At 59.9% G+C, this 922,746-nt stretch carries 810 protein-coding genes, 1 tRNA gene and 19 pseudogenes (2 of these 830 only partly in view); 418 read left to right on the top strand and 412 right to left on the bottom strand.

Features of this window, described 5'->3' with window-relative positions:
• The 3 genes from AC07ZE_RS15670 to AC07ZE_RS15660 all read right to left on the bottom strand — a co-directional run.
• Positions 1–533, bottom strand: partial view of a TSUP family transporter gene (locus tag AC07ZE_RS15670; RefSeq protein WP_207265616.1) — the 5' portion only. 247 nt of this gene lie to the left of the window's left edge; 533 of the gene's 780 nt are visible here — the first part of the coding sequence; its start codon is at positions 531–533; the stop codon falls past the left edge of the window.
• 237 nt (positions 534–770) lie between these two features.
• Positions 771–1,247 (bottom strand): nuclear transport factor 2 family protein, encoded by a 477-nt coding sequence (locus tag AC07ZE_RS15665; RefSeq protein WP_207265615.1) that lies wholly within the window; start codon positions 1,245–1,247, stop codon positions 771–773.
• Between the two features lie 56 nt (positions 1,248–1,303).
• Positions 1,304–1,867 carry a TetR/AcrR family transcriptional regulator gene (locus AC07ZE_RS15660; RefSeq protein ID WP_207265614.1) on the bottom strand — a complete coding sequence of 188 codons (564 nt, stop codon included), beginning with the start codon at positions 1,865–1,867 and terminating at the stop codon, positions 1,304–1,306.
• Between the two features lie 215 nt (positions 1,868–2,082).
• Between AC07ZE_RS15660 and pssA the strand changes: the two genes are divergently transcribed.
• A complete protein-coding gene (gene pssA / locus AC07ZE_RS15655; RefSeq protein ID WP_207265613.1) occupies positions 2,083–3,426 on the top strand; it encodes a CDP-diacylglycerol--serine O-phosphatidyltransferase in 1,344 nt (447 codons plus the stop codon).
• 106 nt (positions 3,427–3,532) lie between these two features.
• Here pssA and efeO (AC07ZE_RS15650) read toward each other — a convergent pair whose 3' ends face one another.
• From efeO (AC07ZE_RS15650) to efeU, 4 genes are all read right to left on the bottom strand, one after another.
• Positions 3,533–4,357 carry an iron uptake system protein EfeO gene (efeO, locus tag AC07ZE_RS15650; protein ID WP_207265612.1) on the bottom strand — a complete coding sequence of 275 codons (825 nt, stop codon included), beginning with the start codon at positions 4,355–4,357 and terminating at the stop codon, positions 3,533–3,535.
• 18 nt (positions 4,358–4,375) lie between these two features.
• On the bottom strand, positions 4,376–5,674 hold the full coding sequence (gene efeB / locus AC07ZE_RS15645; protein ID WP_207265611.1) for an iron uptake transporter deferrochelatase/peroxidase subunit: 1,299 nt from the start codon (positions 5,672–5,674) through the stop codon (positions 4,376–4,378).
• An 18-nt stretch (positions 5,675–5,692) separates the two neighbouring features.
• Entirely contained in the window at positions 5,693–6,892 is a 1,200-nt protein-coding gene (efeO, locus tag AC07ZE_RS15640) for an iron uptake system protein EfeO (protein WP_207265610.1), read from the bottom strand.
• A gap of 96 nt (positions 6,893–6,988) precedes the next feature.
• Positions 6,989–7,846, bottom strand: a complete 858-nt coding sequence (efeU, locus tag AC07ZE_RS15635; RefSeq protein WP_207265609.1) for an iron uptake transporter permease EfeU — start codon at positions 7,844–7,846, stop codon at positions 6,989–6,991.
• Positions 7,847–8,154: 308 nt separating this feature from the next.
• Between efeU and AC07ZE_RS15630 the strand changes: the two genes are divergently transcribed.
• The 6 genes from AC07ZE_RS15630 to AC07ZE_RS15605 all read left to right on the top strand — a co-directional run bounded on the left by AC07ZE_RS15630 (position 8,155) and on the right by AC07ZE_RS15605 (position 15,120).
• Entirely contained in the window at positions 8,155–9,171 is a 1,017-nt protein-coding gene (locus AC07ZE_RS15630) for an AraC family transcriptional regulator (RefSeq protein ID WP_207265608.1), read from the top strand.
• Between the two features lie 250 nt (positions 9,172–9,421).
• Positions 9,422–11,086 carry an AMP-binding protein gene (locus AC07ZE_RS15625; protein WP_207265607.1) on the top strand — a complete coding sequence of 555 codons (1,665 nt, stop codon included), beginning with the start codon at positions 9,422–9,424 and terminating at the stop codon, positions 11,084–11,086.
• A gap of 16 nt (positions 11,087–11,102) precedes the next feature.
• Positions 11,103–11,864, top strand: a complete 762-nt coding sequence (locus AC07ZE_RS15620) for an SDR family NAD(P)-dependent oxidoreductase (protein ID WP_207265606.1) — start codon at positions 11,103–11,105, stop codon at positions 11,862–11,864.
• 12 nt (positions 11,865–11,876) lie between these two features.
• On the top strand, positions 11,877–13,070 hold the full coding sequence (locus AC07ZE_RS15615; protein ID WP_207265605.1) for an acetyl-CoA C-acyltransferase: 1,194 nt from the start codon (positions 11,877–11,879) through the stop codon (positions 13,068–13,070).
• A gap of 133 nt (positions 13,071–13,203) precedes the next feature.
• Positions 13,204–14,331, top strand: a complete 1,128-nt coding sequence (locus AC07ZE_RS15610) for an acyl-CoA dehydrogenase family protein (protein WP_207265604.1) — start codon at positions 13,204–13,206, stop codon at positions 14,329–14,331.
• 15 nt (positions 14,332–14,346) lie between these two features.
• On the top strand, positions 14,347–15,120 hold the full coding sequence (locus tag AC07ZE_RS15605) for an enoyl-CoA hydratase (RefSeq protein ID WP_207265603.1): 774 nt from the start codon (positions 14,347–14,349) through the stop codon (positions 15,118–15,120).
• A gap of 108 nt (positions 15,121–15,228) precedes the next feature.
• Here AC07ZE_RS15605 and AC07ZE_RS15600 read toward each other — a convergent pair whose 3' ends face one another.
• The 11 genes from AC07ZE_RS15600 to argH all read right to left on the bottom strand — a co-directional run bounded on the left by AC07ZE_RS15600 (position 15,229) and on the right by argH (position 27,214).
• Entirely contained in the window at positions 15,229–16,380 is a 1,152-nt protein-coding gene (locus AC07ZE_RS15600; RefSeq protein WP_207265602.1) for an acyl-CoA dehydrogenase family protein, read from the bottom strand.
• Between the two features lie 3 nt (positions 16,381–16,383).
• A complete protein-coding gene (locus AC07ZE_RS15595) occupies positions 16,384–17,490 on the bottom strand; it encodes an enoyl-CoA hydratase/isomerase family protein (RefSeq protein WP_207265601.1) in 1,107 nt (368 codons plus the stop codon).
• 159 nt (positions 17,491–17,649) lie between these two features.
• Positions 17,650–18,357, bottom strand: a complete 708-nt coding sequence (locus AC07ZE_RS15590; RefSeq protein WP_095194802.1) for an HPP family protein — start codon at positions 18,355–18,357, stop codon at positions 17,650–17,652.
• Between the two features lie 161 nt (positions 18,358–18,518).
• On the bottom strand, positions 18,519–19,697 hold the full coding sequence (locus AC07ZE_RS15585; RefSeq protein WP_207265600.1) for an MFS transporter: 1,179 nt from the start codon (positions 19,695–19,697) through the stop codon (positions 18,519–18,521).
• A gap of 151 nt (positions 19,698–19,848) precedes the next feature.
• Positions 19,849–21,198 carry an MmgE/PrpD family protein gene (locus AC07ZE_RS15580; RefSeq protein ID WP_207265599.1) on the bottom strand — a complete coding sequence of 450 codons (1,350 nt, stop codon included), beginning with the start codon at positions 21,196–21,198 and terminating at the stop codon, positions 19,849–19,851.
• On the bottom strand, positions 21,195–22,082 hold the full coding sequence (locus AC07ZE_RS15575) for a polysaccharide deacetylase family protein (RefSeq protein WP_207265598.1): 888 nt from the start codon (positions 22,080–22,082) through the stop codon (positions 21,195–21,197). The genes AC07ZE_RS15580 and AC07ZE_RS15575 overlap by 4 nt, the downstream gene beginning before the upstream one ends.
• Positions 22,075–22,923 carry a polysaccharide deacetylase family protein gene (locus AC07ZE_RS15570; RefSeq protein WP_207265597.1) on the bottom strand — a complete coding sequence of 283 codons (849 nt, stop codon included), beginning with the start codon at positions 22,921–22,923 and terminating at the stop codon, positions 22,075–22,077. The genes AC07ZE_RS15575 and AC07ZE_RS15570 overlap by 8 nt, the downstream gene beginning before the upstream one ends.
• Positions 22,924–23,118: 195 nt before the next feature.
• Entirely contained in the window at positions 23,119–23,943 is an 825-nt protein-coding gene (locus tag AC07ZE_RS15565) for an ABC transporter substrate-binding protein (RefSeq protein WP_207265596.1), read from the bottom strand.
• Between the two features lie 38 nt (positions 23,944–23,981).
• Positions 23,982–24,746, bottom strand: coding sequence for an amino acid ABC transporter ATP-binding protein (locus AC07ZE_RS15560; RefSeq protein WP_095194808.1), 765 nt, complete (start codon positions 24,744–24,746; stop codon positions 23,982–23,984).
• A 10-nt stretch (positions 24,747–24,756) separates the two neighbouring features.
• Positions 24,757–25,635: an amino acid ABC transporter permease gene (locus tag AC07ZE_RS15555; RefSeq protein ID WP_095194809.1), complete on the bottom strand. Its 879-nt coding sequence runs from the start codon at positions 25,633–25,635 to the stop codon at positions 24,757–24,759.
• 151 nt (positions 25,636–25,786) lie between these two features.
• Positions 25,787–27,214 carry an argininosuccinate lyase gene (gene argH / locus AC07ZE_RS15550; RefSeq protein ID WP_207265595.1) on the bottom strand — a complete coding sequence of 476 codons (1,428 nt, stop codon included), beginning with the start codon at positions 27,212–27,214 and terminating at the stop codon, positions 25,787–25,789.
• Between the two features lie 296 nt (positions 27,215–27,510).
• Between argH and AC07ZE_RS15545 the strand changes: the two genes are divergently transcribed.
• Positions 27,511–28,476 carry a LysR family transcriptional regulator gene (locus AC07ZE_RS15545; protein ID WP_207265594.1) on the top strand — a complete coding sequence of 322 codons (966 nt, stop codon included), beginning with the start codon at positions 27,511–27,513 and terminating at the stop codon, positions 28,474–28,476.
• A gap of 92 nt (positions 28,477–28,568) precedes the next feature.
• Here the strand turns inward: AC07ZE_RS15545 and AC07ZE_RS15540 are convergent, their stop codons facing one another.
• Positions 28,569–29,945, bottom strand: a complete 1,377-nt coding sequence (locus AC07ZE_RS15540; RefSeq protein WP_207265593.1) for a UDP-glucose dehydrogenase family protein — start codon at positions 29,943–29,945, stop codon at positions 28,569–28,571.
• A 271-nt stretch (positions 29,946–30,216) separates the two neighbouring features.
• Between AC07ZE_RS15540 and AC07ZE_RS15535 the strand changes: the two genes are divergently transcribed.
• On the top strand, positions 30,217–31,062 hold the full coding sequence (locus AC07ZE_RS15535; RefSeq protein ID WP_259332028.1) for a site-specific integrase: 846 nt from the start codon (positions 30,217–30,219) through the stop codon (positions 31,060–31,062).
• Between the two features lie 114 nt (positions 31,063–31,176).
• Here AC07ZE_RS15535 and AC07ZE_RS15530 read toward each other — a convergent pair whose 3' ends face one another.
• The 10 genes from AC07ZE_RS15530 to AC07ZE_RS15485 form a co-directional block, all read right to left on the bottom strand.
• Complete coding sequence (locus AC07ZE_RS15530) at positions 31,177–32,247, bottom strand: ABC transporter ATP-binding protein (protein ID WP_207265592.1); 1,071 nt, start codon at positions 32,245–32,247, stop codon at positions 31,177–31,179.
• On the bottom strand, positions 32,244–33,842 hold the full coding sequence (locus tag AC07ZE_RS15525) for an ABC transporter permease (RefSeq protein ID WP_404940892.1): 1,599 nt from the start codon (positions 33,840–33,842) through the stop codon (positions 32,244–32,246). The genes AC07ZE_RS15530 and AC07ZE_RS15525 overlap by 4 nt, the downstream gene beginning before the upstream one ends.
• A 3-nt stretch (positions 33,843–33,845) precedes the next feature.
• Complete coding sequence (locus tag AC07ZE_RS15520; protein WP_207265590.1) at positions 33,846–34,859, bottom strand: iron ABC transporter substrate-binding protein; 1,014 nt, start codon at positions 34,857–34,859, stop codon at positions 33,846–33,848.
• Positions 34,860–35,084: 225 nt separating this feature from the next.
• On the bottom strand, positions 35,085–35,639 hold the full coding sequence (locus tag AC07ZE_RS15515) for a PqiC family protein (RefSeq protein WP_207265589.1): 555 nt from the start codon (positions 35,637–35,639) through the stop codon (positions 35,085–35,087).
• 17 nt (positions 35,640–35,656) lie between these two features.
• Entirely contained in the window at positions 35,657–37,333 is a 1,677-nt protein-coding gene (locus AC07ZE_RS15510; RefSeq protein ID WP_207265588.1) for a PqiB family protein, read from the bottom strand.
• Positions 37,314–37,970: a paraquat-inducible protein A gene (locus AC07ZE_RS15505; protein ID WP_207265587.1), complete on the bottom strand. Its 657-nt coding sequence runs from the start codon at positions 37,968–37,970 to the stop codon at positions 37,314–37,316. The genes AC07ZE_RS15510 and AC07ZE_RS15505 overlap by 20 nt, the downstream gene beginning before the upstream one ends.
• Positions 37,967–38,563 (bottom strand): paraquat-inducible protein A, encoded by a 597-nt coding sequence (locus AC07ZE_RS15500; protein ID WP_207265586.1) that lies wholly within the window; start codon positions 38,561–38,563, stop codon positions 37,967–37,969. Before AC07ZE_RS15500 ends, AC07ZE_RS15505 begins: the two co-directional genes overlap by 4 nt.
• 226 nt (positions 38,564–38,789) lie before the next feature.
• Positions 38,790–40,091 carry an NAD(P)/FAD-dependent oxidoreductase gene (locus tag AC07ZE_RS15495; RefSeq protein WP_207265585.1) on the bottom strand — a complete coding sequence of 434 codons (1,302 nt, stop codon included), beginning with the start codon at positions 40,089–40,091 and terminating at the stop codon, positions 38,790–38,792.
• Positions 40,088–41,176 carry a polyamine ABC transporter substrate-binding protein gene (locus tag AC07ZE_RS15490; protein ID WP_207265584.1) on the bottom strand — a complete coding sequence of 363 codons (1,089 nt, stop codon included), beginning with the start codon at positions 41,174–41,176 and terminating at the stop codon, positions 40,088–40,090. Before AC07ZE_RS15490 ends, AC07ZE_RS15495 begins: the two co-directional genes overlap by 4 nt.
• 159 nt (positions 41,177–41,335) lie before the next feature.
• Complete coding sequence (locus tag AC07ZE_RS15485) at positions 41,336–42,694, bottom strand: glutamine synthetase family protein (RefSeq protein WP_207265583.1); 1,359 nt, start codon at positions 42,692–42,694, stop codon at positions 41,336–41,338.
• A 163-nt stretch (positions 42,695–42,857) separates the two neighbouring features.
• Between AC07ZE_RS15485 and AC07ZE_RS15480 the strand changes: the two genes are divergently transcribed.
• Positions 42,858–43,802 (top strand): helix-turn-helix domain-containing protein, encoded by a 945-nt coding sequence (locus AC07ZE_RS15480; protein ID WP_207265582.1) that lies wholly within the window; start codon positions 42,858–42,860, stop codon positions 43,800–43,802.
• Here the strand turns inward: AC07ZE_RS15480 and AC07ZE_RS15475 are convergent.
• A complete protein-coding gene (locus tag AC07ZE_RS15475) occupies positions 43,799–44,428 on the bottom strand; it encodes a cupin domain-containing protein (RefSeq protein WP_404940868.1) in 630 nt (209 codons plus the stop codon). The two genes, AC07ZE_RS15480 and AC07ZE_RS15475, sit on opposite strands and share 4 nt — an antisense overlap.
• A 77-nt stretch (positions 44,429–44,505) precedes the next feature.
• On the bottom strand, positions 44,506–46,467 hold the full coding sequence (locus AC07ZE_RS15470; protein ID WP_207265581.1) for an oxidoreductase: 1,962 nt from the start codon (positions 46,465–46,467) through the stop codon (positions 44,506–44,508).
• A 217-nt stretch (positions 46,468–46,684) separates the two neighbouring features.
• On the opposite strand from AC07ZE_RS15470, the gene AC07ZE_RS15465 reads away from it, so the two are divergent.
• The 33 genes from AC07ZE_RS15465 (at position 46,685) to AC07ZE_RS15305 (ending at position 83,548) form a co-directional block, all read left to right on the top strand.
• On the top strand, positions 46,685–47,734 hold the full coding sequence (locus AC07ZE_RS15465) for an ABC transporter substrate-binding protein (protein WP_207265580.1): 1,050 nt from the start codon (positions 46,685–46,687) through the stop codon (positions 47,732–47,734).
• A gap of 73 nt (positions 47,735–47,807) precedes the next feature.
• A complete protein-coding gene (locus AC07ZE_RS15460; protein WP_207265579.1) occupies positions 47,808–48,590 on the top strand; it encodes a class II aldolase/adducin family protein in 783 nt (260 codons plus the stop codon).
• A 130-nt stretch (positions 48,591–48,720) separates the two neighbouring features.
• Positions 48,721–49,356 carry a TetR family transcriptional regulator C-terminal domain-containing protein gene (locus tag AC07ZE_RS15455; protein WP_207265578.1) on the top strand — a complete coding sequence of 212 codons (636 nt, stop codon included), beginning with the start codon at positions 48,721–48,723 and terminating at the stop codon, positions 49,354–49,356.
• A gap of 120 nt (positions 49,357–49,476) precedes the next feature.
• Positions 49,477–50,193 carry a response regulator gene (locus tag AC07ZE_RS15450; RefSeq protein ID WP_207265577.1) on the top strand — a complete coding sequence of 239 codons (717 nt, stop codon included), beginning with the start codon at positions 49,477–49,479 and terminating at the stop codon, positions 50,191–50,193.
• On the top strand, positions 50,193–50,969 hold the full coding sequence (locus AC07ZE_RS15445; RefSeq protein WP_207265576.1) for a substrate-binding periplasmic protein: 777 nt from the start codon (positions 50,193–50,195) through the stop codon (positions 50,967–50,969). The genes AC07ZE_RS15450 and AC07ZE_RS15445 overlap by 1 nt, the downstream gene beginning before the upstream one ends.
• Positions 50,966–53,227 carry an ATP-binding protein gene (locus AC07ZE_RS15440; RefSeq protein ID WP_207265575.1) on the top strand — a complete coding sequence of 754 codons (2,262 nt, stop codon included), beginning with the start codon at positions 50,966–50,968 and terminating at the stop codon, positions 53,225–53,227. The genes AC07ZE_RS15445 and AC07ZE_RS15440 overlap by 4 nt, the downstream gene beginning before the upstream one ends.
• Before the next feature lie 209 nt (positions 53,228–53,436).
• On the top strand, positions 53,437–54,849 hold the full coding sequence (locus tag AC07ZE_RS15435; protein ID WP_207265574.1) for an amino acid permease: 1,413 nt from the start codon (positions 53,437–53,439) through the stop codon (positions 54,847–54,849).
• A gap of 331 nt (positions 54,850–55,180) precedes the next feature.
• The gene (locus tag AC07ZE_RS15430; protein ID WP_207265573.1) at positions 55,181–55,972 is read left to right on the top strand and encodes an enoyl-CoA hydratase/isomerase family protein; all 792 of its coding nucleotides are present in this window, start codon (positions 55,181–55,183) and stop codon (positions 55,970–55,972) included.
• Between the two features lie 56 nt (positions 55,973–56,028).
• Positions 56,029–57,189 (top strand): acyl-CoA dehydrogenase family protein, encoded by a 1,161-nt coding sequence (locus AC07ZE_RS15425; protein WP_207265572.1) that lies wholly within the window; start codon positions 56,029–56,031, stop codon positions 57,187–57,189.
• Between the two features lie 18 nt (positions 57,190–57,207).
• Positions 57,208–59,307: an acetate--CoA ligase family protein gene (locus AC07ZE_RS15420; protein ID WP_207265571.1), complete on the top strand. Its 2,100-nt coding sequence runs from the start codon at positions 57,208–57,210 to the stop codon at positions 59,305–59,307.
• Positions 59,308–59,317: 10 nt separating this feature from the next.
• On the top strand, positions 59,318–60,925 hold the full coding sequence (locus tag AC07ZE_RS15415; RefSeq protein WP_207265570.1) for a 5-guanidino-2-oxopentanoate decarboxylase: 1,608 nt from the start codon (positions 59,318–59,320) through the stop codon (positions 60,923–60,925).
• 30 nt (positions 60,926–60,955) lie between these two features.
• On the top strand, positions 60,956–62,146 hold the full coding sequence (locus tag AC07ZE_RS15410) for a pyridoxal phosphate-dependent aminotransferase (RefSeq protein ID WP_207265569.1): 1,191 nt from the start codon (positions 60,956–60,958) through the stop codon (positions 62,144–62,146).
• A complete protein-coding gene (locus AC07ZE_RS15405) occupies positions 62,139–63,554 on the top strand; it encodes an aldehyde dehydrogenase family protein (RefSeq protein ID WP_207265568.1) in 1,416 nt (471 codons plus the stop codon). The genes AC07ZE_RS15410 and AC07ZE_RS15405 overlap by 8 nt, the downstream gene beginning before the upstream one ends.
• Before the next feature lie 97 nt (positions 63,555–63,651).
• Entirely contained in the window at positions 63,652–65,259 is a 1,608-nt protein-coding gene (locus AC07ZE_RS15400) for an ABC transporter substrate-binding protein (RefSeq protein WP_207265567.1), read from the top strand.
• Positions 65,260–65,429: 170 nt separating this feature from the next.
• A complete protein-coding gene (locus AC07ZE_RS15395) occupies positions 65,430–66,389 on the top strand; it encodes an ABC transporter permease (RefSeq protein WP_207265566.1) in 960 nt (319 codons plus the stop codon).
• 3 nt (positions 66,390–66,392) lie between these two features.
• Positions 66,393–67,220, top strand: a complete 828-nt coding sequence (locus AC07ZE_RS15390) for an ABC transporter permease (protein ID WP_207265565.1) — start codon at positions 66,393–66,395, stop codon at positions 67,218–67,220.
• A gap of 2 nt (positions 67,221–67,222) precedes the next feature.
• Positions 67,223–68,869 carry an ABC transporter ATP-binding protein gene (locus AC07ZE_RS15385; protein ID WP_207265564.1) on the top strand — a complete coding sequence of 549 codons (1,647 nt, stop codon included), beginning with the start codon at positions 67,223–67,225 and terminating at the stop codon, positions 68,867–68,869.
• Positions 68,870–68,878: 9 nt separating this feature from the next.
• Positions 68,879–69,601 (top strand): NAD(P)H-dependent oxidoreductase, encoded by a 723-nt coding sequence (locus AC07ZE_RS15380; protein WP_207265563.1) that lies wholly within the window; start codon positions 68,879–68,881, stop codon positions 69,599–69,601.
• A gap of 319 nt (positions 69,602–69,920) precedes the next feature.
• Positions 69,921–71,267 carry an outer membrane beta-barrel protein gene (locus AC07ZE_RS15375; RefSeq protein ID WP_207265562.1) on the top strand — a complete coding sequence of 449 codons (1,347 nt, stop codon included), beginning with the start codon at positions 69,921–69,923 and terminating at the stop codon, positions 71,265–71,267.
• 97 nt (positions 71,268–71,364) lie between these two features.
• Complete coding sequence (locus tag AC07ZE_RS15370; RefSeq protein ID WP_207265561.1) at positions 71,365–72,675, top strand: ABC transporter substrate-binding protein; 1,311 nt, start codon at positions 71,365–71,367, stop codon at positions 72,673–72,675.
• Between the two features lie 25 nt (positions 72,676–72,700).
• Positions 72,701–73,426, top strand: coding sequence for an ABC transporter ATP-binding protein (locus AC07ZE_RS15365; RefSeq protein WP_207265560.1), 726 nt, complete (start codon positions 72,701–72,703; stop codon positions 73,424–73,426).
• A gap of 21 nt (positions 73,427–73,447) precedes the next feature.
• A complete protein-coding gene (locus AC07ZE_RS15360) occupies positions 73,448–74,140 on the top strand; it encodes an ABC transporter ATP-binding protein (protein ID WP_207267823.1) in 693 nt (230 codons plus the stop codon).
• Positions 74,141–74,142: 2 nt separating this feature from the next.
• Complete coding sequence (locus tag AC07ZE_RS15355; RefSeq protein WP_207265559.1) at positions 74,143–75,006, top strand: branched-chain amino acid ABC transporter permease; 864 nt, start codon at positions 74,143–74,145, stop codon at positions 75,004–75,006.
• Positions 75,006–76,040, top strand: coding sequence for a branched-chain amino acid ABC transporter permease (locus tag AC07ZE_RS15350; RefSeq protein ID WP_207265558.1), 1,035 nt, complete (start codon positions 75,006–75,008; stop codon positions 76,038–76,040). Before AC07ZE_RS15355 ends, AC07ZE_RS15350 begins: the two co-directional genes overlap by 1 nt.
• An 87-nt stretch (positions 76,041–76,127) precedes the next feature.
• Entirely contained in the window at positions 76,128–77,057 is a 930-nt protein-coding gene (locus tag AC07ZE_RS15345) for a LysR family transcriptional regulator (RefSeq protein WP_095194848.1), read from the top strand.
• Positions 77,058–77,302: 245 nt separating this feature from the next.
• A complete protein-coding gene (locus AC07ZE_RS15340) occupies positions 77,303–77,797 on the top strand; it encodes a cupin domain-containing protein (RefSeq protein WP_207265557.1) in 495 nt (164 codons plus the stop codon).
• A gap of 44 nt (positions 77,798–77,841) precedes the next feature.
• Complete coding sequence (locus AC07ZE_RS15335) at positions 77,842–78,861, top strand: hydroxyquinol 1,2-dioxygenase (RefSeq protein WP_207265556.1); 1,020 nt, start codon at positions 77,842–77,844, stop codon at positions 78,859–78,861.
• Between the two features lie 91 nt (positions 78,862–78,952).
• Entirely contained in the window at positions 78,953–80,416 is a 1,464-nt protein-coding gene (locus AC07ZE_RS15330; protein WP_207265555.1) for an aldehyde dehydrogenase family protein, read from the top strand.
• 8 nt (positions 80,417–80,424) lie between these two features.
• Entirely contained in the window at positions 80,425–81,492 is a 1,068-nt protein-coding gene (locus tag AC07ZE_RS15325) for a maleylacetate reductase (protein WP_207265554.1), read from the top strand.
• A 24-nt stretch (positions 81,493–81,516) separates the two neighbouring features.
• Positions 81,517–82,389 (top strand): dioxygenase family protein, encoded by an 873-nt coding sequence (locus AC07ZE_RS15320; RefSeq protein WP_207265553.1) that lies wholly within the window; start codon positions 81,517–81,519, stop codon positions 82,387–82,389.
• A gap of 3 nt (positions 82,390–82,392) precedes the next feature.
• Entirely contained in the window at positions 82,393–82,701 is a 309-nt protein-coding gene (locus AC07ZE_RS15315) for a YciI family protein (protein WP_207265552.1), read from the top strand.
• Positions 82,702–82,703: 2 nt separating this feature from the next.
• Positions 82,704–83,051 carry a Rieske (2Fe-2S) protein gene (locus AC07ZE_RS15310; RefSeq protein WP_095194854.1) on the top strand — a complete coding sequence of 116 codons (348 nt, stop codon included), beginning with the start codon at positions 82,704–82,706 and terminating at the stop codon, positions 83,049–83,051.
• A gap of 44 nt (positions 83,052–83,095) precedes the next feature.
• Positions 83,096–83,548 (top strand): YMGG-like glycine zipper-containing protein, encoded by a 453-nt coding sequence (locus tag AC07ZE_RS15305; protein WP_207265551.1) that lies wholly within the window; start codon positions 83,096–83,098, stop codon positions 83,546–83,548.
• A gap of 126 nt (positions 83,549–83,674) precedes the next feature.
• Here the strand turns inward: AC07ZE_RS15305 and AC07ZE_RS15300 are convergent, their stop codons facing one another.
• The 3 genes from AC07ZE_RS15300 to AC07ZE_RS15290 are packed head-to-tail and all read right to left on the bottom strand — an operon-like array spanning position 83,675 to position 87,342.
• Positions 83,675–84,703, bottom strand: coding sequence for a DUF2955 domain-containing protein (locus AC07ZE_RS15300; protein ID WP_207265550.1), 1,029 nt, complete (start codon positions 84,701–84,703; stop codon positions 83,675–83,677).
• Positions 84,693–85,820 carry an HlyD family secretion protein gene (locus AC07ZE_RS15295; RefSeq protein WP_207265549.1) on the bottom strand — a complete coding sequence of 376 codons (1,128 nt, stop codon included), beginning with the start codon at positions 85,818–85,820 and terminating at the stop codon, positions 84,693–84,695. Before AC07ZE_RS15295 ends, AC07ZE_RS15300 begins: the two co-directional genes overlap by 11 nt.
• Positions 85,813–87,342 carry a TolC family protein gene (locus AC07ZE_RS15290; RefSeq protein ID WP_207265548.1) on the bottom strand — a complete coding sequence of 510 codons (1,530 nt, stop codon included), beginning with the start codon at positions 87,340–87,342 and terminating at the stop codon, positions 85,813–85,815. The genes AC07ZE_RS15295 and AC07ZE_RS15290 overlap by 8 nt, the downstream gene beginning before the upstream one ends.
• A 357-nt stretch (positions 87,343–87,699) precedes the next feature.
• On the opposite strand from AC07ZE_RS15290, the gene AC07ZE_RS15285 reads away from it, so the two are divergent.
• The 7 genes from AC07ZE_RS15285 (at position 87,700) to AC07ZE_RS15255 (ending at position 96,276) form a co-directional block, all read left to right on the top strand.
• Positions 87,700–89,703: an aminotransferase class I/II-fold pyridoxal phosphate-dependent enzyme gene (locus AC07ZE_RS15285; RefSeq protein ID WP_207265547.1), complete on the top strand. Its 2,004-nt coding sequence runs from the start codon at positions 87,700–87,702 to the stop codon at positions 89,701–89,703.
• Positions 89,704–89,727: 24 nt separating this feature from the next.
• A complete protein-coding gene (locus AC07ZE_RS15280; protein ID WP_207265546.1) occupies positions 89,728–90,516 on the top strand; it encodes a transporter substrate-binding domain-containing protein in 789 nt (262 codons plus the stop codon).
• An 82-nt stretch (positions 90,517–90,598) separates the two neighbouring features.
• The gene (locus tag AC07ZE_RS15275) at positions 90,599–91,312 is read left to right on the top strand and encodes an ABC transporter permease (protein WP_207265545.1); all 714 of its coding nucleotides are present in this window, start codon (positions 90,599–90,601) and stop codon (positions 91,310–91,312) included.
• 18 nt (positions 91,313–91,330) lie between these two features.
• On the top strand, positions 91,331–92,029 hold the full coding sequence (locus tag AC07ZE_RS15270; RefSeq protein WP_207265544.1) for an ABC transporter permease subunit: 699 nt from the start codon (positions 91,331–91,333) through the stop codon (positions 92,027–92,029).
• Positions 92,029–93,060, top strand: a complete 1,032-nt coding sequence (locus AC07ZE_RS15265) for a DMT family transporter (RefSeq protein WP_259331958.1) — start codon at positions 92,029–92,031, stop codon at positions 93,058–93,060. The genes AC07ZE_RS15270 and AC07ZE_RS15265 overlap by 1 nt, the downstream gene beginning before the upstream one ends.
• A gap of 14 nt (positions 93,061–93,074) precedes the next feature.
• Positions 93,075–94,091, top strand: coding sequence for a M14 family metallopeptidase (locus tag AC07ZE_RS15260; RefSeq protein WP_207265543.1), 1,017 nt, complete (start codon positions 93,075–93,077; stop codon positions 94,089–94,091).
• Between the two features lie 283 nt (positions 94,092–94,374).
• Complete coding sequence (locus tag AC07ZE_RS15255) at positions 94,375–96,276, top strand: potassium transporter Kup (RefSeq protein WP_207265542.1); 1,902 nt, start codon at positions 94,375–94,377, stop codon at positions 96,274–96,276.
• Between the two features lie 13 nt (positions 96,277–96,289).
• Here AC07ZE_RS15255 and AC07ZE_RS15250 read toward each other — a convergent pair whose 3' ends face one another.
• Positions 96,290–96,961, bottom strand: a complete 672-nt coding sequence (locus tag AC07ZE_RS15250) for a class I SAM-dependent methyltransferase (RefSeq protein WP_207265541.1) — start codon at positions 96,959–96,961, stop codon at positions 96,290–96,292.
• 269 nt (positions 96,962–97,230) lie between these two features.
• Positions 97,231–98,202 carry an oxidoreductase gene (locus AC07ZE_RS15245; RefSeq protein WP_207265540.1) on the bottom strand — a complete coding sequence of 324 codons (972 nt, stop codon included), beginning with the start codon at positions 98,200–98,202 and terminating at the stop codon, positions 97,231–97,233.
• Positions 98,203–98,288: 86 nt separating this feature from the next.
• On the opposite strand from AC07ZE_RS15245, the gene AC07ZE_RS15240 reads away from it, so the two are divergent.
• From AC07ZE_RS15240 to AC07ZE_RS15195, 10 genes are all read left to right on the top strand, one after another.
• Entirely contained in the window at positions 98,289–99,206 is a 918-nt protein-coding gene (locus AC07ZE_RS15240; RefSeq protein ID WP_259331957.1) for an AraC family transcriptional regulator, read from the top strand.
• Positions 99,207–99,368: 162 nt separating this feature from the next.
• The gene (locus AC07ZE_RS15235; protein ID WP_207265539.1) at positions 99,369–99,590 is read left to right on the top strand and encodes a DUF417 family protein; all 222 of its coding nucleotides are present in this window, start codon (positions 99,369–99,371) and stop codon (positions 99,588–99,590) included.
• Positions 99,591–99,756: 166 nt separating this feature from the next.
• Positions 99,757–99,990: a hypothetical protein gene (locus AC07ZE_RS15230; protein ID WP_207265538.1), complete on the top strand. Its 234-nt coding sequence runs from the start codon at positions 99,757–99,759 to the stop codon at positions 99,988–99,990.
• A gap of 45 nt (positions 99,991–100,035) precedes the next feature.
• On the top strand, positions 100,036–101,397 hold the full coding sequence (gene gorA / locus AC07ZE_RS15225; protein WP_207265537.1) for a glutathione-disulfide reductase: 1,362 nt from the start codon (positions 100,036–100,038) through the stop codon (positions 101,395–101,397).
• Positions 101,398–101,614: 217 nt separating this feature from the next.
• On the top strand, positions 101,615–102,499 hold the full coding sequence (cynR, locus tag AC07ZE_RS15220) for a transcriptional regulator CynR (protein WP_207265536.1): 885 nt from the start codon (positions 101,615–101,617) through the stop codon (positions 102,497–102,499).
• Positions 102,500–102,650: 151 nt separating this feature from the next.
• Positions 102,651–103,280 carry a glutathione S-transferase family protein gene (locus AC07ZE_RS15215; RefSeq protein WP_207265535.1) on the top strand — a complete coding sequence of 210 codons (630 nt, stop codon included), beginning with the start codon at positions 102,651–102,653 and terminating at the stop codon, positions 103,278–103,280.
• A gap of 212 nt (positions 103,281–103,492) precedes the next feature.
• Positions 103,493–104,413, top strand: a complete 921-nt coding sequence (locus AC07ZE_RS15210) for a LysR family transcriptional regulator (protein WP_207265534.1) — start codon at positions 103,493–103,495, stop codon at positions 104,411–104,413.
• The gene (locus AC07ZE_RS15205; protein ID WP_207265533.1) at positions 104,413–105,324 is read left to right on the top strand and encodes a LysR family transcriptional regulator; all 912 of its coding nucleotides are present in this window, start codon (positions 104,413–104,415) and stop codon (positions 105,322–105,324) included. The genes AC07ZE_RS15210 and AC07ZE_RS15205 overlap by 1 nt, the downstream gene beginning before the upstream one ends.
• A gap of 316 nt (positions 105,325–105,640) precedes the next feature.
• Positions 105,641–106,264 (top strand): DJ-1/PfpI family protein, encoded by a 624-nt coding sequence (locus AC07ZE_RS15200; protein WP_207265532.1) that lies wholly within the window; start codon positions 105,641–105,643, stop codon positions 106,262–106,264.
• Positions 106,265–106,597: 333 nt separating this feature from the next.
• A complete protein-coding gene (locus AC07ZE_RS15195) occupies positions 106,598–108,670 on the top strand; it encodes a 2Fe-2S iron-sulfur cluster-binding protein (protein ID WP_207265531.1) in 2,073 nt (690 codons plus the stop codon).
• Positions 108,671–108,688: 18 nt separating this feature from the next.
• Here the strand turns inward: AC07ZE_RS15195 and grxC are convergent, their stop codons facing one another.
• The 4 genes from grxC to cynS all read right to left on the bottom strand — a co-directional run bounded on the left by grxC (position 108,689) and on the right by cynS (position 110,506).
• Positions 108,689–108,952 carry a glutaredoxin 3 gene (gene grxC / locus AC07ZE_RS15190; protein WP_207265530.1) on the bottom strand — a complete coding sequence of 88 codons (264 nt, stop codon included), beginning with the start codon at positions 108,950–108,952 and terminating at the stop codon, positions 108,689–108,691.
• Positions 108,953–108,981: 29 nt separating this feature from the next.
• Positions 108,982–109,644, bottom strand: coding sequence for a carbonic anhydrase (locus AC07ZE_RS15185; protein ID WP_207265529.1), 663 nt, complete (start codon positions 109,642–109,644; stop codon positions 108,982–108,984).
• A gap of 41 nt (positions 109,645–109,685) precedes the next feature.
• Positions 109,686–109,934 carry a DUF2790 domain-containing protein gene (locus tag AC07ZE_RS15180; RefSeq protein ID WP_207265528.1) on the bottom strand — a complete coding sequence of 83 codons (249 nt, stop codon included), beginning with the start codon at positions 109,932–109,934 and terminating at the stop codon, positions 109,686–109,688.
• A gap of 104 nt (positions 109,935–110,038) precedes the next feature.
• Complete coding sequence (gene cynS, locus AC07ZE_RS15175) at positions 110,039–110,506, bottom strand: cyanase (protein ID WP_207265527.1); 468 nt, start codon at positions 110,504–110,506, stop codon at positions 110,039–110,041.
• 1,581 nt (positions 110,507–112,087) lie between these two features.
• On the opposite strand from cynS, the gene AC07ZE_RS15170 reads away from it, so the two are divergent.
• Positions 112,088–112,471 (top strand): hypothetical protein, encoded by a 384-nt coding sequence (locus tag AC07ZE_RS15170; RefSeq protein ID WP_259331956.1) that lies wholly within the window; start codon positions 112,088–112,090, stop codon positions 112,469–112,471.
• Between the two features lie 42 nt (positions 112,472–112,513).
• On the opposite strand, the pseudogene AC07ZE_RS15165 reads toward AC07ZE_RS15170, so the two are convergent.
• Positions 112,514–112,738: pseudogene (locus AC07ZE_RS15165) on the bottom strand (helix-turn-helix transcriptional regulator); the annotation flags it as partial.
• Between the two features lie 132 nt (positions 112,739–112,870).
• Here AC07ZE_RS15165 and AC07ZE_RS15160 point away from each other — a divergent pair.
• The 5 genes from AC07ZE_RS15160 to AC07ZE_RS15140 all read left to right on the top strand — a co-directional run bounded on the left by AC07ZE_RS15160 (position 112,871) and on the right by AC07ZE_RS15140 (position 118,267).
• Positions 112,871–113,056 (top strand): hypothetical protein, encoded by a 186-nt coding sequence (locus tag AC07ZE_RS15160; RefSeq protein WP_207265526.1) that lies wholly within the window; start codon positions 112,871–112,873, stop codon positions 113,054–113,056.
• A gap of 159 nt (positions 113,057–113,215) precedes the next feature.
• Positions 113,216–114,151: a LysR family transcriptional regulator gene (locus AC07ZE_RS15155; protein WP_207267821.1), complete on the top strand. Its 936-nt coding sequence runs from the start codon at positions 113,216–113,218 to the stop codon at positions 114,149–114,151.
• Between the two features lie 174 nt (positions 114,152–114,325).
• A complete protein-coding gene (gene tcuA, locus AC07ZE_RS15150) occupies positions 114,326–115,777 on the top strand; it encodes an FAD-dependent tricarballylate dehydrogenase TcuA (protein WP_207265525.1) in 1,452 nt (483 codons plus the stop codon).
• Positions 115,764–116,921, top strand: a complete 1,158-nt coding sequence (gene tcuB, locus AC07ZE_RS15145) for a tricarballylate utilization 4Fe-4S protein TcuB (RefSeq protein ID WP_207265524.1) — start codon at positions 115,764–115,766, stop codon at positions 116,919–116,921. Before tcuA ends, tcuB begins: the two co-directional genes overlap by 14 nt.
• A gap of 47 nt (positions 116,922–116,968) precedes the next feature.
• Positions 116,969–118,267 (top strand): MFS transporter, encoded by a 1,299-nt coding sequence (locus tag AC07ZE_RS15140; protein WP_020797486.1) that lies wholly within the window; start codon positions 116,969–116,971, stop codon positions 118,265–118,267.
• Positions 118,268–118,427: 160 nt separating this feature from the next.
• Here the strand turns inward: AC07ZE_RS15140 and AC07ZE_RS15135 are convergent, their stop codons facing one another.
• From AC07ZE_RS15135 to AC07ZE_RS15115, 5 genes are all read right to left on the bottom strand, one after another.
• Complete coding sequence (locus AC07ZE_RS15135) at positions 118,428–120,101, bottom strand: methyl-accepting chemotaxis protein (RefSeq protein WP_207265523.1); 1,674 nt, start codon at positions 120,099–120,101, stop codon at positions 118,428–118,430.
• A gap of 80 nt (positions 120,102–120,181) precedes the next feature.
• Positions 120,182–121,435, bottom strand: coding sequence for an OprD family porin (locus tag AC07ZE_RS15130; RefSeq protein ID WP_207265522.1), 1,254 nt, complete (start codon positions 121,433–121,435; stop codon positions 120,182–120,184).
• Positions 121,436–121,534: 99 nt separating this feature from the next.
• Positions 121,535–122,839, bottom strand: a complete 1,305-nt coding sequence (locus tag AC07ZE_RS15125) for a CitMHS family transporter (RefSeq protein WP_207265521.1) — start codon at positions 122,837–122,839, stop codon at positions 121,535–121,537.
• Between the two features lie 141 nt (positions 122,840–122,980).
• Positions 122,981–124,312: a dicarboxylate/amino acid:cation symporter gene (locus AC07ZE_RS15120; protein WP_207265520.1), complete on the bottom strand. Its 1,332-nt coding sequence runs from the start codon at positions 124,310–124,312 to the stop codon at positions 122,981–122,983.
• 44 nt (positions 124,313–124,356) lie between these two features.
• Positions 124,357–125,439: a 4-oxalomesaconate tautomerase gene (locus AC07ZE_RS15115; RefSeq protein WP_207265519.1), complete on the bottom strand. Its 1,083-nt coding sequence runs from the start codon at positions 125,437–125,439 to the stop codon at positions 124,357–124,359.
• Between the two features lie 166 nt (positions 125,440–125,605).
• On the opposite strand from AC07ZE_RS15115, the gene AC07ZE_RS15110 reads away from it, so the two are divergent.
• Positions 125,606–126,496, top strand: a complete 891-nt coding sequence (locus AC07ZE_RS15110) for a LysR family transcriptional regulator (RefSeq protein WP_207265518.1) — start codon at positions 125,606–125,608, stop codon at positions 126,494–126,496.
• A 246-nt stretch (positions 126,497–126,742) separates the two neighbouring features.
• Complete coding sequence (locus AC07ZE_RS15105) at positions 126,743–132,358, top strand: putative Ig domain-containing protein (protein ID WP_207265517.1); 5,616 nt, start codon at positions 126,743–126,745, stop codon at positions 132,356–132,358.
• 140 nt (positions 132,359–132,498) lie between these two features.
• Here the strand turns inward: AC07ZE_RS15105 and AC07ZE_RS15100 are convergent, their stop codons facing one another.
• The 9 genes from AC07ZE_RS15100 to AC07ZE_RS15060 form a co-directional block, all read right to left on the bottom strand.
• Complete coding sequence (locus tag AC07ZE_RS15100; RefSeq protein WP_207265516.1) at positions 132,499–133,869, bottom strand: HlyD family type I secretion periplasmic adaptor subunit; 1,371 nt, start codon at positions 133,867–133,869, stop codon at positions 132,499–132,501.
• Complete coding sequence (locus AC07ZE_RS15095; RefSeq protein ID WP_207265515.1) at positions 133,862–135,583, bottom strand: type I secretion system permease/ATPase; 1,722 nt, start codon at positions 135,581–135,583, stop codon at positions 133,862–133,864. Before AC07ZE_RS15095 ends, AC07ZE_RS15100 begins: the two co-directional genes overlap by 8 nt.
• 517 nt (positions 135,584–136,100) lie before the next feature.
• Positions 136,101–137,402, bottom strand: coding sequence for an MSMEG_0569 family flavin-dependent oxidoreductase (locus AC07ZE_RS15090; protein WP_207265514.1), 1,302 nt, complete (start codon positions 137,400–137,402; stop codon positions 136,101–136,103).
• Positions 137,403–137,453: 51 nt separating this feature from the next.
• Positions 137,454–137,789, bottom strand: a complete 336-nt coding sequence (locus tag AC07ZE_RS15085) for an MSMEG_0570 family nitrogen starvation response protein (RefSeq protein WP_207265513.1) — start codon at positions 137,787–137,789, stop codon at positions 137,454–137,456.
• Position 137,790: 1 nt separating this feature from the next.
• Complete coding sequence (locus tag AC07ZE_RS15080; protein ID WP_207265512.1) at positions 137,791–138,822, bottom strand: sll0787 family AIR synthase-like protein; 1,032 nt, start codon at positions 138,820–138,822, stop codon at positions 137,791–137,793.
• Positions 138,815–139,375: an MSMEG_0567/Sll0786 family nitrogen starvation N-acetyltransferase gene (locus AC07ZE_RS15075; RefSeq protein WP_207265511.1), complete on the bottom strand. Its 561-nt coding sequence runs from the start codon at positions 139,373–139,375 to the stop codon at positions 138,815–138,817. Before AC07ZE_RS15075 ends, AC07ZE_RS15080 begins: the two co-directional genes overlap by 8 nt.
• A 14-nt stretch (positions 139,376–139,389) precedes the next feature.
• Positions 139,390–140,472 carry an MSMEG_0568 family radical SAM protein gene (locus tag AC07ZE_RS15070; RefSeq protein ID WP_207265510.1) on the bottom strand — a complete coding sequence of 361 codons (1,083 nt, stop codon included), beginning with the start codon at positions 140,470–140,472 and terminating at the stop codon, positions 139,390–139,392.
• On the bottom strand, positions 140,459–141,436 hold the full coding sequence (locus tag AC07ZE_RS15065; protein ID WP_207265509.1) for a Nit6803 family nitrilase: 978 nt from the start codon (positions 141,434–141,436) through the stop codon (positions 140,459–140,461). Before AC07ZE_RS15065 ends, AC07ZE_RS15070 begins: the two co-directional genes overlap by 14 nt.
• 137 nt (positions 141,437–141,573) lie before the next feature.
• Positions 141,574–142,056 (bottom strand): MSMEG_0572/Sll0783 family nitrogen starvation response protein, encoded by a 483-nt coding sequence (locus AC07ZE_RS15060; RefSeq protein ID WP_007969977.1) that lies wholly within the window; start codon positions 142,054–142,056, stop codon positions 141,574–141,576.
• Positions 142,057–142,298: 242 nt separating this feature from the next.
• On the opposite strand from AC07ZE_RS15060, the gene AC07ZE_RS15055 reads away from it, so the two are divergent.
• From AC07ZE_RS15055 to scpA, 3 genes are all read left to right on the top strand, one after another.
• Entirely contained in the window at positions 142,299–144,206 is a 1,908-nt protein-coding gene (locus AC07ZE_RS15055) for a sigma 54-interacting transcriptional regulator (protein ID WP_207265508.1), read from the top strand.
• A 249-nt stretch (positions 144,207–144,455) separates the two neighbouring features.
• Positions 144,456–145,316 carry a Pnap_2097 family protein gene (locus AC07ZE_RS15050; RefSeq protein ID WP_207265507.1) on the top strand — a complete coding sequence of 287 codons (861 nt, stop codon included), beginning with the start codon at positions 144,456–144,458 and terminating at the stop codon, positions 145,314–145,316.
• Complete coding sequence (gene scpA / locus AC07ZE_RS15045; RefSeq protein ID WP_207265506.1) at positions 145,313–147,430, top strand: methylmalonyl-CoA mutase; 2,118 nt, start codon at positions 145,313–145,315, stop codon at positions 147,428–147,430. The genes AC07ZE_RS15050 and scpA overlap by 4 nt, the downstream gene beginning before the upstream one ends.
• A gap of 22 nt (positions 147,431–147,452) precedes the next feature.
• Here the strand turns inward: scpA and AC07ZE_RS15040 are convergent, their stop codons facing one another.
• Entirely contained in the window at positions 147,453–150,017 is a 2,565-nt protein-coding gene (locus AC07ZE_RS15040) for an EAL domain-containing protein (RefSeq protein WP_207265505.1), read from the bottom strand.
• A gap of 320 nt (positions 150,018–150,337) precedes the next feature.
• On the opposite strand from AC07ZE_RS15040, the gene AC07ZE_RS15035 reads away from it, so the two are divergent.
• Positions 150,338–150,526: a ribbon-helix-helix protein, CopG family gene (locus AC07ZE_RS15035; protein WP_207265504.1), complete on the top strand. Its 189-nt coding sequence runs from the start codon at positions 150,338–150,340 to the stop codon at positions 150,524–150,526.
• A 21-nt stretch (positions 150,527–150,547) separates the two neighbouring features.
• On the opposite strand, the gene AC07ZE_RS15030 is transcribed toward AC07ZE_RS15035, so the two are convergent.
• Positions 150,548–152,209 carry a SulP family inorganic anion transporter gene (locus AC07ZE_RS15030; RefSeq protein WP_207265503.1) on the bottom strand — a complete coding sequence of 554 codons (1,662 nt, stop codon included), beginning with the start codon at positions 152,207–152,209 and terminating at the stop codon, positions 150,548–150,550.
• A 178-nt stretch (positions 152,210–152,387) separates the two neighbouring features.
• On the opposite strand from AC07ZE_RS15030, the gene AC07ZE_RS15025 reads away from it, so the two are divergent.
• Positions 152,388–152,618 (top strand): hypothetical protein, encoded by a 231-nt coding sequence (locus tag AC07ZE_RS15025; protein WP_207267820.1) that lies wholly within the window; start codon positions 152,388–152,390, stop codon positions 152,616–152,618.
• A gap of 435 nt (positions 152,619–153,053) precedes the next feature.
• Positions 153,054–153,491, top strand: coding sequence for a nuclear transport factor 2 family protein (locus tag AC07ZE_RS15020; RefSeq protein ID WP_207265502.1), 438 nt, complete (start codon positions 153,054–153,056; stop codon positions 153,489–153,491).
• A 173-nt stretch (positions 153,492–153,664) separates the two neighbouring features.
• On the opposite strand, the gene AC07ZE_RS15015 is transcribed toward AC07ZE_RS15020, so the two are convergent.
• From AC07ZE_RS15015 to AC07ZE_RS15000, 4 genes are all read right to left on the bottom strand, one after another.
• On the bottom strand, positions 153,665–155,296 hold the full coding sequence (locus tag AC07ZE_RS15015) for an acyl-CoA synthetase (RefSeq protein ID WP_207265501.1): 1,632 nt from the start codon (positions 155,294–155,296) through the stop codon (positions 153,665–153,667).
• Positions 155,297–155,429: 133 nt separating this feature from the next.
• A complete protein-coding gene (gene gcvPB, locus AC07ZE_RS15010) occupies positions 155,430–156,986 on the bottom strand; it encodes an aminomethyl-transferring glycine dehydrogenase subunit GcvPB (protein ID WP_207265500.1) in 1,557 nt (518 codons plus the stop codon).
• Complete coding sequence (gene gcvPA, locus AC07ZE_RS15005) at positions 156,983–158,386, bottom strand: aminomethyl-transferring glycine dehydrogenase subunit GcvPA (protein ID WP_207265499.1); 1,404 nt, start codon at positions 158,384–158,386, stop codon at positions 156,983–156,985. The genes gcvPB and gcvPA overlap by 4 nt, the downstream gene beginning before the upstream one ends.
• Positions 158,387–158,421: 35 nt before the next feature.
• Positions 158,422–159,588: an ATP-NAD kinase family protein gene (locus AC07ZE_RS15000; RefSeq protein WP_207265498.1), complete on the bottom strand. Its 1,167-nt coding sequence runs from the start codon at positions 159,586–159,588 to the stop codon at positions 158,422–158,424.
• A gap of 160 nt (positions 159,589–159,748) precedes the next feature.
• Between AC07ZE_RS15000 and AC07ZE_RS14995 the strand changes: the two genes are divergently transcribed.
• Positions 159,749–160,354, top strand: a complete 606-nt coding sequence (locus AC07ZE_RS14995; RefSeq protein ID WP_207265497.1) for a TetR/AcrR family transcriptional regulator — start codon at positions 159,749–159,751, stop codon at positions 160,352–160,354.
• 26 nt (positions 160,355–160,380) lie between these two features.
• Here AC07ZE_RS14995 and AC07ZE_RS14990 read toward each other — a convergent pair whose 3' ends face one another.
• The 6 genes from AC07ZE_RS14990 to AC07ZE_RS14965 all read right to left on the bottom strand — a co-directional run bounded on the left by AC07ZE_RS14990 (position 160,381) and on the right by AC07ZE_RS14965 (position 168,555).
• Positions 160,381–161,145 carry a cytochrome c oxidase assembly protein gene (locus AC07ZE_RS14990; RefSeq protein ID WP_207265496.1) on the bottom strand — a complete coding sequence of 255 codons (765 nt, stop codon included), beginning with the start codon at positions 161,143–161,145 and terminating at the stop codon, positions 160,381–160,383.
• A gap of 57 nt (positions 161,146–161,202) precedes the next feature.
• Positions 161,203–163,179 carry a primary-amine oxidase gene (locus AC07ZE_RS14985; protein WP_207265495.1) on the bottom strand — a complete coding sequence of 659 codons (1,977 nt, stop codon included), beginning with the start codon at positions 163,177–163,179 and terminating at the stop codon, positions 161,203–161,205.
• 89 nt (positions 163,180–163,268) lie between these two features.
• A complete protein-coding gene (locus AC07ZE_RS14980) occupies positions 163,269–164,681 on the bottom strand; it encodes an APC family permease (protein ID WP_259331955.1) in 1,413 nt (470 codons plus the stop codon).
• 79 nt (positions 164,682–164,760) lie between these two features.
• The gene (gene ucpA / locus AC07ZE_RS14975) at positions 164,761–165,555 is read right to left on the bottom strand and encodes an SDR family oxidoreductase UcpA (protein WP_207265494.1); all 795 of its coding nucleotides are present in this window, start codon (positions 165,553–165,555) and stop codon (positions 164,761–164,763) included.
• A gap of 77 nt (positions 165,556–165,632) precedes the next feature.
• Complete coding sequence (locus AC07ZE_RS14970; RefSeq protein ID WP_207265493.1) at positions 165,633–166,631, bottom strand: helix-turn-helix domain-containing protein; 999 nt, start codon at positions 166,629–166,631, stop codon at positions 165,633–165,635.
• 280 nt (positions 166,632–166,911) lie between these two features.
• On the bottom strand, positions 166,912–168,555 hold the full coding sequence (locus AC07ZE_RS14965; RefSeq protein ID WP_207265492.1) for an acetolactate synthase large subunit: 1,644 nt from the start codon (positions 168,553–168,555) through the stop codon (positions 166,912–166,914).
• Positions 168,556–168,817: 262 nt separating this feature from the next.
• Here AC07ZE_RS14965 and AC07ZE_RS14960 point away from each other — a divergent pair, with 262 nt between their 5' ends.
• The gene (locus tag AC07ZE_RS14960) at positions 168,818–169,684 is read left to right on the top strand and encodes a patatin-like phospholipase family protein (RefSeq protein ID WP_207265491.1); all 867 of its coding nucleotides are present in this window, start codon (positions 168,818–168,820) and stop codon (positions 169,682–169,684) included.
• A gap of 54 nt (positions 169,685–169,738) precedes the next feature.
• Here AC07ZE_RS14960 and AC07ZE_RS14955 read toward each other — a convergent pair whose 3' ends face one another.
• Genes AC07ZE_RS14955 through AC07ZE_RS14930 form a run of 6 tightly spaced genes read right to left on the bottom strand, consistent with a single transcriptional unit; the run spans position 169,739 to position 175,660 of the window.
• On the bottom strand, positions 169,739–171,070 hold the full coding sequence (locus tag AC07ZE_RS14955) for an LLM class flavin-dependent oxidoreductase (RefSeq protein WP_207265490.1): 1,332 nt from the start codon (positions 171,068–171,070) through the stop codon (positions 169,739–169,741).
• Between the two features lie 50 nt (positions 171,071–171,120).
• The gene (locus AC07ZE_RS14950) at positions 171,121–171,885 is read right to left on the bottom strand and encodes an ABC transporter ATP-binding protein (RefSeq protein ID WP_207265489.1); all 765 of its coding nucleotides are present in this window, start codon (positions 171,883–171,885) and stop codon (positions 171,121–171,123) included.
• 25 nt (positions 171,886–171,910) lie between these two features.
• Positions 171,911–172,696, bottom strand: a complete 786-nt coding sequence (locus AC07ZE_RS14945; protein WP_207265488.1) for an ABC transporter permease — start codon at positions 172,694–172,696, stop codon at positions 171,911–171,913.
• Positions 172,693–173,598: an ABC transporter permease gene (locus AC07ZE_RS14940; protein ID WP_207265487.1), complete on the bottom strand. Its 906-nt coding sequence runs from the start codon at positions 173,596–173,598 to the stop codon at positions 172,693–172,695. Before AC07ZE_RS14940 ends, AC07ZE_RS14945 begins: the two co-directional genes overlap by 4 nt.
• Before the next feature lie 4 nt (positions 173,599–173,602).
• Positions 173,603–174,712 (bottom strand): ABC transporter substrate-binding protein, encoded by a 1,110-nt coding sequence (locus AC07ZE_RS14935; protein WP_207265486.1) that lies wholly within the window; start codon positions 174,710–174,712, stop codon positions 173,603–173,605.
• Between the two features lie 36 nt (positions 174,713–174,748).
• The gene (locus AC07ZE_RS14930; protein WP_207265485.1) at positions 174,749–175,660 is read right to left on the bottom strand and encodes a TauD/TfdA dioxygenase family protein; all 912 of its coding nucleotides are present in this window, start codon (positions 175,658–175,660) and stop codon (positions 174,749–174,751) included.
• A 413-nt stretch (positions 175,661–176,073) separates the two neighbouring features.
• Between AC07ZE_RS14930 and gfa the strand changes: the two genes are divergently transcribed.
• The 8 genes from gfa to AC07ZE_RS14890 all read left to right on the top strand — a co-directional run bounded on the left by gfa (position 176,074) and on the right by AC07ZE_RS14890 (position 188,964).
• Positions 176,074–176,652 (top strand): S-(hydroxymethyl)glutathione synthase, encoded by a 579-nt coding sequence (gene gfa, locus AC07ZE_RS14925; RefSeq protein WP_207265484.1) that lies wholly within the window; start codon positions 176,074–176,076, stop codon positions 176,650–176,652.
• A gap of 290 nt (positions 176,653–176,942) precedes the next feature.
• Positions 176,943–178,241 carry a sialidase family protein gene (locus tag AC07ZE_RS14920; protein ID WP_207265483.1) on the top strand — a complete coding sequence of 433 codons (1,299 nt, stop codon included), beginning with the start codon at positions 176,943–176,945 and terminating at the stop codon, positions 178,239–178,241.
• Positions 178,238–178,852: a hypothetical protein gene (locus AC07ZE_RS14915; RefSeq protein ID WP_207265482.1), complete on the top strand. Its 615-nt coding sequence runs from the start codon at positions 178,238–178,240 to the stop codon at positions 178,850–178,852. Before AC07ZE_RS14920 ends, AC07ZE_RS14915 begins: the two co-directional genes overlap by 4 nt.
• Positions 178,853–178,885: 33 nt before the next feature.
• The gene (locus AC07ZE_RS14910; protein ID WP_207265481.1) at positions 178,886–180,922 is read left to right on the top strand and encodes an LTA synthase family protein; all 2,037 of its coding nucleotides are present in this window, start codon (positions 178,886–178,888) and stop codon (positions 180,920–180,922) included.
• A gap of 160 nt (positions 180,923–181,082) precedes the next feature.
• Positions 181,083–182,795, top strand: coding sequence for a cation:proton antiporter (locus tag AC07ZE_RS14905; RefSeq protein WP_207265480.1), 1,713 nt, complete (start codon positions 181,083–181,085; stop codon positions 182,793–182,795).
• A 331-nt stretch (positions 182,796–183,126) separates the two neighbouring features.
• Positions 183,127–184,347: an efflux RND transporter periplasmic adaptor subunit gene (locus AC07ZE_RS14900; RefSeq protein WP_259331954.1), complete on the top strand. Its 1,221-nt coding sequence runs from the start codon at positions 183,127–183,129 to the stop codon at positions 184,345–184,347.
• Positions 184,344–187,541 carry an efflux RND transporter permease subunit gene (locus AC07ZE_RS14895; RefSeq protein WP_207265479.1) on the top strand — a complete coding sequence of 1,066 codons (3,198 nt, stop codon included), beginning with the start codon at positions 184,344–184,346 and terminating at the stop codon, positions 187,539–187,541. Before AC07ZE_RS14900 ends, AC07ZE_RS14895 begins: the two co-directional genes overlap by 4 nt.
• Position 187,542: 1 nt before the next feature.
• Positions 187,543–188,964 carry an efflux transporter outer membrane subunit gene (locus AC07ZE_RS14890; protein ID WP_207265478.1) on the top strand — a complete coding sequence of 474 codons (1,422 nt, stop codon included), beginning with the start codon at positions 187,543–187,545 and terminating at the stop codon, positions 188,962–188,964.
• Between the two features lie 43 nt (positions 188,965–189,007).
• Here AC07ZE_RS14890 and AC07ZE_RS14885 read toward each other — a convergent pair whose 3' ends face one another.
• The 4 genes from AC07ZE_RS14885 to arcD (AC07ZE_RS14870) form a co-directional block, all read right to left on the bottom strand.
• Positions 189,008–190,789, bottom strand: coding sequence for a SulP family inorganic anion transporter (locus AC07ZE_RS14885; RefSeq protein ID WP_207265477.1), 1,782 nt, complete (start codon positions 190,787–190,789; stop codon positions 189,008–189,010).
• Positions 190,790–190,830: 41 nt separating this feature from the next.
• A complete protein-coding gene (ppk2, locus tag AC07ZE_RS14880; RefSeq protein ID WP_207265476.1) occupies positions 190,831–191,652 on the bottom strand; it encodes a polyphosphate kinase 2 in 822 nt (273 codons plus the stop codon).
• An 80-nt stretch (positions 191,653–191,732) separates the two neighbouring features.
• Positions 191,733–192,392 (bottom strand): hypothetical protein, encoded by a 660-nt coding sequence (locus AC07ZE_RS14875; protein ID WP_207265475.1) that lies wholly within the window; start codon positions 192,390–192,392, stop codon positions 191,733–191,735.
• A 95-nt stretch (positions 192,393–192,487) separates the two neighbouring features.
• Positions 192,488–193,915 carry an arginine-ornithine antiporter gene (gene arcD / locus AC07ZE_RS14870; protein WP_207265474.1) on the bottom strand — a complete coding sequence of 476 codons (1,428 nt, stop codon included), beginning with the start codon at positions 193,913–193,915 and terminating at the stop codon, positions 192,488–192,490.
• A gap of 420 nt (positions 193,916–194,335) precedes the next feature.
• Here arcD (AC07ZE_RS14870) and arcD (AC07ZE_RS14865) point away from each other — a divergent pair, with 420 nt between their 5' ends.
• The 5 genes from arcD (AC07ZE_RS14865) to AC07ZE_RS14845 all read left to right on the top strand — a co-directional run bounded on the left by arcD (AC07ZE_RS14865) (position 194,336) and on the right by AC07ZE_RS14845 (position 199,580).
• Complete coding sequence (arcD, locus tag AC07ZE_RS14865) at positions 194,336–195,763, top strand: arginine-ornithine antiporter (RefSeq protein ID WP_207265473.1); 1,428 nt, start codon at positions 194,336–194,338, stop codon at positions 195,761–195,763.
• A gap of 31 nt (positions 195,764–195,794) precedes the next feature.
• The gene (gene arcA, locus AC07ZE_RS14860; protein ID WP_207265472.1) at positions 195,795–197,051 is read left to right on the top strand and encodes an arginine deiminase; all 1,257 of its coding nucleotides are present in this window, start codon (positions 195,795–195,797) and stop codon (positions 197,049–197,051) included.
• A 67-nt stretch (positions 197,052–197,118) separates the two neighbouring features.
• Entirely contained in the window at positions 197,119–198,129 is a 1,011-nt protein-coding gene (locus AC07ZE_RS14855; protein WP_095194281.1) for an ornithine carbamoyltransferase, read from the top strand.
• Between the two features lie 94 nt (positions 198,130–198,223).
• The gene (gene arcC, locus AC07ZE_RS14850) at positions 198,224–199,153 is read left to right on the top strand and encodes a carbamate kinase (RefSeq protein WP_207265471.1); all 930 of its coding nucleotides are present in this window, start codon (positions 198,224–198,226) and stop codon (positions 199,151–199,153) included.
• 64 nt (positions 199,154–199,217) lie between these two features.
• Positions 199,218–199,580: a DUF5064 family protein gene (locus AC07ZE_RS14845; RefSeq protein WP_207265470.1), complete on the top strand. Its 363-nt coding sequence runs from the start codon at positions 199,218–199,220 to the stop codon at positions 199,578–199,580.
• A 121-nt stretch (positions 199,581–199,701) separates the two neighbouring features.
• On the opposite strand, the gene AC07ZE_RS14840 is transcribed toward AC07ZE_RS14845, so the two are convergent.
• The 7 genes from AC07ZE_RS14840 to AC07ZE_RS14810 all read right to left on the bottom strand — a co-directional run bounded on the left by AC07ZE_RS14840 (position 199,702) and on the right by AC07ZE_RS14810 (position 211,126).
• On the bottom strand, positions 199,702–201,348 hold the full coding sequence (locus tag AC07ZE_RS14840; protein ID WP_207265469.1) for a fatty acid--CoA ligase: 1,647 nt from the start codon (positions 201,346–201,348) through the stop codon (positions 199,702–199,704).
• 28 nt (positions 201,349–201,376) lie between these two features.
• Positions 201,377–203,155, bottom strand: a complete 1,779-nt coding sequence (locus AC07ZE_RS14835) for an acyl-CoA dehydrogenase C-terminal domain-containing protein (protein WP_207265468.1) — start codon at positions 203,153–203,155, stop codon at positions 201,377–201,379.
• Between the two features lie 76 nt (positions 203,156–203,231).
• A complete protein-coding gene (locus AC07ZE_RS14830; protein ID WP_207265467.1) occupies positions 203,232–205,721 on the bottom strand; it encodes an efflux RND transporter permease subunit in 2,490 nt (829 codons plus the stop codon).
• 30 nt (positions 205,722–205,751) lie between these two features.
• Positions 205,752–206,825, bottom strand: a complete 1,074-nt coding sequence (locus AC07ZE_RS14825; RefSeq protein ID WP_207265466.1) for a WD40/YVTN/BNR-like repeat-containing protein — start codon at positions 206,823–206,825, stop codon at positions 205,752–205,754.
• 209 nt (positions 206,826–207,034) lie between these two features.
• The gene (locus AC07ZE_RS14820) at positions 207,035–208,393 is read right to left on the bottom strand and encodes a DUF1329 domain-containing protein (RefSeq protein ID WP_207265465.1); all 1,359 of its coding nucleotides are present in this window, start codon (positions 208,391–208,393) and stop codon (positions 207,035–207,037) included.
• A gap of 40 nt (positions 208,394–208,433) precedes the next feature.
• Positions 208,434–210,449: a DUF1302 domain-containing protein gene (locus AC07ZE_RS14815; protein WP_207265464.1), complete on the bottom strand. Its 2,016-nt coding sequence runs from the start codon at positions 210,447–210,449 to the stop codon at positions 208,434–208,436.
• A 110-nt stretch (positions 210,450–210,559) separates the two neighbouring features.
• A complete protein-coding gene (locus AC07ZE_RS14810; RefSeq protein ID WP_207265463.1) occupies positions 210,560–211,126 on the bottom strand; it encodes an RBBP9/YdeN family alpha/beta hydrolase in 567 nt (188 codons plus the stop codon).
• A gap of 258 nt (positions 211,127–211,384) precedes the next feature.
• On the opposite strand from AC07ZE_RS14810, the gene AC07ZE_RS14805 reads away from it, so the two are divergent.
• Positions 211,385–212,434, top strand: coding sequence for an AraC family transcriptional regulator (locus AC07ZE_RS14805; protein ID WP_207265462.1), 1,050 nt, complete (start codon positions 211,385–211,387; stop codon positions 212,432–212,434).
• Between the two features lie 507 nt (positions 212,435–212,941).
• Here the strand turns inward: AC07ZE_RS14805 and AC07ZE_RS14800 are convergent.
• The 7 genes from AC07ZE_RS14800 to AC07ZE_RS14770 form a co-directional block, all read right to left on the bottom strand.
• On the bottom strand, positions 212,942–213,952 hold the full coding sequence (locus AC07ZE_RS14800; RefSeq protein WP_207265461.1) for a YeiH family protein: 1,011 nt from the start codon (positions 213,950–213,952) through the stop codon (positions 212,942–212,944).
• Positions 213,949–214,275 carry a Rieske (2Fe-2S) protein gene (locus AC07ZE_RS14795; protein ID WP_207265460.1) on the bottom strand — a complete coding sequence of 109 codons (327 nt, stop codon included), beginning with the start codon at positions 214,273–214,275 and terminating at the stop codon, positions 213,949–213,951. The genes AC07ZE_RS14800 and AC07ZE_RS14795 overlap by 4 nt, the downstream gene beginning before the upstream one ends.
• Positions 214,272–214,934: a DsbA family oxidoreductase gene (locus AC07ZE_RS14790; protein ID WP_207265459.1), complete on the bottom strand. Its 663-nt coding sequence runs from the start codon at positions 214,932–214,934 to the stop codon at positions 214,272–214,274. The genes AC07ZE_RS14795 and AC07ZE_RS14790 overlap by 4 nt, the downstream gene beginning before the upstream one ends.
• Positions 214,931–216,259, bottom strand: coding sequence for an MFS transporter (locus tag AC07ZE_RS14785; RefSeq protein WP_207265458.1), 1,329 nt, complete (start codon positions 216,257–216,259; stop codon positions 214,931–214,933). The genes AC07ZE_RS14790 and AC07ZE_RS14785 overlap by 4 nt, the downstream gene beginning before the upstream one ends.
• Positions 216,260–216,348: 89 nt before the next feature.
• Complete coding sequence (locus AC07ZE_RS14780) at positions 216,349–217,401, bottom strand: beta-keto acid cleavage family enzyme (protein WP_207265457.1); 1,053 nt, start codon at positions 217,399–217,401, stop codon at positions 216,349–216,351.
• A gap of 86 nt (positions 217,402–217,487) precedes the next feature.
• A complete protein-coding gene (locus tag AC07ZE_RS14775; RefSeq protein WP_207265456.1) occupies positions 217,488–218,336 on the bottom strand; it encodes a TauD/TfdA dioxygenase family protein in 849 nt (282 codons plus the stop codon).
• Between the two features lie 14 nt (positions 218,337–218,350).
• Positions 218,351–219,331 carry a quinone oxidoreductase family protein gene (locus tag AC07ZE_RS14770; protein ID WP_207265455.1) on the bottom strand — a complete coding sequence of 327 codons (981 nt, stop codon included), beginning with the start codon at positions 219,329–219,331 and terminating at the stop codon, positions 218,351–218,353.
• A gap of 482 nt (positions 219,332–219,813) precedes the next feature.
• Between AC07ZE_RS14770 and AC07ZE_RS14765 the strand changes: the two genes are divergently transcribed.
• Together AC07ZE_RS14765 and AC07ZE_RS14760 are read left to right on the top strand one after the other, a co-directional pair.
• Positions 219,814–220,131, top strand: coding sequence for a hypothetical protein (locus AC07ZE_RS14765; protein ID WP_207265454.1), 318 nt, complete (start codon positions 219,814–219,816; stop codon positions 220,129–220,131).
• 50 nt (positions 220,132–220,181) lie between these two features.
• A complete protein-coding gene (locus AC07ZE_RS14760) occupies positions 220,182–222,125 on the top strand; it encodes a hypothetical protein (RefSeq protein ID WP_207265453.1) in 1,944 nt (647 codons plus the stop codon).
• 30 nt (positions 222,126–222,155) lie between these two features.
• On the opposite strand, the gene AC07ZE_RS14755 is transcribed toward AC07ZE_RS14760, so the two are convergent.
• The gene (locus tag AC07ZE_RS14755; RefSeq protein WP_494990430.1) at positions 222,156–222,956 is read right to left on the bottom strand and encodes a dienelactone hydrolase family protein; all 801 of its coding nucleotides are present in this window, start codon (positions 222,954–222,956) and stop codon (positions 222,156–222,158) included.
• Between the two features lie 134 nt (positions 222,957–223,090).
• Positions 223,091–224,035, bottom strand: coding sequence for a DMT family transporter (locus tag AC07ZE_RS14750; RefSeq protein WP_207265451.1), 945 nt, complete (start codon positions 224,033–224,035; stop codon positions 223,091–223,093).
• 132 nt (positions 224,036–224,167) lie between these two features.
• On the opposite strand from AC07ZE_RS14750, the gene AC07ZE_RS14745 reads away from it, so the two are divergent.
• Positions 224,168–225,022: a LysR family transcriptional regulator gene (locus AC07ZE_RS14745; RefSeq protein ID WP_207265450.1), complete on the top strand. Its 855-nt coding sequence runs from the start codon at positions 224,168–224,170 to the stop codon at positions 225,020–225,022.
• Positions 225,023–225,026: 4 nt separating this feature from the next.
• Here the strand turns inward: AC07ZE_RS14745 and AC07ZE_RS14740 are convergent, their stop codons facing one another.
• Together AC07ZE_RS14740 and AC07ZE_RS14735 are read right to left on the bottom strand one after the other, a co-directional pair.
• A complete protein-coding gene (locus tag AC07ZE_RS14740; protein WP_207265449.1) occupies positions 225,027–225,491 on the bottom strand; it encodes a MaoC family dehydratase in 465 nt (154 codons plus the stop codon).
• A 72-nt stretch (positions 225,492–225,563) separates the two neighbouring features.
• Positions 225,564–226,640, bottom strand: coding sequence for an AI-2E family transporter (locus AC07ZE_RS14735; RefSeq protein ID WP_207265448.1), 1,077 nt, complete (start codon positions 226,638–226,640; stop codon positions 225,564–225,566).
• A 178-nt stretch (positions 226,641–226,818) separates the two neighbouring features.
• Here AC07ZE_RS14735 and AC07ZE_RS14730 point away from each other — a divergent pair, with 178 nt between their 5' ends.
• Complete coding sequence (locus AC07ZE_RS14730; RefSeq protein ID WP_207265447.1) at positions 226,819–228,153, top strand: OprD family porin; 1,335 nt, start codon at positions 226,819–226,821, stop codon at positions 228,151–228,153.
• A 575-nt stretch (positions 228,154–228,728) separates the two neighbouring features.
• Here the strand turns inward: AC07ZE_RS14730 and AC07ZE_RS14725 are convergent.
• From AC07ZE_RS14725 to fdnG, 7 genes are all read right to left on the bottom strand, one after another.
• Positions 228,729–228,824, bottom strand: a tRNA-Sec gene (locus AC07ZE_RS14725).
• A 6-nt stretch (positions 228,825–228,830) separates the two neighbouring features.
• Complete coding sequence (selB, locus tag AC07ZE_RS14720) at positions 228,831–230,738, bottom strand: selenocysteine-specific translation elongation factor (RefSeq protein ID WP_207265446.1); 1,908 nt, start codon at positions 230,736–230,738, stop codon at positions 228,831–228,833.
• Positions 230,735–232,165 (bottom strand): L-seryl-tRNA(Sec) selenium transferase, encoded by a 1,431-nt coding sequence (selA, locus tag AC07ZE_RS14715; RefSeq protein WP_207265445.1) that lies wholly within the window; start codon positions 232,163–232,165, stop codon positions 230,735–230,737. Before selA ends, selB begins: the two co-directional genes overlap by 4 nt.
• A 118-nt stretch (positions 232,166–232,283) precedes the next feature.
• The gene (gene fdhE, locus AC07ZE_RS14710) at positions 232,284–233,225 is read right to left on the bottom strand and encodes a formate dehydrogenase accessory protein FdhE (RefSeq protein ID WP_207265444.1); all 942 of its coding nucleotides are present in this window, start codon (positions 233,223–233,225) and stop codon (positions 232,284–232,286) included.
• Positions 233,226–233,229: 4 nt separating this feature from the next.
• A complete protein-coding gene (locus AC07ZE_RS14705; RefSeq protein WP_207265443.1) occupies positions 233,230–233,898 on the bottom strand; it encodes a formate dehydrogenase subunit gamma in 669 nt (222 codons plus the stop codon).
• On the bottom strand, positions 233,895–234,842 hold the full coding sequence (fdxH, locus tag AC07ZE_RS14700; RefSeq protein ID WP_207265442.1) for a formate dehydrogenase subunit beta: 948 nt from the start codon (positions 234,840–234,842) through the stop codon (positions 233,895–233,897). Before fdxH ends, AC07ZE_RS14705 begins: the two co-directional genes overlap by 4 nt.
• Positions 234,843–237,908: a formate dehydrogenase-N subunit alpha gene (fdnG, locus tag AC07ZE_RS14695; RefSeq protein WP_207265441.1), complete on the bottom strand. Its 3,066-nt coding sequence runs from the start codon at positions 237,906–237,908 to the stop codon at positions 234,843–234,845.
• 240 nt (positions 237,909–238,148) lie between these two features.
• Here fdnG and AC07ZE_RS14690 point away from each other — a divergent pair, with 240 nt between their 5' ends.
• The 3 genes from AC07ZE_RS14690 to AC07ZE_RS14680 all read left to right on the top strand — a co-directional run bounded on the left by AC07ZE_RS14690 (position 238,149) and on the right by AC07ZE_RS14680 (position 241,836).
• Positions 238,149–239,303: a MalY/PatB family protein gene (locus AC07ZE_RS14690; RefSeq protein ID WP_207265440.1), complete on the top strand. Its 1,155-nt coding sequence runs from the start codon at positions 238,149–238,151 to the stop codon at positions 239,301–239,303.
• A 156-nt stretch (positions 239,304–239,459) separates the two neighbouring features.
• The gene (locus tag AC07ZE_RS14685) at positions 239,460–240,317 is read left to right on the top strand and encodes an SDR family oxidoreductase (RefSeq protein WP_207265439.1); all 858 of its coding nucleotides are present in this window, start codon (positions 239,460–239,462) and stop codon (positions 240,315–240,317) included.
• A gap of 154 nt (positions 240,318–240,471) precedes the next feature.
• Positions 240,472–241,836 carry a cation:proton antiporter gene (locus AC07ZE_RS14680; protein ID WP_207267817.1) on the top strand — a complete coding sequence of 455 codons (1,365 nt, stop codon included), beginning with the start codon at positions 240,472–240,474 and terminating at the stop codon, positions 241,834–241,836.
• On the opposite strand, the gene AC07ZE_RS14675 is transcribed toward AC07ZE_RS14680, so the two are convergent.
• From AC07ZE_RS14675 to AC07ZE_RS14665, 3 genes are all read right to left on the bottom strand, one after another.
• The gene (locus tag AC07ZE_RS14675) at positions 241,814–243,736 is read right to left on the bottom strand and encodes a hybrid sensor histidine kinase/response regulator (RefSeq protein ID WP_207265438.1); all 1,923 of its coding nucleotides are present in this window, start codon (positions 243,734–243,736) and stop codon (positions 241,814–241,816) included. The genes AC07ZE_RS14680 and AC07ZE_RS14675 overlap by 23 nt on opposite strands.
• A gap of 95 nt (positions 243,737–243,831) precedes the next feature.
• Positions 243,832–246,099 (bottom strand): ATP-dependent DNA helicase, encoded by a 2,268-nt coding sequence (locus AC07ZE_RS14670; protein ID WP_207265437.1) that lies wholly within the window; start codon positions 246,097–246,099, stop codon positions 243,832–243,834.
• Positions 246,096–247,763 carry a VRR-NUC domain-containing protein gene (locus AC07ZE_RS14665; RefSeq protein ID WP_207265436.1) on the bottom strand — a complete coding sequence of 556 codons (1,668 nt, stop codon included), beginning with the start codon at positions 247,761–247,763 and terminating at the stop codon, positions 246,096–246,098. Before AC07ZE_RS14665 ends, AC07ZE_RS14670 begins: the two co-directional genes overlap by 4 nt.
• Before the next feature lie 195 nt (positions 247,764–247,958).
• Between AC07ZE_RS14665 and AC07ZE_RS14660 the strand changes: the two genes are divergently transcribed.
• Entirely contained in the window at positions 247,959–248,183 is a 225-nt protein-coding gene (locus AC07ZE_RS14660) for a YgdI/YgdR family lipoprotein (protein ID WP_207265435.1), read from the top strand.
• A gap of 88 nt (positions 248,184–248,271) precedes the next feature.
• Here AC07ZE_RS14660 and AC07ZE_RS14655 read toward each other — a convergent pair whose 3' ends face one another.
• The 8 genes from AC07ZE_RS14655 to AC07ZE_RS14620 all read right to left on the bottom strand — a co-directional run bounded on the left by AC07ZE_RS14655 (position 248,272) and on the right by AC07ZE_RS14620 (position 258,674).
• Positions 248,272–250,125: a polyurethane esterase gene (locus AC07ZE_RS14655; protein ID WP_207265434.1), complete on the bottom strand. Its 1,854-nt coding sequence runs from the start codon at positions 250,123–250,125 to the stop codon at positions 248,272–248,274.
• A gap of 104 nt (positions 250,126–250,229) precedes the next feature.
• Positions 250,230–251,930, bottom strand: coding sequence for a polyurethane esterase (locus tag AC07ZE_RS14650; protein WP_207265433.1), 1,701 nt, complete (start codon positions 251,928–251,930; stop codon positions 250,230–250,232).
• A gap of 23 nt (positions 251,931–251,953) precedes the next feature.
• A complete protein-coding gene (locus tag AC07ZE_RS14645; protein ID WP_207265432.1) occupies positions 251,954–252,097 on the bottom strand; it encodes a hypothetical protein in 144 nt (47 codons plus the stop codon).
• The gene (locus tag AC07ZE_RS14640) at positions 252,087–253,469 is read right to left on the bottom strand and encodes a TolC family outer membrane protein (protein ID WP_207265431.1); all 1,383 of its coding nucleotides are present in this window, start codon (positions 253,467–253,469) and stop codon (positions 252,087–252,089) included. Before AC07ZE_RS14640 ends, AC07ZE_RS14645 begins: the two co-directional genes overlap by 11 nt.
• A 2-nt stretch (positions 253,470–253,471) precedes the next feature.
• Positions 253,472–254,821 (bottom strand): HlyD family type I secretion periplasmic adaptor subunit, encoded by a 1,350-nt coding sequence (locus AC07ZE_RS14635; protein ID WP_207265430.1) that lies wholly within the window; start codon positions 254,819–254,821, stop codon positions 253,472–253,474.
• Positions 254,818–256,593 (bottom strand): type I secretion system permease/ATPase, encoded by a 1,776-nt coding sequence (locus AC07ZE_RS14630; RefSeq protein WP_207265429.1) that lies wholly within the window; start codon positions 256,591–256,593, stop codon positions 254,818–254,820. The genes AC07ZE_RS14635 and AC07ZE_RS14630 overlap by 4 nt, the downstream gene beginning before the upstream one ends.
• A 149-nt stretch (positions 256,594–256,742) precedes the next feature.
• Positions 256,743–257,135, bottom strand: coding sequence for an AprI/Inh family metalloprotease inhibitor (locus AC07ZE_RS14625; RefSeq protein ID WP_207265428.1), 393 nt, complete (start codon positions 257,133–257,135; stop codon positions 256,743–256,745).
• An 81-nt stretch (positions 257,136–257,216) separates the two neighbouring features.
• On the bottom strand, positions 257,217–258,674 hold the full coding sequence (locus AC07ZE_RS14620) for a serralysin family metalloprotease (RefSeq protein WP_207265427.1): 1,458 nt from the start codon (positions 258,672–258,674) through the stop codon (positions 257,217–257,219).
• Positions 258,675–259,192: 518 nt separating this feature from the next.
• Here AC07ZE_RS14620 and AC07ZE_RS14615 point away from each other — a divergent pair.
• The gene (locus AC07ZE_RS14615; RefSeq protein ID WP_207265426.1) at positions 259,193–259,849 is read left to right on the top strand and encodes an MliC family protein; all 657 of its coding nucleotides are present in this window, start codon (positions 259,193–259,195) and stop codon (positions 259,847–259,849) included.
• Between the two features lie 43 nt (positions 259,850–259,892).
• Here AC07ZE_RS14615 and AC07ZE_RS14610 read toward each other — a convergent pair whose 3' ends face one another.
• Genes AC07ZE_RS14610 through AC07ZE_RS14595 form a run of 4 tightly spaced genes read right to left on the bottom strand, consistent with a single transcriptional unit; the run spans position 259,893 to position 263,693 of the window.
• Entirely contained in the window at positions 259,893–260,978 is a 1,086-nt protein-coding gene (locus tag AC07ZE_RS14610) for a polyamine ABC transporter substrate-binding protein (RefSeq protein ID WP_207265425.1), read from the bottom strand.
• A 57-nt stretch (positions 260,979–261,035) separates the two neighbouring features.
• Positions 261,036–261,377, bottom strand: a complete 342-nt coding sequence (locus tag AC07ZE_RS14605) for a cupin domain-containing protein (protein WP_207265424.1) — start codon at positions 261,375–261,377, stop codon at positions 261,036–261,038.
• Positions 261,378–261,420: 43 nt separating this feature from the next.
• Positions 261,421–262,827 carry an NAD(P)/FAD-dependent oxidoreductase gene (locus AC07ZE_RS14600; RefSeq protein ID WP_207265423.1) on the bottom strand — a complete coding sequence of 469 codons (1,407 nt, stop codon included), beginning with the start codon at positions 262,825–262,827 and terminating at the stop codon, positions 261,421–261,423.
• 50 nt (positions 262,828–262,877) lie between these two features.
• Entirely contained in the window at positions 262,878–263,693 is an 816-nt protein-coding gene (locus tag AC07ZE_RS14595) for a helix-turn-helix transcriptional regulator (RefSeq protein WP_207265422.1), read from the bottom strand.
• A 251-nt stretch (positions 263,694–263,944) separates the two neighbouring features.
• On the opposite strand from AC07ZE_RS14595, the gene AC07ZE_RS14590 reads away from it, so the two are divergent.
• Positions 263,945–264,217, top strand: a complete 273-nt coding sequence (locus AC07ZE_RS14590) for a DUF1652 domain-containing protein (RefSeq protein WP_033054957.1) — start codon at positions 263,945–263,947, stop codon at positions 264,215–264,217.
• A gap of 163 nt (positions 264,218–264,380) precedes the next feature.
• Here the strand turns inward: AC07ZE_RS14590 and AC07ZE_RS14585 are convergent, their stop codons facing one another.
• The gene (locus AC07ZE_RS14585) at positions 264,381–266,855 is read right to left on the bottom strand and encodes a UvrD-helicase domain-containing protein (RefSeq protein WP_207265421.1); all 2,475 of its coding nucleotides are present in this window, start codon (positions 266,853–266,855) and stop codon (positions 264,381–264,383) included.
• Positions 266,856–267,134: 279 nt separating this feature from the next.
• Between AC07ZE_RS14585 and AC07ZE_RS14580 the strand changes: the two genes are divergently transcribed.
• Entirely contained in the window at positions 267,135–267,830 is a 696-nt protein-coding gene (locus AC07ZE_RS14580) for a pirin family protein (RefSeq protein WP_207265420.1), read from the top strand.
• Positions 267,831–267,989: 159 nt separating this feature from the next.
• Here the strand turns inward: AC07ZE_RS14580 and pgm are convergent, their stop codons facing one another.
• The 4 genes from pgm to AC07ZE_RS14560 all read right to left on the bottom strand — a co-directional run bounded on the left by pgm (position 267,990) and on the right by AC07ZE_RS14560 (position 274,309).
• Entirely contained in the window at positions 267,990–269,636 is a 1,647-nt protein-coding gene (gene pgm / locus AC07ZE_RS14575) for a phosphoglucomutase (alpha-D-glucose-1,6-bisphosphate-dependent) (protein WP_207265419.1), read from the bottom strand.
• 125 nt (positions 269,637–269,761) lie between these two features.
• On the bottom strand, positions 269,762–271,162 hold the full coding sequence (locus tag AC07ZE_RS14570; RefSeq protein WP_207265418.1) for an aminotransferase-like domain-containing protein: 1,401 nt from the start codon (positions 271,160–271,162) through the stop codon (positions 269,762–269,764).
• Positions 271,163–271,220: 58 nt separating this feature from the next.
• Positions 271,221–272,711: a hypothetical protein gene (locus AC07ZE_RS14565; protein WP_207265417.1), complete on the bottom strand. Its 1,491-nt coding sequence runs from the start codon at positions 272,709–272,711 to the stop codon at positions 271,221–271,223.
• A 575-nt stretch (positions 272,712–273,286) separates the two neighbouring features.
• Entirely contained in the window at positions 273,287–274,309 is a 1,023-nt protein-coding gene (locus tag AC07ZE_RS14560; protein WP_207265416.1) for a zinc-dependent alcohol dehydrogenase family protein, read from the bottom strand.
• A gap of 269 nt (positions 274,310–274,578) precedes the next feature.
• On the opposite strand from AC07ZE_RS14560, the gene AC07ZE_RS14555 reads away from it, so the two are divergent.
• From AC07ZE_RS14555 to AC07ZE_RS14540, 4 genes are all read left to right on the top strand, one after another.
• Positions 274,579–275,496 carry a LysR family transcriptional regulator gene (locus AC07ZE_RS14555; protein WP_034146545.1) on the top strand — a complete coding sequence of 306 codons (918 nt, stop codon included), beginning with the start codon at positions 274,579–274,581 and terminating at the stop codon, positions 275,494–275,496.
• A 311-nt stretch (positions 275,497–275,807) separates the two neighbouring features.
• Positions 275,808–277,061: a multidrug efflux RND transporter periplasmic adaptor subunit MexE gene (gene mexE / locus AC07ZE_RS14550; protein WP_207265415.1), complete on the top strand. Its 1,254-nt coding sequence runs from the start codon at positions 275,808–275,810 to the stop codon at positions 277,059–277,061.
• A 15-nt stretch (positions 277,062–277,076) separates the two neighbouring features.
• A complete protein-coding gene (locus AC07ZE_RS14545; protein ID WP_095194220.1) occupies positions 277,077–280,265 on the top strand; it encodes an efflux RND transporter permease subunit in 3,189 nt (1,062 codons plus the stop codon).
• A complete protein-coding gene (locus tag AC07ZE_RS14540; RefSeq protein ID WP_207265414.1) occupies positions 280,265–281,686 on the top strand; it encodes an efflux transporter outer membrane subunit in 1,422 nt (473 codons plus the stop codon). The genes AC07ZE_RS14545 and AC07ZE_RS14540 overlap by 1 nt, the downstream gene beginning before the upstream one ends.
• A 195-nt stretch (positions 281,687–281,881) precedes the next feature.
• Here AC07ZE_RS14540 and AC07ZE_RS14535 read toward each other — a convergent pair whose 3' ends face one another.
• From AC07ZE_RS14535 to AC07ZE_RS14525, 3 genes are read right to left on the bottom strand one after another with little or no spacing between them, the layout of a single operon-like run.
• Positions 281,882–282,847, bottom strand: coding sequence for an HlyD family secretion protein (locus tag AC07ZE_RS14535; protein WP_207265413.1), 966 nt, complete (start codon positions 282,845–282,847; stop codon positions 281,882–281,884).
• Between the two features lie 4 nt (positions 282,848–282,851).
• Entirely contained in the window at positions 282,852–283,052 is a 201-nt protein-coding gene (locus AC07ZE_RS14530; RefSeq protein ID WP_137806150.1) for a DUF1656 domain-containing protein, read from the bottom strand.
• Positions 283,042–285,177 carry an FUSC family protein gene (locus tag AC07ZE_RS14525; RefSeq protein ID WP_207265412.1) on the bottom strand — a complete coding sequence of 712 codons (2,136 nt, stop codon included), beginning with the start codon at positions 285,175–285,177 and terminating at the stop codon, positions 283,042–283,044. The genes AC07ZE_RS14530 and AC07ZE_RS14525 overlap by 11 nt, the downstream gene beginning before the upstream one ends.
• A 215-nt stretch (positions 285,178–285,392) precedes the next feature.
• Between AC07ZE_RS14525 and AC07ZE_RS14520 the strand changes: the two genes are divergently transcribed.
• The 3 genes from AC07ZE_RS14520 to AC07ZE_RS14510 all read left to right on the top strand — a co-directional run bounded on the left by AC07ZE_RS14520 (position 285,393) and on the right by AC07ZE_RS14510 (position 289,805).
• Positions 285,393–286,448, top strand: a complete 1,056-nt coding sequence (locus AC07ZE_RS14520) for a tetratricopeptide repeat protein (protein ID WP_207265411.1) — start codon at positions 285,393–285,395, stop codon at positions 286,446–286,448.
• A gap of 187 nt (positions 286,449–286,635) precedes the next feature.
• Positions 286,636–288,138: an ATPase domain-containing protein gene (locus AC07ZE_RS14515; RefSeq protein ID WP_207265410.1), complete on the top strand. Its 1,503-nt coding sequence runs from the start codon at positions 286,636–286,638 to the stop codon at positions 288,136–288,138.
• Positions 288,138–289,805 (top strand): response regulator, encoded by a 1,668-nt coding sequence (locus AC07ZE_RS14510; RefSeq protein WP_219739563.1) that lies wholly within the window; start codon positions 288,138–288,140, stop codon positions 289,803–289,805. Before AC07ZE_RS14515 ends, AC07ZE_RS14510 begins: the two co-directional genes overlap by 1 nt.
• A gap of 78 nt (positions 289,806–289,883) precedes the next feature.
• On the opposite strand, the gene AC07ZE_RS14505 is transcribed toward AC07ZE_RS14510, so the two are convergent.
• From AC07ZE_RS14505 to AC07ZE_RS14485, 5 genes are all read right to left on the bottom strand, one after another.
• Entirely contained in the window at positions 289,884–290,261 is a 378-nt protein-coding gene (locus tag AC07ZE_RS14505; protein WP_095194212.1) for a response regulator, read from the bottom strand.
• 77 nt (positions 290,262–290,338) lie between these two features.
• On the bottom strand, positions 290,339–291,520 hold the full coding sequence (locus tag AC07ZE_RS14500) for a hybrid sensor histidine kinase/response regulator (protein WP_207265408.1): 1,182 nt from the start codon (positions 291,518–291,520) through the stop codon (positions 290,339–290,341).
• Entirely contained in the window at positions 291,514–292,107 is a 594-nt protein-coding gene (locus AC07ZE_RS14495) for a chemotaxis protein CheB (RefSeq protein ID WP_207265407.1), read from the bottom strand. Before AC07ZE_RS14495 ends, AC07ZE_RS14500 begins: the two co-directional genes overlap by 7 nt.
• Positions 292,104–292,937: a CheR family methyltransferase gene (locus AC07ZE_RS14490; RefSeq protein WP_207265406.1), complete on the bottom strand. Its 834-nt coding sequence runs from the start codon at positions 292,935–292,937 to the stop codon at positions 292,104–292,106. The genes AC07ZE_RS14495 and AC07ZE_RS14490 overlap by 4 nt, the downstream gene beginning before the upstream one ends.
• Complete coding sequence (locus tag AC07ZE_RS14485; protein WP_207265405.1) at positions 292,937–296,428, bottom strand: response regulator; 3,492 nt, start codon at positions 296,426–296,428, stop codon at positions 292,937–292,939. Before AC07ZE_RS14485 ends, AC07ZE_RS14490 begins: the two co-directional genes overlap by 1 nt.
• A gap of 249 nt (positions 296,429–296,677) precedes the next feature.
• Here AC07ZE_RS14485 and AC07ZE_RS14480 point away from each other — a divergent pair, with 249 nt between their 5' ends.
• From AC07ZE_RS14480 to AC07ZE_RS14435, 10 genes are all read left to right on the top strand, one after another.
• Complete coding sequence (locus AC07ZE_RS14480) at positions 296,678–297,043, top strand: response regulator (protein WP_207265404.1); 366 nt, start codon at positions 296,678–296,680, stop codon at positions 297,041–297,043.
• A gap of 67 nt (positions 297,044–297,110) precedes the next feature.
• Positions 297,111–298,412: a glycosyltransferase gene (locus AC07ZE_RS14475; RefSeq protein WP_207265403.1), complete on the top strand. Its 1,302-nt coding sequence runs from the start codon at positions 297,111–297,113 to the stop codon at positions 298,410–298,412.
• Between the two features lie 79 nt (positions 298,413–298,491).
• Positions 298,492–299,397, top strand: coding sequence for an AraC family transcriptional regulator (locus AC07ZE_RS14470; protein ID WP_207265402.1), 906 nt, complete (start codon positions 298,492–298,494; stop codon positions 299,395–299,397).
• Between the two features lie 278 nt (positions 299,398–299,675).
• Positions 299,676–300,986 (top strand): ABC transporter substrate-binding protein, encoded by a 1,311-nt coding sequence (locus AC07ZE_RS14465; RefSeq protein ID WP_207265401.1) that lies wholly within the window; start codon positions 299,676–299,678, stop codon positions 300,984–300,986.
• A 250-nt stretch (positions 300,987–301,236) separates the two neighbouring features.
• Entirely contained in the window at positions 301,237–302,136 is a 900-nt protein-coding gene (locus tag AC07ZE_RS14460; protein ID WP_259332025.1) for a carbohydrate ABC transporter permease, read from the top strand.
• Between the two features lie 10 nt (positions 302,137–302,146).
• Positions 302,147–302,977, top strand: coding sequence for a carbohydrate ABC transporter permease (locus AC07ZE_RS14455; protein WP_207265399.1), 831 nt, complete (start codon positions 302,147–302,149; stop codon positions 302,975–302,977).
• A gap of 160 nt (positions 302,978–303,137) precedes the next feature.
• Positions 303,138–304,241, top strand: a complete 1,104-nt coding sequence (locus tag AC07ZE_RS14450; protein ID WP_207265398.1) for an ABC transporter ATP-binding protein — start codon at positions 303,138–303,140, stop codon at positions 304,239–304,241.
• A gap of 17 nt (positions 304,242–304,258) precedes the next feature.
• Positions 304,259–305,731 carry a mannitol dehydrogenase family protein gene (locus AC07ZE_RS14445; RefSeq protein ID WP_207265397.1) on the top strand — a complete coding sequence of 491 codons (1,473 nt, stop codon included), beginning with the start codon at positions 304,259–304,261 and terminating at the stop codon, positions 305,729–305,731.
• Between the two features lie 130 nt (positions 305,732–305,861).
• Positions 305,862–307,358, top strand: a complete 1,497-nt coding sequence (gene xylB, locus AC07ZE_RS14440) for a xylulokinase (RefSeq protein ID WP_207265396.1) — start codon at positions 305,862–305,864, stop codon at positions 307,356–307,358.
• Between the two features lie 13 nt (positions 307,359–307,371).
• Positions 307,372–308,316 (top strand): carbohydrate kinase family protein, encoded by a 945-nt coding sequence (locus tag AC07ZE_RS14435; protein ID WP_207265395.1) that lies wholly within the window; start codon positions 307,372–307,374, stop codon positions 308,314–308,316.
• A 102-nt stretch (positions 308,317–308,418) separates the two neighbouring features.
• On the opposite strand, the gene AC07ZE_RS14430 is transcribed toward AC07ZE_RS14435, so the two are convergent.
• Positions 308,419–309,720: an OprD family porin gene (locus tag AC07ZE_RS14430; RefSeq protein WP_207265394.1), complete on the bottom strand. Its 1,302-nt coding sequence runs from the start codon at positions 309,718–309,720 to the stop codon at positions 308,419–308,421.
• 444 nt (positions 309,721–310,164) lie between these two features.
• Here AC07ZE_RS14430 and AC07ZE_RS14425 point away from each other — a divergent pair, with 444 nt between their 5' ends.
• Positions 310,165–310,437: a DUF2790 domain-containing protein gene (locus tag AC07ZE_RS14425; RefSeq protein WP_207265393.1), complete on the top strand. Its 273-nt coding sequence runs from the start codon at positions 310,165–310,167 to the stop codon at positions 310,435–310,437.
• Positions 310,438–310,524: 87 nt separating this feature from the next.
• Complete coding sequence (locus AC07ZE_RS14420) at positions 310,525–310,920, top strand: hypothetical protein (protein WP_207265392.1); 396 nt, start codon at positions 310,525–310,527, stop codon at positions 310,918–310,920.
• Here the strand turns inward: AC07ZE_RS14420 and AC07ZE_RS14415 are convergent.
• Both AC07ZE_RS14415 and ilvA read right to left on the bottom strand, forming a co-directional pair.
• On the bottom strand, positions 310,917–311,189 hold the full coding sequence (locus AC07ZE_RS14415; RefSeq protein ID WP_207265391.1) for a DUF1652 domain-containing protein: 273 nt from the start codon (positions 311,187–311,189) through the stop codon (positions 310,917–310,919). The genes AC07ZE_RS14420 and AC07ZE_RS14415 overlap by 4 nt on opposite strands.
• A 347-nt stretch (positions 311,190–311,536) precedes the next feature.
• Entirely contained in the window at positions 311,537–312,547 is a 1,011-nt protein-coding gene (gene ilvA / locus AC07ZE_RS14410; protein WP_207265390.1) for a threonine ammonia-lyase, biosynthetic, read from the bottom strand.
• 248 nt (positions 312,548–312,795) lie between these two features.
• Here ilvA and AC07ZE_RS14405 point away from each other — a divergent pair, with 248 nt between their 5' ends.
• Positions 312,796–313,131: a DUF2834 domain-containing protein gene (locus tag AC07ZE_RS14405; protein WP_207265389.1), complete on the top strand. Its 336-nt coding sequence runs from the start codon at positions 312,796–312,798 to the stop codon at positions 313,129–313,131.
• Positions 313,132–313,253: 122 nt separating this feature from the next.
• On the opposite strand, the gene AC07ZE_RS14400 is transcribed toward AC07ZE_RS14405, so the two are convergent.
• Both AC07ZE_RS14400 and AC07ZE_RS14395 read right to left on the bottom strand, forming a co-directional pair.
• Entirely contained in the window at positions 313,254–314,177 is a 924-nt protein-coding gene (locus AC07ZE_RS14400; RefSeq protein WP_207265388.1) for a magnesium transporter CorA family protein, read from the bottom strand.
• A gap of 7 nt (positions 314,178–314,184) precedes the next feature.
• On the bottom strand, positions 314,185–315,759 hold the full coding sequence (locus AC07ZE_RS14395) for a RimK family ATP-grasp domain-containing protein (RefSeq protein ID WP_259331953.1): 1,575 nt from the start codon (positions 315,757–315,759) through the stop codon (positions 314,185–314,187).
• Positions 315,760–315,851: 92 nt separating this feature from the next.
• Between AC07ZE_RS14395 and rimI the strand changes: the two are divergent.
• A pseudogene (rimI, locus tag AC07ZE_RS14390) lies at positions 315,852–316,316 on the top strand (ribosomal protein S18-alanine N-acetyltransferase); the annotation flags it as partial.
• Positions 316,317–316,481: 165 nt separating this feature from the next.
• On the opposite strand, the gene AC07ZE_RS14385 reads toward rimI, so the two are convergent.
• Both AC07ZE_RS14385 and AC07ZE_RS14380 read right to left on the bottom strand, forming a co-directional pair.
• Positions 316,482–317,645, bottom strand: coding sequence for a PQQ-dependent sugar dehydrogenase (locus AC07ZE_RS14385; protein WP_207265386.1), 1,164 nt, complete (start codon positions 317,643–317,645; stop codon positions 316,482–316,484).
• A gap of 40 nt (positions 317,646–317,685) precedes the next feature.
• Positions 317,686–318,027: a hypothetical protein gene (locus tag AC07ZE_RS14380; RefSeq protein ID WP_207265385.1), complete on the bottom strand. Its 342-nt coding sequence runs from the start codon at positions 318,025–318,027 to the stop codon at positions 317,686–317,688.
• A 192-nt stretch (positions 318,028–318,219) separates the two neighbouring features.
• On the opposite strand from AC07ZE_RS14380, the gene ku reads away from it, so the two are divergent.
• A complete protein-coding gene (gene ku, locus AC07ZE_RS14375) occupies positions 318,220–319,080 on the top strand; it encodes a non-homologous end joining protein Ku (RefSeq protein WP_207265384.1) in 861 nt (286 codons plus the stop codon).
• Between the two features lie 92 nt (positions 319,081–319,172).
• On the opposite strand, the gene lpxO is transcribed toward ku, so the two are convergent.
• Positions 319,173–320,072 carry a lipid A hydroxylase LpxO gene (lpxO, locus tag AC07ZE_RS14370; RefSeq protein ID WP_207265383.1) on the bottom strand — a complete coding sequence of 300 codons (900 nt, stop codon included), beginning with the start codon at positions 320,070–320,072 and terminating at the stop codon, positions 319,173–319,175.
• A gap of 383 nt (positions 320,073–320,455) precedes the next feature.
• Between lpxO and AC07ZE_RS14365 the strand changes: the two genes are divergently transcribed.
• Together AC07ZE_RS14365 and AC07ZE_RS14360 are read left to right on the top strand one after the other, a co-directional pair.
• A complete protein-coding gene (locus AC07ZE_RS14365; protein ID WP_207265382.1) occupies positions 320,456–322,042 on the top strand; it encodes an ABC-F family ATPase in 1,587 nt (528 codons plus the stop codon).
• Between the two features lie 224 nt (positions 322,043–322,266).
• Entirely contained in the window at positions 322,267–323,454 is a 1,188-nt protein-coding gene (locus AC07ZE_RS14360; protein ID WP_207265381.1) for an MFS transporter, read from the top strand.
• A gap of 25 nt (positions 323,455–323,479) precedes the next feature.
• Here AC07ZE_RS14360 and AC07ZE_RS14355 read toward each other — a convergent pair whose 3' ends face one another.
• Complete coding sequence (locus tag AC07ZE_RS14355) at positions 323,480–324,517, bottom strand: alpha/beta hydrolase family protein (RefSeq protein WP_207265380.1); 1,038 nt, start codon at positions 324,515–324,517, stop codon at positions 323,480–323,482.
• Between the two features lie 177 nt (positions 324,518–324,694).
• Positions 324,695–325,306, bottom strand: coding sequence for an FMN-dependent NADH-azoreductase (locus AC07ZE_RS14350; protein ID WP_095194183.1), 612 nt, complete (start codon positions 325,304–325,306; stop codon positions 324,695–324,697).
• Between the two features lie 540 nt (positions 325,307–325,846).
• On the opposite strand from AC07ZE_RS14350, the gene AC07ZE_RS14345 reads away from it, so the two are divergent.
• Genes AC07ZE_RS14345 through AC07ZE_RS14320 form a run of 6 tightly spaced genes read left to right on the top strand, consistent with a single transcriptional unit; the run spans position 325,847 to position 330,811 of the window.
• Complete coding sequence (locus AC07ZE_RS14345) at positions 325,847–326,269, top strand: nuclear transport factor 2 family protein (RefSeq protein ID WP_207265379.1); 423 nt, start codon at positions 325,847–325,849, stop codon at positions 326,267–326,269.
• A complete protein-coding gene (locus AC07ZE_RS14340; protein ID WP_207265378.1) occupies positions 326,266–327,027 on the top strand; it encodes an SDR family NAD(P)-dependent oxidoreductase in 762 nt (253 codons plus the stop codon). The genes AC07ZE_RS14345 and AC07ZE_RS14340 overlap by 4 nt, the downstream gene beginning before the upstream one ends.
• Positions 327,024–328,271, top strand: coding sequence for an NAD(P)/FAD-dependent oxidoreductase (locus AC07ZE_RS14335; protein WP_207265377.1), 1,248 nt, complete (start codon positions 327,024–327,026; stop codon positions 328,269–328,271). The genes AC07ZE_RS14340 and AC07ZE_RS14335 overlap by 4 nt, the downstream gene beginning before the upstream one ends.
• A complete protein-coding gene (locus AC07ZE_RS14330; protein WP_207265376.1) occupies positions 328,268–329,059 on the top strand; it encodes a DUF1365 domain-containing protein in 792 nt (263 codons plus the stop codon). Before AC07ZE_RS14335 ends, AC07ZE_RS14330 begins: the two co-directional genes overlap by 4 nt.
• Positions 329,046–330,311 (top strand): SAM-dependent methyltransferase, encoded by a 1,266-nt coding sequence (locus tag AC07ZE_RS14325; RefSeq protein WP_207265375.1) that lies wholly within the window; start codon positions 329,046–329,048, stop codon positions 330,309–330,311. The genes AC07ZE_RS14330 and AC07ZE_RS14325 overlap by 14 nt, the downstream gene beginning before the upstream one ends.
• Before the next feature lie 2 nt (positions 330,312–330,313).
• A complete protein-coding gene (locus tag AC07ZE_RS14320) occupies positions 330,314–330,811 on the top strand; it encodes a DUF2878 domain-containing protein (protein ID WP_207267815.1) in 498 nt (165 codons plus the stop codon).
• A gap of 1 nt (position 330,812) precedes the next feature.
• Here AC07ZE_RS14320 and AC07ZE_RS14315 read toward each other — a convergent pair whose 3' ends face one another.
• The 3 genes from AC07ZE_RS14315 to AC07ZE_RS14305 all read right to left on the bottom strand — a co-directional run bounded on the left by AC07ZE_RS14315 (position 330,813) and on the right by AC07ZE_RS14305 (position 333,003).
• Positions 330,813–331,337, bottom strand: coding sequence for a DUF3833 domain-containing protein (locus AC07ZE_RS14315; protein WP_207265374.1), 525 nt, complete (start codon positions 331,335–331,337; stop codon positions 330,813–330,815).
• Between the two features lie 19 nt (positions 331,338–331,356).
• Complete coding sequence (locus AC07ZE_RS14310) at positions 331,357–331,908, bottom strand: chalcone isomerase family protein (protein ID WP_207265373.1); 552 nt, start codon at positions 331,906–331,908, stop codon at positions 331,357–331,359.
• Between the two features lie 144 nt (positions 331,909–332,052).
• Entirely contained in the window at positions 332,053–333,003 is a 951-nt protein-coding gene (locus tag AC07ZE_RS14305; protein WP_207265372.1) for a LysR substrate-binding domain-containing protein, read from the bottom strand.
• 233 nt (positions 333,004–333,236) lie between these two features.
• Between AC07ZE_RS14305 and AC07ZE_RS14300 the strand changes: the two genes are divergently transcribed.
• Positions 333,237–333,596, top strand: a complete 360-nt coding sequence (locus AC07ZE_RS14300) for an MmcQ/YjbR family DNA-binding protein (protein WP_207265371.1) — start codon at positions 333,237–333,239, stop codon at positions 333,594–333,596.
• A 36-nt stretch (positions 333,597–333,632) separates the two neighbouring features.
• Here AC07ZE_RS14300 and AC07ZE_RS14295 read toward each other — a convergent pair whose 3' ends face one another.
• Positions 333,633–334,061, bottom strand: coding sequence for a DUF1294 domain-containing protein (locus AC07ZE_RS14295; protein WP_207265370.1), 429 nt, complete (start codon positions 334,059–334,061; stop codon positions 333,633–333,635).
• Positions 334,058–334,888 carry an undecaprenyl-diphosphate phosphatase gene (locus AC07ZE_RS14290; RefSeq protein ID WP_207265369.1) on the bottom strand — a complete coding sequence of 277 codons (831 nt, stop codon included), beginning with the start codon at positions 334,886–334,888 and terminating at the stop codon, positions 334,058–334,060. Before AC07ZE_RS14290 ends, AC07ZE_RS14295 begins: the two co-directional genes overlap by 4 nt.
• 265 nt (positions 334,889–335,153) lie before the next feature.
• On the opposite strand from AC07ZE_RS14290, the gene AC07ZE_RS14285 reads away from it, so the two are divergent.
• The 9 genes from AC07ZE_RS14285 (at position 335,154) to fapF (ending at position 343,769) form a co-directional block, all read left to right on the top strand.
• Positions 335,154–336,788, top strand: coding sequence for a methyl-accepting chemotaxis protein (locus AC07ZE_RS14285; RefSeq protein ID WP_207265368.1), 1,635 nt, complete (start codon positions 335,154–335,156; stop codon positions 336,786–336,788).
• A 168-nt stretch (positions 336,789–336,956) separates the two neighbouring features.
• Positions 336,957–337,520: a nicotinamide riboside transporter PnuC gene (gene pnuC, locus AC07ZE_RS14280; RefSeq protein WP_207265367.1), complete on the top strand. Its 564-nt coding sequence runs from the start codon at positions 336,957–336,959 to the stop codon at positions 337,518–337,520.
• Complete coding sequence (locus AC07ZE_RS14275; RefSeq protein WP_207265366.1) at positions 337,517–338,041, top strand: AAA family ATPase; 525 nt, start codon at positions 337,517–337,519, stop codon at positions 338,039–338,041. The genes pnuC and AC07ZE_RS14275 overlap by 4 nt, the downstream gene beginning before the upstream one ends.
• A gap of 326 nt (positions 338,042–338,367) precedes the next feature.
• Positions 338,368–338,808, top strand: coding sequence for a functional amyloid chaperone FapA (gene fapA, locus AC07ZE_RS14270; RefSeq protein ID WP_207265365.1), 441 nt, complete (start codon positions 338,368–338,370; stop codon positions 338,806–338,808).
• Position 338,809: 1 nt separating this feature from the next.
• Positions 338,810–339,382 carry a fibril amyloid subunit FapB gene (fapB, locus tag AC07ZE_RS14265; protein WP_207265364.1) on the top strand — a complete coding sequence of 191 codons (573 nt, stop codon included), beginning with the start codon at positions 338,810–338,812 and terminating at the stop codon, positions 339,380–339,382.
• 52 nt (positions 339,383–339,434) lie between these two features.
• Positions 339,435–340,919 carry an amyloid-like fimbrin subunit FapC gene (fapC, locus tag AC07ZE_RS14260; protein WP_207265363.1) on the top strand — a complete coding sequence of 495 codons (1,485 nt, stop codon included), beginning with the start codon at positions 339,435–339,437 and terminating at the stop codon, positions 340,917–340,919.
• A gap of 62 nt (positions 340,920–340,981) precedes the next feature.
• Positions 340,982–341,662 (top strand): fibril amyloid maturation endopeptidase FapD, encoded by a 681-nt coding sequence (fapD, locus tag AC07ZE_RS14255; RefSeq protein ID WP_207265362.1) that lies wholly within the window; start codon positions 340,982–340,984, stop codon positions 341,660–341,662.
• 33 nt (positions 341,663–341,695) lie between these two features.
• On the top strand, positions 341,696–342,442 hold the full coding sequence (gene fapE, locus AC07ZE_RS14250) for a fibril amyloid subunit FapE (protein ID WP_207265361.1): 747 nt from the start codon (positions 341,696–341,698) through the stop codon (positions 342,440–342,442).
• 46 nt (positions 342,443–342,488) lie between these two features.
• Positions 342,489–343,769 carry a fibril amyloid transporter FapF gene (gene fapF / locus AC07ZE_RS14245; RefSeq protein ID WP_207265360.1) on the top strand — a complete coding sequence of 427 codons (1,281 nt, stop codon included), beginning with the start codon at positions 342,489–342,491 and terminating at the stop codon, positions 343,767–343,769.
• Between the two features lie 82 nt (positions 343,770–343,851).
• Here the strand turns inward: fapF and AC07ZE_RS14240 are convergent, their stop codons facing one another.
• Positions 343,852–345,177: a sigma-54 dependent transcriptional regulator gene (locus AC07ZE_RS14240; protein ID WP_095194163.1), complete on the bottom strand. Its 1,326-nt coding sequence runs from the start codon at positions 345,175–345,177 to the stop codon at positions 343,852–343,854.
• A 343-nt stretch (positions 345,178–345,520) separates the two neighbouring features.
• On the opposite strand from AC07ZE_RS14240, the gene AC07ZE_RS14235 reads away from it, so the two are divergent.
• The 3 genes from AC07ZE_RS14235 (at position 345,521) to nhaB (ending at position 348,939) form a co-directional block, all read left to right on the top strand.
• Positions 345,521–345,787: a hypothetical protein gene (locus AC07ZE_RS14235; RefSeq protein WP_207265359.1), complete on the top strand. Its 267-nt coding sequence runs from the start codon at positions 345,521–345,523 to the stop codon at positions 345,785–345,787.
• Between the two features lie 281 nt (positions 345,788–346,068).
• Positions 346,069–347,358 (top strand): NHL repeat-containing protein, encoded by a 1,290-nt coding sequence (locus AC07ZE_RS14230; protein WP_207265358.1) that lies wholly within the window; start codon positions 346,069–346,071, stop codon positions 347,356–347,358.
• A 78-nt stretch (positions 347,359–347,436) separates the two neighbouring features.
• Positions 347,437–348,939: a sodium/proton antiporter NhaB gene (gene nhaB, locus AC07ZE_RS14225; protein WP_207265357.1), complete on the top strand. Its 1,503-nt coding sequence runs from the start codon at positions 347,437–347,439 to the stop codon at positions 348,937–348,939.
• A 30-nt stretch (positions 348,940–348,969) separates the two neighbouring features.
• Here nhaB and AC07ZE_RS14220 read toward each other — a convergent pair whose 3' ends face one another.
• From AC07ZE_RS14220 to gnd, 3 genes are read right to left on the bottom strand one after another with little or no spacing between them, the layout of a single operon-like run.
• Positions 348,970–349,791 carry an HAD family hydrolase gene (locus AC07ZE_RS14220; protein ID WP_207265356.1) on the bottom strand — a complete coding sequence of 274 codons (822 nt, stop codon included), beginning with the start codon at positions 349,789–349,791 and terminating at the stop codon, positions 348,970–348,972.
• Positions 349,788–351,311 carry a glucose-6-phosphate dehydrogenase gene (gene zwf, locus AC07ZE_RS14215; protein WP_207265355.1) on the bottom strand — a complete coding sequence of 508 codons (1,524 nt, stop codon included), beginning with the start codon at positions 351,309–351,311 and terminating at the stop codon, positions 349,788–349,790. Before zwf ends, AC07ZE_RS14220 begins: the two co-directional genes overlap by 4 nt.
• Positions 351,308–352,288, bottom strand: coding sequence for a phosphogluconate dehydrogenase (NAD(+)-dependent, decarboxylating) (gnd, locus tag AC07ZE_RS14210; protein WP_207265354.1), 981 nt, complete (start codon positions 352,286–352,288; stop codon positions 351,308–351,310). The genes zwf and gnd overlap by 4 nt, the downstream gene beginning before the upstream one ends.
• Positions 352,289–352,560: 272 nt before the next feature.
• Between gnd and AC07ZE_RS14205 the strand changes: the two genes are divergently transcribed.
• From AC07ZE_RS14205 to AC07ZE_RS14190, 4 genes are all read left to right on the top strand, one after another.
• Complete coding sequence (locus tag AC07ZE_RS14205) at positions 352,561–352,737, top strand: DUF6026 family protein (RefSeq protein ID WP_207265353.1); 177 nt, start codon at positions 352,561–352,563, stop codon at positions 352,735–352,737.
• A 200-nt stretch (positions 352,738–352,937) separates the two neighbouring features.
• The gene (locus AC07ZE_RS14200; RefSeq protein WP_207265352.1) at positions 352,938–354,683 is read left to right on the top strand and encodes a phosphoethanolamine transferase CptA; all 1,746 of its coding nucleotides are present in this window, start codon (positions 352,938–352,940) and stop codon (positions 354,681–354,683) included.
• 175 nt (positions 354,684–354,858) lie between these two features.
• Positions 354,859–357,099 carry a TonB-dependent siderophore receptor gene (locus AC07ZE_RS14195; protein WP_207265351.1) on the top strand — a complete coding sequence of 747 codons (2,241 nt, stop codon included), beginning with the start codon at positions 354,859–354,861 and terminating at the stop codon, positions 357,097–357,099.
• 107 nt (positions 357,100–357,206) lie between these two features.
• Positions 357,207–357,422 (top strand): hypothetical protein, encoded by a 216-nt coding sequence (locus tag AC07ZE_RS14190; RefSeq protein WP_095194154.1) that lies wholly within the window; start codon positions 357,207–357,209, stop codon positions 357,420–357,422.
• 81 nt (positions 357,423–357,503) lie between these two features.
• Here AC07ZE_RS14190 and AC07ZE_RS14185 read toward each other — a convergent pair whose 3' ends face one another.
• The 5 genes from AC07ZE_RS14185 to AC07ZE_RS14165 form a co-directional block, all read right to left on the bottom strand.
• Positions 357,504–357,995: a GNAT family N-acetyltransferase gene (locus tag AC07ZE_RS14185; RefSeq protein ID WP_207265350.1), complete on the bottom strand. Its 492-nt coding sequence runs from the start codon at positions 357,993–357,995 to the stop codon at positions 357,504–357,506.
• 98 nt (positions 357,996–358,093) lie between these two features.
• A complete protein-coding gene (locus AC07ZE_RS14180; RefSeq protein ID WP_207265349.1) occupies positions 358,094–358,675 on the bottom strand; it encodes a DinB family protein in 582 nt (193 codons plus the stop codon).
• A gap of 34 nt (positions 358,676–358,709) precedes the next feature.
• On the bottom strand, positions 358,710–359,828 hold the full coding sequence (gene zapE, locus AC07ZE_RS14175) for a cell division protein ZapE (protein ID WP_207265348.1): 1,119 nt from the start codon (positions 359,826–359,828) through the stop codon (positions 358,710–358,712).
• Between the two features lie 30 nt (positions 359,829–359,858).
• Positions 359,859–360,200, bottom strand: a complete 342-nt coding sequence (locus AC07ZE_RS14170) for a nuclear transport factor 2 family protein (protein ID WP_207265347.1) — start codon at positions 360,198–360,200, stop codon at positions 359,859–359,861.
• A gap of 51 nt (positions 360,201–360,251) precedes the next feature.
• Entirely contained in the window at positions 360,252–360,968 is a 717-nt protein-coding gene (locus AC07ZE_RS14165) for a helix-turn-helix transcriptional regulator (protein ID WP_207265346.1), read from the bottom strand.
• 295 nt (positions 360,969–361,263) lie between these two features.
• On the opposite strand from AC07ZE_RS14165, the gene AC07ZE_RS14160 reads away from it, so the two are divergent.
• Entirely contained in the window at positions 361,264–362,316 is a 1,053-nt protein-coding gene (locus tag AC07ZE_RS14160; protein WP_207265345.1) for an aldo/keto reductase, read from the top strand.
• A gap of 115 nt (positions 362,317–362,431) precedes the next feature.
• Here the strand turns inward: AC07ZE_RS14160 and speB are convergent, their stop codons facing one another.
• Complete coding sequence (gene speB / locus AC07ZE_RS14155) at positions 362,432–363,391, bottom strand: agmatinase (RefSeq protein WP_207265344.1); 960 nt, start codon at positions 363,389–363,391, stop codon at positions 362,432–362,434.
• Between the two features lie 16 nt (positions 363,392–363,407).
• Positions 363,408–364,496: a polyamine ABC transporter substrate-binding protein gene (locus AC07ZE_RS14150; RefSeq protein WP_207265343.1), complete on the bottom strand. Its 1,089-nt coding sequence runs from the start codon at positions 364,494–364,496 to the stop codon at positions 363,408–363,410.
• Positions 364,497–364,597: 101 nt separating this feature from the next.
• Between AC07ZE_RS14150 and AC07ZE_RS14145 the strand changes: the two genes are divergently transcribed.
• Positions 364,598–365,491 carry a LysR family transcriptional regulator gene (locus AC07ZE_RS14145; protein WP_207265342.1) on the top strand — a complete coding sequence of 298 codons (894 nt, stop codon included), beginning with the start codon at positions 364,598–364,600 and terminating at the stop codon, positions 365,489–365,491.
• A gap of 152 nt (positions 365,492–365,643) precedes the next feature.
• Entirely contained in the window at positions 365,644–367,116 is a 1,473-nt protein-coding gene (locus AC07ZE_RS14140; RefSeq protein WP_207265341.1) for a nucleobase:cation symporter-2 family protein, read from the top strand.
• 141 nt (positions 367,117–367,257) lie between these two features.
• On the opposite strand, the gene AC07ZE_RS14135 is transcribed toward AC07ZE_RS14140, so the two are convergent.
• Positions 367,258–368,181, bottom strand: coding sequence for a carbon-nitrogen hydrolase family protein (locus tag AC07ZE_RS14135; RefSeq protein ID WP_207265340.1), 924 nt, complete (start codon positions 368,179–368,181; stop codon positions 367,258–367,260).
• A 93-nt stretch (positions 368,182–368,274) separates the two neighbouring features.
• Between AC07ZE_RS14135 and AC07ZE_RS14130 the strand changes: the two genes are divergently transcribed.
• Together AC07ZE_RS14130 and AC07ZE_RS14125 are read left to right on the top strand one after the other, a co-directional pair.
• Positions 368,275–368,580, top strand: a complete 306-nt coding sequence (locus AC07ZE_RS14130) for a hypothetical protein (RefSeq protein ID WP_259331952.1) — start codon at positions 368,275–368,277, stop codon at positions 368,578–368,580.
• 43 nt (positions 368,581–368,623) lie between these two features.
• Positions 368,624–369,532: a LysR family transcriptional regulator gene (locus tag AC07ZE_RS14125; protein WP_207265339.1), complete on the top strand. Its 909-nt coding sequence runs from the start codon at positions 368,624–368,626 to the stop codon at positions 369,530–369,532.
• Positions 369,533–369,535: 3 nt separating this feature from the next.
• Here the strand turns inward: AC07ZE_RS14125 and AC07ZE_RS14120 are convergent, their stop codons facing one another.
• Positions 369,536–369,790 (bottom strand): hypothetical protein, encoded by a 255-nt coding sequence (locus AC07ZE_RS14120; protein ID WP_077044866.1) that lies wholly within the window; start codon positions 369,788–369,790, stop codon positions 369,536–369,538.
• Positions 369,791–369,953: 163 nt separating this feature from the next.
• Between AC07ZE_RS14120 and AC07ZE_RS14115 the strand changes: the two genes are divergently transcribed.
• On the top strand, positions 369,954–370,271 hold the full coding sequence (locus tag AC07ZE_RS14115) for an ElaB/YgaM/YqjD family protein (RefSeq protein ID WP_095194140.1): 318 nt from the start codon (positions 369,954–369,956) through the stop codon (positions 370,269–370,271).
• A gap of 141 nt (positions 370,272–370,412) precedes the next feature.
• Here the strand turns inward: AC07ZE_RS14115 and AC07ZE_RS14110 are convergent, their stop codons facing one another.
• Positions 370,413–371,456, bottom strand: a complete 1,044-nt coding sequence (locus tag AC07ZE_RS14110; protein WP_207265338.1) for an Ldh family oxidoreductase — start codon at positions 371,454–371,456, stop codon at positions 370,413–370,415.
• Between the two features lie 219 nt (positions 371,457–371,675).
• On the opposite strand from AC07ZE_RS14110, the gene AC07ZE_RS14105 reads away from it, so the two are divergent.
• On the top strand, positions 371,676–376,478 hold the full coding sequence (locus tag AC07ZE_RS14105; protein WP_207265337.1) for a dermonecrotic toxin domain-containing protein: 4,803 nt from the start codon (positions 371,676–371,678) through the stop codon (positions 376,476–376,478).
• Positions 376,479–376,687: 209 nt separating this feature from the next.
• Positions 376,688–377,692, top strand: a complete 1,005-nt coding sequence (locus tag AC07ZE_RS14100) for a FecR family protein (RefSeq protein WP_207265336.1) — start codon at positions 376,688–376,690, stop codon at positions 377,690–377,692.
• A 55-nt stretch (positions 377,693–377,747) separates the two neighbouring features.
• Here AC07ZE_RS14100 and pvdQ read toward each other — a convergent pair whose 3' ends face one another.
• Positions 377,748–380,084: a bifunctional acylase PvdQ gene (gene pvdQ / locus AC07ZE_RS14095; RefSeq protein WP_207265335.1), complete on the bottom strand. Its 2,337-nt coding sequence runs from the start codon at positions 380,082–380,084 to the stop codon at positions 377,748–377,750.
• A gap of 248 nt (positions 380,085–380,332) precedes the next feature.
• Between pvdQ and AC07ZE_RS14090 the strand changes: the two genes are divergently transcribed.
• Entirely contained in the window at positions 380,333–380,704 is a 372-nt protein-coding gene (locus tag AC07ZE_RS14090) for a fe2+ zn2+ uptake regulation protein (RefSeq protein ID WP_207265334.1), read from the top strand.
• 25 nt (positions 380,705–380,729) lie between these two features.
• On the opposite strand, the gene AC07ZE_RS14085 is transcribed toward AC07ZE_RS14090, so the two are convergent.
• The gene (locus AC07ZE_RS14085; protein WP_095194134.1) at positions 380,730–380,918 is read right to left on the bottom strand and encodes a hypothetical protein; all 189 of its coding nucleotides are present in this window, start codon (positions 380,916–380,918) and stop codon (positions 380,730–380,732) included.
• A 519-nt stretch (positions 380,919–381,437) separates the two neighbouring features.
• On the opposite strand from AC07ZE_RS14085, the gene AC07ZE_RS14080 reads away from it, so the two are divergent.
• The 15 genes from AC07ZE_RS14080 (at position 381,438) to AC07ZE_RS14010 (ending at position 405,089) form a co-directional block, all read left to right on the top strand.
• Positions 381,438–381,884: a DUF411 domain-containing protein gene (locus AC07ZE_RS14080; RefSeq protein ID WP_207267814.1), complete on the top strand. Its 447-nt coding sequence runs from the start codon at positions 381,438–381,440 to the stop codon at positions 381,882–381,884.
• Complete coding sequence (locus AC07ZE_RS14075; RefSeq protein WP_207267813.1) at positions 381,884–382,318, top strand: YqaA family protein; 435 nt, start codon at positions 381,884–381,886, stop codon at positions 382,316–382,318. Before AC07ZE_RS14080 ends, AC07ZE_RS14075 begins: the two co-directional genes overlap by 1 nt.
• Before the next feature lie 83 nt (positions 382,319–382,401).
• Positions 382,402–383,427, top strand: coding sequence for an alpha/beta fold hydrolase (locus AC07ZE_RS14070; protein WP_207265333.1), 1,026 nt, complete (start codon positions 382,402–382,404; stop codon positions 383,425–383,427).
• Between the two features lie 13 nt (positions 383,428–383,440).
• Positions 383,441–384,394, top strand: coding sequence for a D-2-hydroxyacid dehydrogenase family protein (locus tag AC07ZE_RS14065; protein WP_207265332.1), 954 nt, complete (start codon positions 383,441–383,443; stop codon positions 384,392–384,394).
• A 598-nt stretch (positions 384,395–384,992) separates the two neighbouring features.
• Positions 384,993–386,579, top strand: coding sequence for a glycogen synthase GlgA (gene glgA, locus AC07ZE_RS14060; RefSeq protein ID WP_207265331.1), 1,587 nt, complete (start codon positions 384,993–384,995; stop codon positions 386,577–386,579).
• 12 nt (positions 386,580–386,591) lie between these two features.
• A complete protein-coding gene (gene treZ / locus AC07ZE_RS14055; protein ID WP_207265330.1) occupies positions 386,592–388,388 on the top strand; it encodes a malto-oligosyltrehalose trehalohydrolase in 1,797 nt (598 codons plus the stop codon).
• Positions 388,385–390,463, top strand: a complete 2,079-nt coding sequence (gene malQ / locus AC07ZE_RS14050; RefSeq protein WP_207265329.1) for a 4-alpha-glucanotransferase — start codon at positions 388,385–388,387, stop codon at positions 390,461–390,463. Before treZ ends, malQ begins: the two co-directional genes overlap by 4 nt.
• Positions 390,460–393,234, top strand: coding sequence for a malto-oligosyltrehalose synthase (locus tag AC07ZE_RS14045; protein WP_207265328.1), 2,775 nt, complete (start codon positions 390,460–390,462; stop codon positions 393,232–393,234). Before malQ ends, AC07ZE_RS14045 begins: the two co-directional genes overlap by 4 nt.
• A gap of 20 nt (positions 393,235–393,254) precedes the next feature.
• On the top strand, positions 393,255–393,575 hold the full coding sequence (locus AC07ZE_RS14040) for a DUF2934 domain-containing protein (protein WP_207265327.1): 321 nt from the start codon (positions 393,255–393,257) through the stop codon (positions 393,573–393,575).
• A 205-nt stretch (positions 393,576–393,780) separates the two neighbouring features.
• Complete coding sequence (gene glgX / locus AC07ZE_RS14035; RefSeq protein WP_207265326.1) at positions 393,781–395,937, top strand: glycogen debranching protein GlgX; 2,157 nt, start codon at positions 393,781–393,783, stop codon at positions 395,935–395,937.
• Between the two features lie 136 nt (positions 395,938–396,073).
• Entirely contained in the window at positions 396,074–396,832 is a 759-nt protein-coding gene (locus AC07ZE_RS14030) for a PIG-L deacetylase family protein (RefSeq protein ID WP_207265325.1), read from the top strand.
• A gap of 183 nt (positions 396,833–397,015) precedes the next feature.
• Positions 397,016–397,816 (top strand): endonuclease/exonuclease/phosphatase family protein, encoded by an 801-nt coding sequence (locus AC07ZE_RS14025; protein ID WP_207265324.1) that lies wholly within the window; start codon positions 397,016–397,018, stop codon positions 397,814–397,816.
• Between the two features lie 285 nt (positions 397,817–398,101).
• Complete coding sequence (locus tag AC07ZE_RS14020; RefSeq protein ID WP_207265323.1) at positions 398,102–400,648, top strand: autotransporter family protein; 2,547 nt, start codon at positions 398,102–398,104, stop codon at positions 400,646–400,648.
• A 314-nt stretch (positions 400,649–400,962) separates the two neighbouring features.
• A complete protein-coding gene (locus AC07ZE_RS14015; protein ID WP_207265322.1) occupies positions 400,963–402,030 on the top strand; it encodes an autotransporter outer membrane beta-barrel domain-containing protein in 1,068 nt (355 codons plus the stop codon).
• 404 nt (positions 402,031–402,434) lie between these two features.
• Positions 402,435–405,089, top strand: coding sequence for an autotransporter outer membrane beta-barrel domain-containing protein (locus AC07ZE_RS14010; protein ID WP_207265321.1), 2,655 nt, complete (start codon positions 402,435–402,437; stop codon positions 405,087–405,089).
• Between the two features lie 102 nt (positions 405,090–405,191).
• Here the strand turns inward: AC07ZE_RS14010 and glgB are convergent, their stop codons facing one another.
• The 3 genes from glgB to AC07ZE_RS13995 form a co-directional block, all read right to left on the bottom strand.
• On the bottom strand, positions 405,192–407,426 hold the full coding sequence (glgB, locus tag AC07ZE_RS14005) for a 1,4-alpha-glucan branching protein GlgB (RefSeq protein WP_207265320.1): 2,235 nt from the start codon (positions 407,424–407,426) through the stop codon (positions 405,192–405,194).
• A gap of 2 nt (positions 407,427–407,428) precedes the next feature.
• On the bottom strand, positions 407,429–410,770 hold the full coding sequence (gene treS, locus AC07ZE_RS14000) for a maltose alpha-D-glucosyltransferase (RefSeq protein ID WP_207265319.1): 3,342 nt from the start codon (positions 410,768–410,770) through the stop codon (positions 407,429–407,431).
• Positions 410,771–410,975: 205 nt separating this feature from the next.
• Positions 410,976–412,973 carry an alpha-1,4-glucan--maltose-1-phosphate maltosyltransferase gene (locus AC07ZE_RS13995; RefSeq protein ID WP_207265318.1) on the bottom strand — a complete coding sequence of 666 codons (1,998 nt, stop codon included), beginning with the start codon at positions 412,971–412,973 and terminating at the stop codon, positions 410,976–410,978.
• Positions 412,974–413,179: 206 nt separating this feature from the next.
• Between AC07ZE_RS13995 and AC07ZE_RS13990 the strand changes: the two genes are divergently transcribed.
• The gene (locus tag AC07ZE_RS13990) at positions 413,180–413,341 is read left to right on the top strand and encodes a hypothetical protein (protein ID WP_207265317.1); all 162 of its coding nucleotides are present in this window, start codon (positions 413,180–413,182) and stop codon (positions 413,339–413,341) included.
• A gap of 32 nt (positions 413,342–413,373) precedes the next feature.
• Here AC07ZE_RS13990 and AC07ZE_RS13985 read toward each other — a convergent pair whose 3' ends face one another.
• Entirely contained in the window at positions 413,374–413,877 is a 504-nt protein-coding gene (locus AC07ZE_RS13985; RefSeq protein WP_207265316.1) for an MgtC/SapB family protein, read from the bottom strand.
• A gap of 119 nt (positions 413,878–413,996) precedes the next feature.
• On the opposite strand from AC07ZE_RS13985, the gene AC07ZE_RS13980 reads away from it, so the two are divergent.
• From AC07ZE_RS13980 to mapR, 3 genes are all read left to right on the top strand, one after another.
• The gene (locus AC07ZE_RS13980) at positions 413,997–414,230 is read left to right on the top strand and encodes a DUF3203 family protein (RefSeq protein ID WP_207265315.1); all 234 of its coding nucleotides are present in this window, start codon (positions 413,997–413,999) and stop codon (positions 414,228–414,230) included.
• A 196-nt stretch (positions 414,231–414,426) separates the two neighbouring features.
• The gene (gene ccoG, locus AC07ZE_RS13975; RefSeq protein ID WP_207265314.1) at positions 414,427–415,857 is read left to right on the top strand and encodes a cytochrome c oxidase accessory protein CcoG; all 1,431 of its coding nucleotides are present in this window, start codon (positions 414,427–414,429) and stop codon (positions 415,855–415,857) included.
• A gap of 119 nt (positions 415,858–415,976) precedes the next feature.
• Entirely contained in the window at positions 415,977–417,386 is a 1,410-nt protein-coding gene (gene mapR / locus AC07ZE_RS13970) for a GntR family transcriptional regulator MpaR (RefSeq protein WP_207265313.1), read from the top strand.
• A gap of 105 nt (positions 417,387–417,491) precedes the next feature.
• On the opposite strand, the pseudogene AC07ZE_RS13965 reads toward mapR, so the two are convergent.
• Positions 417,492–417,611, bottom strand: a pseudogene (locus AC07ZE_RS13965) (hypothetical protein); the annotation flags it as partial.
• A 181-nt stretch (positions 417,612–417,792) separates the two neighbouring features.
• Between AC07ZE_RS13965 and AC07ZE_RS13960 the strand changes: the two are divergent.
• Complete coding sequence (locus AC07ZE_RS13960; protein ID WP_207265312.1) at positions 417,793–418,500, top strand: hypothetical protein; 708 nt, start codon at positions 417,793–417,795, stop codon at positions 418,498–418,500.
• A gap of 140 nt (positions 418,501–418,640) precedes the next feature.
• On the opposite strand, the gene AC07ZE_RS13955 is transcribed toward AC07ZE_RS13960, so the two are convergent.
• The 7 genes from AC07ZE_RS13955 to tpx all read right to left on the bottom strand — a co-directional run bounded on the left by AC07ZE_RS13955 (position 418,641) and on the right by tpx (position 431,650).
• Positions 418,641–419,387: an SDR family oxidoreductase gene (locus AC07ZE_RS13955; protein WP_207265311.1), complete on the bottom strand. Its 747-nt coding sequence runs from the start codon at positions 419,385–419,387 to the stop codon at positions 418,641–418,643.
• A 137-nt stretch (positions 419,388–419,524) separates the two neighbouring features.
• Positions 419,525–421,606: a putative bifunctional diguanylate cyclase/phosphodiesterase gene (locus AC07ZE_RS13950; protein WP_207265310.1), complete on the bottom strand. Its 2,082-nt coding sequence runs from the start codon at positions 421,604–421,606 to the stop codon at positions 419,525–419,527.
• Positions 421,607–421,829: 223 nt separating this feature from the next.
• Complete coding sequence (locus AC07ZE_RS13945) at positions 421,830–423,323, bottom strand: efflux transporter outer membrane subunit (RefSeq protein ID WP_207265309.1); 1,494 nt, start codon at positions 423,321–423,323, stop codon at positions 421,830–421,832.
• Positions 423,320–426,427: an efflux RND transporter permease subunit gene (locus AC07ZE_RS13940; protein WP_095194110.1), complete on the bottom strand. Its 3,108-nt coding sequence runs from the start codon at positions 426,425–426,427 to the stop codon at positions 423,320–423,322. Before AC07ZE_RS13940 ends, AC07ZE_RS13945 begins: the two co-directional genes overlap by 4 nt.
• A 136-nt stretch (positions 426,428–426,563) precedes the next feature.
• Positions 426,564–429,659 (bottom strand): MdtB/MuxB family multidrug efflux RND transporter permease subunit, encoded by a 3,096-nt coding sequence (locus AC07ZE_RS13935; protein ID WP_207265308.1) that lies wholly within the window; start codon positions 429,657–429,659, stop codon positions 426,564–426,566.
• Complete coding sequence (locus AC07ZE_RS13930) at positions 429,656–430,972, bottom strand: MdtA/MuxA family multidrug efflux RND transporter periplasmic adaptor subunit (RefSeq protein WP_207265307.1); 1,317 nt, start codon at positions 430,970–430,972, stop codon at positions 429,656–429,658. Before AC07ZE_RS13930 ends, AC07ZE_RS13935 begins: the two co-directional genes overlap by 4 nt.
• A 177-nt stretch (positions 430,973–431,149) precedes the next feature.
• Entirely contained in the window at positions 431,150–431,650 is a 501-nt protein-coding gene (gene tpx, locus AC07ZE_RS13925) for a thiol peroxidase (RefSeq protein WP_207265306.1), read from the bottom strand.
• Positions 431,651–431,861: 211 nt separating this feature from the next.
• Here tpx and AC07ZE_RS13920 point away from each other — a divergent pair, with 211 nt between their 5' ends.
• From AC07ZE_RS13920 to AC07ZE_RS13890, 7 genes and pseudogenes are all read left to right on the top strand, one after another.
• The gene (locus tag AC07ZE_RS13920; RefSeq protein ID WP_207265305.1) at positions 431,862–432,287 is read left to right on the top strand and encodes a YciI family protein; all 426 of its coding nucleotides are present in this window, start codon (positions 431,862–431,864) and stop codon (positions 432,285–432,287) included.
• A 167-nt stretch (positions 432,288–432,454) separates the two neighbouring features.
• Positions 432,455–433,567, top strand: a complete 1,113-nt coding sequence (locus AC07ZE_RS13915) for an RHS repeat-associated core domain-containing protein (protein ID WP_207265304.1) — start codon at positions 432,455–432,457, stop codon at positions 433,565–433,567.
• A gap of 240 nt (positions 433,568–433,807) precedes the next feature.
• Positions 433,808–434,599 (top strand): hypothetical protein, encoded by a 792-nt coding sequence (locus tag AC07ZE_RS13910; RefSeq protein ID WP_207265303.1) that lies wholly within the window; start codon positions 433,808–433,810, stop codon positions 434,597–434,599.
• Between the two features lie 9 nt (positions 434,600–434,608).
• On the top strand, positions 434,609–436,021 hold the full coding sequence (locus AC07ZE_RS13905; RefSeq protein ID WP_207265302.1) for a DUF1254 domain-containing protein: 1,413 nt from the start codon (positions 434,609–434,611) through the stop codon (positions 436,019–436,021).
• A 25-nt stretch (positions 436,022–436,046) separates the two neighbouring features.
• Positions 436,047–436,702: pseudogene (locus AC07ZE_RS13900) on the top strand (AAA family ATPase); the annotation flags it as partial.
• On the top strand, positions 436,699–437,727 hold the full coding sequence (locus AC07ZE_RS13895) for an HAD family hydrolase (protein ID WP_207265301.1): 1,029 nt from the start codon (positions 436,699–436,701) through the stop codon (positions 437,725–437,727). The pseudogene AC07ZE_RS13900 and the gene AC07ZE_RS13895, both read left to right, overlap by 4 nt.
• A 164-nt stretch (positions 437,728–437,891) precedes the next feature.
• Positions 437,892–438,308 (top strand): annotated as a pseudogene (locus AC07ZE_RS13890) (sulfatase-like hydrolase/transferase); the annotation flags it as partial.
• Between the two features lie 44 nt (positions 438,309–438,352).
• Here AC07ZE_RS13890 and AC07ZE_RS13885 read toward each other — a convergent pair.
• Positions 438,353–439,024 (bottom strand): DUF3313 domain-containing protein, encoded by a 672-nt coding sequence (locus tag AC07ZE_RS13885; RefSeq protein ID WP_207265300.1) that lies wholly within the window; start codon positions 439,022–439,024, stop codon positions 438,353–438,355.
• A 215-nt stretch (positions 439,025–439,239) separates the two neighbouring features.
• Between AC07ZE_RS13885 and AC07ZE_RS13880 the strand changes: the two genes are divergently transcribed.
• Positions 439,240–441,600 (top strand): tetratricopeptide repeat protein, encoded by a 2,361-nt coding sequence (locus AC07ZE_RS13880; RefSeq protein ID WP_207265299.1) that lies wholly within the window; start codon positions 439,240–439,242, stop codon positions 441,598–441,600.
• A gap of 170 nt (positions 441,601–441,770) precedes the next feature.
• Positions 441,771–442,271: a peptidase associated/transthyretin-like domain-containing protein gene (locus tag AC07ZE_RS13875; protein WP_207265298.1), complete on the top strand. Its 501-nt coding sequence runs from the start codon at positions 441,771–441,773 to the stop codon at positions 442,269–442,271.
• Between the two features lie 76 nt (positions 442,272–442,347).
• On the opposite strand, the gene AC07ZE_RS13870 is transcribed toward AC07ZE_RS13875, so the two are convergent.
• Both AC07ZE_RS13870 and AC07ZE_RS13865 read right to left on the bottom strand, forming a co-directional pair.
• Positions 442,348–442,827, bottom strand: a complete 480-nt coding sequence (locus tag AC07ZE_RS13870) for a DUF934 domain-containing protein (protein WP_137805535.1) — start codon at positions 442,825–442,827, stop codon at positions 442,348–442,350.
• The gene (locus AC07ZE_RS13865) at positions 442,824–444,497 is read right to left on the bottom strand and encodes a nitrite/sulfite reductase (RefSeq protein ID WP_207265297.1); all 1,674 of its coding nucleotides are present in this window, start codon (positions 444,495–444,497) and stop codon (positions 442,824–442,826) included. The genes AC07ZE_RS13870 and AC07ZE_RS13865 overlap by 4 nt, the downstream gene beginning before the upstream one ends.
• Positions 444,498–444,891: 394 nt before the next feature.
• On the opposite strand from AC07ZE_RS13865, the gene ccoN reads away from it, so the two are divergent.
• Together ccoN and AC07ZE_RS13855 are read left to right on the top strand one after the other, a co-directional pair.
• A complete protein-coding gene (gene ccoN, locus AC07ZE_RS13860) occupies positions 444,892–446,319 on the top strand; it encodes a cytochrome-c oxidase, cbb3-type subunit I (RefSeq protein ID WP_207265296.1) in 1,428 nt (475 codons plus the stop codon).
• Entirely contained in the window at positions 446,319–446,540 is a 222-nt protein-coding gene (locus tag AC07ZE_RS13855) for a cbb3-type cytochrome c oxidase subunit 3 (protein WP_207265295.1), read from the top strand. The genes ccoN and AC07ZE_RS13855 overlap by 1 nt, the downstream gene beginning before the upstream one ends.
• 132 nt (positions 446,541–446,672) lie before the next feature.
• Here AC07ZE_RS13855 and AC07ZE_RS13850 read toward each other — a convergent pair whose 3' ends face one another.
• The 4 genes from AC07ZE_RS13850 to AC07ZE_RS13835 form a co-directional block, all read right to left on the bottom strand.
• Positions 446,673–447,167 carry a hypothetical protein gene (locus AC07ZE_RS13850; RefSeq protein ID WP_207265294.1) on the bottom strand — a complete coding sequence of 165 codons (495 nt, stop codon included), beginning with the start codon at positions 447,165–447,167 and terminating at the stop codon, positions 446,673–446,675.
• A gap of 88 nt (positions 447,168–447,255) precedes the next feature.
• Positions 447,256–447,771 (bottom strand): GNAT family N-acetyltransferase, encoded by a 516-nt coding sequence (locus AC07ZE_RS13845; RefSeq protein WP_207265293.1) that lies wholly within the window; start codon positions 447,769–447,771, stop codon positions 447,256–447,258.
• A 173-nt stretch (positions 447,772–447,944) separates the two neighbouring features.
• On the bottom strand, positions 447,945–448,925 hold the full coding sequence (locus AC07ZE_RS13840; RefSeq protein WP_207265292.1) for a LysR family transcriptional regulator: 981 nt from the start codon (positions 448,923–448,925) through the stop codon (positions 447,945–447,947).
• 74 nt (positions 448,926–448,999) lie between these two features.
• Complete coding sequence (locus AC07ZE_RS13835) at positions 449,000–449,440, bottom strand: carboxymuconolactone decarboxylase family protein (protein ID WP_137805542.1); 441 nt, start codon at positions 449,438–449,440, stop codon at positions 449,000–449,002.
• A 300-nt stretch (positions 449,441–449,740) separates the two neighbouring features.
• Between AC07ZE_RS13835 and AC07ZE_RS13830 the strand changes: the two genes are divergently transcribed.
• The 6 genes from AC07ZE_RS13830 to AC07ZE_RS13805 all read left to right on the top strand — a co-directional run bounded on the left by AC07ZE_RS13830 (position 449,741) and on the right by AC07ZE_RS13805 (position 454,505).
• Positions 449,741–449,938: a DUF2790 domain-containing protein gene (locus AC07ZE_RS13830; RefSeq protein ID WP_207265291.1), complete on the top strand. Its 198-nt coding sequence runs from the start codon at positions 449,741–449,743 to the stop codon at positions 449,936–449,938.
• A gap of 391 nt (positions 449,939–450,329) precedes the next feature.
• Complete coding sequence (pdxR, locus tag AC07ZE_RS13825; protein ID WP_207265290.1) at positions 450,330–451,763, top strand: MocR-like pyridoxine biosynthesis transcription factor PdxR; 1,434 nt, start codon at positions 450,330–450,332, stop codon at positions 451,761–451,763.
• Positions 451,764–451,887: 124 nt separating this feature from the next.
• On the top strand, positions 451,888–452,181 hold the full coding sequence (locus tag AC07ZE_RS13820) for an antibiotic biosynthesis monooxygenase family protein (RefSeq protein WP_056855518.1): 294 nt from the start codon (positions 451,888–451,890) through the stop codon (positions 452,179–452,181).
• A 200-nt stretch (positions 452,182–452,381) separates the two neighbouring features.
• A complete protein-coding gene (locus tag AC07ZE_RS13815; RefSeq protein WP_207265289.1) occupies positions 452,382–452,801 on the top strand; it encodes a cupin domain-containing protein in 420 nt (139 codons plus the stop codon).
• Between the two features lie 228 nt (positions 452,802–453,029).
• Positions 453,030–453,740, top strand: a complete 711-nt coding sequence (locus tag AC07ZE_RS13810; protein WP_207265288.1) for an ATPase — start codon at positions 453,030–453,032, stop codon at positions 453,738–453,740.
• Between the two features lie 159 nt (positions 453,741–453,899).
• Positions 453,900–454,505, top strand: a complete 606-nt coding sequence (locus AC07ZE_RS13805) for a hypothetical protein (RefSeq protein ID WP_207265287.1) — start codon at positions 453,900–453,902, stop codon at positions 454,503–454,505.
• A gap of 89 nt (positions 454,506–454,594) precedes the next feature.
• On the opposite strand, the gene AC07ZE_RS13800 is transcribed toward AC07ZE_RS13805, so the two are convergent.
• The gene (locus AC07ZE_RS13800; RefSeq protein ID WP_207265286.1) at positions 454,595–459,502 is read right to left on the bottom strand and encodes an NAD-glutamate dehydrogenase; all 4,908 of its coding nucleotides are present in this window, start codon (positions 459,500–459,502) and stop codon (positions 454,595–454,597) included.
• Between the two features lie 1,004 nt (positions 459,503–460,506).
• Between AC07ZE_RS13800 and AC07ZE_RS13795 the strand changes: the two genes are divergently transcribed.
• The 10 genes from AC07ZE_RS13795 (at position 460,507) to AC07ZE_RS13750 (ending at position 473,678) form a co-directional block, all read left to right on the top strand.
• A complete protein-coding gene (locus AC07ZE_RS13795) occupies positions 460,507–460,860 on the top strand; it encodes a hypothetical protein (RefSeq protein WP_207265285.1) in 354 nt (117 codons plus the stop codon).
• A gap of 287 nt (positions 460,861–461,147) precedes the next feature.
• Positions 461,148–462,107, top strand: coding sequence for an AAA family ATPase (locus tag AC07ZE_RS13790; RefSeq protein ID WP_003218556.1), 960 nt, complete (start codon positions 461,148–461,150; stop codon positions 462,105–462,107).
• 5 nt (positions 462,108–462,112) lie between these two features.
• Positions 462,113–463,057, top strand: coding sequence for a DUF58 domain-containing protein (locus AC07ZE_RS13785; RefSeq protein ID WP_207265284.1), 945 nt, complete (start codon positions 462,113–462,115; stop codon positions 463,055–463,057).
• Positions 463,054–463,548, top strand: a complete 495-nt coding sequence (locus tag AC07ZE_RS13780; RefSeq protein WP_207265283.1) for a DUF4381 domain-containing protein — start codon at positions 463,054–463,056, stop codon at positions 463,546–463,548. Before AC07ZE_RS13785 ends, AC07ZE_RS13780 begins: the two co-directional genes overlap by 4 nt.
• On the top strand, positions 463,541–464,620 hold the full coding sequence (locus AC07ZE_RS13775) for a vWA domain-containing protein (protein WP_207265282.1): 1,080 nt from the start codon (positions 463,541–463,543) through the stop codon (positions 464,618–464,620). The genes AC07ZE_RS13780 and AC07ZE_RS13775 overlap by 8 nt, the downstream gene beginning before the upstream one ends.
• The gene (locus tag AC07ZE_RS13770) at positions 464,617–466,353 is read left to right on the top strand and encodes a tetratricopeptide repeat protein (RefSeq protein ID WP_207265281.1); all 1,737 of its coding nucleotides are present in this window, start codon (positions 464,617–464,619) and stop codon (positions 466,351–466,353) included. Before AC07ZE_RS13775 ends, AC07ZE_RS13770 begins: the two co-directional genes overlap by 4 nt.
• Positions 466,350–467,990, top strand: coding sequence for a BatD family protein (locus AC07ZE_RS13765; RefSeq protein ID WP_207265280.1), 1,641 nt, complete (start codon positions 466,350–466,352; stop codon positions 467,988–467,990). Before AC07ZE_RS13770 ends, AC07ZE_RS13765 begins: the two co-directional genes overlap by 4 nt.
• Positions 467,991–468,202: 212 nt before the next feature.
• Positions 468,203–469,447, top strand: a complete 1,245-nt coding sequence (locus AC07ZE_RS13760) for an exonuclease SbcCD subunit D C-terminal domain-containing protein (protein WP_207265279.1) — start codon at positions 468,203–468,205, stop codon at positions 469,445–469,447.
• Entirely contained in the window at positions 469,444–473,085 is a 3,642-nt protein-coding gene (locus tag AC07ZE_RS13755) for an AAA family ATPase (protein WP_207265278.1), read from the top strand. The genes AC07ZE_RS13760 and AC07ZE_RS13755 overlap by 4 nt, the downstream gene beginning before the upstream one ends.
• Entirely contained in the window at positions 473,082–473,678 is a 597-nt protein-coding gene (locus AC07ZE_RS13750; protein ID WP_207265277.1) for a glutathione S-transferase, read from the top strand. The genes AC07ZE_RS13755 and AC07ZE_RS13750 overlap by 4 nt, the downstream gene beginning before the upstream one ends.
• Positions 473,679–473,746: 68 nt before the next feature.
• Here AC07ZE_RS13750 and AC07ZE_RS13745 read toward each other — a convergent pair whose 3' ends face one another.
• The 9 genes from AC07ZE_RS13745 to AC07ZE_RS13705 form a co-directional block, all read right to left on the bottom strand.
• Entirely contained in the window at positions 473,747–474,004 is a 258-nt protein-coding gene (locus AC07ZE_RS13745) for a hypothetical protein (protein ID WP_207265276.1), read from the bottom strand.
• Positions 474,001–474,213: a hypothetical protein gene (locus AC07ZE_RS13740; RefSeq protein ID WP_207265275.1), complete on the bottom strand. Its 213-nt coding sequence runs from the start codon at positions 474,211–474,213 to the stop codon at positions 474,001–474,003. Before AC07ZE_RS13740 ends, AC07ZE_RS13745 begins: the two co-directional genes overlap by 4 nt.
• 115 nt (positions 474,214–474,328) lie before the next feature.
• Positions 474,329–474,454, bottom strand: a complete 126-nt coding sequence (locus AC07ZE_RS13735; RefSeq protein WP_256590244.1) for a hypothetical protein — start codon at positions 474,452–474,454, stop codon at positions 474,329–474,331.
• Between the two features lie 208 nt (positions 474,455–474,662).
• On the bottom strand, positions 474,663–474,842 hold the full coding sequence (locus AC07ZE_RS13730; RefSeq protein WP_207265274.1) for a hypothetical protein: 180 nt from the start codon (positions 474,840–474,842) through the stop codon (positions 474,663–474,665).
• A gap of 155 nt (positions 474,843–474,997) precedes the next feature.
• Positions 474,998–476,167: a lactonase family protein gene (locus AC07ZE_RS13725; protein ID WP_207265273.1), complete on the bottom strand. Its 1,170-nt coding sequence runs from the start codon at positions 476,165–476,167 to the stop codon at positions 474,998–475,000.
• Positions 476,160–476,456: a DUF5629 family protein gene (locus AC07ZE_RS13720; protein WP_207265272.1), complete on the bottom strand. Its 297-nt coding sequence runs from the start codon at positions 476,454–476,456 to the stop codon at positions 476,160–476,162. Before AC07ZE_RS13720 ends, AC07ZE_RS13725 begins: the two co-directional genes overlap by 8 nt.
• 205 nt (positions 476,457–476,661) lie before the next feature.
• The gene (locus AC07ZE_RS13715) at positions 476,662–478,242 is read right to left on the bottom strand and encodes an aldehyde dehydrogenase (NADP(+)) (protein WP_207265271.1); all 1,581 of its coding nucleotides are present in this window, start codon (positions 478,240–478,242) and stop codon (positions 476,662–476,664) included.
• Positions 478,243–478,252: 10 nt separating this feature from the next.
• Positions 478,253–479,245 (bottom strand): AraD1 family protein, encoded by a 993-nt coding sequence (gene araD1, locus AC07ZE_RS13710; protein ID WP_207265270.1) that lies wholly within the window; start codon positions 479,243–479,245, stop codon positions 478,253–478,255.
• A gap of 135 nt (positions 479,246–479,380) precedes the next feature.
• Positions 479,381–480,703, bottom strand: a complete 1,323-nt coding sequence (locus tag AC07ZE_RS13705) for an MFS transporter (RefSeq protein WP_207265269.1) — start codon at positions 480,701–480,703, stop codon at positions 479,381–479,383.
• Positions 480,704–480,896: 193 nt separating this feature from the next.
• Here AC07ZE_RS13705 and AC07ZE_RS13700 point away from each other — a divergent pair, with 193 nt between their 5' ends.
• Both AC07ZE_RS13700 and AC07ZE_RS13695 read left to right on the top strand, forming a co-directional pair.
• Entirely contained in the window at positions 480,897–482,633 is a 1,737-nt protein-coding gene (locus AC07ZE_RS13700) for an IlvD/Edd family dehydratase (protein ID WP_011334608.1), read from the top strand.
• Between the two features lie 125 nt (positions 482,634–482,758).
• The gene (locus AC07ZE_RS13695) at positions 482,759–483,478 is read left to right on the top strand and encodes a FadR/GntR family transcriptional regulator (protein WP_170948679.1); all 720 of its coding nucleotides are present in this window, start codon (positions 482,759–482,761) and stop codon (positions 483,476–483,478) included.
• Positions 483,479–483,594: 116 nt separating this feature from the next.
• On the opposite strand, the gene AC07ZE_RS13690 is transcribed toward AC07ZE_RS13695, so the two are convergent.
• From AC07ZE_RS13690 to AC07ZE_RS13655, 8 genes are all read right to left on the bottom strand, one after another.
• The gene (locus AC07ZE_RS13690; RefSeq protein WP_137805565.1) at positions 483,595–485,979 is read right to left on the bottom strand and encodes an efflux RND transporter permease subunit; all 2,385 of its coding nucleotides are present in this window, start codon (positions 485,977–485,979) and stop codon (positions 483,595–483,597) included.
• Positions 485,980–486,007: 28 nt separating this feature from the next.
• On the bottom strand, positions 486,008–487,060 hold the full coding sequence (locus tag AC07ZE_RS13685) for a WD40/YVTN/BNR-like repeat-containing protein (RefSeq protein ID WP_207265268.1): 1,053 nt from the start codon (positions 487,058–487,060) through the stop codon (positions 486,008–486,010).
• Between the two features lie 955 nt (positions 487,061–488,015).
• Positions 488,016–490,673: an aminopeptidase N gene (gene pepN / locus AC07ZE_RS13680; protein ID WP_207265267.1), complete on the bottom strand. Its 2,658-nt coding sequence runs from the start codon at positions 490,671–490,673 to the stop codon at positions 488,016–488,018.
• A gap of 10 nt (positions 490,674–490,683) precedes the next feature.
• Positions 490,684–491,514 carry a DUF2797 domain-containing protein gene (locus AC07ZE_RS13675; protein WP_207265266.1) on the bottom strand — a complete coding sequence of 277 codons (831 nt, stop codon included), beginning with the start codon at positions 491,512–491,514 and terminating at the stop codon, positions 490,684–490,686.
• Positions 491,511–491,771, bottom strand: coding sequence for a YeaC family protein (locus tag AC07ZE_RS13670; protein ID WP_095194932.1), 261 nt, complete (start codon positions 491,769–491,771; stop codon positions 491,511–491,513). Before AC07ZE_RS13670 ends, AC07ZE_RS13675 begins: the two co-directional genes overlap by 4 nt.
• Positions 491,772–491,804: 33 nt before the next feature.
• Complete coding sequence (locus tag AC07ZE_RS13665; protein ID WP_207265265.1) at positions 491,805–492,674, bottom strand: rhomboid family intramembrane serine protease; 870 nt, start codon at positions 492,672–492,674, stop codon at positions 491,805–491,807.
• A 13-nt stretch (positions 492,675–492,687) separates the two neighbouring features.
• Positions 492,688–493,662 (bottom strand): metallophosphoesterase, encoded by a 975-nt coding sequence (locus AC07ZE_RS13660; RefSeq protein WP_404940891.1) that lies wholly within the window; start codon positions 493,660–493,662, stop codon positions 492,688–492,690.
• The gene (locus AC07ZE_RS13655) at positions 493,659–494,549 is read right to left on the bottom strand and encodes an NAD(+) kinase (RefSeq protein WP_034146463.1); all 891 of its coding nucleotides are present in this window, start codon (positions 494,547–494,549) and stop codon (positions 493,659–493,661) included. Before AC07ZE_RS13655 ends, AC07ZE_RS13660 begins: the two co-directional genes overlap by 4 nt.
• A 112-nt stretch (positions 494,550–494,661) precedes the next feature.
• Between AC07ZE_RS13655 and AC07ZE_RS13650 the strand changes: the two genes are divergently transcribed.
• A complete protein-coding gene (locus AC07ZE_RS13650; protein ID WP_207265263.1) occupies positions 494,662–495,612 on the top strand; it encodes a DUF1853 family protein in 951 nt (316 codons plus the stop codon).
• A gap of 44 nt (positions 495,613–495,656) precedes the next feature.
• On the opposite strand, the gene AC07ZE_RS13645 is transcribed toward AC07ZE_RS13650, so the two are convergent.
• The gene (locus AC07ZE_RS13645; protein ID WP_207265262.1) at positions 495,657–496,940 is read right to left on the bottom strand and encodes an arsenic transporter; all 1,284 of its coding nucleotides are present in this window, start codon (positions 496,938–496,940) and stop codon (positions 495,657–495,659) included.
• 190 nt (positions 496,941–497,130) lie between these two features.
• Entirely contained in the window at positions 497,131–497,691 is a 561-nt protein-coding gene (locus AC07ZE_RS13640; RefSeq protein WP_207265261.1) for an NADPH-dependent FMN reductase, read from the bottom strand.
• A gap of 182 nt (positions 497,692–497,873) precedes the next feature.
• On the opposite strand from AC07ZE_RS13640, the gene AC07ZE_RS13635 reads away from it, so the two are divergent.
• Both AC07ZE_RS13635 and AC07ZE_RS13630 read left to right on the top strand, forming a co-directional pair.
• The gene (locus AC07ZE_RS13635) at positions 497,874–498,098 is read left to right on the top strand and encodes a hypothetical protein (protein WP_095194939.1); all 225 of its coding nucleotides are present in this window, start codon (positions 497,874–497,876) and stop codon (positions 498,096–498,098) included.
• Between the two features lie 88 nt (positions 498,099–498,186).
• The gene (locus AC07ZE_RS13630; protein ID WP_207265260.1) at positions 498,187–499,080 is read left to right on the top strand and encodes a LysR substrate-binding domain-containing protein; all 894 of its coding nucleotides are present in this window, start codon (positions 498,187–498,189) and stop codon (positions 499,078–499,080) included.
• Here the strand turns inward: AC07ZE_RS13630 and AC07ZE_RS13625 are convergent.
• From AC07ZE_RS13625 to AC07ZE_RS13605, 5 genes are all read right to left on the bottom strand, one after another.
• Entirely contained in the window at positions 499,046–499,660 is a 615-nt protein-coding gene (locus AC07ZE_RS13625; protein WP_207265259.1) for a GNAT family N-acetyltransferase, read from the bottom strand. The two genes, AC07ZE_RS13630 and AC07ZE_RS13625, sit on opposite strands and share 35 nt — an antisense overlap.
• Before the next feature lie 14 nt (positions 499,661–499,674).
• Positions 499,675–501,930: an Orn/Lys/Arg family decarboxylase gene (locus AC07ZE_RS13620; protein ID WP_207265258.1), complete on the bottom strand. Its 2,256-nt coding sequence runs from the start codon at positions 501,928–501,930 to the stop codon at positions 499,675–499,677.
• Between the two features lie 127 nt (positions 501,931–502,057).
• Entirely contained in the window at positions 502,058–502,834 is a 777-nt protein-coding gene (gene dnaQ / locus AC07ZE_RS13615; protein WP_207265257.1) for a DNA polymerase III subunit epsilon, read from the bottom strand.
• A gap of 197 nt (positions 502,835–503,031) precedes the next feature.
• Positions 503,032–503,484: a ribonuclease HI gene (gene rnhA / locus AC07ZE_RS13610; RefSeq protein WP_095194944.1), complete on the bottom strand. Its 453-nt coding sequence runs from the start codon at positions 503,482–503,484 to the stop codon at positions 503,032–503,034.
• A 93-nt stretch (positions 503,485–503,577) separates the two neighbouring features.
• Positions 503,578–504,336, bottom strand: a complete 759-nt coding sequence (locus AC07ZE_RS13605; RefSeq protein WP_137805575.1) for a class I SAM-dependent methyltransferase — start codon at positions 504,334–504,336, stop codon at positions 503,578–503,580.
• Between the two features lie 65 nt (positions 504,337–504,401).
• Between AC07ZE_RS13605 and gloB the strand changes: the two genes are divergently transcribed.
• The 8 genes from gloB to fabI all read left to right on the top strand — a co-directional run bounded on the left by gloB (position 504,402) and on the right by fabI (position 515,102).
• The gene (gene gloB, locus AC07ZE_RS13600) at positions 504,402–505,169 is read left to right on the top strand and encodes a hydroxyacylglutathione hydrolase (protein WP_207267812.1); all 768 of its coding nucleotides are present in this window, start codon (positions 504,402–504,404) and stop codon (positions 505,167–505,169) included.
• 99 nt (positions 505,170–505,268) lie between these two features.
• On the top strand, positions 505,269–506,717 hold the full coding sequence (locus AC07ZE_RS13595; protein WP_207265256.1) for a transglycosylase SLT domain-containing protein: 1,449 nt from the start codon (positions 505,269–505,271) through the stop codon (positions 506,715–506,717).
• A gap of 211 nt (positions 506,718–506,928) precedes the next feature.
• Complete coding sequence (locus AC07ZE_RS13590; RefSeq protein WP_404940890.1) at positions 506,929–508,737, top strand: extracellular solute-binding protein; 1,809 nt, start codon at positions 506,929–506,931, stop codon at positions 508,735–508,737.
• Positions 508,734–510,575 carry an extracellular solute-binding protein gene (locus AC07ZE_RS13585; protein ID WP_207265254.1) on the top strand — a complete coding sequence of 614 codons (1,842 nt, stop codon included), beginning with the start codon at positions 508,734–508,736 and terminating at the stop codon, positions 510,573–510,575. Before AC07ZE_RS13590 ends, AC07ZE_RS13585 begins: the two co-directional genes overlap by 4 nt.
• A gap of 4 nt (positions 510,576–510,579) precedes the next feature.
• Positions 510,580–511,653 carry a microcin C ABC transporter permease YejB gene (locus AC07ZE_RS13580; protein WP_207265253.1) on the top strand — a complete coding sequence of 358 codons (1,074 nt, stop codon included), beginning with the start codon at positions 510,580–510,582 and terminating at the stop codon, positions 511,651–511,653.
• 1 nt (position 511,654) lies between these two features.
• On the top strand, positions 511,655–512,674 hold the full coding sequence (locus AC07ZE_RS13575; protein WP_095194951.1) for an ABC transporter permease: 1,020 nt from the start codon (positions 511,655–511,657) through the stop codon (positions 512,672–512,674).
• A gap of 1 nt (position 512,675) precedes the next feature.
• Positions 512,676–514,286, top strand: coding sequence for an ABC transporter ATP-binding protein (locus AC07ZE_RS13570; RefSeq protein WP_207265252.1), 1,611 nt, complete (start codon positions 512,676–512,678; stop codon positions 514,284–514,286).
• A 21-nt stretch (positions 514,287–514,307) separates the two neighbouring features.
• Positions 514,308–515,102, top strand: coding sequence for an enoyl-ACP reductase FabI (gene fabI / locus AC07ZE_RS13565; RefSeq protein ID WP_007956947.1), 795 nt, complete (start codon positions 514,308–514,310; stop codon positions 515,100–515,102).
• Between the two features lie 172 nt (positions 515,103–515,274).
• Here fabI and AC07ZE_RS13560 read toward each other — a convergent pair whose 3' ends face one another.
• Complete coding sequence (locus AC07ZE_RS13560; protein WP_207265251.1) at positions 515,275–516,135, bottom strand: LysR family transcriptional regulator; 861 nt, start codon at positions 516,133–516,135, stop codon at positions 515,275–515,277.
• 115 nt (positions 516,136–516,250) lie between these two features.
• On the opposite strand from AC07ZE_RS13560, the gene AC07ZE_RS13555 reads away from it, so the two are divergent.
• Entirely contained in the window at positions 516,251–516,676 is a 426-nt protein-coding gene (locus tag AC07ZE_RS13555; RefSeq protein ID WP_095194954.1) for a VOC family protein, read from the top strand.
• Positions 516,677–516,800: 124 nt separating this feature from the next.
• Here AC07ZE_RS13555 and AC07ZE_RS13550 read toward each other — a convergent pair whose 3' ends face one another.
• From AC07ZE_RS13550 to AC07ZE_RS13525, 6 genes are all read right to left on the bottom strand, one after another.
• A complete protein-coding gene (locus AC07ZE_RS13550; RefSeq protein ID WP_207265250.1) occupies positions 516,801–517,373 on the bottom strand; it encodes a GGDEF domain-containing protein in 573 nt (190 codons plus the stop codon).
• 74 nt (positions 517,374–517,447) lie between these two features.
• Positions 517,448–518,029: a hypothetical protein gene (locus tag AC07ZE_RS13545; RefSeq protein WP_207265249.1), complete on the bottom strand. Its 582-nt coding sequence runs from the start codon at positions 518,027–518,029 to the stop codon at positions 517,448–517,450.
• Between the two features lies 1 nt (position 518,030).
• Positions 518,031–520,199, bottom strand: a complete 2,169-nt coding sequence (locus tag AC07ZE_RS13540; protein WP_207265248.1) for a xanthine dehydrogenase family protein molybdopterin-binding subunit — start codon at positions 520,197–520,199, stop codon at positions 518,031–518,033.
• 7 nt (positions 520,200–520,206) lie between these two features.
• A complete protein-coding gene (locus AC07ZE_RS13535) occupies positions 520,207–520,662 on the bottom strand; it encodes a (2Fe-2S)-binding protein (RefSeq protein WP_207265247.1) in 456 nt (151 codons plus the stop codon).
• Positions 520,663–520,844: 182 nt separating this feature from the next.
• Complete coding sequence (locus AC07ZE_RS13530) at positions 520,845–521,999, bottom strand: NnrS family protein (RefSeq protein ID WP_207265246.1); 1,155 nt, start codon at positions 521,997–521,999, stop codon at positions 520,845–520,847.
• Positions 521,999–522,247 carry a transmembrane sensor/regulator PpyR gene (locus tag AC07ZE_RS13525; protein WP_207265245.1) on the bottom strand — a complete coding sequence of 83 codons (249 nt, stop codon included), beginning with the start codon at positions 522,245–522,247 and terminating at the stop codon, positions 521,999–522,001. The genes AC07ZE_RS13530 and AC07ZE_RS13525 overlap by 1 nt, the downstream gene beginning before the upstream one ends.
• A 265-nt stretch (positions 522,248–522,512) precedes the next feature.
• Between AC07ZE_RS13525 and AC07ZE_RS13520 the strand changes: the two genes are divergently transcribed.
• Together AC07ZE_RS13520 and AC07ZE_RS13515 are read left to right on the top strand one after the other, a co-directional pair.
• A complete protein-coding gene (locus AC07ZE_RS13520; RefSeq protein WP_207265244.1) occupies positions 522,513–523,016 on the top strand; it encodes a VOC family protein in 504 nt (167 codons plus the stop codon).
• A gap of 33 nt (positions 523,017–523,049) precedes the next feature.
• Positions 523,050–523,889: an AraC family transcriptional regulator gene (locus AC07ZE_RS13515; RefSeq protein ID WP_207265243.1), complete on the top strand. Its 840-nt coding sequence runs from the start codon at positions 523,050–523,052 to the stop codon at positions 523,887–523,889.
• A 35-nt stretch (positions 523,890–523,924) separates the two neighbouring features.
• Here AC07ZE_RS13515 and AC07ZE_RS13510 read toward each other — a convergent pair whose 3' ends face one another.
• Positions 523,925–524,518 (bottom strand): LysE family translocator, encoded by a 594-nt coding sequence (locus AC07ZE_RS13510; protein ID WP_137805590.1) that lies wholly within the window; start codon positions 524,516–524,518, stop codon positions 523,925–523,927.
• Positions 524,519–524,606: 88 nt separating this feature from the next.
• Positions 524,607–525,938, bottom strand: a complete 1,332-nt coding sequence (locus AC07ZE_RS13505; RefSeq protein WP_207265242.1) for an aminotransferase-like domain-containing protein — start codon at positions 525,936–525,938, stop codon at positions 524,607–524,609.
• 89 nt (positions 525,939–526,027) lie between these two features.
• Here AC07ZE_RS13505 and AC07ZE_RS13500 point away from each other — a divergent pair, with 89 nt between their 5' ends.
• Positions 526,028–526,924, top strand: a complete 897-nt coding sequence (locus AC07ZE_RS13500; RefSeq protein WP_207265241.1) for a DMT family transporter — start codon at positions 526,028–526,030, stop codon at positions 526,922–526,924.
• Between the two features lie 91 nt (positions 526,925–527,015).
• Positions 527,016–527,384 (top strand): annotated as a pseudogene (locus AC07ZE_RS13495) (LysE family translocator); the annotation flags it as partial.
• A 109-nt stretch (positions 527,385–527,493) separates the two neighbouring features.
• Here AC07ZE_RS13495 and AC07ZE_RS13490 read toward each other — a convergent pair.
• Positions 527,494–528,291, bottom strand: a pseudogene (locus AC07ZE_RS13490) (transposase).
• A gap of 157 nt (positions 528,292–528,448) precedes the next feature.
• Between AC07ZE_RS13490 and AC07ZE_RS13485 the strand changes: the two are divergent.
• Positions 528,449–528,656: pseudogene (locus AC07ZE_RS13485) on the top strand (hypothetical protein).
• A gap of 113 nt (positions 528,657–528,769) precedes the next feature.
• On the opposite strand, the gene AC07ZE_RS13480 reads toward AC07ZE_RS13485, so the two are convergent.
• The 10 genes and pseudogenes from AC07ZE_RS13480 to istA form a co-directional block, all read right to left on the bottom strand.
• Entirely contained in the window at positions 528,770–529,534 is a 765-nt protein-coding gene (locus AC07ZE_RS13480) for a LuxR family transcriptional regulator (protein ID WP_207265240.1), read from the bottom strand.
• A gap of 88 nt (positions 529,535–529,622) precedes the next feature.
• A complete protein-coding gene (locus AC07ZE_RS13475) occupies positions 529,623–530,216 on the bottom strand; it encodes an anthranilate synthase component II (protein ID WP_207265239.1) in 594 nt (197 codons plus the stop codon).
• The gene (locus AC07ZE_RS13470; RefSeq protein ID WP_207265238.1) at positions 530,213–531,688 is read right to left on the bottom strand and encodes an anthranilate synthase component I family protein; all 1,476 of its coding nucleotides are present in this window, start codon (positions 531,686–531,688) and stop codon (positions 530,213–530,215) included. Before AC07ZE_RS13470 ends, AC07ZE_RS13475 begins: the two co-directional genes overlap by 4 nt.
• A 538-nt stretch (positions 531,689–532,226) precedes the next feature.
• Positions 532,227–533,099 carry an alpha/beta fold hydrolase gene (locus tag AC07ZE_RS13465; RefSeq protein WP_207265237.1) on the bottom strand — a complete coding sequence of 291 codons (873 nt, stop codon included), beginning with the start codon at positions 533,097–533,099 and terminating at the stop codon, positions 532,227–532,229.
• Positions 533,100–533,128: 29 nt separating this feature from the next.
• The gene (locus AC07ZE_RS13460; protein WP_207265236.1) at positions 533,129–534,013 is read right to left on the bottom strand and encodes a DMT family transporter; all 885 of its coding nucleotides are present in this window, start codon (positions 534,011–534,013) and stop codon (positions 533,129–533,131) included.
• A gap of 7 nt (positions 534,014–534,020) precedes the next feature.
• Positions 534,021–534,632: a flavodoxin family protein gene (locus tag AC07ZE_RS13455; protein ID WP_207265235.1), complete on the bottom strand. Its 612-nt coding sequence runs from the start codon at positions 534,630–534,632 to the stop codon at positions 534,021–534,023.
• A gap of 4 nt (positions 534,633–534,636) precedes the next feature.
• On the bottom strand, positions 534,637–535,323 hold the full coding sequence (locus AC07ZE_RS13450) for an iron-containing redox enzyme family protein (RefSeq protein WP_207265234.1): 687 nt from the start codon (positions 535,321–535,323) through the stop codon (positions 534,637–534,639).
• Positions 535,307–535,870 carry a GNAT family N-acetyltransferase gene (locus AC07ZE_RS13445; protein WP_207265233.1) on the bottom strand — a complete coding sequence of 188 codons (564 nt, stop codon included), beginning with the start codon at positions 535,868–535,870 and terminating at the stop codon, positions 535,307–535,309. Before AC07ZE_RS13445 ends, AC07ZE_RS13450 begins: the two co-directional genes overlap by 17 nt.
• A 13-nt stretch (positions 535,871–535,883) precedes the next feature.
• A complete protein-coding gene (locus tag AC07ZE_RS13440) occupies positions 535,884–537,239 on the bottom strand; it encodes a phenylacetate--CoA ligase family protein (protein WP_207265232.1) in 1,356 nt (451 codons plus the stop codon).
• Positions 537,240–537,624: 385 nt separating this feature from the next.
• Positions 537,625–538,692: pseudogene (istA, locus tag AC07ZE_RS13435) on the bottom strand (IS21 family transposase); the annotation flags it as partial.
• A gap of 155 nt (positions 538,693–538,847) precedes the next feature.
• Between istA and AC07ZE_RS13430 the strand changes: the two are divergent.
• A pseudogene (locus AC07ZE_RS13430) lies at positions 538,848–539,542 on the top strand (IS630 family transposase); the annotation flags it as partial.
• A 68-nt stretch (positions 539,543–539,610) separates the two neighbouring features.
• A protein-coding gene (locus tag AC07ZE_RS13425) for an IS3 family transposase (RefSeq protein WP_207265231.1) occupies positions 539,611–540,761 on the top strand; the annotation gives its coding sequence in 2 pieces (ribosomal slippage) (positions 539,611–539,845 and positions 539,845–540,761; 1,152 coding nt in all).
• On the opposite strand, the pseudogene AC07ZE_RS13420 reads toward AC07ZE_RS13425, so the two are convergent.
• The 3 genes and pseudogenes from AC07ZE_RS13420 to AC07ZE_RS13410 all read right to left on the bottom strand — a co-directional run.
• Positions 540,727–541,392 (bottom strand): annotated as a pseudogene (locus AC07ZE_RS13420) (DNA adenine methylase); the annotation flags it as partial. The gene AC07ZE_RS13425 and the pseudogene AC07ZE_RS13420 sit on opposite strands and share 35 nt — an antisense overlap.
• A 150-nt stretch (positions 541,393–541,542) precedes the next feature.
• Positions 541,543–542,151, bottom strand: a complete 609-nt coding sequence (locus AC07ZE_RS13415) for a lysis system spanin subunit (RefSeq protein WP_310650369.1) — start codon at positions 542,149–542,151, stop codon at positions 541,543–541,545.
• Positions 542,151–542,876: pseudogene (locus tag AC07ZE_RS13410) on the bottom strand (recombinase family protein); the annotation flags it as partial. The pseudogene AC07ZE_RS13410 and the gene AC07ZE_RS13415, both read right to left, overlap by 1 nt.
• Positions 542,877–542,940: 64 nt before the next feature.
• Here AC07ZE_RS13410 and AC07ZE_RS13405 point away from each other — a divergent pair.
• From AC07ZE_RS13405 to AC07ZE_RS13375, 7 genes and pseudogenes are all read left to right on the top strand, one after another.
• Positions 542,941–543,267 (top strand): annotated as a pseudogene (locus AC07ZE_RS13405) (LysE family translocator); the annotation flags it as partial.
• A 188-nt stretch (positions 543,268–543,455) separates the two neighbouring features.
• Positions 543,456–544,538, top strand: a complete 1,083-nt coding sequence (locus AC07ZE_RS13400) for a bifunctional transcriptional activator/DNA repair enzyme AdaA (protein ID WP_207265229.1) — start codon at positions 543,456–543,458, stop codon at positions 544,536–544,538.
• Between the two features lie 33 nt (positions 544,539–544,571).
• A complete protein-coding gene (locus tag AC07ZE_RS13395; protein WP_207265228.1) occupies positions 544,572–545,384 on the top strand; it encodes an isocitrate lyase/PEP mutase family protein in 813 nt (270 codons plus the stop codon).
• 4 nt (positions 545,385–545,388) lie between these two features.
• Entirely contained in the window at positions 545,389–546,006 is a 618-nt protein-coding gene (locus tag AC07ZE_RS13390; protein WP_207265227.1) for a DNA-3-methyladenine glycosylase family protein, read from the top strand.
• A 141-nt stretch (positions 546,007–546,147) separates the two neighbouring features.
• Complete coding sequence (locus AC07ZE_RS13385) at positions 546,148–547,650, top strand: trypsin-like serine peptidase (protein WP_207265226.1); 1,503 nt, start codon at positions 546,148–546,150, stop codon at positions 547,648–547,650.
• Between the two features lie 139 nt (positions 547,651–547,789).
• Complete coding sequence (locus AC07ZE_RS13380; protein ID WP_207265225.1) at positions 547,790–548,278, top strand: GFA family protein; 489 nt, start codon at positions 547,790–547,792, stop codon at positions 548,276–548,278.
• A gap of 98 nt (positions 548,279–548,376) precedes the next feature.
• On the top strand, positions 548,377–549,045 hold the full coding sequence (locus tag AC07ZE_RS13375; protein WP_207265224.1) for a MipA/OmpV family protein: 669 nt from the start codon (positions 548,377–548,379) through the stop codon (positions 549,043–549,045).
• A 56-nt stretch (positions 549,046–549,101) separates the two neighbouring features.
• Here AC07ZE_RS13375 and AC07ZE_RS13370 read toward each other — a convergent pair whose 3' ends face one another.
• Entirely contained in the window at positions 549,102–549,710 is a 609-nt protein-coding gene (locus tag AC07ZE_RS13370) for a MiaE family protein (RefSeq protein WP_137805598.1), read from the bottom strand.
• 162 nt (positions 549,711–549,872) lie between these two features.
• On the opposite strand from AC07ZE_RS13370, the gene AC07ZE_RS13365 reads away from it, so the two are divergent.
• Entirely contained in the window at positions 549,873–550,736 is an 864-nt protein-coding gene (locus AC07ZE_RS13365; protein WP_207265223.1) for a universal stress protein, read from the top strand.
• Positions 550,737–550,836: 100 nt separating this feature from the next.
• Here AC07ZE_RS13365 and AC07ZE_RS13360 read toward each other — a convergent pair whose 3' ends face one another.
• A complete protein-coding gene (locus AC07ZE_RS13360) occupies positions 550,837–551,307 on the bottom strand; it encodes a DUF1289 domain-containing protein (RefSeq protein WP_096510965.1) in 471 nt (156 codons plus the stop codon).
• A 459-nt stretch (positions 551,308–551,766) separates the two neighbouring features.
• Between AC07ZE_RS13360 and acnB the strand changes: the two genes are divergently transcribed.
• Complete coding sequence (acnB, locus tag AC07ZE_RS13355) at positions 551,767–554,367, top strand: bifunctional aconitate hydratase 2/2-methylisocitrate dehydratase (protein ID WP_207267810.1); 2,601 nt, start codon at positions 551,767–551,769, stop codon at positions 554,365–554,367.
• A gap of 200 nt (positions 554,368–554,567) precedes the next feature.
• Here the strand turns inward: acnB and AC07ZE_RS13350 are convergent, their stop codons facing one another.
• On the bottom strand, positions 554,568–555,848 hold the full coding sequence (locus AC07ZE_RS13350; protein WP_095194979.1) for a serine/threonine transporter: 1,281 nt from the start codon (positions 555,846–555,848) through the stop codon (positions 554,568–554,570).
• Positions 555,849–556,226: 378 nt separating this feature from the next.
• On the opposite strand from AC07ZE_RS13350, the gene AC07ZE_RS13345 reads away from it, so the two are divergent.
• From AC07ZE_RS13345 to AC07ZE_RS13335, 3 genes are all read left to right on the top strand, one after another.
• Positions 556,227–556,610 carry a tautomerase family protein gene (locus AC07ZE_RS13345; RefSeq protein ID WP_207265222.1) on the top strand — a complete coding sequence of 128 codons (384 nt, stop codon included), beginning with the start codon at positions 556,227–556,229 and terminating at the stop codon, positions 556,608–556,610.
• 30 nt (positions 556,611–556,640) lie between these two features.
• Positions 556,641–557,231 (top strand): TetR/AcrR family transcriptional regulator, encoded by a 591-nt coding sequence (locus tag AC07ZE_RS13340; protein ID WP_207265221.1) that lies wholly within the window; start codon positions 556,641–556,643, stop codon positions 557,229–557,231.
• A gap of 163 nt (positions 557,232–557,394) precedes the next feature.
• Positions 557,395–558,363 carry a 2-hydroxyacid dehydrogenase gene (locus AC07ZE_RS13335; protein WP_207265220.1) on the top strand — a complete coding sequence of 323 codons (969 nt, stop codon included), beginning with the start codon at positions 557,395–557,397 and terminating at the stop codon, positions 558,361–558,363.
• Here the strand turns inward: AC07ZE_RS13335 and tssA are convergent.
• The 5 genes from tssA to AC07ZE_RS13310 are packed head-to-tail and all read right to left on the bottom strand — an operon-like array spanning position 558,360 to position 565,866.
• A complete protein-coding gene (tssA, locus tag AC07ZE_RS13330; RefSeq protein WP_207265219.1) occupies positions 558,360–559,448 on the bottom strand; it encodes a type VI secretion system protein TssA in 1,089 nt (362 codons plus the stop codon). The two genes, AC07ZE_RS13335 and tssA, sit on opposite strands and share 4 nt — an antisense overlap.
• Positions 559,445–563,257, bottom strand: a complete 3,813-nt coding sequence (locus AC07ZE_RS13325; protein ID WP_207265218.1) for a type VI secretion system protein — start codon at positions 563,255–563,257, stop codon at positions 559,445–559,447. The genes tssA and AC07ZE_RS13325 overlap by 4 nt, the downstream gene beginning before the upstream one ends.
• Positions 563,254–564,012: a DotU family type IV/VI secretion system protein gene (locus AC07ZE_RS13320; RefSeq protein ID WP_207265217.1), complete on the bottom strand. Its 759-nt coding sequence runs from the start codon at positions 564,010–564,012 to the stop codon at positions 563,254–563,256. The genes AC07ZE_RS13325 and AC07ZE_RS13320 overlap by 4 nt, the downstream gene beginning before the upstream one ends.
• A gap of 18 nt (positions 564,013–564,030) precedes the next feature.
• On the bottom strand, positions 564,031–565,362 hold the full coding sequence (gene tssK, locus AC07ZE_RS13315) for a type VI secretion system baseplate subunit TssK (protein WP_207265216.1): 1,332 nt from the start codon (positions 565,360–565,362) through the stop codon (positions 564,031–564,033).
• A 51-nt stretch (positions 565,363–565,413) separates the two neighbouring features.
• On the bottom strand, positions 565,414–565,866 hold the full coding sequence (locus tag AC07ZE_RS13310) for a type VI secretion protein (RefSeq protein WP_207265215.1): 453 nt from the start codon (positions 565,864–565,866) through the stop codon (positions 565,414–565,416).
• A 227-nt stretch (positions 565,867–566,093) separates the two neighbouring features.
• Between AC07ZE_RS13310 and tssB (AC07ZE_RS13305) the strand changes: the two genes are divergently transcribed.
• The 11 genes from tssB (AC07ZE_RS13305) to AC07ZE_RS13255 all read left to right on the top strand — a co-directional run bounded on the left by tssB (AC07ZE_RS13305) (position 566,094) and on the right by AC07ZE_RS13255 (position 578,357).
• The gene (gene tssB, locus AC07ZE_RS13305) at positions 566,094–566,642 is read left to right on the top strand and encodes a type VI secretion system contractile sheath small subunit (protein WP_207265214.1); all 549 of its coding nucleotides are present in this window, start codon (positions 566,094–566,096) and stop codon (positions 566,640–566,642) included.
• 28 nt (positions 566,643–566,670) lie between these two features.
• The gene (gene tssC, locus AC07ZE_RS13300; protein WP_095194989.1) at positions 566,671–568,152 is read left to right on the top strand and encodes a type VI secretion system contractile sheath large subunit; all 1,482 of its coding nucleotides are present in this window, start codon (positions 566,671–566,673) and stop codon (positions 568,150–568,152) included.
• Positions 568,153–568,227: 75 nt separating this feature from the next.
• On the top strand, positions 568,228–568,725 hold the full coding sequence (locus tag AC07ZE_RS13295; protein WP_207265213.1) for an Hcp family type VI secretion system effector: 498 nt from the start codon (positions 568,228–568,230) through the stop codon (positions 568,723–568,725).
• A 15-nt stretch (positions 568,726–568,740) separates the two neighbouring features.
• Positions 568,741–569,184 carry a type VI secretion system baseplate subunit TssE gene (gene tssE / locus AC07ZE_RS13290; RefSeq protein WP_207265212.1) on the top strand — a complete coding sequence of 148 codons (444 nt, stop codon included), beginning with the start codon at positions 568,741–568,743 and terminating at the stop codon, positions 569,182–569,184.
• Complete coding sequence (tssF, locus tag AC07ZE_RS13285) at positions 569,168–570,961, top strand: type VI secretion system baseplate subunit TssF (protein WP_207265211.1); 1,794 nt, start codon at positions 569,168–569,170, stop codon at positions 570,959–570,961. The genes tssE (AC07ZE_RS13290) and tssF overlap by 17 nt, the downstream gene beginning before the upstream one ends.
• Positions 570,925–571,950, top strand: coding sequence for a type VI secretion system baseplate subunit TssG (gene tssG, locus AC07ZE_RS13280; protein WP_207265210.1), 1,026 nt, complete (start codon positions 570,925–570,927; stop codon positions 571,948–571,950). The genes tssF and tssG (AC07ZE_RS13280) overlap by 37 nt, the downstream gene beginning before the upstream one ends.
• Before the next feature lie 2 nt (positions 571,951–571,952).
• Entirely contained in the window at positions 571,953–574,496 is a 2,544-nt protein-coding gene (tssH, locus tag AC07ZE_RS13275; protein WP_207265209.1) for a type VI secretion system ATPase TssH, read from the top strand.
• 48 nt (positions 574,497–574,544) lie between these two features.
• Positions 574,545–575,138 (top strand): hypothetical protein, encoded by a 594-nt coding sequence (locus AC07ZE_RS13270; RefSeq protein ID WP_207265208.1) that lies wholly within the window; start codon positions 574,545–574,547, stop codon positions 575,136–575,138.
• Positions 575,139–575,212: 74 nt separating this feature from the next.
• Positions 575,213–575,752 (top strand): hypothetical protein, encoded by a 540-nt coding sequence (locus AC07ZE_RS13265; RefSeq protein WP_207265207.1) that lies wholly within the window; start codon positions 575,213–575,215, stop codon positions 575,750–575,752.
• A 40-nt stretch (positions 575,753–575,792) separates the two neighbouring features.
• Positions 575,793–577,802, top strand: coding sequence for a type VI secretion system Vgr family protein (locus tag AC07ZE_RS13260; protein ID WP_207265206.1), 2,010 nt, complete (start codon positions 575,793–575,795; stop codon positions 577,800–577,802).
• 12 nt (positions 577,803–577,814) lie between these two features.
• Entirely contained in the window at positions 577,815–578,357 is a 543-nt protein-coding gene (locus AC07ZE_RS13255; protein ID WP_207265205.1) for a toxin-antitoxin system YwqK family antitoxin, read from the top strand.
• Positions 578,358–578,420: 63 nt separating this feature from the next.
• Here AC07ZE_RS13255 and AC07ZE_RS13250 read toward each other — a convergent pair whose 3' ends face one another.
• Positions 578,421–578,816 carry a DUF4280 domain-containing protein gene (locus tag AC07ZE_RS13250; protein WP_207265204.1) on the bottom strand — a complete coding sequence of 132 codons (396 nt, stop codon included), beginning with the start codon at positions 578,814–578,816 and terminating at the stop codon, positions 578,421–578,423.
• 191 nt (positions 578,817–579,007) lie between these two features.
• Here AC07ZE_RS13250 and AC07ZE_RS13245 point away from each other — a divergent pair, with 191 nt between their 5' ends.
• Both AC07ZE_RS13245 and AC07ZE_RS13240 read left to right on the top strand, forming a co-directional pair.
• Positions 579,008–580,075, top strand: a complete 1,068-nt coding sequence (locus tag AC07ZE_RS13245) for a phosphotransferase family protein (protein ID WP_207265203.1) — start codon at positions 579,008–579,010, stop codon at positions 580,073–580,075.
• A gap of 44 nt (positions 580,076–580,119) precedes the next feature.
• The gene (locus AC07ZE_RS13240; protein ID WP_207265202.1) at positions 580,120–580,887 is read left to right on the top strand and encodes an SDR family oxidoreductase; all 768 of its coding nucleotides are present in this window, start codon (positions 580,120–580,122) and stop codon (positions 580,885–580,887) included.
• 448 nt (positions 580,888–581,335) lie between these two features.
• Here AC07ZE_RS13240 and AC07ZE_RS13235 read toward each other — a convergent pair whose 3' ends face one another.
• The 5 genes from AC07ZE_RS13235 to AC07ZE_RS13215 all read right to left on the bottom strand — a co-directional run bounded on the left by AC07ZE_RS13235 (position 581,336) and on the right by AC07ZE_RS13215 (position 587,599).
• Positions 581,336–581,587: a DUF1652 domain-containing protein gene (locus tag AC07ZE_RS13235; RefSeq protein WP_207265201.1), complete on the bottom strand. Its 252-nt coding sequence runs from the start codon at positions 581,585–581,587 to the stop codon at positions 581,336–581,338.
• A 186-nt stretch (positions 581,588–581,773) separates the two neighbouring features.
• Positions 581,774–583,270 carry a helix-turn-helix transcriptional regulator gene (locus AC07ZE_RS13230; protein WP_207265200.1) on the bottom strand — a complete coding sequence of 499 codons (1,497 nt, stop codon included), beginning with the start codon at positions 583,268–583,270 and terminating at the stop codon, positions 581,774–581,776.
• A gap of 117 nt (positions 583,271–583,387) precedes the next feature.
• A complete protein-coding gene (locus AC07ZE_RS13225) occupies positions 583,388–584,470 on the bottom strand; it encodes an RHS repeat-associated core domain-containing protein (RefSeq protein WP_207265199.1) in 1,083 nt (360 codons plus the stop codon).
• A 218-nt stretch (positions 584,471–584,688) separates the two neighbouring features.
• A complete protein-coding gene (locus tag AC07ZE_RS13220; protein WP_207265198.1) occupies positions 584,689–585,972 on the bottom strand; it encodes a Zn-dependent hydrolase in 1,284 nt (427 codons plus the stop codon).
• 142 nt (positions 585,973–586,114) lie between these two features.
• Entirely contained in the window at positions 586,115–587,599 is a 1,485-nt protein-coding gene (locus tag AC07ZE_RS13215; protein WP_207265197.1) for an NCS1 family nucleobase:cation symporter-1, read from the bottom strand.
• 552 nt (positions 587,600–588,151) lie between these two features.
• Here AC07ZE_RS13215 and hydA point away from each other — a divergent pair.
• The 3 genes from hydA to preA all read left to right on the top strand — a co-directional run bounded on the left by hydA (position 588,152) and on the right by preA (position 592,333).
• Positions 588,152–589,591 carry a dihydropyrimidinase gene (gene hydA, locus AC07ZE_RS13210; RefSeq protein WP_207265196.1) on the top strand — a complete coding sequence of 480 codons (1,440 nt, stop codon included), beginning with the start codon at positions 588,152–588,154 and terminating at the stop codon, positions 589,589–589,591.
• 99 nt (positions 589,592–589,690) lie between these two features.
• Positions 589,691–591,058 carry an NAD(P)-dependent oxidoreductase gene (locus AC07ZE_RS13205; RefSeq protein ID WP_207265195.1) on the top strand — a complete coding sequence of 456 codons (1,368 nt, stop codon included), beginning with the start codon at positions 589,691–589,693 and terminating at the stop codon, positions 591,056–591,058.
• Positions 591,059–592,333, top strand: coding sequence for an NAD-dependent dihydropyrimidine dehydrogenase subunit PreA (preA, locus tag AC07ZE_RS13200; protein ID WP_207265194.1), 1,275 nt, complete (start codon positions 591,059–591,061; stop codon positions 592,331–592,333).
• Between the two features lie 115 nt (positions 592,334–592,448).
• On the opposite strand, the gene AC07ZE_RS13195 is transcribed toward preA, so the two are convergent.
• A complete protein-coding gene (locus tag AC07ZE_RS13195; RefSeq protein WP_095195009.1) occupies positions 592,449–593,069 on the bottom strand; it encodes a TetR/AcrR family transcriptional regulator in 621 nt (206 codons plus the stop codon).
• Positions 593,070–593,290: 221 nt separating this feature from the next.
• Between AC07ZE_RS13195 and AC07ZE_RS13190 the strand changes: the two genes are divergently transcribed.
• From AC07ZE_RS13190 to AC07ZE_RS13160, 7 genes are all read left to right on the top strand, one after another.
• The gene (locus AC07ZE_RS13190; RefSeq protein WP_207265193.1) at positions 593,291–594,586 is read left to right on the top strand and encodes an OprD family porin; all 1,296 of its coding nucleotides are present in this window, start codon (positions 593,291–593,293) and stop codon (positions 594,584–594,586) included.
• A 264-nt stretch (positions 594,587–594,850) separates the two neighbouring features.
• Positions 594,851–595,675: an NAD-dependent epimerase/dehydratase family protein gene (locus tag AC07ZE_RS13185; RefSeq protein WP_207265192.1), complete on the top strand. Its 825-nt coding sequence runs from the start codon at positions 594,851–594,853 to the stop codon at positions 595,673–595,675.
• 56 nt (positions 595,676–595,731) lie between these two features.
• Positions 595,732–596,640, top strand: a complete 909-nt coding sequence (locus AC07ZE_RS13180; protein WP_207265191.1) for an SMP-30/gluconolactonase/LRE family protein — start codon at positions 595,732–595,734, stop codon at positions 596,638–596,640.
• 66 nt (positions 596,641–596,706) lie between these two features.
• Entirely contained in the window at positions 596,707–597,678 is a 972-nt protein-coding gene (locus AC07ZE_RS13175) for a TRAP transporter substrate-binding protein (RefSeq protein WP_207265190.1), read from the top strand.
• 82 nt (positions 597,679–597,760) lie between these two features.
• Positions 597,761–598,288: a TRAP transporter small permease gene (locus AC07ZE_RS13170; RefSeq protein WP_207265189.1), complete on the top strand. Its 528-nt coding sequence runs from the start codon at positions 597,761–597,763 to the stop codon at positions 598,286–598,288.
• Positions 598,289–599,569 carry a TRAP transporter large permease gene (locus tag AC07ZE_RS13165; RefSeq protein WP_137805634.1) on the top strand — a complete coding sequence of 427 codons (1,281 nt, stop codon included), beginning with the start codon at positions 598,289–598,291 and terminating at the stop codon, positions 599,567–599,569.
• 71 nt (positions 599,570–599,640) lie between these two features.
• The gene (locus tag AC07ZE_RS13160; RefSeq protein ID WP_207267809.1) at positions 599,641–600,510 is read left to right on the top strand and encodes an aldose 1-epimerase; all 870 of its coding nucleotides are present in this window, start codon (positions 599,641–599,643) and stop codon (positions 600,508–600,510) included.
• On the opposite strand, the gene AC07ZE_RS13155 is transcribed toward AC07ZE_RS13160, so the two are convergent.
• The 13 genes from AC07ZE_RS13155 to pedF form a co-directional block, all read right to left on the bottom strand.
• Positions 600,507–602,243 carry a PAS domain-containing hybrid sensor histidine kinase/response regulator gene (locus AC07ZE_RS13155; protein ID WP_207265188.1) on the bottom strand — a complete coding sequence of 579 codons (1,737 nt, stop codon included), beginning with the start codon at positions 602,241–602,243 and terminating at the stop codon, positions 600,507–600,509. The two genes, AC07ZE_RS13160 and AC07ZE_RS13155, sit on opposite strands and share 4 nt — an antisense overlap.
• Positions 602,227–603,390 (bottom strand): alcohol dehydrogenase-like regulatory protein ErcA, encoded by a 1,164-nt coding sequence (ercA, locus tag AC07ZE_RS13150; protein ID WP_207265187.1) that lies wholly within the window; start codon positions 603,388–603,390, stop codon positions 602,227–602,229. Before ercA ends, AC07ZE_RS13155 begins: the two co-directional genes overlap by 17 nt.
• Positions 603,391–603,611: 221 nt before the next feature.
• Positions 603,612–604,754: a pyrroloquinoline quinone biosynthesis protein PqqE gene (pqqE, locus tag AC07ZE_RS13145; RefSeq protein ID WP_207265186.1), complete on the bottom strand. Its 1,143-nt coding sequence runs from the start codon at positions 604,752–604,754 to the stop codon at positions 603,612–603,614.
• Complete coding sequence (gene pqqD / locus AC07ZE_RS13140; RefSeq protein ID WP_207265185.1) at positions 604,732–605,004, bottom strand: pyrroloquinoline quinone biosynthesis peptide chaperone PqqD; 273 nt, start codon at positions 605,002–605,004, stop codon at positions 604,732–604,734. Before pqqD ends, pqqE begins: the two co-directional genes overlap by 23 nt.
• Positions 605,001–605,753: a pyrroloquinoline-quinone synthase PqqC gene (gene pqqC, locus AC07ZE_RS13135; protein ID WP_207265184.1), complete on the bottom strand. Its 753-nt coding sequence runs from the start codon at positions 605,751–605,753 to the stop codon at positions 605,001–605,003. Before pqqC ends, pqqD begins: the two co-directional genes overlap by 4 nt.
• A 116-nt stretch (positions 605,754–605,869) precedes the next feature.
• Entirely contained in the window at positions 605,870–606,784 is a 915-nt protein-coding gene (gene pqqB, locus AC07ZE_RS13130) for a pyrroloquinoline quinone biosynthesis protein PqqB (RefSeq protein WP_207265183.1), read from the bottom strand.
• Positions 606,785–606,839: 55 nt separating this feature from the next.
• Positions 606,840–606,911: a pyrroloquinoline quinone precursor peptide PqqA gene (gene pqqA / locus AC07ZE_RS13125; protein WP_003253598.1), complete on the bottom strand. Its 72-nt coding sequence runs from the start codon at positions 606,909–606,911 to the stop codon at positions 606,840–606,842.
• A 243-nt stretch (positions 606,912–607,154) separates the two neighbouring features.
• On the bottom strand, positions 607,155–608,675 hold the full coding sequence (gene exaC, locus AC07ZE_RS13120) for an acetaldehyde dehydrogenase ExaC (protein WP_207265182.1): 1,521 nt from the start codon (positions 608,673–608,675) through the stop codon (positions 607,155–607,157).
• A gap of 247 nt (positions 608,676–608,922) precedes the next feature.
• Positions 608,923–610,698, bottom strand: a complete 1,776-nt coding sequence (locus tag AC07ZE_RS13115; RefSeq protein ID WP_137807022.1) for a PQQ-dependent methanol/ethanol family dehydrogenase — start codon at positions 610,696–610,698, stop codon at positions 608,923–608,925.
• Between the two features lie 195 nt (positions 610,699–610,893).
• Positions 610,894–611,832, bottom strand: coding sequence for a quinoprotein relay system zinc metallohydrolase 1 (locus tag AC07ZE_RS13110; protein WP_207265181.1), 939 nt, complete (start codon positions 611,830–611,832; stop codon positions 610,894–610,896).
• Positions 611,833–611,848: 16 nt separating this feature from the next.
• On the bottom strand, positions 611,849–612,610 hold the full coding sequence (locus tag AC07ZE_RS13105) for a quinoprotein dehydrogenase-associated SoxYZ-like carrier (RefSeq protein ID WP_207265180.1): 762 nt from the start codon (positions 612,608–612,610) through the stop codon (positions 611,849–611,851).
• A 9-nt stretch (positions 612,611–612,619) separates the two neighbouring features.
• Complete coding sequence (locus tag AC07ZE_RS13100; RefSeq protein ID WP_207265179.1) at positions 612,620–613,495, bottom strand: substrate-binding periplasmic protein; 876 nt, start codon at positions 613,493–613,495, stop codon at positions 612,620–612,622.
• A 3-nt stretch (positions 613,496–613,498) separates the two neighbouring features.
• Entirely contained in the window at positions 613,499–613,960 is a 462-nt protein-coding gene (gene pedF, locus AC07ZE_RS13095) for a cytochrome c-550 PedF (RefSeq protein ID WP_207265178.1), read from the bottom strand.
• Positions 613,961–614,213: 253 nt separating this feature from the next.
• Between pedF and exaA the strand changes: the two genes are divergently transcribed.
• Together exaA and AC07ZE_RS13085 are read left to right on the top strand one after the other, a co-directional pair.
• A complete protein-coding gene (gene exaA, locus AC07ZE_RS13090) occupies positions 614,214–616,103 on the top strand; it encodes a PQQ-dependent methanol/ethanol family dehydrogenase (RefSeq protein WP_207265177.1) in 1,890 nt (629 codons plus the stop codon).
• Between the two features lie 137 nt (positions 616,104–616,240).
• Entirely contained in the window at positions 616,241–616,885 is a 645-nt protein-coding gene (locus tag AC07ZE_RS13085; protein ID WP_207265176.1) for a pentapeptide repeat-containing protein, read from the top strand.
• 41 nt (positions 616,886–616,926) lie between these two features.
• Here AC07ZE_RS13085 and AC07ZE_RS13080 read toward each other — a convergent pair whose 3' ends face one another.
• The 3 genes from AC07ZE_RS13080 to AC07ZE_RS13070 are packed head-to-tail and all read right to left on the bottom strand — an operon-like array spanning position 616,927 to position 618,949.
• Positions 616,927–617,565 (bottom strand): response regulator, encoded by a 639-nt coding sequence (locus AC07ZE_RS13080; RefSeq protein WP_207265175.1) that lies wholly within the window; start codon positions 617,563–617,565, stop codon positions 616,927–616,929.
• Positions 617,562–618,824 carry a HAMP domain-containing sensor histidine kinase gene (locus tag AC07ZE_RS13075; protein ID WP_207265174.1) on the bottom strand — a complete coding sequence of 421 codons (1,263 nt, stop codon included), beginning with the start codon at positions 618,822–618,824 and terminating at the stop codon, positions 617,562–617,564. Before AC07ZE_RS13075 ends, AC07ZE_RS13080 begins: the two co-directional genes overlap by 4 nt.
• Before the next feature lie 2 nt (positions 618,825–618,826).
• Positions 618,827–618,949: a hypothetical protein gene (locus AC07ZE_RS13070; RefSeq protein WP_259331951.1), complete on the bottom strand. Its 123-nt coding sequence runs from the start codon at positions 618,947–618,949 to the stop codon at positions 618,827–618,829.
• 157 nt (positions 618,950–619,106) lie between these two features.
• On the opposite strand from AC07ZE_RS13070, the gene AC07ZE_RS13065 reads away from it, so the two are divergent.
• The 6 genes from AC07ZE_RS13065 to AC07ZE_RS13040 all read left to right on the top strand — a co-directional run bounded on the left by AC07ZE_RS13065 (position 619,107) and on the right by AC07ZE_RS13040 (position 624,214).
• Positions 619,107–620,291, top strand: a complete 1,185-nt coding sequence (locus tag AC07ZE_RS13065) for an ABC transporter substrate-binding protein (protein WP_207265173.1) — start codon at positions 619,107–619,109, stop codon at positions 620,289–620,291.
• Positions 620,292–620,319: 28 nt separating this feature from the next.
• Positions 620,320–621,294: a YVTN family beta-propeller repeat protein gene (locus tag AC07ZE_RS13060; protein ID WP_207265172.1), complete on the top strand. Its 975-nt coding sequence runs from the start codon at positions 620,320–620,322 to the stop codon at positions 621,292–621,294.
• Positions 621,291–622,022, top strand: a complete 732-nt coding sequence (locus AC07ZE_RS13055) for an ABC transporter ATP-binding protein (protein ID WP_207265171.1) — start codon at positions 621,291–621,293, stop codon at positions 622,020–622,022. Before AC07ZE_RS13060 ends, AC07ZE_RS13055 begins: the two co-directional genes overlap by 4 nt.
• A complete protein-coding gene (locus AC07ZE_RS13050) occupies positions 622,019–622,810 on the top strand; it encodes an ABC transporter permease (RefSeq protein ID WP_207265170.1) in 792 nt (263 codons plus the stop codon). The genes AC07ZE_RS13055 and AC07ZE_RS13050 overlap by 4 nt, the downstream gene beginning before the upstream one ends.
• A gap of 124 nt (positions 622,811–622,934) precedes the next feature.
• Positions 622,935–623,492 carry a PQQ-dependent catabolism-associated CXXCW motif protein gene (locus AC07ZE_RS13045; RefSeq protein ID WP_207265169.1) on the top strand — a complete coding sequence of 186 codons (558 nt, stop codon included), beginning with the start codon at positions 622,935–622,937 and terminating at the stop codon, positions 623,490–623,492.
• Between the two features lie 56 nt (positions 623,493–623,548).
• Positions 623,549–624,214: a response regulator transcription factor gene (locus AC07ZE_RS13040; protein WP_007976602.1), complete on the top strand. Its 666-nt coding sequence runs from the start codon at positions 623,549–623,551 to the stop codon at positions 624,212–624,214.
• A gap of 128 nt (positions 624,215–624,342) precedes the next feature.
• Here the strand turns inward: AC07ZE_RS13040 and nahK are convergent, their stop codons facing one another.
• The 4 genes from nahK to AC07ZE_RS13020 all read right to left on the bottom strand — a co-directional run bounded on the left by nahK (position 624,343) and on the right by AC07ZE_RS13020 (position 630,415).
• The gene (nahK, locus tag AC07ZE_RS13035; protein ID WP_207265168.1) at positions 624,343–626,976 is read right to left on the bottom strand and encodes a hybrid sensor histidine kinase/response regulator NahK/ErcS'; all 2,634 of its coding nucleotides are present in this window, start codon (positions 626,974–626,976) and stop codon (positions 624,343–624,345) included.
• Positions 626,906–628,069 (bottom strand): nitric oxide-sensing protein NosP, encoded by a 1,164-nt coding sequence (gene nosP, locus AC07ZE_RS13030; RefSeq protein ID WP_207265167.1) that lies wholly within the window; start codon positions 628,067–628,069, stop codon positions 626,906–626,908. Before nosP ends, nahK begins: the two co-directional genes overlap by 71 nt.
• A 143-nt stretch (positions 628,070–628,212) precedes the next feature.
• A complete protein-coding gene (locus tag AC07ZE_RS13025; protein WP_207265166.1) occupies positions 628,213–629,397 on the bottom strand; it encodes a porin in 1,185 nt (394 codons plus the stop codon).
• Between the two features lie 211 nt (positions 629,398–629,608).
• Positions 629,609–630,415 (bottom strand): sulfite exporter TauE/SafE family protein, encoded by an 807-nt coding sequence (locus tag AC07ZE_RS13020; RefSeq protein WP_207265165.1) that lies wholly within the window; start codon positions 630,413–630,415, stop codon positions 629,609–629,611.
• Between the two features lie 162 nt (positions 630,416–630,577).
• On the opposite strand from AC07ZE_RS13020, the gene AC07ZE_RS13015 reads away from it, so the two are divergent.
• Complete coding sequence (locus AC07ZE_RS13015) at positions 630,578–631,441, top strand: MBL fold metallo-hydrolase (RefSeq protein WP_207265164.1); 864 nt, start codon at positions 630,578–630,580, stop codon at positions 631,439–631,441.
• 35 nt (positions 631,442–631,476) lie between these two features.
• Here the strand turns inward: AC07ZE_RS13015 and bkdR are convergent, their stop codons facing one another.
• Entirely contained in the window at positions 631,477–631,965 is a 489-nt protein-coding gene (gene bkdR, locus AC07ZE_RS13010; RefSeq protein WP_008059350.1) for a Bkd operon transcriptional regulator BkdR, read from the bottom strand.
• A gap of 185 nt (positions 631,966–632,150) precedes the next feature.
• Here bkdR and AC07ZE_RS13005 point away from each other — a divergent pair, with 185 nt between their 5' ends.
• From AC07ZE_RS13005 to AC07ZE_RS12985, 5 genes are all read left to right on the top strand, one after another.
• Positions 632,151–633,386, top strand: a complete 1,236-nt coding sequence (locus tag AC07ZE_RS13005) for a 3-methyl-2-oxobutanoate dehydrogenase (2-methylpropanoyl-transferring) subunit alpha (protein ID WP_207265163.1) — start codon at positions 632,151–632,153, stop codon at positions 633,384–633,386.
• A gap of 1 nt (position 633,387) precedes the next feature.
• Complete coding sequence (locus AC07ZE_RS13000; protein ID WP_207265162.1) at positions 633,388–634,446, top strand: alpha-ketoacid dehydrogenase subunit beta; 1,059 nt, start codon at positions 633,388–633,390, stop codon at positions 634,444–634,446.
• Positions 634,447–635,721 (top strand): dihydrolipoamide acetyltransferase family protein, encoded by a 1,275-nt coding sequence (locus AC07ZE_RS12995; protein WP_207265161.1) that lies wholly within the window; start codon positions 634,447–634,449, stop codon positions 635,719–635,721. It abuts the gene before it with no gap.
• 3 nt (positions 635,722–635,724) lie between these two features.
• A complete protein-coding gene (gene lpdA / locus AC07ZE_RS12990; RefSeq protein WP_207265160.1) occupies positions 635,725–637,107 on the top strand; it encodes a dihydrolipoyl dehydrogenase in 1,383 nt (460 codons plus the stop codon).
• Positions 637,108–637,288: 181 nt separating this feature from the next.
• A complete protein-coding gene (locus AC07ZE_RS12985; protein ID WP_137807003.1) occupies positions 637,289–638,308 on the top strand; it encodes a branched-chain amino acid aminotransferase in 1,020 nt (339 codons plus the stop codon).
• Positions 638,309–638,386: 78 nt separating this feature from the next.
• Here the strand turns inward: AC07ZE_RS12985 and AC07ZE_RS12980 are convergent, their stop codons facing one another.
• Positions 638,387–638,863: an MEKHLA domain-containing protein gene (locus AC07ZE_RS12980; RefSeq protein ID WP_207265159.1), complete on the bottom strand. Its 477-nt coding sequence runs from the start codon at positions 638,861–638,863 to the stop codon at positions 638,387–638,389.
• Positions 638,864–639,195: 332 nt separating this feature from the next.
• Here AC07ZE_RS12980 and AC07ZE_RS12975 point away from each other — a divergent pair, with 332 nt between their 5' ends.
• Positions 639,196–639,939, top strand: coding sequence for an SDR family NAD(P)-dependent oxidoreductase (locus AC07ZE_RS12975; protein WP_207265158.1), 744 nt, complete (start codon positions 639,196–639,198; stop codon positions 639,937–639,939).
• An 81-nt stretch (positions 639,940–640,020) separates the two neighbouring features.
• Here AC07ZE_RS12975 and AC07ZE_RS12970 read toward each other — a convergent pair.
• Positions 640,021–640,179, bottom strand: a pseudogene (locus tag AC07ZE_RS12970) (FKBP-type peptidyl-prolyl cis-trans isomerase); the annotation flags it as partial.
• 62 nt (positions 640,180–640,241) lie between these two features.
• Between AC07ZE_RS12970 and AC07ZE_RS12965 the strand changes: the two are divergent.
• Positions 640,242–641,804, top strand: a complete 1,563-nt coding sequence (locus AC07ZE_RS12965) for a recombinase family protein (RefSeq protein ID WP_207265157.1) — start codon at positions 640,242–640,244, stop codon at positions 641,802–641,804.
• Positions 641,805–641,841: 37 nt separating this feature from the next.
• On the opposite strand, the gene AC07ZE_RS12960 is transcribed toward AC07ZE_RS12965, so the two are convergent.
• Positions 641,842–642,372, bottom strand: a complete 531-nt coding sequence (locus tag AC07ZE_RS12960) for a DUF3844 domain-containing protein (protein WP_207265156.1) — start codon at positions 642,370–642,372, stop codon at positions 641,842–641,844.
• 144 nt (positions 642,373–642,516) lie between these two features.
• Here AC07ZE_RS12960 and AC07ZE_RS12955 point away from each other — a divergent pair, with 144 nt between their 5' ends.
• The 3 genes from AC07ZE_RS12955 (at position 642,517) to AC07ZE_RS12945 (ending at position 643,762) form a co-directional block, all read left to right on the top strand.
• On the top strand, positions 642,517–642,828 hold the full coding sequence (locus tag AC07ZE_RS12955; RefSeq protein WP_207265155.1) for a hypothetical protein: 312 nt from the start codon (positions 642,517–642,519) through the stop codon (positions 642,826–642,828).
• A gap of 58 nt (positions 642,829–642,886) precedes the next feature.
• Entirely contained in the window at positions 642,887–643,318 is a 432-nt protein-coding gene (locus AC07ZE_RS12950; RefSeq protein ID WP_207265154.1) for a hypothetical protein, read from the top strand.
• A 126-nt stretch (positions 643,319–643,444) separates the two neighbouring features.
• Positions 643,445–643,762: a Rap1a/Tai family immunity protein gene (locus tag AC07ZE_RS12945; RefSeq protein ID WP_207265153.1), complete on the top strand. Its 318-nt coding sequence runs from the start codon at positions 643,445–643,447 to the stop codon at positions 643,760–643,762.
• A gap of 303 nt (positions 643,763–644,065) precedes the next feature.
• On the opposite strand, the gene AC07ZE_RS12940 is transcribed toward AC07ZE_RS12945, so the two are convergent.
• The 12 genes and pseudogenes from AC07ZE_RS12940 to AC07ZE_RS12885 form a co-directional block, all read right to left on the bottom strand.
• Positions 644,066–644,686 (bottom strand): recombinase family protein, encoded by a 621-nt coding sequence (locus tag AC07ZE_RS12940; protein WP_207265152.1) that lies wholly within the window; start codon positions 644,684–644,686, stop codon positions 644,066–644,068.
• 135 nt (positions 644,687–644,821) lie between these two features.
• Positions 644,822–645,031, bottom strand: a complete 210-nt coding sequence (locus AC07ZE_RS12935) for a hypothetical protein (RefSeq protein WP_207265151.1) — start codon at positions 645,029–645,031, stop codon at positions 644,822–644,824.
• Positions 645,032–645,323: 292 nt separating this feature from the next.
• Positions 645,324–646,136, bottom strand: a complete 813-nt coding sequence (locus AC07ZE_RS12930; RefSeq protein WP_207265150.1) for a hypothetical protein — start codon at positions 646,134–646,136, stop codon at positions 645,324–645,326.
• A gap of 237 nt (positions 646,137–646,373) precedes the next feature.
• Complete coding sequence (locus AC07ZE_RS12925) at positions 646,374–647,615, bottom strand: hypothetical protein (RefSeq protein WP_207265149.1); 1,242 nt, start codon at positions 647,613–647,615, stop codon at positions 646,374–646,376.
• A 135-nt stretch (positions 647,616–647,750) separates the two neighbouring features.
• A complete protein-coding gene (locus tag AC07ZE_RS12920; RefSeq protein WP_494990429.1) occupies positions 647,751–647,924 on the bottom strand; it encodes a hypothetical protein in 174 nt (57 codons plus the stop codon).
• Between the two features lie 113 nt (positions 647,925–648,037).
• Positions 648,038–648,265 carry a hypothetical protein gene (locus tag AC07ZE_RS12915; protein ID WP_207265148.1) on the bottom strand — a complete coding sequence of 76 codons (228 nt, stop codon included), beginning with the start codon at positions 648,263–648,265 and terminating at the stop codon, positions 648,038–648,040.
• Positions 648,266–648,307: 42 nt separating this feature from the next.
• Positions 648,308–650,530, bottom strand: a complete 2,223-nt coding sequence (locus AC07ZE_RS12910) for a tape measure protein (RefSeq protein ID WP_207265147.1) — start codon at positions 650,528–650,530, stop codon at positions 648,308–648,310.
• On the bottom strand, positions 650,527–650,895 hold the full coding sequence (locus AC07ZE_RS12905; RefSeq protein WP_207265146.1) for a hypothetical protein: 369 nt from the start codon (positions 650,893–650,895) through the stop codon (positions 650,527–650,529). The genes AC07ZE_RS12910 and AC07ZE_RS12905 overlap by 4 nt, the downstream gene beginning before the upstream one ends.
• Entirely contained in the window at positions 650,886–651,167 is a 282-nt protein-coding gene (locus tag AC07ZE_RS12900; RefSeq protein WP_207265145.1) for a hypothetical protein, read from the bottom strand. The genes AC07ZE_RS12905 and AC07ZE_RS12900 overlap by 10 nt, the downstream gene beginning before the upstream one ends.
• Positions 651,167–651,727 (bottom strand): hypothetical protein, encoded by a 561-nt coding sequence (locus AC07ZE_RS12895; protein WP_207265144.1) that lies wholly within the window; start codon positions 651,725–651,727, stop codon positions 651,167–651,169. Before AC07ZE_RS12895 ends, AC07ZE_RS12900 begins: the two co-directional genes overlap by 1 nt.
• 227 nt (positions 651,728–651,954) lie before the next feature.
• Complete coding sequence (locus AC07ZE_RS12890; protein ID WP_207265143.1) at positions 651,955–652,143, bottom strand: hypothetical protein; 189 nt, start codon at positions 652,141–652,143, stop codon at positions 651,955–651,957.
• 519 nt (positions 652,144–652,662) lie between these two features.
• Positions 652,663–652,851: pseudogene (locus tag AC07ZE_RS12885) on the bottom strand (FKBP-type peptidyl-prolyl cis-trans isomerase); the annotation flags it as partial.
• A gap of 145 nt (positions 652,852–652,996) precedes the next feature.
• Here AC07ZE_RS12885 and AC07ZE_RS12880 point away from each other — a divergent pair.
• The 12 genes from AC07ZE_RS12880 to AC07ZE_RS12825 all read left to right on the top strand — a co-directional run bounded on the left by AC07ZE_RS12880 (position 652,997) and on the right by AC07ZE_RS12825 (position 665,243).
• Positions 652,997–654,061 carry a M4 family metallopeptidase gene (locus AC07ZE_RS12880; protein ID WP_207265142.1) on the top strand — a complete coding sequence of 355 codons (1,065 nt, stop codon included), beginning with the start codon at positions 652,997–652,999 and terminating at the stop codon, positions 654,059–654,061.
• The gene (locus AC07ZE_RS12875; RefSeq protein WP_207265141.1) at positions 654,058–654,381 is read left to right on the top strand and encodes a protealysin inhibitor emfourin; all 324 of its coding nucleotides are present in this window, start codon (positions 654,058–654,060) and stop codon (positions 654,379–654,381) included. Before AC07ZE_RS12880 ends, AC07ZE_RS12875 begins: the two co-directional genes overlap by 4 nt.
• A gap of 127 nt (positions 654,382–654,508) precedes the next feature.
• Complete coding sequence (locus tag AC07ZE_RS12870; protein ID WP_207265140.1) at positions 654,509–655,582, top strand: sensor domain-containing diguanylate cyclase; 1,074 nt, start codon at positions 654,509–654,511, stop codon at positions 655,580–655,582.
• A gap of 171 nt (positions 655,583–655,753) precedes the next feature.
• A complete protein-coding gene (locus AC07ZE_RS12865) occupies positions 655,754–657,562 on the top strand; it encodes a monovalent cation:proton antiporter-2 (CPA2) family protein (RefSeq protein WP_095195053.1) in 1,809 nt (602 codons plus the stop codon).
• A 75-nt stretch (positions 657,563–657,637) separates the two neighbouring features.
• A complete protein-coding gene (locus AC07ZE_RS12860; RefSeq protein ID WP_207265139.1) occupies positions 657,638–658,738 on the top strand; it encodes a DNA alkylation repair protein in 1,101 nt (366 codons plus the stop codon).
• 162 nt (positions 658,739–658,900) lie between these two features.
• The gene (locus tag AC07ZE_RS12855) at positions 658,901–659,578 is read left to right on the top strand and encodes a thermostable hemolysin (protein WP_207265138.1); all 678 of its coding nucleotides are present in this window, start codon (positions 658,901–658,903) and stop codon (positions 659,576–659,578) included.
• Positions 659,568–661,049 carry an AMP-binding protein gene (locus AC07ZE_RS12850; protein WP_207265137.1) on the top strand — a complete coding sequence of 494 codons (1,482 nt, stop codon included), beginning with the start codon at positions 659,568–659,570 and terminating at the stop codon, positions 661,047–661,049. The genes AC07ZE_RS12855 and AC07ZE_RS12850 overlap by 11 nt, the downstream gene beginning before the upstream one ends.
• On the top strand, positions 661,046–661,720 hold the full coding sequence (locus tag AC07ZE_RS12845; RefSeq protein ID WP_207265136.1) for an iron-containing redox enzyme family protein: 675 nt from the start codon (positions 661,046–661,048) through the stop codon (positions 661,718–661,720). The genes AC07ZE_RS12850 and AC07ZE_RS12845 overlap by 4 nt, the downstream gene beginning before the upstream one ends.
• Positions 661,707–662,516, top strand: coding sequence for an SDR family oxidoreductase (locus tag AC07ZE_RS12840; protein ID WP_207265135.1), 810 nt, complete (start codon positions 661,707–661,709; stop codon positions 662,514–662,516). The genes AC07ZE_RS12845 and AC07ZE_RS12840 overlap by 14 nt, the downstream gene beginning before the upstream one ends.
• On the top strand, positions 662,513–663,157 hold the full coding sequence (locus tag AC07ZE_RS12835) for a tetratricopeptide repeat protein (protein WP_207265133.1): 645 nt from the start codon (positions 662,513–662,515) through the stop codon (positions 663,155–663,157). Before AC07ZE_RS12840 ends, AC07ZE_RS12835 begins: the two co-directional genes overlap by 4 nt.
• An 11-nt stretch (positions 663,158–663,168) precedes the next feature.
• Positions 663,169–663,831, top strand: coding sequence for a response regulator (locus AC07ZE_RS12830; protein WP_207265131.1), 663 nt, complete (start codon positions 663,169–663,171; stop codon positions 663,829–663,831).
• A complete protein-coding gene (locus AC07ZE_RS12825; protein ID WP_207265129.1) occupies positions 663,828–665,243 on the top strand; it encodes an ATP-binding protein in 1,416 nt (471 codons plus the stop codon). Before AC07ZE_RS12830 ends, AC07ZE_RS12825 begins: the two co-directional genes overlap by 4 nt.
• 10 nt (positions 665,244–665,253) lie before the next feature.
• Here AC07ZE_RS12825 and AC07ZE_RS12820 read toward each other — a convergent pair whose 3' ends face one another.
• Positions 665,254–666,150, bottom strand: a complete 897-nt coding sequence (locus AC07ZE_RS12820; RefSeq protein WP_207265127.1) for a LysR family transcriptional regulator — start codon at positions 666,148–666,150, stop codon at positions 665,254–665,256.
• A gap of 133 nt (positions 666,151–666,283) precedes the next feature.
• On the opposite strand from AC07ZE_RS12820, the gene AC07ZE_RS12815 reads away from it, so the two are divergent.
• Both AC07ZE_RS12815 and AC07ZE_RS12810 read left to right on the top strand, forming a co-directional pair.
• A complete protein-coding gene (locus AC07ZE_RS12815) occupies positions 666,284–667,945 on the top strand; it encodes a GMC family oxidoreductase (protein WP_207265125.1) in 1,662 nt (553 codons plus the stop codon).
• 117 nt (positions 667,946–668,062) lie between these two features.
• Complete coding sequence (locus tag AC07ZE_RS12810; RefSeq protein ID WP_207265123.1) at positions 668,063–669,685, top strand: MFS transporter; 1,623 nt, start codon at positions 668,063–668,065, stop codon at positions 669,683–669,685.
• 111 nt (positions 669,686–669,796) lie between these two features.
• Here AC07ZE_RS12810 and AC07ZE_RS12805 read toward each other — a convergent pair whose 3' ends face one another.
• Positions 669,797–670,165, bottom strand: coding sequence for a DUF427 domain-containing protein (locus AC07ZE_RS12805; RefSeq protein WP_095195058.1), 369 nt, complete (start codon positions 670,163–670,165; stop codon positions 669,797–669,799).
• Positions 670,166–670,437: 272 nt separating this feature from the next.
• Here AC07ZE_RS12805 and AC07ZE_RS12800 point away from each other — a divergent pair, with 272 nt between their 5' ends.
• The 3 genes from AC07ZE_RS12800 to AC07ZE_RS12790 all read left to right on the top strand — a co-directional run bounded on the left by AC07ZE_RS12800 (position 670,438) and on the right by AC07ZE_RS12790 (position 673,815).
• Positions 670,438–672,393 carry a DNA topoisomerase III gene (locus AC07ZE_RS12800; RefSeq protein ID WP_207265121.1) on the top strand — a complete coding sequence of 652 codons (1,956 nt, stop codon included), beginning with the start codon at positions 670,438–670,440 and terminating at the stop codon, positions 672,391–672,393.
• A 66-nt stretch (positions 672,394–672,459) separates the two neighbouring features.
• Entirely contained in the window at positions 672,460–672,963 is a 504-nt protein-coding gene (locus AC07ZE_RS12795) for a GNAT family N-acetyltransferase (RefSeq protein WP_207265119.1), read from the top strand.
• A 522-nt stretch (positions 672,964–673,485) separates the two neighbouring features.
• Positions 673,486–673,815 carry a hypothetical protein gene (locus AC07ZE_RS12790; RefSeq protein WP_207265117.1) on the top strand — a complete coding sequence of 110 codons (330 nt, stop codon included), beginning with the start codon at positions 673,486–673,488 and terminating at the stop codon, positions 673,813–673,815.
• A 328-nt stretch (positions 673,816–674,143) separates the two neighbouring features.
• On the opposite strand, the gene AC07ZE_RS12785 is transcribed toward AC07ZE_RS12790, so the two are convergent.
• Positions 674,144–674,494 carry a BON domain-containing protein gene (locus tag AC07ZE_RS12785; RefSeq protein WP_207265115.1) on the bottom strand — a complete coding sequence of 117 codons (351 nt, stop codon included), beginning with the start codon at positions 674,492–674,494 and terminating at the stop codon, positions 674,144–674,146.
• A gap of 171 nt (positions 674,495–674,665) precedes the next feature.
• Positions 674,666–676,168 carry an aldehyde dehydrogenase family protein gene (locus tag AC07ZE_RS12780; RefSeq protein ID WP_207265113.1) on the bottom strand — a complete coding sequence of 501 codons (1,503 nt, stop codon included), beginning with the start codon at positions 676,166–676,168 and terminating at the stop codon, positions 674,666–674,668.
• Between the two features lie 347 nt (positions 676,169–676,515).
• On the opposite strand from AC07ZE_RS12780, the gene AC07ZE_RS12775 reads away from it, so the two are divergent.
• Positions 676,516–677,031, top strand: coding sequence for an HvfX family Cu-binding RiPP maturation protein (locus tag AC07ZE_RS12775; RefSeq protein ID WP_137806972.1), 516 nt, complete (start codon positions 676,516–676,518; stop codon positions 677,029–677,031).
• Between the two features lie 69 nt (positions 677,032–677,100).
• Here AC07ZE_RS12775 and AC07ZE_RS12770 read toward each other — a convergent pair whose 3' ends face one another.
• The 3 genes from AC07ZE_RS12770 to AC07ZE_RS12760 all read right to left on the bottom strand — a co-directional run bounded on the left by AC07ZE_RS12770 (position 677,101) and on the right by AC07ZE_RS12760 (position 679,887).
• Positions 677,101–678,075 (bottom strand): nitrilase-related carbon-nitrogen hydrolase, encoded by a 975-nt coding sequence (locus AC07ZE_RS12770; protein WP_207265112.1) that lies wholly within the window; start codon positions 678,073–678,075, stop codon positions 677,101–677,103.
• Positions 678,076–678,179: 104 nt separating this feature from the next.
• The gene (locus AC07ZE_RS12765; protein ID WP_207265110.1) at positions 678,180–679,112 is read right to left on the bottom strand and encodes a GlxA family transcriptional regulator; all 933 of its coding nucleotides are present in this window, start codon (positions 679,110–679,112) and stop codon (positions 678,180–678,182) included.
• Between the two features lie 148 nt (positions 679,113–679,260).
• The gene (locus AC07ZE_RS12760) at positions 679,261–679,887 is read right to left on the bottom strand and encodes a cell wall hydrolase (protein WP_207265108.1); all 627 of its coding nucleotides are present in this window, start codon (positions 679,885–679,887) and stop codon (positions 679,261–679,263) included.
• Between the two features lie 141 nt (positions 679,888–680,028).
• Between AC07ZE_RS12760 and AC07ZE_RS12755 the strand changes: the two genes are divergently transcribed.
• The 5 genes and pseudogenes from AC07ZE_RS12755 to AC07ZE_RS12735 all read left to right on the top strand — a co-directional run bounded on the left by AC07ZE_RS12755 (position 680,029) and on the right by AC07ZE_RS12735 (position 685,650).
• Positions 680,029–680,880 (top strand): CAP domain-containing protein, encoded by an 852-nt coding sequence (locus tag AC07ZE_RS12755; RefSeq protein ID WP_207265106.1) that lies wholly within the window; start codon positions 680,029–680,031, stop codon positions 680,878–680,880.
• Positions 680,881–681,261: 381 nt separating this feature from the next.
• Entirely contained in the window at positions 681,262–682,260 is a 999-nt protein-coding gene (moaA, locus tag AC07ZE_RS12750; RefSeq protein WP_207265104.1) for a GTP 3',8-cyclase MoaA, read from the top strand.
• Positions 682,261–682,264: 4 nt separating this feature from the next.
• Positions 682,265–682,363 (top strand): annotated as a pseudogene (locus AC07ZE_RS12745) (bestrophin family protein); the annotation flags it as partial.
• 477 nt (positions 682,364–682,840) lie between these two features.
• Positions 682,841–684,205: a glutamine synthetase family protein gene (locus tag AC07ZE_RS12740; protein ID WP_207265102.1), complete on the top strand. Its 1,365-nt coding sequence runs from the start codon at positions 682,841–682,843 to the stop codon at positions 684,203–684,205.
• Between the two features lie 161 nt (positions 684,206–684,366).
• The gene (locus AC07ZE_RS12735; RefSeq protein ID WP_207265100.1) at positions 684,367–685,650 is read left to right on the top strand and encodes an NAD(P)/FAD-dependent oxidoreductase; all 1,284 of its coding nucleotides are present in this window, start codon (positions 684,367–684,369) and stop codon (positions 685,648–685,650) included.
• A gap of 137 nt (positions 685,651–685,787) precedes the next feature.
• Here AC07ZE_RS12735 and AC07ZE_RS12730 read toward each other — a convergent pair whose 3' ends face one another.
• The gene (locus AC07ZE_RS12730) at positions 685,788–686,570 is read right to left on the bottom strand and encodes a DeoR/GlpR family DNA-binding transcription regulator (RefSeq protein ID WP_207265098.1); all 783 of its coding nucleotides are present in this window, start codon (positions 686,568–686,570) and stop codon (positions 685,788–685,790) included.
• Positions 686,571–686,584: 14 nt separating this feature from the next.
• Here AC07ZE_RS12730 and AC07ZE_RS12725 point away from each other — a divergent pair, with 14 nt between their 5' ends.
• The 6 genes from AC07ZE_RS12725 (at position 686,585) to AC07ZE_RS12700 (ending at position 691,288) form a co-directional block, all read left to right on the top strand.
• Positions 686,585–686,833: a hypothetical protein gene (locus tag AC07ZE_RS12725; RefSeq protein ID WP_207267908.1), complete on the top strand. Its 249-nt coding sequence runs from the start codon at positions 686,585–686,587 to the stop codon at positions 686,831–686,833.
• 399 nt (positions 686,834–687,232) lie between these two features.
• On the top strand, positions 687,233–687,400 hold the full coding sequence (gene napE, locus AC07ZE_RS12720) for a periplasmic nitrate reductase, NapE protein (RefSeq protein ID WP_207265096.1): 168 nt from the start codon (positions 687,233–687,235) through the stop codon (positions 687,398–687,400).
• A gap of 23 nt (positions 687,401–687,423) precedes the next feature.
• The gene (locus AC07ZE_RS12715) at positions 687,424–687,684 is read left to right on the top strand and encodes a chaperone NapD (protein ID WP_207265094.1); all 261 of its coding nucleotides are present in this window, start codon (positions 687,424–687,426) and stop codon (positions 687,682–687,684) included.
• On the top strand, positions 687,681–690,185 hold the full coding sequence (napA, locus tag AC07ZE_RS12710; RefSeq protein ID WP_207265092.1) for a nitrate reductase catalytic subunit NapA: 2,505 nt from the start codon (positions 687,681–687,683) through the stop codon (positions 690,183–690,185). The genes AC07ZE_RS12715 and napA overlap by 4 nt, the downstream gene beginning before the upstream one ends.
• A gap of 11 nt (positions 690,186–690,196) precedes the next feature.
• Positions 690,197–690,682 (top strand): nitrate reductase cytochrome c-type subunit, encoded by a 486-nt coding sequence (locus tag AC07ZE_RS12705; RefSeq protein ID WP_207265090.1) that lies wholly within the window; start codon positions 690,197–690,199, stop codon positions 690,680–690,682.
• 9 nt (positions 690,683–690,691) lie between these two features.
• Positions 690,692–691,288, top strand: coding sequence for a cytochrome c3 family protein (locus AC07ZE_RS12700; RefSeq protein WP_137806956.1), 597 nt, complete (start codon positions 690,692–690,694; stop codon positions 691,286–691,288).
• A gap of 1 nt (position 691,289) precedes the next feature.
• Here the strand turns inward: AC07ZE_RS12700 and AC07ZE_RS12695 are convergent, their stop codons facing one another.
• The 8 genes from AC07ZE_RS12695 to tssB (AC07ZE_RS12660) form a co-directional block, all read right to left on the bottom strand.
• Complete coding sequence (locus AC07ZE_RS12695; RefSeq protein ID WP_207265087.1) at positions 691,290–691,961, bottom strand: ATPase; 672 nt, start codon at positions 691,959–691,961, stop codon at positions 691,290–691,292.
• Between the two features lie 128 nt (positions 691,962–692,089).
• Positions 692,090–693,220 (bottom strand): OmpA family protein, encoded by a 1,131-nt coding sequence (locus AC07ZE_RS12690; RefSeq protein ID WP_207265085.1) that lies wholly within the window; start codon positions 693,218–693,220, stop codon positions 692,090–692,092.
• A gap of 15 nt (positions 693,221–693,235) precedes the next feature.
• Positions 693,236–693,682, bottom strand: a complete 447-nt coding sequence (tssE, locus tag AC07ZE_RS12685) for a type VI secretion system baseplate subunit TssE (RefSeq protein ID WP_207265083.1) — start codon at positions 693,680–693,682, stop codon at positions 693,236–693,238.
• Between the two features lie 3 nt (positions 693,683–693,685).
• Complete coding sequence (tssJ, locus tag AC07ZE_RS12680) at positions 693,686–694,156, bottom strand: type VI secretion system lipoprotein TssJ (RefSeq protein WP_259332021.1); 471 nt, start codon at positions 694,154–694,156, stop codon at positions 693,686–693,688.
• A complete protein-coding gene (tssG, locus tag AC07ZE_RS12675; protein ID WP_219739399.1) occupies positions 694,050–695,327 on the bottom strand; it encodes a type VI secretion system baseplate subunit TssG in 1,278 nt (425 codons plus the stop codon). The genes tssJ and tssG (AC07ZE_RS12675) overlap by 107 nt, the downstream gene beginning before the upstream one ends.
• Positions 695,299–696,654 (bottom strand): type VI secretion system baseplate subunit TssK, encoded by a 1,356-nt coding sequence (gene tssK, locus AC07ZE_RS12670; RefSeq protein WP_207265071.1) that lies wholly within the window; start codon positions 696,652–696,654, stop codon positions 695,299–695,301. Before tssK (AC07ZE_RS12670) ends, tssG (AC07ZE_RS12675) begins: the two co-directional genes overlap by 29 nt.
• Positions 696,655–696,709: 55 nt before the next feature.
• Positions 696,710–698,248, bottom strand: a complete 1,539-nt coding sequence (gene tssC / locus AC07ZE_RS12665) for a type VI secretion system contractile sheath large subunit (RefSeq protein WP_207265060.1) — start codon at positions 698,246–698,248, stop codon at positions 696,710–696,712.
• Positions 698,249–698,295: 47 nt separating this feature from the next.
• A complete protein-coding gene (gene tssB / locus AC07ZE_RS12660; RefSeq protein WP_207265051.1) occupies positions 698,296–698,787 on the bottom strand; it encodes a type VI secretion system contractile sheath small subunit in 492 nt (163 codons plus the stop codon).
• 269 nt (positions 698,788–699,056) lie between these two features.
• Here tssB (AC07ZE_RS12660) and AC07ZE_RS12655 point away from each other — a divergent pair, with 269 nt between their 5' ends.
• The 3 genes from AC07ZE_RS12655 to AC07ZE_RS12645 all read left to right on the top strand — a co-directional run bounded on the left by AC07ZE_RS12655 (position 699,057) and on the right by AC07ZE_RS12645 (position 700,768).
• Entirely contained in the window at positions 699,057–699,335 is a 279-nt protein-coding gene (locus AC07ZE_RS12655) for a hypothetical protein (RefSeq protein ID WP_207265042.1), read from the top strand.
• 242 nt (positions 699,336–699,577) lie between these two features.
• Positions 699,578–699,826: a hypothetical protein gene (locus tag AC07ZE_RS12650; RefSeq protein WP_207265041.1), complete on the top strand. Its 249-nt coding sequence runs from the start codon at positions 699,578–699,580 to the stop codon at positions 699,824–699,826.
• 204 nt (positions 699,827–700,030) lie between these two features.
• Positions 700,031–700,768 carry a hypothetical protein gene (locus tag AC07ZE_RS12645; RefSeq protein WP_207265039.1) on the top strand — a complete coding sequence of 246 codons (738 nt, stop codon included), beginning with the start codon at positions 700,031–700,033 and terminating at the stop codon, positions 700,766–700,768.
• 37 nt (positions 700,769–700,805) lie between these two features.
• On the opposite strand, the gene AC07ZE_RS12640 is transcribed toward AC07ZE_RS12645, so the two are convergent.
• Positions 700,806–701,612, bottom strand: coding sequence for a hypothetical protein (locus tag AC07ZE_RS12640; protein ID WP_207265036.1), 807 nt, complete (start codon positions 701,610–701,612; stop codon positions 700,806–700,808).
• 651 nt (positions 701,613–702,263) lie between these two features.
• Here AC07ZE_RS12640 and AC07ZE_RS12635 point away from each other — a divergent pair.
• Positions 702,264–702,554 carry a fructose-bisphosphate aldolase gene (locus tag AC07ZE_RS12635; RefSeq protein WP_207265034.1) on the top strand — a complete coding sequence of 97 codons (291 nt, stop codon included), beginning with the start codon at positions 702,264–702,266 and terminating at the stop codon, positions 702,552–702,554.
• A 114-nt stretch (positions 702,555–702,668) separates the two neighbouring features.
• On the opposite strand, the gene AC07ZE_RS12630 is transcribed toward AC07ZE_RS12635, so the two are convergent.
• The 4 genes from AC07ZE_RS12630 to AC07ZE_RS12615 form a co-directional block, all read right to left on the bottom strand.
• On the bottom strand, positions 702,669–703,229 hold the full coding sequence (locus AC07ZE_RS12630) for a nucleotidyltransferase family protein (RefSeq protein WP_207265032.1): 561 nt from the start codon (positions 703,227–703,229) through the stop codon (positions 702,669–702,671).
• 112 nt (positions 703,230–703,341) lie between these two features.
• On the bottom strand, positions 703,342–703,881 hold the full coding sequence (locus AC07ZE_RS12625; RefSeq protein ID WP_207265030.1) for a hypothetical protein: 540 nt from the start codon (positions 703,879–703,881) through the stop codon (positions 703,342–703,344).
• A 141-nt stretch (positions 703,882–704,022) separates the two neighbouring features.
• On the bottom strand, positions 704,023–704,475 hold the full coding sequence (locus AC07ZE_RS12620) for an anti-virulence regulator CigR family protein (RefSeq protein ID WP_207265028.1): 453 nt from the start codon (positions 704,473–704,475) through the stop codon (positions 704,023–704,025).
• A 122-nt stretch (positions 704,476–704,597) separates the two neighbouring features.
• Positions 704,598–706,022 carry an MmgE/PrpD family protein gene (locus tag AC07ZE_RS12615; RefSeq protein WP_310650368.1) on the bottom strand — a complete coding sequence of 475 codons (1,425 nt, stop codon included), beginning with the start codon at positions 706,020–706,022 and terminating at the stop codon, positions 704,598–704,600.
• A gap of 300 nt (positions 706,023–706,322) precedes the next feature.
• On the opposite strand from AC07ZE_RS12615, the gene AC07ZE_RS12610 reads away from it, so the two are divergent.
• Positions 706,323–707,624 carry a cation:dicarboxylate symporter family transporter gene (locus AC07ZE_RS12610; protein ID WP_207265020.1) on the top strand — a complete coding sequence of 434 codons (1,302 nt, stop codon included), beginning with the start codon at positions 706,323–706,325 and terminating at the stop codon, positions 707,622–707,624.
• Positions 707,625–707,744: 120 nt separating this feature from the next.
• Here the strand turns inward: AC07ZE_RS12610 and AC07ZE_RS12605 are convergent, their stop codons facing one another.
• The 4 genes from AC07ZE_RS12605 to AC07ZE_RS12590 form a co-directional block, all read right to left on the bottom strand.
• The gene (locus AC07ZE_RS12605; RefSeq protein ID WP_008068184.1) at positions 707,745–708,293 is read right to left on the bottom strand and encodes a cupin domain-containing protein; all 549 of its coding nucleotides are present in this window, start codon (positions 708,291–708,293) and stop codon (positions 707,745–707,747) included.
• A 283-nt stretch (positions 708,294–708,576) separates the two neighbouring features.
• Entirely contained in the window at positions 708,577–709,854 is a 1,278-nt protein-coding gene (locus AC07ZE_RS12600; RefSeq protein WP_207265018.1) for an NAD(P)/FAD-dependent oxidoreductase, read from the bottom strand.
• Between the two features lie 53 nt (positions 709,855–709,907).
• On the bottom strand, positions 709,908–711,398 hold the full coding sequence (locus AC07ZE_RS12595) for an aldehyde dehydrogenase (protein ID WP_207265016.1): 1,491 nt from the start codon (positions 711,396–711,398) through the stop codon (positions 709,908–709,910).
• 177 nt (positions 711,399–711,575) lie between these two features.
• On the bottom strand, positions 711,576–712,952 hold the full coding sequence (locus AC07ZE_RS12590; RefSeq protein ID WP_207265014.1) for a glutamine synthetase family protein: 1,377 nt from the start codon (positions 712,950–712,952) through the stop codon (positions 711,576–711,578).
• Positions 712,953–713,232: 280 nt separating this feature from the next.
• On the opposite strand from AC07ZE_RS12590, the gene AC07ZE_RS12585 reads away from it, so the two are divergent.
• The 5 genes from AC07ZE_RS12585 to AC07ZE_RS12565 all read left to right on the top strand — a co-directional run bounded on the left by AC07ZE_RS12585 (position 713,233) and on the right by AC07ZE_RS12565 (position 718,359).
• Positions 713,233–713,994 (top strand): gamma-glutamyl-gamma-aminobutyrate hydrolase family protein, encoded by a 762-nt coding sequence (locus AC07ZE_RS12585; protein WP_207265012.1) that lies wholly within the window; start codon positions 713,233–713,235, stop codon positions 713,992–713,994.
• Between the two features lie 275 nt (positions 713,995–714,269).
• Positions 714,270–715,412, top strand: coding sequence for a polyamine ABC transporter ATP-binding protein (gene potA / locus AC07ZE_RS12580; protein ID WP_207265010.1), 1,143 nt, complete (start codon positions 714,270–714,272; stop codon positions 715,410–715,412).
• A gap of 29 nt (positions 715,413–715,441) precedes the next feature.
• A complete protein-coding gene (locus AC07ZE_RS12575; protein ID WP_207267806.1) occupies positions 715,442–716,323 on the top strand; it encodes an ABC transporter permease subunit in 882 nt (293 codons plus the stop codon).
• Positions 716,320–717,204, top strand: a complete 885-nt coding sequence (locus tag AC07ZE_RS12570; protein ID WP_137806463.1) for an ABC transporter permease subunit — start codon at positions 716,320–716,322, stop codon at positions 717,202–717,204. The genes AC07ZE_RS12575 and AC07ZE_RS12570 overlap by 4 nt, the downstream gene beginning before the upstream one ends.
• A gap of 57 nt (positions 717,205–717,261) precedes the next feature.
• The gene (locus AC07ZE_RS12565; RefSeq protein WP_207265008.1) at positions 717,262–718,359 is read left to right on the top strand and encodes a polyamine ABC transporter substrate-binding protein; all 1,098 of its coding nucleotides are present in this window, start codon (positions 717,262–717,264) and stop codon (positions 718,357–718,359) included.
• A gap of 249 nt (positions 718,360–718,608) precedes the next feature.
• On the opposite strand, the gene thpR is transcribed toward AC07ZE_RS12565, so the two are convergent.
• Positions 718,609–719,148: an RNA 2',3'-cyclic phosphodiesterase gene (gene thpR / locus AC07ZE_RS12560; RefSeq protein WP_207265006.1), complete on the bottom strand. Its 540-nt coding sequence runs from the start codon at positions 719,146–719,148 to the stop codon at positions 718,609–718,611.
• A 62-nt stretch (positions 719,149–719,210) separates the two neighbouring features.
• Here thpR and AC07ZE_RS12555 point away from each other — a divergent pair, with 62 nt between their 5' ends.
• Positions 719,211–719,405 carry a hypothetical protein gene (locus AC07ZE_RS12555; protein WP_137806460.1) on the top strand — a complete coding sequence of 65 codons (195 nt, stop codon included), beginning with the start codon at positions 719,211–719,213 and terminating at the stop codon, positions 719,403–719,405.
• Between the two features lie 15 nt (positions 719,406–719,420).
• Here the strand turns inward: AC07ZE_RS12555 and AC07ZE_RS12550 are convergent, their stop codons facing one another.
• Together AC07ZE_RS12550 and AC07ZE_RS12545 are read right to left on the bottom strand one after the other, a co-directional pair.
• Positions 719,421–719,774, bottom strand: a complete 354-nt coding sequence (locus AC07ZE_RS12550; RefSeq protein ID WP_207265004.1) for a DUF1428 domain-containing protein — start codon at positions 719,772–719,774, stop codon at positions 719,421–719,423.
• Between the two features lie 16 nt (positions 719,775–719,790).
• Positions 719,791–720,855, bottom strand: a complete 1,065-nt coding sequence (locus AC07ZE_RS12545; RefSeq protein ID WP_207265002.1) for a hypothetical protein — start codon at positions 720,853–720,855, stop codon at positions 719,791–719,793.
• Positions 720,856–721,262: 407 nt separating this feature from the next.
• Here AC07ZE_RS12545 and AC07ZE_RS12540 point away from each other — a divergent pair, with 407 nt between their 5' ends.
• Positions 721,263–721,523 carry a hypothetical protein gene (locus AC07ZE_RS12540; RefSeq protein WP_207265000.1) on the top strand — a complete coding sequence of 87 codons (261 nt, stop codon included), beginning with the start codon at positions 721,263–721,265 and terminating at the stop codon, positions 721,521–721,523.
• Between the two features lie 9 nt (positions 721,524–721,532).
• Here AC07ZE_RS12540 and AC07ZE_RS12535 read toward each other — a convergent pair whose 3' ends face one another.
• From AC07ZE_RS12535 to AC07ZE_RS12515, 5 genes are all read right to left on the bottom strand, one after another.
• Complete coding sequence (locus AC07ZE_RS12535) at positions 721,533–722,648, bottom strand: HlyD family secretion protein (protein WP_207264998.1); 1,116 nt, start codon at positions 722,646–722,648, stop codon at positions 721,533–721,535.
• A 6-nt stretch (positions 722,649–722,654) separates the two neighbouring features.
• Positions 722,655–723,476, bottom strand: a complete 822-nt coding sequence (locus AC07ZE_RS12530; protein ID WP_207264996.1) for a hypothetical protein — start codon at positions 723,474–723,476, stop codon at positions 722,655–722,657.
• Position 723,477: 1 nt separating this feature from the next.
• Positions 723,478–724,806 (bottom strand): glycosyltransferase family 2 protein, encoded by a 1,329-nt coding sequence (locus tag AC07ZE_RS12525; protein WP_207264994.1) that lies wholly within the window; start codon positions 724,804–724,806, stop codon positions 723,478–723,480.
• 4 nt (positions 724,807–724,810) lie between these two features.
• Complete coding sequence (locus tag AC07ZE_RS12520) at positions 724,811–726,199, bottom strand: TackOD1 domain-containing metal-binding protein (RefSeq protein WP_207264992.1); 1,389 nt, start codon at positions 726,197–726,199, stop codon at positions 724,811–724,813.
• Positions 726,200–726,720: 521 nt separating this feature from the next.
• Positions 726,721–727,611, bottom strand: coding sequence for a LysR family transcriptional regulator (locus AC07ZE_RS12515; RefSeq protein WP_207264983.1), 891 nt, complete (start codon positions 727,609–727,611; stop codon positions 726,721–726,723).
• A gap of 133 nt (positions 727,612–727,744) precedes the next feature.
• On the opposite strand from AC07ZE_RS12515, the gene AC07ZE_RS12510 reads away from it, so the two are divergent.
• On the top strand, positions 727,745–729,157 hold the full coding sequence (locus AC07ZE_RS12510; RefSeq protein WP_207264981.1) for an MFS transporter: 1,413 nt from the start codon (positions 727,745–727,747) through the stop codon (positions 729,155–729,157).
• Between the two features lie 198 nt (positions 729,158–729,355).
• On the opposite strand, the gene AC07ZE_RS12505 is transcribed toward AC07ZE_RS12510, so the two are convergent.
• Entirely contained in the window at positions 729,356–729,820 is a 465-nt protein-coding gene (locus AC07ZE_RS12505) for a cupin domain-containing protein (protein WP_095195116.1), read from the bottom strand.
• 277 nt (positions 729,821–730,097) lie between these two features.
• On the opposite strand from AC07ZE_RS12505, the gene AC07ZE_RS12500 reads away from it, so the two are divergent.
• Positions 730,098–732,557 (top strand): TonB-dependent receptor, encoded by a 2,460-nt coding sequence (locus tag AC07ZE_RS12500; RefSeq protein ID WP_207264979.1) that lies wholly within the window; start codon positions 730,098–730,100, stop codon positions 732,555–732,557.
• Positions 732,558–732,610: 53 nt separating this feature from the next.
• Here the strand turns inward: AC07ZE_RS12500 and AC07ZE_RS12495 are convergent, their stop codons facing one another.
• Positions 732,611–733,189, bottom strand: a complete 579-nt coding sequence (locus tag AC07ZE_RS12495) for a CGNR zinc finger domain-containing protein (RefSeq protein ID WP_207264977.1) — start codon at positions 733,187–733,189, stop codon at positions 732,611–732,613.
• Positions 733,190–733,317: 128 nt separating this feature from the next.
• Here AC07ZE_RS12495 and AC07ZE_RS12490 point away from each other — a divergent pair, with 128 nt between their 5' ends.
• The gene (locus AC07ZE_RS12490; protein WP_207264968.1) at positions 733,318–734,199 is read left to right on the top strand and encodes an alpha/beta fold hydrolase; all 882 of its coding nucleotides are present in this window, start codon (positions 733,318–733,320) and stop codon (positions 734,197–734,199) included.
• Between the two features lie 23 nt (positions 734,200–734,222).
• Here AC07ZE_RS12490 and AC07ZE_RS12485 read toward each other — a convergent pair whose 3' ends face one another.
• The 3 genes from AC07ZE_RS12485 to AC07ZE_RS12475 all read right to left on the bottom strand — a co-directional run bounded on the left by AC07ZE_RS12485 (position 734,223) and on the right by AC07ZE_RS12475 (position 737,322).
• Positions 734,223–735,272 (bottom strand): NAD(P)H-dependent flavin oxidoreductase, encoded by a 1,050-nt coding sequence (locus tag AC07ZE_RS12485; RefSeq protein WP_207264966.1) that lies wholly within the window; start codon positions 735,270–735,272, stop codon positions 734,223–734,225.
• 30 nt (positions 735,273–735,302) lie between these two features.
• A complete protein-coding gene (locus AC07ZE_RS12480; protein ID WP_207264964.1) occupies positions 735,303–735,692 on the bottom strand; it encodes a tautomerase family protein in 390 nt (129 codons plus the stop codon).
• Positions 735,693–735,804: 112 nt separating this feature from the next.
• Complete coding sequence (locus tag AC07ZE_RS12475; protein WP_207264962.1) at positions 735,805–737,322, bottom strand: CoA-acylating methylmalonate-semialdehyde dehydrogenase; 1,518 nt, start codon at positions 737,320–737,322, stop codon at positions 735,805–735,807.
• 297 nt (positions 737,323–737,619) lie between these two features.
• Here AC07ZE_RS12475 and AC07ZE_RS12470 point away from each other — a divergent pair, with 297 nt between their 5' ends.
• On the top strand, positions 737,620–738,276 hold the full coding sequence (locus AC07ZE_RS12470) for a tetratricopeptide repeat protein (RefSeq protein WP_137806444.1): 657 nt from the start codon (positions 737,620–737,622) through the stop codon (positions 738,274–738,276).
• A 7-nt stretch (positions 738,277–738,283) separates the two neighbouring features.
• Here AC07ZE_RS12470 and AC07ZE_RS12465 read toward each other — a convergent pair whose 3' ends face one another.
• Positions 738,284–738,961 carry an MOSC domain-containing protein gene (locus tag AC07ZE_RS12465; RefSeq protein ID WP_207264960.1) on the bottom strand — a complete coding sequence of 226 codons (678 nt, stop codon included), beginning with the start codon at positions 738,959–738,961 and terminating at the stop codon, positions 738,284–738,286.
• 114 nt (positions 738,962–739,075) lie between these two features.
• Here AC07ZE_RS12465 and AC07ZE_RS12460 point away from each other — a divergent pair, with 114 nt between their 5' ends.
• A complete protein-coding gene (locus tag AC07ZE_RS12460; protein WP_207264959.1) occupies positions 739,076–739,963 on the top strand; it encodes a LysR family transcriptional regulator in 888 nt (295 codons plus the stop codon).
• 49 nt (positions 739,964–740,012) lie between these two features.
• Here the strand turns inward: AC07ZE_RS12460 and AC07ZE_RS12455 are convergent, their stop codons facing one another.
• From AC07ZE_RS12455 to AC07ZE_RS12440, 4 genes are read right to left on the bottom strand one after another with little or no spacing between them, the layout of a single operon-like run.
• Entirely contained in the window at positions 740,013–741,026 is a 1,014-nt protein-coding gene (locus tag AC07ZE_RS12455; protein WP_207264957.1) for an NAD(P)H-dependent flavin oxidoreductase, read from the bottom strand.
• A 3-nt stretch (positions 741,027–741,029) separates the two neighbouring features.
• Positions 741,030–741,584 (bottom strand): cytochrome b, encoded by a 555-nt coding sequence (locus AC07ZE_RS12450; RefSeq protein ID WP_207264955.1) that lies wholly within the window; start codon positions 741,582–741,584, stop codon positions 741,030–741,032.
• 55 nt (positions 741,585–741,639) lie between these two features.
• Positions 741,640–743,313: a cation acetate symporter gene (locus AC07ZE_RS12445; protein ID WP_207264953.1), complete on the bottom strand. Its 1,674-nt coding sequence runs from the start codon at positions 743,311–743,313 to the stop codon at positions 741,640–741,642.
• Complete coding sequence (locus tag AC07ZE_RS12440) at positions 743,310–743,624, bottom strand: DUF485 domain-containing protein (RefSeq protein WP_207264951.1); 315 nt, start codon at positions 743,622–743,624, stop codon at positions 743,310–743,312. Before AC07ZE_RS12440 ends, AC07ZE_RS12445 begins: the two co-directional genes overlap by 4 nt.
• Before the next feature lie 250 nt (positions 743,625–743,874).
• Here AC07ZE_RS12440 and AC07ZE_RS12435 point away from each other — a divergent pair, with 250 nt between their 5' ends.
• Complete coding sequence (locus tag AC07ZE_RS12435) at positions 743,875–744,774, top strand: LysR family transcriptional regulator (RefSeq protein ID WP_207264949.1); 900 nt, start codon at positions 743,875–743,877, stop codon at positions 744,772–744,774.
• Here AC07ZE_RS12435 and AC07ZE_RS12430 read toward each other — a convergent pair.
• Positions 744,758–745,993, bottom strand: a complete 1,236-nt coding sequence (locus AC07ZE_RS12430; protein WP_207264947.1) for an MFS transporter — start codon at positions 745,991–745,993, stop codon at positions 744,758–744,760. The two genes, AC07ZE_RS12435 and AC07ZE_RS12430, sit on opposite strands and share 17 nt — an antisense overlap.
• The gene (locus AC07ZE_RS12425; RefSeq protein WP_207267805.1) at positions 745,990–747,213 is read right to left on the bottom strand and encodes a YbfB/YjiJ family MFS transporter; all 1,224 of its coding nucleotides are present in this window, start codon (positions 747,211–747,213) and stop codon (positions 745,990–745,992) included. The genes AC07ZE_RS12430 and AC07ZE_RS12425 overlap by 4 nt, the downstream gene beginning before the upstream one ends.
• Before the next feature lie 350 nt (positions 747,214–747,563).
• On the opposite strand from AC07ZE_RS12425, the gene AC07ZE_RS12420 reads away from it, so the two are divergent.
• The gene (locus tag AC07ZE_RS12420; RefSeq protein WP_207264945.1) at positions 747,564–748,592 is read left to right on the top strand and encodes a D-cysteine desulfhydrase family protein; all 1,029 of its coding nucleotides are present in this window, start codon (positions 747,564–747,566) and stop codon (positions 748,590–748,592) included.
• A 69-nt stretch (positions 748,593–748,661) separates the two neighbouring features.
• Here AC07ZE_RS12420 and AC07ZE_RS12415 read toward each other — a convergent pair whose 3' ends face one another.
• Positions 748,662–749,183, bottom strand: a complete 522-nt coding sequence (locus AC07ZE_RS12415; protein WP_207264943.1) for an HvfA family oxazolone/thioamide-modified RiPP metallophore — start codon at positions 749,181–749,183, stop codon at positions 748,662–748,664.
• A gap of 280 nt (positions 749,184–749,463) precedes the next feature.
• On the bottom strand, positions 749,464–750,555 hold the full coding sequence (locus AC07ZE_RS12410) for a DUF3616 domain-containing protein (protein WP_207264941.1): 1,092 nt from the start codon (positions 750,553–750,555) through the stop codon (positions 749,464–749,466).
• Positions 750,556–750,823: 268 nt separating this feature from the next.
• Between AC07ZE_RS12410 and AC07ZE_RS12405 the strand changes: the two genes are divergently transcribed.
• Entirely contained in the window at positions 750,824–751,309 is a 486-nt protein-coding gene (locus AC07ZE_RS12405; RefSeq protein WP_207264939.1) for an adenosine-specific kinase, read from the top strand.
• A gap of 19 nt (positions 751,310–751,328) precedes the next feature.
• On the opposite strand, the gene AC07ZE_RS12400 is transcribed toward AC07ZE_RS12405, so the two are convergent.
• A complete protein-coding gene (locus AC07ZE_RS12400) occupies positions 751,329–752,024 on the bottom strand; it encodes a tRNA (adenine(22)-N(1))-methyltransferase (RefSeq protein ID WP_310650366.1) in 696 nt (231 codons plus the stop codon).
• Between the two features lie 263 nt (positions 752,025–752,287).
• Here AC07ZE_RS12400 and AC07ZE_RS12395 point away from each other — a divergent pair, with 263 nt between their 5' ends.
• Positions 752,288–752,809 (top strand): cupin, encoded by a 522-nt coding sequence (locus AC07ZE_RS12395; RefSeq protein WP_207264937.1) that lies wholly within the window; start codon positions 752,288–752,290, stop codon positions 752,807–752,809.
• A gap of 85 nt (positions 752,810–752,894) precedes the next feature.
• Here AC07ZE_RS12395 and AC07ZE_RS12390 read toward each other — a convergent pair whose 3' ends face one another.
• A complete protein-coding gene (locus AC07ZE_RS12390; RefSeq protein ID WP_207264934.1) occupies positions 752,895–753,824 on the bottom strand; it encodes an MBL fold metallo-hydrolase in 930 nt (309 codons plus the stop codon).
• Between the two features lie 292 nt (positions 753,825–754,116).
• On the opposite strand from AC07ZE_RS12390, the gene AC07ZE_RS12385 reads away from it, so the two are divergent.
• Positions 754,117–754,275, top strand: a complete 159-nt coding sequence (locus AC07ZE_RS12385; RefSeq protein ID WP_207267803.1) for a DUF2986 domain-containing protein — start codon at positions 754,117–754,119, stop codon at positions 754,273–754,275.
• Between the two features lie 5 nt (positions 754,276–754,280).
• Here the strand turns inward: AC07ZE_RS12385 and AC07ZE_RS12380 are convergent, their stop codons facing one another.
• Positions 754,281–754,877 carry an eCIS core domain-containing protein gene (locus tag AC07ZE_RS12380; protein ID WP_207264932.1) on the bottom strand — a complete coding sequence of 199 codons (597 nt, stop codon included), beginning with the start codon at positions 754,875–754,877 and terminating at the stop codon, positions 754,281–754,283.
• Positions 754,878–755,081: 204 nt separating this feature from the next.
• Between AC07ZE_RS12380 and AC07ZE_RS12375 the strand changes: the two genes are divergently transcribed.
• Together AC07ZE_RS12375 and AC07ZE_RS12370 are read left to right on the top strand one after the other, a co-directional pair.
• The gene (locus AC07ZE_RS12375; RefSeq protein ID WP_207264930.1) at positions 755,082–755,690 is read left to right on the top strand and encodes a trimeric intracellular cation channel family protein; all 609 of its coding nucleotides are present in this window, start codon (positions 755,082–755,084) and stop codon (positions 755,688–755,690) included.
• An 83-nt stretch (positions 755,691–755,773) separates the two neighbouring features.
• Complete coding sequence (locus AC07ZE_RS12370) at positions 755,774–756,394, top strand: LysE family translocator (protein ID WP_207264928.1); 621 nt, start codon at positions 755,774–755,776, stop codon at positions 756,392–756,394.
• Positions 756,395–756,565: 171 nt separating this feature from the next.
• Here AC07ZE_RS12370 and AC07ZE_RS12365 read toward each other — a convergent pair whose 3' ends face one another.
• From AC07ZE_RS12365 to AC07ZE_RS12345, 5 genes are all read right to left on the bottom strand, one after another.
• Positions 756,566–756,925, bottom strand: coding sequence for a DUF6124 family protein (locus tag AC07ZE_RS12365; protein ID WP_207264927.1), 360 nt, complete (start codon positions 756,923–756,925; stop codon positions 756,566–756,568).
• Between the two features lie 502 nt (positions 756,926–757,427).
• Positions 757,428–758,846 carry an efflux transporter outer membrane subunit gene (locus tag AC07ZE_RS12360; protein WP_207264925.1) on the bottom strand — a complete coding sequence of 473 codons (1,419 nt, stop codon included), beginning with the start codon at positions 758,844–758,846 and terminating at the stop codon, positions 757,428–757,430.
• Positions 758,843–762,022: an efflux RND transporter permease subunit gene (locus AC07ZE_RS12355; protein WP_207264923.1), complete on the bottom strand. Its 3,180-nt coding sequence runs from the start codon at positions 762,020–762,022 to the stop codon at positions 758,843–758,845. The genes AC07ZE_RS12360 and AC07ZE_RS12355 overlap by 4 nt, the downstream gene beginning before the upstream one ends.
• A 12-nt stretch (positions 762,023–762,034) precedes the next feature.
• Positions 762,035–763,294: a multidrug efflux RND transporter periplasmic adaptor subunit MexE gene (gene mexE / locus AC07ZE_RS12350; protein WP_207264921.1), complete on the bottom strand. Its 1,260-nt coding sequence runs from the start codon at positions 763,292–763,294 to the stop codon at positions 762,035–762,037.
• Between the two features lie 141 nt (positions 763,295–763,435).
• A complete protein-coding gene (locus AC07ZE_RS12345; protein ID WP_207264919.1) occupies positions 763,436–763,714 on the bottom strand; it encodes a LysR family transcriptional regulator in 279 nt (92 codons plus the stop codon).
• A 110-nt stretch (positions 763,715–763,824) separates the two neighbouring features.
• Here AC07ZE_RS12345 and AC07ZE_RS12340 point away from each other — a divergent pair, with 110 nt between their 5' ends.
• A complete protein-coding gene (locus AC07ZE_RS12340; RefSeq protein WP_095193660.1) occupies positions 763,825–764,376 on the top strand; it encodes a TetR/AcrR family transcriptional regulator in 552 nt (183 codons plus the stop codon).
• 199 nt (positions 764,377–764,575) lie between these two features.
• Here the strand turns inward: AC07ZE_RS12340 and AC07ZE_RS12335 are convergent, their stop codons facing one another.
• The 3 genes from AC07ZE_RS12335 to AC07ZE_RS12325 are packed head-to-tail and all read right to left on the bottom strand — an operon-like array spanning position 764,576 to position 768,116.
• The gene (locus tag AC07ZE_RS12335) at positions 764,576–765,811 is read right to left on the bottom strand and encodes a nucleoside permease (protein WP_207264917.1); all 1,236 of its coding nucleotides are present in this window, start codon (positions 765,809–765,811) and stop codon (positions 764,576–764,578) included.
• 47 nt (positions 765,812–765,858) lie between these two features.
• Positions 765,859–766,953 (bottom strand): sugar phosphate isomerase/epimerase family protein, encoded by a 1,095-nt coding sequence (locus AC07ZE_RS12330; RefSeq protein ID WP_207264915.1) that lies wholly within the window; start codon positions 766,951–766,953, stop codon positions 765,859–765,861.
• On the bottom strand, positions 766,950–768,116 hold the full coding sequence (locus tag AC07ZE_RS12325) for a Gfo/Idh/MocA family protein (RefSeq protein ID WP_207264913.1): 1,167 nt from the start codon (positions 768,114–768,116) through the stop codon (positions 766,950–766,952). Before AC07ZE_RS12325 ends, AC07ZE_RS12330 begins: the two co-directional genes overlap by 4 nt.
• Positions 768,117–768,291: 175 nt before the next feature.
• Between AC07ZE_RS12325 and AC07ZE_RS12320 the strand changes: the two genes are divergently transcribed.
• Positions 768,292–769,299: a LacI family DNA-binding transcriptional regulator gene (locus AC07ZE_RS12320; protein WP_207264911.1), complete on the top strand. Its 1,008-nt coding sequence runs from the start codon at positions 768,292–768,294 to the stop codon at positions 769,297–769,299.
• A gap of 65 nt (positions 769,300–769,364) precedes the next feature.
• Here the strand turns inward: AC07ZE_RS12320 and AC07ZE_RS12315 are convergent, their stop codons facing one another.
• The 3 genes from AC07ZE_RS12315 to AC07ZE_RS12305 all read right to left on the bottom strand — a co-directional run bounded on the left by AC07ZE_RS12315 (position 769,365) and on the right by AC07ZE_RS12305 (position 772,562).
• Positions 769,365–771,347: a methyl-accepting chemotaxis protein gene (locus tag AC07ZE_RS12315; RefSeq protein ID WP_207264908.1), complete on the bottom strand. Its 1,983-nt coding sequence runs from the start codon at positions 771,345–771,347 to the stop codon at positions 769,365–769,367.
• Between the two features lie 252 nt (positions 771,348–771,599).
• Positions 771,600–771,938, bottom strand: coding sequence for a hypothetical protein (locus tag AC07ZE_RS12310; protein WP_207264906.1), 339 nt, complete (start codon positions 771,936–771,938; stop codon positions 771,600–771,602).
• Between the two features lie 126 nt (positions 771,939–772,064).
• Entirely contained in the window at positions 772,065–772,562 is a 498-nt protein-coding gene (locus AC07ZE_RS12305) for a winged helix-turn-helix transcriptional regulator (RefSeq protein WP_207264904.1), read from the bottom strand.
• A gap of 99 nt (positions 772,563–772,661) precedes the next feature.
• On the opposite strand from AC07ZE_RS12305, the gene AC07ZE_RS12300 reads away from it, so the two are divergent.
• Both AC07ZE_RS12300 and AC07ZE_RS12295 read left to right on the top strand, forming a co-directional pair.
• Complete coding sequence (locus AC07ZE_RS12300; RefSeq protein ID WP_207264902.1) at positions 772,662–773,285, top strand: cysteine hydrolase family protein; 624 nt, start codon at positions 772,662–772,664, stop codon at positions 773,283–773,285.
• 8 nt (positions 773,286–773,293) lie between these two features.
• Complete coding sequence (locus tag AC07ZE_RS12295) at positions 773,294–774,859, top strand: aldehyde dehydrogenase (NADP(+)) (RefSeq protein ID WP_207264899.1); 1,566 nt, start codon at positions 773,294–773,296, stop codon at positions 774,857–774,859.
• A 138-nt stretch (positions 774,860–774,997) separates the two neighbouring features.
• On the opposite strand, the gene AC07ZE_RS12290 is transcribed toward AC07ZE_RS12295, so the two are convergent.
• The 3 genes from AC07ZE_RS12290 to AC07ZE_RS12280 all read right to left on the bottom strand — a co-directional run bounded on the left by AC07ZE_RS12290 (position 774,998) and on the right by AC07ZE_RS12280 (position 778,171).
• Positions 774,998–776,041, bottom strand: a complete 1,044-nt coding sequence (locus AC07ZE_RS12290) for a GGDEF domain-containing protein (RefSeq protein WP_207264897.1) — start codon at positions 776,039–776,041, stop codon at positions 774,998–775,000.
• 224 nt (positions 776,042–776,265) lie between these two features.
• Positions 776,266–777,162, bottom strand: a complete 897-nt coding sequence (locus AC07ZE_RS12285) for a hypothetical protein (RefSeq protein ID WP_207264888.1) — start codon at positions 777,160–777,162, stop codon at positions 776,266–776,268.
• Between the two features lie 85 nt (positions 777,163–777,247).
• The gene (locus AC07ZE_RS12280) at positions 777,248–778,171 is read right to left on the bottom strand and encodes a LysR family transcriptional regulator (RefSeq protein WP_095193647.1); all 924 of its coding nucleotides are present in this window, start codon (positions 778,169–778,171) and stop codon (positions 777,248–777,250) included.
• Between the two features lie 174 nt (positions 778,172–778,345).
• Here AC07ZE_RS12280 and gbd point away from each other — a divergent pair, with 174 nt between their 5' ends.
• The 16 genes from gbd to AC07ZE_RS12200 all read left to right on the top strand — a co-directional run bounded on the left by gbd (position 778,346) and on the right by AC07ZE_RS12200 (position 795,986).
• A complete protein-coding gene (gene gbd, locus AC07ZE_RS12275; protein ID WP_207264886.1) occupies positions 778,346–779,485 on the top strand; it encodes a 4-hydroxybutyrate dehydrogenase in 1,140 nt (379 codons plus the stop codon).
• A gap of 107 nt (positions 779,486–779,592) precedes the next feature.
• The gene (locus AC07ZE_RS12270; protein WP_207264884.1) at positions 779,593–780,372 is read left to right on the top strand and encodes an enoyl-CoA hydratase-related protein; all 780 of its coding nucleotides are present in this window, start codon (positions 779,593–779,595) and stop codon (positions 780,370–780,372) included.
• Position 780,373: 1 nt separating this feature from the next.
• Positions 780,374–781,582, top strand: a complete 1,209-nt coding sequence (locus AC07ZE_RS12265) for a CaiB/BaiF CoA transferase family protein (protein ID WP_207264882.1) — start codon at positions 780,374–780,376, stop codon at positions 781,580–781,582.
• A gap of 55 nt (positions 781,583–781,637) precedes the next feature.
• Entirely contained in the window at positions 781,638–782,684 is a 1,047-nt protein-coding gene (locus AC07ZE_RS12260; RefSeq protein WP_207264880.1) for a TRAP transporter substrate-binding protein, read from the top strand.
• Positions 782,685–782,717: 33 nt separating this feature from the next.
• Complete coding sequence (locus AC07ZE_RS12255) at positions 782,718–784,595, top strand: TRAP transporter large permease (RefSeq protein WP_259331950.1); 1,878 nt, start codon at positions 782,718–782,720, stop codon at positions 784,593–784,595.
• A 67-nt stretch (positions 784,596–784,662) separates the two neighbouring features.
• Positions 784,663–785,121, top strand: coding sequence for a thioesterase family protein (locus AC07ZE_RS12250; RefSeq protein ID WP_137805222.1), 459 nt, complete (start codon positions 784,663–784,665; stop codon positions 785,119–785,121).
• 10 nt (positions 785,122–785,131) lie between these two features.
• Complete coding sequence (locus tag AC07ZE_RS12245; protein WP_207264876.1) at positions 785,132–786,091, top strand: amidohydrolase family protein; 960 nt, start codon at positions 785,132–785,134, stop codon at positions 786,089–786,091.
• Positions 786,084–787,043, top strand: a complete 960-nt coding sequence (locus tag AC07ZE_RS12240) for an amidohydrolase family protein (protein WP_207264874.1) — start codon at positions 786,084–786,086, stop codon at positions 787,041–787,043. The genes AC07ZE_RS12245 and AC07ZE_RS12240 overlap by 8 nt, the downstream gene beginning before the upstream one ends.
• Positions 787,044–787,063: 20 nt before the next feature.
• Positions 787,064–788,641, top strand: a complete 1,578-nt coding sequence (locus AC07ZE_RS12235) for an aldehyde dehydrogenase (NADP(+)) (RefSeq protein ID WP_207264872.1) — start codon at positions 787,064–787,066, stop codon at positions 788,639–788,641.
• A 131-nt stretch (positions 788,642–788,772) separates the two neighbouring features.
• Positions 788,773–789,345, top strand: coding sequence for a PPC domain-containing DNA-binding protein (locus AC07ZE_RS12230; protein ID WP_207264871.1), 573 nt, complete (start codon positions 788,773–788,775; stop codon positions 789,343–789,345).
• A gap of 72 nt (positions 789,346–789,417) precedes the next feature.
• On the top strand, positions 789,418–790,725 hold the full coding sequence (locus tag AC07ZE_RS12225; RefSeq protein WP_207264869.1) for an OprD family porin: 1,308 nt from the start codon (positions 789,418–789,420) through the stop codon (positions 790,723–790,725).
• A 186-nt stretch (positions 790,726–790,911) separates the two neighbouring features.
• Positions 790,912–791,067 carry a hypothetical protein gene (locus tag AC07ZE_RS12220; RefSeq protein ID WP_207264867.1) on the top strand — a complete coding sequence of 52 codons (156 nt, stop codon included), beginning with the start codon at positions 790,912–790,914 and terminating at the stop codon, positions 791,065–791,067.
• A 179-nt stretch (positions 791,068–791,246) separates the two neighbouring features.
• Complete coding sequence (locus tag AC07ZE_RS12215) at positions 791,247–792,560, top strand: C4-dicarboxylate transporter DctA (RefSeq protein ID WP_095193634.1); 1,314 nt, start codon at positions 791,247–791,249, stop codon at positions 792,558–792,560.
• Positions 792,561–792,614: 54 nt separating this feature from the next.
• Positions 792,615–793,319, top strand: coding sequence for a FadR/GntR family transcriptional regulator (locus AC07ZE_RS12210; protein WP_137805228.1), 705 nt, complete (start codon positions 792,615–792,617; stop codon positions 793,317–793,319).
• Between the two features lie 35 nt (positions 793,320–793,354).
• Entirely contained in the window at positions 793,355–794,044 is a 690-nt protein-coding gene (locus AC07ZE_RS12205) for a GntR family transcriptional regulator (RefSeq protein ID WP_207264865.1), read from the top strand.
• A gap of 316 nt (positions 794,045–794,360) precedes the next feature.
• Positions 794,361–795,986: a HAMP domain-containing methyl-accepting chemotaxis protein gene (locus AC07ZE_RS12200; RefSeq protein WP_207264863.1), complete on the top strand. Its 1,626-nt coding sequence runs from the start codon at positions 794,361–794,363 to the stop codon at positions 795,984–795,986.
• A gap of 65 nt (positions 795,987–796,051) precedes the next feature.
• Here AC07ZE_RS12200 and AC07ZE_RS12195 read toward each other — a convergent pair whose 3' ends face one another.
• Entirely contained in the window at positions 796,052–796,249 is a 198-nt protein-coding gene (locus AC07ZE_RS12195; RefSeq protein WP_008051268.1) for a YbdD/YjiX family protein, read from the bottom strand.
• Positions 796,250–796,264: 15 nt separating this feature from the next.
• Positions 796,265–798,322: a carbon starvation CstA family protein gene (locus AC07ZE_RS12190; protein ID WP_207264861.1), complete on the bottom strand. Its 2,058-nt coding sequence runs from the start codon at positions 798,320–798,322 to the stop codon at positions 796,265–796,267.
• Positions 798,323–798,684: 362 nt separating this feature from the next.
• Between AC07ZE_RS12190 and AC07ZE_RS12185 the strand changes: the two genes are divergently transcribed.
• From AC07ZE_RS12185 to AC07ZE_RS12175, 3 genes are all read left to right on the top strand, one after another.
• A complete protein-coding gene (locus AC07ZE_RS12185) occupies positions 798,685–800,046 on the top strand; it encodes a cache domain-containing protein (protein WP_207264859.1) in 1,362 nt (453 codons plus the stop codon).
• Between the two features lie 33 nt (positions 800,047–800,079).
• Complete coding sequence (locus AC07ZE_RS12180) at positions 800,080–800,712, top strand: response regulator (RefSeq protein ID WP_207264850.1); 633 nt, start codon at positions 800,080–800,082, stop codon at positions 800,710–800,712.
• Positions 800,713–800,868: 156 nt separating this feature from the next.
• On the top strand, positions 800,869–801,390 hold the full coding sequence (locus AC07ZE_RS12175) for a hypothetical protein (protein WP_207264848.1): 522 nt from the start codon (positions 800,869–800,871) through the stop codon (positions 801,388–801,390).
• Between the two features lie 328 nt (positions 801,391–801,718).
• On the opposite strand, the gene AC07ZE_RS12170 is transcribed toward AC07ZE_RS12175, so the two are convergent.
• From AC07ZE_RS12170 to AC07ZE_RS12155, 4 genes are all read right to left on the bottom strand, one after another.
• A complete protein-coding gene (locus tag AC07ZE_RS12170) occupies positions 801,719–803,065 on the bottom strand; it encodes a glutamine synthetase family protein (protein ID WP_207264845.1) in 1,347 nt (448 codons plus the stop codon).
• 23 nt (positions 803,066–803,088) lie between these two features.
• Complete coding sequence (locus AC07ZE_RS12165) at positions 803,089–803,643, bottom strand: helix-turn-helix domain-containing protein (protein ID WP_095193623.1); 555 nt, start codon at positions 803,641–803,643, stop codon at positions 803,089–803,091.
• Between the two features lie 25 nt (positions 803,644–803,668).
• Complete coding sequence (locus AC07ZE_RS12160) at positions 803,669–804,958, bottom strand: NAD(P)/FAD-dependent oxidoreductase (protein ID WP_207264843.1); 1,290 nt, start codon at positions 804,956–804,958, stop codon at positions 803,669–803,671.
• Positions 804,959–805,243: 285 nt separating this feature from the next.
• Entirely contained in the window at positions 805,244–806,446 is a 1,203-nt protein-coding gene (locus AC07ZE_RS12155; RefSeq protein WP_207264841.1) for an NAD(P)/FAD-dependent oxidoreductase, read from the bottom strand.
• Positions 806,447–806,476: 30 nt separating this feature from the next.
• On the opposite strand from AC07ZE_RS12155, the gene AC07ZE_RS12150 reads away from it, so the two are divergent.
• Positions 806,477–806,743: a hypothetical protein gene (locus AC07ZE_RS12150; RefSeq protein ID WP_207264838.1), complete on the top strand. Its 267-nt coding sequence runs from the start codon at positions 806,477–806,479 to the stop codon at positions 806,741–806,743.
• A 1-nt stretch (position 806,744) separates the two neighbouring features.
• Entirely contained in the window at positions 806,745–807,314 is a 570-nt protein-coding gene (locus AC07ZE_RS12145; protein ID WP_207264836.1) for an RrF2 family transcriptional regulator, read from the top strand.
• A 3-nt stretch (positions 807,315–807,317) separates the two neighbouring features.
• Here the strand turns inward: AC07ZE_RS12145 and AC07ZE_RS12140 are convergent, their stop codons facing one another.
• Positions 807,318–807,659, bottom strand: a complete 342-nt coding sequence (locus AC07ZE_RS12140) for a hypothetical protein (RefSeq protein WP_207264834.1) — start codon at positions 807,657–807,659, stop codon at positions 807,318–807,320.
• Positions 807,660–807,729: 70 nt separating this feature from the next.
• The gene (locus tag AC07ZE_RS12135; protein ID WP_207264832.1) at positions 807,730–807,948 is read right to left on the bottom strand and encodes a hypothetical protein; all 219 of its coding nucleotides are present in this window, start codon (positions 807,946–807,948) and stop codon (positions 807,730–807,732) included.
• Positions 807,949–808,118: 170 nt separating this feature from the next.
• On the opposite strand from AC07ZE_RS12135, the gene AC07ZE_RS12130 reads away from it, so the two are divergent.
• Together AC07ZE_RS12130 and osmE are read left to right on the top strand one after the other, a co-directional pair.
• Entirely contained in the window at positions 808,119–808,358 is a 240-nt protein-coding gene (locus tag AC07ZE_RS12130) for a hypothetical protein (protein WP_207264831.1), read from the top strand.
• Positions 808,359–808,371: 13 nt separating this feature from the next.
• Positions 808,372–808,725 carry an osmotically-inducible lipoprotein OsmE gene (gene osmE, locus AC07ZE_RS12125; RefSeq protein ID WP_207264829.1) on the top strand — a complete coding sequence of 118 codons (354 nt, stop codon included), beginning with the start codon at positions 808,372–808,374 and terminating at the stop codon, positions 808,723–808,725.
• A gap of 62 nt (positions 808,726–808,787) precedes the next feature.
• Here osmE and AC07ZE_RS12120 read toward each other — a convergent pair whose 3' ends face one another.
• A complete protein-coding gene (locus AC07ZE_RS12120) occupies positions 808,788–808,979 on the bottom strand; it encodes an SPOR domain-containing protein (RefSeq protein WP_207264826.1) in 192 nt (63 codons plus the stop codon).
• 219 nt (positions 808,980–809,198) lie between these two features.
• On the opposite strand from AC07ZE_RS12120, the gene AC07ZE_RS12115 reads away from it, so the two are divergent.
• Complete coding sequence (locus tag AC07ZE_RS12115; protein WP_207264824.1) at positions 809,199–809,561, top strand: NUDIX hydrolase; 363 nt, start codon at positions 809,199–809,201, stop codon at positions 809,559–809,561.
• Positions 809,562–809,609: 48 nt separating this feature from the next.
• Here the strand turns inward: AC07ZE_RS12115 and AC07ZE_RS12110 are convergent, their stop codons facing one another.
• From AC07ZE_RS12110 to AC07ZE_RS12075, 8 genes are all read right to left on the bottom strand, one after another.
• The gene (locus AC07ZE_RS12110; RefSeq protein ID WP_207264822.1) at positions 809,610–810,383 is read right to left on the bottom strand and encodes a 1,6-dihydroxycyclohexa-2,4-diene-1-carboxylate dehydrogenase; all 774 of its coding nucleotides are present in this window, start codon (positions 810,381–810,383) and stop codon (positions 809,610–809,612) included.
• A gap of 93 nt (positions 810,384–810,476) precedes the next feature.
• Positions 810,477–811,490, bottom strand: a complete 1,014-nt coding sequence (gene benC / locus AC07ZE_RS12105) for a benzoate 1,2-dioxygenase electron transfer component BenC (protein WP_207264820.1) — start codon at positions 811,488–811,490, stop codon at positions 810,477–810,479.
• Positions 811,491–811,500: 10 nt separating this feature from the next.
• Positions 811,501–811,989, bottom strand: a complete 489-nt coding sequence (gene benB / locus AC07ZE_RS12100; protein ID WP_207264819.1) for a benzoate 1,2-dioxygenase small subunit — start codon at positions 811,987–811,989, stop codon at positions 811,501–811,503.
• Positions 811,986–813,350 carry a benzoate 1,2-dioxygenase large subunit gene (gene benA, locus AC07ZE_RS12095; RefSeq protein ID WP_207264817.1) on the bottom strand — a complete coding sequence of 455 codons (1,365 nt, stop codon included), beginning with the start codon at positions 813,348–813,350 and terminating at the stop codon, positions 811,986–811,988. The genes benB and benA overlap by 4 nt, the downstream gene beginning before the upstream one ends.
• A 247-nt stretch (positions 813,351–813,597) precedes the next feature.
• On the bottom strand, positions 813,598–814,557 hold the full coding sequence (locus tag AC07ZE_RS12090) for an AraC family transcriptional regulator (RefSeq protein ID WP_310650365.1): 960 nt from the start codon (positions 814,555–814,557) through the stop codon (positions 813,598–813,600).
• Positions 814,558–814,800: 243 nt separating this feature from the next.
• On the bottom strand, positions 814,801–815,730 hold the full coding sequence (gene catA, locus AC07ZE_RS12085) for a catechol 1,2-dioxygenase (RefSeq protein ID WP_207264815.1): 930 nt from the start codon (positions 815,728–815,730) through the stop codon (positions 814,801–814,803).
• Positions 815,731–815,784: 54 nt separating this feature from the next.
• Positions 815,785–816,075, bottom strand: a complete 291-nt coding sequence (catC, locus tag AC07ZE_RS12080) for a muconolactone Delta-isomerase (protein WP_207264813.1) — start codon at positions 816,073–816,075, stop codon at positions 815,785–815,787.
• 10 nt (positions 816,076–816,085) lie between these two features.
• The gene (locus AC07ZE_RS12075) at positions 816,086–817,234 is read right to left on the bottom strand and encodes a muconate cycloisomerase family protein (protein ID WP_207264811.1); all 1,149 of its coding nucleotides are present in this window, start codon (positions 817,232–817,234) and stop codon (positions 816,086–816,088) included.
• Between the two features lie 127 nt (positions 817,235–817,361).
• Here AC07ZE_RS12075 and AC07ZE_RS12070 point away from each other — a divergent pair, with 127 nt between their 5' ends.
• Positions 817,362–818,240, top strand: coding sequence for a LysR family transcriptional regulator (locus AC07ZE_RS12070; RefSeq protein ID WP_207264809.1), 879 nt, complete (start codon positions 817,362–817,364; stop codon positions 818,238–818,240).
• Positions 818,241–818,318: 78 nt separating this feature from the next.
• Here AC07ZE_RS12070 and AC07ZE_RS12065 read toward each other — a convergent pair whose 3' ends face one another.
• Together AC07ZE_RS12065 and AC07ZE_RS12060 are read right to left on the bottom strand one after the other, a co-directional pair.
• On the bottom strand, positions 818,319–818,558 hold the full coding sequence (locus AC07ZE_RS12065) for a DUF1652 domain-containing protein (protein ID WP_207264807.1): 240 nt from the start codon (positions 818,556–818,558) through the stop codon (positions 818,319–818,321).
• A 101-nt stretch (positions 818,559–818,659) separates the two neighbouring features.
• Positions 818,660–819,559 (bottom strand): polysaccharide deacetylase family protein, encoded by a 900-nt coding sequence (locus tag AC07ZE_RS12060; RefSeq protein WP_207264805.1) that lies wholly within the window; start codon positions 819,557–819,559, stop codon positions 818,660–818,662.
• A 282-nt stretch (positions 819,560–819,841) separates the two neighbouring features.
• Here AC07ZE_RS12060 and AC07ZE_RS12055 point away from each other — a divergent pair, with 282 nt between their 5' ends.
• Both AC07ZE_RS12055 and AC07ZE_RS12050 read left to right on the top strand, forming a co-directional pair.
• Positions 819,842–820,522, top strand: a complete 681-nt coding sequence (locus AC07ZE_RS12055; protein ID WP_207264802.1) for an SOS response-associated peptidase — start codon at positions 819,842–819,844, stop codon at positions 820,520–820,522.
• Positions 820,523–820,782: 260 nt separating this feature from the next.
• Positions 820,783–821,055, top strand: a complete 273-nt coding sequence (locus AC07ZE_RS12050) for a hypothetical protein (RefSeq protein ID WP_095193705.1) — start codon at positions 820,783–820,785, stop codon at positions 821,053–821,055.
• Between the two features lie 112 nt (positions 821,056–821,167).
• On the opposite strand, the gene AC07ZE_RS12045 is transcribed toward AC07ZE_RS12050, so the two are convergent.
• The 3 genes from AC07ZE_RS12045 to AC07ZE_RS12035 all read right to left on the bottom strand — a co-directional run bounded on the left by AC07ZE_RS12045 (position 821,168) and on the right by AC07ZE_RS12035 (position 822,400).
• A complete protein-coding gene (locus AC07ZE_RS12045) occupies positions 821,168–821,323 on the bottom strand; it encodes a hypothetical protein (protein WP_207264792.1) in 156 nt (51 codons plus the stop codon).
• Between the two features lie 67 nt (positions 821,324–821,390).
• Positions 821,391–821,702 (bottom strand): AzlD domain-containing protein, encoded by a 312-nt coding sequence (locus tag AC07ZE_RS12040; RefSeq protein ID WP_162130447.1) that lies wholly within the window; start codon positions 821,700–821,702, stop codon positions 821,391–821,393.
• On the bottom strand, positions 821,702–822,400 hold the full coding sequence (locus tag AC07ZE_RS12035) for an AzlC family ABC transporter permease (protein ID WP_207264790.1): 699 nt from the start codon (positions 822,398–822,400) through the stop codon (positions 821,702–821,704). Before AC07ZE_RS12035 ends, AC07ZE_RS12040 begins: the two co-directional genes overlap by 1 nt.
• A gap of 147 nt (positions 822,401–822,547) precedes the next feature.
• On the opposite strand from AC07ZE_RS12035, the gene AC07ZE_RS12030 reads away from it, so the two are divergent.
• On the top strand, positions 822,548–822,904 hold the full coding sequence (locus AC07ZE_RS12030; protein ID WP_207264787.1) for a DUF2784 domain-containing protein: 357 nt from the start codon (positions 822,548–822,550) through the stop codon (positions 822,902–822,904).
• A gap of 39 nt (positions 822,905–822,943) precedes the next feature.
• Here AC07ZE_RS12030 and AC07ZE_RS12025 read toward each other — a convergent pair whose 3' ends face one another.
• Entirely contained in the window at positions 822,944–824,497 is a 1,554-nt protein-coding gene (locus AC07ZE_RS12025) for a sensor domain-containing diguanylate cyclase (protein WP_207264785.1), read from the bottom strand.
• Positions 824,498–824,537: 40 nt separating this feature from the next.
• A complete protein-coding gene (locus AC07ZE_RS12020; protein WP_207264783.1) occupies positions 824,538–825,065 on the bottom strand; it encodes a DUF3087 family protein in 528 nt (175 codons plus the stop codon).
• A gap of 215 nt (positions 825,066–825,280) precedes the next feature.
• Here AC07ZE_RS12020 and ppnN point away from each other — a divergent pair, with 215 nt between their 5' ends.
• The 10 genes from ppnN (at position 825,281) to AC07ZE_RS11970 (ending at position 835,599) form a co-directional block, all read left to right on the top strand.
• On the top strand, positions 825,281–826,654 hold the full coding sequence (gene ppnN, locus AC07ZE_RS12015; protein WP_207264781.1) for a nucleotide 5'-monophosphate nucleosidase PpnN: 1,374 nt from the start codon (positions 825,281–825,283) through the stop codon (positions 826,652–826,654).
• A gap of 144 nt (positions 826,655–826,798) precedes the next feature.
• The gene (locus tag AC07ZE_RS12010; RefSeq protein WP_207264779.1) at positions 826,799–827,533 is read left to right on the top strand and encodes a response regulator; all 735 of its coding nucleotides are present in this window, start codon (positions 826,799–826,801) and stop codon (positions 827,531–827,533) included.
• 194 nt (positions 827,534–827,727) lie between these two features.
• Positions 827,728–828,150 carry a hypothetical protein gene (locus tag AC07ZE_RS12005; protein WP_207264777.1) on the top strand — a complete coding sequence of 141 codons (423 nt, stop codon included), beginning with the start codon at positions 827,728–827,730 and terminating at the stop codon, positions 828,148–828,150.
• A gap of 255 nt (positions 828,151–828,405) precedes the next feature.
• Positions 828,406–829,140, top strand: a complete 735-nt coding sequence (locus tag AC07ZE_RS12000) for a substrate-binding periplasmic protein (protein ID WP_207264775.1) — start codon at positions 828,406–828,408, stop codon at positions 829,138–829,140.
• A 109-nt stretch (positions 829,141–829,249) separates the two neighbouring features.
• Positions 829,250–829,474, top strand: coding sequence for a hypothetical protein (locus AC07ZE_RS11995; RefSeq protein WP_207264772.1), 225 nt, complete (start codon positions 829,250–829,252; stop codon positions 829,472–829,474).
• Between the two features lie 253 nt (positions 829,475–829,727).
• A complete protein-coding gene (locus tag AC07ZE_RS11990) occupies positions 829,728–830,501 on the top strand; it encodes an alpha/beta hydrolase (RefSeq protein WP_207264770.1) in 774 nt (257 codons plus the stop codon).
• 125 nt (positions 830,502–830,626) lie between these two features.
• Positions 830,627–830,878: a DUF2790 domain-containing protein gene (locus AC07ZE_RS11985; RefSeq protein ID WP_207264766.1), complete on the top strand. Its 252-nt coding sequence runs from the start codon at positions 830,627–830,629 to the stop codon at positions 830,876–830,878.
• Between the two features lie 114 nt (positions 830,879–830,992).
• Positions 830,993–831,664 (top strand): heavy metal response regulator transcription factor, encoded by a 672-nt coding sequence (locus AC07ZE_RS11980; protein WP_207264764.1) that lies wholly within the window; start codon positions 830,993–830,995, stop codon positions 831,662–831,664.
• On the top strand, positions 831,661–833,073 hold the full coding sequence (locus AC07ZE_RS11975) for a heavy metal sensor histidine kinase (protein ID WP_207264762.1): 1,413 nt from the start codon (positions 831,661–831,663) through the stop codon (positions 833,071–833,073). Before AC07ZE_RS11980 ends, AC07ZE_RS11975 begins: the two co-directional genes overlap by 4 nt.
• Before the next feature lie 144 nt (positions 833,074–833,217).
• The gene (locus tag AC07ZE_RS11970) at positions 833,218–835,599 is read left to right on the top strand and encodes a DUF3772 domain-containing protein (RefSeq protein ID WP_207264760.1); all 2,382 of its coding nucleotides are present in this window, start codon (positions 833,218–833,220) and stop codon (positions 835,597–835,599) included.
• Between the two features lie 812 nt (positions 835,600–836,411).
• Here the strand turns inward: AC07ZE_RS11970 and AC07ZE_RS11965 are convergent.
• From AC07ZE_RS11965 to AC07ZE_RS11955, 3 genes are all read right to left on the bottom strand, one after another.
• The gene (locus AC07ZE_RS11965; protein WP_207264758.1) at positions 836,412–837,902 is read right to left on the bottom strand and encodes an aldehyde dehydrogenase family protein; all 1,491 of its coding nucleotides are present in this window, start codon (positions 837,900–837,902) and stop codon (positions 836,412–836,414) included.
• 118 nt (positions 837,903–838,020) lie between these two features.
• Complete coding sequence (locus AC07ZE_RS11960) at positions 838,021–838,410, bottom strand: c-type cytochrome (RefSeq protein WP_207264756.1); 390 nt, start codon at positions 838,408–838,410, stop codon at positions 838,021–838,023.
• 264 nt (positions 838,411–838,674) lie between these two features.
• Complete coding sequence (locus tag AC07ZE_RS11955) at positions 838,675–839,025, bottom strand: hypothetical protein (RefSeq protein ID WP_207264754.1); 351 nt, start codon at positions 839,023–839,025, stop codon at positions 838,675–838,677.
• A gap of 475 nt (positions 839,026–839,500) precedes the next feature.
• On the opposite strand from AC07ZE_RS11955, the gene AC07ZE_RS11950 reads away from it, so the two are divergent.
• The 3 genes and pseudogenes from AC07ZE_RS11950 to AC07ZE_RS11940 all read left to right on the top strand — a co-directional run bounded on the left by AC07ZE_RS11950 (position 839,501) and on the right by AC07ZE_RS11940 (position 843,004).
• Positions 839,501–840,823, top strand: coding sequence for an alginate export family protein (locus AC07ZE_RS11950; protein WP_207264752.1), 1,323 nt, complete (start codon positions 839,501–839,503; stop codon positions 840,821–840,823).
• A 54-nt stretch (positions 840,824–840,877) separates the two neighbouring features.
• Positions 840,878–842,149 (top strand): annotated as a pseudogene (locus AC07ZE_RS11945) (methyl-accepting chemotaxis protein); the annotation flags it as partial.
• A gap of 66 nt (positions 842,150–842,215) precedes the next feature.
• Positions 842,216–843,004 (top strand): methyl-accepting chemotaxis protein, encoded by a 789-nt coding sequence (locus AC07ZE_RS11940; protein WP_404940889.1) that lies wholly within the window; start codon positions 842,216–842,218, stop codon positions 843,002–843,004.
• A gap of 219 nt (positions 843,005–843,223) precedes the next feature.
• On the opposite strand, the gene hpaC is transcribed toward AC07ZE_RS11940, so the two are convergent.
• Entirely contained in the window at positions 843,224–843,736 is a 513-nt protein-coding gene (gene hpaC, locus AC07ZE_RS11935) for a 4-hydroxyphenylacetate 3-monooxygenase, reductase component (RefSeq protein WP_137807610.1), read from the bottom strand.
• 262 nt (positions 843,737–843,998) lie between these two features.
• Between hpaC and AC07ZE_RS11930 the strand changes: the two genes are divergently transcribed.
• On the top strand, positions 843,999–844,628 hold the full coding sequence (locus AC07ZE_RS11930) for a response regulator transcription factor (protein WP_207264748.1): 630 nt from the start codon (positions 843,999–844,001) through the stop codon (positions 844,626–844,628).
• 146 nt (positions 844,629–844,774) lie between these two features.
• Here AC07ZE_RS11930 and feaR read toward each other — a convergent pair whose 3' ends face one another.
• The 9 genes from feaR to AC07ZE_RS11885 form a co-directional block, all read right to left on the bottom strand.
• Entirely contained in the window at positions 844,775–845,695 is a 921-nt protein-coding gene (gene feaR / locus AC07ZE_RS11925; RefSeq protein WP_207264746.1) for a transcriptional regulator FeaR, read from the bottom strand.
• Between the two features lie 153 nt (positions 845,696–845,848).
• On the bottom strand, positions 845,849–846,799 hold the full coding sequence (locus tag AC07ZE_RS11920; protein ID WP_207264745.1) for a PDR/VanB family oxidoreductase: 951 nt from the start codon (positions 846,797–846,799) through the stop codon (positions 845,849–845,851).
• Between the two features lie 93 nt (positions 846,800–846,892).
• Complete coding sequence (locus tag AC07ZE_RS11915; RefSeq protein ID WP_207264743.1) at positions 846,893–847,633, bottom strand: SDR family NAD(P)-dependent oxidoreductase; 741 nt, start codon at positions 847,631–847,633, stop codon at positions 846,893–846,895.
• Between the two features lie 10 nt (positions 847,634–847,643).
• The gene (locus AC07ZE_RS11910) at positions 847,644–848,144 is read right to left on the bottom strand and encodes an aromatic-ring-hydroxylating dioxygenase subunit beta (RefSeq protein WP_207264741.1); all 501 of its coding nucleotides are present in this window, start codon (positions 848,142–848,144) and stop codon (positions 847,644–847,646) included.
• A complete protein-coding gene (locus tag AC07ZE_RS11905; RefSeq protein ID WP_207264739.1) occupies positions 848,141–849,424 on the bottom strand; it encodes an aromatic ring-hydroxylating oxygenase subunit alpha in 1,284 nt (427 codons plus the stop codon). Before AC07ZE_RS11905 ends, AC07ZE_RS11910 begins: the two co-directional genes overlap by 4 nt.
• A gap of 52 nt (positions 849,425–849,476) precedes the next feature.
• Complete coding sequence (locus tag AC07ZE_RS11900) at positions 849,477–850,598, bottom strand: amidase (protein WP_207264737.1); 1,122 nt, start codon at positions 850,596–850,598, stop codon at positions 849,477–849,479.
• Positions 850,595–851,080 (bottom strand): nuclear transport factor 2 family protein, encoded by a 486-nt coding sequence (locus tag AC07ZE_RS11895; RefSeq protein ID WP_207264735.1) that lies wholly within the window; start codon positions 851,078–851,080, stop codon positions 850,595–850,597. The genes AC07ZE_RS11900 and AC07ZE_RS11895 overlap by 4 nt, the downstream gene beginning before the upstream one ends.
• A 3-nt stretch (positions 851,081–851,083) precedes the next feature.
• A complete protein-coding gene (locus AC07ZE_RS11890) occupies positions 851,084–851,455 on the bottom strand; it encodes a hypothetical protein (RefSeq protein WP_095193558.1) in 372 nt (123 codons plus the stop codon).
• Between the two features lie 29 nt (positions 851,456–851,484).
• A complete protein-coding gene (locus AC07ZE_RS11885) occupies positions 851,485–852,648 on the bottom strand; it encodes an acyl-CoA dehydrogenase family protein (RefSeq protein WP_207264733.1) in 1,164 nt (387 codons plus the stop codon).
• Between the two features lie 271 nt (positions 852,649–852,919).
• Between AC07ZE_RS11885 and AC07ZE_RS11880 the strand changes: the two genes are divergently transcribed.
• From AC07ZE_RS11880 to AC07ZE_RS11855, 6 genes are all read left to right on the top strand, one after another.
• Positions 852,920–854,410: a sensor histidine kinase gene (locus AC07ZE_RS11880; RefSeq protein WP_207264731.1), complete on the top strand. Its 1,491-nt coding sequence runs from the start codon at positions 852,920–852,922 to the stop codon at positions 854,408–854,410.
• A gap of 257 nt (positions 854,411–854,667) precedes the next feature.
• A complete protein-coding gene (locus AC07ZE_RS11875; protein WP_207264729.1) occupies positions 854,668–855,819 on the top strand; it encodes an amine dehydrogenase large subunit in 1,152 nt (383 codons plus the stop codon).
• 13 nt (positions 855,820–855,832) lie between these two features.
• A complete protein-coding gene (locus AC07ZE_RS11870; RefSeq protein WP_207264727.1) occupies positions 855,833–856,372 on the top strand; it encodes a MauE/DoxX family redox-associated membrane protein in 540 nt (179 codons plus the stop codon).
• A 5-nt stretch (positions 856,373–856,377) separates the two neighbouring features.
• Positions 856,378–856,998 (top strand): methylamine dehydrogenase accessory protein MauD, encoded by a 621-nt coding sequence (gene mauD, locus AC07ZE_RS11865; RefSeq protein ID WP_207264725.1) that lies wholly within the window; start codon positions 856,378–856,380, stop codon positions 856,996–856,998.
• Between the two features lie 18 nt (positions 856,999–857,016).
• The gene (locus AC07ZE_RS11860; protein ID WP_008062110.1) at positions 857,017–857,538 is read left to right on the top strand and encodes a methylamine dehydrogenase light chain; all 522 of its coding nucleotides are present in this window, start codon (positions 857,017–857,019) and stop codon (positions 857,536–857,538) included.
• Positions 857,539–857,610: 72 nt separating this feature from the next.
• Entirely contained in the window at positions 857,611–858,132 is a 522-nt protein-coding gene (locus AC07ZE_RS11855) for a cytochrome C (RefSeq protein WP_207264722.1), read from the top strand.
• Here the strand turns inward: AC07ZE_RS11855 and mug are convergent.
• Together mug and AC07ZE_RS11845 are read right to left on the bottom strand one after the other, a co-directional pair.
• Positions 858,126–858,635 (bottom strand): G/U mismatch-specific DNA glycosylase, encoded by a 510-nt coding sequence (mug, locus tag AC07ZE_RS11850; RefSeq protein ID WP_207264720.1) that lies wholly within the window; start codon positions 858,633–858,635, stop codon positions 858,126–858,128. The genes AC07ZE_RS11855 and mug overlap by 7 nt on opposite strands.
• A 7-nt stretch (positions 858,636–858,642) precedes the next feature.
• Positions 858,643–859,269, bottom strand: a complete 627-nt coding sequence (locus AC07ZE_RS11845; RefSeq protein WP_207264718.1) for a TetR/AcrR family transcriptional regulator — start codon at positions 859,267–859,269, stop codon at positions 858,643–858,645.
• 209 nt (positions 859,270–859,478) lie between these two features.
• Here AC07ZE_RS11845 and AC07ZE_RS11840 point away from each other — a divergent pair, with 209 nt between their 5' ends.
• The 5 genes from AC07ZE_RS11840 (at position 859,479) to AC07ZE_RS11820 (ending at position 865,716) form a co-directional block, all read left to right on the top strand.
• Positions 859,479–860,597 (top strand): HlyD family secretion protein, encoded by a 1,119-nt coding sequence (locus AC07ZE_RS11840; protein ID WP_207264717.1) that lies wholly within the window; start codon positions 859,479–859,481, stop codon positions 860,595–860,597.
• The gene (locus tag AC07ZE_RS11835) at positions 860,597–862,081 is read left to right on the top strand and encodes a DHA2 family efflux MFS transporter permease subunit (RefSeq protein WP_207264714.1); all 1,485 of its coding nucleotides are present in this window, start codon (positions 860,597–860,599) and stop codon (positions 862,079–862,081) included. Before AC07ZE_RS11840 ends, AC07ZE_RS11835 begins: the two co-directional genes overlap by 1 nt.
• Before the next feature lie 18 nt (positions 862,082–862,099).
• Positions 862,100–863,572 carry an efflux transporter outer membrane subunit gene (locus AC07ZE_RS11830; protein ID WP_207264704.1) on the top strand — a complete coding sequence of 491 codons (1,473 nt, stop codon included), beginning with the start codon at positions 862,100–862,102 and terminating at the stop codon, positions 863,570–863,572.
• 137 nt (positions 863,573–863,709) lie between these two features.
• The gene (locus AC07ZE_RS11825; protein WP_207264702.1) at positions 863,710–864,660 is read left to right on the top strand and encodes an aldo/keto reductase; all 951 of its coding nucleotides are present in this window, start codon (positions 863,710–863,712) and stop codon (positions 864,658–864,660) included.
• A 108-nt stretch (positions 864,661–864,768) separates the two neighbouring features.
• Complete coding sequence (locus tag AC07ZE_RS11820; protein WP_207264692.1) at positions 864,769–865,716, top strand: LysR family transcriptional regulator; 948 nt, start codon at positions 864,769–864,771, stop codon at positions 865,714–865,716.
• 40 nt (positions 865,717–865,756) lie between these two features.
• Here the strand turns inward: AC07ZE_RS11820 and AC07ZE_RS11815 are convergent, their stop codons facing one another.
• The 11 genes and pseudogenes from AC07ZE_RS11815 to AC07ZE_RS11765 all read right to left on the bottom strand — a co-directional run.
• Positions 865,757–866,029, bottom strand: coding sequence for a DUF2790 domain-containing protein (locus AC07ZE_RS11815; protein WP_207264690.1), 273 nt, complete (start codon positions 866,027–866,029; stop codon positions 865,757–865,759).
• Positions 866,030–866,257: 228 nt separating this feature from the next.
• Entirely contained in the window at positions 866,258–867,940 is a 1,683-nt protein-coding gene (locus AC07ZE_RS11810) for a BCCT family transporter (protein ID WP_259331949.1), read from the bottom strand.
• Between the two features lie 229 nt (positions 867,941–868,169).
• Positions 868,170–869,417 (bottom strand): MFS transporter, encoded by a 1,248-nt coding sequence (locus AC07ZE_RS11805; protein ID WP_207264688.1) that lies wholly within the window; start codon positions 869,415–869,417, stop codon positions 868,170–868,172.
• A 69-nt stretch (positions 869,418–869,486) separates the two neighbouring features.
• Positions 869,487–869,858 carry an ethanolamine utilization protein EutQ gene (locus AC07ZE_RS11800; RefSeq protein WP_207264687.1) on the bottom strand — a complete coding sequence of 124 codons (372 nt, stop codon included), beginning with the start codon at positions 869,856–869,858 and terminating at the stop codon, positions 869,487–869,489.
• The gene (locus AC07ZE_RS11795; protein WP_207264685.1) at positions 869,855–871,183 is read right to left on the bottom strand and encodes an NAD(P)/FAD-dependent oxidoreductase; all 1,329 of its coding nucleotides are present in this window, start codon (positions 871,181–871,183) and stop codon (positions 869,855–869,857) included. The genes AC07ZE_RS11800 and AC07ZE_RS11795 overlap by 4 nt, the downstream gene beginning before the upstream one ends.
• Before the next feature lie 10 nt (positions 871,184–871,193).
• Positions 871,194–872,462, bottom strand: coding sequence for an FAD-dependent oxidoreductase (locus AC07ZE_RS11790; protein ID WP_259332020.1), 1,269 nt, complete (start codon positions 872,460–872,462; stop codon positions 871,194–871,196).
• A pseudogene (locus tag AC07ZE_RS11785) lies at positions 872,451–872,615 on the bottom strand (rubredoxin); the annotation flags it as partial. The gene AC07ZE_RS11790 and the pseudogene AC07ZE_RS11785, both read right to left, overlap by 12 nt.
• A 5-nt stretch (positions 872,616–872,620) precedes the next feature.
• Positions 872,621–874,066 (bottom strand): aldehyde dehydrogenase family protein, encoded by a 1,446-nt coding sequence (locus AC07ZE_RS11780; RefSeq protein WP_207264680.1) that lies wholly within the window; start codon positions 874,064–874,066, stop codon positions 872,621–872,623.
• 12 nt (positions 874,067–874,078) lie between these two features.
• Positions 874,079–875,266, bottom strand: a complete 1,188-nt coding sequence (locus AC07ZE_RS11775; protein WP_207264678.1) for an aromatic ring-hydroxylating oxygenase subunit alpha — start codon at positions 875,264–875,266, stop codon at positions 874,079–874,081.
• 285 nt (positions 875,267–875,551) lie between these two features.
• Positions 875,552–876,472 carry a LysR substrate-binding domain-containing protein gene (locus tag AC07ZE_RS11770; RefSeq protein WP_207264676.1) on the bottom strand — a complete coding sequence of 307 codons (921 nt, stop codon included), beginning with the start codon at positions 876,470–876,472 and terminating at the stop codon, positions 875,552–875,554.
• A 613-nt stretch (positions 876,473–877,085) separates the two neighbouring features.
• Positions 877,086–877,940, bottom strand: a pseudogene (locus AC07ZE_RS11765) (cation:dicarboxylate symporter family transporter); the annotation flags it as partial.
• 17 nt (positions 877,941–877,957) lie between these two features.
• Here AC07ZE_RS11765 and AC07ZE_RS11760 point away from each other — a divergent pair.
• Positions 877,958–878,305 (top strand): NAD(P)H-dependent oxidoreductase, encoded by a 348-nt coding sequence (locus AC07ZE_RS11760; protein WP_207264672.1) that lies wholly within the window; start codon positions 877,958–877,960, stop codon positions 878,303–878,305.
• A 24-nt stretch (positions 878,306–878,329) separates the two neighbouring features.
• Positions 878,330–878,935: an LOG family protein gene (locus AC07ZE_RS11755; protein ID WP_207264664.1), complete on the top strand. Its 606-nt coding sequence runs from the start codon at positions 878,330–878,332 to the stop codon at positions 878,933–878,935.
• 91 nt (positions 878,936–879,026) lie between these two features.
• Here AC07ZE_RS11755 and AC07ZE_RS11750 read toward each other — a convergent pair whose 3' ends face one another.
• From AC07ZE_RS11750 to AC07ZE_RS11740, 3 genes are all read right to left on the bottom strand, one after another.
• Positions 879,027–879,683: a hypothetical protein gene (locus AC07ZE_RS11750; RefSeq protein WP_207267801.1), complete on the bottom strand. Its 657-nt coding sequence runs from the start codon at positions 879,681–879,683 to the stop codon at positions 879,027–879,029.
• Positions 879,684–880,412: 729 nt separating this feature from the next.
• Positions 880,413–880,829: an organic hydroperoxide resistance protein gene (locus tag AC07ZE_RS11745; RefSeq protein WP_207264662.1), complete on the bottom strand. Its 417-nt coding sequence runs from the start codon at positions 880,827–880,829 to the stop codon at positions 880,413–880,415.
• Between the two features lie 269 nt (positions 880,830–881,098).
• Positions 881,099–881,428 (bottom strand): hypothetical protein, encoded by a 330-nt coding sequence (locus tag AC07ZE_RS11740; protein WP_207264660.1) that lies wholly within the window; start codon positions 881,426–881,428, stop codon positions 881,099–881,101.
• A gap of 185 nt (positions 881,429–881,613) precedes the next feature.
• Here AC07ZE_RS11740 and potE point away from each other — a divergent pair, with 185 nt between their 5' ends.
• The 7 genes from potE (at position 881,614) to AC07ZE_RS11705 (ending at position 889,095) form a co-directional block, all read left to right on the top strand.
• Complete coding sequence (potE, locus tag AC07ZE_RS11735) at positions 881,614–883,023, top strand: putrescine-ornithine antiporter (RefSeq protein WP_207264658.1); 1,410 nt, start codon at positions 881,614–881,616, stop codon at positions 883,021–883,023.
• Positions 883,020–885,305 carry an Orn/Lys/Arg family decarboxylase gene (locus AC07ZE_RS11730; protein ID WP_207264648.1) on the top strand — a complete coding sequence of 762 codons (2,286 nt, stop codon included), beginning with the start codon at positions 883,020–883,022 and terminating at the stop codon, positions 885,303–885,305. The genes potE and AC07ZE_RS11730 overlap by 4 nt, the downstream gene beginning before the upstream one ends.
• A 128-nt stretch (positions 885,306–885,433) precedes the next feature.
• The gene (locus tag AC07ZE_RS11725) at positions 885,434–885,835 is read left to right on the top strand and encodes a hypothetical protein (protein ID WP_207264646.1); all 402 of its coding nucleotides are present in this window, start codon (positions 885,434–885,436) and stop codon (positions 885,833–885,835) included.
• Positions 885,835–886,374: a phosphohydrolase gene (locus AC07ZE_RS11720; protein ID WP_207264644.1), complete on the top strand. Its 540-nt coding sequence runs from the start codon at positions 885,835–885,837 to the stop codon at positions 886,372–886,374. Before AC07ZE_RS11725 ends, AC07ZE_RS11720 begins: the two co-directional genes overlap by 1 nt.
• 204 nt (positions 886,375–886,578) lie before the next feature.
• On the top strand, positions 886,579–886,857 hold the full coding sequence (locus AC07ZE_RS11715) for a DUF3303 domain-containing protein (RefSeq protein ID WP_207264642.1): 279 nt from the start codon (positions 886,579–886,581) through the stop codon (positions 886,855–886,857).
• 250 nt (positions 886,858–887,107) lie between these two features.
• Positions 887,108–888,376 (top strand): OmpP1/FadL family transporter, encoded by a 1,269-nt coding sequence (locus AC07ZE_RS11710; protein WP_207264640.1) that lies wholly within the window; start codon positions 887,108–887,110, stop codon positions 888,374–888,376.
• Between the two features lie 44 nt (positions 888,377–888,420).
• On the top strand, positions 888,421–889,095 hold the full coding sequence (locus AC07ZE_RS11705; RefSeq protein WP_207264633.1) for a DUF3313 domain-containing protein: 675 nt from the start codon (positions 888,421–888,423) through the stop codon (positions 889,093–889,095).
• Between the two features lie 146 nt (positions 889,096–889,241).
• Here the strand turns inward: AC07ZE_RS11705 and ligD are convergent, their stop codons facing one another.
• Complete coding sequence (gene ligD / locus AC07ZE_RS11700) at positions 889,242–891,878, bottom strand: DNA ligase D (protein ID WP_207264631.1); 2,637 nt, start codon at positions 891,876–891,878, stop codon at positions 889,242–889,244.
• A 186-nt stretch (positions 891,879–892,064) separates the two neighbouring features.
• Between ligD and AC07ZE_RS11695 the strand changes: the two genes are divergently transcribed.
• The gene (locus AC07ZE_RS11695) at positions 892,065–892,505 is read left to right on the top strand and encodes a cupin domain-containing protein (RefSeq protein ID WP_207264626.1); all 441 of its coding nucleotides are present in this window, start codon (positions 892,065–892,067) and stop codon (positions 892,503–892,505) included.
• A 71-nt stretch (positions 892,506–892,576) separates the two neighbouring features.
• Here the strand turns inward: AC07ZE_RS11695 and AC07ZE_RS11690 are convergent, their stop codons facing one another.
• Positions 892,577–893,326 carry a tellurite resistance TerB family protein gene (locus AC07ZE_RS11690; RefSeq protein ID WP_207264618.1) on the bottom strand — a complete coding sequence of 250 codons (750 nt, stop codon included), beginning with the start codon at positions 893,324–893,326 and terminating at the stop codon, positions 892,577–892,579.
• A 265-nt stretch (positions 893,327–893,591) separates the two neighbouring features.
• Here AC07ZE_RS11690 and pcsA point away from each other — a divergent pair, with 265 nt between their 5' ends.
• The 3 genes from pcsA (at position 893,592) to AC07ZE_RS11675 (ending at position 895,764) form a co-directional block, all read left to right on the top strand.
• On the top strand, positions 893,592–894,314 hold the full coding sequence (pcsA, locus tag AC07ZE_RS11685) for a phosphatidylcholine synthase (RefSeq protein ID WP_207264616.1): 723 nt from the start codon (positions 893,592–893,594) through the stop codon (positions 894,312–894,314).
• Between the two features lie 4 nt (positions 894,315–894,318).
• Positions 894,319–894,705 carry a DUF488 domain-containing protein gene (locus AC07ZE_RS11680; protein ID WP_207264614.1) on the top strand — a complete coding sequence of 129 codons (387 nt, stop codon included), beginning with the start codon at positions 894,319–894,321 and terminating at the stop codon, positions 894,703–894,705.
• A gap of 132 nt (positions 894,706–894,837) precedes the next feature.
• Complete coding sequence (locus AC07ZE_RS11675) at positions 894,838–895,764, top strand: universal stress protein (protein ID WP_207264612.1); 927 nt, start codon at positions 894,838–894,840, stop codon at positions 895,762–895,764.
• Between the two features lie 130 nt (positions 895,765–895,894).
• Here AC07ZE_RS11675 and AC07ZE_RS11670 read toward each other — a convergent pair whose 3' ends face one another.
• Complete coding sequence (locus AC07ZE_RS11670; RefSeq protein WP_207264610.1) at positions 895,895–896,707, bottom strand: class I SAM-dependent methyltransferase; 813 nt, start codon at positions 896,705–896,707, stop codon at positions 895,895–895,897.
• Between the two features lie 37 nt (positions 896,708–896,744).
• On the bottom strand, positions 896,745–897,014 hold the full coding sequence (locus tag AC07ZE_RS11665) for a DUF4242 domain-containing protein (RefSeq protein ID WP_095193511.1): 270 nt from the start codon (positions 897,012–897,014) through the stop codon (positions 896,745–896,747).
• Positions 897,015–897,210: 196 nt separating this feature from the next.
• Here AC07ZE_RS11665 and AC07ZE_RS11660 point away from each other — a divergent pair, with 196 nt between their 5' ends.
• Positions 897,211–898,200, top strand: a complete 990-nt coding sequence (locus AC07ZE_RS11660; protein ID WP_207264608.1) for an AraC family transcriptional regulator — start codon at positions 897,211–897,213, stop codon at positions 898,198–898,200.
• A 10-nt stretch (positions 898,201–898,210) separates the two neighbouring features.
• Here AC07ZE_RS11660 and AC07ZE_RS11655 read toward each other — a convergent pair whose 3' ends face one another.
• From AC07ZE_RS11655 to AC07ZE_RS11645, 3 genes are all read right to left on the bottom strand, one after another.
• Positions 898,211–899,437: a cytochrome c biogenesis protein DipZ gene (locus AC07ZE_RS11655; protein WP_207264606.1), complete on the bottom strand. Its 1,227-nt coding sequence runs from the start codon at positions 899,435–899,437 to the stop codon at positions 898,211–898,213.
• 62 nt (positions 899,438–899,499) lie between these two features.
• The gene (locus AC07ZE_RS11650) at positions 899,500–899,712 is read right to left on the bottom strand and encodes a hypothetical protein (protein ID WP_207264605.1); all 213 of its coding nucleotides are present in this window, start codon (positions 899,710–899,712) and stop codon (positions 899,500–899,502) included.
• Between the two features lie 48 nt (positions 899,713–899,760).
• Positions 899,761–900,024, bottom strand: coding sequence for a DUF2790 domain-containing protein (locus tag AC07ZE_RS11645; RefSeq protein WP_207264603.1), 264 nt, complete (start codon positions 900,022–900,024; stop codon positions 899,761–899,763).
• Between the two features lie 307 nt (positions 900,025–900,331).
• Between AC07ZE_RS11645 and AC07ZE_RS11640 the strand changes: the two genes are divergently transcribed.
• From AC07ZE_RS11640 to AC07ZE_RS11620, 5 genes are all read left to right on the top strand, one after another.
• Positions 900,332–901,072 carry a response regulator gene (locus AC07ZE_RS11640; protein WP_095193506.1) on the top strand — a complete coding sequence of 247 codons (741 nt, stop codon included), beginning with the start codon at positions 900,332–900,334 and terminating at the stop codon, positions 901,070–901,072.
• Complete coding sequence (locus tag AC07ZE_RS11635) at positions 901,069–902,379, top strand: ATP-binding protein (protein WP_207264601.1); 1,311 nt, start codon at positions 901,069–901,071, stop codon at positions 902,377–902,379. Before AC07ZE_RS11640 ends, AC07ZE_RS11635 begins: the two co-directional genes overlap by 4 nt.
• A gap of 136 nt (positions 902,380–902,515) precedes the next feature.
• Positions 902,516–903,148 carry a CDP-alcohol phosphatidyltransferase family protein gene (locus AC07ZE_RS11630; protein WP_207264599.1) on the top strand — a complete coding sequence of 211 codons (633 nt, stop codon included), beginning with the start codon at positions 902,516–902,518 and terminating at the stop codon, positions 903,146–903,148.
• Entirely contained in the window at positions 903,135–903,734 is a 600-nt protein-coding gene (locus tag AC07ZE_RS11625) for a lysophospholipid acyltransferase family protein (protein WP_207264597.1), read from the top strand. The genes AC07ZE_RS11630 and AC07ZE_RS11625 overlap by 14 nt, the downstream gene beginning before the upstream one ends.
• A complete protein-coding gene (locus AC07ZE_RS11620; RefSeq protein WP_207264595.1) occupies positions 903,731–904,675 on the top strand; it encodes a phosphatidate cytidylyltransferase in 945 nt (314 codons plus the stop codon). Before AC07ZE_RS11625 ends, AC07ZE_RS11620 begins: the two co-directional genes overlap by 4 nt.
• 45 nt (positions 904,676–904,720) lie before the next feature.
• Here the strand turns inward: AC07ZE_RS11620 and AC07ZE_RS11615 are convergent, their stop codons facing one another.
• The 3 genes from AC07ZE_RS11615 to AC07ZE_RS11605 all read right to left on the bottom strand — a co-directional run bounded on the left by AC07ZE_RS11615 (position 904,721) and on the right by AC07ZE_RS11605 (position 907,802).
• Positions 904,721–905,479: an HvfC family RiPP maturation protein gene (locus AC07ZE_RS11615; RefSeq protein WP_207264593.1), complete on the bottom strand. Its 759-nt coding sequence runs from the start codon at positions 905,477–905,479 to the stop codon at positions 904,721–904,723.
• The gene (locus tag AC07ZE_RS11610) at positions 905,472–906,311 is read right to left on the bottom strand and encodes an HvfB family MNIO-type RiPP peptide maturase (protein ID WP_207264583.1); all 840 of its coding nucleotides are present in this window, start codon (positions 906,309–906,311) and stop codon (positions 905,472–905,474) included. The genes AC07ZE_RS11615 and AC07ZE_RS11610 overlap by 8 nt, the downstream gene beginning before the upstream one ends.
• Positions 906,312–906,467: 156 nt before the next feature.
• Positions 906,468–907,802, bottom strand: coding sequence for an acetamidase/formamidase family protein (locus AC07ZE_RS11605; protein WP_207264581.1), 1,335 nt, complete (start codon positions 907,800–907,802; stop codon positions 906,468–906,470).
• A 493-nt stretch (positions 907,803–908,295) separates the two neighbouring features.
• Between AC07ZE_RS11605 and AC07ZE_RS11600 the strand changes: the two genes are divergently transcribed.
• Together AC07ZE_RS11600 and AC07ZE_RS11595 are read left to right on the top strand one after the other, a co-directional pair.
• Positions 908,296–909,342 (top strand): class I SAM-dependent methyltransferase, encoded by a 1,047-nt coding sequence (locus AC07ZE_RS11600; protein ID WP_207264579.1) that lies wholly within the window; start codon positions 908,296–908,298, stop codon positions 909,340–909,342.
• Positions 909,343–909,467: 125 nt separating this feature from the next.
• Positions 909,468–910,310, top strand: coding sequence for an NAD-dependent protein deacetylase (locus AC07ZE_RS11595; RefSeq protein ID WP_207264577.1), 843 nt, complete (start codon positions 909,468–909,470; stop codon positions 910,308–910,310).
• 27 nt (positions 910,311–910,337) lie between these two features.
• On the opposite strand, the gene AC07ZE_RS11590 is transcribed toward AC07ZE_RS11595, so the two are convergent.
• Positions 910,338–911,240, bottom strand: a complete 903-nt coding sequence (locus AC07ZE_RS11590; protein WP_207264574.1) for a LysR family transcriptional regulator — start codon at positions 911,238–911,240, stop codon at positions 910,338–910,340.
• 174 nt (positions 911,241–911,414) lie between these two features.
• Here AC07ZE_RS11590 and AC07ZE_RS11585 point away from each other — a divergent pair, with 174 nt between their 5' ends.
• From AC07ZE_RS11585 to AC07ZE_RS11575, 3 genes are read left to right on the top strand one after another with little or no spacing between them, the layout of a single operon-like run.
• Positions 911,415–912,113 (top strand): CoA transferase subunit A, encoded by a 699-nt coding sequence (locus AC07ZE_RS11585; RefSeq protein ID WP_207264571.1) that lies wholly within the window; start codon positions 911,415–911,417, stop codon positions 912,111–912,113.
• 36 nt (positions 912,114–912,149) lie between these two features.
• On the top strand, positions 912,150–912,815 hold the full coding sequence (locus AC07ZE_RS11580) for a CoA transferase subunit B (RefSeq protein ID WP_008021761.1): 666 nt from the start codon (positions 912,150–912,152) through the stop codon (positions 912,813–912,815).
• Positions 912,816–912,826: 11 nt separating this feature from the next.
• Positions 912,827–914,008, top strand: a complete 1,182-nt coding sequence (locus AC07ZE_RS11575; protein WP_207264569.1) for an acetyl-CoA C-acetyltransferase — start codon at positions 912,827–912,829, stop codon at positions 914,006–914,008.
• Between the two features lie 94 nt (positions 914,009–914,102).
• On the opposite strand, the gene AC07ZE_RS11570 is transcribed toward AC07ZE_RS11575, so the two are convergent.
• Positions 914,103–915,422: an Nramp family divalent metal transporter gene (locus tag AC07ZE_RS11570; RefSeq protein WP_207264567.1), complete on the bottom strand. Its 1,320-nt coding sequence runs from the start codon at positions 915,420–915,422 to the stop codon at positions 914,103–914,105.
• Positions 915,423–915,599: 177 nt separating this feature from the next.
• On the opposite strand from AC07ZE_RS11570, the gene AC07ZE_RS11565 reads away from it, so the two are divergent.
• The 3 genes from AC07ZE_RS11565 to AC07ZE_RS11555 all read left to right on the top strand — a co-directional run bounded on the left by AC07ZE_RS11565 (position 915,600) and on the right by AC07ZE_RS11555 (position 918,105).
• Positions 915,600–916,397 carry a hypothetical protein gene (locus AC07ZE_RS11565; RefSeq protein ID WP_207264558.1) on the top strand — a complete coding sequence of 266 codons (798 nt, stop codon included), beginning with the start codon at positions 915,600–915,602 and terminating at the stop codon, positions 916,395–916,397.
• 56 nt (positions 916,398–916,453) lie between these two features.
• Positions 916,454–917,371, top strand: coding sequence for an aromatic amino acid exporter YddG (gene yddG / locus AC07ZE_RS11560; RefSeq protein WP_207264556.1), 918 nt, complete (start codon positions 916,454–916,456; stop codon positions 917,369–917,371).
• Positions 917,372–917,532: 161 nt separating this feature from the next.
• A complete protein-coding gene (locus AC07ZE_RS11555) occupies positions 917,533–918,105 on the top strand; it encodes a DcrB/PsbP domain-containing protein (RefSeq protein WP_207264554.1) in 573 nt (190 codons plus the stop codon).
• Positions 918,106–918,108: 3 nt separating this feature from the next.
• Here AC07ZE_RS11555 and AC07ZE_RS11550 read toward each other — a convergent pair whose 3' ends face one another.
• The 3 genes from AC07ZE_RS11550 to AC07ZE_RS11540 form a co-directional block, all read right to left on the bottom strand.
• Complete coding sequence (locus tag AC07ZE_RS11550) at positions 918,109–918,825, bottom strand: alpha/beta hydrolase (RefSeq protein WP_207264553.1); 717 nt, start codon at positions 918,823–918,825, stop codon at positions 918,109–918,111.
• 158 nt (positions 918,826–918,983) lie between these two features.
• A complete protein-coding gene (locus tag AC07ZE_RS11545; protein ID WP_207264550.1) occupies positions 918,984–920,096 on the bottom strand; it encodes a succinylglutamate desuccinylase/aspartoacylase family protein in 1,113 nt (370 codons plus the stop codon).
• Between the two features lie 138 nt (positions 920,097–920,234).
• Positions 920,235–921,014, bottom strand: a complete 780-nt coding sequence (locus tag AC07ZE_RS11540) for an ABC transporter substrate-binding protein (RefSeq protein WP_207264548.1) — start codon at positions 921,012–921,014, stop codon at positions 920,235–920,237.
• A gap of 214 nt (positions 921,015–921,228) precedes the next feature.
• On the opposite strand from AC07ZE_RS11540, the gene AC07ZE_RS11535 reads away from it, so the two are divergent.
• Positions 921,229–921,870 (top strand): type 1 glutamine amidotransferase, encoded by a 642-nt coding sequence (locus AC07ZE_RS11535; protein WP_207264546.1) that lies wholly within the window; start codon positions 921,229–921,231, stop codon positions 921,868–921,870.
• 40 nt (positions 921,871–921,910) lie between these two features.
• On the opposite strand, the gene AC07ZE_RS11530 is transcribed toward AC07ZE_RS11535, so the two are convergent.
• Positions 921,911–922,345 (bottom strand): rhodanese-like domain-containing protein, encoded by a 435-nt coding sequence (locus AC07ZE_RS11530; protein ID WP_207264544.1) that lies wholly within the window; start codon positions 922,343–922,345, stop codon positions 921,911–921,913.
• 101 nt (positions 922,346–922,446) lie between these two features.
• Between AC07ZE_RS11530 and ftrA the strand changes: the two genes are divergently transcribed.
• Positions 922,447–922,746, top strand: the beginning of a protein-coding gene (gene ftrA / locus AC07ZE_RS11525; RefSeq protein WP_207264542.1) for a transcriptional regulator FtrA. 675 nt of this gene lie beyond the right edge of the window; 300 of the gene's 975 nt are visible here — the first part of the coding sequence; the start codon lies at positions 922,447–922,449; its stop codon lies beyond the right edge, outside the window.

The following is a 922,746-nucleotide window of genomic DNA, read 5'->3' as shown; positions in this document are numbered from 1 at the left end:
TTGACCAGATCGATCGGGTACATCAGCAGGCTGCTGACGGTCCAGAACGCACCGGTGCCGGGACCGGCCACGCCATCGTAGAAACCGAGGCTGAAGCCCTGGGTCGATTGCCACTTTTTCTTGATCGGTGCGTCGCTGTCCAGCGGTGCTTTTGGCGTGCCGCCAAACAGCAGGTAGAGGCCGCAGGCGAAGACGATCACCGGGAGCATTTTGTTCAGCCACTCCGCCGGCAGGTAATGCGCGACCACGGCACCGGTCAGGGCGCCGACCAGGGTGCCGACGATGGCGTGCATCCACTGCCGGGGATGAAACAGCTTGCGACGGTAAAAGGTGAAACTGGCGGTGGCCGAGCCGAAGGTCGAACTCAGCTTGTTGGTGCCCAGCACCAGGTGCGGTGGCAGGCCGGCGGTGAGCAAGGCCGGGGTGGTCAACAGGCCGCCGCCGCCGGCAATGGCGTCGATGAATCCGGCAATGAAAGCGACGAGGGCCAGAATGGCCAGGGTGGTGAGGTCAACGCTGAGTTCGAAAGGCATGGAATCGGCTTAATCGGCAGGGGTGCAGCAAAGGGGCTGCGGGGGAGGGCCGATATCTTACCCATATCCCGCCTTTGCGGCGACCTGTCTGGCCTCTTCGCGCGCAGGCTCGCAGTTGAAAGGCGTTCCCCCTTGTGAGAGCGAGCCTGCTCGCGAAAGCGGTGCATCAGTCAACATGGATGTTGAATCTGACGGCGCCTTCGCGAGCAGGCTCGCACACATTTGGACAGTGTGAAATTAGAGGCCGAGATCCGACAGCCCCGGATGATCGTCAGGACGCCGCCCCAGTGGCCAGTGGAACTTGCGCTCGCTTTCCTTGATCGGCATGTCGTTGATGCAGGCAAAGCGGTTGGCCATCAAGCCATGCTCGTTGAACTCCCAGTTTTCGTTGCCATAGGAACGGAACCAGTTGCCCGAATCGTCGTGCCACTCATAGGCATAACGCACGGCGATGCGATTGTCGGTGAACGCCCAGAGTTCCTTGATCAAGCGATAGTCGTGTTCCTTGGCCCATTTGCGGGTCAGGAAACCCTTGGCTTCTTCTCGGTTGTAGGCGAACTCGGCGCGATTACGCCATTTGGTGTCCAGGGTATAGGCCAACGACACGCGCTCCGGGTCGCGAGAGTTCCAGCCATCTTCGGCCAGGCGAACTTTTTCGATGGCCGATTCACGGGTGAAGGGCGGCAATGGCGGACGAACTTCGGCATTAGACATTTCAGGACTCCGTAGAAAAGTAAAGTTAAAGCACGTTGTCGGGCTTGTTTAAGTTATTACAGGTCCAATAACTTTCGCGCCATGCATTGCGCATTATCGGCGGCACTGTGATCACCCATTACAAGCGCCACGGTTATGGCACCGTCAATCAGGATCAGCAGCTGTTTGGCCAGCAGCTGCGGATCTTCGGCGCCATGTTCGGTACACAGCTCGTGCAAGTAGCCGAGCAGATTCTGTTTGTGGTCCTTCGCGACCAGGCGAACCGGGTCTTGCGGATCGCCGGTTTCGCCGCTGGTGTTGATAAACGCGCAACCGCGGAAGCCTTCGGAGACGAACCAGGACTTGAGCACGGTAAACAGGTTGAGCAGACGGTCGGCCGGCGTTTCAGCCTGGTCGACTGCACTTCTGTACCAGTGCATCCAGCGTTGGTCCCGACGTTGCAAGGCCGCGACGGTGAGCTCCTCCTTGTTGGCGAAGTAGCGGTAGATGCTTTTTCTGGAGACGCCGGCGGTTTTCACCAGAAGATCCATGCCCGTGGCGGCAATGCCACTTTTGTAGATCAACTTTTCGGTGACATCCAGAATGATGTCGCGTGTGTCGCTGTTAGTAATATCGTTCATGTGGCTAACAGTAGAACGATCGTTCTCCTTGGTCAAATTATTTTTTGTTGTCAGATGGATTGACATCGCCAGCAGGCTGGCTCCCACAGGTGGACGCGTTCAAACTGTGGGAGCCAGCCTGCTGGCGATGGGGTCATTACAGACAGTAACAAGACCCAAGCCGATCCATGGTGTAAGCTCTCGAACTCTCTGGATTCGACCCGATTGCGAGCCCTATGCCGTTGCTTTTCAAACGCTCCCTGCTGCCAAAACTGCGCAGTTTTCCGCTGACCGCCGATGCCGTCACCATCCTCTCTGGCGCTGCCGAGTTCCGTCGTTGCCTGCTGGAAAAAATCGCCAGCGCCACACAGCGCATCTATATCGTTGCGCTGTACCTGCAACAGGATGAGGCCGGCCAGGACATTCTCGATGCCTTGCACGCCGCCAAACTCAAGCGTCCGCAACTGGACGTGGTGGTGGTCGTCGACTGGCTGCGCGCCCAGCGCGGTTTGATTGGTGCCGGCAAGCAACCGGGCAATTCGGCCTGGTATCAGGAAATGACCCGGACCCACGCAAGCGAAGTTCCGATCTATGGCGTGCCGGTGCAGACCCGCGAACTGTTCGGCGTATTGCACCTGAAGGGCTTCGTCATCGATGACTGCGTGATCTACAGCGGCGCGAGCCTGAACAACGTCTACCTGCACAAGTTCGACAAATACCGTTACGACCGTTACCACCTGCTGCACAACCGCGCCCTGGCCGACTCGATGCAGCATCTGGTTCAGCATGGCCTGGTGGCTTCCAAAGCCGTGCATCGTCTCGATCTGCCGAACCTGCCGACCACCCGCAGCCTGCGCAACGACATCGGCGACCTGCGCAGCCGGCTCAAGCACGCCGCGTACGACACCACCGAGGGCACCACGGATAAGGGCAGCCTGACGGTGAGCCCGTTATTGGGCGTGGGCAAGAACAACCCGCTGAGCCGGGTGATTTGCGAACTGATCGCCAGCACCCAGCATCAACTGACCATCTGCACGCCGTACTTCAACCTGCCGCTGGCCGTGACCCGGGAAATCAACCGGGCACTGGCCCGTGGCGTGAAGATCGACATCGTGGTCGGCGACAAGACCGCCAACGACTTCTACATTCCGCCGAGCGAGCCGTTCAAGGTGATCGCGGCGCTGCCGTACCTCTACGAAATCAGCCTGCGCCGTTTCGCCAAGCGCCATCAGCGCAACATCGACAGCGGTCAGTTGAACCTGCACCTGTGGAAGGATGGCGATAACACGTACCACCTTAAAGGCATGTGGGTGGACAAGCGTTACACCTTGCTGACCGGCAACAACCTCAACCCGCGGGCGTTCCGCCTCGATCTGGAAAACGCCTTGTTGCTCGATGACCCGAAAGGCGAGTTGCTTGAGTCCCGCCGCAAGGAGTTGAAAGAGATCTTCCAGCACACGACGCGCATCGAGCGTTATCAGGACCTGGAAACATTGCCGGAGTACCCGGCGGGGGTGGCCAAGTTTCTCAAGCGTGTGAGTCGGGTGCGGATCGAGCGGTTGCTCTACCGCATTCTGTAAAAAGCATTCGCGAGCAGGCTCGCTCCCACAGGCGTTATTTGTCGAACACAAATCCACTCTGGGAGCGAGCCTGCTCGCGAAGAGGCCCGCTCAGGCACTACAAGAATCAGTTCAAACCCAGCTTGCCGCGCAACATCGACAAATCCTCAGCCAGTGTATTCACGGGCCCGACCAGCGCCTTGCGGTCGTTCTCCCTCACCTTGTCATAGGTTTCAAAACCGCCACCCTGGGTCTTGTACTTGGCCAGAATGGTATTCACCGTGGCGAAGTTCTTGTCGACTTTGGCGACGAATGCCGCGTCCTGTTTCTCGATCTGCGGACGGAACAGGTCGACGATTTTCTTGGCCCCGTCGATGTTGCCCTGGAAATCGTACAGGTCGGTGTGGCTGTAGCGATCTTCCTCGCCGGAGATCTTGGTGGCGACCACTTCTTCCAGCAGCGCAGCGGCGCCGCCGACGACTTTTTCCGGCGGGAAGGTCAGGCCGGCGACGCGGGTTTGCAGGTCTTTGACGTCGTTGTTCAGGCCATCCGCCAGTTCACCCAGGCCCCGGGTGCTGTTTTGCGAGAACAGCGAGTATTCGATGCGGTGGAATCCGGTGAAGTCTACAGCGTTTATGCCTTTTTCGTGGTCATCGACCCGGGAGTCGATGGACGCATCCAGGTCACTGAACAACTCGGCAATCGGCTCGATGGACTCGTAGTAAACCCGGGTCGGTGCATAGAGTTTTTTCGCGGTCGCCAGGTCGCCTTTTTTCACCGCGTCGGTGAACTGTCGGGTGTGGCTGGCCAGCTCATCCAGTTGTTCGGTGACGTAGATCTTGTAGTCGGAAATCGGCTGCACCAGCTCCAGCGGCGCCGTCGCAGCGACAGCCGAAAGCGGGGTGTTGAGCAAGCCCAGGGTCAGCAGTATCGCAAGTGGCGACTTTTTCATGGGACTATCCGTTGGCGTTTATGCAGTGGTTTTTGTGGATGTGGCGTTGAGCAGCGAGCGACCGATGAAGTCCTGATCGCCGGTGACTCCGGGCAAAGTGAAGAAGTACCCACCGCCGACCGGCTTGAGGTATTCCTCCAGCGGTTCGCCGTTGAGCCCCGTTTGCACGGTGATGAAGCCCTTCTCCAGATCGGCCTGGTAGCAGATGAACAGCAGGCCCATGTCCAACTGACCGTTCTTGTTCACGCCGTTGGAGTAATTGAACGGTCGGCGCAGGATCAGGTTGGCCTGGGTGGCGGCGGTGCGCGGGTTGGCCAGGCGGATGTGGGCATCGAGTCTGGTCAGCTTGCCTTCGGGGTCTTTGGTGTAGTCCGGTACTTCGGTTTCATGGCTGCCGCCGATGGGCGCGCCGCTGCTTTTGACCCGGCCGAGAATGCTTTCCTGTTCCTGCAAGGGCGTGCGGTCCCAGCGCTCGACGAAGTTGCGGATGATCCGCACCGCCTGATAGCTGCCGTGGGCCGCCCAGGCCGGTTCGTCACTGCCGGGCAGGACCCAGACGATGCTGTCCATGGCCTTGCCATCGTTGGAGTCGGGGTTGGCCGAACCGTCGCGAAAACCGAGGAAATTGCGTGCACTCTGTGCGGGCACGCCGGGTTTGGCCGGGGCCTGGGGCGGTACGCTGCCTTCCTGTTTCCAGCGCACCAGCAGCAGGTCCGGGAGGTTTTTCACGATGTCGCGCAGGGCGTGGATGTTGGTGTCGGCGGTGTTGGCGCAGAACTGCAGGCTCAGGTCACCGTGGCAGCAATCGGCTTGCAGCGCATCGTTGGGGAAACCGACCATGCGGACAAGGCGCTTGGGCTTGGCATCGCCCAGACCGAAACGCTCGTCGAACAAGGATTCGCCCACTGACACGGTGATGGTCAGGTTGTCCGGCGTGACCACCGGCCCGAGAATCCCGGAATCCACCGGCGGCAGCTTCGGGTCGATCTGAGCGACCGGGCCGCCCTTCATCAACAACGCGATGCGTTCGTTGAGGGTGCGGAACAGGCGCTCCAGATCTTCACGGTCGCTGGCCAGCACATCGAATGCCACCAGCATGCCCGACTCCGGTCGCGGGGTGACGATGCCGCTCTGGTGTTTGCCGTGGAAATCATGGCGGTCTTCGGTGCGCTCACTGCTGGGGGCTTCGGTCACTTGCGCGGGGCTGGCGGCCATGGCCGGGCAGCTCAGGGCTGAACCCGCGAGGGCGACACCGGCGGCGCCCATGCCCATCAATATCCGGCGACGCTGGAGGTTGAACTGCTCTGAATCGTTCATCTGAAAGTCGTCTTCTGCTTACAGGCCGCTAAGGCCGAGGGCGGGATCAATAGCGTCGAGTGCAGCGGCCAATGCTTTGGCCTTGTCGGCAATCTGCTGGCGCTGGTCGGCGCTGACGCTGTCGTAGCTGGCGTAACCGTCGTTGACCTTGAAACCATTGAGTTCGGACTCGAATGCGACAAGGGCACCGTCGATGTTGGGCAGCAGGTCGGCGGCGGATTTAGTCAGCAACGGGCGCAGCAGCTCGACGACTTTGCGCGCAGCGTCGAAGTTGCCGACAAAGCCGTTCAGGTCGCTGTGGCTGTAGCGTTCTTCTTCACCGCTGCCGGCACGGACGTCGGCGAGGCTGTTGAGGTTGCGCACCACGGTGCTCACCAGTTGTTCCGGCGGCAACGACTGGGCCAGCAGCTGTTGCTTGAGGGTCGTGACATCGGTGAGCAGGCGCCGGGCGACCGGTGTCAGCCCGTCGAGGTTGCGTTGCTGGAACAGCGCGTATTCGAGGCGATGGAAACCGGTGAACGCCGGATCCTGTTCGCGTTTTTCAAAGTAATCGGCACGAGCGTTGATCCCGTTGTCCAGCTCCGCCAGGCGCTGGGCGGCCGGGGCAAGCCGCTGGTAAGCAGCGCGGGCAGGAGTGTACAAGGCTTGAGCCTGACTCAAATCGCCGGCTTCGATGGCTTGATTCAGTGCGGTAACGGCCTTGATCAGCGCCGTGCCCTGGTTGCTGAGATACACGCGAAATTCCGACAACGGCCCGACAAACGCCACCATCGACGGTTTGGCCTTGGCCGCCGCGTCGGAAGCGGCTGTCGGCGTAACGTGCAAGGTGCCGCGCGGGTTGCTCAGCAGGCCACAGGTGATCGCGTAATCGCCGGGCAACAGATTGGCGTTGATCACCTGGCTCAGGCCAGGCGCGATGTTTTCCCGTTCTTCGACCACCAGCACGCCATCGAGGATCTCCCATTCAACAGCCCGATCCGAGCGGTTGACGATGCGGAAACTGGCGCGACCGGCCGCAACGGTCAAGGCAGCGGGCTCGCAACGGTGCGGGTCAATGGTCACCAACACTTCATCATGGTTGGCCTGGCGCTTGGCCGCGGCCATTTTCGAGGCGTAGTAGAACAGGCCGGCGGCGGCGATCATCACGATCACCGAACCGGCCACCGCCCAGCGCAGGGCGCGGGGAGGGGGAGCCTGGTTTGGGGCTGGAGTTGGCATGGTTGCTCTTACTGATTGGAAACTCAAAAGTGACTGACCCTGTGGGAGCGAGCCTGCTCGCGAAAAAACCACCGCTGGTAATCTGGCGTTTACGCGTTATCGATGACGACCTTCGCGAGCGGGCTCGCCCCCACAAGCGTTGTTGTTTGGCACAGGGGCGGGGAGAAAGAACATCAGCAGCGCCATCACCAGGTAAATCAGATAAGCGCCGAGGGTGCTGACGGTCGGGGCATCCTGGTAGCCGAACATCCCGGCCAGTACCGCGCCCAGCGGGCCGTCCATCGGTAGCGTCGCGCTGAGGTCGAAGAGCACGGTTTGCAGGTGATTCCACACGCCGGCTTCATGCAGCGCTTGTACGGAATTGGCAAGGATCCCGGCGGCCACCACGAGAATGAACAGCCCGGTCCAGCGCAAGAACGCGCCGAGGTTCAGGCGCAGGCTGCCGCTGTAGATCAGGAAGCCGACGAGGATTGCCAGGATCAGGCCGAGCAGGGCGCCGATCGGGGCTGCCGGACCTTCGCTTTGCTGGAACACCGCGAGCAGGAAAAATACGGTTTCCAGGCCTTCCCGGGCCACGGCGAAAAACACCATGGCGATCAGTGCGGTCACCTGATGCCTGGAACCGGTCAGCGCCTGATCAAGAGAAGCGTGCAATGAATGCTTGATCGAACGCGCCACTTTGCGCATCCAGAACACCATCGAACTCAAGATACCGACGGCCACCAGCCCAACCACGCCTTCAAACAGTTCCTGTTGTTTCTGCGGAAACTCGGCGCTGACCAGTTCCAGGCCACCACCGACCAGCAGGGCCAGGGCGGCGGCGAGAAATACCCCGATCCACACGGCGGGCATCCACTGGCCGCGACCTGTCTGTTTCAGGTAGCTGGCGATGATGCCGACGATCAAGGCGGCCTCAATGCCTTCGCGCAACATGATCAAAAAGGGAACGAACATTCAGCACCGTTTCAGCATTAGATAGGGTGCTGATTTGTAACATAATGACACTCATTACCAAATGGCAGTGATTGACATTTACCTGAACCTAAGCTGAACAACCTTCAAGGTCAGCTGTATCCCTGTGGGAGCGAGCCTGCTCGCGAAGGCGCAGTGTCAGTCCCCCCCCCTTTTATCGAATCCAAAATCCTCTTCGCGAGCAGGCTCGGTCCCACAGGGATTTGCTTGGCCACAGGGATCTGCGGTGAGCTGGCGGTTTCAGCTAATATGCCCAACCACTCAAACAAGAACAGGGCACATCTCGCTCAATGTCGGAAAAAGACACCATTTCCATTCAACTGGTGCGTGAAGCGCTGTTGCAGAGTTGCGCCCCGGGCGCCGCCACCGAAGAGGCGTTGAACAAGGTCGGCATCGATCCTGTCCTGCTGCAAAACGGCACTGCCAGGGTGCCGGCGACCGCCTATGCGCGACTGTGGCGTTTGCTGGCGCGACGGGGCGACGATGAGTTTTTCGGCATGGACCCGCGCAAGCTCAAGTCCGGCAGCCTTGAGTTTCTCTGTCGTTGCGCCATGGTGCAGCCGAGCCTGGCGGCGGGGCTCACCAGTGGCCTGGGTTTTCTGTCGCTGATGCTCGAACGCATGCCTGCCGAACTGGTGCGTCAGCAAAGCCTGGCGGAAATCGTGTTGCTCGAAGACGACCACGAACCGCGTCGGGCCTTTACCTACTTCACCTACTGGATGATCGTGCACGGCGTGGCCTGCTGGCTGGCGGGACGTCGGATCCCGATTCTGGCCATCGAGTTGCGTTGCCCACAGCCGGATTTCTGCGACGACTATCAAGTGATGTTTTCCGAGAACCTGCGTTTCGATCGGCCACGTACACGGATGATTTTCTCTGCCGATTGCCTGGATCTGCCGATCAAGCGCAGCGCTGAAGAACTCCGGCGTTTCCTGGCCCATGCGCCGGCCAACATCCTGGTGAAGTATCGCGATCCACAGAGCCTGGCCAGCCGGATCAAACACGATTTGCGACAGCTGCCCGCCGAACAATGGCCGGAAACCGAAGCGCTGGCGCAACGCCTGTGCATGTCGGCCTCGACCCTGCGCCGGCGCCTGGCCGAGGAAGGCCAGACTTATCAAGGGCTCAAGGACAGTGTGCGCAAGGAGCTGGCCATCGTCTGGCTGGCGGAGCCGAGCATCAGCTTCAGCGAAATCGCCACCCGGCTGGGGTTTGCCGATGCGAGTTCGTTCTACAAGGCGTTTCGCAAGTGGTCGGGCTCCAACCCGGGGCATTACCGCAGTTTGATCCTCAACGAAGCCTCTTGATCCGGATTATGTATTGATGCCGCCGGCCCCTTCGCGAGCAGGCTCGCTCCCACAGGGGAATACATTTCATTTGTGGGAGCGAGCCTGCTCGCGAAGAGGTCCTGTCAGGCGCCGCATCCCTTGAACCTTGGCCAAACCAGTCAAGCAACTTGATAACTTTGACCATTGCCCCAACCCCCGCACAGAGCGAGTATTTCCCTGTTGATTACGGTTCCCCCAACCTAATAAAAAACACAGAGGGATTCTGGCAATGCGCGATTACTTGTCTGCTGTTTCACAGTTCAATTATCAGCACACCGTCGACGCCGCACTCGCAGGCGATCTGACCGCCCTCAACGCCTGTGTCGAGTGTTGTGACCGACATGCCTTGCCGGGACGCATCGCGCTGTTCTGGGAAGGCCGCGATGGCGCCAGCGCGACGTACACCTTCAGCGACCTGCAGGACAAGGCCGCGCGTTTCGCCAATTTCCTCTTGAGTCAGGGTGTGAGGCAGGGCGATAAGGTCGCGGGCCTGCTGCCACGTAACATCGAGTTGCTCATCACCGTGTTCGCCACCTGGCGCATCGGCGCGGTCTATCAGCCACTGTTCACCGCCTTCGGCCCGAAAGCCATCGAACATCGCCTCGGCAGCTCCGGCGCCAAAGTGGTGGTGACCGACGCGGTCAACCGCTCGAAACTCGCCGAAGTCGCCGATTGCCCGACCATCGTTACCGTCGCCGGCCCCAAGGGGCAGGGCATTGTGCAGGGCGATTACAGCTTCTGGGCCGAACTGGCCAACTATTCCAACGTTTGTGAACCGGTAATGCTCACCGGTGAAGACCCGTTCCTGTTGATGTTCACTTCGGGCACCACCGGCCCGTCGAAAGCGCTGTCGGTGCCGCTCAAGGCCATCGTCGCGTTCGAGAGCTATACCCGCGACGCCGTGGATCTGCGCCCGCAAGACGCGTTCTGGAACGTCGCCGATCCGGGCTGGGCCTATGGCATCTATTTCGGTGTCACCGGACCGTTGGCCATGGGGCACCCGATCACCTTCTACGATGGCCCGTTCACCCTCGAAAGCACGTGCCGGGTGATCAACAAATACGGAATAACCAACCTCACCGGTTCGCCCACCGCATACCGCCTGTTGATTGCCGGCGGCGACGAGTTCGCCAGGTCGATCAAAGGCAAGCTGCGCATCGTCAGCAGCGCCGGTGAACCGCTGAACCCGGAAGTGATCCGCTGGTTCGCCGACAACCTCGGCGTGGTGATTCATGACCACTACGGCCAGACAGAGCTGGGTATGGTCCTGTGCAACCACCATGGCCTGCAACACCCGATTCATCTGGGCGCCGCCGGTTTTGCCTCGCCCGGCCACCGCATCGTGGTGCTGGACGATGAATACAAGGAACTGGGTGTCGGCCAGCCGGGCATCCTGGCCATCGACCGTACCCAGTCGCCGATGTGCTGGTTCGCCGGTTACCAAGGCGCACCGACCAAGGCCTTTGTCGGCAACTATTACCTGAGCGGCGATACCGTCGAATGGAACCCGGACGGCAGCATCAGCTTCGTCGGTCGCAGCGATGACGTGATCACCACCTCCGGCTACCGCGTCGGCCCGTTCGATGTGGAAAGTGCCTTGATCGAACACCCGGCAGTGGTGGAAGCGGCAGTGGTCGGCAAGCCTGATCCGGAGCGCACCGAACTGGTCAAAGCCTTCGTCGTGCTCAGCGCGCAATACCGCGCTGCGCCGGAACTGGCCGAAGAACTGCGCCAGCACGTGCGCAAGCGCCTGGCCGCGCACTCGTACCCCCGTGAAATCGAATTTGTCAGCGAGTTGCCGAAAACCCCAAGCGGCAAATTGCAGCGCTTTATCTTGCGCAACCAGGAAATCGCCAAGGCTCAAGAGGCCGCGGCGAAGAACGTTTCAGCTTGAACCCAAGGAAACAATGATGCAGATCGAAAACAAGGTTTTTCTCGTCACCGGCGGTGCTTCCGGCCTGGGCGCGGCCACCGCTGAAATGCTGGTCGGCGCCGGCGCCAAAGTGATGCTGGTGGACATGAACGCCGAAGCGGTCGCGGCGCAGGCCCAGCGTTTGGGCGCGCAAAGCGTGGTGGCGGACATCAGCGACGAAGCGGCGGCCGAAGCGGCGGTGCAGGCGACGGTCAAGGCCTTTGGTGGTCTCAATGGCCTGGTCAACTGCGCGGGCATCGTGCGCGGCGAGAAGATCCTCGGCAAGAACGGTCCGCACGCCCTGGCCAGCTTCAGCCAGGTGATCAACGTCAACCTGATCGGCAGTTTCAACATGCTGCGCCTGGCGTCGGCGGCGATTGCCGAGACCGAAGCGGACGCCGATGGCGAGCGCGGTGTCATCATCAACACCGCGTCGGCGGCGGCGTACGACGGCCAGATCGGCCAGGCGGCTTACGCGGCTTCCAAAGGCGCCATTGTCAGCCTGACCTTACCCGCCGCCCGAGAGCTGGCGCGTTTCGGCATCCGCGTGATGACCATCGCCCCGGGCATTTTCGAAACACCGATGATGGCCGGCATGACCCCGGAAGTCCGCGACTCCCTGGCGGCCGGCGTGCCATTCCCGCCGCGCCTGGGCAAACCGGCCGAGTATGCGCAGCTGGTCAGGCATATCATTGAAAACAGCATGCTCAATGGCGAGGTGATCCGTCTCGACGGTGCCTTGCGCATGGCGGCCAAATAAGGAGGATTTGTCATGACTATCGCAAATGATCCAATCGTTATCGTCAGCGCCGTGCGCACCCCGATGGGGGGTTTTCAGGGCGAACTCAAAAGCCTGACTGCACCGCAACTCGGTGCCGCCGCGATCAAGGCCGCTGTCGAGCGCGCCGGTGTGGCACCGGATGCGGTCGATGAAGTGCTGTTCGGTTGCGTGTTGCCCGCCGGTCTGGGCCAGGCTCCCGCACGCCAGGCGGCGCTGGGTGCAGGCCTGGACAAGTCGACACGCTGCACCACCGTGAACAAGATGTGCGGCTCTGGCATGGAAACTGCCATCCTGGCCCACGACATGCTGTTGGCTGGCAGCGCCGATGTGGTGATTGCCGGCGGCATGGAAAGCATGTCCAACGCGCCCTACCTGCTGGATCGCGCCCGCAGCGGTTACCGCATGGGCCACGGCCGGGTGCTCGATTCAATGTTCCTCGATGGCCTGGAAGACGCCTACGATAAAGGCCGCCTGATGGGCACCTTTGCCGAAGACTGCGCGCAAACCAACGACTTCAGCCGCGAAGCCCAGGACGCGTTTGCCATTGCTTCGACCACCCGTGCGCAGCAGGCGATCAAGGATGGCAGCTTCAAGGACGAGATCGTGCCGTTGACCGTCACCGTCGGTAAGGAGCAAGTGGTGATCAGCAACGACGAGCAGCCACCGAAAGCCAAACTGGACAAGATCGCCTCATTGAAACCGGCGTTCCGCGAAGGCGGCACCGTGACGGCGGCGAACTCCAGTTCGATTTCCGACGGCGCGGCGGCACTGGTGCTGATGCGCCGTTCCGAAGCTGACAAGCGGGGTCTCAAGCCACTGGCGGTGATTCATGGCCACGCGGCGTTCGCCGATACCCCGGGCCTGTTCCCGGTGGCACCGATTGGCGCGATCAAGAAGCTGATGAAGAAAACCGGCTGGTCGCTGGATCAGGTGGACCTGGTTGAAGTCAACGAAGCCTTCGCCGTGGTCGGCATGGCCGCGATGAGCCACCTGGAGATCCCTCACGAGAAGCTCAACGTGCACGGCGGCGCTTGTGCCCTGGGCCACCCGATCGGTGCGTCCGGCGCGCGGATTCTGGTGACCTTGCTCTCGGCCCTGCGCCAGAAAGGCTTGAAGCGTGGCGTGGCGGCGATCTGTATTGGCGGTGGTGAAGCGACGGCGATGGCGGTCGAGTGCCTGTACTGAAACTGATGCAGGCCCATGTGGGAGCGAGCCTGCTCGCGAAGAGACCATGTCAGTCAACATTGATGTTGAATGACACACCGCTTTCGCGAGCAGGCTCGCTCCCACAGGTTAAATTGTATTAAGGCTCAAATTTATGATCCCCAATGACGAACAACTTCAGATCAGCGACGCGGCCCGGCAGTTTGCCCAGGAGCGGCTGAAACCCTTCGCCGCCGAATGGGACCGCGAACATCGCTTCCCCAAGGAAGCCATCGGCGAGATGGCCGAGCTGGGCTTCTTCGGCATGTTGGTACCGGAGCAGTGGGGCGGTTGCGACACCGGTTACCTGGCCTACGCCATGGCCCTGGAAGAAATCGCCGCCGGCGACGGTGCCTGCTCGACCATCATGAGCGTGCACAACTCGGTCGGTTGCGTGCCGATTCTCAACTACGGCAACGACGACCAGAAAGAGCGCTTCCTCAAGCCACTGGCCAGCGGCGAGATGCTCGGCGCATTCGCCTTGACCGAGCCCCAGGCCGGCTCCGACGCCAGCGGCCTGAAAACCCGTGCGCGCCTGGAAGGCGATCACTACGTACTCAACGGCTGCAAACAGTTCATCACCTCAGGGCAGAACGCCGGGGTGGTGATAGTGTTCGCCGTCACTGACCCGAGTGCCGGCAAACGCGGGATCACGGCACTGATCGTGCCGACCGATTCGCCGGGCTACAAAGTCGCCCGGGTCGAAGACAAACTCGGCCAGCATGCGTCCGACACTTGCCAGATTCTGTTTGAAGACGTGAAAGTCCCGGTGGCCAACCGACTGGGCGAAGAAGGCGAGGGCTACAAGATCGCCCTGGCCAACCTCGAAGGCGGGCGTGTCGGCATCGCTTCGCAATCGGTGGGCATGGCCCGCGCCGCCTTCGAAGCGGCCCGCGACTACGCCCGTGAACGCGAGAGCTTCGGCAAGCCGATCATCGAGCATCAGGCCGTGGCGTTCCGCCTGGCGAACATGGCCACCCAAATTGCGGTGGCCCGGCAAATGGTCCACTACGCAGCAGCGTTGAGGGACAGCGGCAAACCGGCTTTGGTCGAAGCGTCGATGGCCAAGCTGTTCGCCTCGGAAATGGCCGAAAAGGTCTGTTCCTCTGCGTTGCAAACCCTCGGTGGCTACGGTTACCTGAACGACTTCCCGCTGGAGCGGATCTACCGCGATGTGCGGGTCTGCCAGATCTACGAAGGCACCAGCGATATTCAGCGCATGGTCATTTCGCGCAATCTTTGAGAAGGAAAACACTACGTGAACTACGAAACGATTTTGCTGGAAACCCACGGCCGCGTCGGCCTGATCACGCTGAACCGCCCACAGGTGCTGAACGCGTTGAATGCGCAGATCGTCAGCGAACTGAACCACGCCCTCGACGGCCTGGAAGCCGACTCCAACATCGGTTGCATCGTGCTGACCGGCTCGAAAAAAGCCTTTGCCGCCGGTGCCGACATCAAGGAAATGGCCGAGCTGACCTACCCGCAGATCTACCTCGACGACCTGTTCAGCGACAGCGATCGCGTGGCCAACCGCCGCAAGCCGATCATCGCCGCCGTCAACGGTTTCGCCCTGGGCGGCGGCTGTGAACTGGCGCTGATGTGCGATTTCATCCTGGCCGGTGACAACGCGAAGTTCGGTCAGCCGGAAATCAACCTCGGCGTGCTGCCGGGCATGGGTGGCACTCAGCGTCTGACCCGGGCCGTGGGCAAGGCCAAGGCCATGGAAATGTGCCTCAGCGGCCGTCTGATCGATGCCGTGGAAGCGGAGCGTTGCGGGATCGTCGCACGCATCGTGCCGAGCGATGAGCTGCTGGACGAAGCGTTGAAAGTCGCGACGTTGATTGCCAAAAAATCGTTGCCGATCGCGATGATGGTCAAGGAAAGCGTCAACCGCGCCTTTGAAGTGAGCCTGTCCGAAGGCGTGCGCTTCGAGCGCCGGGTGTTCCATGCCGCGTTTGCGACGCAGGATCAAAAGGAAGGGATGGCAGCGTTTATTGCCAAGCGCGAGGCTGAGTTCGTCGGCAAGTGATGTAGCGTTTGTGCGGGCGCCTTCGCGAGCAGGCTCGCTCCCACAGTTGATCTCTGGTGTACATGAGATCCCCTGTGGGAGCGAGCCTGCTCGCGAAGCTTTATGGGTTTAAACCAGGTAGTTTTTCAGCTCCCGGGCAATCACCATCCGCTGAATCTCGCTCGACCCTTCATAAATTTGCGTGATCCGCGCATCCCGGTAGTAACGCTCCACCGGGTAATCCTCCAGATAGCCATACCCGCCATGAATCTGTATCGCTGACGAACAGACTTTCTCGGCCATCTCCGACGCAAACAGCTTGGCCTGGGAGGCCTCCGACAGGCACGGTTTGCCGGCGCTGCGCAAACGCGCGGCATGCAGGATCATCAGCCGTGCGGCATTGAGTTGCATGTGCATGTCCGCCAGCAGGTTGGCGATGCTCTGGTGCTCGATGATCGGCTTATCGAATTGCACGCGATCCCGGGCGTAGGCCAGTGCCGCTTCGAAGGCCGCGCGGGCAATGCCCAGTGCCTGGGCGGCGATGCCGATGCGGCCGCCTTCAAGGTTGGACAACGCAATGGCCAGGCCTTTGCCGCGCTCACCCAGCAGGTTGGCCTCGGCAATGGTGCAGTTGTTCAGCGTCACCGCGCAGGTATCGGAAGCGCGGATGCCCATTTTGTGTTCGCTGCGGTCCACGGTGAAGCCTGGGGTACTGGTCGGTACCAGGAACGCCGAGATGCCGCGCTTGCCCAGGTCTGGATCGGTCACCGCAAACACGATCGCCAGTTTTGCCCGTTTGCCGTTGCTGACAAATTGCTTGGCGCCGTTGATCACCCATTGGCCGTCGCGCAGTTCGGCGCGGGTGCGCAGGTTGTGCGCTTCGGAACCGGCCTGGGGTTCGGTCAGGCAGAAGCAACCGATGGCCTGGCCGCTGGCCAGGTCCGCCAGCCAGGTCTGTTTCTGTTCTTCGGTGCCGTAGTTGAGCACCGGCCCGCAACCGACGGAGTTGTGAATGCTCATCAGCGCGCCAGTAGCGCCGTCACCGGCCGAGATTTCTTCCACCGCCAGGGCGTAGGCAACGTAGTCGACATAAGTGCCGCCCCATTCCTCGGGCACCACCATGCCCAGCAGGCCGAGTTCGCCCATCTTCGCCACCAGAGCGTCGTCGATCCAGCCGGCCTTTTCCCAGGCCTGGGCGTGGGGGGCGATTTCGCCGCGGGCAAAGTCCCGGGCCATGTCGCGGATCATGATTTGTTCTTCGCTCAATTCGATATCGTGCATGGCTCAGCTCCCGCTTTGGTCAAACCCGTTGAAGAAACTCGCCACGTGTGCGGCGTCCAGCGCCTGCAGGGTGGGCGGGTTCCAGCGCGGGTTCTTGTCTTTGTCGATCAGCAAGGCGCGCACGCCTTCGATCAGGTCGCCGCGCTCGAACCACTGGCGGTCCAGGTGCAGCTCAAGGGCGAAGCATTGTTCAAGGCTCAGCTGCCGACCGCGCCGCAGCATCTCCAGCGTCACGCCCATGGCCAGCGGCGAACGGGTTTGCAGCAGGTCGGCGGTGGTGGTGGCCCACTCGTGGCTGTCGGCAACCGTCACTTCCCGCAATTGTTCAACAATACTCGGCACGTCAGGCAGGGCGAAGAAGTGGTCGATGGCCGGGCGCAGTGCTTCTAACGGTGCGCCGGGCAATTGCTGTACCGCAAGTTTTGCCAGCAGGCCCTGAAGGTCCTTGAGCGGGGTGTCGTGCCACTCCAGGTGATCAAGTTTTTTGTCCAGTTCGGCGAGTTTAGTGCTATCCAGATACCAGTCGGCCAGCCCGCAATACAGGGCGTCGGCCGCGCGGATCTGCACGCCGCTGACACCCAGGTAAATCCCCAGTTCACCTGGGATACGCGGCAGGAAATAACTGCCGCCGACATCCGGGAAATAACCGATGCCCACTTCCGGCATCGCCAGACGGCTCTTTTCGGTGACTACCCGCAAGTCGGCGCCCTGTACCAGACCCATGCCGCCGCCCAGGACAAAACCGTCCATCAAGGCGAGTACGGGTTTGCGGTAGTGGTGGATTGCGAGGTCGAGGGCGTACTCCTCGACGAAGAAGTCTTCGTGCAACGCGTCGCCGCTTTTGTAGCTGTCGTAGAGCGAGCGAATGTCGCCGCCGGCACAGAACGCTTTTTCCCCGGCGCCGCGCAGGACAACGGCATGTACGTTAGCGTCGCCCGCCCAGGCATCCAGTTGCCGCTGTAATTGGCGAACCATGTCGAGGGTGATGGCGTTGAGACCGGCGGGGCGGTTGAGGGTCAGGTGACCGATGTGATTGCGAACCTCGGCCAGCACTTCAATTTGTGTGGCATCCATGGGCGTGGCCGCCTTCGATGAAACCTGAGCAGTCATCAGTAACTCCCTGCTTTTATTGTTCTTTATAGAGAAGCTCGCGCGCGAGCGATGCAGGATCGTAACAGTGCAAATTTGTGATGTACAACGGGGAAATGTGCAGGGGCTTTCTGCATATTTGCAATGACGATCGGGTGCGTCCCCTGTGGGAGCGCAGTATCAGGTTCTACGGCTCAGGACTTCACCAATACTGCGACGTTTCGCATGTAACTCACTGGCGTGAATCAGTTGTTCCAGGTCTTCAGGCGTGACGTCGAAGAAAGCTTCCATGTCGGCCAGCGCCAGTTTCAAATCCTGGGCGGTGATGGCCTGGCTGTCGGTGGGCGGATGGTCGGCTGGCACCACAGCCACTGGTTCAGCGGGGCGCTTGGGGTATCGGATGCGCGTCAGGTTGTTGTAGGCCAGGGCGCTGAGCAACATGATCGTAGCGCCGAGCATCACCGGGCCGAGGGCTTTCCAGTCCATGGCAATGGTCGCCGGGTCTGCCAGTACCAGGGTCAACGCCAGCGCGCCGGCCGGTGGGTGCAGGCAACGCAGCCAGCACATCAGGATCAGCGCCATGCCTGCCGCCAGGCAAGCGCTGCCCAGCGTGCGCCCCAGCACATGGGCCACCAGCAGCGAAACCACGCCGGCGCTCAAGTAGCCGCCGACAATCGACCATGGCTGCGCCAGTGCGCCGGAAGACACCGCGAACAACAACACGGCCGAAGCCCCCAGCGGGCCGATCAAGTGCTGCGCCACCTCGATGCCGAACACCTGACCGCACAGCCACACGCTGAGCATCGTTCCGAGGGCCATGCCGATGGCGGCGCGGCTCCATTCGGTGGGGCGGGTGTTGATGGCGGCGGGCAACCAGCGAGCGAGCATGAGGAAACCATTCCGTTGACAAAAAAAACGAGGAAAAAAAAAGGCTTGTCTGGGATACCCAGAAAGCCCTTGAAGTTGTTCCAACAATTGGGGGAGGAACGACGACAGTGTGCCGATCCTTGCTGATGCTGACAAATTCATATTAATGAAGCTTCAGTTCATTAATTCTGATGTAACGCCACGCGCCTTCCACTCATGAAACACAGGAATCCGCCCATGGCGGTGAGTGCGCTCAGGGCGTAAAACATGGTCGGGGCTGGCGTGTGCATCAACAGGAAGCCGCAAATGACCGGGCTCAATGCGCCGCCGAGGGCCGCCAGGTTCTGTGCGCCGTAGTAACTGCCGCGCAATTCTTCCGGGGCCAGGGTGTCGACAAAGAGAAATTCGGCCGGGTAAATGATCATTTCCCCGAGGGTGAAGATGAACATGGCCACGCACCAACTGACGATGCCGTTGGCCAGGCTGAAGCCGATCAGGCCGAGGATGAACAGGCTGGTGCCACCGGCGATCCAGTAGCGCAGTTTTTCGCGATTGAGGAAGCGGCCGATCTGGTACTGCAACAGGATCACACTGATGGCGTTGCAGGCGAGCAGGGCGGCCATGATGTCCAGGGCATTTTTGGAATCGTGGGTCACCAGCAGGTACTGTGACAGGTACAGGGTGAAACGCCCGTGGACCACGGTGCTGAGCAGGCAGCCGCAGGTGAACATGATCAGGGTGCGGTCGTTCTTCAGGGTCACCAGGGTCTTGAGGAAACTCTGCGGTTGGCCAATGACCGGCGTCTGCGCCGAATCCTTCGGGATGCCGATCATCAGGAAGATACTGAAAAAAGCGATGGCGCCGGCAATCAGGAACGGCGCGATCGGATAGTAGCCGGCGATCACCACGCCCAGCATGGGCCCGGTGGCGTAGCCGATGTTGGTCAGGGTGTAGCGCAGGGAAAACGCCTTGGCGCGCTGGCCCATGGGCAGGTTTTCGCTGAGGATCGCTTTGGAACCGATGAGAAACAGCGCCGAGGCCGTCTCGGTGATCACCAGGGTGACGGTGGTCAGGTAGAGGTTTTCGGCGAAGGTCAGCAGCACGAAGCCGATGGCACTGGAAAGCATCGCCAGAATCAGCAACCGGCGCTTTTCCAGGCGGTCGATGATGTAGCCGCCATACAGGGCGAGCAGGGTGGCGATGAACACCGCGATACCGAGCAGCAAGCCAACGTCCTGTTGGTTGAGGCCCAGTTTGTTGCTCAAGAACAGCGTGAGCAACGGGCTGGTGATGGCGCGGCTGACGACGATGGTCAGCGAAACGATCATCAACCGGCGAATAACGAGCGAGTAAGTGGCCACGGCGAGTGCAAATGTCCTTATTCAGTTTCTTTAGTGTTCGGCATGAAAACCGCGTCGCCCCATTCGCGAGCAAGCCCGCTCCCACAGTTGGAATGCGTTCACCTGTGGGAGCGAGCCTGCTCGCAAAGAGGCCCGACCGGGCGCACATTGATCAAGCCAGCCACTGTTCGAGCATGCGAACCGAATCCAGGCTCTCGATCCGCGACAACTGTTCCAGTAATTCTTCAGCCTGCCCCCGCGGCATCACCCGCTCGGCCAAACTGAAAAACTTTTCCTCCAGCGCCCCATCACTCAGCGGATTACCCGGCGCACCCAACGGCACTTCAACACACAGGCTCGCCAGCCGACCGTCCACGGTCCGCAGCGTCACCACGGGCTCGCCATCCTCTGACAGTTGCGGGTCCACTTCAAGGTGAATGCGCGACATCCACTGGGTGATTCGCGGATCGTTTCGCGATGCATCGTCGTAGGCCTGCAACCGGCAATGACCGTGCACCAGCCGCGCAGCCAGCGCATAGGGCAGGCTCATCTGCGCCGCCGCCAGGGTGTCGACGTCGTGGCCGCCGCACATGTCCCGCAAAAATCCGCACAATGACACCTGCACGTCTTCGACCTGATCGACCTGCACCTGCAGCTGCTCCAACAGCAAGCCCAAGGCATCGATGGCCGAATGGGTGCCACGACAGGAGGCGTAGGGTTTGATCGAGCAGCGGGCGAGTTTCCACACGACGCCGAGGTCTGCATCCAGCGCCTGGGGGTGTGCGGCGTCACCGGCCAGGGTCTTGAGGAAACCGCCCCAGACATCCTCGAACAACTGCGTTGGTCCGCCGATCCCCTGTTGGGCAAAACGCGCCGCCAGCAAGCCACCTTCGGCGGCGCGGCCGCTGTGCAGTTTTTTGCTTTGCGAGCCGTCGTGAATAAACGCCCACAAACCGCCACTGAAGCTGCCGGCGATGCCCAGTGCCGACAGGGTTTGCCGTGCATTCAAGCCGAGAATGCGCGCACTGGCGGCCGCCGCGCCGAACACGCCACAGGTTGCCGTGGAGTGCCAACCGGCGCCGTTATGAGCCGAGTAGCCACCGCAGGCTTCGAGCACCCGACGCCCGATGTCGTAACCGATCACCACTGCCGTGATGAACTCGCGGCCGGTCACCGCTTGCCCGGACATCGACACCGCCGCCATCACGGCGGGCAAGACCACGGCGCCGGAATGATCGCAGCCTCCAGTGTCGTCCAGCTCCAGGGCATGGGCGGCGATGCCGTTGAGCATGGCGGCCTGCGCCGCGCCGACCCGCAGGCCCGTGCCCCAGACCAACGTATTGCCAGGCTCACCGTCGAACACCTGACGCGCTTGCTTTGCGATGTCGCTGTCAGCCCCGGCCAGGGACGCGCCGAAGGTGTCGAGGATGTGCCGCCTGGCCTGTTCCACCCGTGCCGGTGGCAAATCTGCAAACGTCGTATCGACGCAGAATTGCGCCAGTCGCTGCATCCGTTCAGTCATACGATGTAGTCCCGGTAATGACGTTCATACACCGACGCCGGATGATCCTGGGTCACCGGTGCCGCCGACTCAGCCCACCATCGGGCGACTTCGGCCCCGGTGGCGATCCACACGTCATCGTGCTGCACAATCCCCTCAAGCAACTCCCGCAACACCCCGATCCGCCCCGGTGTTGCAATGATTTCCGGGTGCAGGCGCAGCACGTAGCACAGGCCGAAGCGATGAAATCCGGCGAAGTCCATTTGCAGATTGCCCAGGGTGTGGCTGTAGGACGCGATCCGCGATTGCGCCGGTGGCACGGCAGGACTGAGGTTGAAGGCGAAATAGGGTTCGTCTTCCAACTCATAGTGCAGCGGCAACTCGATCACCTCAGGTGAAGTCGGGTGCGCGAACGGCAGGTCATCGCCGCGCCATGACGATGACCAGCGAATACCCTGATCCCTCAACGCTTCGATAAAGCCCGGCGCACCGTTGCCGGCGGGGATACGGAACCCCGTGGGACGCTGGCCGGTCAGTGCCGCCAAGGTTTCGCAGCCCTTGGCGATATCGGCGCTCTGCGCGGTCAGGTCGAGGTTGTCGTAGTTCTGATGGCGATACCCGGCACAGGCGATCTCATGGCCGCCGGCCTGGATCGCCCGAAGGTGTTCGGGGTTTTCCTCGGCGACGACGCCGGGAACAAACCAGCTGCTGGTGACATCAAGCTCCTTGAGTAGCGCAAGCAAACGTTCGACACCCCGTTGCGTGCCGTAACGCCACACCGACAAGGTCTTGTCGCGCCCGGCGACTTCCGGGGCCTGGGTGAGGATGCCGTGGATGTCGTTGTAATCGACGGTCAGCACCACCGCGCAGCGATAGCCCTTGGGCCAGACAGTGGACTCAGCCATGGTGATGCTCCTTGAGCCACCACTGGGCGACGTCGCGGCAGGTGGCGAACCACACGTCGTCGCGTTGACGCATGTGTTCGAAGAGTTTTTCCAGCAACAGGATGCGCCCCGGTTTGCCGGTGATCTTGGGGTGGAACAGGGTCGTCAGGCACAGCCCTTCATCCATGGCGCCGTCGTATTCGCGGCACCAGTTGTCGAGGGTCAGCGCGTAGCTGGCGGTGCGGTCCAGCCCGGAAGGGAAGTCCGGCGCCCGGGTGTAGGCGAGGGAGGCGTAGTCGTCCATTTCCCAGCGCCCGGGAATTTCCACCAGCGGGGTGGCGTGGCCCGGTACATTCACCAGGTACGGACGGTCATCGCCGCGCATGCTGCTGGAGTAGGTCACGCCGGCCTCGACCAGCATCGCCGGCGTTTCCGCGCGCCAGTCGCCGGACGGTGTGCGAAAGCCTTCGGCGCGGATGTTCAGGTGCTTCCAGAACACCTCGCGGGACCGTTTCATCACGTCCTTCTGCTGTTCCAGCGTCAGGGCGTAAAAGGATTCGTGTTTGTAGCCGTGATACGCCACCTCATGCCCGCGCTCGACAATCGCCTGGCACTGTTTCGGCCAGTTCTCCACGACCCAGGCCGGGACGAAGAATGTCGTCGGAAGGCGGAACTCGTCGAGCAGGTCGAGAATCCGCGGCAGCGCCCGGTACGGGCCGTAGCCGCCGAAACCGAAGTACTCGGGTTTGCGCCAGATCGAGCCGTTGAGCATGGCATCGCCGGTCGGGCCGTCGAGGTCGAAGGCCAGGGCCAGGCAGGCTTTGTGCCGGTCGGGCCAGGTGGGTTGGGGTGAGGAGGACATCTTTGGTACTCCAACTCTCTATAAATAAACACCGGACCCTGTGGCAGCGCAATTGCTCGCGAAAGCGGTGTGTCAGTCACATCAATGCTGGCTGACACGGCCCCTTCGCGAGCAAGCCCGCTCCCACAGTTGATCCCGGTTGATCACACATGTGTGGTCTGTCAGGAACCCTGTGGGAGGTGATCACCTGCCTGTTTATTTGCCGGCGTTGATGGTCACGGTCTTGATCGCCCCCAGTTCCAGGTCCCATTTCTTCAGGATTGCCTGGTAACTGCCGTCGTCTACCATGCTCTGCAATGCCACTTTCACCGCTTCGCTCAATTCAGGCTTTTTCTTGCTCACGCCAAGGCCGGTGAACTGCGAAGAGATCGGCAGGCCCACGGTCTTGTACATGTCCTTTTCCTGGGTTTTCAGGTAGGGCAGGGTTTCGCTGCCTTGCATGGCGGCGTCGATGCGGCTCTGGCGCAGTTGCGCCCGGGCATCGGCCGAGCCTTCGGTGCCGATCACGTTGATTGCAGGCTTGCCGGCCGCCTCACAGTTGGCCTTGCTCCACTCGGCGATTTCTGCCGGGAAGGTGGTACGGCGGCTGGTGCCGACTTTCTTGCCGCACAGATCGGTGATTTCGTTGGTGTCCTTGTTCTTCTGCAGGGTGTAGAACTGCGGGCCGCTGGTGAAGTAGTCGACGAAGGTCACGCTGGCCTGACGCTCTTTGGTGTCGGTCATGCCCGACAGCACCATGTCCACGCGGTCCGTGGTCAGGGCGTTGATCATTTGTTCGAAGCCGGTTTCCTGCCATTTGATCTTCACCCCAAGGCGTTCGGCCAGGGCGTTGCCCAGGTCCACGTCCAGGCCAGTGAGGGTGTTGGTGGCCGGATCCTTGAAATCCATCGGCGGGTAGTTCGGCATGATCGCAACGACGATCTCGCCCTTGTCCTTGATGCTGGCTGGCAAGTCGGCGGCGAAGGTGACGCTGGAAGCCATCAGGCCTGCGAGTACTGCTGGGATAACGAAGTTCTTCATGGTCGTTCTCTTATGTGTGTTGTTACGCCAGTCGGCGTTTAGGTTCGAACGGCAGAAATGAAGCTTTGGGTGCGTGGGTTTTGCGGACTTATTAGTATTTCTTCGGGGCTTCCTGCCTCCACGATCTGCCCGCCGTCCATGAACACCATGCGGTTGGAGACTTCGCGAGCGAAGCCCAGTTCATGGGTGACGACGATCATGGTCATGCCGGTCTGCGCCAGGTCGCGCATCACCGACAGCACCTCACCGACCAGTTCCGGGTCGAGTGCCGAAGTGGGTTCATCGAACAGCATCAGCTTGGGCCGCATGGCCAGGGCGCGGGCAATCGCCACCCGTTGTTGCTGGCCACCCGAGAGTTCGATCGGGTAGCTGTTGCGCTTGTCGGCCAGGCCGACCCGGGCGAGCAGTTCCACGGCTTCTTCGTGCGCCTCCTTGGGCGAACGCTTGAGCACCTGGCACGGCCCTTCGATGATGTTTTGCAGCACGGTCATGTGCGGGAACAGGTTGAAGCGCTGGAACACCATGCCGGTGGACAGGCGCTGGCGGGCGATCTGCGTCTCGTTGAGTTCGTGCAGTTTGTTGCCGACGATGCGGTAACCCACCAGCTCGCCGTCAACCCACAGGCCGCCCTTGTCGATTTTTTCCAGCTGATTCACGCAGCGCAGCAAGGTGCTCTTGCCCGAGCCGGACGGGCCGATGATGCACAGCACTTCGCCTTGCTCGACTTCGATGTTGATGTCCTTGAGCGCGTGGAAATGGTCGTAGTATTTGTTCAGGCTCACGGCCTTGACGATGCTTCTCATGTCGGTCTCCTCAGGAACGCTTGCCGGCGCCGCGAGCGAAACGACGCTCCAGGCGGCTTTGACCGAAGGACAGCACGGTGACGGTGGCCAGGTACCAGATACCGGCGACGATCAGCAGCTCCATCACGCGGGCGTTGGCGTAGTAGATGTTCTGGGCGTTGTAGAGCAGTTCCGAGTATTGGATGACGCTCGCCAGCGAGGTCATTTTCACCATGCCGATGAACTCGTTGCCCACCGGCGGAATGATGATCCGCATGGCCTGGGGCAGGATGATCCGGCGCAGCGCTTGCAGGCGCGGCATGCCGATCGACTTGGCGGCTTCGTATTGCCCGGTGTCCACCGAAAGCAGGCCGGCGCGCACCACTTCGGCGGTGTAGGCGCCCTGGTTGATACTCAAGCCGAGCAGGGCCGCCACGAACGGCGTCATCAGGCTCACGGTGTCGAATTCGAAGAGTCCGGGGATGCCGATGGTGGGGAAGATCAACGCCAGGTTGAACCACAACAGCAACTGCAGGATCAGCGGCGTACCGCGGAACAGCCAGGTGTAGGTCAGCGCCACGTAGCGCAGGATCGGGTTGGCCGACATGCGCATGATCGCCGTGATCACCCCGAACACGATGCCCAGGGCCATCGCCAGCACTGCCATGACGATGGTGTTGAGCAAACCCCACATGATCGCCTGGGAGGTGAGGAACTGGCCGATGTACGACCATTCGATCTTGCCTTCGGCGAAAGCGCGCACCAGGCCCAGAATGGCAATGACGATCACCGTGGCGAAAAAGATCCGCCCGTAATAGCGCCGTGGTACGTGTTGGTACTGGGTAATGTCAAACTGGTTTTCCGCCAGTTTGCGCTCCGCCTGGAGTCGTTCTGCCTGTGTCTGGCTCATGGTTGTTTCTCCGTACACTGTTCTTTCAAATCCATCACATTCCCTGTGGGAGCGAGCCTGCTCGCGAAGGCGGTGGGTCATTCAGCATTGATGTTGAATGTGATGACCTCTTCGCGAGCAGGCTCGCTCCCACAGGTGGTATGTGTGCGTGTCAGAGGCGGAAGCCCTGATAGTCCTCGGTCCAGGCTTGCTGGGCAGCGAGGGCGGTTTTCAGCCGGCCGATCTGCTCGCGTACCTGCTGCGGCGCAGTGCCGCCCCAGCCGCTGCGGGCGGCGATGGCGGCTTCCAGGGTCAGGCTGTCACGCACTTCGGGCGTCAGGCGCGGATCGATCTCGGCCAGCAACGCCGGCGAGGCTTCCCACAACTCGATGTCGTGTTTCTCGCAGGCCTTGACCAGCGCACCGGTGATTTCGTGGGCTTCCTTGAACGGCACGCCGCGCACCGCCAGCCAGTCGGCCACTTCAGTGGCGAGGGTGAAACCCAGCGGGGCCTGGCGACGCAACTCTTCGACGTTGACCGTCATGGTCGCCACCATCCCGGCCATGGCCGGCAGCACCAACAGCAGCGTGTCGACGCTGTCGAGCACGCCGTTCTTGTCTTCGCTCAAGTCGCGGTTGTAGGACAGCGGCAGGGATTTGAGCGTGGAGAGCAAGCCGGTCAGGTTGCCGATCAAACGGCCAGCCTTGCCTCGCGCCAGTTCGGCAATGTCCGGGTTTTTCTTCTGCGGCATGATCGAGCTGCCAGTGGCGTAGGCATCGTCCAGCGCGACCCAGCGAAACTGCCGCGACGACCACAGGCAGAACTCTTCAGCCAGGCGTGAGATGTTGATCCCGAGCATGCTGGCGATAAACAGGAATTCGGCGACGTGATCACGGCTGGCCACGGCGTCGATGGAGTTTTCGCACACGCCGCTGTAGCCCATTTCCCTGGCCGACTGCTGTGGCCGGCGGGCGATGGCTGATCCGGCCATGGCTGCCGCGCCCAGTGGCGACAGCGAGGTGCGTGCGTCCCAGTCCACCAGGCGTTGCACGTCACGCAGCATCGATTGCGCGTGGGCCAGCAAGTGATGGGCGAACACGATCGGCTGCGCTTGCTGCAAGTGGGTGAAGCCGGGGCAGATGCTCTCGACGTGTTGTTCGGCCTGATTGACCAGCGCCTGCTGCAGGGCCAGCACTTCGACGGCCAGGGTACGCACATGATCGCGCAGGAACAGACGCAGGTCGTTGGCGGTCTGGTCATTGCGCGAACGGCCGGCGCGCAGCTTGCCGCCCAGGGCGCCGAGACGTTCGGTCAACAGGCGCTCGATGAAGGTGTGGACGTCTTCGTCGTCCAGGGTTGGTGCGATGCTGCCGGCACGGAAGTCAGCGCCGATCTGCTCCAGCGCACCGAGCATGGTCCGGGTTTCCTGTTCGTTCAGAAGCCCGGCGCGCTGCAATTCCCGGGCATGGGCCTGGGAGCCGGCGAGGTCGTACGGGGTGAGGCGGAAATAGCGCTCGGGACAACGGGACAGCGCGGCCAGGGCTTCGGACGGACCGCTTTTGAAGCGAGCACCCCAGAGACGGTCGGTGGCTTGAGACATGGTTGTTTTCCTCGTCGGTAATGCGAACGAAATCGTTATGCCAGGCCTGAAATACCCATCAGGGCGTGGTCAGGTCAGATAAAAATCAGGGGCAGGGGACCGGCGCAGTTGCAAAAGGGCGAGAGCTGATCGAAGTGTCAGCTTTTAATGCTTCGAAATCAGTGTTTTGGCACTGAAGTTCGGAATTTCTGTGTGGTTGCCAAGTCTGGTTTTCTGTGTTCATTATTATTAGGCCAGCTATGTTTTTGTTGTTGGGCACAGGTTGTTGAATCGGGCGCCAGAGGTAAATAAGCATTATGGAAACCCCACTTTCCAATTCCGGAAACCCGCCGCCGAAAACGCTGCAACGGGCACCGCTGGCCCTGAGCGGGCTGGATTTCAAATTGCTCAAGGTGTTCAAGGCGGTGGTCGAAGCGGGCGGTTTCAGTGCGGCACAGAACGAGTTGAACGTGGGGCTGGCAGCCATCAGCAAACAGATCTCCGACCTGGAAATCCGCATTGGCATGCGTCTGTGCACCCGAGGTCGGGAAGGCTTTCACCTGACCGAAGAAGGGCGTCTGGTGTACCAGGCGTCGATTGACTTATTTGCCTCGGTTGACAACTTTCGTGACCGGCTTAGTTCAGCGCAGAATGAACTAATCGGCGATCTTGGCGTAGGGGTTATTGATAATACGATTTCCGATCCGCGATCACCGTTAGTTGCTGCCCTTAGAACAATTAACGAACAATCGCCTAAAGTAAGATTTCAACTTCAGGCATCACAATTGGATGAGGTTGAACGCGGCGTTGTCGAGGGGCGACTGGTGGCCGGTATCGTGCCGGTTTATCAACGGCGGGAAGAGTTCGATTACTACCCGTTGTACGAGGAACGCTCCGAGGTTTATTGCGCCGTTGGCCATCCGTTGTTCTCGATGCCGGCGGATCAGATGAGCAGCAACATGCTCAAGGATTACGAGTGCATCAACCACCGCTACGCGATCCACCGCGACAAACTCAACTTTGCCCACTACGACAGTTTTTCCGCTTCCGCGACCCAGGTGGAAGCCGTGGCGCTGCTGATCAGGACCGGCCGTTTCGTGGGTTTTCTGCCACAGCATTACGCGGCTAATTGGGTGGCGCAGGGGCAGTTTCGAGCGCTGTGTCCAGAGCTGATCCATATCGACACGCCGTTCAATCTGATCCTGCGGCACAACACGGTGCGCAGTCCTTTGGTCAAGGCGTTTGCCCAGGCGTTGGGTGTCGACCTGAAAGCCACAATCTAATGGCTTGATGCAATCAAACTGTGGGAGCGAGCAGGCTCGCTCCCACAGTTTTTGTGCTCGACTTACTGTCGTTAGTTGCAAAACAATATTTTTCAAGCCACCGAAACAGCAGGCGAACTCTGCAACGGAATCGGCAACTTGCGCGACTCGCCACGCCCCATCGGGAAGTACGTGAAACCGGCGCGAGCCAGGCGTTCGGTGTCGTAGAGATTGCGACCGTCGAAGATCACCGGGGCATTGAGTCGTTGGCGGATCAGCTCGAAATCCGGGGCCTTGAATGGCTGCCATTCAGTGCAGATGATCAGCGCGTCGGCGCCATTCAACACCGACTCCGGCGTGCCCATGAGCATCAGCTTGGCTTCATCGGGGTACAGTCGCTGGGTCTCCTGCATGGCTTGCGGGTCGAATGCTCGCACATTGGCGCCAGCGCCCCACAGCGCTTCGAGCAGCACCCGGCTCGGCGCATCGCGCATGTCGTCGGTGTTGGGTTTGAACGCCAGCCCCCACAAGGCAAAGGTCTTGCCGCGCAAGTCGCCCTGGTAGAAGGCCTTGATGCGCTCGAACAGTTTGTGTTTTTGCCGCTGGTTGATGGCTTCCACTGCTTGCAGCAGGTCGCTGGAGCAATGGGCTTGTTCGGCGCTGTGGATCAGGGCGCGCATGTCCTTGGGGAAGCACGAACCGCCGTAGCCGCAGCCGGGGTAGATGAAGTGGTAGCCGATGCGCGAATCGGCGCCGATGCCCAGGCGCACCGATTCGATGTCGGCCCCCAGGTGTTCGGCCAGTTCGGCCATCTGGTTGATGAAGCTGATCTTGGTTGCCAGCATGCAGTTGGCGGCGTACTTGGTCAGCTCGGCGCTGCGCAGGTCCATGAACAGGATGCGGTCATGGTTGCGGTTGAACGGCGCGTACAGGTCGCGCATCACCTCGCGTACCTCATCGCGCTCGCAGCCGATGACGATACGGTCCGGGCGCCGGCAATCGGCCACGGCCGAGCCTTCCTTGAGAAACTCGGGGTTGGAGACGATATCGAACTGCAACAGGCGTCCGACCTTGATCAGGCATTTGTCGATGTGCGCGCGCAAGGTATCGCCAGTGCCCACCGGCACCGTGGACTTCTCCACGAGGATCACCGGTTGTTCACGGTGCCGCGCCACGGCTTCACCCACCGACAACACGTAACGCAAATCCGCCGAGCCATCGTCCCGGGATGGCGTGCCGACCGCGATGAACAGCACTTGGCCATGCTGCACGGCGAGTTTTTCGTCCGTGGTGAACTGCAATCGCCTGGCCTCCAGGCCCTCACGCACCAGGCTGGCCAGCCCCGCTTCGAAAATACTCACGTGGCCCTGTTGTAACAGCTCGACTTTTTTCGGGTCAATGTCCATGCACACCACGTCATGGCCGACTTCAGCCAGAACCGCTGCTTGCACCAGACCCACATAACCGCTGCCGAATACGCTGATTTTCATGGGGCATTCCTGTCCTGATCCATTCAGGAAGAGGATTAACAGCGCCATGTTTCAGTTCATCTATCGGCAAGCCGGCGCCCAGGGCGGTTTGACAATTGACTTTCCCGGCCTGGACCGGCAGCGTAACGGCCTGCCGATAGGTCCACTTCTGTACTTTTTTCATTCAAGGCTGTTTCGTTTGACTGACTTACCCGCTGTTGCTGCAAACCTCCAAAAACCCAACCCGCTGAGCCTGTACCTGGCGCGCCTGGCGCCGTCCAGCCAGCTGACCATGCGCTACGTATTGCAGGACGCTGCCGACCGCCTGGGCTTCGAGGACGTGAACATTGAAGAGATTCCCTGGCACGGACTGCAGCCCGAGGACGTGATTGCGCTGGTGGCCACCTTGCGCACTGATGGTTACGCCCCCAATACCTCGTCGCTGTACGTCAATGCAGTGCGCGGAGTGATGAACGAGGCGTGGCGCATGAGCCTGATCAGCCAGGAGCACTTGCTGAAAATGCGCTCGGTCAAGGGCATTGCCGGCACCCGGCTGTCCCAGGGGCGCAATCTGCGACGCACGTTGATCCAGGACCTGATGGAAGTCTGCGCCGCCGATCCACGCCCCCAGGGCCTGCGGGACGCGGCGATCATCGGGATTCTGTACGGCTCGGGCATGCGCAAGTCCGAATCGGTGAACCTCGATCTCAACCAGGTGGATTTCACCGAGCGTAGCTTGCAGGTCACGGCTAAGGGCAACAAGCAACTGATCAAGTACGCCCCGGCCTGGGCCTTCGCCAAACTCGATGCCTGGCTGGAGTTGCGCCGCTCACAGCTCAAGGAAGGTGAAGCGGACGATAGCTTCCTGTTCAATCGCATTCGCCGCGGCAGCCACATCACGCGCGAGCGCATCACCAAACACGCGATCTACTACATCGCCCGCCAGCGCGGGGCGCAGGTGGGGGTGAAAATCATGCCCCATGATTTCCGTCGTTCGTTCATCACTCGGGTGATCGAAGAACACGATCTGTCGATCGCACAGAAACTTGCTCACCACAGCAACATCCAGACCACCGCCAACTACGACGTGCGCGATGACAACGAACGACGCCGGGCGGTGGATCGCTTCGATCTTTGATCGTGTATACCTGTGGGAGCGAGCCTGCTCGCGAAGACGGTCTTTCAGGCACAGGAAATCTGGCGGATGTAACGGCCACTTCGCGAGCAGGCTCGCTCCCGCAAAGGAATGGGGTCACGACTCGCTCAGCACGTGGGCATGGCCGATGGTGGAGACATGCACGGCGCTGCCGGCCGGTGGCGCGTACATGCCGGAGCTGCGCACCAGCAGTGATCGTCCCGATTGCTCGCCGGAGGCCGAAGACTGCAATTCCACGGTCAAGGTGCAGGTGTTGCCGCTGAAATCCCGATCGGTCACCACGGCGCGGCAACCCATGACTTGCGCGGTATGGGGCATGACGCTGGCCAGTTGCAGTTGCTCGGGGCGCAACATGATCTGCGCCGCGCTGTTGTTGCGGTGGTTGTTGACCGGTATCCGCCCCAGATCGCAGTGCGCCCAGCCTGCTTCGATGCGGGCGGGCATGACCACCGCGTCGCCGAGAAACAGCGCGGTCTGAGCATCTTCGGGATAGCGGTAAAGGTCCAGAGGATGCCCGGACTGCACCTGCCGGCCATGACGCATCACCGCCAGTTGATCGGCGAAAGACAGCGCCTCGCTCTGGTCATGGGTGACCAGAATGGTGGTGACGCCAGTCTCCGCCAACAAGCGTGCCACCAATTTGCGCATGCTGGCGCGCAGGCCGGTATCGAGCGCCGAAAACGGCTCGTCCAGCAGCATCAGCCGCGGTCGCTGGGCCAGGGCCCGCGCCAGCGCTACCCGTTGTTGCTGGCCGCCGGACAATTCATGGGGCCAGCGCTCGGCCATGCTCGAATCAAGGGCCACACTGTCCATCAACTGCGCGACTCGTTCCTGCCTTTCGCTGCCCTTGGTCGTCAGGCCAAATCCGATGTTGGCCGCCACTGTCATGTGCGGGAACAACGCGCCGTCCTGAGGTACATAACCGATCAGGCGCTGATGCGCCGGCACCTCGTGGGTGCTGTCGACCAGGGTCTGGCCATTGAGCGACAGCCGCCCGGAATCGGGAAACTCGAAGCCGGCGATTATCCGCAGCAAGGTGGTCTTGCCCGACCCGGATGGCCCGACGATCACCGTACGGCTGCCGGCGGGCACCGACAGGCTGACGTTTTCCAGGGCTTTGTGTGCACCGTAGGATTTACTGAGCGAATGCAATTCTAGAGCGTTCATCGGCCAGCCGTTTTTTTGGATTGGTGATAAAGGATTCCGGTCAAAGGGAGCGACAGCACGATCATCAGCAGGGCATAGGGCGCTGCGGCGGCGTAATCGATTTCGCTGGTCAGGGCCCAGAAACCCGTGGCCAGGGTGCGCGTGCCGTTGGGCGCGAGCAACAGGGTGGCGGTCAGTTCGTTGGTGATTGCCAGGAATACCAGCGCAGCGCCCGCCGCAGCCCCCGGCGCGGCCAGGCGCAGGGTGATCAGCCACAACGCCCGGCCCGGTGAGCGACCCAGGCTGCGCGCCATGTTTTCCAGTTCAACGGGCGCTTGGGCGATGCCGGCGCGCAGACTCACCAGCGCGCGGGGCAGGAACATCAGCAGGTACGCCAGCAGGACGGTGATCGTGGTCTGGTAGATCGGTCGGGCAAAATGGATGGACACGGTGACCAGGGCCAAGGCCACGACGATTCCCGGTAAGGAACTGGTGATGTAGTTGCAGCTTTCCAGCACCCGTTGCAGCCGGCCCGGCGAGCGAATCGACAGCCAGGCAATCGGGATGGCGGCGCAGGTGGTCAGGACCGCGCCCGCCACGCCGAACAGCAGGGTCTGTTTCAGGGCTGGCAGCAGTTCGCTCAAATCCCAGACCTGCAAGCCCCCGGCAATCAACCACTTGCCCAAGGTCATCAACGGTACGCCCAACGCCAGGGCGCAGGTGACCAACTGCAAGGTCAGCGCGAGTACCGTAGCCGGGGGCTTGAGGCCGATTATCCGTTGCTCCCGGGCACTGCCGGAGCCGACGCGGGCGTAGCGTGCACGGCCACGGGCAGCCGATTCGACGGTCAGCATCGCCAGGCAACACAGCGCCAGCACACCGGCCAGCAGGTTGGCGGCAGCGCCGTTGAAGGTGGACTTGAACTGATCGAAAATCGCCGTGGTAAAGGTGTCGAAACGGATCATCGCGTACAGGCCGTATTCGGCCAGCAGGTGCAGGCCGACCAGCAAGGCACCACCGCAAATGGCCAGGCGCAATTGGGGCAACACCACGCGGAAAAACACCGCCCAAGGCCTGAGCCCCAGGGATTCGGCGACGTCTTCGATGGCCGGATCGAGGCGGCGCAACGTGGCGGCAACCGGCAGGTAAAGAAACGGAAAATAGGCGATCACCGACACCAGTACACCGGCAAACAACCCGTGAATGGGCGGGACCAGACTGACCCAGGCATAGCTGTGCACGAACGCCGGTACCGCCAGCGGCGCAGTGGCCAGCAACGACCACCAGCGGCGGCCTGGCAAATTGGTGCGTTCAGTCAACCACGCCAGCGTCACGCCCAGTGCGATGCACAGCGGCACCGTGATGACCACCAGCAACACGGTATTGGCCAGCAATTCGCCGACCCGGGGACGGAACACCAGTGGCACCAGGGCGGACCAACCGGTTTGCAGGTACACGCCGATGACGAACGCAATGGGCAGCAGCGCCAGCAACGAAATCAGCACCGACAAACCCACCACCCACGCGCCACCACGGCTCGCGAACAGACCGCGTGACCGTCGACGTAGATGGGCGGGTGAGGTTTGGGCGACACCCGCCGGCAGGGTTTCAGGTATCAATTAAAGCAGTCCGGCCTGAGTCATCAGCTCCACGGCTTTTTTGCTGTCGAGTTTCGACGCATCGACGGTTGGCGCGTCGAGCTGCTGCAAAGGCACCAGTTTAGGGTTGGATTGAGCGTTCTTGCCCACGGCATATTCAAACGATTTGCCATCCTTGAGGATGGCCTGGCCGTCCGTGCCGGTGATCCACTTCAGGAATGCCTGGGCTTGTTCCTTGTGTTTGCTGGACGCCAGGACACCGCCGCCGGAGATGCTGACAAACGCTCCCGGGTCCTTGTGCTTGAAATAGTGCAGGGCGGTGTTCTTGCTGTTTTCGCCGGTCTTGGACTGATCGACAAAGCTGTAATAGTGGTAGATCACGCCGCTGTCGATCTGCCCGGCATTCACCGCCTTGAGCACAGAGCTGTTGCCGCGGTAAGCGGTGAAGTTGGTTTTCATCGCCGTGAGCCAGTCCAGAGTCGCGGCTTCGCCTTTCTGTTCGAGAATCGCGGCGACGATGGCCTGGAAGTCGGCCCCCGCAGGCGATGCACCCAAGCGACCTTTCCAGCTCGGGTTGGCAAGGTCCATGATCGATTTTGGCAGTTGCGCTTCGGGCAGTTTGCTCGGGTTATAGACAAACACCGTGGAACGTGCGGCGATCCCCAGCCATTTGCCGTGGGCCGGGCGATAAGCGGAATCGACCTGTTCCAGGATGGCTTTATCGAGCGGTGCAAACAAACCCGCGTTGTCGACCAGGACCATCGCCGGGGAATTTTCGGTCAGGAACACATCGGCGGGCGAGGCAGTGCCTTCCTGCACGATCTGGTTGCCCATTTCCGTGTCATCGCCGTTGCGTAACGTGACCGCAATACCGGTTTCCTGAGTGAAGCCTTCGACCCAGGCTTTGGTCAGGCCTTCGTGCTGCGCGTTGTAGACCACGATGCCGACGTCATCGGCGGCATAAACATGGCCTGCACTCAGCAGGGCGGTGGCCAGCAGGGCTTTCTTCAGGAAAGAAGGGATTCGGGACATCATGCGGAGGCAACTCCTGTTTTCGGCTTTCGTATCAGTAATCAAACGAGGAAGCACGTCGATTATTGTAGATCAATAGGAATCATTTGCATGTTTGTGGAGTGGCAAATGTAATCGGAGGAGTACCTGTGGGAGCGGGCTTGCCCGCGATGGCGGCGTGTCAGGCTATAAAGATGGTCAATGTGCCGGCCCCATCGCGGGCAAGCCCGCTCCCACAAGGGTTATGTGTTACTGGCTGGCATTCGAAGGACAGCCTTTTTGTGTATTGCTCGCTGCCTGGCTGATCAGCGCCGCCAGGCGTCTGACGTTGTTCTGTTGCGCCGCCACCAGCTCATCAATGGACGGTCCGGAGGGTGTTTGTATCGTGCTGCGGCAAGGCAGCAGGGTGTCGTCGCCGTTGCGCAGGCGCCACTTCACATCGATCAACCCGTATTGACCGGGAATCGAATCGAACCGCTGAACATCGACTCGTACCGAGATTTTGCGCTGGGGATTGCTATTGACCATCTGATCGAGCAGGGCGGCACGCAACTCATCCACCAGACTGGCTCCCCACCAGTCAGTTTCGAGAATGGCTATGCCGGTGTTGCCCTGACGCACGACAATTTGCGGGCGATCGACCTGAGGAGGGACAACGAGGTTTTCGATCTGGATCTCCGCGGTGGATCTTGAATGGCTGCTCAATTGGGCCGGGGTCAACGTATGAAATTGAATCGGGTCGCTGCGACAAGCGGCGAGCAATGACAGTGCAGCAATCAATGCAGTTTTCAGCGCAAAATCCATGAATGATGCTCCTGTGGTCATTTACTCGGCGGCCCTTGCAGATCAATGGGCGCGGCATTGTCGGGACGGCCGCGAATCAGCGATTCCGGATGCCGCCCCAGGTAGTCCGCGAGGTCGCGCAAGGAACGCGATGTGCGTCCCAGTTCATCCAGGGTTTGCCCCAGTTTTTCCCGTTGCGGCGAATCGTCGGCCAGGGTCGAGTTAGCGGATTTTAGTGTGGTATCGGCCGATTGCAGGGTCTTGCTGACACCTATCAGGGTGGTTTGCACGCTCGGCAGGGTTTTGGCGTTGAATTGGCCCAGACTTTTGCGCAGTTCCACCAGATTGCCGTCCAGGTTGTCGGCGATGCGCTCGATGGGCAGTTGATTGATTTTGGTGACCATGGCTTCGATTTTTTCCTGCAGCTGTTCGAGGCTGCCCGGAACGGTCGGAATGGAGACCGGGCGTACGGTTGGATCGAACGCGACTTTTTCCGCTTTCGGATAAAAGTCCAGCGCAATGTACAGCTGACCGGTCAGCAGATTGCCTGTGCGAGCCTGGGCACGCAGGCCGTTTTCGATGAACGCGCCGATAATTCGCACGCCGCCGGCTTCATCGTTAGGATCATGATTTAACGCCTTGAGCATCTTGATATGAGCCTGCCCCAAACGCTGCGGATAAATCACGATGCCAACATTGACCGGAAAGCTGCGTTTTTTGGCGTCGAAGTCCAGATTGACCGACACCACTTTGCCGATTTCCACGCCGAGGAACTCCACCGGTGCATCGACCTTGAGCCCACGCAGTGCCTGGTCGAAACGCAAGGCCAGGTATTGCGGCTTGCCATTGGGTGGGGCGAGGGCGGTCTGCTGATCGTCGAACAGTTCATAGGCATATTCTTCGGGCGCAGGTTTGTCATCGGGGCTGTATTCCGGCGCGCGGAAGGCAATGCCACCGACCAATATGGATGACAGCGATTCGGTCTTGACCGAAAAACCGTTGGCCCCGACGTTCACGTCGACACCGCTGGCATTCCAGAAACGGGTGTTCTCGGTCACGTAGGCGTCATTGGGCGAATGAATGAATAACTCAATGTTCACCCCTTTGCCGTCGGGATCCAGAGCGTAAGCCACCACTTGGCCCACGGGAATCTTGCGGTAGTAGACCGGTGATCCGATGTCGAGCGAGCCGAGGTCCTGGGTGTGCAGGGTGAAACGCTTGCCCGGTTCGCCGTAGGTAATCGGCGGCGGATTTTCCAGGCCCTTGAAGTTCTTGGCGCGGGCATTGGCCTGGCCAATATCGGCGCCGATGTAGTCCCCGGACAGCAGGGTATCGATGCCCGACACGCCGCCGGCGCCGATACGCGGGCGCACCACCCAGTATTGCGAGTCCTCGCGGGTAAAACTTTCCGCCTGCTTGGCCAGTTTAATGGTCGCGTTGACGCTCTTCTGGTCATCGCTCAGTTCCACATCCGTGACCTGGCCGATCACCACGCTGCGGTATTTGACTTCGGTCTTGTTGGCCGTCAGGCCGCTGCCGGTCTTGAAGTTGACGGTGATGGTCGGCCCTTCCTGCATGATGCTGTGAATCACCAGGGAAATCCCCACCAGCACCGCGATGATCGGCACGATCCACACCAGGGACACGCTGAACCGGCGGGTCTTGATGGGCGCCTGGCCAGGAGCTTGCGGCCCTTCAGTGGCTTGTTGCTTCATCCTTGACCTCCTCGAAATGTGGATTTTCGCCCTTGGCGTCCCAGATCAGCCGCGGGTCGAAACTCATCGCCGACAGCATGGTGAACACCACCACCAGGCCAAAGAACAGAATGCCCGGACGCGGCTCGATGTCGGCCAGGGCTTCAAACTTCACCAGCGAGGCCACCAGGGCCACCACAATCACGTCGAGCATCGACCAGTAGCCGATGACCTCGACGAAGCGGTACATCTTTGACCGTTCCTTGCAGGCCCATTGGCTATTGCGTTGCACCGTGACCAGCAGCAGCGTCAGGGCGACGAACTTGACGCCTGGCACCGCGATGCTGGCGATGAAAATGATCAGGGCAATGTCCCAGGCTCCGTGCTGCCAGAACTCCAGCACGCCGCTCATGATCGTGCTGTCGGCACCACTGCCGACCATTTTGGTGTTCATCACTGGTAACAGATTGGCCGGGATGTAAAACACCAGGGCAGCGAGCATGTAGGCCCAGGTTCGGGACAACGAGTTGGTCTTGCGCCGGTGCAGGGGGGCGCCGCAGCGCTCGCATTCGTGGGGCTCATGGGTCATGTCACAGGCCAGTCCGCAGGTGTGACACAGGCACAGGTTGAGATCGCTGGCGACCGGAGGCATTGTCATGGGATATCCCACAGATCGCGGATGTCGCGGCCGGCGACGCGGATCATCATCAGGCTGAGGATGGCCAGGGCAAACAGGCCGATGCCGGGCAACACATCCAGTAAGCCGGCGAGTTTGATTACGGCGACCATCGCCCCCAGCAGGCAGACTTCCAGCATGCTCCAGGGCCTGAGGGTTTCCAGCCAGCGCATGCAGAATTTGAAACCCGGCGAACGCCGGTTGGCGAGGGCGAAGCTCAGGACCCAGATCAGCAGCACCAACTGGAAAATCGGTGCGATGATCATGGCGATCGCCGCCACCATCGCGATGAACGTGATCGGCCCAAGACTGAGGGCCAACACCGAATCCCATAGCGTCGCACTGTTCTTCAGGCCTTTGAGGCTGATGCTCATGACCGGGTAGAAATTGGCGAAGATCCACAGCATCAGGGCGGTGAAGGTCAATGCCAGCCGCTGCTCCACCGTCAGACCGTTATAGCGCTGAAGCACGCCGCCGCAGCGTATGCACAAAGTCTTTTGATGTTTGGCGAGCGTGACTCTTTCATACACGCAGTCGCAGTGCTCGCAGATGATCAGTGGGTCACTCGTCGCCATGGGCCGGGCTCGACAGAAGGCAGGAATTGATGAGCACCCCCTCAATATAGAAGTGACTCGCAATTGAGCAAATCGAAAGGCACAGGGAGGATGCACCGCGCTATCGTTTTTCGCGAGCAAGCCCGCTCCCACAGTGGGTCTGCAGTGAACACAAAATTTGTGCACAACAACATCCAGTGTGGGAGCGGGCTTGCTCGCGAAGGCGGCCTGTCAGACAACCAGAGATTCAGCCAAGCACCTCGCGCATGCGATACCACAACATACCCAAGGCCAGGAGTGGCGAGCGCAGGGCGCGGCCGCCGGGGAAGGTCATGTGCGGCACGGCGCTGAACACGTCGAAACCCTGGCTGTGTCCGGCATGGATCGCTTCGCCCAGCAACGTTGCGCACCAGTGGGTCACGTTCAGGCCATGGCCGGAATAGCCCTGGGCGTAGTACACGTTGGGATACTGACTCAGGCGCCCGACCTGCGGGAAACGATTGGCGGTGATGCCGATCTTGCCGCCCCATTGATAGTCGATGCGCACAGCGGCCAGTTGCGGAAAAACCTTGAGCAACTGCGGGCGCATATACGCGGCGATGTCCCGTGGATCGCGCCCGGAATAATGGCAGGCACCACCGAACAGCAGGCGCCGGTCTGCCGAAAGTCGGTAGTAATCCAGGCCGACTTTCTGGTCGCACAGCGCCAGGTTCTGTGGGATCAACTGCGCCGCCAGTTCCGGCGACAAAGGTTCGGTGGCGATGATGTAGCTGCCCGCCGGCAGCACCTTGCCGCTGAGTTTCGGTTCGAGTTCCTCCAGGTGCGCATTACAGCCCAGGACCAGGCTGCCAGCGCGTACCGTGCCAGCGGCGCAGCGCACCTGCACCGTGCTGCCATGGATCAGTTCCAGCGCCGGACTTTGCTCGAAAATCCGCACGCCCAGGGACTGTGCGAGCTGTGCTTCGCCAAGCACCAGGTTCAGCGGGTGCAAGTGTCCCGAGCCCATGTCAATCAATCCGCCGGCGTACAGCTCCGAATTCACGACTTGCTGACAGATCTGGCCGGGTTCGACCAAACGGGTTTCATGGGCATAACCTGACTCGATCAGATGCGCGTGTTCGGCCTTCAGACCGGCGTATTGCGCCGGGGTGTTGGCCAGTTCGCAAAAGCCCCAGCGCAAGTCGCAATCGATGCCGTGCTCACGGATGCGCCGGCCGACCAGTTCCACCGATTCGACGCCCGCGCGTTCCATATAGCGCACGCCTTCGGCGCCGACATAACGGGCAAATCCGCTGACGTCATGGCCGATGCCCCGAATCAATTGGCCGCCGTTACGCCCACTGGCTCCCCAGCCGATCCGCCGAGCCTCCAGCAGGATCACCGAGAGCCCGCGTTGCGCCAGTTCGATCGCGGTATTGACGCCGGTAAAACCGCCGCCAATCACGCAGACATCAGCCACCAGGTCTTCGGCCAGGATGGGAAAGGGAGGCATGCCATGGGCCGATGCGGCGTAGTAAGAGTGTGTATGTTCCTGGGTGTACTGGTTCATTGGTTGGACTTCACTTTGCTCCAGGAACGGGTCATCAGACGCATGATCGACTGCGGCGGCGTGGTCGAGATGTAGAGCTTGTCGAGGACTTCCTGGGACGGGTAAACCTCGGGGTTGTTGACCAGCTCAGCATCCATGTACTGCTTGGCGGCAGGATTCGGGTTGGCGTAACCCACCGAGGCGCTGACCTTGGCGATCACTGGCGGGTCGAGCAGATAATTGATGAACGCGTGGGCCTCTTTCGGGTTGTCGGCATCGGCGGGAATGGCCAGCAGGTCGAACCACAGGTTGCTGCCTTCCTTGGGAATCGCGTAGGCGATGTTCACGTTGTTCCTGGCTTCCTTGGCCCGATTGGCGGCCTGGAATACATCCCCCGAATAACCGAACGCGACGCAGATGTCGCCGTTGGCCAGGTCCGAGACGTACTTGGAGGAGTGGAAGTAGGTGATGTACGGACGGATACTCAGCAGCTTGGCTTCGGCCTTTTTGAAGTCCTCGGGGTTTTCGCTGCGCGGGTCCATGCCCATGTAGTTGAGTACCGCCGGGAACACTTCATCGGCCGAGTCCATGATCGACACGCCGCACTGGCTGAGCTTCTTGATGTTTTCCGGTTCGAACAGCACCGCCCAGGAATCGATGTGGTCGATGCCCAGCACCTGTTTGACCTTGTCGACGTTGTAGCCGATGCCGTTGGTGCCCCACAGGTAGGGCACCGAGTGCACGTTGCCCGGATCGTTTTTCTCCAGCAACGCCAATAGTTTCGGATCGAGGTTCTTGAAATTCGGTAGCTGTGCGCGGTCCAGTTTCAGGAACGCACCGGCTTTCACCTGGCGGGCCAGGAAGTGGTTGGACGGCACCACTACGTCATACCCGGTACGCCCGGCGAGCAATTTGCCTTCCAGGGTTTCGTTGGAATCGAAGACGTCGTAGATCACCTTGATCCCGGTATTGGCCTGAAAGTCGGCGAGGGTGGTTTCGCCGATGTAATCGGTCCAGTTGTAGACGCTGACCTGTGGCTGAGCCTGGGCAACGGCACTGCACAACACGGTCAGCGCGAGCGGAACCATGGATTTCAATAGACGCATTCGACACCTCTAGGATTTATTGGTTTTTTCAGGTGATTCTTGGGTGTGCAGGCGGCTTCTTCGCGAGCAGGCTCGCTCCCACAGGGGATTTGCGATGCACACAGGTCCAATGTGGGAGCGAGCCTGCTCGCAAAGAGGCCTTCAAGGACGGCGTTATTCTCAGACGCTCAGCAGCAGAAACTCCCGCTCCCACGAGCTGATCACCCGCTTGAAGTTTTCGTGCTCGGCGCGTTTGACCGCGACATAGCCACGCACGAACTTGCTGCCCAGATAGCGGCCGATGGCGTCGCACTCTTCCATCTGGGTCAGGGCGTCCTCGATGGTGATCGGCAGGCGCAGGTTGCGGCGTTCATAGGCGCGACCCTGCACGGCAGCGCTTGGCTCAATGCCTTCGACCATGCCGATATAGCCGCACAGCAGGCTGGCGGCGATGGCCAGGTACGGGTTGGCGTCGGCCCCCGGCAGGCGGTTTTCCACGCGCATCGCCTCCGCGCTGGAGGTCGGCACGCGCAGGCCGACGGTGCGGTTTTCTTCGCCCCATTCAACGTTGACCGGTGCCGAGGTGTCCGGCAGGAAGCGGCGGAACGAGTTCACGTTGGGTGCGAACATCGGCAGCACTTTGGGGATGTATTTCTGCAAGCCGCCGATGTGGTGCAGGAACAGTTCGCTCATGTTGCCGTTGTCGTCAGCAAAAATCGGCTTGCCGGTGGCGACGTCCACCACGCTCTGGTGAATGTGCATGGCGCTGCCAGGCTCGTCGCCGATCGGCTTGGCCATGAAGGTCGCGGTGACGTTGTGCTTGAGCGCGGCTTCGCGCAGGGTGCGCTTGAACACGGTGATCTGGTCGGCCAGATCCAGCGCGTCGCCATGACGGAAGTTGATTTCCATCTGCGCCGGGCCGTCTTCGTGGATCAGCGTATCGAGGTCCAGGCCTTGCAGTTCGCACCAGTCGTAGACGTCTTCGAACAGCGGGTCGAATTCGTTGGTCGCGTCGATGGAGAACGACTGCCGACCACTTTCCGCGCGACCGGAACGGCCCAGCGGCGCCTTGAGCGGCAAGTCCGGGTCTTCGCAGCGTTGGGTCAGATAGAACTCCATTTCTGGCGCCACAATGGGCTTCCAGCCTTTATCGGTGTACAGCTGCAGGACTTTTTTCAGCACGTTGCGCGGCGACAGTTCGATGGGGTTGCCGAACTTGTCGAAGGTGTCGTGAATCACGATGGCGGTCGGCTCGATAGCCCATGGCACCACGTACACCGCATCGGCGTCGGGCTTGCAGACCATGTCGATATCGGCAGGGTCGAGCAGGTCGTAGTAAATATCGTCGTCGACAAAGTCCCCGGTTACCGTTTGCAACAGCACACTTTCCGGCAGGCGCATGCCTCGCTCATGCAGGAACTTGTTGGTGGGTGCGATTTTGCCGCGTGCAATGCCGGTCAGATCGCTGACGACGCACTCGACTTCGGTAATCTTGTGATCTTTCAGCCATGTGAACAGCTGATCGAAAGGGACATTCATAAAGACCTCGTTATTGGTTTTATTAACGCCAGGAGACGCCGGTTTCATCTGCCGGGCACTTCCCCTGTAGCGCGTTGACGACTATCTTGGGCGAGCCTTGCGGTTCCATCTATCCACTTTAAGCAGCACAAAGCGCACCAAAAGAGTGCGCGAGAACACCCCCATGACAGTCTCTAAGACAGTGCGCGATTCACTCCAGGTTCAAGCCTTCAATACCGAAGATGTCGCCGAGCAAATCCGCGCCACACCGGGTTGGGTCCAGCATTACCAACAGATGTCGCCGGGGCATTTCGCCGGGTTGGTGCGCTATCTGGACTTACAGGGCGTGGAGATTTACGAAGAGTCGATGAACACTCGGGTCGAGCAGAATTTCAGTGCGCCGCAGGGGTCACTGGCGTTCTGTTTTGATCGCAGCGACAACGCGCTGTACGTGTTGAATGGTGAAAGCCGTAACATCTGGATCACCCCGGAGAACTACCAGGAAATCGCCGTGGTGTTCGGTCCGGAGTTTGTCCAGCGTCACAAACTGGATATCGCCCGACTTGAAGGGCTGTTCATGGCGCCGCTCAATTCGCAGCAGAATGCGCTGTTCAGCCGCTGGCTCAGCGGCACGTTGACGCGGTTGTCGCAGACCTTCGATCCACCGAGCCGTGAAGCCCTGACCCAGCAGTTGCTGGACGACTGCCTGTTCATTCTTGACAACGCTTGTGTCTGTCTCGATCAAGGCGCGCTGCAACGCCGGGCCGGAGAGCGCGCGATCATGAAGCGGGTAGGGGACTGGGCGGCGGACACACCGGAAGAACAGCTGAATTTACTGGAGCTGTCCCAGGTCGCCGGGGTTTCACTGCGCCAATTGCAACATGCGTTCAAGACCTACACCGGCATGGCGCCAACCCAATGGCTGCGCCTGCGCCGCCTCAACAGCGCGCGCCGTGAACTGCTCAGCCGCACGTCGACGCAAACCACCGTTGCCGAAGTGGCGATGCACTGGTCGTTCTGGCATTTGGGACGGTTTTCCAGCAGCTATCGCGCACTGTTCAAGGAGTTACCGAGTGACACCTTGAAACGCGCGAGCACCGCTCAGCCGATGAATCGCGGGCGGCGCTAGAAGGTTGGCGGGGTAATCACCCAGATCACCACCGCATCCACCTCGCCGGGGTTGCCGTAACGGTGCGGTTCCTGGCTGGAGAAGCTGAAGCTGTCGCCTTCGTTGAGCTGGAAATAACGCTCGCCCACCCACAGTTCGAAACTGCCCGACAACAGGTAACCGGCTTCTTCGCCTTCATGGCTGTAGCTTTGCTGGCTGTAGGTGCCTGGCGGGAAGCGGGAGTGGAGCATTTCCAGCTGACGGTTGGGGGTTGGGGTCAGCAACTGATCGACGATGCCATCTTCGTAATGCACGCTCAGGCGACTGTTCTTGCGCACCACCACGCCGTCGTCTTCGGGATTGGTGTTGGCTTCGCTGGCGAAGAACCACTGGATGGTCACGCCCAGGCTGCGGGCGATGTTGAACAGCGCCGGGATCGACGGATAGGCGAGGTTGCGTTCCAGTTGGCTGATATAACCGGCGGTGAGTTCGCTTTGCTGTGCCAGTTCGGCCAGGGTCATGCCCCGGCGTTTGCGCAAGCCACGAATGCGTGTGCCGAGAAAGTGCGGTTCGGCGCTGCCGGTTGCGGGCTGTGTGGTGCTGTTGGTGCTCATTGTGAATTCCGAACCGGGGGAGGGCTTATCCATAATCCCTGTGGGAGCGAGCCTGCTCCCTCCCACAGGGGGCGGGGGTTAGCCGTTTAGGTCCCGGAGTATAAACAGGCTTAAAGCTCCCACGCGACTTTCAACCCTTCATAAATCGCTTCTTCGGCGGTGCGCGGGGCCAGGCAATCACCGATGCGCCGAAATTCCACCAGGCCTTGCAGTTCATCGCCGAGGGTGTCCACCGGCTGATGGCCCTGGCACAGCACCAGCGTGTCGATGTTTTCCAGCAACATCGGCTCGCCGCTGGCCGTGTGTTGCAGGTAGACGGTGTTGTCGTCGCAACCGTACAGCCGCGCATAAGGGGTGATGGGAATCCCCAGCTTGTGCAGCTCGCCAGCCAGTTGATCGCGCACGTACAGCGGCAGACTCTCCCCGCAATGGGTGCCGTTGACTGCCAGTTGCACCTGATGACCGGCGCGGGTCAGGCGCTCGGCGATGCCGGGGCCGATCCAGTCGCAGCGCCAATCGACCACCACCACCGAACGCCCGATCGGTACCTCATCACGCAGCACTTGCCAGGCGTCCACCACCTGCAGTTCGCCGCCGCGTTCGAAGGGCGGCCAGTACGGTTCGGCGCCGGTAGCGACGATCACCATGTCGGGTTTTTCCTGTTCCACCAACGCGCGGTCGACCCGGGTGTTGCGCACCACGCGCACCCCGGCCAGTTCCATTTCCCGCTGCAGATTGGTGCTGGCGCCGCCGAACTCGCTGCGCCGCGGCAGCAATTGCGCCAGCAGCACCTGACCGCCAAGTTGCGAGCTGGCTTCGTACAGCGTCACCTCATGCCCGCGCTGGGCGGCAACGGCGGCGGCCTTCATGCCGGCCGGGCCACCGCCGGCGATCATGATCCGTTTGCGTACTTTGACTGTTTGGCGCTGGCCAAAAATCAGTTCGCGTCCCGTTTCCGGGTGCTGGATACAGGAAATCGGCAACCCTTTATGGAAGTGCCCGATGCACGCCTGGTTACAGGCGATGCAGGCGCGCACGTCTTCGGCGCGGCCGGTGTCGGTTTTGTTGGGCATTTGCGGGTCGCAGATCAGCGCCCGGGTCATGCCACAGACGTCGGCCTGGCCACGGGCGATGATCAACTCGGCTTCCTGGGGCTGGTTGATGCGCCCGGTGACGAACAGCGGAATGTTCAAGCCGGCCTTGAAGGTCCCGGCTTCTTTCGCCAGGTACGCCGCTTCAATCGCCATCGGCGGCACGATGTGCACCGCGCCGCCCAGCGAGGCCGAAGTGCCGGCGACGATGTGCACATAATCGAGTTGCCCTTGAAGCGATTGCACGGCGGACAGTGACTCGTCTTCGGTCAGGCCTTCAGGGTCGCGCTCGTCGGCGGAAATGCGCAGGCCGATGATGAACGCCTCGTCGGTACAGGCCCGAATCGCAGCGATGACTTCGCGCAGGAAACGCAGGCGCTGTTCCAGTTCACCGTTGTAGCCATCGGTGCGGCGGTTGACCCGTGGATTGATGAATTGCGCCGGCAGATATCCGTGACTGGCCACCACCTCGACGCCATCGATCCCGGCCTGATGCAGACGTCGGGCCGCGGCGGCATAACCGGCGACGATCTCGTCGATCATCGTCTGATCCAGCGCCCGTGGCATGACCCGGAAACGCTCGTTGGGCACCGTCGATGCGGAGTAGGCCACGGCCAGCAGGCCATCGGCGGACTCCATGATTTCCCGGCCCGGATGGAACACTTGCGACAGCACCACGGTGCCGTGGGCGTGACAGGTCTCGGCGATCTTGCGGTAGCCGTCAATGCAGGCATCGTCGGTGGCCATCAGCACATGGGAGGTGTACCGCGCGCTGTCATGCACGCCGGCCACTTGCAGCACGATCAGCCCGACCCCGCCTTCGGCGCGCGCCCGGTGATAGGCGATCAGTTGCTCGTTGACCAGGTTGTCGGTGGGCATCGAAGTGTCATGACCGCTGGACATGATGCGGTTCTTCAGGCGCTTGCCACGGATCTGCAACGGTTCGAACAGGTGCGCAAAAGCAGGGGTCGGGCTCGGCATGGTGCGGGTACTCCAGGCAGGCTGAAGCCGAAAGGCCGGGTTTCGGCGTTGTTATTATTGTTGTATAGAAATTTACCGTCAGTAAAAAATCAACTTGTTTTTTTACTTCACCTTGCAGTAGTTTCGTTTCGAGCCCGCTCCTGGGGCGCACCTCACCAACAATAAAAAAGGGCCGAACGGGCACACATCCCGACGGCACCTGCACGAGGAACCATTGATGAAATCGCACACGCTCAAGCACGGTTTTTATCCCTTGGTGCTGTCCCTGGCCATGGGCATGGGCAGCGCCCAGGCAGCATCGGACATGGTGGTGGTCGGTTACGGCGGTGCTGGACAGAAAGCCCTCGACGCGGCGTTCTTTCAGCCTTTCGCCACGCTGGATCAAAGCAAGGTCATGCAGGCCGAATACAACGGTGAGATGGCCAGGATCAAAGTGATGGTTGATACCGGCAACGTCGACTGGGACGTGGTGCAGATCGAAGGCCCGGACCTGATGCGCGGTTGCGAAGAGGGCATGTACGAGCGTCTTGACTGGACGCGACTGGGGCATGCCGACCAGTTGATCCCCGAAGCGGCACAGGAATGTGGATCGGCTGCAATGGTCTGGAGCGTGGCGATTGCCTACGACACCGACAAACTGGCGCAAGCCCCGACCTCGTGGGCCGATTTCTGGGACGTGAAGAAAACCCCCGGCAAACGCGGGCTGCGTAAGCGTGCGGTGTACAACCTGGAATTCGCCTTGCTGGCCGACGGGGTGAAAACCGAAGACGTCTACAAGGTACTCGCCACCCCGCAAGGCGTGGACCGCGCGTTCGCTAAACTGACCGAACTCAAGCCCTGGATCCAGTGGTGGGAGGCGGGCGCGCAACCCCCTCAATGGCTGATGTCGGGCGACGTGGTGATGACTTCGACCTACAGCGGACGCATTGCCGACGCCGCGCAAAAAGGCAGCCATCTTGGCCTGGTCTGGCCCGGCAGTCTGTATGGCATGGACTACTGGGCGATCATCAAGGGCTCCAGGCATGTTGATCAGGCCAAGCGCTTCATCGCTTTTACCAATCAGCCGGATGCCCAGGTCAACTATGTGAAACTCATTCCGTACGGGCCGACCAACACCCTGGCTGCCGCGCAACTGGACGACAAACTGGCCAAGTGGGTGCCGACCGCACCGCAGAACCTCAAGGGGGCGCTTTCGATGAACGTCGGCTTCTGGGTTGATCATGGCGAGGAGTTGGAGGAACGCTTTAACGCGTGGGCCAGCAAGTAAACGACGACGGCTGGACGTCGGTGCACGTCCAGCCGTAATGTCTGCCAGCCGATTTGCCTGGAGAACTACAACAATGAATGACCTGACTGCCGAGCCTGTGCGCAGCACCACTGAACAGCGTCTGCGCGAAGAACTGGCCGCCTGTTATCGCCTGATTGCGCATTTTCGCATGACCGATCTGATCTTCACCCACATCTCGGTGCGCCTGCCGGGGCCTGAGCATCACTTCCTGATCAACCCGTATGGATTGATGTTCGATGAGATCACCGCTTCCAATCTGGTGAAGATCGATCTGAATGGCCGGGCGGTCGAGCCGTCGCCATATCCGGTCAATCCTGCTGGTTTCGTGATTCACAGTGCGATTCACGGCGCCCGTGAAGACGCCCAATGCGTGCTGCACACCCACACCAAATCCGGCTGCGCAGTCGCCGCATTGAAGTGCGGGTTGTTGCCGGTGAATCAGATTTCCATGGAGTTCTACGGCAAGGTGGCTTACCACGACTATGAAGGCGTGGCGCTGGACATGAGCGAACAACAGCGGCTGGTGGCGGACATGGGCGACAAGCCGGTGTTGATGCTGCGAAACCATGGCTTGCTGACCGTGGGCGAGACCGTCAGCCAGGCGTTCTTGCGCATGTATTACCTGGAAAAGGCCTGTGAAATTCAGCTGGCCGCGCAAGCTGCCGGGGAACTGGTGCTGCCACCGGCGCAGGTGTGCGAACACACGGAGCGACAGTTCAATGATCCGGGGCGGCCGCTGGATGAAGGGGAGTTGAGTGATCCGGACGCCATGCAATTGGCCTGGGCGGCGATGTTGAGGTTGCTGGATCGGGTGGCGCCGGGGTATCGGGACTGATCCAGATCCTGTATTGAATGGGTTGACGTCTTCGCGAGCAGTCTTTCAGGCGCGCATGGTCTTGCTGTACAGTCGTTCAGCTCGCCAGCAAAACGCGGGCCCCTTCGATTGAATCCAGGAGCATGTCGCCATGAATCAGGAAGCCCGTTTTTCCCGCATGGAACCGGAGTTGCGCAAGGCCAATCTGATCGAGGCGACGCTGGTGTGTCTCAAGCGCCACGGTTTCCAGGGCGCTTCGATCCGCAAGATTTCCGCTGAGGCGGGTGTGTCGGTGGGCCTGATCAGTCATCACTATTCCGGCAAGGACGCACTGGTGGCCGAGGCCTACATGGCGATCACCGGACGGGTCATGACCCTGCTGCGCGACGCCATGCAACAGGCGGCACCCAATGCCCGTGAGCGTTTGTCGGCGTTTTTCCGTGGTTCGTTTTCCGCCGAATTGCTCGACCCACAGTTGATCGATGCCTGGCTGGCGTTCTGGGGCGCGGTGAAAACCGCCGAGGCGATCAACCAGGCTCACGATCATTCCTATGGCGAGTACCGCGCCATCCTGAGCAAGGTACTGATGGAGCTGGCACAGGAAGAAGGTTGGGAACAGTTCGACGCCGATCTCGCTGCAATCAGTCTCAGCGCCTTGCTCGATGGCCTGTGGCTGGAGTTGGGTCTGAACCCCGGCACCTTTACCCCGGAGCAGGGCATCCAGATTTGCGAGGCCTGGGTCGACGGTTTGCAGGCAGGTGGGCGCCAGCGATTTTCAATCAAGTAGCGCCAGGTGCAGACGAGCAGCTGTTGATCGCCCGTTCAGCAGTGGCTACTCTCAGGCGCTGATGCAACAAAACACTCTAATAAGAAATAGGCCTTCGGGCCCTGTGCAGGACACCACGTAATGACGCCTCGGGTACTGATCGTCGATGACGATCCGCTGATTCGCGAACTGTTGCAGGCCTATCTTTCCCAGGAAGGTTATGACGTTCATTGCGCCGCCACGGCGGAACTGGCCGAGACCTTCCTGGCCAGCCAGACCGTCGACCTGGTCATGCTCGATATCCGCTTGCCCGGCAAGGACGGCCTGACCCTGACCCGCGAACTGCGGGTGCGTTCGGAAGTCGGGATTATCCTGATCACGGGGCGCAACGATGAAATCGACCGCATCGTCGGCCTCGAATGTGGCGCCGATGACTACGTGATCAAACCCCTTAATCCACGGGAACTGGTGTCCCGTGCGAAAAACCTGATTCGCCGGGTTCGGCACGCGCAGATTCCGCAACCGGTGGCGACCGTATCCAAACCGGTCAAACAGTTCGCCGATTGGGCGCTGGACACCGACCGCCGTCGCCTGATCGACCCGTCCGGCTGTGAAACCCTGCTGACCCACGGCGAATACCAGTTGCTCAGCGTGTTCCTGCGCAACAGCGGCCACACCCTGAGCCGCGATCAGTTGATGGACCAGATCCGTAACCGCGAATGGGTGCCCAACGACCGCTCCATCGATGTGCTGGTGGGCCGTTTGCGCCGCAAGTTGCACGACGATCCCGCCGAACCGCAGCTGATCATCACCATCCACGGTGCCGGCTACCTGTTCACGGCCAGCCTGGCCGCGTGATGGTTGTAGCGCGACTGCTCTGGCTACTGGTGCTGCTGTCGGGCACCACGCAGGCGGCGGACAAGGTGCGGTACTGCGATTATCCGGTGTACCCGCCGATCTCCTGGAGCGACGGCAAACAGGTGCGTGGCCTAGCGCCGAGCGTGGTGAAAAAGCTGTTCGGCGAACTGGGCTACGAGGTCGAGATCGTGGTGCTGGGTAACTGGAAGCGTTGCCTGCTCGACGCCGCCGAAGGCCGGGTCGACGTGGTGCTGGCCTACAGCTCCGCACAACGGGAACAAAACATGCTGTTTTCCACGGTGCCTGTGCTGCGCGAAGAAGTGGCGTTGTTCATCAATCGCCGGCACCCGGTGAAGTTCGAACGGTTGCAGGACCTGGCCAACTACCGTGGCGGCTTGCTGTTCGGTGAAAGCTACGGCGTGGCGTTCGATCGCATGGTCGCGCAAAACAACAACATCGAATGGGTCGCAGGCAGCCACCAGAACTTCGGCAAGCTGATTCGCGGGCGCATCGACTTCATCACTCAGGAACGCCGTACCGGTCAGTTGTACGTGGAGAACCTCCCTGGCGGACAAGACATCATCGCTTTGCCCAATGCTCTGAGCGTGGATTACTTGCGGGTGGCGGTTTCGCGCCGTTCGCCGCTGGCCAATCGCATGCCCGACATCAACGCCCAGCTGCAACGCATGGTGGAGGCCGGCGATATCGAACGCCTGCTCAATGAGAGCGAAGTGACCTACCGTGACATGATCAACCTGCCGGCGGGCGCACCATGATACGCGCTCGTCCCGGTGGGCTTCTGCGGCGTCTGTTGCTGTTCATACTGTTGTTCAGCCTGTGCTTCACCGTGCTGGCCAGCAGCGTGCAGCTGTACATCGAATACCGCCGTGAAATGCGAGAGATCGATTCGCGCATGGCGCTGATCCGCGCCGGCTATCTGGCAAGCCTGGAGCGCAGCTTGTGGGATCTGAACCAGGAACAGTTGAACGTGCAGTTGCGCGGTCTGGTGGACTTTTCCGACGTCGCGCGGGTGCACCTGACCAGTCCCGATTATGACTTGCTGCATGAGAGCCCGGACCCGATCGGACCGTTGCGCATCGAGCGGTTTGCCCTGGACTATCAACCGCCGTCCGGCCCGTTGCGCCAACTCGGCGAGCTGGAAGTCAGCACCGACCTGGGCGCGGTGTATCAGCGCCTGTATGCCACCGGGCTGACCAGCCTGTTGTGGATGGGCGCGTTTCTTTGCGGTTTGGCGGTGGCGCTGTCCGGGTTGTTCTATCGCCTGGTCACCCGGCACCTGCAAGTCATGGCCGGGTTTGCCCGGCGTATTGCGGCGGGCGAATGGCAGGAGCCGCTGCGCCTGGACAAGCGACGCCGCGCGCAAGAAGACGAAATCGACAGCGTGGCTCATGCGCTGGATGACATGCGTCGGGCGATCCTCAGTGACATCGAGCGCCGGGAAACCGATCGCCTGGCCTTGCAGGACAATCGCGATGAACTGCAGCGCAGGGTCGAGCGGCGCACCGCCAGCCTGATGCGCGCCAAGGACGAAGCCGAAGCGGCCAACCAGGCCAAATCGAGGTTTCTGGCGACCATGAGCCACGAACTGCGCACGCCGCTCAATGGCATTCTCGGTATGGCTGAATTGCTGCGCGGCGCCGGGCTGGAACCGCAGGACAGCAAGCGTCTGGATGCCTTGCACAAGGCCGGAGAGGGGTTGCTGGCGATCCTCAATGAGGTGTTGTTTTTCGCCAGGTTGGAGGAGGGCGCGAGCCTGCCCGAGCCGGTGGACTTCTCGATTCGCCAGTTGCTCGACCAAGTGCTGACCCTGCTGGAGCCCAAGGCGTTGGACAACGACTCGATCCTGCATTGCCGGGTCGATCAGCGGGTGGCCGATCACCACCACGGCGCCGAGCAGTTCCTGCGACAGGTGCTGAGCAATTTGCTGGCCAATGCGATCAAGTTCACCGAAGGCGGCGAGGTCAGTGTCGAGGTAGCGTTGATCGCGCAGCCTGACGAGCAGAGCGGCCAGCGCCTGCGGGTCAGTGTCACCGACAACGGCATTGGCATTGCCCCGGCGATGCAGGCGAAGATTTTCGAGCGTTTCACCCAGGCCAGCGAGGAAGTGGCGCAGCGCTTTGGCGGCACCGGATTGGGGTTGGCTATCTGCAAACATCTGGTGGAACACATGGGCGGCTGCATCGGCGTCAGCAGTGAAGTCGGGCGCGGCAGCTGTTTCTGGTTCGAACTGACCTTGCAACCGGCCAGCGAAGTCATCGGCCTGACGCCGCTACTGGGGGCGGGTCCGGCGCTGGACATTCTGGTGGTCGAAGATGTGGCGCTCAATCGCGAAGTGGCCGAAGGTCTGTTGCTGCGGGACGGCCATCGGGTGTGGCTTGCCGTCGATGCCGAGCAGGCACTGGTGCAATGCGCCGGGAGGACGTTCGATCTGATTCTGCTGGATGTGCATCTGCCGGGGATGAGCGGCGTCGAACTGTGTGCCCGGCTGCGCAGCATTGATGGACCAAATCGCCAGACCCGTATTTTCGCCCTGACCGCCAGCGTGCAACCGGCGTTGGTGCGCGGATACCTCGATGCCGGCATGGATGGCATTCTGTCCAAACCGCTGAAACTGGAGAATTTGCGCCAGGTGCTGGCGGGGCAGGCAACGGTTGCCGAATCCGCGTCTGATGACGAAACGATGGATTGGCCGCTGCTGCAAACCCATCGCACCTTGCTCGGCGAGCAAAAGGTCCAGGGCCTGCTGCTGGTGCTGCGCAATTCGATCCTTCAGCACCGTGGCGCGCTGGACGAAGCCATTGAAGCCGACGATTGCACGGAAGTTGCGCAACTGTCGCACCGCCTGGCCGGCAGCAGCGATTCGCTGGGGTTTCGTGGTCTGGCCTCGGTCTTGCGAAGGCTGGAAACAGCGGCGCTGGGCAATGATGAAGCGCAACTGCGCAGGTTGTTACCTTCGGTTCAAGCGCATATCCAACGGTCGCTGCAAACCCTGGAACACCTGTTGCAGAGCTGATGTACAAGGTTGTTACTACTTTTTACATCTTTGATCTTTACGTACAACAGGGCCTTACATGGCTTTCCAATAATCGACGCAACCGCCGCAGCGCGGTCTTCGAAGCTTATTGGAGATAATAATAATGAATTGCCGTAAAGCTGATCCTTCCCCGAGCCATGACCGCCTGTCATGCGCCGCGCCCCTCACTGACTGCTGAGGGGCCGGACATGAGCGAAAACATCGAACGCAAAGGCATCCAACTGACCCGCGCCCTGAAAAGCCGGCACATTTTCATGCTGTCCCTGGGGGGCGTGATCGGCACCGGACTGTTTATGGGCTCCGGCGTGATCATCAACCAGGGCGGCCCGGTAGGGGCAATTCTGGCCTACCTCGTTGCCGGTTTCCTGATGTACCTGGTGATGGTCTGCCTGGGCGAACTGTCGGTGCAGATGCCGGTATCCGGTTCGTTCCAGGCCCACGCGACTAAATTCATCGGCCCGGCCACCGGCTTCATGATCGGCTGGGTGTACTGGATGAGCTGGGCGACCACGGTTGGCCTGGAATTCACCGCCGCCGGAATGCTGATGACCCGCTGGTTCCCGGAGGTGCCGATCTGGTACTGGTCAGCGCTGTTCGTGGTGGTGCTGTTCGGCCTCAATGCCCTGGCGACCCGCGCTTTCGGTGAGGCGGAATACTGGTTTTCGGGGATCAAGGTCGCGGCGATTCTCGGTTTCATCATCGTCGGTGTGCTGGTGATCTTTGGCGCGATTGCGCTGACCAGCGGCGCTCCGGCACCGATGATGAGCAATCTGATCGGCGACTCACTGTTCCCCAACGGCATGTCCGCGGTGTTTGCGGTGATGATGACCGTGGTCTACGCCTTCCAGGGCTGCGAGATCATGGGCGTGGCCGCCGGCGAAACCGATCAGCCGGAAAAAAGCATTCCCCGCGCGGTGCGCAACGTGGTGTTCCGCGTGCTGATTTTCTACGTGCTGGCGATTGTCGTGCTGTCGGCCATTGTGCCGTGGCAGCAGGCGGGCCTGATGGAAAGTCCGTTCGTGCAGGTGTTCGACATGGTCGGCATTCCGTACGCCGCCGACCTGATGAACTTCGTGATCCTCACGGCGATTCTGTCGGTAGGCAACTCCGGGCTATACGCCTCGACGCGCATCCTGTGGGCGATGTCGAAAACCGGCATGGCGCCCAAAAGCCTTTCGCCGCTGAGCAAACGTGGGGTGCCGTTGCGCGCCTTGAGCATCACCCTGTGCTTTGCCCTGGTGTCGCTGATGACCAGTTTCGTCGCCGCCGACACGCTGTTCATGGTGCTGATGGCAGTAAGCGGCATGTCCGGCACGGTGACCTGGATTGTCATCGCCCTGGCGCAATACAAATTCCGCAAGGCCTACCTGCGCGATGGCGGCAAACTCAGCGACCTGAAGTACCGCGCCCCGTGGTTCCCGGTGTTGCCGCTGATGTGCATCGCGTTGTGCTGCTCGTTGTTCGTGTTTCTGGCACTGGATGAAACCCAGCGTCCGTCGCTTTATTGGGGTTTTGGATTTATTGCGCTGTGCTATGGCGCGTACTTCCTGATTCATCGCAAGCGTGAACAGGTGTTGGCACCGAGCCTGCCGAGCGCGTAGTTCCCTGATTCAACTCATCCCCTGTGGGAGCGGGCTTGCTCGCGAAGAGGACCTGTCAGTCAACCCTGTTGGCAACTGACACTCCGCTTTCGCGAGCAAGCCCGCTCCCACAGTTGTTTTGCGGTGCCGTGTCGGCAGTTGTTCGAAGTTGTAACAGAGTCATCGGCCTAAACATCCATATCGATAAAAAAACTCTATAAAACAATTAGATAGATGATGTTCGGGTCTGTTACAGCCTACTTCAACACCAATTGCCGCCTTACTGAACACTCGTTTAGTATGGCCTCAAGTCGCCACACCTCAGACCAATCACAATAATTCGAGGACTCGCATGACTACCCACGATTCGCTGCTCAGTCAGGTCGAAGCAGGCGTTGCCTGGATCACCCTCAATCGCACCGCCCAGCGTAACGCGCTGGACATCCCGACCCTGAAAAACCTGCATGCCTTGCTCGACACCTACAACGCCGATCCGGCGGTTCGTGCGGTGGTGCTGACCGGCAGTGGGCGCAGTTTCTGTGCCGGGGCCGATCTTGAAGAATGGGCCGAAGCCCAAGCCCGGGGCGCACTGGAAACCTATGGCTGGACCGAAACCGCCCATGCCTTGATGACCCGTCTGTACAGCCTTGAGAAACCGACCATCGCGGCCATCAATGGCACCGCCGTCGGCGCGGGCATGGACCTGACCCTGTGCTGCGACCTGCGTATCGCCGCGCAGTCGGCGCGCTTCAAGGCCGGCTACACCAGCATGGCTTACTCGCCGGACGCCGGCGCCAGCTGGCATCTGCCTCGGCTGATCGGTGCCGAGCAGGCCAAGCGCCTGCTGTTCCTTGACGAATTGTGGGGGGCTGACCGCGCGCTCGACGCCGGCCTGGTCAGCGATGTCTGCGCTGATGATCAGTTGCTGACCGTCGCCAGTGAGCTCGCGGCACGCCTGGCCGCCGGCCCCACCTTTGCCTTTGCCCAGACCAAAAAACTCATGCGCGAAGGCGCCGATCGCAGCCTGCCCGAGCAACTGCAGGCAGAACTGGCTGCCGGCCTGTTGTGCGGGCGCAGTGAAGACGGCGACGAAGCCCTGCGCGCGGCCATGGAAAAACGTCCACCACGCTTTATCGGTCGTTAAGTTCTGTCACGTAGCCCCGGCACACCTCTATCAGCACACGAACAACAGGTAGCACCATGAATTTCCAACTGACCCAAGAACAAGAAATGTTGGTGGACGCGGTCCGCAGTTTCGTTACCAAGGAACTGCTGCCCTATGAAGACGAAGTCGACCGTGCCGACGAAGTCTCCCCGGAGCTGGCGGCGCAGATTCGCGGCAAGGCGATTGCCGCCGGTTTCTACGCCTTCAACATGCCGGAAGAAGTGGGTGGGGGCGGCCTGGATTACCTGTCCCAGGCGCTGATCGAGCGCGAGCTGTCCAAGGTATCCTGGGCGCTGCACGTCTTCGTGGCGCGGCCATCGAAGATCCTCATGGCCTGCCAGGGCGAGCAGATCAACGACTACCTGTTGCCGTGCATCCAGGGCGAGAAAATCGACTGTTTCGCTCTCACCGAACCGGGCGCCGGCTCCGATGCCAATGCGATCAAGACCCGCGCCGTGCGTGACGGTGACGACTTCATTCTCAACGGCAGCAAGCACTTCATCAGCCACGCCGGCCACGCCGATTTCGCCATCGTCTTCGCCGTCACCGACACTTACGAGCAAAACGGCAAGAAGCGCAACGCCGTGACCTCGTTCCTGGTCGACCGCAACACCCCCGGCATGACCATTCGCCGTGGCCCCAAGTGCGTGAGCAACCGTGGCTATCACACCTTCGAAATGTTCTTTGACGATTGCCGTGTGCCGGCCACCAAGGTGCTGGGCGAAGTCGGCAAGGGCTGGGACGTTGCCAATGCCTGGCTGACCGCCGGGCGGGTGATGGTCGCGGCCAACTGCGTCGGTCAGGCCCAACGGGCGCTGGACGTGTCGCTGCAATGGGCGGCGGATCGCAAGCAATTCGGCCAGCCGATCGGCACCTACCAAGGTGTGTCGTTCAAATTGGCGGACATGGCCACGCAAATCCGTGCAGCGGAACTGCTGACCTTGCACACCGCGTGGAAGATGGACCAGGGCACCATGACCGATGGCGAGGCCGGCATGGCCAAGCTGTTCGCCAGCGAAGTGCTGGGGCGTGCGGCCGATGAGGCAGTGCAGATTTTCGGCGGCATGGGCCTGATGGACGAAGGTCCGGTGGAGCGCATCTGGCGTAACGCGCGGATCGAGCGAATCTGGGAAGGCACTTCGGAAATCCAGCGCCACATCATTTCCCGCGAGCTGCTGCGGCCGCTGTTGCGCTGATCGGTCCGGAGAATTCCCATGTCGCAAACCATTCGTGACAACCTCAAACGCATGCTCGCGCCGCGCCATGTGGCCTTCGTCGGTGGCCGAAGCATGGCCCGCGCCCTCAAGCGTTGCGCCGACGGCGGCTACCCGGGGCAGATGTGGCTGGTCAACCCGCAGCACGACAGCCTTGAAGGCGTGCCGTGCGTGCGCAGCATTGCCGACTTGCCGTGCGGGCCGGACGCGGTGTTCATCGCCACCAACCGCGACCTGACCCTGACCTGCGTCGCCGAACTGGCCGCCATCGGCACCGGCGGTGCGATCTGTTACGCCTCGGGGTTTGCCGAGACCGGCGCCGAAGGCCAGGCCCTGCAACAACAACTGCTTGAAGCCGCTGGCGACATGGCGTTGCTCGGCCCCAACTGCTACGGCCTGCTCGACTACCTGCACAGCTGCGCGTTGTGGCCGGTGGCCCATGGCGGCAAAGCGGTGGAGAAGGGCGTGGCGGTGCTGACCCAGAGCGGTAACTTCGCCTACAACCTGTCCATGAGCGATCGTTCGCTGCCGGTGGCCTACATGGCATCGGTGGGCAATCAGGCGCAACTGGGCGTGGCGGAATTGATGGACGTATTGCTCGATGAACCACGGGTGACCGCCATCGGCCTGCACCTGGAAGGCCTGAAAAACGTACCGGGCTTCGCCCGTGCCGCGCATAAGGCGCTGGAGAAGGGCATTCCGATCATCGCCCTGAAAACCGGCGTATCGCAGATCGGCGCCGAACTGGCCTTGAGTCACACCAGTTCGCTGTCCGGCTCCGATGCGCTGTACGACGCGCTGTTCGCGCGGCTTGGGGTGATTCGTGTCAGTGGCCCGGTGAGTTTCGTCGAGACGCTGAAAGCCGCTGCGTGCGGCAACCTGCCGGCGGGCGATAGCCTGATCGCGCTGGCCTGTTCCGGTGGCGATGCCGGTCTGATTGCCGACTACGTCGAACGCAATCAACTGAGTCTGCCCAAGCTCGATGAAGGGCAAGTCGGTGAATTGGCGCAGGTGTTGCCGAGCTACGCCAACCTGGTCAACCCGCTGGATTTCACCACGGCGATCTGGGGCGACGGCGAGGCACTGAACGCCATGCTCGACAGTGCCCTGCGCACTGAAGCGGACGCGGCGATGCTGGTGCTCGACTACCCGGCGCAGTTCACCGGCGAGCGCAAGGAGTGCGACCTGCTGCTGGACCTGTACTGCAAGGCGCTGGTCCGTCATGGCAAGACCGGTTTCGTCACGTCGGCCTTCCCTGAGTTGTTGCCGCCTCACGCCCGTGAGCGTTTGCATGCACAAGGCGTGGCGGCGTTGCAGGGCGTCGAAGACGGCTTGGGCGCGTGGGGGCGCATCGCCGGTTACCAGCGCAAGCGTCAGGCATTGCTGGCGCTCGGTGAATCGGCACTGGTTCCGCTGTGCCCGCAAGCGCTGGTAGGCGAAGGTCAATTGCTCAACGAATGGGATTCGAAGCAGGCCTTGCGTGCCTTTGGCCTGCCGACGCCCAACGGTGTGTTGAGTACGCCGGACAACGCGCTGAAGGACGCCGAAGCACTGGGCTATCCGCTGGTACTCAAGGCCGTCAGCGCACACCTGCCGCACAAGACCGAAGCCGGTGCCGTGGCACTGAACCTCAAGGATCCCGCGGCCCTGAGCGCCGCGCTGGACACGATGCGCGCCAGCATCAAGGCGTACGCGCCGGATGTGGCTTTCGATCGGCTGCTGCTGGAGCCGATGGCCAAGCCACCGCTGGCGGAGCTGATTGTCGGGATCAAGCGCGAAAACGATTTCGGCCTGGCCCTGGTGATTGGCGCCGGCGGGATTCTGGTGGAGTTGCTCAAGGACAGTCGCAGCCTGTTGCTGCCGACCACCGATGGGGCGATTCGCCAGGCCTTGCTAAGCCTGCGTAGCGCTCCGTTGTTGCAAGGCTTTCGCGGTCGCCAGGCGGCGGATCTGGAGGCGTTGGTATCAGCGATCCGCGCCGTGGCTGATTACGCCTGCGAGAACGCCACGCAGTTGCTGGAACTCGATGTGAATCCATTGTTGGTCGGTGCCGATGGCACGACCGCGGTCGATGCGTTGATTCGCATCGCTCATGCGTGAGGACCTGAACATGCAAAGCAAAACCTTGAGCGGTGGCCAGGCGCTGGTGCGTCTGCTGGCCAACTACGGCGTCGACACCGTGTTCGGCATTCCCGGCGTGCACACGCTGGAGTTGTATCGCGGCTTGCCCGGCAGCGGCATTCGCCATGTATTAACGCGGCATGAGCAGGGCGCCAGTTTCATGGCCGACGGCTATGCGCGGGTCAGCGGCAAACCCGGCGTCTGCTTCGTCATCACCGGCCCCGGCGTGACCAACGCCGCCACCGGCATCGGTCAGGCCTACGCCGATTCGATTCCGATGCTGGTGATTTCCAGCGTCAACCACACGGCCAGCCTCGGCAAGGGCTGGGGCATCTTGCACGAGTGCCAGGACCAGCGTGCGATGACCGCGCCAATCACCGCGTTCTCGGCGGTGGCCTTGACCGCCGAGGACCTGCCCGAACTGATCGCCCGCGCTTACGCGGTGTTCGACAGCGAACGTCCGCGCCCGGTGCACATTTCGGTGCCGTTGGACGTGCTGTCGGCACCGGTCGCCTGCGACTGGAGCAACGAAGTGGTGCGTCGCCCCGGTCGCGGTACGCCGGCCGCCACGGTGCTGGACGAAGCGGTCGCGAAACTGCAAGGCGCCAAACGGCCGATGATCATCGCCGGTGGCGGTGCCTTGAATGCCGCGCCGCAATTGCAGGAACTGAGCACTCGATTGGCCGCGCCGCTGTTCACCAGTGTTGCCGGCAAAGGCCTGCTGCCACCGGACGCACCACTGAATGCCGGTTCGTCGCTGTGTGTGGAACCAGGCTGGAACCTGATCGCCGAGGCCGATGTGGTGCTGGCGGTCGGCACGGAAATGGCCGACACCGACTTCTGGCGCGAACGCCTGCCGCTCAATGCCGAACTGCTGCGGGTGGACATCGATCCGCGCAAGTTCAACGACTTTTACCCGTGTGCCGTGGCGTTGCAGGGCGATGCGCAACAGACGCTGGCGGCTCTGCTGGAACGCCTGTCACCGGACATCCGTGATGCCGACGCAGCCATTGCCAAGGTCGCGGCACTGCGTGAGGCGATTCAGGCGGGCCATGGTCCGTTGCAATCGATCCATCAGGCGATTCTGCAGCGCATTGCCGCCGAACTGCCGGCCGACGCCTTCATCAGCACCGACATGACCCAACTGGCCTACACCGGCAACTACGCCTTTGCCAGCCAGGCAACCCGCAGCTGGTTGCACCCCACCGGCTACGGCACCTTGGGCTACGGCTTGCCCGCCGGCATCGGCGCCAAGTTCGGCGCGCCGCAACGTCCGGGCCTGGTACTGGTGGGCGACGGCGGCTTCCTCTACACCGCACAGGAACTGGCGACGGCGGTGGAGGAACTGGACAGCCCGCTGGTGGTGTTGCTGTGGAATAACGACGCGCTGGGGCAGATCCGTGACGACATGCTCGGCCTGGACATCGAGCCCATCGGCGTACTGCCGCGCAATCCCGACTTCGCCGCCCTGGGTCGCGCCTTCGGTTGCACCGTGAGCCAGCCGCAAAGCCTGGCCGAATTGCAAACCGACCTGCGCCACGGCTTCAAGCGCAACGGTGTGACCCTGATCGAACTCAAGCATGCCTGTGCACACTGATTTTCACCTTTGTAATGGGGGGACGGCTTTATGCGCTTTTCCGATCTGACTCAACGTATCGCCGGCGACGGCGCTGCCGCCTGGGATATTCATTACCGCGCACTGGCCATGCTGGAGCAGGGCAAGGACATTCTGCTGTTGTCGGTGGGTGACCCGGATTTCGACACGCCGCAACCCATCGTGCAGGGCGCCATCGACAGCCTGTTGTCCGGCAATACCCACTACGCCGAGGTGCGCGGCAAGCGCGCCTTGCGTGAAGCCATCGCCAAGCGCCACCGGCAACGCAGCGGTCAGTGGGTGACAGCGGACGAAGTCACGGTGTTGGCCGGTGCGCAATGCGCGCTGTTCAGCGTCGCCCAGTGCGTGCTCAATCCCGGCGATGAGGTGATCGTCGCCGAACCGATGTACGTCACCTACGAAGCGGTGTTCGGTGCCTGCGGCGCGGTCGTTGTGCCGGTGCCCGTGCGTTCGGAAAACGGTTTCCGCGTGCTGCCCGAGGACGTTGCCGCGCGCATCACCCCGCGTACCCGTGCCCTGGCGCTCAACAGCCCGCACAACCCGTCAGGGGCGAGCCTGCCGCGCAGCACCTGGCAAGCCCTGGCCGAACTGTGCATCGCCCATGACCTGTGGCTGATTTCCGATGAGGTCTACAGCGAGCTGCTGTTCGACGGCGAACACGTCAGCCCGGCGAGTCTGCCGGGCATGGCTGAACGCACCGCGACCCTCAACAGCCTGTCGAAATCCCACGCCATGACCGGGTGGCGCGTGGGCTGGGTGGTGTCGCCGCCATCGTTGGCCGCGCACCTGGAAAACCTCGCACTGTGCATGCTCTACGGTTCGCCGGATTTCATTCAGGACGCGGCCGTGGTGGCACTGGAAAGCCAGCTGCCGGAACTGGACGCCATGCGCGAAGCCTATCGCCAGCGTCGTGATCTGGTCTGCGAAAGCCTGGCCGATTGCCCCGGCGTACGCGCCTTGAAACCCGATGGCGGCATGTTCGTGATGGTCGACATCCGCGAAACCGGGCTCAGCGCCCAGGCGTTCGCTGATTGCTTGTTGGATCGCCATGGCGTGTCGGTGCTGGCCGGCGAAGCCTTTGGTCCCAGCGCGGCGGGTCATATTCGCCTCGGGCTGGTGGTGGGGACCGCGCCCTTGCGCGATGCCTGCCAGCGCATTGCGCGCTGTGCTCAAGAACTGATGGAGTCGCAGGTACATGCTTAACCACAAGGCACTGTTTATTGATGGGCGCTGGCAAACGCCTTCGGGCCAGGGCGTCGCCGAGGTGATCAACCCGGCCACCGAAGAAGTGGCCGGTAGCGTGCCTTTGGGTGATGAGCGCGATGTCGACAACGCCGTGGCAGCAGCGCGCAAGGCCTTTGCCTCATGGTCGCGCACGCCGTCCAGCGTCCGCGCCGGGTACATCCGCGCCTTGGCCGAACAACTGAAAACCCGTGCCGATGAGATGGCGGGGGTGATCACCACCGAACTGGGCATGCCGGTGCAATGGTGTCGTTCTGTGCAGGTGGACGGGCCGATCATTGGCCTTGAGCAATACGTCGAACTCGCCGGTTTGATGGATGAGGTGCGTGAAGTCGGCAACTCGCTGGTGATCCGCGAAGCAGTGGGCGTCTGTGCCTTCATCAACCCGTGGAATTACCCGCTGCACCAGTTGATCGGCAAACTCGCGCCGGCCCTCGCTGCCGGTTGCACCGTGGTGGTCAAGCCGAGCCAGGAAACCCCATTGCACGCGTTTTTGCTGGCGCAGATGATCGAAGGCATCGGCCTGCCGGCCGGGGTGTTCAACCTGGTCAGCGGACCGGGTTCGAAAGTCGGCGAAGCGCTGGCCAAGCACCCGGACGTGGACATGGTGTCGTTCACTGGTTCCACCGGCGCCGGGGTGCGGGTTGCGCAAGCGGCGGCGCCTTCGGTGAAACGGGTGTGCCTGGAACTGGGCGGCAAGTCGCCGTTGCTGATTGCCGAAGATGCCGATCTGGCCGCCGCGGTGCGTTATGGCGTGCAGGATGTGATGATCAACTCCGGACAGACCTGCACCGCGTTGACCCGCATGCTGCTGCCGGCCAGCCGTTATGCCGAGGTACTGGAGATTGCGCGGGAGGAAACCCTGAGCCTGAAGATGGGCGATCCGCTCGATCCACAGAGTTTCCTGGGGCCGATGTGTTCCGCCGGGCAACGCCGCACAGTGCTCGATTACATCAAGGTCGGCCAACAGGAAGGCGCACGCCTGCTGTGCGGTGGTGACTCGGTACCGGGCTTTGAGCGCGGTTACTACGTCAGCCCGACGTTGTTTGCCGACGTCGACAACCAAATGCGCATCGCCCGTGAAGAAATCTTCGGCCCGGTGCTGTGCCTGATTCCCTATGCCGATGAGGCGCAAGCCATCCAGATCGCCAACGACTCGCCGTTCGGCCTGTCCAGCGGTATCTGGGCCGGCAGCGCCGAGCGCGCGCTGCAACTGGGTCGGCAATTGCGCGCGGGCCAGTGTTTTCTCAACGGCGCGGCGTTCAACTACCAGGCGCCGTTCGGGGGCTACAAACAATCGGGCAATGGACGTGAATGGGGGGAAGAGGGGCTCGGTGAATTCGTCGAAGTGAAGGCGATCCAGGTGTGACCGATGGCAATTTGAACGTCTTACGCACCGGGCCTGTGCCCGGTGCCTTGCGTGGTTTTGAACAGGTATTTCATTAGCGTTTATCAGGGGCAATGCAATGAGCGATAACAAAAACAAGATTACTCAAGCGAACCATGAATTCAGCTTTGCGCGCCGGGACTTTCTCAAGTACAGCGCCGCGGCGGCGGCGGCGGCGATGGCCGGGGCGTTCTCCATGGGCCTGCCGTTGGGTGCGATGGCTCAGCAAGCCACACCAAAACCCGGTGGTGTACTGCGCCTGGGCCTGGCCGGCGGCAGCACCACCGACTCCAAAGACCCCGGCTCCTGGAGCGACACCTTCACCTTCGTCGGCTTCTCGGCGGTCTATAACACCCTCACCGAAATCGCGGTCGATGGCACGGCGATTCCGGAACTGGCCGAAAGCTGGACCTCGACCCCGGATGCGCGTGTCTGGACCTTCAAACTGCGCCAGGGCGTGACCTTCCACAATGGCAAGACCTTGACCGCTGACGATGTGGTCGCCTCGATCCAGCATCACCTCGGGGAAAAATCCACGTCGGCGGCCAAGACCGTGTTGGGCGATGTGGCCAAGGTCAGCGCCAATGGCAGCGACAGCGTGGTGTTCGAGCTGCATTCGGGCAATGCCGATTTCTCTTACGTGGTCGCCGATTACCATCTGGTGATCATGCCGGGCAAGGACGGAACGCCGGATTGGCAAGCGGGCGTCGGCACCGGCGGCTATCGCCTCAAGGACTTCGAACCGGGCGTGCGCATGACCCTGGAACGCAGCCCGGATTACTGGAAAGCCGGACGCGCGCACTTTGCCAGCGCTGAGCTGATTGCCATCTCTGATGGCGCGGCGCGGGTCAACGCACTGGTCACCGGGCAGGTGGACGTGATCAACAAGGTCGACCTGAAAACCGTGGCGTTGCTCAAGCGCAACCCGAACCTGATCATCGAAGAAACCAAGGGCGCCCAGCACTACACCTTCCCGATGCTCACCGACAGCCAGGTGTTCCAGAACAACGACGTGCGCCTGGCGATGAAGCACGCGATCAACCGCGAAACCCTGCTGGCGTCGGTGCTGTACGGTTATGGCCTGGTGGGTAACGATCATCCGATCCAGCCCGGCAGCCGCTTCATCAACACCGCGCTGGAACAGCGTACCTACGATCCGGACAAGTCGCGCTTCCACTTGAAAAAGGCCGGCCTGGATTCGCTCAAGGTCCGTCTGCAAGCCTCCGATGCGGCCTACACCGGCGCCGTCGACGCCTCGGTGCTGTTCAAGGAACAAGCGCGTGCGGCCGGGATCGACATCGATGTGGTGCGCGAGCCCGCCGACGGCTTCTTCTCCAATGTCTGGATGAAACAGCCATTCACCACCTCGTTCTGGTACAGCAGCCTGACCGCCGACCGCATGTTCAGCATCGGTTATGCCAAAGGCGCGGCGTGGAACGAAACCCATTGGGACAACCCGCGTTTCAACCAACTGCTCAACGCTGCCCGCGGCGAAATGAACGAGCCGCTGCGTCGCGAGATGTACAACGAAATGCAGGCGCTGTGCCGCGATGACGGCGGGGCGATCGTGCCGCTGTTCGCCAGCTCCGTGGCGGCGCGTTCCAACCGCGTTGTGCACGGTGGGCAGACGGCGCCCTATGGCGAGCTGGATGGACTGCGGGTGATCGAGCGGTGGTGGCAGGCGTAATGCCCCGATCCATCAAACAATGAAGATCAACTGTGGGAGCTAGCCTGCTAGCGATGGTGGCGGCACAGTCGCCATCCATGTTGGCCGACAACCCGCTATCGCCAGCAGGCTAGCTCCCACAGGTAATTCGCAGTCTTCAAAGGCGTGCCCCAATTCAAAGGAACTGCACGATGAGAAGTATTTTCAAGCTGTTGGGACAGCGCCTTGCGCTGGGGCTGTTATCGCTGTTTGCGGTGTCAGTGATCATTTTTCTCGCGGTCGGCATGCTCCCGGGCGATATCGCCCAGGCCATGCTCGGCCAGTCCGCCACGCCGCAAACCGTGGCGGCGTATCGGGCGCAACTGGGTCTGGATATGCCGGCGCTGACCCGTTTCGGGCACTGGATCTGGAATCTGTTGCAAGGCGATCTCGGCGTGTCGCTGGCCAACCAGCGACCCATCGCCGATCTGGTCGGTGCGCGCCTGGGCAATACCTTCAGCCTGGCGCTGCTGGCGGCGCTGGTGTCGGTACCGCTGGCCTTGTTGCTGGGCATGCTTGCGGCGTTGTACCGCAACAGCTGGTTCGACCGTTTGCTCAATACTTCGGCGTTGAGCGCGGTGTCGTTCCCCGAGTTTTTCGTGGCCTACATCCTGATCCTGGTGTTTGCGGTCAAACTCAACTGGTTCCCGAGCATTTCCAACCTGTCGCCGAACGCCTCTCTGGGTGAGGTATTGGAGCGCTCGGTGCTGCCGGTCGCGACCCTGAGCCTGGTGGTAATCGTGCAGATGATGCGCATGACCCGCGCTTCCCTGATCAACCTGCTCGCCAGCCCGTACATCGAAATGGCCCGGCTCAAGGGCATCAGCCAGTCGCGGATCATCTTCCGTCATGCCTTACCCAACGCGCTGGCGCCGATCGTCAACGTGGTGGCGCTGAACCTGGCCTATCTGGTGGTGGGTGTGGTGGTGGTCGAAGTGGTGTTTGTCTATCCAGGCCTCGGCCAGTTGCTGGTGGACTCGGTGGCCAAGCGCGATATCCCGGTGGTGCAGGCCTGCAGCCTGATCTTCGCCGCGACCTACATCCTGCTCAATACCAGCGCCGATGTGCTGTCGATTGCCAGCAATCCACGCCTGATGCATCCGAAGGGGTAAGCCATGAGCCTTTTAAAACAATTCCTGCGGGCGCCGCTGAGCGCCAAATTCGGGCTGCTGGTCATTGTGCTGTACATCCTGGTGGCTGTGTTCGCGCCGGTATTGGCCCCGTTCGGCGAAACCCAGGTGGTGGGCGAGGGCTTCGCGCCCTGGGGCGGACAATTTCTGCTGGGCACCGATAACCTGGGGCGCGACATGTTCAGCCGCCTGGTCTACGGCGCGCGCAACACCCTGGGCATTGCCTTCCTGACCACGGTGTTGGCATTCCTGCTTGGCGGCCTGAGCGGTTTGATCGCGGCGATCAAGGGCGGTTGGGTCGATCAGGGGCTGTCGCGGGTCGTCGATATCCTGATGGCGATACCGCAACTGATCTTCGCCTTGTTGATTCTCAGTGTGGTTGGCACCACGGCGACGTCGCTGGTGCTGGTGATCGCGCTGCTGGACGCGACCCGGGTGTTTCGCCTTTCAAGGGCGGTGGCCATGAACGTGGTGGTGCAGGACTTTGTCGAAGCGGCGCGTCTGCGCGGTGAAGGCCTGTGGTGGCTGGTGACCCGTGAGGTGCTGCCCAATGCGGCGGCACCGCTGATTGCCGAATTCGGCCTGCGTTTCTGCTTCGTGTTCCTGTTCATCAGCGCGTTGTCGTTCCTCGGCCTGGGCATTCAACCGCCCACCGCCGACTGGGGCAGCATGGTGCGCGACAACGCCGTACTGATCACCTTTGGCGACATCAGCCCGTTGCTGCCCGCGTTGGCCGTCGCGCTGATCACCGTCAGCGTCAATTTCGTCGTCGACTGGATGCTGCACAAATCCAGCGGCCTCAAGGAATGCTGAACATGACGACCTCCAAACCTTTGCTGGAAATCCGCGATCTGCACATCGAAGGTCATTACGAAGACGCCTGGCACCCGCTGATCAAGGGCATTGACCTGACCCTGCAGCGGGGCGAGGTGCTTGGGCTGATCGGCGAATCGGGGGCGGGCAAGTCGACCCTCGGCCTGTCGGCCATGGGCTATACCCGAGACGGCTGCCGGATTACCGGCGGCTCGGTGCACTTCGACGGCATCGACCTGCTCAAGGCCAAACCCGAAGCCTTGCGTCGGTTGCGCGGCTTGCGCATTGCCTACGTCGCACAAAGCGCGGCGGCTTCATTCAACCCGGCCCATCGGCTGATTGACCAACACGTGGAAACCGCGGTGAAGAACGGTGGCCTGAGTCGCGATCAGGCCATGCGCGAAGCGGTGGAGCTGTACCGGGTGCTGCGCCTGCCCAACCCCGAGCAGATCGGCCAGCGTTATCCGCATCAGGTTTCCGGCGGCCAGTTGCAGCGAGTCATGACGGCGATGGCCATGGCCTGTCACCCGGACCTGATCATCTTCGACGAACCGACCACCGCGCTGGACGTCACCACCCAGATCGAAGTGCTGGCGGCGATTCGTGATGCGGTGAAGACCTTCGGCAGTGCGGCGATCTACATCAGCCACGACCTGGCGGTGGTGGCACAGATGGCCGACCGCATCATGGTGCTGCGCCACGGCAAACTGGTCGAAGAAGCCGAAACCCGCCAGATGCTCGGCGACCCGCAGGAGGAATACACCAAGTCGCTGTGGGCAGTGCGCAGTTTCCGCACTGAGCCCAAGGCCTGCCCCCAGGAGGAAATACCGCTGCTGGAATTGCGTAAAAGCTGCGCCAGTTACGGTCACCAGCCGGTGCTGCACGACGTGTCATTGAAGCTTTACAAGGGCCAGACCCTGGCGGTGATTGGCGAGTCCGGCAGTGGCAAGAGTTCCACGGCGCGGCTGATCACCGGCCTGCTGCCTCCGACCTGTGGCGAAGTGCTGTATGACGGCCAGCCGCTGCCCGCCGACTTCCGTCAGCGCAGCAAGGAGCAATTGCGGCGGATCCAGATGATCTACCAGATCCCCGATACGGCGTTGAACCCGCGCCAGCGCATCGTCGATATCATCGGCCGGCCGCTGACCTTCTATCTGGGGCTCAAGGGCAAGGCCCTGCGTGCGCGGGTGGCCGAACTGTTGGAAATGATCGAGCTGGACCCGGCGACCTTCATGGAACGTCAGCCCCGTGAGCTGTCCGGCGGACAGAAACAACGGATCTGTATCGCCCGGGCACTGGCGGCCGACCCGCAACTGATCATTTGCGACGAAGTCACCTCGGCCCTCGATCAATTGGTGGCCGAAGGCGTACTCAAGTTGCTCAACCGCATTCAGCAACAGCTTGGTGTGGCCTATCTGTTCATCACCCACGACGTCGCCACCGTGCGGGCGATTGCCGATGAGGTGCTGGTGATGCAACGGGGCAGGGTGGTGGACCACGGCTCGCGCAGCCAGATATTCACCCCGCCGCACCAGGATTACACCGGGCTGCTGTTTTCTTCCGAACCGCAGATGGACCCGGACTGGCTCGACCGCTTGCTGGCCAGTCGCGCGGCACCGAATTCAAACCCTACGCTGGAAAACGTCTAAGGAACCACCATGAAAGTATTGATCGTGCACGCTCATCCCGAGCCGAAATCCTTCACCGCGGCGTTGCGTGACCAGGCGGTGACCACCCTCGAAGCCCAAGGCCATGAAGTGCAGGTCAGCGACCTGTACCAGATGAACTGGAACCCGGTGGCCAGTGCCGATGACTTTTCAAAGCGGGAAAATCCCGAGTACCTGGTGTATGCGCTGGAACAACGCCTGGGGGTGAAAAGCCAGTCGCTGGCGGCGGATATCCAGGGTGAGTTGGACAAGCTGCTGTGGGCTGACCTGCTGATCCTCAACTTCCCGATCTTCTGGTTCTCCACCCCGGCCATGCTCAAGGGCTGGATCGACCGGGTGCTGGTGTCGGGCATCTGCTACGGCGGCAAGCGTTTCTATGATCAGGGTGGCTTGAGCGGCAAGAAGGCGCTGGTGAGCGTAACCCTGGGTGGCCGCGAGCATATGTTTGGTGAGGATGCGATCCATGGCCCGTTGCAGGACATGCTGCGACCGATCCTGCGCGGTACGCTGGCGTATGTCGGTTTCGACGTACTCGAACCGTTTGTGGCCTGGCATGTGCCGTACATCAGCGACGAGGCGCGGCAGCAATTCCTGGTGGATTACACCCAGCGCCTGCAACACCTGAGCGACGAACAACCACTGGCATTCCCCAAGCTGGCGCAGTTCGATGAACACCTCTACCCACTGCGCCAACCTGCCACCGCGAATGCCTGATCAACCCTAACCCCCTGTGGGAGCGAGCCTGCTCGCGAAAAGGCTATCAGCTTCAACATCTATGTTGACTGACCCACCGCTTTCGCGAGCAGGCTCGCTTCCACAGGACCCCGGATTGTTCTAAATACGCAAACACTGAAGTCGCCGAGAATGGAATTGTTGGGGTAGTGGCGGGCTTGTAGCCTCCATTACGCCGAACACCGGGATTGGCCAACGATCCGGTGGAGCTCCAGCCAGGGCTCATCAAGACGTCATACCTTGCTTTCGGCCTTACGCCCCTTTTGGGGTTTGGCGCCTAATAAAAATAAGGAAGGCAGGTATGAGTATTCGTGCATGGGTTTGCGCAGCAACCCTGTTCGCCCCCATTCTGGGTGCCGACGTATTGTTTCCCCAGGTAGCTCGCGCAGCGGACGACCCGATGGGTTCGCTGGTGCGCAGTGTGTTTGGCGACAGCCTTGAGCGTGAACACGGCATCAAGATCTACGGCTGGGGCCAGGCAGGTGTGATCTACAACAACAACGGCACGGATGACGTCAGCAAACAAAGCTTCTTCAACACCGACGAAGGCGTGAACCTCAACCAGTTCGCCCTGGCCGTGGAAAAGAAACCCAACAGCAATGTGGTCGGTCGTGTCGGACCGTTTCCCGGGCCCATGCCGCAAGAAGCGGACTGGGGGTTCAACGTCACTGCGCTCTACGGCAAGGATGCGCGTTACTTCAAGACCTACGGTTGGGACGAGGACCTGGGCGTCAACCGCGACAACAAGGCTGAAGACCCCGCATTCACCATTGCCCAGGCCTTCGTCGATTTCTATTTCCCGGTGCTCGGTGGCTCGAACCTGATGATCGGGATTTTCCACACGCCGCTGGAAAATGAAATCGGCTTCGCCTTGCCGTCGCCGGCGCCGACGGACTTCTACTCGCACACCTATTCCTTCATGCACGGCCCGGCCAAGCATGCCGGCGCGCTGTACTCGTTCAAACTGCCATCGGCACCCGGCGAAAGCATGCTGGGCTTCGAACTGGGCGTGGTGCAGGGCTGGAACAACCTGCAAGACCCCAACCATGACCCGGATGTCATCGCCAACGTACGCTGGCGTTCGGCGGATTTCAGCACCTGGATCGACTGGGAAAACATCTATGGCAACGGCGCCGGCGACAGCTTCGCCGAATGCAGTTGCGGCTCGCCGATACCGGCCGGCACCAAGGATGACGACTACAAGCGACTGGCTTCTTACCTGACCCTGTCCCAGGTACTCGACCCGAACAACCGCGTGGCACTGGAGCTGAACTATGGCACGCAGGAGCAGGGCGCTTTCGCCGGTTTCGCCAATAAAGGCGATGCCACCTGGTACGGCACCGATGTGAACTGGTATCACAAACTCAGCGAAAACCTGATGTGGAACAGCCGCGCCGAGTGGTTCTACACCGATGCTCCGGTGCACGTGATGATGGCCAACATCGACCCGAACACCGGGATTCCCGACCCGACCTGGGGCAGTTTCTACGGCGTCACCACCAACCTGGCCTGGACCCCGACGCCCAATGTGCGCCTGCGTCCGGAACTGCGTTACGACATCCATTCCGGCCCCGGACGCGATGCCTACGCCGACGGGCAAAAGGACTCGCAAGTGGTTGCGTCCTTCGACGTCAGTTTCTTCTTCTAACCCGACACTTCGCTGACCCGGTGTGATGGCTCAACCCACAGGTTGCGCCCTTGTTCGCCCGGACGTTGCCGGCCCGTAGCCGTACTGGAGTACTTAAATGACAGACAACAACGATAAAAACCTGTTTGGCCGCGACGTCTCACGTCGTGATTTCCTGCGTGGCACCGGTGTCGCCGCTGGCGGGATTGCCCTGGCCAGCCTGCCGTTCAACTTCGCCGTGGGCAGCGAGCGGGTGATCAAGCTCGGCTACGTCAGCCCACAGACCGGGCCGCTGGCCCCGTTTGCGGCCGCCGACAACTACATCATCGACTCCCTCAAGCAAACCCTGAAGAACTCGATCACTGTGGCTGGCAAGGCGTACCGCCTGGAAGTCATTGTCAAGGACAGCCAGTCCAACCCCAACCGTGCGGCGGAGGTAGCGAGCGAGCTGATCCTGTCGGATCAGGTCGATCTGATGCTGGTGTCGTCCACACCGGAAACCACCAACCCGGTGTCCGACCAATGCGAAATCAACGAAGTGCCCTGCATTTCCACCGTGGCGCCCTGGCAGCCATGGTTCTTCACCCGTGGCGGCAAACCCGATCAGGGCTTTGAGTGGACCTACCACTTTTTCTGGGGCCTGGAAGATGTGATCGGCACCTACACCTCCATGTGGGGCGCCATGCAGACCGACAAAGTGATCGGCGGACTGTTCCCCAACGATGGCGACGGCAATGCCTGGGGCGATTCGAAGCTCGGGTTTCCACCGGTGCTGGCGCAAAAGGGTTTCCAACTGGTCGACCCCGGTCGTTTCCAGAGCCTGACCGATGATTTCTCCGCGCAGATCGCCGCGTTCAAAAAGGCCGAGGTCGAGATCGTCACCGGCGTGGTCATTCCGCCGGACCTCACGACGTTCTGGACCCAGGCCCGTCAGCAGGGTTTCAAGCCCAAAGCGGTGTCGGTGGGCAAGGCGTTGCTGTTTCCCACGGCGGTCGAAGCGCTGGGCAAGGCCGGCAACAACCTGTCGACCGAAATCTGGTGGAGCCCCACACACCCGTTCAGTTCGTCGCTGACCGGCGCCAGCGCCGGGCAACTCGCCCAGGGCTTCACCCAGGCCACCGGCAAACAGTGGACGCAACCCTTGGGGTTCGTGCACGCCCTGTTCGAACTGGCGGTGGACATCCTCCAGCGCACCGACGAAATCGGCAACGCGCAGGCCGTGCGCGATGCTTTGCTCAAGACCCATCTCAACACCGTCGTCGGGCCGATCAACTGGAACGAGGGACCTGTGAAGAACGTCGCCAAGACGCCGCTGGTCAGTGGTCAATGGCGCCTGGGCAATGACAACAGATACGACCTGATCGTGACCAGCAATGCCACCGCGCCGGCGATCCCGTTGGGCGGCGAAATGCAGGCCATTACGTATTGATCGCGTTCAAGCAAGCAGGTGCTCCATGCAACAGCCACTTCTACTACTGAACGATGTGCATAAAAGCTACGGCTCGGTGAAAGTCACCGATGCCATGAGCCTGAGCCTGCAACCCGGCGAGGCCCTGGGCATCATCGGCCCCAACGGCGCGGGCAAAAGCACGCTGTTCAACCTGATCGCCGGTGGCGTGGCGGCGGACAGCGGCAGCATCCATTTCGAGGGGCGCAACGTCACCCGCGAGCCGGTGTTCAAGCGCTGCCAGCAAGGCATCGGCCGTTCCCATCAGATCCCGCATCCGTTCGTGAAAATGACCGTGTTCGAGAATCTGCTGGTGGGCGCCACTTTCGGCGCGCGGTTGCGCGACAAGGAGGCCAGCCAATGGTGCGCGCAGACCCTGGAACTGACGGGGCTGATGCGCAAGGCCAACGTGTTGGCCGGCTCGCTGACGCTGCTCGACCGCAAGCGACTGGAAATGGCCCGTGCCTTGTCGACCCGGCCACGCTTGCTGTTGCTCGATGAAATCGCCGGTGGCCTGACCGAGCCGGAATGCCTGGCCCTGGTGGAAACCATCCAGGGCATCCACAAGGCCGGCGTCGCCATCATCTGGATCGAGCACATCGTGCACGCCTTGCTGGCGGTGGTCAGCCGCCTGACGGTCATCAACTTCGGCGCCAAACTGGCCGAAGGCGAGCCGCGCAGCGTCATGGCCGACCCACGGGTCCAGGACATTTACATGGGCATCGGGAACTGAGACATGACGACCCAGACAAACCTGCTGTCCATCGACAGACTCTGCGCCGGCTATGGCGACTTTCAAGCACTGTTCGACATCAGCCTCACGCTGGATGAGGGCGAAACCGTGGCGATCATCGGCTCCAACGGTGCCGGCAAATCGACGTTCCTGCGCTCGCTGGCGGGGCAGATCAAAAACCAGCCGAATGCCATCCACTTCAGAGGCCAGCCCATCGGCGACCTGGCGGCCAACCAGGTGATAGCGCGCGGCATCGCTCTGGTGCCGGAAGGTCGAAAGCTTTTTCCATCGCTGAGCGTCGAGGAAAACCTGCAGATCGGCGCCTACAGCAAACGCCCGGGCCCCTGGACGCTGGCCCGTATCTATCAATTGTTTCCGGTTCTGGAAAAGCTGCGTAAACGCCCCGGCACCGCGCTATCCGGCGGCCAGCAGCAGATGGTTGCGATTGGCCGGGGCCTGATGGCCAACCCGCACTTGCTGCTGTGCGACGAGATCAGCCTGGGGCTGGCACCGACCACGATCAAGGACATCTACGCCGCGCTGCCCTCGATCAAGGCCGACGGCACCACGGTGATTCTCGTCGAACAGGACATTAATCAGGCGCTGAGTGTCTGCGACCGTTTCTATTGCTTGCAGGAAGGGCGCGTGTCCCTGACCGGCCGGCCCGGGGACGTCGACAAGGCGCAAATCAAAGCCGCGTACTTTGGGGTTTAGTGATGGAATGGCTCAATACGCTTCTGCAGGGCATGTTGCTCGGTGGTCTCTACGCCATGTTCGCGGTAGGGCTGTCGCTGATGTTCGGCATCATGCGCCTGGTCAATATCGCCCATGGCGATTTCATCGTACTGGCGTCGTACCTGGCGCTGATGGTGGTCAACCAGCTGGGTTTCAGTCCGCTGGCCAGCCTGGTGATCGTCGTGCCGGTGATGTTCTGTTTCGGCTACCTGCTGCAGCGCGGCCTGCTCAACCGGACACTCGGCCAGGACATTCTGCCGCCGCTGCTGGTGACCTTCGGTCTGTCGATCATCGTGCAAAACGTGTTGCTGGAGTTTTTCAGCGCCGACAGCCAGAAGCTGTCCCAGGGCGATCTGGAAGTCGCGAGCGTCGGCTTGGGCAGCCTCAGCGTGGGGATCATGCCGCTGATGGTGTTCGGCAGTGCATTGCTGATCATCGGCGGCCTGCAATTGCTGTTCTATAAAACCGAGTTGGGCCGTGCGTTCCGCGCCACTTCCGATGACCAGCAGACTGCACGGCTGATGGGTGTCAACAACGCACATATTTTCGGCCTGGCCATGGCGCTGGCGATGGCGGTGGTGTCGATCGCCGGGGTGTTCCTGGCGATTCGCACCAGTTTCGATCCCACCGTAGGGCCGGCGCGTCTGTTGTACGGCTTTGAAGCCGTGATCATCGGCGGCCTGGGCAGCCTGTGGGGCACCCTGGCGGGCGGGGTGATTCTGGGCATCGCCCAGGCGCTGGGCGCAAAAATCGATCCCGGCTGGCAGATCCTCGCCGGTCACCTTGTGTTTCTGCTGATCCTGGTCGTGCGCCCGCGTGGCCTGTTTCCCCGGAGTGTCGACTGATGAATGCCTTGAATAGTCCTGCGCTGACTTACCGCGTACAACGCACAACCACCAGCAGCCGGGTCGGCCTGTCATTGCTCGGGCTGTGCGTGCTGGTGCTGATCAGTGCACCGTTCTGGGCTGATCGCGCCAGTCTGCGGCTGGTGGTGGAGTTCGCCTATTACCTGGCCCTGGCGCAAATGTGGAACCTGTTGGCGGGTTACGCCGGCATGGTTTCAGTCGGGCAGCAGGCGTTTGTCGGCCTGGGTGGCTATCTGTTGTTCATGCTGTCGACGCAACTGGGGGTGCCACCCTTGTTCGCGGTGCTGCTTTCGGGTGTGGTGGTCGCACTGTTGGCGATTCCCACCGCGTTGATCGTGTTCCGGCTGCGCGGCGCTTACTTTGCGATCGGCACCTGGGTGGTGGCCGAAGTCTTCCGCCTGGGGCTGGCACAGATGAGCAGTCTGGGCGGCGGCTCCGGGCAAAGTCTGCCGGCGGCGATCGTACGGCAGATCGGCAATGACCGTGACGGGCGCGAGATGCTGATCTACTTCACCGCACTGGCCATCGCCATCGGCGCGGTGGCGGTGGTGTTCTTCCTGCTGCGTTCGCGCCAGGGCCTGGCCCTGGCGTCGATCCGCGATTCCGAGCCGGCCTCCGGCAGCCTGGGGGTCAATACCTTCCGCACCAAGCTGATGGTGTACGTGTTGGCGGCCGGTTGCACCGGGGTGGTCGGGGCGCTGATCTTCCTGCAAAAGCTGAGGATATCCCCGGATGCGGCGTTCAACCTGCAGGACTGGACGGCGGTGGTGATTTTCATCGTCATCATCGGCGGTATCGGCACCCTGGAGGGGCCTTTGATCGGCACGTTGATCTATTTTGCGTTGCGTGGATGCCTGGCCCAATACGGCGCCGTGTACATGATCATTCTGGGTGTGGTCGCGGTAGTGATGATGCTCAAGGCGCCGCAAGGGGTGTGGGGGCTGATCAGTGAACGGCTGGGCTGGCAGGTTTTTCCCATGCAGCGGCGGTTGTCGGTGCAACCCCGGGCATGACTTGCCGTCCGGTATCTGGAGTGCGAGGTGCCGACAGGCTAACCTCGCTGTTCCTATAAGAACAAAAACATCCAGAGAACCTGCCCCATGGATCGTTTACTCAGTGTCGAAGCCTTTGTGCGAGTGGCCGAAACCGGCAACTTCGCCAGGGCCGCCCAGCAACTGGGCGTGACCCGCTCGGTGATCACCCACCGCATCCAGCAACTGGAACAGTTCATCAATGCGCCGTTGTTCCATCGCAGCACACGCCACGTGCGGCTCTCGGAAGTAGGGGAAACATACTACCGGGAGTGCGCCGACATGGTCGCGAGTTTCAACTCGTTGACCGAACACATGCGCGAGTTGCGCGCCAAACCCACCGGAAAACTGCGGGTGCAGATGCTGCCGGGGTTTGCCATCGGTCACTTCGGCAGGATGCTGGCCGAGTTCACGCGGCTGTATCCGGACATCGAGGTGGACGTCATCGTCAACGACCGGGTGGTCGACCCGATCGAAGAAGGCTTCGATGTGGCGTTCCAGATGTTCCCGCCCATGGCGGAAACCCTCATCGAACGCAAACTGTTCAGTGTTCGCCGATTGTTCTGCATGTCCCCCGACTATGCCGAAGAATTCGGCATGCCCACGCACCCCCAGCAATTGCTGCAACACAAGATTGCCCTGTATGAGGGCTACCCGTCGCGCAACCGCTGGATCTTCAGCGGGGAGGATGAGCAAGTGGAACTGAGCCTGCCAGGTCAGGTGCGTTCGAACTCCGTGCATCTGCTGCGTGATTACGCATCAACCGGGGTGTGTATCGTCTGTTTGCCGACCCTGGTGGCCAGCGACGATCTGCAAAGCGGACGCCTGATTCCAGTGCTGCCGGAGTACGCCTTGTCCTCCTTCAATTTCTCCGCGGTGTACCCCGCGACCCAGCGCCGAGCCCTGAAAGTACGGACGTTGATCGACTTCCTGGTGGAAAACTTCGGCGACGAACCCTGCTGGGACAAGCCTTTGCTGGAGCGTGGCTGGGTGCGCTGAGTCATACACCAGACCTGTGGGAGCGAGCCTGCTCGCGAATGCGGTTTTACATCCGGCAGGGATGTTGGCTGACTCTCCGTCTTCGTCGGAACGCCGCCCGGAGCCGGCTCGCTCCCACCAGGATTGCAGTGCCCCCACTGTTTGCGTTTCGCGAACACTGTTGTCGCCGACTGCCTGATTGTTCCAGCAAGGGGGGCGACGTACTGTTGGCTCACTGTTACTACAACAACAAAACGGTGAAAACCATGAGTAGCGCGGCAATCGAAACAGTCTTCGGCTCGCTGTCCAATTACAGCAAAGGGTCGCTTGAAATCATCAGTGGCCAGGCCAGTCATTACGCCTTTTCGAATATCTTCGAAGTGGCAGACAAATCGCTTCCTTACGAAAAGGTCGTGGTCGGCCTGAATCTGGGCTACGTCGTCGAAACCCTGCGCGCCGAAGGCCAATCGCCCTGGTACACGGCAGCACACGACGAATTCGCCATCGTCATGGACGGTGAAGTACGGGTGGATTTCCTCAAGCTCGATGCGCCCTTGAAAGACGGCGAGGGCACGCGACTGGCCGGTGAGGTTCCCGCCGGCAAACCCATGGGTTACGTGCTGCTCAAGCGCGGCCATCAGTGCCTGTTGCCAGTGGGAACCGCCTATCGCTTCGAAGCCAGCCGTCCGGGCGTGATCCTGCAGCAAACCATCAAAGGACCGTTGTCGGTCGAGAAGTGGGCAGACATCTGCTTCAAGTGATCAGCCCAGCCACCCCCGCCAACAAAAACAAGAGGAATCCCGACATGGCCATGCTTGAAACCGCTGCCGACACCGCACTGTTTGCCGACGATGACGTCCAGATCAGCCCGCCCCATCCCGTGACCGGCTATTGCACCTTCCAGTTGGGCGCCTTCGAACTGTCGCGCGACGAATATTTTGCCCGTATCACCTGGCCCGCCAAAGGACAGACCCGTTCGCACCTGATTCCGGTGGATGCCTTCCTCCGCGCCCTGATGCGGGATGTGGCCTGGGGCTTTTTCTACGGTTGGGTCAACTTCGATCATGTTATCGGCACGCGCAATTACTACGGAAAAGTCGACCTGTATGCCGGCACCTTCAACGGCACGCTCAAGGCCGCCGGGGTCAACTACACCGAGAACTTCGAAACACCGCTGATCATGGCGACCTTCAAGGCGATCCTGCGCGACTGGACCAATGCCACCTTCGACCCCTTCGCCGCACCGGAAGAAACCGGCAGCGCCTTCGGTCGCAAGAATGGCAACAACATCGAGGCCATCGAACGCTTCCGCATCGCCACCAAACGCATGCCGGGCCTGAAAGACGACTCGCCACTGCGCAACGACCTGCCGGTCAATCGCCAGTTCATCGATGTTTCCCAGGAGGAACCCGAAGTGCACGCCGCTGAAGGTTTCGAAGGCGAGCTGCATGCCTTCAGCCTGTTCAAGTACCTGTCGCGCTCCGACGTGACCTGGAACCCGTCTGTAACCTCCGTGTGCAAAGCCAGCCTGTTCTGCCCGACCACCGAAGAGTTCATCCTGCCGGTGTTCCATGGCAATGACCGGGTCGAGTGGTTCTTGCAGCTGTCCGACGAGATCATCTGGGATGTCGGCGACAAGGAAGACGGTAACCCGCGTGCCCGCATCACCATGCGTGCCGGCGACATTTGCGCCATGCCCGCCGACATTCGCCACCAGGGCTATTCCACCAAGCGCTCGATGCTGATGGTCTGGGAAAACGCCACGCCGAACCTGCCACAGCGCTACGAAAGCGGCGAACTGAAGCCGTATCCGATCGAGTTCTGAGAACGGTGTCCGGCCCGGCAGCTGTCGGGCTTGGCGATCAAGAATCAAGTCATCAGACACTGCGCCCAAGGCGCGGTGCGAGGAAATCATTATGCAAAATCAGCTCTATATCGATGGCCGATTCGTGGATGCGGTCGCCGGTGGCACCATCGACGTCGTCTCGCCCCATGACGGCTCGCTGATCACCCGCATTGCCGCCGCCGAAGCCGCTGACATCGATCTCGCCGTGGCCGCCGCCAAGCATGCGTTCCCGGCCTGGTCGGCCCTGGGCGCCGCCGAACGCGGGCGGCTGTTGCTCAAACTGGCGGACAGGATCGAAGAATGCGGTGAAGAGCTGGCGCAGCTCGAATCCCTCAACACCGGGCATCCGATTCGTGATTCCCGTGGCCTCGACGTGCCGCGCACCGCCGCCTGTTTCCGCTATTTCGGCGGGATGGCCGACAAGATTGAAGGTTCGGTGATTCCGGTCGAAGCCGGCTTCCTCAATTATGTGCAGCGCAAGCCGATTGGTGTGGTGGGGCAGATCGTGCCCTGGAACTTTCCGTTGATGTTCACCAGTTGGAAAATGGGCCCGGCGCTCGCAGCAGGCAACACCATCGTCATCAAGCCGTCGGAAATCACCCCGCTGACGACTTTGCGCATCGTCGAACTGATGACGGAAGTCGGTTTCCCCAAAGGCGTGGTCAACGTGGTGCCGGGTTACGGTCATACCGCGGGCCAGGCACTGGCCGAACACCTGGATGTGGGCAAGATTGCCTTTACCGGGTCCACGGCGACGGGGCGGCGGATTGTTGAAGCGTCGAAAAGCAATCTCAAGCGCATTCAACTGGAGCTGGGCGGCAAGGGCGCCAATATTGTGTTTGAAGACGCCAATCTGGAAGCGGCGGTCAACGGCGCGGCCTGGGCGATCTTCCACAATCAGGGGCAGGCCTGCATCGCCGGTTCGCGTTTGATTCTGCACAAAGACATCGCCGACCCGTTCCTTGAGCGTTTCATCGCCCTGGCCAAATCTATTCGCCTCGGCAATCCGATGGACCCAGAAACCGAAATGGGGCCGCTGACCTCGGCGCTGCATCGTGACCGCGTGATGTCTTACGTCGATATCGCCATTGAACAAGGCGGCAAGATTCTGGCGGGCGGCAAGGCACCGGACGACAAGGCGCTGGCCAACGGTTTTTATATCGAGCCCACCGTTGTCGAGGCCAAGCCCGGTGATCGAGTCTGTCAGGAAGAAGTCTTCGGCCCCTTCGTCACCGTGGTGCGTTTCAGCACCGACGAAGAAGCCTTGGCCATCGCCAACGGCACCGAGTACGGATTGGGCAGTGGCCTGTGGACGCAGAACCTGGCCCGGGCGCACAAAATGGCCGACGCGATTCACGCCGGCATGTGCTGGATCAACTGCTACAAACGCGTCAGTCCAGGCAGCCCGTTCGGCGGTGTCGGGCAATCGGGCTATGGCCGTGAAATGGGCTTCGAAGCGATCCACGACTACACCGAGGCCCGCTCGGTCTGGGTCAACGTCGACGCCAAAATCGCTCCACACTTCAAGCGCTGAGGCCTGCCATGAATGCTTTCATCTACCAAAGCCTGCCGACCCGCGTGGTGTTCGGCTGGGGCAAGCTCTCGGCGTTGGCTGAAGAGATCGAACGGCTGGGTGCCCGGCGTGCGCTGATCCTCACCACGCCCGAGCAGCACGGGCTCGGTGAACAGGTCACGGCTTTGCTCGGCGATCGTGCGGCAGGTGTTTATTCGAAGGCGGTGATGCACGTTCCGCTGGAAGTGGCGCAAGCGGCGCGGGTCGAAGCGGCACGTCTGGATGCCGATTGCTGCGTGGCCATCGGCGGTGGATCGACCATCGGCCTGGGCAAGGCGATTGCCATGGATTCAGGACTGCCGATCGTAGCCGTGCCGACGACTTACGCCGGCTCGGAGATGACGCCGATCTACGGGTTGACCGAAAACCGCCTCAAGAAAACCGGACGTGACCCCAGGGTTTTGCCGAAAACCGTGATCTATGACCCGCAATTGACGCTGACATTGCCAGCGCAGATTTCGGCCTGCTCGGGCATCAACGCCATGGCCCACGCCGTTGAAGCGCTGTACGCCCAGGACGCCAACCCGATCATCGGCTTCATGGCTGAAGAATCGATACGCTCGCTGGCGCAGGCGTTGCCGGGCGTGGTCAATGATCCGAATGATCCGCAGGCGCGCAGCCAGGCGTTGTACGGCGCCTGGCTGGCAGGCATCTGCCTTGGTTCAGTCGGCATGGCGTTGCACCACAAGCTGTGCCACACCCTGGGCGGAACCTTCAATCTGCCCCACGCACAAGCGCACGCCATCGTCTTGCCCCATGCCGCCCATTACAACCGTGAAGCGGCGGCAGGACCGTTGCAGCGTGCGGCGCGTGCCCTGGGTGGCAGCGAGGCGAGCGAGGTGGGTGGCTTGCTGTACGCGCTGAACCGCAAGCTGGGTATTCCATTGGCGCTGGCGGACATCGGCCTGCCTGAAAACGGACCGGCCGAAGCCGCGCAAATCGCCTGCGCCAGCCCTTACTACAATCCCCGGCCGTTTGAACAACGCCCGATTGAAGCGTTGCTGAGCCGCGCCTTGAAAGGCCTGGCGCCGGCCTGATCTCATCCCGTCGGAATAATAACAATGACCGATCAAGACAAAATCATCGAATCACTGATCTCTGAAAAAGCGCTGAACAGCTTCAAAAATGCGCCCAACCCGCGTTACAGACAGATCATGCAAAGCCTGGTGCGCCACCTGCACGGGTTTGTCAGTGAGGTCGAACTGACCGAGCAGGAATGGTTTGAAGGCATCCGCTTTCTCACCGAAACCGGCCACAAATGCGATGGCCGTGTGCGTCAGGAATTCATTCTGCTGTCCGATACCCTCGGTGTTTCGATGCTGGTCGACGCGATCAACCACCGGCACAGTGCCAATGCCACCGACACTACGGTGTTCGGGCCGTTCTACATCGAAGGCATGCCTGAGCGTGAATTCGGCGAGAACATGGCGTTCACCCCCGGTGAAACGGCGCTGGTGCGCGGTCGCGTGGTCGATACCCGAGGCAATCCCCTGGCCGGCGCGGTGCTGGATGTCTGGCAGACCGCCGAAAATGGTATGTATTCGGGCCAGGACACCGAACAGCCGTTCGGTAACCTGCGCGGTCGCTATCGCACCAATGCCGACGGCTATTTCGCCATTCGTACGATTGTCCCTGTGTGCTACCCGATTCCTACCGATGGCCCGGTCGGTCGCATGCTTGATGCGGCCAATCGCCATCCGTGGCGGCCCGCGCACCTGCACTTCATGATCGATGTACCGGGGTATCGCAAATTGGTGACCCACTTGTTCAATCACGATGATCCGTACCTGGAGTCCGATGCCGTGTTCGGCGTGAAACAGTCGTTACAGGTGATTTATGAGGACCGGGTCACCCATGATGACGTGTCCGAACAACTGGATATTCCATTGCCGTTCAAACGGGCGTGTTACGAATTCGTCATGGAAACAGAGTGAAGCATGGGCCAGTTTTTTGCGGTATATGCCACCGATCATCCGGATTCCCAGGCGTTGCGTCAGCGCTTGCGACCCAGTCATCAAGCCCATTTGCGCGCCGGGAAGCATCGTGTCGTGGTGCGTCTGGGCGGTCCGACCCTGGATGAAGCCGGGACCGCGATGAATGGCACATTGCTGGTGGTCGAGGCGGGCAGCCTGCCGGAGGTGGAAGCGTTCATCCAGGACGACCCCTATGTACAGGCCGGACTGTTTGCCAATATCCAGATTCGTCCCTGGCATTGGAGCCTGGGCAATCCTGAAATGCGTGCCTGATCATGACCACTATCACGTTGTGCCAGCGCGAAGACATCGCTGACGGTGGCGCCCTGGGCCTGCCCGAACACCGGCAACTGCATCCGGCGGGACTGATCGCCGTGAGGCAAGGCGAGCACGTGTGGGTCTACATCAACCGATGCCCGCACTTTTCGGTGCCGCTGGACTATCGCCCGCAGGCGTTCTGCACCTATCGCGGCAAGGTCCTGATGTGCGCGCATCACAGTGCGATGTTCCGTTTCCAGGACGGACACTGCATCGACGGGCCGTGTAAAGGCGCGCAGTTGGAGGCGGTACCTGTGCGTTGGGTCGGAAATAGTCTGGTCATGGAGGTGGATGAAGCGGGGTGATCTACAATCTCTTGAGGGTGAACCACGCCCATCCGGAGGTCACCATGAAACTGTCACCCCTCAGCCTGTGCGTCGCATTGGCGGTTTTCAGTGCCCAGGGATGGGCCGAAACCGTGGTGCCGCTCAAAGGCCAGAACTCGCAACAGACTCAACTGGACATCAACGAATGCCACAGCATCGCCGCCAGTCAGGCTTCGTCGACGTCAACCACGGCGTCCGGCGGTCGGCTCAAGGGTGCCGCCGTGGGTGCGGCGGCCGGGGCGGCGGGGGCGCAAGTGCGTGGCCGTCAGCATGATGAGTTCTATGATCGCGTCGATGACGATACCAAGCAGGATTATCGGCAGAATCGCGCCAAAGAGACTGCCGCCGCCGGTGCCGTGGTCGGCGGTTCACGCCAGCGCCAGGAACGCCGCGCCCAGGAAAAACCCGCGGCCGCGACCACCTCGACGGCCTATACCAGTTGTTTGCAGGGCAAGGGTTATCAGGTCAATCCCTGAGCCTGTACCTGCCAGGGCTAATCCTGTGGGAGCGAGCCTGCTCGCGAAAGCGCTGGGTCAGTCAACATTGATGCTGAAGCTGATGACCTCTTCGCGAGCAGGCTCGATCCCACAAGGAGTGCGGCATCAGGCCCTGATCATGGTTTTTTGCCGTTGATCGAGCAGATGCACCATCAAACAGGCATACAGCGTCACGGCGATGAACAGCCCCATGCGCACCGCGAACGCGGTGTAGACGTCCTTGCCCGCTGCGCTGTCCTGCACCGATTGGCCCAACAGGATGAGCAGGGTGATCAGGCTGTTGAGCCAGAATCCGGGGCTGAATCGGCCCGGACTCAGTCCGTAGAGCTTGCGGGCCAGTAGCAGCGTGAACAGCAACATCCACCAAAAGAACATCCACAGGTGCACGAACAGGCTGAGCGCACACCAGAACAGAATGGCCAGCAAGCCGCCAAGCAGGGTTGAACCGACCAGTTCGCGTCCGGCGTTGCGCGCGGAGGTCGTCGAGCTCTGTTGCCCCAGATTGACCGCCTTGAGGACGATGGGCAGATAACTGGCCGGGTCGATCAGCGCCAGCAGGAAAGCCGGTATCACAATCAACGTCGCGCGCAGGGCCACACGGTGGACTTCGCTGGCCGGCAATGCGCCCGCGGCGGGTGGGGCCGGTACATTATCCGGTTCGGGGAACAGCCAGTGGCTCAGCATTCCGACCAGCACCGCCAACAGTAAACCTGCGACCAATGCCGAGATCACCGTGAGTGCCAAGTCGAAGTCGGCAATCCCCGCCGAGGAAATCATGGTCAGGCCAATCACCAGGAACGTGACAATCAGGTTGTTGCCGCCTCGCAAGCCAAAGCGAAACACCCCAAACAGGCAAAGTCCGATCAACAGCACACCACTGAAGGCGAAATAACGCAGCACCGGTATCAGCAGCAAGCCGATACCGGTGGTCAGTACTGCCACCAATCCAAGCACTACGGCCGCCTTCAAAGACAACGGACGGTTGATCGACACCAGCAAGAGTGCGCACAAGACCGGTGCCAAAAAGGGAATCGGCAGTGCCAGGCCGTAACTCGCCGCCAGGCACAAGGCCGTGCCGCCGGCCAGGCGCAAGGCGCGCTGCGTCCTTGGCGAGCGTTGATGCTTAATAGACATACGACAGCCAACTCATCAGCCACAGAAACCCGTGACCCAGCGGGTTTAGCAGATTGCCTTCGTCGGGGAACGCCATGACCTCGGCCTGGCCACCGGCACGGATGGCGCGGTTGTCTTTGAGCATGCTCAGTGACTCGGGGGAAAACTCGATAATCACCGGAAATCGCTGCGCCGGGCGCAGCCAGTCACGGCTGTTCTGCACCGTCGGCAGACTGCCGGGGGCGGGCGGCTGGCCTACGCTGACCCCATAACCGACGCTGCGCACGCGGCCCTCGAACACTTCGCCGGGCAGCGCATCGAGCACGATCGACACCGGTGAGTCGGGCTGGACCAAGGCAAGGTTGTTTTCGGTCATGTCGGCACTGATCCATACATCGTGGATCGCGATCAGGGTCATCACCGGGTTGCCCGCCGCGGCGAACTGGCCGACGTCGGTGCGCAAGTCGGTGATCAGCCCGGCCGAGCGAGCACGAACCTGAGTGTTGGCAAGATCCAGTTCGGCTTTCGACAGGGCGGTGGCGGCGCTGCGCAGCAGGGCGTTGTCTTCCTCGCTGCCGCCCTCCTGCTCACGGGCGCGCTGCACTTCGGCGCGTGCCGCGGCGACCTTGCTGACGGCGGCTTCGTGGTTGGCGCGGGAGACTTCCAGCAGACGTACGGAGATGGTGCCGGGGTCTTCGCGGTACAGGCCTTCCAGGCGTTGATTGTCCTGGCGTGCCTTGAGTTCATTGGCTTGTGCCGCCCGCAGGTTGGCCTGCGCCGAGGCGATGCCGGCGGTGCTGGCGCCGATCTGCCGGCGGGTGGATTCAAGGTCTGCCCGCGCCCGGTCGACCGAGATCTGATACGGCTGCGGGTCGATTTCGAAGATCACGTCCCCGGCCTTGACGTCCTGGTTGTTGCGCACATGCACGCGGATTACCCGGCCCGCGACTTCCGCCGCCACCGGAATCACGAACGCACCGACCCGTGCCTGTTGCGTGTAGGGCGTGAAACGGTCAGCCAACAGATACCAGGCCAGGCTTACGACGATCAGCAGCAGTACCCATTTGATGCCTTTTTTCGTCGGATCGGCGGCCGCTGGCTGCGGAGCATCGGAGGAGGGAGGCGCGGCGTCAGTCATGGTGGGTTACCGGGTTGGGAAAGGAGGCAGCGGGCTGAGGCTCGGACAGCAAGTCGCCCCAATCGGTGCGTTGTTCCATTTGCCGGCGCGTGGCCGGATCGACTTTGGCCTGGGCGCTGTACCAGCCACCGCCCAAGGCCTTGTACAGAGCAATCACATTACTCACCGCATCACCCCGACTGACCAGATAGCTGTCCTGGGTATCGAGCAGGGCGCGCTGGGCGTCCAGTACCCGCTGAAAGTCCGAATAGCCCTCGCGATAAAGCGCGTTGGCCAGCTCCAGCGAACGTTTCGCCGCGCCTTCGGCCTCACGCAGGATGCGTTCGCGCTTCAACGCCTGGGTCAGGCCATTGGCGGCATCGTCCGCCTCGCGCGCGGCCTGGCGCACTTTGTCGCGATAAGCCTCGATCAACTGTTGCAAGCGCGCGTCCTGCACCCGCACGTTATTGCTGATGCGGCCGTAATCGAACACATTCCAGCGCAAGCTCGGGCCGCCGATCAGATCCAGGCTGCGGGAACTGCCGCTCAAGGTATCGGTGGACCAGACAATGCTGCCGAGCAGGCTCAGCGATGGGTAGAAATCGGTTTCGGCGACGCCTACCAGCGACGACTGCGCGGCGACATTCAATTCGGCAGCGCGCACGTCGGGACGGCGCAGCAGCAGCTGGGCCGGCACATCCTGCAGCACAGCGCGGTCCACCAGCGGGATCAGTCCGTTGTTCTCGACCACCAGCGGCAGTGCTCCCGGCGGCTGACCGATCAGCACCGCCAGGGCATTGCGCAAGCGCACCAGTTGATCCTGCAGCACGGGGATGCTGCTCAGGGTACCGAGGTATTGGGTCTTGGCTTGTTGCAGGTCGAGTTCGGCGGTCTGGCCGCTCTTGAACAGCTTTTCGGTGATCTCGTAATTGCGTTGCTGCTGGCGGGCGTTTTCCTCGGCCACCCGCAGACGGGCCTGGGTGGTGCGCAGGGAAAAGTAGCTGTCGGCCACCTGCGCACGAAGCAAGACCAAGGCGTCGTCATAGTTGGCTTCGGCGGCGAAATAGCTGGCATCGGACGCCTCGATGGCGCGGCTGAAACGACCCCAGAAATCCAGCTCCCAGCCCACATCGAAACCGGCGCTGTGCTGCCAGAAACGACTGTCTACCGGATTGCGCCCGCCGGATTGATCACGGTGGACATATACACTGTCGGCACTGATCTGCTGCAGTTGCGGGTAGCGGCCGCTTTCGGCGATGCCCAATTGCGCGCGGGCCTCCATCACCCGCAGGCCGACAATCCTTAGGCTGGAATTGTTCGCGTCGGCTTCAGCGATCAACTGGTTCAGGGTTGGATCGGCAAAAATCTCCCACCACTGGCGAATGTCCGGTTGCAACGCCCGCTGGCTGGCGTGGTCGAGGTTCGGCGTATTCCAGTGATCGACCCAGGGCTCGCCGGGCGACTGGAAGTCCGGCCCCAAGCGTACGCATCCGCCAAGGGCAAGCACGGCAAACAGCAGCAATGGGCTGGCGGATGGAGGCATTGCGCGGTTCCGACCGAGGAATATCACAGCAGCATAGACGCCAGAAGGGTGGGTGGTAGGCAATCCCTCGCTCCCGCAGGGGATTTATGTTGCTGATGAAATGGGTGTCCCACCACCGCCTCTTGTGGGAGCGAGCTCGCGAAAGCGGTGGGTCAGTCAGCATGAATGTTGGATGTTATGGCCTCTTCGCGCGCAGGCTCGCTCCCGCAGACTGTCGTAAAAACGACCTGTTTACGCTGAACACGAACCCCGATCAGTTTTCTGTTGAACGACTGTTCAGCTTGGACTATGTTCGTTCCACCTTCTCTCCCGGCTGGTTGCGGGCTTGCGTTTCTTCATTTTGAACGAGGCACTGGCATGCGGTTTTCACCCTTTGTTGAGCGGATCTCGGGGCAAGGCGTTGCCGCCTGGGACATCCACAATGCCGCGTTTGAAGCACGGCGCGGTGGGGAAGATGTGATCATTCTCAGTGTCGGCGATCCGGACTTCCCTACGCCCGACTTCATCACCGAAGCCGCCATCCAGGCCCTGCGCGAAGGCGACACTCACTACACGGAAATCGCCGGTCGCCCAACCTTGCGCGAAGCCCTCGCCACGCGCTACCGCAAACTGTTCGGCCGCGAGTTGCAAGCGGCCAACGTGATCGCGGTGGCGGGGGCACAGAACGCGTTGTTCGTCACCTCGATGTGCCTGCTCAGCGCCGGCGACGAAGTGATTGCCCTGGATCCGATGTATGTGACGTACGAGGCCACGCTCAAGGCCTCCGGCGCGACGCTGGTGCGGGTGCCGTGCTCGGCGGACGATGATTTCCGCCTCGATGCGGCGGTGCTGGCCAAAGCCATCACGCCGCGGACCCGGGCGATTTTCCTGTCCAACCCGAACAACCCGACCGGGGTCATGCTCAACCGCGAAGAACTGCAAGCCATCGCTGATCTGGCCATCGCCCATGACCTGTGGGTGGTGGTCGACGAAGTTTATGAAAGCCTGGCGTTCGGGCGCGACCACCTGAGCATGGCGGCCTTGCCGGGCATGGCCGAGCGTTGCGTGGTGATTGCCAGCCTGTCGAAATCCCACGCCATGACCGGTTGGCGAATCGGCTGGATCGTCGCCCATCCGGCGCTGATCGCCCATGCCGAAACCCTGGTGTTGAGCATGCTCTACGGCTTGCCGGGGTTCGCCATGGAAGCGGCACTCAAGGCCGTGCAGGCCCACGACGAAGTCACCCACGGCATGCGTGACATCTATCGGCGGCGTCGCGATCTGCTGGTAGCCGGGTTGTCGGAGTGTCCGGGTATCAGCGTGCTCAAGCCCGACGCCGGCATGTTCGTGCTGGTGGACGTGCGTGCCACCGGCCTGAGTTCGCTGGAGTTCGCCTGGCGGCTGTTGCGCGAGGCGCGGGTGTCGGTGCTGGATGCCGCGGCCTTCGGTGAACCGGCGCAGGGTTTCGTGCGGCTGTCGTTCACTCTCGGTGAAGAACGGCTGGCCGAGGCCTGCCAGCGAATCCGCGATTTCGTCCTGGTGCTCAAGGGCGAAGCACCACGGCCCGTGATCAGTCGCGTGACGTCCTCGGCAGAGGCCGAACCGGTCGCCGCCCGGACCATGATCGAAGTCGAGCGCCTGCACAAACGCTTCGGCAATATTGAAGTGCTCAAGGGCGTGTCCCTGACGGCCCGCGAAGGCGAGGTGATCTCGCTGATCGGTGCCAGCGGTTCGGGCAAGAGCACCTTGCTGCGCTGCATCAACATGCTCGAAGTGCCGGACCAGGGACGCATTCTGGTGGACGGCGAAAGCATTCACCTGAACCACTCGCGCCCCGGTGCTCCGCTGGTTTCTGACGCAAAACAGTTGGTACGTATACGTTCCAGCCTGGGCATGGTGTTCCAGAACTTCAACCTCTGGCCCCATCGAACAGTGCTGGAAAACCTGATCGAAGCACCAACCCAGGTCCTGCGCGAAAGCAAGGCGGAGGCCACTGAACGGGCCGAAGCCTTGCTCGAGCGCGTGGGGCTGGCGGCCAAGCGCAACGAGTACCCGGCGTTTCTCTCCGGGGGACAGCAACAACGGGTGGCCATCGCCCGGGCTCTGGCCATGCGGCCCAAGGTCATGCTGTTCGATGAACCCACCTCGGCACTCGACCCGGAGCTGGTCGGGGAAGTGCTGCGGGTGATCCGCTCTCTCGCCGAAGAAGGCCGGACCATGATCCTGGTGACCCATGAGATGGCCTTCGCACGCGATGTCTCTTCCAAAGTCGCCTTTTTGCATCAGGGGCTGATCGAGGAAACCGGTTCGCCGGACGAAGTGTTCGTACACCCACGCAGCGAGCGTTGCCGGCAATTCGTCAACGCTCATCAGACTCGCTAAAAACAACAAAAGACGGGGAACACCATGGGAAATCGACGTTTGGCAAACTGGTTGACTGGCGCCGCCTGCGTAATGCTGGCCGGCATGAGCGCTGCTCACGCACAACCGATCAGGTTCGCGGTGGCGGCCGAACCCTATCCGCCGTACACCGAGAAACAGGCCAACGGTGAATGGAAGGGCTTTGAGGTCGACCTGATCCACAAGCTGTGCAGCGAAATGAAAGCCGAATGCGAGATCAAGGAAGTGGCGTGGGACGGGATCATTCCGTCGTTGTTGGCCAAGAAGATCGACGTGATTTTCTCATCGATGTCGGTGACCGAAGAGCGGGAAAAACAGATCGCGTTCAGCAAGGCTTACTACGACTCGGTGGTGGCGATTGTCGGGCCCAGGGACGCGGTCGTGAAAAAATTCCCGGACGACCTCAAGGGCAAGACCATCGGCGTGCAGAACTCGACGGTGAGCGCCAGCTACCTGAAGACCTACTACGAAAAAATTGCCGATGTTAAGTATTACGACACCCAGGACTCGGTGAACGCCGACCTGATTGCCGGCCGCATCGACCTGATGATGGCAGACGGCACGGCCATGGCGGCCTTCGTCAAGACCCCGGACGCCAGCAAAAGCAACCTGGACTACCTCGGCACCGTGCCGTACGACCCGATCTTCGGCAAGGGCGTGGGCGCCGGCCTGCGCAAGGACGACACCGAACTCAAGGCCAAGCTCGACAAGGCCATCCAGGAACTGCTGGCGAGCAAGGACTACGACGACCTGTCCCAGAGCTACTTCGGTACCAGCGTGAAACCGACGTTCTGATGACCTGGGCGCCGAGTCCCCCTTGTGGAAGCAAGCCTGCTCGCTCCCACAAGGTTCGGTGGTGCTCTGACTGGAGACTGAAATGCCAGCTATGTTCGATTTGATCGGTTTCAGCGAACAAGGGTGGGGAGGGGCGCTGCTCAAGGGGCTCTGGATGACCCTGCAGATATCGGCCGGGGCCTTTGTGCTCGGGTTGGCCATCGGGCTGGTGGTGGCCTGTCTGAAGCTGGGCGCGCCGAAACCGATTGCTGCGCTGGCCCGCGGCTACACCACCTTGTTTCGCGCGGTGCCGGAGTTGCTGCTGATCCTGCTGTTGTATTACGTCGGTTCCATGTTGCTCAACGCGCTGATGACCTCGCTTGGTCATGGCGTGGTGAATGTCAGCGGTCCGCTGGCGGCCATCGTGGTACTGGGGCTGGTGCAGGGCGCCTACGCCTCGGAAATTTTCCGCGCGGCGATCCAGGCGATTCCTTTTGGTCAGATCGAAGCGGCGAAGGCATTCGGTCTGCACGGCTTTGGTCTGTTCCGTCGCGTCACGCTGCCGATCATGGCGCCCTATGCGATGGCAGGAATGGCCAATCTGTGGATCAACCTGATCAAGGACAGTGCGCTGATCAGCGTGGTCGGCACCAACGAGCTGCTGTACACCGCCAAGCAAGGCGCAGGTTCGACGCGTCACTACCTGTTGTTCTACCTCACGGCCGCCGCCCTGTATTACGCGGTGACGCTGGTGTCCAACTATCTGTCGGGACGGTTGGAGCGACGCATTCGTCGCTGGATGCCTCTTGTTGACTAAACCGGCTGAGAGATTGAAATGATTCCTGCGTGGACCATTGAATACGGGGCACTGTTGCTCCGAGGGCTGCAAACGACCATCACCATTCTGTTGGTTTCCAGCGTGTTCGGTTACGCACTGGCCGTGCTGGTGGCACTGGCGCGAATCTCGAAAAACAGGCTGATCGCCAAGCTCAGCCTGTTCTACACCAGCGTGACGCGCGGTACGCCGTTGCTGATCCAGATCTACATCTTCTACTACGGGATCGGCAGCCTGTTCGCGCAGTTTCCGCTGATCCGCAGCAGTTTTCTCTGGCCCTATCTGCGTGATGGTTATTGGTACATCGTCTTTGCCCTGGTGGTGTCGATGGGGGCCTATGTCGGCGAAGTGATTCGCGGCGGCCTGCTGGCGGTGCCCAAAGGCGAAATGGAAGCGGCTTCAGCCTTTGGCATGACCCCGCGCCAGGCCCTGTGGCGGGTGCGTTTACCCAGGGCGCTGCGCTTGCTGTTGCCGACCCTGGCCGGGGAAACGGTGATGTTGCTTAAATCCACGGCACTGGCCTCGACCATCGCGGTGATCGACTTGCTGGGCGCGGCCAACGTTGTCCGCGCCCAAACGCTGCAAGTCTATGAACCGTTGCTGCTGGTGGCCGGTGTCTACGTTTGCCTGACGTTCTTGATTGAGGGCCTGTTTGCCTTTGCCGAACGGCGCGGAACGCCGGTACGCAGGTCTGCATGATGAACACGCCCGTGGTCGACCGTTCGTTGCAAGGCATTGGCCTGTGTACGCTGGGCTATGCTTTTCTGTCCTTGCAGGACGCCGGCATCAAGTGGCTGGTGGCCGATTATTCGGTGGTCACCATTCTGTTCTGGCGCGCCCTCGTGGTGGCCGTTGCCTGCCTGCTGGTGGGGCGCCTGCAACTGGTGCAGCGCGCCTGGCGCTCGCCCAGTCGGCGTTTGCTGGTGGGGCGCGGTCTGCTGTCGATTGCGGCCTGGCTGTTGTATTACACGGCAGCGCGGGACCTGACCCTGGCGGAGATGACCACCCTGTATTTCTCCGCGCCGATCATGGTCACGGTATTGGCAACGGCGATTCTCAAGGAACGCGTCACGGGTTGGCAGTGGTTTGCCCTGATCATCGGTTTCATCGGGGTGGTGATAGCTTGTCGCCCCAACAACATGACCGATCCGTTGCCGATCGTCCTGACGCTGCTGGCAGCGATGTGTTGGGCGTTCACGTATATCCAGTTGCGCCAGGTCGATGACCAGACGTCGGTGCTGGAACAAATGCTGATCACCAATGTGGTGTTCGTCATCTGCATGGCCGTGGCGTTGCCCTGGACCCATACCCCGACACCGACGCCCGCCTGGTTGGGCATGCTCGGCGCGGGGCTGATGGGCGGGATCGGCCAGTTTCTGCTATTCGCCAGTTTCCAGCGCGCCACCGCGACCGTGCTGGCGCCGTTCGAGTACACCGGGCTGATCTGGGCGTTCCTGTTGTCGAGCCTGATCTGGGGGACGTTGATGGATGTGTCGCTGATGATCGGTGCCGGGCTGATCGCGGTCAGCGGCACCCTGGCGATGATCTTCGGCCGGCACCCGTCACAGGACGTCGTCGGTGCCGAATGCTCGGTGTCGCAGTCCCTGTATCCGGCGGAGGCCGATGGAGTGGCGAGGGGATTTAGCGAAACGTCCGCATTTACGACTGCTTCGCAGCCGAACGGGGTGGTGCGGCATTCCGATGAATCCCCTCGCCACAGACAGTCATGAGGGGAGGGCAGCGCATGGTGCGGGATGTTTCGTTCAACGTTCTCAACAATAACGGTGACGCGGTGCAGGTCGGTGCGTGGCGTTTCGAGGGCGATGGTCAGGGGCCGAACGTGCATTTGCAGGCCGGGGTGCATGCCGATGAAATCGCCGGGATGCTGGTGCTGCACCTGTTGATGCAACGCCTTCAGGTCGCCGAGTCCGAGGGCAGGCTCAAGGGCAGTGTGACCGTGGTGCCCCAGGCCAACCCGCTGGGCATCGGACAGTTTCGCCAGGGACGGATTCTCGGCCGATACCATGATGCGACCGGGCATAACTTCAATCGTGGATTCGACCAGTCGGCGGCAATGGAACGACCGTCAACCGTCGTCCAGCACTGGCAACAGAAACTGGTGCAACTGGCGGCGCCGGCGGATGTGATGCTCGACTTGCACACCGATGATGAGGCGTTGGCGTACCTTTACGTGCACCGAAGTTTCTGGCCCCGTGGTCGTGAACTGGCGGCGGCGCTGAAAATGGATGTGGCGATCATCTGGGATGACGGCGGTGATGGCTCCTTCGAAGAAACCATCATTGCGCCCTGGCTGCGTGACGGCAGCACCGGGCAACGCATGGCCGCGACCCTGGAGTTACGCGGGCAGGGTGATGTCAACGACCACTTCGCCCGGCAGGATGCCGAGGGTCTCTATGCGTGGTTGTGCGGGTATGGGGTGATCGACGACGCGGTATCGCCCAATGAATGGCCCGTCGAGGCCGTGGAAATGGGGCATATGGAAACCATCCTCGCGCCGCAGCCTGGCGTGTTGATCTTTGAGAAGGCGCTGGGCGATGTCGTCGAAGAGGGCCAGCGCTTCGCGCGAATCCTGCGCCGCCCGGGCGATCCGTCCTCCGAAGTGGTGCTGTATGCCGAACAGACCGGTCGACTGGTGACGCGCTACCGTGATCGATTGATCTCCCAGGGTATGGGGGTGGCGAAGTTCACCGGCAGCCGGATGTCGCGCAACTGGAGCGGTGGACTGCTGGACCCGAACTAGTAGGCAGGTCCTCTCGTAGGCACGAACCGTCTTGAACCCCGCCGATCGATCCGGTTGATCGCGTCTCGCGTAAAATTTTTACGCTTTTTTTACGGTAGTCACTTTCGTCCGAAACGATACTGGCCGCGTTTTCCAACGTCCATGCGTATTGCCCTTTACATCCTGGCGTTCTGAACACGCAGAATGTCCAGGTAAAGTTCAACGGAATGTGCCAATCGGCGTCGAGACCCTTCTCGCTCAAGGATCGCATGCACCATTGCCCTTCAATTCAGAGAAGCTACCTGTGAGCGAAAGCACGACCGCTGTCCATGACCCCTCTCAAGTCAAAACGTCCGCCGCAGGTTTGCTTGTTGCTGCTGTCGGAGTGGTCTACGGCGATATTGGCACCAGTCCCTTGTACACGCTCAAAGAAGTCTTCGGAGGGCATTACGGCGTTCAGGCCAACCATGACGGCGTGCTGGGTATTCTGTCGTTGATTTTCTGGTCGCTGATCTGGGTCGTCTCGATCAAGTACGTACTGTTTGTCCTTCGCGCCGATAATCAGGGCGAAGGCGGGATCATGGCGCTGACGGCATTGGCCCGCCGGGCGGCCAGCCCTTATCCGTTCATGAGCAAGGTGCTGGTCCTGCTTGGCCTCTTCGGCGCGGCGCTTTTCTACGGCGACAGCATGATCACTCCGGCCATCTCGGTGTTATCCGCTGTCGAAGGTTTGCAACTTGCCTTTGACGGGATCGAGCATTGGGTCGTACCGCTGTCAGTGATCGTGCTGGTGGCACTGTTTCTGATTCAGAAACATGGCACGGCCCGTATTGGCATTTTGTTCGGCCCGGTGATGGTGCTGTGGTTTGTCGTGTTGGGTGTACTCGGGATCTACGGGATTTTGCAACATCCACAGGTGCTGCAGGCGCTGAACCCTGCATGGGCAGTGCAGTTCTTCGTGGTTCATCCGGGCATTGGCGTGGCCATCCTGGGTGCCGTCGTATTGTCATTGACCGGTGCTGAAGCGCTTTATGCCGACATGGGCCATTTTGGTCGCAAGCCTATCGCTCGTGCGTGGTTCATCCTGGTGTTGCCCGGCCTGGTGCTCAACTACTTTGGACAGGGCGCCTTGATCCTGGGAAACCCGGAGACTGTGCGCAATCCGTTCTATTTGCTGGCTCCTGAGTGGGCGCTGTTGCCGATGGTCGCGCTCTCCACGCTGGCCACCATCATCGCTTCTCAAGCCGTGATCTCTGGTGCTTTTTCCCTGACCCGCCAGGCCATTCAGCTGGGTTACGTCCCTCGCATGTTCATCCAGCACACCTCCAGCCAGGAACAGGGACAAATCTACATCGGCACGGTTAACTGGGCATTGATGGTCGGAGTGGTCCTGCTGGTGATCGGTTTCGAGTCCTCCAGTGCCTTGGCCGCCGCTTATGGGGTCGCCGTGACGGGGACCATGTTGATCACCACCGTCCTGTCTTCGGCCGTTGTCCTGCTCCTTTGGAAAACGCCGCGCTGGTTGGCCGTTCCGATGCTGCTCGGTTTTTTGCTGGTCGACAGCCTGTATTTCGCGGCCAATGCGCCGAAGATTTTTCAAGGCGGTGCGTTCCCGGTGATTGCCGGCATTGGCCTGTTCATTTTGATGACGACCTGGAAGCGGGGCAGGAAGACGATTGTTGAGCGGCTGGATGAAACCACGCTTCCTTTACCACTGTTCATCGCCAGCATCCGCACGCAGCCTCCCCATCGCGTACAAGGCACGGCGGTATTTCTTACGGCCAGGGCCGATGCCGTTCCTCACGCACTGCTGCACAACCTGCTGCATAACCAGGTTCTGCACGAGCAAGTGGTGTTGTTGACCGTGGTATCCGAAGACAGCCCGCGTGTGGCTGCCCACCAGCGGTTCGAAGTTGAATCCTACGGTGAAGGTTTTTTCCGGGTCAGCCTGCACTTTGGTTTTATCGAGGAGCCGGATGTCCCGCTGGCCTTGAGTCTGTGTCATTTGGCCGAGCTGGATTTCAGCCCGATGCGCACGACGTATTTCCTCAGCCGCGAGACCGTCATCCCGACCAAACGCATCGGTATGGCGCGTTGGCGAGAGGGGCTGTTCGCCTTTTTACTCAAGAACGCCAACAGCAACCTGAAGTACTTCAATTTGCCACTCAACAGGGTGATAGAGCTGGGCACGCAGGTCGAGATGTAGCGACAAGGCCGCTTTAGCGACGCTGCTCGGCCACCAGCAGCAAGGACTGCGGCACAGGACTTTGCGGGTGCTGCGGTTCTTGCAGACCGACCAGTTGAAAGCCGGCCATGTCCAGCGCATTCAGCCAGCTGGACAGGGTACGGAAATACCACGGCATGGGCTGCCACTGGCCCTTGAATCCACAAAACATCTCTTCCCGCCATCCATCCTGATAGTCGCCGGCCGCCACCACCCAGGGGTGCAGCGTCTGGATCACCAGCGCACCGCCAGGGGCGAGCAGGGCGTTCATGGCCGCTAGCAGGGGAATGATGTCCTGGTGCAGCAGGGCGAAGTTGGCACAGATCAGGTCGTAGTCGCTACCGACGTCGACCTTGGCCTCTGCCAACTCGTCGTAGCTCGCCAAATTCACCGGTGCAGACCCGGCCCTGCGCGCCGCCTCGACCAGTGTCGCGCTGCCATCCACCCCGATCGCCTCGATGCCCCGCTCAGTCAGTGCGCGCAGCAACCAGCCTTCGCCGCAACCCAGATCCAGCACACGCCCGGGCTGACGGCCCAGCACCGCCAGCAGGATTGCCTGGTCGGTGACTTTCAGGCGGCTGTCGATGGCGCCGCTGCGGATCGCTTCGATCCAGGCTTCGGCGTTCTGGTGCCAGCTTTGGAGGAGGGTGGACTCGGGGGAGGGCATGGCAGTCGCGCACCTTGAAAGCACCGGTGTAGGGATTTTAGGGGGAATTGGATGTTTTGAGCAGCCATCCAAGAATCTATCTACAAGGACGCCAACACTGGCCAATGACAACTGCTCGTTGAATGGGGGGCACCGTGCGGGCCATCGGCGAGCAAGCAATTCATTCGCCGCCATGTTGTAGACAATGCGCGTCATTATTTTCTTCCAAGAAAAAGTGAAGCGTTGTGTAGCTGTGCTGTGATTCGGCTCAGGTGATGATGGTTCCCGGTTTAATCAATCAACGTCATTCCGGTCCACTGTTCCGATAAGGACCAAAGCCGTTCGGCAAAATCAGAATTGTTTGCCCATTTGGCCACGCCTTTGCGTCCTGACTCCGAATTGTTAATAGGGGCAATATTACAATCCTCACAATAGACGCCACCCATTGCGTCAAGCGCAGTGCTGGTCGCGCACCACAGACCGGTCGCAGCGCCTTGCTCAAGTGATTTCAATCCCGTCTCGGGTGACACGCGTGGTCGCCCGTGCTCATCCCACACCTCAAACGCGGCAATTTCATCGGCAGTCAAGTGGCGTGCAAGATCAGTCAATATTTGACCCGGATGCAGCGAAAAAGCCCGAACGCCTTGTTCACGACCGCGTCGGTCCAGTGCCATTGCAAACAACGCGTTGGCTGTCTTTGACTGGCCATAAGCAACCCACTTGTCATAAGGACGACGTATGAAATCAATGTCTTCGAAGTCCACCCCTGCGATTTGATGCCCTCGTGATGAGACTGAAACCACTCGTGCCGCACCCGCTGCAGTCAGCGCAGGCCATAGGCCGCAGGTCAGGCGGTAGTGACCGAGATGATTGGTAGCGAATTGACCCTCGTGTCCTTCGGCGTCGCGTTTGAGCGCGGTCGCCATCACCCCAGCGCAATTGATCAGGAGTGAAACAGGGGCACCGCGGCTGACGATGCTCCGGCTAAACGCTTGAATCGAATCGGGTTGCATCAGATCCATTTCCTGGACGGCAACACCCTCAATGTCAGCCAGGGCGCAGAGGGCGCGTACCGGATCCCTGGCCGGCACGATGACTTGCGCACCGGCCTTGGCCAGGCTTTTTGCAGTGATCAGGCCGATGCCGGAGTAACCACCGGTGACGATGGCAAGTCGTCCAGTCAGGTCTACGCCGGCCATGACATCGACTGCAGTACTGGCAGCGTTGAATGGCGTATGGATGGGATTTTGGGTACTGGCCATGAAGACTATCCTGCGCGGGTATCGGAGGACATCATTGTTCTCTAAGCTCAGTGGACGAAACAGGTCAATTAATCCGGATTTCTATCTTGATCATCCAAAACCCAACCTCCGATCCGTTATCCGATGTATTAGTCATGGCGGGCTTGCGCGCGGCTTGTTCCGTGCGTTTACAGGCTGGCGGAGAATGGGCGTTACGTTTTCGTCCTATCGAGTTGAAATTCAATGTCGTGCGCCATGGTGAGTGTTGGCTGCTCATGCATGACATGCCGCCCTGTCTTTTGCGTACAGGTGACTGCTTCGTGGTTTCGCGAACCCCATTCATATTGGCCAGCGCGCCGCACGTCGAACCCATAGACGCTGTTGACGTCTTTTCGCACGCGGGGGCTTCAGCGACCTTCGGAGTGGGTGACGAGGTAGAACTACTGGGCGGCAGCGTCTCCCTTTGCAATCCGGGTGCAGTCGACCTTATCGAGCTATTGCCGCCAGTGGTCATCATCCAGGCCAAGTCTGGAGCTGCATCCTCTTTTGCCTGGTTGCTCGATGAACTCGATCGCGAATGGCAGTCCAGTCAGGTGGGCGCGTACGCTATGTGCAATGACCTGTTGCGGCTGATCTTTGTGCATGCGCTACGACATCACATCACGAGCGCCGATGCGGCTGCTCTGAATTGGTTAAATGGCCTGCGAGAACCCGCTACTGCCGCCGTGCTTCGAGCCATTCACAACAAGCCTGAAAAAATATGGCGACTCGCTGAAATGGCGGACATCGCCTGCATGTCCCGCTCCAGCTTTGCTGCATTGTTCAAGACGCGTATGGGTCAATCTCCAGTGGAATATGCCACGCGTTGGCGGATGCGGGTGGCGGCGTCGCGCTTGCGCAACAGCATCGACAGCGTCTCGACGATAGCCGCCTCGCTTGGGTATCTGTCCGATGCCGCCTTCGGTGTCGCGTTCCGGCGCGTTCATGGCACATCGCCGGGAAGGTACCGGCGTAATGAAGATTAGCCACTGGGCCAGGGGTTGAATCAGCGTATGCAGCAGCGGGAAAAACCAGCCCACAAAGAACACTGACGGTGGCGAGCAGTCGTCATTTGGCGGTGGCAGCCGTTTTGTCGAACTGCTGATCGGCTTGCTGGTGCTGTCCAACCCGATCTCACGACGCACCGGGTGCTCGGCGGTGCATTGGCCTTCGGCACGCCACTGGTGACGTTGAGCTTCCTGATCACTACACCCGAAGCCTGGGTGGGTGCTCTCGGGGACGCTCAACACGGTTTTCCTTACCTGTCCGGTGGCGGTCGTCTGGTGCTCAAGGACGTGCTGATGCTTGCCGGCTCTTTGCCCGTGATGGCCGACTCCGCTCGCCAGCTCCTGGGGGAAAGTCGCACATGAGGACTCCCGATACGTTTCCAGCGCAATGCATTATCGGATTGTTTCACTCAGCACAATTAAGTCATGACATCCGTGCTTGTTCTCTAATCGCCCTTAGATGGAGAGACTTACCCCAGAAGCAACAATTCATTTCGGGTTAATTCGATGTCCATCCTGGGAGTCCCACATGATTGAAGTGACTCATGCCTGCGACGGTAACCCTTGGTTGGACACTCCAGCCATGTCCATTACCGAGTTCGAAGGCGGCTTCTTGCTGCCCCAACTGATGGGAGCACTGGCGAGTGAATCCAGAGCGGTACCTGTCACGCACAGATTCAGTACGCATCAGAACAAGGCGTCGGTCTTGACACTGTGCGCGCCATTTTTTCGTGCATTGAAACTTCGTTTTTCTCCCCGTTAACGACATTCGACAGCCCGTGTGTAGTGCTGCCTGCAGAGAGTTGAGATGACCTACGACTTTGATTTATTTGTGATTGGTGCAGGTTCCGGCGGTGTGCGTGCAGCGCGTTTTGCCGCAGGATTCGGTGCGAAAGTAGCCGTAGCTGAAAGTCGCTACCTCGGTGGCACCTGTGTCAACGTCGGTTGTGTCCCGAAAAAGCTGCTGGTCTACGGGGCCCATTTCGCAGACGACTTTGAACAGGCCGAGGGCTTTGGCTGGACTGCGGGTAAGGCCCAATTCGACTGGGAAAAATTGATCTCCAACAAGAACCGTGAGATCGAACGGCTCAATGGCATTTACCGCAAACTGCTGGTCAACAGCGGCGTAACGCTGCTTGAAGGTCATGCACGATTGGCCGATGCGCATCATGTGGACATCAATGGGCAGCGTTTGAGCGCCGAACGCATTTTGATTGCAACGGGCGGCTGGCCACAGATTCCGCAGATTCCAGGCCGCGAGCATGCCATCACCTCGAATGAGGCGTTCTTTCTCGAGCAGCTGCCGAAACGCGTTCTGGTTGTCGGTGGCGGTTATATCGCCGTCGAGTTCGCCGGAATCTTCAACGGCCTGGGCGCCGACACAAGCCTGTTGTATCGCGGCGATCTGTTTCTGCGTGGATTTGATAAAACGGTGCGCACGCATTTGGTTGAAGAACTGACCAAGCGTGGACTGCAACTGCAATTCAACACCGATATCGTGCGGATCGACAAACAGGCAGACGGCAGCCTGCTGGCGACGCTCAGCGACGGCCGTCAACTTGAAACCGACAGTATTTTCTACGCCACGGGGCGGCGGCCGATGCTCGACAATCTGGGGCTGGAAAATACCCGCGTCGAACTCAATGAGAGGGGATACATCGACGTTAACGACAATTTCGAAACTCGCGAACCCTCGATTCTGGCGTTGGGTGACGTGATTGGCCGTGTGCAACTGACTCCGGTCGCGACGGCGGAAGGCATGGCGGTTGCCCGCCGCTTGTTCAAGCCAGAGCAATACCGTCCAGTGGACTACCGCCACATTCCTACTGCGGTCTTCAGCCAACCCAACATCGGCACCGTTGGGCTGACGGAGGAACAAGCGCTCGAAAGAGGACACGAGGTCGTGGTGTTCGAGAGCCGATTCAAACCCATGAAACTGACCCTCACGGAGTCGTCCGAGCAGACGCTGATGAAACTGGTGGTGGATGCGGTGACTGATCGGGTCCTGGGCGCGCACATGGTGGGTCCCGATGCCGGAGACATCATCCAGGGCTTGGCCATCGCGCTGAAAGCGGGCGCCACCAAGCGCCTGTTCGATGAAACCATCGGCGTGCACCCGACCTCGGCAGAAGAGTTTGTAACCTTGCGTACACCTGCCTCTGGCACATGACGGCAGGCCGTTAATCGAACGTATGTTCTCAAGTGTATTGTTATGAAAGTCCAATGACCTCGTTAGTAAGGTTGGTCGCTGTTCAGCCTGTTGTGTGTCTTGATATCGGTGATGAGTGCTAAGCCACGGTTTGGTGTTGAGCACTTCGATTAACCAATAGCGTCCAAGACCGCTATACAATGCAGCGCATAAGCAATGCTTATGGAAGGAAGCTCTCATGCTGCTAAGACATCTGCGCTATTTGTTGGCCGTGGCGGATAACGGGGGATTCACCCGCGCCGCGGAGGCCCTGCATGTTTCCCAGCCGACTTTGTCGCAACAAATTCGGCAATTGGAGGAAACCCTCGGCGTCATTTTGTTCGACCGAACTTCGCGCACGGTGAAACCGACCGACGCGGGCGAGGCCTACATCGCGTGTGCGCGCCGCGTGTTGGTAGAGTTAGCGGCTGGCAAGCGAGCACTGCATGATGTGAAGGATTTGTCCCGCGGCAGCCTGCGCCTGGCGATGACACCGACGTTTATGGCTTACCTGGTCGGACCGTTGATACGCGATTACACCGCGCACTATCCGAATATCCATCTTGAGATTTTTGAGCTGTCGATGGATGAGATCGAGATGGGGCTGGCAGACGATTCGCTGGATATCGCGATTGCCTTTGATCAGGTCAGAAATGCCGACATCGAATCGATCCCTGCTTTTATCGAAACCTTGGGACTGATGGTTGGCCGCGACCATCCGTTGTACGAGTGCCAGACGCCATTGTCCGCGGAGCAGGTTGCTCAACTGGAGTTTGCGTTGCTGACACCTGACTTCGTCACTCGCGTCTGTATTGATGAGTACTTTGCCAAGACAAAGATCACTCCCAGGGTGGTGATCGAGGTCAACTCAGTGAATACGTTGCTGGAGGTGATTCGACACACGACTGTCGCCACCATTCTTCCAGAAGCTATCGCAACTCAGGACCGTGCCCTTCGCAAGATCGCGTTGGCGGACAAGGGGCCTCATCGCGGTGCTGCGTTGCTACGACGCAAAAACAACTATCACAGCGCCGCGTCAGTGGCCTTTATGGACTTGATGTTGGGAATGTCGGCGAGTCACTAGAGCGAATCCTTCAGCAAACAGGTGTTGATCATTCCGTCCAGTGAAATGCTGGATTGTATTTGCTGGTCATTCCGCTGTTTATGCGAGGAGAGGAAGATAACTCCATCGACGCGATCACCGGGTCGAAACCAAACAACAATCGGAGCACGCCATGTCCCAGCAAGCGATCAAACTTTATCGTCACCCTTTGTCTGGCCACGCGCATCGCGTCGAATTGATGCTGTCGCTGTTGGGGCTGCCAACCGAGCTGGTTTTCGTGGATCTGATGAAAGGTGCACACAAAACACCAGAGTTTCTGGCCCGCAACAGCTTCGGCCAAGTGCCGGTGATCGATGACAATGGCACTGTCCTGGCAGACTCCAACGCAATTCTGGTTTATCTCGCAGCCAAATATGGCAAAGGCCAATGGCTGCCGAGCGACCCGCTAGATCAAGCCAAGGTTCAACGCTGGCTGTCAGTGGCCGCAGGCCAGATCAATTCCGGGCCTGCCACCGCACGCTTGATTACCGTGTTTGGTGCGGGCTATGACGCCGAAGACGCCATCAAACGTTCCCACGCCTTGCTCCAAGTGATGGAAGACGAGCTGGGGAACAGTCAATTCCTGGCCGGAGATAAACCGACCATCGCAGACGTCGCCGCTTACACATATGTGTCCCACGCACCGGAAGGTAATGTTGCGCTGACTGACTACCCGAACGTGCGTACCTGGCTGAGCAGTATTGAGGCGCTGCCTCACTTTGTTGGCATGCAACGTACCGCCAAGGGTTTGCAACAGGCTTGACTCAATCCCCTGGAGCTTGCCGAGAGAGCACTCTTGGCAAGCTCCATTCCATTTTAGCTGCGCCGTTTTTCTTTGGATCGCTTCCCGTCGATGCCGTCAGCCAGCCCGACGGTGCGTGCGAAAGTCGCTGTAGCCGACGATACTGGCAAAACGGTCTGCACGCGACAGCGCGTCAGATACTTCACTGTCCTCTCATCCAGACCAGGTCGCTAATGGATCGCTTTCAAGAAATGCAGATTTTCATGGCTGTCGCTGAAGAGGAGGGATTTGCCGCCGCCGCTCGCCGACTGAATATCTCGCCCCCCAGTGTCACCCGCGCCATCGCCGCGATGGAGGAACGCATCGGCACACAACTGCTGTCCCGAACGACGCGAAGCCTGCATCTCACTGAAGCAGGGCAACGTTATCTGGAGGATTGTCGGCGGATTCTAAGTGCGGTCGAAGAGGCGGAGGAGGCCGCTGCCGGCAGTTATTCAATACCGTGCGGGTATTTGACGGTGACCGCGTCAGTTCTGTTTGGAGAGCTGTTCATCGCACCGCTTTTGGCCGAGTACGTGGACCAGTTTCCTTCAGTGCACCTCAACGCGTTGCTGGTTGATCGTGTCGTCAGCATGACCGATGAAAATGTTGATGTTGCAATACGCATCGGCCATTTGCACGAGGGTAATCAGCACGCCATAAAAGTCGGCGAAGTACGGCAGGTCATATGCGGCACCCCCGATTACTTTGAGCGCAACGGCAGGCCGCGTCATCCCGGTGAATTGAGCAGTGCCAATATTGTCATGTCTTCGGCCAGCCATTTGTTGAGCGACTGGCAATTTGTAAATGATGGCAACAATCTGAGTTTTCGCTTTGAGCCGCGGCTGGTGGTTACCGCCAATCAAGCTGCTATCAACATCGCCAGCCTGGGCTGGGGCATCACGCGGGTGTTGTCCTATCAGGTGGCCAACCAGGTCGCTTCTGGCGAGTTGGAGTTGGTGCTGGAAGATTTCGAACCGCCCGCTTTACCCATCCAGGTGGTGTACCTCAAGAACGCCAGAGTACCTGCAAAAGTACGCACCTTTGTGGATTTCCTCATTGATCGGCTGGGTAACGATGAGGCGCTCAAGGCTGTGGTCAAGGGCACGGCCTGATGGATCGCTATCATGAAATGCTCATGTTCGAAGCGTTGTCGCAGAGACCGAGTCTCGCCTCGGCGGCGCGTCGTCTTGATGTGTCCGGTCCTACGGTGGTGCGTGCCATTGCGCGACTGGAGGAGCGTCTGGGGGTGCCACTTTTGGAGCGAAGCACGCGCGGGGTCGTGCTGACCGAGGCCGGTGTTGCGTTCATGGCCGATTGCTCACGCATCCTCAAACAGGTCGATGAGGCGGAGGCGTCGGCCAAAGGCTCGCACGTACAGGCGCAAGGCAATCTCACCGTTGTGTTGCCGCTGCTATTCAGTCGATATGTCATGACGCCCTTGCTGTCCAGCTACATGAATCTGTATCCCGAAGTTAAAGTCTTCGCTCAGTACCACGATCGTTTTCCGAACATGAACGAGGAGGGAATCGACGTGGCAGTGCTGGTCGGTCATCTGCCAAGCTCGTCATTGATCGCACGACAAGTTGGCCATGTACGTGCAATGGTATGCAGTAGTCCCGCTTATCTGGCCTGTCACGGTGAGCCCAATGTACCGCAAGACTTGAGCAATCATCGATTGGTTGCCACGCATGCTTATCGAGACAAGGTTCAGTGGGACTTTCACCAAGACGGTGAGTTCAGTCATATCAAAGCGCGGACAAGGATCAGTTGCGCGACAATCCAGGCGGCTATCGATGCTGCCGCTCATGGAGCAGGGATTACCCGCTGTCCGAGCTATCCATTGCACGAGTATTTGAGCACTGGGAGATTAGTTCGTGTATTGCAGCGCTACGAACTGCCAGCGCTGCCGGTAAACGTTGTGTACCGCGAAGGGCGCAAGGCCTCGATGCGAGTGCGCAGTTTCGTCGACCATATTGTCGACGGCCTGCGCGAGCATCCGGCCATGCAGCTGGACGCTTCCTGAGCAAAAGAATGTTGACTTGTAGCGAAAGCGTAGCTCGCGGTCGCTACGAGTTGTTATTTAGCCGTCGCGGCGAATTGATCGAGAAATTTGTCCTGCTGGATGTACAGATTCTTCCACCATCGGCCAATTCAATGGGGGGAGCCAGGGTGTTTCCTGGGAAACGGCCGGCTAGAGCTACCAACGGATACAAACGCCGCTTGGGCATTTCAGTGAGCGAAATAGTGGATTGTATTTTGTGGTCGTTCTCTCCTTTGCGGTTAAGGGGGAGCATGGGCTCACACATTCTTCCACGCTGTACAGCGGAGGCTCATACCCGATGAAACGCGTGCTTATGTTACTGGCCAACGGCGTAGAGCCACTGGAAATGGCCGCTTTCACCGACGTACTTGGTTGGGCCGATTTGCTCGGTGACCACCCTGTTGAATTGGTTAATGCGGGGCTTCGCAGACAGATCGTAACCACCTTTGGACTCACGCTTAATCCCAGTTTTTTATTAAACGATCTGGACGTGAGCAGTTTCGATGCCTTGGCCTTGCCCGGTGGATTTGAACCGGCGGGTTTTTATGAAGAGGCTCTGAGCGAACCCTTCCTGGACACCATCCGTCATTTCGTCAAAACCGGTAAACCTGTGGCCAGTGTCTGTGTGTCCTCAGTGTGCCTTGGTGTGGCCGGTGTACTGCGCGACAGAAATGCAACGACCTATCACCAGGTGGGCGGAAAACGGAAAAACCAATTATTGGAAACCGGTGCTCGCTTCATAGATAGGCCTGTCGTAGTCGATGACCACATCATCACGTCAAGCGGGCCGGGCACCGCCACCGAAGTTGCCTTTCTGCTGCTTGAGAAATTAACCAGCGCCGAGAATGCCGCTTACATCCGTCAAAAAATGCGCTTTGCCACACCCGACCGTGATTGGTACGAAACGCCGCAAGTGCCCTAAACCGGTCCATTAATGTTTAGTCGATTCACTACCAAGGAAACCGTATGACTCATACAGCACTCATCGCAATGCTGTCGATTACGACGACTGACCGACACCCAATGGGCAGCGCTTAGGTCAAGCGCTTCCAACTTTGGCGATCCTAATGTTGTTCGGACGCGTGCAGGGTCTGTCTCGAACGCCATGAAACGCCCGCAGTGCCAGCGGCGCTGCACAACGCAGAGTTGATGATCACCGGCAATCACGCGATTAGACCCCGCTGCCGGGGATTCAACCATTTGCTCGCCGGTCGGTGGGTGAGGGGCACCTGATTACGAATGGGTAGAGGTGATCATGAATCAGTCAGACACGCCAGACGCATCTCCTTGGCATGCGGGTGAGCGGCAATTGCAGGAAAGCGTCGGCGTCGCCGATCAAATGGAGATATTCGGGCGTAAGGTCGTACGTGATTACATGCCTGATCAGCATCGATTGTTTTACAACCAGCTGCCTTACCTGGTGTTGGGCGCAGTTGATGAAGAGGGCATGCCTTGGGCCACGTTGGTAGAAGGCCCCCCAGGCTTCATTCATTCACCTGATCCGCGTGTGCTACAACTCGATCGTTTGCCAGCTGAGGGTGATCCGGTCAAAGCGGCCCTCAAACAGGGTGCTGCAGTGGGGTTGCTGGGCATCGACCTGAAAACCCGAAGGCGAAATCGAATGAACGGCAATATCAGCACCGCCTCACCAGGCGGTTTTGCCGTTTCTGTGGTGCACGCTTTCGGTAACTGTCCGCAGTACATCCAGTTGCGAGGCGTTGAACCGGTCAGCCTGGGTCATTCATCTTCGAATGTTGTTGCCGAACATCTCAACGAACTGGATGAGGCGGCGAGGGCGACGATCAGCAAGGCCGATACCTTTTTCCTCTCCAGCTACGTTGACCTGGACGGTGACTCATCCAGGCGCTCGGTGGACGTTTCGCACCGGGGTGGCAATCCAGGTTTCGTCAGGATCGAAGGCAACGTGCTGACGATTCCCGATTTCGCCGGCAACCTTCACTTCAATACCTTGGGTAATTTCTTGCTCAACCCTCGCGCGGGGTTGGTGTTTATCGATTTTGAATCAGGCGATGTGCTGCAAGTTTCTGGACATACCGAGATCATGCTTGAGGGGCCAGAGATTGCAGCCTTTCAGGGGGCTGAGCGACTTTGGAAACTGACAGTAGAACGGGTTGTTCGACGCCATGCCGTGTTGGCCTTACGTTGGCAGTTTGAAGGTTTTTCTCCCAACAGTTTAATGACCGGCAGTTGGGAGCAAGCTGAAGGCCGATTGCTGGCTGATGCCTTACGCGATCAATGGCGAAAGCTGCGGGTAACGCGGATCGTTGATGAAAGCAGCACGATTCGCTCTTTCCACTTTGAACCTGCCGATGGTGCAGGCATACCGCGCTTCGAGGCGGGCCAGCATCTGCCAGTTCGTTTTTGCCTTGGCGAAGGGCAGACGCCTCTGGTTAGAACCTACAGCCTGTCGAGCGCGCCCTCTGACAGTTTTTTCCGAATCAGCGTCAAACGTGACGGACTCATCTCCTCGCATTTACACGACCACGTTCAGGTCGGGGATCTGGTTGAAGCGCGTGCGCCTCAAGGACGATTTACGGTGCAAGCCGACGCGCATCGGCCGTTGGTTTTGTTGGCCGCAGGCGTGGGCGTGACGCCGTTGCTCTCAATGCTTCGCGAAGTGATATATGAAGGGGAACGTATCCGTCACACTCGTCGAACCTGGTTTATTCAAAGTGCACGCAGTCTGGCGGAGCTAGGGTTTCGCGATGAGCTTTACGAATTGGCGACCCGTGCCAGGGACAAAGTTCGGGCGCTGCGTCTTCTCAGCCAGCCCGAAGACCACGCTCGGGAAGGTCAGGATTTTGAAGTGGCGGGTAGAGTTGATATTGACCTGCTCAAAGCGCTGCTTCCCCTCGATGACTACGACTTTTACCTGTGTGGCCCTGGTGCATTTACCCAAGCGCTGTATGACGGTTTACGTGAATTGCGCATTGGTGACGACCGGATTCACGCAGAGACGTTCGGACCTTCGACGCTGGTTCGCCAGCGGGATCAATTGACCCCAGCAGTCGAGCAGATACCAGCGGCAAGTAGTCCAGTCAAAGTGCTGTTTCTAACGTCGTCCAAGGAGGCACGTTGGGAACCAGGTGGTGGGAGCCTATTGGAGCTGGCAGAAAGCCGCGGTTTAAATCCTGACTTCAGTTGCCGGGGAGGATCCTGTGGGACATGCCGTACCAGACTGATCAGTGGGGACGTGCACTATCTGAACTTGCCGGCGCAAATGCCGGCCGATGGTGAGGTGCTGATTTGCTGTGCGGTACCTGCACAAAGCAAGGAGGGCGATGCCCCCCTTGTGCTGGATGTGTGAGTCGTCTTTCACCGGCATTCACCCCGCCATGCGCGGGATGAGTGCCTGGTCGATGCTGCCTTCACTGTCGAGCTGAGTCAGATCGTCGAAGCCGCCGACGTGCCAATTGCCGAAGAATATCTGTGGGACGGTTCGGCGACCGCTTCGGCTGACCATCTCATTCTTCACGTCGACTGTGCGCACATCGATTTCCTTATACGCAATGCCTTTGCTGTCGAGCAGGCGCTTGGCACCACGGTAGTAGGGGCAGGTGCTGGTGGTGTACATAGTGACTTCGAACATGTTGGATACGCCTCAAATGCGCAACTGATTCAGGCAACGACTTTTGCGGGACGGGCATGAACGGCAACGGTGTTCGGATGCTTGACCAACGACTTGAAGGTCTTGTTATCGGCGTCCAGGGCGTCGATCGAACCGGTGCCAATGTCGTAGACCCAACCATGAAGATTCACCAGGCCTTTTTCTTGAGCCAGACGCACGCTTGGATGGGTCTGGATGTTGGCGAGTTGAGCGATCACATTTTCACGCGCCATCGAGCTGACTTTTGCAGTCTCATTGGCGTGCGGACGCGATTGGTTGATGACCTTCGCCGATTCGGCGTGTTGCAACCAACCGGCAACAGCTGGCAGGTGATCCATGCATTTGCACTTGGCGACAGCGGTCATTGCACCGCAGTCCGAGTGGCCGCAAATCACGATGTCGGTGACGCCCAGCACAGCGACAGCGTATTCGACCGTGGCCGAGACACCACCGGAGTTGGGGCTGTAAGACGGCACGATGTTGCCGGCGTTGCGGATCACAAACAGTTCGCCAGGTTCTTGTTGGGTCAGCAACTCGGGAACAACGCGGCTGTCAGAACAGGTGATGAACAACGTGCCTGGGTGTTGCGTGGTCGCCAGGTGTTTGAACAGGTCAGTGCGCTGTGGAAACGCTTCCTTTTGAAACTTCAAAAAACCTTCGATGAGCGCTTTCATGATGTTTACCTTTAATAAATGGTGAAGGGATTGAACGGCGATCAGTTGGTGCAGCCGCTTCCGATCAAGCTGTATTCCAGGATATGGGTCTCACCGTGCGAATCGCGGTAAGTCATTTGCACCGGCGTCGGACCACAGACATCGGCTTTAGGGGTGATATGAATCACTTTGGCGATATCCAGATGCATGCCGTATGCGTAAGGAACGGCCTCTGGTGCAACCACCGCTTCCTGTGCGTAGGCGGACACCGAGGCAGCCAGGGACAGGGCGAGAAACGGAATTTTTTTCATGACGAATCCTCCATTCAACTGTGGTGATTGATAGAAATGGGTTAAGAATTTTTTGAAGCAGGCCCGCAGAGGCGGCGGGCCGAATTACAGAGTCATCTGCACACTTAGAAAGGGCGCAGTGGCAGGAACTTGCCATCGAGGGTGATCACTGCACGGTGACCGCCTTCCGGATCTTCGACTTTCTTCATGTCCAGTTTGAAATTGATCGCGCTGATGATGCCGTCGCCGAACTGCTCATGAACCAGGGCTTTGAGGGTGGTGCCGTAAATCTGGATCATTTCGTAGAAGCGGTAGATGGTCGGGTCGGTGGGGACACCGGAGAGGCTGCCGCGCAGCGGGATGATTTGCAGGCGGGCTACCGAATCGGCATCCAGCTCGAGTTTTTCGCCGATCACCTTGGCCGCGGCTTCAGGCAATGGGTGCTGACCGAGCAAGGCAGCTGTGACGTAAGCCAGGCCAAGGCCGGTGCCTTGAGTCACTTGCTCGAAGGACAGATTTTTGCGCGCCTTGGCGTCAAGAATTTTAGCGGTCAGTTCGAGACTGGTGTCGTTGTAAGCGTGGGACTGGGTCATGGTGTTTCTCCTATCGATTTACGTGGTGGGTGTTGCTTGGGTGTGAAGCAATCTTCTGCCGTTTGTTCGATAGCGTCCAAGATCGATATGCAATCCTGGGCATAAGTGGTGCCTATAGATGCACGTCGGAATGTTCATGAATGTTGGAACCCCAGAGGCGCTGCTGTTGATTGAGATTGACGTAGCTCAGGCAAGCATTGGAGGAGGGGGCACCGCGATGCGCTTTGTATTGCCCGTACATGCCACAACCAAAGCTCAAGATATGTGGCGTGCGAACTGTCGTCGAAGCTCCATCGGGAGCAATGAACTATTTGTTATATGGGGCAGATCTCATGTTGCAGAATGTCTCTGCTACATAGTCGAAAAAAATGTGTGAAGTTCCTACTTTGCATCAAACGAAATAACTCACAAATTTTCAGCATAATTATTAACGAAATTATTATGCGGCTTCTTTATTTGCGCCTATCGCGCCCAGAATTACACTGTTCTCACTCAGATAGTGGCGGAAACGGGAACGCAGCCAACGTTCTCCAGGATCATTGTCCAGCGTGGAGCTCCATGACAACGAAGGTCGCTGACGTGCGTCGCAATCAATGCAGCGACGCAGAGCGCAAGTTCATGGGATGAGGGCAGGGGACTCAGTCCCGGCAGCCTGTATACCACTGGACCGATCCAGGACGCCATCGGCCGCAGGCAGAACTCCATGAACGTCTCGGCGACGCGGCGGCGCAAGGCCCGCAGTACTGATGACGTGTTCGATGAACGATGATTTAACTACACTAAATAGCCGTTTAGTTGAATTATCAATGAGTTAGTGGAATGTCTCGATTTGGCCGCAGCAGTCGCGCAAGTGGCGCCAGAAAACGGGACGAGGCATGCGCTTCGCTGGTTTTCACCGAAACACGATGATTAAGGTCACTGTTGAAAATAAATCGCACGTGAAATTAGGAGGAGTACTTCGTCTGGCAAAACCCGGAGTTAGAACAGCAACGGGATTTTGATATACCAAGCGCGCTAGGTTCCTCAAGGACAAAGCACACAGACTCAGTATTACTGTGCAAACTCGTTTTTTTGACGCATCACACGCCCATCATGCGGTTTGTATACACAGCGCACGGCAGCCTTTTAAACCTGCGTAACAGCGTGATGCTGAAAGCTGCAGATTTCGCATAGCATCTGGTTTGGAGATCGTATGAACTCGAAATCCTGGTAGCAGATCGTGGATGAGGAACAATCGGAAGTAAAAAAGTAAAAGGAAGCAGGTGGCGACAAATCCGCCAAAATCGGAAGCAAAAAAAACGGAAGCTTCATGGCGTTATCTGAACAATTACTTCCTGATCTATATGCAGATTTACTTCCGCGTACTATCTGCTTAAGTGAGCTTCAAATCTGATCAGGCAAAGCTCACACACTCGCTAACGACGGTGCGCATAATGTATATTATGTTAAACGAGGTGCTATGTTAGATATGTTCATGAGCAGCCTAAAGCCCTGATTCGACAATCCCGCTTCTGACGTCCACTCTCTCAACGGGCCATGTACGTTGTGTTCATGGTGAACCATTGTATGAGGTGGCTGCCGATGAAGCTGATTCAGTGCCGTTACGCTTCTGGTCAACGTGTACCGCTGCTCGTGCAGACCGGAGATGCGGCGTCGTTGCCCATCTTGTCCCGTTCATCTACGTTCATCTACGTTCAACTCAAGCTGAGGTACCGCGCTTACAACACTGCTGCGGCACATCTGCGTGCGATCCAGTCTTTCTATAGCTATGGCAAAAGCCGTGACCTCAATATTGATGAGGCCATCGTGGCCTGCCACTTTGAGGCGATTCTGGCTTTGCTGGATGGTTACGCCATCTGGCTCCAAAGCGGCCGTCACGCCGATAATCTGGTCGCCCGAATCGGCACAGCTGCAACGGCACCTTTTCCGCAGATCGATCCGCGTAGCCGTGATGGCGTTTTTTAGATGGGTACGTACCGTTGTGAAGCCAATGGACATGAGGCGCGCGATCTCCTTGTCACTGCGCCCGGCCGCTACGTGCTCGACAACAGCACGCTCTCGCGGACTCAGGGCACCATTTAGCGGCAGCTCAACCGATAGCGCTTGCTGGAAGTAAGGCGTGAGGGCGTTCAGCAGAGTGAGCTCTCTGGGGCCAAACGCAGGTTGGTCAGCACTGCGCCATATGCGTAGATCCCCGACATCCCGTCCCTGGTTGAAGAAGAAAACGTTCACTCTAGAAAAAGGGCCAGCAGTCAAACAAATAGATACCAAGCCTACTCAAGATAAATACCTTCTATTTTGGTGACATTCACATCAACTGAGCTGACTGCTGACGAGCACGATGAGGAAGATAAAGATATGCGCATGAGTTGGTCACCCGAATACGCTGTTCCTGTCGACTCATCACCCACGCATTTCAAGGAGCAGAACCTGACGCCTCAGGCTGGCTGGAAACCTGTCCAGCCGTCCGACCACTTCCCCCGTGGGGAGTGGTGGCAAGACTTTGGCGACCCGGTTCTCGACGACACCTTGGCGCTTGACGTTTTTTAACGACATCGGGATAAGTGCAAAGCCGTTCCCCTCTGCAACCAGCCCTAAGAGAATGTGATGATCCGGCGGTTCGGGGGTGATATTGGGCTTGAAATTATTTTGCTCAAAAAACGCCTGGCAAAGGCATTCCAACATCGATTTGACGTGGAGCAGCAACGCTTGGAATTAAGACAACTGCGTTATTTCGTAAAAATCCTCGAACACGGCAGCCTGGGACGCGCAGCGCTTGAACTGGACGTGGGCGTATCAGCCCTTAGCCAACAGATCGCGAAACTTGAAAGTGAACTGTCAACCCGCCTCCTTAATCGCACCACCACTGGCGTCACACCAACCAGCTCCGGTATGGCATTCCTGCACCATGCCCAGCTGTGTTTACGGCAGGCCGACAATGCGATCATGGCGGCTCACCGTGGGCGAATGAGTGGGTATGTCACCGTCGGAATGGCGCCCACGACTGCCACTGTTCTCGCCCTGCCATTGATCAACGCGATGCGAGAGCGCTACCCGGATATTCAATTGCACCTGGTCGAGATGCTGTCCGGGCATTTGGCCACGCAACTCAATGCTCGCCAGATCGACCTGGCCATTCTGTTTCAACTCGAAGGGGGTAAGCGCTGGAGCGTGACGCCGCTGCTCGACGAGAAACTATTTGTCATCAGCTCACCTCACCTGCTCCACGCACCACAAGGAACCAGCGTGCAACTGGCGGATCTGGGTCAACTTCCACTGGTGATGCCGAGTGTGCAACACGGTTTGCGTTCTACGCTGATGGTTGCGTTTGAACGTTCGGGATTGGCGCCCAACATCATCATGGAAGTGGATGGTCTTGCCGTATTGATGAACGCAGTACGCGCAGGTCATGCTGCCACCATCCAGCCTGGTGCGGCAGCGGCGCTCAGAGGTGAGTCGGGACTTTCAGTGGTGGTAATTTCCGATGCTCACGTGGGTCGACGAAACCTGCTGGCGACACTGCCTGATGACGAGCTGTCTCCCGCTGCACTGGCGGCGCGGGTGGTTATCACCGATGTCGCTCGACAGTTGGTCGTTGATCAACAATGGCCTGGGGCATCGTGGATAGAGGGCGTCGCGCCATGATCCAGGCGCCCCCTCTTCTCGGCTGCCAATACTAATGTAATCCACAGCAAAGCCTTTATTAAAACTAAATACCCCGACTCATTTCGCGCCTTTCGACAACACGCTGACCGCCCTACCTTCTCCCCACTCGCGAGGAGCACTTCGTTCATGCCTCCTCGCGATTGAGGAGTGATGATGATCGACGTATTAGTAATTGGCGGCGGCAATGCCGCCTTGTGTGCAGCATTGATGGCGCGAGAGGCTGGCGCTAGCGTGATGCTGCTGGAGGGCGCACCGAAAATCTGGCGCGGTGGCAACTCGCAACACACTCGAAACCTGCGCTGCATGCACGACGCGCCGCAAGATGTACTGGTCGATGCCTATCCTGAAGAAGAGTATTGGCAGGATCTGCTGAAGGTCACCGGTGGGATTACCGACGAAAAGCTTGCACGTCTTGTCATCCGCGCCTCATCGAACTGCCGTGACTGGATGCGCTCCCATGGCGTGCATTTTCAGCCGTCGCTGTCCGGTGCCCTCCATGTTGCGCGCACCAATGCATTTTTCATGGGGGGCGGCAAAGCGCTGGTTAACGCGTACTTCCGTAGCGCAGAGAAGTTGGGCGTCGAAATTCGCTATGACGCTCAAGTGACTGATATCGAATTGAAGGACGGAAAATTCATTGCCGCTCAAATAAGTGAGCGCGAGGTCGAAGGACGACATCTTCCCGCCGAGCGTATCCAGGCCAAGGCCTGCGTTCTGGCTGCCGGCGGATTCGAATCCAACCGCGAATGGCTCCGCGAAGCCTGGGGTCAAAACGAGCGCGGAGAATGGCCTTCAGACAACTTTCTGATTCGCGGGACGCGTTTCAATACCGGCGTACTGCTTCGGCGCATGCAGGCCCTGGGCGCCGATTTCATTGGTGACCCGACGCAAGCGCACATGGTGGCCATCGACGCCCGCGCTCCCCTGTATGACGGAGGTATCTGTACCCGTATCGATTGCGTATCGCTGGGCGTGGTGGTTAATCGCGACGGTGAACGCTTCTATGACGAGGGCGAAGACTTCTGGCCCAAGCGGTATGCGATCTGGGGGCGCCTGGTCGCGGGTCAACCCGGTCAAAAGGCTTACTCGATCATCGACCAACAAGCCCTCGGCCGGTTCATGCCGCCTGTGTTTCCGGGCACTAAAGCCAACTCGTTGGAAGATCTGGCCCGCCAGTTGAAGCTTCCCGTTACGCAATTCGTCAAAACCATCGAGCAATACAACGCGGCCTGCCGTGTCGGCACGTTCGACCACACCGCACTGGACGATTGCCACACCGAGGGTTTGACGCCCGCCAAAACCCATTGGGCCCGCCCGCTGGTAAAGCCACCGTTCTGCGCCTACCCACTCAAGCCCGGCGTGACATTCACCTATTTAGGTCTCGCTACCGACGAAACCGCCGCCGTTCACTTCAACGACAAGCCTAGCCCCAACCTGTTTGTCGCAGGAGAAATGATGGCAGGCAACGTATTGGGCAAGGGCTATACCGCCGGCATCGGCATGGCCATCGGTACCGCATTCGGTCGCATCGCCGGTGTGCAAGCCGCGGCTGCGGCCGGCTTCCTTACCCCTTCATTCACGGAGCCCCAACATGCAGCTGTTTGATCCCCAGGCACCGGGGCATTTGATACCGGTACTCAACCTTGAAGAAAGCGAAGTCCAGCGACAAATGACTGTTTGCAATGCCTGTCGTTATTGCGAGGGCTTCTGCGCTGTATTCCCGGCCATGACAAGGCGTCTGGAGTTTTCTCAGGCGGATATCCATTACCTGGCTAACCTTTGCCATAACTGCGGTGCGTGCCTGCATGCCTGTCAGTACGCTGCCCCTCACGAGTTCGAAATCAATGTGCCCAAGGCCATGGCCAAGGTCCGCCTCGACACTTACGCCGAGTACGCCTGGCCACAGGTGATGGGCAAGTTGTACCGGCGCAACGGACTGACTTTGGCGCTGGCATCCGGTGCAGGGCTCGCTCTGTTTCTCTGCCTCACGTTGTTGGCGATGGGCAATCTATTTACCGCAATGCCCGGGGGGAATTTCTACGGGATCTTCCCGCATAACACCCTGGCACTGATGTTCGGTGCGGTCTTCGGTTTCGCGGTAATTGCTTTGACGATTGGCGTGCGACGCTTCTGGCGCAACGTTTCACCGGCGGATGCGCCCCGCCAGGAAAAGACCGCCGCTGCGCTGGAGGCCACGGCCAACGTCGCCCAACTAAAATACCTGGACGGGGGTCATGGCGAGGGCTGCAATAACGCCGATGATCAATTCACCCAGTGGCGGCGACGCTTCCACCACTTCACCTTCTACGGCTTCATGCTGTGCTTCGCCGCCACGGGTGTCGCCACGCTCTACCATTTCCTGTTGGACTGGTCGGCGCCCTACCCCGTCCTGAGCTTGCCGGTAATGCTGGGTATCACCGGTGGACTCGGCCTGCTGATCGGCCCCGCAGGCCTGTTGTGGCTGAACCTGCGTCGCCACCCCGAGCACGGCGACGAGAATCAGAAACCCATGGATCGCGGCTTTATCGCACTGCTGTTTCTAGTTAGCGCCAGCGGCCTCGCACTTCTCGCGTTTCGCGACACCACTGCCCTGGGCCTGTTGCTGGCGATCCATCTCGGCCTGGTCATGGCGTTTTTCCTGACCATGCCCTACAGCAAATTCGCCCATGGCATCTTCCGCAGCGCCGCGCTGCTCAAATACTCCATCGAAAAACGCCAACCGAACCCGATCAACGCTGGAAGCGACTGATCGCTGAGCCATCCATTCCAAAAACAATATTGATCACCACGGTAGCCATGATGAAAACAACAACTCAAGACACCCGATCCAAGGGGTCGAAACTGGGCGCCATCCTGCGGGTCACCAGCGGCAATTTTCTCGAACAGTTCGACTTTTTTCTGTTCGGGTTCTACGCGACCTACATCTCGCAGACTTTCTTCCCTGCCACCAGCGAGTTCGCTTCGCTGATGATGACCTTCGCCGTATTCGGCTCGGGGTTCCTGATGCGTCCGTTGGGCGCTATCGTGCTGGGGGCGTACATCGACAAGGTGGGACGGCGCAAGGGACTGATCGTGACGCTGTCGATCATGGCTGCCGGAACGGTATTAATCGCCTTGGTGCCCGGCTACGCCAGCATAGGCATCGCAGCGCCGATATTGGTGTTGCTCGGGCGACTGTTGCAGGGATTCTCCGCGGGTGCGGAAATGGGTGGTGTTTCCGTGTACCTGGCTGAAATCGCCACGCCCGGACGCCGGGGTTTCTTTACCAGTTGGCAGTCGGCCAGCCAACAAGTGGCAATCATTCTTGCGGCTTCGTTGGGTTATGCGATTAACGCGTCCATGGACGCTGCGGACGTTGCAGCCTGGGGATGGCGTATCCCATTCTTCATTGGTTGCCTGATTATCCCGTTCATCTTCATCATTCGCCGCTCGCTACAGGAAACCGATGCTTTCAAAGCGCGCAGCCATCACCCAAGTGCCAGCGAAGTCTTTCGCTCGATGCGGGACAACTGGCGCACGGTACTGGCTGGTGGTCTGTTAGCGTCGATGACCACCACCACGTTCTATCTCATTACCGTCTACACCCCGACTTTCGGCCGGTCTGTACTGAACCTGAGCACCAGCGACAGTCTGGTGGTCACGCTCTTCGTCGGCTTGAGCAACTTCATCTGGCTACCCATCGGCGGTACGATCTCTGATCGCATCGGTCGCCGCCCCTTGTTGCTGGCGGTCAGCTTGCTGTGCATCTTCACCGCCTATCCCGCCATGCATTGGCTGGCCGCCGCGGCAAGCTTCGAACGACTGCTCGCCGTGCTGCTGTACTTCTCTTTTTTCTTTGGCATTTACAACGGCGCGATGGTTGCGGCATTGACCGAGGTAATGCCGCAGAACGTACGAGTCGTAGGATTTTCACTGGCATTCAGTTTGGCAACGGCTGTGTTTGGCGGTTTTACGCCCGCCATCTCAACAATCCTGGTGCAGGCAACAGGGGACAAGGCGTCGCCCGCCTACTGGCTGATGTTTGCTGCGGTGTGTGGGTTCACAGCGACGACGATCCTGTATCGCAGGCAAAAAGCAGTGCCAGTCAACGCTTGATCAAAGAGAGGTTTCGGCGGAATTCAGGGCTTTGCGCTGAATAAATATCGCGCCCTGGCCTGCATTGAGTCATCTTCATCTCAATGCAGGCCAACAACCTACCTATCCTTTCCAGAGCCCTGCTCCACAATCGACCTGATAAGTGCTGTGCAGGACGGCATCAAATTTTGAATTGCCCCAGCAAGCTTTGCAGGTGGTTGCCGATCATATACATCTCATCGACTGTCTTGACCCCGAGCTGAGTCTGGCCGGCTACGCTGTCAATTGCGCGCGCGATCTGATGCACTCCGCGGTTAATCTCTTCAGCCACTGAGGTCTGCTCCTGGGCAGCGCTCGCGATCTGTGCGTTCATTGCATTGATAGTCGCGATCAGTTCGACCGTATTGCCCAGGAACTCAGCCGCCTGATCGGCCTGGGCGTTAGCACCTTGAGCGGCTTGCGTGGATTGGCGCATGGCACTGACTACGCCACCCGTAGTGCTCTTGAGATGCTCAACCATTGCCTGGATTTCCTGGGTACTGCGCTGAGTACGACTGGCCAGGGCTCGCACTTCATCAGCCACGACCGCAAACCCGCGCCCGGCAGCACCGGCACGGGCTGCTTCAATGGCCGCATTGAGTGCCAGAAGATTGGTCTGTTCAGCAATCGAGCGAATGACATCCAGCACGGTGACGATAGAAGCTACATCATTTTGAAGACTGTTCATGGAGATGCCGCTCTCATCAAGCTCCACGGTCAGAGCCTGAATTCGAGTCATGCTGCCATTGACGACTTGCCTCGCTTGTCGAGACTGTCTGTCGGTCTCGACGGCTGCGTCTGCAGCATTGTGCGCACTGACCGAGACTTCTTGCGCTGCCGATGACATCTCGTTTATCGCCGCGGCCACCTGGTCGGTTTCCTGGCGCTGCTTATCCATAGCGCGGTCGATTTGTCTGCTCTGCTCGGCCACATGGCTCACAGATCCATTCAACCGCTCGCTCATGGCAACGATCTGGCTGACGAGGCTGTGAATCTTTTCGATAAACGCATTGAACGAACCGGCAAGTTGTCCCAGCTCATCTCGACTTACAAGCGGCAGCCGCCGCGTCAGATCACCCTCACCCGCAGCGATTTCGTCAAGGTGGGTTCGGATAAGGCTCAAGGGACGCAAACTGCGCCTGACCAGCAGTAGAGTCAGTGCCCAGAAAATGCCAATCAGTGCGGTAGCGGTGATGGCAATGCTGTACATCAAGTTGCGTACCCGCAAATCAACATCGGCCCGCACCTTAGCGATCTGAACTTCAATACTGTCCAGATTGATCGCGGTGACCACCACCATGTCCCACTTGGGCAAATAGAAGCTGTATGCGAGTTTTGGCACCACTTTATCGGTGTTGACCACGCCACCTGAATAGTTGACGAAGTGAGTGTCATTTTTTGCCGCCGCGACCATTTCACGGTTCAAATAAATCCCGTTGGCGTCCTTGCGATCACTCATGTTGATGCCGACTCCTTCGCTGCTGTCACCGCGAAACAGGCGCACGACCTGGCTGTCATACCCGATGAAATAACCGTCATCACCATACTTCACTTTCGACAAGCGGCTGATCGCCAAGGCTCGGCTGGAGGGATCCCCGGGAGCCGCTCGATCATAAAGCTCGGCTATAGAAGTGCGAGCAATACTTGCGTAATCCTTTAACCGAATGCGACTCTCCTCAAGCAGTCGCTCGCGGGTGTAAGCGACTTCTTGCTCGGCCTGGGCCTTCAAAGTGCCGCGGGTGCTCAAACCTGAAACCAGAGCAAACAACATCACGGGTAATAAGGTCAGCAATAGTATTTTGGTTTTGAATGACATCGTTGAAATCCTTCACCCAATCCTATGAAGCCGCCACTAAAAAGGCGACCTGCGGGAAACGCGAGGCCGCGATCAGGGGATCACCAAAGAACGATGTCGTAGGTAAAGTAGATCCGGTTGCTGTCTCGGCCACGGGAATAATCCGAGCGGTAAACGTAGTTACGCAACCGCACACCCAGGCCTTTGAAGGTGCCTTGCTGCACGACGTAAGCCAGTTCGGCATCACGCTCCCACTCTTTTACCGTGGTGTTGGATTTACCGTCGTCGCCGCTCAGATAACGGGTGGAGAACGTCAGGCCCGGCACGCCGACGGCAGCAAAGTTATAGCCGTAGTTAAGCATCCAGGTTTTTTCATCTTCCTCGACGAACTTGCCTATTCCGGCGTTGCTGAACGAGTAAACCGTAGCGCCACTGATAAAGGGCAAACCAGCATCACCACTCAGGGTCTGGTATCCGCCACCGAAGGTATGGCCGGAGATAGCGTAGGACAGCTGCCCGCTCAGCATGTTGTTGTCGATCTTGCCACCGTAGGCAGAGCCGGTGTCGACACTGTTGAAGTAGCGCAAATCACTGGTCAGCACGCCGCCGCCCAAGGGAAGATCGTGCTGGATACCCGCAAAATTCTGACGGTAAAAATTTTCCAGTTCGCCGTAGAAGTAACTCAAGCGAATGGTTTTCCCCAGTTTGTATTCGGCCCCTGCGTAGCTGAAGTCGCCTGATTTATCACCGCCATAACCGTCGGGCACAATCGGCATGCTGTCGGTGGAATCACGCTGTTTGAATCGATCCAGGTAGCCCCCGGAGAGGGTGAGATTGTCGATGTCGCCGCTACTGATCTGTGTGCCCTGGAACGTTTGCGGCAATAGTCGCGCATCGTTGTAGATCAGCACCGGAGTCTTGGGTAACAAGGTGCCGTATTTGACCGTGGTCTTGGCCAGTTGGGCCTTGGCCGTCATACCCAGGCTTGCGAATTCGTCAGCCGCGCGACCGTCATCATGGACGGGCAACAAGCCCGTGCCGCTGCGGCCACGGCCGGAGTCGAGCTTGACCCCGAACAGCCCCAGGGCATCCACACCCACCCCGATGGTGCCGGGAGTAAACCCTGACTGGTAATCCAGCAGAAAGCCCTGGGCCCACTCGGTGCGTTCGCTCTTCGCTGTCCTTGCTGACCTGGCACTCAAGCCATGCTCGTCGCGGAAGTTCTCGTTGAAGTAGACGTTGCGCAATTGAAGCTTGAGCTTGCTGTCGTCGATAAAACCTTCAGCGCTAACACTCGCCAATGGCACAAGTGCAAGAAGAGGAAATGAAACTCCACGGGTGAACAAAGTTGTCATAGCGAACTACTCATTGTTGTTATTTGGCGTGCAGAACAGCGCGCGCCTCGCTGGCGAGGCGCGTCAGGAGAAAACCAGTGAACCGGTGGTTTGGGTGAATCAGGTGAAGAGGCTGATCGCCCCGGTCAGCAGGGCGAGCGCGGTAATCACCAGAGAGGTGAGTACCGCCCATTTGACGGTGGCTTTCTGAAAGTCGCCGATGTCGCGATCGACCATTCCGACCAGCAACAGGGTCGAAGCCACCAGCGGGCTCATCAAGTGCACCGGCTGACCCAGTACCGATGCCCTGGCAATTTCCAGGGGATCAATACCGTAGGCTGCGGCAGCGTTGGCGAGGATCGGCACCACGCCGAAGTAATAGGCATCATTGGACAGCACGAACGTCAGCGGCATGCTGGTAATCGCCACCACCAGCGGGAACAGATGCCCCCAGGACGGTGGAATCCACTCCACCAATGTCTGCGCCAGCGCATCGACCATTTTCGTGCCGGAGAAAATCCCGGCGAAGATGCCTGCGGCAAACACCAACAGTACGACGGTCATGGCGTTGCCCGAATGAGCAAGGATGCGTTCCTTCTGAATATCCAGTTGCGGATAGTTGATCATCAGCGCCAGTACGAATCCGATCAGGAACAGGATCGCGGAATGCATGATCCCCATCACCAGCGCTACCATCACCGCGATCACCAACAGCAGGTTGACGTAAGCCAGTTTCGGTCGCTTGTGTGGCGTGTCTTCAAGTATCGCCTTGATGTAGCAATTTCCCCCGCCGCTTTCCAACTGGATATTGCCGATACGCTTGCGCTCGGCACGGCCCAGCAGGAAGGCAGTGAACACCACCCACATCGCGCCGCCAATCATGGTCGGCAGCAAGGGAACGAAGTATTCACCGGCATCCAGGCCCAGCGCCGCGATCGCTCGGGTCGCGGGCCCTCCCCAAGGGGTCATGCCACTCATGATGCTCAGAGAAAGCATGGCAATGGTCGCCAGGATCATTGGATTCATCCCGATACGTTTGTACAGGGGAAGCATGGCCGCACAGGTAATCATGTAGGTGGTGGTGCCATCACCGTCCAGGGCCACCAACAGCGACAGCAACGCTGTGCCGACCGCGATTTTCATCGGGTCGCCGTTGACGCGCTTGAGGATCTTGCGGATCAGCGGGTCAAACAGGCCGGCGTCGATCATCAAGCCGAAAAACAAGATCGCGAACAGCAGGAGCGCGGCCGAAGGTGCGACCATTTTCAAGCCGTCGAGCATCATCTTGCCGGTAGTGCCCCCAAAACCGCCAATGACGGCAAACACAATCGGCACCACTGTCAGGGCGACAATCGGCGACAACCGTTTGGTCATTATCAGGACGGTGAAGACCACCACCATGGCCAAGCCAAGCAATGCGAGCATAGGTAAGTTCTCTTGTTCTTATGAGTAGCGTGGCCGACGCACAGACGCACGACCCCGTGCCCGCCAGATGGCACGATCAACGGTACCTGGCGGGGGGTGTTAATTGAAGTATTGAAGGGGGCTCGATTCAGCCGTGACCGTTTAGACGTGCTCCGTGACCTTCAGGCCGTCCCAGTCCGGCGTCTGGACTTGGGTAGGGGGCACCGCGGGCAAAGGTGTGCCGTCCAGGGTGCGCAGCAGGGTCTCGCGATCGCAGGCGTTCTCCGAGATGGACATCACCACGGTAGCCACCGCGTTGCTTGCCAGACTGGTCAATGCCCGGGCCTCCGACATGAAGCGGTCGATGCCGATCAGCAGGGCGAGTCCGGCCAGGGGAATGTCATGGATCACGGTGAGTGTCGAAGCCAGCGCGACAAAACCGGCGCCGGTGACACCCGCAGCCCCCTTGGAGGACAAGAGCATGATCGCCAGCATGGTCACAGTCTGGGTCAGGCTCAGTTCGATGTTGCAGGCTTGGGCAATGAACACTGCTGCCAGCGAGAGGTAGATCGCCGTACCGTCGAGGTTGAACGAGTAGCCCGTTGGCAACACCAACCCCACCACGCCTTTTTTGCAACCCAGGGCTTGCAGCTTTTCCAGCATCCGCGGCATCACAGGCTCAGTGGAAGAAGTCCCCAACACCACCAGGAACTCTTCCCGGAAATAGCGCAGCAACTTCCACAGACTGAAGCCATTGGCCCGGCAAATGCTCCCCAACACCACAAAGACGAAGAACGCGCAGGCGATGTACAGCGTCATGATCAACTTGGCCAACGAGCCCAGCGATGTAATACCGTACTGGCCTACGGTGAACGCCAAAGCGCCAAAGGCACCGATCGGAGCGAAGCGCATCAGGTAGGAGAAGATCTTGAACACCATGTGCGAGGCAGATTCCAGCACATCCAGTACCGGCTTGCCACGCTCGCCTATGGCCGAGAGTGCAAAACCGCAAAGCACTGCGATGAACAACACCGGCAGCACTTCACCTTTATTGAAAGCACCGATGAACGTGTCCGGGATGATGTGCATGAAAAAATCGACTACTCCCAGCTTCGCGGCGGAATCGGTGTACTGCGACAGGCCCTGGGTGCTCAACTGGGTAGGGTCAATGTTCATGCCCACACCGGGCTTGAACAGGTAGACCGACACCAGGCCGATGATCAAACTGATCACGGTCAGCGCCAGGAACAGCAGCATGGTCTTGCTTAACAGGCGGCCGAGGGAGCGTTTGTCGCTCATGCCGGCGATACCGGTGACGATGGTGCAGAACACCACCGGAGCGATCATCATCTTGATCAGCTTGATGAACGCATCACCCAGCGGTTTCAAGGCAATGGCCTGTTGCGACCAAAAATGTCCGACCAACACACCCAACAGCACGGCGAAGAGAATCTGGAAGTAGAGCGATTTTACAACTTTCATGGCATCACCCATTTTTAGAATTGTGCTGATGCAAAAACGGCAAGACTGGGGGGAAGTTATCCGGCAAGTCGTTGGGAAGCCGCGGCGTAGACAAAACCGGAGAACAGCCGGCGCGATGTACGCACCACCGAAGCGCGAATGGTCTCACCCTTATCGCCGGTGTAGGACAATACGACATCTATTCCACCACTTGGATGTTCAATGCGTACTTGCTTCAAACGCGGCTCGCTAACCCCACCAAGTAATTGCGCGACCACACTGCCTTCCGTGACGCACGCGGTGGCCAGGCCGATGGAACCGGTGATCGCCAAGGCTCGGTGGCAGTTGTGGGGCATGAAGTAGCGCACCTGGATTGTGCCGCCAGCCTTGGCCGGTGACACCAGTACTGGCTTGGGAATCACTTTGTCGCTAACGTCACCCAGCCCCATTGCCAGGCCGGCTTGCAGTCGCAAGGACTCCAGGCGACGCAGGAACGCTTTGTCGGCATCCAGTTCAGCAGGGCTTTCATCACCGCGCTTACCCAACTGGCCGGCTTCGATGATCATCATCGGCATTGCCATGTCGATGCAGGTCACGGCGATACCGTCGATCAAATCCTGCGTTTGGCCCGTTGGGAACAGTTTGCCGGTCTTGCTGCCCGCTGCATCCAGGAAGGTCAATTGCACAGGAGCGGCAGTACCCGGCACACCATCGATGGCGGTGTCGCCTTCATAGCTGACCGTGCCACCGGGAGTCTGCACCTCAGCGTTCACGAAAGTCCCCGTGTTGAGGTTTCGAATACGCACGCGGGTCAGGTCTTTGGAGGCTTTAACCAGCCCCTGCTCGATGGCGAACGGGCCAACAGCGCAAAGCATGTTGCCGCAATTGGGCGCCGTGTCGACTCGACGCTGGGAGACCATGACTTGAACGAACAGATAGTCGACATCCGCGTCAGGATGTAGCGACGGGCTAACAATCGCTACCTTGCTGGTTTGCGGGCTTCCACCACCGATGCCGTCAATTTCCAGCTCATGGCCGGAACCCATCAGGTTGAGCAGCAGCTCATCCCGTTCTTCGATCGCAACAGGTAGATCCCAGGCGAGAAATACCGGGCCCTTGGAAGTACCACCGCGCATGAGCACACAGGGAATTCGTTGCATGAATACTGACTCTTGTTGATCAATCGGGGTAATTGATGTGTTGAGAGCAAGAGTCGCAGGCTTTAAAAATTGTTTCCAATGCAAATATCAGCCTGATTATTGCGTTTTACGAATGATGATTCTAGGATTCCCAGGCGAAACCACCCTCCTCTGCTGAGATAAAAAAGTGAATTACGAGCTCAATGACATCCGATCTTTCGTAAAGATCGCAGAACTTGGCAGTTTTCACGAAGCTGCCGATGCATTGCATCTGTCTCAACCGGCGTTGAGCCGAAGAATGAAAAAACTGGAAGAAGGGTTGGGCACAGCGCTGCTTGATCGCACCACCAGAAGAGTCAGCCTCACCAGCGTTGGGCGAGATTTTCTGCCCAAGGCACGACGCTTACTGGATGATTTCGATGACTCGATACTCAACATCCGAGAGCTGGCGGAGCGCCAGAGCGGCCGGGTAACCCTCGCCTGCATCCCCACCGCTGCCTTCTACTTCCTTCCTTCGGTCATCCGCCTCTACAACGAGCGCTATCCACAAATTCGTATTCGCTTGCTTGACCTGAGTGCGAACGAAGGGCTGGAGGCTGTCCTGCGTGGCGAAGCTGACTTTGGCATCAACATGATGAGCGGCCAGCACCCGGACATAGAGTTCGTACCCTTGGTCAACGAGCCTTTTGTCCTGGCGTGTCGACGCGATCATGAGTTGGCCAAACGAAGCTCCGTTACCTGGTCTGAACTCAGCAATTACCGCCTGATCGGTGTCGGTCGTCTGAGCGGCAACCGCATGTTGCTTGACCACGCTTTGTCGGGTTTGAGTTGGCGTCCGCAGTGGTTCTATGAAGTGCAGCACCTGTCGACATCGCTAGGCCTGGTAGAAGCCGGATTAGGCGTCTCGGCAATGCCGAGCCTGGCAATGCCAGCAGTGGATCACCCGACATTGGTGAGCGTCCCTTTGATTGAGCCCGTTGTGAACCGGTCGTTGGGACTGGTTTATCGAAGAGGCGCCTCCCTCTCCCCGGCAGCGGAAAAATTCGTCTCGATACTGCTGGAACAATGGGAGACATAACCTCGCGCTTGCCGCTGGCCTGTCTCCTGTCCAGGGACGAAAACGCCGGGATGCACTGTATACGGCAAGAGTCAAAATAAAGTTGTTTCCATAAAAGACCGTTCAAACCACTGATCAGTAATATCTGTTTTTTGACGAACTTCCGATATTCGGTCACAACTTTCGCGCGCCTCCGAGTCCAAACAAGCTGTTCGTCGATGGAATATTGGCGTCCGCTGCGGTTTAGACTGATACGGAGATAAGTTAATGATTTTCAACGTACAAAGTTTTGGCGCTAAAGGCGATGGGATTACTGACGACACGGCCGCAATACAGAGTGCGATAGATGCCGCGGCTGCCGCTGGCGGTGGCCAGGTGTACATGCCAACCGGGACCTATATCGTTTCCGGAGGCGAGGAACCCTCTGACGGATGCCTGATGCTCAAGAGCAACGTCTACCTGTATGGCGACGGCATGGGCGTCACCAACGTCAAAGTGGCTGACGGTTCAGATACCAAGATCACAGGGGTTATTCGCTCCGCTTATGGCGAGGAAACCCACGACTTTGGCGTCAGCAACCTCACCATTGATGGCAATCGGGACAACACAACGGGCAAGATTGACGGTTGGTTCAACGGCTTCATTCCCGGCGAAGAAGGCTACGACTCCAACGTCACTCTCGACAGTGTCGAAATCAAGGATTGTTCCGGGTACGGTTTCGACCCCCACGAACAGACCGTCAACATGGTCATCAAGAACAGCGTGTCCCACGGCAATGGCCTGGACGGCTTCGTCGCTGATTTCCTGAGCGACAGTACCTTTGAAAACAACATCGCCTACGACAACGACCGGCACGGTTTCAACGTCGTTACCAGCACCCACGACTTCACCCTGACCAATAACATTGCCTACAACAACGGCGGCAATGGCATCGTGGTGCAGCGCGGCAGCGAGGACATCCCCTCCCCCAGCAACATCACCATTACCGGTGGCCAGGTGTACGGCAACGGCGCCGAAGGGGTGCTGATCAAGATGTCCAGCGAGGTGACTGTCAGCGGCGTCGATATTCACGACAATGCCAGCGCCGGGGTTCGCATCTACGGCAGCAACCACGTTGAGATCATCGACAACACGCTCAACAACAATTCCCTGGGCAGCCCCGTACCGGAAATCATCATCCAGTCCTACGACGACACCCTGGGCGTGTCGGGCAAGTACTTCAACGGCAGCGACAACACCATCCAGGGCAACATCATCAGCGGCAGCAACCTCTCGACCTACGGTGTTGCAGAGCGCAATGAAGACGGCACGGATCGCAATGCCGTCATCGGCAATACCATCAGTCACACCAGCAAGGGTGCCACGTTGATCTATGGCGACGGCAGCTACGTCAGCGACACGGTGCCGATGACCACTGTGCAAGGTACGGCTGGCAACGACACCCTGTTGGGCAGCGCCGAAAGCGAGCTTTTCTACGGCGGGGCCGGCAACGATACGATCAATGGCGGGGCTGGTGGCGACATTCTGGTGGGCGGCGCGGGCATCGACAAACTCACCGGTGGTACCGGCGCCGATACGTTCCGTTTCGCCGCTCAGTCCGACAGCTACCGCAATGCAACCGCAAGCTTCGATGACACCGTGACCGACTTCGACGTCACCCAGGACAAGATCGACCTGGCCGGCCTGGGCTTCACCGGCCTGGGCAATGGCCGTGGTGGCACCCTGCAGGTCAGCTACAGCGCCAGCAACGACCGCACCTACATCAAGGACTACGATGCCGACGCCAGCGGCAATCGCTTCGAGTTGATTCTCTCGGGCAACCTCGCCAGCACCCTGACCGCCAGCAACTTCATTTTCAATCGGGTGGTCACCGGCACCAGCGCCAGCGACGCGTTGCTGGGCAGCGATTCGGCCGACACCCTGCTCGGCCTCGCAGGAAACGACAATCTCAATGGCGGCGCGGGCGACGACAAGCTCGACGGCGGCGCCGGAATGGACAGCCTCACCGGTGGCACCGGGGCGGACACTTTTGTGTTCTCCAATCGCCTGGACAGTTACCGCAACTACAACACCGGCGGTGCCAACCTGAGCGACCTGATCACCGACTTTGATGTCAGCACCGACAAGATCGACCTGTCGGCCATCGGATTTACCGGCCTGGGGGATGGCAAGAACAACACCGTGTACCTAGTGCTCAACAGCGCCGGCACCAAGACTTACATCAAGTCCCTGACGCCCGACGCCAATGGCAATCGCTTTGAGGTGACGCTGGCCGGCAACTACCTCGACAAACTGACCAGCGCCAACTTCGTCTTCGCCACGTCGTCACCCACCAACCAGGCGCCGGTGCTGGCCACGCCGCTGCTGGACCAGAACGCGACCGAAAGCACACCGTTCAGTTACGTGGTCCCGGCCACCAGCTTCACCGATCCGGATAACGACAGCCTCAGCTACACCGCCAAACTGGCCGACGGCAGTGCCCTGCCCGGCTGGCTGACATTCGATGCCGCCACGCGTACGTTCAGTGGTACCCCCAGCGACACCGCATCGGGCACGTACTCCATCCAGGTCACCGCAAGCGATGGCAGCAACGCCACCGTCAGCGACAGCTTTACCCTCGCCGTGCAGGACGTACCCGCGGGCCCCACGGTGATCAATGGCACCCCGAACAACGACACCCTGACTGGCACCGCAGCCAACGAGCAACTGCTCGGTGGCGCAGGTAACGACACGCTTAATGGTGGCGCGGGCAACGATATCCTGATCGGTGGCACCGGGGTGGACAAACTCACCGGCGGCGCGGGTGCCGATGTGTTCCGCTATACCTCCAAACTCGACAGTTACCGCACCAGCTCCACGAGCGTCAGCGACCAGATCCTCGATTTCGATGTGACTGCCGACAAGATCGATGTCTCGGCACTCGGCTACACGGCGCTGGGCAATGGTCTGAACGGTACGCTGCAACTGACCTACAGTGCTTCGACCAACCGTACGTACCTCAAGGATCTCACCGTCGACGCCAACGGCAATCGCTTTGAGTTGTCGATGGCGGGCAATCTGGTGAGCAGCCTGACGGCGAGTCATTTTGTCTTCGCCGACCAGAACCCCCCAAGCAATGCGGCGCCAGTGGTGGCCATTCCCCTGCTCGACCAGAACGCCACCGAAAGCACACCGTTCAATTACACCGTGACCCATGACAGTTTCACCGACGCCGACCAGGATGCGTTGGTCTATACCGCGACCCTCGCCGACGGAAGCGCCCTGCCCACCTGGCTGAGCTTCAATGCCACCAGCCTGACGTTCAGCGGCACGCCGATCAGCACGGCGGCCGGAAACTACAGCGTACTGGTCAAGGCCACCGATCCTTCAGGTGCCTCGGTCAGCGACAGCTTCGCCCTGACGGTGGCTGATGCGCCAGCCAGTACCCTCATCGGCACCGATAATGCCGATACGCTCAACGGCACGGCGGGTGCCGACCTGATCCTGGGTAACGGTGGCAATGACACGATCAAGGCCGGTACCGGGGCTGACATCATCGACGGCGGTGCCGGACGCGACTCGCTGTACGGCGGCGATGGGGCTGACACCTTCCGCTACACCAACGCGCTCGACAGTTACCGCGATTACGACGCCGGCGGCATCACGGCCACCGACACAATTTATGACTTCACCGCTGGCGTCGACAAGATCGATGTGTCAGGCCTGGGCTTTCTCGGTCTCGGCGATGGCAGTAATCATACGCTGTACATGACCCTCAACGCGGCCGGCGACAAGACCTACATCAAATCCGCCGACGCGGATGCCAATGGCAACCGCTTTGAAATCGCCCTCAACGGCAACTACCTCAACAGCCTCACCGCCAGCGACTTCGAGTTTGGCGAACGCGCCCAACAGGACATTCTCTACCTGCCCACGCTTGGTCAATCCAATGCGCGCCTGCTGCGCATGACAGAGGACGACGATCAGTCCGGCACCTCGATGCTGGTCAAAGATCTGGACCGCTATACCCCCTATGACGTACGCAGCCAGTTCACCGATGCCGATGGCAACGGCATCGATATCGCGGTGGGAGGTAGCACGGTCAACGGCCTGTCGACCCTGGGCGCCGAGGAGCTCAAGTTGTGCTGGTGGTTGACTGACACCAACCAACCAGGGCCTGCACTGTTACGTGGCGTCGCGTTGCTGGGGGACCAGCTCGCCGAACTGCAATCGATCGATAACGTCACCATGGGCATCATCTGGGGCCAGGGCGAGGAAGCAGCCCAGGAGATCGCGCGTGCAACGGACAAAACAGCGGCGGCCGCTGCCTACAAAGACGCCACCCTGAAGGTGTTCGATTACCTGCATACCCAGTTCGGCAACTTCAACGTGTACATCATGGAAACCGGCCACTATCAGGAGGATGCGGCACTTGCCCGGGGCTATTCCGAAGAAAAGATAGCGTCCATCGTCGAGGGCGTAGGCTATGTTCGTGCCGTCCAGGAAGCCATCGCCACCGAACGCGCCGACGTCAAGCTGGCGGTGGACTACACCGACCTGCCTTTGCGCTATGAAGTCGATCCGCTGGTGTATCCCGATGACGTCTGGCACCTGCACGAGGAATCGGCGGAAATCGTCGGCCAGCGCCTGGCCGACTACATCGCCGCAGACCTTGGCTTTCAAGGCAACCCGGACGACAACAATAGAGTTCAGGACATTTTCGACAACGCTCAGAACCAGGGCGGGATGATCTCCGGCACTGACCAGGCCGACACCCTGGTGGGCAGTTCCGGCAATGACACACTGGATGGCGACTTGGGTGCCGATTCCATGACCGGTGGCGATGGCAACGACATCTATCTGGTCGACAACGCGTCCGACAGCGTGGTGGAAACCAACCCCTCGGCCTCGCAGATCGATACGGTGCAGGCATCCGTCAGCTGGACCCTGGGCGCCAATCTCGAGAACCTCGTGCTCACCGGTGTCTCGGATATCGACGGCAGCGGTAACGCGCTGCGCAACTTCATCACCGGCAATGCCGCCGCCAACGTGCTCAATGGTGCCGCAGGGGCCGACAGCATGAGTGGTGGCGATGGCAACGACACTTACTATGTCGACAACGCCGACGACAGCGTGATCGAGACCCAAGGCAACCTGTTGCCCGGAGGGATCGACAGTGTGCGCAGCAGCCTGGGGGCCTATACGCTTGGCTCCCATGTCGAGAATCTGTACATCGATAGCCCGGGCGCCGCCAATGGCACGGGCAACGCGTTGGACAACACGCTGTTCGCCGCTGCCGGCAACAACGTGCTGGACGGGCGCGAGGGTAATGACACCGTGTCTTTCGAACGCGCTCTGTCCGGTGTCACCGCCAACCTCTCGACCTCAGTGCAACAAAACACCGGGGGGTCGGGGCTCGACACCTTGAAATTCTTCGAAAACCTGACGGGAAGTGCCTACGCAGACAGCCTGTCGGGCAACAGCGCCGCGAACGTCCTGAACGGTGGTGCGGGCAATGACACACTCGTGGGCGGTTCCGGCGATGATCGGTTGATCGGCGGTGCAGGCACCGACAATCTCACCGGTGGTACTGGCGCGGATACCTACGCATTCGGTGCGCTGTCGGACATGGGCATCGGTGCTTCGCGTGATGTGATCAACGGTTTCAAGAGCCTCGAAGGCGATCATCTGGACTTCTCCGGCCTGGACGCCAACCCGTTGACCGGCACTGTCGATACCTTCACCTTCATCGGCAGCAACGCTTTTGACTCTGCCAACGCCACCGGCCAAGTGCGCTTTGCCGATGGCATTCTCTACGGCAGTGTCGACGCCGACGCCACCCCCGAGTTCGAGTTCGAACTGCTGGGCGTCAAGGAGTTGCACGCCAGCGATTTCACCGCCTGAGTCCAGGCCATCATCGGTGAAAGCAAGCCTGCCCGCGAGGCGGTGGCACAGCCAGCATGGATGCAAGCTGAGCCACCGTTTTGGCGGGCAAGCCCGCTCCTACCGGAATGTGTGGCGTTCGAAAAGACGAGGATAGCCGCTCATTCCTCTTTGAAGGCGGCGAGCAAGCGTTCGCGCAACGGTTTCATCAGGTAGTTCATCAAGGTACGCTCGCCCGTCACCACCGTGACATCGGCAAGCATGCCCGGCCGCACCGGCAGGCCGGCGGCCTGTAGCGACGCAACGGTATCTGCGGGAATTTCGACCTTGGCGGAAAAGTACGGCTGGTGAGTCTGTTCATCGATTAGCTGGTCCGCCGACACCGTAGTCACCGTACCGGTGACAGTCGGGGTATCCACCCGTTGCAGCGCCGTGAAATGCACGTGCACCGGCAGCCCCGGACGCAACTTGTTGGCCATCAACGGCTCGAAACGCGCGGTGATCGCCATCGGCGCATCCAGCGGCACCACCTGCATCAGGGTTTGCCCCGCCTGGGCAACGCCGCCAATCGTATGAATGCTCACGTCCATGACCTGTCCGGACACCGGCGCGCGGATCGCACCGTTGTCGACTTCAAACTCAAAGGCACGGATCTGATCGGCATACGCTGACGCCTCGGCGGAGACTTCACTGAGCTGGATTTCGGCATCGCGGCGAAATTCCTGCTGCGCCTGCAAGGCCTTGAGCCGACTTTCATTGATCGACTGGCGAGTCTTGCCGATATCACCTATCACGGAGGCAATCTGCCCGGCCAATTGGGCGGCGTTGCGCTCGGCCTCGAACAGTTTGTTGCGCGGGACGTAGCCCTCATGTGCCAAAACACGCAGGCCTTCCAGCTCCTGCTGCTGGAAGCGCATCTGCGTTTCGTAGTTGCGCTTGACGCCTTCATAGCCGCTCAGTTGCTGCTGCAATGCGGCGGTTTCGTGTTCGATGATTTGCAAGCGACTGGCCAATTCTGCACGGCGGGTCGCAAACAGCTGGCCCTGCAAGGCCATGGCTGCCCTGAGCCGCGGCTCTTGCGCGTGTTCCAGCAAGTCAGGGGGCCATTGGATCTCGGCGGTGCCCAGGCGCTCGGCAATCAAGCGAGCCTCGACGCTGCGATCATTAAGCAATTTGCCCCGGGTCACGTCCAGTTGTGACTGCGCTTGCACCGTGTTGAGTTGCACCAGCAGTTGCCCTTGGGTAACGCGGTCGCCATCACTGACCAGCAGTTTTTCCACCACGCCGCCGACCAACGACTGCACCGCTTTGCGTTCGCCCGCCACGACCACGGTGCCACTGCCCACGACACCCTGGTCGAGCGGCGCCAGGCAAGCCCAGAGCAGGAAGCCACCCAGTGTCAAGACCAGGAAGACCACGCCATACCGTGCCGCGCTGCCCGCGTCGGTATTGGCACTTGGCAGTGTGGATTTATCACGTACGATCGGTCGTTGTTCGCTGTACATCTGTGTGCCTGGGGTCAGATCATGCATCTTCGCCAGCCTCCTTGATTGCTGCCGGTCTCGGCCCCGCAAGCAATGCCTTGAGCACCCGATCCCGTGGACCGAATGCTTGTTGAGTGCCGTCCTTGAGCACGAGGATGTGGTCAACCACCGCCAGTACACTAGGCCGATGTGTAATCAGCACCACGGTGCTGCCAGCAGTCTTGAGTGCACCGATCGCCTGGACCAGCGCCAGCTCTCCGGCTTCATCGAGATTGGAGTTCGGCTCATCGAGCACGATCAGCGAAGGGAGCCCATAAAGTGCACGGGCCAGGCCGAGGCGCTGTTTCTGTCCCCCGGACAATCCAAGCCCGCCAGGGCCCAACGGCGTGTCGTAACCTTTGGGGAACCTCAGGATCATCTCGTGTATGCCAGCATGACGCCCCGCTGCGATGATCTTGTCGGCGTCCTGCTCACCGAAGCGGGCAATATTGTCGGCCACCGTGCCGTCAAACAGTTCTATGTCCTGCGGCAAGTAGCCGAGGTGCGGACCCAAGGCGTCGTGAGACCATTGGCTGATCTCGGCGTCATCGAGGCGCACCGACCCGCCCATGGCCGGCCAGACCCCGACCAGCGCCCTGGCCAGCGTTGACTTTCCACTGGCGCTGGGGCCGACAACGCCGAGCACGTCACCTTTGACCAGGTTGAAATTGATCCCCCGCAGGATCGGTTGCGAGGCACCGGGCGGGCCAACATACAACTGCTCCACACGCACCGCGCCGGTGGGCGGCGGCAACGGCATGCGCAGGCGCTCGCTTGGATGCCGGACAAGGAGTTGACTGAGGCGCTGGTAACTCTGGCGGCAGGAGTTGAATTGCTTCCACGAGCCGATGGCGATTTCCACGGGGGCCAGCGCGCGCCCCAATAGCAGCGACATGGCGATCATCATGCCCGCCGACAATTGGCCCTCAAGCACCAACAACGCGCCGAGCCCCAGGGCCAACGACTGCCCGCAAATGCGTACGAAACGAGTCATCGACGTGATACGCGCGCTACGGTCACTGGCATGGGCCTGGGCCGCGACGATGCGCTGCTGCAGCAGGCTCCAGCGCTGACGCAATGGCCCGAGCATGCCCAGGGCGTGGATGACTTCAGCATTGTGGAACGTGCTGTTGACATAAATCGACGACTGCACACCCAGACGATTCGCTTCGTCCAGGCGCGTTCGAGTCGCCCATTCGCCCCACAGAGCCAGGCCGATCAGTATCAGGGCCAGAACCAGCGTCAGCACGCCGAACCATGGGTGAAAGATGAACGCTATCAGCAAAAAGATCGGCAACCATGGCGCATCGAGCAAGGCAATCAGGCCCTGGCCAGTGATCAACTGCCGCAGTGTCGCCAGATCGATGAGCACCTGGGCCGGGTTCGCATCGTGCTCGCGAAGGCTGCGGGCGAAAGCGGCGTCGAAAATCCGCTCGCTCAAGGCTTCGTCGAGCCCAGCGCTCATGCGAATCATCACCGCGCCACGTACCCACTCGATCAAGGCGCTGAACATGAACAGCCCCAGCGCGATCAAAGTAAGCATGAACAACGTGGTTTCGTTACGACTGGTAAGGACCCGGTCGTACACCTGCATCATGTACAGCGACGGCACCAGTACCAACAGGTTAATCACGCCACTGAACAGTGCCAACGACCAAAACAACCGGCGGTAGCTTAATAACGCGGCGTCAATGTCATGACGCGGATCGAGAAAAAAACCCATAGAAAGTTGCTCGTTTAAGAAAGAGTCGGTTCAGGACGCAATCCATCGCGAGCGTTTGCCCAAGGGGCGAAACACCAAGTGCAGTCTGACGTGCCGCTATCAGAGACGGTCCTCGTCGCTACAGGCGCCAATAACTGACAACGCGGCCTCGGGTTAGTGCCGGTTATGCCGATCGAGCTTTCAAGTGGGTGACGGGCGGGTATGTTGCACAACGGCAAGTTCGCATTGCGCGCCGCCATGGAAAGGGAAACCGGGCTGCCAGGCAATGCCTTCCCGCGCAGGGCAATACTGCGACAGGTATCGCCATTGTTGCAGCGATCCGCGAGCTCGCCTGTCGACGCTCTTTCAAGCAAGAGCGCTCCTTGCGAGCAATACGAACAGCGGCGTCGGTTGTTCAAACCGATGTCCAGCATTGGGTGTCGGGTTTCATTAGAACACCGCATTTTAAGGCAGTGTGGTGTCTACGAAACCCGAGGCCGTTCACACGGTTCGAACACCCGGGTTGTTGAATGCAACGCTAGCCGGCCACCGAATGCCGTTGCCGCCTGGTACTCCCAAGCGCTCCTTCGACAATGTGCTGCACCAGATACTCCGCGTCCCGCGCCACGCCTGAAAAACGTCCCGAACCCCACGTGTATAACCAGGGCAATCCCAGGAAGTACAGACCAGGCTGCGCTGTCACTCCACGCTGGTGGCCTGGATGACCGCGGCCGTTGAAGACCGGGGCCTCGACCCAGGTAAAGTCGGGGCTGAAGCCGATGCACCAAATGATGCTGGTGATAGCCTCAACCTGGAGATCCAATTCACTGCGCTCTTGCCCGGGTACCCACTCAGGCTCATAACGCGCCCCCGCCGGAGCATCAATCGAGTGCTGTTCGATGTACTTGTCGATGGACGCGTTGATCCGGTTGTAGACCGCATCGGCGTTGTCGAGACTCTCGCCCAGATTGTTGGCGAACTGCAGGCGAGTGCCCTGTAACCCCTCGAGACGACCGAACAACTCCATGCCTTCGAGGGCGAACGTGCGCAGGTCGATATCACGACCGCCATCGCGACCGGTAACATAGTGGTTAGTGTTGTCACGCACACCTTCACGAAGTGGATGCGTGTCGACGCCAATCTCGTAGTAGCCCATTTCTGCCAGCCAATCGACCACGTCCTTGCCACGGTAAAAGCGTGCGCAACGCGGTGCATCACCGACGGCCAGATACACCTTGCGACCGGCCAGGTGCAAGTCCTCGGCAATTTGGGCCCCCGACTGCCCGGAGCCGACCACCAACACATTGCCGGCCGGCAACGCTTGGGGATTGCGGTATTGTTCGGAGTGAATCTGATGAATGCCGGCCGGCAAACGCTCAGCCAGACGCGGAATGATCGGCGTGTGATAGCCGCCCGACGCAACAATCACCTGATCAGCGGTGAATTCACCCTGCGAGGTGTGCACCTCGAAACCACCGACACTGCGTGGAACCACGCGTTGTACCGTAACGCCTTCACGGGCCGGGGCGTTGACCGATTTGACGAAACCTGCCAGGTATTCATTGATCTCGTCTTTCTTCATGAAGCCGTGAGGGTCGCTGCCACCGAATCCTTCGGTATAGGTGTACCCCGGCAGTGCGCACTGCCAGTTGGGTGTCACCAGGCTGAAGGCATCCCAACGCTGGTTGCGCCAGGTGTGGGTCAGGCTGTGTTTCTCCAATACCAGATGCTCGATGCCCTGTTGTTGCAGGTAGTAGCTGGCAGATAAGCCGGCCTGGCCACCACCGACGACGATTACGCGGTGGTGTGGAGGTTTGATTGAAGTGAGGTGACTGGTCATGGGGCACTCCGGTAGTAGGTAACGAAAAACGATGAGGAATTGATCGGTGAATCAGAAGGAGCTCCAGCCAGCACTCAGCACCTGGCCGGCGCCCTCGGTTCGCATACTGAGAACGTCAACCTGACCGTCAGTGTGGGTGGGCTCGCTCAGATAACTGGCCTGGCCCTTGAGCGAACTCAAGGTGTCCATTGCTGAACTGCAATAGAAGCCCTTGACCTGCTTGACCCGCTCCGAGGCACTGTTCAGTGCGTTCTCGATGCGTTGCAGAAAGTCCTCCAGCGAGTAACTGGCACCCTCCTCCAGGTACTGATAGATCACGGTCGAGGGTGAATAACCGCTCGCTTCCCTGCCATCGGGCCAGCGGATTTTGAAGTTCACGGCGGGCATGTCAGTGCTCCTGTTGATTAAGGTTCAAGGGGGTCAGGTCGAGATGGGTGTAGCTGAAACCGGTAAAGGGTTGCTGGCGCAGGTTCCAGAAATCGCCGTGCTGCTCTCCGAGCCGGACGTTCAGCACACCGCTGGCATTGACCTGTCCAATGCGCTCACAACGCACACCTTCAACGGTAAAAGCAGCCTGCACATTGGCCCAGTCAGGTTCATCGAGCGTCAGCAAAAAACCGTAGCTGGGGAATACCTGCAACCAGCGAGCAAGCTCGGTATCCACTGGACTCGGCATTGCGGCCAAATCGATCGTCGCGCCGCAGCCGGTGGTTTCCAACAGCATCAATAGACTGCCGAGTACCCCGGCGTTGCTGATGTCCTTGGCTGCTTGCAGCAGGCCGGCTTCGGCCAGGCGTGGCAGCACTTCGAGCTTGCTGCGCAGACGTTCGGCGGGTACGCCTTCGAAAGCTTTCCAATAGGTACTGTCGGCATGCCAATGGCCATCAAGGTCAACGGCCATTGCGATGACCTGGCCGGGAGCGACATGCAGCGTCGACAGCAGTTTTTGCGCAACGCCTGTGATCGCCACCGCCAGTGCGGTCGGGTTGCCCGTCGTCAGGCTGGTATGCCCACCTGCGAGGAGCAAGCCATAGGCCTCGCATGCAGCGCGGATGCCTGCCAACAGTTGTTGCGAGGCAACGTTGTCGTGATGCCAATAGGCATTGACCACTGCTGTCGCACGCCCCCCCATGGCAGTGATATCGCTGACATTGGCCATCACCGCCGACCACCCGGCAAACCAGGGCGCCGCCCTAACGAACGCCGGCAACATGCCTTCGATGGCCAGTAGCTGGAAATGATCGCCACAGGCAATCGCTGCCGTGTCATCACCGGGCAAGGCGTAAAGCTGCTCGCGGGTCAAAGAGGGTTGTGTGTTGCCAATAACGGCGGCCGGTTGCTGGATCGCCTGTTTTGAACGCATCGCGGGCGTGCGGCGCAAACTGCCGAGCACCCTGTCCAAATCCGTCGCTTCAAGCATGGCGAGCCACCTTCAACGCGCGCAATGAAACTTGACGGGGCATCAACGGATAGCTCGGCAGGTCCGCCTGCATCAGGCAATGAGGCTGACCGAGCAACTCCAGATGCTCGAGGGTTTGCCAATGCAGACCGTGAAAATAGCCTTCGTTTTGCGCCTGCACGGTCGCGCGAAACACCTCGCAGCCAAGATCCTTGGCCCGAGAAACCGCCTCGTTGACCAGTGCTTTGCCGATCATGCTGTGCCGTCGGTACGCCGGGGCCACACACAAACGCCCGCCATACCACAGCCCAGGCTGGGGCTGATAGATGCGCACCGCGCCCACTACCTGATCGGAAAATCCGCAATTGCCCGCCAGCGCGACGATAGCGATGGCCTGGAAATCGTGGCTGTCCTTGTCTTGCAAAAGCAGTTGTTGCTCATCGGAAAACACTGAGCGGCGCAAGGCGAAATAGGCCTGTTTCTCCCAGGTTTCACGGGCGGGCTTGACCAGCAGGTCACCTGCGCGGAACGGCTCGAAGGTGCTGTCGACCAAAGCAAAGGCGAGATTCGGCATGGGCGTTCTCCGGCTTATTCGTAGCTTTTGAGGGCCGAGCACGCGCCGCATTTGGCACAGCCGGCGTTGATCTGATCAGAGTGCAAACCGTGACGACGAAGGCTGGCGCCGATCTGTGGATAGAGCCGAGCCATCATCGCGCTGTCGGGCTTTGGGTGATGGGCCAGCGGCGTGCCGTCGATGGGCACAAAGGGCACTACGAACGGATACACGCCCAGCGCGCACAAACGCTCGCTCATCTCGCTGATCGCTGCTTCGCTGTCACCCAGGCCGGCGAGAATGTAGGTGCTGACCTGGCCCCGACCGAATACCTCAACCGCCGCACTGAACGCTTCGAAATAGCGACTCAGCGGAACCTCGGCCTTGCCCGGCATGATCCGTTGGCGCACGTCATCAGTGACCGCTTCCAGGTGCATGCCCAGAGACACCACGCCGCTATCGGCCAGGCGCTGGAACCAGCGATCGTCGTCCGGTGGTTCGCACTGAGCCTGGATCGGCAGATCGACGGCTGCGGTTACGGCGGCAGCGGACTCACACAAAATCGCTGCGCCACGGTCCGGGGTTTGCGGGGTGCCAGTGGTCATCACCATGTGCTTGACGCCGTCGAGTTCCACCGCGGCTTTTGCGACTTCAGCCAGTTGCAGCGGCCGCTTGCGGGCGATGGTCTTGCCTGCGGCCAGCGACTGGCCGATGGCGCAGAACTGGCAAGAACTGCCGCGATCATTGAAGCGAATGCAGTGCTGCAACACCGTTGTCGCAAGCACATCGCTGCTGTGCAGCGTGGCGATCTTCCAATAAGGAATACCGTCGACGGTACTCAAACCGTAGAACTTCGGCACGCCAGGCATTTGTACCTGGCCCACCTGCAGCCCCTCGCGAAAAATCAGTGCCTGACGGCCATCGGCACTGGGTTGTGCCTGATAGGGTGAATCCTGCGAGGCCTGATTGAGGATCGGCACCATCATCGTCCGGTTGCCGACACTCAGCGCCTTGTGATCCGACGGTCCGGCGCCACCTTGGCGAGACAGGCCGTTTTGCGCCGCAGGCCAACGCACGCCTTGGCATTGCAGTTCGGCCAGCAACTCATTGGTTTGCATGATCGAACTCCTCGCCGGCAACCGCCACAAGGTGCGCGGCGCGTTCATGCACGTGCGCCGCAGGCGTACGGTCAATCAACAGGCTGAGCAGTTCCGGGCGGCTGTAATGCCCGACCGAATCCATCATCCGTTTGCGTTTGTCGATCAAGGCCAGATCGAGATCGGCAATCACTACGCCTTCGCCGGAGCGCAGCGGCTCCCCGAGCAGCTTGCCTTCAGGTGAAACGATCGCAGTGAAACAGCCACCAGAAATCGGGCCGATCCCACATCCGGTGTCCTGCATGATCTGGCCTTGCTGGTCGGCATCCAGCCAGGCTGTGGCGTTGACCACAAAGCAGCCAGACTCCAGGGCGTGATGACGGATGGTGACTTCGATTTGCTCGGCGAAAATGTCGCCCACCAACGAGCCTGGAAACATCGCGGCGTGGATCTGCTCGCCGTCCGCCATCAAGGCATAACGGGCCAGCGGGTTGTAATGCTCCCAGCATGCCAGCGAACCAATACGACCGATTGCACTGTCGATGGCACGCAGGCCGGAACCGTCGCCCTGCCCCCAGACCATGCGCTCGTGGTAAGTCGGCGTGATCTTGCGTCGATGCTGAATCAGACTGCCGTCGGCATCGAACAGTAATTGCGCGTTGTAGATCGTGCCGCCATCGCGCTCATTCACCCCGATGGAAACGACCATGCCGGCTTGTTTGCAGGCTTCGCCAATTGCCAACGTGGCGGCGGATGGCACCGTGACAGATTGGTCGAGCAGCTTGAGGTGTTGTGCGCCCATGGCAAAGGCTGGCTGCACAAACGAAAAATAGGGGTAGTAAGGCACCACCGTTTCCGGGAACACGGCGAACTGTACGCCTTGTCGACCGAGGGCGATGATCTGTTGGCAGACCTTGTCCACGGTGCCTTCGCGGCTGTAAAGCACCGGGCTGATCTGTACGGCGGCTGCGCGAATGATGGCCATTATGGATCCTGAGTTCGTGGTGATTTGCATGGTTCACATCGGCCCTGTGGGAGCTGGCTTGCCTGCGATGCGGATTCGATGGTGTGTCAGGCACACCGCCATCGCGAGCAGGCCTGCTCCCCCAGAGGTTTGTGCCGTCAGGCAGTCCAGGTATCGATGATCATGGCGCCTTCACGGCGCATCAGTAGCCGCAGGTCCATCACGTCCAGCGGGTTGATCGGGCGGATGCCTTCGATCAGGGCTTTTTCGGTCTGGCCGTACAACGCTTGCAGGGCGAACCGGCAGGCGTAGACCTCACCGCCTTCTTCCATGAATTGAATGAGTTGCTTGTTCACCGCCAGGTGACCGGGAAATGCTTCAGCCCCCAGGGTCGGGAAACCACGCTGCACACCCAGCTGCACGCCTGGCCCGTACAGCAGGATTTTGGTTTCAAAACCTTTGCGCAGCAGGCGCTTGGCCTGAAGCATATTGACCAGGCCAATGGAGCCTTCGAAAGCGATGGTGTGGAAGGTGATCAGGACTTTTTCGCCGGGCTCGGCCTTGATGTCCTCAAAGACTTTCTCTTCGTAATTGACCAGGAAGTCGCCGTCTTTGTAATGGGGAATATCCACGGTTGGCATAGTGTCGCTCTCCAGTTTCTTCGTGCTTGAACGTCAGCCAGTGTTGGCTGCCGGGTTGCAGGAGAGAGAGCGAACGCCGTGCCAGGACATAAAAATATTTTTTGTTAAGCGCTAAGTGTCTGATTTATTTGGCAATACCAATCTGATCCGGTTTTCAAGGACGCATCTGACACTTTCAGCGAATCACGCATTCCCGTAGAAATACGAGTATTCGTAGCGGCAAATCACGAGATCTCGTATCCATGAACGAAACAGACTCTCTCAACGGCTGGGCCGACCTGGCGTATTCATCGCGCCATATGGTGTTCGAACATTGCGCTGAAGCCATCGCGTTGCTCAATCCGTTTTCCGATCGGCTGGGCGACCTGAACATCGCCGCTTGCAAGTTGCTCGGCTACCCCCGTCAAGAGTTGTTGGAGCTGCCGGTCAGCAAGCTGTTCGGCCATCAATTAGCGGACTTGATCGTGTTCACCCAAGCCGTGATGGACAAAGGTCGCGGCTGGACCCAGGAGTTGAGCTGCAACTGCAAAAGCGGGGAGCGAATCGAACTGGAAATCTCCGCCACGACGCTGCACATCAAAGGCGAACAGCAACTGATTCTGGTGCTGCGTGAGTTGAGCCATGAGAAATATCAACGCGACCAGGCCCACACCGAGCGCACCATGCGCGGCGGGTTGATTGAGTGGCGCAACATTCTCAACCTGTTCCAGGAAAGCGAGCGCGATAATCAACTGCTGCTCAGTTCCGTCGGCGATGGCATCTACAGCATCAACAGTGAAGGCCTGGCTACCTTCGTCAACCCGGCCGGCGCACGCATGCTGGGCTGGGAGCCACAGGACATGATCGGCAAAAACATCCATCGCATTCACCACCACACTCACGCGGACGGCAGCCACTACCCGGTCGAAGAATGCCCGATCTACAAAGCGGTGCGTGATGGCGTGGTACACGAAGGACGCCAGGAGGTGTTCTGGCGCCGCGACGGCAGTTCGTTCCCCGTGGAATTCACCAGCACCCCGGTGATTTCCGATGGCCGCATCGTCGGCGCCGTGGTGGTGTTTCGCGATATCACCGAACGGCGCAGCACCGAAAATCAGCTACAAAGCGCACTTGAAGAGCTCAAGGTGCTCAAGGACCGGCTTGAAGAACAAAACGCGTACTTGCAGGAAGAGATTCACATCGAGCACAACTTCCGCGAGATTGTTGGCCAGAGCGAGCCGATCAGCAAAATCATCAAGCAGATTGACGTGGTCGCTCCCACAGATGCCAGCGTGCTGATCAATGGCGAGTCGGGTACGGGAAAAGAGCTGATCGCCCGTGCAATCCATCAGGCCAGCCGCCGCAATGCCAGTCCGTTGATCCGGGTCAATTGCGCGGCTATCCCGGCCGAACTGTTCGAGAGCGAATTTTTCGGCCACATCCGGGGCGCCTTTACCGGTGCAGTGCGTGATCGCGTCGGGCGTTTTGAGCTGGCGGACGGCGGCACGCTGTTTCTCGATGAAATCGGTGAGATCCCCTTGGAGTTGCAGAGCAAACTGCTGCGGGTTTTGCAGGAAGGCCAGTTCGAACGGGTCGGCGAAGAACGCACCCGCAAGGTTGATGTGCGGATCATCGCCGCGACAAACCGCGATCTGCGCCAGGAAGTCGCTGCGAAGCATTTCCGTGAAGACTTGTATTTTCGGCTCAACGTTTTCCCGATTCAGTCGCCGGCACTGCGTGAGCGTCCGGTTGATATAGCCCCCCTGGCCGCCCATTTCCTCAAGCAGACCAGCAAGCGTCTGAACATGCCGGGGCGGCGCCTGCGCAACAGCGACATCGAACGACTGCAACGATATTCATGGCCAGGCAATATTCGCGAGTTGCAAAACGTCATTGAGCGCGCACTTATCACCTCCGTCGGCGCAGATCTGAACCTGGATCTGCCCGACGAACCCAACCCCGGTCTTGACGCCCCGCAGGGGCCCTCCTCTTCGACTGCAATCATGACTGACGCGCAGATTCGCGAACTCGAACGCAACAACATGGAAGCTGCGCTCAAGGCTGCGAATGGCAAGTTGTTTGGCAAAGGCGGTGCCGCTGAACTACTGGGGCTCAAACCCACGACACTGGCTTCGCGGTTTAAACGACTTGAGATAAAACTCGAGGAGTGATTCTGTTTCGGTGGGGTACGGAATCTCGTGCCATCCACTACGAAGATTCGTATTTCTACGAATTCACGTAGCGCCTCGATACCGCCATCGCCCACCCACCAACCAGAAATTATTATTGATAATCAGCTAGTTAGAACCAACCGAGAAAACTGCTGTAAATCGGCACGTCATTCGCAATCAGGAAAGCAGCCCCGCCACAACCCCGTGACGGCTTCGCCGCCCCGTGGGGCGAAATGACGGACTACTGCCATGCCGACATCCTCAGCGTTCACCGCCTCTCGTTCAGAAAGTTACCTGGCTTCGATGCCCAACCTGGCCTACACCGGGTTGTCGGAAAACTGGTTGTTGAAAGAATGCGGCCATCAACACTGGCTCGCGCTGGCCCAATTGCATGATCGGTCTTTACCGGATTTTGTCGATGAGCAAGGTCGCATCGCCTATGCCGCGTTCACTGGCGTAAAGCTGTGGAATCTGAAGCTGGAAGCCATCGTCGAAAATCGCGGGTTCCAGATTCATACCCGGATAGGCCGTGGCGGGCAGGCCCGGCATTACAGCGAACATGATGTCAGGCTGGGCGAACGCATCGTGGGGCAACTGGCATTGCTGTCCACCTTCGTCAGCCGTCACGTTCCCGGCGATAATCGCAGCGTCAGCAAAGCATGCCTCAGGGGCACGCACGCCCCTGTGACGCAACCACCGCAGGTGTTGCAGGAACTGCACGCCGACAATCGACGTCTACGTGGCGGCGACTGGTGCGATCATTACGGCATTGACCGCCGCTCAACCGCCACGCGCATGCTGGATTTTACGCCCTGCCCCGACATCGACTTCAACGGTGCCGAACTCTTTTACTTCGCCAACTTCCAGGCCCTGGTCGAGCGCGCGGAGTGGGCATTGTTGGGGTTACGCTACCCGGGTTACATTCGTCAGCGCGAGCTGCATTTCTACGCCAACCTGAATATCAACGACAACTTGCAGATCCGTCTGCACACGGGGCAGCCAGACAGCCGCGAGACGCACTGGTGTGAAGTGTATCGATGCAGAGACCTCTTCAAGATCGCTGACATTTTTACCCGAAAAGCCCATCTTTCAGGCTGCGGCCGACCATGAGCCATCCTCCACTCTGGCGGCCTGAAGGCCTGCGACTCAAACCGCTTTATCACCATAGCGACCTGGAAGGTCTTGAGCACTTGCACAGCCTGCCCGGCAAGGCACCGTTTGTGCGTGGCCCCTATTCGAGCATGTACCCGGAAAAACCCTGGACGGTGCGTCAGTACACCGGTTTTGCCGGCGCCGAGGCCAGCAACCACCGCCTGCGACAGCGGCTGGCCGAAGGCGCGAAAGGGTTGTCCCTGGCCTTCGACTTGCCGACACACCGTGGCTATGACTCCGACGATCCCCAGTGGCAAGCTGATGTCGGCAAGGCAGGTGTCGCCATCGACAGCGTCGAAGACATGGTGGAGTTGCTGGATGGGATTGCCCTGGACCAGGTGTCGGTGTCACTCACCATGAACGGCGCGGTATTGCCCGTGCTGGCGGCCTTCATCGTTGCCGCACAAGAATCCGGTGTCGCTGCAGAGCAGCTCAGCGGCACGATTCAGAACGACATTCTCAAAGAGTTCACGGTACGCAACACCTACATTTTTGCGCCACAGCCCTCGATGCGCATCACCCTGGATGTGATCGGATACTTGAACGAACACATGCCGCGATTCAACCCGATTTCAGTGTCCGGCTACCACTTTCAGGAGGCCGGTGCCGACGCTGTGCTGGAGCTGGCGCTGACCTTGGTCAATGCCAGAACCTATGCCGAACAGGTACAAAAGAGCGGCCTGAACTTGCAACGATTCTGTGAGCGCATCAGCTTTTTTTTCGGCATCGGCAGCGATTTTTTCAGCGAAGTCGCCAAGTGTCGCGCGGCCCGCCTGCTCTGGAGCGAAATGACCCGTGACCTGGGCGTCATAAGCGAAAAAGGCCAGGCGTTGCGCATGCACTGCCAGACTTCAGGCTGGTCGCTCAGTGCAAAGGAGCCACTCAACAATGTCGTGCGCACCACTGTCCAGGCCATGGCTGCGGTATTCGGCGGCACGCAGTCCCTTCACACCAATGCGTGGGACGAAGCCCTGACTTTACCCAGCGAAGACTCATCACGATTGGCCAGCAATACGCAACACATCCTTCAACAGGAAACCGGACTTTGTGATGTGGTGGACCCTTGGGCGGGGTCCTACATGATGGAGTCCCTGACTGCACAAATGGCTGCTCTGGTACGCCAAAAGATTAGTGAAATTGATGCGCGGGGAGGCGTATTCCAGTCAATAGCTTGCGGCTGGATCAGTCAGGCCATTCACCTGCAGGCCATGTCCACCCAGGCCCGTCTTGATTGCGGGATCCAGCGGCGTGTTGCTTCGATTGAGCCCGCGCAAACGTCGCAACAGCCTGCGTTACCCGTGGACAGCCAGGCACTGCGCGCCCGCCAGTGCCGACGCCTCAGCCGCTTGCGCCTGAGGCGCGACACTGCCCGTGTCGAGACCCTGCTGCAAGCGATCACCGAATGTGCACGCTCAGGTCAAGGTAATCTGCTGGAGAAGACCGTTGCCGCAGTCAGGGCACGGGCGACGCTCGGCGAATGTACCCAGGCACTGGAAAAGGTGTGGCCACGCTACAGGCAAGACTTGAGCTTTTGCGCTGGCCACTATGGGCCGTTGGTTCGTGAGCACCCCGATTGGACGTTACTAAGTGCGCGCCTCTCTGGTTTTGTCGCTGACCATGGTCGGCCACCCACGATACTGCTGACCAAGTTGGGCCAGGACGGGCATGACCGCGGTATTCGATTAATAGCCGCGGCGCTCGTCGACGCCGGCTTCAATGTGCGTCTGCGGCCCATGTTTCAAACACCGATTCAGTTACTGCAATCACTGGACGAAGAAGGCCTGGTGGATCTGATCGGCATTTCAAGCCTGGCCGGGGCGCATAACGAAATACTCACTGAACTGTTGAGTCTGTTGAAGGGACGTGAACTCAATATTTCGGTGGTCGTAGGAGGAATCATTCCGCTAGCCGATGTACAACAGCTACTGCGCCAGGGGGTCAAGGCATGTTTCGGTCCGGGCCAGGAAGTGATTGAAATTATCAAGCACCTGCTCGATCTGCTCCAGCCCCCTGATGCGCAGATCCATGCAGCCAAGACACTGGCCAGGGCAAACGCGATTTCCGAGGGCTAACCGTTAAATCCGAGCGTCGCGTTCAATCATGTCCGTACGCTGTGAACCACTGTTCAAAATCCCGGCAAGACAGTGGCGCTGAAAAAAAGTTACCTTGCCCGATCTTGTAGCCTTGGGCTTTGAGAATCTCACACTGAATGGCGTGCTCAATACCTTCAGCCACTACGTGCAATGAAAGCCCTCTGCCTATTGCAATGACGGATTCGCTTAAAGCGCGGCAGGACCTATCGTGTTCCAGATCGTCGACAAAGCTCTTGTCCAGTTTCAGCTCGCTGATTGGCAGGTGCCGTAAATACCCGAGGCTGGAATAACCTGTACCAAAGTCATCAATGGCCAATCGTACGCCCAAAGCATGCAAATCCCGTATGGCTTGCTCGGCCCCAAGACTGTCGCTCAGCAACACCCCCTCTGTCACTTCCACGCATAAGTTCACCGGTTGTAAGCCGCAACGTTGCAGTTGTTGAGCAATCAGCGTCGCCAGATTCAGGTTGTGAAAATTGATGGGCGAGAGATTGATCGACACGGAGGGCACTTGCAAACCTTGCTGCTGCCACTCGGCAAGCTGTTCACAGGCCTCGCGCAACACCCATTGACTCAGGTCATTGATCAGCCCGCATTCCTCAGCCAGAGGAATAAACTGCATGGGCGAGATATTGCCGAGTGCTGGGTGTGCCCAACGCGCCAGTGCCTCAACACCGACCAGACGCCCGCTGCTCAGGTCGATTTGTGGCTGATAATGCAGTTCCAGGCCACTGTCAGTGAGCGCTTTGCGCAGTTCCGTTTCCAGCAGCAATCGCCCTTGAGCGAGTCTGTTCATCTCTTCAAGAAAGAAACTGAAGGTGCCCCGCTCGGCCCGTTTGGCCTGGTACATGGCAATGTCAGCGCAATGCAACAGACTCTCCATGTCTTGACCATCCTCTGGGAACAGGCTGATGCCGATGCTGGCGGAAACAACGATAGAAGTGCCCGCGATCGTCGTCGGAGCCTTCAGGATCATCATCAGTCGTTCAAGAAAGATCGTGACCTGTGTCGTGTTCATCCGCGGCAGAACCAACACGAACTCATCACCGGATAAACGCCCAACGAAATCAGACTCTCGAAGCACGCTGCGTAACCGTTGGGCCATGACTCGCAGCAACTCGTCTCCCGACGCGTGCCCCAAGGCGTCGTTGACCTGTTTGAATCGGTCCAGATCGATAAACAGAACGGCAAGTTCTGCAGCCTCTCGCGTCATTTCGAGAATGCATTTGTGTGCTTGGGAAAGCAGGAAGTTTCGATTGGGCAAGCCGGTCAATGCATCATAGAAGGCCATTCTTCGAATGGATTGACGCGCCTCCTCCCGTTCAAGTGCCAACATGCACAAGTGCGTCCCCGCCGACACCAAATGAGCGTGCAAGGGGTCGGGGCCGCGGCTTTCCCTGAAGTAGAGCGCAAAGGTCGCCGCAATCCGTCCCGCGCCGTTGCGCACAGGGATAGACCAACACGCCCGCAGGCCTGACTGTTTCGCCAGCCATTTGTACTCAGCCCACAGCGGGTCATTATTGATGTCCGTTACCAGAACCGGCTCGCCCCGATAGGCGGCCGTGCCGCAGGAACCCGCCACAGGACCGATCGATAATCCCTCAATGGCCCTGGAGTAATCAGTGGGCAAGCCTGGACTGGCTAACGGGTGCAAGATCCCCTCCTCGTCCACGCTCAGGATCGAGACAATGACTTCGGGGGCGATGCGCTCAATTTCGTGGCACATCATGGTTAGCACGCTCTCCAGGGGTTCCTCTTTGAGCAGTGCACCAATGACCCTTTCCTGTAGGACCTCATGCAGTTTTGACTGGGTAATGTCGGTCAATACGATCACGACATTTTCGAGCACCCCTTGCGCGTCAAACACGGGCGTTGATGAGACGTGCACCCAAAGTCGCTGACCGTTGCGCTTGCTGATCAAGGCGCTTACATCATGAGGTTGACCACAGAGAATGCCTTCCAGCCCTGGTTCCGCAGGCGCTTGCGCAGGCACATCGCAGACAAAGAACATCAGGGGTGACTGCCCGATCATTTCCTCACGGGAATAGCCCAGCAGCCGAATCAGCCCATCGTTGACATAGATAAGGGATGAGTTCGCGTCAACAATACAGGTGGCCGAACTGGTGACATTGACTGACATCGACAGCAAGCCGCGTTCAATGTCGTTCAAGCGTAATTGCGTTATATCCTTGAGGAACGCCGCGTACAGGATTCGGTCATGAAGAGCGATTTTCGAGATAGACATAGAGCCCCAGCGCTCCTCGCCATCCTCACGCACGATCCGGACATCCCGACTGACGCCCACTATCTTGTTGATTCCAGTCTCGCGGTTAGCACTGATATAGCCATCATGATGGGCGCGTAACGTGTGAGGAACCAAGGAGCTGACATTTCGCCCCAGCACTTCAATCCGAGGACAGCCCCAAAACGTCTCGGCAGCGCTATTGAAAAACACCACCCGGTTGTGATCATCAATGATCACGACCGCATCGATTGCCTGCTCCAGTGTTTGTATGAAAAAGTCTTCCGCCTCTGCGTCACTCGTCAGTCCGACTTTTGCATTCATTGCTGCTACTTTCCATACGGCCACCGGGCTTTATCCTTAAAGGCCTTGTGGAGCACCAAAAGAGCCCTCTTCACTAGAGGGTGAGCGCAACATCCACTACTGGATCCTGATGTCAAAAAACAAGCTGTTCTGCCTGCCCCTGTATACAAAGTCGCTACAGTGCTCGGCTTAAAGACTCAGGATAGCTCTGAAGTCTTTCCCGGTCGCACATGACTGATCACAATCGACCTGCCGAACGACCCACGGTCGCAACAGTGACAGCACCGGACAAGGCAATTACAATTTGATTAACATCTAGCGATTGAGTGATTGAATACCCCATGGAAAGCAAGACTGCACGCCTCACTGTGCTCATTGATCCCATCAAGAAAAAAGCGTTCGAGGAGCTCTGTGCAGCACAGGATTTGACGTCTTCGCAGGTGGTTCGCCAGCTGATTCGTGACTACCTGGACGCCCACGGCGCCAGCTATTCGACCAAAAGCAAGCACGCTACCAGCACCAAGCCATAACCTGGCACGGACCGTTAGCCTCTAAAGTGTCGATGTCTTCTCTGCGAGACTGACAGCTTCAGCCAACGCGGTGTTGAAGTCGGTGTGGTAATGCTCCGCGCCGATTTCTTGCAAGATACCCACCCTTTCGAGCTTGTTACGCACTTTCGTATTCGCCTCGCATAGTTTCACCACGATATGCCGCTTGTGCAGCTGCTGGATGACCTCTTCCAGCACCTGTAAGCCCGTGATATCCATGAATGGGACGCGCTTCAAACGGATAATCAGCAGGTGTGGGTCGGTATGGGTCTGAGCCAGGACTCGCTCGAACGTCTCGGCCGCGCCAAAGAACAACGGCCCTTCAATCGTATAAATCAACGTCCCGGGCGGCAGGCGAGCATGCCCGTTGGCCCTTAGCTCTTCTTCCAGCTCGTGCTCGACGACCTGTTGCACCTCCACGGATGAGGCCATGCGGCGCATGAAGTGCAGCATCGCCAGAATGACGCCAATATTCACGGCGATCACCAAGTCGCTGAACACAGTGAGGCTGAAGGTGATGAGCAGGATCGATACGTCCGCGCGCGGGGCTCGCTGGACCATGCGTTTGAAATGCTTCAACTCGCTCATGTTGAACGCGACCACGAAAAGAATCGCGGCCAGGGCGCACAGTGGGATGTTTGAGGCCAGAGGTGCCAGAAACAGAATAATAAGCACCAGGGTGACGGCGTGCGTAATACCGGCCAGCGGGCTTGTGCCGCCGTTACGGATATTGGTTGCCGTGCGGGCAATGGCCCCGGTAGCGGCAAAGCCGCCAAACAAGGGCGTGACCAGGTTGGCCACACCCTGACCGATCAGCTCCTGATTGGAATCATGCTTGGTGCCAGCCATGCCATCGGCCACCATTGCGGACAGCAGTGATTCGATGGCCCCAAGCATGGCGATCGTGAACGCCGGACCAATCAAATCGATGACACGCGACAGCGTGATTTCAGGCAGGCTCAGTGCTGGCAGACCTTGAGGTATCCCCCCAAATGCACTGCCAATTGTGGCAACCCCCTCGAAGTGAAAGATTGACTGAATCGCGGTAGCGACGGCCATGGCGATTAGCGGGCCAGGTATCCGTTTGAGTCCGGGAATTCTGGACGCGCTTATGACCAGGAAAAGGCTGACCACCGCCAACAGGGTTGTGGCGATATGAAGATCCGGCAGGGCCTGGAGCAGATGCCAGAGCTTTTCATGGAAGTGCTCTCCACTGACCTTCGGTAAACCGAAAAAGTCTCTCCACTGCCCGACCCAAATGATCACGCCGATGCCCGCTGTGAATCCGACGATCACCGGATCGGGAATAAACTTGATGATTGCACCGAGTCGGGCCATCCCCAGCAATAACAGCATGGCTCCCGCCATCATCGTGGCGATCTGCAGGCCATCAACACCATGCTCGGCGGTGACGCCCGCCAGAATCACGATGAACGCACCTGTCGGCCCGGCAATTTGCAAGCGGCTTCCCCCAAAGAGCGAAACCAGCAGACCACCGATGATTGCGGTGTAGATGCCTTGTTCAGGCTTGACGCCAGATGCGATGGCAAACGCCATTGCCAGCGGGAGCGCTACGACCCCGACGATCACGCCAGACACTATATTGCCAAGCCAGTGCCCTCGCCCCAACAACCCCGTCTTCCACGCCTCACCTATCGCAATCATGGCTAGCCCCTCAGTGGATGCATGTGCATAATATTAACATACAGTGATAATTGAAATGCCCTGGCTCCACTGCGTCATGCGGCTGGAGGTGTTTATGGTGAACGCTCAGATGATGGAGCTGGGCGGGCATGCACTGCCAATAGAGAATTTTGAGAACGCGCGTAGCGTGGTGACAGACATGAATCGTAAAACTGTGAAAACCAAACATGCCGAAGGCGTGTCCTTCGACACCCATGTGATCGCAAACCCGACCAACCCCAAGGAGTGGATTGTGTTTTTCAAGAAGGACGCCGGGAGAAGTTATTTCCTGGTTGATGACAACGAAGAGGTCGAGTCTTTCGGGCATCTGGATGATTTGATCGCCGAGCTTCGTGACTTGGGCCTCAAGACTGCTGAAATCCACTTTTAACGTCTGGATCGCCCTTGATCATCGGGCAAACGTACTAAGGGCTCTGAATCAGGCACTCCGGCATGATGCTGGCGCTCATGCGCGTGACTTCGGTCACGCACAAAGCGGCCGATGGGTAGGCCGCGACCTTACCTGCGTCGTGTATGCCTGCAGCAAATACAGCATACGCAACGTATGCAAAGCTGCGAATTGACCACTCCTCCACAACAACCCTGCCATTGCTCAATCACGATTCAGCGCATTCTCCAGAAGCCCGACGCGCCTTCCACTGCAGGGCTTACGCAACGACATACGGCATGCACGCTAATTGACATACGAGACGAATGTTAAACAGCATGCTTAACATACGTATCGTATGTTGAGTTTTCCGTACGGACCGACATACCCGTCAACCGCGGAAAAGTCCGCACACCGCGCAAGCCAACAGGAGTATTTATGATCGACAGCCTCGCTGGGTACCAGTCACCTTCAATGATTTCCGACACGGCGACTCGGGAATCCCTCAATGCCTTTATCGCGAAAGTCCTGCAGGGGTTTTCCACTCCTGGCTCGGACGTCGCCAAGTACTTCGCCGACCCGGACGTCGCGATCGCAGGCTCCGGTCTGGACGAGTTCTTCATGGGAACCGAGGCAGTACAAAATGGTGTGACGTGGGTGACCACCTTGAACATTCGCTGGGAGCCTCGGCTGGTCGTGTCCTGGATGCGTGGTGACATTGCCTGGGCGCAGATCCGCATCGACGGCCACACGATTGAAAACAGTGAGCCAACGGTCGTCCAGTACGTCGCCACCGGGGTGTTCCAGCGCAAGGGCGACGGTTGGACCTGGTTGTACTGGGGCGGCGGAGAACCGCAAAAAGTAGCTCGACTGTAATCAGACATTGCCGTCAGCGGCCAAGGTTCCCCAATAAGGGTCACCGAGGCAGGATGCCGCGCAGTCGTGTCAGACATGCGCGGCCATGGGGCACGTTATGCCCCTGCCGAATCAGCCTCTCTACATCCCTCCATCCTCGCAATACGAGACACGTAAAATGGCACCGGTCAACGTCAGTTTTTTCCGAGTGCCTTGGCCCAATCCCGCAGCAAATACTTCTGGATTTTGCCTGTCGAGGTTTTCGGCAACTCGCTGAACACTACCGTTTTTGGCAGTTTGAAACCCGCCAGATGGTCACGACAGAACAGGATGATGTCGGCTTCCTGGATGTCCTGAAAGTCGGCTTTGAGCTTGATGTAGGCACAAGGTGTTTCACCCCATTTTTCGTCCGGGCGGGCAACCACTGCGGCCTCCAGTACCGCCGGATGACGATAGAGAACGTCCTCGACTTCAATGGTGGAGATATTCTCCCCGCCAGAAATGATGATGTCCTTGAGGCGATCCTTGATTTCGACATAGCCGTCAAGGTGACGAACCGCCAGGTCGCCGGTATGGAACCAGCCACCCTCGAACGCTTCGCGTGTGGCTTCGGGGTTCTTCAAATACCCCTTCATCACTGTGTTCCCGCGCATGAAGACTTCGCCAACGCTGACCCCATCGAAGGGGACCGGTTCAAGGGTTTGCGGATCGGCAACCATCAATCCCTCCAGAGTCGGATAGCGCACGCCCTGGCGCGCCTTGATCCTTGCTCGCTCATTCAGTGGTTGCTCGTCCCATTGCGCATGCCAGGCACAGACGGTCACTGGGCCGTACACTTCGGTCAGACCATAGACGTGCGTGACCTTGATCCCCATCTCCTCGACCGCGCCGATGACTTTGGCCGGAGGGGCGGCGCCCGCGAGCATGGCGTCGACCGGATGATCGATGGTGACTTTGGCTGCGTCGGGCAGGTTGACCAGCCCATTGAGAACAATAGGCGCCCCGCACAGGTGACTGACCTGATGTTCATGAATCAGCCTGAGAATTTTTTGCGGGTCGATGCGACGCAGGAACACGTGAGTCCCGGCCAGCGCGGTCACCGTCCATGGATAGCACCAGCCATTGCAATGGAACATCGGTAATGTCCACAGATACACCGGATGGTTTCCCATCGCCCACGTCATCTGATTGCCCAGAGCGTTGAGGTAGGCGCCACGGTGGTGGTACACCACGCCCTTAGGATTACCCGTGGTGCCGGATGTGTAGTTGAGCGAGATGGCCTGCCATTCATCTTCAGGCCATTGCCAGGCAAACTGCGGGTCGCCTTCAGCGAGGAACGCTTCGTAGTCCAGATCGCTGACCGGGCTGCCTTCGCCGTATTCCGGATCGTCGACATCGACCACCAGTGGCGGATGGGAAAGCACGCTCAACGCTTCAGTGATGACGGCGTGAAACTCACGATCGGTGATCAACACCTTGGCCTCGCCGTGCTCAAGCATGAAGGCAATGGCCTGAGCATCCAGGCGTACGTTCAAGGTATTGAGGACCGCGCCGATCATCGGCACGCCGAAGTGAGCCTCGAGCATCGCCGGAATGTTGGGCAGCATGACCGCCACCGTATCCCCCTTGCCGATGCCGCGTCCGCTGAGCGCACCGGCCAGCTGCCGGCAGCGTTCATAGGTTTGTTGCCAGTTGCGCCTGATGGAGCCGTGGATGACCGCCGGATATTGACCGTAGACGGAGGCCGTACGCTCAATGAAGCTCAGTGGAGAGAGGGCGATATGATTGACTGCCGAGGGCGCCATGCCCGTTTCGAAAATCGACATGAGGTGTTCCTGTGGGGAGATCGCCAGCGAGAGTAGCTGTGCCGGAAACCTCCGATGGCTGATTGTTAGCTCTGATCAGGTTTCAATAACGCCCCGCCTGATCGGCGGGACGCTGCAACGGTAGAACATGGGGTCAAGCCGTTTGCTTCTTGTTCTTGCGCAAGAACGACCGCCAGGTCATGGCCCAATGTTGTGGGTCTTCCAGAGGTGCGCTCTTGAGCCTGTGGATTGCCTGGTTATGGGGCGAAGTCTTGACGATCTCCGGGTTGGAGTAGGCCTCGTCGGAGATCCGCGCGAGCACCGCGATCCAGGTGTCCAGTGCCTCCTTGCCATACATTTCGCCCGGTTCCGGGGTGAACGGCTCCGGCACCAGCCACGGGTGATGGCTGCTCCACATTGGATCGATGCCAAAGTCGCTCATGCGGTTCTGCACATCGTGGACGTCAACCCCGGTGTCTTCCTTGAGTTGTTCAAGACTGTAGCGTGTCATCTCCATCCGCGGGCTCGTGGCCTGCGGATGTGAACGGGTCACGCCGCGTATCGCCAGCAGACCTTTTTCCATGTAGTTGTTGGCCAGAACCGAGATATCGGACGCCTCCGCCATCCCGGCGGCGCCCATGGCCCGCGACCAGGCATAGGCCTTGAGAATCACCGGAACGTTGCCCCAGAATTCGCGGATCTTGCCGGCGCTCTGCGCACGATCATAGTCGAGGCTGTAACGCTCACCATCGAAAGCGACCACAGGCGCCGGCAGGAATGGCGCAAGTTCCGCCGAACAACCATAGGCACCCACCGCCGGCCCCCCTACTCCGCTTTTCGGTGCGCCGAATGTCTTGTGCAGCATGAACATGCACGCATCGAAACCGAGCTCTCGCGCACGGATCTTGGTCATCGCGCCGTTGAAGTTGGCATGATCGTAGAAGCACAAACCACCTGCTTCGTGCACCACCCGCACCCACTCGCGGATTTGCGGGTTGTACACACCCATGTCATCGGGGTTGTTCACCATCAATGCAGCGGTACGATTGGACACGGCGGCCTTGAGGGATTCGAGCGACGGGTAACCGTTCTCCTCGATCATCAGCGTGATGACCTTGAATCCGGCGGCAGCGGCCGTTGCGGCACTGCTGGGGTGAGTCTGGATCGTGGTTATGATCTCGTCTCGTTGTGCCAGTTCGCCCCGGGAAGCATGGTAGGCACGGGTCACGGCACAACTGGTGTACGCCGCGTCGGCGCCGCCACCTGCCTGGAAAATGAACTGATCCATCCCGGACAATTCGCACAGAATCCTGTCCATACCGTGCACCACTTCCAGCGCACCTTGCAGGGTATCCTCGTCCTGGTAGGGATGGACGTGGGTGATTTCCGGGCGCCAGGCCATCGCCTCATTGATCTGGGCGTTGTACTTCATGGTGCAGGTGCCGAACAGGCTGATGTTCATCATGCCCAGGGTCTGCTGCGACAGGCGCAGGTAGTGATACAGCACCTCGGGCTCGGACATTTCCGGCAAAGCCGGTTTGCGCGAACGTCGCATGATCGCGGGTATCAGTCCGTCGGCGCTGCCGACCGACGCTTGCACGTCGGGCTCGACGTCGGAAAAAATCACACCGCGACGGCCGGGATAGCCCATCTCCAGAATCACGGGTTCGCTCCAGACGGGAGCGTGGTATTCCTTGAGTGTTGTGCTCATTGTGCGATTACCTTTTTAAGTACAGCGGTCAGACGCTGAAGATCGGCCTGTGTGTGAATCTCGGTGACGCAGTAAAGGGCGCTGGCCCCAAGCGCTGGAAAATCCTGTGTCAGGTCTTTACCGCCGAAAATTCCGAGCGCGAGCAGGCGCTTGTTGATGTCTTTCACGCTGAGACCGGTTGCGTCGAAATTCACCACGAACTCCTTGAAGAAGCCGGACGGGAACGTCACACGCACGCCCGGAATTTCACCCAGCAGCTTCGCGGCGTAGTGAGCCCGTTGCAGGATGATTTTGCCCACGTCCTCAAAGCCTTTAGGCCCCATCATGGCCATGTAGACAGCATTGGCGATGGCCCACATGTACACCGAATGCCCTGTCCAATCGTTACCCTTGTCACGCAAACCGTAGGACGATTGTTCGAACAGACTCAGGCCGAAACCGTATTCGCCAGGCTTGGTGGTTTCGGCGATGCTGATAAATAGCGTCGGGTACTGGTGGGCATAGAGTTCTTCGTCGCGGGTCGCAATGAAACCGCTGACACCGCCCCCGCAGTTCATATGCACGCCGAGCGGTTGCGTGGTACCGACCACGATGTCCGCGCCGAAATCGATCGGTGCGGCCAGTACACCCAGCGAGATGGGATCGACACCGACGATGACTTCGGCACCGGCGGCATGGGCAATGGCGGCAATCTCGGCACCTTGCTGTTCGATCACACCGAAGTAAGACGGGGTTTCGAAGTAGACGGCAGCGGTTTGCGCACCGATCGACGCACGAAGGTGATCGAGATCAAGCAACCCCGTAGCCGGGTCATAGTCGACAAGACGCACGACGATGTGGCTGGGCATGTCAATCGGCTCACAATAATTGCGAATGATCGACAAGCGCTCCGGGTCAATGGCGCGTACTACCGCCACTTCGTTGCGCCCGGTAATGCGCGTAGCCATGCGAATGGCATGGCCTGCGGCGCAGCCCCAACTGCGCACGGGCAGACCGACCAGATCCATGTTCAGCAGCTCGCCGAGCTGGCTGCAGAATTCAAACCAGGCCTGATTGCGACCATGGTCCGAACTCGGTTCGCCGAACACCGAGGTCAGCCATTCATTGCGGCGTACCACCTCGTCGCACGCTGCAGGAACGTGATGCTGCCAGCAACCGGCGCCCAGAAAGTTGAGGTTCTGCTCGCAAGTCTTGTTCTTCGAAAGCGTACTGACCAGGTGCCGACGAAGTTCGCTTTCATTAAGTGCTGGCGGCAGGTCAATCGGACGTTGCAGTCGATGCGCTTCGGGGATCTGCTGGAACAATTGCTCGATGCTGTCGACACCGATTGAGTCGAGCATTTCCTGTTTGAGGGCAGGAACGGAGTTCGCCATGTAGGGGTGGGCGACATGATTACTCATGGGGTTATCCTCGTTTTTTCGGATGAAACAAATGATCAGGATCGAACCCTGAAAAAGACGGACCGGTCAGGTCCTGTGTGCACACGTATGTGGCCGTTGAGCATGGCGTCGACATCGGCGTCACCGGTATCGACGCGCAGGCAGCCGGCATCGAGGGAGATGAGCTTGTCCATCGAGGTGATCACGATGATGTGTTCGCGCCCTACCCGGCGGATGACCTCGGCGCTGATCTGCTGATTGCCACGGCCGAACAAGCTGCCGTGACCGCCCAGAACGCCGACGATGATGCGGGTCTCGTGCCCCTCCATCAGGCGGATCAACTGGTGTTCATTGAGATCGGAGCCAACCAGCGCGCCGTCCATGACCACATCTACGCCCAGCAGCGTCGAAGGAAGGCCGAGTTCTGTCATGACGCGCCGTGTCGTGGTACCCGGGCCCACCAGGTACAGGCAGCCAGGTTTCATCTGCCTGACAACCTGCCGGGACACGGCGTCGAGCGCCATGTTTTCATTGGCAACGGAACCCGCCTTGGCGTTTTGCGTCAGGTGGCGCTCATGCGGGCTGCGGGCGTAGCCATAAAGTCGCGCCGACACCTGATCGCTGCGCGTTGCAGCCTCATCGATGTCCATGACCTCGGCTTCGCGAAAGCGCACCGAGGGTTCTGCGGCAACGAACCGTGCCGCAAGACTTCCTGCATTCTGCGCATTGGTACCGAACACGGCGGAGTACATTTTCACGCCCGCCGGAATACCCAGGATAGGCACGCGATCGCCGACCACTTCCAGCACATCCCGCGCGGTGCCATCGCCCCCTGCGAAAAGGAGCAGGTCGACCGAGGCGTACGCCATGACGAGCGCGGCATTTCGCGTGTCATCGGGCCGGCTCGATCCGGGAGTTGACGTGTAGACGACCATCGGGTCGAGACCTGCAGCGCGCGCCACATCCTCCCCTAAGTCCCCAGAGCCGGTCATCAGTCGAAACGGCGTCGTCGAAGCAGCCAGACGCTTGAGCGCGAGCAGAGCCCGATCGCTTGAGACGGGTTGTGCACCACGACGCTTTGCTTCCTGCAGAACCTCGGCACCATCAGTGCCTTTCAAACCCACACGCCCGCCCATCCCGGCGATAGGGTTGACGATAAATCCAAGGGTTTTCACCTGACCTGCGTGGTGGAGTGAAATATCGGAATCGCGCTGTTCACGCATTGCTCGGTATCCTGTGCTCAATGGCGAGGCTCCAGAGCCTGAGAGCACACTGCTCAGGCTCATTGCATACGCCCCGTATGTCAGACACAATACGACATACGCAAGGTATGTCAACTGACATACGTTGCGAATGTTAAATTCTTGATAAGGAACACGATCGATGGCGCAGAAGCGTGCGGACATGATTGCGGAGACTCGCGGCAAACTGATCAAGGCTGCACGAGACGCGTTTGCCGCGAAGGGTTATGCAGAAAGCTCGATGGATGATTTCACCGCTCAAGCGGGCCTGACCCGTGGTGCGCTGTACCACCACTTTGGCGACAAAAAAGGATTGCTACAGGCCGTCATCGCCCAGATCGACGGAGAAATGATGGAGCGCCTATCGGTCATCATTGAAGAGGCGAGTACGACCTGGGACGGCTTTATCGATGAATCCATCGCCTACATCAAGATGTCCCTGGAGCCGGAAATTCAACGCATCGTGTTCCTCGACGGGCCGGCGGTGCTGGGCGACCCTTCGCAGTGGCCAAGCCAGAATGCTTGCATCCGCAGCACCCAACGCAGCCTTCAAAAGCTGATGGATGAAGGGACCATCCGGGTGGTCGACGCCGAGGCAACAGCGCGTCTGATCATGGGTGCCCTGCTCGGCGCTTCCTTGTGGATTGCGCATGCGCAGGATCCACAAACCGCCTCTGAGAAAGCTGGCGAGAGTTTCATCGCATTGGCTTGCGGATTGCTGCAGCCCGGCAAGTCGGTGAATCAGTAACAAGCAGGCAATTGGGGCGGGACCGGCTAAATGCACGATGGTGCCGCCTCATGCCCAGGCAAACTCGGCCCACCGGCCTGGATCATCGGTCGAGGTTTTCGATGCAAAACGCGATCGACCCACAGCAGTAGCAACGCCGACAGGCAAATCAGCGCGCCACCCAAAAGCTGGTCCAGTTGCGCGCTGATAGCCCCGGCACCGTGCATGCGCGTCATCGAGTGACCGTGCATGGGATACAGCACAGGGCCGAACAGCAGCACCCCACCCACCAGCACCTGCGGTAACGCTACCGCCAGACTGAAGCACCACTGCTGGCGCAATGGCACGTCTGCGCACTGGCAATAACGACCCATCACCCGGCATAACCAAAGGCCGCTCAACGCCATGGCCCATTTCATCAGCGCATACAACGCAGCATCGTCCATCAGTCTTTGATGCAGTTGCGGCAGCATCCATACGCCGCTCATTGCACCGAAGGCTACCACCACCCAAACGCGAACAGCCCTCCCTTCTGCCCTGGAGCCTGTACCGGCAGGCGACTTCCGGGCTGCGGCAAACAGCAAGAGGATGGGTGCCAGGTGGTGAATCAAAGCGCTTTGCAGGCAGTGCAGCCAGACACTGTGGCGCGCAGCTGCATCCAGCGCAGGCTGCAGGCCAAGCAAAAACACCAGCGCCGCACCGCCCAGCAACAGTGGTTGACGCTTCCAACCTTTGGGTCCCCCGCTCGACCAGCAAACAAACACGGCAATCACGAGCAACTCCAGCCAAACCCAGCTCGATAATCCAGACATGACGACCCCCCTGACCCAAACGCCTGAGCGCTTGGGTGTCAGTTGATTACGGTTTGATCAGGCGTTGTGTTTGCAGCAATTGGCCGGCTGGCCGTCCTGGACACTGGCGTGGTCCCTGCTCGCCGGCAAATCCATGGCCGGGTTGCCGTTGAAGAAGTTATTGGGCTTGAGCTTGAAACCCACGTATTCCACTGGCATCACCGGAAAATCCTCCGGCTTGCAGATGTGGGTGTGGCCGAAGGTATGCCAGACCACCAGATCCCGGTTCTGGATCTCTCGATTGTTTCGCGTGTAGACCGGCAGGCCGTCCCCCCGATGCTGGTTGGGGTAATCGCCAGACCCGTAGCGCTCGCCGGGTACGTAAGGGGTCACCCACAGATGCTGGGTGGCAAACCCGGCGCGTCGGCCAAATGAACTGTCCGCCTGGGCGAGCATGACCGGATTGTGTTCGGCCATCAGCTTGTAGCCGGGATGATTGCCGACGGCGTTCTTGACGTTCGGATTGATGATCTTCCAGTAGCGCCCCGTCTGGCCATTGGCTTGCCGTGCCGCATCCAGTTCATGGGTAAACGTGGTCGTCACACTGTCGAAAACGTTCCCCCAGGTATTACCCTCGCCTTGCGGGCGCGACTGGAAATTGGTCTCGGTCACGGAGTTGTGCTCGCCGTCCACCATCATGTGCAAGCGCGCACTGAAAAAATGCTGGTGGGTCGGACCATAGAACTCGGGGGTGACCATGCCTCCGCCACTGGTTGGGCGAAGCCCGGGGGCCAAAGCGGCGGTCTGGATGATCCCGGTCAGTTTGGCCTCGAGTTGAATCGTGCCGTCCTGATAGAGGTACCAGAAAAAGCCATAATCGTAGTTGGCCACGGTGCAGAAGAAGCTGATCACCAGGCGCCGGGAACGACGCATTTCAAACACGCCCGTGCGGAATTCATAGTGTTTCCACAGCGTGCCGTAATCTTCCTCGTGCATGCAGATGGCGTTCTTCATGACAAAGGGTTCGCCCTGATCATTGACCGAGGGCACATCGAAATAGCGAATGGCGCCCAGGCAATCACAGCCCAGTTCCAGTTGATTGGCCAGGCGACCGAGCCCGTATTCGCCACCGTCGAAAGCACATTTCCAGTAATGGTTCAGCTCGTTGTCCGAGTAGGGAACGCCCATGTCGGTGACACTGGCGCGATACATGATTGGCCGGACGACACCGCCGTCCTTGTAGCCCAGTTGATGCAGGACCAAGCCTTCACGAGGCGTGAAGCCGACGCGAAATTCCCAGTTCTGCCAACTCACCTTCCAGTCATCCACCGTAAAGCTCACGCCTTCAGGCTGCGTGATGTGCAGCGGCTTGAGCCCCTCGCGTGGCTGGCCCAGGGACGCTGAATCGTAGTTGATCGTTGCCTTGGGAATCGGTGTCAGACGGCCGTCATCCAACAGCTCAATCACCTCCCCTTTATTGAGATCGATGATTGCGACCAGCCCTTCGATCGGGTGGGCGTAGCCATTGTCAGTCAACTTGTCGCGGTAAAAAGCGACGCCGCGCATCAGCCGCTTGCCCCGATAACGCTCGTCATCGCCGAAGTTCCCAAATGACCAGGGATCAATCTGTACGTTTTCGATATCGGCATCAGTGAGGCCGCGACGCTTTACAGCTGCGCGCCAGGCAGGGTCGTTTTGCACGGCTTCTACACACAAATCGAATTCTTCAATCATGATCGGTGCATGCCCCTGGGTTTCGATGTCCAGTGGCCGCCAATGAATAAGCGTCTGGCTGTTTAAATCGACCAGCGCTTCGAAGGTGTTACCGGTCAGCTTATCCAGCACTAACGCAAATGCCCGCCGAGAAAATGCGCGACCGGGAACATGGGCCAGCACTTCGTGCTTATCCGGCTCGGCGAGATGCAAATAAGGGAAGCGGCATTTATCGTGAAGGTTTTTTTCTCGCTTGAGGATGCGACTTGCCAAGGCAAGTTCCTGTAGCGAAAGTGGGTCAAGCGGGTGGGACGCGGTCGTTACTTTGAGAGTTACGTTCATGCTTCGTAAACTTCCAGTTGAATGGACTTTTGGGGTGTAAGGCAGTCAGAGCAAGAAGAAACGCAGTGCCACAGCGTCTAGTTGGCTGTTCAATCAATTTTTTTTGTTCGACCTTTAATGACACCGTACAAAAACAGCACGACAAAAAGTAATGGCGTTCCATTCACCCAGGCCGATTCACTTCCAGTCAACAGCCCGTAGTTCTCATAGATCAGATAAACAGCCAGACTAAGCCCTGCCAACGCCAAAAGTGGGCTGATCAGGACCTTGAGATACCGGCGATCATTGATCTTTTTAAAATGGGCAATGACCGCCAGCGAAATAAACGCCTGTAACCCAATCAGCCCAAGCGTCGATAACGCCAGGGTGACCGGGAAGAGGAAAACAAAAGCGTCATAACCCAGCGAAGTAGGTAAGGCGATGCATATTGCAACCAACACCGTCACCAAAAGACTCGCATTGGCTGGGGAGTTCCGTCGCGGATGAATATTCGATAGAACACTCGGCAAGTGTTTATCCTTGGCAAGGACATGAACGTAACGAGTTGCAGCATTGTGAAGTGACAACAGGCACGCAAAATTACTGGTGCACAACATGACTGAAACAATGGTCGCGGTTGTTCCGCCCAGGCGTGTCGCGAATAAATTGATGATCAGCTCACCTTGAGACGTTGCCGCTTCGCCCTTGATCGCTTCAACCCCGATGCCGCCGACGATCAACCAGATAATGACAAAGTAAGCGACGGCCACCAGTGCCACGGCCAGGCGAGTGGCACCGGGGATGGATTTTTCCGGTCGCTTGGCTTCCATCGCATAGAGGGCCGCGGACTCGACGCCGAGGAACGCTGCCAACGCGACCATCAGTCCAACACCCAACCCCGGCGACGTTATCGCTTCTATCGATACAGCCTGAACAGGAAAAGCGGCGATGCCTTTATCCATGAAGATGGATATGCCCAGTAAAAACAGCATGAAGAACTCTGCCAGTACCAATGGCACCAGAATCCTGGCGGCAAAATCAATATTCGCCCGGCCCAGATAAGAGGTCAGCGCCATGAACAATACAGTCCACGATGTCCAGCCAATATCCACGCCAAATGTTTGCAGGGTCAAATGGGTGTAGTAGCCCGACACAATCGCCAAGGCGATAGTGATTGCCACGTAAGAGGCCAGTGCTACCCATGCTGCGCCAGTACCGACTCTTGCGCCGAAAACCACCGTAAGATATTTGTAAAACGCTCCTGCACCGGGGATCGCCCGAATCAACTCGCCATAACCTGCCGAAAAACAAACCATCAGAAATCCGGCAATCAGGAACGTCCCGGCAAGCCCGGGGCCGTTGCCAAGCTGGAAACCAATGGGGGCAGCTGTGAGAACGGCACCTAAAGGCGCTGCGGCGGCAATGACCAATAGTGCAATCTGATAAGTACCCAGGTTGCCTTTCAACTTTTCGCCCGTTCGAGGCGCGTCTTCACGCAGGGACTCGGTTAGCTCTGTCATCATGAATGCTCCACTCTTTTGTTTTTATGGATCACGGAAACGGGTCGATGCAGCAGCGTCCTTGCCGAGAAATGGATGCCTGTTACATCCCAATGCTGACTGTTTCGGGAATAGTGCTGGCGCCATCGATCACGATTTGCGCACCATTGATATAACTGGACTCTTCACAAGCGAGGAAAGCCGACAACTCACCGACTTCATCGGGCCTGCCCAGGCGTTTCATTGGAATGGCCGTGGCCAGTTCATCCAGAACCGACTTCGGATCATTCGGGTTGACTTGCCTGGCGACCTGTTCAGCCATCGGCGTCCATATAAAGCCCGGGCAGATGGCATTGACCCGAATGTTATGGGGTGCCATTTCAACCGCCAGGGCCTTGGTGAAGCCGATCAAGGCGGACTTGGACAGCGCATAGGCCACTTCGCCCGGATCAGCGGTCATGTCACCGGTGACGGACGACATGACCACAACCGCCCCTCCACCGGATTCGATCATGTGCGGCAGCACTGCTCGCGCGGTATGCCACGCACCTTTGACATTGACGTTGATATGCAGATCCAGATCCGCGTCGCTGGAGTCGAGAAACCTGGCGAGACGACAAACGCCGGCATTGCATACCAGTGCATTCAACTTGCCGAACCGCTTCATGCCTTTTTCGGCAATCAACCGCATGGCGTGCGGATCGGTGACATCACCTATTTGCGCAAGCACTTCCACGCCATATTTTTCTTGAATATCTGCTGCAACTTCATTGATTGATTCATCGAGATCAACCAGGATCAAGTTGGCGCCGTACTTCGCATAAATAGTGGCGTGAGATTTACCCATACCTTTCGAAGCGCCCGTAATCAAGGCCACTTTTCCGTTTAACTTGCTCATGAGCTCCTCCACTTATCAGACAAAACAATCCCGTCATGCCTGGAGAATGACCAGGCATGTTGTTTACACGTTACTTATTAGGTGTTCGTTGTATTACGGTAGGTTTTCAGTGTTTCTGAAGGCCGCTCACCAAACAGCTCTTTGTAATAGGTGCTGAACATGCCCATGTGCCAGAAGCCCCACTTGGCTGCCACCTCACTGATCAGCGTCGACTGATCGCTTGAGATGAGCGCTGCCCTGACACCGTTCAACCGTATGTAGCGCAGATAAGTCACGGGGCTGATACCCAAAACTTTATTAAATGCATAATGCAACGAGCGGTGACTGGTTCGCAGCCCTTCGCATAAATCGGTCACCGTTAAAGCTTCACTTTTTCTCGACAGAATATAGTCGCGCGCACTGTCTACAACATGGCGATGGATGAATTGGTCTGCATGGGACTTCTTCGACACTGGCAGGTCGGCTGTCATGCCGAGAAGGAGCTGCATGATGTCGAAAGTCAGCTGTTTTTTGGCTGAGTCTGATTCGAGAATTAGAGGATTGGCCTCGACCGCCCGAAAAAAACTATCGAATCCATTTCTGAAAGCGGCGCACTTCTGTGGCGCAAGCGAACTGACCTCTTTGGTAAAAGCGATGACATTTTTTTCGTCAAATTCGTCATCCGGCGAATATTTTCTGAACGCTTCAATATCGACGCAGGCGCCGTAAATATCGGAGTAGCCCGGCGTCTTGAATTTGAGTTCGGAATCCGGGCGCAAAAAGAACACTGAATCAATGCAATCAAGCTCTTTGCCACACCAATAACCATGGCCACGCAGCGAAACGGGAATGCCCAAGGCAAATTTGCCAGGAAGCGTCTGCCCATGCTGATCCACCGCCTGGTTCATCACCTCGCGGAAAATCTGCACCCCGCCAACGGAAATTTCAGTGACCGAACCCGCGAATGGCCCTGGGCTTATCTGCAGATACTCTTGCTGCCACTGCGATAACGAGTTCGCCAACACGTTGGCGTCGGTGACTGCAACGCTCTGTAGACCTGCTGGGTGAGATTTTTGCTGGATCGGTTGTGATCTCATGGCATATCTCCTGGACGCATCAGTGTTCTTTTTATTATTCGAATGGCGGTTTTACCGTCTATCGAGCCTGTGCCTCGCGTCCTATGCTCAATGGCTACAGTTCAAATTTACACGATGCTTATGGCGCCGGGGACAAGAGGCCTGAGATTGCGCATTTTTTTGATAGCCGCGTCATCCTGCAAACACATCGCTGAACAACAAGCCAATCAGTTGCTGACATCACTTGGTCGAGCGGTACGACGCAGCCGTACCGCTACTTTGCCTAACCAGCCTTGATGGATCAGACCAACGCGCTTCTTCGCTTGAGCTCAGTGTTGAGAATGAAATCATTCTCCGAATAGTCCACGGGGCAATCGATCACGTGCACGCCCGGTTCGCTGATGCAGCGTTGCAACAGAGGCAGGAATTCTTCGGCACTTTCCACCCGGTGTCCGTTGGCGCCATAGCTTTGCGCATACATGACGAAATCCGGATTGCCATAGTCCAGACCGAAATCGGTGAAGCCCATGTTCGACTGTTTCCAGCGGATCATGCCGTAGCCGTCGTCGCGCAGGATGATGACCGTCAGGTTCATCTTCAGGCGAACTGCGGTTTCCAGTTCCTGGCTGTTCATCATGAAACCACCGTCGCCGCACACGGCCACCACAGGGCGATCCGGGTAAACCAAATGCGAGGCCATGGCCGATGGCAGGCCTGCGCCCATGGTCGCCAGCGCGTTGTCCAGCAGCACGGTGTTGGGCTTGTGGGCCTTGTAGTTGCGCGCGAACCAGATCTTGTAGATACCGTTGTCCAGCGCGACGATGCCTTCGGATGGCAAGGCGCGACGCACATCAGCCACGAAGCGCTGAGGGTAGATCGGGAAGCGGTTGTCGTCCGCGCCCTCGATGATCTGGGCTTCGTTGGCTTCGCGGATCGCCAGCAGGCGGCTGAAGTCCCAATGTTTCTGGGTTTTCAGCGCCTCGCCGATCTGCCACACGGCGTTGGCGATGTCGCCCACCACTTCGATCTGCGGGAAGTAAACAGGATCGACTTCTGCAGAACGGAAGTTGACGTGGATCACTTCGGTTCCGCCACGGACCATGAAAAACGGCGGCTTCTCAATCACGTCGTGACCGATGTTGACGATCAGGTCGGCGGCCTCGACCGCGCGGTGGACGAAGTCGCCGGCAGAGAGCGCGGCGTTGCCGAGAAAGCGTGGGTGGCGTTCGTCCACCACGCCCTTGCCCATTTGCGTGGTGACAAACGGGATGCCGGTTTGGTCGATCAGTTGTTTGAGGACCTTGGCGGTCATTTTTCGATTGGCGCCGGCGCCGATCACCAGGATCGGGCTGCGGGCGGCCTTGAGTTTTTCGACGGCACCTTCGATGGACTTGTGCTCGGCCAGGGGGCGACGGACCAGACTCGGCGGGATCGGCATGCTTTCGGTCTGTTCGGCGGCAATGTCTTCAGGCAATTCCAGGTGCACGGCCCCGGGCTTTTCTTCTTCAGCCAGGCGAAAGGCTTCGCGTACGCGCGAAGGAATGTTGTCGGCAGACGCCAACTGATGGGTGTACTTGGTCAGCGGCTGCATCATGCCGACGACGTCCAGGATCTGGAAACGGCCCTGCTTGGACTTCTTGATCGGTTTCTGCCCCGTGATCATCAGCATCGGCATGCCACCGAGGTAGGCGTAGGCACCGGCCGTGACCAGGTTGGTCGCGCCGGGGCCGAGCGTCGACAGGCTGACGCCGGTCTTGCCCGTGAGCCGGCCGTAGGTGGCGGCCATGAAACCGGCGGACTGCTCGTGGCGGGTCAGTACCAGCTTGATGGTTGATTTGCGCAGGGACTCCAGCAAGTCCAGGTTTTCCTCGCCAGGAATGCCGAATACGAACTCCACGCCCTCGTTTTCCAGGCATTGCACAACGACATCTGCGGCCTTGGCCATTTCTCTTCCTCGATATCTGTGGGCGCTCACGCGCGTTGACGATGTTCGATCAAGTGGCAAGCCTGACTGCGCCGGCCGCTACCTGCCCCTGAGGCTGACGCACGCCTGCCGTCGCATCCAATTCCTTTTCGAAATAAGGATCCCCTGCCCCTGCGGTCGATTCAGCACCTCAAAGCTGCTTATGCTTTGGGCGCCCCCCCGAAAACAGCGCTGATCGGTCAACTACACTGACTCGACACACGGCGGCACAGAGATTTCGGGCATGGCTTCCAAAACTGCAATCGTATTCGCTGGCGGTGGCAGCCTGGGAGCGGTCCAGGTTGGCATGTTGCGGGCGCTGGTCGAGGCCAATGTTCGATTCGACTTGGTAGTGGGTGCTTCGGTGGGCGCCATTAACGGTGCCTACTTTGCTGCAAGACCTGATGCCGAAGGCGTCGAGGCGCTCGCCGGTTTCTGGCGCGGCTTGCGTAAAACGGACATCTTTCCCCTGTCCTGGCTCGATACCTGTAGAGGACTGATCAATCGGCGGGGTTTTCTGTTGCAGCCGCAAGCCTTGAACCGACTGCTGGGGCAAGCACTGCCGATCCACCGCATCGAGGACGCGATACTGCCCCTGCACATCGTCACCACGGACCTGCTCAGCGGTGCCGAAACCGTTCTGTCCACGGGTGAACTCAGGCAGGCGTTACTGGCCAGCGCAGCCATCCCGTTGGTGTTCCCCTGCGTACAAATTGCCGATCAGTTCCTGATTGACGGTGGCGTGGCCAGCAATACGCCAATTTCAACGGCCGTCGCCCTGGGCGCTACCAACGTCGTGGTCGTCCCCACAGGAATGAGTTGCGCACTGTCTCAACCGCCCCGAGGCTTGATCGCCCTGGCCCTGCATACCGTCAACCTGATGAGCATGCGTCAGTTGGTGAGCGACATCGAACACTTCCGCACCCTCACCAGCCTGCACATCGTCCCGCCCTTGTGCCCCGTGGATGTCTCGGTGTTCAACTTTGCCCAGACCGAGTCTCTGTTGCAGCGCGCTTATGAGCAGACCCTCAGGTGGCTGGACCGTGGAGGGTTGGAACGCACCAAGGTTCCGCATTCCCTGGTGACCCATTCACATGCCCATGAGCATTGAGGGCCCGCAGCCAGGCACGCCTCAATCGGCAGGCCTGGCCTCCTGGAAGGTCGCTCAGGCGGACTTCAGGGTAAAACGCGAAGCCGGGCGACTCAGGCCGTAGTGCTCGCGCAGCGTACTCCCCGCGTATTCATGACGGAACAGGCCGCGCTTGCGCAGGATCGGCAACACTTCATCGAGGAACACTTCAAAGCCCTCGGGGAACGCCGGCGGCATCACGTTGAAACCATCGGCGGCGCCACTGCGGAACCACTGCTCGATCAGGTCGGCGATTTGCACCGGCGTACCCACCGGCACCCAGTGCCCGCGCGCACCGGCCAGGCGATTGATCAGCTGGCGCAGCGTCGGTTTCTCGCGATCGACGATGTCGATGATCAGCTTGAAGCGGCTGGACTGGCTTTCGCTGCTGTCGAAGTTGATCAGGTGGCGCGGGAATGGCGCATCCAGATCCTGACCGGACAAGTCCACACCCAGCAGGCGGCGCAGCTGGCCCAGGGAGATGTGCGGCAGCACCAGTTCGTTGAGTTCGTCGAATTTACGCTGGGCCTCGGCTTCGGTGCTGCCAATGTACGGGCTGATGCCCGGGAGGATTTTCAGCTGGCGAGGGTCGCGCCCCACCGCCTTCGCCCGAGCGCGGATATCGTTGGCGAATTCGGTCGCGCTTTGCAGGGTCTGGTGCGCGGTGAAAATCGCTTCAGCATGCCTGGAGGCGAAATCACGGCCATCCTCGGAAGAGCCGGCCTGCACCTGCACCGGTCGCCCCTGAGGCGAGCGCGGCGAGTTGAACGGGCCTTTGACTCTGTAATGAGCGCCCACATGGTTGATCGTATGCACTTTGTCATTGTCGGCAAACACCCCGGAGGTTTTGTCCAGCACCAGCGCATCGTCCTCCCAGCTGTCCCACAGGTCGCCGACCACCTGCACGAATTCTTCGGCCTGGGCATAGCGATCATGGGCCGACGGGTGTTGGTCCAGGCCGAAATTGGCGGCTGCGGCGGCCATGGAAGTGGTGACGATGTTCCAGCCGGCGCGGCCCTTGCTGAGGTGGTCCAGCGCACTGAACGAACGGGCCAGATTGTAGGGCTCGCTGTAGGTCGTGCTGGCCGTGGCGATCAGGCCGATGCGTTGGGTCACCGCGGCAATCGCCGCCAACCAGGTGATGGGTTCGAAACGAATGCGCAAGCCTTCACGCCCGCTTTCGGCCAGAGACGGCGAATCAGCGAAGAAAATCGCATCCAGTTTTTCGTGTTCAGCGCGTAACGCCAGTTGCTGGTAATAACCGATATCCATGGAAGATTCCGGCGCCGATTGCGGGTGGCGCCAGGCGGCCTCGTGATGGCCGTTGGGGTAGATGAAGAGGTTCAGGTTGAGCTGGCGTTCGGACATTTTCCGCTCCTTGAAAATAAGTAAGTCTGAAAAATATGAGCCATTGAGGCTCAGTGCAGTTCGGCGAAATCGCTCAGCACATCGTCGCGCAGAGCGATGAAACGGCTGTCACTGCGGTTGCGCAAGCGCGGCAGATCGATGTCGACAATGCGCCGGATCCGGCCGGGATTGGGCTGCATCACCACCACGCGATCGCCCAGGAATACCGCCTCATCAACATCGTGGGTCACCAGGATCATGGTGATTTTTTCCTTGGCCCAGATGTTTTGCAGTTCGCCCTGCAGGCGTGCACGGGTCAAGGCGTCGAGGGCACCCAGCGGTTCATCCAGTAACAGGATGCTCGGGCGATTGACCAGGCCGCGGGCTATGGCCACGCGTTGCGCCATGCCGCCGGATAGCTGATGCGGGTAGGCGTCGGTAAAGTCTTGCAGACCGACCAGTTCGATGTGCTCGCGCACGGTCTTGCGTTTCTGTCCCGGGCTCAGGGGTGAATTCTTCAGGCCGACAGCAACGTTCTGCTCGACGTTGAGCCAGGGAAACAAACGGTGATCCTGAAACACGATGCCGCGCTCCAGGCCAGTGCCTTCGATGGGTTTTCCGTCCAGCAGGATGCGCCCGTCGTATTCTTCGTCCAGGCCGAGAATCAGTCGCAGCAGCGTGGATTTGCCGCAACCACTGGCGCCGACGATGCTGATGAACTCGCCAGGTGCAATGTCGAGATGGATGTTGTCGAGTACTTGCAATTGAGTCGAACTGCCCGGTCGGGAAGCGAATCGCTTGCTGATGTTTTGCAGGGTCAGGCTGTTGTTGAGCATGTTGCAATCCCTATGAAAGTGTCGATCAACGAGCAGCGATGCCATACAGGCGCTGCATCCGCCGCTCGAGTGTCCGGGCCAGGGCATTGAGCCCCCAACCCACCAGGCCGATAACCACCATCCCGAACAACACCAGGTCCATCATGAAATGTTCGCTGCCATCAATAAGCGTATTGCCGATCCCCTCCCCCGATACCAGCAGGTATTCGGCGCCGATGGTCGCCAGCCACGAATAGACCAGGGCCAGGTAAAGCCCTGTGAAAATCGACGGCAAGGCGGCGGGCAACATGACCCCGATGATGGTTTGCCAGCGGGTGAAGCCGTACACCCGCGCCACTTCCAACAGATTGGGCGGGACGTTGCGCAAACCGTCGCAGGTATTGACCACCACTGGCACCAGAGCCGCCAGTGACAAGAACACCACCTTGGCCACGTCGCCCAGGCCGAACCACACCGAGATCAAGGGGATCCAGGCGAACAAAGAGATTTGCTTGAAGGTATTGAAACTCGGACCGACAAGACGTTCGAAATGCCGCGACAGGCCCAACAGGCACCCCAGCATCAGGCCCAGTGTGGTGCCGATAAAAAAGCCGCTGAGGTTGCGCGCCAGGCTGGCGGAAATGGCCCGCCAGAATTTGCCCGAAGCAATTTGATCCCAGGCCGTCGCGGCGACTTTTTCCGGCGAAACGAGCAGGCCCGACTGGCTCCAGCCCTGGTTCGAAGCCAGCCACCACAGGGCGATGGCGGCAATTGGCAAGACCCAGCCGCGATATCTTCGACTGCCACGACCTACTGCAATGATCGCACTCATGACAAGCGCCCCCCGGCCGCTGGACGACCACGATTCAGGCGCCGCTCCACGTAATCGAAACCACGGTCTATCGCCAGACCGAGCGCCCCCACCACCACAACGGCCGCCATTACCAGGTCCAGTTGAAACAGCTGGCGCCCATAGACAATCAGGTAACCCAGCCCCTCACTCGAAGCCACCAATTCGACCACGACCAGCGATAACCAGGCTTTGGTGAAGCCCAGGCGCAATCCGGTGAACAGCGTCGGGATGGCGGCCGGCAAGATGATGGAGCTGACGCTTTGTCGACGGCTGAATCCGTAGGCCCGGCCGACTTCCAACAGTCCCTTGGGTGCCTGGTGGAAAGCCTGCAAGGTGCACAGGGTGATCGGCACCATGGCGGCCTTGGCAATCAACACATACTTGAGCGTCTCGCCGATGCCGAACAGCAGCAAGGCAAACGGCAACCAGCCAAGTACCGGGATCTGCACCAGTGCGTTGAAGGTCGGTAACAGATAATCCTCTACCGTCCTGAAAAGTCCCATGGCCAGCCCCAGCGCCATGCCGATGAACGCACCCAGGGTAAATCCGACGACAACCCGTTGCAGGCTGGCGGACGCGTTCAACCAGAGATCACCGCTGGTGACCAGGTCCGACAAGGTCTGATAAATGTAGGCCGGCGGTGGGAGCACCTGCTGAGAAAGCCATCCGCGTTCCACCCCCAGGTACCATAAGCCGAGCAACACCAGCGGCAACAGCCAGGGCAAAGCCTTGTCACCCAGACTCAACGTCCACCTGGACGTGCGAGGCACCTCAACCTTGCGAACCGGGCGGGTCGGTGACGGTGGCAAACGCTTGACGTTGTCGCTCGCGATGCCCGGTGCCGTGTACTGCTCGATCCTGACAGTCTGTGCCCTGGCCATTTGCCTAGCTCCCTTGCTTGCCGGTCGCGGCCGCCACTGCATTGCCGGCCGGCTGTTTGCCATCCGGGCCATAGGGCGTCCAGTAGTTTTCGAGGCCCTTGGTTTTAAGGGATTTTTGCAAATAGCGGGTCTCGAACCAGCCATCGATACTGACGGGGCGGCGGATGAGTTTTTCTTCCTTGGCTTGATCCGCCACGGCCTGATAGCGGCCAAGCAGGAAGTTGTCGACCAGAGGAGAGGCCCAGTCCCTGATGCTGACCCCGGTAAAGTCAGCGCGCAGTGACTCTGCGGGTTCATTACTCTTGGCCCATTCAGCGAAGACCGCATCACGATGGCTGTCCTCCGACGTCCATTTCGCTGCGTCCACTAGCGTATCGACGACCTTTTGCACGTTGTCCGGGTGTTCTTTTTCGTAGGTGCCGCGAACCACCAGGGCGGTCTGCCGTGTGTAGCGCACATCCTGAGTGGGGTTGTCGTAAATAATGTCGATCAAGCCTTTATCGCGCAGCTTGAACAGTTCGCGACCGCCGAATGCCGCATCTACTCCATTGGATACCAAGGCTGCCTGAGTGCTTCCGGTATCAAGGTTGATCACCTTGATATCGCGCTCGGTAAGACCATGCTCCGCCAACAGGTTGATCGTCACCAGATGGCCATTGGTTCCACGAAAGATCGCCACCTTTTTGCCCTTGAGATCCTCGATTCTTTTGAGATCGGACCCTTTGGGAACAGCCAGGTAAAGATTGGCACGTACGCCCAGTGCGGCCAGCAGCTTGGTGTCCAGTCCGTTGGAGCGCCCGACGACGGCGGGTAGATCGCCCTGGTAGGCGAAGTCGAGTTGCTGGTTTGAAAAGGCTTCGTTGACCGCGGGGCCGGCGCCCTTGAAGAAAAACCACTGCACCTCGGTCCCGGTTCCAGCGAAGGCTTTTTCCAGCAATTGTTGATTGCGCACGATGCCCAGGGGCGAACCACTGAACGTTACCGGGTCACCGCCGCCAGCCGTCGCCACACCGATGCGCAATACATCGGCCTGGGCCAACGGGATTGCAAAAACCGTGGCCAGTGCCGCAGCAATACTGCCCTTGAGAAACAGAGGGATACGTTTGAGTTCCATGTACAAGACTTCCTTGTGACAATGAGGGTCAACCTGTCAGGCGGCGAGGTGTTTTTTGTCGGCTTCGGTTTTCGGTGAGCGGGTATCCGGGCTTGGCTTGAGCGCCTGGCTCAGGCGACCATCCACCCCTACCGGTACATCACCGTCGATGGTGGTTCGGCGCACGATGCGCTGGGCATCGCCGTAGTCGTTGATCGCTATATGTTGCGTGGCACGGTTGTCCCAGATCACCACGTCGCCTTCTTGCCAGCGCCAGCGCACGGTGTTGTCGACATGGGTAATGCGGTCGTGGAACAGACGAATCAGTTGTTTCGAATCGTTATTGCTGACGCCTTGTATGTGTTTGACGAAGTGCCCCAACAACAAACTTCTTTCACCCGACTCCGGGTGCACCCGCACCAAAGGATGTTCGGTCTCGTAGACTTCGGCGGTAAATTGTTCGCGGTAGCGTTTTAAACCCGACTCATCGGTATTACGCGGCGCCGCATAGTCATATAAGTTGGTGTGTAAGGCGCGGAGACCATCTGCAAGTTGTTTCAATGGCTCGGGCAAGTCGGCGTAGGCCGCTGCGGTATTAGCCCACACCGTGTCGCCGCCATAAGGTGGAATAACCACACCGCGCAAGATGGATATTTTTGGATAATTGGCAACAAAGGTCACATCGGTATGCCAGGAATTGGCGCGGGTTTCCTTGGCGTCCAGATGCAGGATAGCGGCACTTTGCTCGGCGGAACGCACGGTCGGATGCGGTACCTGATCACCGAAGCGCCGGGAAAAAGCTTCGTGCTCAGCGTCGTCCAAGTGTTGGTCGCGAAAGAACAGGACTTTATATTTCAGAAGTGCCTGATTAATGAATTCGAATGTTTCATCACTGATGCTCCCACCCAGTTTTACGCCCTCCAGCTGCGCACCAATACGACCAGCGACGGGTTTGATTTGAATAGTCATCGAGTTACCTCCTGTCTCACGAGTTGTTGTGGACAGATCATAAAGACATAAAACACCCCATGACTAATCATCATTTCGTCTAAAGATATAAGTGCGCTCCGTATAACTAATTCATCGCGAACAACAGCAATGCGTTATAAGTCTGCGGTTATTAGCTCATAACTAATTTACCAACATACAAACGAAATAACGGAACAGGCGTACCCACTAACAACGGCCTGAAGGTAACCACTGTCATGGGATCTCCTTCACGCACCGCCCGCTGACCGATTGTCGAGATTCAGGCGTTCTGGAGTGACGTGGAATATTCTGGTGAGGCCCGTGAACATGAGCCGGTATCGGTTCGGATCAGCGACTGCCCTGGGTACACCGCCGGCTCTTTTTGTCTGACGCACTGAAAAGGAGAAGCCAGCATGAGCTCCCTGAAACTTCACCCTGCACTGGACAATGGCATCCAATCCGCTTCTGCCGATTTCACAGGTGGCACCCTGCAATGCCTGTGTGCAACCGATAAGGTCGAAGTCAGGATCGACGCGCAAACCATGTACAACCACGCGTGCGGCTGCAGCAAATGCTGGAAACCGCAAAATGCGTTATTCGCGGTCATTGCCGTGGTACCTCGCAATAAGGTCAGCGTCATTGCCCACGGCGAAAAACTGGCGATTGTCGACGAAGCCGCCACCGTTCAACGCCACGCGTGCAAGCAGTGCCACGCCCATCTCTTCGGACGTATCGAAAACAAGGATCATGCGTTTTATGGCCTGGACTTCATTCACACCGAACTCTCTCCCCAGAAGGGATGGTCTGCACCAGGTTTCGCGGCGTTCGTGTCCTCCTTGATCGAAACCGGTACGCCACCGGCCCAAATGAAAGCCATCCGTGAGCGCCTGCGCTCGATCGGCCTGGAGCCCTATGATTGCCTGTCCCCGGATCTGATGGACGCACTGGCGACACATGTCGCCAGACAGAAAGGTCTGCTCCCCGCCGCCTGATTGATCGGTCGCCGCGGTTTCCTGGCCCGGACCGCGGCACCGATTCACCGCCCATGACCAAAGGAACAGCAGGGTCACAGGTCGTCGAGACGAGGTTTTCGATCAACGGACGGGGCGCTCAATTATGCCGCATGTTATTGATATTAAAGAATTTATAACGCCAAACAGGGAGCTGATAACGATAAAAACACATTTGCTTACAAAGCACCAACTCGCTTAACACCGAGTTAGTAGCTACAAGTGATAGGTTACGCTGCCTTACCTGACCATGAGATGCACAGCCTTACATTATGCGCATCCACCTACCCAGCTTTCCTGTATTCGGGGCTTACCTTGCCCTTACTTGCCTGTTCGCGACCGCTTGGCTCACTCACCCCGCACCTGTGCACTCATCCTTTGCCCTGATGAGTCCGACCCGGGCCGTGGCTGATCAAGTCGCCAAACCCATTTACACCAGTCGATTTGCCTCATCCGGGCTGGTGGATTTCGTACATTCCTCGGCAGTCACCGCCTTGCCTGACGGCAGCCTCATGGCGGTCTGGTTCGCCGGCACACGCGAAGGCGCGGCCGACGTGCAGGTGCGCTCGGCCCGCTTCGACGCGAAATCCGGCGAATGGGGAGCGGAACAGGTTCTGGCGACTCGGGATTCAACCCAACAGGGCACTCGCAAATACATCCGCAAATTGGGCAACCCGGTCGTTGCGCTCGCACCGGACAACCGCCTCTGGTTGTTCTACGTGTCAGTGTCCATGGGCGGCTGGGCCGGCAGTGCGGTCAATGTGATGGTCTCCGACGACTATGGTCGCCAGTGGTCCGAACCACGCCAGTTGGTCACCTCCCCGTTTCTGAATATCAGCACCCTGGTACGTTCGGCCCCGGTGTTCCATGCCGACGGCTCCATCGGTTTGCCGGTCTACCACGAATTCCTGGGCAAGTTTTCCGAGTACCTGTACCTGAGCGCAGACGGTGAAGTGATCGATAAATACCGCATCAGCCGCGGCAATAACTCATTGCAACCCACGGTCGTCCCGCTGGATGGCCAGCGTGGGATCGCCTTGCTGCGCTATGCCGGCAACACCCACCACCGTGTCCTGGCGACCCGCACCGAAGACGCCGGGCAAACCTGGAGCGAACCTTATCCGCTCGACCCCTCCAATCCGAACTCCTCGTTGGCCGCCATCGCGACCCCCGAACATGGGTTGTTGGTGGCGCTCAATGATTTGCAGGAGGGGCGCTTCAAGCTGAGTCTTTATGGTACCGATGCAAAAATGGACGATTGGCGCTCGCTGCGCGACCTCGACAAGTCTCCTGATCCTGAAGGCGATACGTTTTCACCCGAGGCCTACAAGGAAATCATCGGTAGAGAATTTCGCGGATCCAGCGGTGCACTTCGCCAGCCGCTGGAGACCCAGTTCCTGAACAACCTCGACAACCGGGTCTGCAAGGCGCAAGGCTGCGTTTTCGAATATGAATACCCCTATTTCATTCGAAGTCCCGACGGTTTGTATCACTTGGTGTATTCCTGGAATAACACCTTCATCAAGCACGTCACCTTCAACGATGCGTGGCTGTCGGAGCGTGCCAAATGATCAACCTGTGGCAAGCCCATATCAGCTTCGCAATGATCGTCTTCCTGTTGCTGCCGTCCTTTGGCTTGAAGAGGACCGCCCGCATCGGGCTATTGTTCGCATTGCTGGCAATCAGCTTCATACCGCTGGATGGCCTGTCGTTGGCCGCGTACTTGCGCAGCCACATTGATGACCTTGCCGTCACGACCCTGGTTTTCATGGCGTGGGGCTGTTTGCGTCGACTGGATTTCCTGCCGGCTGCACAGCCAGGCACACCCACCGTACTGATTATCTTCGCCACCATGGCGCTGGTGCTCTATCCCGCAACGCTGGGGTTGACTTACCTGGACCCCTATCGGTTCGGTTTCAGTCCACGCCCGATGCTGATCTTCGTCGCTCTGCTCACGGCAGGCCTGTTTTATCTGCGCAGTTATTTGACCGTCGTGATGCTGGCCACTGCGACCCTGGCCTTCATCGGCGGAATAAAACCGTCGCATAACTACTGGGACTACCTGATTGATCCGCTGCTGGGCCTGTATTGCTGCACGGCATTGCTGATGCTTGCGGTGCGCTGGATGCACGGACGGCTGAACACGCAGCGTGACTCAGTGAAAGACTCCAGATCCGTTTGAGATTCAACGACACTTTTTAACAGGGGTACATGGATGCGTTGGCTGCAATCGAGACGTTTGCATTACTGGCTAGGCGCAACAGCGATTGCGTTCATGCTGTTTGCATTACTGCGGGTAGTGTTCTTTTTCGGCTTTTCCGGTTTCGACGCCAGCGCGTTGAGCGCAGAAGATGCCGTTCTGGAAACCCTGGGCATCGGCTTTCGCTTCGATCTGCGCCTGGCCATCCTGGTCATGCTGCCACTGGCGTTGCTGGCCTGGATTCCGCGCTGGAATCTGGTGAGTAGCCGCCTGCTTCGCCGATTGGGACGCGTGTATGTGTCGGCCGCCATCGGCGCCCTGCTCCTGATCTATATCGTCGATTTTGGCCATTACGCCTATCTGGGTGTGAGGATCAACGCCACCGTCTTGCGCTTCATCGAGGACGCGCAAATATCCCGTGACATGGTCTGGCAGACCTACCCGGTCATCTGGATTTCTCTGGGCTGGCTGGCGACGGTCGCATTGGTGACGCTGGTCCTGGTGCGCCTGGAACGCCTGACGCTGGACCGCGCCCGCAAAGCCATCCACCCGCTCTCTGTCACCTGGGGCAGCACGCTGATGGTCGTGTTGGTGCTGCTGGGTATCCTGGGGCGTGTCGAGAACATGAACCTTGAAAACCCTGTCCCGTTGCGCTGGAGTGATGCGTTCTTCTCCGGCAATAACCAGGTCGCGGCACTGGGCCTGAACCCGGTGATTTTCTTCTACGACACGGTCAAGGTCGGCCAGTCGCGCTATGACGAAGCGCAGGTACGTGAACACTATGCCGTGATCTCCAAATACCTGGGCGTCGACCAGCCCGACCCGCAAACCCTGAATTTCGTCCGTCACCAGGCACCACAGCCCTACAAGGTATCAAGTTCGCAGCCGCCGAACGTGATGTTTGTCATGCTTGAATCGTTGGGCACCAGTGCCGTCGGGGCCTACGGCAACCCACTCAATCCGACGCCCAATATCGACCGCCTGGCCACGCAGAGCTGGTTCTTCGAGCACTTCTATGTGCCGGTCACCGGGACCGCGAAAACCGTTTGGGCCAGCATCAGCGGGGTTCCGGACGTCACCCGCCAGGAAACCGCGACGCGTAATCCGTTGATCACCAAGCAGCACACACTGATCAATGCCTTTACCGATTACGAGAAGATCTACACCATCGGCGGCAACTCCGGTTGGGCCAACATGAACGCCTTGATCCGCCAAAGCATCGACGGGGTCCGCTTGTACGAAGAGCGGGACTGGCAATCCCCGGTGGTGGATGTCTGGGGAATTTCGGATCTGGATCTGTTCAAGGAAACCGACAGGATCCTGCAAGCCCTGCCCAAGGACAAACCGTTCTTTGCCTATGTGCAGACGGCCGGCAACCATCGTCCCTTCACGATTCCCAAGACCAATGACGGATTCGAGGTCAAGCACCCTACCCTGGCTGAAGTCCAGGCGGCGGGATCGCGCAGTGTCGAGCAGTACAACGCTGTGCGCCTGCTGGACTTCAACATCGGACGCCTGATGGAAATTGCCAAAGAAGGTGGCTGGTACGACAACACCATTTTCGTGCTGTTTGGCGACCATAACACCCGTATCGCCCAGATCCCTTTCCTGGCACCGGCCTATGAACAGCTGGGACTGGAAAGCAACGCGGTGCCAATGATTATCCACGCACCGGGCCTGCTCGGTACGCGCACCGTCAAGGAGGCCGTCGGCCTGGTGGACTTGCTGCCAACCGTGGCCGGCATGGCCGGCGTCGAGTTTCGCAACAGCGGCCTGGGACGTGATATCCAGCAACCTGCGCCCGAGGGTGAACGCGTAGTGCCACTGGTGCTGCGTGAAGGCACCTTCCCGTTGATTGCCGGTGTCACCCAGCACTACATGGTGCAGATGGAGCACGACGGCAGCTCGCCGACGCTGCACGACCTGGCCTCGCCGACACCGCTGGACAACGTGGCCCAGCAAAACCCGGAAGAGTTCAAGCGCCTGGTTGAACTGACTCGCGGCATGCACGAAACGTCGAGATTGATGCTGTACCAGAACGTACGCAAGTAACCCTGTCGGGGCCGGACGACCGTACCGGCCCCGATTGCTCGCCCCCTTCCGTTTTTGCAATTCATATCTCTACCCCTCCCGAACCGAAACCCATCGGTCGCGCCTCCCGCGTGCAAGCTACAATTGCTCACCTGCACACTAGAGCCGTCACGGAGCGACCATGTTCACCAGCCTGTTGGTCATCTTCACCTCATCCCTGGTCGTCATTGCCCTGTTCCATCGCTTGCGCTTGCCGCCGGTGCTGGGCTATCTGTGCGTGGGGCTGATGGTCGGACCGATGGCCTTCGACTGGGTAAAAGACAGCGATGCATTGCCCCTGATTGCCGAAATGGGCGTGGTGTTTTTGCTGTTTTCCCTGGGGTTGGAATTTTCACTGTCGAAGATGATTGCGCTGCGCCGGGTGGTGTTCGGCTTGGGCACCTTGCAAGTGCTGATATCCGGGGCAGCGTTGGGCGCCTTGTTGATGCTGGCAGGTGTGCCGACGGCTGCGGCGTTTTTACTCGGTGGTGGCCTGGCCCTTTCCTCTACCGCCATTGTCAGCAAGGAACTGGGGAGTCTCGGCGAAATTTTCAGCAGCCATGGCCAGAACGCTATCGGTGTGCTGTTGTTCCAGGACGTCGTGGCCGTGTTACTGCTGACGCTGGTCCCGGTCTTCGCCGGCACCAGCGATCAAGCCTGGTACTGGGCGCTTCCCCTGACGCTGGGCAAAACGCTGCTACTGTTCGCAGGGCTGTCTCTACTCAGTCGCTGGGTGGTGCCTCATTTTTTTCATGAGGTGGCGGCCTCGCGCTCCGCCGAATTGTTCGTATTGCTGGCGCTGGTGATCGTACTGCTGACTGCGGGGCTGACGCACCTGATCGGTCTCTCCCCAGCCCTTGGCGCCTTTCTCGCCGGCATGCTGTTGGGGGAAAGCCATTACCGACATCAGATCGAGGCCGATATTCGCCCGTTTCGCGACATCCTGCTGGGGGTGTTTTTTGTCAGCATCGGCATGTTGATCGACTTGCGCCTGTTTGCCAGCCACGGCGTGCTGATCCTCGGGCTGACCCTGGGGCTTTTGCTGATCAAGGCTGGCGTGGTCGCGCTGTTGGTCAAGTGGCGTGGCAGTGACAATGAAACCGCCTGGCGCAGCGGCCTGGCCCTGGCGCAGGGCGGCGAGTTCTGTTTTGCATTGATGACGCAGATGCAGCAGAACAATTTGATGCCTGCGGATCTTGGCGGATTGTTGCTCGCCGCGACCTTCTGCTCGATGCTGGTCACACCCTCGCTGCTGCGCATGGCCCCTCGCATCGCCGCACGCTTGCACCGCAAGCCCAACGAAGAAGCCAGACTTGAGGAAATCAGTGCGCTCAACGCGCAGGCGAAAAAGCATGTGGTGATTTGTGGTTATGGGCGCGTCGGACAATCCATCGGGCGATTCCTTCGTAACGCCCAGCAGACTTACGTCGCGCTGGACAGCGACCCGGTGAGGGTCCAGGAAGCTGCAGTCGCGGAAAGTACCGTGCATTACGGTGATTCACAGCGTGCAGACCTGCTGTCCGCCGTCGGACTGGAGCGTGCCAGCCTGCTGGTCATCGCCGTCGACAATACCGGCACCGCCCTGCAAATCCTGCTGGCGGCACGCCGAATCCACCCGAGCGTGCCTATCCTGGTGCGCACACGGGACGATGATCAGGGGCCGGAGTTGAAAGCAGCCGGCGCCAACGAGGTGGTGCCCGAACTCATGGAATCCAGCTTGATGCTTGCCTCGCATGCGCTGATTTTGCTCGGATTTCCTCAGCAGGAGGTGCAGGAGCGGGTCGACAGGATCCGCAGTGACCGCTATCAACTTCTGCACGGTTTTTATCCCGGCGCCGAGGATGAGGAGTCCTGATTCCGTTCGCTGTGCCCTGGAAAGCCTGATTCGGTCCAGCGGTTACCAAACCCGCACCTATTGCAGCGTTCTGGGCCTTCGGTGAGTACCGAGAACCCGGGGGCGGGTAGCCTGCCTGCCATAATCCTGTGACGCCGACAGGTTGCTCAATTGCATCGAAACCGCACCCCTTCAGCGGCACTGAGAACAAGCAGAACGCCTCTCTGCGCTTAACGCCGAATCAAATCAAAATCACGTCCTTCGCACTTTTGAATCAACAACCACCCAAGACCACTGGTTTCTGAAGCAATGCTAGCTACGCTTCCTTGATCGACCTTGATGGAGCATGGGCATGGGCGGCGTCACATTTTCCGGTGGTAACAGCTTGCCGATCGCCTGGTTGCTGGGGATTTTCGTCCTGCTGGCCGGCTGCGGCAAAGAACCGGTGTCCCCGGCGCGCAAGCCTCCCGATGTCACTGTGATGACGGTCACAGCCCGCGACACACCGGTGACTTTCGAATTCGTCGCCCAGACCCAGAGTTCCCGCGAAGTGGAAATCCGTGCACGCGTCGCCGGTTTCCTGGATCGGCGGCTGTACACCGAAGGCGATTTGGTCAAAGCCGGGCAAACATTGTTCCAGATGGACCGCAAACCCTTCGAGGCCGCGCTGCTGTCGGCCCAGGGACAACTGGCCCAGCAACAGGCACGCTGGGAAGTGGCCAAGGCGGCGCTGGCCCGTGTCCGTCCACTGGCGGCACAGAACGCGGTCAGCAAAATGGATCTGGACAACGCCGTGGGTGAAGAGCGGGAAACCCGCGCCGCCGTACTGGCCGCAGAGGGCGTGGTGCGCACCGCACAGCTGAATCTGAGCTACACCACCATCACCTCCCCGCTCACCGGCCTTTCCAGCTATGCGAAAAAACAGGATGGCAGTTACGTAACGCCGGGGGAATCGGGCCTGCTGACCTCGGTGTCACAGATGGACCCGATGTACGTCAACTTCAGCCTCTCGGAAAACGAAACACTGAAATACCGCGACGAGATCAGCGCCGGGCGACTCAAGTTCCCGCCCAGCAGCGATTTTGAAGTCGAAGTGGTGTTGGCCGATGGCACCGTGGTACCTGATCGCGGCAAGGTGAATTTTCTCGCGCCATCGTTCAGCCAGGAAACCGGCACCTTTCTGGTTCGGGCGGTGCTGGCCAATCCGAAAGGTCTGCTGCGTCCCGGTCAGTTCGTCAGGGCCCTGGCCAAGGGCGCTACCCGGCCCAATGCCATTCTGGTGCCGCAGAAAGCGGTGCTCGAGGGGGCCAGGAGCCATTTCGTCTGGGTACTCGATGCCGAAGGCAAGCCTGAGCAACGGGTGGTCGAAGTGGGTGAATGGCAAGGCGACAACTGGTTCATCGGCAAGGGCTTGCGCGCCGGTGAGCGCATCGTGGTCGATGGCGCGATCAGGGTCACACCCGGAGGGCCGTTGAACATCGTCGATGCGGGCGGCACCACTGCGCCACCCGCCGCCGAAGGCGAAACGGTGAAAGCCGGTACGAAAGGTGCAACAGGCGGAAAAACGCCATGAGCATCTCCCACTATTGCATCGACCGTCCGATCTTCGCCTCGGTAATCTCCATCATCATCACCCTGGCCGGCGCTGTGGCCATGCTCCAGCTGCCTGTCGCCCAATACCCGGACATCACGCCACCGCAAATCACCGTCGCGGCCACCTACCCCGGCGCCGATGCGCAGGTGGTGGCCAATAACGTGGCCGCGCCGATCGAACAGCAGGTCAACGGTGCCGACAACATGATTTACATGAACTCGTCGAGCTCCGCGACGGGCAACATGACCCTCAACGTGTTCTTCGAGATCGGCACCGATCCTTCCCTGGCCCAGGTGGATGTGCAGAACCGGGTCAACCTGGCCCTGCCGCAACTGCCCTCCGCAGTGCAGAGCCAGGGCATTCAGGTGCAGAAGAAATCGTCAGCCTTCATGATGGTCCTGGCGGTGTACTCCGCCGGCGATCGTTATGACAGCACCTACGTGGCGAACTACGCCAACCTCTACATCCTGGATGCGATCAAGCGCATCCCCGGTGCCAACCAGGCCAGTATTTTCGGCACGCCGGACTACGCCATGCGCATCTGGCTCAAGCCTGATCGCATGGCCCAACTGGGCATCACCGCCGCGGACGTGCAGAAAGCCGTGGCCAACCAGAACCAGCAGTTCGCGGTCGGCCGGGTCGGGCAATCCCCCACGGGGCAAGCCGTCGAACAGTCATTCGCCGTGACCACCAAGGGGCGCCTGACCGAGCCGGCGGAGTTCGAGAACATTATCTTGCGCGCGAGCAACGACGGGGCCGCCATCGTTCGCCTCCGGGATATCGGGCGTGCCGAGCTCGGGCAGAAAGACTACTCGCTGCGCAGCACCTACCAGGGCGGCCCGGCGACCTTGATTGCGGTGTATCAGCAACCCGGTGCCAACGCCCTCGACGTCTCCGCCGCGGTGACCAAGACCCTGGCGGACATGAAGGCGACCTTTCCCGAAGGCATCGAATACAAGATCGTGATGGATACCACGGCCTTCACCCGTGCGTCGATTTCCGAGGTGATCCACACCTTCTTCGAAGCCTTGGTGCTGGTGGTCATCGTGGTCTACCTGTTCCTGCAGAGCCTGCGTGCCACCCTCATCCCGGTGCTGGCAGTGCCGGTGTCCATCGTCGGTACGTTCATCGGCATGTCGGCGCTGGGGTTTTCGGTGAACATGCTGACATTGTTCGGCATGGTGCTGGCCATCGGTATCGTGGTGGACGACGCGATCGTGGTGATCGAAAACGTCGAACGCAACATGCACGTGCACAAGATGAACCCCAAGGATGCGGCCAAGCGCGCGATGGACGAAGTGGCCGGGCCGGTGGTGGCCATCGTGCTGGTGCTGTGCGCGGTGTTCATCCCGGTGGCGTTCATGGGCGGTATCACCGGTCAGCTGTATAAGCAGTTCGCAATCACCATCGCCATCTCCGTGGTGATCTCCGGCCTGGTGGCCCTGACCCTGTCGCCGGCCCTGGCCGCCCTCTTGCTCAAGCCTCAACACGGCGACAAAAACGCTTTTTTCCGCTGGTTCGAACGCAGCTTCGAGCGCATGACCGAGGGCTATTCCAATGCGGTGGCCTTCATGATCAAGCGCTTTGTGCTGGCGCTGTTGCTGTTTGCCGGCATGATTGTCCTGATCGTATTGATGGGCCAGCGTATCCCCAGTGCCTTCCTGCCACCGGAAGACCAGGGTTATTTGCTGGGGGCCATCATCATGCCCGATGCGGCGAGCCTGGATCGCACCGGCGAAGTCGGCAAGGTGGCCAGTGACTTCTTCATGAACGATCCATCCGTCGAAGGCGTGGCCATCGTCAACGGCTACAGCCTGCTGGACGGCCAGAACAAGAACAACGCCGCAGCCTTCTTCGTCGGCTTCAAGGATTTCGAAGGGCGTTACAAGGACTCGGACACCATCAAGGAACAGAGCGCCCCGGCGGTCATCCAGAAAGCCGCCCATGCGTTTTCCACGGTTCAGGGCGGGATCATTCTGCCGGTCAACCCGCCGTCCATTCCCGGCCTGGGCACCACCGGCGGCATGGAGGTCTGGGTACAGAGCAAGGGCGACGCCAGCATCGACCAACTGGCGGAAATGGTCGGCAACCTCGTGGCCGAGGCTAAAAAGCGCCCGGAACTCGGCGCCATCACATCTACCTTCAACGTGCACTCCCGACAGCTGATGGTCGACGTGGACCGGGAAAAGGCCGAATCCCTGGGCGTGCCGGTGGAAGACGTTTACAGCGCCATGCAGACCATGTTCGGCTCGTTGTACGTTTCTCAATTCAACAAATTCAGCCGGCTGTGGCAGGTCATTCTGCAGGCCGAGCCCTCCTATCGCCTCAAGGCTGAAGATCTGCAACAGATCTATGTGCGCAGCAAGAACCTCGACATGGTGCCGCTCAAGGCTGTGCTGACCACCCGCTACGTTACGGGTCCCGACCTGCTGACCCGGTTCAACAACTTCCCGGCCGTCAAACTCACGGCCAACGCGGCGCCCGGCTACAGTTCCGGCCAGGCGCTGGCAGCCCTGGAGGAGATCAGCGCCGAGATCATGACCAATGACTATTCACTGGCCTTGAGTGGCGAGGCATTCGAGGAGAAAAAGAGCGGTGGGGCCTCGTCCCAGGTGTTCATTTTCGGTCTGGTGATGGTGTTCCTGATTCTCGCGGCACAGTACGAAAAATGGTCCCTGCCCGTCGGCGTACTGCTGGCGGTGCCGTTCGCATTGTTCGGTGCGCTGCTGGCGGTGCTGATCCGGGGCTTAAGCAATGACGTGTATTTCCAGATAGGCCTGACCATGCTGGTGGCGCTGGCGGCGAAGAACGCGATCCTGATTTTCGAGTTCGCCGTATTGAACCGGGAAAACGGCATGTCGGCCTATGACGCGGCAATGACGGCGGCGAAGGAGCGCCTGCGGCCTATTGTGATGACGTCACTGGCGTTCATCCTCGGCTGTGTACCGCTGGCCATTGCGGTCGGTGCCTCCGAGAATAGCCGCCACTCCATCGGTACCGGGGTGATCGGCGGGATGTTGGCGGCGACCGTGATCGCGATCTTTTTCATTCCCTTGTTCTACTACCTGGTGGAGCGGATGTTCGCGAAAAAGGACGAAACCCAAACATCCGCTCAAACGCCATCGGCGCAACTCCCCGACGGCGCGGCGCAGAACCGGCATGAGGGGGACTGAAATGCGCAAGCCCCCTCTTCCATTGCTGTTGTGCCTGGGCCTGGCCGGCTGCATGGTCGGGCCCGATTACCAACAACCGAAAATCGATACCCCGGCGGCCTATCGCTACGCGGACAAGGAAGCCAGGGAGCTGTCCAATACACTGTGGTGGGAGCAATTCCGGGATCCGGTCCTCAACGATCTGATCCGCACCGCATTGCTCGAAAACAAGGACATCAAGATCGCCGCCGCACGGGTGGAGCAATTCCAGGGGCGTTACGGCGAAACCCGTTCGCTGTTGTTCCCGCAAGTCGGGCTCGGCGCTCAGGGCCAGCGGACCCGGTCGCCACGGGACAACGGTCCGGTGCCGCTGGATTCCTCCGTAGATCCGGTGTTCAACAATTATCAGGCCATCCTCAGTGTGAACTGGGAACTGGATATCTGGGGCCGTTTGCGCCGCCTCAGCGAATCCGCCCGGGCCGATCTGCTGGCCTCCGAAGAAGGTCGCCGCAGCGTCCTGTTGAGCCTGGTCTCATCGGTAGCGTCGAGTTACGTGACCCTGCGCGATCTTGACCGGGAACTGGAAATTGCCCGCACCACCGCCAAGGTGCGTGGAGATTCCTACGAGATTTTCAAATTGCGCTACGGCGCCGGCACCATTTCGGAAATGGAACTGGCCCAGAACCAGTCCGAATACGAGCGAACCCTGGCTGCGGTGGCGCAATTCGAACCGCTGGTCGCGCAACAGGAAAACGCCCTGGCCGTTCTGCTCGGTCGCAATCCGGGGCCGATCATTCGCGGACGAGACCTGGGGCAACTGGTCCTTCCATCGGTCCCGGCCGGCCTGCCTTCGGACCTGCTGGAACGGCGACCCGACCTGCGCCAGGCCGAGCTGAACCTGATCTCGGCCAACGCCCTGATCGGCGCAGCCAAGGCCCAGTATTTCCCGACGATTTCCCTGACCGGGCTGCTGGGTTCAGTCAGCAATCAGCTCTCGGACCTGTTCACCGGGCCCGCCGCCACCTGGTCCTATGGCGTGGCCGCGAGCATGCCGATCTTCACCGCCGGCGGCATCGCCGGGCAGGTGAAACAGGCAGAAGCGTTCCAGCAACAAGCCTTGCTGACGTACCAGCAGGCGATTCAATCGGCCTTCAGGGATGTGGAAAACGCCTTGATCGCGTCCAGCAAATCCCGCGAGCAGATGGCGTCCCAGGGGCGGCAGGTCGAGGCGCTGCGAACCTACGCGCGGTTCGCGCGGCTGCGCTATGACAACGGTTACACCGACTACATCGAGGTGCTGGATGCCGAGCGCAGCCTGTTCGATGCCGAGTTGAACTACACACGGACCCGGGCCTTGGTGTTCACGTCCATGATTGATTTGTACAAGGCAACGGGTGGTGGGTGGGTGAGCAAGGCTGATGAGCTGACGGTGTCCGGGAAATAATCCCTGAATGACCGAATGCCGTCAGAAACCTGAAAGCTGTCGGCTATTCGCGATCTTCCTGCTCCCACTCCACCGGATGAAGTTCAAGATAGCGACTGACTGCAGCGCCCAACGTCGCGAAAAAAGCTTCTTCGCCAAACCGCGCGAACAGTCCGAAGCGCTTGAGCTTGTCCTTTACCGGGTCCTTCATTTCGGCCACGCATAACTTGATGCCCGCCGCGTGCAGGGTTTCATCAAGCTCGGCCAGCATATCGGCGGAGGTTACGTCGACACTGGTGACCGGTTCCGCCGCAACGACCAGCCAGCGTACAGGCGTAGGCGAGTCAGCCACGGCGTCCAGCACGCGGTCATGGAACAGTTCGGCATTGGCGAAAAACAAGGGTGCGTCCCAACGAAACAGTACCAGGCCGGGGATCAGGCGCGCATCGGGATAGCGCTTGAGGTCGTGATAACCCTGAACGCCGTCAGCACGCCCCAGGACGGCGGAATAGGGTCGCCAGCCATCCCACAGGAATTCGATGACCGCGATCACGATGGCCAGGCCGATACCTTCGATCGCCCCCAGCACCGCGACGCCCACCGTACAGGCGATCGACAGCCAGAACTCCCAGCGCTGCATCCGATAGATGCGCAGCAGATCGCTGACTTCGATCAGGCCGATCGCCGATGCGATCACCACCGCCGCCAACGCTGTGGTGGGCAGGTTCTGCAGCAGGTTCGGCGCCACCATCAGCAACAAGGCGACGGCCAATGCGCCAATAACGCCGGTCAATTGGGTCCGTGCCCCCGCCGCCTCGGCCACAGGCGTGCGCGATGAGCTGCTGCTGATCGGGAAGCCTTGAAACAGCCCTCCGGCCAGGTTGGCGATACCCAGCCCGACCATTTCCTGGTTCGGGTCGACATAGGTCCGGGTGCGCGCCGCGTAGACACGAGACAACACGCTGGTGTCGGCGAACGAGACCAGGGCGACGGCGCAACCGCCGATCAACACCGGGGCGATATCGGCACGGGTGATCCAGGGAATGTCAAACGCCGGCAAGCCTTGTGGCAGTGAGCCGAGCACCGCCACACCTTGTGCCGCCAGATCCAGTATCCCGACGGCGACAGTGGCCAGCACCACGGCAATCAGAATGCCTGGCACGCGTTTTTTGTCCTTGAGCAGCAGGATCACCACCAGGGTCGCCGCGCCGAGCGCGAACGTGACCCAATGAGTCTTGCCTGCCATCACCGCCGAAACGATGGCCCACAGGTTTCTCAGGGGACCGTCGGTTTCGATCGAGAAGCCGAATAGCTTGGGCAATTGGCTGATCAGGACCGTCAGCGCGATGCCGTTCATGTAGCCATAGCGGATGGGTTTGGACAGCAACTCGGTAATGAACCCCAGCCGCGCCACGCCTGCCAGGATGCACACCGTCCCGGACACGATCGCCATCATGCCCGCCAGGGCCACCGCGCGCTGCGGGTCGCCGCCGGACAAGGGCAGGATCACGGCGAGAATCACCGCCGCCAATGATGAGTCCGGACCCAGTACCAGAATCCGGCTGGGGCCGAACAGTGCATAGGCGAGCAACGGAACGATGGTCGCGTAAAGCCCATAGATGCCGGGTACGCCCGAGGCCACGGCGTAGGCGATACCGACCGGCACCAGCATGGTGGTCAGCACCAGGCCGGCGACGATGTCGTGCTGCAACCACGCCATCTTGTAATGGCGCAGCGTGCGCAGCCCCGGCAGCCAGCGGCGCCAGCCGCCTTGATCGGCCCCCGTCTCCTTGCGCGCGATCCGCCCCGGTTCCGGCAGTGGTGGCGAAGCATCTGACTGGTTCATAGCCCCTCGTCAAAAAACGCAGATCCGCTTCAACGGCCCACTCAGAATTTTTCCGGGATGCGTCGGAACGGGTAATCAGGTTCGCGGTAGCCGCCCGGTTTCTGTCTCTTGGGCAACGTTATCTGTTCGCGCTTCACCTCTTTGTAGGGGATGCGGCTAAGCAAGTCGGTGATGATGTTGAGCCGGGCCCGGCGCTTGTCGTTCGAATCGGCCACCAGCCATGGCCCATAGTCGGTATCGGTCGCCTGGAACATGTCGTCGCGGGCACGGGAGTACTCATACCAGCGGCTGTAAGACTTCAGGTCCATCGGTGACAGTTTCCAGATCTTGCGCCCATCCTTGATGCGCGCCTCGAGCCGGCGGGTCTGTTCTTCCTGGCTGACCTCCAGCCAGTACTTGAGCAGGATCACGCCGGATTCGACAATGGCACGTTCAACCAGCGGCGTCGATTTCAGGAACTTGTCCAACTGCTCGTCGGTACAAAACCCCATTACCCGTTCGACGCCCGCACGGTTGTACCAACTGCGGTCGAAGATCACCACTTCACCGGCCGCGGGCAGGTGCGGCAGGTAGCGCTGCATGTACATCTGGCTCTTCTCGCGCTCGGTCGGTGCCGGCAACGCCACCACACGAAAAACCCGCGGGCTGACCCGCTCGGTCAGGGCCTTGATCGTCCCGCCCTTGCCGGCCCCGTCACGTCCTTCGAAGACGACGCAGACTTTCACGCCCTCCTTGACCACCCACTCCTGCAACTTGACCAGCTCGACGTGCAAGCGGCGCAACTGCTCCAGATAGTCCTTGTTCTTGAGCTTCGGGCGCTCTACGGACGGCTTTTTCTGCACGCCTTTCTTATCTTTTGCCATGATCAAAACCTCACGAATGCAGGTGGCTACAACCGGGACGACTCTGTGCGCTGCTACAGGCCTTTGAAGAAGATGGCTGATCAACCGCCGAGCGCGATGATTGCGACGATCAGCAGTGAGCCGGCGACGGCCAGTGTCAAGGCGCCCAGCCTGGGTTTTAAGCCGGCGTAACGCGCAAGAATCCAGCCCGCAATGAATAGCATCCCGACGCCGATCAGGTTGGATACACGCACCGCCAGCATCGTCTGTTCCAGCAACATGAACGGCAACACGAGCGGGAACGTCGAGAGCACGACCAGCAGGAAAACGCCTAAGGCACCCTTGAAGTCATCCAGGCCAAGGCGCTGTATCGAGGCGGCTGGCGCGTCAAGCAAACGCTGGCGCAGCATCTCAAGCCCGTCAGTGCCCGCCGCGCTGGCGATTCGTGGTGGTAGCGCATCGGCAATCAACGTCTGCCCGGTCGCCGCATCCGCACCGCTGCGCAGGCTGGCAAGCAACGTACGATTGCGACTGCGCTCGATCAATACCCGCAGCAGGTACATGGCCGCATCGGCGAGCCCCCAGGCGAGGTTACAGCCGAGCGCGGCGATCATCATGACCCGTTCGGCTTCCTGATCCGTGGTCACGACGCTGATCGTTCCGGTGAAGGTCATCGCCATGAGCAGACCGAAGATCACCTCTGAGACACGGTCGATGGGATCGAGCACCGGTGTCCGCTTTTTTTCTGCAGTGCTTTGCATGCGCCCAACCTCGTCGAACTCGAGCCTGGTGAGGTCCCTCTGGGGGGAATCCTTTTCAAGCCCCATTTCAGTGTAGTTTCAAACGCCTGTGACGCTTACAGCGACAGGACCCCGCTGTACAAGCCATAGGCGGCCAGACCCGCGCCGATGATCACGCAGGTGAAAATCCCTTTTTCGATGGGCGTGAACAACGGCTGACCCTGTTCGCGCTTGGCCTTGGCGAACAAGATCACTCCCGGGGCATACAGCAACGCCGAGAGCAGCAGGTATTTCATCCCTCCGGCATACAACAGCCAGGTCGCATAAGCGAGCGCTACACCGCCGATCAACAGATCCTTGGTCCGTTCCGAAGAGGCATGTTCATAGGTCTCGCCGCGCCCGCTCAACAACACCGCATAAGCCGCCGACCACAAGTACGGTACCAGGATCATCGAGGACGCGAGGTAGATCAGGCTGGTGTAGGTCCCCTCGGAAAACAGTGTGATGAGGAGGAAAATCTGGATCATCCCATTGGTCAGCCACAAGGCATTGACCGGTACGTGATTGGCGTTTTCCCTGGTCAGGAAGGCGGGCATGGTTCGGTCTTTCGCTGTGGCGAACAATATCTCGGCGCATAAAAGCGCCCATGACAACAAGGCGCCGAGCAGGGAAATCGCCAGCCCGATGCTGATCAGCAACGCCCCCCAGGGGCCGACAATGTGCTCAAGTACCGCTGCCAGCGACGGGTTCTGCAGGTTGGCCAGTTCTGGCTGGCTCATGATCCCGAGCGACAACACGTTCACCATCACCAGCAGTGCCAGCACGCCGACAAAACCAATGACCGTTGCCCGGCCGACATCCTCACGTTTCTCTGCTCTGGCCGAATAGACACTGGCGCCTTCGATGCCAATGAAGACGAACACCGTCACCAGCATCATGTTGCGCACCTGGTCCATCACACTGCCGAAATCCGGATTGCTGCGCCCCCAGATGTCGCGGGTAAAGATGTCAGCCTTGAAGGCCACGCCGGCAATGACAATAAACATGATCAGCGGCACGATCTTGGCCACGGTGGTCAATTGGTTGATGAACGCCGCTTCCTTGATCCCGCGCATGACCAGAAAGTGCACCGCCCACAACAAGACCGAAGCGCAGCCAATGGCAACCGGTGTGTTGCCCTGGCCAAATACCGGAAAGAAGTAACCGAGGGTGCTGAACAAGAGTACGAAGTAGCCCACATTTCCCAGCCAGGCACTGATCCAGTAACCCCAGGCCGAGGAAAACCCCATGTAATCGCCGAACCCGGCCTTGGCGTAGGCATACACACCGGAATTCAGCTCCGGCTTGCGATTGGCCAGGGTTTGAAAGACGAAGGCCAGGGTCAGCATGCCCACGGCGGTAATTGCCCATCCGATCAACACGGCACCGGCATCGGCTCGCTCCGCCATGTTCTGTGGCAAGGAGAAAATCCCGCCACCGATCATGGAGCCCACCACCAGGGCGATCAGTGCACTCAAGCGAAGCTTTTGCGTCGGATCCGACATCGCTGTACTCCCTGCCTGTCACGCAACCGTCCAAAACTGGTTTTAAGCTAAGCAGCTAAAGCGTAATAACGTTCGTCAATTAATGTTCATTTATCGCGGTTTTTTTATACCTAATCACGCTAAGCCGGTCGCATTTAATAGCATTTTTATTGGAGGTAGATAAAAGTCACTATTGGTTTGAATCGAACTTTACAAAACACGAAAACAAACTAGCGTCTAAACTTCAATGAACTCCACAAATAGAAACCACATTTTGCCAAGGCCTCTGGAAAGGGCTTCCTCGGCATAACTACTTATCGACTGTGTTTTATTCAATCAGTCTTTGACGCGCCTTGGTGATCTGGCATTGACCCAAGTCAGGTGTTTGATTAGTGAAGAAAACTATTCTGTTTTCTCTCTTTTCCCGCAATGGAGGCAACCATGTCAGAATCCCCCGGAAAATTGCGTCTCGGTGCACTTATAGCCTTGGTTGTCGGCTCCATGATCGGTGGCGGGATATTCTCCTTGCCGCAGAACATGGCCGCCAGCGCTGACGTCGGCGCCGTACTGATCGGCTGGGCGATCACCGCCGTGGGCATGTTGACCCTGGCCTTCGTTTTCCAGACCCTCGCCAACCGCAAACCTGACCTTGATGGCGGTGTCTACGCCTATGCCAAGGCCGGGTTCGGTGACTACATGGGTTTTTCATCGGCCTGGGGCTACTGGATCAGCGCCTGGTTGGGAAACGTCGGCTACTTCGTACTCCTGTTCAGCACCCTGGGCTACTTCTTTCCGGTATTTGGAGAAGGCAATACGCCTGCCGCCGTGATCGGCGCATCCGTGTTGCTGTGGGCCGTGCATTGGCTCGTGTTGCGCGGGATCAAGGAAGCAGCGTTCATCAACCTGGTGACCACGGTCGCCAAGATCGTACCGTTGCTGCTGTTTGTGCTGATTGCGCTCTTCGCTTTCAAGCTGGATATCTTCACCGCCGACATCTGGGGCCTGAAAAACCCTGACCTGGGCAGTGTGATGAACCAGGTGCGCAACATGATGCTGGTGACTGTCTGGGTGTTCATCGGTATCGAAGGCGCGAGCATTTTCTCGGCGCGTGCGGAAAAACGCAGTGATGTCGGTAAAGCCACCGTCATCGGCTTCATTTCCGTGTTGCTGATCCTGGTTCTGGTGAACGTGTTGTCACTGGGCATCATGACTCAGCCGGAGCTGGCGAAACTGCAGAACCCGTCGATGGCGGCCGTGCTCAAGCACGTAGTGGGTGACTGGGGTGCCGTATTGATCAGCGTCGGCCTGATCATTTCGCTACTGGGGGCACTGTTGTCGTGGGTGCTGTTATGTGCCGAGATCATGTTCGCCGCGGCCAAGGACCACACCATGCCGGCGTTCTTGCGCAAGGAAAACGCCAACCATGTACCGGTCAACGCGCTGTGGCTGACCAACGCCATGGTGCAGTTGTTCCTGATCATCACCCTGTTTTCGGCCAGTACCTACCTGTCGCTGATCTACCTCGCCACTTCGATGATTCTGGTGCCGTACCTGTGGTCGGCGGCCTACGCCTTTCTTCTGGCAATGCGTGGCGAGAGTTATGAAAACGCCGGGGCAGAACGCCAGAAAGACCTGTTCATCGGCGCTGTCGCACTGATTTACGCGATCTGGCTGATCTATGCCGGCGGCGTCAAATACCTGCTGCTGTCCGCCCTGCTCTATGCCCCCGGCGCGATCCTGTTCGCCAAGGCCAAGCTCGAAGTGAACAAACCGGTTTTCACCCACGTCGAGAAGCTGATTTTCGCGGCCGTCGTCATAGGCGCCCTGGTGGCCGCCTATGGGCTGTATGACGGTTTCCTGACCCTGTAGTAAATGATTTGTCATCCGGAGGATTACTGTGATGTCCAAGGAAAAAGTTAAGTACGGCGTTCACTCCGAAGCCGGCAAATTGCGCAAAGTCATGGTTTGCTCCCCTGGACTGGCCCATCAGCGGCTGACCCCGAGCAACTGCGATGAGTTGCTTTTTGATGATGTGATCTGGGTCAACCAGGCCAAGCGCGATCACTTCGATTTCGTCACCAAGATGCGTGAGCGTGGTATCGATGTACTGGAAATGCATAACCTGCTGACCGACACCGTCCAGAACCCTGAAGCCCTGAAATGGATTCTGGATCGCAAGATCACCTCCGACACTGTCGGCGTCGGCCTGACCAACGAGGTGCGCAGCTGGCTCGAAGGCCTGGAGCCACGCAAGCTGGCCGAGTTCCTGATCGGCGGCGTGGCCGGTGAGGATCTACCGGAAAGCGAAGGCTCCGCCGTGATCAAGATGTACCGCGATTACCTGGGCCACTCCAGCTTTCTGTTGCCGCCATTACCCAACACACAGTTCACCCGCGACACCACTTGCTGGATCTACGGCGGCGTAACACTCAACCCGATGTACTGGCCGGCTCGGCGGCAGGAAACCCTGCTGACCACCGCCATCTACAAATTCCACCCCGAGTTCACCAGCGCCTCCTTCGAAGTCTGGTACGGCGATCCGGACAAGGATCATGGCCAGTCCACGCTCGAGGGTGGTGACGTCATGCCGATCGGTAACGGCGTCGTGTTGATCGGCATGGGCGAACGGACATCCCGTCAGGCCATCGCCCAGCTGGCGCAGTCGCTGTTCAACAAAGGCGCCGTGGAAAAAGTCGTGGTCGCCGGCTTGCCAAAATCCCGCGCAGCGATGCACCTGGACACCGTATTCAGCTTCTGCGACCGCGATCTGGTCACGGTATTCCCGGAAGTCGTGAAGGAAATCGTGCCATTTGTACTGCGTCCCGACGACAGCAAACCATATGGCATGGATGTTCGGCGGGAAAACAAATCGTTCATCGAAGTGGTTGCCGAGTCCTTGAATCTGAAGCAATTGCGTGTCGTCGAAACCGGCGGCAACAGCTTCGCCGCCGAACGCGAGCAATGGGATGACGGTAACAACGTGGTGGCCGTGGAGCCCGGCGTGGTCATCGGCTATGACCGCAACACCTACACCAACACCCTGCTGCGCAAGGCCGGTGTGGAAGTGATCACCATCAGCGCCGGCGAACTCGGACGCGGACGCGGCGGCGGCCACTGCATGACCTGCCCGATCATCCGCGACCCGATCGACTACTGACCGAACACCCCCGCGCCGCGCCGTCCCTCGGGATGCGCGGCCTGACCCGAATTTCAGGAGAACCAACATGGCGTTCAATATTCATAACCGCAATCTGCTGAGCCTGGAACACCACACTGCCCGCGAATTGCGCTATCTGCTTGACCTGTCCCGCGACCTCAAGCGCGCCAAGTACACCGGTACCGAACAACAGCACCTCAAGGGCAACAACATTGCGCTGATCTTCGAAAAAACCTCGACCCGCACCCGTTGCGCCTTCGAAGTGGCGGCTTATGACCAAGGTGCCAACGTCACCTACATCGACCCGAACTCTTCGCAGATCGGCCACAAGGAAAGCATGAAGGACACCGCCCGCGTGCTGGGGCGCATGTACGACGCGATCGAATACCGTGGTTTCAAACAGGAAATCGTCGAGGAACTGGCCAAGTTTGCCGGCGTGCCGGTGTTCAATGGCCTGACCGATGAATACCACCCAACGCAAATGATTGCCGACGTGTTGACCATGCGTGAACACGCCGACAAGCCGATCCACGAAATCAGCTACGCCTACCTCGGCGATGCCCGTAACAACATGGGCAACTCACTGCTGCTGATCGGCGCCAAGCTGGGCATGGACGTGCGCATCTGCGCGCCAAAAGCCCTGTGGCCGGCAGACGACCTGGTGGCGCGTTGCAAACAATACGGCGAAGAAAGCGGCGCCCGGATTACCCTGACCGAAGACCCTAAAGCTGCGGTCAAGGGCGTGGACTTTATTCACACCGACGTTTGGGTGTCGATGGGCGAACCCGTCGAAGCCTGGGCCGAGCGCATCCAGCAACTGTTGCCCTACCAGGTCAACGCCGAACTGATGAAAGCCAGCGGCAATCCGCGCACCAAGTTCATGCACTGCTTGCCGGCGTTCCATAACAGCGAAACCAAGGTCGGCAAGCAAATTGCCGAGCAATACCCGAACTTGAAGAACGGCATCGAAGTGACCGATGACGTGTTCGAGTCGCCTGCCTGCATCGCCTTCGAGCAAGCGGAAAACCGCATGCACACCATCAAGGCGATACTGGTGTCGACTTTGGCTGACCTTTAACGGCTCACCCGGGTTTGCTCTTTGTGGGAGCGAGCAGGCTCGCTCCCACAGGAGACCGAGTCACCGCCTACTTCTCTTTTAGAAGGACTGCATTATGCGTATCGTCGTTGCTTTGGGCGGTAACGCCCTGCTCCGCCGGGGTGAACCCATGACGGCGGATAATCAGCGCGCCAACATCCGGATCGCCACCGAACAGATTGCCAAGATCCACCCCGGCAACCAACTGGTGATCGCCCACGGTAACGGTCCGCAGGTCGGCCTGCTGTCGCTGCAAGCGGCCGCCTACACCTCCGTTTCCCCCTATCCGCTGGACGTGCTCGGTGCTGAAACCGAAGGCATGATCGGCTATATCATCGAACAGGAATTGGGTAACCTGCTGGACTTCGAAGTACCGTTCGCCACGCTGCTGACCCAGGTTGAAGTGGACGCCAATGACCCGGCGTTCCAAAACCCGACCAAACCCATCGGCCCGGTCTATACCAAAGCCGAAGCGGAGAAACTTGCCGCCGAAAAAGGCTGGGCGATTGCCCCGGATGGCGACAAATACCGGAGGGTGGTGGCCAGCCCGAAACCCAAACGCATTTTCGAGATTCGTCCGATCAAGTGGCTGCTGGAAAAAAGCAGCATCGTGATCTGCGCTGGTGGTGGTGGTATCCCGACGATGTATACGTCGCCGGGCAAGCTCGAAGGCGTGGAAGCGGTGATCGACAAGGACTTGTGCTCGGCGCTGCTGGCCGAACAACTTGAAGCCGATTTGTTGGTGATCGCCACTGATGTCAATGCGGCGTTCATCGATTACGGCAAACCGACTCAAAAAGCTATCGCCCAGGCCCATCCCGACGAAATCGAAAAACTCGGCTTCGCCGCCGGCTCCATGGGGCCCAAGGTCCAGGCCGCTTGCGAGTTTGCCCGCAACACGGGGAAAGTTGCGGTGATTGGTTCACTCTCGGACATCGAGGCGATTGTGCAGGGCAAGGCCGGCACCCGCATCAGTACGGAAAAACCAGGCATCAGCTACGTTTAAAAAAGAAACTCCCAGGGCAGATCCAGGGTCTGCCCTACTCCAAGGCCTTCAAAGGAGAGACGACATGGCTACGTTCGAGCCCGGTCATTTGCACATCGAGCGCCACGCGCTGAACAAGGACGATGTCAGCTACAACATCCATATCGACTACGAGGTGGCGCAGGACCCCAAGGAAGGCAAAGGCATGCTGTTCAAGATGCATGGAATGATCCAGGGCAAGGAGGTCAACGAACCCTTCTTCCTGCCCAAGGATCAGGCCTACAACTTCGCCAGCAATGTAACGAAAATCGCGGAAAAGTACGGGATTCCCAAGGCGCTGAGCAGCATTGGGTCGATTCACAAGTACTACGACGCGATGTTCGAAGATGTGCGGGTGCAGTTGAACATGAAATCCGGCGACCCGGTCAAACCCGAACATCTGGAATAACCAATCGCCCCAACCCTGTGGGAGCGAGCCTGCTCGCGAAGACGGCTGATCATTCAACATCCATGCTGACTGACCTACCGCTTTCGCGAGCAGGCTCGCTCCCACGGAGGATCATCGTCGCTTACAGACTCATTTCCTGTTCCCTGATCAACTTCTTGTTGATCTTCCCGACACTGGTTTTCGGTATGTCCGCCACCATCCTGATCTGTCTCGGGATCGCCCACTTGTTGATGCGGCCGCACTCGACGTATTGAAGCAAATGGGCCGCCAGCATTGACTCGGTAAGGCTCTGTCCCGGCGCGCAAACAACCAGCGCCACCGGCCGCTCCCCCCACTGCGCATCAGGAATCCCGACAACCGCCACCGACGTGACGGCCGGATGCTCGCTGATCAGGCTTTCCAGCTCCAATGAGCTGATCCACTCCCCGCCCGTCTTGATCACGTCCTTGATCCGGTCCTTGATTTCCACGACACCCAAGGCATCGATCGAAGCGATGTCGCCGGTGTGCATCCAGCCGTTTTCCCACAGTTGCGCGCCTTGCTCGGGCGCTTTGAGGTAACCCTGGGTCAACCACGGAGCACGGACCACGATTTCGCCCAGCGCCTCGCCATCCTGAGCGACCTCGTTGCCGCCGGCATCGATGATCCGCAGGTCGACCATCGGCACCGCCACCCCGGTCTTGATCCGCGCGGCCACCTGATCTTGCGCCGGTTGCGCAAGCTCGGCGTCGCTCAGGTGAGACAGGCACAGCAACGGACAGGTCTCGGACATCCCGTATCCGCTGTGCACGCGCATACCCCGTTCCGTGGCCTGGGCGGCCAGCCCGTGGGTCAAGGCACTGCCGCCCAGGAGCATTTTCCAGCCACTGAAATCGGTCCGGGCCGCTTCGTCACAACCCAGGATCATTTGCAGGATCGTCGGTACACAGTGGGAAAAGCTGACCTTCTCTTCGCGGTACAACCGGACCAGGCTATTGGGCTCGTAACGACCGGGGTAAACCTGCTTGATCCCCATCAAGGTCGCGACATACGGTACGCCCCAGGCATGGACGTGGAACATCGGGGTGATGGGCATGTACACGTCATCGGAACGCAGCAACGGCAGGCTCTGGTACACGCCGAGGGTGCCGACGGCGTTGAGCGTGTGCAGCACCAACTGGCGGTGGGTGAAGTAAACGCCTTTGGGGTCGCCGGTGGTGCCGGTGGTATAGAACAGGGTCGCTACCGAGTGCTCATCGAAGTCCGGGAAGTCGAAATGAGGTTTCGCACCCGCCAGCAGGCGTTCGTATTCACCCACCACCGGCAGCGTGGTCGAGGGTACTTCGCCGTCACTGAGCTGGACGTAGCCTTTGACGGTCGTCAGCTGATCGTGAATCTGCTCGATCAATGGCAGGAAATCGTCGTGAACCAGTACCAGATCATCCTCGGCGTGGTTCATGGTGTAGAGCACCTGCTCGGCGGACAGGCGAATATTCACCGTGTGCAGCACGGCGCCAATCATCGGCACGGCAAAAAAACATTCCAGATAGCGGTGGCTGTCCCAATCCAGCAAAGCCACGGTATCCCCGGCCTTGACCCCGGCTTTCGTCAGCGCGTCGGCCAGGCGTTTAATCCGCTCATTGAGCGTCCGGTAGTTGTAGCGCAGCTTGTCCGCGTAGACGATTTCCTGATCGGGGCAATAGCGTCCGCCCGAGAGCAAAAGGCTCTTGATCAACAAGGGATAGGTGTAGGCGTCTTGCGCGGGCGCGATTATTTTTGTGGTCACCACAGTGAACTCTTCCTGATGCTGTTGGTTGTCAGAACTGCGATGCGTCGAGCAGAAACAGCGACTCGCTGCCGGCTTTCACCGAGGCGCTCAACGAGTGAATCCGTGGCAACAGACGAGCGAAATAGAACCGCGCCGTGCCCAGTTTGCTGGCGTAGAACTCGTCCTGCGCCTCCTTGCCCAAAGCTGCCTTGGCCATCAAGGCCCACATGTAGGCGTAGGCGGTGTAGCCGAACACTTGCAGGTACTCCACCGAAGCGGCGCCGATCTCTTGCGGATTGTTTTGGCAGCGATCCAGCACCCAGGCGGTGAGTTCGTCGAGGTTGTCCAGAGCCGCGTCGAGCGGTTTGACGAATTCAGCCAGCTCGGCGTCCGCCGTGGCGGTGAAGTGGCGGACTTCATCGGCAAACAGCTTGTAGGCCGCGCCGCCGTTACCCACGATCTTGCGCCCCACCAGATCCAGCGCCTGAATGCCGTTGGTGCCTTCGTAGATCTGGGTGATACGCACGTCGCGCACCAGTTGCTCCTGGCCCCACTCGCGGATGTAGCCGTGGCCGCCGAACACTTGCTGGCCGTGCACGGTGGTTTCCAGGCCAAGATCGGTGAGGAACGCCTTGGCCACCGGGGTCAGCAGCGCCACCAGATCTTCCGCACGTTTGCGCGTGGTGGCGTCTTCGCTGAACTTGGCGGTGTCCAGTTGCATCGCCACGTAAGTGGAAAATGCCCGGCCGCCTTCGTTCGAGGCTTTCATGGTCAGCAGCATGCGACGCACGTCCGGGTGGACGATGATCGGGTCGGCCACCTTGTCCTTGTTCTGCGCGCCGGTCGGCGAACGGCTTTGCAGGCGGTCACGGGCGTAAGCCAGCGCATTTTGATAAGAACGCTCGGCCGTGGCCAAGCCTTGAATACCAACCCCCAGGCGTTCGTAGTTCATCATGGTGAACATCGCCGCCAGGCCTTTGTTCGGCTCACCGACCAGGTAACCCACGGCTTCGTCGAAGTTCATCACGCAGGTGGCCGACGCCTTGATACCCATTTTGTGCTCGATCGAGCCACAGGACAGTGTATTTCGCTCACCAAGACTGCCGTCGGCATTGACCATGAACTTGGGCACCAGGAACAGCGAAATGCCCTTCGGTCCCGCCGGCGCGTCCGGCAGCTTGGCCAGCACCAGGTGAATGATGTTTTCAGCCAGGTCGTGTTCGCCAGCGGTGATGAAGATCTTGGTGCCGCTGACCTTGTACGAGCCGTCAGCCTGGGGTTCGGCCTTGGTGCGGATGATCCCCAGGTCGGTGCCGGCGTGCGGCTCGGTCAGGCACATGGAACCGGTCCAGAGGCCCGCGTACATGTTCGGCAGATACGCCGCTTTCAGCGCTTCGCTGGCGTGGGCGTTAATCGACAGGCAAGCCCCGGCGGTCAGCATCGGGTACAGGCCGAAGGAAAGATTGGCCGCGTTGACCATTTCCTCGACCTGGGCCGAAATCGCCTTGGGCATGCCCATGCCGCCGTAGGCCGGATCACCGCCCACGCCGACCCAGCCACCCTCGGCAAAGGCACGGTAGGCGTCGGCAAAACCGTCAGGCGTAGTCACCTCGCCGTTACTCCAGGAACAGCCCTGCTCGTCGCCACTGCGATTGAGCGGTGCGATGAGGCCCGCAGCTACTTTGCCGGCCTCTTCAAGAATCGCGCTCGCGGTGTCTTGATCCACCACCTCGGCCAGCGCCGGCATGGCGGCCCAGAGCGTGGAAACGTTGAAAACTTCGTTGAGTACGAATCGGATGTCGCGCAGCGGCGCTTTGTAATCAGACATATTTGAAAGACTCAGGCAATGTCAGGGCATCGAAGATGCCCTGGTCAATGGAAGTGGCACTCTTATGAGGGGACGCTCAGGAGTGGACGCCAACAAGCTCCGCCGAACGTTCAGTGGACGTAGACGTAGACGGAACGGGAGTGATGTTTCGCAGCAGAAAGAACGACAGTGCCGGAATCAGGATCAAGGCACCGAGCATGTTCCAGAGGAACATGAAGGTCAGCAGGATGCCCATGTCAGCCTGGAACTTGATCGGCGACCAGGCCCAGCACACGACGCCCGCCGCCAGGGTAATGCCCACCAGCCCCACCACCCGACCGGTGAACGACACCGCGTTGCGATAGGCCTGTGCCAAAGGCATGCCCTGGCGCTGGTATTGCAACTGCACGCTGAGCAAGTACAGCGCGTAATCCACACCAATCCCGACCCCCAAGGCGATGACCGGCAGGGTCGCGACCTTCACGCCAATGCCCATGACCACCATCAAGGCTTCACAGAGAATTGAGGTCAGCACCAGTGGCAGCAGCGCCACCAGGGTTGCACGCCAGCTGCGGAAGGTGATCAGGCAAAACAGCGTCACCGCCGCATAGACGTACAACAGCATGGTGCGGTTGGCTTCGCGCACCACAATGTTGGTGGCGGCCTCGATCCCGGCGGTACCGGCAGCCAGCAGGAACTGGCGATCCGCGGTGCTGTTCTCCCTGGCGAACTGGTCGGCGACCGCCACCACCGCGTCCAGGGTCTCGGCCTTGTGGTCCTTGAGGAAAGCAATCACCGGCATCAGCGAACAGTCGGTGTTGAACAGCTCCGGAGCATTGACCGAGGCCTGTTGCGCCGCGTAGTTCAAGACGTTCTGGTTGCGCTGGATGCTGTTGAGCTTGGGGTTGCCTTCAAAGGAGCCGGCGGTGATCTGGCGCACCGCGTTGACCAGCGAAGACGTGGCCTGCACACCCGGTTGCTGTTGCAACGTCCAGGCCAACCGATCGGCGAGGACCAACGTCTGGTAATTCAGGCAACCCTCGGGCGCGGTCTTGATCATCACCGCGAACAGGTCGCTGGACAGCGCATAATGGCTGGTGATGTAAGCGTTGTCGCGGTTGTAGCGCGAATCGGCACGCAGTTCCGGCGCGCCACTGTCGAGGTCGCCGATTTTCAATTGCAGGCTGACCATGAAACCGCCAATGCCCATCAACAGCGCGACCAGCACGGCACCCGTGGCCCACTTGGCGGTGGTGAAGCGATCGAGCAGGTCCCAGAGTTTGCCGAAGCCTTTGTGCTTTTCTGCACGGGTGTCGATTTTCAGCGCACGCTCGGCGGCCTTTGCTCCAACGCCGACATAGGACAACGCCACCGGCATCAACAACAGCGAGGTGAAGATCAGCACCGCCACGCCAATGCTGGCGGTGATGGCCAGGTCCTGGATCACCGGAATGTCGATCAGCATCAGCACCGCAAAGCCCACGGCGTCGGCCAGCAAGGCGGTGACGCCGGCAATGAACAGGCGGCGGAAGGTGTAGCGCGCGGCAATCAGCTTGTGGGTGCCTCGGGCGATGTCCTGCATGATGCCGTTCATCTTCTGCGCCGCATGGGACACGCCGATGGCGAAGATCAGGAATGGCACCAGCACCGAGTACGGATCAATGGCGTAGCCGAGCCAGGCGACGATGCCCAGTTGCCAGACCACCGCGATCAACGAACAGCCGACCACCAACAGGGTGCTACGCACGCAACGGGTGTAGGCATAGATAATAAGTAGCGAAGTGACCACGGCCAGGCCGAAGAACATCATCACCTGAATCAAACCATCGATCAGGTCACCCATCAGTTTGGCGAAGCCGATCACCCGGATCTTGTAATGCCCTTTGCCCTCTTCTGCGGCCTTGTGCTCGGCGCCAGCAAATTCGATCTTGTCGCGCAGGCGTTCTTCGAGCATCCGCGAAAACGTGTGGTAGTCGATGCCGTGGCCAGTGGCCGAGGCCTTGTCCAGCAGCGGCACGATCAGCATGGTTGACTTGAAGTCGCTGGCCACCAGACTGCCAACAATGCCGGCGCGATTGATGTTCTGCCGCAGTTGCTCGATGTCTTTAGGGGTGCCCTGGTAGGCGTCAGGCATCACCGGCCCACCCTGGAACCCTTCTTCGGTGGCTTCGGTCCAGCGCACCGCCGGACTCCACAGCGACTTCATCCAGGCACGATCGACGCCCTCGGCGAGGAACAGCTCATCGTTGACCTGCTTGAGCACGTTCAGGTACTCGGGGTCGAAAATGTCACCCTGGGTGTTTTCCACCACCACCCGTACCGAGCTTCCCAGGCCGCGCAACGATTTACGGTTTTCCAGGAAATTCTGAATGTACGGCTGACTCTGCGGGATCATCTTCTCGAAGCTGGGACGCAATTCCAGGCGGGTTACCATCATGTAGCCCAGTACCAGGGTGATCGCGGCCATCAACAGCATAAACAGCGGCCGGTGGTTGAACACCCATCGTTCCAGCCGGTTGCCGGAACAGCGATCGAAGTCACGCAAGTCGCTGATCACCGGCATGGTGTCTTGCTCAATACTGCCCATAGGAGGGTACCCGCTCTGATTTAACTGTTTTTATTCTTTGGAAAGCACACGTGCGCCACGACTGCCCACCACAATCAACGAGCCGTCGGCGGCCTGGACGGCACCGGCCACGGGTGACTGGTTTTGCTGGGCGAACAACTGCAACTGCGTCCCGTGGTCCGGGCTGAGCAACAGGTGCCCGGCCTGGGTGAACAGCCACAAGTGACCGTCTTCGGCCAGTGTGGCGGCCGTGATGCTGACCTGCAGGCCGCTGTTGAGCAGCGTCCAGCTGACACCGCCATCGGTGCTGCGCAGCACATGCCCGCGCAAGCCGTAGACCAGTACTTCGCCGGGCTTGCCGATCACCCCGAAAAAGCTGCCCTGATAGGGTGTCTGCAACGCCATGAAGTGTTGTCGGGCGTCATTCCATTTCAGTAGCAGCCCTTGCTCGCCGGCGATGTACAGTCCGTCGCCAGTGGCGGAGATGGCATTGAGGTGAAAGCTCTGCGGGTTGTCGGTACGGTCCTGGAACGGCGTCCAGTGTTTACCACCGTCTTCGGTGCGCAGGATCAGGTTGAACACACCCACCGCGTAACCCAGGTTGTCATTGGCGAACCAGACATCCAGCAGCGGCTTGTCGGCGCCCTCCTCGGTCAGCCGCTGACCTTCGGCGACCAGCAACGGCCATTGCTCATTGGCCGGCTCGGCCTGTGCCAATGCGCCGTAATGCTTGACCAGCAAGGCGCCGATCTGGCGGCCATCCAGTTGCTTTTGCCAGGTCGCGCCGGCATCGCTGCTGTGCAATACCACGCCGTCGCCGCCGACCGCCCAGCCCTTCATGGGCGAAGGGAAGTACACGGCATTGAGGTCGGCGCTGACCGGCACGGCGGCCTGCTGCCATTGCTGGCCGGCGTCATCGGAATAAAGAATGTGACCACGCTGCCCCACGGCAACCAGTCGCTCGCCGGCACGGGTCGTGTCCAGCAACGGGCTGCGCACGGCCAGGGCACTGGGGGTGGCGGGCAGATCGAGCACGTCAACGTAGGCGGCAGCCTGAGCCAATCCATGCAACAGAGCCAGCGCGGCGCCCAACAGCAGCGGCACGCACTTCTTGAACGAACACATACGGCGTCCCCTTGAAATCACTTAAACGCAGGCATCTTCATTTGTGGCGAGGGGATTTATCCCCGTTCGACTGCGAAGCAGTCGCCAATCCCGGCAAATCAGTCTGTCTGACCGGACATTGGGGCCGCTTCGCGACCCAACGGGGATAAATCCCCTCGCCACAGATTTCTTCCGCCTGAAGACTTCCTTACGTGAACAGCACCCGATGCTTAGCGAATACCGGCGCCCGCCAGGGACTCCGGCGACCACTGAGCCTTGGACAGCGAGTCGATGTAGCGGATGCCGCCGTAAGGACCCACCACACCGTTGATGTTGTAGGAGCCGCCAACCAGGTCATAGATCATGAAAGGCGTGGAATCCGGCACCTGCTTGTCATAGCTCTGGCTGAGGAAGGCAAAGGAACCACGGTAGAGCTGACCACGGGCGTCGTACTGATCGGAAGCCAGTGCCGCCCAGCTGTCTTCATCCAGGTAAAAGCGACGCTTCTGGTAGACGTGACGTGCGCCGGCCTTGAGGTTGCCCTCCACCACCCAGACGCGGTGTTTCTCCCAGCGCACGAAGTCCGGCGCGATGTGGTTGGCGGTGGTCAGGCTTTTCGGGTCCTGGGCGTAGGTCAGCTTGTAGGTGTTGTAAGGCACGATCATTTCCTGCTTGCCGACCAGCTTCCAGTCGTAGCGATCCAGCGCACCGTTGAACACGAACACATCGTCATAGGTGCCCGCGCCGGCAGTGCCCGGGTTAGGCGTGTCGTAGGCCAGGTTCGGCGCCAGTTTCACCCGACGTTGCCCCGGCAGGTACTGCCACGCGCGGCGAGGCTGTTCCAACGGGTTGGCGGCGTCCTTGAGCATGATCGACTCACCGGCGCGGCGTGCGGGGCCGGTGTAGTACAGCTTCATCTGGTAGTACACGTCGGCGCTGCTGATCGTCTGCGCCATGTTTTCGTAGATCGGGTAAGTGATGAACGCCTGCCCGGTGGTCGCAAGGCTTGGCACGCCGGCCGAGTCGACGTTCCAGGAGTCGTATTTGGAGTTGATGTTGACCCCCTGGTAACGCAGCAGGAAGTTCCACATCGCCTCGCTGCCCGATTGTGGAATCGGGAACGGCACGCCTGGCAACACGTTATCGATGGCCAGGCCACCTTCCAGCGACTTGGCGCCGGTGGCGTTTTTCACGCTGTTGTCCAGCACCGTCTGCGGCAATGCCACTGTGCGGTGGGTCGGGTAGACATCGACACGGAAGGTCGGGAAACGCTTGGCCAGTTCAACGGTGGTGGCCGAGAGCATGGCTTTGTACTGGTCAACGTTTTTGCCATTGATCACCAGCAGCGGTTTTTCGCTGGCAAACGGGTCCGGACGCATGCTGTCGCCGGCCTTGAAACTGGCCGGGGCGGTGGTCAGGCCACCGGCATAGGCCGGAATGGAGCCATCGGCGCTGGCGCCTTTTTCGGCACCCACCAAGGTCAGGCTGCTGCCGAGCTTGCCAGCTTCCTGAGTCGATACGGCGGCTTGCGCCTGAGCGGCCATGGCCATGGCCAGCGAGGCGGCCAACAGGGTTTGCACGAATTTCATGGTTTCTAACTCCTGCTTATTGACTAAGCATTGGGGTGAATCAAAAGGTGGTTTTCAGCGTCAGGTACAGCGCGCCACGGTCTTCGGTGGTCGCGCCGCCGCCCGAGAAGGCTGAATAGCCACCGGCGTAGCACGCATAGTTTTCGTTACCGCTGAAGGCGTTCGGCGTGGAGCCGTCGCCACTGCCGGCGTTCGCCGCACCGGTGCTGTTACCGCTGACGTTGCACTTGTCAGCCTTGCCGAAGGCATCCACGTACTTGAGGTCGACGAAGTACTTGTTGTAAACGGCGGCACCGACGCCGATCGCGTAGTTGCCAGTGTCCTTAGCACCGCCGCCCGACACCGGCGAGACGCCGTCGAGGCCAACGTTGACCGACATCGGCAGGCTCATGTCCACGCCGGGAAACACCTGGTACCAGGTCGGGGTGAAGTTGACCGCCAGGCCCCAGTTGTCACGGGTCGGTGCATCAATGCCGCGATAGCTGCTTTTGCCCTTGTAGAGCGCTTCGTTCTTGCTATCGAGCTTGAGCAGGTTGCTGTAGTACAACTCGGTGAGCAGCACGGCCGAGTCGAACACTGGCGTCTTGGGCAGCGTCATCAGGCCGTTGAGTGTCCAGTGCAAGGTGTCACCAGTGGCGCTCATGCTGTCGCCATCTTGCGGGGTGTCGTAGATCACGCCAGTGGCTGCCGTGCGTGGCGGCAACAGGCCAAGCCCCTGACCGAGCCCCAGCGGGCTGGTGGTGCTGACGATGGCCGGAATGCTCGCCAACGGCATGTTGTGACGGATGTTCAGGTCGCTGCCGACGCTGACGCCGCCGACATCCTTGGACAGGCTGATGCCGAAGATGTCGATCTTGTCGGAATAGGCCAGTTGATAGGTGGCGGTGCTCAACGAGTTCAGCGTATTGACCACGGCCGGCACCTGCCCCGCCGGCGGCGTGCCGTTGGGGTTGGCCGAACTCAATCCTCTGGCGTCGAGCCAGGCCTGGGGCAGGATGTCGGAAGTCTGGCGGTAGTAGAGACCGAGCGTGCCGTCCAGCCAGGCGGGTGACCACTTGGCCATGACACCCCAATCGCCGTGATGATCCGGTTCCAGGTCGTTGCCACGTCGCACGTTGGTCAACGCGTTGCAAGGGGCCAGGCCACACCCGAGCGGGCTGCCGGGGGTGATGGAGTTGGTGTTGCCCAGCAGGAACGACTGCGCGCCGGTGCCCACCAGATCGGAACCGCCATAGTAAGTGCCCGCCTCAGGCAGGCGTGCTTCGTCCCAATCCAGGAAATACTGGGCGCCCACGGTCAACTCGGGGTTGAGGGTGAACGTCATCGACACCTGGTTGCGCGGAACGAACAGTTCCTTGGCTTCAGTCCCCGGCGATGCCGCCAGCTTGGCCAGGTCCAGCCCGGACTGGCCGTAGCTGATCGAATGCACCGGGTTGAGGATGGTTTCACCCCAGAACACGTTGTGCTGCCCGGCCTTGACACTGAACATCGACTCCTCGCCCACTTCGGTGCTGTAGAACACGAAGGCATCGAGGATTTCGCCGGACGGTCCGGTGTAGTAACGCTGGGCGTAGTTGCTCAGGTGCGGGCTGCCAAAGCCGACGTTATCGCGGGTCACCGGCGCCAGGCGTGGGTCATTGGCGACCAGGCCCGAGGTGCTGCCATTGCCGTTGACGAACGGGTTGGAGTTGGACCCGGTGTTTTCATACGCCTTGTCGTACCAGCTTGCGGCACTGACGCGAAACCCCATGCTTTGCTGGTAAACCACATCCATCTCGGTCAACAGGTCGACGCGATTGGTGATGTTGGTCCCGGCCTTGCGGAAGTTGTAATCGCCGTCGTTGTTGTTCGGTGTGCCAAGCATGCGCTTGTCGGCGCTTTCAGTGCGAACGCCGTAGTTGTACTTCACGGTGTTGTCGAAGCGCACGGACCAGTCCGGATTTCCCGTGTCCAGCTCCATCGCATGGGCGGCCGGCATGGACGCCGCCAGGATGGCCAGGGCCAGCAGGCTGCGATGCGAAGGGCGTGTGTGGCCGTGACTCTTATTGTTCTGCATTGCGTTGTCTCCGCCTTTTTGTATTTGTTTTAAGCGCAGCGGTCCCCGCCGACTCTTGGTGGGAGAGCCAGTGCCTTTGAGGCGTGAGGACAATTGACGGGTGATTGAAACTAGCGATCCAGGTCCAGAATGAGTGCTTCTGCCTGGGGCCACGGGCCGTAGCCCGACGCCGGATTGAGGTGGCCGACGGCACCGAGGTTGACCAGCTCCGCCTCCCAGTCCTGGGCCAGGCGCGAAGCCGCGTCGAAACTGGCGAGGTGATCGTCGGTGCTGGCGGCAACGATGCTGCGAAAGGGTAACGCCCCTTGGGGCAAAGGGTCCCAACCGTTGGCGCGAAGGGTTTGCGGGCTCGGGTAATTTTGCGGCCACTGGGCAGCCAGATCCGGCGGCGCGGCCAGCAGCGCGCCCTTGATCGGGCGACGGTGCAAAGCAGCCCAGTGCGCCACCATGAGTACGCCGGCACTGTGGGCCACGAGAATCACCGGGCCGTCGATCTGCTCCAGCTCATGCTGGATCGCCCGGACCCGGGCAACGCAGTCGAGCTTGTCGGTTTCAAGCGGAGGAACGCTGCGCACCTTGCTCAAACGGGCTTCAAGCAGTGTTTGCCAATGTTCGGCAACATGCTCACGCAGTCCCGGGACGATCAGAACGGTGGCGGCAGTTTGCAGTTTGTCCACTTGGATACCCTCGGCTTCTCAGTGACTCGCCTGGCTGTTTCGCCAGAATCTTTTTGTAGGACTGACATTAAAGAGCCGGGATGGCCTACGCTTTTCATTTGACGACAGCGACTTTTCTTTTGATGACACTCTGATTGCCCCTGCCAAGTGGTCATGCGGAAGCTGTTAACGTGGCCTGGAAAACTGTTCAATTGCTGACGCGCTGGCTATATTCGGCCGCGCTCGTTTCCATCCGAACCCCTGCAGGAACGCCTCTGCATGCCTAAGCTCGTTCGCGCCGCTGTCTTGACCAACTACCTGGATGTTGCTCATTACCTGGGGTTTAATCCGCACGATGTGCTGGCAGGCGTCGGCCTGAGCAAGGCCCGTCTGCAAGCACCCGAGCATCGGATTCCGATCGATGCGGCGGTTCGCCTGCTGGAAGAGTCGGCTGTCGCCAGCGGTTGCCAGAGCTTCGGCCTGAGCATGGCCGAATCGCGTCAGCTCTCGGATTTCGGTGTCGTCAGCCTGCTGCTGACTCACCAGCGAACGCTGCGTGATGCGTTGCAGGTGCTGGTGCACTACCGGCACCTGATGAACGAATCGCTGGCGATCTTCATCGAAGAAGCCGGCAAGATGGTGATTATCCGCGAGGAAGTGGTGACTGACTCGCCCATGTCCTGCCGGCAAGCCAATGAACTGGCCATCGGCGTGATGTTCCGGCTGTGCGCCGCGCTGCTCGGTGCGCACTGGCAGCCCTACAGCGTGAATTTCACGCACCAGCCTCCCGACAATCTGCAACTGCATCGGCGCCTGTTCGGCTGCAATCTGGAGTTCGGCAGCGAGTTCAATGGCATTGTCTGCCCCGATGCCAGCCTCGACATAGCCAACCCCCATGCCGACCCGGCGATGGCGCGTTACGCCCAGCGCTATCTGGACTCGTTGCAGAGCCAAGAGGGACCGTCGACCCTGTTCGAAGTGCGCAAGGCGATTTACGTGTTACTGCCCATGGGGCGCGCCACCATCGAGCAGATCGCCCAGACCCAGGGCATGAATGTGCGGACCCTGCAACGTCGCCTGAAAGACGATGGCTGCGCCTTCAACGACCTGATCAACGATGTGCGGCGCGACTTGGTGCTGCGGTATCTGGAAAACCCGAACTACTCGCTGGGCCGCATCGCCGACATGCTCGGCTACTCCATGGCCAGCTCTTTCACACGCTGGTTCATCAGCCAGTTCGGCATGCCGCCCGCCGCCTGGCGCAGTGCGCAAAAACAGGCCAAGCCACCGACCCGACCGAGCCCCCTGCTCGACCCGGAAAAACCCTGAACGGTGGAAGCGAGCCTGACAGCCGACCTGGATGTTGGTGACCGAGTACATATCCATTCCTGCGGCAACGGCCACTAATGGTTCCGCTTTTACAGCGGGTCACTTGGTAAAGCGCCAAGTAACCAAGCGCTCTTGCCCCACCACTCGGTGCCTCGCTTAGGCTCGGCATGCCCTCACTCCGGCATTGCTCCGTGGGTCGCCGCGATGGGCCATCCCTGGCCCAGCGCGGCTAAACCGGCGTCCTGCCGGTTTACCCACTGCGCAATGCCTGCGTTCGGCCATCGTGGTTTAACGGGGCGCCCAAATCTAAAGCCAAATCGAGGCGGCCTGACAGCCGACCTGACTTTCGCGAGGTGTGCTTATGCCCCTGTGGGAGGTATCGGGAAGCAAAAAAAACGGCGACCGCTGGTACGGTCGCCGAAAAAAACCGGTGTTTTTAACGCCGGTGGAGTGCCGCACTGCGCCGGAGTGAGCGCAATGCAGCGCCGCTAGTAAAACGGTACTGAGTTACATCCCCCAGTGCAGCAACAGCAGCACAAGAACCACGAGGAACACGGTTTCCCCGACCATCAGCAGGATCGGCTTGATGCCCACTGCCGCCAGTTCCTTGAGTTGGGTTTTCATGCCCAGGGCGCTGATGGAAACGACCAGGCACCAACGTGACAGTTCATTGACCGAGCCCTGCACCACAGGGACCACCCAGCCGGTGCTGTTGAGGCAGGCCAGCAGCAGAAAGCCGACCGCAAACCACGGCAACAGCGGCGGCCGTTTGCCGGTGGGATCGGCGCCCTGCATACGCGTGACCATCGCTGCACAAACGATCACCGGCAGCAGCATGGCGACCCGCATCAGCTTGACCACTGTGGCCGTGTCGCCGGTCTCGGTAGACAGGCTGTAACCGGCGCCGACTACCTGGGCGACATCATGGATGGTCGCCCCCAGGAATACCCCGGCCACCTGGGGCGACAACGACAGCCAGTTGGCAATCATCGGGTACAGGATCATCGCCAGCGTCGACAGCGCCGAGACCCCGATCACCGTGAATAAGGTGGCGCGTTCCTTTTGCGGGTGGTTAGGCAAGGCCGCGGCCAGCGCCAATGCCGCCGAGGCACCGCAGATCGCGGTGGCGCCACCGGTGAGCATGCCGAACAATCGCTGGAAGCCCAGCGCCTTGGCCGCCACCACCGAAACGCCGATGGTCACCACCACCAGAATCACCACCAGCGCAAAGGGTTTCCAGCCCAGTGCGGCGATCTGTTCGAGGGTGATGCGCATGCCCAGCAGCGCTACGCCAATGCGCAATACAGTGCGTGCAGTGAACTCGATGCCGGCCTTGCAGGTGCCCTCGCCGGCGAGGAAGTTCAGCGCCATGCCGAGCAACAACGCAAACAACATGACCGGCGCACCGTAGTGCTCCGACAGAAAGGTCGCCGCCGCCGCGACGATCAGGCTGACGATGAACCCCGGCGCCAGTTCGCGCGTACGGCTGTGGATGCGGGTCAGAGCGATGGCGCTCATGGCGCGGCCTCCTCGGTGGCGATGACAATGAATGCCTGGCCGTCGACTACCTCGACCGGGTAGTTGGCGACCTTGAGCTTGTTGGAATTGAGCAAGTAGCCACTGGCAAGATCGAAGCGCAGGCCATGGGCACAGCATTGAATCACTCGACCGTCGAGGCGACCGCCACACAACGAGGCACCCTGGTGCGGGCAGCCGTCATCGATGGCGAACAACTCACCGTCGATGTTGAACAGCGCGACGCTCTTGTCATCGAATTCGAAGAGCGCACGGCCCCCGACCTGCGGGAGTTTTCCGGCAGGCACTTGTATTCGCAGGTTCATGAGGGTTGTCGCTCGCCGGCCCGTTCGAGCAAGGCTTCGTACATGACGCCAAACAGCGCTTCGGGGGGCTGTGCGCCTACCACCGTCACGCGCCGGTCAAACTGAAAACAGGGCACGCCGCCGACAGCCCCGGGGTTGCCGACAAATGGCTCACCGTTGCCAAGCAAGCAATCAGCGACGAAGCCAGCCTCGAAACCGCACGACTGGGCGATGGCGATCAACGTCTCGCGGTTACCCAGGTCCTCGCCATAGTGAAAGTACGCGGCGAACAGCCGATCGAGCAACGCGTCGCACTGGCGGGTATTGCCCAACACGCTGACCCGTTCCAGCAGGCGATGGGCGTCGGCAGTATTGGGCATCGTGGCAATACGGCTGAAGTCGATGGTCTCCCCCACCGCCAGCGCGGCCTGCTGCACCTGGGCCTGGCGCAATTTCACCGCCTCGGCATTGCCCAGGCGCTTGCGGTAGAACTCGGCGAAGGGCTCGCCCTCGACCGGCAATTGAGGCAACAGCTGCACGCCATGCCACACCGTGGTGAACACCACCTCCGGTTGCCGGGCGCGCAACAGCTCTTGCGCGCGCTCCAGCTGACGCTTGCCGATCAGGCACCAGGGGCAGATGAAATCGACAAACACATCAATACGTAAACGACCACTCACAACTTCACCTCTAACACGGATTCGCCCACTGATTCGGTCACCCGCTCGCCCCTGAGCCGGGCAATATCCTTGTGGTAATGACATTTGGCATAAAAGAACACCGCTGCCGCCGCCAGGCTGACCAGGGGCACCAGCTGAAACGCTGCATGCAAGCCGATCAGGTCAGACACCCTGCCGGTGATGAAAGGCCCCGGCGCCAACCCGAGCATGTTGTTGGCCAGGGTCAGCGTGGCGAAGGCAGTACCATGGACCGAATAATGGGTCAGGTTGGCAACCATCGCGCCGGCGGGACCTGTGGTACCAGCGGCGATCAGCATGCCCAGGCAGATCAGCGCCAGTTGTGCGGGGCCTGCCGGCAAAGCGAATGCCGCCGAGAGCAACAGGCAGCTACCCAGGCAAAAAGCAATGGCCAGGGCGACCTTGCGCTGGGGCGAGTGACGACACAGACGGTCGCTGAGCATGCCGCACAGAATCATCCCGGCACCGCTGCACAGCACGATGATCGCCGCCATGCCGCCGGCTTTGTCCGTGCCCATCTGGTAGTAGCGGTTCAGATAACTGGGCATCCACACAATCACGGTGCCGGCGACGAACAACTGCAAGCCGCTGCCAACGTAGGTGGCGATCACCGAGCGGCTGGAAAACAGCGTGCGCAGCGGTTGACTGACTTTGGCCGCGGCCTTGTTCAGTGCCTGTGCAGCGCGTTGCGGAGCAATGCGTGCTTCCTTGACGATGAGCGGATACAGCACCGCCAGCAGCAGGCCGAACAGCGCCATGCCAGCGAACGACCAGCGCCAGCCCAGCTTCGCGGCGATAGCCCCGCCCAGGGCCATGCCCAGCACCGAGCCGAACATGCCGCCGGCCATGAAGGCACTGGCCAGGGTGGCGCGCATGTGCTTGGGAAAGACTGAAATCACCACCGCGATGCCGACGCTGCCGTATGCCGCTTCGCCGACGCCCACCATGAACCGGGCGATGAACATCTGCTGGTAGTCTTGCGCCAGTGCGCAGCCCAGCGTTGCGAGACTCCACAACAGCGCCATCAGCGCCAGGCTCTTGACCCGGCCGAAGCGGTCGGCCAACAGCGACAGCGGAAACGTCAGCAGCCCGACCATCAAAGCCACGATGCCACTGAGCAGGCCGAGCTGGCCGTCGCTCAGTGCCCATTCGCCCTTGAGCATCGGGAACACCGCGTTCAGCACCTGGCGCGACATGTAATCGGAAATCAACAGGCCGAACGTCAGGGCGAAGACGATCCAGGCATATTGGCGCGAAACGCTGACGGTACCGTCGTCATCGTCGGCGGCGATTGGGTGAAAGGCCATGCAGCCTCCTCGAAACTTTGTTTTTGTTGTTATCGAGCGTGATGCAGTACAGCGAGCGAGAGGCCATCAACCTCCCGCCCGGCTGTCGGTCAGTCGCGCTGCGGCACACCTTTTTGCCCGGCCTTGCGGTTGGGCGACATACCGTTGGCCAGCAGGGTTTCTTCGATGCTCTGATACTGCACACCGATCCGGTAGATCTCCCGGGCCTCTTTGCCGGAGGCAATTTCGCGACCCAGTTCGTGGGCGACCCGTACGGTTTGTTCGATCTGCTGCACCGAGCTGAAGCGCTTGCCCTTGTGATCAATGATAGTGTCTTCAATGCCCACGCGTGGGTGCATGCCCATGGCCAGCGCCATGGTGTTGAACGGCAGCACGTTCTTGAGCAGCGACTCCGCGGTCAGGGTGCAACCGTCCGGCGCGCGGTGGATGAAGTTGAAGAAGTTGAACGGGTTCGGGCCATCGAAACCACCGCCGATGCCGATCCAGGTCAGGTTCAACGGCCCCATGTACAGGCCTTTGCGCACCATGCGCTCCAGGGTTTCCATGGCGTGCATGCCGGTCAGCTGAAAATGCGGCTGAATGCCATTGTCCGTCAGGCGCTTGAGGTGCTCGGTGACCCACGCCGGCCCCGCCGGTACGGTCATCTCGCTGTAGGCCGCCTGATAGGCCGGGTTGGCCAGGGAGGTGCCTTCCAGGTACTCCGGATAGAGCAACTCCATGATGTTCATCTGGGTGGTGTTGATCGCCACCGTGACCTGATCCGGTTTTGGCGTCAGCTCGGCCAACATGTGACGGGTATCGTCGGACAACCATTTGGCCGCTTCACCATCGCTTTCCGGGGCAAACGAAATTGAACCGCCGACCTGGATGATCATGTCCGGCACGGCTTCACGCACACCGGCGATCAGCTCGTTGAACTTGGACAGGCGCTTGGAACCCTTGCCATCCAGTTCACGTACGTGCAGGTGCAAGACGGTTGCACCGGCTTCGTAGCAATCGACCGCCTTCTGCACCTGCTCATCCATGGTCAGCGGAATGTCTTCAGGGAAGTCTTCCGGCATCCATTCAGGGCCGTACGGGGCCACGGTGATGACCACCTTTTCCATGTTTTCCGGGTGTAGGGAATCGTCGAAGAATTGCATGAGTTACTCCTGTTCTTATGGTTTTCCGCCCAGCCGGGAGCCTGCCCGGCGGGCGCAGTTACGAGTGCGAATGCAGAGGTGGTCGATCAGTACGTCTTGTCGCCGATAATCCCGGCGCGCTCCATCTTGCGATGACACGGCGGGTAATCCATGACGGCGTAGTGCTGGGTGCTGCGGTTGTCCCAGATGGCGATGCTGTTGGGCTTCCAGCGCCAGCGCACCTGGTACTCGGGAACGTAGGCCTGGCTGATCAGGTAGCGCAGCAACTCACTGGCGCCCGGGTTCGCGTCCTGGCCGAAACGCACACGCTCGGGGGTGTGGTAGTTGCTGAAGTGGGTGGTGAAGGCGTTGACGAACAGCACTTTCTCACCGGTTTCCGGGTGCGTGCGCACCACCGGGTGTTCGGCATCCGGGTACATGGCCTTGAGCGCCAGGCGCTTTTCAATGGGCATGGCCGCGCCGAAACTCGCTTCGATGCTGTGCCGGGCACGCAGGTCGGCGATCTTCAGCTTCACGTCTTCCGGTAGATTTTCGTAGGCTTCGACCATGTTTGCCCACATGGTGTCGCCGCCGACCGGTGGGCATTCCACGCAGCGCAGCACACACCCCATTGGCGGCGCCTCACGCCAGGTGGCGTCGGTGTGCCAGGCGTTTTCGTAGCGGTCCATCGGCTGGTCCGGTTTTTTGTAGATTTGCACCAGGCCGGGATGATCCGGGTCGCTGCCGGCCACCGGGTGATCCTCCAGTTCGCCGAAGCGCCGGGCGAACGCCACGTGCTCGGCGCGACTGATGTCCTGGTCGCGCAGGAACACCACCCGATGGGTGAGCAAGTGCGCGCGTATCTCGGCAAACAGACCGTCGTCATGGATGGCGTCGGCCAGGTTGACACCGATCAGTTCCGCGCCGATATGGCAGGTCAATTGTTCGACTTTCACGGCAAGCCACTCCCTTAAATGACGAAAATCGACGAGCCAGTGGTCTTGCGCGATTCCAGGTCACGATGGGCCTGCACGGCATCCTGCAAAGCATAGTGCTGGTTGATCTCGATCTTGATCCGACCGCTGCCGACATGGTCGAACAACTCACCGGCCAATGCGGCTTTTTCCGCAGGATCGGCGATGTAGTCGGCCAGTGCCGGGCGGGTCAGGAACAGCGAGCCTTTCATCGCCAGCATCACCGGGTCAAAGGCCGGGATCGGGCCAGAGGCGGTACCTACGCAGACCATCAGGCCACGCCGCTTGAGCGAATCCAGGGAACCGGCAAAGGTGTTCTTGCCGACGCTGTCGAACACCACGTTGACACCGACGCCATCCGTCAACTCGCGTACGCGCTGGGCGACGTCTTCATGGCTGTAGTTGATGACATGGTCGCAACCGTGCGCCCGGGCGATTTCACCCTTGACCTCGGTGGACACGGTGCCGATGACCGTCAGGCCCAGCAACTTGGCCCACTGCGACACAATCAGGCCGACGCCACCGGCGGCGGCATGCAGCAAAATGCTGTCGCCTGCCTTGAAATCGTAGAGGCGGCGCATCAGGTACGAGGACGTCAGGCCACGCATGGTCATGGCCGCGGCGGTCTCGAAACCGATGGTCTCCGGCAGCTTGATCAGCGGCGCGGCCGGGATCAGGCGCTCGGTGCTGTAGGCCCCCAGGGTGTTGAGAAAACCGGTGTAGGTGACACGATCGCCCACTTGCACATTGGTCACACCTTCCCCGACGGCCTGAACCACGCCAGCGGCTTCGACGCCCATGCCGTTGGCCAGCGGAATCGCGTAGGTGCCATTGCGAAAGTAGGTGTCGGCATAGTTCAGGCCGACCGCCACGTGACGCAGCCGAACCTGACCGGGCCCGGGTTCGCCCACCTCGACGTCTTCATAACGTAGGACTTCGGGACCACCGGTTTCGTAGAAGCGGACGGCTTTGGCCATGTTTTTTATTCTCCAGTCTCAATTATTGGCGTGCAGCATCGAATTGCGTTGACCGGACTGTAGGTCCATGGCTGGTGAATCGCTTGTCATCTGACGACAGCGACTTTTCATTTCATGACATTGATGCGAGTGGCCTGCACAAAACCGGCGCGTACAAATACCCATCCGTTGATAAAAGTACTCCTGCGAAAACAAACGGATCAATGAGCAACATGGACCAACAACTTTATATAAAACCAAACCACTACTTGTTGGGCACTGCAGTATTCGAATCTCAAGTCAGTGCTTGCGGCATCCCCTGTCCAGTTCAATTGTTATAAGTATTTCACATTACTTTAAGTCGCAAATAATCAATTGGATCCACCCGCTGTTTCTGGCGCTGTTCATTGGCTTGTCTATATTCAATTCGAGTGTCGGCGCCTGCCAGGGCGCGCTGTCGAGAAGTAGCTCATCGGTCATCTAGCGTTGCAGGAGATGCAGCTATGTTCGCGCGATCGGCCTTGGCAAGTAAAAGGAATGAACGTTACCTGCAGGCTGGTCGAAAGTTACTGGTTACAAGCTGTCTGCTGGGCATCGTCCTCACCTCTTCGGCTCTGAATCAACAAGTAGCGACACCCGATCAATCACCCATTGGCAACACCGACCGCGCCCGCTTTGAAATAGGTGAGCAATCGCTCGATGCCGCTCGCAAGGCATACCCGGCTGCAGCGCTTGTTCCAGCGTCAGTTTGTGGGGCGAAGGGAACGAAGCGTTCTGGGGTTGGTTGCAACAAAATGGATACGGTATCGCCGACTTCCTGATCCTGCTGGATTCGAGAAAGCGGGACACCCGGTTCAAGGACGCCGGTTTGATGAATCAGCCCGGCATGATCAAACGTGAAGTGCCCATCCCTGAACTTGGCCTGTACCTCGATCAGGCTGACGGGGACAAGGTCAAGATGACCGCTCCAAAAGATGATGTTGACACCGAGCCCGAAGAACCTGTGGCCGATTATCAGGAGCGTGTATTACGGGAACCCTTCGAAGTCGGTGACAAAGCCCTCTACACACAAGTCATCAACCAACTCGCCAATGACGGTGTCGATCCACGTATATATGGCTACCCCTCTGGCTTGGTCGGATTGCGGCTGTTCCCTAATCCGGAGTTCTTTGGTGATTCGAAAGCTGCCGGTAAGGCCCGCGATTACTGGCAGACGCAGGTCGTAAATAACATCGACACTGATAGTAAAGACAATGCTTCACGGTACTACTCTGGCAATACTGTGAGTGCCGACCCCAAGCTGGTGCGTCCATTCAGGGTCGCCATGGCCTGCTCTTTCTGTCATGTCGGACCGCATCCGCTGGCCCCACCGACACCGGAGGGAGTTGAAAAACCGGCCTGGGGCAACATGTCGAGCACCATCGGCAATCAGTACTGGAGGCCTGAAATAGCCTTCTCCAATCTCAGATCAGAAGGTAGTTTTCTCTGGCAGTTCGTCGCCAGTCAGCAGCCGGGCACGATCGATACCTCCCTGATCAGCACCGACCATATCAATAACCCTAACACCATCAATGCGATCTTCGAGGTCAACGGGCGACTGGCTCGCGCCGCGCTGAATCCGCCCGAGGCGCAGAGCCCGGCCAATCTGCAGCAGCGTGAACACGTGCTGCAGAATCTGGATTCGGAGATGAGACAAAAACCTTACGCTGAAGCCATGAAGGGCAAGTCGGTGCGAGTTATCGGCCTCTACGTTGGCTGGCGTGGGCGTTCACTGCCCTGGCTGATCGATTACCTCACGTTCTGGGGGCGCAAGTCGGCAGCCCGACGCGTCGGCGAAGGCGACCTTCAGGAATTCATGGCTCGGTTGCAGCGTATCTACAACGATCATGCGGCCGCACGAAAGACTACCGACGATCCGTTCTTTGGCTTGGTCTCGATCGGCCACAGTTTCGGAGGTGCCGTACTGCTGGCGGCCACCGCTGATTACTTTGAGAGTCAATTGCAGTTGGCCAACCCGAAAAGCGGGTTCCTGCGCACGGGGTTTGTGGACCACACGGGTTCTGCTGCACCTGCCACGTTGCCGATTACAGCGAAGGACACCAAGCCGCTGGGTGGTTTCGGTGACATGGTCGTTCTCGTCAATCCCGCCGTGGAGTCGGCCGCCTACGAACGTATCAATGTACTTTCCCGTGGCGTCGATTACCCTCCTGAGCAGACGCCCTTACTGGTCACCTTTTCCGCCGAAAACGATCGCCCCCGACAGGGTCTGTTCAAGGCCGGCCGGATCGCCGGGGAGTTTTTTACCAATGCCGCGACCGTCGAAGACGACAGGGAGCGCGCCAGCCTTCGTGAAGCCCTGGGTGTCTATGATGCGAATCACAGCGGCATCACCCACGAATTGACGCCAGTGGTAAAGGTGCCGTTGTTGATGACTCAGCGCCCTGAAAAACCAGATTTGCAATGCACAAACAAACGACCAGGCACCTATGAATGGCGGGAATGGGACGAGAAAAAACTGGGGCCCAATGATCGACTTGAGATCGAAAAATCTCAGTTTCCTGAAGGCTTGGAGTCCGGCCTGAAGGGCTTCGACTTTTCCGGCAACAATCATTATTCGGGCCTGAATCTGCACTCAGCCAAGGATGCGCCAACAGCAAGACGGTGGCAGCCATTTCTCGTGGTGAAGGTTAACGAGCAAGTCATCGATGGCCACAACGGAATCTTCTCGGGACCGTTCATGAATTTCCTGACGCGCTACATCGGTCTGACCGAGGCGAAACGGATTGAACTGGTCACGCAGGGCAACAGGCGCTGAGCCAGGGAAGCCGGTTCAAGTGCTGAGCACTTATAGATGCGATTGAAGAAAGGCCACCAATCGTTGCAAAGCAACCCGCGTGGAGTGGCTGGCGTCCGGGTTTTGCGCTTGGTCGTACTCCACAGTCAGCAACGCATGGTGCTTGTTCTTGCCATCGGCCGGCGCAGGGTACTCGTAGAGTGTGCCGGTCGTGGGGAAATTGTCGTAAAGCCGTTGCACCCGCTCGTGGGGGCACAAGCGATCATCGACAAAGCGCTGGATCAGCAGTGGCGTTGCCTGGTTGACCGATGCCTGGCCGGCTGCGATCAGATCATCGTCGCTGATATTCAACTGGCTCATCCAGGGACCGCTGCCCATGCCGGTGAAAAAATAGAGCAACCTGAAGGGCACCGCAGGTTGCGACGCCACGGCGGCACCTACTCGGGTTTCGAGGATCAGCGGGATAGCGAATGCACCGGTGACACACATGCCGATCACACCGATTTTTCTGTCGCCGATCGACGCGCCCAAATGGCGGGCCAGTGCCCGCAGCCAGTCGCTCACCGGCGCTGAAGTGCCAGCCTTGAGGTAACCGAACTCCTTGGTCATGCAAAGGAAGTAGCCTTTTCTCCCCGAGCCCTTTTCTTCCGGCTTGCCATACAGCAAGGGAAGGTACACCTCGAAGCCCGCGGCGATCAGACGCTCGGCAAAATTTCGTGTGTCGCGCGTCAACCCGGGCAGCTCATGCAGGACGAGTACCGGCTTGCCCTCTCCTTTGGAATAAACCGCGTGTTCGTATAGGCCGTCGCTGAACGAAAAACGCTTGAAGCCGGTCATGTCCATACTGTGCATTTCTCCTGGGCGGGTGGATGGGAATCGGCCCGTAGTCCTCTATGTCATCAAGACGCCTGTGTGGCTGAAAGCTGTCAAAAGCGGTTTTTTTGAATCGGCATAATGACGATAGCTGACAAACTCCGACATGGCGGTCATGCCGCACTTTTTCCGCGCTGACCCGATACTTGCGTCGACGGTCGGGCCAAGCCAAACACCATCCCTGAAGCAAACAACACCCCGAGAATCACACCGCCCGCCCCCAACAGTTGCCAGACATTCGGCAATACGCCCATGAGTGAAGACACCAGCATGGTGAACACCGGCGCCAGGTTGAAGAAGATCGAGGTCCGGGCGGCGCCAATGGCGTGGATGCCTCTGAACCACAGCAGATAGGCGACCACTGACCCGCCGATTGCCAGGTAAATCACGGCACCCTGCACGGCAAGTGAAGCCTCGCGGATGCTGGCGATCGGGTCTTCATAAAGGAAGCCCAGTACGATCAGGCCAAGCACGCCGAACAACATGGAAAAACTGGTGGTTTCCAATGGCGTCGCGTCTCTGACGAACCGCCGGGTACCCACCATGTTCGCCGCCCAGGCCATACTGCCGGCCAGGATCATCGCGTCACCGCTGACCACCTTAAGCCCCAGCAAAACCTGGATATCGCCACGGGTGATCACCAGGCCGACACCGAGCAAACCCAGGACCAGGCCGATGGCACGGCCGCGATCGATCCGTTCGCCTTCCAGCAACACAGCAAGGATCATGGTCCACAGCGGCGTGGTCGCCAGGATCAGCGCGCCGTTGATCGGCGTGGTGGTTTGCAGGCCGAAAAACGTTGCGACACTGAACCCGGTAAATCCGAGCAGCCCCAGACCGATGAACGCCAGCAGGTTGTTCTGCAGCACACTGAACCGTAACTTGCCCATCAGGCCGAAGATCAGCAGTAATAACAGGGTCGAGATGGAGAAGCGTTCTATGGATGCGCTGAGCGGTGCCATGCTCTTGATGATGTAGGCCCCGGCGTTGAAGTTGGTGCCCCAGAAAAACGTGGCGCCCAGGATGCCGGCATAGGCCAGCGGGGTTGCTTTGCTCATGGTTGTTTCCTCGCCAATCGCTCGACAAACTGCCGATCGTTGCACCTGCACTTCAGGCGCCGGACTATTCTTTCAAGCTTGGCGATGGGAAAAAATTCCCTGTTTGTTCACCTCATCTGTGAGAAAACGCCCATGTTCGATTGGGAGGATTTGCGCTATTTCATTGTGTTCGCTCAGGAGCGATCGCTTTCGGCGGCGGCGCGCAAGCTGAATGTCGACCACGCCACGGTAGCGCGGCGTATCAGTGCGCTGGAAAGCTCACTGAACGTGAAACTGGTGGACCGACGCCCGCGCTCGTATGTACTCACGGTGGATGGGGAGCGCATCGCCCAGTCGGGGCAGCGCATGGAAAGCGAGTCGTTCGCGGTGCAGCGCACGGCGCAAACCGGTCAGGAAAGCCATGCCGGCGAAGTCACCGTCAGCGCTCCGCCAGCCATGGCCTGTGCGTTGATCGCGCCGCGAATCAAACTGTTGCGCGAGCAATACCCGCTTTTGTCGTTGCAGTTGATTGGCAGCCTGGACAGTGCCTCTTTGTCGCGTCGTGAAGCCGATATCGCCGTGCGCCTGAGCCGGCCCAAGGAGCCGGACCTGGTGGTGCGCAAGGTCGCCACGGTGTCATTCACGCTGTATGGCTCGCAGGATTACCTGGCCAACACGGCCCCGCAGGATCGGGTGTTCATTGCCTACGACGAGCGTCTCGATCAAAGTCCGCAGCAGGTCTGGCTCAAGGAACAGGCGGGAGATCGACCCATCCTCCTGCGTAGCAATGACCTGAATATCCAGGCCAATTTCGTCCAGGCCGGGGCCGGTATCGCGGCCCTGCCCGCCTTTCTCGGCGCGCGTTACGGCCTGCAAGCCGTTGAGGCCGAGGGACCGCGACTGGAGCGTGACGTGTGGCTGCTGGTGCACAACGACATCCGGCACATTCCGTCCGTCCAGGCGGTGATGAGTTTCCTGGTGTCCTGCTTCGAGCGACTCAACCAATGACCGCTCAATCCGGTGCCGGTGCCCTGAACACCAGCAGTCTGCCGGTGGCCCGCTGTACCGTTTTGCCATGCTGATTGCGGGTTTCCATCAACAGGGTCACCACGCCCCGGTCGGTCTTGGTGGCGGATGGTTCGATGGCTTTCACGGTCGTCGTCAGCCGCAATTCATCCTCGGCACGGGTGGGGTGCGGCCAGTTCAGTTCGATGCCCAGGCCGATGATGCCGTCGGCCAGCGGCACACTGTCGACCAGGAGTTTCATGGTCAACGCCGCGGTGTTCCAGCCGCTGGCCGCCAGTCCACCGAACAGGCTCATGCTGCCGGCCTCCTCATCAAGATGGAAAGGTTGCGGATCGAACTGTTGGGCAAAGGCCAGCATCGCGTTTCGGTCGACGCGAAGGGTGTCGCTTTCAAACACCTGCCCCAGTTGCAGGTCATCGAGGTAAAGCTTTTCCCAGGCATGAACGGTCATGATTCAACCCTCTGCAAGTGCCACCTGTGCGGCAGTTCATGATACTGCGCAAACCGGGGTGATGGACCTCCCCTACTCTTGTGGCCGAACCTCCACCCACTGCCAGAACAGTTGGTAGCCGACCGCCAGCACCACCGGACCGATGAACAGACCGATGATACCGCTGGTGACCATGCCGCCCAGCGCGCCGATCAGCACCACCGGCATCGGTACGTCGACGCCGCGCCCCAGCAGCAACGGTTTGAGCACGTTGTCCACCAGTCCGGCGACAAAGACATAGACGGAGAACACGATGGTCACCGTGCTGGCACCCTCGGTGGCGAACACATAGGCAATCACCGGAAGCGTGATCAAGGTCACGGGCAATTGCATGATGCCCAGCAGCAGGACTGCCAGCGCGAGCAGGCCGGCGCCGGGGATTCCCATAAACACAAATCCCAGGCCCACCAGCAGCATCTGGATGAACGCGATACCCACCACGCCGAGCGCCACGGCACGGATAGTCGCTGTACAGAGCGCAGCGATTTTCGGCCCTCTGTCCGGGCCGCTGACCCGGGAAGCAATCTTTACCGCCGCACGGCTGCCGGCTTCGCCATGGGCCATGAAGATCCCGGCGATGATCAAGGCGAAAATGAACGTCAGGAACCCCATCCCCACGCCGGCCAGCTTGCCCAGCAGTGTCAGGCTGACGCCTTTGATTTGCGGGATGTACTTCTCGGTCAACCCGGGCAAATCGGTAGAGGCTTGCAGCCAGGCGGCCGACAACGGCTTGCCTATCAGCGGCCAGCCGGCAACGGATTCGCCTGGCGGGGGAATGTGCAAACCTTCGTTCCTGACAACCGTCATGGTGTTCTCCACCGAGTCGGCAATCGAGGTGCCCAACAGGTAGATCGGCACCATGAGGATCACGATGGACACCAGCACGATCAAGGTTGCAATCCGCCCTTCCTTCTGCCCCAGCGGCCCCATGAGCTTTTTCTGCAACGGGTAGAGCGTGATGGCCAGGATCAGCGACCACAGCATCAAGTCACGGAACGGACTGAAGATCTCGAAGCAGAACAGCACCAGAACCAAAATCAGCCCGGCGCGGATCAAGACATCGAGTAACCCACGGGACAAGGCCTTCTCGGAGAGCGGACTGGGCACCATTGATATCTCCTGGCAGTTCACTGCGAAGATGGGGAGTCGGTTTGCCCAGCATAGACGCTCAATCGGCACTGCGTTCTTCTTGAACAACATCGCAACTCAGCACACCGGCTCAATAATCGCGCTTCAATTCAAGTCACGATGCTTTGCTCCAGGCAAACAACCGCGACTGAATGGGCTCATGACGTTTTTCTCACACGACCGCGCTGCCCGACTGCCTCTGTGGCTACCACTATTATTCGCCAGTTGGGGCGTCATGGCTGATGAGCCGGTGCAGAAGGCCCAGGGCTTTCTGGACGGTGCATCACTTGACGTACTCAGTCGAAATTTTTTCCTCAACAGCGACTACCGCTCTCCTTCACCCTCGGAAAAAAACTATCGACAGGAGTGGGCTCAAGGTTTTATCGGCACGTTCCAGTCAGGATTCACGCCCGGCACGATTGGCGTCGGGCTCGATGCCCATGCCTTTTTAGGCTTGAAACTCGATGGCGGCAAAGGTCATTCCGGCACAGGGCTGTTGCCGGTCGACAGTGACGGGCGCAGTGAGCCCAACTACGCCAGCGCTGGCGGCGCCCTGAAAATCAACGCGTCGAGAACCACGCTGGCCTATGGAGAGATGCTGGTGGAAACCCCGGTGTTCGACACCGCCGATAAGCGACTGCAACCGGAATACGCCACGGGGGTTCTGTTGAACAGTCGTGAAATCGATGGTTTGAACCTGCAGGCCGGGCACTTCACGGCCTTCAAGAATCAGGACAGTTCATCGTCCAAAGGCGACTTTTCCGGTTATGGGGCCAATACCGAAGCGGGCGGTATTTTGTTCCTGGGCGCTGACCTGTTCACCCAGAGCCCCATCGGCGGTGCGCTTTATGCCTCGGAGCTGACCGACACCTGGCACCAGTACTACGGCAATCTGCACTGGAAGCAAAACCAATGGTTCCTCGATGCCAACCTCTATCACACACGGGACACCGGCCAGGCGCTGGCGGGCGCCATCGACAACACCGCGTTCAGCCTGTCAGGCAAGTACACCGTCGACGCGCAGGCTTTTACCCTGGCCTGGCAAAAAATCAATGGCAACACGCCCTTCGACTTTGTCGGTGGCGACTCGATCTACCTGGCCAACTCGATCAAGTACGCCGACTTCAACGGTGCGGGTGAGCGTTCATGGCAGGCACGTTACGACCTCGACCTGGGCACGTTCGGCCTCCCCGGCCTGAAGTTCATGACGCGTTATGTCAGGGGCAGCGGCATCGACGGTACCCACGCGCCCAAGGGCGGCGCCTACAACCCGTTCGATGCGTCAACCGGTGAGTTCGTACCGCAACAAGGCGCTGGCGGACGGCATTGGGAGCGTGACATTGACCTGCACTACATCGTGCAGTCCGGAGCGGCCAAGGGCTTGTCCCTGCAGGTGTCCCATGTGTCACATCGGGCCAACGCTGCCCAGGCCGGCGATGACATTGACAGGATCTACGTTGTCATCCAGTACCCGCTGGGCTTCGGGCCTTTCTAACCGGAAATCGGGGGGTATAGCCGCTAAAGCCAGGTCGGCTGTCAGGCCGCCTTCGCGAGCAGGCTCGCTCCCCCAGTTGAACCGGGTACAACCGTGAAAGCCAGGTCGGCTCGCAGGCCGCCTCGCTTTGGCTTTTCGCGGTGTACGCCCCCTCGAGAGGCTTCGTTCCGGTTCTGCGCAGTGGGCACCTCGGCATGGATGCCGAGGTAGCCGCGCACGGCCAAGGATGGCCGATCGCGGCGGGCCCCACGGAGCAGGACCGGAGCGAGGGCACCCTGAGCCTAGGCGAAGGGCCGAACGACAGGGGCAAGAGCGCTTGGTTACTTGGCGCTTCTCCAAGTGACCCGCCGTAAGGGCGGAACCCATAGTGGCCGTTACCGCAGGAATGGATATGTACTCGGTCAACAGCATTCAGGTCGGTTGTCAGGCCCCCATCGTGGGCAAGCCTCGCTCCAGGGGAATGAGCACATCTGCCAAAGCCAGGTCGGCTGTCAGGCCGCCTTCGCGAGCAAGCTTTGCGCCTACAGAATCAGATCGGGGTATAGCCACGAACATCAGGTTGGTAGTTTGGAAACTGGCGGAAGGCAGCCGGAGTCGAACCGGCCCGGGAACGGATGCCGTCCCCAACCGGGTTTGAAGCCCGGCCGCGCCACCGGGCGCGATTGCCTTCCTGAACATCAGTGATCCGTTCGCCGGGCCAGTGCATTGTCCTGGCGGATATGGCGCTTGTCGCCAAACCGGCGGGTCAGGCCGAGCCGGTCGAAATACTCGAGAATCTGGATGCTGCGCTTGCGCCCCAGGCCCACCGTATCGCGAAACGCCGCCACCTGGATCACTGGATTGGCGTCGGCCAGTTGCAACAGCATAGCCGCCAGACGACGGATCATCGTGTCGGTATAGAACAGATCACGCACCACTTGATGCATCAGCCCCAACCGGGCCATTTTGCGCAGCAGCGAGCGCACCGTGGCTTGGTCATGCCCCAGGTCGCGCACCCACGGCGGATCGAAGCCACGCGCCTCGAACAACGGCTGCAATTGCTGCCACAGGCTTTCATCCTCTTCACTCAGGCGTACCTGATGATCGGGCAAATGCAACCATGGCCCGTTGGCGGCGATGGCATCGCTGGCGAGCAATTCGTCGAGCAGGCTGACGAAGGTCGGGCGGTCGAGGGCCGTCCCGGTGAAACGGCGCAGACGATCACGGTCCGGCCCCATTTGATCCGGCTCCCGTTCATGAAAGCGCGTCAGCTGCTGCAACAGTTCGGCTTTCAGGGCCTGCCAGCGGACAGCGTCGAACAACACCGGCCCTTGCCGCGTTTCGATCAAGCGCACGTCATCAGGCAATACCCAAGTGGCACGCGGGCTGTTGAGTTGCCGCTCCAGGTGCTGAGGGTCGAGTCCCGTGTCGCTGTTGGTCAGCAACGCGGGCAGAATCTGTTCGAGCCGTGTGGATTGGGTCAGCGCCTGTAATTGTGCGATTCGCTCGGGACTGCGGCGGTGCCGGGTCGGTGCGAACGGGTCGAGCACCCGGCCGCCGCCCAGTGTGCGTTGGGCACTCTGGTCGCGCAGGATCAACGGATCGCCCTTCACGGCCTGCACCGGCCTATTGAGCAGGATTTGCGCGAACATCCGCTCGCCCGGCGCCAGGCTGGCGCCTTCCAGCAAGGCCACGTGTCCGCTCACGTCTTGAGTGCCAATGTGCACATGCACCGGTTGGAAATGTTCAAAGGGACGGGGCTCACCGGGCAGTAACTGAAAGTCGATGTCCAATCGTTGCGTCGGTGCGTACAGCCATTCGGCCACCAGCCATTGACCACGATGCATCTGCTCCAGTGCCAGGCGTTCGGCATGCAGGTTCAACGCGACGCGCTGACCGGCCATGGCGCTTTCGGTCGCTTGATTTTGCGCATGTAGCCCCCTCACCCGTACCGATTTTCCGAGGGGCCCCAGCAGTAATGTATCGCCCACTGCCACCTGCCCGGACAGCGCGGTGCCGGTGACCACGAGACCTGCGCCGGCCACGCTGAACGCCCGGTCGATCCACAGGCGAAAACCGCCATCCACGCTGCGTTGCTGCACCTCACACTGCGCATCCAGCAGTGCATGGCGCAAGGTATCGATGCCCTCGCCGGTCACACTCGACAACGCAATCAATGGCGCATCGGCAAACGGACCGGGCGCCAGCAAAGCGCCGATCTGCTCGCGCACGGTTTGCACCCGGGAGGGTTCGACCCGGTCGCATTTACTGATCGCCACCAATGCTCGCGGGATGCCGAGCAATTCGACGATCGCCACATGCTCACGGGTCTGTGGCATCACACCGTCATCGGCGGCCACCACCAGCAGCACCAGATCGATGCCCTGCGCGCCGGCGAGCATGTTATGGGTGAAGCGCTCATGGCCGGGCACGTCGATGAAACCAGTCAAACCCGCGCCCGGTTCAAGCTCGGCGTACAGATAGCCCAGGTCGATGGTCATCCCGCGCTCGCGCTCTTCCCGGCGTCGGTCGCCGGTCTGCCCGGTCAAGGCCTGGAGCAAGGCGGTCTTGCCATGGTCGATGTGTCCTGCGGTGCCGACAATCACCCTGTCCGGTCCCCGATCTGCAACCGGTCAAGCTGCGCCAGCCACGCCGGTTCATCGTCCAGTTGCCGCAAGTCGAGCCACAAGGCGTCGTCGTCGATGCGTCCGAGGACCGGGATCGGCAAGCCGCGCAAGGATTCCTCCAAACCATGCAGACAGCGCCCGCGCAGACGCTTGGAGCTATGCGGACGCAGGCACAGCGCGGCACTGGGCAAACGCGCCACCGGTTGGCTGCCACTGCCGATCATCCCCAGCGCCGGCACCGCACTGACGCTCCAGGCAGCGCCCAGCACCCGCGCCAGTGACGGTTGCAGGCGCTCAGCCTGGGCGAGGATCTCCGCCTGGGGCCGTGTCAGCAGGCGCAGGCTTGGCAGGCGTTCGGCCAATCGATCCGGGTTGCGGTACAGACCCAGCACCGCTTCAAGAGCGGCCAGGGTCAGCTTGTCGACACGCAGCGCGCGCTTCAGCGGATTTTTCTTGATCCGGGCGATCAGGTCCTTGCGCCCGACAATCAACCCGGCCTGCGGACCGCCAAGCAACTTGTCACCGCTGAAGGTGACGATGTCGGCCCCGTCGAGCAAAGCCTGACGCACCGTGGGTTCGGCGGGCAGTCCCCAGCGCGTGAGATTCAGCAGACTGCCGCTACCCAGGTCTTCGAGCAGCGGCAAGCCATGTTGATGCGCCAGTTGTGCCAGTTGCGCCGTGGACACGCGAGTGGTGAACCCCTGAATGTCGTAGTTGCTCGCATGCACGCGCATCACCAGACCGCTGCGCGGGCCGATGGCGGCTTCGTAGTCGCGGGCGTGGGTGCGGTTGGTGGTACCGACTTCGTGCAGCTTGACCCCGGCGCGGGCCATGATGTCGGGAATGCGAAAGGCGCCGCCGATCTCGATCAGCTCGCCCCGGGAAATGATGCCCTCCTTGCGCGCCCCCAGACTGTTGAGGGTCAGCAACACAGCGGCGGCATTGTTGTTGACCACGGTCACCGCTTCGGCGCCGGTCAGTTCGCGGATCAACCCTTCGATCAGATCGTCGCGATCACCGCGCTTGCCGCTGTGCAGGTCGAATTCCAGATTGAGCGGGTAGCGTGCGGCCATGTGTACGGCCTCGATGGCTTCCTCAGGCAGCAAGGCGCGGCCCAGGTTGGTGTGCAGCACGGTGCCGGTCAGGTTGAAGACCCGGCGCACATGGCTGCGATGCTGATTGGCCAGACGTTCTGCGACCCGACCTGCCAGTATCTCGGGGCTGGTTTCAACGACTTCGACCTGGCCCTGGCGCACGTTTTCCCGCACTTCATCGAGCAACTGCCGCAAAGCGGCCAGCAATGCCTCACGCCCGTAGCGTTCGGCCAAGGGACCGCACGCCGGGTGACGCAACAGGCTGTCGATGGAAGGCAGATACGGGATTTGACTGACAAGGCTTGCGGGCATCAGGCGCTCCGGAAAGCGAAGGGGTTGGAGGGCAGTGGTCAGTTTGGAGACTGGCGGCGTCTGACCCGGCCCCTTCACGAGCAGGCTCGCTCCCACATCCAGAGTGTAGACCCTGTACTCACTCGTCTCCCGGCGCGAGCAGCAGATTCGGTGCCAGTCGCTGGTAGCCGTCCTGGGCCAGGCGCATGTCCAGCATCAGGCTGGCCAGGTCCGCCGACAGCGCTTCGGCGTGGGCGTCGTTTTCCAGATAGAGCAGTTTGAGATAGGCATTGCAGCCCGGACAGACCTCGGCCCGCAGCGGCGCCTGATTGGCGGCGTGGCGATCGTCTTCGAGGCTCAGGTACTCCAGGCCTTTGCTCTGCTCGCAATACACGCACTTGACCCGCACCACGTGCCATTCACAGGCGCACAGCGAACAGACCAGGTAGCGCAAACCATTGTGCTTGCCGCGATTGCGGATGACGCCAGCCATGGCCGGCGAACCGCAAGCCGGGCACTGACTCAGGCGGGGGCCTTGTGTCAGTTGCAGATTCGGCGTGCTCAGCAGCCAATGGCTCCAGGCGGTTTGCAAGGCCGCGCCGAGAAACGGCACCAAAGCTGCCGGCACCAGCGAATACTGACCACTGACCAGTGCCACCGCCCAGGCCCGGCGTTGTCCGGAGCCGGCTTGACGCAAGGTGTCCAGCGCCTCGGCCACGGCGGGTTGTTCGGGGGCGGTGTAGCGTTGCAAAAAGGCATCGAAATAGGCCTGCCAATCGTCCTCGCGGCTCAGGCTGTCGGCGGCGAATGGCGGCAGTCCGTGCTGCAGGCACAGCTCGATGCGTTGTCGGTCGAGGGGCTCGCCGAGCGGCGGGTCATCCAGCACTTGCTGTTGCGCCCGACACACCCCGGCCAGCAACTGCAGGTAATCGGCCAGCGGATGTCTCAGGTCCTGATGCCCTTGGGCCAGATACTCGAGGCGCTCGGCGCGCAGGCTGAACAGGTTGTGCGGCGGCAGGTGCAGAAACGGCGGCGAACCCGCCGCCGCTTCGATTTGTCCGGGTTCGAGGATGGTCGCCAAGTCGCTATCCTTTTTTAGTCAAAGGCCTTTTGTTCAACGGCGGCTCGGGGCGCTCGTCGCGGGTCACTTCCCGGTACCACAGTTCATGATGCTTGCGCGCCCAGGCGCGGCTGACCCAGCCATGCATCATCGCGCTGACCGACCCCTTGATCCAGATTCCGGCGTAGATGTGCACGATGATGCTCAGGATCAGCACGAAACCGGCCAGTGCATGCAGCAGCATCGCCCAGCGAATGCTGGTGATGCCGAAGTACTCACTGAAGTACGCGCGCCAGATCACCAACCCGGTGAACAGCAGCACCAGCATGCACAGCAGTAAAGTCCAGAACAGCAACTTCTGCCCCGGGTTGTACTTGCCTATCGCCGGTACGCCCTCCTCCTCGTTGCGCATCACCCGGTTGATCCGCCGCAGCCACAACCGGTCATTACTGATGAAGTAATTGGCGCGCCAGAACTGCACCACCAGACCGAGAAACAGCAGGAACATCAACACGCCCATAAAGGGGTGCAGGATGCGTGTCCAGGGGCCGCCGCCGAACAGATTGCTCAGCCAGAACAACGCCGGATGAAACAGCGCCAGCCCGGACAACCCGGCCATCAAAAACAGAATCGCCACCAACCAGTGATTGGTGCGCTGGTTGGCGGTGTAGCGAAGGATCTGCTTGCGGATCATGATCGGTCCCCTGTCTTCGGAGGGTGCTTGGGATCATAGGTGTGCACCGCTGGATCGACTTCATGCACCGCCGGGTCCGGGCCGTGGGGCAGCTCATCCTCTTCGACCACCTGCGGCCCGACGCGCACGTAGTGGAAGAACCCGGCCAGCACCGCCGCGCCCATCGCCAGCAGCGCCAGGGGTTTGCTCAAGCCTTTCCACAGGCCGACCAGGGGACTGATCACCGGGTCGCTCGGTAACCCGGCATACAGCTTCGGCGTGTCGGCGTGGTGCAGCACGTACATCACATGGGTGCCACCGACACCCGCCGGGTCGTACAGACCGGCGTTATCGAAGCCACGGCTCTTGAGGTCGACGATGCGTTCGGCGGCATGTTCCTTCATGTCGTCCTTGGTGCCGAACACGATGGCGCCGGTCGGACAGGTTTTCACGCACGCCGGCTCCAGCCCTACGGCCACCCGGTCCGAGCACAGCGTGCATTTGTAGGCTTTGTGATCTTTCTGCGAGATGCGCGGAATGTTGAACGGGCAACCGGTGATGCAGTAACCGCAGCCGATGCAGTGGTCCTGGTCGAAATCGACGATGCCGTTGGCGTGCTTGATGATCGCCCCGGGGCTGGGGCACGCCGCCAGGCAACCGGGTTCGGCGCAGTGCATGCAACCGTCCTTGCGGATCAGCCATTCGAGGTTGCCGGCATCGGTTTCGTGCTCGGTGAAGCGCATCAGGGTCCAGGTTTCTGCGCTCAAATCCTGCGGATTGTCGTAGGTCCCCAGGTTATGACCGACCTCGTCGCGCAGTTCGTTCCATTCCGAGCAGGCGACCTGGCAGGCCTTGCAGCCGATGCATTTGGTGGTGTCGATGAGTTTGGCGACTTCCTCCAGGTTACGTACCGAAGATGGCACGGTGGTGGTGGCCGAGCGGGCAATGATGTCTTGGCTGGCCATTTAGATTTTCTCCACGTTGACCAGGAATGACTTGGATTCCGGGGTCTGGGTGTTGCCATCGCCGAGGAACGGCACCAGGGTGTTGGTCAGGTAACCGTGGCGCGTGAGGCCGGTAAAGCCCCAGTGCAGCGGAATCCCGATCTGGTGCACCACCTGATTGTTGACCTGCAACGGCCGGATTCGCTTGGTCACCACCGCCACCGCTTCGATGTGCCCGCGCTTGCAACTGACGCGCACACGGTCACCGGCGGCGATGCCTTTCTCCTTGGCCAGCACTTCGCCGATTTCGACGAACTGCTCAGGCTGACTGATTGCGTTGAGCCTGCAGTGCTTGCTCCAGAAGTGGAAATGCTCGGTCAGCCGATAGCTGGTGGCGGCGTACGGGTAATCCTTGGCCACGCCGAGCGAGTCCCAGACCGAGTCGAAGACCCGTGCCGCCGGGTTGCTGGTGGCGTTCTTGTTTTGCGGGTGCAGCGGGTTGATGCCAATCGGCGTTTCGAATGGCTCGTAGTGCTCGGGGAACGGGCCTTCGTTCATCTTGTCGACGGCAAAGAACCGCGCCACGCCTTCGGGGTTCATGATGAACGGATTCATCCCTGCTTCTGGCGCCACATCGGCCTTGTAGTCCGGCACATCGGTGCCGCCCCAGGTCTTGCCGTTCCACCACACCAGGCGTTTTTTCTCGTCCCACGGCTTGCCTTGCGGGTCGGCCGAGGCGCGGTTGTAGAGAATCCGCCGGTTGGCCGGCCACGCCCAGGCCCAGCCCTGATGCTGATGCATGCCGAACGGATCGTTGTTATCGCGCCGGGCCATCTGGTTGCCCGTCTCGGTCCAGCTGCCGCAGAAAATCCAGCAACCGGACGCGGTGCTGCCGTCGTCCTTGAGCTGCCCGAAGCCGGACAGTTGCGCATTGGCCTTGATCGCCGCGCCCGTGGCGTCGGTGAAATCGGTGGTGGCGCTGCCGTTGATTTCTTTGGCCAGTTCCTCCGGCGAAGGCTCGTCGGCAATCTTGTAGGGCCACGACAGCTTGAGGATCGGTTCGGCCCAGGCACCGCCGTTGGCCTGGTAACGCTGACGCAGGCGCAGGAACAGCTCGCTCATGATCCGCACGTCGGTGCGCGCCTCGCCCGGGCCGTCGGCGCCTTTCCAGTGCCATTGCAACCAGCGGCTGCTGTTGACCAGCGACCCGTCTTCTTCGGCGAAACAGGTGGTGGGCAGGCGAATCACTTCGGTCTGGATATCGGCGCTCTTCACATCGTTGTACGGCCCGACATGCCGCCAGAACTCCGAGGTTTCGGTGGCCAGCGGATCCATCACCACCAGCCATTTGAGCTTGGCCAGCGCCGTCATCACCCGGTTCTTGTCGGGCAACGCGGCAATGGGGTTGAAGCCCTGGCACATGTAGCCGTTGACCTTGCCCTGGCCCATCAGGTCGAAGACCTTGAGGATGTCGTACTGGGGAATGTCCAGTTTCGGCAGGTAGTCGTAGCCCCAGTTGTTGTCGGCCGTGGCATTGGCGCCGTACCAGGCTTTCATCAGGCTGACGTGGAACTTGCCGTAGTTCTGCCAATAGGACAGCTGTCCGGGACGCAGAGGCGTTTGCGTGCGTTTGACGATATAGGCCTGGTAATCCTGCTCGGTATCGCCGGGCAGCGTGAGGTAGCCCGGCAGCGAGTTGGACAACAGGCCCAGGTCGGTCAGCCCCTGGATGTTGGAGTGCCCGCGCAAGGCATTCACGCCACCGCCCGGCATGCCGACGTTGCCCAGCAGCAGTTGCACCATCGCCGCGCTGCGGATGATTTGCGAGCCGATCGAATGCTGGGTCCAGCCCAGAGCGTAGAGAATCGTCATGGTCTTGCCCGGAGTCGAGCACGTGGCGATTTCTTCCCAGATTTTCTGCATGGCATCAACCGGCATGCCGCAAATCTGGCTCGCCAGTTCGAGGCTGTAGCGGCTGTAGTGTTGTTTCATCAATTGATAGACGCAGCGCGGGTCCTGCAGGGTCGGGTCGACCTTGACGAAACCGTCTGCACCGAGTTCATAACCCCAGCCGGATTTGTCGGTGTAGAGGCGCTTGGCCGCGTCATAGCCACTGAAAATGCCATCCTCGAAGCCATAGCCGGCCTTGACGATGAACGACACGTCGGTGTAGTTGCGTACGTACTCGTGCTGGATCTTGTCCTCGGTCAGCAGGTAATTGATCAGCCCGCCCATGAAGGCGATGTCGGTGCCGGTGCGTATCGGCGCGTAATAGTCGGCCACCGAGGCGGTCCGGGTAAAACGCGGATCGACCACGATCAGCCGCGCCTTGTTGTGCGCCTTGGCTTCGGTCACCCACTTGAAGCCGCATGGGTGCGCTTCCGCTGCGTTGCCGCCCATCACCAGAACCAGATTCGCGTTGGCGATATCGGTCCAGGTATTGGTCATGGCACCACGGCCGTACGTCGGGGCAAGACTTGCCACCGTCGGGCCGTGTCAGACACGCGCCTGGTTATCAAACCCCAGCATGCCAAGGCTGCGAATGACCTTGTGGGTGATGTAGCCCGCTTCGTTGGACGCCGCCGAGGCCGCGAGGAAACCGGTGGTCAGCCAGCGGTTCACCGTCTGGCCCTGGGCGTTCTTCTCGATGAAGTTGGCGTCGCGGTCGGCCTTCATCAGGTCGGCGATGCGATCCAGCGCTTCATCCCAGGAAACACGCGTCCACTCGTCGCTGCCGGGTTTGCGCACTTGCGGGTATTGCAGGCGTCCGGGGCTGTGAATGAAGTCCAGCAGACCGGCGCCTTTGGGGCACAGGGTGCCGCGGTTGACCGGGTGGTCGGCGTCACCTTCGATGTGAATGATATTTTGCGCGACATTCTTCGCCGCATCGCCCTGGCTGTACATGATCAAACCGCAGCCGACCGAGCAATACGGGCAGGTGTTGCGGGTTTCATGGGTGTGGGCGAGCTTGAAATGACGCACCTGTTCGGCAAAGGCAGGCGTCGGAGCCATGCCCAACGCGCCCAGGCTAGAGCCTGCAAGGCCGATACCGGCGACCTTGAAGAACTGACGACGGCTGAGGTCCATCGTGCACTCCTGATCAGGTGGAGATCCGGTCCTTTGCCGGATTTTTCTGGACAATCACGGTCGCGGCAGACGGGCTGCCGACAATTGAACTCTAGCCAACCCTGTCGAATCCGCGATGAAACCCGACCGTCGGAAGTTTGTTAAACCACCTGCACAATAACTGCGCGAGCAGGCTCGCTCCCACAGGGCTGTGGGATTATCATGGCCGGCATGATTAATCCCGCCTTCAAGAGACCGCGCATGACTTTCGATTTTGATCAGGTGTTCGACCGCCACAACACCGGTAGCACCAAATGGAGCCGCTACCCGGCCGACGTGTTGCCGATGTGGGTCGCCGACATGGATTTCGCCGCGCCACCAATGATCATCCAGGCCCTGCAAAAGCGTCTGGAACACCCGATGGTCGGCTACAGCGTAGCCCCGGACAATCTGCGCGAGGCCATCGTTGCCGATCTGTGGAACAAGTACGCCTGGCGTGTCGAACCGCAAGAACTGATTTTCCTGCCGGGGGTCGAGTCGGGCTTCAACATGGCGCTCAAGGCGCTGGTACAACCGCAACAGAATGTCGTGGTGCAGGTCCCGAACTACCCGCCGCTGCGCCATGCGCCCGGTCATTGGGGCCTGAACAAGGTCGAGCTGAATTTCGACACGCAAGCGGACGGCACCTACGCCACCCCGCTGCATACCCTGAGCCAGTCGCTGCGAGGCGGTGGCGCCCTGCTGCTGAGCAACCCGCACAACCCGCTGGGCAAGGCGTTTCCTCGGGAAGAACTGCAAGCCATCGCCGACATCTGCCAGGAGCACGACGCCTGGATCATCTCCGACGAGATCCATGCCGAACTGTGCTTCGACGGGCGCAAACACATTCCGATGGCGACCCTGAGCCCACGAGTCGCCCAGCGCACCATCACCCTGATGTCGGCCAGCAAGGCCTACAACATCGCCGGGTTGAAAACCTCGTTCATGATCATTCAGGACCGTCATCTGCGCGAGCGGGTCAACCACGCCCGTTGCGGCATGGTCGACAGCGTCAACCCGCTGGGCCTGGAAGCCACCCGGGTGGCCTACAGCGAGGCCGGTCCCTGGCTGGCCGAGTTGAGCGCTTACCTGCAAGGCAACCGCGACTACCTGGTCGACGCCGTGCGCAGCCGCCTGCCGGGCATCACCATGAACGTGCCGCAAAGCACCTACCTGGCCTGGCTCGACTGCACGGCGCTGGGGTTGGACAACCCGCAGCAGTTCTTCCTCGAACAGGCAAAAGTCGGACTGAGCCCGGGCCTGGATTTCGGCGATGACTGCAAACAGTTCGTGCGCCTGAACTTCGGCTGCCCACGGTCGTTGCTGGAGGAAGGGATCGCACGGATGGAGCGCAGCTTGCGTAACCTCAAGGCCTGATACACTACAGATCCCCTGTGGGAGCAAGCCTGCTCGCTCCCACAGGGGATCTGCATGATTTGCGAAGTCCCGCAAGTCATCTCAAACCCAACCGAACTCCAGCCAAAACACCACGGTCAACCCTTTGACTCCCCACCCTGAGACTGGAGATCAATGATGACCGACTATCCAAAACCACCCTTCCCCAAACAACAGCAGCCCGTCCCCGGCTCCCAACGCAAAATGGACCCGTACCCGGACTGTGGCGAACAAAGCTATAAAGGCTCGGGACGTCTTGAGGGCAAGATTGCGCTGATCACCGGTGGCGACAGCGGGATCGGCCGTGCCGTCGCCATTGCCTTCGCCCGTGAAGGCGCCGATGTCGCCGTTGCCTACCTTGATGAACAAGAAGATGCCGAGGAAACTGCCCGCTGGGTCGAACAGGCGGGTCGGCAATGCCTGCTGCTGCCCGGTGACCTGGCGCACAAGGTGCATTGTCGGGCGCTGGTGGAAAAAACCGTGGAACACTTCGGCCGCATCGACGTGCTCGTCAACAACGCCGCGTTCCAGATGACCCACGAGACCCTGGAGGACATTCCGGACGAGGAATGGGTGATGACTTTCGACGTCAACATCACCGCCATTTTCAGGGTGTGTCAGGCTGCGCTGAAATACATGAAGCCCGGCAGTTCGATCATCAATACCAGTTCGGTCAATTCGGACATGCCCAACCCGACCCTGCTCGCCTATGCCGCGACCAAAGGCGCAATCGCCAACTTCACCGCGGGCCTGGCGCAAATGCTCGGGCCGAAGAATATCCGTGTGAACAGCGTGGCGCCGGGGCCGATCTGGACGCCCTTGATTGTCTCGACCATGTCGGAGGAAACGGTGCAGAACTTTGGTGGCAATACACCGCTCGGGCGGCCGGGGCAACCGGTGGAGGTCGCGCCGATTTATGTCCTGCTGGCTTCGGATGAAGGCAGCTACATCACCGGCCAGCGCTTTGGCGTGACCGGGGGCAAACCGATCCTCTGACGCCTGCTGTGTCATTGAAGGTGCCGCTGAAAAATGGAACCCATGGACACGTCATGTACTCCACAGCTTATGAACCCGCCATGAGGTAATGCGCATTACGGCCATGGCGGGCACTTCGCTATCTGGAGGTCGTCATGTCCGCAGCTTTGCAGCCATGAGCTTCATCGCCTGGGTTGCGGTGTTGGGCGCCGTGTTGCTGACGCTGGCACTTACCTCGTCGTACCTGCGCTGGCTGCCGGTGACCACTTCGGCCGTGTGCCTGGCCCTGGGGGTGGCGATCGGGCCGGCGGGCCTGGGCTGGCTCAGGCTGGATATCAAGGATGCGGCGGTCTGGATGGAGCACCTGACGGAAGTGGCTGTATTGTTTTCGCTGTTCGTCTGCGGGCTCAAACTGCGGTTGCCGCTCAAGGACAAGAAGTGGCGGGTGGCGTTCGGCCTGGCGGGGCCGGTGATGCTCCTGAGCATTAGCGGCGTGTGCCTGTTACTGCACTTCGCCTTCGGCCTGGCGTGGGGGCCGTCATTGCTGATCGGCGCGATTCTGGCGCCCACCGACCCGGTGCTCGCCTCCCTGGTGCAGGTCAACGATGCCAAGGATGACGACCCGGTACGTTTCGGACTCTCTGGCGAAGCCGGTCTCAATGACGGCATCGCCTTTCCGTTTGTCATCCTCGGTCTGTTATTTTTGCAACAGGGCGAAGGTTCCTCCACTGCCTGGCTGGATGATTGGGCGCTCAAACGTCTGTTATGGGCTGTGCCCGCCGGTTTGCTGATCGGCTACTGCATGGGACGCGGCATCGGACGCCTGACCCTGTCGATGCGTATCCGCAATGCCGACAGCACCCTCTCCCCCAACGATTACCTGACGTTCGCCCTGATTGCACTGGCCTATGTCGCGGCAGAAGCCGTTCATGGCTACGGCTTTCTGTCGGTGTTCGCCGCCGGTCTGGGCTTGCGTCGGGCCGAGGTCAAGTCAACGGGGCACGCCCAACCGCCGGCCGAGCACTTGGTACAAGCGGTGGTCGGCCACCAGAATGTCGAGCCCGATGCCGCCGTGCACGGCGATGTGGCTAATCTGGAGGAAAGCCAGGTCGCCGCCGGCATCATGATCGGCGACATGCTGTCTTTCGGCGGCCTGGTCGAACGGGCCATGGAAGTGTTTCTGGTGACCCTGCTCGGGGTGGTACTGATCGGGCACTGGGACTGGCGTGCACTGGCGATTTCTTTGGTGCTGTTCTGCGTGATTCGGCCCCTGAGCGTCGCGCTCGTACCTTGGGGCAGTTTGCTGAACGGCCGGCAACGTCTTCTGATTGGCTGGTTCGGGATTCGCGGTATCGGTAGTTTTTATTATCTGTTCTACGCCTTGAACCACGACCTCCCGACAGCGGTGGCCGGTCTGTGTACCGACCTCACGCTGTCGGTGGTGGCCTTGAGCATTCTGCTGCACGGCATCAGCACCCAGCCGATGCTGGCGCGATATGAGCAGCACAATCGCCGGCTCACTTCATCGCCGCAGCGATGATGTCCACCAGGTTTATCTGAGTAAAGGGTTTGGACAGGCGCGGGAGTCTGGCCGCAAAGCCGTCCAGGCGTTCGGCATAGCCCGTGGCAAGGATGATCGGCAGGTTCGGCATCATGATCTGGATGGCCTGCGCCAGTTGCGCACCATTCATTTGCGGCATGGCCATATCGGTGATGACCAGATCGAAGTGCTGCTCGCTTTCGAGTAACTGCAGCGCCTGGGCAGCCGATTCGGCAATGCTGACATGATGCCCCAGGTCTTCCAGCAACAGGCAGGTGCTGGTCAACACCAGGCTGTCGTCATCGACCACCAGTACATTCAGCCGCTGAACCTGCGGTGCGTCCGGTTCCTTGACCTGTCGCCCGGTCACCGAACCGGCCTTGGCCACCGGCAGCCAGAGTTCGGCGGTGGTGCCTTTGTCCTTCTCGCTTTGGAGCAGAAAGCGCCCACCCATCTGTTCGATAAAACCATGCACCATCGATAGCCCCAGCCCCGTCCCCTTACCGATACCTTTGGTGGTGAAAAACGGGTCCATTGCCGAAGACAGGGTGGCGTCGTCCATGCCTTCCCCTGTGTCGGTGATCGAAAAGCACACGTAGCGCCCCGCTGCCAGGGATGAAAGGGGATGATCCAGGACCACCTCCGTGCGCGTGCCAAGCACGATGGTTCCACCATTGGGCATCGCATCGCGCGCATTGGTCGCCAGGTTGAGAACCGCCAATTCAAGCTGATTGACGTCGGCCAGCACCGGCTCGGGTTCTGGCGTGAAGCGGGTTTCGATTTTAACCGTAGGTCCCAGGGAGCTGCGCAGGAGACCAGTGATGCCTTCCACCAGCTTCGGTATTTCGACGGCTTCAGCCTTGAGCTCCTGGCGCCGGGCAAACGCCAGCATTCGCTGGGTCAGGGAGACGCCACGCAAGGCGCCCTGGACGGCGTTGTCCAGCAGACGGGTCAATCGTGGCTCGTCTGGCATGCGCTTACGGACAATTTCCAGATTGCCGAGAATCACGGTCAGCAAATTATTGAAGTCGTGGGCGATCCCGCCACTGAGCTGGCCGATGGCCTGCATTTTCTGCGCCTGGAACAGCGCCTCGCGGGTTTGCTCGAGGGCTTGCTGCGCTTGTGCCGCCTCGGTGATGTCACGGGTGATCTTGGCGAACCCGAGCAATGTGCCCGTATCCCCCCAGATCGGGTCCACCACCACATGGGCGAAAAACCGTGTGCCGTCCTTGCGCAGGCGCCAGCCCTTGTTTTCGAACCGCCCTTCGCGCACCGCAACGTCCAGGGTGCGCAGCGGCTCCCCGGCTTCGCGATCCTCAGGGGTGTAAAACATGGAGAAGTGCTGACCAATGACCTCTTCGGGCAAATAGCCCTTGATGCGCTGGGCGCCAGGATTCCAGTTGGTCACACGGCCATCCGGGGCGAGCATGTAGATGGCGTAGTCGGTGACGCTTTGCACCAGCAAGCGGAATTGCTGTTCGCTTTGCTTGAGGGTTTCCTCGGCCATTTTGCGGTCGGTGAGGTCGCGGGTGATCTTGGCAAACCCCAGCAACCGGCCCGAGGGATCGCGGATCGGATCGATCACCACATGGGACCAGAAGTGCGTCCCGTCCTTGCGCACACGCCAGCCCTCGCCTTCGAAACGTCCTTCGCGAATCGCCGTGTCCAGCGCCCGTTGCGGCAAACCGGCCTGGCGATCCTCGTCGGTGTAGAACCGCGAGAAATGCTGACCGAGAATCTCCGCCTCCTCATACCCCTTGAACCGCCGGGCACCGGCATTCCAGCTGGTAATGATGCCGTCGGGATCAATCATGTAGATCGCATAGTCGACCACTGCATCGATCAGCAGACGGAAGCGCATTTCCTCGCTCACATCCACTTTGGCTCGATCCTCGCTCATTGAATTCTCGCGTCATGATTGTTTTTCTGGAGTATGCGACAAACTGCCGATTTGAAAAGCCGAAACTTCGACGCTCACCCGACCCAGCCCATGCCTCAAGCAAGCGATTTACCAATCGACCACCAGCGCGGCAGCAATTGCCTGACCTTGCTCTCGCCAAAGCGGTCATCAATCAGCATCACCACGCCCTGATCCTGCTGCGTACGGATCACTCGCCCGGCAGCCTGTACCACTTTCTGCACGCCGGGATACAGGTAGGTGTAGTCATAGCCGGCACCGAAAATCGCGGCCATGCGCCGTTTCAGCTGCTCGTTGACCGGATTGAATTGCGCCAGTCCCAGGGTGGCGATGAACGCGCCGATCAGCCGCGCACCGGGCAAGTCGATGCCTTCGCCGAAGGCACCGCCCAGCACCGCAAAACCGATGCCTTCGCTACCTTCGGTGAACTGATCGAGAAATTGCTGGCGTTGCGCTTCTGCCATGCCCCGGGACTGCGACCACTGCCTGATCCCCGGATGTCGTTCGGCCAGCAACTGCGACACTTGCTGCAAATAATCAAAGCTGCTGAAAAACGCCAGGTAGTTGCCCGGTAGCTGGCTGAACTGGTTGGCGATCAACTCGACAATCGGCGCCACGGACGCCTGGCGGTGGACGAACCGCGTAGAGATCCGGCTGATGATCTGTACCTGCAATTGTTCCGCGTCAAATGGCGATTCGACGTCGATGCACACGGTGTTCGCCGGCGTGCCCAGCAGATCGGCGTAATAGTGACGCGGGCTGAGCGTCGCCGAGAACAGCACGGTGCTGCGTGCTGCCGTCAGGCGCGGCCCGATGAAGCCGGCAGGCACCACGTTGCGCAGGCACAGCTGCGAGCGCTGTCGTTTACGCTCAAGGTCGCGTTTGCTGATATCGAACAGGAAATGTTCGTCGAAGAGTTCAGCCACGCGAGTGAACTGCAACAAGTCGAAGTAAAAACCCTGGAGCGTGCTGTCCAGCCCCTGCAGGTGATCGTTGAGGTAGTCGCCGATGCTGGCACTGCAGGATGACATCGCCTGGAGCAGTTTTTCCGGGGGCCTGTCATAAGCCTGATAGGCGACCTGCTGCTGATCATGCAGGGCGTTCCATTCGCGATTGACCCGCTGGAGCGGTTTTTTCAACAGCTCGGGAGCGGTTTTTCGTACCGTGTCGAGGGTCGCCTGATCGAGGCTGGCGCTGTACATCTGGCGTGCGCGCTCCACCAGATTGTGGGCCTCGTCCACCAGCACCGCGACGTTCCACTGGTTGGCCTGGGCCAACCCGAACAGCAAGGCGCTGAAGTCGAAGTAATAGTTGTAATCGGCAACCACCACGTCGGCCCAACGGGCCATTTCCTGACTCAGGTAATACGGACATACCCCATGCGCCAGGGCGATCGTGCGCAATGCACGTTGATCCAACAGGTTCAGTTCACTGGCGGCCTGGCGCGCGCCCGGCAAGCGGTCATAGAAACCCTGGGCCAACGGGCAGGATTCGCCATGGCACGCCTTGTCCGGGTGCTCGCAGGCCTTGTCCCGGGCAATCATCTCCAGAACGCGCAAGGGCGGGGCATCGGACCGGTCAATGATGACCTGCGCCGCATCCAGGGCCAGTTTGCGCCCCGGGGTCTTCGCCGTGAGAAAGAACACCTTGTCCAGTTGCTGTGGCGCCAGGGCCTTGAGCATCGGGAACAGCGTGCCGACGGTCTTGCCAATACCCGTCGGCGCCTGGGCCATCAGGCAACGGCCGGTGCTGACGGCCTTGAACACCGATTCGGCGAGATGACGCTGACCCGGTCGAAAATCGGCATGGGGAAACGTCAGCGCCTGCGCCGCCCGGTTGCGCCCCGCGCGATGGGCCATTTCCCGCTCGGCCCAGAACAGGAACCGAGCGCAATGGTCTTCGAAGAATTGCTGCAGTTGCGGGGCGCTGAAAGCCTCGACCAGACAGGTTTCCTTTTCGCTGACGATGTCGAAATACACCAGCGCCAGGTTGATCTGTGCAAGCTCAAGTTTGCGGCACATCAGCCATCCGTAGATTTTCGCTTGAGCCCAGTGCAGTTGACGGTGATTGGTCGGCTGCTTGCTCAAGTCGCCGCGGTAGGTCTTGACTTCTTCCAGGCAGTTTTGCGCGGGATCGTAGCCATCCGCCCGACCTTTGACCTTCAGATTCTGATAGAAGCCTTCGAGCGCGACCTCGCTCTGATAACCCTCGCTACGCCGGGACGCCACCGTGCGATGGCCGACGATGCCTTCCATCGCGGTCGGCGACGGCGTGAAGCGCAGGTCGAGGTCGCCGACCTTGGCGGTGAATTCACACAGCGCCCGCACCGCGATGCTGTAGCTCAAGCGCCCTGCTCCGACCATTGCACATAGCACACGGCAATCGGCATGCAGTGCTCATGGCAGAACTCCAGCCAGCGCAGTTGGTTATCCTGCAGACGATCCCCCGGGCCTTTGACTTCGATCATGCGGTAGGTTTTTTGCTCAGGCCAGAACTGGATCAGGTCCGGCATGCCGGCGCGGTTGGCCTTGATGTCGAGCAACAGCCGGTTGAACCAGTGCTTGAGGTGTTCGGACGGCAAGCAATCCAGGGCTAGCTCCAGCAATTCGTCGCTCAGTACGTTCCAAAAGACGAAGGGCGATTGCACGCCCCATTTTTCGCGATAGCGCCTGCGAATGGTCGACAGATAACGACCGTCGTCCAGTTCCGCCAGGCAGGTTTTGAACAGATCGGCCCGTCGCTCATGGAAATCCTCGTTGAGCAAGTCCACCGGACCGCGCTGAAACGGGTGGAAAAAGGCTCCTGGCAGTGGCGCGAAAATGGCGGGCCAACACAGCAGGCCGAACAGCGAGTTGATCAGGCTGTTTTCGACGTAATGCACCGGCGCCGACGCTTGCGCCAGGTGCGCTTGAACGTAAAACTCCACCGGCATCTGCGGGTCGGTCCTGGGCAGCTGCAGCTCCAGGCGCACCATGTCCCGCGCGGACGGACGCTTCACGGATGGCCCGCCCAGCTTGCGCCGCAGTCGGGGCAACATGCGCAGCAATTGCTGTTGTTCGGCGGCACTTTGTGGCGATTGTTCAGCCTGGGTGGCGAGGTCCAGGGCCAGTTCATATTCTCCGCAGCGTTCCAGCACGCGGATCAACCGCTGGCGTGAGCCCGGATAGGCGCATTGGCGGTACAACGCCAGCGCCATGGAGAAGTCCGCCCTGCGTTCGCAGTGCTGGGCGATCTGGAACAGCAGCTTGTCACGACGCCTTTGCAGCCAGGAATTGCTCAGCGTCAGCCCGTTGATCTGCTCGACCACCTCGACCACCGCCTCTCCAGCCTCGAAGTGTTGTTGGTATTGATGAAGGAACATGCAGGCATCCACGTCCTCACGGCTGCGAAGCCCCCGGGAATCCGCGCAGAACTCGACTTTTTCGTAGGTAAAGATGCCCAGATCGGCCAACACGAATTCCGACCAGTCCTGATGAAGATTGCCAAAAAACATCAAGCGCAAGCGATCGCACAGGCCCATGATGGTCAAACTGAACAGGCGGTCGTTCAGCGACGGGCACCATTGAGCGAAGCTGCGCGACTCGGGAAATTGCTCGATCAGTGCGGGCAACCAATCGACTTTTTTGCCCTTGGGCTGCTCGATGGCGCTGCCCAGGCAATCAACGATTTCTGCCTTGAGCAACAGGTCGAACAGTTCCTCGACCGACAATGGCTGCTGTTCATCGACCCAACCCAGTGCCACAAGCGGTTCGGCTGCGCTGGCGATGTCACCGATTTCAACGTAATGCAGTTTGCTGCACCTGAAATGAATGCCCTTGCGCATCACCATCCTGACCAGCAATGCCCGGGATTCACGGGGCAAGACATTGAACGCGCCGATGAACCGTTGCTCCTCGACGCTCAACACATCGGCATAGCGATGCTCAAGCCAATCAAGCACTTGCATGAAGTTGTTCAAGTAATAGAACGGATCGTCGAGGGGGTTTGCGGTCACGGGAAAATGGGCCATGGCGAGCGAGTACTGGTTATGCGTACAGATACCAGCAACCCCCCGCCCGGTGCAATCGGAAAAGGATGGGCGGAGGCGTTGTCAGGGAATTTTTTCCGCCGCGTCGAACTTTCTGCCGATCCGTGGCACCAACCGCGATAGAGATGCTGTCGAGCGCGACAGTCGCTGCGTTTTTTTGAAGTGTTAGAGGTGAATATGAACATCAAGACTCTGGGTTTTCCCTTGGCGGCAGCGGCTTTCATGATGCTGACCGGGTGCTCCACGCCAACGGTGGTCACCCTGCACAATGGCACCCAGTATTTGACCAAAGACATGCCGAAAACCAAGACCAAGGACGGCTTCTTCGAATTCGAGGATATTTCCGGGGCGAAGGTCAAGGTCAAGGCTGATGAAGTGACCACGATTCGCCAGGAAGACTAGCGTCCGCGTTATCGCTCTTCGCGACCAGGCTCGCTCCCACAAGGATCACACGCCCCCTGTGAGAACGAGCCTGATCGCGAAGGGCCTGTCAGGCGATCACAATCCCCGCACCCGACAAACTCTCCAGCCCCACCCCGACCAACGTCACCGAATCATTGCCGAAGCTCAACACCGTATCCTGCCCCACCACCGAGGCATGGGCCCGGAAGTCGTCATTCGGCGTCACGCCCTGCACCCCGAGGAACACCAGTTTGTCGTTGGTCTCATAGCCCAGCACCCGGTCGTGGCCGAATGTGCCGCTGAACAGGAACGTGTCGATCCCGCCCCCCGACTCCAGCAGGTCGTTACCGGCCCCGCCGACCAACACGTCGTTGCCCTTGCCACCGATCAGATGATCGTTGCCATCGAGGCCGAACAACCAATCGCCGACCGCTTGTGCCTTAAGCGTATCGTTGCCCGCGCTTCCCTTTGCCGACGACGCGTACTGTGTCAGCTGGTTGCCGGCCGCCAGACCGTTGGCGGTGACGCTGTGGGCCACCTCATGCTTGAACAGCCCCCATAGAAAGCCCGGTTCCTTGCTGACGATGCTGCCGATGTCACGGGTGATGCTGATGCCGCCATTGGCATCGCGGATGTACAGGTTGCCGGCTCCGTCGTTGGCGAAGTCGAAATTGTTCAGCGACTGCTGCAAGTCGAGCACGTTGTAGCCCTTGCCGCCCCACAGGATGTTGTAGCCACCGGCATCGCGAAAGGTGTCGTTGCCATCGCGGCCTTCCAGATAGTCATTACCCTTGCCGCCCTGAATCAGGTCGTTGCCGTCGCTGCCGATGATGAAGGTACTGCCCTTGTGGGCCTCGGCATTGCGGTTCAGGTCCTGGACCCAGGTATTGGCTCGCGCAGGGTCCGACAGATTGGCGACGATGATGGTCGAGTCTTTGCGGGTGAGGTCATAGAACCCGGACTCCAGTACCCGCGTCATGCCATCGCCGTAACCGGTCGGCAGGTGGGAAATCCAGGTCGGGATGTTGAGGATGGAAAACGGCAAAAGATTCCAGGCGGTCGACGCGTAGTGGTCATTGAAGCTGACGATGTTGTTGGTGGCCGAGGCTTGATCGGCATCGTGCACGCCGACCGAGGCCAGGTTGAACGTCGAGCCATCCAGGGCACGGAACACCGGATCGTTTTCATAGCCCACGTTCAGCACCTTGTCGCTGCTGCCTTGAGTCGGCGAGGCATAGGCGATGTAGTTGGACTCCTGGAAGAAACCACCCCACTTTTCACCGCTCAAATCCGCCAGGCTGTTGACCGCCAACCCGCCGAGGCTGTGGCCGCTGACCAGCACGTCCTTGCCGGACAGCCCGTTGGCCCGGGCAAACGCCGCGACGTCAGCGAACAATTGGCCGAACGCTTCGCCCGCGTAGTTTTTCGCATAGTCCTGTGGCCCCAGTGCCGCCAACAGGTCGTTGATGACATCACCGATGGAGTCGCTGATCTGGCTCTCACGAGGACCACTGGTGCCGCGAAAGGCGACGCCGATTTCCGTGAGATGCCCCTGAGCATCGTACTTGCCGAGGATTTCCACCTGAGCGCTGGTATAGCCAGCCTTTTCGCCGAAGAAAGTCCCCCGTGCATCGACTTTGCCGTCATAGCCCAGCTGTGCGGCGGTGATGGGGGTCCAGCCGGCTTTCTGTACCGCGTCCAGGGCGGCTTTTTCCGAATCGGGATTCCAGGGAATACCGGGAATCACACCTTGCGAATCACTGCCGCCGATCAGCGCCGTCACCAGCGTTGCCGGCAGGCCCACACCGAAACCGTTGTGCTGGTAACCGGTGGCAAAGCCGTTGTCGAGGTTGTGGTAGGAATACAGCGTGATTGCCATTGCGTCGCTGAACAACGCTTTGGCATCTGCTGTACTCAGGTTCTTGTAGTCGTACACACCCATGGGTATTGCCTCTCTCTCTTTGTTGGAATTGTCAGAGATAGCTCACAGCCGGGACACCTTGATCACGAGGCGCCCCGGAGCCTCCATTGCTGTTACAAAAACTGTTACGCAAACACGAAACCGGTAGTCGACAGGTTATCCAGGCCTACGCCGACCAGCGTTACGGAAAAATCGCCAATCTTGAGCACCGTGTCTTGACCGGCCTGGGAAGCATACTGTCGGTAGTCATAGCCCTGCCCGGCGCCTTCAACGCCCATGAACACCAGGGTGTCGCTGCCTTGGTAGCCATTGATCGCATCGAACCCGAAGGCGCCGCTGAACAGGAAGGTATTGCTGCCGCCCCCGATGGAATGCATCACGTCGTTGCCGGCGCCGCCAACGAAGGTCACGTGGCCCTTGTCGCTGCGCAACAGGTCATCGCCACCGTTGCCGAACAGCCAGTCGCCCTCGACCCCGGCCAGCAGTGTATTGCCGTGGGCATCACCGTTTTGCGAATGGCTGTAGCGGGTCAATTCGGAGCCGTTGAGCAGGCCGTTATCGGTCACGCTCCAGGTGACTTTTTTGGAACTCCACCATGATCCGGATTCCTGGCTCACCAGTGCGCCGATGTCCCGGGTCAGGCTGATGCCGCCATAGGCATCACGCACGAACAGCGTGCCATCGCCATCGTTGGCGATGCTGAAGTTCTGCAGCGGCTTGAGCAGTTCGAAGGTGTTGTCGCCCTTGCCGCCCAGCAGCAGGTTGAAACCGCCGTCGTCACGGAAACGGTCGTCGCCATCACGGCCTTCGATGAAGTCATTGCCGGCACCGCCCTTGAGCAAGTCGTTGCTGTCGGTGCCGATGATGAAGGTGCTGCCCATGTGCGGCTCGCCACTGCGCCCCAAGTCTTCGACCCAGGTGGTGCCGCGGGACGCCGCCGACAGGTTGGAGACGATCAGGGTCGAGTCCTTCCCGGTCAGGTCATAGAAGGCCGAATCGATCACCCGGTTCAGTCCGTCGGCATAGCCCAGTGAGCCATGGGCGCTCCAGCTCAGCGGGTTGAGGATGCTGAAGGGCACCAGGTTTTGTGCGGTGGAGGCGTAATGATCGTTGAAGTTGACGATGTTGTTGGTGGCCGAGGGTTGATGAGCGTCATGCTTGCCCAGTGAACCACTGCTGAAGGTGGTGCCATCGAGCACACGGAACACCGGATCGTTTTCGTAACCGACGTTGAGCACATTGCCACCGGTGGCGCTTTGCGTCGGCGAGGCGAAGGCGATGTAGTTGGCATCCTTGAAGAAACCGCCCCAGTTGTTGCCACTCAACTGCGCCAGGCTGTTGACCCCCAGCCCGCCAAGGCTATGCCCGCTGACCAACACATCCCTGGCGCTCAGGCCTTGGGCGATGGCGAATGCCGCGACGCTCTTGAGCAGGCTGTCAAAAGCGTTTTTCGCGTAGTTGCTCGCGTAGTCCACCGGGCCGACTGCCGCCAGCAGGTTGTTTTTCATGTCGCCGAAGGTGTCGCTGTAGCCAAGGCCGCCGGTGCCACGAAAGGCGATGCCCAGGCCGATCAGGCTCCCCGTCCCGTCGTACTTACCGAGGATTTCGGCTTCGGCGCTGGTGAAGCCATCCTTCTCGCCAAAGAAGGTACCCTGGGCGCCAACCTTGCCCTGATAGCCCAGCGTCGTAGCGCTTATCGGTGCCCACCCACCGGCCGGCAATGGCTGGCCGGTGGGTGTGTAGGCATAGAGCGTCAAGGCGATGGCATCGCTGTACAACGCTTTGCCGGCCTCGCTGCCGGCGTTTTTGTAATCAAACAGTCCCATCTTCTTGCTTCCTTTGCGTCAAATCAGAACTGCCAGTCCAGGGTCAGGCCCACACCATGGTCTTTTTCCCGGGGGCCGAGCAGTCCGTTGCAATCCAGGTTCAATCGGGTATCGCGTCCCAGCGCCCATCCGGCGCGGGCACCCACCACCGCGGCATTACGGTCCATGGACACGGCTGCCCCCCGGGCCCTGGCCAAAAGCCTCATCCACCCTGGCCAGATCCTGCTCACTCAAGGTCCCGGCGTAGTAATGCAATTTGGTCCAGGCCATCAGATAGTCGTAGCGGGACTGGGCCAGGTCGCGGCGGGTGGTGAAGAGTTGTTGCTCGGCATTCAGCGCATCGAGGTTGACCCGTTCGCCGCCGAGGATGCTTTGCCGGGTCGACACCACCAATGCTTCAGCGGAGACCAGCGCTTTTTGATAGGCGCGCAGTTTGCTCACACCTGACAGGCAGGCGCTGTACTGCCGACGTAGCTGGATCAGGGTCTCTCGGGTCTTGCCATCCAGTTCATACTCGGCCTGCTCCATCGCGCGACTGGCCTGGCGGGTCGAGGCTGACACGCCACCGCCGGCGTACAGCGGCACATTGATTTCGATGCCAATGGTGTTGGTGTCGTAGCGCTGGTTGTAGGTGTTGCCACTTTCCGATTCGTTCTGGCGCACCGTGGCGTAAGCGCTGACCTTGGGCAGATGCCCGGCCCGATTACGTTCGACTTCATAACGCGCCACTTCCAGCGCCTGGCGTTGGGAAGCCAGGCTCGGGTTGTTGGCCACGGCCATTTCATGCCAGGTGTCGTAATTGGCCGGTTGCAGGGTGAACGTCTGGAAGTGTTGATCCAGCGGGGCCAGATCGGTGATGTCGATGGCCGGCACGCCGATCAGCGCACCGAGTTCACGCAGGGACGCATCCTGTTCGTTGCGCGCCTCGATTTCCTCGGCGGTGGCCAGTTCATAGCGCGATTCGGCTTCGAGAATGTCGGTGCGTGTGCCTTCGCCCTGGCGAAACAGTTGCTCGTTTTGCCGGAACTGTTGCTCGAACGCTTTTTTCCTGGCCTGGGCGATGTCGATCTGGTCTTGGGCAAACAAGGCCTTGGTGTAGTTTTCCAGCACCCGCACCAGCAACTCCTGGCTCTTGCCGCGAAAGTTTTCGTCGGCGAACAACGCCTGCGCAACGCCCTTGCGATAAGCCGCGTAGGCCTCGTAGTCGAGCAACGGCTGTTGCAGGGTCAGGCTGGAGCCGTAACTGCTGTAGTTGCGGTCATCGCTCTGGTGTTGCCTGCGCTCGTCGAGGTAAGTGACCTTGGAACTGTTGCGGCCCTTGTTGTAGTTGTAACCCAGTCTTGGCAGCAGCCCGGCGCGACCAATGGCGCGGTTCTCAAGGCCTGCATCACGTTCCTTGATGGCCCCGAGGAAGACCGGATCATTGCGTAATGCCTGTTCATAAATGTCGAACGGTCCCAGAGCCGCCACGGCCGGGTTGCCCGCGAACAGCATCAACGCCGCGCCGAGCATCGAAAGCTTTTTCATACAGCCGAACATCCTTATTCCTCGGTCAACGCAGAGCCGGCCCGGTCGAGCAGCGGTTTGAACAAATAGTTGAGGAGCGAGCGTTCACCGGTGCGCACGAACATTTCCGCCGGCATGCCGGGCTTGATCACCAGGCCGTTGAGCTTTTCCATGGCCTGGTCGCTGACATTGCTGCGCAGCACGTAGTACGGTGCGCCGGTTTTCTCGTCGACCATCTGGTCGGCGGACACCAGGCTGACTTCGCCCGGCACACGCGGGGTGCGGCTCTGGTTGAACGCGGTGAACAGAATGTCCACCGGCAGGTGCGGGCCGACCTTGTCGATGAGGTTGACCGGCAGGCGCCCTTCCACTTCCAGGCGTGTGTCCTGCGGCACGATCTCCAGCAGGTTCTCGCCCTGTCGCACCACCGCGCCTACGGTGTGCACAGTCAGGTTCACCGCAATGCCATCCGCCGTGGCGATGATCTCGCTGTGCTGCAGGTCGAATCCGGCGGAGGTCAACTGTTCTTCCAGCGTCACGCTTTTGAGCTGGGCATCGGCCAGTTGGCTGCGCACTTCTTTCTGGTATTCCTCGATGTGCTGTTGCAGCTTCAAGCGCGATTCGACAATGCCCTGCTCCACCTGACCGCTTTCGCCGAGGTTTTGCGCCAACTGTTGCTGGACTTGCGACAGCTGCCGCTGATATTCCAGCAATCGGTTGCGCGGGATGTAGCCGTTTTGCGCCAGTGGCGTCAGATTGCTCAGCTGCTGTTGCAGGGAGTCGGCCTGAGCGCGCAAGTCGATGCGGGCACGGCGCATGCCGGCCAGCTGCGCACCGGCGCCTTCGATGCTGGCGCGCAAGGCGGCCTGCTCGCGGGCAAAGGCATCACGGCGGCTGCTGAACAGCTGGCGCTGGCCTTCGAGCACCAATGCCAGACGCGGGTCGGGATCATTGCTCAGCCCGGCAGGGAAATTCACCTGCTTGAGGTTGTCCCGCTCGCTTTGCCAACGGGCGAGACTCGCCCAGGCCATGCGGTACTGCGCCTGCAACGACTGCACATCTGCGGCGACCTGGGTCTGGTCGAGCTGGAACAGCGGCTGGCCCTGTTTCACCGACTGACCTTCGCGTACCAGAATCTGGCTGACCACGCCGCTACTCATCGACTGCACGGCCTTGCGCTTGCCCGAAACCACCACCGTTCCCTGTACCGGTATGCCCTGATCGAGGGGCGCGAGGCTGGCCCAGGCAAAGAAACTGCCGGCGCCGACGATCGCCAATACCCAGCCCAGGCGGACAAAGTAACGCGCATCGTGTTCAGGGCGTTTGGCCAGGTAGTCTTGCTCCATCGCCGCTTCGTTCTGCGGGTTCATCCGTGTGCTGCTCATGCGCCGGAACTCCTTGTCGTCGGCTGAGACTGCCAGCTCATGCTGAGCCCGCCCGGCGCTTGCACGGGTCTTTCCTGCTGGGTTTGCTGAGCCCCCGAGAGTGCCTTGAGTACCTCCTGGCTCGCACCGAACGCCTGCAAACGCCCGTCGTTGAGCACCAGCAACTTGTCGGCCTGGGCCAGCACGGAGGAACGATGGGTCACCAGGATCACGCTGGTGCCTTGGGCCTTCAGCTGCGCAATCGCGCCGGCCAACGCCGCTTCGCCCTGGGTGTCGAGGTTGGAATTCGGTTCATCCAGCACCACCAGGCTCGGCTGGCCGTAGAGCGCACGCGCCAGGGCCACCCGTTGTTTCTGCCCGCCGGACAGGCCACTGCCGTCTTCGCCCAGCACGGTGTCGTACCCTTGCGGCAGGCGCAGGATCAGTTCGTGAACCCCGGCCTGCTGCGCAGCGGCCACGACTTTTTCCGGGTCGGCCTCGCGGAACCGCGCAATGTTTTGCGCGATGCTGCCGCTGAACAACTCGATATCCTGTGGCAGGTAGCCGATGTAAGGCCCGAGGTCGTCGCGGTTCCACCGGTGGATGTCCGCACCGTCGAGCCGCACCGTTCCGCCGAGGGTCGGCCAGACGCCCACCAATACCCGTGCCAGCGTCGATTTACCGGAACCGGAAGCCCCCAGCACCCCCATTACCTCACCCGCAGCCAGGTGGAAACTGACCAGATGCAGCGTCGCCGCCCGTTGCCCCGGTGGCCCCGCGCTGACCTGTTCAAAAATGATCCGGCCCTTCGGCGCTGGCAGCGCCATGGCCTCTACGCCCGAGGGAAAGGCTTGCAGCAAGGCATCGAGACGGCGGTAAGCGAGCTTGGCGCCGCTCCACTGCTTCCACACGGCGATCAACTGATCGATAGGGCTCAGCACGCGACCCATCAGGATCGAACCGGCAATCATCATCCCGGCGGTCATGTCGCCCCTGATGACCAGAAAGGCGCCAAGGCCCAGTACCAGCGATTGAAGGCACAGGCGCAGGGTTTTGCTCAAGGAACTGATAACGGCGCCGATGTCGCTCGCCTGGTTCTGCAAGCCGAGGAAGCGTGAATGCACCTGAAACCAACGATTGCGCAGCACCCCCAACATACCCATGGCCTGAATAGTCTCGGCGTTGTGCAAGTGACTGGTGGCCAGTTGGCTGGATTGCTGAGAACACGCGGCAGCTTCGGCCAACGGCTGTTTGGTCATGGACTCATTCAGCCAGGCCAGTGCAATCAGCAACAAAGCCCCCGCCGTGGCAAAAACGCCGAGCCAGACGTTGAATAGATAAATCACCAGCAGGTACACCGGAAACCACGGCGCATCGAAGAACGCGAACAATGCCGGGCCGGTGACAAACTGACGAATATGCGTCAGATCGCCCAGTGCCTGTCCGGCGTTGCCTTCGCCCTTGAACAGGTTGCGCTCGAAAGCCGCTTGATACACCCGCAGGTTGAACCGTCGCTCCAACTGACTGCCGATACGGATAACGATGAAACTGCGAACCGCCTCCAGCAAACCGATAAAGGCAAAGAACCCGACAATCATCAGCGACAACATGACCAACGTCGTTTCATTCTGCGAGGACAGTACCCGGTCATAGACTTGCAGCATATAAATGGAGGGCGCCAACATCAGAATATTGATCAGGGCGGTAAAACAGCCGACGCTGATCAAGAGGCTCTTATAGTCCCCCAGTGCTTTTATTAATGGTGCGGTGACCGGGGCCTTCGCCATCTTCATGGATTATTCCTGAGCTGATATCCATTGCCACGTCTGGACGAAGTTCCAATGAACTGTCCATGCGCGGTCGATACATTATTTTTCCGGTGATCGTTTGCAACTAACAAGCAATGTTCAGTGATGCATGAGTGTCGAGGACTGCTTTGTAACTAATGCACTGCCCGCTCGAAAGTAATGCGCTGGCCTGACGGCAACGTGCCTTGATAGAGCCCTTCCTGCCGGCGGCTGAAGAACAGGATCTTCGAGCCTTCCTTGCCGGTGATTGCAATACCGTCCGGTTCGGTGAACCAGCCGATTGCCTGCTCGCCCACCCAGGCGCTGAAGCAGTCCGCGCCAGCGCCGAGCGTCTGGGTGGGTTGCAGGTCGATCAGGCATTGAGTCGACGCAACTCGCGCGGTATCCAACGTGGCCAGCCACTGGCCGGCCAACTCCGAGGGATCCGCCAGTTTAAGTATGTTTGCCATGGTTGCCTCTCCAGAAATAATCATTAGCACTGCCATTAGCCACGTGCTTGCCTTGCGGGAAAAGGCGCTGTGCGTCATGGTTTTTTGTACTCCGGGCCGCGACCCTGTCCAGGGTGAGAGAGCGGCGCATCGAGCGCCGCCCTCCTTGTTCACCTCACATCAAGCCACAATGTCCGAATACGCTGCCTGGCCCACGGTGCTGACCAGGAAATCAGCCACGCCATGCCCGGAGAAGTCGATCGACAACAGACTGTTGCCGCCCGACGTGCTGAGCACCGCATCACCCACCGCCCCGGTGAAAGCACTGACAAAATGCAGCCCCGCACCGTTGGTGATGCCGGTCAGGTCGATCTTGTCCAGACCGCTGACAAAGTCGAGGATCTGGTCGACCGCGCCAGGCCTGGAGTCACTGCTGGCTGCAAATACAAAGGTGTCGGAGCCGGTGCCGCCCCACAGTTTGTCAGCACTGCCAGCGCCAAAAAGGATGTCGTTGCCGGCACCGCCCTTCAGCTCATTGGACAGGTTATTACCGATCAGCAAGTCGCTGCCCGAACCACCGATGGCGTTCTCGACGTCGACACCCTTGGCGATGGAGACGTTGCCCACCAGGCCGCCAACGTCGGAGAAGGACGCTTCATTGAGGTTGATCTTCTGGTTCTGGGTAAACCCGGAGAAGTCCAGGGTGTCCTTGCCGCCGGCGTCCCACACCGAAAACACCACTTTGTCAGCCGACGAAGACGCGCTCAGGAAGTCACGGCCGGCGTTGGAATTGAATCCATAGGTGGTGTCGCCGGTGCGGGTCGTGGTGTTGGCGCCGTAGAGTTGCTGAATGGCGGCGATATCGTCCATCAGCGGGCCGGACGAATAGGCTTCGACACCGCCCTTGCTGAAGTTCTGGCTGGTGTTGCTTTCACTCCAGTAACTCATGACGCTGTAACCGCGGGTGTCTTGCCCGTAGGAGGCGTCATTGTAGGTTGGCGCCCCCTCGCCCGCGTTGTAGTCGCCGGGGTGAGCCAGGCCCAGGGAGTGGCCGATTTCGTGGGTCAGGGTTTGCCGGCCATAGTTGTTCAGCTCCGGCGTCTTGTTCGGCGTGTAGCTGCTGTTGATCAGGTACCAGGATGTCCCGTCGTAACCGGCGCCGGTACCAGGCAGGTAGGCAAACGCCGCCGCGCCGTCCTGGCCGCCGCTGTAATTGCCGAAGGTCATGTGGCCGTCACCGCCACTGGCTTTCTCGGTGAAGGTGACCCTGGCCACATCGGCCCAGGATTGCATGGCGAGCATGGCCTGGGCTTTCTGTTGTGCGCTGAACGGACTGAAACCGGTGATCCCGTGCTTGTACATCGTGCTCGAGGATGCCGACGTCAGGAAGGTATAGGTCAGTTCGATCTTGCCGCTACCGTCCTTGTCCTGATAGGCAGCGCCGTCGCGCAGCAATTGGTCGGCGGCCTGGTCGACGGAGAACGAGGGCTTGCCATTGACCGAGAGGTTGCCGCCCCGATCATACTGATGGCTGAAGCTATTGACCTGATTGAATGCAGAACTGCCTGCCGCCAATGCTGACAACGGCAAAAACGCCTGTTCGGCGGTATCAATAGCGTGGTCTTTTACTTTCGACATAAACACACTTCCTTGTTTAGCTATGGAACAATTTTTGTCTGATAGCGACAATCCCTGGCGAGATCATCCTATCACTCGCCCATTGAAGGCGAATGAAAACTGACACAATCTGAAATCTAACGTCCACTACTTTTTTGGCATCAAATTTAGTGTGTTTTGGGAAGTGCCCGGAAACATTAGGGACGATAAGAAAGTCCGGTATTAAAAAATATTGAGAGCGCGTTATTGTCGGACAATCGACAATTTAATTATTAAATAAAGATAAGTTATTCGAGGTACGAAACGTCTGACTATTGATGTTTAAGCTGATGAATTAATCACCCTTAATACCGACCTGTGTTCTTCGCGAGCAGGCTCGTTCCCACAGGATATGCGCCACCTTGTCCAGCCCTGGCCAAGCGACGCTATCGCTCCTGCGATCCCTCTGCGATGTGGCAGGTTTCGTACACTGCCTTAAACTGCGATACAGCCCTGTGAACGAAAGAAGGGCCTCACGAAATGATCCGGGTGAAACCGACATGAAAATGGTCACGCCCTTTTTGGCCGCTCTCATCGCCGCCAGCGCGTGTGCGACAACGAGCCTTTGTGCGAATGCCGGGACTTATACGGTCATCACAACCAGCTTCGACTGCGCCAGGGCCAGCGCACCTGCCGAGAAGCTCATCTGTCGCGACCCGCAACTCAAGCAGATGGAAATCGAGCTGACGCGCCTTTATCGCCTGGCGCTCACGGACGATCATTCGGTCCCGCGTCCGGACAAGGTCGAGATCGAGCAGCGGTTCTGGGTCGACGCCCGCAACCAGTGTGGCGCCGGGGCAGACGCCAAGACATGCCTGATCCAACGCTATGCCGAGCGGGCGCACCAGCTTCGCCAGGGTTCGGCCATCGTGCGAACCAAAGACCCGAGCAGACTCACGGACGGCCCGCTCGTCTTTCGTTGCGCCGGGCTCAACGCGTTGGTTGCCGCCACGTTCTTCAATGTGCAGCCGCGTGTTGTGTACCTGAAATGGGCAAACGTCTCGGCCACCCTTCTCCAAGTGCCGAATGATTACGCCACCCAGTACAACGGCAAGGATTACCGGGGCAACTACAGCTTCTGGCAAACCGGTAATGAGGCTTTGTTGCAGATACCGGGCTCCAAGCAAATGACTTGTACGCTTGAGCCCGTCGGCTGATCGCGCAACGGGACGTTCTGTCCCGACGGCCTTCGCGAGCCTGTCAGCTGCCAGTGCGGACTTTGTTCCACACCCGGGTACGAATCCTGTCGATGTTCAACGGCATCGCTTCGAGCGCGAACAGTTTCCCCATCATTTCCGGGCTCGGGTAGACCTTGGTGTCGTTCTTGATGGCCGGGTCGATCAGGCCATCTGCCTGTTCGTTGCCATTGGCGTAGTGCACATAGTTACTGATACCGGCCATCACATCCGGGCGCAGCAGGTAGTTCATGAAGGCGTAACCGGCCTTTTCGTCCGGAGCGTCGGCGGGCATGGCGACCATGTCGAACCAGATCGCGGCACCTTCCCTGGGAATCGAGTAACCAATGTCGATACCATTTTTAGCTTCTTTGGCGCGATTCTCCGCTTGCAGGATGTCGCCAGAGAATCCGACCGCCACACAGATATCGCCGTTGGCCAGGTCGCTGGTGTACTTGGACGAGTGGAAATAGCTGACATACGGCCGGATTTTCATCAGCAGCGCTTGGGCTTTTTTGTAGTCTTCCGGGTTTTTACTGTGGTGCGGCAGGCCCAGGTAGTTCAGCGCGGCGGGTAGCAGTTCCGGGCCGTTATCGAGGATGGCCACACCGCACTTCTGCAGTTTTTGCATGTTTTGCGGCTTGAAGATCAGATCCCAGGAGTCCACGGGCGCGTTATCCCCCAGCACCGCTTTGACCTTGGCGATGTTGTAGCCGATGCCGGTACTGCCCCACAGGTACGGGAAGCCATGCTCGTTACCCGGATCGTTTGTCTTCAAGGCATCGAGCAGCACCGGATTAAGGTTCTTCCAGTTGGGCAATTGGCGCTTGTCGAGTGCCTTCAGTGCCCCGCCTTCGATCTGTCGCGCCATGAAGTGGTTGGACGGAAACACCACGTCGTAACCGGATTTGCCGGTCATCAACTTGCCGTCGAGGGTTTCATTGCTGTCATACACGTCGTAGGTGAAGGCGATGCCGGTTTCTTTCTGGAAGTTCTTCGTGGTGTCCGGCGCGATGTAGTCGGACCAGTTGTAGATCTTGACGGTTTCCGCTGCCTGACTGATTGCAGCGGCGAGCATCAGTGGGGCCAGGGTCAGAGTCTTTCGGAGCATGGGTCGATTCCTGTGTGGGTCTTTTTTTATTGGAAGGGTTGGCAGGCAATCAAAGATTCAAAAAATCAAAACGTAGCTCTTGCGCACGGTCTCCTGGATATCCCAGATACCGAGGGTATTGGCCGGCAACATCAGTGCGTCACCGGCTTCTATGTGCAGGGTTTCGCCGTCGTCCGGGGTGAAGGTGCAGCGGCCCTGGATGAAGTGACAGAACTCCTGGGCGACGATCTGCCGCCGCCAGCGACCGGGCGTGCATTCCCAGACGCCGGTTTCGACGCCGTCGTCGCGTTCCACGCTAGTGGTCGATGCCACCGCCACGGGCGTGCCCAATGGCACGGCGACCGGGTTCGACTCTTCCAGCTTCAGGGTTGCGGTGTTCTTGAATTGCGTGATGCTCATGGGAGTACCTGTCGATGAAGGCTATGGATGAAGCGCGCGCCGTTTACTGCATGAAACCTTCCATGAACCCTGCGACCCCGCTGGCGAGCCTGCGCCGCCAGGGCGCGGTGGCCGGATTGGCCAAGGTCTGGTCTTCGTGAACGAAACTGCGGATGATCGCGTTGTAACCGAGCCAGCGGCACGGCTCGGGCTCCCAGGCCTTCAGCGAATCGAGCCCGCCCTGGGCAATGACCCACGGCTGACGAACCAGCTCGGTGTCGTGCTCCAGAATCAGGTCTGCCAGGGTTCGCCCACCCAGGTTGCTCGCACCGACGCCCTCCCCGCCGTAACCGCCGGACAACGCTATGCCGCTGGCGCGATCACACAGCATGTGGGGCTTGAAACGCCGGGACATGCCCAGATTGCCGCCCCAGCCATGGGTGATCCGTACGTTCTTGAGTTGCGGGAACAGCTCGCCGAACAGATAGCGCCGCAGTTCGACCTCGCTACGGGTCAGGTCGAAGTCATGGCGCAGCCGGCCAGCAAACTGGTACCCGCCCCGAGCGCCAAAAATCAGCCGATTGTCGGCCGTGCGCTGGCCGTAGGTGACCTGACGGCTGCTTTCACCGAAGGCTTGACCGTGACTGAGACCGATCTCGTCCCACGTAGCGGCAGACAGCGGTTCGGTGGCGACGATCAGGCTTTGTACCGGCAACTGATAGCGCCCCAACGGCGGTAGCGAAACGGCATAGCCTTCCACCGCCGGCACTACCCAGCGGCTGCGCACCGAGGCTTGCGCCGTGCGCAGGCTGCCGGACTGCCACTGCGTGACCGGGCTGTTTTCGTAGATTCTGACCCCCATGCGCTCGACCGTGCGTGCCAGGCCGCGCGCCAGTTTCGCCGGGTGCAGGGTCGCGACGTGGGGCGCATGGATGCCGCCGTAGGGTTTGGCGATGCGGATCTGTTGCGCCAGCTGTTCCGGGCTGAGCCAGCGGTAATCGTTTTCGTTGAGTCCCTGGCGATAGAGTTTGTCCAGGTACCGACGCAGACTGGCTTGCTGCTCCGGGTAGCGGGCGGCGCAGTACAGCGCCCCGCCCTGGCGCAAATCACAGTCGACACCTTCACGTTCCAGGACAATTCGCACTTCATCGGGGATGTTGTGCAGCAAATCGTAGGACGCCCGGCGCTGTTCCGGCGAAAGGCCTGCCAGCAGCCGGTCTTCACCCAACAGATTGCCCATCAGCCAGCCGCCATTACGGCCCGAGGCGCCAAAACCGGCGGTTTGCGCCTCAATGATGGCAATGCTCAGCTCAGGTGCCTGACGCTTGAGGTAGTATGCGGTCCACAGCCCGGTGTACCCGGCACCGATGATCGCCACGTCGATGTCCAGGTCTTGCTCCAGCGCCGGACGCGCCAGCAGCGGCTCGTCGAGTTGGTCCATCCACAAACTGATACTGCGCCATGCCGGCATGCAAGACTCCGCCACTCAAACTTCGATGGCGTTGATCCTAGTGCGCGGGTTCACTGGCTGTCTTGCGCGCGTGCACGCAAAGAAATTTGCTTGGCGTAGGCCTTGGGCGATTGACCGGTGTGTTGGCGAAAACAGCTGTAGAACGCGGACAGGGAATTGAAGCCGGCGGCGAATGCCAGCTCATCGACGCGCAACGGCGGCGTGGCGTTTTCCAGCGCCGCAAGCAGGTGCTGCAGACGGGCCTGGTTGACGTAGCGATAGAAACTCTGGCCGAGCACCTGGTTGAGCAGATAGGAAATCTGGTTGCGACTGTATCCGCACTCCTTCGCCACCCGTTGCAGATCGAGCTCAGGGTCCAGATAAGGTTGCTGGCGCTGGAAGTACTGTTGCAGATCGTCGGCCATGAAACTCAATTGGCGTGGCGACAAGCCGAGGCGACTGACCGCCGGGCGTTGCTTGCCGTCGGTCTTGCCGGTGGTTTGCTCGTGAACCAGCGAGGCGTACTCGTTGACGCGCCAGATCAGTCCATCGCGCACGGTAATGGCCTCGCTGGCGCGAAACGATACCAGGCCTTCGCCGCCGCGCAGGGTGATGCGGTACTGAATGAATGCGGTGTTGCCGTCCAGGCGAATGCGGTCCGAGTGCTCCAGCGCTTCATCCGGATCGCGGGGCATGCTGTTGCGTACGTAATCGCGCAGTTCGTCCAGGCCCATGACGCGGTTCTGGAAAAAGTCGCTGTACTGAATCTCGGGGTGATACAACGCCATGACCCCGTCCAGATCCCGATGTTTCCAGCGCAAGTGATAGCGCATGACCGTCTCGCCCGTGGCCTGGGTTTGCAGCGGACCATCATCCTCGGCGTGCATAAAGGTCTCGACGAAAAAAACCGAGCTTGCCGAAGTTTGCAGCCCGCTTCAATGGCTGCTCGGCCGGGGAGCCGCGCTCGAACAGTGACCTGAATCAAAAAAAATGCAGCAATCGCCAAACGGACTGAAAAAAACACATTTTTTTCACATACGGATGCTACTTTTAAAGTCTGTCACTGGTTGAGCCAATGAAGGCTCTTCCCTCCTAACATGAGCTAAAGGAAGCGCTCGATGAAGAAGGTGGGCAACATATGAATAAAGGGTTCAGCAAGGTCACTTTTCCAAATGCCTGCCAGCTGATGCGCTGGCATTTTCATCCCATGGGATTCGAGGCGAGCATGGATGCCCCGGGCAGCATGATTGCCCGTCTGTTTGATCGGGCCAGTGGCGAGACCATGATCGCCATTGCCGGCATTCCTTGTGCGACGGTCATGAATGCCGCCGATGTCGAGCGAATCATCGAAGCGGTAGAGGATGAACTTGAAGCGTTCATTCCACCGGTGGCGCTCAGAAGTTATGCGTGAAGTCCGATAGCCACAAAAAGCCCACTGAATGTGGGCTTTTTAATGCCTGAAACAAAACCTTGTGGGAGCTGGCTTGCTTGCCCCCACAGGGGATTGGGTGCATCCGATGACATCAGGTCGGCTGCCAGGCCGCCATCGCGAGCAGGTTCCCATATTATCGACTTCAAACCATAGTCTTGGCCTGCCGATGATCAGCAAAGAATGCCTTGCCCTTGCCGATCCGGTCAGACGCCTTGGGCATGTTGGCAGCCTGGGTATCCTGCCCATCGACATACCAGTAGCAATGACTCACCGCCCGGGTGATGCCGACGTAAGCCAGGCGCAGAATTTCGTCTTTTTGCGCGTTGTCGTACGGTTCGCTGTCACCGGCCTTGCCCAGACCCGCCATGCGGTACACCTGGTTCTTGTAAGGCGAACTGGTCAGGTGCTGACAATCACCGAGCAGGAATACCGCATCAGCCTGCAAGCCCTTGGCACTGTGATAAGTCAGTTGCTTCAAGCGCCGCGCCTCGTAGGGCAAGCTAGAATCTACATTAACTACTGACTGAATATGCTCTTCTATCAATAACTTATCGCTACTTTTTCGATAAAGCATCAAGATTGAATCGCCCTTGCGGTAGTGCTCAATCAAACGCTTGGCCATGCCCTGGTCGTCACGATCCAGCACGTTGACCGGCAGTAAATCCCTCGGCTCGCCACTGGCCTTGGCCTTTTTGCCGGCAATCGCCGGCGCAGCCCGCACGATGTGTTCGGCGGCGTCGATGATGTGCTGGTGGCTGCGGTAGTTGTCGCTGAGCATAACCTTGGTGGTGCTCGGCGAGGGGAATTCCTTGTTGAACGCCATGAAATAGCTCGGCGAGCTGCCGCGCCACCCGTAAATCGATTGCCAGTCGTCGCCGACACAAAGCAATGACGAACGCTGGGCTCCGCGTCCCACGTGCATGGCCGGCCCGCGGCTGCGGATCTCGGCCAGGCTGGCGCGGATCCAGGAGACGATTTGCGGGGAGACGTCCTGGAATTCGTCGATCATCAGGTGCGACAACGGTCGCAGCAGCTCATCGCTGAGCAGCTTGAGGTTTTCCGGGGAGTGCTCGCTGAACAGGGCAAACATCCGGTTGTAGGTCATGATCGGCGGCTTCTGGTCCAGCAAATGATCTTCCAACGCTCGCCAGTACAGACTCAGGGCCTCGAAGAAAAACCGGTCCGGGTCGTCCTTGGCGAAACTCATCTGGCTGACGGCGTTCGGCACGTCCAGGCCAAGGTTCTCGATAAACCCGGCGGCGGCGACAAAACAATCCAGCAATGGCGCAGACGCAAGTTCGCCCTTGACCTTGTAATCAAAGCCCGGCCCGGCGCTGGCATCGCCGGCCAGTGACGCCAAGACACGCTTCGATGACTCATAACTATCCAGCCATATCAATGGCTTACGACAGAAAGCTTGAAACAGCGTACGCTTCACTGCCCACTCTGCGCGCACCGTCAGCTTGGCGTTCGGGCGGGTGACCTGCGGGTTTTCTCGCGCATCGAACCCCAGCACCACCCACGCGTCCAGGGACGGAATGTAGCCGTGACTATGGAATGTCGAGCCGTTGATATCGAAGGTCTGGCGATTGGGCTCAATACCCTTGATCGGCCAGGCCTTGGCGCGAATCCACAAATCTTCGATCGTGTCGCACAGTTCTTCATCGCGCCTGGCCGCCAGTTCCGTTACGGCCATGCGTTTCTGCACATCCGGGTGATCGCGCTCCAGTTCCTTGAGCTGCAGGGCGTGGCGCGACAATGGCTGGATCAGTTCGCGCAAACGTTCATCGCGGGTGTACAGGGCGTGATAACAGGCATTGAGCTGCTGGCGCTGGGCGTCATTGATACGCAGGTCGAACGGGTTGCTGTCCACCTGTTCATCATCGCCTTGCTCACGAAAGCTGAGGTTTTCGAAAGCTTGCAGACGCTCGAAACCCGGCAGGCTGCGCACCATCGGCAGAATCCGCGAGTGAAAGGTACGCACCAGATCCCGTGCTTCCTTGAAGCTGAGCGCCCGCCCCCAGAGCGCGAAGATCTCGATCAGCTTATTGATGAAATCCTTGCGTGACTCGCGGGTGAAGGTCACCACGGTCATGGAGCTGAGCTCGAATCCCAGATAATGCGTCAACAGCACAATGCGCAGGACCAGCGTCGTCGATTTACCGGCCCCGGCACCGGCGATCACCGAGGTTGCAGGCGTATCGCTGAAAATCATCTTCCACTGGGCGCCGCTGGGTTGCGCATGGGCCGGCAGCAGTCGGGCGACATCGGCCTTCATACGCTTTTTCAGCTCGGCGGTCAGCGGCAGGCGCCAGTCATCGAACAGGTGATCATCGATGTTTGGCGGCCGATGCTCGGTAGAGCGCGAATCGCGAATCAGCAGCACCTGTCGGCCTTCTTCCAACCCTTCGAGCTTGCCTTCCTTGTAGCCGTATTCCACCCCGGCAATGTGCCCGCTGCGAAAACCATCCGCCTGGCCATGCAACCAGGACGCGCGGTGTTGAGCACGCAGGCGCGTCAGGCCGTGACCGAAAAAACGGGCAGCCAGGCGCTTGAGCAGCGGCATCTCGGCCAGTGGACGAAGTTCAGGCGGAAGATCGGGGGTGTGTTGCGACACGCGGACGGACTCCAGGGTGTGAGGCTGTTGAGGGCTATGGTGTCTGCATTTGCCTTTGAGTTCTAGTGAAATGCTTATGACTCATTGGCTTATGCGTTGAATTGAAAGCTGGATGAGAGTGTTTCGAGATGACTTTCTATCAAACAATTCGATGGTTATGAGGCATTTTTTACGCTTTTTATCGATTGTTGGCTGAAGGATGATGCCCGTCATCAACCACCGGTCTCGCTTCATGGCCCAGGCGCCTTGCCCCATGACGAACCTTTCCAGGAGACGATCATGCTTGAACTCAGACCTTTCAACTCGCTCGGTGGCGCACACCACGGCTGGTTGGATGCCCATCACCACTTTTCGTTCGCCGAGTACCACGACCCCAAGCGCATGAACTGGGGCAACCTGCGGGTGTGGAACGACGACGTGATCGCCCCTGGTACCGGTTTCCCGCAACACCCGCACCGGGACATGGAAATCATCACCTATGTGCGTGAAGGCGCCATCAGCCATCAGGACAACCTAGGCAACAAGGGCCGCACTGAAGCGGGTGACGTTCAGGTCATGAGTGCCGGCACCGGTATCGCCCACAGCGAATACAACCTGGAAGCGACACCGACCAAGATTTTCCAGATCTGGATCATTCCCAACGAATCCGGCCTGGCACCGTCCTGGGGCGCCAAACCCTTCCCCAAAGGCCAGCGCGAAGGTTTTGTGACCCTGGCCAGCGGCAAGTCGGGCGACGATCAAAGCCTGCGCATTCGGGCTGATGCGCGACTGGTGGCGGCGAACCTGAAGGCTGGGGAAACCGCCGAATATCATCTGGACGCCGGCCGTCGTGCGTACCTGGTACCCGCGACCGGTATCATTGAAGTCAATGGCTTGCGTGCACAAGCTCGAGACGGTGTTGCAGTGGCCCAGGAGCAGGTGCTGCGGGTGACGGCGATCGAGGACAGTGAAATCGTGCTGGTGGATCTGGCTTGATCCGGTAAGTGGCGAGCAAAAAAAAGGGCGACCGCAATGGTCGCCCTTTTTTTGTTTGAAATTTTTTCCGCCTGGACTGCCGACATCGCGGGCAAGCCCGCTCCCACAGGATTGCGCAAAACCTGTGGAAGCGTGACTTGCCCGCGAAGAGGCCATCACTTATTTCGAGGAAATGGCGCCATCCACAAGGGTTTGGGCTTCCGCCACCAACTGCTTCAAGTGCGCATCACTGACAAAGCTTTCCGCATAGATCTTGTAGATATCCTCGGTACCCGATGGGCGCGCCGCGAACCAGCCGTTTTCGGTCATGACCTTCAGGCCGCCTATCGCCTGGTCGTTACCCGGCGCATGGCTGAGGATGCTCTGGATCGTTTCACCCGCCAGTTCGGTCGAGGTGACTTGTGCTGGGGACAGCTTGCTCAGCAGGGCTTTCTGCTCTGGATTGGCCTTGGCGTCGACGCGCACCGAGAACGGTTCACCCAATTCATCGGTCAAGGCACGATAGGCCTGGCTTGGGTCACGACCGGTGCGGGCGGTCATTTCGGCTGCCAGCAACGCCGGGATCAGGCCGTCCTTGTCGGTACTCCAGACACCACCGTCCTTGCGCAGGAACGATGCACCGGCGCTTTCTTCGCCACCAAAGCCCAGGGAGCCGTCGAACAGGCCATCGGCAAACCACTTGAAGCCAACCGGTACTTCGTACAGGCGACGACCCAGGCGCTTGGCCACGCGATCGATCAGGCCGCTGCTGACCACGGTTTTGCCTACAGCCGCATCGGCGCGCCAGTGGGGACGGTTCTGGAACAGATAATCGATAGACACCGCGAGGTAGTTGTTCGGTGCCAGCAAGCCGCCAGACGGAGTGACAATGCCGTGACGGTCGTGATCCGGGTCACAGGCAAACGCCACATCGAAGCGCTCTTTGAGGCCGATCAGACCTTGCATGGCGTGAGTGGACGACGGGTCCATGCGAATCTGGCCATCCCAGTCGACGGTCATGAAGCGGAAGGTCGAATCAACCTGCTTGTTCACCACGTCCAGATCCAGGCGGTAATGCTCGGCAATCGCCGACCAGTAGCGCACCCCGGCGCCACCCAGCGGATCGACACCCAGACGCAGCTTGGCATCGCGGATCGCATCGAAATCGATCACGTTGATCAGGTCAGCGACGTAGGTGTTCACGTAGTCGTGACGATGGGTGGTGCTGGCCTTCAGCGCCTGCTCGTAGCTGATGCGCTTGACGCCCGCGAGCTTGTTGGCCAGCAGTTCGTTGGCCTTGGCTTCGATCCACTTGGTGATATGGGTATCGGCCGGGCCACCGTTGGTAGGGTTGTACTTATAACCACCACTTTGCGGCGGGTTGTGGGACGGCGTAATGACGATGCCGTCAGCCAGGCCCGAGGTACGCCCGCGGTTATAGCAAAGAATCGCGTGGGAAATGGCCGGCGTCGGTGTGTATTCGTCGCCTTCGGCGATCATCACCGTCACGCCATTGGCGGCCAACACTTCCAGGGCGCTGGCACCAGCCGGCGTGGACAGCGCATGGGTGTCGATGCCGACGAACAGCGGACCGTCAATGCCCTGGGCTTGGCGATACAGGCAGATCGCCTGACTGATCGCCAGCACGTGCCATTCGTTGAAACTCAGGTCGAAGGAGCTGCCTCGGTGCCCGGACGTGCCGAACGCCACGCGCTGGGTGGAGATGGCGGCATCAGGCTGGCCGGTGTAATACGCCGTGACCAGTCGCGGGATGTCGACCAACAATTCTGCCGGTGCCGGTTTACCCGCAAAATGACTGAGTGTCATGCAAAACCTCTGGAATAGAGTGGTTCAGGAATTGGAACGCAGTTTACTGGCAGTTTGACCGCGGCGCGACGTTATCGATCCCGGCTCTGCCCACCCGCAATGTTATAAATCCCCAGCTACCCTGCTCAGTCGATCGACTCGCGGCGTAACGCATCCCCCAACAAGCTCAGTGCGCTGGCCAGGTCATGATCGCTGCCGATGCTGTGACTCAAGCGCAGGTGCTGAGTATGCAGGCCCTGGAGACTGAACAGTTCTCCCGGCGCAATCACCACCTGATGCTTGAGCAGGCGCTGGAACACCTGGCGTACATCGACCCGGCGCATCGAACGCACCCAGACTGTTGCGCCACCTTCAGGCTCGACGAATTGCAAGGCATCACCCAATCGCTCGCACAGCAGCTGGATCATTTGCACCTTGCTGTCCTTGAGTCGGCGTCGCAACAACTGCAAGTGCTGATCGATGCGTCCGTTGCTGTACAGGCGGGCAATGGCTTTCTGGCGAATCGGTGACAGGCGGAAGGCGCGCAGCAGAAACTGCCGTTGCAATGCGGCGCCCAAATGGCGCGAGAGCAGATAGCCGTAGGGGGCTTCCGGGCCGATGATTTTCTCAAATGTGGAAAACACCATCAGCCGTTCCGGGGCCAGCAGATCGCGAAACCGCAGTCCGTCAGGCTCAAAATCAAGTTCACCGTAGCAATCGTTTTCCAGTACCCAACAGTCATGACGCTCCAGCAATTGCGCGACGGCTTGTCGGTTGTCGTCCGGTGCACGGCTGCCACGGGGCATGTTCAATCCGGATGAAACCATCACCAGACGCACCGGTTCGTTTTCCAGCAACTCCTTGAGACGTTCGTGGTGCAGGCTTCCATTGGCCAGCAGGGGCCATTCGATCACCCGTACCCCCGCGGCCTGGAACAAGCGCAATATCGCCCAATCACAAGGCGACTCCACCACCACAGCGGCATCCTTGAGGCACAGCACGGCCATCAGTATTTCCAGCACACCGCGAAGATCCGCACCGATGTAGACGTCATCGGCATGCCAGCAGCGGACAGGTGAGGTGGTGTAGCGTGCGGCCAGCGCCATGCGCAGCTCAAGCTCACCGCATGGCTGCGAATTCGGTTGTGGCTGGCGTGGGTACTGACGCAACAGCTCTCTTTCCAGTAGCAGCAATGGGCTGTCGATCGGCTGCAACAATGCCGGCTCATCGCTACTCAGCACCAGCATTCCAGGGCGGCGAGCGTTGATATAGACGCTTTCGAGCAAGTCATTACCACTGTAGAGCCTGCCGATGGACGGCGTCGGCAGCGCGTAGTAGCCAGACTTGGCCACCGAATACACCCGCCCTTCTTTCTCCAGGAGCGAGTAGGCGTACTGGATCGTCGAGATCGACACGTTCAGGCGCTCGGCCAATTGGCGCAAGGATGGCAGGCGCAGGTGCTCATCGCTGGCGGTTTCGCCGATCAGGCTGATCAGGTAACGGTATACCGCCTGGTAGGCGAAGTCGGTTTCACGGGGGCCTTTCATGGCAAAGGACCGTGCGCGTGACAAGACTTGTCACGCAGGGCTGTCAATCCAAACACTTTCAACGACCTGCCAACCATTCATCCGTCATCGGGACGTTGGCCTTGCCCCCGTCGGCTTCAGCCTGAGCGTTCGGATCATCGGTCGCCGATTCAACGGCCCTGCTCTCATTTACAGGCAGCGGTCCCGTGCGATAGAGCTTGCCGATGAGACTGACCGGCAAACCGCTGACATCGACCATCCATTGCATGACCTGATCCGCGACCGGCTGCCCCTGCATGGCCCGGTGCAATTCCGGCAAGGCCACCAGCATGCCGGGGTGGCATTGGCGCAGAAAACGCTCAAGTGTTGCGGCTTTGTCACAAAAAGGCGCAAACAACAGACACACCATTTGCGCCTCGCTAAGACCCAGAGTGCGTTGTGCCTCGGTCGATGCCCGAGTTCGCAGATCCGCCAGCGTCGCCGGATTGCCGAATACCTGCTCCGCCAATTCGCACAAGCGCTCCGGCAGTTGCTTGCGGCGCATCATCACCAAGGCTCGTTGCAGATATTGGGCGACACCCGCCTCGTAGCTGCGCCCGTGTACAAAGCAGGCTTGCAGCCCGCGCAAGTGCGCCGAAACCGGGAGGCTGACGTATTCGTTGTCACTGAGCTGCGCCGCCAGTTCGTCTGCCTGGAATCCGAGGAATTCGGTAAGCAATGGCCAACGCTCCTCCAGATTGCTTACCAGCATGTCGTGGATATCGATAAAGGTTGCGCGGCGGCAGGTTTCGAACTGTTCGGCCGGACGCCAGGATTGCTGGCCGTCCTCGGTGTAGAATCGCCGGTAGTCCGTGCGGCCAAGTTCATCGAGCAGCGCGAACAAACCTGCATAACCCGGCTCATGATGCTCCGAAACCTCAAGTCCGGCCTTGACGGCTGCGCGCTTCAAACCCTCCATGAATTGCTTCTGCCGACGAGGTGTATCGCTGCTCACCAGGGCATCGACGCCATGGTTCCAGCGGGCGATTTGCCCATAGAACTCACCGGTGGCCAGATAACCGTCATCCCACGGTTCAAGCGGTCCGTCCCACATCCGACGATGCCCCAGCATCAACAGATTGGTCCGATTGGATTCGCGCCCGGCCGGGGAAATTGGCGCCGCATGGTCAAAAGGCAACACTTCCCGATTATCGGCCATCAGCACTTCAACCCGTGGATCGTCATAGATGAATAACGCGTTGCAGGTGCGATGGATGTTTTCCAGCGCCGTCGGGTTACTGCCGTTCAAGCGCAAGGTCGCCACCCGTAACTGAAACGTCGCCGGCGCCCGGCTGGCGATGGTCAGTTGCGCGGCACGCAGCAACGCCAGGGTGTAGCAACTGTCACGGGAGCCTGACTGGATCGCCAGCACTTTGAACTCGCCGATCTGCTCCATCCCCCCGGCGGCCACTCCCAAGCGTTGAATCAACAACTGCAATGCCGTGCGTTCGGCGCGGGACAAGAAACCCAACAATCGTTGCAGTACTTGTTGATAGACATAGTTCATCGCTTGATCATGGATGTTGGTCATCTTTATTTACCTGATGCTCGAAAGTTCGATACTGCACAAACAACTGCACGCACAGCGCAGGGAATGGCCTTAAATGATGTGATGAGTGGATTTATTGCCGAATGCTAGCACTGAAATTTTCAGCTCGGCATTTCAGGCTCTCGAAGGGTGCAGACACCTTTTAACACCCGCGGGGGCCTAAAAAGCCCGGGCTTAAGGGTCTGTTGCGTTGGAAGGCGATATCCTAGGAAATGCCCTACAGAGTCCCACAGACGTTTAATACAGAAAATAAAGAAAGAAGTTGCCAACGACTGTTCTGCAACCACATAAGAGTGCGCTTTATTTTGAGTAGACAGCCGTAAAGCGCATTGAAAAGTATCGTTCCGATACCCGCCCATGACTCATTCCTTGAGATGAAAGTAATCATCCAATTATCAGGCCTTAGTTGCTGAATAGAAGCTACAGATCGAGCGCAAAAACCAGTTCAGTTGCTGAACGGCCCCATCGACAGCTCAACGGGAAGTTTCGTGCAGGAAAGCGCTGAAAAAAAAGAGTCCGTGGGGGCACGGACTCTTTAAGGGGAAGTTGAAGCTCGGTCAGGCGGGTTCGACCTGCAGGGCGACCCTTTCGCGGCAAGGGCATTCGCCCATGTAGCGATGCGCTTCGACAAACTCGGCAAACGGGAAGACCCGAGTCTTGAGCGGCAGCAGAACGCGATCGGCGGTCAACTGGTTGATGTCACGCAAGGCACGTTGCAGCGCGACTTGATCCTGGATGATGCCCAGTTCCGGCTTGCCGGTGAAGTTGCCGATGCAGTGCACAAAAAACTGAATGTTCTTCTGGAACGCCGCGCAGGCCGGGAATGGCGTCTGGTTGCCGCCTTGCAGGCCGTACAGGACCAGACTGCCGCGCGGTGCCAGCACATCGCCGAGCAGCGACATCTGCGGTCCGCCCAGACCATCGAAGACCACGTCAACGCCGCGATTGTCGGTAATCTTGTTGATCCGCATCAGCAGATCTTCTTCTTCGGTGACGATGACCTTTTCCGCCCCCAGCGACAGCAGGTATTCACGCTCCTCCGCCGTCTTGGTCGCGGCAATCACCCGTACACCCAAGGCTTTGCCCAGCTGTACGAACGATGGTCCGGCGCAGTGGCTGGCGTCGGTGACCAGGGCAAATTGCCCGGGCTTGACCCGCGCCAGATCGACGTAGGCGAAATAGGCAATCAACAGCGGTGTGTAATGCACGCTGGCTTCGATCGAACTGAGCACGTCCGGGTAGCGAGTCAGCGACGAGCGTGGCAGAACAATCTGCTCGCCGTAGACCGGATAGTCGTTCGGGCTCTCGGCCGGGAAGCTGGCGACCTTGTCACCGACTGCCAGATCGTCGACACCCTCACCGACGGCGGTGACGATACCGGCCATTTCCTGACCCAGGCCAGAAGGCAGGCGAGCGTGGGAGGACGCCAGGTTCTGGCGCCAGAGAATGTCGTACCAGCTGATGCCAATGGCTTCGACGCGCACCTGCACTTCACCCGGTGCAGGCAGAGCTGCCGCATGCTCTTCGCATTTGAGCACCTCGGCTGGACCAAACTTGTGAAAACGGATCGTGCGGGACATCGCAAACCTCGCCAAATAAACCTCTAATGCCATGAACTCTAGCTGGGCTTTCAACCCAACACTATCAGTGGCTATTAATAGTCGACATGCCTGTCATTGATTCCGCAGCAGCGGCAACATCGTCAAATGTCGTCAGAAACCGAAGCAGCATTTGCAGGAAAACTGAATTACTCGGTGCAGAGTACCAGCCTTTCCCCGTAATATTCCTGCTGGCCATTGTTCTCATATGGCCGCTCACGTCAAGTTTGCTGACTCTGCCAGGACTCCAGATGAATCGTAATGACCTGCGTCGTGTCGACCTGAACCTGTTGATCGTATTCGAAACCCTGATGCACGAACGCAGTGTGACCCGCGCTGCGGAGAAACTGTTCCTTGGTCAGCCGGCCATCAGTGCGGCGCTCTCGCGCCTGCGTGGCCTGTTCGATGATCCGTTGTTTGTGCGCACCGGCCGCAGCATGGAGCCGTCTGCGCGCGCGGTGGAGATCTTCGCCCTGCTCTCTCCGGCGCTGGATTCGATCTCCACCGCCGTCAGCCGTGCGGCGGAATTCGACCCGGCTACCAGCACCGCAGTGTTTCGCATCGGGCTGTCGGACGACGTCGAATTCGCCCTGCTGCCGATGCTGCTCAAGCGCCTGCGCGCCGAATCCCCGGGAATCGTGCTGGTGGTGCGACGGGTCAACTACATCCTGATGCCGGGCTTGCTGGCATCGGGGGAAATTTCCATCGGCGTCAGCTACACCACCGACCTGCCCGCGAATGCCAAGCGCAAGGTACTGCGCCGCAGTTCGCCAAAACTGCTGCGAGCGGACACCGTGCCGGGGCCGCTGAGCCTGGACGACTTCTGCGCGCGCCCCCATGCGCTGGTGTCGTTTGCCGGCGACCTGAGCGGCTTTATTGATGAAGAGCTGGAAAAACTGGGGCGCAAACGTCATGTGGTACTGGCCGTGCCGCAGTTCAACGGGTTGAGCACGTTGTTGAGCGGAACCGATATCGTTGCCACCGTACCTGATTACACGGCCGACGCGCTGACAGCGGCGGGCGGTGTACGGGCGGAGGATCCACCGTTGCCGGTACGCAGCTTCGAGCTGCACATGGCTTGGCGCGGGTCCCAGGATAATGATCCGGGGGAACGGTGGCTGCGCTCGCGGATTCAGATGTTTTTTGGGGATCCTGACAGCCTGGCCTGATCCTGTTTTTGTATTGACGCTGATGGCCCCTTCGCGAGCAGGCTCGCTCCCACAGTTGACTTGTGTGCCCCCTGTGGGAGCGGGCTTATCCGCGCTAAGCGCGACTCGGTCCGATGCCCGACCTTTACCACCATGGAAAGACTGAATTTCCATTAACCCCATTGATCAGGTTCCAGCCAAAGGCGCAGGCTAGAGAGCTAACTCGACTCTCCTATCATTCCGAATGATAGTTACCTTCGCCCCATTCGATTCGTGCGATACCAACCCGCCGAGCATCATTCGCCAATCTCAATACATTGGCGGATGCATCCATGGAACAGTCACTCAAACATTTGCGCTTCCCGTTGGCCCTGTTGGCCGTAGTGGTGCTCAGCGCATGCGGCAAGGCACCGGAAACGGCCGCCACCCTGCCCGCTGCCAAAGTCAGCGTGGCCAAGGTGCTGGAGCAACCGGTCAACGAATGGGACGAGTTCACCGGGCGCCTTGAAGCACCGGAAACCGTAGAGATCCGTCCACGGGTGTCCGGGCAGATCGATGAAGTGGCTTTCACTGAAGGTGCATTGGTCAAGAAAGGCGACCTGCTGTTCCAGATCGACCCGCGTCCGTTCCAGGCCGAGGTCCGCCGCCTTGAAGCCCTGGTTGCCCAGGCCCGCGCCAATGCCACCCGCAGCGAAAACGAAGCCCAGCGCGGTGAACGCCTGCGCACCAGCAACGCGATTTCCGCCGAGCTGGCCGATTCGCGTACCAGTGCAGCCCAAGAAGCTCGCGCCGCGGTCGGCGCCCTGCAAGCGCAGCTTGATCTGGCAAAGTTGAACCTGAGCTTTACCCGCGTCACCGCACCGATCAGCGGCCGCGTCAGCCGTGCGGAAATCACCGCCGGCAACCTGGTCACCGCCGACACAACCCCGCTGACCAGCGTGGTGTCCACCGACAAGGTCTACGCCTACTTCGATGCCGACGAGCGCGTGTTCCTCAAGTACACCCAGCTCGCCCGCCAGGGCAAACGCGGCGCCACCACCCCGGTGTACATGGGCCTGTCCAACGAAGACGGCAACCCGCACCTGGGCCAGATGAACTTCGTCGACAACCAGGTCAACCCGAAGACCGGCACCATCCGCGGTCGCGCCGTGTTCGACAATAGCGACGGCAGCTACACCCCGGGCCTTTATGCACGCCTGAAACTGGTGGGCAGCGGCACCTACAACGCCATGCTGATCAACGATGAAGCGGTCGGTACCGACCTGGGCAAGAAATTTGTGCTGGTGATGGATGCCGACAACAAGACCGTCTACCGCGCAGTCGAGCTGGGTCCGAAAATCGAAGGCCTGCGTATCGTGCGCAACGGCCTGAACAAAGACGACACCATCATCGTCAAGGGTCTGCAACGGGTACGTCCAGGTTCGCCAGTCACCCCTGAAGTGATCCCGATGGCCAGCGAGCAAACCCTCGCTGCCCTGGCACAACAACGACAAGCGCTGGAAGCCAGCAACCTGCCTCAAGTCGCACCTGCCAAGGTCGCACCGGGCACGGCTGTGAAACTGGCTGCTGCGAACCCACGCGGTTAAGGGATAACGACTCCGATGAATTTTTCCCAATTCTTCATTACACGGCCGATCTTCGCAGCGGTGCTATCGCTGCTGATCCTGATCGCCGGTTCGATCTCGCTGTTCCAGTTGCCGATCAGCGAATACCCGGAGGTGGTGCCGCCGACCGTGGTGGTGCGCGCCAACTTCCCGGGCGCCAACCCCAAAGTCATCGGTGAAACCGTGGCCGCTCCCCTGGAGCAAGCCATTACCGGCGTCGAGAACATGCTGTACATGTCCTCGCAGTCCACCGCCGACGGCAAGATCACCCTGACCATCACCTTCGCACTGGGCACTGACCTGGATAACGCCCAGGTCCAGGTGCAGAACCGCGTGACCCGGACCGAGCCGAAGCTTCCCGAGGAAGTGACGCGCATCGGTATCACCGTGGACAAGGCTTCCCCCGACCTGACCATGGTCGTGCACTTGACCTCACCGGACAAACGCTACGACATGCTGTACCTGTCCAACTACGCGATCCTGAACATCAAGGATGAGCTGGCACGGCTAGGTGGTGTCGGTGATGTACAACTGTTCGGTATGGGCGATTACTCGCTGCGGGTCTGGCTCGATCCGAACAAGACCGCTTCGCGCAACCTGACCGCGACCGATGTGGTCAGTGCGATTCGCGAGCAGAACCGTCAGGTAGCCGCCGGCCAACTGGGCGCGCCTCCGGCACCGAATGCCCAGAGTTTCCAACTGTCGATCAACACCCAAGGCCGTCTGGTTTCCGAGGAAGAGTTCGAGAACATCATCATTCGTGCAGGCGACAACGGCGAAATCACTCGCCTGAAAGACATCGCCCGCGTCGAGCTGGGATCGAGCCAATACGCCCTGCGTTCATTGCTGAACAACCAGCCGGCCGTGGCGATCCCGATTTTCCAGCGCCCGGGTTCCAACGCCATCGAAATCTCGAACGAAGTTCGCGGCAAGATGGAAGAACTGAAGAAGAGCTTCCCGCAAGGCATGGACTACAGCATCGTCTATGACCCGACGATCTTCGTGCGCGGCTCCATCGAAGCGGTGGTTCACACCCTCTTCGAAGCGCTGATCCTCGTGGTGCTGGTGGTGATCCTGTTCCTGCAAACCTGGCGTGCCTCGATCATTCCGTTGGTGGCGGTGCCGGTGTCGCTGATCGGTACGTTTGCCGTGATGCACCTGTTCGGATTTTCGCTCAATGCCCTGTCGCTGTTCGGGCTGGTACTGGCCATTGGTATCGTGGTCGACGATGCGATCGTAGTGGTAGAGAACGTCGAGCGAAACATCGAGCTGGGCCTCGAGCCGATGGACGCCACCAAAAAAGCCATGGGCGAAGTGACAGGTCCCATCATCGCCACAGCGCTGGTGCTCTGCGCGGTGTTTGTCCCGGCGGCCTTCATCTCTGGCCTGACTGGACAGTTCTACAAGCAGTTCGCGCTGACCATCGCCATTTCGACGGTAATTTCGGCCTTCAACTCGCTGACCCTCTCGCCTGCACTGGCCGCGGTATTGCTCAAAGGCCATGACAAGCCAAAAGACCGTTTTTCCAGGGTACTGGACAAGATTTTCGGTGGCTGGTTGTTCCGCCCGTTCAACCGTTTCTTTGAAAAAGCCAGCCATGGTTATGTCGGCACCGTGGCGCGCGTGATCCGCAGCAGCGGTATCGCCCTGCTGTTGTACGCAGGCCTGATGGTCCTGACCTTCTTCGGTTTCTCCAGCACCCCGACCGGTTTTGTACCTGGCCAGGACAAGCAATACCTGGTGGCGTTCGCGCAATTGCCGGATGCGGCGAGCCTGGATCGCACCGAAGACGTGATCAAGCGCATGTCCGACCTGGCCCTGAAACAGCCAGGCGTGGAAAGCGCGGTGGCCTTCCCCGGCCTGTCGATCAACGGTTTCACCAACAGCCCGAACGCCGGCATCGTGTTCGTGACGCTCAAGCCGTTCGACGAGCGTAAAGACCCGAGCATGTCCGCTGGCGCCATTGCCGGCGCCTTGAACGGCCAATACGCCGGGATCCAGGAAGCCTACATGGCGATCTTCCCGCCACCGCCGGTACAGGGCCTGGGCACCATCGGTGGTTTCCGTCTGCAAATCGAAGACCGGGGCAACCTGGGCTACGACGAGCTGTACAAGCAGACCATGAACGTCATTGCCAAGAGCCATAACGTGCCGGAACTGGCCAACCTGTTCACCAGCTACACGGTGAACGTGCCGCAGGTCGATGCCGCCATCGACCGCGAGAAAGCCAAAACCCACGGCGTGGCCGTCAGCGACATCTTCGACACCCTGCAGATCTACCTGGGTTCGCTGTATGCCAACGACTTCAACCGCTTCGGTCGCACTTATCAGGTCAACGTTCAGGCCGAACAGCAGTTCCGCCTCGAATCCGACCAGATCGGCCAGCTCAAAGTGCGTAACAACAAGGGCGAGATGATCCCGCTGGCGACCTTCATCAAGGTCAGCGACACCTCGGGCCCGGACCGCGTGATGCATTACAACGGCTTCATCACCGCTGAAATCAACGGTGCGGCAGCCCCTGGCTACAGCTCCGGCCAGGCCGAAAAAGCCATCGAGAAACTGCTCAAGGAAGAACTGCCCAACGGCATGACCTACGAGTGGACCGACCTGACGTACCAGCAGATCCTGTCCGGCAACACGGCGCTGTTCGTGTTCCCGCTCTGCGTCTTGCTGGCGTTCCTGGTGCTCGCGGCGCAGTACGAAAGCTGGAGCCTGCCACTGGCGGTGATCCTGATTGTCCCTATGACCCTGCTGTCGGCCATCACCGGTGTGATCGCGTCTGGAGGCGATAACAACATCTTTACCCAGATCGGCTTGATCGTACTGGTGGGGCTTGCGTGCAAGAACGCGATTCTCATTGTCGAGTTCGCCAAGGATAAACAGCAAGAAGGCCTGAACCCGCTGGCGGCGGTGCTGGAAGCTTGCCGCTTGCGTCTGCGGCCGATCCTGATGACCTCCTTCGCGTTCATCATGGGTGTGGTGCCCCTGGTGTTCTCCAGCGGTGCCGGTGCCGAAATGCGTCATGCCATGGGTGTGGCGGTGTTCTCCGGCATGCTCGGGGTGACCTTCTTCGGCCTGCTGCTGACGCCGGTGTTCTACGTACTGATTCGTAACTTTGTCGAGCGCGGTGAAGCGCGTAAAGCCGCCAAAGCGCTGAAACTGCAACCGCAGCCGGAGTCGCACTGATGAGTCTGAAAGCCTTTCTGCCGAGCCTGCTGGTACTGGCGCTGAGCGCTTGTGCCGTCGGCCCGGACTACAAGACCCCAGCCACCGAACCTGCCAACATCACCACGGCCACCGATGGCGCGGCCGGCCAGAAGAACTTCGACCGCTCGCGCTTCGAAGGCATCTGGTGGCAACAGTTCGAAGACCCGACCCTCAACCAGTTGGTGACCGAATCGCTCAAGGGCAACCGGGATCTGCGCGTCGCCTTTGCCCGCTGGAAAGCGGCGCGGGCGATCCGTGATGACGTCAGCAATGATGCCATGCCGACCATCACCAGCCGTGCCAGCAGCGACCTTGGCAAAGGGCAGATTCCTGGCCAGACCACCGACCGGGTCAACAGCGAGCGCTACGACCTGGGGCTGGACATGGCGTGGGAGATCGACCTGTTTGGCCGCATCCAGCGCAACCTGGAATCGGCCAACGCCGAACAACAGGCATTTGAGGCCGATCTGTACCAACTGCAAGTGACCATGATTGCCGAATTGGTGGATGCCTACGGTCAGTTGCGCGGCGCACAGCTGCGGGAAAAGATCGCCTTGGCCAACCTGAATAACCAGCAGGAATCGCGCAAGATCACCATCAGCCTGCGTGATGCCGGCGTTGGCGATCAGCTTGATGTGGAACGTGCCGATGCGCGCCTGGCCTCGGTCGAAGCCAGCGTGCCGCAATTGCAGGCCGAGCAGGTTCGGCAGAAAAACCGTATCGCTACGCTGCTAGGCCAGCGCCCGGACAAGTTGACCGTGGACCTGAGCCCGAAAGACCTGCCGGCGATTGCCAAGGCCCTGCCGATCGGTGACCCGGGTGAGCTGCTGCAACGCCGTCCGGATATTCTCAGCGCCGAACGTCAACTGGCGTCGGCCACAGCGCGCATCGGTGTGGCCAAGGCTGATCTGTTCCCGCGTGTCAGCCTCAGCGGCTTCCTCGGCTTCACCGCCGGGCGGGGTTCGCAGATCGGATCCTCGGCGGCCAACGCTTGGGCGCTGGGCCCGAGCATCACCTGGGCGGCCTTCGATCTGGGCAGTGTGCGTGCCCGCCTGCGTGGTGCCGATGCTGACGCCGAAGGCGCCCTGGCGACCTACGAGCAGCAAGTGTTGCTGGCCCTGGAAGAATCGGAAAACGCCTTCAGCGACTACGGTAAACGTCAGCAGCGCCTGATCTCGCTGATTCGTCAGAGTGAATCGAGCCGCTCCGCTGCCAACCTCGCCGAGGTCCGCTACCGCGAAGGTACCGCCGACTTCCTCGTGCTGCTCGATGCCCAGCGTGAACGCCTGGCGGCAGAAGACACCCAGGCCCAGGCCGAAGTGGACCTGTATCGCGGCATCGTCGCGATCTACAAGGCCCTCGGTGGTGGCTGGCAGCCGGAAACGGTGGCCAGCAAGTAAATCTTTTTCAACGAGCTCCTTTGGTTGGCCGCAACCAACCAATTCTTTGCCCCGCGCCCCATTCGGTCGCGGGGCTTTTTTTTGAAAGCAATGTAAATCCCTGTGGGAGCGAGCCTGCTCGCGAAGACGCCGGCACATCCTGCATCGTTGGCGGCTGACCCACTGCTTTCGCGAGCAGGCTCGCTCCCACAGCAATCATTGGCGATCTTGGGTATGACGGGTTTCCTGGACGGTCACCGTCGCGGTTGTGCCGGCACGCAGTTTGTCTTTACCGGCATAGTCCGTATCGATCTTGATCCGCACCGGCACTCGCTGTGCCAGTTTCACCCAGGTGTAACTGGGGTTGATGTTCGCCAGTAAACGCCCACCCGGCAGGTTTTCCCTGTCGGCGATCGCGAAGGCGATGCTTTGCACGGTGCCGCCAAAACGTTCGCCACTCATCAATTCGATGTCGACCCGGTCACCCTCCATGATTCGCGGCAGTTTGGTTTCTTCGAAATAGCCGCTGACGTAAAACGAGTCGCTGTCCACCAGCGCCACCAATGGACCGCCCGCCGTCGCGTAGTCGCCCTGACGGGTCAGCAGATTGGTGACATAGCCACTGACCGGAGATTCGACCCTCGTGCGTTCGAGGTCGTGCTCAGCCTCGGCCAAAGCAGCAATCGCCAGTTGCACGTTGGCCTGGGCAAACCCCAGATTGGCCTGGTTGCGCAGCAAATCGGCCTGGGCCACCGACACCTCGGTGCTGGATTTCTCCCACTCTTCGCCAGAAATCGCCGAGCGTTCCTTGAGGGTGCGCCGGCGTCGCTCTTCGCTTTGACGCTGACGCAGCAGCGCCTGGCTGGCGACAATGGCCGCTTCGGATTGTCCCAGCGAAGCTTTGGCCACCTCCACCGAACGCTTGGCATGGTCCACCGCCAGGGCGTAGCGCGAAGGATCGATTTCCAGCAGCAACTGGCCCTTCTCCACATGCTGGTTGTCGTGCACGCCGAGATTGACGATGCGTCCGGCGACATCGGCAGACAAGGTCACCACATCGGCGCGCACCCGTGCATCCCGGGTCCAGGGGGCACGGGTATAGTGCTCCCAGGCGAACCATCCGAGAACAAAAGCCAGCACCACCACCGCCAGAGTCGTGAGTTGAGCAAGGATCTTTTTCAAGGCATCAGGCTCCCATCACCAGAATCAACGTCGCGCACACGCAGGCGTACAACGCGCCTTCGAACAAGGCTTCATGCCAAACGAATTGCAGCACACCGAGGCGTCGCAGGATCCAGTCCAGCACCAGGAAAATCGGCAGGCCCAGCAGCAGCGCCTGGGCAATCGGCGGCAGGTAGACACCGCCTATTTCAAGATCAATGGGCAAGCGTCGGTACTCCTTGCGAGGGGACAGGTTCAAAGTGACCGCGATGGCGTTCCAGAAAGGACACCACGATCAACAACGCCACGCGCATGCGAAACACCGACCATAAATGTTCATGGACGCTGGAGTGCAGTGCATCCAGCTCATCGCCCAAGGCGTGCAGGCTGGCGAGCACGTGGTCCACTTCAATACCAGGACGACCGGCGATCAGCCGTCCGGTATCCCGAACGGTGTCGAACAACCGGGTTTGGGTTTGCGGGCTGAGCAGCACATTGTTCTGCCCCTGCTGCCGGAGCTGGTTCAGGGCAATGCCCAGGGCCAGGCAGCCGAGACTGACCTCGAACAGATCGCGCGATGGCTTGTCCTCAATGGCGGGCAACAACCCCAGCATCATGGTCAGGCGGTCGACCATGCGACTCTCGAAGGCAAACTGGTTTTCATCGGTGGCCGGGACTTTCTGCAAGGCATAGACCTGCTCGCAGTTCTCCTGATGCAATCGACGAATGCGCAGCACCGGCCTGAAGGGGAAAATCAAGGCATACACACTCAACGCCAGCGCGGCGGCGCACGTGTAAGCACCGGCAAACTCGAACCACTGGATCGCGGTGTTCTGCCCCAGTCCGGTGTTCTGCGGGCCCAATAGCAGAAAGGTCGACAACCCGAGACCGATCCCGGTGCCGGTGGTGGGCGGACTGGACAAGCCCACTGCGACGGCATACAGCAAGGGCGCCAGCAACAAGGCCAACAACTCGAAACTGCTGATCATCGGCACCAGCGAAAACTGCAGCAGCGCCGACACCACCAGTGCCAGCCCCAAGCCCCGGGCATAACTCTGGGCCGCCAGCAGCGGCCGGGGAAACGTCGCCATCAGCGAACAGAGAATCCCCGCCACGATCATCCCGCCCCGAGCGCCGTCCCAACCGGTTTCGATCCAGATCAGGCCCGCCACCATCAGCGCGCAGTAAGCGCGGATCGCGTTCATTGCCGCCAGGGTGTAATCCAGGTGCAACGGGTTAGCCTTGCCGCGAAACATGCTGCTGGCCTTGCGCCCACTCTGGATCGCATCGCTCAGTTCCAGGATGGTTTCAAGTTGCTGCAGCATCCGCGCCTGTTCCCAGCGCAATGACCATGACAGCGAGCGTAATGTGGCCTTCAAAGGCTCGATCAGTTGCTCCGAGCGGTAAGCCAAAGCATCGAAGCGTTGCTGCAAGGCGGCAAACCAGCGCCGCTGCTCATCAGGCAAGGCGCGTCCCAGGCGGGCCAGTTCATCGAGAAAGGCCAACTCTTCGCTGAGCAATTGCTGTATTTCAGCCGGGATCTCGCCTTCCCAGCGTTCAAGCAACAACTCGCGCTGGTGACGCAAGGCGGTGAGCCGTGCCGTCAGCAACAACAGTTGATTGCCCAGCAACTGCACCAGGTCGTCGGCGCTGCGCAACCGCGGGGCGTCGTAATACAAATGCCGGCGCACCCCTTCCAGCGCGCTGATCTGCCCGAGCAACTGCATTTGCCGACGGTGGAAGTCGGCCTCGCTTTCCTCGGTACGAATGACCGCGCCGGCATGGGTCGCCAGCAGCTTGATCACCTGATCGATCCTGGCGAAGTAATCCTTGGCCACGGCTTCCGGGCGCGCGGTCAGCAAACTGACGACACACACGCAGGCCACCGCCAGCAGCGTTTCGGTCACCCGAGTCACGGCCAGCAGGAAGGTGCCGTCCGGATCGGGCACCGCCAGCAGCCCTACCACCACCGCCGTGTAGCCGCTGAGCACAAAGGCCTGGGAACTGGTGTAGCGCAACAAGGTGCCACCGGCCGTACACAGCGCCAACCATAGCGACAACGTAATAAGGAAAGGCACCGGAGCCTGGGGGAATATCGCCATGATCACCACGGCCACGATCGCGCCCAGCGTGGTACCGATGACCTGACCGAAACTGCGGGCCAGGGTCATGCCGGCCAGGGGCTGGCTGACAATAACCACGGCCATGATTGACCATTTGGGCTGTTCAAGGTCGAAGATGAACGCCAGGTACAACGTCAACAACCCGGCCGTGATGGTTCTCAAGGCGAACAGCAATACCCCGGGGCCTGGGTGCAGGATTGCCTTGAAGTACTGAAGCAACGGTTGCATGGGAAGGCTCGTGAACGGCTATCCAGCAAGCGTAGTCACTACCTGGATGCCTCGACAGGTTTTGGCGATGACGAAATCGGCGACCAAAACGCAGTCAATCACCGACAGGTTCACACCTCGTCAGATCAGGGGCAGCGGTGTCAACGTTTGACTCACAGCCCCGCCTGACCGAAGCTGCTCACTTTGCAAAAGCTTGCCAGCTCCCGGATTCCTGCATGCCCCAGTCCCGCCGCTACCTGCTCATCAGCCTCTGCGCCCTGCTCATCGTCGGCCTTGCGTGGTTTTCCCTGCGCAGTACAACCCCTGTGGTGCCTGAGGCGATCAAGCGCGGCTACAGCGAAGCACTGGCCCAGGCCCGCGCCGGCCAACCCGGCGCTGCGCGGGTGCTTTACCAGCAGTTGGCCCGCCCGGACCTTTCGCCCAAACGGCGCGTCTGGCTGCATGCCGAATTGCCCAACTACCCCAGCTCCGTGGCCTTGAAGCTGGCGGATGCGGACCTGCAACACGAAGCGCCGGAGGTTCGCATTGCAGCGATCAAGAGCATCAGCGGCCTGGTGCCCAGCGGCCAGCGCAGCCTGTTGCTCGGGCCGTTGCTCGATGACAGCGAGCAACGCGTGCGGCTGGCTGCCGTCAATGCACTGCTGGGGTTGTCGCCGGATGACCTTGGCTTGTACTTCGGGCCGCTGGAACAGGCCATCGATGCCTGGCAGCAGGTGCTCAAAAACACCCCGGAAAGCGCCGACACCCACTACCAGCTGGCTCGCCTGTATTTGCACAATGCCGAATTGAAAGAGGCGCAACAGGAACTCGACCATACCTTGCGCCTCGCCCCCGACAACCTGCCGGCGCTGGTGATGCAGATCGAAGTACTCGATAGGCAGGGCCAAAGTGACGCGGCCCGCCAACTATTGGCCAAACAGCTGAAGGCGCAGCCGGAATCGGCCTACCTGCAGCACGCCCTGGGCCTGTGGTTGCTGCATCACGGTCAAAGCGAATTCGCCCTGCTCGGCCTGTCCAAGGCCGTCGAGCTTGAACCGGACAACAAGGAATACCGCTATGACCTGGCGACCACGCTGCACGGTGAGCAGGAGCTGGAGGCCGCGCAAAAGCAGTTGCAGGAAATCGTCCAGCGCCACCCCAATGATCGCAAGGCCCGAGTGTTGTTGATCAATTACTGGAAGGAAAGCGGACAGTTGCAGAACGTGCAGATCCTGCTGGCACAGCTTGAACAGCAAAATCCAGACGATCCGGCCCTCCAGCAGGGGCTTTAAAACCAAAGGCCACAGACTTCTGTGGCGAGGGAATCCCCTCGCCACAAAAAAACTGTGACCGTTGGCTTTTCACATCTGCACACAAAAGGTTGAACGCTCGTCACGACCCAAGGTCAAGTGAACAGGCAGCACGTTCAGGTACCTGACGCCTGCTGCCGCGCTTCCCCTAGTCATGAGAGGGCATTCTTTGTCTACAGCCAACGAATTGATCAGCGTAAAAGCCGCCACCGGGATCGAAGGTCTGGATGACATTCTCGATGGTGGACTGTCCCGCGGCCACGTGTTCCTGCTGGAGGGTGAACCCGGAACCGGTAAAACTACCGTCGCCCTGCACTTTCTGTTGGCCGGAGCGCGAGCCGGCGAGCGCTCGCTCTATATCACCCTGTCCGAAACCGAGCGCGAATTGCGTCAGGGCGCCCGTTCCCATGGTTGGGAACTGGACCATAATGTGTCCATTTTCGAACTGACACCGCCGGAAAGCCTGCTCAATGGCGAACATCAGCAGACGTTGCTGTACTCCTCCGACCTTGAGTTGGGCGAAGCCACCAAGCAGATCTTCGAAGTGGTTGAACGGGTCAAACCCACCCGTGTAGTCCTCGACAGCCTGTCCGAAATTCGCTTGCTGGCGCAGAGCTCCCTGCGCTATCGCCGGCAGATCCTCGCGATCAAGCACTACTTTGTGCGCTACGACGCCACCGTCCTGCTGCTGGACGACCTGACCACCGAATCCCTCGACAAAACCGTGCACAGCGTGGCCCATGGGGTGATTCGCCTGGAAGAGCTGACCCCCAATTACGGCGCCGAACGCCGACGCATCCGGGTGGTGAAGTACCGGGGCCAGAAGTACCGGGGCGGTTTTCATGATTTCACCATCATGGGCGATGGCGTGCATGTGTTCCCGCGGCTGGTAGCGGCCGAACACCGCGGCACCTACCTGCGCCAGCAATTGACCAGCGGCATCCGGGAAATGGACGCCTTGCTCGGCGGCGGCATCGAGACCGGGTCCAGCACCCTGATCCTCGGCCCGGCCGGTACCGGCAAATCCCTGATTTCGATGATCTTCGCCGCCGCTGCCGTGGCCCGGGGCGAAAAAGCCGCGCTGTTCATTTTCGATGAAGAACTGGGTTTGCTGTTCGAGCGCATGAAGCAATTGGGCATCGACCTGCAGGCGCTGCAAGACACCGGCAATCTGCTGATCGAACAAGTGGATGCCGCCGAACTGTCCCCTGGCGAGTTTTCCCATCGGGTGCGTCGTTGCGTCGACGAGCGCGACATCAAAACCGTGGTGATCGACAGCATCAATGGCTATCAGGCCGCGATGCCGGAAGAAAACGCCCTGGTGCTGCACATGCACGAGTTGTTGCTGTACCTCAACCGCAAAGGCGCGGCGACGTTCATGACCGTTGCCCAACACGGCCTGGTCGGCGACATGCAGGCCCCGGTGGACATCACCTACCTGGCCGACACGGTCATCTTGCTGCGTTACTTCGAAGCGCTGGGCAAGGTGCGCCGGGCCATCTCAATCATCAAGAAGCGTACCGGCAGCCATGAATCGACCATCCGTGAATACCGGATCAGCGCCAAGGGCATGACCATCGGTGAACCGCTGGAAGCTTTCCAGGGCGTACTGCGCGGGGTGCCGACTTACCATGGCGCAAGCATGCCCTTGCTCGGGGATGAACAGCCGTGATGCTCCAGGAAGCGACGTCCGAGCGCGCGATCATTCTCGCGCCCTTGGGTCGCGACGGCCAGATTGCGCTGATGATGCTCAATGAAGCGGGCTTCGACGGTGTCATCAGCCGGGACCTGCGCGGGCTCTGCAGCGAACTGGAGCAAGGTGCGGGCCTGCTGCTGGTGTCCTCCGAAGCCTTGCTGGGCCAGGATCTTGAGCCGCTGCTCAGGCTGATTGAACAGCAGCCTGCCTGGTCCGATCTGCCGATCGTCTTGCTGACTCACCATGGTGGCCCGGAACAGAACCCGGCCTCGCGTTTCGGCCCGCAACTGGGCAACGTCACGTTCCTTGAACGCCCTTTTCATCCGGTCACCTTGATCAGCCTGGTGACCACCGCCTTGCGTGGTCGCCGACGACAGTACGAAGCCAGGGATCGGCTGGTCGATTTGAGCCAAAGCGAATTGCGACTGCAAAACACCCTGGAAACCCTGGAGCAGCAGGTCGAAGAGCGCACCGCACAGTTGCGTCATAACGAAGAAGTACTGCGCCAATCGCAGAAAATGGAAGCGGTCGGGCAACTCACCGGCGGTATCGCCCACGACTTCAACAACATGCTGACCGGCATCATCGGCAGCCTGGAGTTACTGCGCCGGCGTCTGGCCCGGGGACGCATCGAGGATCTGGACAGCCTGATCGACCTCGGCGTGACCTCCGCCAACCGTGCGGCGGGCCTGACTCATCGCCTGCTGGCGTTTTCACGCCGGCAGTCGCTGGATTCCAAACCCGTGCAGATGAATAACCTGGTGGTGTCCATGGGCGAGTTGTTGCAACGCAGCGTCAACGAAAGCATTCGCCTGGACATGCAGCTGAGCGAACAACTGTGGGTGGCCGAGGCTGACCCGAATCAACTGGAAAGCGCCCTGCTCAATCTGGTGATCAACGCCCGGGACGCCATGCCCGATGGCGGCAACCTGGTGGTGGAGACTTCGAACCGGCATTTGGACGTGCAATTCACCCAACCTCACAGCAATCTCGATCCCGGTGATTACGTGGTACTCAGTGTGACCGATACTGGCTGTGGCATGCCTCAAAGCACCATCAACCGCGCCTTTGACCCCTTCTTCACCACCAAACCCATCGGTCAGGGCACAGGGCTGGGGTTATCGATGATCTACGGTTTCAGCAAACAGTCGCGCGGACACGTGGCCATTCAAAGTGAAGTGGGCAAAGGCACCACGGTGAGCCTGTACCTGCCGCGTTTCGGGGGAGAAGTGCCGCGCGACCTTCCGGTTGAAAGCCCGCACCCGCTGTCCGCCAGCAACGGTGAAACGGTGCTGATCGTCGAGGACGATCCTGCGGTGCGGGTGTTGGTCAGCACGGTGTTGAGCGAACTGGGCTATGCCTTTGTCGAGGCCGACGATGCGGACAGCGCGATGCCGATCCTTGATTCCGGGCAACGTATCGACCTGATGATCAGCGACGTCGGGCTGCCTGGAATGAATGGCCGGCAACTGGCGGAAATCGGCCGGCAATACCGGCCTGAACTCAAGGTGTTGTTTATCACCGGTTACGCCGAACACGCGGCCGTACGCGGTGGTTTCCTCGATTCAGGCATGCAGATGATCACCAAGCCGTTCACCTTTGACCTGTTGACGGCGAAGGTGCGGGAGATGATAAGAATCTGATGCCCTGCCGGAAAATGTGGTCAATTGTGGGAGCGTGTCTGCTCGCTCCCACAAGGTTCATTACCAGGCTCACGGTCGTCAGGACAACATGTCCTGCATGATTTCCTGCAGCACATCCAGGTCGAATGGCTTGGCCAGGATGGGTGCTGTACGGGTGATCGGGCTGTCGGTTTCGCGGATTTCCTGCGGGTAGCCGCTGATGAAGATCACCTTGAGTTCCGGTCGCAGCTTCACAGCGGGTTCGGCGATCTGTACGCCGGAAATACCGCCCGGCAGCCGGAAGTCCGTGATCATCATGTCCAGGTGCGGCTTGCTGGCGAGGATTTCAAAGGCCTGTTCGCCGTTTTCCGCCTGCAATACCCGGTAACCCTCCCCCGACAGATAGGCCGACAGTACCATCAGAATCGAGGGGTCGTCTTCGACGATCAGTACGACATCTTGTGCATCTTCACTCATGGGAAGCCTTTGTTCGGTCAATAGCTGCTGATACGACCGTGGGGTCGATCAGAGGTTGCGTTTATCGGGCTGTTTTCCTACAGCGGCAGACAAACGCGAAACAGGGCGCCTTCGCCAATCCGGCTTTCGACGGTAATGGTACCGCCATGGGCGGTGACAATCTGTTCGGAAATAAACAATCCCAGGCCCAGTCCGGCGACGGCATGCTTGGCCGACACCCGCTCGAACTGCTGGAAAATCCGTTGCTGGTTTTCTTCACTGATGCCGATCCCGAAATCACGGACCTCTACCCGGGCCTCACCGTTGTCACTGTACACCTTCACGGTAATCGGGCTCTTGGCACCGTAACGCAAGGCGTTGGTCAGCAGGTTGGAAATCACCTGTTCAATGCGGAACTCATCCCACTTGCCGATCACCGGTTGCTCGGCCTCAAGCGTCACGGAAGCCTCAGCGGCCTCGATCTGCTGGGAAAAATTCTGCAACAAACTGCGAACCAACACCGACAGATCAAAGCAGGTCGGCCGGATCGACAGCTTGCCGGTGCGAATGCGCGACACATCGAGCATGTCTTCGATCAAGCGGATCAGGCTTTTGATCTGCCGTTCGTCGCGGTCGACCATGGCGTGCATTTTATCGAGGGTAAACGCGGCGGCGTTGTCCCGGGCCAGATGCATCTTGCGCAACTGGGTTTCCAGAATCAGGCCATTGAGCGGCGTGCGCACTTCGTGGGCGACGATGGACATGAAGTCATCGCGCATGCGCACTGCCTGTTCCAGTTCCCGTTGCGTGCTTTGCAACTGCGCCAGCAAAGCCTCTTGTTCGCGGCGACTCTGTTCCAGCGCTTCGACCTGCTGTTTCATAGCCTTGCTCTGGCGAAACAACTCGACAAACACATTAACCTTGCTCTTGACCGCATGGATATCCAGCGGCTTGTGCAGGAAGTCCACGGCACCGCTTTCATAGCCCTTGAACGCGTAGTTCAGCTCACGACCGGCGGCGCTGACGAACACGATCGGAATGTTTTTGGTCTTTTCCGTGCCGCGCATCAACTCGGCCAGTTCAAAGCCGTTCATGCCCGGCATCTGCACATCGAGAATGGCCATGGCGAATTCGTGTTGCAGCAGCAACGACAGGGCCTCGTCGGCTGACTGTGCTTTGAAAATGATACGATCTTCGCGCCTGATCAGCGCTTCAAGTGCCAACAGATTCTCCGGCAGATCGTCGACGATCAGCAGTTTGGCCTGGATATGACTTAGCATGCGATTCGTTCCAGCTCGACAAGCAGACGGCCGATGCCGCGGACAGAGAGAATATGGTCGGGCTGATGAATGTCCAGCGCGGCCTGGGGCATGGTTGCGACCTGGGCCTCGTCCGGGTCCTGCACGATTGTCAGGCCACCATGGCGCTTGACCTGCGCCATGCCGTGGGCGCCATCGCGATTGGCACCGGTCAGCAACACAGCGGCCAGGGCCGGGCCGTAAACGTCGGCAGCCGATTCGAACAGATAATCGATGGCGGGCCGCGAATAATGCACGCGGTCCTCCAGGCTCAAGGAGAAACTGCGGTCCCGCTCCACCGACAAGTGATAACCGGGCGCTGCGAAATACAGTGTTCCGGCTACGATCGGTGTCTTGTCTCCGGCTTCCCTGACCGGCAGCGCAACCCGCCGGGCGAAGACTTGCGCCAATTGGCTGCGGGGCTCGTTCGGCAGATGCAGGACCACGATGATGGGCAGCGCGAAACCTTCCCGCAGCGGCCCGAGAATGCTCAGCAGCGCCTCAACGCCACCGGCCGAGGCGCCGATCACGATCGCTTCTATGGAAGGTAAACCTGTTTCGCCATTCATGATTTTCGGTAGATCCGTTCTTGTTTCACCAGCGGCTCGAACTGATTGCCGAAGGCCGAAAAATCGGGGGTTTCCTTGCTGCCCAGCACGAGGAAGCCCCGGTGGCACAGGGACTCGTGAAACAGTCCGAACGCACGATCCTGTAGATTTTTATTAAAATAAATCAATACGTTACGGCATGAAATTAATTGAGTTTCTGAAAACACACTGTCGGTTGCCAGGCTGTGATCGGCGAAGGTCACGTTCTCACACAACGACTTGTCGAAAATCGCATAACCATAGGCCGCCGTGTAGTAGTCGGCGAACGATCGCTGGCCTCCTGCCTGTTGGTAATTAGCAGTGTAGGCGCGGACATTCTCCATCGAGAAAATCCCTTGCTTGGCTTTTTCCAGCGAGCGCGGATTGATGTCGGTCGCGTAGATGATAGTGCGATCGAGCAGGCCTTCTTCGCGCAGCAGGATGGCCATCGAATAGACCTCTTCGCCAGTGCTGCAACCGGCGATCCAGACTTTGATCGATGGATAGGTCTTGAGCAGTGGTACCACCTCTCGGCGAATCGCCAGGAAGTGCGAAGGATCGCGGAACATTTCGCTGACCGGAATCGTCAGCAACTGCAGCAACTGCATGAAGGCGGCGGGATCGTGCAGGACCTTTTCCTGCAAGGCCGAAATGGTATTGCACTCGAACTGGCTCAGCGCGTGGGTCACCCGGCGCTTGATTGACGCGCCAGAGTAATCGCGAAAATCGTAGCTGTACTTGAGGTAGATCGCCTCGATCAGCAGCCGCAATTCGATCTCGCTATTTCGCTCCACTGAAAAATTGCCCTCCACTAGATACGTTCCATTTTCGGTAACCACACACGAATCAGCGAAAACAACCGATCCAGGTCGATGGGCTTGGCCAGGTAGTCGTTGGCACCCGCTTGCAGGCAACGCTCCTGATCGTCCTTCATGGCCTTTGCCGTCACCGCAATGATCGGCAGCTTGCGCCAGCGCGGGTCCTTGCGGATCTCGATAGTGGCTTCGAAACCATCCATCTCCGGCATCATCACGTCCATCAACACCAGGTCGATGTCTTCGACTTCATTCAATCGCGCAATCGCTTCACGTCCGTTTCGGCCGATGATCACCACGGCCCCCTTTTGCTCCAGCGCGCTGGTGAGGGCGAAGATGTTGCGCACATCGTCGTCCACCAGCAGCACTTTGCGACCTTCGAAGACCTTGTCGCGACTGCGCGCGGTCTTGAGCATGGTCTGGCGTTCATGGGACAGCCGGGACTCGACTTTGTGCAGAAAGAGTGTCACCTCATCGAGCAAGCGCTCAGGCGAGCGCGCGCCCTTGATAATGATCGAGCGTGAGTACTTGCGCAGTTCAGCCTCTTCGTCCCGAGTCAGATTGCGCCCGGTGTAAACGATGACTGGCGGAAACGAGCAGATGTCCTCGGTGGACATCCGTTTGAGCAGGTCGCCGCCGAGCATGTCCGGCAACTTGAGGTCGATGATCATGCAATCGAAGATCGTCGTGCGCAGCAGGTCCAGCGCCTCCTGAGCGTAACCGACAGCGGTGATTTCAATGTCATCGTCGCCGATCAGGCGCGAAATGCTGTCGCGCTGCAAATCATCGTCTTCCACCAGCAGCACGCGCTTGACCTTTTGGGTCAGTTTCGCTTCCAGGCGCGCAAACACGTCCTTGAGCTCTTCACGGGTGGTCGGCTTGACCGCATAACCAACGGCGCCCATGTGCATCGCCGCCTCCACCCGGTCTTCGACCGAAATCACATGCACCGGAATGTGCCGGGTTTCAGCGTGTTCCTTCAGGCGTTGCAGCACGGTCAGGCCGGAATGGTCCGGCAGGCGCATGTCCAGCAGGATCGCATCGGGAACAAACTCCCGGGCCAGGTCGTAGCCTTCGTCCGCGCCGTGGGCCACCAGGCACTGATAACCCAGTTCATGGGCAAGGTCGTAGAGGATGTGCGCAAAATTCGACTCGTCTTCCACCACCAGGATGCAGCGGGTACTGAACGGAGCCTTGCCGCGGTCATCGTTGAAACGCGGGATATCGACTTCGGCGATCAAGGGCTTGAGCGCTGTCGGCGCCGGGCCAGGCACGTGTGCCAGCGGCCTGGCTTGCATCGGTTCAAGGGGCTCTTCCCCCGGCTCAACGTATTGTTGGGGCAAAATCAGGGTAAAGGTGCTGCCCTGCCCCGGTAGGCTGGACACACTGATGGAACCGCCCAGCAATGTTGCCAGGTCGCGGGAAATCGACAGGCCCAGACCGGTGCCGCCGTAACGACGGTTGGTGGTGCCGTCGGCCTGGCGGAAGGCTTCGAAAATGCTGTCCTGCTGATCCTCGGCGATGCCGATCCCGGTATCGCGAATGATGAACGCAACACCGTCGTTCGGTGCCGAGGCAACACTCAAGCTGACGCCGCCCTTGTCGGTGAACTTCACCGCATTGGACAGCAAGTTCTTGATCACCTGCTCCAGACGCTGGCGGTCAGTGAACATCATGGCCGGTGCCTCGTCCTGCAAATCGACGCTGAACTGTAGCTGTTTGTCCGCCGCCAGTGGTTCGAACAATCCGCGCAGGCCATCCACCAGACGTGCCACGCTGGTGTTCTCCGGACGGATCTCCAGCTTGCCGGCTTCGACTTTGGAAATATCGAGGATGTCGTTGATCAGGTTGAGCAAGTCATTGCCTGCGGAGTAGATCGACTCGGCAAACTTGACCTGTTCGGCGCTGAGGTTTTCCTGGGGGTTTTCCGCCAGCAACTTGGCGAGGATCAGCGAACTGTTCAGCGGCGTGCGCAGTTCGTGGGACATGTTGGCGAGAAATTCCGACTTGTATTTGCTCGAACGCTGCAACTCCTCGGCGCGCTCTTCGAGCTGGGCCTGGGCCTGATTCAGTTCGGTATTCTTCAGGTCCATGGCGTCGCGTTGTTCGGCCAGCACTTCGGCCTGTTCGGCCAATTGTTCGTTGGTCTGCTCCAGCTCGACCTGCTGGGTTTCCAAGTGCGCCTGGGACTCCTTGAGAATCCGCGACTGCTCTTCGAGCTCTTCGTTGGCGGTCTTGAGCTCCTCCTGCTGAACTTGCAGCTCTTCATTGAGTTGCTGGGTTTCAGCCAGCACCTCCTGCAAGCGCTGGCGATAGCGCGCGGCTTCAATGGAGGTGCCGATGTTGCCGGCAATCAGCTCGAGCAACTCGATGTCACGCTCGTCCAGCAGGCGCAGAAAGCCCAGCTCGATGACGCCGTTGACCCGATCATCGTCGCTGGTCGGTACTACCAGCACGCTGCGCGGCAGGCCTTCGCCGAGCCCGGAACAGACCTTGAAGTAATCGCCCGGCACGTCGTCCAGGCGAATCAGCCGTGCCTGCTGCGCCGCCTGGCCGACAATGCCTTCATCACCGTAAATCTGTTGATCCCGTTCCTCCTGTTCGCGGGACAGGCCATAAGACGCCACGCGCGTGAGACCGCCATGATCCTCACGCACGTAGATGGCCGCTACCGCTGTGCCCAGGTACTGCGCACAAAACTGCAGAATGTTGCGTCCCAGCAAATTCAGAGACAGTTGCCCCAATACTTGTTCGGCCAGTTCGGTCTGACCATTGCGCAACCAGGCCTGACGCTCCAGGCGCTCGGCGCTGGCCTTTTGCTTGGCAAGGTTGGCGCCGTACTGTTCTGAAAGATTCACCAGATCGCGACGGCCGATATAAGCCAACAACCCGCTGATGCCGGCGATGAACAACAGATAGAGGGCGATGCTCCAGATCGTGGTGCGGCGTACTTCTTCGTTACGCGTGGCGCGCAGCTGTTGCTCCATGTCGATGACATCTTCGAACTGCTTGCGCACCTCGTCGGTCAAGCGTTTGCCTTTTCCGGCCCGCACCGCACTGCGGTAGTCGCCACTGGCGCGCTGCAAATCAATCATGGTCTGCGCGTAATTGGCCCACTCCTCTTGCAACGACTGCAAGCGGTGCAAACGATCGGTCTGAACTGGATTGTCGGCGGTCAGTTCCAGCAAGGTATTGAGCACGACCTCGATTCGCGGCTTGGCGGTTTCATAGGGTTCGAGAAACTTCTCGTCACCACTGAGCAGGAAACCGCGCATGCCGGTTTCCCGATCGACCGTCAGCTTGACCGCTTCATTGGCGTTATTGATCACCCGGTCTGTGTGCTCGACCCACTGGATCGTCGACAGCAGGTATGTGATCAGCGACACGAAAAAAACCGCACTGATGGCGCCGACGCCCAGTGGCAGGCTGATGTTGCGGCTCAGGAGTTTACGAAATCGTTGCTCATCAACCGAAGACACGGAGGTCATAGTCAAGCCTTGTTGAACAGGTGAAAAACAAGGAGTTTGCCCCAAAACCGACGCATCGATCCAACTTTCTCACGGATTATGGCGCAAAGTCCTACATTCAGCTGCGACCGCACCAGAGGATGCGGTTATCCTTTCCCCTATTCTTTTTATAGCGCGTTGGGAACTTGTTGGGATCCGACACTTACTCATGCAATAGGGTCGGCGAATTCGATTGACCGGCAACCACCCAACCACTTTGAGACCGTCACTATGCCTGCCAACGCCTCCACCATTCTGGTTGTCGAAGACGACTCCATCGTGCGCATGCTGATTGTCGATGTGCTGGAGGAGCTAGAGTTCAACGTGCTGGAGGCCGACGGCAGTGACCAGGCTCTGGCATTGCTCAAGGACCTGAACCGCCACATCGACCTGATGATGACCGACGTCGGCCTTCCGACCATGGATGGCCGGGAACTGGCCAACCAGGCACGTTCGCTGCGCCCTGCACTGCCGATCCTGTTTGCCAGCGGCTATGCCGAAAACATTGAGGTGCCTGCAGACATGCACGTCATCGGCAAACCGTTCTCCATTGATCAGTTGCGGGCCAAGGTCAAAAGTATCCTCGAGAAATCCTGACACCCGCCGTGGTTTAATCACTCCCCTTTTTCCCCTGCCCTTTGCCCGTTTCAAGGAATCCCCGTTCATGAGTCAGCCCCGCGCAACCAAAGTTCTGGTCATTGGTTACGTCTGGCCCGAGCCCCGTTCTTCTGCAGCAGGCGGGCATATGATGCAAATCCTCGAGGGCTTCCGGCAGAAAGGTTGGGACATCACCTTCAGCAGTCCCGCACGCTCCGGCGAACACCGGGCAGACTTGGCAGCACTGGGCATTGACGAAGTACCGATCGAGTTGAACGACAGCAGTTTCGACACTTTCATCAGCGAACTGGCCCCGGATGTGGTGTTGTTCGATCGCTTCATGATGGAAGAGCAGTTCGGCTGGCGCGTTGAAAAATGCTGCCCCGATGCGCTGCGGGTGCTTGAGACCTCGGACCTGCAAAGCCTGCGCGACGCCCGGCACCAGCGGCTAAAGCAGCGTTTGAAGACCAGCGATGATGCCAATGATTTCAGCGAACTGTTCGCACCGGCGTTGCGTGAAGAGTTTGAGTTCATGGCCGACACGGATCTGGCCAAACGGGAGATCGCGGCGATTTATCGTTGCGACTTGAACCTGATGATCTCCGAGGTGGAAATCGAATTGCTGGTCGAGCAATTCAAGTTGCCCCGTGACCTGTTGCACTGGTGTCCGTTGATGATTGATCTGCCGAGTACCGCACCCGCGCCATTCGAAGCGCGTGCACACTTCCTGCATATCGGTAACTTCCGCCATGCCCCCAACTGGGATGCGGTGCTCTGGCTGAAAACCGCAATCTGGCCGCTGATCCGCGCTCAACTGCCAGGAGCTCAATTGCACATTTATGGCGCCTACACCCCTCCCAAGGCGACCGCCCTGCACAACCCGGCCCAAGGTTTTCATGTGATGAACTGGGCGCAAGATGCGTTGCAAGTCATGTCGGCGGCACGTGTGTGTCTGGCACCGCTGCGTTTCGGTGCCGGGGTCAAGGGCAAGATTGTCGATGCGATGCTGACTGGCACGCCCAATGTCACAACACCGGTAGGTGCAGAGGCGATGCATGGCGAGGAGTCATGGCCGGGGGCGGTGACCGACACCGCGCAGGCATTCGCCGACAGCGCCGTTCAACTCTACCAGGACAAGGGCCGATGGCTGGATGCGCAGGCGCAAGGACTACAGCTGCTGGTCAATCGTTACCAGCAGAGTGTTCATGGTCCTGCCTTGATTGCCCGGATTGAGCATTGCCTGGAACATCTGCCCTCTATCAGACGGAAAAACTTCACCGGCAGCATGCTGCGTCATCATCAGCACAAGAGTACGCAATACATGGCGCAATGGATCGAAGCGAAAAACCGCCTTAAGGAAGACGCCTGAACCCGGATCGCGAGCGACTGGCATTGATTGCCCCGAACGAGGCATGATCAGCGGGCGATAACAACAAAAGCGCCCCGATATGAACCGCACTGCCAGAGTGACCGACCCTTCCTATGAGCTGATGGATGACCACAACGGGTTGTCCATCATCTATCGCCAGCATGGATTCCCCTGCCCCCTGGTACGCTGGCATTTCCACAAGGAATACGAACTGCACCTGATCGTCGCCAGCTCCGGCAAGGTGTTCATCGGCGACTACATCGGTAATTTCTACCCTGAAACCCTGTTCCTCACCGGCCCCAACCTGCCCCACAACTGGATCAGCCAGGTCGCCGAAGACGAGGTGGTGGCCAAGCGCGACATGTTGGTCAATTTCACCGACGAGTTGTTCGACAGCGGCTATCAGGTGTTCGCCGAGCTCAAGACCCTCGCGCCGTTGCTGGAGCGCGCGCAGTACGGCATCGAATTTCGTTGCAAGCAGACAATTCGCAAAGCCATGGAACTGATGCAGCGCATTGCCGATACCACAGGAATCACCCGCCTCGGGCACTTTTTCATACTGCTGGAGTTGCTCGCGGCCTGCGATGATTACCAGTTGCTGTCCGGCGCCACTACGCCGCAACTGGCGGACGAGCACAACATCGACCGCACCAACCGGGCGGTGGATTACATTTTCGCTCACTACGCCCGGGACTTGACGCTGGAGGAAGTCGCCGAACATCTGGGCATGAAGCCAACGTACTTCAGCCGGGTGTTCAAACAGGCGACCGGACGCTGCTTCATCGAGTTCGTCAATCGTCTGCGCATCAGCAAGTCCTGCGAGCTGCTGGCCGATGGCGACAAACCGGTGACCGATGTGTGCTTCGAATCAGGCTTCAACAACATTTCCAATTTCAACCGGCGTTTTCAGCAGCTCAAAGGCATGACCCCGTCGCACTATCGGCGGCTGGTGGTGCAGCGGCTGACCGAGCAGAACCTTGGCTGAACACAATCGAATGTGGGAGCGGGCTTGCCCGCTCCCACAGGAGTGACGTTGGCGCCTGAAACCTGTACGGATCCGATGTCGCACCATCGCTGAAAACCCCTTCCCTGTGTTTCCCCTCACAAACCCTAGTGCAAAAAAGTATCAATCCAAGTGCGACGGATGATTTGTCTCGCCCTCAATTGAAGGCTGTAATCAGCGCACATTCTTCCTGCCGTCGGAAGACACAAAAACAATAACTGTCCTTCTGTATCCCGCCGGGAGCAGAAAAGGAGTGCACGATGCAACCTTCTGTAAAAGCTCTGCTAGCCCTCACCTGCATGACCCTCAGCAGCGTCAGCTTCGGCGCCCAGACCCTGACCATCGCCACCGTCAACAACAGCGACATGATCCGCATGCAGAAGCTATCGAAAACGTTCGAGGCCGAGCATCCGCAGATCAAGCTCAATTGGGTGGTGCTCGAAGAAAACGTTTTGCGTCAGCGCCTGACCACCGACATTGCGACCCAGGGCGGGCAGTTCGACGTGCTGACCATCGGCATGTACGAAGCAGCACTCTGGGGCGCCAAGGGTTGGCTGGAGCCCATGAAGGATCTGCCCGCCAGCTATGCTCTTGACGATGTGTTCCCCTCGGTGCGTGAAGGCTTGTCGGTGAAAGGCTCGCTGTATGCCTTGCCGTTCTATGCCGAAAGCTCGATCACCTATTACCGCACCGACCTGTTCAAGGACGCCGGCCTGACCATGCCCGAGCACCCGACCTGGACCCAGATCGGCGAATTCGCCAGCAAGCTCACCCACAAGGATAAAGAGCAGTACGGCATCTGTCTGCGCGGCAAGGCCGGCTGGGGCGAGAACATGGCATTGATCACCACCGTCGCCAATGCTTACGGCTCACGCTGGTTCGACGAGCAGTGGAAACCGGAATTCAGCGGCCCCGAGTGGAAAAACGCGCTGAACTTCTACGTCGACACCATGAAACAATCCGGCCCTCCGGGTGCTTCGAGCAACGGTTTCAACGAAAACCTGGCGCTGTTCAACAGCGGAAAATGTGCGATATGGGTCGATGCCAGTGTCGCCGGCTCGTTCGTGACCGACAAGACCCAGAGCAAGGTCAGCGACCACGTCGGTTTCACCTTCGCACCCCATGAAACCACCGACAAAGGCTCGGCCTGGTTGTACTCCTGGGCACTGGCGATTCCGACCAGTTCCAAGGCCAAGGACGCGGCGAAAACCTTCAGCGCCTGGGCCACGTCCAAGGAGTACGGCGAACTGGTCGCCAAGACAGGCGGCATCGCCAACGTACCACCCGGCACCCGGGCCTCGACTTACAGCGACGCTTACATGAATGCCGCGCCGTTCGCCAAAGTCACCCTGGAATCGCTCAAGGCGGCGGACCCGGGCAAGCCGAGCGCCAAACCCGTGCCGTACATCGGCATCCAGCTGGTGACCATTCCCGAGTTCCAGGCTGTCGGCACCCAGGTCGGCAAACTGTTCTCGGCGGCATTGATCGGCCAGACCTCGGTCGACCAGGCCCTGGCCGCCGCCCAGCAAACCACCGAACGCGAGATGAAGCGCGCGGGTTATCCCAAGTAGCAAGGGTTCGGGGGCTGCAACTGTCCTGATTGCCTGGACACCGCGTTGCCTCCATCGCGGGCAAGCCACGCTCCCGCAGGTTTAATGAAGTCATTGTGGGAGCGAGCCTGCTCGCGAATGCGGTACTCCAGTCGCAGAAGAGGCATCGGCAATGCCGGCCTCTTCGCGAGCAGGCTCGCTCCCACAGTGGTTCATTTGTCTGTTTCTTATCGGTGTTTACGCCATGAATACTTCAACTGCCAAAGCTCACATGGAACTCCCCCAACCGCTGCGCAAAAGCCGGTTGAGCAACCCCGGCTGGTTTCTGGTCAGTCCTTCGGTGGCGTTGCTGCTGTTGTGGATGATCGTACCGCTGGGCATGACCGTTTACTTCTCGATGATCCGCTACAACCTGCTTTATCCCGGCGAAAACGAATTCGTCGGGCTGGAGAACTTCACCTACTTCCTCACTGATTCGGGGTTCATGCCCGGTGCCACCAACACCTTGCTACTGGTGGGCAGCGTGCTGTTGATCAGTGTGGTGCTGGGGGTGTTGATCAGCGCGCTGCTGGAGGCCAGTGACTTTCTCGGTCGCGGCATTGTGCGAGTCTTGCTGATCTCGCCGTTCTTCATCATGCCCACCGTCGGTGCGCTGATCTGGAAGAACCTGATTTTCCATCCGGTGTCGGGGATTCTCGCCTACGTCTGGAAACTGTTCGGCGCGCAACCGGTGGACTGGCTGGCCCACTACCCGTTGCTGTCGATCATCATCATTGTCTCCTGGCAATGGCTGCCCTTCGCGATCCTGATCCTGATGACGGCCATGCAGTCCCTCGACCAGGAACAGAAAGAAGCCGCGCGCCTGGACGGTGCCGGGGCGATCGCGATTTTCTGGCACCTGACGCTGCCGCATCTGGCGCGACCGATTGCGGTGGTGGTGATGATCGAAACCATCTTCCTGCTCTCGGTGTTCGCCGAAATCTTCACCACCACCAACGGTGGCCCCGGCTACGCCTCGACCAACCTCGCCTACCTGATCTACAACCAGGCGCTGGTGCAGTTCGACGTTGGCATGGCCTCTGCGGGCGGCTTGATTGCGGTGGTGATTGCCAACATCGCGGCCATCGTCCTGGTGCGGATGATCGGCAAAAACCTGACCGACAAAGCCTGAGGCCCACGCCATGACTCTACAACAATCCCGCCGCCTGCAAAGCCTGCTGCTCGGCACCCTGGCCTGGGCCATCGCGATCCTGATCTTTTTCCCGATCTTCTGGATGGTGCTGACCAGCTTCAAAACCGAAATCGACGCCTTCGCCACGCCCCCGCAGTTCATCTTCACGCCAACGCTGGAGAACTACCTGCACATCAATGAGCGCAGCGACTACTTCAGCTTTGCCTGGAACTCGGTGGTGATTTCCTTCAGCGCCACGGCCCTGTGCCTGCTGATTGCGGTGCCGGCGGCCTACTCCATGGCGTTCTACGAAACCCAGCGCACCAAGGGCACGCTGCTGTGGATGCTCTCCACCAAGATGCTGCCGCCGGTGGGCGTGCTCATGCCGATCTACCTGCTGGCCAAGAGTTTCGGCCTGCTCGACACGCGCATTGCGCTGATCGTGATCTACACCCTGATCAACCTGCCGATCGTGATCTGGATGGTTTACACCTACTTCAAGGACATTCCCAAGGACATCCTCGAAGCCGCGCGGCTGGACGGCGCGACGCTGTGGCAGGAAATGCTTCGGGTACTGCTGCCGATCGCCAAGGGCGGCCTGGCCTCCACCGTGCTGCTGTCGCTGATCCTGTGCTGGAACGAAGCCTTCTGGTCGCTGAACCTGACCTCGTCGAAAGCCGCGCCACTGACCGCATTGATCGCCTCGTATTCAAGCCCCGAAGGGTTGTTCTGGGCCAAGTTGTCAGCGGTCTCGACCCTGGCCTGCGCACCGATCCTGATCTTCGGCTGGATCAGCCAGAAACAATTGGTGCGCGGTTTGTCGTTTGGCGCCGTGAAATGAATTCCCTCGTATTCCTGAACCAATGCAATTCCCTGTGGGAGCGAGCCTGCTCGCCAAAGCGGTGGGTCAGTCAACATCAATGTTGAATGTGAAACCGCCATTGCGAGCAGGCTCGCTCCCACAGGATTAACCGAATAACGAAGAGCGGAGGCCCACCACCATGGCCAACCTGAAAATCAAGAATCTGCAAAAAGGCTTCGAAGGCTTTTCCATCATCAAGGGCATCGACCTGGAAGTGAGTGACAAGGAATTCGTGGTGTTCGTCGGCCCGTCGGGCTGCGGCAAATCCACGCTGTTGCGCCTGATCGCCGGCCTCGAGGAAGTCAGCGGCGGCACCATTGAACTCGACGGGCGCGACATCACCGAGGTCAGCCCGGCCAAACGCGATCTGGCGATGGTGTTCCAGACCTACGCTCTGTACCCGCACATGAGCGTGCGCAAGAACATGTCGTTCGCCCTCGATCTTGCCGGCGTGCCGAAAGCCGAAGTCGAGAAAAAAGTCGGCGAAGCGGCGCGCATCCTCGAGCTGGGGCCGATGCTGGAGCGCAAGCCGAAACAGTTGTCCGGCGGTCAGCGTCAGCGGGTGGCCATCGGCCGGGCCATCGTGCGCAACCCGAAAATCTTCCTGTTCGATGAGCCGCTGTCCAACCTCGACGCCGCCCTGCGGGTGCAGATGCGCCTGGAGCTGCTGCGCCTGCACAAAGAACTGCAAGCCACCATGATCTACGTGACCCACGACCAGGTCGAAGCCATGACCATGGCCGACAAGGTCGTGGTGCTCAATGGCGGCAAGATCGAGCAGGTCGGCTCGCCCCTGGACCTGTATCACCAGCCAGCCAACCTGTTTGTCGCAGGCTTTCTCGGTACGCCGAAGATGGGTTTCCTCAAGGGTCAGGTCATACGCGTCGACGGCCAGGGCTGTGAAGTCCAGCTGGAGGCCGGCACCCGCATCAGCCTGCCGCTGAGCGGCGCCAACCTGAGCGTCGGCGGCGCCGTTACCCTGGGCATCCGTCCGGAACATCTGGAGTTGGCCAAGCCGGGCGACTGCACCTTGCAAGTCACCGCCGATGTCAGCGAACGCCTGGGCAGTGACACGTTCTGTCACGTGCGAACCGCTTCCGGTGAGGCCCTGACCCTGCGCGTTCGCGGTGACCTCGCCAGCCGCTACGGCGAAACCCTGAGCCTGCACCTGGATGCCGGCCACTGTCATTTATTCGATGCCAACGGCGTGGCGCTGACCCGCCCGTTGCGCGCTGCCGCCTGACTTATCGAGTGCTTGTAATGAAACTGAACAAACAAAACCTCAACCGTCTCGCCCCCGAGGTCGTGCTGCCCGCCTATTCCCTGAGCGACACTCGCCAGGGCATCGCGCATATCGGCGTCGGCGGTTTCCACCGCGCCCACCAGGCGTATTACACCGACGCGTTGATGAACCTGGGCGAAGGCCTGGACTGGGCCATCTGCGGCGTCGGCCTGCGTGCCGAGGACCGTCGCGCCCGAGACGATCTCAAGGAGCAGGACTGCCTGTTCACGCTGTTCGAACTGGGTGATACCGACGACACCGAAGTCCGGGTGATCGGGGCGATTCGGGACATGCTGCTGGCCGAGGACAATGCGCGGGCGCTGATCGACAAACTCGCCGATCCGCAGATCCGCATCGTTTCGCTGACCATCACCGAAGGCGGCTATTGCATTGATGACAGCTCCGGCGAATTCATGGCCCATCTGCCACAGATCCAACACGACCTGGCGCACCCGGATGCACCGAAAACCGTGTTCGGTTTCCTTTGCGCCGCATTGGCCAAACGGCGAGCGGCAGGTACGCCGGCGTTCACCTTGATGTCCTGCGATAACCTGCCGCACAACGGCGCGGTAACCCGCAAGGCATTGCTGACCTTTGCCGCGCTGCGCGATGCCGGTTTGCGGGACTGGATCGAGCGCAACGTGAGCTTCCCCAATGCCATGGTCGACCGCATCACGCCAATGACCAGCACCGAACATCGCCTGCAACTGGCGGACAAGCACGGCGTGGACGATGCCTGGCCGGTGGTCTGCGAGCCGTTCGTGCAATGGGTGCTGGAAGACAAATTCGTCAACGGCCGTCCGGCCTGGGAAAAGGTCGGCGTGCAGTTCACCGACGACGTCACGCCTTACGAAGAGATGAAGATCAAGCTGCTCAACGGCAGTCATCTGGCACTGACGTATCTGGGCTTTTTGAAGGGCTATCGTTTTGTTCACGAGACCATGAACGACCCATTGTTCGTGCGCTACATGCGTGCCTACATGGACCTGGACGTGACACCACAGCTGTTGCCAGTACCGGGGATCGACCTGACCGAGTACAAGAACACTCTGGTGGCGCGCTTTTCCAATCAGGCCATTGCCGATCAATTGGAGCGCGTGTGTTCGGATGGTTCGTCGAAGTTTCCCAAGTTCACTGTTCCCACGATCAACCGGTTGATCGCCGATGGCCGGGAAACCCAGCGGGCAGCGCTGGTGGTGGCAGCGTGGGCCATTTACCTGAAGGGCGTGGATGAGCATGGCGACACTTACTCGATCCCCGATCCGCGGGCGGCGTTCTGTCAGGCATTGGTGGCCGACGATGCATTGATCACCCAGCGGTTGCTGGGGGTCGAGGAGATTTTTGGTTCGGCGATACCGCGTTCGGCGGAGTTTGTCGCGGCGTTTGAGTGGTGTTGCAACAGTTTGCGGGAGGTTGGGGTGACACGGACCCTGGAGCGGGTGCTGGCTTAAGTATGGCGGTGGATGGGCTGCCGTCTTCGCGAGCAGGCTCGCTCCCACAGGGGAATGCATTTCAATTGTGGGAGCGGGCTTGCTCGCGAATGGCTTCACCGAGATCGACCTGACACACCAAGGATCTACCATGGCAAACCAACACCTCTTCCTCGGCATCGACTGCGGCACCCAAGGCACCAAAGCCCTTGTCCTCGATGCCCTCAGCGGCCAGGTCCTGGGCCAGGGCTCGGCGGCGCATACGCTGATCAGCGGCGCCAACGGTCGTCGCGAACAAGACACTGCGCAATGGCTGGAAGCGTTCACCCTCGCCACCCGCCGCGCGCTGTTGGCGGCCAATGTCGACGGCATGGACATCCTCGGCGTCGGCGTTTCCGGCCAGCAACATGGCCTGGTGCTGCTTGACGAACAGGGTCAGGCACTGCGCCCGGCCAAGCTCTGGTGCGACACCGAAACCATCGCGCAAAACGATCGATTGCTGGCTCATCTGGGCGGCGAAAAGGGCTCGTTGGAACGCCTTGGCGTGGTCATCGCGCCGGGGTACACCCTGTCCAAGCTGCTGTGGACCAAAGAGCAACACCCGGAAATCTTTTCCCGTATCGCCCGCATCCTGCTGCCCCATGACTTCCTCAACTATTGGCTCACCGGCCGAAGTTGCAGCGAGTACGGTGATGCTTCTGGCACCGGCTACTTCAACGTGCGCAGCCGCCAGTGGGATTTGCAGTTGCTGCGCGACATCGACCCCACCGGGCGCCTGCAAGCCGCGCTGCCGGAACTGATCGACGCCCACGCGGCCGTCGGCACCGTACTGCCGGGTATCGCCGAACACCTGGGCATCAACCCGCAGGCGCTGGTGTCCAGCGGCGGCGGCGACAACATGATGGGCGCCATCGGCACCGGCAACATCCAGCCCGGTGCGATCACGATGAGCCTCGGTTCGTCCGGCACGGTTTACGCCTATGCCGACCAACCGAACGTCAGCGCGGATGCGTCAGTCGCGACCTTCTGTTCTTCCAGTGGCGGCTGGCTGCCGCTGATCTGCACCATGAACCTGACCAATGCCACCGGCGTCATTCGTGAACTGTTGGAACTGGATATCGAACGTTTCAACGACTGGGTGGCCATGGCCCCCATCGGGGCCGAAGGGGTGTGCATGCTGCCGTTTCTCAACGGTGAACGGGTCCCCGCCCTGCCCCACGCCACTGGCAGCGTGCTGGGCGTGACCATGACCAATCTGACCCGGGCAAACCTGTGCCGTGCCGTGGTCGAAGGCACCACTTTCGGATTGCGTTACGGACTGGACCTGATGCGCCACAATGGCTTACATAGCCGCAGCATCTGCCTGATCGGCGGTGGCTCGAGAAGTCAGGTGTGGCGGCAGATCGTCGCCGATACCATGAACACCCCCGTGATTTGCACCGAGCAAAGTGAAGCCGCCGCCCTTGGCGCGGCAATTCAGGCGGCGTGGTGCAAGTCCTGGGCAAGCGGGCAAGAGCACAGTCTGGCCGATCTGTGCGCGCGTTGCGTGAAGCTCGACCAGGCCAGTAAAACCCTGCCGATTGCCGAAAACGTGACGGCCTCGCAAAAGGCTTATGAACGCTATCAACAGCATGTCGCAACCCTTTAATGAGTGAACAACTATGTATCTGGTATGTGGCGAAGCGCTGTTCGATTTCTTCAGTGAACACGATGCCAGCGGTCTGGCTTCAAAAGTGAATTTCAAGGCCATTGCCGGTGGTTCGCCGTTCAACGTCGCCGTGGGTTTGCGTCGTTTGGGCGTGGACGCGGCCCTGTTGGCCGGGCTGTCCACCGATTACCTGGGTCGGCGTTTGCTGCAAGTGCTGCAGGATGAAGGCGTGCGCACGGACTATCTGCTGGATTTCGCCGCGCCCACGACCCTGGCAATGGTCGCGGTCGGCGCCAATGGCTCGCCGCACTACAGCTTTCGGGGTGAAGGCTGCGCCGACAGGCAGTTGAGGCCCGAACATCTGCCGACGCTCGGACCTGAGGTGCGTGGACTGCATATCGGCTCGTTCTCGCTGGTGGTGCAACCGATTGCCGATACCTTACTGGCGCTGGTGCAGCGCGAAAGCGGCAAGCGCCTGATCAGCCTCGATCCGAACGTACGCCTCAATCCGCAACCGAACATCGAACTGTGGCGTTCGCGGATTGCCACCCTGGTCGCGCATGCCGACCTGATCAAGGTCAGTGATGAGGATTTGAGCCTGCTGTATCCCGAACAGGATCCAGCGCAGGTCATTGACGACTGGCTGCAACATCGCTGTCAGTTGGTATTCCTGACCCGCGGCGGTGAAGGTGCGACGGTGTTCAGTCGTGCATTGGGTTTCTGGTCGGTGCCGGCCTGCTCAGTGCAGATCGCCGATACCGTGGGGGCTGGCGATACCTTTCAGGCGGCGTTGATTGCCTGGTTGACCGAGCAGCAGATGGATTCGGTCGAGGGTTTGCAGCGGCTCAGTCGTGAGCAGATCGAAGCGATGGTGAGCTTTGCTGTGCAGGCTGCGGCGCTGACCTGTAGCAAAACCGGGCCGGATTTGCCGTATCGGCATCAATTGACACTTCAGTGAAGCTGATGGCCTCTTCGCGAGCAGGCTCGCCCCCACAGGTTTTGTGTTCACTGAAGATCCAGTGTGGGAGCGAGCCTGCTCGCGAAAGCATTCTGTCAGGCGCTACAGGACCGAAAAGTTGTAACTGATGATCAACCGGGTCTCGTCAACATCCCGGGCGAATTTCTCGTAGTTGGTCCGATACGTCGCGTTGCGCAAGCGCAGGCTGACATCCTTGAACGCCCCGCTCTGCACCACGTACTTGAGTTCGCTGTCGCGCTCCCACTCTTTGCCTTCCTGATCGCTGCCCGGCACCTTGATGTGGTCACCGTTCACATAGCGGGTCAGGAACGTCAGGCCGTTGAGGCCGATGGCCTTGAAATCATAGTCGTAACGCAACTGCCAAGAGCGCTCTTGCGCGGCGGCAAAGTCGTTGACCTGAACGTAGTTGACCAGATACGGATTGGTGCCATCCAGGTATGGCATCGAGTTGTCACCGTTCATGCGCTGCCAACCGGCGCTGAACGTATGGCCGCTGATGGCGTAGGCGAGCATACCGCTCAGCGCCCGGTTGTCGATGGAACCTGCACGGGCCGCGCCGCTGTCGGCACTCTTGAGCAAGCGCAAATCGGCCTTGAGCACGCCGCCGCCCAAGGGCTGGTTGGCCAGCAAGCCGAGAAAATGCTGGCGGTAGAGGTCTTCGAGTTCAGCGTAGTGATACTGGCCGGTCAGGCGTTCATTGATCTTGTAGTCAAAGCCATACATACCGAAATGATCGGCTGTGATGTTGCAGGCATAGCGCTTGTTTTTGCAGTGCACGCGGATGTCCTGGGAATCCGTGGAATCCCGGGCGGTGTACTTGTCCAGGCGCGCGGCCATGAACGTCAGGTCCTTGACCTCCCTGGAGGTCAGCATCGCGCCGTTGAACATCGTCGGCAGCAGACGTCCGTCGTTGTACTTGAGCAACGGCACATCCGGCAACAGCGCACCGTACTTCAACACGCTTTGCGAGACCCGGACCTTGGCGGTCAGGCCGAGCTTGGCGTATTGGTCCACCGAACCTCGCGGGCTACTGCCGCTGGAGGGAAGCAGGCCGCTGTTGCTGCGATCCGGGCTGGAGTCGAGTTTGATACCGAGCATGCCCAATGCATCGACACCAAAACCGACCGTACCCTGGCTGTAACCCGACTGCAGGTTGAGAATAAAGCCTTGGGCCGACTCTTCGCGCTTGGACGCGCCCTGTTCGGTAGACGTGTGCCCGTCACGAAAATCACGATTGAAATACACCGTGCGCGATTCGATAGTTGCCTTGCTGTCATCGATGAAACCGCTCGCTTGCGTCGGTCCGGAAAAACCGGCGCACAGGACTAAAGCGCCGAAGCCGAGTGACTGGCGCGCGGTGATCAAGGTAAAGGGGGGACGCATGAAAAACTCCAACAGTGCTGCGTGGACGCCAGGGGGCGCACGCAACCAAAAATAGCCTTCGCCCGGACCAGTGACTGGCCGGGGAAGTGAACACGCGGGGGTGAAGGGCAATGATGGCAGAAGGCTTCTTACCGCTGCAGACGACTTTAGTCTGAATGTGCAGGAGCAAAGCTTGCTCGCGAAGGCATCGAGCGCCGCTGGGTATCTGGTTTGACGCGTGATCGTTCACGACAATCGCGAGCCAGCTTTGCTTCTAAAGGTTTTTTATAAGTGCCCGCCAAACGGTAGTGGCAAAGCGACAGGTGGCGTTCAGGTGCGTTAACCAATGCTTAATCGTGCGGTCCAACACTTACTGGACCGCACGCCCTCAGAGTCCTCTGACGCCCAGTGCGGCAGGTTCGACGCCACGTCGAGCAAACTTGCGACTGCACTGGAGATTGCCTCATGAATTCGCGCGCCCTGCTCGTTTCCGCTGCCTTAGTGTGTGTCTCGTTTACCGGTCTGGCCCAGGCCAACGACACCACCTCCTCTCAAGCCGTGCCCTCTTACCACTACGGTATGCCTCTACACGTGGGCAAGGTCATTGCACTGACCGAACCCGACACACTCGACTGCGAAGTGATCACTGCGAAAATGACCTACATCGATGATCAGTCGGGTAAACCTGCGGAGCTCGCCTACCGAAAACTCTCTGACGCCTGCAGTTATCAGAACTGACGGAAAAGTCTGAAATAACACCTTGCGGTATTCGCGTGAGGGATCTGACGCTATGCTCTGAATCCCTCACTGCCGCAAGGATCCGCCATGCAGTTCTCGTTTCGCACATTGTCGATGTTTACCGCTGTCTTGTGTCTGCTGCTGGCCTTGATCTGGGGTGTAGTACCCGACTGGATGCTGGCCACCTGGGATATCGATTATTCACTGGCGGCCGGTCTGATTGCACGACGCACGGCGGTGCTGTTTCTGGCATTGGGAGTGATGTTTTATCTGGTGCGCAACGAAGCTCCCTCTGCGACCCGCAATGCGCTGAGCAATGGCTTCATGGTCGGGTGCTGGGCATTGTCGGTACTGGGCTTCGGCGAATGGCTCAATGGCCATGCCGGACCGGGTATCTTGCTTGCGGTCGGAGTGGAATTGGCGCTGGGCCTGGCTTTTTTCCAGGCCCGGCGCGTGTCGGTGGAATTCGAAGTCGCGGGTTAAAGCGCTTTGCGCATCGGCTGAGTATGCCCGGGTTCGATGTAGTGATGCTGAAGATCGGTGCGCAGCTCTGCAATCAGCTCGTTGATTTCCCGACAGCCATTGAGTCGCCGGGCATCGATACCCGTCTTCAACAGATCCAGCTGGTCGGTTTCCCCATCGGCGTACACTTTTACGGTCATCGACAAATCGGGGGACAGCGTGCATTGGCAGCGTCTCGGCAGGAAACTGCTTTCAATGATATTGCGAAGTTCCAAGGCAGAAAGAAACATGGCGACCCTCTCCTTTTGTGAGACTGCCAATCAACCAACGGCGCCGACTCATTTGATATCCCGGTCAGCTCAAGAACAGATACAGCATAAAACATGCCTGGGAATGCGCCCGGTTGTTCATCGGTAAATCAAGGTTTTGTGTAATCGCGCATTAGCACGTGCCATGCAATTTGCAAAAAACACCGGCGATCACCGGGCAATTTGCACACACTTGCCTGTTTGCAATAGTTGTCGACGGCGTTGAAAATTCGACCTGCGGCGTCGGGTCAGGTCGACAAAGCTGTCATGGAGTAACCGGGTTATCGTGCCAGAGCGGACCTTCATGTGTCCGCTGCTGAGCACCACCTTCACGCCGGGACGTCACTTAACCCGGCGCGTTGCGCCACATACCGCAAACTGTCGAAATTGATGTTGGCGCCAGAATCTATGGCCACGAGGCTCTGTCCCCGGACGCCGGTGCGCGCTACGTACTTCTTGATCCCAGCCACGGCCAGGGCGCCGGAGGGCTCGGTGATCGAACGGGTATCGTCGTAGATATTCTTGATCGCGCAGCAAAGTTCATCATTGCTGACTGTCAGGACTTCATCGACGCAAAACCGGCACAATTCAAAACCATGGGCACCGATTTGCGCGACCGCCACGCCATCGGCAAAGGTGCCCACGGTTGGCAGGACCACACGCTCATCGACTTGTAGCGCTGCGCGCAAGCAAGCGGAATGTTCTGACTCTACGCCGATGATACGCACTTCAGGCCGTAGGTATTTGACGTACGCCGCAACGCCGGCGATCAAGCCCCCACCTCCCACCGGGACAAAAATCGCGTCCAGTGCCCCCTGATGTTGGCGCAGGATCTCCATGGCGACAGTACCCTGTCCGGCAATCACATCCGGATCGTCGAAGGGCGAAACAAAGGTCTTACCGGTTTGCTGTGCCAGTCCCAGCGCATGGGTCAAGGCAAACGGAAAGCTCTCACCCTGCAGCAATGCCTCGGCGCCGCGGCTGCGCACGCCCAGCACCTTCAACTCCGGCGTGGTGGCAGGCATGACTATCGTGGCCTCGATACCTAATTCCCGAGCTGCCAGTGCTACGCCCTGGGCATGATTGCCGGCCGAAGCGGTGATCACGCCGCGAACTTTTTGCGTGGTGCTCAGGTTCACCAGTTTGTTGTAGGCGCCACGGATCTTGAAGGAAAAGGTTGGCTGCAGATCTTCGCGCTTGAGCAGAATGCTATTACCCAGCGCCTGGGACAACGCGGGGGCCGGTTGCAGTGGCGTACACACGGCCAGTTCGTAGACCGGCGCGGCGAGGATCTTTTTGACGTAATGCTCTAGCAGGGTCTGTTGGGCAGTGGGGCTCATGTTCGTCTCCTGATATTTGATCAGAACCCCGAGACAGAAAATGAAAACCCGCCTCTAGGGCGGGTTGGGTGCTGCAGTCGTGAGCTAGCCCGCCAAATGAGCAATGGCGGTAATAATGCTTGGCTGGCAGCGCAATACTGTGGAAGTCATGCCCGAAAATTAGCCGGGTACTGATGGCAAGTCAATGGCCAATGTCCATCAGCCACTGTAGGCTGGCAATTCTGCTCATCGTCCCAAGGAAGGAAACCATGAAGTCTGTTGCCCTGCCTCTGATTGCCCTGATTGCCTTTGCCGGCTACACCGTATCGGTGATGCTCCAGGCCGAACAATCTTTGATCGATTTTGGCGTCAGCCTGATGTCACGCCCGGATACCGCGCAGGTGGTGATTGATCTTTATTTGCTGGCGACGCTGGCCGGCATCTGGATGTACAAGGATGCGCGCAAGCGCGGGAAATCGGGGTGGTCGGTAGTGCCTTATCTGGTGGTTACTGCTGTATTTGTGTCGGTGGGGCCGTTGTTGTATCTGGTGGTGCGTAATCTCACCGACATCAAAAATTCGGTGAGTGTTTCGCAACAGATCTGATCCCGAATTTGCAGTGCTGTTGGTATTGCCTTAGCGAGCAGGCTCGCTCCCACATAAAAGCGGTAACGCCGCAGATCCACAGTGGGAGCCCGCTCGCGAAGGCCGCCTGACAGGCGCTACATTCATTTGGCCAGCCGCTTGAGCCCAACCACCATTCCCCCTGCCCCGACCATCATCGCCGTCAAGAACAACGGATAAGACACCCACCACGGCGTACCTGCCGTCATCATGCTGAACTCGGACATGCCGCCAATGCTCGCGATCAGGTTCAACGGCAGGAACACCACGTTGATCAACGTCAACTTGCGTAGCAGGTTGTTCATGCTGTTGTTCATCAGGTTGCCGCGCGCGTCGATCAGCCCGGAGAACACCGTCGAGTAGATTTCAGCCTGTTTATAGCACTGGTTGTTTTCAATGATCAGATCGTCGATCAGGCCAATGGCATGGGCGTCGAAATGTTCCTTTTGCGCATGGTTGCGCAGTCGGGTCAGGACCGCGCCATTGCTGTGGATGGCGTTGATGTAGTAAATCAGGCTTTCGCTGAGGTTGAACATCTGGATCAGGTGCTGATTATGCATTGATGCATTGAATTTCTGTTGCAACTCCCGGGCAACCAGCTTGATGACTTTCAGGTGACCCAAATAGTGATGGATGTTGTTGAACAACAGATCAAGCAACACATCCTGCGGTGTGTTCAGTGCCTTTCCCCTGCCGAGTCCGTTGAGCGGCGCGTCGTCAGTGGCGATTACCAGCAAGCGATCAGCACAAAACAAGAGGCCGCAGGACGATACTTCGAAGGACAGACTACCGGCACCCGAGTAGTTTTCCGGGCGCTTCCAGATCAGGAACAGATTGTCGGGATGGAACTCGATCCGTGAAACCTCATCGGGGTCAAGCGCCGAAGCCAGGGCATGCTCATCGAGCTTGAAGTGACTGTGCAGCAGGTCCCGCTCGGCGGCATCGGGGTTGCTGAACAACATGACGTCGGCATCCAGGCGTTCAACGGCGTGCAACGCGCCATCCGCCAATTGAAAACGCTTGATCATCGGCCGCTCACCAGACCTGGCCGCGACGTTTAAGCTCCAGGCGGCGAACGAACTCTTCCAGCACCAATACATACAGGTCGTCCTGCAGGTAGGCGTCTTCGATGCCGGCGTCCATGTTCGGGTTGTCGTTGACTTCGATCACCACCACTTTGTCGCCGGACTGCTTGAGGTCGACCCCGTAGAGGCCATCGCCGATCAGGTTAGCGGTTTTGACCGCCAGTTCCACCACTGCCCGCGGCGCCTCGTGAACCGCCAGGGTGCGGCATTCACCGTTGATGTCCTGGCCCTTGGCCTTGTGGTTGTAGATTTGCCAGTGGCCTTTGGACATGAAGTATTGGCAGGCAAAGATCGGTTTGCGGTTGAGAACACCGATGCGCCAGTCGTATTCGGTGTAGAAGAACTCCTGTGCCAGCAACAGTACCGAGTGTTCGAACAGCTCGGCGGTGGCTTCGAGCAGTGCTTGCTGGCTTTCGACCTTGATCACACCCTGGGAAAAACACCCGTCGGGGATTTTCAACACCAGCGGAAACCCCAACCGTTCCCCCACCCGTTCGAAGTCTTCCGGTCGCTCCTTGTAGAGGATTTCGGTGGCGGGCATACCCAGTTGATGGCTCTTGAGCAGGTCCGTCAGGTACACCTTGTTGGTGCAACGCAGGATCGACGCCGGGTCGTCCATCACCACCAGTCCTTCGCTCTCGGCTTTCTTGGCGAAGCGGTACGTGTGGTTGTCGACGCTGGTGGTCTCGCGGATCAACAGGCCGTCGTACTCGGCAATCCGTGCGTAATCCTTGCGTTCGATCAATTCGACGTCGATACCCAGCGTCCTGCCGACCCTGACAAAATTGTCCAGTGCCTTGGCATTCGACGGCGGCAAAGCTTCCTGGGGATCGTGCAGGATGGCCAGGTCGTAACGGGCCAGCCGCCGTGAGCGCGGCATCCGCCAGATCTTGCGACTGAAACTGTCCAGAGAATGGGCGAATTGATCTTCCTGATCCTCGCGCAACTTGTGTAGCGCGCCGGACTTTATACCTTCGATGTGCCAGCCATTTGTTCGGCGAAATTCAACTAACAAGATTGGACAGGCAAATACTTCAAATAACTGCCGAGCCAGATCCTGCAACGGTTCAATATGGGTCTTGCCGAAATAAAGTGTCAGGGTAAAACCCTCGGTGTCGCTGTAAGCATGATGGCTGAGGGCTTTTTCCAGGGCTTTATCCAGATCGTCCAGCGCCAATCCATACAGGGACTTGCGGGTCAGTTCGCTGATGGTCCGCACCGAGGGAATGACCTTGTGCCCGCGGGCTTCGGCCAGCAGCGAGCAGTAATAACCGTGCCCCAGGTACTTGTAGCTACGACACAGGTTGATGACCTGAACGCGCTTGCCTTGCTCATTGTCGCGGGCTTGTTCCAGGTATTCCTGAGCCGAGACAATGTCTTCGCTGGGAAAATAAGAGGCCCAGTCTTCCTTGCGTTCGACGATGATAATCAACTGACTGGACGTTCTGCCGGTGTCATTCAAATAAGTTGCCGCTGGCAAAGTTTGCTCGGATACTTTGCGCCAATGACCTTGTACCGCTGACATAGTGATTGATCCGTTGGAGAACAAGACCTTTCCTATTAAGCACGAGATTTTTTGAAAGTCTCGTTTCGTTACGTAACTTTTACGGCGGTCATATGAGTACACTTTTTCGTTCAGCGGTCATCGAAGACGTACCCGCGTTATTGCAACTGGAAGAGCAATGCTTTACCACCGACCGACTCAACCGTCGCAGCTTTCAATGGATGATCAGCCGCGCCCACGGACAACTGCTGGTGGCCCAACGCGGTGAGCATCTGTTGGGTTATGCGGTAGTGCTTTTCCACCGAGGCACGTCGCGCGGGCGTCTGTATTCGATTGCCATCGCGGCCCAGGCCCGGGGCAATGGGCTGGGCAAGCAGTTGCTCGATCGCGTCGAGGCCTGCGCACTAGAGCACGATTGCACCCATTTGCGGCTGGAGGTGCGGATCGACAATCCGGGGGCGATTGCGCTGTATGAGCGTAACGGTTACCAGCGCTTTGCCCAGATTCACGACTATTACCAGGACCATGGCGCTGCACTGCGCCTGGAAAAACGCATTGGCCGGAATCGCCTTTCACGCCAGCCAACCTAAATCCTGTGGCGAGGGGATTTGGCGAAACGTCGCACCACCCCGTCGGGCTGCGAAGCGGCCCCATGCATTCTTTCAGAAAACCCGTGCACACATGTCTTGCGACGGCTGCGCCGCCGAATGGGGATAAATCCCCTCGCCACAGGGTTGTGTGTGTTACTTGAGGCCGATCTTGTACAACGCCCCGTCCGCTTCATCGGTCAGCACATACAAATACCCATCCGGCCCCTGCCGTACATCGCGGATGCGCTTGTTGAGTTCACCCAGCAAGCGCTCTTCGTGAACGACCTTGTCACCGTCGAATTGCAGGCGGATCAGTTCCTGGGTCACCAGTGCGCCGATAAATGCGTTGTGCTGCCAGGCCTTGAAGCGATCTGCGTCGTAGAACGCCATGCCGCTCAGCCCCGGGGATTTTTCCCAGACATGGTGCGGCCTGAGCGTGCCCTCGGCAGTTTTACCATTGGCTTCCGGGATCGGCAGGCCGGAGTAGTTGATGCCGTGGGTGGCCAGCGGCCAACCGTAATTCTTGCCACGTTCGATAATGTTGACCTCGTCACCGCCCCGGGGACCGTGCTCGTTTTCCCAAAGGGTGCCGGTCCAGGGATTGAGCGCCGCGCCTTGCGGATTGCGAACGCCGTAGGCCCAGATCTCCGGGCGCACACCCGCCTGGCCGACAAAGGGGTTGTCGTTCGGCACCTTGCCGTCCGGATAGATCCGCACGACCTTGCCTTGCAGTTTGTCGAGATCCTGGGCGGTCGGGCGATCATTGTTTTCGCCCAAGGTAATGAACAGATAGCCATCGCGGTCGAACACCAATCGCGAACCGAAATGGTTGCCGACGGAAAGCTTGGGTTCCTGACGGAAAATGACAGTGAAATTCTTAAGGTTCGTCAAATCTTCGGATAACTGCCCACGGCCAACGGCCGTGCCGGCCTTGCCCCCCGGACCGCCACCTTCGGCGTACGACAGATAGATCGTTCGGTCCAGCTTGAAATCCGGTGACAACGCCACATCCAGCAAACCGCCCTGCCCTTTGGCCCAGACCTTGGGCACGCCGTTGACGGGCGCCGAGAGTTTGCCGTCAGCCCCCACCACACGCAGGTTGCCGGGCCGTTCGGTCACCAGCATGCCCTTGCGGTCCGGAAGGAATGCCAGCGCCCAGGGATGCTCGAGCCCCTGGACAATTGGCGTGACCTCCAGCGTGCCCTGCTCGCTCTTCATGTCCAGGGTGGGCGCGGCCAGGGCAGGCTGCACGGCGATCAGACAGGCGCTGGCACAGAGTGAGGCCAGAAGGGATTTGAGGAGGTTTGGACGCGACATGCACGATTCCTTTTGTCATGTGAATGGGTGACAACTGGCGTCAGTCCCGACGAGGTGGATTAGGGATGAACCTGGGTGGATTGGCAGGAACTGGCTGGCTTTGGGGATAGCGATTGCCAATGCCTCCGTTGTCCAGGGTCGGCGGGCGCGGAACCGGCACGGTATTGGGGCCGCGAATGGCCGGTGCACTGGGTTGGGTGCCCTGCATGCTGTTGGGATTGGCACGGCGGATCGGGCTGTTGTAAGGATTGTTGTTGCTGCTGTTTGGCAGGTTCTGAGCGACCTGCAACGGTAAACCTTGCACAGGGTCTTGCGCCTGAGCCAGTGGAGCAAGAGCGCCACTCATGGTCAGCAGGATGAGGACGGTTAGGCGTCTGTTCATGGTGTGCCTCTGAAGGTGCACGTGCACAGGGTCTTCGATAGCACGCTACGCCCAGGGTTCGGATTTGTTAATCAAAACCTTTCCGGCAAGATGTAACACGAAGTTGAACCACCGCCGGGGCCGAGCTACAAGCCGCTGAAACTTTTACCCGAGGGCCAGGGTCACCTGAACATCACTTGCGAGTAGGCGACCATGGCACGGGCAATCTGGAAAGGCGCAATCAGTTTCGGGCTGGTGCATATTCCTGTGGCGTTGGTCTCGGCGACCTCATCGCAAGGGGTGGATTTCGACTGGCTTGACAGTCGCAGCATGGAACCGGTGGGCTACAAGCGCGTGAATAAAGTCACTGGCAAGGAAGTCACCAAGGAACACATCGTCAAAGGTGTGGCTTACGAAAAAGGCCGGTACGTGGTGCTCAGCGAAGAGGAGATCCGCTCCGCGCATCCGTTGTCGACCCAGACCATCGATATCTTTTCCTTTGTCGACAGCGAGCAGATTCCGTTGCAGAACATCGACACGCCTTACTACCTGGCACCGGACAAGCGTGGCGGCAAGGTCTATGCACTTCTGCGTGAAACCCTCACCAACACCAACAAAGTCGCCCTGGCCCGCGTGGTGCTGCATACCCGTCAGTACCTCGCCGCCTTGATGCCACTGGAATCGGCCCTGGTGCTGGTGAAACTGCGCTGGCCGGCAGAGGTGCGCAGCCTGGATGAACTTGCCTTGGGCCCTGATGTGACCAAGGCCGAACTGGCCAAGGGTGAACTGGACATGGCCAAACGCCTGGTGCAGGACATGAGCGCCGAGTGGTCGCCGGACGACTATCGGGATGAATTCGAAGACAAGATCATGGCGTTGGTGGACAAAAAGGCCCATGAAGGCAAGATCGAGGATGTGGAAACGGAGACGGGGGAAGAGGCCCGCAAGACGGCGGATGTGATCGATTTGACCGAGTTGCTCAAGCGTAGTCTGGGTGGCAAGGGGGCGGGAAAGGCTGCGGCCAAGCCTAAGGCGGCGAGTAAACCGGCGGTTGCGAAGAAAGCCAGTAAATAATGCGTTGAATGCCCCGCCCTCTTCGCGAGCAGGCTCACTCCCACAAGGTTTGCGCAGTTCCTGCAAGAGCGAGCCTGCTCGCGAAGGCTTTTTCAGATCAGAACGAAGATCGCCAGCAAACCACCGAAGATTGCCCACTTTTCCAGGTAATAGAGTTTGCGGTTGCGCTTCTTCAGTTCCTTGCCACGCAGGCGAATCTTGTAGATCTTGCCGAACAAACGATTGATGCCACCGGTCTTGTCGCCCGCCTCGTTAGGCGCGCCGGCGGCCGACATGACGGTGCGACTGAACCAGCCATTGAACGCTGCCGCCCAGCGGTATTTCATCGGACGCTCCACATCGCAGAACAGAATGATGCGGTTCTGCTCGGTGGTGTTTTCGGCGTAATGAATATAGGTCTCGTCGAACATCACCGCTTCACCGTCGCGCCAGTGGTAGTTCTGGCCGTCGACGTTGATGTAGCAACCGGCGTCGTTGGGCGTTTCCAGGCCCAGATGGTAACGGTAGGAACCGGCATACGGGTCGCGGTGACGCACCAATTTGGACCCCGGTGGCAACTCGGCAAACATGGCGGCCTTGATCGAGCCAATGCTCTGCACCAGCTCGGTGGTGCGCGGGCAGAGTTTCATTGCCGACGGGTGGCTGTCGCCGTACCACTTTAGATAGAAGCGTTTCCAGCCGGTCTTGAAAAACGAGTTGAAGCCGACATCGTCGTACTGGTTCGAACGTTTGATCTCACCGGCCCGCAGCAGGTTCTGGCCTTCGGCGCGAATTTCTTCCCAATGGGTCTGCAATGGACTCAGGTCAGGGAAATCCGCCGGATTGAGGTAAGGCTTGTTGGGGATCTTCGAGAACAGATAAAGGAAGCAATTGATCGGTGCGAGAAACGTCGAGTGATCGCTCAATTGGCGGCTGAGTTTGTGACGCACGCGACCGCGCAGGTGAACGTAGGCAACGGATACAACGTAAATTGCGGCAATGATGAGTTTCACGGAAATCGTCACACGTCAGAAGTGAACAAACTGCGCCCCCTGCCAGCCAGCAACCTGCGGGTCTTGTGCAGCGTCTGAAAACGAAACAGCGGTCTCTGCGCCCGTCCTTGAGCGGCGCCGGACATCGGCATCCGGTAGAAAGATGGCATTTTAGCCATCGTCTGTAACCAATTGTTAGCGTTCAAGTGTGAAAATCTGTCCACCGGGAATGGTCAAAGCAGCGCTGCGGTCTTATTGCCCTATCGTTTAAAGAGCCAGACCAGTACAATCGCCGCCAAACTTTACGCGCCCCCCCTTGGTTGATGACGGGTATGACCCCGGCCTCAGCGCACTTCGACTCGGCCGCACCCCTTGCTACTCTGAATGCTTCGCAGGAAAAACCTTTGATTTCTACAGCTAACATCACGATGCAGTTCGGCGCCAAGCCGCTTTTCGAAAACGTCTCGGTCAAGTTCAACGGTGGCAACCGTTATGGCTTGATCGGCGCCAACGGTTGCGGCAAGTCGACATTCATGAAAATTCTGGGCGGTGACCTCGAGCCATCCGGTGGCCAGGTCATGCTCGAGCCGAACGTACGCCTGGGTAAATTGCGCCAGGACCAGTTCGCCTACGAAGAATTCACCGTGATCGACACCGTGATCATGGGCCACGAAGAGCTGTGGAAGGTCAAGGCTGAACGCGACCGCATCTACTCGCTGCCGGAAATGAGCGAAGAAGACGGCATGGCCGTGGCCGAGCTGGAAACCGAGTTCGCCGAAATGGACGGCTACACCGCCGAATCCCGCGCCGGCGAACTGTTGCTGGGCCTGGGCATTCCCCTGGAACAGCATTTCGGCCCGATGACCGAAGTCGCACCAGGCTGGAAACTGCGGGTGCTGCTGGCGCAGGCGCTGTTCTCCGATCCGGAAGTGCTGTTGCTCGATGAACCGACCAACCACCTGGACATCAACACCATCCGTTGGCTGGAAACGATTCTCACGGCGCGTAACAGCACCATGATCATCATTTCCCACGACCGTCACTTCCTCAACAGCGTCTGCACCCACATGGCCGACCTGGACTATGGTGAACTGCGCCTGTTCCCGGGCAACTATGACGAGTATATGACCGCGGCGACCCAGTCCCGCGAGCAACTGCTATCGGACAACGCCAAGAAAAAAGCACAGATCGCCGAACTGCAGACTTTCGTCAGCCGCTTCTCGGCCAACGCCTCGAAAGCCAAGCAGGCCACTTCCCGCGCCAAGCAGATCGACAAGATCCAGTTGGCCGAAGTCAAGCCATCGAGCCGCGTAAGCCCGTTCATCCGCTTCGAACAGACCAAGAAGCTGCACCGCCAGGCCGTGACCATCGAGCAGATGTCCAAGGGCTTCGACGGCAAGACCCTGTTCAAGAACTTCAGCTTCACCGTCGAAGCCGGCGAGCGTGTAGCGATCATCGGCCCGAACGGTATCGGCAAGACTACCCTGCTGCGCACGCTGATGGGCGAACTGACCCCGGATGCCGGTTCCGTGAAATGGACCGAAAGCGCCGAGCTGGGCTACTACGCCCAGGACCACGCCCACGACTTCGAAGAGGATGTCAGCCTGTTCGACTGGATGGGCCAGTGGACGCAGGGCGAGCAGATTATTCGCGGCACCCTGGGTCGCATGCTGTTCTCCAACGACGAGATCCTCAAGTCGGTCAAGGTCATCTCCGGTGGTGAGCAAGGTCGCATGCTGTTCGGCAAGCTGATCCTGCAAAAACCGAACGTACTGGTGATGGACGAACCGACCAACCACCTGGACATGGAATCCATCGAGGCGCTGAACCTGGCGTTGGAGAACTACCCGGGCACGCTGATCTTCGTCAGCCACGACCGCGAGTTCGTATCGTCCCTGGCCACTCGCATCATCGAGCTGAGCCCCAATGGCGTGACCGACTTCAGTGGCACCTACGATGACTACCTGCGTAGCCAGGGCGTGGTGTTCTAAGGGCAGCTATTAGTTTCAAGCTGCAAGCTGCAAGAAAAAGCCCTGTTCCTGGTGACGGGGCTTTTTGCATTTCATGCCCGGGTGCCAAGACCATTCGCGAGCAGGCTCGCGAAGAAGTCCTTGTGAATAACGATGATCGAGAGACAAGTAGTTAGCCTGCTTCCTTTTATCCTGCCGCCAAGCCATCATGCAGTTCTCCCACCGCCGCCCGCGAACGAGCCCTCATGTCTGCGCAGCAACAGCCACCGCAAAGTTCCATGGCGATCACCCTGCAGATCGTCTCTATCGTTTTCTATACCTTTATTGCCTTCCTGTGCATCGGCCTGCCGATTGCGGTGTTGCCGGGGTATGTCCACGAGCAACTCGGGTTCAGCGCGGTCATCGCGGGGTTGACCATCGGCTCGCAGTACCTCGCCACCCTGCTCAGCCGGCCCATGGCGGGGCGCATGTCCGACAGCATCGGCACCAAGCGCGCGATCGTTTACGGTTTGGCGGGCATTGTGTTGAGCGGCGTGCTGACACTGTTGTCGACGATGTTGCAAAGCTTGCCGTTGCTCAGCCTGCTGATCCTGATCGCCGGCCGCCTGTTGCTCGGCATCGCCCAAGGCTTGATCGGGGTCGGCACCATCAGTTGGTGCATGGGCCAAGTGGGCGCCGAACACACGGCGCGCTCGATTTCATGGAACGGCATCGCGTCCTACGGTGCGATTGCCATCGGCGCGCCGCTTGGCGTGGTGATGGTCGATCAGCTGGGGTTCACCAGCCTGGGGATCGCCCTGTCGGTACTGGCCGCGCTGGGGCTCCTGCTGATCCGCAACAAACCTTCGGTGCCGGTGGTACGGGGTGAACGCCTGCCTTTCCGGGCCGTGTTCGGGCGCATTGCGCCCTTCGGTGCGAGCCTGAGCCTGGCCTCCATCGGCTACGGCACCCTGACCACCTTCATCACCCTGTATTACGTCAATCGCGGCTGGACCGGGGCGGCTTACTGCCTGACGGTATTCGGCGTGTGCTTCATTCTGGCCCGCTTGTTGTTCATCTCCAGCATCAGCCGCTTCGGTGGATTTAGCTCAGCCATTGCCTGCATGACCATCGAAACCGTCGGCCTTGTGCTGCTGTGGTTCGCGCCGTCGACGGGCTACGCCTTGATCGGCGCCGGGCTGACTGGATTCGGCCTGTCGCTGGTGTATCCGGCCTTGGGCGTCGAGGCGATCAAGCAAGTGCCCAACTCCAGCCGTGGCGCGGGGCTGAGTGCCTATGCGGTGTTTTTCGATCTGGCACTGGCGATTGCCGGGCCATTAATGGGCGCCGTGGCGCTGAACCTGGGGTATTCGTGGATTTTCTTTATCGCGGCCTTGCTGTCGGTGACTGCGTTGGCGTTGACATTGCTGCTCAAGCGCCGGGCGATGGATTAAGGCCCACCGCAATCCCTGTAGGCATCTATTGATCCGCGGTCTGCATCCCCGCCCGGGTCGCCTTGCCCAAGGTATGGGAGAAGAAGCGCCCGGCTTCGGAAATCAGATTGCGATGAATGTCTTCACGGTCGACGCCATCGGCATCGGTGCACAGTGCCGGCATCATCATGAGCTGTTCGTCGTTACACGGTGCCATGAACACGAAGTGCCCTGCCCCGGCCAGTAATTTGAAGTCTGGCGCGACCGGCAGTTTGCGCGCCAGTGCGGCGGCGTTTTTGTCGAAGGGCACCAGTTTGTCGCCATCACCGCTGTACAGCAGCACCGGCACATGCACGTCGGCCAGGGTATGACGGCCGAACTTGAGGCTCAACGGCGCCATCAGCAACAACGCATGGACGCGCGGGTCGGCGACCGGTTGCAAGTCATCACGGTCAACGATCAGTTCGCCCTGAGTGTTACAGGCATCGCGATCGTCCGGACGTTCCTGACAGTAACGGCGCAGGCGATCCAGGTCCGGTGTCGCGCCAGACAATATCAACGCTGTCTCCCCACCTGCCGAATAACCGATGACGCCAACCTGATCGGCATTGACGAACGGCGCCAGCATGCGATCGCCCAGCGTTGCGGTGATGGCTTCGGAAATCTGGATCGGCCGGCCGTAGAGGTTGCTCATGGTGCCGAGCCGACTATGGTCTTTAGAGTTGTCCCCCGGATGAATCACCGCCACCACCACGAACCCCTTGCGTGCCAGCGACGTGGCCAGGTCATGCAGGGCCAGCGGGGTCCCGGTGTTCCCATGGGACAGCATCAGCATCGGAAAACGACCCATGGCGACTTTGGTGTCTTCGCCGGCCTCCACCGTGTACCCCTCAAGCTTGCTGGCGTGCTCTTTTTCGCTGGAGGGATAGAACGCGATGGCGCGCATCGGTTGCAGATCGAGGGGATCGAGGAAACTCATTTCGTGATAGCCGACGCTCCAGTGAGGATGCGGCGCAGGGGCGGCGTGCACCGGATTCAGGCTGCTGAACAGGCATATCAGTAATGTTGCACAAAGACGCATCATGGGATGCTCCACCCTGTACCGAACCGAAGACGTTCTCCCCTCGACTGCATAACCCGGGCCACACCCTTGCAATCACGCAACAACTAGAAACAAAAAACTCCGTATCTGACCCTTGCGTGATCAGAATACAGAGTTTTTTGGGGATTGCCTGCGTCGTGTGACGTCTTTACGCAAGCCTTACGCAGCGGCGAACAGTTGCTCGCTGATTTGCGTGTGGGCGTCGCTCATGGCTTTGATACGCACTTCGTCCCCGTATGCCAGGCCGTGGGCGCGTACGAATTCGATATCGGTGATGCCGAGGAAACCGAACATCACTTTCAAGTACTCTTCATGCGCAACGCCGGTCGCCTGGCCCGCATGCAGACCACCGGAAGTCGAAACGATCACCACTTTCTTGCCACCGCACAGGCCTTCTGGACCGGCTTCGGTGTAGCGGAAAGTCTGGCCGGCAACGGCGATGCGGTCGATCCAGGCTTTGAGTTGAGTGGGGATGGTGAAGTTGTACATCGGGGCTGCAATCACTACGGCATCGGCGGCGAGGAATTCGGCCAGGGTCGAGGCGCTCAGCTCGGCTTCGTGCTGTTGTGCGGCGTCGCGCAGTTCAGCGGTCGTACCGGCGGCCACCAGGGTGGTCGAAGAGAAATGGCTGATGGCATCGGCGGCCAGGTCGCGGTAGGTCACCACGGCTGTTGGCTCGGCGGTTTGCCAGGCTTTCACAACTTCGCTGCTCAGCTGACGGGAAGCCGAGTTGTCACCAAGAATGCTCGAATCGATATGCAGCAGTTTCATGTGGGATCTCCAGGTGAGGATCGCCGCCAGGGCGATCGGATGGAGACAATCCTACAGACGAAACCAATGGGTGATTAGACTGCAAAAATGCGAAAGTTTGTCCTACCGACAGAACAATTGAGGTTCACCTGCAATACCGTCAAACCCAAGAGGTTAGCTTCTCCGTCACCTCTCCTCGCTGATTATTGAGCATCAAATCCCAGCGCAGCCACCCGTGGCATCCGAACAAATCCCTGATTGCCGTCACGGAATGTTGATCCGGACATTCGCTGAAATAGTTATACAAAAAAATTGACTTGTACAGCATGCACCCTATCCTTTAAAAACTATACAAGAGACATAGAATTGTACAAGTAAAGAGAGAGGGGGGAAGCTCCATGGTCGATCGCGCGCACACCGGAAAGACCAGGATCAGCGCCCCTTGCACGCGAACTGATTCATCCCGCCTGGCGAGTGATCCGCGACCCGCCTCTGTTGTCGCCGCGGCCCCCTTACAGCCCTTGAATTTGCCCGAGGCCCGACAGGCAATGGAGACGCAACGTGTCTGACTTCCTGCGACGTTTCGCCCACGATTTCGCAGCGCTGAACGCCGCTAATCTGCACACGCTCGGGGATTTGTACAGCCACGATGTGCGCTTCAGTGATCCGCTCCATGAGATCCAGGGCCTGACAGCGTTGCAGGACTATTTCACAGAGCTGTATGCCAACGTCAGCGAACTTGGCTTCACGTTTCACAGCTATGACCAGGTGCAAGAAGGTGCCGGCTATCTGCGCTGGACCCTGCATTACCGTCATCCCCGTTTACGCCGCGGCCAACTGATAGAGGTTGTTGGCTGTTCGTATCTGCGATGGCACGAGAAGGTGTATCAGCATCGCGACTATTTCGATGCAGGCGCCCTGCTCTACGAGCATCTGCCGTTAATGGGGACCGCCATTGGCTGGCTGAAAGGGAGGTTGGCATGAAACGCATCTGGCTCACTGGAGCCAGCAGCGGCATTGGCGCCGCCCTGGCGGATATTTTACTGACCCAAGGTCATTTCCTGGCCGTCAGTGCCCGCAATGTAAAGGCCTTGGAAAGCTTGCACAGGAACTATCCGCAACAAGTACTGCTTCTGCCAGGTGACCTGACTGAGCCTGGCGTGGTTCAGGCCATGGGGCAGCGAATCGGGCAAGTCTGGGGTCATCTGGATCAGGTCATCCTCAACGCGGGCACCTGCGAGTATTTGGATGCAGGCCTCTTTGAAGCCAACATGATTGAACGCGTGATGCGGGCCAATTTGTTTTCCGCTGCTTACTGCGTGGAAGCTGCCCTACCGCTGTTGCGCAAGGCTCAGCGGCCTCATCTAGTGGCAGTGTGCAGTTCGGTGACCTACCTGCCGTTACCGCGCGCCGAAGCTTATGGCGCCTCCAAGGCGGCAATGCGTTACCTGTTTCAATCGTTACGCATCGACCTGGTACACGAGGGTATCGACGTCACGCTCGTCAGCCCGGGCTTCGTCGATACGCCACTCACACAACAGAACGATTTCCCGATGCCGATGCGCTGGCCGGTCGGTAAAGCCGCCGCCTACATCACCACCCGGTTGGAAAAACGGCCATTGGAAATCGCCTTTCCAGGTCCATTCATTGCGGCTCTTCGCGCGTTAGCAATATTGCCTCAGCGCCTGCAACTGGCATTGGGCAAACGCATGGTACGTCCGGTTAAAGAAGAATCTTCATGAAAATAGCCATCATCGGTAGCGGTATTTCCGGTCTGACCTGCGCCTACCTGCTCAACCGCCAGCAAGACATTACTGTATTCGAGGCCAGTGACTGGATCGGTGGTCATAGCCATACGGTTGACGTCGAAGTAGAGGGCGAACGCCATGCCATCGATACTGGCTTTATCGTCTTCAACGACTGGACCTATCCCAACTTCATCCGTCTGCTGGATCAACTCGGCGTAGCCTCGCAACCCACCGAAATGAGCTTTTCGGTTCAGGATCCGCGTAGCGGCATTGAATACAATGGCAGCAACCTCAACCAGGTGTTCGCCCAGCGGCGCAATCTGCTTTCACCTGGTTTCTGGGGCATGTTGCGCGAGATTTTACGCTTCAACAGCCAAGCCCTGCGTGACCTGGACGAACAGCGCATAACGGACGACACCACGTTGGGTGCCTATCTGCGGGAAAACCGCTACGGCCAACGTTTTATCGAACACTACATAGTCCCTATGGGGTCGGCTATCTGGTCGATGTCACTGGGCGAGATGCAACGCTTTCCCTTCCAGTTTTTCGTACGTTTCTGCAAAAACCACGGGCTCCTGTCCGTCACCAATCGGCCACAATGGCGTGTGGTCAGCGGCGGTTCGCGCAGTTACGTATCCGCCTTGAGTGCCGGCTTTGTCGAGCGTATCCGCCTCAACTGCCCGGTGTATCGGGTGGAGCGTGACTTGGGTGGGGTCACCCTGCACTGTGCGACAGGAAGCAAGCGCTTTGACAACGTAGTGTTCGCCTGCCACAGCGACCAGGCATTACGCCTGTTGGTCGCTCCCAGCCAAGCCGAACGGGAGATACTCGGCGCACTGCACTACGCCGAGAACGATGTGGTGCTGCACAGCGATACCCGTCTGTTGCCGAAAAGTCGCCGAGCATGGGCGAGCTGGAATTACCGCCTCGGTGACTCAGCCCAGCATCTGGCCGCTGTCACCTACAACATGAATATCTTGCAAGGGCTGCAGAGCAACACCACCTTCTGCGTCAGCCTGAACCAGACCGCGGCCATTGAACCGAGCAAAATCCTCGACCGTTTCCGTTACGCCCACCCGCAATACAGCCAGGCAGGACTGGTTGCACAGGCACGATGGCAAGAATTACAAGGCGCCCAGAACAGCTATTACTGCGGCGCCTACTGGGCCAACGGTTTCCACGAGGACGGCGTGGTGAGTGCCTTGCGAGTGGCAGCCGCGTTCGGAGAACGACTGTGAACAGCGCGCTGTACCGCGGCTGGGTCAGCCACCGCCGGCTGCTGCCGCGCGCCCATGGGTTTCGCTACCGCATGGGTATGCTCTATCTGGATCTGGCGGAACAACAACAGGTGCTGGCCTTGTCGTGGCTGGCCGGACATTCACGCTGGGCTGCCTTTGCCTTCCGCGAAACTGACTACCTGCCGCAGTCAACGCGTCAGGGCATGTCCCTGATCGACGCTGTACGCCAGCGTGTGGAACAGGCCCTCGGGCACGCGCCGCAGGGAAGAATCTGTCTGCTCACCCAGCCACGCAGCTGGGGGCTGTCTTTCAATCCGATCAGCTTGTTTTATTGCTTTGAATCGGACGGCAGCCTGGCCGCCATTCTCTGCGAAGTCAGTAATACCCCTTGGCGAGAGCGTTACCACTATGTGCTGCCGACCAACGCTACCGGTGACTCACGCCACAGGGTCGCCAAGAGCTTTCACGTCTCGCCCTTCCTGCCTCGAGATCTGGAGTACCGCATGCGGTTTTCCGCTCCCGGCCAGGCGCTGCACGTGACCATGCAGGATTGGCAAGGTGAGCAAAAAATATTTGAGGCGGGCCTGGGTCTGGAGCGTGTCGAACTGACGCGCCAAAGCCTGCATCGCCACCTTCTGGACTTTCCCTGGATGACCGGCAAGACCCTGCTCGGCATTTACTCGCAAGCCCTGCGTCTGCTGCTCAAGCGCCTGCCACTGTTTTCCCACAAAGCTGCCGTCGGTGAATATCGCACCGCGAACCTGGAGTCTCGCCATGACGAATCCTAGCTTGACCCCAATAACCTGTGGCTCTGCTGCCAACGGGGTGGGCGCGCGTGTATTGAAGAAAGGCGTCTTGCGTCAATTGGCGCACCTGCGCCAGGGTCATTTGGTAATCATCGTCGACGGTGAGCCACTGAGTTTTGGCCAGCCTGGTGCGACGCCACATGGCGAAATCGAAGTGCACAATGCGGCGCTCTGGCCAATGGTGGCGGTCAATGGCTCAATTGGCGCCGGCGAGGCTTACATCCACGGATACTGGAGCAGTCCCGATCTGACCGCCGTGATCCGCGTGTTCGTTGCCAATCTCGAGGTGCTGGATGGAATGGAGCGCGGCCTGGCACTTATACGCCGCCCTTTGGTAAAAGCGCTGCATTGGCTCAACCGCAACACCCGCCAAGGCTCGCAACGCAACATTTGTGCGCATTACGATCTGGGCAACGCGCTGTTCGAACAACTGCTGGATCCCAGCATGATGTACTCCGCCGCCATGTTCCGCTCAAACAACGATAGCCTCGAACAAGCTCAAATGTACAAGCTGGAGCGCATCTGCCAAAAGCTCGATCTCAAACCCAGTGACCACCTGCTGGAGATCGGCACCGGTTGGGGCAGCATGGCCATTTATGCGGCCACCCGATACGGCTGCAAGGTCACGACCACCACGTTGTCGCGTGAGCAGTTCGCCTACACCCAGCGCCGGATCGAAGAGCAGTGCCTGCAAGGCCGGGTTACCCTGCTGTTGCAGGACTATCGTGACCTGACGGGCCAATACGACAAGCTGGTGTCGATCGAGATGATCGAGGCCGTCGGCCACCGCTTCCTGCCCGATTACTTTAAACAGTGTGCCCATCTGCTCAAAGAACACGGCCTTATGCTATTGCAGGCCATCACCATTCGGGACCAGCGCTATGAGCAGGCGAAAAAAACCGTCGATTTTATTCAGCGCTACATCTTTCCAGGCGGTGCCTTGCCTTCGGTAAGCGCCATGCTGCAGACCATCAGTCGCGACACCGACCTGAACCTTCATCACATGGAAGACTTTGGCCTTCATTACGCCCGTACCCTTCGCCTGTGGCATGACAATCTGCGACGTGGCCGGCACAACCTGGAAGCGTTGGGTTACGACCAGACGTTTTACCGCCTGTGGGAGTTTTACCTGTGCTACTGCGAGGGCGGCTTTCTGGAACGAAGCATCGGCACCGCGCACCTATTACTCGCCAAACCCGGAGCACGGCCGCAGCCCTTCGGTCTAGAGGCGTGAACGTGCGAGGCCGGACGTTGCTCAACGCAGGGCTTTTCCAGCTCGGCTGGTTCGCCTGCGTTTTGGGTGCGCAACGGCCGTGGCTATTGCTGATTGCAATAACTTGTCTGGCGATACACCTGCTTTGGATTTCAAAGAATCCTGATGAGTGGCGCCTCCTGTTATGGGTGGCCGCCTGCGGTTGGGTTCTGGACAGTGCTCTACTGCACCTTGGGGTATTTCAGTTTCCCGGTGCCATGCTTGTTTTACCCCTTTGGCTGGCAATACTTTGGCTTCTGTTCGCCAGCACTTTGCGTCACAGCCTGAGCTGGACAAAGCGTCCCTGGTGGATGGGCAGCTTACTGGGGGCATTTGGCGGGCCTCTCTCTTACTGGGGCGGCGCCAGGTTAGCGGACGTGGGCCTGCCGCTGGGTGTTTGGCCCAGTGTTCTGATACTCGCATTGATATGGGCGCTATTGATGCCAGCGTTGCACTGGATAGCCCTACAGTCTGCGCGTTGACTCAAGACTGCTTGCGAAAGAATAAGGTGATCTGGCCAACTTCCACTTCAAACTTGGTCATGAACGAGCGATTGATCATGGTGTTCTTGTCCATCAAGTACATCCAGTCGTCTAAATGAACCTCATACTCCTTGCCATCCACCGGCAACCTCAGCACATAGCGCCAGCGCAATGTATTGCCTGCAACCTCGCCATGCGCTTCGCCCACCACGTCGCCAGCGGTTCCACGCCATCGGCCTGGTCCGGCCGGGGTTAGCGTCCACACCCGTTTTTGCTGAGTACCGTCGCTGTATGTAAACGACTCGTCGAGGATCAACTGGTTACCGACGGAGTGGCCATGGATCTCTACGTGGAAGCGTTTGGTGACCTCACCTGAGCGCTTTTGAAACATGCCCCAGGCTTCGACCCGCCCCTCGAAGAATTCGCGCAAATCAAGCTTGGGCATTTCCTGGCTGTAGGTTTGCACATCCACCCGGCTGCAACTTGCAAGGCTGATGCACAACGCCAATATCCAGATCCTCAACATGCGCGTTACCTCTACGGTTTCAGGGTTTTGCGGCGCCCAGCAATTGGGCGCGCAACTGCGGGTTGCGGGTTCGGGGGTCAAGCCAGATGGCAAAAAAAGCTTTGGCGAACGCCTCATCCCTCACCACATGCCGTAGATTGTCGCCGACGTAAAAACGTGCGCCCTCAGCGGGCAAATAGACACCCGTGATGCGATCACCGGCGCGCACATCGACAAACGCTTGCCGCATCTCCTGCTCCCAACGGGCCATCAACTCCGAATTCGGAGGAGTGGGCGACAGGCGTCTGATCTCCTTGATGCTGGCCTCGACCAGATCCTCGCGACTGATAGCGCGACGGTAGGTCAGCTCCAGCGCAAAAGGCCTATCCGCGCGGGTCGGATCACCGACAATCAGGTGTGGGCTCCAGAATTGCGCGCTGTAGATGGAGAAACCGAATACGCGCAGCTCCCCGCTCCCCATCCGACGAGCATCGGGTAAAGCCTCGCGCCAATCAGCTAACAGGTCTGCGCTCAGGAGCATCGGAACGAGACAGAAAAGGTGGCGGAATAAGCGGTCCTTCTGCTGGCTCATGCAAAGGCCTCGATAAGACTCAAGAGATGCCTTTAAAAGTTATACCAAATTATTAGTTTGTACAGCTTTTATCTCGAAGGCGCTGCGGATGCCTTCGCAGGGCTCTCCTGGCGTCGGCTTTGGCAAAGTCATCCACATCTGCACCTACCGCATGGCCGGATGCGCCTTCCCGGCTTTCTCACAAGCGATCCTGTCCGCTTCGGCGTTGGCGCCAAAATCCACGGCCAACTTATCGATCAGGCCGCGGACCGAAGGCAGTAACCCCCTGCGAGACGGGAAGACCGCATGGATAAGCCCACTACGAAGTACGAACTCAGGCAGTACTTCCACCAAGAGTCCATCATGTATGGCATGGCGAACCATGATCTCAGGCATTTGCACGACCCCTACCCCCTGTACGGCGGCACGGTGCAGTGCATCAAGGTCCGAAGTAACAAATCTTGGCGCGTGGACGGCCTCGATCAGTTGATTTTTTGCGCCTAAAAAAGTCCACTTGTGCTCACGGTTGGGTGGACCAAGATCCATGCTCGGCAAACGCGCCAAATCCTTGGGTGTTTGCAGCGTCAACCCTTCAATCAACGATGGTCGCGCCACCAGTTTCTGATGGCTGTCACCCAACACTCTCATCACCAGGTTGTCGTCCTCCAGTGGCGGAAAACGCACTCTCAGCGCGATGTCATACCCCTCACCCAGCACATCGACGCGGCGATTTGTACTATCAATATGCACCTGAACTTTAGGGTGCAGTACCATGAACTCCGCGATGATGTCACTGACCCCCATGGCACCCAAAGCCGGTGGGCAACTGATACGCACGATTCCCTGAGGCTCGGAGCGCGAATGCTCGACCACTTGTTCGGCTGCATCGGCTTCAACGAGCATCGCCACGCAATGGCGATAGTAATCCTGACCGATCTCTGTGACCGTGAACTTGCGGGTTGATCGCTGGATCAGGCGGACACCGAGCCGCTCTTCAAGCGAGGCAATGCGCCTGCTCAGTTTCGATTTCGGTATGTCGAGTTTTTTACTCGCACTTGTGAAACCGTTGTGGTCGACGACCTGAACAAAAAAGTACAAATCATTGAAATCGTACACGGAGCCATTTACTCGCAGTCTGAATACAAGGCGGAGTATCGCAGGTGATAGAACGTGTTTCACATATCCCGCCGGGAGAAACCGCTCGAAGCGGGTGCAGAGGCTGCAGTAGGCCCTTTATCGGACTTGGCGCACGACAGCGTGAGCATGATCGTTGGTGACTCGCAGCCCGCATTACGTGCCCGGCTCAACCATTTGATCGAAACATTCAATGCCCATGGAGACTATTTGTTATGAAGGCTGCACGCATGAGTGAAGCGCAGGTCGCGGCCTTTTGCCTGGCCTTGCCCGGTGCTCGAGAGGATTACAAGTGGGGCGGCGTGCGGGTGTTTTCGGTGGCCGGGACCAAGATGTTCGCCTTGCAGAACCTGCGTGGTGACTCGCTGGCATTCAAGGTCGACAAGGATCTGTTTCTCGGTCACTGCGACCGTCCCGGCATTCATCCGGCGCCTTATCTGGCGCGGGCCCAGTGGGTCATCATGGCAACGCCCTACCCGCTTGGCGCCGAGGAGTTGCAGGGCTTGTTGCGACGCTCCCATCAACTGGTGGTCGGCAAGTTGCCCAAGCGCGCGCAGGTCGGGCTGCTGCTCTAGACCAACGAACAACCCACCGGGGTTGCTCACTGTCTTTCAGAACAATGCAAACAGATGTGCGCCGAGAAACAACATGTCGATCCAGAACACCTGATGCAGCAGCACGATGAGCCAGAACACCAGTTGAAAGGAAAACTTGCGCGTCTTGTGCCGAAACATTTGCTGCGCCAGTAAGGCACCCGGCCAGCCACCGGCGAACTCCAGCGCATGCAGGACGTTCTCCGGGGTACGCCAGTGATCGGCGCGCGCCTTGCGCTTGTCGCTCCAGTACAGCAAAAACGCCAGCACGCTGACGATGCCGTAGGCCGCCAGGGGAATTAGCGAAACCCCTTGCAACGCCATCGACATCGAACCGAAAAACGGCAACGCACACAGGATCGCGAACACCAGCAACTTCAACCGCAGATTACGGATCTCGCCGCCCGATGGGCGTCCAGAGTTGTTGCGCGCGCCCGAGTCACTCATGGCTTGACCGCGGTCCAGTCGACCCAGCCGAACTGCCAGGTGGCCAGGATGACCAGGCCAAATGCGATGCGGTACCAGGCAAATGCCGCATAGCTGTGGCTGGCGATGAACTTGAGCAAGCCCCTGACGGCGATCATCGCGAAGATGAACGCAGTGACGAAGCCGATGGCGAATACCGGGAAATCGGCCGGGACGAACAGCTTGTGGTACTTGTAGCCCGAGTACACGGCGGCACCCACCATGGTCGGCATCGCCAGGAAGAACGAAAACTCGGTGGCGGTCTTGCGCGACAGGCCGAACAATAATCCACCGATGATTGTGCAGCCGGAGCGAGAGGTCCCCGGAATCATCGCCAGGCACTGGGCGAAGCCGACTTTCAGGGCATCTTTCCAGGTGATCTCATCCACTGTTTCGGCATGCACCTCATGCTGACGATTTTCCGCCCACAACATGACGATACCGCCCACCACCAACGCGGCGGCCACCGTGATCGGGTTGAACAGATAGTGATGGATCAAGTCGGCGAAGATCACCCCCAGAACCACGGCGGGAAAGAAGGCAATCAGCAGGTTCGCGGTAAAGCGTCGTGCGCCGGGTTGCGTCGGCAAGCCAATGACCACATCGAAAATCTTGCGGCGAAATTCCCACACCACCGCCAGGATCGCCCCCAACTGGATAATGATGTTGAACGCCATGGCGCGCTCGCCACCGAAATTGAGCAGGTCGGCCACAATGATCTGGTGCCCGGTACTGGAAATGGGCAAAAACTCTGTCAGCCCTTCTACAACCCCAAGTATCAACGCCTGAAAGGCAGTCCAAAGATCCATCAATCCCCCAAAGGCTATGCGTCAACGCATGCCCCGTTAGTATTTTTCAAAGCGTTCAGCGTAGTTGAAAACCCGCGCGCACAAGATACCCGCAGGCCGGGAAAAATTCCGTGAAAAATCAATTTGTATTCAGGTTTTTCCGCGCGCGGCCGAAATCCTGTGAGAGAAGCCCGATTGGCGTTGCCACGTTATCGGGCCGGACAGGATGCTGGCGATCACTTCTTACAAGAACAACCACAAAAACAAGAATCTGGAGCACCGCGTTATGAACAGCTTGCGCAATATGTCGATCAGTCGGCGTTTGTGGCTCATCTTGATCGTGGCCGTCGTGATGCTATTGGCGTTGGGCGCCTTGATGCTCAAGCAGATTCACGAAGACCTCAATGAGGCCAAGGCGCAAAAAACCCAGCATGTGGTGCAAACCGCCAGCGGCATTCTCACCTACTACCACGGCCTGGAAACCGCCGGCACCCTCACCCGCGAGGCGGCGCAGAAACAGGCGCTGACCGCCGTGCGCGGACTGCGCTATGACCAGAACGATTACTTCTGGATCAATGACCTCACGCCAGTGATGGTCATGCACCCTGCCAACCCGAAACTCGATGGTCAGAACCTGTCGGCGATCCGCGACCCGGACGGCTTTGCGGTGTTCAACGAAATGGTCGCCGTCGCCAAGGCCAAGGGCGCCGGCATCATCAATTATCGCTGGCCGAAACCGGGTGCCAGCGACCCGGTGGAAAAAACCTCCTACGTCAAACTGTTCGAACCCTGGGGCTGGGTGATCGGCTCGGGCGTGTACATCGATGACATGCAAGCCGAGTTCTACGGCCAGGTCTGGGAAGCATCGGCGATCGGCCTGGCCATCGCACTGATCATGGCGGCGCTGGTGATCGTGATTGCCCGCAGCATCGTCCGCCCGCTTCAGGAAACCGTGAACGCGATGGCCAACATCGCCAGCGGCGAAAGCGACCTGACCCGCAGCCTCGACACCCACGGCCAGGATGAAGTCACGCAACTGGCGCGGCACTTCAACGCCTTCACCACCAAACTGCGGCTGGTGATCGGTGAGTTGCAGGTGTCCGCCAGTGCCCTGGGGCAATCGTCCAGCGAACTGGGCAACGACGCCACCCAGGCCCAACAACGCAGCCAGCAACAATCGCAACAGATGGAACTGGTGGCCACCGCGATCAATGAAGTGACCTATGGCGTGCAGGATGTGGCGAAGAACGCCGAGCATGCCGCCAGCGAAATGCGCGATGCCGAAGCGCAGGCGCAACAAGGCCAGATCAACATCGACGGCAGTCTCAAGCAGATCGATACCCTGTCCTCCACCATCGACCAGGCGGTGGAAGTGATCCGCACACTGGCCAGCGAAAGCACCCAGATAGGCAGCGTCCTGGAAGTGATCCGCTCCATCGCCGAGCAAACCAATTTGCTGGCCCTCAACGCCGCGATCGAGGCGGCCCGGGCCGGCGAGCAAGGTCGAGGGTTCGCGGTGGTGGCCGATGAAGTGCGCCTGCTGGCCCAGCGTACCCAGAAATCCACGGCAGAAATCCAGTCGATGATCGAACGCCTGCAAACTCACTCCGAGGCAGCGGTCAAGGTGATCGGCGACAGCAGTCGGGCTTCGCAACTCACGATCGAACAAGCCGGTCTGGCCGGCGCCAGCCTCAATGCCATCGCCCAGGCATTGCGCAACCTCAACGGGCTGAACGCATCGATTGCCAGCGCGACGTTGCAGCAGGCGCATGTGGTCGAGGACATCAACCAGAACGTCACGCAAGCAGCCGGACTCTCCCACAGCACCGCGCTCGCGGCCGAGCAGTCCAGCGTGGCGAGCGTGCGGCTCAAGGACTTGAGTGAGCAGTTGAACGGGTTGCTCAGGCAGTTCCGCGTGTAAGCCGAAGAATCGCTTGCATGATCCCTTGTGGGAGCGAGCCTGCTCGCGAAAGCGGTGGGTCAGTCGGCATGGATGTTGGCTGGGTTGGCCTCTTCGCGAGCAGGCTCGCTCCCTCAGGTGCCTGAGGTTACAATCCGCCCCCTCTCCGACTTCCCCCAAGGAACCTGCATGTCCGGGCTTGAACTGTTTGCCGCCACCCTCGGTGTCATTGCCGTCTGGTTGACGGTCAAGCAGAACCCCTGGTGCTGGCCGATCGGCCTGGTCATGGTACTTATCTACAGCTGGATCTTTTTCGAAGTGAAGCTGTATTCGGACATGCTGCTGCAAGTGATCTATGCCGGCCTGCAGATCTACGGCTGGTGGCAATGGACCCATGCCGGTGATGCACGGCATGGGCGCGAAGTCAGCTGGCTCGACGGTCCAAACGTGGTGTTGGGCCTGGTCATCGGGGCGATTGGCAGCCTGCTGTTGGGTGCCGCCATGGCCCACTGGACCGACGCCGCCCAACCCTGGCTCGATGCCGCACTGACGGGTTTCAGCCTGGTGGCGCAATGGTGGATGGCGCAAAAACGCGTGCAGTGCTGGCCGCTGTGGATCGTCCTGGATGTGATCTTCGTCGGGTTGTTCGTCTACAAAGCGCTGTACCTGACGGCCGTATTGTATGGAGTGTTCCTGCTGCTGGCCGTGCAGGGCTGGCGCGAATGGCGCGCGGCCCCGGCGTTGCGTACATGAAAGTCCTGGTGCTCACAGGGCCGGAGTCCAGCGGTAAAAGCTGGCTTTCGAACGAGATTCACGCCAACTTTGGCGGCATATTGGTCAATGAGTACGTTAGGCACTTCATCGACAGCAAAGCACGCGAAACCCGCTATGATGACATTACGTCAATAGCACATGGCCAGCTGACTTGGGAGGATGAAGCCCGCGCCAAACAGCCGTCACTGCTGATTCTTGATACGCACCTCTTGAGCAATATCCTTTGGAGTCGCACGTTGTTTGGCGATTGTCCGAAGTGGCTCGAGCAAGCACTGCTGGCACGGCATTACGATCTGCATTTGCTGCTGAGCCCTGAAAACGTGGCCTGGCATGACGACGGGCAGCGTTGCCAGCCGCAACTGGCAGAACGTCAGGCGTTTTTCCAGGCCAGTCGCCATTGGCTCGACCTGCACCGCCAGCCATATCAGGTCCTGCAAGGGGATTGGCAACAGCGTCAGGACGCGGCATTAGAGGCAGTGACACGCTTGCTCAAGACCTGACAGGGTGACCCGCGCTGCCGATCTGTCCATTCCTGAAACACTCATCCTGCGAAAACCCGCGAGCTAAAGCCTTCCGGGCATTTCGGCAAGAAATGTTAAGCCACTGATACAACCTGCCTGCAGCGCCCGTAGCGAGCTATGGCGCCAGCGGAGACGGCGTTCTAGAGCGGTTCTGTCTCAGGGGCTTTACATTTTTTTTTGACTACTTCGACAATTAAAGTCAACCCACTGTTTTCAATGGAAAAACAAAAAACGGCACACCTTCTGCTCTATACCTCGCACCGCTGATAAGGGCCAGCGTTGCACTCACAGAAGGAATTGCCGCCGTGGGGAAATTCAATAATAAAAGTTTCTATAGCCTCCTGCTGATCGGATGTGCACTGGGCTCAAGTGTTTGCGTGCATGTACAGGCCGACAACGGCATCATTGTGATCACCCGTGATGTCAAAACGCGCATGGCCACCCGTGCGCCGGTGATTCCCGACCCCAACCCCACCACCGTCAACGCCAACCCGTCGCAACAGATCCTCAAACAAACGAACGAGTTGAACGACGGCGACTTTGCAAGCGTCACCAGTGGCACGGGCATCTCCGGCCTGATCAATCAGGGCACCGGCAACCTGGGCGGCAACATCAGCAACCAGACCCAGCTTTCCAACCTCCCCGCCGGGCGTTCGGGCAACTCCGGCAGCGGTATCGCCAACATGGTCAATTCAAGCGTCCAGCGAGGCCTGGGTGCGCTGAACATCATGACGGGAGACCGTTAAGATGAATCGTACGCTGCTGATTCTCGCCATGTTTTGCAGTGCATCGACCTTTGCTCAATCTCCCGTCATCAACAACGCCGAAATCGACGGTTCGGGCATGCAGTATCAGGGCAACCTCGCCGTCAACCAGGCGGCGGGCGATCTGCAACAACAAGCCAACGCCCGGGCCTTCGCCAATGGCCACAATGCCAGTGCCAGCACCCAGATCCGCCAACGGTTGCGTACGGTGGTCGACCCCAATATGGAAGCTCGGTCCAGCATCCAGGGCGCCTCCTTCAGCCATGGCAATGGCGCACTGGGCGTTAACCAGAGCTCGGGAGCCAGTAACCAGCAAGCCAACGCACTGCGCATCAGTATCAGTGCTCAACCGCAAAGTATCGACGACAGCGTCCTCATGCAACAGAACGTGGCGCTGATCAACAACTCCGATCCAACTGACTCCACACCCGGCTATCGCCAGGTCACTACCAGTGACCAGGCTTTCACCGGTAGCCGTGGGGTGATTCAGTTGAATCAGAGCGCCGGGGTGGGAAACCGAATGGCCAACACCCTGAGCGTACGGGTCGTGGATTGACCCAAACAGGTAGGAAACAACACTTAACCTAAAATAAGTACGGAGAATCACCATGAAACCTTCGATGGCACTCAAGCCTCTGGTTTTCGCAATTGCTGCGGTCATGGCTGTTGCTGTACAAGCAGGACAAAACGATAGGGACCGTGGTGGCCATGGCCACCACAATGGCCATCATAACGGCGGCCACCACACCCCTCCTCCAACCAAGATCCCTGTCTATGCGACTGCCAATGCCTGGGATAAGCAAAGCAGTACCAACAACCGCATCTACAACGAAGGGGTTGAGAACAGCGCTGAGATGAGCAGCTCCGCCGATGGCACCAGCGGCAACGTCGGTGTCAACGTGGCAGCAGGCGCAGGCAACCAGCAAGACAACGCGGCCGCCATTGCAAACGCCGGCGCCGACTCCAGTCTGGATAACAGCTTCGTGTTCGGCAATGCGTCCGCCACCGCCAGCGTCCGGCAATACAGCAACAACAACAAAGTGGTCAACTACGGCGTAACAAACACTGCCACGATGAGCGGCTCGGGTAATAACGGCAGCGGTAACATGGGTATCAACATTGCTGGCGGCGATTTGAACCAGCAGAAAAACACCATGGCAATTGCCAACTCCAATGCACCACTGGGCAGCGCAACCGCTACCGCCTCTGCCGATCAAAATGGTCCTGGCCTCGTAGTGACCAACTCCGCCGATCGGACCTATCGCCTGGATACGATCACCCTCACCACAACCAAAAGCGGCAGTTTCTCTCGCGATAAGTCCTTCGAGGCCAGCGGCAGTCAAAGCGCTTCTTCGAGCTGGAATAAAGCAGGTTCCCGAAGCTCTGAAGCCAGCGGCTCCTTTAGCGCTGATATAAGCGGTTCTCACAGCAGCAATGCAAGCGGTTCCAACAGCAGCGCTTCGAGTGGTTCCAACAGCAGCAATTCGAGTGGTTCCAACAGCAGCAGTGCAAGCGGTTCCTCGAGTGCTTCGTTGACGGCTTCTCTGGGCGCTACTTTGGACGCTGAAGCAGCGACTTCCAGCTCCACTACCGTCAACTATGGCTTTGGCGATCGCACCCGTAGCAGAAGCTCCGAGGCATCGCTTAGCGCATCGCTTGACGCAACACTTGACGTAGCGGTAGACAAATCGTTCGACAAATCGCGCGAATCCTCGTTTGACCGGTCGCGCGACTCCTCGTACGACAGGTCGCACGAATCCTCGTACGACAAATCGCGCGATTCCTCATTCGAAAAATCGTTCGATAGTTCGTTCGAGAAAGCGAACGCCTCCTCGTTCGAAAAATCGGGCAGCAAATCGTCCGAATCCGAGTGGGAAAAAGCGAAAAGCTACAGTGAAAGCAGCTCTTATGATTTGAGCAACTCTGTCTCTTACCAAGTGCTGACTCCAACTGGCTGGGCCAACCCTGTAACCAACACTGCAACCCTGAGTGGTTCGGTGAATGGTGGCAGTGGCAACCTGGGCGTCAACGTAGCGGCGGGTGTGGGTAACCAACAAAGCAACTCGCTGGCCATCTCCAACACCTCGTTCTAATGCTGTCTCTGGAGGCCCCCTCACGGGGGCCTTTTTTCAAAACATCCAGGGGGCGTCCAATCATGCGAATTATCGCCTTGGCATTTTTGCTTTGCGTGTCCAGTGTGATCGAGGCTGCGCAACTGCCGCTTTCCATCCTGCCGGGTGGCGCGGTGGTGTATAAGCCGATCCAGAGCATACGCGAGCGCAAGTTTGCCGACCTGGTGCAACAGAAAACCGATTTCAGTTGCGGCGCGGCTGCGCTGGCGACCGTATTGCGTCAGGCCTATTGGCTGGACGTGAATGAAGAACAGATCATTGAAGGGATGCTGGCACACGCCGATCAGGATCTGGTCCGCGTTCAGGGCTTTTCCATGCTCGACATGAAGCGTTACGTGGAAAGTATCGGCATGCGGGCCCGTGGCTATCGGGTGGCCACCGAAACGCTGAACGACATCAAGATACCGGTTGTTGTACTCATGGATATCCGTGGCTACAAACACTTTGTGGTCATGCAAAGAGTCCACAACGGCTGGGTGTATATCGGCGATCCGGTACTCGGTCATAAACGCTACAAGGTCGAAGACTTTGTCAAAGGCTGGAACGGCATCATCTTTGCCGTCATCGGCCAGGGCTACGACAAAAACAATGCGTTGCTCGACCCACCATTGCCGCTGACCGCCAAGAACCGCATCAACGCCTTCAACCCGGTGCAGGACGCAGAGTTGATGGACTTCGGATTCATCCAGAGCGACTTTTTCTAATAACAAGGGAGCACGACGCTCCAGGAGCATTCAATGAAGACTCCAATCTGGCTGGCCATGGTTTGCCTGACCGCCAGCCTGCCAACCCAGGCAGAATTTTTCAAACCCATCGAACTGAAAGATCAGGAACTGGCGAACCTTCGCGGCCGCTTTGTCATGCCGGGACGGGTCATCAGTTTCGGCGTTGTCATGACCAGCACCTGGCAAAATGCCAACGGAGATGTCATCGGGGCACGCTCCTCGATGCAGATTCAGCAGTCAACCATCAAGCCGCAGTTCTATGTGTCGATGATTGACGAAGGTGGCACCGGCTCTGCGCGTTCGCAAAGCACCGGGACCGGCACCGTTGCTGGCGGCAACGGCCTCAACAGCACTCAAGGGGTCACTCAAGTGGTGCGCGCTGCCGGAGACAATAATACGGCCTACAACAACGTTGATATCAACGTCACAAAGGCTGATCAGGCACCCGTAACGCAGCAGCAGGGCCAGGCATTGGCCGCGGGCTCGACCTTGACCGGCGCCAACGGCGCGGGCTCGATGAGCATTTCATCGACCGGCAATGGCGTGCAACTCAATATCGTGGCCAACAACAATCAGGGCAGTACCGTGCAACGCCTGGCCCAGGGTGGGCTGATGCAGAATACGACGTTGCTGGGCGGCAGCAACCAGGTCCGCAATCTCACATCCTTTAATGTCGTGTTGCGTGACAACGTAACCACGGCCGGGTCGTTGAACGGCAATCTGGATCAGCTCAAAGGTCTTCGCACCCTCGGATTCTGATCTACGCTCAGTCTCATCAGATGTAGTCAGAAGGGACGGCTAACCCATGCACCGATCGTTAACGTTCAGAGCTATCGTTTGTTTGAGCGGCCTGGCCCCGGCAACTTTGCTTTACGCAGCAACGGATCCCCAGGTTGAAGCACTAAAACAAGAACTCATGGAGCTGAAACAGCGTTACGAAGCACAACAGAACGCACTGATGGTACTCGAACAGCGCGTTCGCCAAGTCGAAGCGGCACCTGCGTCACCTGCTCCCAAACGCCTGACCAAATCCCCTGCCGAAACCACCAGGGGTGGCCAGGCGGTGGCCGCGGGTGCGCCCGGAACCACGGGCAGTTCCTACGGGCAGTCGCTCAAGGATGATTCGGAACCGGCACAAAGCGTATCGAACCTGTACGACGAAGCCAGCGGGTTCTTCGGTGGCGGCAAGTTCAGCGTCGAAACCGGCCTGACCTATACCCACTACGATACCCGGGCACTGACGCTCAACGGCTTCCTGGCACTGGACTCGATTTTTCTCGGCAACATCAACCTCGACCGCATCAAGGCCGACAACTGGACACTGGACCTGACCGCCCGCTACAACGTTGCACAACGCTGGCAGTTCGACATTAACGTTCCCGTGGTTTATCGCGAGTCGACGTATTCCTCCGGAGGCGCTGGTGGCGCAGGCCCGGTAACGTCTGACGCCAGCGTCACCCGCGACCCGACCATCGGCGATGTGAACGTCGGGGTGGCCTACAAGTTTCTGGATGAGTCGGAAAGCCTGCCCGACGCAGTCGCTACACTGCGCATCAAGGCGCCGACCGGCAAGGACCCCTACGGCATCAAGCTGGTCAATGACCCTGGCAACGATAACCTCTCGGTGCCCGAGGACTTGCCTACCGGCAATGGTGTCTGGGCCATCACCCCGGGTATCTCGCTGGTCAAGACCTTCGACCCGGCCGTACTGTTTGGCAGTCTGTCCTACACCTACAACATGGAAGACTCTTTCAGCGACATCAGTCCTCAGGAAGGCTCCAAAGTCAAAGGGGACGTGAAACTGGGCGATTCCTGGCAGATCGGCGCCGGCATTGCGTTCGCCTTGAACGAGAAGATGAGTATGTCGTTCTCGGTCACCGATCAGTTCGCCCGCAAGAGCAAGATCAAACCGGACGGCGGCGATTGGCAGTCGATCACCAACAGCGATTACAACTCGGCCAACTTCAACATCGGCATGACCCTGGCAGCAACCGACAAACTGACAATCGTTCCCAACCTGTCCATCGGACTGACCGAGGATTCGCCAGACTTTTCCTTCAGCCTGAAATTCCCGTACTACTTCTGATCCATGACAACAAAGCCCCGCTGCAGCGGGGCCTTTTTTTGTACATCAAAAGATCGCAGCCTGCGATCCTTTGATCATGTGTTTAACGGATCTGATGCTTGTGCAACAAGCGGTAGAAGGTAGGCCTGGAGATCCCCAGTACCTTGGCGGCGATGCTCAAGTTATCGCTGTGGCGGTTAAGCACATCGCACAAGGCCTGGCGTTCCGCCCGGTGCTTGTACTCTTCCAGTGTACCCATCGGCGGGGCAATGCCCTGATGACTGATCAACCCCAGGTCCCGCGCTTCGATCTGTCGGCCCTCGGCCAGTACCAAACCGCGACGCACCCGGTTGGCCAGTTCACGAACATTGCCCGGCCAGTCATGCTTGCCCATGGCAACCAAGGCGTCTTCACTGAAGCTGCGTGGACGGCGGCCGGTTTCATGGCTGTAGAAATGGGAAAAGTGATTGGCTAACAGCGACAGATCACCATTGCGCTCACGCAGGGGCGCGGTGGCGACCTGCAACACGTTCAGGCGATAGTACAAATCTTCGCGAAAGCGCTTCTTCTCGATCGCGGCTTCGAGATCGACATGGGTCGCGGCCAGCACCCGCACATCCACCGGAATCGGCTGACTGCCACCTACCCGCTCAATGTGCTTTTCCTGAAGAAAACGCAACAGGTTCGCTTGCAGCTCCAGGGGCAGGTCACCGATCTCATCGAGAAACAGCGTGCCACCATTCGCCGCTTCCAGCCGTCCGACCTTGCGTTGATGGGCGCCAGTAAAGGCCCCCTTCTCGTGGCCGAACAATTCGGACTGGATCAGGTGTTCGGGAATCGCGCCACAGTTGATCGCGACAAAGGGTTTGCTGTGGCGCAAGGATTGCCGATGCAGCGTGCGGGCGACCAGTTCTTTACCTGTCCCGCTTTCGCCGCGGATCAATACCGGCGACTCGGTGGGCGCCAGTTTGCTCAACAGCTTGCGCAATTCGCGTATGGGCTTGCTATCGCCCAACAGTTCGTGCTCGGGCTGATCAATATGCACCGTGCCCTGCCCGCGCAGGCGCGCCATGCCAAAGGCCCGCCCCAGTGTGACCTGGACCCGGGAAACATCGAACGGCAGGGTATGGAAATCGAAAAACCACTCGCAAACGAAGTCCCCGACATTCTGCAGGCGCAGGACTTCCTGGTTGAGGACGGCGATCCACTCCGTACCGCTGCGGCTGATCAGTTCTTTGACGGCATCCGGGCGTTCAAGGTGAAAAGGCTGCAGACGCAACAGGCCCACGTCACAGGTTCGGTCGGCAGCGTTTTCCAGCGAGCAGCTGTCAACATCCCAACCCACGGAGCGTAATCCCGGCAATACACGATGGCAGTCGTCGCAGGGATCAACCACTAATAGACGTCGCAAGGCAGGCGCTTCGTTCATGACTGTTCCTTGGCGCCAAATTCTAGGAAATTTTATTAAAAACAGTCATTTGGCGGACCTGGCTGTAACATTAGCAAGAATTTGACGGAGCCTTGTACCGTTTGACTATAGAGACGTTGGTTAAATAGTTATAAGAACCCGCATTGTTAGTTACCTAACGACTCCAACCTTTCATTCAGCTTTCAAAACATGTGCTTGCGATGTGCCTTTGAACAAAAGTTGAAATTTCTTTTATTTGTGTGTGACCCGAACCCCGGTTGCGGACATCAGTACAAGTAACCCGCCGAACGGTAAGCCCAACCGTCGGCACATCACTTGATTGGGCATATTGAGAGAACATCCTATGAACGCCCCGCTCCGTATCAACGAAGCTCTTTTGATTGCCGACCGCGCATTCCAGCCTTTCCAATGCGTGGCCTGGGCGCCACAGGACGGCAACGGCGAACTTTGCCTGACCGTCATCGACCGAACCAACAACAGTATAGGCCGCAAGCAAATCCCGAGCAGCGCCTATACCGACCCAGAGCAGCTTCAACGCCTGCTTGAACAAACTCGTGAAGAGTTGAGCCAGGAAGGTTACAAACTGCAGTCGTGGTCGATGCCGCACTAATCATTTTTGCGGATTACTCCGGTAATCCGCACCCTCCTTTTTTGCCGTTAGTTGCCTGTTTTTCATTTTCAACCGCGCTTGTCTCGCCTCGTTACTTGAACTGGCGCACATTAATCCTTTGCACGCTTGCCATTGGTTCGAAAAGACACTGTTGTGGCACACAACGACCCTCCGCCTGTTATTTCTGCCAGTTGTGCATCCAGGCATTCAGGGATTGAATGATCTTCTGATAAGTCGCCAACCAACTTCTGGACAACGACGACTCGCAAGGAGATGCGTGAATGTCAATCCAGTCTGTTTTAGCCATCCCGACCGCATTAAGTTACGCCGGCAAGCTCGACATCAGCTTCGCCACCCAAGGCAAAACCCAGGTGTACTTCGCCGGCAGCACTTCAAGCCTGGCCAACGACGTCACCATCGACTCCCAGGGACGTTTGCTGGTGGCAGCAAAAGTCGTTACGCCAAGTGGTAGCCGTTTTGGTCTGGCCCGCTTGCTGGAGGATGGTTCGGCGGATCTGGCATTCGGCTACAAAGGCAGTGTCATCGGGCAGTTTGAACCGGGCTTTGAAGCCATGGCCGGCAAGGTTCACGAATTGCCTGACGGGCGGATCCTGCTGACCGGCCTGCATTATGAAAATGCCCACCGCACCCTCCCCGCCGTAGCATTGTTCGATCCACAAGGTTGTCCGGTCCAGCAGTTTGGTGAAAACGGTTACAGCGTGGTGCGACTGCCGGGCAATCTGTCACACGGGATTCGCGATGCCTGGCTGCCTCCCGGAGTACCGGGGGCCGAAGCCTGTGATGCCGGCGTCCAGCAAGACGGTAAAATCGTGCTGGTGGCCAACCATCATTTCGAACTGGCCGATCACGCCGGCATGCTCATTCGGCTGGACACCAACGGCGAGCTGGACAACACATTCAACGGCCGTGGATTTGTGATCGTCAGGCACTTGCTGATGAACACCTGGCTCAATAGCGTCAGGGTGCAGCGCGACGGCCGAATCCTGGTAGGTGGTTCGATCAACTTCCCCGAAGAGGGCTTGCTGGCCCGTTATCAGCCCGACGGCAGCCTTGACGATTACTTTGCCGTGGATGGCTTCATGAGCTTCAAGGCTCAGGGACAAAGCGCGCAAGTCAGCCAGATCGTCCAACTGGAAGATGGCGATATGCAATGTTTTGGCAGCAGCCGCGATCCCATGCGCTGCCTCTCCCTGAAGCTCCACATTAATGGCCGCCCGGACAGGCATTGGAACGATGGCCAGGCGCAATTGCTGGAAATCGGCCGCAGTGGTTGCCAGTGGACCGCCGCTCAAGCACAGCCGGATGGCAGCGTGATCACGGCCGGTGCAACCATTGGCGGTGTCGAGGCCGACTTTATTCTGGGCCGATATCTGGCCGACGGGCAGCTTGATCGCCACTTCGGCGACGGTGCCGGATGGGTTCGGACCCGACTCGGCCGCAGTCTCGATACGGCAACTTCATTGGCCATTCAGGCCGATAAAAATATCGTCGTGGCAGGTTATTCTCTGGACGGCAACTATCATGCTGTCGTTGCACGTTTTTTGGGCTGATCCATCTTATTGTTCCTGCACTTGATCTTCTCTTTGGCTTACGGCAACTTGCGCGCTTCTTTATACAAGGAGTAGCCGATGTCCGGTTCCATGGCCCAGGCGTTCGCGCATAACTTTCTCGGCAACTCACCTCGCTGGTACAAACTCTGTATTGTCGGTTTTCTTATTATCAATGCAGGGGTGCTGTGGACCGCAGGTCCGGTGACGGCGGGTTGGCTGCTGGTACTGGAGTTCATCTTCACCCTGGCCATGGCGCTCAAATGCTATCCGTTGATGCCCGGGGGATTGTTGCTGGTCGAAGCACTGTTGCTCAAGATGACCTCGCCCCAGGCGCTTTATGACGAACTGCTGCACAACTTTCCGGTGATCCTGTTGCTGATGTTCATGGTGACCGGGATTTACTTCATGAAAGACCTGCTGCTGTTTCTTTTCTCGCGCTTGCTGCTTGGCGTGCGCTCCAAGGCCATGCTGGCATTGATGTTCTGTTTTTTGTCGGCGTTTCTGTCGGCGTTTCTCGATGCCTTGACCGTGACCGCCGTGATCATCAGTGCGGCTGTCGGTTTCTATTCGGTGTATCACCGTGTGGCCTCAGGCACCGATCCGCGGCAGGACAGCGAATTCAGCGATGACCGTCACCTGCCCAAACTCCATCATGAAGACCTCGATCAGTTTCGCGCCTTCCTGCGTAGTCTGCTGATGCACGGTGCCGTCGGCACGGCCTTGGGTGGCGTCTGTACGCTGGTGGGCGAGCCGCAGAACCTGTTGATCGGTCATGAGATGGGTTGGCACTTCGCCGAGTTCTTTCTGAAGATCGCGCCGGTGTCGCTGCCGGTATTGGTGGCGGGACTGATGACCTGCGTCCTGCTGGAGAAACTGCGCTGGTTCGGTTACGGCACGTTGCTGCCGGACAACGTACGGGCCGTGCTGGCCGATTACGCAGCCCAAGACAATGCCGAGCGCACCGCGCGCCAGCGTGCAGCGCTTATCGTGCAGGCAGTTGCAGCGCTGATCCTGATTGCCGGGTTGGCATTTCACGTCGCGGAAGTGGGTTTGATCGGCTTGATGGTGATCGTGCTGATCACCGCGTTCACCGGGATTACCGACGAACACCGTCTCGGCATTGCCTTCAAGGACGCGATGCCGTTCACCGCCCTGCTGGTAGTGTTCTTCGCCGTGGTGGCAGTGATCCACGATCAGCAACTGTTCAAGCCATTGATCCAGTGGGTACTGGCCCTGCCGGTCGATCAACAACCGGGCATGCTGTTCATTGCCAATGGCCTGCTCTCGGCGATCAGCGACAATGTGTTCGTCGCGACGATCTACATCACCGAAGTGAAACAGGCGTTCATCGCCGGGCACATGAGCCGCGAGCATTTCGAGACGCTGGCCATCGCGATCAACACTGGCACCAACCTGCCTAGCGTGGCCACGCCCAATGGCCAGGCGGCGTTTCTGTTTTTGCTGACGTCGGCGATTGCCCCGCTGATTCGCCTGTCTTACGGGCGCATGGTGTGGATGGCGCTGCCGTATACGGTGGTGATGGGCGTGCTGGGTTGGTACGCCGTGAGCTACTGGCTGTAACCTCCCCTCCCACATTGTTTTTTGTGCGAACTATCGAGGGAGGATGTACCGCTCGATTGCCAGTGCCGCGCCCTCTTCGGCATTGCTTGCCGTGACCACATCCGCCTGACGCTTCACCGCCTCTTCCGCCTGCCCCATGGCGATCGACAACCCGGCACAATGAAACATTGCCGGGTCATTGCCGCCATCACCCATTGCAGCCGCCTGCGCCAACGGCACGCCGAGGAATTCGGCCAGCGTCTTCAGTGCCTCTCCCTTGTTGGCCTGCATCGCGGTCACGTCCAGATACACCGGTTGCGAGCGCGAAACCTGAGCCTGTCCCTGCACCTTGAGCAGTAACCGCGCCTCCAGTTCAACCAGCAACTCGGTGTTGTTGCTGGCGGCGACGATCTTGTCGATGCGGGCCAGGTACGGTTCGAAGCTTTCGACTGCCACCGGCGGGTATCCCAGCCCGTGCTGTTCGCGAGGCACCATGGGGCCGGTCGGGTCTTTGACCAGCCAGTCATCACCACTGAATACCCAGACTTCGATGTCGGGTTGATCGGCGAACAGCGCCAGGGTCGTCAATGCTGCCGCTGTCGGCAAGTAATGCGCGACAAGCAAACTGCCATCGGGATGAACGAGGGTGCCGCCGTTGAAGGCTGCCGTGGGCAGGTCGACGTCCAAGGCTTCGATCGTCTGCAGCATGGCCCTGGGTGGACGCCCCGTGGCCAGGCTGAACAACACACCACCTTCGCGCAACGAACGGACCGCATCGATGGTGCGCTGGCTGAGGCTGTGATCGGGCAGCAGCAAGGTACCGTCCATGTCACTGAGCAAAAACCGGATGGGCTGTGGCGTGGTGTCACTCATCCGAGGCCGTGCCAGACGCGACCGTCGCGAGTCAGCAGCTCTTGGGCGGCCTTCGGCCCGTCTTCGCCCGCAGCATAGCCCTGCACCGTGGCATCCTCCTGCCAGGCGTCAAGGAACGGCTGAACCGCGCGCCAACCGTTCTCGATGTTGTCGGCACGCTGGAACAGCGTTTGATCACCGGTGAGGCAATCGTAGATCAGGGTTTCGTAGCCGGTGGACGGCTGCATCTCAAAGTAATCCTTGTAGGCAAACCCCAGTTCGATGTTGTCCATCTTCAGGGCTTGCCCCGGCCGTTTGGCCAGCAGATCGAACCACATGCCTTCGTTGGGTTGAATCTGGATGCGCAGGTAGGTCGGCGCCAGTTCATCGACCTCGGTATCGCGGAACTGTGCATACGGCGCCGGTTTGAAACAGATGACGATTTCGGTATCGCGCACGCTCATGCGCTTTCCGGTGCGCAGGTAGAATGGCACGCCAACCCAACGCCAGTTGTCGATCATCACCTTGAGGGCTACATAGGTTTCGGTATTGCTGTCAGGTGCGACCCGGTCTTCCTGGCGATACCCCGGCAGGGATTTGCCGTCGACTTCCCCTTCGGTGTATTGACCCCGTACCGAATTGGCCCGGGCCTCTTCGACCGACCAGGGGCGAATCGCGCCGACCACTTTGGCCTTTTCTCCACGGACCGCATCGGCGCCAAAAGCAGCCGGTGGCTCCATGGCCACCATCGCCAGCAACTGGAACAGGTGATTGGGCACCATGTCCCGCAGGGCGCCGGTGTTTTCGTAAAAACTGCCACGGGTCTCGACGCCGACGGTTTCAGCGGCGGTGATTTGTACGTGGTCGATGTAGTGATTGTTCCAGAACGCTTCGAACAGGCTGTTGGAAAACCGGCTGATCAGAATGTTCTGCACGGTCTCCTTGCCCAGGTAGTGATCGATACGGTAGATCTGTTTTTCCGACATGACCTTGAGCAAGCAGGCATTCAAGGCTTCGGCCGTTGGCAGATCGGAACCAAACGGCTTTTCGATCACCACCCTTCTGAAAGCTTCCGGGCTTTCTTCAAGCAAACCGGATGCGCCAAGGCGGCGTACCACTTCACTGAAAAATCGTGGCGCGGTGGCCAGGTAGAACACCGCATTCCCAGTGCCGCTGTGGGCAATTTTTTCCCCAAGCGCGTTATAAGTGCTGTCGTCCAGGAAATCGCCCTGGACGTAGCTGATACCTTTGGCAAGCTTGGCCCACACGTCCGGATCAAGGGATTGATCACCCTTGCCAACCTTGCTGGCCACCTCGCTGCGAATAAAGTCTTCGAGTTTCTTTGCGAAGCCTTTATCGCTGATAGCGTTGTGGTCAACGCCGATGATCCGCAGTCCGTCCCCGAGTAAACCGTCGCGCTGAAGGTTGTAGAGCGCCGGCATCAGCAGACGCTTGACCAGATCACCATGGGCGCCGAACAGAAACAGCGTGGTAGGTGGCGCGGGCTCAGCCTTGGATTTTCTGCGGATCACATGGGTCATTTCTTCGCAGTCTCCACATGGCCGCCGAAGCCGAAGCGCTGGGCCGAGAGGATCTTGTCGCCAAAGGTGCCCTGTCCACGGGAGCGATAGCGAGAAAACAGTGCGGTCGTCAGCACCGTTGCCGGTACCGCTTGCTCCATGGCCGCTTCGACGGTCCATTGACCTTCACCGCTGTCCGCCACCGAGCCGGAGTAACCGTCGAGTTTCGGATCGCTGGCCAGGGCATCGGCTGTCAGGTCAAGCAACCACGACGAAACCACGCTGCCACGACGCCAGACCTCGGCGATGTCCGCGACGTTCAGGTCGAAACGCTGGTCTTCCGGAAGGCGGGTGCTGGACTTGGTCTTGAGGATATCGAAACCCTCGGCGAAGGCCTGCATCATGCCGTACTCGATGCCGTTATGGATCATCTTCACAAAATGCCCGGCACCGGCGGGACCTGCGTGGATGTAACCGCGCTCGGCACGGTCGTCATCGGATTTGCGGTCCTTGGTACGCGGGATGTCGCCCATGCCCGGAGCCAGGCTGTCGAACAGCGGATCCAGGCGCCTGACGGTCTCGGCATCACCGCCGATCATCATGCAATAGCCGCGCTCCAGGCCCCAGACGCCACCGGAGGTGCCGACGTCGATGTAGTGCAGGCCTTTTTCCGAGAGCGTCCTGGCCCGGCGGATGTCGTCCTTATAGTGGGTGTTGCCGCCGTCGATGATGGTATCGCCAGCTTCGAGCAAGGTGCTCAGGGTATCAATGGTCTCTTCGGTCGGTGCCCCTGCCGGCAGCATGACCCACACCGCTCGCGGTTTGGCCAGGCCAGCAACCAGGGCCGGCAAATCGGCAACGCCGGTCGCGCCCTCTTCGGTCAAGGTCTCGACGAAGGCGCAATTGCGGTCGTACACAACGGTGGTATGGCCGTTGAGCATCAGGCGCCGCGCAATATTGCCGCCCATGCGGCCCAGTCCAATAATCCCGAGTTGCATGTGCTGATGCTCCCTACTACAAATAAATGTGTGTCAAAGGTTATAGCCCAACGCGACTAATGAGGGTTAGTCCAGAGCGCTGGCGTGAAGTTTCCGGGCATTGTGCCCGATCCAGAGAGATAACGCCGGGAATCGTGCCGAAGACACAACGACCATGAAAAATAAAAAAGTTCCCTTCAGGGGCAAAAGAAATCAAAATTGGCGCCGATAGTAGATCAGCCGCTGATTTCACGCGGATCTACAGTTGAGACACGCCATTTGCGAGGTGAGCAATGGGCACAGTACACACCGCACTGCCAGCACAAACCCTTTATGTCACGATCCGTCGCGATGAATTGCGCCAGTTGAAAGACGAGCGCGACCAGTTGAAACAGGAGCTGGCGAAACTGCGCTTGTTGATCCAGGGCCAACAGCCCTTACCCGTGACCCAAGGCGCTCCCCACGCCTGACGCCTTCATCTGAATCGGAAGCAGCATTGCCCTGCTTCCGACACGCCATCGCCCTTCGCCTTCTCTGACAAACTCACGAAGTTTTCACATCCACTTGTTGATACTCCGGTTCATTGTGGCCGCTCGGTATCCGGGCAGCCCCCGTTCGTCGGCGACTTTGGTGGTCTGGCGGTGGATGTGATCATTGGCTGGAGCATTGAATGGCTTGGTTTAAACGCAGCGATAAGCCTGCGAGCGGTTTTGATTGGGCAGGGTTTTTCTGGCTGTTTCTGTTCTTCTGGTATTTCTCCGGCATCACCCAACTGCTGATCCAGTTGACGGGCACCTCCGGTTTTACCGGCTTCCGCCAGGCGTTTTTGATGAGCGCCATCTGGCTGGCGCCGATGCTGCTGTTCCCCAGACAAACCCGTGTCATGGCTGCGCTGATCGGCGTGGTGCTCTGGGCCTGTTCCATGGCCAGCCTGGGTTACTTCTTCATCTATCAGCAGGAATTCTCCCAAAGCGTCATCTTCATCATGTTCGAGTCGAACGTGTCTGAAGCCGGCGAATACATGACCCAATACTTCGCCTGGTGGATGGTGGCCGCGTTCCTCGCGCACACCGCGTTCGCCTGGTGGCTCTGGACACGCTTGCGCCCGGTGTACATGCCGCGAGGTCGGGCCATGGTGGCTGCAACTGCCATTCTGGTGGCCGTGATCGGTTATCCCCTGATCAAGCACACCCTGCGTACCGGCAGTTTCGCCAGCGGCTTCGAAAAATTCGAAACGCGCATCGAGCCGGCCGTGCCGTGGCAAATGGCCGTGGCCTATCACCGCTACCTGGACACCCTGGCGGGGATGCAGGAAATGCTGACCAGTGCCAGCAAGATCCCGCCATTGCACAACCTCAAGGATACGATGGCCGACCAGCCGGCAACCCTGGTGCTGGTGATCGGCGAGTCCACCAACCGCCAGCGCATGAGCCTCTACGGCTACCCGCGGGAAACCACCCCGGAACTGGACAAGCTCAAGGATCAACTGACGGTCTTCGACAACGTCATCACACCGCGTCCCTACACCATCGAGGCGTTGCAGCAGGTGCTGACCTTCGCCGATGAAGACAATCCGGACCTGTACCTGTCGACGCCGTCCCTGGTCAGCATGATGAAACAGGCGGGTTACAAGACCTTCTGGATCACCAACCAACAGACCATGACCAAACGCAACACCATGCTCACGACCTTCTCCCAGCAGGCCGACGAACAGGTGTACCTGAACAACAACCGCAACCAGAATGCCGCGCAGTACGATGGCGATGTGATCGAGCCGTTCAACAAGGCCCTGGCCGACGCGGCGCCGCGCAAGCTGATCGTGGTGCACCTGCTCGGCACCCACATGAGCTACCAGTACCGCTACCCGTCGACCTACGACAAGTTCAAGGATCGCAACGGCGTCCCACCCGGTGTTCGCGATGATCAGTTGCCGACGTACAACAGTTACGACAACGCGGTGCTGTACAACGATTTCGTGGTGTCGAGCCTGATCAAGGACTACGCCAAGTCCGATCCGAACGGTTTCCTGCTGTACCTCTCCGACCACGGTGAAGACGTTTTCGACTCCCCTGGCCACAGCACCCTCGGGCGCAACGAGAGCAAACCAACGGCACCGATGTACACCATTCCGTTCATGGCCTGGGCCTCGCCAAAATGGCGTGAAACCCACGACTGGAATTTCGACGGTGACCTGAGTCGGCCGTACAGCAGTTCGCACCTGATCCACACCTGGGCGGATCTGGCTGGCCTGAGTTTCAATGAACTCGACCACAGCAAGAGCCTGGTCAGCGACAGCTTCAAGCCACGACCATTGATGATCGGCAACCCGTATGAGCGTCAGCAGCGGCCGCTGATTGACTTCAGTCTGATCAAGCCCAAGACGAAACCGGACACGGCGGAAGTCGTGCTGAAGTAACTGTTTCAACACAATCAAAACCTGTGGGAGCGAGCAGGCTCGCTCCCACAGTGTTTTCTCGGTGTCAGCAAGATCCACAAGATAATAATTATTCTCGTTTAAACCTAAATCCCTCCCCCCTCCTTCGTCTTTGAACAAACGGAAATTTTTCAACGACGACAAGGAGTCGGCTGCGATGTTCGCGCCTATCACCCGTTCCATGACTTTTACCCTTGGCCTTTGCGGTGCCGCATTGAGCCCGGACTTGCTGGCTGAAACCGAGCCTGAAACAGCGCCATTGGCATCTACACTCATGCTCGGTGCCACCAACGTAACCGCCCGGAGCCTGGGCAGCACCACCGAAAACACCGATTCATACACCACCGGCTCAATGAGCACGGCCACCCGCCTGAACCTGTCGATCAAGGAAACCCCACAATCGGTTTCCGTGGTCACTCGCCAGCAAATGGACGATTTCAAACTCGGCACCCTGTCCGAAGCCATGAGCCAGACCACGGGCGTAGTGGTGCAGCACAACGACTCGGACCGGGTCAGCTATTCTTCACGCGGCTACTCGATCAACAATTTCCAGGTCGATGGCATGTTGAACACCTTCAGCTACATGAAGTCCGATTCCGACACCATCATTTACGACCGTATCGAAGTGGTTCGCGGTGCAACGGGTTTGACCACCGGCGCCGGCGATCCTTCGGCCACCATCAACATGGTGCGCAAACGGCCAACCGCGCAGTGGCAAGCAAAGACCGGTGTCAGCGGCGGCAGCTATGACGATTACTACAGTTATCTCGACGTCGGCGGACCGCTGGCCTTCGACGGACGCCTGCGCGGGCGCGGCGTGGTGGCCTACCGCGACAGCGATTCGTACCGGGACAAATACCAGCAACAACGGGAGGTCGGTTACGGAGTCCTCGAAGCCGACCTGACCGACGACACCCTGCTGGCGGTGGGTTTCGACTATCAGAACAAGCATGTCCAGGGTACGTCCTGGGGTACAGTGCCCTACTGGAACTCCGACGGCAGCAAGGCCAACCTCGGACGGTCGACTAACATGGCCACGTCCTGGAGTTCCTGGCCGCTCAAAGACAAGACTGCGTTCGCCAACCTCGATCATCAACTGGGTGGCGGTTGGCAGCTCAAGGCCGCTTACACCCACCGCGAAAGTGACACCGACGGCAAAATCTATTACGCCGGCGGCGGTTTCCCGAACGCGGATCGCAGCGGCATGATTGCCAACGTCAGCCATATGATCGGCACGCAAAAGATGAAGGCCTATGACTTCAACGTCTCCGGGCCGTACTCGTTGTTCGGTCGCGAACACGAGCTGATGGTCGGTTACGGTGAGGCCGAACGCCGCGAGGATTCGCCTTATCTGGTGGACGGCCCCAGAGCGGCGGATTATGAAAACGTCCAGGACTGGAAATACATGGGCAACATCGGCAAGTTTCCCGACACCGTCACCGGCCTGACAGGCTCGAAAGACTACACCCGGCAGAAGGCTGGTTATTTGGCGACGCGCCTGAGCCTTACCGATGAACTGCACGCCGTGCTCGGCAGTCGCTACGGCAGCTGGAAAACCTCAACCACCACCAACAGCTACGATAACAACCTGCAACTGTCGAGCGTCGATCACAGCAGCCAGCAACAGAACGACATGTGGACGCCCTACGCCGGTCTGCTTTACGACCTGTCCCCGGAGTACACCGCTTACGTCAGCTACACCGATATTTTCAAACCGCAAACCGAACGCGACAGCAGTCGCAAGTACCTCGAACCGGTGGTTGGCAGCAACTATGAACTGGGCCTCAAAGGCAGCCTGCTGGAAGAACGATTGAACCTTGCGACCGCGCTGTTCTGGAGCAAACAGGATAATGTCGCCGAGCTGGACGACTCGGTGCCGCCGGATCCGGTGACCGGCGAGGAGTTTTTCAAGTCGGGCGGCAAAGGCAACAAGGTACAAGGCTTCGAAGCCGAGCTGTCAGGTGAGGTCATGGCGGGCTGGAACATGAGCGCCGGTTACACCTACACACACTCGGTCGATGGCCAAAAGCAGCGCATCAACACCCACCAGCCTTTGAACATGTTCCGGCTCTCCACCGTCTATCATTTGCCCGGCGAATGGCAGGCGTTGACCGTGGGTGCTGCCGTGAATTGGCAAAGCGACGTCTATCGAGCCGCCAACCGCCCGGTCGGGCGCCGTACCGATGGCAGCCTCATCACCGAGCGCACGAACATCCGCCAGGAGGCCTACACCGTGGTCAATCTGATGTCGCGCTACGCGTTCGACAGGCACCTGTCGGCCTCCCTGAACGTCAACAACCTGTTCGACAAGAAGTACTACGACAACGTCGGTTTCTACAACGGCGTGTACTGGGGCGACCCGCGTACGGTGACCTTGAGCCTGGATTGGAAACTCTAGGGGTTATTAATTCCCATTTAACGGAATCGGCGGATAATGAGGCTTCGATTTTGATCTGTTGACTCATGGACGAACCGCATCCGACATCTGTAAGTGGGAGGCACACCATGAAACGTACTACGCTGATTCTAGCCGTCCTCACAACACTGGGCTCCGCCGGCGCCTTTGCCGAAGGTGGTGCTGAACGCATGAGGTACTACTACGAGACGCTACGCTATAACCAGCAAGTGGCGCTGGGCAACATCACACCAAGCCAGGCCAGTGAACTGCGGGTCCCGGACGATCAAACGGCACAAATGACCGAATCCTACAGACCGAAATGATTGTTACACCTCTGACTGCTTGCTCTTCAGTCAGAGAAATCAGTTGGGCGTCCTGATGGACGCCCTTTTTTTATGCGCGGATCACAGTGGCTTGATCCAGAACATCATGCGCCCGTGGACCGGGTCGAACTCCCCCGGGGCAAAGCCGAACTTGCCGTAGGAGGCTTGCGCCACCGCATTGCCTTCCAGCACTTCCAGGGTCATTTTGCAGCAGCCACGCTGACGGGCGATTTCCTCGACCTTTTGCAGCATTCGCTGGCTCAATCCCAGGCCACGAAACTTCGGCACCACGGCCACATCGTGCACATTGACCAATGGCCGGCAGGCGAAGGTCGAGAAGCCTTCAAAGCAATTGACCAATCCGGCCGGCTCGCCGCCGACAAAGGCCAACACGCTGAAGGCGTGGGGACGCTTGGCCAACTCGCCTGGCAGCTGTTGCAGCACGTTGGCGGGCAGAGAATGGCCGCCGCCCATCGGGTCCTGGGCGTAGCTGTTGAGTACCAGGCCAATGGCCTCGGCATGTACCGGATTGGTGTAGCTGGCTTGCAGCACAAGTATTTCCGCGAAATCCATTTCCATCCTCGATCACATTCAATGGCCCCAGTGCGTAGATCGCCCTGGAAGGCCTGGCGACGATATCGCGGGCGTGTCTGTTTGAAAATCAAAAGTTATTAATGCCCCCAGATCAAGGCCTCGGTCCATCCCAGCTCGGCGAAATCCTCGGCCCGCAGGTGCGATTCGCCCGCACAGAAAAACTCGTCCAGTTGCGGTGGTTTCACCGTTGTGCCGCTGAGCATGGCGTGGACCTGCCCCCTGTGATGGATCTGGTGCTCGAACAGGTGCGACAGCAGGCGCAAGCGGCTGTCATGTTGTGGCGTGTCCCGGGCGATGGTCACCACCTTGCCCAGATCGGCATCACGCATCTGCTCGCAGTAGGCAATTAACCGCCGGTCGACATGAACCTGCTCGCGCTTGAGGTCCAGGGCATGGGTGAACGGCTCGTCGTCCTTGAAAAACACGTAACAGTCGGGGTGCGGATCATCGCCGCGCAACTCGCGTTCGAGGGCATCCACGTAAAACCAGTCACAAGTCAGGATGTGGTTGAGGGTGGCACGGATGCTTGGAAAGTAACTGACACGGGGGGCAGCCAGATCGCCGGGACTCAACTGACACCAGGCCTTGGCCAGTCGGTGATTGGCCCAGGCGTTCTGGTAAGCCATGGTCAGCAAATGGTGGGACAGAGGCTGGTTCATGCTGAAACCTCCTGAATCTCATATCTTCCAAGCCCTAGACTTGTGCAAATCGCTCCAGCTGCATTTCCTGCAGGCGGCTGAGGGTACGGCGGAACGGGAATTCCAGGTAGCCCTCGGTGTAGAGCGAATCCATCGGCACCTGCGCTTCGAGATACAGCGGTACCTTGCGGTCGTAGCACTCGTCCACCAGGGCAATGAAACGCCGCACTCCGTCGTCATGCACCGATAACTGCGGCAATTCACGATCCCCGGCTTCCACCCGCTCGGCGCCGTCTTCAGTACCCCGGGCGATGCGTCCGACACGTTTTTGCGCGCTCAGGTTGGGTACGTCACTCAACAGGATAACGCTGAAGGTGTCGCACAGGGCCATGAAATCCATTGCGGCAAACGGTTGTTCACAGAGATCGGCGTAACGACACCAGAGCACCGTTTTGCTTGCCTGTACCACCTCCATCGAACGGTATCCGACCTTGACCGGTTCGCTGGACACCGCTTGGCCGACGGTCAACAGCCTGAACACATCGTCCAATGCGCTGGGCTGTCCGGGCGTGGCGACCCAGTAACGTTGCAAGCCTTGCCCCGGATGCAGACGATGATCTTCGCCGCCGTCCACCGCAACCACCTGCATGTGCTGTTTGATCGCGGCGATGGCGGGCAGGAAACGGTCGCGGTTGAAGCCGTCGGCGTATAACCCATCAGGCGGCAGATTGGAGGTGCAAACCACCACCACGCCCTGTTCAAACATCACCTGAAACAAGCGCCCGAGAATGATCGCGTCACCAATGTCATTGACGAACAATTCATCGAAGCACAGCACCCGCACTTCTTCGCTCAACTCGCGAGCCAGCGCTTTCAACGGGTCGGCGGTGCCGGTGAGCTGAAACGAGCGCTGATGCACCCAGCCCATGAAATGGTGAAAGTGCTGGCGCCGGGCCGGAACCTGCAAGTGCTGGTAAAACTGGTCCATCAACCAGGTTTTACCGCGTCCGACCGGGCCCCAGAGGTAAACGCCAGTGATCGGCTTGCGGCCTTCATGCAGCGCTTCATGACACTTCTGTAAAGCCCAGACGGCATGTTCCTGGGCTTCGTCCTGGACGAAGCCCTTTTGTTCGATGGCGTACAGCCAGGCGCTGAGGGGAGAGTCGACATTCATGCGCGGCAGTATGCCACCCGCGCGCGACGACTACAGTGAAATGTCCAGCCGGGCAATCTTGCCCTGCTCATTCAGGCGAAACATGTAGCGCAGTGCCAGGGGGCTGCCGGGAAACGTGCCGGAGATCAGGCCATTGACCAGCACCTTGCCGGTACGCTGTTGCACCTCCAGTACTTCGACCCGAGGCTGATAGCGCTGGCCAGTGTCTTGCATCCATTGGGCAATGGCTTGCGTGCCGATCCGGTGCTGACCCTCATCGAACACATTGGCGTCTTCGGCGAAGAAACTGCCGACCCGCGAAGTATCGCGGGCATTGGCGGCGGCAATGTAGGCGGCGATGGCGGGCGCCAGTGCAGAGGCGGGATTGGACATGTTGCGGCTCCTTGTTTGTTGGTTCTGGAGCCATGCTAAAACAGGGCGCTGTCAATTCTTGTCAGGAGTGAAACGCCCGGATTCATCCAGTTGCATTTGCTTGCGCCAGGTCCGCAACAGGTCACTGCGCCGCCCCGGATAACGCTCGCCCTGCACGCTCGCCTGCGAGATCCGGTCGGTGCGAAACGTCCGATAAGCACCACGCAATTCGCACCAGGCCACGATGATCCGTACTTCGTTGAGAAACCCCAATGCCAATGGCCAGATCAGCCGTTGACTGGGCACTTGTTGGGCGTCGGCGTAGTCGATGTGCAACTTGGACTGATTGCGAATGGCCTGGCGAAACACATTCAACGGCACCGCATTGGGTGCAAAACCATACCCCGGCGGTCCCGGCATCAAGGTCGGGTTGCGCAACGCGTCCAGCGCTTCCGGCGCGAGTACCGCGGCAATCTTGGCCAGCGCATCGGCCGCCGCTTTGCTCAACACCTCATCCCCCCGCTGATCCACATAGCGCAGCCCCAAAACAATGGCTTCGGTTTCGTCGGCATTGAGCATCAATGGCGGCAGGAACAAACCGCTGCGCAGTACATAACCAATCCCCGCTTCGCCATAGATCGGTGCGCCCAGCGCGGTGAGCTCGGCGATGTCGCGATAAAGCGTGCGTTCAGAGATGTCCAGTTCGCCGGCAAGCGTGGCAGCCGTCACTGGACGGCTCTTGCCGCGAAGCACTTGCAACAACGTCAGTAAACGGGTGGTTCGCGACACGATGAGGGTCCTGTCCAGAGGGTCGAGGGAGCTTAGCAGAGGCCCCTGTCAGAAACTGTCAGCAGCATCGTGGAAAAACCACATACCTGCGAGAGCAAAGATCGCGTGCTTGCGATGGCGGCTGTGCAGTCAACGATGCATTGCCTGAGCCACCGCCACCGTCATTGCGAGCAGGCTTTGCACCGACAGGCGGAACGAGGGAAAAGGAGCTTGACGCTGAATACTGCCGGGATCATATTAAATAGATGTCATCTATAATTTATAATCGCCTCGACGTACCTTCAGGAGTCTTCCCATGCATTACAAAGTGTTTGGCCGTAAAACCGGCTTGCGGGTTTCCGAACTGGCGTTGGGCGCCGGCAATTTCGGCACCGGTTGGGGCCATGGTGCCGAACGTGATGAAGCCAAGGGCATTTTCGATGGTTACCTGGAGGCTGGCGGCAACTTCATCGACACCGCCAACGGCTATCAAGGTGGTCAGTCGGAAGCCATGCTCAGCGAGTTCATCGCCCCGGAGCGCGATCATCTGGTCATCGCCAGTAAATACACCTTGGGGACTACACCGGCAGCCGGAATTTCCCACACCGGCAACAATCGCAAGAACATGGTTCGCGCCGTGGAAGAGAGCCTGAAGCGACTGAAAACAGATCATCTCGATCTGTTCTGGGCGCACATGAGCGATGGCGTGACGCCGATGGAAGAGATCCTGCGTGGTTTCGACGATCTGGTACGGGCCGGCAAGATCCATTACGCCGGGCTGTCGAATTTCCCGGCGTGGCGCATTGCCCGTGCCGATCTGCTGGCCGAGGTACGCGGTTTTGCGCCGATTGCCGCGATTCAGGTCGAGTACAGCTTGGCCGAGCGTACCGCGGAGCGCGAGCAACTGCCGATGGCCGAGGCGTTGGGGCTGGCCGCGACCCTGTGGTCGCCGCTGGGTGGCGGCTTCCTCACCGGCAAGTACCGCAACACACAGGGCGACAACCGCGCCACTAAACTCGGGGTGCTGGTTCACGCCGAGAAAGGCGCCCGGGAAACCGCCCTGCTCGACACCCTGCTGGCGGTCGCCGCAGAACTGGCGGCCAGCCCGACCCACGTCGCCATCGCCTGGTTGCGTGAACAGGCCAAACGTTCGACCACCACATTGATTCCGATTCTCGGCTCGCGGACTCGCGAACAACTGGATGCCACCCTGGGGGCGTTGAACGTGCAGTTGAATGCCGATCAACTGGCGCGGCTCGATGGTGTCAGCGAGGTGGCTAAAGGTGTGCCCCATGAATCGATCAGCGGTTCCTTTGCACGGTTCAGTGGGGGCGTAACCCTCGACCTGCCGAAAATCCCGGTGGTCTGACGCAGTTCAAAATGTGGGAGCGGGCTTGCGCGCGTATGCGATGTGTCAGTTGATATAGATGCTGGCTGACACGACCCCTTCGCGAGCAAGCCCACTCCCACAGTTGGACGGTGCCCTATCTGTCGACCTTCTGTTTGGCCGCATAAAGGCACAGCATCTCCATCGCCAGCGTCGCCGCCGCCAACGAGGTGATTTCCGCACTGTCATAAGCCGGCGCCACTTCCACCACGTCCATGCCCACCAGGTTGATCCCGCGTAAACCGCCGAGGATTTCCAGTGCCTGCACCGTACTCAAGCCACCACACACCGGCGTTCCGGTGCCTGGAGCATAGGCCGGGTCAAGACAGTCGATGTCGAACGTCAGGTACACCGGGTGATCGCCGACCCGCGCCCGAATGGCTTCGACCATCGCATCAACGCCACGTCGATGCACCTGTCGCGCATCCAGCACCTCAAAGCCCTGATGATCGTCGTTAGTGGTGCGCAAACCGATCTGCACCGAACGCGACGGATCGACCAGGCCTTCCCTGGCGGCGTGCCAGAACATGGTGCCGTGGTCGATACGCTTGCCCTCTTCGTCCGGCCAGGTATCGCTGTGGGCGTCGAAGTGGATCAGCGACAGCGGGCCGTGCTTGCGGGCGTGGGCCTTGAGCAGCGGATAGGTGATGAAGTGATCACCGCCGAAGGTCAGCATCGCACTGCCCGCGTTGAGGATATGTTCGGCGTGGGCCTCGATGCATTCCGGGGTCGACTGCGGCGAACCGTAATCGAAGTCACAATCGCCGAAGTCGACGACCGCCAGATGATCGAACGGATCGAAAGTCCATGGCCAGTGGCGCTCCCAGGCAATCCCGGCGGACGCGGCGCGAATTCCCCGCGGTCCGAAACGCGCGCCGGGGCGGTTGCTGGTGGCGGTGTCGAACGGCACGCCGCTGACTGCCACGTCGACGCCGCGCAAATCGCGACTGTAGCGGCGACGCATGAAACTGGTGATGCCGGCGTAGGTGCTTTCGGCGGCGGTGCCATACAGGCTGTCACGGGTCATGGCCTGATCGTTTTGCATCGGGACGTCCATCTCGGGTTCCTTATTATTAGCGGCTACGGAAAGCTGTCCACACGCGAGTGCGCTGGCGCATGTCCTTGAGGCTCATGCTGCGGTCAGCGTAGAGCCGTTCGCGAACCTCGGCAGGCGGGTAGATGTCCGGGTCGGTGCGCACCGCCTCATCCACCAGCGGCGTCGCGGCCTGGTTGGCGGTGGCAAAGAACAGGGTGTTGGTCAGCGCCGCGACCGATTCCGGACGCAACATGAACTCGATGAACTGGCGTGCGGCTTCCGGGTGTGGGGCGTCCTTGGGAATCGCCAGGTTGTCCTGCCACACCAGGGTCCCTTCCTTGGGAATCCGGTAGGCGATTTCGTAGGGCTTACCGGCCTTGCGCGCCTGATCGGCGGCCATGCTCGCATCACCGTTGTAAGCCAACGCCAGGCACACACTGCCATTGGCCAGATCGTTGATCTGCCTGCCGCTGGCCACGTACAGCATCGAAGGCTGCAGCTTATGCAACAGCGCCTGGGCCGCTTCGAGATCGGCCTTGCTGGTGCTATAGGGATCCTTGCCCAGATAGTGCAATGCCAGGCCGATCACTTCCTGAGGCGAATCGATGATCGCAATGCCGCAGTCCTTGAGTCGGCTGGCGTATTCGGGTTTGAACAACAGATCCAGACTGTTGAGCGGCACGTTCGGCAAGCGTTTCTGTACCGCCTCGACATTTATCCCCATCCCCAGGGTGCCCCAGGTGTAAGGCACGCCATAGCGATTACCGGGGTCCACCGCCGCCAGTTTTTCCAGCAAATCCGGATCAAGGTTGGCGTAGCCCTTCAGGCCTTCGTGGGGAATGGCTTTCAATGCGCCGGCCGCCAGGCCACGCGCCAACACGCTGGACGACGGCACCACGACGTCATAGCCACTGCCACCGGTGAGCAGTTTGGTTTCCAGCACTTCCGGCACGTCGAAGGTGTCGTAGCGCACGTGAATACCGGTTTCCTGTTCGAAACGCTGCAGGGTTTCAGGGGCGACGTAATCGGCCCAACTGTAGAGATTGACGACGTTGTCCTCGGCCTGGACCGCTACGGCCATGGCAAGGAACAGCGCGGGAACACACATCTTGAACACGGTAGCCATGACGAACACCTGACCGGAGGAAGTGGTTGCAGGATGCGCCGTCGGATACATTGATAAAATATAACGATTATCAACCTGACATTACCCAGGAGTAATGTTTGATGCTCGGTCAACTCCACGATCTGGATCTGCACCTGTTGCGCCTGTTTGTCAGCGTGGTGGAGTGTGGCGGCTTCAGCGCGGCCCAGGGTGAACTGGGCCTGAGCCAGTCCAGCATCAGCCAGCAAATGGCCAAGCTGGAAACCCGCCTCGGCTATCGGTTGTGCAGCCGTGGCAAAGGCGGATTCCGCATCACGCCCAAGGGTGAACAACTGCTCAATGCCACCCGAGGGCTGTTTGAATCCATCGAAGCATTCCGTCATCAGTCCAACGGCGTGGCCGGACGCTTGATCGGCGAAGTGCGCCTGGGCTTGTCCGAAGCCCTGGACCCATCGGTGTTGCAACGGGTGGCCGAAGCGATCCGGCGTTTTCGCGAACGCGACGAATCGGTGCGCATCGAGTTGATAAGCGCCATGCCCGGTGAAATGGAGCGCTTGCTGCTGCAACAGCGGCTGGACCTGGCCATCGGCTATTTCTCCCAGGTGCAGAGTGCTTTTGATTATCGCGAGCTGTTTACCGAAACCCAGCACCTGTACTGCGCGCAAGGCCATCCGCTGTTCAACAACGACGCGCCGGATGACCTGGCGTTGCAGGCTTGCGACCGGGTCGATCACCCTTACCGCTTCCTGCGTGGCGAGGAGCCATTCCAGGGCAAGCTGTGCTCGGCGCGTTCAGAACAGGTCGAAGGCACCCTCACCTTCATTCTGTCCGGCAAGCATGTCGGCTATCTGCCTGAACACTTTGCCCGTCACTGGGAGGACAAGGGGCTGCTGCGGTTGGTGCGCCGCAAAGGCATGAGCTTCGACGTGGCGTTTCACCTGGCCCGGCACCGGGCACAGGTGCCGGGGGATGCGCAGAAGGCGTTCGAGGAAGACTTGTTGGCGGCGTTTGCCTGAAACGCCGGTTTCCCTGCCACCTATGAACATTGTGGGAACGGGCTTGCTCGCTCCCACAGGGAATGTGGTGGATACAGGGCTCATCGCTCGCCACAAAATAGTCTTTCTGGCATCCTGCGCCTCCATTTTCTGACCCGGCCCGCCCCTGGACCATGAACACCTCTGAAAAACCCCCTGCCCCACGCCACAATGACCTGATCTACGGCCTCGACGACCGCCCGCATCTGACCGCCACCGTGTTTGCCGCCCTGCAACACGTGCTCGCCAGTTTCGTCGGCATCATCACGCCGACGCTGATCATGGGCAGCGCCCTGGGCCTGCAAAGCGAAATCCCCTACCTGATCAGCATGGCGTTGTTCGTTTCTGGCCTGGGTACCTTTGTTCAGGCGCGACGCTTCGGTCCGATCGGTTCCGGCCTGCTGTGCCTGCAAGGCACCAGTTTCTCGTTCATCAGCGTGATCCTCAGTGCCGGTTTCATGGTCAAGGCCCGGGGTGGCGGCACCGATGAAATCCTCTCGACAATCTTCGGCGTGTGCTTCTTCGCCGCGTTCATCGAAGTGGTATTGAGCCAGTTCATCGGCAAATTGCGCATGCTGATCACCCCGGTGGTGACCGGTACGATCATCACGCTGATGGGATTGTCGCTGATCAAGGTCGCCATGACCGATATTGCCGGCGGTTTCGGTGCCACCGACCTCGGCGCGGCCAGCCACCTGGGCCTGGCGGCGTTGGTACTCGGGACCATCGTGGTGTTGAACCGGGTGGACGTACCCTTCCTGCGTCTGGGGGCGATTGTCATCGGCTTGACCCTCGGCTATGTCGTCGCCTGGCTGCTGGGCCACGTCGATTTCGCCAGCCTGCCCGCCGTACCGCTGATGAGCGTACCGGTGCCGTTCAAGTATGGTTTCTCCTTCGATTGGGTGGCGTTCGTGCCGGTGGCGGTGATTTTCCTGGTGTCGCCACTGGAAGCGGCCGGCGACCTGACCGCCAACTCGATGATCTCCCGGCAGCCGGTCAAAGGCCCGCTCTACATCCGCCGGATCAAGTCCGGATTGCTGGCCGACGGTCTCAACTCGGCCATGGCCGCCGTGTTCAACAGCATGCCGATGGTGACGTTCGCCCAGAACAACGGCGTGATTCAGTTGACCGGCGTAGCCAGCCGTTACGTGGCGTTTTTCATTGCCGGGCTGCTGGTGATGTTGGGGTTGTTCCCGATGATCGGCGCGGTGCTGCAACTGATGCCCAAGCCGGTACTCGGTGGTGCCGAACTGGTGATGTTCGGCACCGTGGCCGTGGCCGGCATCAAGATCCTCGCCGAAGCGGGCCTGCATCGACGCAATATGCTGATCGTGGCGATTTCCATTGGCATGGGCCTGGGTGTGGCGGCCGTGCCGGAAGTCCTGCGGGAATTGCCAAAGGCGTTGCACAACATCTTCGAATCGCCGATCACGGTCGGTGCGCTGTGCGCGATCCTTTTGAACATCTTCCTGCCCGAGGAATTCATCGAGCTGGAAGAAGACGATTTCGATCCGGAAGCCTCAATCCTGCAGGTCATGGAAAACCCGGATGTCCCGGCCAAGGGTGAACCCGAAACAGCTGCGGTGATCGCAAGGTTGAACAGTTAGATAGTTGCCCGAGTCCTGCAGGAGCAAAGAATCGTTCACACATCCAATGTGGTAGCGAGCCTGCTCGCGAAGAGGTCGGCACACTCAACATTAATGTCGAATGTTGCGCCGCCTTCGCGAGCAGGCTCGCTCCCACAAGGATTACGAGGTGAAACGGACACCCGGTTTAGCCCGCTCATCCACCGTCAACTCGAACACATCCGGGCGCGCGTAATGTCCGACCACGTCGTAATCGTAACGGGCGCGGATCAAGTCATCGGTGTCGATTGGCGCCGTCAGCAAACCGGCCTCGCCACGCAATGGCCCGGCCAGGATGTCGCCCATGGGACCTACGATCACGCTGCCCCCGGCGATCAACGGTCGATCCGCTGGCCAATTCGCCACTTCTATACCCAAGGCCTGCGGCGAGTCCTGCACCTGACAGGCGCTGACCACAAAGCACCGGCCTTCATGGGCGATATGGCGCATGCTCACCTGCCACATCTCGCGCTCGTCCACCGTCGGCGCACACCAGACTTCCACCCCTTTGGCATACATTGCAGTGCGTAGCAGCGGCATCATGTTTTCCCAGCACACCACCGCGCCGATCCGCCCGGCCTGACTGTCAATCACCGGCAAGGTCGAGCCATCGCCTTTGCCCCAGATCAGCCGCTCCGTGCCGGTCGGCATCAGCTTGCGATGTTTGCCGACCAGCCCCGCCTGCGGGTCGAAGTACAATGCGGTGCAATACAACGTGCTCCCCGCCCGTTCGATGACGCCGATGACCAGATTTGCACCCGTGCGCGCAGCCAGGCCGGCCAGCGCTTCGGTTTCTGCGCCGGGGACATCGATGGCATTGGCAAAATAACGGGCAAACGCCTCGCGTCCTTCCGGCAGCCGATAACCCAGCTGCGTGCCGAAGCCCTCGCCTTTGGGGTAGCCACCGAGCAGCGCCTCGGGCATTACCACCAAGGCGGCGCCGGATTCGAGGATAGCGTTTTCATAGGACAGGATCTGTTCCAGGGTCTGTGCCTTGCCCCCGGGCAAGGCTCCGATTTGCAGGGCGGCAACAATTGACTTGGGCATCGTGATAACTCCGTTGGCGTCTGGTGTTGCTCATTTTCAAGCGCCACAAGGCCATGAATAAAGCCCAACTCGCTGCTGAATGATATGAGCCAGATGAATATCAACGCCTTGGTGAGAAACAGATCACTTGATAAATGGTTCTTCGAACACCGCTACTCTTTACATCGCTGCGGCAAAACACAGTGGGATCAGGACTTGAGGATCAGGATGAAAAAAACCAAAGGACACCTGCTGGGCCTGGCGACCTTGTTGCCAGCCCTCCTTGCCCAGGCCGATGACGGCGCTATCAGTTTCCGGCTGCCAGGCCAATTCGGCGCACTGGCCGCGACGCCAGTCGAACCCGGCTGGAGCCTGCCGCCGATTTACTATCACTTCAGCGCCGAAGCCCTATCGGACTGACTTCCACATATCATGAACAACGCCCCATTCACTGTTTAATGATATGAACTCAATGAATATCACCAACATCGATCTCAACCTGCTCAAAGTTTTCGAGGTGTTGCACGAAGAATCCAGCGCCAGCCGCGCTGCACTGCGCCTGGGCGTGACGCAGTCGGCCGTCAGCGCGGCACTGCGTCGGTTGCGCGAGGTGTATGGCGATCAGCTGTTCGTACGCACCGGTCGTGGCCTGTCGCCAACGCTCCAGGCCAATCAACTCAAGCCGGTGGTCAGCGATGCCCTGAACAAATGCCGCCAGAGTCTGGCAATGGTCGACCCCGACGCCAGCCATTACGACGGCCGCTCCGTGACCGTGGGCATGTCGGATGATTTCGAGATTGCCTACGGCCGGCGAATGATCGAAGAAGTCGCCCGACGCGCGCCGAAGCTGCGGCTGATCTTTCGCCAGACCCACAGCCAGATCGTTGCCCAGGCCTTGATGGAGCGCAGCATCGACCTGGCGATCACCGCTGGCGGGCTTGCCGAACGCCTGCTCAGTCGACAGGTGTTGGGGGAAGGGGGTTATGCGTGTCTGGTGGATACGCTGAGCCTGGGCGCAGACCAGCAAAACATCAGCCTTGAAGAGTTCGTTGCCCGCGAACACATCCTGGTGTCGTCGGGAGGTTTCATCGGCATTACCGACGAGGGACTCGCGGCGCTGAGCATGACTCGGCGCGTCTGTGCCTCGACCACCCATTTTGCGGCATTGCCGCATCTGCTCAAGGGCAGTCAGGCGGTGGCCACCATTCCGGCCCACGCGGCCCAAAGCATCGCGGCGCTCAGCGGACTGGCACTGCTGCCCTGCCCCCTTGCGTTGCCTCGCTACCCGATCGAACTGGGCTGGCGCACCAGTGCCCAGCTCGATCCGGTGGTGTTGAAGGTGCGCGAGGCAATTGTCGCAAGCTTTATGTAGGCGTTACTTGTTGGCGGCCATCAGGCGATTGACTTCGCTGCGCACCATGTTCGAGAACTCTGGTGGCGACATGCCGTCGAGTTCGGCGCGGACCCACTCGGCCCACTTGCCTTTGCGTTTGGCGCGCTCACCAAACAACCGAGCGGCTTCGCCCTTGGCTTTGCCCAGGTTGTTTTGCCAGAGTTCGAACAGACGGGATTTTTCATCTTCAAGCGCAGCGCGCTCGGCAAGGGATTTGTCGGCCAGATTGAAGCTCATGGGAATTTCCTGCTGCGTAAATAGGAGACATCTTACACTGTAGGAAGAATCGTCCTGAGCAGGATTTGCATCCGGATCGAGTCTGCGCGCAAAGTCGCTGCAACTTTTTCAATCGCGGCGCACTCCATTGTTCACTGTCCACTCACCTGCAAGGAGTACTTCAATGGCCCGCAAAACCGCCGCCCAAGCCGCCGAAGACCAAATCAAGGATCAAGCCTTCAGCGAGCTTCAGGCTCTGATCGAAGAGTCGGAAAAACTGCTCAAAAGCAGCGCCTCACTGGTAGGTGAGGAAGCGGAAACACTGCGAGGGCAAATCGCCCTGAAACTCCAGCAGGCCCGGGATTCGGTGACCAGCGTGCGTAACCGGACACTGCCCGCCGTCGAAGCCACCGAAACCTACATCGGCGGTCATCCCTGGCAAACCGTGGCGGTTTCCGCCGGCTTCGGTCTGGTGGTCGGGTTGTTGCTGGCCCGACGGTAAACAGCACACGCAAAAATTCAGAATTGAAATGCAATCCCCTGTGGGAGCGAGCCTGCTCGCGAAGACGGCGTATCAGTCGACATCAATGTTGCCGGGTATACCGCCTTCGCGAGCAGGCTCGCTCCCACACGTTATGCCACGTCAGCTTACTCCGGCCAGTTCCCGCAGATTGGCCAATGTCTGCGCATCGAGCGCAATGCCATTGTCCTGCGATTTGGCACGTTGATAATGGCGCCGATCCCCCGGCAATCGCTTCAGTCCCACGCCATGCATCTGCCGCACCAGCTCCTGGCTGCGCTCGGCGAAGCTCTGCCCGGCGGCTTTGCTCGGGTCGATGACGATCAGCAACTGACCGGTCCATGGCGTCTTGGCGCCAGGGTGATTTTTCCAGTCGAACTCGAAAGAAAAATTGCCCCCGGTCAATGCCGCGGCCAACAGCTCGACCATCATCGACAACGCCGACCCCTTGTGCCCACCGAACGGCAGCAACGCGCCGCCTTCGAGAATCGCTTTCGGGTCCTGGGTCGGCTGACCGAGGCCGTCCACACCCATGCCCGGTGGCAAGCGCTCGCCTTTGCGTGCGGCAATCTGCACGTCGCCATGGGCAATGGCGCTGGTGGCCAGATCGAACACAATCGGCTCGCCGCCGGCGCGAGGCGCGGCGAAGGCGATGGGGTTGGTGCCAAACAACGGCCGGTCGGCGCCGTGGGGCACCACACAGGTCATGCTATTGACCACACTGAGCGCCACCAGCCCTTCGTAGGCGAACGGTTCGACGTCCGGCCACAGCGCAGCAAAGTGGTGGGAGTTGCGGATGGCGAGCACCGCGATGCCGGCACTGCGGGCCTTTTCCACCAACAAGGTCCGTGCCGCCGCGAGCGCCGGTTGCGCAAAACCATTGCCGGCATCGACCCGGACAAAACCGGAGGCCACATCCTCAACCACCGGAACGGCCTTGCCATTCACCCAACCGCTCTGCAACGTCGATACATAGCCGGGCATGCGGAACACGCCGTGACTGTGGGCACCATCGCGTTCGGCGCCCGCGCAGTTTTCAGCCAGCACCCGGGCGACATCGGCAGAGGTGCCGTGACGCAGGAATATCTTCTCAAGCAATGCCGTCAACTCAGCGAGCGACAGGTTTTGCGAGACAACAGCAGACACATCATCGAGTGGTGCAGACATCTGAAGCTCCAGACTAATTATTGGAGGGAACAACAGCGTAGGTAGACCGCCGATTAACAACGCGCGGCGAGCGAGCTGTCAACCCTTCGCTTGCGACTGTTTGCACAAACACCGGCTGCCCGTGCGTTAACTATCTACCGCCTGGACTCTGTTACCGTTTTCTAGTCTCGACGCTCCATCCATTGGCGCTCTGCGTAGTGCCTTGCACGAGACTCGACAATGCCTGCATCCGTTACCCCACTGTTTTTCCCCGAAGCCCTGAATTCCCCCGACCGTTGGACTGAATTGGGCAAAACCCATGGGCTGACGCAAAAGGATTTCCAATGGTTCAACCACGTGAAACTGGCCAGCCATGCGTTACGCAATCAACAGAAACAGCCGATGCTCGCCGAAAGAATCCTGGTCAGTACGGGCAACCTGTCTCTCCCTCTGGCAGGCTGTTTTGTTCTGAGCGCCACGCCCGATGACAATGGCGAGATCCTCTACACGCCTTATGCAGGCATAAAGAAATTCAAGAGCCGCACAGCGTTGTCCAAGCAAATCAAAGACCAATTGGATAGCGCGGAAGAAGACGATGACTTGCTTGTATTCATGTCATTGTCCGCACGCAAGACGTTGGCCGAAGCCTCTGATATCACGGTGAAGTTCGAGACCATCGACGGAGACGTATTTCAAGATCAGAGCACCGTGATCGAAACCAGCCAACGCGGCAACGATCAAGCCATGCTTGACGAGCTCAAAGAGCTGCCATCGCTCACCACCCTGCTCAATACCGTACTTGATGAATTATTGCAGTCGAACTTTCCGGGTCTGAAACAAAGCCAGACCCAGGTCAACTTTTACTCCGAAGCAGCCAACGACACCCAACCAGGCAGCACACCGACTCGACGCTGGATCAAATCCATGTCCCTGGGTGAGTCGGTGCTGCTGTACTTCCGTCATCAGCAATGGCCCGCCGGGCACTACCCGGAGTTTTCTCACAGCAAAAAGAAGCCGGTGAAACACGACCAGCAACACTGGGGTTCGGCGGTGCAAACTGCCGCAAGCAGTTTGATCAGTCAGTTGTCAAAAGAACTGCAAAATTACTGGGACAAGGCGAGTGTCGATGGCGCAACCCGTCGCGAGTTTTTTTCCCGGGCCATTCTTGAGAAAGCGCGGGCCGAACTGCTGCTCAAGCGCGAGGCCGAGATTATCACCGCGGAACAAAGCCGAACCCTGCACTCGCTGCTCGAGTCGTCCTCGACGCTGACCCTCGAAACCGTGCGGTTGTGGGAATACCAGCCGAACTACGTAGAGCTCGCCGGTTCGCTGATGATCAGCAAGGAAAGCACCCATGCTTTCCTCTACACCCCTAGCCGGGGTTTGCTGGTTCTGAAGGACTATCAGGATCTCAAGAAAACCCTGATGACAAAATCAGTTTCAGCCGGCCACGACGATGAGCTTTACGGCCTCATGAGTCTTGAGGAACGCAACCTTTTCATCGGCTTCCATCAACCGCAAATCTCCGGTGCCGCGATAACCGGCTCGGTGTTCAAGACGCTGTTTGAGTCAATCATCAGCAAACAAGTGCAAAACATGGACTATGCCCTGCAGGTATTGCGCCAGAGCTACGGCGCCGTGGACATCCATGCCTTGTTCGACAAGGCGTTGGACATCCGCTCAATGGTCGGCGAGCAACTTCTGACGCTGGACGTCAATGAACGCTGGAGCACCCGACCGGCCTGGTTGGACAATTTCCAGTCTTCGATGGTGCTGGCCGATACTGCGGCGACTTACGTCAAGACCCTCAATTCTGTCGAATCGCCGATCAGCAGTGAATTCGCCAGCCAACCGATCGACACGAAAGCTGCACAACGCGTGTATCTGGAAAACATGAAACCACGGCTGGCCCATGCCCTTTCCGTGGGCGTACGCGCAGAGGCCGCCCTGCGCGAACTGGGTGGCACCTTGCGCAATGCCGATTGGCAGCTGGTCGATACCGTTTTCAACCCGGACCTTGCGGACCGTAAAACGCGTCGGGCGGTCAAGAGGTTCCATCCGGACGTCTTTTCCCTGGTGCTGGAGTGCTCCGGTCAGAACGACCTGTTGCCTTTGGCCAATTGCGTGCTGTTGACCGAGCGAGGTGGACTCGACATCCAGCATTCCGGGCGTGCCATCCTGTGGACGCCGGCGGCCGGGCTGGAAGTGTTCGCCACGCTCGGCATTGCACGGCAGCAACTTGACCGGCGCCTGCGCGATGCTCAAAAACGCCTGGTGCTGCTGGAGAATCTCAGCCCCGACCAGTATCAATTCCATCGTCGCTACACGCTCAACAAGCTGCAACTGATCGAAGGCAACGTTTTGCAGCATGTGGCGCAATCGGCCATTGATCACTTCCTGGAACGTTGTGAGTACCTACGCTCATTGAAACGTGACGCCAAGCTGCAAGAGAAGGCGCTCAAAAAACTGACGAAGACGTCCATTGATATCAACTTACGCAGAGCCGCGTCGATCGCCGAGGCCATTACCCGCCAACACTCCCTGCCGGCCTGGCTGGGTATGGCGTCCGCCGAAGAACAGCGCCTGCACTTTGAATTGTTGCAGCAATACAGCAACAACGTGACCGACGACAAGGACTACCTGCATGGGGTGCAAACGCTGGCGGACTATGTTCGTCAGACACTCAAATCACTACTGGCGAGGCGCTTCCCAGGACAATCCCTTGATCCCGACAAGATTGAGATCACCCCGCAACTGGCTTTCGCGGGGCCTGCGAAAAGTCTGACCGATGTTGCCTTGAACCACGCCAACATCGCCCAGAACGCTAGGTTCCGGGTGGCGTCGAAAACCGCTGATGCCCTGCCGGATAGCCTGAACCAGATGGCCGTCAAGCAGCTGATACAGTCACTGAACATCCAGCAAGATTTTGGCAAACAGCTGACGGGCGCCCTGTCGGGCACCGGTTCCGCCGAACGCAAGTTGCGATTTACTCAACAATTACCATGGCAACTGTTGCAGCACGCCCATGCCTTGAAACTGCAACGGCATCTGTCCGGCAACGGTTTTGACTTGATCCGCCAGGTCCTCGACATGCCGGATGCCACCGCCCGCCACACGGTCGAAGGCGCCCATGCCATCATCAGGCCGCTGGAACTGATCAAGACGGCCGGCGCCGCCGCCGTCAAAACCCTGGGCCTGTACCTGATTGGACCCGGCAGCGGACATAAAGGATCGCAGATCCTGTTTGCGCCCTATCGCGCGGGGCCGGTATTCGCTGAGTTCGACACCGAGGCCGACCTTGTCGCGGCCATCAACACACCTGGGGAGCTTCAGGATCTGCTTATCCGCCGTCTTCCGGAAAATCAGCAGGCATCGTTTCGCAACCTCTTCAAGTCAAGCATCGGCGAAACCAGTGAAATCACCCTGGGATCCACCGCCATCGACGGTAACGTGCTCATCCGGTTATTCAACGACAACGCCAACCTGCTTACGCAGATGCTCGGCAGTCGGTCGAAACCGAGCGAGCAGTCGGACTGGGACGCGGTCAAACAGCTGTTCAGCTCTGGCATCCAACAAGTCTCCGGCCTCTTGCCGGGCAAACTCTCGCGCATCCTGTTTTTGTGGCAAAGCTTCAAGGATTTCAAGGAATCCGCCGAAGCCCTGCAGAACCAGCATTGGAAACGTGCGCTACGGGGCTTTATCGCCGGAGCGGCGGAAATGATTTCGCTGGGCAGGCTTGAACTCGAGGCTTCACTGATCCCTGAGCAATCGGCCTCCAACGCCGCGCCGGTCGATACTCCGGCGCACGCGCAACCATGGTCGCAGGTGCGATCCACTTCAACGCAACGCACTCTGCTGCAGCATTTTGAAACCACGTCTGTTCAACTGAAGGATCTGAAAAAAAACAACGCCAACGGGACGTACCTCGACGCAACCGGCACGCTTCAATACGCCCCTATTGCAGGCAAGGTTTATCCCGTGAAAAAAGCCGGCAAGGTATGGCAGGTGATCAAGGACAATCAGCAAGGTCCTGCGCTGCTGACCACCTCCGACAAGCAACTGGTCATCGATCCGAACACGCGGAGCATACGTTTCGGAAAAGCCGTGTCAAAAATGCATAACCAATTTGTCGCCAGCCATGAAGCGCGGCGGGCTTTGAACATAGAAGCGCGAGGAATGGCGGAAATTCGCGCCAAATTCCCGGACAAGGCCACCATGCTCGTGAACGCGATTGACCTGGCTCGCTTTTACGCGTTCAACAGCCTGCACAACCTCGCTCAACTCAGGGTGCTCACCCAGGGCACACGGCTGGATACTTTCTTGAAAGAATTCTTTGATGTCGGCAACGTCGATGCAAGCCTGCTGGACAAGATCAAGGAAACCATCGTGCCCGTCTGCAACGCCCTGGTGGATCCCGACAATGATTTGCTCAACGACGATCGACTGGTCGTCGGCTCAAACAGCAAAGTGGACGCCGATGTGATCGCTTTTACCAATACACGCGACCCACTCAAACGCGTGCATTTCTCGGAGCATTTTTTTGATCCTCAACTTGATTGGTATGAAAACTCTTTGACAGAGCCCTTTGATGTCATCGCTCACAGCCAGGCTTCCACGATCATTCACGAACTGTCGCATCAGACCAAAAAAGCGGTGGACATTGTGTACGTTGAGGCGAGGCGTCCGTTCAGCGATCTTGTGGAGACCCTTACCGGACAGGGCCAGGCCATGAAACAGCAGCAGATCGAGCTGCAGCGAAATGCATTGTCGTTGCGTACCCCCAGAGATGAGTTGTTTGCCAAATGGAACGCAGACCTCAATGGCTGGATCGATTTAGAAGATACTGAACTTGCCTATGATGAAATCGACGCAATACTGGAAGTAACCGGCTGCAAAACACTCGAAGAAGCCCGGGATGCCTTCCTGGATACAAAAAAAGCGGAACATCGAATCAACATCATTTTGCGCAATGCCGACTCGATAGCGCGTCTGATCTGCGAAATGGGTCGACAACTGGACCCGGTGCCGGTGGTCAATCCCTGATAGCCAACGCCGCCTGTAGGAGCGAGCGCCTACAGGCGTGATAGATCGTCTTGATCATTTTTTCACGTCGTTTAAGGATAATGTTGTCCATGGACGCTGCCTTTACGCCCACGCACGCAAAAAAATCTGCACATTGATGTTTAATTGCCATGATCGATGTTTTCGCAGGCTGCCCTCAAGGTTAGAATGGCGCAAATCAGGATGAGTCAATGACCGACAGCCCTTTCTCTCAAGCCGAATACGACGCCATCACTGATGCCGCTGCGCACTGGTGCATGCGCTTGCACGCCGATGACTGCACGCCACAAGAGCGCCTGGCATTCGAGCAGTGGCGGGATGTTCATCCGCTGCACGCCTTCGAATACGAGGCCATGCTGGAAATCTGGGAAGTCGCGGGCGATCTGCCGCACCCGGAGCCTGTCGTCTCGCCGATGGTTCAAGTGAAACCGCAAACCCCATGGCGCACCTTTGGCATGGCCGCGGCGGTCTGCGCGCTGGCGATGCCTTTGGCGGCTTACAGCGGCTGGAACCTCGGTTGGCTACCGGATTCGTACCAGCATTTCGAGAGCACTGACAATGTGCGGCAGGTCACTTTGAAGGACGGCAGCCGGGTCGAACTGAACCTGGGCACTGAGCTGACCTACAGCAACTACAAGGACCATCGCCAGGTCACCCTGAAAAAAGGCGAAGCCTTTTTCAGCGTTGCCCACGACACCCGTCACCCGTTCGTAGTGAAGGCCGCCGAAGGGAAAATCAGGGTCACCGGGACCCAGTTCAACGTCTGGATGTATGAAGACCAGGTGAAAGTAAACCTGATTGAAGGCTCGGTGCTGGTCAGCAGCAATGATGACCTGCCGGGGGACGGTCTGAGGCTTGGTCCGTCGATGCAGGCGAGCTACGGCCATGGCGACTTCATGCCACGGATCAGCCAGACCTACGACAACGACAACTCGCTGGCCTGGCGCAGCGGCAAACTGGTGCTCGACAATCTGGCGCTCAACGACGCGCTGCCGCTGATCAATCGTTACCTGGAAACGCCTTTGGTGGTTGCCGATAACAGCACCGGCGCGATCCGTATCGGCGGCATCTACAACATCAAGGAACTCAACACCCTGGTAGCGACGCTGCCCAAGGTGCTGCCGATCTACCTGACGCGCAACAAGGACGGCAATCCGGTCCTCAACTCCATTCCGCAACGCACGCCAAAAAGCTGAAGGCCGCCACCCTTGCGGGGTGCGGCCTTCATGCATCAGTCAAACACCTGTCATTTTACTGCGCGACCACCTTTTCGTCCTGTTCGCGGATAGTGTGCGCCTGATAGTGCGGATCCGACTTGATTTGCTGCTCGGTAAACGGCAACACGCTCATTTGCTTCCTGGAAAACGCCAGGGTCTGATCATTGGCGTGTTTCGACGCCGGATCACTGGACAGCGAGAATGTCAGCAGCCCTTGAGCCTGCGGTCCCTTTTCGTCGAAGGTCACCACCTGCAAGTAGCTGGTGCCACTGACGACTTCACGCTTGCCGTCGCTTCTGGGAACGCTCTGAATGGCGTTATACACACCCAGCGTCCCCGGCCCGCCGTGGATCGGCGTTTGCCGGCCGCCACTGCTGACCACCTGGATATCGCCCCAACGGCTGTCCGGTTTCAGTCCTGACGCATTGACGAGCTCGACCGACGCCAGCATCGCCTGACGCAACGCCTGTGCCACTTCAGGCCGGTCGACCGCCAGGCCACGCGGGGTGTGTTGCGGGTCTTTCGGATCGAACGCCACGCGCCAGACATCAGGGGCCTGTTCGAGAGGCTCCATGACATTCTGGAAATGCACGAAGCCCAGGCCGCTGTCGAGGTTCGCCTTGCGATCCCAGGCCTTGAGACTGGCACACAGCGGCGCCAGGGTTTGGCCATCGGCCCCCAGATCCGCCGCGCAGAATTGCAGCAGGTCCGGCATGACTTGCGCGGCCTGATACACCTGGTCATCCATCACCATGTGTTGTAGATCCGCAGCCTTGAGCGGCCCGGCCTTGGCCAGTGTATTCAGGCGATCCAGGGCAAATCGCGAACGCATGCCCAAGGGCTGGCTGTCCTGGCTGATCAATGGCGAAAAACCGGTCAGCGGCTGTGCCGGGTTGGCCATCCACGCCGAGTCGTTGGAATGCTGCACGAAGTCCTTGCGCAACAGTTGCGGTAACTTGTCCGAGGCATAAATGCCCTTTTGCGCCGCTTGCGGGTCGATGTCCCAGGCGCAGGCACTGTTGGAGCCGTCGAGGATGATCATTTGCAAACCGATGCGCGGATCGCTGCACTGCGCCAGTTTCTCGGCACTGACGTTCGGCACCACCGACAGGTTCATGTAGAGCGTTTGCCCCTGATCGTCCGCCGCCAGGGTGTTGACCCACGGAATACCCTGGATCTTGTGCACCGAATCCTGAAAATCCTTGAGGTTGTCGGCACGGTTCATGGCGTACCACTGCTGCAATACGCGGTCGTTATCCAGGTTAGCGTCACGCAAGCTGTAGGCAAACCGGCTGTCCCAGTCCAGTTTGCCGGGCCACTGCACGATCGGGCCGAACTGCGAGCTGTAGACCACATGGGAAACTGCCTTGACCGAACCATCCGGCTGTTTCACGTCGACCGTCAGTGTCTGTTTGTGCATGGGCAGGGATTGGCCGTCGAGCAGGTACCGGGTCGAATCCTTGGGGTCCAATTGCAGGCGATACAGGGTGAAGTGCTTGGACGAATCCACGGTGTGGGTCCAGGCCAGATGCTGATTGAAACCAATGTTGATCAGCGGCAGGCCAGGCAACGCGGCGCCCATCACGTCCAGTTTGCCGGCAATGGTCAGGTGCATCTGATAAAAGCGCATGCCGCCGACCCAAGGGAAGTGCGGATTGGCCAGCAACATGCCGCGCCCGTTGAAGGAGCGCTCCGCGCCTATCGCAACGGCATTGCTGCCACGGTCGAGGGCAAAGCGCTGCCTACGCAAGTCAGCTACCTGAAACGCCGACTGTTTTCCGGTATTCGTCGTGGCGCCAGCCGGCGGCGTAGCGCCCGCCAGCGCTTCGGCAAACTGGCCTACACCACCTTCCACCAACAGGCGACGGGTCAGCTTGACCAGATCCTCGGTGGTGATCTCCCGCACCCATTTGCCCTGGCACTGCTGCGGCAGCCCCAGGGTCCGACGCTCCGTCAGGGACCGGTTATAACCGGCCACATAGCCCTCGATCAGCGCGCGCACTTCAGGGGGTTGCGCCTGCCAGAACCCGGCAACGGCCCGGGGCGTGTTCAACCAGGTGAAAAACAGATCGCTGACCCGGTTCTCGCGTTCTTCGACCGTGAGCTGATCCGGACCGAAAAATCGCGAACGTTGACCGTTCACCGTGACAATCTCATTGGCCAACAAACACAGGTTATCCTGAGCATAGGCATAGCCGATTCCATAACCGAGCCCTCGCTCGTTCTCGGCCCGAATATGTGGCACGCCGAAACTGGTCCGGCGGATATCGGCACTGGCCTGCTCAGGCTGGCTGCGGGCGTTCGCCGCAAGACTCAGCCCCAGAAACACACCCGCCAGGCTCAACCTGGTTAACTGGCTGGAAATAATCACACTCGCTCCTGATCGAAAAACGATGGTCACAGTTCTGCGTACTGACACGCACTGCGCATCCTTTCAGGGACGAAGCAAACGGTAAAAATTTAGGAAAAAAGACCGCGATCCAGCGGCACCTTACTGACCGGTAACGCCACGATGACGAAATTTCTACATTTAAGTCTTCATGATTTGCGTGGCTCATACGTCTTGTTAGCTAAGAGCGCCCATTTTTCCTGATCAGGCTCTGAAAAGGAGTTTTTGCAATGTACAACTCGCAACTGCCAACGGACGGTAGCAACGCGCCAAAGAGCACTTCCATCGGGGTCGGTGTTTTCGACCAGCGTACCGAACGCCACGGCAACGAGCGGATTAGGTTTCTGCTCAAAAGCTTTGGCCTGCGAACCAGTCTGATTCGTCTCAAAGTCATCGACGCCCTGCTGACGGCCGCCGAAAACGACCGCAGCCTGGGTGTGCGCGGTGTGCACAATCACTTGCTGGAACTGGATATTCCCCTGTCCTTCCTGAGCGTGCGCGAAGTGTTGAAACGCCTGTGCAGCGAAGGCGTGATCGTGCTCAACGAAGACAAAAGCTACAGCCTGGACCCGCGAGCTGCAGCCGTTTTACAGCACCATTGATAACGCTTTACCTGTGGGAGACGGTTCAGGGCTTGACCTTGCGACGCATCACACCATTGATGACCACTACGACCACCGCCACGCCAATGGCGATGTACTGGAACAGTTTTTCGCTGATAACCCCGGTGTTCTGCAAATAAGTCAGGCCAAACATGATCCCCAGCACGGCCAGGGCGATCAGAAGGGAATATTTCAAACGTTGCGACTGGGTCATTGGCCATTTCCTGAATGTAAGCCTGAAACTGAAAAAAAAGTATCCGCTTTGTATCCGCATGCATGCCAAGCCCCTGCCGTTTTCCGGGGATGGGGCGCAGCAAACAGGCTCTCATGTTACAGCCGATGAAACGTTTTGGCTTCATTGCGGCGATCACCATGAGGATTTTCAAATGTGGCGTCGAATCACACTGCTGATTCCCCTGCCGGCCCTGCTTTCCCCGAGCGGCTGTGTCGTCTTCCCCCACGGTGGCTGGCACCATGACCGTCACTACGATGACCGGGGCTGACCGGTTGATTACCCGCATCGTTAGCAACCCCCGACCTTCTGCAGGAGCAGAGCTTGCTCGCGAACACAAAACTGACAAATCTGTAATGTCGCCCTCATCTGACTGACAGCTTTGATCTAAGATCATGAAGCTGGCCAGCTTGTAGTAATTCGAAACACACCTTGAAGGTATGGCCGGAAAAACCGGTCAAAATGCGTTTTTTTCGCCCGCAATCCGAGACCCGTCACGACATGCGAATCCCTCTGCGTCTGGCTGCCTTGAGCGCCCTGTTCATTTCCTCCCTGGCCCAGGCCGCCGACCTGATCCCGATCGAAGTTCACCGCGACGCCAATTGCGGCTGCTGCAAGAAATGGATCAGCCACCTGGAGGCTAACGGTTTCAAGGTCGAGGATCATGTCGAAGCCAACATGAGCCAGTTCAAGCAAACGCATGGCGTGCCACCGCGCCTGGCGTCGTGCCACACCGCCTTGATCAACGGCAAATTCGTCGAAGGCCATGTCCCGGCCGATCAGGTATTGGCCCTGAGCAAGCGCGATGACCTGCTGGGCGTGGCCGCACCCGGCATGCCCATGGGATCACCGGGCATGGAAATGGACGGCATGAGCGATGCCTATCAAGTGATCGGCCTGAAAAAGGACGGCACGGATGTCATCGTGGCGGACTACCCCGCCCATTGATCTTCGGCGCCTACATCAGTTTGTTTCTGGCGGCCTTCGGTGCCGCTACGCTGTTGCCCCTGCAATCCGAAGCCGTGCTGGTCGGCCTGCTGCTCAGCGACCGGTATTGGCTGTGGTCACTGCTGGCGGTAGCAACACTGGGCAATGTCCTTGGTTCGCTGGTCAACTGGTGGCTGGGGCGTGCCATCGAACGCTTGCGCGACCGGCGCTGGTTTCCGGTCAGCCCTGCCCATCTGGAAAAAGCCCGAATCCATTATCAGCGCTATGGTCATTGGTCGTTGCTGCTCAGTTGGCTGCCGGTGATCGGTGATCCGCTGACCCTGGTTGCCGGGGTAATGCGCGAACCACTGGGGCGCTTCCTGCTGATCGTGACGCTGGCCAAAGGGGCCCGTTATGGGGTGCTGGCCCTGGCCACTGTGGCCTGGATGGGTTGAACCAACCGACGTGGTCATTGCCTGTTTAATGTCGCCCTAATCATGCCGATCCAGCATCGGCGGATGTCCTATGGAGTTCACCCATGCCCTTGCCCCTCACCCGCAGACTGTCCGGTCTGCTGCTGACCGCCATACTGCCCGTCATCGCTCACGCCGAACCCCCGGCATATGGCCCTGAACTGCAAGGTTTCGAATACCCCTACACGGTCAAGCATTTCGCCTTCGAGTCTCAGGGTAAATCCCTGCAGATGGGTTACATGGACGTCGCCGCCCATGGCAAGGCCAACGGGCGCAGCGTAGTGCTGATGCACGGCAAGAATTTTTGCGGCGCGACCTGGGAAACTTCGATCAAGGCCCTGAGCGACGCCGGCTACCGGGTCATCGCCCCGGATCAGATCGGCTTTTGCACGTCCAGCAAGCCGGACCACTATCAATACAGCTTCCAGCAACTGGCGAACAACACCCAGCAATTGCTCAAGGCCCTCGGCATCCAGAAAGCCACCCTGCTCGGCCACTCCACCGGCGGTATGCTCGCCACTCGCTATGCCTTGCAATACCCCGAACAGGTCGAACAACTGGCCCTGGTCAACCCTATCGGCCTGGAGGACTGGAAGGCCCTCGGCGTGCCTTATCGCACGGTGGATCAATGGTACGAACGCGAGCTGAAGCTCACGGCCGAAGGGATCCGCAACTACGAACGCAACACGTATTACGGCGGACGCTGGAAGCCTGAGTTCGACCGCTGGGTGGACATGCTCGCCGGCCTGAACAAAGGCCCGGGGCATACGCAAGTCGCGTGGAATTCGGCCCTGATCTACGACATGATCTTCACCCAGCCGGTCTACTACGAATTCCGGAACCTGAAGATGCCGACGCTGTTGCTGATCGGTACGTCCGATACCACGGCCATCGGCAGTGATATCGCCTCCCCGGAGGTCAAGGCGAAAATCGGCCACTACGACGTTCTCGGCAAACAAGTGGCCAAACTCATTCCCCAGTCGACCCTGGTGGAATTCCCCGGCATGGGTCACGCACCACAGATGGAGGAGCCGGCGCAGTTTCACAAGGCGTTGCTTGACTGGCTGAACAAAACCAACCCCGTGCGTTAATGAGGTAAGGCTGATGGCGGTGCAGATTGCAGTGATTGACGATTGGCAAGACGTGGCCCGAAACGTGGTCGATTGGTCCCGGCTGGAAGACATCGGCCAAGTGAGTTTTATCCACGACTACCCCGCCGACAATGAAACCCTGGCGCAGCGCCTGGAATCCTTTGAAGTGATCTGCGTGATGCGCGAACGCACCCGGTTTGATGAAGACCTTCTGCGCCGCTTGCCGAATCTCAAGCTACTGGTGACCGGTGGCATGCGCAACGCCGCGCTGGACTTCAAGGCCGCTGCCACCCTGGGTATTCAGGTGTGCGGCACGGACAGCTACAAACACGCTGCGCCCGAACTGACCTGGGCCTTGATCATGGCCGCGACCCGCAACCTCGTGGCCGAAGCCAACGCCTTGCGCGACGGCAAGTGGCAGCAAGGCCTGGGGGGCGATCTGCATGGCAAGACTCTGGCGATCCTCGGCCTGGGCAGCATCGGCCAGCGTGTCGCCCAGTTCGGTCAGGTCTTCGGGATGCGCGTGATTGCCTGGAGCGAAAACCTCACCGCGCAACGAGCCTCGCAAGTGGGCGTGACCTATGTCAGCAAGCAGGAGCTGTTCGAGCAGGCTGACGTATTGTCGGTTCATCTGGTCCTCAGCGACCGCTCCCGAGGACTGGTGGATGCCGAGGCCCTGGACTGGATGAAACCTTCGGCACTGCTGGTCAATACTGCGCGCGGGCCGATTGTCGATGAGGCTGCGCTGATCAAGGCCTTGCAGAAGCGACGTCTGGCGGGCGCGGCGCTGGATGTGTTCGATGTCGAGCCGTTGTCGCCTCATCATCCGTTTCGGACCCTGGAGAATGTGCTGGCAACGCCGCATGTCGGGTATGTCAGCCAGCAGAACTACCAGCTGTTTTTCTCGCAGATGATCGAGGATATCCGGGCGTGGTCTGGGGGGGAGCCGATTCGGTTGCTGAACTGATACCGCGTTATCGTTCATCGTCCGAACGCCGCCCGGAGCAAGCCCGCTCCCACAGTGGATTTTCAGTATTAGGAGATCCCTGTGGGAGCGGGCTTGCTCGCGAAGAGGCCAGAACAGACACCGCACAACCCAAACCATGCACCGCAATGGTGCAAAGCAATTGTTCACCCACGCACACCGATGTGACAGTCCTGCTTCATTTTCATCCGATTTCACAAAAAAACCTGCCCTTCGTCGGTGCGCAAGCCTCGTTATCCGGCACGTCCGTACCTCTTTAAACCGATTGTCGAACAATTTTGCCATTTGGGCTTTACCGCTCTAAGTTCTGGTCTAGGCTGACTTTCGCGGGGCGAAACCGGTCGGTCACAAAGCGGAAAAATAATCGAAACTTTTGCCGTTTGTGGTCGGTCGACTGAAAGGAAGGTGCGTTGCGACTGGTGCAATCCTTGCAATGGCTACTCCACCCAAACTGCTTCAGCGCATTGGGCAGCGCTTGCTCACCGATGTGCAGCGCTTTTGCGCCCGGCCACAGGATGTTTGGCCAATGAAATACCGTTTGCCAGAGCTAAGAATTAGATCAACAACACGGGAGACTCATATGATCAGTGCGGTTTTAGATGTTCAGGGAGAACGTGCTCATCAGCATGTCGGCGAATCGAGCGCCGTAAGTGCTCCCACTGCCCTGTCGATCAACGTTACCGCCACCAGAACGCTGACCCCGGTGGCCAAACAGAATCCCAATCGGAAAAAAGTGTTGTTCGTCACATCAGAGATTGCCGACCTGGTGAAAACCGGCGGTCTGGGTGATGTTTCTGCCGCACTGCCCCGGGCCATGACCCATCTGCACGACGTGCGAGTGTTGATTCCCGGTTACCCGCAGGTGCTGCACAGCGAAAACCCGATTCACATCATTGGTGAGCTGGGCGGGCATGCCGCGCTGCCACCCTGCAAGATCGGGCGCATGGACATGCCCGATGGCCTGGTCATTTACGTGTTGATCTGCCCCGAGCTCTATGAGCGTGAAGGTTCGCCCTACGGCGCCAACAATGGCCGCGACTGGCCGGATAACCACATTCGCTTCGCCCGCCTGGGCCTGGCCGCAGCCGATATCGCTGCCAATCTCGCACAAATTCACTGGTGCCCGGACCTGGTGCACGCCCACGACTGGCCTGCCGGCCTGGCGCCCGCCTACATGCACTGGCGCGGACAGCGCACACCAACATTGTTCACCATCCACAACCTGGCATATCAAGGTGTGACCAGCCTGGCTTCGTGCCCAGAACTGGGCATCCCCCATCATGCGCTGCAACAGGAAGGCATGGAGTTCTACGGCAAAATGTCGTTCCTCAAGGCCGGCATGGCCTATTCCAGCCACATCACCACGGTCAGCGCGACCTACGCCCAGGAGATCACTACCCCGGCCTTTGGTTGCGGTCTCGACGGTTTTCTTGCCGCCAAGACCCAGCAAGGTCTGCTCAGCGGCATTCCCAACGGCATCGATGAAAGCTGGGACGCCGCCACCGATACGCACCTGTTCCGTCCCTTCAGCATCGGCGACTGGGAAGGCAAGGCGGTCAATGCCGCCCACGTGCGTCAGTTGTTCGGCCTCGATGACTCCGAAGGCCCGCTGTTTGCCGTGGTGTCGCGACTGGTCTACCAGAAAGGCCTGGATCTGACCGAAGCGGTTTCTGAATACATCGTCAAATCCGGCGGGCAGATTGCGATCATCGGTCGTGGCGAGCCGGAAGAAGAACAAGCCATGCGCGAACTGGCCCTGCGCTTTCCCGGGCAGATCGGCGTACGCATCGGGTTCAATGAAACCGATGCCCGCCGCATGTTTGCCGGCAGCGACTTCCTGTTGATGCCTTCGCGCTATGAACCCTGCGGCCTGAGCCAGATGTACGCCCAGCGTTTCGGCTCGTTGCCGGTGGCGCGCAACACCGGCGGCCTGGCCGACACCATTGAAAACGGCGTGACCGGTTTCCTGTTCGACGAATCCACGGTGGAGAGTTATCAGGAGGCCCTGAGCCGAGCGTTCCATGTGTTTGCCTTCCCCGATCTGCTGAACGCCATGCGCTGCCGGGCCATGACCCAGCCTTTCAACTGGTGCCAGGCGGTCGAACCCTATGCCGAACTCTACGAACAGCTTGTGGCTAAAGCCCTGGGGAAATCGAACAAACAGTAAGAGGCTTTCAAGATGCCGTTACGGACCCTTGAGACCTGGCCCCACGGCGCAATCATGCTGGACGCTGAACACACGCAATTTGCGTTGTGGGCGCCAGATGCGTTCTACGTCAGTGTCGAACTGGAAAATGGACAGTCCTTGCCGTTGTTGCCTCAGGCTGACGGTTGGTTCGTGATCAACACCCGCTGCCCGGCGGGCACGGGTTACCGCTACAACATCGACGGCGAACTGGAGGTGCCGGACCCGGCTTCTCGCGCCCAGGCAGGGGATATCGACCAGCACAGCCTGGTGGTCGATCCCCACGCCTACTGTTGGCAACACAGCACCTGGCAGGGCCGTCCGTGGAACGAGGCGGTGATTTACGAGTTGCACGTCGGTGCGCTCGGCGGCTTTCAGGCCGTCGAGCAGCATTTGGCGCGCCTGGTTGAACTGGGGATCACCGCCATCGAACTGATGCCCGTGGCGCAATTTCCCGGTGACCGCAACTGGGGCTACGACGGGGTCCTGCCCTACGCGCCCCAGGCATCCTACGGCTCGCCCGAACAGCTCAAGCATCTCATCGACACCGCCCATGGCCACGGCCTGGCGGTGATTCTCGACGTGGTCTACAACCACTTCGGCCCGGACGGCAACTACCTGCACCGCTACGCCAAGAGCTTCTTCAATGAAGACAAACACACACCTTGGGGGGCGGCGATCGACTTCCGCCAGCGCGAGGTGCGCGACTTCTTCATCGACAACGCCTTGATGTGGTTGCTGGAGTATCGCTTTGACGGCCTGCGCCTGGACGCCGTGCATGCCATCGAAGACCCGGACTTTCTCCAGGAACTGGCGCAACGGGTACGCCAGCAGGTCGACCCGCCGCGTCACGTCTGGCTGATGCTGGAAAACGAACACAATCAGGCCAGCCTGCTGGAGCAAGGTTACGACGCGCAGTGGAATGACGATGGCCATAACGCCCTGCACGTACTGTTGACCGGTGAAACCGACGCCTACTATGCCGATTATGCGCACAATCCCACCGAACAACTGGCCCGCTGCCTGAGCCAGGGTTTCGTGTTTCAAGGTCATATCAATCGCCATGGCAAACCCCGTGGCGAACCCAGCGGGCACTTGCCGCCCAGTGCCTTCATTCTGTTTTTGCAAAACCACGACCAGATCGGCAACCGCGCCTTTGGTGAGCGCCTGCATCAACTGGCCCATCCCGACGCCTTGAAAGCCGCCACCGTGCTGTTGCTGCTGTCGCCGATGATTCCGCTGCTGTTCATGGGTGACGAGTATGCCGCCGAGCAACCGTTCCTGTTTTTCACCAGCCACCACGGCGAGCTGGCGCGGCTGGTGCGCGAAGGACGGCGCAATGAGTTTGCCGCGTTCAGTGCATTTGCCGATCCACACAAACGCGAACAGATTCCCGATCCAAATGCGCCAGAAACCTTCGAAGCGTCCCGACCTGCGGTGAGCGCCGGCAGCGCTTCGGCCATTCACGATTTGTATCGCCGGCTTTTGCAGATTCGCCATCAGCAGATCATCCCGCGCCTGCCGGGCGCCCAGGCATTGGGCGCAGAAAGGCTCGCCGATGGCGCGGTCTCGGCGCGCTGGTTGCTCGGCGACGGCAGTCTGTTGCGCATAGACCTGAACCTCGGCAACACGCCGGTGGTCCACACCCCACAGGCCGATGCACGGCTGTTGTTCGAGCATCCTCCACACGCTTTCGGCCTGCTGGATAAAGGCACGCTTGCCCCGTATTGCGCGCTAGTCACCCTCAAGGCCGCAGCCCCTTTGCTACCCCCGGATGGAGAGCATCAATGAGCGATGCGCAACTTGAAATACTGGCGGGACATGCCGGTCTGGCCGTTGACTGGATCGACGCCAATGGTCGCCCGCAAAAAGTCGCACCCTCGGTGTTGCGCAATGTCCTGACCGGGCTCGGCCACCCGGCCGGCAGCGCGCAGGAAATCGACGCCAGCCTGCTCGACTTGCAAGAGGTGCAACAGACCCGTCACCTGCCGCCGTTGCTCACCGCCGACGTCGGTGTCGGGCTCAGCCTGGCGCATTACTTCGAGCCGCAAACACCGTGCGAGATTCACCTCGAAGACGGTTCGGTGCTTACACTCAAACTTGACGCCGAGGCAACGCTGCCGGGGCTCGTTCCTGTCGGTTACCAGCAGGTCAGCATCGACGGGCAAACCTTCACCCTGGCCGTGGCCCCTGAGCGCTGCTACAGCGTGGGCGATGCCGTTGAAAACCCGACGCCTCGCGCCTGGGGCCTGAGCGCGCAGCTGTACGCCTTGCGCCGCGCCGGCGATGGCGGGTTCGGCGATACCCAGGCCCTGGAAGACCTGGCCAGGGTCGCCGGTGAACGCGGTGCCGAGGCGTTGGCGATCAGCCCGCTGCACGCCATGTTCGCCAGCGACAGCCAACGCTACAGCCCCTATTCGCCGTCCAGTCGTTTGTTCCTCAACAGCCTGTACTGCGCGCCCGGCGCGATCCTTGGCGAACGAGCATTGCGCGCCGCCATCGACGCCACCGGCCTGGCTGACGAACTGCGGCATCTGGAAAATCTGCCCCTGATCGACTGGCCGGCCGCCGCCGAAGCCAAGCATCGGCTGCTGGAAGCGCTGTATGACGGCTTCGTCCAGGGCGAACACCCGTTGCACGCCGACTTCAGCAGCTTCCGCCACGCCGGTGGCGAAGCCCTGGAAAACCACTGCCGGTTCGAAGCCATTCAAGAGGCGCGTGCCGCCAAGGGCGAAGACCTCGACTGGCGGCACTGGCCCGAGCAATGGCGCAATCCGCGCAGTACGGCCCTGGCCGAATTTGCCGAGGAAAATGCCGGACGCATCGGCTTCTTCGCGTTCTGCCAGTGGCTGATCAGCCGCTGCCTGGAACGCGCGCAAGCCGCTGCACGCAGCGGTGGCATGAGCATCGGCCTGATTGCCGATCTGGCCGTCGGTGCCGATGGCGGCGGCAGTCAAGCCTGGAGCCGGCAGGACGAACTGCTCGCCTCCCTCACCGTCGGCGCGCCACCGGACATTCTCAACCGCAGCGGCCAGGGTTGGGGGATCTCCGCGTTTTCCCCCGAAGGCCTGGTGCGCAACGGCTTCCGCGCCTTCATCGAAATGCTGCGCGCCAACTTTGCCCACGCCGGTGGCCTGCGCATCGATCACGTCATGGGACTGCAACGCTTGTGGGTGATCCCCAATGGTGCACCGCCCGCCGATGGCGCTTACCTCTATTACCCGGTGGACGACCTGCTGCGCCTGCTGACCCTCGAGTCCCATCGCCACCAGGCCATCGTTCTCGGCGAAGACCTCGGCACCGTGCCGGACGGCCTGCGGGAAAAACTCATCGCCCGTTCGATGCTCGGCATGCGGGTGTTGCTGTTCGAACAGGACAACACCCACTTCAAGCCGATCCTCGACTGGCCGGACAACGCCCTGGCGACCACCAGCACCCATGATTTGCCAACCCTCAATGGCTGGTGGCATGGCCGTGATATCGACTGGAATGCCCGACTGGGCCTGATCGACGCCAACACTGAAATCGAGTGGCGCCAACACCGTGAACGGGAACGCGAAGGCCTGCGACGAGCATTGAGCCAGGACCCGCAGAACTTCCGGGAAGAATCCCATGAAACCGACCAGGTGCTCGACGCCAGCGTGCGTTTCCTTGGCCATACCCGCGCGCCGCTGGTGTTGCTGCCGCTGGAAGATGCCCTGGGCATCGAACAACAGGCCAACCTGCCCGGGACCATCGACACCCATCCCAACTGGTCGCGACGATTGCCGGGGTATAGCGAAACCCTGCTCGATGAGCCCGACGCGGCCCGACGCCTGGAACTGCTTGCTTGCGCAAGGCTTCAGGCGGCCGAGCGTGACCAATGACCCAAAAGCCAATGCAACCGCTGCGGGCCACCCTGCGCCTGCAGTTCCATAAAGGTTTTACCCTCTACGACGCGGTTCCACTGGTGCCGTACTTCGCCCGCCTCGGCATCAGCCATGTGTATGCCTCGCCGCTGCTGAGCGCCCGCGCCGGCTCCATGCATGGCTACGACGTGGTCGACCCGACCACCGTCAACCCGGAGTTGGGTGGCGAAGCGGCGTTGCATCGCCTGGTCAGTGCGTTGCGCAGCCAGAACATGGGGCTGATCCTCGATATCGTTTCCAACCACATGGCCGTCGGCGGCAGCGACAACCCTTGGTGGCTGGACTTGCTTGAATGGGGGCGACTGAGCCCCTATGGCGAGTTCTTCGACATTCAGTGGCATTCGCCCGACCCGTTGATGGAAGGCCAACTGCTGTTGCCGTTTCTGGGCAGCGACTACGGCATCGCGCTGCAAGACGGCAACCTGCCCCTGCGCTTCGATGCGCAGCGCGGCGCCTTTCACGTCGAGCATTACGACCATCACTTCCCGATCTGTCCCAGCCATTACGGCGAACTGCTCAAGACCGATACCGACCCGCTCAAGTCGCTGGCCGACCGTTTCAGCACCCTGAGCTATCAGATGGACGCGCACAGCCTGGCCGAGCCCCTGAAAGAGGAACTGCGCGAACTGGCCAGCGATCCGCAAATACGCCAGGCCATCGAACACAACCTTGAACACTACGACTCATTGACCCCGGAAGGCTTCCAAAAACTGCACAGCCTGCTGGAACGCCAGAGCTATCGTCTCGCCAGTTGGCGTACCGCCGCGGACGACATCAACTGGCGGCGTTTTTTCGATATCAACGAACTGGGTGGGCTGCGGGTAGAACGTCCGGCGGTGTTCGAGGCGACCCACGCGAAGATCTTCCAGTTGGTGGCGGACGGCCTGATCGATGGCCTGCGCATCGACCACATCGACGGCCTCGCCGACCCTCGGGGTTACTGCCGCAAACTACGGCGCCGGGTCGACAGCCTGGCACCGGGCCGGCACCTGCCGATCTATGTCGAGAAGATCCTAGGGGAAGGTGAGACCCTGCACCGCGACTGGTCGGTGGATGGCACCACCGGCTATGAATTCATGAACCAGTTGTCGCTGCTGCAACACGCTCCCGAGGGCGAAAAAACCCTGGGTGAACTCTGGCACCGCTACAGCGAACGCCCGGCCGATTTCAGCCAGGAAGCGCAACTGGCCCGCCAGCAGATCCTCAACGGTTCTTTGGCCGGGGATTTCGAAAGTGTCGCCCAGGCCCTGCTGCAAGTGGCCCGGGATGACCTGATGACCCGCGACCTGACCCTGGGTGCGATCCGTCGCGCGTTGCAGGCGCTGATCGTGCATTTCCCGGTGTACCGCACCTACATCAGCTCCCTCGGCCGGTCGGCCCGGGATGACGTGTTTTTCCAGCACGCGATGAGCGATGCCCGACAAACCCTCAGCGAAGCCGACTGGCCGGTGCTCGACTGCCTGGCCGGCTGGCTGGGTGGCGAGCCCTGGCGCAAACGCCCGGCGGGACGGGCGCGCAAGCGGCTCAGGCACGCCTGCGTACGCTTTCAGCAATTGACCTCACCGACGGCGGCCAAAGCAGTGGAAGACACCGCGTTCTATCGCTCGGCCGTGCTGCTGTCGCGCAATGACGTTGGGTTCAGCACCGAACAGTTCAGCGCACCGATCGCCGACTTTCATACCGCGTGCGTCCAACGCCTGGCCGAGTTCCCGGACAACCTGCTGGCCACCGCCACCCACGATCACAAACGTGGCGAAGACACCCGAGCGCGCCTGGCGGTTTTGAGCGAGCGCAGCAGCTGGTACGCCGACCAGATCGGCCTGTGGCGTGCCCTCGCCCGGCCACTGCGCCTTGATGATCATTCACCGTCTCCGGCCGATGAGTTGATCCTGTATCAAGCGATCCTCGGCAGCTGGCCGCTGGAGTTGCGCAGCGATGACCAGCCCGCGCTGGAGGACTACGCCACGCGCCTCTGGCAGTGGCAACGCAAAGCCCTGCGCGAAGCCAAGTTGCAAAGTAGCTGGAGCGCGCCAAACGACACCTACGAACAAGCGACCCAAGCGTTTGTCCAGGGCCTGCTGCTGACGCCGGAAGGTGAGCTGCTGCGCTCGGCCCTGGGCAAAGCCGCACAAGCCATCGCCGTCCCCGGCGCACTCAACGGTTTGGCGCAAACCTTGCTGCGCATGACCGTGCCAGGGGTGCCGGACCTCTATCAGGGCAATGACTTCTGGGACTTTTCCCTGGTCGATCCGGACAACCGTCGGCCGGTGGATTATCCCAGTCGCCAGCAGGCCCTGCAGCCATCTGCAGACCTCGCTGATGTGCTGGCGAACTGGCGTGACGGGCGCATCAAGCAGACCTTGATTGCGCACGCGTTGAGCCTGCGTGCCGAGCATCCGGAACTGTTTCGACGGGGCACCTACCAGCCGCTCGAAGTGCTTGGTAGCCAGGCGCATCGCGTACTTGGATTTGTTCGGGAACATGAGGGTAAACGGGCCATCGTGATCGTGCCGATACGTTGCGCGTCGCTGCTGGAAAACAGTGCCGAACCCCGGGTGAGCGCGCTGCAGTGGGGCGATACACGGGTCCATTTGCCGTTTGCTACCGCTGGAGAAAATCTCAAGGGACTTTTTTCAAGCATCGTAGTCACAAAACACAGGGAGCTGACGATCAGCGCCGCGCTGGGGGATTTCCCGGTCAATCTCATTATTCAAATTAACCACACTTGAGTTGAGTCAGGAGCATTGCGATGAGTACCGACGATAAACGCATCCGCGAGTTTGCCTATCAGATCTGGGAGTCGGAAGGTAAACCCGAGGGCCAGGAAGCCCGGCATTGGGAGATGGCGCGCAAACTGGCCGAAGCCGAAGCCCTGGCGCCGAAAAAGTCACCCAAGGCGGTTGGCAAAACGGCGACCAACAAGCCTGCTGCCGGCAAAGCGCTCAATGGCAAGGCTGAGCCAAAAACCAAAACCAAGGCCAAACCTGCCGCTGCCTCCAAGGTGATTCCACCGGGCGAGAAAGCCACAGAAAAAAAGCCTCGCGCCCCGCGTAAACCGCCTGCGGTCTGACGGTCGCTTTTGTCCTGAATGAATTCGTGGCGGGTCTTCCCGCCACCGAGGGCGCGCTCGCCGGGAATACCCCCCCTGTGGGAGCGAGCCTGCTCGCGAAGACGGAGTAACAGCCAACATTGGTGTCGACTGACACGACGCTTTCGCGAGCAGGCTCGCTCCCACATTTTGACTGCGCCGTTGTATCCCCTTTGCAGGAGCACTTATGACCCGTCCAAAGAAAGACACGCCGACACCTCAAGAGCCATCGCGCATCCGAGAAGGCCTGCCCTTTCCATTGGGTGCGACCTGGGACGGTCTTGGGGTCAATTTCGCTCTGTTTTCCGCCAATGCCACCCGTGTCGAACTCTGCATTTTCGACGATGCCGGCGAAGTGGAACTCGAACGCATCGAACTGCCGGAGTACACCGACGAGATCTACCACGGCTACCTGCCCGATGCCCATCCGGGGCTGATCTACGGCTACCGCGTGTACGGCCCGTACGACCCGGCCAACGGCCATCGCTTCAATCCCAATAAGCTGCTGATCGATCCCTACGCCAAACAACTGGTGGGCAAGCTGAAATGGTCCGAGGCACTGTTCGGCTACACCATCGGCCATCCCGACGCCGATCTGAGTTTCGACGAACGCGACAGCGCGCCTTTCGTGCCCAAATGCAAAGTCATCGACCCGGCACACACCTGGGGCCACGACCACCGGGTCAGCGTGCCATGGGACAAGACGATCATTTATGAAACTCACGTGCGCGGCATCAGCATGCGTCACCCTTCTGTCCCCGAAAATGTGCGCGGCACTTTTGCCGGACTGATGGTCGACGACGTGCTGGAACACATCCGCAAGCTCGGCGTGTCCACCGTGGAGTTGCTGCCGATCCATGCCTTCGTCAATGACCAGCACCTGCTGCACAAAGGCATGACCAACTACTGGGGCTACAACAGCATCGCTTTCTTCGCGCCCGACCCGCGCTACCTGGCCAGCGGCAAGATCGCCGAGTTCAAGGAAATGGTCGCGCACCTGCACGAGGCCAATCTGGAAGTGATCCTCGACGTGGTCTACAACCACACCGCCGAAGGCAACGAACAAGGCCCGACCCTGTCCATGCGTGGCATCGACAATGCCTCGTACTACCGTTTGATGCCCGACGACAAACGCTTCTACATCAACGATTCCGGCACCGGCAATACCCTGGACCTGAGCCATCCGTGCGTACTGCAGATGGTGACCGACTCCTTGCGCTATTGGGCCACGGAAATGCACGTGGACGGTTTCCGCTTCGATCTGGCGACCATTCTCGGGCGTTATCACGATGGCTTCGACGAGCGCCACAGCTTCCTCGTGGCTTGCCGTCAGGACCCGGTGTTGCGTCAGGTGAAAATGATTGCCGAACCCTGGGATTGCGGTCCCGGCGGCTATCAGGTAGGTAATTTCCCACCGGGCTGGGTGGAATGGAACGACAAGTTCCGCGACACGGTGCGCGCTTTCTGGAAAGGCGACGACGGGCAACTGGCGGACTTCGCCAGCCGCATGACCGCATCGGGCGAGATGTTCAATCAGCGTGGCCGCCGCCCCTATTCCTCGGTGAATTTCATCACCGCCCATGACGGCTTCACCCTCAATGACCTGGTGTCGTACAACGATAAGCACAACGAAGCCAACGACGAAAACAACCAGGACGGCAGTAACAACAACCTGTCATGGAACCACGGCGTCGAAGGCCCCACCGACGATCCGCAAATCAACGAGTTGCGCCTGCGTCAGATGCGCAACTTCTTCGCCACCCTGTTGCTGGCCCAGGGCACGCCGATGTTGGTGGCCGGCGATGAATTCGCCCGCACCCAGGACGGCAACAACAACGCCTATTGCCAGGACAGCGAGATCGGCTGGGTCAACTGGGACCTCAGCGAAGACGGCAAGGCCCTGCTCAAATTCGTCAAACGCCTGATCAAGTTGCGCCTGACCTACCCGATCCTGCGTCGCGGGCGCTTCCTGGTGGGCAATTACAACGAGGACATCGGCGTCAAGGACGTCACCTGGCTGGCCGCGGATGGCAGCGAGATGACCACCGAGCATTGGCACGATACGCACAATCGCTGCCTGGGCATGCTGCTCGACGGTCGCGCCCAGGAAACCGGCATCCGCCGCAAGGGTGCCGACGCCACGCTGTTGCTGGTGGTCAATGCCTACCACGACATCGTCAACTTCCTGCTGCCGGAAGTGCCGGACGGCGGTTTCTGGACGTGCATGATCGACACCAATCAACCGTCGATCCGCGGCCAGGAACGCTTCGAGTTCGGTCACGAATACTCGGTCACCGGCCGTTCGTTACTGCTGTTCGAATTGCAGCATGAGGAAGATGAATGAAGGTATGTGGTTAAAATGCCCTCGCCACAAGAAACTTCGAGGCGACGAATAGCACTACATGAGCAATACTCTGCTCGCGACGATTCCAGGGTTCGGAACGCGGCAAAACGCTATCAACGAGAACAAGGACGTAGCCATGAAACCGCTCTCTCTGCTCGAAAACAGTCCGTCGGCACAGATCTGGAACAGTGCCTCGCAACTGGACAACGTCCCGGTCATCAACACCCAATCCCTGGTCCCGGCCGGGGCACGCGCCGTGGTGATTGCCCCGCATCCCGGCGATGAAGTGGTGACCTGCGGTGGCCTGCTACAGCTGCTCAGCAGCATGGGCCATCCGCTGCAATTGATTTCGATCACCGACGGCAGCGCGAGCCATCCTGGATCGCAGCAGTGGTCGGAGAAACGCCTCAGCGTGTTCCGCGCCCAGGAAAGCGTTGAAGCCTTACGCCGCCTCGGGTTGCCGATGCACAGCCTGAAGTGGATTCGCGGCGGCTTCACCGACAACGCCCTGGCCGAGCACGAACAGCAATTGACGCGGTTCATCGCCCGCTATCTGCGGCCCGGCGATGTGGTGTTCAGCACCTGGTCCGAAGACGGTAACAGCGACCACGACGCCGTCGGCCGTGCCAGCGCCAACGCCGCCGCGATCGCCGGCGCCGACTTCAACGAAGTACCGGTCTGGGCCTGGCACTGGTCGACGCGCGATCATGGCCTGATCCCCTGGCACCGCGCGCGCAAGGTACGCCTGGACACCTGGACGGTGGCGCGCAAAAGCCATGCGACCCATGCCTATGCCAGTCAGCTGGACGGCGAGCCGGCCATCGGCATCGCCCCGCTGTTGCCACGGGTACTGCTGGAGCGGATGCGGTTGCCCTATGAAATCGTCCTGGTCTGAACTGTGTGCGAGCCTGCTCGCGAAAGCGCTGGGTCAGTCAACATCGATGTTGGATGTGCCGTCGTCTTCGCGAGCAGGCTCGCTCCCACAGTTAATCGATGCGGCGCCGAAATCATCCAGACTGAACTGCCCGCCTCCACATGAGTCGCATGCATAAGCCAGCCTTGATTCAGAGGAGTGAAAGTGACCAGTACCTCCAAGCCGCAGACGGTCCAATCCACGACGTTGAACCAAACTCCGGCCATTCATCGATTGCGCGTGCTGACCGTCAACACCCACAAGGGCTTCACCGCCCTCAACCGACGTTTCATCCTGCCGGAATTGCGCGAAGCGGTGCGCAGTACCTCGGCGGATCTGGTGTTTTTGCAGGAAGTGGTGGGCGAACACGATCGTCACTCCTCGCGTTACAATGATTGGCCTGCAACTTCGCAATACGAATTCCTGGCGGACAGCATGTGGAGCGACTTCGCCTACGGCCGCAATGCGGTCTACCCGGACGGTCACCACGGCAACGCGCTGCTGTCCAAATACCCGATTCGCGAATACCGCAACCTAGACGTTTCCATCACCGGCCCTGAACGACGCGGGCTGCTGCATTGCGTCCTGGACGTACCGGGTCACACCGAGGTCCATGCGATCTGTGTGCATCTGAGCCTGCTGGAAAGCCATCGCCAACTTCAATTGCAGTTGCTTTGCCAATTGCTCGAGTCCCTGCCCGACCACGCGCCGGTCATCATCGCCGGCGACTTCAACGACTGGCAGCTGCAAGGCAACGCCGCCCTCGCCCGTCGCGACTACCTGCACGAAGCCTTCGAACGCCACCACGGCCGCCCGGCGAAAACCTACCCGGCGCGGTTTCCGCTGCTGCGCCTGGATCGCATTTATCTGCGCAATGCCAGTAGCCATGAGCCGCAGATCCTCGGGACCAAACCCTGGACGCACCTGTCTGATCATTTGCCATTGGCCGTTGAAGTACGCCTTTGAACCCGTGCCGGTCATGCCGAAAAACATCAAGAACCGTCAACTGAATCGTTAAACCTGTTACTTATGACAGTAGCGACGCCAAAAAACTATTGCTACGTTGCACACGTCCGTACTGCCTGAACGTACGGACATTCGACTTACAGTAGCCGTCGTTGCTGAAGTTTTTTGATTACGGGTCATTGCCGTCCCGATGCCGTCTCGCAACTCGCGCTGCCGAGGGTGTCTGAAGCCTTGCCATTTTTGACAAGTGGCAATTCAGTCGCCGAATCCCAAGCGGAGACGAGCATGAATTTTTCCAGCCATCTGCCCAAATACCGTTACAGCGCCTGCGCCGTTTCAATCTGGCTGTGCATCGGTTGGCCGCAACCGGTACAAGCGGCCTGTACCCTCACACCCACCGCCGGTAATGACAATCACGTCTGTGACAGTGGTAGCAGTGGACCGCTGAGCGACCTGACCGGAAACAACAGCTTGACCTTCCCCGTCAATGGCAGCGGCACGATCAACGGCAACGTGACGTTCGGTGCTGGCATCGACAACGTCGACATGAAATCCGGCAGCCTCGTCGGGGCGCTTGACCAGGGTGATGGGGCCGACACGCTCACCATCAGCGCCGGGCAGATCACCGGCGCGGTTCAGCAAGGCAACGGCGTCGATAACTTCACCATGAGTGGCGGTACGATCCAGTCCCTGGCCCAAGGCGACAGTCGCGACTTTTTCCGGATGACCGGGGGCAGGATCATTGGCGCTTACGAAGACGGCGACACCGCCAACATGACCGGGGGCAGAATCGGGCGGGTCGACATGAAGCTCGATGACAACCTGTTCGACCTGTCCGGGGGAGAGATTGATGGCAACCTGGTCACCGGCTTCGGCACCGACACCATCATCATTTCCGGGGGCAAGATCGGCGGCAATGTCAGCGTCAGCGGCGGCAACGACAGCATCACGGTGACCGGCGGCGAGGTCGTCGGCGAGATCCGCACCAGTCTCGGCAACGACAGGTTCGTATGGGACGGTGGCGGCGTCCTCCACTCGGCCATCCTGATGGAAGGCGGCGATGACACAGCGACCCTGAGTCATCTCGACGAAAGTACCCTCGCCCAGAATCCGAGCCTGAACGGTGGCACCGGCAACGACGTACTGACCTTTGATAACACCAAAACCGCGGGGGCAGGTCGCTACGTCCATTGGGAAACGGTCAACCTGAACAACAGCTCGCGGTTCGATCTCGACGGCAACCTCGTGGTCGGCGACAACACCAGCGGCGGCGGTACATTCAACATCGACAGCAGCAGCGTCCTGACATCGGCTCAAGGCAGCATCTCGCCCTTCACCGCCGGCCAGCCTGCCACCTTGAACAACGCCGGGATCATCGATCTAAGCAGCAACTCCAGTACCAGCGACACGCTGACGGTACAAGGCAATTACGCGGGCAGCAGCGGTCAATTGCGGGTACAAAGCGTGCTCGGCGATGACAACTCGCCCAGCGACAAACTGGTGGTCAAGGACGGGACATTGACCGGTACGACTTCGATCAGCGTCAGCAATGTGGATGGCAGCGGCGCGCCAACCCAGCAGAACGGCATTATGCTGGTTGAGGCTCAAGGCACGGCCACCAGCAACAACGACGCCTTTTCGCTCAACACTCCGGTGGAGGCAGGCGCATTCCAATACGCCTTGTACAAGGGCGGCATCACCCCCGGCAGCGAAAACAGCTGGTATCTGCGTTCCTCGGTCATGGCCGCCCCACTGGTCTCGGTCCCCAACCCCGACCCGACCTTGCCACCCATTCTGGTGCCTCTGGTCGCGACACCGGTGGCCGCTCCCGGAAGCCCACCTTTGCCAACGCCCCAACCCGGTGCGGCACCAATCCCGTTGTACCGTCTGGAAGTGCCCGTCTGGTCGGTATTGCCACCCGCCGCTGCACAACTGACCCTCACCGCACTCGGCACCTTCCATGATCGTCAGGGCAATCAGCGCCTGCTGACCGAAACCGGAGCTTTCGGCGCGGGCTGGGGCCGGGTCTACGGAAAGGATTTCGATCAGACCTGGGCTGGCACCGTCACGCCACGACTCGACGGTTCGATCAAAGGGTTTCAGGTGGGCAACGATCTCTACAGCTCACAGACAGCGGGGGGACAAACCCAGCGAACAGGCTTCTTCATTGGCCACAATCGCGTGAAGGGTAATGTCGACGGTTTCAACCAGGGTTATCAAAATAAAAGCGCCGGTAAAGTCGAGATCGAAGGCGACAGCCTCGGCTTGTACTGGACGCTGACAGATCCCATGGGCGGCTACGTCGATCTGGTTGCGATGTACACCTCACTCGACGGCGATAGTCGCTCCGACCGTGGTGTCAAACTCAATAACGACGGGCATGTCTGGACATTCTCGGCCGAGGCCGGTTATCCATTCCCACTGACGAACAATTGGGCGATCGAACCCCAGGTGCAAGTCATCCATCAGAAGGTAAATCTGTATAGCCAGGACGACGGTATCTCCCAAGTATCCTTCGATGCCGATTCCACCGAAACCGGTCGCCTCGGCGTGCGACTCAATGGGCGTTACGACGTCGCAGGCCTGCCGCTGGAGCCCTGGTTGCGTGCCAACCTGTGGCACACCTTGTCAGGCACCGACACGGTCACTTTTGCCGGAGTAACCGATATCAAAACCGAACAGAAGTCTTCGTGGGCCGACGTGGGCATCGGTGCCACCCTGTCCCTGGCCAAAGACGTCAGTGTGTACGCCAATATCGATTACAGCAGCAACATAGACAGCAATCAGCAGCGTGGAACCACTGGCAATGTGGGCATCCGCTTGAGCTGGTAATACTGAGCAACCGCTCTAGCCCACACCTTTTTTTGACGTTTGCACCATTAAACAAGAACTTAGGGATACGCCATAAATCAGTCACTTATAAGACCCGAAATACCCATACCACTTATCGGCCATTTTCTTGACGCAGTGGCCGGGGTCTTCTTGACTTCACCGTACTACCCCCGGAAACACAATCAGGGGCAAGCCCCCAAGACACCCGAGAACACGGGCGGCCCCCGGCTTGCCTCCTTACATTCGGTCGCCCCTCGCTCGGGGTAGGAGAGACGCCAAGGCATGTACGGCACGCGATTGCAAGGTAGCCCGCCATGAAAACCTCACTCACCCAACAAGAGATCAAAATCACTTTTTGCACTGTCTCGAGTTCACTCCTGCTGTGCTCCTCCATGGAAGTGCAGGCCTCACCGGCCGAGGAAGAAACAACCCCCTGGTACCGCCAGGACATCCCGGTGCTCACCCTGCCCGCTCTCGCCACCCCGTACCCCGGCCGTTTCAGCCCTGCCCCCGACCTGCGAAGTAGCCACTTCACCACCGAAGACGCGACACCCTACGCCTGGGATCAGATTTATGGACAAGCCTCACGCCAGGCACAAACCGACGCCTTGGCCCAAGGATTCACCAATGCCGGCTCCGGCGATATCAAAGGCCCGGCGATCCTGACCCTGCACAGCAACAGCGGCCACACCCAACGGGTCGGGCTGATTGGCGGCACCAGCCAGATTCAAGGCAACAGCCATGGCCTGCTGACCAACCGCGGCCAGTCCGACCCGCAAACCGACACCCTGAACCTGCAAGGCGAAAGCCTCGGCGCCTATTACAGCCTGACTGGCCCGCAAGGCTGGCACGTCGACCTGTCGGCCAGCGGTGGCCGCGTCAACGGCTTCAGTCGCAACGAACAAGGCGCCCGCCAGGCCGCCGAAGGCAGCGCGGTGACGCTGTCGGTGGAAGGTGGCTTCCCGATTGGCATCAGCGAAAACTGGGTGGTTGAACCCCAGGCGCAATTGATCAACCAACGGATCACCCTCGATACGCCCTACGCGGGGTCAGGCAACGCCTCCTCCAGCGACCTGACGTCGTGGAGCGGCCGGGTCGGCGCCAAATTGAAAGGCAGTTACGACATCAATGGCCTGGGCGTCGAACCCTATGTGCGGACCAACTTGTGGCACACGGTGTACACCGGCAACACCGTGACCCTCGATCAGGTCGACAAGATCAGTAGCAGTCGATATTCCTCGACGGTCGAAGTCGGCCTGGGCCTGGTCGCCCGGGTGACGCCAGCCGTCAGCCTGTATGTCAGTGCCGATTACAGCAGTGATGTGGACGACAATGACTTGAACGGGGTGATTGGCAGCCTGGGGGTGCGGATGCGGTGGTGAATTAAAACCTCAAACGTTGTGTTGTCTGGTACGACGCTTTCGCGAGCAGGCTCGCCCCCACAGGTTTCACGGTGATCCCTGTGGGAGCGAGCCTGTTCGCAAAGGCAGCGACGCGGTTTCGGATCAACCCTGCGGACTCAACATCAACAGTCCGCATGCAATCCCTCGGCTGATCATCCCGCAACGCCTGTTATTTCTGACAGTAGCGCCTGACCCTCCCTGTTGGTACCGTGGAAAAAACACTGTGCAGTGTGATGCGCAGTCGAAAAAGCCATGCCAGCAGCTTGTATTGCCCGATGTTTTGCGACGCAGGAAACCCGTAGTCCCTGATCCGTATCGCTCTTGACGTTGCCATGGTCCGCCCCGCAGGTGCGGGGCCACGTCCTATCGAGTGAGGATGGATCATGAGCACACCCGTTTCGCCTCTCAAGCACTTGAGCTTTGCTGCTGTGTCGTTATTGACCCTGATCCACTGGCCGCTCACCACTCACGCTGCCTGCACACTCGTCCCCACCGCCGGTGATGACACCTTCACTTGCGACAGCGGCACCAGCCCCGGGCTCACCGACACGGGCGGCAATAACAGCCTGTCCTTTCCCGCTGCCGGCACCGGGATCATCAATGGCGATGTCACCTTTGGCGCAGGCGCCGATCTGTTGCAAATGAGTTCAGGCACCATCACCGGCCCCGTGGATATGGGCGACGGCGCAAATATCGCGCAACTCTTTAATGGCACCATTACCGGGTCGTTCCGCCAGGGTGATGGCAACGATACTGCACAGGTCAGCGGTGCCAGCCTCACAACCTTCACCCAGGGCGCCGGCAATGACAGTTTCACTATCAGTGGCGGGTCCGTGAGGTCGCTGGACCAGGGGGATGGCGGTGACACCTTTACCATGAGTGCCGGCACCATCACTGATGTCTTAGAAAACGGTGAGCAAGCACTCATTAGCGAAGGTTCGATCGGCCGGGTCGCAATGAACCTGGACCATAACGTCTTCGAAATGCTGGGTGGGCGGATCGTCGGCGACCTCGATGCCGGCACCGACGACAACAACGTCATCATCAAGGGCGGTACGGTTGGCGGCAATATCATTGTCAGTGGCGGCGGTAACCTCTTCACGGTGACCGGGGGTGAAATCGTTGGACAGGTCCGCGGTGGTACCGGCGATGACTTGTTCTCATGGGACACTGACGGGCTTATTCGATCGGCCATCCTGATGGGTGGCGGCGACGATCAAGCACTGCTGCTCAACCTCACTGAAACCAACTTGTCGTCCCCTTCCAGCATCGATGGCGGTCAGGGCAACGACACACTGACGCTCGACAACAGCCGGTCCGCCAATCCGGGACGCTATCCCCATTGGGAAACGGTGAACCTGGATAACGGATCGCTCTTTGACCTGAACGGCGATTTCGCCCTGGGCGACAGCGTTTCGGCTACGGGTGAGTTCAACATTCACGGCAGCAGTGTGTTGCGGGTCGACCAAGGCAGCATCACCCCTTTCACTGCCGGTCAGCTCGCCACCTTGAACAACAAGGGCCTGATCGACATGACCAGCGGCAGCGGTGCCGCCAGTGCAACTAACCAACTCACGGTCACGGGCCATTACATTGGCGACAATGGCCAGTTGCATCTCAATAGCGTGTTGGCCAGCGATGACGCCGCCAGCGACAAAATGGTGGTGGATCGAGGCACGCTACAAGGCTCCACCACCCTCAGCATTGTCAATCTGGCCGGCCCCGGCGACGTGACCCGACAGAACGGCATCCTGGTGGTCGAAGCACGCAATGGTGCCACGGGCGGTGATCTGGCGTTCAAATCCAGCGGGCCTGTCTCCGCAGGGGCCTTTGACTATTATCTGTTCAAGGGTGGCGTTACACCCGGCACAGCCCAGAACTGGTACTTGCGCTCCGCTGTCGTGGCACCTCCCCTGCCAGGGCCGATCACTGAATTGCCCGGCGTGGAGGACCCAGCCGTGCCATTGCCAGGCGTGGAAGACCCACCCGTTCCACTGCCGGGAATCATCGAGGATCCCGGCGGAGCGATCTTGCCGATCATTCCGGAACTGCCCGAAATCGAACCGGGCAAACCGCCTATCCCGCTCTATCGTCAGGAAGTCGCGGTGTATTCGGCGCTACTGCCGGCCGTCAATCAACTGGTCCTGGCCGCACTTGGCACCTTCCACGAGCGCCAGGGCGATCAGAACCAACAGCATCAGGAAGGCGCTTTCCCGGCAGGCTGGGGCCGGGTTTACGCAGGCAACAGCCGCCAGAGCATTGCCGGCACGGTCAACCCACGCCTGGACGGTGCGATGTCGGGGTACCAGGTCGGCAGCGACTTCTACGGATGGAGCACCGATGATGAGCAGACCCGAAAGGTGGGCGCGTTCGTCGGTCACAGTCGGTTGCAAAGCGACATCGACGGCTTCACCGGCGGTTTCCAGCACCGCGACGCCGGCAAAAGCACAGTGCGCGGCGATAGCGTAGGCCTGTACTGGACACTCATCGATCCCTACGGTTGGTACATCGACAGCGTGCTGATGTGGACGGACCTGGCTATCAACAGCGAGTCCAATCGCGGAATCAAATTCAACACCGAGGGTCATGCCACGACACTTTCGCTGGAGGCTGGCTACCCGTTGCAGATCGCCCAAGGCTGGTTCCTGGAGCCGCAGGTACAGTTGATCAGCCAGCACCGCACACTGGACGGTAAAAATGACGGCGTCGCCGATATCGATTTTGATTCCGACAACAGTGTAACGGCTCGCTTCGGTGCCCGACTGCGCGGCACTTATCAGGTGGCCGGCATGTCCCTGCTGCCCTACGTGCGAACCAATGTCTGGCATACCTTGTCCGGCACCGACCGGGTGATGTTCAACAACGTCACGGCGATCGACACGCAGCAGAAGTCCACGACCCTGGACCTGAGCATGGGCATGACCGTGCAAGTGTCGAAGGCTTTAAGCCTGTATGGCGAGGCTGGATACGATACCCAGCTGGACAGCAACGCGCTGAATGGACGCAGGGCGACGTTCGGGCTGAGACTGGATTTTTGATGGGACACCCACTGACGCCTTCGCGAGCCGGCGCGCTCCCACAGGTTCAGGGGATCCCTGTGGGAGCGAGCCGGCTCGCGAAAGTAGCGATGAGGTTTCGGATCAACCTTCCGGACTGAGCATCAACACCGCCAACGGCGGCAGATTCAGCACCAGCGACAACGCCTGGCCATGGCTCGGCGCTTCCTCGGTCGACGCCCCGCCGCTATTGCCATAGTTGGAACCGGCATAGGTGGACGAATCGCTGTTGAGCAACTCGGTCCAGCGCCCGGCAAACGGCACGCCGACCCGATACGCCTCACGGGGCACCGGGGTGAAGTTGGCCACCACCAGCACCGGCCGACCTTCCTTGCTCCAGCGCAGCCAGGCATAGACGCTATTGATCGCATCGTCGCCAATCAGCCACTGGAAACCTTGCGGTACGTCATCCTGTTCGTGCAGCGCCGGCTCTTCCCGGTACAGGCGATTAAGGTCGCCGACCAGTTTCTGCACGCCCTTGTGCTCCGAGTACTGCAGCAGGTACCAGTCCAGTTGCTGGTCGTGGTTCCACTCGCGCCACTGGCCGAACTCGCACCCCATGAACAACAGTTTCTTGCCCGGATGTGCCCACATGAAGCTCAGGTAGGCCCGCAGGTTGGCGAACTTCTGCCAGCGGTCGCCGGGCATCTTGTCAATCAACGAATGCTTGCCGTGCACCACTTCATCGTGGGAGATCGGCAGGATGAAACGCTCGGACCAGGCGTACACCAGGCCGAAACTCAGTTCGTTGTGGTGATGGGCGCGGTACACCGGGTCCTGCTGGATGTAATGCAGCGAATCGTGCATCCAGCCCATGTTCCATTTGTAGGCGAAGCCCAGGCCACCCTGCTGCGTGCTCTGGCTGACGCCCGGCCACGCCGTGGACTCCTCGGCGATCACCAGCGCACCCGGCGCCTCCAGCGCCACCACGTCGTTCAGATGACGCAGGAAGTCGATGGCTTCGAGGTTTTCCCGACCGCCGTGGCGGTTCGGTACCCATTCGCCGGCCTTGCGCGAGTAATCGCGGTACAGCATCGACGCCACCGCATCCACCCGCAGGCCGTCGATGTGAAAATGCTTGAGCCAGTGCAGTGCCGAGGCCAGCATGTAGCCATGCACCTCGGTACGCCCCAAGTTATAGATCAGCGTGTCCCAGTCCTGATGAAAGCCTTCCTGCGGGTTGCCGTATTCGTACAGCGCGGTGCCGTCGAACTGGGCCAACCCGTGAATATCGGTCGGGAAATGTGCCGGCACCCAGTCGAGAATCACGCCGATGTCAGCCTGGTGGCAGGCATTGACGAAGGCCGCGAACTCATCGCCGCTGCCGTAGCGCGCACTGGTGGCGAATTGCGACAGCAGTTGATAACCCCACGACCCCCCGAACGGGTGCTCCATGATCGGCATCAGTTCGATGTGGGTGAAACCCAGTTCCTTCACATACGGGATCAACCGCTCGGCCAATTCAGGCCAGGTGTACTGGCGGGCCACCTCACCCAGATCGTCCAGCTCGCATTGCCAGGATCCGGCGTGCAGCTCGTATATCGACAGGGGCGCCGTCGGACGTTGCCGTTCACCACGAGACTGCATCCAGTCCTGATCCTGCCAGTCGATCTTCAGCGGTGAGGCGACTTTCGAGGCGGTGTCCGGCGGCAATGAAGTGGCCAGGGCCATCGGGTCGGCCTTGAGTGGCAGAATGCCGTGCGCACCGAGGATTTCGTACTTATAGGCCTCCCCGGCCTGCAGGCGAGGAATGAATATTTCCCAGACCCCGGTGGGATGGCGCAGGCGCATGGGATGCCGGCGACCGTCCCAGTTATTGAAGTCGCCAACCACCGACACCCTTCTAGCATTGGGCGCCCATACGGCGAAACGCACGCCGTCGACACCGTCGACCGTTTTCAACTGCGCGCCGAGGCAACTGCTCAGGTCCCGGTGATTGCCTTCGGCAAACAGATACAAGTCCATCTCGCCGAGCAACGGGCCAAAACTGTAGGGATCTTCGGACAACTGCTCGCCACCGGCCCAACGGGTGCGCAGTTGGTAGGACTGCGCCCGGTCGAAGTGACCGACGAACAGTCCAGGTGTCTGGGTGACTTCAAGGTTGCCGAGTTCTTCCCCGGAGTCCCTCGCCACCACCTGGACGCTCAAGGCGTCCGGCAGGTAAGCCCGAATGTACTGTCCGCCGGCCCCATCTGCATGAGGGCCGAGAATTGCAAAGGGGTCGTGATGCTCGGCGCGCACCAGGGCATCAATATCCCGCGCCCTGGGCAACAGTGCTTCTTTGTGATGATGACCCTGTTCCTTGTTCGAGAAACTCATGACTACTCTCCACCAAGATCGGAAAAGGGTTTGAGCCCACTCAATAACCCGTACAGACCGTGCAACGGCACGGTGAGCCAGGTGGGGCGATTCTCTGCCTCATAGGCCACTTCATACGCTGCCTTCTCCAGGCCGAACAACGCCAGCGCGGCGTCCTCGCCCTCAGGATCTTGCCATGCATGGCCAAGCGTAGCTGCCGATTGCCGATAAGCGACCACAAATGCATGTTTTGCTTCATTTAAATATCGATCGGCAACGCGTTGGCGAGCGGCTTGTGCGCCTTCGGTGTTGTCGACGTTGTGCACGTTGATCGCCATTGCCGCCGCATAGTCGAACGAACGCAGCACACCACTGACATCCTTGTACGGGCTGTGTTTGCCCCGACGTTCATGCAAGGGGCGCGCCGGCTCGCCTTCGAAATCGATCAGGTAGGCATCGCCCTTGATGACCAGCACCTGGCCCAAATGCAAATCGCCGTGCACGCGAATGCGCAAGCCCCCGGCAGTCTGTTTCGCCAACGCCTGCACATGACTGAGGATGGCTTTTTTGTTGTCCAGTATCTTGCTGACCAGGGCTTTGTCCGCCGGGTTCAGTTCGTTTTGATGCTGTTTAAGCAGCTTCAACGCGTGTTCGATTTGCGCCACTACATACTTGGCGGTCGCCAGCGCGTCCTTTTGCGTGGTGATTTGCGGGTCGAAGTCCGGGTTGTCGCTGGGTGCCGCCAGCACTTGGTGCATTTCCCCCAGGCGCTGGCCGAGCATGCCGGCGAAATCTTTCAGCTCGCCAAGCGCGTTGTAGTGCTGCTCCTGCTCGGACATGGCATCTGCCAACTCGTCACGCAAGGCCCGTTCGAGGTTATTCTGCGTCCACTCCCAGGCATCGCCCTGATTGCTCAGGTAGCCCTGGGCGATCATCAGCAGATTGTCTTCGCCAGCCCCATCGCGACGTACCACTGAGCCCAGCAGCGGCGAAATATTGCGGAAACCGGCATGAGTCAGGTAAGCGCTCATTTCCAGTTCCGGGTGCACGCCCGACGCAACTTTGCGGATCAGTTTCAGCACCAGGCTGTTGCCGACCACCACCGAGCTGTTGGATTGCTCGGCCGACAGATAACGCACCTCCGACTCCGCCGTCAGGCCCAGTCTGGCCAGCTCGGGGGTGGGTTCGAACCGGATCTCGCCGCCATCGGAAGGCAACACCGTATTGTTGTGCATGCCCTGCAGCACCGCGCGGATAAAGTTTTCCAGGCTGAACGCATCGGTGATCAACCCCACCTGAGGTCCGCGGCGTACCCTTGAAAGAGCAAGCTGCTGCGGCAACGCGGTACCGACCTGATCTTCGGCAATGAAACCGAACGGTAGTTGATAGCGGCTGGTCTGACCGGCGCTGGTCACTTCGATCTCACTCAACAACACTGGGTGTTGCGCATCACCGAAACGCACACCGTAGGCCAGGTTGACTTGCTCGATGGCGGCGTCCTTGCCGGCGAACCAGCGACGGTTTTGCAACCAGTTCGGCAGGATGCCCTGCTCCAGGGTGTGACGTGACGGTGCCTCAAGCAATTCCTCCATGCGTTTTTTCAGCACCAGCGTGGTGAAATCCGGCAGGCTTTGCGCCGGCTCCACGTGCCAGCTTGGCATCTGATTCTCGGCGGCGAGGCCAAACCAATAGAAACCGTAGGGCGCCAGGGTCAGGAGGAAATTCAACTGGCCGATGGGCGGGAATGCGTTACCGCCAAGCATCTCCACCGGCACCATGCCGACGTACGCCGCCAGGTCCAGCTCCACGGCTTGCGCACTGCGCGAAACGTTGGCCACGCACAGAATGATTTCGTGTTTGCCATCGGCTGCAGTGTACTCGCGGGTATACGCCAATACCCGGCGATTGGTCGGCGACAGCATTTTCAAGGTGCCACGACCGAAGGCCTTGGATTGCTTGCGCACCGCGAGCATGCGCCGGGTCCAGTTGAGCAATGAATGCGGGTCGCCGGCCTGGGTCTCGACGTTAACCGACAGGTAACCGTATTGCGGGTCCATGATCGGCGGCAGCACCAGGCTGGCCGGATCGGCACGCGAAAAACCTCCGTTACGGTCGATGGACCATTGCATCGGCGTCCGCACGCCATCGCGGTCACCGAGATAAATGTTGTCCCCCATGCCGATCTCATCACCGTAGTACAGGGTCGGCGTGCCGGGCATCGACAGCAGCAAACTGTTGAGTAATTCAACACGGCGGCGGTCGCGCTCCATCAACGGCGCCAGGCGCCGGCGAATACCGAGGTTGATCCGCGCCCGACGGTCGGCCGCGTAGTAATTCCACAGGTAGTCACGTTCTTTGTCAGTGACCATTTCCAGGGTCAGTTCATCGTGGTTGCGCAGGAAGATCGCCCACTGGCAATTGGCCGGGATCTCCGGGGTCTGGCGCAGGATGTCGGTGATCGGGAAGCGGTCTTCCTGGGCCAGCGCCATGTACATGCGCGGCATCAGCGGGAAGTGAAAAGCCATGTGGCATTCATCGCCGTTGAGGCCTTTTTTGTCGGTGTCACCGAAATACAGCTGCGTGTCTTCCGGCCATTGATTAGCCTCGGCCAGCAGCATGCGGTCAGGATAGTTCGCGTCGATTTCGGCGCGGATCTGCTTGAGGACGTCGTGGGTCTCCGGCAGGTTTTCGTTATTGGTGCCGTCGCGCTCGATCAGGTACGGAATCGCGTCCAGGCGCAAACCGTCGATGCCCATGTCGAGCCAGTAGCGCATCACCGACAGCACGGCTTTCATGACCTGCGGGTTATCGAAATTCAGATCCGGCTGGTGCGAATAAAAGCGGTGCCAGAAGTACTGGCCGGCCACCGGGTCCCAGGTCCAGTTGGACTTTTCGGTGTCGAGAAAAATGATACGGGTGCCGTCGTACTTTTGATCGTCATCGGACCACACATAGAAATCCCGCGCCGCCGACCCTTTCTTGGCCTTGCGCGCGCGCTGGAACCAGGCGTGCTGATCGGAAGTATGGTTGATGACCAGCTCGGTAATCACCCGCAAACCACGCTTGTGCGCTTCGGCGATAAAGCGCCTGGCATCGGCCATGGTGCCGTAGTCGCTGTGCACGCCACGGTATTCGGCAATGTCGTAGCCGTCGTCGCGACGTGGCGAGGGGTAGAACGGCAAGAGCCAGATGGTATTGACGCCCAGATCGGCGATGTAATCGAGTTTGGCAATAAGGCCGGGAAAGTCGCCGATACCGTCGTTATTGGAGTCGAAATAGGATTTGACGTGAACTTGATAGATGACCGCGTCCTTGTACCAGAGCGGATCCTTGATGAAGGTGGCTGCCTTGGGTTTCTTCGCCATTTGAAACTCCTGTTTGATTCAAACCACAGAGCCAGTAGCTTGGAATGAAGGCCGCTGTGGCGAGGGGATTTATCCCCGTTCGGCTGCGAAGCAGTCGTAAATCCAGACAATTCGTTATCACTGAAAGAAAGAGCGGGGCCGCTTCGCAGCCCAACGGGGATAAATCCCCTTGCCACAAAAAGCTCCCGATCAGCTCCGGGGGTACCTATGAGGCGCTAATCCGCCAAATCCCGAACGGCTGATAAGCCGGGTCAATCCGCATGAACTGGTACTTGCCGTGCCAGGTCCAGCGATGGCCGTTCATCAAGTCTTCGCCTTGGGTGCTGGCATCATCGGGCAGGCCCATTTCCCACAGCGGCAATTCGAAATTCGCCTCCTGAACGTTATGCGGGTCGAGGCTGACCGCCACCAGGATAAAGTTGCTGCCATCGGCGGTGCGCTTGCCGAAGTACAGAATATTGTCATTCCAGGCGTTGTAGATTTTCAGGCCCAGGTGCGTGTGCAGCGCGGGGTTCTGCCGGCGGATGCGGTTGAGCTGGGCGATCTCGGCAATGATGTTGCCCGGCGCGGTGAAGTCCCGTGGGCGGATCTCGTACTTCTCCGAGTTAAGGTATTCCTCCTTGCCCGGCACCGGCGCCGACTCACACAGTTCAAAGCCGGAATACATACCCCACAAACCCGAGCCCATGGTCGCCAGCGCCGCGCGAATCAGAAAACCCGGGCGACCGGACTCGTGCAGAAAGGCCGGGTTGATGTCTGGCGTATTGACGAAGAAGTTAGGCCGGTAGCATTCGCGCCACGGCGACTCGTTGAGTTCGGTGAAATAGGTCGCCAACTCCTGCTTGGTGTTGCGCCAGGTGAAATAGGTGTAGCTCTGGGAGTAACCAACCTTGCCCAGGCGCGCCATCATCGCCGGTGTGGTGAAGGCTTCGGCGAGGAAGATGACGTCGGGATACAGCGCCCGCACGTCGGCGATCAGCCATTGCCAGAACGGCAGCGGCTTGGTGTGCGGATTGTCGACGCGAAACAGCTTCACGCCCTCAAGGACCCAACCAACGACGATATCGCGCAACTCGACCCACAGGCTCGGGATCGCCTCGACGGCATAGAAGTCGACGTTGACGATGTCCTGGTATTTCTTCGGCGGGTTCTCCGCATATTTGATCGTGCCGTCCGGACGCCAGTTGAACCAGCCAGGATGCTGCTGCAACCAGGGGTGGTCCTGGGAACACTGGATGGCGAAATCGAGAGCGATTTCCAGACCATGGTCGGCGGCGGCCGCCACCAGGCGACGGAAGTCTTCGCGAGTGCCCAGTTCCGAATGAATCGCCTCGTGCCCGCCCTCCTCGCTGCCGATTGCATAAGGGCTGCCCGGATCATCCGGGCCTGCAGTCAGGGAGTTGTTCGGGCCCTTGCGATAGCGCCGGCCAATCGGGTGGATCGGCGGAAAGTACAGGACGTCGAAACCCATGTCCTGAATCATCGGCAACCGCGAATGCACATCGTTGAACGTGCCGTGCCGCGCCGGATCGTCGGTGATCGAACGCGGAAACAACTCATACCAACTGGCGAACTGCGCCAGTGTACGCTCGACATCCACCGGGAATTCGGGGCTCAGACTCAGATAAGCGCGCAGATCGGCCTGGGCCATCAGCTCGGCGCTACGTTGGTGCAAAAACAGGGCAACCTGCTCGGTTTCCAAGAGCCCGGACAGTTCATGGTGCAACGCGGCCAGTTGTTCGCTCAGCGGTCCCTCCGCCCGATCGGCGGCTTGTTGAACCTGAAGGCGGCCTTCCTGCAGTTCCAGGCTGACGGGTACGGCGGCCAGGTGTTTTTTTTCCAGTTCATAGCGGAAGCTGGCGAACTGATCGATCCACGCTTCGACACAGAACACATAGCGGCCTTGCTCCTCCACGCGGAACGCGCCTTGCCAGCCGTTATTGCCCAGATCGGCCATGACTTCGCTGTGCCAGACCTCCTCGCCATCGGCACGCCAGCGCACGCGCACGGCGAGTTTGTCGTGACCGTCGGCAAACACCTTGCTGGTCACTACTACGTCCTGGCCCACAACAGCCTTGACGGCAAACTGCCCGCCTTCGAGGGTCGGCATGGTGTTTTCGATCACGATTCTCGGCAGCAGCAACGCCTGAGACAGCGGGATGTGCGGGTTGTAACTCAACTCAGTCGGTTTTTCAGCAGTCATCGAGCATCTCTCCTTTACGCCCCAAGGACGCTCTTGTGTCTGATTGTCATCCACATCGGTAGATCCCTCGCCGAATGAACTTACTTAGGTTCCGAGCGACTGGCGCCTGCAAAAGTTCATCGGCAATTGACTGGAATCAAATCCCTCGCACCGCGGTCAACCAACTTAAGCACGACTCACGCCATGTGCCACTGGAGGCTTGAACGATGACCAATCCATTCCCGGCCGAAACACCCGACCCGAACATCGACAACCCGGTGATTCCGCCGACAGACCCGCAGCCGGAACCCGAACAGGAACCGCCCGGCACCAACCCGCCGCGGGAAGAACCACCGACGACCATGCCGCCGGTGATTGTCAATCCCTGAATGTCCACACATCCCCTGTGGGAGCGTGATGCCTACGAGGAATCGCGGTCCTTTTCGAACCTGTTCACAATCAGCGGCATGACGCCGAGGATCAGTAACGCCAAAAACGTACTGAGCACCGCCGTCGCCTCCCTGCCCAATCCTGCCGAAACGCCGATGGCGGCGGTCATCCACAATCCGGCGGCGGTGGTCAGGCCTTTGACGTGGCCTTCATTACCGTCCTGGTTCTTCAGTATGGTCCCCGCACCGAGAAAACCGATCCCGGCAATCACCCCCTGCACCACCCGGCTCATGGCATCCGCCTGGGAGCCGGACATCTGCGGGACCAGCACGAACAGCGCCGCGCCGAGCGCCACCAACATGTGGGTGCGCACGCCCGCCGCCTTGCCCTTGTGCTCGCGTTCAAAACCAAGAATCCCGCCCAGTACCGCGGCCATCAGCAGGCGCACGGTTATACGGGTCAATTGCGAGGCATCGCCGATGTCGGCGAATTCCGCTTGCAGGGTCACCCAGACTTCATGCCACCAGGCGTTCATGGCGCTGTCCTTGTGAAGGGCTATGGAAGATGGACCGCACCCACCATTAATCGGTTGCACAGAACGATAGTCGGTGCCGATGCCCTAACGTGTAACCCGTCGCAAAAAAGGATCACGTCATGTCCGTACGCATCCAGAACCAGACCTGTTTCTTTACCACTGCAAATGGCGAGGAAATTCGCCTGTGCCCCGATGTGACCATCATCACTGACAGTGAAAAAGCCATGTCAGCGGTAGACCTCAACGGCCAGCGCATCTACATAACCGAAGCAGAAGCCGACGCATTGACCGTAGCAGGCGCAGTCGACGGTCGCCGGCATTTAAAGGCGACGGACAGTGATTCGGTGATTTGACTGACTCGCATCAACACCCCCCCGCAAGCGCCTGATACAGGCGTTTGCGTCCCGCCGCGACGGGTGCTTCAACTTGTCGCATGTCAGCCTTCAGAAGCCATCTGATCCGGTTTTTATTGCAATACCTGAGTCTGTTATGCAAACAGATCGCCGCTCATAGTACTCAAGCCTGATGGAGGCTGATGAGCGAAAGACCATGAGCGAGCTAATCCCCGTCCGAACCGTAGAAAGCGCACCGCCAGTCAAGATCCACGAACCTTCACGCCCGAAGATGAAGGTCAAGACCAGTGATAACCTGATCCACACCCGCAGCTTCACTGGCCTGTTCCGTAACCTGCGCATCACCGGCGCGGGCTTCCTGTTCCTGCTGTTCTTCGGCACGGTGTGGTTGAACTGGGGCGGCCGCCAGGCAGTGCTCTGGGACCTTTCCGAAAGCAAATTCCACATCTTTGGCGCGACGTTCTGGCCGCAGGATTTCATCCTGCTGTCGGCGCTGCTGATCATCGCCGCGTTCGGTCTGTTTGCGATCACGGTATTCGCCGGACGGGTCTGGTGCGGCTACACCTGCCCACAGAGCTCCTGGACCTGGATCTTCATGTGGTGCGAAAAAATCACCGAAGGTGAACGCAACCAGCGCATCAAGTTGCAAGCCGCGCCCTGGGGTCTGAACAAGTTGATGCGCCGCTCGGCCAAACACACCTTGTGGCTGTCGATCAGCCTGCTGACCGGCCTGACCTTCGTCGGTTACTTCACGCCGATCCGTCCGCTGGCCGAAGAGCTGCTGACCTTGCAGATGGGTGGCGTCAGCCTGTTCTGGGTGCTGTTCTTCACCGGTGCCACTTACATCAATGCCGGTTGGCTGCGTGAAGCGGTGTGCATGCACATGTGCCCCTATGCGCGGTTCCAGAGCGTGATGTTCGACAAAGACACCCTGACCATTTCTTACGACGTCGCCCGCGGCGAAAACCGTGGCCCGCGCAAACGCGAGGTCAAGCCGGCGGAAGTCGGCCTGGGCGATTGCATTGATTGCCAGGTCTGCGTCCAGGTCTGCCCCACCGGCATCGACATCCGCGACGGCTTGCAGATGGAATGCATCGGTTGCGCAGCGTGCATCGACGCCTGCGATTCGATCATGGACAAGATGGGCTACGAACGCGGGTTGATCAGCTACACCTCGGAGCATCAGTTGCAGGGCGGCAAGACTCACCTGCTGCGGCCACGCTTGATCGGCTACACCGCCGTGCTGCTGGTGATGATCGCCGCGCTGGTGGTCGCGCTGATGGAGCGGCCGATGGTGTCGCTGGACGTGAGCAAGGACCGGGGCCTGTTCCGCGAGAACAGTCAGGGGCAGATCGAAAACATCTACAGCCTGAAGGTCATCAACAAGACCCAGCTGCGCCAGGATTACCACCTGACCCTGGTCGACGGCGACGGCTTCCAGTTGCAAGGCAAGACCGAACTGAGCCTGGCGCCCGGCGAGATCGTCGATGTGCCGGTATCAGTGGCGATGACCACGCAACGGCCAAGCAGCAGCTCGCAGAGCATCAGCTTCAAGATCGTCGACAGCGATGAGCCGGGCATCTACAGCGTGGCCAAGAGCCGGTTTGTTGCGCCGCTGAACCGTTAAGGCTTTAGACTGCGGTGCGCCATTCGCGAGCAGGCTCGCTCCCACAGGGTTGTGGGAGCGAGCCTGCTCGCGAATGAAGGTGACACGGTCTTTCAGAATGAAACCAATCCGGACCAAAGATGAAACGCTACGAAAAATTCGCCGACGACATCGCTGAACTGATCCGCTCTGGGGTCCTCGGCCCCGGCCAGCGCGTGCCGTCGGTGCGCTACGCCAGCCAGACCTACGGCGTCAGCCCGTCCACAGTGTTCCAGGCCTATTACCTGCTCGAACGTCGTGGCCTGATCCGGGCCCGGCCGCGTTCAGGCTACTTCGTCAACGCCCATGCACCGCGGCCGTTTTCCGAGCCGGTGATCAGCAGCCAGGTGAATGAATCAACCGAAGTCGACGTCAGCGAATTGGTGTTCTCGGTCCTCGACTCGATCAAGGATCCGAACACCGTGCCCTTCGGCTCGGCATTCCCCAGCCCGACCCTGTTTCCCTTGCAACGGCTGTCACGTTCGCTGGCCAGCGCCAGCCGCGAGATGGACCCGCGCATGGTGGTCACCGACATGTCGCCAGGTAACCCGCAACTGCGGCGGCAAATTGCCCTGCGCTACATGGTCGGCGGGCTGATGCTGCCGATGGAAGAACTGCTGATCACCAACGGCGCCCTGGAGGCGCTGAACCTGTGTCTGCAAGCCGTGACCCAACCTGGCGACCTGGTGGCCATCGAGGCCCCGGCGTTCTATGCCTGCCTGCAGATTCTGGAGCGGCTTAAACTCAAGGCCGTGGAAATCCCGGTGCACCCGCGCGACGGCATCGACCTCGGCGTCCTGGCACAAACCCTGGAACGCCACCCGATCAAGGCTTGCTGGTGCATGACCAGCTTCCAGAACCCCATGGGCGCGACCATGCCCGAGGCCAAGAAGCAGGAGCTTGTTGAGTTGTTGCGCAACCATCAAGTGCCGCTGATCGAAGACGATGTCTACGCCGAGTTGTATTACGGGCAACAAGCGCCGAAACCGGCCAAAGCGTTCGATACCGAAGGGCTGGTGATGCACTGCGGCTCCTTCGCCAAGAGCCTGGCCCCGGGATACCGGGTTGGCTGGGTCGCCGCCGGGCGCTATGCGCAGAAAATCGAACGCCTGAAACTCATGACTTCGCTCTGTGCCTCGATGCCGGCCCAGGCCGCCATTGCCGATTACCTGCAACACGGCGGCTATGACCGGCACCTGCGCAAACTGCGTTACGCCCTGGAGGAACAGCAAAGCGCCATGCTGTCGGCCATTGCCCGCTATTTCCCGGCCGATACCCGCGTCAGCCAACCGGCCGGCGGCTATTTCCTGTGGCTGGAACTGCCGGCGCAGATGGATTCGTTGAAGTTGTTCCAGATGGCACTGGCGCAAGGGATCAGCATCGCGCCGGGGCCGATTTTTTCGCCGACCCAACGGTTCAGGAATTGTATTCGGTTGAATTACGGCAGCCCGTGGACGGAAGACGCGGAAAAGGCGATGGAGACGTTGGGGCGGATTGTGCGGTCGTTCTGATGATTTGATGTTGCATGGACTGCCGCCTTCGCGAGCAGGCTCGCTCTCACAGTTGATCGCGTACCCCTGTGGGAGCGAGCCTGCTCGCGAAGGCGGTGGTTCAGATTAAGTCAATCCAATGCCTAGCCCACCACCCAGATCAACAAAAGTCCCGGTCGCATAAGACGCCTTGTCCGACAGCAACCACACAATCGCCTCGGCCACTTCATCCGGTCGGCTGCAACGATGCCGGTGCAAGACTGCTCAATGCCAACAAATATTTGACCAGCGGTCAAACATATGCAGCCAACCTGTTATTTCTGACAGTAGACAACAATTCCATCCAGGGAGCTTACTTTGTCAGCAGATCACTCTCCGCACAGTCAACAACTTAACATCAACTTCGCAAGCCATCGGAGAACTCCTCATGACCAGCAATACAGATAAACATAATCACCCCAAAACAGGAGCCAACCTGCTATCGCCGCCAATCATACTAGACACTTACCAAACCAACATCATGTATCCGAACGCCGTACCTGAAACAGGCGCAATTGTTCGAATAAGCACAAACAACATGGTAATCACAAAAGGCGACGACTTCACAGTACTTTTCGAAGGAAAGACAACATACACCGACACGTCAACAGTAAGCGACACCCGCTCAGCCATTGACTTCACTTTGCCGAAGAGCTTAATTTTAGAAAACATCACAGACGGCGGCATTACAAAGTGCACTGTTTTATATCGAATAAAACCGCTTACAGGACCTGATAGAGACTCCGACACCACACCTTTTTCAATATTCCGAGACCTCCCCTCCCTGCCCCCACCTGTCATACCGTCTATTGCGGACTATAAACTTAACCCTCACACCATACCGGAACCAGGATTGGAAGTTAGATTCCCTTCAACGAATTACATACGCCATGCCCGCTGGAGAAGTTATGCAAGAAATGGCGAACTTATGAACGAAGAAATATTCGCGATATACAATCAGTCAGCAGTAATCACAACAAACACCTTGAAGAAAACCGTGCCTGGCGGAAACGTACGCGTAGACTACTACGGCAAAAACAGCGACGGGGAACTTGTACCATCACTGCCAATCGTTCTCAAAGTTATAAAAACCTGACCCAATCAACTCCCACATCTGCGCGAGCAAGGAAGTTAAAGCATACTATTGATACCTTCCTTGCCCGCACATATCATTTTCGAAAACAGAATCGCCATTAAACTGAAACAACCCAGAAAACAAAGACCATACCTCCAGCTTTAACGCCCACCACCCAGATCAACAAAAGTCCCGGTCGCATAAGACGCCTTGTCCGACAGCAACCACACAATCGCCTCGGCCACTTCATCCGGCCGCCCGCCCCGGGCCATCGGGATGGCCGATTCGAGTTTGCTGACTCGATCCGGATCGCCGCTCAGCGCATGGAAATCAGTGTAGATGTAACCCGGTCGCACCGCGTTGACGCGAATCCCCTCGCCCGCCACCTCCTTGGACAGGCCGATGGTGAAGGTGTCGAGCGCGCCTTTGGAGGCGGCATAATCGACGTACTCGTTAGGGGAGCCCAGCCGTGCGGCGACCGAGGACACGTTGACGATGCTGCCGCCCTGCCCTCCGTGCTTGGGCGACATACGCAGGATCGCGTGCTTGGCGCACAGCACCGGCGCCAGCACATTGGTCTTGAGGATTTTCAGAATGCGGAATTCGGACATTTCGTCGACCCGGGACTTGTGCCCCACGGTGCCGGCATTGTTAACCAGTGCCGTGACCCGCCCCAGTTCGTTGTCCACGCGATGAAACAGCGCGATCACTTCATCTTCGATGCTGACATCGGCGCGCACGGCAATGGCTTGCGCACCCATGGCCCGGACTTGCTCCAGCACGCCTTGCGCCGCCTCTTCGTCAGACTGGTAGTTGATGCAGATCCGATAGCCTTGTTCGGCGGCCAACAGGGCTGTGGCGGCGCCAATGCCGCGACTGCCGCCGGTGATGACGATGACTTTTTCCATACAAGCTTCCCCGTTTCAAGCGTATGCGGTCGGGGGGAAGAATAACCGGCCTTTTCGGTTTTTGCATGATGCGGTTATCAGACCCTGTAGGGAGGGGGACTTATCTGTGGCGAGGGGATTTATCCCCTCGCCACAAATCAGGCCAGCGCCAACTGCTCCGAACGGTGAATCTCCTTCATGAACCGTTCTGCCGGCAGGGGATGCCCGAGCAAATAGCCCTGCAACGAATCGCAACCGAGCTGAGTCAGGAAGTCCTGCTGCACACCGGTCTCCACGCCTTCAGCGACGATACGCAAGCCCAGCGCCTGACCGAGGGCGACGATGGCGGAAACGATCGCGGCATCGTCACTGTCACGCTCCAGGTCACGCACGAATCCGCGGTCGATCTTCAGCTCATTGGCCGGCAGGCGCTTGAGGTACATCAGGCTCGAATAACCGGTACCGAAATCATCGATGGACAGATCGACACCCATTTCCGACAGTTCCTGCAGCACGGTCATGCTCGCATCAGCATCACTCATGGCAGTCGTTTCAGTGATTTCCAGGGTCAGGCTGTTGGCCGGCAAGTGGTGCGTAGCCAGAGCCCTGGCCACGCTCTGCACCAACCCGGCGTGGCAAAACTGCAAGGCCGAGAGGTTCACCGCAATGCGCCAGTCGGTGTAGCCGAGGACGTACCACTCGCGCATCTGCCGGCAGGCTTCGTTGAGCACCCAGTCGCCAATCGGGATGATCAACCCGGTCTTCTCCGCCAGCTCTATGAACTTGTCCGGCAGCAGCATGCCCTGGGTCGGGTGTTCCCAGCGCAGCAACGCTTCGGCGCCGACGGGCCGGCCGTTATTGGCGTCGAACTTGGGTTGGTAATACAGGCTGAACTGTTGTTGTTCGACAGCGTTGCGCAGGTCTTGCAGCAGTTGCAACTGCTTGCGCGCGTTGCCGTTCATCGAGGCGTCGAAGAAGCTGTAGCCGTTTTTGCCCGCGCCCTTGGCGTGGTACATCGCGGCGTCAGCATTCATCAGCAATTCGTGGGCGCTCTGACCGTTGCCCGGATAGAGCGCAATGCCGACGCTGGCGGAGATTTGCAGGTCGTGTTCGGCGACGCGGAACGAACGCGCGATCAACGCGACCTGACGCGCCGCCAGGTTCATCGCGTCATTCTGTTCGCTCAATTGCACCAGCAGCACGAACTCGTCGCCGCCGATGCGTGCCAGGGTTTCCTGACTGCGCAAATCCTCACGCAGTCGCAGACTGACTTCACGCAACAGCTGGTCGCCCATGTGATGGCCGAAGGCGTCGTTGACCGGTTTGAAGCCATCCAGATCGATGAACATCAACGCAAAACAGCCACCCTCAGCGTCCACACGGGACATCGCCTGATCGATGCGGTCAGCCAGCAACACGCGATTCGGCAGGCCGGTCAAGGTGTCGTGCAGGGCCAGTTGGGTCAATTCGCGGTTGGCTTCGGTCAGTGACAGGGCCAGGCTGGCGGTGCGGGCTTCCAGGCGCGCATCGAGGATCGAGGTCAGCAAGGCGATGCTCAGCACCGCCAGCGTGGTGATCAGCACCAGATTGTCCAGGCCATTGCCGTTCAGACCGTTGCTGGCTGCACCGCAGAAACTGCCGTCCGGAAAGCGTGCCGCCGCCATGCCGGTGTAGTGCATGCCGACGATGGCAATCCCCATGATCACCGCTGCGCCGCCGCGGATCAGGCGCACATGGGGCGTGTGCTGGCGCAGATGAAACGCGATCCATAACGCCGCCCCGGACGCGCCGACCGCAATCAGCAAGGAGGCGCTGAAGAGTGTCGGATCGTAATCGATCCCCGGCTGCATGCGCATGGCGGCCATGCCGGTGTAATGCATGGCGCTGATCCCCGCGCCCATGGCCAGTGCGCCGAACGCCAGTTGCGCGGCCGGCAATTGCGGCTGACTGACCAGCCACAGGGCAAAACCGCAGGACAGGATACCGATCAGCAGCGACAGCAGCGTAAGGGAGACGTCGTAACCCAGGTCGATTGGCAGTTTGAACGCGAGCATGCCGATAAAATGCATTGACCACACGCCGACGCCCATGGCGAAAGCGCCGCCCGCCGTCCATAAATGCACGGCACGCCCCTTGGCAGTGGCAATACGCCCGGTCAGGTCGAGTGCCGTGTATGAAGCCAGAATCGCGACACAGAGCGAGATGATAACCAGCGTGGGGGAATAATTACCGATGAGCATAAGACGTCTCGCCACCGCCCCCCGTACTGCTTCCCTTCTCGGTGGGGCAAATCGGGCGATTGTACTGATTCCGCCATTGAACGCACTGAAAAAGTAATCATTTAGCCATCAGGCCGATGAAACGCTTGTTTTAAGGTTTCACATTAACTCAAGTCCGGCCCATTTCGCGCGAACAACACCCATCCCCTCCTCACAGGAAAGCGGCTCACCTCAGATACGCGACTTACTGGTTGCTGTTCGCTTGAAGCTGCCCGTCCCATCCGCCACCCAACGCCGCAATCAACTGCACGCTGGCAATCAAGCGGCTCTGCAACAGGCTCAATGCCGTACGTTCATTGCTCAACGCCGTGGCCTGAACCACCACCACATCCAGGTAGGCAATCACGCCGGCCTTGTACTGATTCTGGGTCAGGCGCAAGGATTCGCGTGCCGCGTCCAGGGCTTGCTGGCGAACGACGGCTTCGTCCTCCAGGACCTTGAGCTGTATCAGGTAATCCTCCACTTCGCGCAAACCATCGAGCACGGTCTGGCGGTATTTGGCCACGGTTTCATCGTAAGCCGCTTCGCTGCGATCCACTTCCGCCGAACGCTGACCGCCGTCGAACAGGGTCATGGCCAGTTGCGGCCCCACCGACCAGAAGCGGTTGGGCACGCTGAACAAATCCTTCGAGGTACTGCTGCTGTAACCGCCGTTCAAACTCAAGGTCAGGTCCGGGTAGTAAGCCGCCTTGGCCACGCCGATGTTGGCGTTGGCAGCCATCACCGAGCGTTCGGCGGAGGCGATGTCCGGACGCCGTTCCAGCAGCTGCGAAGGCAGGCTCAGCGGCACCTCGGGCAACGCCGGAATGTCCTGGGTTTGAGCCAGCTTGAATTGCGCCGGCGGCAGGCCGATCAGCACGGCGATGGCGTTTTCGAACTGGGCGCGTTGCCAGATCAGATCGACCATGTCCGCCTCGGTGCTTTTGAGCTGGGTCTGCGCCTGAGCCACCGCGTCCTTGCCGGACACACCGGCACGGTACTGGTTCTCGGTCATTTTCAGCGAACGCCGGTAGGCCTCGACGGTCGCTTCCAGCAGGCGCTTCTGCTCATCGATAACCCGCAATTGCAGGTAGTTCTGTACCAGTTCCGACTGCTGGCTCAGGCGCATCGCCGCCAGATCGGCGTAGCTGGCCTCGGCGTTGGCCGTGTCGGCTTCGAGGCCACGGCGCAATTTACCCCAGACATCCGCTTCCCAGCTCACACCGGCCTGTGCGGTGTAGGTATCGCGAATACCGCTGGAGGTACTGGTCAGGCTCGAACTGCTGCTGCCGCTGCCCTGGCTGGAACGGTTTTTCCCGACGCTCAGGTCCACCGTCGGAAAAAACGCACCCCGCGCACTGCGCACCAAGGCCTGAGCCTGGCGGTACTGGGCTTCGGACTGGGCAACGGTCTGGTTGGCGTTGTTGAGCTTTTCGACCAGGCCATTGAGCTGTTGATCACCATACAACTCCCACCAGGCACCGCGGGCCAGGGCGTCACTCGGGCTGGCCTGACGCCAGCCGGCCGCTTCCTTGTACTCCATCGGCGCCGCCGCTTGCGGGCGCTGGTAATCCGGGCCGATGGCGCAGGCACTGAGCATCACCGCGCACAGCGACAGGCTCAACAACCGCGAGCCTCGGGCCTTGATCAACGATGTGGCCAGCGGTGTGGCCAGGTTGAATTGCGATGTGTCAGTCATAGCGGAGTTTCCAGAGCAGCATCGGTACGCACCCCACGCCAGTGGTTGAAGCGATGGCGCAGTTTGTCGAGATAGAGGTAAACCACCGGGGTGGTGTAAAGGGTCAGCACCTGGCTGAAGATCAGCCCGCCGATGATGGTCAGGCCCAGCGGCTGGCGCATTTCCGCCCCTTCGGCGCGACTCAGCAGCAACGGCAAGGCACCGAGAATCGCCGCCAGGGTGGTCATCAGGATCGGCCGCAGACGTTGCAGACAGGCATTGCGAATCGACTCAAGCGGCTCCATGCCTTGCTGGCGTTCGAGCTGCAAGGCCAGGTCGATCATCAGAATCGCGTTTTTCTTCACCACGCCGATCAGCAGGAACAGCCCCAGCAATGAGATCAGGCTGAACTCGCCGCCCAGGGCATAGATCGACAACAACGCGCCGACCCCCGCCGACGGCAAGGTCGAGAGAATCGTCAGCGGATGAATATAGCTTTCATACAACACGCCGAGCACCAGATACACCGCAACCAACGCGCCAAGGATCATCCACGGCTGGCTTTTCTGGGTCGCGGCAAAGGCATCGGCGGTGCCGGCCATCTTGGCGATGACGTCTTCCGGCAAGCCCACCGAGGCAATGGCCCGCTCGATGGCGGCACTGCCCTTCTCCACCGTCACCCCTTCGGCCATGTCAAAGGCAATGCTTTCCGAGGCGAACTGGCCTTCATGACTGACCCGGTCGTCTTCCAGGCTGTTTTCGTAATGGGCAATGGTCGACAGCGGAATCCGCGCACCGTCTGCGGTGATCACCTGGACCTGCTTGAGGGTGATCGGGTCCTGGGCGTATTTCGGATTGACCTCCATCACCACTTGATACTGGTTAAGGCTGTCGTAAATGGTGGAAATCTGCCGCTGGCTGTAGGCGTTGTTCAGCACCGCCGTGACCATGTCCATGTCCACGCCCAGGCGTTTGGCCTGGTCACGGTCGACGATCAGCGTGACCTGCTGCGCACCACGGCCTTCCCGGGCGTCAATCGCGGTCAGCTCCGGCAAGGCCTTGAGCGCCGTCACCACTTTCGGATACCACTCGCGCAACGCCCCCAGATCACCGCTTTGCAGGATGTAGGAATACTGCGACGAGGTCTGCTCGCGACCACCGCCGAATTGCAGATCCTGGTCGGCCATCAGCATCAGTTGCGCACCAGGCACCTTGGGCATTTCCTTGCGCAGACGCTCGATGACCTTTTGCGCGGAAATATTGCGTTCCTTGATCGGTTTCAGGCGTACCAGCATGAACGCGTTGTTGGTGCCGTTGGTGCCGCCGATGAAACCGGCAACGCTTTCCACTGCAGCGTCCTTCAACACCTCGCGGCGGAATATTTCCATTTTCGGCTGCATGACGCTGAACGACAGGCCGTCGTCACCGCGCACGAAACCGATCAGTTGGCCCGTGTCCTGTTGCGGTAAAAAGGTTTTTGGAACAACCACATACAGCGCGATGTTCACGCCAACCGTCACGAACAGGCTTAACAACGTCAATCGACGATGACGCAGCACCCAGTCGAGGCTGGTGGCGTATTTAGCGACCATCCATTCGTTGGCGCCCTGGCTCCAGCGTTGCAGGCGGTTTTCCTGGCCCGGGGTGTGCGGCTTGAGCCAGCGGGCGCAGAGCATCGGGGTCAATGTCAGCGAGACCACCAGCGAGACCACAATGGCGGCCGCCAGGGTAATGGAGAACTCGCGGAACAGGCTCTCGATGATCCCCCCCATGAACAGGATCGACAGGAACACCGCTACCAGGGACACGTTCATCGACAGCAAGGTGAAGCCGACTTCCTGGGCGCCGAGATAGGCAGCCTTCATCGGCTTGATGCCTGCGTCGATATGCCGGGAAATGTTCTCCAGCACCACGATGGCATCGTCCACCACCAGACCGGTGGCCAGAATCAGCGCCATCAGCGACAGGTTGTTCAGCGAAAAACCGTAGAGGTACATCACGGCAAAGGTGCCCACCAGCGACACCGGTACCGCCAGGCTCGGGATCAGCGAGGCGCGAAAGTTACCGAGAAACAGGAATACGACCAGGATCACCAGGGCCACGGCGATCAGCAGGGTCATTTCCGCTTCGTGCAGCGTGGCCTTGATCACTGGCGAGCGATCCATGGCCAGGTTCAGTTTGACGCTGGCCGGCAGCACCGCCTGCAACGCTGGCAACTGGGCCTTGATCTCATTGACCGTCTCGATGATGTTGGCGCCGGCCTGCCGGTTGATCACCAGCAGCACTGCAGCGTCGTCATTGAAGAAACCGCTGTTATAACGGTCTTCGACGCCGTTGCTGACCTTGGCCACATCCTTCAGGCGCAGGGCCGCGCCGTCCGCGTAGTGGATAATCAGCGACTCGTAGTCCTTGGCCTTTTCCAGTTGATCGTTGGCCTGCACCTGCCACAACCGCTGGCCGTCTTCCACCGAGCCCTTGGGGCGGCGTACGTTGGCATTGGCGATAGTGTTGCGCACATCGTCCAGCGCCACGCCGTACTGGTTCAGCGCCTGGGGTTCGAGTTCGATGCGCACCGCTGGCAAGGAACTGCCGCCGATCTGCACTTCCCCGACGCCCTGCACTTGCGACAGGCTCTGGGACAGGATGGTCGAGGCCAGGTCATACAGCTGGCCTTTTTCCAGTACGTCCGAGGTCAGCGACAGCACCATGATCGGCGCTTGGGACGGGTTGACCTTCTTGTAGGTCGGCATGCTGCGCATGCCGCTGGGCAGCAGGTTGCGCGAGGCGTTGATCGCCGCTTGCACTTCCCGCGCCGCACCGTTGATGTCGCGGTCCAGGTCGAATTGCAGGATCACCCGGGTCGAGCCCTGGCTGGAACGGCTGCTCATGGTGTTGACCCCGGCGATGGCGCCGAAGGATCGCTCCAGCGGCGTCGCCACCGTGGAGGCCATGACCTCGGGGCTCGCACCGGGCAGGCTGGCCTGGACCACGATCACCGGGAAGTCCATTTGCGGCAATGGCGACACCGGCAACAGGCCGAAGCTCACGCCACCCAACAGCATGATGGCCAGGCTCAGCAACATGGTCGCGACCGGACGCTTGATGAAGGGTCCCGACAGGTTCATCGACCGTCTCTCCCTGCATCAATCCCTGTGGGAGCGAGCCTGCTCGCTAAAGCGGTTTGTCGGTAAGCATCGATGTTGAATGTGCAGGCCTCTTCGCGAGCAGGCTCGCTCCCACAGAGCGTATGGCTCAACATTTTCACACCGACACCTCTTCGGCTTGAGACTTGCCGAAGCGGCGACCCAAGCGGTCGAAGTAGAGATAGATCACCGGGGTCGTGAACAGCGTCAACACCTGGCTCAACAGTAAACCGCCAACCATCACCAGACCCAGCGGCTGACGCAGTTCAGCCCCGGAACCGGTGGCCAGCATCAGCGGCACCGCGCCAAACAACGCGGCCAGTGTCGTCATCAGAATCGGCCGGAAACGCAGCAGCGCCGCCTGATAGATCGCCGTTTGCGGGTCCATGCCCTGATTGCGCTCGGCATCCAGGGCGAAGTCGATCATCATGATCGCGTTCTTCTTCACGATACCGATCAGCAGGATGATCCCGATGATCGCGATCATCCCCAGATCGTTGCCACTCAACAGCAAGGCCAGCAACGCGCCGACCGCCGCCGAGGGTAACGTTGAAAGGATAGTGATCGGGTGGATGTAGCTCTCGTACAACACGCCCAGCACGATGTACATGGTCACCACCGCCGCCAGGATCAGCAGCAAGGTACTCGACAGGGAGGCCTGGAACGCCTCGGCCGCGCCCTGGAACTGGGTCTGCACGCCAATCGGCATGCCAATGTCCTTCTGCACCTGCTCGATGATCTGCACTGCATGCCCCAGCGCCACACCGGGTGCCAGGTTGAAGGACATCATCACCGCCGGAAACTGGCCGATGTGGGTGATCGCCAATTGCGCCTGACGCTCTTCGATATGGGCCAGGCTGGACAACCGCACCTGACCGCCGTCGGTGGTCTTGACGTGAATCTGATCCAGCGCCTGCGGACCGATCTTCTCACCGGACTGCGATTGCAGCACCACGCGGTACTGGCTGGCCTGGGTGTAGATGGTAGAAATCTGCCGCTGACCAAAGGCGTCATACAGCGCGTCGGTGATATTCGACACCGACACCCCGACCCGCGATGCGGCATCGCGGTCGATCACCAGGTAGACCTGCAATCCCTTGTCCTGCAAGTCGCTGGCAACGTCGGTCAGCTCCGGCCGATCCGCCAGGGCTTCGACCAGACGCCCGCTCCACAGGCTGAGCAGTTCCGAGTCCGGTGACGACATGCTGAACTGGTACTGCGTACGGCTGACCCGGTCCTCGATGGTCAGGTCCTGCACTGGCTGCATGTACAGGCGAATACCGACCAGCTTGTCCAGTTCCGGCTGCAATCGGGCAATCACTTCGGTTGCGCTCAGGTCGCGGTTGCCGTGGGACTTGAGGTTGATCAGCAAGCGGCCGCTGTTGAGCGTCGAGTTATCACCGTCGACACCGATGTAGGACGACAGGCTCTCGACCGCCGGATCGGCCAGGATGACCTTGGCCAGTTCCTGCTGACGTTCGCTCATGGCCGCGAAGGAAATCGACTGCGGCGCTTCGGAAATGCCCTGGATCACGCCGGTGTCCTGCACCGGGAAGAAGCCCTTGGGCACCACCATGTACAGGAATACCGTCAACGCCAGAGTGCCGATGGCCACCATCAACGTCAGCGGCTGATGCTTGAGCACCCACTGCAATTTGCGTCCGTAGGCGGCGATCATCCAGTCGATGGCAGCACCGCTGGCGCGGTAGAAACGGCCCTGCTCTTGCTCTTTGGGCTCACGCTTGAGCAACCGCGCGCACATCATTGGCGTCAGGGTCAGGGACACCACCAGGGAAATCAGGATCGCCACCGCCAGGGTGATGGCAAATTCGCGGAACAACCGCCCCACCACATCGGCCATGAACAGTAGCGGAATCAACACGGCGATCAGCGACAGGGTCAGCGATACAAGAGTGAAACCGATCTGCTTGGCGCCCTTTAGCGCTGCGTTCAGCGGGCTGTCGCCCTCTTCGATGAATCGGGAAATGTTCTCCAGCATCACGATCGCATCGTCCACCACAAAACCGGTGGCGATGGTCAGGGCCATGAGGGTCAGGTTATTGACCGAGAACCCCGCGAGGTACATCACGCCAAAAGTACCGATCAACGACAGCGGCACGGCCACCGACGGAATGATCGTGGCACTGGCCCGGCGCAGGAACAGGAAGGTGACCATGACCACCAGGGCGATGGCGATCAGCAGTTCGTGTTGCACATCCTTGACCGAGGCACGGATGGTCTGGGTGCGGTCGGTCAGTACGACGACGTCGAGGCCGGCCGGCAGGTTATCGGTGATGCTCGGCAGCAAGGCCTTGATCCGGTCCACCACTTCGATGACGTTGGCACCCGGTTGACGCTGGATGTTCAGCAGCACCGCCTGGTTTTCATTGGCCCATGCCGCCAGACGCTCGTTTTCGGCGCCGTCGACGATCTCCGCCACGTCCTTGAGCCGCAACGGCGCGCCATTGGCGTAGGCCAGGATCAAGTTGGCGTAGTCCTGTGGCGAGGTCAGTTGATCGTTGGCATCGAGCATCGACACCCGGGTCGGGCCGTCGAAGTTGCCCTTTGGCTGGTTGACGTTGGATGCGCCGATCAGCGTGCGTACGTCGGACAGGTTCAGGCCGTTGGCCGCCAGGGCCTCGGGATTGACCTTGATTCGCACCGCCTGACGCTGGCCACCGGCAATGCTGACCATGCCGACTCCGCTGATCTGGGCGATTTTCTGCGCCATGCGCGTATCGACCAGATCGTTGAGCTTGGGCAGCAGCATGGTCTTGGACGTGATGGCCAGCGTCAGCACCGGGGTATCGGCCGGGTTGACCTTGTTGTACACCGGTGGTGCAGGCAGGTCCTTGGGCAGCAGGTTGGTCGCGGCATTGATCGCGGCCTGCACCTGCTGTTCGGCGACGTCCATGTTGATATCGAGGCTAAAGCGCAGGGTCAGCACCGAGGCGCCGCCGGAGCTGGTCGAGGCCATCTGGGTCAGGCCGGGCATCTGCCCGAATTGCCGCTCAAGCGGCGCGGTCACGGCGCTGGTCATGACATCCGGGCTTGCGCCGGGATAAAGGGTCATGACGCGAATGGTCGGATAATCGACCTGGGGCAATGCCGACACCGGCAGCAACCGGTAGGCGATCACGCCGGCCAGGATAATGGCCAGCATGCTCAGGGTGGTCGCTACCGGGCGTAGGATAAACAGCCGCGAGAGGTTCATGCGCCGCCCTTTTTCGCCTTGTCGGCAGGCGCCGGCTCAGCGGTATTGGTCGCCGATCCGCCTTGCAGATGGCCAGCGGGGCTGGTCGGTACTTGTGTCGGGTCATTGACGACTTCCACGTCGCTGCCGTCCTTCAAGCGATCGGTACCTTCCAGCACCACGCGCTCACCGGCGGCCAGGCCTTCGGTGACCACGGTGTTTTCACCGTCGCTGGCGCCGATTTTCAACTGGCGGATCTTGACCTTCTTGTCGCCGTCCAGGGCGTAGACGAACGTGCCGTTGGTGCCGAACTGGATCGCGGCGGACGGTGCGAGCACGACATCCTTGAGGGTGTCGGCCAGCAGGCGCACGTTGACGAACTGATTGGGAAACAGCGACTGGTCGCGGTTGTCGTAACGCGCCTTGAATTTCAGGGTGCCGGTGGTGACGTCGATCTGGTTGTCCAGGCTCTGCAGCACGCCGGTGGCTTGAAGTTTGGTGTCACCACGATCCCAGGCCTCGGCCGGCAGTTTGGCGCCACTGCGATAGCGCGCGAGCACGGTGTCGAGGCTGTTTTCCGGCAAGGTGAAGGCCACGCTGATCGGTTGGGTCTGGGTGATGATCGCCAACGCCGCGGTGTCGTTGGCCGCGACCAGGTTGCCGACGTCCAGCTGACGCAGGCCGACGCGTCCGGTGATTGGCGCGCGGATCCTGGTGAATTCGAGGTTGAGCTTGGCGTCGTTGACCGCCGCCTGATTGGTCTTGACCGTGCCCTGGTATTGACCAACCAGCGCCTCGGCGGTGTCCAGGGTTTGCTTGGCGATACTGTCTTCACGGTACAGGCCGCGATAACGCTCGACATCCACCTGGGCGTTCTTGAGCTGTGCCTGATTCTGCAGCAAGGTGCCTTCGGCCTGGAGCAAGGCGTTCTGGTACGGACGCGGGTCGATTTCGGCCAGCAGATCGCCCGCCTTGACCATCTGCCCCTCCTCGAAATGGATCTTGACCAGCTCACCGCCCACACGGCTGCGCACATTAATGGTGTTCAACGCGGTAACTGTGCCCAGTGCCTTGTAGTACAGCGGGAAATCCCCCTTGACCGCCGGCGCCACACGCACTGGCACAGGACCTGTCGCGCCGCCGAACCCCGGACGCATCCCCCCTGACCTGCCAGTGTGCCCGGCCACGGCTTTCGGCTGCGCGCCCTCTTTCGGCGCAGCACCGCCGGGCCAGAATTTCCAGCACAGGGCGGCGATGACCAACAGCACGAGCAGGCCGAACAGCCAGCGACGGGGACTACGGGAAGCAGAGGATTGCATTGAGTGATCAACCATTGGGCGCGTGGGCTTTTATTACATGAGGCTGAACGATAAGCACTGGCGGGGTTTAAGCAAAGCGCCTTTACCGGCAATTTACCTTCGGCTTACGTAACAGGAGATTTATCCAAGACACTGAAACACAAATGAAAACGGCCTGGGAGGGCCAGGCCGTTAACAATTGTAAAACCTTACTTATTTCAAGACAGCGAGTGCAGCTTCGTAGTTCGGCTCATCAGCGATTTCGCCAACCAACTCGCTGTGCAGCACGTTGTCGTTCTCGTCCAGCACCACGACGGCACGGGCGGTCAGGCCTTTGAGCGGACCATCGGCGATCGCCACGCCGTAGTTCTGGATGAACTCGGCACCGCGCAGGGTCGACAGGTTCTGGACGTTTTCCAGGCCTTCGGCACCGCAAAAACGCGCCTGGGCGAATGGCAGGTCGGCGGAGATGCACAGCACCACAGTGTTGGCGATGTCATTGGCCTGGGCGTTGAACTTGCGCACGGACGTGGCGCAGGTCGGGGTGTCGACGCTTGGGAAGATGTTCAGCACTTTGCGCTTGCCGGCGAAGTCTTTCAGGGTAACGTCGGACAGATTGCCGGCAACCAGGGAAAAGGCTGGCGCCTTGGAACCGGCTTGAGGCAACTGGCCATTGACTTGAACCGGGTTGCCTTTAAGAGTCACTTGAGCCATGAACGGAGTCCTTCTGAACGTTGTTGTAGAGAATATTGAAGAGGCCGAAGTTAACCACGAAATCGTCCGGTGACCTACCCCGGATACAAAAACGCGAAGACAGCCCCAATCCCCTGTGGGAGCGAGTTCACTTTCTTTGACTGCGTTGTCGATCCAGCCGGTACTCGTTCGACTATAACTGAGCAATCCAAATCCAACGGAGACAACACCCATGCGATTCATGATCATTGTCAAAGCCAGCCAGGACTCCGAAGCCGGCGTGATGCCCAGTACCGAACTGCTGACCGCGATGGGCAACTACAACGAAGAACTGGCCAAGGCCGGCATCCTCCTCGCCGGCGAAGGCCTGCACCCCAGCAGCAAAGGCGCCCGCGTACGCTTTTCCGGCGACCAACGCACGGTCATCGATGGCCCGTTTGCTGAAACCAAGGAACTGATCGCCGGCTATTGGTTGTGGCAGGTGAAGTCGAAGGAAGAAGCCATCGAATGGGTCAAGCGCTGCCCCAACCCGATGCCGGGCACCGAGGCCGAGATCGAGATTCGGCAGGTGTTCGAGGCGGCGGATTTTGGTGAAGAGTTCACGCCGGAGTTGCGGGAGCAGGAAGAGCGGGCGTTTGGGCAGGGGAAGAAGTGCTGAGTACTTCATCGAACTAGACGCTAAACCTCTGTGGCGAGGGAACAAACACCTCGCCACACATATCGCCTCAAAAAATAGATCGCGAAGAACGCCTATCAGTTCTGATAGTAGACATCGTCTGCACTTATGGATGACGCTGAGCATCCCGGCCCAATTGAATTTTTGGAATGCAGGCGATGAGCGAAACAAGACTTTTTCATTACTCTTACGACCCACTGGATCGACTTGTGGGGACATCGTCAGTGACAGACGCCAAAACTCAACGCTTTTACTGCAAAAGCCGATTGGTAACGGAAATTCAGGGCCAATTGAAACATTCGATTTTTCAATACGAGGATCAAATTCTCGCGCAGCAAAATAGCGGAGGGACAACGGTCGACACCCAGTTGTTGACCACTGACCAGCAACGGTCAGTGCTTGGTACAGTTGACACCAATACCCAACCCATCACCTATACACCCTACGGTTTCCGATCTGCTACCAGCGGATTGCTGAGCCTGCTGGGATTCAACGGTGAACGGAGAGATCCGCTGACTGGATGCTATATGTTGGGGAACGGCTATCGGCCATTTAGTCCGGTATTGATGCGGTTTTATATCTCGGACAGTTGGAGTCCATTTGGGAAGGGAGGACTCAATGCCTATGCGTATTGTTTGGGGAATCCGGTTAATCGGAGAGATCCGAATGGGCATGTTTCCCTTTTGGGTTCTTTCATCCAATTTGCAGAGCAAGCCTTTAAAGGTCGAAGGACTATTTTACCGAAGATAGTGGGTTCAATCAGCCCTAGACGGCTGCCCCCCACCCCAATTACACCAGCTTCGCTGGCCCCCATCACGATGCCTCCATTCACCTACCACCCAATGGGCGGAAGCATGAGAATTCAGAACAGACCTGGACTGAGTGGTTCGCTCGAATCAATTGCTTCCACTCGCTCAACTAACTCAGTGGAGTCGATGCCCTCAGCCTTGAGTGCTCGATCATTAGGATCAAACAGTTCAATCAGTTCGTCGGGATCAACACGCTCTACTGCTACTACATCCTCCAGTTCAAGACGAAGCTCTGTCTCGGCGGATTCGGATTGGTCCGGCTCTGGTAGACGCCATGACTCCGAATGGGGATCAAACGAATCTATAAGCTCAGTATCGTCTTATTCATCGGAATTCGCCCCTCGCGTGGTCTTTGAGGACACTTTATTGACACTCGATGCTCAAGGAAATGTTTCGTACCTCCCGGGCCCATCTACCCCGGGCTTGCAGATCAGGCGTCCAACCGGTCAGTAATGTATGCATAGCGTCCCTACAAAGCCCTCCCTATTCCTTACAAGATTCATGTTCACTATTGAATACCGTACCGCGAAGCCGTTTTCAAAACCAAAGATTCCCCCCCTCCGACTGGCTAACCCTCATTTAGCTGCTAGCTTCAAGGGACACGTCCTACAGCCTTGATAGCAAAGAGATTACGCAGTAACGGCCGCCAAGTGCCGGGTCTTCCCAATGAGCCACCAGGGAACCGGGGGAATCATGTTGAACAAAATGGGGATACACATTTTTCTTGTGGCGGCTTCGTTCGCGCCGCTTATTTGTGCCCACGCCGACAACGCCGAGACCGCCAACAGGAGCAACAACCCGCTCAACCTTGAGCCGGGGATGAACCTGCAGGACTACTACACACCGAGGTACTACGGCTCCAATATCCACACCAACGACCTGCTGGTGCGCGGCACGATGCCGATTGCAGCGAACGATTTCATCGGCGTGCCCCAGTTGTTGCGCGGTACGGCGCCGATCAGCACCCATCCTGATCCGAACGGCGGCTACAGCACTGGTGAAGGTGACCTCAACCTGTTCGATATCTTTCTGCTGAAAACCGAGGGCGTGCAGTTGGGTATCGGCCCGATGATCACCGCCCCCTTTGCCGATCAGGATGAGCTCGGCACCGGCAAATGGCAGGCCGGGTTCGCCGCCGTGGCCATCGACGCTTCACCTCGCGGCCTGCTGGGCGCGCTGGTGCAATATCAGAGTTCATTTGCCGGCGACCATGACCGCGAACATGTCGAAACAGCCACCCTGCAACCTTTCGTCATTCACAACCTGGACCACGGCTGGTACCTGCGCTCCACCGGTATCTGGACCTTCGACCTGAAAAACGACACCCACTACATCCCACTCGGCCTGGGTGGCGGCAAAGTCTGGAAAGACGGGCCCAATATCCTCAACGCCTTTATCGAACCGCAGTGGACCGTCGAGCGCAAAGGCGATGGCGTGCCGCAGTTCACCCTGTTCGTCGGGCTTAACGCCACGTTTGGAAAGTGAGGCACTGCCATGCACATTGCAATTCTCGCAGCCGGTTTCGGCCTGATGACGATGTTTGTCAGTTGCGGCGTGGGTGCCGACTTCACCGCCACCCCGGAACAAGCCCGGGGCATCGCCAAAGAAGCCTATCTGTACGGTTTTCCGGTGGTGGAAATGTACAAGACGCTCTACAGCCAGGCCGTGGACAAGAAGAGTTCGAACTACAAGGCGCCGTTTAACCGGATCGGCAACACCGCCAAGGCTTTCACCGCCAAGGACACCGCGTTCGTCACGCCCAATGCCGACACGCCCTACTCCTTCGTCTGGATGGACCTGCGCGCCGAGCCCCTGGTACTCACTTTGCCGCCTGTTGAAGAGCACCGTTACTACTCGGTGCAATTGATCGATGCCTACACGCAGAACTTCGCATACCTGGGCACCCGCAGTACCGGCAACAACGGCGGCCAGTTCATGATTGCAGGCCCCGACTGGAAAGGTAAGCAACCGCAGAACATCGACCGCCTGCTGCGCAGTGAAACCAACATCGCCTACGCGCTGTATCGCACGCAACTGTTCGAGACCAAGGATCTGGCCAGGGTCAAGCAGATCCAGAAGGGCTACAAGGTTCAATCCCTGAGCCGGTACACCCGGCACAAGGCACCGCGTGCCGCCGCGAAAATCGACTGGCCGAAACCGACCCCGACCATGAGCGACACGCCGGATTTGTTTCGCTACCTGAACTTCATGCTGGCCTTTGCACCGGCCCAGAGCGTGGAAAAAACGCTGCTCGCGCGTTTCAAGACCATCGGTATCGAAGCCGGCAAGCCGTTCAATCTGACCAACCTGAGCGCCGATCAACGCAAAGCCCTGGAAGACGGCATCAGCGACGCCAAGGCGGAATTCGCCGCCTTCAAGAAAACCAGAATCGATACCCATGAGGTCAGCAACGGCGATTTCTTTGGCACCCGCGATCACCTCAAGGGCAATTACCTGTACCGCTACGCCGGCGCCAACCTGGGCATCTTCGGCAACTCTGCCGAGGAAGCCAATTACATCGGTTACTTCGTCGACAGGAATGATCAGCCGGTCGACGCCTCCAGGCACGACTACACCCTGCATTTCGCCAAAGGCGCCTTGCCCCCGGCCGAGGCGTTCTGGTCGCTGACCCTGTACAACGCGAAGAACAAACTGCTGGTAGACAACCCGCTCAATCGCTACCTGATCAACTCGCGCATGCTGCCCGACCTCAAGCTCGATGCCGACGGCGGCCTGACGCTTTTCGTACAGAACAAGGCACCGGCCAAGGATCTGCAAAGCAACTGGTTGCCGGCGCCGAACGGGCCGTTTTACGGCGTGCTGCGCCTGTACCTGCCTGAACCGGAAGTCGCCAGCGGTCAATGGAAGATGCCGCTTTTGACCCCCCATAAACCCATGCCCCCATGAACCCATAAGCGGAGTCAGCCATGGCCAGGCCGCGTTGCACGAAGCCATGGAAGAACGCCAGATCGCCGTGGCCGGCAACAGCCATGTGCTGCCGGATTTGTTCATCGTGGTCGCCACCCAGAACCTGATCGAACAGGAAGGCACTTATCCATTGCCGGAAGCGCAGATGGACAGTTTCCTGTGAAGGTGCTGCTCGATTACCCAAGCGCCGACAACGAAAGCCAGGTGCTGCGCCCGTTGCGCGAAGAAGAGCAGGCCCTCGGTGCCAGGACCGCTGCAGTGCAAGGCTTCGCACTGGCCGCTCAAGTCCCCGCCGTAGCCATTCATCGCGCCTGCCTCGGCTGGCAAGCGCGGCGTCACGCCCGTCATGCGACCTGGCTGGAATCCGCCGACTACGCCTGGCGGCAGATTCCGCCGCAACTCGACGGCAACCCACCGCAGATGAGCGCCCTCTATCTGTGGACCCGTCGCACCCGCAAAGGGCTGAAATTGACCGCGTTCGGCCCGCGTCTGCAAGCACTGTTGCGCGCCTGTTACGGCCGTGAGCCGACCAAAGATCAGGCGCTGCTTCAACTCAGGCAATCCTTGACTACGCTGCATAGTCAGGCCGAACACAACAAAGAATCAGTCGCTCGCGCACTGCGACCACTGAATCCCGTTCACGAGAAGGATTTTCCATGACGAACCTGATTTCGATCCGCCAGCACCACGGCCTGAGGTTGTTACTGACGCTGGTCCTGAGCCTGCCATTGCTGGTTCAGGCGGCCGAGCCGTTGCCCTCGTGGAACGACGGCCCATCGAAAAAGAACATCATCGAATTCGTCCAGGCCGTGACCGACCGGAACAGCAAGGACTTCGTCAAACCCGAAGACCGTATCGCCGTGTTCGACAACGACGGCACGCTGTGGAGCGAGCAGCCGATGTACTTCGAGTTGTTGTTCGCCCTCGATGAAGTCAAGCGCACCGCGCCGCAACACCCGGAATGGAAAACCACTCAGCCGTTCAAGGCGGTACTGGAAAATGATCACCAGGCCCTGGCGGCGGCCGGCACGGACGGTCTGCTGAAAATCGTCGGCGCGACCCACAGCGGCATGACCACCGAAGCCTTCGACGATTACGCCAGAACCTGGTTGAGCCAGGCCCGTCATCCGAGAACCGGCAAGCCGTACACCGAAATGATCTACCAGCCGATGCTGGAAATGCTCGACTACCTGCGTCGCCTGGACTTCAAGACCTACATCGTTTCCGGTGGCGATACCGGATTCATGCGCGCCTTTGCCGAACAGGTTTACGGCATCCCGCCCGAGCAGGTGATCGGCACCACCTTTGTCACCGCATTTGAGTACAAGGACGGAAAAGCCTCGATCCTGCGCACCCCGAAACTGGCCCACAACGACGATGGGCCGGGCAAGCCGGAAAGCATCAATGCCGTGATCGGGCGTCGGCCGATTCTTGCCTTCGGCAACTCCGATGGCGACCTGCAAATGCTGCAGTGGACCGCCGCCGGGCAGGGAAAACGCTTCATGGGGCTGGTGCATCACACCGACGCCAAACGCGAATGGTCTTACGACCGCGAATCGAAGATCGGCCGTCTGGACAAAGCCCTGGATGAGGGGAAAAGCCGTGGCTGGACAGTGGTCGACATGGCTGCCGAATGGCGCCGGATCTACCCCTTCGATGCCCCCATCCCCGAGCAAGTGCAATAAAAAGCGTGATGCAGGACCGCAATAAACGTTTGTCACACCGAGCGACGCAAAGCAAAAGGAGCAAGTCATATGACTGGCATACGCAAATGGTTACCGAAGGCGGCATGCCGGGCACGTCGGTCGGCTTGCAGGCACGGGATGTCACCATTGCCCAGGCGCTCTACGGCAAGATCGAAGACACCGGCGCACTGAACAAAAAACGCATGGAACCATCGACGACGAAACCACTGCCGCGGCGCAAGCCTTCATCGAGAAACAGGCCAAGGCAGACAAACCGTTCTCGTCTGGATGAACACCACCCGCATACATGCTTTCACCGATGATCGTGAGTCCATGCGAGGCCAACGCAGCATGCCGGGCAATGAATATGCTGACGGCATGCTCGAGCATGATGGCGACGTCGGCAAGCGGTTGAAGACACTGGATGACCTGAAGATTACTGACAACACCATCGTCGTCTACACCACCGACAATGGAATGGCCTAAACCAATGGTAATGGCCAGATACGGCAACCACGCCGTTCCGTAACGAGAGGAACGCCATACCGATATCAAGGAGCGCCGGGATTTTCCGCTTACCAAAGATCCACTGTGGGAGCGAGCCTGCTCGCGAAGCTTTCAGCTTCTATTTGGCCTTGAGTTTGAGATAAGACTGATGCATATCCACCGCCCAGCCATCGATCACGCCTTTGACGTCATCGGCCTTCATCACCTGGGCTTTGTTTTCCAGCGGTTTGCCGGTGCCCTTGCGCACGACCTGAGCCAGCACATGATTGTTGCCGCCATCGAGGAACACCGCCTCGGTGGCCAGGTCGGTTTCCTGATCGCGGATACCGCTGGCGGTGCTGACCGCTGCGGCCACCAGGGCAATCGGGATCACTTCATAGGGCTTGAGGCCTTCGGTCTTGCTGCTGACCGCGGTGATCGCCGCACGCACCACGATGACACCCGGGCCTGGGCCGGATGCCAACGGCAAGGATTTACCGATTTCACGCTTGAGCGCCTGGTCGTAGTAGCTGGTAATGCCGTTCAAGGTGGTCTGGGGGATTGTCCCGGTCGGCTGGGGTTTGGGATACAGCTGGGTCGGTTCGACGTAAACGCTGGTGAACTTGCTGATGTCCAGCTTGGGATCAACCCAACGCATCACGGTGGCGCCGGACGGCGACTTGGTTTCCTTGAGCTGGCTGTAGTTCTTGAGAAACCCGGAATACTGGTCCGGCTCCACGACCTTGCTGGCGCAGCCGACCATGGCAATTGAGGCCATGCACACAGTACCCATCATTAACGCTAACTTCATGCGGTAACTCCTGTAAGAACATCGACTACGGTTAGAAACAGAGGTGGTACAGGTATAGCCAATAAAGAGCCCGGCGTTCTCGGAAATCACAATATTCATCTAATGCAACTGAGCAGCTCACAAGCGTCATTTGACAGACGCCGGCCATCCGGCAAAGCTGCATCAAGCATGAACGCGCGCCTGACGGTAAACGCAACCGGACTACGGAAGTCGCAATGCCGAAAGATAAAAATAAAACGGTAGCCGCAAAGCCTGATTCGCAACCGACCCTGATTAGCCGTTATCTGTTCCCCGTCACCATTGGCGTCCTTCTCCTCGCTGTCGCGGGCATCGGCTGGTTTCTGTTCGGCAGCCAACCGGCGCCCGTGACATATGCGCCGGTCAGCACGCCCGTTGCTCAACCCATCAAGCCACAACCGGTTAGCGTGACGCCGGTAAAAATGGTCGATGAGCAGCAATGTCAGGGCTGCCACAGCGCCCAAGTCAAGGACTGGCAAGGCTCCCATCACCAATTGGCGATGCAGGAAGCCAACGCCGAAACGATGCTCGGCGACTTCAACAACGTCACCTTCAAGGCGGAAAACGAAACCACCCGTTTCTCGCGCAAGGACGGCGGCTTCTGGGTCAACACCCCCGGCATCGACGGCAAGAATGCCGATTTCAAGGTCGCCTACACCTTTGGCATCGCGCCGTTGCAGCAATACCTGATTGCGGTCGGCGACGGACGCCTGCAAGCCCTCGGCGTGGCCTGGGATACCGAGAAACGCCGCTGGTTCCATCTCTATCCAGGCCAGGGCGTGACCTTCAAGGCCCCCTTGCACTGGAGCAAACCGAGCCAGAATGCCAACTTCATGTGCGTCGAGTGCCACACCACCGGTTACAAGCGTAATTTCGATGCCGCGAAAAACACCTTCGACAGTCAGTGGAACAGCCTTGGTGTCGGCTGTCAGGCCTGCCATGGCCCGGCCTCCAACCACCTGGAATGGACGGCGAAAAAAACCGACCTGATCCACGCCGGGTTTGCCGTCGACCTCAAGGACAAGAACGCCACCGTCGAAATCGAAACCTGTGCCCGCTGCCACGCCCGCCGCGCACCGCTGGGCGATGGCTTCACCGTCGGCAAGCGTCTGATGGACGATTACCTGCCGAGTACCCTGACCCGCGAGCTGTACGCCCTGGACGGCAAGATCAAGGATGAAGTGTTCGAACACGGTTCCTTCGCCCAAAGCAAAATGTTCGACAAGGGCGTGCGGTGCAGCAATTGCCATAATCCTCACAGTACCGGACTGAAGGCACCGGGCAACGGCGTCTGCCTGCAATGCCACAACTCCGCGGGCGAGACGTCCGTGGAAGGCGTCGACGGCAAGGGCCTGCAAGCGAAGAACTATGACGCCATCGAACACACCCGCCACACCCCGGGCCAACCGGGTTCGCAGTGCGTGGATTGCCATATGCCCGGCAAGTTCTACATGGGCAACGACTTCAGGCATGACCACAGTTTCAGTATCCCCAACCCCGAACGCGCGCAAAGACTCGGCACGCCGGATGCTTGCCTGACCTGTCACCAGGGCAAGGCCGGCGACAAGGTCACAGAACAGTTCAAGCTGTGGAACACCACCAACGCCGGCACGGCGCAAGCGCCACGTTACGACGAAAGCCTGTGGCTGATCCGCAATGGTCAGCCCGGCGCGGCGCAAGCCCTGTACGAGCAATTGCAACGCAGCAACCTGCCGGCGATTCAACGGGCGACCCTACTGGCCGAGTTGCCGATGTTCCCCAGCGAACAGGCGCTGAAACTGGCGACAAAGGACTTGAGTCATCTGGCACCGCAAGTGCGAGAAAGCGCCGTGCGGGCGATCAGCGCCTTCCTCCCGCCGGCCGAGCGTGCACCGCTGTTGGCGCCGGTACTGAGCGATCCAGTAAAAGCCGTACGCATTGCCGCGGCGCGGGACCTGCTCAGCGTGGCGCGCAACGGTCTGGGCAATGCCCAGGAGGCCTGGAATGCCGCCATTGCCGAATACGAAGCGGTGCAGAAGAGCCTGGCCGAACGCGCCGAGGCCAACCTCAACCTGGCGATGCTGTATCAGGCCAGCGGCCGCGGTGGCGAGGTCGAAGGCCTGCTGCGCACCGCGCTCCAGCGTGATCCGGACTTTCATCCGGCGCGGGTGACGCTGGTGCAATGGCTGGAAGCCAGTGGCCGCAGCCAGGAGGCCCAGGCACTGCTCGTGCAAAGCCTGAAGCAATATCCGGACGTCGCGCTGCTGCAGCACACTCAGGGCCTGTCGCTGGTGCGTGCCGGCAAGTCCGGGCAAGCCATGCCGTTCCTGCGCAAAGCCGCGCAACTGGAGCCGCAGACCGCGCAATACGGCTACGTACTCGCGGTGGCGCTGCATGACAGCGGCAAGGTCGACGACGCCTGCGCAGAGCTGGAAAGACTCTTGAAGGAACAGCCGGCCAACCGCAATGCGCGGCTGTCGCTGATTCAGTACTACCTCGACAACGGGCAGGAACCCAAGGCGCAGGTGCTGCTGCAGGGCTGGAAGAACATCAACAGGGGCGATCCGGCGTTGAAGTGATTCCCTGCTCGCGCCTACAGAAATGTAAAAATTCTTTCGATTTTCAGTGACACTATATAGCCACTACTGGCATAGTGCCTTCCGCGTAAACATCCCCCAAATATCCACCTCGAGGCCTGCATGAAGCACGCCTCGGCCAATGACGGCACAGTCCAGTCGCAAGGAAAAAAATGGTAGCTCTGCGCAAGTTTTTCACCGTTACAGCCCTGACCGCCACCCTCCTGACTTCCGGCTGCGCAAGCATCGTCGGGGACAGCAAGTACCCTGTAAACGTATCGAGTACCCCGAGTGGTGCCAACTTCACTGTGCAGAACAAGGACGGTGTCGTCGTTCATAGCGGTTCCACGCCCAATTCGGTGACGCTGCCTTCGGGTCGTGGCTACTTCAAAGGCGAGACCTACACCATTACCTTCAAGAAAGAAGGCTATGCCGATACCACCGCAAAACTGGATACCAGCATGAGCGGCTGGTACTGGGGCAATATTTTGTTCGGCGGTCTGATTGGCATGCTGGTCGTCGATCCGATGACAGGTGCGATGTACAAGCTTCCGGCTGACGCCGCAGGAAACCTCGGCAGCCCACTGGCCGGTGAAGCGCCGAAAAACCTGACCCTGTTGGAAATTGATCAAGTGTCGCCAAGCGATCGCGCGGCGCTGGTTCGCATCAACTAATAAAATCAAGAGATCGCAGACTGCGGCAGCCCTGCAGGAGCTGCCGCAGGCTGCGATCTTTTGCTTTTTTTGGCGCTTAGCGCCGCCGAAACAACGGTCGCGGTTCAATCACCGACCGCCCGTACAACACACTCATCCCCGCCAACCCTTTCAGCGCATCCTCCGCGGACTTGTCTTCGCGCACGGCGAAGCTGTCGAAACCGCACTGACGCATGTGGCTGAGCTGATCGCGCAACACATCACCAATGGCGCGCAACTCGCCGGTCCAGCCCAATCGCGTACGCAGCAGATACGCCTGGCTGTACGCGCGCCCATCGCGAAAACTCGGAAAGTCCAGGGCGATCAATGGCAGTTGGGCAAACCAAGGCTTGAGGCTTTCCACTTCATCGTCCGGCCCCAGCCACACCGCATTGTGCTGCGGGTTTTCCAGCCACCGGGCCAGCGGCAGAATCAGCGCGCCGGCCGGTAACCCGGTGTCGATGCTCCTGACCAGCTGCCATGGGTCGTCCGCGTCAATCCGCGCCACGCCCTCCTCCAGTCGCAGCAGATTATTCATGCCGACACCTCCAGCACTTTCGGGTACACCGTCTCCTTGAATGGCTCCAGGCCGATGCGATGGAAGGTGTCGACGAACAACTCCTCACTCTCGCGGTATCGCACGAAGGTCTCGATGATGCGCTCGATGACATCGGGCACTTCGACGGCGCTGAAAGACGGGCCGATAACCTTGCCCAATGCGCTGTTCTTGCCCTGGGCGCCACCGAGGGTGATCTGGTACCACTCGCTGCCGTTCTTATCGACCCCGAGAATGCCAATGTTGCCGATGTGGTGATGACCGCAGGCGTTCATGCAACCGGAAATATTGAGGCTGATATCACCCAGGTCGTGCAGGTAATCGAGGTCTTCGAAGCGCGCTTGAATGGCCTGGGCGATGGGAATCGACTTGGCGTTGGCCAGCGCACAGAAGTCGCCACCGGGGCAGGCGATGATATCGGTCAGCAAGCCGACATTGGCGCTGCCCAGATTGTACTCGCAGGCCAGGCACCACAACGCAAACAGGTCGGCCTTGGGCACGTCCGGCAGGACGATATTCTGTTCATGGGCGATACGGATTTCACCGAAGCCGAAGCGCTCGGACCATTCGGCCACCGCCTCCATCTGCGTGTCGGTGACATCGCCCGGTGGCGCGGCAATGCCGGGTTTGGTCGACAGCACCACGCTGGCATAGCCCGACACTTTGTGCGGTTGCACGTTACGCATTACCCAGCGCGCGAACGCCGGGTTCTCGGCCAGGTGTGTGCCGAAATCGAGGTTGGTGTCTGCAAGCGTACGATAGTCCGGCGCGACGAACGCACTGGCCACACGCTCGAACTCATCGAGGGTCAATTGCGCCGGGCCATCCTTGAGGTACTGCCACTCCTCCTCCACTTCCCGGGCGAAGGCGTCAATACCCAGGGCTTTGACCAGGATCTTGATCCGCGCCTTGTACTTGTTGTCCCGCCGGCCATGGCGGTTGTACACGCGCAACACCGCCTCGACGTAGGATAGCAGGTGCTGCCACGGCAAGCCGTCGCGGATTTGCAGACCGAGAATCGGCGTGCGCCCCAACCCGCCGCCGACAATCACCCGCAACAGCATTTGCCCATCTTCGCCGGGGTAAAGATAGAGGCCGATGTCATGCATCATGATCGCCGCCCGATCCTGCTCGGCCGAGCAGATGGCAATCTTGAACTTGCGCGGCAGAAACAGGAATTCCGGGTTGATGGTCGACCACTGCCGCAGGATCTCCGCCAGCGGTCGCGGATCGATCATTTCGTCGGCGGCGACCCCGGCAAAGGCTTCGGTGGTGATGTTGCGCACACAATTACCGGAGGTCTGGATCGCATGCATGTCCACCGCGGCCAGGCGTTCGAGGATGTCCGGCACCTGGGCCAGTTCGATCCAGTTGAACTGCATGTTCTGCCGGGTGGTGAAGTGGCCATAGCCGCGGTCGTAATCGCGCGCGATGCTCGCCAGGGTGCGCATCTGCCGGGCACTCAGCGTGCCATAGGGAATCGCCACCCGCAGCATGTAGGCGTGTTTTTGCATGTACAGGCCATTTTGCAGGCGCAACGGCAGGAACTCTTCCTCGCTCAGCTCACCGGCCATGAAGCGTTCGACCTGATCGCGAAACTGCGCAACCCGCTCGAACACCAGCGCCCGGTCATAGTCGTCGTACTGATACATCTGGCTACCTCATCAGGGTTGATCGGGCTCTGTGGCTGATCCCAGTCGCTCAAGGTGGAAACCTTGTGGGAACGAGCCTGCTCGCGAAGGCGGAGTGTCAGGCGACATGGATGTTGAATGTGCCGGCCTCTTCGCGAGCAGGCTCGCTCCCACAGGGCCTGCGTCTCAGGCCGATGGCATCAGACTATTCGGCTCGTTTGGAGGTGTTGACTATGAACCCGCGCTGATCTGCATTACAGATTCAGCTGTTTTCGAAAAAACCGTATCAGAGACCAACAAGCCCAGCCTTGCCTGCTTCGGATCTGATCCGCATAAATCAATTTTTCCTGAGCCTGTTTTGAATTTACCGATGTTTTTACAGTTGCCCGACTTTGCAACCGTGGAAGCATTGAGCATGAGCACAACAACTAACGGACAGGCCTATAACTATAAGGTCGTCCGCCAATTCGTCGTGGCAACCGTATTCTGGGGCGTCGTGGGAATGGCGATGGGCGTGTGGATCGCCTCGCAACTGGTATGGCCCGAGATGAACCTCGACCTGCCGTGGACCAGTTTCGGCCGCTTGCGCCCGCTGCACACCAGCCTGGTGATTTTCGGTTTCGCCGGTAGCGCGCAATTCGCCGCCAGCTATTACGCGGTGCAGCGTACCTGTCAGGTGCGGCTGTTCTCGGACAAACTCGCCGCCTTCACATTCTGGGGCTGGCAGTCGGTGATCGTGGTGATGCTGATCAGCCTGCCGCTGGGTTACACCACCACCAAGGAATACGCCGAAATCGAATTCTCCGGCGCGGTGTGGATGACCGTGGTCTGGGTGGCCTACGCCATCGTGTTCTTCACCACCGTGGTGCAGCGCAAGACCAAACACATCTACGTCGGCAACTGGTTCTTCGGCGCGTTCATCGTCGTCATCGCCATGTTGCACGTGGTCAACCACCTGTCGATCCCGGTGAGCTGGTTCAAGTCCTATCCGGTGTATTCCGGGGCCACCGACGCCATGGTGCAGTGGTGGTACGGGCACAACGCCGTGGGCTTTTTCCTGACCACCGGTTTTCTCGGCATGATGTATTACTTCGTGCCGAAACAGGTGGGGCGGCCGGTGTATTCCTATCGCCTGTCGATCGTGCACTTCTGGGCGCTGATCACCCTGTACATCTGGGCAGGTCCCCACCACCTGCACTACACCGCGCTGCCGGACTGGGCGCAGTCGCTGGGCATGGCCATGTCGCTGATCCTGCTGGCGCCGAGCTGGGGCGGCATGATCAACGGCATGATGACCCTGTCAGGGGCCTGGCATAAGTTGCGCACCGACCCGATCCTGCGCTTTCTGGTGCTATCGCTGGCGTTCTACGGCATGTCGACCTTCGAGGGGCCGATGATGGCGATCAAGACCGTCAACGCCCTCTCCCACTACACCGACTGGACCATCGGCCACGTACATGCCGGAGCATTGGGCTGGGTGGCGATGATTACCTTTGGCGCGACCTATCACATGGTGCCGAAAGTCTTCGGCCGTGATCAGATGCACAGTACGCCGCTGATCAACCTGCATTTCTGGCTCGCGACCATTGGCACGGTGCTGTACATCGCTTCGATGTGGGTCAATGGCATCACCCAGGGCCTGATGTGGCGCGCGATCAACGACGACGGCACGCTGACCTATTCCTTCGTTGAAGCCTTGCAGGCCAGCCATCCGGGGTTCGTGGTGCGCTTTGCCGGAGGCGTGTTCTTCCTCGGCGGCATGTTGCTGATGGCTTACAACGTATGGCGCACGGTTCGGGTGTCGGACCTGAAAATGGCAGAACTTGAGGCGCAGATAGCCTGATGATCGAGATCGCTCTGAATGTTCTGGGCCTGGTGAGCCTGTGGCTGGCGGTGGAGTATTGTTTGAGACACCAGACCGCCGAGAGTCTCGAGGATGCCAGTTTGATTCCGTTTGCCGATGATCCGGAAGTGGCGCGGCGGGTGGAGGCCGCTACTGGCAAGACCATCAATGCGGTGGCACCGCAAGAGGTGAAACCCGGTTGGGGAAACCTCGAAATCTGATGCGTCACCCTATCCACTGTGGGAGCGAGCCTGCTCGCGAAAACGGTGTATCGGTCAACATTTTTGTCGACTGACACTCCGTCTTCGCGAGCAGGCTCGCTCCCACAGGGGGATAGGCGGTGCACAGAAAAATCAGTTGCGTTCGCGGGGAATCAAGCTCTGCAATTGCTGGGCGAGGAAGTTCGCATCGAACGCAAAGGTATCCGGGTCTTTCAATCCGTTGGTCTTGCGCCACTGCCAATCATTGGAAGGTGGCAGGCAGACCAGCGAAACACTGCCATAACGCGCAGCGGTAAAGCCCATGACCGCCAGGGAAATCTGACCGCCCACGCCCATCACATCCGGCACGAACTCCACTGGTTTGCCGGCAATCACAATGGATAGTTTCTCGGTTTTGAACGTCGACGTCTCCACCGGAACGCTTGGCCCGAAGGCAACGTACTGCTCGCGACTCACCTCCAGCAGATTCGGTGCCTTGACCGGCTCCAGCCACTGCTGGATCTGGTCGAACAGTTCACCGATGCGCGCCGCCCAAACGGCCGATTGCGACTCGAATACTTGCTTCTTGTGCGCTTCGCTTTCTGCGTAGTGGCGAAGCATCTCGCCCAGTTGCTGTACATCGTCCATTGCGGTGTTCCTTTGGTTGAAGCGGTGCTACGGATATTCAGCATGGCAGATGCGCGCAGCCAACGTACGACTAAACGCCGGGAGGTCTCTAGCCGGGCATGCGACGCAGGCGCGCCATGCTCAAGACATCGACCCACTGGCCGTCGCGGAACCCGTAGTCGCGCAGCAGCCCTTCGGTTTCGAAACCGAATTTGCGATACAGGCCGATGGCAGCTTCGTTGTCAGCGTAAACGGTCAGCTCGACGCGGCGCAGGTTCATCCAGTTATCGGCGATGTCCAGTGCCGCCGCCAGCAGTTTTGAACCCACGCCTTTACCCTGCCACTCACGCGCGACGCCCATACCGAAGCTGCCGGCATGGCTGCGGCGGATACGGGAAAACTGTTCCAGCGTGATATTGCCAACAACCGCCCCCTGGTGCAGCGCCACCAGTTGCATTACCCGCTCGTCGTCCGACGCCAGGCGTTTGCGCCAGATATCGGGGGACAAAAACGGCATTTGCAGCGTCTGACGGACAACCATCGGCTCACGGTAGAGCGCGGTGATGCCTTCGAGGTGGGATTCCTTGAGGCGTTCGAGAGTGATGACCGATTCAGTGACGGGCATGGGTGATTCATCCTTGAGGCAGACATGGCTGTTCACTCTACAACGCTGCCATCCCTGCTGGCGAGAATCCTTGTAGGAGCGCGCCTGCTCGCGAAGAGTCCATCACATTCAACACTCATATTGACTGACATGACGCTTTCGCGAGCAGGCTCGCTCCCACAGTTTGAGATGAGTCAACTCTCGAACCACTCCCGGCGTTCGTTGAAGGTGTTATGGATCAACTCCACCAGCCTCTGCACTTGCGCCTCCCCCGCGGACTCTGCATTCACCGCCATCCACACCTGACGCTGCATCGCTTGACCGAACAGCTCCGGCAAACCGATCAACCCGCGATCGAAGCGACTCATGTAGCCAGGCAACAAGCCGATGCACGCGCTGCAGCGGATCATTTCCTGCATCAGTTCATAAGAGTGCAACTGCACGACCCCGGCCAGGCGCTGGTCAACCAGATTGTTCCATGGCCGGAAACTGTCGACCTGACGATCATGCTGCCATTGCACCAACAGAAAGTCAGCCAGGTCTTCGAGGCTGTCGGGGCGTGAGGCGACCCGTGAATAGCGCTTGGCGATGTGCGGCAGGTAGTCGAGTTGCGCCAGTGCCTGGGGCTCGCTGGTGGCGAAGCTCGGACCGGGCAGCGGCGAATCGGTGCCGGCCAGCCACACCACCAGATCGGCACTGATCGCTTGCAGGGACAGTTCGCTGTCCAGGGTGATGATGTCCAGGCGGACGCTGGCATTGCGTCGCAGCAGCGCCACCAGATCGCGACCCAGAATGTCGTGCAGGATCGACTCGGCGATGGCCAGGCGCACCAACGGTTGCTGGATCACCGGCAGGTCACGTTCGTGGGCCAGCGCAATCAACTGCGACTGCAATTGCAGCCCGTCACGACTGAGGACAAGGCCATTGTCCGATGGGCTGAACAATGAACACTGCAACTGCGCTTCCAGCTGCGCCAATTGCTTGCGCAAAAGGGTGGCCTTGATGTTGAGGCGGCGGGCTGCTTGCATGAAGCAGCCGCAACGGGCACTGACGCTGAAACTCTGCGCCAGCACCGGATCGATCTGTGCCGCGCGGATGCGCCAGGAGGGAGTTTTATCAAAGGGGACGCGGTACGCGGCAATACGCCGATGACCGGAGGTTTCCATGAATGACATCGATGACTCCCTGTCGATCTATCTCTGGGAGCTCCATCCTGCGCATCGTTCATGAAGCGAGTGTGACAACCGGATCAGGTGCTGGGGCTTTGCCGAAAGCTCACGGCCAGGCGGTTCCAGCTGTTGATGGTGGTGACCGCGATGGTCAGGTCCACCAGTTCGCCCTCGCTGAATTGGGCCCGGGCCTCCTCGTAGACATCATCCGGCACATGGCTTTTCGACAGCAGCGTCACGGCCTCGGTCCAGGCCAGGGCTGCACGCTCGCGCGGGTTGAAGAAGTTGCTGTCGCGCCAGACCACAATGGAATACAGGCGCCGATCGGTCTCGCCGAGGCGCCGGGCATCCACAGAGTGCATGTCGGTGCAAAACGCGCAGCCGTTGAGCTGCGATGCGCGGATCTTGATCAGGTGCAGCAGCGCCGGTTCGATGCTCAGACTGCTGGTCAGGGCCTCCATGGCGATCATCGCTTTCATCGCCTTGGGTGAAGCGCTGTAGTAATCCAGTCGAGGGTTCATGGCAGGCCTTTTCAATCAGGTGGTTGTTTCAAGATTGGCACACGCACCGTGCGATGCCAGATCCAATTATGCGAAAAAACGGTGGACCACTTGCCACGATCGGTCATTGAAAAAACACAGGACTCCACGCCTGCTTTCAAATACCGACAACAGACTTTAACGCACTGCCCCATTAAACTTACAACAACACATTGGTCACCACGTTAAGTTCAAAATTGGATATTTTCTATCATACGATTCGCTCACTAAACTGGCGCCGTCATCCAGACACTTGCAACTTCACTTCAAAAGGTAAGCATCATGAAAAATATAGTTATCGTCGGCAGCCTGTTGTGCGCAGCGTTCTCTGGCCTCTCCTTCGCCGAAGGTGGCAGCGACCGCTTGATTGAACGCGCCAATGCCCGTGCCCAGCAGGTCGCAGCGCAAAACGAACGGATTCAAAACGACAACCAGAACACCGCTGAACGTGCAGAAACCCTGCCCGCCAAGTCCAGCTGAAGTGCTGAATTACCCATGGCTGTTGCACTGACTCATCCTTGCAAGACACATATCTCTGCAAGGATGATTATTTAAAATAATATTATTCAAGCAACAAAGAAAGCCCCGCAACAATCATGGCAAGGCTTTAGGCGGAGCAACACCAAAACTGGTCACCAAAAGATATCGAGCTGACGTTTTCAACTTAACTCGACACTTTCAAAGAGGTCGACAGACTAACGGCGTTTATCCGGTCAATCGATAACCCATTTTTCGATTTCCCGGCAGACCATCGCCCACTAGTCCAATCCAGCGTTTTTTCCCTTCGCAACTTCATCCCTGCCGACAAATCCGGGTACTCTTGCGCCATGTACAGCGCGAACCAGATCATCCGTCGCAGGAGCTTGCCGGTATGGAACTACATGTTGTCATTAACGGCCGCAAGGATCTGGCGGGCCAGTTGTACACTCAACTGCGCAGCGCCATCGAGTCCGGTCGTCTGGCAGCAGGGACGCAGCTTCCGCCGAGCCGCTTGCTGGCCGAGCAGCTGGGCATCTCGCGCAAGACCATTTCCGATACCTACGCCCAGCTGACCTATGAAAACTTCCTCACCGGGGTGATCGGCAAAGGCACCTACGTCAATGCCCGGGCTTCAAAAATCGAACGCAAGCAAAGCCATACCGAGCTGGCCGGGTTCGAGGTGATCGAGTCCTGGCGCAACCTGCCGGTGTTTCTGCGCCACCCGACCCTGGAAGGCTCGCTGCGTTATGACTTCATCGGCGGCGCCACCAGCAAGGGCCAGTTTCCCCAGGATGACTGGCGACGCTGCACCTCCCACGCCTTGCGCCAGATCGCGGCATCCAAGGGCCTCTATAGCCTGCCCGAAGGCTTGCCGGCGCTGCGCAATGCCATCGCCCGGCACATTGCGTTTTCCCGCGGTGTCAATTGCCAGGATGACGACGTGGTGGTGTGCAACGGCGCGCAACAGGCGCTGGACCTGATCGCCCGGGTGCTCACGCGGCCCGGCAGCATCGTGGCCATGGAAGATCCCGGTTATCCGCCGGCACGCCTGTTGTTTGGCACTCACGGTGCCACGGTCATCGGCGTTCCGGTGGATGCCGAGGGCATTCAAGTGGACAAGATCCCCCTCGGTACGCGGCTGATTTACGTCACCCCTTCGCATCAGTTCCCCTTGGGCATGCCCATGAGCCAGGAACGGCGGGTAGCGCTACTGGCCAAGGCCCATGAACTGGGCGCCATCATCATCGAGGACGACTATGACAGCGAATTCCGCTACGAAGGTCGGCCAACCGATTCGCTGCAAAACATGGATCAGCGAGGGATCGTCGCCTACGTCGGGACCTTTTCGAAAACCCTGCTGCCGGAGCTGCGCCTGGGTTACGCGATCCTGCCGCCGGCGATTCTCGAAGCGGTGGTCCGCGCCAAGCAGCTGACCGACCTGCACACCTCCACCCTGCCCCAGTGGGCGCTGGCCAAGTTCATCGCCGAAGGTTGCCTGCTCAAGCACATCCGACGCTGCCATACGATCTATGCGGGCCGACGCGACCGGATCCTGGCGCGCATGGCCGGCGATCTCTCGCCATGGCTGGAGGCCGTGCCGACCATGGCCGGTTTCCACATGGTGGTGATGTGCAAAGTACCGATCGACGTGCCACTGGTGATCGAACTGGCGAAGAAGGTGGAAGTCGGGCTCTATGCCATCGACAGTTTTTATTACCAGCAACCACCGCAAGCCGGGTTCTTCCTCGGTTTCGGCGCCATCGAAACCCTGGATATCGACATCGCCCTGGATCGTCTGAGAGACATTTTGCAACAAGTTGCCTGATGGATTGGACTGCGGCTTTATTCGGCGATTGGCTATTGGTGGTCCGGGGGTGCAGGCCTATCCTGCATAGGCGTAATCCCTCAATGAGCAGGATTCGTCCGGCCTGATTCAGGAGTGTGAGCCAATGTCCTACAAAGTGATCAATACCGTAAAGGTGCAGGCCGTTGCCGGCCGCTCGGAAGAACTGGGTAAGCAACTGCAAAAGATTGTCGACACCCTGCGCGAACTACCGGGCTGTGATTCCTATATGGTCGACCGCTGCCCTGAGGACAGTAACCGCTGGACCGTCAGCGCCCACTGGCAATCGGAAGCGGCGATGCAATCGCATTTCAACAGCCCTCAAGTGCAAGGGTTTATCGACCTGATCGATTGCCAGCTGGCCAACGCCGTCGACTTCAACAGCTTTCCGATCCGATAGAAAAACGATTAAAGATCGCAGCCTTTTGGCCGTTCCCGCAGAGTATGGGTACCTCTGTAGGAGTTGCCGCAGGCTGCGATCTTTTTCGTTTCAGCCCCCCGGCATTGGTCCCCTGGCCTTCTCGAATATTGGCTGTTTGATTGCCCGCCACGGCGCACTAGATTGGTTCCTGCCCCCTAAACCACCGCAGGTGATGAACCATGAATGTTTTGCGCTTCTGTGCCGCCCCTCTAGTTGCCCTGACATTGACCGTATCCGCTTCGGCCTTCGCCCATGAGGCGGGTGATCCGTCGGAAAAGGTCACGGTATTGCAGGACAAAATGCTGAAAAACGTACCCGGCAAAAAAGCCTTGATGATCGAAGTCGACTACAAGCCTGGCCAGGCGTCCATTGCCCACAAGCACGACGGCACCGCCATGGCTTACGTTCTGGAGGGGGCCGTCACGTCCCAGGTAAAAGGCGAAAAAGAAGTGACCTACAAGGCCGGGGAATATTGGTACGAAGCAGCCGGTTCCGAGCACCTGGTCTCGAAAAATGCCAGTGCCACCCAGCCGGCCAAGTTGCTGGTGTTCATGGTGTTGTCGCCGGACGAAGAAGTTCTGGTCCCCTTGAAAAACTGATCGCTGAACGGTTAGCCATAAATAAAAAGGCCCGAATTACACATTCGGGTCTTTTTATTTCTTCAGGTCATTACGCCGCCATGTTTACACCAAACGAAACTAGTGGCTCCCTCATAAAGACTGATATTGGCTATTTCATTGTGCCCATCCCGGTTTAGTCTGGATGCACCGCCGATTGTTTGCGGCCAGATAACTTTCCGACTGATGTTGTTTCACTGGAGACACACCATGAAACTTGCACTTGTCAGTACGTTGACGATAACGACTCTGTTAACCGGCTGTTCGATTCCCACTGCACCGTCAGCGGTTTCCCCGCTGGACGGTATCTTCAGTGAACCGGTAGGTCGCAGCGGCGCAACCGGCGTTCCCAGTGGTCGCCATGTCTCCCTGGGCGTGGTCTACAGCCGCAACACCCAGGCCAATCGCGCCTATCTGCAAGACTACCAGGCCAACGCCGGCACCGGCTTCGGCCAGAGCCTGCTGGTGCAGTCGATCCACGACGCCTACGTGGCCACGTCCAATCCCGACCTCGCGGTAGACTGGATCAAGGCCTCGTTACAACGGCAGTTCGGATCGGTCACGGTGTATCCGGACATGCAAAGCCTCAAGGCCGCCAAACCGGATATCGTCGCGGTGGTCGACAGCCGCAGTCAACTCATCACTTCGCGCAGTTCCGATATTGAAGCGGATGTCCGTGCGCACTTCTACGACCGCAACCTCAACTATATTGCCACTGCACAAGGGCGTGATGCCAAAGCACTCAGCCCGGTGTGGGCGGACTTTAAACGCAGTGAAGAAATTGTTGCTGACATTAACGAGCAGCAGAATGTGCAAACAAGGGCGCTGCAGAAGTTTGACCAGTCGCTCAGTAATTTATTGACCGGACCGACAGAGAAAGTGTCGATGACGGATAATAAAACAAGGGTGTATCTGTATTGATATCAGTGGCCCCTTCGCGAACAGGCTCGCGAAGGGGCCAATCCAACACCCCTAATGCCCCAGTAATATAAGGCAACCGTTACAGGCTATTCATCAAGATCATCTCCATTACTCTGACGTCTCGCACGACGCGAAACACTCAAACCCATGGAGGACTTTATGAGTACGGAACAGGAACGATCTTTCATCGCATGCATCCGATGCGACGACACCACGATGAAGTTTTTCGAACAGATGATTTCCAACAGCGCAAGCCAGGGCAACCTTCTCACCACCTCTCATCGATATTCTGAAACCACCCGAAAAATGGTACGGGCTCAACGGGCACGGGACGTCGATACCCGCACCCGTTCGGACGAGATGGTTGTGTATTTTCGCTGCTATGACGATTACTACAACATTCAGGTTCGTAGCGAAGCGTACTTCGGGAATTACTGGAGCAAAAACAGCACGGGAGTTCTGGGAGCGTTTCCAGCGGCAGGCAGCCAAACGACTTCGTTCAACCTGCTCAATACAGATGGAAATATCATCACCCTTGATGATCTCAAGACAAATGACGCCACCGTGTCTCTCAAGGCCCGTAATGCCGGCACGATCAAAAGACAGTTAATGCAGAACCCGAAACTGTATGGCTATGGCGATAAAACCGGGGACGCCGTGACGTTTAACCTCAGGATCCTGGAACGGAACGTGGATTACCCGTCCAGCACCGCCCCCTATGCCTTGTACATCGAGCCAAGGCCGCAATTGGATGACGATGATTGATAGGTTTGTCAGTCATACAAACCTGAGACAGCTTAAACAAAAAAGCCCCGCATCTTTCAATGCGGGGCTTTTTCATTCAACGGCCTTTATCAGGCAGCCGGCTCCAGTTCGGCATTGGCCGAGACCGTAGCAGGCGGCACTGTTGGCGCTTGACCGCTCAACGCCACGTCCAGCAACTCACGGTTGGCCACCGCGTACATGGCGTAGTCCGTACCGCTGGCGGCACGGATCTCCACCAGCATGGCACGCCAGCGTTCGATCGTGCTTTCGTGCTGGGCCATCCACTGCGTCAGGCGTGTTTCCACATCCTGGCTGCCGTCGCCCTGTTGCAGGACCGAAATGGTGATCGCACGTTGCTGCCAGTCGACGTCATCGCGGAACGCTTCACGGGCCAGGGCTTGCCAGTTGTTTTCAACCGGCAGCGCGCTGATCTGCTGCAGGTACCAGGTAATGTCCAGCGCACTGCCCACGGCGAAGTACGCCTTGGCCACGTCCGCAGGGTCCTGACCGGTCACGTCGGAGGCCTCGATGATCGGCAGCAGGGTGTACAGGTGCGTGGTACCCGCCACCATGCGCGCCAGCAACTCCGGCACACCGGCTGCGACGTAGGCCTGGTAACGGGTCTGCCAGGTTTCGCGGATCTCGCCACTGAGCAGTTCGTCGAGCTTGAGGCCCAACGCCGCCAGATGCGGACCGAAGTGCGCGACGTCACGGGCAGCATTCTGCTCGTTGCGACGGGCACGCAGGAACCAGCGCGTGGCGCGACGACCCAGACGCATCAGCTCGTCCATCAGCTCCAGTTGCACGTCGGCGGAAACCTTGTAGTCCAGGTTTTCAATCTGACGGAACCAGTGCGGGAGATGGAAAATGTCGCGCACGATCACGTAGGCGCCGGCCACGTTCGCCGGGCTCATGCCGGTCGACTCTTTGAGTCGCTGAACGAAGGTGATGCCCATGTGGTTGACCAGGTCGTTGGCGATCTGGGTGCTGACGATTTCGCGCTTCAGGCGGTGACGGCGCATGGCTTCGGAGAACTTGCTCACCAGGCTCGGCGGGAAAGCGGTTTCCATGTCGCGGGTCAGGTAGTCATCGTCCGGGACCAGGGAGCCCAGCAGCTGCTCCTTGAGGTCGATCTTGCTGTAGGAGATCAGTACCGACAGCTCGGGACGCGTCAGGCCATGGCCTTCAGCGACGCGCTCGTTGATCGCGTCTTCAGCCGGCAGGAACTCGATGGCACGATCCAGCTTGCCGCGGCCTTCCAGATCGTTCATCAGACGCTTGTATTCAGCGATTCGTGGCAGGGCACGACGAGCCGCCAGGGAAAGGGCCTGGGTCTGCTTGTAGTTGTTGCCCAGCACCAGACCACCGACTTCGTCGGTCATGCTTGCCAGCAACTCGTTGCGTTGCTTGGCGGTCATGTCGCCGGCCTGAACCACTTCGTTGAGCAGGATCTTGATGTTCACTTCGTGGTCGGAGCAGTCCACGCCACCGGCGTTGTCGATGAAGTCGGTGTTGGAGCCGCCGCCATTGAGGCCGAATTCGACACGACCCAGCTGGGTCATGCCGAGGTTACCGCCCTCGCCCACGACTTTGCAGCGCAGTTCATTGCCGTTCACGCGCAGTGCATCGTTGGCCTTGTCGCCGACATCGGCGTGGCTTTCGCTGCTGGCTTTCACGTAAGTACCGATACCGCCGTTCCACAACAGATCCACCGGTGCCTTGAGCAAGGCATTGAGCAGTTCGGTCGGGGTCAGCTTGTCGGCCTTGATGTCGAAGCGCTCTTGCATCTGCGGGGAAATCGCGATGCTCTTCGCGCTGCGGGAGAAGATACCGCCGCCTTCGGACATGATGCTGGTGTCGTAATCCGACCACGCCGAACGCGGCAGGTCGAACATGCGCTGACGCTCGGCGAAGCTGGTCGCCGGATCCGGATTCGGGTCGATGAAGATGTGCAGGTGGTTGAATGCCGCGACCAGTTGCAGCTTGTCGGACATCAACAGGCCGTTACCGAACACGTCACCGGCCATGTCGCCGACGCCTACCACAGTGATGCTGTCTTCCTGGACATTGATGCCGCGCTCGCGGAAGTGGCGCTGTACGCCAACCCACGCTCCCTTGGCGGTGATGCCCATTTTCTTGTGGTCGTAACCGGCCGAACCACCGGATGCAAACGCGTCACCCAGCCAGAAACCGTAGTCGATGGCGATGCCGTTGGCGATGTCGGAGAACGTCGCGGTGCCCTTGTCCGCGGCCACGACCAGGTACGGGTCATCGTCGTCATGACGCACGACGTTGGCCGGTGGCACCAGAGCGCCATCCTTCAGGTTGTCGGTGATGTCCAGCAGGCCGGAAATGAAGATGCGGTAGCAGGCAATACCCTCGGCCGCGATCTCGTCACGGCTGCCGCCCAACGGCAGGCGACGCGGCAGGAAACCGCCCTTCGCGCCCACCGGCACGATCACCGAGTTCTTCACTTGCTGGGCTTTTACCAGGCCCAGGACTTCGGTACGGAAGTCTTCTTCACGGTCGGACCAGCGCAAACCACCGCGAGCGACGTTGCCAAAGCGCAGGTGAACGCCTTCGACGCGTGGCGAGTAAACGAAGATTTCGAACTTCGGCACAGGCTTGGGCAGTTCAGGAATCAGGTGCGGGTTGAACTTGAAGCTGAAGTACGACTTGTTCTGGCCGTGCGCATCGGTCTGGTAGAAGTTGGTCCGCAGGGTCGCCTTGATCAGGTCCAGGTAGCGACGCAGGATGCGGTCTTCGTTGAGCACCTGGACGTCGTCCAGTGCACTCAGAATCGCGTGTTCCAGACGCTGTTGCTTGTCGTCCAGATCCTCGGCGGTGAGCTTGCGCGCCAGGTAGAAGCGAGTCTTGAACAACCGGGTCAACTCGCGGGCGATGTCGGTGTGGTTGTTCAGGGTGCTGGCGATGTAGCCCAGGTCGAAGCCCAGACGGATCTGCTTCAGGTAACGTGCGTACGCACGCAGCAGTGCCACATCACGCCATGGCAGGCCGGCGGTCAGTACCAGGCGGTTGAACGCATCGTTTTCGGCATCGCCGCGCACGATATGGACGAACGCGTCCTGCAGGGTGTCGTTGAGCTGCTGGATGTCCAGCTCCAGGCCTTCGGCAGCGGTGAACGCGAAATCGTGAATCCAGAACTCGCGGCCGCTGTTGTGACGCAGGCGATACGGGAACTCGCCCAGCACACGCAGGCCGAGGTTTTCCAGGATCGGCAGCACGTCGGACAGTGCCAGCGGGGTGTCGGCGTGGTACAGCTTGCAATGCAACTGGCGCTGACCGGAGACCTGGCCCAGCGGCTGATAGAAGCTCATCACCAGCGGGTTTTTGTCGCTCAGGTTCAGCAAGTGCTGCATGTCGACCACAGCCGAATGCGCTGCGAAACGCTCGCGGTAACCGGCCGGGAAGCCTTTCGGGAAGTCGGCCAGCACGTTGGTGCCCTGGGCTTCGCCGAAACTTTCGACGGTCAGGGCTGCGTAGTCGTCCTGCCAGCTGCGGCAGGCCTGGATCACTTCGTTTTCCAGTTGCTGCGGGTCGATGTCGATGCGGTTTTTCGGATCGACGCGCAGAATCAGCTGCACGCGTGCCAGCACGGACTCGGAGAAGAAGGTCCAGAACTCGCAATCCGAGGCTTTCAGGCGATCCATCAGCACTTGCTGGATCTTCTGCCGCACTTCGGTGGAGTAGATATCACGCGGCACATAGGCCAGGCAGTAGCAGAAACGACCGTACGGATCCTTGCGCAGGAACACACGGATCTTGTTGCGTTCCTGAATCTGCACGATCGACATCACGGTGCTGAACAGCTCGTCCACCGGAGTCTGGAACAGATCGTCGCGCGGCAGGACTTCGAGTACCTGCGCCAATTCCTTGCCCAGGTGAGCCTTGGCCTGGAAGCCGGAACGGTGTTCGATTTCCGCGACCTTGTGGCGGATATACGGAATGGTGCGCACGCTCTCGCCGTACACCGACGAGGTGTACAGGCCCATGAAGCGGCATTCCTTGATGACCTTGCCGTTGGCGTCGATTTCACGGATCGACACGTAGTCAGGATAAGCTGGACGGTGTACACGGCTCGGGTGTGCAGCCTTGGCGAACGACAGCAGGGTCGGTTCGCGCAGATAGTTGACGGCATAGTCTTCGATGCGCCGGTCATCGTAGGTCAGGCCGGTACGCAGCAGTTTGGTCAGGCCCAGGAACGAGTTCTGGTCGTATTCGATGTGACCGCCATCAGGCTGGTCGGTGACCACGAACTCTTCGTAGCCCAGGAAGGTGAAGTGGTTGCCCACCAGCCATTCCAGGAAGCTCTTGATTTCGCTCTTTTCGTCGGCATCGACTGCAAACTGGCTATTGTCCAGCTTGATCAGGATTTCCTGGACCTTGGCTTTCATCGGTTCGAAATCGGTGACCGCGACGCGCACTTCACCGAGTACCTGCTCCAGCTCTTTGGTCAGGACGTTCAGTTCGGCGGTGTTGGCGCAACGGTCGATTTCCAGGTACATCAACGATTCGTGCAGAACGTCGTCGCCCTGGGTGCCTTTGGGCAGGATTTCCAGCAACTCGCCCTTGCTGCCACGGCGTACGCTCAGCACGGTGGTTTGCAGGGTATGGATGCTGTAGCCACGGCGGTTCAGCTCGGTACGCACCGAATCCACCAGGAATGGCAGGTCGTGGTGCAGCACTTCGACCGCGGTATGGGTCGACTGCCAGCCGTGACGTTCGTAATCGGGGTTGAAGACGCGCACTTGCGGTTGCGCGTGATCGAAGCGCTCAAGCAGGCGCCACGCAGAAAGGGTACAGCCAGCGAGGTCGGACAACCGACGTTGGGTCAGTTCGTCCAGGGAAATGATGCCGAAGAATTGTTCAGCGAACAGCGCCACTTGTGGCAGTGCCTGTTCACTGATGTGCTGCGCCAGTGCCGCTTGCAGTTGGTGCTGGAAGTCGGCTTTGCTGGCTGCGGTGAAGAACGCCATCTGTGGTACTCCGCTTGGGCTTGTTATTGATGGAAGCGTCGCGTGCAAAACCCCTTTCGGGGCTACCCGTCACCCTGTTCCTGATTCTCGGGCAGAGGAAACAGGGTGACAGGTGGGTGAAGCTGGACGAGACACTCGGGTCACATTCACCTTCCATGAATGGGCATCTGCAAAAACGACTGGGCTGCGGGCAGCGCAATGCCTTTACAGGTGCTCATCCGTTGCGCAGCTTAACGAGTGCGGCAAGGCCCGTGCTTGCGATGCTGCGACATATTCGGTCAACGGTATGCAGCTTAGTGGTGGCGCATCGAACAACACTAGCAGTCGTGCGGGAAACTGGCGTTTTTTTGACCGGCCATCCGGTACTTTCGTGCAAGAAATAACCAGCAATACTTGCGCGACTCGTGACAGAGGCTCCAGCACCTGTCGAGCAGACATTGGCGAATATGGGAGGCGCTGAAAGTCGAGGCGTATTCGATGGACTTGGCTTGCCCAGAGCCCGCACGAGCAACAATACGGGCTTCGGTCAGTAAAAATGATGGGGCGATCAAAACCTGCAAGCGGGGTTACTTGTCCTTATTTACACCCCAATCTTTAAAAGTGGCCAATATTGCGCGCCTATTGCGGACAAACTACGCCTGTAAGCCACTCCTTGCCTTGATCAGCCGAGTTGATATCCGGTTGTTTGTTAAGGTTGTAGAAGTTCTGCTTGTACATTTTCCCTTTGTACGCCACCGCCTCTGCATAGAGGCACCGACGTATTTAAAGGCGAGTAACCTGATAACAGAATTACAAAACCCGGCCACTTGCTCATCGATTTCATTTTGATGCCTTCCAGAGCCTTGCCTTGAGGTCAGCTAAAGCTCAAATCCGAGAGCTGGCTACTGTCAGAAACTACAGTGTCGACGACTGGCTAAAACCTCCATGGCGAGCAAAGCACTCAAAAGGCTGGCAGAATTGCCCTTTGTCCATATTTACCACGCTCGTCGAGCCAGGAATTACCCATGCAAATGACCACCGCCCTCTTGATCGTCAACCCGTGCGACGACGAAGAAGACAACATGGCCATGCTCTGCTGCCATAGCGACAAGGGCGAAATGTTCCTGATGACCCGCTACCCGGACGAGGATGAACTGGAAATCACCCTGGACGGCGAACCCTCGACCCTGGACGGCGTGAAAGTCACGCTGAGCCCTACCCGCCTGCTGATCGAAATTGCCGCGGCGGATGCGGATGCGTTGAATGGGGATGATGTGCTGGAGATCACCCATAGCACTGATGCCAGCGATCTGCCTGAGGTGGAAGAGACATTGCAGAACATCCTCAAGGGGACCGGAACCTACATCAGTCAGCTCTAGCATTCAGCAGCTGTACCGGCCTCTTCGCGAGCAGGCTCGCTCCCACAATTGATCGCGTCCTTTGCGAAAGAATCCGGCCACCTGAGGGAGCGAGCCTGCTCGCGAAGAGGTCCGAAAACACGACGCCGCTCTCCCACCCGTACAAACTTCCGACATTTTCGCCAACCATTTCCCGCACTTTGCTCAAAATGCCGTTAGTCGCCGCCCCCCGCGATGCATTAAAGTAACGCCCCCAGCCTTGGCGTTATACGAACGTCTTCGGTCACCCTTTCCAGGAACAGTCATCGATGGAACATCGTGAAGCGCTGCTCGCGCTGCGAACCTTTCTTTCAACGCAGATTCTCGGCCAGGAAAAACTCATCGAGCGCTTGCTCATCGCCCTGCTTGCTGATGGCCATATGCTGGTCGAGGGTGCCCCTGGGCTGGCCAAGACCAAGGCCATCAAAGAACTTGCCGAAGGCATCGAAGCCCAGTTCCACCGTATCCAGTTCACCCCTGACCTGTTGCCGGCCGACATTACCGGCACGGAGATCTATCGCCCGGAAACCGGGAGTTTCGTGTTCCAGCAAGGCCCGATCTTCCATAACCTGGTACTGGCCGACGAAATCAACCGTGCTCCGGCCAAGGTTCAATCGGCGCTGCTCGAAGCCATGGCCGAGCGCCAGGTCAGTGTCGGGCGAAGCACTTATGAGCTGTCGCCGCTGTTTCTGGTAATGGCCACGCAAAACCCCATCGAGCAGGAAGGCACCTATCCGCTGCCCGAAGCCCAGCTCGACCGTTTCCTGATGCATGTGAAAATCGGCTTCCCGGACGCCGCCGTTGAACGCCGCATCCTGCAACAGGCCCGTGGCGAAGCCCTGAACGGCGAGACCAAGCCCGAGCGCCGGGTCAGCCAGCAGGCGATTTTTGCCGCGCGCAAGGAAATCCTCGGCCTGTATATGGCCGATGCCGTGGAGGAGTATCTGGTGCAACTGGTCATGGCCACGCGCACCCCGGCCAAATTCGACCCGGAGATGGCCGAGTGGATCGCCTACGGCGCCAGCCCTCGCGGCTCGATCGCCCTGGACCGTTGCGCCCGGGCCCACGCCTGGCTCGCCGGACGCGATTTCGTCAGCCCGGAGGATATTCAGGCGGTGCTGTTCGATGTGTTGCGCCACCGCATCATTCTTTCCTTTGAAGCCGAAGCCGCCGGCATCGACCAGGACCGCGTGGTCCAGCGGATTCTCGACGTCGTAGCTGTCGCTTGACCCCGATGAACGTCCTCCCGCCACCTCAGTCAGGTATCCGCGTCACGCTCGCCGAGCTGATCGAGATGCGTCATCGCGTACGCGAAGTGCAGCTGTTCTCTACGCCAAGCCAGCGCAGCCCGCTGATCGGTCTGCACCACTCCAAGCTGCGCGGGCGTGGCGTGGACTTCGATCAGGTGCGGGTCTATCAGGCCGGCGATGACGTGCGGACCATCGACTGGCGTGTCACCGCGCGGACCCAGGAGCCGCACACCAAACTCTTCCACGAGGAACGCGAACGGCCGATTTTCATCATGGTCGAGCAAAGCCGTCGCCTGTTTTTCGGTTCGGGGCTGATGTTCAAATCGGTGCTCGCCGCCCAGGCCGCGAGCCTGATCGGCTGGGCTGCACTGGGGCATAACGATCGCGTCGGCGGGCTGGTGTTCGGTGACAACGAGCACTATGAAATCAAACCGCGACGCAGCAAACAGAGCCTGCTGCAATTGCTCAACCGCCTGGTGCGGGTCAATCAGTCATTGCACACCGAAAGCGAACCGGACCGCGATGCCTTCGGCATTGCCCTGCGCCGCGCCCGTGAGGTGTTGCGTCCAGGCAGTCTGGTCATCGTGATTTGCGACGAGCGCGTCTTGTCCGAAAGCGCCGAGCAGCAGCTGAGTCTGCTGTCGCGCCATTGCGACCTGTTGCTGTTACCGCTGTCCGATCCGCTGGATCACGCCCTGCCTGCCGCCGGTTTGCTGCGTTTTGCCGAGCGCGGCGCGCAACTGGAACTCGATACGCTGAATTTCGAACTGCGTCAGACCTACCGCGCTCAGGCCGAAGCACGCATCGCCCGCTGGGAGTTGCTGGCGCAAAAACTACGGGTGTTGCTGATGCCATTGAGCACCCAGAGCGAAATGGTCGAACAGCTGCGCGAGTACCTGAACCCTCAGAATTCGGGGAAAGGTCGATGAACGGTCTGGATCAACTGCAACCGCTGATTTCTCCTCCCCCAATCGCTTTCTGGCCGCCTGCGCCGGGCTGGTGGTTGTTGCTGTTGCTGGTGCCGGCCATCGGCTTCGGCCTGTGGAAACTGCGGCGTTTCATTCCGCAAAAGCGCCGCATCGTGCGCGCCGAACAACCGCTGGACCCGGTACGCCTCGCCGCGCTGGCGGAGCTGGCGCTGATGCCCAAGCCGTACGACGGCGCCCCCGCCGGCGCCTGGCTGCAGCAACTCAACGGGCTGCTCAAACGCCTGTGCCGCAACCATTACCCCTATAGCCAGAGTCACACCCTCAACGGCCGAAAATGGCTGGCCTTCCTCGACAACCGCTGCCCGGCTGCCGGGCTGACCCGCTGGATGGTGCTGGTCGAAGGCGCCTACAAACCCGAGTGCAGACTTGATGACAAGGCCATCGCCGGGCTGACCCAGGCTGTCGATACCTGGATTCGCAAACATGTTTGAGTTCGCCTGGCCGTGGATTTTCGCCCTGCTGCCGTTGCCGTGGCTGATGCGTCTGCTGCTGCCTGTGGCAGACAGCGGCGAACCGGCGCTCAAGGTCAGCTTCCTCGCTGACCTCGAAGGCCTGGCCCGGCGCCGCGCCCGCGCCAACCTGCCGGCGTGGCGCCAACAGGCGCCGTTCCTGCTGCTGTGGTTGATGCTGCTGACCGCCGCCGCGCGCCCGCAGTGGCTCGGCGAACCGCTGCCCATTGCCGCCAGTGGCCGCGATCTGTTGGTGGCGGTAGACGTTTCAGGTTCCATGGACTTCCCCGACATGCAGTGGCAGCACGAAGAGGTCAGCCGCCTGACGCTGGTCCAGCACTTGCTCGGTGATTTCCTTGAAAGCCGCGAGGGCGATCGGGTGGGTCTGATCCTGTTCGGCAGCCGGGCCTACCTGCAAGCGCCACTGACCTTCGACCGGCATACCGTGCGTGTCTGGCTCGACGAAGCGCGCATCGGCATCGCCGGCAAGAATACCGCCATCGGCGACGCCATTGGTTTGGGCCTCAAACGCCTGCGGCAACGCCCGGCACAAAGCCGCGTACTGATTCTGGTGACGGATGGCGCCAACAACGGCGGTGAAATCGATCCCCTGACCGCAGCTCGCCTGGCGGCCAAGGAAGGGGTAAAAATCTACCCGATCGGCATCGGCGCCGATCCGGAAGAAAGTGGCAGCCTGGGTTTTCTCGGTATCAATCCGAGCCTGGACCTGGATGAGCCATCCCTGACAGCCATCGCGCAGGCGACTGGCGGGCGCTACTTTCGGGCGCGGGACGCCAAGGAGCTGCTCGCGATCAAAAACACCCTCGACCAACTGGAACCCGTGAGCCAGCAACCGACCCAGGCCCGTCCGGCCCGGGCGCTGTATCACTGGCCGCTGGCGATGGCGCTGTTACTGAGCATGCTGCTGGTGGTCCGCGAGCTCTGGCCGGACAATCCACTGCAACGCCTGTTTACCAAGGACCTTTTTTTGCAAACGCAACTGCCTGACTGGCGCCAGCGTCTCAAACGCCTGCGCCTGCGGAGGCGCCGATGAGTGCACTCTGGCCATACTGGTTCCGCCCCTGGTGGCTGCTGTTGTTGCCGCTGCTCGGCTGGTTACTGTGGCAACTCTGGCATCGACAGAAGCGCGCCGGGCGTTGGCAGATGATTCTGCCACCGGCCTTTCATGCGGCGTTGCTCAGCGGCGGCAGCGGGCGCAACAGCAAACTGCCTTGGGTGGCCCTCGGCGTGGCGTGGCTGCTGACGGTGCTTGCACTGCTGGGGCCAGGCTGGGAACGAGTCGAGCAGGTCAGCCAGAAACCTGCCGACCCCTTGGTGGTGATCCTTGAACTGACCCCGGAAATGCTCGCCACCGACGTTCAGCCCAACCGCCTGGAGCAGGCCCGGCGCAAGCTCCTGGACCTGCTGCAAAACCGCAGCGACGCGCAGACCGCCATCGTGGTCTACGCCGGCAGTGCGCACACGCTGGTGCCGCTGTCGGACGACCTGTCCACCAGCCGCAATCTGCTGGATGCCCTCAAACCGTCATTGATGCCCGAAGCCGGCCATCGCGCCGACCTGGCGGTAACCAAGGCCCTGGCCTTGCTGGAGCAAGGCGCCCTGGGCGACGGTCGGATTCTGTTGATCGGCTCGACCCTGACGGAACAGGAACGCCTGGGCATCCGTCGTGCCCTGAGCGGCAAATCCACCCAGTTCCTGATGCTGGGCATCGGCACTGCCGAAGGTGCGCCGATCACCCAGGAGGACGGCAGTTTCATGAAGGACGAGCAAGGTGCGATTCTGGTGCCGCATCTGGACGACCCCGGCCTGAAAGCCTTTGCCAATGATCTGGACGGACGCTATCGCCACGCGCGTCTGAGCGACTCCGATCTGCGCGCGCTGGGTCTGCTCGACGGCCCACGCAACCTGCGCGACGACGGCCAGACCCTGCGCCTGGACGCCTGGGCCGATCAGGGTTACTGGTTGCTCTTGCCATTGCTGCTGCTGGCCGCCTGCGCCGGTCGTCGCGGCTGGCTGTTCTGCCTGCCGCTGTTGCTGGCACTGCCACAACCAAGCCATGCCTTCGACTTCCAGGACCTGTGGCTGCGCCCCGACCAGCGAGGCCTGCACCTGCTCAAGCAGAAACGCCCGGCCGAGGCCGCCCAGCACTTCGAAAATCATCAGTGGCAAGGGGTGGCGCTCTATGAGGCCGGCGACTACAGCGGCGCCGCCCAGCGGTTCGCCGAGGGCAACGATGCCCACGCCCACTACAATCGAGGCAACGCCCTGGCCAAAAGCGGTGAACTGGAGGCCGCGCTGGATGCGTATGATCAGGCACTCGAGCGTCAGCCGGACTTGCGTCCGGCGCTGACCAACAAGGCATTGGTGGAAAGCCTGCTCAAGCTGAAAGCCAACCCGCCCGCCGCCGAACCGGATAAAACCGCCAGCGAAGAGCCTCAGGCGCAGCCTCAAGAACCGCCACCCGGCGCTGCCGCCCAGGCACAGAGCACCGAGCCGAGGAACGCTGACCAACAGACCGGTTCCGATGACGACCAATCGCCCACAAGGCCGCCGAAACCAGGCACCAACGAAGTCCCGGGCAGCGAACTGGGAGACGAACAACAGACCACGCCGCCCATGCGCCCCGCCAGCGACAGCATCGAGGGCGAACAGCAGCAGGCGCTGGAGCAATGGCTGAGGCAGATTCCCGATGACCCGGGGGAACTGCTCAGACGCAAATTCTGGTACGAACAGCAACAACATCAGGATCAGGAAAAAACTCGATGACCCGCTTCACCGCTTTCATGTTCGTCTTTGTGTTGTGGACGGTTCAGGCCCAGGCAGCCGAGCTGGTCGCCAGTGTCGATCGCACGCGTCTGAACTCCGGCGAGACGATCGAGCTGACCCTGGAATCCAACGACGTGACCCAGTTCGGCAAGCCGGACCTGACGCCGCTGGAACCACTGTTCGAAGTGCGTGGCACCCGTCAGGTCAACCAGTTGAACACCCTCGGCGGCGACAACCGTGCCACCACCCGCTGGATCGTCACCCTGCTGCCGCTGCAAAACGGCAGCGTGATGATCCCTGCGCTGAAACTGGGCGACATCCAGAGCCAGCCGATCAGCGTGCAAGTGGTCGAGAGCGAAACCCAGGAAACCTCGAACAAACTGGCCCCGGTGTTCATCGAAGCCAGCCTCGATCAAACCAGCGTGTACGTGCAGGCCCAGGCAATCCTGACCTTGCGCATCTACCATTCGGTGTCGCTGTACGACGACAGCAGCTTGCCGCCACCGCAGATTCCCGATGCGCGCATCGAACAGCTGGGTGAATCGCGCACCTACGAAAAAGACATCAACGGCGTGCGCCATGGCGTCATTGAAATACGCTACGCGATCTACCCGCAGCACAGCGGTGAACTGATCATTCCCGGGCAGATTTTCAATGCCGCGCTGGTGGACGCGCATCCGGTCCAGGACGCCGGATCGCAGGTGCCCAAGTCCGGCAAACTGATGCGCATCAGCTCCAAGGAAATGCTGCTGACGGTCAAGGCCAAACCCATCACCTACCCCGCCGACATGCCCTGGTTGCCGGCACGCAGCCTGACCTTGAGCGAGACCTGGAACCCGGAGCCGGAACACGTTCAGGTCGGCGATTCATTGACCCGTAGTCTGACAGTGAAAGCCGAAGGCCTGGCCAGTTCGCAGCTGCCACCGTTGCCCGGCACCGAGGTCAGCGGCTTGCGCCGCTATCCGGATCAACCGGTGCTGGGCAACCAGAATAACGAACGCGGCCTGATTGGCAGTCGCGAAGACCGTGAAGCCCTGGTGCCGGCCCGCAGTGGTTCAATCGAATTGCCGTCGGTTGAAGTGGTCTGGTGGAACACCTTCGAAGATCACCTGGAACACAGCAGCCTGCCGGCCAGAACCCTGCAGGTGGCGACCAATCCGAGCCTGATGGTCGACACACCGGCCGGCACCTCGCAACTCAACACGACGGCCGACAGCGAAACCCTGTGGCGCTGGAAAGTCAGCACCCTGATCTTCGCATGCACCACCCTGCTGGGTTTCGGTTTGTGGTGGCGCGCGCGCTGGCAACCGGCGATCCTGCGCGCCGCGCAAAACGGCCCGAGCCCGCGCACCGTGCTCGACGACCTCAAGCGCGCCTGCCTGGCCAACGACTCCCACGCCACCCGCCAGGCCCTCGACGCCTGGGCCCGGCAACAACCGGAAACCCTGGCCGACATGGCCGCCCGCTTCGTCCCGCTGTCCGACGCTCTGGACGGTTTGAACGGCGCGCTGTACAGCGAAACCGGCCAGCATTGGCAAGGTGAGGAACTGTGGCGGGCGATTCGAACGATTCCGACAGCCGAACGGGTTCAGGACCCGATGGGCGACAGCGGGCTGCCGCCGCTTTATCCCAAGTAATCCTCCGAGCGAGGCAAACCTGTGGGAGCAAGCCTGCTCGCGAATGCGTTGTGTCAGTGAACTCGTTATTGAATGTGCCGCCTCATTCGCGAGCAGGCTCGCTCCCACAGTTAATCGTGTACGTCCGCAAACGTGTTTGCCAGTAAACTCTCTCCCTTTTCGCCGCTGTCATTTTCTTCGCGGCCATCACCTTTCCAATAGCGGAGTTCGCCTTGCGCCTGTTTCACACCTCCGACTGGCACCTGGGCCAGAATCTGCACGGCCAGGATCGCGATTTCGAGCACGGCTGTTTTCTCGACTGGCTGCTGCGTCAGCTCAAACTCGATCAGCCCGATGGACTGCTGATCGCCGGCGATATTTTCGACACGGTCAACCCGCCGGTCAAAGCCCAGGAACGCCTGTACGACTTCATCGTAAGCGCCCATGAACAACAACCGTTGCTGACTATCGTGATGATTGCCGGCAACCACGATTCCGGCGCGCGGATCGAGCTGCCCGCGCCCTTGATGCGCCGCTTGCGCACCCATGCGCTGGGCCGGGTGCTGTGGCTTGATGACGGGCAACTGGACGCCGAACGTCTGTTGCTGCCGCTGCCCGATGCCAGCGGCAACATTGCCGGCTGGTGCCTGGCACTGCCATTCCTGCGCCCGGCCGAGGTGACCGGAGCGCATCTGGGTGACGATTACCTGCGCGGCATCGGTCAGGTTCACGAATGGCTGATTGAAGCGGCCAACGCCAAGCGTCAACCGGGTCAGGCGCTGATCGCCATCAGCCACGCCCACATGGCTGGCGGCTCGGTATCGGAAGATTCCGAGCGCAGCCTGATCATCGGCAACGCCGAAGCGCTGCCTGCCAGCCTGTTCGGACCGAGCATCAGCTACGTCGCCCTTGGTCACTTGCACAAGCCGCAGAAGGTCAACGGCGAAGAGCGGATTCGTTACAGCGGTTCGCCGATTCCGCTGTCGTTCTCGGAAATCAACTACAAGCACCAGATTCTCGATATCACCCTCGACGGCGAAACCCTGGTCAGCGTCGAGCCCAAACTGATTCCCCGCGCGGTCGATCTGCAACGCCTGGGCCCGGCGCCCTTGGCAGAGATCCTGCTGCAACTGGCCGACTTGCCGAACATCGACCTGCTGGCCGACTACCAGCGCCAGCCCTGGCTGGAGGTGCGGGTACGGCTGGACGAGCCGCAACCGGACTTGCGCCATCAGGTGGAAACCACCCTGCAAGGCAAGGCCGTGCGCCTGGTGCGCATTGCGGCCGAATACGCCGGTAATGGCAACCGCGAAGGCACCGAAGACGGTGCCGCGTTGATCGAACTGGACCAGCTCACGCCCCAGGAACTGTTCAGTCGCGCCTGGATGGACAATTACGGCAGCGAGGTCGACGAGCAAACCCTCAAGGACTTTGCCGAACTGCTGCAAGACGTGCAGATGGAGGGCGAACAGCCATGAAGATCCTTGCCATCCGCCTGAAAAACCTCGCGTCCCTGGCCGGCCCCTTTGATATCGATTTCACCGCCGAGCCCTTGGCCAGCGCCGGCCTGTTCGCCATCACCGGGCCGACCGGCGCGGGCAAAAGCACCTTGCTCGACGCCTTGTGCCTGGCGCTGTTCGGCACGGTGCCGCGGCTCAACAGTGTCCAGCCATCGGCCAAGGCACCGGACGTCGACGGTGATATCGGCACCGCCGATCCGCGCACGCTGTTGCGTCGCGGCACCGGTGAAGGCTATGCGGAAGTTGATTTCGTCGGCATTGACGGCCGTCGCTATCGTGCGCGCTGGGAAGCCAACCGTGCCCGGGAGAAGGCCGGCGGCAGGCTGCAAGCCAGTCGGCAAAGCTTGCGTGACATTGACCAGGACCAATTGCTGGCCAGTCAGAAGCTCGAATTCAAAAGCCGGATCGAGTCCGTACTGGGCTTGAACTTCGAGCAGTTCACCCGCGCCGTGTTGCTGGCGCAAAGCGAGTTCAGCGCCTTCCTCAAGGCCGATGACAACGACCGAAGCGAACTGCTGGAAAAACTCACCGACACGGCGCTCTATACCCGTCTGGGCCGTCGAGCTTTCGACAAGACCAAGGAAGCCCGCGAAACCCACAAACTGCTGCAGGATCAGGCCACCGGGGTCACACCGCTGGCACCCGAAGCCCGGGCGGCACTGGATGAGCGCTACAGTGCCGCACAGCAGCAACTCAAATTGCAGCAGGCACAACTCAAGCAACTTGAGTTGCAACACACCTGGCTCAAGGATCTGCGTCAGTTGCAGGATGCGCAACACAGTGCCTGCGAGCAGCTGCAATCTGCACAGACCCAATGGCAAAACCTGGCCGGCGAACGCCTGAAACTGACCCGCCTGGAGCAACTGGCGCCACAACGGCACCAGTTCGCCCGCAAGGCCGAGATCGACGCGCAGCTGACCCCGTTGGCAGCGCATATTGCCGGGCATACCCGGCAGCATGCCGAACTCGCCGAGCGCCAGACACAGCTGGAGCAACAGCTCGGCGCAGCCCGGATCGCGTTGAGCCAGGCACAGCAGCAACAGACCGACAGCGCACCGTTGTTGCGTCAGGCCTTTGAAGAACAAAGCACCCTCGCCCGCCTCGCCAAGGACACCGCCCTCGGCGCCGAAACCAAACACAACGCCGAACAGGCCTGTGCCCAAGGCCAGAGCGCGATTCAAACCTTGCTCGGCCGGCAGGCCCAGGTCGCCGAACACCTGCAGCGCATGGCTGCCGAGCTGGAACAAAGCGCCCATCTGGCACCGCTGAGCGATGCCTGGAATGCCTACCGAGATCGCCTGCAACAGTTGATGCTGATCGGCAACCGGCTGAATCAGGGGCAGGCCGAACTGGCCACCCTCGAACAGAATGCCAGCCGTACCGCGCAAGCATTCACCGCGCAAAAGCAGCAACTGGAAGTGCTGTTCAAGGAAGCCGGTGCCGAACCGGATGCCGTTGCCGAGCAGATCGGCATTCTCGGCAGCCTGTTGCAGGACAATCGCAAACAACTGCGTGCCATCGAAGACCTGGCGCGGTTGTGGGCCAGCCAGCAGGATCTGGACAAGCGCGCTGCCGAGCTGCAACAACGCCAGCTCGCCGCACAGCAGGAACGTGATCGCCTGACTCAGGACGGGGTCAAAGCCAAGGCTGATCTGAGCGTCGCCGAGCAAACCCTTAGCGTTACCCGCGAGCTGCTGGAGCGTCAGCGCCTGGCCCGCAGCGCGAGTGTCGAGGAACTGCGCGCGCAGTTACAGGATGATCAGCCGTGCCCGGTCTGTGGCAGCCACGAGCATCCGTATCATCAGCCCGAAGCGCTGTTGCAGAGCCTTGGCCGTTTCGATGAAAGCGAACAGGCCAACGCCCAGAAAGCCGTCGACGTGCTCAAGGAAAAACTCACCGACCTGCGTGCCGAGGTCGGCGGCCTGATTGCCCAGCAAAAAGAGCTGCTGCAACAGCAGGAGCGACTGGCGGCTCAACAGCAAGCCCTGGCGCCCAGCCTTGCAGCGCACCCGTTGGCCACCCCATTGCTGAATCAGGACGCGGACAAACGCGACGCCTGGCTCGCCCAGCAAAACAGCCAATTGAATCAAAGCATCACCCAGGATGAGCAACGGCAAACGGCCCTACTCACCCTGCAACAGGATGCCGCGCGCCTGACCCAGCAACTGCGCCATGCCGAAATCGCGCACCAGCAAGCGGCCCAGTACCTGGACAATCAACAACGCGAACTGGGCAGCGACCGTCAGCGCCTGGACGAAGAACTTGCCGCGTTCGCCAGCCTGCTACCGGCCCAGACCCTGCAAGCGCTGCGCGTTGAGCCGGCCGCGACCTTCATGCAGCTCGATCGGCAGATCGCCGAGCGCCTGGCGCAACTCGAGCAGCAGAAGGAAGAACTGATCGAACAGCAACAACGTCAGCAGAACCTGGAAAAGGAACAGGATCGGCAGCAGACCCGCACCCTGCAACTGCAAGCCGCGCAGCAGCAGTTCAGTGCGCTGGCAGAACAGCAGCAGGCGAGCCAGCAGAAACTCGGACAGTTGCTCGGCGAACACAACAGCGCCGAGCATTGGCAGCAGCAACTGGAACGGGCCGTGGAAACCGCACGCAGCGCCGAAACCAGCACCGCCCAGGAACTGCAAAGCGTGCACACGCAACAGGTACGAGTCGCCGCCGAGCTCAAGGCGCAGCAGGAACGCTTGCAGGCTCTTGAAAGCGAACACACGGAACTGGCGGGCAAGATCGCCGACTGGCGCGGCCGCCATCCGGAGCTGGATGACGGTGGCCTGGAAGACCTGTTGCGGGTCGACGACGCGCAGGTCAGCGAATTGCGCCAACGCTTGCAGCTCAGCGAAAAAGCCATTGAACAGGCCAAGGTCCTGGTGGAGGAACGCGACAAGCGCTTACTCGATCATCAGGCGCAGCACAACGGTAACCTTGAAGCCGAACAACTCGACAGCGCCCTCAGCGAGTTGCAAAACCAGTACGCCGTCAACGAACAGCTCTGCGCCGAACTGCGCGCCGAGCAAGCCGAGGACCAGCGCCGGCAGAATGCCAATCAGGCACTGGCGCAGCAAATTGCCGAGGCTTACGCCGAGTATCAACGCTGGGCGCGCTTGAGTGCATTGATCGGCTCGGCCACCGGCGACACCTTCCGCAAGATCGCCCAAGCCTACAACCTCGATCTGTTGGTGCACCATGCCAACGTGCAACTGCGTCAGCTGGTGCGGCGCTATCGCCTCAAGCGTGGCGGCAGCATGCTTGGTTTGCTGGTGATGGATACCGAAATGGGGGACGAGCTGCGTTCGGTGCATTCGCTGTCCGGAGGCGAGACGTTCCTGGTGTCGCTGGCCCTGGCGCTGGGTCTGGCCTCGATGGCGTCGAGCACGTTGAAAATCGAATCACTGTTCATCGACGAAGGCTTCGGCAGTCTCGATCCGGAATCCCTGCAACTGGCCATGGATGCCCTCGACGGTTTGCAGGCCCAGGGGCGCAAGGTCGCGGTGATTTCCCACGTGCAGGAAATGCATGAGCGCATTCCGGTGCAGATCCAGGTCCGCCGTCAGGGCAACGGCCTGAGCACGCTGGAGGTGAAATGACCACGCTTTACTCTTTCCGCCGCTGCCCTTACGCCATGCGGGCGCGCATGGCCCTGCGCTACGCCGGGGTTGCCGTGGACATCGTCGAAGTCAGCCTCAAGGCCAAGCCCGCCGAGATGCTCGCGCTGTCGAGCAAAGGCACGGTGCCGGTGCTGAGCGTCGACGGTCGGGTCATCGATGAAAGCCTGGACATCATGCGTTGGGCCCTGGCACAGCATGATCCGCAGGACTGGTTGCTCAAGGACGATCCGCAAGGGCAGCTCGCCCTCGCGGCATTGATCGAAGAGAACGATCAGGCGTTCAAAGTGCACCTCAACCGCTACAAGTACGCCGAACGCTACCCCGAACAGCCGATGGCGTTTTATCGCGCCGAGGGCGAGGCGTTCCTGCGTAAGCTGGATGAATTGTTGAAAGATCGCGATTACTTGCTGGCCGACCATCCGTGCCTGGCCGACGTGGCATTGATGCCGTTCGTGCGGCAATTCGCCCATGTCGACCGCGAGTGGTTCGCGCAGTCGCCCTATCGGCGGTTGCAGGGCTGGTTGCAGCGGTTTCTGGAGTCGGCGTTGTTTACGGGTGTCATGCAGAAATAAGAGCCCTGCCTTTTTGTGGCGAGGGAGGTTGCTCCCTCGCCACGACAGATCCGGTTAACCGTTGGCTCTCAGACCAGCACTTCACACATGCCGATCACCGAGCAATCGACATGGAATGGCCCGAAAAACCCGCTATCGGGTTTGATCGGCGGGTTGCCGGCCAGCATCCCCATGGCCTTGGCTGTCTCTATGTTGCGCGCGATGTTGTGATTGGCCTCGATGGCCCGTGCCACCCCACCTATCGAACCGTGCCCGATCCCCAACAAGGAAAATCCATTGGTGATGAATGCCAGGAAGGCGATAACCAAAAGCTTGCAACGGTTCATGCTCCGCCCACTCCTGCGAGTTCAGCCTGATCCACCATCGCCTGTTGAGCGCGGTGTTCAAACTGGATACCAGGATGTGCCACATGAATCGGCGGTTCGACGGTTTGCAGCGATTGCGGCGAAAGACTGACAACCAGCACCATGACCAGGTAAAGACCGATAGCCACATAGGCGCCGTGTTTGGCAGAAGTGATGATTGCGCGGGCCATGATGAACTCCGTGGACATGTTTCAGAGTCCACAGAATCGATCAAAAAAGCATCGATCACCAACAACACGTATCTATATCAACTATCAGCTGCGTTGATCATTAAGCCAGACTATCTCAGTCTTCGATAAAACTAATCATGCGCTCGCGGGCAGCGTCAGGCTCCCCGGAAATCGGCTCTGCCGCGGACAGGATGGGAGTGGAATAGAGAAACAGCAGCACCACTGCAAGACGCATCGCCATGTCATCGATCCTTTTCTTGAGAAGGAGTCAAAAAATCAGCGTCAAAGTTAAACGCATGGCTATGTGATATCAAGCACTAGATGGATGGCGATATGATGCTGTCGTAAACGCGTTATGCAGGAGCGACATCACTTCAGAACTTTTCGAACGCTCAACGCTCGATCGGCAAGTGAGTTCGCTCCTGCATAAAGGGTGTGGGGAGGTCATTTCAGTGCTGGGTTTTATGATCCAGCGCAGCGTAAAAGTTGGCGCTTTGTTGCAGGTATTTCTGGGTGTAGCTCTGGGCGTGGGATTTTTTGTCGCTGATTTCAACGTTGGCGCTGGCTGGCAGAGCAACGGTGGCCGAGATGGCGGAAGCGGCGATAACAGAGAAGATATTGAAGTTCATGCGGTATTCCTCGGAGTCAGTTGGCTTGCTTGCCCGGTGGGGCCGTGAAGCAAACTTAACCCTCGAGGAACGAGGCCTTGAAATGCTTTGTAGCATTACCAGATATCAGCCTCATTGATAGAAAGCTGCAGGCCCCGCGAATCGGGGCCTGCGGTCTATTGTCGCAGCACAAACTTGAGATCGCTCGGGGCGTCCATCGGCAGTTTTTGCACGGTTTTGCCCAGCAGACCGCTCTTGGCATCGCGCTCGACGACGACAATCCGGTTGCTTTTCTGGTTGGCGATCAGCAGGAATTGGCCACTGGGATCGAGGCTGAATTCCCTTGGATGGTCGCCCTCCACCGAGCGCCGTTGCAGTTCCTTGAGATGACCGCTCACAGGGTCGATGGCGAACACCAGCAACGTATTGGCGGTGCCGCGGTTGCTGACGTAGAGGAACTTGCCATCCTTTGATGCATGCAGTGCAGCGGCCGCTTTGTCCGACGCCGGCTGGCCGGCAGCCAGATCGACCATTTGCGTCTGCTCAAGCTTGCCGTCGCGGTAATCGAACACCGCCACCTGGGCGCTCATTTCCATGGTCAGCCAGGCGTGTTGGCCATCGGCGCTGAACAGCAGATGACGCGGACCGCTGCCGGGTGGCAGCTGGACGAATGCCGGCGTGGCCGGGGTCAACGGCAGGTCCGGATTGGCCTTGGGGTCGAAGCGGTAGACAAAAACCTTGTCCGCGCCCAGGTCATTGGAAAACACGTACCTGCCATCCGGCGACGCAATCGTCGAATGCACATGCGCCGACATCTGCCGTTCGGGATTGATCCGGCTGGCCGGATGACTGCTGATCTGCACCACCGGTTTGAGCGCGCCATCGGCGCCCACCGGCAGCACCGCCAGGGTACCGCCCGGGTCTTCGGCCACCGAATAATTACTGACAAACAGATGGCCGGCATCCGCGCTGAGGCTCGAATGGGTCGGTTCGTTGCCCAGGCTCTGCACCTGATTGATCAGGCTCAGTTCATGGCTCTTGGGGTCGATCGCATAACTGCTGACCCGACCGACCGGATCGCTCTGGCCGGGGCCATTTTCGTTGACCACAAACAGCCGCCGCTGATCCTTGCTCAAGGTCAGCCATGATGGATTTTCGCTGTTGATCACTTGCAGCGGCCTGGCGTCGATCTGTCCGGTTGCACTGTCGAAATTCAGTCGATAAATGCCCTGACTTTGCCCGGCGGTATAGGACCCCACCAGCAATTGATAGTTGTCGGCGCAGGCGGCCTGAACACCCATCGCGCCAATGCTGCCGGCGATCAACAAGGGCCAGAGGTTACGCATCCTCTTGGGCGTCGTCTTCGTTATCGCCGCTGATGACATCACCGAAGCAGACCAGACGGTGTTCGCCAGAATCACCAGTGATCAACCAGCTTTGCAAGGTGGTGTCGTAGGTCGCCGCCTGGACCTGTGCCGGGGTAAATTCCCAGTGCTTGGCCGCTCGGCCATCCATGCATTCGATGTGCAGGTTGTCGTCGACATCAAGGGCGAATTCGAAGGCATGCAGCCCGTCGATTTCCACAATTGCGCAACGTTCGAGGGCATTGAGCAAGGTATCGGTTGCAGCAGTCATGGCAGTCAATCTTTGAGTGGGAAAAACGCAATGATAGCTCAATGTGGGAACTCATTAGTGCCCGTCACAGCACCTGCCCACAACACCCGACAAATGTGGGAGCGAGCCTGCTCGCGAAGGCGGAGCGTCAGTCGATAAATTTCCGGACTGTTCCGCCGCTTTCCCGAGCAGGCTCGCTCCCACAGGGGGGGTTAGTGCGTGACGGTTAGATCGCGCCCTGTGACGGCTTGCCATCCACCAATCGCTGGATGCCCAGCGGATTGGCATTTTTCAGCGCATCCGGCAGCAAACTGTCCGGGTAGTTCTGGAAACACACCGGGCGCAGGAAACGGTCGATGGCCAGGGTGCCCACCGACGTGCCGCGCGCATCGGAGGTCGCCGGATACGGTCCGCCATGAACCATCGAATCACAGACCTCTACCCCGGTCGGGTAGCCGTTGAGCAGGATCCGCCCGACCTTCTGTTCCAGCAACGCCGTCAGCTCTGCGAACTGCTCGAAATCCGCCGGTTCGCCGATGATCGTCGCCGTCAATTGACCGTGCAGCCCATTCAACGCAGCGGTAAGTTGCGCCTGATCCGCCACTTCGACCACCACCGTGGTCGGACCGAACACTTCCTCTTGCAGAACCTCATCACCGTTGATCAGCAGGCTGACATCAGCCTTGAACAACTGCGGCTGTGCCTGGCGTCCTTGTTGCGGCTGACCCGCCAGGTGCTCGATGCCTGGATGATCGAGCAGTTTCTGCAAGCCTTTGCCGTAGCTGCCCAGGGTCCCGGCGTTGAGCATGGTTTGCGCCGGTTGATCAGCCATCATGTCTGCCAACAACTTCAGGAATGCGCTGAACTGCGGCGAACGAATGCCGATGACCAATCCAGGGTTGGTGCAGAACTGACCGCAACCTTGAACCACCGAAGCCGACAGGCCATGGGCGATGGTTTCCGTGCGTTCGTGCAACGCCTGGGGCAGAACGATCACCGGGTTGATGCTCGACATCTCGGCGAACACCGGGATCGGTTGCGGACGTGCCGCCGCCATGTCGCAGAGGGCCCGACCGCCCTTGAGCGACCCGGTAAAGCCCACCGCCTGAATCGCCGGGTGCTTGACCAGTGCTTCGCCGACCCCGCCGCCGTAGATCATGTTGAACACACCCGCCGGCATCGCGGTTTTTTCCGCCGCGCGCAAGATCGCGTCGGCCACTGACTCAGCCGTGGCCATATGGCCGCTGTGGGCCTTGAACACCACCGGGCAACCGGCGGCCAAGGCCGCGGCGGTGTCGCCACCGGCGGTGGAAAACGCCAGGGGAAAGTTACTGGCACCAAACACCGCCACCGGACCGAGGCCGATGCGGTACTGGCGCAGGTCAGGACGTGGCAGCGGTTGACGTTCTGGCAAGGCCAGGTCGATGCGCGCACCGTAGAAATCACCACGACGCAGCACCTTGGCGAACAGGCGCATCTGGCCGCTGGTGCGTCCGCGCTCACCGATGATCCGTGCCGCGGGCAACGCGGTTTCGCGACATACCAGGGTCACGAAATCATCACCCAGTGCGTCCAGTTCATCGGCAATCGCATCAAGAAACTGCGCACGCCGCTCGGCGCTCAAGCCGCGATAGGTCGGGTATGCAGCAGCGGCCGCCTTGGCGGCGGCATCGACTTCTTCCGGCGTGGCCTGGATGAAGTCATGGAGCAACGCCTCGCCGGTTTGCGCATCGACGCTGCGCAGTTTGACGCTGCCCAACGCGCTGCGCTGGCCGCCAATATAGTTATGACCAAGAATTCGAGTCATCAGTAACTCCTCAAAGTGAACCGACGGTGCCGGGTTCGAAAGCCGCTTCAACCGCTGCGATGCCATTGATCAACGGCGCGCCGAACTCAGCCTGGCTGATCTCGAACACATCGCCCGGTCGGGTGCGCACGCCATCGGCGAACGACAGGGTCGCGGTGCCGAAGAAGTGGATGTGCACATCCCCCGGACGCAGGAACTGGCCGTACTTGAAATGGTGATATTCGAGGTTCGCCAGGCTATGGCACATGTTGGCCTCGCCACTGAGGAACTCGTTTTGCCACAGCACTGCACCGTCACGCAGGATACGGCTGGTCCCGGCCAGGTGTTGAGGAAGTTCGCCGACCCGCAGTTCCGGGCCGTAGCTGCAACTGCGCAACTTCGAGTGAGCCAGGTAAAGGTAATTCTTGCGCTCCATGACGTGATCGGAGAACTCGTTGCCCACCGCGAACCCCAGGCGATAGGGCTTGCCATCATGGCCGATGACATACAAACCACTAAGCTCAGGCTCTTCACCGGCGTCTTCGGCAAACGGCGGCAACGGGAACGGCTGGCCCGGGCGCACGACGATGCTGCCGTCGCCCTTGTAGAACCATTCCGGTTGCACGCCGGCCTGCCCTTCTGCGGGTTTACCGCCCTCCACGCCCCATTTGAAAATGCGCATGGTGTCGGTCATCGCCGCTTCATCGCCGGCCTGCTGATGCATCTTGTCCCGGGCCGAAGCACTGCCCAGGTGAGTCAGGCCGGTGCCGCTGACCAGCATGTGTGCCGGGTCCGGGTGATCCAGCGGCGGCAGAATGCGCAGTTGCGCCAGGAGTTCGGCGTAGTCGTGACTGATACCCAACCCCATGCTTTGCACCTGTTGCTCAAGGTTGACGCCCGCCTCGATGGCCGCCAGGGCCAGGTCGCGAACCGTGCGTGTGTGCTGCACTTCACGCACCCGCCCTTCCTCGACCACACCGACCCGGCGTTCGCCGTTACTCAATTCAAATTGAACCAAACGCATGGATTCTCTCCTGTTTAATCAAACACCGCGGTCCCTTGTGGGAGCGAGCCTGCTCGCGAATGGGCCGTCACACCCAATATTGATGCTGACTGACACTCCGCTTTCGCGAGCAGGCTCGTTCCCACAGGTTTTGTGTCAGGTACGGGATGCGCCTCGGGCGCTGGCCGCAAACGCATCAGCCGGCAGCACATGCTTGCGCTCCAGCAGGCGATACACCACGCCGGTCAGCACCAGGCCGAACAGCATCACGCAAGACAGGAAGTACAGGCCCGAGGCCAGGTTGCCGGTGTATTCCTTGAGCGCGCCGATCACAAACGGACCAATGTAGCCGCCGAGGTTGCCCACCGAGTTGATCAGGGCAATCCCCGCCGCCGCACTGGCGCCGGCAAAGAACCGACCGGGCAGGGTCCAGAACACCGCGGTGCAGGAAAACAGCGCAAACGCTACCAGGCACAACGCCGCCAGTTGCAGCACCGGTACCGACAGCCAGGCACTGAGGAACAGACCCAGCGCGCCCAGTACATACAGCACCGCCAGGTGGCCGTAGCGATCATTTAAACGGTCGGAACTGCGCGGAATGATCAGCAGGCCGATGATCCCGAAAATGTACGGCACCGAAGACACGAAGCCGGTCACCAGGTCGCTGCCGCCAAACTGTTTGATCAAGGTCGGCAGCCACAGGCCCAGGCCATAAATGCTCAGGGTCACCGGCAGGTAGAACAGCGCCAGCAACAGCACACGCTTGTCCTTGAGGGCGTGCAACGGGTTGCCATGACGGGTCTGGCCGTATTGCTCCAGGTCTTTTTTCAGCTCGCCGGCCAGCCAGTCTTTTTCGGCCTGGTCCATCCACTTCACCTGTTGCGGGCCATCCGGCAACCAGCGCAGTGTCGGCCAGGTCAGCAGGATCGCCGGGGCGCCGATGACGATGAACAGCCACTGCCAGCCATGCAGCCCCAGTACGCCGTCCATGCCGAGCAAACCACCGGACACGGGACCGGTGATCATCATCGCGATCGGTTGCGACAGGATGAACAGCCCGAGGATCTTGCCGCGATGGCGCACCGGGAACCATTGGGTGATGTAGTAGAGAACGCCCGGGAAGAACCCGGCTTCCGCCGCACCGAGCAGAAAGCGCATCAGATAGAAGCTGTTCGGTCCCTGGACGAAGGCCATGCCGATGGTGATGGCGCCCCAAGTGACCATGATCCGCGCGAACCAGCGCCGTGCGCCAAAGCGGTCAAGCATCAGGTTGCTGGGGATTTCCAGCAGGAAGTAGCCAATGAAGAACAGCCCCGCGCCCAGACCGTAAGCCGCATCACCGAGGCCGATGTCGGCACCCATGTGCAATTTGGCGAACCCCACGGCGGAGCGATCCACATAGGCGATCAGGTACAGCAGGATCAGGAAGGGAATCAGTTTCAGCGTGATGCGACGGATAAGCCGCAGTTCCTGGCTCATGAGATCGGTCTCCGATTGTTGTTTTTATAGAACCTCGGGGGACGCCTCTCACGGAAAACCGTCAGGGCCATCCCTCCGCTGAAAACGACTATATAGTAATACTAATTAACCAACAACACTTCCAAATAGGCGAATTTGCGCTTATGTTACACCTCAGCTTGAACAATATAGTCATACAATAAGAGAATCGATCATGTCTGATAAGAAACCCACCCTGCGTTCCGCCCAATGGTTTGGCACCGCCGACAAGAACGGCTTCATGTACCGCAGCTGGATGAAGAATCAGGGCATCGCCGACCATCAGTTCCACGGCAAGCCGATCATCGGCATCTGTAACACCTGGTCGGAACTGACCCCGTGCAACGCGCATTTCCGCCAGATCGCCGAGCACGTCAAACGCGGCGTGATCGAGGCCGGCGGTTTCCCGGTGGAATTCCCGGTGTTCTCCAATGGCGAATCCAACTTGCGCCCCACCGCCATGCTGACCCGCAATCTGGCAAGCATGGACGTTGAAGAGGCGATCCGTGGCAACCCGATCGACGGTGTGGTGCTGCTCACCGGTTGCGACAAAACGACCCCGGCCTTGCTGATGGGCGCGGCCAGTTGCGATGTGCCTGCCATCGTCGTCACCGGCGGGCCGATGCTCAACGGCAAGCACAAGGGCAAGGATATCGGTTCGGGCACCGTGGTCTGGCAGCTGAGCGAGCAGGTCAAGGCCGGCACCATCACCATCGATGATTTCCTGGCGGCCGAGGGTGGCATGTCCCGCTCGGCCGGTACATGCAACACCATGGGCACCGCCTCGACCATGGCCTGCATGGCCGAAGCACTGGGCACTTCCCTGCCCCACAACGCGGCAATTCCGGCAGTCGACGCGCGCCGCTATGTGTTGGCGCACATGTCCGGCATGCGTGCAGTGGAAATGGTTCGCGAAGACTTGAAGCTGTCGAAGATCCTGACCAAGGAGGCCTTCGAAAACGCCATTCGCGTCAACGCCGCGATTGGCGGTTCGACCAATGCGGTCATTCACCTCAAAGCCATCGCCGGACGCATCGGCGTGGAACTGGATCTGGACGACTGGACCCGTATCGGTCGCGGTATGCCGACCATCGTCGACCTGCAACCGTCCGGGCGCTTCCTGATGGAAGAGTTCTACTACGCCGGCGGTTTACCAGCGGTACTGCGTCGCCTCGGTGAAGCCAACCTGATCCCGAACCCCAACGCCTTGACCGTCAACGGCAAGTCGATTGGCGAGAACACCAAGGACGCCCCGATCTACGGTGAGGACGAAGTGATCCGCACCCTCGACAATCCGATCCGCGCCGACGGCGGCATCTGCGTGCTGCGCGGCAACCTCGCACCGCTGGGTGCAGTGCTCAAGCCCTCGGCCGCAACACCGGAGCTGATGCAGCACCGTGGCCGCGCCGTAGTGTTCGAAAACTTCGACATGTACAAGGCGCGGATCAACGACCCGGAACTGGACGTTGACGCCAACTCGATTCTTGTGATGAAAAACTGCGGTCCGAAGGGTTATCCGGGGATGGCTGAAGTCGGCAACATGGGCCTGCCGGCCAAGCTGCTGGCCCAGGGCGTGACTGACATGGTGCGCATTTCCGATGCACGCATGAGTGGCACGGCGTACGGCACCGTGGTCTTGCATGTCGCGCCGGAAGCGGCGGCTGGCGGACCTTTGGCAGCAGTGAAAGAAGGTGACTGGATTGAGCTCGATTGCGCCAGCGGCCGCCTGCACCTGGACATTCCGGATGCCGAGCTGGCGGCGCGCATGGCCGACCTGCAACCACCGCAACAATTGTTGGTCGGTGGCTACCGTCAGCTGTACATCGACCATGTGCTGCAAGCGGATCAGGGCTGCGACTTTGATTTCCTGGTCGGCTGCCGAGGTGCTGAAGTCCCCCGTCATTCCCATTAACACCGCCGCCCTCTTGTGGGAGCTAGCCTGCTGGCTCCCACATTTGCTTTGAGCATCTGCCTCAAGTTTGCGCCGCGCCTGTTATCATGCGCGGTACCCCATCGCACAGGACCGCGTCGCTCCCCATGGATTACCGCAAACCCTCCGATCGCAAAAGCATGCACTCGCGCATCGTCCAGGAACTGGGCATGCAGATCGTCTCGGGGCGCTTCCTGCCCGACGACAAACTGCCCGCCGAAGCGCTGTTGTGCGAGGAGTATGCCGTCAGCCGGCCCGTCCTGCGCGAAGCCACACGGGTGCTGGTCGCCAAGGGCCTGGTGTATTCCCGTCCACGGGTCGGCACCGTGGTCAAGCCGCGCAAGGACTGGCACATGCTGGATCCGGACGTGCTGCACTGGCTGATGCAAAGCAGCCCGCAGAATGAGTTCTTCGACTTGCTCACCAGCGTGCGCAGCATCATCGAACCGGCTGCTGCCGCCCTCGCCGCGCAGTTCGCCACCGACGCCGACATCGCGTCCATCGGTGAAGCCTACCAACGCATGGAAGCCGCTCCCACGCCGGAAGCCTTGCTGCAACCGGATCTCGACTTCCACAGCCGCATCGCCGACGCGACCCACAACGATCTGCTGGCCAACCTGTGCAACATGCTATCGGTGGCAATTGCCGAAGCGTTGAAGCATTCGAATCAGCGGCCGAACCTGCATGAACTGGCGTTGCCACGGCACAAAGCGATTCTCACGGCGATCGAGAATCGAGATGCGTTGGGTGCGCGGCATGCGACGCTGGTGCAACTGGATGATGCGCGTAGTGCGCTGAATGTGGTGCTGGGTAGCGATCCTTCATAACCAAATCAATCCAATGAGGGAGCGAACCTGCTCGCTCCCACAGGGATGTTGTGTGAACTTGAGATGCAAAAAAGCCGCAACCCTGAGGTTGCGGCTTTTGTGTTTCTGATCGTGGATCAGTGAGCAAACAGCGAGTTGCCCTTCTGCCCCGCCAGTTTCTCCGGCTTGATCAGGAACCGCGCCAGTGCCGGCAACAGCCACAGGGCGCCGAACATGTTCCACAGCAGCATGAAGGTCAGCATCAGCCCCATGTCGGCCTGGAACTTGATGGCCGAGAAGATCCAGGTGCACACGCCGATGGCCAGGCACAGACCGGTGAACAATACGGCTTTACCGGTGGACTTGAGCGTTTGGTAATACGCCTCTTGAAGCGGAAGCCCGGCACGCAGGAAGCTTTCCAGACGACTGTAGATGTAGATGCCGTAGTCCACGCCGATTCCCACACCCAATGCCACCACCGGCAGGGTCGCAACCTTCACGCCGATGCCCATGAAGGCCATCAGGGCGTTGCCGAGTACCGAGGTCAGCACCAGCGGCAGCACGATGCACAAGGTCGCCGCCCAGGAGCGGAAGGTGATCATGCACATGACCGCCACGCAGATGTACACCAGGATCAGGATGGTCAACTCGGACTTCTTGATGACCTCGTTGGTGGCCGCCTCGATCCCGGCATTACCGGCCGCGAGGATGAACTCCAGGCCGTCCTTGTTGTTTTCCTTGGCGAACTCTTGTACCGCGTGCACCGCGCGATCCAGGGTCTCGGCCTTGTGATCGTTGAGGAACACCAGTACCGGCGCCAGGGAGCAGCTGTTGTTGTACAGGCCATCGGCACGGGCAATGGAGTTGTTCAACACGTCCGGGTTACGCGACAGGGTTTCCCACTTCAGGTTGCCCTCGTTCATGCCCTTGATCATCTGCTTGGACACGGTCACCAGGGAAATCGCCGACTGCACGCCCTCGGTGTTCTGCATCTTCCACATCAGCTCGTCGATCGGCGCCATCGCTTCATAGCGCGAGCAGCCTTCGGACTTGGTCTTGACCATCACCACCAGTACATCGGAGCTGGTGGAGTAGTTGCTGATGATGAAGTTGTTGTCCTTGTTATAGCGCGAGTCCGGACGCAGCTCCGGCGCCCCTTGGTCGAGGTCGCCGATTTTCAGGTTCTGGCTGTACCAGAGACCGCCGCCAAAGGCGATCAACGCCAACAGGATAGAGACCGGAGCGACTTTCGCGCTGGCAAAGTTCGACAGCAGGCGCCAGAACGGGTGCTCACGGGTTGCGTCTTTCTTGCTCCGATCCACGGCACGCTTGCTGATGCCGACGTAGGAAATCGCCACCGGCAGCAGGATCAGGTTAGTGAACACGATCACCGCCACGCCGATGGATGCGCCGATGGCCAGCTCACGGATTACGCCGATGTCGATGATCAGCAGCGTGATGAAACCCACGGCATCGGCAAGGATCGCGATCATCCCCGGCAGGAACAGTTGACGGAACGTCCGGCGCGCTGCGGTCAGGGCGTTGTCCGCTTCACTGGATTGCAGGGCAATACCGTTGATCTTCTGCACGCCGTGGGAAATACCGATGGCGAAGATCAGGAACGGCACCAGCATCGAGTACGGATCCAGGCCGAAACCGAAGAAGTGCATCAGGCCCAGCTGCCAGATCACCGCCACCAGCGTCGTGCTCAACACCGCCACGGTGCTGCGCATGCAGTTGGTGAACCAGTAGAGCAGGATCAAGGTGATGACGAAGGCGACACCGAAGAACATCACCACCATCACCAGGCCATCGATCAAGTCGCCGACCTTCTTGGCGAAACCGACGATATGAATCTTGACGTTGGGGTTCTGCGTTTCGAATTTGTTGCGGATCTTGTCTTCAAGTTCGTGGGAGAACTTGCGATAGTCCAGCGCCAGCAGCTTGCCCTGATCCTGCGGGTCCGGGTAGGACTCCAGCAGCGGGATATCGACGATGCTCGACTTGAAGTCGTTGGCCACCAGCCGCCCGACTTGTCCAGACTTGAGCACGTTGTTGCGCAGCAGGTCGAGACTTTGCTGCGAACCGTTGTAGCTCTGCGGGATCACTTCACCACCGGCGAAACCCTCCTCCGTCACCTCGGTCCAGCGCACGCTCGGACTCCACAGCGACTTGAGGCCGGAGCGGTCGACACCAGAGATGTAGAACACTTCGTCGTGGATCTGGCGCAGGGTCTCCATGTACTCCTTGGAGAAGATGTCGCCGTCAGTGGCTTCCACGGAGATCCGCACGGTGTTGCCCAGGTTCGCCAGATCGTTGCGGTGCTCCATCATCTTTTGAATGAAGGGATGCTCGAGCGGGATCATTTTTTCAAAGCTGGTGGACGGCCGGATCAGCGTCGCCTGCCAGAACAGGAAGATACTGACCAGCAGGCAGATCGTGATCACTGCCGGGCGGTTGTTGAAAATCAGGCGTTCAAGAAACGTCGCCTTGTCCTGATGATGAGTGCTCAAGGAAGTCATAGCCCCGCCTTCTTATTATTAACCCGGCTCATTTGCCCAGCTCCGCGCCGTTCGGCGAAGTGGCGCGAACGCCGCCCTGTCCACCCAGGATCAGATTGCCATTTCCGGCCGCGACCACCGAAGAGATAGAAATGCGATCGCGACGATTGAAGACACTGAAAGTCTGTCCGTCATCGCTGCTGCTGATCACCGAACCACCGTTGCCAACGATCACGATGGAACCATCGTCGAGCAGCGTACCGCCTGACAGGCCGAACTCCAGGGCACCGCGCTCAGCCTTGAGCTCGACTTGCTCCCAGGTGCTGCCGAAATCCGTGGAGCGGTAAAGATTGCCGCGCAGGCCATAGGCCAACAAGGTATTGGGTTGTGCGGTGCCGATCACGCCGAACAACGAACCCTCGTACGGGCCTTCGAGCTTCTCCCAGGTCTGGCCCCAATCGGCGGAGCGAAACATGCTGCCCTGCTCGCCGACGATGAACAGCCCGGCATCCTTGACGGCGGCAATGGCGTTGAGGTGGTACTGGTCTTCGTTGTCCAGGCGGTCGCTGACGTCTTCCCAGTTCTTTCCACCATCGGTGGTGGCCATCAACGCGCCGTAAGCGCCCACGGCAAAGCCGCTGTTGGCGTCCTGAAACCAGACGTCGAGCAGCGGCGATTCGCGTTTCAAATCTTCAAATTGCTTGGTCCAGGTGACGCCACCGTCCTCACTGGCGAGGATCTGCGCATCATGACCGACGGCCCAGCCGTGCTTGTCATCGACAAAAAACACCGAAGTCAGCAGTTGCCGGGTCGGTACCTTGGCCTGGGTCCAGGTCGTACCCTGGTCATCGGAATACAAAATATGCCCGCGATCCCCGACCGCCACCAGACGCTTGCCTGCGTGCACGACATCGAGGACCAGGCTTTTGCTGGCCTTGGCCGATTCAACGGAATAAACAACGTCGGATGCCGGGGCGTCAGCCGCCAGCACAGGTGCCGACCACACGGCACAGCCCAACAGCGAGAGCGCTGTAGCCAGCAACGCGAATTTGCGTAAAGCCGGCGGGCGGCAAATACCCACACCCATGACAGGCTCACTCATAGACCTTCCCCCTTTATTATTGTTAGGTCATTCAACCTTTCAGGGCGCCGCAAGGGTGCGTATCGGGATGACCTGTTTCAGAGCATAGTCCTGAAACCCGCAATCCAGAGCCCCTTCGGAAGCTGGCTTATCCTATCGGTGTTTTTCGACGGCTGACAATCGACGGTGCGTTATGTTTTGTTAACCGTGGGGGGTATGGGGGGAGCTGAATGATGGGGTATTTGTTGGTGTGATGGGGTTTTGGTTTTGGTGATCGGTGTACATATCCGTTGCTGCGGTAACGGCTACTTATGGTTTCGCTCTTACAGCGAGTCCCTTTTTCAAACGCCAAAAAGGAACCAAAAGGCTTCGCCCCGGCGTACGGCACCTCGCTGAGGCTCGGTGTTCCCTCGCTACGGTGCCCATCAGGGGGCATCGCCTACGGTTTGCTTCGCTGCACCTCCTCTCGATGTGTGCGGCTTCGCCGCACGGCGCTACGCGCCTAACCCCCTGATGAACACCTACGCTCGGCCTGCCGAAGGGGCGAAAGATCAAGAACCAAAGCCAAAGCCAAAGCCAAAGCCAAAGCCAAAGCCAAAGCCAAAGCCAAAGCCAGGTCAAAAGATCGCAGTCTTCGGAAGCTCCTACAAGGTGGTCGAGGTGCATGCGTCAAATCAGGTCGGCTTTCAGGCCGCCTTCGCGAGCAAGCCCGCCATCGCATGCAGGTGCCAGCGAAGCCAACCGGAGGGCGATGCCCCCGGATGAATGCCGAAACGAAGGAACCCCGAGCCCCAGCGAGGGGCCGGACGCTCGGGGCGAGCGTTTTATTGCTTACTTTTTTGAGTCGTTTGTCAAAAAAGTGAGTCGCCGTAAGGGCGAAACCGCCAGCCGCCGTTACCGCAGCAACGGATATGTACTCAATCAACCAAGAACCTGGTCGGCCCGAAGGCCGCCAAGTCCAAGACCAGACCGAGAATCAAGCCAGGCTCTTGCTGACCACCTCAAACACATCACTAGACAATTGCCCCGAAGCCCGAATCCGCTCCAGCTCCCCTTTCATCAACGCCTGACGGGAACTGTCGTACTTGCGCCAGCGCGTCAAAGGCGCCAACTGCCGAGAAGCGATCTGCGGATTGAACCCGTTCAGTTCGATCACCAGATCCGCCAAAAAGCGATACCCGGAACCATCCGCCGCATGGAAGTTGATCAGGTTCTGCCCGGCAAACGCGCCGATCAGCGCCCGCACCTTGTTCGGGTTCTTGATGTTGAACGCCGGATGCTCCATCAACTGGCGAACCCGCTCCAGTCCACCCGGCAACACACTGCCGGCCTGGACACTGAACCACTGATCCATGACCAGCGGGTTGTCACTGAAGTGCGCGGCGAAGCTGGCCAGCGCCTTGGCTTTCTGCTCTTCGAACGGCGAGTTGACCAGCACGGCCAGTGCGGTCAAGCGCTCGGTCATGTTGTCGCACGCCTCGAACTGCTCCAGCGTCGCGGCCAGAACTTCCGGTTTGCCGCTGAGCATCAGGTACGACAGCGCAATGTTCTGCAACGCACGACGGGCAAAGTGTTCGGCCTCGGCCACATACGGGGTTTGCTTGGACAGGTCGCGGTTGGCCTGATAACGCAACCACAGGCCTTCGAACAGCGCGTCGGCCAATTGCTTGCGGGCAAATTCGCGAGCGATGTGAATGGCTTCGACATCCGCCACGTCGCTGATTTCAGTCAAGTACGCTTCGCTTGGCAGCGAGAGCATTTCGGCGACCATCGCCTGATCCAGCGATTCATCGGACAGTACGGTGCGCAAGGCCGAAACCAGTCGCTGATCGAGGACCAGCGCTTCGCCTTTCTGTTGCTGGACGATCAGTTCTTGCAGCACCTGCACCGACAATTGCTGGCCGGCATCCCATCGATTGAATCCGTCACTGTCGTGCTGCATCAGGAACATCAACTGATCGCGGTTGTACGGGAAGCTCAGTTTCACCGGCGCGGAGAAGCCGCGCAGCAACGATGGCAGTGGCTGTTCAGTGATGTCGACGAAGGTGAAGGTCTGTTCGGCTTCGGTCACCGAAATGACCCGAGAAGTACCTTGCGCCGACGCCTCACCAGCAAGGCGCAGGGCAATTTCGGCGCCCTTGCTGTCCAGCAGGCCCAATTCAACCGGGATCACGAACGGCAGTTTTTCCACCTTGTCCGGCGTTTGCGGACAGCTCTGGCGGAAAGTCAGGCTGTAGGTTTTCGCCACCGCATCGTAAGACTCACTGACCGCAAGGCGTGGCGTACCGGCCTGGCTGTACCAGCGCTTGAATTGGGTCAGGTCGACACCGTTGGCATCTTCCATGGCCTTGATGAAGTCATCGCAGGTTACGGCCTGGCCATCGTGGCGCTCGAAGTACAGGTCGCTGCCTTTACGGAAACCTTCGGCGCCAAGCAAGGTGTGGATCATGCCGACCACTTCCGAACCCTTTTCGTACACGGTCAGGGTGTAGAAGTTGGAAATCTCGATGAAGCTGTCCGGACGTACCGCATGGGCCATGGGGCCGGCATCTTCGGCGAACTGGTGGGTGCGCAGATAAGCCACGTCCTGGATGCGCTTGACCGTGGCCGAGTTCATGTCGGCGGAGAAATGCGAATCACGGAATACGGTGAAGCCTTCCTTGAGCGACAGCTGGAACCAGTCGCGGCAGGTCACGCGGTTGCCCGACCAGTTGTGGAAGTATTCGTGGGCCACGATGGCTTCGACCCGCTGGTGCGCGGCGTCGGTGGCGGTTTCGGCCTTCGCCAGCACGGCGCTGGAGTTGAAGATGTTGAGGCCTTTGTTTTCCATCGCACCCATGTTGAAGTCGTTGACCGCGACGATCATGAAGATGTCCAGGTCATACTCGCGACCGTAGACTTCTTCGTCCCAGCGCATGGACTTCTTCAGGCTGTTCATGGCGTGCTGGCATTTGTCGATGTTTTCCGGCTCGACATAGATGCGCAGCGCCACAGTGCGCTCGGTCATGGTGGTGAAGGTGTCTTCGACACACCACAAATCACCAGCCACCAGGGCGAACAGGTACGCCGGTTTCTTGAACGGGTCTTCCCAGGTCGCCCAGTGCCGGCCGTCTTCGCCGGGACCGCTGGCGATCGGGTTGCCGTTGGACAGCAGCACCGGATAGCTGTGTTGCTCGGCAACCACGGTTGTCGTGAACGTGCTCATCACGTCCGGGCGGTCGAGGTAATAAGTGATCTTGCGGAAACCTTCGGCTTCGCACTGGGTGCAGAACATCGTGCCGGACTTGTACAGGCCTTCCAGCGCGGTGTTGGTTTCCGGGTGAATGCGCACGCTGGTATCGACCGTGAACGTGGTGCTGGTCGGGTGCAGCGTCAGATGGTTCTCGGTCAACTGGTAGTCGGCAGGCGTCAGCTCGCGGTCGGCCAGGCTCACCGTCAGCAGGTCGAGTTGCTGACCGTCCAGCACCAGCGGCGGCAGGCCCGGGCCACGCTCGGGATTGCGGCGCATCACCAGTTGCGCATGGACCAGGCTGTGGTCCTCGAACAACTCGAAGGTCAGGTGTGTTTCGTCGATCAGGTACTCGGGCGCCTGATAGTCCTTGAGGTAGATCATCTTCGGTTGTTCGGTGCGCATGCTGGAGTCCTTACTGATGCACGGCGAGCTGATAGGCCGTGTACTTACGAATGTTGATCACGCCGGTATCGAAGATCAGGTATTGACCCTTGATCCCCAGCAGCGTGCCTTCGGCAATCGGGTTCTTGTCCAGGTTGAAGCTGACGATCTTGGCCGGGTATTGCTCGACCGGAAAACGGATTTCGAGCGGTTCGACATCGCTGATCGTCTGGATCGCCTGCAGGCCAAATCGTTCCTGCAAACCTCGCAGACCTTCGGCGCAGCTGTCGAACAAGTGGTCGCGAACCCCGGCCAGATCCACCGAAACCGCATCGCCCTTGAGCAGGGCACGCCAGTTGGTCTTGTCGGGGACCTGACTGCGGAACAGGTCTTCGACGAAACCGGATTGCTGGCGGGTCGCGACGCGCACGATCGGCAACGCCTGGCTGGCGCCCTGATCGATCCAGCGGGTCGGCAACTGGGTGGCGCGGGTAATCCCCACTTTCACCCCGGACGAATTCGACAGATAGACAATGTGATCGGTCATGCAGAACGTCTGGCCCCACTCCGGCTCCCGGCAGGTGCCGGCGTCGAAATGGCAGCGTTCCGGGCTCATGATGCACACGTCACACTGGGCCAGTTTGGTCATGCACGGGTAGCAGTAGCCCTGGCTGAAACTGGTTTTGGTCTTGCGTGCGCAATGGATGCAATGGATCGCACCCAGGTATTCCAGGCGCACCGTGGTGCCGATCAACGGATTGACCGGAACCTCGACGTCGCCCAGGCGAAATGCGTATTGCACGTTCGGCCCGTCCAGGCGCGCCGACATTTTACTGATTGCACCGCGGCCAATCTCGATCAATGGATGGCATCCGATTTGAACAGGATATTCGGCACTTCGATCGACTTCGACGCACACTCCTGCGGGCCCATGTAGCCAGTGCGCTCTTCCTCGGGCAGGTTCTGGATTTCCCAGGCGATCATCGCTTGCAGCGACAATTCGCGTTGCTCGGTGGTGAGCTTGCCACCGTCGGACCATTTACCGATTTCCACCGCCAGTTTCAGGCTCTGGTAGATGTCCGGGGTGATGTTCTTGATCATTTCGTTAAAAGAGGACATTGGGTCTCCGCGTTCTCTACTTACAAGACTTTTTCAGACGGCCAGTTTACGGCGGTTGTACAAACCGCCCAACAAACCGGTCAAGCATCCGACGAGCAACCCGCTGACATGGGCCGCGTTGGCGATTTCACCGAAACCGATCATCGAGACCAGCCCGGACAGGCACAGCAGCAGCCAGACCAGCATCATCACCAGCACTCCGCGAGGCAGGCGATAAGCGGCGTTCGGCGACAACAGCTGGAAGATCCAGCAGTGCCCGAGCAGGCCGTACAGCACCCCGGACAACCCGCCGAACAGGCTCGGGCCACTGAAAAGAAATTGGGTGTAATTGGATACAAGGCTGAACAGCAAGGTCAGGCCGATCAGGTTGACGCTGCCCTGGCGCGACTCGATGCGCCGTCCCAGCTCCCAATACCACATGCCGTTCATCGCCAGGTGCAGGATGCCGAAGTGGATCAGCATCGGCGTGACCAGTCGCCACCACTGCCCCGCCGCCAGGCTCTCGGCCAAAGGCGTGAAGTGGATGTACTCGCCGACGATGCGAAAATCGAGGAAGGTCAGCCAGTGCATCGTATTCAGGTTGTCGCCCAGCATCGTCAGCGCGCCGACCAGCAGGCTCAACAGCAATACCAGCGCAGTGGCTTTGGCGTAGCGCAGCTGCTCGACGAAACCCGGACGGCGAACGGTTTGTGTCACTGGAACATCCAGTTGCTGATCGGGATCACCCTCTGGAAACCGCTCATACAAGGCGCGCACGTCTTCGCTGATGTTGTCCGGCACCCACAACACCTGCTCGCCCGCCTCTTCGCTGACCCGGTGCGGCACCTGCATGCGCTGCAACAATTTGACGAAACCGCTGAGGTCCACCGCCAGCGGCAGACGCAATACCGCCACAGCACTCATTGCGACCTCTCTTTCATTGCAAAACCTCTGGCCGCTCGACATCGACCCAGACAAATTTATGCGGATCGAGCCGCGTTTCCTGATCCAGCCGATAGGCGACCAGCTTACCGTAGAGCACGGCGCTGTAATCCAGGCACGCCAGGTTCGGACGAATCGGCGCGGGTTTGCCGCTGCGCCAGTAGTGGCCGACGAACAGCAACGGCTCGTCGATGCCGTAACGCAGCAGGCTGTTCTTTTCACTGGACGACAGCGGCGTTTGCGCCACCGGGTCGGGCAGCGCATCGGGCTGGAACACGATGTCGCCATAGGTCTGCGGGTCGTCCTCCCAGAATTTAGTGCGGAAGAACGAACGGGTCAGGCCATCGCCGCTGGTCATGGTCAGGCCATGGGGCAGGCGCATATCGGTGCCGCGCAGCAGGCGGTCGAACACGGTGCAGGCGAAACTGCCCGGCATGGCCGACGCCTGCAGGAAGTGTTCATCGACGCACCCATCGGGAAACAGCGCCCGCAGCGGTTCGATCAGGCCGGCGTCCCAACAGGCATGCACCACCCGGAAACGTCCGGCGTCGACGAACAGCGGCAGTTCATAGAACCACTGCTGGAAATCATGCCAGTCACCGGGGTGATGTTCGAACTGGGTCAGGGTTTCATGCAGCAACCGGGCGTGGCGCGGCGTGTGTTCGCGCACGAACTGCTTGCCGCTGCCGGGCAGCGCCGGCGTGACCCAGCCCAGGGCGTTGAATTCATGGTTGCCCATGATGCACAGCGCCTGACCGGCCTCGACCATGTCGTGGACGATGTGCAGCGCCTCGCGAATCCGCGGGCCGCGGTCGATGATGTCGCCGACGAACACCGCCATGCGCGAAGGATGGCGCCAGACGCCACCTTGTTTGTGATAACCGAGCCGGTCGAGCAAATGCTCAAGGGTCAGAGCGCAACCGTGCACGTCACCGATCAGGTCGTAGCTACGCGCGGGATCGAGCATCAGTCGCCTCCACCACCCAACTTGCTGCCCCAGCCGAGCTTGGTCCGGCAGACTTCGTAGTAGTTGTGGTCGAGCGGGTGGATCAGCCGCAGCTTCTGGGCTTTCTTGCTGACGGTGATGGTGTCGCCGGGCGCACAGGTAAAGTGGTTCTGCCCGTCACACGAGACTTGCGGGTAAATCTGCATATCCTTGGACACGACGATTTTCAGCTCACTGTTGCCATCGACCACAATCGGTCTGCCCGACAAGGTATGGGGGTACATCGGCACAATTACAATGGCGTCGAGCTTGGGGTGCATGATCGGCCCACCCGCCGACAGCGCATAGGCGGTCGAACCCGTGGGCGTGGCGACGATCAGGCCGTCGGCCTTCTGGCTGCAGACGAACTGGCCGTCGATGTACAGCTCGAACTCGATCATCCGCGTCGATTTGCCAGGGTGCAGCACCACGTCGTTCAGCGCATCGCCCTGGCCGATGGCCTCGGCATGGCGACGGACTTCGGCCTGCAGCAGGAAGCGGTTTTCCACCAGGTAATGACCGTCGAGCACCTCGGCGACCTTGACTTCCAGCTCATCGGGACGGATATCGGTCAGGAAACCCAAACTGCCCCGGTTGATCCCCAGCACCGGGATATTGTGCTTGGCCAGCGCCCGGGCGGCGCCGAGCAGGCTGCCGTCACCGCCGACCACAATCACCATGTCACACACTTCGCCGAGCATTTTGCGCGACGAAGTTTGCAGGCCGTGGCCCGGCAGGACTTCGGCGATGGTGTCTTCGAGGATCACGTGCAGGTGACGATCGAGCAGAAACCGTTTCAGTCGGCGGACGGTATCCAGTACCTGCGAACTGCCGAGACGTCCGATGATGCCAATATTACGAAATTGCTCCATGGGGTCCCTAAGCTCTGCGACGGCGAAAAGCACGATTATGGGCGAAAGCTCGGGATAGACAAAATCCTTTCAGCGACAAGGGTGTACTCCTGTTTGAGGCTATGCTCGCAAGATGATCCTATTTCCAGATTTGTTGCAGTTACCCCACCGGTTGCACCACCCCGAAGTGCGCGACCTGGCGTGGGTCATCCTGGCGCCGCCGATGCTCGCCGACACGCCGTGGCCACAGCGCCATCCGCTGGCCGGCAGCGACTGGGTACAGGCGCCGGATCGCCTGGAACACTGGCTGCGTCTGCTGGACCAGGACAGCTACGGCTTGCTGCACTGGTTGTCCCAGGCCCGCACCCGGCGTCTGGGCCTTTACTATGAGCGTCTCTGGCAATTTGCCGTCGAACATGCACCGGGTATCGAACTGATTGCCGCCAACATGCCGATCCGCCGTGAAGGCCACACCCTGGGCGAGCTGGACATGCTGCTGCGCGATCGCGACGGCGTGCATCACCTGGAACTGGCGATCAAGCTCTATCTTGGCCCGCAGAAGGGTGATGGACGCGACACCGCTCAGTGGCTCGGACCCGGGTGCCACGATCGACTGGATCGCAAACTGACGCACCTGAGCCAGCATCAACTGCCGATTTCCGCCCGCCCGGAGAGCCGCGAAGTCCTGGCGGCGCTGGATATCCGGCAATTCAGCGCACACTTGTGGCTGGGCGGCTACTTGCTGTATCCATGGCCGGGCCCAGCGGTGCCTCCGTGCGGTGCGCATCCACAGCATTTGCGCGGTCGCTGGCTGCATCAGAAGGATTGGCCCGAATTTATCAGGCAAAGCCCAACCGGCCGCTGGCAACCCCTGCCCCGCCACGCCTGGCTGGCGCCGGCGCATTACCCTGCCGAACAGACCTGGAGTAACGGGCAATTGCAGGCGTGGTTGAGTGAGTTGTCGCCCGTAGCACCGGCGCAGTTGTTGGTGCGGTTGACGGAAAATGCCCATGGCGACTGGGAAGAAGCCGAGCGGTTGTTTCTGGTGGCGGATCTTTGGCCTAACGTGCCGGGCCAGGGTTGAGATTTTGCAGTGACTGGACCGGCCTCTTCGCGAGCCAACGCGGTTTAAAGAGATAACCGCAAAGCCAACGCCGCCAACGTCGCCAACAACACCGGCACCGTCAACACAATCCCGACCTTGAAGTAATACCCCCAGCCGATCCGGATACTCTTGCGCTCCAGCACATGCAACCACAACAGCGTCGCCAGGCTGCCGATCGGGGTGATTTTCGGTCCCAGGTCGCTGCCGATGACGTTGGCGTAGATCATTGCCTCCTTCACCATCCCCGTCGCCTGACTGGCATCGATGGATAACAGGCCAATCAGCACCGTCGGCAAATTGTTCATGATCGAAGACAACAGCGCCGTCAGCACCCCGGTGCCCATGGCTGCGCCCCATACGCCGTACTCGGCAAAGCCGTTCAGCCAGCCCGCCAGGAACCCGGTGAGCCCGGCGTTACGCAGGCCGTAGACCACCAGGTACATGCCCAACGAGAAAATCACGATCTGCCACGGTGCTTCCTTCATCACTTTGCGCGTGGAGATCTTGTGGCCGCGGGCAGCGATGGCCAGCAACAGGGCGGCACACACCGCCGAAATCGCGCTGATCGGAATGCCCAGCGGTTCCAGCGCAAAACAGCCGAGCAACAGGATGACCAGCACCGCCCAACCGGCATAAAACGTGGCTTTGTCGTGGATGGCGGACGCCGGATGCTCCAGTTGCTCAGGGTCATAATCCCTTGGAATGTCACGACGGAAAAACCACATCAGCATGGCAAGCGTCGCGGCAACGCTCACCAGGTTGACCGGGATCATCACCGCCGCGTAGCGATTGAAACCGATGTCGAAAAAGTCCGCGGAAACGATGTTCACCAGGTTCGATACCACCAGCGGCAGGCTCGCGGTATCGGCGATGAAACCGGCGCCCATGACAAACGCCAGGGTCGCCGCCGGGGAAAAACGCAACGCCAGGAGCATGGAGATCACGATGGGCGTGAGGATCAGCGCCGCGCCATCGTTGGCGAACAACGCCGAGACCAGCGCCCCGAGCAGCACCATGTAAGCGAACAATTTGCGCCCGTTACCTTGCCCCCAGCGGGCCACATGCAGCGCTGCCCAGGCAAACAGCCCGGCCTCGTCCAGCAACAGGCTGATGATGATCAGCGCGATAAAGGTGCCGGTGGCATTCCAGATGATCTGCCACACCACCGGGATGTCACCCAGGTGCACCACGCCGAAAATCAGCGCCAGCACCGCGCCGAACACCGCACTCCAGCCAACGCCGAGGCCTTTGGGTTGCCAGATCACCAAGGTAATGGTCAACAGGAAAATCAGTGACGCGACAAGCATTCAAGGCCGCCTTGGAACAAATGAGCAAACAGGATGACAGGCCACCCAACCGCCGTCACCTTCCGAAAAAACAGAGCCTTGCAGGAGCGAAGCTTGCTCGCGAAGACGGAGTGCCAGGCAAATCAACGTTGGCTGACACTCCGTCTTCGCGAGCAATCGAGCGTTGACCGGCTGCTCCTGCACGGGGTTGTCAGGCTTTTTTGTGCTGTTCGACCCATTTCGCGTAAGAGTCGATGAATTTTTGCAGAAACGGCCGGACCGACTCGGACGGATTGCCCGCCTCGTCGAACGCCGAGCCGGCGCCGCCCAGATAAGATTCAGGTTGCTGCATCATCGGTACATCGAGAAACACCATGGACTGGCGCAAGTGATGATTCGCCCCAAATCCGCCAATCGCACCCGGTGAAGCACTGAATACCCCGCCCGGTTTGCCGCTCCAGGCACTCTTGCCGTAAGGGCGTGAACCCACGTCAATGGCGTTCTTCATTGGGGCTGGCACCGAGCGGTTGTATTCCGGGGTGACGAACAGCACTGCGTCGGATGAACTCACTTGTTGTCGGAAAGTGCTGTAGGCTGCCGGCGGTGAATCGCCGTCAATGTCCTCGTTGTAGAGCGGCAGATCGCCAATCTCGACAATGTTCAGCTTCAGGTTGGCCGGCGCCAGTTCCGCCAGCGCGAGGGCGACCTTGCGGTTGATCGACGCTTTGCGCAGGCTGCCGACCACTACGGCGACGGTATAGACATTGCTCATGGAAGACTCTCGATTGTCCGTGGGAGGAGCCAGTAGTTATAGATGATCAGGCGGCGGTTCAACCAGTGAACACAGGTATATCCACGTCCTGATTATTTTTTTTACGCAGGAAAACTTACCGTGCTCGGTGGCGGTCTACACAGCCGCAAATCAAGCGTTTTATCTCCAGAGGTTCTAAGCAGATGGCAGCAGTACTCGTCGGTCAGTTCCATGCAAGAGACGCGGAAGGCCGCATTTATTCCGTGCATGAGTTCCAGGACTCCACACCGTCGGCAGACGGCGCGCCTGTCACCACGTACAAACTGGCAATTGGCGATCGCGTCAACAAACTCGATGACAACGAGTTTCAGTTGGTGCAAACGGGCGTAACACTGACTCGCGAACCGGAATCGATTGTCGCTTCATAACTTGGCGTTATGAGCAGAAGTCATATGCTTGGACTTGGGTTAGGATTCAGTGACTGACTCCTTCACCTGCTGAACATGGACTTCACGCATGCGTTTACGCCATATCGAAGTGATCCAGGCTCTCCTGCAGACCGGTCACCTGGGCACCGCCGCCGAATGGCTGCAATTGCCGGTGACCGAGGTCGAGCGCATTTTGCGCGAGGCCGAGGATCAGGTGGGTTTCATGCTGTTCTCCAGCGTACGCGGGCGTTTGCAGGCCACCCGTGAAGCGCGGGAGCTGCAGGTGGAGATCGCCCACGTCTACGAGGCGCTCGAACCCGTGCAGCGCCTGGCCAACAGCCTGCGGCAATACCTGGCCCCGCCGCTACGCATCATCTGCACCCCACCCCTGGCCCAGCAATTGTTGCCGCAGAGCATCGCGGCCCTGCGTCGCCGCTTGCCCGACGCGCCCTGCACCCTCCTGAGCCAACCCACCCGTGACATCGTCAGAAGCCTGTTGCTGCGTGAAAGCGATCTGGGCCTGAGCCTGCATGATCCCGATCGCGCCGAGATTCATTGCCAGGCGATCGCCCAAGGCAAGTTGCAACTACTTGCCCCCCACGGCTGGTTGCAACCGAAACAGAAATACATTTCAGTGCAGGATCTGGCCGGGCAAGCAATGGTCGGTCTCGAAGGCCATGATCCACTCAGCCCGGCCCTGGAGCACAAGCTGCACGCCCTGCGCCCGGCGCCGGTGATTCAGACCCGGGTCCAGACGCATCAGATGATGCGCAGCATGGTCGAGGCCGGAGAAGGCCTGGCGATCGTCGACCCCTTCACGGCGCTTGGCGCCAAGTCCGCCGGGCTCGACGTCTGCCCACTGGCACCCGCGGTGCCGGTCAGTGTCTATGCCCTGACCCTGAAGAACGGCGAACCCTCGCCGGCCGTCCAGGCTCTGTTGGACATCATCACGGAACAAGCCGCGGCGATGCTGGGGAGCTGATCGGGTTTTCCAGCGGGTTATCGAACATTCGATACCAGAACAGCGCCACCTCGGCGGTATTGGGGTCGATGCCCCGATAGCGCAAATGATCGATGCCGCCGATCACATAGCCGCACCGTTCATACAAGCGACACGCGCCGAGGTTATTGTTCTGGGTTTCCAGCATGATGCCCGGCAGTTTCTTCTTGCGACTCCAGAACTGCGCCACGTCCAGCAACGCCTTGGCCACACCGTGACGTCGCGCCGGGGCATGCACCGCCAGTTCGTCGATATGGGCGAAACCGTTCCAATTGGTACTGATCACCAGGTGCCCCACCGGCTCATCATCGAGGAAGGCCATGAAGATTGCACTGTCGACGGCGTCGCGAAAACTGCTGAACTCTTCAGGATCGATGCCGTAGCATTTGCGATAAGGCGTAATCGGTGTGACCGACCATTCTTCCACCGACCGGCCTATTTCCGGCGCACCGTAGGCAGCCACTTCAAAACTGAAATCACTGCCCCAGATGTAGGTGGCGAAGCCGTCGTCGGCGACGCGCACCGACAACCCCGGGTGATTTGGATTCATGACAGGTTGCATACTCGGAAAGGTCCTCATTCCTTGATGCAATCGACGGTGTAGTGCCGTCCATTGCCCTCATCTTCGTGTTGCAAGCCGTGCACATCGGCGACGAACCCCGGAAAACTGCTGTCGAACGTGCGGGCAAACGCCAGGTAGTCGATGATCGAACGGGTCGACTCGGTAAAGCGTTCGCCGGGCATGATCAACGGAATGCCCGGCGGGTACGGCACCAGCATCACGGCAGCGATACGCCCATCCAGAGCATCGATCGACACCGCCTCGACTTCGCCACGCACCAATTGATCATAGGCGTCAGCCGGCTTCATCGCGACTTCCGGCAGCACCGTGTACATGCGCTTGAGATGTTTGGCCGTGGCATTGCTGCGATAGCAGGTGTGCAACTGGTCGCACAGGTCGCGAAGGCCCATGCCCTGATAGCGCGCGACATTTTGTTGCGCCACGCACGGCAGGCAGGTCGCCAGACTGACGTTGGCATCGTAACTGCGCTTGAACTCCAGCAGCTCGGTGAGCAGCGTGCTCCATTTGCCCTTGGTGATGCCCATGGAGAACAGCACCAGGAACGAATACAACCCGGTCTTTTCCACCACCAGCCCGCGCTCCCAGAGGAACTTGCTGACGACCGCCGCCGGAATCCCGCGCTCGCTGAGCGCACCGCCCGCGGTCAGGCCCGGCATCACCAGCGTGACCTTGATCGGGTCGAGCAATACGTAATCGTCGGTCACGTCGCCAAAGCCGTGCCAGTCAGCCGTCGGTTGCAGCAGCCAGTCCCCGGTCGCGATCTGGTCGATGCCCTCTACCGAAGGCGGCTGCCAGATGGAAAACCACCAGTCGTCCGCAGCGATGTGCTGCCGCAGATTGGCCAGCGCCCGGCGAAAGCTCAGGGCTTCGTCGAACATTTCCTGCAACAGCGAACGCCCGGCCCCTCCCTCCATCATCGCCGAAGCGACATCCAGAGACGCGATGATGCCGTATTGCGGCGAGGTGGAGATGTGCATCATGAACGCTTCGTTGAAGCGATCACGGTCAAGCTGCCGGGCACCGCCGTCCTGTACGTGAATCATCGACGCCTGACTGAACGCCGCCAGCAGCTTGTGAGTGGAATGGGTGGTGAACACCAGCGGACCGTCATGGCTGCGGGAGGTGCCCATGCCGTATCGTCCGGCGAAAAATTCGTGGAAGGCCGCATAGGCATACCAGGCCTCGTCGAAGTGCAGCACCTCGACACTGTTGCCCAATTGCTGCTTGATCAGTTCGGCGTTGTAGCAGAGGCCGTCGTAGGTCGAATTGGTCACCACCGCCAGCTTGACCTTGGGCGCCCGGCCCTTGGTCAGCGGGCTGGCATCGATCTTGGCTCGAATCGATTGCGGGCTGAACTCGCTCAACGGAATCGGGCCGATGATCCCCAGCTCATTGCGCTCCGGGCACAGGTACAAAGGGATGGCGCCGGTCATGATGATCGAGTGCAGCACTGATTTATGGCAGTTGCGGTCCACCAGCACCAGGTCATCGCGAGCCACCATGGAGTGCCAGACGATCTTGTTGGCGGTCGAGGTGCCGTTGATCACGAAGAAGGTGTGGTCGGCGCCGAAGTTGCGCGCCGCCCGGGCCTCGGCTTCTGCCAGCGGCCCGGTGTGATCCAGCAGCGAACCGAGCTCGGGCACCGAGACCGACAAATCCGAACGCAGGGTGTTTTCACCGAAGAACTGATGAAATGCCTGCCCCACCGGACTCTTGTGATACGCCACGCCCCCGCCGTGACCGGGTGTGTGCCAGGAATAATTGGAATCGGCGGTGTGTTGCACCAGCGCCTTGAAGAACGGCGGCAGTAGTCCATCCAGGTACTTGCGCGCAGCCCGCGCCACCTGCCGCGCGAGAAATGGCACGGTGTCTTCGAACAGGTAAAGAATCCCGCGCAGTTGATTGAGCTCGGCCATGGCGTCGGCGGGCGCGTTTTCCAGGGTCACTTGCTCGCCCAGGGCGAAGATCGGCAAGTCGGGCGCACGCACCCGCGCCAGTCCGATCAGTTCGGCCATATTTTGTAATAAATGCGAGTGGGCGCTGGCGTCTTCCGCCGCGATCAACATGCACGAGAGGCCATGATGCGTCGAAGCAACCAGGCGCCCTTCGGCGTAATCCATCGCCGAGACGATGCTGAACCCTTCCTGCTCCAGCTCCCGGGCGATGCCTCGCACACGATCGCCTGCGACGGTATCGGCCTTGATGTCGCGATGGACGATCAGCACCGGGAATTTCAGATCTTTATACATGACGCTCAGTGTCCTGAGGCGGCAGGCCAGAGCCTGCCAATCACCTCAGGGTAGAGGGTTGAAGCGGATGTGGCGAGTGCGATGCCCCAATATGGGTCAACGGTTTATCCAAAATTTTTCGAAGGACCTACGCCTGCGCTTCAGCTTCAGCTTCAGCTTCAGCCTGGGCCAATTGCAGCCACAGTGCCGGCCCACCCGCCGACTTGCTGATGATCTCCAGACGCGCCGCGTGCCGGGCGAGGTCGTCTTCACTGGCGCGAATGACACGGGTCCGTTTGCGGTCGGCCGGCAGGCGACGAATTTCAGTGGCCGAATTGTCCGCGCCCTCACCGGAACCGTTGCCATCGGACGCATTACCGGCCAGGGACAGGCTGGTCTGCCCGCCGGTCATGGTCAGGTAAACGTCGGCAAGGATCTCGGAGTCGAGCAAGGCGCCGTGCAGTTCACGGCCGGAGTTGTCGACGCCATAACGTTTGCACAGGGCGTCGAGGCTGTTGCGCTGCCCCGGGTGACGTTCCCGGGCCATCATCAGGGTGTCGAGGATGGAGCAGTGTTGCGTGATGTCCGCACGGTCGTGCTGACCCATCAAGGCAAATTCGTTGTTGATGAAGCCAACGTCGAACGCCGCGTTGTGGATGATCAGTTGCGCGCCTTTGATGAACTCGAAGAACTCATCGGCCACCTCGGCAAAACGCGGTTTGCCCACCAGGAACTCGTTGGTGATGCCGTGAACGCCGATGGCGCCTTCGTCACTTTCGCGGTCCGGTTGCAGGTAAACGTGAAAATGCCGGCCGGTCAGGCGCCGACCGATCAACTCGACACAACCGATTTCGATAATCCGGTGGCCGTCGGTCACCGGCATGCCGGTGGTTTCGGTATCGAGTACAACGGATCTGGTGGCCATCAGTGCTCAGCTCTCAACGGGTCATTCTTGCAAAAGCGACGATGTTAACACGCTCGCCGGGGTCTTTCAGATAGACCGTGTGCCCCCATTCGCGAGCGAGCTCGCTCCCACAGTTGATCTCCAGCAAACACGACTTTGTGTCCGCTCCAGATTCCATGCGGGAGCGAGCCTGCTCGCAAAGGCCGCGAGTCGGTGGTTCAGGCCTGCTTGAACCCGCGCACTTCATCCACGCCCCGGTTGGCCAGTTGGTCGGCGCGCTCATTGCCGTGGTGGCCGATGTGCCCGCGCACCCATTTCCAGGTGACGTTGTGGCGGTTGACCTGTTCGTCGAGCATCTTCCACAGGTCAGCGTTTTTCACCGGTTCTTTCGCGGCGGTTTTCCAGCCGCGTTTCTTCCAGTTGGCCATCCATTCGTTGATGCCTTTCATCACGTACTGGGAGTCGGTCACCAGCAGCACGTCGCAGGGACGCTTGAGCTCTTCCAGGCCACGGATCGCGCCCATCAGCTCCATGCGGTTGTTTGTGGTGTTGGCTTCGCCACCCCACAGCTCCTTTTCAACGCCCTTGCACACCAGCAATGCACCCCAGCCGCCAGGACCGGGGTTGCCTTTGCAGGCGCCATCGGTGAACAGTTCTACGCTATCGCTCATGCCAATCTATCCAGAAAATGCGGAGGCTCGCCGATGGGTGATCGACAACGCCCGAAGCCGGGGGCAACCCCGGCCGGAAAAATAAAGGAGGTATTACGGTTCGATGCGGCGGCGGTTGACCTTGGCCATCGGCAATGGAATCAGCTTGCCCATCGGTTCGCGGCGTTCCTGACGGACCGGCCGCAGGCCCACCACGATCTTGCGCGCCACCAATAAATAGAAGCCGCCACCGGACAATTGCCAATCACCGGCCTTGCGCTCCCAACCGGCCAGACGGGTCTGCCAGGCGGGCGAAGCAAGCGGCGGACGATAGCACCCGAAGCGGCGTTTCTCCAGCGCGAAGCCCAGCAGATTCAGCCAGTCGGCCACCCGCGACGGAGAAATGCAGCGCGCCTTGCGCAAGGCATCGTGAGCAAACACATGACGCAGGCCCCAGCTGCTCCAGGGATTGATCCCGATGATGACCAGATGACCGCCGGGCCGCACGCTGCTCGCCGCTTCGCGCAGCAACCCATGGGGCGACAGGCAGAAATCCAGCCCGTGCTGCAACACCACCACATCGGCGGCATGCTCGCTCAACGGCCAGGCTTGTTCCTCGCAGACTATTTCGACCCCCGGCAACGGCGCCCCCAGGCGCACATTGCGCTGCACCTGTGGCGCCGACGGTGGCGTCTGGGCCGAGGGACCGTAATGCACCAGGTAACCGCCAAAAAAACGGCCCAGCTCTTCTTCGAGCATGCGCCGTTCTTCATCCAGCAAAAACTGTCCGAGTGGACCGGACAGCCACTCACGGGCGGCGCTGATCAACGCCAGCCAGTCAGGATCGGCCTGAGCGAACGCTTTATCGGTCATTGCATTCTCCAACGCGCCAGGAAGTTCTAAGATGCGCCATTGTTTTCCGCTTGGCGAATCCGACGATGATACAGATCAGTGCCCTGCCCGCCTTTACCGACAACTACATCTGGTTGTTACAAGACCCCAGCACCCGGCGCTGCGCGGTGGTCGACCCGGGCGATGCCGCGCCGGTTCAGGCCTGGCTCACGGCTAATCCGGGCTGGGTGTTGAGCGATATTCTGATCACTCACCATCACCATGACCATGTCGGCGGCGTCGATCATCTGAAGAAAGCGACGCACGCCAACGTCTACGGTCCGGCCAGCGAAAGCATCCCGGGGCGCGACATCGCACTCAAGGATAACGATCGCGTCAATGTGCTGGGCCATGACTTCGAGATCATTGCCGTCCCCGGTCATACCCTGGGGCACATCGCCTATTATCACCCCGGTCTGCTGTTCTGTGGCGATACCCTTTTCGCGGCGGGTTGCGGACGCCTGTTCGAAGGCACGCCTCAACAAATGTACACCTCGCTGTCGCGCCTTGCAGCGCTTCCCGAAGACACCAAGGTGTACTGCACCCATGAGTACACCCTGAGCAATCTGCGCTTCGCCGCAGCCGTCGAACCGGGCAATCCGGACACGCTCGAACGCCTGGACACTGTCACCCGACAAAGGGAAGCAGGCATCATCACGCTGCCATCGACGATAGCGTTGGAAAAGCGCACAAATCCGTTTTTACGTGCCGGCGAAACATCCGTTAAAGAAAAAGCGGACGAACGGACCGGCACCGATAACTCTGCGCCCGATATGGTTTTTGCGACACTGAGGGCTTGGAAAGACACGTTCTAAACAGCTTGCATGAGGGTACGAAAACCATGAATGGTTGACCGTTAGGGGTGCGCTTTCTAGAATCGCCCGACATTTTTGCCCGGAACTTACTTCCAGCCAATGTCGTCTTCCATTCGCAAAGCCATCAATTCGGACGCTCTGACCCGCCTGGCGCAAGCCATAGCGGTGGCTGTGTCCGCGACATTGGCGGGCTGCTCCAGCCATGCGCCGCAGACCGATGCGACGCATGCTCCGAATATTGCCGCGCGTGCCAAGCAGAAGCCCATCTGGATCAGCGAAAAGCCCAGCCCGCAGATCCCGCAGGATGTCTGGGAGCGCATGCGCCAGGGCTTCCAGCTGCAGGACGGCCTGGGCGTCAACCCGCGCATCGAGCAACAGCGCCTGTGGTTCGCCAGCAATCCATCGTTCCTCGAAAACGCCGGCGAACGCGGCAGTCTCTACATTCATTACATCGTCGAACGCCTTGAAGAACGCAACATGCCGCTGGAACTGGCATTGCTGCCAGTGATTGAAAGCGCCTACAACCCGATGGCCTATTCCCGGGCCAATGCGGTTGGCTTGTGGCAATTCATTCCATCCACCGGACGTTACTTCAACCTGCGTCAGACCCGCTTCTATGATGGCCGTCGCGACATCACCGCTTCGACCACCGCCGCAATGGACTACCTGACCCGCCTGCACGACATGTTCAACGGTGACTGGCTGTTGGCCCTGGCTGCTTACAACGCCGGTGAAGGCACGGTCAGCCGGGCCATCGAGCGCAACGAAAAGCTCGGCCTGCCGACCGACTACTGGAACCTCCCACTGCCCGCCGAAACCCAGGCCTATGTGCCGAAGCTGCTGGCCTTGTCGCAAGTGGTACTGGCGCCTGACGCCTACGGTGTGAACCTCAACCCGATCGCCAACGAACCGTATTTCAAGGTCGTCGAAATCAACCAGCGCATGGACCTGTCCAAGGTCGCGGCGGTGGCCAACATCGACGAAGACGAACTGTTCCAGCTCAACCCGGCCTTCAAGCAACGCACCACCATCGACGGCCCCCAGCATTTGCTGGTGCCAACGTCCAAGGCACAACTGCTGACCACCAGCCTGCAGACCATGCGTCCTGAAGAGCTGATCAGCAAGAAGCAGCTCAAGCCGGTCTTCGACGGCGCGGACGAGACCCAGGTGGCCGTTGCCAAACGCAACTACCGGGTCAAGCGCGGTGACAACCTGGGCTCGATCGCCAAGGCCAACAACGTCGACGTCAAGGACCTGCAGCGCTGGAACAAGCTGAGTGGCAAGAACCTCAAGCCCGGCCAGACACTGGTTATGCAGGACACCAGCAAACGCGGTAAGGGGCGCATCAACACCGTGGTTGCCGCCAACGCCAAAACCAAGGGTGATTCCAAAAAGCCACAGACCCAATACAAGGTCAAGCAAGGCGACTCGCTGTACATCGTGGCCAAGCGCTTCAACGTTGAAATGCAGCACCTCAAGCGCTGGAACCCGAAGATGGGGCAGGCGCTGAAGCCCGGTCAGATGCTGACGGTTTCCAATCCGCACTAAAAAAAGCCCCTGATTATCAGGGGCTTTTTTTGCCTGCGACTCAAGAGCCTTTTGGGCTTTTGTGGCGAGGGAGCAGCACGGCCTCGCCCACAATTAACCCCGCATTATCCCCCCGTCTTTTTCCTGTCCATACAAGCTGTTACTGTACGGGCCACAAAGCCCAAGCCGCCTGGATCGGATTCACTACTTGAAGCGTCCCCTCCTCTCGCTCCTGATCAGCCTGGCCTTGAGCTCCACCGCAAGCGCGACGATCAGCGAAAGTCATGGTTATGCGCAGTTCGGCACGCTCAAGTACCCGGCCAGATTCACCCACTTCGATTGGGTCAACCCGCAAGCGCCCAAGGGCGGTACGTTGCGGGTGATGGCGTTTGGCACGTTCGATACGCTCAACCCTTACACCTTCAAGGGCACCAGCCCGGTTGCCACGCCGAATTTCCTGCAATACGGCATCAACGAGCTCAGCGAGCCGCTGATGGTGGGTACCGGCCAGTACGCCCCCTCCGGGGACGAGCCGACCTCCAGTTATGGCCTGATCGCCCAGTCGGTGGAGTACAGCGAGGACCGCAGCTGGGTGGTGTTCAATCTGCGACCCGAAGCACGCTTTCACGATGGCACGCCGATCACCGCCTACGACGTGGCGTTCTCCTATCGCCTGCTGCTCAAGGAAGGTCATCCGCAGTACCGCACCAACCTGCAGGAAGTGTTGCGGGTCGACATCCTCAATCCCCGGCGCATACGTTTCGTATTCAAGCGTGCCGGCAATCCCTTGCTGATCCTGCGCCTGGGTGAGTTGCCAGTGCTGCCGCAGCATTACTGGAAGAATCGCGATTTCAAGGCCACCACCTTCGAACCGCCGCTGGGCAGCGGGCCGTACCGCATTACCTCGGTCACGCCGGGGCGGCAGATCGTGTTCGAGCGGGTCAAGGATTATTGGGGCAAAGACCTTCCGGTCAATCGCGGCAAGTACAATGTCGATCGCATGGAGGTCGAGTTCTACCGCGACAGCGACGTGGCGTTCGAAGCGTTCAAGGCCGGTGAGTTCGACATCTATATCGAGCATCAGGCGAAGAACTGGGCCACCGGCTACAACTTTCCGGCGATACGTCGTGGCGACGTGGTCAAGGCGCAGATCCCGCACCAGATCCCGACCCAGACTCAAGGGCTGTTCATGAACGGCCGACGCCCCACCCTGTCCGAAACCAAAGTCCGTGAGGCACTGGGGCTGATGTTCGACTTCGAGTGGACTAACCGCACGCTGTTCAGCGGTGCCTACAATCGTGCCATGAGCTACTACCCCAACAGTGAATTTTCTGCCACGGGTCTGCCGGTCGGCCATGAATGGCTGTTGCTCAAGCCCTGGCGCGAGCAGTTGCCTGCCAGATTGTTCAGCGAACCGTTCAGCCTGCCGCAGACCCAAGGCCGCGGCATTCCCCGAGACACCATGCGCCAGGCACTGAGCCTGCTCGCCGAGGCCGGCTGGAAACTCAACGGCCAGCAACTGCAGAACGCCGCAGGGCAGCCGTTGCGCCTGGAAATCCTGCTGGTCAATCCGAACCTGGAACGCATTCTTCAGCCCTACGTCGAGAACCTCGCCAGCATCGGCATCGACGCACGGCTGCGCACGGTCGATCGCGCCCAGTATAAACAGCGCCTGGACCAGTTCGATTTCGACATGATCCTGATGACACTCAACCAGACCCTCAGCCCCGGTCTGGAACAGTGGCAGTACTTCCATTCCAGTCAGGTCGGGGTCAAGGGCAGCAAGAACTACGCCGGCATCGCCAACCCGGTGGTCGATCATCTGCTCGATCAATTGCTCGCAGCCAAGACCCGCGATGAGCAAGTCGCCGCCGGCAAGGCGCTCGACCGGGTGCTGCTCTGGCAGCACTACATCATTCCCAACTGGTACCTCAATTATCACCGCCTGGCTTACCGCAACCGGTTCGCCTTCGTCAGCACGCCGCCCTACGCCCTGGGCCTGAGTGCGTGGTGGCTGAAATCTTCGGAGAAAGATCGATGAAACCCATCAGCGCCCTGTTGTTGCAGGCCAGCGCCCTGTTATTCGCAGGGTGGGCCTGTGCCGCCCCGCAACATGCCCTGACCCTGTACAACGAGCCGCCCAAATACCCGGCCGACTTCAAACACTTTGAGTACGTCAACCCGGACGCGCCCAAGGGGGGCATCTTCCGCCAGGCCGGTTTCGGTGGTTTCGACAGCCTCAACCCCTTCATCAGCAAAGGGGTATCGGCCAACGATATCGACCTGATCTACGACACCCTGGCCAGGCAGAGTCTGGATGAACCCTTTACCGAATATGGCCTGATCGCCGGCAAGATCGAAAAAGCCCCGAACAACGACTGGGTGCGTTTCTACCTGCGGCCCGAAGCCCGTTTCAATGACGGCCATCCGGTGCGGGCCGAGGATGTCGTGTTCAGCTTCCAGACCCTGATCAAGGATGGCGCACCGATGTACCGCGGCTACTACAACGACGTCGAAGACGTGGTTGCCGAAGATCCGCTGACCGTGCTGTTCAAGTTCAAGCACAGCAATAACCGCGAGCTGCCATTGATCCTCGGCCAATTGCCGGTGCTGCCCAAACACTGGTGGGCCACTCGCGATTTCAACAAGGGCAACCTGGAGATTCCGTTGGGCAGCGGCCCGTACAAGGTCACCGAGGTCAAGGCCGGGCGTTCGGTACGCTACGAGCGGGTCAAGGACTATTGGGGCAAGGACCTGCCGATCAACCGCGGTTTCTACAACTTCGATGTCATGACCACCGACTACTACCGCGACAACACCGTTGCGCTGGAAGGCCTCAAGGCCGGGCAATTCGATTACTGGCTGGAGATGACCGCGAAAAACTGGGCCAACGCCTACAACATCCCCGCCGTCACCGAAGGCCGCCTGATCAAGGAACAGATCCCCAACGGCAACCCCACCGGCATGCAAGGTTTTGTGTTCAACCTGCGCCGCCCGGTGTTCCAGGACGTACGCGTGCGCCAGGCACTGACCTTGTTGCTGGACTTCGAATGGACCAACAAGCAGTTGTTCAACGGCGCCTACGCGCGCACCCGCAGTTACTTCGAGAATTCGGAAATGGCCGCCACCGGCCTGCCGGATGCCGACCAGCGGGCGATCCTCGACCCGTTTCGCAGCAAACTGCCGCCACAGGTGTTTTGCGAAGCCTTTGAGAACCCGACCACCGATGGCAGCGGCATGATCCGCACCCAGCAACGCCAGGCCTATCAACTGCTGCAAGAAGCCGGCTGGCGCATCGTCGATGACAAGATGGTCGACGCCACCGGCAAACCGGTGAGCATCGAATTTTTGCTCGCCCAGACCGAATTCGAACGCGTACTGCTGCCTTTCAAGCGCAACCTGAGCGACCTGGGTATCGAGTTGGTGATCCGCCGGGTCGACGTCTCGCAGTACGTCAACCGCGTGCGCTCGCGGGACTTCGACATGATCGTCGGCAGCTTCCCGCAGTCCAACTCGCCGGGCAACGAACAGCGCGAATTCTGGATGACCGCGGCGGCCGACAAACCCGGCAGCCGGAACTCCATGGGCCTCAAGGACCCGGTGGTGGACCAGTTGGTCGAGCAACTGATCAATGCCGATTCGCGCAAAAGCCTGGTGGCTCATGCACGCGCACTGGACCGGGTGCTGCAATGGGGCTATTACGTGATTCCCAACTGGCACATCAAGACCTGGCGTGTGGCTTACTGGAACCACATCGGTCACCCGAAGGTCTCCCCCAAGTATGACATCGGCACCGCCACCTGGTGGGTCAAGCCCGATGCCAAACCGGCCATAGAGATCGAAACCAAATTGCAAGCCGACCCTGCGGGCACGGAGTAATCAGATGCTGGCGTATATTTTTCGGCGACTGTTGCTGATCATTCCGACCTTGTTCGGTATTTTGCTGATCAACTTTGTGATCATCCAGGCCGCTCCGGGCGGGCCGGTGGAGCAGATGATCGCCAAGCTCGAAGGCTTCGAAGGCGCCACCAGCCGTATCGCCGGTGGCGGCGCGGAAGTGTCGGTGGCCGGTTCCGCCTATCGCGGCGCCCAGGGCCTGGACCCGGCGTTGATCAAGGAAATCGAACACATGTACGGCTTCGACAAATCGGCGCCGGAACGCTTGTGGATCATGGTCAAGAACTACGCCTCCCTGGATTTCGGCGACAGCTTCTTTCGCGATGCCAAGGTCATCGACCTGATCAAGGAAAAGCTGCCGGTGTCGATCTCCCTCGGGCTGTGGAGCACCCTGATCATGTACCTGGTGTCGATCCCCCTGGGGATCGCCAAGGCCACTCGGCACGGCAGCCACTTCGACGTCTGGACCAGCTCTTTGATCATCGTCGGCTACGCGATCCCGGCGTTTCTGTTCGCCATCCTGCTGATCGTGGTATTTGCCGGTGGCAGTTATCTGGACTGGTTCCCGCTACGCGGGCTCACATCGAACAACTTCGATGAACTGAGCATGAGCGGCAAGGTACTCGACTACTTCTGGCACCTGGCGCTGCCGGTGACCGCCCTGGTGATCGGCAACTTCGCGACCATGACCCTGCTGACCAAGAACAGCTTCCTCGACGAAATCAACAAGCAGTACGTGGTCACCGCCAAGGCCAAGGGCCTGACCAATCAGCGCGTGCTGTACGGGCATGTGTTCCGCAACGCCATGCTGCTGGTGATCGCCGGTTTCCCGTCGGCCTTCATCGGGATCTTCTTCACCGGTTCGTTGCTGGTGGAGGTGATCTTCTCTCTCGACGGCCTCGGTCTGATGAGCTTCGAAGCGGCGATCAACCGCGACTACCCGGTAGTCTTCGGCACGCTGTTCATCTTCACCCTGCTGGGGTTGGTGGTGAAATTGATCGGCGACCTCACCTACACCTTTGTCGATCCGCGCATCGACTTCGAAAGCCGGGAGCAGTGAAATGAACCTGTCCCCTCTCAATCGCCGCCGCTTCGAGCTGTTCAAGGCCAACAAGCGCGGCTGGTGGTCGCTATGGCTGTTCCTGATCCTGTTCGGCGCCAGCCTCGGCGCCGAGTTGATCGCCAACGACAAACCGCTGGTGGTGCACTACGACGATGGCTGGTATTTCCCGGCGCTCAAGCGTTACCCGGAAACCACCTTTGGCGGCGAGTTTCCGCTGGAAGCCAACTACAAGAGCCCGTACATCCGCGAGCTGCTCAAGGCCAAGGATGCCTGGGTGTTGTGGGCGCCGATTCCGTTCAGCTACCAGAGCATCAACTACGACCTGAAGGTCCCGGCCCCCGCGCCGCCGTCGGCGGACAATCTGCTGGGCACCGATGACCAGGGTCGCGACGTGCTCGCCCGGGTGATCTACGGCTTCCGCGTGTCAGTGTTGTTTGCCCTGACGCTGACCATCCTCAGCTCGATTGTCGGAGTGATTGCCGGTGCCTTGCAGGGTTTCTACGGCGGCTGGGTCGATCTGGCCGGACAACGCTTCCTGGAGATCTGGTCCGGGCTGCCGGTGCTGTACCTGCTGATCATCCTCGCCAGCTTCGTGCAGCCGAATTTCTGGTGGCTGCTGGGGATCATGCTGCTGTTTTCCTGGATGAGCCTGGTGGACGTGGTCCGCGCCGAGTTCCTGCGCGGGCGCAACCTGGAATACGTGCGTGCGGCCCGGGCACTGGGCATGCAGAATGGCGCGATCATGTTCCGCCATATTCTGCCCAACGCGATGGTCTCGACCATGACCTTCATGCCGTTCATCCTGACCGGCGCCATCGGCACCCTGACCGCCCTGGATTTCCTCGGTTTCGGCTTGCCGGCGGGCAGCCCGTCGCTGGGTGAGCTGGTAGCCCAGGGTAAATCCAACCTGCAGGCGCCGTGGCTGGGCATGAGCGCGTTTGCCGTGCTGGCACTGATGTTGAGCCTGCTGGTGTTCATCGGCGAGTCCGCTCGCGATGCCTTCGACCCGAGGAAGTGAAATGAATCAGGACAATCTGATCGAAGTGCGCGACCTCGCCGTCGAATTCGTCGTCGGTGAGCACTGCCAGCGCGTTGTAGAGAATGTCAGTTTCGATATCAAGCGTGGCGAAACCCTGGCGTTGGTGGGCGAAAGCGGTTCCGGCAAATCGGTGACCGCCCACTCGATCCTGCGCCTGCTGCCCTACCCGCTCGCCCGTCATCCATCGGGCACCATCGAGTATTCCGGGCAAAACCTGCTGGACCTGAAAGAAAAAACCATCCGCCACATCCGCGGCAACCGGATCGCGATGATTTTCCAGGAACCGATGACTTCGCTTAATCCGCTGCATTCGATCGAGAAGCAGATAAACGAAGTGTTGAGCATCCACAAAGGTCTGGTCGGCAAAGTGGCGACCAAGCGCACCCTCGAACTGCTGGAAATGGTCGGCATTCCTGAACCTGAAAAGCGCCTCAAGGCCCTGCCCCACGAATTGTCCGGTGGTCAGCGCCAGCGGGTGATGATCGCCATGGCCCTGGCCAACGAGCCGGAATTGCTGATCGCCGATGAGCCGACCACCGCGCTGGACGTGACCGTTCAGCTGAAAATCCTCGAATTGCTCAAGGAATTACAGGCACGCCTGGGCATGGCGCTGTTACTGATCAGCCATGATTTGAACCTTGTGCGAAGAATTGCGCATCGCGTATGTGTCATGCAGCGCGGTTGCATCGTCGAACAGGCATCGTGCGAAGAGTTGTTCCGCGCGCCGCAGCATCCGTACACTCGGATTCTGTTGGCTGCGGAGCCCAGCGGGACGCCGGCGACCAACGTGATCGGCCCGCCCTTGCTGACGGTCGAGGACCTGAAAGTCTGGTTCCCGATCAAGAAAGGCCTGCTCAAGCGCACGGTGGATTACGTCAAGGCGGTGGACGGCATCAATTTCAGCCTGCCCCAGGGACAGACCCTGGGCATCGTGGGCGAAAGCGGTTCCGGCAAATCGACGCTGGGCCTGGCGATTCTGCGGTTGATCGGCAGCCAAGGCGCCATCCGTTTCGAAGGCAAGCAGCTAGACTGCCTGACGCAGCAACAAGTCAGGCCACTGCGGCGGGAGATGCAGGTGGTGTTTCAGGACCCGTTCGGCAGCCTGAGCCCACGGATGTGCGTGAGCCAGATCGTTGGCGAAGGCTTGCGGATCCACAAGATCGGCACCGAGGCGGAACAGGAACAAGCGATTATTGCAGCACTCAAGGAGGTAGGTCTGGACCCGGATACCCGGCACCGCTACCCCCATGAATTTTCCGGTGGGCAACGGCAGAGAATCGCCATTGCCCGGGCATTAGTGCTAAAACCGGCGTTGATTCTGCTGGACGAGCCGACTTCGGCCCTCGACCGCACCGTGCAACGCCAAGTGGTGGAGCTGCTGCGCTCACTGCAAACCAAGTACAACCTGACGTATCTGTTTATCAGCCATGACCTGGCTGTCGTCAAGGCGCTGAGCCACCAGCTGATGGTGGTCAAGCATGGCCAAGTGGTCGAACAGGGAGACGCGCAAAGCATTTTTGCCGACCCCCAACATCCGTATACACAGCAGTTGCTGGAAGCCGCCTTCCTGGTTCCAGACACTGCGCAATAACCTGAAAGAGAGGAGCAACACATGGGTTTTCTCGCCGGTAAGCGCGTACTGATCGTCGGTGTCGCCAGCAAGCTGTCCATCGCATCCGGCATCGCTGCCGCCATGCATCGCGAGGGCGCTGAGCTTGCCTTCACTTATCAGAACGACAAACTCAAGGGTCGTGTCGAAGAGTTCGCACAAGGCTGGGGTTCGAGCCCTGAGCTGTGCTTCCCGTGCGACGTGGCCAGCGATGAAGAAATCGCCAAGGTCTTCGAAGAACTGAGCAAGAAGTGGGACGGCCTGGACTGCATCGTGCACTCCGTGGGCTTCGCCCCGGGCGACCAACTGGACGGCGACTTCACCGAAGCCACCACCCGTGACGGTTTCCGCATCGCCCACGACATCAGCGCCTACAGCTTCGTGGCCCTGGCCAAGGCCGGTCGCGAAATGATGAAAGGCCGCAACGGCAGCCTGTTGACCCTGTCGTACCTGGGCGCCGAGCGCACCATGCCGAACTACAACGTGATGGGCATGGCCAAGGCTTCCCTGGAAGCGGGCGTTCGTTACCTGGCCGGCTCCCTGGGCCCGGACGGTACTCGCGTCAACTGCGTATCGGCCGGCCCGATCCGCACCCTCGCCGCTTCCGGCATCAAGAACTTCCGCAAGATGCTGGCCGCCAACGAAGCGCAAACCCCGCTGCGTCGCAACGTCACCATCGAAGAAGTGGGTAACGCCGGCGCATTCCTGTGCTCGGACCTGGCGTCCGGCATCAGCGGCGAAATCATGTACGTGGACGGTGGCTTCAACACCACGGCCATGGGCAACATCGAAGAGTGATTTTCGGTTAGCCATCAAAAAACCCGCCGCTTTTGGCGGGTTTTTTTGTGCCTGCGATTCTGTGCACAACATGGCCTCCTGTGGGAGCGAGCCTGCTCGCGAAGGCGGTGTACCAGCCAACATCAATGCTGAATGTCAGTCCGCTTTCGCGAGCAGGCTCGCTCCCACAGGGTTACTCAGTGTTCAGACATTTAGAGAACAACTGCTGGATCGGTTGCGTGCGCTGGCTATAGCGCTGCAACAGGACTATCTCGCGATAGAAGGTCAACTCGCCCAAGCGAATTACCCTGACCTTCGCCCCATGCTCCAGCCATAGCCCCGCCTCCGGCAACAGCGAAACCCCCAACCCGCATTCGACCATTTTCACAATGGCTTCCAGCTCATCCAGTTCCAGTGCGACCTGCACGTCGATCTGCCGTTCCCGCAGAAATCGCGTCACCAGGCGCCCGCCGAACGAGTTGCGGTCGTAGCGCACATGGGGATGTTCGGCGAGCAGCTTGAGCGGGTCATCGCCTTGAAGGTCCACCGGCGTGATCAGCACGAACGGTTCGCGGCGGATCACTTGCGCCGACAGCTCCTTGGGCAGTTCGAACGGCGGCTTGATCAGGATCGCCAGGTCCACCTCACCCGTGTCCACCTGGCTCAGCAGGTTCAGGGAAACGCCCGGCACCAGTTTTGGCTCCAGGCGCGGCGCCTGCTGGCGCAATCGCAACAATGCCTGGGGCAGCAATCCGGTCTGTACCGTGGCCACGGCGCCGATCTTCAATTCGCCACGGTACTCGCTGACGTCATCACTGACCGCCATGCGATTGAAGATTTCCAACATTTCCCTGGCCATCGGCAACGCGCGCTGCCCCGCCGCATTGAGCAGCGCCTGACGCCCGGTGCGATCGAACAGGCGAATGCCGAGGGCCTGTTCCAGATTGCGAATCTGCGCGCTGACCGCCGATTGCGTCAGGCCGATGTGCATGCCTGCTGCGGCGAACGTGCCATGGCGCGCCACGGCGATGAAGGTTTTCAGTTCTCGAAGCATGGCGGCCACCGATTGATCGAAATAATTTGAGCTCGATGCAAAAACTATCGTCTTTCAATCGAAAAGCACAGGACTAAACTCTGCCTGAACTCCCCATGCAAGCGAGGCAAGCCTGATGCAACTGTCCCCTTTTCACCTGGCCATTCCCGTATATGACCTGGCTGCTGCACGGCACTTCTATGGCAGTGTATTTGGCCTCGAAGAAGGTCGTTCGAGCGATCATTGGGTTGATTTCAACTTTTTCGGTCATCAACTGGTCATCCACCTGGCGCCGAAAAACGCCTCGCAGGAAGCTGCCCATACCAACGCCGTCGACGGTCACGACGTGCCGGTACCGCATTTCGGCGTGGTGTTGGGGATGGCGCAATGGGAGGCGCTGGCCGAGCGGCTGAAGGCACTGCAGACGCGCTTCGTGATCGAGCCGGGGATTCGTTTTCAGGGACTGGTGGGCGAACAGGCGACGATGTTTCTGTTCGATCCGTGCGGCAATGCGCTGGAGTTCAAGGCGTTCAAGGATATTGGGCAGTTGTTTGCCAAGTGACCGAATGCGTCGCCACTAAGACCGCCTTCGCGAGCAGGCTCGCTCCCGCATTTGACCGAGTTCAAACGCGATCAACTGTGGGAGCGAGCCTGCTCGCGAAGAGGTCCGCCCATACAACATCACTCTACTTGCCTATCACTCTTTCAGCCTCGTCCAACAGCTCTTCCGCCGTTCCTTGAACCGCCAGGTCATGCTCGATCTGCCCGATACTGAAACGAATGTCATACCCGCGATGCGCCGTGGCATTGCGTTCATCGAGCATTTCTTCGAGCCGCGCCTTGATTGCGTGGGTGTCCACCGAGGCGGACCCCGTCAGCAAGGCCACAAAGGTGGCACCGTCCAGCCGCCCGATCACATCGCTTTCACGAAAACCTATACGCAGTACATCGGCGAAGGTTTTCAGCGCGCTATCACCCTCGGTGCGACCGAACAGGTAGTTGATGCGTTTGAATTCATCGAGATTGAAGAACAGCAACGTCGCCGGTCGGCCCAGTTGCCCGCAGGCGTCCAACCCCAGTTGGGCCAGCGCCAGGAAACCGTGCCGGTTAGGCAGCAGCGTCAACTCATCCATGCTCGCCATCTGCACCCCGATCAGCTCTTGCTCCGCCTTGCGGGCGAGATCGCGCAGTAGCTCACGCTCCTGCTGCGGCGTCCCTGCACGTTTACTGGATTTGTGCGGTTTGCCTGAGATCAGCATCACATACTCCATGGGTGGGTATGTTCTTTAGAGTCCTCGATACCGGGTTTGACTCCATGTCGACTCGCCGTTGGTCAGCTACCCACTACCGGACACGGCCCGCCGGCGTCCGCCCAGCGCTTGAACTGCGTGACAAAAATATCGTGCGGCACCGGCACCGGCGCACGATCACCGCCCGGATTCCAACCCCAAAGCACCAGTTTGTCTTCACGGACATGCTTGATCAGCGCCGCGAAATCACGGTCGCCGTTGCGCGCACGGTCCCTGATCATGCTGCACAGCTGCTCGGGCGGCAGGCCGATCCAGGCCATTTTGTGCGCCGCCGGCGGCAAGCTCCAATGCGGTGCACCGGGTGGCGCTTGCGGGCCGTAGCTGGCCGGTGGATTGGCTTCGGCATGACAACTGGCACAGGGCAAGCCCGCCGCCCCTTTGCCGTCCATGCCGCGCACAACGTTCATCGCGTGGGGCGTGCCCGCATCGAACTGCAACGGCGAATCGCCGGGAATGTGGCAGTTCTGGCACCGGGGGCTCTGGAACACTTTCCGTACCGTGTCGAAGGCCTTCACGGCCTCTTTATCTTCGGCGAACAGCTCGGTTGCATAGACAAAAAGGCCAACCAGTATCAGCGCCCCAAGCACCCAATGATGTCGCCTCATCTCACACCCCCGACAGCTGTAGCGGCAGCTCCCGCAGGCGTTGCCCGGTCAGGGCGAACACCGCGTTGGCCACCGCTGGCGCCGTGGGTGGCACGCCGGCCTCGCCGATGCCTCCGGGTTTTTCGCTGCTGGGCAGGATATGCACTTGCACCACTGGCATCTCGTTGAGCCGCAGCACCTGGTAATCGTGGTAGTTGGACTGCACCACCTTGCCGTCCTTGATCGTCAGTTTGCTGTGCAAGGTGAAACTCAGGCCAAAAGCGATGCACGACTCCATTTGCGCCGCGATACTCTGGGGGTTGACCGCAATCCCGCAGTCCACTGCGCACACCACCCGGTGCACACGAATCGCCAGGTTCTCCTGGGACACCTCGGCGACCTGAGCCACGTAACTGCCGAACGATTCATGCACCGCCACGCCCAGGGCATGGCCATCTGGCAGTGGCGCTTTCCAGTTGGCTTTCTCTACCGCCAGGTTCAACACCCCCAAGTGCCGTGGATGGTTCTTGAGCAAGGTCCGTCGGTACTCCACCGGGTCCTTGCCCGCCGCCGCGGCCATTTCATCGATCAGCGATTCCATGACGAAACCGGTGTGGGTATGCCCCACTGAACGCAGCCACAGCACGCTGATGCCGGTTTTCGGCGAATGCAGGTCAACCTGATGGTCGGCCAGTCCTTCGAGATACGGGCTATCGGCCACGCCCTCGACCGATGTCTTGTCGATGCCGTTCTTGACCATGGCTGCTTCGAGCGAGGTGCCGGCCATGATCGACTGCCCGACCAGCACATGCTTCCACGCCATCGGCAAGCCGTCAGCACCCAGGCCGACACGCGCCTGATGCAGGAATGCCGAGCGGTAATAGCCACCCCGGATGTCATCCTCCCGCGCCCACACGGTTTTGACCGGTGCACCCGCGGCCTTGGCGACTTGCACCGCTTCGGCAACAAAATCCGACGTCGGATTGGCCCGGCGGCCGAAACCGCCACCCAGGAACTCGGTATGGATCTCCACTTGCTCAGGCTTGAGCCCGGTAATTTTCCCGGCAATCATCTGGTCCAGGGTCTGGAACTGCGTACCGGTCCAGATCTCGCATTTGTCCTGAGTGATTTTCACCGTGCAATTGAGCGGTTCCATCGGCGCGTGGGCCAGATACGGCACGCTGTACTCGACGTCGAGGGTCTTGGCCGCTTTGGCCAATGCAGCCTTGGTATCGCCGGCCTGGCTGGCCGCAAGGCCGGGGGTGGCGGCGAGTTTGCGAAAGTCTTCCAGCAATTTCTGACTGTCGAGCCCGGCGTTCGGCCCCAGGTCCCATTCGACGTGCAGCGCATCACGCCCCAGTTTCGCCGCCCAATAGTGATCGGCAATCACCGCCACGCCCGTCGGCACCTGCACCACTTTGTGCACACCAGGAATCGCCAGCGCCTCGGCGCCTTCAAAGGATTTGACGCTGCCGCCGAATACTGGGGAACGGGCGACCATCGCGGTCATCAGGCCTTCGAACTGCACGTCCATGCCGAACCTGGCGCGCCCGGTGATCTTCTCTGGGGTGTCCAGGCGTTTCGTGGGTTTGCCAATGACTCTCCAGTCTTTGGGCTCCTTGAATTTGATGGTCGCAGGGTCCGGCACTGGCAACTTGCCGGCGTCGTCGGCCAGTTCGCCGTAGGTGGCGCGCTGGTCGCCGGCAATCACTACACCCGATTCGGTGCGAATGGCGGAAGGTGCGACGTTGAAGCGCTTGGCCGCCGCCTCGATCAACATCAACCGCGCCGCCGCGCCGGCCTGGCGGTAGCGGTCGAACTCCATCCAGGTCGAGGTCGAGCCGCCGGTGATCTGCATGCCACCAAAACCCGCCAGGCCATAGTCCTTGGCGGAGGCCGGGGAATGTTCGACGCGGATTTTTGACCAGTCGGCGTCCAGTTCTTCGGCGATCAACATGGTCAGACCGGTCCAGATGCCCTGGCCCATTTCCGAATGACCGAGCAGCACGGTGACGCTGTTGTCATTGCCAATGCGCAGGAAGGCATTGGGGGCGAACACGTTGCCCTGGTTCTCGGCCCCCACGGCAAAGCGATAGCCACCGGGGATGACAAACGCCACCACCAGACCGCCGCCCAGCACGGCACTGCCTTTGAGAAAGCCACGGCGCGAGAGCGGATGAATACTGTCCATGGCCACCTCAACCCAGCTCGGCGGCGCGTTTGACCGCGGCACGAATTCTTGGATAGGTGCCGCAACGGCAGATGTTGCCCGACAGCGCCTGATCGATATCGCTGTCGGTCGGTTTCGGGATCTTCGCCAGCAATGCCGCCGCCGACATGATCTGCCCGGACTGGCAGTAACCGCACTGCACCACATCGAGCTCGGCCCAGGCTTGCTGCACCGGGTGCGAACCGTCGGTCGACAAACCTTCGATGGTAAGGATTTTCTGGCCGTGTGCCACGGCCGTAGCCGGCGTGATGCAGGAACGTAATGGTGTGCCGTCGATGTGCACAGTGCAGGCGCCACACTGGGCCATGCCGCAGCCAAACTTGGTCCCGGTGAGGTGCGCGACATCGCGCAGGACCCAGAGCAAAGGCATGTCCGCGGGGACATCCAATTCCTGGTCCTTGCCATTGATATTGAGGGTCAGCATTGCGAAGCTCCTCAGACTCACGGTGTTCTGAAGGGGGGGCGTCGCTGTGGCAATGAAAAACCTACGCGCGCCTTGGTTATCCCTACAGCTAAGTCCAATTTGCTTCGCTGGCCGTGGTGTATCGACCACCGGTCACCTGTGGGAGCGAGCCTGCTCGCTCTCACAGTATGGGCAACAGTAAGTTAAACCCTCGGCTTGAACAAAATGCCGGTGTAACGCAACAGAAACAGCCCGAACGCCATACACCAAAGCAGCGCCGACAATCCCAATCCCACCCCGGAAAAAGGCACCAGCAACACCCGTGACAGACCCGCCACCAGCATCAGGGCAAACCCCAGCACGATCGCTTTCGACGGCTGCAGCGGCCGTCCGGTGTGCCCCAAACTGACCCGGGCAATCATTGCCAGAATCAACCCACCCACCCCACCTACCGCCAGCGAATGCGTGGCCAGGCTCTGTTGTGGCATCAGGCCTGCGTGCCACAGCGCCATGGCAAAAACCGCCACGACCAGCCAGACGTAGGACAGATACAGCGACCACAACAGCGGCACGCGCCACATGCCCCGATCATGCCAACGCCACAGGCGCAGCAGGTGCAAAGCCCCCAACAGCACAAACAGCGCCGCCAGCCAGAGTCTGGGGACGTCATGCAAACCGAGGGCGAAGGTCAGCGCCACCAGCAAACTACCCAGTAACAGAATCCGGGTCGGCCATGGACTGATTGCAGGCTGTGCCGGGCGATTCAAGCCGCGCTGGATGAAGAACGGGATCACACGTCCGCCAATCACGCTCATCATTGCACCCACCAGCCACAAGGCAGCCAGTACACCACGCCGCTGCAGGCCTGCGTCATCCATCGACAGGCCCCACAGCGTCATGGCCTGACAGCCTGCCAGCAGCATGACCATCAGCAGAATCGGGTAATTATCGCGCTTGCCGGCCGCTATCAGGTCGCGGCCCAGCACGCCGGCCAGCAGCGGCAGGAAAGGCATCTGCAACACAAGCACATACGCAGGAGCAATCGGCATCCACCAGGCCAGGCGCGCCAGCACCCAGACCAGTACCAGCCCGAACAACGGCCAGCCCTTGATCCCCGGTCGACCGGTCCAGTTCGGCACCGCCGTCAACAGGAACCCGCCGATGATCGCCACGGCGAACCCGAACGGCATTTCGTGTCGATGCCAGGCAAGCATGCCGCCCACCGGTTGCGCGCCGGGCAAGCGGCCATACAACCACAAGGCCCAGATCGCCACCGACAGCGCGGCGAACGTGGCCCCCATCAAAAAAAACGGACGAAAACCGAGACTCAGGACCGGTGCCGCGAGCAGTTTGCGCATCAGGCCAGCGCCCCGGCCAGTGGCTTGCTCAACCGGTGCTGGGCCAACAGGCGCATGACGTAGCCGATTTTCAGCAAGGTCGGGCCGACGATGGTCATGGCATGCAATGACACCTGCGCCAGGATCGACAGGTGACCGTCATAAAGGTACGCGCCGTAGATCCCCGCCAGCAGCATGGCCAGGCCAACGCCGAGCACACGGCTGGAAAGGTGCAGAACATTCTGAGGATTGCTGAAGAAATGGAACATTTTCCGTACTCCTGTAGCAGTTCAGTTGTACGTTGGCAGTATCAAGTCTCGTGCCAGACCTTTACCCCTTACAAATCAGAAACTTGAGATGATAGATGTCATAACGACTCACGACAAAAATAGTCTTTATGACTCAACATGCAGTCATACAGACTATTTTCGCAGCGCTTCGCGGGTGCACTTGGCGATCTACGGCACAACCCGACAAGCACAGGCTGGCTACGCTGATAATCCAGCATGCAAAAACCTGCCAGGGAGACCCGCCATGCTACACGTTCAAAAACTCACACCCTGCCTCTGGTTCGACGGTCAGGCCGAAGAGGCTGCGAAGTTCTACTGTGCGATCTTCGATCACGCAAAAATCACCGCCATCACTCATTACGGCAAGGCCGGCCAGGAAATCCATGGTCACGAGGAAGGCTCGGTGCTGACGGTCAGCTTCGAACTCGACGGGCAGACTTTCACCGCGCTGAACGGTGGCCCGAACTTCAAGTTCAATGAGGCGATCTCGTTTCAGGTCAATTGCCAGACCCAGGAAGAAGTCGATCACTTCTGGGGCAGGTTGTCCGCTGGCGGGCCGGTGGAGGCGCAGCAGTGCGGCTGGCTCAAGGATAAATTCGGCGTGTCGTGGCAGATCGTGCCGGTGGCGCTGATGGAGATGATTAAAGACCCTGACACCACCAAATCCCAACGCGCCATGGCGGCAATGATGCAGATGAAAAAACTGAATATCGCCGAGCTGCGACGAGCCTTTGATGGCGAGAGCTAATACACTCCGGGGCTGATCTGCCGAGGACTGACCATGACGCTCTCCAAACCCGGGCACAAGGACCCGGACAAGGCTCCGCGCTTCTGGCGCGATGATGCCCTGCCCTTCATCGAGGCACGCGCCATCACCGATGGGCGCGAGGTCTGTTACACGCGGCATTCCCACGAGCATTTTTCCATCGGTGCGATCACCGCCGGGCGCAGTACCTATATCCACGAGCAATCACGGTTCGAGGTCAGTTCGGGCACCCTGGTGCTGATGAACCCTGGTGATGTTCACGCCTGTAATCCCATCAACGACCAGCCTTGGTCCTACCTGATGCTGTATGTCGATACCCCGTGGCTCACCGACCTGCAGCATCAGCTCGGCTTCAGCGACGACCTGGCGTTTCGCCGCTTCAGCGTCACCCATACCCCGGATGTCGACCTGTTTGAGGGTTTGAAGGATTTGTATGAGGTGTTGGTCGATCCACAGCAGGACGTTTTGCATAAACACAGTGCGGCGGTGGAGTTTTTCACCGAGGTACAGCTAAGGCTGAACCCGATCGATCCGCCGTTGCGCGAACCCAACTTCAAGCTGGAACGCGCCGCCCGATTCATCCGTGAACACTGCACGCAAATGCTCAAGCTCGAAGACATTTGCGAAGCGGCGCAATTGTCGCCGTCCTACCTGATCCGCGCCTTCAAGCAGCATTACGGCATGACGCCTCATGCCTTCCTGGTCAATCGCCGCATCCAGTTCGCCCGGGATCAACTGCGCAACGGCAAGCTGATCGCCGACGTCGCGCTGGAAGCGGGATTTGCCGATCAGGCGCATTTCCAACGGGCGTTCAAGCAGCACCTGGCGGCGACACCGGGGCAGTATCGGGGGTGATTCCATGCCCCCCTCGTCACAGGTTCTGCTCGATATCAGTCACTCGGCAGTAACAGATACACCGCACTCACCGCCAACATCAACGCCATCACCCGATTGAACCAACGCATCCCCGCCGGGTTGTTCAGGTAGCCGCGCAAAAACGTCCCCGCATACGCCCAGCAGCCGACCGACAGGTAGCAGATCACCAGGTATACCGCCGCAAACTGCCACACCAACCGCGCCTCGCCATCGGCGACAAACGCGCCCATGCCGGCCACGCAGGCTAGCCAGGCTTTCGGGTTGAGCCATTGCATGACGGCCCCGTACAGCATCGACGGCGCACGGCCCGCCTCTTTCGCCTCAAGTTGCCCGTTGTCGGCCGCCAGCTTGAACGCCATGTACAACAGGAACGCCACGCCGGCCCACTGCACCACTTGAGTCATGGCCGGCCACAGCAGCAACAACTCATGCAACCCCAGCCCCATCAGCACCAGCAGCAACACAAAGCCCAGCGTCGCCCCCGCCACATGCCGCTGACTGGCGCGAAAGCCAAAGCGCGCCCCCGAACTCAACGCCACGATATTCACCGGCCCCGGCGTGATCGAAGCGGCCAACGCAAACGCCGCCATGGACATCATCAGACTCATCGCACACCTTCTTGCTGTCAGTTGAACCAGGCCTCAAGGTAATGAGCCCCTTGGCGTGCGTATTGAAGAAAACTGCCCTGCCAGGTCACTACGCGTAGTAACTCACCACCCGTTTCACTTTCACCAAGGCTTCGCGCAGCGAGTCCATGTCCACCGAGCCCAGCGCCAAGCGAATCGCGTGCGGCACATGGGGGGTTATCGCGAAGGGTTCGGCAGGCGACACCGACACCTGCTCGCGCATCAACGCCATGGCGATCCGGTCGGCCCGGGCGTCTTCGGCCAATGGCAGCCAGATGAAGTACGAAGAGGGATGGCTGATGGTCCTGAGTCCCGCCAGTACCTCCTGCGCCAAGGCCTGCCGGGCGCGCGCATCCGCACGCTTTTGTTCCTCCAGCCTGGTCACGGTGCCGTCGTCGAGCCAGGCTGTGGCAATGGCCGTCATCACTCCGGGGGTGTTCCAGGTGGTCGCCATGATCGTGCGTTCGAATCCTGCGATCCATTGCGCGGGCGCGGCCACGAAACCGACACGCAGGCCGGTGGCAACATTCTTCGATAAACCGGACACGTAGACCGTTCTTTCCGGTGCCATTTCAGCCAGAGGTGGCGGCGCGTTTGCCGCCAGGAACGCGTAGGCCGCGTCTTCGATGATCGTCAGGTCATGCCGGCGCGCCATTGCTACCAAGCGCTCGCGCTGATCGGCGTCCATCACCCAGCCCAACGGGTTATGCAAGGTTGGCATCGAATAGACGGCCCGCACCGGTCGACTGCGGCAGAGCTTTTCCAGGGCCGGCAAATCCGGCCCCTTGTCGGTGACCGGAATCGGCAAGACTTCAAGGTGCAGCGTTTCGGCCAGTGTCTTGAACCCCGGATAGGTCAAGGCATCGGCGGCGATGACATCGCCGGGTTTGAGCAGCGTCATCATCACCACCGCCAGGCCATGCTGCGCACCACTGACGATCAACACCTGCTCGGCCGGCACGTTCAGGCCGCGATCGGCAAGGTGGCGCGCGACCGAGGCCCGCTCATGCATTCGCCCCGCGTGGGGCTGGTAACGCAACAGGGCTTCGAGGTCGCCGGACAGCGCGAGCTGGCGCAGGCCATTGCGCAACAGATCCGCCTGACCGGGCAACGACGGGTAGTTGAAGTTGAGGTCAATCATCCCCGCCGCCACCACGGATTGCGAAATGCCCTGGCCTGGCGGCAACGCTGTCTCCCTGACAAAGGTCCCGCGCCCGGTTTCGCCGCTGATCAGGCCCATGCTTTCAAGCTCGGCATACACTCGGCTGGCGGTGACCAGCGCCAGGCCATGCTCGGTGGCCAATTGTCGATGAGTCGGCAAGCGCGTGCCGGGCGGCAGACGCCCTGAACGGATGTCGGCGGCAAAGGCGTCCACCAGGGACTTGTAGCGGGAACGAGGCATGTCGAGATGTATCCATGACAATTCTTTGATTGTATCGATAGTCGGCCATAGGATGGGTTTCATGCAAGCCAACAATGAGCGTGAGCGAAATGGAACGGACGTCGAACCTGCAAAACCGGGCACTGGACAGCAATACGAGCGGCTGGATCAATGGCCTGATCGGTGTGGTGATCTTCAGCGGTTCGCTGCCGGCGACACGGGTGGCAGTGCTGGAATTCGACCCGGTATTCCTCACGGTGGCCCGCGCGACGATCGCGGCGATTCTGGCCCTGTGCCTGCTTCTGGCGTTCAAGGAACAACGTCCCGCACGCCATCAACTGGTGCCCCTGGCCATCGTCGCCCTGGGCGTGGTGGTGGGGTTTCCGCTGCTGACCGCGCTGGCACTGCAGTACGTGACCTCTGCTCATTCCATAGTGTTCGTTGGCCTGCTGCCGCTCGCGACCGCAGTATTCGGTGTTTTGCGTGGTGGTGAACGCCCCCGTCCGGTGTTCTGGTTCTTCTCGGTGCTGGGCAGTCTGCTGGTGGTCGGTTTCGCCGTGGCCCAAGGCCTGACCGCCTCGCCCCAGGGCGACATCCTGATGCTGCTGGCGATCCTGGCTTGTGGCCTGGGGTATGCCGAAGGGGCCAAGCTGTCCCGCACGCTTGGCGGCTGGCAGGTGATTTCCTGGGCGCTGGTGCTGGCGTTGCCGGTCATGGCGGCACTGACCTGGTGGCGGCTGCCGGCGTCGTTCAGCGGCATCAGCACACCTGCCTGGTTCAGCCTGGCCTACGTGTCGCTGTTCAGCATGCTGATCGGTTTCGTGTTCTGGTATCGCGGGCTGGCCCAAGGCGGAATCGCCGCCGTCGGACAACTGCAATTGCTGCAACCGTTTTTTGGCCTGGCACTGGCGGCGACCTTGCTGCACGAGCATGTGAGCATCGGCATGCTCGGGGTGACCGTGGCGGTGATTCTGTGCGTGGCCGGGGCGAAAAAGTTCGCCCGTTAGCCACTGCTATGGCGCTTGCCGTCATGACTGTACGGGGCAGCCCAACCGCCTCTCGTGATAAAAACAGGGCTCTCGTTACAGGAGCCCGCCCATGGACCTCGCCACCCTCGCACTTTTCCTTCCGGCCTGCTTCGCCCTGAACATGGCGCCAGGCCCGAACAACCTGCTGTCGGTCAGCAACGCCACCCGCTACGGCTACCGCATCGCCTGTGTGGCGGGGATGGGGCGTTTGCTGGCGTTCGCCGGGATGATCGCCCTCGCCTCGGCGGGCCTGGCGGTGGTGCTGCAAACGTCAGAGTTGTTGTTCTACGCGATCAAGATTCTCGGGGCGGCGTACCTGTTCTATCTCACCTGGCAACTGTGGCGTGCCGACCCTGGGGTGGAAAGCACCGTGACCGGTGCACCCGTGGGCATGCTGGCGTTGGCCCGGCAGGAATTTCTGGTGGCAGCGGGCAACCCTAGCGATTGTTAATATAAATTACTGTATAGGCACACGAGTCTTCTGCATCCTTACAAAATTGCCGTCAGCGCCTTTCCGCTCTACGCGCTAAAAAACCTGATTGTAGTGGTCAACTAATCCCGGACACGACGTTAAGTTTTTCTTCGGCCCGAGCTGGCGCCAGCCCACCGTTGAATTGATGGGGTCGAACCCAGTTGTACCGATGCATCAAGAAGTGGCTCGATATCGCGCTGGGCTTCTTGAGCTGTTCTGTAGCCCGTGGTCGGTATCCATTCCGTTTTCAAGCTGCGGAACACGCGCTCCATTGGTGCGTTGACGCTCCTATGTCAACAAGATCGAGCTGAATCGGCTAAATCTGCCAGGATCAAAGGGTATAGCTCCCTGACGATATAGCGCTTTAAACAGCGCTGGATTTCTTTGGAAGACAAGCCTTCAGCACTACGACTTTGCGTGAACAATTCGCTCACCCGGCTGCGCAACCTAAGCCGTTCAACATCGGGCGTGCGGCGCCTAAGACGCTGGGCGTAGTAGCACGAACGAGTCACTTCAAACACCTTGCACAGCCAATCAACTGGCTCATGAACGCTCAACTGGTCAATCAGCGCGAACGCTCGTGATCTTCCGACATCAAGAGCGCGGTAGCCTTTTTTAGTATGGATTTCTCTCGCTCAAGCCGAGCGATCCGGGCCTCCAGTTCCTGAATTTTTTGCTGTTCCGGCGTCAGCGCCTTGCTCTGCGGGGTGATGCCTTTATGTTCTTTCTGAATCTGGTCAACCCAGCGGCGCAATGCCGACTCACCAATGCCGAGTGAACGGCTGGCTTCGGTGTAGCTGTAGTTTTGTTTGAGCACGAGGTCGGCAGCCTCGCGCTTGAATTCAGGAGTAAAGGAGCGGCGTTGTTTGGTCATTGACACCTCGATCTGGCGAGCATTCTCGCCTAAATGGGTGTCCGGTTTCATTAGACCACTACAATCGCTTCGGGGAGAAAGGCGAATCAAGCGTGCTGAAGCTGGACTGGCCAGGAGCTACAATCGTTTCTATCGCCCAGCCAAAAGACGTACGAGCGTGCTTGATTTACTGGTTGAAGTGATTTTTCGCGCCATCTGCTTTCCTATTGGTTGGCCCATAGTGAGGCTTATCACGCTAGGTAAACATCCATCGAAGGGCTCTTGGTTTGCTTATACGCCGGAAGCCCAGTGCACTTCTGCGGTGGGGGCTCGCCGTTCTGGTGATCGCAATAATGGCAGCCATGAAACAGTTCATTTTTCCGTAGCACACCAACAGCACCGTTCGCCAGGCGTGATCACCGGACGCTTACCGCATAGTAATTACCAGTGACTGTTACCAGGCTCGATTTGAAATAAACGGCCACTTCATGATCGTTTGTTACAGTGAAATCAATCCCTGCGCCAAAGCCATGCCTACCGCTTGCCGACGGCTGAAAGAGCCCAGTTTTCGACTCGCATTGGCGATGTGATAATTGACGGTGCGCTCCGAGCAGCCCAGTATGCAACTCATCTCCCAAGTCGTCTTACCGATCCCCGACCATCTCAGCACTTCAGACTCTCGTAGGGTCAGGCTGCAGAATTGCTTGCCTGATTCTTTCAAGTGTTTCTTTGAGCCTTCCAAAAGGAATGGAATCAGCATGAATAGCTTCCCCAGGGGGGCATTCAGGCCATCGTCGAACTGATCAGTAAAATTCATACATTGAGCGACATTGAGAGAACCACCCTTTTCGTTGCACCGCAGAGGAATGCTTACCCCTTGTAATAGGCCATACCCCTCCCGTGCCTTCCAGAACTCGATGGACCTGCCTCGCGCCTGCCTCTGCGCGCGCCCCCAAAAGAGCGGTACAAAGTGGTGGCGGCAATGCCTGATTATCGGGTCCACTTGAATAAAGTTCTGATCCTTGTATTGCCTGAGCCAGTCAGAAGGGTAAGACGTTATGATCCTATTAAAGGGATCATTCGTTGTAGAGGAGCCCAGGCTCAGCAAGTAGCGGTCATAACCGATTCTACGCAGCACCTTGCGTAAATGGCTTTCCCAGTCACGCCGGTGCAAATCCCTGGCCAGAACGAAGAAATCATCCAATACCTCTTCGAAGTTAATTCTCAGGGGTTCTTTATTTCTATATCTATATAAGTCATCCACGATGAATCCCTGCACTCATAGAAGCTTTTTTCGACACTGCAACATTTGAAAACACGGGTTGCGGTAGAAGCAACCCGATACCCGCTGCTTATACCTCCACTTTGCGACAGTGCTGTCCTATAAAACTTTTAAATATTCCAAGGCCATCCTCCGTCAAAATGCTCTCGGGATGAAACTGGACACCCTCTATCCGATGCTCAACATGCCGCACCCCCATGATGTATCCGTCATCATTTGAGTTGGATGTCACGGCCAACTCCTCGGGCAGGTCTTTGTTATCGATAATCAGCGAATGGTAGCGTGTCGCCTTGATCGACTTGCCGTTGGTATGGGCGTACACACCTTGGCCGTCGTTTTCTATCATGCTGACCTTTCCATGCATGACATGGGCAGCCCGAATGACCGAACCACCGAAGGCCAAGCCAATTGCCTGATGCCCAAGGCATACACCCAATATGGGCAGACGCCCTTTAAAGTGCTGGATCACCTCGATATATCCGGCGTCCCGTGGATGACCGGGCCCAGGCCCCAGTACACAAAAGTCCGGGTCATACGCGTCAATCCTTTTAATCAGATCCGGAACATCATTGCGCTCTACGTGGGTTTCCAGACCTAACTGCTCAAGGTACTGGCTGATAATAAATACAAAGCTGTCATACGCATCAATCAGAAAAACTTTCATTGCAGCATCTCCTTTCCGGTAACGGCGCGATAAACAGACCCCATTTTGTAGAATGTTTCAGTCCACTCTTTATCCGGAACCGAGTCTGCGACGATCCCTGCAGAAGCCCGCAAGTAATAAGTACCGTCTTTATGAACTGCCGAACGAATACACAACGCCGTATTGACGCTGCCATCAAATCCGATAAGGCCGACTGCTCCGGCATATATTCCACGGCGGTTGTTTTCCATGCTTTCGATAATCTGCATCGCCCGAATCTTCGGCGCGCCCGTCATGGTTCCTGCCGGAAAAGAAGCCTTGATAACATCAAAGGCATCAAACCCTTTTCGCAATAAACCACGGACGTTTGACACCATGTGATAGAGATGAGAGTACTCCTCTACCAACATCAATTCGTCGACCTCAAGTGATCCTGGCTGGCAGACGCGACCGATATCGTTTCTGCACAAATCCACCAGCATCAAATGCTCCGCCCGCTCTTTTTCAGAGCGCGTCATGCTCAAGATCAGCTCGTTGGAGGGTACACCGGGGGTTTTTCCGACAGTGCCGGCGATCGGTCTCATCTCGATCAGCTCATCCTTGATGCGGACAAACAATTCGGGACTGGCGCCGATCAAGTCGACCCCACCCAAATTGGCCAGGTACATGTAGGGTGACGGGTTGTTTTTGCGCAATGCCCGATACACGTCAAAAGGCTTGATCGGCGTATCAACCTGAACTTCGTGGCCCAATTGAATCTGATAGATATCACCTTGGCGAATGTGCTCCAGCGCCGTGTCGACCCAACCAAGGAACTGGTCTTTTTCCACGGTATCGCGAGCAACCGTAACGGAAGGGTAAACAATCGGCGCGTCAGAAGCCGCCATGCCCCCAACATCGGCCAACAGCGCGACATAGTCATCGGTGCTGCGGGACTTCCATAAAGAACAATTGTTAACCATGACGTCCACAGTTCCGTTGGCGTGGAAATACACCAGCGTCTGAAACACGGTCAAGGCAATAATCGGATAGTTATTGGTTCGCTCGGTCAGGTCCGGAATATCTTCGACAAACCTGACACTGTCATAGGAGAGGTAACCAAAAAAAGCGAGGCTGGGATTAGACTGGCGTGGAACATCAAAAGGTGTTTGTAACGCACGTAATAAATTCCATACGGCATCGTTCGAATCAATACCAATATTTCCACTGCCGTCCAGAATAATTCCCCGCTCCGACAGTGAATTTCTTAAATGAGCTATGAGCCGCTCATTACCTTCAAGTGTCGCGTACCCCTCATAAATCTTAACGGCCAGTAATGGTTCCATCCCGATGATAGTCGCCTTACGATCGCGGCTGGGGCCAGACAGCGATTCGAGAATAAAGGTCTTATCGGGCCCTAACGCTTTTGCAGCCGCTTCATATACAACAAGCGGATCGCATTTCAAGCGTTCAGTGTGTAACTGAACACTGACGGGGGTGGGTATCGCACTCATAAATCACTCCTTTATTATTTCCATACGCTCACACAGATGAGCGTCGAACGCACAGGCCGACGCCTCAAACTGTCAAGCAGTTCAATCAGCTTAATTATTGATTTAGAGGATCCATCAAACAGGCGGGCGCACAGGATCACGCAAAGAGGTGCCTCGGAAAAGAGACAGAACTTTGCCGCACCATTCGTGGAGTACGACTTTCGAAATAACAACCACGAAAGATCGAATCACAGCGTTCGGCCGTTTAATGAATCACTATTTTGGGGTGTTTGACTGAAACAGACAGCAAGACACCGGCGGTTGCTGAATTAGCGACGCCAGATATTGCTTTTGAAAACCGAAAGATGGGCAGTGTTGGACCCGGATGAGGATCCGAGGGAGTTTTTCAGCACTGATAGTCGGTAATACATTTAAGACTTCCTGTGTCTTGAAAGGCATTGCAGAGTGATTCCTGAATGCCTATCGGATGCTACTCATAGGTTCAATACGGGTCAACCTATAATTATCTAGGATTTGTCTGTTATTCCAAAAATCGCCGTCAGTCGAGAAACCGCTGGATAGCGTCCAGGGTCTGGTCGGCGCACTCCAGATACGGAACATGCCCGGCCCCCTCAATGATGCAGACACTTGCCTGCGGCAAGAGGCTGTAGACCTCGTCCAGACAGGAAATATCAAACACCCGATCATTGCTCCCCCAAACAATCAAGGTCCGGGCCTGAACGTCAGCTAGCCGCCCTTGAAGCGGGTAGAGACCAGCGTCCTTGAAGTCCCCAAGTATTTTCCCTACCTTCGCATAGCGAAGCGCACCCTTGATAGCCAGAGCCTTTGCCAGGAAGGCCGGGACTTTGGGGGCTCGAGTAAATACGATCGCCCAAAGCCCCTGCATTTCACTGACAGAGCGATAACCAAATGGATGCTTGCCAGAATCAAAAAACTGCCTCATCGCTGGAGTTGGCCTTACCGCTTGCAAGCCGGCGGGCGCCATTGCGATTAAACGGGACACTGATGCCGGATATGCGGCAGCAAAAAGGCAGGCAATGCAGCCGCCAATGGAACTGCCGATCAGTACGACGTCGTTGAGGGATTGTGCATCAAAAAACGCCTTCAGCCGCTCCACTTGAGTCGCAGGACCGTAGATTTGTGTGTCGTCGAACGAGGACTCGCCTTCACCGGGCAGATCCAGAAAAACGCAGTTGTAAGCCCCCACCAACGAGTAAATCCGTGGTCCCCACTGATCCTTACTGGCTCCTAATCCGTGGAGGAACACCAGTGTGGGCTCAGCATTGCGGCCATTCGAGTGCAGATAGGCGATATCGTAACCCTCTGCCTTCCAGCGGCGGATCTTGAGCCCGTAGCGAAACCGGTTTTGCCAACGCAATGCGAACAACGCTAGCTGTCCTGGCCACTTCATGAACAATCACCTCCCAAGGGGTTTGCCGATCAATCGGCCGGGTTGTTGCTTGCGCAAACCTGCCGCGGTTGCAGGCGAACCTGGCAAAGACCGACTCCGGCCAAAACTGCCAAACCGCCGACGACGAGGCTCAGCGAAAGGCCTTCTTTCAGGAGCAACTGGCTGACCGCGACGGCAAACACCGGCACCAACAACAGAAACGGCGTTAGGCGCTGGATAGGGTGTCTGCCCAACAGCCAATACCACAGGCCAAATCCGATCAGCCCACCACTGACCGCGGTATACAACACAGCGGCCCAGGCCATCGGGCTGGCCGTGAGGACTGAACCCCACGCGTGCCCCTCAACCGCAGCCGAAACAATCAGCAACTCCGGCGCAGCGATCAATGCTGTCCACGCGCTGATCGCCACCGGGTTGAAAGGTCCCCATCGCTTGGTAAGCAGCGTTCCTACGGCGAAGACAAAAGCCGCAGCAATCACCAGCAATATGCCCGATAGCGCACCGCCCTTGCCGACGCCGCCCAGCACCGTCAGCACGCCAAGCAGCGCGATGACAATTCCCCCTACGACGGGCAATGCGATACGCTCCCCCAATACCGCAAAGGCCAGCAACAGAGTGAAAGGTGTCGCAAGTTGGTAAGCGATGGCAGACGTCGAGGCATCCACTCGCGAGATGCCGCAATACAGCAATCCGAAATGGAGTGCCCCTACCAGAGAAGCAATCCAGAACACTGGAAGCCATTCGCTGCGTTTGGGAATTCCGCAAAAAGGCATCAACACAGCGGCCATCAAGGCGAAGCGCATCGCGACCATCAGAATAGGCGGAAGCTCTTGCCCGCCAATTTTAACCGCCGTCACTTGTGCCCCCCACAAGAAAGCCACCAGTACGGCTATCAAAGAATCTCGAATAGGCATTTATCCATCATCCCGTTTGAAATTGGACTTGTTTGAGTAGGCGCAAACGCTCGGCGCCGCGACGGGGTCGTTCGTTCAACTTGTAATAGTGCTCGACGAGGCGATCCAGGGTTTCGCGCAGTGCCTGCTCCGCTTCCGGGTCCTGAACGAGTTGCGTGTTGAACGTGGCCGGAAACCCCGAACCGACCAACACCATTTTGTTCAACAGTACGTTGAGCACCACCTGGCCAAATACCGCCGTGTGACCGTATCGACGCCCCACCACCGCCACCGCTGCAAGCTTGTCCCTTAACGGGCGCTCCCGGGGACGCATGAAGCCATAGCCAACGCGCTCCAGAAACGCCTGGAAACGGCTGTTGGTTCCATAGGCATGCATCACCGGCAGGTACAGGATGGCGTCCGCTTTGACCATTTCATCAACGATCTTGGCGACATCGTCCTGCAGGGAACAATCGATGAGTGAACAGGCGTTATCGGCATCGCAGTAGTCGATACGGTAATCGCGAAGCCAGAGATCTTCGACCGAGGCGCGTCCTTCCAGGTGGCGTCGAATCAACGACACCACCCGACTGCTGACCCCGTGTGCCCGGTTTGACCCGACAATGACGATCAGCTTCATCAGGTCAGGACGCCTTGGCCAATGTGGCGTGGGCGAGACGTTCATATTCCAGCAGCGACTCTTCCAGCAACTGGCCAGTGAGGTACAACGTCACCCTCGCCACTTCTTTGATCAGCGCGCGCTCTTCATCCGTCTTCACCGCGCGCTGCATCGCCAGGCGCACTTCTTCGGAATGCTTTTCATCGATAGTCGAATGAGCGACAAAGAACGTCATCTGCTCGTCTTTAAGCCCCAGGTCTACGCGGAACTTGTTCAGGATAGGCTGGATGTGGTCATACACTTCTTCTGCCCAATAGCTGTACCCCAAGCGGGCAATCGGCCCCAGGCGGATCGCCACATCGTTCAGATAAGCGATCAGTGCCTGAGTGGGAGGAAGCGGCGCAGGCATCGATGCAGGCAAGGCACCGATGGATTCCAAGTCACGAATGACCATTTTCTCGTGGCCCAGCTCTTCAAGCGCGTGCTTGTAAACGAACCGCAGCAGCGTTGTCTGGGACGGATCCGCGCTGAATGCACAAGCCGCCTGATTGATCGAGTTGAACCGGGTGTAATGATAAACCTGAAGCATTACCTGCTGATAAAGCTCGACCGTAATGGTCTGCTCAAGACTGTGATTCCAATAGCGACCTTTTTTGATTTTGGCCCATCCACAGTCGACAATGGCATCCAGTTCTTTAAAAAAAAAATCCATGAGCTACTTTCCCTTTGATGGTGTTAAAGACGGTTTCCAGTTCCAGGTAAACCAAACTGTAATCACGTGATGATTGACGGTTCGTCCAAGTAATGTCGTCGGCCAGAACATGCCCTCCGATATCGACATACAAGGCAGCGAGGCGCCCCCGACACAATGCCGAGATGTATCGAAATTGCGTATTGGCCTTCAACCAAATGGCTGTTTGTAAAAGAAAAAACCTTAAGTGCAAACCGCCTCGGTACTTTTCATCCAGCACCAGCCGATTGGCATCAAAAGAATCCATTGGATGAGCAAAGTAATGCCCCACATTAACGACCCGCTCGACAAAGCTTATGCCATGCCCTAACGGGGTAATTCGAATGGCACCAACAATCTCGTTCCCATCCAGATAAGCCATGTGGTACGAGTCGGTATCGCGTATTGCCTCTGCATCGGAAAAGCTTTCCTCGCTGGCGGGGTTGTCACCAATGTAGCGCGATCTTAAAGCGCGAACTTTCTGGAACAGTTCACTCTTCGCCGAAACGATTTGCACGGACATGCTCATACAAGGCCCTCGACTATCGGCTGCGCTGGTCGACAATTCGTGCTTCTTTCCAGCTGAACCAACTGCCCAGATTCACGTGGTCATCAAGGTCATCGACCATCATGATGGTCGCCTCCACCCCTAGGCGCTCACGCACACGCTCTCGAATCAGCAGCGTCAATTGGCTGCGATCACCTTGGTAAAACCTGGACATTTCCATTTTGGCGATAACCGTATCCCTGCTGTTCACGCAGTTGATAACGATTTGATACCCCAGACATTGCTCGACACCTTCAAGTAGCGCCTGCTCGATCTGGCCCGCCGTGAAGGCTTTGCCGTTCAGGGTCATGGCGTCTTTGACACGCCCGACCACTTTCATCACTTGCGCGAGGGCGATCGATTGTTTCGGAGCTTTTTGAATGGAGACCAGGTCGCCAGTACGGTAGCGAATCAAAGGTTTCACGCCGTCGATCAGCATGGTGACACACAGCTCACCGTCGCCGCTGTCACCCAGACTTTCGCCCGTTTGTGGGTTCAACACCTCAAAAATGTAATTGAGCCGATGAGGCATCAATTGGTCGCTGGAATTGGCAGCGGCAATAATCATTGCCTCTTGGGAGCCATAAAGACTGTTGTACGCTTCACAGCCCCAGAGGCTGTACAAGTTGTTCTTCAGGGCTGGCGTACACAGTTCACCGCTCATCATGAACGCCCGCAAATGAAAGTCCTCGCGCGGGTTGAGGCCCAGCCGCTCGGCCTCCTTGGCTAGTGCCAGCAGCAGACCTGGGGCCGAAGCGACTACGCCGATACGCAAGTCTTTCATCAACTGGAGCGTCTTAGGATAGCCAATGACCGGGGAATGTGGCCAGATTTTGGCGTTACAAACACCCAGTTGATGACAGACATCACCCAAGGTGTCACCGAACGAATGTACCTCCGTCGGCCCCATGACGCCTACAACGGTTTTCTCCGTAGGGAAATGTTTCTCCAGCACCGCCTGATAGGCCATCGCGAGTTGTTTGTTACTCGCGTAACTTTCTTTTTTATCTCGCGGGCAAGGCGTCGCCGGGCCGGTCGTGCCGGTGGTTTCATAATAATAAATGCTGTCTTCCAGCGTGCCAGACAAAATGTCCAGCATGGACTCTCTCAAATCGTCCTTGGTAGTAAAAGGCAGTGAAGAAAGATTTGCCAGCGTGACGCCTTCGACATCGATATCTTTAAAGTGCTTGCCGTAGAAAACGGATTTGCTCTTGACGTGTCGGAGCACAGTGTTAAGCCGTTCTTCGTGCCAATGCTTAAGGTCGTCTTCACTTAATGTATTGGTCCAGTACGCCCGATGAATATCGTCATACTTTAAGGTGAACTCATCAAACCCCTTTCTTGCACCCATCACTTGCTCCCTCATCGACATTTATGTTCTTCGCCATCACGGCTGCCCTTTCGGTGTGCAGACATTAACAAGCCACGAAAAACCATATACCTGTCTGATTAGGCAGTTGTTGGTGGGAAAAATTTATGGTAAGGCCGACCTCATCAAAAACGGATGTTTGCCTGTGTAAACGACTAACGCCCCTCAAAGAGGTGCACTCGTGTTGTACTTGGCGCTGCGCGATGGCCAGTGCAGCGCGCTGCACACCAACTCCGCCGACATGTTCGGAACCATCGCCCAACCCCATATTTTTGCGTGAAAACAAGTCCAACACCGCGGCCAGGTACAACCAGCCACAGCATGCGCATTCCACGCCATCTGGCCACCCAGGCCACCAACATCCGGCCAGCCGCACTTCGAGCTGATGCTTCACCAGTTGGTACGGCACCGAGTAGTAATGGCCGTCGACTTCGACGTGGTAGTCGATGTGGACTCGCATCTTTTTCCACTCGGCGTAGACGTACGGATGCTCTGGCAGCGGTTGCAGCGCGGGCTGGTCGATGGTTTCGAAGGCTGAGCGGCGCGAGCCGGGCAGCTTTTTGAAGGGCCGTTGGTTGAGCCGATCCAGCAGCACGCCGATCGCCGCGTTGAGTTCGCCCAAGGAAAAAAACTGGCGGTTGCGCAGCGCCGCAAGGATCCAGCGCTCGACCACCTGCACACCGACTTCGACCTTGGCGTTATCCCGAGGCTTGCGGGATCTGGCAGGTAACACGGCCACGCCGTAATGCTCGGCCAGGTGGCGGTAACTGGGGTTGATATCCGGTTCGTAGCGATGTGCCTTGGTGACGCCGCTGCGCAGATTATCCGGCACCAGGATCTGCGGTGCGCCGCAGAAAAAAGCAAAACATCGAGCGTGCGAGCCCAGCCAGTCGGGCAGTTTCTGCGACCAGGTGGCTTCAGCAAACGTATAGCTGGACGCTCCAAGCACGGCAACGAAGATCTGGGTTTGACGGATCTCGCCGGTCAGCCGGTCGATGACTGGCACCGTTTGGCCGGCATAGTCGACGAACAGCTTTTCGCCCGCACGATGTTCTTGACGCATGACCACATCGACCTTGGCGGTCCAGAGGCGGTAGTGCTCGCAGAACCAGCTGTACTTGAAACCCTGCGGATGGCTGAGTCGATATTCCTGCCAAAGCAGAGCCAGCGTCACGCCGGGGCGGCGTAACTCGGCGTGCGCCCACGGCCAGTCAGGCATCGGTCTTTGATTGCTGGGAACTGTCGGTGCTGGCGAAAACAAACGCCGTTGCAGCTCAGCGTCGGTCAATGCAGAGGGCCAGGTCAGCCCGCTGGCAGCAAAGCGATTGAGATAATCACCGACGGTGGCTCGCCCGACGTGCAAGCTGGTGGATATCTGACGGGCAGATAGGCCGACCTCAAATTTGAGGCGCAATACTTCTCGAATCTTACGCATGGATAAACGCTCCACGACGACCCCTTAGCTTCGATAAAAGAGGTCGATGGTAGTGAATTAATCCTGCGTTGCTGCCTGCCTTTGGGGTGGCCGGATGGCCGTGGAATACGCACACAGCACGAGTTTTAATCAGAAGCCCGGCCCAGCGCCGTAATGCTGTTCACCTTAAACCTCATCGGTTGAAGACGTTCAAGATCAGCAACGATCCGCATTTTGCCGATAAGGTCGTCGATGCCGTCGGGCTTTATTTGAACCCGCCGGATAACGCCATCGTGCTGTCGGTTGATGAGAAAACCCAGATCCAGGCACTGGATCGCACACAACCGATGCTGCCGCTACGCCCTGGCCAGATCGAGCGACGCACGCATGATTACAAACGCCATGGCACCGCCAGCCTATATGCCGCTTTTGACATCCTGACCGGAAAGGTTATCGGGCGAATAACTCACGCCACCGTGCCAAAGAGTTTCTGGCCTTCCTGCGACAGATCGACCGCGCGACGCCCGCAGAGCCTGAACTGCATGTGATTCTGGACAACAGCTCGACGCACAAAACACCGGCCATCAAGCAATGGTTGTAAAAACACCCGCGTTTCAAACTGCACTTCACTCCGACCAGTGCTTCGTGGCTGAACGCCGTGGAAGGCTGGTTCGCGCAGCTGGAAAGGCGAGCACTGTATCGGGGTGTTTTCACCAGCGTGGCCGAGCTGAAAACCGCTATTCGTCAATTTATCGAGGCCCACAATGATCTTTCGGCTAAGCCCTTCAAATGGAACAAGACGGCTGAATCAATCATCAGTTCTGTAAACAAAGCAAAGCTGGGAGCGATAAAAAATAAGTTGTTGAATTAACCACTCTGAATCGCCCCGGGTTTCGTAGACACCTCTTTGCCTTAAACTGAGGCCAATTAGGAGGTGCCATGAGCAACCCGCGTTACCCCGAAGAATTCAAAATCCAAGCGGTCAATCAAGTGACCGAAAAGAAGCTGCCTGTCGCCGATGTGGCAGCACGTCTTGGCGTGTCGACGCATAGCCTCTATGCCTGGATAAAGCGCTACAGCAAACCTCAAGAAGAACGGCAGCAGGACGATGATCAGCACGCTGAACTGCGTCGTCTGCGAGCGGAACTCAAGCGCGTCACTGAAGAGCGAGACATCTTAAAAAAGGCCGCCGCGTACTTTGCCAAGGAGTGCGGCTGAAGTACGCCTTTATCAAGCAGCGCGCGGGCGACTATTCCATTCGACGGCTTTGCCTGACGCTGAAAGTCCACCCCAGTGGGTATTACGCCTGGTTGTCTGAGCCGCAATCTGCACGCGCCAAAGACGACCAACGACTGTTAGGTTTGATCAAGCATTCATGGCTGGAAAGTGGCGGCATTTATGGCTATCGCAAAATCCATGACGATCTGCGTGAAGTCGGTGAAGACTGTGGTCGCCATCGTGTGGCGAGGCTGATGCGTCTTGAAGGGCTGCGCTCTCAGACAGGGTATAGACGTCGCCCTGGAAAGTACGGCGGTAAGCCAGCGGTCGCCTCACCCAATTTGCTGAAGCGCCAGTTCGATGTCGTAGAACCCAACAAGGTTTGGGTCACCGACATCACCTACATTCGTACGTATGAAGGCTGGTTGTACTTGGCTGTGGTGCTAGATCTGTTTTCTCGCCAGGTTGTAGGCTGGTCAATGAAGTCGCAGATGACCAGTGATTTAGCCATTGATGCTTTATTGATGGCGGTGTGGAGGCGTAAACCGAAACAGGAGGTAATGGTTCATAGCGACCAAGGTAGCCAGTACAGCAGCTCCGATTGGCGCAGCTTTTTGAAGGCGAACAATTTGGTTGCCAGCATGAGTCGCCGAGGCAACTGTCATGACAATGCCGTGGCCGAGAGCTTTTTCCAGTTTCTAAAGCGGGAACGGATCAAGCGGAAAATTTACACCACGCGGGAAGATGCTCGTAGTGATGTGTTCGATTACATCGAGATGTTCTACAACGCAAAACGTCGTCATGGTTTCAACAATCAGCTGTCGCCGGTAGAGTTTGAAAAGCGTTACGCAATGAGCTTGCAAGGTGTCTAGAGAATCCGGGGCGATTCATCATGCGATGCATGAAGTCAGCCATACGTTCGTAGTTCTCGAATGGAAAGTCGACACCGTAACCGGCGGTCTGCCAATAAGGGGGATCCATGTAGTGGAAGGTGTGGGCACGGTCGTAGCGTTCAGCGCATTCAAGCCAGGGGAGGTTTTCGACGTAGGTGCCGGACAGGCGCTGCCACGCGGCCGAGAGATTTTCCTCAATCCGCAGCAGGTTGATGGCCGGGGCAGTCGTCGCCGTCCCGAAAGTCTGCCCGGAGACCCTGCCAGCGAAGGCATGGTGCTGCAGATAGAAGAATCGGGCGGCGCGCTGGATGTCGGTGAGAGTTTCGGGGCGGGTCATTTTCTGCCATTCGAACACCTGCCGAGAACTGAGCGCCCATTTGAATTGGCGCACGAATTCTTCGAGGTGGTTCTGCACGACGCGGTAAAGCGTGACCAGGTCGCCGTTGATGTCGTTGAGGACTTCCACGGGCGATGGCTGGGGCTTCATGAAGTAGAGCGCGGCTCCGCCGGCAAAGACTTCGACGTAGCATTCGTGTGGCGGAAAAAGCGGAAGGAGGCGGTCGGCCAGGCGGCGTTTGCCGCCCATCCAAGGGATGATGGGTGTAGACATAAAAAGCAAGACCTTTACTGTATGGATAAACAGGTGCTAGGCTCGCCGCGCTTTGTGCACGGAGCAAGAGCCTTGGCTGGACTTGCAGGGACCATCTGCAGGAACGGCGGTCGATCCAGATGTTGACGCATCCAGATCGGCCGCTCTTTTTCACTTCGGTGTTGAGACTTCTTTGGCGTATGCCTGACAGGCTGCCAGGGCAATCAGCCCCCGGTCGCCGTCATCGGTGACGCCGATAATTCGTTGAGCATGCGCTGGGTCAAGTTCGGCTCTTGTGGAACCATGAACCATGCCGCCGGTGGTGGCGGAGGTTGGCATCGATCCGTTGCCGGCGCTGGTGGTGGCATCGAGTAGGACTGACAGGCGCAGATCAGCAGTGGCAAGGCGGTCGCGCAGGCGATCTTGATCACGTTGGACATCGCTCAAGGCTCGGTAGTGGGTTTGTTCACTGGATGCCAGGCGCTGCTCGAGCGCGAGGCGTTTATCTTGTTCGGCACGCTGCTGCGCGGCCGAGGCCAGGGCCAGTTGATTGAGAGTTTCGGTGTTGAGGCGCGCCTGCTCGGCGAGCTGTTTGCCGTAGCGCCAACCTGGGCGAGAAATGCGGCCTGCCGTTGCGGTGTGTTGATCTGCCGGCGGACCATCGCCGCATTGAGCGCAGAAACAAAAACGCCCGCTTGGCGGCGGGCGTTGGGCATGATGCGTTGCAGCTGTTGCTCTGTCAGTGACATGGGGTTCTCCTCGGTTGTGGGTCTTCGGCACTACTGTTTGATCTGAACAACCTTCAGAACCTTCGCCGGCTTTTTCTTGCCTTTGGCTTTCGCCTTGCCCTTCTTGCCGCCATTGCACTCGACCGTCGTGCTCCAGCCGGCCTGAGTGAACACCTGCTCCACCGAGTCGACCAGGTATTCGCCGTCGAGCCCGACCTTGAAGCCTTGGGCGTTGATTGATCGTTCGGCAAACAGGTCGATGCGGCCTGCGATCAGTTGCCAGGTTGTGCCATCCCACCGAAGCCAGTTCGCGTCACCACCATTACGGATGAGTCCACGGTAGGTGCCAGCTATCCAACCCTCGCACTGCCTTCGAATAGCTGCCTTAACCCTTTTGCTTTTCGTATCACTCTCTTCGTGTGCCCGAATCATCACCAGTAGGCTGTAGACCAGATCCATTGGCTGCGCCTTGAGCTTCTCTCTGTTGTACTCTCGCCCATCGCTGGCCGTTACTACTGTGATGCCGGCATTGATAAATTGCGCCAACTGCGCCTGAGCCTGAATAGGCTCAGCTCGGCTCAACCGGTCCAACCCCTCAACAATGAGCACTGATCCGGATGGGATACGCCCCTCATCAACAGCTAAAAGGAAACCCCCCAGTGCGCCCTGTTTGATGTGTCGCTGATGAAATGCGGACAACCCTTCGTCTTTCAGTGACAGCGATTCATCCAACGCCAAACCACGCTCTGCCGCCCAAGCCTTGGCATATTGCAACTGTCGGTCGGCACTGTGCCCTAGCGCCTGCTTCGGATCCGAGAAGCGTGTATAGCTGTAGACTTTTGCGCCATTCGTTGGCATGCGGTGGTCTCAGGGAAGGAAAAAAAATATTATACATTGCCCATCACTAGGCAACCCGAAAGCGATCCTGATCTTCACTGCGTTCCTGCCACAGTTCGTCGATTCGTCCCGCGCCATCACGCCGCAATTCGCGGTGCTGGGCGCACTGTTCCTGGCGCTCGAATGGGTCGCCATCGCCGCTTACGCCTACATGGGCCTGCACATGCGCCGCTGGTTCGCCAAGCCGTCGGGCAAGCGGATGTTCAACCGCTGCTGCGCGGGGCTGCTGTCGGCGGCGGCTTCCGTGCTGCTGATGGCACGGCGCACCTGAAACATGAAACCCACTGTGGAAGCGAGCCTGCTCGCGAAAGCGGTGGTACAGCCAACATTGAAGTGGCTGACACTACGCCTTCGCGAGCAGGCTCGCTCCCACAGGGGCATTGATCTGATGGCGAATGAGCAGAATTCCCTGTCGATTTTCCGGTGGAGGCTGCCCCTGCCCCGTTCTATGCTGCGTCCATGAACCTACATCACACGCTGCTTCCGCCCCACGCCGAGATGGTTCGCGCCATGCTCGAGCGCGACACCGCCTACGAGGGGGTGTTTTTCACTGCGGTGAAAACCACCGGGATCTTTTGCCGTCCCAGCTGTACGGCGCGCAAACCCAAGCCCGAGAACGTCGAATTCTTCGCCCATGCCGATGAATGTTTGTCCGCTGGCTACCGCGCCTGCCTACGCTGCAAACCGTTGAATGCCGCGGCCATCGCGCCGGACTGGGTGCAGAAATTGCTCAAAGCGGTGGACGCCGCCCCCGAACTACGCTGGACCGACGCCCAGTTGCTGGCCGAAGGCATCGAGCCGCTGAAGTTGCGGCGCTGGTTCAAGCAGCATTTCGGCATGACTTTTCATGCCTGGCTGCGCACCCGGCGCCTGGGCATGGCATTGGATGGCATCAAACAGGGCGACTCCATCGACAGCGCCGCGTTCGATTCGGGCTATGAATCCCTGAGCGGTTTCCGCGATGCGTTCCAGAAATCCTTCCACATCACCCCCGGTCGCGCCGCCAACAGCGAACCCTTGCTGTTCACCCGGCTGACCACGCCACTGGGGCCGATGATCGCCATGGCCGAACGCCGTGGGCTGGTGTTGCTGGAGTTTCTCGATCAGGCGTCGTTGCCCCGGGAAGTCGAAGCCCTGCAAAACCGGTTCGGTTACGCCGTGGCGCCGGGGCATAACGTGCATTTGCAGCACATCGAAGAACAACTGGCCGAGTACTTTGCGGGCAGTCGCACCGAATTCAACGTTGCCCTGCACATGCCCGGCAGCGAGTTCTCCCGCCAGGTCTGGGCCGAGCTGGCAAAAATCCCCTACGGCCAGACCACGACTTACGGTGCTATCGCCACCCTATTGGGCAAGCCCGGCGCCAGTCGCGCTGTGGGCCTGGCCAACGGTCACAACCGCCTCTCGATTGTGGTGCCTTGCCATCGCGTGATCGGTGCCGACGGTTCGTTGACAGGCTACGCTGGAGGCCAACCGCGCAAGGCGTTCCTGCTCAGGCTGGAAAACGCTGCGGTACAACTCACCGAACAACTCGCATTGTGATCCCCTTGTGTTTTTCATAAGGAAAGAAATTCGATGGACAGACTCGACACTCAATTTCACCAATTGCATCAGGACGGTCTGCTGATCCTCACCAACGTCGCCGACGCCGCCGGGGCGCGGCTGGTGGAGCAGCTGGGCAACAAAGCGGTGGCCACCAGCAGCGCGGCGGTGGCTTGGGTTCATGGGTACCCGGATGGCAACACCCTGCCCCTTGAACGCTTGGTATCGACGGTCGAATCCATTGCACGGGTGATCTCGGTGCCATTGACTGTGGACATTGAGGCGGGTTACTCCGACGATCTGGCTCGAGTTGCACAGGTAGTAGACGCGGTGATCGCCGCCGGGGCCGTGGGTATCAATATCGAAGACGGTGCCGCATCCCCCGAATTACTTGCCCGCAAGATAGAAACCGCTCGCGAGGTCGCCGATCGGCGTCATGTGAATCTGTTTATCAACGCGCGCACCGATGTGTACCTCAGAAGTCTGGTTCCCGCCGAAGATCGCGTGGCAGAAGTCCTCCAGCGCGCCGCGCGGTATCAGGCAGCCGGCGCCAACGGCTTGTTCGCGGCGGGTGTCACGTCGGACTATGAGATCAAAGCGCTGTGCCAGGGCACGCCACTGCCGTTGAATGTGCTTGGGCTACCCGGTCTGCCGTCGCCTGAAGCGTTGCAAGGACTTGGCGTGCGTCGCCTGAGCGCTGGCTCGGGCATCGCCGAGTTTCTTTACGGCGCCATGGCGTCACTGACCAAAAGCTTTCTGCAGAACGGCAAACTCGACAGCCACGACATCAAGGCGCTGACCTATGGCGAAATCAACGCGCTGTTGAAACCGTCCGGGAAAGCCTGAGCCCATGCGCGACCGCTACCAGCTGGCCACTGATTTTTTATCGTCACTCGATGATGACTGGCGTCAGCACATCGCCGTGGTCGGCCCGTGCCTGCATCAACCCCATGCCGCACGAGATCCCTATGAATCGCTGGTCAGGGCGATTGCCTACCAGCAACTGCACGCCAAGGCGGGCGATGCAATTGTCGGGCGGCTGCTGGCGTTGTTCCCGTCGGCTTCGTTTCCCAGGCCTGAGCAGATCGTCGCCACGGATTTCGATCAACTGCGCAGTTGCGGGTTTTCCGCCAGCAAGATCGCCACCATCCAGGGCATCGCCCAGGCGACGCTGGACGGTGTGGTGCCGGATTACGCCACCGCGTTGGCGATGGATGATGAGGCGCTGATCGAGCGTCTGATCACCCTGCGCGGCGTGGGGCGCTGGACCGTGGAGATGTTGTTGATCTACAGCCTGGAGCGACCGGACATTTTGCCGGCCGATGACTTCGGTGTGCGCGAGGGTTATCGGCGGCTCAAGGGGCTGGAGGTTCAGCCGACGCGCAAGCAGATGATCGAAATCGGACTGGAATGGAGCCCGTACCGGACGGTAGCTTCCTGGTATTTGTGGCGGGTGCCTACCCGATAGACCGCGTTATCGTTCTTCGCGCAATACCTTAAAACAGTTACAAGCCTCGCTATATACACCCGGCAGTTTTACTGTGCCTCTGGCAATGAACGATTTCATTACCGGCATTAATAAACTCATTGAAACAACCAGGGATCGGTTATGACACAAGGAAAGCTGAGTGCCTTATGCACACTAACAGCCACATTAATATTCTCTACATCCATTGTCGCGACGGACTTCGGCGAAGGCCTTACCCATGAATCCGACGCGGTATTACTTAAAAATCAGGATGATCACTACACGCGCTGGAATGGCATTGGAAAGATATTCCGGAACGACGACCCCGGCTGTACCGCCAGCCTGATAGACACTCGCGACGAGAACGCCCGGGCCGTCGGCCCGGCTTACTTGCTCACCGCCGCACACTGTGTGCCTGGAGTGCTTCAGCGCCCGCTGGCTCCAACAGATAAACACAACGTAAAGTTCAATTATTTCACCGACACTTCCACCCACTATAAAACCTACGCCATCAAGGACATCGTCTGGAAGGATTTTTACCAGACTGACCTGGCAATCATGGAACTGGACGTCGCACTCGATACCCTGATCAAGCAAGGCATCACCCCGATTGCTCTCGCCTCTCAATGGTCGAAGGACGCTTCAGATGTATTGATCGTTGGTGCCCCCGGAGGTCTGGAACAATCCGGATTGCGTTTGGCGGCCTGCTCTCAGAGGCCTACGGCGGCCACACTGGTGGAAGGCGACCGGGTCTTTTTCAGCTCCTTGAAAAACAGTTGCCGCGACATACGCCCCGGTTCCTCGGGAAGCCCTGTGCTTGACAGGCAAAGCGGCGAAATCCTCAGTGTTCTGTCGACGAGCACCCACGGTGCAACGGCGGACGAGCAGTGCTTTGGAAACGCACCCTGTGAAGTAAAAAACGGGAAAGTCATTTGGTCACCCGACACGCACTATGCTTATCCAGTGGATTATTTAATGAGTTGTTTCAACAACGGCGTTTTCACCCAGAACTCGAACATCTGCAAGTCCGATGTTGCTTTCCAGTTGACCGAATTGAAATATTGGCCAACCCAGTATATGACCATGCCAGAACATGCAAACAGCCCGGACCCTATTCTCAACGCACAGTTCTCGTTAAGCACTCCTTACTACCGCTTCAAGACGGTAAGAGACGCCATGGATTGCAAGTCTGCGCGAAACTACAGCGGCACTCTTGATGCCAGGGACGCCATGCTCGACACGCCTGTCAGCCGAGAGGTCGGCATGCACTATCTGTGTGTCGTTGGTGTGGAATCCGCCGAACAAAGACCGACTGCCGCTTTAATGAAAAGCGTCTGGATTACTCCAGCACAACTGGTGGAAAGAACGCCGGTTCGGCCACCGGAACCCACCATTCGTTTAGGCGCCGACTGGAATTACAGCGTCAAATGGCGTTATCGGGTTCCAACCCACTTCGGCGCACTTTATTACTCCGGCCCAATGGCGGAAACCGACTGCAGCAAGATAAAAATTACTGATTACACAAAAACCTTTGAAGAGGTGACGTTTATGGCCGAGCAATTGCCCTTGAGGCTTTGCAGCAGAAATGAGGATTTGAGTGGCCGTTACTCGGATGTTCGTGCTGACCTGCTGGCGTTGCCCTGACGGTTGATCACGAGCCGGTTCGCTCTCCCACAGGAGACTGCATTGCGACGGTGTGAGCGAGCCGGCTCGCGAAGATGTCAACACTTTCGCCGCCTGTCTTCTAGGCTAAACCGCATCACTTCAGCCACCGGAGGCCACCATGCATCTCGAAGGCTCCTGCCATTGCGGCGCGGTGTCGTTCAGCCTGAACAGCGCCCACCCCTACCCTTATCAACGCTGCTATTGCTCGATCTGCCGCAAGACCCAGGGCGGTGGCGGTTTTGCGATCAATATTGCCGGTGATGCCAACAGCCTGAAGGTACGCGGGCGCAAGAACCTCGCGATTTACCATGCCCTGCTCAAGGGCGAAGGCGAAAAGCGTGCTCACCGCAGCAGTGCCGAACGGCATTTCTGCTCGGTTTGCGGTTCGGGTTTGTGGCTGTTCAGCCCCGAATGGCCGGAGTTTATCTACCCGTTTGCGTCGGCCATCGACACACCACTGCCGGTACCGCCGGAGCACACCCATCTGTTGCTCGGTTCCAAAGCGCCCTGGGTGAAGGCCGAAGTCGAGCCTGACGACAAGCAGTTCGATGACTATCCCGAAGAGTCCATCGCGCAATGGCATGAGCGCCTGGGCTTGAGCTGCTAGGCCCTTTCACAGTCTTTGACAGTTTTGCGACAAAGCTGCCAAAGATTGCGCGTCAATGGCCACCTAGCATGGGGCATCCAGATTTCCCCGGGTGCCCTATGTTCCGTCCATTGTGTCTGTCGTTGACTTCCTGCTGCCTGCTCCTGCCTTCCACTGCCTCACATGCCGAAGACTGGCGCTACAGTCTGCGTGCCGGCGCCGCCAGTGCACCGCGCTACAGCGGCAGTGACGAGCGAGTGATCGCACCGTTGGTGGGCGGCGAGATCGTCAGTCCATATGGCGTATTCCTCGATAGCGAACGGGGCCTGGGCTGGGCTTTTGACGAGGACGATTTCGGCCTCAGCGTGTACATCGGCGCCAGTGATGTGCGCAAGGATCGCAAGCGTGGGTACAAAGGCTCGGACGAGCTCAGTGGCATGGGTTCGATCAAGTCTCGGCCTGTACTGGGGCTGGACGGAACCTATCACATGGGGCCGCTCATACTTGGCGCGGAATTTGAGCATGCGCTGGAAAAAGACGCTGACGACCATGACACGGGTTCGTCGTGGAACCGCTTGAAACTGAGCATTAGCGCACCGCTGTATGACGGCGAGTATGGCAAGGTGATGGGCAGCCTCAACAGTCAGTTCGGCGATGGCGACTATGTGCGCACCTGGTATGGCGTCAGCGCGGCACAAGCCTCGCGCAGTCAGTTCAGGGTCCATGACACCCAGGGCGGGCTGGTAGTTGCCCGGACAGAGACAAGAAGCAGCGAAAACCGGCCATGAAGGCCGGTTTTCAGTGATGTTTCATGCTTTTAAGAGTTTTTTACATTCTCAGTGCATCAGGCCGCCGCCGGCACGCCACTGTGGAAACGAAACTCCACATCCGGTGATTCAATCAATGCTTGCTCGGCGGCACGAACCTTGTCGATCACCTGCGCAATGTCCTTGGCGTCCCCATACTGGTAAGCCAGTTTCAGGTAACCCTGGAAGTGCCGGGCTTCGCTTTTGAGCAGGCCAAAGTAGAACTTGCCCAGTTCTTCGTCCAGATGCGGCACCAGTGCCTCGAAACGTTCGCAACTGCGTGCTTCGATGAACGCACCGACCACCAGGGTATCCACCAGTTTTACCGGTTCGTGGCTGCGCACCACCTTGCGCAGACCCGAGGCGTAACGCCCGGCGGACAGCTGACGCAGCTCGATCTTGCGCTTTTTCATCAGGCGCATGACTTGTTCGTGGTGTACCAGCTCTTCCCGGGCCAGCCGCGACATCATGTTGATCAGGTCGACATGGGAGTGATATTTAGCTATCAGGCTCAACGCGGTGCTGGCGGCCTTGAATTCGCAATTCTTGTGGTCGATCAGCAGGGTTTCCTGATCGGCCAACGCGGCCTGGACCCAGCCGTCGGGAGTGCGACAGCCAAGGAACTCGTGAATTTCGGGAAGGATCATGGGGCCCACGGGATAATAGGTTCAAAACGAAGGGCGCCGATTATACCGGCCTGCCGGCAGACCACCAGTCGCCGACCGTTGATATGTATCAACACCCGGGCGTCAGGGCAGCAACTATAGTTGTGCAACGCCATGCTTTTTCATTTTCAGGAGATCCCGATCATGCAAGCCATACGCAGCATTCTGGTGGTCATCGAACCCGAACACTCGGAAAGCCTGGCGCTCAAACGGGCCAAACTGATTGCCGGCGTGACCCAGGCGCACCTGCACCTGCTGGTGTGCGACCCCAAGCACGATCACAGCGCCATGTTGAGCGTGCTCAAGGCCGCGCTATTGGAGGACGGTTACAGCGTCACCACCGAGCAGGCCTGGAATCAGAGCCTGCATGAAACCATCGTCGATGTGCAGCAGGCGGAGGGCTGCGGCCTGGTGGTCAAGCAGCATTTCCCCGACAGCGCGCTGAAAAAGGCCCTGCTGACCCCGGCAGACTGGAAACTGCTGCGTCACTGTCCGACGCCGGTCCTGCTGGTGAAAACCGCCGGCTCCTGGAAGGACAAAGTGATCCTGGCAGCCGTCGACGTTGGCAACGTGGACCCGGAACACCGCCACTTGCACAACACCATCATTGATTACGGCTATGACATCGCCAGCCTGGCCAAGGCCCATCTGCACGTGATCAGCGCCCACCCCTCCCCCATGTTGTCGTCGGCGGACGCCACGCTGCAACTGAGCGAAACCATCGAGGCGCGTTATCGCGAACAGTGCAGGGCGTTCCAGGCGGAATTCGACATCGACGATGAGCACCTGCACATTTCAGAAGGCCCGGCGGACGTGTTGATTCCGTTTATGGTGCACAAACTGCAGGCGGCAGTGACGGTCATCGGCACCGTGGCGCGTAGCGGGTTGTCCGGGACGTTGATCGGCAATACGGCGGAAGTGGTGCTCGATGCGGTAGAGAGTGATGTGCTGGTGCTCAAGCCGCAGGAGATCGAGGATCATCTGGAGGAGATTGCGAACAAGCATTGAGATTGTCGGCGTTTGTCAGGACGCCTTCGCGAGCAGGCCCGCCTCCACAGTTGTCATGCATTTCCCTGTGGGAGCGAGCCGATCGCGAAGCTTCTAACAATCACCCGCCAAACGCATCCTTGAGGAAACCGGGGGCGATATATCGCTGATAATGCGCCTCGGACAGCAGGAAAAACTCCCGATCAATGGCATCGCGCAACTCAGGCAGGTTCCAATCGCGGAACTCTGGCAATAACACCATCCCGTAGGCCTCCAGATTATTGATGACCCGCGCACCCCGGGCGATCAACTGGTAGGCCCAGCAATAAGCCGACTGATGCGGCACGAAGCGGATCTTGCGCTGCTCCAGCTGGGTTCTGAGCAGCGACGCATCGAAAATCTCGACCTTGGCTGCCATCACTTGGGACAACAGCTGCTCCAGACGCAGCCATACCGCACGTTTTTCTTCTTCGTTGTAGCCGTTCCAGTGAATCACTTCATGGTGGAAACGCTTGCAGCCACGGCACACCAGGTCACCGTAGACAGTGGAGCAAAGGCCGACGCAGGGCGTCTTGATGGTCTGATTGGGCATAGGTAGGCAGAACACGAAAAAGCAAAACAGGCCGGCATGTTAGCCCTTTGTCCGGTATTGATCACCCCTCAAAGCTCAGCGCTTGAGGCTCTGTCGCACTCTGGAGACTGTTCGCCACCAAAGTCCAATAGCGCCTGACTTACCTTTAATTTTTTTTTGCCGTAGAATCAGCCAGCCTTTTTAGGCGCCAATGTCCGTTAGAAGCTGTTTTCAAAGCGTCACGAGCACAGTCGTTCCTTCAGAGCGGTGTTGGCGAAGGTTTTTTCCAGCGGGGAAGAATCCGACGCCAACCCTCATCAGCTCCCGTTCTGCAGGCGTAAAACTTTGAAAGCAGCTTCTGTAAGGAATTGTCGGTAATTCTGGCTAAGTGGCTCACAACGCCATGCAGCGCATGAGTACGGCAATTTCGGGATGAGCGTCCCGGACACCCATTTGGGACCACTGATGAGGGTAATAACTGTGCTTGAAGCCTACCGCAAACATATCGAAGAGCGTGCAGCACTGGGTATCGTTCCCCAGCCGCTTAACGCCGAACAAACTGCAGGCCTGGTCGAGCTGCTGAAAAATCCCCCGGCTGGCGAAGATGCTTTCCTCGTTGACCTGATCACCAATCGCGTTCCACCTGGAGTGGACGAAGCAGCCTATGTAAAGGCCGGCTTCCTGTCCGCCATCGCCAAAGGCGAAGCCAAATCCCCCCTGATCGACAAAAAACGCGCTGTTGAACTGCTCGGCACCATGCAGGGCGGCTACAACATCGTGACCCTGGTGAACCTGCTGGACGACGCCGAACTGGCGCCAGTGGCCGCCGAAGAACTCAAGCACACCCTGCTGATGTTCGATGCTTTCCACGACGTGGCTGAAAAAGCCAAGAACGGCAACGTTCACGCCAAAGGCGTACTGCAATCCTGGGCTGACGGCGAGTGGTTCGTGAAGCGCCCTACCCTGGCCGACAAGATCAGCCTGCGCGTATTCAAGGTGACTGGCGAGACCAACACCGACGACCTGTCCCCTGCTCCCGATGCCTGGTCCCGCCCGGACATCCCGCTGCACGCCCTGGCCATGCTGAAAATGGCTCGCGACGGCATCGTGCCTGACGCACAAGGCGTCACCGGTCCGATGAAGCAGATCGAAGAAATGCGCAATTCCGGCTTCCCGATCGCCTACGTCGGCGACGTGGTCGGTACCGGTTCTTCGCGTAAATCGGCGACCAACTCCGTACTGTGGTTCTTCGGCGACGACGTTCCTTACGTGCCGAACAAGCGTGCCGGCGGTTTCTGCTTCGGCAGCAAGATCGCTCCAATCTTCTACAACACCATGGAAGATGCCGGCGCACTGCCAATCGAATTCGACGTCTCCAACATGCACATGGGCGACGTGATCGACCTGTACCCGCATGCCGGCAAAGTCTGCAAGCACGGCACCGACGAAGTCCTGACCACCTTCGAAATGAAGACTCCGGTCCTGTTGGACGAAGTTCGCGCCGGCGGCCGTATTCCGCTGATCATCGGCCGCGGCCTGACCGAGAAGGCTCGCGCCGAGCTGGGTCTGCCACCTTCGGACCTGTTCAAGAAGCCTGAAGCACCGGCTGAAAGCACCAAGGGCTACACCCTGGCGCAGAAAATGGTCGGCAAGGCTTGCGGCGTGACCGGCATCCGTCCGGGCACCTACTGCGAACCGAAGATGACCACCGTGGGCTCCCAGGACACCACCGGTCCAATGACCCGTGACGAACTGAAAGACCTGGCGTGCCTGGGCTTCTCGACCGATCTGGTGATGCAGTCCTTCTGCCACACCGCGGCCTATCCAAAGCCGATCGACGTGACCACCCACCACACCCTGCCTGACTTCATCATGACCCGTGGCGGCGTGTCCCTGCGTCCGGGCGATGGCATCATCCACTCGTGGCTCAACCGCATGCTGCTGCCGGACACCGTCGGCACCGGTGGTGACTCCCACACCCGTTTCCCGATCGGTATCTCGTTCCCGGCCGGTTCCGGCCTGGTCGCGTTCGCCGCTGCCACCGGCGTCATGCCGCTGGACATGCCTGAATCGATCCTGGTCCGCTTCAAGGGCAAACTGCAACCAGGCGTCACCCTGCGTGACCTGGTTCATGCCATCCCTTACTACGCGATCCAGAAAGGTCTGCTGACCGTCGAGAAGAAAGGCAAGAAGAACGCCTTCTCCGGCCGCATCCTGGAGATCGAAGGTCTGGAAACCCTGACCGTCGAGCAAGCCTTCGAACTGTCCGATGCCTCGGCCGAACGTTCGGCTGCCGGTTGCACCATCAAGCTGTCCAAAGAGTCGATCGCCGAATACCTGAAGTCGAACATCACCCTGCTGCGCTGGATGATCGGCGAAGGCTACGGCGATGCCCGCACCCTGGAACGTCGTGCTCAAGCGATGGAAGCCTGGCTGGCCAACCCTGAGCTGCTGGAAGCGGACAAGGACGCCGAATACGCCGAAGTCATCGAGATCGACCTGGCCGACGTCAAGGAGCCAGTGCTCTGCGCGCCGAACGACCCGGACGACGCCCGTCTGCTTTCCAGCGTTGCTGGCGAGAAGATCGACGAAGTGTTCATTGGTTCGTGCATGACCAACATCGGTCACTTCCGCGCTGCCGGTAAACTGCTGGATCAGGTCAAGGGTCAGCTGCCAACCCGTCTGTGGCTGTCGCCGCCGACCAAGATGGACGCTCACCAGTTGACCGAAGAAGGCTACTACGGCATCTACGGCAAGGCTGGCGCCCGCATGGAAATGCCAGGCTGCTCGCTGTGCATGGGTAACCAGGCACGTGTAGAGCCGAACTCGACCGTTGTGTCGACGTCGACCCGTAACTTCCCGAACCGTCTGGGTGACGGCGCGAACGTCTACCTGGCTTCGGCCGAGCTGGCGTCCGTGGCTTCCATCCTGGGTCGCCTGCCGACCGTCGAGGAGTACATGGAATACGCTGGCAAGATCGACAGCATGGCGGCCGATGTCTACCGCTACCTGTCCTTCGACCAGATCGCCGAGTTCCGTGAGGCTGCTGCGAACGCCAACATCCCGGTCGTTCAAGCCTAACGCTGCAACGCAATAAAAAACGCCGCCCATCGTGAGATGAGCGGCGTTTTTTTATGCCTGGAGTATTGAGAGGCCAACTGCCCCGATTCACTTGAAACCGAGGCGCCCCATTCGCGAGCAGGCTCGCTCCCACAGGTACTGCGCAACCCTTGTGGGAGCGAGCCTGCTCGCGAAAGCGGACTCACAGACCACAGGACTTATCAGGCACTCAGCGAATAGATCAACGCCGAAATCGCCACCAGCCCCACCGCCACCACAAACACATTCGACGCCTGACCACGGAAGCGCGCCATGGCCGGTACCTTGCGGATGGCATACATCGGCATCAGGAACAGAATGGCGGCGATCACCGGGCCGCCCAGGGTTTCGATCATGCCGAGGATGCTCGGGTTGAGCGTGGCGACGATCCAGCACACCACCAGCATGAAAGCCGCGGTCATGCGGTCCAGGGTCTTGGCCGCCGGACGTTTGCCGCTTTTGACGATCAAGCCTTTCAGGCCTTCGCTGGCGCCGATGTAGTGCCCCAGGAACGACTTGGAAATGGCCACGAATGCAATCAACGGTGCCGCGAAGGCGATGGTCGGGTTGCTGAAGTGGTTGGCCAGGTACGACAGGATCGACAGGTTCTGCGCTTTCGCTTCGGCCAGTTGTGCCGGCGACAGGGTCAGCACGCAGCTAAAGACGAAGAACAGCACCATCACCACCATCAAGGCGTGGGCGCGGGACAGGATCTGCGAGCTGCGCTGCTCGGCGTGGTCGCCGTAACGACGCTTCTGGTCCACCGCGAACGCCGAGATGATCGGCGAGTGGTTGAACGAGAACACCATCACCGGGATCGCCAGCCACAGGGTGTGCAGCAACGCCGACGGCTCGGGCAGCGTGCTGGCCGTGGTCAGGATGCCGCCGTTCCAGTGCGGAATCAGGAACACCGCCAGGAACAGCAAGGCGACGATGAACGGGTAAACCATCAGGCTCATGGCCTTGACGATCACTTGCTCACCGCAACGCACCACTGCCAGCAGGCCGAGGATCAACACGAACGACAGCACCGCGCGTGGCGGCGGCATGATGTGCAGTTGATGTTCAAGGAAGCTGCCCACGGTGTTAGTCAGGGCTACGCTGTAGATCAGCAGGATGGGGAAGATCGCGAAGAAGTACAGCAAGGTGATCAGCGCGCCGGCCTTGAGACCGAAATGCTCTTCCACCACTTCGGTGATGTCGGCGCCTTCACGACCGGACAGCACGAAGCGGGTCAGGCCGCGGTGTGCGTAGAAGGTCATCGGGAACGCCAGCAACGCCAGGATCAGCAGCGGCCAGAAGCCGCCCAGGCCCGCGTTGATCGGTAAAAACAGGGTGCCCGCACCAATCGCCGTGCCAAACAGGCCCAGCATCCAGGTGGTGTCTTGGCGATTCCAGCTCGAAAGGGTCGCGGGTGTCGCTGCTACATAGCGTTCGTTAACGCTATTGGCCTGATCATTCATCCGGTGGGATCTCCACATTCCGGTCACTTGCCACCCGGCCGGAACGCGTCGGAATACCCGACAGGCAGCGCCCGGCCGAAACAGGGGCGCGATTGTCCGGGATTAGTGAGCAGAAGCAAAGACTTAGGTGAGGAACGGTGGTGCCAAATCGGGATATGGCGAATGACGATTAACCCTGTGGGAGCGAGCCTGCTCGCGAAAGCAGTGTGTCAGTCGCATCAACATTGGATGTGCCGCCGTCTTCGCCAGCAGGCTAGCTCCCACAGGGGTTCCAGGATATTCAACCTCTGCGTTTCATCGCCAAACAACGATCCGCACTTGATAAAGGTCCATCATCATGTATTTTTAAACAACCTGTCTTCGATCTGGAGTCACTCCATGCCACTGGTTCGCGTCGAAATCAAAAAGCAGCAGGATCCCACCTACGCCAAACGCATCGGTGAGCTGATCTACGCCGCCATGCACAGCACCATAGGCGTGCCCAAGGACGATAACTTCCAGATCCTCGCCGAACACGACGAACATCATTTCATTTTCGATCCGAACTACCTGGGCATCCCGCGCAGCGACAAGCTGGTCATCATCCAGATCACCCTCAGCGAAGGCCGTACCGTCGAGCAGAAGAAACGGCTCTACAAAACCATCGCCGAAAGCCTTAACTCAGAACTGTCGGTGCGCCTGGAAGATGTTTTCATTAATCTGGTGGAAGTGAAGAAGGAAAACTGGTCGTTCGGTAACGGCATTGCCCAGTACGCCCTCTGACTTTTCAACCCCATTACCTGTGAGCCGCCAATGCCCCGAGTTTCCCGCAAGCAAGCCGACCTCAATCGCGAAACCATTGTCGACGCCGCTACACGGCTGTTCCGCGAGCGCGGCCTGCATGGGATCAGCGTCGTCGATGTGATGGCCGCGGCCGGCCTGACCCATGGCGGCTTCTATGGTCACTTCGAGTCCAAGGAGGCCTTGGCCAAAGAGGCCAGCGAACGGGTATTCAAAGAAGTGGGTGCACGCTGGCGGGAACGCATCTCCACCACCGACGACAAAGCCGCTGCGCGCCGCGCGCTGATTGAGCCGTACCTGTCCGCCCACAGCCGCGACAACCCCGGTGACAGCTGCCCGGTGGTGGCCTTTGCCGGCGACATGTGCCATGAAACCGCCGATAGCGGCCTGCGCGAACCGTTCATGGAGGGGCTGAACCGACTGCTCGATTCGTTTGGCAAACTCATGGATTCGGACGATGCCAGCGAAAACCGGCAACAGGCGCTGGTGCAGTATTCAATGATGGTCGGCGCCCTGACATTGGCCCGGGCCACCCGGGGCGAGGCCTTGTCCGATGAAATCCTCGAGGCTGCGCTCAGCTATCTGACAGCGCAAAAGCCATGACCCCTCCCCAACCTGAATATTCAGTGTCGTAGAAAACGATCGCAGGCCGCTCCAGCTCCTACACTGAGAGACGCGGCTCCGAAGACAGCATTGCCAAAACGTCCCGGAGCCAGCACTCTCAAGCGACGTTCGAGCCGATATCCGCTGCCCACAGGAGCCAAGCATGCCCGCAACCGTTCTGGTACTGGTTGAAACCATCAATGAATACCTGCCCATCCTCGAACATCAGGGTTTTCACCTGATCCTTGCCCCGACCCCCGCCGAGCGCGCCGAAGCCATCAGCCGCCACGGTGCCCGGATCGATGCCGTTCTGACCCGCGGCCCCCTGGGCCTGTATACCGATGAAATTGCCGCCCTGCCTAACCTGAAGATCATCTGCGTGATCGGCGCCGGCTATGAAATGGTTGACCTGCAAGCGGCCGCCGACCGGGGCATCACCGTCACCAATGGCGCCAGCGTCAATGCCTCATCCGTGGCCGACCACGCCATGGCCCTGCTGCTGTCACTGGTGCGGGATGTGCCGCGCTGCGATGCCGCCGTGCGCCGGGGCGAGTGGCCAAAAATCATGCGCCCGTCCCTCGCCGGCAAACACTTGGGCATTCTCGGCCTCGGCGCTGTCGGCATGGCCATTGCCAAGCGCGCCGCCGCAGGCTTCGACATGAGCGTGTGCTACCACAACCGCCAGCATCGCAGCGACGTGCCCTACGACTTCTGCTCGACCCCCACCGAACTGGCACGCGCCTCGGACTTCCTGATCGTCGCCACCCCTGGCGGCCTGGGCACCAAACACCTGATCAACCGCCAGGTACTCGACGCGCTCGGGCCGAAGGGCTTTCTCGTCAACATTGCCAGGGCCAGCGTGGTGTCCACCGCCGACCTGATCACCGCACTGGAACAGCGACGGATCGCCGGTGCCGCGCTGGACGTTTTCGATGCCGAGCCGCAGGTGCCGGACGCGCTGAAATGCCTGAACAACGTGATCCTCACACCCCACGTCGCCGGCCTGTCGCCGGAAGCGACCCAAGGCACCGTGGAGCTGGTGGGCAAGAACCTGGTGGCGTTTTTCTCCGGTCAACCGGTGCTGACACCGATCGAGCTACCACTGCCAAGCGTCAACGTGCACGTCCATTAAAGGACGCCGAGCAGTGTCCAGAGCCGGCGGGACTCGGCGTCGGCGCTGATCAACTCACCCAGCAACTCGCTCAACGGCTTGTTGCCCCACTCCACGCCTCGTTTAATCAGATACGGCACGGGGCTGTGGGGCTCGGTACGCGACAGATACTCGGCAATGACCAAGAGTTGCCGATAAGCGTCTTCGCGACTGGCCGGCTCGCGAAACACCTGTGGTACTGGCGTTGCCGGTGACTCGGGCTGCGGTTCCAGCATTGCAGCCGGTGCAGCGTCGACGGAAGGTGGGGCAGGCTGTCTTGGGTGCATGGCGATGAACTCCCGGACCAGCGTCATCAACGCTTCAATCATGTCTTGCAAGGGACGAAAACCCGGCCCCTGATTGCCAAGTTGCTGATCACTCCAATCCTGGAGCCGCTGCAGTTGTTGCAGACTGAGCTGCAGGTGGTCTTGCATGCGCAACCAGGAGGACAAAGGCGCTGCGCGGACCTGCTCGACGAGCCTTTTCCGTTCGCTGCGCGCGTTTTCCGCCGAAGCCTTTGCACCCTTGCTGTCGTTGCCCTGGACCTGTTGCAGCTGCAAGCGTCGCCAGCTGTCGAGGCAAAAAGACTCGAATTCGCTGTTGCCGGGTTCGAACAGTGGCACCCGGGTCAACAGCACCTCACTGTAGCGCCGCACCAGCCATTCCAGAGGGATCACCCGCCAGGACTGATCGCCGTCCTCGGCCTGTGGGTGAAGCTGTTGCGGATAGCGTTCACACAGCCCGGCCACCAGCGCCAGACTGTCAGGCAATCCCTCAAGCCCGGACTGATGCAACCAGGCTTCACCCAGCCAGGCGCTGAGCATCAGGTCCTTGCTCCGCTCGCGCAACAGGCTCGTCGCCAGCGCTTCCACTTCAGTCCATTGCGCCCGTTTGATCGACGATTGCCATACTCCGGTGGGCAGGCTGGTGTCGTCCTCGCGGCGCATTTCACGCAACAGATCGAATTCACGCTCGTAGCGCAGATCCTGCCCACAGGGAGCCTCGGCGCTGATCGGGTCCAGCAGTTGGCTGATCCGTTGCGACGGTGACGTTGATGGCAGGTTCACAAGCCCTCCTCGTGCAGCGAATTGACGGCGGTTGTCCCCGTGAACGCAAACGGCGAACGCGGAGCCCGGGTCGGCGGTGGTTGAATCGACAAGGGCAACTTCGAACCTTGGCTCATCAGCGACAGGCGCACAAACATCAGGGTTTGCCCGGAGGTTACATTGGGTTGTGCCGTGACCGGCAGGCGCAAGCTCAGCGGGAACTCCGTGTAGTCCACGTCAGGCTGGCGCTGAACGGAAAAGTGCGAGCGCATCAGGCGCAACAACGACCAGGGACCGCTGTACTCCCACGCGGCCTCCAGGTCGCGCACGACCAGGGTCGGTTGCAACGGATCATTGGCCGGGCGCTCGGAACCATTGCGTGCCCAACGCAAGGTCAGGCGGATCGGCTGTCCGACCATCCAGCGCAGGTTCGGTTGCGGTTCACCGGGGTAGCTGACCTGCTGGTTGCCGGCGATCAGGCTCCAGGCAATCACCTGATCGGCACCCCGTTCTTCGTCACGATCGGTACGCCAGCGCACATCCATTTCAACCCCGAGGATGCCGCTCTTGTCCCGAATGAACATCGGCCCCAACCAGGTGCCGGCCTGTTTCAGGCGGTTGAGAAAATCCTCGGCGGCCAGTCGTTCGGGGGTCTGGTTCAGTTGCAAGCCGGCCTGGGCCACCGGCAGCCGCTTGTCGATCAACTCCAGCAAATGCTGCACCCGCGCCGGGTCGGCATCCGCGACCTGCAAGCCATTGGCAAAAGGGAAGCGATCCGCCAAGTACTGATTGAAGTAATTGGCCAGGTCATTCCAGGCGGCTGAAGCCTGCTGCTGTTGCAGCCACTGGCAGCGCTGCATGGCGCTTTGCTGCAGATCAAGTGCACGCATCGCCAGAGTACCGCGCCCGCCGGACAGGTTGGCGGTTTGCAGGATCTGGCCGCAGGACCCGGTGTCCATGTCAATGAAATCGCGGCTGACCAATTGCTCGATCTGCGCCGGCGAGCTGGCCGGGTTCTGATCCTTGTACTTGAGCAGCTCTTCATTAAGCGCGCTGAACTGCGTCACGCGTTCGTAATCCAGCGCCGGCAGGTTCTGTTGCTGTGTCTTGAGCCACTCCAGCGCCGAGGTGCGGCGTTCGGTGATGCCGAGCATGGTGTTGAACTGCTGCTTGAGGGTCAGTTTCAGTTCCTGCACATCGCTGGCGCCAAACAGTTGCAAGCCCAGGTTTTTCGAGCCGTCCCACTGACTGATTTGCGCGCGCCCGCCGAACAGCGGCTGCGCCACCACTTCATTCAGGCCATCGGTAATCTGCGCCATGGCACGGCGGTTCAGGGCGCTTTGCAAACGGGTCGCGAGGTCGCTGCGGCGCACTTCGACAAAGGCTTTTTGCAGCGCGATCGCCTGGGGGGCCTGCACATTGAATACGCCATAGGCATGAGTCTGGTCATTGTGATTCTTGATGCTTTGCCACATGGCCTTGGCCACCGCGCCTTCGGCAGCCTGCATCAGGGCGCCGCGATAATCCGCCGGGATACGTGGCAACTCTTCGGCGACATAGTGCTTGTAGCTGGCAAAATAATTCAGTGCCGCGTTGAGGTCATCGCCATCGACGTTTTCACCCTGCATGGCCACGTCATCCGACTGATCCGAGTGCATCGCCAGGGAAACGAAGTCACGCTTGAACAGCGCCTGCACCGCGTTATCCAGTTGCACCACATGTTCCTGTAACACCAGTTGCCCACCGCCCTGCTGCGCCAGCAGATTGCCCCGCGCCCCCAACTGTGCGATCCATTGGTCACGGAAACGCTGTTGCAAGGTCGACGCTTGCAGCTCCAGGCGTTGTTCCACCTGCGGCCCGAGCAAGGCACTCTGGCGCACCTTGTTCATCATGTCCCGATAACCCGGTACCAGGTCCTGCCCCTTGCCCCGCCCCCACGCCGAATTGGTCAAGCCGATCTGCGCTTGCAGGTCATCCACCCGCCCACGCAAATCTTCCAGTTCGGTCAGGGAGTTGCCACTGCCGACTTCCAATTGTTCCAGGTGCAACTTGAGGTAGCCGGCCTGGCGCACGAAGTTGTCGGCCAGGAAATATTGATCCAGCCAGCGCTCCATGAGCCCGGAGAAGTTTTCTTCGATCAACGCCCGGTCCGTGTTCAGGTCCAGGGCCTTGAAATCGGTATCGAACAACAAGCGGTTGTAGTAATTGGCGTGCCGCAGCGTGCCGGCATTGAGGTTCAGCGACAGTGCGTTGTTGCTCAGCTGCACCAGATCTTCAAGTGGCGCCTTGGGGCTGTTCAGGGCCTGGCTGAACCACTGGTTCTGTTGCTCAAGGCTGACCGCCAGCGACACCAGCTCGGTGGCCTTGACGTAGTTCTGCCACTGGGCCGGGTCCTCGCTTTCCACATTGCCACGGCGTTCGGTGTTACGGATGGATTTGAGTTGGTTCATCTCGGACGTCAGCAGCGCCTGCAGCGGAAGCAACAAATGACGCCGAGACGTCTCACGCAGTTCGCTCTCCAGTCGTTCATCCAGCGAGGAGAACCAGGACGTGGGGTATGCCAGGGAGGTGAATGTCCAGCGCGGCGCTTTTTCCAGCACCCGCCAGAAACTCTGGACATTGCGCCGCGTCGGCTCCAGCCAGTGATTTTCGTCAGTGACCACCACGAAGTTTTTCTGCGCCGCCTGCAGGTGGCGCGCCAGCTCATGGGCGTCTTTTACCGACTGCTGCCAGACCCACACCATGCATCCTGCCCAGATCACACCCACCACCAACGACAGCGTGACGGCCAGACGCTGCCAGCGTTGGCGCAGGCGCAAAAGGCGCGGCACCACCTGCGCCAGGCCGCGCTCGGCCACCACTCGCTGACGCCATAACTGTCGGACAAACGCGTTCTGTTGCAAGTCGCTGTCGTCGGCTGAAAAGCTATCGGGGGCTGCATCCGCCGGCTCGTTCGCGGTGAAGTAAATGCCGCGAAAGCGTGGCGCCTCGCCTTGAGAGTTACCCTGGAACACTGGTTCCAGAAGGGTTTGCAAGGGGCGGCGCAAGGTTTCGAAACGCTCCGGCAAAGCGTACAGGTCACTGCTCAGCTGGCCGGACAAGGCACCGATCTCGATGATTGACTCCGACAGTGCCCGGTACACTTGATCCAGCGCATTATCAGTGTTCTGCGATTGCCAGGCCGCGTCCGGACCAAACGGCGAAGACCATCCCAGCGTGCGCTCTCGGGCCTCTGGCGGCAGGGCCGAGATCAGCTCCTGAAACCCCGGCAGCTCCTCCAGGCCGGTCACCACCACATACACCGGCAAGCTCAGCCCGAACCGTTGCAGCAGGTCGATAAACCGCCGACGTGCTTCGAGCCCCAGGCTGGCGGCCTGTTCCACGTTGCTCAAACGACTGGCCGGCACGGTCCAGATCACGCCGTCCAGCGGCCGCTTGCTGCGCAGGCGCAAGATCAAGCCCAGCAGCCGCCACCAGCCACCGCGTTGCCGTTTAATCGCTTCATCCGGCAAAAACAGCGCCTGGGGAACGACCAGCACCGCGCCATCGGAATCGGACCACCAGCGTCCAAACCACGCGGGTTTATCCGTGGGTTGCAGCTGCCACCGGCGGCACAACTGCGAGCCCTGGGTTTCATTGCCGAGCATCAGCAGCCAAGGCATCTGATAGCGATCCTGAATGCCCTGTTCCTGCTCCATGGCACGCACGGCCATGTAGAAACTGCGGATCGCCGCGCCGCTCTGGGTGCGCCACCACCACAGTGCCAACAGCAAAACCGCCAGCAACAACAGCGCCACGACGATCAACGCGACGATCGCCAAGGGACTCATTCGCCTTGCTCCGCGGCCACGTCGGACAGCTGCAATACCGGTTCGAGTTCCTGGCTGATATCGCGCCAGAACAACTGCCCCATACCGGTCAGCAATATCACTATCCCGAGGATGCCCAATCCCAGACGCACGCCATCGGGCAATGACTGGCGCACCGGCAACTGCACCGGCGCAACGAGCGCCGGCTGTTGCAGCCTGGCGCTGACATCGTCGTAACCGGCCTCGTGTTGCCAGGCGAAGGTGTACAACGCCAGCCGCCATTTTTCATGCTGCACCTGACTTTGCTCGCCGCGCAGGCGACCCTGGAATCCGAGTATCAGGCATTGCAGATAGACATTGGCCAAATCGCGGGTGGTGGGAACCTGTTCGTCCAGCAATACCTTGATCGCCAGCGGCAACTGCTCACCCGCCTGGCGACTGGCGTAGAGCCGCGATTCCAGGGGCTTTTCCTGCCAGGCCGCTTGCCCCGGCCACGGCGTGAACAACAACGTTTCATCGATCAGCGCCACAAAAGCGTAGACCAGCGCCTTGACGTGATCGGTGGCGGCATCACCGACCCGGGCAAACGCTGTACGCCACAGACGCTGGGAGGCCTGGGTCGACAGTTCGACGACCGCCTCCACCAGGGAATCGTCTTCACTGTCCTTGGGCAACTCATTCCAGGCCTGGAACCATTGCTGCCAGGCATCGCGAAAAGCGCTGCTCAACGGTGCATCCTGAAGACCTCGTGTGCCCTTTGCGCTGACTTGCGACATGCCACACCCCTTCCCTGATCACGCCTCTTCGTTGGCCTGAGCGACAAACAGCACCACTTGCCACGGACTGCTGGCCGGCTTGGAGGCTGGTGCCGCAATCACCAGTGGCAGCTGCCCGTCGAACCACGAACCTTCGGCCGTCACCACGAACAACCGAGTGTCGTCGCCGACGCTATAGGCCACCTGCTCGTTGCGACTCATGGCCTGATGCGCCAAGCCACTCATGCGCTGGCGGCCGAGCAGTGCAATGTGCGGCGCCGAGGCAATGATCGCCCCACGCAGCCATTCGCTGGCGGCCTGTTCGCTGGCGCCGTTGGGCATGCGCAGACCGATGACCAGTCGTTGACTCGGTTGATCGTCGGGCAGTTGAATCGTAAACATCTGCTCGCTGCGGTCGAAGTTCAGACTGCGATAGCCAGCGCGGATCAGCTCCAGGGTCTTCTCCAGCCAATCGAGTACCTGCTCGTAGCCGCGTTGCAGCTCGAGAAAATCCAGAGGCGCAAACGCCGGCACCCCGGCCAGCGGATCGAGGGCCGCCCAGGCACCGGCCATTCCGAGCAGTTGACCGTACAGTCCTTGTGGCGTCGCCAGGCGATTGTTCAGCGTGCCTTCGACCTCCGGCAGGCGTGCCCAGAGCGCAGTCAGTTGTCGGCGAATCTCCAGCGCATCGTCCTGATTGCCGGCCTGCTGCGCCTGACGCAGACGCCCGGCGAGGAACATGCACTTTTCCCGCGCCCGGGCACACAACCCGGCCACTCGCCGACCGAGCACCGACTCGGGCAACAGGCAAGGCGTGGGTGGCGTGTAAGGCAACGCGTGGAAGCCGCCACCTTCCTTGCGGATTTTCAGCAACGGCAGACAGATCGAATCCGCCTTGTTCAATTGCGTGCACAGCCGTGGATTGGGCCGCCAGACGGTGATCGACTCCGGGTATTCGCCGCTGGTCAGATCCGGCAATGCCTCCCCAACCACCGATTGCAGGCGCCCCTTGAGCGGCAGCAACTGACCGGCACGCCACAACGGGCTGATCGCCAGGTAGACCGTGACCGTGGCATCGTCGGTGGCGTTGATCGCCTCGCCGACATCCAGCTCCAGCATCGGCCCCACGCCGGCTTGAATGTTGACCGGCAAGCCGTCGGGCAAGGTGGCCTGAAGCTGCAGCACTCGCACCCGCCCGCCGCTCAAGGCTGAAGGATCGAACTCGACCCGGCTCACGCCCCAGAACCACGGATTGCAGGCTTGCGCCAGATGCGCCACCAGCGCCTCGGCCCGCAACCCTTGCAACTGAAAATGCTGAGGCAGCAATTGCATGCCTTCATGCCAGCAAACCGCGTCAGGTAGCAGACTCATACGATTCCCTTCGACGTCCTTGGGTACCGCCCACACCGGCGGCTGGCGCTGTTACTGCGAGGGACGATTGCTGACCAGGTTCATCTCGCGACTGTCGAACTTGAGCCAGGCGTCGCTCTGATCATCCAGGCGCAACCGGTGCGCTCCGGGAGTGTTATAGCTGGCGAAGACCAAAAGTCCAGCCGCCCGCTTGCCCCCCAGGGGAAAGGGTTGACGATCGAGGAACTGGCCTGGCACCAACTCCAGCCCCCACACCGAGATCAGTTGACGATAGTCGCGCTGGAACTGCTCGCGCTCGGCGAACCATTGCCGGGCCGTGATGCCGGATAATTGCTTGAGCAGGTCAGGATCGTTGACCGCGATGAAGTCCACGGCGATCGGTGTGTTGTCGTTGGCCCGTGGCGCGACATCCAGGGTCAGGCTGTCGAGGTCGACCCGTGGCCCGAACAGCGAGCACCCGCAGAGACTCAAGAACAAGATCGCGACAAACACTCGTGCAAACAAAATGAATTTTCCTTTTCGCTGGTCAGTCCGAATTTGTTTTCGCTTGCATTTTTATAGACCTGTTCTAGCGTCTTGGGTAGTTCGGCGCCCCTGCCGAATGTGGAAGGTTTGTCAAAGGAACGACAGGTCCATCTGCCACCCTTTCTAACCTAAGGTCCAGCAAGGGAAAGCGATGAGCGGGCCACCCCGATGCATTGCGCCCGCCTCATGCATCGGAGTCAGCCACCATGGCAGAAAGTACTCAGCACAAACTCGACCGGGTTCGCCCGCCCAGAGTGCAAATCACTTACGACGTAGAAATCGGCGACGCCATCGAAAAAAAGGAGTTGCCGCTGGTGGTGGGTATTCTTGCCGATCTCTCCGGAAAACCCCTTGAGCCCCTGCCCAAACTGAGTGAGCGGCGCTTCACCGAAATCGACCGCGACAACTTCAACGAAGTGCTCGCCTCGATAACTCCGCGCGCCACCTTGCAGGTCAACAACACCCTCAGCGGCGACGACAGCAAGCTCAACATCGAGCTGAACTTCAAGCACATCGACGACTTCGACCCGGTCAAGGTGGTCGAGCAAGTGACCCCGCTGCGGCGGCTGTTCGAAGCCCGCCAGCGTCTGCGCGACCTGCTGACCAAACTCGACGGCAACGATGATCTGGACAAGCTGTTGCGCGACGTCATCGCCAATACCGAGGGCCTGCAGGAAATCAAATCGGCCCGCCCGGACACCGCCGCACCCGCTGGCGACACCGACGCCCAAACCGCGGCCGAACCGCAAGCCTGATCGCTCACTCATTCAGGGAGACTCCGTCATGCCCGCCACCGCCTCAAGCCAAGCCAGCGACAGTACGACCCAGACTTTATCCCTGCTCGACCGCATCATCGCCGAGGGCCGCATGGCCCATGACGACAGCCAGCAGGATTACGCCCGCGACATGCTCGCGGAGTTCGCCACCCAGGTGCTCGACGAAGGCATGGCCATCGACAAGGACACCGTGGCGATGATCAACGACCGCATCAGCCAGATCGACGAACTGATCAGCGCCCAGCTCAACGAAGTGCTGCATCATCCGGACCTGCAGAAGCTCGAAGCCTCCTGGCGCGGCCTGCACCTGTTGGTGCAGAACACCGAAACCAGTTCACGACTGAAACTGCGTTTGCTCAATGTCACGCAGAAAGAGCTGCAGAACGACCTGGAAAAAGCCGTCGAATTCGACCAGAGCGCGTTATTCAAGAAGATCTACGAAGAGGAATACGGCACCTTCGGCGGCCACCCGTTCAGCCTGCTGGTGGGTGACTACACCTTCGGCCGGCATCCCCAGGACATCGGCTTGCTGGAAAAACTGTCGAACGTCGCCGCCGCTGCCCACGCCCCGTTCATTGCCGCCGCCAGCCCGAGACTGTTTGACATGAACAGCTTCACCGAACTGGCCGTGCCGCGGGATCTGTCGAAAGTCTTCGAAAGCCAGGAGTTGATCAAGTGGCGCTCGTTCCGCGAGAGCGAGGATTCGCGCTACGTGTCGCTGGTGCTGCCGCACTTTCTCCTGCGTCTGCCATATGGCCCGGAAACCTCGCCGGTGGAAGGCATCAACTACGTTGAAGACGTCAACGGCACCGATCACAGCAAATACCTGTGGGGCAACGCTGCCTGGGCCCTGTCGCAGCGAATCACCGAAGCCTTCGCCAAATACGGTTGGTGCGCGGCGATTCGTGGCGCCGAAGGCGGTGGCGCAGTGGAAGGCTTGCCGGCGCATACCTTCCGCACCAGTTCAGGCGACCTGTCGCTCAAGTGCCCGACCGAAGTGGCCATCACCGACCGCCGGGAAAAGGAGCTCAACGACCTCGGTTTCATCGCCCTGTGCCACAAGAAAAACAGCGACATCGCCGTGTTCTTCGGCGGCCAGACCACCAACAAGTCCAAGGTCTACAACACCAACGAGGCCAATGCCAACGCACGGATCTCGGCGATGTTGCCCTACGTGCTCGCCGCGTCGCGCTTCGCCCATTACCTGAAGGTAATCATGCGCGACAAGGTCGGCAGTTTCATGACCCGCGACAACGTCCAGACCTACCTCAACAACTGGATCGCCGACTACGTGCTGATCAACGACAACGCGCCGCAAGAGATCAAGGCGCAGTACCCGTTGCGCGAAGCCCGGGTAGACGTCACCGAGGTGGCCGGCAAGCCTGGCGCCTATCGGGCCACGGTGTTCCTGCGACCGCACTTCCAGCTGGAAGAGCTGACCGCGTCGATCCGCCTGGTCGCCACGTTGCCGCCACCGGTCGCTGCCTGACCCACCATGCTCCCGCCGGATACTCCGGCGGGGCTCTCCTTTATCTAGCGCGATAACCTTCTGGAGTTTTATGCGATGGATGCAATCATTCTCGACCTCGGCGGTGACATCAAAGGCGACAGCCTGCTTGAGGGCTACACGGACAAGATCGAAGTCATGTCCTACAGCCACAACGTGGCGATGCAAGTGACCAACGACGTCAGCAACTCGGAGCGTACCTCCGGCAAGCCGCACATCGGAGAGTTCACCCTGACCAAATTCGTCGACAGTTCGACCCCTTCCCTCAACGAATACTGCTGCGCCGGCAAACCGATCCCGGAAGCCAAGATCACCGTTGGTCGCAACGCCGCCGAAGGCAGCGGTCAGCTGATGCCATTTATCATCTACACCCTGACCAATGTGGTGCTGTCCAATGTCAGTGTCAGCGGCGGCACCGGAGGCAAACCGGTGGAAACCCTGTCGCTGAACTTCACCAAGATCAAGTGGGAACTCACAGCGCAAAAAGACGACGGCACCAAAGAAGGCACGGCCGCCTCGACCTGGGATATGGCCGCCAACAAGTTGGTCAAGTAAGCGGGCGCGGCGGCCATGTCAGGCACCGGCATTCTGCCCCCGCTGTTCGAGCGCCTGGCCTCAAGCGAGACGGATACCGCGCAGGTATTCTATCGCCAGGACCTGCTCGACTCGGTGCACAGGGAGTTGGTGCGCCTGTTGAACACCCGTCGTGGCCCCCGGGCGCTGACCTCTGCGCCCAGCATCCTCGACTACGGCATCGCTGACTGGACCGCCTTGCAACAGCAGCGCAGCGATGATCGGCGTCAGTTGACGCGGGAAGTCCGCGCGGCCATCGAGCATTTCGAACCGCGCCTGCTGCTGAGCGATGTTCAGGTCAATCCGTTGCCGGGGCAGCCACAACAACTGAGCATTCGCCTGCTCGGTCAATTGCGCAGCGGCCGCCAACGCTGGCCGGTGGCGTTTGTCATCGAACAGACCGGCGAGGGTCTGGAGGTGCGCCATGAGCGACTCGATTGACCCGCAACTGCTCGACTATTACCAGCGCGAACTGACCTGGCTGCGACACGCCGGGAGCCAGTTCGCCGAGCGCTACCCCAAGGTCGCCCGGCGCCTGGAACTGTCGCCGGACGAGTGCCCCGACCCGCATGTCGAACGCTTGCTCGAAGGCTTCGCACTGTTAGCGGCGCGCTTGCAACGGCGGCTCGATGACGATTACGCCGAGTTCAGCGACGCCCTGCTGGAACAACTCTACCCATTGGCCATGCGTCCGCTGCCGTCCTGCGCAATCGTGCAGTTCGAACCCGATCCGAGCAAAGGCAAGCTCGATGAGGGTTATCCGTTACCCCGGGACACACCGTTGTTCGTCACCACCAGCAAAGGCGAAAGCATTCACTTTCGTACCAGTGCGGCAGTGCGGTTGTGGCCGGTGGAAATCACCGAAGCACTGCTGCTGGGCAGCGATGAAGCCCAGGCACTGACCGGCGTGATGCAGGCCCGTTCGGCACTGCGTCTGAGCCTGCGCTGCCTGGGGGAAACCCGCTGGGAAGATCTCGGTATCGAACAGTTGCGGGTGCACCTGGCTGCATCACCGGTGACCAATGCCTGCCTCTATGACCTGCTCGGCGCCCATGCGGTCAGCGTCCTCGCGGGGCCACCGGGGAGCGTTCCGAAGGCCTTGCATGGACTACCGAAAATCGTCGGTTTCGCCAGTGAGGAAGTGCTGCTGCCGGACGAAGACGGCGTGCATCCCGGCATGCGCCTGCTGGCTGAGTATTTTGCGTTCCCGGAGAAATTCAATTTCTTCGACCTGCCGCTGGCCGGTGCCACCAGCACCGATCAGACGCTGTTCCTGTACATCGCCTTCGATCGTGCCCCGGCCAGCCGCCTGCCGCTTCAGGCCAGCGACATAGCCCTGGGTTGCGCCCCGGTCATCAACCTGTTCCCGCGCACCTCGGAACCGCTGCGCCCGGACGGCACCCGCAGCGAATACCGATTGATCGCTGACAGTCACCGCGAAAACAGCGTCGAAATCCACAGTGTCCGCACCTTGCGCGCCAGCTCCGCCCAAGGCGTGCAGCGCGTCCCCGCCTATTACGGCAACCAGCACGGTGGCGGTGAGCGTCAGCGCTATTGGCATGCGCGCCGGGTCAACGCATTGACCCCCAATCGCCTGGGCAGTGATTTGCTGGTGAGCCTGGTAGACGCGCGACTCAATCCGCTCACTGATCTGTTTGACTACAGCCTTACCGCCGACCTGCTCTGCACCAACCGACACCTGGCGCAAAGCCTGCCGGCCGGTACCCCCTTGGGTTTCGAACGGCCGGGACCGGTGGCCTGGGCACGGTTGCGCAATCCGCCCAGTGCCCAGAGCCTGCCGCAACTGGACGGTGAGTCGCGCTGGCGGCTGGTGTCGCAATTGACCCTCAATCATTTATCGCTGGTCGAAGGTCCGCAGGCGCTGGACGCCCTCAAGGAAATCCTGCAGTTGCACAACCTGCGCGATGAGGCCTCGGCCTTACGCCAGATTCAGGGCCTGCTGGGCCTGGGTTGCGAGCGGGTGATCGCCCATATCGGCGAAGACGCCTGGCGTGGGTGGCGCAATGGATTGGAAGTGCGCCTGCAACTCGACCCGCAGCATTTCGTCGGCAGCAGCGCCGTGCTGTTTTCGGCGGTGCTGGCGCAGTTCTTTTCCCTGTATGCCACGGCCAACCGGTTCGTGCGCACGGTGCTGGTGCAGTCCGACAAGGAGGTCAAGGCATGGCAACCCCAAGCCGGCATGCCCCTGTCCCTCTGAGCCTGAGCCAACGCTTGCGCCGCGATCCGCAGGCGTTCGAGTTATTGCAGGCATTGTTACTGCTGGAGCGCGAACACCCGCAAGCCGCAACGCTGGGCAGCAGCAGCGCCCCCCAGGCCGAAGCCTTGCGCTTGCGTGGGCCATTGACCCCCTTGTTTGCCGCCAGCCAGGTCGAAAGCCTGAGTGAAAGGCCCGGCGAACACCCGGTTCTGAGCACCCCGGTGTTTGGTCTCGGCGGACCCGACGGCCCCCTGCCCTACGCTTATCAGGAATGGTTGCAGCAGCGGGCCAAGGCCAGGGATCACGCACCCGCCGAGTTTCTCGATCTGTTCCAGCACCGGCTGTTGAGCCTGCTGTACAAAGTGATGCGCAAACACCGGATTGCCGTGGGTTTCACCTCGCCCGGCGCCTCCCCGGTACACGCGCAGTTGCGAGCGCTGACCGGTTTGCTGCCCAAGGCCTTGCAGGAGCGCCAGGCGATCGCCGACAGCGCCGTCCTGGCGTGCAGTGCCTTGTACGCCGATGGCCGTCGTTCACTGGCCGGTTTTGCCGCCATCGTGCGCGAGCAGTTTGAATTGCCGGTGCAACTCAGTGCCTATGAGGGGGCCTGGCGCGAAATCCCACCGGCCAGCCGCAGCCGACTGCAACCGGGTGGCCGCAACCTGCAGCTGGGACGCAGCGCCGTGGCCGGCACGCGGGTGTGGGATGAACACGCCGGGATCCGCCTCACCCTCGGCCCGCTGAGCCCGGCGCAAGCGGCACGCTTTCTGCCCAACGGTGAAGCCCACCCGCCATTGGCCAGCCTCAGCGCCCTGTATTTCGGTCCCGACCTGGACATCACTCTGGTGTTGCTGGTGCGCGGTGCCGGACCTCTGAAACTTGGTCGCGACGCGGCGCCCCTACTCGGCTGGAACGGCGGTTTGCATCGCCAGAGCAGCCTCGCCGTGCAACGCATCGAAACCCGCCTTCGTCAGCTGGAGATCACCTGAACATGGAACTCGCCAGCCTCATCGGACGCCTCAACCCAGACAACCGCCGCGCGCTCGAACGGGCTGCGCAACGCTGCCTGCAACGGGGTCATCACTACGTCGAAATTGAACACCTGCTGCTGGAGCTGCTGGATATCGAGGGAGGCGATTTTGCCTTGCTGCTGCCGCGCTTCGGCCTGGAGCGGGATGCCTTGAGCGCCGAAATCAACAAGGCGCTGGAGTTGTTCAAGTCCGGCTGCACCCGCACACCGGCGCTTTCCAGCCATACCCTCGGCCTGCTGGAGGACGCCGTGGTCCAGGCCAGTGTGCTGGGTCTGGACAGCATCCGTTCCGGACTGCTGCTGCTGGCGCTGATCGACCGCGACGAGCGCCGCAGCCTGCTGCTCAACAGCGCGTCATCGCTGTTGCGCATTCCCCGTGAAGCGCTGCGCGCCAACCTGCTGGAGTGGACGGAAAAGTCACGCGAACATGTGGGCGCTGTGCGCACTGTCGCCAAGGACAGTGCACAACCCAAGCAAGACCCGGTGCTCGATCAGTACACCCAGGACCTGACCGCCGACGCTCACGCCGGGCGCATCGACCCGATCGTCGGTCGCGATGGCGAAATCCGCCAGTGCATCGACATCCTGCTGCGGCGCCGGCAGAACAACCCGATCCTGGTCGGCGCACCGGGCGTCGGCAAGACCGCCGTGGTCGAAGGACTGGCCCTGCGCATTGCCGCCGGCGATGTCCCGCCGTCGCTGCAGGACGTCACCTTGCGAGTACTCGACCTGGGCCTGTTACAGGCCGGAGCCGGGGTCAAGGGCGAGTTCGAACAGCGGCTCAAAGGCGTGATCGATGCCGTGCGCAGTGCCGAGAAACCGATCATTCTGTTTATCGACGAAGCCCACACCCTGATCGGTGCCGGTGGTGCCGAGGGCGGCAGCGACGCAGCGAACCTGCTCAAACCGGCGCTGGCCCGTGGTGAGTTGCGCACCCTCGCCGCCACCACGTGGCTGGAATACAAAAAATACTTCGAGAAAGACCCGGCCCTCGCCCGGCGTTTTCAGCTGGTGCACGTGGAAGAGCCGGACGAAACCACCGCCGTGGAAATGCTTCGCGGCGTTGCCGCGAAACTGGAAGAGCATCACGGCGTGCAGGTATTGGACGCGGCCATTCACGAAGCCGTAAAGCTTTCGCACCGCTACATCTCCGGGCGCCAGTTGCCGGACAAGGCCATCAGCGTGCTCGACACCGCGTGCGCCCGGGTCGCCCTCGGCCAGCACGACGTGCCGCCCCCGCTGGAGAGCCTGCGCCACCGCCAGCAAAGTCTGAAAGACGAAGTCGAACGCCTGCGCCGGGAACAGGCCACCGGGCTCGACCATCGCGAACGCATCACCGGGCTCGAAGGCGAATCGCTGAGCAACGAACAGGCCATTCGCGAACTGGAGACCCGCTGGGGCGAAGAGCGGGTGGCGGTGCGCGAACTGCTGGACACCCGCCGTGAACTGCTGGCCTTGAGCGAGCGCGCCGACAGCGACAAACCTGACGAAGCCACCGACACCCGCATCGATCACCTGGCCGCCGAACTGCTGCGCCTGGAAGCCGGGCTCGACGCGATTCGCCAGGACGATCCGCTGGTGCCGGAGCAGGTCGATACCAAAACCGTGGCAGCGGTGATTGCCGGCTGGACCGGTATCCCGGTGGGCAAAATGCTCGCCGACGAAGCCCATGCCGTGCGCACCGTCGGCCAGCGCATGGGCCAGCGGGTGATGGGCCAAAGCATCGCGCTGAACACCATCGCGCAACGCCTGCAAGCCTATCGCGCCGGGCTCACCGACCCGCAAAAACCGGTCGGCGTGTTCCTGCTCGTCGGCCCCACCGGCGTCGGCAAAACCGAAACCGCCTATGCGCTGGCCGATGCGTTGTACGGCGGCGAGCGCAACCTGATCAGCATCAACCTTTCGGAGTACCAGGAAGCCCATACCGTCAGCCAGCTCAAGGGCGCACCACCCGGTTACGTCGGCTACGGCAGCGGCGGCGTCCTCACCGAAGCGGTACGGCGCAAACCCTATTGCGTGGTACTGCTGGACGAAATCGAAAAGGCCCACCCGGACGTACTCGAAGCCTTCTACAACGTGTTCGACAAGGGCGTGATGGAGGACGGCACCGGGCTGGTGGTGGACTTTAAAAACACCGTGATGCTCGCCACCAGTAACGTCGGCGCTGAATTGCTGCTCGACACGCCGGTGGCGCAGCTCGGCACCGACGCCTTCAACGAAGCCCTGCACAAGGCGTTGCTGCAGGCGTTTCGCCCGGCCTTTCTGGCACGCATGACGGTGGTGGCGTACCGACCGCTGGATGAAACGACACTGGAAGCCATTGTGTTAGCCAAGCTTGAGAAACTGCGCGGGCGCTACAAGGCCGCGACCGGCAAGCCGTTTGAGTTCGATGCAGGGATTGTGCAGGCGGTGCTGGCCAAGTGCAGCGCAGCGGGTGCCCGGGATGTTGAAAATGTGTTGATGACGCAGGTGACGGGGAAGTTGGCGGAGTGGGTGTTGGAGTGAAACTCCACGAACACTATGGCTTTTAAAAGATAAAAGGACGTTCAGACCATGTTCTCAAGGCAATTCACAAGGCGCGTACTCACTCAACCCGGCAGACGATATGTTTCCTATAGATCAACGCCAAAGATTTACGCGTTTGACCGGATCGAAAACCCGTACTTCAAACGCGACGATGATGATCGAGAAGCCGAAATCATTAATCTGCGTCAGCAGCTTTCCTCTCCCGTCCTGGACCCACACGTCGAGATTTTCGGATTCCTGGGTGAGAAACGCTGGGCCTTCAATAATGGAGCGACCCGTCCTGCCCTGGAGAAGTACCAAGGTGCCCTGACGCGCCATCCCAAGGCCGAAATAGCGATCATTCTGACGTGCCAATCCGATCAACTGGCTAAAGAGCTCAGCCTGAAAACCCCGCGGGAAAACTTTCTGGTCCTGGGTGTAAAGCCACCCATTATTACCGGATTCCCCATCAAGGGACTCGATATGGACCTGGAGGGCGCTGTCAACGTCAAGGCTCCCCGCATCCTGCTCCCAAGCGATTTCATGGTTTACAGAAACGGACAAGCCACCACAGGTCCGGAGATTCAGAACATGCTTGAAGAACTCATCAAGAACCTCGAGCTCTTTAATCATCGCGGTTAAATGAAGCCCAGCTGTAACACACGTGATCCCGGTCAAAAGCCGTCAGTCTGTCCACTCAAGACAAGGAACTGATCATGCCACTCGCCAATACGACCAAAGACCTGCTCAGCAAACATTACGGTGGGCTCCAGGGCCCGGAAGATGAATCCTACGAAGTGGCCGTGGCTCTCGCGGGATTGTTCAAGCTCAACGGCGTGACCAAGCCCGGGGTTATCGCGGTGTGCTATTCGCGGGCCAAATACTGGTACGTCGCTGTTTCACCCGATCTGCAAAAAAACATAAAGACTATCGCCGGCGCTTATGGGGTGACCAAGTGGTTGCACAAGGTCACACAGTTCGCGGTGAAGAAAGCCGGGTACTCTTTCGAGTCAGGTATTTATGCCTGTACCACCACCTTGAAGGACATCAGCAAATACCCGAATCCGGGGTGTGCCGAGAAAAAGATTGTCAGTGCCTTGCATACCTATGGCGATGACATCTTGCAGCTGTCTCTCTATGGCTTCCCCAATTCCGATGATGAGGCCGTCCTTCGCTCCTACGTTGCCGTCGGCGATCAATACGGTTCGTATCTGACCCCTTGCAGCAGTTGCCTGACCGTCGCAAACATTTACTGAATCGCCAGATCGGCGCAGACCGGTCTACGAAGGAAATGTCATGCCCCGCACCATCGACAGCAACACCACCCTCTCCCTCGCCGCCACCTCGCTGTCGGCGCTTTACCCTGAGTCGCTGTCCGGCGAAGAATGGCTCAACGCCCTCGGTTCACACACCCTCAACGGACTCAACGACGGCGCTTCGCTCGCCTTGAGCCCGGCCATCGCCAGCCATGTCACCACCACCTTGCATAACGATGCCCAGGCCCGCCCGCTGGATGCATTGGTCGCCGAAATCCGCCAACTCCCCGCCGATGCCACCGCCGAGCGTTATCAGCTTGTTTTAAGACCATGGCTGTGGTGGCTGACCCTGGCCAGCAACAACCGGGTGTTCCAGAACCTCAGCACCTCGGACATCGTCACCACGATTTTCAAGGCCCACGGCTTTACCGACTTCAAACTGTCACTCACCGGTAGCTACACCCCGCGCGAGTATTGCGTGCAGTACGGCGAAACGGATTTCAGCTTTATCTCGCGGCTGTTGCAGGACGACGGGATTTTCTGGTTTTTCACCCACGAAGATGGCAAGCACACGCTGGTGCTGGGCGACAGCAACGATGCGTTTGTGCCGATTCCCAACGGCCCCAAGGTCAACTACTTTGGCCAGCAACCGGGCGAGCGCGAGCTGCACGGCATTCGCGCGGGCCAGGTGTGTGTACAGGCGGTAGCCGGGGTGTATCGAGCGACGGATTACGAATTCACCACCCCGACGACCTCGCTGTACGCCCAGGCCGAAGCGGTGGCCGGGCCACGCTCGCTGTATGAGCATCCGGGCGGTTACACCGCCAAGGCCCGTGGCGATGCGCTGACCAAACAGCGGGTGGATGGCTTGCGCAGTGAGGAGAAGCGTTTTGTCGGCGAAAGCGACTGCCGTTGGCTGGTGCCGGGGCATTGGTTCACCCTCGCCGGGCACGATGACTCAACACTGAACATTGATTGGGTGGTCACGAGGGTGACCCATGACGTCAGCCACGAAAACTATCGAAACCGTTTCGAGGCTATCCCCAAGGCCACGCCCTTTCGTCCATCGCGCACCACGCTAAAGCCGCGAATGCATCCGCAGACAGCGGTCGTGGTGGGCAAGTCCGGGGAGGAAATCTGGACCGACGAATACGGTCGAATCAAGTTGCAGTTTCCCTGGGATCGCGATGGCAAAAATGACGAGACCAGCTCTTGCTGGGTGCGCGTGGTGCTGCCCTGGAGCGGCAAGGGTTTCGGCATGCAATTCGTGCCGCGCATCGGCCAGGAAGTGATCGTGACCTTCATCGACGGCGATCCGGATCGACCATTGGTCACCGGTTGCGTCTACAACGGCGACAACGCCCTGCCCTACGCTTTGCCTGCCAATCAGACGCAATCGGGGATCAAGACTCAGTCGTCCAAGGGCGGCGGCGGGTTCAACGAGTTGCGCTTCGAAGACAAGAAAGACGCCGAAGAGGTGTTTTTACAGGCGCAGAAAGATCTGAAGATCAACGTGCTCAACGACACCACCGCCACAGTCGGTCACGACGAAACCCTCACGGTGCAAAACGCGCGTACCCGGACGGTGAAGGACGGTGACGAAACCGTGACCCTGGAGAAAGGCAATCGGAGTGTGACGATCCAGACCGGCACCGACACTCTCGACGTCAAGGACAGCCGCACCGTCAAGGTCGGTGCCGACCAGAACCACAGCACCGGCGGCAATTACGCGCACAAGGTCACCGGCGATTACAGCCTGACAGTGGACGGCAACCTGACCATCAAGGTGAGCGGCACCCTGACCCTGCAAAGCGGTGGCAGTTTCACGATCAAGAGCGGCGCCGACCTGGCGGCCCAGGCCAGCACCTCGATCAGTCAGAAAGCCGGGACGTCGTTGAGCAATCAGGCCGGAACATCGCTGGAAAACAAGGCCGGCACCACGATGACCAACGATGCCGGCATCAGCCTGACCAACAAGGCAGCCGCTTCGCAGACCGTGGATGGTGGCGGCATGCTGACCATCAAGGGCGGTCTGGTGCAAGTCAACTGACAGGGAGCGCCCATGGCCATAACGCCGCTGGATGTGCAGCAGAACGATAAACAGCTCAAGGGTCACTTGCTCGACGGACAACTCGACGGCGCGCTGCACATCAAGGATGGCGGTCGCGCCCAGGCCGATTTGCACTACAGCCAGGGCGAACTGCAAGGTACGACCCTGCTCTATCACCCCAATGGCAAGCTCTCGGCGCAATTGCCTTTCGTACAGGACAAACTGCAAGGTGTCGCCAGCTTCTACGCCCCCGAAGGCTGGCTGCAACGCAAGGCCTCTTACCGTCGCGGGCTGCTGGATGGCGAGGCGTTCAATTACTTCCCCGAAGGGCAACTGGCCGAAGTCGAGCTCTATCGCGATGGCGTTCGCGAGGGGCGCTATCAGCGTTTTCATCCCAATGGCAAACCGGCGGTGCAGGCCCACTACCTCAATGGGCAACTGATCGAGCCGGAACAAGGCTACGCCAGCGATGGGCGGCCGCTGGATGTCGAGGGCAAGCCGATCTCAAGGGTGCGCTGGTGGTTTCGGCGCTGGAACGATCCGGCACAGACCTGAATCTGTTGTGGCGAAGAGGCCGGCACGATCAACATTTTCGGTGAATGCTGTACCCGCAAAAAATCAAGGAATGAGCATCTGCATCTGCCCCGGCATGACGATTTTGATCACCCCGGCCCAGTTGCACATCAAGGTGCTGTTGGCATCCAGCGCCGGCATGCTGCCCAACAGCACGGTCGGCGGGCCTCCTGGAATCCACGGCGTTGCGGTCGCCGGAACGCACGGCATCGGCGTCAGCACCCCGAGCGCCGCGGCAGTCGCGGCGGCAACCGTCGGGTTGGCCAGGCTCATGCACATGCCGAACGTGGTGACATTCACCAATGGGATGTGATCCATGATGTTCGCCGCCGGCAACCCGCCAGTCAGCGTACGATTGACCGGCAACACGTTAAGCACTGCCGGCGCGGCGCCAAAGCTGCATTGCAGGGTGGCGCTGGCGCACACTTGCGGACAACCCATGTCACACCTCTTTCCTGGAAACCATCAGCCCCTTTCAACCATAGCCCCCGAGACCGATTCTCACACATCAGGAACGCTGATTATCCGGCAACACGCTAACCTATAAGACCGTGTCGCACTTGTGGCGCTCAAGGCGCGCCATTAGATTAGCCAATGATGTCTGGCCTCCAAAATAAGCAGAAGGGATAAGCATGGCGCTTACTGACCAGTCCACCCGTATCCGCTCCGGCGAAGAACTCGATGCCAGTCTGATCGATCCATACCTCAAGGCGCACATTCCGGGCCTCAGCGGCCTGCCGCAGATCAGTCAGTTTCCGGGCGGTGCGTCCAACCTCACCTATTTGCTCGAATACCCCGGACAGGAGTTCGTCCTGCGTCGACCGCCGTTCGGCCACAAGGCCAAGTCCGCCCATGACATGGGGCGCGAATTCCGTATCCTCAATCAATTGCGCGACGGCTTTCCGTATTGCCCGAAAGCCTATGTGCATTGCACCGATGAATCGGTGATCGGCGCCGAGTTCTACGTGATGGAGCGGGTCAAGGGCATCATTCTGCGCTCCGAGCTGCCCCCGGAGCTGGGCCTCGATTCAGCGAAAACCGAAGCGCTGTGCAAGAGCTTCATTGACAAGTTCGTCGAGCTGCACCGGGTCGACTACAACGCCTATGGCCTGGGCGACCTGGGCAAGCCCGAAGGCTACGTGGCACGGCAGATCAAAGGCTGGAGCGATCGCTACGAAAAGGCCCTGACCCCGGACGCGCCGCAGTGGGAAGCGGTGAAAGCCTGGCTCAACGACAAGATGCCGGCCGATCACCCGACCTCCAGCATCGTGCACAACGACTACCGCTTCGACAACGTGATCCTTGACCCGAACAACCCGATGCAGATCATCGGTGTGCTCGACTGGGAACTGACCACCCTCGGCGACCCGCTGATGGACCTGGGCAACACCCTGGCCTACTGGATCGAAGCCGGGGACCCGGCGCCGGTGCAACTGATGCGCCGCCAGCCGAGCCACGCACCAGGCATGTTGACCCGTCGAGAGTTCGTCGATTACTACGCCCAGCGCTCCGGCATCCAGATCGACAATTTCGACTTCTACTACACCTATGGCCTGTTCCGTCTGGCCGGCATCGTGCAGCAGATCTACTACCGCTTCTACCATGGCCAGACCCAGGACAAACGCTTCGCGCAGTTCATTCACATGAACAAACTGCTGGAGCAGATGAGCCTGCAAGTCATCCAGACGTCCGATCTCTGATTACGCCCCTGGCTTCATAACAAGACTTTTCATAAGGGAACCCCATGTCCAAGACTCACTTGTTCGACCTCGACGGCAAGATCGCTTTCGTCTCCGGCGCCAGCCGCGGCATCGGTGAAGCCATCGCCAAGCTGCTGGCGCAGCAAGGTGCCCATGTGATCGTTTCGAGCCGCAAGCTCGACGGCTGCCAGCACGTGGCCGATGCCATCATCGCCGCGGGTGGCAAAGCCACGGCCATCGCCTGTCATATCGGTGAAATGGAGCAGATCAGCCAGGTCTTCGCCGGCATCAAGGAACAGTTCGGGCGCCTGGACATCCTGGTCAACAACGCGGCAACCAACCCGCAATTCTGCAACGTGCTGGATACCGACCTGAGCGCGTTCCAGAAGACTGTCGACGTGAACATTCGCGGCTACTTCTTCATGTCGGTGGAAGCCGGCAAGCTGATGCGCGAGAACGGCGGTGGCAGCATCATCAACGTCGCATCGATCAACGGCGTCTCGCCGGGTGTGTTCCAGGGCATCTATTCGGTGACCAAGGCTGCCGTGATCAACATGACCAAGGTATTCGCCAAGGAATGCGCGCAGTTCGGCATCCGCTGCAACGCCCTGCTGCCGGGCCTGACCGACACCAAATTCGCCTCGGCACTGGTCAAGAACGAGGCCATCCTGAACACCGCGCTGCAGCAGATTCCGCTCAAGCGCGTGGCGGATCCAAGCGAAATGGCCGGTGCGGTGCTTTACCTGGCCAGCGACGCGTCGAGCTACACCACCGGCGTTTCGCTGAACGTCGATGGTGGCTTCCTGTCCTGATCCACGATAGCACTGGCAACAAATAACTGTGTGGCGAGGGCGCTTGCTCCCTCGCCACAGGGTGAGTGTCAGCCTTAGCTGCGACGCTGCTTTAATGCATAGGCTATTGCGTGACACACCGGGTCACGGTGGTCTCGCGCGTCACCTGCCCTTCGGCGCGCATATCGCCCATGACCTGGGTGCTATCGGAGGCCTGACAAGTCGTTTCAGGCGCAGGGGGTGGCGCGACGGGTGGAGGTGGTGGCGGACTGGAACAGCCACCGAGAATCACGGCGCAGAGCGCAACAGGAGTGAAAACGCGTTTCCCAAGACTTTTCATAGGATGACCCGCGATAAGTGATCGACAAGTTTGTGACAACAAAACACTGCCAAAAAGTTCACGGGTTGCTTACAGAAAAGCTGAATTTGCCAGTTGTGCGGCCCTGCCAATAATCAAAACCGACAAAAACTAGCGCACGGGATCGGGTCGATGCAGGGTGGTGCTCTGCATTTCATAGCGCAGTTCCTCGATTAGCGTGAGAACTGCTTCATGGGTGTTGAGCGCTGACACGTTCAATCCGCTGACCACCAGGTCCACCTGCCCCGACACCGGATGGTAGAGCTTCACGGTCAACGAATGATCACCAGTGAGGGTGCATTCGCAGGCCAGGGGAGAAAAGCTGCGTTCCAGTTGCAGCCGCAGTTGCGCCAGGTGAATCATTGCGATTGACCCTCGTGGCAAGGGACGGCAAACACGATGGATAGGGAGTACATGGCTGATCCTTGAGCGGCTTCGTAAATCGCACGCGGAAGATCCATGGATCCCCGTTCGCACGCTTTCAGCCTAAGAGCCATCGCCCCCTGCCAAAACGTCCATTTGCACTATGGCACCTGGTGCATTTGCACCTTACCGCTGGCCCCTGGAGCGCCCTGCCCCGGCGAACAACCCACGATCGCGCGCCCAGACGATCGCCTCACTGCGACTGTGCACATCGAGCTTGGAATAGACCGTCGCCACATGATTGCGCACCGTGTTCGGCGCAAGCTTGAGTCGCGCGGCGATTTCCTTGTCGGCCAGGCCCTCGCAGATCAGCTCCAGCACTTCGCGCTCGCGAACGGTCAGGTCAGTGAAGGACACACTGGGCAGTTGCGGCGAGTTGACATTCTTCACGTTGGCCAGTTTTTCAATCAGCGTGCGACTGAACCACGAAGCGTCTTTCATCACTTCTTCGATAGCCGCCACCAACTCCAGCTCCGTGCGTTTGCGCTCGGTGATGTCCATCAACACCAGCAAATAGCAAGGATTGTCCTGAATGTTGACGGTGTCTGCCGACACGGCGCAATCAATCACCTCGGCGTTTTTTTTACGCACGCGAACATCAATGCGATCCAGGCTTGCGGATTTTTCCAGTGCCGTGAACAGCCTTGCCCTCGCCCCTTTGTCATGGATGAAGTCGATCTCGGCGATGGTCTTGCCCTGCACCTCTTCGCGGGGATACGCGAGGGTGTCGAGAAACGCCTCATTCACATCCAGCACCACCTGATCATCGGCGCTGCACACCAGGATCGGCACCGGTGTCAGGCCGAACGCCTTGGCAAAGCGTTCTTCGCTCTGGCGCAGGGCGACTTCGGCCTTGCGCCGGGGCTCCATGTCGACGAAGGAAAACAGCATGCAGGGTTCGTCGTTAAGCTCCAGGGGTTGGCCGGCGACGATCACTTGCTTGTTGCCGCCATCCGCCATCCGCAGTTCGGCCTGCATCTGCGGGATGGTCGTGCCTTCACGCAAGCGTTGCTTGGCCAGGTCCTTGTTGTCAGCCTGATCCAGCACGTCCAGCTCGTAAGTCGAGCTGCCGATCACCTGATCCCGTGCATAACCGGTCATTTCGAGAAAACCGGGATTGACCTTGATGTAGCGCAGGTCGCTGAGCCGGCAGATCACTGCCGGTGCGGGGTTGGCGGCGAACGTTTTTTCGAAGCGCTGCTCGGCGCTGGCCCAGTCGGTGACATCGTCCATGATCAACACCAGGGACTCCGGCTCACCGTGGCTGTCGGTCACCACCAGGCTGCGCACGCGGTGTACCCAGGTGCGTTCTTCGTCATGGGCCGGCGTCAGCTCGACCAGCACATCGCTGAAGGTCTCGCCACGCGCGACGCGGTGAATCGGATAGTTGTCCACCGGCACCGGGTGATGGTTGCGATAGCGCAAGGCGAAACGCCGGACATAGTCCTCGGCATCGGCCCCCAGCTCGCCAATCCGCGTCACACCATGCATGGCCAGCGCGGCATCATTGGCCCAGACAATCGTCTGATCCAGCTCCAGCAGAATCACCCCGTCGGACAGCCCGGTGATGATCTGCTGCAACTGGCGGCGACTGGTTTCAGTGGTCAGGACGTCCTGGCTCATTGGTTCTCCCCGTGGGCGACGGCGCATTCAAGCGCCGACCTGTGAAGATGTCGACCACGGTGGAGGATGATAGTGCTCACAACATCGGTTTATGAAACTGCTCGCAAACAAGCTCATCTACTGTCGAACAGCCATTAAATCAATCGGTGTAAAATTTTTAATGTACTGGGCGCGAGAAATTTGTAGCCGATAAACCGCTCTATATGACCGACCACCAACACTTTGATTTGCTAAATTTCTGAAGTGAGATATCGTTGCGTCGAAATGAGCAACGTCCAGAAGAGAATTGCCCATCGGATCTATCCACACATGTCGTTGGGTTGGGTCGGGCACCGTCTTAAAACCATATCCTTGTTGCGCATGCTCATACGCCTGCTTACTCAATTCTAAATCACGAAGATCATTACTGACGTTGTAATAACTTTGATTTTGCTGCGAGGCTTCATTGGCTTGAATAGTATCTACACGCTCTTTTATTTGCGCATAATACTTTCGCTGGCGCTCATTATGTCTTAATCTTTTTAGTTTCGCCTTACTCACATTTTGAGACGATGAACTTGCACCCTCTGCCATGTCACCGCTGGTTGCCAGTGGCCGGGAGATGGTTTTGGACTTTTGGGATACTCCCAACACCGTCCTCTTGGCTGTTACTCCCGTCGGTTTTGGTACAAACGCATGCCCCGTCGGATCCACCCGATTGACAGGATCTCCCCCGCAATACGCATACGCATTCAACCCACCCTCCCCAAACGGACTCAAACTGTCCGGACAGATAAAACACATCAACACCGGATTAAACGGTCGATAACCATTTCCCAAATGATAATGTCCGGTCACCGGATCTGGCCGCTCGCCGCAGAACCCCAACAGACTGAGCAAGCCATTCAATGGGCGATGGCCATGCGGCGTGTAAGCGCTGAAACTATGCGACGCTGCAGTGACTGCGTGCAATACCGAACGTTGTTGATCAGTCGCCAGCAAAGTAGTGTCCACCTTGGCCCCCTCGCACTGACGCTGCGCCAATGGCTGGCCTTCGTGCAGCATGATGCTGCGTTGTACAGAGCCTAGAACTTCAGTGGTCAGGCGCGTTTTGCAGTAAAAGCGCTGGATGCTCTCCTGCCTGGAAAAGGCACATGTGGATAGCTGGTCGAGAGCGTCGTAGGCGTAGGTACACAAGGTTTCCAGTGGTGGCATAGGCATCCTGTGAACTCCATGAAAAGCACATAAACAAGAGCTTCAGCATCGAGTATTTATTGGTCGTTGCCTACTATCAGAACTGCTAGTGGCGCAGGGAAACTTCAGTAAAAGCAGAAGAAAAGCAGCAGGCTGCGCCAACTATTTTAGATCGCGTGGACACGTTCTGCACGCGAGCACGCGGTCGTTGCAGGCGCTAGCGCAGCCTGCGATCTTTTGCTTTTTCAAGCAGCCAACTGACCGTCGGCAATCGCTGCCGAAGCCGCCAGCATCGCCCGCAACAACACCGCGCACCCCGCCGCCAGGTCATCCGGTGCGGCGTTTTCGATTTCGTTGTGGCTGATGCCGCCTTCGCACGGCACGAAGATCATTCCGGCCGGGCCGAGCTCGGCGAGGAAGATCGCGTCGTGTCCCGCGCCACTGACGATGTCCATGTGCGACAGGCCCAGCCCTTGCGCGGCACCGCGTACCGCTTCGACGCAGCCCTTGTCGAAGTACAGCGGCGGGAAGTCGGCAGTGGGTGTCAGCTCGTAGGTCAGGCCATGCTCTTCGCAAATGGTTTCGATGACTTCGCGGACCTCGGCGATCATCGAGTCCAGCCGTGCCGGTTCCAGATGCCGGAAGTCCAGGGTCATGCGCACTTCGCCGGGGATGACGTTGCGGGAACCGGGATAGGCTTGCAGGCAACCGACGGTGCCGCAGGCGTGGGGTTGATGACCGAGCGCCGCACGGTTGACGGCACCCACGATCACCGCAGCGCCAACCAGTGCATCCTTGCGCAGATGCATCGGGGTCGGACCGGCATGGGCTTCGACGCCACGCAGTTTCAGGTCGAACCATTTCTGCCCGAGGGCACCCATGACGACGCCGATGGTTTTGCGTTCGTCCTCGAGAATAGGCCCTTGCTCGATGTGCGCCTCGAAATAGGCGCCCACCGCATGACCGCTGACCGCGCGCGGCCCCGCATAGCCGATGGCGTTCAGGGCCTCGCCGACCGTTACGCCCTCGGCATCGACCTTGGCCAGGGTTTCTTCCAGGGTGAATTTTTCCGCGAATACGCCGGAGCCCATCATGCACGGGGCGAAGCGCGAGCCTTCTTCGTTGGTCCACACCACCACTTCCAGCGGCGCTTCGGTTTCGATGCCCAGGTCATTGAGGGTGCGCAGCACTTCGACGCCGGCCAGCACGCCGAAGCAGCCATCGAACTTGCCGCCGGTGGGTTGGGTGTCGATGTGGCTGCCGGTCATCACCGGCGGCAGATCCGGATTGCGCCCGGGACGACGGGCGAAGATATTGCCCACGGCGTCGATGCTGACGGTGCAGCCGGCTTCCTCACACCACTTCACGAACGTATCACGGGCCTGGCGGTCGAGATCAGTCAGGGCCAGGCGACAGACACCGCCCTTGACCGTCGCGCCGAGCCTGGCCAGCTCCATGAGCGACTGCCACAAGCGATCGCGGTTGATGTGCTGATGGCTGGATTGCAGAACGTCTACGGCTGCGTTCATGGGGATCTCCTCAGGCTGTTCTTATGTGTTTGTTCAGGCAATTCTTTGGTGTTTGCACCATCGCCTTCGCGAGCAGGTTCGCTCCCACAGTTGAAATGCGTTCCCCCTGTGGGAGCGAGCCTGCTCGCGAAGGGGCCAGTACTCACACCGCCGATTTCGCGACCGATGGGCTGGGCCGCATCACGCACAACCCGTAATAAATCAGCCCGCCAAGGGCCGAGCCGGTGAACCAGCCGTAGCTGTAGAACCAGCTGAACGCATCGCTGCCCAGCGACAACAGCGTCAGCACCACCGGCACAGCGAAAGCGAGAAAGCCGTTCCAGTTCCACGCCGGGTACACGTCATCGCGATAGAGGCCGGCAAGGTCCAGCTGCTGTTTCTTGATCAGGAAATAGTCCACCACCATGATCCCGGCAATCGGCCCCAGCAGGCTCGAATAGCCGAGCAACCAGTTGGAGTAAACGGTTTCCAGGCTGATGTCCGAAACGATCAGCCCAAGCTTCTTCAGCAGTTCATGCCCCATCAGCGCCAGGCCGACGAAACCGGTGAGCATCACCGCTTTGGTCCGGTTGATCGCCTTGGGCGCGATGTTCTGGAAGTCGTTGGTCGGCGACACGATGTTGGCCGCGGTGTTGGTAGACAGCGTGGCGATGATGATCAGCGCCATGGCCAGCGCGACCCAGACCGGGCTCTGGATATGACCGATCAGCGTCACCGGATCGGACACCGTCACGCCCACCAGTTTCACCGAGGCGGCGGTCATCACCACGCCCAGCGCGGCGAACAGGAACATGGTCAGCGGCAAGCCGATGATCTGCCCGACGATCTGGTCCTTCTGGCTTTTCGCGTAGCGGCTGAAGTCCGGGATGTTCAGCGACAACGTGGCCCAGAAGCCGACCATCGCGGTCAACCCGGCGGCGAAGTAACTGACCACACTGGCTCCTTCAGGACGCTTGGGCGGTATCGCCAGCAACTCGGTCATCGAGACATTGGGCATCGCCCACACCAGCAGCCCCACGCCCACGGCCACCAGCAACGGCGCGGACAGGGTTTCCAGCCATTTGATCGACTCGGCGCCGCGGATCACCACCCACAGGTTCAGCGCCCAGAACATCATGAAGCCCAGGACTTCACCGGTGCCACCCAAGGATTTCCACCCCTCGAACACCGAACCCAGAAACAAGTGAATGGCCAGGCCGCCGAACATCGTCTGGATGCCGAACCAGCCACACGCCACCAGGGCGCGGATCAGGCACGGGATGTTGGAACCGAGGATGCCGAACGACGAACGTAGCAATACCGGGAACGGAATACCGTACTTGGTGCCGGGAAAGGCATTCAGGGTCAGGGGAATCAATACGATGATATTGGCGAACAGGATCGCCAACAGCGCTTCGCCGACGCTCAGGCCGAAATACGCGGTCAGTACGCCGCCGAGGGTATAGGTCGGCACACAGATCGACATGCCGACCCACAACGCGGTGATGTGCCATTTGTTCCAGGTTCGTTCGCGCACCTTGGTCGGTGCCATGTCGTGGTTGTAACGGGGACTGTCGAGGACATCGCTGCCGGCTTCCAGCTCGAACAAGCCGTCGCGCTCGGTCACTTGCGATCTGATCTGTTGCATGGCCGCTCCACTGTTCTTTGAATTATTTTTTGCTCATCAGGGGATGGCGGCATCAATAAGCATGCCGGGCACCCCGTTTGTGCATCGGGCAGTTCCATAAACATTTGCTAAGCAACTGATATTCATCAGTTTTATTTGTAAAACCATTGAGTCCTCGGCGAGTTGCCATGCCACTCAGGCCGAATGCCAGGCCAGTTGTCCGAACGGTCCGGACTCAATCTGGTGCGTCGAGCTTTTTTCAAACGTCGCGCATCAACCATAGACCATGCTCAAACAGCTGATTTCACATAGAAAATCTTGACCATATTTCGAACCTGTCAAGTGCGTCAAAATGGTGAGCCGCCTCACCATTTTGGTGATTTTTAGTTTAATTCGTTAATTATCAATAAGTTAAAACAGTAATAAGCTTATAAAAAATATTCTTGCTGATTCCCGTAACAGCAGCTAGCGTTTATTCCTGACAGCACTGACAGGAATACCCCTGTTGATGATGGCCACCTATAAAAACATCTAGAACCGGCATCAGTCGGTCATGCCTGCGAGGAATCCGGAATGTCTCTGTTGATTCGTGGCGCCACCGTTATTACCCATGATGAAAGTTATCGCGCCGATGTGTATTGCGCAGACGGCGTGATCAAGGCCATCGGCGAAGACCTCGACATACCCGCTGGTGCCGAAGTGCTCGACGGCAGTGGCCAATACCTGATGCCCGGTGGCATCGACCCTCACACTCATATGCAGCTGCCCTTCATGGGCACCGTGGCCAGCGAAGACTTTTTCAGCGGCACGGCGGCGGGTCTGGCCGGTGGCACCACCTCGATCATCGACTTCGTGATTCCCAACCCTCAGCAATCCCTGATGGAAGCCTTCCATCAATGGCGCGGCTGGGCCGGGAAATCCGCTGCCGATTACGGTTTCCACGTCGCCATCACCTGGTGGAGCGAGCAGGTCCGCGAGGAAATGGCCGAGCTGGTGATCCATCACGGGGTCAACAGCTTCAAGCATTTCATGGCTTACAAAAACGCGATCATGGCGGCCGACGACACCCTGGTGGCGAGTTTCGAGCGCTGCCTGGAACTGGGAGCGGTGCCCACCGTGCATGCGGAAAATGGCGAGCTGGTCTATCACCTGCAACGCAAACTGATGGCCCAGGGCATGACCGGGCCGGAAGCGCATCCACTGTCGCGCCCTTCCCAGGTCGAAGGCGAAGCCGCGAGCCGGGCGATCCGCATCGCCGAAACCCTGGGCACGCCGCTGTACCTGGTGCATGTCTCGACCAAGGAAGCCCTCGACGAAATTACCTACGCCCGCGCCAAGGGCCAACCGGTCTACGGTGAAGTGCTGGCCGGGCATTTGCTGCTGGACGACAGCGTCTATCAACACCCGGACTGGCAGACCGCCGCCGGTTACGTGATGAGCCCGCCCTTCCGCCCGCGCGGCCATCAGGACGCACTGTGGCATGGCCTGCAAGCGGGCAATCTGCACACCACCGCCACCGATCATTGCTGCTTCTGCGCCGAGCAGAAAGCCGCCGGCAAGGACGATTTCAGCAAGATTCCCAATGGCACGGCCGGCATCGAAGACCGCATGGCCGTGCTCTGGGATGAAGGGGTAAACACCGGGCGCCTGTCGATGCAGCACTTCGTCGCCCTCACCTCCACCAACACCGCGAAGATCTTCAACCTTTACCCACGCAAAGGCGCGATCCGCGTGGGCGCCGATGCCGACCTGGTGCTGTGGGACCCGCAAGGCACCCGGACAATTTCGGCCAAGACCCATCACCAGCAGGTCGACTTCAACATCTTCGAAGGCAAGACCGTACGCGGCGTGCCTAGCCACACCATCAGCCAGGGCCGGGTGGTCTGGGCCGATGGCGACCTGCGGGCCGAGCGTGGGGCCGGGCGCTATATCGAACGGCCGGCGTATCCGGCGGTGTTTGATTTGTTGAGCAAGCGGGCCGAGTTGAATCAGCCGGTTGCCGTGAAGCGCTGAGATCGAGGCCTTCGGCCTTCGCGAGCAAGCCCGCCCAGGCGACACAAAAACTCAATGCCCACCAGAGGCATAACCTCCATCACCGTGAGGCCAAAAACCGTGATCAAGACCCTGACCCATCTCCCGCACCCCTACGAGAACGCGGCCGCCCTCGCCGGCCATTTCACCGACCTGGCGCCGCCGCTCAATGACCGGCAGGCCCATCTGGAAGCCTCGCGCTGCCTGTATTGCTACGACGCGCCGTGCGTCAATGCCTGCCCGAGCGAGATCGATATTCCCTCGTTCATCCGCAACATCCACCAGGACAACGTCCAGGGCGCGGCGCAGAAAATCCTTTCGGCCAACATCCTCGGCGGCAGTTGTGCCCGGGTCTGCCCCACAGAGGTCCTCTGCCAGCAAGCCTGTGTGCGCAACAACGCCCATGAGTGCGCGCCGGTGTTGATCGGTCTGCTGCAACGCTACGCCGTGGACAACGCGCATTTCAGCCAGCACCCGTTCACCCGTGCCGCCGACACCGGCAAGCGCATTGCCGTGGTGGGCGCCGGTCCGGCCGGGCTGTCGTGCGCCCATCGCAGTGCCATGCACGGGCATGACGTGGTGATTTTCGAGGCTCGGGAAAAGGCCGGCGGCCTCAATGAATATGGGATCGCCAAATACAAGCTGGTGGATGACTACGCACAGAAGGAGCTGGATTTCCTGTTGGAAATTGGTGGTATCGAAATCCGCCATGGGCAAAAACTCGGGGACAACCTGAGCCTCAGTGATCTGCATCAACAATTCGACGCGGTGTTCCTCGGCCTCGGCCTGGCAGCCAGCAAACAGCTGGGCCTACCCCATGAAGACGCGCCCGGGCTGATGGCCGCCACCGATTACATCCGCGAACTGCGCCAGGCCGATGACCTGACTCAGCTACCACTGGCAGACCACTGCATCGTACTCGGCGCCGGCAACACCGCCATCGACATGGCGGTGCAAATGGCTCGCCTCGGCGCCCATGACGTCAACCTGGTGTATCGCCGTGGCCTCGAAGACATGGGCGCGACCCACCACGAGCAGGACATCGCCAAGGCCAATCAGGTACGCCTGTTGACCTGGGCACAGCCGGAGCAAGTATTGCTCGATGACCAGGGTCAGGTACGCGGCATGCGCTTCGCTCGCACACATCTGGTTGACGGTCGCCTGCAAACCACCGGCGAAACCTTCGAACTGGCTGCCGACGCGATCTTCAAAGCCATCGGCCAGACCTTCGACGACAGCGCCCTCGCAGACCCGCTGGCCCGTGAGCTCAAGCGCCAGGGCGATCGCATCCTGGTGGACGAACAGCTGCAAACCAGCATCCCTGGCGTATATGCCGGTGGCGACTGCACCAGCCTCGACCAGGACCTCACCGTGCAAGCGGTGCAACACGGCAAGCGGGCCGCCGAGGCCATTCATGCTCAACTGATGCTCAACGTGGAGGCTGCGTAAATGGCCGATCTGTCGATTGTCTTCGCTGGCATCAAGTCCCCCAACCCGTTCTGGCTGGCCTCCGCGCCCCCGACCGACAAGGCCTACAACGTGGTCCGCGCCTTCGAGGCCGGCTGGGGCGGCGTGGTCTGGAAAACCCTGGGGGAAGATCCCGCGGCGGTGAACGTGTCGTCGCGCTATTCCGCGCACTTCGGAGCTAACAGAGAGGTTCTCGGCTTTAACAACATCGAGCTGATCACCGACCGCTCGCTGGAGATCAACCTGCGGGAAATCACCCAGGTCAAAAAGGACTGGCCGGACCGTGCGTTGATCGTGTCGTTGATGGTGCCCTGCGTCGAAGAGTCCTGGAAACACATCCTGCCGCTGGTGGAAGCCACCGGCGCCGACGGTATCGAACTGAACTTCGGTTGCCCCCATGGCATGCCGGAGCGCGGCATGGGTGCGGCGGTCGGCCAGGTACCGGAGTACGTTGAACAGGTCACCCGTTGGTGCAAGATGTATTGTTCGCTGCCGGTGATCGTCAAGCTGACGCCGAACATCACCGACATCCGCGTCGCCGCCCGCGCGGCGCACCGTGGCGGCGCCGATGCCGTATCGCTGATCAACACCATCAACTCGATCACCAGCGTCAACCTGGAGCGCATGGTGGCCAATCCGATGGTCGGCAGTCAGAGCACCCATGGCGGCTATTGCGGTTCAGCAGTCAAGCCGATAGCCCTGAACATGGTCGCCGAGATCGCCCGCGATCCGCAGACCCAGGGTTTGCCCATCAGCGGCATCGGCGGCATCGGCAACTGGCGCGACGCGGCGGAATTCATCGCCCTGGGCAGCGGCTCGGTGCAGGTGTGCACGGCGGCGATGCTGCATGGTTTCAGGATTGTCGAGGAGATGAAGGACGGCCTGTCGCGCTGGATGGACAGTCAAGGCTACGCCAGCATTTCAGCGTTTTCCGGGCGGGCGGTGGCCAATACCACGGACTGGAAGTACCTGGACATCAACTATCAAGTGATTGCGAAGATTGACCAGCAGGCTTGCATCGGTTGCGGCCGCTGCCACATTGCCTGCGAAGACACCTCGCACCAGGCCGTGGCCAGTGTGAAAAAGGCCGATGGCACGCATGCCTATGAAGTGATCGATGAGGAATGCGTGGGCTGCAACCTGTGCCAGATCACCTGCCCGGTGCAAGACTGTATCGAGATGGTGCCGGTGGACACCGGCAAGCCGTTTCTGGACTGGAATCATGATCCGCGCAATCCCTACCATGTCGCGGTCTGAGTTCAGCGGAGTCTGATCGGGCGCTTTCGCGAGCAGGCTCGCTCCCACATTGGAATGCATTTCAACTGTGGGAGCGAGCCTGCTCGCGAAGAGGTCGGCAACGGCACCGACCGCCTCAAGGCTCCAACCCAATCCCCCGCAAAATCACACTGGTCACCGTCTGCACCGCCCGCTCGAACTGCATGTCCGACAGCGGTTGGTGATCATTAAGAATATTCACCTGGTGATCAAAGTCTGCGTAGTGCTGGGTCGAGGCCCAGATCATGTACAGCAGGCTTGACGGCTCCACCGGCAGGATGCGTTTGTCGTCCACCCACTGGCGGATCTTCGCTTCTTTCATCTTGGCCCAGTCGTACAGGCTCGCGTCCAGTGTCTCGCCCAGGGTCGGCGCGCCGTGGATGATTTCGTTGGCCCAGACTTTCGAACCGTAGGGGCGGCTGCGTGAGTGGTTCATCTTGGCGCGGATGTAGCTGCTGAGTACCACGCGCGGGTCGTCGAACATCTCGAAGCACAGCGCGTCCTGTTTCCACACTTCCAGCAGGCCTAACAGCACGGCGCTGTACAGCTCGGTCTTGGTGCTGAAGTAATAATGCAGGTTAGAGCGCGGCAGCTCTACCTCGGCGGCAATGTCGGCCATGGCGGTGCTGCCGAAGCCTTTTTCGGCGAAGACTTTCTCGGCCCCCAACAGAATCTTCTCGACGTTACTGCGACGAATCTCAATCTTGTGATTGCCCATGTGGGCTCCCTTGTTTCAGCGTTAAACAAGACTAGCATCCGCTCTACGTCGCGGCGACAGGGGAAAGCAAACCGCTCCCACCGGTTTGTCTTCACCCCAGAAACCATCAGGTCATCGTATAACTTCTGATTGACAACCCCGAAAATCCCCGCAAATAATCGCCCCAATGTTGTACGACGACGTATAACAAATAATAAAAACAAGAAAAATGGAGCACCACAGTGAGCAAACTCGCCAGAAATCCGTCCGCCCGCAGTCCACGCCCTTCCTCCCCCCGCCGTCACACGTTGACCCTGATCGGTTGCAGCAGCCTCGCCTTCGCCCTGCCCATGACCAGCCAGGCCGAGGGGTTCACTGATGATGCCAAGGCCACGCTGAACCTGCGTAACGCCTACTTCAACCGCAACTTCACCAACCCGGCCTACCCCCAGGGCAAAGCTGAAGAGTGGACGCAGAACTTCATCCTCGATGCCAAGTCCGGTTTCACCCCGGGTCCAGTCGGCTTCGGTGTGGATGTGCTGGGGCTCTACTCGCAGAAACTCGATGGCGGCAAAGGCACGGGCGGTACGCAGCTGCTGCCGATCCACGGTGACGGCCGCCCCGCCGACAATTTCGGCCGCCTGGGTGTGGCGCTCAAGGGCAAGATTTCGAAAACCGAAGTCAAGGTCGGCGAATGGATGCCGGTGCTGCCGATCCTGCGCTCCGACGATGGCCGTTCATTGCCGCAAACCTTCCGTGGCGGTCAGGTGACCTCCACGGAAATCAGCGGCCTGACGCTCTACGGCGGCCAATTCCGGCAGAACAGCCCGCGCAACGATGCGAGCATGGAAGACATGTTCATGAACGGCAAAGCGGCGTTCACCTCAGACCGTTTCAACTTCGGTGGGGGCGAATACGCCTTCAACGACAAGCGCACCCAGGTCGGTGTGTGGTACGCCGAACTCAGCGACATCTATCAGCAGCAGTACTTCAACCTCAGCCACAGCCAGCCCCTCGGCGACTGGACCTTCGGCGCCAATCTCGGCTATTTCATCGGCAAGGAGGAAGGCAGCGCCCTGGCCGGCGACCTCGACAACAAGACCGCCTTCGCCCTGCTCTCGGCCAAGTACGGCGGCAACACCTTCTATGTCGGCCTGCAAAAACTCAGTGGCGACGATGTCTGGATGCGGGTCAACGGCACCAGCGGTGGCACCCTGGCCAACGACAGCTACAACGCCAGCTACGACAACGCCCGGGAAAAATCCTGGCAAGTGCGCCACGACTACAACTTCGTCGCTCTTGGCATTCCCGGCCTGACCCTGATGAACCGCTACATCAGTGGCGACAACGTGCACACCGGCACCATCACCGATGGCAAGGAATGGGGCCGCGAGTCGGAACTGGCCTATACGGTGCAGAGCGGCGCGCTGAAAAATCTCAACGTCAAATGGCGCAACGCGAGCATTCGCAGAGACTTCAGTACCAACGAATTCGATGAAAACCGGCTTTTCATCAGTTATCCGATTTCGTTGTTGTAAGGGTGTCTTATCGGGCAACTGCTATCAGGTTTGGCCGAATCAATGTGAGAGCGAGCCGGCTCGCGAATGCGGACATTCAACATCGATGTTGCCTGATATGACGCTTTCGCGAGCCGGCTCGCTCCCACAGGGAAAGTGATGACCCTCCGACAATTTCCACCAAAGTCGCGTTGACAAGAACCGGAAACACTTACGATACTCGATTTAGTCGTACGACAACCTACAACGATCCCAATAACAACAACTGCGTTTTCAGGGACTCCCATGACGACCACTTCAACCGCCCGCGTCCCCTTCAATCGTCTGCTCCTGACCGGCGCCGCCGGTGGCCTGGGCAAAGTCTTGCGCGAAAGCCTGCGCCCCTATGCCAATGTCATTCGCCTGTCGGACATCGCCGACATCGCCCCGGCCATTGATGACCGTGAAGAAGTCGTACCCTGCGACCTCGCCGACAAGCAAGCCGTGCATCAACTGGTCGAAGGCGTGGACGCGATCCTGCATTTCGGCGGCGTTTCCACCGAGCATTCGTTCGAAGACATTCTCGGTGCCAACATCTGCGGCGTGTTTCACATCTACGAAGCCGCGCGCCGGCATGGCGTGAAACGGGTGATCTTCGCCAGCTCCAACCATGTCATCGGTTTCTACAAACAAGATGAAGTCATCGATGCCCACTCCCCTCGCCGTCCCGACGGCTACTACGGCCTGTCCAAGTCCTACGGCGAAGACATGGCAACCTTCTACTTCGATCGTTATGGCATCGAAACCGTCAGCGTGCGCATCGGCTCGTCGTTCCCGGAGCCGCAAAACCGCCGGATGATGAGCACCTGGCTGAGCTTCGCCGACCTCACTCAATTGCTCGAACGCGCGCTGTACACGCCGGATGTCGGCCACACCGTGGTCTACGGCATGTCCGACAACAAGGACGTCTGGTGGGACAACCATTTCGCCACGCGCCTGGGATATGTCGCGAAGGACAGCTCCGAAGTGTTCCGCGAAAAAGTCGAAGCCCAGCCGCTGCCGGCCGCCGATGATCCGGCCCGGGTCTACCAGGGTGGCGCCTTCTGCGCAGCCGGCCCGTTCGACGATTGAAACCACCTGCGCCTGCCACCTGATCCCAACAACAAAACCCAAGGGAATGAGTTGCCATGCAAGCCGAATTGATTGTCGATGCCCGCAATGCGGTCGGTGAAAGCCCGGTCTGGGTCCCGGAGGAAAACGCCCTGTACTGGGTCGATATTCCTGCCGGGGGGTTGCAACGCTGGAGCGCCGACACCGGTCATGTCGACGCCTGGAAAGCCCCGCAAATGCTCGCGTGCATTACCCGCCACCCCGACGCTGGCTGGGTCGCGGGCATGGAAAGCGGGGTCTTTCATCTGCACCCGCATAACGATGGCAGTCTCGACAGCGAGCCCCTGGCCTTCGTCGATCATCTCCGCCCGGACATGCGCCTCAACGATGGTCGCTGTGACCGTCAGGGGCGTTTCTGGGCCGGCAGCATGGTGCTGAACATGGCCGCCAACGCCGCCGACGGCACGCTCTATCGCTACAGCGCCGGGCAACGCGGGCCGCTGGCGCCGCAATTGGACGGTTTCATCGTGCCCAATGGACTGGCCTTCAGCCCGGACGGACGCACGATGTACCTGTCCGATTCACATCCATCGGTCCAGCAGATCTGGGCCTTCGACTATGACATCGACAGCGGCACCCCGACCCGTCGCCGGATCTTTGTCGACATGAACCTGTTCGCCGGCCGCCCCGACGGTGCCGCCGTGGACGCCGAAGGCTGCTACTGGATCTGCGCCAACGACGCCGGGCTGATTCACCGTTTCACCCCGGACGGTCGCCTCGACCGCTCCCTGGCGGTCCCCGTGAAAAAACCGACCATGTGCGCCTTCGGAGGCAGTCGACTGGACACGCTGTTCGTGACCTCGATTCGCCCCGGTGACGACCATGATCAGCAGTCACTCGCCGGTGGGGTGTTCGCCCTCGACCCCGGCGTGAAAGGTCTGCCGGAACCGTTGTTCAACGATTCGCCGGCACTGTTGGATCAATAGCCTCCACCGCTTCTGCTGCACCGCCGCGCCTTTGAATACAAAAATAACAAGACTGGAGAAATGCCCATGGACTTCAAACGCACCTTGCTCGCCGCTGCAATCCCTTTCGCGTTCACCTTCGGCAGCGTCGCCCAGGCGCTGGAAATCAAATTCGCCGACATCCATCCCGCAGGTTACCCGACCGTGGTCGCCGAAGAGCAACTGGGCAAGACTCTGGTGGCCGACAGCGGCGGCAAACTGACTTTCAAGATGTTTGCCGGCGGTGTGCTCGGCTCGGAAAAGGAAGTGGTCGAACAGGCTCAGGTCGGCGCGATCCAGATGGCCCGGGTCAGCCTCGGCATCGTCGGCCCGGTGGTGCCGGACGTGAACGTGTTCAACATGCCGTTCGTGTTCCGCGACCAGGCGCACATGCGCAAAGTCATCGACGGTGAAGTCGGCGACGAGATCCTCGACAAAATCACCAACTCCGAATTCAACCTGGTGGCCCTGGCCTGGATGGATGGCGGTACGCGCAACATCTACACCAAGAAACCGGTGCGCAGCCTCGAAGACCTCAAGGGCATGAAGATCCGTGTGCAAGGCAACCCGATGTTCATCGACACCATCAACGCCATGGGCGGCAACGGGATCGCCATGGACACCGGGGAAATCTTCAGCGCCCTGCAGACCGGGGTGATCGATGGCGCGGAAAACAACCCGCCGACCCTGCTCGAACACAACCACTACCAGAACGCCAAGTTCTACAGCCTGACCGGCCACCTGATCCTGCCCGAGCCCATTGTGATGTCGAAAATCACCTGGGAAAAACTCACCCCCGAACAGCAAGTGCTGGTCAAGAAAACCGCCAAGGCCGCGCAAGCCCACGAACGCACCCTGTGGGACGCCAAGTCCGCCAGCAGCGAAGAGAAACTCAAGGCCGCCGGCGTCGAGTTCATCACCGTCGACAAGAAACCTTTCTACGACGCAACCGCCTCGATCCGCGAGAAATACGGCGCGCCCTACGCCGATCTGATCAAGCGCATCGAAGCCGTTCAGTAACTCTCCCGCTCCCTTGAAAGGCCCGGCGCGCACGTCTGCACATGGGTAGACGTTCGTGCGCGCCCGGTTACGGTGAAACCCGATGAAGAATCTATTGCTGCGCTTCAACGACCGGCTGTACATGACCTGTATCTGGGTCGCCGGCCTGTCGGTCCTGGCTATTTCCCTGATCATTCCCTGGGGCGTGTTCGCCCGCTACGTGCTTGGCACCGGTTCCAGCTGGCCGGAGCCCACCGCGATACTGCTGATGATGGTGTTCACCTTCATCGGTGCCGCCGCCAGTTACCGGGCGGGTGCGCACATGGCGGTGGCCATGCTGACCGATCGCATGTCGCCCGGCATGCGCAAAGGCATGAGCCTCTTCTCGCAACTGTTGATGGCGACCATTTGCGTGTTCATGACCGTATGGGGCACCAAGCTGTGCCTGTCGACCTGGAATCAGTTCATGAGCGCCCTGCCGACCCTGCGCGTGGGCATCACCTACATGCCGATCCCCGTGGGCGGCCTGCTGACGCTGATTTTCGTGCTGGAAAAACTCTTGCTCGGTGACCAGAGCAATCGTCGGGTCGTACGTTTCGACCTGGTTGAAGAAAGTGAAGGGGCTGCCTGAATGGACGCTTTGATTCTGTTGGGCAGCTTTATCGCATTGATCCTGATCGGCATGCCGGTCGCCTACGCCCTGGGGCTTTCGGCCCTGATCGGCGCCTGGTGGATCGACATTCCGTTCCAGGCCCTGATGATCCAGGTCGCCGGGGGCGTGAACAAATTTTCCCTGTTGGCGATTCCGTTCTTCGTCCTGGCCGGCGCGATCATGGCCGAGGGCGGGATGTCCAGACGCCTGGTGGCGTTTGCCGGGGTACTGGTCGGGTTCGTACGTGGCGGCTTGTCGCTGGTCAATATCATGGCCTCGACCTTTTTCGGCGCGATTTCCGGTTCTTCAGTGGCCGATACGGCCTCGGTCGGCTCGGTGCTGATCCCGGAAATGGAGCGCAAAGGCTATCCCCGGGATTTCGCCACGGCGGTGACCGTCAGCGGTTCGGTCCAAGCGCTCCTGACCCCGCCAAGCCACAACTCGGTACTCTATTCGCTGGCCGCCGGCGGCACGGTGTCGATCGCGTCACTGTTCATGGCCGGCGTGGTGCCGGGCCTGTTGATGAGCGCCTGCCTGATGGTGCTGTGCCTGATCTTCGCGAGAAAGCGTGACTACCCCAAGGGCGAAGTCATCCCGATGCGCGAAGCCCTGAAAATCTGCGGCGAAGCCATGTGGGGCCTGATGGCCATGGTGATCATTCTCGGCGGCATTCTGTCGGGCATTTTCACCGCGACCGAATCAGCTGCCATTGCGGTGCTGTGGTCGTTCTTCGTGACCATGTTCATCTACCGCGACTACAAGTGGAGCGAACTGCCAAAACTGATGCACCGCACGGTGCGGACGATTTCGATCGTGATGATCCTGATCGGCTTCGCCGCCAGCTTTGGCTACATCATGACCCTGATGCAGATCCCGGCGAAGATCACGACGATGTTCCTGACCCTGTCGGACAACCGTTACGTGATCCTGATGTGCATCAACGTCATGCTGCTGTTGCTCGGCACGGTGATGGACATGGCACCGCTGATCCTGATCCTCACGCCTATCCTGATGCCGGTGATTCTCGGCATTGGCGTCGATCCGGTACAGTTCGGCATGATCATGCTGGTGAACCTGGGCATCGGATTGATAACACCGCCGGTGGGCGCGGTACTTTTTGTGGGGTCGGCCGTGGGTAAAGTCAGTATCGAAACAACCGTGAAGGCGCTGCTGCCATTCTATGGCGTACTGTTCCTGGTGCTGATGGCCGTGACCTACATTCCGGCGTTGTCGCTTTGGTTGCCGCATTTGGTGTTGTAATTCCTTGCTTGCAGGAGCCAGGCTTGCCGGCTCCTGCCAACCCCCCGCATCAATTGATAGCGCTGATCAACATGACACCAACACTGCTCGAACTCGAAGACGAATTCACCCACCTCACCCTCGCCCCCGAACTCGGCGCGAGCATCGTCAACTGGACCGTACTCGGCACCGGCCAGCCCTTGTTGCGTCACGCCGATGCGCAGGCGCTGAACACTGGCCTGCCCGGCAAGCTCGGCTGTTTTCCCCTGGTGCCCTGGTCCAACCGCATTGCCGAAGGCGGCTTCGATTGCCCCGATGGCTGGCTGGCGCTGGCCCCCAACAGCATCACCGATCCGCTGCCGATCCATGGCAGCGCCTGGCAGCAACCGTGGCAGGTGGTTTCCCAATCAGCGAGCGAAGTGATCCTGCAACTCGACAGCAGCACGCCATTCGCCTACCGCGCCCGGCAACGATTCGAGCTGAGCGCAGGTCGCTTGAGCATCGAGTTGCACGTCACGCATCTGGCCGAACGTGCCGCATGGCACGGGCTCGGTCTGCACCCCTACTTTCCACGTACGACGAACACTCGCCTGATGGCCCCGGCCGAACAGGTCTGGTTGTGCGATGCGTCCAAACTGCCGACACAACGCGTGGCGTTACCCGCCGATTGGGATTTCCGGCAACCCAAGGCCTTGCCCGAGACACTGGTCGACAACGGCTTTTGCCAATGGAATGGCCACTGCCTGATCCAGCAGCCTGACCTGGGTCATGAGCTGGAGTGCCAGGCCACAGGCGGCGATTACTACCTGCTTTACTGCCCGGCTGGCCTGGATTTTTTCTGTCTCGAACCGGTGAGCCACCCGGTCAACGCGCACCACCTGCCCGGCCGGCCAGGCTTGCGCTTGCTGGAGCAAGGTCAAACCTGGACGCTGGGCTTCAAGCTGCAGTACCGGGCGCTTTAAGCCGGCGCCCCCAACAACTGACTCAACACCGCACGCAACTTGCCGGGCTTGACCGGTTTGTTCAGTAGCGGTGCGTCGAGCCGTTGCAGCGAGCGCCGGCACTGGTCGGTGCGGTCGGCGGTGATGATCACCGCCGGGATAGGCCGGTGGAAATGCTCGCGCAAATGGCGCACCACATCACAGCCAACCACCGCGTGATCGAGGTGATAATCCGCCAGAATCAGTTCCGGCGCCCGTCCCTCAAGGGCTGCCAGCGCCGAGGCTTCATCGGTGGCCGTGACCACGTCGCACCCCCACTGCCCGAGCAACGCGCCCATGCTTTCCAGGATGCTCACTTCATTGTCCAGCACCAGCAATCGCCGGCCCGGCAACGGGTTACCGGTCCCCGGCTGGGGCGCTGCCTGGCTGATCGGCAAGGGGACTTCATGGGAAAGCGGCACCTCGATGCTGAACATCGAACCGCGCCCCGGCAGCGAATGCACGCCGATTCTATAGCCGAGGATCTTGGCGATGCGTTCGACGATGGCCAGCCCCAAGCCCACACCCTTACGGTCGGCGGCACGGCCGACATCCAGCTGATTGAATTCAAGGAAGATCGAGTCCAACCGGTCGGCGGCGATCCCACGCCCGGTGTCCCACACCTCCAGGCGCAGATAATCGCCCCGGCGCCGGGCACCGAGCAGGATGCTGCCTTCCTCGGTGTAGCGACAGGCATTGCTGAGGAAGTTGCGCAGGATGCGCGTCATCAGGCGCAGGTCGGTGCTGATGGCGTAATCGCCCATGTGCACCCGTAGATTCAATCCCGCCGCCTGGGCCACCGACTGGAACTCCGACACCAGCGGCCCGAGCAATTCATCCAGGCGGTAGGGTGCAATGTCCGGCTTGACCGCTGACTGATCGAGCCGGGAAATGTCCAGCAGATCGGTGAGCAGGTCTTCGGCGCCTTCCAGGGCCTGGTGTGTGCGCTCGACCAGCACCTGCTCGACGTCCGGCAACTTGCGCTCGCGCAAGGTCGAGATCAGCAAACGCGCGGCGTTCAGCGGTTGCAGCAGGTCATGACTGGCGGCGGCGAGGTATTTGTCCTTGCTGCGATTGGCCGCTTCGGCGGCGTCACGGGCGTCGCGCAGGGCCTGGGCGATCTGTTTACGCTGGGTGATCTGCTGCTGCAGGTTGCGGTTGGCTTCGAGCAGTTCATCGGTGCGCGCAGTGACGCGCAGCTCCAGTTCGTCATTGAGTTGTTGCAGGCGCTGCTGGGCCTGTTTGCGCTCGGTGATGTCGGCGACAAAACCTTCCACCAGGCCTTCCTGGCCGGGCTTGAGCAGCAGGTTCATCAGCACATCGAGGTGGCTGCCGTCCTTGCGGCGCAAGCGGGTTTCGTAACCGTGCAGGTTGTGTTGGCGCCTGAGGATTTCACCGATGGTTTCCAGTTCCTGCACGCCACCGGCAAACAGGTTGCTGGCCAGGTCGTTCAGGGAAAACAGCACCTCCTGCGGGTCCTGATAACCGAGCATGCGCGCCAGCGCCGGGTTGGCGGCCCGCATGCCATCTTGCAGGCTGGCCTGGAAAATCCCGTGGACCGCGTTTTCGAACAGCCATTTGTAGCGGTTGCGTTCGGCTTCCAGTTCCTCCAGGCGCGCGGCCAGTTCCGGGTAATGGCTCTTGCGGGCCGAGTGGCTGCCCAGTCCCAGCAGCCCGGCCAGGGCCCGTTGTTGTTCGTCAGAGGGCTTCGCCATAGACGACCTCGACATCACGCTGGCTGGACTCGCGCGGATTGGTCAGGATGCATGGGTCATGCATCGCGTGTTGCGACAGGAACGGAATGTCCGACGTGCTGACCCCATGCAAGCCAAGGGTTTCATGGAAGCCAATGGCGTGTTTGAGGGCGATCAGGTGTTCGACCAGTCGCCCGCAAATCTGCCGCTGGTTCAAACCCCGGCAATCGATGCCAAAGGTTTCGGCGATAACCTTGAAACGCTCAGGCGCCGAACTGTAGTTGAACGCCACGACGTGCTCCACCAGCACCGCGTTGCACAGGCCATGGGGCAAATCGAGGAAACCGCCCAGGCTGTGGGACATCGCATGCACGGCACCAAGGATCGCATTGGAGAACGCCAGCCCGGCCTGCATGCTGCCGAGCATGATTTTTTCGCGCAGGGCGATGTCCGTCGGGTTGGCGATCATTTGCACCAGATTGCCGTTGATCAGGCGCATCGCCTCCAGCGCATGGGGATCGGTCAGCGGCCCGTGACCGGTGGACACGAAGGCTTCGATGGCGTGCACCAGGGCGTCGATGCCAGTACAGGCCGACAGGAACGGGTCCATGCTCAGGGTAGTTTCCGGGTCGATCAGCGACACGTCCGGCACCACCGCCTTGCTGACGATGGAGAACTTCATGCGTTCCTGCTGATTGGAAATGATCACGAATTGCGAGACGTCGGCCGAGGTGCCGGCGGTGGTCGGTATCAGGATCAGCGGCGGGCTGGGCACCCGGACGGTGTCTACCCCTTCAAATTCAAGGATGCTGCGACCGTGGGCGACGACAATACCGATGCCTTTGCCGCAATCCATCGGGCTCCCGCCGCCGACGGCGACGATCACATCACAGTGGTTTTCCCGGTACAGCTCGGCGCCGAGCATGACCTCTTCGACCCGCGGGTTGGGCGAGACGGCGCTGTAAAGGCAGTATTCGATGCCCAGCGCTTGCAGGCTGGCTTCGACATCGGCGACCCAACCGGCGGCAATGACCCCCGGATCGCTGACAACCAACACCTTGCGCGCGCCAAAGGTCTTGGCGTAATTGCCGACGTTGTGCCGGCAGCCGGCACCGAAGATGATTTCAGGCGAGACGAATTTACGCAGCTGACTGAGACTCTGGCTCATTGGAAAGCCTGTTTTTTATTGTTTTGGAAGGTAAAGCCACACTAACGCATCCGGCAGCGAATGCAATCAGACCAAGGTCATCTGCCTGGATCCTCCTAACACTGAAAATCCCTGTGGGAGCGAGCCTGCTCGCGAAAGCGGTGGGTCAGTCTCCCACTGATATTGAATGTGACGGCCTCTTCGCGAGCAGGCTCGCTCCCACAAGGTGATCGGCGCTCCATTTATCCGCGGTAGATCAGCCGTGAAGCCTTCTCATTGCGCAACGTCAGATGCTCCATGCCCTGCCCCGGCGCTTCGGCTTCCTCCCGTGCCTTGAGAATGACGCCATGGTGCGGCGACTTGCTGCACACCGGGTCGGCATTGGCGGCATCACCGGTCAGCATGAAGGCCTGGCAGCGGCAGCCACCCAGGTCCTTGTGCTTTTCATCACAGGAACGGCAAGGCTCCTTCATCCAGGCATCGCCACGAAATCGGTTGAAACCGAAGGAATCGTTCCAGATGTGCTCGATACTCTGATCGCGCACATTGGGAAACTGCACCGGCAATTGCCGGGCGCTGTGACACGGCAACGCCGTGCCGTCGGGGGTGATGTCGAGAAACAGGTTGGCCCACCCGTTCATGCACGTCTTGGGACGTTCCTCGTAGTAATCCGGGGTGACGAAGATCAACTTGCACGGATGGCCTTGCGCCTCAAGCTGCTCGCGGTACTCGTTAGTGATGCGCTCGGCACGCTGCAACTGCTCGCGGGTCGGTAACAGGCCGACGCGGTTGAGCTCGGCCCAGCCATAGAACTGACAGGTGGCCAATTCGACGAAGTCCGCTTCCAGTTCAAGGCACAGCTCAATGATCTGTGCGATCCGGTCGATGTTGTGCCGATGGGTGACGAAGTTCAGCACCATCGGATAGCCCTGGGCTTTCACCGCCCGGGCCATGGCGAGCTTTTGGGCGAAGGCCTTGCGCGAGCCCGCCAGCATGTTATTCACCGCTTCGTCGGCGGCCTGGAAACTGATCTGGATATGGTCCAGACCGGCGACCTTGAAGTCGCGAACCTTCTGCTCGGTCAGGCCGATGCCCGAGGTGATCAGGTTGGTGTAGTAACCCATGTCTCGCGCGGCCTTGATCAACTGCGCCAGATCCTGACGCACCAGTGGCTCGCCACCGGAGAATCCCAATTGCGCGGCGCCCATGTCCCGTGCTTCGCGGAACACGCGAATCCATTCTTCGGTGCTCAATTCCTCGCCGTGGCGGGCAAAGTCCAGTGGGTTGGAGCAATACGGGCATTGCAGCGGGCAGCGATAGGTCAACTCCGCCAGTAACCACAGCGGCGGCCCCGGCGGCGCATCACTCGATCCAGAACTGCGCATGGGCCACCTCCAGAAAGGCCAGCACATCCTCGTCGATCCCCGGTACGCCCGGGAAATCCGCCGTGAGTCGATCAATGATCGTTGCGACGCTGCGCTCACCATCCAGCAGATTGAGAATCTGCCCGGCGCTGGCGTTGAGCTTGATCATGCCTTCGGGGTACAGCAGCACATGGCAGTCCTGGCGCGGCTCCCATTGCAGGCGAAACCCCCGGCGCAACGACGGTGACTGCTCGCGGTCGATCAGGCTCACAGGGCAATCCCCCGATGCCAGACGGGGTCGCGGGTGACGGTGTGATACGGCGGGCGTTGCAGTTCATAGGCCATGCTCATGGCATCGAGCATGCCCCACAGCACATCCAGCTTGAATTGCAGGATCTGCAACATGCGTTGTTGGGCCTCGAGGGTAACGTAATGCGCCAGGGTGATGCGCAAGCCGTGTTCGACATCGCGCCGGGCCTGGCTCAGCCGCGCGCGGAAGTACTCGTAACCGCTGACGTCGATCCACGGGTAATGGCTGGGCCAGGCGTCGAGCCGCGATTGATGGATCTGCGGCGCGAACAATTCGGTCAGCGAGCTGCTGGCCGCTTCCTGCCAACAGGCACGACGGGCGAAATTGACGTAGGCATCCACAGCGAAGCGTACACCCGGCAGGACCCGTTCCTGCGACAGGACCTGCTCGCGATCAAGCCCCACCGCTTCGCCCAGGCGCAACCAGGCTTCGATGCCGCCTTCGCTGCCGGGCACGCCGTCGTGATCGAGGATACGTTGCAGCCATTCGCGGCGCACGTCCCGGTCGGGGCAATTGGCGAGGATCTCGGCGTCCTTGAGCGGGATGTTGACCTGGTAGTAAAAGCGATTGGCGACCCAGCCCTGGATCTGCTCACGGGTGGCGCGGCCTTCGTACATCGCCACATGGTAGGGGTGGTGGATGTGGTAGTAGACGCCTTTGGCGCGCAGGGCGGCTTCGAACTCGGTGGGGGTCATTGCTGTATCGGTCATTACGATCTCCTGGAGGCTTTGCGGTGGCTGGTCTGGCCCCTTCGCGAGCAGGCTCGCTCCCACAGTGGATTGCGGTGCCCTTGTGGGAGCGCGCCTGCTCGCGAAGGCGTCAATCTCTACAGCACAATATCCATGCCGTCGTAAGCCACTTCGATCCCCCGCCGCTCCAGCAGCGCCCGTTCGGCCGAGTCTTCGTCGAGGATCGGATTGGTGTTGTTGATGTGAATCAGCACCTTGCGCTGGCGGGGAAAACCTTCCAACAGTTCAAGCATGCCGCCGGGCCCGCTCTGGGCCAGATGGCCCATTTCGCTGCCAAGGCTCTGCCCGACTTCGCAAACGCGCATCTCGTCGTCGCGCCACAGGGTGCCGTCCAGCAGCAGGCAATCGGCGCGCTGCATCCAGCCCAGCACTTCGTCGTCGACTTGCCCCAACCCTGGCGCGTAGAACAATGAAGCGCCGCTGCTCAGGTCTTCAATGAACAAGCCAAGGGTGTCCCCCGGCTGCGGGTTGCCACGATGGGGCGAATACGGCGGTGCATTGCTGACCAGTGGAATCGCGTGAAACCGCAGGTGTGCGCAGGCCGCGATACTGAACGGCTCACGATCCAGAGCAATCGGCCGCCACTGCAACCCGCCGTTCCAGTGACTGAGCATGGTGAAGAGCGGGAAGCCACTGCTGAGGTCCTGATGAACCCTTTCGGTGCACCAGACGTCATGCGGGCAACCTTCGCGCAGGCTCAGCAGGCCGGTGCAATGATCGATCTGGCTGTCCAGCAGCACCACGCCGGCGATGGCGGTATCGCGTAACCGACGCGCCGGTTGCAGCGGCGCAAAACTCTCGAATTGCGCGCGGATGTCCGGTGAAGCATTGCACAGCACCCAGTCCACTCCGTTGTCGCTCAGGACGATCGATGACTGCGTACGTCGCTGCGCGCGCAGGCTGCCATTACGCACGCCGGCGCATTGGCGACAATTGCAGTTCCACTGCGGAAAACCACCACCGGCGGCGGAACCCAGAACGCGGATGTGCATGAGCAATGCTCCAGAAGGCAGGCCCGGCCAACGCGACGGCTGGCCGGGTGAATCATCAACGGTTGGCGAAATACATCGTCACTTCGAAGCCAATGCGCAGATCGGTAAACGCGGGTTTAGTCCACATGGGTCATTCCTCTTCTTGTGCCGGGTGATTCCGGTAACACCATTAATGCACGGGGCGCAGGGCACCCGAATGCTACTTTCGAAGGAGGTTTGGGGGTGCGTTGGTAGGGGGCAGGCACACAAAACCAATGTGGGAGCGGGCCTGCTCGCGAAGAGGCCAGCACATTCAACATTGATGTTGGATGTCAGACCGCTTTCGCGAGCAGGCTCGCTCCCACAGTGATGATGGGGTGTTGTCAGGAAGTTAGAAGAACCCGAGCGGATTGATGTCGTAGCTCACCAGCAGGTTTTTGGTCTGCTGATAATGGTCGAGCATCATCTTGTGGTTTTCCCGGCCGACACCGGACTTCTTGTAACCACCGAACGCAGCATGCGCCGGGTACAGGTGGTAGCAGTTGGTCCACACCCGCCCGGCCTTGATCGCGCGGCCCATGCGATAGGCGCGGTTGATGTCGCGGGTCCACAGGCCGGCGCCCAGGCCGAACTCGGTGTCGTTGGCGATGGCCAGGGCTTCGGCTTCGTCCTTGAAGGTGGTCACACCCACCACCGGGCCGAAGATTTCTTCCTGGAACACGCGCATTTTGTTAGTGCCCCTGAGCAGCGTCGGCTGGATGTAATAGCCGCTGGACAGATCGCCCTCCAGACGCTCCGCCGCGCCGCCGGTGAGCAACTGGGCGCCCTCCTCCTGGGCGATGTTCAGGTAGGAGAGGATCTTGTCGTATTGCTGCTGTGACGCTTGGGCGCCGACCATGGTCTCGGTGTCCAGCGGATTGCCGCGTTTGATCTTGACGATTTTCTTCATGACTTCGGCCATAAAGGGTTCGTAGATCGATTCCTGCACCAGCGCCCGGGATGGGCAGGTACAGACTTCGCCCTGGTTGAAAAACGCCAGCACCAGGCCTTCGGCGGCCTTTTCAATGAACGCGGGCTCGGCGTTCATGATGTCTTCGAAGAAAATGTTCGGCGACTTGCCGCCCAACTCCACGGTAGACGGAATGATGTTCTCGGCGGCGCAATGCAGGATGTGCGCACCCACCGGGGTCGAGCCGGTGAAGGCGATTTTGGCGATGCGCTTGCTGGTGGCCAACGCCTCGCCGGCTTCACGACCGAAACCCTGGACAATGTTCAGCACGCCCGCCGGCAGCAAATCGGCGATCAGTTCGGCGAAAACCATGATCGACAACGGCGTCTGCTCCGCTGGCTTGAGCACGATGCAGTTACCCGCGGCCAGGGCCGGCGCAAGCTTCCAGGCGGCCATCAGCAGCGGGAAGTTCCACGGAATGATCTGTCCGACCACGCCCAACGGCTCGTGGAAGTGATAGGCCGTGGTCAGTTCGTTGATCTCGGCAGCACCACCCTCCTGGGCGCGGATGCAGCCGGCGAAGTAACGGAAATGGTCGGCCGCCAGCGGTACGTCGGCGTTGAGGGTTTCGCGCACGGCCTTGCCGTTGTCCCAGGTTTCGGTGACGGCGAGGACTTCCAGATTCTGCTCGATGCGGTCGGCGATTTTAAGCAGCACCAGGGAGCGGTCCTGGGCCGAAGTCTTGCCCCAGGCATCAGCGGCGGCATGCGCGGCGTCGAGGGCCTTGTCGATGTCGGCGGCGCTCGAGCGTGGGAATTCGGCGATCACCTCACCGTTGACCGGCGAGGTATTGGTGAAGTACTCGCCATTGACCGGCGCGACGAATTCGCCGCCGATGAAGTTGCCGTAGCGGGGTTTAAAGGAAACGACGGCGCCGGGTGTTCCGGGTTGGGCGTAGATCATGATGAGCCTCTGTCTGGGTCGATGCCTGTACAGGCGATGAACCGATACTAGAGACCCCCGCGCGCCGGACGAATGCATCGTTGGCAGGAGGGGCTCTCGTTATTTGGTCGTAGGTTTCACTCCAATTCCTCTCCTGTGGGAGCGAGCCTGCTCGCGAAGGCGACGTGTCAGGTACAACGTTGCTGAATGACACACCGCTATCGCGGGCAGGCTCGCTCCCACCAGGGGTCAGGTGGTGGGTCCGGGGTCAGTGCCTGGCCACCAGATCCTTGGGCAGCTTGAAGGTCCAGAGCATGCCGCCCTGGTTGAAGTCCTTCACCCGCTTGGCCACTTCGCCGCCCCACAGCGGTACCGCGCCGCCCCAGCCGGAGAGCACCGAGACGTACTGCTCGCCGTCCATTTCCCAGGTCACCGGCGAGCCGAGCACGCCGGAGCCGGTCTGGAATTCCCAGACCTTTTCGCCGGTCTTGGCATTGAACGCCTGCAGGAAGCCTTCCGGCGTGCCGGTGAACACCAGGTTGCCTTTAGTGGTCAGCACCCCGCCCCAGAGCGGCGCAAAGTTCTTGTGGCGCCAGACTTCCTTGCCGGTTTTCGGGTCGATGGCCCGCAGCACGCCGATGTAGTCTTCGTTCAACGGCTTGATGGTGAACCCGGCGCCGAGGAACGCCGCGCCTTTCTTGTAGGCGATGCCCTCGTTCCAGATGTCCATGCCCCACTCGTTGGACGGCACGTAGAACAGCCCGGTGTCCTTGTTGTAGGCCATCGGCATCCAGTTTTTCGCACCAAGGAACGCCGGCGCGACGAACACCGAACTGCCTTTGGCCTCCGAACCCGGTGCGCCGGGGCGGCTGGCTTCGTTGTAGATCGGCCGGCCGTTCTTATCCAGGCCGGTGGCCCAGGTGATCTTGTCGACAAACGGAAAGCCGCGGATGAATTTGCCGTTGGTGCGGTCCAGCACGTAGAAGAAACCGTTACGGTCGGCAGTGGCCGCCGCTTTGATTTCCTTGCCGCCTTCGCTGTAGTTGAACGACACCAGTTCGTTCACGCCGTCATAGTCCCAGCCGTCGTGGGGCGTGCTCTGGAAATGCCACTTGATGGTGCCGTCGTCCGGGTTGAGTGCCAGGCGCGACGACGAATAGAGGTTGTCGCCCGGCCGCAGGTGCGAGTTCCAGGGTGCCGGGTTACCGGTGCCGAACAGCAACAGATTGGTTTCCGGGTCGTAATAACCGCCAAGCCATGGTGCCGCACCGCCGGTCTTCCACAGGTCGCCCGGCCAGCTCTTGCCTGCCTCGCCGCCGGAAATGCCGTTTTCCACGGCTTTGCCGTCTTTGTAGACGTAGCCCATGTGGCCTTCGACCGTTGGTCGACTCCAGAGCAAATTACCGTTTTTCGGGTCGTAAGCTTCGATCTTGCCCACCACCCCGAACTCGCCACCGGCCACGCCGGTAATCAGCTTGCCGTTGATCACCAGGGGCGCGGCACTGATCGAATAGCCTTCCTTGTGGTCGGCGACTTTCTTGCTCCAGACCACTTTGCCGGTGTCCTTGTTCAGCGCCACCAGCTTGGCGTCGAGGGTGCCGAAGATCACCAGGTCGCCGTACAACGCGACGCCCCGGTTGATCACATCGCAGCAGGGACGAATGTCATCCGGCAGGCGCGCATCGTACTGCCAGAGCTTCTTGCCGGTGCGCGCATCCACCGCGAAAACCCGCGAGTAGGAACCGGTCATGTACATCACGCCGTCCTTGACCATCGGCTGCGCTTGCTGGCCGCGCTGCTTTTCGCCACCGAAGGAAAACGCCCACGCCGGTCGCAGTTCCTTGACGTTGTCGACGTTGAGAATATCCAGTGGGCTGTAGCGCTGACCCTGGACGCCCAGGCCATTGGTAACGACCTGCTCCGGGTTTTTGGGGTCCTGAAGAATGTCCTCGTCGGAAACCCCGGCCAATGCCTGGCCGGACAACAGCATGGCACTGAGCAACAGGCTCAAGACGAAGGGCTGGCGACGTGCGGGTTGAGTCATGACGGCTTCCTCTGCGGATTGTTGTTATTTCCGGGAAATTTTCCCGGTCTGGAGCAGATTCTTGGGCGCCGCCGCCCTGACAACAATTGGCCGCAATGTGGAGATTTCTAGTTCCTTGGTACAGGTTCGGAAGGAATGGACAACTGCCCCCTGCGGGAGCGAGCCTGCTCGCGCCCACAGGGGATGGGGGGTGAGTCAGTTGTTTGCGTTGGAATCCACCCGCGTCATCCGGGCGCGCTCGTAGCGCGGGTACAAATGACTGACGCTGCGAATCAGCTCATAGCGGCTCAGGCTGATCCCGGCGAATCGCTCGGGGATGGGGCTGCGGATCATTTCGGCCATGTCGCTGCCATGGGCCGCGCCCTCGCGCATCAACTGGTCGAGCCAGTTCAGGTAATCGCGCATTTGCGCAAAGGGTCCGGCATCGCGGGCGACCGGTCCATGGCCGGGCACGATCTGCGTCCAGGGCAACCCCTGCAGGGTCGCGAGATCGGCCAGCCACACCGCCAGCCCCGGGCTGTTGGGCGTGGTCAGTGCCCGTTGATAAAACACCAGGTCCCCGGCAAACAGCACGCCGGTTTGCTGGTCGAGAATAGCCAGATCCGCACCGGTATGCCCACCCAGACTTAGCAGGCGCAGATCATGATTCCCAAAACGTTCCACGCCGGGGGTCAGCGTAAGGTTCGGCAGCACCACCTCGGTGCCGCGCATCCAGTCCCCCACCAGCCGGTACATGTTCTCGGCCATGGCGTCGCCTTGCTTGTGCAGCAGTTCGGTGGTGCCGGCCAGTGCACCTATCGGCACATCGGCAAACGCCTGGTTGCCCAATACATGATCGGGGTGATGATGGGTCAGCAGGACCCTGATCACCGGTTTGTCGGTGGTGGCGGCAATGGCCCGGCGCATGGCCTCGCCGTATCGCCTGGACGGGCCGCTATCAATCACCACGACGCCACGCTCGGTGACGATGAACGCGGTGTTGACGATGTTGCCGCCATTGTCCCTGGCGAAATTATCGATGCTGCCTTCCAGCAGCCAGGTGTCTTCGGCGATCTGCCTGGGCTTGAGCGAATATTCGAGATCGGCCATGACCGGCAAACACAGGCCGATCAACAACAGCAGCATCCAGCGCATGACAGGCTCCTTCAGGTCAGGGTATGACCGCATCGAACTGATTGCCGCTGTTATCGCGCAACAACAGCCGCGTCTGCCCTGCCCCTTCGATATCGAACGCCAGGCTGGGGTTTTCGCTGACGGCGGGGAACAGTTCGAGGCGTGCCAGCAGTTGATCATGCTGATTACGCAACTCAGCTTGATTGATGAAAAATTCCGGGATGCCACTGACCATGCCGTTGTCCATCGGATGCGCCACCTGCAGGCGCAGGCGACTGAAATCCTCGCGCGGATACCGGCCGCCCAGCACTTCACCGATGTGCTCTTCCCAACCGGCCTGGGTACGTACCACGCTCGGCGCGGTGCAGCCGCCACCGGCCGCATCAATCAGCGTTGAACCGACATGCCACAGGCCGTCACGGGTCAACACCGCCGCACGCAGGGGCGTGGCCTGTTCCACGCGGATGCGGATCGACAGCCACGGCAACACACCCGCCTGCGGCTCGAAATCGACGATTTTCGGCAAGGGGTTGAGTTCGGCCCAGGCGAGGATTTTCACGACATCGCCCTTGAACGCCCGGGCATCGATTTCCAGCGGCACCTGCCGCGCGTCTTCGGCAAATGGCGGCGCCAACAGCTTGACCCGCTCATCGAACACAAACGGCGCATCGCCGAGCATCTGCTTGTGATAGAAGCTCCACATCACCGATGGCACCGGGTCTTTACCGGAATCGACGGCGGCGGCATGGGCCGCCACGCTCAAACAGCAGGCCAACAGACAACGCCTTTGCCATTTCATCGCCTGCTCCTATTGGTACATCTCGGGCACGTCGTAACGCAGGCCGTAATGGTCGTAGAGGGTTTTCACCGAACCGTCGCGGATCAGGCTTTCCAGCGCCTCTTCCACGGCATAGGCCAATTGGCGGTTGCTTTCGTGTACCGCCATGCCGATCTCCCAGAGCTGCTTGCCCATGTTCGGGTAGGCGTTCTGCGCCAGAGCCCATTGCGGATCGGCCGCTTCATGCACCTGCCAGTCAATTTCGCCGCGCATGGCCATGACCGCGTCCACCTCGCCGGCCTTCATCGCGGCGAACGCCTGGGGCACGCCCGGATAGTGGCGGGTCTTGCCAGCGAGCATGCCGTTGAACACCGAGGTCAGGTAGAACGAGGGCACGCTGTCGACTTCGACGCCGATCGGGTGCTGCTCGAACACCGCGACGCTGGCGACCTTGTCCAGTCGGCGGCGGTCGTAGGCGACTTGCCATTGCTCATTCTGGTACGGCCCGAACATCACCACATGGCCGTTCTCCAGCTCGCCGAATTCGTTGCGCTTTTGCGCGTAGTCGCGGTCGTAAGGCACGCGCAACATCAGGTCGGCCAGTTGCTGATTGTGCAACGGGCTGCTGCGCCAGATGTAATCGCGCAGATCGTCGTCAAGCTTCTCGCCGGCTGGCACCCAGATCAGCGTCAGGCGCACGCCCAACGCCTTGGCCAAGGCCTGGGCGAGTTCCACGTCAACGCCACGGGGCTGACCGGCCTGTTCAAAACTGTAGGGGGCAAAATCCTTGTAGATCGCCACCTTCAACTCGCCGGCGGCGATCATTTCGTCATAGTTGCGAACCTGCGCCTGCACCGACTGGCAGCACAGCCACACAGCGCTGATCAACACCGCGAGCAGGCGCATGGGTCACTCCTCGACGCGGACGCTGTCCAGGTAGGTGCGCACCGCCCACAGGGCTTCCTGACTCAGGTAGTCGGCCATTTTCGGCATGTACACCCGACCGTCACGCACCGCGCCATGGCGCACTCGCTCCACGAACCATTCATCGCCCGACTCACCGGCGTCGAGCATGCGCAAGTCCGGGGCGATCCCGCCCGACTTGGCTTCCAGGCCATGACAGGCCGCGCAGTTCTGGTTGTAGGCCGACGCACCGATTTCCACGGCTTTGTCGTGCTCCGGGGCCGTGCGATAAGGGTTCACGGCGGCCCAGCCATCGGCGTCCAATTGCACCCCGGCCTCCTTGATCGGGGTCAGGCCCTGAGTGGCGACGGCCTGCGGCACCACATTGCCGTGGGCCCAGACGGCACCCGCACTGATGAGACCGGCCAACAGCCCGGTGACGAGCAAGGCGTTGCGTTTTGTTGTCATTGTTATGCCCTCAGGATTGCACGCAAAACCTCTTGGCAGAGGCTATGGCAGCCATCTTAGAAACCCCGGGATCATGGCCCCATGCTGCTTTGGTGGCCGCCGTCTAATCCCTTGGTAGTAAGGCGTTGGACGGACTTCCAAATCAGGTGGTCCATGGGAAGTTTTCCCGGCAACGGCGGGACTTTTTCCGTATCCGTCGCACGCCCGGCGCCCCACCCTGTGCAGGCCAAAACCTCCACTGGGAACTGCAACCATGACAATAAGATCGCTACCCGCCCTTTCCTCCTTGAGCCTCGCCATACAGGCTTTTCTGCTGGTCGGCAGCCTGTCCCTGAGCGCGGCCGGTTACGCCGGAACCGCACCGGCCGCCACCGGCAAGGTGAGCTGGGAAGACATCGCCAACGATCACCTGACCACCAGGGACGTGCTGCAATACGGCATGGGCACCAACGCCCAGCGCTGGAGCCCGTTGGCCCAGGTCAACGACCAGAACGTGTTCAAGCTGACCCCGGCCTGGTCCTATTCGTTTGGCGACGAGAAACAGCGCGGCCAGGAGTCCCAGGCCATCGTCAGCGACGGCGTGGTGTACGTCACCGGTTCGTATTCGCGGGTATTCGCCCTGGATGCCAGGACCGGCAAGCGCCTGTGGACCTACAACCACCGCCTGCCGGACAACATTCGGCCCTGCTGCGACGTGGTCAACCGTGGCGCGGCGATCTTCGGCGACAAGATCTACTTCGGCACCCTCGATGCACGACTGATCGCCCTGGACAAGAACACCGGTAAAGTGGTGTGGAACAAGAAATTCGGCGACCACGCCGCCGGCTACACCATGACCGGCGCGCCGGTGCTGATCAAGGACAAGACCAGCGGCAAGGTCCTGCTGATCCATGGCAGCTCCGGCGATGAGTTCGGTGTGGTCGGGCAGCTCTTCGCCCGCGATCCGGACACTGGCGAAGAGGTCTGGATGCGGCCTTTCGTCGAAGGCCACATGGGACGTTTGAACGGCAAGGACAGTACGCCGACCGGCGACGTCAAGGCGCCGTCGTGGCCGAACGACCCGACCACCGAAACCGGCAAGGTCGAGGCCTGGAGCCATGGCGGTGGCGCCCCTTGGCAGAGCGCCAGTTTCGATGCCGAAACCAACACGATCATTGTCGGTGCCGGCAACCCGGGGCCCTGGAACACATGGGCGCGCACCTCCAAGGATGGCCACCCACGGGATTACGACAGCCTCTATACCTCAGGCCAGGTCGGCGTCGACCCGAGCACCGGCGAGGTGAAATGGTTCTACCAGCACACGCCGAACGATGCCTGGGACTTCTCCGGCAACAACGAGCTGGTGCTGTTCGACTACAAGGACAAGGACGGAAAAACGGTCAAGGCCACCGGCCATGCCGACCGCAACGGTTTCTTCTACGTGGTCGACCGCAATAACGGCAAATTGCAGAACGCCTTCCCTTTCGTCGACAACATCACCTGGGCCAGCCATATCGACCTCAAGACCGGGCGTCCGGTGGAAAACGAGGGCCAGCGTCCGGCCAAGCCGCTGCCGGGGGAAACCAAGGGCAAACCGGTGGAAGTGTCGCCGCCGTTCCTCGGTGGCAAGAACTGGAACCCCATGGCCTACAGCCAGGACACCGGGCTGTTCTACATTCCGGGCAACCAATGGAAAGAGGAGTACTGGACCGAAGAGGTCAGCTACAAGAAAGGCTCGGCCTATCTGGGCATGGGTTTTCGCATCAAGCGCATGTACGACGATCACGTCGGCACCCTGCGGGCGATGAACCCGACCACCGGCAAAGTGGTCTGGGAGCACAAGGAACACCTGCCGTTGTGGGCCGGTGTACTGGCGACCAAGGGCAACCTGGTGTTCACCGGCACCGGTGACGGTTTCTTCAAGGCCTTCGATGCGAAAACAGGCAAGGAGCTGTGGAAGTTCCAGACCGGCAGCGGCATCGTCTCGCCACCGATCACTTGGGAACAGGATGGCGAGCAGTACATCGGCGTGACCGTCGGCTACGGCGGCGCGGTGCCGTTGTGGGGCGGCGACATGGCCGAGCTGACCAAACCGGTGGCTCAGGGCGGGTCGTTCTGGGTGTTCAAGATCCCGAGCTGGGATAACAAGACAGCGCAGAAGTAATCCACCCCACCCCTCTCTGTGGGAGCGAGCCTGCTCGCGAAGGACCCGAGACCGCCGTGGTGCACCAGGCACCCCGCGTCATCGTTGACGACCTTCGCGAGCGGGCTCGCTCCCACGCGGGAACCCGGAGATTTGCCATGAACTATCTGCCACTTCTTTTGCTATTGACCCTTTCCACCGCATACGCCGACAACGACGACACCCCACTGATCATCAACGGCTGCACCATCGCCGAACACAGCCAGTGCCCCGGCGCCGATCTCAAGGGCGCCAACCTGAGCAACCTGGACCTGCGCCACATGAACCTTAGCGGCGCCGACCTGCGCGAGGCCGACCTGCGTCACGCCCGCCTCGACCTGGCCAACCTGGAAAAGGCCCGGCTGCAAGGCGCCAACCTGACCCGCGCCAGCCTGCAACAAAGCAACGCGCGACTGGCTGATTTCACCTCGGCCAATCTGATGGCGATCCAGGGCTGGGGAATGTTCGCCCAGGGCGCGCAATTCGAGAAGGCCAACCTCAGCGCCGCCTACCTGCAATTCGCCCGCCTCTCCGGGGCCAGTCTGCACCACACCAACCTGCGCGCCGCCGACCTGGAAATGACCTGGCTGAGCAAGGCCGACCTCAAGGACGCCGACCTCAGCGACGCCAACCTGCAAGAAGCCAAGCTGGGCGAAAGCAACCTGGCCCACGCCAACCTGAGCGGCTCGCGCCAGCATTATGCGAATTTCCAGGATGCGAACATGGAGGGCTGCACGGGGTGCCCGACGACGTGGGACAGGTGAGTTTCAAAACAACACTCGCTCCCACAGTTTTCAACCCTGCGTCACCCCGCCTTGCGCACCACCCCCATATCAATCCCCAGATGCACCAGTTCGGCATGGGAACTGACCTGCAGTTTGCTCTTGAGCAATGTCAGGTGATTGGACACGGTCTTGCTGCTGATGCTCAACTGCTCGGCGATTTGCCGCGCCGGGGTGCCTTTGGCGAGCATCACGAAAATCTCCAGTTCGCGCTGGGTCATGCTCTGCAGGCGCGGGTCGCTGGCGTCCTGTTGCGGATGGCAGGCCAATTGAGTGGCCAGCGGCTGTTCGATGTAGGCATGGCCGGCGAGGACTCGGCGCACGGCCTCGATCAACACCTCAGGCGCCGAGCTTTTGGTCAGGTAGCCCGACGCCCCGGCGTCCAGTGCCTGACGCACCAAAGGCAATTCATCGTGCATGCTGAAAAACAGCACCCGCAGTTGCGGCAAGCGTTGGCGCAGGCGTCGGGTGGTTTCCAGGCCGCTGATGCCCGGCAAGCCGAAGTCCATGATCACCAGATGCGGGACGCTTTCCTGGACCCGGATCAGCGCCTCTTCACCGGTCGCCGCTTCACGGACTTCCATCGCCGGCAACACGGCGCGTAACAGGCTGGCGTAGCCCTGGCGGACTACCGCGTGGTCATCGACCAGCAGAATATTCATGAAGCCTCCAAAGGCATGCTCAAGGTCAACGCCCATCCGGCGCCGGGGTGGCTGATGATGCGCAGGTCACCGCCCAGGCTGCGGGCGCGTTCGCGCATCGAATGCAGGCCGACACCGGGACGCCGGGATGGCGCGGCACCACGACCGTTATCGCGCACCAGCAGACGCAAGTGCGCACCGTGGTGTTGCAGACGAACCCGCACCTGACTGGCCTCGGCATGCCGGGCGATGTTGGTCAGGGCTTCCTGCAGCAGGCGGTACAGATGGGTCTTGTCCGCTGCCGACAGCGACGGTAACCGCGCACTGGTCCGCAACTGACAATCGATGCCCTGGCGGCCCTGCCATTGCTCCACCAGCAAGGCGAAAGCGTCGGCCAGCGACAAGTGCTGCAAGACCACCGGATAGAGGTTGTGCACCAGCGCGCGAAACCCCTGTTGCAGATGCTCGCAGTTGTGTTCCAGCTCTCGTACCGTGCGCTCGACGGTCTCCGGTCGATCCGCCACCAGGCGCAACAGGCAAGCCTGGGCACGAATGCCGGCCAGGTATTGGCCGAGATCGTCGTGCAGGGTCTGGGCCAGCTGCGTACGCTCCTGCTCCTGCACCGCCAACAGCGCCTGGGTCAGCCTGGCATTATCGCTACCGGCCTGTTCCAGCGCGTCGGTCATGCGGTTGAAATGCGTCGCCAATTGCCGCGCCTCCGGTCCCCCTTCTGGACGTAGGCGCACTGTGAGCTGTCCGGCACACACCTGCTGGAATGCCCGCAGCAGCTCATCGAGCAGACCCATGCCGCGACGCACGGCCCAGCGGATGGTCAGCAGACTGACCACCAGGGCCATCGCACACAGGCTGAGCAGTTGTTGCACGGAGTCCCAGACTTCGTCGATTTCATCCCGTGGATCAAGCGCAATCTGCACCCGTCGGCCATCCGCCAGATCGAGGATTCTGGCGCCATGACGCACTTCGGCGAACAGCAGGCGGCCCAGCCAGGCATCGAGCCCGCCTTGCACGGCTAGCGGTGGCTGTTCATCCGGCCCCAGCCAGCGTACGCGGACGTGGCGCAGGCCTTGGGTCAGCCGCGGTTGCAGGCTGATCGGGTCACGTTCGGCGGTTTCGCTCAGGTACTCGACCACCGCTTCGGCCGATTGCAGTTCACGCTCCACATCCTCCAACGCCTGATGCATCAGCAACAGCATGCACGCCAGGGTGACCAGGGTGAAAAAACCGCAGACCCACAGGTTGATCCGCCACAGCGCTGACATGGCTAGCGTCCCGGTGTCGCGGGCATGACCTGCAACGGCGCGGGATGCGGCGCGTGAAGCCGGTCGACGCCGACCAGGGTCAAAATCAGCAGAAACGGCAGGAGCAGCGCTTTGACGATACGCATGGTCAATCCCCTCCATAGCAGTGGCCGTTGTCGACCATGCTAAAACCGCGCCGTCCGGCGCGGTCTACTACCTTGGTACTGGCCGGTTGGTACTTTCTGCATATTTCCACCACGGGACGGGCTTCCTATGCTGGCGCTACCTGTGATGGAGTGCCCTATGCGCCAGCTTGCCCCTTACGCGCTGTTTTACCTGCTGGCGATTGCCTGCGCCGCCGGGCTGGCCACCCAGAGCCAGGCGGCGGATGCGCCGTTGCAGGTGAGGATCGGCTATCTGGGCTATCGCCCCGATCCCGGCCCGCTGCTGTCCAACGTCATTGCCGAACCCACCGATGCCGGGTTGCGCGGCGCCGAACTGGCGATCACCGACAGCAACAGCACCGGGCGCTTTCTCAATCACAGCTACAGCCTGGTCGATGCCAACGTCGACAGCCCCGAAGCCTTGCTCATCGCTGCGAAAACCCAGCATGAACAAGGGTTGCGCCTGTTTGTGGTGAACGCACCGGCCAGCAGCCTGCGCCAGCTCAGTGCCGCGCTGCCCGACAGCCTGTTGTTCAATGCCGGCAGCCCTGACGACAGCCTGCGCACCACCGATTGCCTGCCGAACGTACTGCACAGTCTGCCGAGCCGGGCGATGCTCGCCGATGCGCTGGCGCAATTTCTGGTGCTGCGCAAATGGCAGCGGGCGTTGCTGATCGTCGGCCCGACCGTGGACGACCAAGCCTACGCCGCGGCTCTGCGCCGCGCCGCCAAGCGCTTCGGCCTGCAATTGGTGGCGGAAAAACCCTGGCGTTTCGATAACGATCAACGGCGCAGCGCCCAGGCCGATATGCCACTGTTTACCCAGACCGCCGAATACGACGTGGTACTGGTGGCCGATGAGCGCGGCGACTTCGGCGAATATGTACCGTACCAGACCTGGTACCCGCGCCCGGTCGCCGGCACTCAGGGCCTGACCCCGGTGGGCTGGCACAAAACCGTGGAAACCTACGGCGCCGCACAGTTGCAAAAACGCTTCGAAGCGCTGGCCGGGCGCTGGATGAACGACCGCGATTTCGCCGCATGGATCGCCGTGCGCAGCATCGCCAGCGCCGTGAGCAAACTGCGCCAGAGCGACCCGATGGCCATCCGCAACCTGGAAATCAGCGATCAATTGCCGCTGGACGGTTTCAAGGGCCGCAAGCTTAGTTACCGGCCGTGGAACGGCCAACTGCGCCAACCGATTCCGATCGTGCAACCCCGGGCGCTGGTCAGCACCTCGCCCCAGGACGGCTTTCTGCACCCTTTCAACGAGATGGACAGCCTGGGTTACGACAAGCCCGAGGTGAGCTGCCGCTTTCCCTGAACACAACAACTACAACAAGGAAACTGCCATGCGCCGCACTCTGCTTTGCCGCTCCCTGCTTACCTGGGCCGTGCTGCTCGCCGCCGGCCATGCCGCCGCCAGCACCGCATGGGTTTCCAATGAAAAGGACAACAACCTGAGCCTGATCGACATGCAGACCCTGCAAGTCACCGAGACCCTGCCCGTCGGCCAGCGCCCCCGTGGTCTGCTGCTGTCCCATGACAACAAGTTGTTGTACATCTGCGCCAGCGACTCGGACCGGGTCCAGGTGATGGACGTGGCCACCCGCAAGATCATCAAGGAACTGCCCTCGGGCAAGGACCCCGAGCAATTCGCCCTGCACCCCAACAACCGCTGGCTGTACGTCTCCAACGAAGACGATGCGCTGGTCACGGTGATCGACACCGAGACCTCCAAGGTGCTCGGCCAGATCAGCGTCGGCGTCGAGCCCGAAGGCATGGCGGTCAGCCCCGACGGCAAGTGGGCGGTGAACACCAGCGAAACCACCAACATGCTGCATTGGATCGACACCAGCACCCAGACCCTGGCCGACAGCACGCTGGTGGATCAACGGCCACGCTTCGTCGAGTTCAGCAATGACGGTGTGCAACTCTGGGCCTCGGCGGAAATCGGTGGCACGGTGACCATTCTCGACGTCGCCAGCCGTAATGTGCTCAAGACCCTGAACTTCCAGATCAAGGGCGTTCACCCGGACAAGGTGCAGCCGGTGGGCATCAAGCTCAGCGCCGACGGCAAGTACGCGTTCGTGGCCCTGGGCCCGGCCAATCACGTGGCGGTCGTCGACGCCAAGACCTTCGAGATCCTCGATTACCTGTTGGTGGGTCGACGCGTCTGGCAGTTGGCGTTCACCCCGGATCAAAAACAATTGCTCGCCACCAACGGCGTCAGCGGCGATGTGTCGGTGATCGATGTCGACAGCCTCAAGGTCAGCAAGTCGGTGAAGGTCGGGCGTTACCCGTGGGGCGTGGTGGTGACGCCATGAACGCCCTGGAGGTCAGCGACCTGAGCTTCGCCTACGGTCCTCGGGAGGCGTTGCGCCAGGTGAACTTCAGCCTGGCGCCCGGGCGTTTCGCCGCGCTGTTGGGGCCTAACGGCGCCGGCAAATCCACCCTGATCGCCCTGTTGACCCGACTCTATGATCTGCAGCAGGGTGATATCCGCGTCGGCAGCTATTCATTGCGCAACGCGCCTCGTCCGGCGCTCAAGCAACTGGGCGTGGTGTTCCAGCAAAGCACGCTGGATCTGGACCTCAGCGTCGAGCAGAACCTGCGTTACCACGCGGCGCTGCATGGCTTGTCTCGCCGCCAGACCGAGCGGCGGGTCGAGGCGGAACTGGCCCGCCAGGCCCTGGGTGAGCGCCGTGGCGAGCGGGTACGCGAACTCAATGGCGGCCATCGCCGGCGGGTGGAAATTGCCCGCGCCCTGTTGCATGAACCGCGCCTGTTGCTGCTCGACGAAGCCAGCGCCGGCCTCGACCCGGCCAGCCGCCTGGCGCTCAACCGGCACATTCGCAGCCTGTGTCGCGAGCAGCAGATCAGCGTGCTCTGGACCACCCATTTGCTCGATGAAGTGCAGCCCAGCGACGACTTGTTGATTCTCCATCAGGGCCGCCTGGTGGCCAGCGGGCAAGCCGATGCACTGAGTCTGGAACACGGTGGCGACCTGGGTTCGGCCTTCACTCGACTGACCACCACAGGAGCGGCCCGATGAACGCTTACTGGCAATGTTTCAGCGGTATCGTCCTGCGCGAATGGCTGCGCTTCGTGCTGCAACGCACGCGGTTTCTCAGCGCCCTGGTGCGCCCGCTGCTGTGGCTGTTGGTGTTCGCCGCGGGATTTCGCGCCGCCTTGGGCATCGCGATCATCGAGCCCTACGACACCTATATTCCGTACGAGGTCTACATCATTCCAGGCCTGGCCTGCATGATCCTGCTGTTCAACGGCATGCAGGGTTCGCTGTCGATGGTCTACGACCGTGAGATGGGCAGCATGCGCGTGCTGCTGACCAGCCCCCTGCCCCGGACCTTTCTGCTGTGCAGCAAGCTGCTGGCCACGTCGCTGATTTCACTGTTGCAGGTGTATGCCTTCCTGGCGATTGCCTGGCTTTACGGGGTGCAGCCGCCAGCCATGGGTCTGTTGATCGCCCTGCCCGCGCTGCTACTGGTGGCGTTGATGCTCAGCGCCCTGGGGTTATTACTGTCGAACGCGATCCGCCAGCTGGAGAACTTCGCCGGGGTGATGAACTTCGTGATCTTCCCACTGTTTTTCCTGTCTTCGGCGCTTTATCCGCTTTGGAAAATGCGCGAGGCCAGCGAGTGGCTGTACTGGCTGTGCGCGGTGAACCCCTTCAGCCACGCGGTGGAACTGGTGCGCTTTGCGCTGTATGAGCGTTTCAATCCGCTGGCGTTGGCGGTGTGCGTAGGGTTGACCCTGCTGTTCGCCCTGCTCGCCGTGCTCACCTTCAACCCACAACACGCTGCCCTGCGCAAATCCAGCTGACACCATCAATCCCCTCGCCACAGAAAACTTACTACTTTAGTACTGGTTTTACCTGTCTATCGTCGCATTCCCAACGCACCACGAGTGGCATGTAATGGGCGCATAACGATAAGGATCAATCCCCATGCCGCGTGCCCGACGTCGCCTGTTGCGTCCCACTCTTGCTGCGTTGTCGCTCAGCCTGTGGCTGGGTGGCGCACACGCAGAACCCCAGCTGTTTTCCCCCGACGGCTATCGTATCGACCTGTACCGCAGCCCGACACCGAACCAGCTGCAAGGCGCGACCCTCATCGACACCCCGGCCCTGCAAATCCTGCTGGGGCAACACCCGCGCCCGTTGTTGATCGACGTCTATCGCCGCCAATGGTTGCAAGGCCGTTTCATCGAAGACCAGCCCCATGACAACCTGCCCGGCAGCCATTGGCTGGCCAACACCGGCGACGGCGATCTGACGCCGCAATGGCAGGACTATTTCGCGGGCAACCTGCAAAAACTGACCAGCGGCGACCCAACGCAACCGCTGGTCTTCTATTGCCGCGCCGATTGCTGGTTGAGCTGGAACGCGGTCAAACGCGCAGCCAGCCTGGGCTATAAGACACTGTATTGGTATCGCGATGGCCTGGACGCCTGGCAAGCCGCCAATCTGCCACTGGCCCCAGCCCGACCGGAACCCTTCCCCTGAGCTTTACGCGTGCGTGTTGTTGCCACACCATAATCAAAATAATGAGGTGAAAGGCTATGTACAAAATTCTGATTGCCGACGATCACCCGCTGTTTCGCGAAGCCATACACAACGTCATCAGCGATGGTTTTGCCGGCAGCGAGGTGATGGAAACTGCCGACCTCGACAGCGCCCTGGCACTGACCCAGGAACACGATGACCTGGACCTGATCCTGCTCGACCTGAACATGCCCGGCATGCATGGGCTCAACGGCCTGATCAACCTGCGCAATGAAGCGCCGACCATTCCGGTGGTGATCGTTTCCGCCGAACAGGACAAACAAATCGTCCTGCAAGCCATCACCTACGGTGCCGTGGGTTTCATCACCAAATCTTCGCCCCGCGCACAAATGACCGACGCCATCCAGCAGATTCTCAATGGCAACGTCTACCTGCCCCCGGACATCATCCGCACGGCCAAAAGCAGCACCCATCGGCGAATGAACGACACCCCGAGCTTCCCGCCGGAACTGCTGCAGGCCCTGACCCGCAAGCAGTTGCAGGTCCTGGAGCGCATGACCAAAGGCGAGTCGAACAAACAGATTGCCTATACCCTGGAAATTGCCGAAACCACGGTCAAGGCCCACGTCTCGGCGATCCTGCGCAAACTCAACGTACACAACCGCGTGCAGGCAATCCTGAGTGCCGGGGATATTGATTTCGGGTCTTATCTGCGCCGGTGAGTCATTTCAGGAAGACCGGGTCGCCCCCTTCGCGAGCAAGCCCGCTCCCCCATTTGATCTGCGTCGCACGAAGATCAAATGGGGGAGCGGGCTTGCTCGCGAAGAGGCCAGTACCTGCACCCGAGAATTCAGGGTCTGGCGAGCAAATGGCTCATCGCCGTCTTCAGCTTCATCGGCCGCACCGGTTTGTGCATCAGGGTGTGGCCCAGTTCGCGGATCTGCTGTTTGAGTTCGTTGCTGTAATTGGCCGTGATCATCATGGCCGGGATTGCCGAAGCGCGACGGGCGTTGATCCGGGCCACGGCGTCGATGCCGTTGCGGTCGTTGTCCAGGTGATAATCGGCAATCAGCAAATCCGCCTCGGCATGGTAGTTGTCCACCTGCCGCGCCAGATCCTCTTCCGACAACGCCGTCACCACGCAACACCCCCACCCCTCGAGCAAGGTGCGCATACCGGCGCAAATGGTCGCGTCATTGTCCAATACCCAGATCCGCGCGCCGCGCAGCCGTTCAAGCATTGGCTCGCTCATCAGCAGGCTCGGCGCCGGCTTGGGCGCGGTGGCACTCAAGGGTACTTCCACCGAGAACATCGAGCCCTTGCCCGGCCATGAGCGCACCTGAATGCGGTGCCCGAGAATCCCGGCGATTTTCTCGACAATGGCCAGGCCCAGGCCCAGGCCTCGATCCTGGTCCGGGCGCTGCACATCCCCGCGCTTGAACTCCTGGAAAATTTCTTCCAGGCGATTTTCGGCAATGCCCATGCCGCTGTCCCACACCTGAATCGACAGGCGCTGGTGCTGACGTCGACAGCCCAGCACTACACGACCGCTGTAGGTGTAGCGAATGGCATTGCTCAAGAGGTTGCGCAGGATTCGCGCCAGTAACTGGATGTCACTGCGCACCAGTGCCGAACAGGGGATGAAATGCAGTTGCAGGCCTTCGCTACGGGCCACCTGGGTGTATTCGGCGGCGAGGTTTTCCAGCAGCTCGCTCAAGGCGAACGGTGCAATGTCGGCCTTGATCACGCCGGCATCGAGCTTGGAAATATCCACCAGGGTGCCCAACAGGTTCTCCACGTCTTCGAGGGAATTGCTGACATTGCGCACCAGAACCTCATTGCAGATCGGCTCGCGACGCTCCAGCAAGGCACTGGTGAACAGCCGTGCGGCGTTCAGCGGTTGCAGCAGGTCATGGCTGACCGCGGCGAGAAACTTGGTCTTCGACAGATTGGCCTGCTCCGCTTCCAGCTTGGCCTCGCGCAAGCGTGACTCGACCCGGCGGCGTTCCTCGATTTCCCGCAGCAACTGGTCGTTGAGGGTGGTCAATTCGGCGGTGCGTTCGCGCACCCGCAGCTCGAGGTTCTGATAGGCCTGGTGCAGTGCTTCGGCGGTGCGACGGCGTTCGGTGATATCGCGGATCAACACGAAAATCCCCACCACCTCACCGCTGGCCAGGCGATTGGGCACGTAGGAGCGCAACATATAGCGTTCCTGATTGTTGACGTTGGTCTCGGCGAATTCGAAGGTCACGCTTTCCCCGGCCAGCGCCCTGGCCACATAGGATTCCAGTCGCTGGTAATGCTGCTCGCTGTGCACTTCGCGCAGGCTCTGGCCGAGCATCACGCCGCGTGGCCAGCAGTACCATTCTTCGTAGACCTTGTTGGTGAACTCGTAGACCAAGTCGGCATTGAGGTAGGCGATCAACGCCGGCACATGATCAGTGATCAGGCGAATCCAGCGCTCGCTTTCGCTCAAAGCTTCGGCGTGCTGGTAGCGTTCGGTGATGTCGGTGAAGGTGTTGACGAAACCGCCGGTGGGCAACGGATGGGTACGGATTTCCAGGACGCGGCCGTCATACAGCCGCTGTTCGCACTCCTGCACCGGCCGCCCGTTGGCACCACGGCTGGCCGGGGTCAGCAAGGTCAGTTCGCTGTCGGCGATCACGTCGGCAAACAGCCGGTGGGCCGCCACCGGCGCCAGGCCGCTGAGTTCGAGAAACCGGCGGTTCCACAACTCAAGAATGCCCTCGGCGTTGACCATGGCCACCCCTTGGGACAGGTTGTCGACCGCCCGTTGCAGCAGATGCGACTTCTGCGCCACCGCCTGCTCGCGGCGCACGGTTTCGCTGAGCTTGACGTCGGTGATGTCGGTAAACAGGATCACCCGCCCGCCTTCCTGGGTCGGCCGTTCACTGACTTGCAGCCAGCGGCCGTCCTGCAGGCGATACAGCAGGTTTTCGTCGGCATGCCCGCGGGGTTCTTCGGTAAACAAGCCGTTGCTCTGCATCAGGCGCTTGACCTCGGTCAGGCGCATGCCGGCGTTGATCCGCACCCGACTGTTGCTCCAGAACGCCTTGAACCGACTGTTGAACAATACGATGCGCTGCTCGGCGTCGAACAATACGAAGGCATCGGAAATGCTCTCGATGGCATCGATCAGGTGCTGATGGGCCGTTTCGGCGCGCAGGCGGGCTTCGCTGAGCAAAAGGTTGCCGGCCTTGAGTTCGGCCATGGCCTGGTTCAAGGCATCCGTGCGTTCGCGAACCTGCTCGGCCAACACCACCGAATGCTGGAACGCTGCGTATGGATCGTTGCCACGGGTGATGCCGGACTCGATGCGCTCGATCAATGCCGCGTTGATGCGCTGCAGCTTTTGATTGTCGTGCTGCAACCCGGCGATCCGGGCCTGGAGTTCAGCGCTGTCCGAGGGATCGGCCCCGGGCAATGGCAACGCCGGTGAAGGTCTGGTTGATGTGCATGCCATTGAACTGTTCTCCGTAGCTGTTGAACCCCATCACCCGCTGCTCGCGCAAAAACCGGCCGATCTGCTCCAGGTTACCGTCGCCTTCCAGTTCCAGGCGCCTGAGGAAACAGTCACAGCCGATGGTCAGCAACAGGTCGCCAAGCCGCTCTTGCAAGCCGTCGAACAGGCTTTGCAGATTCGGCAGCATCGGGCCAGGTGTCATGGCGGTGAGGACGATGCCGTTCTCCACCGCGCAGTAGAAGCTCAGGCTCAGGTCCGGATGAACCTGCTGGATGGCGCGCACGTAATAGTGCTCGTTGATCCGCACCGCCAACGGGTGCGCGGCGAAGATCCGGTGGTCGAGTTCAGCCACCGGCACGCCAATGTGTCGGGCATACTCAGCCGCGGCCGGTTCGGCATTGAGCTCGAAGACCCGCCGCAAGGCGCTGTCGGCCCCGGTGACCACCAGCTTTTCCGCCCGAGGCAGGATGTGGTGGGTGGTAAACACTTCGAAATCCAGCCAGGTGTTGACCAGCACCACCACCGCCGCACCGCTATGGAAGCCGCCGTCGAAGTAAACATGGGTGTGGGTCAGGTAGTTGTCGTCGCCGGCCGAGCCACCGAAATGCGGAATGTCGCCCAACGCTGCACTCAAGGCCGCCAGGACCATTTCTTCCCGACTGGACAAGCCGTCGAGTAGCGTCAGGGCGAAACTGTTGCCCTTGATCGGTGCAAGCGTATTGCTGCGACAACCGCTGACCAGGCGCTCGACCATCTGTTGCGCGTCGATCAGGCTGAAGTGCTCCATTTCGTCGATCAGTTCGAGGGCAATGGAAAAGTGCCGATGATCGAAACCCACCGCCGTCACGCAATTGCGCCCGTAACCCAGCGGGGTGATTTCCCCGGCGCTGGTGCAGCCGGCCAGGCGTATGCCGCCGAACCCTTGCTGCAAGGCCTGGCCCAGCGCCTGCAAATCGTATTCGGCCGAACAGAAGAACAGCACAAAGCCCAGGTTCGGATGCAGCAACTGCCGCGCCAGCTCCTGCGCCACCTGCCGGGGATCGGTGGCCAGGGACATTGCACTGACGACCCCTTCGCTCTGGAACTGCTGCATCATCGCCCCCCGCAGGTGCGTGTGTAGGAGGCATGAGTGTACGAAGGCCTGGTGCCGGGACGTATGCTACTTGGGTAGCGGTCAGGGGCTTCGTTGGGAGTAGGAGCGAGCAGGCGCTCCCACTAAGGGATTTACGGCGCCGCTTACCAGGTCAACACCGCCCCCACCGCAAAGGTATCGGTGTCTTCGTTCTGGTTGCTGGTGTCGTGGCCGTTGATTTCGAACTGGTTGTACTCGGCCACCAGTTTCAGGTTGTCATTGACGTCATGGAACAGCGCAATGCCACGGGTTTCATAGTCCGCGCCGCTGCCGACCGCGCCGTTGCCATCGTCCTTGGTCTTGCCGTAAGACAGTGCCAGGCGGTTCTTGCCCAGCTTGTAGGAGCCCTGCAACAGATAGCCATCACTGTCGACGTTACGCAGGGTTGGCTCGCCCGCATTGTTGGTGAAAAACGGGTTGATGCCTTTGGCCTGGAAACCGGAGCCGGTGAGGGACAAGCCCCCCATTTTCGCCTGCACGCCGTAACCGACGCCTTTGGACGTGATGGTGTCGACGGTGGCATCGGTGTTGTCCGAGGTCTGGTAGCTGCCGTTGACCCAGCTGTAAATCTTAGCCCCGGCGAGGTCGAACTGGTAGGTGATCTCGCTCTCGGTGCGCGGGTTTTCCTGGTAGGCCTTGCCCGTCGGGCTGCTGTCATTGGTGTCCACCGGGTCCATGATGCCCACGGCCACCCGCAAGCCATCCATCACCGGGGTGCGGTAGGTGATTTGCGAGGTCGGGAACGGGTACGGATAACCGGTCCCGATGTTGCCGAACGACACCCCGCCGCCATCCACCAGCCCCAAGGTATCGCTGACCTGGCCGTACCCGGCGAGCAGTTCGTCGAGCAGGATGTTGGAGCGGGCAAACAGGCCGAAATCCTTGCCGATCAACACTTCGCCCCACTGCGGATTGGCCACGGTGCCGTAGAACTGCCGCACATCGATGGCGGTGTCGGTGCCGTTGGTTTCGCTGTCGTTGATAGTCACCCAAAACGAGGCGCGTGCGCCGAGCTTGAGATCATCGACCTGCTTGCTCATGTTGAAGCCCAGGTAGTTGGGTAGAAATCCCATTTTCACCCGCGACTGGCGACGGTCGTATTGTTCGCCGTCACGGTCGACATCACTGTTCACATAGAAGGCATTGATATAGCCATCGGTGGAGAACGTGGTCTGGTCCTTGTCATACAGCATGATCTCGGCCTCGGCCATCGAACTCAGGCCAAGGGAGGACAGACTGGCGATCAAGGCAGGCAAAAAACGATGCGTGAAGTTCTTATTGTTGTGCATGGCGCGCTCCGCGACGGGGGGGACTTGATGTCGGAGGCGATTATCGAAAGCTGACAGGCGGCGCCATACGCTGCCTTGGGGGCGGTATTGAGGTGCTTTGGAATGACCGGTGGCGCGCGATAGTTAGGGCGTACGACCGCTTGTCGGCAAGGCTTGGCACCAAGGGTGTAAGCTTGCCGGCGGATGTCCCTGCAGGAGGGAAAATATCGGTTTAGTGCGCTGCGTTCATCAGCATATAGGCGGCGACGATCAGGCAAACACTGGCGAACCCCACCTGCAACCCCCGCGCCGGCACCCGTGTGGAGAGTTTTCGGCCCACGACCATGCCCACGATACTGGCAATGATGAACGCCACGCCCAGCCCGTCGATGCGCACCCCGGCGTGCAACGCGCCGATCACGCCGATGGCCGAGATCAAGCTGATCACCATCAATGACGTGGCGACGATCCCGCGCATTTGCACATCGGTCAGTTGCTTGAACGCGGGCACTATCAGAAAGCCGCCACCGACCCCGAGCAACCCCGAGACGACGCCGGTCACCGCGCCGAGCGCGGCAAGGGTCGCGGTGCATTTGGCGGTCCAGGAAAAGCGTCCCGTGTGCTGGTCGAGCATGCAGTTTTTCTGGCCCCAGTTGGCATGGCCATGATCGCTCGGTCCCTCGTCCTTGCGCTCACGGCGCAACATCCGCGCGGCCACCATGACCATCAGCAGGCTGAACAGGATCATCAGGATTTTTTCCGGCAACTGATGGGCGAAGTAGATGCCCACCGGTGAAAATACCGCGCCGAGCGCCGCGATCAGCAACGCCGCGCGATAACGCACCAGCCCGTGCCGCAATCCATCGATGGCACCGACCGCCGCCGCGCTGCCTACGGCAAACAGTGCTACAGGTGCCGCTGTGGTCATGCTCCAACCCAGGCCCAGCACCAACGCCGGTACGGCAAGAATGCCACCGCCTGCCCCGGTCAATCCCAGCACCAACCCCATGACCACACCAAAAAAACTCGCCAGCAACATAGAACGCTCGTAATCCATGACAAAGGCCGGGAACGCCCGGTATCGATTGAGTGACAGGATAGAGCCCGCACAACTTTTTTCATCAATTGAATTGAAGCGGGGCTGGTCAACGCGGGGAAAATGAAACTAACCTCATGGCGACTCCACAAAGAAACCATCCCCATGTCCGCCCTGATTGAAGCCTTTTTTGACCCCGCCTCATCCACCTACAGTTACGTCATTTACGAAGCCGACGGCGGGCAATGCGCAATCGTCGATCCTGTGCTCGATTACGACGGCGCTGCCGGGCGCACCGCCACGGTCCAGGCTGATCGAATCATCGCATTTATCCGCGAGCACCACTTGCAGGTGCAGTGGTTGCTGGAAACCCACGCCCACGCCGATCACCTCTCCGCCGCGCCATACCTGCGTCGGGAACTGGGCGGCAAGATCGCCATCGGCCAGTCGATCTGCAAGGTGCAGAACGTGTTCAAGGCCCTGTTCAATCTCGAGCCGGAATTTTGCATTGATGGCTCGCAATTCGATCACTTGTTTGCCCCCGACGAGTCATTCCGTATCGGCAACCTCAAGGCCACGGCCCTGCATGTCCCTGGCCATACGCCGGCGGACATGGCGTACCTGATCGACGGCGACATGATTCTGGTGGGCGACACGCTATTCATGCCGGACGTGGGCACCGCGCGCTGCGACTTTCCCGGTGGCGATGCCCACCAGATGTTCACCTCGATCCACAAGTTGCTGGCCTTCCCTGCCAGCGTGCGCCTCTACGTCTGTCACGACTATCCGCCTGAAGGTCGCAAGCCATGCTGCATGACCACGGTGGGCGAACAACGCAAAGACAACATCCATGTGCGCGACGGCATAGACGAAGCAGCGTTTGTCGCCATGCGTACCCGGCGCGATGCCGGGTTGGGCATGCCGACGCTGTTGCTGCCGGCGATCCAGGTCAATGTGCGGGCGGGGAATCTGCCACCGGCCGAAGACAACGGCGTGACCTACCTCAAGATTCCGATCAACAAACTCTGACGCTGCAGGAGTGGTGTGAATGAGGTGCCAATGCTTCAGGTGCCTAGCGTCAATCCATTCGCCGGCAACGGCAGCGCCGTCTTGTAGCGCACCTGCTTGAGCGCAAAGCTCGACCGGATATTGGCGACGCCCGGGACTTTGGTGAGGAAGTCCATCATGAAGCGCTCCAGCGACTGGATGGTCGGCACCAGCACCCGGATCAGGTAGTCCGGGTCGCCGGCCATCAGGTAGCACTCCATCACTTCCGGGCGATCGGAAATCGCCTCCTCGAAATGCTGCAACGCCTCCTCCACCTGTTTTTCCAGGCTGACATGGATGAACACATTCACGTGCAGCCCAAGCAGGTCGGCATCGAGCAGGGTCACTTGCTCGCGAATCAGGCCCAATTCTTCCATCGCCTTGACCCGGTTGAAACACGGCGTCGGCGACAGGTTGACCGAGCGCGCAAGGTCAGCGTTGGTGATGCGTGCGTTCTCCTGAAGGCTGTTAAGAATGCCGATATCGGTACGGTCCAGTTTGCGCATGAGACAAAACCACCTGTTTTTTATGTTTATGCAGATTTTTTATCTGCAAATGATCTTTAGCGCAACGAAACAGAGAGAAATATTCTTCTTGGCCGGGCCTATGATTGTTGTAGGACAAGATTTCTTTAATCGAAGGAAATCTGTCAGCTCACTACAAGAAATTCACAAGATCGAGCGTAGAAGCCATGAACCAAGCGTACGAACCGCTGCGCCTGCACGTCCCGGAACCCTCGGGCCGCCCCGGCTGTAAAACCGACTTCTCCTACCTGCATCTGACCGATGCCGGTACGGTGCGCAAACCCCCAATCGACGTTGAACCCTCCGACACGGCCGATCTGGCCCGCGGCTTGATTCGCGTGCTCGACGATCAAGGCAATGCCCTGGGTCCGTGGGCCGAAGGCGTGCCGGTGGAGATCCTGCGCAAGGGCATGCGCGCCATGCTCAAGACGCGGATCTACGACAACCGCATGGTCGTCGCCCAGCGTCAGAAGAAAATGTCGTTCTACATGCAAAGCCTTGGCGAAGAAGCCATCGGCAGCGCCCAGGCCCTGGCGTTGAACATCGACGACATGTGCTTCCCGACCTACCGTCAGCAAAGCATCCTGATGGCCCGCGACGTACCGCTGGTCGATCTGATCTGCCAACTGCTGTCCAACGAGCGCGATCCGCTCAAGGGACGCCAGTTGCCGATCATGTACTCGGTGAAAGAGGCCGGTTTCTTCACCATTTCCGGCAACCTCGCCACCCAGTTCGTCCAGGCCGTCGGCTGGGGCATGGCTTCGGCGATCAAGGGCGACACCAAAATCGCTTCGGCGTGGATCGGCGACGGCGCCACCGCTGAGTCGGACTTCCACACCGCCCTGACCTTCGCCCACGTGTACCGCGCGCCGGTGATCCTCAACGTGGTCAACAATCAGTGGGCCATCTCGACTTTCCAGGCCATTGCCGGCGGTGAAGCCACCACCTTCGCCGGTCGCGGCGTCGGTTGCGGCATCGCCTCCCTGCGCGTCGACGGCAACGACTTCTACGCGGTCTACGCCGCTTCCGCCTGGGCCGCCGAACGCGCCCGCCGCAACCTCGGCCCGACCATGATCGAATGGGTCACTTACCGTGCGGGCCCGCACTCGACGTCGGATGATCCATCCAAATACCGTCCGGCCGACGACTGGAGTCACTTTCCGTTGGGCGATCCGATCGCGCGCCTCAAGCAGCACCTGATCAAGGTCGGCCACTGGTCCGAAGAAGAACACACCGCCGTCAGCGCCGAGCTGGAAGCTGAAGTGATCGCCGCGCAGAAAGAGGCTGAACAGTACGGCACCCTCGCCGGCGGACAGATTCCAAGCGCCGCGACCATGTTCGAAGACGTCTACAAAGAGATGCCGGAGCATTTGAAGCGCCAGCGTCAAGAGCTGGGGATCTGACATGAACGATCACAACAACAATATCCAGCTGGAAACCGCCATGACCACGACCACCATGACCATGATCCAGGCCCTGCGCTCGGCCATGGATGTGATGCTTGAGCGCGACGAAGATGTCGTGGTGTTTGGCCAGGACGTCGGTTACTTCGGCGGCGTGTTCCGTTGCACCGAAGGCCTGCAGACCAAGTACGGCACCTCGCGGGTGTTCGATGCGCCGATTTCTGAAAGCGGGATCGTTGGCACCGCCGTGGGCATGGGCGCCTACGGTCTGCGCCCGGTGGTGGAAATCCAGTTCGCTGACTATGTGTACCCGGCCTACGACCAGATCATTTCCGAAGCCGCGCGCCTGCGTTATCGCTCGGCCGGCGAATTCACCGCACCGTTGACCTTGCGCATGCCATGCGGCGGCGGCATCTACGGCGGCCAGACCCACAGCCAGAGTATCGAGGCGCTGTTCACTCAGGTGTGCGGCCTGCGTACCGTCATGCCGTCCAACCCTTACGATGCCAAGGGCCTGTTGATCGCTTCCATCGAAAACGATGACCCGGTGATCTTCCTGGAACCCAAACGCCTGTACAACGGCCCGTTCGACGGCCACCACGAACGCCCGGTGACGCCGTGGTCGAAACACCCCGCCGCACAGGTTCCCGACGGTTACTACACCGTGCCGCTGGATGTTGCCGCCATCGCCCGCCCGGGCAAGGACGTCACCGTGCTGACCTATGGCACCACCGTCTACGTGTCGCAAGTCGCCGCTGAAGAAAGCGGCGTGGATGCCGAAGTCATCGACCTGCGCAGCCTGTGGCCACTGGACCTGGAAACCATCACCAGGTCGGTGAAGAAAACCGGGCGCTGCGTGATCGTTCACGAAGCGACGCGTACCTGTGGTTTCGGCGCTGAACTGGCGGCGTTGGTACAAGAGCACTGCTTCCACCACCTGGAAGCGCCGATCGAACGCGTCACCGGTTGGGACACCCCCTACCCGCACGCGCAAGAGTGGGCGTATTTCCCAGGGCCGTCCCGTGTGGGCGCGGCGTTGAAACGGGTCATGGAGGTCTGAATGGGCACGCACGTTATCAAGATGCCGGACATTGGCGAAGGCATCGCAGAAGTTGAATTGTCTCAGTGGCACGTGAAAGTCGGCGACATGGTCGTCGAAGATCAGGTGCTGGCCGATGTCATGACCGACAAGGCGATGGTGGATATTCCGTCGCCGGTGCATGGCAAAGTCATCGCCCTCGGCGGACAACCGGGCGAAGTCATGGCGGTCGGCAGTGTGCTGATCAGCATTGAAGTCGAAGGCGCGGGCAACGTTAAGGAATCGGCTGCGCCAGCGGCTGCCGTCAAAGAAGCACCCGTGGCGGCGCCGAAAGCCGAACCCGTCGTGGAAAGCAAACCGGCCCCCGCCGCACCTCGTCCGGCAGCGGTTTGCCAGGGACCGATGGTCGCTCGCGAAGCCGATGAGCGTCCGCTGGCCTCCCCGGCCGTGCGCAAACATGCACTCGACCTCGGCATTCAACTGCGCCTGGTCCGTGGCAGCGGCCCGGCAGGTCGTGTGTTGCACGAAGACCTGGATGCTTATCTGGCTCAGGGTCAGTCCAATGCATCGTCCATCAGCAGCGCTTACGCCCAGCGTAACGACGAAGAGCAGATCCCGGTGATCGGCATGCGCCGCAAGATTGCCCAGCGCATGCAGGACGCTACGCAACGTGCCGCCCACTTCAGTTATGTCGAGGAAATCGACGTGACGGCCGTGGAAGAGCTGCGCGCGCACCTCAACGAAAAACACGGCGCGACCCGCGGCAAGCTGACCTTGCTGCCGTTTCTGGTCCGCGCCATGGTCGTCGCCCTGCGCGATTTCCCGCAGATCAATGCCCGCTACGACGACGAAGCCCAGGTCATCACCCGCCTTGGCGCGGTGCATGTGGGCATCGCCACCCAGGCCGACATCGGCCTGATGGTGCCGGTGGTGCGTCACGCCGAAGCCCGCAGCCTGTGGGACAGCGCGGCGGAAATCGCCCGTTTGGCCACCGCCGCGCGCAACGGCAAGGCCAGCCGCGATGAACTGTCCGGCTCCAGCATTACCCTGACCAGCCTCGGCGCGTTGGGCGGCATCGTCAGCACCCCGGTGCTGAACCTGCCGGAAGTGGCGATTGTCGGCGTGAACAAGATCGTCGAACGGCCGATGGTGATCAAAGGCCAGATCGTGGTCCGCAAGATGATGAACCTCTCCAGCTCCTTCGATCACCGCGTGGTCGACGGCATGGACGCGGCGCTCTTCATCCAGGCCATCCGTGGCCTGCTCGAACAACCCGCCACGCTGTTTATGGAGTAAGACATGCAAACTCTGCACACCACGCTGCTGATCATCGGCGGCGGCCCCGGCGGTTATGTGACAGCGATCCGTGCCGGTCAGTTGGGCATTGCGACCATTCTGGTAGAAGGCGAATCGTTGGGCGGCACCTGCCTGAACATTGGCTGCATTCCGTCCAAGGCACTGATTCACGTCGCCGAGCAGTTCCACCAGACGCAGCATCACAGCCAGCATTCGGCGCTGGGCATCAAGGTGTCCGCGCCAACGCTGGATATCGGTAAAAGCGTCGAGTGGAAGGACGGCATCGTCGATCGCCTGACCACCGGCGTCGCAGCGCTGCTGAAAAAGAACAAGGTGCAGGTCGTGCAAGGCTGGGCCAAAGTGGTCGACGGTAAAACCGTCGACGTCGGCGACACCCGCATTCAGTGCGAACATCTGGTGCTGGCCACCGGCTCCAAAAGCGTGAACCTGCCAATGCTGCCGATTGGCGGGCCGATCATCTCCTCCACCGAAGCCCTGGCGCCGGCGTCCGTGCCGAAGCGGCTGATCGTGGTTGGTGGCGGCTACATCGGTCTGGAGTTGGGCATTGCCTACCGCAAACTCGGTGCCGAGGTCAGCGTGGTCGAGGCCCAGGAGCGTATCCTGCCGGCCTACGACGCCGAACTGACCCAGCCGGTACACGATGAGCTGAAGAAGCTCGGCGTGACACTTTACTTGAAGCATAGCGTGCAAGGCTTTGATTCAACGACGAATACCTTGCAGGTACTGGATCCGAACGGTGACACCCTGAACCTGGAGACCGATCAGGTACTGGTGGCCGTGGGTCGCAAACCGAACACCCAGGGCTGGAACCTCGAAGCACTGAACCTGGACATGAACGGCTCGTCGATCAAGATCGACAACCGCTGCCAGACCAGCATGCGCAACGTGTATGCCATTGGCGACCTGAGCGGCGAACCGATGCTCGCTCATCGGGCCATGGCCCAGGGCGAGATGGTGGCCGAACTGATCAGCGGCAAAGCCCGCGAGTTCAACCCCACCGCCATCGCCGCCGTGTGCTTCACCGACCCGGAACTGGTGGTGGTCGGCAAGACCCCGGACGAGGCCAAGGCAGCCGGTTGGGACTGCATCGTTTCCAGCTTCCCGTTCGCCGCCAATGGCCGGGCGATGACCCTGGAATCGAAAAGCGGCTTCGTGCGCGTGGTCGCCCGTCGCGACAATCATGTGATTGTCGGCTGGCAGGCGGTCGGTGTCGGGGTGTCCGAGCTGTCGACGGCGTTTGCGCAAAGCCTGGAAATGGGCGCGCGGCTGGAAGACATCGGCGGCACCATCCATGCGCATCCGACGCTCGGCGAGGCGGTGCAGGAAGCGGCGTTGCGGGCGTTGGGCCACGCACTGCATGTGTGATTCAGAACAATTGATGGCGGCAAGCAGGCTGGCGATTTCTTGAAGCCAACTCGATTTATCTGCCTGTCATCCGATAGTCCGGGCTGCGAAACGGGCCCGGAATGAAGTATTGTTGTGCCCATCCGGAAAAACGTCAGAAGCCTTGAACCGTTTCGGCGGTTGTTAAGTGATAGAGGGTGTCATGGGTAACGAAAGCATCAACTGGGACAAGCTGGGTTTTGACTACATCAAGACCGACAAACGCTATCTGTCGTACTGGCGTAATGGCGAGTGGGACAAAGGCACCCTGACCGAAGACAATGTGCTGCACATCAGCGAAGGCTCCACGGCCCTTCACTATGGCCAGCAATGCTTCGAAGGCCTGAAGGCCTATCGTTGCAAGGACGGTTCGATCAACCTGTTCCGCCCGGACCAGAACGCCGCGCGCATGCAGCGCAGCTGCGCCCGCCTGCTGATGCCGCACGTGTCCACCGAACAGTTCATCGAAGCGTGCAAGGACGTGGTCCGCGCCAACGAGCGCTTCATCCCGCCTTACGGCACTGGCGGCGCGCTGTACCTGCGTCCGTTCGTGATCGGCGTGGGTGACAACATCGGCGTGCGTACCGCCCCCGAGTTCATCTTCTCGGTGTTTGCGATCCCGGTCGGCGCCTACTTCAAAGGCGGCCTGACCCCGCATAACTTCCTGATTTCCACCTACGACCGTGCAGCACCACAGGGCACCGGCGCGGCCAAGGTCGGTGGCAACTACGCCGCCAGCCTGATGCCGGGCTCCCAGGCCAAGAAGGCACATTTCGCCGACTGCATCTACCTGGACCCGCTGACCCACACCAAGATCGAGGAAGTCGGCTCGGCCAACTTCTTCGGGATCACCCACGACAACAAGTTCGTGACCCCGAACTCGCCATCGGTGCTGCCAGGTATCACCCGTCTGTCGCTGATCGAGCTGGCCAAATCCCGTCTGGGCCTGGAAGTGATCGAAGGCGACGTGTTCATCGACAAGCTTTCGGACTTCAAGGAAGCCGGCGCTTGCGGTACCGCTGCCGTGATCACGCCGATCGGCGGCATCAACTACAACGACCACCTGCACGTCTTCCACAGCGAAACCGAAGTCGGTCCGATCACCCAGAAGCTCTACAAAGAGCTGACCGGCGTGCAAACCGGCGACATCGAAGCGCCAGCAGGCTGGATCGTCAAGGTTTGATCTGACGTCACCCGCAATAAAAATCGCCGCCCCGGGCTTTCGAGGGCGGCGATTTTTTTTGCCTGGCTGAAGGTGGAGCTAAGCGAGAAGCCCCACACGTTCCGGATCCGGCCAGAACAAGGCCGCCTGTCCGCAGGGAGCGCCCTGCTCATCGATCAGCGTCCACACGCTGCCTTCGTGAATCATGAAGGCTTGCCCCAGGCGGTCCACCCGATAGCCGCTGTAGCCATGGGCAATGCCGTTGGCGGTGACCTGCTCCAGCAATGTCTGACGCATTTCCCTGTCCAGCGGCGAGGCACTGAAACGCGACGGCATGCCGATGAACTGTTCGCGCGGGTACTTGAAACAGGCCAGCGCCTGCTCGTTGGCGTAGTAGAACAGTGGATCGGCTTGCGTGCCGTGGGCCAACAAAGCGTACGGCGCGTGGGCATGCAGCCAGGCCAGACGCTCGTCCGCACTCAGGGAATCGGGGGTGGGCAAGCCAGCGCCTGTCCAGTGTCGATAAGCGGTGTCCAGTTGTTGGACCGTCTCCATGAATTCGTTGATTGGCGACATGGGTTTCCTTCCAGAACAGCGTAATGGGTCGTGAAGCGCACCGACGCTACTAAAAAGCCGTCCTGAAAAACAGCCTCAGATACGTGATTGCTCCTTGCAGGAGCGCGCTCGCTCGCTGCCCAAAGGCGTTTTTGGGTTTCTCGCGAGCAGAGCTCGTCCCTACAAAACCAGAGCAGTCATTAAGACTATATGAAGTCCTAATGACTGCATGCGTAACGAGTCATAAAAACCACCATCACGCATAAACACCAATGTTTTCAGGCTCTTCCAGTTGGCCTGATTTTTGGTAGGTGTATTGCGAAAGCTCATCTACCCAAAAAGGAACCCAGTGTATGAACAATGCTTTTCAGGATCGTCTGGCCGTCGTCACCGGCGCCAGTTCCGGAATCGGCCTGGCCGTTACGGAACGGCTGCTGGCCCAGGGTGCTCGCGTGTTGGCAATGTCGCGTCAGATCGGCGGTCTCGGTGAATTGGCCGAACGCTTCAAGACGCAACTGTCGTGGGTGGCCGGTGATGTCACCCGACAGGCCGACCTCGAACGGCTGGCAAACCAGGCTTCGACCCTGGGGCCCGTGAGTTTCCTGGTGCCAAACGCCGGCATTGCGGAACTGGCCGACGGACTCGATTTGACTGCGTTCGACCGGCAATGGGCGGTCAACGGCGCCGGGGCGCTGAACACCCTGGCCTGCCTGCGCGGGCAACTGGCGGCATCCGCCTCGGTGGTGTTCATCGGCACCTTCCTCGCGCAAGTGACCTTTCCAGGCCTGGCTGCCTACATCGCCTCCAAAGCCGCATTGATCCAACATGCCCGTACCCTGGCGGTGGAACTGGCGCCCCACGGCATTCGTATCAACACCGTGTCTCCCGGCCCTACCGCGACCCCCATCTGGTCAACGCTCGGATTGAAGAACGAAGAGCTGAACGCTGTCGCCAACACGGTCAATGAGCGCTTGCTCGGCGGCCAGTTCCTGGAGCCAGGCGCGGTCGCCGATGTGATTGTGTTCCAGCTTGGCAACGGTGCGCGCAACGTGATCGGCCAGGACTGGGTGGTTGATAGCGGGTACACGATTCGCTAGTTCCAGCATTTAGATCAGTAGATAGCAGCCTGCGGCAAGCTACCTCCGCAGGTACTGCCGCAGGCTGCAATCGTCCCGACTTCAATCATCCCGCGTCAGCACTTCCAGCAATTCAATCTCGAAGATCAGGTTCGCGTTTGGCGGGATCTTGCCCATCGTGCGTTCGCCATAAGCCAGGTGTGCCGGCACCAGCAATTTGCGCTTGCCGCCGACTTGCATGCCCATGATGCCCTGGTCCCAACTATTTCACATGTAACACTCTGCACTGGGTATCATGCCGACCATCACGATTGAGGCACACCATGCAGAAGAAACAAGCCATCTCATACGTTCGATTCTCTAGCTTCCGTCAGCACGGCGGTAGTTCCGTAGAGCGCCAGACAGCCATGATCGCGGAGTGGCTGACCCGAAATCCAGAATACACGCTCAGCAGCCTGAAGTTCGAAGACTTGGCGAAGTCTGGCTATCACGGCGACCACATCAAGGCTGGGGGTGGCTTCGGCAAGTTGCTGGAAGCGGTGAAGTTCGGTGCAATCAAAGACGGAGACGTTGTACTGGTTGAAGCCATAGATCGAACAGGTCGCATGGACACTGTAGACATGCTCGACCTGCTCACGCCCATCTTGAAGGCTGGTGTATCAATCACCACCCTTGACGATGGCAACTCTTATAACAGGGCAAGCGTGAACGGCTCGCACATCTACATGCTGATGGCGAAGATTCAGGCTGCTAACCAATACTCCGAAGCCCTCTCACGTCGCGTCACTGCGTCATATCGGATACGTGAAGAAAAGGCGCGAGCTGGCGAACAGGTCAAACGGTGGACTCCGGTATGGCTCACGACTGAAGGAGAAGTCATCGAGCGTATTGCCATCCACATCAAGGAGGCTTTCGAGTTGTACGTATCAGGCGTGGGGAAAGCCTCCATCGCCGTGAGAATGCGTGAAACGGGAGTACCTGAACTAGCCAAGGTCAGCGGGCCAGGTGTTGAGGGATGGCTACGAAACAAGACAGTCATCGGGTACTGGAACGACATTCCCAATGCCTACAAGGCAATCATCGAACCATCACTGTTTTACAAGGCCCAGATTCACGCCGAGAAGATGAAGACGAAGCGCCCGGTGAAGACGGCAAAAAACTTCCTCGTAGGGCTAGTGCAATGCGGCGCTTGCGGGAAGAACTACATCATGCAGAACAAGGATGGCGTGCCCCACTCGATGCGTTGCCGTACACGACAGCAACTGAAATCTTGCGTGAACTCACACATCGTTCCGAAGCCAGTACTGGACGCGATCTACCACTACACGTCTCCGGGTGCTGCACGGAAAGCCGTCGAAGAACAGCAGATGGGCGTCAATGCGAAAGAGATCATCAACCGGGAAGCTGAGTTGATGGCCATCAGCAAGAGGGTCGAGAACCTTGCAGAGACAGTAGAAAAAGTTGGCCTACTCCCTGAGTTCCTAACCAAACTACAACAAGCCCAAAGCGAGCGCGAAGCGGCAGAAAGAGACTTGACCCTCTTGCGTAAAACAGTTGCTCCAGCGGCAAACGGCTGGATACAACAAGGCGAGATATGGCGGCTTGAGAAAGAAGACCCACAGCGCCTTGCCGCTATGCTCCGCACTGTCGACTACGCAATCACGATCAACCCAGATGGCCGCATCACATCATCACACTCTGGCCCCACCTACAGGTATGCCGGTGTTGATCGCCGTGAAGACAGTTACATCCTCATGGCAGGCGAGAAGCGGATTCTGGTTCCCAAGAAGGACTATCCCGAATACGAACCAGATGAACCGGATGAGCCGGCAGAATCCTCATGGACGGAAGACGACTACGAAGACCTTCGGCGCCAGCACGAATGATGATTTGAGGCTGTCTGATCTTGAGGCAAGAGCAATACTACGAAGGCTGGCGAGACATCTCTTCTAAATATTGCTCCTGCCCTCGGTGCGTGAGGTCCAAATAGTAATTACCCCAGCTATTACGTGAGTGGCAAATGAGCCGCACATTAAATAATACGTTTATGGCATTCCGGGTTGCTATCACGCTGAGCCCTGATACTTGACGCACCGTGTCGTGCCCGATCTCACGTTCTGCTTGAATAGCGTCTGCAATTACCGCAAAAGCTAACTGCTGGTCTTTCGTCAAAGATTTCCAACTCTGACCTGTCGATTCAAAGAATCGGGTATACACAAACGCCAGAGTCAGCAGCAGAAGAACAATCGTGAAGACAGACAATAGGCCCACAATCCAAAAGGGCACGCTCACATCTCGCCCAATCCACTGACCTACACCCACCACCCACGCCCAGAGCAGCCCAACCGCTGAGCTGAAAAACGTAAGCTCCATTCTTTGTTCAACAAATTTCGTTACCAGCACGGTTACGACAATGCCGACCAGCCCCGCCAACAATTTCTTCACGATAGACATCTATATTCGAGGTCCTTCAGCGCCCGGCCACATGCCATTGATAGCACAATAATACCAGACTATCACTGCCGCCCATCACGGACAGATTGATCGCGGAGCACAGCTTCGATACTGTACGCACATACAGTGCTTGGTGCGTGAGTGATGGAAGACGATTTGATTGATGACAGCGGGTTTGAACTAGGGATGCCCTCCTACACGGAGTTACTGAAGCACCATTGCGACCTCTTGTGTGCGGAACTAGAGACGACACGCCGAGACTTGCGGAAGGCTCACCAGAACATCGCTACCCTGATCATCATGCACCGGGATAGCTCTACCGAGTTGGCAACGCTGAAGGTTGAACACGAGCAGTTGAAGTGGACGCTGAGCGACATGTACAGCCGGGAGCGCGAGCGGGAATCGTCACGAATGGGGTATGCCTACGGCGATCACACGGGAAAGCCCAAGGTTTAGCTCCAGGTCAACGATGTGACAATATGCCTAGACAAAAAAGCCCTCCCAAGGAACGACGATGGCCGGACTACAAGACGATGTAAAACACTTAACAACGACGTACAACGAAGCGGTGAGCAAGCTGGATTACTTCATCCTCGGCGTGACGCTTGCGATCTGTGCCTACCTCGCCCAAACCAACCCTTACGCCAAGCTTGGAGCCAATAAGGAAACGTTCCTACTCGCCAGCCTACTCGTGTTCGCTTCGAGTGCAGTCTGCGGTTTCAAACGGATTGAAGCGATGAACAAGGCGATACGGATGAACGCCGTCGCTCTGGAACAGCCCGAGCCCCAAGCACGGGCGTACTTCCTCGATAGGCTCAACAAGGAACCCGCTGCCCAGCGATGGTATGCCGCACGCAACTACCTGCTAGGTGCTGGGCTGTTCTGCTATCTAGCTACAAAAGTGTGGGCGGCCTACCAAAACACCGGATGGATACTCGTTCATTAGTGACATGCCATTCGATGGCACCAAGCCATAGCTCTGATTAAGATCGAGTCATCACACACACCAAGAGAAACAACAATGAAGGCATGGGTTGGGGCGGTTGCACTAGTCGGGACTCTGGCGAGCGGCATGGCTATCGCGGGAGATGGAAATCAACTACTCAGGGCGTGTAAAGAGGCTATTCGCGATTCGGATGGTGAGCAATATACCAGTGGTGTAGACATCGGATACTGCCTCGGTCTGGTGAACGGGGTAATGAGCACCATGGATACCATGAACGAATACCTGCTCCCCAAAGAAAAGACGTGCTTCCCCACTGGGTTAATGAACAAGCAGGGAGCCAGAATCGTCGCCAAGTACCTAGAAGAGCACCCAGCATCACTACATCGCGACGGTGCATTCCTAGCCATGGCCGCCTTTCAAAACTCGTATCCTTGCAAGGGATAACCAAGACCCTTTTTCCACAGATTTCAAGCCCCCGTCTCTGACAGACTTTGCATGGGGTGGGGGTCGTTCTGTACACCAGCCAGAAAAATAAACTGGGGCACTTGCCCGTGAGAACCCACCGAAACCGCCGCATCTCTTAGCAGCCCGCTACTCCCTGCCACGGAAACGCGAATGATTTACAAATAACATTCCGAGTTGTTAAAGAGCGGTGATGCAGCGTGGTTGTGTGAACATCTTTCTTCCCTCGTGGACTGTTCGCACTGCATTGATGAGTGTGTTTGTCACCTGTCTACTGCTAACGCTCTAGGCTTTCGCCTGACCAAGAGCGTATGTCCCTGATGACTTGCTCACCACCATCGCTCTGTTCCAGTGACGCTTCACCGTGGCAATGCCAATGCCTAGCTTCTCTGCGGTCTCAGACTGGCTACACCCTTGCTCCTTGAGTTCGAGAACATCACGGGTGGTTGACTGAGCCTCCGGCCTACCAAGCTTCTTACCCTCTTTCTTGGCACGTTCCAGCCCTGCTTGTGTCCGCTCGATCAACAGGTCACGTTCAAACTCAGCCACAGCCCCCAGCACTTGCATAGTCATCTTCCCTGCTGCACTGGTGAGGTCTACACCACCAAGGGCGAGGCAGTGAACACGGATGCCATTCGAGGCCAGGTGCTCAACTGTCTGACGCACATCCATAGCGTTACGGCCTAGGCGATCAAGCTTGGTGACGATCAGTACGTCTCCGTTCTCCATGCGATCCAGCAGCTTTTGAAAGCCGGGGCGTTCCGATGCTGAGATGCTGCCTGAGATTGTTTCCTCAACCACCCGGCTCGCCTGCACATCGAAACCAGCACTCTTCACTTCCTGCACTTGGTTCTCGGTGAACTGGCTGGCAGTGGAACAGCGGGCGTAGAGGAAAGTGCGGGACATGGCGGGCGGCTCCTTGCTGGTATCGGTTAAGGTGGGATCACGATACCGAGGGATCACCTTTGTGTCAATGCTATATTTACGATACCGATTTGAGGCCCTTTTGCTGGCATCGTCTAACGGTCGATTGATGATCCCCTATTCCCCACGCAGCACCCTGATCGCACTTGTGATGCCTTCGGCGTGCAGGTCGAGAACTTCCAGTGCTGTCACTGCATTGTCTGCAACATCTGTAGAGCCACGTTCCCGTACCCACTTGGCAAGTTCCTCAATGGCAGCACCAATGCCGTGCTGGCTGATCATCAGCATCTCTAGGGCGTTGGCTATGGCTTCGTTCTGGTCTGACATGGCGATCCTCCTTGGATGAGAGAAACAGGCTAGCCCAGTTGGGCACATGCTGACATGCGGCCTTGGGCCTCGGCTCAGGGCGACGGGATGGCGTCGTCCTGCACGAATTCGACGATTACGGGCGAAATATTCCATTCCCGTGCAGAAACTCAAGATTCAACGCTACAAACGCACCATGCTTCGCAACTTTCAACCACAACCCTTATGGAATGCGGGCTGTAGGGATGGGCACCCTCTTCGCTCCAGGTTGAACGCGTGATGGGCGTAGAGGTTTTGGTGGGTTAAGTGAGGGTTATGCTGAGGTTTCGTCAGGAGGGGTGGCAATGACTGGAAAACACAGTGCCGTTCCAACCTCGATTGGCTTGTGCTTGAGCACATCAGCAATACCGATACGCTTGAACTCCTCCAACACCATCGTTGCAGCGGTATCACACAAGCGGATCATGTTGTTCGCATACGTCGCTGACTTGTCGCTTGAGGCGTACAAAAACTTCATGCTCGGCGGCAGGTAGGTTTCACCGTAGTACGGCTCCTTGCCAGAGTTAATGTCGAGGTGCTTACCCAGCTCGCTATCTACGATCATCCCGATTTTACAGCTTTGCAAGAACAGCGGATCGAGACTGCGAGTGATCGCTAAGTGCCAACCAATAGGCTCATTCTTGGCCTCATGATCTGTATTCAAGATGATGTAACTTGCATGGTGGTCGTAATGGATGTCTGCCCCTAGCGAGCGGAGATGCTCCTTCACCACGTAAACGCTGCAAACGCTCACCCTGTAACCCTGATGAGTTTCGGTAAGCGTATTTGTGTCAGCGGCCATCAGGTAATCGAATCGGGTCTTCAGCTCTGCAAAATCACCCAGAGACATCGAGAAGTCATTGGCTGGGGCGGAATAGAGTACCTTGTCGTCCTTGCCCTCTCGCTTATGCGTGATCTGACGACGAATGCTGCCTGGATCAATCTCAGGGATATGCAGTCGCTGGGTGGCTGGATCATATTCCAACGTAAGCGATGAGACGTTCTCTATCACGTTCCCGTACACGTAGAGGTCTCTTGGAATTTTCTGCTGTCCTTGCTTGCGTTTCTTCTTGTCCTTCTTTGCCATGGTGGCAGTGTCCTTGTTGGCGATGTGCGACATTGTAGCTGCACTGATTGGGCTGTCGCCCTAGAAGGGTTAAGACACATTTCGAGAGGCCAACATGGCTGTAGGCCACGCAGAATAAGGCCTGTAGCGATTTTCACCCGTCGATTCACCCCTATCAGAGATAGTTGCAGTAGGCGTGTTGCGTTTCTCTGGACAACAGAAAGCCCCACCATTGCTGGCAGGGCTGGAGCGGTTACATCAAAACGGTGGAAAGTCTGGTGATGCCTCCCACACTGGGGCAACCATCGGGCGAAGATAATCATTATTCGACGCTTCGCTGTCGATCATGACGCTCAGCGCTCCCAACACTTTGAGTGGCGCTGTTTGCACAACGTCCTTCTGCACTGTGAACTTGATCGGTGCATATGTCGGGATACGCTCCAACACTTCTGGGGCGAAGTCTCCACCGTATGCGTTGATAGTGTTGTAATCGATAACCGGAGTGTTCCTGTCCACGAGAGAATCAAGGGCGTCTTGCACATCTGCAACAGACTTGCCGTGTAGCAGGTTGAATAGCGCCTGTTCTTCGTGAGGCTCCGTTGCCCATACGTTCTTGTATGTCTTCCGTTCGTTAAGTTGCTGAAGCTCTTCAAACACTCCCTGTAGCTCTGGACGATATTGAGCATGGCGCTCTAGTTCGTGATACAGCACATCGAATGACTTGAAGTTATATCGTTTGATGGCGAATGTACTCGCCAACTTCTCTTGCATCTGATTCTTCAAGTTCGAGAGAGCTACCGTTGTCATGTCCGGTAATGCGGCGATGTGCTTCCGATGTTCTGGGTTGGCTGGGTCTAGGTTCTCATGTAGCCAGTCCAAGTGCTTACTTCTCTGGGACGGTTTGAGTTGGGCCATTCGCACGACATCATCAACCAACTGTTCGCCCAAAAAGGCAATCACTCGGTCAAGCACTGCACCTTCTGGCTCATCACCGTAGATGTGATGTTTAGGCAGAATGCTTGTTCGACTGATCTTCTTACCATGTCCGTAATACTTCGTCCCGTGAGCCTTGTTCAAACTCTTCGGACTGACACACAAGTTCTCAGCACACAGCAAGCCAAGGGTGGTACTGCTCTCAACACTGGCGATGTGGGACAGTTCGAAGTCACGGCGTTCGCCATGACTGTTTGCCTTGAATGAATACGCCCATACTTTGTACAGAGCGACTAACGACTCTGCGGTGTGACCTGTCAGCACTTGCAGTGTTTGGGCACGCTTGCACTCTCTGGCGAGATAGAAGAAGAAGGGTGTCCTCCTGGCCTTGTCCAGTCGATTGACACGAGGGCGCTTCTTGTTCTGGACCTTGGCGGAACATCCGGGCTTGCAATACAGCTTCCTTGACGTGGGAGCGACTTTGAACTGTTTCTTGCACTCTGGATTGTTGCAGTAACGTGATTGACGAACCGTCTTAGTCTTTGTTGCGGTTGTAGCGTTGGTCATGTTGTGTCCCCTCTGGGTTGACTGAATGTGATTTCTTTAATGTTGCGTCACTGGCATGCCGGCATGCTGGCGAACAGAATGGTTTGAACTTCTTACTAGCGAAGACATGGCGACAGCACATGCACGTGTAACTCTTCAAGCTGTGGCCTCCTGTAATGCGCTCTGAGGATCGCTATCGAACGACAGCAGCCAGCGTGTAACTCCGTTACTGCCTTCGACTGTATGTCGCCATACTCTCTTACCACTCTCTTTCGCCATGGCGTATGCAACCGCCATAGCTTCAGCGGCATTGGTGTAGAACTGGATCAATTTTTTCTCCTGTAATAACGGAAGTGCTCTCGCACTGGAATAGGCTGTATTCCTTGTAAAACGTGGCTTGTACGGCAGCGGCACCACTATCAAAGATAGTTGCAGTAGGCGTGCTACTTCTTTGGTAGCGCCTGACTTAACTTCAGATCGATTCTCTTATCGACGTACAACTTCATCTGTTCACGCTCATCGGCAAACTGTTGTTGAACTTCGTTCCGGTGCTGTAACACTAACCGGCTCGCTTGATCGGTGGACTTGTCGAAGATGTACGCACTCATGGCGAACATGGCGATGAGTTGAATCATTGTGGAAACTACCAGCGCTTGTATAACGGCTTGCATAAAACTCCTTGGATAATTGGAAAGCCTGCTTGCACAGGCTTGTTATTCTGCCTCCGTACCCAACTCAGCGTTAGCACGCTGCCAAAGTTTTGCGTTCTGCTCGTCGAACACTTGCTTTGAGACTTTGGCGATGTCTTCAGGGGACGCATCTGTCTTGGCTGTGACATTGATAGTCACAGGAGCTGTGATGTTGTTCGTCGTAGTGCTGCCATTACCTGGCCCATCAGACGAACGCTGTTGAGGCACTGGATAACTAACTTCAGACTGTGACGCTGCACGCTTCATTACTGTTGATGCGTCGAATGTCTCGAATGCGTCTGGCCTGAATCTACGGTACTGCCCATCAACAACATCACCAGCGTCAATACTCTTCAACAAACCATCCAACTTCACCGAGATAGCCTGAAGACCGAACAAGTCTTTCTCTGGCACCTTCACACTCGCCCAACGAGTCCGATTTTCTTCCGCTACTTCTTTGGAGTCTTTACCACCTAAAATGCGATTCCAGAAGTTGGATACCGGGTCAGCGGCATTGGCATCTAGCCGTGCCTGTTCGCTAATTGATGCAGCGTTCTGGTTTGGAAGTGTAATAATTCCATCTGCACCGCCTGCTGTTGCTAGTGCTGCGGCCTTCTGTTCTGGCGTCTTATCTGACCCATCAGCATCTTTGCCAGTAATGAATCGCACAAGTGCAGTCTTGAACTTGGTTAACCCAATATCCATGTCCAGTAGTGCGGCGTTAACCGGCTTCATGGCTTCAGCTAGTTCACGCTCGGCTTGAATTCGTTCGTGAATCACACCCTTCAACTCTTCACTGCTGTTGAGTTGGTTGTCGTTCAGGTATTTCAAGTTATCGGAGCGAGTCTGGTCAGCATCGATAGACTTCATCTGTTTCGCTAGAACATCTTGGTTAGTATTCAGGTAGTTCGCCATACCCTGATCGAAGTCTTTGGCTAGGATGTTGCCTTTCGTGACTTGGGATTTGAACCAAGCTGCCTGTTCTTCAACCTTGCCTTTGAACTTCAATCGCTCAGCAGCAGCGGCACGAATAGAACTAGCCACAGGGCCACCGATAGCATCGAACAGGTCGTTCACATCTGAACCTTCTGGCTTGCCTTTGGCCCTGATCTGCCCTAACTGGTACGCCGCCCTCTTCTGGGCTTCCTTGTCTAAGCCAGCAGCTCGAAAGACTGCACTCTGAGACTCGTAAATCTTCGTCGCTTGCTCTAGCGTCTTACCGATTGCAATCTGACCCGTGATGAAATTCGAATAGACCTTCGCTGATTCAACAGACAGCTCCATCCCGTATCGGTTGGAAATCTCGATAAACTTGTCACGGCTGAACTTTTGGTTCAGTGGGTTCTTTCCGCCAGATGTCTCAAGGGCTGTGTTGAACTGTTCCGCTGTACTCGCGTCTGTCTGCCGTTGCTTGATGCGTTCATTCGCATAGGCGACAGCCCCTGTGAGTGCGTACAACGCTGCTCCAGCAGCACCCAGAGCGATGGAGAACGAACCTAGCCCGAAATCACTCTTGGGATTGTTACGTGTAGCCTCCCAATGTGTCTGGCGTGAGGCTGCCCAGTTAAATCGTTCGCTCCGTTGCTGGTGTGCTTCTGCTTGTCGCTGCTCACGCACCTTGGCCTGTTGTTGGGCTGCTGCAAACTTCTGTGCTGCCCTCATCCCACGTTCACGGGCTTCATTCAACGCAAGTTCAACACGCTGTGTCGCTGTGAGGCTCTGTACGTGCTTCTGTTGCATGATCGAAGTCTTAACTTGCTGCTGGGCCAACTTCTCTTCTAGCCCCGCTTGGCGGGCCTTAGCCGCTGCAAGAGTCGCGGTATTCTTAATCTCCTGGCCCTGAGCCTTCAATCGCTCTACGTTGGCCTTGTGAGCCTTCGCATCAGCTACAGCAGTCGCTTGTTTATCTCGGATCGCCTGAGTCGCAATGAATGCACTCTGTTTGGCCCCAGCGAACTGCAACTTCTGTTGAGCGAGCTCAGCTCGGAAGGTAGCCATCCTCGCCTTCTTCACAGCAACTTCCAACTGTAACTCTCGTTTTGCATTGTGCTGTACGGAAGCAGCATATTTCTGTGTAGTAGCCTTGCGCGAACCACCTAGCTTCTTTGCAAGTTGGTCAGCTTGCCGTGACATCGCCTTCATACGCCGCTCAACTTGGTCAAGACTGGCATTGAAGCGATGTAACCCAGACAGGTCGACATTGAACGACAGGAGCGATGTTAATTTGGCTATGTTTTCTTGGATCATCGGCTTGCACCATAAGAGCGATTGCCCGGCACGTAATTGATAAGTGCATCACTCACTGCTTGCACGAACACCTTTGAGCCTACTCCCGTGTACAACACCTGATGCTCTTGGAAAGCGCCTGTGTAGCCAGCGAGGAACTTTTCAACAACTTCAGCAACTACGCGACCACCTGAAACCATCAGTACTAGTCCGTACGTCGTCTTGAACCATGCAATACGATGCTGATGCAGTCCAACATAGTCTTGGATACGCATCTTCAATGCCTTGCACAGCCTCTTAACAGGAATCTGATCACCGACCAACGTTGCGACTATTCTGTGTGTTCCGTGTTGCGACAATGTTTCGATGTAATTCATTAGAGCCATGCTAATCCCTCCGGTGGCAGATCGGTTACGTTGTATTCCTTGCACTTGAGCACTGTTGCCCAGGCGACAGTTTCATCAGCGAACGCATGACGTTCATCAGGATTTAACCCCCATGATGTCAGCATTTCACTTCGAACCTTCATTGCTAGTTCTTCCATTGTGATTGAAGCCTTCTCCACTTCTACTGGTTCAGGCTCCGACACTTCAACTTGCAGCAGCGGGCTATCAGGCTGGTATTTCTCCAACAGGATGCGTGTAGTGTGATCTAGCATTACTCAGCCCCTAGCGAATCACGGACAGCCTTGCGAGTTGCTCCAAGTTCGGCTTCAACTTCCATACGGATACGATCAGCCTCTTCTTGCTCATCTCTTGCCTTTTGCTCAGCTCTCAAACGAACTGTGTTCGCCATTTGAAACTGTACTTCACGCTCGATGATTGCAGTGTTCTCGGCTTCAATGGCTGCGTTGTACTCTTGAGTCACTTGTTCGTAGATCAGGGCCAGGTCAGCATCAATCTCAGATTGTGGGCGGTAGAAGTAAATGTTCACTGAATGCCCAGTGAGCGGCTGCGCTCCGAGTTCATGCAGGGTGTACCCCAATTCGATCTTCTCAATGTATGTCTTTAGAATCTCTGTCAGGTACACAACGGTGAAGTAGGTGTACGCCCCCTTGACCATTCCGCCGATTGGGCGAAGCGTCTTAGGATCAGTAAACGCAAACTGATCATATCCGTGTTGGGTGTTGTAGAACTTTTCTTTTGCAGCGTCTTTCAGGGCGGCAAGTTCAGCTTTGTTGGCTTTGCGCAGAACGCTTGTACGTGTTGCGGATGTCATGTTGTTTCCTCTTGTTAAATATGGTGTACCCGAACGGCGGGCGTAGTGATTCGCTGATCGAATTTGATCAGTCACATGAATTGGGTATTGGTGTTGCGGATTATCTTGCGGGGTTAGGCCAGAATCGCAAAACTGCGAACAACGGAACCTGAAGTTCCTCACTGATTTGTTCAGGCGTCATTCTCCCGCAATTTCTTGCAATGAAAGCCACCAAGTGCTCAAGCACATCAAGCTTCTTCTGTTCTTCCTTCATCTGTTTGTTCCTCTGGTTGTTGTGGTTGTTCCGGCAATTGCACCGGTTGACGTTTCTTCGCGTTGAAAGCATTCACTCGACATAGCGTCGAGCAGTAAACTTTGGTAATGCGTTTCACCTTGTGCGTTATGCCACATTGCGGGCATAGGCGTTCTACGGCCATAAGTTCTCCTTGGCTGGATTAGTTGGAAGTTGGATGTGTTAACGGTAAGGACACGCAGATAGCAAAAAGGCCAGAGTTTCAAGGTCTGGCCTTCTGTGTGCATCTGATGTGGTGTTGCGGAATTTGTTGCCGCTGGGAAGCAATGAACCCTTAACGCTGGCGGCTGGAACGTCGATGGGGAATCAATCCATCTACCGAGTGTTAGCCAGCTACCCGGTGAAGCGTGTTGACCCACCATCCTGACAGGGGGTTGGCTGTTCGGCCTGCGTGGAAACGCCAGTTACCGAACGAAGAAGAGAACATTTATCTCTCTTATGGCCTATTGTACCATTACATCTCAATATTTGCAAGCATTATTTGTGCCAAATATAAACTATTTTCTACTGCCCCTCTGAGCGTTAGCAGTGAGCGCTCACGAAGCCCCTTATATACGGGCCTCTCCGGCGACTACAGACTATAGATACGCTGCACATTACCTGACGAACGGTAACAACAAATAAAAACCTACATATGACATTGTTGCTCCCAGCCCTTGATCACACGCCCGGTGCCAATCACGCACTGGAAGGGCTTGCCGCGGCTCCAGGAAGAGTCGAATTCAGTGCCGTCTTCCAGCCAGCCGCGATATTGGGTGGTGATCAGTGCGCCTTTGACGGCGGTTTTGCCGTCGCCAGGCTCCAGGTCGATGATTTGCAATTCGTCGTTCATGTTCATACTCGTTCACGGTCGCCCTACGCTTGAGGGTACGGGCGGTGGTTTTCGCAGAAACCGGCGTCGATGGCAACCGGTGGAACCCAATGGCCCTGCGTCGCTCACATAAGTATCACCGCCCTGTTCAGAAAAGGACCCTCTGATGACCGACTTGCAAGCGCTGTGCAGTTTCATTCCGCCGTACATTCTCAATCGTATCGTCGCCCACGGTTCCGAACACCAGCGTGCCAGCGCCCAGCGCACCCTGCTCCATGTGCGCACCCTGAGGCACCCGCCAGGCCCGCCGTCGCGCTCTGCCGCTGCGGCGAAACTGCCGCGATCGGGTCAACCCGGCCTGCCGCAGCGCAGCGTGCATGATGCCCAGGGGCAAATGCTTCTGCCCGGCATGCCGGTGCGTCTCGAGGGGCAACCGGCCAGCGGTGATCCGGCGGTCGATGAAGCCTACGATGCATTGGGCGCCAGCTACGATTTCTTCTGGAAGGTACTGGGCCGCGACTCCATCGACAACAAGGGTTTCGCCCTGATCGGCAGCGTGCATTATGGCCAGGAGTATGAAAACGCCTTCTGGAACGGCTCGCAGATGGTCTTCGGCGACGGTGATGGAGAAATTTTCGAGCGTTTCACCCGCTCACTGGATGTGATTGGCCACGAGTTGACCCATGGCGTGATCGAAAGCGAAGCCGGCCTGGTTTACGCCAATCAATCCGGGGCGTTGAATGAATCGCTGTCGGATGTGTTCGGCGTGCTGATCAAGCAACATGTACTGCGCCAAACGGTTGATCAGGCAGACTGGTTGATCGGCGCGGATTTGCTGACGCCCCGCATCAAGGGCGTTGGCCTGCGCTCGATGGCGCACCCGGGTACCGCCTACGACGATCCGCTGCTGGGCAAGGACCCGCAACCGGACCACATGCGCAATTTTGTCATTACCCAAGAGGACAATGGCGGCGTGCACATCAATTCCGGCATTCCCAACCGAGCGTTCTATCTGGCGGCCAAGGCGCTGGGTGGGCATGCCTGGGAGAAAGCCGGCCGCATCTGGTACGAGGCCTTGTGCGACCGGCGTTTGGACCGCGAGGCAACCTTCAGTGCCTTCGCACAACTGACCATCCTGCATGCCCGACTGTGCTTTGGCGCCAAAGAAGCCCGTGCCGTACAGCATGGCTGGGCCGAAACGGGAGTCGACCTGACTCAGGATAAACCATGAAAAACCTGCCTACATTGGACGAGCGCGCTGTCGTGCGCCTGTCTCGCCAAGGTGGCTTTGCGGCGATCCAGGCCTTGAGCCGCCCCCGGGAAATCGAATTCGCGCAGTGCAATATCGATCAACGCTCACGCATCTGCCTGTTGCTGGAAGGTTGCCTGCCGCTGGCCACTTCCACTCCAGGCGGCGGCGATCAGCGTTTTTATCAGATCGAAGTTCGCTACCGTGCCGGCAAGCAAGATGATGAGATAGTGCTCAAAGTGCCTGAGGATCGCGCCCCTGGTGAACTGGTGCGGCTCTGGGATAAAGGTGAATTGCTCTGAATGGCAGTCATTGACGCCGAAACAGTGCCCATTGCCCCGGGCGGACATCTGTTTCCCGACGTTGCGGTGAACTAAGATATCCGGCACCCAACCGTACGGTTCTCCAAGCCATGATGACAGCCCGCGAATGATAGTGATCTGGACCTGCGTGGTTCTCGGCTTGGTGATGTTCATTCTGATCGCCGTGTTGATCGGTCGCGAGCGCGGGTTACGTAAACAACTGGCCGAATATCGCTCGATCATCAACAGCCTCGCCGAGGGCCAGAACATCCGCCAGGACGGCGATGCCGAGCGTTTCAAGCGCAGCCAGTATTTCGGCCGCATCGGCACCTGGGACTGGGATGTCGACACCGACAAGCTCTACTGGTCGGAGGCGATCTACGGCATGTTCGGCTTCAGGACCGGCGAAGTAATGCCCTCCTACAGTCTGTTTTGCGCCTGTGTGCACCCCGACGATCGGGCCAGGGTCCGGGCCGGCGAATTGCGTTGCCTGGCAACCGGCGAAAACCACGATGAGGAGTACCGGGTGATCTGGCCCGACGGCACCATCCGCTGGCTGCGGGAAACCGGCAACGTGGTCAGGAACGACCGCGACGAAACGATCAAGATGATGGGCGTGGTGCGTGATATCACCGAGGAAAAGGCCTCTGCCAGTTACTTGCAACACCTGGCTCATTTCGATCCGCTGACCGGATTGCCCAATCGACTGGTGCTGGAAGAACGCCTGTCCGAGGCGCTGGAGCAGGCACGCGTCAGCGCCACGAGGGTGGCGCTGGTGTTTGTCGATCTCAACGGATTCAAGGCCATCAACGACCGCTACGGCCATGCAGCCGGTGACCGCGTGCTGATCACCACCGCCACCCGCTTGAAGAAGATTCTGCGTTCAACAGACACTGTCGCCCGGATCGGCGGTGATGAATTCGTGGTGATCCTTCAGGGACTGCCCCAAGGCATCAGCCTGCAGGACGAAGCCCGCCGTATTTGCCAGAAGATCTTCGTCGAACTCTCCCCGCCCTTGACCATCGGCAACGACCAGCGCCACATCGGCACCAGCCTGGGCGTCGCCGTGTTCCCCGACCATGCGCCGAGCATGGACCGGCTCATCCACATTGCCGACCTGGCGATGTATGCGGCCAAGCGCAGCGGGAATAATCAGTATCGGTTGGGTGAGCAAGCAGTGAGCCATAGTCAGGTGGAATGAGCCGGGCATCAGTACTGGCTGACAGGGCCCTTCGCTCGCAGGCTCGCCCCCCCACAAGCGGCTTATCGGCACATCCACACTCATGCCGACAGACAATCGAAGGTAGATCTACGACAACCCCAGCCTTTATCCTTGTCGCCCCCCGCCGTACCGAGTTGATGGAGTTTTCTCATGCCCCATGAAGGCAATCTGCTACAAGCCGCTGTCGTGTTTCTGCTCGCGGCGGTCCTCACTGTCCCCCTGGCCAAGCGCCTGCAATTGGGGGCGGTGTTGGGTTATCTGTTTGCCGGGGTGATTATCGGCCCCTCGGGGCTGGGCCTGATCGGCAATACGGAAAGCGTCGCGCACATTTCCGAACTGGGCGTGGTGTTGCTGCTGTTCATCATCGGCCTGGAACTGTCACCGAGACGTCTTTGGGTGATGCGCAAATCGGTGTTCGGCGTCGGCCTGGCGCAAGTGCTGTTGACCGGCTCGGTGATTGGCGTGACCGCGCTGTTTATATTCGGCCAACCCTTGAACAGCGCGATCGTGCTGGGCCTGGGGCTCGCCCTGTCGTCCACCGCGTTCGGCCTGCAAAGCCTGGCCGAACGCAAGGAACTGACCAGTCCCCACGGGCGTCTGGCCTTTGCGATTCTGCTGTTCCAGGACATCGCCGCGATTCCGCTGATCGCCATGGTGCCGCTGCTGGCAGGCAGCAGTCAAAACCTCAGCGCGGTCGACGATGTGAACCAGGGCCTGCGCGTGCTGATCAGCATCGCCATTGTGGTGGTCGGTGGACGCTACCTGCTGCGGCCGGTGTTCCGCGTGGTCGCCAAGACCGGCCTGCCGGAAGTGTCCACCGCGACCGCATTGCTGGTGGTGATGGGCACCGCCTGGCTGATGGATCTGGCGGGTATTTCGATGGCCCTCGGGGCATTCCTTGCCGGCCTGCTGCTGGCGGACTCCGAATATCGGCACGAACTCGAAGCACAGATCGAACCCTTCAAGGGCCTGCTGCTCGGGTTGTTTTTCATGAGTGTCGGCATGGGTGCCAACCTCGGTCTGCTGCTGCGCGAGCCGATTGTGGTGCTGGGGCTGACCGTACTGCTGATCGCCGTCAAGCTGCCGTTGCTGTTTATCGTGGGCCGACTCGGCGGTGGCTTGAACAAGATCAGCGCCATTCGCCTCGGGATTGTGCTGGCCGCCGGCGGTGAGTTCGCCTTTGTTGTATTCAAGATCGGCCGTGATCATGGTTTGTTCGATCCGCGCCTGTACGACTTGCTGGTGCTTGCGATCACTCTGTCGATGGCGTTGACCCCCCTATTAATGTTGTTGTGCGCCCGACTGGTCAGCCCAAAGGTGCAACCGGTGGTGGTGCCGGAGCAATTTCGTGAAATCGACGCCGATGAACCCCGCGTGGTGATCGCAGGCATGGGCCGCATGGGACAGATCGTCGCGCGTATCCTGCGGGCCCAGAACATCAAGTTCGTGGCCCTCGACACGTCAGTGGAAACCATCGAACTGTCACGCAGCTTCGGCGGTGTGCCGGTGTTCTACGGCGATCCGATGCGACCGGAAATCCTCAGCGCGGCCAAGGTCGGGCAAGCCGAATTCTTCGTGATCGCCACCGACGACCCGGACACCAACATCAAGACCGCCGAACTGGTGCACAAGCTTTATCCGCATATAAAGATCATTGCCCGCGCTCGTAACCGCCAGCATGTGCATCGACTGGTGGACCTGGGTGCCCACGCGGTGCGCGAAACCTTTTACTCCAGCCTGGAAATGAGCCGGCAGACGTTGATCGGCCTGGGACTGACACACGAGCAGGCCGACGCACGGATCAAGCGTTTCAAGCACCATGACGAACAGGTACTCGAAGCCCAGCATGCGATCTACGACGATGCGGTAAAGGTCAAGCAAACAGCACAGGAAGCCCGGGCGGAACTGGCGCGGTTGTTTGAATCGGACCAGCTGGAAGAGCAAGCCGCCAGGAAATGAGGTGATTGTGCGGGCCTGCTCGCGAAGAACGATAACGCGGTGCACCGGATAAACAATAAACTCCAAGGAACCCAAATGGCTGCCGACCAAACCTCCCCCGCCCTGAAGGAAATCTTCAACGCCGAACGCCTGCACCACATTGCCACCGAAATGACCGCGGTCTATCCCGAGTTCGATGCCAAGGCGTTCCTGAAGCTGGCCAAGACCGGTCTGGCGGAGCTGTCGGTGATGCAACGCATGGCCCGCGTCAGCGAATGCCTGCACGCGGTGTTGCCGCTGAGTTATGAGGCGTCGCTGGAGTTGTTGCGGGCCCTCGCCCCACGCCTCAACAGCGGCTTCGTCAGCATGTGCCTGCCCCACTACGTGGCGACTTATGGCGCTGAGCGCTTCGAACTGTCGATGGATGCGCTCAAGTACTTCACCGCGTTTGGCTCCTCGGAGTTCGCGATCCGCCATTTCCTGCGCCGTGATATCGAGCGCTCGCTGCAGCTGATGCACGACTGGTCGCTGGACGACAACGAGCATGTCCGGCGCCTGGCCAGCGAAGGGTGTCGCCCGCGCCTGCCGTGGTCGTTTCGCCTGGAGCCGATTCAAGCCGACCCGACGCTGGCCGCCAGGATCCTCGACAATCTCAAGGCCGACAGCAGTCTTTACGTGCGCAAGTCCGTGGCCAATCACCTGAACGACATCACCAAGGACCATCCCGACTGGGTGCTGAACTTGATCGAAGGCTGGTCGCTGGACAACAAACACACCGCGTGGATCGCCCGACACGCCCTGCGCAGCCTGATCAAACAGGGCAACCCGCGGGCGCTGGCGATCATGGGCGCCGGCGGCAAGCCTGAAGTCGAGATCATCGATATGCAGGTCAACCCACCGGTGATTGGCCTGGGGGAAAAGATCACCCTGTCCTTTGCCGTCAAATCCACGATCGAGGACAGCCAGCGGCTGGTGATCGACTACGCCATCGATTATGTGAAAGCCAACGGCAGCACCTCGGCGAAGGTGTTCAAGCTCAAGGCCCTGACCCTGCCCGGCAACGCCACCGAATCCATCGCCCGTGGCCAACACATCAAGGAACTCACCACCCGTCGGCATTATGCGGGCAAGCATGCAGTGCACGTGCTGGTAAATGGCAAGCGGCTGGCCAGCACCGCCTTCGAAATCCTCCCTTGAAACACGGCCCCCAGCAGGCGCAAAGCTTGCTCGCGATGAACGCGGTGGATCAGACCTGACACCATCGCGAGCAAGCTTTGCTCCTGCAGCCGTGGCATCTTCAGATTTCATTAAGAAAAGGCCCGGATACTGCTCCCCATCTGACCCGGGGAGGTGCCTTTCATGGCCGATTTCAACTGGAACATTGCGCTACCGCTGCACTTCGGCCAGGCCGAAACACCGCCAATGAGCCTGGTCCGGGCGTTGCCGGACGACCCGCAACGTCCTGGATTCGAAGCCTTTATCCAACACCATTTCCGCAAGGTCCACGGTGCCGACATCCGTCATTTCATGCCGGAGCTGTTCGGCATGATGAACCAGGCGGGCGAGCTCTGTGCGGTGGCCGGCGTGCGCGTAGCGAGTAGCGGGCAGCTATTTCTGGAGCGCTATCTCGACGAATCGATCGACCCGTTGATCAGCGCCGCTGCCGACCGCCCGGTGGAGCGCAGCGGGATCGTCGAAGTGGGCAACCTGGCGGCCAGCGACACCGGCAATGCACGCCTGAGCATCATTGCCATCACTTACCTGCTGGCCATGGGCGGCCTGGAATGGGTGGCGTTCACCGGCAACATCGGCCTGGTTAACAGCTTCCATCGCCTCGGCTTGCAACCGGTGACCCTGTGCGCGGCCGACGCTGAACGGCTGGGTGACGAACGCCACAGCTGGGGCAGCTACTACGAGAGCAAACCCTGGGTCCACGTGGGCGATATCCGCGCCGGCTTCACTCATTTACGCAACATCGGTCTGTTCAGCCGCCTCGGTTTGCCGACGTCCACCGAGGAGTCGACCCATGTCGCCTGAACTGGAACGCTTCAAACAAACCCTGCACCGTCATGCCGAACGAAAACCCAACAGCATTGCCCTGTGGGGCGATCAGCTGAAGATCGACTACGCCACGCTGTACGCCGAGGTGATGCATCGCCAGCAGCGGCTGCACGATGAACACGTCAAGGTGATTGCACTGGCGTTGGACAATGGCGTCGAAGCCATGCTCTGGGATCTGGCCGCGCTCTTCGAAGGCCTGACCTGCCTGACGCTGCCGCCATTTTTCAGCCCGGCTCAACGCAACCACTGCCTGGAACAGAGCCAGGCTGAACGGGTGATTGCCCCGCCGGAACTGGAAAGCGAACTGCAAACGGCCGGCTATGAGCAACAGGGTGAATTCTGGCGACGCACCTTCAGCGTTCCAACCCGCCTGCCCGAAGGTACCGCCAAACTGACGTTCACTTCAGGCACCACTGGCACCCCCAAAGGTGTGTGCCTGAGTGCCGAGAGCATCCTGCGGGTCGCTCGCCAATTGCATCAGGCCAGCCAGCCCAGCGACCCGCGCCATCACATGACCTTGCTGCCCCTGGCTGTGCTACTGGAAAACCTCGGTTGCTATGCCGCGCTGTATGCCGGCGCGACGTTGAGTGTGCCGGGTCAGCGCACCCTGGGTATCCAGGGCGCCAGCGGTGTGGAGGTGCCGCGCCTGCTCGCTTGCCTGGCCGAACGAGCGCCCGAAAGCCTGATACTGGTGCCACAGTTGTTGTCCTTGCTGGTCAACGCCGCGCAAAGCAAAGCCTTTGACCCTCAGTCGCTGCGTTTCGCCGCCGTAGGCGGAGCACGGGTTTCCACGGCGCTGCTGCAGCGCGCGCAAGCGCTCGGCCTGCCGGTTTACGAAGGCTATGGGTTGTCTGAATGCGCGTCAGTGGTGTGCCTCAACCATCCCGGCGCCCATCGCCCAGGCAGTGTCGGTCGGCCGCTGCCCCATGTTGAAGTGCGCCTGGCCGACGACGGCGAGGTGTTGATCAAGGGCTCGATCTTGCTGGGCTACCTGGGACAAGCGCCGTACCGCGACGAATGGTGGCCCAGCGGCGATCTCGGCGAGTTCGATGAACAGGGTTTCCTCTATCTCAAGGGCCGCAAGAAGCATCAATTCGTCACCAGCTTCGGCCGCAATGTGAACCCGGAATGGGTCGAGGCGGAGCTGACCCAGCGTCGCCACATCGCCCAAGCCTTCGTCTACGGCGAAGCCATGCCGCGTAACCACGCCTTGCTCTGGCCGCATCGTCCCGATTGCACAGACGAACAACTGGCCGCCGCCGTCGCCGAGGCCAACGAGGTCCTGCCCGATTACGCCAGGGTCCATGGCTGGAGCCGCCTGGATCAACCTTTCACATCCGCCAATGGCTTGCTGACCGCCAATGGCCGCCCCCGTCGCGACGCTATCGTCGAGCGGTACCGGGCGCAACTCAGCGAAACCAGACTTTGCGAGGAACCCGCACCATGAGTTTTTTTGAAACACTGCAAACCGCGACGCACCGGGAGCGCCATGAACTGTTCAACCTGCCGATCATTCTTGACGCGCTTGAAGGTCGGGTCAGCCTGGAAAGCTACCGGGCCTTCCTGACACAAGCCTATTACCACGTACGCCATACCGTGCCTTTGATGATGGCCTGCGGCGCACGTCTGCCGTCGCGCCTGGAATGGCTGCGTGAAGCGGTGTGCGAATACATCGAGGACGAATACGGCCACGAACAGTGGGTACTCGACGACATCGAAGCCTGCGGCGGCGACAAAGAAGCCGTGCGCGATGGCCAGCCGTCCTTGCCGATCGAACTCATGGTCGGCTTCCTCTATGACCTGATTGCCCGGGGCAACCCGGTAGGCCTGTTCGGCATGGTCAATGTGCTGGAAGGCACCAGCATTGCCCTGGCGACCCACGCCGCCGGCAGCATTCGCCAGCGCCTGGGGTTGCCGGAAAGTGCCTTCAGCTACCTCAGTTCCCACGGATCACTGGATATCGAGCACATGCAAACCTATCGCCGACTGATGAATGCGCTGGACGACCCGGCCGATCAGGCTGCGGTGATCCATGCGTCCAAAGTGGTCTACAAACTGTACACCGACATGTTCCGCGGCTTGCCGCATAACGGGGAGAACCTGCATGCGCCTGTCTGAGGCTCGTGTCGTGCTGACCGGTGCCAGCGGTGGTATCGGCCTGGCCATCGCCACCGCGCTGTGTGCCAGTGGTGCTCACGTATTGGCGGTGGCGCGACATCGTGAGCCATTGATGCCATTGCTCGAACGCTACCCGCGCAACCTGTCCTGGGTGGGCGCCGATCTGACCGCTGCGCCCGACCGGCAAAAAGTGCTGGTCGCCGTCGAAGCCATCGGCGGCGTCAACCTGCTGATCAACGCCGCCGGGGTCAATCACTTCGCCATGCTCGAACAACTGGACGACCGTGATATCCACGCAATGCTGGCCGTGAACGTCGAGGCGCCGATCTGCCTGAGCAAACTGTTGTTGCCGCTGCTCAAGCAAGCCGAGAGCGCAATGGTGGTAAACGTCGGTTCGACCTACGGCTCTATCGGCTACCCCGGTTACGCCAGCTATTGCGCCACCAAGTTTGCCTTGCGCGGGTTTTCCGAAGCCCTGCGCCGGGAACTGGCGGACACGCGTGTCGGGGTCCTGTATGTCGCGCCACGCGCCACCCGCACGAGCATGAACAGCCCGGCGGCGCAGGCGCTCAATGACGCGCTCAAAGCCAGTGTCGACGATCCGCAGGCCGTGGCCTCGGCAGTGATTCACGCCATCACCGGCGAGCGCCGTGACTTGTACCTGGGCTGGCCGGAACGTTTTTTCGTACGCCTCAACAGCCTGCTGCCCAACCTGGTGGACCGGGGGTTGCGCAAGCAATTGCCACTGGTCCGTCGCCTGAGTCAAAAGCCCGATAGCGAGAACCTCAAGCCATGAAAAAATTCGCCGCCTGTTTACTGCTGGGTGCCCTGAGCCAAAGTGTCTGGGCCCTGGACGCTGCCGACCAGCAACGCCTGACCGGCATCCAGCAAAGCTGGGCTCACATCCAGTACGAACTGCCCGCCGATCAGCGCACGGCCGCTTTTGAAAAACTCGCCGCCCAGACAACGAGCTTTACTCAGGAACGCCAGTCGGTCGCCGAGGCGTGGATCTGGTCCGGCATCGTCACCAGCAGTTGGGCCGGCGCCCAAGGCGGGCTTGGCGCACTGAGCAAGGTCAAGCAGGCGAAGGTCGATCTGGAAAAAGCCCTGGCCCTGGACCCCAAGGCTCTGCAAGGCTCGGCCTACACCAGCCTCGGCGCGCTGTATGACCGTGTACCGGGCTGGCCGATCGGTTTCGGTGACGCGGACAAGGCAGAAGAGTTGCTCAAGCTCGCCTTGCAATTGAACCCCAACGGTATCGACAGCCTGTATTTCTGGGGCGATCACCTCTACCGTCAAAAGCGCTACAGTGAAGCTAAGGCGGCACTGCAAAAGGCCCTGAACGCGCCACCACGGCCAGGTCGTGAAACCGCTGATGCCGGACGCCGCCAGGAAATCCAAACGCTGCTGGTCGACGTGAACAAGAAACTCAACTGACAGGAGTCCACGTGCGTTTATTACTGATCGAGGATGACGTGGCCCTGGGCGAAGGCATCCACCAAGCCCTGGAACGCGAAGGTTACACCGTCGACTGGATACAGGACGGTAGCAGTGCCCTGCATTCTCTGCTCAGCGAAGCCTTTGATCTGGCGGTGCTCGACCTGGGCCTGCCACGCATGGATGGTCTCGAAGTCCTGCGCCGTCTGCGCGACAGCTGCTCGAATGTCCCGGTGCTGATCCTTACCGCCCGGGACGCCACCGAAGATCGCATCGCCGGGCTGGATGCCGGCGCCGACGACTACCTGGTCAAGCCCTTCGACCTGGACGAGCTCAAGGCGCGCCTGCGCGCCTTGCTGCGACGCAGCGCCGGTCGTGCGCAAGTGCTGATCGAACACGCCGGCATCACTTTGAACCCCGGCACTCAGCAAGTCACCTACCGAGGCGAGCCAGTGGCACTGACGCCCAAGGAATATCAGTTGCTCCACGAACTGCTGTCGCCGCCGGGTCGGGTCATGACCCGCGATCACTTGATGCAGTTGCTCTATGGCTGGAGCGAGGAAGCGGAAAGCAACACCCTGGAAGTGCATATCCATCACCTGCGCAAAAAATTCTCCACCGACTTGATCCGCACCATTCGCGGTGTGGGCTACCTGGTGGAGGAGCGCCGATGACTTCGATCAGGCGTCGCACGCTGACGCTGATCATCGGCCTGATGCTCGCCGGTCTCGCGGTAATCAGCGCGCTCAACCTGCACGACAGCAACCACGAAATTGCCGAAGTCTACGACGCCCAATTGGCCCAGAACGCCCGGCTGCTCCAGGGTGTCATGCGCATGCCGCTGGCCAGCGAAGAACATGCTCATCTGTACCAGGCGTTCAACCTGGCCTTGAGCGAAGCGGTGCCAAGGGTCGATGGCCATCCTTACGAAAGCAAGATCGCCTTTCAAGTCTGGAACCACAAGGGCGAGGTGCTGGTACACACCGCCAGCGCGCCCTCCTTCACCGTGCCCCCGTCGAGCCCCGGTTTCAGCGACGTGGTGGACCTCAACAACCGCCACTGGCGCGCGTTCCTGCTGGAAGACAAACAGAACAACCTGCGCATCTGGGTGGGCGAGCGCGACGACGTCCGTGCCGACCTGGTAGACCGGATCGTGCGCCATACGCTGTGGCCGAATGTGCTGGGCAGCCTGATTCTGGCGGCGATGGTCTGGCTGGCGATCGGCTGGGGCCTCAAACCCCTGGCCGACATGGCGGCCACCCTGCGCGCACGGCACAGCGGATCGCTGGAGCCGTTGCACTTGACGCCACTGCCCAGCGAACTGGAACCGATGCAAGCGGCGCTCAACCGGATGCTGGCGCAGATCCAGGAAGTCCTGGGCCGCGAACGGCGGTTCATCGCCGATGCCGCCCATGAAATGCGCACGCCCCTGGCCGTGTTGCGAGTGCATGCGCAAAACCTGCTCGAAGCCGGCACCGAAGAGGAGCGACGCGAATCCCTGGCGTTCCTGATCGCAGGCGTTGACCGGACCAGTCGCCTGGTCAATCAACTGCTGACCATGGCCCGCCTCGAACCCAAGGCCACGCCCCCTGCATTGCACACCATCGACCTGACCCAGACTGTTCGCGACAGCCTGGTCCAGCTCACACCCTGGCTGCTCAGCAAAAACCTGGAATTGGCCTTCGACGCCAGCGACCAGCCTTGCAAAGTGACCACGGACGCCGCCGCCATCGACATCGCCCTGAACAACCTGATCACCAATGCAGCGAACTTCTCCCCTGAGCACGGCGTGATCACCGTGCAGTTGAATCAGTCGGAGGGGTTCTTTCACCTGAGTGTCGAAGACCAGGGACCGGGTATCGATGAAACCGATCGTGCCCGCCTGTTCGAACGTTTCTATAGCCGTGGCAACACACAAGGCGCGGGGTTGGGGCTCACCATCGTCAACACCATCGCCACCCGACTGGGCGGACGGATTACGCTGGTCAACCGACCGGAAGGCGGATTGCGCGCCATCCTGTCGATTCCCGATGGAAAGCCGCGCAGTTCAGCGCAGCGCGCTACCCGCGAACCGCCACTGGAGTAGGAGCGAACCCCTACAGTGATTTGGGGCCGAGCAACAGTTCCTGCTCACGCTCGCACAACTGCACCACGTAATCCCACATTACCCGCAATCGCACGGATTTGTGCAGTTCGCGGCGGGTGCTGATCCAGTAGCTGCGAAGAATGCTTTCGTCTGGGAACAACGGCACCAGCCCGGGGTCGGCGCTGGCCATGTAGCACGGCAACACGGCGATGCCCAAACCTGCGCGGGCGGCCTGTTGCTGGGCGATGACGCTGGTGCTGTGAAAGACCACCCGGGGATTGCGGCAGAAGCTGTTGAGGAACATCAGTTCCTGGCTGAACAGCAAATCGTCGACGTAACCGATCCAGGCATGACGCCCCAGGTCTTCGCGACTGCCCAGCGGTGGCGACTTGTCGAGATAGTCCTGGCTGGCATAGAGCGCCAGGCGATAGTCAGTGAGCTTGCGTGTGACCAGCATGTCGGCGGCCGGCCGTTCAAGGTGGATGCTGATCTCCGCTTCGCGGTTGAGAATGCTGACGAAGCGCGGCACCGCCACCAGCTCCACCTCAAGGCCCGGATAACGCTCGAACAAGCCGTTCATGCGGTTGGCGAGGAACATGATGCCCAGCCCTTCCGTGACCCCGACGCGGATCTTGCCCAAGGGCGCCGTGGACTGAGTGATTTCTTCCTGCGCCAGCAGCGCAACGTTTTCCATGGCCTCGGCGTGCTTGAGCAGCGCTTCGCCCGCCGGCGTCAACTCATAGCCCTGGGCATGCTGCACAAACAATGCGGTGCCCAGGCTCTTTTCGATGGCCTCGATGTGTCGTGCCACCGTGGCGTGAGTGGTGTTCAAGCGACGGGCAGCGGTCAATAAACGCCCGCTACGCTGTAACTCCAGAAAAAACCGCAGGTCATTCCAGTCGAACATGAATCGTCCTTGAGGCTTGGCGATTGAAGATGCTGTTTAAAAACGCACAGCGGGTGGGTAAAAACTAACATTCTTTAAACGAAAGCTAACAACTAGGATGGGATACAACAAGAACAACAACACGAGGTCAGGGATGCAGACTTCCCTTGATGAATACGACTACATCGTGGTCGGGGCCGGGCCGGCCGGTTGTTTGCTGGCCAATCGCTTGTCAGCCGACCCGCAACACCGGGTGCTGCTGCTCGAAGCCGGTGGCCGCGATAACTATGCATGGATTCACATCCCCGTGGGTTATCTGTTCTGCATCGGCAACCCGCGCACCGATTGGTGCTTCAAGACCGAAGCGCAACCGGGCCTGCAAGGCCGCGCCTTGAGTTATCCGCGCGGCAAGGTGCTGGGTGGTTGTTCCTCGATCAACGGCATGATTTACATGCGCGGTCAGGCAGACGATTACGACCGCTGGGCCGCCGAGGGCAATCCCGGCTGGAGCTGGCAGGACGTGCTGCCGCTGTTCAAGCAAAGCGAAAACCACTTTGCCGGCGACTCGGGATTTCATGGCGGTGCCGGCGAATGGCGCGTCGAACGCCAGCGCCTGTCATGGCCGATTCTCGATGCCTTCCGCAGCGCCGCCGAGCAAAGCGGCATCGCCAGCATCGATGACTTCAATCAGGGCGACAATGAAGGTTGTGGCTACTTCCAGGTCAACCAGAAGGCCGGTATCCGCTGGAACGCGGCCAAGGCGTTTCTCAAGCCGATCCGCCGCCGTCCGAACCTGACGGTGCTGACCGGCGTCGAGGTCGACCGTGTGCTGCTGGAAAACGCCCGGGCATCAAAGGTCAGCGCCCGTTGGCAGGGTCAGGCGAAAACCTTCAGGGCGCGCAAGGAAATCATCCTGTGCGCCGGCTCCGTCGGTTCGCCGAGCATCCTGCAACGCTCCGGGATCGGCCCTCGCCCGCTGCTGCAACGCCTGGGCATCGGCGTCGCCCATGAACTGTCGGGCGTGGGTGGCAACCTGCAGGATCACTTGCAACTGCGGCTGATCTACAAACTGGAAAATGCCCGCACGCTCAATCAGATCGCCGGCAGCCTGTGGGGCAAGATGGGCATGGGCCTGCGTTATCTGTATGACCGCAGCGGCCCGCTGTCCATGGCGCCAAGCCAGCTCGGGGCCTTCGCCCGGTCAGGGCCGGAGCAGACCTCGGCCAATCTTGAATACCACGTACAACCGCTGTCCCTGGAGCGCTTCGGCGAACCGCTGCATGCCTTCCCGGCGTTTACCGCATCGGTGTGCGACCTGCGTCCACAGAGCCGTGGCCGGGTGGAAATCCGCTCCGCCAATCCGCAGGAAGCGCCCCTGATCCAGCCCAATTACCTGAGCCATCCCGAGGATCTGCGCGTGGCCGCCGATGCCATTCGCCTGACCCGGCGCATCGTCGCCGCGCCCGCCCTCAAACAGTTCAAACCTGTCGAATACCTGCCCGGCGACAGTCTGCAAAGCGAAGAGCAACTGCACGAAGCCGCCGCCCGCATCGGCACCACGATTTTCCATCCGGTGGGTACCTGCCGCATGGGCAACGATGCGGCTGCGGTGGTCGATGCTCAACTGCGCGTCCATGGCATCCCCGGCCTGCGCATCGCCGACGCCTCGATCATGCCGCGCATCACCTCGGGCAACACCTGTTCGCCGACGCTGATGATCGCGGAGAAAGCCGCGCATTTGATCCTTAATCCTGCTGCAGACACTCCCCCTGTAGGAGCGAGCCTGCTCGCGAAAGCGGCGGATCTTCAACATTGAGGGTGACTGACACAACGCCATCGCGAGCCGCCTCGCTCCCACAAGGGATTTGCATCTGATTCACGGACACGCAACACCAGTGGAACAACAAAAACAATCACTGTGAGGGATACCGATATGTCAGAACATGTTCAGAGCCTGGAAGCCGTGCGCAGCGCGGGGACCAGTCAGGAAACCCAGAAAGTCATCTTCGCCTCGTCGCTTGGCACGGTCTTCGAGTGGTATGACTTTTTCCTCTACGGCGCCCTCGCGGCGGTGATCAGCAAGCAGTTTTTCGCCGGGGTCAACGACACCACAGCGTTCATCTTTGCCCTGATGGCCTTCGCCGCCGGCTTCATTGTCAGGCCGTTCGGCGCTCTGGTGTTCGGTCGACTGGGTGACATGATCGGACGTAAATACACCTTCCTCGCCACCATCGTCCTCATGGGGCTGGCGACTTTCTGCGTCGGTCTGCTGCCGAACTACGCCAGCATCGGCATCGCCGCGCCGATCATTCTTGTCGTTCTGCGCATGCTTCAGGGCCTGGCCCTGGGCGGCGAGTACGGTGGTGCCGCGACCTACGTGGCAGAGCACGCGCCAATGGGCAAGCGTGGCTTCCACACCAGCTGGATTCAATCCACTGCCACCCTCGGCCTGTTGCTGTCACTGCTGGTGGTACTCGGCTGCCGCTACTTCACCGGCGATCAGTTCGAAGTCTGGGGCTGGCGCATTCCGTTCCTGTTTTCGATCATTCTGCTGGGGATCTCGACCTGGATTCGCCTGAGCCTGCACGAGTCGCCGGCTTTCGTGAAGATGAAAGAAGAAGGCAAACTCTGCAAGTCGCCGATCCGCGATTCCTTCGGTAAATGGGAAAACCTCAAGGTCGTGCTGATCGCCCTGTTCAGCATCAACGCCGGGCAAGCCGTGACCTTCTACGCGGCACAGTTCTACGTGCTGTTCTTCCTGACCCAATTCCTGAAAATGGACCCCGCCGTGGCCAACGGCCTGCTGATTGTCAGCGTGACCATTGGCGCGCCGTTCTTCATTTTCTTCGGCTGGCTGTCGGACAAGGTCGGGCGTAAACCGGTACTGATGCTCGGCCTGCTGCTGGCCACCGCGCTGTACTTCCCGATCTTCAAGACCCTGGCCCACTACGCCAACCCGGCCATCGACCTGGCCAGCCGCCAGGCACCGATCACCGTGCTGGCCGACCCGGCCACCTGCACCTTCCAGTTCGATCCGGTGGGCAAGGCGAAATTCGACAGCCCGTGCGACAAGGTCAAGACCTTCCTGGTCAAACAGGGCCTGCCGTACAACAGCGCCGCCGCCCCGGCTGGCAGTGGCGTGCAGGTGAGTATCGGCGATGTGAAGATCGACGGTTTCGACGAGGCCGCCCTGCGTGGCGCGGTCACCCTCGCTGGCTACCCGCAACAGGCCGACATGCAGCAGATCAACAAACCGATGATCGTGGCGCTGATCGTCGCACTGATCATCATCTCTGCCATGTGCTACGGCCCATTGGCGGCGCTGATGGTCGAACTGTTCCCGACCCGCATCCGCTACACCTCAATGTCCCTGCCCTATCACATCGGCAACGGCTGGTTCGGCGGTTTCCTGCCAACGGTGTCGTTCGCGCTGGTGGTGTACACCGGGGACATTTTCTACGGGCTTTGGTACCCGGTGGTGATCACCGGGGTGAGTCTGGTGGTGGGGATGCTGTGCCTGCGTGAGACGCGAAATGTGGATCTGGACAAGAACTGAGGGTAGACAGTAACAACCTGTGGGAGCGAACCTGCTCGCGATGAGCGCGGATCAGTCGCCATCGACGCCACCGCTTTGGCGAGCAGGCTCGCTCCCACAGTCGCTTGTGAGTCACTCGTCGAGTTCGACGACCTCGAACTTCACCTGATCCGGATAGAACGCCATGTATTCACGAATCTGCGCGACAGAGACTTTTGGGTTCTCGTAACTCCATACCGCATTGGCCCCTTCATGCCCGGGCACCTGCAGACTGAAGTAACTGGCATCGCCCTTGTACGGGCAATAGCTGGTGTGATCGGTGCGGGCGTAATACTTCTCGTCAATGTCCTCTCGCGGCACGTAATACACCGGCGGATAATTGGCCTCCAGCAGCACCAGCGCGCGTGAGGACGCGGCCACCTGGATACCGTGAAACTTCACCAACAGGCAGCCGGGCTGCTCGGCGATGGTGATGACAGGACTAGGACCGGTGCTTTTCATGGAAAACGTTCCTCATGACAGTGTTGACCCGTGGGAGCGTGCGATGCGGCGACCCGACTTGCCCGCGATGGGCCGCGTCGCAGCCCCAGAACCTGAGACCACGATGTAATCAGGTATAACCCAGATTTTGCATCCGTGACGGCATCACAGCCGAACGGACCCGGCAACCCATCGCAATGCACCCGCTGTACATCCATACAGATAAAGATTGCCCTTGCGCCCTTCTCCCGCCATTCTGTGCACCTCCCGGACACTGATCGACGATGGTGGTTATGCGGCTGTACCTCTGTGAAAAACCTTCCCAGGCCAAAGACATTGCGGCCGTACTCGGCGCCAGGCGTCGCGGTGATGGCTGCTGGCTGGGAACAGACGTCACGGTGACCTGGTGCATCGGTCATCTGCTGGAAACCGCGCCACCGGATGCCTATGACGCGCGCTACAAGCGCTGGGTGCTGGCGGACCTGCCGATCATTCCGGACAAATGGAAGATGACCGTCAAACCCCGCACGGCCAGCCAGTACAAGGCGGTCAAGCGCCTGCTCGGTGAAGCCGCCGAACTGATCATCGCCACCGACGCCGACCGTGAAGGCGAGATGATCGCCCGGGAACTGGTGGAGCATTGCCGCTATCGTGGGCCGATCCGTCGCTTGTGGCTGTCGGCGCTGGACGATGCCTCGATCCGCAAGGCCCTCGCCGCGCTCAAGCCGGGTACGGAGACCTTCAGCCTGTACCATTCGGCACTGGGCCGTAGCCGGGCCGATTGGCTGATCGGGATGAACATGAGCCGGCTGTTCACCCTGCTGGGGCGCCAGTCCGGTTATCAGGGCGTGTTGCCGGTCGGCCGGGTGCAAACGCCGACCCTGCGCCTGGTGGTGGATCGCGACCGCAGCATTGCCGATTTCGTACCGGTCGCCTATTGGGCCATCGACGTGCAACTGCTGCATCACGGTGTCCCCTTCACTGCCCAATGGCGGGCGAGCGCCGATGTTTGTGACGATCAGGATCGCTGCCTGAATCAGGCGCTGGCCCAGCAGGCGGCTGCCGCGATCACGGGCGCTGCGAGTGCCAGGGTGATCAAGCTGCGTACCGAGCGGATGCGCGAAGTGGCCCCGCTGCCCTTCGACCTGGGCACCTTGCAGGAAGTCTGCTCGAAGAAACTCGGGCTCGGCGCCCAGGAAACCCTCGATATCGCCCAAGCGCTCTACGAAACCCACAAAGTCATCACCTACCCGCGCAGCGACTGCGGTTATCTGCCGCTCAGCCAGCACAGCGAGGCGCCGGGCATTCTGGCGGCATTGCGCCAGGCCGACCCGGCGCTGAACGCCTTGCACGATCACCTGGAACCGCAACGCCGCTCACGGGCCTGGAACGATGCCAAGGTCAGCGCGCACCATGGCATCATTCCCACCGCGGCGGCGAAGAACCTCGAACGACTGGTGGGCAAACAGCGTGCGGTCTACACCCTGATCCGCGCACGGTATCTGGCGCAGTTCCTGCGCAATCACGAATACGACCGCACCCAGGCCGACTTCGATTGCGCCGGTGAAGCCTTGCGCGCGGTCGGCAAGCAGATCGTCGAACCTGGCTGGAAACGCGCCCTGCCTGAGGCCCTTGCTCCAAACCCGAACAAGGCCCGTGAAGCGCCGGCCCCGCAAACCCTGCCCAACCTCAGCGAAGGCATTGATTGCGCAGTGGCTGGTGTACAACTCAAGGACCTGTGGACCCAACCGCCCAAGCCCTTCACCGAAGGCGACCTGATCAAAGCCATGAAGAATGTAGCCAGGCTGGTGGAAGATCCGCTGCTCAAGCAGAAGCTCAAGGACACCACCGGTATCGGTACAGAGGCGACCCGCGCCTCGATCATCCAGGGCCTGCTCGACCGCGGTTACCTGATCAAGAACGGCAAGGCACTTTCAGCAACCCCGGCCGCGTTCAGCCTGATCGATGCCGTGCCGCGAGCGATTGCCGATCCGGGCACCACGGCGATCTGGGAGCAGGCACTGGACATGGTGCAAAGCGGCGAAATGAGCCTCGACGAATTCGTCACCAAACAGGCCGCCTGGATGAGCAAGCAGGTCAGCCGTTGCGCGGGCCTGAGCCTGACCATCAGCGGCCCGGCAAGCCCCGCCGGGCGTGGTGCCACGCCGTGGAAAAACAAGCGCAAGCCCGCCAAGCGCAAGGCATCGACTGGCGCTAAACGCACAGCAAAACCGTCGAGCAAGGCTTGAAGCCAATCACACCGAGGTTCGATCTATCCTTGCCTGACTGGTATCGCGTCTCAGGAGCGACTTCGCATGCCCCCGATAGAACTGCACCCCGCCCAACGCGACGAACTGGAAACCATCGAAAACCTGATGCAGTTCTACACCTATGACTTCAGCGAATGGCTGCCACTGAAACTGGGGGAGCACGGTTTTTTCAACATTCAGCCCCTGCCGGACTACTGGCGCAAACCCGCGACCCGGCCGTTTCTGATCCGGGTCGACGGCGAACTGGCAGGTTTCGTGACCGTGGATGACGACACCCACCTGCCCGGCGCCTGCTACAACATCGGCTACCTGTTTGTCGCACGGCGCTTTCGTGGCCAGGGTGTCGCGAGGTTTGTCGTATCCACCCTCTTGAGCCGCTTCCCCGGTCAATGGCAGATTTTCCACATCGAGGCCAACCAGCCCGCGCGCCTGTTCTGGACGGCGGTCATGCCGGGGCTCAGTCGGGGCGGATTCACCCGGCACCAGCAAACGATCAAGGGTTATCCCTGCACCCTCTACCGCTTCGAAGTCTCGCCGCCACCCGCCTGACCGGCGCTTTCCACCCTCCTTTTTTAATTCCACACAGCTTTGTCCGACAATATGTAGTGACCAAAAATAATCACTACAAAACCGTTGACGCCTTCGATTTGCCCTTGCATGATGCAGACGTCTCCCCGATCGGGAGTACAGGCAACACGTTTGAGCAAGCTCGTCTGACCGCCGAGCTGTTTTTTCCGGATACACGCTGCCCACAAGGCAGATTGAAGAAGCTGACCTGGCCTGAACGTCCAGTACAAGGGCGAGAAGTGCTGGCGATCCATCCTCATGAAGCTTGTGGCCGACCCTGAAAGCGTCGGCAGGGCCAGAAGGTATTCGCCGCTTCTCTTCGTTGTGACGCTATTGCGTAGCAGTTATTCAACACGACTACATGCAACAGACGCAGGACCTCGCCTATTTCGGCGGACGGCTGCTGACGTCCTGGTTTCGGTGCCAGGGATCAACTAACCGATGGGCTACTTGTATTAGCGAATCAACTTTGAAAGATCACCAATTGGTCAAGGGAGCTTTATGATGAATCTGAACAATCAACCGACTATCGAAGAACTGGCTCGTCTGTTCGCGGCGAAAAAAGATACGCTCGACAACCATATTCTGTGGATCAGCAAATCGGGCAGCGTTCATATCGATTGCCTGTCGCCCCACGCCCATGAAGCGGAGTTCGACCAGAACAACCAGCACCTGCTTGCCCGACTGAAGATGTACCGTCGCGGCCAGGGCTACGTCGGCAAGAAAGCCGCGGCCGACAAAGACTTCATCGGCCGTGTTCTGCAAACGCTGAAACAGGCCTGGGCCTCGATGCAAAACCAGAACGAAGTTCGGGTGATTGATCGGTTGTACTAATTACATTGAGTTATCGCTGACTCATTAAATAAAAGGGCCATGCTCTCAAAAAGAGCATGGCCTTTTTTATTGCAACCAAGTACACAATTATTCAGATCACTCCAAACCCTGTGGGAGCGGCTTATCCAACACCAACTCCACAAACGCCAACGCTGCCGCGCAATGCCAGCAGCCACTGTTTCGTGGCGCTCTGCGAGTAGCCAGACACCTGCACCCTTCCCGCACGATTTGCAGAAGCAGCAGCCTGAAGTTTGAACCTGTTGACAGAGAGACGATCGGGGCAGCGCTTCCGACTCACGGGAGCGCTGTACCGATGCGATCGACAGGGTTATTTATCGTCCATCCTCGTTGATGATTGTGAGCGCTTTTCAGGGGCCTCTTCAGCGTTGGGTGGTTCTGGAATATGGCCTGGCGTAAACACGTGAGTCAGCAGGTCTCGGGCATCGACTTCGACGACACCCTGAACCGAACGAGCCAGACTAACCGCTTGCTCACACTGTTTATGGGTATTGACGCGACCGCTCAACGCCACCGTGCCCCCATGGGTTTTGACATGGATTTGCAAGCCAAGGCTTGGTTCGGCCATGGCCAGGGCTGACTTCACCCTGGCGGTGATCCATGTGTCGTGAACGCCTCTTTCCAGATCCTGAGAGTAATGTTGAAACGAATGAAGTTTCATGATGCAACCCTCTTCACGGAAGCAGAGGCGCTGCCCGCCCCATTTGCGGTGCAGCCCTCTGCCTCTCAGGCGAGCGTATGGAACATCTGATTCGTTTTGGAGTGCTCGCCCGCCAATACAGACGCACATGAAAAGTATAGTGCGGCAGCCGCCTGGGGTCGGGTTGCCGACTCAACGCTTGACCGACAGGTCCGTCTGGGTCATGCGGCTGCGAATAGTGAACACGCCATCGCCCGAGAGAATCGCGCTGCGCGCAAACAGCCGGCCACTTTCCCAGTTCGACAGGCCCAGTTCCGGCTTGTTGAGTGCGTACTGGCCGTCGACCCAACGGGTAATGCCGTTGCCGACAAACGGTGCGTTGACCGCGTTGTAGAAACGCTCCTGCGTCGCCGCGTCTTCGCTGATCAGCGACACCGTGAACTGCGGGCTGTAGCGATTGAACAAGGCGATGGCACTGTCCAGGTCGTCGACGATTTTCAGGCTGACTTCCGGGGTTTCTTCCCACTCCCACTCGCGGCCCAATTGCTCTTCGGGCAGCGCTTCGGCCAGGGCTTCGGTGCGGTAACCTTCGGCACGATAGACCTCGACGGTCGCGCTTTGCCAATCGCCGGGCAGGAACGCTTCGCTGCCCTCGACAATGTGCAACTTACAGCCTTGGCCCCGTGCCTTGCCGGCCTGTTGCAGTGCATCGAGAAACAGCGGTACCAGTTCGGCGGCGCGGTCGCGGTGAATCAGGCAGACGTTCAGGGTGTTGCAGACCTTGCGGTCGAGGGAGTTGCGCACCACGCTGGCCAAACGCGTGGCATCGGCATCGGTATCGGCGATCAGCCAGGCACCACCGGTGCCGTGCAGGCTGACGGCGGTGCCGGCCTGCTGCGCGATGCTGCCCAACTGGCTGACGGCACGCCCCGAACCGCGGGCCACCGCCAGTGACAGGCGGCGGTCGGCGAACATCGCCCAACCGGCGGCATGATTGACGCTTTCCACCAGCGACACGGCGCCGCTCGGCAAGCCAGCATCGGCGAGCGCGGGATTGAGTGCATGGGTGACGATCGCCTGGGCGGTGCCCAACGCATCGCTGCCAATGCGCAGGACCGCGGTGTTGCCGGTACGCAATACACCGGCGGCATCGGCGAAGACATTTGGCCGGCCTTCGAAGACGAAGGCGACGATGCCCAGCGGCGACACCACTTGCTCGACTTTCCAGCCATCGTGCTCGACACAACTGATGACTTTGCCGCGCGAGGCCGAGGCATCGCGCCAGGCACGCAGCCCGGCGATCATGTCGCGGCGCATGCGTTCGTCAGCCAGCAAGCGCGTGGTCGAACGACCACGGGCCTTGGCGCGTTCGATGTCGGCCTGGTTGGCCGCTTCGATCAAGGCCCAGCACGCCGGGTTTTCCAGGCGTTGGGCGAACAGATCGAAGAAGGTGCTGATGGCCTGATCCGATACCGCCGACATGGCGATAAACGCCGCCTCCGCACGTTCGATGGCAACGGCTGCCGCCTGCTGGTCAGCCACCGGAATCAACAACAATTCGCCGCTGACCTGCTCCACCAACAGGTGGTCTCCGGGCTGAAAGCGCGCCGCCAGTTCGGGGCTGACCACAGTGACACGATTACCGGCGAAAGGGATCGGCGTGCCAGCGACTAGACGTTCGAGCGCAAGAGACATGAAGCGGTTACACCATGCAATGGGCGGGGGGAAAATGTATAGCAAAAGTCCTGTGGGAGCGAGCCTGCTCGCGAAGAGGCCATCACCTTCAACAGACATGTCGACTGACCCACCGCTTTCGCAAGCAGGCTCGCTCCCACAGGGATGTGCGGTGCTTGGGGACCGGGTTACGTATCAAAGTGTGTACAGCCCCGCCCCTGACACAACAAACCTTCAAACCACCGCGCCGGGGACACATCGCAGATACACCTGCCTGATGAAATTCACCTGTCGATTGGCCAAGCCGATCCTTGCGCTGAACGGGCACGCGTCGCCCGACATCCCTGACTTGAAGGAGACCAATGTCCATGAGCACTTCGATTTCATCGGCCGTCAAAGGCCTGCACCTGAACCTTGACCGTGCCGGCAGCTGGATCGCGCCGCTGACGCTGCGGGTATTCCTGGCCTGGGAATTCTTCGAGTCAGGCCTGGAAAAATACAATGGCGAAAACTGGTTCGCCGATATCCAGGACCGCTTCCTGTTTCCGTTCAACCACCTGCCGGCCACGTTGAATTGGGAACTGTCGATGTGGGTGGAGCTGATCTGCGCCCTCGCCCTGTTGGCAGGACTGGCCACGCGCTTTTCGGCGATCAGCCTGATCGTGGTCACCATTGTCGCGACTGCCGCCGTTCACTGGCCCGCCGACTGGTCGACCTTGAGCGAACTGGCCCAGGGTTATTCCATCACCAACAAAGGTTACGGCAACTTCAAACTGCCGCTGATCTACCTTGCCGCCCTGGTACCCCTGGTCTTCACAGGTCCGGGCAAACTCAGCCTCGATGCGCTGCTGGCGCGCGTCTTCTGGCGTCGCAATCAGCACTGAAACGAAATGGGTTAAACACTGGACAAGCAAAAGGGGACTTCAATGAAGTCCCCTTTTCTTGTCTGGACGTTATCGAACCACCTCTTCCACCGCCTCTGTTTCGGACAGCTTCGGATGCGCGCCGCGTTCATGAACATGAGCATGCGGTGTACGGTCGATCAGCAGGCTCAGCAGTTCCGGACGGCTGTAGTGCCCACGGGAATCCATCATGCGCTTGCGCATGTCGATCAGACCCATGTCGAGGTCGACGATCACTTCGCCCTCACCTTCGGTCAACACGCCCAACACCACGCCGTCAGGGCCGATGATCGCGGTGTAGCAACCACCGGAGATCGGGCCGATCGGGCAACCCGTGTCGGCCATGATCTGCGCCTGTTGCTCAGGGTCGAGCCAGGCGGTGGAGTTGACCACGAAGCAGGCCGCTTCCAGAGCATGCTGGCGGATGTTGACTTCCATTTGCGAGGCGAACAGCGGACCGGCGAACGAGCCGGGGTACATCGAGGCGTGGATCTGTTCGCCATCGGCCATCAAGGCGTAGCGGGCCAGCGGATTGTAATGTTCCCAGCACGCCAGTTGACCGATGCGCCCTACCGCGCTGTCGACGGCACGCAGGCCCGAGCCGTCGCCCATGCCCCAGATCATGCGCTCGTGATACGTCGGGGAAATCTTGCGGCGGCTCTGGATCAAGGTACCGTCGGCGTCGAACAGCAACTGCGTGTTGTACAGCGTACCGCCGTCACGTTCATTGACGCCGATGGACACCACCATGCCGGCCTCTCTGGCAGCTGCGCCTATGGCGTCGGTAGCCGCCGACGGTACGGTCACGGCCTGTTCCAGCAGCTTGAGATGTTCCGCGGCCATGGCGAACGGCGCCTGCACGAAAGAAAAATACGGGTAGTACGGCACGATGGTTTCCGGAAACACAGCGAACTGCACGCCCTGTTTACCGAGTTCGAGGATCTTCTCCACGACTTTATTGACCGTGCCTTCACGGCTGTAGAGCACGGGACTGATTTGTACGGCGGCGGCTTTTACGAGGGTCATGATGGCGATCTCATTCAAGAAATGGACTTCAACGAGATAAAGATTACGGAAATAATATTTAGACTCAAATGTCGTATATGCCACTTTTTAGGACATAGCGATATTCATGTCCTGTTGGCACGCTGAATCACCTGCGGTGGCTGCCCGAACGCCCGGATAAATGCCCGACGCATGCGCTCCCGGTCACCAAAACCGGTGTCGGTCGCCACCACATCGATCGAGTGTCGACCGGTTTCCATCATCAGCCGGGCCGACTCCACTCGCAGGCTTTCGATGGCCTTGGCCGGCGATTGACCGGTCTCGGCATGAAACACCCGACTGAACTGGCGAGGACTGAGATTGGCGGCATTGGCCAACTCTTCCACCGACAGCGTGGACTTGAGGTTTTGCTTGGCATAGGTCAGCGCCGCCTGGATGCGGTCGGTCTTGGGCGCCAGTTCCAGCATCACCGAAAACTGCGACTGCCCGCCGGTTCTGCGGTGATACACCACCAATTGCCTGGCCACCCGCCGCGCGACCTCGGCGCCCAGATCCATTTCCACCAGGGCCAGCGCCAGATCGACGCAGGCGCTCATGCCGGCAGCAGTCCAGATATGGCCATCGTTGATAAAGATGCGGTCCTCTTCGACCTTGATTTTCGGATAGGTGCGCTGCAACGAGGCGGCATGACACCAGTGAGTGGTTGCCCTGCGACCGTCGAGCAGGCCGGCCTCGGCCAGAGCGATGGCACCGGTGCAGATCGAGCCCAGGCGTCGGGTGCACTGACTGGCACGCTGCAAAAACGCCACCAAACCCGCTGAAACCGGACGGATAACGTTATCGCCCATCACCAGCAGCGTATCGTAAGGACGCTGGTCAAATGCATTGGTTTCGACGGCGAACCCTGCCGAGGTGGGCACCAGGCCGCCCGTTTCGGACAACAACTGGATGCTGTACAGCGGCTCGTCAGCGGCGTTGTTGGCCAGCTCGAACGTGGCGGACATGGACAGTCCGAGGACCTGGAAACCGGGGTAAACGATGAGGCCGATGGGGTGCATGGCGGGAAATCTCGATGACCTTAAAAGTGGCCTTTCTCAGTTTCAGCCACCCACCCACACTCTACCTCCTCGACGTGGAAACGAACACAGAATTGGCCAGGCTACTGAGCAAGAGGTCCGCCCCTACTATTTTTCAACGCCAAAGCAGTCACTTCGCATCCCCACCCTGCGGCTTGTAAAACCGGAACAAACCGATATCCACGGTTCTAATGTACTCCTTGGCCCAATCCGGCTTCACCGTGCGGTCATGGAAATACAGTGCGCCTTTGGTGCGATCCGGCAGTTGCTTGTTCAGCGCCTTGCGCGCGATTTCCTTGGCCATCGCGTATTGCACCTCTTCCTGCACCGAATCGGAACGCCCGTCGCACCACCAGGAAAACTGGCAACTCTTGGTTTCCGAACCCTGCTTGACCACACCACACACCGTATCGGGGAACCCTGCGTGACCGAGGCGATTCATGACCACGTTGGCCACGGCTTCCATATCGGCGGCGTTTTTGCCTTTGGCTTCCCAGTAGATCGAACGGGCCATGCAGGTAATGGCGTCGTCCAGCGGCGCGGCACCAGCGGGGTCGACGGCCTGGACTTCGGACTGGGTAATGGCTTCGGATTTTGGCGCCGGTGCGGGGCCGGGATTTTCCGCAGCCTTATGCTCGAGCACCTCGGCCTTGTCTTCGGCCACTTGTTGTTTTTGTTTCTGCTCCTGGTCGGCGGCGAATGCCGGAGCAGCAAGAACAGTCAGTGCAAAACAGGCCGCTATCCAGTCGAAGCGCATGGTTGGGATGACTCAGTTGGAATTATCGCTTCAGTGTAGTAGTGAAATGATTGCACACCCGCCACAACATTCTGGAAAATCCGTTGCCTTAACGGGAACAACTTCACGCATCATGGGCGCAGTCAGCCAAAGGGGATCTTCATGCGCTTCACATCGTCCGCCATGCGCTTCGCCGGTTTTTCACTGGGTCTGCTGTTCGCTGCCAACACCCTGGCGAGCGATGAATCGCAACTGATCGAATCGATCAACGTTTACCGCAGCCAGGTGCAACGGTGCGCCGGCCAGGTTTCGTCGGAACTGCCGCCACTGGCGGCCGATCCGCGACTGGTACTGTCCGCCGCCAGCATCGGCAATCTGCAGCAGGCCATGGCCACCGCGGGTTATCCGATGAAGAATGTGCAGGCGATCAGCCTGTCCGGACCGCGTGATGCGCCGTCGGCGATGAAGGCGATCCAGGAAAGTTTTTGCCAGATCGTGCTCGACCCGCAGTTCGTCGATGTCGGCGTCAGTCATCAAGATCGCCAGTGGCGCATCGTGGTGGCCCGCCCCCTGTTGAGCGCCCGCCTCGGCGACTGGCAGGCCGAAGGCCAGAAGCTGCTGGCCGAGCTCAACGTCGCACGTTCCCGACCACGCCAATGCGGCGCACAAACCTTCAACGCCACCACGCCACTGACCTGGAACGCCACCCTGGCCACCGCCGCCGAAACCCATTCGCGCAGCATGGCCAATAACAACTATTTCGATCACAAGGACCGCGATGGTCGCACGCCGGGTGACCGCGCGGAACTGGCGGGCTATGACTTCCAGCAGATCGGCGAGAACATCGCCGCCGGGCAGGACAGCGTGCGCAAGGTAGTCGACGGCTGGCTGACCAGCCCAGGGCATTGCGCCAACCTGATGAACCCGCAGTTCCGTGATCTGGGCGCGGCGTATGCGGTTGATCCGAAGAGTGATGCGGGGATTTACTGGACGGTAATGTTTGGCGCGCAATGACGGGGTCAGCGCGCCCCAGCCGACGGCTTCTTTGCAGGTTTTACAGCGGTCGACGGCCTTATCGCGATTAACGACCCACTGTTCGAAGATATTCACCATTGATTTTAATTGCTTTAATTCAACAACTTGCAAAACCTTAAGGCCATCTTTCAAAGCAACCCAATCCATCATAGATCCGCTCTATCAATCGGTCATCCATAGTGATTGGACGCCCTCGCCAGTTGCTCTTAGCCTGCGTTGAACAAACCTGTATCTGTGGGAGCGAGCCTACTCGCGAAAGTGCCAGGTCAGTCGACATCCATGCTGAATGTGGCCGGCCTCTTCGCGAGCAGGCTCGCTCCCACAATTCATTCATTGCGTGCGCTGCCAAGCGAGGATGTCATGTCGGAACGAGTCTTGATCGATGGGTTCGCCAGGCGCGTGGACTATCTGCGGATGTCGGTCACCGATCGCTGCGATTTCCGTTGCGTGTATTGCATGGCCGAAGACATGGAATTCCTGCCGCGCCAACGGGTACTGACCCTGGAAGAGATCTATCAGGTGGCACAGCGCTTCGTCGCACTGGGCACCCGCAAGATTCGCCTGACCGGAGGCGAACCGCTGATCCGCCCGGGCGTGGTGCAGTTGTGCCAGAAGATCGCCGCCCTGCCCGGCCTGCGTGAATTGTGCATGACCACCAACGGTTCGCAGTTGGCCAAACTGGCCGCGCCCTTGTTCGAGGCCGGGGTAAGTCGCCTCAACATCAGCCTCGACTGCCTCGACCCGCAACGCTTTCGCGAGCTGACCCGCACCGGCGATCTGGCGCAGGTGATCGAGGGCATCGACGCTGCCAACAAGGCGGGGTTTCGCAATACCAAGCTCAACTGCGTGGTGATGAAGGGTCGCAACGATCACGAGATCAAAGATCTGGTGAGCTTCGCCATCGACCGCAACCTCGACATTTCCTTCATCGAAGAAATGCCACTGGGCACCATCCATGAACACAGCCGCGCGGAGTCGTTCTACGCAAGCAGCCAGGTCCGTGAGCGGATTGCCGAACGCTACACACTGATTGATTCCGCCGAGTCGACCCAGGGTCCTTCGCGCTACTGGCGACTGGCCGAAGCACCGCAGATTCGCCTGGGGTTCATTTCGCCCCACAGCCACAACTTCTGCGGCACGTGCAATCGGGTGCGGCTGACTGTGGAAGGTCGTCTGCTGCTGTGCCTGGGCAACGAGCATTCTGTCGACTTGAAGGCGGTACTGCGCGCTCATCCGGGCCAGCCCGAACGCCTGGAAAGCGCCATTATCGACGCGATGAAACTCAAGCCTTATCGGCACAACTTCGAAGTGAACGACGACGTCCAGGTCATTCGCTTCATGAACATGACAGGCGGCTGAAACCTTGATCGTCAGACCCAAACCCCATCTGATCGGCGTACTGACTTCGCTCAAGGGTTCGATCGCCAAACGCGTTGCGCGGCGCAGCCGGGTGACACAACTGCCGCTCCAACTGGAGCCGGTGGATTTTGTTCTGAGCTGACACTCAAGCCATTCACCCGATTTGAATCACGATTAACGTTATCTGAGCACCGGACGTTTACAGACGTCCCTTTCACCCCTAGTATCCAGTCACCCCCGGACGGCTTGCTATCGGCCTCCGACGTTTTTCCGCTGCTGGAAACATGAGTCATGCGCACTTCGCCGTCAGAGCACCACGTCTCGACTCAGGCCACCTCGCTGTTGGCCGTGGACGGCATTGCCTCATGAAACGCATCGTCAACCTGCCCATGGCCCTGCGCCGCTCAAAACTGCGTCACTCCGCACGTCCGCCGGATAGCACCCTGCTCGCCTGATCGCGTTTTCAACGCATCGAGCCCCTCTTTTCGCTATCGCTGCCAGCACGCTCCGGGCTTGTACCCGTCTCCGTGCCCTGGCCTGAATCCGTGCGCCTGCGTGGCGCCAACGTGAGTGACGAACAATGAAATTCGCAGCCCTTGATGACGCCCGGAACTTTCTGGCGAAAAACCCCGATATCGACATGATCGAACTGTTCATCCTCGATGCCAACGGCGTGCCACGCGGCAAGCTGTTGCACCGCGAGGAACTGCTGGCGGTGTACGAAAGCGGTCGTCCGCTGCCCAGCACCATCCTCGGCCTGACCTTGCAGGGCGATGACGTGGAAAATTCCGGGTTGGTCTGGGATGTGGGTGATATTGACTGCCGCGCCTACCCGCTCGAAGGCAGCCTGGTGCGCTTGCCATGGCGGCAGATTCCGACCGCCGCGGTGCAAGTCAGCATGCACCCGCAGGAAGGCATGCCGGCGAGCATTGCCGACCCGCGCCACCTGTTGATCAAGGTCATCGAAGGCCTGAAGGCGCAGGGTTATCACCCGGTGATGGCCTGCGAGCTGGAGTTCTACTTGCTGGATGCCAAGCGCGATCACCTCGGTCGCCCGCAACCGGCGCTGGATGCGGATGGGGGTCGACCGAGACACACCCAGGTCTATGGCCTGCGCGAACTGGAGCAGATCGAACCGTTCCTCGCCGACCTCTACGCGGCATGCAAACTCCACGACATTCCGGCGCGCACGGCGATTTCCGAATACGCCCCGGGCCAGGTCGAAATCACCCTGGAACACGGCGATGCCTTGCTCGCGATGGACCAGGCCGTGCGCTACAAACGACTGGTCAAGGCCATCGCCCACAAGCACGGCATGCAGGCCACGTTCATGGCCAAACCCTTCGATCATCTGGCGGGTACCGGTATGCACATGCACGTCAGCATCGCCGATGCCGAGGGCCGCAACCTCTTCGCCTCCGAAGACCCGGCAGGCACGCCGCTGCTGCGCACGGCCATCGGCGGCATGCTCGCCTCCTTGCTCGATTCGCTGCTGCTGTTCTGCCCCAACGCCAACTCCTACCGGCGTTTCCAGGCCAACAGCTATGCGCCCCTGGCGCCGACCTGGGGCGTCGATAACCGCACTGTCAGCCTGCGCGTTCCGGGCGGTCCGGCCAACAGTCGGCACATCGAACACCGCATCTGCGGTGCCGATGCCAACCCGTATCTGGCGGCGGCGGCGATTCTGGCCGGCATCCACCGCGGCATCCGCGAAGACCTCGATCCGGGCGAACCGGTCGAAGGCAATGGCTATGCGCAAGCCACGCAGCTGCTGCCGACCGATTGGCTGACGTCGCTGACGGCGCTGGAAAACTCGGTATGGGCGCGGGATGCATTGGGGCAGGAGTTTCTGGGGGTGTATCTGGCGGTCAAGCGTGCCGAGTATCGGCAGTTCATGGCTGAAGTGGGAGAGCAGGATTGGCGTTGGTATCTGACTGAGGCGTAAACCAGTCGCCATCCGCAGCCCCCCTCCTGTGGGAGCGAGCCTGCTCGCGAATGCGGTATGTCAGTCACCAAAAGCGCTGAATGTACCGGCCTCTTCGCGAGCAGGCTCGCTCCCACAAGGGGCGGCGCCAGCTTCACTCCCCCTTTTGCCAGGACATTGTCATGACTCAACGCCCCCATTCCTACTACACCGCCACCCTCAACCAGGACACCGACTACCCGACCCTGCAAGGCCGACACCGGGTTGACGTGGTGATCATCGGCGGCGGTTTCACCGGCGTCGCCACGGCCATCGAGCTGGCGGAAAAAGGCCTGAAAGTGGCCATCGTCGAAAGCCACAAGATCGGCTGGGGTGCCACCGGGCGCAACGGCGGTCAGGTCACCGGCAGCCTGTCGGGCGACGAGGCGATGCGCAAACAGATGCGCCGCACCCTCGGCGATGAAGTCGACGATTTTATCTGGCACCTGCGCTGGCGCGGGCACCAGATCATCCAGCAGCGGGTGGAAAAATACGGCATTGCCTGCGATCTGAAGCACGGCCACCTGCATGCCGCGTACAAGCCCAGCCACATGGACGGTTTGCGCAAGGATTACGACGAGGCGGTGCGGCGTGGCATGGGCGACGAGGTCAGCCTGCTCGACCGCAGCCAGGTGCGTGACCTGCTGCAGAGCGATCTCTACCACGGCGCCATCAAGAACACCCGCAACATGCACCTGCACCCGCTGAACCTGTGCATCGGCGAAGCGCGGGCAGCGGAAAGTCTTGGCGCGCTGATTTTCGAGAACAGCGAAGTGCTGGAGATCATTCACGGCGATACGCCGGGTGTGCGCACCGCCCACGGTCGCATCGACGCCAATCAGGTGCTGCTGGCCGGCGACGTCTACCACAAACTGGAGCCGGGCCAGCTCAAAGGCAAGATCTTCCCGGCCATGGGCGGCATCGTCACCACCGCGCCACTGGGCGACCTGGCCAGACAGATCAACCCCGAAGACCTGGCCGTGTACGACTGCCGCTTCGTACTCGACTACTACCGCCTGACCGCCGATGGCCGCCTGCTGTTCGGTGGTGGCGCCAACTACAGCGGCAAGGATTCACGCGACATCGCCGCCGAACTGCGCCCGTGCATCGAGCAGACATTCCCGGCGCTCAAAGGCGTGGCCATCGACTACCAGTGGAGCTGCGCGATGGGCATCGTCATCAATCGCATCCCGCAACTGGGCAAGCTGTCGGACAACGTCTGGTATTGCCAGGGCTACTCCGGCCACGGCATCGCCACCACGCACATCATGGGTGAGATCATGGGCCGGGCGATCACCGGGCAATTGCAGCAGTTCGACACCTTCGCCGCCTGCCAGCACATCCGCGTGCCCATGGGCGACCTGCTGGGCAACCCGATGCTGGCGGCGGGCATGTGGTACTACCAGATGCTGGAGCGGTTGCGCTGATGCATTGATGTTGTTTGGACTGGCCTCATCGCCAGCAGGCTGGCTCCCACAATTGATTTTCAGTGAACGTCAAACCTGTGGGAGCCAGCCTGCTGGCGATGAGGCCGGTGCAGCCAACAGCCCTGCCGGCAACACAATCAATCAGCCTGCACCACCTCGATCCCCAGCCTGCGGTAATCCTCGACATTGCCCGATGCCACATGCTGCTCGGTGATTAAGGTGTGCAAGCGCGAACACGGCGCGACCACGAACGGCTCCACCGCGCCCAGCTTGTCCGCCGTGGTGACCGCTATCACATGGGACGCACCGTCGAGCATCGCCTGTTTCACCGGCACTTCGTCAAAGTGCAGCGAGCTGATGCCGACTTGCGGGTGAATGGCGCATACCCCGGTGAACAACAGATCGGCCTTGATGCTTTCGAGCAGACGCAAGGTTTCATGACCGCTGGCCGACATCGTCGCCGGATTGAGTTGCCCCCCCGCCAAAATCACCTTGATGCCCTTGTATTCGGACAAGGTGATCGCCGTCATCGGCGATGCAGTGACCGCCGTGATGCAAATAGCCGACGGCAGCGACCGCGCGATCTGCAAGGTGGTGGTGCCGGAGTCGAACATCACGATCTGCCCGTTCTCGACCCGACTGGCCGCCAGCTGCGCCAGGCGGGTTTTCACTTCATCGGTTTCACTGATGCGGGTGAAGTAGTCCTTTCCGGTGTCCTTGGGTCGCGGCAGCGCTCCACCGTGCACCCGCTGCACCAGTCCGGCGCCGGCCAGTTCTGACAGGTCGCGGCGAATGGTGTCTTCCGAGACGGCGAAATGCTGGCTCAACTCGGAGGCCATGACCTTGCCATCGCGTTCGAGGATCAGGAGGATTTTCTGCCGGCGCAAATGCGGGAGTTCGGTGCTGGAATGATCGTGCATGATTTTGCCTGTTTATGCGCGAAGTTGCGTGTTTCCCGAGATTAGACAATTCACCGGGCAAACACAAACCAGCGAATCGGAAAAAACTGCCAGATATCAATTCTTTCGATCTTTCAAATCACGAAGGCGAATTTCTTATTTTTTCCCGGCCTGTTCAGAATGGCGCCGTCACTCATGTTCCGGATGGATACCTCATGAATCTCAATTTCGCTTTTGCCTGCATGATCGTGGTCTCGTTCACCATTGCACTGGTGCACACCTGATCGGCAGTAACCCAGCACTCTGCATGACTTCCTGACAGCAGAGTCGCCCCAGGCTTTTTGCCCTTGTATCGAACGGCACCCTCCTCACGCCTGAACAACCCGATGCAGCGGTGTCCTGGTGGAGCTTCAGCAAAACCATGATCGCCGCCGCTGCCCAGACACGGGTGCGCGACGGTTTGACCCCTCTGCAAACCAGTGCCTAAACAAGTGTTAAATCATTCTCAAACAATAATGCTTATCAATACGTTACTTGCAACTTAATGCACTATTGATTTGAAGCAATACAACCCACTCTTGCTGTCAGCATCCTCCATACCGTCGGTCGACAAGGCTCGCCCCGTTAAACCCGGGGAAAATTTCGTGAACTAGTCTGATTGCAACTTCGGCGGAGTGAACGCCATGGCATTGGCTGAAGAACAAAAACTGCAACGGCGCAAGGAAACCCGGCTGTTCCTGTTCCTTGTCGTCTGCCTGTTTCCGTTGCTGTCGGTCGCCATCGTTGGTGGCTACGGTTTCATTATCTGGTTTTTCCAAATGATCTACGGCCCGCCCGGGCCGCCCAACTGACCATACTCTGTTGGAGTCAGCGCATGGACGAAGCCCTGCACATCGCCAGCCTGGTGGTGCTTGCCCGACCTGAATTATTGCAAGCCGTTAAAGCCAACTTGCGTCTATTGGACGGCGTGGAACTGCATCAGGAAAGTACCGCCGGAAAACTGGTGGTCGTGCTTGAAACCACCCACGAAAACCAGATCCTGCAACGCATCGAACAGATCAACAATCTGCCGGGCGTACTTAACGCTGCGTTGATCTATCACGAAATCCTCGATTCCGCAGGAGACGTCGAATGAGCATGTCGCGTCGAGCATTCGTCAAGGCCCAGGCCGCGGCCATTGCAGCCTCTGCCGCTGGCCTGCCGATTTTCACCACCGCCAGCAATCTGGTGACCGAAGCGGACATGGTCACCCTGGACTGGAACAAGGCGCCCTGCCGCTTCTGCGGCACCGGTTGCAGCGTGATGGTCGCGACCAGGGACAATCGCGTGGTCGCCACCCATGGCGACGTCAAGGCCGAGGTCAATCGCGGGCTCAATTGTGTGAAGGGCTATTTCCTGTCCAAGATCATGTACGGCGTCGACCGCTTGACCCAGCCGCTGCTGCGCATGAAAAACGGTCAGTTCGACAAACAGGGCGAGTTCCAGCCGATCAGTTGGGACAAGGCTTTCGACATCATGGAGGCGAAGTTCAAGGAGGCCCTGAAGAATAAAGGCCCCGAGTCGATCGGCATGTTCGGTTCCGGGCAATGGACGGTGTGGGAAGGCTACGCCGCCAACAAGCTGATGAAGGCCGGCTTTCGCAGCAACAACATCGACCCCAATGCGCGCCATTGCATGGCCTCGGCAGTGATGGGCTTCATGCGCACTTTTGGCATGGATGAGCCGATGGGTTGCTACGACGACATCGAAGCCACCGACGCCTTTGTGCTCTGGGGCTCGAACATGGCCGAGATGCACCCGATTCTCTGGAGTAGGGTTACTGACCGCCGCCTGAGTTACCCGCACGTAAAAGTCGCCGTGTTGTCGACCTTTGAACACCGCAGCTTTGAGCTCGCCGACATCCCCATGGTGTTCAAGCCGCAAACCGATCTGCTGATCCTTAACTACATCGCCAACCACATCATCGAAAGCGGCGCGGTCAACAAAGACTTCATCAGCCAGCACACGCGCTTTGCCCAGGGTGCCGATGACATCGGCTATGGTTTGCGGCCGGATGATCCACGGGAAAAACAGGCGAAGAATGCCGACAAGGCCAATACCTGGACGGACATTTCGTTCGAGCAGTTCGCCGCGTTCGTCAAACCCTACACGCTGGATCGCACGGCCAAGGAGACCGGAGTTCCGGCTGAACGACTCAAGAGCCTCGCCGAGTTGTATGCCGATCCCAAACGCAAGGTCGTATCGTTCTGGACCATGGGTTTCAACCAGCACACTCGCGGGGTATGGGCCAACAACCTGATCTACAACATTCACCTGCTTACCGGCAAGATCAGCGAGCCGGGCAACAGCCCCTTCTCGTTGACCGGCCAACCCTCGGCTTGTGGCACGGCTCGGGAGGTCGGCACCTTCTCCCATCGCTTGCCCGCCGACCTGGTGGTGACCAACCCGAAACACCGCGCGACCGCGGAACAGATCTGGAAACTGCCCGCCGGCACGATCCAGGAGAAAGTCGGTTTTCACGCCGTGCAACAGAGCCGCATGCTCAAGGACGGCGTGCTCAACGTCTACTGGACCCAGGCCAGCAACAACATGCACGCAGGTCCCAACATCATGCAGGAAACGCTGCCCGGCTGGCGCAACCCGGACAACTTCGTGATTGTCTCGGACGTCTACCCCACTGTGTCCGCCCAGGCCGCCGACCTGATCCTGCCCAGCGCCATGTGGGTGGAAAAGGAAGGTGCCTTTGGCAACGCCGAGCGCCGCACACAGTTCTGGCACCAATTGGTCAGCGCACCGGGTGAGGCCAGGTCGGACCTGTGGCAACTGGTGGAGTTTTCCAAACGCTTCAAGATCGATGAAGTCTGGCCCGCCGAGCTGCTGGCCAAGTCACCGGAATACAAGGGCAAGACCCTGTTCGATGTGCTGTTCAGGAACGGTCAGGTCGACCAGTTTCCGGTCGGGCAAATCGAGGCCGGCTACAAGAACGACGAAGCCAAGGCTTTCGGTTTCTACCTGCAAAAAGGGCTGTTCGAAGAGTACGCCCGCTTCGGTCGTGGCCACGGCCATGACCTCGCTGCCTTCGACCGTTACCACAGCGAGCGCGGCCTGCGCTGGCCGGTGGTCGATGGCAAGGAAACCCGCTGGCGTTACCGCGAGGGCTATGACCCTTATGTGGAGACCGGCAGCGGCGTGCAGTTCTACGGCTACCCGGACAAGAAGGCGATCATCTTCGCCCTGCCCTACGAGCCGCCAGCCGAGGCCCCGGATGCCGAGTACCCGTTCTGGCTGAGCACCGGCCGGGTCCTGGAACATTGGCATACGGGAAGCATGACCCAGCGGGTCGAGGAGCTGTACAAGGCCGTGCCGGATGCGCTGGTGTACATGCATCCCGAAGATGCCAAGGCCATGAACGCGCGACGTGGCAGTGAGGTGAAGCTGATCAGCCGCCGCGGCGAAATCCGCGCGCGCATCGAAACCCGAGGGCGCAACAAACCACCGCGGGGTCTGGTATTCGTGCCGTTCTTCGATGCCAACAAGCTGATCAACAAGGTCACGCTCGATGCCACCGACCCGATCTCCAAACAGACCGACTACAAGAAATGCGCCATCCGCATCGAGTTGATCAGCGCGGCCTGAGGAGCACCGTCATGACTTTTCGAACCCTGCCGTTGGTTTTACTCGCCTTGATGGGTGCGGTCATCGCCGCCGAGGTTGATTACCCGTTGGATGCACCGGGCCCGGATGGACGTCGGCCCGGCGGCACCCTGACCCAGAGCATGCCCGCCCCGCCGATTGCCAACGAAGAAAACAAGGACCTCAAACGCGAACGCAATTACCCCGACCAGCCGCCGACCATTCCCCACAGCATTCGCGGCTATCAGATCGACATGAACGGTAATAAGTGCCTGTCTTGTCACAGCCGGGCCAACAGCGCGCGTACCCAGGCGACGATGATCAGCATCACCCACTACATGGACCGCGACGGCCAGGCGCTGGCGGCCGTTTCACCGCGTCGCTACTTCTGCAACCAGTGCCACGTCCCGCAAAAAGAGGTGTTGCCGCTGGTGGGCAACAGCTTCGAGACCATCGATAAAATCCTGCAAGACGACGCCAACGCCGCGCAAAAACCTTGAGGAGGCGCCATGAAAGCACTGTTTGCCCTGCTTAAGGACTACTGGGGCATCCTCTGTCGGCCGAGCGTTTACTTCAGCCTGGGGTTTCTGACGCTGGGCGGCTTTATCGCCGGGATCATTTTCTGGGGCGGCTTCAACACCGCGCTGGAGCTGACCAATACCGAAAAGTTCTGCGTGTCCTGCCACGAAATGCGCGACAACGTGTTCGTCGAGTTGCAGGACACCATCCACTACACCAACCGTTCCGGTGTGCGCGCCAGTTGCCCGGACTGCCACGTCCCCCATGAGTGGACCCACAAGATCGCACGCAAGATGCAGGCGTCGAAGGAAGTCTGGGGCAAGCTGTTCGGCACCATCGACACCCGCGACAAATTCCTCAACCTGCGCCGTGAACTGGCCGAACATGAGTGGGCCAGGCTCAAGGCTAACGATTCACGCGAATGTCGCAACTGCCACAACTTCGAATTCATGGACTTCACCCGCCAGAGCAAACGCGCCGCGGCCATGCACTCGACGTCACTGGCCAAGGGTGAAGCGACGTGCATCGACTGCCATAAAGGCATAGCGCACAAACTGCCCGACATGAGCGGGGTGAAAGGCTGGTAGGTCACTGGTTGCTTGCGACATGACCCGCGCTGCCAGCCGTCACCAGCGCCTTCAACGATGCATCGAACTGCTTCAGCGCATTGACCTGCAATTCGGTCTGCTGATTGATCTGCGCGGCAATCTGCGGCGCGGCCTTTCCATGCACCCACACCGACGGCATTTGCTGTGCCCGCGAGCCTTCGGCCTGGCCGATGTATTGCAGGTTGGCGTCGTAGAACTTGGCCATGAACCGCGCTTCAACCTGGTCGTTGCGCTTGGACACCAGGCGGCTGTAGGCGTCGAGCATCACCACCACATCCGGATGGGCCTGCACCGCCGCATCGAGGCTGTCGTAGACCGTCACCGAAGCAAACTCTTTCTGCAACGATCCCATCAACCAGTTGATCGCCCGCTGCGGATCGGAGCTGTCGACGAACGCCTGGCTGATCCGCGAGTCGAGCTCGGGGTTTTTCGCCCCTTTGACCGCCACCGCGTGATAGCTCTCGAGGTATTGCTGCGTGTTGAGCGTGTTTTCGCTGTAGAGCACCGCCACCGTTTTCGCCTGCTGCAAATTGGCAGTGCTGTCGGCGATCGGCAGGAAACGGCAGGACGGATCGGCTGCAACGGCCGGTACGGTGGCGCCAAGGCTGCCGGTCAGCACGGCGACGACGGCCAACAGAGTCGAAATTTTCATCGCGCAGGTTCCTTCAAGGGCGAGATTGCAATGACCCTATCCTCCTCTGATGACAGAAAAACAGAACTTGCGTTTTTTAATGATGGGTATCGATGGAATGAATGGTGGCTATGGATACGCCTGTCCAGTCATGCCGGACGCTCGCAAGCCCCTGCCTGGGGCACCAGATTGATATCGACCCGCCGGTTGGCCGCGCGCCCCGAAGCGCTGTCATTGCTGGCGGTCGGTTGACTGGCGCCTACCCCCTGTACGGCGAAGCAACTGTCGGGAATGTCACCCATGCGCTGCATCCAGCCACGCACGGCCGAGGCCCGGGCATGGGACAACTGAAGATTTTGTTCCCGGTCGCCCCGATCGTCCGAGTGCCCGCTGATGACGATCAACCAGCCCGGTTGGGCCTTGATGTCCACCAATGCGTTGATCAGGACCTTGGTTGAACCCGGCTTGAGTTCAGCGCTGCCGGCGTCGAACAGTGCCAGGCTGTCCAGGCGCACGGGAGCAGGCATCGCCTTTTCCTGCCTCAAGAGGCTGGTCAATCGCTGCATGCCCCCATCGGTTGCCCCCCACCAGCCCCCGCAAGCCAGAACAATCAATGCCGACATCGCCCCCAACCACAGACCGTTTCGACGCCGGGCCGGCGCCATGGGCGGTACAGGTCGGGCAGGCCAGATCACAATGGGCGCCACGGGTGGTGGGAGGGGGTCCCTGGCAAGCAGCGGCATGGGAATGCCCGAAACGCTTTCCCGTTGCAAGCGGTGGCCCAGACTTTCGATCAATTGCCGCAGGGACTGCAATGGAGCCAAGGGCCCCTGAACCTGATGTTCCAGACGCAGTTGCAGGCGCAGCAATTCGGTGTCTACCCGTGCCAGCGCCGCCAGGCTTTGTGCGTCCATTGACAGACCGCGCAGCACAAATTGCAGCTGGTGGAACAGCCAGGCCAGGATATCCTCGCGTACAGACGCCATGGCGGGCCACAGATTGGGCCATTCGCCTGCCAGTGTATCCATCAACGCCAGCCCTTGCGCCATGCCCTCCAGACCATAACGCTGACTACGCGCCAAGGTAAAAGCCGCCGCCGATTGCAGGTCCGCGCCGTTGAGCCGGAACAGTACCAGACACAACTGCTCCACCTTCGCCCAGTCCACGTCCGGACAGGCCGGATGATCGAGTTTGAGCAACTCTCCGTGCAATGCCACGAACTCACCGAGGCCGCGCGGATCGCCGCCGATCCGCACACGCATTTCAAATAACGCTGTCATCCAGTTTCCCTTCCGTTACAGGTTCGATCTCGATAACCAATTCTGTCGTTTCAGGTGACGCACCAGAACCTTACCCTCGGCTGCCACGGTCGTGCCGAAACTCACCCGCTGGCCGCTTTTGAGCTGCGCCTGCAAGGCATATTCCAAATGGCCGGACTGAACCTGCGGCAGCAATTCGATGTTGAGGGTCGCCAGCCGTGGTTCGTACTTGAGCAGCGTGTGCGCCATGGTCGTCATCATTCCATGCGCCGACGCGGGCAGCCCTTGCAGGATCACGCCCATGTCCGCAAGTCCATAATCCGGCAAGTGCGCGAGTGCTCCGGCGCGACTATTGAGGATGCGTTGCACGTTATCCAGCACCGACAGGATGTGTTGATCCGCCTCACTGACTTGATGCAGGTCCAGGTCGCCGTCGAAGTTCCGCAGAATCATTTCGTAGAGTGAAGGGTTTAAATCCGTCATCCGTTACTCCTTGGCCAATGGGCGCAACGTGAGGCGGTTATCTCCCAACTCGATGACCCGGGCCTGGTCCGGGTCCAATTCATCGCGGTTCATTGTCAAGCGCCATGTGTTCGTCTGAGTGTCAGGCTGACGAAACAGGGCGATTACCGAAACGAACCGCGCATCCTTGTCCATCGGCACGCTCAGTTGCGTCCCCTCGCCCGGCTTGACCACTACCGCGCGCGTATCCAGCAGATCACTGCGCAACAGGTTGTCGTCATCGCTGACCAAGGCGTCGTAGGTGGCTTTCTCAACCGTCTTGCCATCGCGTAGCTGGTATACCCGCACCAGGGTCGGGACCGACAAATCGTTCATATCGACCGCCGTGTTATTCACTGCCGTTCTGGAGCTGAAATCCAGGTGCAGGGTTTTCACCTGCTTGTAGAAAATCGAACTCGCGGTGGACGCCGTGGCGTCTGTCGCCGTTTGGGTCAGCCCGCAGCCCGTCAACAGCACGACGAGCGCGGTGACCATCAGTGAATGGGAAATGGTAGGCGACATGTTGCAGCTCCTTTTCGTCGGGATTGCTTTTCAGGCCTTGATAACAGCCCAGATTGATCGCGATGGTGTCGTGCTCCGTCTCTTCACACGTATTGCCATCGAGCCCCAGTACACCCGTCATCCCCAGCAACACGGGGGCAGCGCCCAGAACCGCTGGCGGCAGGCTGTGCAGTGGTAGCGACAATTGCAGCCGCGCGGTGCAGCGCCAGCCCAGATACACCTGTAGCAACACCAGCAGATCGTCATACAGCCGGCCACCCGGCAACCAGCTTCGAGCTTCTTGCCGATCCTCGGTGAACAGCCCCAGACGCAATTGGCTGTTGGCGTCGTAGCCGGCAGGGCCAAGGGGCGTGCCTTGGGACAACCTCACCGGAGGGTGCGTGGACAGCCCGGCCGGTTGCGCCAAGGCAATTTTCCGTGGCCAATGCGCAGTCACCTTCACGCGAGTGTGGGGCGCGAGTAGCGTCACCAGTGCGCTGATCCCCTCGGCGTTACGGGTGGGCAAGCGCATCACACCGAGCAACGCCAGGAACCTCGAAACCGGCGTGGCGATCCGCTCGGCGGTACCTGCAATTCCCAACCCGATCAGGCCCAGCAGGCATTGCGACGTTGCATCACTACCGCCCGCCTCGAAAGACGCCGGGTAGGAATACTTGCGCCACACACGATAGAACTGGGTAAAGATGCGGTGATTGAACATGTCGAGGAACGCCTCCAACGCCTCGTGCCCTTCGCGGCGCTGGGTGATGTCGTCGAGAAAAACGGTCGGCAATGGCGAATCCACGCCATACAAGCCAAGCAGACGTGTGCGCACGGTGGCCGGGCGTTGCGGCTGGCTGTCGTCGGTCTCGATCGCCCGCAGTTCGCCGGCGGGAAAGCCCATGCCGGGGTCGGGACGAAAGCGCACCGGGTCATCCGCCGGATGTGTGGTACTGCCCAGCGGCGGGTGATCGGGCATCGACTGTTCCAGCAACTGGCAGAAGCGATACAGATTGGCCTCGGCCACCCGCCCCTGCAGTGCCTGGAGTAACCCGGTGGCTTTCAGCCGGGAATACGCTGTCTGGATGGAATCGGTCTCATGTGCGTAATACCGCGAACAGTTCAAGTTTGACGTCGGTCAGGGTGCCGGGAACGTAGAAGGCACAGGTCCCCGCGGCCAGCATGGCCTGCCCCTTTGCGTGGTTCAGATCAAGGGCGAAATACTGGTTTTCCAGACGCAGCGGGATGGCTGCCGGTACATGGCTGAGTGATTGCAGGGGCACACCGTCGAGTGCGGCGTTGACCAGGCGGTCGACATCATCCGGCGCACCGATCTTGCACAGGCGCGGGAATTGACTCTGCAACTGCACTGCCGGCAAGCCGCAACGCACAGACAGATAAAAATCGGCGCTGTCAGGTTCGCGCAGACGCGCATCGTCCAGGCGTACCTGCCAGCGGTTGGCGCCTGCCTCCTTCAGCGCGAGGGCAATGACCCGCGACGGCAGGCTGGCCTCCAGCAAGGTCGAAATCAGGCTCAACAACGGAGGAAACACGCTCTCCAGTTGATCGTGCCGGTAAGGTGGAATCTGCTCGATGTCGTGTTCGAGGGAAAAGGTCAACAGGCTACCGGCCAACCGGGTCAGCTCCAGATAGACCTGCTCGGGGTGCCGCGCTGGCCAGGCCTTGAGATCAGCCAGAACAGGCTGGTAGGTATTCAAGGCATTGAGCAGCCAGAACAACGACACGTCCGCCACGGCGAAGTCCGCCATGCGCTGGTTGCTTTCGCGGCGCATGCCCATCAACCGCTGACGCTTGGCGGACAGCTGGGTCAGCAGGTTATCCAGTTGCGTCAACAGCCCGGGATGCGCCGCGAAGCTGAGCAGCGGCGGCACGTAGCCGGGATCGACACTCCACGCGCCCTGCCCGTCGCGCACCAGGCGCGCGATCGGACAGGTCAGGTAGTCGCCATTGTCGTCATGAGCAAAGCGCAGGCTCAGCACGTGCTCCAGCACGCCGATAGATTGCGCCTCATCACTGAAGAGGTCCTGCACCTCACGCCAAACCTGGCGATAGCGAGTCGGCCGGTCAGCCTTGGCTTCATCGAACAGGCAGTTGTTGCCATTGCCCTGTTCCAGCGGCAAGGCCAGAAGCAGCGTTGCATTCTGCAGGTTGTCGGGCAGCAAGCGAGCCAGATCCAGACCGCCCGGCAAAGAATCCGTGCGATCGCTGTCGACCAGGGTGCCATCGGGCATGCGCAGGCACAGGCGGCTCGCCTTGAGCTTGCCCAGTCGCAAGGCATCCGGATCAAACGTCACGGCCTTGACGCCCCAAGGGTGCGCCAGGCACAAACGAGCCAGAGACTCGTTGGTCCAGGCTTCCCAGCGCGCCTGCTGCTGGAATTGCTGCGGCGACAACAGAGCCCCCGCGGCCCACAAGGGGCGGTCGATCTTCATGAGGTCGTTTCCCTACGAATTGACTTGGGTTTGAGGCGGATTACGCTAGAAGCGCTCAGGCTTTGGCCTTGGGCATCTGCGAAACCAGCGACAAATTGACGTCCATGCCCTCCACCTGGAAATGCGGCACGGCATACAACTTGACGCGGAAGAAACCCGGGTTGTCCTCGATGTCTTCGACGGTGACCTTGGCATCACGCAGCGGGTGCGAAGCCTGCAAGTCGTCGCCCGGATCGGTCATTTCGGTCACCAGGCCGCCAATCCACTTGTTCAGCTCCAGTTCCAGCAAACGACGATCCTTGGTCGTACCGATGTTTTCGCGCTGGATCAGCTTCAGGTAATGAGCAATGCGCGACAGCAGGAAGATGTAGGGCAAGCGTGAGTTGATGCGGCTGTTGGCCGTGGCATCGGCGGTGTCATAGAGCGCCGGTTTCTGCGCCGAGTTGGCGGAGAAGAAACATGCATAGTCACGATTCTTGTAGTACGAGAGCGGGATGAAGCCGAGGTTGGCGAACTCGAATTCGCGGGTCTCCGGAATCATCACTTCCGACGGAATCTTGACCTGGTTGCCCGTACCCAAATCGTACAAATGAATTGGCAGGTCGGTAACCGCGCCCCCCGATTGCGGGCCGCGAATCTGCACGCACCAGCCGTTGGCAATGAAGCTTTTCACCATGTTGGCGGCGAAGGCAAACGAGGCATTGGTCCATAGGTATTTGTCGTGGTCCGGCCCTTTGACGTTTTCGATGTAGTTGAAACTGCGCACTGGAATCGTGTCCGGCCCGTATGGCAAGCGACCCAGCACCCGCGGCATGAGCAAGCCAATGTAGCGGGCATCGTCACTGTCGCGGAACGCCTTCCACTTGATGTATTCCGCCCGGTCGAAGTAGTTGCCGATGTCCTTGATGGAAGCCACTTCTTCCATGGACTGCTTGCCGAAGAAGGCCGGGCCGACGGAACCAATGAACGGCATGTGCGCTGCCGCCGACACTTTGGAAATATTGCGTAGCAGGGCTATGTCCTGGGGGCTGCGGTCGAATTCGAAGTTGGAAATGGCAGCAGCAATCGGCTCGCCGCCCGGCGTGTCGTACTCCTGGGTATAGGTGTGCACGTACAGGCCGCTTTGGGCGATTTCGGGCGCGTCTTCGAAATCCTGTACCAAGTGATCTTTACTGATATCCAACAGTTCGATACGTACGTTCTGGCGGAAATCGGTTTGATCAATCAGCGACTTCACACCGCGCCAGGTTGACTCCACGCGCTGGAAATCAGGGTGATGCATGACGGCGTCGAGCTGGCGGCTGATCTGCGCATCCAGCGACGCGATATGTTCATCCAGCAGGGTTTTATCCAGACGTTCGACTTTGCGGGAAGATTTTTCCAGCAGATTCAAAAAGACACTGACAGCTGCCGTCACACGCTCGTCAGCAGTGGCCTCCGACAGTGCCTCGGCATTCTGAAAGATTTCAATGCCGCCCAGTGTTTCGACCGGAGTTAAATTGATCTTCCCAAACAATGCGCCATACACACCTTGGCCCTCTTCAGGCAACACTGTAGCGCCGCGCGAATGCACGTTAGAACTTTCTACCGACATGATGGAAATTCCTTTTTTTGTTAACTCGATATAAATTAACGAACTTATTACGGTGCCAGTGCGGCTAACTCGGCTCGCAACTCGTTGCTCAGTGCATCGTCCTTGAGGATACGCTCCAGTTCATGGCGGAAAGTGGCGTCATCCAACAGGTTTGACTTGAGGTCGCGCAACAGATTTCGCATGGCCAACAGCGCACGAAGCTGGGGGATTTGCCGGGCAACCTGCTCGGGTTCGAAATCCTTCATACTCTGGAAATCCAGTTCGACCGACGTATCGCTGACATCATCGACCAGGGTATTGGCCACCGACAGCTTCAACGCGGGAGAGAACTCGGCCAGTACGCTATCGAAGTTGTTTTTATCGATGCCGACCTTGGTTCGTGCGGATAACGGACGCTGCTCCCTGCCATTACTGTAGTCACCCATGACCATCAACTTCAGCGGTAACTCAACTTTTTTCTGCGCTCCGCCGGTGTGCAAATCGAGCTTTATGTTAACCCGAGCCTTGGGCACTTCATTCTGAAAACTATTTGAAGCCATACATCCTCCATGCAAACTCGAAAACAGCGGTTATCGTTAAAAATACCAGCAGAAAATCAAATTAATATTCCTGACCAGTCGAACCAAAGATTCCTTTCGATGTCTCGAACCATTTCAATAAACAGCATCTTTTAAATAGACGTGCCAGTCATTTTTGGTAACCAACGATGAACGATCTTAGGCGGTAGTGCCACCCCCAAAATTACAGACCGGAGCCGTCCGACGCACCACACAGACAAAACCTACAGACAATGTAGGATCAATCAGACATGACTCAAAAGATAATTTACAGACAAGTATTAGAGCCACTGACCGGACATGCCGAGCACTTCATTCAGCGCTGTTTTTGCGTCACACAAATCTTCAATCGCAGTCAAAAACGCCTCGGACTCGCTGCGTTTCCGTTCATGAACGTTGCACGTCCAGATTCGCTCATTGCACTTGTTCGTGATATAGGAATTTTCCGATTTCGTGGAGGGGCCATACTCATGTTGGAAGACGAAGTCGCAGCTCTTGCCAACCAATTGCTGACTTCGCTTACAAGATGAATCCGCTATTTTCAGCAGCGGATTGGCAAACATGTACAAGAGTTCATAAGTTGAACCGCACTTGATACGTCTCGGATACGTCACGGCATTGTGCTGTTTCCCGATGGTTACCTCAGCGTCGCGGTTGTCACTTCTGCACAGCCACCTCGATCAATAGAGTAGGAGCCTCGGTGGGTTTTCGGGGGTTACGGGGCTGTTGGCCCTCCCCTGCGCCGATCCTTCATCACGGAAGAGGTGAAATCATGAGTTTCGTCAAAGTGGAAAAAAACCAGAGCAGTGCCCCGTCGGAAGCCGACATGAAAAAAGCCATGATCGAATCGGGCGGTCAGCCAGCAGAGGTGACCGGGAACAATACGGTCCGGACCCTGACCTATACCGGAGTGGTCAATCACACAACCTATGAGAACAAGCTGATCGAGGTCGCCAAGGGCAAGCGCACCAGCTGGAACTTCGTCTGGGCCGACGCATCGGCCAAAAGTACGGCCGCCTGATGACCACAGCGGGGCGGTGGAACAACCGTCCCGCTGTTCGCCCTGCAAAGCCCAGCGTTGATACAACATCGTTACCCGCCTGTAACGCCAAGACACTTAGCCACCCAGCCCCATACACCTAGAGTGAAGCCCTCAATGGATCGACAGGGTTGATTGCCCGCCGCCCGTTGATTGCCCGACACACCACCAAGGAAGAGGGAAACCATGAGCAAATCAATTGCTGTCAGCCAACAGAGCCAGCAGCTCCACAATGATGTGCAAGAAGCCGTCAAGTCGATCATGGGTGCTACGCAACTGAAGGCGTCAGACTACGGCCGGGTACTGAGGTCAGCCCTGGCGGCTTCGCAAAAAACCGTCACCATCGAAATCGCCCCCGGCGACCTGACGTTGCTGAAAAAGTCCGGCTACAAGCTGTGCTTTGCCAAAAAAGTGGGTGACGAAGATTACAACGTGGTTTGGCAATCCTATGACGCCTACCTGAGCAACAACGAGTTCAGCTGGACGCCGCAGTATCAGCTGTTCGCTTCCAATGTGTTCAAGGAGAACGTGCAAGTCAAAGTCTCGACCAACATCGTCAACATCGGTTTGGGCCAAACCTCGACACTGGCCGACACGGGCCTCTTAAGCCCGGCGGTGACGGGTGGTCCTGACACCTCGTTTACGTTCGTGAACGACTACGCGCCGATTCATCCTGGGGTCAACCAGTTGTCCACCGGCATCGATGGCAACCAGGTCAGCACGCCAATCTATGTGGCGGTCAATCAGGTGGTCACCGGCAATACCGTGCTGACCCCGGTCGAAACCATCCTTGTATGGTTCGAACAAAACGTGCAGACGAGCACCATGTTCAGTTCCTCACGCTCCAAGGCGATCGAAATCGACCTGACCTTCGGTAACACCGCAGATCGCCTTTACGAAGGCGGAGTGTGGAAAACGATCTGACTCAAGCACCGGGGCAACCACAGGGTTGCCCCTTCCTTCAGTTATCGTCCATCCCGTCGCCTGCGAAGTATCCAGTCAGCGAGTGACATATCGACTCCGCCAGATCCTCCTGAGTCGCAATGCCATACGGCTGATTGCGATCAAATTGCGCCGACCAGCGAATCCTGCCCTGTGCCACATCCACCAAGCGCAACGACGCCCGCACCCGGGCCGGTTCCACCCGCACGCTGCCTTCCAGACAATAGCTGTAACGCCCGCTGTGCTTGGGGTCCGTTGCCTGCACGCTGCTGCGCGCCACCCGCATCAACACATGATTGCTCCCGGTCTGCGCTTGCTCGAACGACTCGAACAACCGACAGCTCAACTCCTCGCACAATCCCCGGGTGAAGTCATCGCCATCGCGGGTGATGCAGGTAAACGGCTGGATCTGCAGCACAGGGTGGCGAGCGCCAATCCCCTTGGGCCGCAGCCGCTGATACACCAGACGATAACAGCCAGGCGGAATGCTCAAGCGCACCGGGTCTTGCTGGCCACTGGTGGTGTAATGCGCGGCGAGCTTGCGCCGCAACCTTCCGACCTGCACCCGCACCACCGGATCGTCACCGGTGCAATACACCGCCGGATCGCGACGAAACACCGCGATGCCGATGGCGTGCTCGGTCAGAGGTGTTTTCGAAGATTGCAGATCGTGCTCGACCAGAAACCGCAACAGACTGCCCATCCGCCTGGACTTGGCAAACAAGGGGCTGGCCAGCAACGATGCCAGCACCCGCTCCCTCTCTTCACGATCGAGGGGCTCGGGAACCTCAGCCGCACTCGAATCGACCATCCGATTGATCACCATCGCCTGCCTCCGTGCAGGTTGCCGACAGGAATAGATGTCGTACTTTCCGTGGGTACTCTTGCAACGTGAGCCGGGAACGGGCTCGGGCGCTGCAACGACCAAGCGTAGCACCCGTGATGAGATCGGGAGGCCATTGCACTGATAGCAACCTGACATCCGACGAACGTTCCATCTGGAGGTCTGCAAAACTCGTAGGACATGTCCTGTTGTGGCGAGGGGATTCATCCCCGTTGGGTCGCGAAGCGGCCCCAAACCCTGCTAGCCCACTTCCTAAGACAAATCCGAGGCCCGGTTTTACGGCGGCTGCGCCACCGAACGGGGATAAATCCCCTCGCCACAAAGACCGCGCATGGTCCTACACAGCGGCTCGGTCGGGTTGAAGGCACCCAAGTAGCCGCTTATTGTGGGTCCTCGCCGACCGCAGTTAGCGATAGGGTTTCGCAGCCTTACAGAATAGAATCATCCTGCACCGTCATAGACAGCCAGGCCTACACGCCTGCATTCCACTTTATGGCGGCTGTGCGTGGGAGACCTTCCGGTCTGCCGAGTTTGATTCTTTTCTTGGTCTGCGAACCCGCGCACAGTTGCCACCCATTTTGATTCGCAGCAGAACGGTGGCAGTTCTTTCCCTCCAATAAAGAATCGAACCTTATGACATCGAATCAGCCGCCCCGCCGCTTCATCCCCATGAAACAAATCGCCACCGACTACCCCGTCCTCCTCATCGACAACCAGGCCCCCATCCGCGAACTGCACAACTGCGTCAGCGAACGCCTCAACGCCGTCCTCCAGTACCTCAACCTCATGGCCTGCACCAGCCTCCCCGACTACGCCGAAAACGACATCAATACCGTTACCAACATCGCCCGGATATTGCTTCAGGATGTGCGGGATGTGTTTGGGGTGATTGAGATGCGGGGGTTTGAGGTGCCCAAGCAATAGTGATCAGATTTCAAGTACAGAAAACCCGCCTCTATTGCGGGTTTTCTATCAGAACGCACAACTATGCCTTGATATCCCCCAAAGGCTTCAAAAAGCCCCCATTCAGACATTTGATCATTGAGGAAACACCCTGAGCCAGGGCCAACGAGCCTGATAACTCTTCGCCTTCTGCTCAAACAAGTCCGCCTGTGGATTTTTCGGGTTGATACGCAGAATCCCCTGTTCCGTGTCAGCCAGGCCGTTCGGTGCATAGACCTCGCCCGTTTCAACGTCCAATCCGATACAGGTACCCGCCACCAGGTAACGATCAATCCCGTCTTTGGCGGACTGAAGCTGCGGATAGGGTTTGCCAAAACGCTGGCCGTACCAAAGGTGTACGCGGGCCTGATTCTTGATTTCAATGTTGACGTCAAGGTCCTGGAACAGACGCCGGGCCGAGTGAATCACCTCATTCTCGGCTTCCCAGGACAGGTCCGTATCGAAGTAGAAGACGTCGTAATCCTTGATGCCCCAGTCCGTGGGTCGCTGCGACTGATGATTCCAGACTGCCTGGAACAGGCAGCCCGCGGTGAGCAAGCATTGATTCAGGCCCAGCGAAGGTAATCGCGAGGTGATTTGAGCATTTATTGGATTGGTCATCGCGATGCGGACCAGTGTTTCGGCTGTCAGTGTCATTTCCATTCCCTGGTGATAAAAAAGACGTCGCCAGTTTACCCCTTCGCACCGTCTTCATTTCGGGCATAAAAAAACCGCATCACTGCGGTTTTTTTCAATTGCCTGCGCTTGCTTAATGGGATTTATTCGAGCCAGCCTTGCTCAACCCTTTCGCATTGTGGTCACCCGGCGTCGAGGTCGAAATGGCCCGGGCTTTGCTGATGCCACGGGTATCTTTGGAATGAGCGATGCCGGAAGTCGTGGTGCCATGCCCATTATCATCGTTGCGCTCACTGCCATAGTGATTGCCGCTGGTGCCATGGTTACGCGTGGCCTTGCCCGCATGATCGCTGGCCAGTCCTTTGCCGTGACCATTGCTGGTGGACTTGCCGGCATGATCCGAGCCGCTGCGGCCACCGCCAACGCCTGCGCCATGACCACCACCGTTTCCGCCACCGTGGCCACCGCCATTGCCACCGCCGTGACCGCCGCCACCACCACCACCACCACCACCACCACCACCACCACCACCACCACCACCACCACCACCACCACCACCTTCTTTGGCGTGTGCGGAACTGATGATGGAAAGGTCAGCAGGTAATAACGGGGCGGCTGCGAGCATCATGGCGCAGGACAGGACAGCGGCGAGACTCTTTTTGTTTAAAAGCATGATTGCTTCCATAGGGTTGATATCGCGTGTCGTATGACGCGTTGAAACCCGGACAGTTCAAGGCCTCGCGACGGACGGAGGTGCCAGTGGCTGCAAGCGATTCGCAAATGTGAGGCGAATCGCATATTCACCGCTCAAACGTCAATCAAAGGCGCCATTGAGCACTTCATAGATAAGCCCGGTCGCCAGTGCGACCAGAATCAAATCCGTGCCTACTTGCTGCCATTCGTACCCGTCGTAATGGGGCAGTCTGCCGATCAACCGGCCATCGAGCTTTTTCGCAATTCCCGGCGGCAGCGGTTTGCCTCGGGCGAGGTTCTTTTGAATGCCCGGAGGCAACGCAGGACCGGGGCTCCAGTAGCCGCGATAATCGCCGACAATCCCGAGCACGCTTGCGTGGTTGATGCTGGGACCATTCCCCCAGTCACCGCCCCCGGACTTATTGCCTTTGTTTCCATGGTCCTGGGCATTGTGCGGGTTGCCCTTGACGTTTCCCTGGCCCTTTCCATTGCCGGGATCAGCCAAAGCGGTTACGGAGCCGCAAACCAACGCAAGGCATGTAACAGCTGCAATCAACGAGCTGGATCTGGACATGAGTCGTTCCTTCATGGCGGGAATATTCCTGTGAAATTTAGACGCTGTAGCTGAGGTTAGTTCCTCCTTGACGACTACAGCGCCCTCCTCATCGACAAAGGTTTTTCACGGTTGGACATCTTCTAATGTGAACCCTTGGCCGTCAGACGCATCAATTCGCCAACGTCAGCCACGCATTCCAGCTCGGCAACCGTGCTCAATAACCTCTCAATCGTCGATAGCGGGAGCCGCCCTTCGCACAGCGCCCGAAACTTTTGCACCAAGCGGATTTGCTGCGAATCGAGGTCAATTTCCGGACAACTCGAATCATGTCGCCGCTCCAACTCGCGCCCATCGCGTAACTTGGCGGTCACCACGGTTTCCGGAACACGCAATGTTGCATCCAGTATCACGTTCGACAGTTCTTGCAACGCCAGCACCTGTGCGTCCGCCACGTTTTGATCATTGAAAGTTCTGGGGTCAGCCGTGTCTTTACCGAGCAAGGCCAGGGCTACCGTGTGTTTGAGACTGAATTTGGACTGAAGCGCCGTGGTGGGCAGGACAATATTGCAGATGTCATCACAATGGGGGTTGACGCGAATATTGATCCCCAGGATATCGCGGGCGTCCAAATCTTCAGTGCGCATCAGGTACAGAACGCTTTCAATGGCTGAATGCGTTTCGTAGCAGGAGTTGTGATATTTGAAGAGGTTGGTTTGCAGGTGGTAGTCATAAGCCGGCGCCGCCTCCGTGGTGTGCACGGCAAAATCGGCTACGTAACGGGGTGATCTGAGTGCGGCATCCTTAATCATCTGCGTCGAGTGGGTCCGGGCGAACCCGAGACGGTGCCCGATCATGTCTTCGGTTACATCCACGCCTTTCTGGGCCAGTATCGCCGCCTCCAGACCACTGCGTGCAGCCTGCCCCACCTGCAATGCCTTGCAGGAAGATCCGAAGGCCGATTTCAACCCGGCGGCACGCGTAGAGGCAATTCCCAAGGCTCGGGCAGTGGTTTGCGCATCGAGACCCAATAAGCGGGAGACCGCCACGGCGGCACCGAAACACCCCATGGTCGCCGTCGCATGAAAGCCACTTGAATAATGACTGGGAGCGAGCAATTGCCCGACCCGGCAGGCGGTTTCATAACCGGCGATGAACGCTTCCAGCAACTGTGCGCCACTGGCCTGGATGTGTTCACCCATCGCCAGTGCTGCCGCGAGCACGGGCGCAGTGGCATGGCCCGGGATGGAAAAATTGACATCATCGTAGTCAAGGGCGTGGGACGCCGTGCCGTTGATCCCTGCGGCGGCCGAGGCGCTCAGACGATCCATTTGACCAATGAGTGTGCAGCGAGGATGGCCGCCTTCGTAAACCATGAAGTCTGTCAGCGTACGCGTAATGACATCGTCGGAACCGGCCACGGTTACCCCCAGCCAATCCAGCACAGCCAGACGAGCAAGGCTCAGCACCTGCTCGGGAATGTCTTGCAACTGGATACCGACTGCCAGCTTCGCCAACTCAAAAGTAATGTTCTCTTTATTATTTTCCATAACTTCCTCAACCGACACTAACTGTTCTGCTCAAGTTACCGCCATCCTTAAATAAGGCCCAAAACGACTCAAGTGATATTTAGTCGCGACTCGTTTGATAAAAGATCAATGGGCCCACTTCATGGCATTCACTTATTTGTTAACAGCGCCGCCCTCAGCTTGATTTTTCCTCAACGAGGCATAGAGAAATTCTCGATTGCCCGCTGCGTGTTTCACTTCTGTAATGGACTTGCCACCTCTCTGCCTCGGCCCTTACCGTCCAGATCAGAGACATCGGCGCATTGTCAATTCAACAATAACAACAACGAGTTCACCCATATGCCCATAAAAAAAAGAAAGCCGATTTATAAAAACCTGACCTTTCAGGTTGTTGTTGCCATGGGACTTGGCATAGCGCTGGGATTTCTTGCACCGCAATTGGCGATCCAATTCAAGATCTTTGGCGATCTCTTTCTCAAACTCATAAAAACGGCTGTTGCCCCTTTGGTATTTTTTACCGTGGTACAAGGCATTGCCAGCGCTGGAGATATCAAACGCGTCGGCAAAGTCGGCGTGCGGGCGATCATATATTTCGAAGTGGTTTCCACCCTTGCATTAGTCATCGGCCTGGTTTGGGGGAACTTGCTGGATATTGGCGCCAACATGCAGGGTGCCCACCCCAACAGTGCTGCAACGGCAGCCGCCAATACGGCCCTGGCCAAGGTCCATGCTCCGGCATCGACCATGGAATTCCTCTACGGGATTTTTCCGGACAACTTCGTGGGTGCGTTCACCGGCGGGCAAATGCTTCAGGTGCTGGTCATCTCGGTGGTGTTCGGTTTTGCCCTGCTGGCATTGAAACCGGAGCGCAGGAATGTCATTGAGGATGGTTTGACGCGGGTATCCGAATGCTTCTTTGAGTTCATCAACTTGATCATGAAACTTGCTCCGTTGGGAGCCTTTGGCTCCGTGGCTTACGCCGTCGGCAGTAACGGCAGCGCAGTACTGCTGTCACTGGCCAATCTGGTGCTGATGTTCTATGTAGTTGTCACCTTCTTCATCCTGGTCATCCTGGGTGCAATATGTCGCCTGTCCGGATTCAGCCTGTGGCGATTTTTGAAGTACATCAAGGATGAAATCTTCATCGTTCTGGGAACTGCCTCCTCGGAAAGCGTACTGCCGCGCCTGCTGCAAAAACTCGAGAAGTTTGGCTGTTCCAAGCAAAGCGTGGGCCTGGTACTTCCCACGGGCTATGCGTTTAATCTCGATGGCACCTCGATCTACATGTCGCTTTGCGTTCTGTTTATCGCCAACGCTTATGGGGTGCCATTGAGTTGGGACCAGCAGTTGGGAATACTGGCGGTCATGCTACTGACCTCCAAGGGCGCCGCGACCGTCAATGGCGGCAGCTTTGTCGTTTTCGCCGCAACCGTGAGTGCCATCGGCGTGCTGCCTGTCGAAGGCCTTGCCCTGATTTTCGGGGTTTACCGGTTTATGTCCATGGCCAACGCGATCTGCAACACCATCGGTAATAGTGTGGCTACCGTCGTGGTCTCGCGGTGGGCCGGAGAGTTTTCCGAACAGACAGCGCAGATTGAGTATGAGCGCACGCTTGGCCGCACGCCGAATGCGGCACTGTAGATGAGTTCGAATTAAAGGGTGGCAAAAAAAATCCGATACCTGAATGGGTATCGGATTTTATGTGAATCACGGTCAGCGTTTGCATGCGTGAATCGGCCAGTGGCCTGGCCGTCGGCGCTATTAAAAGTTCGCCGGCGTGTTAGCGCTGATAATCTCCGCCTCATCCTGCCCGATATTGCGAAACCGATGCGGCAAGGTCGTCGGAAAGTAATAGCCGTCCCCGGCATTGAGCACACTGATCTGCCCATCCACGGTCAACTCAACCGTGCCCCGAGTCACCAGCCCACACTCCTCGCCTTCGGCGTGCACGATCGGCTCCTCCCCGGAGCTTGCGCCCGGCGCATACTGCTCGCGCAGCAGGCGCATCTGCCGGCTCGGGACGGAGGCGCCGATCAACAGCAGGCGCAGGCCGTGGCGGCCCAGGTCGGGTTGTTCATTGGCGCGGAAGACGTATTGGTGTTCGCGCGGGGGCTGGTCGAAGGTGAAGAAGTCCGCCAGGGACATGGGGATGCCTTCGAGCAGTTTTTTCAGGGAACTGACCGAGGGGCTGACGCGATTCTGTTCGATCAGCGAGATGGTGGCATTGGTGACGCCGCTACGGCGGGCCAGCTCACGCTGGGACAGTTTGTAGCTTTCGCGTACTAATTTGAGTCGTGAGCCCGTATCCATGACAGCCTTATGTGCTTGGTACTTAAGGGTAATGGGGGTGGAGAACCGGCGCGGATCACGCCGTTTTCCGGTCCCGGAAACGTGAAAGGCGGCTATTAAATCACGTTTGTTGGTGTTGCTCAGCAGGTTCGATAAACGGCTGAATAAAAAGGCCGTCGGTCCTGATGTTACACAAACTGTGGGAGCGAGCCTGCTCGCGAAAGCGGTGTATCAGGCGACATCAAGGTTGGCTGATATGGCCTTCGCGAGCAGGCTCGCTCCCACAGGGGATCGCGGTGATAGCTTAGATACCGAAACGGTCGCGCAGCGAGTAGTACACGGCGCCCATGGCGGTGAGCGGCGCGGAGAACGTGCGCCCGCCGATCATTGGCATGTGCGGCAGCGACGCGAAGGCGTCGAAGCGCTCGGCGTCACCGCGGATCATTTCCGAGATCAGTTTGCCGGCCAGGTGCGAACAGGTGACGCCGTGGCCGCTGTAGCCCTGCATGTAGTAGGCGTTTTTCTCGATACGGCCGAATTGCGGCATGCGCGACATGGTCAGCAGGAAGTTGCCGGTCCAGCGGTAGTCGATCTTCACGTCCTTCAGTTGCGGGAAGGTCTTGAGGATTTTCGGGCGGATCAACTGCTCGATATCGTCCGGCTCGCGGGCGCCGTAGACCACGCCGCCACCGTAGAGCAAGCGGTTGTCGGCGGTCAGGCGGAAGTAATCAAGCAGGTAGTTGCAGTCTTCGACGCAGTAATTGTTGGTAATCAGGCTTTTGGCCTGCTTTTCCGTCAGCGGCTCGGTGACGACGATCTGCGATCCGCAAGGCATGCTCTTGCTGGTCACCCGATTGTCCAGGCCCTGCGGCAGGTAGGCGTTACCGGCGATCAGCAGGTACTTGGCCCGTACCACGCCTTTGGCGGTGCGCACGGTGATCGGTTCGCCGTAGGTGATTTCCACCGCCGCCGATTGTTCGAAGATCTTGCCACCCAGGCCGATGATGGCCGAGGCTTCGCCGAGGGCCAGGTTCAGCGGGTGAATGTGCCCGCCCTGCATGTCCAGCAGACCGCCGACATAGTTGTCGCAACCCACTTCGCGCTTGATATCCGACTCGCTGAGCAGGGTCAGGTTCTTGTTGCCGTAGCGCTCCCAGCTTTTCTTCTGCTCGGCCAGGCCCTTGAACTGTTTCTTGTTCAGCGCGGCAAAGATGCCGCCCGGACGGTAGTCGCACTGGATGTCATAGTGCTGTATGCGCTGACGGATGATGTCGGCGCCTTCGAAAATCATGCTGCCGAGCACCTCAGCGGTCTTGTCGCCATAGCGCTCTTCGATGACATCGACGTCGCGGCTGTAGGAGTTGACCAGTTGCCCGCCGTTGCGACCGCTGGCGCCGAAGCCGACCTTGGCCGCTTCCAGCACGGTGACGCTGTAGCCCGCCTCGGCGAGGAACAACGCCGAGGACAGGCCGGTGTAGCCGGCGCCGATCACACAGACGTCGCATTCCACCAGCTCCTCGAGTACCGGAAAGTCACCGGTGAAGTTGCGGGTGGCGGCGTAGTAGCTGTTTACATGTTTCATAGGATTCTCCGATGGCCGTCGGCACAACCGGCGGCCGCCGCTTTTATTGTTATTCAGAGCTTGATCCAGGTCGCTTTGAGTTCGGTGTACTTGTCGAACGCATGCAGCGATTTGTCCCGACCATTGCCTGACTGCTTGAACCCGCCGAACGGCGCGGTCATGTCGCCGCCGTCGTACTGGTTGACCCAGACGCTGCCGGCGCGCAAGCCACGGGCGAAGGTGTGGGCCTTGCTCAGGTTGCTGGTCCACACGCCTGCCGCCAGACCGAAGATACTGTCGTTGGCGATCGCCAAGGCTTCTTCAGCCGTGTCGAAGGTGATCAGCGACAGTACCGGGCCGAAGATTTCTTCACGGGCAATGGTCATGGCGTTGGTCACACCGTCGAAAATCGCCGGTTCGACGTACAGGCCACCGGTGTCTTCCAGGGTGCGTTGGCCACCGGCAATCAGCTCGGCGCCCTGCTCCCGACCGATGTCGATGTAACGCAGCACGTTGTCCAGTTGACGCTGATCGACGACCGCGCCAACGGTGGTTGCAGGATCGAGCGCGTGCCCCGGTTTCCACGCTTGCAGGGCTTGCACCAGCAGCGGGATGAACTGCTCGCGGATCGAACGCTCCACCAGCAGGCGCGAACCGGCAGTGCAGACCTCACCCTGGTTGAAGGCGATGCCGCTGGCCGCTGCCTGGGCCGCCACGCGCAAGTCCGGCGCATCGGCGAACACCACGTGCGGGCTCTTGCCACCCGCTTCGAGCCAGACGCGTTTCATGTTGCTTTGTCCGGCGTAGATCATCAGTTGCTTGGCAATCGCCGTCGAGCCGGTGAACGCCAGCACATCGACATCCATGTGCAGCGCCAGGGCCTTGCCGACGGTATGCCCGTAGCCTGGCAGCACGTTGAACACGCCCTTTGGAATACCGGCATCCAAAGCCAGCTGCGCGATGCGGATCGCGGTCAGTGGCGATTTTTCCGAAGGCTTGAGAATGAACGAGTTGCCCGCCGCCAGTGCCGGAGCGAATTTCCAGCTGGCCATGATCAGCGGGAAGTTCCACGGCACGATGGCCGCGACCACACCGGCCGGCTCACGAGTGACCAGACCCAGCTGATCACGGGGCGTGGCAGCGACCTCGTCGTAAATCTTGTCGATGGCTTCGGCGGTCCAGCGGATCGCGTTGGCGGTTGCCGGGACGTCGACGTTCATCGAGTCGCTGATGGGTTTACCCATGTCCAGGGTTTCCAGCAGCGCCAGTTCTTCCCGGTTAGCCAGGATCAGATCGGCGAAGCGGATCAGGATGCGCTTGCGTTCGACCGGGGCGAGGTTGGCCCAGACGCCGGACTCGAAAGTACGGCGTGCAACGGCGACCGCCGCGTTCGCATCGGCTTCGTCGGTGCTGGCGACGTTCGCCAGGAAACGGCCGTCCACCGGGCTGATGCATTCGAACGTGGCGCCGCTGGCCGCCGCGCAGTACTGGCCGTCGATGAAGGCGCGGCTTTCGATGTTGAGGGACTGGAAGCGTTGCTCCCAGTCGCTGCGAGTGATTGTCATGGTTGTGACTCGACGCAGGGGAATAAGTGGTCGCATTCCCATAGGGTTTTTGTGTCGGGCACCGAACTGTGGGAGCGAGCCTGCTCGCGAAGGCGGAGTGTCAGGCAACATCAATGTTGAATGTGCCGCCCTCTTCGCGAGCAGGCTCGCTCCCACAGTTGATCGGTGTTGTTCGTCCTAAACGGTGTGCAAGTACCAGTTGTACTCAAGATCCGAGATGGAATTTTCGAACTCAGCCAGTTCGCTTTCCTTGCACGCCACGAACACGTCGATGTACATCGGGTCGATGTAACGCGCCATGACTTCGCTGTCGTCCAGCTCGCGCAGTGCGTCGCGCAGGTTGTTCGGCAGGCTCTGCTCGTTCTGCTCGTAGCTGTTGCCCTCCACCGGCGCGCCCGGTTCGATCTGGTTGGTCAGGCCGTGGTGCACACCGGCCAGGACCGATGCCATCAGCAGGTACGGGTTAGCGTCGGCACCGGCGACACGGTGCTCGATGCGCACGGCGTCTGGCGAACCGGTCGGTACACGTACCGCCACGGTCCGGTTGTCGATGCCCCAGCTTGGCGAGTTCGGCACGTAGAACTGTGCGCCGAAACGGCGGTACGAGTTGACGTTCGGGCACAGGAATGCCATCTGCGCCGGCAGGGTCTCGAGCACACCGCCGATCGCGTGACGCAGCGCGGCGTTCTGCTCGGGATCCTCGCTGGCAAAGATGTTGTTGCCTTCCTTGTCGAGAATCGAAATGTGCACGTGCAGACCGTTGCCCGCCTGGCCCGGATAAGGCTTGGCCATGAAGGTGGTGTCCATCTCGTGGTCGTAGGCGATGTTTTTCACCAGACGCTTGAGCAGCACCGCGTAGTCGCAGGCCTTGATCGGGTCGGCCACGTGGTGCAGGTTGACTTCGAACTGCGCCGGAGCGCTTTCCTTGACAATGGCGTCAGCCGGGATGCCCTGCTCTTTCGCGCCTTCGAGGATGTCTTGCAGACAGTCGACGTATTCGTCGAGGTCGTCGATCAGGTAGACCTGGGTCGACATCGGACGCTTGCCCGACACCGGCGAACGTGGCGATTGCGGACGACCGTTCACGTTGTCCTGGTCGATCAGATAGAACTCCAGTTCGAACGCGGCGCAGATGGTCAGGCCCAGGTCGTCGAATTTGCGCACCACATTGGCCAGCACTTCGCGCGGGTCGGCGAAGAACGGCTCACCTTCCAGTTCGTGCATGGTCATCAGCAGTTGTGCGGTCGGGCGCTTCTGCCAGGGCTCGATGCTCAGGGTGCCGGGGATCGGGTAGCAGATCCGGTCGGAGTCGCCGATGTCCAGACCCAGGCCGGTGCTTTCCACCGTAGAGCCGTTGATGTCCAGCGCAAACAGAGACGCCGGCAGGTTGATGCCTTTCTCGTAAACCTTATGGAGACTGGTGCGTTCGATGCGCTTGCCGCGCACCACACCGTTCATATCCGCAATCAGAAGGTCGACGTACAAAACCTCAGGATATTTCTTAAGGAATGCGTTTGCTTCGTTGAGTTGAACGGTACGCAGAGGGACCGACATGATGCACCTATTAGCTGTTAATTATTATGTTCACCGCCCTTTCACGCAGCCAGTCAATCCGAAAGACAAAGTGAAGTCAATAGCGAACACTCAGCCTTTCAGCGTTTATTTTCGGGCACTTCAGGAGGACGAGAGTGCCACATCAGCCGCTAAACGCCCGTAAAACCCGAAGATCGGACGTTCGGCGTTTAGAATTTTTTACATGAGAGTTGTTAATTAAAATCAACAAGGCTAAGCTCCTGAAAAGCTCGTTCAAGTGTGAAACTTCGAGGTGATAAAAATGGCATTCAAGCCATTGATCGGCGTTACTGCGTGCGTCAAACAGATTGGCCTGCACCCCTACCATGTCAGCGGCGACAAGTACTTGCGTGCTGTCAGCGTTGCGGCGCTGGGGCTGCCTGTCGTCATTCCTTCCCTGGCTGAACTGACCGAAATCGATGACCTGCTGCCGCAGCTCGACGGTCTGTTGCTGACCGGCTCGCCATCGAACGTGGAACCCTTCCACTATCAAGGTCCCGACAGCGCTCCCGGCACGGAACACGATCCCCAGCGCGATCGCACCACCCTTCCCCTGATTCGCGCGGCCATTGCCGCCGGCGTGCCGGTGCTCGGCATCTGCCGCGGCTTTCAGGAGATGAACGTGGCGTTCGGTGGAAGCCTGCATCAGAAAGTCCATGAACTGCCCGGCTTGCTCGATCACCGCGAAGCCAACCATCCGGACCTGGCGGTGCAATACGCACCGGCCCATGCGGTCACCGTGCAACCGGGTGGTGTGTTCGAAGCCCTGGATCTGCCCCCGGTGTTCCAGGTCAATTCGATTCACAGTCAGGGCATCGACCGACTCGCCCCCGGCCTGCGCGCCGAGGCCACCGCGCCCGATGGCTTGATCGAGGCGGTGTCGGTAGAGCACAGCAAGGCCTTTGCCCTTGGCGTGCAATGGCACCCGGAATGGCAGGTGCTGGACAACCCGCCCTACTTGAGCATTTTCCAGGCGTTCGGCCAAGCGTGCCGGCAACGGGCGGCGCTGCGTCACTCGCGCTGACGTAAAACCCGAAAAACAATTTTCTGCCCCCGCGGGACAGGCGGGCGTGCCTTTGCGCGTCCGTCGCTCGCGATAACAACACACTGCAATAACAACAAGTACCGCAGCCAGGAAGGCGGCACCGGATAAACCCGAGAGGTATGGGTAAGGGAGTCAAACGCAATCCCCCTGTGGGATCGCCGCTGGACTCACTGGCACCGTAAGACTCGGGTTTGCAATCAACTATTAAGTCAGGCCGCGTTGGCCCGACGACTGAAACCTGTTGGGAGTTTCACATGGCAAACGCCTCCAGCATCTACAGGAAGGCCCTTGAAGGTCACCAGGCACCGAAAAAGGTGTTGGTGAAGGTCGATCGCGTCACCAAGAAATTCGACGAAACCACCGCGGTGGACGATGTGTCCCTGGAAATCCATCAAGGCGAAATCTTTGCCCTGCTCGGTGGTTCCGGTTCCGGCAAATCGACGCTGCTGCGCATGCTCGCCGGCTTCGAGCGCCCGACCGAAGGCCGAATTTTGCTCGACGGTGTCGACATCACTGACATGCCGCCCTACGAGCGGCCGATCAACATGATGTTCCAGTCCTATGCCCTGTTCCCGCACATGACCGTGGCGCAGAACATCGCCTTCGGCCTCAAACAGGACCGTTTGCCCGCAGCCGAAATCGAGGCCCGCGTACAAGAAATGCTGCGTCTGGTGCACATGACCCAGTACGCCAAGCGCAAACCCCATCAGTTGTCCGGCGGCCAGCGCCAGCGTGTAGCCCTGGCCCGCTCCCTGGCCAAGCGGCCGAAACTGCTGTTGCTCGACGAACCCATGGGTGCGCTGGATAAAAAGCTGCGCTCGCAGATGCAACTGGAATTGGTGGAAATCATCGAACGCGTCGGCGTGACCTGCGTGATGGTGACCCACGATCAGGAAGAGGCCATGACCATGGCCCAGCGCATCGCGATCATGCACCTGGGCTGGATCGCCCAGATCGGCAGCCCGGTCGACATCTACGAGGCACCGGTCAGCCGCATGGTCTGCGAGTTCATCGGTAACGTGAATGCCTTCGACGGCACTGTTGTCGAGGATCTGGAAGGCCACGCGATCATTCACAGCCCGGATCTGGAACAGAAAATCTACGTCGGCCACGGCGTCAGCACCTCGGTGCAGGACAAGTCGATCACCTACGCCATCCGCCCGGAAAAACTGCTGGTCAGCACCGTCAAGCCAGACACCCGCTACAACTGGTCCAGCGGCAAAGTGCATGACATCGCCTACCTCGGCGGCCACTCGGTGTTCTACGTCGAACTGCCTGGCGGCAAGGTCGTGCAGTCGTTCATGGCCAACGCCGAACGCCGTGGGGCGCGTCCGACCTGGGATGATCAGGTCTACGTGTGGTGGGAAGACGACAGCGGCGTGGTACTGCGCGCATGAGAACCTTCAATCAGCAATTCCTGCGCCTGGTGCCCAGCGGTCGCAAGCTCGTCATCGGCATTCCGTTCCTGTGGCTGTGCCTGTTCTTCATGCTGCCGTTTTTCCTGGTGATGAAGATCAGTTTCTCGGAAGCAGCCCTGGCCATTCCACCCTACTCGGAGATCTACACCTACGCCGAGCAGAAATTCAATCTGCTGCTCAACATCGGCAACTACACGCTGCTGGGCGAAGATGAGCTGTACCTCTCGGCTTACCTCGGTTCGTTGAAGGTCGCGCTGTTCAGTACGCTGATGTGCCTGGTGATCGGTTTTCCGATGGCCTATGCCATTACCAAGGCGAGCAAGGAAGCGCAAAACGTCTTGATGTTGCTGATCATGATGCCGACCTGGACGGCGATCCTGATCCGCGTTTATGCGTGGATGGGCATTCTCAGCAACAACGGTCTGCTCAACGGCTTTCTGATGTGGACCGGGCTGACCGATCACCCGATCGAGATCCTCAACACCAACATCGCCGTGTATATCGGCGTGGTGTACGCGTATCTGCCGTTCATGATCCTGCCGCTCTACGCCAACCTGGTGAAGCACGATCAGAGCCTGCTGGAAGCGGCGTCTGACCTGGGTTCGAGTACCTTCAACAGCTTCTGGAAAATTACCGTGCCGCTGGCCAAGAACGGCATCATCGCCGGTTGCATGCTGGTGTTCATTCCAGTGGTCGGCGAGTTCGTGATTCCGGAACTGCTGGGCGGCCCGGAGACCCTGATGATCGGTCGCGTGCTGTGGCAAGAGTTCTTCAATAACCGCGACTGGCCGGTGGCGTCCGCGCTGGCGGTGGTGATGCTGTTGATCCTGATTGTGCCGATTCTGCTGTTCAACCGCAGCCAGGCCAAAGAGATGGAGGCACGGGGATGAAACGTTTCGGGTTCTCAAAATTGATGCTGGTGTTCGGCCTGTCATTTATCTACTTGCCGATGCTGATTCTGGTGATCTACTCGTTCAACGCTTCGAAGCTGGTGACGGTGTGGGGTGGCTGGTCGTTCAAGTGGTACGCCGGCCTGCTCGACAACTCGCAACTGATGGGTTCGGTGGTGCGCTCGCTGGAAATCGCCTGTTATACCGCGATTGCAGCCGTGGCGCTGGGCACACTGGCCGCGTTCGTGCTGACTCGCGTCACGCGCTTCAAGGGCCGCACGCTGTTCGGTGGCCTGGTGACCGCGCCACTGGTGATGCCGGAGGTGATCACCGGTCTGTCGCTGTTGCTGCTGTTTGTGGCCATGGCGCAACTGATCGGCTGGCCGATGGAACGCGGCATCGTGACGATCTGGATCGCCCACACCACGTTTTGTGCCGCTTACGTGGCGGTGGTAGTCTCCGCCCGCCTTCGCGAGCTGGACCTGTCCATCGAAGAAGCGGCCATGGACCTCGGGGCCAAGCCGTTCAAAGTGTTTTTCCTGATCACCATCCCGATGATCGCGCCGTCACTGGCGGCCGGCGGCATGATGTCGTTTGCCCTGTCGCTGGATGACCTGGTACTGGCGAGCTTCGTGTCGGGTCCGGGTTCCACCACCCTGCCGATGGAAGTGTTCTCGGCGGTGCGCCTGGGGGTGAAGCCGGAAATCAATGCCGTGGCCAGTTTGATTCTGCTGGCGGTATCGATGGTGACCTTCATGGTCTGGTACTTCAGCCGCCGTGCCGAAGCCAGCCGCAAACGGGCGATTCAGGAAGCGATGGATCAGACCGCCAGCGAGTCCTGGCAACAACCGAAAAAGCAAATGGTCGAAGCGACGGCCTAGGGCCGTCGCGTTTCACAGCTTTTGCGTCAATTGAATAAAAACAATGGAGTTGTACCGATGAAAATGTTTGGCAGGACTCTGCTGACACTGTCCTTATTGGGCGCGATGGTTACGGGCGCCCAGGCCAATGACAAGGTTCTGCGCGTCTACAACTGGTCGGATTACATTGCCCCGGACACCGTCAAGAAGTTCGAAGACGAGACCGGGATCCGGGTGACCTACGATGTGTTCGACAGTAACGAAACCCTGGAGGCGCGCCTGCTGGCGGGCAAGTCCGGCTACGACATCGTCGTGCCGTCCAACAGTTTCCTGGCCAAGCAGGTCAAGGCCGGCGTCTATCAGGAACTGGACAAATCCAAGCTGCCGAACTGGAAAAACCTCAACCCGGTGCTGCTGAAAAACGCCTCTGCCAGCGATCCGGATAACGCCCATGCGTTCCCGTACATGTGGGGCTCGATCGGCATTGGGTTCAATCCGGACAAGGTCAAGGAAGTCCTCGGCGCCAACGCCCCGACCAATTCCTGGGATTTGCTGTTCAAGCCGCAAAACGCGGAAAAACTGAAAGCCTGCGGCATCAGCTTCCTCGATTCACCGACCGAGATGCTCCCGGCCGCCCTGCACTACCTGGGCTATCCGGTCAACGATCAGGACAAGCAACACATCGCACAAGCCGAAGCGCTGTTCATGAAGATTCGCCCGTCGGTGGCGTACTTCCATTCGTCGAAATACATCTCCGACCTGGCCAACGGCAACATCTGCGTGGCCGTCGGTTATTCCGGCGACGTGCTGCAGGCCAAGGCCCGCGCCCAGGAAGCCGGTGACAAGGTAAAGATCGACTACAGCATCCCGAAAGAAGGCGCCGGCAGTTTCTACGACATGGTCGCCATCCCCCGCGATGCCGCCAACGTCGAGAACGCTCACCTGTTCATGAACTTCCTGATGCGCCCGGACATCATCGCCGAGATCACCAACAACATCGGCTACAGCAACGCCAACGCGGCGGCCACGCCGTTGGTGGATGAAGCGATTCGCAATGATCCGGGTTCGTATCCGTCCCAGGAAACCATGGCGACCTTGTATGCCATCCCTGACATGCCCATTGGTGTGCAGCGCGTGATGACCCGGGGTTGGACCAAGGTGAAACTCGGTAAATAGTTCACTGAACATTGCTGCTGAATCTGATGCCGCCTTCGCGAGCAGGCTCGCTCCCACAATGGAAATGCATTCCCCCTGTGGGAGCGAGCCTGCTCGCGAAGGGGCCAGAACATTCAACATAGAAACGGATTTTCCCATTTCCGTTCACGCAGCGCCTTACCACCGCTGCACTCGTCTCCGATGAACGGCCTCACCTGGCTCCTCGGTTAAGGTGAGTTTGGCGCCCTTGGGCGCCTTTTTTTATTTGGGCTACGAAGTACCCAATGGCCACGAGGCCAGCGATATGTACCGGCCCTTGTGCGATTCGAACAAGGTAAAGCGGTCGGCACGGAGGAAAAACTCCGGTGGCGTGGCGGACTCGGGAACCGGGGCGCGAAAATCCCGGGCCAGGGTCAGGTGTGGGCGAAACTCCCGTGGTGCATCCCCCGATACAAACGGCAATACGGCCTGTTCCAGGTCATACACCAGGCGCAACAATGCTGGCGACGCCTGCTCCGGCGCCAACACCAGAACCCCTGCCCTGCGCCAGACGTCCAGCCGATCCAGCACCACGGTCAAGCGCTCGTCCGAGGTGCGCACTGACGCGGCAGCCTTGCAGATATCGGCAATCTGCGCCGTGGCGACCGACCCGAGGAATTTCAGGGTCAGGTGAAAATTCTCCGCTGGCACCGGGCGCCCATTCCTCAGTTGCAAGGCGCTGCGCCATTGGGCAATCACCTTGCGTTGCGCCGGCGCGCAGTCCAGGGCAAAAAACAGCCGTTTGAACGGCTCATGGGATTCGTCGCTCATTCGTGGCACCTCCTGACATCCAAGTTATAGTTCATGCAAACACGCTTCAACTGGAGGGGGCCATGCGAGAAATCATCAGCAAAGAGCCATGGTGGGCCGTCCCACCGAAACCCGGTCAGGATGAATCCGAGCTGGAATGGGGCTGGCTGGTTCACTACAACGAAGGGGAGCCGCGCTTCGAGTTCGTCAAGGAGCGGCCAACCGACAGCGAGATTCGTAACCGCAAGAGTTGCAGGATCACCCCCTCATCCGAGTGATCCTGCCCGGGGTGTTCACGCCTTCACGATCGTTTCAAAACCACCGAAGATCATCCGCTGGCCATCGAACGGCATGGGATTGACGTCTGGTTGCATCCTCGGGTCAGCCATCATTTTTTCCATCGCGGCATCGCTGGTGGCCTTGTCGGGCCAGATGAGCCAGCCGAACACAACAGTTTCGTCGGCTTTCAGTTTTACCGCCATCGGGAACGATGTCACCTTGCCGTCAGGCACGTCACTGCCCCAGCACTCGACCACGCTCAAGGCGCCGTTTTCCTTGAAAAGCCCGGCGGCGATCTCGGCGTGTTTCTTGTATTTATCACGGTTGGCAGTGGGCACCGCAGCGACAAAAGCATTCACGTAAGACATGAGGGTTCTCCTGGAGTCATGGGTTGATTCGCTGGTTAGTCGATTGGCTTGGCTGCCATTCGACATGGCCGGCCTCCAGACCGACCGGCGGTGCAGCGCTGCCGGCCAGGTTGCCCTCGATCTGCCCCGCCATGTACAGGGTGCCGGCCATGACACCGGTGGTCGGGTTCTGTACCAACTTGGTCCAGGCCTTGTCGAACGTATTGCCCAGGCTGCTGCGAATCAGCGCCTCGCTGTCCGGCCGGTCGTTGGCCTGGATAATCGCCCGGATCCCCGCCACGCCCACCGAAATAAGAGCACCGGCCAGTTTTCCTGCTGCCGCGGCCACGGCGCTGGCCGCACCACGGGGCGCCATTTCAGCTTCGATTCGTCGACTGGCGCGCTTGGCGACCGGTGCCATCGCGGTGTCGGTCGAATCCACGCCCTTGTCCCCACCGGCCTTATGGATCTTGTCGACCAGCGCGGCGTAGGCCGGCAGGTTATTCAACGGCTCGGCGTACACCACTTGATACAACGAGGCGTCACGCGCCGAGGGTGGCCCGAGGGCAATGGCCGGGACTTTCTGAATGCGGCCATTGAGTTGGGCGATGGGCACGCCATGGCGCTGGGAAATGCGCTGCAGGTCTTCCTTGAGAATGTCCACGTAGAACGCCGACGCCAGGCTGAGAATCTGATCGGGATCGATCTCCACCGCCACCGGCGCCAGGACTTTTTCCTGGTATTGCTCCAGCAAATAAGCGGCCAGGCGTTTTTCCGAGGCATCCTGCTCGCCCTTGGCGTTGAGGGTGTACCAACTGACTTTCATCGACAGCCATTCCTGGGTCCAGTAGCTGCTGAACCAGGGAATGAAGTTCTCTTCGGTCAGTTGGTAGACCCGCGTACGCCAGTAATCCATGGCCCCGCGGGCGTAGATTCTGGTCTGCTCGGTGGCCGATTGCGACGCTGCGACAATCTCCCGGTCCACTTGCTGCCAGGTGCTCGGCGAAATCATGACCTGCGGCGTTTCCACTGGCGCGCGGGGGGCCGTGACGCACCCCGCCAACACTACCAGCACGGCGACGATCAGCGAACGCAGGTTCAAGATCGCGGTTCCCAACTGTTGGTGCCGGACCGAATGCCCGGCGCTCAAAAGGCCCTGAATTGAGTATAGGTTGGCTTTGATGGTGGACTTTCTGGCCTATTCGCGGGCAAGCCCGCTCCCACAGGGTCCTGCGCCGATTTCAAAATGGCGCACATCCTGTGGGAGCGGGCTTGCCCGCGAATAGGCCCCAACGATCACCACAAACCGACCATCACTCCTATCGATATTCACCATCGCCACGATTGCCTTCCGCCCGCCAACCGTCAGCGTAGGATCAATTGCAACCCAACACGAAACCCTGAAGCGGAGGGTCGAACCATGCTAATCCATCTCCTGACCTGCCTGGCCCTGACGGCCTTCACGTTAAGCGTATTTGGCTGGTTCGTCCTGTCCGAGGAGCGCACGTCATGATCAACGAAGTCACCCTGGCCGTGAGCTTCCCGGTGTACGGCAACAACTACTACTCGCAGCAATTCGAGTCTCGTAAAGTGTTGACCCTGGTGTTCGACAAAAAATTCGAAGCGTTGCTGATTCCGGCAGCCGGTCATCACTTCAACAACGAAGTGGTCGGGCTCAACGATCAATTCCGCTTTCTCAACGATGTGCTGGCCGAGCATTTGCTGGCAGCCGAGGTCGCTGCCACCGCGCGCCGCAATCAATACTTGTGAACCGCGGGTTCATTTATCGCCAGGCACGGTGTTCGTTTCGGGCTTGGCCATGGCGATAAACTCGCCCAATTCCTGAATCAGCTCACGACTGTCAGTGATCATTTGTTGCCAGTCAGTCGGGAAGCGAACATTCAGCGGCAGCTGATCTATGCGCCAACGCGGCGGCAGCGGCTGATCGAACTTGGCGGCGACCTGCAGACCCATTTCGCTGGCGGCAAATGGCCCGCGCAACACCGTTGGCGTGCGGCCGGCGCTGTCGACCGCCTGCACCACGCGGGCCGTCAGCCATTTGCCGTCGGGCATGCGCACGCGCAGCGGCTGGCCGATCCCGGCGTAGCTGATATTCAGCGGTTCCAGATAGATCCATAGCAGCGGCTCGTCCAGTTGCTCGATGCGCATCAGCAAGGTGCCGGCGCCGACGTTTTCGCCGGGATTGACCAGCACTTCCGCCACCCGCCCGCTCTGCGCGGCCTTGACCGGCAACGCCGCCAGGCGCGTCTGCAACCACTTTTGCTCGGCGGTGCGTTCAGCCTTCTCACGCTCGTCGCTCAACGGTTGATTGGCCAGTTGCTCGCGGCGCTCGAACGCCAGCAGGTCCGCCTTGAAACTGTCGAGTTCGGACTGCGCGGCCAGCACCTCGCCCCGCGACACGGCGCCACGAACCACCAGGTCCTCAAGCACCCTCACGCGGTCTTCCGAGCGGGCGATTCGGGTCCTGAGCAATTGTCGCTCCCGGCCACCGAGTTTGGCATTGCTCAAGCGCGTGGTATTGGCCGGGACAGCGGAGAGTTGCGCCAACCGGGCGCGCCACTCGGGGTTGTCGAGATTGGCCAGGGGTTGATCGACCCGTACCTGGTCACCGGCCCTGACGAACAGTTGCTCGACCCGACCGGCATCCCGCGCGCGCACCTCCAGAATCGGCAAGCGCAGTTGCGCCGGCGCGTCGATCATCAGCATGCCGTACACCAGCTTGCCGCCCAGCCAGATCAATGGGCTGGCCACCAATAACAGGATCAGGTACCAGCGCACACGAAACGCCGCGCGTTTGCTCGGGGCGTAAAGCACACTCAAACCTTGCTCCTGAGTTGGGTTCAGTTCCTTGCGACTATCGAAACGAATCTTCATGACGGCTCACCGTTTTGGAAAGTCTCGCCAGGCTTGCCAGTCGATGCCGGCAATCCCCAGGGGTTGCAGTTGTTCGCGCCAGGCGCTGGTCTGGCGTTGCAACTGTTCGGTCGACGCGCCGGCCCAGGATTCCGTGGCATCCAGTTGCGGCTCGGTACTTTGCGCCAGACGAAATTGCAGCGCGGGCCAGCGCCTGGCGATCTGCTCGGCCATGCGCGCGCTGTTTTTCGGGTTGCGGGTGTAGATCATCAGGCTGACCTGACGCACCCCTGCGTCGGGCAGCGCACAGGGCACACAGGTTTGCCCGGGCTTGGGCTCGGCGAACCAGCGATGATGGCTGGACATTTCCACTGGCCAGGGGCTTTGCGCCGCGGCCATGCGCAAGGTCCCGAGCAGGTCTTTCAAGCGTTGATCAGGGACGGGAACACCCAGCTGCTCGACTTCCAGATCCAGGTGCAGGCTGGTGAATGCCAGGCCTTTGAGCTTGTCCAGTAAATCGGTGAGTTGATGGCGCCCTTCTGGCTTGATCCATTCCGGATCGCCCAGCAACAGGCTCACCTGCATCCCCTCGGCCGCCGCTTGCTGCAGCAATTGCTCCAGCCGCTGGCGCGTGGTGGCCAGGTCATGAATCTGCGCGGCCTTCAGGCCCAGGTAGATCTTGTCCATCCCGGCCTTGTGCAGCGCCGCCAGTTCGTTTGCCCGTTGATCGGGATCGAGCAGCGCTTCGCTGTCCCAGACATAACTGGCCTGGGACCACTTCGATGGTGCCGCCTGCACCGTCAATGCGCCGGCCAGGCACAAGGCGAGGACATAGAGTAGCGATCGCATATCAAAACCTCGTGGCTCGCTTGAGTACCCACCAGGGCGCCATCGAGCTTTCTTCATGCCCGCGACGGAACATCTCGTTGAGCATGGCCACCGCGCTCCAGCACCGCAGGATCAGCATGAACAGCGGAAAAAACGGTACCAGCAGCCCCAGGACCATGTCCTGCCGGGGTCGGTCGGACACCATCAGCAACATGGCCAAAAACAACAGCGTGGTAATCATCAGGTACAGCAGATACACCAGCACAAACAGAAACAGCAGGGTCTTGCCCGGCAGAACGAACAAAGCGAGCAAGGTGTAGCTGAAGATGAGAAACGGCAATACCAGCTGGAAAAAGAAGCCTGTGAGCAGGATCATCAGAAAAGTTTTCCAACCCAGCAATTTCGGGTCGATGTTGCGGTTGTGCTTTCGGATGTACAGAAAAAACAGGTCACCATCCCAGCGCAGTCGCTGCATCAGAAACTGCCAGAGCGTTGCCGGTGCGTCGGTATGACCGATCGCTTCGGGCTCGAAGGGGATCCGCAGGTCGTGGCGTTTGAAGTAGCTTTTGATACGCAGTGTCAGGTCCAGATCCTCGGCGGTGTGGGTGTTCCAGCCGCCGATTTTCACCAGGAAGCTGCGACGAAACGCACCAAAGGCGCCTGAGACGTTGTTGACCAGGTTCCATTCGGACAGGCCGATTTTCGACATATGGATCGACAACAGGTATTCCAGCGCCTGCATCGCGGTCACCCACGAGCCCCACACATTGCGCACACGCAGGCTGCCGGCCACCGCCGGCACCGCGGGGTCCTCGAAATGCCGCACGATGGAGCTGACCATGTTGTTGTCAAAGGACGTATCGCCATCGAGCGCCATCACGATTTCACCGCTGGCCAGCGACAGGCCTGCGTTCAGGGACGACACCCGCCCGCCCCGCTGCCATTTGGCAATCGGCCGTAAATGACGCCTGGGATACAACAGCGGATCGACATAAAAACTGCGCACGGCACTTAGCGTCGGCTGGTTGATCGTGGCGCCATCCACCACGGGAATCATCTCGATGTGGCCCTGATACGTCTGCTCACACAGGCTCAGCAGCGTGGTCTGCACGTCCATCCCTTCGCTGTAGCAGGTGATGATGCAAGACACCCTGGGGCGATAGACGCTGATCTTGGGCACCCGGCTGCGGCGCTGTGTGAACCAGCGCAAGACACCGAGCAACACCATGATCATCAGCGGCAGTTCAAACAGCAGGAACAATGGAAAAAGCATGTAGAACAAACGGCTCAGCCCGTCCGTCCCCATGAACGCAACCAGCAGGTTGTAGAGTTGCTCCATCAATGGGCTCATGGCATCACCCCAGTTCACTGGCCAGACGGGCCAGGAGCAGTTCACCGTCTTCCTGATCGAGCAGATCCTGGGGTGCGGTGATGCTGATGACACGCAGGGAAATGTCGCTGATCTCCGGCGCGGAAAACAGTTCGGCGACCTTGCCCAAGCGTTGCTTGACGATTGCCAGGCCATTGGCATCGGTATGGGGCAGCATGATCCAGAAGAACTCTTCGGTACTTCGCGAACAGCGGTCGGTGTCCCTCACGGTTTCCTTCAAGCGATCGGTGACGCTATCGATGAAGGCGTGGCTGCGCTGTTCGCCCAGGCGCGATAAAGTCCCGGCCAGGTTGACGAAACGCAGACCGATTAACGAAAAGGGAGGGTCGGGGTAGCGGCGCACGAGCTGGATCTGCCAGCTCAACAGGTCATAGAAATCCTTGCCACCCAACAGACTGAGCCGACCGAAATGCTGGGCCGAATGGTCGCTGAACTCCTGGCGACAGCGGAAACGCCCGGCTTCGGTCAGCTGGTAATCCCTGACTTCCCGCACCCGCAACTTGTCGGGCGTGTGCGACAGGCCGCAGTCCAGGCAACGCGCTTGCACTTCGGCATCGACAAAAAAAGCCTGGCATGAACGACAGCGATAGTTCTCCATCGGGCGGTCGTAATCGCTGCCAATGTGACGCAGACGGTTCAGACAGTTGGGGCATAGCAGCACCCCGTCCTTGAGGAAGGACTCCTGAGGCCCGACATGGCCACAGGTAAAACAATGCAATGAAGGTTGCCGGGAAATGTCCAGGGCGTGGCATTCGGCGCACACATCGATGTAATTGAGCCGCCCCGAACCACAATCCGAACAGAGGCGCACCCGGTCGACCAGCACCCCCTCCTCCAGCCAGTTCTGCTGTGCCACCAGGCTCAACCAGACAAACGCGTTGACTTGCTCGCTATCCGCCAAGGCATCCAGTAGCGGATAGCGATAATGCTGGGGGACTTCAGGGTCTCGCAGGGCGTAGATTCGGGCATCGTCGCGCATCCACAGCCAGGACAGCACCCGACTCTCGAAGCGTTCGGGGGCTGTGCCCTGATTGAACAGCTTGAAACGATCAAGCCACCCCCGCCATTTGGTTTTGATTTCGTTGGAGTCGGCCGGGCAAGGACCGTCTCCCAGGGCTTCGCACAAAGCATCCTGATCCCGGCAGCAATAAATGAGGGTGTAGCGATAAGGGGGTATGGAGCGCAATTTGCGAAGAACCTTTCCCGCATGGGTGCCGGGCATGTCCAGCAGCACGACATCGAATGCGGCGACAGCCAACAGGCTGCCGAGATCCGTAAAGTGTGCAATTTCGGGAAGATTCGCGCTTGGAACTCTATTACCGAGTATCGCGATCCGTGGATTTGTAATCGGCATGGCACACGCCCTCTACCAAAGACAAGAGAAATGCGATTAAACGAGAGATACCAACACTAGCACCGCTTCGCAGAAGCGCGAGCTTAAATGTGAAGTTATTTTTTGACAGCTCGAACATCGGAAGTTCGTCAAATAATAAAATCCGCTCTCAAGCGCCCCACCGAAGTGCACCTTATCAATTTTCCAGAACTCAAAAATAAAAACGTTATTTTTCATACAGATAACAAAATAGCAAACTAACTAACAATACAAATGCCATTACTAGTTAATTGCCATCATTCGAAGCGTATCGCCACTTTCCACTCGACTGCGACTGACTATCAATCGCTACCTGTTTGCTATTACAGGGGGAAATACAATACACGAATTTATAAGTTCAATATTTTTTTATATTAAAATCGCGCGCACTTATGACCAAACCAACCCAATTAACTGCGGTTGTCTCATCAGAGTAACAGCCATTATTTCAATATCAATCCCACTCCTTTTAAATCCAACTAAAAAAGTTGGTTATAGGTGCACTATTGCTCACATACCTCCCTCAAACACCCCCGCAACCAGCGATGTACAGGGTCGGCATCCAGCCGTGGATGCCAGAGCATGGCCACGGTAAATTCCGCCAGGGACAGCGGCAGTGCGAAGCTGTGCAGGCCGGATCGCAGGTTGGCGGTATGGCGTTGCGGCACGCTGGCGATCAGGTCGCTGGAACGGGCAAGCGCCAGCGCGGTGGAGAAACCGGCGACGATGGTTGCTATGTGTCGTTGCAGGCCAAGGGGCGCCAGTGCTTCATCGATCGGCCCCTTGTCCAGACCACGGCGGGACACGCTGATGTGGCTGCCCGCCGCATAGCGTTCAAGTGTGATCTCGCCCTCCTCCAGCGCATGCCCCGCTCGCACCACGCCGATGAAACGGTCACGGAACAAACCCTGGGTCCGCAGCTCCGGACTGGCAGCCTTGCCGACGACACCGGTTTCCAGATCGACCGTGCCGTCGCGCAATGACGTGCTGTCCTTGTCGGGTTTGTGCATGAAGCGCAGGCGTATGCCCGGCGCTTGTTCCGCGATACGTGCGATCAGTGCGGCGCCGAAGTTTTCGACGAAACCTTCGCTGGTGCGCAGGGTGAACGTGCGCACCACGCCTTTGAGGTCGGGTTGCTCGGCCGGGCGCAGGACCGATTCGGCGTCCTGCACTAATTGGCAAACCCGCTCACGCAATTCAAGCGCTCGCGGCGTCGGCACCAGGCCGCGCCCGGCCCGGACCAGCAACGGATCGCCGGTGGTGTGCCGCAAGCGCGCCAACGCCCGGCTCATCGCCGACGGGCTCAGCCGCAAGCGCTTGGCAGCGCGGGCCACGCTGCCCTCTGCCAGCAGGACATCCAGGGTAATCAGCAAGTTGAAATCTGGCGTGGACATGGTTTGCACCGTGGCTTTGTGAGGTGGCGTCTGGCGCATGTATCAAGTGCAACCGGTGCGCCTTCCGCCATGTTAGGCGCGGGCGTAGCTTTGCGGTAGCTCCAATCGGGAGTGGCCAGAAATGAGGTACAGCATGAATTGCGCAACAGCCGTCACAGAACGCGGGCAACGGGCACTGTCCGTCAGGTGGGCATTGGTCAGTCTGTCGCTGTCGATGTTGTTGTCATCCCTGGGCACCAGCATTGCCAATGTCGCTTTGCCCACGCTGGCGCAGGCGTTTGATGCGTCCTTTCAACAGGTGCAGTGGATCGTCCTCGCCTACCTGCTGGTCATCACCACGTTGATCGTCAGCGTCGGGCGCCTCGGTGACCTGACGGGGCGACGCCGTCTGCTGTTGTGCGGCATTGGTGTATTTACCCTGGCCTCGGCCCTGTGCGGCCTGGCGCCGAGCCTGGAACTGTTGATCGGCGCGCGGGCGCTGCAAGGGCTCGGCGCGGCGATCATGATGGCACTGACCCTGGCATTGGCAGGCGAGACCGTAGCGAAAGAGAAAACCGGCAGCGCCATGGGTTTGCTCGGCACGATGTCGGCCATGGGCACGGCGATGGGACCGTCTCTTGGTGGTGTGTTGATCGCCGGATTGGGCTGGCAGGCGATTTTCCTGATCACGGTGCCGTTGGGCTTGCTGACCCTGCTGCTCGCCTGGCGCTATTTGCCTGCCGATCAACCGGAAATATCACGGCCCGCTTTCGATCCGCTGGGCACCCTGCTCCTGGCCCTGACACTTGCCGCCTACGCACTGGCCATGACCCTGGGACGCGGCCATTTCGGCCCGCTCAACATCGCATTGCTGCTGGCGGTTTGCGTGGGGATCGGGTTGTTTGTGTGGGTTGAGAAACGCGTGACTGCGCCGTTGATTCGATTGGCGATGTTCCGTGATCGACAGCTCAGCGGCAGCCTGGTTATGAGTCTACTGGTGACCACAGTGATGATGGCCACCCTGGTAATCGGACCGTTCTATCTGTCGCAGGCCCTCGGACTGAACGCCGTCGGGGTCGGGCTGGTGCTGTCGGTCGGGCCATTGGTCGCCGCATTGACCGGAGTCCCTGCCGGGCGTCTTGCCGACCGCTTCGGCGCCCGGCGCATGACCGTCTTTGGGCTGATTGCCATCGCGCTCGGTTGCGGGCTGTTGTCTGCGTTGCCGAGCTGCCTGGGAATCAGCGGCTACATCACCCCCATGGTAGTGATCACATTGGGTTATGCGGTGTTTCAGACGGCCAATAACACGGCGGTGATGGCTGATGTTCAGCCGGAACAGCGGGGGGTGGTGTCGGGGTTGCTCAACCTGTCGCGTAATCTGGGGTTGATCACCGGGGCGTCGGTATTGGGGGCAGTGTTTGCTATGGCGTCGGGGACGGTCGGTATCGCGCATCCCGAGGCGGTTGCCAGTGGGATGCAGGTCTCTTTTACGGTTGCGTTGGGGTTGATTGGCATAGCTTGTTTGATCGCGCTGGGCCGCCGGGCGCCGACCGGGTGCCGGGCTTAACGGGTGGGTTGCCCATTCCCTGCTCGTGAAGGGGTCGTGTCAATCAACATCCATGGTGTATGCCAAATCGCCTTCGCGAGCAGGCTCGCCCCCACAATTGGATGTTCGCTTGGGCTTTTGATCACCGAAGATTCGTATATGCACACCAACCCACCTGAATCGGACGATTCAGGTGGGTTGGTGTGCGACAGGAACTTACTACTTCAGGATCAGCAGCGGCGTATCTTTCTTGACGATGTAGGTCGCCAGTTCCGAAGCCTTTTCCTTGCCGATGTTCTTCGCGACATGGGCGGTGCCGGCCGGGATGTACAGGGATTCGCCCGCCTTGAGGATGACGTTTGGCTGACCTTCGAGTTCGTACTCGAACGTCCCTTCAATCACATAGGCCACTTCAACGCCAGGGTGAGAATGTTTCGGTGATACGACGCCCGGTTCGAAATCGACGCGCACCTGAATGACTTCACGGCCTTCTACATCAAGATCGCGGCGCACCAGGTCGGTACGGCTGATACCTGTCTGCCAACTCTTGGCAGGGGCCTGGCCGGCGTTGGCGGCTGGTTTGGTTTCCTGGGCCTGGGACAGACCGGCGAACGCGGTCAGTGTCGCGGCGACGAAGGCAGCACCGAGCAAGGTGGCGGTTTTGGATTTGTTATTTCGAGACATCGCAGTTCTCCAATGAGCGCGGGGTAAAAAGCGCGCGGGGTGCTTTGTGGGCAGTGCCGTTTGGGCAGCTCCATTACGCGGTCGCCGTGTATCGCGATCGTGTCGCGCAGAGCGTGTTTTTGTATGCGCAAGTAGCTGTCGGCAAAGGAGATACGTTCAGATACACAGCCGTGGTTCGTCGCCAGACATTATTTTTGCTTTTCGCTGATACCTTTTTCGCTGTCGTTCGGTGTGTAGGGGAATTCTCATTTTTCCTTTGCATCCACAGGCATGCCGCATGACATCCAGATCGCCGCAGTACCTTTCCAGAGTCTGTCCCGCCCGCCTCCCCTTGAGCGCTTTGAGCCTGGCCATCGCGCTGACCGCCATGGGTCCGGTTCACAGTGCCCTGGCTGCCGACACCACGCAAAGCGCGGCCACGCGCAGCTACGCCATCGGCGCGGGTTCACTGGCCATTGTGTTGGCGCAATTCGCGGCACAGTCGGGGGTGCTGCTGTCGTTCGATGCCAACCTGCTCAATGATCAACAAAGCGCCGGCCTGCAAGGCAACTACAGTGTGCAGTCCGGTTTCGCCCGGTTGTTGCAGGGCAGCGGCTTTTCGCTGATCAACACCGGTGCCGACAGCTACACCGTGGCACCGCAGGTCGACAGCGGCGCGGCATTGGAGCTGGGCGCGACCACGGTCAACGGCGTAAACACCGCGGCGGCCGATACCTATGCCGGCGGCCAGGTGGCGCGGTCGGCGCGCCTGGGAGTATTGGGCAATCGCGACATCAATGACGTGCCGTTCAGCGTGGTCAGCTACACCGCCAAGACCATCGAGGATCAGCAGGCGCGCACCGTGGGCGATGTGTTGCTCAACGACGCCTCGGTGCGCCAGTCCGCCGGTTTCGGCAACTTCTCACAGGTGTTCACCATTCGCGGGTTGCCGCTGACCACCGACGACATTTCGTTCAATGGCCTGTACGGCGTATTGCCACGGCAGATCATCACCACCGAGGCGCTGGAGCGCGTCGAACTGTTCAAAGGCCCGAACGCCTTCATCAACGGTGTGGCGCCGTCCGGCAGCGGCATTGGCGGCAGCGTCAACCTGGTACCCAAACGCGCCCAGGATCTCCCGACCCGCAGCGTAACCCTCGATTACGCCAGTGACAGCCAGGTCGGCGGGCACATCGACCTCGGTCAGCGCTTTGGCGAAGACAACCGTTTCGGCGCCCGGGTCAACCTCGCCAATCACGGTGGCGACACCGCCGTCGACGACGAATCCGAACACTCGCAACTGGTCGCCATCGGCCTGGATTATCGCGGCGAACGCCTGCGGGTCTCCACCGACCTGGGCTATCAGAAACAGCGCATCAACAATGGTCGCTCCGTGGTCTATCCCAACGGCACCAAGGTCCCGCATGCACCGTCGGCCAAGGACAACTACGCCCAGGACTGGACCTGGTCGGAGCTGGAAGACACCTACGGGATGGTCAACGCCGAGTACGACCTCAACGACAACTGGACCGCTTACGCCGGTGGTGGCGCCAAGCACACCCGGGAAAACGGCCAGTACTCGTCGCTGTATGTCGGCAACGACGGCAGCGGCAAGGTCGGCTTTCTCTATTCGCCCCATGACGAAGACAACAAAAGTGCGATCGCCGGGCTGAACGGCCACTTCACTACCGGCCCGGTCACGCACCAGATGAACTTCGGTTTGTCCGGCACCTGGGGCGAACAGCGCTCGGCGTTCGAAGCGATCCTGGTGGCCAACCGCCCGAACGGCAACCTGTACCACCCGGTGCAAGTGCCGCGCCCGACCAATACCTACTTTGGCAGCGATATCCATGACCCGCGCATCGTCGGCAAAACCCGGGTCAAGAGCGCTGCGGTGTCCGACACCCTGGGCTTCATTGATGATCGCGTGTTGCTGACCCTCGGCGTGCGCCGCCAGACCCTCGAAGCCGATGCGTGGAACACCACCAGCGGCGCGCGCACTGCCAATTACGAAGAGTCGATCACCACGCCGGTCTACGGCCTGGTCATCAAACCGTGGGAGCATGTGTCGTTCTACGCCAACCGCATCGAAGGCCTGCAACAAGGCCCGACCGCGCCGACCACCGGGGTAACCAACCCCGGCGAAGTGTTCGCCCCTAACCGCAGCAAACAGACAGAGGCCGGGGTCAAGCTCGACTGGAACAGTTTCGGCGCGACGCTGGGCGTGTACCGCATCGAGATGCCGAACAGCTCGACCTCGACCGTTGCCGGCGCGCGCCTGCCGACCTTCAGCGTCGACGGCGAGCAAGTGAACAAGGGGGTGGAACTGAACGTGTTCGGCGAACCCCTGGATGGCTTGCGCGTGCTGGCCGGGGCGACCTGGATGGACACCGAACAGAAGAAAACCTCCAATGGCCTCAATGACGGCAATCGCGCCGCCGGCGTGCCGCGCTTCCAGTACAACCTGGGCGCGGACTGGGACGTTCCGGGCATTGAGGGTGCAGCGCTCAACGGTCGCCTGTTGCGCACCGGCGGCGAATACGTGAACGCGGCCAACACCCTGAGCATCCCGGCCTGGACCCGCGTCGACCTCGGCGCCCGCTATGGTTTCAAGGCCGACGACAAGTACATCACCCTGCGCGCCAACGTCGAAAACGTGGCGAACAAGGCGTACTGGTCTTCGGCCTCGACGGCCAACAACTACTTGACCCAGGGTGAGCCCCGGACGCTGAAACTGTCGGCGACCGTGGACTTTTAAGCGTTATCCCCTCCCTCGCTGCGGCCGATCACGGGGCATGATCGGTCGCCGGTTCACACGCCCTGACGGCGCTTGCGGAACTCGGCAACCTTATGCCGGTTACCGCACAGCGCCATGCTGCACCAGCGCCGCTTATGGGCTTTGGTGCGGTCATAAAACATCAGCGAACACTCCGCGCTTTCGCATTTACGCACCAGGTTGAAATCGCCTTCGGCCAGCAACTCGGCGGCGGCGTAGGCCAGCCTGCCCAGTTGCTGGCTCATCAAGTCCGGTTGATGGAAGCGATCCAGCTTGGGCGCCCCCGGTTGCTCCCAGACCAGCTGCGGCACAGCGACGAGCAGGAACCTGTTCAGCGCCGCCGGATCCGCCGAACGGTTTTCGCGGCGGGCAACGATCAGGCTTTCGATGCTCTCGCGCAGCGCCCGCAGTTCACCGAGCAAGCGACCGTTGCCAGCTTGCGCGGCCAGGCCCAGGCCGATCTGTTCAAGCCATTGGGCGGCCTGCGCGTCGTTGTGCAAAAGGTCGCGTTTTTGCCCTTCGACCATCATCTGCGTGTTCAACAAGTCCAGCGCCGGATGATCGGCCAGGACAAAAGGCGAAGGCAGATCAGGCACTACGTCGGTGGCGGTCATGGATTTCATCCCGGAATCAATGCAGCAATTGTAACCTATAAAATTAATTTGACCAGTTACAAAAGCCGTGCACAATAAAGCCACGTAACCTCAATAATCACATTTAATCAGTTACAGGAGTATTGACCATGCCATCGCCCCAACAGACCCGCGTTGCCTACCAATTCGCCGAAGCCGACGGTGTCCGGGTTTTCTATCGCGAAGCCGGTGCGGTGGATGCGCCGGTGTTGCTGCTGTTGCACGGTTTCCCCAGTTCGTCCCATCAATTCCGCGACCTGATACCGTTGCTGGCAGACAAATACCGCCTGATTGCGCCGGACCTGCCGGGGTTCGGCTTCACCCAGGTTCCGGCCGAGCGCGACTACGTCTACACCTTCGACGCCCTCGGCAAGACCCTTTCGGCGTTCGTTGACGCGCTCGGCCTCAAACGTTACGCCCTGTACGTCTTCGATTACGGTGCGCCGACGGGTCTGCGACTGGCACTGGCTCACCCGGAGCGGGTCAGCGCGATCATTTCCCAGAACGGCAATGCTTACCTGGAGGGTCTGGGCGAGGCCTGGGCACCGATCCGTCAGTACTGGGCTGACCCTTCCCCGGAAAATCGCCAGGTGATCAAGGATGCCATCCTGCATCTGGAAGGCACCCGTTGGCAGTACGTGGAAGGCGTGAGCAACCCGGACGCCATCGCCCCCGAGGCGTATTACCTCGATGCCCTGCTGCTGGAGCGCCCTGGGAACAAGGACATTCAGCTCGATCTGTTCTATGACTATCAGCACAACCTGAAGCTGTATCCGGCGTTTCAGCAGTTCTTCCGTGATGCCCGGGTGCCGACGTTGGCCATCTGGGGCAAAGGCGATCCGTTCTTCATTCCACCGGGTGCCGAGGCTTTCAAGCGCGACAATCCGAATGCGGTTGTCGAGTTGCTGGACACCGGGCACTTTGCGCTGGAGACCCACGTCGAGCACATTGCCCGGCGGATCGTTGAGGTGGTGGGGACGGCGAATGATTGAGTCCAGTCCCCTGCGGGCAAGTGTCAGGCGTTCATTTCGGCGGCGAGCAAATTCACCAGTGCCGCCGCCGGCATTTCCCGCGCCAGTGGTGCGCCCTGCCCGGCCCATTGCACGGCGAAATCGCTGTTGGCCTTGGCCGCTGCAGCGGCGTTCAGCGCTTTGTTGGCGTCGTAGGCGATCGGATAGTCGGGCAACGCCTGGGCATTGGCCTCAAGGCTGGTGAAGTTACGATTGACCATACCCCGGGCAGGACGACCGGAGATAACGCTGGTGACCCGGGTCCGATGCGCGCGCGGGCCTTTCAGGGCTTCGCGATAGGCGGTGCTGGCGGAGGATTCGGGGCACAAAATGAACGCCGTACCCAACTGCGCGGCGCTGGCGCCCAATTGCAGGACGGCCTTGATGCCGGCGCCATCCATGATGCCGCCCGCCGCGATCACCGGCAGCCGGCAGGCATCGGCCAGCACGCGCACCAGGGCGAAGGTACCCATTTCGCTGTCCTGTTGCGGATCGAACACCCCTCGGTGCCCTCCGGCTTCGTAACCTTGTGCCACCAGCGCATGCACACCGGCACGTTCTGCCTGCTGCGCTTCAGCCAGGCTGGTCACGGAACACAGCAGCACGATTCCGGCGTCCTTGAGCGCATCAATGGCCGATTGTGGCGGCAAGCCGAAATGGAAGCTGACGACGGCGGGTTGTTCTTCCAGCAGCATCTGCAGCATGCCGTCGTCTTCAACGAACGAGGTGTAGATCTCACGCAATGACGTTGGCGCAGCGGCGTCGAATTCTGCAAAAAATGGCGCGAGAAAACTCAGCCATTGGCGTTCGCGCACGCTGTCTTGAACCGCAGGCGCGTGGCAGAACAGGTTCACATTGAAGGGCTTGTCCGTCAGTGCAGCCGTTTCGCGCAGCATGGCCCGCGCCTGTTCGACGTTGCTCGCGCCGATGCCGATGGAACCGAGCCCGCCGGCGTTGGACACCGCTGCCGCGAGTTTGGGAGTAGAGACACCCACCATCGGCGACTGGATGATCGGCCGTTCGATGTTCAGAAGGGACAACAGAGGGTTGGACATGTCAGCACCTGAATGTGATGAGTAAAAAAACTAAAGCTCCCCGGTCAGAAACTGCGCCCGACCACGACCGAACGACCAGTCGGCATCCATGTTTTCGACCAGCGAAACGATCAGATCATCCGGGGACAAATCGCAGTCGGTTTGCAGCCGCTCGGCCAACAAGCGGTAGAACGCAATTTTCTGTGCCTGTGAACGCGGCCGGGAAATCACCGTCAGCAACACCACGTTGCCCGAACGGGTGTACCCCAGCCCCGTGTCATGCAATATCAACTCCCCCGGCCGGTGCTGGGTGACGCTTTGGTAACGATCACTGGCGGGCACGTCGAAAGCCTCGACCATGGCCTGATGCGTCCCCTCCAGCAGGGCCTTGAGTTGTTCGTCGCTGCGACCCTGGATGATGTCGAACTTGAGCAATGGCATGACGATTCACCTCTATAAAAAACCGGGAGCGAGGAGCTCGCCCCCCCGGGAAATACGGAATGCGTGCCAGCCCGCGCCAACACGTCCTCCCCACCCGAAAAACGACAAATGCTTATTTGGCGGTCGGCATGGCGAACTCGGCGCCCTTGGCAATGCTGTTCGGCCAGCGCTGCATGATCGACTTCTGCCGGGTGTAGAAACGCACGCCCTCTTCGCCATACGCATGCATGTCACCGAACAGCGAACGCTTCCAGCCACCGAAACCGTGCCACGCCATCGGCACCGGAATCGGCACGTTGATGCCGACCATGCCCACCTGGATGCGGCTGGCGAATTCCCGGGCGATGTGGCCATCGCGGGTGTAACACGCGGTGCCGTTGCCGAACTCATGGGCGTTGACCAGATCGACCGCCTCGGCAAAATCCTTGACCCGCATGCACGCCAGCACCGGACCGAAGATTTCCTCCTTATAGATCTTCATTTCGGGGGTGACGTGATCGAACACCGTGCCACCGAGCCAGAAGCCCTCGGCGCAACCCGCGCCTGCCTGCGAACCGTCAAAGCCACGGCCATCGACCAGCAACTCGGCGCCTTCGGCGATGCCTTGTTCGATGTAACCGGTGATGCGCTGGTGGGCCACTTGCGAAACGATCGGGCCCATTTCGGCGGCCAGGTTCATGCCCTCCAGGATCTTCAGTGTGCGGGTACGCTCCACCAGTTTCGGCATCACCTTGTCGGCGACATCACCGACGAACACCGCCACCGAAATCGCCATGCAACGCTCGCCAGCGGAACCGAAAGCCGCGCCGATCAACGCGTCGACCACCTGATCGATATCGGCATCGGGCATCACCACCATGTGGTTCTTCGCCCCGCCCAGTGCCTGCACGCGTTTGCCGTGCCGGGCACCGGTCTCGTAGATGTAGTTAGCGATCGGCGTCGAACCGACAAAGCTCACGGCCTGGATTTGCGGGTGATCAAGCAGCGCATCCACCGCTTCCTTATCGCCCTGCACGACGTTGAATACGCCGTCGGGCAACCCGGCTTGCTTGAACAAATCGGCGATCAGCAGCGAGGGCGACGGATCGATCGGGCTCGGCTTGAGGACGAAGGTATTACCGCAGGCGATGGCCACCGGGAACATCCACATCGGCACCATCACCGGGAAGTTGAACGGCGTGATGCCAGCCACCACACCCAGGGCCTGGCGCAGGGTCCAGTTGTCGATATTGGTCGAGACTTGCTCGGTGTAGTCGCCCTTGAGCAGTTGCGGAATGCCGCAGGCGAACTCGACCACTTCGATACCGCGGGTCACTTCGCCCTGGGCATCGGTGAACACCTTACCGTGTTCGCGGGTGATCATCTGCGCCAGGGTGTCGCGGTGCTCGTTGAGCAGCGCCAGGAACTTGAACAGGATGCGCGCGCGGCGCAGTGGCGGCGTCGCCGACCAGGCCGGGAACGCGGCCGCGGCCGACTGCACCGCTGCGTTGACTTCAGAGACATTGGCCAACGCCACCTTGCCGGTGATCGCACCGGTGGCCGGGTTGGTGACGTTCTGCGCGCGACCGGAATTGCCCGGTGTCGCGCGGCCGTGAATGTAGTGTGCGATGTCTGCTGGCTGGTTGCTCATGGCGGGTGTCCCCTGGTGGTGGATAAGAGCCATCTCTTTTTGTTGTCGGGAGAGTGCCAGGCGGATGTGGGTGCGCCTGGCAGAGTCAAGGTAGGTCGGTCGCTTATTCATGTAAAATGATGATTAATGATCTTATGGATCACAAATCATGAATTAGCGATTGCGATGCCTGTTACCGCTCGCCTGGGAACTTCAAGGAGCAGAGCAGGTCGATAGGAGCGCCTTCATCCGTGAGCGCTGGGCAATGGAAGCCTGTGCAGTGACAGTGCCATCCTGAACCAGCCGAGTCCGTCCCTGATGCCAACCAAGAGTGTTCTGCCCGGTCTCCTCCTGGCGTTGTACGCTGCCATGTCGCCTGGCTCGTTCGCAGCCGAGCGAAAAGCCACCACCCAAAGCAACAACGCATCAACCACCCTGATTGAATCCGCCTCGCAGCAGTATGCCGATGGTCACCTGGACCAGGCCGCTGCCACGCTTGAGCGTGCGCTGCACATCCAGCCGAACAATCCCGCGACCCTGCATTACCTCGGTGTGTTGCGTCTTCAGCAGGGACAGTACCAGCAGGCTGAAGCGCTGGCGGCACGCTCCAACATACGGGTTGGCAACAACATCGCGTTGCGCAATCGCAACCTCCAATTGATCCAGGCCGCGCAGACGGCCCAAGGGTCAAACAGCCCACCCATTGCCGACGAGCGCCTTGTTGCAGTACAGGAAGGGTTGGAAGAGGAGGTTAAAAGACGCCGTGAAGCAGAAGTAGCCCAAGAGCGTTTGCAAATGGCGTCCGTTAACCCGGAGCCCGCGCATGAGGTTGAGATTCCCCGCGGCCATTGGCCGCCTCCAGGTAAATGTCGAATCTGGTTCCCTGATCGCCCGCCCGGGCATCAACCCGCCCCCCGCAAATGCAAGAAGCTGCGGGATCGGGTTCCGTTCGGCGCCTACTTGATACAAGGTTGAAGCGCAATCAGGAAACGTCTGTAGCGCGCTTTTGAAGATACTTCGCCCGCTCGGACAGGCGTCGCTTCCAGTCCTCCGCCAAGCCAGGGATTGCCGCCAGCGCCCGCAGGTCGTCGATCAGCGGCCGGTGCGACAACTGCACCTGCCAGAACTGGTCGATGGAAAACCGTTCGGTGTGCCGCTCCAGCAGTTCAATCCGGTCTCCCGCTTGCAGGAATCCCGGCTGAACAACGCGGTAATACCAACCGGTGATGCGCTCCCTGGCGACGAACATCGACATGTGCTCGGCATCAAATCGGTGGTTGATCTTCCAGCACGGGCTGCGCGGCTGGGACACCTGCAACACCGTGCTGCCGACCTGGAACACATCGCCGATATGCACGTTGCATTCAGAAAAACCAACCGCCGAAATGTTCTCGCCCAGGCTACCCGCCACCAGTTGCGGGGCACTGTCGGCAAAGGCCTGTGCCAGGCGCGCATAGTTCTGCGCCGCGTACTGATGCACCGCCTTTTCCGGACCGCCGTGCACCCGCGTGTCGCCGTGCTGGTCACCGACAATCCCGTGCAGTGCCACGCGGACGGGGCCTTCGTGGCGCTGCTTGAAGATGCCCGTGCGTTGCCCCTCGGGCTGCAACACCCCCAGGCCGCCGGCGAAGACGTGGTCGATTTTCGTAGTCAGTGTCATCAGTCGAACGGCGCTCATTATTCGGTTTGGGCCACTTTACTAACCCCTGTCGACAGCCGTAAAGTGATCGTTAAATATATCCATAATCACTTTTAGAGATGGATGGTGACGATCATGGAAATGCGCCAACTGAAGATTTTCTGCGCCGTGGCCGAGCTGGGCAGCTTCACCGCCGCGGCGTTGCAGGTAAACACGGTGCAGTCCAACGTGACCATGCGCGTGAAAGAGCTGGAAGCCGAACTCAATCGCGAGCTGTTCATCCGCAAAAAGTCCGGGGTCGTGCTGACATCGGCGGGCGAGACTTTCCTCGGTTATGCGCGGCGCATCCTGCAGCTGACCGACGAGAGCCGCAGCGCCTTGATGGACACCGGCAGCCCGACGGGTCTGCTGCGGCTGGGCTCGATGGAAACCACCGCCGCCATCCGCTTGCCGCAAGTGCTGACCAAGTACCGCGAGCAATATCCCGAGGTGCAGTTGTCGTTGCTGACCGGCACCACGATCGAGTTGATCAAGGCGATTGAGGCCCACCGACTGGACGGCGCGTTCGTGGGTGGCTTCCACCAGAATTCGGCACTGGCCCAGGAAGAAGTGTTTTGCGAAGAACTGGTGCTGGTGAGCAGTAACCAGTTCGAATCGCTGCCGGCGCTGATGGACAAGATGCCTCAGCAAACGGTGTTGGTGTTCCGCACAGGCTGCTTCTATCGCTCGACCCTGGAGAACTGGTTCTACCAGGTCGGGCTGGTGCCTAATCAGATCATGGAACTGGGTACCCTCGACGGCATCCTGTCGTGCGTCGCGGCGGGCATGGGCGTGACCCTGTTACCCAAGGCCATCGCGGAAAACTGCAGCGTGCGCCATGCCATTCGCTGGCACACACTGCCGCCGGAATTCGCCAACGTCTCGACCGTGTTCATCCGTCGCAACGACTCGATGATCACCTCTGCCATGAGTGCGTTCATTGGATTGGCGCAGCAGCAGATTGCGCGGCCGGCGGTGGCTTGAACTACACCGGCAACCCCTGTGGGCGCGAGCCTGCTCGCGCCCACAGGAATTACTGCCAGCCGAGTGTCCTTCTCTGCTCATTGAGGAACCGGCCTGTCGCGACGTAGTCAGTGACGCTAATAAGCCGGTCCGGTTCGGTCTTAAGGCCACGCGCCAGCTCCGCCACCCGCTCGGCCGCCGGCACGATGCTGTGGATCTTGCCCACCCCCTGCCCTGCATACAGCGACAACTTTTCAGCCATCCGCGGCTTGTCGATCGCCCGCGCACCGCCGCCGATCAAGCGCAACAGGTTCCACTTGTCCCGGTTGGGGATCACCCGATGCGGTGTGCCGTAGGTCCAGCCGAACGAATAGCCGGTGCGGTACTCGGTGTCATCGGTGGTCGCTTCGACGATCTTCTGCTTGTACAGCGGATGGGCGTTCGACTCATCGGTGGCAATGAACGCCGTGCCCACCACCACCCCGGATGCACCCAGCGACATCAAAGCCCGCACATCGTCACCGTGGGTGATGCCCCCGGCCGCCAACACCGGCCGGCCCTCACAAACGCTGAGGATCGAGGTCAGTAAAGGCATGATGCCGATGGTGCCGCGATTGAGGTGACCACCGCTTTCACTGCCCTGGGCGATGATGATGTCCGCGCCCTGCTCGATGGCGATGTGCGCCAACTCCACTGACCCCGCCTGCACCATCACCACCAGCCCGGCATCTTTCGCCCGGGGGATCATGTCGGCGGAATATTTCTCGGCATAAAACAACGACAGCAGTTTGGGCTTTTCCTTGAGGATCACCTGAAACTGCGCCTCGAACACATCCGGGCCACCGAACTGCGGCACCAGGTTCACCCCAAAAGGCTGGTCAGTCAGCGCGCGGGTTTCCTGGATCCAGCGACGCAGCGCCAAGGGTGGCAGGCGCAGGCCGCCGATGACGCCCATGCCCCCCGCATTGGCCACGGCCCCGACCAGTGACGGCCCGGAAATGGCCGCCATGCCGCCGAGAAAAATCGGATACTTCACACCGCAGAGCCGGGTAATGGCGTTACCGGCAAAATCGAATTCGTTCATGACTCACAGCTCCACATGTTTGCCAAGCATCCGCTTGAGCGTGTTGTTCTTCAGGAGAAAGTGATTCTTGACCGCGCCGAAGATGTGCAGCGCCAGCCCGGCGAGAAATGCCGAGGCACCGATGTTGAACAGCACATCGACCACATGCTTCAACGCATCATTGATGGGCAGGAAGGTCGGAATCCACAAGCCGCCGGGCAGTTCCAGCACCTCCCCCGCCGCCGAGCGCGAGGCCCATACCGCGATGGGCAGCAGCACCATCGCCAGGGCCAGCGACACCGCCACCGAACGGCTGATGATCACTTCGATGGGGTTAGGTGTGCCCACCGGCAGCGGATGGTAGGAGGTGATCCGCGCCCAGAACCGATAGGTCGAGACGACGAACAGCATCAGCCCCAGCAGGTTTTGCACCCTGCCGAATTCCTGTTGCAGTGCCGCGCTGGACGCGTAGTCGATCAGCACTTGCAGGGCGAAAATCCCCAGCAGCGAGAACGCCACGACCCAGTGCAGTGCGACGGTAACAGGTGAAAATCTCAGGCCATTGTCTCTTAGTTGCATGGCTGACTCCTTTTGCAGAGTGACGCAAATCAGGAAATGGAAGGACGCGAAGGTCTCAGTGATTGACGGCCTGCGCTGCCCCGAGCCCGGTCTGGGCACGGATCAACTGGTCGTCGAATCGCTCGCGCTCAAGCCCTGCCCCATGGCTGCGATCAGTGACAGAGCCCAGCCAGGTGAAGAAGAACGCCACGTTCATCGAGATGATCGCCGGGTAGTCATAGGGGAAGATCGCCTCGGCATTGCCCAGCACCTTGACCCAAACCGCCGGTGAGAGAATGACCAGGCCGACCGCGCTGATCAGGCCGGTGACACCTCCCATCAACGCGCCACGGGTGGTCAGCCCCTTCCAGTACATCGAGAGCACGAGGATCGGGAAATTGACCGAAGCGGCGACACCAAAAGTGAGCGCCACCAGAAAGGCGATGTTCTGATCCTTGAACAGAATGCCCAGCACCACCGCGACGATGCCGATGCCCACCGACGCCATGCGCGATACACGACGCTCATCTTTGGCATTGGCCTTGCCCTTCTTGACCACCATCACATACAGGTCATGGGAGATCGCCGAGGTGCCGGCCATGGTCAGCCCGGACACCACCGCCAGAATCGTCGCGAACGCCACGGCGGAGATGAAGCCGAGCAACAGATCGCCGCCGACGGCTTTGGCCAGGTGCATCACCGGCATATTGCCGCCGCCGATCAGCTTGCCGGCCAGATTGCCGGACTCGTAGAAGGCCGGGTCTTGCCCGACGATGACGATGGCGGCCAGGCCCAGCACGGCGACGATCAGGTAGAAGAAACCGATGAAGCCCGTGGCGATGAACACCGATTTGCGCGCCTGCTTGGCGTCCGGCACGGTGAAGAAACGCATGAGGATGTGCGGCAATCCCGCCGTGCCGAACACCAGGCCCAGTGACAACGAGATCAGCGACAGCGGGTCGGCCACCAGTTTGCTCGGCAGCAGAATCCGCTCGCCGTCGTGGTGCGCGGCCACCGCCTGCTCGAACAGCAGATCAAAGGAAAAGCCGAACTTGCTCAGCGCCAGAAACGCCAGCAAAGTCCCGCCCAACAGCAGCAACCCGGCCTTGATGATCTGCACCCAGGTGGTGGCGACCATGCCGCCAAAGGTCACGTAGACCGCCATCAACAGCCCCACGGCGATCACCGCGTAGTTGTATGGCAAGCCGAACAACAGCTGGATCAACTGCCCGGCGCCGACCATCTGCACCACCAGATAAAAACACACCACCGTCAGCGAGCCGAAGGCAGTCATGGTGCGGATGCGGTTTTGATCGAGGCGGAAAGACGCAATGTCCGAAATGGTGATGCGCCCCAGGTTGCGGATGCGCTCGGCGAACAGAAACAACAGCAACGGCCAGGCGACGAAGAAGCTGATCGAGTACAGCACGCCATCGAAACCGTTGAAGAAGATCATGCTGGTGACCCCCAGCAACGCCGCCGCCGACATGTAGTCACCGGCCAGTGCCAGTCCGTTCTGGAAGCCGGTGATACCGCCGCCGGCATTGTAGAAATCGTCCATGGATTTGGTCTTGGAGGCGGCCCAGTACGTGATGCCCAGGGTCGTCACGACAAAGACCAGGAACATGCTGATCGCGGTGATGTTGATCGGTTGTTTTTCGACGTTCTGCAACACATCGCCGGCCATGGCGCGCGCCGCGAATGTGCTCAGCAGGACAGGAAGAATGAGGTTTTGCAGAATGCGTTTCATACGATGGCCCCCGCACGGATTTGCGCGATCAGGGCATCGAACTCGCCGTTGGCACGCAGGATGTAGAGCCCGGTGAACAACCAGGCGCCGACGATAAACACCAGGCCCAGCGGCCAGCCGATGTTGATGATGCTGGTGGCGCAAAGCTTCGTCGCTAGCAGATGAGGGGCGAAAGCGGCGACGAGGATGAACGTGAAGTACGGGACAAGGGTGGCGGCGGTAAGGCCGGCGACGAATCGTCGCTGCCGCGAGACCAGTTCCTTGTAACGGGGATGATTGCGAATTCTGGCTGATTCGGTTGCATGGTTCACGTTGACTCCGTGTTGCAGTGGTTACGTTATTGTTGTTCCACAGCCTCAGACTCGAAGACTCGATCCGCCACTGGCTGCGGTATCTGTTGCCCCTTCAACCTATGCCCGGCACATGATCATGTAAAATGATCATTTGTGATTCAATTGATCGTTTTTGGTGAACCTGACATCCATCAAATTCCCCTTTCAGTAATCTTGAATAAGCCGTAAATTCATCATCAGTTATTACTTTATGAGATAGGTGAGTTCGATGGATGTAGCGGATCTCAAGGTGGTGGATGCGGTCGCGCGCCACGGCAGCATGAACAAGGCCGCCAGCGAGCTGAACACCGTGCAGTCGAACGTTTCGGCGCGGATTCGCTCGCTGGAAGACGAACTCGGCGTGGCGCTGTTTCAACGCAGCGCCAAAGGTGTGCAGGTGACGCCCGCGGGTCGGCGCATCCTGCCTTTCGCCGCGCGGCTTTCGAAGTTGCTGCTCGATGCTTCGAGTGCCGCCCGGGATGACGGCCATCCCAAAGGCGTCCTGGAAATCGGCACGCTGGAAACCACCCTGGCCCTGCGCCTGCCTCACCTGATCGCACAGTTTGCCAAGGCTTACCCTGAGGTTCGCCCGGTGGTACGTACCGGCACTACCTGCAGCCTGATTCAGGGCGTCATCGACTGTAAGCTCGAAGGCGCGTTCGTCGCAGGACCGGTCAACCACCCGGAACTGCACAGCGAAGAAGCCTTTCGCGAAGAGCTGGTGCTGGTGACCTCACCTGCCCTGCACAGCCTGGACGATGTCGCCGACGTCGAGAACCTCAAGACCGTGGTGTTTCGCATCGGCTGTTCCTATCGCCAGCGTCTGGATACGCTGCTGACCAGCCTCGGTGTGCTGGCGCCCGAACCGCTGGAATTCGGCTCGATCGAAGCCATCATTGCCTGTGCTTCGGCGGGGGTCGGGGTCACGCTGTTGCCCCGGGGGGTCGTGGCCAATGCCGCCCGCGAGGGATTGGTGGCGGTGCATGATCTGCCGCCGGAGCTGGCAGAAGTGGAGACCGTGTTCGTGCGGCGCATCGACGGTTACTTCTCCAGCGCGCTGGCCAGTTTTCTGCACAGCGTGCGCATGGATGCCGTCCCTGCCCTGCCCCCCGCTACCGTGGCACTGTAGCGGCCGTCACCGCGTAAAGCCGACGCTTTACCCAGCCGTTGATACCGGCGCACAGCACCAGCAGCGCGCCGGTCACCAGGAACACGTGGTGCAAACCGAAATGCGCGCCAATCTGCCCACCGATCAGCGGCCCGATCACCTGCCCGGAAAACTGCGCCGATTGCAGATAGCCGAGAATTTTTCCGGTGCTGTGCTCTTCGACCGACTGGCGGATCAGCTTGGCAATCGCCGGCAGCAGCCCGGCGATGGTCATGCCCATCAGGCCGCGCAACACTGCCAGTTGCCACCACTGCGTGACGAAGGCCTGGGGCACCATGACGATGCCGGTCATCACCAGGCAACCGATGATCACGTTCCAGGCGCCGACGCGGTCGGCCAGCGCCCCCAGCCTGGCGGCGGTCAAAATACTGCCCAGCGCCGAACAGGCCATGACCACGCCGGCGATTCGCGCCTGATCGTCTAAAGCGACGCCTAAGTGACCGATGTAGACGGTGATGATCGGCTCGATCGACATGTTGGCCAGCAGCACCATCATCGCTGTCATCAGCAGCGCGGCGATGATCGGCCAGCGGGAACCGGCGCCCTCGCCCGGATTTTTCTTGTCGCGCCGCGCGCCATCCGTGCCTCGCTGGAAATCCTCGCGGATCAGCACGATGGTGGTGATCGCCGCCACCGCGATCATTGCGCCGCCGACAAAAAAGGTGCCGCGAATACCCACCAGTTGCGGCAAAAATCCACCGACCAGCGGCCCGATCAGATTACCGGACAAGGCCCCGGTCGACAGCACGCCCAGCGCCCAACCCGCTTTCTCTCGCGGGACCTGGGAGCCGATCATCACAATGGACGCAGACGCGTAGCCACCGATCAGCCCGGCGACCAGGCGCAGCACCACCAAATCGGTGACATCCCGCGCCAGCCCGATCAGCGACATCACAACCGCCATGCCGATAGCGGCGCGGACCAGCATCGGTTTGCGACCATACCGATCGGCCAGCCGCCCCCACAGCGGTGCGGTAATCGCCGTGCCGAAAAACGTCGCACCGAAGGCCACGGCCGACCACTGCACCACATCGGCCTGAGCGGTGACGCCCAGTTGTTGCACATACAGCGGCAGGAACGGCAACAGCATGCTCAGGCTCACCAGTGTGGTGAACGAACCGAACACACAAACGGCCAGGTTGCGACGCCAGTAAGTAAGGTTGCGATCGGCATAGTTCACGAGGACACGTGCTCCGCGGGCTGGGCACCGCGCAGCGCTGCCACTGCATCAATGACAAAGGCCATCAGCATGGCTGCGGTTCCAATCAGGAACAGCAGGCTGTAATTGCCACCGCTGTACGAAAACAAGAACGACAGGCCATAGGCGGCGACCGCCTGGAACAAGGCGAATCCCACCGTGGCGGTCTGCCAGGCCGAGCTCTGTTGCGCCGGATGCCGGGGCAGAATTTCCTGTATCCGCCCCAGTACCAGCGGCACGGTGCCGGTGACAAAGGCGCCGACGATCACGCTGGACGCCATCAGCCACACGCTGCCGAGCCCGAAAGCCGGCACCGCGACACTGATGGCCTCGATGATGAACGACACCCGCAACGCACGACCGAAGCCGACCCGGTCTGCCAACACGCCCGCCAGCAGCGGCCCGACGGTGGCGCCAATGCCGAACAGCACCCAATACTGCGCGCCGGTTTGCAGGCCCTGGCCCAGGCCCCGGGCGACGAAATCCACCAGGAAAATCATGTGCGGCACCCAGCCGGCGGCATTGAGTGCGTACTCGATATACAGTGCCTTGAGGGTGCCATTGGGAGGTGGGCGACGGTGATGGGCGATGCTGGACGCCTGGGTGTTTTCGCTCGGCCATCCGCGCCACGCAATCGCGGTCAGCAACAGCGCAATCACCCCCAGCCCCAGCCAGGTCTGCGCCAGCCCCTGTTGCAGCAGCAACGGCACCAGGGTGCCGGACGCCGCAATCCCTACCCCGACGCCCATGAAAATCACCCCGCCCGCCAGTCCTCGGCGAGACGCGGGTACATGGGCGAGCACCGTCGGCGCGGCCAATACCATCAGCGCCCCGCCGGCTACGCCCGAGAGCAATCGCCAGGCGAAGAACCAGGTGAAGGAGACGGGATAAGCGCAGGCGAAAAACGCGATGCTGGCCAGCAGCATCATGGCCCTGAGGGTGAACCGCGTTGAGGTTTTCCCCGCCAGCGAACGCCCGAACAGCGCCCCGGCCAGATACCCCGCCAGGTTGGCCGCGCTGAGGTAGGCTGCCCTGGAAGCGTCAAACCAATGAGCGCTGACAATCGCCGGTAACAGCGGTGTATACGCAAATCGCGCCAGGCCGATGCCTACAAGACTTGCGGAAAAACCGGCCACGGTGCCGCGCCATGGGTTGACGGGTTGTAGCGCGATGGCGGGGATTGTTGGCTTCACGCTGTTCATCATCTGCCCTTCATTCTTCAGTCGGGCCGACTCTACGCGCGAAGTCGATATCTCAAGAAACGAATTAAACAGGCAAGTGCTATCTGTAAAAAAGATACGCGTACCCCAATCCAATGTGGGAGCGAGCCTGCTCGCGAAGACGGCAGCCCAACCACAGAGACTGTGGAGGATGTACCGGCCTCTTCGCGAGCAGGCTCGCTCCCACAAAGGTATGGGTACAACCACGCCATCTGCGTCATTTGATTACACGGTGTATCAACAGAAATTCCGGGCGAGCGGTATATCTTCGCGCCACAGCTTTTTACAGTGATCGATCCACTCCGTTCCCTCACGCCCAAGAGTGATCCTTCATGCCCCACGACTTGACCCATCTTGATGCCGCACTGGCCGCCTACCCCCGGGCGACACTGCTCGAAGGCCCGACACCGATCCAGAAACTCTCCCGACTCAGTCGGCTGCCGGAAATGAACGGCTGCAACCTCTACGTCAAACGCGACGACTTGACCGGTCTCGGCGGCGGCGGCAACAAACTGCGCAAGCTGGAGTTCCTGCTGGGCGAAGCACTGGCCGAGGGCGCCGATACCCTGGTGACCTGGGGCGGTCTGCAATCCAACCACGCCCGCTTGACCGCCGCTGTCGCGGCTCGTCAGGGTGTGGCTTGCGAGCTGATCCTGACCCCATCCGCCGTGCGCGACGATGACGACTTTTGCTACAACGGCAACGTCATACTGGACGGGCTTTTCGGCGCGAAAATCCATCGCCTTGCCAAAGGCGTCGCACCTGACATCTTCGCCGCCGAGTTAGTGGAAAAGCTCAAGGCCCAAGGAAAAAAACCCTTCGTCATGCCATTGGGCGGCTCCAGCCCCCGGGGCAGTCTGGGTTATGCCGCCTGCGCCGGCGAAATCCTGCGTCAGGCCGATGATCTCGGCATTCAGTTCGACCAGATCATCGTTCCCAACGGTAGCGCCGGTACCCACTCAGGCCTGCTGGCCGGTGTCACGCTGGCCCAGGCCTCCACGAAAATCGTCGGCTATTCGGTGCTGGCCACCGAAGAACAAGCATCGGCGTTAACCCTGGAAAAAACCCGGCAGGTGTTGCAACTCCTCGCCCCCGCCACCTCGCTGGCCGACAGCGTCATCAACGTCGACGGCAGCCAACGCGGCGAAGCCTACGGCGCGCCCACCGACGCGATGCTTGAAGCGGTGCGCCTGCTGGCCTCCCATGAGGGCCTGCTCACCGACCCGGTCTACGGCGGCAAGGCGTTCGCCGGTTTGTTGGCCGCCGTGCGCCGGGGCGACTACCCGGCGGGCAGCCATGTGTTGTTTGTAATGACGGGTGGGTTGCCTGGGCTTTTTGCCTATCGCAGTGCTTTCCACTGACCGTTTTTTTTCAGGCATAAAAAACCTCCCCGGTTACAAACCTGGGGAGGTTGGGTTTACGCAATACAATCAGTTTTTGGCTTTGGCCATGTTGGTGAACAGCTCGGTCGGTACTTTCTTGCCGTTGGAGGTGAACTGGTTGGTGCGGAATTTGTAGACCTCGCCTTCGGAGAGGAAACCGTCTTTGTTGGTGTCCATCGCCTTGAACTCTTCACCGCCCTTCGGCGCCACGGCCAGCAGTTCTTTCAGGGAAACGCGGCCGTCGTGGTCAGTGTCGGTACGGGCGAAGGAAGCATCGCCGCATTTACCTTCACCACACTTGCCTTCACCGGCCTTGGTCACTTTGGCGCCGGCTTCATCGGCACCGCACTTGCCTTCGCCACACTTGCCTTCACCGGCCTTGGTCGCTTTGGCTTCATCGGCGCCGCACTTGCCTTCGCCACATTTGCCTTCGCTGGTCTTTTCCGCGGCAGCGAGTTGGTAGCCTTGTGGCAATGCGTCAGCGGCGAAGGCGGTCGAAGCGAGGTTCATGCTGCCGGCCAGTGCAACTGCGATCAGGCCAATGCGGGATTTATTCGACATACGGGACATGGTTGTTACTCCGGATACAGTGTGCGGCCAGGCCGCTAAGGGTCATGCCACAAGGGCAATAAGCCGTGGTGCGAGGGCGTTTGCTTTCTCGCTGAGGCAGGGCTATTTGACTGCACACGTGTATCCCGGATGTATCCGGATCGAGGGGCATTTGTAAGCCAGTCTCCGAACACGGGGTTGGGATACACAGCGATACATATGTCCTGCTTTTTAATCATGGCGAGCTGAATGCGAACGTTGCGCGGCTTGAAACGCAGTATCTATGTCGTCGAGGTAGGGGCTATTTCAGGATGAACAGATCCCCTTCCACGTCCGTATCGCCGTGTTTGCGACGCTGCGCCGCGGCGTCGTAGAGGATCAGCAGAACCTCCCCACGCTGTTTCCCCGACTCGAACAGACACATGCCCTCGGCATGATCGTTGCCTTGCCCAATAGGCACCTCCAGCACCGTTTCCAATTGATCGGCAAAGACCACGCTTTCCTCCTTTGGCGCGAAACCACCGTGCCAACGCAAGACTGTCACCGGACCGTCCAGCTCCATGGTGGGACCCGCCATGATCAACAGATCGTCGCCGCTCATGCATAGGTCACGCACCCCCAGGCCGTTTAGCGCAAAGAAGTGCTTACGGTAGCGGCGCCCACCTGGGCCGATCTTCTTGAGGACCAGCGTGTCAGTCGAGCCATCATCCAGTTCGGGCTCGATCTCCAACAGCACAGCCCAGCCGCGAAGGACCGGTCCTCGCAGCCCCAGCAAAAGGCGCGAGCCGATCACCACCAAACCTTCAATATCGAAACCGTTGTCTTTACCCGGGATACTCAGGAAATGGCGTAGCTGATCATCTTCAGCAATTTCCGCGGTCAGGTCGTTACCGACCTTATCGCCATGTAGCTGCGCCGCCGAACGCCCATCGGCGTCCACCGTCCTGGCGAGGGTATAACCATCGTTCTGCCGTACCACCGGGATGCGGGCCAGTAAAAAGCGGTTGCCGTCCGCCTCTACCGTCGATAGCCGCTGGATATTCTTCTGCGCCGGCCTGTCGGCCTCAGCCTTCTTTCGCTTCAGGCTATGGGAGCCCACCACCCAGAGGTAACCACTGTCGTCGTCATAGGCCAATCCCTCGATATCGACCTCGGCGTCTTGCTTCGGTATGGGCAGGTCGAGGTAATCCATGAGCGGGAAGGATTGGTGCTCATTGCACGTCACCCCTTCGCCGGGTGCAGCGTCCTGGATTTTCAGGCGTTCCAGGTTTGTGGTTTCGTCGTTGGCCACCCACAGTGTGTCGCCTATCTGCTGAGCGACCGAAAGGCCATCGCGCAACGGCCCGAACGCAGGATCAAATCTCAGCAACGCAGCATTGCTTCGCTCGCTCATGAACGCTCTCCTGTCATCATGGCGTAGTGCGCCGATTATTCAGAGCCGCATTTCCCGCAACTTATTCGTCCATTGCCTGCGATCGAGGCTAGTGGCTGGCCGACTATAATCAATGCCTTTGGCTAGTCTGTTTTCTCACAGTTGATAGAGCGCAGGGGTATAACCTGAGCGTGCCGGGTAGTTGCTGCGCTGTTGCGCGGGGCATGAGTAGCTATGCTTGATCTGTTGCCAGACGCTGGCAGCCACATCGTGAAAGGAGGTGTTTGAAATGCAACTCATCACGTTGAAAATCGACAAGCCGGAGCTGACGAACTTCATTTTGGGTCAGACGCATTTCATCAAATCCGTCGAAGACATCCACGAAGCGCTGGTCAATGCCGTGCCAGGTATCCAGTTTGGCGTGGCCTTTTGTGAAGCCTCCGGTAAATGCCTGGTGCGATGGTCCGGCACCGACACCTCAATGATCGAGCTGGCGCAGAAGAATGCGCAAGCCATCGCCGCCGGCCATAGTTTCATCATTTTCCTGGGCGACGGTTTTTATCCGCTGAACGTGCTGAACACCCTCAAAGCGGTTCCAGAGGTATGCCGTATTTTTTGTGCCACAGCCAATCCAACTGAAGTGATTCTGGCCGAGACGGAACAAGGGCGAGCCATCCTGGGCGTCGTGGATGGCTACTGTGCCAAAGACATTGAAGGCGACGAAGACATCCTGTGGCGCAAGAACCTGCTGCGCCAGATTGGCTACAAGTTGTGAATGGCAAAACGGACCGGGTTCACGCCAGCAGCTCGGTAATCCACCGGGCCTGGCGGGCAACGTCCTGTACCTTCTCTTCGGGAACGGCCTGCCGTGCCTTGGCGAAGCTGGTCAGGGTCTTCTGTTTCTGGCGCAGCCGGCGCTGCCACTTGAGCAGGAACGCCGGGCTGCGGACCTGCATCTGCAACGGGCCGAAGTACAACTCCTCGGCGGTGTAGATCACCGGCCCGTCGCGCTCGGCGACGATGATTTCGTAGTCGAAGCGGTCTTCGCGCAGCACGTCCTCGCAGAGGATTCGATAGTCATTCTCCATCAGCCATTGGCGCAGTGGCTGCTCGCCGCCGTTGGGCTGCAGAATCAGACGCTCGCGGCCACTCAGGCGTGCCTTGCCGCTGTCGAGGATGTCGCGGATCGTCTCCCCGCCCATGCCGCAGAGGCTGATCGCCGTGATCCCGTCTCCCGGCTCGATCGCTGCCAGGCCATTGGCCAGGCGCACAGTGATCCGCTGGTGCAGACCACTCTCGCGCATAGTGCGTTCAGCCGCGTGAAACGGGGTCAATGCCACCTCGCCAGCCACCGCCGCCTCAATGACGCCGCGGCGCATCAACGCCACCGGCAGGTAGCCGTGGTCCGAGCCGATATCGGCCAGGCGCGCACCTGATGGCACATGTGCCGCCACACGCTCCAGGCGCATGGACAATGTCTGTTGGTTCAACTGCAACCCCTTTTTCAGCACGAACGTTCCGGCACCTTTGGTCGGATAGGGGCGTGATTCTGTCGAGCATCGCCGTGCAATTCAAATTTATGCGACCAGAGCCACAGCGCTTCCCGAGCCTGCAGAGCATTTAGCCACTATTGGCCACCCAAAAAACTCGCGACATTCTCATGAACAACCGAAGAATATCGAATGTCCCACTCGTTAGTGGCGCTTTCAAAAAGCTGATGTCAAAGCTATGCCCAATAGGGGGAGGACTTCTGATGGTTAGGTCGCAGGCTGTGGATGCTCCCGTACAAACCTTGTTGCTCGACCGCAATGACTGGGTGCCCAACAACCCTCGCTTACCGGTGCTCATTTACATCAAGGCCATTGCCATTCAACCAAGTGACCCGGCGGCTTTGTTCGAAAATATCTTCAGCGCCAATGGCTGGCCGCCGCAATGGCGGTATGGCATTCACGACTACCACCACTATCACACCCAGGGCCATGAAGTATTGGGCATTGTCAGCGGCTTCGCGCGCCTGATGCTGGGGGGCCCGCAGGGTCGGGTGCTGGAAGTCAGCGCTGGCGATGTCCTGCTGTTACCTGTGGGCATCGCTCACTGCAATAACGAGTCCAGCGATGACTTTCTGGTGGTGGGTGCCTACCCACCGGGCCAGCACGCCGACATCTGTCGCGATGCGCCGACTCAGGAACAACTGGCGAGTATTCTCGAACTGCCGTTTCCCGAGCGGGATCCGGTTCAGGGTGTGCATGGGGCGGTCAGTCGGCATTGGCTTTGAATGTTGCGCGCGGGTGCGCTCTGTCCAGCCTCATCACCTTGCGTAAGCGGGCGGGTCTGGACAGAAGCGCAAAGCCATCAAGCGGTCAGTAGTCCCAGAAGGCCGCGACCCAGCGAAAGGCCTCACCGTCGACTTTCACCCGGCCGACCGAAGGAAACGGCAGGTGCGTGGCGACAAACAGCTCGCCGCTCGCCGCCGCTTCTTGCATAAGGCGGACCCGAACGCGAACCGATTCCTCAGGGTCATGTTCAAAGCCGTTGTGCCAGTCGGGGTGTTCAAAGGCGACCGGGAACAGCGCATCGCCGGCGAACGTCAGCCGCTCGCCGCCGGAGTTCACATAGACCACGCTGTGCCCCGGGGTATGGCCGCCGGTGAGCTTGACGAGTACACCCGGTGCCACCTCGTATTCATCTTCGAATGTGCGCACTTGGTTGCGATAGTCGGTCATGAACTGATTGGCGGTCGCGCGCAGGACGTCCGGTACCGGCGACGGCATGTCGGTGAGCGCGAAATCGGGTGATTCCCAGAACGCGACTTCGGTAGCCGACACGTGGATCCGCACATCCGCACGCAATCGGCTCTTCACCTCATCGACGAGCAACCCGCCAATGTGGTCCATGTGCATATGGGTGATCACCACGTCGGTCACCGACTCAAGTTCGATACCGGCACCCGCCAGCCGCTTGGGAAACTGCCCGGCCCGCGGAAAACCGGGAAACTGCCCTCCCAGTCCGGCATCGACGAGGATGGTCTGCTCGCCGCTGCGCACCACCAGTACATTCAACGCCCAGTCGAACGCGTCGGGTCCCAGGAACATGTCCTTGAACCAGGCCGCGCGAGCGGCGGGGTCGGCATTGGTGGACATGGTTGCGGTCGGCAGCGGCAGCACCCCGTCGCTGACCACCAGCACGTCAATCTCGCCGACACGCAGCGCATAGCGCGAAGGCACCAGCTCCTCGAAACCTACCCCTTGAGGGTGTGGGGTGTTGTGCAAACTCATGTTTTGCAGGGTCATGGTCGCTCTCCGATTGCCTGGGTCAAAAACCTGATGCGAACGCCGCTCTCTGTGTGCCAGAGCGACGAATCGCGTTGGGAACCAGTCTGCATCGCGATGCACCACGGCCGATACCATACGGGGGTATAGCGAGCTTGCACTTTAGGGTGATCAATCCCGGTAAAAGGTATGAACGTTCGGTGAGCCCCCTAGCCGGCGTTATCCAGCGCGTGAAAGCCGAAAGTAGCGGACGGGGATCTGGTTTATGATGCAATCCGAAACATTCAAGCATGCACAAGCCGGGCAGGAACTCATGAATCGTCAAAAGAAAATAAAGCAGTTATTAAAGGCGCACGCCAAGAAGGCCAGTGCCAAATTGGCACCGAAGAAGCCTAAATACATCAGTAAAGCCGACCGATTGAAGCTGGCGGCGGAAGCCAGTCCCGACTCGATCATTTCCACCGAGAGCTGATCCTTTCAGTAAGTCCTGTCCCGCAGCGCCCGTCTGACCTCAGCCTGTATGGCATAGGCCGGCGCCTCCACGGCATCGAAATCCTGTGTGTAGCGCTGGGCAAATCCTTCTACTCCCCATTCCTGAAACTGCTGCACATGCTTGAGTTCGTGAGCCCAGAGCGCGATGTCTTGTTCTGCGCTTTGAGCGTCCCGGAACAGGATGATGTCGATCAGCGTCACGGCACCCACATCAGGGTTTTGCAGCATGGCGGTGGCGGCGCTGAATTGACCGTTATCGCTGACTTTATAGTGAGCGGCATCGAGGACGCTGGGGGCGTACCAATTCAGCAGTTGCTCACGGACATTCGGTGGAATGGGTTGCAGGCCGACGGCGGCGGCTTCGGCACGCGCCTGGGTCAGCCACAACGCCAGGGCAGGCGCCGCGATCTGGTGAATGCCATCCGGCACGGTGCCGAGCAGCGGTCCCAGGTCTGGCAGGCAAATGCAGCTATCCAGGCACACCTCTCGCTCGCCAGCCGGACAGCCACTGGCCTGGGCTGGCACTCCAAGCGTCAGGCAAAGAACAGACAGCGCCACCAGGCGCGTGGTGATGGGCGGCATTGGACGCTCCAAGGGTGGATGCAGTGCATGACGGGTCGGAATTGATGGGCGACCTGCATCGATTCAGCGTAGTCCCGAAGTGCAAAGGGAAGCCATCGGGTTGAATCGTGCAGAGGTCACCAGGCTCCCGAAAAGCGATTTTTCCATCTTGGGCTACTGTCACAACAGAGTTGGACGACAGGTAAACCGAGACAGGAAGGCAGCATGCTTTATTTTCAGGAAATGCTAGGCATTGCCGTGTTCTCGATAACCGGTGTACTGGCTATCCAAAAGGCCGATGTTGATTTGTTCGGTGCGGTGGTGCTTGGCATCATCACCGCTATCGGCGGCGGCACCTTGCGAGATTTGTTGTTGGATCTACCGATTTTCTGGATCGCTGACTTCAATTACATCTGGGCTGCGTTGATTGCCGCACTGCTGGCGTTTTTCCTGACCCAACGCTTGCAAAGACGTTACCGCCTGCTGCTCTATCTCGATGGTCTGGCCGCTGCGCTGTTTGGGCTGGCGGCTACCGAGAAAGTACTGGCACTGTACCAATCCGCACCCTTGGCAGTGATGATGGGAGTACTCACCAGCATTGGAGGCGGTATAGCACGCGATGTGCTGGCTGGGAGAGTTTCACTGTTGATGTCGCGTGAGATCTACGCCACGCCGATCTTGCTCGGGTGCACCCTCTACGTCGCGCTACGTGACCTGTTCCCGTCGATCTGGGTCGCCGGTTGGATCGCTTTGATTTTCACCTTTGGCCTGAGGTTTTTGGCCATCTACCTGCATCTTCAAATGCCAGCGATGTTCTCTACGAAGCGGGGATAATTCTCTCTGTTGCAGCCCTCAGTGAAACGGCGATCTGGCCATGTGCTAACGTTCGCGCGTCATCACCTGAAAGTCATACGCCGATGTCCATTGCTGACAACCTCCTCGCCTTTACCCTCGCCGCCACTCTGCTAACCCTCACACCCGGGCTTGATACCGCTTTGGTATTGAGAACGGCAACGGTAGAAGGCAAGCAACAGGCGTTCCGCGCCGCACTGGGTATCAATGCCGGCTGCCTATTGTGGGGGGCTGCGGTCGCGTTTGGCCTGGGTGCCTTGATTGCGGTGTCGGAGTTGGCGTACAGCCTGTTGAAGTACTGCGGCGCCGCTTACCTGGCATGGCTCGGATTGAACATGCTGCTGCGTCCACGCAGTTCATTGTCGCCCCTTGAGGCAGATGGAACGCCAAAGGCAAACTGGTTCTTGAAGGGCATGATGGGGAACGTCCTCAATCCCAAGATCGGGATTTTCTATGTTTCCTTTCTACCGCAGTTCATCCCCCAGGGGCACAACCTGATTGCCTGGACATTTGGTCTGGTCAGTATTCATGTGGTGCTCGGCCTGATGTGGTCTTCGACGTTGATTGGCGCCACTCAACCGCTTGCCGGCGTTCTGCGACGCGGGAAAGTGATCACGTGGATGGATCGCACGACAGGCCTGGTATTTGTTCTGTTCGCGGCTCGGTTGGCTTTGAGCAAGCGTTAGGACGGCATCATCCGATTTGTCGTGATTAACGCTTTTCTTGATCTGCCTTCTTGCTATGCGGGTCACGGTTCAATGTCTGGCAATGTGGGGCGCGCAGCGGCCCCAAATGGGCCTGCTGCGCAGTCCAGCGGGAGCGAGCTCCCTCGCCACAAAGGAACCGCTTAAGGGCGACTATTGCGGCGGATCAATCTGATCCAGCACCCGATTCGCCGTGATCTCCGCCAGCATGATGCTGTTGGAAATGCCCAGCAACGCATTGCGATCTCCACCCTCCAGATGATCCACCAACTGATGCACCATCACATCGACCGAGGCCAGGGTTTCGACCAGATAGACCATCAGGGTCTCGGTCGTGGTTTCCGGGTTCACGGTAAACAGGGTACTGGGTGTTCGCGGCGTGGCCTTGATGTCGGCGGTCGAGGGGAAGTGGAAATCGAGGGCGCGCTCGGCGGCTTCGTTGAGTTTTTTTGAATCGGGGTCGTAGGGGGATGTGGGATCGGTGTCCGGCGGGTTTGGCGTGACCTTGAACATGTTGAAACTCCTAGAGAAATGGAGCTGCCACCATTCGCTGCGAAACGAAAATAAGGTGGCAACTGTACGCGGGTTCGCAGACCAGGACTCTAGGAACCCGGCAGACCCTAAGGTCTCCCACGCACAGCCGCCATGACAGGAGTGACAGACTTAACGAAGAGTCTGCTCACGGACGGTAGACGTTGTGCGTCTAGAGATTACCAGGCTGCGAAACCCGATCACTGATGGGCAGTGACGCGAATCAAGTTACCGAGCAGCCCCAAGGCGCACAAGCCGGCGGATTCTGGCGTAACGGTAGGCAATGACGCAAGGATTTGTAGCTTTCAGGAAGTGATCCTGGGGGCGCTTAAACATGCACAGCAAAAGACGTTTAAATACTTCGAAAACCTGTGGGAGCGAGCCTGCTCGCGATGGTCGTGAACGATAACGCGGGAAACCAGATGCCCTGCGGCGTCTATTGGTTTTTCGCGAGCGAGCTCGCTTCTACCGAAAGCACTGAACGTCAGTTCCTCGCCGCTACCTTGTTGCCACGAGTGTCCCACCCTCCTCCCAACGCTTTGTAGATCGCGACGATGCCGCGGTACTGGTCGATTTCACCCAACGCCTGGGCATCCTCGGCGTTCAAGCGTTCGCGCTCGGCATCGAGCAATACCAGGTAGTCGACGGAGCCTTCCTTGTACTGGATCCCCGCCAGATCCGCCGCCGCCCTGCTCGACTCGCTTTGTTTGATCAACGACAGCAAGCGCTGCTGGCGTTTTCCGTAGTCACTGAACGCGTTTTCCGATTCCTCCAGCGCCAGCAGCACTTGCTGCTCATAGGTGGCCAAGGCGCCTTCGGCGTCGGCGTCCGCGCCGCGAATGCGGGCTCGCACGCTGCCCAGATCGAAGGCGGCCCAGGTGATGCTCGGGCCGAGACTCCAGGCTCTGGCGGCGGCCGAGCCGATTTGTGAACCGCGCCCGGCGGTGAAACCGAGGAAGCCGCTCAGGCTGACCCGGGGGAACAGGTCGGCGGTGGCCACACCGACGTCCGCTGTTGCGGCGGCGAGCCGGCGTTCGGCCGCCAGTACATCCGGGCGGCGGCGCAGCAGTTCGGCGGGATCGCCGATGGGCAGCGCCTTGGCGATGGCCGGCAGATCCTTCGGGCCCAAGGACACGCTCAACTGGTCCGGACGCTCACCGAGCAAGGTCGCGATGCGGTTTTTCTGCCGCACCTGTTCCGCTTGCAGTTGTGGCACGCTGGCTTCGACGGCGGCCAGGCGCGCGTCGGCGCGTACCACGTCGAGTTCGTTGCCGACGCCGGCATCGCGCAGGCTGACCGTGACGCTGCGTGAGTCGCTCTGATTCTTCAGGTTGGCCAGGGCGATTTTTTCCCGCAGTTGCGCACCGCGCAGTTGCCCGTAGGCATCCACCAGTTCGGCAATCATGGTTACTTGCAGTTGATACAGGTCCGCCGCTGCCGCCTCTTCCCGGGCATCGCTCGACTCAAGCGCGCGCTGGATGCGTCCGAACAGGTCGATTTCCCAGGCCATGTCCAGGCCCAGATCGTAGCGTTCGGTGTTCACCCGGCTTTCGGTCTGGCCCGGTACCTGTGATTTACCTTGCAGGCTGCTGACCCGACTGGTGACCACCGGCAGGTTGTCGTTGCTGATGTCGTCGCGAATCGCCCGGGCCGCTTGCCAGCGGGCAAAGGCCACGCGCAGGTCGCGGTTGCCTTCCAGGGATTTGCTCACCAACTGGTTCAGCGTGGGGTCGTCGAACTGTTGCCACCACACCGTTTCGAATCGCGACTGATCGTAGTGGGCGGCTTTGGCATAAACGCTGTTGGCCGGCGGCGTATCAGGGGTCTTGTAGTCCGGCCCCACCGTGCAGGCGGCCAGCGCGGTCACCAGGAGGCTGGGCAGAAAAAGCTTCAGAGCATTCATGGTTGCACCTCCAGGTTCAGCGCGTGGGCTTGCTGTTTAGCGGTCTTGCGTTCGATGTACCGGCGAATCAGGACGAAGAACACCGGTGTCAGCAGCAGGCCGAAGAAAGTCACACCGAGCATGCCGGAGAACACCGCCACCCCCATGGCGCGGCGCATTTCCGAACCGGCACCGGTGGAAGTCACCAGCGGGATCACGCCCATGATGAACGCGAACGAGGTCATCAGGATCGGCCGCAGACGCATGCGGCAAGCGTCCAGTACGGCGTCCAGCGGCGACAGGCCCTGGTCTTGCCGGTCCTTGGCGAACTCGACGATCAGGATCGCGTTCTTGCATGCCAGGCCCACCAGCACGATCAAGCCGATCTGGGTGAAGATGTTGTTGTCGCCCTGGGAAATGATCACCCCGGCAATCGCCGACAGCAGGGTCATGGGGACGATCAGGATCACCGCCAGCGGCAGGCTCCAGCTTTCGTACAACGCCGCCAGGACCAGGAAGGCCAACAGCACGCAGAGCGGGAACACCAGCAGTGCGGTGTTGCCGGACAATATCTGCTGGTAGGTCAGGTCGGTCCACTCGTAGGTCATGCCGTTGGGCAGTTCCTCTTTCAGCAGTTTTTCGATGGCCGCCTGGGCCTGGCCGGAGCTGTAGCCGGGCGCCGCGCTGCCGTTGATTTCCGCGGTGAGGAACCCGTTGTAGTGCGAGACCCGGTCGGGACCCGAGGTCGGCGTGACCTTGACGAAGGTCGCCAGCGGGATCATCTCGCCGCGATCGTTGCGCACCTTCAATTGGCCAATCTGCTCCGGCTCCTGGCGGAACTGTTGCTCGGCCTGCACGTTGACCTGGTAAGTCCGGCCAAACCGGTTGAAGTCATTGGCATACAGCGAGCCCAGATACACCTGCAAGGTGTCGAAGATGTCGTTGATTTTCACGCCGTGGGTCTTGGCTTTCTCCCGGTCAATGGCGGCTTCGACTTGCGGCACGTTGACGGTGTAGCTGGTGAACACCCTGGCCAGCTCCGGCACATTGCGGCTCTTGGTAATGATGTTCATGGTCTCTTTGTACAGTTCGTCGTAGCCCAGGTTGCCACGGTCCTCGATCTGCAGGCGGAAGCCGCCGATGGTGCCCAGGCCCTGGACCGGCGGTGGCGGGAACACCGCCGTGTAGGCGTCCTGGATCTCGCCGAATTTGGCATTGAGCGAGGTGGAAATCGCCCCGGCGGACAGGCTCGGGTCCTTGCGCTCATCGAACGGACGCAGACCGATGAACGCGATGCCGGCATTCGGGCTGTTGGTGAAGCCGTTGATCGACAGCCCCGGGAACGCCACGGCGCTGTCAAAGCCCGGTTCGTTCATGGCGATGGTGCTCATGCGCCGGATCACCGACTCAGTGCGATCCAGGCTCGCCGCATCCGGCAGTTGCGCGAAGGTCACCAGGTACTTCTTGTCCTGGGTCGGCACAAAACCGGTCGGTGTGGTGCTGAAGCCCATGTAGGTCAGGGCGATCAGGCCGGCATAGATCAGCAAGGCGACGCTGCTGCCGCGCACGATCTTGCCCACGCCCACCACGTAGCCATGGCTGGCTTTTTCGAAGACACGGTTGAAAGGCCTGAACAACCAGCCGCCGAGCATCCGGTCCAGCACTTTGGAGAAGCGGTCTTTCGGCGCGCCATGGGCCTTGAGCAGCACCGCCGCCAGTGCCGGCGACAGGGTCAGGGAGTTGAACGCCGAGATCACCGTGGAAATGGCGATGGTCAGGGCGAACTGCTTGTAGAACTGACCGGTGAGCCCGGAAATGAACGCCGCCGGCACGAACACCGCGCACAGCACCAGCGCCGTGGCGATGATCGGCCCGGTCACCTCGCCCATGGCTTTTTTGGTCGCCTCGACCGGCTCCAGCCCGGATTCGATGTTTCGTTCGACGTTCTCCACCACCACGATCGCGTCGTCGACCACGATGCCGATGGCCAGTACCAGGCCGAACAATGACAGCGCGTTGAGCGAAAAACCCAGCAGGTGCATCACGGCAAAGGTGCCGATCAGCGACACCGGCACCGCCACCAACGGAATGATCGAGGCGCGCCAGGTTTGCAGGAACAGGATCACCACCAGCACTACGAGGATCAGTGCTTCGAACAGCGTGTGCACCACCGCTTCAATCGAGCTGCGCACGAAGATGGTCGGGTCGTAGACGATCTCGTAGTCCATACCTTGCGGGAAGTTCTTCTTCAGCTCGGCCATCTTCGCCCGCACCTGGTCGGAGACGTCGATGGCATTGGAGCCCGGCCGCTGGAAGATCGGCATGGCCACCGCTTCCTGGTTGTTGAGCAAGGCGCGCAAGGCGTATTGGTTGGAACCCAGTTCGATCCGGGCAATGTCCTTCAAGCGAGTGATTTCGCCGTCCGGGCCACTGCGGATGATCACGTTCTCAAACTCTTCTTCAGTGACCAGCCGTCCCTGGGAGTTGATCGACATCTGGAAGCTGGTGGCATTCGGCGCAGGGGGCGAACCCAGTTGCCCGGCCGCCACCTGACGATTCTGTTCGCGCACCGCGTTGACCACGTCGGTGGCGGTGAGATTGCGCGAGGCGGTTTTGTCCGGATCCAGCCAGATACGCAGCGAGTAGTCGCCGATGCCGAACATCTTCACATCACCGATGCCGTTCAGACGCGACAGCTCATCCTTGACGTTGAGGATCGCGTAGTTGGACAGGTAGAGCATGTCGTAGCGTTTGTCCGGCGAAACCAGATGCACGAGCAAGGTCAGTTCCGGTGAGGCCTTGTCGACAGTGATGCCGATGCGCGTCACCTCATCCGGCAGCTTGGGCTCGGTGCGGGTCACGCGGTTTTGCACCTGGACCTGGGCGTTGTCCAGGTCGGTGCCCAGGGCGAACGTCACCGTGAGGGTCAAGCGGCCGTCCGCCGTGGATTGCGACGACATGTACAGCATGTTCTCGACGCCGGTGATGGCCTGTTCCAGCGGCGCGGCGACGGTTTCGCCGATCACCTTGGGGTTGGCCCCCGGATAGCTGGCGTGCACCACCACGGTTGGTGGCACCACTTCGGGGTACTCGCTGATCGGCAACTGAAACAACGAAATGGCGCCGGCGATCAGGATCAGCAACGACAGCACCGCGGCGAAGATCGGTCGCGTGATAAAGAACTGGGAGAATTTCATGTCGGTGCGCCCTTATCCGCGAGGTGAGATCGCGGCATCTGTCTTCACCAACGCGGGTGATTTGACGGAAGCCGGGGCCGAAATGGCCGGTTGGTTGCCTGCTTCGATGGCCTGGCGTTGGCGGGTCAGGGTCGCGACGGTTTCCGTGTCGGCCATGGGGGCATCCTGTGGGGTGACCACGGCACCGGGGCGAACGCGTTGCAGACCGTTGATGACGATGCGGTCGTCTTTCTGCAGGCCACCGCGCACGATGCGCAGGCCTTCGAGCTTCGGCCCCAGATCGACGTTGCGGTACACGGCCTTGTTGTCCTGATCGATCACCAGCACGAACTTCTTGCCCAAGTCCGTGCCGACCGCTTCGTCCTTGATCAGCAGGCCGGAATAAGCCGCGCTGCCCACCAGTTTCAGGCGAGCGTACAGGCCCGGGGTGTATTGGCCGTCGGTGTTGTCGAATACCGCGCGGCCACGAATGGTGCCGGTCTTGGGATTGACCCGGTTGTCGACGAAGTTCATCTGCCCCAGGTGAGTGTTGCCCTCCTCGTTCGACAGGCCCATGTACACCGGTGTGGTCTGACTGCGCTGCCCCTGGCGGGAGAGCTGGCCGTACTTGAGGAACAGGCGCTCGTCGGCATCGAAGTAGGCGTAAACCTTGTCGGTCGATACCACGCTGGTCAGCGGCGTGGTGTCGGCGGTGACGATGTTGCCGGCGGTGATTTCGGCACGGCTGACGCGGCCGGTGATCGGCGCAGTGACGCGGGTAAAACTCAGATTCAGGCGTGCCAGGTCGAGTTGCGCCTGGATGGCATCGACGCCGGCCCTGGCCTCTTGCGCGGTGGTGGTGCGGGTGTCGGCCAGTTCGGCGGAAATCGCGTTGCTGCCCAGCAGTCGCTGACCGCGTTGCGCTTCATTGGCGGTGCGAACCAGCGTGGCCCGGGCTTGTTGCAACTGGGCTTCGAAACGATGAACTTCGTGTTCGAACGGCCGTGGATCGATCTGGAACAGCAGGTCGCCCTTCTTCACCAGCGCGCCGTCAGTAAAGGTCACCCGTTCAATCTGCCCCGACACCCGTGGACGGACCTCGACGGTTTCCGGCGCTTCCAATCGCGCGGTCACCTCATCCCACTCGGTGATGGGCTGCTCGATAACCTTGGCGACGGTGACATGGGGTGCCCCCGGTGCATTGGCGGCGACAGGCGCGCGGTCGCACGCGGTGAGCAGGGTGAGCGCCAATGCGGCAAACGGATAACGAAAAGCTTTAAGTGACTGTTCCATGGGGGTGTCCGCCAGACGGTTAAGGGATTTGCGGAGTCTCGGCCTCGCGCGAGGCGTCGACGAATCGAACAAAGTGAACTTGGGTATCAGTATTAATGATGATCATCATGTATAAGGGCAAAAAAAAGGCAATCGCCCTGCTCAAGCCTTGGTATTGGCGATTGCACTGCACACGCAATCCAATGCCGGGCCCAGCGTCTGCGCGACCGAAATAGCGCGGGGCGTGGGCCGCATTTCCCGACCCATGCGCTTGAACAAGGGGTCGTTGAACAAGGCCCGCAAACGCCTCAGCGCCCCGCTGACCGCCGGTTGGCCCATCGAGAGCCTTGATGCCGCCCGGGTGACGTTGCGCTCCTGGATGAGCGCTTCGAACACCACCAGTAGATTCAGGTCAATTGCGCGCAGATCATTACGTTTCATAACGTGTCCACCTGGTATTTGCGCAGACGATATATTACGACCATAATCAATACAAGCCTCTTGGCGACGACTTGCACAACGCAAGGCCCACCTGGCCCCGGGAGCAGCTGATGAAAGTCACGAAAGACAAGGCCGCAGCGAACAAAGAAGCGATCCTCACGGCCGCGTCCCGGCTGTACCGCGAAAAAGGCATCGACGGCATCGGCATCGGCGAGCTTTCACGCTCGGTCGGACTGACCCACGGCGGGTTTTACGGGCAATTTCCCGGCGGCAAGGAACAGCTGGCGTCGGAGGCCGTGACCCGGACGTTTGAGACCAACATCCGCAATTGGCAGAACGCCAAATCGATTCCGGAACTGGTGAAGGGTTATCTGACCCAGAAACACCTGGACAACTGGACCGAAGGCTGCGCGATCCCCGCGCTGGCAGCCGATGTGGCCCGCACCGGCGGCACCGTCAGCCAGTCATTCACCCAAGGCATCGAGCAGTTTATTGAAATCCTGATGCCGCTGGTGGAAGGCGAAAGCCAGGAGGAAAAACTTCAGCAGGCGCAGCAGGTCATTGCCTCGATCGCCGGCGCCATGCTCATTGCCCGGGCGGTGGACAAGCCTGAGTTGGCGAAGCAGTTTTTGAGGTCGGTGATCGATGGTTGGTCGTCTTGAAGGGGCACACTGGCGTTGGGTGTATATCCATTATTTGGGTGATGGCGACTTAAGGTTCCGCCCTTACGGCGGGTCACTTGGGGCTTTTCCAAGTGACTCGCTGTAAAAGCGAAACCGCCAGCAGCCGTTACCGAAGTAACGGATATGTACCCCCTCCAAAAATCCAAATCCAAATCCAAATCCGACAACCCCCTTGGGCTCAGACCGACGTCTGCACCACCGCTGCCTGCCGCCCCTTGAACGCCATGCCAAAACAGAAAAAAATCGCCAGGGCAAACCCGGCCGGGAACAGCCAGATGCTTTTCCAGTCATGTTCGCCCGCCGTCGTGGCGTAGTGATCCGTCACCTGTCCCGCCACCCAGAAGCCGATCAGCATGCCCAGGCCGTAGGTCGCCAGGGTAATCAAACCCTGGGCGGAACTGCGGAAGCGTTCCGATGCCTTGGCGTCGGTGTAGATCTGCCCGGACACGAAGAAGAAGTCATAGCAGATGCCGTGCAAGGCGATACCGGTGAAGAGCATGAAAGCCAGGTCGCCATTGTTGCCGTAAGCGAACAACAGGTAGCGCAACGCCCACGCCAGCATGCCCACCAGCAACGCAATCTTGATCCCGAAGCGGTGGATGAACAGCGGCAGCAGCAACATGAACAACACTTCGGATACCTGCCCGATGGCCATTTTCGCCGTAGGGTTGGTCACGCCGATTTCCGCCAGGAACGGATTGGCATTCTGGTAATAAAACGCCAGGGGAATGCAGATCAGGATAGAGGCGATGAAGAACACCAGATAGCTGCGATCCTTGAGCAACCCCAAGGCGTCCAGCCCAAGCATCTGCTTGAGGCCGCCATTGCCGGTCTCGGCTTTCATTGGCGCAGTGCGTGGCAAGGTGAAGCTGTAGAGGCCCAGCAACAAGGATGCAATGGCCGACATCAGGAAGGTGTTGCGCAACCCGCCCGTTGCAATCGCGGACTGGGAGTCCCAGGCAAACACAAAGCTGATCACCAGGCCGGCGACGATCCAGCCGAGGGTGCCCCACACGCGGATTCGGGAAAACTCCAGCGCCGGATCGCTCATCTGCCGGAACGCCACGGAATTGACCAGGGCCAGGGTGGGCATGTAAATCATCATGTATGCCAGCACATAGGGATAAAACGTGCTGAAGTCCGGCGCCCGATACAGTTGATAGAGCAACACCGCGCCCACCAGGTGCAGCACCGCGAGGATGCGTTCGGCATTGAAAAAGCGGTCGGCGATCAGACCGATCACGAACGGCGCGATGATCGCCCCCCAGGACTGGGTCGAGAACGCCATGCCGATCTGTCCGCCACCGGCCCCCAGGGTGCTGGCGAGAAAGGTGCCGAGGGTAACGAACCAGCCACCCCAGATAAAGAACTGCAGGAACATCATTGCGCTGAGCCGCGCGGTCATCATGGTCATGAAAGTCACCGTCTTATTGTTGTTTTTTCTGTGAGAGAGGATCGGTTTCAGGCGTCCGGCAGCCCCAACAGTCGTCGATTGAACGCTGCGTCGGCCGACACACTGGCGAAATCATCGAACGCCTTGCCGGTCTTGCGGATCATGTGCCGCTCGATGAATGCCGCGCCTTCTGCGGCGCCCTGCGCGGAGTCCTTCAGGCAGCATTCCCACTCCAGCACGGCCCAACCGCTGTAGTCGTATTGAGTCAGCTTGCTGAAGATCGATTTGAAGTCGATCTGGCCATCACCCAGGGAACGGAAGCGCCCCGGCCGCTCCACCCAGCCTTGATATCCGCCGTACACACCGGAACGGTCATCCGGGCGGAACTCGGCGTCCTTGACGTGGAACATGCGGATGCGCGCGTGGTAGCGATCGATGAAGCCGAGGTAGTCCATTTGCTGCAGCAGCAGGTGGCTGGGGTCATACAGAATCGCAGCACGGGGATGGTGATCGACCGCCTCCAGAAACCGCTCGAACGAGGCGCCGTCGTGCAGGTCTTCGCCGGGATGGATCTCGTAGCACAGGTCGACGCCGGCCTCTTCGAAACAATCGAGAATCGGCAGCCAGCGCCGGGCCAGTTCGGCAAAACCTTGCTCGACCAACCCGCTCGTCCGCTGCGGCCAAGGGTAGATATAGGGCCAGAGCAAGGCACCGGAAAAGGTCGCATGGGCTTTCAAACCCAGGCGCTGACTGGCGCGGGCGGCCAGTTTCAATTGGTCGATGGCCCAGGCGGTGCGCGCCTCGGGCTGGCCGCGCAAATGTGCGGGTGCGAAGTCATCGAACAGCGTGTCGAACGCCGGGTGCACCGCCACCAATTGGCCTTGCAGATGCGTCGACAATTCACTGATCTCGACACCGGCCTGGGCACAGACGGCTTTCAATTCGTCGCAATAGCTCTGGCTCTCGGCCGCCCGTGCAAGGTCGATGAACTGTGTGCCCAGGGTCGGCAACTGAATGGCTTTGTAGCCTTGGGATGCCGCCCACCCGGCGATGTTGGCCAGGGTGTCGAAAGGCGCTTGGGCGGACATGAACTGCGCGAGAAAGATCCCCGGACCGCGCAGGCCGGCTGAGGTTTGAGAGGTCACGGTCTTCTCCGGATTCATGGGTTGCACACCAGTTCGGTCCACTTGGCGTCGCCGCGATGGTTGGCGATGGCCGTCTCGATGAATGCCATGCCGCGCAGGCCAACATCGATGCCGGGCACGCCCGCAGCATCGTGCCCGGCGACCTCGCCACGGATGGCATTGGCGAGGTCGCCGTACAGGTTGGCCATGGCTTCGAGGTAGCCCTCGGGATGCCCGGCGGGCAGGCGCATGCGTTGGTTGGCGGCGTCGCACAACCACGGCTGGCCAATACCGGAACGCAAAATGCGCATGGGTTGGTCGAGGGCGCGATGGATCAGACTGGCGGGTTCTTCCTGACGCCACTCCAGCCCGCCCTTGTCGCCGTAAACACGGATTTTCAGCGGGTTCTCTTCGCCTGCGCAGACCTGGCTGGCGATCAGCACCCCGCTGGCGCCGCCGGCCATCTTGAACAGCATCGAGGCGTCATCGTCCAGTTGGCGACCGTCGATGTGCACGCCCAGCATCGCGCTCAAATGCTGGATAGGCCTATCCGCGACAAACTCGGCCAGGGAAAAGGCATGGGTGCCGATGTCCCCGATGCAGCCGCCCAACCCGGATTGTTCGGGTCGATCGCGCCACGCTGCCTGCTTGTTGCCCTGCCCGGCCACATCCTGGCTGAGCCAGCCCTGAGGGTATTCGACGATCACCTTGCGCACCGGGCCGATCACGCCGCCACGCACCATGTCGCGCGCCTGCCAGACCATCGGATACCCCAGATAGGTATGGGCCAGGCCGTATAGGCGGTTGCTGCGTTCGACCACGGTTTTGAGTGCGATTAACTCGGCCAGATTCAGCGCCGCCGGTTTTTCGCTGAACACATGGAATCCGGCGCTCAAAGCCTGGCTGGCCACTGGCGCGTGCAGGTGATTGGGGGTGACGATCACCACCAGCTCCAGGCGTTGCTCGGCGGGCAATGCACGTTCGGCCTCGAGCATCTGCCGCCAGTCGCTGTAGCAGCGTGAAGCCGGCAAGCCCAGCGCCACGCCGGTGTTCTGATTGTTTTCGGCATCGCGGCTGAAAGCACCGCACACCAGTTCAAAACGGCCATCGAGCCCGGCCGCCTGACGGTGGGCTTTGGCGATGAAGGCACCTTCGCCGCCTCCGACAAAGCCCATTCTTATTTTCGGCACTGCTGCGTTCATCGCAAAAGCTCTCTGTTGGCTGGAAACCGGTCATGATGTAACCGGTTACATCGTGCCCGAAATTTAGGCGCAGTCGGGCGAAGTGTCAAACGGCGGATTAACATCCACGGCCATTTCAGTGCACCGGCGACCTGCGGTAAGCTCGCCGGCCGTGTGTTCCGCTAACGAGGTGGTCTTGTCCAATATCCGTGAAGTAGCCCGGCTGGCCGGCGTCTCGGTGGCCACGGTGTCAAGGACACTGAAGTCACCCGAGCGTGTGCTCCCCGAAACCCGAGACAAGGTCAACGCCGCCGTGGAACAGGCCGGTTACCGACCGAACCTGATGGCGGTGCAGTTTCGTTCGCGTCGCACCGGTAACCTGGTGATTCTGGTGCCAGCCATCGCCAACACCTTTTTCGCCCGGGTCATCAGCGGCGCGCAACAGGCGGCACAGGCCGCCCACTATCGGCTGCTGCTGTGCGACACCCAAGGCCGCGAAGACATCGAACGGGAGTTCGCCGAACTGGTGTACAACCATCAGGCCGACGGCGTGATCCAGTTGCGTGCGTTCGATCCGTTTTCAGAACCCTTCCCCAACACCGAACTCGCGCCCATCGTCAACGCTTGCGAAGTGATCCAGGGCGGGCGTCATCCCACGATCAGCCTCGACAATCGCGCCGCCGCCAAGGCCATGACCGAACATTTGATCGAACTCGGTCATCGGCGGATCGGCCTGATCAAGGGTCCCAAAAGCAGCCCGTTGACCCGCGACCGCGTGGCCGGTTATCAGGATGCTTTAAGCGAAGCCGGAATCGATTGCGACCCGACACTGATCTGTCACGGTGACTTCAGCCTGAAAGCCGGTCATGACGGCGCCGCCGCGATGCTGGCATTGCCCGAACGCCCCACCGCGCTGTTCTGCGAAAACGATGAAATGGCCATCGGTGCGTTGAAAAGCATCAAGCAACGGGGCTTACGTGTACCCGAGGATATTTCCCTGGTGGGGTTCGACGACATTCCCTTCGCGGCCTATTGCGACCCGCCGCTGACCACCATCGCCCAACCTGCTGAACTGTTCGGCCAGAAAGCCGTCGAGATGCTGATCGCGTTGATCGAGAAAAAACCGCTGGCGCAGCGGCATGTGGTCCTGCCGTTCGAGTTGACGTTGCGCGGCAGCACGGCGACGGTGCGACCGGCAAACTAGCGTCGCCTGACACACCGCCTTCGCGAACAAGCCCGCTCCCATAAGACTTTGGTTACAGGCCTATTTCAATCCCTGAATTGCGTCAGTTGCTGGCTCAGCGAGCCGGCCTGGTCGCGCAGTTGTACCGACTGTTCGAGCAGGCTGCGGATCGCATGATCGTTCTGTTCGGAGATGCGGCTGACGCCCTGGATCGCCACAGACAGTTGCTCACCGGTGGCCGCCTGGCTCTGGGTCTGGCGCGCCACTTCGCTGATGCGCGTCAGAATATCCTGGGCATGCTGGCGGATCTGATCCACGCCCTGGGCCGAGGTGGTCAATTGCACCACGCCCTGGCGCACCGCTTCGCCAACTTGCTGAACGTTGGCCACAGTGTTGCGCACGTCCGAACCAATGGCGCCGATCATCTCGCCGATTTCACCGGTCGAGCGACTGGTGCGTTCGGCCAGTTGCCGGACTTCATCGGCCACCACCGCAAAACCACGCCCCTGCTCCCCTGCCCGCGCCGCTTCGATTGCCGCGTTGAGGGCCAACAGATTGGTCTGGTCGGCGATGCTGCGAATCACCGCGATGATCCCTGCTATCTGCTGCGAACGTTTTTCCAGGTCGCCCACCGCGCCGGCAACCACGTCCATGGTCTGGTCGATGTGGGTGATGCCGGCCAGGGTCTGGCTCATGTCGGTGGAAATGTTGGTGGTCAGCACCTCGGTGTTGCGCGCCAGTTGCTCCACGTCTTCAGCCTGCTGGGACATTTCGGTCACCGAGTGCGCCAGCGCAGTGACGCCGCTGGCCATCTCTTCGGTGGCGGTGTGCTGTGAAGTCGCCCGTTCGGCCACGGCCTGGGTGGTATCCCCCAGGTGATTGGAGATCTGCATCAGTGCGGTGCTGCTATGGCGAATCGAACCCACCAGATCGCCCAGGCGCTGGATGAATTGGTTGAACGCGCCAGCCAACTTGCCGGTTTCATCGCCACTGCGTTGTTCGAAACGCAGCCCCAACTCGCCCCCCCAGGCCTGGATGCCGACCGTCAGCCCCGACAGCGGGCGGATCTGCCACGCCAGCAGGTGCCACAGCACAATGGCCAGCACCAGCAATGCCACCAGGCCGATGAACACGGCGGTGTAGAGGAAATGATTGATGCCCGCCATGGCCTCGTCCAGCGGGTAGGCCACCATCAACGCCCAGTTGTTCGGCGCCTTGCCGATACGCACCGGTTGCAGCACGTAACCCCAGCCATCGTGTTCGAAACTGTAGGGCTTGCCCGCCTTGATCGCGTCCTTGGCGGCGCCCGGCAATTCATCGGCCGGCTGGCTCAGGCGCTTGGCATCAGGATGGCTGGCGTACAGGCCATCGCTGGAAACCAGCGCGCCGTAGCCTTTGTAGGCATCGATGGTCGAGAGCTGACGGTTGATGCTTTCCAGCGGAATATCGACCCCTGCCACACCCACCGCTTTTCCGCCCTGCAACAGCGGCACCATGATCGACACCAGCATGACCTGCTGACCACTGCCAATACTGTAGACATAAGGCTCGGACGCCCATGGCTGGCGTGTATGCAGTGGCCGGTAGTAATACTGGTTATCGGCGTTTTCCGGGGTGTAACCGCTCAACGCCTCGGACTTCACTGTGCCACTGGCACGGTTCCAGTAGGTCAGATAACGGCCCGTGGCGTCATGATTCGGTTGGTTGACGAACTCACTGTCCTTGCCATCGAATGCATTGGGTTCCCAGTACTGCCCAAGGCCCAGCAGCTTGGAATTGGCTTCGAACAGCTGACGGGTCATGGCATCGGCGGTCTTGCGATCGACCTGCTGTTGCTGCATCGCCGTGGCGACACTGGCCAGGGATTCGGCCACGGTGTAACCGGTACCGAGTTCGACTTCTACTTCCTTGGCATTGGCCTTGACGATGGTATCGACCAGCGCAAAGGTTTCTTTGACGGAGGAGCCATAGGCGATGTAGGCGATGGAACCCAGCAGCAACGCCATGACGACGACAGTTCCAGTGAGCGCCGTCCAGAACAGCTTGAAGTGCAGTGAGCGATTAGGCATGAGCATTCTCGAATGAGCGATACGTCAGCCAGCACAGCCCGCGCAAAAATGTGAGTGCAGCCGCCCTGCTGGCAAGTGATTTATAGTTGATATCATTTTGCCACTATATCGATGGGCAGGGCCTCGATGCAACCGAAATGAACAGGTGTTCAATCAAGAAAATGGCTGGAGAAAAATCGGCTGCAAATGCCCGTCCAGACACGTCCGGCAAGAACGTGTCCAAGGGATGAAACGGGTCTTTTTTGTCGGCGCTTACAGGCATGCCTGTGCAGCACGCTCCAGTGAGGAAGCACCGAACGTCGACGCCAGCAGCGCGCGTTCGTACAAGTACACCTTGCCGCCCTCTGACGTTTTGTAAGCCTCAAGCACATCATTCGCCGTGACCTTGCTCGCCACCACAATTCGATAGCTGCGCTGGGTTTCCGAGACCGTCGCGTTCAGCGAATCTTCCTGCAGTTTCGGCAAGACGCACTGCGCGTAATCCGCGGGCGCCTTTTTCGTCTGTAAGGTCAGGGTCGGGTCGTTAGGGGTAGAAGCACAGCCCGACAACAGCAAGGATGCGGCAATAGCCAGTCGGGAAATCATGTTCATCGCGCCAATTCCTGGGGAAGCGTTTTAGGTAGGCGCGATTTTCCTTGTTTGTCGCAAACAACAGAACTTGTGATGGGTGATGGTCACTATTATTCGAACGAATAGTAAAAAACCGTGCTGATGTCCTCACTTTTCCTTGAACGCTTCACGCCGTGCCTGTCGCTCCTGGACATAGGCCGCCGAAGGCTCGCTGATCAGTTCTTCACGGCGTAGCAACTCTCCACAATGCTCGCACAGCGGCCCCAAACCGGCGGATTGACCGCAAGTCCGATGGGTATAACGCACCGCCAACCCTTCCTCCTGCGATTTGCACCAGGTCTCTCCCCAGGCACGCAGGGCCAGCACCACCGAGTAAAACGCCTCGCCCTTGGCGGTCAGGTGATATTCGTAACGCAGCGGCCGTTCGTTATAGGGGCGACGCTCGACCATCCCGTCCGACTCCAGGCTTTTCAAGCGCGCAGCGACCATCTGCGGCGTACCTCCGGTCTGCGCCTGGATCTCGTCGTATCGATGGTTGCGCATGAACAACTCGCGCAACACCAGCACCGTCCATCGATCTCCGACGATGTCTTCGGCCCGTGCAATCGGGCACAAAGTTTCGGGACTACTCTTTTTTACGGCCATGCAGGCTTGCCTCTTTTACAGTAACTATGATTATCATATCTACGCCATGCCGGGGCAAGCCCTTGGCACAGGTCAGCCAACCTCTCTGGAGAATTCGTCATGTCGAACGCTGCCTACCCGCTGGATCGCACCGCCTACCTGCTGGTCGATCCCTACAACGATTTCCTGTCCGAAGGTGGCCGGGTCTTTCCCTTGATCGAGCCGATCGCCGAACAGGTCGACCTGCTCGATAACCTGCGAGCCCTGGATCGCACTGTTCGCGCCCTGGACATTCAGGTGGTCATCGTACCGCACCGTCGCTGGGAAAAAGGTGACTACGAAAACTGGGATCACCCAAGTCCTTCCCAATGCAAGATCCAACACATGCACCACTTCGCCCGTGGCGAATGGGGTGGTGAATGGCACCCTGATTTCGCCCCGAAGGAAGGCGACATCATCGCCTCGGAGCATTGGGGCTCAAGCGGCTTTGCCAACACCGACCTGGATTTTCGCCTCAAGCAAAAAGGCATCACCCACGTGATCATCGTCGGTCTGCTGGCCAATACCTGCATCGAAGCCACCGCCCGTTACGCCCAGGAACTGGGCTACCACGTCACCCTGGTGCGCGATGCTACCGCCGCGTTCAAACCGGAAATGATGCACGCCGCCCATGAGTTGAACGGTCCTACTTTCGCCCATTCGATTGTGACGACCGAGCAACTCATCGCCACCCTGCAGCCGTGAGACCCAACATGAAATTGACTGGAAACCTCTTGATCGGCAACCGTGAAATCCCTGCCAGCGAAGGCACCATGAAGGCGCTCAACCCCGCCTCCAATCAGTGTATCGAGCCGGATTTCGCCTTCGGCGGCATCGCTGATGTCGACCTGGCGGCGAACCTTGCCGATGAGGCATTCGACCATTACAGCCATACCTCGCTTGCCGAGCGTTCGGCGTTTCTTGAGCGCATCGCCGACAATCTCGAGGCCGTGAGCCAGGAACTGGCGGCACGCACGGCGCTGGAAACCGGTTTGCCCGAGGCCCAGTTTTTGGGCGAAGTCGCCAGGGCCGCCACCCAGTTCCGTCAGTTCGCCGATGTCGTTCGCAAAGGACGTTTTCTGCATCTGGCCATCGATCCGGCCCAGCCCGATCGCCAGCCACGTCCGCGCATGGATCACCGCCTGCAGAAAATCGCCATCGGCCCGGTGGCCGTTTTCGGGGCGAGCAATTTCCCCATCAGCTACTCGGTGGCCGGGGGCGATACCGCCTCGGCACTGGCAGCGGGCGCAACCGTCATCGTCAAGGCCCATAACGCTCACCCGGGTTCCTCGGAAATCCAGGCCCGGGCCATCCTCAAGGCCGTGCAGGAAAGCGGCTTGCCGGAAGGCGTGTTCTCCATGGTGCGTGGCGGCGGCAACGCCATTGGCGAAGCCCTGGTCGACCATCCGTTGATCAAGTCCGTGACCTTCACCGGCTCCGAACAGGGCGGCATGGCCCTGTATCGCCGCGCGCAACTGCGCCCTGACCCGATCCCGGTGTTTACCGAGATGACCAGCGTCAACCCGACGTTCATCCTGCCCCAGGCACTCGCCGCACGAGGCGCGCAGATCGGTGACGGTTTTGTCGAACGCATGCTGGTCAATGTGGGCCAGGCCTGCCTCAAGCCGGCGATTCTGATCGCGGTAGAAGGCCCGGGCTTCGAAGCCTTGCGTACCGCCATGGTCAAACGCGTGACCGATGCACCGGCGCGGCCGATGCTGACGCCGGGGATTCACGGGGCTTACCTCAGTGGCCTCGACCAGCTGCAAAGCGCCGGCGCAACCCTGGTTGCCATCGGCTCGGTGGCCCATGCCGACCTTGATGGAAGATCAGCATTGCTTGAAGTCGACGGCCAGCGTTTCCTGGCTGAGAACGCATTGGCCCATGAAGTCTTCGGGCCCGCGGCACTGCTGGTGAAGGCCAGGGATGAGGCCCAGATGTTTGCGGTCGCCCGCTCGCTTCGCGGTCAGCTCAGCGCGACGCTGCATCTGGAGGAAGAAGACATGGAACTGGCCCGGCGCTTGTTGCCGGTGCTGGAGCGGCGCACAGGACGGATCGTGGTCAACGCCTTCGCCCATCCACAGGAGGTTTCTTTCGCGACGATTCATGGCGGACCGTTCCCGGCTTCGTCGGACAGCCGCTTCACCTCGGTGGGCATGACCTCCATCGAACGCTTCCTGCGCCCGGTGACGTACCAGGGATTCCCGGACGCGTTGTTGCCGCAAGCACTGCGTGAGCTCAATCCCCTGGGATTGCCACGTAGTGTGGAGGGTCAATAACCGATATGTGGGAGCGAGCCTGCTCGCGAAGGGGCTGTATCAGTCACCAACGATGGCGGATGCCAGGCCGCTTTCGCGAGCAGGCTCGCTCCCACAGGTAATCGGGTCAGGTCAGGAGAACGCGGTTGTCGGGGCTTTCTACATGGCACACATCCGGTTCCGCCCGTTGCGCTTGGCCTGGTACAACCCGTCATCCGCACGGGTCAGCAGGCTTTCCAGGTTGTCGCCGGGTTGCACGAAGGCCACGCCGAAGGACGCGGTGATGGTGTCGAGTACGGTGTCGGTGCCCCGCGCCTTGATCCGCAACGACTGGACCTTCAGGCGCAACAGCTCGGCGAAGGCGCAGGCGTGGTCAAGATCAGCGCAGTCTTCGAGCACCACGCAGAACTCTTCGCCGCCGTAACGTGCGGCAAAGGCGTTGGGCGCCAGCGCACCACGCAGCACCTGAGCGACATGCTGCAATACCCGGTCGCCCAACGGGTGACCGTATTGATCGTTGAATTGCTTGAAGTGATCGATATCCAGCATCACCAGCGCCACACGTGCGGTGCCCTTGGCCAACGCCTGCTCCAGCAAGCGGGTGAAGGCCGTCCGGTTCAGCAGCTCGGTCAAGCCATCCAGCGTCGCCGCTTGTTGCGCACGCTCGAGTTTGTCGCGCAACGTCTTGATCTCGTTTTGTGCCGAGTGCAGTTGGGAAAGGAACTGCTCCTGTTGACGCTGCATCAACCGGGTGCTCTGCTGCAGTTCGTTCAAGATGCCCGGCAAACGATCGCTGACCGGTTCCTCAAGCATCTCCAGGCACTCCCCGAGTCGATTCTGGAAATGGACACTGCCCCTGACGCTGCGCGAAACATCGCGTTCCATGCCATCGACCAGCGAGATGACCTGTTGCTGCTCCGCGCGGGCATCTTCCAGCTCGTCACGGATGATGTACTCGCGAAACAACCGGGTCGCGGATTCCGGCGGGCAACCGTCGAAGTCTCTGACAACGCGGTCCAGATGGCGATTGAGTTCCGGTTCCTGGCCTTTGCTGTAGGTGTACCACAGCGCGTAATGCACCGGATTGGGCGGGATATTGTGGCGAACCATCAGGGGAACGGCTTGCTTGAGCAGCGCCGCCGCCTCGCGGGAGTCTTCCGGATAAAGCGCTAGAACATTCGCACGCGATTCAGATTGGCTCATAACATCACTGTGGTGGTTGATCATCGGCATTGAAGCAGCGCGCTGAGCATACCGATACACCTGACAAACGGCTATCCCGGTTTGAATTGAACAGGCGATTTCATGCCTCACCAGCCCCCTTGTGGGAGCGAGCCTGCTCGCGAATGCGATGTATCAGACAACATTGATGTCGACTGAAACGCCCTCTTCGCGAGCAGGCTCGCTCCCACAAGGATCCAACGGCTTCAGGGCCGGATATAGGGCTCGATAAATCCGCAACCGAGGATTTCGTTCAAGCGCCTGGCATCGCTCAAACGCCGAAACAGCCCTGGCGTCATCCACGGTGCACGGCCGTCGACATTGGGCGCCCCGGATCCGGTCCGCAGATCGTCGATCAGAATCGAGCGGGTTTCGAAGGAGACCCGCGTCAATCCGCTGCTGTTGCCGACGCCGACATGGGCATGCGCGCCCGAAAAGGCAATCAGGCTGCCCGGTGCGATATCGACGGCAATGCCTTGCTGCGGATCGATCGCCTCCAGCAGATGCGGGATGGCCTCGTCGGCATCCACCGCGTTGCGACCGTCGCGATGGGAGCGTTGCAAAATCGCCTGCATGTCGAAATCCGCGCTGGAATTGAGCAGCGGTCGCTGCCACAACGCCGGATACAAGGCGAAGGTGCGCCCCGTGGTGATTGGATAAATCGGTGCCCACCAATTGGTCTGGGCATACAGATTAGAGCCCCAGGTGTCGCGGTGAAAGGCGATGGTGGCCGTGGTGCGGGCGCGTGGCGCGACGTGCTGCGGTTCACGGTGTGGCTGAAAACGCAGGTGCAAGCGATCGCAAGCCAGGGCGTCCAGGTCAATCCCGATACTCTCGACGACAGCCTGCCAGCACCGCTGGATGTCGGCTGCGCTGGCGAAAGCGTTCTGGCATTGGGAAAAACGTACGGTCTGCTCGCTGTGGCTCAGGTGACGATGAATCGCTTGTGGCGACCACGGATGCAGCGCCTCCTCGAGCAACTCACGGGCGACCGCCACCAGCGCTGCCATGGCCGGCAAGTCAGTGACGCGAATGATCTCCCCGGCATAGATCCGGTCGTGAAATTGCCGAGCGCCGCCCGGTATGTCCAGCGCACTGTACATGGCCTGAAGTCCCCTGAAATGCGCCTCTGACTCTAGCGCCGCCCCTTCACTGCGCAAAGGCTCAGCTAAAGCAAAAAGCAGCGGATCAGGTTGGGTTCAACAACGCCTGGCGCAGCAGCCTGGCCGCCGGCGAATCCGGTACGCCTTTGCGCGAAACCAGCTCATACGGCTCGCTGCGCGAGGTAATGGCCAGCGGCAGCGTGGTGGTGAAGCCGTTGCCGGAACAGAAGTTCGCCACGTCGGTGGAGACCAGCGCCACCAGCGTCGGGTTCTCCTGCAACAACGACAGCGTGGCAAAGGCCGACGTGGTTTCCAGCAAGTGCACCGGAAAGCGCAGGTTGGCTTCGTGAAACTCCCGTTCCAGCAGCAGGCGCATGGGCATGTTGGCGCGGTAGACCACCCAGCGATAATCCACCAGATCCTTCAACGTCAGCCTCCTGGCATAGGCGAATGGATGCTGGGTGCTGGCGATCACCGCCAGGGTTTCCTCGACGAAGGTCGCGCTCTCATACAGATAGGGCGTGGTGCTGATGGTGGTGCGACAGATCGCCAGGTCCAGCCGTCCGGCGTCGAGCTGGCCCAGCAGCGCGGCGCTGGTGTCTTCGACGATCTCCACGGACATTTTCGGGTTGTCGGCGATCACCCGGCTGATCGCCGTGGTCAACAGCGGCACGGCGCCCATGATGGTGCCTACCGACACCCGCCCGCCCTCGCCGCTCATGATGCCGATGATCTCTTCGCGCAGGTGCGCAAGATCGGTCTGGATCAACCGCGCGTAACGAATCACCGAGCGCCCGGCATCGTTTGGCTCAAGCCCGCGGTTAGTACGGGTGAACAGCGACGTGCCGAAAGTGGTTTCGATTTCCTGCAGTGCCTTGCTGGCGCCGGGCTGGGTCAGGGCCACCTGCTTGGCCGCGCCCAGCAAGGAGCCGTGCTCATCAAGGGCTATCAACAAGCGCAATTGCTTGATGTGCAAGCGGGACATGATCGAGTTGAGTGAGGGCGTCATCAGGGTTAACTAAAAGTTATAGAGGTATCGAAAGTTGTCAGTATCGGGGTCACCACGACGGCCCTATAGTCCGCTCCACAGTCAGGCAATGCAATGGGTTTGACCATAGCGCCACCGCGCTGGCGCCGCGAACCGATTGCGACAATAACAATCCTGTATAACTTGTGGTGAATCATGTCCCTCATCAATTACGTCACCAAAATCCAGTTCGGCTATGACAGCCTGCAGCATCTGTCCGCCGAAGCCGAACGGGCCGGCATCACCCGTGCATTGATTGTCACCGACCTGGGCGTGCGCAATGCCGGCATCGTCGACAAGGTCATCGCCGCCCTCGGCGCCAACCGCCCTTACACAATCTTCGACGCGACCCCACCCAACCCGAACGAACACGCCGTGCGTGAAGCGGTCGCGCAATACCGCCTTGGCGAGTGCGACGGCATCATCGCGGTCGGCGGCGGTTCTTCCATCGACCTGGCCAAGGGTGTGGCGGTGTGCGCCACCCATGACGGCCCGCTGCAAAGCTTTGCAGTGATCGAGGGCGGACTGGAACGCATCACTTCGGCCACCGCGCCGTTGATCGCGATCCCGACCACCGCCGGTACCGGCAGCGAAGTCGGCCGAGGGGCCATTCTGATTCTCGACGACGGTCGCAAGGTGGGCGTCATCTCTCCTTATGTTGTCCCTCGCGTGGCCATCTGCGATCCCGAACTGACCCTCGGCCTTCCCCCGATGCTCACGGCCGCCACCGGCATGGATGCTATCGCCCATTGCATCGAGACCTTCATGGCCCCCGCCTTCAATCCGGCTGCCGATGGCATCGCCCTCGACGGCTTGTGGCGCGCCTGGGGTCACATCGAGCGCGCTACCGCCGAGCCCGGTGATCGCCAGGCGCGGTTGAACATGATGAGTGCGTCGATGCAGGGCGCACTGGCGTTCCAGAAAGGCCTGGGCTGCGTGCACAGCCTGTCCCATGCCTTGGGTGGCATCAATCCGAAGCTGCACCACGGCACCTTGAACGCGATATTCCTGCCGGCGGTGGTGCACTTCAACGCCGACTCCCCCACCGTGCGCGACGAGCAAAAACTCGAACGCCTGCGCCATGCCATGGGTCTGGCAGCCGACGCCAACATCGGCTCGGCCATCGAAGCCATGACCCGACGCCTGGGCCTGCCGACCCGCCTGCGCGAAATCGGCGTCGACGAAAGCCTGTTCGAGCACATCATCGAGGGCGCGCTGCACGATCACAGTCACAAGACCAACCCGCGCGAGGCATCCAGCGCGGATTACCTGACGATGCTCCGGCAATCGCTGTAAGCACCGCCGCACCCTGCTTTCCAACAATAAAAATTCAGGAGGCCAACCCATCGCCGCAATCACGCTTACGTTCTGGTGAAACGTGAAGCAGCGATGGCAGAACAACCATGAAGCCCACTGTCCTTTTCGAACGGCAGGACAACCTTGCCATCGTCACCCTCAGCAACCCGGGAAAAATGAATGCCCTCAACCTGTCCATGTGGCAGGACCTTGGGGACGTCATGAGCACACTGTCCGCCGACCCGAGCGTGCGCTGCGTGGTGTTGCGCGGCGAAGGCGAACAGGCCTTTGCCGCCGGTGCCGACGTCGGTGAGTTTCCAGGCGTACGCGCCAATCGTTCTCAAGCCCGCGTGTATGCCGAAGTCACGTCGGCGGCGATGCGCGCGGTTGCCCAATGCCAGCACCCGGTGATCGCGATGATCCACGGCGTGTGCGTCGGCGGCGGCCTGGAGATTGCGGCGCTGTGCGACTTGCGCATCTGCGGCACCTCCAGCCGCTTCGGGGCGCCGGTCGGCAAGCTCGGCCTGGTCATGTCCTATGACGAAATGGCCGGGCTGGTGGCGCTGGCCGGGCGTTCCACCACCCTGGAAATCCTTCTCGAAGGTCGCATCCTCGATGCCCAGGACGCCTACGTGAAAAACCTCGTGACCCGGGTCGTCGCCGATGCCGAAGTCGAAAGTGAAACCCTCGCCACTGCCCGGCGCATCGCCAACGGCGCGCCTCTGGTCGCCCGCTGGCACCGCCAGGCCGCACGCCAGCTCGAAGCCGGCCAGGCGCCCAGTGCGGCGCAGATCGATCACAGCTACTTCTGCTACGACACCGACGATTTTCAGATCGGTCTCAAGGCGTTCATCGCCAAAGCCAAACCACAATTCGAGGGTAAATGACATGGGACCGCTGACAGGAATGCGTGTGGTAGAACTGGCTCACATCATGTCCGGGCCGGTCTGCGGCATGATGCTGGCCGACATGGGTGCCGATGTCGTCAAGGTCGAGAAAGTGCCCGACGGCGATGACTCCCGGCGCTTCTCACCGATTATGGCCAGCGGCGAGTCCGCCTCGTTCATGGTGGTCAACCGCAACAAGCGCGGCATCGGCCTGAACCTCAAGACCGACGGCGGCCGCGACGTGCTGCGCCGCCTGCTGATGGACGCCGACGTGGTCACGGAAAACTACCGCGCCGGCACCATGGAGAAATTCGGCCTGGGCTACGACACGCTGAAAACCCTGAACCCGGGGCTGATCTACTGCGCAATCTCCGGCTACGGCCGCAGTGGCCCGTTCGGCGACAAGGGCGGTTTCGACCTGATCGCCCAAGGCATGAGCGGCATGATGAGCATGACCGGTGAAGCCGGGCGTGAGCCGGTCAAGGCCGGTTCGCCGGTGGCCGACATCAACTCCGGCATCCTCGCCGCGCTCGGTATCTGCGCCGCCTACGCCGCCAAACAAAAAACCGGGCTGGGGCAAATGGTCGACACCTCACTGTTCGAGGCCGGCCTGCAACAGATGTTCTGGCCGGCGGCGGCGTACTTCGCCGATGGCACCATCCTGCCGAAAATGGGCTCGGCCAACTCCACCAGCGCACCGTACCAAGTGTTCCGCACCGCCGACGGCTGGATCAACATCGGCGCCGCCAACCAGGCCAACTACGAACGCCTGGTCGAAGCCCTGGCCGTTCCGCAACTCAAGGCCGACCCGCGCTTCGCCAGCAACGCCCTGCGCATGCAGCACCGCCTGGCGCTGGTGGAAATCCTCAACGAAGTGCTGGTAGCCCGCACCACCGATGAGTGGATGGTGCTGTTCGACAGCCTCGGCCTGCCCGCCGGACCGGTACTGGACATCGCCGCCGCCCTCGCCCACCCGCAAACCCAGGCACGGGGCATGGTGGTGGAAACCCAGCACCCGACCGAAGGCCGCGTGCGCGGCATGGGCCTGCCGATTCACTTTTCCGACATGGACAACGCCCCACCACACACCAGCCGCCCGGCACCGCTGCTCGGCGAGCACACCCGCGAGGTGCTCAAGGAAAGCGGTTATGCCGAAGACGAAATCGATGACCTGATTCGCAGCAAGGCGGTGCTGGCACTGGCCTCCTGAACCGTCGAATCGCTCCCACAAAAAGAACAACAAGAACAACAAAAAGGTGAACAACATGAGCCGTATCTTGACCGAAGCCGTCAGCCGCCGATCTTTCCTGGTCGGTGCCGGCGTCACCGTTGGCGGTGCATTCGCCGCCAGCCTGCTGCCCACCAGCGGTGTGTTTGCCGCGACCAAACCCATTGTGCTGCGCTACAGCAGCAGCCTGCCCGACACCCATCCGCTGAACAAACAGATGAAGGCCGCGTCCGAGGCGATCAAGGCCGAAACCAACGGCGCCGTGGACCTGCAGGTGTATGCCAACGCCTCCATGGGCGGCGACACCGACATGCTGTCCCAGGTCCGCGCCGGTGCGGTGGATTTCATTCCCCTGCCCGGTGCGATTCTCTCCACCCTGGTGCCGGCGATGTCCATCGAGAGCATGCCGTTCGCCTTCAAGGACTATGAAACTGTCTGGGCCGCGCTGGACGGCAAACTGGGCGACTACGTGCGCGCCCAGACCACCAAGGTCGGGCTCATCCCGATGGAGAAAGTCTGGAACAACGGCTTTCGCCAGATCACCAGTTCGACCCGCCCGATCAACACGCCCGCAGACCTCGCCGGCTTCAAGTTACGTGTGCTGGTCAGTCCATTGTGGACCTCCATGTTCAGCGCCCTCGGCGCCGCCCCCACCGGCATCAGCATCAACGAAACCTATTCGGCGTTGCAGACCAAAGTCGTCGACGGCCAGGAAAACCCGTTGGTGGTGGTCGAGTCGGCACGTTTCTATGAAGTGCAGAAATATTGCTCGCTGACCGACCACATCTGGGGGGGGTTCTGGATCCTCGGCTCGGGCAAGACCTTCCCGAAACTGCCCAAGGACGTGCAGGAAATTGTCTCCCGGCAGATCAACGCCGCCGCTCTGGTTCAACGTCAGCAAGTGATCGACCTCAACGCCAGCCTGGAGCCGTCGCTGACCGCCCAGGGCATCACCTTCAACAAGGTCGACCGCTCACTGTTCCGCGCCGACTTGCAGAAGAAAGGTTTCTACACCCAGTGGAAACAGAAATACGGCGATGAAGCCTGGAACCTGCTTGAACAATACGCGGGTCAATTGTCCTGAGTCGGAGACACAGTCATGAAAAACGAGATACCTATGACGGACGTTTCTCCTGCTGAACGACTCAGCCCACGCCACACCGCACTGCGCCTTGGCCGCTCCCTCGACACCGCCCTGCGCTGGGCGACCGAGGGCAGCGCCGCGCTGCTGGTGATCCTCGAAGTCACCTTGCTGTTCTGCAACGTGTTCTCCCGCTACGTGCTCAACCAGCCGATTGTCTGGGGCGACGAAATGGCCTCACTGCTGTTCCTGTGGCTGGCGATGCTCGGTTCGGTGGTGGCGATGCGACGCGGCGAGCACATGCGCCTGACCTCGTTCATCACCCGCCTGCCGGCGGAAAAACGCGCCTTCGTCGACACCTTTGGCGCGGTGATCGTCATCACCTTTATCGTCATGCTGTTCTCGCCGGCCTGGGAGTTCGTCAGTGATGAATGGATCATCACCACCGCCGCCCTGGAAATTCCCAACGCGTTTCGCGTGTCGGCCATCGCCGTCGGCCTGAGCCTGATGCTGTTGACCTGCGTCGCACGGCTGCTGACCAGCGCGCGGCTGATCGACTTCACCGTGTCGGTGGCGATGCTCGGCTCGCTGGCGGCACTGCTGTGGGCCGGTGAAGGCACCCTGCTGCTGATGGGCAACTGGAACCTGATCGTGTTCTTCATGATCGGCGTAATGGGCATGATCGTCATCGGCGTACCGATCATGGTTGCATTCGGCCTGGCCACCGTGGCGTATCTGTCGACCATGACCAGCACACCGCTGACCCTGGTGGTCGGCCGCATGGACGAAGGCATGGCCAGCCTGATCCTGTTGGCGATTCCGTTGTTCGTGTTCCTCGGCGCACTCATCGAAGCCATGGGCATGGCGCGGGCGATGATCCGCTTCCTGTGTTCGTTGATCGGCCATGTGCGCGGCGGGCTGTCTTATGTGCTGATCGGTGCCATCTACCTGATCTCGGGGATTTCCGGTTCGAAAGCGGCCGACATGGCAGCCATCGCCCCGGCGCTGTTCCCGGAAATGAAGAAACGCGGCGAAGATGAAAACGAACTGGTGGCGATGCTCAATGCCTCCGGTGCGATGTCGGAAACCATTCCGCCGAGCCTGGTGCTGATCACCATTGGCTCGGTCACCGGTGTGTCGATTTCCGCGCTGTTCACCGGCGGTTTCATGCCGGCGGTGGTGGGGGCGATTGCCATGGCGGTGGTGATCTGGTGGAAAAACCGCAAAGGCGAGGCTTCTACCGGCAAACGCGCCTCGGGCAAGGAAATCGGCCATTCGCTCCTGCTGGCGGTACCCGCCCTGGCCCTGCCCTTCGTGATCCGCACGGCGGTGGTCGAGGGTGTCGCCACCGCCACCGAAGTCGCTGCCATCGGTGTTGCCTACACCTTCATTGTCGGCTTGCTGTGCTACCGCTGCTTCGAGTGGAAACGCCTGTACCCGATCCTGGTCAGCACCGCGTCGTTGTCCGGCGCGATCCTGATCATCATCGGCAGCGCCACCGCCATGGCCTGGGCCCTGACCCAGTCGGGCTTCTCCCACCAACTGGCGCAGGTGATGTCGACCGTACCCGGTGGCGCCTGGGGCTTCCTGATTATCTCCGCCGTGGCCTTCATTCTGCTCGGCAGTTTCCTGGAGGGCATTCCGGCCATCGTGTTGTTCGGGCCACTTCTTTTCCCGATTGCCAAGACCATGGGCATCAACGATGTGCACTACGCCATGGTCGCGATCTTCGCCATGGGCCTGGGTCTGTTCGCGCCGCCATTCGGGGTGGGTTTCTATGCCGCCTGCGCCATTGCCAAGGTCGATCCGAGCGGTGCCATGCGCCGGGTCTGGCCGTACCTCGGTGCGCTGGTCGTAGCCCTGGCGGTGTTGATCGCCGTGCCTTGGATCTCCATCGGTTTCCTGCCGTCCTGAATCACCTTTTGACACCCCTGCCGACGGTCGCCGCCGTGACCGTCGACACTCAAACACGAGGTTGCTTATGAATTTCTCCACCCTGGAAACCGGCTCAACCACCGAACGCCGGCTGATCGTCGACCCGCCGCGCACCATCTCGTTTCTTGGCGAGGACTTGCGCATCTACGCCACCCCGCGCCTGGTGGATGACATCGAGCAGGCTTGCCTGGACTACCTGCTGACCTTCCTCGACGACGGCGAAAATACCGTGGGCGCGGCGGTGGATATCCGCCACGTGGGCGCCACGCTGCTGGGCATGTCGGTGAGCATCGTGGCCACGGTCACCCGCATCGAAGGCCGCAGCGTCACCTTCAATGTCGAAGTGCGCGATGACGTGGAACTGGTGGCGACGGCGGCGCACACACGGGTGGTGGTCAACGTTGCCAAACTGCGCAGCCGCGTACAGGCCAAGGCGGCCGCAGCCGAAGCCGGCGAAGTCGATGATGGCGCGCTCAGTCCCGCACGCCTCACTGCGTCGCGTTGAGTGCCTCGACATGATCACCCTGCATGAACGCAACGGCTTGCCCAACCTCGCAGCCAAGGATGCACTGCCGATCGTCGATGCCCACCATCACCTGTGGGACCTCGGCAAGGGCCGCTATCCTTGGTTGCAAGACGAGTATCACGAGGATTTTTTCCTCGGTGACTACCATTCCCTGCGCCGTGACTTCCTGCCCGGGCACTTCCTCGCGCTGACCGAAAATCAACGCTTGATCGGCACGGTGCATGTCGAGGCCGAGCGCGCCCGGGATGAGCAGGTCGCCGAAACCCGTTGGCTCGAACAGGTAAACGCCCGCTACGGTTTCCCCAACGCGATCGTCGCCCACGCCTGGTTCGATCGCCAAGACAGTGCCGAGATCCTCGCGGCCCAGGCTGCCCGGCCGCTGGTCAAAGGTATCCGTTCTAAGCCGGTGACGTCGGCCTCGCCGGACGTCTCGATAGCCGGGGCGCCTGGTACCCTGCAGGACCCGAAATGGCTCGAAGGCTTTGCCCTGCTCGAGCGCTACGACTTGTCGTGGGACCTGCGCGTGCCGCCGTGGCACCTGGTGGAAGCGGCGCAAGTGGCAGCGATGTTTCCGCGGATCCGCATCGCTCTTAACCATACCGGCTTCGCCTGGGACCGCAGCCCCGAGGGCATGGCGCGCTGGCGCAGGGGCCTGGAAGCCCTGGCCTTGCAACCCAACGTGCACATCAAGCTTTCGGAATTCGGCCTCAAGGATTCGCCGTGGCGCTACGAGGACAATCGCATCGTGGTGCTCACCGCGCTGGAGATCTTCGGCACCGAGCGCTGCATGTTCGCCAGCAACTTCCCGGTGGCGGGGTTGCGCGCCTCCTACGACACCCTCGCCGATGGCGTCGCCGCGATGCTTGCGCCCATGGGCCGCGAGGTTCAGGAGGCGGTGTTCGCCGGCAATGCCCAACGTTTCTACCGTCTGGAGACACGCCATGAATGACCCATCGGCCATCGACTGGCGCGCGCGTTTCCTGGCCAGCGGCGATGACGCCGACTTGCCCATCGTCGATGCCCATCAGCACTACTTCGATATCGACGCCCATTACTACCCGTGGCTGAACGACCGGCCGTTGCGGCCGTTTCGCTACGGCGATTACTCGTCGATCTGCCGCAACTTCCTGCCCCGGGACTATCGCCGCCTGACCGGCACGCACCGGATTGTCCAGACCGTACTGATCGAGGGTGAGTGGGACCCGGCAACGCCGCTGGAAGAAGTGCGTTTTGTCGAGTCGCTGGCCGAAGATGAACCGACCCTTGCCGCCATGGTGGCCCAGGCCTGGCTCGACCGCGAAGACGCCCCCGACCTGTTGCGTGAGTACGCCCGACACCCGTTGGTGCGCGGCATACGCCACAAACCGACGGTCATCCGCCGTGAAGACTGGCGTGCAGATTTCGCCGCGCCCGGTTCGATGCGTGATCCACGCTGGCGGGACGGCTACGCCCTGTTGGCGGAGCACGGCCTGCACTTCGAGCTGCAAGCGCCCTGGTGGCATCTGCCGGAAGCGGCCGAGTTGGCCAGGGACTTTCCCGACGTGACCATCGTGGTCAACCACACGGCGCTGCCGTCCGACCGTTCCCGTGAAGGTTTGGCGGCTTGGCGTGAAAACCTGGCGTTGCTGGCCCGGGAACCGAACGTCGCGCTGAAGATTTCCGGCATTTGCCTCCCCGGCGAGCCATGGCCGGTGGACGCGAACCGCGGGGTGGTCAACGACGCGATTTCGATCTTCGGTGTCAGCCGTTGCGCATTCGCCACCAATTACCCGGTCGATGGCGTGGTGAACGGCATGAGCGAGATTCTCGACGGCTTCAAGACCATCGTTCGCGACCGCCCCGTCACCGACCGGCTGGCGCTGTTCCATGACAACGCCCGACGCCTTTACCGACTTGTTTGAATAGCCCTTCAGGAGTTCCCATGTTTGAAGTTTCAGGCCACAACTACATTGCCGGCACCCGGTCGGCCAGCGGTACCGTCACCCTGCAAAGCTTTGATGCCGGCACGGGCGATGCGCTGCCCTATCGCTTCCATTCGGCGACTGTGGAAGAGGTGAATGCCGCCGCCGAAGCGGCCGCCAGTGCCTACCCGATCTTCCGTCATCTGTCGGCCAAACGCCGCGCCGAATTCCTCGATGCAGTCGCCGCTGAACTGGATGCACTGGATGACAGCTTCATCGCCCTGGTGTGCCGCGAAACGGCCCTGCCCGCCGGACGCATTCAAGGTGAGCGGGCACGCACCAGCGGCCAGATGCGCCTGTTCGCCAGCACCCTGCGTCGTGGTGATTTTTACGGGGCGCGCATCGATCGGGCACTACCAGAGCGTCAACCATTGCCGCGCCCGGACCTGCGTCAGTACCGCACCGGCCTGGGTCCGGTAGCCGTGTTCGGCGCCAGCAACTTCCCGCTGGCCTTCTCCACCGCCGGCGGCGATACCGCTGCCGCGTTCGCCGCCGGTTGCCCAGTGGTGTTCAAGGCCCACAGCGGCCACATGGCCACCGCCGATTACGTCGCCGGCGCGATCCAGCGCGCCGCAGAAAAAACCAATATGCCCAAGGGCGTGTTCAATATGCTCTACGGCAGCGTCGGCGAGGCGCTGGTCAAGCACCCTGCGATCCAGGCCGTGGGTTTCACCGGTTCGTTGCGCGGTGGCCGTGCACTGTGCGACATGGCAGCGGCCCGTGCGCAGCCGATCCCGGTGTTCGCCGAAATGAGCAGCATCAACCCGGTGCTGCTGATGCCTGAAGCACTCAAGGCACGCGGTGACAAGATCGCCAGCGAACTGGCTGCTTCCGTGGTACTGGGCGCGGGCCAGTTCTGCACCAATCCGGGCTTGGTGCTGGGCATCCGTTCGCCGGAGTTCTCGGCGTTCCTCGAACGTTTTACCGCCGTCATGGCCGAGCAACCGGCGCAGACCATGCTCAACAGCGGCGCGCTGAAAAGCTACTGCCACGGCCTGGAAAACCTCGATGCTCACCCGGGCATGACGCGCCTGGCCGGTACAGAGCAACAGGGCAATCAGGCACGGCCACAATTGTTCAAGGCCGATGTCAGCCTGCTGATCGAGGGTGACGAACTGCTGCAGGAAGAAGTCTTCGGCCCGACCACCATCGTCGTCGAAGTGGCGGACCGTAACGAGTTGATCCAGGCCCTGCACGGTTTGCGCGGCCAGTTGACCGCGACCTTGATGGTCGAAAACACGGAGCTCGACAACCTGGGCGAGGTCCTGGCCCTGTTGGAACAAAAAGTCGGGCGCGTGCTGTTCAACGGCTACCCCACCGGAGTGGAAGTCTGCGACGCCATGGTCCACGGCGGTCCTTACCCGGCCACCTCCGACGCGCGCGGCACCTCGGTGGGAACCCTGGCGATCGATCGTTTCATGCGCCCGGTGTGCTACCAGAATTGCCCCGACAGCCTGCTGCCGGACGCACTGAAAAACGCCAACCCGCTGGGCATCGCCCGGTTGCTGGACGGCGTCATGAGTCGCGAAGCCCTGTAAGCCCGCGAATCAACGCAACGCCCCTCGCCCACTGTGAGTTCCATGACAGCAGCGCCTGGTCCGCCAGGCGCCGGGCATCGTTGTGCCTGAAAACGCTTGATCCCTACAAAAACAACAACAGAGGAAGTCCCATGCAAATGCAACGTCAACCGAAACAACCCCTGTCGAAACTGCTGCTGGCGATCAGCACCGCCATGCTGATCGGCTCAATCCTGCCCCCATCGGCCATGGCCGAAACATCGACCACCGCGACGACCACGCCCATGCAATGCGCAACCGAAACCACCCCGCGCTACACCAAGACCACCACCGGTTATCTGATGGTCCTGCGCATGGGCGACAACGCCTTCAAGGAACTGACCAAACTGGCCAGCGCCGAAAAAATCCCCAGCGCCTCGATCAGCGGCATCGGTTTTGGCAACGTGAAATTCGGGTTCTGGAACAAGGATAAAAAGGACTTCGACGCCAAGACCTTCAGCAACGTCGAAATGGCCAGCATCACCGGCTCCGTGGCGTGGAAGAACGATCAGCCTTCGATTCACATGCATGGCGTCGCCGGCGACAGCACCTTCCAGGCCTACGGCGGCCACATTCTCGACTTCGAAGTGACCACCGGCTCGATGGAGATTACCGTCATCGTGCACCCGCGTCGCCTGGAACGCGGGATCGATCCATGCATCGGCGCCAATGTGCTGGGTATCTGACCCCCGCGTCTGCCTCTCCCACCGCAACGGTGGGAGTTCCCCACTTCCAACGATAAAAAACGGGCGACCTACATGAGCAGTAAACACATAGCGGCAACCCTGGCGCTGGGCGGCATCGTGCTCGGCAACCAGGCACAGGCGGATTTTCTGAGTGACAGCAAAGCCACCCTGGGCCTGAAGAACTTCTACTTCAACAACGACAACCGCGACGGCACCGCCGCCCCTTCGAAAACCGAAGAATGGGCGCAGGGTTTCCTGCTGGACGTCAAATCGGGTTACACCGACGGCCAGGTCGGTTTCGGCGTCGACGCGCTGGGACTGATGGGGGTGACCCTGGACAGTGGCAAGGGGCGCCACGTCGGCAGCAGCATGATTCCCTCGGACAGCGATAACAGCGCCGTCGACGAGTGGAGTCGCCTGGGCCTGACCGGCAAGGTCAAGGTCTCGAAAACCGAACTGCGCGTGGGCACGTTGATGCCGAAGCTGCCGATCCTGGTGTCGAACGATGGTCGGCTGTTGCCGCAGACCTTTGAAGGCGGCCAGCTGATGTCGAGCGAGTTCAAGGACCTGACCTTGATCGGCGGACGAATCGAACACGCGACGGGCCGGGGTTCCAGCGATCAAACCGGCCTGGCGGCCACAGGCGGAACGCGGGAGAGTAACCACTTCGACTTCGCCGGTGGCGACTGGAAAGTGACCAAGGACCTGACCGCACAGTATTACTACGCACACCTGGACGACTACTACACGCAGCAGTTTTTCGGCCTGATCCACACCCTGGCGATCGCCGACAATCAATCGCTGAAAACCGACCTGCGCTACTTCAATACCGATTCATCGGGTGAAAACAGCAGCGGGACGTCCGGCTACCGGATCAGCGGTTACACCCAGGGCAATGACGGCGAAATCGACAACCGTACCTGGAGCGCCGCGCTGATTTACACCCTGGGCGCCCACGCCTTCACCGCCGGTTATCAAAGCGTGTCCAGCGGCAGCGGCTTCACCCAGCTCAACCAGGGTGGCTTGCCGGACAAGGGTGCCGGCGGCGCCAGCCTGTACCTGTACACCGACCGTTTGATCCAGACCTTCACCCGCGCGGGCGAACGCACCGCGTTCGGCCAATACGCCTACGACTTCGCAGCACTCGGCCTGCCAGGTCTGAAGGCCTCGGTCATTTACCTCAGCGGCGACAACATCAAGACTGCCAACGGTTCGACTCAGAAGGAATGGGAGCGAGACATCAGCCTCGATTACACCTTGCAGTCCGGTCCGCTCAAGGGGGTCGGGTTCGGCTGGCGCAATGGTGAGTCCCACAGCCAGGCGTCCCGGGATCAGGACCAGAATCGTTTGATCGTCAGCTACAGCATTCCACTGCTCTGACTCGACCCGACAAGCAATCCCTTGTGGGAGCGAGCCGACTGCAGGCGGCTCGCTCCCACAGAAGCTAACAGTTGAGCCATTAATCGCCTATTTCGGCATTGTCATGAAAGCGTACGATAATCAACTCGATTCATTGCTGGAGGGATGCCGGCTTCCTGAAGACTGTTTGCAGCGTGAGAAAACGCCATGTCCCTGAATGCGCTGTTCATCTACTGGCCACTGCTGGCAATCGCCATCGCCACCACCCTGTGCCGCCTGATTCACCAGGCCAAGGCCGCTGATCGGGCACTGGGCTTACAACGCCCCGAACGAGAGCGCTCAGGTTTCCCCCAGACCAGTTAATGGTGTCGGCACCACTGGTCAGACCGGTCATGCCAATTTTCCCTTTTCCCCTTGTATTCGCCAAAAAACCTGGCCTAAACTGCGCCTGCACTGGACATACCGGTAAGACCACAATAATTAAGTCCTGAATCTGATGCGCCACGCGCACGGCAGCCAGGACACCGACCAGGATTCCTCCCATGCTCAGATGGTGCTCGCGTTCAATCTTCCTTCAAGTGGTTCTCGGACTGGTGCTCGGCATCATCTGCGGGCTGACCCTTCCCGAATACTCTGCACAACTCAAACCCCTCGGCGACGGTTTCATCAAACTGATCAAGATGCTCATCGGCCTGATCGTGTTCTGCGTGGTGGTCAGCGGCATCAGCGGCGCCGGCGACTTGAAGAAAGTCGGACGCATCGGCCTCAAATCGGTGATCTACTTCGAAATATTGACCACCATCGCACTGGTGATAGGCCTGGTGTTTGCTTTCACCACCGGCATTGGCAGCGGCGCCAATATTCATCTGGATCAGCTGTCCGCCGCCGATATGGGCGACATCGCCCAACGCGGCCAGCACATGCACACCACCACGCAGTTCCTGATGGACCTGATCCCGACCTCGGTCATCGGTGCTTTCGCCGACAACAACATCCTGCAAGTGCTGCTGTTCTCGGTGCTGTTCGGCAGTGCCTTGAATCTGGTGGGCGAAGCGGCCTCGGGGATTTCCAGGCTGATCAACGAACTCAGCCACGTGATCTTCCGAATCATGGGCATGATCGTGCGTCTGGCGCCGATTGGTGTGTTCGGGGCGATTGCGTTCACCACCAGCAAATATGGCCTGGACTCGCTGCAGCATCTGGGCAGCCTGGTCGGCCTGTTTTACCTGACCTGCGTAGCGTTCGTGGCCTTGATTCTCGGTCTGGTGATGCGTCTGTCAGGCTTGAAGATGTGGCCCTTGCTCAAATACCTGCGCGAAGAGTTGCTGATCGTGATGGGCACCGCCTCCTCCGACGCCGTACTGCCGCAAATCATGCGCAAGCTCGAACATCTGGGCATCGGCAGCTCCACGGTGGGCCTGGTCATTCCAACCGGCTACTCGTTCAATCTGGACGGCTTTTCGATCTACCTGACCCTGGCCATCGTCTTCATTGCCAATGCCACCGGCACACCACTGGCGATGACCGACCTGCTGACCATTCTGCTGGTGTCATTGATCACCTCCAAAGGTGCCCACGGGATTCCCGGTTCCGCACTGGTGATTCTGGCGGCAACGCTGACTGCGATTCCGGCCATTCCGGTGGTCGGTCTGGTGCTGGTGCTGGCGGTGGACTGGTTCATGGGCATCGGCCGGGCGCTGACCAATCTGATCGGCAACTGCGTCGCCACGGTGGCCATCGCCCGCTGGGAAAAAGACATCGATATCCAACGGGCAAACAAAGTGCTTTCCGGTCAGGTGGGGTATACCTTCCAGCCGAGAAAACCGGTTGTTCCCGGACATCAGCAGGAATTTTAAACAAACTGTGCCCGCCCCACGGGCGGGCACATTGATCGCGACCTGGAGCGAAATGTGATTACCTCGTCAACCGTCGTCAATTCAGTGGTAGAAAAACTTCGGGCCGCTCTGGCCCGTGGTCAATGGCGCTCCGGCGACATGTTGCCGGGCCAGCGTGAACTGGCCGAGCAACTGGGCATCAGCCGCCCGAGCCTGCGTGAAGCGGTGATCGTGCTGGAAACCCTCGGGCTGGTGCGTTCGATGCCGGGCAAGGGCGTGGTGGTACTGGATGCCCACCCGGACGACAGTCAAAGCCATGACAGCGCGGTAGCCGGCGCGAGCCTCGAAGATGTGCTGCAACTGCGCTACACCCTTGAGCCCTTTATCGTCGGCCTGGTGGCGCAGTCGATCAGCAGCAAGGAAGTCGGGCAACTGCGCCTGACCTTGATGGACATGCGCGAAGCCCTGGAAGCCGGCGACAGCGAAGCCGGGGTCAACGCTTACATCGCGTTCCACGAAGAGCTGTTCACGCTGACCTCCAATCCGATTTTCCAGAGCGTGGTGCAGCAGACCAGCAATGCCCTCAAGCAAAGCGCCGACGTGCTGCGCAACTCGCCCGAACACCTGGCCGAGCGCCTCGAAGAAAACGAAGCCGTGGTACGCGCCATCCGCAGCAAGAACAGCGCTCAGGCCAGTGCCGAGATGCGTCGGCATATCCTTCGTGAAGGTCAGCGGATGGGCATCGAATTGAACATTCCGGAAGACAACCTCAGCCGTTGAACCCCGAACCTGAAAATTGAAGCTGGAGACAGGCCATGAACAGCGTAGCCTCACTGCAAACTCTTGTTGACCTGCCCTTCCCCATGTCTGCGGATGATCTCTATTCACGGGTCTTCGACGCCCTTCTTGAGCAGCGCCTCCTGCCCGGCAGTCGCTTTACCGAGGACAGCCTGGGACAGATGTTCGGCGTTCGACGCAGTGAGATTCGCAGCGTGCTGACGCGCCTGGCCCATCAGCACATCATCATCCTTCGCACCCATCACCGGCCGCGAGTCGCCGCGCCCGACGCCGAACAAACCCGGCAAACGCTGCACGCCCGACGGCTGGCCGAGATCACGCTGGTGCGGCTGGCCTGTCAGCGCCATGACCCCCTGGATGTAGACCGCTTGCGCGCAATCGTCGAGCGTGAACGCCACTGCACCGAGCGCGGCCAGGCACTTCGACTCTCCGGAGAGTTTCATCTGGCGTTGGCAGATCTGGCGGGGAATGCACCCTTGGCGCATTTTCTTGAAGGCCTGGTACCGCAGACATCGCTGGCGATTGCCCAGTTGGAAGCGCAGGTCGAGGGTTATTGCGATTGGCAGGTGCACGAAGCCGTTTTGGATGCGGTTGAACGTCGAGATGCGATGATGGCTGCAACCCTGCTCAGTCGACACCTGGATCATCTCGAGGGGATGTTGCTGAACGCACCGGCAGCGCTGCGCCAAAAGCGCATTGCCGGTTAGTCGACTTCACCGCAAATTCGGATCGCCACAAAAAAACAAATGTGGGAGCGGGCTTGCTCGCTCCCACAATGTATTGAGCGGTATCGCGGTCGTAGATACGGCTCGATAACCCCGCGACCCAGCCTCTCGTTCAGGCGTCAGAAGACGCCGTCAGCTCATTCTGTCAGACGTCGCTAATTCGTAATTTCTCGCCGGTCAGGCCGCGACTTTTTTCGTCCGCACAGTACATGATGTCAATGTGCCTTCCGCGCATGAAAACAACAGCCCCTCCCCCTTCGATTACTAACTGAATTAGTTGACCCAGGAAGACCGGACTATGGAAAGCTGGAAAATCAGGACTCATCTTCTGCTGCTGACCAGTGCTTTACTGCTGGGATTACTTTGTGTCGGCGGCCTTGGACTCAAGGGCATGCAATCGGCCGTCCGCAGCCTGGAAACCGTCTACCTCGATCGAGTCGTCCCGCTGCGGGACCTGAAAAAAATCGCCGACCTGTATGCAGTGAACATCGTCGATGCCACTCACAAAGCACGCAATGGCAACTTCACCAAAACGGAATCGCTGAGCCGGATCGAGCAGGCCCAAAAAGAAATCGATCAGACGTGGCAGACCTACAAATCGACGCAACTGATTCCGGCAGAAACTCGGCTTATTGGGCAAATCGACCCACTGATGGACGCCACCCGCGGGCCACTGCAAACATTGCAGGGCATGCTGCGCCAGAACGACGATGCAGCGCTCGCACGATTCGCCACCGATCAGCTGTATCCATTGATTGACCCCTTGTCAGATAAGTTTTCCGAATTGATTGAAGTTCAACTGGTGGAAGCCAGGAACCAGTTCGAACTCAACCAGGTCGGCTACACCGCCAATCTTCAACTCTGCCTGTTGATTCTGGCGTTGGCACTGATAGCGGGTGCAGGCTATTCGCTGTTCTTCTCCAGGATGTTGAGTCGCCAGCTCGGTGCTGAACCGGCAGAACTGGCTTCGATCAGTTCGAACATTGCTCAAGGAAACCTGGCTCACACACACAGTGATCGACAACGACCGTCGACGGGCGTGTTGCACTCCGTCCAGGCGATGCGCCAAAGCCTGAGCGATATGATCGGCAAGATCAGCCAGGCCTCCGAACAAATCGAAGGGGCCACGCTGCAATTGTCTGCGTCATCGGAACAAGGACTGAGCAGCGCCGCACTGCAAAGCGAGACCGCCTCTTCCATGGCAGCCACGGTAGAAGAGCTGTCGGTGAGTATCAATCACATCGCCGACAACGCTCGACAGGCCCAAGGCACTGCACAGAAAGCCGGCGAAATCACCGGTGAAGGCATGGCAGTCATGCACGCCTCCATCGAGGAAATGGGGCAGATTGCCGATCTGGTTGCGCAAAGCTCATCGGACATCGATCAGTTGGCGATTCAGTCAAACGATATCAGCCTGATTGTCGAAGTGATTCGAGGGATCGCTGAACAAACCAACCTCCTTGCCCTGAATGCCGCCATCGAAGCGGCACGCGCCGGTGAACAGGGCCGAGGCTTTGCCGTGGTCGCCGATGAAGTCCGCAGTCTGGCCGCACGCACCGCTCAATCCACTACGGAAATCGTCACCCTGGTCAATGCCATACAAAACGGGATGGTCAAAGCGAAGAACAGCATGTCCGCCGGTTGCGAGCGAGTGACCCATGGCCAGAAACTGGTCGAACGCGCCGGACAATCCATGAGCAAGATCAAGGGCGCACTGGACGAATCCATTGCGGCCGTCAGTTTCATTTCGCTGTCGCTGCACGAACAACGCGAAGCCAGTGATCAAGTCGCCAGTAACGTCGAACGCGTGGCACAAAGCGTAGAAGAGAACGCTGCCGCCCAAGGCGGGATCGTGCGAACAACTCAGGAACTCAAGGCCATGTCCGATGGGCTGGGGGGTATTCTGCAGCGGTTCAACCTGTAACCGGCTTGCGCGGCGCAATACAGAGATTAAAAAACCCGGCTTATTCAGCCGGGTTTTTTATTGACTCAACAACACTTTGGCCCCGCCTTGCTGCCGTAACGGGCTTCCTGGCGCTCGCGGAAGAACGCCTCGTAGTCCATCACCGGCTTGTCCGGGTGCTTGCTTTGCATGTGCTCGACATAGTTGTCGTAGTCGGGCATCCCCACCATCAGGCGCGCGGCCTGACCGAGGTATTTACCGAGGCGACTCAAGTCATTGAACATGCTGCAAACCCTCGATCAAGCTTCTGGCAGCGCCTGGTATGGCGCTTCTTTATCCGTGCGCTCCTTGGTGCCCCAGGCGGCGATGCCAACCTTGAGTGCAAAGAACAGGATGCTGAACACCACGAACAGGAACAGTGCGGTCAGTGTGGCGTTGGTGTAGGCGTTGAAGATCACATGCTGCATTTGATCGATGTTCTTCGCCGGCGCCAGCACCTGACCGTTGGCCAGGGCATCGCTGTATTTCTTGGCCAACGACAGGAAGCCAATCGCCGGGTTGGCGTCGAACAACTTGATGAAGCCCGCAGTGCTGGTGCAGATCAGCAGCCATACCGCTGGCAACAAGGTCACCCACACGTAACGCTGGCGCTTCATTTTGATCAGCACCACGGTGCCGAGCATCAGCGCGATACCGGCCAGCATCTGGTTGGAGATGCCGAACAGCGGCCACAGGGTGTTGATGCCACCCAGCGGATCGATCACGCCCTGGTACAACAGGTAACCCCACATGGCCACGCAACCGGCAGTGGCGATCAGGTTGGCGGTCCAGGATTCGGTGCGTTTGAGTGCCGGCACGAAGGAGCCGAGCAAGTCCTGCAGCATGAACCGCCCGGCACGGGTACCGGCGTCGACCGCGGTGAGGATGAACAGTGCTTCGAACAGGATCGCGAAGTGGTACCAGAACGCCATGGTGTTTTCACCCGGCAGGACGTGGTGCAGGATTTGCGCGATACCCACCGCCAGGGTCGGTGCACCGCCGGCGCGGGCCAGGATGGTGGTTTCACCGATGTCCTTGGCCACGGCTTGCAGCGCCTCAGGGGTAATCGCAAAGCCCCAGCTGCTGACAGTCTGAGCTACCGAAACAGCATCGGAACCCACAATGGCCGCAGGGCTGTTCATGGCGAAGTACACGCCCGGATCGATCACCGAGGCCGCAACCATGGCCATGATTGCCACGAAAGACTCCATCAGCATGCCGCCGTAACCGATGTAACGGGCATGACCTTCACTGGCCAGCAATTTCGGCGTGGTGCCGGAAGCAATCAGCGAGTGGAAACCCGATACCGCGCCACAGGCAATGGTGATGAACAGGAACGGGAACATGCCGCCCTTCCACACCGGGCCGGTGCCGTCGACGAACTGGGTCAGTGCCGGCATTCTCAGCTCGGGCATGGTCACCAGAATGCCGATCGCCAGGGCGACGATGGTGCCGATTTTCAGGAATGTCGACAGATAGTCACGGGGGGCCAGGATCAGCCACACCGGAAGAACGGCAGCCACGAAACCGTAGCCGATCAGCATCCAGGTGATCTGCACACCGGTGAAGGTGAACGCCTTGGCCCACACCGGATCAGCGGCAATCTGCCCGCCCAGCCAGATCGAGCCCAGCAGCAGGAACACGCCGATGATGGAGATTTCACCAATGCGGCCCGGGCGGATGTAGCGCATGTAGATGCCCATGAACATCGCGATCGGGATGGTCGCCATGACCGTGAACATGCCCCACGGGCTTTCGGCCAGGGCCTTGACCACGATCAGCGCCAGCACCGCGAGGATGATGATCATGATCAGGAAGCAGCCGAACAGCGCGATGGTCCCGGGGATGCGGCCCATTTCTTCACGGACCATGTCGCCCAGGGAACGACCGTTGCGGCGGGTGGACATGAACAGGACCATGAAGTCCTGCACGGCACCGGCCAGCACCACCCCGGCGATCAGCCACAGCGTACCGGGCAGGTAGCCCATCTGCGCCGCCAGGACCGGACCGACCAATGGCCCCGCGCCGGCGATGGCCGCGAAGTGGTGACCGAAGAGTACGTGTTTGTTGGTCGGAACATAGTCCAGACCATCGTTGTTGAGCACAGCGGGGGTCGCTCGATTGGGGTCGAGCTGCATCACTTTATTGGCGATGAACAGGCTGTAGTAGCGGTAGGCAACCAGGTAGATGGCGACGGCTGCGACGACGATCCAGAGGGCGTTGATCGCTTCGCCGCGGCGCAGGGCCACGACACTCAGCGCAATCGCTCCCAGGACGGCCACGGCAAACCAGGCGAGGTGTTTAGCCAGACGGGGCATAGAGGGTCTCCTGCCGACAGCTTGTGACTGCGGCGGTAATTTTTATAATTGTGTCCGCTGTGCGGAGCTGGCCCAATATCCGCGCATGCCGTCCACAAATAAATCCGCGTTACTACGTACGCGCTGTCTACGTAGTTCTACGTAGATGAGGCATATCTCCCTGTGGGAGCGAGCCTGCTCGCGAAGACGAGGGCACATTCAACATCGATGCTGGCTGACCCACCGCTTTCGCGAGCAGGCCACAGGTCTGGCATTGAAATTCCTCCCATCGGTCATTCCGTCCAGCAGCGCTACTGGGCGAGCCTATGTTTGGCATATGATGCCGGGCCTTCGCCTCCTTCGGCCCGACAGGAGCCCAGCAGATGCAGCTCAAACACAAAATCGTCGCGCTCGGGATTCTTCCGCTGGTGTTGGCCATTGCCGTCATCTGTGCCCTGGTGATTTCCCTGAACCGGCAACTGGGTGATCAGCAGGCGCAACTGATCGAAGACAGCATTCTGGCGAGCAAGCGCGCGGAGCTGAAAAACTATGTGGAAATGGCGCAGAGCCTGATCGAGCCGCTGTACGACGACGGCCACGGTGACGCGCACGCCCAGAAACAGGTACTGGAGGAACTGCGCAAGCTCAGCTTCGGTATCAACGGTTACTTCTTCGTCTACGACCACGAAGGCCGCAGCCTGATGCACGCGCGGCAGTCGGATCTGGTGGGCAAATACCTGTGGGACATGAAAGACCCGCACGGCCTGCCGGTGATCCAGGCGCTGCTGAAAAGTGCCCAGTCCGGCGAAGGTTTTCAACGCTACGCCTGGAACAAACCCTCCTCCGGCCAGGTGACCGACAAGCTCGCCTACGTGGTGATGCTGGATCGCTGGGGCTGGATGCTCGGTACCGGCATTTATCTTGAAGACGTTGAACGCGCGACCCAGCAGGCCCGTGACGAAGTGGCCATGGGCATCCGCAAGACCATGATGGCGATTGCCGTGGTCGCCCTCGTCGCGGTGCTGTTTGTATTTGCCACCGGCATGACCCTGAACGTCAGCGAGCACCGTCTGGCGGACAAGAAACTGCAGCGTCTGACCCAACGTATCGTCAGCCTGCAAGAGGAAGAACGGTCACGGGTTTCCCGCGAATTGCACGACGGCATCAGCCAGGTGCTGGTGTCGATCAAGTTTCAGTTCGAGCTGGCCAGCCACGTCCTGGAGAATGGCCAGGACAAGGGCCTGGGCATATTACGGGACGCCACCGAACGCCTCGGCGAAGCGATCGGCGAGGTCCGCAGCCTGTCCCATGATTTGCGTTCATCGCTGCTCGACACCCTCGGGCTGCCGGCGGCCATTGGCCAACTGGCCGCGGAATTCGAGCAACGCAGCGGACTCAGGGTGACGTACAACGACAATGAATTCGACTGCCATCTGGTCGAGGGCGCGGCGGTATCATTGTTCCGCATCGTCCAGGAAGGCCTGACCAATATCGAACGGCATGCCCATGCCAGGAACGTTTGCATTACCCTGCACGGATCTGAAGACAACGTGCGCCTGACGCTGGTCGATGACGGTGTCGGTTTCAACGTCGCCCAGGTCGAACGTCGTCACGCGGGCATCGGCCTGCGTAATATCCGTGAACGCGTCGAACATTTTGGCGGCCGGTTCGACCTGATATCGATACCTGGACGCAGTGAGCTGGACGTTTTGCTGCCAATGAAATGGCCCGGCGGCAAACGCTGACGCCTCCCAAAACAACAAGAGTGAATGCTTGCGATGAACCTGCCCTCCCCGATCCGCGTCGCGTTGGTCGACGATCACTCCCTGGTCCGCGACGGAATCAAGGCGCTGCTGGCCGTCATGGCGCCCCTGGAAGTGGTGGGCGAAGCTGAAAACGGCGCCGAGGCGATCGAGATGGTCGGGCGCTGCCAACCGGACCTGCTGCTGGTCGACATCAGTCTGCGGGATATGAATGGCCTGGAGCTGACCCGGGTGCTGCGCAGCCAGTATCCGTCGCTCAAGGTGTTGGTGCTGAGCATGTACGATAACTACGAGTACGTGAGTGAGTCGGTGCGCTCCGGTGCCAGCGGCTATGTGCTCAAGAATGCCCCCTCACGGGAAATCATCGCGGCCATCGAAGCGATCACCAGCGGCGGCACCTTCTACAGCGCCGAAATCGCCCAGCGGCTGATCGCTGATAAAAGCACCGACAACGAGCTGACACCCCGGGAAAGCCAGGTGCTGTACAAAATGGCTCAAGGGCTCAATAACAAGGAAATGGCCCGGGAACTGGACATCAGCGTGCGCACGGTGGAAACCCATCGCTTGAGCATCCGTCGCAAGCTCAACATCGACAAGCCTGCGGCACTGGTCAAATACGCCATCGATCACGGGATCATTTCCCGCTAGAGACCTGCCCCTGAGGGAGCGAGCCGGCTCCACAGGGGTCACCGAACCAACCATTGACTGCGTCAATAGTCACCATTAACTCAATGAAGTTCTCTTAAAAATCCTGCGGCGTAACATCTGCTCCATACCAACCAAACACCCCCGGAGCACACGATCATGAAACGCCAAACCCTCCTCAGCATCGCTTTTTCGATCTTCGCAGTGAACGCTTTCGCCGCGACCTCTGCTCAACCTGTCGTCGCTGAAGGCGGCTCGGATCGTCTGATCGAAAGCCGTGTGGCTGAAGGTGGTTCGGATCGTCTGATCCAGAATCGTGTGGCTGAAGGTGGCGCTGATCGCCTGCTCGAAAAACGCGCTGTGGCTGCCGATGGTTCGGATCGTTTGAAAGGCAACACCGTCGCCGCCGATGGTTCGGATCGTTTGAAAGGCAACACCGTCGCCGCCGATGGTTCGGATCGCCTGCAAGGCAACACCGTTGCCGCCGATGGCTCTGATCGCCTGCAAGGCAACACCGTTGCCGCTGATGGCTCTGATCGCCTGCAAGGCAACACCGTTGCCGCCGATGGCTCCGATCGCCTGCAAGGCAACACCGTTGCCGCCGATGGCTCCGATCGCCTGCAAGGCAACACCGTTGCCGCCGATGGCTCCGATCGCCTGCAAGGCAACACCGTTGCCTGAGCAAATGGCGTTAATGCAAGGCTCCATGAAAAAGCCCGGCCTGATCAGCCGGGCTTTTTTATGTTCCTGATCGGTCACGGTTCAGCTACCGGCTCCACTGAACTTCAGACAAAAAAAATCCCGGGCAGCTGATGGACGCCCGGGACTTAAAAATGCATAAACCGTGGTGGTGAACGCGGGGCGGATATTACGGAACATTTCCCCCTGTAACAAGATATTTTAGTTAACCGTTCGGTTACTAATTTCCCTAAGCCATTAAATAACCTGATGTTTTTTATGGTTACCGTCGAAACCACCTGAACTATGTCTGCAGGAGCGAAGCTTGTTTCTATAGATACCAGCGATACTCCCGTGCATTGATGTCATGCATGAAGGCCAAATGATCCTGGCGCTTGTTCTCGCAATACACATCCACAAACTCCGCCCCCAATCCTTCACGCAGTTGTCGGTTACCTTGCATGGACCGCACGGCTTCCAGCATCTCCAGCGGAAAATCGATACCGCTGCTGCGGTCTTCATTAAGCGGGGCGATCGGTTCGCGGCCATTTTCCAGGCCCTGCTCCAGTCCAACCAGTATCGCGGCGAGCACCAGGTAGGGATTGGCATCCGCACCGGCCAGGCGATGCTCGATGCGAAGGTTTTTCGCGTCCGACTCCGGCACCCGCAGGCAGGCGTCGCGGTCTTCAAAGCCCCAGCTGGCGCGGGATGCGACGTTCACGGTGGCGCTCAAGCGGCGCATGGCGTTGTGATTCGGAGCAAAAATCGGCATGCAATGAGGCAACACGTCCAGGCACCCGGCCACGGCGTGGCGCAACGCTTGTTGCCCGTTCGCCGCCAACAGGTTGTTGCCTGCTTCGTTGTAGAGGCTTACATGCACGTGCATGCCGCTGCCAGGATGCTGCAAGTAGGGCTTGGACATGAAACTGGCGCGATACCCATGTTTGAGCGCTACACCACGCGTGCTGCGGCAAAACAACGCCGCCCAGTCCGCCGCGCGCAATCCGTCATCCAGATGGCCGAAATTGATCTCGAACTGGCCGGGACCGAGTTCGGCGGTGATCACCGTGGCATCGATGCCTTGCGCGCGCGCGGTCTGGACCATGTCATCGAGCACCGGGGCGAATCGCGAGAGGCGTTCGATGTGCATGTTGGGCTGATCATCGGCGTCACCGGTCAGTGGATCGCGCGCAAATTGTGGCAAGCCATCACGCAAGTGGCTATCGAACAGGTAAAACTCCAGTTCGAACGCCACCACCGGAAAAATGCCTTTGCGACGCAGGCGCTCCAGCACCTGCGCCAAGACTTCGCGCGGCTCGAAGACGATCGGCTTTTCGGTGCCGTCGGAGGTGATCAGCATCTGCCCCAGCGGCTGTTGCTCCCAGCTCACCTTCTTGAGTGTGCCGGGCACCAGACGCCGTGGCGCATCCGGGTCACCGTCGTTGAAGCAGTAGTCGCCGATCTTGAACAGCCCGCCCTGGGTGCCGAGCAACACGCAGTTCTGCGGCAACTTGAGCGCGCTGCCGGCCGCCACTTTTTCCAGCATCTCGATCGGGTAGCGCTTGCCGTAGAAATGGCCTGGGATGTCCAGGGAAATCAGGTCGACGTAGCGCACTTCGGGGTAGCGCTGACGAAACCCGCGCACTTCGTCCAGCAGATCAGAGCACACAGCATCCATCGTCTTGTTCCTTGTTGTTTTTATCAGGTGTAAACCCACAGCACGCGGGTGAGTTGGTCCGAGAGATTGCCGTAGCGGCAATGGGCATGACTGGCCAGCTGGAAACTGTCGCCGGCGCACAAGGTGACCGGTTCGTTGTCATCGAGCCACAACGTCAACTGTCCTTCCAGGACATAGCCGCCCTGCTCCGAGCTGTCTTTCATATGCCGATCACCGCTGCTGGCGCCGGGCTCCAGCTGGCTTTCGAGCATGGAAAACGACGCGCGCATTTTCGGCGAGACCAGGATGTCGGTGATCCCGTCGGCGTAATACAGGGTGCGACGCTCGTCCGGTCGGGTCACCCAGGACAAGGCCATGGGTTTGGGCAGGCTGTAAAAATAGGTGGTCGGCACACCGAGGGTTTCGCTGATGGCGGTCAAATCCGCCACCGTCGGCCGGGACAATCCGCGCTCAACCTGCGAAAGAAACCCCACGGAGCGACCGATTTTGTCCGCCAGTTCCTTGAGGGTGTATTTCTTGTGTTTGCGCAGGTCCTGAATCAGGATCGCCAGCGCCGAAATCTCTTCTTGCATGTCCATCTAAAAGCTTCCAGAAAGTGCCGATTCAAATGCTGTCGCGCAGCCGGTACCAGGCTTTGCCGATGGCTTCCAGCGGTGCGGCCATGTATTTGCCACCGGGAAAACTGTTGTTGGTCAAGCCCTGGTACAACGCCAACTCGTCAGATTGGCCGAGTATCGCATTGGAAACGGCCCGCGCCCCGGCCAGGGTCGGCAGCACGCCGTGCCCGGAATAGCCCTGCAGCCAGTACAGATCCCCGCGCGCGCCGATGTCGGGCGTGCGCTTGAGGGTCAGGTCGATGTGGCCGCCCCAGGCGAATTCCAGCTCGACCCCTTTCAGTTGAGGAAACACCCGCTCCAGACAAGGCCGGGTAGCGCCAGCGATGTCCTTCGGCATGCCACCCAGGTAAGTGCAACCACCGCCGAACAACAAACGGTTGTCGGGGGTGCGGCGGAAATAATCGAGCACGAACTGGTTGTCGGTGACACACACATTGCTCGGCAGTAGTGCAGTCGCCTGAGCCTCGGACAGTGGCGCCGTGGCCACCTGATAGGTTCCAACGGGCAACACGCAACTCGAGAGCTGCGGATCGAGCCGGTCGAGATAAGCATTGCAGGCCAGTACCAATACATCGGCGCGAATGCGACCGCGTTCCGTGGTCACCACATACCCGTCGCCCTCCTCGCGATAATTCAGCGCCTTGCTTCGTTCATGAATCACGCCACCGGCACGCTCAATCGCCGCAGCCAGGCCCAGTGCCAGCTTCAGCGGATTCAGGTGCCCGCCTTCGGGATCGAACAGGCCGGCCTGGTAACGCTCGCTGGCCACCCATTCGGGCAGCTGTATGCGTTCAATGAATTGCAAACCATCGTGGCCCCATTTGTGACTGGCCTCGTGCTGCCATTCGGTCAGCAGACTGACCCGTCGTGGCATCACCGAGGTCCAGAGGTGGCCAGGCCGGTAGTCGCAATCGAAACCGTGGCGTGCCGGCAGTTCTCGCAACTCCCGCGCCGCCCAGCGCATGCCTTCCCACAAGCGTCGCGCACGCTCGTAACCCAGCGCCGCTTCCAACGGTGGCATGTCACAGGACCAGCCCAGAATGGCCTGCCCGCCATTGCGCCCCGACGCCGCCCACGCTACCCGGCTGGCTTCCAGCACGGTCACGCGCTTGCCGGCCAGGGCCAGGCGCAACGCGGTGTGCAACCCACTGAAGCCGGCACCGATGATCAGCACTTCAGCGTCCTGCTCGCCCTCTAATGGCGCGCGGTTTTTCACCTGATCGGCGCAGGAATGGGCGTAGTAGCTGGCGACGTGCTGGGTGGATTGTTGAAACATTATCGGTTCCGTGAAATTTTATAGTTTTAATTTCATGAAAAAATACACCAGTAATTTCATTCTGGCAAGGTTTTGATGACAGGAGTGACGGGGGCTCGGCCTTGTCCGCGATCCCATTGTGGGAGCGTACTTGCGGCACTCCGGAGCTTGCCAAAGGGACTCGCCGCAAAGGCGAAACGGACAGCCGCCGTTACCGCAGCGATGGATATATACCCAAACAAAAAAAATCCCACCCGGAAACACCCGGGCGGGATTCGCTGAAACGGCCAGCATTATGGGAAAGACTCAGGCAATCGGAATCAAAGGATCCGCCGCCGCCCAGGCAACATCACGATCCGCCACCGGCGGATAAATCCATACGGTATTGATCTGCGTCTTGAGTTCCTTACCCTCTTGCTTGGTCAGCTTGACCTGGCGATCCCACCCTTCGGTGTAAACCGCACCCCAGGCCCCCAGATCCAGGCAGGTCACGTATTTCGGCTGGCGGTACGGCGTCGGGTCCACGCCAAGGATCTGCGCGGCCACGTTGTTACCGGCATGACGACCCAACATGATGGCGTGCTGGCAAGTCATCAGTGCGTGGTTGCCGATGTCATCGGTGGCCGCGTAAGCGACGTCGCCGGTGGCGTAGATGTCATCCTGGCCAATGACTTTCAGGTTCGCATCAACATGCAGGCGGCCGAGATGATCGCGTTCGCCGGGGACCTGTTCGGTCAGCGAGCTGGCGCGTACGCCGGTGGTCCAGACCACGGTCCTGGCATCGATACGCTGCCCATCGGACAAGCTCACACCGTCTGCATCAACCGCAACAACCGAGGCGTTCAGATGCCAGGTCACGCCGGTTTCAATGCTGGCTTCGGCGATTTTCTCCGCAATTTCAGGGCCCATGGAACCACCGACCTTGTTACCGCGGTCAACGATGATCACCTTGATATCCGCACGATCTCCGAGGATGGCACGCAGGCGGGTCGGCATTTCAGTCGCCGTTTCGATCCCGGTAAAACCACCGCCGGCAACCACTACGGTGTTGCGTGAAGCGCTTTCTGGCTGGTTGACCAGATTCTTGAGGTGGTTTTCCAGGCGTACGGCTTGTTCGATCTGATCGACGTCGAACGCATGTTCAGCCACGCCCGGGGTATCAGGCAGTGCCAGGCCGCTGCCGGTCGCCAGTACGAGTTTGTCGTAGATAACCACCTGTTTGTTGCCCGAGGCATCAATGTAGCCAACACGTTTTTGCGCGACGTCGATGGTCTCGGCGGCGCCCTTGATGAACTTCACGCCAACCGCATCGAACAGCTTGCCAATAGGTGCGGCCAGTTGATGGGCGTTGGGCTCGTAAAAACGTGGGCGTATCCGCAACTCGGCCTGGGGAGCCAGCACCGTCACGTCGACGTTGTTGTGATCATGGATGTTGAACAGACGCGTCGCACTGATCGCTGTCCACATACCACCGAAACCCGCACCAACTACCAGGATGTGTTGTTTCATTTTTAACTCCAGTGAAGAACCAGGCATTGAATGTTGTTAAAGGACCAGGAGCTTGGCGCGAATCTCTCTTGGAAAGCGCCGTTCACTGCCGACCTGACAACTACGACTCTATTGATCCTAGTTAAATCCCGCAATCTGTTTTTTGCGATGGTTTCCATCGATGAGATCGATACAGGCCTGAAAGAACCCATGCAGCTGGCTACAAAAGGATTTCCGCTTCAATGGGGCAACAATCCAATGCGTTGTCCCGTTAACGACCAGCTGGTATCATTTGCGACAACACTAGTCGGAGATTGAAATGGCTCTTTACAGCGCAGGCGTCGAATACGGCCTTCACTGCCTGACTTTCCTGGTAGGCAATTGCGGCGATACCCGCGAAGCGAGTGTGCGTGACCTGGCCGAGCTGCAAGGTGTGCCGCTGGACTATCTGGCAAAGATCTTCACCAAACTGGCCAAGGCAAAACTGGTGGTGGCGACCGAGGGCGTGCGTGGGGGGTTCAAACTGGCGCGGCCGGCGGACGAAATTACGCTGCTGGATATCGTCAACGCCATCGACGGGCGCAAGGCTATTTTCGAATGCCGGGAAATTCGCGGTCGTTGCGCACTGTTTGAAGGTGAGACGCCGGAATGGGCGGTGGACGGACGCTGCTCGATCCATGCCGCGATGCTGACGGCGCAGAAGCGCATGGAAGAGGCCCTGGCCCAGCAGACGATCCTGGACATCGCCCGCAGGGTAGGACGCAAGGCCCCGGCAGAGTTCAACGCAAAGGTGGACAACTGGATGAACGATCGCCGGGAAAAGAAAGGTACCGCCAGTGCCCAGACCAGCAGCGATCAGCTCATCCAGGTCACCGCGATTTCCGAGTGAGCCCTACAGGCAATCACGCACGGCCTTGCGCAGTGCGCCCGACTTGGCCCAGGGCGGCCCTTGATACAACGATACCCGGCTGCCCTCCTTCGACTTCACAATATCCAGGATCTCATCGGCCGTGACTATGCTGGGTGCAGTGATCCGGTAGCCGTTGGAAATCGACGTTTGAGTCGTACCGGATATCTCCTTCTGCCACGCAGGTAACACGCACGCGGCCAGGTCTTTCGGTGGTTTTTCACTGTACTTGCTGACATTCGGTTCCCCCGGCACCAATGACGCTGGCAACGAACATCCCGCCAGCAACGCCAATACCACGCCCCCCACCAACATCCGACTCTGCATGAAACGTCCTTAATCCTGAAAAAATAAAATGTAGTCTGTCGCCGTCCGAACTTCCATGGCTTACCGAACTTCAGCGGCTGGCGTTGTTATCGCCGGGGCCCGGGTAGGACCGCTCATTCAAATAAACCATCCATCGCTCATAGGCCTCATGCTGCCATCGGCTGACCCGCTCCCATTCCGGCCCGCTGAGCTGGTGTTCGCAGATGAGCTTCATCATTTCGCTGGTGGCCGCATCCAGATCGGCAATCAGCTCATGGGCACGCGCTCTGAAATCATCGGTTGCGGTCATTTTGAACGTCCCCCGCCCTTGCCGAAAAATCGGTACTTCACTACGACAGCGGATTTTGCCGAACGCGCAAATTTCCCGACCAAAGGAAGCGACCCGGGACCGGACGAATACAACGCTCTCCCGCAGGAATGGGTCTAAAATTTCAAAGCGCAGAGTTACAGGAGGTCATCATGTGGCTTAACGAGTCGGAACAAGAACTTCGACGCGATCTGCAAGGGCTGGCATCGGATCTGCGATGGTCGGCGGTGGAACTTTTACGCATCGCGGAGCAGTTGCGCCTGACCGGCAATGATGTCGATGCCGAAGCCGTCAGGAGGTTGTGCGATCTGTTTCAGGGTGATGAGCAACGATTGGCGGGCTATGCCGAGGAAGTGAAGGCCAAATTCATCACCCGCAACAAACCCCACTAGCGGACGCGCTGCGATGAAAAGCGCTCTCTTGATGTTCGCCGCCTTGCTCACGGCATTGCCAGGCTGCAGCAGCAACTCGCAAATCTACCGGGACCAGCCGCTGGTGGCCAAGGTCGAGACCGGCATGAGCAAGGAGCAAGTCGAGCAAATCGGCGGCCCACCGTTATCGGTCACGAACCGTAGCGTCGAGCCGGGCATTTGCTTTGACTACAAGCTGACCCAACCCGGTCATCAGCACCCGTTCAATGTCAGCTTCGATGATCGGGGCAAGGTCGATCACAAGAGCTTCATGACCTGTGCCGAATGGAGTAACACCCAGCAAAAGGCCAGGGAGTCCCGCTCCGCGGGTGGGGGTGGCGGCTACTAGTGCCCTCTCCTCCAAAAAACAAAGCCCCGGCATGCCGGGGCTTGATCGTATCGAAGATCGGGTTACTGGCTACGCGCCTGTTTGCTCGACCGCGACCTGTAGCCGGGAAGAGACGCCGCAAACGCCAGTGCTTCCTCACGGCTGCTGAACGACCCGAGTCGATCACCTTTGGTGCAGACCCGCCATGGGCCATTGTTCACGCTGACCAGGTCATAACCGTTCATGTGCATCTTGTTCAGCATCGGAACACTCATGGTCACCTCCATCTTCGCAATGATATCCAAAGCTTACGTACCTACCTTACACCCACCCTTTGCCAAAAGGCTGACCAGACGTCGTGTCAGTATTCCGTCATTCGATTTGCACTTTCAGGCGTTGCAACCGCTCTAAACAGGCAAATTCCGGAAAAATGAATCCGGCGCGAATATTGCAGTTTTATGACAATTTTATGTCAAAGAGCTATCAGGCCATACATGAAAGTACGCGCAACCGTCATTTGCGAGCAAGACAGCCACATTCTCCTGGTGCGCAAACCGAGGAGTCGCTGGATGTTGCCCGGCGGCAAGGTCGAGCCCGGTGAAACGGTGGCGGGCGCCGCCATGCGCGAACTACAGGAAGAAACCGGGCTTGATGTCGATGACATGCTGTATCTGATGGAACTGGAAACCGGCAGCACCCGGCACCACGTCTTCGAGGCTTCCGTGATCAATCTGGATCAAGCGCGGCCACAAAATGAAATCTTCGACTGCATCTGGTTTCCGCTGGATGCGGTACAAAACCTGAGCACCAGCGACGCCACGCTCAGGATCGTCAGAGCGTTTCAGCGTCGCCTGTAGATTTCTCTACGCCGTGGCCAATGCAATCGCGCCGCGTCGATAAACACGTCAGCCCTGATCACCGCCACCGACCGGCATGACCATGCCGGTGATATAGGACGCTTCGTCGCTGGCCAGAAACAGAATAGCCCCCGCTTGCTCATCCAGCGTGCCATAACGTTTCATCAGACTGCTGTCGAGGGTCTGGTCGACGATCTGCTGATACCAGACCTTCTCTTGTGCGCTTTGCTCGGCACTGTTACGTGGAATCACCCGCGGCGGCGCTTCGGTGCCTCCGGGAGCGGTGGCATTGACCCGAATGCCGCGACCGGCGGTTTCAAACGCCAGGCAAGCGGTCAGCGCGTTAACCCCGCCCTTCGCCGCACCATAGGGCACGCGATTGACACTGCGGGTGGCGATAGACGACACATTGACGATCGCGCCACTGCCCTGCTCCAGCATGAAGGGTAACGCGGCGTGACAGCACCATAAGGTCGGGAACAATGAACGACGGACCTCGGCCTCGATCTGCGCTGCCTCGTAGTGCTCGAACGGCTTGGCCCAGATGGTCCCGCCGACGTTATTGATCAACACATCGAGGCGATCAAAGCGCTCGACGGCGGTTTGCATCACCCGGCTGCATTCCTCGTACTGCTCAAGATCGGCGGTCAGGGCCAGCACCTGGCTGTCTTTCGCCAATTGCTGCTGAACCTCGAACACCAGCTCGGAGCGATCGACCAGGATCAGCTTCGCCCCTTCCGCCGCCATCCGTTCTGCCACACGCCGCCCGATACCTTGGGCAGCCCCTGTGATCAGCGCGACTTTTTCGTGAAATCTGTTCATGCGTACCTCTCTTTAGTCGAGCTCGCTCCCACGTGGGTCCTGTGTCGTGCACGTTATCCGGGTGCACCGCTCCCACAAGGGACTGCGCGCGATTTACGCCGCGCTGGCGGCAAATTTTTCGTAGTAGAAGTTCGCAGGCGCGATGCCTTGTTCGCGAATGAACTGGCTGACCGCTTCGACCATCGGCGGTGGGCCGCACAGGTAGACGTCGACATCGCCATCGTTCAAGTGCTTTGGCTCGATGTGCTGGGTCACGTAGCCCTTGAGCGGATGTTGGCTATCGGGGCTGGCCACGCAGGCGCTGTAGCTGAAGTTGGGGATACGCGCGGCGAAGGCTTCGAGGCGGTCGAGTTCCACCAGGTCGAAATCATGGGTCACGCCGTAGATCAGATGCAGCGGATGATCACTGCCCTGCTCGGCGATTTTCTCCAGCATCGCAGTGAACGGCGCCAGCCCGGTGCCACCGGCCAGCAGCAACAAAGGCCGGCGGATGTCGCGCAGGTAGAAACTGCCCAGGGGGCCTGCCAGGCTCATGCTGTCGCCGGCCTTGGCCATGCCGGTGAGGAAACTGCTCATCAGGCCGCCAGGCACGTTGCGAATCAGGAAGCTGACTTCACCGTCTCGTTGTAACGAGCTGAAGGAATACGCGCGGGTCTGTTCGCTGCCAGGAATGCCCAGGTTCACGTACTGCCCCGGCAGGAACGCCAGTTTGCTCAACGCCTCGCCCTTGATCGACAGCGCGATGGTGCTGTCGGACAACTGGCGCACCGCGCTGATGGTCGCCTCATAGCTGGCCTGGCGGGTACGGCAGACTTGCGACGAGGTCGGCACGCGTACCACGCAATCGCTCTGGGCACGCATCTGACAGGTCAGGACGAAACCCTGTTCGGCCTCTTCCGGACTGAGGGCATCTTCGATGTACTCCTCGCCCAGATCATAGGTGCCGGCCTCGGCAAAACACTTGCAGGTGCCGCAGGCGCCATCACGGCAATCCAGCGGGATATTGATGCCCTGGCGGTACGCGGCATCGGCCACGGTCTCACCGGCATTGGCGTCGATGAACCGGGTGACGCCGTCTTCGAAATTGAACGCAATGGAATGGGTCATGACGGCCGCCTCACAAGTGGTAAACATCGATGACCTGGCGAACGTAATCGTTCTTCAGGATCACTTTCTTGGCTTTGATCAGCGGGTTTTCACCGCGCACATCAAGGGTGTAGAAACTGCTGCCGAAGTAGCTGTCGACGGTCTTGTAGCGAAAGCTCAGGGTGTGCCAGTTGAAGCGCACCTGGCACAAGCCGTCGGCCTGTTCCAGCAGCTCGATGTTGCTGATGTTGTGGGACGTGCGGGTGTCCGGAACGCTTGCGCTGGAGCGCTCGGTCTTGATGCGGAAGATGCGGTCTTCCAGGCCGGTGCGGTTGCCGTACCAGATCAGCGAGATTTCCCGCTGCGGGTCTTCGGTCAACTCGTCATTGTCATCCCACGACGGCATCCAGAACGTGGCATCGGGGGCGTACATTTCCAGCCACTCATCCCATTGCCGGTCATCGAGGTAACGCGCTTCGCGGTAGAGAAAGTCGCGCACGCTGTCATAGGAAATGGTCATTGCACGTCCTCCACGGCGATCAACTTCGACTGCTCGGCGGCCAGGGCCTTGAGCATGGTCTGCTGCCAGTATTTGTGTTGCAGCACGAACAGGCCTTCGTCTTCGGTGCGCACGCCACTGAGCAGCGGATGCAGGTCGATTTCCTTGGCCGCGTCATCGGCGCCTTCGATCCAGTGCTCGGCGCCACGGGACATATCGTTCCAGGTCGTCACGCTGCCCTGGTAGCTGGTCTGGCAGGAGCGGAACTCTTCCAGATCGTCAGGCGTGGCCATGCCGCTGACGTTGAAGAAATCCTCGTACTGGCGGATGCGGCTGGAACGCGCGTGGTCGCTTTCGCCTTTGGGGGCGATGCAGTAGATGGTGATTTCCGTGCGGTCGACCGAAATCGGCCGGGCGATGCGGATCTGCGAGCTGAACTGGTCCATCAGGTACACGTTCGGGTACAGGCACAGGTTGCGCGAGTTCTCGATCATCCAGTCGGCGCGGGCCTTGCCAAAGTCCTGAGCCAGCTCATCGCGTCGCTCGTACAGTGGACGGTCCTCGGGGTTGGCCCAACGGGTCCAGAGCAGCATGTGGCCCTTGTCGAAGGAATAGAAACCGCCACCCTGCTTGGCCCAGCTGCCGGCGCTCATGGTCGGGTTTTCGTCACCGGCCTCGCGTTGCTTGCGCTGGTTCTGGGTGGCCGCGTAGTTCCAGTGCACGGAGCTGACGTGGTAGCCGTCGGCACCGTTTTCGGCGGTGAGTTTCCAGTTGCCTTCGTAGATGTAGCTGGACGAGCCGCGCAGCACTTCCAGGCCATCGGGAGACTGATCGACGATCATGTCGATGATCTTCGCCGACTCGCCCAGGTGCTCGACCAACGGCAGCACATCAGCGTTCAGGCTGCCGAACAGGAAGCCGCGATAAGACTCGAAACGTGCCACTTTGGTCAGGTCGTGGGAGCCCTCGCAGTTGAAGCTCGATGGGTAGCCGGCGTTGGCCGGGTCTTTGACTTTGAGCAGCTTGCCGGAGTTGTTGAAGGTCCAGCCGTGGAACGGGCAGGTGTAGGAACTCTTGTTACCGGACTTGTGCCGGCACAGGGTCGCGCCGCGATGACTGCAGGCGTTGATAAAGGCGTTGAGCACACCGTCCTTGTTGCGCGCGATGAAGATCGACTGGCGCCCCATGGTGGTGGTGTAGAAATCGTTGACGTTGGGGATCTGGCTCTCGTGGGCCAGATACAGCCAGTTGCCTTCGAAGATGTGCTGCATCTCGAGATCGAACAGGCGCGGGTCGGTGAACATCTCGCGTTTGCAGCGATAGATGCCCTGCTCTGGATCGTCTTCAAGCAGGGACTCAAGGTATTCGGGTCGCAGGGTCATGGCCGCCGCCTCCATTGTTATTGTTCAGGCAAGGCTCATGCTAGGACGGGGCGATGGGGTGGACTATCCGCGGGGTGCAGACCTTTATCCGTTTTGTGCAGGGAGCTGGCACTGTGTCAGGCGCCACCAACGTTGGCAGTACCGACCTCTTCGCGAGCAGGCTCGCTCCCACAGGGGTAAGGCGATCCAATGTGGGAGCGAGCCTGCTCGCGATGGCGTCAGAGCAGGCGACAGCAATGTGTTGGCCTCAGTGCCGACGCTTGAGGGTGTCGGATGGCAATTCGCCGAATTGCTTGCGATAGCTGTCGGAGAAGCGCCCCAGATGCAGGAAACCATAATCCATGGCCACCTCTGTGACATTGCGCACATTGCAGGTCGGGTCGCTCAGGCAGGCGTTGATGCGTTCCAGGCGTTTCTGGCGGATGTAGTTTTTCGGGGTGGTATCGGCGTTGCGTTCGAACAGGCCGTACAACGAACGCAAACTCATATGCGCCTGGCGCGCCAGCTCTTCACTGTCGATGTTCTGCTTGAGATTGCGGGCAATGTAGTCGGCAATCGCTTCGAAAGTGGCGGTCTGCGAGCCGAGCTCGAGGCGGCTGACGTTGGTTTTCATCAAGCTGAGCATCTTGCTGACGATGATCTGCGCGTAGTGCTCCTGCACCCTGGGGATCTGCTCGGTGGCTTCGGCTTCCTGGCAGATCATCGCCAGCAGGCCGACGAAACCTTCCAGTTCGTTGAGCTGATACCGGTTTTCCAGAAACCGCACGCCCTGCCCCGGATAGCGCCACCGCTGCTCATCGCAGACGGACTCAAGCAGCGTCGTGGGGACTTTGAGGATGAATTTCTCGCAATCGTCAGAGTACGTCAGGTCGACCGGGTCGTCGGGGTTGATCAGAAGTAACTCACCGGGGGCGAAGTAGTGCTCCTGCCCGTGACCGCGCCACAGGCAATTGCCCTGCAGCAACACTTGCAAGTGATAGATGCTCTCCAGCGCGCCCGAGGTGACACGAACGCTGCCGCCGTAGCTGATGCGGCACAAGTCGAGGCTGGCAAATTTGCGGTGGTTGAGACTGGCCAGTGGCCGCCCGGCGCGGGGCATGAGGATGCAATGGTTGCCGACATGCTGATTGACGTAGCCCGACACCGCGTACGGGTCGGCATGGTCGAATACAGTGCTGCGCTGACTCAACAGTTGCACTTGCATCATCAGGTCACTCTCGTTGTTCTTATGGGGTGCGTCGGGTCATTCTAAGACAGTACTGGTGGCGGTGTGTCAGTGGGCTGACATGCGGAGGCTTATGGCCTCTTCGCGAGCAAGCCCGCTCCCACATAGGACTGCGTTCCTCCTGAAGAAACTCGGTCCGATGTGGGAGCGGGCTTGCTCGCGAAAGCGGTGCATCAGTCAACATCAATGTTGAAGCCGATACCCCATCGCGAGCAATCCGTGGAATCAGTCCTCCAGTGCACGAACCCGCTCGTGGCGCTGCTGCTCTTCTGGCTGGGCCGACGACTGCAGGGTGAAGTCGAAGTCGATTTCGGCAAAGCGACCGCTGACACCGTGCGCCGCTGCACGCGCCTGGTCATCGCTGAAGGTGATTTTCGCAATCAGCTCATCGCGGGTGGCGTAGGCGAAATCGTCGTGCAGGTACTGATCACCATCCAGGTTGATCTGGGTGGTCAGGTGACGATGGTCCGGCGCGGAAATGAAGAAGTGGATGTGCGCCGGGCGCTGGCCGTGACGGCCCAGTTGATCGAGCAGTTGCTGGGTCGGACCGTCCGGCGGGCAACCGTAGCCCGATGGCACGATGCTGCGGAAACGGTAGCGGCCTTCGGCATCGGTGACGATACGGCGGCGCAGGTTGAATTCCGATTGCGTGGTATCGAAATACGAGTAGGTGCCGCCGGTGTTGGCGTGCCAGACATCCACCACGGCGCCGGCCAAGGGTTCGCCAGCGGTGTTGAACACGCGGCCTTGCATGAACAGGGTCACACCCGGATCGACGCCATCGTCCAGACGCGCTTCACCTTGAGACAGCGGCGCACCGGCTACGTACAGCGGGCCTTCGATGGTGCGCGGGGTACCGCCGGATTTGCCGGCCTGTTCGTCCTCGGCGTCCATCAGCAGGTCGAGGTAATGCTCCAAGCCCAGCCCGGCCACCACCAGCCCGGCCTCCTGGCGTGCACCCAGCACGTTGAGGTAGTTGACCGCTTTCCAGAACTCTTCCGGGGTCACGGCGAGGTCTTCGATGATGTTCACCGAATCACGCAGGATGCGGTAGACCAGGGCTTTGGTGCGTGGATTACCAGCCTCGTTCAACAGGCCGCTGGCCTCTTCGAGAAATTTCTGGACTTCGGCAGTGTGGGAAATCTTGACGTTCATTTTATCGGTTCCTCATCTTGTAATTATTGGCATGGCGAACTGAACAGGCTGGGTTCAGCGGTCATCCTCGCGAATGGACGAAGGATGCCGACACATCGCGGTGACTTCGATCGCCATGTACGGATACAGCGGCAATTGCATGAGCAAATCGTGCAGTTCCTGGACGCTGTCGACATCGAACACGCTGTAATTGGCGTACTGGCCGGCGATACGCCACAGGTGACGCCACTTGCCCTGTTCCTGCAGGCGCTGGGCCAGGGCTTTTTCGTCGGCCTTGAGCTGCGCGGCGCGTTCAGGGTTCATGTCGACCGGCAAATTCACGGTCATCTTTACGTGGAACAGCATAATGCTCTCCTCAGGCTTGATGAATGGCAGTGGAAGTCTTGTCGCGGCGGAAAAACGCCAGGCGTTCTTCATCCAGGCTCAGGCCCAGACCCGGCGTTTTCGGCACGTGCAGCTCGAAATCGCGATACACCAGCGGTTCGCCGAGAATGTCTTCGGTCAGCAACAGCGGGCCGAACAATTCGGTGTCCCACGCCAGTTTGTTCAGGGTCACAAAGGCATGGGCCGAGGCCATGGTGCCGATGCCGCCTTCGAGCATGGTCCCGCCATACAGGCCGATGCCGGCCGCTTCGGCGATAGCGGCAGTACGCAGTACAGCGCGCGGACCACCGTTCTTGGCGATCTTCAGGGCGAACACCGACGCCGCGCCTTCGCGGGCCAGGTTGAACGCATCTTCCACGCACTCGATGGACTCGTCGGCCATGATCGGCGCCGGGCTCATGGCATTCAGACGCGCCATGCCGGCGCGGTTATTACGCGAAATCGGCTGCTCGATCAGGTCGATGCCATTGCTGCCGAGAATCCGGCAGGCCCGCAGCGCCACCGCTTCATCCCAGGCCTGATTGACATCGACCCGCACGCTGGCGCGATCGCCCAGGGCTTTCTTGATGGCAATGACGTGGGCCAGGTCGCGGTTGACCTCGCCGGCACCGATTTTCAGTTTGAAGATGCGGTGGCGACGCAGCTCGAGCATTTTTTCCGCTTCGGCGATGTCCTTCTGGGTATCGCCACTGGCCAGGGTCCAGGCCACCGGCAGCGCATCACGCACGCGGCCGCCGAGCAAATCGCTGACCGGCACACCAAGGCGCTTGCCCTGGGCGTCGAGCAGCGCGGTTTCGATACCGGACTTGGCGAAGGTGTTGCCACGGATGCTGCGTTCCAGGCGCAGCATCGCCGCGTTGACGTTGCCGCTGTCCTGACCGATCAACAGCGGCGCGAAGTGCGTATCAATGTTGGTCTTGATGCTGTCAGGGCTTTCATTGCCGTAAGCCAGGCCACCGATGGTGGTGGATTCGCCGATACCTTCGATGCCATCGGCGCACCGCACGCGAATGATCACCAAGGTCTGGTTCTGCATGGTGTGCATCGCCAGCTTGTGCGGGCGGATGGTCGGCAGATCGACGATGATCGTCTCGATCGATTCAATGGCAGTTGCAAGCATTTCGATACCCATCAGGTTCTTGGAGTTCTGGAATCGATTCTGGTACGGCTTTTTCCCCGACGCCAATATAGAATTGGTCTGACTTGATACCTTAAAGGTATGCAATTGATCTACGACGGGAGGCTTCATGGAACTGCGTCACCTGCGTTACTTCCAGGTATTGGCTCAAACCCTCAACTTCACTCGCGCCGCTGAGTTGCTGCATATCGCCCAGCCGCCCCTGAGCCGGCAGATCCAGCAACTGGAGGACGAGTTGGGGGTGATGTTGCTCGAGCGCGGACGGCCGCTGAAGCTGACGGATGCCGGGCGGTTTTTCCATGAACACTCCACGGCCCTGCTCGAACAACTGAACAAGGTTTGCGACAACACGCGTCGCATCGGCCTGGGGGAAAAGACCTGGCTGGGCATCGGTTTCGCACCGTCAACGCTATACGGTGTGCTACCGGAACTGATCCGCCGCTTGCGCAGCGGCGAGCCGCTGGAGCTTGAGCTGGGGCTGTCGGAAATGACCACCTTGCAACAGGTACAAGCACTCAAGGCCGGGCGCATCGATATCGGCTTCGGCCGGATCCGCATCGACGACCCTGCGATTGTCCAGACAGTACTGACCGAAGATCGCCTGGTCGCCGCCCTGCCCGCCGGCCACCCTCTGCTGGCCGGGCCCATCAGCCTGCGCGACCTGGCCAGAGAACCCTTCGTGCTCTACCCCGGCAATCCACGCCCCAGCTATGCAGACCATGTGATCGCCCTGTTCGAATCCTATGGCGTGAGCATCCATGTGGCGCAATGGACCAATGAGCTGCAAACGGCGATCGGTCTGGTGGGGGCCGGGATCGGGGTCACGCTGGTGCCGGCCTCGGTGCAATTGCTGCACCGCGACGACATCGGTTTCACACCGCTGCTGGAAGACAACGCGACCTCGCCGATCATTCTCAGCCGACGGGTGGGCGATGTTTCGCCGGGGTTGAACCATTGCTTGCGGATGATTGAAGAGTTACAGCCATAGGCATGGAGTCATCTGTAGCGATGTTCGCTCCCACAAGGATTCCCTTCCAATATCCGACTTTCTTTGGCGATTGGAGATTTACCCGGCAAACGCCCGGCGCCCCGCGCTTATTTCGGTGCGCAATTCACCGATCAGGTCGGAGATAGCCCGCACACTGGTCAGCTGCTCGGTCGATACGCCACTGATCAGCAGTTCAACCCGGCCACTGACAGGGTCGTAAACTTCAATGCGCAGCAAGCCAGCGCTTTCCGTGCATTCGCAGGACAAAGGGGTAAATCCGGACTCCACTATGTTGCACAAGACTGAGATGGGAAGCATGGCCGATCCCTCGGACGGATTGGAACCCAATGAGAATAGCCGCGCTTTGCCATTTCTGCGCCAGGAAAAAGCGTTATCCGGTTCTCATTTCAAGTACTTTTTCACTGGGAATTCTTCTTCCAGATCCAGTTCCAGAATCCCGGTAGTTGCACCGGTTGTGAACCGTCGCGCACGGTACGCGCGATCGCCGCCCGTTGCAGCGCGGCGGTGTCGTCGTAAAACGGCTGTTGTGCAACCTTGACTCCCGTCGCCCGGGCACTGTCGAGCAGGATCTGCAGGTACTCGCGGGTATGCCGGGCGGTGTAGCGGTTGAGGTCGTGGAAGGTCACCACCACCGGAATCACGCCATCGACCACCGGCAGTTCACCCAGGGCAATGCGCTCGCGCACTTCAGACATCGAGCGCAAGAAGTGAGCCCGCCGCCGGGGGCTGGCGTTGAAGCCCCAGATCTTGCCGTCGTTGGCGCTCAGGTCCGTCAGCAGCACATGCAGGCCATGTTGCTGATAAGCGGCGAACGTGCGTTTGTCGTAATTCCAGAATGGCGGGCGCAGCAGGGTCGGCGGCACACCCGTGATCGCGGCAATGTCGGCGCTGCCGTTGGTGAGTGCCTGTTCGAGTTCCTGTGGATCGAGGGAACGATGATTGGTGTGCGAAGGCGTCGCGGTGTGGAAGCCGAGAATGTGCCCGGCATCACGCTCGCGGTGCATGAGTGCGCGCCCGATCTCGCTGCCGCCGGCCCGCGACGCACGGGTCTGCACGAAGAACACGGCCTTGATGTCCGCTTGCAGGGGATTACGCGCCAGACTGTCGAGCACGGTTTCGGTAGGGTTCCAGAAACTCGATGCACTGGGGCCGTCATCGTAGGTCAGCAGGAAGCGGATCGGTGGTTGGGTTTGCAAACGTTGTTCGGTCTGCGTCGTCATTTCGATGGGAGCGGCGATACAGCCCAGCAGACTGACTGCCATGGCACATGCCGAGAGAATCTTGAGCCACTGTTTCATGTTTTGCCTTGGGCCAGACCGTTGCGGTCAACACGTCAAACGGCAAAATTCCTTCGCCCGTTCATCCTTCCTCGGCCCGCAGGTTGCTGCGGGCCGAGGTTGGATAAGGGTACACAGTGTTTGGTTCCAGCGCTTGCGAACATCCCGCGCTTACTTCGCCAGTGCCTGCTGGAACGAGCTGTCGATGATCGGGGCGGTCGCCAGTGAAGCGGGCGCATGTGATCTGAGGCGGTCCCGGTGTTGAAACGACTATGCTGAAAGCACCAACAGGAGGATTCGGCCATGTGCGGACGCCTGTCGCAATACCGGGGCATCCACGATTTCGTGGCGGTGCTGAGCATTCCCGACGCGTTGATCAATCACGTCGGCGACCAGCCGTTGGCCCACTACAACGCCCCGCCCACCACGCAACTGGCACTGCTGCATCAGGAGGACGACGGCCTGCATGCCGATTTGCAGCGCTGGAGCTGGCGACCGCACTGGGCGACCGATCGCGCGGCACCGATCAATGCACGGGTCGAGAAAGTCGCCCACGGTCCGTTCTTCCGGGCGATCTGGCCACACCGCGCGATCTGCCCGATCGACAACTGGTTCGAATGGACCGATGCCGGAGACGGTACACGACAACCCTGGTTGATCCGCCGTCGCGACCGGGGGCCGGTTTTATGTGCGGCGATCGGACAGTTCCCCATCGGGACGGCAGCACCTCGGGACGATGACGGTTTCGTCATCATCACTGCCGACAGCGCGGGAGGGTTGGTGGATATTCATGACCGCCGACCGGTGGTGTTGTCACCCGAGTTGGCGCTGGAATGGCTGGACCCGGCCACACCCAAGGAGCGGGCCGAGCAAATGGTGCTATTGCAAGGGGAAGACAGTGATGTGTTCGAGTGGTACAGGGTCGATAAAGCGCTTAACAATGCCAGAAACCAAGGGGCCGAATTAATTGTAGAGATCATTTGAACTGTCAGTTCGACAGGACTTCAGGCATAAGTAACAAGGTAAAGCCAGGCACTGTTACAAGGGTGGTTTCAACGAATTAACACTTATGAAAGCCCATACGTTTTGTGAATGAACCGCTTGTCCGACAATGCTTTAGTCATACATACATTTTCAATAAGTACGGCTAGCATTCGCGCCGCCTTCCCAGTGCCACAACCCGCTGACCAAAGAGTCAGCAACCAAGGACATCCCGAAAACAACAAGCCTTGCAGAGAACCCAATTGCGCGACGATTTTACAAATAATCAAGTCGTGAGTCTGGCGTGTGTCTATCTCACAAAGACTGAACACTACCAACTCGACTCTTTTATCGGGCAATACATACAGACCCGAAATCTAGGATCAGTCCCCAATATCGACAACCTTCTGAGTTCGACACTTGAAGGCTATCCAGGCAGGCCGCCGGTGATGGTCAACGAGTTGAATGCCTGGATCGACAGGACGCTGGGCTATCGGGCCACTCATCCCGACTTTCTGTCGCTGGAAGATATTTGAACACTTGTGGGAGCGGGCTTGCTCGCGAAGGTGGTATATCAGTCAATTCATGTGTCGACTGACACACTGCCTTCGCGAGCAAGCCCGCTCCCACATTCGGTTTGTGACCGGTTCAGGGTTTCAACGGGATTTCGATATCACGCTCCGACAGCTCTCTGCTGCGGTCATGCTTCCACGTCTTTTCCTCATGCTCCTGCTGCTCAATCTCTTCTTCCGAGGGTTCATCCTCTACTTCTTCGGGATCCGGACGCTTGTGTTCATTGGCCATGTTCACCTCTCTTCCTGAAGGGATCGTTCATCAACTTTAAGCGTAGAACAATTTCCCACGCCCCGGTTTACAGCCACCAACGCAGCAAAAAGAAAAACCCCATGCTCAACAACATGCTGAGCAGGGTATTGCGGGTGTACAGCACCAGGCCGACGGCCACCAGCGAGCTGATCAGGTAGGGGTTATCCCATTGCAGATTCAGCTGTTTCTCGGGCATGAACACAATCGGCCCGCAGATTGCGGTCAGCATGCCCGGCACGGCGAAACCGAGGAACTGCCGGGCATTGCTGCTCAGGCGCACCGGCAGTCGCGGCTCCAGAAAGACATAGCGGTTGAGGAACACCAACACGCCCATGCCGATAATCACCGCCCAGACCATCATGTGCGCGCGCTCCAGAACTTGTTGCAGACAAACCCGGCGGTCATCCCCGCCAACCCCGACAGCACCAGCGCCGAGCCCCATTGCCAATAGCTGAACAGCACCGAGCAGAACAGCGCCACCGCGACGCAGACCACGGTCGGCACGTCGCGTACGACCGGGGTGATCAGGGCGATGAAGGTGGCGGCGATGGAGAAGTCCAGCCCCAGGTGCTCAAGCCCCGGAATGCTGCTGCCGAGCACGATCCCGGCCAGGGTGAAGAGGTTCCAGGCAATGTAGAACGTCAGACCCACGCCCAGGGCATACCAGCGGTCGAACTGTTGTTTGTCGTGCTGGCTGGTCAGGGCGAACAATTCATCGGTGAGCAGAAAGCCCAGGCCCACCCGCCAGCGCCCCGGCAATGGCGAGATCACCGAACGCATGCTCATTCCATAGAGCAAATGCTGGGACGTCAGCAACAAGGTGGTCAACAGGATCGAAAAGATCCCGGCCCCGCCCTTGAGCATGCCGATGGCCACCAGTTGCGCGGCGCCGGCAAACACGATGCTCGACAGACCCTGGCCTTGCAGGGGTGTCAGATTGGCTTCGATCGCCATGGAACCGGCCAGCAAGCCCCAGGGCGCAGTTGCCAGGGACAGCGGCATGATCGCCGCAGCACCGCGCAGGAACGCTGTGCGCGGCAAATCTGAATTGGACATAACGCTCTACAACCAGGGAAAAGACCTCAGACTGTGCCAGCAGTCGCGGCCAATGGCTTGAACAATCTTGCGCATCTTGCCACTCATCGGAGGCCCGCTTGCTTCGAGTACCATGGACCCCTTCACCTGACGCCTGCGGGAGTCGACATGCTCTACCGAATCGCCGCCGATGGCTTGGTGCTGTTTCACCTTTCATTCATTCTGTTTGTCGTGTTCGGCGGGCTGCTGGTGCTTAAATGGCGCCGCTTGATGGGCTGGCACCTGCCCGCTGCCGCCTGGGGTGTGGCCGTGGAACTGTTCCACCTGCCCTGCCCTCTGACTCGCTGGGAAAACCTGATGCGACACGCCGCCGGGCAAAGCGGCTACGGCGCCGGTTTCATCGAACACTATGCGTGGCCGGTGATTTATCCGGCCGGCCTGACTCCGGCTATTCAACTTTGGCTGGCCAGCGTGGTGCTGGTGATCAACGTAGTGGTCTATCTTCGAGTGTTCAGGGCGCTTTAAAAGATCGCAGCCTGTCGCCACCGGCTCGGCAGGGCGTCGTCAGTTGGCAATGACGCTCATATTGCGCCCGCTGGCCTTGGCCACGTACAGCGCCTTGTCGGCGGCCCCGATCAAATCCTCGGTGCTGGTTTGTGATGCCGGATCGTAGCCGCACACACCGACGCTTACCGTGATCACGGCTTCCGGGCTTTCACTGTGCGCAAGACCTGCCGTCTGCACCGCGCGGCGGATTTTCTCCGCTACCAGAAACGCTCCCACGTAGTCGGTGCCGGGCAGCACCACGGCGAACTCTTCGCCACCAAAACGCGCGGCCAGGTCACCGGGGCGCTTGATGTGCTCAATGATGATGGCCGCGATATTGCGCAAGCACTGATCACCGGCCAAATGGCCGTAGTGATCGTTGTACGCCTTGAAATGATCGACATCGATCATCAGCAGTGCCAGACCGGTCAGGTTGCGCCGGGCGCGCCCCGTTTCCGCCTGAATGAACAGATCGAACTGGCGTCGGTTGGCCAATCCGGTGAGCGCATCTTCCAGGGCCAGCAATTCCAGGTTGCGATTGAGTTCGATGAGTTTGTCCTGGGATCCGAGCAACTCGACCTGGATGCGGTTCTGCTGCTTCATCAACTTCATCAGGCGATAACCGAGTACCCCGAGAAACCCGAGCAACAACGATACGATCACCGCACTGAGCATTGACTCCTTGCGCCAGCCGGCCAGCACTTCGTCCTTGTTCAACGCAACGAAGATAATCAATGGATACCCCTCGACCCGGCGATAACCCACCACTCGCTCGACGCCATCGATGATCGACTTGATCGTCGCCGTGCCCGAACCGGCCTGGGGCAGCAACTGGGTGAACAGCGGGCTCCTGGCCAGGCTGGTGCCGATGTCCGCCTCGCTGAACGGACGACGCACAATGATGGAGGCATTGTCGGCGATCAGGTTGATCACACCGTTACTGCCCATGTCGATGCTGTCGTAGAGCTGCAGGAAGTGCGTGAGGTAGATCGTCGCCAGTGCCACGCCGGCAAAACTGCCGTCGGGGTGATTGACCCGTCGCGACACCGTCATGATCCATTCGCCGCTGGAACGGCTCTTGATTGACGGGCCGATGTGCGGACCGCGATCCGGGTGATCGCGATGGTAGATGAAGTACTCGCGGTCGGAATTGTTGGCGGCGCCGACCTCGGCACCATTGGAATTGGCGATCCACTGCCCGGTTTCGTCATACACGAACAGGCCATGGAGTTGGCTCAGCTCGCTGCGCTGGGCACTGAGCAAGCGTTGCAGGCGATTGAGCCGGCCTTCTTCAATGCCGTCGTTTTCCAGGCGATCGACCAGGCTGAACAACAAGGTATCGGCCTGCTTGATCGATGCCTGAGCTTGCGAGGCCAGGGTCTGCGCAAGGTTGGACATCGCCACTTCCTTGTCCTGCAGATGATACTGCCGCGCACTCCAGACTTCCCAACTGACGATCAGCGCCATCGACAGGCACACCGCAACCAATAGCGTCACCGCCGCGCGGACCTTGAGCCTGGCGACGCCGGGCCGGTTTTTTTCGATGCGGTCGTAAATTGATGGGTGCCCCATGACGTTCGCTCCTTGAATCGTGTTGACAGACGCCGGCGATTTAGCGCGATGCCTGCTTCACTGCCTCGATCCAGACCGGGTCCAGCCGCGTCTGTTCAGTGTCGATCCCCAGCGCTTGCATCCGCGCCTTGTGCTGATCCATTTCCCGGATCAATTGCCCATGATCGCTGGAGTTACCGTCCAGCTGATGCATTTGGTTCAAACCCAGATGATAGAACCGTAGCAGCTTCATTGCGCTCGGATCACCCGCATCAACCGCCGCCGTGAGGTGATGCATGACGTTGGTGACGCTCATCAGACTGCGCTTGAGCTGCCAGCTGTAGACCGCCGGCGCCATCCATGCCTGAGTCCAGAACACTTTGCGCATCAGCCCGGCCATCACCAGTACGGCGGCAAACACGCCGCCGATGTTGAAGCGCAGATTGTCCCCGCCAGGCGTACCGAACAACGCCACCGCCGTGGCGGACAATACCATCGCCAATGCCAGGAAAATCAGCGCGATGATCAGCGTGCTGCGTCGCGTCTGTTGCCAATAGGTTTCGGCGTTCATCGGCTGGATTTCGAACATTACGTCGGTTTTCCTTCAATCACGGACAAAAAGAGTGCAGGCATTATCGCCTCTGCGAGGGATTTAGCTATGCTGGGGCTCCTTTTCATCTTTTCATCGTCAAACGGGGGACGTGGCGAGACCGCGCAGTTCGTGCCATCTTCTTTCATGGATACACACTATTCGGATGCCATTCGTTATTTCTGTGGGAATGACATCGTTTTAAGGATCATTGAATGACCCAACGACAAGTAATCAACGCTTCGGTCAGCCCGAAAGGCAGCCTGGAGACACTCTCCCAACGGGAAGTCCAGCAACTGAGCGAAGCCGGATCCGGCAGCACCTACGACATCTTCCGCCAATGCGCCCTGGCCATCCTCAATACCGGCGCCCACGTCGATAACGCCAAGACCATCCTCGAAGCCTACAAGGACTTCGAAATCCGCATTCACCAACAAGACCGCGGCGTACGCCTGGAACTGCTGAACGCCCCGGCCGACGCTTTCGTCGACGGCGAAATGATCGCCAGCACCCGTGAAATGCTGTTCAGCGCCCTGCGCGACATTGTCTATACCGAAAACGAACTCGACAGCCAACGCATCGACCTGAGCACCTCCCAAGGCATCAGCGACTACGTGTTCCACCTGCTGCGCAACGCCCGCACCCTGCGTCCCGGCGTCGAGCCGAAGATCGTGGTGTGCTGGGGCGGTCACTCGATCAACACCGAAGAATACAAATACACCAAGAAAGTCGGCCATGAACTGGGCCTGCGCAGCCTCGACGTCTGCACCGGATGTGGCCCCGGCGTGATGAAAGGCCCGATGAAAGGCGCCACCATCGCCCACGCCAAGCAGCGCATCCACGGTGGCCGATACCTGGGCCTGACTGAACCCGGGATCATCGCTGCCGAGGCGCCGAACCCGATCGTCAACGAACTGGTGATCCTGCCGGACATCGAAAAACGCCTGGAAGCCTTCGTGCGCGTCGGCCACGGCATCATTATCTTCCCGGGGGGCGCCGGTACGGCCGAAGAATTCCTGTACCTGCTGGGCATCCTGATGCACCCGGGCAACGAAGGCCTGCCCTTCCCGGTTATCCTCACCGGTCCTAAGCACGCCGCACCCTATCTGGAGCAACTCGACGCGTTCGTCGGCGCCACCCTGGGTGAAGAGGCCAAGAAGCATTACCAGATCATCATCGACGATCCGGCGGAAGTCGCCCGGCAGATGACCCTGGGCCTCAAGGCGGTCAAACAGTTCCGCCGCGAACGCAATGACGCGTTCCATTTCAACTGGCTGCTGAAAATCGACGAAGGCTTCCAGCGCCCGTTCGACCCGACCCACGAAAACATGGCCAACCTGAAACTGAGCCGCGACCTGCCCCCTCACGAACTGGCTGCCAACCTGCGCCGCGCGTTCTCCGGCATCGTCGCCGGCAACGTCAAGGACAAAGGCATCCGCCTGATCGAAAAACACGGGCCTTACCAGATCCGTGGCGATGCGGCAGTGATGCAGCCGCTGGACCAACTGCTCAAGGCCTTCGTTGCCCAGCACCGGATGAAACTGCCCGGTGGCGCGGCGTATGTGCCGTGTTATCGAGTGGTTGCCTGATTGCTTTTCTGTAGGAGCGAGCTCGCTCGCGATGGACGTGAACGATCACGCGTGTTTCCTGATTAAACGCGTCGCCTTCAAACCCATCGCGAGCAAGCTCGCTCCTACACAGGGTGCACAACAACGAATACAAGGGATCGACCGATGGACCACGTCAACCACATTCTGATCGTCGACGACGATCGCGAAATTCGCGAACTGGTCGGCAACTACCTGAAGAAAAACGGCCTGCGCACCACGGTGGTTGCCGACGGCCGGCAAATGCGCAGCTTTCTGGAAGCCAATCAGGTAGACCTGATCGTGCTCGACATCATGTTGCCCGGCGACGACGGCCTGGTGCTGTGCCGCGAATTGCGTTCAGGCAAACACAAAGCCACGCCAATCCTGATGCTCACCGCGCGCAACGACGAAACCGACCGCATCCTGGGCCTGGAAATGGGCGCCGACGACTATCTGACCAAGCCCTTCGCCGCCCGTGAACTGCTGGCGCGGATCAACGCCGTGCTGCGCCGCACCCGCATGCTGCCGCCCAACCTGTTGGTCACCGAAAGCGGCCGCATGCTGGCCTTCGGCCGCTGGCGCCTGGACACCACCGCTCGCCACCTGCTCGATGAAGACGGCACGCTGGTTGCCCTCAGTGGCGCCGAATACCGACTGTTGCGGGTGTTCCTCGATCACCCGCAACGGGTATTGAGCCGCGACCAGTTACTGAACCTGACCCAGGGCCGCGACGCCGACCTGTTCGACCGTTCCATCGACTTGTTGGTGAGTCGCCTGCGTCAACGGTTGAAGGATGACTCACGGGAGGCGACCTACATCAAGACCGTGCGCAGTGAAGGCTATGTGTTCTCCTACCCGGTGGAAATGCTCGAAGCGTAGACATGCTCGAAACGCAGGAATCAACATTTTTCCAGGGGTTTGTATCCATCTGTATATGAACCCCTCCCGGATACGCAAAAACCGATTTCGCGCTGTTCAAGCACACATCAGCGATACACCCCGGCGTTTAACTGTGACCACCAGCTAGCACGAGCTACTGACCACTCACTTATTAAGCGCACGGAGAATCAACCATGTTCAACTTCTCGAAAGTTTCGTCCCTGGCACTCGGCCTGGCACTGGTGGGCGGTCTTGGCCTGTCGAACCTGGCATCGGCCAACACCTCGAATGTCACCTCACAAAGCACCGTCAAGGTCTTGGTGGCCGAAGGCGGCTCGGACCGCTTGCAACACAATCGCGTGGCTGAAGGCGGTGCCGATCGGTTGCAAGAGTTGCGTGAACGGGTCGCTGAAGGCGGATCCGATCGCCTGATCCAGAACCGTGTTGCCGAAGGTGGTTCCGATCGCCTGATCCAGAATCGTGTTGCCGAAGGTGGCGCCGATCGCTTGCAGGAACTGCGTGAGCGCGTTGCCTCGATTCCGGGCAACGCCGTGCGCGGCGGCGTGATCGTTGCTGAGAACCGTGCCGAATTCGGTTCGAAATATCAGCGCTACTGATCGCGATCCAAAGCTCAACGAAATCAAAAATGTGGGAGCGGGCTTGCTCGCGAAAACGGTCTTCCAGTCGACAATGATGTCGCCTGACACGCCGTCTTCGCGAGCAAGCCCGCTCCCACATTAGTTTTTCGCGACGACATGATCACCCGCCATCCCCATAAATCCTCATCTCTGACACAAAAGCCCCGGAGATAGGCCGGACAGTGGCACTGTGCCCGTACTAAGATTTGCGCTTCATTACATCAAGGACGATTCATGAAGCGCTTTGCCGGTTGCCTGTTGGGTTGCCTGACGCTCAGTACACTCGCGGCCGATCTGACCCTGCTCACTGACAACCATCCCCCCCTGCACTTCGAGCAAGACGGCCAATTGGTGGGATTCGGTGTGGATGTGGTACAGGCCTTGTCCGAGCGTACCGGCGATCACGTGAACCTGCAGCAACGGCCGTTGCTGCGTGCCTTGCACGTGGCCATTACTGAACCGGCCACCGGGGTCTTTACTGTACTGCGCACTGCCGAGCGCGATGACCGGTACCAATGGGTCGGGCCATTGCTGGAAGTGGAAACCGCGCTGTACTCCGCCGACAGCGCCCGACCACCGGTGCACAGTTTGCTGGAAGCCGGCAGCCTGGGGCGGATTGTCGTGCCGCGCAAATGGTTGGTGTACAGCTATTTGCAGAAGCAAGGCCTGACCAATTTGTATGGCGTCGCCTCGCCCGAACAAATGATGCGCCTGGCGCGCATGGGCCGAACCGACTTCGTGGTGGCCGATACACTGTCCATCGCTACCATGGCCCGCGAAGAAGGGTTGGCACCCAGCCAGTTGCACTATCAGATGCCGCTGATGCAGCAAGGCAGCTACATCGCATTTTCCCTGCAGACCGATGTGCATCAGGTCGAGCGCTGGCAAAAGGCGCTGGATGAGATGAATCGCGATGGTCGCCTGGAACAGATCAAACAGCGCTGGCTCAGCGACAGTACGCCCCGCTGACAAAAAGGATCACTGTTCTCGATAACAACTATGCGTATTGGTGTTTTCTCATCGCAACGCTCCAGCACTACAGTGGCCACATCTTCTCCCCACGCTCTGGAGCAACATCATGAAAAGCATCATCGGTCTTGGTTTCGCCCTTTCGGTTCTTGGCACCACTTCTGCCATCGCCGCGCCACATGCCACTCAGGCGGTCGTAGCAGCAGCCACTGTCAGCCAGCCGGCCACCCTGAATGTGAATACGGTTGGCGTCGACCGTCAGGACGACCAGAAAGCGAAACTCTACGTCGCGGAAAACCGCCCTGAGTTCGGTTCGAAATATCAGCGCTATTGATCAACGGCCTTGAGCTGGTTGATACAGGAACCCCCGGGGAGATCAGGTCTGTCCGGGGGTTCTTTTTTTATTGGGCGCATACATCTCGATACAGGTTGTCCGCGATCCCCGGTGGGAGCGAGCACAACCAAGCTTCATTACCAACTTGTCATTGAGTTGTCAGCGTAGCCACCCCCCTCGCGTCCTACAGTGAGGTCGTCAGTCACCCACCCGGGTGACACGCCTCCCACTGATGATGACAAGGGTCCACACCATGAAACCATTGAGCAAACTCTGCCTGATCGCTGCCAGCCTGTTCATGCTCGGCACCGGTTCCGCCATGGCCGCCACCACGACCGAACCGGTCAAGGCCAACAACGTCGTGCTGGTGCACGGTTCCTGGGCCGACGGCTCCAGTTGGGCGGACGTGATCGCCCGTTTGCAAGCCGCCGGCCTGCACGTCACCGCCGTGCAGAATCCGCTGACTTCGGTGACCGATGATGTGGCCGCCACCAAACGGATTCTTGATCAGCAGGACGGCCCGACTGTGCTGGTCGGTCACTCCTACGCCGGCACGGTGGTCAGTGAAGCCGGGGTCGATCCGAAGGTCAGTTCGCTGGTGTACGTCGCCGCGCGCGCACCGGATGCCGGAGAAGACTTCGTCGCTCTCTCAGCCAAATATCCGACCATGCCCGTGCGCGCCGGCACCGAAGAACACGATGGTTTTGTCAGCCTCAAGCAAGACGCCTTCCTCAAATACTTCGCCAGCGACGTGCCCCACGACAAAGCCATGCAACTGTTCGCTGTGCAACAACCGATCGCCAAGACCCTGTTCACCGACCGCACCACGGCCGCCGCCTGGCACACCAAGCCGTCGTGGTATGCGGTCTCAAGCCTCGACCAGACCATCAACCCGGACCTGGAACGCTTCCTCGCCAAACGCATGGGCGCGACCACCATCGAGTTGCCGTCGAGTCATTTGTCACTAGTGTCCCACTCCAAGGAAATCGCCGACCTGATCCTCGCTGCCGCCGGTCGCCAGCCGTAACCCTCAACCCTTTCATTACAACTTTGTCATCGAGTTGTTGGACGGCTGTCCGGATCCCCTGGTTAACCTGAATTCACTGTCAGGCACCGCCGACAGCCCCTACACACTGAAGAGAGAACGCCATCATGAAACTATTGATCCTCGGATTCGCCGCCCTCCTCGCTACCGGCTCGGCCTTTGCCGATACCCAAGCTCCCGTCATCCATGACAAAGACGCGGCTTTCGTCCACCTCGACGTGGCCAAGGTCGTGGGCCAAACCGACATTTCACAACAATGCGGTATCGTTCCCGCCCAACTGAACTACCTCGATCACCAGGGTCGTCAGCATGAACTGGACTACCTGGTCCAGGGCAGCGGTTGCACCAATGATCATTGATCGTCATCCGGGCGTACCGGCGCAGGATCGGGGCTACACTGGCGGCACCGGCATGCCGCTGTAGCCCGCCTGCGCGGACCTGAATATTGCTGACCCCCAACCAGGCAGATCCCCATGAACATTCTCGTCGTCGAAGATGAACCCAAGGCCGGCAATTACCTGCTCAACGGCCTGCAGGAGCTCGGCTATACCGTGAGCCTGGCGCGTGACGGTGTCGACGGTTTGCACCTGGCCCTGGAACACGATTTCGATGTGATCGTGCTGGACGTGATGATGCCGAAAATGGATGGCTGGGAAGTGATGCGCCGCCTGCGCAAGGAAGTCGACACTCCGGTGCTGTTCCTCACGGCCCGCGACGACATCGCCGACCGCATCAAGGGGCTGGAGCTGGGCGCCGACGATTACCTGATCAAGCCGTTTTCCTTTGCCGAACTGGTGGCGCGCCTGCGCACATTGACCCGCCGTGGCCCGACCCGGGAGGAAGAACAGCTGCAGATCGAAGACCTGCAAATCGATGTGCTCAAGCGCCGCGTTACCCGTGCCGGGACGCGTATTACCCTGACCAACAAGGAATTCGCCCTCCTGCACCTGTTCGCCAGCCATCAGGGTGAAGTCTTGTCGCGATCGATGATCGCGTCACGGGTCTGGGACATGAATTTCGACAGCGACACCAACGTGGTAGATGTCGCGGTACGCCGCCTGCGGCTGAAAATCGACGACCCGTTCCAGCTCAAGCTGATCCACAGCGTGCGCGGTATCGGCTACCGTTTCGACACCCAGCCATGAAAGGCTTGTCTGCTTTTCGCTACTCCCTGACGCTACGCCTGGCGCTGGTGTTTGCGTTCCTGGCATTTGTCTCGCTGACGGCGCTCGGCGTGGCGCTGTACCGCGATCTGGAGCGCGAGCTGATCCGTCGTGACGACGCGGCCCTGGTAACGCGCATCGATCAACTGCGCACCTTCCTCAACGACAGTAACACCCTGGAGTTGATCCGCACCAAACCGGCGTTGTTCCAGAACATGCTCGGCAACCGCGAAGCGCTGCTGACCATCGGCACCCCCGGGCAACCGCCGTTGCTGGTGGTCAATCCGGGCAACCTGAGCATGCCCGCGTTGTCACCGATGCCCCTGAACCACCCTCTGACCCTCGGCGACGTACATCATTTGCCCGCCGTAAACGGTGTACCGTTTTCGGCCTTGGCGGCGACCATTGATTCAGGTGATCAGGGCAGCTTGCAAGTGGTCACCGGGCGCCTGATGACCGAGCGCACGGCCGTACTCGCCAGCTACCGGTTCAACGTTTATCTGTTCGCCAGTGTGGCGGCGACTCTGCTGGCGTTGTCCGGCTATGTGCTGGTCAATCGCGGCCTGCTGCCCGTGCGGCATCTGGCCCGGCATGCCCAGGGCATCGGTGTCGGCAACCTCAACGAACGTCTCGACAGCCAGGATGCACCCCGGGAGTTGTTGCCGATGATCGAGGCGTTCAACGCCATGCTCGATCGCCTTGGCAAAGGCTTCGTGCAACTGGGCCAGGTGTCGACCGACATGGCCCATGAACTGCGCACGCCGATCAACAACCTGCTCGGCGAAACCCAGGTCGCCTTGCAGCAGAACCGTAGTATCGAGGCCTATCAACAGCTGCTCGCCTCCAATGTCGAGGAGCTGGAACGCCTGGCGCGGATGCTCGATAACATGCTGTTCCTGGCCCGCACCGACCCGGCCAGCGCCCTGCGCCAACGCCAGGAGCTGGACGCCGCCGAGGAAATGGAGCGCATGGCCGACTATTTCGAAGGGCTCGCGGCGGACGTCGGCATCCGCATTGATGCCCGGGGCAGCGGGCGGATCTGGGCCGAACCGATGCTGCTGCGCCGCGCCATGGCCAACCTGTGTGCCAACGCGATCAAGTACGGTGCGCCGGATTCCGAACTGCAAATCCTCGCCACGCCGTCCGCCGACGGCATCCGTGTGCAGGTTCGTAACCACGGCCAGACCATCCCCGCCGAACACCTGCCCAGGCTGTTCGAACGCTTCTACCGCGTCGACCAATCCCGCGAACGCTCGGCGCAATCCAATGGCCTGGGGCTGTCGATCGTGGCAACGATCATGCAGTTGCATAACGGCGCGTGCAGCGTCAGCAGTGCCGATGGCGTGACCTGCTTCGAGCTGTTTTTCCCGGCACGACGACAGGGTGAATGATCAACGCAAGTCTTACTCCTGCAGGTGCGCGTCGCAGGGATTTTTTGGGTCTTGATCCAGCACATCCGACCAATAATCCCTCACAGACGCGAGTCATGACCTAACCTCATAGGCTGGGTGACTAACAACCTGTCGGGCATGCCTATGCGCAATGCATTGAAGTGGATGATTGTTCTGGCTCTCTCGCTGTTCGGGCCGAGCGGCGCAATGCTGTCGGCGGCGCCGGATGCCCCTGACGCCAGCGCAACGACTGCATCGGTCAGCGTTCCCGACAGCGATCTGCAGGGACTGCAAATTCGGCTCAATAGCCTCAAACAGCAGGTTTCCCAGGCCAATAATTACAGCCAGCTGGAAGCCCCGCAGGATCTGGTCCAGGCCCTGATCCAGGAGATCACCCGGCTGTCGGCGCTGCTGCTGCCCGTGCAGGCTCAACTGCAATCGCAGCTGGGGGTATTGGGACCGGCACCGCTAGGCGACGCCGAACTCGAGAAGTCCGACATCACCCGTCAAAGAGCCGCCCTCACCGAACAAAAGGGTCAGGTCGATAACAAGCTCAGAACCCTGGAAACGCTCAAAACCAGTGCCACCGAGTTGCTGGCCCAAATCGCTGTCATTCGCCGCAGCCTGTTGGAAACCGAAGTGACCCAGCAGACCCACAGCATCCTCAATCCCTGGTTCTGGGCTCCGTTGTTCAATCCACCCGCGCAGGACCGTCAACGCCTGAGCGCCTTCCTGCAACAGATTGGCGCGACCCTCGACGCCGCCTGGCAACCGGGCCAGCGCTTCTACACGAGCCTATTGCTCATGCTGGCCCTCGCGCTTTGGTTTGTCGGTCACCGGCTGACCGATCGAGGGCTGACCTGGCTGTGCATTCATCGCATGCCTGAAGGCCGACTGCGGCGCAGTGCCCTCGCGCTGGCGTCGGTATTCGCCACGGTGTTGGCGGCGTGGCTTGCCTTGCAACTGCTGTTCTATGCCCTGACCCGCGAACTGCCGTTGACGCCACAACTGGCCGGGTTTTCCCAGGATTTCGAGAAAATTGTTTACACCTGCGTGCTGATCACCGGCCTGAGCCGCGCCCTGCTGTCCACCAAACATCCTTCGTGGCGACTGCCGGCCATTGCCGACCCGGTGGCACTGGCGATCAAGCCCTTCCCCATTCGCCTGGCCTGGGTCCTGCTGGTACTGGTCGCGATGGCGCAAATCACTAATGTCACCGGCATGAGTACCCCGGTCGTGATCTCGGTCAGGGGGTTCGTCGCACTGGTCGTTTCAGTCATGATCGGTGCGCTGCTCTTGCGCGTCAGCAAAATTCGCCGGGCCCTGGTCACGACGGGTGAGGCCCCCGAAGCGGGCACGACACTGGCCGGGGTCATTTATGCCTTCGCCAGCATTGCGGTGGTGATTTCCCTGCTGGCCCTGCTGGTCGGCTACATCTCTATGTCGCGCTTCATCACTTATGAACTGGTCTGGCTGTTCATCATCTTTTCCGGCTTCTACTTACTGATCCAACTGCTAAAGGACGGGTGCGAATACCTGTTTTCGCCCCGGCATTCCACCGGCAAGGCGCTTAAACAGCTGTTGGGCATCGGCGATGCACGCCTGGAACAGATTTCCATCATCTTGTCCGGCGCCGGCCGAGCCGCGCTCTTACTGATCGGTTTTATCACGTTGATCGTGGGCGGGGTTGGATCGACGCTTGGACAACTGGCCACCAACACATTGGCCATTCTCGGTGGTGACGGCCTGCGAAAACTCAACATCGTCCCTGCCAACTTATTGCACGGCGTACTCGCCCTGTTCATCGGCATTTACCTGATCCGCGCGTTACGCCGCTGGCTGGACAACGAATTCCTGCCCAAAACGGAAATGGACCCCGGCATGTGTGCGTCCCTCAGCACACTGTTCTCCAACATCGGCTATGCGCTGGTCATCTTGTTCGCCCTGTCATCGCTGGGCGTCCAATGGACCAACCTGGCGTGGATCGTCAGCGCCTTGTCCGTGGGGATCGGCTTCGGCCTGCAGGAGATCGTCAAAAACTTTGTCTCGGGCCTGATCCTGCTGACCGAACGCCCGGTGAAAGTCGGCGACCTGATCAGCATCAGCGGCGTCGAAGGCGACATCCGCCGGATCAACGTGCGAGCCACCGAAATCCAGCTGGCCGACCGCTCGATCGTCATCGTGCCCAACTCGCAGCTGATTTCGCAGAACCTGCGCAACGTCACCCTCGGCGGCAACGCCCAAGGGGTGGCGATACTGGAACTGATGTTCCCGCTGGACATCGACCCGGAGCAAGTGCGCAACCTGCTGTACGACACCTACACCGAGCACGAATCCATCCTCGACAAACCGGCACCGTTCGTGCGCTTCAGCCAGCTCAAACCCGAAGGCATCACCCTCACCATCACCGGTTACGTCAGCAGCCCGCGCAATGTCGGGGCGATCAAGAGTGAGCTGCTGTTTGAAATTCTCAAGCGGTTGGGGGCGGCCGGGATAGAACTGGCGAAACCGCCGCCGGTGGCGTGATTTTTTTTGGGGGGGTTGGTTGGTGTGAATATCCGTTTCTTCGGTCATGGCGACTATTGGTTCCGCCCTTACGGCGGGTTACTTGGAAAAGCGCCAAGTAACCAAGCGCTCTTGCCCCACCACTCGGTGCCTCGCCCAGGCTCGGCATGCCCTCACTCCGGCATTGCTCCGTGGGTCGCCGCTATGGGCCGTCCCTGGCCCAGAGCGGCTAAACCGGCGTCCTGCCGGTTTACCCACGGAGCAACGCCTGCGTTCGGCCAGCGTGGTTTAACGGGGCGCCTAGATCAAAAGCCAAGCGAGGCGGCCTAGTAGCCGACCTGACTGTTGCGGGTGCACTCATTCCCTGTGGGAGCTGGCTTGCCTGCGATGGACTTTAACGATAACGCGTGCTGTCTGGATGATCGCGGTGTCTGGGCATCCATCGCTGGCAAACCAGCTCCCACAGGGAAACGGGGCACCAGCCAAAGTCAGGTCGGCTACTAGGCCGCCTCGCGACGCTTTTGATTTTCTTGCCCCATCGAGAGGCCGAGAGGAGGTTCTGCGCAGTGGGCAAACCGGCATGGATGCCGGTTTAGCCGCGCACGGCCAAGGATGGCCGATCGCGGCGGGCCCACGGAGCAGGACCGGAGCGAGGGCATGCCGAGCCTGGGCGAGGCACCGAACGACAGGGGCAAGAGCCCTTGGTTACTTGGGGCTTTTCCAAGTGACTCGCCGTAAGGGCGAAACCATAAGCCGCCGTTACCGCAACAACGGATATGTACACCGTCTCGTCCTGGGGCGTGATACTGACCACGCCCCAAGTAACTCATCCGTCAATGCGCGATACACACCGACTTCAGCTCGGTATAAGCCTCAATCACCGCACGCCCGAACTCACGCCCCATGCCCGATTGCTTGACACCACCGAACGGCATCGCCGGGTCGAGCAACACGTGGGCGTTGACCCACACCGTGCCGGCTTCGATGCGCGGCACCAGGTTCATCGCCTTGCCCAGGTCGTTGGTCCACAGGCTCGCGGCCAGGCCATAGCGGTTGTCGTTGGCCAGGGCGATAACCGCGTCTTCATCGTCGAACGGCATCACCCCCAGCACCGGACCGAACACTTCTTCCCGGGCCACGGCCATGCTGTGGTCGATATCGGCCAGGATGGTCGGCTGGACAAAGAAGCCTTCGCCTTCCAGCAGTTCACCGCCCGATACCACCCGAGCGCCTTCACGACGAGCCAGTTCGATGTGCTTGAGCACGCTCTGTTGCTGCTTGCGCGACACCAGCGGGTTGATCGCCGCGTCACAGTTCATGCCGGCGCCAATCGGCATGGCCGATACCGCTGCCGCCAGGGCTTCGACGAACTGGTCGTGGATCGAGCGATGCACGTAGAAACGTGACGCCGCGGCACACACCTGACCGTTGTTCAGCAGGCCGCCGAGAATTGCGCCTTGCACAGCCTTTTCGATGTCGGCATCGGCGAGCACGATCATTGGGTTCTTGCCGCCCAGCTCCAGGGAGAAGCGCGTCATGTTTTCCATGCACGCCACGCCGACGCTTTTGCCCACGGCGGTGGAACCGGTGAAAGACACTTTGCTCACCAGCGGATGCGAAGTCAGCACGCCACCGACCGAAGCACCGCCACCGGTGACCACGTTGAACACGCCCGCCGGAATACCCGCTTCCAGCGCCAGTTCAGCCAGGCGCATGGCGGTCAGCGGGGTTTCCATCGCCGGTTTGATGATCACCGTGCATCCGGTGGCCAGCGCCGGCATCAGCTTCCAGGCGGCAATCAGCAGCGGGAAGTTCCACGGCACGATGCCGACCACCACGCCGACCGGTTCACGCTTGGTGAATGCGGTGAACTTGGCACCCGGTGGCAGCGGGATCGACACATCGAAGGTCTGCCCTTCGATCTTGGTCGCCCAGCCGGACATGTAGCGCATGAACTCCACGGTGGCGTTCAGATCCAGCGCCCGGGCCATGTTGATCGACTTGCCCTGGCTCAGGGTTTCCAGTTGCGCCAGCTCTTCGGCGTGTTCTTCCACCAGACGGGTAAAGTTGAGCAGGATGCGCTCGCGATCCGCCGGACGCAGCGCCGACCACACGCCGGACTTGAAGGCCTTGTGCGACGACTGTACGGCGCGCTCGACGATCTCCAGCGGCGCATCTAGGGTCTCACACAGGGTTTGCCCGGTGGCCGGGTTGACCACCGCAATGCGCTCGCCTTCGGCCAACACCCACTGACCATCAATAAAGCAGCCATGACGGCGGTCTAGGAATGCAGCCACCTGCGGCAGGATTTCAACGTTGCTCATAAATCACCTTCATTCAAATGTGGGAGCAAACCTGCTCGCGAAAGCACCCCTAAAGGCGGGGCACGATTCAAGGCAAGCCAGCTCCTGCGGAGTTTCGATAAGCCAGGTAACCGGCCGCTTAGTGTTGTTCTTTGAGGTAGCACACCACCGCCTGCCGATCGTCGGCGGAGGCCAGGCCCATGTACGGCATGTAGGTGCCGGGCACGAAAGCCTGGGGTTGAGTGATCAGTTGCTCGATGTTCTCGGCCTGCCAGTCGATGTTTTTGCTGCGCATCGCCTGGGAGTAGTTGAAGCCCTCCAGCGAACCGGACTTGCGCCCCACCACACCCGCCAGATTCGGCCCCATCATCCCGGCCATGCCCTTGCTCACCGAATGGCAGACACCGCATTCATTGGCGAACACCTCGGCGCCACGCGTCTGCACCGGCGTGCAATCGGCAGCGACAGCGGCCTGGGCCAGGGTGAAGGACAACAAACCAAAGAGGGAAAAACGCAGGGCGGTAAACATAAGAAACGACCTTGAAAATCCATGCGCTCGTCACGCAGACGAACGCCAACACAGAAAGCGCCGGGGCAACGGAGCCCCGGCAGGTTGAAAAGGATTGTCGGTGGTCAGGCAAGCGCAGGTTTTGCCCTGCGTGCCAGTTGTGTTGGCGGTTCTGCCAGATCGCTCTCCCCCTGTGGGAGCGAGCCTGCTCGCAATGGACGTCAACGATAACGCGTACAGTCTGAATGACCGCGTTGCCCTGGCCTTTTTTCGCGAGCAGGCTCGCTACAGGTCATCGTCAGTTTGTGAGATCAGGCCGTAAAACAATAGAACTTCGTCAATTTCAGCCTTTGAAAGCTTTGAATTTTTTAGTTCACTTATTGCCAACAACAGCGGCGAATCCTGCGTTCTTGATATCTCGCCTCTTGAAACCACAAAACCATCAACAGGAAGATTGAGTATCTCGAACTTGTGTGGATATAACTTCATGACTGTCCTTTCCATGGCTGTGCTGTTCAATACCAGAACAACCCTGCCGAATGGGCATTGAACCCTTGCCCGCCTCCCTGCAACCTTCGGTTCCAGGCGGGCAGGCACTGGCGTCCAACTCATCGTCGTAGTTGAAAAAGCTGTCACGCAAAAAGTCATTCGTCATTGCTGAATACCCGTCGGTTAGAAAAGCGATCGAAACTATGGTTATTATTTTTCGCACGAAGTTACAAGCAGGTATTTTTTTAACGTAGGAAACTTCATTCAACATTTATAGATAGTTCTCACAAGAAAACAGGAAGTGCTATTCATCGAAAACTGCGACACCGCTTATTTGTCGAATCAGGCAACTGTGGGAAGCAGTAAGAACTTTCCTTCGCCATCAAAAAAGCGCTTCGCTCTAACCGATTTTCTTCTCAGTAAGAAACGACGAACGGTAATTTCAGCGGCACCACCATTTCCCTGTAGGAGCTCGACAACGCTCTGTGCCATCACCCGGCCATGCAATCTGGCATGCACAACCAACTAATTGGCAAACAGGCAAAAGGCCAAAAAAAACGCGGCCCTTAGTATCTAAAAAGACCGCAACCCTGCGCCTAAGAACAAGAACGGATGTCATGCCATGCTCAAGTCTCCCTTGCTTCGACTTTCCACGCTCGCGCTGATGATCAGTGCCGGGCAGGCCGGAGCTTATGAACTCTATGCCGATGACGACAGTCACCTGAACGCCACCCTGGAAGCGGTTTTCGGCATTTTCCACAGCCAGGAGAACTACGCCCTGTCGGGTCGTCTCGACGAAGGTTCGTCATCGTGGCGCGAGGGTTATATCAAGTACGGCCTGGCGTTCGACCAGGGCCTGGGCGGTGTCGGCACCGCTTACGGTGCCGCGAACATGCTCAGCTCCGGCACGTGGGGCGACGGCGATGCCGCTGGTTTCAGCGACGGTTCGGAACGCACCACCAAGTTCGAAGATGCCTACCTCGGCTGGCGTTCGGCCGATCTGTTCCCGGTGCTGGGCAGCGACGGGATCGACCTGTCCTTTGGCCGCCAGAACATCTTGATCGGTGACGGTTTCCTGATTAATGGCGACGCGCTGAACCTGGGTAAAGGCATTGCCGACGGCGAGTTCAACCGTGGCGGCGCCTACTGGCTGGCGGCGCGCAAGGCGTTCGACGAGACCGCCGTGTTGCGTATCGGCGGCAAGGACGGCTGGCGCAGCGACCTGATGTGGCTCAAATCCAACAACCGCTCCCAGGCCAAGACCGAAATGTACGTCGGCACCCTGGAGCACGTGTCCGAAGCCGGCACGGTCGGCCTGACCTACATCGACACCACCGACATTGACGAGCAGTACGCCTCGCCCATTCAACTTGAACGCGACGGCATGAAGACCTACAGCCTGCGCGCCACCGGCAATGCCGGGGTCAAAGACCTGTTCCTGTCCGGCGAATACGCCAAACAGGACAAACCCCACTCCTCCGACGAAGACGGCTGGTACCTGGAAGCCGGCTGGACCTTCTCCGACGTGACCTGGGCGCCCTATGTCAGCTACCGCTACAGCCGTTTCTCGGAAAACTACGACACGCTGTTCTACGGTTTCAGCCGCGGTTTCGGTACCTGGTTCCAGGGTGAAGTGGCGGGCAACTATGCCGGGCCGTTCAACAGCAACTCGCGCATCCAGCAACTCAAGTTCGCCGTCTCGCCGCTGGAGAATCTGAGTGTCGGCGTGATGCATTTCAACTTCGACACCATCGACCGCAACCTGGGCAATACCGATGGCCGCGAAACGGACCTGTATGCCGAATGGCACGTCAACGATCACCTGAGCATCATGCCGCTGATCGGCCTGTTCCAGCCGGACAAGAGCGCCGACCAGGGCGGCACGCAGCTGGGCAACAACGACAAGAACCTCTACAGCCAGGTGATTTTCGCCAGCACTTTCTAAGCCCGACCGGGGCAGTGGCGCATCCGCTGCCCCCCATGGAAAAAGGCCTTTCCAATGCAGAAAAAATTCCTGACGATCCAGAGCAAAATCGCCCTGCTCGCCGGCCTCTGCCTGTTGTTGGTGGTGGGTTTGCTGATGGGCCTGTCGCTTTACCAGACCCACAAGAGCAGCCGGCAAGTCGCCGAGGCCAGCAGCGAAATGCTCGCCGATGCGGCCAAGGAACACATGCAGGCCCTGGGCAAAGTGCAGGCCATGCAGGTGCAGCGTACCTTCATGCAAACCCATGAATTTGGCCAGGGGCTGTCGCGATACTTACTCTATCTGCGGCAACTCCGGCACCAGGGGACGCTGACCCGCCCGCAACTGCGCCAGGCGCTGAGTACCCAGCTTCACCAGGCCCTCATCGACAAGCCCGACCTGCTCGGGCTTTACGTCATTTTTGAACCCGACGCCCTGGACGGTGCCGACGCCGGTTTCGTCGACAAGGCGGATCTGGGCAGCAACGAAACCGGGCGTTTCTCGCTGTACTGGGTGCAGAGTAAGCCCGGCGAGCTGCAAGCGGTGATCGGTGACGAAGGCCTGCTGGCCAACACCGAACCGGGACCGAGCGGCGCGCCCTACAACGCCTTCTACACCTGCGCCCGCGATACCCGTCAAGCCTGCGTGCTGGAGCCCTACTTCGACGAGGCGTCCGGCAGTCGCAAACTGGTGACCAGCGTGGCCTTCCCGCTGCTGGAAAACGGCAAGGTCATTGCCGTGGTCGGCCTCGACATCAACCTCGCCGCGCTGCAAAAGAACAGCGAAGCCAGCGCCCTGCAACTGTTCGACGGCCATGGCCAGATCAGCATCGTCAGCCCTCGCGGCGTGATCTCCGCCAACAGCCAGGACGTCAGTCGCCTGGGTCAACCGATGGACAGTGCCGAGGTGATGGACACCTTGCGCCAGGGCCAGCCAAAGGTCTTTGTCGATCCGCAGCAGATCAAGGTGCTCGAACCGCTGGCACCGATTGCCGGTGCCGCGCCCTGGGGCGTGCTGGTGGGTGTTCCGCAGGACGTGCTGCTGGCACCGGTCACCTCCCTGCAAAAGCAGCTCGACGCCCAAGGCGTGCAAAGCACCGCGCTGGAACTGCTGCTCGGCGGCGGCTCGGCCCTGCTCGGCCTGCTGTTGATCTGGTACACCGCGCAACGCATCACCCGACCGCTGCAAGTGCTGACGCGAGTCATGGAGGATATTTCCCTCGGTGAAGGCGACCTGACGCGGCGCCTGCAGGTGCAATCGCGGGATGAGATCGGTCAGCTGGCGACGGCGTTCAACCGCTTTGTCGAGCGTATCCATCAGACGATTCGCGAAGTATCGTCGGCGGCTCTGGGCGTCAACGAAGGGGCTCGTCGCGTGCTGGAAGCGTCCAATTCATCGCTGAGCAACTTCGACGATCAATCGACCCGCACCAACACCGTGGCGGCGGCGATCAATCAATTGGGCGCCGCCGCCCAAGAGATTGCCCATAACGCCAGCGATGCCTCGCTCCAGGCATCCAACGCCCGGCAACAGGCGGAAGACGGGCGTCAGGTGGTGCAGCGCACGATCGAAGTGATGAACGCGCTGTCCGGAAAAATCAGGGCATCATGCACCCACATCGAAGTGCTCAACGACAAGACCGTGAACATCGGGCAGATCCTTGAAGTGATCAAGGGCATCTCCCAGCAGACCAACCTGCTGGCGCTCAACGCCGCCATCGAGGCGGCCCGCGCCGGAGAAGCCGGGCGTGGCTTTGCGGTGGTGGCCGATGAAGTACGCAGCCTCGCCGGACGCACCCAGACCTCGGCACTGGAGATCCAGCAGATGATCGAGGAGCTGCAAGTGGGCGCCCGGGATTCAGTGACCACCATGAGCGAAAGCCAGCAGCACAGCGAGGAAAGCGTCAGCATCGCCAACCTTGCCGGCACACGGCTGGGCAGCGTGACCCAGCGCATCGGCGAAATCGACAACGTCAACCAGTCGGTCGCCGCCGCCACCGAAGAGCAGACCGCCGTGGTCGAGGCCCTGAACGTCGACATCATCCAAATCAACACTCTCAACCAGCAAGGCGTGGAAAACCTGCAATCGACCTTGCGCGCCTGCACCGAGCTGGAGCAACAGGCGGCGCGGTTGAATCAGTTGGTGGGGAGTTTTCGGATCTGACCATGGCGGTGCCTGAGATACCGTCTTCGCGAGCAAGCCCGCTCCCACAGTTGATCTGTGTCATACACAAAGCCCGTGTTCATTGAGATCTCCTGTGGGAGCGGGCTTGCTCGCGAAGGCGCAGTATCAGTCGACATAAATATTGGATGTACCAGCCTGCTCGCGAAGGGGCCAGCACATTCAATATCGGTGTCGACTGACACTCCCCGATGGCGGTCTTCAGCAAACAGCCCCAGCATGCTCCAACCGATGAAACAACCGGTTGAAGTACACCAGACTATCGCCCTGCTCCCGCACGCCGACCTTCTCCAGTTCCACGAACATCACCGAATGCGACCCCACCTCCTTGCACTCGCTGATCCGCCCCTCCAGCTGCACCAAGGCGTCGCGCAGCACCGGCACGTCGGCGGCGCCGTCGTCCCACAGGTCCCAGGCAAAGCGCTCGGCCATCGGCACCTTGGTCATGCCGGCGAAGTGGCGGGCCAGTTCTTCCTGTTCACCGCACAGCACGTTGACGCACAGCCGGCCGTTGGTGCGGAACACATCGTGGGTGGCGCTGTTGCGGTTGACGCAGACCAGCACGGTGGGCGGCGAATCGGTCACCGAGCACACGGCGCTGGCGGTGATGCCGCAACGACCGCCAGGGCCGTTGGTGGTGATGATGTTCACCGCCGCAGGCAGCTGCGCCATGGCGTTGCGAAAGTCGATTTGCTGCTGGCTCAGGTCGGCCATGTCGATGCCCCTTCCTTCAGGAGGACCGCTTTGAGGCGGCCCGTAGGTGATGGAACAAGACTAAGGCCGGGCGCTGCGCCCAACCATTCTGACGATCCCCACGTGGAGGTAGGCTTTCCGCTAGTCGACTAGGTGGTTTCTTTATCGCAAGGGCCGGCCACAGTGGGTATTCTGCTACTTGGCTCCCAAAAGATGAGCCAATGTCCGCCGCGCGTGCACGCGAGCGAAAACAATAAATAGAACATTTTCGTGGCAGCCCCTGATGCAAACCCGCAAACCGATTGTTTACATCGTTGACGACGACAAGGACCTGCGCACCTCGCTGGCCTGGTTGCTGGAGTCGGTCAGCGTGCAGGCGCAGTGCTTTGCCGGTGCCGAAGAGTTCCTCAACCAGTACGACCCCAAGCAACCGGCCTGCCTGGTGCTGGACGTGCGCATGCCGGAAACCAGCGGTTTCCAGTTGCAGGAAATCCTCAACCAGCGCGGCAGCACCTTGCCGACCATTTTCGTCTCGGCCCATGGCGATATTCCGATGTCGGTGACGGCGATGAAGAACGGCGCGCTGGACTTCGTCGAGAAACCCTACAACCCGCAACAGATGATCGACCGCATCCAGGCCGCGCTGAAGACCGCCGTACACGCCCAGGCCGACCAGGAGCAGCGCCAGAACCTGCAAGGCAAACTGGCACTGTTGACCAGCCGCGAGCGCGAGGTGCTGATGCTGGTGATCGATGGCAAGGCCAGCAAGGTGATTGCCCGGGAGCTGAACATCAGCGTGAAAACCGTTGATGTTCACCGCACCAAGATCAAGGAAAAGATGGGCGTGACCAGCATCGCGATGCTGGTGCGCGAGGTGCTGCACTTGCCGGCGGAGGAGCCGGCGCGGCATTGATAACCCTGAGACCGGATGCGGCCGTCAGGCCCCTTTCGCGAGCAGGCTCGCCCCCACAGTGGATCTTCGGTGAACACATATTATGTGTCCGACAGTGATCACCTGTGGGAGCGAGCCTGCTAGCGAAGGGGCCGGCAGATACAACCTCAATTCTGGCTATAGCGCTTGCGATAGGCACCCGGCGACACACCAAAGCGCGATTTGAACGCCGAGGAAAAGTAGCTGGAATCGGAAAAGCCCCAGGCATAACACAGCGCCGACAGCTTCTGCTCGACATCGCTGCGGCGCAGGTTTTCCGCGCAGAAGTCCAGGCGTCGGTGCTTGATGTATTGCGCCACCACCAGCCCGCGCTTGGAGAACATCCGGTACAACCCGCGCACCGACACCCCCACTTCCCGGGCAATCAGTTCAGGGCAAAGGGCTTCGTCGCTGATGTGTTCGTCGATGAAAGCGATGATCTTGCGGAACTGCCGCTCATGCATATCGCCATTGCTGTCGCGGGCGCTGACGCCCGGTAGCAACAGGCTGACCAGGGCGTCGAGTACGGCCTCGCTTTCCTGCATGTCCAGCCCTTCCTGCTGGCGAGTCTCCAACACCAGGCGGTTGGCCATGGCCGCCAGAGGATTATTGGCCGCGATGCGCGTGGCGCAATTGACCGCCGTGAAGTGCGAGCCGCGCTCGACCACCTGGCGCGGCAGGATCAGCGACAACTGTCGGGAATCGTCGTTGTAGGTCATGTCGCTCGGGCGGCTGGCGTCGATCAGGGCGATGTCGCCACACCCCAGTTGCGCACGGTTGTCGCCCTGCTCGAGGTGCGAACTGCCGCGCATCTGGAACACCGCGTAGTAGTGACCGTCGCTGCTGGTGCTGACATCCTTGCTGCTGCGGTACAGGTGCACGTGCGCCATGTCGACCACGCTGAGCTTGATCGCGCCGCTGCGAAATTCCGCCAGCTCGCCATAGAAATCGGTGTCCAGCGCGCGGGCGTCGAAACGTCCGCAAGCCTGGTTAACCTGGCTAAGCCAACTTTCGAACGCCTCATTGCGCACCGCCGATGCTGTAATCATGTCCGCAAAGCCTCACGTTTTTGTTGTTATTTTTCGGCCGCTTCGTCGAGCGGCTCGCTAAAAATCTTTCGTACTCCAGCCACCGCCTCCCTCGATGGCCGCCGGGTGCCCATTCAACAGGCTCCGGCGTCGGCTTTCCAGCGTGCAAAGCGTTTAAATGTCCAAGACCAGACGAGCGGAAAGCGCCCGTGAAACGCAGGCACAAATCTGCTTGTTGGACGCCTTTTCCTTGTTGGAAAGGCAGTTGTCGCGATGCTCCGGCACGCCGTCCAGCACCTCGACAATGCAAGTGCCGCAGATGCCTTCGCGGCACTCGGTGTCGATATCGCAACCGTGGGCCTGCAACACATCCACCAGGCTGCTGTCGGCCGGCACGTGCAGCACTACGCCGGAGCTGGCCAGTTCCACTTCGAAACCACCGCTCGGGCCGCTGTTGGCTGCAGGATCGGCGGCGAAGTGTTCCAGGTGGATGGCATCGTCCGAACGGCTGCGCGCGGCCACTTCCACCACTTTATTCATGAACGGCGCGGGGCCGCAGGTGTAGACATGGGCATCGCTGCCGGCACGTTCCAGGCACGCGCTCAATGCGGCGTCCAGATTGCCTGGCTCGACGCCGTAGTGAAACTCGACGTGATCGGCAAAATTTGCCGCCAGCAGTTCGGTGAACGCTGCGTACTCTGCCGAGCGGGCGAAGTAATGCAGGCGATACGGCTGGCCGCTTTCCGCCAGTCGATAGGCCATGCTCAGCAGTGGCGTCACGCCGATGCCGGCGGCGAACAGCACGTGTTCGCGGGCATCCGGATCCAGGCGGAACAGGTTGCGTGGCGCGCCCATTTCCAGCTCCATACCCTCCTGCACCTGCTCATGCAACGCCAGCGAGCCACCGCGCGACTGCGCCTCTTTCTTCACCGCCACCAGATAGGCGCGGCGATCCTGGGGCGGGCTGCACAGGGAGTATTGGCGGGTTACACCGGTCGGGCCGGTAAGGTCGACGTGGGCGCCCGGCTCATAGGTGTCGAGCGGCTGGCCGTCACTGCGCACGAGGCGAAAGGAACGGATATCCAGCGCTTCGTCGACGATCCTTTCGATCTTCACCTTCATCATTGCATCACCTGAATACTGTTGTTTCGATTAAGTCCCGGGTCTTGCGAGGAAGCTTTTGTGGCGAGGGGATTTATCCCCTCGCCACAGTTAATTTCAGCGCATGAACAGACCGCCGTTGATATCCAGGCACGCCCCCGTCACGGAGGTGGCATGCTCGGCAATCAGCAGCAAAACGCTGTCGGCGATGAACACCGGGTCACCCAGGGTGCCGGCCGGGATCATTTTCAGAATCTGTTCCAGACGCTGCGGGGCCACGGTTTCGCGTACCACCGGCAACTCCAGCGGACCCGGCGAGATGCTGTTGACTGTCACGCCACGGGGCGCCAGCTCACGGGCAAAGACCTTGGTCAACGTCGCCACGCCGCCCTTGGCCGCCGCGTAATGCGCGCCCGTCGCCGTGCCGCCGTTCTGTCCGGCGAGCGAGGCGATATTGACGATGCGCCCGAAGCCACGCTCGGCAAAGTGCGCACCGAACACCTGGCACGCTACGAAAGTACCGCGCAGGTTGATCGCCATCGATTCGTCGAACTCTTCCGGCGTGATGTCCATCAACGCCGCGACTTTCGACACCCCGGCGTTGTTCACCAGAATGTCGGTGCCGCCCCAGTGCGCGGCGAGCAGGTCGCGAGCGCGCTGGAAATCGGCCTTGCTGCGCACATCCAGTTCGATGGCGACGGCCGTGGCGCCGCTGCCATCGAGCTCGGCGGCCAGTTGTCGCACGCCATCGAGACACACATCCGCCAGGCCGACGCGATAACCCGCTGCGTGCAGGCGGCGGGCGATGCACTCGCCCAGTCCGCGCGATGCACCTGTCACCAGGGCTACTCGACTCATGATGTTGTCCTCACAGAAGGAAGCCGAGCGCGCTCAGGCTGTCGGTGGAATTGATCAGGCGCACCACTTTGCGCTCCAGGGTCGGCACGCCGTCGGTGAAGCGGATGCGGTGATTGAGGTCGGCCACGAACGGCGTGTGCACGCCGCGCTTGTAGGCGTACAGCAACTGCGCCGAGTTGACTTCGACAATGTCGCCGGCCGCTTCCACCAGACGGAAACGCGAAACCGTGCGGATGGTTTTCGCCGCATCCACCGCCGATGGCGAGTAACCGGCGGTCAAGCGTTCGATGCGCAGGTCACGCATGCGCGCGTCGTCGTAGGCATAGTTCAGCGTCGCTTCGAAGTCTTCGGTGTCCGGGTCAATCGGCACGATGTACTTGCCGCTTTCGCTCCACAGGGTCGCCCACTCGGCGTAGTTTTTGTGGTCCAGCAGCTCGGCTTCGCGCCAGATGAATTCGATGGCTTGGGCCAAGGGGCCTGCAAAACCGTTCAGGGTGTCGTGATTGCTCATTGGCTCATCATCCTTTTCCACATGTCGTAGGCACCGCGCATGCCGCCTTCGTCGGTGGCGTGGCTGACTTTGTCGCCGTTTTGGGCGGTGATTTCGCGGTTCAGGCCGCGGTTGACCAGGATCGGAGCGTCGACGCCGGCATAGGAGCCGCGCTGCACGCGGTCCCAGGCTTCGGCGTCATCGGGGCTGCCGAAACCGAACGGGCCCTGGAAGTGTTCGTGAATGCGCATGCGCTCGCGGTTGGCGATTTCCGGGCCGCCGTCCATGCCCAGGGCAACGTGACGGATTTCCGTTTCGGTGACCGACACCGGCCGCAGCACGCGGAAGAACGACATCGACATGGCCACGTTGGGGAACAGGTTCAGGTTGAACCCGGCGCCGTGCAGCGAGCGCACGATGCGGCGTACCTGCTCGGGCGGCATGGTCTTCGACAGTTCTTCGGTGACGTGGGCGAAGCGCTCTTGCAGTTGCTCGGTGCCGTCGTCGTGATCGAGGTCGACATGCTCCGGTACCATCACCATCACGCTGTGGCCGTTGCCCAGCGAATGAGTGACGGCTTGCTCGTCGGTCATGAACGAGAGCATTTCCGAGGTTTCTTCATCCACCGACGACATGAACGACTTGTGCACGATCGGGAAGTGGTAACCGTCGGTGGTGTTTTCCAGCTGGATCTTCCAGTTGCCCTTGAAGCTGAACTTGTGTTCGCCCTGTGTCTTGATCGGGTAGCCGGCGCCCTGCTTCATGAACAGGTCCATCCAGTGTCTGGCGCCGCCGAGGAAGTCTTCCAGCGGCTCGATCTCGTCGTTGTAGCTGGCGAAGACCATGCCGGCATAGCTCTCGACCCGCAGGCTGGTCAGCGGCAACTCGGACTTTTCCAGAATGCCTTCGTAGCCGTCCGGGTACGGCAGCGCCCGCAGCTTGCCGTCCAGGCCGTAGGACCAACTGTGGTACGGGCAGGTGAAACCGGTGGCATTGCCCTTGTGCTTCTCGCACACGGTTGCACCACGGTGACGGCAACGGTTTTCCAGGACGTTGATGTTGTTCTTCTTGTCGCGCACGACAATCACCGGGCGACGGCCGATGGTGGCGGTCTTGAAGTCGCCGCTGTTGCGCACTTCGCTTTCGTGGGCGACCCACACCCAGGTGCGGTAGAAAATCTTTTCCAGTTCGGCTTCGAACAGCGCCGGATCGTTGTACAGCGAGACATCGACGCGGTCGTGCCGGACCAGGTCTTCGGGGCTTTTCGACGTTGTGATCAGCCGGTATTCATGAGTGCTCATGCGGTTCTCCTCATGGCTTTTTTTATGGTTTCGTTTTAGAGACTGCTGGCGATTAACCGGCCATGCTCTGTTGCAGTTGCGCACCCAAGGCGCAGACCAGCTCGTCCTGGCCTTTACGGCCGACGATTTGCAGGCCGACTTTCAGCCCGCCGCAATCGAGTTCCACCGGTACCGTCAATGCCGGATGGCCGCTGAGGTTGAAGGGGCGTACCAGCGGGGTCATGCCGGCCACCGCCTTGCTGCCGCTGCGCGCTTCGCTCAGGGTCGGCGGCAGGCTGGGCATGGTTGGCAGCAACAGCACGGCGAAGTCTTCCAGCGCCGCATCCACCTGTTGGGTGAACCGGCGGCGCACCGCTTCGGCCTGGGCCAGTTCTTCGCGGGTGGTGCGGCTGGCGGCCAGCAGGCGCTGTTCGACATCGGCACCGATCAGGCCTTTGCCCGTGAGATGACCGAAGGCCGCCCAGTTTTCGAAATTGATCACGGTCAGGCCGGCGGCGAATGCGGCTTCGAACTCACTCAGGTGCAGGCTGCTGCGATGCCAACCGGCGCGGTCGGCGGCGGCCCCGAGACTGGCTTGCAGATGCGCTTCGCACGCCACTTCAAGAAAGCCGACTTTGGCGCCGTCGCCGGGCAACCCCTGAACGTCGAAGCCCGGGCAAATCACCTGCATGGCCGCGATGAGGTCGTCCATCGTCCTGGCGAACGGACCGACGCAATCGAGGCTGGAGGCCAACGGATGCGCGCCGACCCGACTGACTCGACCGTATGTCGGTTTGAGTCCGGCAATCCCGCAGCACGCCGCTGGCACCCGCACCGAGCCACCGGTGTCGGTGCCGATGGCGATGTCGGCCAGCGCTGCAGCGACTGCCGAAGCTGAACCGCTGGAGGATCCGCCCGGCACCCGGTCCGGCGCTTGCGGATTCACAGGCGTACCGGTCCAGTCGTTGATGCCGGTGACACCAAAGGCCAGCTCATGCAGGTTGGTCTTGCCGACGATCTGCCAGCCGGCTTTGATAATCGCGTCGACCACTTCGGCGTTTTCAGTCGCTGCCGGAGCGTCGGCGAAAGCACGGCTGCCGGAGCGGGTCGGGTAACCGGCGATGTCGATGGAATCCTTGATGGCAACGCGTTTGCCGTTGCCGCCGAGGAGAAATTCGCTGATGAAGGTACTCATGCGCTCAGCTCCTGCTTTGATAAATGAGAGCTGAACAAGCGTTGCGTGCGCAAATGCGCGATCAGCCAGGTGCCGTCGACGCAGCGAAAATCGATGTTCAGGCGGGTGCCGAACAGTTCGCTGCGCTGATCCGCATAGGTAGAAATCTGCTGCATGATCCACTGCCCCTGCGCCGTATTACCGTCGACCAGAATCGACTCGCTGGTGAGGTAATGCAGGTTCAGCTGAAAGTGGTCCGACGGTGGCAAGTAACCACCGACAAACGCAGCCACAGCCTCGCGTCCACGATGTTGACCGAAGGTCTGCGCGGTCTCGCGACCAATGCCTTCCCAGATCGCATCGATGCAGAACAGCGCTGCCAGTTCGCTGACTTGGGTCGGCGCCCTCGGCACGTCGCACAGGTCCATGTAGCGCGCCATCAAGCGACGCACTGCGCTTTCTCCTTCGAGCGTCGCCAGACGCTGCAGCAAGGCCTCGTTCATGGCCTACACCTTGGCCGCATCAGGGATGGTCAATGGGCGACCGATGCGCGCTTCGACCTTGGCGTAGCGCCACAGGCTGTATTCGTTCACCGGCGTGGTGCGGAACAGGTTGCAGGCGTCGATCACCGACTGGTGGCAGTCGACGTCGGCCATGATGTACACGGTCCAGGGCGAGGTGGTGGACGGGCCGACCATCAGGCGGTCGTCATCCATCGCGCCAAGCACGGTGATGCCGGGCATCGCGCCGAGGTCCGCCATCATCCGGCTGAAGCCCTTCCACACACTCAGGCCTTCGCCGGTGGGCAAGTCGAAAAAGTTCTGGGTGATGCCGATGCAGAAGACGACGCGCAACGGTTCCTGGGTAGCTTGGGACATGTGTTTGATCCTTGAAGAGGTGATGGGATTCAGATGTAGCCAGGGAACGGCGGCACGCCGAGGAACACCGAGCCTGCGCCGTCGTACAGCCCTTCGCTGAGGAAGGCGTGCTGGGTCACCACCATCGAGTCACGCAGGTAGCGTTGCAGAGGATGGCGCAGGTAAATGGCGGTGGTCCCGGCCAGGCTGTAGGCGCTCTGCACCACGGCAGCACCGGCCTGGGACACGTGGATCGCGGACAGGCGCAGCAGGCTGGTTTGCTCCGGCGTGACCGGGTTGCCGGCCAGGATCGAGTTCCACACCTGCTCGGTGGCGTTGTAGAAGAAACCGCGGGCGGCGCTGAGTTTGGCTTCGGCCTTGGCGATCTCGATGCGAACGTAGGCGCGGTCGGCCATTTTCGGCGCGCCGGTGATGCCACCGCCGCCGGCCATGCGGCTGACTTCGTCGAGAGCGGCACGGGCCAGGCCCAGGTTGACCACTGCCAGCACTTGCGCGGCGTAGGCAATGGAGGGGTAGCGGAACAGCGGCTCGTCGATGGTCGCGGCCCCACCGCGGATAAAGGTCCAGCGTTCATCGATGTGTTTGTTGGTCACGCGCAGGTCATGGCTGCCGGTGCCCTTGAGGCCGACCACGTCCCAGTTTTCGACGATCTCGACCTGATTCGGGCGGAATACTGCTGTACGAGGCTTGCCGCCCGCCGCGCCGATCCCCACGCCCAACAAGTCGGCGCCCTTGCAGCCGCTGGCGAACTTCCAGGTGCCGTTGACTTGCCAGCCGCCTTCTACGGCTTCGGCGGGTTGCAGCGGAAACAGGCCGCCGGCGAATACCAGATCGGGACTGTCTGCATAGATTTCGGCCAGGGTTTCTGGCGGCAAAGCGGCGAGATAGACACCGGCGCTGCCGAAACTGGCGACCCAGCCGGCGGAGCCGTCGGCTTCGGAAATACGCTCGATCATTTGCAGGAACAGTGCAGGCGCCAGGGCGTCACCGCCGTAACATTTTGGCGTGGCGGCGCGGTAGATGCCCACCTGCTTGAAGCGCTCGATCATGTCCCGCGGCACGTGGGAGACGCTGTCGAATTCGTCGCGACGTTGACGCACTTCATCCAGGACTTGCTGGAATGCCTGGCTGTCGACGACAGGTTCGTCAACGCCGATCAGGGCGTCTTGTTGCGCAACCGCTGAACGCAGCATGGGCTTTCTCCGTTTTGCTTATTGTTAGTGGGGCGACACTGCACCGATGCTTTCTGTAGGCGCTCCTGCAGGGATCGGCCTCACCCTTGTCTTGGAGCCCAGTGTAAAAACCACATCCCGGTGCAACTATTGGTGCGTGCAGCCCCCCGGCTAAAGAAAACCCCTAGACCGCCCCCGGTTACCTCTGAGCGCATCCCCGGGCGCGAGCCGGTATAAAAAGCCATACTTCCGGTTGCACCGGTCACCACCTCCTGCTGCCAAGGGCTGCGCGATGTATTTGCCAAAACAGAACGACTTTTTCACGCTGATCGAAGCCATGCCGCTATGCATCATTCTTCACGATGCCCACAGCAAGGAGATTCTCTGGGCCAATGCCGCGGCCCTGTCGGCCCTGGGGTTTACCCTCGAAGAGCTGACACCGCTCAAAGCCCCGGACATGACCCGCGATGCGCCCAAGTACCGGCGTTCGGTGGGGTTGCGTTGGCTGGAAGGCGCTGCGCGCACGGGCCAGCGCGCCATCGAATGGTGCTATCGCTCCAAGCAAGGGGTGGAGATACTGTCCGAAGCGGTGGCGACACTGGTGCACCTGGAAGGTCGCGATGTGTTGATGGTGCAGTTCCGCGACATTTCCAGGGAAGACAAGGTCAAGCGCGACCTCAAGCGTTTCGAAAGCCGGCTCAAGGCGTTCATGCAGGACCTGGCCGAAGGCGTGGCGGTGCTGGGGCCTGAGGGAGAGATTCGCTTTATCAGCGACTCCGGCGCGCATCTGCTCAACAGCAAAGAGCATCAGTTGATCGGCAAGAACTTTCTCGACGGGTGCGACGACGCCTCGCGCCAACGCCTGTTGCAGCAGCTGTCCAACGAGACACCCGAACACTTACCGTTCGGCGTGCATTACAAAGTGCAACGCCGTGACGGCGAGTGGCGCTGGCACGACGCGACCTGTCGCTTTATCGAAATCGAAGACGATCTGGTCGGCCATTTATTGCTGTTCCGCGACGTCACAGAACAAGTGCACGCTGAAGAAGCCCGGCGCGTCAGCGAACAAAAACTCGAGTACCTGGCGCGCTATAACGCCATGGGTGAAATGGCCGTGGCGATTGCCCACGAGCTGAGCCAACCGCTGGCCGCTACCCGCAATTTCATCGAAGGCGCAGTGATTCGCCTCGGCAATGCGACCGACGCCGATCAAGGCATCGCCTGGGGCTTGCAGAACGCCGTGCGGCAGATCGAGCATGCTTCCGTGATCATCAAGAGCGTGCGCGACTACGTGGTCAAGCTGGAGCAGAGCGAAGAGCTGGTCGACCTTAACGAACTGCTGCGCGAAACCCGCTACTTCATCAGTCTGCGGGCCGATCCGAGCCTGATACGCGTCGAAATTGTCACTGCCCCCGAGCCGTTGCGCGTGAGTTGCGAAAAAGTGTTGATCGGCCAGGTGATCCTCAACCTGGCGTTCAACGCGATCGAAGAAATGGCCAACCTGCCCCTCGAACGTCGCGTGCTGCGCATTCATGCCAGCGCCGAGGACGGCGTGGCGCTGGTGCGCATCGAAGACCGTGGACGCGGGATTCAGGCCGAGGCGCAGGAGAAGCTGTTCGATGGTTTCTTTTCGTCCAAAGTCAGCGGCAACGGCATTGGCCTGGCGCTGTGCAAGAACATCATCGGCCGCCATCGCGGCGATATCTGGGCGCAGAACCTGGAGCCTTGTGGCGCTGTTTTCAGCTTTTCCCTTCCCCTCGCAATGACTCCCACCCCCCTGTAGGAGCGAGCTCGCTCGCGATGCTCGTAAACGATAACGCGGAAAACCAGATGCCCAGCGGCGCCCTCTGGTTTTTCGCGAGCAAGCTCGCTCCTACAGTTTCCCCCCGCCATTTCGCTCCCGCATGACACTGGCACAGATACACAAACACTTGGCAGGCAGGGCAATTCCCGGGTTGGACGGGCAAGGCACTATTCACGGGTCAGAATCTGCCCACTTACCCGCGATCCGCGTTACCAACAATTCAGGAAGTTCCCCTTATGCGAACAAACAGGATCTCCGTACAGTCAGCGCTAGGCCTGAGCCTGCTTGTACTCGGCTTGAACAGTGCCCGCGCGGACTTGCCCGCCGACACCGGCATCGGCCAGACCACCCTGGCATTCCCCGCTGAACCGCACCGCGCGTTCATCGTCGATGTCGAGTTCGAAAGCTTCGTCGCCGGCCGTGTCACCGTGGTCGATCCCGACCAGAAACGCGTGCTGGGCATGGTACCGACCGGTTTTGCCGCGCCTTCGGCCCTGAGCCACGACAAAAAGACCCTTTACGCCGCCGACATCTGGTACTCCCGTGGCACCCGGGGCACCCGCACCGACGTGCTGACCGCCTGGGACACCTCGACCCTTTCGCCGGCCTGGGAAGTGTTGATCCCGAACAAGCGCGCCGAGTCGCTGACCCAGCGTTACGGCCTGAAAACCAGCGGCGATGACCGCTTCGTCTACATCTACAACTTCACCCCGTCGACTTCGGTGACCGTGGTCGATACCCAGAGCAAAACGGTGGCCACGGAAATCGCCATTCCCGGTTGCGTGCTCAACTACCCGGTGGGCAAGCGCCGTTTCGCCTCGCTGTGCGGCGACGGCAGCCTGCAGGTCGTGACGATCAACGACCAGGGCCAGGAAACCGCGCGCAGCCGCACGCCGTTCTTCGACCCGAACGCAGAGAAGCTGGTGGAGCGTGCGGTCAACGTCGGCGACACCTACTACTTCACGACCACCACCGGCACCGTGCGCGCTGTGGATTTCAGCGGCGACGCGCCGAAGATTCTGCCGAGCTGGTCGCTGACCACCGACGAAGAGAAAAAGGCCGGGTGGGCGCCGGGCGGCTGGCAGCTGATGGCGGTCGCGCCGAAGCTCAACCGCTTGTACGTGCTGATGCACGACGCCCACGAACCGATGAAGTGGGAAGACCCGAGCACCCTGATCTGGGCTTTTGATCTCAAGACCGGCAAGAAAATCGCCACCCTGGAAGCCCCGGCTCCGATCTGGAGCATGCAGGCCACCGGCGATGACCAGCCGCTGTTGCTGGGCACCGACGTCGAGGGCGGTTTGCAGATCTTCGACCTCAAGACCAACAAACACACCGGCAGCATGGCCAAGGTCGCCAAAACCGCGACTCAGGTCATGAGCTACTGAACGAGATCCGGCCATGCAATCAGATCCGATCTTCATCCTTGCCAGCGCCATCGCCATTGCGGTGCTGCTGGCCAGCGCCGCGACCCACAAGGTGCGGGCGCCGGCGCGCTTTCGCAAACAGCTTGCCGACTATCAACTGCTGCCCGAGGCGCTGGTGCGCCCGAGCGCGCGGTTGATCCCACTGCTGGAACTGGCCATCGCGTTCGCGTTGCTGGTGCCGGTCAGCCGGCACTGGGCGGCGTTGAGCGCGGCCAGCCTGTTGGCGCTGTACGCCGCCGCCATCGGCATCAACCTGTGGCGCGGCCGTCGCGACATCGACTGCGGTTGTGCAGGCCCCGACCAGGCGCAACCGCTGCGCCCGGTCCTGCTGCTGCGCAACAGCGTGCTGGTGGCCCTGGCGCTGCTGGCCAGTGTGGCGCCGATGGTCCGCGACATGACTGTGTTCGATGGCTTCGTGACCCTGGCTTCGGCCGCCGTCGCGCTGCTCATCTACGCCGCAGCCGATGGCCTGCTGGCGAACTCCCCTCTTCTGCTCAAATTGATTGGTAGGTAATCAAAATGGAAGGCTTGATCGTTTCCAACGTTCTGCTCTGGGTATTGCTGGTGGCCGTGGCGTTCGTCGTCATGGGCCTGGTCCGTCAGATCGGTGTGTTGCATGGCCGCCTGGCGCCGGCTGGCGCGCTGATGATGGACAAAGGCGTGGCTGTCAACGAAGCCGCACCGCAAGTGACCGCTGCCGACCGTAACGGTCGCCCGGTGAACTTCGGTTATGCCGGCGAGAAATCGCAACTGCTGTTCTTCCTCTCGCCAACTTGCCCGATCTGCAAGTCGCTGCTGCCGGCGATCAAATCCATCGCCAGGGAACAAGCCAATACCCTCGACGTGGTGTTCGTCAGCGACGGCGACATGGACGCCCAGCAAGCGCTGATCCGCGAACACAAACTGGAAGACGCCACTTACGTGGTCGGTCCGGAAGTGGGCATGACCTACCAGATCGGCAAGCTGCCGTACGCCGCGCTGATCGACAAGTCCGGCACCCTGCGCGCCAAAGGCCTGGTGAACTCCCGCGAGCACCTGGACAGCCTGTTCGAAGTCGAGCACCTCAAGCACGCCACGCTGCAGCAATACCTCAATGCGCAGCCCCACGACCACGACCACAGCCACGGCCATAGCCACTGATAAGGCAGGGAGACCTTCATGAAACTGCTGGATCTATTGTTCGAGCGCTCCTCGCGCCGTGTCGCCGACACGACTTCGCGCCGCAAACTGCTGGCCCGCATGGGCTCGCTGATCGTTGCCGGTGCCGCTCTTCCCGTGCTGCTGCCACTGGACCGTACCAGCAAGGCGCTGGCCGCCACTGACCCGAAAGCCGGCGACCCCGGTGATCCGAACAGCTGCGACTACTGGCGCTACTGCTCCATCGACGGGTTTCTGTGCAGCTGCTGCGGTGGCTCGGTGACCTCCTGCCCACCGGGTACCGAGGCCTCGCAAGTCACCTGGATCGGCACCTGCCGCAACCCGGCCGACGGCAAGGACTACATCATTTCGTACAACGACTGCTGCGGTAAACAAAGCTGCGCCCAGTGCGCCTGCACCCGAAACGACAGCGAAGAACCGGCCTACCGCCCGTTCAACAACAACGATGTGAACTGGTGCCTGGCCGCCAAATCGCACATCTATCACTGCACCGTTTCGATCATTCGTGGCGTAGCGGTTTAACGCGCGTTTCCGCCGGTTGCCCAGGCAATCGGCGGTTTTTTCTTTGTGTAGGATCGCCAGCAGAGGTTTTTTATGCGCAGGTTGCTGATTGTTGGTCTTGTCTGCCTCTTGACCACCCCACTCGCTCAAGCCCGGGCCATTCCCAACCCCAACCAGGGTCATGCACCCGGCAACGAAGCCCCGCAAAAAGCCATCAGCGATGCCGGCTACAGCGTTGGCGTGAATTACCAGTTGCAATGCGCCGGTTGCCATTTGGGCGACGGCACGGGTTCGGCGGCCAACGACACGCCGAGGATGAAGGGCTTTGTCGGCAATTTTCTGAAAGTCCCTGGCGGCCGCGAATTCCTGGTGCGCGTGCCGGGCATGTCGCAATCGGCGCTGAACAATGCGCAGCTGGCGGACCTGCTCAACTGGCTGATGCGCGAAGACGGCATGGCGGGTGCGAGCATGCCTGCGCATTACCAGCCCTACAGCGCCGAAGAAGTCGCGGCACTGCGCGCCGAAACCATGCTCAACCTGCCCGGCACCCGCGCCGATTTGATCAAGGCCATGCGTGCACAAGGCATCGCCATCGACGACGGCATGAACTACTGAGCGATCGTCAACCTGAGTTGGCGGTACGCATCCACCAGTTGATCAAGGGTAAAGGCGCGATTGCGTCCGCTCGGGTTGGGCAGGACCCACACCGCGGCATGGCCGAAAGTCCTGGCCTGTAATCCCCACGCCACATCGCGCTGCCCCGACAGTGCCGCATACGCTGCCTTGCCAAGAAACCCCACAAAGCGTGGCGCATGACGGGCGATCTTGCCTTCGAACTCCGCTGCCGCTGCGATGAATTCATGTTGCGACAGTTGGTCGGCCCGCGCCGTTGGCCGCTCCACCACGGTGGTCAGGCCGCACTGATATTGCAGGATCGTCCGGTCCTGTTCCGGGCGCAGTTCCTCCGGGGTGAATCCGGCCAGATGCAAGGTGCGCCAGAAACGATTGCCCCGCCCCGCAAAATGATGCCCTTGGGCGGCGGCCATCACCCCTGGATTGATCCCGCAAAAAACCACCGCAAGCCGTTCAGCCAGAATGTCTTCGAGTCCCTCGCTCACATCGACCTCAGCCGCCGCAGATCACGTTGACCGCGTTGCGCGCAAGCCCGGTCAACTCGTCCCTGGATTTGCCCGCCCGCGCACGGATCGAGATGCTGTGCAGCAGGGATGAGGCGAGTACCGCCAGCGCCGGCGCGTCAACGTCGCCTTTTAACTCGCCGGTTTCGATGGCCGTGCGCAGGCGCACTTCCAGATCGGCATCAAGCCGGCTGAGCCGGTCTGACAGCACTTCGCGTATCTGCGGATCCTCGACCGCCTCGGTGGTCGCGGTGCCAATGGCAAAGCAGCCGCGCGGCTGGCCTTGGCCCGAAAAGTAAATCGCCAACTGCCCCTCATAGAAACGCATCAATGCGTCACGCAGTGATAACTCGGTATCGGTCAGCGCGGCCTGCATGTCGGCGGCGGCCGTTTCCCAGTACTGCTCGAGCGCCTTGATGTACAGCGCGTGTTTGTCGCCGAAGGCCGCATAGAGGCTGGGGCGGTTCATGCCGGCCGCCGTGGCGATGCTGTCCAGGGAAGCGCCGGAATAGCCGGTGCTCCAGAACACATCCAGCGCTTGGCGCAATGCAGTCTGCGGGTCGTAGGCGCGAGGCCGGCCGCGGCCTTTGCCTTCTGTCGTTTTATTTTGTGCCATGTCGTACAAAATCCTTGTGGGAAGGTGGGCGCGTGGATATTCTTACATCATCGCACAAAATTAAGGAACCAGAAGTTCCTGCCTTTCACGTTTGTTGTAGCGAAGCTCGAACCGGGTATTGCAGCGACGAAACAGGTGCGGCGGAGCCACCCTCCCCACCGCACGCGGGTTTGCTTTCTCATGGCAATTATTCGGTTTGAGGTGTGTTCATGACCCAGCAGTTCGATATCCCGGCTACGCAGACCTTCGAGCACCCAGAGCGGATCAAGAAACCGCTCAGGGACACACTGCGCCCTTGGCTGATGGTGGGCGTACCTGCCCTGTTCGCTGTCATCAGCTATGCCAAATACGTGGCGGGCGAGCCCTTCGTCACCACTGATAACGCCTACGCCCGGGTGGCCAAGGCGTCGATCAATGCACGGATTTCCGGGCAGGTGGTGGAAATCGCCGTCGAGGACAATCAGCCGGTGCACAAGGGCGATGTGCTGTTTCGCATCGACCCCAAGCCGTTGCAGATCGCCATCGACCGTGCCCAGGCGCAGTTGAGCGTCGCGCGGCTGCGCATCGATGGCCTCAAGGCCAGCTACCGCCAGCAGCAGGCTGAGTTGCAATCGGCCAAAGAGTCGGCGGACTTCGACCAGAAGGAATTCGCTCGCAAGAAAGCACTGGTGGCGACCGAGTTCGTTTCCCGGGCCATTTACGAGCGCGCGGAGAACGACCTGAAGATTTCACGGCAGCGCATCGCGTCCATCGAACAACAGATCGCCAGCACCGTAGTGGCTTTGAATGGCAACCCGAGCATCGAAGCCGACAGCCACCCGACAGTGCGTGAGGCCAAGGCGCAGCTGGACGAGACGCAGCTGTACCTGTCGTACGCCACGGTCTATGCACCAGCCGACGGCATCGTCGCCAAGGTCGACGATCTGCAGGTGGGCAACTACCTCAACAACGGCGCGCCAGCCTTTGCGCTGATCTCCGATCACGAGATCTGGGTCGAGGCCAACTTCCGCGAAACCCAGGTGACGCATATGCGCCCGGGCCAGGAAGCGACCATCAGCATCGACACGTACCCGGATCGTGTGTTCAAGGCCCACGTCACCAGCATGAGCCCCGGCGCCGGTTCGGACTTCGCCCTGCTGCCGCCGGAAAATGCCACCGGCAACTGGGTCAAGGTGGTTCAGCGGGTACCGGTGCGTCTCGAACTGGATGAACCGGACCCTGCCCTGCCGCTGTTTTCGGGTACCAGCGCCACCGTGAAAGTCGACACCGGCCACCGCACGCCCTGGTGGAGCCCGCTCAAATCGCTGTTGACCGCAGGTAATGGCTGATGAACGCCAAGACTGATGGAGCCGCAGGCTCGCTGAGGTTCGCCGTGCTGCTGGCGACCTACATGCAATCGGCGAACCTGCCGTTGCCCAATGCGGTGCTCAGGTTGATTCAAGGCAGTCTGTCGATGACTGACGACCAGGCCGGCTGGATCTTCACCGCGTACCTGGCGGCCAGCGCCATCACGATGCCGATTGCCCAGTGGCTCGCCGCGCGCTTTGGCGTGAAGCGGGTTTATCAGGCCGCGCTGGCGGTTTTCGTGTTCGGCCTGCTGCTCGGGACGGCGTCAACGGCGCCGCTGGAATTCATCGGCGCACGGATCATCCAGGGCCTGGCCAGTGGTGTGTTGGCGCCGCTTTCGATGGGGATTGCCCTGGAGACCCTGGCACCTGAAAAGCGCATGAAATTTGGCGCAACCTGGACGGCGATCGTGCTCCTGGGCATTGCTACCGGCCCGAGTATCGGTGGCTGGATCGCCGAGCATTTCGACTGGCGGCCGATCTTCTACATCAGCCTGCCGTTGTCGGCGTACATCTTCATGGTGATTGCGCTGCTGCTGGCCGAGAAAAAAGCCGAGAAAGCACCGCCCTTCGATTTCTTTGGTTTCGGCAGCTTCACCCTGGCGATGATCAGCCTGCAAATGCTGCTCGACCGAGGCGAACGCATGGACTGGTTCGACTCGCCCGAAATCTGGATCGAGGCACTGGCCAGTGGGCTGGGGTTGTATCTGTTCATCGTGCATGTGCTGACCAGAAAGGTGCATTTCTTCAACAAGCTCCTGTTCGCTGATCGCAACTTCGTGCTGTCGACGCTGATCTTTTTCGCCATCGGTTTCGTGCTGCTGTCGACCATGGCGCTGACGTCGCCAATGCTCGATGAAATTCTCGGTTATCCGCCTGACACCACCGGCGCCCTGACCCTGCCGCGCGGCGCGGGACTGGTCGGAGCGTTCCTGCTGACAGGACGACTTCCCGAGCGTTTCGACCGCCGGCTGTTCGTGGCCATCGGCGTCACCCTGGTGATCTATGCCAACTGGCTGATGCTCGACTATTCACCGCTGATGGACTGGCCGCCGGTCGCGGTGGCCGGCGCGATCCAGGGTGTCGGCATCGGCATGTCGATGGCGGCCCTGGCCAAGGTGGCGTTCAGCACCCTCGCCCCCACGCTGCGTCCGGAAGGCACCGGCGTTTTCAATCTGTTGCGTGTGTATGGCAGCACCCTGGGCGTGGCGATTGTGCAGATCTACTTCTTCAACAACACCCAGGCGATGCACCTGGCGATGGCCAGCCATGTGACGCCCTTTCGCGCCGCCGCGCATTTCGGTACGGCGTCGCTGCCCTTGCCGGCACTTGAAGGGCTGAACCACCTGATCACTCACCAGGCCGCGTTCATCGCTGTTGTCGACCAGTTCAAGATTCTGCTGGTGGCGATGCTGGTGGTGAGCCCGCTGGTTGTCTTTCTTCGCAAACCCGCTGCGTCCCAATAGCTTTGTGGAGTGTGCCCAATGAAATCCAGTCATCCGTTCCAATCGCCATTCCCGGCGAAGCTCAGCGCACTCTCGGTGCTGGTGTTCCTGTCCGCCTGTACCGTCGGCCCTGACTTCAAGACCCCGGCCGATAGCCCGTCGCAACACTATGACCAACAGGCCGAGCAGCGTCTTGGCCAGGACGGCGAGCAGCGCATCGAACCGGGCAGGAAAGTCAGCGGCCACTGGTGGTCGGCCTTTCGCTCGCCCAAGCTCGACCAGTTGGTACGCCGTGCCATCGACGGCAACCTTGAGTTGGTCGCCGCCGACGCCACCATTCGCCAGGCGTCCGCCTCCGTGGCCACCGCAGAAGGTGCGCTGTATCCGCAGGTCGACTTCGGCGCAACGGCCGGTCGCCAACGGCTGCACAACGCCAAGGCGCCAGCGGCCGACAACTTCTATGCGATCGGGCCACGGGTCGGTTTCGACCTGGATGTGTTCGGTGGCAACAAGCGGTTGGTCGAACAGCAGCAAGCGTTCGCCGATCTGCAAAAGCGTCGTTACGACGCGGCGTACCTGAAGCTGACCAGCGATGTGGCCAGCCAGGCCTTGCTGGTTGCGTCGGCCAATGCGCAAATTCAGGCCGTGGAAAAACTGCTGGCCAATGACAGCAAAAACCTCGAACTGGTGCGCGCCGCGCATATCAACGGCAGCACCACGCAGGTCGATGTGTCGCTGGCCGAAACGCGGCTGGCCCAGGACCGCACCCTGTTGCCACCCCTGGCCCAGCAGCGTGATGCCGCACGTCATGCGCTGTCGATTCTGACCGGCAAAGGCCCGGCCGACTGGATCCCTCCGCCGTTCGACCTGGCTGACTTCACCCTGCCGGCCAGTGTGCCCGTGAGTTTGCCATCCGAGATGGCCCGCGCCCGACCGGACGTGCAGCAAGCCGAGGCCGAGTTGCATATCGCCAGCGCCGCCGTGGGCGTAGCGACCGCCAATCTTTATCCGAAGGTGACGTTGTCCGCGTCTCTGGCCCAGGCCGCTTCCGGTAATGGCGGTGCGGCACTCTGGGGTTTCGCAGCGGGGATTGCCGGGCCGATCTTCAATGGCGGCACGCTCAAGGCTGAACGCCAGGCCGCCGTGGAGGGTTACAACGCGACGCTCGCCAGCTACCAACAAACGGTTATCAGCTCGTTCGGCCAGGTCGCCGACACGCTGCAGGCGATCAACCATGACGCCGAACAATACCGGGCGCAGGACGACGCGTTGCGCGCCGCCGAAACCAGCTTTCGCTTGAACCAGCAAGCCTACGCCCAGGGCGAGAACAGCATCCTCCAGATGCTGGAGGCGGAACGTGCCTATGAGCAGGCCTTGCTGGGGCATATCCGGGCGAAAACGGCGCAGTACCTGGACACGGTGCAGTTGTTTGTGGCGCTGGGCGGGAATTGCGCGGGTGTGTTTGAGCAGCGCGTTGCCAGCAGTGAAACAGGCAGCACGTCATACCAATGAACGCAAAAAAACGTTCAGACGAACAAGAAACCTGTGGCGAGGGGACTCATCCCCTCGCCACAGGTTAATCAAAAACCAATTTATGAAAGACCACGTCCGCGCTCGCGGTGGTGGCCCCCTGAGAGTGGAGTCAATTCATGTCTTACGAAGCCTTTCACGATGACCTTCGCGATACCGCCTTTGCCCTGAACAACGGTGCAGGAAAGATGCCCGCCGCGGGTTTTGGCACTCTGTTCAAAGACCTCAGTGTCACCACCCAGGCAATCACCCACGCCCTGGAAGCCGGGTTCCGGCATTTCGATTGCGCCGAGCGTTATCGCAATGAGGAAATGGTCGGCGTTGCCCTGCACGCCTTCATGGACGCCGGCAAGGCGCGGCGCGAGGACTTGTTCATCACCACCAAACTGTGGAACACCAACCATCGCCCGGAGCGGGTGGTGCCGGCCTTTGAAGCCAGTTGCCGCCGGCTTCAGGTGGACTACATCGACTGCTATCTGATCCACACGCCATTCGCCTTTCAAGCCGGTGACGATCAGGATCCCCGAGATGTTTTTGGCCATGTCCTCTATGACTCGGGCGTGACCCTGATCGACACCTGGCGGGCACTTGAGTCTCTGGTGGATGAAGGTCGCTGCAAGTCCATCGGCTTGTCTGACATCACCCTGCAAGCGCTGAAAGAGATCGTGGCTGTGGCGCGGATCAAACCCGCCGTGGTGCAAGTCGAATCCCACCCTTACCTGCCGGAATGGGAACTGCTCGAGTTTTGCCAACAGCACGGGATCATCGTTCTGGCCTTTGCCCCCCTCGGCCATGGCATGGAGCCGAACGTGCTGGAAGAACCGGTGATCACCGGTATCGCCCAGCGCTTGCACAAGACCCCGGCACAAGTGGCCCTGGCCTGGGCGGTGCAACGTGGCGTGGCGTTCCTGACTACTTCGGCCACCCTGAGCCACATTCAGGAAAACCGCGACATTTCGACCCTGCCCCACCGGGCCATGCATGAAATCCGCCAGGACATTACTACCCGGGTTCGCTTCAACTCGGTGGTTGAAACCGGTGTCCCGGGGTTCATTGCCCGGCAAAACTGACACCTGATAGCGGAGCGGCTCTTCACACAGCCGCTCTTTTCTTGGCCTGATCCATCATTGTGCCGACCAGCCCCTATAATTTTTGACTTCCCCTCTGAGGTGACACCGATGGATGTTTTCCAGACCATGCGTTTCTTCATGGCGGTCGCCCAGAGCGGCAGCTTCACGGCAGCGGCCCAGCTGTTGGACACCACCACGACCAACGTGTCCAAAGCCGTGTCGAGCCTGGAGGCCAGGTTGCAGACACGCTTGATCAATCGCACGACCCGGCGCCTGGCATTGACCGAGGCCGGCATGCGTTATCTGCAGCGCTGCGAGAAGATTCTGCAAGAGGTACGCGACGCGGAAGAGGAAGCGGGCACGGCACAGATCAACCCCGTTGGCCGCTTGAAGATTCACGCGATGTCGGCCATTGGCAATCACTACGTGATCGATGCCATCGCCAAATACCGCGAGACGCATCCGTCAGTGTTGTTTGATCTGACCTTGACCAATCGGCTGCCCGACCTGCTGGAGGAAGGCTATGATATGTCGATCGTGCTGGCGCGGGACCTGCCCGACTCGGGATTTGTCGCCCAGCGGCTGGGTATCACCTATAGCATTCTCTGCGCCTCGCCGGCGTACCTGAAAAAACGCGGAACACCCGACACGCCGGGTTCGCTGGGTGCGCACGATTGCCTGAGAATCGTCCACACGGTCATGCCGGTTCAGCACTGGGTCTTTGAAGGACCCGAAGGCGTGGAGACCGTCAACACCCCGGAGTCGCCGTTTCACGTCAACACCGCCGATGCCATGACCGTCGCCATCACCCGTGGCATGGGCATCGGCATCCAGCCGGTGGCGTCTGCCGTGGCCGGGCTCAAGGCAGGCACTCTGGTGCGAGTACTGCCCGAGTACCATTTTGAAGAGTTGAATCTGTTTGCCATCTACCCTTCACGAAAATTCGTCGATGCAAAAATAAAAACCTGGGTGGAGTTTTTGAAGGACTACATTCCCGGGTTGTTGGCTGCCGATGAAAAAATCGCCCGCACGTCGTTCAACGCCAAAAACGCCTGAGTCCGGATGGAGTGTCGACCCTCCACCGCCCGCACAGCACTCAACCGTTCGAACAACCGCTGCCCATGACTTGATACTGCAGGACATGGCGTTGCCCTTGCGAGTCTTCATAGGTCATTTGCGCTGGCACCGGGCCGCATTCGTTCGGTACATCGCTGAGGGCGATGACCTTCTTGATGTCCAGTTTCGAACCGTAGGTATAGGTCTCGACCGCCGGCTTGCCGGCTTGCGCCCTGGCATGGCTTTCTTCGGCAAAGGCCTGCGCGCCTAGGCAAGCGAGCGCGAGAAAAATTGCGATTTTTGAGATGTTCATGAGAGTCACCGTCTCGTTCAAGTGTGTTGGCTTGGGCCTTGTGAACCCTTGGCATGGGTTCATTCGGTAGAGACGATGCTAGGGCTTTGACCCGATGCAAAACAGCGCTGGGCGGGACAAACACTGTTGTCAAAATGAAGAGGAATGGACCTGCATTTTTTGCCGATGCACTCTGTCCACTTGTGGGAGCCTGTTCGCTCCCACAAGTGACATGGCTACAGCTGTTGATCAATAAGCCTGAGCCGCAGCAAGCGAACCCGCCTTGTTTACAACCGATTCCACTTCACGACGCTCAACCTGCTCCGGCAAATCACCCACCGCCGGCGTCCTCGCAGGAACCGCCGGCATCTCCTTGCGCAAGCTATGAATCAGCGTGTAAGACATCACCAGCAGCAACATGGCAATCGGCAGACCCGCCGCGATGCTCGCCATCTGAATGGCTTTCAATCCACCGGCCAGCAACAACCCCGCCGCAATGGCACCTTCCAGAATGCACCAGAGCAATCTGATCCAGTTGGGTGGATTGGTGCTGCCCAGCGCACACAGGGTGCACAACACTTGGGTTCCGGCGTCCGCCGTGGTGACAAAGTGCACCCCGAGCAACACGCAGACCAGGATCGACAACGCGGCGCCAATGGCCTGGCCATCGAGCGATTGCAGCAAGGTGAACATGGCCGCGGTGGTTTCTTTCTTGGTGGCGAGCAGTACCGTGCCGCCTTCGAACTTCGGTTGTTCTTGAGTCACCACTTGAGCCGCAACGGACGCCTGGTAAGCCTGCTTGTCCGTTTGCTCATTCTTCAGCGCCGCGCCACCGAACACCGACATCCACAGAATCGTCACCATCGTCGGCACCAGCAGTGCACCGACCACCAGCTCCCGAATGGTCCGGCCTTTGGAGATTCGTGCAATGAACAAACCGACGAAAGGCCCCCATGTCATCCACCATGGCCAGTAGAACGCCGTCCACCAGTTTTGCCATTGGGTGTCCTTCTGCGTGTCCATCCAGAAACTCAAGCCGACAATGTTTTGCACATAGTCGCCCGTGGATTCAAACATCAGGTTCAGAATGTAGCGGGTTGGACCAATGGCAAGTACCGCCAGCATCAATATGAAAGACAGGTACATATTAAGCGTGGAGATACGCTTCATGCCTTTTGACAGTCCGGCCAAGAGCGATATACAGGCAACAATACTGACAAACAGGATGATGGATAACTGCAATCCGACACTGACCGGAATACCGAAAACTTGATGCAGTCCGGTATTAATCTGCACGACGCCAAGACCCAGCGACTGGGAAACACCAAAGGCGGTAATGACAACGCCCATGATATCGACGACATGACCGATCCATCCATAAATACGATCGCCAATCAGTGGGTAAAGCAGTGAACGGAGCGCCAGCGGCAAGCCTTTACGGTAGGCAAAATAGGCCAGGCTCAGGCCGATCATGGAGAAAATGGCCCAGGGGTGCAGGCCCCAATGGAACAGCGTGATACGCATGGCCATGGTCGCCGATTCATCGGTCAACCCCTTGGAAAACGGGTTATCCGCGTAGTGCAGCATCGGTTCGGCGACGGACCAGAAAATCAGGCCGATGCCCATGCCCGCACTGAACAGCATCGCAATCCATGAGGCGAAGCTGAACTCGGGCCGATCATGTTCGCCGCCCAGTTTCAACGTGCCGAAACGGCTGATGGAGATATAAAGCAACAGGCCAAGCACACCACTGATCAGCGCGATGTAATACCACTTGAAGTTATGCAGAATAAACACCGAAGCCATCTCAAAGGCCTTGGCTGCCTGCTCATCTTTAAATGCACAAAATAGAACGAATAGGATCACCGCTAATATGGAAGCCACGGTCACATTCGGATTAAGGCCTTTCAACATGCCGGATTGCGCACGCATTGTTTTCCCCTTTTGTTTTTGTTTAAGGGTGTAGATAGTGTTCCGCAGGATGTTTATCGCCCGGCATCGATTGACGCCGGAACGCTTTATCCGCAGGTTAATTCCGGTCTATCTCGGTTTTGGCAGCATTGCCAAGATGATTGAAACCAAACCACCGTTCAAACCATATTTAGTCACCGACTCATGAGAAAAACGCATCAATAAAATAGCCTGCAAAGAGCGCACAATTTCACCGCTTCAAATCGCATTCACCCACGGCGTCGCCAACGGTCACCAGGTTAGAACTGGCAATCCCGTTGGGCGTCACCGGGTGATGCAGCGGTGCATCCTTTTGCAGATGCTTGCCAGTGATTTTTTTCTGGCCCACGAACAGTGCGAGCAGCAAGGCACTGCCGGCATAGAAAAAGTAAAAACTCGATGCCCCCAGGTATTCCATCAGCGCACCCGCGATCAACGGCCCGAAACAGGCGCCGACGCCAAACGTGATCAACAGCATGCCCGAGAGCGAGACACGCAACGGCGGCTCCATATTGTCATTGGCCAACGCCACCCCTAACGGGTACAGGCAGAACTGCAAGAAGCCGATGCCCGCGCCGAACCACAGCAAGGTGGCGAACGAAGGGCTTTGATTGAACGCCAGCGGCAGGCTGATGAGGATCAGCAACACCGCAACCGCGCGGATCAGGCTCGCACGGGGCAATCGATCCGACAGCCAGCCCAACGGCAATTGGGCCAACAGCCCGGCGCCGATGGTCAAGGCCATGAACTGACCGACCTGCGCCGTTCCCAACCCCTGCTTGCTGGCATAGATCGCGGCCAGTCCGTAGAAGCTTCCATTGATCATCCCGGACACCAGGATGGTCACCAGCGACTGCGGAATCCGTCGCAGGAACAATCGCAGGTCAATGGACGCCGCCGGCACCACCGTCGGATGCGCGCTACGGGTCAGTGCCACGGGCACTGAACACAAGGCAAACACCATCGCCACACCCAGCAACGCACGGATGCCCAATCCTTCATCAAGACTCAAGGCCAATTGACCGAGCATCATGCCGACGTAACTGGCGACCATATACAACGCCAGGACACTGCCGCGCTGTTCGGTCCTGGCCTGGTCGTTGAGCCAGCTTTCGATCACCATCAATTGACACATCATCGCCAGCCCGACGAGCGCGCGCAGCACCAGCCAAAAAGGCAATGACGCGCTGAATTCGTGGGCCAATACCGCCGCCGCAATGATGCCGGCACAGGCCGCGTAGGTTCGAATGTGCCCCACCTGCGCGATCAGGCTGCGTCCGACCCATCCACCCAGCACCATGCCCAGGGCATTGGCGGCCATCAACGCACCGCCCGCGGTTTCGGCCGCTCCCGACCCATTCAGGCGCAGCGCCAGGTAAGTCATCAGCAACGTCGATCCCAGCTGCATCAACAGGCTGGCCAAATAGAGCGCGCCGAACATCTTCGTCAGTCCAAACACGGTGCTGATTCCCGCAAAAATGAGATCGCGAAACCCGTGGCCTGCAACCTCAGGCCACGGTCAGATGAATCAAGTCAAACCGTGGAGCTGCTTCCAGTTTCCCGGATGCACCACGTAGCCGAACAAGGCATGCCCGCCGTACACCAACTCGGTTCCTTCGGGAATCCACAGCAACTGCCCGGGTGTGACCTGGAAAAGCTCGTCCCCGACCTGCAGTTCAAAGCAGCCCTCGATGACGAAAATCACCTCGTCATACAGCACCGTCCAGGCCACTTGCGCGCCCTCCCAACGGGCAAAACCCACGCCGATGTGCGGCGAGATTTCATTGCTCAGGGCACGGGCGACCCAGGCGGCACCAGGCGGACCGCCACGGAAGGTAAAATCCAGGTCCTGATGATCGATGCGCAACACCCGGCTTTTGACTTTCTCGGGTGTGCTCATAACTCGCTCCGGCTGTTCCACGCGGCCAGGCGAATACGGGACCGAACACCCAGGCCGAGGAACGGCTCAGGCGGGTTGAGCGAGGGCATGCCGGTCACGGCGCGGATGTCGTTCAACTGCGAGGAATCGGCTCCCACGGCAAGATCCGCCAGCAAGGTACCGGAGATGGTGCCCCAGGCCGCACCGACACCGTTGTCGCACGCAGAGGCGTGCACGCCCGGCTCCAGCTCGCCGAAGAAGTTGGTGAAGTTGCGCGAGATCGCGTAGACCCCGCCCCAGGTGTGGCTGAACGGCACGTCGGCCAGTTGCGGGAAGCGCGCCTGGAAGGCCTTGCGATGCGAATCGCGCACTGTCGAGCGCATGCCATCGCTCGTGCTTCGGCCATACTTGGGCACGTGCTTGTAGGTGTTACGGATGATCAAGCGGCGATCCTGGGTCATGCGCACTGTCGTACCGGCGTGGTCCGCTGGCGTCAGGCCCCAGTCCAATTGACCGCCGTAGGTAGCCAGTTCGGCATCGGTCAGCGGACGGGTCCAACTGGCGAAGGTCATCACCGGCAACAGGCGATTGCGCAGATAGCCAAATTCCTGGGTGAAGATGCTGGTGCCCAGCAACAGTTGCGGCGTGCGGATCACACCGTTGGTGCCATGCAAAATCCAGCCACCCCGACCGTCGCGTTCCAGACGCTGGATAGGCGACTCTTGCAGCAACTCGACATTGCCCGGCAACGTGCGCGCCAGGCCGGTGACCAGCGCGGCAGGTTGCATCAGGTAACAGCCTGGCGTGTAGATCGCGCCGCTGTAATGCTGGGTGCCCAGTACACCGGCCAGCTCTTTTGAGTCGACCCGGCGAAAGGGTTCGCCCAGGTCACTCATCAGCCGTTCGAAATGATCCAGATACGCCAGGCCACGCGGGCCCACCGCACCTTGATATTTACCGGCATGGGACCATTGGCACTCGATGCCATGGGTTTGCACCAGGCCCTGCAACTGTGAAATGGCCGAACGGTTGAGCGACAGCAAACGTTGCTTGTGTGCCGGGTCCGGATGCTCCAGGGCGAACTTGTGGGGCAAGTCGATCACGAACCCCGAGTTGCGCCCCGAGGCACCCTGAGCGACCCGTTGCGCATCCACCAGCAGGATGCGCGCTTGCGGGTGATGCTCGGCCAGTCGACGGGCCGCGGCCAGGCCGGCAAAGCCCGCCCCCACTACCGCAAAATCTGCACGCTGTTCGCCGGACAGGCGCTTGCACGCCGGCTGCTCGGGCAATGCTGCGTACCAGCCGCAGCTCGCATCGTCATAAGGCAAATTGATCGAATTTTTCATGGTTCCAGCCTCAGGCGACAGCCTGCTGAGAGTTCTGACAGGACTGCAGCAATGCGCTGCGCTGCGTTTGCGCCTGGCGACCGAGCAGGACAAAGCCATTGAGTCGGCCCTCGGCGTCATAGAATCCGGCGCTCATACCGTCTGGCGTCGGCGTGCATCGCCATTGCCCTTCACCGGCCATCGCCGGCGCCAACAGACACAGCGGCACGGCCGGGGTTTTCACCGTCACCGGCATCAACGGGTAGTGGACGTCGGTGGGCTGGCCGAGCAAGGTTTTGCTCAGTGCCTGAATGCCCTGGTTGATCGGCGCCAGATAAGGCAGCAACTGGCCGTCGATCTCGATGCAATCGCCCAAGGCGTATATACCCGGTGCCGAGGTTTGCAGCCGGGCATTGACTTGAATGCCGCGACCGACGGCCAGGCCAGCGTTTTTCGCCAGGCTTAGATCAGGACGCAGCCCAACCGCCGACAACACCAGATCAGCCTCAAGGGTTTGGCCACCCGCCAGTTTTAGCGCATAGCCCTGTCCGCTCGCTTCGATGGCCTCGACGGTGTTTTGCAGATGCCACTTCACCCCCAAGTCACCCAGTGCGTTTTGCAGGACCTGCCCCGCTTCGGCGGGCAACAAACGCTCCATCGGCCAGCGACCCAGGCCGATGACATCCACGCTGAAACCGTTGTGGGCCAAGTCATTGGCAAATTCGCACCCGATCAGGCCATCACCCAGAATCGCCACACGCTGCACGCCGGTCAGACGCTCACGAAAGCCGTGGTAATCCTGCAGGTTATTGACGCTGAGCATGGCCGCCGTGTCGCCCTTGATCGACAGGCGGATAGGTTGGGCACCGCTGGCGAGGACCAGCTGGCCGTACTCCATCTCGCCGAAGCTGGTGCGTAAGCGTCGCTTCGCGCTGTCGATGCCCAGCACCTTGCAGTGCGGATAAACGCGGATGTTCAGCCGCTGTTCGATCGCCAGTGGTGATTCGCCGGACAACGCCTCGGCACTTTTGCCCTGGGATAAACCAATCGACAGCGCCGGTTTCGAGTACAGGTGCCCGGACTCCTGGGTCAACACGCGGATCTCGACCTCGGCGTCTGCCTTGCGCAATGCCTGGGCCAGGCCATAACCGGCATAGCCGCTGCCGATGATGACGATCGGCTGGCGTGGCGCCGCTGCAACAACGGGGGCGACAACAGGCAATGCAACCGAAGGCGGTGGCGCGCTGATCGGGACGCTGGCAGCCGCAGCCGCCTCCGTGTACTCGCTGATATCGAGCATCTCGAAATCAGCCTTGCCGACGTGGCATTCCGGGCAAACCCAGTCCTGTGGAACATCTTCCCAGCGCGTACCGGCGAGGATGCCATCCTCGGGCCAGCCCAGCGCCTCGTCGTAAATCAGACCGCAGACAATGCACAGCCAAGTCTTGAACATGGTGCTCACTCCCCGGCGATCCGGATCGCCACGTTTTTGGTGCGCACGTAGCTGTACAAGGCTTCCTGGCCCTTTTCCCGACCGAAGCCCGACAAACCGACGCCACCAAACGGCGTTTCAATGCCACCGGCGTACCATTCGTTGACGAACACCTGGCCGGACTTCAAGCGACGGGTGCAGCGCATGGCGCGGCTGATGTCCTGGGTGAACACCCCGGCCACCAGGCCGAACTCGGTGCCGTTGGCGATGGCGATGGCCTCTTCTTCGGTGTCGAACGGCATGATCGCCAACACCGGCCCGAACACTTCCTCCTGGGCGATGCACATCTGTGGCGTGACATCGCGGAACACGGTCGGACGCATGAAGTGCCCGGCACGGTCGGCGAAGGCTTCGCCCCCGGTGACCGCGATGGCGCCGTCTTCCACGGCACGTCGGCACAAGGCTTCGATGCCCGCCAGTTGCCCGGCACTGACCACCGGTGTGAGGTCGGCGTTTTCAACGCCTTCACCGACACTGAGCCCTTCGGCCAGGGCGACGACCGCCTCGACCACGTCTTCATAAATCTCGCGCTGCACCAGCAGCCGCGACATTGCCGAACAGACCTGGCCGGCATTGAAGAAAATGCCCGACTTGACACTGGCCAGCAGTTGCTCGCGATCGGCGTCGGCGAAGGCAATCGCCGCCGACTTGCCACCCAACTCCATCACGCTGGGAATCGCATGCGCAGCGGCATCGCGCAAAATCGACTGGCCCGTCGGCACGGAACCGGTGAACACGATCTGATCGACGCCACGGTGGCTCACCAGATGCGAACCGACTTCACGACCACGGCCGCAAATCAGGTTGACCGCGCCCTGGGGCAAACCGGCATTGGCAATGGCGCGGATCAGCACGCACATGCCCAGCGGTGAAAGCTCAGGCGACTTGATCACCACCGCATTGCCCGCGGCCAGGGCCGGCGCCAGCGAGCGGGCACAGATCGACACCGGAAAGTTCCACGGCACGATCTGCGCCGACACACCCATCGGATCGTACAGCGTGAAATCCATGTAACCGTTGCCCAGCGGGATCGAGCTGCCTTCGATCTTGTCCGCCATGCCGGCGTAGTACTCGAAGTAGCGCGCCGCCTCGATGAACTCGTCCTTGGCATCGATCAGACGCTTGCCGTTTTCCTGGCAGAGCACCCAGGCGCCCTCATCCGCCACGGCACGAATTTCTTCGGCAATGCGCAGCAACCAGGTGACCCGCTGCGCCGGACGCACACGCGTCAATTCACCGCTGTCGGCGCAGCGTCGGGCCGCCTGCACGGCACGTTCGGCATCGGCCACGGTGGCCTGGGCGATGGTCGCCAGCGGCGCGGCGGAGCCTGGGTTGTTCACCGTCAGGCGCTGGACGCTGTCGCTCCATTGCCCGTCGATGTAGTTGAGCCAGTGAGAGGCTATCGGAAACATGGGATAACCTCCTCAGGCAGACGGCGTGGTGGCGAGCAATTGACGTGCGGCCCACTGGTGGAAGAAGTGCGTCGGGATGTCCATTTCCGGGGAGAACGCGCCGCCCTTGTAGCCTGGGGAATGCCGCCCCTTCTGCATGCCTTCGACGGAGCTGATGTCTTCGGCGAACACCACTTTCCAGGATTCCAGAATCGCATCGCGGCAGGCGCTGAACTCTTCGCTGCTCGCGGCTTCGTCGCCGACATAGAACAGGCGCAAGTGCTCGATGGTGCGTCCCGGCGAAACCGGTTCAAGCTGCATGGCGAAGGCATGGTCCGCCTGGATGCCGAGCAAGACGTTCGGGAAGAACGCGACGTATTCGGCATTGCGCAGGCGGTCCAGCGGCCAGCCCGGGAATTTCGGCAGATGCGTTCCGGCCACGTCCGACAGGTTGTAGGCGTAGCTGCCCTGGCCGGCGAAGTGTTCGTCGAAAATGATGTTGTAGTGATCTTCCAGACGCGAATACGAGTTCAGGCTCGGGTGTACCCACGGCAAGTGATAGGCCTCGCAGTAGTTCTCTACGGCCAGCTTCCAGTTGCAGTTGATGTCCAGCGTGGTGGCGTCGTGGCCCGGACGGCGACGCAGCAGGCTCATGCCGTCTTCCCCGAGAAACTGGGTCCAGCGTTTGGTCAATGGGGCGAGCATGTCTTCGAGCGGCTGCGCATCACCGGACAGGTTGATGAACACCATGTCCATCCAGATGGCGCTGCGAATGGCTTTCAAACCGTGTTTCTCACAGGCGAAACGCTCATCCTTGTGCTGATCGATGCCGCCGACGTGAGGCGTGCCGCGCAGGCCGCCGTTGAGGTCATAAGTCCAGGAGTGGTAAGGGCAGCGAATGACACCTTGCACCTCACCGGCCTCCTCCACCAGCTTCATGCCACGGTGGCTGCACACGTTATGGAACACCTGCACCAGGCCTTCGCGGTTGCGCATCAACAACAGCGGCAAGCCCATGAAGTCGATCGGCTTGACCGAACCGGCCTTGCCCAGATCACTGGCAAAACCAACGCAGGCCCAGGTCTTGCCCATGACCTGATCGCGCTCAAGTTCGAAGTAACGCTGCTCGGTGTAAAACTCGTTGCTCAGGCCGGTGGCTTCATGAATCGGATTGAGCACGGTTTCAAGGTGATGTACTGGAATTTGTTGGAGGGTGGTCATTATTGTTTTCCCCTGCTGGGCACGGTTTTGGAAGGGTCGGCAGGCTCACAGGCCTGGGTCCGCTGGCGGCCAGTGTCGGAAAACGGGGTGGGTGTCGACAAACGATATTTCGGGAGAGATTAATGACTTTTGATCATAAATACTCAGCCGTTGCCGAGCTGAAACAGCCCGCTCGGCATCAACAGTTGCCGAGGGATTCAGAGGGGGAATTTCAGTTGAACGGGCGCTGAAGAAAATTGTGGCGAGGGGATTCATCTCCTCGCCATAGCTCACTCATCGCGTGTCCTACTTTTTGTTATCGGGTACCGACGGAAGTTGATTCATCAGCCAACTGCGAAAACGTTTCACGCTTTGGCGCATACCGCCGCGGGACAGCGGTTCAAGCAGGCAAAACTGTGCATCAGTGCGCAACACGGCATCCAGCGGCCGCACCAGTGCGCCGCTTCGCAGGTAATCATCCACGAGGTTGGACCAGGCCAGTGCAATGCCCTGCCCATTGAGCGCCGACTGGATCACCATCGAATAACTGTTGATATTGATTCGGCGCTTGGGCTCGACGTTTTTCAGCCCCTGGCTTTGAAACCAGTCAGCCCAGCCAAGCCAGTCTCGTTGCGGATCGTCAAGGACCAACCAGGTGCAGGCCGCCAGGTCGGCAGGTGTACTCAAGGCAGGGTGTTTAGCCAGGTACGCGGGGCTACACACCGGATAGACCTCTTCGGAAAACAACGGCGTGACCTGCATTTCCCGCGGTGGCGTGCTGCAGTAGTACAAAGCCAGATCGCAATCCAGGCGCGAGAAATCCTTGACCTGATCATGGGCGATGATGCGCAGGTCGATTTCTTCGTTTTCACGTTGAAACTCGGTCACTTTGGGCAGTAACCAAAGGGAGGCCATCGCCGTGCTGGTGGCCACTGTCACTTGCTCGGCGCCCTGCCAATGACGAATCTCGCCGGTGGCCTGCGCCACTTGCAGCAAGGAGGCGCGAACCGTTTCGTAATATTGACTGGCTGCCGGACTGAGGTGAATCGTGCGAGTGGTGCGTTCAAACAAGACCTTGCCCAGATAGTCCTCAAGCAGGCGTACCTGACGGCTGATTGCGCCCTGGGTCACGTTCAATTCTTGCGCCGCCAACGTAAAGCTCAAATGGCGAGCCGCCGCTTCAAACGCGACCAGACTGTTGAGGGGGGGTAAGGGATGAATTTTCATGCAGGCACGGTCACGTCGTTATTTTGGTTTTATCGCGGGAGTTTAGCCCTTGGTGGTGGCGGTGGACAGCGGCGTTGATGGGTTGATGAAACTCTGTGGTGGGGATTGGGATTGGGGCATATCCATTATTTGGGTAACGGCTACTCAGGGTTCCGCCCTTACGGTGGGTCACTTTTGAAAGAGCCGGAATGCCGGCCCAGCCAAAAGTAACCAAAAGGCTCTTGCCCCACCACACGGTGCCTCGCCTAGGCTCGGCATGCCCTCACTCCGGCATTCCCCCTGTGGGAGCGCAAATAGGCCCGCAACCAGGTCGGCTGTCAGGCCGCCTCGAGTTTGCTTTGCTCTGCCTTTGATCTTGATCTGCCCCGTCGGAAGGCCGAGTGGAGGTTCTGCACAGTGGGCAACCCGGCATGGATGCCGGGTTAGCCGCGCTGGGCCAGGGATGCCCCAGCGCGGCGGGCCCACGGAGCAGAACCGGAGCGAGGCACCGTACGTCAGGGGATAAAGCGCTTGGTTACTTGGCGCCCGGCGGCGTTCCGTTTTTCCAAGTAACCCGCCGTAAGGGTGGAACCAATAGTGGCGACAACCGAAGAAATGGATATGTACTTGCGCTCTATGCCCGAGAAACGTTTTTCAAGTTAGACAACAAGGGATCCGCCACCACAGACGTCGGCACAAACACACTCTCACCCTGCACCACCTCCGACTTCTCCTCCACCACCTCCCCATTCAACGCTTTGTGCATCTTCACCGTATCCAGCGCCCCCACCCATTTGGCAATCGCCATGGTGCCGACACCATTGCCGATGGTATTGGTAATCGCCCGAGCCTCCGACATGAACCGATCAACACCCAGTAGCAACACCATGCCCGCCACCGGAATCGTACCAAGGGACGACAGCGTGGCCGCCAGAATGATGAAGCCGGAACCGGTGACGCCTGCCGAGCCCTTGGAGGTGAACATGAGCACCGCCAGCACAATCAACTGATCGGTCAGGGTCAGTGGCGTGTTGGTCGCCTGGGCAATGAAAATCGCCGCGATGGTGTAGTAGATCGCCTGGCCGTCCGGGTTGAAGGTCAAGCCGGAGGGAATGATCATCCCGGCAACGGGTTTGGAGACGCCGGCCTTTTCCATCTTGGAAATCATCTGCGGCAGCACCGATTCCGAAGAGCTGGTGCCCAGCACGGTGAACAGTTCTTCCTTGATGAACTTGAGGAATTTCCACAGGCTGAAACCGCTGTAGCGGCAGATCGGACCGAGCACAAAAATCACAAACACCGCGCAGGTCAGGTACACGCACGCCATCAGCTTGCCCAGGGAGAACAGCGAACCAAAACCGTACTTGCCGATGGTGAATGCAATGGCACCGAATGCGCCGATCGGGGCCAGGCGCATGACCATGTTGACGATGCGGAACATGCCCTGCATCAGGCTGTCCAGCGTGTCGACGAACGCTTTGCCGCGCGGTCGTGATTGCCACCCCCATGCACAACCTGATGGTGCCTTCGGCGTTGAAGGCCTGGCTCGACCATGTGATCCAGGCAGACCGAACCTTTCGCATCACCGCTGAAGGCAAGGTCGGTGCCCTGCGCGATCGGCCGGTGTTTATCGCTGTCGCCTCAGGCAGTACGTTCACCGGCGTCGACGCCCAGCAACCGGACTTCTTGCGGCCTTGGCTGACAACCGTACTGGCGAGCATCGGCTTGCGCGACCTGAGGTTTTTCACCGTGGAGGGGACCGGGCAAAAACCGGAAATCCTGAACGCCACCCGGGAAGAAACCGAGCGCGACGCCGCACGGTATTTCTCCCGTCTCGCGCCAGTACCGGCCTGAACTCGCCTCCATCAGGAAAAATCGATGACCAACACTTCTGCCCTGCGCAGCATTGCCGTGTTCTGCGGCTCCAACGACGGCTTCAATCCCGATTATGTCGAAGGCGCCCGCGCCCTGGGCCGGGAAATCGCCCGGCGCAACTTGCGCCTGGTGTATGGCGGCACCCGCAAGGGCTTGATGGGCGTCATCGCCGATAGCGTGCTCGCCGAAGGTGGCCAGGTCGTTGGCATCATCACCCGCCTGCTGTTCGAGCTCGGGCATGTGCACGAAGGGCTGGCCCGCTTTGAAGTGACACGGGACATGCGCAACCGCAAGGCGCGCATGAGCGAATGTGCCGATGCCTTCATTGTCTTGCCGGGCGGGCTGGGAACCTTTGAGGAGTTGTTTGAAGCGGCGACGCTGACGCAACTGGGTGAACACCGAAAAGCTGTTGCGTGCCTGAACATCGGTGGATTTTTCGATCCGCTGCGCAGCCTGCTCGATCACGCGGTGAAGGAAGGCTTCATGAAGGCCGAACACAGCGAAATGCTGATGTTCAACACCGACCCCTTGGCCCTGATCGATGCGCTTGAACGGTGGCGGGCACCGACCGTCACCAAATGGATCGGACCGGCGCCCGTCACCGATTGATGTGCAGCTTTCAGGTCCTGGCGACGCGGCTCCCGAAATCTGTCGCCAGGACCTTTTTTACATCAACGCCCACGAGGCAGGCACTTGTGTATTACCCGGCCGGGTGCGCGCCTGCATTTGCCCACTGCGGGGCAATGAACGTGTTATGGCGCTTGGCTCGCTGCGTCAGTGCCAGCATCGTCAGAAAACCCAGCAGGATCAAAAGCGGATAGGCCATCAACAGTTCGGAGAGAGAATACTTCCAGGCCAGCGGACGCCCGACACCCAGCAAAGCGGCATACATCCAGGACACCGCCGACAGCGAGCCACAAAACAACGCCAGCATCCGCGCACTGAACCCCAGGTGGAGCAAGGAGCCTGCCTTTTGCAGCGCCGGCAATACCAGGCGGTGCAGCACAATACCGTTGTAAGTCAGCAGCAGGACAATAATTACCTTGGCGTGAAGCTTGGGATTCATGAAGTACTCCATGCCTTTGCCCAGGTAATCGATGCCGATGATGGCGGCGCCTGTCACCCATAGACCGATCAATGCCAGGACGACAGACCGCTGAAGACTCTCCATGTGGGCGTGATCATGCTCAGTGAACGCCTTGCGTTTCAACATATCCCTGACCATCGCAATGTCACTGGTCAGCACTAAGCCAATCGCCACGCAACAGGCGAGCAAATGGGCGTAAAGGACACCCAGCCGCAAAAACTCCATGAATTCTTTATGTTCGATCAGGCTCACAATTGTATTTATCGCCACGGTTATTTTTCTCCACCTTATTCGACAGTACATATTGGCCAATCAACAGGGAACTTGATTAAAACAACCCTGAACGACCTTACCCATACAAACAAAACAACAGCTTTATCAACAAAACCCTATTGCTCAAGTTAAGGAATTGATGACAACTTAGTTGAAACCTCTCATTTTTTTGGTAAAAAAATCCCCAACTGCATTCACTGCATTTGAGGTTCTGTTTTCCACTTCTTTTTTCGATTTCCAGAGCAGGCCATGGGGTGACATGCTGCAGAATCTGAGGGCCGCAGCCCAGGAATGTTCATTTTTCGATCAAACGACCGACAAGCGGTCGCAGGCTGTCGGGACCGCGACAAGGGTAGTAACCATCATTTTTCCCGTCAACGCCCATTCTAACTGAGTTGCTTAAGTTACATGACAAACGACATTATTAATTGGATCCGTTAGTGGGTACGAGAGCAAAAACGGAGAGCGATGGAGAGCAACTGTCATGCACGCTCCCCCAGCATTAGAACAGTCATACTATTTATCGAGACCCCTGGACTCGCAGATGAGCTCAATTCAAAAGAAATACATGCATATCAGCCATGACAAACCAACTTCGCACGCCAAGATGTGACGAGACAGTTTAAATCTCAACAGCGGCACGTTATTTATCTGCTAGCGATCGACGTGTTCAGATCCCGGCGACAGTATTCCCCAATGTTGTCGCCAGGACCTTTTTATTTCAGCTCAGACGAGCTTAACCGCGACGTTGATATTGTTGCGCGTGGCTTTGGAGTACGGGCAATACTTGTGCCCGGTGTCGACGAGTTTCTGCGCGGTTTCGCGATCCAGTCCCGGCAAGCTGACATTTAACCGGGCTTGCAGCAGATAACCGCCTTCATTGGTGCCCAGGTCAACTTCGGTGTCGACCGCCACATCCTTGGGCAGCGCCACCTTCAATTCCTTGGCCGCAACACCCATTGCGCCGATAAAGCAGGCAGACCAACCGGCGGCGAACAGTTGCTCCGGGTTGGTACCCCCGCCGTTGGTGCCCGGCGACGACAGCTTCACATCGAGAATGCCGTCAGAGCTTTTCGATGCGCCGTCCCGACCGCCAGTGGTGTGGGTTTTGGCGGTGTACAGTACTTTGTCGAGCTGGTTCATGGTGATCTCCCGATTGAAATGAGGTTGTGCTTTCAGGTGAATCAGAAATTCGGTCTTCCGGGCTGATGCCGGTCATTCAATATAGACGTCGCTGCTCAACCTGGAGCCCGATCCGACAAAGATCACCGCGTGGAGATCACCCCGTGCGAGATTCCATGGTCGAAGGGAAGCTCTCAACGGGTTTTCGACTGGTATTCGCGCGGCCCTTTAAATAGGGCGAAACCATCAGTGGCCATGACCGCAGGAATGGATATGTCTCACCTCCAAACCTACTTACGCGCCAACTTATACCTCACACAATCCTCGTAGAAACTCTCCCGAACCGCCGCCGGCTTGATCCTCGTCGGGCTGTCGTAAGTTTGCTCGGTAATCCCCATCGCCATCATCCGCATCCACGATTTGGAAAACTTGTAAGACTGAATTTTCTGCCGTGCCGCATACAAGGAAACCCCGGATAACTTGAGTTCTTGTGCTCTTGCCGCCGTCCCCGCCCCCCAACTGCACATATAACGATCATTGGGCTTCAGTTCTTTGGCCTGGGCAGCCGCTGTAAACCCCGCAACGCCAACCGAGATCAGCGCGATCCATATATTGCGCATTCACTTCCCACCCTAACCGACTGAAATTTCGGCGATTCTGGCGACAAGCAAGCCACTTGGGGGCCAGCATAATGCCTTACTGTAAAACCCCTGATCCGGTTCAGCAGGCGAAACTCATTTTCTTGCGACATTTCAATCCTTGGCTATAGCTATGAGTCTTTTCTACAACTATTCGAGGCAACGGAATGTCGGTCGCAAAAAAAATGAGCGTAGGGCAACTGACCATGTTGACCGCCGTTAACATGTTGGGCTCAGGCATCGTGCTGCTGCCGTCGAAACTTGCGGAAGTCGGCGCCATTTCCATTCTTTCCTGGCTGGTGACAGCCACCGGATCTCTCGCACTGGCCTATGCCTTTGCCCGTTGCGGAATGCTCAGTCACAAAACAGGTGGCATGGGTGGTTATGCGGAGTACACCTTCGGCAAGGCTGGCAACTACCTGACCAACTACACCTATGGCCTTTCGCTGTTGATTGCCAACGTGGCGATCAGCATCACGGCGGTCGGCTACACTCAGGAGCTGTTCCATATCGAGCTGGATTCCCTGCAGGTGGGTCTGGCGACTATCGCGCTGCTGTGGATCACCACATTTGCCAACTTTGGCGGTGCGCGCATTACCGGGCGGATCGGGTCCGTCACGGTGTGGGGAGTGATTGCGCCGGTGGTGTTGGTGTCCACCGTCGGCTGGTTCTGGTTCGACAGTAGTGTCTATGCCGCCGGCTGGAATCCCCACGACAAGAGCTGGTTCGAAGCCGCGGGCGCCTCGGTGGCGATCACCCTGTGGGCGTTCCTTGGCCTGGAATCGGCCTGCGCCAACACCGACGCGGTGGAAAATCCCGAAAAGAATGTGCCGATCGCCGTCCTCGGCGGCACCCTCGGCGCGGCGGTGATCTACATCGTTTCCACCAACGTCATTGCCGGCATCGTCGACAACCCCGAACTCGCCGCCTCCACCGCACCGTTCGGGCTGGTTTTCGCCAAGATGTTCACCCCGCTGGTGGGTGACATCGTGATGGGCCTGATGGTGCTGGCGTGTATCGGTTCGCTGTTGGGTTGGCAGTTCACCATCGCCCAGGTCTACAAAAGCTCGGCAGATACCGGCTACTTCCTGTCGATTTTTGCCAAGGTCAACAAGTCCGGCACACCGATCATCGGCATGTTGGTGCTGCTGGCCGCGCAAACGGCGTTGAGCCTGCTGACCATCAGCCCGGATCTGAGCAAGCAGTTCGACACCCTGGTCAACCTCGCGGTGGTCACCAATCTGGTGCCGTACATCCTGTCGATGGCCGCCCTGATGACCCTGCAAAAAGTGTCGAACGTGCCCGCCGGCAAAGCGCTGGTCACCAACATCGTGGCCTGGGTCGCGGCAGCCTACAGCTACCTGGCGCTCTACAGCTCCGGGGAGCAGGCGCTGATGCTGGGCGGCGTGGCAACTATCTTCGGCTACACGATTTTCGGCTTCGTCAACAACCGTCTGATCCGGCTCGAAGCCATCAATAACAGCGTGCCGACGCAAACTGTCAGCGCGCAGCACATCACTGGCGAACCGGTGCCGGTCCACCGCTTGAAAAAAGCAACGCTGGGGATTCAACCATGACGGAACATGCACACACCCTCGGCATGCTCGCGCTGCTGATCAGCAACCCGGCAGACATTCGCACGGGCTTCGGGCGGGCGCTGAATCAGTTGGTCAATGATGTGGAGGAACGCGCGATCCGGGTACTGACCTCGGACAGCTTGAGTGACGCCACGTCGATCCTGCGCTCGGACCCGGCCATCCAGTGCGTGTTGCTCAGTTGGGAAATGGATAACAGCGAAGGCCATGACGAATGCATCAAACTGCTGACCAGCCTGCGCGAACGCAATACCCGCGTACCGGTGTTTCTGATCAGCAACCGCAGTACCGCGTCCGATATTCCGCTGCGGGTCATGCAGAACGCTGATGACTTCATGTCGCTGCCCGAAGACACCAGCCGTTTCCTCAGCGGGCGCATTCTGGCGGCCATCGAGCGCTATCGCCAAGCCGCGTTGCCACCGATGTTCGGCGCGCTGCTGAAGTTTTCCAACACCTATGAATACTCGTGGCACACCCCTGGCCATGCCGGCGGCACGGCGTTTTTGAAGAGCACCGCCGGGCGTGCATTCTATGAATTCTTCGGCGAAAACCTGCTGCGTTCCGACCTGTCGATTTCCGTCGGCGAACTCGGTTCGCTGCTCGATCACAGTGGCCCTATCGGCCAGGGTGAGCGTTACGCCGCCAAGGTCTTCGGTGCCCATCGCACCTATTACGTGACCAACGGTTCCTCGACCTCCAACCGCGTCATCCTGATGGCCAGCGTTACGCGCAATCAGATCGCCCTGTGCGACCGCAATTGCCACAAATCCGCCGAACATGCGATGACCCTGTCCGGCGCCATCCCGACCTACCTGGTGCCGACCCGCAACCGCTACGGCATCATCGGCCCGATCCTGCCGCAAACCCTGAGCGCCGAAGGTGTGAAAGCGGCTATCGCCAACAACCCGCTGGTCAAGTCCGGCATCGACCCGACGCCCGTACACGCGATCGTCACCAACTCCACCTACGACGGTTTGACCTACAACGTCACCCGCGTCGAACAGCTGTTGGGCCAGAGCGTCGACCGCCTGCATTTCGATGAAGCCTGGTACGGTTATGCGCGGTTCAACCCGCTGTATCGCGAGCGCTTCGCCATGCATGGCAGCCCGGACGATCACGATGACTCCAGGCCCACCGTGTTTGCCACGCAATCGACCCACAAGCTGCTGGCGGCCTTGTCCCAAGCCTCGATGATTCATGTGCGCAACGGCCGCAATTCAATCAACCACGCACGTTTCAACGAGTCGTTCATGATGCATGCCTCGACTTCGCCGAACTACGCGATCATGGCCTCCTGCGACGTCAGTGCCGCGATGATGGAAGCGCCCGGCGGGCAGATCCTGACCAGCGAATCCATCGAAGAGGCCATCGCCTTCCGTCAGGTCATCTCACGCATGCACAACGAGATGGCAAGCCGTAACGACTGGTTCTTCACTTGCTGGCAACCGCGGTCGGTGAGGGTCGGCAACACGACGGTACCGTTCCATGAAGTTGAACCGGCGCTGCTGAAAACCGAACCCGATTGCTGGGTGCTGCGCCCGAACGAGGTGTGGCACGGTTTCGGCGACATCGAGAACGGCTACTGCATGCTGGACCCGATCAAGGTCTCGGTGCTCACCCCTGGCATGGGCGACGACGGCAACCTGCTCGCCTCGGGTATCCCGGCCTGTGTGCTCACGGCATACCTCGGGCGCCAGGGCATCGTCGTCGAGAAAACCACTGACTTCACCCTCCTGTTCCTGTTCTCCATCGGCATCACCAAAGGCAAATGGGGCACGCTGGTCAATGCCTTGCTCGACTTCAAACGCGACTATGACGACAACGTTGAACTGGAGTTGAGCCTGCCGGACCTGCTGGCCGGCAACCAGCCGCGTTACGCCGGCATGGGCCTCAAGGACCTGGCCGACGACATCTTTGCCGCCATGAAGAAACACAAGACCACCGCCAACATGGCCCAGGCCTTCGGCACATTGCCCAAGGCCGAATTCAGCCCGGTGCAAGCCTACGAGAAACTGGTGCGCAACGACATCGAACGGGTCACCCTGGAAGAAGCCGCCGGACGCATCGCCGCCACCGGCATCGTGCCGTACCCACCGGGCATTCCGTTGCTGATGCCGGGCGAGAACGCCGGGGCCGCGGATGGACCGGTGCTGGCCTATCTCAAGGCGCTGGAAGCTTTCGACAAATCCTTCCCCGGCTTCACCCATGACACCCATGGGATCGAAGTCGAGGCCGGGGTTTATCGGATGCTGGTCTTGAAATAGCGGGTTCACGCCCGCCCCCAGTGGGAGTGAGCCTGCTCGCTCCCACTGGGATCTTCTTCCACTTTGGATCTCCATCAGTCCAAAACCCTATGGGCAAACTCGATCTCTGCGCTCTATGATTGAACCCCATGACCATCTCTGCTCCGATCCGCCAACCCTGCCCGCCCGGTGCCTGCGATTGCGGGCGTGACCCGTTGCTGGAAACACCGGGGGCCGACGTGCGCATCCTGTTTTTGACCCGCACGGAAGAAAAACGCCTGATCGAGCGCCTGGAAAACCTTTCGAGCTTCCAGGACCTGGAACACCTGCAACGGCGGATGTTCGAGCAACTGGGCATCCGTGTCGACATCGTCCCCAGTTTCAACGAAGTGCGAACCATGCGCGGCATCGGCATCTACGTCGGCGATCTGCCGGGACTGTGCCGCAAAACCCGCGCTTCAATTCCGGCCGCGATCCGCCGCGCCATGGAAAAGCGTCCGGAAATCGCCTACGACGTGCTCAACGCCAACGACCTGTTGCGGGATGCGTGATGAACCCCATTCTCGAATTCCCCATCACCGACGAGATACTCACCTCGTTCGCGCTGGCGATCGGCCCTGACTTGCCGGGTTATCGCAATCACATTTATCGGGTGTTGAATTTCTATTGCGCGCTCAGCGGGACTGAAGGCCCGCCCGGTGACGCGGTGCAGATCGCCGCGGCGTTCCACGACCTGGGTATCTGGACCGACGACACCCTCGACTACCTGCCTCCGTCAGTAGGCCTGGCCATGCATTACCTCGAAAACCGGCATCGCACGGAGCTGGGCAGCGAAGTGAGCGCCTTGATCCTGGAACACCACAAGGTGCGCGCCTATCGGTCCTCCCACACGGCAACCGTCGAGCCTTTCAGGCAAGCCGACCTGATCGATGTGTCCCTGGGACTGGTGCGTTTCGGACTTCCCCGGGCGCTTATCAAAACCCTGCAATCGACGTTTCCCGATCATGGTTTCCACGCCATGTTGATCAGGTTGTCCGCCCGTCAATTCATCCGTTCCCCGCTGCGTCCACTGCCCATGTTTCGCTGGTGAAACAGACCGCTTTTTCCAACCTCAAAAATCTCCTGGAACAGGATCAGCGGTCGTACGCGCGGCGCGGCGCACTGCTATGCCTTCAGATGGGAGATTTCGCTGCACACCAGCCAGGACGGAACTGGAAACCGAGTGCAAACCTGGCCCCGGCGCCAGCCAGGTGCGCCAAGGAATCAGGTGCCGATGCGCAACAGGAGGTGGCCGATGTTATTCATAGTCAATTGGACGCTGAGTTCGGAAAATCGCAACCGTGCGATCGAGCGTTTCCTCAAGACCGGTGGCACGCCCCCCGCAGGCGTCAAGCTGATCGGGCGCTGGTACGCCGTCGGTGGCGCGGCGGGTTTTGGCGTGGCCGAGGCCAGTGACCCGGCATTGATCCAGAAGTGGGTCCTGGACTGGAGCGACCTCATGAAAATGGAAGTCCACGTCGCGTTGACCGACGAGCAGATGGCGCCGCTGCTGGCAGGCGTTATCGGAAAATAAATGCCATTGAGACGGCGAGCGCTGCTCGCCGTCTCATCGTTCGTATTCGAAAGTCGCCAACCGGCGCCGGAACGGTCGTTGCCCCGGACCTGAACGATCGGTTTTCTACCGCGAAATCTCTATAAATCTGGTGAAACAGACGGCGAGGATGCGCGGTTCACTGGCTTTTTAACGATTAGAACCTACGCTCTTTTCGCGGGGACAACACTTTTTCGGAGCCGTCGAAAGACGGTTACCGGGTACTGACTACATGCAGCTAAAAGCATCTGCTCTACCCGTCGTCGCGCTTCTTGCGCTGAGCTGTCAGCACGCCTGGGCTGGCGGCATCATGCTTTACGAAATCGGCACCGATAACGCCGGCCTGGCCAACGCCGGTGCCGCAGCGCGCGCCCAGGGCCCGTCCACCATTGCCAGCAATCCGGCCGGTATGAGTTACCTGCCAGGTACGCAGATCACCGGTGGCTTGCAGGTACTCTACGGCAACCTCAAATTCGATCGCGACGATGACACCAACGTCGGGGGTAGCGGCAGTGGCAATGCCCTCGATCCGATGCCTGGCGGCAGTTTTTTCATCAGCCATGAACTGGATGATCACTGGAGCGTGGGCTTCGGCCAATACGGCGATTTCGGCCTGGCGGTCAACTACGACAATGAATGGTCCGGGCGGTACTTCGCGCAGAATTCCAGCCTGCTCGGACTGTCGTTGGTGCCGAGCGTGGCTTACCGCTTCAACGAGCAATGGTCGGTAGGCGTCGGCGTCAAGGCCATGTACGGCATGCTGCAAGCCCAGACCGCCATTGACCGTTCACCGTTCGGCTTCACCGACCGCAGTGACGGTCAGTTCAAATACAAGGATAAGGATTGGGGCTTCGGCGCGAATGTGGGGGTGATCTATGCCCCGCAGCCTGGCACCCGTATTGGCCTGGCTTACACCAGCAAGCTCGATCTGGAGTTCGAGGACGGTCTCGACGTCAAGGGCGACGGCCCGTTGTTACGACGCCTGGACGGCACCCAGACCCAACTCGACATGACAGTCCCGCAAACCGTCACCTTGAGCCTGTTCCAGCAACTGGACCGGCAGTGGGCCTTGCTCGCCTCGGTCAACTGGCAAGACTGGTCAGAGTTCGGCGAGATCGCCGTCCAGGTCGACACCTCGGCCAACAATGCCCGCTCGACCACCGTCGACGCCAACTACAAAGACACCTGGCACCTGTCGCTCGGCGCGCAATTTCAGGCCACCCCGCAATTGTTGTGGAACTTCGGCGTGGCTTACGACAGCAGCGCCGTGTCGGACGGCGACCGCACATTCACCGTGCCCATGGCCGAATCCTGGCGGCTGGCGACAGGGGCCACCTATGCACTGAACAAGTACACTGACGTCAACGTCAGTTGGGCCATGGTCTGGCTCGGCGACATGCCGGTGGACCAGACCAAGTCTGCATCGGGCACTCGAACTTCCGGTCAGTTCGACAATGCCTGGATTCAAGCCGTGACCGGGAACATGACCTGGCGTTTCTGATTGCCCGCTAACGAAATCGACCGATCCAAGGAGCACACCGCATCATGAACCTGACCCGAAATTTGCTCGTCGGCGCTGCACTGGCCGGACTGCTGCTCGGTGGTTGTACTTCGAAAGTCACCGAACGGGAGCAGTACTCCGGCTTCCTGTCCAACTACAACAACCTGCAAGAAGTCACGACCCCCAGCGGCGGAACCGCGATGCGCTGGGTGAGCCCGTCGTGGAACCCCGATGCCTATAACACCGTGGCGTTCAACCGGCTGGAACTCTATCCGGCGCCCAAGCCCGATGAACGGGTCAACCGACAGACACTCACCGACATTCAGAACTACATGACCAGCAAGGCCAAGGCCACGCTGGGGCAGAAATACCGGGTGGTCTCCAGCCCAAGCGCCGCGCCGGCCGGTTCAAAAACCTTGATCATGCGTGCCGCCATTACCGGCGTCAGCGCCTCGAACGAAGGCATGAAATGGTATGAAGTGGTGCCTATCGCCGCCGTGGTCGGGGCGACACAAGCAGCCACCGGTCACCGGGACCAGGACACCGAGCTGTTCATCGAAGCCGAGTTCATCGACTCGAAAAACAACCAGACCGTGGCCAAGGTCGTGCGCAAGGTATTCGGCAAGCAACTCTCGAACGAAAGCCAGAAAATCACCGCCCAGGACTTCAAGGCGGCGATCGACAAGCTGGGGACTGACTTCCAGGCGTTCATCAAGTAACGGGATAGGTTTTCTGCTTTTCTGTGGGAGCGAGCTCGCTCGCGATGGCCGTGAACGATAACGCGTGAAACCGGATGCCCAGCGGCGCCCTCCGGTTTTTCGCGAGCGAGCGAGCTCCTGCAAGGATTGCGAATTGCCAAAGACCGTTATTTTTTCATCCCGACCCGCCGCCGCATCTCGGCGGTGATCGTCTGCCGGGTTTTCTTCATGTCCGCCCAGGGCCCGTCGCCCACTTCCGCCAGGCGCTCGTGCACGTTGTGCACGTTCCACTGGTTGCCGCCCTTGAGTTCGCCCACTTCTTCACGAAAAATCGGCACCGACACCGGCAATCCCTCCCGGGTGCGCACGGCGTAGGCACAGATGGTGGTGGCACCCAACCCGTTGCGCAGGTAATCGATGAAGATCCGCCCTACCCGATTCTTCGGCCCCGACACCGCGGAAAACCGCTCCGGCAGCATCTTCGCCATGTGGCTGACAATCCCGTGGCTGAAATCCTTGACCTCATCCCAGCCGAGTTTGCGGGTCAGCGGCACCACCAAGTGAATGCCCTTGCCGCCGCTGGTCTTGAGAAACGCCTTGAGCCCCAGTTCATCGAGCACCGACAAGGTCAATTGGGTGGCCTCGATCATGCGCTTCCACGGCAGCGCCGGGTCCGGGTCAAGATCGAGGATGAAGCGGTCGGGTTTGTCGAGGTTGTCCGAGGTCGCGTTCCAGGTGTGCAATTCCACGGTGCTCATCTGCACCGCACCGATCAGGGCTTCGGCATTGTTGATGACCATCATCGGCTGGCCCGTGAGCGCCTGGTCCAGGGTGGTGATGCCGGGGATGGCCAGACGCTCGGCGTTTTTCTGGAAAAACAGCTCGCCGGCAATGCCATCCGGTGCACGCACCAATGCCACCGGACGATCCTTGAGCTGCGGCAGAATCCACTCGGCGACACTGGCGTAATATTCGGCCAGTTGCACTTTGGTGGTGCCGCTGCTGGCGTCGATGACCCGGTCCGGGTGAGTGATGCGCACCTTGCCCTCGGCCAGGCCGAGTTGCGACGGAGCAGGTTCGGCTTTCTTTTGCGCGGCGGCCACTTTTTTTGCAGGGGCAGGCTTCGCCGGGGCAGTTTTTTTTGCAGGGACAGGCTTCGCAGAAGTCGCTTTCACGGCGGTCGGACGCTCCTCGGTAATGTCTTTGGCAGGTTTATCGTCGCGCAGGCCATGGAACACCGCATGACGCACCGAGCCCTCCTTGGTCATTTCGGCAAAGGCCACTTCCGCCAGCAGGCTGGGCCTGAGCCAATGCACGCCTCTGAATTCAGCACCGTCGGGTGGATTGACCACCGCCGGTTTCTTCGTCTGTAACGGTTTGAGTTGCTCATGGATGCTGCCCAGGGTGGCTTCGGTGAAGCCGGTGCCGACCTTGCCAGCGTAACGCAACTGGCCGCTGTCACGGTCATGCAAGCCCAGCAGTAACGCCCCGAAGGCACTGCGCGAGCCCTTGGGGTCGGTGAAGCCGACGATGACGAATTCCTGCCGATGCTTGCACTTGAGCTTGATCCAGTCGCTGCTGCGCCGGGACACATAAGGCGAACCCAGGCGCTTGCCGATCAAACCTTCCATGCGCATCTGGCAGGCACTGTTGAGCAAGGCCTGCGGGTCTTCGCCAAAGCTCTCGGAGAAGCGCAGCAACGGATCCTGACTGGCTCTGAGCACCGTCGCCAGCGCCGTCCGGCGCTCTTCGACCGGCACCTCGCGCAGGTCCACGCCATTGAGGTACGGCAGGTCAAACAGGTAGTAAAGGATGTTGCCGCTACGACCGGCGTCAAAGGCATTTTGCAGTGCCTGGAAGTCCGGCACGCCCTGCTCGTCCGCCACCACCATTTCGCCGTCGAACCAGGCCGACTCCAGCCCCAGCCCCGCCAGTGCCTTGGCTTGGCCGGGCAGTTTGTGGGTCCAGTCGTGGCCGTTGCGGGTGAAGAGTCTGACCTCGTCATGATCGATGCGCGCCATGATCCGGTAGCCGTCGAACTTGACCTCATAACTCCACTGGCCACCCGGGGCCTTTTCCACCAGCGTCGCCAGTTCCGGCTTGATCTGATCCGGCAGTTTGGCCTTGTGTGCACCCGTGAGGGGTGCAGATGTTTGCTTGCGCGCCGGGGTGGCCGGCTTTTTGACGGCCTTGGGTTGGGTGGACTTTCTTGATTTTCCGGCCTTCGGCGCCTTGGCCACGATGGTGCGGTCACTGAGCACGCTGTTCGGCTCGGCGGCGACCACGTCGTAGTCCTCTTCGGGTCGGGCGGCGCCGTCCTGATGCTTGATCAGGAACCATTGCTCCTGCTTGCCCGGCATGTGCGTGCGCACCAGATTCCACAGGCCGGCGAGTTTTTCGCCTTGCAACTCGAACTTGAGCCGGCCCTTGGCATAAGCCTTGGCCGGGTCGTCCTGGGGAATCCACACGCCACGGTCCCAGACAATTACGTCGCCGGCGCCGTAATGTCCTTCGGGAATGCTGCCTTCGAACGTGGCGTAGTCCATCGGATGGTCTTCGACATGCACCGCCAGGCGCTTGACCTTGGGGTCCAGCGACGGCCCCTTGGGCACCGCCCAACTCTTGAGCGCGCCATCGAGTTCCAGACGAAAGTCATAATGCAGGTGCGAAGCGTCGTGCTTCTGGATGCAGAATTGCAAGGCATGATCCTTGGCGTTTTTCCTGCCTGTGCGTTTGACGGCCGCCGGCTCTGACGTCGCCGAAAAATCGCGCATGCGGTTGTAATCGTCCAGGTCCTTGTTCATGGCTCTCACCTTGCTGATCGCTGCAGGACACGTCATCAGCGCGTCTCTCCTCAGCAGAGCGAGCCGTGTGCGGAAAAATTCCATCGACGGTGAAAATGCCCGGACAGACGGCTCCGCGGCACAGCTTCCAGCGGGCATTCATGGGCTTACAATCAGCGGGTGCCGCTTCATCCCCGGAGAGCAATCATGCGCACGACTCACGTCATCGAAGTCCCCCCGGAACCCTATAACGTCGTCGGCGAGGCGATCACGGTCCTGGCCGGCGGGGATCTGAGCAAACCCTTTGAAATGCATATTCAGGAAGGCGTGCAAGGTGGCGGCCCACCACCGCACTTTCATCCGTGGGACGAAGCGTTTTACGTGGTGGACGGCCAGGTTCAAGTCACGGTCGAGGGCAAATCCACCACGGTCTCAGCCGGTGGCTATGTGCATATCCCTGCCGGGGCGATCCATGCCTACAAGAACATCAGCACCACCGCGAAGATGATCGGCGTGGTCTCCGATCCGCGTGGCGGGCAGTTTTTTGCGGCGATGGACCGGTTCAAGGTGCCTGAGGATCTGCCGAGGATATTCGAGGTCGCCGAGCGCTATGGCGTTACCTTCCTGGTACCGAAACCAGCAGGTTGACCGCGTTGTGAGAGCGAGCCTGCTCGCGAAGGCGTCCTGTCAGCCGACCTGAATCCGGCGGGCTCACACCCTCAAACAACCCCACCCCTCGCCTGCTGCTCCAGATGTACCTGCAAATCCGGATCAATCTGCAACGCCGCCGCCAAGTGATCCAGATAGTTGCGCTCGGCATCCTGCTGATCGTCCACCAGCATCACGCTGGCCAGGTACATCTCGGCGGCCATGCCGGGGTCGGTGGCCGATTGTGCCACCTCGGCAGGGTCCAGCGGTTTGGCGACTTCATCGTCAAGCCACTGCTGCAATTGCGGATCGTCGGTATGACGACCGATTTCGGTGCTGATCATCTGCTTTTCGGCCGGGTCGATCCGGCCATCGGCCTTGGCGGCCGCAATCAGTGCCCGCAGGATCGCATGGCTGTGCTCCTCGACTTCCGGGCCGGCCAACAGATCCACCGTGCGCAGCGCCTGTTGCGGCGCCTGTTGCTGCTGCGTGGCCTGGCTGCGCTGCCAGGCCTGATACGCCTGGAACGCCATCATCCCCAGCGAAGCCAGCGCGGCATAGTTGGTGCCACCGCCGGAACGGCCCTGAGGGGAGCCGCCCATCGGCGAGCCACCGCCCAGCAGGCCACCGAGCAGTCCGCCCAACCCGCCCATTCCACCCGCGCCAGCGCCGGAACCACCGCCACCGCCGCCACCCAGCAGGCCGCCGAGCAATCCGCCCAGGTCACCCAAACCGCCTTGAGCAGATGCCCCACCCCCCTGTCGCGGCATCGCGCCCTGGCCGCCGCGCAGTAATTGTTCGAGCAGATCGCTGGTGTTCATGACGACGTCCTCATCGAAGGGAGTGATCCAGTCAGACAACAATAGTCCTCGTCGGTAAATGTGCTACCACCGTTGGGCTGACGTGCCCCCCCCGGCACAGTGCCACGGATTTACCGGGGTATTTTTTTGCGGCGCGGCTAAGATTCATAGGTGGTGAACCTTATTCCCGGATACCCGGTCGATACCTGCAACCCGACCCGGTTTGCCGCCGCCCTCGATACTGAAGGCGATGACTGGCTTGCTTCACTTTCTGGAGAACGCCCCCGTGATATCGACTCTACACATCGCCAGGCTCAAAGCGTGGGGAGCCCATGGTTTTACCGCCACCGGCGTGGTCACCGCCTTCCTCGCGACCCTTGCCCTGCTCGATAACCAGCCGACCAATTGCCTGCTATGGCTGGGCGTGGCACTGATCGTCGACGGTCTGGATGGCGCACTGGCGCGCAAGGTCAATGTGCAGTCGGTATTGCCAAGTTTCGACGGTTCGATCCTCGATCTGGTCATCGATTACCTGACGTATGTGTTCATCCCGGCGCTGTTCATCTATCGCTACATCCCGCTGCCGGACTACACGCTGCTGCTGACCGTGTCGCTGATTCTGGTGTCGTCGCTGTTCTGTTTCTGCAACGTCAATATGAAAAGCAAGGACAACTACTTCCAGGGCTTCCCCGCCGCGTGGAACGTGGTCGCCCTGTGCCTGTACATCATCGCGCCGTCGCCGTGGATCACCTTCTTGACCGTCATTGGCCTGGCCTTGCTGACCCTGACCCGAATGAAATTCCTGCACCCGTTCCGTGTGCGCCGCTTCATGCCGATCAACATTGCCGTGACGGCCATCTGGCTGTTGTGCAGCCTGTCGCTGGTGATCAACCATCCGGTGATCAACCCGCTGGTGATGGGGCTCTGGCTATTGATGTCGGCCTATTTTCTGGGGATCTGCTTGTGGCGCACCGCGCTGGAGTGGTTCGACGGATCGCGGCTCAAGTAATGCCATGCCTATCCATATCGTGCGACTCGGTTCGCCGCGAAAACCCGACGAAGGTCTGCGCCTGGGCACCGTGCGCCGCCCTCCCCGTGGCGTACCGAAAGCCGAGTTCGCCACGCGGGATTTCTATGATGTGTGGCAGCCGCTGCTGTCGCCCAGCGCGGAACTGGTTGCCCAAGCATTGGCGGCACAAGATGCCAAGGCCTGGAGCGCGTTCGTGCGCAAGTTCAAGGCAGAAATGAAGCAGCCGGCCGCCAGCCAGATGCTGGATTTGCTGGCCGCCCTGTCCCATCACACCTCCCTGGCCGTCGGTTGTTACTGCGAGGATGAGGCGCATTGTCATCGTTCGGTGTTGCGTGAGCTGCTCAAGGCGCGGGGCGCCGAGGTCATTTAAATCCCCTGTGGGAGCGGGCTTGCTCGCTCCCACAGGGGATTGGTGTGATGGCAGACACCTCCGATGACCGGCCTCTATAGCCGCCAATCATGGTCAATACTTAACAAGCCGAACGTCCCCGGGAGGTTTGTCATGTCCGAGCAATCACGTTTCATGCTGGTGACTTCGCCGCTGATGGAACACAGCCCCGCCTTCGATCGGGCGGCGGCGCTGGCCAAGGCTGAAGACGCGGCGCTGCACATCGTGGCGTTCGATTATCTGGAAGGCCTGGCCACGGCCAGTCTGGTCAACGAAAAGGCGCTGGAACAGATGCGATTGGGCTATGTCGATCGCCACCGCCAGTGGCTCGAAGACCAGGCCCGGCCCTTGCGCAAAATCGGCGTGCACGTCACCACCGAGGTGGCGTGGGTGGAAAAACCGCTGGAGGAGATTCTGATCCACCTCAAGGAACAGCCGATGGACGTGCTGATCAAGGCGCTGGAGCACCAGTCGCGGCTGTCGCGGCTGATCTTCACCCCGCTGGATATTCACCTGTTGCGCGAGTGTCCGGTGCCTTTACACTTCGTCAGCCACGCGGTTAATGCCCTGCCTCGCAAGGTGGTGGCCGCGGTCGACCCCTTCCACCGCGATGACCACTACAAAAGCTTCAACGACCGGATCCTGCACGAAGCCTCAAAACTGGCCAGTGCCTGTAATGCCGAACTTGATGTGGTCTACGCCTACGATCTTTCGTCCATCAGCTCCGACGAGTTCGGCTTCGACAACGGCTCGGCGTTCTTCTCCTCGACCAAGAACAAGACCCTGTATGACGCCCAGCTGGAAGCCTTCAACGAACTGGCCGAACGCAACGGCATCGCAGGCCCCCAGCGACACATGATCATGGGCAGCCCGGCCAAGGTCCTGACCCGTTACGCCGATGCCTATGACGTCGACGTGATCGTCATGGGGCGCCTCGGCCATCGCGGCATGGGGCGACTGATCGGCAGCACGGTGGAACACTTGCTGTACAAAATGCCATGCAGCGTGTGGGTGGTGTACACCGAGCGGCTGGATGAGTGACGAAGATCAGGCGGGGATCGCCCCTGTGGGAGCGGGCTTGCTCGCGAAAGCGGTGGGTCAGACAACATTGATGTCGACTGACACTCCGCCTTCGCGAGCAGGCCCGCTCCCACATTAGCTCTGTGTCGGCTTAACGCCTTGTGATCACCACCTCCAGGTACTCACTCGGCACCACCAGCGACTTCTCCCCCGCCCGGTTCAGGCGGTTCAGCAGTTCGGTCATGTCGTTTTCCAGCGCCTTGGCGCCGTCCGGGGGCAGCGCCGCGAACGCCTTGTGCACCGGGCCGTACCAGCGGCGGAAGGTGTCGATGAAATGCCCGGCGTTGCGATAGCGGAAGTTGAAGGTCTTGCGCGTCACCTGGACCAGGAAGTTGCGCTCGTCGAAGTGCTGGTGCAACCAGGTTTCGGTGCCCCACTGCGAGGGCGGTTGCGCGCCCGGTGGTGGCGGCATGTGCTTGCCCAGGGTCTTGAACATCTGGCCGACGAAGCCTTCCGGGGTCCAGTTGGCCAGGCCGATCCGCCCCCCGGGCCGACAGACCCGCGCCAGTTCCGCAGCCGCCTTGGGCTGGTCCGGCGTAAACATTACGCCGAAGGTGGAAAGCACGGCATCGAAACTGGCATCTTCAAAAGGCAGCGCTTCGGCATCGGCCACTTGAAAGGTGACGTTGAGGCGTTCAGCCCTCGCCCGGTCTTCGCCGCGTTCGAGCAGCGCGGCCACGTAGTCGGTCGAGGTCACAAGGCAACCCCGGCGCGCGGCGGCCAACGTGGCGTTACCATTGCCGGCGGCGACATCCAACACTTGTTCATCGCACAGCAGGTCGCAGGCTTCGGCCAGTTGCTCGCCGACAATCTGCAAGGTGGTGCCGATCACGGCATAGTCGCCACTGGCCCAGGCGGCCATTTGACGGTTTTTCAAGGCAGTAAGATCAATGGGTGTACTCATGAATTCCGCTCCGTTGCGGGTTGGAACGCAGCCCGGCCTATTCTGCCGTGGTCGGATCGATGATGGACGTGACTTGGGAAATGCGATTGGCCGGGAAACCGCTCTGCCTGGCGTGCTCCATGATCTGCTCTTCGCTCGGCGCGATGTACACGCAGTACAGCTTGTCACCGGTGACATAACTTTGCAGCCACTGCACCTGCGGCATATCGCGCAAGGTCCTGCAGGACTTTTGCGAAGCGGCCTTCAGATCCCTTTCTGACAGTGTTCCAGCGCCTGGTATCTCGCGTTCTATGACGAACTTCGGCATGGCAACCTCTCATTCTTGTTATTGATGACAGGGTCGGCAGTGACCCTGTAGGCGAACTATCGCTCCGGCGCGCGCCGGCGTCCTGCCCGATCGTCGGCCAACCTTGTCCGATCGTCCGGAGATTCCATGCCTGGCAACCACAGGCTCACAATCAAGCTCATCACTCACGACCGTCTGCCCACACGGGAATACCCTCATGGATGCCCTGTCACAGACCCTGCGCGTCGTCCGCCTGGTCGGCGCCATTTTCATCAATGCCAGGTTCACCGCCCCCTGGTGCTACCAATCGCCGACTGCCGACACCGCCGCACCGTTTCTGGAGCCGAATGCCGAACGGGTGGTGATCTTCCACCTGATCACCGAGGGCGAGTGTTATGTCGAACTGGGAGACGATCCGCCTCTGCTGCTGACCGCCGGCGACGTCGTGGTTTTCCCTCAGGGCGATGCCCACCGCATGAGCTCCAGCCCCGGATTGACGCCGGCCAGTGGCGGGCGTCTGGATAAGGTCCTGGCGCGGCGACCACGACAACTGAGCTATGGCGGTGGCGGCGCGGTGACGCGACTGGTGTGCGGTTATCTGGCCTGCGATACGCGGCTGGCGGGGATGTTGCTGACGGGACTGCCGCCAGTGGTGCGAGTCAATGTGCGCGGCTCGAATGCCGGCATCTGGCTGGAATCTTCCGTGCGTTACGCCCTGGCCGAAGCCCGCTCGCCAAGACCTGGCGGCGAAGGCGTGCTGGCGAAGCTGGCCGAGGTGCTGTTCATCGAAGTGCTGCGCCTGTACATGCACGAACACGGCAAGGGCCGCACCGGTTGGCTGGCCGGTGTCAGCGACCGGATCGTCGGCGCCGCCCTCAACGCCATGCACAAAAAACCTTGCCAGACCTGGACCCTGGATGAGCTGGCACGCACCGCCGGCACCTCAAGGTCGGTATTGGCCGAACGCTTTCAGCAATTGGTCGGGGTTTCGCCGATGCAGTACCTGACGCAATGGCGCATGTTGCTGGCGGCCAACCTGTTACGCAGCAGCAACAGTTCCTTGATCCGCATCGCCGAAGAAGTGGGTTATCAGACCGACACGGCGTTCAGCCGGGCCTTTCGGCGCGAGTATGGCGCGCCGCCGGCGGCGTGGCGGCGTAGTCAGGATAAAAAAATGGCTCACAGTGCAGTGCCTGTGAGCCATTGATCGTGCGGGTTTACACAGCTGGAACGGTGGTCTTGCCGTCAGCCTTGGCCTCTTCCAGCAACTGCTGGATCATCTTCTCCTGATCATCGTAGCGACCTTCACCGAAGTGGGTGAAACGCACTTGCCCCTTGGCGTCGATCAGGTAGTGCGCGGGCCAGTACTGGTTGTCGAAGTTGCGCCAGATGGCGTAGTTGTTATCGATCGCCACCGGGTAGGTGATGCCGTATTCCTTCACCTTGTCCTTGACGTTGTCGATGATGCGCTCAAACCCGTACTCAGGGGTGTGTACGCCAACCACCACCAGGCCGTCCTTCTCATACTTCTTCACCCAGTCCTTCACGTAAGGCAGGGTGCGTTTGCAGTTGATGCAGTCGAAGGTCCAGAAGTCCACCAGCACCACTTTACCCTTGAGCGATTCGTTGGTCAGTGCCGGTGAGTTGATCCACTCCACGGCGCCGGACAGCGATGGCATCGCGCCCTGGGCGTTGTCCATGGAATCGGCCTTGACCTTGCTGACGAAGTAATCGACGACTTTCGGTACGGTTTCCAACACGCCTTTCTCGACCTTGCCGATGCCTTCCGAGGACGTGTTGGCCAGCAGCACGTTGTCAGCACCGGTGGAGATCACCGCTGCACCGGCCAGCACCGCGACACCGGCACCACGACGCAGCCAGCCCGTCACCGGAATCGAGGGTTTCAAGCGATTGACCAGGCCGCGACCGGCGAAGATCAGGACGCCCAGGGACAACGCGCTGCCCAGGCCGTAGGCCACCAGCAACAGACTGGTGTTGGCATTGGCGCCTTGCAGCATGGCACTGGTGAGAATCACTCCGAGGATCGGGCCGGCACATGGCGCCCAGAGCAGGCCGGTGGCGACGCCGATCATCAGTGAACCCAACGGACCGGACACTTTGCGACTGTTCGGGTCAAGGCGATTGCCCAGCAGCACGAACGGACGTGCCAGCCAGTCACCGACCCGGGCGGAGATCAGCGACAGGGCAAACAGCACCATCACGATCAGGGCCACATGGCGGCCGGCATTGCTGGCCTGTATCACCCACTCGCTGCTGACCACGGCGAGGCTGGAGACCAGGGCAAAGGTCAGGGCCATGCCGCCGAGGGTCAGCAGGATCGACGAGCGCTTGCGGTCGGCACCGGCGAACAGAAACGGCACGACCGGCAGGATGCAAGGACTGAGGACGGTCAATATGCCGCCCAGAAAAGCGATTAGGAACATGGGATCACCTTTGAAATTGTCGGGAGGCATTCAACCCTTGTGGGAACGGTGGTGTTCTGTGCTCACGCGGTTTGTTTGTCCAGCCACTTGCCTTGAGGCGTGCGGCTGGAACCGTTTTCCGCGAGGAGCGCATCGGCTCCCTGCTTCGCCACCGGCGTCAGTTGGAAGCAGGTGCCGCTGCCGCAAGCGCTTTGCTCGACAGCGGCATTGGCGTGTGCCGCGGCACCGGCGACGGAGAAGGCAATGGCGGTCAGGAATCGGCTGACGTTGTTCATGATTGTTTCCTCGTTTGAAATGGCATCAGTTACGGGTGATCGCAGGACTCAGTTGTCCGCGTTGCAGCTGTCGGAAATCTTGCGGTAGTCCAGGACCTGGGTTTTGTTGTGCGAATCCAGGTAGGTCAGCTGCGCATCGACTACCCCGCAGGAAGCCGAAGGGTCCTGTTTGAGCGACACCACTTTCTTGATGTCCAGTTGCGTGCCGTAGGTGTAGGTTTGAGCGCCCATATCGGCTTCGGCACGGGCCGAGAAGGTGCAGATGTTCAGGGCGGCAAACAGGCAAGCGGCGAAGATGGCTTTGTTGTTCATGGCGGATTCCTCAAGGTTTCAATAGGTCGTTCGTAAGTTGGGCCGAGGCGGTTTGGGTTTGCCTCGATGGAACCTATTAAAAGCGTGCGAGGTATCTCGTATGTGTCGGGAAAAGGCGTCTGTAAATCGGTACGTATCTGAACCGCGCCGGGATACAGAGCGATACAAACCGGCAGAAAATTTGCGTTTTTTTGTCCATGTGTATCCTCAGGCAAGACAGATACACTCCAATACAAACGCCTGAAGGCGAGCGGGCCAAGGCTCGATAGACTGAGCGACATCCCCCCATTTGATAGAGGCAGTCCCCATGGAACACGTCGATCACATTCTCATCGTTGACGATGACCGCGAGATCCGGGAACTGGTGGGCAACTATCTGAAGAAGAACGGCTTGCGCACCACAGTCGTTGCCGATGGTCGCCAGATGCGTACCTTCCTCGAATCCACCCCGGTGGACCTGATCGTGATGGACATCATGATGCCGGGGGACGACGGCCTGATGCTCTGCCGCGAGCTGCGCGCCGGTAAACACAAAGCCACCCCGATACTGATGCTTACCGCCCGCAACGATGAAACCGACCGCATCATCGGCCTGGAAATGGGCGCCGACGATTACCTGGTCAAGCCGTTCGCCGCCCGCGAACTGCTGGCCCGCATCAATGCCGTACTGCGCCGCACGCGGATGCTGCCACCGAACCTGGTGGTGACCGAAACCAGTCGTCTGCTGGCCTTCGGGCGCTGGCGCCTGGACACCTCGGCCCGCCACCTGCTCGACGGCGATGGCACCATGGTCGCCCTCAGCGGCGCCGAATACCGCTTGCTGCGAGTGTTCCTCGACCACCCGCAGCGGGTACTCAACCGCGACCAGCTGCTCAATCTGACCCAAGGCCGCGACGCCGATCTGTTCGATCGCTCCATCGACCTGCTGGTGAGCCGCCTGCGTCAGCGTCTGCTGGATGACGCCCGCGAACCGGCCTACATCAAGACGGTTCGCAGCGAGGGCTATGTGTTTTCCCTGCCGGTGGAAATCGTGGGAGCACCCGCATGAATCTCTCGATGCGCTGGCCTCGCACCCTGGCCTCACGGTTGTCGCTGATTTTCCTGATCGGCCTGATCCTCGCCCAGGCGCTGTCCTTCGGCGCGCAGTACTACGAGCGCTACGAAAGCGCGAAAAACACCATGCTCGGTAACCTCGAAACCGACGTCTCGACGTCCATCGCCATCCTTGACCGCTTGCCGGCTGAAGAGCGCGCAGGCTGGCTGAAACAACTGGACCGGCGCAATTATCGCTATTTGCTCGATGACGGCTTGCCCGGCACTTCCATGGACATGGACATGCCCGAGGCACCCATCGCCGTGACGTCGATCAAGGACGCGATCGGCATGGAATACCCCATGACCGTGACCGACATTCCCGGCCCGCAAAAGCGCTTTCAGGTCCATCTGAAGCTGGCGGACGGCAGCCCGGTGACCATCGACGTACGGCCGTCGATGCAGCCGCTGTCCCCCTGGCTGCCCTTCGTATTGCTCGGGCAACTGGCCCTGATGATTGCCTGCACCTGGCTGGCCGTGCGGATTGCCATTCGCCCCCTCACCCGCCTTGCCGAGGCCGTGGACACCCTCGACCCCAACACCCACCCGGTGCTGCTGGACGAAAAAGGCCCGACCGAAGTGGCGCACGCGGCCAAGGCCTTCAATGCCATGCAGGCGCGCATCGCCGCCTACCTCAAGGAACGCATGCAACTGCTGGCGGCGATCTCCCACGACCTGCAAACGCCGATCACCCGGATGAAACTGCGCGCCGAGTTCATGGACGATTGCGTGGAAAAAGACAAACTGTGGAATGACCTGGGCGAGATGGAACACCTGGTGCGCGAAGGCGTGGCCTATGCCCGTAGTGTCCATGGCGCCACCGAAGAAAGCCGCCGCACCGATCTGGACTCGTTCCTCGACAGCCTGGTGTTCGACTATCAGGACGTGGGCAAGGACGTTCAGTTGAGCGGCAAGAGCGCCGCCGTCATCGACACGCGCCCCCACGCCTTGCGCCGGGTACTGGTGAACCTAACGGACAACGCCCTGAAGTTCGCCGGTGCCGCCGAATTGCTGGTAGAAAAAAAGGCTGACGGCAGCGTGTCGGTCAAAGTCATGGACCGGGGTCCTGGCATTGCCGAAGCGGAACTGGCCCAGGTCATGGAGCCGTTCTATCGCGTGGAGAACTCACGTAACCGCAGCACCGGTGGCACCGGCCTGGGCCTGGCGATTGCACAGCAGCTGGCGTTGGCGATCGGGGGATCGCTGACCTTGAGCAATCGTGAAGGTGGGGGGTTGTGCGCTGAACTCAAACTGCGGGGGTAAATGCACTGCATTGTAGGAAGCGCCCGACATCAATCCATTTATTCCCTTGCTAGCATTGCACCCAGCGGATTTAAAAACCTGATAAGCCGCTCAATGCATATACGCTTAGTGAAACCCAGTAAGGGAATACCGACAAATGGACGACAACAGAAGGCCGATCAAGGCGCGCTCTACGGGGTGGGCCAAGCGCATCACCGACCTGCTGGTCAAACGCGACATTTCGCCCAATCAGATCTCCGTCGCCAGCGTGCTCTTTGCCCTCGCTGGCGCGGTTGCACTGAATATCGATAACGGTGTCATCGGCTCGATCTGCTGCGCCATCGCCATTCAGTTGCGTCTGCTGTGCAATCTTTTCGACGGCATGGTGGCCATCGAAGGCGGTAAACAATCCGACATCGGCAGCCTCTACAACGAATTCCCCGACCGTATCGCCGACAGCCTGCTGATCGTCGGGCTCGGCTACGCCATTGCGCAGCCGGAGCTCGGCTGGTTTGCCGCCCTGGCCGCCGCGCTGACGGCCTATGTCCGGGTGTTCGGGGGTTCCATCGGCCTGAAGCAGAACTTCATGGGCCCGATGGCCAAACAGCACCGGATGGCCGTAATGACCGTCGGCCTGCTGCTCAATGCCCTTGAGACCAACGTGCATGACACGCACTACGTGCTGTTGTTGACGCTGGTCATCATCGCCATCGGTGCCGCCGCAACCTGCGTTACCCGAACCCTGGCGATCTCCAGGCAACTGAAGGAGGCCGGCCATGTGGATCAGTAATGCCCTGATCGCGATGCTTCGATTGCTGATCGGCGTCACCGCCCGCTGGGAAAGTCCGCCGGATCTTGCGCGCCAGCGCATCTACTTCGCCAACCACACCAGCCACATGGACACCCTGGCGATCATCGCGGCCCTGCCCCCGGAAGCCAGGGTCAATGTAAAACCGGTCGCCGCCGCCGATTACTGGGGCAAGAACCGGTTTCTCTCGTACATCTCCCAGCGAGGGCTCAATGCGGTCCTGATCGAACGCAATCCGGCACCCGGCACCAATGTGCTGGAGCCGATCTTCGATGTGGTACGGGCCGGCCATTCGATCATCATTTTCCCGGAAGGCACTCGCTCGACCCAGGCATTGCCAGGGCCATTCAAATCCGGGCTTTATCGCCTGAGCGAGTCCTTTCCCGATGTCGACCTGGTGCCCATCTACCTGGAAAACCTCCATCGCTCCATGCCCAAAGGCAAGCACGTACCGTTACCGATCATCTGTACGATCCGCATCGGCAACCCGTTGCCACGAATCGCGGGCGAAGAAAAACAGGTGTTCCTGGAGCGGGCGCGTGACGCCATCGTGAGGCTGTCGAAATGAGTCTTGAAGAAAAATTCCTGTGGTTCTTTGCCGCCATCGCCTGCCTGTTGGCAGTTGCGTCTGTCATTGGTCGAGTGCTGGCAAAACGGGCCACGACCGAAAGCGCGATCTCCACTATCGAAAACCTGAACCAGCGGGTGAATGCCTGGTGGGGGATGGTGATCATCTTCTTCGTGTCCTGGTTGCTGGGGCCGAATGCAACGGTGGTCCTGTTTGGTTTCATATCGCTGTTTGCGCTCAGGGAATTCATCACACTGACCCCGACGACACTGGGTGACCATAACGCGCTGTTTTCGGCGTTTTTCATCCTGATCCCGCTGCAGTATCTGCTGATCGGCACCCACTGGTATTCGATGTTCACCCTGTTGATACCGGTGTATGCCTTCCTGCTGCTGCCGGCGATTGCAGTGCTGAGCCAGGACACGGAGGCCTTTCTGGAAAGAACGGCGAAGATCCAGTGGGGGGTGATGATCTGCATCTATTGCATCAGCCACGCGCCGGCGCTTTTGCTGCTGGATTTGCAGGGCTTCAGCGGGCAGAACGCACTGCTGCTGTTCTACCTGGTGTTCGTCGTTCAGTTGAGCGATGTGTTGCAGTACGTCTTCGGCAAGCTATTGGGCAAGCACAAGGTCGCGCCACTGGTGAGCCCGTCAAAAACCGTGGAAGGCCTGGTGGGTGGCGGGCTGTCCGCCACGCTGATCGGCGGTTGCATGTACTGGATGACACCCTTCAGTTTCTGGCAGTCGTTGTTGATGTCCCTGGTGATCGTGGTGATGGGGTTCCTCGGTGGACTGGTCATGTCGGCGATCAAACGCAGCCTCAGCGCCAAGGACTGGGGCACCATGATCAAGGGACATGGCGGTATGCTCGACCGAATGGACTCGATCTGCTTTGCAGCGCCGATCTTCTTTCATCTGACGCGGTATTTCTTCTCCGCTTGAGCCCGCTCCCACAGCGGATTATGGTGTTTGGGGGATTGTGTTGGGTCAGGCCACTGCGCCCACCACCCCTTCCCCCTGCATCTGGCGCAACAACGCCAAGCCGTTATCAAAAAAAGCTTGCGAACCGGTCATCCCCGCCTCTACCGCCAACTCTTGCAACTGCGCACGCCCATTCAATTCGGGAAACTCGCCGATGCGCTGCAACAACCGCCACGCCAACGGGGTCAACGCGGAGAACTTCACACTCCAGTCTTCGGCCCGGCGCACCAGCAGTAGCGTCGGTTGCTCCGGCGCGGTATCCGGCTGGTAACCGGGTCCCACCAACTGCACCGGCCAGGCATACGCCAGCGGCCAGGCCAGTGGCGAAACCTGCATCGGGCGATCCAGCAACGCGTCAGCATCGCCGGTGGGCAACGGTTCGGCCTCGGATTGTTGCAGAGCCATTTCCACCCATTCGTAGTGCGCCAGCTCCACCATGAATGGCGGCCACGAACCGTCGTTCAGCGCCGCAGGTTCAGCGGCGAGAAACTCGACGAACTCCTCGGCGATTTCACCGAATTTCGGCGTATGAGCGCGGTAATCCCGCAGGAACATCCGTACCAGTTCCCGCCAGCGTTGATCACCGAGAATCTTCACCAGCACCGGAAAGGTGCCGCTGATCAGCGACGACAAATTGTTGAACACCAGTTCGCGGTAAACACGGGCCCGCGCCGGATCCATTTCCGGGGGGGGCGCGCAGTGGTCGGGATCGCGCAGGTACTGGCCCATGCTGCTTTGCTGATCAAACAACGAGCGCTTAGCCACGGTTCACCTCCTGGGCCTGCAACCGGCGAATGGTCTGCAATTCAGCGACCAGCTCGGAAAACGCCGGAAAGTTGAAATCCCGCTCCAGCAAGGTCGGTTGCGCGCCGAACCGGGCATAGGCCTCGGACAATAACGACCACACCGCCGGTTTGACCGATGCGCCATGGGTGTCAATTTTCAAGGTGTCGGACTCATCGAAGTGCCCGGCGATGTGCATGGCCACCACACGGTCCGCATCGATGCCGGCCAGGAAGGCACGGGGATCGAAGCCGTGGTTGATCGAATTGACGTAGACGTTGTTGACGTCCAGCAACAGGTCACAATCGGCTTCGCGCAGTACGGCGTTGGTGAAGGTCACTTCGTCCATATCCTGCTGCGGCGCGGCGTAGTAGGAGACGTTTTCCACCGCCAGGCGCCGACCGAGAATGTCCTGGGCCTGACGGATGCGCGCGGCGACGTGATGCACCGCTTCTTCGGTAAAGGGCAACGGCAACAGGTCGTAGAGGTGACCGTCATCACTGCAGTAACTCAGGTGCTCGCTGTACAGCGGCACATTGTAGTGATCGAGAAACACCCGCACCTCTTGCAAAAACCCGACATCCAGCGGCGATGGCCCACCCAGGGACAGCGACAAACCGTGGCACGACAATGGATAACGCTCGGCCAGAGCCCGCAGCGCCGCGCCATGGGCACCGCCGATGCCGATCCAGTTCTCCGGTGCGACCTCCAGAAAATCGAAATGACCGGCCGGAGCAGCCTGGAGGTCCTTCATTAAACCGCGACGCAAGCCGAGCCCGGCGCTGGCCTTGGCTGATGTGATGGGGGTCTGCATGGTGTCGATCTCAAGGTTGTCAGAACGTAATCACAGTTAACCGAAGCGGTGTATCGGCTCTGTGTTGCGCGCCGACGGAAAACGGCAGGACTTGTATCTTCGGGGGGCCTGTACACACTGCGATACATTTTCCCAAGAGCCCCCCTCCGTTTGGCTTTACGCCAGGTCGTACTTCTCGCGCACCAGATGGCCGATGCCCATTCGATCCAGCACAGGCATCGGGCACAGGAAGGTCACGCGCACGGTGCCCGGCAAGCGACTGATGTCGATGGAGCCGGTGATGGTGGCGCGGTTGAGCACTTCGTCATAAGGCAGCCCGGTGACGTCAGCCGCACGCTGCAAGCCGTTCTCCACCGCCAGGTTAAGGTTTTCGCCACTGCCGATGAAGGTGATCGGGCCGCTCTGCTCGATCTCGTGCTGGCCCCAACGCTCACCCAGCGCGCGGACATTGGCCCGTTGTTCGGCGTTCATGGGGCGCGCCATCGGCGGCAAGTCATCGAGGTTTTGCAGGAGGATCGGGCCTTCCAGCGTCAGGTTTTTCACCACCTGCACCACCACTTCGGTTTCCCCGGAGCAATCGGTGGCATGCCCGGCGATCTCGCCATTGCCCTGCTGGGCATGCATGTCGCCCATGTACACCCCGGCCCCCGGCACTTTCACCGGGCAGATCAACACGCAACCTTCACGAATCGAGTTGGTGTCCATGTGACCGTCGGTCTTGGCCGCGTGCAGCTCTTCGCGGGTCATGCCGAAACGGTGCGGTGCGTTGATCAGGTACTGGCCGAAATCGGCGCAGTTGTGCGAGTCGGGCAAATCTCGGGACGGCAGGGTGCCGATGTTGCCGAGGAACGGGCGCATGTGCGCGGCGACACCGGGGATATCGGCGCGGGCCAGGGACAGGATCGAATGTTGCGCGGCAAATTCCGGCAGCGCCGACATTTCGCCGGCATCGCCGGCCAGTCGGTTGGCGATGTCCTGGTTGACCGTCAGGCTGACCTGGTTCTGCGCATCGAACACGATCACATAGCCGTGGCTGAAGCGAAACGCGCTGACCTCGGCGCCGCAGTTGTTGCATCGAATCGCGTCTTCGCCAATGCCTTCGACATGGCTGGCCGGATGCTCGGTGCCGCACTTGGAGCAGAACTTGGAGACGAACGGGTCGCCGTTGTAGCGCCCCTCGACGAAGGACATGACCCCGGAGGAAGTGGCCAGCGAGGTGACACGCATGCTTTTGATCTTGATGGCCACGGCGTCGCCGATTTGCGCACCGGCAATGGCCACCGGTTGCGTCACTTCATGGCCGCCTTCAAACGCTGGCGTGATCATCGGTCCCCAACAGCCCGGCGGTGTTCCGGTGATCAGGGTGCCGCCGTCGGCCAGCGGTCCGAGCATCGGCTGGCTTGGGCCGATGATGCCGTTGGTGTAACGATCGACCCGCAGGCGATCGACCGGCGTAGTGTCGAGATTGGATTCAGGCACAGGCGTTGTCATTGTGGTCCCCTTGGCCGCATCAGGCGCGGCACAGAGTCGAAAGCGAACGGCCGCCGACGCAGGCGGCCAGGGAAAGGTCTTGGCCGCCACGGTTCAACGGCGCCAAAACAACCTGAACAGTTCATCGCAGGTTTGTATCTGGTCTGTGTTCGGTGGTGCGTCGCTATTCACGGATACTGTATCGAGGGACCGAATAGATACATTGGGATACAGGCAAAGGTCCTGTTGACCACTATCGCTGTGGGAGCGGGCTTGCTCGCGAAAGCGTTGGGTCAGGCAACATTTTTATCGACTGGATGACCGCCTTCGCGAGCAAGCCCGCGCCCACAAAGGGCTCTCGTCGCCCGGGGCAACGGTGCACACCTCCCGAACTAAACTTAATTGCACCCAGGACATGCTTATCGTCCTGTTCATACCCACGACCACCGCCCAGCGGCATGTGCCCAGGCAAACAATGCCTCTGGACCCTGATCCTCCCAAAGGAGCACACGTGATGGACGAGGCCAGACTCAACGATTTCATGGGCAAACTGGTTAACGACATGGGCGGCGCGGCGATGCTCGCCAATGTCATCCTCGGCGAAGAACTCGGTCTGTACCGGGCCATGGCCGACAGCCAGCCGATCAGCCCCGAAGCACTTGCCGCCCAGACCGGTTGCAACCCCCGCCTGGTGCGCGAATGGCTCAGCGCCCATGCCGCCTCCGGCTACATGGAACACACCGACGGCCAATTCCGCCTGCCCGAAGAACAAGCCCTGGCCCTGGCCATCGAAGACTCGCCGGTCTACATCGCGGGCGGTGTCGGGGTGGTCGCGTCGTTCTTCCATGACAAGGACAAATTGGTCAACGCCATGCGCGGCAACGGCGCCCTGCCCTGGGGTGATCACCATCCGTGCATGTTCAGCGGCACGGAACGGTTCTTCCGGCCCGGCTACAAGGCTCACCTGATCGCCGAATGGCTGCCGGCCCTCGACGGCGTGATGGCCAAACTGGAGGCCGGTGCCAAGGTGGCGGACATCGGCTGCGGCCATGGCGCATCGACGGTGATCATGGCCCAGGCCTTCCCCAATTCGCGGTTCGTCGGTTTCGACTACCACGCGCCCTCCGTCACCGTCGCGACCCAGCGTGCCGAGGAAGGTGGTGTATCCGGCCGGGCACGGTTCTTCCAGGGCACGGCGAAAAGCTACCCCGGCGACGACTATGACCTGGTCTGCTATTTCGACTGCCTGCACGACATGGGCGATCCGGTGGGTGCAGCCAGGCATGCCTACGAGTCGTTGAAGCCGGACGGCACGGTGTTGCTGGTGGAGCCGTTCGCCAACGATTCGCTGGACGACAACATCACCCCGGTTGGCCGGTTGTTCTACGCCGCTTCGACCTTTATCTGCACACCGAACTCGCTGTCCCAGGAAGTCGGCCTCGGGCTCGGAGCCCAGGCAGGCGAGGCGCGGTTGCGCAAAGTGTTCACCGAGGCGGGATTCAGCACATTCCGACGGGCCACGGAGACGCCGTTCAACCTGATTCTCGAGGCACGCAAATAAATACGGTTTATCGCTGTTCTGTAGGCGCTGCCGCAGGCTGCGATCTTTTGACCTTGCTTTTTTAAGTTCAAAGTCAAAAGATCGCAGCCTGCGGCAGCCCCTATCCGTCCAGCGGAGTGTTGAACGTGCTCGACCCCCTCATTCATGAACAGCTCGACCGTCTGCGGCAACTCATGACCGATGAGCCATTCGTGGTCCTGACCGGTGCCGGCATCAGCACCCCGTCTGGCATTCCGGACTATCGCGACAACCAGGGTGTGCGGCGCGGCCGGCAACCAATGATGTATCAGGAGTTCCTCTCGGCGCCCGAATCCCGGCGACGCTATTGGGCCAGGGCGATGCTTGGCTGGCCGCGTGTGCGCCAGGCTCAGCCGAACGTGGCCCATGACACCCTGGCCCGCTTGCAAAGCAATCGGCAAATCAGCGGGCTGATCACCCAGAACGTCGACACCCTGCACGACCAGGCCGGCAGCCATGACGTCATCGAACTCCACGGCAGCCTGCACCGGGTATTGTGCCTGGATTGCGGAAAACGCAGCGAACGCGACTCGATCCAGCACCTGATGGAAGCGCAAAACCCGTACCTGGCCGGCGTCGACGCCGTGCAGGCCCCGGATGGCGACACCTTGCTGGACCCTGCTTTCGAATCGCGCTTCCAGGTCCCGCAATGCCCCCATTGCGCGGGTGAACGGATGAAGCCGGACGTGGTGTTTTTTGGCGAGAATGTCGCACAGGAAACGGCGGCAAAAGCCATGGCCGCGGTGGAAAAGGCGGCTGGGTTACTGGTAGTGGGCTCGTCACTGATGGCGTACTCGGCGTTTCGCCTGTGCCGGGCGGTGGTGGATCAGGGTAAGCCATTGCTGGCAATCAACCTGGGCAAGACGCGGGCGGATGAGATTCTGGATTTGAAGATCGAAGGGTCGTGCGAGCAACTATTGCCGCTATTGGCACAACGCCTGCACACCTGACGAAACCGCCCCCACAGTGGATGGTGATCAGTGCATGGAAAGTTGTTGACCGAAGTTCTCTTCTTTAAGCACATCAAACAACGCCTGCGCCGCCGCCGACAGCTCTCCCCCCGGCAAGGTCAGCACACCGATCGCCCGCTCCACCACCGGGTCGCACAGGGTGATGCACCGCGCGCCCAGTTCGCGCATTTGCCCGGCGCACAAGGCTGGTACGGCGCTGACGCCCAATCCGCTGGCGACCATGCGCCCGACGGTCGCCAGTTGATGGCTTTCAAACTCCACCGGCAGCTTCATGCCCCGGACCTGCAAATGCTCTTCCAGCATCACTCGCACCGTCGACGGCCGTTGCAAGGTGATGAACGGTTCCTTGAGCAAGGTCTGCCAGTCGATGTGATCCAGCTCGACCAGCGGCGAGTCCTGAGGCACCACAGCCACGAAGCGGTCGATATACAGCGCGGTGAATTGCAGCGAGGAACTCTGAGTGGGCTCGAACGCCACCCCCAGTTCCACCTGGCGGTCACGGACCATTTCCAATACCTGCTCGTTGATCACATCGTTGACCGTAACGTTGACATTCGGGTACCGGGCGCGGAATGTCTTGAGGATCGGTGGCAGCAGGTTGCCTGCGAAAGAAGGCATGGCCGCCAGGGTGACACGACCGCGCTGCAGCGTGAAACGCTGGCGCAGTTCATCCTCGGCATTGTCCCAGTCGGCGATCAGGCGACGCGCCAAAGGCACCAGGGATTCGCCTTCGGCGGTCAGTGCCACGTTGCGGGTGTTGCGGGTGAACAGCCGTCCGCCAAGGCCCTCTTCCAGCGCCTTGATAGTCAGGCTCAAGGCCGATTGCGACAGGTGCAGGCGTTCGCAAGCCACAGCGAAACTCAGGCTTTGGGCCACGGCCAGAAAGGCGCGGATCTGTTTGACGGTCATCTCGCTTCGCTCAAGTTGTAAGCTGCTGGCTTCAAGCTGCAAGTTTAGGGCAGCAATTTATTGAGTTTTATCTATCAATCAACCTTAAAAATCAACTTAACAAATAAATCTTCCGGCGAGACACTCAACCCCATACGGCTAGCCAGCCGCCCACAAAGAATAAAAGAGGTGCATATGGCAGGTTTCGACAAGCGCGTGAATTCCTATGAGGAAGCCCTGGCAGGTCTTGAAGACGGCATGACCGTGATCGCTGGCGGCTTCGGTCTGTGCGGCATCCCGGAAAACCTGATCGCCGAGATCAAGCGCAAAGGCACCCGCGACCTCACCGTCGTCTCCAACAACTGCGGCGTCGATGGTTTCGGTCTCGGCGTGCTGCTGGTAGACCGGCAGATCAGCAAAGTGGTGGCCTCCTACGTCGGCGAGAACAAACTGTTCGAAGAGCAACTGCTCAAAGGCGAAATCGAAGTCATCCTGACTCCCCAAGGCACCCTCGCCGAAAAAATGCGTGCGGGTGGAGCCGGCATCCCGGCCTTCTTCACCGCCACCGGCGTCGGCACCCCGGTCGCCGAAGGCAAGGAAGTGCGTGAATTCCATGGCCGCAAGTACCTGATGGAAGAATCCATCACCGGTGACTTTGCGATCGTCAAAGGCTGGAAAGCCGACCATTTCGGTAACGTGATTTATCGCCATACCGCCCAGAACTTCAACCCGCTGGCCGCCACCGCCGGCAAGATCACCGTGGTTGAAGTCGAAGAAATCGTCGAACCCGGCGAGCTGGACCCGTCGCAGATCCACACCCCTGGCATCTACGTCGATCGGGTCATTTGCGGCACGTTCGAGAAGCGCATCGAACAGCGCACCGTGCGTAAGTGATCCCCTGCCCCCGGACCGAATGAAGGAATAACAACAATGGCACTTTCCCGCGAACAAATGGCTCAACGCGTCGCCCGCGAAATGCAGGACGGCTTCTACGTAAACCTGGGCATCGGCATTCCGACCCTGGTCGCCAACTACATCCCCGAAGGCATGGAAGTCATGCTGCAGTCGGAAAACGGCCTGTTGGGCATGGGTCCTTTTCCTACTGAAGACACCATCGATGCCGACATGATCAACGCCGGCAAACAAACCGTGACCGCGCGCATCGGCGCTTCGATCTTTTCCTCGGCCGAGTCCTTCGCGATGATTCGCGGCGGTCATGTCGACCTGACCGTGCTCGGCGCCTTCGAAGTCGATGTGCAAGGCAACATCGCCTCGTGGATGATTCCCGGCAAACTGGTCAAGGGCATGGGCGGCGCGATGGACCTGGTCGCCGGCGCAGACAACATCATCGTGATCATGACCCACGCGTCCAAGGACGGTGAGTCCAAGCTGCTGTCCCAATGCAGCCTGCCGCTGACCGGTGCCGGGTGCATCAAGCGTGTGCTGACCGACCTGGCCTACCTGGAAATCGAAAACGGCGCGTTCATCCTGAAAGAACGTGCGCCGGGCGTCAGCGTCGAAGAGATCGTCGCCAAAACCGCCGGTAAACTGATCGTGCCGGACCACGTTCCGGAAATGCAGTTCGCCGCCCAGTGAGGAACCATTCCATGCAAGAAGTCGTCATTGTTGCCGCCACGCGCACCGCGATCGGCAGTTTCCAGGGTGCCCTGGCCAATGTTTCCGCGGTTGACCTGGGCGCAGCGGTGATCCGTCAGTTGCTGGCGCAAACCGGCCTGGATCCCGCGCAAGTCGATGAAGTGATCATGGGCCAGGTATTGACCGCCGGCGCCGGGCAAAACCCTGCGCGCCAGGCCTCGATCAAGGCCGGCCTGCCCTTCGCCGTACCCGCCATGACCTTGAACAAGGTCTGCGGCTCCGGCTTGAAAGCCCTGCACCTGGCTACCCAGGCCATTCGCTGCGGCGACGCCGATGTAATCATCGCCGGCGGCCAGGAAAGCATGAGCCAGGCCAACTACGTCATGCCCGGTGCCCGCACCGGCCTGCGCATGGGCCACGCGCAAATCGTCGACACCATGATCAGCGACGGTCTGTGGGACGCGTTCAACGATTACCACATGGGTATCACCGCCGAGAATCTGGCCGAGAAATACAGCCTGAGCCGCGAGCAGCAGGATGCCTTCGCCGCCGCCTCGCAGCAGAAAGCCGTGGCCGCCATCGAAGCCGGGCGCTTCGTCGATGAAATCACGCCGATCCTGATCCCGCAGCGCAAGGGCGATCCGCTGTCCTTCGCCACTGACGAACAGCCACGGGCAGGCACTACCGCTGAATCCCTGGGCAAGCTGAAAGCGGCCTTTAAAAAGGACGGTTCGGTCACTGCCGGCAACGCTTCGTCGCTGAACGACGGGGCCGCCGCCGTGATCCTGATGAGCGCGGAAAAAGCCAAGGCCCTGGGCCTGCCGGTACTGGCGAAAATCGCTGCCTACGCCAACGCCGGCGTGGACCCGGCGATCATGGGCATCGGCCCGGTGTCGGCCACCCGCCGCTGCCTGGACAAGGCCGGTTGGTCCATCGATCAGCTTGAGCTGGTTGAGGCCAACGAAGCCTTCGCCGCGCAATCACTGGCCGTGGCCAAGGACCTGGAATGGGACTTGGACAAGGTCAACGTCAACGGCGGCGCCATCGCCCTCGGCCACCCCATCGGTGCCTCGGGTTGCCGCGTGCTGGTGACCCTGCTGCATGAAATGATCAAGCGCGACGCCAAAAAAGGCCTCGCCACCCTGTGCATCGGTGGTGGTCAGGGCGTGGCATTGGCGATCGAGCGGGCTTAAGCCAGGCAAGCTCCCTCGCTACAGCGACCCCGCTCCCACATTTGGAATGCATTCACCCTGTGGGAGCGGGCTTGCCCGCGATGAGTCCGCCCAGTCACCCAAAGAGCTGCAGGATCAACCAGCTATTAGCCCCACTGATCACTGCAAACAATCCCCAAGCCAGAAGCTTTGTCGGCATCCTATTCACAAACGGCCCCATCAGTTTCTGATCATTGGTCATCCGTATCAGCGGATACAGCGCAAACGGCAACTGCAGGCTCAGCACCACCTGGCTCAACACCAACAGCTTGCCCACCGCATCATCCCCCATCAGCCACACGCCAATGAACGCCGGGATAAGCGCGAGCCCACGGGTGATCAGGCGTCGTTGCCAGCATGGCAGCCGCAGATTCAGGAAACCCTCCATGATCACCTGGCCGGCGATGGTGCCGGTGAAAGTCGAACTCTGCCCCGATGCCAACAAGGCGACGCCGAACAGCACACTGGCCAGCGCCCCGCCCACCAGTGGGTCAAGCAAGTGATAGGCATCTTGAATGTCCACGACATCGGTATGCCCGGTCTTGTGGAACGCGGCGGCGGCGAGGATCAGGATCGCCGCGTTGACCATGAGCGCCAGGGCCAGGGAGCCGATGGTGTCGATACGCGCCAGTTTGACCGCGTCCTGCTTGCTGGCCTGGTCCTTGCCGATCAGCCGCGTTTGCACGATCGAGGTGTGCAGGTACAGGTTATGCGGCATCACCGTGGCTCCGAGAATGCCGATGGCGAGGTACAAGGGTGCGGCATCGGCGAGAGCGGACAATGATGGCGTGAAGCCTTGGGCGACCTCCGGCCAGTAGGGCTTGATCAACAGCAGTTCGACAAAAAAACATGCGCCAATGGTGCCCACCAGCACCAGCATGATCGCTTCCAGACGACGGAAGCCACGGTTCTGCAAGGCCAGCACCAGCAAGGTGTCGAATGCCGTGAGGGCGATGCCGAAAGTCAGCGAACAGCCCAGCAACAGATGAAACGCCAAGGCACAGCCGAGCACTTCGGCGAGGTCCGTGGCAATGATCGAGATTTCCGCCAGCACCCACTGCGTACGTGCCGTCCGTGTGCTGTAGCGCTCCCGGCACAGTTGCGCCAGGTCACGCCCGGTGGCGATGCCCAGTCGCGAACACAGGCACTGCACCACCATCCCCGCCAGACTCGCCAGCAGCACCACGAACAACAGGCTGTAGCCAAACCGCGACCCCGCCTCGATGGCAGTCGCCCAGTTGCCCGGGTCCATATAGCCGATGGATACCAGCAAACCGGGACCGGCAAAGCGCAGGACACGTTTGAAAAATGGCGCGCCGGGATCAACGGCAACGGTGCCCGCCACTTCCGGCGGACAAAACGGCGCGGTGCCGACTTTGGGCAAACTGAATTTCACGCGATGATCCATCAACAGGTGGGAAGGCGCCCAGATTAGACGGTTCGACGCACGCACAACACCCTGCGGCAGCGTCTGCTTGCATTGTGTTTTTTGTATACAAAATTTGCATGCATATAGAGCAATCCATTTCGCGCAGTGCTAACGTGTTGGCCTGACACAGGTGGAGACGTACGCGTGCTTTTGCTCAAACTGCTGGTGATTCCAGGTTTTCTGCTGCTCATTTCCCTGGCCGGCAAGCGCTGGGGGCCGAGCGTGGCGGGTTGGTTGTCGGGATTGCCGGTAGTGGTCGGGCCGATTCTGTTCTTCCTGGCCATCGAACAGGGCGAACTGTTCGCCGCACAATCGGCCCTGGCAGCGCTGTCAGCCATGTTCGCGATGATTGCCTTCTGCGTCACCTATGCGCAGGTCGCCCAGAGGGCACAATGGCCGCTGGCGCTGACGATTTCGCTGTCAGTCTGGGCGGCAGTCGCCGTGGTGCTGTCGTTGATCCCGCCGTCACTGCTGGTATCCGTGCTTGCCGCCGCCTCTGCCCTTTTGGCCGCGCCCTACCTGTTCCCCTCGGTGCAACCGATCGTTTCCGGCCCGGCGCCAAAGTCCGACAAACTGCTGCTGCGCATGGTCGCCGGCGCCCTGCTGACCCTGGCCGTTACCCTGCTCGCCAGCACCGTCGGCGACCGCTGGAGCGGGCTGCTTGCTGTGTTCCCGGTGCTGGGCAGCGTGATGGCGGTGTTCTCCCAGCAAACCCGTGGCCCGGCGTTTACCGCTGCCCTGCTGCGCGCAACGGCGACCGGTATGTATTCATTCTCGGCGTTCTGCCTGGTATTGGCGCTGGCGTTACCCGGCATGGGGATGAGCGCGTTTGCCCTCGGCGTGGCCGTGTCGGTGGCGATGCTGGGCGTGACCAAGCGCCTGCTGGCGCGGCCTTTGGGCCCGGTGACGGCGGACGCTGGACGAACCGCGATCAAGCGCTAAGCTGCATCAGGTCATCGGGCAAGGAAGTCGCCCGTTCAACGACTGAAGGAACAGACATGGCCACGTCTCGCGTCCGTAGTGCCCACTCCGCCACCGCGGTCGGCGTGATCGCGATCTTTCTCTGGTCGTGTCTGGCGTTACTGACCACCCTCACCGAAGGCCTGCCGCCGTTTGAAGTGTTGACCCTGAGCTTCGGCGTGGCGTTTGTCGCCAGCCTGCTCATCCTGGGACGCCACGGAATCAGCGGGTTCAACAGCTGGCGCCAACCCTGGGCGGTATGGGCGACCGGCTTTGTCGGCATCTTCGTTTATCACGCGCTGTACTTTTTCGCCCTCAAGGCCGCGCCGGCGGCCGAAGCCAGCCTGATCAATTACCTGTGGCCGCTGTTATTGGTGCTGCTGTCGGCCTTCGCCGCCGCGGAGAAGCTGCACAAGCGCCAGGTATTCGGCGCCCTGCTGGGCCTGGCGGGCACGGCGTTCATCATGCAGCAACGCGACTCGGACTCCGCCGCCGCGATGCCGATCCCCGGATACCTCGCGGCGTTCGGTTGTGCCTTGATCTGGGCCGGTTATTCGGTGTTCAACCGTCGCTTCAAGGAAGTGCCGAGCAGCATCATCGGGGGCATCTGCGGCATGTCTGCGGTGGGCGGCCTGATTTTTCACCTGGCTTTCGAGACCACGGTGTGGCCCGACGCGCGTCAGTGGGCAGCGCTTGTCGTTCTCGGGCTGGGACCGGCGGGGCTGGCGTTTTTTGCCTGGGACCACGCCACCAAACACGGCAACCTGGCCACGTTGGGCGCGCTGTCCTACCTGGCTCCGCTGATTTCCACTCTGCTGCTGATCGTCGTCGGGCGCAGCCACGCCAGCCCGCTGCTGATGATCCCCGCATTACTGATTATTGCCGGTGCGGCCATCGCCACTTCACAGCCGACGGTCAAAACACCTACAACACCCTCGATCGTTTCGCACGAATAGCCCAACAACTCCGTACACTCAGCAACGGCGGCAGTAACCGTTCGTGTTCCTGGCGATGGCACCCAGCATCAATGACCGTCCGTTAGCCCACACTGGAATGCCCGCCAACCTCCATGGGATGATCGCCGCCCCACTGCGCGACCATCCCTGGAGATTCACCCATGTCACTGTTGAGTAAAAAAGCCGTTGTCCTGTTGCTGGCGGCGGTCGCCACATTGGGGGCTTTGAATGCGCAGGCGGCCAAGGCCCCGGCCAAAGAAGCAGCATCGACACAGAAAGTCTCGATGCTCGGCGGCAAGTTCACGTTCACCCTGCCAAAAGGCTTTGTCGCCAACGCGCTGCCAAGCAGCCCTACCGGTGCAAGCGGCACCATGTATGCCAACGAAACGACCAAGACCGTGGTGATCGCAGCTGAAAACAGCCTGCCGGATGGCACCAAGGTCAAGGACAACGACGGTGCGTTTCTTGACGGCACCGCGGCCGACTTCGACGCGGCACAACGCAAGGCCCTGCCGGACTACAACAAGCTCAGTGAAAAAAGCCTGACCCTGAAAAGTACCGGGCTGGGTGTGCGTCAAATCGACAGCACCGCCAGCCAGGGTGGCGGCATGACCCTCAACACCACACTGATGGCGGCGTCCGGTAATCGCATGACCGTAATTCAGGTCATTTCCCGCCCTGGCGACATGGCAGCCCACGAGACGCTGATCAAGCAGATCGTCAGCGGCAAATAAGCGTCAAGGGTTGAGGCGCTGCAACCAGGCGCTCAAATCCTGCATTTCTTCGGCGCTGATGCTATGGCCTACACCCTGGTACGCGTGAAACTCAGGCTCGAGTGAGATGCTCTGCAACAGGCTGTTGGCCTCGGTGCCGTCGCTGTACGGCAGACGTTTGTCCGCCGTGCCATGACCGATGAAAATCGCCAGTGACCGGCGTTTTTCATCCGGTTTCAATTCGGACCTGAGCACCGGCAGAATCCGCCCGCTCAACGCGGCGATCCCGCCCACGGCCTGGGGATGCCGCAGGGCGACTTCGTAGGACATGATCGCGCCCTGGCTGAATCCCACCAGAAACACTTTGTCCGGTTCGGTGTGATACTTGCGCGCCGCTTGTACGACGAAATCCAGCAGTAACTGGCCGCTGGACTTCAGATCGTCGGTCTCACCGTTGTAGGCACCTTCACCCTTCTTGCGAAACCACTGGTAGCGGCCCTCTTCCATCACCATCGGCGCCCGCACCGACAGGTAGTTGTATTGCGCGGGCAGCTCATCCTTGATGCCGAACAGGTCCTGCTCGTTACTGCCGTACCCGTGGAGGAAAATCACCAGGGGCTGATCGCGGGAATCGGGGTTGGCCTGTTCCAGATATTTGAGCGGCAGGTCGGTTTGCAGCGGGGTTTGAGCGTGGACAGCGGCAGATGCCAGCAACGTGAGCAGAGCGAGAATCTTCAACATAAGCCTTCCTTCACAGTGCGCAGGATTCGGAGCAGAGCCTAACACTGTGAGACAGACAGGGACATTTCAGGTGAAGCCGAGTGCCGCTTTCGTCGGAACGCCGCCCGTAGCGGGCTTGCTCGCGAAGAGGCCATCAGCCGCGCAACAAACTTCTACTGTCAGTCGTTAATGAGCTTGCCCATCCGAATCGGCTCACGCCCCGCCACTTTCGCCTGCCAGGTCCCCGGCTGCGTATAGCGCCCGCGATCGATGGCAAACAACACGCCACGGGTGCCCGCCCGCACGGTAGTGACCGTGTCGCTCAACGGGTCGACCACTTCAAACAGTGCATCGCCTTTCTCCACCCATTCACCAGCCTCGCGCAGAAAACTGACCACGCCGTGATGGGGTGCGAACAGGTATTGGGTGCCTTCGAACGGCATGCCCTCGCAGCACTCATCCGGCGCCACAGGCCAGTTGCCCTTGATGAAACCCTGCTCAGCGAGAAAGCCCAGAATCGCCTCACAATTGGCTTGCGCCTGGTCGACTCGGGTGTCACCCATGCTACCCAGTTCCAGGGTGGTCGCCAGGTTGGCCGGTGGAATCGCCGCATCGGGGAACGCCCTGGCCAGGCGTAGCCATGGCGAGGAACAGGACTCGTCGAATGAACTGCCGCCGGAATCTTCACACAGCAGCGCCACGCCGGCCTTCAAGCGCGCCGCCAGGGATCGCCACTGCGGCCAGTGTTGCGGCAAGGCGTAAATATGAATGGCCGCGTCGAAGTCGCAATGCAGATCGAGGGTGATGTCGGCGTCGCAGGCATGACGCAGCAACAAACGATGCATCGCCTCCAGTTGTGAAGCCGGAGCCGGCAAGCCGTCGAGCACTTGGCCCATGGCCTGGCGGATCAGTGCGATATTGGCCTCGGCATCACCGCCCAGACGATCACCGATCAACTGCGCCACCGGGGCACTGAGTTCGACGAATGCGCGATTGAAGTTCTTGCCACTGCCGAGTTCGAAACGCCCCATGTGACTGCCTTGCAAGTGCTGATCGAGACCGATGGGGTTGGCCACCGGCACCAGCTCGATCACCCCTTGCAACTGCCCCTGGCTTTCCAGCTCGTTCAGGCGTTTCTTCAATTCCCAGGCCGTGCGCATGCCCGGCAACTCATCGGCGTGCAGACTGGCCTGGATGTAGACCTTGCGCGTGCCGGTGCCATAACGGAAGACGCTGAGGGTGCGCTCGGTTCCGAGGTGGCTCCAGGGCAGTGGGTGGTCGATGCGTTGCATGGCGGAACTCCTGATATCTGAACGGCGAGATCAGCTGTGGGAGCGAGCCTGCTCGCTTCCACAGGGTTCTCATATCAATAGAGAAAGCATAAAAAAAGTGGCCACCGCGTCAACGGGGCCACTTTTTTCTACGGCGTATTAATGGCCGTAAACGTCAAAATCGAAGTACTTGTCCTGTACTTGCTTGTACTTGCCGTTGACGCGGATTTCGGTGATGGCGGTGTTGAATTTGTCCGCCAGTTCCTTATCGCCTTTGCGCACAGCAATACCGGCGCCGCCGCCGAAGTATTTGGCATCTTCATAGGTCGGGCCTACGAAAGCGAAGCCTTTACCGGCGTCGGTCTTCAGGAAACCGTCATCGAGGTTGACCGAGTCGGCCAGCAGCGCGTCGACGCGACCGGAAACCATGTCCAGGTTGGCTTCCTGCTGAGAGCCGTAACGAACCAGCTCGATACCGGCCGGCACCAGCACTTCAGTGGCGAAGCGGTCGTGAGTACTGGCGCGCAGCACACCGACCTTCTTGCCTTTGAGTTCGGTCAGCGGATCCTTGATGTCGGTGCCTGCTTTCATCACGAAACGCGCTGGGGTGTGATAGTACTTGATGGTGAAATCGACGTTTTTCTTGCGGTCATCGGTGATGGTCATGGAGGACAGAATGGCGTCGATTTTCTTGACCTTCAGTGCCGGGATCAGACCGTCGAACTCTTGTTCGACCCAGGTGCACTTCACTTTCATCTGCTCGCACAGCGCGTCGCCGATATCGACGTCGAAACCGGTGAGTTTGCCGTCAGGGGTTTTCATCGAGAATGGCGGGTAACCGGCTTCGATACCGATGCGGATCGGCTTGGCGTCTTCGGCCACGGCGGTCAGGGACAACATTGACAGTGCCAGGGCACCGAACATCACTAGCTTCTTCATTTATAACTCCTGTGTGCGGAGGCTTTTATTGGCAGCTTTGGATAGGCAGCTTTCGGTCGTTCGCTTGTGGCGGACAGGGACCGAAGAGGCCGGCAGTCTAGAGTGGCTTGGGCGGTGGCACAAGATTTCGGCGGCGTTGCGACTGAAGAACCGTGCTGGCGACGAGCCTTTTTTTGCGGCACATTGAGTGCCAATCTGTCTTGAGAAAAGCGTGATGTTCGAGTTGAACCTGATCCAGCACCACCCCGCCGAGGGTCCTGGCGCCATCGCGGCGTGGGCCGACGCCCGTGGCGTGAAGCTGAACGTCTTTCGCGCCGACCTCGGTCAACTGCCCGCAGCCAGCGCGGCGCCAGTGATTCTGTTGGGTGGGCCCTATGAATCCAATGCCGGGCCTGCATGGCTGCAAGCCGAACGCCAGTGGCTGGCACAGAGTCTGGAGCAAGGTGCGGCCGTATTCGCCATTTGCCTGGGGGCACAATTACTGGCCCTGGGCCTGGGGGGTAATGTGCGGCGCATGGAGCGAATTGAAACGGGTTGGACATGCGTTACCTTTATTGATGGTCAGCGTCTGAAAGTCCTGGAATGGCACGAAGACGCCATCGACTTGCCGCCGGCCGCTCAATTGTTGGCCAGCAGCGAACAGTGTGCACAGCAGATGTACCGCGTAGGCCCGACGCGGGTGGGTTTGCAGTTTCATCCGGAGTGGAATGCCGAGTCGGTGGCGGTGCTGAACCGGCATTTTGCCGAAGAGTCGCCATTGCCTCGTGACCCGCAGGACAGCGCCGCCTACCTCGCAGTCTTTGACTGGTTGCAGGTGACGCTGGATGAGTGGTGGGCGGCGTCAGCGGTTCGATGAACTCATGGCACTCATCTTTGTGGCGAGGGGTGTTTAAAGATCAGCATTCGCAACCAATATCCGTGTTCACCCGCCGCTGCACCCCGTCACTCAACTCAAACCCTTCATCCAGCCAACCGGTCACACCGCCGATCATCTCCTTGACGGGATAACCCAGCGCCGCCAGTTTCACGGCTGCCTTGTTCGCGCCATTGCAGTGCGGCCCAGCGCAATAGACCACAATCAGACTGCTTTTCGGATAGGCCGCCAGACTTTCGGCCGTGAGCAAACGTCCCGGAATATTGATCGCACCTGGCACATGACCGCGCTCGAACGCCAGCGGGCCACGCACGTCCACCAGGACAAAATCGATTTCGCCGGCCTGTTGGCTGCCGTGGACGTCGGAACAGTCGGTTTCAAAGGTCAGACGGTTGCTGAAATGCATCAGGGCGATGGCCGACGGGGCGGCAGGAATTTCGCGGACCAGGCTGGTCATGGGCAGTACTCCGGAGTGGCAGTGGATGAGAAGCGACTTTATCCACCTGCCATTCACCGCTACAGTGGCGCACAAGACACTCACCGGGAATTTTCCGCCAAATGCAGCCTGCCCCTGGATTGGTCGCGATTCTGGCCTACGACGGCCTCTGTACCTTCGAATTCGGCATCGCCGTGGAGATCTTCGGCCTGGCGCGGCCGGAATTCGATTTCCCTTGGTACGAACATCAAATCGTTGCCGTCGATCAGGGGCCGATGCGCGCCATGGGCGGCATCCAGGTAATGGCCGATGGCGGCCTGGAACTGCTCGGACAAGCCCGGACCATCATCATTCCCGGCTGGCGCGACCGCCACGCGGCCGTGCCCGAAGCGCTGCTCACAGCCCTGCGCCAGGCGCATGCC

Source organism: Pseudomonas sp. GW101-3H06 (assembly GCF_059424605.1).
Note: the sequence above shows the minus strand (reverse complement) of the source record. Positions and strands in the feature narration are given on the sequence as shown.

Coding starts and splice junctions, on each gene's coding strand:
- AC07ZE_RS12520 (WP_207264992.1), bottom strand. CDS start 726,199: ATGCCGATTACAAATCCACGGATCGCGATACTCGGTAATAGAGTTCCA.
- AC07ZE_RS15510 (WP_207265588.1), bottom strand. CDS start 37,333: ATGAAGCAACAAGCCACTGAAGGGCCGCAAGCTCCTGGCCAGGCGCCC.
- AC07ZE_RS14400 (WP_207265388.1), bottom strand. CDS start 314,177: ATGATCAAGCGTTTTCAATTGGCGGATGGCGCGTTGCACGCCGTTGAA.
- tssC (WP_207265060.1), bottom strand. CDS start 698,248: ATGTCGGTAGAAAGTTCTAACGTGCATTCGCGCGGCGCTACAGTGTTG.
- AC07ZE_RS12785 (WP_207265115.1), bottom strand. CDS start 674,494: ATGAAACTTCATTCGTTTCAACATTACTCTCAGGATCTGGAAAGAGGC.
- tcuB (WP_207265524.1), top strand. CDS start 115,764: ATGCAGCTGTTTGATCCCCAGGCACCGGGGCATTTGATACCGGTACTC.
- benC (WP_207264820.1), bottom strand. CDS start 811,490: ATGACCCATTCCATTGCGTTCAATTTCGAAGACGGCGTCACCCGGTTC.
- AC07ZE_RS13155 (WP_207265188.1), bottom strand. CDS start 602,243: ATGGCGAAGCCCTCTGACGAACAACAACGGGCCCTGGCCGGGCTGCTG.
- AC07ZE_RS11640 (WP_095193506.1), top strand. CDS start 900,332: ATGGAACACGTCGATCACATTCTCATCGTTGACGATGACCGCGAGATC.
- AC07ZE_RS11775 (WP_207264678.1), bottom strand. CDS start 875,266: ATGACCACCCTCCAACAAATTCCAGTACATCACCTTGAAACCGTGCTC.
- gbd (WP_207264886.1), top strand. CDS start 778,346: ATGTCCCTCATCAATTACGTCACCAAAATCCAGTTCGGCTATGACAGC.
- AC07ZE_RS15545 (WP_207265594.1), top strand. CDS start 27,511: ATGGAAACCCCACTTTCCAATTCCGGAAACCCGCCGCCGAAAACGCTG.
- AC07ZE_RS15300 (WP_207265550.1), bottom strand. CDS start 84,703: ATGTCTATTAAGCATCAACGCTCGCCAAGGACGCAGCGCGCCTTGCGC.
- AC07ZE_RS14325 (WP_207265375.1), top strand. CDS start 329,046: ATGACGAATCCTAGCTTGACCCCAATAACCTGTGGCTCTGCTGCCAAC.
- AC07ZE_RS11965 (WP_207264758.1), bottom strand. CDS start 837,902: ATGAGCAACGTTGAAATCCTGCCGCAGGTGGCTGCATTCCTAGACCGC.
- AC07ZE_RS15480 (WP_207265582.1), top strand. CDS start 42,858: ATGACAGTCTCTAAGACAGTGCGCGATTCACTCCAGGTTCAAGCCTTC.
- AC07ZE_RS13835 (WP_137805542.1), bottom strand. CDS start 449,440: ATGAACCCTCGACTGGATTACTACAGCGCTTCACCCAAGGCGATGAAA.
- AC07ZE_RS15590 (WP_095194802.1), bottom strand. CDS start 18,357: ATGCTCGCTCGCTGGTTGCCCGCCGCCATCAACACCCGCCCCACCGAA.
- AC07ZE_RS14275 (WP_207265366.1), top strand. CDS start 337,517: ATGAAAGTCCTGGTGCTCACAGGGCCGGAGTCCAGCGGTAAAAGCTGG.
- AC07ZE_RS11720 (WP_207264644.1), top strand. CDS start 885,835: ATGAACCCCATTCTCGAATTCCCCATCACCGACGAGATACTCACCTCG.
- scpA (WP_207265506.1), top strand. CDS start 145,313: ATGAGCCATCCTCCACTCTGGCGGCCTGAAGGCCTGCGACTCAAACCG.
- AC07ZE_RS13165 (WP_137805634.1), top strand. CDS start 598,289: ATGGACGCTTTGATTCTGTTGGGCAGCTTTATCGCATTGATCCTGATC.
- AC07ZE_RS12960 (WP_207265156.1), bottom strand. CDS start 642,372: ATGTCTATCGTGAAGAAATTGTTGGCGGGGCTGGTCGGCATTGTCGTA.
- AC07ZE_RS13585 (WP_207265254.1), top strand. CDS start 508,734: ATGAAACCCATCAGCGCCCTGTTGTTGCAGGCCAGCGCCCTGTTATTC.
- AC07ZE_RS15460 (WP_207265579.1), top strand. CDS start 47,808: ATGAATGACCTGACTGCCGAGCCTGTGCGCAGCACCACTGAACAGCGT.
- AC07ZE_RS14915 (WP_207265482.1), top strand. CDS start 178,238: ATGATCAACCTGTGGCAAGCCCATATCAGCTTCGCAATGATCGTCTTC.
- glgX (WP_207265326.1), top strand. CDS start 393,781: ATGACCCGTCCAAAGAAAGACACGCCGACACCTCAAGAGCCATCGCGC.
- speB (WP_207265344.1), bottom strand. CDS start 363,391: ATGGACGTCCCGATGCAAAACGATCAGGCCATGACCCGTGACAGCCTG.
- AC07ZE_RS15350 (WP_207265558.1), top strand. CDS start 75,006: ATGAATGCCTTGAATAGTCCTGCGCTGACTTACCGCGTACAACGCACA.
- AC07ZE_RS15050 (WP_207265507.1), top strand. CDS start 144,456: ATGCCGACATCCTCAGCGTTCACCGCCTCTCGTTCAGAAAGTTACCTG.
- dnaQ (WP_207265257.1), bottom strand. CDS start 502,834: ATGGCCACCAGATCCGTTGTACTCGATACCGAAACCACCGGCATGCCG.
- AC07ZE_RS11780 (WP_207264680.1), bottom strand. CDS start 874,066: ATGTTTCCGATAGCCTCTCACTGGCTCAACTACATCGACGGGCAATGG.
- AC07ZE_RS14110 (WP_207265338.1), bottom strand. CDS start 371,456: ATGTCTGCACCACTCGATGATGTGTCTGCTGTTGTCTCGCAAAACCTG.
- nahK (WP_207265168.1), bottom strand. CDS start 626,976: ATGGCATGCACATCAACCAGACCTTCACCGGCGTTGCCATTGCCCGGG.
- AC07ZE_RS15540 (WP_207265593.1), bottom strand. CDS start 29,945: ATGAAAATCAGCGTATTCGGCAGCGGTTATGTGGGTCTGGTGCAAGCA.
- AC07ZE_RS11795 (WP_207264685.1), bottom strand. CDS start 871,183: ATGAAAAATTCGATCAATTTGCCTTATGACGATGCGAGCTGCGGCTGG.
- AC07ZE_RS14335 (WP_207265377.1), top strand. CDS start 327,024: ATGAAAATAGCCATCATCGGTAGCGGTATTTCCGGTCTGACCTGCGCC.
- AC07ZE_RS12485 (WP_207264966.1), bottom strand. CDS start 735,272: ATGTCCAACCCTCTGTTGTCCCTTCTGAACATCGAACGGCCGATCATC.
- AC07ZE_RS11620 (WP_207264595.1), top strand. CDS start 903,731: ATGAGTCTTGAAGAAAAATTCCTGTGGTTCTTTGCCGCCATCGCCTGC.
- mexE (WP_207265415.1), top strand. CDS start 275,808: ATGGAACAGTCACTCAAACATTTGCGCTTCCCGTTGGCCCTGTTGGCC.
- cynS (WP_207265527.1), bottom strand. CDS start 110,506: ATGACCCAGTCCCACGCTTACAACGACACCAGTCTCGAACTGACCGCT.
- AC07ZE_RS15070 (WP_207265510.1), bottom strand. CDS start 140,472: ATGCAAACCAATGAGTTGCTGGCCGAACTGCAATGCCAAGGCGTGCGT.
- AC07ZE_RS11665 (WP_095193511.1), bottom strand. CDS start 897,014: ATGCCGAAGTTCGTCATAGAACGCGAGATACCAGGCGCTGGAACACTG.
- AC07ZE_RS12705 (WP_207265090.1), top strand. CDS start 690,197: ATGACTTTTCGAACCCTGCCGTTGGTTTTACTCGCCTTGATGGGTGCG.
- AC07ZE_RS11825 (WP_207264702.1), top strand. CDS start 863,710: ATGTCTTACGAAGCCTTTCACGATGACCTTCGCGATACCGCCTTTGCC.
- AC07ZE_RS15140 (WP_020797486.1), top strand. CDS start 116,969: ATGATGAAAACAACAACTCAAGACACCCGATCCAAGGGGTCGAAACTG.
- AC07ZE_RS11555 (WP_207264554.1), top strand. CDS start 917,533: ATGTCACTGTTGAGTAAAAAAGCCGTTGTCCTGTTGCTGGCGGCGGTC.
- AC07ZE_RS13445 (WP_207265233.1), bottom strand. CDS start 535,870: ATGAGCATGTCCGTGCAAATCGTTTCGGCGAAGAGTGAACTGTTCCAG.
- AC07ZE_RS13955 (WP_207265311.1), bottom strand. CDS start 419,387: ATGGAAAAAGTCATCGTCATCACCGGCGGCAGTCGCGGCATTGGCGCC.
- moaA (WP_207265104.1), top strand. CDS start 681,262: ATGTCGGAACGAGTCTTGATCGATGGGTTCGCCAGGCGCGTGGACTAT.
- AC07ZE_RS15535 (WP_259332028.1), top strand. CDS start 30,217: ATGCGCTACGTATTGCAGGACGCTGCCGACCGCCTGGGCTTCGAGGAC.
- AC07ZE_RS11860 (WP_008062110.1), top strand. CDS start 857,017: ATGAAACTGCTGGATCTATTGTTCGAGCGCTCCTCGCGCCGTGTCGCC.
- AC07ZE_RS13880 (WP_207265299.1), top strand. CDS start 439,240: ATGCCGAAAGATAAAAATAAAACGGTAGCCGCAAAGCCTGATTCGCAA.
- AC07ZE_RS14985 (WP_207265495.1), bottom strand. CDS start 163,179: ATGAACGTAACTCTCAAAGTAACGACCGCGTCCCACCCGCTTGACCCA.
- AC07ZE_RS12890 (WP_207265143.1), bottom strand. CDS start 652,143: ATGGCCGTAGAACGCCTATGCCCGCAATGTGGCATAACGCACAAGGTG.
- AC07ZE_RS13270 (WP_207265208.1), top strand. CDS start 574,545: ATGTTCTCAAGGCAATTCACAAGGCGCGTACTCACTCAACCCGGCAGA.
- AC07ZE_RS12820 (WP_207265127.1), bottom strand. CDS start 666,150: ATGTTCGACTGGAATGACCTGCGGTTTTTTCTGGAGTTACAGCGTAGC.
- AC07ZE_RS14475 (WP_207265403.1), top strand. CDS start 297,111: ATGAGTCAGCCCCGCGCAACCAAAGTTCTGGTCATTGGTTACGTCTGG.
- AC07ZE_RS14230 (WP_207265358.1), top strand. CDS start 346,069: ATGTCAATCCAGTCTGTTTTAGCCATCCCGACCGCATTAAGTTACGCC.
- mapR (WP_207265313.1), top strand. CDS start 415,977: ATGAAACGCTACGAAAAATTCGCCGACGACATCGCTGAACTGATCCGC.
- AC07ZE_RS12010 (WP_207264779.1), top strand. CDS start 826,799: ATGGACCACGTCAACCACATTCTGATCGTCGACGACGATCGCGAAATT.
- AC07ZE_RS14405 (WP_207265389.1), top strand. CDS start 312,796: ATGAAGTCTGTTGCCCTGCCTCTGATTGCCCTGATTGCCTTTGCCGGC.
- AC07ZE_RS13635 (WP_095194939.1), top strand. CDS start 497,874: ATGGCAGCAGTACTCGTCGGTCAGTTCCATGCAAGAGACGCGGAAGGC.
- AC07ZE_RS15210 (WP_207265534.1), top strand. CDS start 103,493: ATGGATCGCTTTCAAGAAATGCAGATTTTCATGGCTGTCGCTGAAGAG.
- AC07ZE_RS13345 (WP_207265222.1), top strand. CDS start 556,227: ATGCCACTGGTTCGCGTCGAAATCAAAAAGCAGCAGGATCCCACCTAC.
- gloB (WP_207267812.1), top strand. CDS start 504,402: ATGATACAGATCAGTGCCCTGCCCGCCTTTACCGACAACTACATCTGG.
- AC07ZE_RS14735 (WP_207265448.1), bottom strand. CDS start 226,640: ATGGTGCCCAGTCCGCTCTCCGAGAAGGCCTTGTCCCGTGGGTTACTC.
- AC07ZE_RS13705 (WP_207265269.1), bottom strand. CDS start 480,703: ATGAGCCAGGAACTGCGGCTTATCCGTCGCATCACGCTGAAACTGATT.
- AC07ZE_RS15465 (WP_207265580.1), top strand. CDS start 46,685: ATGAAATCGCACACGCTCAAGCACGGTTTTTATCCCTTGGTGCTGTCC.
- AC07ZE_RS14890 (WP_207265478.1), top strand. CDS start 187,543: ATGCGCAAGCCCCCTCTTCCATTGCTGTTGTGCCTGGGCCTGGCCGGC.
- AC07ZE_RS14615 (WP_207265426.1), top strand. CDS start 259,193: ATGAAAATGGTCACGCCCTTTTTGGCCGCTCTCATCGCCGCCAGCGCG.
- AC07ZE_RS11715 (WP_207264642.1), top strand. CDS start 886,579: ATGTTATTCATAGTCAATTGGACGCTGAGTTCGGAAAATCGCAACCGT.
- AC07ZE_RS14120 (WP_077044866.1), bottom strand. CDS start 369,790: ATGAGCTTCAATCTGGCCGACAAATCCCTTGCCGAGCGCGCTGCGCTT.
- AC07ZE_RS14510 (WP_219739563.1), top strand. CDS start 288,138: ATGCTCCAGGAAGCGACGTCCGAGCGCGCGATCATTCTCGCGCCCTTG.
- AC07ZE_RS15450 (WP_207265577.1), top strand. CDS start 49,477: ATGACGCCTCGGGTACTGATCGTCGATGACGATCCGCTGATTCGCGAA.
- AC07ZE_RS15000 (WP_207265498.1), bottom strand. CDS start 159,588: ATGCGTGAACAGCGCGATTCCGATATTTCACTCCACCACGCAGGTCAG.
- gfa (WP_207265484.1), top strand. CDS start 176,074: ATGAGCTCCCTGAAACTTCACCCTGCACTGGACAATGGCATCCAATCC.
- ppnN (WP_207264781.1), top strand. CDS start 825,281: ATGACCCAACGACAAGTAATCAACGCTTCGGTCAGCCCGAAAGGCAGC.
- glgA (WP_207265331.1), top strand. CDS start 384,993: ATGATCAGTGCGGTTTTAGATGTTCAGGGAGAACGTGCTCATCAGCAT.
- AC07ZE_RS13895 (WP_207265301.1), top strand. CDS start 436,699: ATGACGAACCTGATTTCGATCCGCCAGCACCACGGCCTGAGGTTGTTA.
- AC07ZE_RS13115 (WP_137807022.1), bottom strand. CDS start 610,698: ATGACTCAACCCGCACGTCGCCAGCCCTTCGTCTTGAGCCTGTTGCTC.
- AC07ZE_RS13800 (WP_207265286.1), bottom strand. CDS start 459,502: ATGGCGTTCTTCACCGCAGCCAGCAAAGCCGACTTCCAGCACCAACTG.
- arcC (WP_207265471.1), top strand. CDS start 198,224: ATGCGTATCGTCGTTGCTTTGGGCGGTAACGCCCTGCTCCGCCGGGGT.
- AC07ZE_RS14565 (WP_207265417.1), bottom strand. CDS start 272,711: ATGACCAACATCCATGATCAAGCGATGAACTATGTCTATCAACAAGTA.
- AC07ZE_RS15030 (WP_207265503.1), bottom strand. CDS start 152,209: ATGATTGCGATAGGTGAGGCGTGGAAGACGGGGTTGTTGGGGCGAGGG.
- AC07ZE_RS13040 (WP_007976602.1), top strand. CDS start 623,549: ATGTACAAAATTCTGATTGCCGACGATCACCCGCTGTTTCGCGAAGCC.
- AC07ZE_RS14835 (WP_207265468.1), bottom strand. CDS start 203,155: ATGTCTGATTACAAAGCGCCGCTGCGCGACATCCGATTCGTACTCAAC.
- AC07ZE_RS15015 (WP_207265501.1), bottom strand. CDS start 155,296: ATGTCGATTTTCGAAACGGGCATGGCGCCCTCGGCAGTCAATCATATC.
- araD1 (WP_207265270.1), bottom strand. CDS start 479,245: ATGCGTTTGGTTCAATTTGAATTGAGTAACGGCGAACGCCGGGTCGGT.
- AC07ZE_RS11950 (WP_207264752.1), top strand. CDS start 839,501: ATGCTCAAGTCTCCCTTGCTTCGACTTTCCACGCTCGCGCTGATGATC.
- AC07ZE_RS11740 (WP_207264660.1), bottom strand. CDS start 881,428: ATGCGCAATATATGGATCGCGCTGATCTCGGTTGGCGTTGCGGGGTTT.
- AC07ZE_RS11830 (WP_207264704.1), top strand. CDS start 862,100: ATGAAATCCAGTCATCCGTTCCAATCGCCATTCCCGGCGAAGCTCAGC.
- AC07ZE_RS14015 (WP_207265322.1), top strand. CDS start 400,963: ATGAAAACCTCACTCACCCAACAAGAGATCAAAATCACTTTTTGCACT.
- AC07ZE_RS13515 (WP_207265243.1), top strand. CDS start 523,050: ATGACGCTCTCCAAACCCGGGCACAAGGACCCGGACAAGGCTCCGCGC.
- AC07ZE_RS11695 (WP_207264626.1), top strand. CDS start 892,065: ATGCGCACGACTCACGTCATCGAAGTCCCCCCGGAACCCTATAACGTC.
- AC07ZE_RS13875 (WP_207265298.1), top strand. CDS start 441,771: ATGGTAGCTCTGCGCAAGTTTTTCACCGTTACAGCCCTGACCGCCACC.
- AC07ZE_RS13735 (WP_256590244.1), bottom strand. CDS start 474,454: ATGGCGATGCGTCTTGCAGTGGTGCTGCTGTTTCTCTATTCCACTCCC.
- AC07ZE_RS13625 (WP_207265259.1), bottom strand. CDS start 499,660: ATGCAACCTGTCATGAATCCAAATCACCCGGGGTTGTCGGTGCGCGTC.
- AC07ZE_RS14755 (WP_494990430.1), bottom strand. CDS start 222,956: ATGCACAGTATGGACATGACCGGCTTCAAGCGTTTTTCGTTCAGCGAC.
- AC07ZE_RS13020 (WP_207265165.1), bottom strand. CDS start 630,415: ATGTTGCTGGCGAGTTTTTTTGGTGTGGTCATGGGGTTGGTGCTGGGA.
- AC07ZE_RS13980 (WP_207265315.1), top strand. CDS start 413,997: ATGTCCGTACGCATCCAGAACCAGACCTGTTTCTTTACCACTGCAAAT.
- AC07ZE_RS14685 (WP_207265439.1), top strand. CDS start 239,460: ATGACCGACTATCCAAAACCACCCTTCCCCAAACAACAGCAGCCCGTC.
- thpR (WP_207265006.1), bottom strand. CDS start 719,148: ATGAGCGACGAATCCCATGAGCCGTTCAAACGGCTGTTTTTTGCCCTG.
- AC07ZE_RS12390 (WP_207264934.1), bottom strand. CDS start 753,824: ATGACCCTGCAAAACATGAGTTTGCACAACACCCCACACCCTCAAGGG.
- AC07ZE_RS13325 (WP_207265218.1), bottom strand. CDS start 563,257: ATGAGTCCCTTGGCGATCGTCGCGTTGATCGTCGTGGCGCTGTTGTTG.
- AC07ZE_RS14445 (WP_207265397.1), top strand. CDS start 304,259: ATGAAACTGAACAAACAAAACCTCAACCGTCTCGCCCCCGAGGTCGTG.
- fapE (WP_207265361.1), top strand. CDS start 341,696: ATGAAGACTCCAATCTGGCTGGCCATGGTTTGCCTGACCGCCAGCCTG.
- AC07ZE_RS12800 (WP_207265121.1), top strand. CDS start 670,438: ATGCGGCTGTACCTCTGTGAAAAACCTTCCCAGGCCAAAGACATTGCG.
- AC07ZE_RS12035 (WP_207264790.1), bottom strand. CDS start 822,400: ATGTCCAATTCAGATTTGCCGCGCACAGCGTTCCTGCGCGGTGCTGCG.
- AC07ZE_RS13935 (WP_207265308.1), bottom strand. CDS start 429,659: ATGAACCTCTCGCGGCTGTTTATCCTACGCCCGGTAGCGACCACCCTG.
- AC07ZE_RS15625 (WP_207265607.1), top strand. CDS start 9,422: ATGCGCGATTACTTGTCTGCTGTTTCACAGTTCAATTATCAGCACACC.
- AC07ZE_RS15325 (WP_207265554.1), top strand. CDS start 80,425: ATGAATGCTTTCATCTACCAAAGCCTGCCGACCCGCGTGGTGTTCGGC.
- AC07ZE_RS13375 (WP_207265224.1), top strand. CDS start 548,377: ATGTTCCGTCCATTGTGTCTGTCGTTGACTTCCTGCTGCCTGCTCCTG.
- AC07ZE_RS12360 (WP_207264925.1), bottom strand. CDS start 758,846: ATGAATGCTCTGAAGCTTTTTCTGCCCAGCCTCCTGGTGACCGCGCTG.
- AC07ZE_RS11810 (WP_259331949.1), bottom strand. CDS start 867,940: ATGCGTGCGCAATCCGGCATGTTGAAAGGCCTTAATCCGAATGTGACC.
- AC07ZE_RS15415 (WP_207265570.1), top strand. CDS start 59,318: ATGCAAAGCAAAACCTTGAGCGGTGGCCAGGCGCTGGTGCGTCTGCTG.
- AC07ZE_RS14795 (WP_207265460.1), bottom strand. CDS start 214,275: ATGAACCTGCGAATACAAGTGCCTGCCGGAAAACTCCCGCAGGTCGGG.
- AC07ZE_RS12700 (WP_137806956.1), top strand. CDS start 690,692: ATGAAAGCACTGTTTGCCCTGCTTAAGGACTACTGGGGCATCCTCTGT.
- AC07ZE_RS11705 (WP_207264633.1), top strand. CDS start 888,421: ATGAACCTGACCCGAAATTTGCTCGTCGGCGCTGCACTGGCCGGACTG.
- AC07ZE_RS15490 (WP_207265584.1), bottom strand. CDS start 41,176: ATGCGTCTATTGAAATCCATGGTTCCGCTCGCGCTGACCGTGTTGTGC.
- AC07ZE_RS15470 (WP_207265581.1), bottom strand. CDS start 46,467: ATGCCGAGCCCGACCCCTGCTTTTGCGCACCTGTTCGAACCGTTGCAG.
- AC07ZE_RS12120 (WP_207264826.1), bottom strand. CDS start 808,979: ATGAGTGTTCCGATGCTGAACAAGATGCACATGAACGGTTATGACCTG.
- AC07ZE_RS14800 (WP_207265461.1), bottom strand. CDS start 213,952: ATGAGCGCCATCGCTCTGACCCGCATCCACAGCCGTACGCGCGAACTG.
- AC07ZE_RS14965 (WP_207265492.1), bottom strand. CDS start 168,555: ATGGCCAAGGCCGCAGATGTCGTTGTGCAATGCCTGGAAAACGAGGGC.
- AC07ZE_RS12725 (WP_207267908.1), top strand. CDS start 686,585: ATGCGCGAAGTTGCGTGTTTCCCGAGATTAGACAATTCACCGGGCAAA.
- AC07ZE_RS13575 (WP_095194951.1), top strand. CDS start 511,655: ATGAACCTGTCCCCTCTCAATCGCCGCCGCTTCGAGCTGTTCAAGGCC.
- AC07ZE_RS14640 (WP_207265431.1), bottom strand. CDS start 253,469: ATGTTCGGCTGTATGAAAAAGCTTTCGATGCTCGGCGCGGCGTTGATG.
- AC07ZE_RS12030 (WP_207264787.1), top strand. CDS start 822,548: ATGCTCTACCGAATCGCCGCCGATGGCTTGGTGCTGTTTCACCTTTCA.
- AC07ZE_RS15660 (WP_207265614.1), bottom strand. CDS start 1,867: ATGAACGATATTACTAACAGCGACACACGCGACATCATTCTGGATGTC.
- AC07ZE_RS12940 (WP_207265152.1), bottom strand. CDS start 644,686: ATGTCCCGCACTTTCCTCTACGCCCGCTGTTCCACTGCCAGCCAGTTC.
- efeU (WP_207265609.1), bottom strand. CDS start 7,846: ATGTTCGTTCCCTTTTTGATCATGTTGCGCGAAGGCATTGAGGCCGCC.
- treS (WP_207265319.1), bottom strand. CDS start 410,770: ATGGCGAAGAAACCCAAGGCAGCCACCTTCATCAAGGATCCGCTCTGG.
- pgm (WP_207265419.1), bottom strand. CDS start 269,636: ATGACACTCAGTCATTTTGCGGGTAAACCGGCACCGGCAGAATTGTTG.
- AC07ZE_RS12240 (WP_207264874.1), top strand. CDS start 786,084: ATGAATGACCCATCGGCCATCGACTGGCGCGCGCGTTTCCTGGCCAGC.
- AC07ZE_RS15565 (WP_207265596.1), bottom strand. CDS start 23,943: ATGAAGAACTTCGTTATCCCAGCAGTACTCGCAGGCCTGATGGCTTCC.
- AC07ZE_RS14505 (WP_095194212.1), bottom strand. CDS start 290,261: ATGAGTGAAGATGCACAAGATGTCGTACTGATCGTCGAAGACGACCCC.
- AC07ZE_RS15615 (WP_207265605.1), top strand. CDS start 11,877: ATGACTATCGCAAATGATCCAATCGTTATCGTCAGCGCCGTGCGCACC.
- AC07ZE_RS13085 (WP_207265176.1), top strand. CDS start 616,241: ATGAACTATCTGCCACTTCTTTTGCTATTGACCCTTTCCACCGCATAC.
- AC07ZE_RS13745 (WP_207265276.1), bottom strand. CDS start 474,004: ATGAACCGTTGCAAGCTTTTGGTTATCGCCTTCCTGGCATTCATCACC.
- tssC (WP_095194989.1), top strand. CDS start 566,671: ATGCCCGCCACCGCCTCAAGCCAAGCCAGCGACAGTACGACCCAGACT.
- AC07ZE_RS14395 (WP_259331953.1), bottom strand. CDS start 315,759: ATGTCAGCGGTACAAGGTCATTGGCGCAAAGTATCCGAGCAAACTTTG.
- AC07ZE_RS12605 (WP_008068184.1), bottom strand. CDS start 708,293: ATGGATACGGGCTCACGACTCAAATTAGTACGCGAAAGCTACAAACTG.
- potA (WP_207265010.1), top strand. CDS start 714,270: ATGGCAAACGCCTCCAGCATCTACAGGAAGGCCCTTGAAGGTCACCAG.
- AC07ZE_RS14845 (WP_207265470.1), top strand. CDS start 199,218: ATGGCTACGTTCGAGCCCGGTCATTTGCACATCGAGCGCCACGCGCTG.
- AC07ZE_RS14355 (WP_207265380.1), bottom strand. CDS start 324,517: ATGATGCGTCTTTGTGCAACATTACTGATATGCCTGTTCAGCAGCCTG.
- AC07ZE_RS14660 (WP_207265435.1), top strand. CDS start 247,959: ATGAACATCAAGACTCTGGGTTTTCCCTTGGCGGCAGCGGCTTTCATG.
- AC07ZE_RS14450 (WP_207265398.1), top strand. CDS start 303,138: ATGGCCAACCTGAAAATCAAGAATCTGCAAAAAGGCTTCGAAGGCTTT.
- AC07ZE_RS11605 (WP_207264581.1), bottom strand. CDS start 907,802: ATGACAACGCCTGTGCCTGAATCCAATCTCGACACTACGCCGGTCGAT.
- AC07ZE_RS13755 (WP_207265278.1), top strand. CDS start 469,444: ATGAAGATCCTTGCCATCCGCCTGAAAAACCTCGCGTCCCTGGCCGGC.
- AC07ZE_RS12435 (WP_207264949.1), top strand. CDS start 743,875: ATGGATGTAGCGGATCTCAAGGTGGTGGATGCGGTCGCGCGCCACGGC.
- AC07ZE_RS12925 (WP_207265149.1), bottom strand. CDS start 647,615: ATGACCAACGCTACAACCGCAACAAAGACTAAGACGGTTCGTCAATCA.
- AC07ZE_RS13110 (WP_207265181.1), bottom strand. CDS start 611,832: ATGCGCTGGATGCTGCTGTTGTTGATCGGCCTGTGTTTGCCGGTCATG.
- AC07ZE_RS13780 (WP_207265283.1), top strand. CDS start 463,054: ATGAACGGTCTGGATCAACTGCAACCGCTGATTTCTCCTCCCCCAATC.
- AC07ZE_RS14360 (WP_207265381.1), top strand. CDS start 322,267: ATGTCTGCGCAGCAACAGCCACCGCAAAGTTCCATGGCGATCACCCTG.
- AC07ZE_RS13470 (WP_207265238.1), bottom strand. CDS start 531,688: ATGAGTGCGATACCCACCCCCGTCAGTGTTCAGTTACACACTGAACGC.
- AC07ZE_RS15520 (WP_207265590.1), bottom strand. CDS start 34,859: ATGATGTCCCGAATCCCTTCTTTCCTGAAGAAAGCCCTGCTGGCCACC.
- AC07ZE_RS14145 (WP_207265342.1), top strand. CDS start 364,598: ATGCTCGGTCAACTCCACGATCTGGATCTGCACCTGTTGCGCCTGTTT.
- AC07ZE_RS14425 (WP_207265393.1), top strand. CDS start 310,165: ATGAATTCGCGCGCCCTGCTCGTTTCCGCTGCCTTAGTGTGTGTCTCG.
- AC07ZE_RS12020 (WP_207264783.1), bottom strand. CDS start 825,065: ATGTTCGAAATCCAGCCGATGAACGCCGAAACCTATTGGCAACAGACG.
- AC07ZE_RS11800 (WP_207264687.1), bottom strand. CDS start 869,858: ATGAGCACACCCGAGAAAGTCAAAAGCCGGGTGTTGCGCATCGATCAT.
- AC07ZE_RS12610 (WP_207265020.1), top strand. CDS start 706,323: ATGCCCATAAAAAAAAGAAAGCCGATTTATAAAAACCTGACCTTTCAG.
- AC07ZE_RS15420 (WP_207265571.1), top strand. CDS start 57,208: ATGTCGCAAACCATTCGTGACAACCTCAAACGCATGCTCGCGCCGCGC.
- ku (WP_207265384.1), top strand. CDS start 318,220: ATGGCACGGGCAATCTGGAAAGGCGCAATCAGTTTCGGGCTGGTGCAT.
- AC07ZE_RS15385 (WP_207265564.1), top strand. CDS start 67,223: ATGACGACCTCCAAACCTTTGCTGGAAATCCGCGATCTGCACATCGAA.
- AC07ZE_RS11755 (WP_207264664.1), top strand. CDS start 878,330: ATGACCAACACTTCTGCCCTGCGCAGCATTGCCGTGTTCTGCGGCTCC.
- AC07ZE_RS12315 (WP_207264908.1), bottom strand. CDS start 771,347: ATGCCTAATCGCTCACTGCACTTCAAGCTGTTCTGGACGGCGCTCACT.
- pedF (WP_207265178.1), bottom strand. CDS start 613,960: ATGACAACAAAACGCAACGCCTTGCTCGTCACCGGGCTGTTGGCCGGT.
- AC07ZE_RS13000 (WP_207265162.1), top strand. CDS start 633,388: ATGAACGATCACAACAACAATATCCAGCTGGAAACCGCCATGACCACG.
- AC07ZE_RS11910 (WP_207264741.1), bottom strand. CDS start 848,144: ATGAGCAATCACGACACCCTGAACGGTTTTGCAGGCCCCTTGGCCCAA.
- AC07ZE_RS12115 (WP_207264824.1), top strand. CDS start 809,199: ATGAAAGTACGCGCAACCGTCATTTGCGAGCAAGACAGCCACATTCTC.
- AC07ZE_RS11840 (WP_207264717.1), top strand. CDS start 859,479: ATGACCCAGCAGTTCGATATCCCGGCTACGCAGACCTTCGAGCACCCA.
- AC07ZE_RS13670 (WP_095194932.1), bottom strand. CDS start 491,771: ATGTCCTCTTTTAACGAAATGATCAAGAACATCACCCCGGACATCTAC.
- AC07ZE_RS11845 (WP_207264718.1), bottom strand. CDS start 859,269: ATGGCACAAAATAAAACGACAGAAGGCAAAGGCCGCGGCCGGCCTCGC.
- AC07ZE_RS12585 (WP_207265012.1), top strand. CDS start 713,233: ATGGCATTCAAGCCATTGATCGGCGTTACTGCGTGCGTCAAACAGATT.
- AC07ZE_RS15295 (WP_207265549.1), bottom strand. CDS start 85,820: ATGACTGACGCCGCGCCTCCCTCCTCCGATGCTCCGCAGCCAGCGGCC.
- AC07ZE_RS12790 (WP_207265117.1), top strand. CDS start 673,486: ATGAATCTGAACAATCAACCGACTATCGAAGAACTGGCTCGTCTGTTC.
- AC07ZE_RS14455 (WP_207265399.1), top strand. CDS start 302,147: ATGACTCTACAACAATCCCGCCGCCTGCAAAGCCTGCTGCTCGGCACC.
- mauD (WP_207264725.1), top strand. CDS start 856,378: ATGGAAGGCTTGATCGTTTCCAACGTTCTGCTCTGGGTATTGCTGGTG.
- AC07ZE_RS14285 (WP_207265368.1), top strand. CDS start 335,154: ATGAACAGCTTGCGCAATATGTCGATCAGTCGGCGTTTGTGGCTCATC.
- argH (WP_207265595.1), bottom strand. CDS start 27,214: ATGTCTCAAGCCACCGACCGTCTCTGGGGTGCTCGCTTCAAAAGCGGT.
- AC07ZE_RS12090 (WP_310650365.1), bottom strand. CDS start 814,557: ATGATGCAAGTGCAACTGTTGAGTCAGCGCAGCACTGTATTCGACCAT.
- AC07ZE_RS14310 (WP_207265373.1), bottom strand. CDS start 331,908: ATGAGCCAGCAGAAGGACCGCTTATTCCGCCACCTTTTCTGTCTCGTT.
- AC07ZE_RS11890 (WP_095193558.1), bottom strand. CDS start 851,455: ATGTCCCAAGCTACCCAGGAACCGTTGCGCGTCGTCTTCTGCATCGGC.
- AC07ZE_RS14680 (WP_207267817.1), top strand. CDS start 240,472: ATGAGCTTCATCGCCTGGGTTGCGGTGTTGGGCGCCGTGTTGCTGACG.
- AC07ZE_RS13540 (WP_207265248.1), bottom strand. CDS start 520,199: ATGGACAGTATTCATCCGCTCTCGCGCCGTGGCTTTCTCAAAGGCAGT.
- AC07ZE_RS13750 (WP_207265277.1), top strand. CDS start 473,082: ATGACCACGCTTTACTCTTTCCGCCGCTGCCCTTACGCCATGCGGGCG.
- AC07ZE_RS12195 (WP_008051268.1), bottom strand. CDS start 796,249: ATGTTCAATGACTTGAGTCGCCTCGGTAAATACCTCGGTCAGGCCGCG.
- AC07ZE_RS15115 (WP_207265519.1), bottom strand. CDS start 125,439: ATGCAACGAATTCCCTGTGTGCTCATGCGCGGTGGTACTTCCAAGGGC.
- AC07ZE_RS11550 (WP_207264553.1), bottom strand. CDS start 918,825: ATGTTGAAGATTCTCGCTCTGCTCACGTTGCTGGCATCTGCCGCTGTC.
- AC07ZE_RS15400 (WP_207265567.1), top strand. CDS start 63,652: ATGAGCGATAACAAAAACAAGATTACTCAAGCGAACCATGAATTCAGC.
- AC07ZE_RS13225 (WP_207265199.1), bottom strand. CDS start 584,470: ATGCCTATGCCACCACTGGAAACCTTGTGTACCTACGCCTACGACGCT.
- AC07ZE_RS11770 (WP_207264676.1), bottom strand. CDS start 876,472: ATGAAAATTCATCCCTTACCCCCCCTCAACAGTCTGGTCGCGTTTGAA.
- AC07ZE_RS14430 (WP_207265394.1), bottom strand. CDS start 309,720: ATGCGTCCCCCCTTTACCTTGATCACCGCGCGCCAGTCACTCGGCTTC.
- AC07ZE_RS14595 (WP_207265422.1), bottom strand. CDS start 263,693: ATGCACGCCGAGGATGATGGTCCGCTGCAAACCCAGGCCACGGGCGAG.
- AC07ZE_RS15280 (WP_207265546.1), top strand. CDS start 89,728: ATGGGAAATCGACGTTTGGCAAACTGGTTGACTGGCGCCGCCTGCGTA.
- AC07ZE_RS12650 (WP_207265041.1), top strand. CDS start 699,578: ATGAGTTTCGTCAAAGTGGAAAAAAACCAGAGCAGTGCCCCGTCGGAA.
- AC07ZE_RS14500 (WP_207265408.1), bottom strand. CDS start 291,520: ATGCTAAGTCATATCCAGGCCAAACTGCTGATCGTCGACGATCTGCCG.
- AC07ZE_RS12245 (WP_207264876.1), top strand. CDS start 785,132: ATGATCACCCTGCATGAACGCAACGGCTTGCCCAACCTCGCAGCCAAG.
- AC07ZE_RS13340 (WP_207265221.1), top strand. CDS start 556,641: ATGCCCCGAGTTTCCCGCAAGCAAGCCGACCTCAATCGCGAAACCATT.
- AC07ZE_RS13520 (WP_207265244.1), top strand. CDS start 522,513: ATGCTACACGTTCAAAAACTCACACCCTGCCTCTGGTTCGACGGTCAG.
- AC07ZE_RS15435 (WP_207265574.1), top strand. CDS start 53,437: ATGAGCGAAAACATCGAACGCAAAGGCATCCAACTGACCCGCGCCCTG.
- AC07ZE_RS15025 (WP_207267820.1), top strand. CDS start 152,388: ATGAATCGTAAAACTGTGAAAACCAAACATGCCGAAGGCGTGTCCTTC.
- AC07ZE_RS12535 (WP_207264998.1), bottom strand. CDS start 722,648: ATGAAGATTCGTTTCGATAGTCGCAAGGAACTGAACCCAACTCAGGAG.
- AC07ZE_RS15345 (WP_095194848.1), top strand. CDS start 76,128: ATGGATCGTTTACTCAGTGTCGAAGCCTTTGTGCGAGTGGCCGAAACC.
- AC07ZE_RS14785 (WP_207265458.1), bottom strand. CDS start 216,259: ATGGCCTTTCACCCAATCGCCGCCGACGATGACGACGGTACCGTCAGC.
- AC07ZE_RS12215 (WP_095193634.1), top strand. CDS start 791,247: ATGCTCAGATGGTGCTCGCGTTCAATCTTCCTTCAAGTGGTTCTCGGA.
- AC07ZE_RS14185 (WP_207265350.1), bottom strand. CDS start 357,995: ATGGATTTCGCGGAAATACTTGTGCTGCAAGCCAGCTACACCAATCCG.
- AC07ZE_RS11880 (WP_207264731.1), top strand. CDS start 852,920: ATGTATTTGCCAAAACAGAACGACTTTTTCACGCTGATCGAAGCCATG.
- AC07ZE_RS12570 (WP_137806463.1), top strand. CDS start 716,320: ATGAAACGTTTCGGGTTCTCAAAATTGATGCTGGTGTTCGGCCTGTCA.
- AC07ZE_RS13940 (WP_095194110.1), bottom strand. CDS start 426,427: ATGAACCTGTCGGGACCCTTCATCAAGCGTCCGGTCGCGACCATGTTG.
- AC07ZE_RS14435 (WP_207265395.1), top strand. CDS start 307,372: ATGTATCTGGTATGTGGCGAAGCGCTGTTCGATTTCTTCAGTGAACAC.
- AC07ZE_RS13400 (WP_207265229.1), top strand. CDS start 543,456: ATGAACCTACATCACACGCTGCTTCCGCCCCACGCCGAGATGGTTCGC.
- exaC (WP_207265182.1), bottom strand. CDS start 608,675: ATGATCTACGCCCAACCCGGAACACCCGGCGCCGTCGTTTCCTTTAAA.
- AC07ZE_RS12255 (WP_259331950.1), top strand. CDS start 782,718: ATGACGGACGTTTCTCCTGCTGAACGACTCAGCCCACGCCACACCGCA.
- AC07ZE_RS11870 (WP_207264727.1), top strand. CDS start 855,833: ATGCAATCAGATCCGATCTTCATCCTTGCCAGCGCCATCGCCATTGCG.
- AC07ZE_RS12330 (WP_207264915.1), bottom strand. CDS start 766,953: ATGAATCCGGAGAAGACCGTGACCTCTCAAACCTCAGCCGGCCTGCGC.
- AC07ZE_RS14460 (WP_259332025.1), top strand. CDS start 301,237: ATGGAACTCCCCCAACCGCTGCGCAAAAGCCGGTTGAGCAACCCCGGC.
- AC07ZE_RS13505 (WP_207265242.1), bottom strand. CDS start 525,938: ATGCCTCGTTCCCGCTACAAGTCCCTGGTGGACGCCTTTGCCGCCGAC.
- AC07ZE_RS13245 (WP_207265203.1), top strand. CDS start 579,008: ATGGCGCTTACTGACCAGTCCACCCGTATCCGCTCCGGCGAAGAACTC.
- AC07ZE_RS13620 (WP_207265258.1), bottom strand. CDS start 501,930: ATGTATAAAGATCTGAAATTCCCGGTGCTGATCGTCCATCGCGACATC.
- AC07ZE_RS12805 (WP_095195058.1), bottom strand. CDS start 670,165: ATGAAAAGCACCGGTCCTAGTCCTGTCATCACCATCGCCGAGCAGCCC.
- AC07ZE_RS14600 (WP_207265423.1), bottom strand. CDS start 262,827: ATGCCGGCATGGCGCAGTATCAGTTTGTGGATGGACCAACTCGACGAG.
- AC07ZE_RS14125 (WP_207265339.1), top strand. CDS start 368,624: ATGAACTCAATGAATATCACCAACATCGATCTCAACCTGCTCAAAGTT.
- AC07ZE_RS12775 (WP_137806972.1), top strand. CDS start 676,516: ATGAGCACTTCGATTTCATCGGCCGTCAAAGGCCTGCACCTGAACCTT.
- AC07ZE_RS14560 (WP_207265416.1), bottom strand. CDS start 274,309: ATGTCCCGCACGATCCGTTTTCACAAGTTTGGTCCAGCCGAGGTGCTC.
- AC07ZE_RS14415 (WP_207265391.1), bottom strand. CDS start 311,189: ATGTTTCTTTCTGCCTTGGAACTTCGCAATATCATTGAAAGCAGTTTC.
- malQ (WP_207265329.1), top strand. CDS start 388,385: ATGAGCGATGCGCAACTTGAAATACTGGCGGGACATGCCGGTCTGGCC.
- AC07ZE_RS11820 (WP_207264692.1), top strand. CDS start 864,769: ATGGATGTTTTCCAGACCATGCGTTTCTTCATGGCGGTCGCCCAGAGC.
- AC07ZE_RS12475 (WP_207264962.1), bottom strand. CDS start 737,322: ATGAGCAACCAGCCAGCAGACATCGCACACTACATTCACGGCCGCGCG.
- AC07ZE_RS14605 (WP_207265424.1), bottom strand. CDS start 261,377: ATGAGCATCACGCAATTCAAGAACACCGCAACCCTGAAGCTGGAAGAG.
- AC07ZE_RS14655 (WP_207265434.1), bottom strand. CDS start 250,125: ATGGGTGTGTACGACTACAAGAACCTGAGTACAGCAGATGCCAAAGCG.
- AC07ZE_RS12225 (WP_207264869.1), top strand. CDS start 789,418: ATGAGCAGTAAACACATAGCGGCAACCCTGGCGCTGGGCGGCATCGTG.
- AC07ZE_RS12135 (WP_207264832.1), bottom strand. CDS start 807,948: ATGACCGCAACCGATGATTTCAGAGCGCGTGCCCATGAGCTGATTGCC.
- AC07ZE_RS15570 (WP_207265597.1), bottom strand. CDS start 22,923: ATGTCCTCCTCACCCCAACCCACCTGGCCCGACCGGCACAAAGCCTGC.
- AC07ZE_RS12345 (WP_207264919.1), bottom strand. CDS start 763,714: ATGAAACGTAATGATCTGCGCGCAATTGACCTGAATCTACTGGTGGTG.
- AC07ZE_RS14570 (WP_207265418.1), bottom strand. CDS start 271,162: ATGAAAGGCCCCCGTGAAACCGACTTCGCCTACCAGGCGGTATACCGT.
- tssB (WP_207265051.1), bottom strand. CDS start 698,787: ATGGCTTCAAATAGTTTTCAGAATGAAGTGCCCAAGGCTCGGGTTAAC.
- AC07ZE_RS13475 (WP_207265239.1), bottom strand. CDS start 530,216: ATGAAAGTTTTTCTGATTGATGCGTATGACAGCTTTGTATTTATTATC.
- AC07ZE_RS12455 (WP_207264957.1), bottom strand. CDS start 741,026: ATGAACGAATTCGATTTTGCCGGTAACGCCATTACCCGGCTCTGCGGT.
- osmE (WP_207264829.1), top strand. CDS start 808,372: ATGAAAAGCGCTCTCTTGATGTTCGCCGCCTTGCTCACGGCATTGCCA.
- AC07ZE_RS14770 (WP_207265455.1), bottom strand. CDS start 219,331: ATGGCCAAAGCCGTCCGCTTCTACGAAACCGGTGGTCCCGAAGTCCTA.
- AC07ZE_RS13080 (WP_207265175.1), bottom strand. CDS start 617,565: ATGAATATTCTGCTGGTCGATGACCACGCGGTAGTCCGCCAGGGCTAC.
- AC07ZE_RS15075 (WP_207265511.1), bottom strand. CDS start 139,375: ATGCCGAATCTCGCCTTTGCTTTGGTCGACAGCACCTTCGAGCCGTTC.
- tssG (WP_207265210.1), top strand. CDS start 570,925: ATGGCAACCCCAAGCCGGCATGCCCCTGTCCCTCTGAGCCTGAGCCAA.
- AC07ZE_RS15170 (WP_259331956.1), top strand. CDS start 112,088: ATGAAGCTGATTCAGTGCCGTTACGCTTCTGGTCAACGTGTACCGCTG.
- AC07ZE_RS12055 (WP_207264802.1), top strand. CDS start 819,842: ATGTGCGGACGCCTGTCGCAATACCGGGGCATCCACGATTTCGTGGCG.
- AC07ZE_RS11915 (WP_207264743.1), bottom strand. CDS start 847,633: ATGAGTCGAGTAGCCCTGGTGACAGGTGCATCGCGCGGACTGGGCGAG.
- AC07ZE_RS11985 (WP_207264766.1), top strand. CDS start 830,627: ATGAAACTATTGATCCTCGGATTCGCCGCCCTCCTCGCTACCGGCTCG.
- bkdR (WP_008059350.1), bottom strand. CDS start 631,965: ATGCGCAAACTGGACCGTACCGATATCGGCATTCTTAACAGCCTTCAG.
- AC07ZE_RS13815 (WP_207265289.1), top strand. CDS start 452,382: ATGAATGTTTTGCGCTTCTGTGCCGCCCCTCTAGTTGCCCTGACATTG.
- AC07ZE_RS12835 (WP_207265133.1), top strand. CDS start 662,513: ATGAAAAAATTCGCCGCCTGTTTACTGCTGGGTGCCCTGAGCCAAAGT.
- AC07ZE_RS12900 (WP_207265145.1), bottom strand. CDS start 651,167: ATGCTAGATCACACTACACGCATCCTGTTGGAGAAATACCAGCCTGAT.
- arcA (WP_207265472.1), top strand. CDS start 195,795: ATGTCCAAGGAAAAAGTTAAGTACGGCGTTCACTCCGAAGCCGGCAAA.
- xylB (WP_207265396.1), top strand. CDS start 305,862: ATGGCAAACCAACACCTCTTCCTCGGCATCGACTGCGGCACCCAAGGC.
- AC07ZE_RS12880 (WP_207265142.1), top strand. CDS start 652,997: ATGACCGACTTGCAAGCGCTGTGCAGTTTCATTCCGCCGTACATTCTC.
- AC07ZE_RS14990 (WP_207265496.1), bottom strand. CDS start 161,145: ATGTCTGGATTATCGAGCTGGGTTTGGCTGGAGTTGCTCGTGATTGCC.
- AC07ZE_RS15180 (WP_207265528.1), bottom strand. CDS start 109,934: ATGAAAAAAATTCCGTTTCTCGCCCTGTCCCTGGCTGCCTCGGTGTCC.
- AC07ZE_RS15430 (WP_207265573.1), top strand. CDS start 55,181: ATGACTACCCACGATTCGCTGCTCAGTCAGGTCGAAGCAGGCGTTGCC.
- AC07ZE_RS12445 (WP_207264953.1), bottom strand. CDS start 743,313: ATGAAACGCATTCTGCAAAACCTCATTCTTCCTGTCCTGCTGAGCACA.
- AC07ZE_RS13985 (WP_207265316.1), bottom strand. CDS start 413,877: ATGAACGCCTGGTGGCATGAAGTCTGGGTGACCCTGCAAGCGGAATTC.
- AC07ZE_RS12165 (WP_095193623.1), bottom strand. CDS start 803,643: ATGGACATGCAAGAAGAGATTTCGGCGCTGGCGATCCTGATTCAGGAC.
- AC07ZE_RS14630 (WP_207265429.1), bottom strand. CDS start 256,593: ATGAAGATGGCGAAGGCCCCGGTCACCGCACCATTAATAAAAGCACTG.
- AC07ZE_RS14150 (WP_207265343.1), bottom strand. CDS start 364,496: ATGGCTACCGTGTTCAAGATGTGTGTTCCCGCGCTGTTCCTTGCCATG.
- AC07ZE_RS14820 (WP_207265465.1), bottom strand. CDS start 208,393: ATGAAATTCGTGCAAACCCTGTTGGCCGCCTCGCTGGCCATGGCCATG.
- AC07ZE_RS15365 (WP_207265560.1), top strand. CDS start 72,701: ATGCAACAGCCACTTCTACTACTGAACGATGTGCATAAAAGCTACGGC.
- AC07ZE_RS12500 (WP_207264979.1), top strand. CDS start 730,098: ATGACATCCAGATCGCCGCAGTACCTTTCCAGAGTCTGTCCCGCCCGC.
- efeO (WP_207265612.1), bottom strand. CDS start 4,357: ATGAAAAAGTCGCCACTTGCGATACTGCTGACCCTGGGCTTGCTCAAC.
- AC07ZE_RS13185 (WP_207265192.1), top strand. CDS start 594,851: ATGACGACCACTTCAACCGCCCGCGTCCCCTTCAATCGTCTGCTCCTG.
- AC07ZE_RS11730 (WP_207264648.1), top strand. CDS start 883,020: ATGACGGAACATGCACACACCCTCGGCATGCTCGCGCTGCTGATCAGC.
- AC07ZE_RS14340 (WP_207265378.1), top strand. CDS start 326,266: ATGAAACGCATCTGGCTCACTGGAGCCAGCAGCGGCATTGGCGCCGCC.
- ppk2 (WP_207265476.1), bottom strand. CDS start 191,652: ATGGCAAAAGATAAGAAAGGCGTGCAGAAAAAGCCGTCCGTAGAGCGC.
- AC07ZE_RS13180 (WP_207265191.1), top strand. CDS start 595,732: ATGCAAGCCGAATTGATTGTCGATGCCCGCAATGCGGTCGGTGAAAGC.
- ucpA (WP_207265494.1), bottom strand. CDS start 165,555: ATGAGCAAGTTAAACGGAAAAGTGGCCTTGATTACGGGCGCTTCGAAA.
- ccoN (WP_207265296.1), top strand. CDS start 444,892: ATGAGCACAACAACTAACGGACAGGCCTATAACTATAAGGTCGTCCGC.
- AC07ZE_RS11920 (WP_207264745.1), bottom strand. CDS start 846,799: ATGATGAAGGTGAAGATCGAAAGGATCGTCGACGAAGCGCTGGATATC.
- AC07ZE_RS11995 (WP_207264772.1), top strand. CDS start 829,250: ATGAAAAGCATCATCGGTCTTGGTTTCGCCCTTTCGGTTCTTGGCACC.
- glgB (WP_207265320.1), bottom strand. CDS start 407,426: ATGAGTTTCTCGAACAAGGAACAGGGTCATCATCACAAAGAAGCACTG.
- treZ (WP_207265330.1), top strand. CDS start 386,592: ATGCCGTTACGGACCCTTGAGACCTGGCCCCACGGCGCAATCATGCTG.
- pdxR (WP_207265290.1), top strand. CDS start 450,330: ATGGAACTACATGTTGTCATTAACGGCCGCAAGGATCTGGCGGGCCAG.
- tssE (WP_207265212.1), top strand. CDS start 568,741: ATGTCAGGCACCGGCATTCTGCCCCCGCTGTTCGAGCGCCTGGCCTCA.
- gnd (WP_207265354.1), bottom strand. CDS start 352,288: ATGCAACTCGGGATTATTGGACTGGGCCGCATGGGCGGCAATATTGCG.
- AC07ZE_RS13740 (WP_207265275.1), bottom strand. CDS start 474,213: ATGGCCCGCGCAATCATCACTTCTGCCAAACACGGCGCCTATGTGGCT.
- AC07ZE_RS12005 (WP_207264777.1), top strand. CDS start 827,728: ATGTTCAACTTCTCGAAAGTTTCGTCCCTGGCACTCGGCCTGGCACTG.
- AC07ZE_RS12690 (WP_207265085.1), bottom strand. CDS start 693,220: ATGACAGCGTTATTTGAAATGCGTGTGCGGATCGGCGGCGATCCGCGC.
- AC07ZE_RS12045 (WP_207264792.1), bottom strand. CDS start 821,323: ATGGCCAATGAACACAAGCGTCCGGATCCCGAAGAAGTAGAGGATGAA.
- AC07ZE_RS13650 (WP_207265263.1), top strand. CDS start 494,662: ATGATCCTATTTCCAGATTTGTTGCAGTTACCCCACCGGTTGCACCAC.
- AC07ZE_RS12280 (WP_095193647.1), bottom strand. CDS start 778,171: ATGACGCCCTCACTCAACTCGATCATGTCCCGCTTGCACATCAAGCAA.
- AC07ZE_RS12160 (WP_207264843.1), bottom strand. CDS start 804,958: ATGTTTCAACAATCCACCCAGCACGTCGCCAGCTACTACGCCCATTCC.
- AC07ZE_RS15060 (WP_007969977.1), bottom strand. CDS start 142,056: ATGCCAACCGTGGATATTCCCCATTACAAAGACGGCGACTTCCTGGTC.
- AC07ZE_RS12845 (WP_207265136.1), top strand. CDS start 661,046: ATGAGTTTTTTTGAAACACTGCAAACCGCGACGCACCGGGAGCGCCAT.
- AC07ZE_RS12950 (WP_207265154.1), top strand. CDS start 642,887: ATGGCCGGACTACAAGACGATGTAAAACACTTAACAACGACGTACAAC.
- AC07ZE_RS12235 (WP_207264872.1), top strand. CDS start 787,064: ATGTTTGAAGTTTCAGGCCACAACTACATTGCCGGCACCCGGTCGGCC.
- AC07ZE_RS12220 (WP_207264867.1), top strand. CDS start 790,912: ATGTCCCTGAATGCGCTGTTCATCTACTGGCCACTGCTGGCAATCGCC.
- AC07ZE_RS14815 (WP_207265464.1), bottom strand. CDS start 210,449: ATGCAGAACAATAAGAGTCACGGCCACACACGCCCTTCGCATCGCAGC.
- AC07ZE_RS15580 (WP_207265599.1), bottom strand. CDS start 21,198: ATGACTGAACGGATGCAGCGACTGGCGCAATTCTGCGTCGATACGACG.
- AC07ZE_RS12540 (WP_207265000.1), top strand. CDS start 721,263: ATGATCAACGAAGTCACCCTGGCCGTGAGCTTCCCGGTGTACGGCAAC.
- AC07ZE_RS13265 (WP_207265207.1), top strand. CDS start 575,213: ATGCCACTCGCCAATACGACCAAAGACCTGCTCAGCAAACATTACGGT.
- AC07ZE_RS12760 (WP_207265108.1), bottom strand. CDS start 679,887: ATGCGCTTCGACTGGATAGCGGCCTGTTTTGCACTGACTGTTCTTGCT.
- AC07ZE_RS15370 (WP_207265561.1), top strand. CDS start 71,365: ATGACAGACAACAACGATAAAAACCTGTTTGGCCGCGACGTCTCACGT.
- AC07ZE_RS11930 (WP_207264748.1), top strand. CDS start 843,999: ATGCAAACCCGCAAACCGATTGTTTACATCGTTGACGACGACAAGGAC.
- AC07ZE_RS15455 (WP_207265578.1), top strand. CDS start 48,721: ATGAATCAGGAAGCCCGTTTTTCCCGCATGGAACCGGAGTTGCGCAAG.
- AC07ZE_RS13920 (WP_207265305.1), top strand. CDS start 431,862: ATGCGATTCATGATCATTGTCAAAGCCAGCCAGGACTCCGAAGCCGGC.
- AC07ZE_RS11710 (WP_207264640.1), top strand. CDS start 887,108: ATGCAGCTAAAAGCATCTGCTCTACCCGTCGTCGCGCTTCTTGCGCTG.
- AC07ZE_RS15270 (WP_207265544.1), top strand. CDS start 91,331: ATGATTCCTGCGTGGACCATTGAATACGGGGCACTGTTGCTCCGAGGG.
- AC07ZE_RS11790 (WP_259332020.1), bottom strand. CDS start 872,462: ATGCTCGATATCAGCGAGTACACGGAGGCGGCTGCGGCTGCCAGCGTC.
- AC07ZE_RS13105 (WP_207265180.1), bottom strand. CDS start 612,610: ATGAAATGGCAAAGGCGTTGTCTGTTGGCCTGCTGTTTGAGCGTGGCG.
- AC07ZE_RS11990 (WP_207264770.1), top strand. CDS start 829,728: ATGAAACCATTGAGCAAACTCTGCCTGATCGCTGCCAGCCTGTTCATG.
- AC07ZE_RS14160 (WP_207265345.1), top strand. CDS start 361,264: ATGCATTACAAAGTGTTTGGCCGTAAAACCGGCTTGCGGGTTTCCGAA.
- AC07ZE_RS13240 (WP_207265202.1), top strand. CDS start 580,120: ATGTCCAAGACTCACTTGTTCGACCTCGACGGCAAGATCGCTTTCGTC.
- AC07ZE_RS15560 (WP_095194808.1), bottom strand. CDS start 24,746: ATGAGAAGCATCGTCAAGGCCGTGAGCCTGAACAAATACTACGACCAT.
- AC07ZE_RS12935 (WP_207265151.1), bottom strand. CDS start 645,031: ATGTCAGACCAGAACGAAGCCATAGCCAACGCCCTAGAGATGCTGATG.
- AC07ZE_RS12150 (WP_207264838.1), top strand. CDS start 806,477: ATGTTGTTAAAGGACCAGGAGCTTGGCGCGAATCTCTCTTGGAAAGCG.
- AC07ZE_RS13790 (WP_003218556.1), top strand. CDS start 461,148: ATGGAACATCGTGAAGCGCTGCTCGCGCTGCGAACCTTTCTTTCAACG.
- pepN (WP_207265267.1), bottom strand. CDS start 490,673: ATGCGCACCGAACAACCGAAGATGATCTACCTCAAGGACTATCAGGCG.
- AC07ZE_RS11745 (WP_207264662.1), bottom strand. CDS start 880,829: ATGAACCAGCTCGACAAAGTACTGTACACCGCCAAAACCCACACCACT.
- AC07ZE_RS12480 (WP_207264964.1), bottom strand. CDS start 735,692: ATGCCATTGCTCAAGTTCGACATCATCCAGGGTCGCAGCGACGAACAA.
- AC07ZE_RS13335 (WP_207265220.1), top strand. CDS start 557,395: ATGCCCGCAACCGTTCTGGTACTGGTTGAAACCATCAATGAATACCTG.
- napA (WP_207265092.1), top strand. CDS start 687,681: ATGAGCATGTCGCGTCGAGCATTCGTCAAGGCCCAGGCCGCGGCCATT.
- AC07ZE_RS14995 (WP_207265497.1), top strand. CDS start 159,749: ATGGCGCAGAAGCGTGCGGACATGATTGCGGAGACTCGCGGCAAACTG.
- AC07ZE_RS13690 (WP_137805565.1), bottom strand. CDS start 485,979: ATGACTTCCTTGAGCACTCATCATCAGGACAAGGCGACGTTTCTTGAA.
- AC07ZE_RS13530 (WP_207265246.1), bottom strand. CDS start 521,999: ATGCGCAAACTGCTCGCGGCACCGGTCCTGAGTCTCGGTTTTCGTCCG.
- AC07ZE_RS14470 (WP_207265402.1), top strand. CDS start 298,492: ATGAACCGCACTGCCAGAGTGACCGACCCTTCCTATGAGCTGATGGAT.
- AC07ZE_RS11655 (WP_207264606.1), bottom strand. CDS start 899,437: ATGTTCCTAATCGCTTTTCTGGGCGGCATATTGACCGTCCTCAGTCCT.
- AC07ZE_RS13695 (WP_170948679.1), top strand. CDS start 482,759: ATGGATTACCGCAAACCCTCCGATCGCAAAAGCATGCACTCGCGCATC.
- AC07ZE_RS14380 (WP_207265385.1), bottom strand. CDS start 318,027: ATGAACAGACGCCTAACCGTCCTCATCCTGCTGACCATGAGTGGCGCT.
- AC07ZE_RS14780 (WP_207265457.1), bottom strand. CDS start 217,401: ATGCAATTCTTCGACGATTCCCTACACCCGGAAAACATGGAAAAGGTG.
- AC07ZE_RS11610 (WP_207264583.1), bottom strand. CDS start 906,311: ATGCAGACCCCCATCACATCAGCCAAGGCCAGCGCCGGGCTCGGCTTG.
- AC07ZE_RS14140 (WP_207265341.1), top strand. CDS start 365,644: ATGAACACCTCTGAAAAACCCCCTGCCCCACGCCACAATGACCTGATC.
- AC07ZE_RS15095 (WP_207265515.1), bottom strand. CDS start 135,583: ATGGGTTTTTTTCTCGATCCGCGTCATGACATTGACGCCGCGTTATTA.
- AC07ZE_RS12310 (WP_207264906.1), bottom strand. CDS start 771,938: ATGAACATGATTTCCCGACTGGCTATTGCCGCATCCTTGCTGTTGTCG.
- arcD (WP_207265474.1), bottom strand. CDS start 193,915: ATGTCGGATCCGACGCAAAAGCTTCGCTTGAGTGCACTGATCGCCCTG.
- AC07ZE_RS12465 (WP_207264960.1), bottom strand. CDS start 738,961: ATGACACTGACTACGAAAATCGACCACGTCTTCGCCGGCGGCCTGGGG.
- fdxH (WP_207265442.1), bottom strand. CDS start 234,842: ATGGCCAGCCAAGACATCATTGCCCGCTCGGCCACCACCACCGTGCCA.
- AC07ZE_RS13550 (WP_207265250.1), bottom strand. CDS start 517,373: ATGCTGATCTCAGGCAAACCGCACAAATCCAGTAAACGTGCAGGGACG.
- AC07ZE_RS12155 (WP_207264841.1), bottom strand. CDS start 806,446: ATGAAACAACACATCCTGGTAGTTGGTGCGGGTTTCGGTGGTATGTGG.
- AC07ZE_RS14495 (WP_207265407.1), bottom strand. CDS start 292,107: ATGAATGGCGAAACAGGTTTACCTTCCATAGAAGCGATCGTGATCGGC.
- AC07ZE_RS13785 (WP_207265284.1), top strand. CDS start 462,113: ATGAACGTCCTCCCGCCACCTCAGTCAGGTATCCGCGTCACGCTCGCC.
- AC07ZE_RS12855 (WP_207265138.1), top strand. CDS start 658,901: ATGGCCGATTTCAACTGGAACATTGCGCTACCGCTGCACTTCGGCCAG.
- AC07ZE_RS15530 (WP_207265592.1), bottom strand. CDS start 32,247: ATGAACGCTCTAGAATTGCATTCGCTCAGTAAATCCTACGGTGCACAC.
- AC07ZE_RS12060 (WP_207264805.1), bottom strand. CDS start 819,559: ATGAAACAGTGGCTCAAGATTCTCTCGGCATGTGCCATGGCAGTCAGT.
- AC07ZE_RS13905 (WP_207265302.1), top strand. CDS start 434,609: ATGCACATTGCAATTCTCGCAGCCGGTTTCGGCCTGATGACGATGTTT.
- AC07ZE_RS12170 (WP_207264845.1), bottom strand. CDS start 803,065: ATGGATGCTGTGTGCTCTGATCTGCTGGACGAAGTGCGCGGGTTTCGT.
- AC07ZE_RS13685 (WP_207265268.1), bottom strand. CDS start 487,060: ATGAGTGAGCCTGTCATGGGTGTGGGTATTTGCCGCCCGCCGGCTTTA.
- AC07ZE_RS12815 (WP_207265125.1), top strand. CDS start 666,284: ATGCAGACTTCCCTTGATGAATACGACTACATCGTGGTCGGGGCCGGG.
- AC07ZE_RS12025 (WP_207264785.1), bottom strand. CDS start 824,497: ATGGGGCACCCATCAATTTACGACCGCATCGAAAAAAACCGGCCCGGC.
- AC07ZE_RS13170 (WP_207265189.1), top strand. CDS start 597,761: ATGAAGAATCTATTGCTGCGCTTCAACGACCGGCTGTACATGACCTGT.
- AC07ZE_RS15205 (WP_207265533.1), top strand. CDS start 104,413: ATGGATCGCTATCATGAAATGCTCATGTTCGAAGCGTTGTCGCAGAGA.
- AC07ZE_RS12340 (WP_095193660.1), top strand. CDS start 763,825: ATGAAAGTCACGAAAGACAAGGCCGCAGCGAACAAAGAAGCGATCCTC.
- AC07ZE_RS13235 (WP_207265201.1), bottom strand. CDS start 581,587: ATGATTCACCTGGCGCAACTGCGGCTGCAACTGGAACGCAGCTTTTCT.
- AC07ZE_RS14350 (WP_095194183.1), bottom strand. CDS start 325,306: ATGAAACTGCTGCATATCGATTCGAGCATTCTTGGTGACAACTCGGCT.
- AC07ZE_RS12780 (WP_207265113.1), bottom strand. CDS start 676,168: ATGTCTCTTGCGCTCGAACGTCTAGTCGCTGGCACGCCGATCCCTTTC.
- AC07ZE_RS13580 (WP_207265253.1), top strand. CDS start 510,580: ATGCTGGCGTATATTTTTCGGCGACTGTTGCTGATCATTCCGACCTTG.
- AC07ZE_RS14180 (WP_207265349.1), bottom strand. CDS start 358,675: ATGAACCAGCCTCTGTCCCACCATTTGCTGACCATGGCTTACCAGAAC.
- fapB (WP_207265364.1), top strand. CDS start 338,810: ATGAATCGTACGCTGCTGATTCTCGCCATGTTTTGCAGTGCATCGACC.
- AC07ZE_RS12715 (WP_207265094.1), top strand. CDS start 687,424: ATGGACGAAGCCCTGCACATCGCCAGCCTGGTGGTGCTTGCCCGACCT.
- AC07ZE_RS14130 (WP_259331952.1), top strand. CDS start 368,275: ATGAATATCAACGCCTTGGTGAGAAACAGATCACTTGATAAATGGTTC.
- AC07ZE_RS12040 (WP_162130447.1), bottom strand. CDS start 821,702: ATGGTCTGGGCGGTGATTATCGGCATGGGCGTGTTGGTGTTCCTCAAC.
- AC07ZE_RS12825 (WP_207265129.1), top strand. CDS start 663,828: ATGACTTCGATCAGGCGTCGCACGCTGACGCTGATCATCGGCCTGATG.
- AC07ZE_RS15135 (WP_207265523.1), bottom strand. CDS start 120,101: ATGTCATTCAAAACCAAAATACTATTGCTGACCTTATTACCCGTGATG.
- AC07ZE_RS12395 (WP_207264937.1), top strand. CDS start 752,288: ATGGTTAGGTCGCAGGCTGTGGATGCTCCCGTACAAACCTTGTTGCTC.
- AC07ZE_RS13720 (WP_207265272.1), bottom strand. CDS start 476,456: ATGACTGCTGCAACCGATACCTTGCTCAATGCCCTCGAACGTTGCGCA.
- AC07ZE_RS15630 (WP_207265608.1), top strand. CDS start 8,155: ATGTCGGAAAAAGACACCATTTCCATTCAACTGGTGCGTGAAGCGCTG.
- fapC (WP_207265363.1), top strand. CDS start 339,435: ATGAAACCTTCGATGGCACTCAAGCCTCTGGTTTTCGCAATTGCTGCG.
- AC07ZE_RS15405 (WP_207265568.1), top strand. CDS start 62,139: ATGCTTAACCACAAGGCACTGTTTATTGATGGGCGCTGGCAAACGCCT.
- AC07ZE_RS13295 (WP_207265213.1), top strand. CDS start 568,228: ATGGATGCAATCATTCTCGACCTCGGCGGTGACATCAAAGGCGACAGC.
- ccoG (WP_207265314.1), top strand. CDS start 414,427: ATGAGCGAGCTAATCCCCGTCCGAACCGTAGAAAGCGCACCGCCAGTC.
- AC07ZE_RS14465 (WP_207265401.1), top strand. CDS start 299,676: ATGCAACCTTCTGTAAAAGCTCTGCTAGCCCTCACCTGCATGACCCTC.
- AC07ZE_RS14945 (WP_207265488.1), bottom strand. CDS start 172,696: ATGAGTGCGATCATTGCAGTAGGTCGTGGCAGTCGAAGATATCGCGGC.
- AC07ZE_RS14105 (WP_207265337.1), top strand. CDS start 371,676: ATGCCTGCATCCGTTACCCCACTGTTTTTCCCCGAAGCCCTGAATTCC.
- AC07ZE_RS15230 (WP_207265538.1), top strand. CDS start 99,757: ATGATTGAAGTGACTCATGCCTGCGACGGTAACCCTTGGTTGGACACT.
- AC07ZE_RS12735 (WP_207265100.1), top strand. CDS start 684,367: ATGACTCAACGCCCCCATTCCTACTACACCGCCACCCTCAACCAGGAC.
- AC07ZE_RS11855 (WP_207264722.1), top strand. CDS start 857,611: ATGCGCAGGTTGCTGATTGTTGGTCTTGTCTGCCTCTTGACCACCCCA.
- nosP (WP_207265167.1), bottom strand. CDS start 628,069: ATGCAGCAGTTCCAGAGCGAAGGGGTCGTCAGTGCAATGTCCCTGGCC.
- AC07ZE_RS12300 (WP_207264902.1), top strand. CDS start 772,662: ATGTCGAACGCTGCCTACCCGCTGGATCGCACCGCCTACCTGCTGGTC.
- cynR (WP_207265536.1), top strand. CDS start 101,615: ATGCTGCTAAGACATCTGCGCTATTTGTTGGCCGTGGCGGATAACGGG.
- AC07ZE_RS12415 (WP_207264943.1), bottom strand. CDS start 749,183: ATGTCCCGTATGTCGAATAAATCCCGCATTGGCCTGATCGCAGTTGCA.
- AC07ZE_RS15610 (WP_207265604.1), top strand. CDS start 13,204: ATGATCCCCAATGACGAACAACTTCAGATCAGCGACGCGGCCCGGCAG.
- AC07ZE_RS12915 (WP_207265148.1), bottom strand. CDS start 648,265: ATGCAAGCCGTTATACAAGCGCTGGTAGTTTCCACAATGATTCAACTC.
- AC07ZE_RS14135 (WP_207265340.1), bottom strand. CDS start 368,181: ATGCCCAAGTCAATTGTTGCCGCCCTGCAAATCGGAGCCTTGCCCGGG.
- AC07ZE_RS11625 (WP_207264597.1), top strand. CDS start 903,135: ATGTGGATCAGTAATGCCCTGATCGCGATGCTTCGATTGCTGATCGGC.
- AC07ZE_RS12695 (WP_207265087.1), bottom strand. CDS start 691,961: ATGAAAATTTCGACTCTGTTGGCCGTCGTCGCCGTGCTGACCGGCAGC.
- AC07ZE_RS12325 (WP_207264913.1), bottom strand. CDS start 768,116: ATGAACGCAGCAGTGCCGAAAATAAGAATGGGCTTTGTCGGAGGCGGC.
- AC07ZE_RS14170 (WP_207265347.1), bottom strand. CDS start 360,200: ATGTCCAATCCCGCCTCTGCACTGGCGCCCGCCATCGCCGCCTACATT.
- AC07ZE_RS14745 (WP_207265450.1), top strand. CDS start 224,168: ATGTTCGATTGGGAGGATTTGCGCTATTTCATTGTGTTCGCTCAGGAG.
- AC07ZE_RS13885 (WP_207265300.1), bottom strand. CDS start 439,024: ATGAAGTTAGCGTTAATGATGGGTACTGTGTGCATGGCCTCAATTGCC.
- tpx (WP_207265306.1), bottom strand. CDS start 431,650: ATGGCTCAAGTGACTCTTAAAGGCAACCCGGTTCAAGTCAATGGCCAG.
- AC07ZE_RS13060 (WP_207265172.1), top strand. CDS start 620,320: ATGCGCCGCACTCTGCTTTGCCGCTCCCTGCTTACCTGGGCCGTGCTG.
- AC07ZE_RS12910 (WP_207265147.1), bottom strand. CDS start 650,530: ATGATCCAAGAAAACATAGCCAAATTAACATCGCTCCTGTCGTTCAAT.
- AC07ZE_RS12140 (WP_207264834.1), bottom strand. CDS start 807,659: ATGCAGAGTCGGATGTTGGTGGGGGGCGTGGTATTGGCGTTGCTGGCG.
- AC07ZE_RS13390 (WP_207265227.1), top strand. CDS start 545,389: ATGCGCGACCGCTACCAGCTGGCCACTGATTTTTTATCGTCACTCGAT.
- AC07ZE_RS13320 (WP_207265217.1), bottom strand. CDS start 564,012: ATGTCGCAAGTCAGCGCAAAGGGCACACGAGGTCTTCAGGATGCACCG.
- AC07ZE_RS13630 (WP_207265260.1), top strand. CDS start 498,187: ATGCGTTTACGCCATATCGAAGTGATCCAGGCTCTCCTGCAGACCGGT.
- AC07ZE_RS14315 (WP_207265374.1), bottom strand. CDS start 331,337: ATGTTGAGGATCTGGATATTGGCGTTGTGCATCAGCCTTGCAAGTTGC.
- AC07ZE_RS13960 (WP_207265312.1), top strand. CDS start 417,793: ATGACCAGCAATACAGATAAACATAATCACCCCAAAACAGGAGCCAAC.
- AC07ZE_RS13045 (WP_207265169.1), top strand. CDS start 622,935: ATGCCGCGTGCCCGACGTCGCCTGTTGCGTCCCACTCTTGCTGCGTTG.
- AC07ZE_RS11970 (WP_207264760.1), top strand. CDS start 833,218: ATGCGCAATGCATTGAAGTGGATGATTGTTCTGGCTCTCTCGCTGTTC.
- tssB (WP_207265214.1), top strand. CDS start 566,094: ATGGCAGAAAGTACTCAGCACAAACTCGACCGGGTTCGCCCGCCCAGA.
- AC07ZE_RS13535 (WP_207265247.1), bottom strand. CDS start 520,662: ATGCTGACCCTCAATATCAATGGCAAGGACCAGGAATTGGATGTCCCC.
- AC07ZE_RS15130 (WP_207265522.1), bottom strand. CDS start 121,435: ATGACAACTTTGTTCACCCGTGGAGTTTCATTTCCTCTTCTTGCACTT.
- AC07ZE_RS12375 (WP_207264930.1), top strand. CDS start 755,082: ATGCTTTATTTTCAGGAAATGCTAGGCATTGCCGTGTTCTCGATAACC.
- AC07ZE_RS15335 (WP_207265556.1), top strand. CDS start 77,842: ATGGCCATGCTTGAAACCGCTGCCGACACCGCACTGTTTGCCGACGAT.
- pqqC (WP_207265184.1), bottom strand. CDS start 605,753: ATGACCGATACAGCAATGACCCCCACCGAGTTCGAAGCCGCCCTGCGC.
- gorA (WP_207265537.1), top strand. CDS start 100,036: ATGACCTACGACTTTGATTTATTTGTGATTGGTGCAGGTTCCGGCGGT.
- AC07ZE_RS12905 (WP_207265146.1), bottom strand. CDS start 650,895: ATGGCTCTAATGAATTACATCGAAACATTGTCGCAACACGGAACACAC.
- AC07ZE_RS11660 (WP_207264608.1), top strand. CDS start 897,211: ATGGATGCCCTGTCACAGACCCTGCGCGTCGTCCGCCTGGTCGGCGCC.
- AC07ZE_RS12495 (WP_207264977.1), bottom strand. CDS start 733,189: ATGACCGCCACCGACGTAGTGCCTGATCTGCCTTCGCCTTTTGTCCTG.
- AC07ZE_RS14950 (WP_207265489.1), bottom strand. CDS start 171,885: ATGCTCAACAACAGCCTGACCCTGCAAAACATCAGCAAGCGATTCGCT.
- AC07ZE_RS14070 (WP_207265333.1), top strand. CDS start 382,402: ATGCCCTTGCCCCTCACCCGCAGACTGTCCGGTCTGCTGCTGACCGCC.
- AC07ZE_RS14825 (WP_207265466.1), bottom strand. CDS start 206,825: ATGTGTTCGTTCAAGAAGTGCGTGCCGCTGCTGTTGGGCGCCGCGCTG.
- AC07ZE_RS14090 (WP_207265334.1), top strand. CDS start 380,333: ATGTACAACTCGCAACTGCCAACGGACGGTAGCAACGCGCCAAAGAGC.
- pqqB (WP_207265183.1), bottom strand. CDS start 606,784: ATGCACATCCGCGTTCTGGGTTCCGCCGCCGGTGGTGGTTTTCCGCAG.
- preA (WP_207265194.1), top strand. CDS start 591,059: ATGGCCGATCTGTCGATTGTCTTCGCTGGCATCAAGTCCCCCAACCCG.
- AC07ZE_RS12450 (WP_207264955.1), bottom strand. CDS start 741,584: ATGCAACTAAGAGACAATGGCCTGAGATTTTCACCTGTTACCGTCGCA.
- AC07ZE_RS13500 (WP_207265241.1), top strand. CDS start 526,028: ATGGAACGGACGTCGAACCTGCAAAACCGGGCACTGGACAGCAATACG.
- AC07ZE_RS12525 (WP_207264994.1), bottom strand. CDS start 724,806: ATGAGCCCATTGATGGAGCAACTCTACAACCTGCTGGTTGCGTTCATG.
- AC07ZE_RS14115 (WP_095194140.1), top strand. CDS start 369,954: ATGGCCCGCAAAACCGCCGCCCAAGCCGCCGAAGACCAAATCAAGGAT.
- AC07ZE_RS13220 (WP_207265198.1), bottom strand. CDS start 585,972: ATGAACGCAGCCGTAGACGTTCTGCAATCCAGCCATCAGCACATCAAC.
- AC07ZE_RS15485 (WP_207265583.1), bottom strand. CDS start 42,694: ATGAATGTCCCTTTCGATCAGCTGTTCACATGGCTGAAAGATCACAAG.
- AC07ZE_RS13805 (WP_207265287.1), top strand. CDS start 453,900: ATGAGTACGGAACAGGAACGATCTTTCATCGCATGCATCCGATGCGAC.
- AC07ZE_RS11670 (WP_207264610.1), bottom strand. CDS start 896,707: ATGAGTACACCCATTGATCTTACTGCCTTGAAAAACCGTCAAATGGCC.
- AC07ZE_RS12000 (WP_207264775.1), top strand. CDS start 828,406: ATGAAGCGCTTTGCCGGTTGCCTGTTGGGTTGCCTGACGCTCAGTACA.
- hydA (WP_207265196.1), top strand. CDS start 588,152: ATGTCTCTGTTGATTCGTGGCGCCACCGTTATTACCCATGATGAAAGT.
- AC07ZE_RS12595 (WP_207265016.1), bottom strand. CDS start 711,398: ATGACAATCACTCGCAGCGACTGGGAGCAACGCTTCCAGTCCCTCAAC.
- AC07ZE_RS12765 (WP_207265110.1), bottom strand. CDS start 679,112: ATGCACCCCATCGGCCTCATCGTTTACCCCGGTTTCCAGGTCCTCGGA.
- AC07ZE_RS13545 (WP_207265249.1), bottom strand. CDS start 518,029: ATGAGGCGACATCATTGGGTGCTTGGGGCGCTGATACTGGTTGGCCTT.
- AC07ZE_RS14580 (WP_207265420.1), top strand. CDS start 267,135: ATGCTTGAACTCAGACCTTTCAACTCGCTCGGTGGCGCACACCACGGC.
- AC07ZE_RS15320 (WP_207265553.1), top strand. CDS start 81,517: ATGACCGATCAAGACAAAATCATCGAATCACTGATCTCTGAAAAAGCG.
- AC07ZE_RS12295 (WP_207264899.1), top strand. CDS start 773,294: ATGAAATTGACTGGAAACCTCTTGATCGGCAACCGTGAAATCCCTGCC.
- AC07ZE_RS13365 (WP_207265223.1), top strand. CDS start 549,873: ATGCAAGCCATACGCAGCATTCTGGTGGTCATCGAACCCGAACACTCG.
- AC07ZE_RS12965 (WP_207265157.1), top strand. CDS start 640,242: ATGCAGAAGAAACAAGCCATCTCATACGTTCGATTCTCTAGCTTCCGT.
- AC07ZE_RS11885 (WP_207264733.1), bottom strand. CDS start 852,648: ATGCTGCGTTCAGCGGTTGCGCAACAAGACGCCCTGATCGGCGTTGAC.
- AC07ZE_RS14195 (WP_207265351.1), top strand. CDS start 354,859: ATGTTCGCGCCTATCACCCGTTCCATGACTTTTACCCTTGGCCTTTGC.
- AC07ZE_RS14545 (WP_095194220.1), top strand. CDS start 277,077: ATGAATTTTTCCCAATTCTTCATTACACGGCCGATCTTCGCAGCGGTG.
- AC07ZE_RS15290 (WP_207265548.1), bottom strand. CDS start 87,342: ATGCCTCCATCCGCCAGCCCATTGCTGCTGTTTGCCGTGCTTGCCCTT.
- AC07ZE_RS15085 (WP_207265513.1), bottom strand. CDS start 137,789: ATGCCCGCCGTGAACTTCAAAATCCGCTGGCCCGATGGCAGGGAAGCG.
- AC07ZE_RS12355 (WP_207264923.1), bottom strand. CDS start 762,022: ATGAAATTCTCCCAGTTCTTTATCACGCGACCGATCTTCGCCGCGGTG.
- AC07ZE_RS15330 (WP_207265555.1), top strand. CDS start 78,953: ATGCAAAATCAGCTCTATATCGATGGCCGATTCGTGGATGCGGTCGCC.
- feaR (WP_207264746.1), bottom strand. CDS start 845,695: ATGATTACAGCATCGGCGGTGCGCAATGAGGCGTTCGAAAGTTGGCTT.
- AC07ZE_RS12770 (WP_207265112.1), bottom strand. CDS start 678,075: ATGACCCTCGTAAAAGCCGCCGCCGTACAAATCAGTCCCGTGCTCTAC.
- AC07ZE_RS11575 (WP_207264569.1), top strand. CDS start 912,827: ATGCAAGAAGTCGTCATTGTTGCCGCCACGCGCACCGCGATCGGCAGT.
- AC07ZE_RS13250 (WP_207265204.1), bottom strand. CDS start 578,816: ATGGGTTGTCCGCAAGTGTGCGCCAGCGCCACCCTGCAATGCAGCTTT.
- AC07ZE_RS14020 (WP_207265323.1), top strand. CDS start 398,102: ATGAATTTTTCCAGCCATCTGCCCAAATACCGTTACAGCGCCTGCGCC.
- AC07ZE_RS15515 (WP_207265589.1), bottom strand. CDS start 35,639: ATGGATTTTGCGCTGAAAACTGCATTGATTGCTGCACTGTCATTGCTC.
- AC07ZE_RS14590 (WP_033054957.1), top strand. CDS start 263,945: ATGAATAAAGGGTTCAGCAAGGTCACTTTTCCAAATGCCTGCCAGCTG.
- AC07ZE_RS13730 (WP_207265274.1), bottom strand. CDS start 474,842: ATGAACTTCAATATCTTCTCTGTTATCGCCGCTTCCGCCATCTCGGCC.
- AC07ZE_RS14190 (WP_095194154.1), top strand. CDS start 357,207: ATGAAACGTACTACGCTGATTCTAGCCGTCCTCACAACACTGGGCTCC.
- exaA (WP_207265177.1), top strand. CDS start 614,214: ATGACAATAAGATCGCTACCCGCCCTTTCCTCCTTGAGCCTCGCCATA.
- AC07ZE_RS15250 (WP_207265541.1), bottom strand. CDS start 96,961: ATGCCCTCCCCCGAGTCCACCCTCCTCCAAAGCTGGCACCAGAACGCC.
- AC07ZE_RS14080 (WP_207267814.1), top strand. CDS start 381,438: ATGCGAATCCCTCTGCGTCTGGCTGCCTTGAGCGCCCTGTTCATTTCC.
- AC07ZE_RS12205 (WP_207264865.1), top strand. CDS start 793,355: ATGAACAGCGTAGCCTCACTGCAAACTCTTGTTGACCTGCCCTTCCCC.
- AC07ZE_RS15410 (WP_207265569.1), top strand. CDS start 60,956: ATGCGCTTTTCCGATCTGACTCAACGTATCGCCGGCGACGGCGCTGCC.
- AC07ZE_RS12260 (WP_207264880.1), top strand. CDS start 781,638: ATGAGCCGTATCTTGACCGAAGCCGTCAGCCGCCGATCTTTCCTGGTC.
- AC07ZE_RS12270 (WP_207264884.1), top strand. CDS start 779,593: ATGAAGCCCACTGTCCTTTTCGAACGGCAGGACAACCTTGCCATCGTC.
- AC07ZE_RS14620 (WP_207265427.1), bottom strand. CDS start 258,674: ATGTCGAAAGTAAAAGACCACGCTATTGATACCGCCGAACAGGCGTTT.
- AC07ZE_RS14085 (WP_095194134.1), bottom strand. CDS start 380,918: ATGACCCAGTCGCAACGTTTGAAATATTCCCTTCTGATCGCCCTGGCC.
- AC07ZE_RS14480 (WP_207265404.1), top strand. CDS start 296,678: ATGCCTGCCAACGCCTCCACCATTCTGGTTGTCGAAGACGACTCCATC.
- selA (WP_207265445.1), bottom strand. CDS start 232,165: ATGCCCGCAAGCCTTGTCAGTCAAATCCCGTATCTGCCTTCCATCGAC.
- catA (WP_207264815.1), bottom strand. CDS start 815,730: ATGAACGTCAAGATTTCCCACACTGCCGAAGTCCAGAAATTTCTCGAA.
- AC07ZE_RS14635 (WP_207265430.1), bottom strand. CDS start 254,821: ATGAGCAGCACACGGATGAACCCGCAGAACGAAGCGGCGATGGAGCAA.
- AC07ZE_RS14100 (WP_207265336.1), top strand. CDS start 376,688: ATGACCGACAGCCCTTTCTCTCAAGCCGAATACGACGCCATCACTGAT.
- AC07ZE_RS14665 (WP_207265436.1), bottom strand. CDS start 247,763: ATGGCCCATTTTCCCGTGACCGCAAACCCCCTCGACGATCCGTTCTAT.
- AC07ZE_RS15185 (WP_207265529.1), bottom strand. CDS start 109,644: ATGAAAGCGCTCATCGAAGGTTTTTTGAAGTTTCAAAAGGAAGCGTTT.
- AC07ZE_RS15105 (WP_207265517.1), top strand. CDS start 126,743: ATGATTTTCAACGTACAAAGTTTTGGCGCTAAAGGCGATGGGATTACT.
- AC07ZE_RS13255 (WP_207265205.1), top strand. CDS start 577,815: ATGGCCATAACGCCGCTGGATGTGCAGCAGAACGATAAACAGCTCAAG.
- AC07ZE_RS14885 (WP_207265477.1), bottom strand. CDS start 190,789: ATGAACCAGTCAGATGCTTCGCCACCACTGCCGGAACCGGGGCGGATC.
- AC07ZE_RS13160 (WP_207267809.1), top strand. CDS start 599,641: ATGACACCAACACTGCTCGAACTCGAAGACGAATTCACCCACCTCACC.
- AC07ZE_RS12200 (WP_207264863.1), top strand. CDS start 794,361: ATGGAAAGCTGGAAAATCAGGACTCATCTTCTGCTGCTGACCAGTGCT.
- benB (WP_207264819.1), bottom strand. CDS start 811,989: ATGACCATTTCCTATGACAGCGTGCGCGACTTTCTCTACCGCGAAGCG.
- AC07ZE_RS14300 (WP_207265371.1), top strand. CDS start 333,237: ATGAAGGCTGCACGCATGAGTGAAGCGCAGGTCGCGGCCTTTTGCCTG.
- AC07ZE_RS15125 (WP_207265521.1), bottom strand. CDS start 122,839: ATGCTCGCATTGCTTGGCTTGGCCATGGTGGTGGTCTTCACCGTCCTG.
- AC07ZE_RS13765 (WP_207265280.1), top strand. CDS start 466,350: ATGACCCGCTTCACCGCTTTCATGTTCGTCTTTGTGTTGTGGACGGTT.
- AC07ZE_RS11600 (WP_207264579.1), top strand. CDS start 908,296: ATGGACGAGGCCAGACTCAACGATTTCATGGGCAAACTGGTTAACGAC.
- AC07ZE_RS15215 (WP_207265535.1), top strand. CDS start 102,651: ATGTCCCAGCAAGCGATCAAACTTTATCGTCACCCTTTGTCTGGCCAC.
- AC07ZE_RS12380 (WP_207264932.1), bottom strand. CDS start 754,877: ATGCCGCCCATCACCACGCGCCTGGTGGCGCTGTCTGTTCTTTGCCTG.
- AC07ZE_RS13770 (WP_207265281.1), top strand. CDS start 464,617: ATGAGTGCACTCTGGCCATACTGGTTCCGCCCCTGGTGGCTGCTGTTG.
- AC07ZE_RS14205 (WP_207265353.1), top strand. CDS start 352,561: ATGGGCACAGTACACACCGCACTGCCAGCACAAACCCTTTATGTCACG.
- AC07ZE_RS14930 (WP_207265485.1), bottom strand. CDS start 175,660: ATGACTATTCAAATCAAACCCGTCGCTGGTCGTATTGGTGCGCAGCTG.
- AC07ZE_RS12335 (WP_207264917.1), bottom strand. CDS start 765,811: ATGACCATGATGACCGCGCGGCTCAGCGCAATGATGTTCCTGCAGTTC.
- AC07ZE_RS11680 (WP_207264614.1), top strand. CDS start 894,319: ATGCCTATCCATATCGTGCGACTCGGTTCGCCGCGAAAACCCGACGAA.
- AC07ZE_RS12590 (WP_207265014.1), bottom strand. CDS start 712,952: ATGTCGGTCCCTCTGCGTACCGTTCAACTCAACGAAGCAAACGCATTC.
- AC07ZE_RS12985 (WP_137807003.1), top strand. CDS start 637,289: ATGGGTAACGAAAGCATCAACTGGGACAAGCTGGGTTTTGACTACATC.
- AC07ZE_RS14830 (WP_207265467.1), bottom strand. CDS start 205,721: ATGGGCAGTATTGAGCAAGACACCATGCCGGTGATCAGCGACTTGCGT.
- napE (WP_207265096.1), top strand. CDS start 687,233: ATGGCATTGGCTGAAGAACAAAAACTGCAACGGCGCAAGGAAACCCGG.
- AC07ZE_RS14855 (WP_095194281.1), top strand. CDS start 197,119: ATGGCGTTCAATATTCATAACCGCAATCTGCTGAGCCTGGAACACCAC.
- AC07ZE_RS13055 (WP_207265171.1), top strand. CDS start 621,291: ATGAACGCCCTGGAGGTCAGCGACCTGAGCTTCGCCTACGGTCCTCGG.
- AC07ZE_RS14645 (WP_207265432.1), bottom strand. CDS start 252,097: ATGGACCGTAATGCCGCGGTGGTGGGTGCCCGCGCCGGATGGGCGCTG.
- AC07ZE_RS15245 (WP_207265540.1), bottom strand. CDS start 98,202: ATGGCCAGTACCCAAAATCCCATCCATACGCCATTCAACGCTGCCAGT.
- AC07ZE_RS11590 (WP_207264574.1), bottom strand. CDS start 911,240: ATGACCGTCAAACAGATCCGCGCCTTTCTGGCCGTGGCCCAAAGCCTG.
- AC07ZE_RS13570 (WP_207265252.1), top strand. CDS start 512,676: ATGAATCAGGACAATCTGATCGAAGTGCGCGACCTCGCCGTCGAATTC.
- tssE (WP_207265083.1), bottom strand. CDS start 693,682: ATGACGGATTTAAACCCTTCACTCTACGAAATGATTCTGCGGAACTTC.
- AC07ZE_RS11530 (WP_207264544.1), bottom strand. CDS start 922,345: ATGACCAGCCTGGTCCGCGAAATTCCTGCCGCCCCGTCGGCCATCGCC.
- AC07ZE_RS14520 (WP_207265411.1), top strand. CDS start 285,393: ATGCCCCAGTCCCGCCGCTACCTGCTCATCAGCCTCTGCGCCCTGCTC.
- AC07ZE_RS12110 (WP_207264822.1), bottom strand. CDS start 810,383: ATGAACAGATTTCACGAAAAAGTCGCGCTGATCACAGGGGCTGCCCAA.
- AC07ZE_RS11760 (WP_207264672.1), top strand. CDS start 877,958: ATGCACAACCTGATGGTGCCTTCGGCGTTGAAGGCCTGGCTCGACCAT.
- AC07ZE_RS13370 (WP_137805598.1), bottom strand. CDS start 549,710: ATGATCCTTCCCGAAATTCACGAGTTCCTTGGCTGTCGCACTCCCGAC.
- AC07ZE_RS13855 (WP_207265295.1), top strand. CDS start 446,319: ATGATCGAGATCGCTCTGAATGTTCTGGGCCTGGTGAGCCTGTGGCTG.
- AC07ZE_RS15575 (WP_207265598.1), bottom strand. CDS start 22,082: ATGGCTGAGTCCACTGTCTGGCCCAAGGGCTATCGCTGCGCGGTGGTG.
- AC07ZE_RS11975 (WP_207264762.1), top strand. CDS start 831,661: ATGAAAGGCTTGTCTGCTTTTCGCTACTCCCTGACGCTACGCCTGGCG.
- AC07ZE_RS13830 (WP_207265291.1), top strand. CDS start 449,741: ATGAAAAATATAGTTATCGTCGGCAGCCTGTTGTGCGCAGCGTTCTCT.
- AC07ZE_RS13025 (WP_207265166.1), bottom strand. CDS start 629,397: ATGCACAACAATAAGAACTTCACGCATCGTTTTTTGCCTGCCTTGATC.
- gcvPA (WP_207265499.1), bottom strand. CDS start 158,386: ATGAGTAATCATGTCGCCCACCCCTACATGGCGAACTCCGTTCCTGCC.
- rnhA (WP_095194944.1), bottom strand. CDS start 503,484: ATGAGCGATAGCGTAGAACTGTTCACCGATGGCGCCTGCAAAGGCAAC.
- AC07ZE_RS12265 (WP_207264882.1), top strand. CDS start 780,374: ATGGGACCGCTGACAGGAATGCGTGTGGTAGAACTGGCTCACATCATG.
- AC07ZE_RS12290 (WP_207264897.1), bottom strand. CDS start 776,041: ATGAGCCAATCTGAATCGCGTGCGAATGTTCTAGCGCTTTATCCGGAA.
- AC07ZE_RS13350 (WP_095194979.1), bottom strand. CDS start 555,848: ATGAATGATCAGGCCAATAGCGTTAACGAACGCTATGTAGCAGCGACA.
- hpaC (WP_137807610.1), bottom strand. CDS start 843,736: ATGGCCGACCTGAGCCAGCAGCAAATCGACTTTCGCAACGCCATGGCG.
- AC07ZE_RS11690 (WP_207264618.1), bottom strand. CDS start 893,326: ATGAACACCAGCGATCTGCTCGAACAATTACTGCGCGGCGGCCAGGGC.
- AC07ZE_RS12645 (WP_207265039.1), top strand. CDS start 700,031: ATGAGCAAATCAATTGCTGTCAGCCAACAGAGCCAGCAGCTCCACAAT.
- tssH (WP_207265209.1), top strand. CDS start 571,953: ATGGAACTCGCCAGCCTCATCGGACGCCTCAACCCAGACAACCGCCGC.
- yddG (WP_207264556.1), top strand. CDS start 916,454: ATGGCCACGTCTCGCGTCCGTAGTGCCCACTCCGCCACCGCGGTCGGC.
- AC07ZE_RS15620 (WP_207265606.1), top strand. CDS start 11,103: ATGCAGATCGAAAACAAGGTTTTTCTCGTCACCGGCGGTGCTTCCGGC.
- pssA (WP_207265613.1), top strand. CDS start 2,083: ATGCCGTTGCTTTTCAAACGCTCCCTGCTGCCAAAACTGCGCAGTTTT.
- AC07ZE_RS11895 (WP_207264735.1), bottom strand. CDS start 851,080: ATGAACGAGGCCTTGCTGCAGCGTCTGGCGACGCTCGAAGGAGAAAGC.
- AC07ZE_RS14040 (WP_207265327.1), top strand. CDS start 393,255: ATGAGTACCGACGATAAACGCATCCGCGAGTTTGCCTATCAGATCTGG.
- AC07ZE_RS13440 (WP_207265232.1), bottom strand. CDS start 537,239: ATGGGTGCAAGAAAGGGGTTTGATGAGTTCACCTTAAAGTATGACGAT.
- AC07ZE_RS14385 (WP_207265386.1), bottom strand. CDS start 317,645: ATGTCGCGTCCAAACCTCCTCAAATCCCTTCTGGCCTCACTCTGTGCC.
- AC07ZE_RS12930 (WP_207265150.1), bottom strand. CDS start 646,136: ATGGCAAAGAAGGACAAGAAGAAACGCAAGCAAGGACAGCAGAAAATT.
- tssK (WP_207265216.1), bottom strand. CDS start 565,362: ATGAGTCTGCTACCTGACGCGGTTTGCTGGCATGAAGGCATGCAATTG.
- efeB (WP_207265611.1), bottom strand. CDS start 5,674: ATGAACGATTCAGAGCAGTTCAACCTCCAGCGTCGCCGGATATTGATG.
- AC07ZE_RS14295 (WP_207265370.1), bottom strand. CDS start 334,061: ATGAGTGACTCGGGCGCGCGCAACAACTCTGGACGCCCATCGGGCGGC.
- AC07ZE_RS13655 (WP_034146463.1), bottom strand. CDS start 494,549: ATGGAGCAATTTCGTAATATTGGCATCATCGGACGTCTCGGCAGTTCG.
- AC07ZE_RS15375 (WP_207265562.1), top strand. CDS start 69,921: ATGAGTATTCGTGCATGGGTTTGCGCAGCAACCCTGTTCGCCCCCATT.
- AC07ZE_RS13645 (WP_207265262.1), bottom strand. CDS start 496,940: ATGCTTGTCGCGTCACTGATTTTCCTGTTGACCATTACCTTGGTGATC.
- AC07ZE_RS13995 (WP_207265318.1), bottom strand. CDS start 412,973: ATGACTGCTGAAAAACCGACTGAGTTGAGTTACAACCCGCACATCCCG.
- AC07ZE_RS12740 (WP_207265102.1), top strand. CDS start 682,841: ATGAAATTCGCAGCCCTTGATGACGCCCGGAACTTTCTGGCGAAAAAC.
- AC07ZE_RS12405 (WP_207264939.1), top strand. CDS start 750,824: ATGCAACTCATCACGTTGAAAATCGACAAGCCGGAGCTGACGAACTTC.
- ercA (WP_207265187.1), bottom strand. CDS start 603,390: ATGAGCCAGAGTCTCAGTCAGCTGCGTAAATTCGTCTCGCCTGAAATC.
- AC07ZE_RS12555 (WP_137806460.1), top strand. CDS start 719,211: ATGCGAGAAATCATCAGCAAAGAGCCATGGTGGGCCGTCCCACCGAAA.
- efeO (WP_207265610.1), bottom strand. CDS start 6,892: ATGCCAACTCCAGCCCCAAACCAGGCTCCCCCTCCCCGCGCCCTGCGC.
- AC07ZE_RS13560 (WP_207265251.1), bottom strand. CDS start 516,135: ATGCTTCGAGAACTGAAAACCTTCATCGCCGTGGCGCGCCATGGCACG.
- AC07ZE_RS13775 (WP_207265282.1), top strand. CDS start 463,541: ATGTTTGAGTTCGCCTGGCCGTGGATTTTCGCCCTGCTGCCGTTGCCG.
- AC07ZE_RS14970 (WP_207265493.1), bottom strand. CDS start 166,631: ATGAGATCACAACCGATCCAGCAAAAATCTCACCCAGCAGGTCTACAG.
- AC07ZE_RS15305 (WP_207265551.1), top strand. CDS start 83,096: ATGAAACTGTCACCCCTCAGCCTGTGCGTCGCATTGGCGGTTTTCAGT.
- AC07ZE_RS13555 (WP_095194954.1), top strand. CDS start 516,251: ATGCAACTGTCCCCTTTTCACCTGGCCATTCCCGTATATGACCTGGCT.
- AC07ZE_RS12620 (WP_207265028.1), bottom strand. CDS start 704,475: ATGTCCAGATCCAGCTCGTTGATTGCAGCTGTTACATGCCTTGCGTTG.
- AC07ZE_RS15160 (WP_207265526.1), top strand. CDS start 112,871: ATGAGTTGGTCACCCGAATACGCTGTTCCTGTCGACTCATCACCCACG.
- AC07ZE_RS15395 (WP_207265566.1), top strand. CDS start 65,430: ATGAGAAGTATTTTCAAGCTGTTGGGACAGCGCCTTGCGCTGGGGCTG.
- AC07ZE_RS13945 (WP_207265309.1), bottom strand. CDS start 423,323: ATGACTGACACATCGCAATTCAACCTGGCCACACCGCTGGCCACATCG.
- AC07ZE_RS12850 (WP_207265137.1), top strand. CDS start 659,568: ATGTCGCCTGAACTGGAACGCTTCAAACAAACCCTGCACCGTCATGCC.
- AC07ZE_RS13065 (WP_207265173.1), top strand. CDS start 619,107: ATGCGCCAGCTTGCCCCTTACGCGCTGTTTTACCTGCTGGCGATTGCC.
- AC07ZE_RS15310 (WP_095194854.1), top strand. CDS start 82,704: ATGACCACTATCACGTTGTGCCAGCGCGAAGACATCGCTGACGGTGGC.
- AC07ZE_RS12470 (WP_137806444.1), top strand. CDS start 737,620: ATGCCAACCAAGAGTGTTCTGCCCGGTCTCCTCCTGGCGTTGTACGCT.
- AC07ZE_RS14610 (WP_207265425.1), bottom strand. CDS start 260,978: ATGCTCCGAAAGACTCTGACCCTGGCCCCACTGATGCTCGCCGCTGCA.
- AC07ZE_RS12385 (WP_207267803.1), top strand. CDS start 754,117: ATGAATCGTCAAAAGAAAATAAAGCAGTTATTAAAGGCGCACGCCAAG.
- lpdA (WP_207265160.1), top strand. CDS start 635,725: ATGCAAACTCTGCACACCACGCTGCTGATCATCGGCGGCGGCCCCGGC.
- AC07ZE_RS13930 (WP_207265307.1), bottom strand. CDS start 430,972: ATGGTTGATCACTCAATGCAATCCTCTGCTTCCCGTAGTCCCCGTCGC.
- AC07ZE_RS14750 (WP_207265451.1), bottom strand. CDS start 224,035: ATGAGCAAAGCAACCCCGCTGGCCTATGCCGGCATCCTGGGCGCCACG.
- AC07ZE_RS14650 (WP_207265433.1), bottom strand. CDS start 251,930: ATGGGACTGTTTGATTACAAAAACGCCGGCAGCGAGGCCGGCAAAGCG.
- AC07ZE_RS14705 (WP_207265443.1), bottom strand. CDS start 233,898: ATGATCCGCAAGCAGATCCTTCGCTACACCGCCAACCAGCGCACCAAT.
- AC07ZE_RS14980 (WP_259331955.1), bottom strand. CDS start 164,681: ATGATGACAGAGCTAACCGAGTCCCTGCGTGAAGACGCGCCTCGAACG.
- AC07ZE_RS12635 (WP_207265034.1), top strand. CDS start 702,264: ATGACATCGAATCAGCCGCCCCGCCGCTTCATCCCCATGAAACAAATC.
- AC07ZE_RS12370 (WP_207264928.1), top strand. CDS start 755,774: ATGTCCATTGCTGACAACCTCCTCGCCTTTACCCTCGCCGCCACTCTG.
- AC07ZE_RS15260 (WP_207265543.1), top strand. CDS start 93,075: ATGGTGCGGGATGTTTCGTTCAACGTTCTCAACAATAACGGTGACGCG.
- tssF (WP_207265211.1), top strand. CDS start 569,168: ATGAGCGACTCGATTGACCCGCAACTGCTCGACTATTACCAGCGCGAA.
- AC07ZE_RS14240 (WP_095194163.1), bottom strand. CDS start 345,177: ATGAACGAAGCGCCTGCCTTGCGACGTCTATTAGTGGTTGATCCCTGC.
- AC07ZE_RS15020 (WP_207265502.1), top strand. CDS start 153,054: ATGATCGACAGCCTCGCTGGGTACCAGTCACCTTCAATGATTTCCGAC.
- AC07ZE_RS12180 (WP_207264850.1), top strand. CDS start 800,080: ATGAACCTGCCCTCCCCGATCCGCGTCGCGTTGGTCGACGATCACTCC.
- AC07ZE_RS12840 (WP_207265135.1), top strand. CDS start 661,707: ATGCGCCTGTCTGAGGCTCGTGTCGTGCTGACCGGTGCCAGCGGTGGT.
- AC07ZE_RS15595 (WP_207265601.1), bottom strand. CDS start 17,490: ATGACTGCTCAGGTTTCATCGAAGGCGGCCACGCCCATGGATGCCACA.
- AC07ZE_RS15275 (WP_207265545.1), top strand. CDS start 90,599: ATGCCAGCTATGTTCGATTTGATCGGTTTCAGCGAACAAGGGTGGGGA.
- AC07ZE_RS14220 (WP_207265356.1), bottom strand. CDS start 349,791: ATGAGTGACACCACGCCACAGCCCATCCGGTTTTTGCTCAGTGACATG.
- AC07ZE_RS11635 (WP_207264601.1), top strand. CDS start 901,069: ATGAATCTCTCGATGCGCTGGCCTCGCACCCTGGCCTCACGGTTGTCG.
- AC07ZE_RS12230 (WP_207264871.1), top strand. CDS start 788,773: ATGCAAATGCAACGTCAACCGAAACAACCCCTGTCGAAACTGCTGCTG.
- AC07ZE_RS13910 (WP_207265303.1), top strand. CDS start 433,808: ATGTTGAACAAAATGGGGATACACATTTTTCTTGTGGCGGCTTCGTTC.
- AC07ZE_RS12730 (WP_207265098.1), bottom strand. CDS start 686,570: ATGCACGATCATTCCAGCACCGAACTCCCGCATTTGCGCCGGCAGAAA.
- AC07ZE_RS14875 (WP_207265475.1), bottom strand. CDS start 192,392: ATGCAAAGCACTGCAGAAAAAAAGCGGACACCGGTGCTCGATCCCATC.
- AC07ZE_RS11875 (WP_207264729.1), top strand. CDS start 854,668: ATGCGAACAAACAGGATCTCCGTACAGTCAGCGCTAGGCCTGAGCCTG.
- AC07ZE_RS12975 (WP_207265158.1), top strand. CDS start 639,196: ATGAACAATGCTTTTCAGGATCGTCTGGCCGTCGTCACCGGCGCCAGT.
- AC07ZE_RS11835 (WP_207264714.1), top strand. CDS start 860,597: ATGAACGCCAAGACTGATGGAGCCGCAGGCTCGCTGAGGTTCGCCGTG.
- AC07ZE_RS15080 (WP_207265512.1), bottom strand. CDS start 138,822: ATGCTTGAAGCGACGGATTTGGACAGGGTGCTCGGCAGTTTGCGCCGC.
- AC07ZE_RS13640 (WP_207265261.1), bottom strand. CDS start 497,691: ATGAGCAATGTCTATACCGTCGCCGTAGTGGTCGGCAGCCTGCGCAAA.
- AC07ZE_RS12490 (WP_207264968.1), top strand. CDS start 733,318: ATGCCATCGCCCCAACAGACCCGCGTTGCCTACCAATTCGCCGAAGCC.
- AC07ZE_RS14235 (WP_207265359.1), top strand. CDS start 345,521: ATGAACGCCCCGCTCCGTATCAACGAAGCTCTTTTGATTGCCGACCGC.
- AC07ZE_RS13595 (WP_207265256.1), top strand. CDS start 505,269: ATGTCGTCTTCCATTCGCAAAGCCATCAATTCGGACGCTCTGACCCGC.
- grxC (WP_207265530.1), bottom strand. CDS start 108,952: ATGTTCGAAGTCACTATGTACACCACCAGCACCTGCCCCTACTACCGT.
- AC07ZE_RS13870 (WP_137805535.1), bottom strand. CDS start 442,827: ATGAATAATCTGCTGCGACTGGAGGAGGGCGTGGCGCGGATTGACGCG.
- gcvPB (WP_207265500.1), bottom strand. CDS start 156,986: ATGAGCACAACACTCAAGGAATACCACGCTCCCGTCTGGAGCGAACCC.
- AC07ZE_RS15440 (WP_207265575.1), top strand. CDS start 50,966: ATGATACGCGCTCGTCCCGGTGGGCTTCTGCGGCGTCTGTTGCTGTTC.
- AC07ZE_RS12655 (WP_207265042.1), top strand. CDS start 699,057: ATGACTCAAAAGATAATTTACAGACAAGTATTAGAGCCACTGACCGGA.
- AC07ZE_RS12755 (WP_207265106.1), top strand. CDS start 680,029: ATGCGCTTCACATCGTCCGCCATGCGCTTCGCCGGTTTTTCACTGGGT.
- AC07ZE_RS13360 (WP_096510965.1), bottom strand. CDS start 551,307: ATGCCCAATCAGACCATCAAGACGCCCTGCGTCGGCCTTTGCTCCACT.
- AC07ZE_RS14065 (WP_207265332.1), top strand. CDS start 383,441: ATGGCGGTGCAGATTGCAGTGATTGACGATTGGCAAGACGTGGCCCGA.
- AC07ZE_RS14765 (WP_207265454.1), top strand. CDS start 219,814: ATGTTCGCGCGATCGGCCTTGGCAAGTAAAAGGAATGAACGTTACCTG.
- AC07ZE_RS12510 (WP_207264981.1), top strand. CDS start 727,745: ATGAATTGCGCAACAGCCGTCACAGAACGCGGGCAACGGGCACTGTCC.
- AC07ZE_RS14905 (WP_207265480.1), top strand. CDS start 181,083: ATGTTCACCAGCCTGTTGGTCATCTTCACCTCATCCCTGGTCGTCATT.
- pnuC (WP_207265367.1), top strand. CDS start 336,957: ATGTCCGGGCTTGAACTGTTTGCCGCCACCCTCGGTGTCATTGCCGTC.
- AC07ZE_RS14960 (WP_207265491.1), top strand. CDS start 168,818: ATGGCTTCCAAAACTGCAATCGTATTCGCTGGCGGTGGCAGCCTGGGA.
- AC07ZE_RS12875 (WP_207265141.1), top strand. CDS start 654,058: ATGAAAAACCTGCCTACATTGGACGAGCGCGCTGTCGTGCGCCTGTCT.
- AC07ZE_RS13845 (WP_207265293.1), bottom strand. CDS start 447,771: ATGCCCGTCACTGAATCGGTCATCACTCTCGAACGCCTCAAGGAATCC.
- AC07ZE_RS13260 (WP_207265206.1), top strand. CDS start 575,793: ATGCCCCGCACCATCGACAGCAACACCACCCTCTCCCTCGCCGCCACC.
- AC07ZE_RS13525 (WP_207265245.1), bottom strand. CDS start 522,247: ATGTTCCATTTCTTCAGCAATCCTCAGAATGTTCTGCACCTTTCCAGC.
- AC07ZE_RS14625 (WP_207265428.1), bottom strand. CDS start 257,135: ATGACGCACAGCGCCTTTTCCCGCAAGGCAAGCACGTGGCTAATGGCA.
- AC07ZE_RS14900 (WP_259331954.1), top strand. CDS start 183,127: ATGGGCGGCGTCACATTTTCCGGTGGTAACAGCTTGCCGATCGCCTGG.
- AC07ZE_RS12795 (WP_207265119.1), top strand. CDS start 672,460: ATGCCCCCGATAGAACTGCACCCCGCCCAACGCGACGAACTGGAAACC.
- AC07ZE_RS12130 (WP_207264831.1), top strand. CDS start 808,119: ATGTGGCTTAACGAGTCGGAACAAGAACTTCGACGCGATCTGCAAGGG.
- AC07ZE_RS11980 (WP_207264764.1), top strand. CDS start 830,993: ATGAACATTCTCGTCGTCGAAGATGAACCCAAGGCCGGCAATTACCTG.
- AC07ZE_RS12145 (WP_207264836.1), top strand. CDS start 806,745: ATGGCTCTTTACAGCGCAGGCGTCGAATACGGCCTTCACTGCCTGACT.
- ilvA (WP_207265390.1), bottom strand. CDS start 312,547: ATGAGCCCCACTGCCCAACAGACCCTGCTAGAGCATTACGTCAAAAAG.
- AC07ZE_RS13070 (WP_259331951.1), bottom strand. CDS start 618,949: ATGCGTATCGTCAAAGCGCTGCTCCTGCCGTTTCTGCTGATTTTGACC.
- AC07ZE_RS13015 (WP_207265164.1), top strand. CDS start 630,578: ATGTCCGCCCTGATTGAAGCCTTTTTTGACCCCGCCTCATCCACCTAC.
- AC07ZE_RS15495 (WP_207265585.1), bottom strand. CDS start 40,091: ATGAACCAGTACACCCAGGAACATACACACTCTTACTACGCCGCATCG.
- AC07ZE_RS13725 (WP_207265273.1), bottom strand. CDS start 476,167: ATGCGTAACCTCTGGCCCTTGTTGATCGCCGGCAGCATTGGCGCGATG.
- zwf (WP_207265355.1), bottom strand. CDS start 351,311: ATGACCCATGTGATCCGCAGAAAATCCAAGGCTGAGCCCGCGCCACCT.
- AC07ZE_RS13795 (WP_207265285.1), top strand. CDS start 460,507: ATGCAAATGACCACCGCCCTCTTGATCGTCAACCCGTGCGACGACGAA.
- AC07ZE_RS11900 (WP_207264737.1), bottom strand. CDS start 850,598: ATGAGTACCTTCATCAGCGAATTTCTCCTCGGCGGCAACGGCAAACGC.
- AC07ZE_RS11535 (WP_207264546.1), top strand. CDS start 921,229: ATGTTCGAGTTGAACCTGATCCAGCACCACCCCGCCGAGGGTCCTGGC.
- AC07ZE_RS15445 (WP_207265576.1), top strand. CDS start 50,193: ATGGTTGTAGCGCGACTGCTCTGGCTACTGGTGCTGCTGTCGGGCACC.
- AC07ZE_RS14935 (WP_207265486.1), bottom strand. CDS start 174,712: ATGGAACTCAAACGTATCCCTCTGTTTCTCAAGGGCAGTATTGCTGCG.
- zapE (WP_207265348.1), bottom strand. CDS start 359,828: ATGAATGTCGACTCTCCCCTCAGCGCCTGGCTGTACGCCATCGAACAA.
- AC07ZE_RS13100 (WP_207265179.1), bottom strand. CDS start 613,495: ATGCGCCTGCTCGCGGTGTTGATCAGCGCTGTGTGGCTGTGCTGCCAG.
- AC07ZE_RS11815 (WP_207264690.1), bottom strand. CDS start 866,029: ATGAACATCTCAAAAATCGCAATTTTTCTCGCGCTCGCTTGCCTAGGC.
- AC07ZE_RS12895 (WP_207265144.1), bottom strand. CDS start 651,727: ATGACATCCGCAACACGTACAAGCGTTCTGCGCAAAGCCAACAAAGCT.
- tcuA (WP_207265525.1), top strand. CDS start 114,326: ATGATCGACGTATTAGTAATTGGCGGCGGCAATGCCGCCTTGTGTGCA.
- AC07ZE_RS15425 (WP_207265572.1), top strand. CDS start 56,029: ATGAATTTCCAACTGACCCAAGAACAAGAAATGTTGGTGGACGCGGTC.
- AC07ZE_RS12980 (WP_207265159.1), bottom strand. CDS start 638,863: ATGTCGCCAATCAACGAATTCATGGAGACGGTCCAACAACTGGACACC.
- AC07ZE_RS15340 (WP_207265557.1), top strand. CDS start 77,303: ATGAGTAGCGCGGCAATCGAAACAGTCTTCGGCTCGCTGTCCAATTAC.
- AC07ZE_RS12305 (WP_207264904.1), bottom strand. CDS start 772,562: ATGGCCGTAAAAAAGAGTAGTCCCGAAACTTTGTGCCCGATTGCACGG.
- AC07ZE_RS11540 (WP_207264548.1), bottom strand. CDS start 921,014: ATGAAGAAGCTAGTGATGTTCGGTGCCCTGGCACTGTCAATGTTGTCC.
- AC07ZE_RS13715 (WP_207265271.1), bottom strand. CDS start 478,242: ATGACTCGAATTCTTGGTCATAACTATATTGGCGGCCAGCGCAGCGCG.
- AC07ZE_RS11630 (WP_207264599.1), top strand. CDS start 902,516: ATGGACGACAACAGAAGGCCGATCAAGGCGCGCTCTACGGGGTGGGCC.
- AC07ZE_RS12175 (WP_207264848.1), top strand. CDS start 800,869: ATGAAACGCCAAACCCTCCTCAGCATCGCTTTTTCGATCTTCGCAGTG.
- AC07ZE_RS12065 (WP_207264807.1), bottom strand. CDS start 818,558: ATGCTTCCCATCTCAGTCTTGTGCAACATAGTGGAGTCCGGATTTACC.
- AC07ZE_RS13075 (WP_207265174.1), bottom strand. CDS start 618,824: ATGTCAGCGCTGTGGCGGATCAACCTGTGGGTCTGCGGTTTTTTCACC.
- AC07ZE_RS14485 (WP_207265405.1), bottom strand. CDS start 296,428: ATGACCTCCGTGTCTTCGGTTGATGAGCAACGATTTCGTAAACTCCTG.
- AC07ZE_RS13820 (WP_056855518.1), top strand. CDS start 451,888: ATGTCCTACAAAGTGATCAATACCGTAAAGGTGCAGGCCGTTGCCGGC.
- AC07ZE_RS12860 (WP_207265139.1), top strand. CDS start 657,638: ATGGCTGCCGACCAAACCTCCCCCGCCCTGAAGGAAATCTTCAACGCC.
- AC07ZE_RS11645 (WP_207264603.1), bottom strand. CDS start 900,024: ATGAACAACAAAGCCATCTTCGCCGCTTGCCTGTTTGCCGCCCTGAAC.
- fapF (WP_207265360.1), top strand. CDS start 342,489: ATGCACCGATCGTTAACGTTCAGAGCTATCGTTTGTTTGAGCGGCCTG.
- AC07ZE_RS13810 (WP_207265288.1), top strand. CDS start 453,030: ATGAAACTTGCACTTGTCAGTACGTTGACGATAACGACTCTGTTAACC.
- AC07ZE_RS12945 (WP_207265153.1), top strand. CDS start 643,445: ATGGCTATCGCGGGAGATGGAAATCAACTACTCAGGGCGTGTAAAGAG.
- AC07ZE_RS13665 (WP_207265265.1), bottom strand. CDS start 492,674: ATGAGTGCTGTGGCGGTATTGCGTCTGCCGCTGGCGGTGGACCTCAGC.
- AC07ZE_RS14420 (WP_207265392.1), top strand. CDS start 310,525: ATGCAGTTCTCGTTTCGCACATTGTCGATGTTTACCGCTGTCTTGTGT.
- AC07ZE_RS14525 (WP_207265412.1), bottom strand. CDS start 285,177: ATGCAACCGTTGCTTCAGTACTTCAAGGCAATCCTGCACCCAGGCCCC.
- AC07ZE_RS13230 (WP_207265200.1), bottom strand. CDS start 583,270: ATGAGCCAGGACGTCCTGACCACTGAAACCAGTCGCCGCCAGTTGCAG.
- AC07ZE_RS14895 (WP_207265479.1), top strand. CDS start 184,344: ATGAGCATCTCCCACTATTGCATCGACCGTCCGATCTTCGCCTCGGTA.
- AC07ZE_RS11580 (WP_008021761.1), top strand. CDS start 912,150: ATGGCACTTTCCCGCGAACAAATGGCTCAACGCGTCGCCCGCGAAATG.
- benA (WP_207264817.1), bottom strand. CDS start 813,350: ATGACCCTGCGACCCGAATACCTTGAGTCCCTGCTTGAAGACGATCCA.
- AC07ZE_RS13510 (WP_137805590.1), bottom strand. CDS start 524,518: ATGAGTCTGATGATGTCCATGGCGGCGTTTGCGTTGGCCGCTTCGATC.
- AC07ZE_RS12995 (WP_207265161.1), top strand. CDS start 634,447: ATGGGCACGCACGTTATCAAGATGCCGGACATTGGCGAAGGCATCGCA.
- AC07ZE_RS15265 (WP_259331958.1), top strand. CDS start 92,029: ATGAACACGCCCGTGGTCGACCGTTCGTTGCAAGGCATTGGCCTGTGT.
- AC07ZE_RS15390 (WP_207265565.1), top strand. CDS start 66,393: ATGAGCCTTTTAAAACAATTCCTGCGGGCGCCGCTGAGCGCCAAATTC.
- AC07ZE_RS12250 (WP_137805222.1), top strand. CDS start 784,663: ATGAATTTCTCCACCCTGGAAACCGGCTCAACCACCGAACGCCGGCTG.
- AC07ZE_RS12870 (WP_207265140.1), top strand. CDS start 654,509: ATGATAGTGATCTGGACCTGCGTGGTTCTCGGCTTGGTGATGTTCATT.
- catC (WP_207264813.1), bottom strand. CDS start 816,075: ATGCTGTTCCACGTAAAGATGACCGTGAATTTGCCGGTCGACATGAAC.
- AC07ZE_RS15355 (WP_207265559.1), top strand. CDS start 74,143: ATGGAATGGCTCAATACGCTTCTGCAGGGCATGTTGCTCGGTGGTCTC.
- AC07ZE_RS13840 (WP_207265292.1), bottom strand. CDS start 448,925: ATGTCATTCATGGAAACCTCCGGTCATCGGCGTATTGCCGCGTACCGC.
- AC07ZE_RS15555 (WP_095194809.1), bottom strand. CDS start 25,635: ATGAGCCAGACACAGGCAGAACGACTCCAGGCGGAGCGCAAACTGGCG.
- AC07ZE_RS14555 (WP_034146545.1), top strand. CDS start 274,579: ATGAATCGTAATGACCTGCGTCGTGTCGACCTGAACCTGTTGATCGTA.
- AC07ZE_RS13450 (WP_207265234.1), bottom strand. CDS start 535,323: ATGGATTTTTTTTTTAAAGAACTGGATGCCATTGTCGACTGTGGATGG.
- AC07ZE_RS14675 (WP_207265438.1), bottom strand. CDS start 243,736: ATGAGCGAGGATCGAGCCAAAGTGGATGTGAGCGAGGAAATGCGCTTC.
- AC07ZE_RS13990 (WP_207265317.1), top strand. CDS start 413,180: ATGACCAATCCATTCCCGGCCGAAACACCCGACCCGAACATCGACAAC.
- AC07ZE_RS14760 (WP_207265453.1), top strand. CDS start 220,182: ATGAATCAGCCCGGCATGATCAAACGTGAAGTGCCCATCCCTGAACTT.
- AC07ZE_RS12640 (WP_207265036.1), bottom strand. CDS start 701,612: ATGGTGATCAATCGGATGGTCGATTCGAGTGCGGCTGAGGTTCCCGAG.
- AC07ZE_RS11725 (WP_207264646.1), top strand. CDS start 885,434: ATGACCATCTCTGCTCCGATCCGCCAACCCTGCCCGCCCGGTGCCTGC.
- AC07ZE_RS15285 (WP_207265547.1), top strand. CDS start 87,700: ATGCGGTTTTCACCCTTTGTTGAGCGGATCTCGGGGCAAGGCGTTGCC.
- AC07ZE_RS11960 (WP_207264756.1), bottom strand. CDS start 838,410: ATGTTTACCGCCCTGCGTTTTTCCCTCTTTGGTTTGTTGTCCTTCACC.
- AC07ZE_RS13850 (WP_207265294.1), bottom strand. CDS start 447,167: ATGGACGATGTACAGCAACTGGGCGAGATGCTTCGCCACTACGCAGAA.
- AC07ZE_RS15090 (WP_207265514.1), bottom strand. CDS start 137,402: ATGACCAGTCACCTCACTTCAATCAAACCTCCACACCACCGCGTAATC.
- AC07ZE_RS12515 (WP_207264983.1), bottom strand. CDS start 727,611: ATGTCCACGCCAGATTTCAACTTGCTGATTACCCTGGATGTCCTGCTG.
- AC07ZE_RS12075 (WP_207264811.1), bottom strand. CDS start 817,234: ATGCTTGCAACTGCCATTGAATCGATCGAGACGATCATCGTCGATCTG.
- AC07ZE_RS15200 (WP_207265532.1), top strand. CDS start 105,641: ATGAAACGCGTGCTTATGTTACTGGCCAACGGCGTAGAGCCACTGGAA.
- AC07ZE_RS13455 (WP_207265235.1), bottom strand. CDS start 534,632: ATGAAGCTGATCGTCATTGTCGGGTCAAACCGGGCACACGGGGTCAGC.
- AC07ZE_RS14910 (WP_207265481.1), top strand. CDS start 178,886: ATGCGTTGGCTGCAATCGAGACGTTTGCATTACTGGCTAGGCGCAACA.
- AC07ZE_RS13395 (WP_207265228.1), top strand. CDS start 544,572: ATGGACAGACTCGACACTCAATTTCACCAATTGCATCAGGACGGTCTG.
- tssK (WP_207265071.1), bottom strand. CDS start 696,654: ATGAAGATCGACCGCCCCTTGTGGGCCGCGGGGGCTCTGTTGTCGCCG.
- fapD (WP_207265362.1), top strand. CDS start 340,982: ATGCGAATTATCGCCTTGGCATTTTTGCTTTGCGTGTCCAGTGTGATC.
- AC07ZE_RS12550 (WP_207265004.1), bottom strand. CDS start 719,774: ATGTCTTACGTGAATGCTTTTGTCGCTGCGGTGCCCACTGCCAACCGT.
- mexE (WP_207264921.1), bottom strand. CDS start 763,294: ATGGAACAGTCACTTAAAGCTTTTCGTTATCCGTTTGCCGCATTGGCG.
- AC07ZE_RS12625 (WP_207265030.1), bottom strand. CDS start 703,881: ATGCTTTTAAACAAAAAGAGTCTCGCCGCTGTCCTGTCCTGCGCCATG.
- AC07ZE_RS13175 (WP_207265190.1), top strand. CDS start 596,707: ATGGACTTCAAACGCACCTTGCTCGCCGCTGCAATCCCTTTCGCGTTC.
- AC07ZE_RS13605 (WP_137805575.1), bottom strand. CDS start 504,336: ATGACCGATAAAGCGTTCGCTCAGGCCGATCCTGACTGGCTGGCGTTG.
- AC07ZE_RS15055 (WP_207265508.1), top strand. CDS start 142,299: ATGAACGAAACAGACTCTCTCAACGGCTGGGCCGACCTGGCGTATTCA.
- AC07ZE_RS12810 (WP_207265123.1), top strand. CDS start 668,063: ATGTCAGAACATGTTCAGAGCCTGGAAGCCGTGCGCAGCGCGGGGACC.
- AC07ZE_RS12530 (WP_207264996.1), bottom strand. CDS start 723,476: ATGCGATCGCTACTCTATGTCCTCGCCTTGTGCCTGGCCGGCGCATTG.
- AC07ZE_RS12365 (WP_207264927.1), bottom strand. CDS start 756,925: ATGTTCAAGGTCACGCCAAACCCGCCGGACACCGATCCCACATCCCCC.
- AC07ZE_RS14030 (WP_207265325.1), top strand. CDS start 396,074: ATGAAACCGCTCTCTCTGCTCGAAAACAGTCCGTCGGCACAGATCTGG.
- AC07ZE_RS15040 (WP_207265505.1), bottom strand. CDS start 150,017: ATGAATGCAAAAGTCGGACTGACGAGTGACGCAGAGGCGGAAGACTTT.
- AC07ZE_RS12185 (WP_207264859.1), top strand. CDS start 798,685: ATGCAGCTCAAACACAAAATCGTCGCGCTCGGGATTCTTCCGCTGGTG.
- AC07ZE_RS15500 (WP_207265586.1), bottom strand. CDS start 38,563: ATGGCGACGAGTGACCCACTGATCATCTGCGAGCACTGCGACTGCGTG.
- AC07ZE_RS15100 (WP_207265516.1), bottom strand. CDS start 133,869: ATGCATGATCTGACCCCAGGCACACAGATGTACAGCGAACAACGACCG.
- potE (WP_207264658.1), top strand. CDS start 881,614: ATGTCGGTCGCAAAAAAAATGAGCGTAGGGCAACTGACCATGTTGACC.
- AC07ZE_RS13950 (WP_207265310.1), bottom strand. CDS start 421,606: ATGCTCATCGGTAATTATTCCCCCACGCTGGTTATCATCTCGCTCTGT.
- AC07ZE_RS13195 (WP_095195009.1), bottom strand. CDS start 593,069: ATGGGCAATCACAAGATTGAGATTCGTCGCAGTAACGTCGAGAAGATT.
- fabI (WP_007956947.1), top strand. CDS start 514,308: ATGGGTTTTCTCGCCGGTAAGCGCGTACTGATCGTCGGTGTCGCCAGC.
- AC07ZE_RS14540 (WP_207265414.1), top strand. CDS start 280,265: ATGAGTCTGAAAGCCTTTCTGCCGAGCCTGCTGGTACTGGCGCTGAGC.
- pqqE (WP_207265186.1), bottom strand. CDS start 604,754: ATGCGCAGTTCTGGATCGAGTGATGCGCCGCCGGGGCCGCCGCTGTGG.
- AC07ZE_RS12460 (WP_207264959.1), top strand. CDS start 739,076: ATGGAAATGCGCCAACTGAAGATTTTCTGCGCCGTGGCCGAGCTGGGC.
- AC07ZE_RS14740 (WP_207265449.1), bottom strand. CDS start 225,491: ATGACCGTTCATGCCTGGGAAAAGCTTTACCTCGATGACCTGCAACTG.
- AC07ZE_RS14200 (WP_207265352.1), top strand. CDS start 352,938: ATGGCTTGGTTTAAACGCAGCGATAAGCCTGCGAGCGGTTTTGATTGG.
- AC07ZE_RS15315 (WP_207265552.1), top strand. CDS start 82,393: ATGGGCCAGTTTTTTGCGGTATATGCCACCGATCATCCGGATTCCCAG.
- AC07ZE_RS13385 (WP_207265226.1), top strand. CDS start 546,148: ATGACACAAGGAAAGCTGAGTGCCTTATGCACACTAACAGCCACATTA.
- AC07ZE_RS12565 (WP_207265008.1), top strand. CDS start 717,262: ATGAAAATGTTTGGCAGGACTCTGCTGACACTGTCCTTATTGGGCGCG.
- AC07ZE_RS14940 (WP_207265487.1), bottom strand. CDS start 173,598: ATGGCCAGGGCACAGACTGTCAGGATCGAGCAGTACACGGCACCGGGC.
- AC07ZE_RS12410 (WP_207264941.1), bottom strand. CDS start 750,555: ATGAGCGAGCGAAGCAATGCTGCGTTGCTGAGATTTGATCCTGCGTTC.
- AC07ZE_RS11905 (WP_207264739.1), bottom strand. CDS start 849,424: ATGAGCACTCATGAATACCGGCTGATCACAACGTCGAAAAGCCCCGAA.
- AC07ZE_RS11675 (WP_207264612.1), top strand. CDS start 894,838: ATGTCCGAGCAATCACGTTTCATGCTGGTGACTTCGCCGCTGATGGAA.
- AC07ZE_RS12285 (WP_207264888.1), bottom strand. CDS start 777,162: ATGTACAGTGCGCTGGACATACCGGGCGGCGCTCGGCAATTTCACGAC.
- nhaB (WP_207265357.1), top strand. CDS start 347,437: ATGTCCGGTTCCATGGCCCAGGCGTTCGCGCATAACTTTCTCGGCAAC.
- AC07ZE_RS15665 (WP_207265615.1), bottom strand. CDS start 1,247: ATGTCTAATGCCGAAGTTCGTCCGCCATTGCCGCCCTTCACCCGTGAA.
- AC07ZE_RS12190 (WP_207264861.1), bottom strand. CDS start 798,322: ATGCCCCGTCTGGCTAAACACCTCGCCTGGTTTGCCGTGGCCGTCCTG.
- AC07ZE_RS13915 (WP_207265304.1), top strand. CDS start 432,455: ATGCAGGCGATGAGCGAAACAAGACTTTTTCATTACTCTTACGACCCA.
- AC07ZE_RS13050 (WP_207265170.1), top strand. CDS start 622,019: ATGAACGCTTACTGGCAATGTTTCAGCGGTATCGTCCTGCGCGAATGG.
- AC07ZE_RS15505 (WP_207265587.1), bottom strand. CDS start 37,970: ATGACAATGCCTCCGGTCGCCAGCGATCTCAACCTGTGCCTGTGTCAC.
- AC07ZE_RS12865 (WP_095195053.1), top strand. CDS start 655,754: ATGCCCCATGAAGGCAATCTGCTACAAGCCGCTGTCGTGTTTCTGCTC.
- AC07ZE_RS15600 (WP_207265602.1), bottom strand. CDS start 16,380: ATGCACGATATCGAATTGAGCGAAGAACAAATCATGATCCGCGACATG.
- AC07ZE_RS14805 (WP_207265462.1), top strand. CDS start 211,385: ATGCCTAAGCTCGTTCGCGCCGCTGTCTTGACCAACTACCTGGATGTT.
- AC07ZE_RS14290 (WP_207265369.1), bottom strand. CDS start 334,888: ATGGATCTTTGGACTGCCTTTCAGGCGTTGATACTTGGGGTTGTAGAA.
- AC07ZE_RS15065 (WP_207265509.1), bottom strand. CDS start 141,436: ATGGCCATCATTCGCGCAGCCGCCGTACAGATCAGCCCGGTGCTTTAC.
- AC07ZE_RS13700 (WP_011334608.1), top strand. CDS start 480,897: ATGTCTGATAAGAAACCCACCCTGCGTTCCGCCCAATGGTTTGGCACC.
- AC07ZE_RS11545 (WP_207264550.1), bottom strand. CDS start 920,096: ATGCAACGCATCGACCACCCACTGCCCTGGAGCCACCTCGGAACCGAG.
- AC07ZE_RS12420 (WP_207264945.1), top strand. CDS start 747,564: ATGCCCCACGACTTGACCCATCTTGATGCCGCACTGGCCGCCTACCCC.
- AC07ZE_RS14010 (WP_207265321.1), top strand. CDS start 402,435: ATGAGCACACCCGTTTCGCCTCTCAAGCACTTGAGCTTTGCTGCTGTG.
- AC07ZE_RS15475 (WP_404940868.1), bottom strand. CDS start 44,428: ATGGATAAGCCCTCCCCCGGTTCGGAATTCACAATGAGCACCAACAGC.
- AC07ZE_RS13215 (WP_207265197.1), bottom strand. CDS start 587,599: ATGCAACAGATCAGATCGCAAGTGACCGAGCGCGACGGCTTGTTCGAG.
- AC07ZE_RS15120 (WP_207265520.1), bottom strand. CDS start 124,312: ATGGGTGATGCCATGAAAGTTGTAAAATCGCTCTACTTCCAGATTCTC.
- AC07ZE_RS12955 (WP_207265155.1), top strand. CDS start 642,517: ATGGAAGACGATTTGATTGATGACAGCGGGTTTGAACTAGGGATGCCC.
- AC07ZE_RS12425 (WP_207267805.1), bottom strand. CDS start 747,213: ATGAACAGCGTGAAGCCAACAATCCCCGCCATCGCGCTACAACCCGTC.
- AC07ZE_RS13380 (WP_207265225.1), top strand. CDS start 547,790: ATGCATCTCGAAGGCTCCTGCCATTGCGGCGCGGTGTCGTTCAGCCTG.
- AC07ZE_RS13465 (WP_207265237.1), bottom strand. CDS start 533,099: ATGAAGTGGCCAGGACAGCTAGCGTTGTTCGCATTGCGTTGGCAAAAC.
- AC07ZE_RS14690 (WP_207265440.1), top strand. CDS start 238,149: ATGACTTTCGATTTTGATCAGGTGTTCGACCGCCACAACACCGGTAGC.
- AC07ZE_RS15035 (WP_207265504.1), top strand. CDS start 150,338: ATGGAAAGCAAGACTGCACGCCTCACTGTGCTCATTGATCCCATCAAG.
- AC07ZE_RS12600 (WP_207265018.1), bottom strand. CDS start 709,854: ATGAAACATGTAAACAGCTACTACGCCGCCACCCGCAACTTCACCGGT.
- AC07ZE_RS12630 (WP_207265032.1), bottom strand. CDS start 703,229: ATGACACTGACAGCCGAAACACTGGTCCGCATCGCGATGACCAATCCA.
- arcD (WP_207265473.1), top strand. CDS start 194,336: ATGTCAGAATCCCCCGGAAAATTGCGTCTCGGTGCACTTATAGCCTTG.
- AC07ZE_RS11650 (WP_207264605.1), bottom strand. CDS start 899,712: ATGAACAACGTCAGCCGATTCCTGACCGCCATTGCCTTCTCCGTCGCC.
- AC07ZE_RS12070 (WP_207264809.1), top strand. CDS start 817,362: ATGGAACTGCGTCACCTGCGTTACTTCCAGGTATTGGCTCAAACCCTC.
- AC07ZE_RS14920 (WP_207265483.1), top strand. CDS start 176,943: ATGCGCATCCACCTACCCAGCTTTCCTGTATTCGGGGCTTACCTTGCC.
- AC07ZE_RS12505 (WP_095195116.1), bottom strand. CDS start 729,820: ATGTCTCGAAATAACAAATCCAAAACCGCCACCTTGCTCGGTGCTGCC.
- AC07ZE_RS15195 (WP_207265531.1), top strand. CDS start 106,598: ATGAATCAGTCAGACACGCCAGACGCATCTCCTTGGCATGCGGGTGAG.
- AC07ZE_RS15380 (WP_207265563.1), top strand. CDS start 68,879: ATGAAAGTATTGATCGTGCACGCTCATCCCGAGCCGAAATCCTTCACC.
- AC07ZE_RS14045 (WP_207265328.1), top strand. CDS start 390,460: ATGACCCAAAAGCCAATGCAACCGCTGCGGGCCACCCTGCGCCTGCAG.
- ligD (WP_207264631.1), bottom strand. CDS start 891,878: ATGAACAAGGACCTGGACGATTACAACCGCATGCGCGATTTTTCGGCG.
- AC07ZE_RS13865 (WP_207265297.1), bottom strand. CDS start 444,497: ATGTATCAGTACGACGACTATGACCGGGCGCTGGTGTTCGAGCGGGTT.
- AC07ZE_RS13460 (WP_207265236.1), bottom strand. CDS start 534,013: ATGCCTATTCGAGATTCTTTGATAGCCGTACTGGTGGCTTTCTTGTGG.
- AC07ZE_RS13005 (WP_207265163.1), top strand. CDS start 632,151: ATGAACCAAGCGTACGAACCGCTGCGCCTGCACGTCCCGGAACCCTCG.
- AC07ZE_RS11585 (WP_207264571.1), top strand. CDS start 911,415: ATGGCAGGTTTCGACAAGCGCGTGAATTCCTATGAGGAAGCCCTGGCA.
- AC07ZE_RS14730 (WP_207265447.1), top strand. CDS start 226,819: ATGACGTTTTTCTCACACGACCGCGCTGCCCGACTGCCTCTGTGGCTA.
- AC07ZE_RS14955 (WP_207265490.1), bottom strand. CDS start 171,070: ATGTCCGAACGCCAGCTCAACCTGAACCTCTTCATCTACCCCAACGGC.